The sequence below is a fragment of the Tardiphaga sp. 841_E9_N1_2 genome, assembly GCF_051811065.1.
Classification (GTDB): domain Bacteria; phylum Pseudomonadota; class Alphaproteobacteria; order Rhizobiales; family Xanthobacteraceae; genus Tardiphaga; species Tardiphaga robiniae.
Genome location: NZ_JBPWQC010000001.1, coordinates 4,376,515 through 5,294,598, shown reverse-complemented (window position 1 = coordinate 5,294,598; position 918,084 = coordinate 4,376,515). Strand labels below are relative to the sequence as shown.

Sequence of the window (918,084 nt, the reverse complement as noted above, 5' to 3'; positions counted from 1 at the left end):
CTTCTCGGTCTTCGGCTCGACGCCGGCCGGATTGTTCTGACCGGCGACATGCAGCGCCCAGACGTGCAGCACGACGACGCCGGCGATCACGAAGGGCAGCAGGTAATGCAGCGAGAAGAAGCGGTTCAGCGTCGGATTGCCGACCGAATAGCCGCCCCACAGCAGGGTCACGATGCTCTCGCCCACATAGGGAATCGCCGAGAACAGGTTGGTGATGACGGTGGCGCCCCAGAAGCTCATCTGGCCCCACGGCAGCACGTAGCCCATAAAACCAGTCGCCATCATCAGAAGGTAGATGATCACGCCGAGGATCCAGAGGATTTCGCGAGGTGCCTTGTACGAGCCGTAATACAGGCCACGCAGCATGTGGATGTAGACGGCGATGAAGAACATCGATGCGCCGTTGGAGTGCAAATAACGCAACAGCCAGCCGTAATTCACATCGCGGACAATGCTCTCGACCGAATTGAAGGCCATGTCCACATGCGGCGTGTAATGCATCGCCAGGATCACACCGGTGACGATCTGTACGCCGAGCATGAAGGAGAGGATGCCGCCGAACGTCCACCAGTAGTTCAGGTTACGCGGTGTCGGATAGGCAACGAAGGAGGAATGGACGAGGCCGATAATTGGCAGACGCTTTTCAATCCACTGCAAAGCGGGATTGGTCGGCTGGTAGGTCGATGGTCCGCTCATGATGCGATCCTGAGAAGAGAAAAACACTATCGGCGCGAGATCGGATGGGATCCGACAGCTCAGCCGATCTTGATCTTGGTGTCAGAGACGAAGGCGTAAGGCGGGATCGGCAGGTTGAGCGGCGCCGGACCCTGACGGATGCGGCCCGAAGTGTCGTAGACCGAACCGTGGCAGGGGCAGAAAAAGCCGTCGTAAGCGCCTTCGTGAGCAATCGGGATGCAGCCCAGATGGGTGCAGATGCCGATGACGACCAACCACTGGTCGTGGCCTTCCTTGACGCGGGCCTGATCGGTCTGCGGATCGGGCAGGCTCGACACCGGAACGGCGCGCGCCTCTTCGACCTGCTTCTTGGTCCGGTTCATGATGTAGATCGGCTTGCCGCGCCAGAACACCTTGATGTCCTGCCCCTCGGCGATGGGGGCCAGATCGACCTCGATCGGCGCACCCGCCGCGATGGTCGAAGCATCTGGATTCATTTGAGAAATCAGCGGCCAGACGGCGGCTGCGGCGCCCACTGCAGCCACTGCCCCAGTGGCCACGAACAAGAAATCACGGCGCGTGTGTTCCGCCGAAGACGTTGTCGTCACGATCCCAACCCTTTCTTATCTGCAGCCGGCTTAGACACTCCCGGTCACGTCTTTGCGTTGACCTGAAGCAAAAAACCGACGCCCGCGATTCTCCCCACGGCGGCAGAGGCCTACTAGTCCTTGCCTAACAGCCAGAACACGCAGTCCAGAATCGTTCTATTGGCACCCTTGGTGCGGCAGTGCAAGCCTACGATCGGCGAAGCAAGATGCGATGCACCACAGAATCAACGCCTTTCCGCGCGGCGGATAATTCGGCACGTCGCGACTATCGGAAACGGCCGTCAGGCTTTTGGCGGGACAAGGGATCGCGATTCGCAGTCGATCGCGCTCCGCCGATTTTCCGGACACCTCTCGCGCACTACGATTCGCGCGACCGCCAGGCAAAAACGGCAACAATTCATGATCGTGAATAATTCTGCGTCGTTTCAGCAACAAATCGCGCTCAAGTAGCGCGTTTGAAGACGTTCTAAATCCCTAATTCTGTTCTCATTCTTCGCCTGCGCTAAAGCGAAAGCATCCAAATTTTACCGGTAGAGCCGGCCTAACTGGGGCATCGCAGCGTCATGACAACATTCCACTCCATCGAATCGGCAACTCGGCTGCACATGCTGCGGGCTCTATGTCTTTGCGCCGTCAGCGGTCTCGCTTTGTCGATTCCGACAGGTACTGCCGACGCTCAGTCTGCCCTGCCGCCAGTGACGGTGGATGCGCCGCAGCAGCGTACGCGTCCGGCGACGGCCAGGCCGACCCAGCGCGCATCGACCAGCCGCGCCGCCCGCACCAATCGCACAGCCCGTGCGCCGCAGGCGGCACCGGTGGCACCAGCCAATCCCAACGCCGGTGAGCGCGCCGGCGGCCCCGTGATCGGCTTCGTCGCCAATCGCAGCGGCTCCGCCACCAAGACCGACACCCCGATCATGGAAACTCCGCAATCGATCTCGGTGATCACCTCCGACCAGATCAAGACCCAGGACGCACAGACCCTCACTCAGGCGCTGCGCTACACCGCGGGCGCCAATGGCGACGTCAATGGCGGTTCCGATACCCGCAATGGCGGCATTCAGATCCGCGGCTTCGACATGACGCAGCAGGGGCTGTACCTTGATGGCCTGCGGCTGCCCAGCACGCCCTATATCCATTTCGACAGCCTCGATCCCTTCGGCGCGTCTCGTCTCGAAGTGCTGAAAGGGCCGTCCTCGGTGATGTATGGTGGCAGCGGGCCGGGCGGCATTCTCAACTATGTCAGCAAGCTTCCGACCGCCCGGCAGTTCGGCGAAATCTCGGTGTCAGGCGGCAGTTTCGACCGCTATCAGGGCGAGTTCGATTTTGGCGGTCCCGCCAACAAGGAAGGCACGGTGCTCTATCGCCTGACCGGCCTGGTCCGTGACGGCGGCACGCAGGTCGATGACGCCAGGGACAGCCGCGTCTTCATCGCGCCGGCCGTCACCTTCAAGCCGAACGAAGACACCACACTCACAGTACTGGCGAATTATCAGAAGGAGAAGAACGGCTGGGGTCTGCAGTTCCTGCCGGCATCCGGCACGATCTATCCGAATGCGGGCCGTATCATCCCTATCAACCGCAACACCGGCGAACCCGGCTTCAACAGATACGACAATGAGATCGCTTCGGTTGGCTACCTGTTCGCGCATAACATCAACGACAACCTGACCTTCCGGCAGAACCTGCGCTACTCGTGGATGCACAACGAATCCGACAGCATCAATGCCGGCGGTTACCTCGACGAAGCCGCCGGGCTGCTCTACCGCTACGGCGGATCATCGGCCTCGACGATCAACTCCATCGCCGTCGACAACCAGCTGGAGGGCCACTTCACCACCGGCATCCTGAGCCACACCACGCTGTTCGGCATCGACTATCGAAACACGACATCGACCGACGTCAACACGAGCTACAGCGCCGATCCCCTCAACGTCTTCAACCCCGTCTACACCAACAGCTGGACCAAGGGAGCGCTCTACGAAGACTATCGCGTGAAGCAATCGCAGGTCGGCATCTATGCGCAGGACCAGATCAAGCTCGGCAGGCTCTCGGTCCAGCTCGGTGGCCGGCAGGATTTTGCCAAGACGACCTACGACAACTACATGGACGGTTCATCGACCTCCACCGATGCGTCGGCCTTCACCGGTCGTGCGGGGGTGATGTATAATTTCGACAGCGGCGTGGCGCCCTATTACAGCTACTCGGAGTCGTTCCTGCCGGTGCTGAACATCGCCAATGGCAGCCTGCTGGCGCCGGAAACAGCGCATCAGCATGAGGTTGGCATCAAGTATCAGCCGGTCGGCGTCAATGCGATGATCACGCTCGCCGCCTTCGACCTGACCCGGCAAAATGTCGTTCGCTTCCTGCCTGTTGCGCCATTCACGGCGATTCAAACCGGCGAAGTCAATTCTCGCGGCATCGAAGTGGAAGCCACCGCCACCCTCGCCGCCGGATTCAATGTCCGCGCCGCCTATTCCTACATCGACATCGAAGTCACCAAGGATCCGGTGAATGTTGGCAAGGCTCTGACCACCGTGCCGATGAATCGCTTGGGCATCTGGAGCGACTACACGATGCAAGGCGGCCTGTTCGAGGGCGTCCAGGTTGGCGGCGGCATTCGCTACATCGGCGATAGCTGGGCCGACGATGCCAACACAAGCAAGGTGCCGGGAGCCACCGTGGTCGACGCGCTACTGGCCTATAATCAGAAGAACTACCGGCTCGCGCTCAACGTCACCAACATTGCGGACACCCGCTATGTTTCATCCTGCTACAGCCCCGTTTATGGTTGCTTCTACGGTGACTCGCGCAAAGTCGTCGCCAAGCTGACCTATCGCTGGTGAACATTAGAATCACCCTAAAACGCGACAATACGCCACCGCCGGTCTCTCGACCGGCAGTGGCGACACTTGGTAGTAAACGCGACCACAACAACACGGGCGGAACGCCATGAGATCAATCTTCGGGCGCCTGCATCGCTGGGCTGGACTCCTCACCGCCGCCTTCCTGTTCTTCTCGGGCGTCACCGGCGCGGTTATCTCGTGGGATCACGAGCTTGACGATCTCCTCAACAGCAAGCTGAAGGACGTCACCACCGCGGGGCCCGCTAAACCATCGATCGAACTCGCGGGCCTGATCGAGCAGCGCGATCCGCGCGCGCGCGTGATCCACATGTACATGACGCCGGAAAAGAATGAGTCGCTCTCGTTCTTTGTTCTGCCGCGGATCGATCCCACGACAAGCAAGCGTTACACACTCGATTACAATCAGATCTTCCTCGATCCCAACACCGGCGAGGAACTCGGCCGCCGCTATTGGGGCGCCGTCTGGCCCGTGACCCGCGAGAACTTCGTCTCGTTCCTCTACAAGCTGCATTACACAATGCACATCCCGGAATTCTGGGGCAGCGACCGCTGGGGCATGCGCATCCTCGGCGTCATCGCCATCATCTGGACCATCGATTGCTTCATCGGATTCTATCTGACACTGCCATCGCGCAAACGCGTCAAGGCGGGAGCCGCTCCCGCCGTCGCGCGCGAACTCGGCAAGGGGTTCTGGGCGCGCTGGAAGCCGGCCTGGATGATCAAGACCTCGGGCAGCGCCTACCGGATCAATTTCGACATCCACCGCGCCTTCAGCCTGTGGACCTGGGCCCTGCTGTTCATCATCGCGTTCACGGCGTTCTCGCTGAACCTGTATTTCGAAGTCTTTTCGCCGCTGATGAAGAAGTTCTCGGACTACACGCCGACGCCTTACGAGCAGCGTGAGTATCGTCACCTCGATAATCCGATCGAGCCCAAGATGACCTGGGCCCAGATTCTCGAGCGCGCCACCGCCGACGGCAAGGCGCGCGGCTGGACCACACCGATCGGCTCGCTGTTCTATGGCCCGGCACACGGCGTGTATCAGGTGTTCTTCTTCGAACCTGGCGACGATCACGGCGCCGCAGGCGTCGGCCCGCCGTCGCTGTTTTACGACAGCGAGGACGGCCGTCCGCTCGGCGCAAAGCTGCCCTGGGTCGGCACCGCCGCCGACATCTTCGTGCAGATGCAGTTCCCGATGCATTCGGGACGAATCCTGGGTCTGCCCGGCCGCATCCTGATTTCGGCGATGGGTCTGGTGGTGGCGGCGCTCTCAGTGACCGGCGTGGTGATCTGGTGGCGTAAGCGCCGCGCGCGCGTGAAGGTACGCGAGACAACGGAAGCACGTTCGAATACGCGACTCGCGCCGGCGGAATAGAGCCGCCGGCCTTGTCCGACTGCATGTCAGGCGCTATCGCCTGACATGGGCCAGGTCGATTGCGACGTGGCCGGAGACCAAACCACCGTGCGCATCGCCCTCTACCAGCCAGACATTCCGCAGAACACCGGCACGATCCTGCGGCTCTGTGCCTGCCTCGATGTCGAGGCACATATTATCGAACCGGCGGGCTTTCCGACCTCCGACCGCCACTTCCGCCGCGCCGGCATGGACTATCTCGATCAGGTGTCGATCGTCCGGCACGATTCATGGCGGCATTTCGAGGACTGGCGGCGCGAGGCCGGCCATCGTCTCGCGCTGTTCACCACCAAAGGCGCGGAGCCCTATCTCGATCATCGCTATTCGGACGATGAGATTCTGCTGTTCGGCCGCGAGAGCGCCGGTGTGCCGGAGGATGTCGCGGCTGCTGCAGACAGCCGCGTTGTTATTCCCATGCGTGAGAGCCTGCGGTCGATCAATCTGGCGATGACGGTGGCCATGGCATTGGGAGAGGCCCTGCGGCAGGTGCGCGGCTGACTACCGCCCGCTCGGCACACGCGTAGCGATGTAGTCCTTGCCCCTGGCCGTGAAGGTTTCGCGTATGATGAAGCCATCCGCCGGCGACATCGGGCCGATCGGCACCGGGCCGGTGGGCATGATCAGCGTGGCATTGCCACCAACGAAGATCAGCAGGTGGCGACGTTCTGCCAGCAGCTTCTCCGACCAGGCGATCAGGCCGGAATGGATCGGCTCTTTCTGCCAGGCGAAAGGCGTGCCGGGATCGACCTGGCCATAGATGAAGCCGGTGGTCGGATAGACCGAAAACACGATCTTCGAATTTTCCGGCTTCCAGGATTCCGGCATCTCGTTGTCCTGGATCCAGACGCAATCGAAGGCGCGGCATTGCTGTGGCCGGCTGTCGTAGATCTTACAACCCTGCGCGATTGCGCAGTGCTTGCACCACTTGCCCGCCGGCTTGGCGAGGTCGTCGATGCGATAGACCTTGCAGCACATGGTGCAGGTCCCGCACCTACGCGTGGCGGCGGCAGAACTGCCGGATGTGACGAGCGACGGCTGCATGGTATCCAGGTGCGACAATTTGGCGTGATGTCATCGACCTTTGGCGGCCCGCGCCGGACATCGCAATTGACATGTCGGTGATCGGCCGGGACATCCACGGCCCAGCCGTGCTAAGAGCCGCCGCTTACCCCATATGGAACCGAGACGTGGCCCGAGCCGGATCGGACATGCCGGTTTTAGAGAGCTGAAACAGTGAGTTATGCGGTCAAAGAAATCTTCCTGACGCTGCAGGGCGAAGGTGCCCATGCCGGCCGCGCGTCCGTCTTCTGCCGGTTCTCGGGCTGCAACCTCTGGACCGGCCGGGAGCAGGACCGCGCCGACGCCACCTGCCAGTTCTGCGACACCGACTTCGTCGGCATGGACGGCACGCTGGGCGGTCGTTACCCCACCGCCGACAAGCTCGCCGACACCATCGCTGCGCAATGGGTGGGCCCTTCCGATAACCGCTATGTGGTGCTGACCGGCGGCGAGCCGCTGCTGCAGGTGGACGCCGAACTGATCGACGCATTGCATGCGCGCGGCTTCGAGATCGGCGTCGAGACCAACGGCACGGTCGCGCCGCCCGAAGGCATCGACTGGATCTGCGTCAGCCCCAAGGCCGGTGCGGAACTGGTGGTGCACAGCGGACACGAATTGAAGCTGGTCTATCCGCAACCACAGGCGATGCCGGAGAAATTCGAAGGCCTCACCTTCGAGCGTTTCTCATTGCAGCCGATGGACGGGCCGGACGCCATCAGTAATACCGCGCACGCGGTGGACTACTGCCTGCGCCACCCGCAATGGCGGCTGAGCGTGCAGACACACAAGACACTTGGGATCCGCTAAGGACCCGGACTTCTAAGGACGACGACTTCCTATGTGGGAACTGACCAAATCGTTTCGCTTCGAGGCGGCGCATGCGCTGTCTCACACCACGCTCGGTGAAGTGAGCCAGGAAATCCATGGCCACTCCTTCCGCGCCGAAGTCACCATCCGCGGCGTGCCGGATCCCGTGACCGGTATGGTGATGGATCTCGGCTTGCTCGACCGCAGCCTCGATGAGCTGCGCAAGACGCTCGACCACAAGTTTCTCAACAAGATCGAAGCGATCGGCATTCCGACGCTGGAAAATCTCTCGCGCTTCATCTGGGACCGCGTCGCCGACAAGGCTCCGGTCGTCCGCGTCGGCGTGTTTCGCGACAGCTGCAACGAGAGCTGCGTATATTTCGGGCCGAAGGGTTAGAGTCTTTATTGGAGCATGATCTCTCGACAAACGAATTCGTTTGTCGGCGAAAACCGGTATCCACTTTTCGGGATGATGCTCTAGTCTTTTCCCGTGATCATGCAGGTGGCGGTGGCATGGACGCAAAGCCTGCCATCCTTGTCGGTCAGCGTACCCTCCGTCGCGGCCATCCTGCGTCCCATGTGAATAATACGGCCTTCGGCGCGGATCGGCCCTGATGCAGCCGTCATGGCGCGAATGTAGGTGACCTTGAGATCGAGCGTCGCGTAACCGGTCCCTGCTGGCAGCGAGGTCTGCACCGCTAGCGCGATGGCACCATCCAGCATCGTGGCCGCGTAACCGCCATGCACCGTTCCGAGCGGATTGTAGTGATCCTCGTTCGGCGAGCCGACCAGCACAACCTTGCCCTGCTCTGCGGACTCGCCCTTGATGCCGAGTGTGCGGCCGATGCCGCGCGCAAATCCGCCTGCGGCGAAGGCCTGCTGCACAAGCTTCAGGCCGCTGCTCGCGTCACCAATCTCAGTTGTCATGTTTGCCTCCGCCGTCCCGTGAACATCCTTGTTATGGGACCGGGATGGCAGAGCTTGCCTATCAAGTCAATATTGTTGACCTCAAGACTTGAACTTGGCTAGTCGCGCGCCGCCTCCGCCATCACCGCCGACCATGCGGCTTGGCTGCCCGCCCCCGCCTTCTTAAAGGCACGGGCCATGATCTTGCGCTCATGACCGGATGCGATGCGCTCGACCGCGCGGCCGGCGGGCGTCAGTTCAAGAATCTTGAAACGATGCCGCGTCGGATCGCGCTTGACGGCCACATAGCCCTCATCGAGCAATTGCTTCATCGGGCGATGCAGCGCCTGTTTCGAAATCTGCAGGATCGCCAGCAGATCCGACATCGTGATGCCCTCGCCGCGCAGCACGGCATAGAGAATGCGATGGTGAACCCGAGACAGGCCGACCGTCGCCAGATACTCGTCAGCCGCACGCGTCATCCCGCGCCATCCGAAATACATCAGCGCCAGCGCATCGTCGAGCGGATCGAGTTTCTTCAGGTCAATAACATTGACTTGATTGCGGGCGGTGTTAGGCTTCATAGAAGATGGGCTCATCGAAGACTCACGACAGGGAGACGGGACGCATGTTGACGCGGCAGGACGCGATGGCATTCGCGCAGCAATGGGCTGCAAACTGGAATCGGCTCGCGATCGATACGATCGTTGATCATTTTGCTCCCGAAGGTGAGATGCGCAGCCCGCTGGCAATGAAACTGGCGGGATCATCCACCATAAAGGGACGCGACGCCATTCGCACCTACTGGCACGCCGCCTATGGCGGGCTATCCGAGCCACATCTCACCCTGGAGAGCGCCGCCTGGGACGGCGAGTTGCAGCGCCTGACGGTCTGGTGGAGCGCGCCGCTGCCCAGTGGACCGACCCGGGCGTGCGAGATGATGGATTTCGATGCCGATCACCAGATCGTCCGCAGCGAAGCCTATTATGGCGCCGGCAGCTAGGACGGCGCGGGCGGCACGTCTCATGCGCCCGCGTGCGTTTCGATGATCGCCGTGCATTTCTCGCACTGGCGCCTATAGTGGACGGACTCATCGAGAGCCCATCCCGTGCGCATCCTGCTGATCAATCCCAACACCACCGAGAGCGTCACCACGCTGGTGAAACGGCATGTCGAGGCCATCGCCGGCGATGTCGCGACCTTTGTGCCGGTGACCGGCCGGTTCGGAGCGCGTTACATCTCGACGCGCGCCTCGGCGGCCATCGCAGGCCATGCGGCGCTCGACGCCTATGCTTCTCATGGCGCCGGCTGCAATGCGGTCTACCTCGCCTGCTTCGGCGACCCTGGCCTGCTGGCTTTGCGCGAGATCGCTGATGTCCCCGTGGTCGGCATGGCTGAAGCGTCCTGCATCGAGGCATCCAGACGCGGCCGTTTCGCCATTGTGACGGGCGGCGCGCTGTGGGGGCCGATGCTCCGGGAATTCGTCGGGAGCATCGGCTTGGCCGACAAGCTCGCCAAGGTGCGCACCATCGCACCGACCGGCGGCGATATCGCGCGGAATCCCGATGCAGCACTGGCCGCGCTCGCCAGCGCTTGCACGGCCTGTGCCACGGACGACGGGGCCGAGGTCGTGATCCTTGGCGGCGCAGCACTCGCCGGCCTTGCGTCTCGCATCCAAGCTGGCGTGCCGGTACCCGTCTTGTGTTCCGTCGAAACCGGCACGCGTGCCGTGATCGCCGCAGCAGCGAAAGGTCTCGACAGCAGCCCGCCGCCTGCGCTGGAGAGCGTCGGCCTCGGCGCGGAGCTCGCAAAACTGCTTCAGCAAAAATAGCTGACCGAAACATCCCCGTGTTCGGCCTGTCATGACGCGGAGCTAGACTCAGTGCGCGTCAAACACATTTCGGGAGCCGACCATGGAATTGAAATCAGGCGATGTCGTCATGCTGAAGTCGGGCGGTTGCCCGCTGACCGTGGCCGACGTTGACGGCGACAACATCGAATGCATCTGGCTGGGCGAGGAAGGCGATCTGTTCCGCGAGACCCTTCCGCGTGCCGTGCTCGAACTCGCCCTCGTCATCCCGCATGACGACGAAGACGAGAGCGAAGAGGACGAAGCTGAAGAACACGACGACGAAGAAGAAGAGCACAAGAGCAAGGTGGCCTGATCAGGCCGCCCGCCGCCGGGCGCAAATGTCCGGCGGCGGCTTGTTGCTCATCTTTGCAGACCGAGTTTGAACGCGTCCGCCTCGATATTGCCTGCAGCACCGTCGGTCGCGAAGACCGCAACGGTTGCTTGCGCATGTTCGGGACAATGATAGACGGCGATGCCACTGCTCGGACCTCCGCCGGTATGCCCAACGACGCGTAAATTACCGGTTGTCGTTCCAGCCATAACGCCAAGGCCGTAAGCCGCGTGTTGCCACGGACGTCCTGTACCGGGATCACCCACTGCGATTCCGTGGCACATCTCGTCGCGCAACCCCACAGGCAGCAAGTCCGTCGTCATCAAGCGGTGCAACAGCATTGCGGCATCGCGCAATGTCCCGACCGCCAGCCCGTGATAGACCCAGCGCGGATCGTAAGACTGCGCATTGCCCATCCGGACATCGGCGAGATCGCTGCGTTGATTGGCGATGCGCGGCCCGACCACACCGAAGGGTTCGAGCAACCGGTGTCGTATCAAGGCATCGAGCCCCAGCCCGCTCACGCGTTCGAGATGTTCCCGGACCAGCAAATAGCCGACATTCGAATAGGCGAAATGGCCCGGCTCAATTCCGGCATGCAGAGCAGAAACTGAGTGCAGCAGCTGGTCCACCGGCCAGGCGTCTTCACCGGCAGCGACAGCCGCATGGTAGGCCGTAACAGAACCGTAGTCGGCCAGACCGGCGCGATGCTGCAACAACTGGCGGAGCGTAAAGGACTCGCCCGGCAACGCATCATCCAGACGCAACTGTCCATCACGCACCATGGTCAGTGCCGTGGCGGCAATCAGCGTCTTGGTAAAACTCCACCACGGCACAACGACGTCGGCATCATCGCTGATATCGGCAGAACCGGGGCGAATGACGTGCTTCATGGTACCGTCGAGACTTAGAGCTGATGGTCGTGCTTGAATCGCGCAATCGTTTGGTCGGCGATAACAGTCAACACATCGACCTCCATCGGAAAGTCCAGCGCCAGCCAGGCATCTTCCGCCAGCGCCAGCACATGGCCGAGCGCCGGGCCCTTGGCGATGCCGCGCGCCATGAAGTCGGCGGCCCTGAGCGGAAACACCGGCGGTGTCCATCGTTCCGGCAAGGTTACGAGCGTTTTCCACGCCTCTACATCGGCATCGCGGCCGGCGCGAGCCCAGGCGAGCATCATGCGGTTGCGATAACGGGTTTCGCCCAAGCGATAGAGCCGCCGCCGGGCATGGGGTTCATCCATGCCCTTCAGCCGCCACCAGCGATGGCCCATCGAATCCAAGGCCTTTGTTTCGTCATTGGACAGCCGCAGCTTTTGCGCAAGCCGCCGCGCATCCTCGGTGACGGCCACGCCAAGCGCGCCAAGCCGCAGAACCGCATTAGGTTTCTGCCCCAGAGCCTGCTCGATGGCGATCATTGCGGCGAACGGTCCCTTGTAGGTGACGCCGCCCGCGATCCGTAGCATCAGGCCGGCATCGACCATCGCATCCACCGCCGCGAAGGCCCCATCGGCCACCAGCAGCTTCAGCAACTCCATCCTGATACGCTCGGCCGATATTCCCGCCAGTCCATCGCGGCCGCGAATGCTGGCGAGATAGCCCTCGCGATCCGGCGCCCCGGCGCCATAGGCGGCATGAATGCGGAAGAACCTGAGAATGCGCAGATAGTCTTCGGCGATGCGCCTATCGGGATCGCCGATGAAGCGCACCCGCCGGGCATCGAGATCGGACAGGCCGCCGACATGATCGTGCACTACGCCGTCGATGGATGCGGAAAGACCGTTCATCGTGAAATCACGTCGTTCGGCATCGTGCTTCCAGTCGCGCCCGAACGCCACCTTGGCCTTGCGGCCAAAGGTCTCGACGTCTTCGCGCAATGTCGTGACCTCGAACGGTGCGCCATCGACCACCAGCGTCACCGTACCGTGCTCAATGCCCGTCGGGACGCTCTTGATATGGGCCGCCTTGGCGCGGCGGATCACTTCATCGGGCATGGCCGTCGTGGCTATATCGATTTCGCCCACTGGCAATTTCATCAGAGCGTTGCGCACAGCGCCGCCGACCGCGCGGGCTTCCTCGCCATTGCCATTGAGCAGCGCCAGCACCTGCCCGGACGGTCCTGACGTGAGCCACGACGCGTCGTGCAGTTTGCGCACGCTCATTTTTCGACCCCGGGAACGAGCCTGCCGTTTTCGATATGCGCCGGGACATAGGTCGATCCCGGCGGCGCGCCGGAAAACTGCGCCAGCAGCACGAGGCTGACAATCACCAGCACGGCGGCAGCGATGGCGAGCCTGATCATCACCGGCATCGGCCATGACGATTTCAGTGTCACGCCATTCTTGGTCGCGATGAGGAAAATGGCATAAAGCGCGAACGGGATGAGGAAAATGCCGACTTCGGTCAGAACCGGACGGATCATGTGAGCACGATCCGTTCATACAGCACGCGCAGGATGCCTGCGGTAGCGCCCCAAATATAACGTTCGGCGAACGGCATCGCGTAATAGGACCGCTCCATGCCGCGGAATTCCTTGCTGTGCAACTGATGATTGGCGGGGTCCATCAGAAACGCCAGCGGCACCTCGAATGCGCTTTCGACTTCGTTCTCGTTGATCGTGAGACTGAAGCCCGGCTTCACCCGCGCCAGCGTCGGCAGGATGCGAAAGCCGAAGCCGGTCGCATACAGGTCGAGATAGCCGATCGGCTCGACGAAGGAGCGATCGAGACCGATTTCCTCCTCGGCCTCGCGCAACGCGGCGTCCAGCGGCGAGACATCGGTCGGATCGATCTTGCCACCGGGAAACGAGATCTGTCCGGCATGATCGTTGAGATGCGCGGAGCGCTGGGTAAGCAGCACGGTTGGTTGTTCGTGTTCGACGATGCCGATCAGGACCGCGGCCGGACGGATCGGCCGCTCCTGCGCCACAATCTGGATCATGCGGTCGTTGCCGGCATCGCCGGTGACGGGAATGATGCTGGCATCGGTGAGCCCCTCTGGCACATCGAAATTCAGGCGTGCCTTCGCCCGCTTGAAAAACTCAACTGAACCGATATCCGCGGCATCCGCGTCGGTCTTCAGCATCGGCTCATTCGCCCGGCTCACTTATGTAGCTTCCCTCACCTGCTCCGCATCGGCCATGGCGAAAAACGCGCCCGCGGAGGCGATGCCGAACATCGCAGTACCATCGACCATCCGCTCCTCGCCCATGTCAACCAGATCGTAATAGACCGCCCGCGTCACCTTGGCCCACAGGTCACTGCGGACATGCAGATAGGGCGTCAACCCGCCGTCCTCAGCCATCTCGAATCGCAGCCGGTGTATGCTGTCACACTCCACCCAATCGTCCACATTGGTGCGAAACTTCAACACCGTGCCGCGCGTGTCCTGCTCCTTGAGCATCTCGACGGCGAGAAATGGGGCATCGTCCACGGTGATGCCGACCTTCTCCGCGGGGGTCACGAGAAAGTGCTTGCCGCCCTCACGCTTCAGGATCGTTGAGAACAACCGCACCAATGCGGGCCGGCCGATCGGCGTTCCCAAATAGAACCACGTACCATCGCCAGCGATTCGCATGTCGAGATCGCCGCAGAATGGCGGATTCCACAGATGCACCGGCGGCAGGCCCTTGCCGGCTTTACCGTTGGCCGCCGCATCCTTCGCCGCAGTGGTCAGGCCATCCAGCCCCTGATTTGCGATCTGCCCTTGCTTCGCCATTGTTTGCCCTGACTTTACCACTGCCATTTGGCACGTTTGGTGCAAGTCTTGAACCTCAAGTCTTGAAACGTGCGATGTCACATTCAAACTCGCCACAACGTGATGCAGTTCATAGCCGCATCCCGATATTGTGGGGATAGTTTAATTCAACAAATACATGGCCTTCGCTTAAGTTTAGCATCAGGTCCATGGAATACTAAGATGGCGTGACGACAAATGCGGCGGCGTATTTCAGGCGCCGTTCACCCGAAGGAGCAATGGATGGCTGGCGCTGACAGTGTCGAGAAACTCGAAGACGTGATTGTCCGCTCCGCGGAACAGGTGGCTGGCCAGATGCGCGCCGCCAAGGAAGCGATCTCCACTGTCATCTTCGGCCAGGAACGCGTCGTCGAAAACACGCTGGTGACCATCCTGTCCGGCGGCCATGCGCTGCTGATCGGTGTACCGGGCCTCGCCAAAACCAAGCTGGTGGAAACGCTGGGCGTCACGCTCGGCCTCGATGCCAAGCGCATCCAGTTCACCCCCGACCTGATGCCTTCAGACATTCTCGGCGCCGAAGTGCTGGACGAGAGCGTCGCCGGCAAGCGCTCGTTCCGCTTCATCTCGGGACCTGTCTTCGCACAGCTTCTGATGGCCGACGAAATCAACCGCGCCTCGCCGCGCACGCAATCCGCATTGCTGCAGGCGATGCAGGAACAGCACATCACCGTCGCCGGCGCCCGGCACGATCTGCCGAAGCCGTTCCATGTGCTGGCCACGCAGAATCCGCTGGAGCAGGAAGGCACCTATCCGCTGCCGGAAGCGCAGCTCGATCGCTTCCTGATGGAGATCGACGTCGATTATCCGGATCGCGATGCTGAACGCCGCATCCTGTTCGAAACCACCGGCGCCGAAGAAACCATCGCCAAGGCTGCCGTGACCGCTGAAACGCTGATTACCGCGCAGCGCCTAATCCGCCGTCTGCCGGTCGGCGACAGCGTGGTCGAAGCGATTCTTACATTGGTGCGCTCGGCACGTCCGGGACCGGACGCAGGCGATGCCAGCAAGCTGATCGCCTGGGGCCCAGGTCCTCGCGCATCACAGTCGCTGATGCTGGCAGTGCGTGCCCGTGCATTGCTCGATGGCCGTCTCGCGCCGTCGATCGACGACGTGCTCTATCTCGCCGAACCGATCCTGAAGCATCGTATGGCGCTGACCTTCTCGGCGCGTGCCGAAGGTCGCACAGTCCCCGACGTCATCCGTCAGCTCAAGACGCGGATCGGTTAATGGCCGCAGCGCCAGATCACGCCACGCAGGAGATCATCGCAGTCCGCCGCGCCGATGGTGAAAGCCGTTCGCTTGCTGCGTCATTGCCACGTCTGGTGCTGGAGGCCCGGCGCATTGCTGCGACCGTCATCCATGGCCTGCATGGCCGACGCCGCGCGGGCCATGGCGAAAGTTTCTGGCAATATCGGCGCTTCGTCTCCGGCGAACCGTCGCAGAATGTCGACTGGCGCCGTTCGGCGCGCGACGATCATTTGTATGTCCGTGAGCAGGAATGGGAAGCCGCGCACACAGTTTGGCTGTGGCCCGACCGGTCGCTGTCGATGGCCTTTGCCTCCAAGGGCGCGCGCGACAGCAAGCTCGAACGCGCCCTGATCGTCACCTTCGCACTGGCTGAATTGCTGGTGGCTGGCGGTGAACGCGTCGGCGTGCCCGGCCTGATGAATCCAACCTCGAGCCGCAGCGTCATCGACAAGATGGCGCAGGCGATGCTGCACGACACGACAAACCGCGCCAGCCTGCCGCCGTCCTTCGTCCCGTCGGCGCTGGCGGAGATCGTGGTGCTCGGCGACTTCTGGTCGCCGATGCCAGAGATCAAGGAAATGCTGGCGGGACTGTCGTCGTCCGGCGCGCATGGCGCGCTGGTGCAGGTCGTCGATCCCGCCGAGGAGAGTTTCCCTTACTCCGGCCGCGTCGAATTCGTCGAGCCGGAAAGCGGCAACGTGATCACCGCCGGACGGGCGCAGACCTGGGCCGAGGATTACGTCGCGCGCGTCGCCACACATCGCGAGGAAATCCGCGCCGAGACCGCCAAGCTCGGCTGGCTGTTCTCGACACACACCACCAGCCGCTCGGCGGCTGAGCTGCTGCTGTTCCTGCATGGCGGCATGATGGTTAGCAAATCTGCCGGCGGCGGCATGGTCAAGGCAGGACGTTCAGCATGATCGGTGGCTTTCCGCTCGCCTTTGCCCAACCGCTGCTGCTGCTCGGCCTGATCAGCCTCCCGGTGCTATGGTGGTTGCTGCGCGTGATGCCACCGCGCCCGCAGCGCATCGCGTTTCCGCCGACACGTCTGCTGTTCGATATCACGCCGAAGGAAGAAACCCCGTCACGCTCGCCATGGTGGCTGACGCTGCTGCGCCTGCTGGCTGCGGCGCTGATCATCTTTGCCGCGGCCGGCCCGATCTGGAATCCGCAGACCGGCACGGCCGGCAGCAATGCGCCGCTGACGATCCTGCTCGATGACGGCTGGAGCGCCGCCGCAAGCTGGGATGCACGCGTGAAAGCCGCCGACGAGCTGATCGCCAATGCCGACAGCAACCGCCGCGGCGTGGCCCTTGTTCCGCTGTCGGAACCGAACCGCGACATCACAATGCTACCCGGCGGCACCGCACGCGTCGCGCTGCGTCAGCTCTCGCCGAAGCCCTATGCGATCGACCGCGTCGATACGCTGCCCGCGCTGGAGCGCTTCCTGAAAACCACCGGCGACAGCGAAATCGTCTGGCTCTCCGATGGCGTCGACACCGGCCGTGGCGCGGACTTCACACAGGGCCTCGCCAAGACCATCGGCGACCGCACACTGACCATCTATGACGGCGGCGCGACGCCGGCCCATGCGCTGGTCGCAGCGGAAAATGCCGCGGCGAAAATGACCGTGAAGGTGCTGCGCGCCAATAGCGGCGGCCCGGATGGCGGCGTGGTGCGCGGCCTCGACCAGAAGGGATCGCCGGTTGGCGAAGCCAAATTCCTGTTCACACCGAACGACCGCGAGACCGAAGCCTCGTTCGATCTGCCCGTGGAACTGCGCAACGACATCGCGCGGCTTGAAATCACCGGCGAACGCTCCGCCGGCGCCGTGCAACTGCTGGACAAGCGCTGGCGCCGTCGCGCCATCGGCATCGTCTCGGGCGCCACCAACGATACCGCGCAGCCGCTGCTAGCCTCGACCTTCTATCTAACGCGCGCGCTGGCGCCATTCGCGGATGTGCGCCTCGGCGATCGCGGCGCGCCGCAACAGGCGATCACCCAGTTCCTCGACCAGAAGCTCCCAATGATCGTGCTGGCGGACGTCGGCACCCTGTCGCCGGAAATCCGCGAGCGCCTCAATGCCTGGATCGATGCGGGCGGCGTGCTGGTGCGCTTTGCTGGCCCACGCCTCGCGCAAGGCGACGACGATCTCGTCCCGGTGAAACTGCGCCGCGGCGACCGCAGCCTCGGCGGCAGCCTGACCTGGGAGAAGCCACAACATCTGGCGTCCTTCGCCGCCGACGGCCCATTCGCTGGCCTCCCTGTGCCGAGAGACATCACCGTGAACCGCCAGGTGCTCGCCGAACCCAACGCCGCGTTGGCCTCGAAGAGCTGGGCATCGCTGGTCGATGGCACGCCGCTGGTCACCGGCGAACGCCGCGGCAAGGGTCTTGTGACGCTGTTCCATGTCAGCGCCGATATGCGCTGGTCCGACCTGCCATTGTCTGGCACCTTCGTCGAAATGCTGCGCAGGGTCGTCGATATCTCCGGCTACACGTCCACGCCCGGCGCAGGTGTCGCCGGCGAGACCGGCGCCGAAACGGTTGCTCCGCTGCGCACGCTCGATGGTTTCGGCGCATTCACTCCGCCGCCATCGACGGCCAAGCCGCTCGCCGCCGACTATCGCGACCGCGCCACGCTCGATCACCCGCCGGGCTTCTATGGCCCTGCCGATGGTCCGCTCGCAGTTAATGCACTGGCATCGGCCGATCGCATTGAGCCTATCGATTTCTCAGGCCTGAATGCCAACCGCGCCAGCTACACCAATGCCGAACCGCGCGACCTCCGCGGCATCCTGCTCTCCACGGCACTGGCCCTGTTTTTGGTCGACGCTATCATCGTCGCGCTGCTGGGCGGCGCCATTGCCGCGATGTTCCGCCGCGCTGTGTCGACCGCACTCGCAGTTGCTCTCGCGCTGACGAGTGTGATGGGCGCACCGACGCCGTCACGCGCCGATCCGGCCAGCGACGATTTCGCCGTCAAGGCGGTGTCCCAGACGCGTCTGGCCTATGTCGTCACTGGGAATGCCGACGTCGACTCGATCGTCAAGTCCGGCATGACCGGCCTGACGCTGTTTCTCGCGCAACGCACCGCGCTGGAAGCGGGCGAGCCGGTCGGCGTCGATCCTTCTCGCGACGAACTCTCCTTCTTCCCGCTGATCTACTGGCCGATCATTCCCGGTGCCGCCAAGCCGCCGCAGGAGGCCATCAACCGCATCGACGCTTACATGAAGCAAGGCGGCACGGTGCTGTTCGACACCCGCGATGCCGCCGAAGCGCCGCCCGGACCGAACGGCGAGTCGCAGACGCCGGGCATGCTGACGCTGCGCAACATCCTGTCCTCGCTGGATGTGCCGGAGCTCGAGCCGGTGCCGCGCGAACATGTACTGACCAAGACCTTCTATCTGCTGCGCGACTTCCCCGGCCGCTTCAATTCCGGGCCGACCTGGGTCGAGACGCTGCCGCGCGACGACGGCGATGACGCAGCCTCGCGTCCCGCCCGCGGCGGTGACGGCGTGTCGCCGATCATCATCACCTCGAACGATCTCGCCGGCGCCTGGGCGATGCGGCCCGATGGCCAACCGATGCTGCCGCTGACGCCCGGCGAACCGCGGCAGCGCGAATTCGCGTTCCGCGCCGGCGTCAACATCGTGATGTACACGCTGACCGGCAATTACAAGGCCGATCAGGTCCACGCGCCCGCGCTCATCGAGCGTCTCGGACAATAGGAGCGCGAAATGCAGTACGGCATCGCGTTTACGCCCCTCGTCCCGACCATCGCGCTGTGGATCGGCCTCGCCGCCGTCGTGGTGATATCGGCGCTGCTATTGCTCGGCCGCGCCCGCGGCGCCGCCGTGCGTGTCGCCGCATTGGCGCTGATCCTGCTGGCGCTGGCCAATCCATCGTTTACGCGCGAGGAGCGTGAACCGCTCACATCGGTCGCCGCCGTCGTCATCGACAAGAGCCCGAGCCAGAATTTCGGCGAGCGCACGAAGGAGACCGAAGAGGCGCAGAAGCAACTGGTCGATCGCCTCAAGCAGGTCAAAGGCCTCGAAGTCCGTGTCGTCGAAGCCGGACAGGCTGACGGTGAGACCGACGGCACCAAATTGTTCGGCGCTCTCTCATCGGCGCTCTCCGACGTCCCAACCGACCGCGTTGCAGGTGCCTTTATGATCACCGACGGCCGTGTCCATGACATCCCGGCCAATGTCGCAGGTCTCGGCTTCAATGCGCCGGTCCATGCGCTGATCACCGGCCGCAAGGACGAACGCGATCGCCGCATCGCCATCACTGCCGCTCCCAGGTTTGGCATTGTCGGCCAGTCGCAACGCGTCACGTTTCGCCTTGACGACCAGGGCGTCACCGGCGAGCGCGCCCGTGTCGCCATCCGCCGCGACGGCGATACGCTGAGCGAGCGCACGGTGCTGTCCGGCCAGACCGTGTCAGTCGATATCGACATCAAGCATGCCGGCCCGAACATCGTCGAGATCGAAGCCTCACCGCTCGATAATGAACTGACGCTGGTCAACAACCGCGCAGTGGTCGCCATCGATGGCGTCCGCGACAAACTTCGCGTGCTACTGGTGTCTGGCGAACCGCATTCCGGCGAGCGCACCTGGCGCAACCTGCTGAAGTCCGACGCCTCGATCGACCTTGTCCACTTCACGATTCTGCGCCCGCCAGAGAAGCAGGACGGCACGCCGATCAACGAGCTATCGCTGATCGCCTTCCCGACCCGCGAATTATTCCAGCAGAAGATTCACGAATTCCAGCTGATCATCTTCGATCGCTATGCCCGCCAGGGCGTGCTGCCAATCGCCTATTTCGACAATATCGCGCGCTATGTCCGCGCCGGCGGCGCAGTGCTGGTCTCGGCCGGCCCCGATTACGCGTCGAACACCTCGATTTGGCGCACGCCGCTAGATTCGGTGCTGCCTGCTGAGCCCGTGGGTGTCAGCGAGAAGCCGTTCTATGCGCATCTCAGCGATATCGGCAAACGTCATCCGGTGACGCGCGGGCTCGAAGGCTCCAATTCCGAGCCGCCGAAATGGAGCCGCTTCTTCCGCACCGTCGAGACGCGAAACACCACCACGCCGCCTGTGATGACTGGCGCCGACGGCCAGCCGCTGCTGCTGCTGTCACGCTCCGGCGAAGGCCGCGTCGCGCTGCTGCTGTCGGATCACATCTGGCTGTGGGCGCGCGGCTATGAAGGTGGCGGCCCGCATCTCGATCTGCTTCGTCGCACGTCGCACTGGCTGATGAAGCAGCCGGATCTCGACGAGGAAGCACTCAAGCTGCAGAGTCAGGGCAAGGATCTCGTTGTGCTGCGCCAGACCATGGGCGACGCCGTGCAGCCCGTGACGGTGACCTCGCCATCAGGCAAGACCCGCGAACTGACGCTCAGTGCCGGCGAGCCCGGACTGTGGCGTGCAACCACGCCAGCCGATGAACTCGGCCTGTGGCAGGCCACCGACGGCACACTGAAGGCGCTGATCAATGTCGGCCCGATCAACCCGAAGGAATTTTCCGAGGTCACCTCGACCACCGAGATGCTGAAGCCGCTGGCGCAGGCCAGTGGTGGCGACGCCCGACGGATCAATGAGGGCTCGGGCATCGAGCTGCCGCGCATCGTGCCGGTGCGCTCCTCGACCGTATTCCGCGGCGACGGCTGGATGGGCGTGCATATGCGCGATGCCAGCGTGGTCCGCGGCGTTGGCGTGCTGCCGATGTTTGCCGGCCTGATCGGTTTGCTGTTGCTGCTGGGCGCCTTTGCGGCGACGTGGCTAAGAGAGAGCCGGTAGCTTCTTCCCTCGCCCCGCTTGCGGGGAGAGGGAAGAAGGCAGCGTTGCCGTAATCCCACAGCAGGCCGGGTTTCTATGTCCGGAGATGACTGGCCGTTGACACCCGGCCGCCCGTTGCGCGATGTTACATTATAACATCGGTGCTGGCAGACCTCTCCGCCGACCGATGCCGGGGCAGCCTGTCGGCATGAAGTGGTTTCGCGCGAATATCAGACAAGGGGCAAAGCTGGCGCTGTTCGCGCTGGCGGTGCAGCTCGTTCTGTCATTCGGCCACGTTCACGGCGGGACGGTCCATGCTGCCCCTCTCGACGCTACCTTGGCACTCTCCGCCAGCGACGTTGCGCAAACACCGGCCGCTCCCGATACTGACCACCATCACCGCGCAGCTGATCCCTGCGCAATCTGCGCCGTCATGGCGATGGCCGGTACAGCGCTGTTCGCCGCGCCGCCGGTCCTGCTGTTGCCGCAGGCTGCCGCCGTCCTGCTGCAGCGGATCACCGAGGCTGAGTTCGACCATCTCGACGCCATCAGCGGCGCATCGCAGCCGCGCGGCCCTCCTGTATCCTGACACGACCTTTGACGATCGCTGCCGCGAATTCCTCGCGAACGGCGTAACCGAAGTCAGATTCGCATCACCGCGAGTCCCGGCGCAAGCGCCCGAGCGCGCGGCCGGTGAAGTCAGGACAAACCTATGTCGATTCAATTCAAGCGCGCCCTCCTGCTCGGCACATCTGCCGTGGTGGGACTGAGCTGCCTTCCGCAATCCGCGCTGGCGCAGACGCAGCTTCCCGCCGTAGAAGTCACCGCGCCAAGCCCGATCGTGCGCCGCAAGCCAGTGCCATCACGCACCGCGCATACCCATGTCACGCGCCCCGCGCCGAACCGTAATGCCGCGCCGGTCCCCGTCGAGGCGGAGCCGGCCGTGCAGGCGCAGCAGGGCGAATTGCCGATCGTTACCGATCAGTTCGCCACCGTCACCGTGGTGCCGAATGACGAGATCCGCCGTTCCGGTGCCTCGACGCTCGGCGACCTCCTCGCCAACAAGCCCGGCATCACCGGCTCCGGCTACGCACCGGGCGCATCGAGCCGGCCGATCATCAGGGGTCTCGACGTCAACCGCGTCGGCATCGTCGAGAACGGCATCGGCAGCAATGGCGCATCCGATCTCGGCGAAGATCATTTCGTGCCTGTCGATCCGTTCGCCGCCAATCAGGTCGAAGTCATTCGCGGCCCGGCGACGCTGCGTTATGGCTCGCAGTCGATCGGCGGCGTGGTCAGCGCCTCCAACAATCGCATTCCCGACGCGCTGCCGAACTGCGCCGTGGCGGCGCCGTTCCAGAGCTATGGCATGCCGGTGAAGGCGCCGGCCGCCGGTCTCGCGGCGCCGGGCTGCATGAATGCCGAAGTCCGCACCTCGTTCAGTTCGGTGGATCGCGGTGTTGATGGCGGCATCCTGCTCGATGCCGGCGGCGGCAATGTCGCGGTTCATGCCGATGTCTATGGCCGCAAGGCCGGCGACTACAATGTGCCGAGCTATCCTTATGCCGCGCCCGGCCTCGCCTTCAACGGGCGTCAGCCGAACTCGGCTAACCAGTCGGCCGGCGCATCGGTCGGCGGCTCCTACTTCTTCACCGGCGGCTATATCGGCGCGGCGATCACACAGAACAACACGACCTATCGCATTCCGGGCGTTGAAGGCGCGCAGGTCGGCACCCGTATCGCCGGCCAGCAAACCAAGTTCACGGCGAAGGGCGAATATCGCCCGGACGCCGCGGCGGTCGAAGCGATCCGCTTCTGGGTCGGCGCGACGGACTACAAGCATAACGAGATCGGCCTTGCCGACGCCAGCGATCTCTTGTCTGACGGCGTGCGCCAGACCTTCACCAACAAGGAACAGGAAGGCCGGCTCGAAGTGCAGATGATGCCCTTCAACGCGCGCTTCGCCACGATTACTTCGGCTTTTGGCCTGCAGGTCAATCATCAGGAGCTGACGGCACCGAGCCCCGACGACATCGGCAGCCCTCTCAATGGTCTATGGGATCCGAACAAGAATACAAGGGTCGCGGGCTACAGCTTCAACGAGTTCAAGTTTACCGAAACCACGAAGGCCCAGATCGCCGGCCGCATCGAGCATGTTGAACTGTCGGGCACGACGCCATCGTCGATCCCGAACGAGTTCGATCTCAATGCAGATCCGGGCGCGATCGGGCCGGCGGTCGGGCGTAACCTGACCTTCACGCCGAAGAGCGGCAGCATCGGGTTGATCCAGGATCTGCCCTGGTATGGGCTCTCCGCCAGCATCACCGCGCAATATACCGAACGCGCACCGAAGCCGGCCGAACTGTTCTCGCGCGGCGGACATGATGCGACGGAGACCTTCGACATCGGCAATCCCAATCTCGGCATCGAGACGGCGAAGTCGGTCGAACTCGGCCTGCGCCGTGCCGCCGGTCCGTTCCGCTTCGAGCTCACCGGCTACTACACGCAGTATAACGGCTTCATCTATCGCCGCCTGACCGGCAACACCTGCGGAGATGGAGTCTGCCAGGCGGGGCTTGGCCTCGAACTGAACCAGGCGATCTATTCGCAGCGTGACGCCACCTTCCGCGGCGGCGAATTCCAGAGCCAGCTCGACGTTGCGCAAATCTATGGCGGCACATGGGGCATCGAGACCCAGGCCGACATCGTGCGCGCGACCTTCAGCGACGGCACCAATGTGCCGCGCATCCCGCCCGTGCGTGCCGGCGGCGGCCTGTTCTGGCGCGATGCCAACTGGTTCGCGCGCGTGAACTTGCTGCACGCTTTCGCGCAGAACGACATCGCTGAGATCGCGGAGACGCCGACATCGGGCTACAATCTCCTGAAGGCAGAAGTGAGCTACAAGACGCTGCTCGACTCGCGCATCTACGGCGCCAAGGAGATGACCGTCGGCGTGGTCGGGAACAACCTGTTGAACGAGAACATCCGCAATGCGGTGTCCTATAACAAGGACAATGTGCTGCAACCCGGACTGAATGTGCGGGCGTTTGCGAGTGTGAAGTTCTGATTGGTACTCGTCGTTCCGGGGCGTGCATTCAGCGCGGCTGAATGCGCGAACCCGGAACCTCATGCGGTTCTATCACTTCGAGATTCCGGGTTCGCTCGCAGCTAACGCTGCGCGCGCCCCGGAATGACGGCTTGGATCAAAAAATTACTTCGCCGCGTCCCAATCCGGCCGAACGGCGCCGGCGAGACCCGTAGCGGCGCCCTCCACCAGCTCGAGCACAAGCAACCGGTTTTGATCGACCGGACCCGGCATGGTCACATTGCCCTTAGGGATCGCCTTGAAGCCGACCCGGCGGTAATAGGGCTCGTCGCCGACCAGCACGATGAGCTTGTGCCCCTTCTTGCGCGCATCGGCGATGGCGCGGTCCAGCAGCTTGCGGCCGACGCCGCGGCTGCGGAATGGCGGCTCGACGGTCAGCGGCCCGAGCAGCAGTGCCGGCGTATCACCCACACAGATCGGCAATTGCCGGACCGAGCCGACCAGCAGCGTGCCGATCCGTGCCGTGAAAGACAGGTCGAGCAGATGACCGACATGTTCACGCAGCCGGTAGGCTGATAGCACGTAACGGCCCGGGCCGAAGGTGCGGGCATGCAGCCGTTCGATGATCTGGGCGTCGTTGGCGGTTTCCGCCAGGATGGTCAGAGAAAGGTCATTCATGTCGGGAGGCGGGATAGCATTTGGCGGGCGCGCGGTCCATTGCCCGGGCGGACGGGATCAGACCCGCCAGGTAGCGCTGATCGGCTTGCCGTCGAAGATCTCGGCCAGCCGCAGCCGGGTGCCCTCGGTGGTGTCGTGAGGCAGGGCATCGAGGGCGAAGAAACCGGTTTCGGCGATTTCGCGATTGGGCTCGGGCAACCAGTCCTGCCGGAACTGCCTGACCACATAGACCGCCACATGATCGCGGATCGAGACATGGCTGTTGAGGAAGACGCCATGCAGAACCGGCTCTCCCGTGAGTTCGATGCGCCCCTCTTCCCGCAGCTCCATGTCTAGCGCCTCGCGAAAGGTCTGGCCGACTTCGACGCCGCCGCCGGGCAGATACCAGCCGGTGACATAAGTGTGCCGGACTAGAAACACGCGATTGTCAGCGTCCAGCACCACGGCACGGACGCCCAAGGTCATGCCGCGGGCGAAGCGGAAATACAGATGCACGAATTTGCGCAGGGTCGGCTCCAGCCGCTGCCGCAACGTCGGTGAGGTCATCGCGGCAAATTCCTGGCTGGCGACACGGTGGGTGCTTGCGTCATATGCCCCACCTTGCCAAAACATGCAGGGATTTCACAGGCATGAGGGCGCATTGAGCCGGCTTGTTCACATACGCGCAGGGACAGATCGCTTCTCATGACCGCTTTCACCCTCGCCCATCTGTCCGATCCGCATGTTCCGCCGATGCCAGAGCCGCAATGGCGCGAGCTCCTGGGCCAGCGCGTGCTCGGCTATCTGAACTGGCGGCGTAACCGGCATCTGATCCACCGCCGCGATATGCTGGATGTCATCGTCAGCGACATGCAGGCGCAGCAGCCGGACCATATTGCCGTCACTGGCGATCTCGTGAATCTCGCCCTGGATGCCGAATTCCCGCGCGCGCGCCGCTGGATCGAAAGCGTCGGCACACCGGACAAGGTCTCGCTGGTACCCGGCAATCACGACGCCTATGTGCGCGGAGCACCCGAACGTTTCGCCGAGACTTTCGGCGACTATATGCGCAGTGACGGCACCCCCGATACGCGCTTTCCATTTCTGCGTATCCGCGGCCCGCTGGCTCTGATCGGCGTGTCGTCGAGTGTGCCAACCGCGCCGTTCATGGCGACGGGCTCGCTCGGCGACGCACAGCTTAAGGCGCTCAACATTATGCTTGGCGGCCTCGCCGACGCTCATCTGTTTCGCGTATTGCTGATTCATCATCCGCTACGCTCAAAGCAGAAAATGAAGCGACTGACGGATTCCGAAGCGCTGCAAGCTGTGCTCAAGCGCCACGGCGTCGAACTGATCCTGCACGGCCACGACCACATTCATTCGACCATGTGGTTCGACGGCCCACAGCGGCGCATTCCCGCAATCGGCGTGCCATCGGCATCATCGGTTGCACACGGCCACAAGCCGGCAGCCGCCTACAATCTGTTCGCCATCGAACGCGACGGCGAACGCTGGCGCTGCGAGCAGACGGTGCGAGGATTCGGGGGCAGCAATATGGTGCACGAGCTGACGCGGACGATGCTGGTGTAGCGTGACTAATGTCCGCGCACGGACGCGAACAGCGCGAGCGCAAATAGTCCCACGACGCCGACAATCACACCGAACACGAACGGCCAGAATCTGCTGCGCGGCTTCTTCACCGCCGTCGCTACCTCCGGCGCCGGCATTGTCACCAGCGCGTGCTCGCGCTCAATCATGCGGCGCGCGATATAGTCGGTGACCGCCTTTACGATGGTCGGAACGTCATGCGCCTCGGCCAGCACCACGCGACCGTGGCGGGTGTCCTGCACGAAGCGATACATGCGCTTGTCGCGCCCCATCGCCACATGGGCGACCATGTCGATCCACAGCCGCGGCGTGTCGCCCTGGCTGATGCCTCGGTCGAACATCTCGATGCCAACAGGAATCTCGGCGAACAGCGGATCGAGCGCTTCATTGAGGATCTCCAGCCGCGCCACTTCGGCATCGCGCAACTCGACGACGACACCGGTGCGATCGGCCGCCTCGATGCGGGCCTGACGCAACGCGTCGCGCAGTCGCTGCGGCCTGACTTCCTCGACAGGCTTCGTCCCGTTACTCGCCACGCTGGACCCCTTTCTGGCTGCCTGAGCGCGCCATCCACCGGTCAGTAACCTATCAGTAACCACGAGTGCCGGAAAGGCCGTTTGTTTCCAGAGGCTTGGCCGCTAAACGCATCAACGGCCCCACCCGGTTTCCCGGATGAGGCCGCTGATATCCTTGGACGTCTTCTTATGGGCAAATCAGCGACAGGCTTGAGGCGAGCGGCGGCACTGGCGCCGCTCGGGTCTCAGCCTCAGGCGAACCGTCGGTCCTAAGCGACCTGGCGGCTCGGCTCTTCGACGATGGAGAAGCGGACGCCGGCGCGGTGGCGATTCTCTTCCGACACGGTCTTCCAGGCTTCTTCGGCCTGCTTGCGCGTCTTGAACGGGCCCTGCACCTGGGCCGAGCCTTCAACCAGCTTGTGGAAGTTCATCGAACCGAACTCGCCGCCGATGACCCAGAAATTGCTACCGTGTGACATGTCGTGCTCCTGTTCATTCCTTAAATCGACATTCGTGACATGCGATGCATTCACCGTGTGAACAGATAACGCCATGTCAGGCAAAACCACCAGATGCCTTGTGTTTGAATGGTGATGTGATGTAACATCACGACTTATAATAAATGTCATTTTGTCGATTTTGTCACAATCAACGACCGAGTGGCGACTCGGGAACCAGGAATTGGCGCGGATGGCGGGCGAGTCTGGCAAGAAGCTGTTCGTGGGGCCGCGCTTCAGGCGGATCCGGCAGCAACAGGGCCTGTCCCAGACCCAGATGGCAGAGGGCCTCGGCATTTCGCCGAGCTACATCAATCTGATTGAGCGCAACCAGCGGCCGGTCACCGCGCAGTTGCTGCTGCGCCTCGCCGAGACCTATGACCTCGATCTCCGCGATCTCGCGACGGCGGATGAAGATCGCTTCTTCGCGGAGCTGAACGAAATCTTTTCCGATCCGCTGTTTCGCCAGATCGATTTGCCGAAACAGGAATTGCGCGACCTTGCCGAACTCTGTCCCGGCGTCACGCATGCGCTGCAGCGGCTCTATGCGGCTTATACCGAAGCGCGGCGCGGCGAGACCATGGTGGCGGCGCAGATGGCCGATCGGCACGAAGGCGCGCCCTTCGAAGCCAATCCGATCGAGCGCGTGCGTGATTTGATCGAGGCCAACCGCAATTACTTCCCCGAACTCGAAACGACCTCCGAAGGCCTACGCGACGAGATCAACGTGCCGTCGCAGGATCTGTTTGCGGCGCTGAGCGCACGACTGCGCGACAAATACTCGATCGTGACCCGCATCATGCCGGTGGACGTGATGCGCGAGACGCTCAGACGTTTCGACCGGCATCGCCGGCAATTGCTGATCTCCGAAATGGTCGATGCTCCCGGCCGCGCCTTTCAGGTCGCGTTCCAGATCGGCCTCGTCGAATGTTCATCGCATTTCGAGACCATCATTGGCCGCGCCGGGCCGCTCGACGACACCACACGGCGGCTCTATCGCATCACGCTGGCCAACTATTTCGCAGCGGCGGCACTGATGCCCTATGCAGCGTTTCATGCCGCCGCGGAAGCGCTGAGCTATGACGTGCAGGTGCTCGGCCAGCGTTTCAATGTCGGATTCGAGCAAATCTGTCATCGCCTCACCACGCTGCAGCGGCCGAATGCGCGCGGCGTGCCGTTCTTCATGCTGCGCGTCGATAATGCTGGCAACGTGTCGAAGCGGTTTTCATCCGGAACCTTCCCGTTCTCGAAATTCGGCGGCACCTGTCCACTGTGGAACGTGCATTCGACATTCGACACACCGGACCGCCTGCTGAGCCAGGTGATCGAGCTGCCCGATGGCAGCCGCTATTTCTCCATCGCACAGACGCTACGTCGGCCAGCAGCGCCGCATCCGCAGCCGCAGCCGCAACCGCGCTTCGCCATCGGCCTCGGCTGCGAGATCCGCCACGCCGGCAAGCTGGCCTATTCGGCCGGCCTCGATCTGGAAAAGACCGAAGGCACGCCGATCGGCGTCAATTGCCGCCTCTGCGAGCGCGAAAACTGCAGCCAGCGCGCGGAGCCGCCGATCACGCGCAGCCTGATCCTGGACGAGAATACGCGGCGGGTGTCGAGCTTTGCGTTCAGCAATGCGCGGGAGTTGTGAGGCGCCCCGAGCCTTTGCGGTAGAAAAAGCCGTGCTATACAGATCGCATGGGATTTGGGGTTTTCATTCACCGCACAGATTCGATCTACGACGACAGCCCGGCCGAGCAGTATCAATTTCCGAGTCAGTACCTCAGCCGGGCACAGACCTTCGTTGGCGACTGGATCATCTATTACGAACCGCGCAAGGTCGAAGCGACACGTGGCTACTTTGCCATTGCCAAGGTTGAGCGGATTATCCCAGACCCTTCAGCAGCAGGCATGTATCTCGCACTAATCGAACCATCGAGCTACCTCGATTTCGCGACACCTGTTCCCTTCACCGACGCCCAGGGCGTCATTGAGCGCGGCGTCCTGAACGAGCAAGGCCGAATTTCGGGTCGAGCCCAGTCTGCCGTGCGGCCGATTAGTCCAACGGACTTTGAACGCATTTTAACGCTCGGGCTCGATGAGAGCGATCAAGTCCTACCAAGAATTGGCGACATCACATCCATCCCACAATTCGACGAAGTACAAGCTCCTTTCAAATTCGAAGAAACGCGAGATCGGTTGAACTATCTCACTTCACGAATTGTCCGAAATCGAGCTTTTCGGCGCATCATTCTCGACGCTTATGATCGGCGCTGTGCGGTGACTGGACTCAAGCTTATCAATGGCGGTGGTCGCGCCGAGGTCGATGCAGCTCACATTCGACCTGTCGAAGCGAATGGCCCCGACATCATCAACAACGGGATCGCTCTTTCAGGCACAGCTCATTGGATGTTCGACCGTGGATTGATTAGCCTCTCCGACGAACTTGAAATCCTCATTTCTCGTCACGTGAATGATTTTGAGAGCGTCCGCGCTCTAGTCAACAAGAATGGCCATGCGCTTCCGCCTCAACGAACGTCACAGCGGCCGCATCCACATTTCTTAAGTTGGCATCGCGACAATTGCTTCAAACAATAACTGTCCATAAGGATGCCCGGGACAGGCCCGGGCATGACGACCGAAAGGGCCTTCATGCTGCGAATATTTATGTCGATTCGATTTGCAATCCTGCTCGCAACATCAGCCCTGATCGCCCTCGCCTCCCCCGCCTCCGCCCAGCGCGCCGCATCCTGCCATGGCGGCCAGAGCTTCGATCAATTCCTTGCCGGGCTGAAACAGCAGGCTGTCGCTAGCGGGGTATCGCAACGCGCGATGGCGGAAGCGGCGCCCTATCTCGTCTACGATCAGGGCATCGTCAATCGCGACCGCGGGCAGCGGGTGTTCGGGCAGTTGTTCACGCAATTCGCCGGCCGCATGGCGGCGGATTACCGGATGCAGAACGGGCAGTTGAAGATCAAGGCGAACGCCGCAGCCTTTGCGCGCGCCGAGAAGGAATATGGCGTGCCGCCAGCGGTCATCGCCGCGTTCTGGGCGCTGGAGAGCGACTTCGGCGTGCAGATGGGCAATCTGCAGACGCTGCGCTCGCTGGTGTCGCTGGCCTATGACTGCCGGCGCTCGAAGATGTTTCAGGACGAGACCATCGCCGCGCTGAAGATCATCGATCGCGGCGACCTGTCGCCGGCCGAGATGATCGGCTCATGGGCCGGCGAGCTCGGCCAGACGCAGTTTCTGCCGACGCATTATTTCAACTATGCCGTCGACTACGACGGCGATGGCCATCGTAATTTGCTGCGCAGCCCCGCCGACGTAATCGGCTCGACGGCGCATTACATTTCCACGGGCCTTAAATGGCGGCGCGGCGAACCATGGCTGCAAGAGGTGCGGGTCACCGAGAACGTACCTTGGGATCAGGCCGATCTCACCATTCAACTGCCACGCGCCAAATGGGCGTCATTCGGCGTGAGTTATCCCGACGGGCGACCGCTGCCGAATGACAGCATGCCGGCCTCGCTGCTGCTGCCGATGGGCCGCCACGGTCCCGCTTTCCTCGCTTACGCGAATTTCGCCGCCTATACCGAATGGAATAACTCGCTGATCTATTCGACCACCGCGGCCTATCTCGCCACCCGCATCAATGGCGCGTCCAAGATGCGGCAGCCGTCCGCCCCTGTCGCGCAGCTGTCACATCCCGAACTCCGCGAGCTGCAGCAACTGCTGGCGAAGCGCGGCTTCAATGTCGGCAAGATCGACGGCATCCTGGGCCAGCAGAGCCGCACGGCCGTCAAAGCCATGCAGGTCAAATTCGGCCTGCCCGCGGACTCCTGGCCGACGGCTGAATTGTTGACGGCGCTGAAATCCGGGCGCTAGAGCCTGATTTAGCTGATCCGAGAAACGGTATCCACGTCTCGAGATCACGCTCGAAATTTCTTCTCTTTTGTAAGGCCGGGGCGGTTGAATTCGGCTGGCCGCCCCCCAAGTCCATGCAACAGCATCTTTCTGCACCTTCCCCGCTGTGCCTCGAAACGCCTCACAAAAGAGCATCACATGTCATTTTACGATTCCGCCGTGCCTGCTTATCTGCAGATGCTCGGCAGCCTCTCCGCCATTCTTGACAAGGCTGAGGCCCACGTAACCGCGAAGAAGATAGAGCCGGAAGCCTTGCTCGGCGCGCGGCTTTATCCCGACATGCTGCCGCTCTCTCGCCAGGTTCAGGTTGCCTGCGATCAGGCCATGCGCGGTTGCGCCCGACTCACCCAGAACGAACCGCAGTCGGTGCCGGACACCGAGAAAACCTTTGGCGAATTGAAGCAGCGTCTGGCCAAGGCGATGGATTATGTGAAGGGCTTCACGCCGGCTCAATTCGAAGGCGCCGACGTACGCGAGGTCACGTTTCCGATCGGCGGCGGCAAGACCACGACCATGACGGGCCAGCAGTATCTGAGCAGCTTCTCGCTGCCGAACTTCTACTTCCACGTCGCTATCGCCCACGGCATTCTCCGGCATAGCGGCATCGAGATCGGCAAGCGCGACTTCCTCGGCGCGCAGTAAGCCGGACCATCACCAAAGGATATTCGACTACTGGCCGACCGATAGAGAGATCATGATCATTCAATCCGTCATCGCTACGATCGCTTTATCCTGAACCAACGACATGCAGCGCAGCGGTATTGCCAATGCGCTGCATGATGCCCAATTCGATTTCACCTTTCATCGACTGGATCATTCATCATGAGCACGTCCAAACTCTTCGAACCCTACAAGCTTGGTGCGAACACGCTGACCAATCGCACGGTAATGGCCCCGCTGACGCGCAATCGCGCATTGCCGGGCAACGTACCGAATCCGCTAGCGGTCGAATATTATAGCCAGCGTGCCAGCGCCGGCCTTCTGGTAACCGAAGGCACACCCGTCTCGCAGCAGGGCCAGGGCTATCAGGACGTCCCGGGCGTCTACACCAAGGAGCAGATCGCCGGCTGGAAGAACGTGACCGAGGCCGTGCATGCCAAGGGCGGTCATATCTATATGCAGATCTGGCACGTTGGCCGTATCTCGCATGTCAGCCTGCAGCCGAATGGCGGAGCGCCGGTGGCCCCTTCGGCGATCCGCGCCAACACCAAGACCTTCGTCAACAACACCTTCACCGACGTCTCGGAGCCCCGCGCGCTGGAGCTGGGTGAAATTCAAGGCGTCATCGACAGTTTCGCCCGCGGCGCTGCCAATGCGGTCGAAGCCGGCTTCGACGGCGTGGAGATCCATGGCGCCAACGGTTATCTGCTTGAGCAATTCGCGCGTGACAGCACCAACAAGCGCACCGACGCCTATGGCGGTTCGCTCGAGAACCGCGCCAAACTGATGCTGGAAGTGGCCGCGGCAGTTGCCAAGGAAATCGGCGGCGACAGAACCGGCATTCGCATCTCGCCGGTGACGCCGGCCAACGATGCCGCCGCCGATACGCAGGCGCAAAAGCTGTTCGACTACATCACTGACGGGCTCAGCGCCGAGAAGCTGGTCTATCTACATGTCGTCGAAGGCGCGACCGGCGGTCCGCGCGACGTGGCACCGTTCGACTATGCCAGCCTGCGCAAGCGCTTCAAGGGCACATATATCGCCAATAACGGCTTCGATCTCGCGCTGGCCAACAAGGTGCTAGCGGCCGATGCCGCCGACCTGATCGCCTTCGGCAAGCCGTTCATCTCGAATCCGGATCTGGTCGAGCGCCTGAAGATCGGCGCGCCGCTCAACGATGCCGACAAGGCGACGTTCTATGGCGGCGGCGCCAAGGGCTACACGGATTATCCGGTGCTGGGCGCGAAGCAGGCAGCGGAGTAAGTACGCCGTCATTCCGGGGCGCGCACGCATCTTTGCGGGCGCGAATCCGGAATGACAGCAAGAGAAAAGGCCGGGATCGCTCCCGGCCTTTTTTGTTGTTCAGAAAGTTCGCCTTAGTTCGACGCGCGCTTCTGCGGCGGGGTCGCAGGCCACGACTTGATCAGCGTGTCGTAGTCTACCGTCTCGCCCTTCGGCTTCTCGTTGGCCAGCTTGCGCTGGGGCGCGATGTTGCCGTCCTTCGCGGACTTGTTGTACCAGAACTCGGCGGTTTCCTTCTTGTTCAGTTTCGGTCCGCATTCGCCCTGAACCTTGGATCGTTCAAGACGTTCGAGCACCGAATCCTGAGCTGCGGCGAGTGAGTCCATCGCCTGCTGCGGGGTCTTCGCACCGGACGACGCATCGCCGATGTTCTGCCACCACAACTGCGCCAGCTTCGGATAGTCCGGGATGTTGTTGCCGGTCGGCGACCACTGCACGCGGGCCGGCGAGCGATAGAACTCGACCAGACCGCCGAGCTTCGGCGCACGTTCGGTGAACGACTTGTCCCAGATATCGCTCTCACGGATGAAGGTGAGACCGACATGGCTCTTCTTCAGCGACACCGTCTTCGAGGTGATGAACTGCAGATAGAGCCAGGCCGCCTTGCGGCGATCGGCAGGCGTCGACTTGAGCAGCGTGCCCGAACCGACGTCCTGATAGCCGAGCTTCATGCCTTCCTTCCAGTACGAGCCATGCGGCGACGGGGCCATGCGCCACTTCGGCGTACCGTCGGCATTCATGACCGCAAGACCCGGCTTCACCATGTCGGCGGTGAAGGCGGTGTACCAGAACATCTGCTGGGCGATATTGCCCTGCGCCGGCACCGGTCCCGACTCCGAGAAGGTCATGCCTTGCGCCTGCGGCGGGGCATACTTCTTCATCCAGTCGAGGTATTTCGCGATCGAGTAGACCGCTGCCGGACCGTTGGTATCGCCGCCGCGCTCGACGGAGGAGCCGACCGGACGACAGCCTTCCATGCGAATGCCCCACTCATCGACGGGCAGACCATTCGGAAGACCCCTGTCGCCATTGCCGGCCATCGATAGCCAGGCGTCGGTGAAACGCCAGCCGAGCGACGGATCCTTCTTGCCGTAATCCATGTGGCCATAGACCTTGACGCCGTTGATCTCCTTGATGTCGTTGGTGAAGAATTCAGCGATGTCTTCATAGGCCGACCAGTTCACGGGCACGCCGAGATCGTAGCCATACTTGGCCTTGAACTTGGCCTTGTAGTCGGGATTGGTGAACCAGTCGTACCGGAACCAGTAAAGATTGGCGAACTGCTGGTCCGGCAGTTGATACATCTTCTTGTCCGGCGCGGTGGTGAAGGACGTTCCAATGAAGTCCTTGACGTCGAGCGTCGGGCTGGTGACGTCCTTGCCTTCTGCGGTCATGTAGTCCGACAGCGCGATGGTCTGGCCGTAGCGGAAATGCGTGCCGATCAGGTCGGAGTCGTTGATCCAGCCGTCATAGACGTTCTTGCCTGACTGCATCTGGGTCTGCAGCTTCTCGACCACGTCGCCTTCCTGGATCAGGTCGTGCTTCAGCTTGATGCCGGTGATTTCGGAGAACGCCTTGGCCAGCGTGCGCGATTCGTATTCGTGCGTGGTGATGGTTTCGGAGACGATATTGATCTCCATGCCCTTGAACGGCTGCGCGGCCTTCTCGTACCACTGCAGTTCTTTCAGCTGCTCTGCCTTCGACAGCGTCGACGGCTGGAATTCGCTGTCGATCCACTTCTGAATGGTGGCGTCGTCGGCCTTGGCCGGCGCGGCGAGCAACGCAGTCGCCGTGATCAACGCAGCAGCGCTGGTCATCATGATATGGCGCGTCGGGCGACGTGCCTGTGTCGTCAGGTGCCTCATAGCTTCCTCCCTCACTTCCGTTTCAGGCCCGGGTTCATCCCGGGACTGCAGTCCATGCCGGTCAGACGGTGCGGAAAATTGCCACCGCCGAGACCAGCGAAATCAATGTCCCGAACCACAGATTCGAGATTTCAACTCCCTCCTCGCCGATCGGCAGCGTCGCGATCGGATCGCTGCCGACGAAGCCGATCCACAACAGGTGGATGACGGCCGCCGCGATCAGCGACAGGAACAGCCGGTCGCCGCGCGTGGTGGGAATGCGCAGGATGCCGATGCGTTCGGCTTCGGGATAAGCGACTGCGAGCCAAGTCATGGTGCCCAGCGTGAGTGCCAGCAGGCCGAAGAAGATCGCCGTCGGCGACGTCCAGGCCATCCATGCGATGTTTTCCATGACGACCTCCTAGACCCGGCCAAGCGCGAAACCGCGCGCGATGTAATTGCGGACGAACCAGATGACGAGCGCGCCGGGGATGATGGTCAGCACACCGGCGGCGGCGAGCAGGCCCCAATCCATGCCGGAGGCGGATACAGTGCGCGTCATGACCGCCGAGATCGGCTTGGCATTCACCGAGGTCAGCGTGCGCGCAAGCAGCAATTCGACCCAGGAGAACATGAAGCAGAAGAAGGCAGCGACGCCGATGCCCGACGCGATCAGCGGCACGAGAATCTTCACGAAGAACTTCGGGAACGAGTAACCATCCAGAAACGCCGTCTCGTCGATCTCGCGCGGCACGCCGGACACGAAGCCTTCGAGAATCCACACCGCCAGCGGGACGTTGAACAAGCAATGCGCCAGCGCCACTGCCCACGGCGTATCGAACAGGCCTATGGCTGAATAGAGATTGAAGAATGGCAGCGCGAACACGGCGGGCGGCGCCATCCGGTTCGACAGCAGCCAGAAGAACAGGTGCTTGTCGCCGAGGAAACGATAGCGCGAGAACGCGTAAGCTGCCGGCAGCGCGAAAGAGATCGACAGGATGGTGTTAATGATGACGTATTTCAGCGAATTGATGTAACCGGAATACCAGCTCTCGTCGGTGAAGATGCGGGTATAGTTCTCCAGCGTCGGCTGGTGCGGCCACAGCGTCATGGTCGAGACGATCTCGCCATTGGTCTTGAAGCTCATATTCACGAGCCAGTAGATCGGCAGCAGCAAGAACACCAAAAACAGTAACAGGATAATGCGACGCCCAGGGATCGTATGCATCAGACCGCTCCCTCGCGCTTGGTGTGATCGACGCCGGCATTGGTCATCACGGTGTAGAATATCCAGCACACGATCAGCACGATGATGTTGTAGACCAGCGACAGCGCCGCAGCCTTGCCGAGATCGAACTGGCCGAGCGCGATCTTGACAAGCTCAATGGAGACGAAGGTGGTCGAATTGCCGGGGCCGCCGCCGGTGACCACGAAGGGCTCGGTATAGATCATGAAACTATCCATGAAACGCAACAGCACGCCGATCAGCAACACACGGTTGAGCTTCGGCAACTGGATCGCGCGAAACACCGCCCAGCGCGACGCGCCGTCGATCTGTGCCGCCTGATAATAAGCATCGGGGATCGATTTCAGGCCTGCGTAACACAGCAGCGCGACGAGGCTGGTCCAGTGCCAGACATCCATCACGATGACGGTGGCCCAGGCATCAAACTCGTTCGACACGTAATTATAGTCGATACCCATGTGGTTGAGCGTGTAGCCGAGCAGGCCAATGTCGGGCCGCCCGAAGATCTGCCAGATGGTGCCGACCACGTTCCATGGAATCAAAAGCGGCAGCGCGAGGATCACGAGGCAGGCTGCGACGCGCCAGCCGTCACGCGGCATCGACAACGCGACCAGAATGCCGAGTGGCACTTCGATGGCGAGGATGATCGCGGAGAAAGCCAGATTGCGCAGCAGGGACGCGTAGAAGCGCCCGCCGAGATCGCTGGACGGATCAAGCAGCTCCTTGAACCAGCCGACGCCGTTCCAGAAGAATTGGTTGTTGCCGAAGGTGTCCTGCACCGAATAGTTCACGACCGTCATCAGCGGCAGCACCGCGGAGAACGCCACGATGAGAAACACCGGCAGGACGAGGAACCAGGCTTTTTGATTGATGGTTTTGTCCATCATGCAACCCCTTCGACAAGGCGGCTGTCGGCGTAAACGTGCACCCGGCTGGGATCGAACACCAGCCCGACATCGCTCCCCGCAATAGAAAATCCCTGAGGGACGCGCGCGGCGAACTTGACGCCGCCGATGCGGACGCGCGCGAAACTGATGCGACCAAGATCGTCGACCCGCTCGACCTGCGCCAACAGCAAGCCCGGTGCGGGCGTCGCAACATGGACGAATTCGGGGCGAACGCCGATTTCGATTGTCGCGCCCGCTGGCAACTTGTCGTAGCTGCGCTGCAGCGCGATCACGTGCCCGCCGATACGCGCCTCGCGGCCGCTGACTTCGGCCGGCACGATATTCATGCCGGGCGAGCCGATGAAATAGCCGACGAATGTATGTGCGGGCTTGTCGAACAATTCCTGCGGCGTGCCGGACTGTACGACACGGCCGTCATGCATCACCACCACCGTATCGGCAAAGGTCAACGCTTCGGTTTGGTCGTGAGTTACATAGATCATCGTCAGATCCAGCGCGCGGTGCAGCGCCTTCAGCTTCGACCGCAATTCCCATTTCAGGGCGGGATCGATCACCGTCAGTGGTTCGTCGAACAGCACGGCGGCGACATCGGAGCGCACCAGACCGCGGCCGAGCGAGATCTTCTGCTTGGCATCGGGCGTTAGCCGCGTCGCCTTGCGACCCAGATAGGGCGTGAGATCGAGGAGTTCGCCGATCTCGGCGACACGTGCATCGATCTGCGCCTTCGGCACGCCGCGATTCTTCAGCGGAAAAGCGAGATTCTCGCCGACCGTCATGGTGTCGTAGATGACCGGAAACTGGAACACCTGCGCGATGTTGCGTTTCTGCGTCGACAACGGCGTGATATCCTTGCCGTCGAACAGGATCTGCCCGCGCGTCGGCGTCACGATGCCGGAGATCAAATTGAGCAGCGTGGTCTTGCCGCAACCGGATGGGCCGAGCAGCGCATAGGCGCCGCCTTGCCGCCAGGTCATGGAGATCGGCTTCAGCGCGAATGATTCCGGGTCGGCATCATTGCCGCTGTAGGACTGCGCGAGATCGACGAGATCGATGCGGGCCATGTTACGCTCCCTGCGTGCTGTTGGGAGCGGCAACCAGACGGTCGCGGCCATCGAAGACGAACAGATTGGCGGGATCGAGCACGGCGTCGAGCATGTGGCCGGGCAGGAATTCATGCACGCCCTGCAGCACCGCAACCCAGTTCGATGCGTCGCGTTTCAGATGGACGAAGCTTTCCGACCCGGTGATTTCGGTCACGGTCACTTCCGCCGGAAACGCATGCCGTCCGGCGAGACCACTGGCGACTTCGAGCTGATGCGCGCGGAAGCCAACGCGATAGCTGCCGTCGGCGAGGTTTGCGTAGAGCCCGCTGGCGGGCGCTGTCGCGCCACCGGCATAGTGCACATTTCCGTTCTTCTTCTCGATCACCACCAGGTTAAGTGGCGGATCGGAGAACACTTCGGCGGCCTTGAGAGTCTCGGGATGGCCATAGACTTTGGAAGTCTGGCCGACCTGCAAAACCTGGCCTTCCCACAAACACACGGTGCTGCCGCCCAACAAAAGCGCTTCGGAGGGCTCCGTCGTCGCATAGACGAAAATCGCACCGGAGGCCTCGAAAATCTTCGGCAGTTCGGTGCGCAATTCCTCGCGCAGCTTGTAGTCGAGATTGGCGAGCGGCTCGTCGAGCAGCACGAGATCGGCACCCTTGACCAGCGCGCGGGCAATCGCCGTGCGCTGCTGCTGGCCCCCGGAGAGCTGCAGCGGCGTGCGCTTCAGATAGGGCTCAAGCTTGAGCAAGGCCGCAGCTTCGTGCACGCGGGTTTCGATCTCGGCTTTCGGCTTGCCCTGCACGCGCAGCGGCGAGGCGATATTCTCATAGACCGACAGCGAGGGGTAATTGATGAACTGCTGATAGACCATTGCCACCGAACGCTTGCGGATATCGACGCCGGTGACGTCCTTGCTATCGACCAACACGCGGCCTTGCGTTGGCTTGTCGAGCCCGGCCAGCAGCCGCATGATCGAGGTCTTGCCGGCCAGCGTTGGCCCGAGCAGCACGTTCAGCGTGCCCCTTTCCAGCGTCAGCGAGACGTCACGGATCGTCGTGACTCCATCAACCATCTGCGAGACGTGATCCAGTGCGACGCTCATGATCGCGCTCCCGCTTCACGCATCGGATTGGCGGGCTGCGCGCGATTAGCCTGCAGCCATTGATCGAGAGCCGCGATCTCTTCCTTCGACAGGCGCAGACCGAGTTTGGAACGGCGCCACACGATATCCTCGGCACTGACGGCCCATTCATGCGCCATGAGATAGCGCACTTCGCGCTCGGTCAGCGTTGCCCCAAAGGCCTGACCGAGATCGGCCGGCGACTTCGCGGTGCCCAGCATCTTCGCGGCGCGCGTGCCATAGGCATGCGCCAGCCGGTTGGCATGGGCCGGCGTCAGGAACGGATAGTCGCGCAACAATTCGGCGATCAGCGCATCGACCGCAGAGACATCGAAATCACCGCCAGGCAGCGTGGCATGGGCCGTCCAGCCTTCCTTGGCCTTGGTGCCCTTCAGATACGGCGCAAGCTTCTGCAAGGCTTCTTCGGCGAGACGACGATAGGTCGTGATCTTGCCACCATAAATCGACAGCAGCGGCAGGCCGCCGGGCAGATCGAGCTCGAACACATAGTCGCGCGTCGCCGCCTTGGCCTCGTTGGCGCCGTCGTCATAGAGCGGGCGCACGCCGGAATAGGTCCACACCACGTCTTCGGCCAGCACGGGCCTGGCGAGATATTCGCTGACCGACTTGCAGAGATAATTGATCTCGTCGGCAGAGATTTTCACATCGGCGGGATCGCCGTCATAATCGATATCGGTGGTACCGATCAGGGTGAAATCGTCCTGATAGGGAATCGCAAATACGATACGACCATCGGCATTCTGGAAGATGTAGGCGCGGTCGTGGCTGTAAAGTTTCGGCACCACGATATGCGAGCCCTGCACGAGGCGGACTTTCGCCTTCGCATTGACGCCGGCACCGACCGCCAGAACATTCTCGACCCACGGACCACCGGCATTGACCAGCGTGCGCGCACTGATGGTCGAGCGGTCGCCCGTCGCCGTATCCTGCACCGTGACCTGCCACATCCCGTCGGCCTGCCTGATCTCGGTTGCGCGCGTGCGCGTGCGGATCTCAGCGCCCCGATCGGCGGCATCACGCGCGGTGAGCACGACAAGGCGCGCATCATCTACCGAGCAGTCGGAATATTCAAAGCCACGCTTGAACCGGCCGGGCGCCAGCGGCTTGCCGGTCTCGTCGCGGGTGAGATCGAGTGTGCGCGTCGGGGGCAGAAGTTTACGGCCGCCGATATGGTCGTAGAGGAACAAGCCCAAGCGCAGCAGCCAGGCGGGCCGCAGACCGGCGTGATGCGGCAGCACGAAACGCAAGGGGCGGATGATATGCGGCGCGATCTGCCAGAGAACTTCGCGTTCCAGCAACGCGTGGCGCACCAGTTTGAAATCGTAATATTCGAGGTAGCGCAACCCGCCATGGATCAGCTTGGTCGACCAGGACGAGGTGCCGCTGGCCAGATCGTTCATCTCGCAAAGGAACACGGAATTGCCGCGGCCGACGGCGTCGCGGGCGATGCCGCAGCCGTTCACACCACCACCAATGATTGCGAGGTCGTAGATCTGACCCACCCCGTCTCCCCTCCTGCGCCACTTGTCTGGCGCCTTCCTTCGGACGCGCCATCTTCGCTTTCAGCGATTTGGCTTTCGTTTTCGATTAAACCACAACCTAAAACGAAAGCAACTGGCGTTTTCGGGGTCTGAACAGGCTCTAAAGCGGGGTCGGCTCGGGTTCCAGGTCGTCCGCATCGTCGGCGGAGCCCGGCAGGGCGGCGATCACTTGAACGCCCCGGCTCCGGCAGATCTCCTGCAAGGAGGGCGGCAGCGGGACGTCGGTCACGAAGGTCTGTATCTGGCTGATATGGGCGATGCGCACGGCCGCCGAGCGCCGCAGCTTGGTCGAATCGCAGACCAGCATGACACTGCGGGCATTGGCGATGATCGCCTGCGCCGCCTGCACCTCGCGATAGTCGAAGTCGAGCAGCGCGCCCTCCTCGTCGATCGCGGAGGCACCGATGATGGCGTAATCGACCTTGAATTGGCCGATCAGCTTGATCGCCGTGGAGCCGATCACCGCACCATCCGAGCGACGCACGGTACCGCCGGCGACAATTACCTCGATATGCGGGTGACGATAAAGCATCATCGCCACATTGAGATTGTTGGTGATGACCAGCAGGTTTTCGTGATTGGTCAGGGCGCTCGCGACTTCTTCCGTGGTGGTCCCGATATTGATGAACAGCGACGAGCCATTGGGAATCTGCGCCGCGGCAGCAACACCAATCGCCTTCTTTTCCTCGGCGGCCACGAATCGCCGCGCTTCATAAGCGAGGTTTTCCACGCCCGACGCGACGATGGCGCCGCCGTGGATACGCGTCAGCAGGCGCTGGTCGCAGAGATCGTTGAGATCCTTGCGGATGGTCTGTGCGGACACCTCGAAGCGGCGCACCAGATCATCGACCATCACGCGGCCAAAGGCGCGCGCGTGATTCAGGATTTCGGATTGGCGATGGGTCAGGCCAGCAGTCACAAGGGCACCTCGGAACGAACGGTTCCATGGTGCGGGTGTTAGCGGCAATGGTCAACGCATCACCGGCGCAGGCGCCATGCGCGTCGCCGCTGCGATGTCGTAAGAGAGTCGCCCTCTAGGGCGTCACAGCTGCTTGGATACCCTGCGCGAATTGAAAGGCAGCGCGTTCAGCTTCGCGCGCATTGCGAAACAGTTGGCCTTCCATCGGGTTGAAACGGTGAGACGCGGCGAAGAACCTGTACCCACCGGGATCGCGAACCACGATGCCGGCAGCCTGCGATGAGACTTCGATGATGTAAGTGTCTGACATGGCGGCCCCCTACGCGATAGGCGATGCATATTCCGGGCCACTAACTGCAGAGGAGGTATTTCGTTCCCGCCGGTGTTTAGAATTGCTCAGGTCGAGATCGTCGCATCCGGTCGTTTGATCACCTGCGGGCGCCCCACCTCGTCAATGGACACAAAGGTGAAATTGCCGTCGGTCACCAGGATCGGGGCGTTTTCATTGCGGCGAAGCACCCAGGCCTCGATATGCACGGTAAGTGACGTGCGGCCCATCCGCACCAGTTCCGCATGCACGGACACGACGTCACCGACATGAACGGCCTTGCGGAAGGTCATTGCCTCGATGGCGACGGTGACCGTGCGCGTCTTCGCCACCTTGGCGGCAAAGATGCCGCCGCCAAGATCCATCTGGCTGAGCAGCCAGCCGCCAAAGATATCGCCATTGGCATTGGTATCCGCCGGCATCGCCACCGTGCGGATGGTGAGATCGCCGGTCGGTTCCGCATCCAGCCCCGTCACTGGCTGCGTCGTTGATTCAGTCATGAGCAAAGCCTGCCGCAAATTGAGTCATCATTTAAAGGTTTCCCAGCCGGCATCCGGCGCAAAGCGATCGCCGAACCGGGCCGCTAGCGTGCGCAGCGTGGCGGTGATATTCTCGGTTCCACGCGTCCGCGCATAGTTCAGCGGGCCGCCGCGGAATGGCGCGTAACCTGTTCCGAAAATCATTGCGCCATCGACCACATCGGCATTGTCGACGATGCCTTCGCGCAGACAGGCGACGCAGACATTGGACATCGGCAGCACCAGGCGATCGATCATCTCCTGCGTCGGACGGGCCGTTGCGACCGCGCTGGAGCTCTTCTCGGCCTTGCCGTCGCGCCATGTATAGAAGCCACGGCCGGTCTTCTTGCCGAGCTCGCCCTTGTTGACCTTCTCGCGCAGCCAGGCCGGCGTCGGCGGCAGCAGGTCACCAAATTTCGAGCGCAGCATGTCGCCGACGGCCAGGCAGATATCGAGCCCGACCTGATCGGCCAGTTCGATCGGACCCATCGGCATGCCGAATTGCTCGGCGGCGGCGTCGATGGTTTCCTTGTCGACCTTCTCCTCCATCAGCATCATCGCCTCGAGCATGTAAGGCGTCAGCGCGCGGTTGACGAGGAAGCCCGGCGAGCTCTTCACCGGCAGCGGCAGACGATCGATCGCGCCGACGAAGGCCGTGGCCTTCTTGAGCATGTCCTGGTCCACGCCATCATGACTGACGACCTCGACCAGCTGCAGGCGCGAGACCGGGTTGAAGAAATGCAATCCCAGCAGCCGCTCCGGCCGCGCCAGTGTGCTGCGCAGATCCTGCAGGGGAATGCTCGATGTATTGGTGGCGAGGATCGCATCCGGCTTCATGCGCGGCTCAATGCCGGCATAGACCTTCTGCTTCAGTTCGAGCTTCTCCGACACCGCCTCGATGATGAGGTCGGCATTGCGTACGCCCTCGCCGTCCATATCGGGGATCAGGCGATCCAGCGTATCACGCTGATCGGTGCGCTTGCGGATGATCTTGCTATAGAGATCGGCGGCGCGCTTGATGGCGCCCGCGATAGGTTCAGGTTTCATGTCGGCGAGCGTGACACGTATGTCCTGATGCGCGCACCACGCCGCGATGTCGCCGCCCATGGCGCCGGCGCCGATGACATGGACATGTTTGATGGTGTTGCCGTCACCGGCAAGCTTCTTCATCTGCTCGCGCAGGAAGAAGATGCGGATCAGGTTCTGCGCCGCCGGCGTCACCATTAGCCGGGCGAAGGACGCCTTCTCGGCATTGAGCATCGCCGCACGGTCGCCGCCATGTTTCTCCCAGAGCTCGATCAGCGCATAGGGCGCGGGATAATGTTCGCGCGGCGCAGCCTTGCTGGCCTCCGCGACCATGCGCGATGCGAGAATCCCGCGCATCGGCGAGAAGTTCATGATCGGGATCAACGCACTCGGCTTGGCGCGCTTGAGCTTGCCGAACACCGCATCGCGCACGGCGTTACGGACATGGCGTTCCTCAGTCACCGCATCGACAAGGCCGATCGCTTTCGCCTTGCGCGCGTCGATGGTCTTGCCGGTCAGCATCAGCGGCATCGCCTGCATCGGATTGACAAGATGCGTGAAACGCGCTGTGCCGCCCAAACCTGGATGCAGGCCGAGCATGACTTCCGGAAAACCGAAGCGCGCACCATCGATGGCGATGCGCATCTGGCAAGCCAATGCCACTTCGAAGCCTCCGCCCAGGCAGAAACCGTGAATGACGGCCACCGTCGGGATCTTCAGCGCCTCGAAGCGATCGATCACCGCGTGAGCGCGGCTGATCTGCGTTTCCACTTCCAATGGGTCGCTGGCGCCGCGAAATTCATTGACGTCGGCGCCGGCAATGAAGCCGGACGTTTTGGCCGAACGAACCACGATGCCCGTCGGGCGCTGAGCTTCCAGCGCGTTCAGCACCTGATCGAATTCTTCCAGCACCACAGCTGACAGCGTATTGGCGCTCGCATCGGCGCGGTCAAACAACAGCCACGCGATGCCATCGGCATCGCGCGTCAGCTTGAAGTGGCGATAAGCGCCAGATGTGTCGGGAGCCGGCCCGAGTTCGAGCACGCGATCCCCAAGAACGTCCATGATCTTGCTGTCCATGACGCCCTCACACCGTCTCGATCAACATCGCGCCACCGAGGCCGCCGCCGATACATTCGGTAGCGATACCCCGCTTGGTGCCAAGCCGCTTCATCGCATTGACGAGATGCAGCACAATACGGTTGCCAGACGTGCCAACGGGATGGCCGAGGCTGATCGCACCACCATCGACATTGAGCCTGGCACGATCGATCTCGCCGGCGGCGCCATCGAGGCCGAGCACCTCACGGCAGAATTTCTCGTCCTTCCAGGCGGCGAGACAGCTGAGCACCTGCGTGGCGAAGGCTTCGTTCAACTCCCAGGTCTCGATGTCCTGAATCGTCATGTTGTTGCGCTTCAACAGATCGTTCGACGACAACACCGGACCGAGCCCCATGATCGACGGATCGAGTGCAGACCACTGGCTGTCGACGATCACAGCCTTCGGCGTGAGACCATGTTTCGCCACCGCTTCTTCGGACGCAAGAATCGTCCATGATGCGCCATCGGTGATCTGCGAAGAATTGCCGGCGGTGACCTGCCCCCACGGACGTTCGAATACCGGCTTCAGTGTCGCGAGCTTATCGATCGACGAATCCGCGCGGACGCCGTCATCGTGGTCGTAGAAATTGCCCTTGCGATCGAAGGCGGTTTCGACCTCACCCTTCAGCCAGCCCTGTTCCTGCGCATGCGCAAGGCGCTTGTGGCTTTCGACGGCATAGGCATCGGCCTGCGCACGCGTGATGCCGAACAGATGCCCGACCTTCTCGGCGGTCTGGCCCATATTGAGGTCGGTGATCGGATCGGTGAGACCGCGCTCAAGGCCGATGATCGGCTTGAAATAAGCCGGCCGGGCCTTGGCGATCGCCGCCACCTTGCCGAGCGCACCCTTGGCCATCGCGAGGCCGGCGAACCAGCGCACGCCGTTCTGCGGCCAGACCAGCGGCGCATGGCTGAGCGCTTCGGCGCCGCCAGCGAGGATCAGATCGGCATTGCCTTCGCGGATGTAGCGATAGCCGGTGTCGATCGACTGCATGCCGGAGCCGCAATTGATCTGCACGGTGAAGGCTACCATCGCCTCGCCCATACCGAGCCGAAGCGCTGCGACGCGCGCGGGATTCATCTCATCGGCAATGACATTGACGCAGCCGAGGATCACCTGATCGAAGGCATCGGGTGCAAATGGCTGACGCGCCAGTAGCGGGCGTCCGCATTGCACGGCGAGGTCGACAGGGGTGAATGGGCCGGGGCCGCTGCGCGCCTTCAGGAACGGCGTGCGGCTGCCGTCGACGATATAGACTGGTCTTGTCATGAAAGTCTTGCCATCAGCTTGCTGCCCGCTGCTCACCAAGTTCCTGGAAGAACTGGTGCACGTTATCGGACTTCTTATAACCGGGCGACAGCTCTTCCGGCGCGAAGTGATCGACCTCGATCACCAGCTTGACGGCTTCCTGCGCAGCGGCGAGCTTCTCGCCTTCCGCCTGAGTGATGACGCCCTGTGCCACTGCATCCTTCCAGTTCTTGAGCTTTGCGGTGCGGATGCGCTTGGCAATATCGTCACTCGATGTCACCAGTTTGAACGCCTTCTCAAGCCGCGCGAGACCGCGGTCATCATCCACATGCGACAGATCCGGCGTCAGGCGATCGCGCGTCGCCGACGGCTCCAGGATCATCTGCGCGCAGCGATGCACCACGCGATCCGAAGGCCCGAGCACCCATGCACCATATGGCTGCACGATGAATTTGAGGATGCCGGCGACAAAGCGGTTCGGCAGGTTGGCCAGAATCTCCGCAAAGCGGTTCTCGATGGTCTTGAAGCCGGACGCCATACACCATTCAAGCGCCGGCAAATCGTCCTGCTGGCGGCCTTCGTCCTCCCAGCGCTTCAGCGCAGCCGAGAGCAGATAAAGCTCGGAGAGGATATCGCCGAACCGCGCTGACAGCATTTCCTTGCGCTTCAACGCGCCGCCCAGCGTCAGCAACGCCATGTCGGCGCACAATGCGAAGGCCGAGGAATAACGCGAAAGCTGGCGATAGAACTGTGTGGCATCGCCGGCATCCGGCGCAGGCGCGAATACGCCACCGGTCCAGCAGCGGCCCCAGGCGCGGAACAGCGTGGTAACGCTATGGCCGATATGTTTCCAGAACGCGGTGTCGAAGGCCTCTAAGCCCTTCGCCTTGTCGGGATCGCCGAGCGCATTCATTTCCTGCAACAAATAAGGATGCGCGCGGATGGCACCCTGCCCGAACACGATGAGATTGCGCGTCAGGATGTTGGCACCTTCCACCGTGATGCCGACCGGCACCGCGCGATAGAGATTGCCCATATAATTCTGCGGTCCGTCGATCACAGCCTTGCCGCCATGGATGTCCATGGCATCGTCGATGGCCAGGCGCATACGCTCGGTGGCATGCAGCTTCATGATGCCGGAGATAACGGCGGGATGATGGCCCAGGTTGAGCGCCGCCGAGGTCAGGCGTCGCGCGGCATCGAGCAGATAGGCCGTGCCGGCGATGCGGGCGAGCGGCTCCTCGATGCCTTCGAACTTGCTGATCGAAATGTTGAACTGTTCGCGGATGCGGGCATAGGCACCAGTGGTGCGCGCGGCATAGGCAGCACCGGCCGCAGACAGGGACGGCAATGAGATGCCACGGCCGGCGGCGAGCGCCGACATCAGCATCTTCCAACCCTGACCAAGCCGCTCCTGACCGCCGATGATGTAGTCGAGCGGGATGAAAACGTCGCGGCCCCAGTTCGGGCCGTTCTGGAACACCTGCATCGACGGTAGATGGCGCTGGCCGATCTCGACGCCCGGAAGATCATGCGGGATCAGCGCAACCGTGATGCCAAGCTCATCCTGTGAGCCCACGAGGTGATCGGGGTCATAGGCCTTGAAGGCGAGACCGATCAGCGTCGCGACCGGGCCGAGCGTGATGTAGCGCTTGTGCCAGTTGAGGCGCAGGCCCAGAACCTCCTGGCCTTCGAACGTGCCCTTGCAGATGATGCCGCTGTCGATCATCGAGGCCGCGTCCGAGCCCGCTTCCGGGCTGGTGAGGCCGAAACAGGGAATGTCGCGTCCATCGGCAAGGCGCGGCAGCCAGCGCTGGCGCTGCGCGTCGGTGCCGAACTTCATCAGCAGTTCGCCGGGACCGAGCGAGTTGGGTACCATCACGGTGACGGCGGCGACCACCGACCGCGACGAAATCTTGCGCACCACTTCCGAATGCGCATAAGGCGAGAAGCCGAGACCTCCGAATTCCTTCGGAATGATCATGCCGAAGAACTTTTCGCGCTTGATGAACTCCCAGACGTCCGGCGGCAGATCGCGCAATTCCCAATTGATCTTCCAGTCGTCGATCATCTCGCAGAGGCGATCCACCGGCCCGGTCATGAAGGCCTGTTCTTCATCCGTCAGTCTGGCCGGCTTGACGGCGAGCAGCTTGGCCCAGTCCGGATTGCCGGTGAACAGATCCGCATCCCACCAGACGTCGCCGGCTTCCAGCGCCTCGCGCTCGGTGTCCGACATCTTCGGCAGCACGCCCTTGGCCCAGCCAAAGATCGGCTTGGTGAGATGGTCGCGGCGCAGACTGGACGAGCTCATGGAGACTTCCTCTCGATCGAGACGACCAGCAGTCCGGGCGGACCGCGGGCGCCCAAAGGCAGACGCTCTTAGCGGGACGGTGTCACCTTAGCTTTCGCATTGATATTCAAGCGAAATTTGACAGCATCGAGCCATCATTAACGACAGGATACCGCAACGGTTCCCGAAAGGCGATTTCCCGCCGCGTGACCAGTGGTCGCGCGACCGAAATGCCGGAAGAATAGCCGGCCTCAGTCCGGCCGGTTCATCTCGAACATGGCGTCCTGCTTGATGTGGAAATAGTCGCCGCGGCGGCCGGCGCGCAGGATCGGGCCAGCCAATGCGGTCTGGTACACGCCATCCACGATCAGGGTCTTGTCGATATGCACGGCGACGACTTCCCCCATGGTGAGGAAGGCGTTGGCCGAAGCGCCGTTCGCGCCCTTGAGTTCGATGATCTGAGTCACCTTGCACTCGAAAGCGACCCGGCTCTCGCCGACACGAGGTACGTTCACCAGCTTGCTCGGCACCGGCGTCAGGCCGGCGATCTCGAATTCATCGACTTCCGGGCCGACATGCGCCGCCGTGGCGTTCATCTGCTTGGCCAGATCCATGGTGGCCAAATTCCAGACGAATTCCTTCGTCGCCTGCATGTTGCGGGCGGAGTCCTTGATCCCGATGCTGGAAAAGCCGATCAGCGGCGGCGTGTAGTTGAAGGCGTTGAAGAAGCTGTATGGCGCCAGATTAACGTGGCCATTGGCATCCCGGGAGGAGACCCACCCGATCGGACGCGGACCGATGATGGCATTGAAGGGATCGTGCTTGAGGCCGTGGCCGTTGACGGGCTCGTAAGAATGCAGATCGAATGCGGTCACGCGGAAGATCCCCTGAATTGACGTCAGAGAGATCGTCTAGCCCCGCGGGGCCAACCCGGCAAGAACGAAGTCGATCATCTGGTCCAGGGTCGGGCCAGGTTTCGTCGCACATTGCGCGATCATCTGCGGGTGAAAGAAGCGCATCATGGCGGTGCAGGCGCACATGGCTGCCAATTCGACGTCCGGAGCCTGAAACTCCCCCTTGGCAGCACCGTCCGCGATGACACCGCCGATGGTAACGGTGATGCGCTCCATATGAGCAGTGCAGACATCCCAACTCTCTTCCATGGCGATGGCGACCATCTCATGCAGCTTGGCATCGCCGACATAGCGTTCGGCATTCATCTCATGGATCGACGTCAGCAGTTCGCGGAGCCGCGCGGCGGCCGGCTGCGGATTTTCAGCAATCGCTCCAGCGGCCTCTTCAACTTCCCCCATCAACCGCTGCGCCACGGCCGAGATGATCGACTTCTTCGAATCGAAGAAGCGATAGACGTTCGCCGGGCTCATCCGGAGCACCTTGGCGATATCAGCCACGGTGGTCTTCTGGTAGCCGATTTCACGAAACAGCTTTTCCGCGACCACAACGATGCGGCCCCGCATATCGGCTTCGACGTGATCAGAAATCAGAGTCATCTCGGAGTGCAGTCTTCAGTTATTCGGCAGCAAGCGGAAAGGCCTGTTGCTTGTCGTGATGGTGCGGTGCGTGATGATCCACATCCTCACCCGATCCGCGTTCATCCAGGCTCTTGCGAAACCATAGCGCATAGAGACCCGGGAGATACAACAACGTCAAGAACGTCGCCACAAACAATCCACCCATGATGGTGACCGCCATCGGCCCCCAGAAGGCCGAGCGCGACAGCGGGATCATCGCCAAAATGGCCGCCAGCGCCGTCAGGATGACCGGACGCGCACGGCGCACGGTCGCCTCGACGATGGCTTCGCGGCGGGTCAGGCCGTGCCGCACGTCGGTTTCGATCTGATCCACCAGAATAACGGCGTTGCGCATGATCATACCCGCCAGCGCGATCAGGCCGAGCAGTGCCACGAAGCCGAACGGCTTGTTGGCGACGTTCAGCGCCAACGAGGCGCCGACGATGCCGAGCGGCGCCGTCAGGAACACCAGGATCAGGCGCGAGAAGCTCTGCAACTGCACCATCAGCAGCGTCAGCATGATGATCATCATCAGCGGAAACAGCACGGCGATCGAGGCATTGCCCTTGCTGGATTCTTCCACCGCGCCGCCGATCTCAATGCGATAGGCCGGCTGCAGGCTGTCGCGGATCTGCTGCAACTGCGGCCAGATCTGGTTGGTGACATCCGGGGGCTGCACGCCATCGACGACGTCGCCGCGCACGGTGATCGCCATGTCGCGGTTACGGCGCCAGAGGATCGGCTCCTCATGGGCGTATTCGATCTTCGCCACCTGCGACAGCGGCACCGGAACGCCGTTGCGCGAGATGATGGTGAGATCGCCCACACGGCCGAGATCGAGGCGTTCCGACGGCACGGCCCGGGCAACGACACCCACTTTCTCGATACCGTCACGCACGTTCGTGACCGACGCGCCGGAGATCAGCATCGCCAGGGATTGTGACAGTTCCTGCGGCGTCAGGCCGAGCGCACGGGCGCGATCCTGGTCGACCACCAGCCTGAGGGAAGGCGTCTGTTCGTTCCAGTCGAGCTGCGGATCGACCATATTCTTGTTGGCGCGCATTACTTCGCGCACCCTGTAGGCTATATCCCGCACGGTCGCGGTATCCGGCCCGATGACGCGAAACTGGACGGGGAAACCGACCGGCGGACCGAAATTGAAGCGATCGACGCGCACGCGTGCTTCCGGCAGCTGGCCATCGGCGACGGCCTTCTCGATCTTGGACTTGATGCGCTCGCGTGCCTCGACATCCTTGGACACGATCACGATCTCGGCGAAGGCCTCATTCGGGAGCTGCGGATTGAGGCCGAGCCAGAAGCGCGGCGAGCCGCGGCCGACATAGGCCGTATAGGTGGCGATGTCCTTGTCGTCCTTGAGCAGCTTCTCGGCGTCCTTGACCGCCTTTTCGGTAACGCCAAAGGCCGTGCCTTCTGGCAGGCGCAGCTGCAGGAATAGTTCGGGACGTTCCGACAACGGGAAGAACTGCTGCTGGACATGGCCGAAACCGACGATGGCAGCGATGAAGATACCGACGGTGGCAGCCACCACCTTGATGCGGTGCGTGACGCACCACTGCACGACGCTGCGCAAGCCGCGATAGATGCGCGTCTCATAGACCGCATGCGGATCGTGATTGGCCTTTCCGTGGGCAGCAAAGTTCGGCAGCAGCTTGACGCCGATATAGGGCGTGAAGATCACCGCGACGAACCACGAGGCGATCAGCGATATCGCCACAACCCAGAAAATGCCGCCGGCATATTCGCCCACTGCGGAATTCGCAAAGCCGATCGGCAGGAAGCCGACCGCTGTAATCAGCGTACCGGTGAGCATCGGGAATGCCGTGGACTCCCAGGCGAAGGAGGCCGCGCGCACGCGGTCCCAGCCCTGCTCCATCTTCACCACCATCATCTCGACTGCGATAATGGCGTCATCGACCAGTAGGCCGAGCGCGATAATCAACGCACCTAGCGTGATGCGATGCAGGTCCATGCCCATCGCATTCATGACCATGAAGACGATACCGAGCACCAGCGGCACCGAGAGCGCCACCACAATGCCGGTGCGCCAGCCTAGTGCCAGGAAGCTGACGAACAGCACGATGCCCAACGCCTCGATGAATGAGTGCGTAAATTCGCCAACGGCGTGTTCGACCACCAGCGGCTGATCGGCGATCTGCTCGACATTGACGCCCTGCGGGACAGCGACCATGAACTCGTTCTTGGCCTTTTCGACGTCCTTGCCGAGTTCAAGAATGTTGGCGCCGTTCGCCGTCACCACGCCGATGCCGAGTGCGTATTGGCCCTTCTGCCGGACCTTGAAATCCGGCGGATCGACGAAGCCATGGCTGACCGTCGCGATATCGCCGAGGCGGAACGTGCGCCCGTTGCTCTCGACCGGCGTCTCCGCGACGGTCTTCACGCCATCAAGTGCACCGGTGACGCGCAGCGGCACGCGCTGCGACGAGGTTTCCACCGTGCCCGCCGGCTGGATCGCGTTCTGCTTGGCCAGCGAGTCGAACAGCGTCTGCGGCGTGATGCCGAGCGTCGCCAGCTTGGCGTGGGAAAATTCGACGAAAATGCGCTCGTCCTGCGTACCGTAGAGATTGACCTTGGTGACGCCTTTCACCTTCAACAGGCGCTGGCGCAGGCCTTCGGCGACCACCTTCAACTGTTTGAAGTCGGCGCCGTCGCCGGTCATCATGTAGAGAATGGAATCGACGTCGCTGAACTCGTCATTGACTGTCGGCCCGATCAGATTGGCGGGCAGGCTGCCCTGCACGTCGGCGAGCTTCTTGCGCAACAGATAGAACAGGAACGGTACTTCCTTGGCGGGCGCGTTATCCCTGAACGTGACCTGCAGCGCCGTGAAGTTCGGCTTCGAATAGGTCTGCACCTTTTCGAAGTAAGGCAGTTCCTGCATCTTCTTCTCGATGGGATCTGCAACCTGCTCCTGCATTTCCTTGGCGGTCGCCCCCGGCCAGATCGCCGTGACGTTAACGACCTTCACCGTGAAAGATGGATCTTCGGCACGGCCGAGCTTCTCGTAAGAGAAGAAGCCGCCGACACCGAGCGCGATGATCAGAAACAAAATCAGTGCCGGATGAGCGACGGCCCAGGCGGAGAGGTTGAAGCGATGCATCGGCTTCGTCCTTTGAATGCGAGCGTCTTAAAACGACAATGCGGAGACGACGTGAACCTTCAGCGCCGGGTCGAGCTTCTGCACGCCCAGCGTCACGATCTTGGCACCTTCATCGACGCCACCTGAGATGATGACGTCGTTGCTCTCATAGGACTTCACCTTGACCGGCTGCAGCGCGACGTCGCCCGATGCGCTCACGACGTAGAGCGAAGGGTTGTTGCCCTGACTGAACAGCGCCGAGAGCGGCACGCGCGCAACGCGTTCGGTGGCGGGATCGGAGAGCGTCAGCGTCGCCGTCATGCCGAGCGACACCTTGTCGTCGGCCTCGGGCAGCGAGAACTTGGCGAGATAAGTGCGCGTCGCGGTGTCGGCATTGGGCGCCAGTTCACGCAGCTTGGCGGCATATTGCTTGCCGGGCTCGGACCACAGCGTCACGCTGGCTTTGCCTTCCTTGGCGCGGCCAACCAGCGTTTCCGGAATGGAAACCACCGCCTCCTTCTCGCCGAAACGCGCGACGCGGATCGCGGCTTGCCCTGCGGCGACGACCTGACCGGCATCGATCAGCGTCGCGGTGACAACGCCGCGGGTGTCGGCGATCAGCGTCGCATAAGAGAGGCTGTTCTTGGTAAGTTCGACCGAGCGTTCGGCGCGATTGAGACGCGCCCGGGCTTCGTCGCCCGTGGCTTTGGCCTGATCGAGCTGTGCCTGGGTGGACCAGCCCTTGGCGCGCAATTCGGTGGCGCGGCCCTCGGCTGCAGTGGCATTGGCCAGCACGCCCGTGGATGCGTTGAGTTCGGCGACGGCCTGCTCGGCCTGCAGCTTCAGATCGACCTCGTCGAGCGTAGCCAGCGGCTGGCCGATCTCGACGTTCTGGCCGACCTCCACGAGGCGCTTGGCGACCTTGCCGGTCACCCGGAAGCCCATATCGGTCTCGATCCGCGGGCGGATGGTGCCGACGAAACTGCGCTGCGGCGATTCCGGCTCGTAATGCACGGTCGCGACCAGCACGGGGCGGGTTGGCTTGGCTTCCGCCTCGGTCTTCTTGCCGCAGCCGGCCAGAGCAAGGGCCGGGATCAGCAGGAGCGCAGCGGCGAATGGCTTGCGGAAAGCGCTGACTTTGGTGTGGCCGGGCATCGCGAGGCGTCCTTCGAATGAATGTTCGAAGGGAACTTAGGCGTGACCACTGACGAATGTCAATATTCGTCAGTGGTCACAATTTCGGCAGATTGCCGCACCCCATCCCGGCCTTATTTCACCCGCGCCGGTTTGCCGGTAGCTGCGAACTCCGTTTCTGTCCCGTGATTGCCGACCAGCACAAGGATTCCGGCCACCAGCGGCATGGCCGCCAGGACCAGAAGCCCGGTCGAGGTGCTGCCGGTCAGCTCCTTGACCCAGCCGATCAGATAGGGACCGCCGAAGCCGGCGAGATTGCCGATCGAATTGATCAGCGCGATGGCGCCGGCCGCCGCCGTGCCGCTCAGCCACGCCGTCGGCAGCGTCCAGAACAGTGCGAAGGTGCAGAACACGCCGATCGCAGCGACCGTCAGCGCGACCATGGTCAGGGTCGGATTGGTGGAGATGCCGGACAGCGCGAGCGCCACGGCGGTCAGCAGCAGCGGCAGGCCGACATGCCAGACGCGTTCGCGGGTCTTGTCGGAATGCTGAGCCCACAGCACCATGGCAATGGAGCCGAACAGATAGGGGATCGCGGTGACGAAACCGGTCTGCAGGTTGGTGAACCCGAACGCCTTCACGATCTGCGGCAGCCAGAACTGCATGCCATAGAGCGCGCCGACAAAGCCGAAATAGATCACACTCAGCATCAGCACCTTCGGCGACGACAGCGCCTGCCCCAGCGTCATGCCATGGGCGCTCTCCTTGGCGAGACGCTCGCCTTCGAGCTTGTCGGAGAGCCACATCTTCTGGTCAGGCGTCAGCCATTCGGCCTTTTCAGGCTTGTCGGTGAGGTAGAACCAGGTGACGACGCCGAGAATGACCGAAGGAATCCCTTCGATGATGAACAACCACTGCCAGCCCTTCAGGCCCATGACACCGTCGAACCCCAGCAGCATGCCGGAGATCGGCGCGCCAATCACCGTGGATACGGGCACCGCGATCGCGAAGGCGGCGAGGAAACGCGCGCGATATTCGGCCGGAAACCAGTAAGTGAGATAGAGGATAATGCCGGGGAAGAAGCCGGCCTCGGCGACACCGAGCAGAAAGCGCAGCGTGTAGAAGCTCCACGGGCCACTGACGATCGCCATCAGCGCTGAGATGATGCCCCAGCTCACCATAATGCGCGCGATCCAGCGGCTGGCGCCGAATTTCTCCAGCGCGATATTGCTGGGAACTTCAAAAATGAAATAGCCGATGAAGAAGATGCCGGCGCCCCACGCAAAAACGGTGGGCGAGAAATTCAGCTCGGCATTCATGGTGAGCGCGGCGAAGCCAAGATTGACGCGGTCGAGATAGGCCAGGAAATAAGCCAGCACCAGAAACGGGATCAGCCGCCAGGAAATGGCGCGGATGGTCGAGGTTTCGATGTCGGATTTCGCGCTGCGCGTGGCGCGCGCGCCGACGGCGGTCTGGCTCATGGTTCACTCCCGGTCGCTTGTTGTCGGCGACGGCCTCTGCGGGCCGCGCTGTCATGTCGCACGGTTTAGCGAAAGACCCGGGGAGCGGCAATGTCTGTGCAGAGCAGCAATCAGCTCAGCGCAGCACCTGCGTGAACAGCACCTGCGCGAAGCGCTCAATCGGTGCCGGGCTGCGTTCGGCTTTCGACAGCAGGTTGGCACCCTGCAGCGAGGAGACGATGAAACCCGCAACCTCCGCGCATTTGAAGTCGGCCGGCAGCTCGCCGGCTTTCACCGCGGAGGTCAGGCATTCGGCAATACTCTGCTGAACATCGGCGAAGATCGTCAGCAGCCGGTCGCGAATGAGGTCGCTGTGGTCGCTGGCTTCGGCCGTGAAGTTGCCGAACAGGCAGCCATTGCACATCTGGTCTTCGGTCAGCCGGGTCACATTGGCATCGATATAGGCGCGCAGCCGTGCCAGCGGCGACAGGCCTTCATTGCGCAGCGTCTGCGCCATCAGTTCGCGACCCTTCGCGAAATAGAGATCGATGATCTCGAGGCCGAATTCTTCCTTGGAGGTAAAGTGGTTGGTGAAGGTGCCCTGCGGCACGCCCGCGGCATGCACGATGTCGCGAACACTGGCCCCCGCATAGCCGCGCGCATGCACGACCGCGAGGCCTGCGGTGAGAATCCTGTCGCGATTCGAGAGCTTCGCCATGGACTTAATATGGCTGTGCCGGGCGCCGGATCAAGCGACCGCCGCGCATAACCACAAGGCGTTCAGCCCCCTTTTACTGCCCTGGCCTTTGGGTCTAGCCGTGCCCGTAGCGGCGGGCCGCCTCGACAGTCAAACCCTTGCCGACGGCCCCGAACGTGTCGCCATCGATAGCGCGGGCGGCCGGCAGCGCCGCCGTGATCGCCTTGCGGACATGGGCGAGCTGCACCGAACCGCCGGTCAGGAACACCGCATCGATCGCTTCGGGCTTCAATCCGGCCTGGTTCAGGCAGATCTTGATCCGCGCGGTGATCCGATCGGCGAGCAACTGGGTGTGGCTGACGAGTTCCTTGCGGGCGACGCCAGCGGCCAAACCCGGCTCGATCCAGTCCAGCGCGATGCTCGATTTCGGCTTGTCGGACAGGCCAATCTTGGCGCCCTCGACTTCCATGGCCAGTGTGTGGCCGCGCTGCTCGTCCAGTACGCGCACCAAGCGATCCAGCAGCTCCGGCTGCTGTGCCTCATAGCGCACCTGTTTCACCTCATTCATGACCTTGGAATCGTACATCCGGTTGATGCTCGACCAGGTCGCCAGATCGTGGAAATAGCCTGACGGCACATCGAGCCCCGCGCGCTTCATCGCCGAGCGATAGCCGAGCAGCGGCATGATCACGCCGAGGCTGAGATGTCTGTCGAAATCGGTACCGCCGATGCGCACGCCGTCATTGGCGAGAATGTCGTCCTTGCGATCGGCATGACGGTGCCGCTCGGGCGAAAGGCGCACGATGGAGAAATCCGAGGTGCCGCCGCCGATATCGGCGATCAGCGCGATCTCCTCCGAATTGATCTGGCGCTCGTAATCCAGCGCCGCGGCAATCGGCTCGAACTGGAACGTGACGTCCTCGAAGCCGACGTCTTTCGCTATGGCGCGCAGCGTAGCTTCGGCCTTGGCATCGCCCGCCGGATTGTCGTCGACGAAATGGACGGGACGGCCATGGACGACCTGGCGGAGTTCAAGCCCTGTGGCCTGTTCCGCACGCCGCTTCACCGCACCGAGACAATAGGCGATGACATTGCGGAAGCTGACGCGTTCGCGGCCGACGCGCGTCGTCTCGTCGATCAGCGACGTGCCAAGCACGGATTTAAGGCTGCGCATCAGGCGGCCAGGCGCGCCCTCGACATAGGCCTCGATCGCCTTGCGGCCGATGAAGGCGCCGGTATCGGCCTTGTAAAAGATCGCACTCGGAATTGTGACATGATAGTCTTCGAGCGCCGCCAGCACCGGAACATCATTGATGACCGTGCCTAGCGTCGTGTTCGACGTCCCAAAATCCAGACCACAAACCGACATTGCCGCTCCCGAAAGGAACGTCCGTCTACACAGTTCGCAGGCCGCGATCTAGCATTATATTTTTGCACAGCCGCACTGTCATGAAGCGCATCGAACACTGCAATTTTCGAAGCAAAACAACGCGATCCACAGAACAATCGACTGCATCCGCCGGGGTTGATGAATCGTGCGGCATCGGTCCATAAGCGTTTTGCGACGGCGGTATGACCCGCCACGGAATTTCGAAGGAATCTCTACGCGTGGCAAACATCAATCAGAAGATCGCAGACGAACTTGGCGTGCGCGAACAGCAGGTCGCGGCAACGGTAGAACTGCTCAACGGCGGCGCGACGGTGCCGTTCGTGGCGCGTTACCGCAAGGAAATCACCGGCGGTCTCGATGACGCACAACTGCGCACGCTGGAAGAACGCCTGACCTATCTGCGCGAACTCGAAGAACGCCGCCTGGTGATTCTGGAATCGGTGCGCGAACAGGGCAAGCTCGATGCCGCGCTCGAAACGGCGATCATGACCGCCGACACCAAGGGCCGTCTCGAAGACATCTATCTGCCGTTCAAACCGAAGCGCCGCACGAAGGCCGAGATCGCCAAGGAAGCCGGCCTCGAGCCGCTGTCGGAACTGCTGCTCACCGAGCCGCAGAACGATCCAAAGAAAGTTGCCGAAGCTTTCGTTAATGCCGAGAAGAACGTCGCCGATGTCGCCGCTGCGCTCGACGGCGCGCGCGCCATTCTTGTCGAGCGCTTCGCCGAAGATGCCGATCTGATCGGCGCGCTGCGCGAGCAGATGTGGTCGAATGGACTGATGGCCTCGACCGTGCGCACCGGCAAGAAGACCGAGGGCGAGAAGTTCAAGGACTATTTCGACTTCAGTGAGCCGCTGCACAAGCTGCCGTCGCACAGAATTCTGGCGCTGTTCCGCGGCGAGAAGGAAGAGATCCTCGATCTCGCGATGCAGCCCGAGCCGGTACCGGCGACGCCTGCTCCGACAACCACACCCAGCTCCTATGAGCTGAAGATCATGAACCGCTTCGGCGTCTCCGATCAGGGTCGCCCCGGTGACAAGTGGCTGACCGAAACCACGCGCTGGGCCTGGCGCACCAAGATCCAGGTGCATCTCAACATCGACCTGCGCATGCGGCTGTGGACTGCGGCGGAAGAAGAAGGAGTCCGCGTGTTCGCGTCGAACCTGCGCGACCTGCTGCTCGCAGCGCCTGCCGGCGCACGCGTCACCATGGGCCTCGATCCCGGTTTCCGTTCGGGTGTGAAGACCGCGATCATCGACGCCACAGGCAAGGTCGTCGCAACGACCACGATTTATCCGCATGAGCCGCAGCGCCAGTGGGATGCGTCGCTGGCGATCCTCGGCAAGCTCGCCGTCCAGCACAAGGTCGACCTGATCGCCATCGGCAACGGCACCGCCTCGCGCGAGACCGACAAGCTGGCGATGGAGCTGGTCAAGCTGCTGCCGGATTTGAAGATGTCGAAGATCGTGGTGTCGGAAGCCGGCGCCTCGGTCTATTCGGCCTCGGCCTTTGCCTCCGAAGAATTGCCCGAACTCGACGTCACGCTGCGCGGCGCCGTGTCGATCGCGCGCCGGCTGCAGGATCCGCTGGCCGAACTGGTGAAGATTGATCCCAAGGCAATCGGCGTCGGCCAGTATCAGCACGACCTCGGCGAGAGCAAACTGGCGCGGTCGCTCGATGCCGTCGTGGAAGACTGCGTGAACGGCGTCGGCGTCGACGTGAATACCGCATCGGCGCCCCTGCTGGCGCGCGTGTCGGGCATCGGAACTGGATTGGCACAGAGCATCGTGCAGCACCGCGATGCCAACGGCCCGTTCAAGTCACGCAAGGCGCTCAAGGAAGTGCCGCGGCTTGGCCCGAAGGCGTTCGAACAATGCGCCGGCTTCCTGCGCATCAATGACGGCGAGGATCCGCTTGATAAATCCGGCGTGCATCCGGAAGCCTATCCACTGGTGCGCAAGATTCTCGAAGCTACCAAGAGCGACATCAAGGCGCTGATCGGCAATGCCGAGATCCTGCGCAAGGTGCAGCCCAAGACCTTCGTGGACGACACCTTCGGCCTGCCGACGGTCACCGACATTCTGAAAGAACTCGAAAAGCCCGGTCGCGACCCCCGCCCCGCCTTCAAGGCTGCAGTGTTCATGGAAGGAGTCGAGAAGCTCAGCGATCTCAAGCCCGGCATGGTGCTCGAAGGCACTGTGACCAACGTCGCTGCCTTCGGCGCCTTCGTCGATATCGGCGTGCATCAGGATGGTCTGGTGCATATCTCCGCGATGTCCAAGACCTTCATCAAGGATCCGCGCGAGGTCGTGAAGTCAGGCGACATCGTCAAGGTGAAGGTGCTGGAAGTCGAAGTCGCCCGCAAGCGCATCGCTCTGACGCTACGCATGGACGATCCTGTCGGCGCCAAGGCCGACCGTCCCCAAGCCGATCGCGGCCCGCGCTTCAACGAGCGCCAGATGACGTCGCGTGCGCCTGCCAAGCAGGAGAGCGGCGGTGGTGCATTTGCGGAAGCATTGCGCCGTGCGGCCGAGAAGGGCGCGGGGAAGGCGAAGTAACTCTCCCCGTCATTGCGAGCGAAGCGAAGCAATCCAGAAGCCAAAAGCGAAGTCTGGATTGCTTCGTCGCAAATGCTCCTCGCAATGACGGCTGTTAGGCCTGCGCCTTCCCCAACTCCACCGCCAACTGCAAAATATCCTCGTCGCAATCACGCGCGCCCATGATCGACAACCCGATCGGGCAATCGTCGAGCCTGGCGACAGGCAGTGAGACCTGCGGCGTGCCGGCATGGCCGGACACGCACAGCAGTTCGATCGCGCGGGCGCGGAACACGTCGAGCGTCGCATCCGGTGTGTTGCGCAGCGGCGCAATGCCCGGCGCGGTCGGCAGCAGCAACACCGTATCGGTCGGCAGCAGCGACAGCATACGTTCAACGATCGCCATGCGCATGGCGTGCGCGGCCGCAATCTCGGCGGGATCGAGTACCGCCGCAGCCGCGAAGCGTTCCTTCACGCCGGGGCCGAGCTTCGGCTGGGTCGCCTTGATCCATTCGCCCTGCGCGGCCCAGGCTTCTTCCGACTGGGCTACACGGAAGGTGTTGCGCCAAGCGTTGAGTTCACCGCTTGCGACATCCACCTCCTCGCTCGCGCCAACCAGCGACTTGATGCGATCGACCGACGGCTGCAGCAGGTTGCGAACCTTTTCATCGACGGCGCCAAACAGGTCGCTTGCGATCAGAACCTTCTTCACCCGGCGCGGGGCACGCGCCTTGTCGAGCAACACCTTGCCGACCTCGACCATCAATTCGGGCGTGCGCGCGAACCAGCCGACAGTGTCGTAGCTCGGCGCCAGCGGCACCGCGCCATCGAGCGGAATGCGACCATGCGTGGTGCGAACGCCGTAGACACCGCAATAGCTGGCGGGCAAACGCACCGAACCACCGGTGTCGGAGCCGATGGCGAAATCGACCAGCGCACCGGCGGTCGCTGCAGCGGAACCACTGGACGAGCCACCGGGAATGCGGCCGGGCGCAGCCGGATTAATCGGCGTGCCGTAATGCGCGTTCTCGCCATTCAGGCTCCAGGCCAGTTCATCCGTATGCGTCTTGCCGACGAGCTTCGCACCGGCATTCAACAAGCGATCCACGATCGGCGTCGACTTTGTTGGCACCGGATGTGTCGCTAGCCATTCCGGGCTGCCGGCGCCGGTCGGCACATTGGCGAGATCGAAGAAATCCTTCAGCGCAAAGGTGAGACCCGCGAGAGGCCCCTCTGTCGTGGTCTGCACTTCGATGTGGCCATGATCCACAAAGGCGTTGAGCGTGTCATTGATCGGCATCGAAGTCTCCGTACGACAAAAGGACGCCCGCTTCAGTGGGGCTTGAGCAGACTCGCAGCCGGCCTGATGAAGGTCCTGATGCCGTTCTTGAAACCGAACAGCGGCTGCGCGATCTCGCATACCGCCTCTGCCTTGGTCTCGCAATCGAGCACCACGAGATCGGCGGGATTGCCGACGGCAATGCCGTAGTGCTTCAGGTTGAGCAGCGTCGCCGGTGCGGACGTCACGAGGTCGAGACATCCGGCAAGGTCGTCCATGGCGCCGACCTGCATCACATTGGCATAGAGATTGATCATGCGGATCAGCGAGACATCGCCGAACGGCGTGAACGGATTCAGCACGTTGTTGGTGGAGATATTGGCGTTGACGCCGAGCGCACGGAGCTTGTGCGCCGAGGTGACGCCGCGCGGCACATTGTTATCGTAATCGCGGCCAGTGAGGAACAGGTCGGTCGCCGGCAACACCGTGACCGCGACGCCGGCATCGGCGAGCCGTTTCGCGGCCGCCTCGAAATCCGCTAGCGGCATCGCCGACAGTTTCGTGGCATGACCGATGGCCACGCGGCCGCCCCAGCCGGTCGCCTCGGTCATGCGGCAGACCTCTTCGTAGTCCGACCGCGTTGGATCGAGATCGAAATCGAGGTGGAAATCGATATCGACGCCAAACTCCTGCGCGATACCAAAAATCCTGGCGATCTGGCCATTCGAATCCTTGTCGATGTAAGGCACACCGCCGACCAGATCGGCGCCCTCTCGCATCGCTTGCAGCAGGACCTCCTCGCAACCGGGATCGTCGAGCAATCCCTCCTGCGGAAACACACACAACTGCAGATCGATCGCCCAGGCGTAATCCTGCTTCAACTTCTTCAGCGCGCGAAAACTGGTCAACCCGATACGCGGATCGACCTCCACATGCGTGCGCATGCGGTTGGTGCCGTGCTTGATCGCTTTCTCCAGCGTCTGCGATGCGCGTGCATAGACGTCCTCTTCGGTGAAGTCGCGTTTGGCCCGCGAGACTTCGCTGATCACCTCCGCGAGCGTACCCTTCGCGCAATTGCAGCGGCCCAGGAGGCAGGATTTGTCGAGATGAATATGCGTCTCCACAAAGCCAGGCACGAGCAGCCGGCCGCCGACATCCTGATCCGGCGCCACGCCGCGCGGCAGGCCGATCTCGATGGCCTCGAACCGCCCGCCGCGAATGCCGATATCCACCGGGCCATCAGGCCGGTCGGCAATGCGCGCGTTGCGCAGGATGAGATCGAAGGTCATGGGAGGACTCCTGAAGAGGCCACGCCACCGATCGGGACGTAGCGAAAGCATATGCGCGGGCAAGCAAGGCATGTGCCAAGGCGCATGCGATTTAACCTCTGACTAACTATCTGAAAATAAGACAATATCTTCAAATCTTGCTTCAAGGAACGCCCAATAATGAGGCGCGCCACACAAGAATTGTATACGATCTGATGCATCTACCGAATGCAATTCTGGCATCGGTTTTGCTATGATGGCGCCAGCATCTGCCCGCAGGAGAAACCCGATGTCGCAATCCCCCACCGCGCTTGCGCCCGTCACCGATGAAACCGCCCAGGCTGCCGACCTCGTCGAGCGGTTTCTCGTGGCCTCCATGGTGCCGGACCCGGAAACCGCCGGCACCTTCATGTCGGCCGACGTCGCGATCACCTTCACCGGCGGCCGCAAGTTCAAGCATCCGCGCGATGCCACCGCGTTCAACGCGATGCGCTACAAATGGGTGAAGAAGAAGATGGAGCGCACCGACGTATCGCCGGGGAATGGCGAGACCATCGTCTACAATACCGGAACGCTCTTCGGCGAATGGCATGACGGCACGCCGTTCGACGGCAATCGCTATGTCGATCGCTTCGTGGTGCGGGACGGCAAGATCGTGAGGATGGATGTCTGGAACGACAGCGCCGAACGCATTCTCGTGCGCATGGATATCGAAGCGTAGTCAGCTTCGTCTCACTGCAAGAGCTCCCCGCAATGACGAGGAGCCCTTGTTGCCTTATTTCACATCCTTCAGCAGCGCGATATTCGCGGCGACTTCCTTTGCCACCAGCTCATCCATCGCTTTCGGCTCCATCGTGATCGTCTCCACGCCGATCTTTTTCAGGGCCGCCTGCATCTCAGGTTTGGCGAGTACCTTGACGCCGGCGTCGTGCATCTTGGCGACGATCTCGGGCGACGTCTTTGAGGGCACGAACACACCGATCCAGCTTTCGCTGACGCCGTCCTTGAGGCCGACCTCAGTCATCGATGGCACGTCGGGCAGTTCGGCAGAACGCTTCTCAGTGGAGACAACGAGCGCGCGGACCTGACCCTCACGGATCAGCGGCAGAGCCGTCGCCGCCGGGCAGAAGTAGAAATCGATACGGCCACCGAGAATATCGGCGATCACTTCCGGACCGCCGCGATACGGCACGTGGGTCGCTTCGAACTTGCCGGCAATGCGAAATTTCTCGGCGCTTATATGCACAGCGCTGCCAATACCGACCGAGCCGAAATTGATCTGCGATCCCTTGGCCTTCGCATCCTTGAGGAAATCGTCCACAGTCTTCCAGGGCCGCTCCTTCGGAATGATCATGATTTGCGGGCTGGAGCCGATCATGATGACCGACGACAGGTCGTTCGACGTGTCATAAGGCAGGTTCGGAAAGATCGCCGGCGTGATCGCCAGCGCCGAGGAATGCGCCAGGATGCTGTAGCCATCCGGCTCCGCTTTCGCCACTGCATTGGTGCCGATCGAGCCGCCGCCGCCGACACGGTTCTCGACCACGATCGTCTGACCGAGCTCAGGACCAAGACGCTCGAAGAAGATTCGCGGCACCACGTCGGTGGCGCTGCCGGGGCCGAACGGGATGGTGGCCTTGATCAACCGGGTCGGCCAGTTGCTTTCGGCCTGCACCGCGACAGACGACAGCAGCACACCGGCGAAAACACACGACCACCGCATAAGCTTATTCATTACTTGCTCCAATAATACCATTCGAGGGGGAATGGCCGCCCAATGATCGGGCCAATCGGCGACAGCGAAGCAAGTTTCGGACCGTTTGAAGCCTAAAACAACGCCCAAACGCGCGGTGATCCAGCCCAGACAAAGGACAATGCCGGCCTCACCCGTGCTGGCGAGGCCGGCCAGTCCGCCTACTTGGCCGCGACCTCGCTTTTGAGCAGCACCTTGTTGTCGGCGATTTCCTTGACCAGCAGCGCATCCATCTCGGATGACTTCATCGGCATCGGCTCGACACCAATCTTCTTCAGCGAAGCCTGCATGTCAGCCGTGTTCAGCACCTTGGTGCCAGTCACATAGAGCTTCTCGACGATCTCCGGCGGCGTTTTCGATGGCACAAACACGCCGAACCAGATTGAGCTGTCCGCATCCTTGAGCCCGGCGTCGATCGGCGTCGGCACATCCGGCAGATCACGCACGCGGGTCGGCGTCGACACCACCAGCGCGCGGACCTGACCTTCGCGGATCAGCGGCAGCGCCGTGGCCAGCGGGCAGAAGTAGAAATCGATGCGACCGCCGATGATATCGGCGATCACCTCCGAGCCGCCGCGATACGGGATATGCGTGGCCTCGAAACCGCCGGCGGCGCGGAATTTTTCCGAACTGATATGCACGGCGCTGCCAACGCCAACCGAGCCGTAATTGATCACAGTGCCCTTGGTCTTCGCGGAAGCCAGGAAATCCTGAATCGTTTTCCATGGCCGTTCGTTGGGCACGATCATCACATTGGCCGCATAGCCAATCATCAGCACCGAGGACAGCTCCCTGGTGGTGTCGTAGTTGAGGTTGGGGAAGATCGCGGGCGCAATGGAGATGGCGTTGGTCTGCGACAGCAAGGTGTAGCCATCCGGATCGCTCTTCGCGACCGCGCCCGTGCCCACCGAGCCGCCCGCACCCACGCGATTTTCAATCACGATCGGTTGCCTGAGCTCCGTGCTCAGTTTTTCGAAGAAAAGGCGCGGGACCACGTCACCCGCACTGCCGGCACCGAACGGATTCACCGCCTTGATCGGCTTCGTCGGCCAGTTGGTGTCGGCCAGCGCAGCGCCGGACATCAATACAGCGGCCAATACGCACGACAATCGCCAGGACTTGTTCATCGCTCGCTCCAGTTGCGCCATTCAATGGAATGGCAGCTCATGGAAGAAGGCAAAAGCAAGAACTGGACCGGCGATGGCCTAGAACGAGGTCCCGGCCCGCGGCTTTTTCTCCGGCACTTCCGGCTCGGTCGGCACCGGCCCGATGCGCAGCGCGGTGATGCGGTTGCGCTCACGGCGCAGCACGCGGAAGCGGAAGTTGTAGAACGTGAAGCTTTGCCCGCGTTCGGGGATGGAACGCGCCTCGTGAATGACAAGGCCGGCCACCGTGGTGGCTTCATCATCCGGCAGATGCCAGTCCATGGCGCGGTTGAGGTCGCGGATCGGCACCGAACCATCGACCACCACCGAACCATCGGCCTGCGCGCGCACACCCGCGACGACCACGTCGTGTTCATCCGCGATGTCGCCGACGATTTCTTCCAACACGTCTTCCAGCGTCACCATGCCTTCGACTTCGCCATATTCGTCGACCACGAGCGCAAAGTGAGTCTTGCGGCGACGGAAGGCTTTCAACTGATCCGACAGTGGACGCATCTCCGGGACGAACCACGGCGGCAGCGCGATCGAAGCTACGTCGATCTTTGCGGTATCGCCATCGACGGCGCGGATCGCGCGCAGCAGGTCCTTGGCGTGGAGCACGCCGATGATGTTTTCCGGCTTCTCACGCCAGAGGGGAATGCGGGTGTATTCAGTGGCCAGCACTTCGCGCACCAGCTCTTCGGATGGCAGATCCGCATTCAGCGTCACCATCGCCGTGCGATGGACCATGACATCGGACACCGCGAGATCGCCGAAGCGAAACACGTTCTGGATATACTCAGCCTCGCCCGACGCGATGCCGCCATGTTCGGCGGATTCACCGACAAGACCTTCGATCTCCACACCGGTGAGAATCTCGTGCGGCGATGCTTCCTGCACGCCGAGCAGCGCCAGCGTGCCACGCGACGCCGCGTTGAGCAGCCAGTTCAGCGGATAGAACAGGATGTAGGATGCGTAGAGCGGATAGGCGATCCATTGCGACACCGGCTCCGGCTGCCGGATCGCCAGCGTCTTCGGCACCTGCTCGCCGATCACGATATGCAGCGAGGAGAAAACAAGGAAGCCGGTGAGGAAGGAGGTAAAGTGCAGCGCGGATTCCGAGAGGCCGAGCGGATCGAGCACCGGCTTCAGCAGTGCCGCCACCGTGGGCTCGCCGACCCAGCCAAGGCCGAGAGAAGCCATTGTGATGCCGAGCTGGCAGCAGGCCAGATAGGCTTCGATATTGCCCATCATGCTCTGCAGCAGGCGTGCGCCGAAGCGGTTCTGCTCGACCATGCTCTTGACGCGGAAGCCGCGGCTTTTGACCAGCGCGAACTCCGCCGCCACGTAAAACGCGTTGGCGGCGAGCAGGAAGATCGCGATCAGCAGATTGACGGTAATCGAATTCATGAAAGTCCTGCGACGGCGCCGGCTTTGGTAACTCCCAAACCGGACACGGTCAGTTCTATCCCGTCAGCTTCTGATGCAGAAAGGCGCGAACCGTCGCGGGATCAACATCGTTTGCAATGACGGCCCGGCCGACGGCTTCCAGCAAAATAAAGGTGAGCTTGCCGCGTTTCACCTTCTTGTCCTGCGCCATCAGCGCCATCAGCGTATCCGCGTCCGCGAGGCCTTCCTGCGCGAAGCCGGCAATGTCCTGCAGCTTCGTGGGGAGACCCACATCGGCGAGATGATGCTGCACGCGGGTCGCATCGCTCTCCGCGATCATTCCAAGCTGCGCCGACAGTTGCGCAGCCAGCACCATGCCGACCGACACGCCCTCGCCATGGAACAACCGGTCCGAGAAGCCGGTCACCGCTTCCAGCGCATGCCCGAAGGTATGACCGAGATTGAGCAGTGCGCGCTCGCCGTTCTCACGCTCGTCGCGCGACACAACACCGGCCTTGGCGCGGCAGGAGGTGGCAATGGCGTGTTCGCGCGCTGCACCGCCGCGCATGATGTCGGCATGGTTGGCTTCCAGCCAGGTGAAGAACTGGTGATCGCCGAGCACACCGTATTTGGCGACTTCCGCATAGCCCGAACGAAATTGCCGTGGCGACAGCGTATCGAGGACCGCCGTATCGGCCACAACCATCACCGGCTGATGGAACGCGCCAAGCAGGTTCTTGCCCTGCGGCGAGTTGATGCCGGTCTTGCCGCCGACGGATGAGTCGACCTGCGCCAGCAGCGACGTCGGCACCTGCACGAAATCGACGCCACGGCGGATGATCGCTGCGGCAAAGCCGGCGAGATCGCCAACCACTCCGCCACCGAGCGCGATGACGAGATCGTTGCGCTCGATCTTTGCCGCGATCAGTGCTTCGGAAACTTTCTCCAGGCCCGCATAGCTCTTCGACCCCTCGCCTTCCTCAACAATGATATGCGAGGTCGGAATATCAGCCGCCGCCAGCGAGGCTTCCGTTGCAGTCAGCCAATGCTTGGCAACGGTCCTGTCGGTGACGATCGCCGTGCGCACGCCCGGTCGCAGCTTCGCAATGCGCGCGCCGAGCGACGGCAGTACATTGCGGCCGATGACGATGTCATAGGTGCGCTCAGCCAGCGCGACGTCCACGACGATAGGGTCGGGGATGATCGGATCGGAATGCTTCAAGGGCGCGGTCATAGTTGAGAACTCAAGGGATCGCCTGTCGGTTCGGAAATGGCGGAAGCTGCGTGCGGGCGGAACAGATGCTCATGCAGCGCGATGATGCCTTCCTCGACGATCTTCTCATGCGGCACGTCGCGCGAGTCGATCGTGATGTCGGTCTGCTCGTAGAACGGATGGCGCGCCTCGATCAGCCGCGCAATGGTCGCGGCGGGATCGGCGGTCTTCAGCAGCGGACGGTTCTCCCGGCGCCGGACCCGGCGCAGAATCACGTCGGCGTCAGCTTTCAGCCACAGCGAGATCGCCTTGTCGCGGATGCGCTGACGGGTCTCCTCGCGCAGGAACGCGCCGCCGCCGGTCGCCAGCAAGATCGGTCCGCTGTCCAGCAGCCGGGCGATCACCCGCGCCTCACCGTCGCGGAAATGCGGTTCGCCGTGGACTTCAAAAATGTCCGGGATCGACATCCCGGCCGCCGCCTCGATCTCGTTGTCGGCGTCGACGAAAGGCAGCCGCAGCCGCGTCGCCATGCGCCGGCCGATGGTCGATTTGCCCGCCCCCATCATGCCCACCAGCACGACCGAGCGCTTTCCCAGCGCCGCGACGATGGCGGCCTCCTGGGGTGCGCTGGCAATGGCCGGCAAGATGGTCTCGGACATCAAAAACACCTGCAAAATCAGTGAGCGACAAGGGATCGCAGAGGTTTGCCGCATTCCGGTCACCTATACTACCCCCAGCGCCAGCGTTGCCAGCACCTCTTGCAGTCTGTATCCGGACAAGGTGACCGCCTCAGGCGGAACGAATCACCCCATTTCGCCGCCGAGTTCCCTGATCATGCCCAGCCTGTTCCGCTTTTTGACGGTGGTCGCGGTGATCGTCGGCGTGGTCTATGGCGTGATCTTCGCGCTGGCCAATTTCGTCAATCCGAAGCCGCGGGACATGACGGTCACCATCCAGCCGGACAAGTTTCTCAAGAAATAGCTGCGCGCAGCAGGCGCATGAAGAGCTGCATGTCCTCCGCGAATTTCGGACCGGCTCCCTCCGCGTGCTTGATGCCATCGATCGCGGCGACAATGACTCCCGCGACGTCGGCGGGTCTGGCTTGCAATGAGCCGAGATTAATCATGCCCGCGGTCTCGGCATCGCTCAGCGCCTGCGCCAGTAGAGCAACCAGTCGGGCCCGCGCGGCGAGCGTGATATCTTTGGCCAGAGCCATGTTGACGTCGAACAGCTCAATGGCGTCGGCGCTGCCCGCGAAAGGGGCGATCAGTTCGCGCTGAAACACGGCCATCGCCGTCTCGATGCGGCCGAACACGTCACCATCGCCTGAGAGTGCCGCCTCGACATCGCGCATGGTCCGCGCATGGGCGCGCGTCGAGCCCGCCCGAAACAGATCTTCCTTGCTGTTGAAGTTCAGATAGAGCGACGCCCGCGAAATTCCTGCCGCACGCGCGATGTCGGCCATCGACGCCTTGCGAAAACCATGGCGGACGAACACCGGCAGCGCAGCATCCAGAATGTGATCGAATTTGGCATCTCGTTCGCTCATTCAGACAGATTGACAGTTCGTGTCCAAAGCGTCAAAAGACAATTAGACAATAATAGTCCAATTGTCCAATTCACGAATTCCACAGGGGACAGGAGCGAACATGCATTCGGGATCGGTCGGCAATCGAGAGACCATTGTTCTTGTCACGGGCATCGGCGGCTTTCTGGGCGGACATATCGCCCGGCAGTTGCTGGCCAAGAGCTACGCTGTCCGCGGTAGCGTTCGTCGCATGAGCGGCTGCGACCGGATCGCGAAGCAGATCTGTGCGACGCCAACCGACTCGCACTCGCTCAGTTTCGCCGAAGCCGACCTCTGCTCCGACATCGGATGGGATGCCGCCGTCACAGGCTGCAACTATGTGATCCACACGGCATCGCCGTTTCCGGCAGGCCTTCCGAAGGATGAAAATGAACTGATCCAACCCGCGCGGGACGGCGCGTTACGGGTACTACGTGCCGCGCACCGCGCAGGCGTGACGCGGGTGGTGCTGACGTCCTCGATCGCGGCCACCAATCACGGGAGCGGCAAGGCGCCGTATACCGAAGACAACTGGACCGATCCGACGGGCAAGCGGGCAACGCCATACTATAAATCCAAGACGCTGGCCGAACGGGCGGCATGGACCTTTGCTGCGGAAACCGGACTGGATCTCGCCGTCATCAATCCCGGCATCATTTTCGGGCCTCTCTTGGGTCCGGATTACGGCACGTCGATCGGGCTGGTTCAGCAGATGATGAGCGGCAAGCTCAAACGTGTGCCGCGTTTCGGCATCGCGGTGGTCGATGTCCGCGATGTGGCTGATGCACATATCAGGGCGATGACCCATCCGGATGCGTCAGGTCAGCGCTTCATCGCGGCGGGGCAGTTTCTATGGATGCGCGACATGGCGGCCGTACTGGCGCAGTCATTTCCGAATTATGCGCCGGCTCTGCCCTCGGGCGAGGTGCCAAACTGGATGATCAAAGCAATGGCGCCGTTCAGCGCACGGTCGCGCATGATCGTACACGAACTCGACGTCGATCTGAGTGTCAGTGCCGCGAAGGCGCAGCGAATGCTGGATTGGCAACCAAGGTCCGCCGACGAGGCCATTCGCGCCAGTGCACAAAGCCTGATCGACCACGGCCTGCTCGCGGCCTCCTGAATTCCCACAATGCACAACAACGGAACCAACCTATGACCTCATCCATCGTCGCCCCGAAAGAGCACCCAGACGCTGAAGATATCCGCAGCATCGAACGCGCGCGGCTTCGTGCGCTTGTGAGCGCCGACATGGCAGCGGCCGAGCCGCTGCACGCTGCAGACTTCCAGCTGATCACGCCGATCGGCGCGGCACTGTCAAAAGCCGAATATCTTGGTGCCGTTGCGGGTGGCCACATCAAGTATCTGACCTGGACGCCCGGTGAAATCGCCGTGCGGTTGTATGGCACGAGTGCCGTGATACGGTATCGCGCCCGCATTGAGGTGGTTTTCGGAGGCCACAAGGTCCCGCCAGGCGACTATTGGCACACCGATGCTTATGAAATGCGTGACCGGCAGTGGATGGTGATGTGGTCGCAGGCCACATCGATCACACAGCTTGCCTGATCTTTGTGGATCTGCATTCGCTCCGGGTTGCTGCAGCCAGTGAAAACCGCTGCTGCAGCCCGGATCATGGGTTATGATGGCACATGACCACTTCCTCAGGCGCCAAGCTCTCCAATCTGTTCCTCGACATGCTCGCCGCCGAACAAGGTGCTGGCGTCAATACACTGGACGCCTATCGCCGCGACCTCGAAGACTTCTCCGAATTTGCTGCCGGGGCGAAATCCAGCTTCATGGCAGCCGACACCCAGTTACTGCGCGACTATCTCGAAGACCTCGACGAGCGCGGCTTCAAATCGACCACCGTGGCGCGGCGGCTGTCCGCCATACGGCATCTGTTTCGCTTTCTGCTCAGCGAAAAAATCCGCACCGACGACCCGGCCGCCATCCTGTCGGGCCCGAAGCGCGGCCGCAGCCTGCCCAAAGTGCTGTCGATTGCCGATGTCGACCGCATGCTGGTGCAGGCGCGCACGCAAGCGCAGAACGCGGAGGCTTCGGCGCAGCAGCGCCTGCGCGATGCCCGGCTCTATTGTCTGCTCGAAGTGCTTTACGCCACCGGGCTTCGTGTGTCCGAACTGGTCTCGCTACCGCTCACCGCTGCACGCCGCGATGCCCGCATGATCGTGGTGCGCGGCAAGGGCAACAAGGAGCGGCTGGTACCGCTTAATGAAACTGCCAAACAGGCAATGGCCGAGTATCTCGCCGCGATGGCCGAGTTGCAGAAGTCTCAACCAAAAAAGAGTGCCGCCTCGAAGTGGCTGTTTCCGTCTTTTGGCGAGAGCGGCCATCTCACCCGACAGCATTTCGCGCGCGACCTGAAAGAACTCGCGGCTGCATCCGGCATCGCGCCGCGGCTGGTCTCGCCGCACGTGCTGCGCCACGCCTTCGCCAGCCATTTGCTGCATAACGGCGCCGATCTTCGCATCGTGCAGACGCTGCTCGGTCATACCGATATTTCGACGACGCAGATCTACACCCATGTGGTGGAAGAGCGGCTCAAGAGCCTGGTCCGCGACCTGCATCCGCTCGCGGAAAAATAGCGCTCAGCGTGAGTGCGGCTCGGCCTCGCCAAGATGATCCGTCTCATCGTCGCGCCGCATCCCGGAGGTCGGCACCAGCACCGGCTGCAACGCCGGAATCAGCCGCGTGCGTTCGCGCTTGGCGGGGATCGCGCGATAGACCTGTTTGGTGGCCTCGACGATATGCACGCCGGCAAACGGCATCGACAGCGCCGCGCCGATTCGCTCCCAGGCCATTGCCGAGCGCAGAAACCAGCCCATGCCCACCGGCGGCATGAATAGCGCCTCACTCCACGCCGTCGGCGTAAACCAAGTCTGTCGTAGCAACTGCGTGATTTGCGAGCGCGAATAGGGGCGGCCGTGACCGAACGGCGTCGAGTCGGTGCGGGTCCAGACGCCCCGGCGATTCGGAATCACCGCCATCAACCGACCGGACGGCGCGAGCACGCGCCAAACCTCGCGGAGCAAACCTTCGGGATCGTCGGACATTTCCAGGGCGTGCACCAGGATGATGCGATCGACGGCGGCATCCGGCAGCGGCAGCGAGAATTCGTCGACCAGTGTGGCCAGCGCGGGCTTTGCCGTCGGCCATTTCAACACCCCCTGCGCCGCCGGCATGAAGGCGATGCACCGTTCGGAATTCTCCCGGAAAAGGCCGAGATACGGTGTGGGGTACCCCAGACCGAGCACACGCTGACCCTCCGCGTCGGGCCAATGCGCCTGAATACCGCGATTGATCAACCGCCGCGCCACGATACCGAGGCGGCGCGAATAGAAATCCCGGAGATCGATCACATCGATGGTCATGATGACTTTCTAACACGTTGCGGCCGCCCACGATCCCCCGAATCGCGCATTGCCGGGGCAGCGTTAACGCCAGTTATCCAGGCCATCGCGGGCGGTGAGTTGCACCAATTGACAAGGCCGGCCCGGCTGCGGCCTATTCGAAGAAACAGGCGCCGCGACGTCGTTGCAGGAGAGACAAAAATGCTGTCACGCCGAGGTCAAACGATCACAAGGACGGCGGCGACGGCTGCGGGTCTGGCCGTGGCAGCACTCGCGCCACTCTCCGCCGAGGCCAATCCGGCGACGGTCGATTACATCTGCACCCCCGCACTGCCGGGCGGCAACAAGATCTCCGTCGATTACAATTCCGGCGGCAAATCGATCACCCTGTTCTATCCCAATGGCGAAACGCTCCGCATGCCGATCCAGAGATCCGGCTCGGGCTTCCGCTACGGCGAAGGCAATGTCGGGATTGCCGGCAAGGGCCAGACCACCATCACGCTGCAGATTGCCGGACAGCCCGCGCGCCAATGTGTGACACCGCGCTGACCGTCATGCATCGCCCATATTCATCCCCATCAATTTGCCGCACGTACGTGCGAGCGCATCACGACGCGATCCAACGGAGTTATCATGGCTGCTGAAATTCGTGTGTTCCCCTGCCTGTCCGACAATTTCGGCTACCTGATTCATGATCCGCAGAGCCTGAAGACCGCCGCGATCGACGCGCCGGAGGCCGGCCCGATCATGAAGGTGCTGCAGCGCGAAGGCTGGAAGCTCACGGATATTCTGGTGACGCATCACCATGCCGACCACGTCGGCGGCATCGCCGAGCTGAAGAAGACCTACGGCTGCAAGGTCACAGCGCCGCACGATCAGGGCACGGCAATTCCTGAAGTCGACGTCCGCGTCGCCGAAGGCGATACCGTGCAGGTCGGCGCGCTAACCGCACGGGTGTTCGAGACCCCCGGCCATACGCTCGACCATATCTGTTACGTGTTCGACAGCGAGCTGGCGCTGTTCTCGGCCGATACGCTGTTTTCCGGCGGCTGCGGCCGGGTGTTCGAGGGCACCTATCCGATGATGTGGCAATCGCTGAAGAAGCTGCGCACGTTGCCGGACGACTACCGTGTCTATTGCGGTCACGAATACACCGCGGCCAACGTCAAGTTCTGCCTCGGCATCGATGCCAACAACGAAGCGTTGAAGGCCCGCGCCGACGAAGTGACGCAGCTACGTGCCGTCGGCAAGCCGACCATCCCCGTTCTGCTCGGGCTTGAGAAGAAGACCAACGTGTTTCTGCGCGCCGACGATCCGGCCATCGCCGCCGCCGTCCGCCTCAAGGGATTCAGCGAGGACGACGTGTTCGGCGAACTCCGTGAACGCAAGAACAAGTCCTGATGACAGGCAAGACGTCAACTGCAGCCGAGATCATCGCGACGCTCGGCCTGCAGCCGCATCCCGAAGGCGGCCACTATCGCGAGACGTTTCGCGACAGTCGCGTAGACGTAAACGGGCGGGCGGCTTCGACGGCAATCTATTTTCTGCTGGCGCGTGGCGAACGCTCGCACTGGCATCGCATCGATGCCGTCGAGATCTGGCACTATCATGCGGGTGCTCCGCTCACGCTGGAAATCGCCAACGACACTGGCCAGCGGACGATCACGCTCGGGCCGGACGTCACCGCTGGACAAGAGCCGCAAGGCATTGTCCCACCGCATGCCTGGCAGGCCGCCTCCACCACTGGCGACTGGACGCTGGTCGGCTGCACCGTGGCACCGGGTTTCGATTTCGCGACGTTTGAGTTGGCACCGAAGGGCTGGAAGCCCGACTAGCCCGGCTTCCAGATCATATCCTTCGCTGCGATCAATGCTGCCGCGGAAGCAATATTCGCGCTCGCCTGCGCGAAGCCGGCCAGAATCAGGAGCGCCGTTGATAGCAGCGGCGTCGCATAGGAGGCGGCACCGAGCACGATGATCGCCGCCCATACCAGCGGACTCGATGGCCATACGGCGTCTCCGTAAAGCGATGTACGGCGAAGGCCAGAAACGCGGCGGCGCATGTCGCACATCCTTCGAGACGCCCGCAAGGGCGTGTTCCTCAGGATGAGGTCCGAGCTTCGAGGCCCGTTACGCGTGATATTGCCCGCCATTGATGGTCATGGTCGAGCCAGTGAAGAAGCCGGACTCGTCGGCCGCCAGGAACACGACGGCGCGCGCAATTTCTTCGGGCTCGCCGAGGCGATTGACCGGGATCTGCGGCAGGATGCTCTTCTCAAGCACGGCGAGTGGCACGGCCTGCACCATCTCGGTGTTGATGTAGCCCGGGCAGATCACGTTCACGGTGATACCGAGCTTGGCATTCTCCAGCGCCAGCGCCTTGGTGAAGCCGATGTCGCCGGCCTTGGCGGCAGAATAGTTGACCTGGCCGAATTGGCCCTTCTGCCCGTTGATCGATGAAATGTTGATGACACGGCCGAACTTACGTTCGCGCATACCCTCGATCACCTGACGAGTCATGTTGAACAGCGAACCGAGATTGGTGTTAACCACCTTGTTCCACTGTTCCGGTGTCATCTTGTGGAATGCGCCATCCATGGTGATACCGGCATTGTTGACCAGCACTTCCACCGGCCCCAGATCGGCCTCGACCTTTTTCACGCCGGCGGCGCATTCATCGAACGAACCGACATCCCACTTGTAGGTGCCGATACCCGTCTCGCTTTTGAATTTCTCGGCGGCGGCATCATTGCCGGCATAGCTTGCCGCGACGCTGTATCCCGCAATCTTCAAAGCCTTGCTGATTGCAGCGCCGATCCCTCGTGTTCCCCCGGTCACCAATGCAACGCGCGCCATGATCGATCCCTCCACCAATCTCTTTTGTAGTTATAGCTTCGAATTAATCTCGCGATACGCTGAACATCAAGCAGAATTGGACCATCAAGCGAAAATGCCCGACGCAAAGCGCCGGGCATTTTGTTGTAGCAGTGTGTGCAGTGCACGCGCGAGCCGATGTTTTCGGCACGCGACGCGTAAGGATTAGTCGCGTGCGATGCACATCGCGATGCCCATGCCGCCGCCGATGCACAGCGTGGCGAGGCCTTTCTTCGCGTCGCGCTTTTCCATCTCGTGCAACAGCGTAACGAGAACACGCGCACCGGATGCACCCACCGGATGACCGATCGCGATCGCGCCACCGTTGACGTTAACCTTCGACGTATCCCAGCCGAGGTCCTTGTTCACGGCGCAAGCCTGCGCAGCAAAAGCTTCATTGGCTTCGATCAGGTCGAGATCGTTAATGGTCCAGCCGGCCTTCTTCAGCGCAGCGCGCGATGCCGGGATCGGGCCAGTGCCCATGATCTTCGGATCGACACCGGCCTGCCCCCACGACACGATGCGGGCAAGCGGCTTGAGGCCTTCCTTGGCAGCCTGCTTGGCGGTCATCAGCACCACGGCAGCAGCGCCGTCATTGATGCCCGATGCCGAGCCGGCGGTGACGGTACCGTCCTTCTCGAAGGCCGGGCGCAACTTGGCCATCGCCTCGATGGTGGCGCCGTGGCGCGGATATTCGTCATCGCTGACGATGACGTCGCCCTTGCGGCCCTTGATTGTGACCGGAACGATCTCGTCCTTGAACTTGCCAGCCTTCTGCGCAGCTTCCGCTTTCTGCTGCGATGCAACAGCGAACTCGTCCTGCTGCTGGCGCGTGATCTGGTACTGCTTTGCCACGTTCTCGGCGGTGTTACCCATGTGATAGCCGTTGAAGGCATCCCACAGACCGTCCTTGATCATGGTGTCGACGAATTCCACCGGACCCATCTTCACGCCACCGCGCAGATATTGCGCATGCGGGGCCATGCTCATGGATTCCTGACCGCCGGCAACGACGATTTCCGAATCACCATTGAGCAACGCCTGATAGCCGAGCGCGACCGTGCGCAGGCCGGAGCCGCACAGCATGTTGACGCCCCAGGCCGAAGTTTCCACCGGCAGGCCGGCAGCAATCGAGGCCTGACGCGCGGGGTTCTGGCCCTGCGCAGCAGTGAGGATCTGTCCCATGATGACTTCGGAGACGCGGGCCGGATCGATCTTGCCGCGCTCTAGCGCCGCCTTGATGGCAATGGCGCCGAGATCATGCGCCGGCATGGTCGCGAAAGCGCCGTTGAAGCTGCCGACGGGTGTGCGGGCAGCGCTGACGATGACGACATCGTCTGACATGGACATCTCCTGTTGTTGAGGTTTTTTCGACGGTCAGAGCCAGGATGGCGGGGGCCGCGTTGCAAACTATCCTGTTAACTGAGGGTTGGACTGTCAATTGGTCAGAAGCCAAATTACGGCCGCAACGCACGCAAAATGGCGCGGATGTCGCTTTGCATAGCACAAGACTGCTGCCATTTTAACCGTGACGCACAAAACGGTAGCCGAGCCCCTTTGAAAGTGCTTACTTTATTGCATTGCGTTGTTCGACAACCTTATGGCGCGCTGCCGTAAGGTTCCCTGTCCTCGGTCCGTATGTGTGAGCCCCCATGGCGAAATCAGATCAACCCACGACAATCAAAAAATATGCGAACCGCCGGCTTTATAATACCGGAACAAGCACTTACGTGACGCTTGAAGATCTCGCTGCGATGGTAAAGGACGGCGAGGATTTTCTCGTCTATGACGCCAAGACCGGCGACGATATTACCCGCTCAGTGCTGGCCCAGATCATCTTCGAACAGGAAAACAAGGCTGGCCAGAATCTCCTGCCAACCACTTTCCTGCGCCAGTTGATCCGCTTCTATGGCGACAGCATGCAGATGGTGGTGCCGAAGTATCTCGAGCAGTCCATCGACAGCCTGACGCGCGAGCAGGAGAAATTCCGCAAGCAGATGACGAACACGTTCAGCATGACGCCGTTCGCGCCACTTGAGGAAACCGTTCGTCGCAACATGGAATTGTTTCAGCAGACCTTCGCGATGTTCAAGCCGTTCGTGCCGCCGCGCGGCGGCGCTGCGTCGCCGGAGCCGGAAAAGGCGCCGGAGCCGACCGCTGAGCCTGCCGACACTATGGATGACCTGCGTCGCCAGATGAAGGAAATGCAGGAACGCCTCGAGCGCATGTCGCACGAGCCGAAGCCGGAATAATTCGCGGCTCACTTGTCGGAAATCGGAATGACGCCGACCGTGGCTACACCTACGGTCGGCGTTTCCATTTGATGAGCGCAACATCGCCATGGCGAAGCAGCCCACCCCACTCACTCTCGACCGGCTCGACACCCCGATCGGCATCGCGCTGCTGGTGACGAACCACGGTGGCGCACTCTGCGCACTCGACTGGATCGATTACGAAGAGCGCTTGCTGACTTTGCTGCGTCGTTACTATGGGACGGTCGAACTGACCGAGAACTCGGCACCATCCGAGATCCGCAGTGCACTCTCACGCTATTTCGACGGCGACCTCGACCAGCTCGATGGCATCACCTGCCACATCCCCGGCACGCCGTTTCAGAACCGCATCTGGACGGCACTACGAAAAATCCCTGCAGGCAGCACACTCAGCTACGGCACGCTGGCCGCGCAACTCGGCGTGCCCAATGCGATGCGCGCGGTCGGCCATGCCAATGGCGCCAATCCCCTGAGTGTCGTCGTGCCCTGCCACCGCCTGATCGGCGCCAACGGTTCGCTCACCGGCTATGGCGGCGGCATCGCCCGCAAGCGCTGGCTGCTGGAGCACGAGGGTGTCGCGGTGAAGTGACATACTAACCTCGCCCCGCTTGCGGGGAGAGGTCGCTTTCCGCATGCGAAGCATGTGGGAAGCGGGTGAGGGGGACTCTCCACTCGCTCCGAGCTTGCTGAGAGCCCCCCTCATCCGTCGCGGACTTGGTCCGCGCCACCTTCTCCCCGCAGGCGGGGAGAAGGAAGATCACGCCGCCGGCTTCTCCGCGATATCGCCGTTTGCCAACAGATGGATCAATGCGCGCTTGATCGCAGCCTGACGCGTCGGGGCATTGATCTGCGCGCCGAGCAAATCGGTGACGTAGAATACGTCGCGCGCGCGCTCGCCGAAGGTCGCCACATGCGCCGAAGCGATATTGAGGTTGAGCTTCGAGATCGCCGTGGTCAGTTGATACAGCAGGCCCGGCCGGTCGAGCCCCGAGACCTCGATCACCGTGTAACGATCCGACCACTGGTTGTTGACGATAACTTCCGGCTCGACGGTGAAAGCCCTGATCTTGCCCTTTGTCGAGGCGCGCTTCGCCACGGTTTCCGGCAGCCGCACCTTGCCTTCGAGCACGTCCTCGATCATGTCGCCGATTCGTGTTGCACGGCGGCCTTCGTCGTCATCGCGATCGTATTCCCGGGAGATCGCGATGGTGTCGAGCGCGCGGCCATCGGTCGTGGTGTAAATCTGCGCGTCGACGATATTCGCGCCGGCTGCGGCGCATGCGCCGGCGATGATCGACAGCAGCCAGGGATGGTCGACCGCAAGGATCGTCAGCTCGGTGACGCCGCGGGCTTCGTCAAAGCCGACATTGATCGCCAGCTTGTGGCCTGCTTCTTCCGACGCGCGCAGGAAACGCGCATGGCGGATCTTGCGGTCGAGCTCGACCTTGAGCCAGTAGGCCGGATAGTGCCGCAGAATATAGGCGTTGAGATCCTGCTCGGGCCACTCGGTGAAGGCACGGCGGAATTCGGCCTGCGCCGAGGCGATGCGCTGCGCGCGATTGACCTCGGAGAAGCCGCCGGTGAGCACCGGCTCGGTTTCGTAATACAGCGTCCGGATCAACTGCGCTTTCCAGCCGTTCCAGACTCCGGGACCGACGCCGCGGATATCGGCGGTGGTGAGAATCGTCAGCAGCTTCATCTGCTCAACCGACTGCACGACGGCAGCGAAATTCTCGATGGTCTTGCTATCCGACAGGTCGCGCGACTGCGCCACCGTGGACATGGTCAGATGTTCCTCGATCAACCATGCCACGAGATCGGTGTCGGCGGCGTTGAATCCGAGCCGCGGGCATAGCCGCCGCGCCACCTTGGCGCCAGCGATGGAGTGATCCTCCGGACGCCCCTTGGCGATGTCATGCAGCAACACTGTGATATAGATCACCGCCCGATGTTCCGGGCGGATCTTACGCATCAGATCGCTGGCGACAACGAACTCGTCATTCCCGCCCCGCTCGATCTCCTGAAGGATGCCGACACACCGCAGCAGATGCTCATCCACCGTATAGTGATGATACATGTTGAACTGCATCATCGACACGATGCGGCCGAAGGCACGAATGAAATGACCGAGTACGCCGGTCTCGTTCATCCGCCGCAGCACGATCTCGGCATTGTCCGAGGTCAGGATCTCCATGAACAGCGCATTGGCTTCGGCGTTCTCGCGTATCTCCGGCGTGATCAGCCGGAGCGAGCGCGTCGCGGTCCGCATCGCATCGGGATGGAAGGCCAGATTGTGCTTCTGCGCCAGTCGGAAGAATCGGATCAGATTGATCGGGTCTTCCTTGAACACGTCAGGCGCAGCAAGGTTGATACGGTTGTTGTCGATGATGAACGCATCGCTGTCCGGCAGCCGGCGACGATGCATCTCGGGCCGCAGCTTGGCCATCATGCGCGTCAGCGCCGGCGCCGGCTTGGCCTGCTGGTCTTCGAGCTTGGCGCACAGGATCGCGGTGAGATCGCCGACTTCCTTGGCAATCAGGAAGTAGTGCTTCATGAAGCGCTCGACGTCCTGCATGCCGGGATGCGAGGTATAGCCGAGGCGGACCGCAATCTCGCGCTGCAGGTCGAAGGACAGTCGCTCTTCCGGCCGTTTGGTCAGGAAGTGGATATTGCAGCGGACCGACCACAGGAAATCTTCGCAACGCTTGAAGGTGCGGTATTCCTGCGGATCGAACACGCCGCGCGCGACCAGCTCCTTGCTGTCGCGCACCCGATAGACGTATTTCGCGATCCAGAACACCGTGTGCAGGTCGCGCAGGCCGCCCTTGCCGTCCTTGACGTTGGGCTCGACCAGATAGCGCGACTGGCCGCCGCGGCGATGGCGCTCCTCGCGTTCGGCGAGCTTGGCAGTGACAAATTCCGCGGCGGTGCCCTGCACCACTTCGGCATCGAAGCGCGTGACCAGTTCGTCATACAGAGCCTGATCGCCGGTGAGGAAGCGCGTTTCCAGGATCGCGGTGCGGATCGTCATGTCGCCGCGCGCCTGGCGGATCGATTCATCCACCGAACGCGTGGCGTGGCCGACCTTCAGGCCCATGTCCCACAGGCAATACAGAATGACTTCGGCGACCTGTTCGCCCCAGGCGGTCTGCTTGTAGGGCAGGATGAACAACAGATCGATGTCGGATTCCGGCGCCATCAGCCCACGGCCATAGCCACCGGTGGAGACCACCGCCATCCGTTCGGCACCAGACGGGATTGGCGAATGATAGAGATGCTTCGTCGCCGCGGCGAACAGCATGCGGATGATTTCATCCTGCACGTGGCAGAGCTGCTCGGCACAGCGTCGGCCGTGGCGGTCCTTCAGCAACACGGCCTCGGCGGCTTCACTGGCCTTGAGCAGTTCGGCCTTCAGCAGCTTGGCGACCGCGGCGCGAAACAAATCGTTCTTGCCGCGATGCTGCGCTGCAAGCGCATCGATCTCGGCGGTAATCCGCGTCGTATCGAAGTCGGTTTCGGTTGTCGGTCTGTCTTGTGTAGCAACGCTGTCCATGAACAACCCGGATATCGGACGGCGCAAGCGCTGTCACGGTGATTGTAGCCCCACAGCTAGTCCATGCTGCCTTTTGCGCAATCCGGGCAACAACGTTCTCGCGGCGGTGTCCTTGGCGCATCATATCTTCTCGTTGACGGAACGCCATAACTAATTGAAATTAAAGCACGTTTTCGCACAGAGAGCGACCCCGGCGTGGTGCCATGACGCCCGCAGGATGCGAGTCGCCTTCGAACCTCACGTTTCGACAGTTCATCAGGGAGAGACCAGAATGTTCACGATGTCACGGCGCGCTGTCGCCGGTCTGATTGCTGCGGCTGCACTGCTGCCCGGAGCTAGCTTCGCCGCCGAACCGCTCAAGGAAATCCGGCTCGACTGGGCGACCTACAATCCGGTCTCGATCATCCTCAAGCAGAACGGCCTGCTGGAGAAGGAATTCGCCAAGGACGGCGTGAAGATCACCTGGGTACAGTCGGCCGGCTCCAACAAGGCGCTCGAATTCCTCAATGCGGGGTCCATCGATTTCGGCTCGACCGCGGGCTCGGCTGCGCTGGTCGCCAGGATCAACGGCAACCCGATCAAGTCGGTCTATGTCTATTCGCGGCCGGAATGGACCGCGCTGGTGACCGGCAAGGACTCCAAGATCGCCTCCGTCGCCGATCTCAAGGGCAAGCGGGTCGCGGTGACCCGCGGCACCGATCCGCACATCTTCCTGGTCCGCGCTTTGCTCGGCGCCGGCCTGACCGACAAGGACATCACGCCAGTTCTGCTGCAGCATGCCGACGGCAAGGCCGCGCTGATCCGCGGCGACGTTGATGCATGGGCCGGACTCGATCCGATGATGGCGCAGGCCGAGGTCGAGGACGGTGCCAAACTATTCTTCCGCAAGCCGGACGCCAACACCTGGGGCATCCTCAATGTGCGCGAGCAATTCCTGAAAGATTATCCGGATGCCGCGCGCCGCGTGCTCGCCGTCTATGAGGAAGCCCGCAAATATTCGCTGGAGAATTATCCCGAGCTGAAGAAGGCCTTCATCGGCGTCACCAAACTGCCCGACGCCGTGGTCGACAAGCAGCTCAAGGAACGCACCGAACTGACCCATAGCCGCATTGGCGCACCGCAGCGCGAGTCCATCCTCGCCGCCGGTCTCGCGTTGCAACAAGCCGGCGTCATCGACGCCAAGGTCGATGTGAAGGCTACGGTGGATGCACTGATCGACGATCAGGTCCCGCTGCCGAAGAGCTGACGTTCTCGCATCTGCGAAGCCACCCTTCACCCTCCCCGTAAAGGGAGGGTGAAGCTTTTGAGTATCTTGCAAACCAAATCGAGACGCGCTTCAGCTATGGCCATGACGCTCGACACGACCGCACCCGACGTAGCGGAGACGCGTGAAAAATCCGCATCCAACAGGCGCTGGCAGCGTTTCGCGCAGCCGGCGCTCGGCGTTGTGCTCCCGCTCACACTGGCGCTGGCATGGGAGCTGGCCGTCTGGTCCGGCTGGTCGAACGGCCGGCTGGTACCGCCGCCGTCGCGCGTCTTCGCCACCATCATGGAGCTCGCCCGAAGTGGCGAGCTCTGGCGCCATATCACCACGACGCTGTCGCGCGTTGCCGCCGGCTTCGGCCTCGGCGTTGTCGCCGGCACGCTGCTCGGCGCTATCTCCGGCTATTGGGGAATCGCGCGGCGACTGCTCGATCCCACGATTCAGGCGCTGCGCGCCATTCCGTCGATCGCCTGGGTGCCGCTGTTCATCCTGTGGCTCGGCATTTTCGAGACATCGAAGGTCGCGCTGATTGCCGTCGGCGTGTTCTTTCCGGTCTATCTCGGCGTGATGGGCGCGATCCTCTCGGTCGATCGCAAGATCGTCGAGGTCGGTCGTACCTTCCGCCTCTCTGGCCCCGCCATGATCCGCCGCATCCTGCTGCCTGCGGTGCTGCCGGCCTATGTCGTTGCACTTCGCGTCGGCCTCGGGCTCGGCTGGATGTTCGTAGTTGCCGCCGAATTCATGGGCGCCTCCGAAGGGCTCGGCTATCTCCTCATCGACGGCCAGCAGCTCGGCAAGCCCGCGCAAATCCTCGCCGCAATCACCATCTTCGCGCTGCTCGGCAAGACCACCGACTGGCTGATCGAATTGATCACCACGCCACTGCTGCGCTGGCAGGATGCGTTCCGACCGGGTGGAGAGACCTGATGCTTGCCCTCGACAAGGTCGGCAAGACCTATCCCAACGGCGTCCATGCGCTGGAGCGCTTCACCGCGCAAATCCCGCAGGGCGAGATCGTCGCCATCATCGGTGGCTCCGGCTGCGGAAAATCGACACTGTTGCGCGCCGTTGCCGGGCTCGATCGCGCCTCGACCGGCAGCATCCGCATCGACAATATCGATATCAGCGCGCCGCATGAGAAAATCGGCATCATCTTCCAGGAACCGCGGTTGCTGCCGTGGCTGACCGTCGCCGACAACATCGGCTTCGGACTGTCCGAGCTTCCTGTCGCCGCACGCCGCGAGAAAGTCGCACAGGCCCTGGCGCGCGTCGGCCTGCCGGACAAAGCAAAGGCATGGCCGCGCGAACTATCCGGCGGGCAGGCGCAGCGCGTCGCCATTGCCCGTGCATTGGTGCCGCAGCCGGAGGTGCTGTTGCTGGATGAGCCATTCTCCGCGCTCGACGCCTTCACGCGCCGCGACCTGCAGGATCATCTGCTTGATCTGTGGGCCGACACGCGGCCGACGCTGGTCCTTGTCACCCATGATGTCGACGAAGCCGTTGTGCTGGCGGACCGCGTGCTGGTGATGCGTCCGCGGCCCGGTCGGCTGTTCGCCGAGATCGATGTCGGCCTCGCGCGTCCGCGCGACCGTGCCTCGCCGCTGTTCGACGCGGTGAAGCGCCGCGTGCTCACCGCGCTGGATCGATCTCTCGATCGCAACGTGCCCGATAACGCGCCTGCCGAGGCGGTCGGCGCGTGGTGGTGACAACAGCACCGCGAGCTAATAAAAGCTGCAACTAACAAAATCTGAGGGAGAGATATCATGGACGCCGCCGCGCTTCGCGCCACCCAGGCCCCCATCAAGGAACTCTACAAGACCGATCCCAAGGCCGCCTTCATCACGCTGAAGGCCAAGGGCTCGATCGACAATGACGGCATCGCCTGCAAGGTCGAGACCGGCCGGCAGATCGCAGCCGCCGGCCTACACCCCGCCACGGGCGGCTCCGGCCTCGAACTCTGTTCGGGCGACATGCTGCTGGAAGCATTGGTGGCTTGCGCCGGCGTGACGCTGAAGTCGGTGGCCACCGCCGTCGAAATTCCGCTGAAGTCCGGCAATGTGACAGCCGAGGGCGATCTTGATTTCCGCGGCACGCTCGGCGTCGACAAGGAAGCGCCGGTCGGCTTTGCCGAAATCCGCCTGCGCTTCGATGTCGACACCGACGCGCCGCAGGACAAGCTCGATCTGCTGCTGAAGCTGACCGAGCGTTATTGCGTGGTCTACCAGACCATCAAACATGGCCCGAAGGTTTCGGTGTCTCTCAACAGGGTGTAAGCAGGCCGGACGACTCCCACCAAGGAAAGAGGAGGCCAAGCACCTCCTCTCGTCAGGCTGCCATGTCCCCCGAACTTGCCTTCCTCCTGACGCTCACTTTGCGCATGGCGATCACCGCCGCCTTTGTGATCACCGCCTCCATCATCACCGAACGATCCGGCCCGGTGATCGGTGCATTGGTGGCAACGCTGCCGATTTCGGCGGGTCCATCCTATGTCTTTCTTGCGCTCGATCATGACGCCGCCTTCATCGCGCAAGGTGCATTGGCCAGCCTGCCGATCAATGGCGCGACGATGTTTCTCGGATTGACTTACGTGCTGCTGGCGCAACGCCACAACGTGATCGTCAGCCTCGGTGCCGCTGTGCTGGTGTGGTTCGCCCTCGCCCTGCTGGTGCGGCAGTTCGAATGGACTTTGCTTGGCGGCATCGCGGCCAATGTCGTGGCCTTCGGCATCTGCCTGCCGCTGATGGCGCGGTTTCGCCATGCGAAGATGCCGCTCATCACCCGGCGCTGGTACGATATCCCACTGCGCGCCGCTCTCGTCGCAACGTTGGTTGCCACCGTGGTGACGCTGTCCTCGACCATCGGCCCGACCGGCAGCGGCATTCTCGCGCTTTATCCCGTGGTCTTCACCAGCCTGATGCTGATCCTGCATCCGCGGATCGGCGGCCCGCCCACCGCCGCCGTGATAGCCAATGGCGGCTGGGGCCTGATGGGTTTCGGCATCGCAGTCGCCATCCTGCACGAGACGGCGCTGCGCTTCGGCTCAGCGATCGCGCTGAGCCTCGCGCTCGCCACCTGTGTCGTGTGGAATCTCGGCCTGTGGGCATGGGGCCGCAGGCGGGTGCGCTACGTGTAAAACCCCGTCATGGCCGGGCTCGTCCCGGCCATCCACGTCTTGGCGCAGAGAAACAAGGCGTGGATGCCCGGCACAAGGCCGGGCATGACGATAGAGAATGTTACTTCGGCAGTTTCGCCTTCAGCGCATAGAGCGCATCCAGCGCCTCCCTTGGCGACATCTCGTCGGGATGCAGCGCCTTCACGGCGTCCATCAGCAATTCCGCCTCCGACGGAGGAGCCGCCTCGACCGGTGCACGCGCGGTGATCGCGAACAGCGGCAGGTCATCCATCAGCGCCTTGGCGCTCTGGCCGCGATCCTGCGCTTCAAGCTTGGCCAGCACCGACTTCGCGCGCGCGATGACCGCCGGCGGCAGGCCCGCGAGCTTGGCCACCTGAATGCCATAGGAGCGATCCGCCGAGCCCGGCAGCACCTCGTGCAGGAACACCACGTCGCCGTGCCATTCCTTCACCCGCACCGTCGCATTGAACAGCCGCGGCAGCTTGGCGGAGAGTGCGGTGAGCTCGTGATAATGGGTCGCGAACAGTGCGCGGCAGCGATTGCTCTCATGCAGATGCTCGATCGCGGCCCAGGCGATCGATAGACCGTCGAAGGTCGCAGTGCCGCGGCCGATTTCATCCAAGATCACCAACGCGCGTTCGGTCGCTTGATTGAGAATGACCGCCGTCTCCACCATCTCGACCATGAAGGTCGAACGTCCCCTTGCCAGATCGTCGGCGGCGCCGACGCGCGAAAAGAGCCTGTCGACAATGCCGATGCGGGCGCGCGAGGCCGGCACGAAACTGCCTATTTGCGCGAGCAGCGCGATCAATGCGTTCTGGCGCAGGAAGGTCGACTTACCGGCCATGTTCGGACCAGTGATGAGCCAGATCTGGCCGGACTTCTGCCCCGGCCCGGGCGACAGATCGCTGGCATTGGCGATGAACGGCTGGCCGTCGCGGCGCAGCGCCTGTTCGACCACCGGATGCCGGCCGCCCTCGATGGCGAAGAGCAGCGAATTGTCGACTTCGGGGCGGACATAATTGTCGTCGACCGCCAGTTTCGCCAACGCGGTCGCCACATCCAGCAGTGCGAAGGCATGGGCGGCAGCGCGCAGATCTTCCGACGCCTCGGCGACCATCGCCGACAGCCGTTCGAAAATTTCGAGCTCGAACCCGAGCGCGCGGTCGCCGGCATTGGCGATCTTGGCTTCGATCTCGCCGAGTTCGGATGTGGTGAAGCGCACCTGCCCTGCCAACGTCTGGCGATGGATGAAGGTCGCGTTCAGCGGGGCCTGCATCAACTTGTCGCCATGCTGCGCGGTGACTTCGACGAAATAGCCGAGCACATTGTTGTGACGGATCTTGAGGCCCTTCACGCCGGTGTCATCGGCATAGCGCGCCTGCATCGCGGCGACCACGAGACGCGAGGCGTCGCGCAGATTTCGGGTCTCGTCGAGCGCAGCTTCGAAGCCTTCGCGCACGAAACCACCATCGCGCTTCAGCAGCGGAAGATCGTCGGCCAGCGCCCGCGCAAAGGTCGCGGCGAGTTCGCGCGATGGCCGGCGCAGGCCGGCCATGGCAGCCGTGATATCCGCTGGCAGATTGTCGATGACGCCGAGACGATCAAGCACCTGATCGGCGGCAAGCACACCATCACGCAGACAGGCGAGATCGCGCGGACCGCCGCGGCCGACCGAAAGCCGCGCCAGTGCGCGCGACATATCAGGCGCAGACTTCAGGGCCGAGCGCAGATCGTCGCGCAGCCCGCTGTCCGATACGAAACTCGCGACGGCATCGAGCCGGCGGCCGATCGCCACTTCATCGGTAAGCGGCGCGGCGAGGCGCTGCGCCAGCAGGCGCGAACCGGCGGCGGTGACGGTGCAGTCGATCGCATCCAGCAGCGAGCCCTTGCGCTCGCCTGATAGCGTGCGCGTCAGTTCGAGATTGGCGCGGGTCGCCGGATCGATGGCCATGGTGGTGCCGACCGCTTCGTGGGTCGGCGGCGACAGCGGCACGCGTTTGCCGACTTGCGTGCGCTCGACATAGGTGACGCACGCCGCCGCAGCGGTCGCTTCCAGCCGCGACATGGCGCTGAGGCCGTCCATGGTGGCGACGGCAAAGTAATCGCACAGCCGGCGCTCGGCGGTGGCACCATCGAACACGTCACGGGTCAGCGGCGTCACCGCCGGCAATTCGCGCAGCAACTGGCTGAGATCAGGATCGCTGTAGAGCGCATCCGTAACCAGCACCTCGTTCGGATTGATCCGCGCCAGCGTCGCGCCGAGTTCGCCTGTCGCACATTCGGTGACAATGAATTCGGCAGTCGAAATATCGATCCAGGCCAGACCGATGCGATCCGCACCGCTTGAGCCCTTGCTGCGCGCAATCGCCAGCAGATAATTATTGGCCCGCGCGTCGAGCAGGTTTTCTTCGGTCAGCGTGCCCGGCGTAACCACGCGCACGACGTCGCGGCGAACCACGCTCTTGCCGCCGCGCTTCTTCGCCTCGGCCGGATCCTCCATCTGTTCGCAGACGGCGACACGGATGCCGAGCGAGATCAGGCGGTGCAGATAATCATCGGCGCGAACCACCGGCACGCCGCACATCGGGATATCCATGCCCTGATGCTTGCCGCGTTTGGTCAGCACGATGCCCAGGGCGCGCGAGGCAACCTCCGCATCCTCGAAGAAGATCTCGTAGAAATCGCCCATCCGGTAGAACAGCAAGAGGCCGGGATTGGCGGCCTTTATCTCAAGGTACTGTTCCATCATGGGAGACACTTTTGCGGTGTCATCCACGCGGGGAGCGGGTTCTGGGGCGGTAATGGGCTGCTGGATCGTCATGGCGCCGGACGCTAGCAAATTTTGCTCCGCCGATCCCACCCGCGGCTGTCGCAAACCGTAGTTTTCCCCACCGCGGAGAGGCAGTTGACAAGTCAACTGCGATCTCATATCCGCAATTCCAAGGACAACGCTGCCATCCAGCAGCAGCATTTGACCGGGTCAGCGGGGGTTCTTAAAACCACCGCGAAAATCCGGCAATCGAGCGCGGATGCAGTCTCCAGGGAGAGAATTGATGAGCGATGTCTTCATTTGCGACGCCGTCCGCACCCCCATCGGCCGTTTCGGCGGCTCCCTTGCCAAAGTTCGCGCCGACGACCTCGCCGCCGCCCCCATTAGAGCTCTGATGGACCGCAATCCCGGTGTGGATTGGGCTGCCGTCGAGGAAGTCTATTTCGGCTGCGCCAACCAGGCCGGTGAAGACAACCGCAACGTCGCCCGCATGGCCGCGCTGCTGGCCGGCCTGCCGGATTCCGTTCCCGGCGCCACGCTGAACCGCCTTTGCGCCTCCGGCCTCGACGCAGTCGGCGCCGGCGCTCGCGCCATCCGCGCCGGTGAAATCGATTTCGCCATTGCCGGCGGCGTCGAATCCATGACCCGTGCGCCATTCGTGCAGGGCAAGGCCACCGAAGCCTTCTCCCGCTCGGCGGAAATCTTCGACACCACCATCGGCTGGCGCTTCATCAACCCCTTGATGCGCGAAAAGTACGGCGTCGACGCTATGCCGGAGACCGGGGAGAACGTCGCGCAGGATTTCCAGATCTCGCGCGCCGACCAGGATGCCTTTGCGATCCGCTCGCAGCAGAACGCCGGAAAGGCGATCGCTTCGGGCTATTTCGCCGAAGAAATCATCCCGGTGATGGTGCCCGGCGGCAAGGCCGGCCCGATCGCCGTCGACAAGGACGAGCATCCGCGCCCCGAAACCACGCTGGAAGGCCTCGCCAAGCTGCGCCCGATTGTCCGCAAGGACGGCACGGTCACCGCCGGCAACGCCTCGGGCGTCAATGACGGCGCTTGCGCCATGATCCTCGCCTCGGGCGCCGCTGTGGAGAAGCACGGCCTCAAGGCCCGCGCCCGCATTCTCGGCCTCGCCTCGGGCGGCGTCGCGCCGCGCATCATGGGCATCGGCCCGGTGCCGGCGACCAAGAAGCTGATGGAACGTCTCGGCCTCAAGATCAGCGATTTCGATCTGATCGAGCTCAACGAAGCCTTCGCGTCGCAGGGTATCGCCGTGCTGCGCCAGCTCGGCGTCAAGGAAGACGCTGACTTCGTCAATCCGCATGGCGGCGCAATCGCGCTCGGTCATCCGCTCGGCATGAGCGGCGCCCGTCTCGCGATGACCGCCGTGCATGGCATGGAGAAGCGCGGCGGCAAGCTGGCGCTGGCCACCATGTGCGTCGGCGTCGGCCAGGGCGTCGCCATGGCGATCGAGAAGCTGAACTAAAAAACTACATCCACAAGCAAGCCGCCGCGGGATCCGCGGCGGCCAAAGGGGAAACCAGCATGACGCTAATCTATCCCGTCGAGAGCAATGCGGCGCACGCGCCGCGCTTCTCACCCGGCTACAAGAGCACCATCAAGCGTGCCCCGCAGAAGCAGCGCATCCTGATGCCGCACACACTGTCGGAAACGACAGGACCGGTCTACGGCCACGAGACCGTGCGCCCCGGCGATCATGACCTTACCACCATGCATGCCGGCGAGCCGCTCGGCGAACGCATCATCGTGCACGGCACGGTGATGGACGAGGACGGCCGCGGCGTGCCGAACACGCTGGTCGAACTCTGGCAGGCCAATGCCTGCGGCCGCTATGTGCATGTCTGGGACCAGCATCCCGCGCCGCTCGATCCGAACTTCACCGGCGCCGGCCGCACCGTCACCGACGCCGCGGGCAATTACAAGTTCGTCACTATCAAGCCCGGCGCCTATCCGTGGGGCAATCACCACAATGCGTGGCGCCCTGCCCACATCCACTTCTCCGTGTTCGGCCATTCCTTCGTCTCGCGCCTCGTGACGCAGATGTATTTCCCGAACGATCCGCTGTTTCCGTTCGACCCGATCTTCAACTCGGTCACAGACGAAAAGGCGCGCCTGCGCATGGTGTCGGATTTCGACCTCGACGTCACCGAGCCCGGCTGGGCGCTGGCCTATCGTTTCAACATCGTGCTGCGCGGCCGCAACGCCACCCCGACGGAGAATCACTGATGCCCGGAATTACCCCGTCGCAGACCGTCGGTCCGTTCTATGCCTACGGCCTGACACCTAACGGCAAATACGCCTGGAACGACGCCTTCACCAGCAACCTGCTGACACCCGACGTCACCGGCGACAAGATCCGCATCGAAGGCGTGATCTATGACGGCGACGGCAAGGTGGTGCCCGACGCCGTACTGGAAATCTGGCAGGCCGATGCGCAGGGCCGTTTCGCCGATCCGCAAGATACCCGCGGGCTGCCGAATTCGAGCTTCAAGGGTTTCGGTCGCTCCGGCACCACCGATGCCGGCGAATATTCGTTCGACACTGTAAAGCCAGGCGCCGTGCCGGGCATCGATGGCAAAGAACAGGCGCCGCATATCGTGATGGCCGTGTTTGGCCGCGGCATGACGATGCAGTCGATGACGCGTATCTATTTCGAGGACGAAGCCGCGACGGCTGATGACGCGGTGATGAACCTCGTCCCGGCCGACCGCCGCGCGACGATCATCGCGAAGAAGACGGCGCCTGGCGTGTATCGGTTTGATATCCACCTGCAAGGCGACAACGAGACGGTGTTCTTCGACGTGTGATGTCTCTCTTATCCCTCCCCCAAAGCGGCGGAGCCGCGCAGGTGGGGAGGGTGGATCGACCGCGAAGCGGTCGAGACGGGTGGGGAGCCACACACGGCGTCCTCGCTTGGGGAGAGACCCCACCCCGGCCTATCGGCCGACCCTCCCCACTGCGTCCAGCTTCGCTGGACTTGAGGGAGGGAAACCATCAGCGTCTCCGCTTCAATTACTCCATCACCGCCGGATGCTCGTCCGCACCCGGCTTCGCCGCTTGCGCGCGCAAGGTCGCCTTGGACGAGCCGATGATCAGCGCCATCGGAATCGCACAGAGCGTCACCAGCATCACCATCTGATAATCCAGCCCGAAGGCGATGATCGTTGCCTGCAGCGTGACGATGGCGTCCATCATGGCGCGGCCGCTGTCGGTGGCGAGGTTGATCGCGCTGGTCACATTGGGCATCTGCAGCGCATTGCTGAACGGCGTGATGTGCTCGACCAGCACCGCATGGGCCATACGGGTGTTTGAGGTGAGCTGCGCGATCACGATGGAGATGCCGATCGAACTCGCGACATTGCGCAGCAGCGTGAGCATCGAGGTGCCGTCGGTGCGCAGATGATTTGGCAGCGTCAGGAACGCCACGGTGGACAGCGGCACGAAGACGAGACCAAGGCCAAATCCCTGCGCGATGGAGACGATCACGATCTCCGGCACGCCGGTCTGGTCGGTCCACATCGACGTAAAGAACAGCGACACCGACATCAGTGCCATTCCCACCATGATCAGTGTACGCGCCTCGACATATTTCATGATGCGCCCGACCAGCATCATCGCCACGAAGGTGCCGGAGCCGCGCGTCGCCAGTAATAGCCCCGCCGTGAGGATCGGATAGCCGATCACGTTCTGCAGATAGGGCGACGACAGTGCCATGGTCGAATACAGCACCAGCCCCATGACGGCCATGAACACGCAGCCGCCGACAAAATTCTTGTCCTTGAAGATGGCGAACTGGATGAACGGCTTCGAGGTCGTGAAGGAATGCGCGAAGAAATAATAGAAGCCGATGATCGAAACGATCGCCTCGATGACGATTTCATTGGATTCGAGCCACCCGAGCTGCTCGCCGCGGTCAAGTGCGAGCTGCATCGCACCGATACCGATGGCCAGCGCGCCGAAACCGAACCAGTCGAATTTCAGGTCTGCATTGGTCTTGGTCTCGTCCATGAAGGCCAGCAGGCCAAACACCGTGACGATGCCGAAGGGCAGATTGACGAAGAACACCCAGTGCCAGGAGTAAGTTTCAGTCAGCCAGGCGCCCAATGAAGGCCCCATGATCGGGCCGAGCATCACGCCCATGCCCCAGATCGACATCGCCTTGGCGCGCTCATGCAGCGCGTAGCTGTCGAGCATCACCGCCTGCGACAGCGGCACGAGTGCCGCGCCGAAAACGCCCTGCAACAGGCGAAAGCCGACCATCTGGTTGATGTCCTGCGCGAGGCCGCACAGCACCGAGGCGACCGTGAAGCCCGCCGAACAGACGATGAAGATCTTCTTGCGGCCGAACCGGTTGGCGATCCAGCCGACGGGCGCGGTCATGATAGCCGCGGCGACGATATAGGAGGTCAGCACCCAGTTGACCTGATCCTGCGACGCCGACAGCGTGCCCTGCATGTAGGGCAGGGCCACATTGGCGATGGTGGTGTCGAGCGCCTGCATGATGGTCGCGGTCATGGCGCAGATCGTCACCATATTCCGGCGAAAGCCGGGGACCGCACTGGGAGATGGCGCCGACGTGCTCATGGGATCAGTCCTGAGCAGCCTTGGCCGATGACAGGCCGAGCAGGCCCGCCAGCGAGCGATGATGCTTGGTATCGATGGTCGTGTAAGTGCTCATGCCGGCCTTCAGTCGCTTCACGAAGGGATCTGCATAATCGAGATAGATCCGCACCGGCACGCGCTGCACCACCTTGACGAAGTTGCCGGTGGCATTCTGCGGCGGCAGGATCGCGAATTGCGCGCCGGTGCCAGGGCTCAGCGAACCGACAGTGCCCTTGAAGGCGTGGTTCGGGAACGCATCGACGTCGATCTCCACAGTCTGTCCGACGGCGATGTAAGTGAAATCGGATTCCTTCAGGTTGGCATCGACCCACGGCCTGTTGTCGTCGATCACCGTGAGGATCGGCGTGCCGGCCATGGCGAAGCGGCCGAGCTGGATGTTGTCGACCTGCGTCGCGACACCGGAGATCGGCGCCTTCAGCACAGTGTGGTCGAGATTGCGCTGCGCCTGATCGAGCGCCGACTGCGCCTGCGCGTAAGGCGGGAACTGGGCCAGCGGCAGGTCGGGATTGCCGAGCAGCTGGTTCATCGAGGTCGCGAGCTGCTGCCTCAGGAGTTCGAGCTGCGCCTTCGCGGTCACCGCCGCAGTCGCCGCATTGTCGAGATCGAGCTGCGAGCCGAAGTTGCTCTTGACCAGAGTCGACTTGCGTTCGACGTCGCGTTGTTTGAAGTCGACGCCCTGCTGCGCCAGATCCTGCATCTGGCCGTAGATCTTCACGTTGCTGACGAGGTTGTCATAGGTGGTCTTTGCCTGCGCCAGCTTGGCCCTGGCATCGTCGAGCGCCAGCCGGAACGGGACCGGATCGATCTCGAACAGTACGTCGCCTTCTTTGACATGCTGGCCTTCGCGCACGACGACCTTGTCGACCTTGCCGGAGATGTCCGGCGTGATCAGCACCTTCTGCGCACCGACATAGGCATCGTCAGTGCCGACATAGCGACCGCCCGACAGATAGAAGGCGACGCCGCCAACAAGAACGATGGCCGGCAGTACGACCAGCAGCAACGTTCGCCGATAGCGCTTCAGGAAACCTTTCGCGCCCTGACGCTGCGTGGTCGCGGCGCCATCGGATCCGCCCTCGGGCGCATCCTTGTCGGGAAATTTCAGCACGGGCTCAGCCATAGACTTGTTCCTTGGTCTTTGTGGCTGCGGGGCTCAGCGCAGCGCGGATATTGTCTTTGATGGTTTCCAGATGCGCGACCAGCTGGTGCATGTCGGCCTCGCTCACGCCGCCGAACGCGACCTGCATCAGGTTGCCGCGCAGCACCGCCAGCTTTGCCGTCAGCGGGCGCGCGGCCTCGGTGAGATAGAGGCGCTTGATGCGGCGGTCGGTGTCATCATTGCGGCGTTCGATCAGGCCGCTGTCGCAGAGCTTGTCGATCAGCCGCGTCAGGCTGATCGGCGCCATTTCCATGGCGTCGGCGAGGTCGGTTTGTTTTTGGCCCTCATTGCGCTCGACCTTGGCGAGCACCGCCCATTGGGCGCGGGTCATGCCGAAATGGCGCGCTTCCTTGTCGGCCAGCAGCCGCAACATGCGCTGGGTCTCGAACAAGGCGGACAGAAAATCGGTGCCGGTGTCAGGCTGGCAGGACATGGAGGCGCTCCGTAAACTTAGCTTATTATAAGCAAGCTTATGAATAACGCATCGGTGGACGATACGACGCAGCCCCGCGACAAGCGCATGGCTAGATCTCCCGGACCTCCCCAGAATGGGCGGCGCAGCAAAAAGCCCGGCACGAGGCCGGGCTTGAAGTCGTCAGGAGGGGCGAAAGGGTCAGTATTTGGCCACAACAGCCGGGCTGAAGGCGTAATTGATGCCGGCGCGGAAGACGTGGTCATGGAAGCCGACCGAGGTCTGGTTGGCCGTCCCTCCGAAATAGGTCGCCGAGCCCAGATCGAGATAAAGATATTCGAGCTTGGCCGACCAGTTGGTGCCGAACTTCTTTTCCAGACCGGCGCCCAGGGTCCAGCCGACACGGGTCTGCGATTCCGACAACAGCGTGCCGGGAATCGTCACGGCCGCGCTGGCCGGTGTCGTGCCAGCAGAGCCCGGCCCGAAGATCTGGCCCGTTACTGTGGTCTGGGTGGAATATTTGACCTCACCGACAACCAGACCGCCGGTGCCGTAGAGCAGCAGATCCGGCGTTGCCAGCAGGCCGACGCGGCCGCGGAAGGTCGCAAACCACGGGAAGCTCCATGAGCTGTTTGCCGAGGTCAGTGCGAGCAGATTGAAGTCACCGCCGGGCAAGGTGGTCCGCAGCGAACTCACTGGAGAGTTCGCGCTGCCACGTTCACCAGTCCCCTGGATATCGGCTTCGAGACCGACGACCCATGTGCGGTCGAGCTGCCAGTTGTAGCCGATCTGGCCGCCGCCCAGGCCGCCATTGACGTCCTGCTTGACCGACGACGCAAAGGCGGTGCCCGGCAGGAAAGTGGCGTCGCCCTTGCCCCAGCTGTAGCCGCCGTTGAGGCCGACATAAAATCCGGTCCAGTTGATGCCGGGGTCCACCAGAACCGGCGCCTTGGCGTACATGCGGGGCGACAGATCCGCAGCGCCAGCGGTCGACGAAAACGCCACGATGGCGAGGCCTGCAGCGGCCAATACGGTGCGTTTCACCATCAGTCTCCTCAACAACAGATCAACAAAGGCAGGCCGAAGGCCCTGCTTCGATGATGTGTAGTTGAATGAGACATCAGCGACTTGGAACGGACGCGACGCGGCAGGACTGGGCGAGACTGGCACCGCAATTCGTTCTGCTTGTTGCGTTCAGGCCACATGGCGCATCACGAACTATCAAAGACAAAAATACCAGAAGGCACGCTAACGGCGATCATTATGAACGTGATCCGGCGCTGGCACGACCAAGATGTAGTTCAATGCTTGCAGGACTGATCCTCGTGACTTCAGGGCCCGGTCCCGAAACGCCCGATTCATTAATCGCGGCTGCTTCCGAAAATCTGCCGACACCGCAGCTCCAATTCGGGCGCCTGACATTCAACGTCGAATCCCCTCTTCCGACGGACACCCCGTTTTCAACCGATACTGCATTGCACAGGTTGCCCGGCGCGATTGTTTTTATCGGCACGGGATTTCCGGCGAACGACCGCATGCCGGATGCTGCGACTGCGTCATCGCCTGACGATGTTGTGTTTGCAGTCGTTCTGAAAGGTCGGGCTCGCGCATCGCAGCATGGCCGCGAAGAGATCATCGAGCAGAACCATGCGGTCTTGATGACAACCAGGGACGCTGGTTGGCATACGTCATCTTGTGAGACGCAGCATCTGATCGTTCAGATCGACCGTGCTGCGCTGTCGATCAAGGTGCCGAATCTCGGCGCCTGGCTCATGCGACCTGTCCTCCTGGAGGCTCGGACGTTGCGGCTAATGATGGCGCATTGTCAGGAAGCAATCGACCTTGACGGGTCCGCCCCCACCCATCTTCAACACCACGTCGTGGCCGATCTGTGTAGCCTGATCGCACTTCTGACGATCGGTTGCGAGAACCACTCCGAGACATCTCCACCTTCCAGCACCCGCATGCTGCGCTTGCAGGCGATCAAGGCAGCCATCGAAGCAAGTCTCGGAAATCACGACCTCTCGGCCGAAACGCTGGCGGCGGCTCAGAAAATCTCGCCTGATTATGTCCGCAAGCTGTTTCGCGAACACGACCTCCGCCTGTCGGAATATTTGCTCGAACGGCGTTTGGCCCTTGCTCATGCATTGCTACTCGACCCATTGCGGGCCGATGAGCGGATCGGGAAGATCGCGGACGAGGCCGGCTTCAACGATTTGTCGTATTTCAACCGGACATTCCGGCGCCGATATGCCACCTCGCCATCGGATCTGCGCCGGGAGCGCAAAAGCTCCACCTGATCGGCCCGGTATCGCCCATTCAACCTTTGCAATCGCCCGACTGTCCCCCCATCTGCAGGGAACGCTCGTCGTTTGGCAGCGCAGGATTTGGTGTAAGACTGGGCCCCAACGCCAAAAAGACGGGCACAATCACACCCAACGGGTTAAGCTACCTCCATATGGCAGTTCCGAAACCAACTTTCCCGGCTCCTGGCCACGATCACGACCGCTGTACGGCGGACGCGATGCATCATGCCGAGCATGTCTGTGCGGCCCGATCGCAAAAGCTGACCCCGATCCGCCGGCAGGTGCTTGAAGCGCTGCTCGCGAGCCATCGGCCGCTTGGGGCCTACGAGATCATCGATGAGCTTGCCAAGACCACTTCGCGTCCGGCACCCATCACCGTGTATCGCGCACTTGATTTCCTGATGGAGAACGGCCTCGTTCACCGCATCGAGAGCCGCAACGCCTTTCTGGCCTGCGCGCACGACCACGGCACGGCCTCGATGGTCGCGTTTCTGATCTGTGACCAGTGCGGGTCGGTCGGCGAAGTGCCGGCCACGAAAGTCGCGCAGAGCCTGAATGATGCCGCACGGACGACTGGCTTCGTCCCGAAACTGTCTGTTGTCGAAATCACCGGAACCTGCGCGCACTGTCAGGCGTGACGATCCCATAACAACACGGCGACAAGCCGGGCCCGAGGCTTCATGTCTGCAGAAGTGATCATCAGTCCACCCGGCGGACGCGCACTCACCGCCGGCGCCATCGCCCTCGTGCTGATGCTGTGCCTGACCTGGGGCTTCAACCAGATCGCCATCAAGCTGGTGCTGCACGATATCCCGCCTTACACGCAGGCGATGCTGCGCTCGGCCGGCGCACTGCTGGTCATCCTGGCCATTGCGCGCATGCGCGGCGTCAAGCTGTTCGAACGCGACGGCACGCTGAAAGCAGGCCTGTTTGCCGGCGTGCTGTTCGGCATCGAATTCGTGCTGATCTTTCACGGCCTGCAATTCACGACGGCCTCACGGGCCGCGGTTTTCCTCTACACGATGCCGTTCTTCGTGGCCTTCGGCTCCTATCAATTCCTGGGCGAACGCCTGCGCCCGGTGCAATGGGCCGGACTCGCGGTCAGTTTTGCCGGTGTCGCCGTCGCGATCGGCGTCCCGCAGCCGGACGTCACCGCCGATGTGCTGATCGGGGATCTGATGATCGTCGCCGGTGCGGGGCTATGGGCCGCGACCACGCTGGTGGTTAAAACGACCCCGTTGCTCTACGTCGCGCCTGAAAAGGCATTGGGATACCAAGTCGGGCTGTCTGTCCCGATTCTGGGCCTGGCGGCGCTGCTGGCGGGCGAGACCGTGACCCGGGTTCCCGGTCCGCTGGCGCTGTCCCTGCTCTCGTTTCAGGCCTTCTGGGTGGTCGGCTTCACGTTTTTGCTCTGGTTCGGGCTGATCAAGACCTATTCCGCCAGCAAATTGTCGGCTTTTACCTTCATTACCCCTTTGTTTGGCGTCGCGGCAGGCTATCTCATCATGGGCGACCACCTGACCCCCGCCTTCGGCCTCGCTGCGCTATTGGTCATCGCCGGGCTGGTCCTCGTTAACCGACCGGTCAGGGCCTAGGCCACTAACGCATTGCTGGATGTCATCTAAATCTGATATTCGAGACCCCATGAACAAGATTGAAATTCCGTCTGATATCGCCGGTCCGGCGCCCCGGCACCTCACCACACAGGTCATGGTTGGCAACGTCGCTGTCGGCGGCGGCGCTCCGATCGTCGTGCAGTCGATGACCAACACCGACACCGCCGACATCCAGGGCACCATCGACCAGGTCGCAGCGCTGTCGCGCGCGGGCTCGGAAATGGTCCGCATCACCGTCGATCGCGACGAGGCCGCTGCCGCCGTTCCGCATATCCGCGAGGCGCTCGACAAGCAGGGCATCACCACGCCGCTGGTCGGCGACTTCCATTATATCGGCCACAAGCTGCTCGCCGAATATCCGGCCTGCGCCGCGGCGCTCGACAAATACCGCATCAATCCCGGCAATGTCGGCTTCAAGAGCAAGCGTGACAGCCAGTTCGCCGACATTATCGAGATCGCCAACAAGAACAACAAGGCCGTCCGCATCGGCGCGAACTGGGGTTCGCTCGATCAGGAACTGCTCACCAAGCTGATGGACGAGAACGCGCTGTCCGCGAATCCAAAGGACGTCCGCGCGGTGACGCGTGAAGCGATGGTGCAGTCGGCATTGCTGTCGGCGGCCCGCGCCGAAGAACTCGGCATGCCGAAGAACAAGATGATCCTGTCCGCCAAGGTCTCGGCGGTGCAGGACCTCATCGCGGTGTATCAGACGCTGGCGTCGCGCTCAGACTATGCGATCCATCTTGGCCTGACCGAAGCCGGCATGGGCTCGAAGGGCATCGTCGCCTCCTCGGCCGCGCTCGGCATCCTGCTGCAGCAGGGCATCGGCGACACCATCCGCATTTCGCTGACGCCGGAGCCCGGCGGCGACCGCACGGTGGAAGTTCAGGTTGCGCAGGAACTGCTGCAAACCATGGGTTTCCGCACCTTCGTGCCGCTCGTCGCGGCCTGCCCCGGTTGCGGACGCACCACCTCGACCACGTTCCAGGAACTGGCGCGCTCGATCCAGGATTTCATCCGCGACTCGATGCCAGGCTGGAAGACGCAGTATCCCGGCGTCGAGAACCTCAACGTCGCGGTCATGGGCTGCATCGTGAATGGCCCCGGCGAATCCAAGCACGCCAATATCGGCATCTCACTGCCCGGCACAGGCGAAAGCCCGGCCGCTCCGGTGTTCGTCGATGGCGAGAAATTCCGCACCCTGCGCGGCCCAAGCATTGCGGCCGACTTCAAGGCGCTGGTGATCGACTATATCGATCAGCGCTACGGCGCCAACGCCAAGGCACCGGAAGTCGTGACCGCGGCCGAGTAATTCAAGCAGCTGCTCCAAAATCAGCCGGCGACCGGATCATCCGTCGCCGGCTTTTTTCGTGCCGTATGACGGACATGAAGGATCACGACTTCATCCAAGCCTTCGTCAACTGCATAGAAGATCGAAAACGGATAGCGCACGATCGGCAGCATACGGGCCTCGTCTTCGCTCGTAGCCACACCTGTGAACGGGAATTGTTCGAGTTGTGTGCAAACCCGCTCGATACGAGCCATAACGGCACGTGCAGCCGCCTCATTGCGCTCGGATATATAAAGGAAAATCTCTTCGAGTTCGATCAGGGCGGTCTTAGACCACCTGACTTTCATCAGCGAAAGCGATTGAAGAGAGCCGCAACTTCTTCTTCGCTAGCCAACTGGCCAGCTCGCATTTCAGCAAGACCGCGGAGCACGGCAGCCCGCTCTTCGTCATTCAATTGGTAGACACCGACGTGCTTTGCCTCGATCTCATTGAACGACGTCAAAAACTCTTCCTGCGCCTCTTCCGGCCAGGTGGCGACTTGTTCAAGGATGAGTTCGATATCCTGACGGGTCATCGATTATGTTTAGCACATTTTTGCTGCCATGGCGATAATTTCAATCTATAGTTTTATTTTAGGATACAGCACGTGAAGAGGCAGTCTTGCGTCTCGGCAATCGCTTATTCGGATTGGCACCCGGGCCGAACGCTACGGTCGCCGGCGCCTTTTTCATTCTTGTCTCCTCAGCCTCTTGCAACGCTCAGATGTTTGGCCTGCCCGGCCGCTTCACGCGACCTGACATCGCGCCATCACAGCAGACGCCGCCGGCCGCGCCCCCTCAGGTGCCGAAGCGGACCGGCAACGCTGCAGCTCACTGGGGACCACTCTTCAAAGCCCAAGTGGAGCGATGCTGGAAAAAGCCCGGTGGTGGCGGCAAGGAGCCGATCGAGGCAATCTTTGTGATCAAGCTGAATCGCGATGGCATGATCGATGAGGCGCGCCCGATATCGATCACCTCGACCACGCCCTATAGCAAGGCGTATCAGATGAGTTGCATGCGTGCGCTCGAGAACTGCCAGCCCTACAGGCTTCCTGATGCCTATTACGACGAGTGGCGCTTCTTCGAGCCGGTCTTCACCGAGCGCATCCGCTGAGCAACGCTACAGCGGAATCCGCCGGAACTCGCGGTTGCTCAGCCCCGCTTCTTCCAGATCCAGATCGCGCTCGATGCGGCGGCGGCTCTCGTCGGTGATCTTGCCGTCGCGCAGTTGCGCGTGGATGAATTTGCGCTCGGCCTTGATGAGTTCGCGCACCAGATCGATGCCAACCGCCGAGACGTCGACGTCGGGATCGAATTCGCCCGGCAACTGGTTCGAGCGGCTTTCATGGCGCGCGCGCAGCAGCTTCACGACCTCGTCGGATAGTTCGCGATCGTCGGTCATGGCATCGAGCCGCGCCAGGGCTGTGGCCAGCGCCTCCCGGCGCGTGGCGAGTTCGGCCTCATGCTCGGCGATATATTCCTCGCGGCCGATTTTGGTCACGCCGAGCCACTTCACCACGATGGGCAGGCACAGGCCGAAGCCAACCAGCGTGATGAGAATGATGTTGAAGGAGACGAACAGGATCAGGTCGCGCGACGGAAAGCCTTCGTTCGAGACCAGCGTGAATGGCAGCGCCAGCGCTGCGGCGAGCGATACGGCACCGCGCACGCCGGTGAAGGCGACGACGAAGGTCCATTGCCAGTTCGGCGCCGGATCGCGCTTGCGCAGGTCAGCGCTCAGCCAACGCGGTACATAAATCGCCGCATAGACCCAGACGAAACGCGCCACGATGATCACGACGGTGACGAGCACCGTGGCCCACATGATCTCGGCAAACGGAAACGCCTTCGATTTCTCGATCAGCGCCCGCATCTGGAAGCCGGTCAAAAGGAACAGTAGACCCTCGACCAGATAGATCACCAAATCCCAGAAGAAGATGCCCTGCAGGCGCGTCGCCGCCGAGATTAGCAGCGGGCCGTTCCAGGAAATGTAGAGACCGCAGGCCACAGTGGCGATGATGCCGGAGCCACCGAAATGTTCGGGAATGAGATAGGCGACATAGGGTGTCAGCAGCGACAGCGTAATCTCGACCTGCGGATCGCGCGCGCGGTGACGCATGCGCAGGCTGATCCAGCCGATGGCGAGGCCGAAGACGAGTTCGCAGGCGAGAATGGCGACGAAGGTACCGGCCGCCTTCGGCAGCGAGAACGCCCCGGTGGTGATCGCCACCACTGCAAAGCGATACAGGATCAGCGTCGTCGCATCATTGGCGAGACCCTCGCCTTCCAGCACGACCAGAATGCGGCGCGGCAGGCCGATTTTGCGCGCAATCGCCAGCGGCGCCACCACGTCCGGCGGCGCGACGATGGCGCCGAGCAGGAAGCCGACCGACCACGGCAGCCCGATCAGAAAATGCGTCGCGGTGGCGACGAGGCACGCCGTGAAGATCACGCAGCCGACGGCCAGCAGCGTGATGATCCGCAGATTGGCGCGGAATTCACGCCAGCTCATGGCGACGGAGGCCGAATAGATGAGTGGCGGCAGCACGCCCAGCAGCACTACATCCGGCGGCAATTGGATCGAGGGCATGCCCGGCACGAAGGCCAGTGCAATGCCGGCCAGCAGCAGCAGGATCGCCGGGGCAATGCTGATGCGCTTGGCCAGCCACGCCGTACCTGCGAGCGCAGCGATCAAAACCAGGAAAATCTGAAATTTGGCTTCCACGCGGGCGATGTCCTTTGCGTGCCTAATTTGCCCGGATGAGAAGTGAGGTCAATGTGGGGCGCTGTTTCTTCCCCTCTCCCCCAGCGCAGCGGAGCTGCGCGCCGCGGGAGAGGGTGCCTGAGCGGAGCGAAGGCGGGAGAGGGCTCTTTGTGGCGCCCCCTCTCCCGTCTCGAACACGCTTCGCGTGTTCGATCCACCCTCTCCCGCCGAACTTCGCTTCGCTACATTCGGGGGCGAGGGGAAAGAACTAGATCGCGCTTGCCGCGATATTGACCATCAGCGCCACCAGCGCGGTGTTGAAGATGAAGGAGACGATGCCGTGGGCCGTGGCAGTGCGGCGGATGGATTTCACGGTGATGCCGACGTCGGAGACCTGCGCGGTCATGCCGATGACGAAGGAGAAATACACGAAGTCCCAATAATCGGGCTGCTCCTTCGTGTCGTCATCGCCAGACGGAAATGCCAGGCCGCCGGGTTTGGCCCCGCGATAGAACTGATGGGCATAGTGTAGCGAGAAAGTCGTATGCACCGCGGCCCAGGACGAGGCGATGGTGACGATCGCCAGCGTCAATTCCCAGCCCGTGCGATGGCCCTCGCCAAGTTCGAACACGATGGCCGCGATGCTGGCGAAGGCGCCCAGGGCTGCCACCAGCAGGATGATGAAACTCCCATCGTCCTGCAGGGCAGCGTTGCGGCGGATGTGTTTCTGACCGCCGCTTGACAACATCATGCCGTAGACCAGCATGAGATAGAACGCGATGAACACGTCCCAGCCGATAAGCAGGCGCGTCACCAGCCGCAGCGAGGATGGCAGCACGAAGAACGCGACGATGCCGATCAGAAGCGCCAGAAACGTGCGCGGTCGCCCATAGACGACACGGAGCGGCGCCGGCATCTTGCGAAAACGGACAAGGAGCTCATCGAGATCCTTGCCCGTCTCCGACATGATCAGGTCTTCCTTAGTTCTTGCGCTCGGCCACGAAGCGGGCGGCGGCGCGCAGCACGTCGCCCTTGGCGCCGAAGATCGACAGCGATGCGTCGGCGGTGGCGATCAGATCGGCGACACGCTTCTTGGCGCCCTCGACGCCAAGCTGCGTCACGAAGGTGGTCTTGTTGAGCGCGGCATCGGCACCGGCGGGCTTGCCGAGCGCCGCGGCATCGCCTTCGACGTCGAGCAAATCATCGGCGATCTGGAAGGCTTCGCCGAGCGCGCGGCCGTAATCGTCGAGCGCCTTGTATTCCTTCTGCGTGGCCTGGCCGAGCAGCGCACCGGCGATGACGCCGTAACGCAGCAGCGCACCGGTCTTCATCTGCTGCACACGTGCAACGTCAACCGGCCCCTTGTCGCCGAAGCGGCCTTCGCCGGCGAGATCGAGCATCTGGCCACCGACCATGCCACCGAGACCGGCGCAGCGCGCCAGCGCGCGGGTCAGCAGCAGGCGCACCGTCGCATCCGAATGGATTTCATCGCGGGTGACGATGTCGAAGGCCAGCGTCAGCAGCGCGTCGCCGGCGAGGATCGCGGTGGCGTCGTCGGTGGCCTTGTGCAGGGTCGGACGGCCGCGGCGCAGGTCGCTGTTGTCCATCGCTGGCAGATCGTCATGGATCAGCGAATAGCAGTGGATGCATTCGAGGGCGGCGCCAACCAGCAGCGCCTGCTCGCGATGCACGCCGAATACCGCCGCGCTCTCCACCACCAAAAACGGGCGCAGCCGCTTGCCGCCACCGAGCGAGGAGTAGCGCATCGCATCCATCAGCCGCTTCGGCCGGGCGATTTCATCGGGCAGCACGCCATCGGCGAGCACTTTGGTCAGTACGGCTTCGGTATCGTCCGCGGTCTGGTCCAGGCGCGAGGCAAAATCTTTGGTGGAAGCACCGGTCGACATTAAGAATAGCTCCAGAACAATTTGGCCGGACAATCCTCTATGGCAAAGGCCACGTCAATTGCGCCTGCGGCGTCCCGCCGCGATTGGTCGCGGCAAGCTTAACCGGCTTGAAAAGAGCGGGGAAAGCCCGCTTTATCAGCGGCATAGCTCCGACCAGGAACGCTCCTCTTGCGCCTTATCCGCCGCCTCATCCTGATCGGGATCCTGCTCCTCGCGCTGCCCTATCTGCTGACGCCGCTTTATGCCGTCGGCCGGCCGATTTCGGCGCTGATGGCCTGGCGCTGGATCACCGGTTCCCCCGTGCAGCGGACCTGGGTCGATCTCAAGACCATGTCGCCGGCGCTGCCGCGCAGCGTGGTCGCGTCCGAAGACGCCAAATTCTGCAGCCATCGCGGCATCGACTGGGATTCCCTGCAAAACGCCATCGAGGACGCTCAGGACGGTGAAGTCTCCGGCGGCGGTTCCACCATCACCCAGCAGGTGGCAAAAAACCTGTTCCTGTGGTCGGGCCGCAGCGTGATCCGCAAGGGCCTCGAAATCCCGCTGGCCATGTGGGTCGATCTGATGCTGTCCAAGCAGCGGATCCTGGAAATCTACCTGAATATCGCCGAAATGGGCCCATCCGGGCAGTTTGGCGCCCAGGCCGGCGCCGAATATGCCTTCAATCGGCCGGCCTCGAGCCTGTCGGCCCGGGAAGCCGCGCTCCTGGCCGCGATCCTGCCCAATCCGGTCACCCGCAGCGCCCGGACGCCGGGGCCGGGGGTGCGGCGTCTGGCAGGAACCTATATGGCGCGGGCGCAGGCGGCGGAGCTGCAGAGGTGCTGGAACTAGGCTGTCATTCCGGGGCGCGGCCGGCCCGGCCGGACGCGAACCCGGAATCCCGATATGTTCAAAACACTTCGAGGTTCCGGGCCCATGCCCGCCGGCTTTGCCGCCGGTCCTGTCCCGGAACGACGAGTTCGGGGCCCCATTTGCCCTAAAATTCCCACCGCCCCGCCCTAGCCATCGCGTCGTCATTCCGTTATAAGCCCGGCCTTATCAGCGATTTTGCCCGCGCGTTCTGTGCTGGCCGCCTGTCACCGGGCGCCGATCGAAACCATCTGCCAAGAACCTGCAAGGACTTTTCCTATGGCCGTTCCGAGAAGAAAAACATCGCCGTCGCGGCGTGGCATGCGTCGTTCGGCTGACGCACTCAAGACCCCGACCTATGTCGAGGACAAGGACTCCGGCGAACTGCGCCGTCCGCACCACCTCGACCTGAAGACCGGCATGTATAAGGGTCGTCAGGTTCTGAAGGTGAAGAAAGAATCCTGACCACTGGATGGAGGGCAGCGCCACGTCAGGTGGCGCCGCCTTCGCTCGTCCACGTAAGGTCCGGGTCAGGCGGGTCGAAGCGCCAGCGGGCAAGCCGAGAAAGCTGTTCAGACTATAATTCTGAACTGGTCTTCCGCCCGAATTCGCTCCAACTCTGGAGCTAATGCGTTGTCCCGGTGATGTCCTGCATCGCCCACATGCGTTCTGGTTCTCTCGCTCGCAAAGAAGGCCTTCGATGGCGTCGATCGGTTTCCCGCTGCTGCTGATTCCAGTGGCGATCTGCAACATCATCGCCTTCCTGATGCCCGACCTCGCGCTGTCGGGCCCGATCCCCCTCTTCCCGATCACGCTGATGTCGAAAGACATCTGGATGGTGACGCTCAACGACCTGCTCGTTGCGCTCAGCATTCTCTTGCTGTGGCTCGAAGTGATGCGCGCCGCGCGCCCGGCGCCGAAATATTTCACCGATCATTTCCTGTCGCTGCTGGTGTTCGGCGCGGCAGCTACTGAATTCGTGATGCTGCCGAAATTCGGCAATGCGACCTTCTTCCTGATCACCCTGACGGCGATGGTGGATTTCCTCGCCGGCATCTCGCTGCGCGCCCGGCGTCCGCGCCGCGTCGCCGCGCCGGTCTATGCACCGGAGCCGGCACCGCGTTATGAGCCCGCGCCAGCGCCGGTCGCTCCGACGCATCCGCCCGCCCCCGTTCCGGCCGCGACGTCCGTCGCCGAAGCCGTGTTGACCGATCGTCCGGAGCCGAAGGTCGAGAAGCTCGAACGGATCGAGCCGAAACTTGAATCGACCCCGGTCCCGCCGGAAGTCGTGGCGCATACGTCGCCGCAAATCACGTCACCGGATTTGCAGCCCGGTGGCGTCGCGTCGCCTGACGACAAGCCGAAGACGTAAGCGACGGAGCTTTCAGCCCGTCGTCCCCGCGAATGCGGGGACCCATAGCCTCCGATTTCAAAACTGAAACAGGGGCAGAGCCACATCCACAGCGTCTTCTATTAATTTTTCGGTGTTTATGGGTCCCGCCCCGCGCACGCCTTCGGCGTGCTAGGCGAGGACGACAGCGGAGAGTGCCGAGTCAGGCCATACGCTGCGTGCGGTTGATCGCCGATCCCGCAACATACATATTTGCCACCGACCGGTAAGCCGCCTCCACATCCGCCACATCCGCGCGGCGCAGCACCCGCGTTTGCGGTGCCTGTTCGGCCGTCGCGATCAGATGCGCAATGAAAGATGCGTCGGGCCGTGCCACGCGCGACGACACCGGGGCGGTATGCTGCACCGGCTCAAGCCGCGTTAGCGCGACGGCCTCCACGATGACCGACTCTTTTTCGACCACGAAATCGCCGACGCGCCGCATCGGGTGCGGCGTCGTGGCGTAAGCGCGGGTCGCGAAAATCGACATCGTTAACGGTGCTCGCGTCTCAATACGGGACGAGGGTTGCCCCTCCACCATCTGCGTCGCAAGGGTCGTGCCGCGGCTCTCCACAACTCAGATCGGGGCCTCATCAGGTTTGCGAAGGCCTGCCCGGCTACACTTTCTTAAGTCTTTAGGAACTTTGACTAACGATTGTAGCGATCTGAGCCGTATTGTCGGGGGGCGAATCACCCGATGACGTCCCAAAACGAGGCGACTTTGACATCCGCTGTTTCCCAGAGCGCCGATTCTTCCTTGCAGGCAGGTCGCGCTTCCGAGCCGCAGGCAGCAGAGATTCTGGCCGCACTCGGCCAGGCCGCCTTCATCTGGGATATCGCCAGCGACCGGATCACCTGGACCGACCAGGCCGCCGCCATCTTCACCGACATTTCCCCCGCGATCATCGCCAGCGGCGCCGAGCTGGCGACTCTCATTGAGCCGCAGCGCGGCATTCGCACCGAGGCACTGGCCAAGGCACTCGCTTCCGGCGGTGGCACCTACCGGATCGAATACGGACTACGCGCCTCGACCACGGCCGCCGTGCTGTGGATCGAGGAGAGCGGCAATTGCCGTGCCGATGCCGCGGGCAAGGCAATACGCGTCGAAGGCGTCGTCCGCATCGACAACGAACGCCATGCCCGCGACGAACAATTGCTGAAACTGGCGCAGCACGATCCCGTCACCGGCGAACTCAATCGTGCGCATCTTCTGGCGTCCCTCGCCGAAGCCATCGAGGAAGCGACGCGCTTCCGCTCGTCCTTTGCCTTCATGCTGATCGGCATCGATCATCTGGCCCGGATCAACGACGCCTTCGGCTTCGATATCGCGGATGAAGTGATCGTCGAGATCGCCAGCCGGATTCGTGCGCGGCTGCGCGGCGGCGACGTGATGGGCCGCTTCTCCGGCAACAAGTTCGGCCTGATCCTGAAGAACTGCACTGTTGACGATGCCACGATCGCCGCCGAGCGCTTTCTGGTCGGCATCCGCGACGACGTCATCCCGACCCAGTCCGGCCCGGTCTCGGTGACCGCCACCATCGGCGCCGTCAGCGTTCCCCGCTATGCGCAGAACGTCAACGAAGCCGTCAACCGCGCGCAGGAAACCCTGAACGGCGCCAAGCGCCGCCGCCACGGCAGCTTTGCCCTGTGGCGGCCGAATGTGGAGCGCGACGCGCAGCGCCGCGTCAATATCCGCGTCACTGACGAGATCGTGACTGCGCTGAACGAGCGCCGCATCGTCACGGCCTTCGAACCGGTGATGCATGCCGACAGCCGCACCCCCGCTTTCTATGAAGCGCTGGTGCGCATGAAGCAGGATGACGGGCAGTTGCTGCTGGCGCCGGATATCGTGCCGGTGGCCGAGAAATTGGGGCTGATCCGGCTGGTGGATCACCGCGTGCTCGAACTGGTCGTCGCCGAGCTCGCCGCCGCGCCGGATGTGCAGCTCTCGCTGAACATCTCGCCGGATACGACAATGGATCCGGACTGGTGGACCTCCATCGAGTCGATGATGGCGGCGCATCCCGGCGTCGCGCAGCGGCTGATCGTCGAGATCACCGAGACCGTGGCCATCCAGGACCTCGACGACGTCCGCGGCTTCGTCACGCGGCTGAAGAATTTCGGCAGCCGCATCGCCATCGACGATTTCGGCGCCGGCTACACCTCGTTCCGCAACCTGCGCAAGCTCGGCGTGGACATCGTCAAGATCGACGGCGCCTTCGTGCAGAACATCGCGCATTCCGCCGACGACCGCGCTTTCGTGCAGACCCTGATCGATCTCTGCCACCGGCTCGGCATCAAGACCGTCGCCGAATGGGTGCAGGATGAGGAGTCCGGCCTGATGCTGCGCGACTGGGGCTGTGACTACATTCAGGGTCGCCTCACCGGCTTGGCGTCATCCGCGCGTCCGTGGCTGGACCCGGCATCGCTGCCGAAGCCGGCGGTGGGATAGTTTCGGTCCCACACTGTCATTCCGGGCTATCTACCTTCGTCATTCCGGGGCGCTTTCTCAGCGAAGTTGAGAATGCGAACCTCAGCCACTCCAATGGGAGTGGCGGGGAATCTTGTTATGGTATGAACACATCCAGATTCGGGTTTGCGACCGCCAAGAGGCGTTCGCGCCCTCAGGCAAACCAATTGGTTTGCCGGGAATGACGCTGGGGATACTAACGGGGGACTCTCATGAATTTCATCGGCAATCTTCTGACCGCGCTGGTCGTGGCGCTGCATATCTATTTTCTCGTGCTGGAAATGTTTCTCTGGCAGAAGCCGCAGGGCCTGAAGACCTTCAGGAACACGCCCGAGAAGGCCGAGATCACCGCGGTGCTCGCGGCCAATCAGGGCCTCTATAACGGCTTCCTCGCCGCCGGCCTGATCTGGGGCCTGCTGCATTCAGCGCCCGCCTTCGCATTCCAGATCAAGGCGTTCTTTCTGCTCTGTGTGATCGTCGCCGGTGCTTACGGCGCAGCGACGGTGAGCAAGCGCATTCTCTATGTGCAGGCTGCACCGGCGGCGCTGGCGCTGATCGTGTTGTGGCTGGCGACGTAACTCACCCATTCATTGTCGTCCCGGTGAAAGCCGGGACGACAATGAGAGTTACGCCTCGCGATTCTTTTGCTGACTAAGCCAACCAAATTCGGCGACATCTTTTCATAAAAACATCGCCATCACTGCCGCGTCATCGCGCCGACATCTCGTACGCGCGTTGCGCTGCGCATACTGCATTCATTGTGACGTGCGAGTGTCAGAGTCGGCGCGACTCTCGTAACCATCTTGCGCGCGTTTTGTAAAAGGGATGCAGAGCTGAGCTATCTAGATCGTCGTTAGGTGCACCGCGCAACGCGGTCACGGCATCAACGAGGATCAGTTCTTGTTCAAGTTCTCTCTGCGCACTCCCGCAATCAGACGCTATTTTTCGCGCGTCAGATTCGGCCTGCGCATCCAGATCGCATTGATCGGCATCATGGCTGTCGTGCTCACCGGCACGATCTGCCTCATCGGCCTCGCATATGAAGCGGATGCACAGGCGCCAATCGGATGAGGCCGTCAAGCTGCGCCAGCATGTCGTGGGCCTGTCGGCGAACTATCTAGAAGCCGGACAGGTCGCCAATGAATTTCTGCGCAAGCATGATGAGAAGCTGATCGCTGTCCATGGCGAGATCATCACCACAGCGCTGGCGAATCTGTCTGATATCGACGCCATCGTCGACAAGCGCCCCGAGGGCGATGCGCTGAAACAGGGCTCGGCGCTGCGCGCGGGCCTCAATGTCTATCAGACCCGCTTCAACAACATCGCCTCGATCCAGAAATCGCTGGGGCTCAACGAGACGCTGGGCCTACAGGGCCGGCTGCGTGCTGCGGTTCACGACGCCGAAACGCGGCTGGCGCAGTTCGACCAGATCCGCCTGGCCAATCTGATGCTGATGATGCGGCGGCATGAGAAAGACTTCATGCTGCGCGGCGAGGAGAAATATGGCGACCAGTTCGACAAGAGGCGCGACGAATTTGCCGACGCGCTGAAGGCCGCCGCGCTGCCCGACGCGGCGCGCGATGAGCTCGCCGCGCTGATGAAGGCCTATGGCGAGAGTTTCCTCGCTTATTCGGTGACGCAGACCACGCTGAATGACGAAGTCGCCGACTTCGCGATGGTGTTTCAGCGCAACCGGCCGGCGCTGGATGGCCTCGTGGCCGCGGCGCAGGCCGAATACAACGCCGCCGAAGTGCGCGCCGCGCAAACGCGCCAGATACTGACCTGGACCATCGCGCTGGCGACGATCCTGATCGGCCTCGCCGCGGTGTATTTCGGCCAGCGTATCGCGCGCGCGATCGCCGATATGACGCAGGCGATGCAGACGCTGGCATCCGGCGATTTCGCCGTGGTCCTGCCCGGCCTCGGCCGCGCCGACGAGATCGGCGACATGGCGCAGGCAGTGGAAGCCTTCAAGCTGCGCGCGCAGCAGAAGGCGGCGGATGAACTCGACGCCAAGCTTCGCGAGGAGCACCGCGCCGCCGAAGCACGCAAGGCCGACATGAACCGGCTCGCCGGCGACTTCGAAAGCGCCGTCGGCCGCATCGTCGAGACGGTGTCGTCGGCCTCGGCCGAGCTGGAGACCGCGGCGGGCACGCTGACCTCGACGGCCACGCGATCTCAGGAACTGACCGAGATGGTCGCGGCAGCGTCCGATGAAGCCTCCGCCAATGTGCAGTCGGTGGCCTCCGCCACCGAGCAGATGTCGTCATCGGTCAACGAGATCGGCCGTCAGGTGCAGGCCTCGGCGCAGATTGCCGGCGAGGCTGTCGCACAGGCCGAGACGACCAACCGCCAGATCGGCGACTTGCTGAGCGCGGCCGACAAGATCGGCGAGGTGGTCCAGCTCATCAGCGCCATTGCGCGGCAGACCAACCTGCTGGCGCTCAACGCCACCATCGAGGCGGCGCGCGCCGGCACCGCCGGCCGCGGCTTCTCGGTGGTCGCCGCCGAGGTCAAGGCGCTGGCCGAACAGACCGCGAGCGCCACCGGCGAGATCGGCCAGCAGGTGTCAGGCATTCAGCAGGCGACGAAGAATTCGGTAGCCGCAATCAAGGGCATCGGAAGCACCATCGGCCGGATGTCCGAGATCGCCTCGACGATCGCCGCAGCCGTGGAGCAACAGGGTGCCGCCACGTCGGAGATCGCCCGCAATGTACAGCGCGCCGCGCAAGGCACCTCCGATGTCAGCGCCAATATCGCCGACGTCAAACGCGGCGCCAGCGACACGGGCCTGGCCTCGTCCCATGTGTTCTCTGCCGCCCGCTCGCTGTCCGGCGACAGCGCCCGGCTGAAAGCGGATGTGGCGAGCTTCCTGGAGTCGGTCCGGAGCGCGTGAGGGTGGGCTGCGCAGGCTTCAGCAAAGCGACATAGCTCCCCCACAAACGCCGCGCGGCTCCTTCTCCCCGCTTGCGGGGAGAAGGGTGGGATGAGGGCCATGGCACGCAGCCGCGACAAACGTTCGCCCTCGGATCGCACAAACTGCGCAGCGGCTCACTGACCCGCACCGACGGAGTTAGGGTCAACCCGTGTGCATGGCCCCTCACCCGCCGCGAAGGCGCGGCGACCTCTCCCCACCTAGCGAAGCTTCGCTTCGCCGGGAGCGGGGAGAGGTTAAGGAAAGTGCCCATCTCCTCGCCTTGCCAACGCGAAATCCTTGCCTCACACTCCCCGGTAACGACGGCGCCCACACGGGAACGACTGTCGAGTGACATATCATCAGGGAGGCAACGACATGAGAACTACGCTTCTTCATCGCTTCGCCACGACGGCTAAATTTGTCGGGATGGCGGCGATTGCGCTCACGGCCACATCCGCCGCGATCAATCCGGCATCCGCGCAGAAGAAATACGATCCCGGCGCCACCGATACGGAGATCAAGATCGGCCAGACCGTGCCGTTCTCGGGTCCCGCTTCGGCCTATTCGTCGATCGCCAAGACGCAGCTCGCTTATTTCAAGATGGTCAACGACCAGGGCGGCGTCAACGGCCGCAAGATCAACCTGATCCAGTATGACGACGCCTATTCGCCGCCCAAGGCCGTGGAGCAGGTGCGCAAGCTGGTAGAATCCGACGAGGTGCTGCTGACCTTCCAGATCATCGGCACGCCGTCCAATGCGGGCGTGCAGAAATATCTGAACCAGAAGCAGGTGCCGCAACTGTTCGCCGCCACCGGCGCCACGCGCTTCACCGATCCGAAGAACTTCCCCTGGACCATGGGCTACAATCCCAACTACCAGACCGAAGGCCGGATCTACGCCAAATACATCCTGAAGAACCATCCGACCGCCAAGATCGCCATCCTGTGGCAGAACGACGATCTCGGCCGCGACTATCTCACCGGCATGAAGGCCGGGCTCGGCGACAAGGCCGCGTCGATGATCGTCTCGGAGGCGTCCTATGAACTCGCCGACCCGACCATCGACTCGCAGATCGTCAAGCTGAAGTCTTCCGGCGCCGACCTCTTGTTCAACGCCTCGACGCCGAAATTCGCCGCGCAGGCGATCAAGAAGGTGGCTGATTTGGGCTGGAAGCCGATCCACATCGTCGACATCAATGCGACCTCGGTCGGCGCCGTGCTGGTGCCTGCGGGGCTCGACAATTCCAAGGGTCTCATCTCGACCAATTATGGCAAGGACCCGCTGGACCCGCAGTGGAAGGACGATGAGGGCATGAAGCGCTACATGGCCTTCATGGACAAATATTATCCCGACGGCGACAAGAACTCGAACTTCAACACCTATGGCTACGGCAATGCCCAGCTCATGGTGGAAGTGCTGAAGCGCTGCGGCGACGACCTCACCCGCGCCAATGTGATGAAGCAGGCCAGCAGCATTTCGGGCTTCAAGACCGACCTCGGCCTGCCGGGCATGAGCCTCTCCACCTCGCCCACCGACTACCGCGTCAACAAGCAGCTGCAGATGCAGCGCTTCAACGGCGAGCGCTGGGAACTGTTCGGCCCGATCATCGAGGATGACTCGGCGGGTTAGGCTGCACACGACAAAGCCACGCGCGGGTATCCCTGCGCGTGGCTTTGGCATTTGTGCGTGGCTTCAACCTTCGCTGACGCGCTCAACACTCTCACCACGTCATGCCCGGGCTTGACCCGGGCATCCATCTTACTTGTTAGCGTACAGCAAAGCTGGATGGCTGGATCATCTAGCGAAGCTCGCTTCGCACTGCTCGGCCATGACGAGAGTGTGGTGCGTGTGGCAGAGGCCTCCGGCGCAAGCGCGCCATCGCGCACCTATGCCATCTTCGCGAACATCGTCAGCACGCCGTCCGCGATATTGATCGCCACCACCTGCGCCGAACTCATGCCCTTTTCCTTGAGCGCATTGGCGGCGGCCGGAGAGGCATCGATCGAGGCGCGCAGCGCCTTCAGATCCTCCTCGCTGGATTTCGACACGACCTCCTCGACCTGCTTCTTCACCGCATCCGGCAATTGCTTGATGTCCACCACCTGGATGCTGGAGATCTTGGCACTGGTCCGCTCGCCGGATTTGGCCGGCGCTTTTTCGGCCTGGGACGCCGCTCCCTGTGCGAGCACGAAACCCGGCGTGCCGAGCGAGAGAATGGCCGCGAGGGCCGTCGCTGTCATAATGCGCATGGTCGTTCCTTTCCGGTTGGGAAGGAGCGAAGCATTAGCGGGGAAGTGTGCGGAAGGTCTGATGGCCACGTGGCGGGGAGGTGAAAGGAATGCGGCGACAAAGCGGGAGATTAGACCGGCAGCGCCGTATGAGAGAGATATCACCGAGTTTCAGAAGGAATGGTCTTTCCGAAAACCGATATGATAATAAACCAGATAGCCGTCTTAACCGCTGGGCACAACGACAGCCAACAACCTGCCCTCGATCGCGCCAGTCAACTACTTACGGCTAAAGGAATCTGATGAAGAATCTCAGAACGCTTGGAATAGCAGCTCCTCAGCTTCAATTTGAAAATGTCCCATTGGTGAGCGCAGCAGTCTTTTTTGACCCAATCAGAGATCAACTTAAGTACGCATACATTATCAGCCATGCGGCAATGCGCCCTCTACTTCGTGTTTCAGGAGCAGCAACGAATTCTGAAGCTCAAATTGTTGCAGGTTGGATTCCCCAAGGCGCTGGCCGGGTTGTCCTCGTTCCACCTATCGATGCCGACCCGTCTTCTGCCAGCCAAGGAAACTACATCAACTCACTGCCCACCCTACTTAACTGCCTAGAATCTCAACGACACGACCTTCCTAGCTGGATTGATAGATGGCGATCAGCCGAAGCATGGGCCAATCTGAATAAGATAGGCAACGCAAGAACTCAGATCGAAAAAATCGAAAATGAGATTGCGCACCATCAATCACTATTGTCGCAGGAGCGCTGGCTATATGACCTATTTGCTGAAACTGGCGAGCTATTTGCAAGCGCCGTCAAGGCGGCGTTCGTGGAGTTAGGCTTCATTGCCGTAGATGGACCTCATCCACGAGCAGATATTCTGGTTCGCTTAGACGACAAAATTGGAGTCATCGAAGCTAAGGGTCTCGAGGGATCGGCGAAAGAAACGAATTTGCGCCAAGCGGAGAGATGGATCGCGGAGGTAAATCATACGCTCGCTGCATCGCCGGAGGAAAGAAGGCGCGATGCAGATCTGAGAAGATATGGCGAACTGTTAGAGACATTGAATATCCCCCTAGACGTTCCTTTCAATGGCGTAACAAAGGGCATTATGGTGATCGGGACTTTTCGTAAGACTCCTCTTGATGAGCGAATCGAAGCGAGCTTTCCTGATCAATTGTTGCGTCCATTAAATCGTTCATCTGTATGCGCGCTTACCGGCTTACAATTATTCACGATGGTAATGGCTTCACGTCGCGACCCGACGCTAAGAATACAATTTGCTCAAAGCGTCCTATCCGCCAATGGCGTTTATGTTCAAGACAACGCAACACTGCAGTGGACGAACCATCTAACCGAAAAAGGCGATGACGATCCGGAGACAGTTAATCTCTAACGATAAGCAGCAAGGTTGACTTCAATACAAATCAGACTATATTCCTCTCCATCCTACTCACGAGGGGCGCTTCTCGAGGGCGCTTTCGAAGTGGAGTTTGGATGCGGCGCCCGCGGACGTGCCTCGCAAGCACGGACTCGGGAGGTCGGGGGTCACCGTCCGGGCCCACTACGGGGCTCTGCCGAAAACGGCTGGACGGGTGCGGGTGAAGGCAGGCGAAAGCCTGTCCGGAACGAAGGACTTTCATTAGTCCTGCCCAGTACCCGGAAGCACGGTCCCTCGAACAGAAAAGCCGCGATGGCGCGCCGAAAGGCGATGCGCGGATCGTGAAGGCTTTCGCAAGCCGGAGCGACACGCGAGAACGACCAAGTTGCGCCTTTCGGCGCGTCATCCCCCTCATTCGCGAGGGGGAAAACCGGTCCACCCGCTTTGCGCCGAGGGCGCGATACGGACGGCGCGTGGGCGGTGAGATTTTTTCCAGGGAATGACGTGGCTGTTTGACAGGTGAAGCGGTGTGTGAGCGTGCGAAGGACAGTGCGTGTGTTGCGCAGTGCAGCCACACAACACTCAGGTGTCATCCCCGCCTAGTGCGCCGAAGGCGCACGCGGGGCGGGGATCCATACACACGTACAGAGATAGTTAGGGCGAGATCTTCATGCCTGTCTGCGCACAGCACGAACTCGGAGGTTATGGGTCCCCGCCTTCGCGGGGACGACGACGGTGTTTGCGGGGGGCTTCGCGTATACGACCACGTGCGCGCAGCGCTCCTCAGATGGAACCGCGTTTCCCTTACGTTAACTTCTGCGTAACCGCCCCTTAAACCGCGGCGGCTAGGCTCGCGGTCTCGGGTGGCGTGGTGTTTGCGTATGGCGTGGGGCAAGAAAAAGAGCGGGCGCAAGGAGCCGACCTTCGGGATCGGCGCGGCGCTGTCGGATCTGCGCCTCACGGCGGATGATCGCGTGCCCGGCGGCGGCGATGACCGGCCCAAGAAAACGCCCAAGCAGGCGCCGAAACGCGAGTCCAATAGTGGCGGCGGCGACAAGCCGCGCAAATCCAGGACATCGAGCAAGGCGCGCAGCTCCGGCGGTTTCGGCAAGGGCCTCAAGCGGCTGTTTTACTGGGGCGCGGTGCTCGGCCTGTGGGCGGCGATCGCCATTGTCGGCGTCGTGATCTATGTCGGCGCGCATCTGCCGCCGATCCAGTCGCTGGAAATTCCCAAGCGCCCGCCGACGATCCAGATCGTCGGCATGGACGGCACGGTGCTGGCGACGCGCGGCGAACAGGCCGGCGCCAATGTGTCGCTGAAGGATCTGCCGCCCTATCTGCCGAAGGCGTTCATCGCCATCGAGGACCGGCGGTTCTATTCGCATTACGGCGTCGACCCGATCGGCATCGCGCGCGCCGCGGCGACCAACCTGATGCATCGCGGCGTGTCGCAGGGCGGCTCGACGCTGACACAGCAGCTCGCCAAGAACCTGTTCCTGACGCAGGAGCGCACCATGGCGCGCAAGCTGCAGGAAGTGGAGCTGGCGTTCTGGCTGGAGCGCAAACATTCCAAGGCCGAGATCCTGGAACTCTATCTCAACCGCGTCTATTTCGGCTCCGGCGCCTATGGCGTGGAGGCAGCGGCGCAGAAATATTTCGGCAAGCCCGCCAAGAACGTCACCGTCGCGGAAGCGGCGATGCTGGCGGGCCTCGTGAAGTCGCCGTCGCGCCTCGCGCCGAACCGCAATCCGGAAGGCGCCGAGGCGCGCGCCAAGGTGGTGCTGGCGGCGATGCAGGACGCCGAATTCATCACCGCAGCCCAGGCCAAGGGCGCAACCGGCGTGCCGCAATACAACGTCAAGCCGGTCGGCGCCGGCACGGTGAATTATGTCGCCGACTGGATCGGCGAAGTGCTGGACGATCTCGTCGGCCAGGTCGACGAGAGCATCATTGTCGAGACCACCATCGATCCGAAGCTGCAGAGCGTCGCCGAAGCCGCGATCATCGACGAGCTGGCCGCCAAGAGCGTGAAATTCAACGTGACGCAGGGCGCGCTGGTGGCGATGACGCCGGACGGCTCGGTGCGCGCCATGGTCGGCGGCCGGAACTACTCCGAGAGCCAGTTCAATCGCGCCGTGACCGCGAAGCGCCAGCCGGGATCGAGCTTCAAGCCGTTCGTCTATCTCACCGCCATCGAGGCGGGGCTGACGCCGGAGACGATCCGCACCGACGCGCCGATCGATATCAAGGGCTGGAAGCCCGAGAACTACACCCACGAATATTTCGGCTCGGTGACCCTGACCCAGGCGCTGTCCATGTCGCTGAATACGGTGGCCGTGCGGCTCGGCATCGAGGTCGGCCCGGCCAGCGTGGTGCGCACGGCGCATCGGCTGGGCATCGCCTCGAAGCTGGAAGCCAATGCCTCGATCGCGCTCGGCACCTCGGAAGTGTCGATGACCGAACTGGTCGGCGCCTATGCGCCCTTCGCCAATGGCGGCCTCGCCGTGTCGCCCCATGTGGTGAACCGCATCCGCACCGTCGAAGGCAAGAAGACGCTGTATACGCGGCCGGCGGAGACCGCGAGCCAGGTGATCGACGGCCGCGCCGTGGCGATGATGAACACGATGATGCAGCAGACGATTTTATCCGGCAGCGCCAAGAAGGCCGAACTGCCGGGCTGGTACGCTGCCGGCAAGACCGGCACCAGCCAGGATTTCCGCGACGCCTGGTTCATCGGCTACACCTCGCAGCTCGTCACCGGCGTCTGGCTCGGCAATGACGACAATTCGCCGACCAAGAAGGCGACCGGCGGCGGACTGCCCGTGGAGATCTGGTCGCGCTTCATGAAGACGGCGCATCAAGGTCTGCAGCCGCAGCCGGTGCCTGGCCTGGCGCCGTCGAATTCGTTCAGCAACAATCCGATCGGCCAGGCGCTGTCGAGCCTGCTGCCCGGATCGCCCGCACCGTCGCCATCAGCCCCACCGGAACGCGGCTACGTGCCAAGCGCCCCCGTCTATAACGGCTATCGCCCGCAGCCACCGGCACCGACCCAGACCAACTACCCCGCCGCGCGCCAGCAACCGCAGCAGAACGTGCGGCCGGAAGCCGCGAGCGGGCTCGATGGCTGGCTGACGGAGAGGTTGTTCGGGAGATAGCGAGCGAGCGTCCCGGACACGCGATGCACAGCACCGCGGCCGGGACCAAGAGCTCAATCCTGCACGCCGAAACGATGCAGGTCGTTGCCATGGGTATCGAGCCAGGCCTTGGCGCGTTCGGTTGCGGGGCAGATACGCCCGACCACGCGCCAGAACTTCACCGAGTGGTTCATCTCGACGAGATGCCCGACTTCATGGGCGGCGAGATAATCCAGCACGAAGGGCGGCGCCAGGATCAGACGCCATGAGAACGACAGCGATCCCTCGGTGGTGCAGGACCCCCAGCGGCTCGACTGATCGCGGATCGAGATCCGCTTCACCTTGACGTTCAGCTGCGCCGCATAGCGGTTCGATGCCTTGACGAGATCGGCCTTGGCTTCGCGCTTGAGGAAATCGTGGATACGTCGGTCGATATGCTCGACATCGCCGGCGACGCAGATGATCTTCTCGCCGTTGTCGCGGGTCTCGGTCCATACCGTCCCCCGCCCCGCACGGTGCACGATCCTGTGCGGAGTTCCCCGCAGCGGAACCGTTGTGCCATGTTCGAATGGTGCTGCCTTCGGCAAACGGCCAAGACGCGCGGCGATCCAGGCGCCATGACGTTGTGCAAAGTCCTTTGCATCGGCCAATGACCCACGCGGCGGCATGGTCAAGATGGCTTCGCGCTCGCTCGGATGAATGCGCAGCGTGTAACGCGTCGCACGGCGGTGCCTGCGCAGGCGTATGGCGAAGATCTGGGAGCCGTGTTTGACGGCAAGCGTGTCTGGTTCGGTGGGGCGGCGGTAGAGAAGTGCGCGGAAGGCCATGTCAGTAGTCCCGGTCGTCAGTAGATCGACCGGATTCTGCCATAACCGCCGCCACGGGAATTGCTCGGCGCAAAAACAAATCATTTGCCCAATATACGGGGTCAAAAGGCGATTTGTCCCCTACCGGATGGGGTCCGGAACAGGAATCTGGATTCAAAAAAACGTTGAATTTCGGAATCTAAGAGTGAATCGCGCACCGCTGCTAGAAATAGGCGGAAAATCCGGTTTCCATGCCTATTTTCAAGGGCTTAGAAAGCGCGCCATCGCAACTCACAGGCGATGATCGCGCATTTCAACGATGTTGTTTTCGATTCATCGATGGTGATCGCGCACATGCGATGACGATGCATCGTCACCGCATGTGCGCGTGTTGAATCACTCAGCAGCAGCGGCGCGATGGCGCGCGCTTGCTGCGCTCAGCATGAAGTCAGACACGCGCGGCACGATTTCAGATTTGAATCGCGATCCATTGAACACGCCGTAGTGTCCAACGCCCTTCTGAACGTAATGCACACGACGCTCATCGGGGATCGAACTGCACAACATATGCGTCGCTTCGGTCTGACCGAGGCCGGAAATATCGTCGTTCTCGCCTTCGACGGTCATCAGCGCAACGTTGACGACCTTCGACGGATCAACAGGCTTGCCGCGATGGGTCATCTCGCCCTTCGGTAGCGCATGTTTGACGAACACCGTATCGACGGTCTGCAGGTAATACTCTGCAGTCAGATCCATCACCGCCAGATATTCGTCGTAGAACTCGCGATGCTTGTCCACGAGATCGCCATCGCCTTTCACCAGGTTCTCGAACAGCTTCTTGTGTGCTTCCACGTGGCGGTCGCGATTCATGCTGATGAAGCCGCTGAGCTGCAAAAAGCCTGGATAGACGTCGCGCATGATACCTGGATGCGGAAACGGCACCTTGGTGATCACGTTGTTGCGGAACCAATCCATGCCCTTTTCGGCAGCGAGATTGTTCACAGCGGTCGGATTGCGGCGCGTATCGATCGGGCCGCCCATCAGCGTCATCGACAGGGGCACATAGGGATCGTTCTCGGCTTCCATCACCGACACCGCAGCAAGCACCGGCACGGCGGGCTGACAGACGGCGAGAACATGGACATTGCCGCCGAGCACGTGGAACATCTCGATCACATAGTCGATGTAGTCTTCGAGATCGAAGCGGCCCGCGGCCAGAGGTACCTGACGCGCATCCGACCAGTCGGTGATGTAGACCTCATGGGTCGGCAGGAAGGCCTCGACGGTACCACGCAGCAATGTCGCATAATGGCCGGACATCGGCGCTACGATTAACACGCGCGGCTGCGGTGCGCGCAGCGGACGCGGATGTTTGCGATCGAAATAGAGAAGACGGCAGAACGGCTTTTCCCACACCGAACGGATTTCGATCGGCGTCCGCACACCATTCACGTCGGTATCGTGCAGGCCCCATTCCGGCTTGCCGTAGCGGCGCGTGGTGCGTTCGAACAATTCGCAGCCCGCCGTCACCGACTTGCCGAACTCAGTCTGCGAGAACGGATTCAGCGGATTCTGAAACAGCATCCTGGTAGCGTCTGTCATCGCGCGCGCCGGATTGAGCGACGCGTAGGCCATCTCATACATCCAGTACATCGGGGTGGTCAGAGCCGGGCTCGTCTCGGACGGCAGGGCTGGCGGCCTGCCAAATTCACCTATCGGCATCTGTCCTCACTCGTTGAGCGTCTGCTTTTGCGCTGCAGTATATACTGGTGTCTGCGTAAGAAAGCGTCAATGCGCCGCAAGCATGGCTTTCAGGCCATCGGCGGTAAAAACGGCGGTTATCCCTTGATAAATGGTCTTATTCGCCGCCGGAGATCAGCGTTCCGGCGCGCCTGGCGCTGTTCAAAAGCCCAAGAAATATCGCGAATGAAACAATAAACAGCACGACGTTGATGGCCAGCGCAGTCAACATCAGGTCGGCGCGGAAGGTGTGATCGAACAGCAGCGCCCGCATGCCCTCGAACACATAGGTCGGTGGCAAGGCCCAGGCGACATATTGCAGCCACGTCGGCAGCACCGAGACTGGATAGTAGACGCAGGCCAGCGGCATCAGCCCGAACATCAGCGTCCAGACAATGCTCTCGGCGCCGAGGCCGTTGCGCAGCACCAGACCCGACACAAAGATACCGAGCGACCAACTGGTGAAGATCAGGTTGCAGAAGAACGCGATCAGCGGCAGGCCGAGCGCGAACAGGTTGAATTTGAAGAACATTGCGAGAATCACCATCGGGATGATGCCGATGGCGAGGCGGATCAGGCTCATGATCATCAGCGAGATCAGAAACTCGATCGGCTTCAGCGGGCTCATCATCAGGTTACCGAGATTGCGCGCCCACATTTCCTCGAGGAAGGAGATGGAGAAACCAAGCTGGCCGCGAAACAGGATGTCCCACAGGATCACTGCGCCGATCAGCGTGCCGCCGGCCTGGGCGAAGAACCCGGCATTCTGCGAGATGTAATTCTGCAGGAAGCCCCAGGTGATGATCTGCAGCGCCGGCCAATAGACCAGTTCCAGCATGCGCGGCCACGACGACACCAACAGATACCAGTAGCGCAGCACCATCGCATTGATGCGATGCATGGCGATGCCGTGTGACCGCTCTACCAGGCTCATGGCGCCTGCTCCCGGTCGCGACCGCGCGCGACGTCGAGAAATACCTCTTCCAGAGTCGTGCGGTTATAGCGCAGCAATATCTGCTCTGGACTGTCGTCGTCCTCGATGCGGCCCTTCTTCATGATGATGACGCGGTCGCATAGCCGCTCGACTTCCAGCATGTTGTGCGAGGCCAAGAGGATCGTGGCGTTGTTGCTCCTGCGATAGGTCTCGATATGTCGTCTGATCCAGTCCGCGGTATCCGGGTCGAGCGAGGCCGTCGGCTCATCGAGCAACAACAGCTCCGGCGCATTGATCAACGCCTTGGCCAGCGCGACGCGCGTTTTCTGGCCTGCAGAGAGCTTGCCGCTGGCGCGGTCGAGAAAATCCTTGAGATCGAGGTCTTCAGCCAGTTGCGCGATGCGGCCCTTGAGGTCCGGCACGGCATAGAGCTTTCCGAACACGGTGAGGTTTTGCCGGACCGTGAGCCGCATCGGCATATCGACGTAAGGGCTTTCAAAATTCATCCGACCGAGTACTTCGGCTGATTGCGCCGGCATCGCGCAGCCGAGCACCGAGACCTTTCCCGAGGTCGGCAGCGTCAGCCCCATGATCATGGCAATGGTGGTGGTCTTGCCCGCGCCATTGCCGCCCAGGAGACCGGTGATGCTGCCGCGCGCGATCTTGAACGAGATGTCATCCACGGCGCAGTTGGTCTTGTAGAATTTGACGAGATGAGCGACGTCGATCGCCGCCGCAGCATTGCGATCAACCGTCGCCGCATGACCTGACTTGGTGTCTTCAATCGTCATTGCTGCCGTTCCATGCGGCATTGTGGCGGCGAAGGCAAGCTTGGGCGCTTCAAGTGGCCGCAGCCCGCATGGGTTTGTGGTCATCGCCCGGGGCGTCTAATGTCCTGATATGACCGATATTTCCGCCTCCGACTTTCGCCAGCCGCGCCGTTATGTTCGCCTCGACACGATCCTGCGTTTGCGCTGGCTCGCTGCGCTCGGCCAGTTGGCGGCGATCTTCGTCGTGGTGCAGGGGCTCGAATACGACGTCGCCATCATTCCCTGCGTGACGATCATCGGCCTGTCGGCGACCCTCAATCTCGTGCTGCAGACGCTGTTCAATCCGGTCCACCGGCTGGAACCGCTCTTCGCTGCGGCCCTGCTCGCCCTCAATATCATCGAGCTCGCAGGACTGCTCTACTGCACCGGCGGATTGCAAAATCCGTTCTCGTTCCTGTTTCTGGCCCCGGTGCTGATCTCGGCGACGGCATTGCCGACGCGTTTCACCATCGCGCTCGGCGTTCTCGCCGCAGCCTCTGCCACCGTGCTGGCCTTCTTTCATCTGCCGCTACCGTGGGATTCCGCAGAACCGCTGGTGCTGCCACAGATCTATCTGCTCGGTGTCTGGTTCTCGATCCTGACCGCCATCGGCGTGACCAGCCTCTATGCGTTTCAGGTCACCGAGGAAGCCCGCAAGCTTTCGGACGCACTCGCCGCCACCGAACTGGTGCTGACGCGCGAGCAGCATTTGACCCAGATCGACGGTCTCGCCGCCGCTGCCGCGCATGAATTGGGAACGCCGCTCTCGACCATCTTCCTGATCTCCCGGGAGCTCGAGAAGAACATCCACAACAATCCGGAACTTGCCGACGACCTGAAGACCGTCCGCGAACAGGCGCAGCGCTGCCGCGAGATTCTGTCCAAGATCACGCAGCTGAATTCGAGCGGCGCGCCATTCGACCGCATGCCGCTCTCGCAGCTGATCGAGGAAGCCGTGGCACCGCATCGCGATTTCGGCATTGCCATCAAGATACGTATCGCCGTCGCCAACGCCCCAGAGCCGGCCGGCATGCGCAATCCGGCGATCCTCTACGGCGTCGGCAACATTCTGGAGAATGCGGTCGATTTCGCGCGGGAGCAGGTCGAAGTGAACGCCTGGTGGAATGCGGAAAGTATCGTGATCTCGATCTCGGACGATGGCCCGGGCATTCCGCCGGACCTGCTGAAGCGGATCGGCGAGCCCTATCTGTCACGCCGGCGCCCCGCCGAGGAGGGCGAACATCGCGGCCTCGGCCTCGGCGTGTTCATCGCGCGTACGCTGCTGGAGCGTACCGGCGCCAGGGTAACGTTCAGCAATCGTGTCTTTCCCGATCACGGCGCGGTGGTGCAAATCTCATGGCCACGCGACGCGTTCGAGACTGCGGACCAATTGGCCGATGTCGACTGATACAGGTCTCACTGTCGCGTGAACGCAGCCGACAGTTGCACCTCATTGACAGCTAGACGCCTTTGAGCCAATTTTATCTCGGTTGATACGACCTGCCGGTTGCGCCCTGAACGGGACGGTGAACGTATCACTTCCTTTGCCGACACCCTTTGTCCGAGCGACCGGGTCAGCAACGCAACCACCTGATGCCCCCTGGTTCGCTCACGCAAAGGACGAAACAGATGCGCGATTTTCGCGATGCAAAGGCTATGGCGCAGACCCTGCGCGAAAACCTCACCACCAAAGCCGTCACGATCAGTCACAGCGAAAGCCTGGAGCTGATATCGAGAATATTGGGTGTCGCTGACTGGAATACCTTGTCTGCGATGCTGCAGATCGGTCGAACTTCGCCAGAAGTGCCGACTATCAAACTTCAAACCGGAATATCAAGCTACCCGGCCATTCCTCTGAGAGATCTCGTTCCATTCCCGACAACGACCTACCCGCTTTTTGTCGGACGGGAGAAAACAATACTCGCTCTGAAAGATGCCTTCGCGCGGCAGCGGGAGGTCGTGCTTGCTATTCAAAAGAACGAAACTGTCGGCGAACCTGGCTTCGAGGACATCTACGACATTGGCGTTCTCGCCCAGTTGCTTGAAATTCAAAGGCTTGATGACGGCACGCTCAGGGTTCTGGCACAGGGACGTCAACGCGTCGTGATTCAGCGCTTCGTAGGCGAGACCGGCTCGTATAGAGCCGACGTTACAGGCGTGAGTGAGGGTCCGATTCCTGATGAACCGGAACTGATCCAGCAGGCAGTCAAACGGTTCGAGAGCTACATTTCGGCTCACGACATGCGCGTGCCACCGATTTGGCCGCCGCTGGAGAGAACCCTCGACCCCGGACGGGTTGCCGACGTCATCGCCTCGCATATCGTCCTGCCGATCAGCGAAAAGCAGAATCTGCTGGCGACCCTCGATCCAGTGAAGAGGCTGAAAAGCGCCGATGCCCTTATCGACCTGTCGACGCTGCCGCTTTCGCCCGCGCTGCATGCAACACGGCGACGCGCTATCGAATATGCCGACCAGAGAGGCCATCAATATGCAACCTTGGAGCACCTGTTACTTGCACTGGTCGATGACACCGATGCCGCCGCGGTGCTGCGGGATTGCAATGCCGATTTCGGCACGTTGAAAGCCGACCTGATCCGCTACCTCGATAAGGAACTGAAAAACCTGATGATCGAGACCGGCAGGAATGGCCAGCCGACGGCAGCATTTGTGCGTGTGTCTCAGCGTGCTGCGATTCACGCGCAGGAGCTTGGCTGGTCTGAAGTGAAAGGGTCAAACACCCTGCTGGCCATCTTTCCCGAAACAAGAAGTCCGGCTGTCCGCCTGCTGAGCGGACAAGGCATCACCCAGAAATTGGTTACTGCCTCGATCACTGGAAACACAGGATAGGCCTGACGACGTCCGGACGTCTCAGAGTGTCGTTCACAAGTGCCGGCTTGGGCGATGGTGATCGCCCGGCCGGCAAGTGTGCGATGCGCCTTGGTCAGACCGCCGGATCGGGAAACGCCGCAGCCTGCTGCACCGCGCGGCGCTTGATGAAACCGGCCATGACCAGCGCCACGAGCCCGAGAACGACCGGCGGGAAAACCACAGCATTGACTGTCGACCAGCCGTAATTCGCGAGCAACTGGCCGGACGAGAACGAGCCTACCGCCATCAGGCCGAACACCAGGAAGTCGTTGAAGGCCTGCACCTTGTTGCGCTCCTGCGGCCGATGGGTCTCCAGCACCAGCGCGGAAGCGCCGATGAAGCCGAAATTCCAGCCGAGGCCGAGCACGACGAGACAGACCCAGAAATGCATCGCGCTGATGCCGGCGATACCGATCACCGCGGCGATCGCCTCGAGCGCCAGACCTGCGGCCACGACCTTCGACGCGCCAAAGCGTGCGATCAGCGATCCCGTGAAGAAGCTCGGCCCATACATCGCCACGATGTGCCACTGCAGGCCAAAATTGGAATCGCTCAGCGTAAGCCCGCAGAGCTTCATCGCCAGCGGCGCCGAGGTCATCACGAGATTCATCATCGAATACGATACCACGCCGCAAATCGCAGCCGCGACGAAGCGCGGCTGCCGCACGATCTCGAGCAGCGGCCTGCCACCATGCATGTCCGCGGGCGCAGGCTTCGGCGCATCCACCGTGGAGAGCAAGGCCATCGCGATCAAGGCAACGACCGCCTGCGCCGCGAAGCTCGCGGCAAACAGATAGGGCGACCAGATATCCATGGTCCATTGCACGAGCTGCGGGCCAAGCACGCCGGCGAATACGCCACCAGCCATCACCCAGGAGACGGCTTTCGGGCGATAGGACGGGCTGGCGCCATCGGCGGCGGCGAAGCGATAGGACTGCGCGACCGCGCCGTAGAAGCCGCCAAAGAATGTCGCGCAGCAGAACAGCGCGAATGACGCTTTCAGGATCGCGATGGCGCCGAGCAGGCCGCAGATCGCACCGGCGCCACTGCCGATGATGAAGGCGACGCGGCGGCCATAGGCTCGGGAGATCATGCCGACCGGCAGCGTCCCGCAGGCAAGTCCGACGACATAGACTGAAATCGGCACCGTCGCGAGCGAGACGCTCGGCGCCAGCGTTGCACCAACGATGGCACCGGTGGCGAAGATGACAGCCGAATTGGCACCGCCAAGCGCCTGCGCCGCAGCCAGCCGCATCACGTTGGAACGTGCGCGCGCGTCATCGTGAATCTCTGGGGTAGCCGCGTCGATCATGGGGAAATCCGCCCGGATGTGGCCCGGTTCGTCCCGGGGTCTTTATTCGCCACGACTATGACGACCGCCCTGCGGCAGATCAACACACGCCAGCGCGCATGCACCATGCGCTGATCATCCGGGCAACCGGGCAAATACAAGGATCAGATTGTTGGCGGGCATCTCGATGATCTCAGCCAGCCGAAGGCCGACGCCCTGCGCGACGTGCTCCAGATCCTCGACATCGCGCACGCCCCAGTCAGGATTACCGTCGCGCAGGCTGGTATCGAACACGGCATTGCTCACGGCCGTATGTTTGCCGCCGCGCTTGAACGGGCCATAGATAAAGAGACGCCCGTCCGGCCGCAGATATTTTGCGGCGCCCGCGATCAAACCTTCGGCGACGGGCCATGGCGCAATGTGGACGACATTGGCGCAGAACACCGCGAGCAGAGCATCCGGGCCGTTGCCGTTCTCCATCTCCGGGCACCATGCCGGATCGGTCAGATCGATCCGCAGCGGCGGTCTGACATTCGTCAATTGGGCATGGGCGCGCCAGGCGGCAATGCTTTTGAGATGGGCATCGTTGAGGTCGCTCGGCCACCAGGTAATGTCGGGCGTTTGTCCAGCGAAGTGAATGACATGCTGGCCGGTGCCGCTGCCGACTTCCACAACATCGCCGCAAGCCTGCTGCAGGAAAGTCGCAAGAACCCGCCAGATCGCCTCGTGGTTGCGATGGAAAGCTGCGGCATCGAGCCGGCCATCATCTTCCACGCGCCGGCCATCCCGACCGAACTCAACCACATATTCCGCCATCAGGCCCTCACTGCTGCGGGCAGTATCCCGAAGTTGCGTTCACGAACAAGAGAAGAAAGAGGTCGTCCAAACACCGGTAATTGGGCTATTATTCTGATGAATACCCGATCTGAAGAAGGATCGACCGCAGAATTGGTACACCCATGATCTTCCGTCAGCTGTTCGACAGTGTGTCCGGCACGTATAGCTATCTGCTTGCCAGCCGCCACGGCGGCGAGGCGCTGATCCTCGATCCTGTCCTGGAAAAGGTCGATCGCTACTGCCAATTGCTGCACGAGCTCGACCTGAAGCTCGTGAAGGCGGTCGATACGCATCTTCATGCGGACCACGTCACCGGCCTCGCCGAACTGCGCGACCGCACCCACTGCGTCACCATCATGGGCGACCAGAGCAAGGCGGACGTCGTTGCCATGCGCGTCAGCGACGGCGACAAGGTGACGATCGAGGGCGTCGAGCTCGATGTGATGTATACGCCTGGCCACACCGATGACTCCTACAGCTATCTGATGGGCGACCGCGTCTTCACCGGCGACACGCTGCTAATCCGCGGCACCGGCCGCACCGATTTCCAGAACGGCAGCGCGCGGGCGCAATATGATTCACTGTTCAACCGCTTGCTCAAGCTGCCCGACGAGACGATGGTGTTCCCGGCGCACGACTACAAGGGCGACACTGTCAGCACCATCGGCGAAGAGAAGCGCTATAATCCACGGCTGCAGGTGAAGTCCGTCGAGGACTACATCGAGCTGATGGGCAAACTTAATCTGCCAAATCCGAAACTGATGGATGTGGTGATCCCGGCCAATATGAAGGTCGGGCTGAAGCCGGACGCGCTGAAGAAGCAAGGCCTGGCGCTGTCTCCGCGGGAGGCCATTGCCCATCTCGGCGATCCCGCCATCCTGCTGGTTGACCTGCGCGAGAGCGGCGAGCGCGCCAAGCACGGCGTGCTCGCCGGTGCGCTGCATGCGCCCTACCCGTCGATATCGGACAGCCTCCAGCCCGGCGGCATGTTGCGCGAGGTCGCCACTGCCACCAAGCGCCGCATCGTGTTCTTCTGCGCCTTCGGCGAACGCTCGGCCATGGCCGTCACTGCCGCGAAGGACGCAGGGATCGACAATGCCGCGCATCTGGACGGCGGCATCGATGCGTGGAAGAAAGCTGGCGGCCCGGTGCTGGCCGCATGATATAGCGAGCAAGGCGGACCAACCCGCCACTCGACAGGGGGGGGACTACAATGGCGTCGACACGATCGGCTGCGCCAATGCTGCTGGCAATGGTGTTCGCACTCTCCCTACAACCGGCCTCCGCACAAACCGCAGCACAGACCCCTGCGCCAACATCTGCCGGCACCGTCGACCCAGCGTTGATGCAGGACCTCGTGGTGGCGAACCGCGTCCTCACCGACCTCAATGTCATCGACGGATTCGGCCATGTCAGCATGCGCCACCCGACCGACCCCAATCGCTACCTGATGGGGCGCTCCGTGGCTCCGGCGCTGGTAACGGCCGACGACATCATGGAATACGACCTAGACTCCAATCCGGTCGATGCGAAGGGACGCGCCAGTTTCCTCGAACGCTTCATCCACGGCGAAATCTACAAGGCCCGGCCCGACGTCAAAGCCATCGTCCATACACATTCGCCGGGGATCATCCCCTTCAGCGTCAGCAGCACGCCGTTACGGCCGGTGTTCCACCTCGGCGCCTTCCTGTTTCCCGACGTGCCGGTGTTCGAGATCCGCGATAGCGCCGGCATGAGCAACATGCTGGTCAGCAACACGCAACTGGGCAAGGCGCTGGCCAGTACGCTCGGCGACCGCAGCGTCGCGCTGATGCGAGGCCATGGCAGTGTCGTCGTGGCAGCCACCATTCCAATGGCGGTATTTCGCGCTCATTACAGCAACGTGAATGCACAGTTGCAGTCACAGGCGCTCGCGCTCGGCGGATCGGTGAGCTATTTGCTGGGCGAGGAAAGCCAGAAAACGCTGGCTGTGATCGACCAGATCCATGGCCGGGCCTGGGATCTGTGGAAGCGCGCCGCGCTGGAAAAGATGGCACCCAAATAGCGACGCCGCATCAGGCCTCGTGAACCCGTACCTCGATGTCGTCATAGCCTTTGACGCGATAGACGATCACCGAGATCATCCAGCTCAGGATGAAAATCGCGATGATGAGATAGCCGAGCGCGCCGAAATTCTCGTTCAGCGCTTCGATGCCGTCCCAGAAGCTACCTGACAGATCGAGCTTGCGGCCAATCAGGCCGAGCGCCTCGACGCCGCCGATCACCAGCGCCACGATCACCGACACCAGCGTGATGATCATGTTGTAATACAGCTTGCGGATCGGCTTCACGAAAGCCCAGCCATAGGCGCGCACCATCAAGACCGAGTCCGTTGCATCGACCAGCGACATTCCCGCCGTGAACAGTGCGGGAAACACGAGAATCGACCACATCGACATGCCATCGGCGCTTTGCGAGGCGGAGATACCCAGCAGCGCGATTTCGGTCGCGGTGTCGAAGCCGAGGCCGAACAGGATGCCGAGCGGATACATGTGCCAGCTCTTCGAGATCACGGCGAAGACCGAACGCAGCATGCGGCCGATGACGCCGCGCTGCGAAAGCAAAACATTGAGATCTTCATCGATGAATCGCTCACCGCGCTTCACTGCCTTGAACAGCCGATACACCGATACGAGAATGAAGATATTGGCCACTGCCACGATCAGCAGGAAGAAAGCCGAGACGCTCGTGCCGATCAGGCCGCCGATTTCCTTGAAGTCCGCGAATTTCTCCTGCAGCGCTGACACTGCCAGCGCCACGAAGATGGATGCCACGACGACCACCGTGGAGTGACCGAGCGAGAAAAACAGGCCCACGGACAGCGGCCGCTTGCCGGACTGCATGAGCTTGCGCGTCACATTATCGATGGCTGCAATGTGGTCGGCGTCAACGGCGTGGCGCAGGCCGAAGGTGTAGGCGAGCAGCGCGGTGCCCAGCAGAACCGGCTGGTCGCGGAAGGCGATCAGGGCCCATATCCAGGCCAGCACATTGGCCGGGATCAGAATGGTGTAGATGGCGACGATGCGGCCGCGCAGGTTGTCGGCGCCATCGTTGAACAGTGTGCGGATCATGGAGATTCTTGCAGTCCGGATTACCACCGGATTGTCTCAGGAAGGCCTGACGGACGCAACCTGGCCTCATTCGCGTCGAATTCGCCGCATTTCCGGCACAAAGCGATTAACTGCAGCGGCCAGTTAGGTGGCAGCAGGGGTGCCGCTTCCTATATCTACGTGATAAGAATGACACAGAGTTCGCTGCGCGCCGATCGCGCGGCCTAACCCGAGGCGTTGATGGACACCGAACAGGAACAGAAGACACCCGCAGAACTGAAGGAAATCCGGCTCGCCCGCAAGGCGGCGCAGGAAGCCGAAGGCGTGAAGGCGATGGCCGACATTGCGGCCGCCGATGTCGCCATCCGCAAGCGGACCGAGGAACTACGCGCGCTTCGCCTTGCCAGGGAAGCCGAAGAACTGGCCAACCCGCCCGAACCCAAACCGAAAGCTACCAGAAAAAAGAAAACGAGCTGATGCCAACTGACGACAAAGCGACGAAATCCGAACGCGACGCCGCGGCCAAAGCGGTACTCGACAACATGGCCCGACTGAAGGCCATGCGCCTTGCCCGTGAAGCGGTATCGCCCCCCGCGCCGGCCAAGAAGAAGACCGCAACGAAATCGGGCAAGACGTCTTCGAGCAAGACATCGTCAAGCAAATCGGCGGAAAAAGCACAGGCCTTGGCAGCGTGGCTCGCCGATCAGCGCAGCGGCGGCCGCAGGACCTGACTATCGCAGGACCTGCTTTCGCAGGGTCTGATCTATCTCAGGCCGCGCTCGGCGCAGGCCATTCGATCATGGTACGGGTCTTGGTCGCAGAATCGTAGACCTGAATCTGAAGCATCTGAAACTGGTTCTTCAGCTTCATGCCGGCTTCTTCCGCGGCTTCGACCGTATCGTGATGGGATTTGAAATGGCCATCCACCACCAGTGAATAACCTTCGGTCGGCGCCCTGTCGGCGCGAATGAATTTGCGCGCCTGCGGTTCGTCGAGCTCTAACTTCGGTTTTTTCATCGTCACTCCAGAACAGGATTCGCCCGATTTCAAAGCGGGCAGGATTCGCCCCCCGTTTACACGGTCATGCGGAAAAACACAGGGCAATTGCGGGATTACGGCAATATCTGCTTCAATCACGGTCAGAATGAGGTCAACACAAGCAATCCGGCGGGGAAAATGATGAGCGGACGAGTGGGCGGAGCCCGCGACGACAAACCGGCCAAGGACGACAAGCAAAAACCCGTCCCCACGCCGCCGCGGCCTGACGACGACGACGAAGACGGCGATATCGCCACACCGAAACGCGATCGCGACGACGAAGATATCTAGCTGTGCGAAGGCATCGCTACATAAGACATCGGCGCGCCACGACTGACGCGCCGATAAATTTCAGATAGCGACGAGTCATTAAGCTGCCTTGAGGCCGACATCCGGCAGCATCGGACGGTGACGCAGCGCCTTGGTCATCATCCCCTCCACTTCCGCCTTTTCATGCGGCAGCAGCGCCAGACGTGGCGGCCGGGTCAGTGCGGTACCGCGGCCCATGATGTTTTCGCACAGCTTGATGCACTGGACGAGATCCGGGCGCGCATCGAGATGCAGCAGCGGCATGAACCACTCATAGATCGCCATCGCCTCTTGGAGTCGTCCGGCCTTGGCCAGACGGAACAGCGTCTCGCCCTCGCGCGGGAACGCATTGGACATGCCGGACACCCAGCCGACTGCGCCCATCGCCACGCTCTCAACGATCACGTCGTCGAGGCCGGCGAACAACACGAAGCGGTCGCCGACCATATTGCGCGTGTCGATGAAGCGGCGTGTATCACCTGACGAATCCTTGAAGCAGACGACCGTGTCGACATCGGCCAGCGTGGCGAGAATGTCGGGGGTGACATCGTTCTTGTAGATCGGCGGGTTGTTATAGAGCATCACCGGCAGATCGGTGGCGGTGGCGACCGAACGGAAGTGCGCGGCAGTCTCGTGCGGCTTGGACGAATAGACCAAAGCGGGCATCACCATGATGCCATCGATGCCGACGCGCGCGGCTTCCTTGGCGGTATCCACGGCAAAGGGCGTGGTGAATTCGGCGACACCGCAGAGCACGGGCACGCGGCCCTTCGCGACCGACTTGGCCGCTTCCATGATCGCGATCTTTTCCTTGCGCTCGAGCGAGGTGTTCTCGCCGACTGAGCCGCAGATGATCAGGCCGGACACACCGTCACGGATCAGGCCGTCCATGACCTTCGCGGTGGCGTCGATGTCGAGCGACAGATCGTCATGGAATTGCGTGGTGACAGCCGGGAAGACGCCTTCCCAGGAAATGCGGGGACTCATGGCAAAACTCCGTGTGATGCCGGCGCGCATAGCGCGCCGGCTGATGAGGATGATGGGCGAGAATTAGAGGATCAGATCGTCGCGCCGACCTTGCGCAGCTCGGCAAGCACAGGCGCTTTCGGCAGCCAGATCTTGTCGAATTCGGCAATGACGGCTTCGGTATCCTTGACGGCCACCTGACGCACGGGCACCGACGTGCCCTTGAAGTTCTCGATCAGCGCCGGCTCACCAGCGGCCAATTCGTCGATCTGCGCATCGAGCGTCGATTTGACAGCCTTGGTGATCAGTTCCCTGTCGGCGGCGGGCAGCGACTGCCAGACGCGGCCGGACACGACCGCGGCCATCGGCATGAAGACGGCATTCATCTGCAGGATCGACTTCGACACCTTGTCGAAGCGCTGGTTCCAGGAGAATTCCAGATCGGCTTCAAGACCATCGACCTGGCCGTTCGACATGGCGTCGAACACCTGCGGCGTCGGAATCGGCGTCGGTGCGGCGCCGAGCGATGAGTAGAAGTCGCGATAGACCGGCGTCGGATTGATACGCAGCTTCATGCCCTTGATGTCAGCGAGCGTGTTGAGATCCCTGACCGCGAAGACCGCGCGCATGCCGGTGATGCCCCAGCCGAGGCCAATGGTGCCGGTTTCCGCAGGAAGCACGTCGAACAGTTTGACGGCCGCCGGATGACGCACGAATTTCGCCACGGCTGGCGTGGAGCGCACGATATAGGGCGCGTTGATCGCCGCGATATGCGGCACGCGCGAACCGAGTTCGGCAGCCTGGATGAAGCCCATATCGAGCGCGCCGGTCTGCAACTGCTGCATCATCGCTGCTTCGTTGCCGAGCTGGCCGGAGTGAAACACCGTCATGGTGAGACGGCCCTTGGTCTCTTCCTTGAGCTGATCGGCGAGCTTCAGCGCAGCCTTGTTCCAGGAATGGCCGTTCGGCGTGATCAGGCCGAGACGCAGCTCCTTGGCCTGCGCCAATGCGAGCGACGGCGCAAATACCGAAGCAGCTGCCGATGCGGCGAGGAAGCGACGACGTGAGATGGTCATGACGGAGGCTCCTTGATGAGTATGGGGCTTACTTGATGAGGGCGAGAGACAGATACGGATAGAGCGAGAGCAGCACCAACAGGATGCAGGAGATGAAGAAGAACGGCAGCGTCACCATGAACATCTTGCCGGGCTTGGCGCCTGTGACGGCGGCGGCGACGAAGAAACAGAGTCCGACCGGCGGCGACAGCAATCCGAGCACGAGATTGATCACGACGACCACGCCGAAGTGACGCGGGTCGATGTGGTAGATCTCGGTCGCCACCGGCAGCAGGATCGGCACGGTCATGATCAGGCCGGGCACGCCGTCGATCACCGTACCGATGACCAGCAGGATGACATTGCAGATCAGCATGAAGCTGATCGGATCCTTGGCAACGGTCTGGATCCAGGCCGCGGTTTCCTGCGGCACCTTGCCGAAGATCAGAACCCAGGAAAACACGGCGGCAGCGGCAACGAGAAACAGCACGATCGCCGAATAGATGCCCGAGCGCAGCATCATTTGCGGCAGTTGCGACCACTCGAATTCCTTGGTCCAGTATTTGCCGACAACAGCAGCGGCGACAGCGCCGACGGCAGCCGATTCCGTTGCGTTCGCCAGACCGCCGAGGATGGAGCCGACGATGACGATGGGAATCAAAAGGGTCGGCGAGGTGCGCAGGATGGTCATCACGCGTTGTTTTGGCGTCTGATATTCAGCGCGCGGATAGTTGTAGATGTAGCCCATCAGCGCGATGACGACACAGAACATGCCGGTCAGGATAACGCCGGGAATGATGCCCGCGATCAACATGTCGCTGACCGACACCTGCGCCAGCACGCTGTAGACCACGAACATTACCGACGGCGGAATGATCGGGCCGAGCATGCCGCCGTAGGCGGTGAGACCGGCAGCGAAGGTCTTGTCGTAGCCTTTCTTTTCCATTTCCGGGACCATGATCTGCGCCATGATCGCAACCTGCGCGGTCGCCGAACCGAGAATGGAAGAGATGAACATGTTGGCGAGAATGTTGACGTAAGCCAGCCCGCCCTTCAGTGAGCCGACAAAGGCCATCGCCATGTCGACGATGCGCTTGGTGATGCCGCCGCCATTCATAATCTCGCCGATCAGGATAAACAGCGGGATCGCGATCAGACCGTAGCTGTCGACGCCGCCGAACAGTTGCAGCGGATAGGACTGGAACAGCACCGGATTGCCGGACGCCATGATGTAAACGAAGCCGGCGAGGCAAAGGCAAAGACCGATCGGCACGCCGACCAGCATGATCACCGTGAATGCGGCGAAGGTGATCATATTAGTTCACCCCGTCGAGTTCGGAGAGCTGGAAGCCTTTCGGCGGCACCTTGGCGACGAGGCCGAGATCCTCAAGCAGGTTGGCGATGCCATGGATGGTGATCGACACCGCAAAGATCGGCAGTGTCAGATAGAGGACCCAGGTCGGCCAGTTCAGCGTCTGGGTACGTTCGGTGTAGAGGAAATTGAAGGTCTGGCCGGCGAACTTCTTCGCGTCGAAGCCCGCCTGCGCCAGGCCTATCGGATCCATCCACAGCAGGCAGGTGACGATCAGGCCGATACCGAACACGATCACCGTGCTCGTGGCGATAATCTTGAAGATCTGCTGGCTCCTGGCCGACAGGCGCTCGGTCATCATGGTGACCGCAAAGTCGAGCCGCAGGCGAGTCATAGCGGAGGCGCCGATGAAGGTCAGCCAGACCACCGAATACACAGCCGACTCATCGATCCAGTAGATCGGGAAGTGCGAATAGCGGGTGACGACATTCACCAGGATCAGCGCCGTCAGCAGATACATCAGGCCCATCAGAGCCAGCCGCTCGAAGGCCAGCAGCCCGGCGGACGCCACCAGGATGACCCGGCGGGCCCCGATGGCCGGGGCCGTCGACATCGTCTGGTCACTCATAAACTGCCCCCGCTGTCACGATTGTGATATGATTTCTGGATCGTATAATTTATACAATTTCTCTGTCAAACGCTGATTTGCACAAATTCGCGCCTTGAGGAGTTTTTGTGCGGCAGCGAAGACGGGATGAGATCTGAGATCAATCCGGCCGAAATCCAGAGAAAAGGCTCGATAAATCAATGAGCGCGCCGCTAAAGCACCGCACCCTGTCGGCCATGATCGCGGATCAACTCCGCCAGGCCATCCTCGACGGCACCCACCCGGCCGGCGCGCAGTTGCGCCAGGACGCCTTGGGCGAGGCCTATGGCGTCAGCCGGATTCCGGTGCGGGAAGCCCTGTTTCAGCTTGAGGCCGAAGGGCTGGTGAAGATCGTGCCGCAGAAGGGCGCCATCGTCTCGGAACTGTCGCTCGACGAAATCAACGACGTGTTCGATCTCCGGGTCATCCTCGAGCCACGGATGCTGGCGCAGTCCGCGCCGCATTTTGTCGACGACGACTTCGCTGCACTCGACGACATCCAGCACCGCTTCGAGAAGGCGATTGCCGCCGGCAATATCAGCGAATGGGGACAGCTCAACGCCGATTTCCACATGGCGATGTATGTCCGGGCGCGGCAGCCGCGCACGCAGTCGATCGTGATGGCGCTGCTGCAAACCAGCGACCGCTACACGCGCATGCAACTCTCGACGACCACCGCGATGGGCATCGCTGAGAAAGAACACGCCGAACTCATCGCTCTGTGCCGCAGCCAGAAGATCGATGACGCCTGCCGTTTCCTTGAACGTCACATCGAGTCGGTGCGCGCAGACCTTCTGCGCGTCATCGGCCGCACCATTCCGAAGAGCGGCGCTACCTAGACAGACCGCGTCAACAGCAACGACTCGTTTTATGCGAGTTCCTGCTCCACAAGACCGGCGAGATAGCTCGCGCCGATCGGCAGGAGATCGTCGTTGAAATCGTAGCCGGGATTGTGAACGGGCACGCCGCCCTTGTCGGCGGTGCGCTGCCCGAACATCAGATAGGCACCACGGTTACGTTCGAGCATGAACGCGAAATCTTCACCGGCAAGAATTGGATTGCCTTCGCGCAGCACCTCGGTAACACCCGGCACCGCCGCCGCGGCTTCTGCCGCGCGCACCGTCTCGTCGGCCGTGTTGATCGTGGCCGGATAGGCGTGGCGATACTCGATCTCCGCCGTGCCGCCGCAGGCTTGCGCGGTCAGCGTCACTGTGCGCATGAACAACTCCTCGACGCGTTCGCGCACCTCGGGCTTCAGCGTACGTACCGAGCCGCGCAACTCCACCGTCTCGGGCAGAACGATGTCCGAGGTACCGCCGTGGATCTGGCCGATGCTGATGATGGCGGATTCCAGCGCATCGATCTGGCGCGACGGAATCGCGTTCAGCGCATTCACCACCTGCGCTGCCATGGCCACCGTATCGATACCCTGATGCGGATGCGCGCCGTGGGACGAGCGGCCACGCAGCGTCACCTTGAAATAGTCGATCGCCGCCAGCGCCGTGCCGGTCAGCGCCTTGACGGTGCCGAGCGGCATGTCCGGGCTGTTATGGATCGCATAGATGGAATCGCAGGGGAAACGCTCGAATAACCCGTCGTCCATCATCGCCTTGGCGCCAGCGAGCCCTTCTTCAGCCGGCTGAAAGATCAGATGCACAGTGCCGGCGAAATTGCGCGTCTCGGCAAGATATTTCGCAGCACCAAGCAACATGGTGGTGTGCCCGTCATGGCCGCACGCATGCATGCGGCCCGGATTCTGCGAGCGATATTCGACACCGTCGCCCTCCTCCATCGGCAGCGCGTCCATATCGGCCCGCAATCCGATGGCGCGGTTGCTGCCGGCAGCCTGGTGACGGCCGCGGATCACGCCCACCACACCGGTGCCGCCGAAACCGCGATGCACCTCGATACCCCATTCGGACAATCGCTCCGCGACCAGCGCACTGGTGCGCTCTTCCTCGAAGCCAATCTCCGGATGCGCATGGAAATCCCTGCGCCATGCGGTCATTTCCGGGTGCAATTGGTCGAGACGTTCGCGCGGGGTCATATGCTCTCACCTTTGGACTTGTCCTGCCCATAGGCTAGCCCGGTGATCATGCCCTCGCAACCAACCGGCCGCACACGCTGCGCGCGCCACACACTTCAGCGCTCCGTGGTGACACCAAGCAGTTGGGATTAGCGGCTGCGAGATGCGCGCCACCACACGATCGACATCGTGATCGATCGGCCTGCCTGTGAATGCTGAGCGTTCTGGAAAATGGCACGCCATTCAGAATAAGACTGCGAACCCTTATGCTGTTGAAACAGATACATAATTTCGATTGAACACTTCATGCGCCCCCGCATGCGCTCAAATGGACAGCAGCCACTCTCGTTTGGGGAAGAAGTGTCGCGGCGCTCGCGCACTCACCATCGACAGCGCGGGGTCCTGACTATCTCGCGAGAGAGTTGGTCATCGATACGAATTGCAGCTGTCGGATGGGAGGCCTATGCTGAGCCTATAACCACGCAGCCGCCCATCGCACGGCGAGAGTCTGCAGACAAAGACCTTACGATGGATGGCTTGCATTTTGCCCCGGAGGTCACGCCATGACCATTGCTCCCACCCTGCAAAAATACCTGGCCGCTGAAAACATCCAATACGAGGTGATCCCGCACGAACTCCGCATGACGTCGTCTGGCACGGCTGAGGCATGCCACATCTCGGGCGATCGCCTCGCCAAGGGCATCGTGTTGCGGCGTGACGGCGAATATATACTGGCCGTCTTGCCCGCATCGCATCACCTCCGCCTGTCGGACCTGAGGACATCACTCGGCGACAATGTCCACATGGCCGATGAAACCGAGATCCATCAGCTGTTCCGCGACTGCGCACACGGTGCAGTTCCTGCCGTCGGTAAATGCTACGGGCTGGATATCATCGTCGACGACAGCATCCAGGCGCAGCCGGAGGTCTATCTGGAAGCTGGCGATCACGAGACGCTGCTTCATATGGGTCACGCGCAGTTTGCGCGCCTGATGGCCAACGCGCAGCATGGGCGCTTTAGCGCGCATGACTGATGATTAGTCGGACGATCCGCGGCGACCGTCGCGGTCCCGAATGGGAAGATTATGCCGCTGCTTAACTGTTGCTGCAGCGGTACGACGCCTTTCTACGTCTCATGCCCTGCATCAAAATCGTCTTCGAAACGCAAATGCTTGACGCTGCGGCCGCGGCGCCGCACAAGTTTCAAGGCCTCCACCCCGATCCTGATATGCCTTTCGACATAGTTCGCGGTCACCTCCTGATCCGACGCTTCGGTCTTCACACCCTCGGGAATCATTGGCTGATCGGACACGAGAAGCAGTGCGCCAGTCGAAATGTGATTGGCAAATCCCGCAGCAAAGATTGTTGCGGTCTCCATGTCGATCGCCATGCTCCGTGTACGACGCAATATATCCCTGAAGCGATCATCATGTTCCCAGACACGACGATTGGTCGTGTACACGGTGCCGGTCCAATAGTCGTGACCGAGATCGCGGATCATGGTCGACACCGCGCGTTGCAACTGGAACGCGGGCAGCGCAGGAACCTCCGGGGGCAAGTAATCATTTGAGGTGCCTTCGCCCCGAATAGCCGCAATCGGTAGCACCAAATCGCCAATTTTATTTTTGCGTTTCAACCCACCGCATTTGCCGAGAAACAACACGGCTTTCGGCGCGATGGCACTTAACAGATCCATCACGGTTGCAGCATTCGGGCTTCCCATGCCGAAGTTAATCAGAGTGATACCATCGGCAGTCGCATTGGGCATCGGTCGATCTGCGCCCTTTACCAAACTGCCATACGCCGTGGCGAACCATTCGACGTAGTTGTCGAAGTTGGTCAAGAGAACATACTCTCCGAACTCAGCAAGCGGCGTGCCGGTGTAACGCGGCAACCAGTTTTCTACGATATCCTTCTTCTCTTTCATTCCCGATGATCTCGCCCGGAATTGTGCAACGCCGCCGCCTGTCAAACTAGTGGATAGGACCGTTCCCTGTCCAATGAGGCACTCTTGGATTACTTGGGTTCCATTAATCCACTTGCAACCGTGAATGGTCCGGGCCTTGCGTCGAATGCGCGCTGTTCAGGAGGGTGGATTGCCACAGCGGCCGCGTTTGTCCGGTCTGATCGCGCAGGAATGATGTTTTCTTCTGCGACCTCGCACGCAATTGATTGTATAGTTGGAGGACATGGAGGGAGGCGAGACATACTGCATTGCATCAATTCACCTGAACTCTAGGAACGGAGGTTCGCCATGAAAGTCAAAGAGGTGATGCACAAAGGTGTCGACTGGGTCAGCCCCGACACCCCTTTCACCGAACTCGCGAAATTGATGCGGGGGCATGACATTGGCTGCGTTCCGGTTGGCGAGGACGACCGCCTGATCGGGATGGTGACCGACCGCGACATTGTCTGCAAAGGGCTCGCGAGGAACAGCTTCGATGCCGGCCGCGCGACGGCGCGCGATGTGATGACCGAAGGTATCCATTGTTGCCGGGAGGACGACGATCTCGCAAAGGCAATACATCACATGGAGAAACTGCGGGTCCGCAGGCTGCCGGTGATCAACAAGAGTAAACGGATGGTCGGTATCGTCAGTCTGGGCGACGTCAGCCATTCTGCGTCAGGTGATTTGTTGTCCGAATGCGTCAAGAGCGTTTCGGCCCATCACTGAAACACGGCCAGCGCTCCTCTTGCGATCCGGCGGAGGGGCGCGGCCGTCGGCACGATCGTCGAACAGTTCGATGAAAGAACTTTGCTCATCGAGCCGCGATGAAGAAGGTCGTGCCTACGCGGTCACGCCATTGTCCGCAGGCGCAGCGAGGGCGTGGATCGAAACTGCGAACTTCTTATGTCATTGAGACTGCCTGATAATATCGGCGATTCTTCTCGTCTTGCGCAGCCCTCACATTCGTTTCGACAACGAGCGATGGCTCGCCAATCCCGGTCGTATTGAGATTCTGCCAGGACCTCCCACATCATCTTGATAAGGGAGTCCAGGCTGTGCAGACCGTACGGGCTACTCTTGCCGCGACAATTGCGGTTGTCGCTCTGGCTATCTCCCCCACCACGTCTGTCTCGGCGGAGGGGAGCGGAAAACTTGTGCTGACGATCGCAATCGACGGAGCGATCGGACCGGCAACCGCCAGCTACGTGAAAGACGCTCTCGCCAAGGCAAGCGAACGGCGTGCCGAAGCTGTTATTCTGCGTCTGAATACGCCGGGCGGTCTCGTCACCAGCATGCGCGAGACCATCGCCGACGTGCTGGCATCGCCCGTTCCTGTCATAGGTTATGTCGCCCCGTCGGGAGCCCATGCTGCCAGCGCCGGCACCTATATTCTCTATGCAACGCATATCGCCGCAATGGCGCCGGGCACCAACCTCGGCGCGGCAACGCCCGTGCAAATCGGCAGTCCGGTGCCGGGCCTGCCGGGCATCACCCCTGATAAAGACGGCAAGGACAAGAAAGACAGTGCCCAGCAAACGGAGCCGAAGGACGCGACGATGGCGAAGGCGACGAACGACGCCGTCGCCTTTATCCGCAGCCTGGCCGAGTTGCGAGGACGTAACGCCGATTGGGCCGAGAAGGCTGTCCGGGAGGCAGCCAGTCTTTCCGCCAGTGCTGCGTTGCAAGCGAATGTCATCGATCTCATTGCGCGCGACCCGGTCGAACTGCTCAGGCAGGTCGATGGTCGCGTCGTGGAGCCTCCGGTGGCGACAGACGGCATCTGGCGACAAAGGATGCGACGATCGAGACGATCGACTCCGGATGGATCGCGCAATTTCTGTCTGTGATCACCAACCCCAACGTCGCCTTCATTCTTCTGCTGGTTGGCATCTACGGTCTGATTTTTGAATTCATGTCTCCTGGCGCCGTCGCGCCCGGCGTGGTCGGTACGATCTGTCTGCTGCTGGGCCTCTATGCCTTCAACCTGCTGCCGATCAACTATGCCGGCCTTGGGCTGATGATGTTGGGGATCGTGCTTCTGATTATCGAGGCCTTCAACCCGACCGTGGTTCTTGGCCTCGGCGGAGCCATTGCCCTGGTCCTTGGTGGGTTGATGTTGTTCAGGATCGACGCGCCCGGATACCGGCAGTCATGGACGCTCGTCAGCATCGTGACGGCAATGTTCATCGGACTGCTGCTCATTGTGCTCGGCTCGATCCGGCGCGCCCGCAAAGCTCCGGCACGAATCGGCGCACAGGCCATGCGCGGCCTGCCCGCCGAAGTTCTCGACTGGAATGACATCGAAGGTCACGTCTTCACGCAGGGTGAGCGCTGGCGAGCCCGCGGCATGGAAACATTCAAGCCCGGAGAGACGGTCGAGATCGCCAGCATCACGGATCTGACGCTGATGGTGCGTCGCCGGCCGGCACTCAGCGCCGGCGAAGGAGGTGTGCGATGATGCTCGATTACATAGCCTACTCGCTGCTCGCGATCATCGTGATCGCCTTTCTCTCCTCCGCCATTCGCATCCTCCGGGAATACGAGCGCGGCATCGTCTTCACGCTCGGACGCTTCACCGGCGTGAAAGGTCCGGGCCTTATTATCCTGATTCCGTTCGTTCAGCAGATGGTGAAAGCCGATCTCAGGGTGATGGTGCAGGATGTGCCGCCGCAGGACGTCATTTCCCGCGATAACGTTTCCGTCAAGGTGAACGCCGTTCTCTATTTCCGCATCGTCGACCCGGAACGTGCGATCATCAAGGTCGGGAATTTCATGGCCGCGACCAGCCAGTTGGCACAGACCACGCTGCGCTCGGTGCTCGGCAAGCATGAGCTGGATGAAATGCTCGCAGAGCGCGACAAACTCAACGCCGACATTCAGGAGATCCTCGATCAGCAAACTGACGCGTGGGGTATCAAGGTCACCAACATTGAGATCAAGGATATCGACCTCAATGAGAACATGGTGCGTGCCATCGCCAAGCAGGCCGAAGCGGAGCGGCTGCGGCGGGCGAAAGTGATCAATGCGATAGGCGAGCAGCAAGCCGCTGAGAAGCTCGTCGAGGCCGGCCGGATCCTTGCTCAGGAGCCGCAGGCGATGCAGCTGCGCTATTTTGCGGCGTTGCACGACATTGCAGGCGAGCGGTCATCGACTGTGGTCTTTCCGCTGCCGATGGATCTGCTCAGCCATATGACGCCGCGGCCGGGCGGAGTACCGTGAGTTTATTTCTTGTGCTTCTGCGCCAGCTTCAGCTTGAGTCTGCCATGGGCCGAACGAACCATGGCTTGCGCTGGCTTGCTCATCACCCCAATTTACCATCAATGAGTATCCTCGGCGCGCTCGTCGACAGGCACATGTGACGGGTGTCGTGCGTCGCCGCGCCGGTTTTGCGGGCGCACATACATCGTCATCGCTTCCGGGAGCTCCGCCTTGACTTTCAGAGCGGCGACAAGCGCGTCCTCGGCGTCTACGACGACATGACCCGCCTTGCCCTTCAGCTTGAATCCAACGGTAAATTGCATCTGCGCACCACCTCGTCTTCACTAATTGTCTCGCCCGCCTACTTTCCGCCAGCGGGCGCCATCTCGGCCTTCTTTCCTGTCGACATGACATTTGGCCGGCGCGTGGCACCTCGCGGACGCGCTTCCGGTCCGCAATCAGCCCAGCGACTTGATGATCTCCCGGTAAGCTGTTTCGGGAAACGCTTTCAATGTGTGCGTTCGAATGTTTCCCAGCATGCCCAACTGCAAATTGAATCGCGCGGCGACGGCATCGTCCGGCGCTTCGTAAACCGCGACGATGTCATAGTCGCCCATGGTCAGAAAGAACGATTTGAACTCTCCGTCCATATCCTTAAGAGCTTTCTTCGCCAAATCGAGACGACGCGGCGAGTCCTTGACGTGTTGGATACCTTGATCAGTCCAGTTTGCAAGCATGATATATGTAGTCATGGAAGTCCTCCTTGCGCACGAGACCCCCGTTCATCTTCACGCCCCAGTCTTGAAGAAAATGATCCGACTCAACAACGTGTAGTCCGATTCAAACACCATGATCCCGACAAAAACCAACAACACCAACGGCGGGAGCAGGATGGCATAGGCCAAAGCCAGACGCTCCCACGCCATGTGCATGAAGACCGCAACAATCAAGCCTGCCTTCAACATCATGAACACCACGATGAGAGACCACCTCAGATATCCCTGCAGGTTAAAGTAGTCGACGAGGTAAGAGCATGTACTCAGAACAAACAGCCATCCCCAGACCACGAGATAAAGCTTGATCGGATGCTGGTGTCCCTCGGCATGTGCTGCGGGAGTTGCATGAGGTGTTGCATGTAGCGTGACTTCAGCCATGTTTTTCCCTCACCAAAGATAGAAAAAGGCAAAGATAAACACCCATACCAAATCGACGAAATGCCAATACAGGCCAGTGATTTCGACGATCTCGTAGTTCCCCTTCCTACTTGTAAAAAATCCCCGACGTTCAGTCTCGAAATCTCCGCGCCAAACCTTTCGCGCAATGATGATCAGGAAAATCACGCCAATCGTTACGTGCGTGCCGTGGAATCCTGTAATCATGAAAAAGCATGAGCCGAATTGCTCTGCCCCCCACGGATTTTCCCAGGGCCTCACCCCCTCCATGATCAGCTTGGTCCATTCGAAAGCCTGCATTCCGACAAATGTCGCACCGAACGCGGCGGTCACCAGCATCAGCATCGCCGTTTTGCGGCGATCGTGGCGGTAGCCGAAATTGACGGCCATAGCCATGGTCCCGCTGCTGCTGATCAGCACGAAGGTCATGATGGCAATCAGAATGAGCGGGATGTGTTGTCCTGCAATCGTCAGAGCGAAGACTTCACTCGGGTTTGGCCAGGGCACCGTCGTGGACATGCGCGCCGTCATGTACGACAGCAGGAAGCAACCGAAGATAAAGGTATCGCTGAGGAGAAAGATCCACATCATGGCCTTTCCCCAGGATACATTCTTGAATGCCCGTTGATCCGAGGACCAGTCGGCGACAATACCTTGCCAGCCTGCGGTCGTCATTCGGCGCTTTTCGATGTTTGTCAGCACAGTCTCTGTCATCGCATCGATGCCTTCCCTATGTCAGCAACTGGCGGCAGATGGTGACGAAGTCATCCGCCCAGCCTGTCAGCAGAGCAAGCAGGATCAACCAAACCAAAAGCAAGAAATGCCAATACATCGTGCACAGTTCCACACTCAAACGCAGGCGTGGGATTTCAACACCACGCCATGCCTTGACGATGGTTCTGCCCAGAGCGACGAGACCGCCGAGCAAGTGCAGTCCATGGACTGCGGTGATCAGATAGAAGAAGGCGTTGGCAGGATTGGCCGCCAGAAAGTAGCCCCCGGTGTTGAGCTGCTGCCACACCAGCAACTGACCTATCAGGAAAACAACGGCGGAAACGCCGCTTGCAAGCAGGCCGGTCAGCACATTTTCGCTGTCGTCGCGATGTGCGGAAACCTGCGCCCATTGCAGTGCGCCACTGCTCACGATCAGAACACCGGTGTTGAACCACAGCAACCCGGGCACGGGCAGCGACCGCCAGTCGATCAGTTGCATGCGCATGGAGTAAGCGCTGACGAAGAGCGCAAATAACGACCCGACGACCGCGAGAAACACACCCAAACCTATTTTCGCCGCCGGCAACGACATCGAACTTCCGCCGGGAAAATCGCCGACCGCCCCCTCCTCCAGCCAAGGCTTGGCCGCAAGCCGTTGCTGCGAGAGCCACCATCCCGCAATGGCCGCTATTCCAGCCATGAACAGGACGATGGCCGTCATGGATGCGCTCCCTTCGGCGTCGAGCTGGCCGGCGGTTCATTCTGGGGGATGAAATCCCGTACTGCGCCGGGCACGCTATAATCATAAGCCCAGCGATAGACGACCGGGAGTTCCTTGCCCCAGTTGCCATGTGCCGGCGGCGTCTGCGGCGTCTGCCACTCGAGCGTGGTCGCGTTCCACGGGTTGCCGCCGGCGTCCTCGCCCTTGGACAGGCTCCGGATCATGTTGAACACAAATACGAGCTGGGCAAAGCCGACGATGAGCGCAGCGATACTCATGAATGCATTCAGGTCGTGAGCAGACGCCGGGACGAATCCCGTCCCGCCGATGTCGTGATAGCGGCGCGGCACACCCAGCAGCCCGAGATAATGCATGGGAAAGAAGATCGCATATGCTCCAAGGAATGTAACCCAGAAATGGAAACGTCCCAGCGTCTCGTTCAGCATCCGTCCCGTCACTTTCGGATACCAGTGATAGATCGCGCCAAACACGACCATGATCGGCGCAACACCCATGACCATGTGAAAATGGGCGACCACGAACATGGTATCGGACAACGGAACGTCGACGACGACGTTGCCGAGGAACAGGCCAGTCAGGCCACCATTGACGAACGTGATAATGAATGCGAGCGCGAACAGCATCGGAACGGTGAGGTGAATGTCGCCACGCCACAGGGTCAGGATCCAGTTGTAAACCTTGATCGCCGTGGGGATCGCGATGATGAGGGTCGTTGTTGCGAAGAAAAATCCGAACTTCGGATTCATGCCACTGACATACATGTGGTGCGCCCACACCACGAAGCTCATCGCTCCGATTCCGACAATCGCCCACACCATCATGCGATAACCGAAAATATTCTTTCGCGCATGAGTGCTGATGAGGTCAGAGACAATGCCAAAAGCAGGTAACGCAACGATATAGACTTCGGGGTGGCCGAAAAACCAGAACAGGTGCTGGAACAACAGCGGACTGCCGCCGCCGTACTTCCCGAGCTGACCCATCTCCACGAGCGTTGGCATGAAGAAGCTGGTGCCAAGAAGCCGATCGAACAGCATCATCACCGAGGCGACGAACAAGGCTGGAAATGCGAGCAAGGCCATCACGGTCGCTGTAAAAATGCCCCACACCGTCAAAGGCAGCCGCATCAGCGTCATTCCGCGCGTGCGACCCTGCAGCACCGTCACGACGTAATTCAAGCCGCCCATGGTGAAGCCGATAATGAACAGGATCAGCGACACCAGCATCATGATGATGCCTGCTTCCTGTCCGGGGCTTCCGGAAAGAATGGCCTGCGGCGGATACAGCGTCCAGCCAGCGCCGGTCGGCCCACCCGGTACAAAGAAGGTCGCAACCAGCACCAGCACGGCAAGCAGATAGATCCAGTAGCTCAGCATGTTCGCGTAGGGGAACACCATGTCGCGAGCACCGACCATCAGCGGGATGAGATAATTCCCGAAGCCTCCGAGAAACAGCGCCGTGAGAAGGTAGATCACCATGATCATGCCATGCATGGTGATGAACTGAAGATACTGGCTCGGATCGATAAACGAAAACGTTCCGGGGAATCCGAGCTGCAGCCGCATCAGCCACGACAGCACCAGCGCGACCATACCGATGGCCATTGCTGTCATCGCATACTGGACCGCAATGATCTTGGCATCTTGCGAGAAGACATATCGCGTCCACCAACTTCGTGGGTGATAGAGATCGACCTCACCCACTTCGGCCGGCGGAATTCCTGCGAGTACGTCAGACGGGACATCAACCATTAAAATGTCCTCCCGGATTTATCCTCTGATCGTCGCTCATCGTAAGTGTTACAACGTGCAACGCCGCCGCCCCGGTCCTGCTATTTGCCGCGGGTCTTGTAAGTTGCCTTCGTGATGGTGCGGTGGCCCGATAACGCTGCGAATGTCTGCTGCTTCTCCAGCCATGCATGATATTCGCTCTCTTCCTGGACGATGACGTTGCTCCGCATTTGCGCATGCGCGATGCCGCACAATTCCGCGCAAAGAACCTCGAATGTTCCTGTGCGCGTGGGAGTGAACCAGAAGTATGTGACCGAGCCCGGCACCATATCCATCTTCGCCCGGAACTCAGGCACGTAGAAATCGTGAAGAACATCGATTGAACGGAGCAATACCTTGACCGGCTTCCCGATCGGGAGATGCAAATCGTCGTTCTCAACCACGACGTCGTCCTGACCATTAGGATCGTTCGGATTCAAGCCTAGCGGATTCTCGGCACTGACGTTGCGGGCATCGACCGTCCCGAGTCGGCCGTCTTTTCCGGGCAGCCGGTAGCTCCAGCGCCATTGCTGGCCCATGACCTCGATCTCTGTTGCATCGGACGGCACCGTCACAAACTGATGCCAGACAACCAAACCGGGCGCCAACATCGCTCCGACACCGATCGCGGTCCCTATGGTGAGCCACCATTCGAGCCTTTTGTTTTCGGGCTCATAGGCCGCTTGTCTTCCTTCTTTGTGATGAAAACGGAAGATGCAATAGGCGATGAATGCGACGATCGCGAAGAAGACCGCTCCGGTGATCCAGAACGTCATGGTGATCGTGTCGTCGATGTAACTCCAGTTCGATGCGATCGGCGTCCACCACCATGGGCTAAGGAGGTGAAACAGCACCGAAGCGACTGCGACCAACAGCAGTATGAATGCTACAGCCATCCCTTGTTCATCCTTGCCTCTAGAGGCTGCGGACAAGACTTAGAAAAGGGCGCAGTTCACGTCTGCATCGATGGCTGATTTCGAGCTCGCCATCACAATGCTGGCCGCCTTGCCCTCTAACCGGTCGCAACATCGAATTCGAAAAATTGCGATCGCTGGTGTCGTCGAACTACGGGCACTTGCCACTACAGGATGTTCCCCGGCAGGCTTGATTGTCAATAGACCGGCTTATTCCTCACGACGACGATAGCACCACGATCGAACCGTTGAGCAATGGCACGCGCAACGGATTCTCATATCGCATTGCAATAGACGACGCCGTGCGTCCGCAGGACGGACAAAGTGATGGGTCAATTGCCATCAGCCACGCGGTGAAACGTAAACCTTACAAAGGAAGAATTCACCGAACAGTGCGTGCTATTCTTTTCTGATTGCGCTAAACTTGCTGCACAGGTTGCGACAGGTTTTGCTCGGCAAAGCTCTCTTCGTTGAACTTGGCCGTCTTCCAGAACCAGTCGCGATTTCTGCGCACGAAGGCGAATACTCGTCATTTGAAAATGACCAGATCTCGCCGGTGCGAACGCATGGGAGATCGTGACCATGGCTACTCCGTATTCTGACAAGATCTCGCAGACAGTACCAAGCGCTTCCGATAGCGTAGCCGCCCCCGTCATTCGCAAGATCGGGTTGTCCGATCTGCATGAAGCGTTGCGGCTGGGCTGGGAGGACTTCAAGGCGGTTCCGAGTCACGCCATTATTCTGTGCGTCATCTATCCTGTTCTCGGGCTTGTGCTGGCCAGAATGACCCTTGGCTATTCGGTGTTACCGCTGCTTTTCCCACTAGCCGCCGGTTTTGCGTTGATTGGTCCTTTTGCAGCCCTGGGTCTCTATGAACTCAGCCGCCGCCGCGAACGCGGCGAAGAGGCGTCGGCGTGGCATGCACTCGGCGTGCTGCGCTCGCCGTCCTTTGGAGCCATGCTTGGCCTCGGCACGCTCCTGCTCATTCTGTTCGTGGTCTGGGTGACCACTGCGAATGCGATTTACGTTTCCAAGTTCGGCAATGCCCCTGCGGCCAGCATTCCTGATTTCGCATCGCGCATCTTCACAACCACAGAGGGGCACCAACTGATCGTCCAGGGCTGCGGCGTCGGACTATTGTTCGCTATCATGGCCCTGTGCGTTAGCGTCGTGGCGTTTCCGCTGATGCTCGACCGACATGCGAGCGTGACAGACGCAGTTCAGACCTCGCTGCGGGTCGTGATGAAAAATCCTGTGACCATGGCGGCATGGGGTCTGATTGTGGCCGCGCTGCTGGTGGCCGGTTCGCTGCCGTTATTCGTAGGTCTCGCCGTTGTTCTGCCGCTACTCGGTCACGCCACCTGGCATCTTTATCGCAAGGTGCTGGAGCCGGACCCGAATCCTCGGCAGGACCCTCCGCGTCCACCGAAAGGACGGCGCTATGCGGCCGATTTTCCGGTCTCTCTCTTCCCGTGGGGCCGCGATAAGCCGTAGATCGAAACAAACGACCGGAGACGCAGGTTCACAACCATACGGCTGCGGTTTCGATCGCTCGCATGCGGTTCCCTGTCGCGTGAGGTTGGGCTCGCGACAGGCTCGCTGAAGAAGAGCAGCAAAAAGATATTTGTGTCGGCTTCACAAGTTGAACCACCCCGTCCGCGCGGATGAAATCCAGCTCGGATGAGGGGCGATCCCGGATATCCGCCGGAAGCGGACGCCGCTCCCGGCAGGGTCTCTGCCCACTATCTATTAAGAGAACCCAAACAGCTTTGCCGGATTTGTGACCAGTATCTTTTCCAGCAAGGCATCGTCCGGCGCGTAGCGATAGAGCAATTCAAGCAGTTCGGCGTCGTTCGGCGGCTGGACGACCGATACAGGGTGCGGCCAGTCGCTTGCCCAGACGCAGCGATCGGGCGCGGCTTCGAGATAGGCTTGCGCGATGGGAACGACGTCGTCCCACGGCGTACCTTTCCTGGACGTCTTTTCGCCGAGCGAGAGCATCACCCAGAAATTGCCCTTCGACAGCAGGTCGAGAACCGCACGCAAGTTCGGATCGTTCTTGCCGAGGGTTGGATCCGGGCGGCCCATGTGATCGATGAGGACCGGCACCTTGAGAGACGCGATCTTGTCGAGATTGGCGACGATGCCGTCCTTCTCCGGCTGGAATTTAGCGTACCAGCCGAGTTCGGAAATACGTGCGATCGCGCGCTCGTAGTCGCTGTCCGAAAGCACGGCGCCGAGCTCCTTGCGGAAGCTGAACCGCGCCCCGCCGACGCCGGCGCCATTCAGCTTGGCGAGATACGCATCGTCGCGCTCGGCGAAAACCAGTGCATTCGCGCAGGCCTTGTAGTTCGGCCCCATCGCCGCCAGCCCGTCCAGAACCACCGAGTGATCGGCACCATATGTCGTCGTCTGCACGATGATGCCGCGCTCGATACCAAGCGCCTTGTGTACCCTAAGTGCGGCCTCCCAGGTCGCCGTCGGCATCTGATAGGCCGCGCCAGGCCGGACGGGATAACGTTCCACCGGACCGAGCACATGGAACTGACTGTCGATGCTCTTCGGCGGCGGCTTGCGGGATGGCGTGCGCGGGTTTGGATCAAATGGAAGATAGTCGGGCATCTGTCTGCTCCTTTAATCGATCACCGCAGTGAAATCGCATTGCACCAGGGCGCTGCCCTCCATCTCCATGGAGAGCGCATGACGGGCTGGGCGCGAATGCTCGTCGGGAAACATCTTGAGCCACTCGACATTGACTGGCCCGCGATTGCTGCGATCCTTCAGCCAGACCGTCATCTTGATGATGTCGTCAGTGCTGCCGCCACCGGCTTCCACGATCGTCTTCATGTGCGCGAACATGTTGGCGCACTGGCTTTCGAGATCGGGTGGCATCTCGCTCGTCTTGGGATCGCGGCCGAGGATGACGCCGGACATCAGCAGATTGTTGATGCGGCAGGCATTGGGGATCGGATTTGCGTGCTTGAACTCGCCGATATGAACGCTGCGGCGGCGCTTGGAAGATGTCATGGCTGCAGTCTCCGGATAACGGTCAAACGAATTGGCACGACACCGAGCCATACGGCCCGTAATCGGCATGTATCGTATCGCCGCGGCTGACCTCGATCGGACGCGTGAAGGATCCGGCGAGCACCACCTCGCCTGCAGCGAGATATTCGTCGTGCGGCGCGAGGCGATTGGCGAGCCACGCGATGCCGTTTGCCGGATGGTTCAGCACGCCGGCGGCGACGCCGGTCTCCTCGATCTGGCCATTTCGGAACAGCAGCGCGCTGACCCAGCGCAGATCGACATCCAGCGGACGGAATGGACGACCGCCGACCACAAGCGCGGCATTCGCTGCGTTGTCGGAGATCGTGTCCACCACCGTGCGGGGCTTCTTGGTTTGCGGATGCACGCGGTGCATGCGCGTTTCCAGGATTTCGAGCGCCGGAGTGACGTAGGCTGTCGCGTTCAGCACGTCGAAGATCGTACAATCCGGCCCGCGCAGATCGGTCTTGAGCACGAAGGCCAGTTCGACCTCGATGCGCGGCGCGAAAAACCGTTCATAAGGGATGCTGCCGGCATCCTGATAGAACATGTCGGCGAACAGCACGCCGTAATCCGGCTCGGAGATGCTGACCGCGTTCTGCATCGCCTTCGAGGTCAGACCGATCTTGTGGCCTTTGATCACTCGCCCCCGTTCAAGCTGCAGCGCCGTCCAGGTCCGCTGGATCGCATAGGCATCCTCGATGGTGAGATCGGGATAGTCGGCGGTGAACATGGTGATGAGCGTCTTGGTCCGCTCCGCCTCGTCGAGGCGACGCGCCAGCGTATCGATGACCGTCTGATCAAGCACCGTTATTTCTCCTCTGCGACGACGTTGCGAAGAATGCCGATCTGCCTGGACTCAACCTCGACGACATCGCCTGGCTTGAGCCAACGCGGCGGCGTGAAGCGGGCGCCGGCGCCGGTCGGCGTTCCGGTCGCGATCATGTCGCCGGGTTTCAAGGTGGCAAAAGTCGACAGATAAGAAATCAGATAGTCGAAGGTGAACATCAGCCGCTCTGTCGAATCGTTCTGACGCTCCTCCCCGTTCACTCGCGTGACGATATCGTGCGTCCCTTGCGGATCGCATTCGTCCGCCGTGACGATCCACGGCCCGACGCTGCCGGACCGATCGAAATTCTTGCCCTGGGTGACGTTGAACTTGCCGTGGTGCAGCCAATCCCGCACCGAGCCTTCATTGCAGAGAGTCATGCCGAAGATGTGCGACCACGCATTCTCGCGCGCAATATGACGACCTTCCTTGCCGATGACGATCACGAGCTCGCCTTCGTAGTCGAGCTGCTCGGAGATCTTCGGCTTTTCGATCGGCTGATCGGAGCCGACCACCGACGACGGGTTGCGGACGAACAGGCTCGGATATTTCGGCAAATCCGAGCTGTCTTTGTATTCAGCATTGCGGTCCTTGTAGTTGACCCCGATGCACCACAGCTTCTCCGGCGCCGGGATCGGCGGCAGCAAGACCAGATCCGACAGTCGATGATCGGGCTTGCGGCCGGCGCTCACCTGTTTCGCCTTCGCCAGCCCGTTGCCGGCGATCAAGCTGCGCAGATCGGGAAACTCCGATCCAAGCAATGCACTGAGATCGATAACGCCGTCATCGGCCACCACGCCGTAGCGGCTGTTTCCGCCGGTCGAATAGCTGCATAGTTTCATGAAGGCTCCTGAATAATTCACTGGATCGATTGCCGCTGGATCGCGGTGCCGGACCGGCTGCTCGAGCTGCGCCCGCGGCGTTCTTCCAATTACTTCGATGTCTGGAATACGGATTTCAACGTGAAGATCTCGCCTAGCCGCGCGTAACGCGGACCGGCAATGCGGGCGATCGGATCGAGGCTCTCGGTTTCAATCTTGCCGTTGGCGAGCAGATCATCCTTGATGTGAAATGCGACCACTTCGCCGACGATCAACCGGCTGCGGGTATCGCCGAATTCGAGGCATTGCCGAAATCGGCATTCCATCGCAATAGGCGGCGCCGTCAGCCGCGGCACCCCGATATGGTCGCTGGGGGTCGTCTCGAGACCGAGGACTTCGACCTCACTCACCTCCGGCGGATGTTCCGCGGAGCTTTCGTGAACCGCCGACATCAACGGCGAATCCGCGATGTGAATGACGTATTCTTCGCGATCCAGGATGTTGCGCGCCGTGTCTTTGTAGACGCCTGATTTGCGGCCGACGCTGATTGCTAGCATCGGCGGCTTGGGCGAGACGAAGGTGAAAGCACTGAACGGCGCAAGGTTGACGGTACCTGCCTGCGACAGGCTGGTCACCCATGCGATCGGTCGCGGGACGACGATGCCGGTGAGCAGACGATAAGCCTTTTCGGCGCCAAGTTCAGCGGGATCGATCTTCATTCGTCAATCCGCCTTTACGTTGGCCTTGCGCACGACCGGAATCCACTTGGCGTCCTCGCGATCGAGATAGGCTCTGAACTCACCCGGCGTCATCGGGAGCGCTTCGGCGCCAAGCTTTTCGAACTTGTCGACCACGCCTGGCTCCTTGAGAATCTCAGCCAGCGCTTTGTTCAATTTATCGGCGACCGGAGTGGGGGTGTTCGCCGGAGCAAACAGCCCTGTGAAGGTCTGACCGTCAAAATCCGGATAGCCGAGCTCGGCGAAAGTGGGCACGTCCGGAAGCGTCTTCAGTCGATGTGGGCTCGTGACCGCCAAGGCGCGCAACATTCCACTCTTGATATATTGAAGGCTGACCGACAGTTGATCGAATGCGAACTGAACCTGGCCGCCGAGCAGGTCATTGGTCGCGGGCGCGTTGCCGCGATAATGCGCCGTCACCCAACGAATCTCGAGCTTGGACTGCATGAGTTCGCTGAGCAGGTGATTGGTGGTGCCCGGCCCCGGAGAGGCCATCGTCAGCTTGCCCGGATCGCGCTTCGCGAGTTCGAGCAATTCGGCGAACGACGTAGCCTTCACGGAAGGATGAACCTCGAGCACCAGCGGCGTCATCGAGATGCTCGAGATCGGCAGGAAGTCGCGCTTCCAGTTGTAGGCGTCGCGCTTGTTGATTTCGGGAGCGAAGAGAACCGGACCATTGGCGCCGACCATGAGCGTGTAGCCATCATTCGGCGCTTTCGCCAGCGCCTCACCGGCGATCATGCCGCCAGCGCCCGACTTGTTTTCGATCACGAAGGGCTGGCCCAATTTCTCTTGCAGCCGATCCGCGACAATGCGCGCCGCGCTATCGACATTGCCGCCGGCCGGATAGGGCACGATCAGTTTGACAATGCGCGCGGGCCATTCCTGGGCCGTCGCCGCGCCATTAACCAGCGTCGCGGCAATGGCTGCAGCGATCCATAGCGACCTCATCATTTCCTCCCGCCAGATGCGGCTATCACGCCGCTGACCGTATGTTCGACGCCGATTGTGACCAGCGCTCTTGCGGCGAACCATTGGTTCACCCGCTTTACTTGTCGATGCCAATGTGCGGTTATTGTCCACATTATGGACAACGGATTGCCAACAACACTCGACCCGGAGCCGCGACAAGGCGCACAGGCGATCCGGCGCGCGCTCTTCCTTCTTCGCGTGCTTGCAGCCGGCGGTGAGAGTGGGTTGCCGCTGAAAGACGTTGTCCAAGCGACGCGCCTATCGCGCCCTACCGTACACCGGATCGTCCATGTCCTGATGGAGGAGGGGCTCGTCGAGCGCCACGAGCGCTCGGGTCGCTATGCCATCGGCACGCAGGTCCCTGAATTGGCACTCGCTCGCCCATCGCGCTCGCCATTGCTCGCCGCGGCGGACGACATTTTGCGCGAAACGTCGCAACGGGTCGGCGATACACTGTTTCTGACGGTACGCACCGGCAACGACACTTTATGCGTGGATAGGAGAATTGGCTCATATCCGATCCAGGTACTCTCGATCGCCGTCGGTGCGCGGCGGCCGCTGGGCGTCAGCAGCGCAGGCGTTGCCATCCTGGCCGCGTTACCGGCTCAAGAATCACGCCGGATCGCTATGACGAATGAGCCTCGATTTGCGGGATATCGGACCGATCGGCAGACTGTGTTGTCAGAGATCGCCGACGCCCGGCGCAGGGGCTATGGCGTGCGCGAAGTCGGGTTGGTCCAGGGCACGAAATCGATTTCGACCTGGATCAAGACAGCCGACGGCGACCCGGCGGCGGCCCTCACCATATCGGCCGTCCGAACACGGCTCGGCCCGCGTCGCGAGCAGGAAGTTGTCGAAACGCTTCTGAAGGCAGCTTACGAGGTCGAGCAGAAAATCCGGTAAGCGAGCACGCGTCGCTCAATCCAAGACAAAGGTCCGCTTGCGATATAAGCAGCGATTGAGCAGCCAATCGACGGCTAGCTGTTCTAATCTGAACGGAAAAGTCTGGCGGTCCATTCGGGATAAAACTGCACCACCCCTCCCGTTGCCCGCGCAAAATGGCGCGCCATTCGGAACACAACCACGAACTCATATATTGTTGAAATTGCTTGTGATTTTATAAGATGCCTTATGGCGCGAGGCTCGTCGCATCGATTCCGGCGTCAAGACACACCTCACAACTCCGCGCGCCACGGCGGCTCCGGGGTGCTAACATAGTCAAGACCGCACGACCGAAGATTTCACCTGTGCGATTGAAACGCGGTCGGGAAACGATGGCGCACGAAGAGATGCACTCCAAAAACAACGGCCGACCGTAATTGCGGTGAGTTGGCTGGGACGTGGAGGACGCTATGGCGTGGCGTGACGACAAGGCCCGGGCAACTCTGATCCGCGACGCGGCGGGAAGCGTGCAGCCGGGCAAGGCTCCCCGAACCTTTGCCGAGCTTATGTTCGGCTACACCAATGCCGAGGACCTCGCCAGTTACGATGCCTCCTCGCTTGCCTTCCTGGCGGAGCAAGCCTGGGAGCATGTACAGCGACGCACGGCGGGTCGTGCCGATATCCGCGTCGTCAATCCGATGATGCCGGACGGGCGCGAGATGTCCGTGCTCGAAATTCTCAACGACGATATGCCTTTCCTGTTCGATTCCATTATGGCGGAGCTCGCCGAGCAGGGCATCGAAGTTACCCTCGTCGCTCACCCCATCATCGCGGTGGAGCGCGATGACCAAGGCAAGCTCCTGCACTTCCACGGTGAAGCACTGCCGGAAGGGACAAAGGGCGCGCGCGAGAGCCTGATTCACCTCCACATCACCCGCCTCGACGCCGACGCTGACCGCGAGAGGCTGATTGACGGCCTCACCAGGACGTTAAGCGACGTGCGCGCCAGCGTCGCGGACTGGCGCGTCATGCGCGACCGCGTCGAGAACGCGATCAAGACTTTCTCTTCCAATCCACCGCCGCTGCAGATCGACGAGGTCGCCGAGGCCAATCAGTTCCTGCAATGGCTGTGCGCGGACAATTTCACCTTTCTCGGCGTGCGGGAGTATCGCTTCTCGCCCGACAGCGATGCGTCGGACGACATCACGACCGCTGAGGGCCTCGGCATCCTCCGCGACCCCGATGTAAAGGTCCTGCGCCGCGGCAACGAAATGGTGGTGATGACGTCGGAAATTCGCGAGTTCATGCGCGAGCCGACCCTACTCATCGTCATCAAGGCCAATGTGAGTAGCCGCGTTCATCGCCGCATCCGGATGGATTATATCGGCATCAAGCTCTATGCGCCCGACGGCCGGCTCGAGGGTGAACTACGAGTCGTCGGCCTGTTCACCTCAGGCGCCTATACGCGCTCGGCACGACAGATCCCCTATGTTCGCCACAAGGTATCGCGGGTACTCCAGCGCGCCGGCTTTGATCCGAACAGCCATTCGGGCAAAGCGCTAATGCACATCCTCGAGGAATATCCGCGAGACGAACTATTTCAGGTCGACGTCGACACCCTGTTCAATTTCGTCATGGAGATCCTGATCCTCTATGAGCGCCCCCGCGTCCGGGCGCTCGCTCGGGTCGACAAGTTCGATCGCTTCGTCTCCATCCTCGTCTTCATTCCGCGCGACAAATACGACACTGATGTGCGCATGCGAGTCGGCGCCTTCCTGTCGCAGATTTACAAAGGGATGCAGGCGGCCTCCTACGTGTCTTTCCCCGAAGGAGCATTGACACGCATTCACTACATCATCGGACGCTATGAAGGTAAGACTCCTGCCGTCGAGCGCACCGCGCTGGAAGCCGGGATCAGCGCCATTGCCGCGACCTGGGCCGACAAGCTGAAGGCTGCGCTGACTGCGTCTACCGATGGCATGCGGGCGCGCATGCTCGCCAATCGCTATGCCCAGGCCTTTACCGGCGGCTATACCGAGGTTTCCACGGCGGAACAGGCGATAGCCGATATCGCCACCATCGAAAGGCTCACGCCAACCCGCCCGGTGACGATTTCGGTTCATCGCTTCGAGGGCGAGGACGATCCCAAACGCTTCGGCCTGAAGGTGTTCTCGGATGCCGCGCCGTTGTCGCTGTCCTATCGCGTGCCGGTGATCGAAAATCACGGTCTCCGCGTGGTCGATGAACGTACCTATCAGATCGTGCCCGGTGCCAGGCCTGAGCCGGTGTGGCTGCACGACATGACGATAGAGACCAGCGACGGCCAGCCGATCGAGATCAACCGGGAATTCAGCCATCGGCTCGAAGCCTCGATCATGGCGGTGGTCGGTGATCGAGCCGAATCCGACGGATATAACGGGCTGATCCTGCGCACGGCCCTGGGCTGGCGCGAAGTCTCGACCATCCGGGCGCTGTCCCGCTATTTGCACCAGATCCGCGCGCCGTTCAGCCAGGATTATATGTGGGAGACTCTGCGCAAGAACGCAGCGATCACCGCCAACCTCGTCGCGCTATTCCAGGCCCGCCTCGATCCACGCCTCACCCTTACTGATGCCGAGCGCTCGGCCCGGGAGACCGCCCTCCTTGCTGATATCGAGGAGCAGCTCAAATCCGTCGCATCGCTCGACGAAGACCGCATCCTCCGCCGTTTCACCAATCTGGTGCAGTCCACCATCCGCACCAATTTGTGGCAGGTCGGCGAGGACGGACATCCGCGTCCGGTGATCTCATTCAAGTTCGACGCGCGCGGAATCGAGGACCTGCCGGCTCCACGACCGCTCTACGAGATTTTCGTCTATTCTCCCCGCGTCGAAGGCATTCACCTGCGCTTCGGCAAGGTTGCGCGCGGCGGACTGCGGTGGTCCGATCGGCCGCAGGATTTCCGCACCGAGATCCTCGGCCTGGTCAAAGCCCAGCAGGTCAAGAACGCCGTGATCGTGCCGGTCGGCGCCAAAGGTGGCTTCGTGCCCAAGCGCCTGCCGCCGCTCTCCAGCCGCGATGCGTGGCTCGCGGAAAGCACCGAAGCCTATCGCATCTTCGTTCGCTCGCTGCTCGAACTTACCGACAATCTCGACGGCGACGACCTCCTCCCGCCCGACTCAACCGTGCGGCATGATGGCGACGATCCTTATCTGGTCGTCGCCGCCGACAAGGGCACCGCCACCTTCTCCGACATCGCCAACACGATTTCGGCCGAGAAGAACCATTGGCTCGGCGATGCCTTCGCCTCCGGCGGCAGCCAGGGCTACGACCACAAGAAGATGGGGATTACGGCGCGAGGCGCCTGGGAGGCGGTCAAACGCCACTTCCGCGAGCTCGGCACCGACATTCAGACCATGCCTTTCACTGTAGTTGGCGTCGGCGACATGTCCGGCGACGTCTTCGGCAATGGCATGCTGCTCTCGCCCGCGACGAAATTGGTTGCGGCGTTCGATCACCGCGACATCTTCATCGATCCCTCTCCCGATCCGGCGATCAGCTACGCCGAACGCAAGCGCATGTTCGACATGCCGCGATCGAGCTGGCAGGACTACAACAAATCGCTGATCTCGCAAGGCGGCGGCGTGTTCTCGCGCTCCCTCAAGGGGATTCCGCTCGCACCGGAAGTGCGCACCTTGCTCGATCTCGACAAACCGCAGGCGACGCCCTTCGAGGTGATGACGGCGATCCTGAAGACGCGCGCAGACCTACTGTGGTTTGGTGGCATCGGCACCTATATCCGGGCGTCGGTGGAGAGCGACGATCAGGCCGGCGACCGCGCCAATGATCCGATCCGCATCACCGGGACCGACGTTCGCGCCAGGGTGATCGGCGAAGGCGCCAATCTCGGCGTCACTCAGCGCGGCCGCATCGAAGCGGCGCAGACGGGCGTCAAGCTCAACACCGACGCGATCGACAATTCGGCCGGTGTGAATACGTCCGACGTCGAGGTCAATATCAAGATCGCATTGGCCCGCCCCGAGCGCGAGGGACGCCTCAGCCCGGCTGACCGTAACACCCTGCTTGCCGCGATGACCGACGACGTTGGTGCGCTGGTCCTGCGCAACAACTATCTGCAGACGCTCGCGCTCTCGCTCGCCGAACGCAAGGGCGTGGCCGCGACCGGCTTCCTCACTCGCCTGATGCAGTCGCTCGAGCAGCGCGGCCTGCTCAGCCGCGCAGTCGAATTCCTGCCCGACGACGCCGCGATCACCGAGCGCACGCGGCGCGGGCAGTCCCTGACACGACCTGAACTTGCCGTGTTGCTCGCCTACGCCAAACTGACGCTCTACGACGACCTGCTCGGCACCAGCGTGCCGGACGATCCTTGTCTCGCCCGCGAGCTCTCCGGGTATTTTCCGGGCCAGGTTCAGGATAGGTTCCCGACAGCGGTAGAGTGCCATCGCCTCCGACGCGAAATCATCGCGACCAGCCTCGTCAATACGGTCATCAACCGCGGCGGCCCGGCGTGTATCGTGCGCCTGATCGACGAAACCGATGCCGATATCCCCACAATCGTCATGGCCTATGTGGCGGTGGATGAATCCTACGGGCTCAAGTGGCTAAATGATGCGATCGATACGCTCGACGCCTGCATCGAAGGGCAGTTGCAATTGTCCCTCTATGAGGCGGTCCAGGACCTTCTGCTTTCCCGCATGGTCTGGTACGTGCGCAATATTGATTTCAAGGATGGCCTCGAGGCGGTGATCGCACGTTTCGGCCCGGGTATCCGCGAGATCAGCGCCTCTCTCGACAACACCCTGCCACCGGACTTGCAGGCCGCGCGCGGCAAGCGCCGGCAGGAGCTGACCGATGCCGGCGTCCCGTCCGGCCTCGCCGGCGAACTGGCCGATCTCGACACCCTGGTCTCGGCGCCGGACATCGTGACGGTCGCCGAGCGCACCGGCCGCAGCATCGGCGACGCCACCGCGACGTTCTTTGCCGCCGAGGCCAATTTCCGTCTCGACCGCATCATCGCTGCCGCGCGCAGCGTGCCCGCCAGCGATCGTTTCGAACGCCTCGCCATCGACCGCGCCGTCGACCTGATCGCGGCTGCCGAAAGAGGCCTCGCTGCGGATATGTTGGCAACCGGCCAATCCGGCCAGCAGGCTGCGGAGACCTGGCTTGCAGCTCATCCCGAGGCGACGCGCATCCGCCGCGCAGTCGAGGAGATTGCTGCTGGCGGCCTGACGCTCGCCAAGCTGATGGTGGCGGCAAACCTGCTGGGGGACTTGGTCAAAGGCTGAGGCGTGCGGGGCAGCGATGTGAAACTCTAAAGAGCAATGCTAGCGCAGGTTGTTAGCCAGCGAACGGAGGACCCCAATGATCCACGCTACTTGCCATACAGCTGATAATGTCCGCTGCATCGAGTTCGATGCCACACCCTGGTTCAGCGAGGCTAACGCTCCGAGCATTATCGATTTGGCCCAACGCGGATGGGCCAGCACAGCGATTGCAGAATCCCTCGAGCGCCGACGAGGATACGAACGGTTGCACGACCTCGTTGAGTACGCAGCGAAGCGACTGCAACCGGAATCCCTGGAGGACCCCACCTGGGAAACCTTCGAGTGCGTCGTCGATGGACCCGAGGCCGTAGCCTGGCTCGAGAAAAACCGGCCCGACGTTGTGGCAAGGATCCCGTAAGCTATGAGAAGCGCAGCAATGGCGACGATGATTGGCGCATCAACAATGAAGCAGAAATGGCGCGCCCGAAAGGATTCGAACCTCTGACCCCGTGATTCGTAGTCACGTGCTCTATCCAGCTGAGCTACGGGCGCGTGCCGCGATGTGTGGGGCCAAAAGTCAGAGCCGCCAACACCGGATGCGTTTCGGAAACGATGTTTGCGAAAGCGGGCCATAGCTACCGGGTCGAGCCCGGCTTGGCAAGCGCCCTGAGCCGCTTATTTCACTACCGTGACATAGCCGGAAAAAACGGCTCAGGCCCGCGCGCGTTCGTTGCGGATGCTGTGCAGTTCCACCGGCCGGTCCGGAAGGCTGATCCGGAAGGTGGCGCCCAAAGTGCCTTCCACAAGGTGAATATCGCCGTCATGGGCGCGGACCAGTTCGGCCGCGATCGCGAGGCCCAGCCCACTACCGCCGGGGCGGGACGAGCCCTGAAATGCCTCGAATAGGTGGTCGCGCGCCCGCTGCGGGACGCCTGGGCCGGTGTCGGACACTTCGAGAATGGTGACAGCGCCTTCGCGGCGGCCGGTGATGCGGATCTGCTGCGGGGCGACGTCGCTCTGCGGCTGCCCCTCCAGCGCCTGGGCCGCATTGCGGACCAGATTGAGCAAAATGCGAAACAACTGATCGGGATCGGCATCAATCATCAGCCCGCGCTCGATGGCGTTGACCCAGCCGATCGACACGTCGGTCGCGAGCCCGGCCGATTCGCGGACTTCGTTGACCACCGGTTCAACGAGAATCATCTTGCGGTCGGGGGCAGCTTCCTGCGCGCGGCCATAAGAGAGTGTCGACTGGCAGAAGGCGATGGCGCGCTCCAGCGAGCGCATCAGCTTCGGCGCGAAGCGCTGCACGCGGGGATCGGGCACGCTGGCGAGCTGATCCGACAGCAATTGTGACGACGCAAGCAGATTGCGCAGGTCATGATTGATCTTCGAGACCGCGAGGCCGAGCGCAGCGAGACGACTCTTCTGATGCAGCATCGAAACGAGATCGCGCTGCATGTCGGACAATTCGCGCTCCGCCACGCCGATTTCGTCAGCGCGCTGGCTCGGCACGATGATCCGCGCCGAGCTCTCGGGGTTTTCATGGAAAGCGACGAGATTGGCCGTCAAATTCCGCATCGGCCGCACGAAAAGATAATGCAGCGCCAGATAGACCAGCCCCGCAGAGAGAATCGCCAATCCCAGCGACACCCACAACAGATTGCTGGAAAAACGATACATCGCCTGCCGCAGCGGTAACTCATCGACCACCACTTCAATGAATTGCGCCCCGCCGGGCGCCGGCCCGATGATGCGCATCGTCTGATCGCCGGTTTCCAGCATGACCTCGAACGCATCGACAATCGCCGACCACACCGTCATCGACCGCATATCGATGTCATGGTCGATCTGCGCCGGCAGATCCGCGCTGGCGAGCAGACGGCGCTGCTGGCCCATCTTGATGGCCACCGCACGGGCGCCGATGCTGCTCAGGATTTGTCGCGACAGCGATTCCGGGACCATGCCGAGCGGCGCGGCATCCAGCACCAGTGCTGCCGTATTGGCCGCGGCCAGCCTGTCGTTCAGCCTGTTGATCCGGAAATTGGCGATCGAGGGCACATAAATGAGAATTTCGGCAATCAGCACCAGCGGAATGGTGAGCAGCAACAGCTTGCCCGACAGCCCCAGCCGTCGCATGGGGCCGAGCCTGAACGCGGGCTCGATGGGCTTTTCGCCGGCCGAAGACACAATATTGGCCTCTGATCTCACGGTCTGACGCTGAACTATCGAGAGATACGGGTCCAACGACGATTTGTTACGATGATGTTTGCGACCAGTTCTTAAATTTGTCCGCTGAGCGAACACGCTTAAGCCATAGAGCAATTTCACAACCGCCAACAACCTGAAAACACCGGGAAATTGGGATTAATCCCATAGTTCCAAGAATTTGGCGGATCAGAACACCGCTACAGGGCAACATTGACGAAAACAGGACGCTCCCGTATAAGCCCGCCAACTGTCCGCGATGACCCGGTTTTGGATCGGGTGCGGCTCGTCTTTGGGCCGGAAATGGCTCGTTGAGCCAACATCTTAGGACTTACCTCAAATTACTCGGCGAATTGCCCGGTCAGCGGAGAACGACCCGTGAAGCGGACTTATCAACCCAGCAAATTGGTGCGCAAGCGCCGTCACGGCTTCCGCGCTCGCTTGGCGACCGTTGGCGGCCGCAAGGTTCTGGCTGCGCGCCGCGCACGTGGCCGCAAGCGCCTCAGCGCCTGATCGGATCTCTTCCGAGAGTTCATCATGGACCGGTTACGGCAGCGGGCGGACTTTCTCGCCGCTGCCAATGGGCCGCGGGTGAACAGCCCTGCCTTTGTGATGCAAACCCGGCGACGTGAAGACGACGGCCCGATCAGGGTCGGCTTTACCGTGACCAAAAAAAACGGAACCGCCACCGAGCGGAACCGTATCCGGCGCAGGCTTCGCGAACTGGTGAAGCGCGTCGATGTCTTATCCATGCGACCCCACAGCGATTATGTGCTAGTCGGCCGTCGTGTCGCGCTCCAACGCGATTTCACGATGATGCTCGACGACCTCCGCTCGGCGCTGCACCGCCTCGATCGGCAATCTTCTAAGACGCAATCTTCTAAAACCAGCGTGACCTGACGCTTTCAGCCTGCGACAAGCGCGCAGCCGGAAGCGAGAGCCGCACCCGCATTTGAATGACGAGACCTGAACGATGACCGACAATCGCAACACCATTATTGCCGTCATTCTGTCCGGCCTGGTGCTGATCGGCTGGCAATATTTCTACAACATCCCGCAGATGGAGAAGCAGCGCGCACAGACCGCGACGCAGACCCAGCTCGCCAACCCGACCGCACAGCCCAACGCCACGCCCGGCAGCACGACGCCGACCGCGAATTCCACCGCCGCAGGCGGCGCACCCACGAATGTGGCGCCGGCCAACGCTCCGATTGTCAGCCGCGACAGCGCCATTGCCGCGTCGCAGCGCGTCAAGATCGACACGCCGCGCATCTCCGGCAGCATCGCACTGAAGGGCGCGCGCCTCGACGATATCTCGCTGACCAAGTTCCGCGACACCGTGGATCCGAAGTCGCCGGCGATCGTGTTGTTCTCCCCCTCCGGCACTGCCGCGCCTTATTATGCCGAGTTCGGCTGGGTCGCCGCCGCCGGTGCAAACACCAAGATTCCCGACCAGAACACCCAGTGGCAGCAGGAAGGCTCCAACGCCCTGACGCCGACCACGCCTGTCGTGCTCAAGTACAACAACGGCGACGGCCTGACGTTCACTCGCACCATTTCGATCGACGACCGCTACCTGTTCTCGGTCAAGGATGACGTCAGCAATATCGGCAACGCGCCGGTGACGCTGTATCCGTTCGCGCTGATCTCGCGCCACGGCACGCCGCATGTCGAAGGCTATTACATCCTGCATGAAGGCCTCGTCGGCTATCTCGGCGACCAGGGCCTGCAGGAATACGGTTACAAGAAGATCGACGAAGCCAAGGCGGTGAATTTCAAGGTCACCAATGCCTGGCTCGGCATCACCGACAAATATTGGGCGTCGGCACTGCTACCCGACACCAATGCACAGCTGCAGGCCCGTTTCTCATCGAACCTGACCGGCACCCAGCGGACCTACCAGACCGACTATCTGCAGGACGCGCAGACCATCGCCATCGGCGGCACCGGCACGGCCAATGCCCGCCTGTTCGCCGGCGCCAAGGAAGCGGCCACTGTCGGCATCAACTTCCCGCTGGCGGTCGGTCTCGGCGGCTATAATCAAGCGCTCGGCCTCAACCACTTCGACCTTCTGATCGACTGGGGCTGGTTCTACTTCATCACCAAGCCGATGTTCCTGGCGCTCGACTGGTTCTTCCACCTGTTCGGCAATTTCGGCATCGCTATTTTGCTGGTGACGGTGCTGGTGAAGATCATCTTCTTCCCGCTGGCCTCGAAGTCCTACGCCTCGATGGCGAAGATGAAGGCCGTGCAGCCGCAGCTGGCGGCGCTCAAGGAGCGCTTCCCTGACGACAAGATGAAGCAGCAGCAGGAGATGATGGAGATCTATAAGAAGGAGAAGATCAACCCGATCGCCGGTTGTCTTCCCGTCATGTTGCAGATCCCGGTGTTCTTCTCGCTCTACAAGGTTCTGTTCGTCACCATCGAAATGCGCCACGCGCCGTTCTTTGGCTGGATCAAGGATCTGTCGGCGCATGATCCGACCAATCTCTTCAACCTGTTCGGCCTCATCCCCTTCGATCCGACGACGATTCCGGTGTTCGGTCACTACCTCGCGCTCGGCATCTGGCCGATCATCATGGGCATCACGATGTGGTTCCAGATGAAGCTGAATCCGACACCGCCGGATCCGACGCAGAAGATGATCTTCGACTGGATGCCGCTGATCTTCACCTTCATGCTGGCCGGCTTCCCGGCAGGCCTCGTGATCTACTGGGCATGGAACAACACCCTCTCGGTGCTGCAGCAGGCCTACATCATGAATCGCAACGGCGTGAAGGTCGAACTGTTCGACAACGTGAAGTCGACCTTCGCGAAGAAGCCGGCTGAAAAGAAGACGTAACCCTTGGAGCCCTCATCCTGAGGAGCGGCCACTTGGCCGCGTCTCGAAGGGCGAGGGCGGGGCGCTCATGGTTCGAGACGGCGCTTGCGCGCCTCCTCACCATGAGGGCCGGAGCAGCACAGAAAGCCACTTCGCATGACCACTGACACCGATGCGAAGCTGATCGAACAGGGCCGCCTGCTTTTTGCAGGCGAATGGACGTTCATCTGGGCCTCGCCCTCGATCGAGACGCTGCCGCCAATGGCAGGGATGGAAGTTGCCTTTGCCGGACGCTCCAATGTCGGCAAATCCAGCCTGATCAACTCCCTGACCGGGCGCAACGCGCTGGCGCGGACCTCGCATACGCCGGGCCGCACACAGGAGCTGATCTTCTTCGAAGGTCCTGATGGCTCCGACTTCCGGCTCGTCGATATGCCCGGCTACGGCTATGCCTCGGCGCCAAAGGTCAAGATCGCGTCCTGGACCAAGCTGATCTACAATTTCCTCCAGGGCCGGGCGAGCCTCGCGCGCGTCTACGTCCTGATCGACTCCCGGCATGGCCTGAAGGATGTCGACCTCGACGTGCTCAAGTCCCTCGATCGCTCGGCGGTTAGCTACCAGATCGTGCTGACCAAGGCTGATCAGGTGAAGAAGAGCGAACTCGATAAGACCCTCGAAGAGGTCCGCACCGAGTTGCGGACTCATCCGGCAGCCTTTCCGGACGTGCTGGTTACATCGTCGCGCACCGGTGACGGCATGGCCGAATTGCGGGCTGCAATGGTCCGCCTGTTGAACGAGCGCAACTGATGACCCGCTTTAGCCTGTTTCGCATTCTTGTCATCCTGGCTAGCGTGATGGGCGCCGACGGCGTCATTCTCGCCGCCGCTTCGGCGCATCAGCCGGACGCGACGCGGCTGGCCTCGGCCTCCTCGATGCTGCTGTTTCATGCCGCCGCCATTCTCGGTGCCGTCGCCCTGATCGAGCGCGGCGTCGCCCATCTGCAGATCGGCCTGACAGCTGCGTTCGGCTTCGTCATTGCTGCCGCGATCTTCGCCGGCGACCTGACCCTGCGCCAATATGTCGGTCACGGCTTGTTCACAATGGCCGCGCCGACCGGCGGCACCCTGCTGATCCTGAGCTGGCTGGCGCTGGCGGTATCCGCAGCCTGGCCGCGCCCCGCCTGACGCCGGGCCACTGGACAGAGCAGCGATGCTTTGCGCGGCGGCAATCAATCGGCTAGAACGCGCCGCAGATTGCTCACCGTGAGATCCGCTTCATGACCGACGCGCCCATCATCAGTGCTCTCGACCAGGCCCGCATCCTGTCGGAGGCGCTGCCCCACATGCAGCAATATGACGAAGAGACGATCGTCATCAAATATGGCGGGCACGCCATGGGCGCCGAGGATACGGCCCGCGCATTTGCCCGCGACATCGTCCTCTTGGAACAGACCGCCATCAATCCGGTGGTCGTGCATGGCGGCGGCCCGCAGATCGCGCAGATGCTGACACGCCTCGGCATCAAATCGGAATTCGCCGCCGGATTGCGCATCACCGACGCGGCGACCATCGAGATCGTCGAGATGGTGCTGGCCGGCTCGATCAACAAGCAGATCGTCAGCTACATCAACGAAGCCGGCGGCAAGGCCGTCGGCCTATGCGGCAAGGACGGCAACATGGTCACTGCGTCGAAGGCGACGCGCACCATGGTCGATCCCGATTCGAACATCGAGAAGGTGGTCGATCTCGGCTTTGTCGGCGAGCCGGAAAAAGTCGACCTGACGTTGCTGAACCAGCTGATCGGCTATGAGCTGATTCCGGTGCTGGCGCCGCTCGCAGCAAGCAAGGACGGCAAGACCTTCAACGTCAATGCCGATACCTTTGCCGGCGCCGTCGCCGGTGCGCTGAAGGCCAAGCGCCTGCTTCTGCTCACCGACGTGCCGGGCGTGCTCGACAAGTCGAAGAAGCTGATCCCGGAATTGTCGATCAAGGATGCCCGCAAGCTGATCGCCGACGGCACGATTTCCGGCGGCATGATCCCAAAGGTCGAGACCTGCATCTATTCGCTCGAACAGGGTGTCGAAGGCGTCGTCATTATCGATGGCAAGACTCCCCATGCCGTGCTGCTCGAACTCTTCACCAATCAGGGCACGGGCACACTGATCCACAAGTGATGGACACACCACACCACACGTCGTCATGGCCGGGCTTGTCCCGGCCATTCGCGTCTGGCTGGTGGGCGCGAAAAACATCGTTGACGCTTCTCGCCAGCGTCATCTGGCTATTTGCCAGCACGGCCGCCCGCGCCGATCTCAAACTTTGCAACCGCATGAGTTATGTCGTCGAAGCCGCCATCGGTATCGACGACAAGAACGCTACCGCGACGCGCGGCTGGTTTCGCATCGACCCCGCGCAGTGCCGCGTCGTCGTACAGGGCACGCTGACAGCCGACCGCATCCTGCTGCATGCCCGCGCGCTCAGCATCTATGGCGCCTCACCCGTGGCGCAGAACGGCACCGACAACCTGTGCATCGCACCGGATAACTTCGTCATCGCCGCCGCCCGACAATGCCGCGCCGGACAGTCGCAAGTGCCGTTCACGATGATCAAGCCGACGCAGACCGACGACGGCAACATGGTCGCCTATCTCGCGGAAGACAGCGAATATGACGACGAACAGGCCAAGCTCGCTGCGATCCAGCGCCTGCTGGTGATCGCCGGTTACGACGCCGCGCCCATCGACGGCGTGGATGGGCCGAAGACCCAGAGCGCGCTCTCGTCATTTCTCAAGAGTCGCGGCCTTGCGGCTGATGTGGTTTCGACGCCGAACTTCTTCGAAACCATGATGGCCGCGGTGCAGGCGCCATCTGCGACGGGGCTCACCTGGTGCAACGACACGTCCTACAAGGTGATGGCGTCAGTCGCGACCGATGATGGCAAGGGCGTTGTCAGCCGCGGCTGGTATCGCATCGAACCAGGCAAATGCCTGCGGCCGGATATTGTCGGCCAACCCCGCCAGATCCTCAGTTTCGCCGAGGCCGTCGACGACAATGGCCGCGGCATCAAGCTCAACGACAAGCCCCTGAACTGGGGTGGCGTTCGCATGCTCTGCACGCGCGAGAGCAAATTCGAGATCCGCGAACACAGTGACTGCAATACCCGCGGCCTCACCAGCGCCGGCTTCGCCATCGTCGATATGTCCGGCGGCGGCAAGACGCTGCGCTTTGGGACACCGTGACGGCCAGACAACAGAGACAATCAATGACCCTGCCAACCAAATCGCCGCGCGCCTTCAACCATGTCGAGACATGGGTGTTCGATCTCGACAACACGCTGTATCCGCACCACGTGAACCTGTGGCAGCAGGTCGATGGCAAGATCCGCGACTTCGTCGCGAACTTCCTCAGGATTTCACCCGACGCGGCCTTCAAGGTTCAGAAGGACTATTACAAGCGTTACGGCACCACCATGCGCGGCATGATGACCGAACACGGGGTCCGCGCCGACGACTTTCTGGCTTTCGTCCACGAGATCGATCATTCGCCGCTGGAGCCCAATCCGGTGATGGGCGCCGCGATCGCACAATTGCCCGGCCGCAAACTGATCCTGACCAACGGCTCGGTCGCCCATGCCGGCGCCGTGCTGGAGCGCCTCGGTTTCGCCGACCAGTTCGAAGCGATCTTCGACATCATCGCCGCCGATCTGGAGCCGAAGCCGGCTCAGCAGACCTATGACAAGTTTCTTCGCCTGCACGGCGTCGATCCGTCCAAAGCCGCCATGTTCGAGGACCTGTCGCGCAACCTCGTGGTGCCGCACAAACTCGGCATGACCACCGTGCTGATCGTGCCCGACGGTGCCAAGGAGGTGGTGCGCGAGGACTGGGAGCTGGAAGGCCGCGACGACGACCATGTCGACCACGTCACCGACGATCTGACGGGGTTTCTGGCGGCGCTGAACAAAGCGCGCTGATCTCGAACAGCGGCACATCCCCTCGCCTGTCATCGCCCGGCCTGGCGCGCACTTGCGCGCGTGGACCGGGCGATCCAGTAGGCACCAGCAGAAGTGATGAAGCCGTCCCGCCGCCGTATACTGGATCACCCGCTTTCGCGGGTGATGACAGGCTGAGTTTGACGCGGACGGCCCTCTTCCCGACCTTGACTCTCCCCGGCCGAATCCCGACAAAAGCTCCAAGAAATCACCTTTTACCCACGATCTGCCCAAGGAAATCGCGATGTCGCTGACCGCCCTCGAATCCACCATCAATGCCGCCTTCGACGCGCGCGACAATGTCAACGCTGCGACCAAGGGCGAAGTCCGCGACGCCGTCGATCAGGCGCTGAACCTGCTCGACAAGGGCGAGGCCCGCGTCGCCGTCCGCGCCGACGACGGCAAGTGGACCGTGAACCAGTGGCTGAAGAAGGCCGTGCTGCTGTCGTTCCGCCTCAATGACATGGCGCAGATCTCTGGTGGTCCCGGCGGCGCGGCCTGGTGGGACAAGGTGCCCTCGAAGTTCGAGGGATGGGGCGACAACAGCTTCCGCGACGCCGGCTTCCGCTCTGTGCCGGGCGCCATCGTGCGCAAGTCGGCCTTCATCGCCAAGAACGTCGTGCTGATGCCGTCTTTCGTCAATCTCGGCGCCTATGTCGACGAGAGCTCCATGGTCGACACCTGGTCGACGGTGGGCTCCTGCGCCCAGATCGGCAAGCGCGTGCACATTTCCGGCGGCGTCGGCATCGGCGGCGTACTGGAGCCGCTGCAGGCCGGCCCGGTGATCATCGAGGACGACTGTTTCATCGGCGCCCGCTCGGAAGTCGCTGAAGGCGTGATCGTGCGCAAGGGCGCGGTGCTGGCCATGGGCGTGTTCCTGGGCGCATCGACCAAGATCGTCGATCGCGAAACCGGCGAAGTGTTCGTCGGCGAAGTGCCGGAATATGCGGTGCTGGTCCCCGGCAACCTGCCCGGCAAGCCGATGAAGAACGGCCAGATCGGCCCCTCCACCGCCTGCGCCGTGATCGTGAAGCGTGTCGACGAGCGCACCCGCTCCAAGACCAGCATCAACGAGTTGCTGCGCGACTGATTGTCGTTCGGACCGGTTTGCGCGTAGCATCGCGCAGACCGGACCGATCCGTTGACCTGGGGGCTGCCATGGACTGGACCACGCTGCTTTTCAGCTTCAAGGGACGTATCAACCGCGGCAAATACTGGCTCGCGATCCTGATCTACATAGTGGCCTGGATCGCCTTCGTGGCTGCTGCCGTGATGTGGCTCGGCGGATTCGACACCGACCGGCTGTTCAGCATGGTCGGCGGCGCGTTGCTGCTGTGGCTGGCCGCCATCGTCCTGATCGTCGCCGGCACCTGGTCCGGCATCGCCACCGGCATCAAGCGGCTGCACGACCGCGAGAAGAGCGGCTGGTGGATCCTGGTGTTCTGGCTTGGGCCGAGCGTCCTCAGCGGCATCGGCAGCACCAGCAGCGCGAGCACCAGCTTCGTCTTTCATATCGCCAGCTTCGCCGTGACCATCTGGGCCATCGTCGAACTGGGCTTCCTGCGCGGCACCGCCGGGCCGAACGAATACGGTCCCGATCCGCTTGCCGCGCTTGCCACTGCACCAAGGGTCTGATGTCCACCGACGCTCTCTCCATCGCTCAAGATCTTCTCCGCTGCCCCTCAGTCACTCCTGCTGACGCCGGCGCCCTCGGCGTGCTCGAGAGCCTGCTGACGTCGGCCGGCTTCGAAGTCCATCGCGTCACCTTCAGCGAGGAAGGCAGCGCCGACATCGAAAACCTCTATGCCCGTATCGGGACTTCCGCGCCGCATATCTGTTTTGCTGGCCATACCGACGTGGTGCCGCCCGGTGATGAAGCGGCGTGGACCCATGGCGCTTTCTCCGGCGACGTGACGAACGGCCTGCTCTATGGCCGCGGCGCGGTGGACATGAAGGGTGGCATCGCCGCGTCAGTCGCCGCCGTGCTGGACTATCTGGCGGCGAATGACGGCAAGCCGCAAAAGGACGGCGGCGGTTCGATCTCCTTCCTGATCACCGGCGACGAAGAAGGCATTGCCGTCAATGGCACCGTGAAGCTGCTGCAATGGGCGGCCGAGCGTGGCGAAAAGTTCGATCATTGCATCGTCGGCGAGCCCTCGAATGTCGAGGAGATGGGCGACACGATCAAGATCGGACGCCGCGGGTCGCAATCAGGCACGCTGGTCGTCGATGGCGTGCAGGGCCATGTCGCCTATCCGCATCGCGCGTCAAACCCTGTGCCGGACATCGCTGCGCTGATCACAGCGCTGAGCAGCGACCCGCTCGATCCGGGCAATGCGCAGTTTCAGCCGTCCAATCTCGAATTCACCTCGGTGGATGTCGGCAACAAGGCGACCAACGTCATCCCCGCGCAAGCGCGGGCGAAGTTCAATATCCGCTTCAACGACCATCACACGCAGGCGTCATTGCGCGACCTGATCGATGCACGCGTCGCAACTGCCGCCGGCAATCGCATTCGCGCGCATGTGATTTGGGAGCCGAGCAATTCGGACAGCTTCGTCACAAAGCCCGGCGCATTTACCGATACGGTCGTCGCCGCGATCAAGGATGTCACCGGCCGTACACCGGATCTCAACACGGGCGGCGGAACCTCGGATGCGCGCTTCATCAAGAACTACTGCCCGGTGATTGAATTCGGCCTGGTCGGGCAGACCATGCATCAGATCGACGAACACACGAAGGTTGCCGATCTGGAGAAGCTCACCCAAATCTATCGCGGCGTGCTGGATCGGTATTTCGCATGAACGGCAAGATTCTTGTCCTCACCGCGCTCGAAAGCGAGCTCGACAAATCACGCGCGCCTGCCGAGATCGAGGTGATTTTCACCGGCGTCGGCAAGATCAACACCACGATCGCAACGCTTCAGGCGGTGCAGGCCATGCAGCCCAAACTCGTCGTGAACTACGGCACCGCGGGCAAGCTAAACACCAAACTCAACGGCCTCGTCGAGGTCAGCGACGTGATCCAGCGCGACATGAATGCCGAGCCGTTGGCGCCGCGCGGCCGCACGCCCTTTGCGCCCGATCTCGACCGCCTGGTCTCGGGCCAGCGCGGCGTGATCTGCGGCAGTGGTGACAGTTTCGTCACCTCCACCGATCCTTGGCTGGTGTCGAACAATGTCGATATCGTCGATATGGAACTGTTTGCCATCGCGCAGGTCTGCCTGCGCCATGGCATCCGCTGGCGCGCCTTCAAGTTCATCACCGACGACGCCAATGATTTCGCACATGAACACTGGACGGCCAATGTCGCCAATGGCCAGGATCTGTTCTGGGAAGCGATGAAGGGCGTGAAGGTCTAGTAGTCGACCTTTACCAGATACAGCCCATCCGGCGGCGCCACGATGCCGCAGGCGCTGCGGTCCTTCGCGGCAAGCGCCGCAGCCAGGTCGTCCGGCGTCCAGCGGCCGTTGCCGACCCAGACCAGTGAGCCAACCATCGAGCGCACCTGGCTGTGCAGGAACGAGCGTGCGGAGGTCGTGATAGTGATCGCCTCACCGTTCTGCACCACATCGAGCTGATCGAGCGTGCGGATCGGCGACTTGGCCTGGCATTCGGTATCGCGAAAGGTCGTGAAGTCGTGTCGACCGAGCAAACGCTTCGCAGCCTCGCTCATGGCAGCGACATCGAGCGGGCGCGGCACGCGCCATACCCGGCCGGCATCGACGGCGAGGTTCGCGCGACGATTGGTGATGCGATAGACATAGTGGCGCTTGATGGCCGAGAACCGCGCCTCGAAATCATCCGGCACGATATCCGCCGACAGCACGCCGACCGGATGCGGCCGCAGATGGGCATTCATGCCATCGCGAAAGCGACCCGGCACCAGCACTTTCGGCACGTCGCAATGGGCGACCTGGCCGAGCGCATGGACGCCGGCATCGGTACGACCGGCACCGTGAACGCGGATCGGCTCGCCGCAAATGGCCTCGGCGGCACGCTCCAGCGCGCCCTGTACGGTCAGCGTCGCGTTGGCCTGCACCTGCCATCCGGAAAATGGCGCGCCGTCATATTCGATGATCATCTTGTAGCGCGGCATCAGCCCACCCGCAGAGGCGGCTTCAACGGCGTGCCACGCAGGAATTCACTGGCTTTCATCGGCTGCTTGCCGGCGCGCTGCAGGTCGATGATCCGGATCGCGCCATCGCCGCAGGCGATGGTGAGCTGATCGTCGATGATCTCGCCGGGCGAGCCCGCGCCCTTTGCAAGCTCGCAACGCAGAACCTTCACACGTACCGCCTCGCCCTCGATCGGCACTTCGCACCACGCGCCCGGAAACGGCGACAGGCCATGACAATGCCGAAGCACGTCGCGCGCCGGCTTCGACCAGTCGATCTTGGCCTCGGCCTTGTCGATCTTGGCCGCGTAGGTGACGCCGTCTGCACTCTGCGGGGTCAGGCTCAGCCGCCCCCTTTCCAGCGCACCCATGGCCCGCACCATCAGATCGGCACCAAGCGGCGCCAGCGCATCGTGCAGGTCCAGCGCCGTCATCGCATCGGTGATCGCCAGGCGCTCGGCCATGGCGACATCGCCGGTGTCGAGGCCGACATCCATCTTCATCACCATGACGCCGCTCTCGGCGTCGCCCTCCATGATGGCACGATTGATCGGTGCGGCGCCGCGCCAGCGCGGCAACAGCGAGCCGTGCAGGTTGAAACAGCCGAGCGGCGGTACATCGAGAATATTCTGCGGCAGGATCATGCCATAGGCGACGACGACCGTAGCCTCGGCCTCATGCGACCGGAACTCGGCTTCGGCTTCCGGCGTCCGCAGCGTTTTCGGCGTGAAGACGGGAATGCCGAGCCGTTCAGCCTCGCGCGCCACCGGCGTCGGCTGCAGCTTCATGCCACGGCCGGCGGGCTTTGCTTCGCGGGTATAGACGGCGACGATCTCATGGCCGTGGGCCACGAGTTCGAGCAGCGTCGGCACCGCGAAATCCGGCGTGCCCATGAAGATCAAACGAAGCGACATAGGTCGGAGCCGATCTGTTGCAGCGTTGCGCGGAGAAACTACTCCGCGCGCTTGGCGAGCTTGGTGAACTTCTTCAGCACGCGGTCGCGCTTCAGCTTCGAAAGGTAATCGACGAACAGCACGCCATTGAGATGGTCGATCTCGTGCTGAATGCAGGTCGCGAACAGGCCAGAAGCCTCTTCCTCGATGGTCTTGCCGTCGAGGTCCATATAGCGGATCCGTACCGTCGCCGGACGTTCCACTTCCTCGTAATATTCGGGGATCGACAGACAGCCCTCTTCATAGACCGAGAGCTCTTCCGAGGCCGAGATGACCTCCGGATTGATGAAGACACGCGGCTTCTTGCCGTCCTCCTCATCGTCCTTCTTGGCGATGTCCATGGTGATCAGCCGCAGCGGAACCGCGATCTGGATCGCCGCCAGCCCGATCCCGGGTGCGTCATACATCGTCTCGAACATGTCGTCGGCGAGCTTGCGCACCTCCGACGTCACCTTCTCGACTGGTTTGGAGATCAGCCGCAACTGTTTGTCGGGCAGGATAATGATTTCACGAATGGCCATGGCGGCGATTTAATCTGCGCGCCGGTCCGGGTCAATCCGCTGGAAAAGCTGGACTTTGAAGGACGTTAACTCCCCGCTAACCATGAAAATTGAGGCGCGGTTAACCATGTTGGTTAAGGCCTGCTTAACCACATTTCTTAGGCTTGGGTTAACCAGGAAAATTCATTTTGCATTAACCATAAATGTTCCCTCTTCGTTCGCGCAACCGACCGAATCGGCTACAAGGATGGGATGAACGAGATTCTTTTCATGATCGGCGACATGCCGGTCACCGCCGGCGTGGCATTGATGGGCTTCAGTGCTCTGGCGCTGGGTTTGCTGCTCACCATCGCCATCATCATCGCTCGCTCCGGTAGCCGCGGCGCCGCCATGGCCATGGCCCAGGCGATCCGCGCCGACGAACTGGAAGAACGCCTCAGCGAAGTGCTGAAAGCACAGAACGAAGCCACCGGCCGCGTCGACGCCATGGGCCAGGCCTTGGCAGGCCGTCAGGCCGACATGGCACGCGCGGTGTCCGAGCGACTGGACTCCGTGACCCATCGCGTCGGCCAATCCATGGAACAGACCACACGCAACACGATGGAAAGCCTGAGCGCGCTGCATGAGCGGTTGGGCATCATCGACAACGCCCACAAGAACCTCACTGACCTCACCTCGCAGGTGACGACGCTCCGCGACGTGCTCGCCAACAAGCAGTCGCGCGGCGCTTTCGGTCAGGCGCGGATGGAAAGCATCGTCAAGGACGGCATGCCGAGCGGCGCCTATGCGTTCCAGCACACGCTATCGTCGGGCAAACGGCCGGACTGCGTGATCTTCCTGCCGGATCAGCGTCCACTGTGCATCGATGCGAAATTCCCTTTGGAGGCCGTCACGGCGCTGCATGACGCGCGCAGCGACGAGGAGAAGAAATACGCGGCGCAGCGCTTGCGCGCGGACGTGATGAAACATGTCACCGACATCGCCGAGAAGTATCTGGTTGCCGGCGAGACGCAGGATACGGCGCTGATGTTCGTGCCGTCGGAATCCGTCTATGCGGAAATCCATGACGGCTTCGACGACATCATCCAGAAGGCCTATCGCGCCCGCGTCGTGCTGGTTTCCCCCTCGCTGCTGATGCTGGCTATCCAGGTGATGCAGCAAATCCTGAAGGACGCGCGGATGCGCGACGCCGCCGACCAGATCCGCACCGAGGTACTGAATCTGGGCGACGACCTCACCCGGTTGCGCGATCGCGTGATGAAGCTGCAGACGCATTTCGGGCAGGCCAATGAGGACGTCCGCCAGATCCTGATCTCCGCCGACAAGATCGAGAAGCGCGCCGGCCGCATCGAGGAACTGGATTTCAGCAAGAGCGAGCCGGCGGCCGAGGTAGCCCCGGTCATCGCGAAGACCGCCGCCCCCGACATGTTCGCGCCACTGCCGCGCAAGATTCAGGCAGGGGAATAGGCCACAGGCCGCTTTCCCCCGAATCTGCTAACCCTTCCCCATGACCAGCGCGCCTGACTCGTCCGAAGCCGCCCTCGCCTTGAAGCCCCGTGCCACCTGGCGCGAGAGCATGGCGGTGTATCTGCAGCCGCGGGTGCTGATTGTGCTGCTGCTTGGCCTGTCGTCGGGTCTGCCGCTTGCATTGTCCGGTTCCACGCTGCTGGTGTGGATGCGCGAATCCGGCGTCGATCTCGGTACCATCGGGTTGTTCGCCCTCGTCGGCACGCCCTACACGCTCAAATTCCTCTGGGCGCCGCTGGTCGACGCGCTGCATGTGCCGTTCTTCACGCGACAGTTCGGCCGCCGCCGCGGCTGGCTGGTATTTTCACAACTGCTGCTGATCGGCGCGATCCTGCTGCTGGCGCTCACCGACCCCGCCCGCTCGCCACTGTTCGTCGCCCTCGGCGCGCTACTGGTCGCCGCGATGTCGTCGACACAGGACATCGTTGTCGATGCGTTTCGTGTCGAAAGCCTGCCGGAGAGCGAACAGGCGGCCGGCATGGCGTCCTATGTCGCGGCCTATCGCATCGGCATGCTGATCTCGACCGCCGGCGTGCTGTTTCTGGTCAGCGCCTTCGAGAGCACGGGCATCGCGCGCTCCACCGCCTGGATGTGGGGCTATGTGGCAATGGCGGCGATGGTGCTGATCGGCACGGTCACAGCGCTTGCGGCCACCGAGCCCGAGCAATCCGCGCAGGCCGAAGCGGCCACACGCGGCGAGAGCGCCTTCAATCGCGTGCTGCAGGCCGCAATCGGCGCGTTCTCCGAATTCCTGGCCCGCAAGGACGCCTGGGCCGCGCTGGCGTTCGTGGTGCTGTTCAAATTCACCGACGCATTTTCCGGCACCATGACGGCGCCGTTCGTGATTGATCTCGGCTTCACCCGCAACGACTATGCCGCCATCGTCAAAGGCGTCGGCCTTGCCGCCACGCTGATCGGCGGCTTCGCTGGAGGTTTTGTCGCGCGGCGCTATTCACTGGCGGCGAGCCTGTGGATCGGCGCTGTGTTACAGGCACTGTCCAATCTCGCCTTCTCATGGCTCGCCATCGTCGGCGTCAATCAATGGGCGCTGGCACTGGCCATCTCGGTCGAGAACTTTACAAGCGCCATCGGCACGGTGATCTTCGTCGCCTACCTTTCGGCGCTGTGCAAAAACCCGCTGCACACCGCCACGCAATATGCGCTACTCACAGCGCTCGCTGCGGTGGGGCGGACCTATCTGTCAGCAGGCGCAGGTTACGTTGCGCAAGCGACGGGATGGCCGATGTTCTTCGTCATCAGCGTGGTGGTCGCGGTACCGAGCCTGATCTTGCTGATCTGGCTGCAGCGCCGCGCGCATTTCGAAATGCTGGGGCCAGTGCGGGTTTAACCGAAGCGAACTCAGTTCGGCTTCGTCACCACGCTCCATTTCGTCACCAGCGCTTCACTCATCTGCCCGGCCTGCTCGGCGCAGGTGACTTCAGCAACCTTGAGCGCAACTTCCTTGCCGACAAGCTTCTTCAGCTGCGTGGCCTGCACGTCATTGGCAACGACGATCTCGAACGTCTCAGGTCCGGTCTCAAGATTGCACAGCCCTGCAGGCGCCGGCAGCCGACGCGGCTCGCTGACCACTTGATACACATTGGTGCGCTTGCCCTTGGCATCGCGGCTGCGCATGGCGTTGAGCTGCCCGGTCAGCACATCGCCGATCTTCATCGTCTTCGGTGCCACCGGCGTCGCAGGCGCAGCCGGCGTTTCGGTCGCGCCGCTGGCGGCCGTAGCAAACAGGCCGGCCGCACAAATCGCAGCGGCCCAGGTCGGCAAAGCCTTCAAGTCATATCGTGTCATCAATGCTCTTCCAGTCTTAAAACAGCGTCCGCTGTCGCATTGCTGCCGACAGCGTGCCTTCGTCGAGATAATCGAGTTCACCACCAACCGGCACGCCATGTGCCAGCCGCGTCACCTTCACATTGGCCTCCTGCAGGAGGTCGGTGATGTAATGTGCCGTGGTCTGCCCATCAACCGTCGCATTCAGCGCCAGGATGATTTCGCTCACCTCTGAATCATGCGCACGTGACACCAGCGCGTCGATGGTCAGATCCTGCGGTCCGACGCCGTCGAGCGGCGACAGCGTTGCACCCAATACATGATATTTGCCCGTCGTCGCATGGGCGCGTTCGAGCGCCCACAAGTCCGCGACATCGGCGACCACCACGATGGTCGAGGGATCGCGGCGCGGGTCCGTGCAGATCGTGCAGGGATTCTGCGTATCGATATTGCTGCAGACCTTGCAGACCTGAATCCGGTCGATCGCCACCTGCAAGGCACCGGCCAGCGGCGTCATCAGCGCCTCGCGCTTCTTGATCAGATGCAGCGCGGCACGCCGGGCCGAGCGCGGGCCAAGACCGGGCAGCCGCGCCAGCAGTTGAATCAGGCGCTCGATTTCCGGACCGGCCGTGGATGCCATCTCAGGTAAGGCCCATCCCCGGCGGCAGACCGAGACCGCCGGTCAGCGCCTGCATCTTCTCTTGCATCGCAGCTTCCGCCTTGCGGCGCGCATCGCCCAATGCAGTCACCAGCAGATCTTCTAGAATCTCGACTTCATCGGCTTTGACCAGCGACGGGTCGATCTTCACGGCCTTCACTTCGGTCTTCGCGGTCATCCGCACGGACACGAGGCCACCGCCGGAGATACCTTCGACCTCGACATGGTCGAGCTCGTCCTGCATCGCCTTCATCTTTGATTGCAGCTGCGCTGCCTGTTTCATCATGCCGAGAAAATCAGCCATGAGTTTTCCTTCGCAGTTCGATTAATCGTCGTCGTTGAGACCGTCGGTCGCATCATCGCTGATCAGGTCGCTATCGCTGCCGTTGAAGTCCGGCGGCTCAGGGGCGATGACACGAACCTCGACCTTCGCACGCGGAAACCGTGCCAGCACTTCCTTGACCCGCGGATCGGCTTCCGCCGCACGCTGGCGCTCATTCTTCTGCTCGAGCTGCTGATCGCGCAGCGTCGGCTGTCCCTGCTCGTTGGACACGATCACGGCCCAACGCCGGCCGGTCCACTGTTCGAGCTTCCGCGACAGATCGTTGATCAGCGTGCGCGACGCCGTGCGCTCCATCGCCAGCTCAAGCCGCCCGTCTTCGATCTTGATCAGGCGCACATCGGCTTCGAGCGCCCCGCGCACCATCAGGTCGCGTTTCTCGCCGGCCAGTGCGACGAGTTCAGGGAAGGTCGAAATCTTCAGCACCGCTGCGGGCGGTGCATCCGCCATGCCGACTTGCGGCCGCGGCGATGGTTCCGCGCCGCCGCGCTGCATGGTCGGACCACGCGACGCACTCGCTGACATCGTCGGCATGGCGGACGGCATCTGCGCTGACGGCAAAGATGCAGACGGAGCGGACGATGGCGCGGCACGGCCTCCACCATTCGTTGGGATCATCGGCGACGTCCCGCCATTCTGGTCGAGCATCCGGATCGCTTCATCCGGCGTCGGCAGATCGGCGACGTAAGCGATGCGCACCAGCACCATCTCTGCGGCGGCGGCGGGACGCGTCGCGCCCTGCACCTCGGTGATGCCCTTGAGCAGCATCTGCCACATCCGCGACAGCACCCGCATCGACAGCTTCGAGGCGAAATCGCGCGCGCGCAGACGTTCGGTCTCTCCAAACGCGACATTGTCGGCGGTTGCCGGCACGATCTTCACGCGGGTGACGAAATTGACGAATTCGGCAAGATCGCTCAGCACCACAATCGGATCAGCGCCGACGTCGTATTGTTCGCGAAATTCCTTAAATGCACTGGCGATGTCACCGCGCGCCAGCGAATCGAACAAGTCGATCACGCGGGTGCGGTCAGCAAGGCCGAGCATCTGTCGGACGGCATCGGCGCGCACGGTGCCCGCGGCATGCGCAATGGCCTGATCGAACAGCGACAGCGAATCGCGCACCGAGCCTTCAGCAGCGCGGGCGATGATGCCCAGCGCTTCCGGCTCGACCTCGACATTCTCTTTGCCCGCGATGTTCGACAGATGCGACATCAGCACGTCGGCATCGACGCGGCGCAGGTCGAAGCGCTGACAGCGCGACAGCACCGTCACCGGCACCTTACGGATTTCGGTCGTGGCGAACACGAACTTGGCGTGTTCCGGCGGCTCTTCCAGCGTCTTCAGGAACGCGTTGAAGGCCGCGGTCGACAGCATGTGGACTTCGTCGATGATGTAGACCTTGTAGCGCGCGCTGGAGGGCGCATAGCGCACGCTGTCATTGATCTGGCGGACATCGTCGACGCCGGTATGGCTCGCGGCGTCCATTTCGAGAATGTCGATATGCCGGCTTTCCATGATCGCCTGGCAATGGATGCCCGGCGTCGGCATATGGATGGTCGGGCCTTTGACCGAGCCATCGGCCATTTCATAATTCAGCGCGCGCGCCAGAATACGCGCCGTCGTCGTCTTGCCGACACCGCGGACACCGGTAAGGATCCAGGCCTGCGGAATGCGGCCGGTCTCGAACGCATTGGAGACGGTGCGGACCAGCGCTTCCTGGCCGATCAGATCGTCGAAACTGCCGGGGCGGTATTTACGCGCGAGCACGCGATAGGGCGTGGCGGCAGCAGGCGCCGGGGCAGCGCCCATATCGAAACCGCTCTGGTGATCATCAGGAGGGGACGTGCCAGCGTCGGTCATCGAGGAATCCGCAATGTGTTGTCTCGTAAAGCCGGCTTGCGGAACATCTGGCGCATCATAGGCGGAACGGGACACAGGTTCCGGCCTTCGATGCTGCCTCACTCATCGAACAAGGCGCCCACCGAGCTAACGACCCATGTGCAGGACGCTGAATTTGCTCGATAAAACAAGTAGGAGACTGACGAGCGACCCGATCCGGATCTCGTTAGGGCTGCTTCCTTCCGGACCTGACCCGATTGGCGAGTGGCTCGTCCACCGCCAATCTCCCGGTGCTTATTTGGGGCCAAAATGGTCGGAAAGCAAGCGCGGCGCGTGTCGCAAGTCCGCCGCAAGTTTTGCGCAGGAAAGTCGCAAGAAAACGTGGTCCAGACGCGCAAAACCGGCCATGACGGGAGTTGTCTGCGCAGCCGCTTCCTGCGACGCTGTACGCCTTAATCGAGAGTCAGAATGGCCGCTCCCTCCTCCTGGTCGCTGCACGAGCAGCTGCAACAAGACACCATCGACATCGGCGACCTCCCCCTCAGCCGCGTGCTGGTGGTGAAGGACGCGCACTACCCCTGGCTGATGCTGGTGCCGCGCCGCGCCGACACGACCGAGATCATCGATCTCGACGAGGTCGCCCAGGGCCAGTTGATGACCGAGATCAACCGCGTCGGCCGCGCACTCAAAGAAATCACCAAATGCGACAAGCTCAATGTCGCGGCGCTCGGCAACATGGTGCCGCAGCTGCACGTCCACATCATCGCGCGCCGCAAGACCGATGCCGCCTGGCCGCGGCCGATCTGGGGCGTGATGCCACCACTCGCCCATGACGCGGCAGAAGTGCAGCGCTTCATCTCAGAACTCCGCCGCAAGATCTGGCTCGGTTGACCATCATGACAAGCACCATGTTTCCGCTCGGCCATCCGGCCTTCGTCTCCAACACGCTCGATCGCGCCGCCCACCTGCGCTTCAGCGACGAGAAACTGTTCGCGCTGGAGGGCAAAAGCTCCTCGCGCGCTTATGTGATCTACCGCGACTCGCTGGTCATGAAGAAGGATGGCGATGCCCAGCGCGCGCTGCTGACCATCGACGAGGCGCTGAAATTCGGCGCCAATCCCGGCACCGTCTTTCTCGGCTTGCGTGATGGCGGTGCCGTATTCGGCATGGGCATCGGCGCACCCGCAGTGGAAAAGCTGCTGACCCGCGACGATGTCGTCGTCAGCGAACTCCGCGGCATGGCCATGCAGGGTATGGTGCCGCCGGAGCAGCTTTCGGCGGTTGCACAGGCCAAGTCGCTCGTCTCCTGGCATCAGCGCCATGGGTTTTGCGCCAATTGCGGCACCAAGTCGTCGATGGCCGAAGGCGGCTGGAAGCGCGTTTGCCCGAGCTGCAAGACCGAGCATTTCCCGCGTACCGATCCTGTCGTCATCATGCTGGTGGAGAAGGGCGACAAGTGCCTGCTCGGCCGCCAGAAGCAGTTCGCTCCGGGCATGTATTCGTGCCTTGCCGGTTTCGTCGAAGCGGCCGAGACCATCGAGGACGCGGTGAAGCGCGAGATCTTCGAGGAATCCGGCATCCGCTGTACCGACGTCACCTATTACATGACGCAGCCCTGGCCCTACCCGTCATCCCTGATGATCGGCTGTTCGGCGCGCGCCATCAGCGACGAGATTACCGTCGACAAGATGGAACTTGAGGACGCCCGGTGGTTTGACCGTGACGAGGCGATGCTGATGTGGAAACGCGAACACCCGGACGGGCTCGCGGGGCCGCACCCATTCGCCATCGCGCATCATCTGCTCGGTCGCTGGCTGCATCCCGACCAAGCTTGACCACACGGGGAATCCTTCATGAGTGCCAAGCCTGTCCACGTATTGTGTATCGGCCTGCCGGTTCGCGACCTGACCTTTGCCGTCGAAGCCGTCCCGGGGCGTGGCCAGAAATTCCCCTCCCAACGTTTCGCCCAGATCATCGGCGGCAATGCGCTCAACGCCGCCATCGGCGTCAGCCGGCTGGGTGGCCGGGCGTCGATGACCGGGCCGATGGGCGACAAGAACGAGACCGCCGACCAGTTTCTGTTCGACGATCTTGCCAATGAAGGCATCGACTCCGCGCATCTGGTGCATATGCCGGGTCTGGTGACACCGATCTCGGCCGTCATGATCGACCCTTCGGGCGAGCGCACCATCGTCACCTTTCGCGATCCCGAACTCTGGAAGGTAAAGCTGCCCGACCACGACCTGCTGTTGAAGGACTGCAACGCCATTCTGGTCGAGAGCCGCTGCGCCGGCTTTGCCACCGAGCTGTGCATCGAGGCACGTCATCGCGGCATTCCCGTCGTCGTCGACATCGACAGCACGCTGTCGCAGCGCGAGGGCCTGCTGACCGCTTCCTCGCACCTGATCTTCTCGGACGATGCGCTGCAATCGACCGCCGGCATCACCGACAATCTCAAGGCGCTGCAGAAGATGGCGACGCTGACCTCGTCTTTCCTTGCCGTCACCCGCGGCCCGCGCGGTACCCTGTGGCTCGACGAGCACGGACATCCCAAGGAAACCCCGGCCTTCCCCGTTCACACCGTGGACACCCTCGGCGCCGGCGACATTTTCCATGGCGCCTTCGCGCTGGAATTCGCGGGCGGCAAGTCGGTACCGGAGGCGCTGCGCTTCGCCTCCGCCGCCGCGGCCCTGAAATGCACCCGCTATGGCGGTGCTTTTGCCTGCCCGCAACGTGCTGAAGTCGAACAGCTTTTGAGGGAATCCAGGGTCGGCGCCCTTAGCTGAGGCGGTACAGGGCTTGCTTTGGAAGAATGTTCTATATATGAGGTTACTCGACCCCATAATTAGAACAAAGTTCTTCCCATGACCGATGTCGCCGACCAGCCCCTTGAATCCACCCGCCGCCTCGATGCGATCGATCGCAAGATCCTGACCGTCCTGCAGGAAGACGCCTCGCTGTCGGTGGCCGAGATCGGCGACCGCGTGGGGCTTTCGTCGACACCGTGCTGGAAGCGCATCCAGCGCCTCGAGGCCGATGGCGTGATCCTCCGCCGGGTTGCCCTGGTCGATCAGAACAAGATCGGCCTCGGTATCTCGGTGTTTGTCTCGGTGGAGAGCGGCGACCATTCCGACGCCTGGCTGAAGAAGTTCGCCGATGCCGTGAGCGCCATGCCCGAAGTCATGGAATTTTACCGGATGGCCGGCGACGTCGACTACATGCTGCGCGTGGTCGTGGCCGACATGCAGAGCTACGACATCTTCTACAAGAAGCTGATCAGTGCCGTGGCCTTGAAGAACGTCACCTCGCGCTTCGCCATGGAGAAGATCAAGTCGGTGACGGCCCTGCCAGTGCCACCCATGCCGGCTGCTTGAGGAATACCGTGCTGTCGCCCGGTCGGACCGGGCGACGACGCCGAAACAGATCAATCATATAACTCGATTGAATCAACAATAATGATCAATTAGATTTATTGGTCAAACGGCATGAGGATGTGGCCAAACCGGAGTTTGGCCCATGACCGTTCTTGCCCAAGATGCCAACCGCACCAGCCCGCTTGCTGCTCGCAACCCGCTTCTTCCCGGATTGGCGCTCACCGGCGCCATCGCCGGCACTGCACTCGCCTTGCGTGAAATCCCCTATATCGGCCTCGCCAGTCCGATGATCCTGGCCATCGGCATCGGTATCGCGATCCAGAACACATCCGGCGCGCCGGCTGCGGCCAAAGCCGGCATCAGTTTCTCCATGCGCAGCATCCTGCGCTTCGCCATCATCCTGCTCGGCCTGCAGCTCACCGCGGCGCAGTTGCTGGAAGTTGGCGGCATCGGCTTCGCGGTGATCGCGGCGACGCTCCTTACAACCTTCATCTTCACCACATGGCTTGGCCGCGCGATGGGTATCGACCGCAGACTGGTCGAACTGATCGCCGCCGGCACATCGATTTGCGGCGCGTCCGCCGTGATCGCAACCAACACCGTGACCCGCGCGCCCGATGAGGATGTCGCCTACGCGGTCGCCTGCGTCACCATCTTTGGCTCGATCGCCATGTTCGTCTATCCGCTACTCGGTAGCGTGCTGCAGCTCGACCCACATCATTTCGGGCTTTGGGCTGGCGCATCGATCCACGAGATCGCGCAGGTGGTCGCGGCCACCTTCCAGCACAGCCGCGACGCCGGCGAATTCGGCACCGTCGCGAAACTCGCGCGCGTGATGATGCTGGCACCGGTGGTGATTGCACTCGGCCTGCTGGCGACACGGCGCGCACGCGCCATCGGCGCGGAATCCGGCAGTGCCAAGGTGCCGATGCCGTGGTTCGCCTTCGGCTTCGTGGCGATGGTGATCCTGAATAGCCTCGTTGACGTGCCGCATGCAGCTATGAGCGTGATCATTCCGATCACGAACTTCCTGCTGACCATGGCGCTCGCCGCCATGGGGCTGGAAACCAATATCCAGAAGCTGCGCGCCAAGGGCCTGCGCCCGCTGCTGCTGGGTGCTGCAGCCTTCCTGTTCATTGCCGGCTTCAGCCTCATGCTGGTGAAACTGACTACATGATGGAGATGCCATGACGCTCGAACAGCTCCGGATCTTCGTCGCCGTCGCCGAACACGAGCACATGACGCGGGCTGCCGAGAGTCTGCATCTCACGCAATCCGCCACCAGCGCCGCCATTGCGGCGCTGGAAACGCGCTATGCGACGCAGCTGTTTCACCGCGTCGGCCGCCGCATCGAATTGACCGAGATTGGCCGCGCCTTTCTGATCGAAGCCCGGGCCGTGCTGGCACGCGCTGCCGCCGCGACGACCGTCCTCACCGATATGGCCGGCATGACGCGCGGCTCCCTTGCGCTGGCCGCGAGCCAGACCGTCGGCAACTATTTTCTACCACCCATCATGGCGCACTATCGCCAGCGCTTCCCCGGCATCGACCTCAGCCTCCGCATCGGAAATACCGAACAGGTGGCCGATTGGGTGCGCGACGGCGAAGTCGATCTCGGCATCGTCGAAGGCGCGGTTGACCATCCGGCACTCGCGACCCAGCCCGTGGGCGACGACGAACTTGTGCTGGTGGTCGGCCGATCGCATCCATGGGCGAAGCAACACACTCTCGTGCCGGGTCAGTTCGCCGAGACGAACTGGGTGCTGCGTGAATCCGGCTCCGGCACGCGCGCCATCGCGCAATCGGTGCTGGACCAATCAGGCATCGCGCCTGACCACATTCGCGTTGCCATGGAGCTGCCATCGAACGAAGCCGTCTGCGCGGCCGTCGTGGCTGGCGCTGGTGCGAGCATCATCTCACGCCTGGTTGCCGCCGCCTTGATCGGCAGCGGCGATCTCATCGCCATCAAGGCCTCGCTGCCGACACGGCGCTTCATCCAGCTGCGCCACAAGGAGCGCTATGTGACGCAAGCGGCAAGGGAGATGTCGGAGATGATTGCGGCGGATCAGGCAGCCCGACTGTAGCTCTGCACGATCTTCCACTAACTGTTATCGCCCGGCTTGACCCGGCGATAACAGCAGAAATTAGATCGTCTGGTTATACGCGCCGACTTCCGGATGCGTCCGCAGCACCACATTCATGGCTTCGAACATGTCGTGCATACGCGCTTCGGAGACCGGGCTTTCGACAACGACCACCAGCTCCGGTTTGTTCGATGACGCCCGCACAAGACCCCAGCTGCCGTCCTCGCAGGTGACGCGCACGCCGTTGACCGTGACGAGATCGCGGATCGATTGTCCGGCGACCTTGTCGCCCTTCTTCTGCGCATCCTCGAAATGCGTCACCACCGCAGCGACGACGCCGTATTTGGTCTCGTCGGCACAATGGGGCGACATGGTCGGCGACGACCAGGTCTTCGGCAACGCCTCCTTGAGATCGGCCATGGTCTTGCCGGGCGCGCGGTCCATCATTTCGCAGATCGCAATCGCTGAGACGAGGCCGTCGTCATAGCCACGGCCCACCGGCGCATTGAAGAAGAAGTGACCGGACTTCTCGAAGCCGGCGAGCGCCTTCAGCTCATTGGTACGCCGCTTCATGTAAGAGTGGCCGGTCTTCCAGTAGGTAGTCTTGGCATTCTGCTTCTGCAGCACCGGATCCGTGACGAACAATCCGGTCGATTTCACGTCGACCACGAAGGTCGCATCCTTGTGAACCGCGGACATATCGCGGGCGAGCATCACGCCGACCTTGTCGGCGAAGATCTCCTCGCCGGTGTTGTCGACAACGCCGCAGCGATCGCCGTCACCGTCGAAACCGAGACCGACATCGGCCTTGTGTTCGAGCACCGCATCGCGGATCGCGTGCAGCATCTCCATGTCTTCCGGATTCGGATTGTATTTCGGGAAGGTGTGATCGAGATCGGTATCGAGCGGGATCACCTCGCAGCCGATGGCTTCCATCACCTGGGGTGCGAAAGCACCAGCGGTGCCGTTGCCGCAGGCCACGACGACCTTCAGCTTGCGCTTCAGCTTCGGACGATTGGTGAGATCGGCGATATAGCGCGCCGGATAGTTTTCGTGGAATTGATAGGAGCCGCCAGCCTTGTTCTTGAACTCGGCATTGAGCACGATTTCCTTCAGCCGGGTCATCTCGTCCGGACCGAAGGTCAGCGGCTTGCTGGCGCCCATCTTCACACCGGTCCAGCCATTGTCGTTATGCGAGGCTGTCACCATGGCGACACAGGGCACGTCGAGATCGAACTGCGCGAAATAGGCCATCGGCGTTACCGCGAGGCCGATATCATGGACCTTGCAGCCGGCGGCCATCAGGCCCGTCATCAGCGCGTATTTGATCGAGGCGGAGTAGCCACGGAAATCGTGTCCGGTGACGATTTCCTGCTTCTGGCCGAGTTCTGCAATCAGCGCGCCGAGCCCCATGCCCAGCGCCTGAATGCCCATCAGGTTGATTTCCTTGCCGAACAGCCAGCGCGCGTCATATTCGCGAAAACCCGTGGCCTTTACCATCGGCTCGGATTCGTAAGCGTAGGTATTCGGCACGAGCAAGGGCTTCGGCTTCGGAAACATCGCAGGACCTCGCATCAATTGGGATCAATCTTGAATGCGCAGGCTTAGCCTTTGCGCACGCCTGTGGGAAGACGCATGGGCATTCAAGGATGCGAGTTTGTTTAGAATTGGGCTGCGGCGTAAATGCGTGGGGATATGAGGTACTACTGTTCGAGTACCATCCGGCCATTTGCATATTCGAAGCGTTTCAACTTCGAGAGAAACGACAGGCCGAGCAGATTCTCGGACAGTGCCTCATCGGGCAGCACCATCGCATCGACATCACGCACGGTGAGTTCACCGACCTGCACGACAGCGATTCGCGTGCGCGCAGCCTTCAGCGTTCCGTTCGCCGTTGTCACCGTGGCGTTATAATCGGCACGCGACGGACGCAGACCAAATCGCGCCGCCGACTTTTCATTCAATGCGATGACGGACGCGCCAGTATCGACCATGAAGCCGATGCGCTGGCCCTCGATGCTCCCCTCAGTCTGGAAGTGACCGCGCGCATCGCGCGCAATCGACAGGCTGCGGACACCGGCCTTTGCATTGGCCTGTGTGGTGGGTGCGGGGGATGACGCCTTCGCCATGGCCGGCGTCGTCGCCGTCATCTTGTCGGCCATCTGCGCCATCACGGTGCCCAGACCGATCAGGATCGCCGCGAAGAACATGATACTACGCATACGCAACCTCACTGAACGCAATCAGGGGAACCGCGAGTTCATCACACGGGCTCACCACCGTCCGTTCAGGACGGTCTTACAGACTGCTATTTTCGCGAAAAGGATGAGCGAAGCGTTAATGAGCGGCACTTTGCCTGATGATCACGTCCCGCGCGGCTTCACGCGGCGCGTCGGCAGCGCATTGGCCGGATCTTCCGGCCAGGGATGGCGCGGATAGCGGCCGCGCAGGTCCGAGCGCACGTCGAGGTAGCTGCCCCGCCAGAAGCCCGGCAGATCGCGCGTCACCTGCACTGGACGCTGCGCCGGCGACAGCAATTCCAGCACCAGCGGCACCTTGCCCTTGGCGACCGACGGATGGGTGTTGAGCCCGAACAATTCCTGCAGACGGACGGCAATGGTCGGCCCCTGCTCGGCTTCGTAATCGATCGCCAGTACCGTCCCCGTCGGCGCCTCGAAATGCGTTGGCGCTTCCTTGTCGAGCCGCGCGCGCAGATCCCAGGGCAGCAGGCCCATCACGGCGTCGGACAGATCGCCCGCCGAAAAGTCCTTCAGCGAGATCTTGTCGAACAGCGCCGGCATCAGCCAGCTCTCGCGCGCCGCGGCGAGCGCAGTGTCGGACAGATCGGGCCAGGCGTCGCCTTCCGACGCACGCAGAAACATCACGCGCCCCCGCCACTGCTGCAGCGCCTTCGACCATGGCAAGCGGTCGATGCCCGCGGCAACCAGACCGTCGGCGAAAACACGCGCGGTGTCTTCAGACGGTTTCAGCGTGAACGGCGCTTCCGACAACGTAATCGCATGCAGCACACGCTTGCGGCGGCCGCGCAGCGACATCGATGCCCGATCGAAACTGACATCGTCGGTATTCTCGATCTGATCGGCGAAGCGCGTTTCGATATCGGCCTGCGCGATCGGCGCTGCCAGCAGGATGCGGCCATTGGCGGCGGTTCCGGTGAGTTCGGCCACGGCGATGTAAGGCGCGCGCGCCAGGGCGGCACTTTGTTCGATCGACGCGCCCCGGCCATTGGCGAGCACGAAACTGCCATTGCCGCGATTCTTGGCCACACGATCCGGGAATGCAAAGCCGAGCATAGTGCCGGTGGTCAGCGTATCCGAGGTTGGGCTGCGGCGGTCGAGCCCCCTTCCCCCTTGCGGGGAAGGGTCGGGGATGGGGGTGCCCCACGCTCCGACCTCACTTGTGGACCCCCCTCCCCGACCCTCCCCCGCAAGGGGGGAGGGAGCAGAAGCGCCGCGCTCGTTGCCTTCGACCTGCGACGCCCAGCGCTCCGCGAGCTGCCGGGCGCTGCCGGCGCGCTGCGAGCGGTCGCGGCGGAATTGATCGAGTCTGACATCGAGATCGACACTGTCGCCACCAAGCCCGCGCTCGGTAAGGATGGCAGCGATCTCGGCAGCTTCCTCGCCATAGCCGAAGCGCGCCGAATCCACGATCATGCGCGCCAGCCGCGGCGGCAGCGCCAGCGCGCGCAGCGCATGGCCTTCTTCGGTGATACGGCCATCGCCATCGAGCGCTCCGAGTTCGCCGAGCAGGCCGCGCGCTTCCTTCAGCGCCGGCGCGGGCGGCGGATCCAGGAAGGTCAGTTGTGCGGGATCGCTGACGCCCCATTGCGCGAGATCGAGCACCAGCGTGGACAGATCCGCGCTGAGAATTTCCGGCTGTGTGTAGGCCGGCAATGAGGCGGTCTGCGGCTCGTCCCATAGCCGGTAGCAGATGCCGGGCTCGGTCCGGCCGGCGCGGCCGCGGCGCTGATCGACGGCGGCGCGCGAGGCGCGCACGGTCTCCAGCCGCGTCAGTCCGATGTCCGGCTCATAGCGCGGCACGCGCGCGACGCCGGAATCCACCACGATGCGCACGCCTTCGATGGTCAGCGAGGTCTCGGCAATCGAGGTTGCCAGCACCACCTTGCGCTGTCCCTTGGGCGCGGGCTGGATGGCACGGTCCTGGACGCCGGCATCGAGTGCACCGAATAAAGGGACGATCTCGATGGACGCGTCCTGCACGCGCTCGGCGAGAAAATTCTGCGTGCGACGGATTTCCGCGGCACCCGGCAGGAAGGCCAGCACCGAGCCGGGATCGGCACGCAAGGCGGTCGCGATGGCGTCAGCCATCTGCCGCTCGAGCTGGATATCGGGCTTGCGGCCGAGATAGCGCGTCTCCACCGGATAGGCCCGCCCCTCGCTGGCGATGACCGGTGCATCGCCAAGCAGTTTCGCGATGCGCGCGCCGTCGATGGTCGCCGACATCACCAGGATACGCAGATCCTCGCGCAATCCGGTTTGCGCATCGCGCGCCAGAGCGAGTCCCATATCGGCATCCAGCGAGCGCTCATGGAATTCGTCGAACAGCACCGCGCCGATATTCTTCAACTCGGGATCGTCGAGGATCTGCCGCGAGAAAATCCCTTCGGTGACCACTTCTATCCGGGTGTTGCGCGAGATCTTCGAGCCAAAGCGGACGCGATAGCCGACGGTTTCGCCGACGCGCTCGCCCAGCGTCTTCGCCATCCGCTCGGCGCTGGCGCGGGCTGCGATGCGCCGCGGCTCCAGCATGATGATCTTCTTCCCCTTCAGCCACGGCGCATCGAGCAAAGCCAGCGGCACGCGCGTGGTCTTGCCGGCGCCCGGCGGCGCCACCAGCACCGCGGCGTTGCCGGCGTTCAGCGCGCCCGACAGGTCGTCAAGCACAGCATCGATGGGCAGGGATGTATCGAAGGTTCGGGTCAAATCGTCATCTTCGCGATGTTCTCGGGGGGCATACCAATCTCAGGTGTCATACGCGGGCTTGACCCGCGTATCCATCTTGCTTCGCGAGAAGATGGGATCGCCGGGTCAGGCCCGGCGATGACAGTGGAGAGGACGTTGCGTCCCATTCCCCCACTCCTTAACGCCCGTTAACCACCCCGCCAAACTCGCCCTGCCGCGACCATTTGCGGGGCATATTTGGGGTTCAGAGAAAGGCAATTGAAACCGATCTCGTCTCATGATCCCGCCAAAAGAAGCGCCGAACAGGGGATACCGATGACCACCAGTGGCACCTTCGCCGTCGCCGATCGCGCGGCGCTGTCAGGGACCGAGCGAATCGACTGGGTCGATTACGCCAAGGGTATCTGCATCATCATGGTGGTGATGATGCATTCGGTGCTGGGCGTCGAACTGGCAGCCGGCCAGACCGGCTATATGCACCTGCTGGTGGCCTTCGCCAAGCCGTTCCGGATGCCGGATTTCTTCCTGATCTCGGGGCTCTTTCTGGCCCGTGTCATCGACCGCGACTGGCGGACCTATCTCGACCGCAAGGTCGTCCACTTCCTGTATTTCTACGTGCTGTGGGTGACCATCCAGTTCGGCTTCAAGGCGCCCGGCTTTGCTGCCGAACACGGCTGGGCCTATGTCGCCAATCTCTATCTGATCTCCTATATCGAGCCGTTCGGCACGCTGTGGTTCATCTATATGTTGCCGGTGTTCTTCATCGTCACCAAGCTGGCGCGGCGCGTGCCGCCGCTGCTGATCTGGGGCATCGCCGCCGCGCTGGAGATGGCGCATATCAGCACCGGCTGGACGATGATCGACGAGTTCTGCTCGCGCTTCGTCTATTTCTATTCGGGCTACCTGTTCGCGACGCAGGTCTTCGCGCTGTCCGATCGCGCGCGGGCCAAACCAGTGATGGCGCTGGTCGGCCTTGCGGCCTGGGCGCTGGTCAATGCCGCTCTCGTCTATGACGGCTGCAGCGAATGGCCAGTGATCTCGCTGATGCTCGGCTTTGCCGGAGCGGTCGCGATCATCGTGATGGGCACGTTGCTGGCGAAGATGCAGTGGCTCGGCTTCATCCGCTTCTTCGGCGAGCATTCCATCGTGATCTATCTCGCCTTCTTCCTGCCGATGGCGACATCCCGCGCGCTATTGCTGAAATTCAGCCCGTTCGACATCGGCACTGTCTCGCTACTGGTGACGCTCTGCGGCGTCATCGGCGCGCTGGTGATCTGGAGGCTCGCGCTGATGGTCCGTGCGAACTTCCTGTTCGAGCGCCCGGCAGCGTTCTGGATTGCGCCGAAGAAGAAAAGCGCGACGCTGCAGGCGGCGGAGTAGAACTTACACCGCCGTCGGCGACCTTCCGTCATCGAGCTTCACGCCGTCCTTCATGCCCTCAATTTTGGCGCGGAAACCTTCCGCATCGCCGAAATCCGCAAATCCGACATAATGCGGATGCGGGCCGAGCACGCGGCGCGCATGCTTGATCGGACACCAATAGACCTCGGTGCGCGCGGCAACCTCGCGCACGAAGGCGGCCACGCCGTTACAGTATGAGCAATAGGCGCAGTTCACCTTCTCGATGATGTTGAGATAGGCGAGATGATGCCGGTCGAACACCAGATAGTCGCGCCGCCGCACCTTGGGGATGCCATAAATCGGAAAGCAGACCGCCTGATAGGCCATGACCCAGAGATCGATCAGTACGAAGGGGATGATCAGCGAATAGATCACCGGAGCGGACAACACGATCAGCGGATTGGCGCTGAAGAGGTATTTCGACGCGCCCACCTTGATGGCGCGCTGCAGCTTCTCGATATCCTGCTCGAAGACAATCTTGCGCCGCTCGAAACGGAAGCGCAGCTCTTCCCGCCGGCGGGTCAGCTCGGCCTCGATCTCGGCCTCCACGCCCTTCATCTTGTCCATCAATTCGGCGAGCTCGGGCATGAATGGTCCTTCGATTGGCAATGACCGGCGCAAGGGCACATGGAACAGGGCGCGGCGCAAGCCGGGCGGCATCACAAAAACCGGCGGGATGACTGGCTGACAGACTGTCATTTCCGGCGAAAATCCTTAAGTTGCGGCCATGCCGAAAACCTCAGAAACAGCCGCCGCCAAGCCCGCCACCGTCAAGGCCCTCGCGAAGGGCGACCATGTCTTTCTGGTCGACGGCTCGTCCTATATTTTCCGCGCCTATCACGCGCTGCCGCCGCTGAACCGCAAATCCGACGGGCTGCAGGTCAATGCGGTGCTGGGCTTCTGCAACATGCTGTGGAAGCTGATCCGCGACATGCCGCCGGACAACCGGCCGACGCATCTGGCGATCATCTTCGACAAGTCGGAAGTGACCTTCCGCAACAAGCTGTATCCCGAATACAAAGCACACCGGCCACCGGCGCCAGACGACCTGATCCCGCAATTCGCGCTGATCCGCGACGCCGTGCGCGCCTTCGACCTGCCGAGCATCGAACAAGGTGGTTTCGAGGCCGATGACCTGATCGCGACCTATGTCCGCGAAGCCGGTGAACGCGGCGCGACGGCGACCATCGTCTCCTCCGACAAGGATCTGATGCAGCTCGTGACCGAGCAGGTCATGATGTACGACACCATGAAGGATCGCCGCCTTGGTATTGCCGAGGTGATCGAGAAATTCGGCGTGCCGCCGAACAAGGTCGTCGAGGTACAGGCGCTGGCCGGCGACAGCGTCGACAACGTGCCGGGCGTGCCCGGCATCGGCATCAAGACAGCGGCGCAGCTCATCACCGAATATGGCGATCTCGAAACGCTGCTGAACCGCGCCGGCGAGATCAAGCAGCCGAAGCGCCGTGAGTCGCTGATCGAACACGCCGAAAAGGCGCGCATCTCGCGGCAGCTCGTCTTGCTCGACGACAAGGTCGCCCTCGACGTGCCGCTGGATGACCTCGCCGTGCACGAGCCCGACGCGCGCAAGCTGATCGCGTTTCTCAAGGCGATGGAATTCTCGACACTGACGCGGCGCGTCGCTGAATATGCCGAGATCGATCCGGCGGATGTGGAGGCCGACAGCGCGACGAAGAGCAGCGCGGCCTCTGCCCCCTCCCCCCTTGCGGGGGAGGGCCGGGGTGGGGGGTCCACAAGCGAGGGCGATCTGTTTGGCTCACCCCCCACCCCAACCCTCCCCCGCCTAGCGGAGCTTCGCTCCGCGCGGGGGGGAGGGAGTCCCTCGCGTCCGTCGAGCAGCAGCGCTCATATCGAAGCACTTGTTCACGCCAACCGTTCTGCCCTCACCCCGATCTCGCTGGCCAAGGCCCGCGCCGAAGCCGCGCGCAAGATGCCAGTGAAGCGCGAGACCTATCAGCCTGTACGCTCCCTGAAAGAGCTCGAGCTATGGATCGCGCGCATCCTCGATACCGGTCACGTCGCATTCGAATGCAAGGCGTCGTCGATCGATCCGATGCAGGCCGATATGGTCGGCATCGCGCTGTCGCTCGGTCCGAATGATGCCTGCTATGTGCCGCTGGCCCATCGCCAGTCCGGCGACGGCGCAGGCCTGTTCGCCGCCGATCTCGAGCCCGACCAGATCAAGGCTGCCGATGCGCTTGAAGCGCTGAAACCGGTACTGGAATCCGCGGGCCTGCTGAAGATCGGCTTCAACATCAAGTTCACCGCGGTGCTGCTCGCACAGCACGGCATCACGCTGCGCAACCATGACGACGTGCAACTGATGTCCTATGCGCTCGACGCCGGGCGCAACGCCCATGGCCTCGATGCGCTCGCCGAGATCTGGCTCGGCCATGCCATGTTGACCTTTGGCGAACTGATTGGCTCCGGTAAGGGCAAGCTGACGTTCGAACAGGTCAAGATCGACCGCGCCACGGCCTATGCCGCCGAAGACGCCGACGTGCTGCTGCGGCTGTGGAATGTGCTGAAGCCGCGCCTTGCGGCCGAGCGCATGACCACCGTCTATGAGACGCTGGAGCGACCGCTGATCTCGGTGCTAGCGCGCATGGAACGTCGCGGCATTTCCATCGACCGTCAGGTGCTGTCAAAACTCTCGGCCGACTTCGCGCAGACCGCTGCGCGCATCGAAGCCGAAATCCGCGAGATTGCCGGCGAAGAGGTCAATATCGGCAGTCCCAAGCAGCTCGGCGACATCCTGTTCGGCAAGATGGGCCTGCCGGGTGGCAGCAAGACCAAGACCGGTGCATGGTCGACGTCGGCGCAGGTGCTCGACGACCTCGCCGAACAAGGCCACGAATTCCCGCGCAAGATTCTCGACTGGCGTCAGGTCTCGAAATTGCGCTCGACCTATACCGACGCGCTGCCGAATTACGTGCATCCGCAGACCCACCGCGTTCACACCACCTACGCGCTGGCGGCGACCACCACGGGCCGCCTCTCATCCAACGAACCGAACCTGCAGAACATTCCTGTTCGCACCGAGGACGGCCGCAAGATCAGGCGCGCCTTCATCGCCGCACCCGGCCACAAGCTGGTGTCGGCCGACTACTCGCAGATCGAATTGCGACTGCTGGCAGAGATCGCCGATATCCCCGTGCTGAAACAGGCCTTCCAGGACGGCCTCGACATTCACGCCATGACGGCTTCGGAAATGTTCGGCGTGCCGGTCAAGGACATGCCGGCGGAAATCCGCCGCCGCGCCAAGGCGATCAATTTCGGCATCATCTACGGCATTTCGGCCTTCGGCCTCGCCAACCAGCTCAGCATCCCCCGCGAGGAAGCCGGCGCCTATATCAAGAAGTACTTCGAGCGTTTCCCCGGCATCCGCGCCTATATGGACCAAACCCGCGATTTCTGCCGGGAGCACGGCTATGTGCAGACCCTGTTCGGGCGTAAATGTCATTACCCGGACATCAAGGCCTCGAACGCCTCGATCCGCGCCTTCAACGAACGCGCCGCGATCAATGCCCGCCTGCAGGGCACCGCCGCCGACATCATCCGCCGCGCCATGACGCGGATGGAAGACGCGCTGGCGGAGAAGAAACTCTCAGCCAAGATGCTGCTGCAGGTGCATGACGAACTGATCTTCGAAGTCCCCGACGACGAGGTCGCGGCGACGCTGCCCATCGTGCAGCACACGATGCAAGACGCGCCGTTCCCGGCGGTGCTGCTGTCGGTGCCACTGCATGTCGATGCGCGCGCGGCGGATAACTGGGAAGAGGCGCATTAACGCCGGATGTGAGATACACCGGCTCGTGTAGTTCACGACCGGCTACCACATAAAAATGTCATTGCCGGGCTTGACCCGGCAATCCATCATCTTCGCATGAGTTATTGGGTTTACATTCTGGCAAGCAAGCCGAGTGGAACGCTCTATGTGGGCGTGACCAATGATCTCATTCGCCGTATCTACGAACACCGTGAAAAACTGGTGCCAGGCTTTACGAAAAAGTACGACGTCACGCGCCTTGTCTATTTCGAGCAGCACGATTCGATCACCATCGCGATCCAGCGCGAGAAGAACATCAAGCACTGGTCGCGTGAGTGGAAAATCGATCTGATCCGGTCGATGAATCCGGATTGGCGCGACTTGTGGCATGATATAGTCCGCTGACGCGGACGATGGATGGCCGGGTCAAGCCCGGCCATGACACCTGTGGGCACATCCGCTTACCAGCCCAGTGAGAGTTACAAACGATTTCGACTATCTGCGATGCCGAATCTGAAATGGTTCGACGCCATCCCATGGGCTAAACAACGACCATTCCCAGCCAGCGAATGGTCCCATGCCCCATCTCACATCCCTGCTCGGTTTTGCCCTCGTCTCGCTCGGCATGGTGCTGACGCCTGGACCGAACATGATCTATCTGATCTCGCGCTCGATCACGCAGGGGCCTGCGGCCGGCATGGTGTCGCTCGGCGGTGTGGCACTGGGCTTCATCTTCTACATGCTGTGCGCGGCCTTCGGCATCACGGCGCTGCTGTTCGCGGTGCCCTACGCCTACGACGCGCTGAGGCTCGCCGGCGCAGCCTATCTGCTGTGGCTGGCCTGGCAGGCACTGAAGCCAAACGGCCGCTCACCGTTTCAGGTCAAGAAGCTGGCGATCGACAGCCCGCGCAAGCTGTTCGCCATGGGCTTCATCACCAATCTGCTCAATCCGAAGATCGCGATGCTGTACCTGGCGCTGCTGCCACAGTTCATCGATCCCACGGCCGGCAGCGTGCTGACACAGTCGCTGGTGCTCGGATCGACGCAGACCATCATCAGCGTCGGCGTCAACGGGCTGATCGCGCTCGGCGCCGGATCGATCGCGCTGTTTCTCGGCGAACGACCGACCTGGCTCAAACTGCAGCGCTGGCTGATGGGCACGGTGCTCGCCGGCCTCGCCGTGCGGATGGCACTGGAAACGCGGAAGGCGTGATCTTCCTAACCTCGCACCGCTCTTTGCGGGGAGAGGTCGCGCGCAGCTTTGCGCGCGGGTGAGGGGCAGGATACCGGGCCTGCCTCACTAACAGTCTATCGGATCGGAAAGTCGAACCACGCGTTGAGTAATACGCGAGTAGCAGGGACGTTGTGACGTCAGCGCCATGCCCCTCACCCCAGCCCTCTCCCCGCAAAGGGCGGAGAGAGGGAGCCGACCTCAATCCAGCTTCGCGTCCATGCCGCGCTTCACACCCGGACGCGCCATCAGCGTGTCGTACCAGCGGCCGACATTCGGGAAATCGGCGAACGACACCTTGTGGCGCTCATGCCGCCAGGCCCAGCCGAGGATGGCGAAATCAGCCACCGAGAGCGCGCCGGCAACGAATTCATGGTCGGCCAGGCGACGATCCAGCACGCCATAGAGCCGGCGCGTCTCGTCCGAATAGCGCTTCAGCCCATAGACGCGCTGGGTTTCGTCCTCCAGCGCAATGAAATGATGCACCTGGCCGGGCATCGGGCCGAAGCCCCCCATCTGCCACATCAGCCATTCCAGCACCGGAATTCGCTCACCGAGAGACTTCGGCAGGAATTTGCCGGTCTTTTCGCCGAGATAGAGCAGGATAGCACCGGATTCGAACACGCTGACCGGCTTGCCATCCGGCCCGTCGGGATCGACGATGGCCGGGATCTTGTTGTTCGGGCTGATTTTCAGGAATTCGGGCTTCATCTGCTCGCCCTTGCCGATATGCACCGGGAAGACCTTGTAAGGCAGGCCCATTTCCTCCAGTGCGACGGAGATCTTGCGGCCATTCGGCGTATTCCAGGTGTGCAGCTCGATAGTCATGCGATTCCTCTTCCGGTCTTGCCCGATCTTGTTGCCCGGTCTGTAGCATCGTCTCGATGGGCGGTAAAACGGCCCGAGAGTGTTGACGAGGCCCGTGCCAGTCTGGAATGTGCCGGAAAGCGCCGATAGATTGCGCCCGGTTCAGCACAGAGACCGTTTCAGCAGAGACATGCCATTGACCAAATCAGCCGCCCGCGCCCGCCTGTTCGAGATCATCCGCGACCGTTCGTTCGGTTATGGCGAGATCACTTTGGCTTCGGGCCGCAAGAGCAATTTCTATTTCAACCTGAAACCCACGATGTGCCACCCGGAAGGCGCGGCCCTGCTGGCCGAGCTGACCTACGACGCGCTGCGCGACGACAATCTCGATTATGTCGGCGGCCTCGAAATGGGCGCCGTGCCGCTGGCCGGCGCGCTGGCGCAGCTCTCCTGGCTGAAGAACGATCCGATCGCGGCCTTCTTCGTCCGCAAGAAGCCGAAGGAACACGGCGCGCGCCTCGCTGTGGAAGGCCTCGCCAAGGGCGAGACGCTGGAGGGTAAGCGCATCGTCATCGTCGAGGACGTCACCACCACTGGTGGCTCTGCCGTGAAGGCGCTCGACGCCGTACGCGAGGCCGGCGGCGAAGTCGTGCTGGTGTTCACCATGGTGGACCGCGACGAAGGCGCAGCCGAGACCTTTGCCAAGGCCGGCGTGGCGTTTCGCTCGCTTTACAAGGCCGGCGAATTTCTGAAGGGTTGATCCTTCATCGGCTCCGTTCGCGCACAATGCGCGCAGGACGCAGTGAAAGGTCACCTTTTGCTTCGCTTCATCGCCCTCGCCGCTTTGCCCCTCATTGTCACGCTTGCGCCCGATATGGCACATGCAGCCGAGGGCGGCCTCGATGGCACCAGGCTGTCGCTGCTGTGGGCATTACCGTTCGCCGGCATCCTGCTGTGCATCGCCACGGGGCCGGTGCTCTATCATCACGTGTGGGAGCACCATTACGGCAAGTTCGCCGCGTTCTGGGCCGCGTTGGTGATCGTGCCGCTGTTCTTCGTGACTGATGCAACGACCGTGGTGCACACGCTCTCCCACACCGTGCTGCTCGAATATCTACCGTTCATTCTGCTGCTGCTGGCACTGTTCACCGTGGCCGGCGGCATCTATGTCGAGGGCAACCTGCATGACAGCGTGTTCACCAATACGGCGCTGCTGGGCTTCGGCACGCTGATCGCCAGCGTCGTCGGCACCACCGGCGCGTCGATGATCCTGATCCGGCCGCTGATCCGCGCCAATGACGATCGTCGCACTAACGTCCACGTGGTGGTGTTCTTCATCTTCCTCGTCTCGAATATAGGCGGCTCGCTCTCACCACTCGGCGACCCTCCACTCTTCCTCGGCTTCCTCCGCGGCGTCGATTTCTTCTGGACCACGGTGCACATTTTTCCGGAAACGCTGTTCGCGGCCGGCATCGTGCTGGCGATCTTCATGGTGCTTGATGTCTGGCTGCATCACCGCGAAGGTAATCTGCCTGCGAAGAAAGATCCGACGCCGGATTCGCCACTGCATCTGCATGGTAAGATCAACCTGCTGCTGCTGGTCGTGATCATCGGCGCAATCCTGATGAGCGCAGGCTGGAAGCCCGGCATCACTTTCACCGTGCTCGGCACGCCGCTCGCATTGCAGGATTTGCTGCGCGACGTGATCTTCGTGCTGGTGACATTTGCGTCGCTGTGGCTGACAAAGACCGAGCACCGCAAGGCGAACGATTTCAAATGGGGGCCGATCGAGGAAGTCGCACTGCTGTTCGCCGGCATTTTCATTTGCATCGTGCCGGTCATGGCCATGCTGCAGGCTGGCGCCAATGGCCCGTTTGCGTCGCTGGTTGCTCTCGTCAGCCATACCGACGGTACGCCGAACAATGCCGCCTATTTCTGGCTCACCGGCATCCTGTCGTCGTTCCTCGACAATGCGCCAACCTATCTGGTGTTCTTCGAACTCACCGGCGGTGACGCCAAGACGCTGATGACGACGGGCGCGGCGACGCTGGCGGCGATTTCAGCAGGCGCAGTGTTCATGGGCGCCAACACCTATATCGGCAACGCCCCGAATTTCATGGTCTATGCCATCGCCCGCGACGCGGGCATAAAAATGCCAAGCTTCTTCGGTTACATCCTGTGGTCGGGTGCGGTGCTGATCCCGGTCTTCCTGTTGATGACATGGGTGTTTTTCATCTAGCGCGCCGCGCTGGTTACCATTCATTTACCATGACGCCCTAACTTGACACCGCACCGGAGCGTTTTCACTCGGGCACTGACATGCGGTCGCGGAGCTGGCGTTGCGTCACAATCGAACATCCTCGCATGTCGTGCGTCCCCTGGTGCTGCTGACGGCGATGAGCCTCGTCGCGCTGACCCCGCAGATGGCATCTGCGCAAAATTTCTTCGACTTCCTGTTCGGCGGCAACCAGCCGCAGAAACAGCAACAGCGTCGTGGCGCGCCACCGGCCGAGAGCAATTTCTTCTCGGATCCGTTCGGCCTCAACACGCCAGCCGAAGCGCCGCCGCCCCAGCGCAGCGCATCTATCGGCGGCTCCGGCCCGGCCTTCTGCGTGCGCACCTGCGACGGCAAGTATTTTCCGCTCGGTCGCGGCATGAGCGCGGCTCAGATGTGCCAGGCATTCTGCCCGGCGGCGACCACCAAGGTCCTGTTCGGCAGCAGCATCGAAAGCGCCTCGTCGAGCACTGGCGAGCGCTACAACGATCTGGAAAACGCCTTCGCCTATCGCAAGGCGCTGAAGGCCGACTGCACCTGCAACGGCCGCGATCCCTCCGGCCTCGCGCCGGTCGATCTCACGCTGGACACTTCTTTGCGTCCCGGCGATGTCATCGCCACCACCAACGGTCTCGTCGCTTTCTCGGGCGTCCGCACCGGTAACACCCAGACCGCGGAATTCACGCCGGTGGCAAACTATCCCGGCCTGACCTCGGATGTCCGTGCCCGGCTCGGCGAGATGAAAGTCGCACCAGTCTCCGCCGAAATGATCACCGACGAAGCGCCTATGTCGGAAGCCGCGCGTGATGTAGCGCCGGCTGCTGCCACGACCGTCGTGCCGAAGAGCGCGCCGGCTGCCCGCGCCAAGCGCGCCGAGCTTCAATAGATCATCGACCGACGATGACGCCGATCACGTTCGGCGCCGAGAGATACTTCTCCTCGATCTCGGCACGCGCCGCCGCACGATTCTCCGGCGTCAGCAATCCGCGCTTCTCGGCGAGAATCATCCAGCAATAGCCCCACCAGTCGGTGAGCATGCCGTGGTCGTCGACGAGGTCGTAGCCCTGCTCGGCCGCAAATATCCGCGCATGCGCCTCGTCGAGCTGATCGAGCCAGGCGTGATCTTCCAGCGAGAACAGGTCATCGCTGATGTCGTCCGTCGTATAGCCCCAGACCGAGAGGCAAACAGTGTTGAACTCGCGATCGATCTGATCGTCATCGATCGGATGCCGGCGCGCCATCAAATGCAGCCGCGACAGCGACCGCGCGAAGTCGGCTATGCGGGTGAGAGCAAACTGATCGAAGGCAATGGTGGACATCTAGTCCTCGCGAGCTTGAACAGACCATAGATATTGTAGGCGAAGGCAACGAATCACCTCGGAATATCAATAGCTTACTAATTTGTTCTTAATTTGTTCCAACTTTTATAAATTTGGTTCTCGCATGCCTGCCCAAATCCCGGGCAGCTCCATGGCAAAAGCTCGCCACCCCCACGGGTTCCGGGAGCAGCCAAATGCGCGTATGATTTTGGTCAGTGACACAGCTCAGGATGGCCGGTTTGTCAGATCTATCAGTCCCAGCAAAATTCCAGCCCGAGAATACGGCTGTCGATGAACTGGCGCTTGCCGACATCAAGAGCGCTATTCTCGTCAAATTGAGGCTGGCAATCGGCAAGGAAGCCGCATTCGCCACCAAGCACGACTGGTACAAGGCTGCCGCCCTGACGCTGCGCGACCGCATGGTCCATCGCTGGCTGAGCTCGGACAAAGAGAGCTACGACGCCGGCCGCAAGCGGGTCTATTACCTCTCGCTGGAATTCCTGATCGGCCGCCTGTTCACCGATGCGCTGAACAATATGGGCCTGCTGCCGCTGTTCGAAGCCGCGCTCGGCGATCTTGGTGTCGGCCTCGACGAACTCCGCAAATGCGAGCCCGATGCAGCGCTCGGCAATGGCGGCCTCGGCCGCCTCGCCGCTTGCTTCATGGAGAGCATGGCAACGCTCGGCATTCCAGCTTTTGGCTACGGCATCCGCTACAACTTCGGCCTGTTCCGTCAGGTCATCTCGCACGGCGTGCAGCAGGAATATCCCGACGAGTGGCTCGGCTTTGGCAATCCGTGGGAACTACCGCGGCGGGAAGTCACGTATAACGTCTATTTCGGTGGCAGCATCGAGACCGTCGAGGACGGCAAGGGCCGCAAGCAGGTCATCTGGCATCCCGGCGAGACCGTCGAGGCCGTTGCCTATGACACGCCCATCGTCGGCTGGCGCGGCCAACATGTGAACGCGCTGCGGCTGTGGTCGGCGCGCGCGCCGGATCCGCTGCGGCTCGACGTCTTCAACACCGGCGACTATGTCAGCGCCAGCGCCGAGCAGGCGCGCGCCGAAGCGATCTGCAAATTCCTCTATCCGAACGACGAGAGCGCCGCCGGCCGCGAATTGCGTCTGCGCCAGGAATATTTCTTCGTCTCCGCCTCGCTGCAGGATCTGGTCAAGCGTCACCTCCATTCCGATGGCAATCTGCGTGGCCTCGCCAACAAGGCGGCGGTGCAGATGAACGACACGCATCCGAGCCTGGCCATCGCCGAGCTGATGCGCATCCTGGTCGATCAGCACAATATGCGCTGGGATGCCGCCTGGCAGATCACCAACGCGACCTTGTCCTACACCAACCACACGCTGCTGCCCGAAGCGCTGGAGACCTGGCCGGTCGAACTGTTCCAGCGTCTGCTGCCACGGCATCTCGAAATCATCTATCGTATCAATGAAGCGCATCTCGACCGCGCCGATGCCACGCGTCCGGGCGACACCGCCTATCGCGCTTCGGTCTCGATCATCGACGAGACCTCCGGCCGCCGCGTGCGCATGGGCAATCTCGCTTTCATCGGCTCGCACCGCATCAACGGCGTCTCGGCGATGCATTCGGAGCTGATGAAGGAGACCGTGTTCCACGACCTCAACCAGCTCTATCCCGGCCGCATCACCAACAAGACCAACGGCATTACTTTCCGCCGCTGGCTGATGCTGGCCAATCCGAAGCTCACCGACCTGTTGCGCGCCACCTGCGGCGAAGCCGTGCTCGACGATCCCACGCGGCTCATCAAGCTCGAGGCCTTTGCCGGCGACGCCGCGTTCCAGCAGGAATTCCGCAAGGTCAAACATCACAACAAGCTCGCGCTCGCGCGTGTGATCGGCGAGAAGCTCGGCGTACAGGCCGATCCCTCGGCGCTGTTCGACGTGCAGATCAAGCGCATCCACGAATACAAGCGACAATTGCTCAACCTCATTGAAACAGTCGCGCTGTATCAGGCGATCAAGGACGAGCCGGGCAAGGACTGGGTGCCGCGCGTCAAGATTTTCGCCGGCAAGGCGGCAGCGAGCTATCGTTATGCCAAGCTGATCATTCGCCTGATCAACGATGTGGCCGAGGTCGTGAACAACGACACCACGATCGGCGGCAAGCTGAAGGTCGCGTTCCTGCCGGACTACAATGTCAGCCTGGCGGAAGTCATCATTCCCGCGGCCGATCTCTCCGAGCAGATCTCCACCGCCGGCATGGAAGCCTCCGGCACCGGCAATATGAAGCTCTCGCTGAACGGCGCGCTGACCATCGGCACGCTGGACGGCGCCAATATCGAAATCCGCGACAATGTCGGCCCGGAGAACATCGCAATCTTCGGTATGACCGCCGCCGAAGTCGTCGAGCGCCGCGCCAAGGGCCTCGACGCTTCTGACGTCATCAACAAATCGCCCAATCTCGGCCGCGCGATCCAGGCCATCGAGACCGGCGCGTTCTCGCCGGATGATCCCGGCCGTTACGCGTCGGTCGGCCACGCGTTGCGCCACCTCGATCACTATGTGGTCTCGGCCGACTTCGACTCCTATTACGAAGCCCAGCGCGGCATCGACACGCGGTGGAGGGCCGGCTCAGCCTGGAGCCGCGCTGCGATTCTCAACACCGCCCGGATGGGATGGTTCTCGTCAGACCGCACCATCCGCGAATATGCCGATGATATCTGGGGCGTGCCGGTTGCTGGCGATCTGCCGGGCACACCGAGTCTGCAGGCACGAAAGGCAACGTAAGCGCGACGGTGCTCACGCGCGATACGCGACGAGCACCGCGCCGCAGGCGATCAGGATGACGCCGAGCCAGTTCGGCAGCGACAATTTCTCGCCGAGAAACAACACGGCAAACACTGCCACGAACACCACACTGAGCTTGTCGATCGGCGCCACCTGCGCGGCATTGCCAAGCTTGAGCGCGCGGAAATAGCAGATCCACGATGCTCCGGTCGCGAAACCAGACAGCACGAGGAACAACCACGTCTTTGCTGAGACCGCTGACGGCGATTGCCAGTTTCCCGTGACATAAACCATCATACCAGCGGCAAAGAGAATGACGATGGTGCGGATGAAGGTCGCGAAGTCCGAATTGACGTTCTCGATGCCGATCTTGGCGAAGATCGCCGTCAGCGCAGCGAAGGCCGCGGACAGCAGCGCCCAGAACGGCCAGGAGAGCATGACGTTTTTCATTTGAAGTGTCCTTGCCTGTCAGCCGTCATTGCGAGGAGCCCTTGCGACGAAGCAATCCAGTCTTCGCGTTCTAGCTGGTCGTGCATCGCATGCCGACTAACGGTTTCGTCATGGCCGGGCTTGTCCCGGCCATGACGGCTGACAGGTTCCGCGTGACATGAAAAAGGCGGCCTTACGGCCGCCCTTTCGCACTCAATCTTAAAGCAGCGACTTACTCCGCCGCCAGCTTCACATCCGGCGCGGCGGCGCGGACATCCGCATCGACCTGCGCTTCGAACTTGGCGAAGTTCTTCTGGAACATACCGACCAGCTTGCGCGCGGTGGCATCGAACTCGTCCTTGTCCTTCCAGGTGTTCACCGGATTGAGGATCTCCGACGGCACGCCATCCAGCGCGGTCGGGACCGCGAAGCCGAAATACTTGTCGGTGCGGAATTCCACGTTGCGCAGCGAGCCGTTCAGCGCCGCAGTCAGCAGCGCGCGGGTCACCTTGATCGGCATGCGCGAACCGACGCCATACTTGCCACCGGTCCAGCCGGTATTGACCAGCCAGCAGTCGACATTGTGCTTGGCGATCAGGTCACGCAGCATGTTGCCATAGACCGAGGGATCGAGCGGCAGGAAGGGCGAGCCGAAGCAGGTCGAGAACTCCGGCTCCGGATCGTTGCCGAGGCCGCGCTCGGTGCCAGCGACCTTGGCGGTGTAGCCGGACAGGAAGTGATACATCGCCTGCGCCGGGGTCAGCTTGGCGATCGGCGGCAACACGCCAAACGCGTCGGCGGCGAGCATCACCACATTCTTCGGCTGCGGTGCGCGGCCGGTGCGCGAGGCATTCGGGATGAAGTCGAGCGGATAGGCGGAACGGGTGTTCTCGGTCTTCGAGCCATCGTCGAAATCCGGCAGGCGGGTATTGGCGTCGAGCACGACGTTTTCCAGCACCGCACCGAAGCGCTTGCTCGCCGCATAGATCGCGGGCTCGGCTTCTTCGGAAAGCTTGATTGTCTTGGCGTAGCAGCCACCTTCGAAATTGAAGATGCCGTCCTTGCCCCAGCCATGCTCGTCGTCGCCGATCAGCGTGCGCTTCGGATCGGCCGAGAGCGTGGTCTTGCCGGTGCCCGAGAGGCCAAAGAAGATCGCGCTGTCACCATCGGGGCCGACATTGGCCGAGCAATGCATCGGCAACACGCCCTTGGCAGGCAGATAGTAGTTCAGCGTAGTGAAGACCGACTTCTTCATCTCGCCGGCATAATAAGACCCGCCGATCAGGACGATCTTGCGGGCGAAATCGATGGCCACGACGTTTTCCGAGCGGCAGCCGTGACGTTTGGGATCGGCCTTGAAGCTCGGCAGGTCGATGATGGTGAGTTCAGGCACGAAGTCCTTCAACGCAGCGGCTTCCGGACGGATCAGCAGCGTGCGGATGAACAGCGAGTGCCATGCGAGTTCGGTGAACACGCGGGTCTTGATCTGGAAACTCGGATCGGCGCCGCCATAAAGGTCCTGCGCGAACAGGGTCATGCCTTCGGCGTGCTTCTTGAAATCGATATAGAGCGCTTCGAACTGCTCCGGCGTGATCGCCTGATTGCCAGCCCACCACATTTGTTCGGTGGAAGCGTCCTTGACGGTGAACTTGTCCTTCGGGCTGCGGCCGGTGAATTCACCCGTGTCAGCACAGAGCGCGCCATCGGACGACAATTCGGCTTCGCCGTTACGCAGCGAATATTCGTAAAGCTGCGGCGCGCCGAGATTCCAGTTCACCGCTTTGAGATTTTTCAGTCCGAATTTGTCGGCGCCATAGGCACCGTTGCGTACGCCCGTCTCTTGCACGGAATATTCCTCCTTGAGTCCGCATATCCGACCTGTGCAACTGTCTTCAATCGCACGTCAGCAGCGGTAGCCGTCATTATAACCACCGAGGCCGTAACCCGGCGATCTAATAGTGACGAAGATGTGAAATGCCAAGCTGCTGTCCGCATATTTGGTTTATTCCAGCACGGCACTTGATACCGCTCAATTCTTCAAAGCGCGGGCCTGCTCTGCGAGTTCCTTCAGGACTTGCCGCAATGCACCCGGAGTGACAATCCGCCGCGGAAAGTCCAGCCGGATCACCGCCGCGCCGTTCTGCAGGTCCATGCCATCCGGATCGCATCCGGTGCACCGCCAGTCGCCTGCGTCCGCGTGGAGAAGCGTCGTTGCATAGAGATTAAGCGCGTCGAGATGATCGGCGTTCATATGAGCAACAGCACCCTCCTCGGCCTCCAGCATCCCTTCGGCATCGGTGAGATCGGTCAGGAATTGCTCCGGCTTCAGGTCGTTGATACGGCCAAAGCCGGCCACCAGATGGGCACTCTTCGGCTTGATCCGGAAGAACGAAAAATCCTTAAAATCCACAAAGACTTGCGCGGATGGATGGGCGCTGAGATAGCGCCGGCGCAGCAGCGATTTTTCGCTGTCGCTGGCCTCCTGCGCGATACCTCCGAGCATGATGCGTGAGCCCTCCAGGGGGTCCCCCGGCGCCCGCTCATCCAGCATCAGCGAGACGCGGGCATCCGCCAGAATATTGCGGGTATGCAGCGCCAGCCGGGAAATCAGGAGAATCGGCGACCCGTCCGGGTGGCTGGCGACATTGGCCAGCGCACAATAAGGATCGCCGGAACCGACGGCCAGGGTAGCCAGCGCCCCCTGCCGACTGCGCCGCAACAGCGACCGGGTGACGCGCGAGGGGTCGAAATCAGGGGTCGGCTGCATGGTTAAATCCCGTATTTCATTGCAAAAAGTGGCTATTTCTTCTCCCCCGGGAGGTCTATACATCTACGGAACCCACGCGTCATTCAAGCGTTCAGGGAACTTGGCCACACTTCAGCCCAGCTTGCATTGCTCGTTGACTGTGCTCTTAAGGCCACCTCATACGGCGGATTGTTGAATTCTGCCGGATAGCCCATCCCGCTTCGGAAAGCAGGCTCATGCCAACTATCGCACTGGTCGACGACGACCGTAACATTCTCACATCCGTATCGATCGCGCTGGAAGCCGAGGGCTACCGCATCATGACCTATACGGATGGTGCTTCCGCACTCGATGGCTTCCGCACGAGCCAGCCGGACCTCGCAATCCTCGATATCAAGATGCCCCGCATGGACGGCATGGAGACACTGCGCCGTCTGCGCCAGAAGTCCGATCTGCCGGTGATCTTCCTGACGTCGAAGGACGAGGAGATCGACGAGCTGTTCGGCCTGAAAATGGGCGCCGACGATTTCATCCGAAAACCGTTTTCGCAGCGTCTGCTGGTCGAGCGCGTCAAGGCGGTGCTGCGCCGCGCCGCGCCGAAGGACCCAACTGCCGCTCCGAAGGAGACTGATGCCAAGGCGCTCGATCGCGGTTTGCTGCGGATGGATCCGGAACGTCACACCTGCACCTGGAAGAACGAGCCGGTCACATTGACCGTCACAGAGTTCCTAATCCTGCAGGCGCTGGCGACGCGCCCCGGCGTGGTGAAGAGCCGCAACGCGCTGATGGATGCCGCCTATGACGATCAGGTCTATGTGGACGATCGCACCATCGACAGCCACATCAAGCGGCTGCGCAAGAAGTTCAAGGTCGTCGACGACGACTTCGAGATGATCGAGACGCTGTATGGCGTCGGTTATCGCTTCAAGGAAACCTGATCTGTAAGGGTTCCCGCGGCACGGCTGGGGGCCTGACGGCTCAGCCGTGCTGCGCTAGAATGCGCATACACATACGCAACAATGAGCGCCGCGTGATGTATCGCAGATATCGACAACAACCGGGCAGTTTTGGCATTGCTGGATCGTACGCAGCCTGATGAAAGCCTGGACGCTGACGGCACGTCGAATGCGGCAGGCGGCGATGCCGATCGCACCCGTCGCGGCTGGCAGCGCCCGCTCGACTGGCTGCGCCGTGCCCGGCAGTTCTTCGTTGCGCTGACCTTTTCAAGTCTGACGCGCCGCATCGTCTCGCTCAACCTCGCCGGCCTCTGCGCGCTGGTCGCCAGCATTCTCTATCTCTCGCAGTTTCGCGCCGGCCTGATCGACGCGCGTGCGCAGAGCTTGCTGGTGCAGGCCGAAATCATCGCCAGCGCCATTGCCGCTTCGGCAACCGTCGAAACCAATACGATCACGATCGACCCCGACCGCTTGCTCGATCTCAAGCCCGGCGAAACCTATGGCGTGCCGGACGAACTCTCCGGCCTCGATTTCCCGATCAATCCCGAACGCGTTGCGCCGGTGCTGCGGCGGCTGATTTCGCCGACCAAGACTCGTGCGCGCATTTACGACCGCGATGGCGTGCTGATCCTCGACAGCCGCAGCCTTTATGGCCGCGGCGATGTGCTGCGTTTCGAACTGCCGCCGCCGACCACCGAGAAGCCCGGCTTTGCCGAACGCACGATGATCGCGGTCCGAACCTGGCTCAATCGCGGCGACCTTCCGCTATATCGCGAACTCGGCCCGGAAAATGGCAATGGCTATCAGGAAGTGCAGCAGTCGCTCGACGGTCTAAAGAGCAGCATGGTGCGCATCAACGAACGGGGCGAAGTGATCGTCTCGGTCGCCGTCCCAGTGCAGCGCTTCCGCGCCGTGCATGGTTCGCTGATGCTGTCGACCCAGGGCGACGACATCGACCAGATGGTGACCGCCGAACGTCTGGCGATTCTAAAAGTCTTTGCGGTCGCCGCCGTGGTGATGATCGTGCTGTCGCTGCTGCTGGCATCGACCATCGCCGGTCCGGTGCGACGGCTGGCCGACAGCGCCGAGCGCGTCCGCCGCCGCATCCGCACGCGTGTCGAGATTCCTGACTTCACCCGCCGCCGCGACGAGATCGGGCATCTCTCCGGCGCGCTGCGCGACATGACCGATGCGCTTTATAATCGCATCGAGGCGATCGAGATGTTCGCGGCCGACGTCTCGCACGAACTCAAGAATCCTTTGACCTCGCTGCGCTCCGCCGTGGAAACACTCCCGCTGGCGAAGAACGACAACAGCCGCGGCCGCCTGCTCGCGGTGATCGAACACGACGTGCGTCGGCTTGACCGGTTGATCTCGGATATTTCCGACGCCAGCCGTCTCGATGCCGAACTCCAGCGCAACGACACTGCGCCCGTCGATGTCCGACGGTTGCTGACCACACTGACCTCGGTCGCCAACGAAACCAAGCTCGGTCATGACGTCGGCGTTGAAGTCCGCTTCGAAGGCGCTGCCAGTGATGCGTTTTCGGTGCCCGGCCACGACTCCCGCCTCGGTCAGGTCATCACCAATCTCGTCACCAATGCGCAGTCATTCTCGACACCGGGCGGCAAGGTGCGGATCGTCTGCCGTCGCTTGAAAGGCAAGATCGAGATCGTGGTCGATGACGACGGCCCCGGCATCGGACTGGATGCGCTCGAACGGATCTTCGAACGCTTTTACACCGACCGCCCGCATCAGGGCTTTGGCCAGAATTCCGGCCTCGGACTGTCGATTTCCAAGCAGATCGTCGAAGCCCATAGCGGTACGATCTGGGCGGAGAACCGCATCGGCCCGGCCAACGCCGATGGCGAGATCCCGGTGCTGGGTGCACGCTTCGTGGTACGGTTGCCGGCCACATGAGCGCGGATGGCAAAAGCATCCATGCCTCCGCCGTACTGGTCGATGAGCGCGCGGTCCTGATCCGGGGGCCGTCCGGCTCCGGGAAATCGCGGCTGGTCTTCGACCTGATCCTCGCAGCTCAGAGCGGACAGCTTCCCGAGGCCATGCTGGTCGGCGACGACCGGGTGCATCTGGATGTCAGGGATGGAAAACTGTGGGTACGGCCGGCGCCCGAACTGGTCGGGCTGCTTGAGGTCAGGGGGCTCGGAATCCGGCGTCTGGACTGCGCTACCGGCGCCATCGTCGGGCTGGTGGTCGATCTCGCCGCCACCGACGCTGCACGCCTGCCAGAGCCGGAAGCGCTCAAAACCACACTGGAGGGCGTCGAATTGCCCCGAATCCCGGTCGGGACAGGCTTTTCACCACTACCATTGGTCGTAGCCGCACTTATTACAAACGATGGTTTAGCCGCAGTGCGACCTTTGGACGATTGCTCGAAGGGAATTGGTAACCATATTAGTCCCACTATCGCCACCGAATAGACCCGCGCTACTTCCCGCCGCATCCGTGCAATTTAAGGGAGATTCGCGAAGAGCCCTCTTGCATAGGGGCTCTGGATGGTCAAAGTGGCCCTTTCGTGCGGTGCACCAAAAGCACCCACGAGGAGTTTCCGATGATTGGTCTAGTACTTGTGACCCATGGGCGCCTTGCCGACGAGTTTAAGGCGGCGCTTGAGCACGTAATGGGTCCGCAAAAACAAATTGAAGCCGTGACGATCGGCGCCGAAGACGATTCCGATTTGTGTCGCAGCGACATTATCGAAGCGGTCAATCGCGTCGACAGTGGCGATGGTGTTGCCATCCTCACTGATATGTTCGGCGGCACGCCATCGAATCTGGCGATCTCCTGCATGAGCCGGCCGAAGGTCGAGGTTCTCGCCGGTATCAACCTGCCCATGCTGGTGAAGCTCGCAAAGGTGCGCGAAGAGCGCACGCTGCCCGATGCGATCGCCATGGCACAGGAAGCCGGCCGCAAATACGTCACCATCGCCAGCCGCGTTCTCGCCGGCAAATGAGCGACAGCCCAGACGATACGACGGTGTCCGGCAGCGTCTCCCGCGAGATTCCGATTACCAACAAGCGTGGCCTTCATGCGCGCGCCTCTGCCAAATTCGTGCAGATGGTCGAACGCTTCAATGCCGACGTCACGGTGACACGCAACGGCGAGACCGTTGGCGGTACATCCATCATGGGCCTGATGATGCTGTCCGCCGGACCCGGGACCAGCATCATGGTCACTGCCAAGGGCGCCGAAGCTCAAGCGGCGCTGGATGCGATCACCGAGCTTGTGACCAACAAGTTCGGCGAAGAGTAGCGGTTCGCCGAAAGCTGCTTCGTCAGCGAACGGCTATTTCATCGCGCCAGGCGCCACCACATAGACATTCCACCGCGTGGTCGTGCCGACATTGCCCTTGAAGAAGCGTCGCGTCGACATCACGATGCGTTCGGCATTCGGGAGATTGTCCTTCATCCACGCTTCGCAGCGATCGAATTTCCAGTCACCGACCATGCAGATTCCGATGAAGCCGTTACGCTTCGCTTCGGCCATCGACGTCACGCCTGACGGCCATGGCTCGTAAGGCGTCAGCGGCAGCGGATGATCGGGACTGTAGAACGTCATCTGCTCGGCAACATCGACGAAGCCCACGACCTCGCTCCAGCGCGTGTGGAAGCGCTTGTGCCAGACTTCGGTGAGTTCGCGCGCGAGTTGCGAGTAGGAGATGTGAGCGAAATTGCCGTTGGCATCGCGCGGCAGTGACGCGATGGCGATCTGCGGTGCGGCGGCGAGCGTGACCAGCGACAGCACCAGCCAGATCGCGGCGAGCCGTACCAGCGCGACCCGCGGCATCTTCAGCGCCGGGATCGCAATGACCGCCAGCGGCACCAGGAAGAACAGCGAGATGCCCCAATCCGTCTTGATGTAGATGTCAAACAACAGCGCGCCGATCGGCGGGCCGACGGCGACGATGGCCTGGATCAGCCAGATATTCAGGGCCTGATCCTTGCGGACACCGGGATTGGTCGTCAGTGACCACGGCCGCCTGACGAATGCGCGGGGATCGCGCGCTACCGACACCCACCAGCGTGGGCCCCAAGCCAGCACCGCAGCGGCCAGCACCAGCGGCAACAGCAGCAGCGCGACGTTATGGCCGACATAGCCCCACGCCAGCTGCAAACTCTCCCAGCGTGACGAGATCGCATAGGTATTGCCGGCATAACGAAATGGCGCGTATTCCACCTGCCGCACCCACTCGAGATGCGGAATCATCGCCGCCGCCATCGTCGCGATGGCGATCCATGGTGCCGGCGATCGCAGGAACAGCATCCGCTGCGGATGGATCAGCGCGGCCAGACCGATGGCGCCGATCATCGTCACCACCCAGTATTTGGTCATCAGCGCCAGCGCAGCGGCGAGGCCAAGCAGGAAGCCCGAGCGGATCGAGCGCTTCTCGAACGCGTGCAAATAGGCGAGCACCACCAGCGGCAAAGTTACCAGCTGCAGCAGGTCCGGATTGTATTTGAAGCCCTTGAAATTGAAGATCGGATAGATCGCGACCATCAGCAGCACGAAAAAGGCACGGCGGCGATCGACCACGCGCAGCGCGATCGCCCAGCAAAGGATCATGCCGATGCCGACCGTGACCATGGCGAGCAGATAGGTCGCCCAGTCCACCGGCGGGAAAAATCTGAACCAGACGCCCGAAATCCAGCCCGACAGCGGCGGATGCTTGCCGTAGCCCATCAGGAACTTCTGCCCCCAGGCATAGCCCTCGGAGACGTCGAAATGGATGTCCTGCGCCGCCTTCACCTGGGTCAGGATCGCGGTCCACAGCACCACATGGGCGATTGTGAAGCCGAGCACCAGCAGGACGCTCAATTGCGGATCACACGCCCAGGCAACGAGCCGCGCAGCGCCGCGGCGGCCGATCGACAGCAAGCCCCGGCGTTTGGCGGGGGTAGAGGAAGCGATTGTACTCATGGGCCCCTGCCTAGCGTGTTTCGGGCCGGAGTAAAATCAGGATGCCGTGACGGAAACAGGGCCGGGAATCAGGCCGAAACCCGCATTAAGGTTGCCGCATCGGGGCCTGAATGCTATCCCGCGCGCATGACAACCTCCCCGATTTCGAACGTTCGCAACTTCTCCATCGTCGCCCATATCGACCATGGCAAATCGACGCTGGCCGACCGCCTGATCCAGATCACCGGCGGGTTGCAGGCGCGCGAGATGAAGGAGCAGGTGCTCGATTCGATGGATATCGAGCGCGAGCGCGGCATCACCATCAAGGCGCAGACCGTCCGCCTGCATTACAAGGCCAAGGACGGCAAGGATTACATCTTCAACCTGATGGACACGCCCGGCCACGTCGACTTCGCCTACGAGGTCTCGCGTTCGCTGGCCGCCTGCGAGGGCGCGCTGCTGGTGGTCGACGCCTCACAGGGCGTGGAAGCGCAGACGCTCGCCAACGTCTATCACGCACTCGACGCCAATCTCGAAATTGTGCCGATCCTCAACAAGGTCGATCTGCCCGCGGCAGAACCCGAGCAGGTGAAGAAGCAGATCGAGGACGTCATCGGCATCGACGCCTCAGACGCGTTGATGATCTCGGCAAAAACAGGTCTGGGCGTGCCTGACGTGCTGGAAGCCATCGTGCACCGGCTGCCGCCACCGAAGGGTGACCGCGACGCCACGCTGAAGGCGCTGTTGGTCGATAGCTGGTACGACGTCTATCTCGGCGTCGTCGTCCTCATCCGCGTCGTCGACGGCGTCATGAAGAAGGGCCAGCGCGTCCGCATGATGGGCACCAACGCCGCCTATGATGTCGAGCGCGTCGGCTACTTCACGCCGAAGATGGTCAATGTGGACGAACTCGGTCCCGGCGAGATCGGCTTCATTACGGCCGCCATCAAGGAAGTCGCCGATACCCGCGTCGGCGACACCATCACCGACGATCGCAAGCCGGTCACCGACATGTTGCCGGGCTTCAAGCCCGCGATCCCCGTGGTGTTCTGCGGGTTGTTCCCGGTCGATGCCGACGACTTCGAGACGCTGCGCGCCGCCATGGGCAAGCTGCGGCTGAACGACGCGTCATTCTCCTTCGAAATGGAAACCTCGGCTGCGCTGGGCTTCGGCTTCCGCTGCGGCTTTCTCGGTCTGCTGCATCTGGAAATCATCCAGGAGCGCCTGAGCCGCGAGTTCGATCTCAACCTGATCGCGACCGCGCCAAGCGTGATCTACAAGATGCACCTCACCGATGGCGAGGAGATCGAGATCCACAATCCGATCGACATGCCGGACGTGGTGAAGATCGCCGAGATCCAGGAGCCGTGGATCGAAGCCACGATCCTGACGCCCGATGAATATCTCGGCAGCGTGCTGAAGCTCTGTCAGGAACGCCGCGGCAATCAGAAAGAACTCACTTACGTGGGCGCCCGCGCGATGGTGAAATACGAGCTGCCGCTCAACGAAGTGGTGTTCGATTTCTACGATCGCCTGAAATCGATCTCGAAGGGCTACGCCTCGTTCGACTATCATCTGACCGACTACAAGGCCGCCGATCTCGTCAAGATGCAGATCCTGGTCAATGCCGAGCCGGTCGACGCGCTGTCGATGCTCGTGCATCGCACCCGCGCCGAAGGCCGTGGCCGCGCCATGGTCGAGAAGATGAAGGAACTGATCCCACCGCACATGTTCGTCATCCCGATCCAGGCGGCGATCGGCGGCAAGGTGATTGCCCGCGAAACCGTCCGCGCGCTGCGCAAGGACGTGACCGCGAAGTGCTATGGCGGTGATATCAGCCGCAAGCGCAAACTTCTGGAGAAGCAGAAGGAAGGTAAGAAGAAGATGCGGCAGTTCGGCAAGGTCGACATCCCGCAGGAAGCGTTTATTGCGGCGCTGAAGGTGGATAGCTGAGGATCAACCGCCCGCCGTTCTGACCAGAGGTACCGCATATGACTGCGATACGGGATGCGAACAGAACGGCGAAGCGACCTCCCCAAGGCTTTTCAGATCCAGCTGTCAAAGCAGCATTCGACCAGCATCCGCCGGCGATCAAGGCCAGGCTCTTGGCGCTCCGGCAACTGATCTTCGAGACCGCCGCGGGGATCGAAGGCGTAGGCCCGCTCGAAGAGACGCTGAAGTGGAATCAGCCGAGTTATCTCACGGCGGCAACCGGAAGCGGCAGCACCATCCGGATCGACCGGATCAAGGACACCAACCGGTACGCGATCTACTTCAACTGCAATACCAATCTGGTTGAAACGTTTCGCTCGCTGTATCCCGAAGGCCTGAACTACGGCGGTAACCGAAGCATCATCCTCAGCCTCGACGACGACCCTCCCGAAATCGCTCTGCGCCATTGCGTCGGACTGGCGCTCACCTATCACCGAAGCAAACGCAAGCCGTGCTCATAGGCACCGCGAGATTGAGCGGATTCTGCCACGACGCTTGCCGTTTCGCGGCTTTTCGGCGCTTCCGCTTGCGGCTGAAAATGAACGGATCCGCCAATTGCGACGACCCATTCCCGATGAGTGGAAATTGCATTCCAGAGATCTGTCCCGACAATCTCGCACGCCGCTATGACACGGCGCGCGGATGGTTCGTCGATGCACTGTCTATTGCCGCAGCCGCACTGGCCGTATTCCACTACAATCCAGACGGTGTGATTGCCACGATCGTCGTCTTCATTGGGGCCTACGCCGTCGCGCATTATCTCGGGGACGTGATCTGGCTAACCAGCCTTACCTGGCTCTTGTGGCTCACTATGCTGATCTATGCCTGCACCTTCTTCTATACTTTCAGCCACCTCCCGCTGCTCACCGCTTTGCTCCTGACCATGTTCCTTCCGGGAATTGCGCAAGCCTATGTGATTTGGGATTTGTGGCCCGCGACAAGCCATCCGCTACCCCTGTTCTGTGTGGCCTGGCTCATCCTGCTGGCGATCTGCATTTTTGAACCAACGACGTTCAGCCGGCTGAGCTCCTTCGTCAAAGCAAGACGCGGCCGGAGCTAGCCGCCGGTCTAATTTTCCGCCCACCGCAATGCGGCAGATTTCTGCGACCAAACATCCCCCACGCCGCCCTTGCCTCCCCGCCCTTCGCCCCTCATGCTGCGTCCCACGACGCCGAAAACGGCGCGTATGAAAATTTGGGGAGGATTGAATGATCGCGCACCGCACGGTTGCGGCTACGACGTTTGCTGTTTCGCTGCTTTTTGGCGCTTCCGCGCTGGCCCAGCAGGCCAACACGCTTCCGCTCAAGATCGGCGTGCTCGCCGACTTCGCCTCGGTCTATGCCGACATCGGCGGCCAGGGCAATGTCGAGGCAGCGAAGATCGCCATCGAGGAATTCGGCGGCAAGATGTTCGACAAGCCGATCGAACTGGTCACCGCCGATGCGCTGAACAAAGCCGACGTCGCCGCCACCATCTCGCGCAAATGGTATGAGGCCGAGAATGTCGACATGATCATCGACATGCCGACATCGGCCACTGCGCTGGCCGGCATGGAGATGTCGAAGCAGTTCGAGAAGATCATGATCGTCACCGACGCCGCGTCGTCGGACATCACCGGCAAGTCGTGCTCGCCATATACCGCGCACTGGACCTACGACACCTACGGCAACGCTCACACCGTCGGCAGCGCCATAGTCAAGCAGGGCGGCGACTCCTGGTACTTCATCACAGCGGACTATCTGTTCGGTCATTCCATCGAACGTGACACCGGCGACGTGGTGCGCGCCGCGGGCGGCAAGGTGGTCGGCAGCGCCAAGCATCCGCTGAACACGGCGGACTTCTCGTCCTTCCTGCTGCAGGCACAATCGTCCAAGGCCAAGATCATCGGCATGGCCAATGGCGGTGGCGACACCATCAACACCATCAAGCAGGCGTCGGAATTCGGCATCGTCGCCGGCGGCCAGAAGCTCGCAGGCATCGTGATGTTCATCTCCGACATCCACTCGCTCGGCCTGAAGATGGCGCAGGGGCTGATCATCACCGAGGCCTATTACTGGGATCTCAACGATCGCACCCGCGCCTTCGGCAAGAAGTTCTTCGACAAGATGAAGCGGATGCCGACCATGAACCAGGCGGCGACCTACAGCGCGACTCTGCACTATCTCAAATCGGTGCAGGCCGCAGGTACCCGCGCCACCAAGCCGGTGCTGGCGAAGATGCGCGAGATGCCGGTGCGCGACGCCTTCACCGATAACGGCGTCCTGCGCGAGGACGGCCGCATGGTGCACAGCATGTTCCTGCTCGAAGTGAAGAAGCCGGAAGAATCCAAGGCGCCGTGGGATTACTACAAGGTGCTCGCGGAGGTCCCCGGCGATCAGGTGTTCCGTCCGATGAAGGACGGCGGCTGCCAGTATGTGAAGCAGTAACCGCTGACGAGTTCGATCGCCCGGCCCGCCGGGCGGTCGACCCACCACAGGCCAACCGGTCGATGGAGCACGTCAATTCTTCATCGGATTTTGAACGAGGACGCCAGTTTCCGGCTTCGCCACCGGAGCCCTCAACCAGAACAGCGCCAGGAACGCGAGCGACGTCAGCCCGCCTGTGAGCGCCAGCGCGACGCGCGGGCCACCGTGATCCAGCACAAGGCCGAACAGCAGCGGCGCTGCACCCTGCAGGATGCGCGCCGGCGCGGCCAGCCAGCCGGTTCGCATGCCGTATCCGACGGCGCCAAACATGGCCAGCGGAAGCGTCCCGCGCGCGATCGTGAACAGGCCATTGCCGGCGCCGTGCAGAAGGGCGAATGGCAGCGCGACTGGCGCTCCGAACAGGATCAGCAATCCGGCGCCGACGGGATGCAGGCCCGCGGCCAGGCGTGCGGATATCATCGCCGACGCATGTCGTAGCAGACCGAATTCCCCGATCCGGGCCGCGACTTGCGCAGGTCCCATCAAAGCCCCGGCGAGCACGGCCTGCGCCGGGGTGGCGCCGAGCGCTTCCAGCAGGCGCGGCATGTGCGCGGCAAATGCGGTGGTGACAAACCAGGTCGCACCAAAGACGCCCGCCAGAACGATCATCGCCCATGGAATGCCTGATGTGGGGACGGCAGGCTCATCCAGATGCGCATGCGGCGGCGCCTTCGGAACGAGAAAGCGGTTGAGCGGCAGACCGATGACGATGTGCAACGCGGCCCATGCGAAGCAGGCGCCACGCCAGCCGAAGGCATCGATCATCGCGGCACTGAGGGGCCAGCCGATGGTACTCGCAAAGCCGGCGAACAGGGTGATGCCGGTGATCGCACTGCGGGCCTGTCGTCCCCACAATCCCGCAACCGTCGCAAACGCAGCCTCATACAGGCCGAAACCCATGCCGGCGCCGATGACCAGCCAGGCCAGGGCAAGCGTGATCGGTCCCGTTGCAACCGCAAGCAAGGCTAGCCCCGCCGCAAACATCAGATTGGTGCCGACAAGCACGTCCCGGCCACCGCTGCGGTCGATCATGCGGCCGGCGAGCGGCCCGAGCAAACCCGACACCAGCAGCGCCACGGAGAACATGGCGAAGAACCAAGTCCTGGACAGATGCAGGTCGTCGCAAATGGGATTCGCGAATACGGCCGGAACATAGTAGCTGGAAGCCCATGCCAGTGTCTGCGTCGTACCGAGCGCGGATACGACTTGCCAACGAACGACTGCCACCTCAGTTCACAGCTCCCCGCTCGTACCAGTCCCGTGTCGCCTTCACGATGTGAACCACGGAGAGCATCACCGGCACCTCGATCAGAACGCCGACGACCGTTGCCAGTGCTGCGCCCGATTGAAAGCCGAACAGTGCGATCGCTGCGGCCACGGCGAGCTCGAAGAAGTTCGATGCGCCGATCAGGGCGGAAGGACCGGCCACGCACCAGGCGACGCCGAGGCGGCGGTTGAGCCAGTAGGCGAGACCGGCATTGAAATAGACCTGGATCAGGATCGGGACGGCAAGCAGCGCAATGACCATCGGTTGCCGGGTGATCTGCTCGCCCTGCAGGCCGAACAACAGCACTAGGGTCAACAGGAGCGCGATCAGCGATACCGGACCGAGTAGCGACAGCGCCTGCGATAACGCCGCCTCGCCTCCCCTCGCCAACAATGCGCGCCGCCAGAGTTGCGCGATCGCCACAGGCACGATGATGTAGAGCAGGACGGACAACAGCAACGTGCCCCAAGGCACGGTGATGGATGACAGTCCGAGCAGAAGGCCAACGATCGGCGCGAAGGCAACCACCATGATGGTATCGTTGAGCGCGACCTGTCCCAGCGTGAAATTTGGCTCGCCATCGACCAGGTTCGACCAGACAAACACCATCGCCGTACAAGGCGCAGCGGCAAGCAGAATCAGACCGGCCGTATAGCTATCGATCTGGTCCGCGGGCAGATACGGCCTGAACAGATGGCCGATGAACAGCCAGGCGAGAAGCGCCATCGAGAACGGCTTCACCAGCCAGTTGATTCCGACGGTCGCGGCAATGCCGCGCCAGTGTGCGCCAACGTGACCGAGCGCTCCGAGGTCCACCTTGAGCAGCATGGGAATGATCATCAGCCAGACGAGGACAGCCACCGGCAGATTGACCTGTGCAATCTCCGCCGAGCCCAGCGCATGGAAAACGGCCGGCATCCATCGGCCCAGCAGAATGCCGACGACGATGCAGAGACCGACCCAGATCGTGAGATAGCGCTCGAACAAGCCCATCGCCGGAGCGGAAACCGGCCTGCCAATGACTTCACTGGTCATGACGTTGTCCTGCGATCCGCTGGCCGCTCGCATCCACGACCCGGTCGCCATCCTCTTTCGAGAACGCTCCAAGCTGCGGAGTGGGCATGATGTCCAGAACCGCTTCAGATGGCCGGCAGATCCTCACGCCGAGCACCGAGACCACGATCGGGCGGTTCATCAGAACCGGATGGGCTTCGATGGCGTCGAGCAACTGCGCGTCGGTCAGACTGGCGTCGGAGAGGCCCAGCTCGGCATAGGGCGTTCCCTTCTCGCGCAGGACGTCGCGCACCGACATGCCGGCGCGCGCGAGCAACTGAACGAGCATGACCCGCGACGGCGGTGTCTTCAGATACTCGATGATGTGTGGCTCGATGCCGGCATTGCGGATCATGGCCAGCGTGTTGCGCGAGGTGCCGCAATCCGGGTTGTGATAGATGATGACGTCGACGCTATCAGGCACGTGACAGCTCCTTGCCATCCGACATGCATGCGGACGCCGTGGCCGGCATACAGATGTCGGGATGACCCGCGCAGCAATCCCGCATCAGAAACTGGATGAGGCCCGACAGCGCGTCGTAATCGGCGGTGTAGACAATCGAGCGGGCCTCCCGCTTCGCGCTGGCAAGGCCAGCCTGGGTCAGCTCCTTCAGATGGAAGGACACATTCGAGGCCGACACGCCTGCCGCCTCCGCGATGGCGCCGGCCGGCATCCCGGCGGGACCGGCCTGCACGAGCAGGCGCACGATGCGAAGTCGCGTCTCCTGCGACAGGGCTGCGAAAGCCGACAGGGCTTGACGTTCTTCCATATTTCAATAATCCTAAAAATATCGAATCATGGAGTAACATCGATGCTGAACCTTGCCAAGCCGGAAATTCCGACTTCGCCGCAGATCGCCGCCGACGACATCAGCATCGGGGCGCTCCTCGCCGCCTGCGACGCGGCACCGGCATTGCCTTTGGTGTTCACCTATGGCGGTCACAGCATTCAGCCGGGCTACCACATCACCGAAGTCAAGGCGGGCGCCTTTTCCGCGCTTGATTGCGGCGGCAATCCCGAAGCGTGGTCGGAGATCTTCGTGCAGCTGTGGGACATCGTCGAAGGCGACCGGACCCATATGACCGCCGGAAAGTTCGCGGCCATCATCCGGAAAGTCTCCGACCATGTCGCTCTCGATGCCAATGCGCGGCTGACCTTCGAAGTGAGCGATGGCGTCGCGCCGATGCAACTACACTGCGCGGATACCCCGCACATACAGGGCGACGTTCTCACGGTGACGCTTGCCCCGCGTCCGGCGAGTTGCAAGCCACGCGACCGCTGGCTGGAGGCGCAGAAGGAAGCCAGTGCATGCTGCGCGCCGGTATCGTCCAAAAGCACGTGCTGCCGGTAGACGCCGCGGTTCAGACCGGAGACCTGTGACGATCGTACGCGGTAGAGCCCACAATCATCATCCTTTGCCGCTCGCTATCGTTGCGCTGCGTCGATCCGCGAGGCGACCAGTCTCTTTTGGCAAAGCTCATGGCGAGGAGCCGGGATGCGCAGACGCCTGGGCTTGCGACAGCAACCACGCCCGGAATGCCTGCAGCAAAGGATTCCCGGCTTTCTCCTCCGGGCAGGCGAAATAGTACGAGCCGACGCTTTTCAGGGTCAGGCTCGACAACACCTTCAATTTGCCCGACCTGAGTTGGTCGGAAATCAGGAATTCGGGAAGCAGGGCAACACCAAGACCCGAGCTTGCCGCGCTTATCAAAGTGGACTGGATATCGAAACGCGGCCCGCGGATCACATTCGTGCCGCCGAGCTCCGCAGCATCGAACCAGCGACGCCATGCATCGGCGCGAGTGACGAGATGCAGAAGCCGCAGCTCGGCGACCTCGCTCGGCGGCAATTCGCCGCGCCTGCCGATCAGCGTCGGCGATCCGACCGGCAGAAGAATTTCATCGAACAGATAGTCGGCCTGCGTGCCCGGCCAGTCCGGTTCGCCGAAGTACAGCGCGCCATCGAGCGCGGTCTCGCTGAAGAAGAAGCGCGTGTTGCGCGCGCTCACATTGACGGCGACGCCGGGATGGCGCGCATAGAAGTCCGGCAGGCGCGGAATGAGCCACTGGGCGCCGACAGTGGGCAGCGCCGCGACGTCCAGAACCATGCCGTCGGCCTCATAGCCCATGATCTCGAGCGCATCGCGCTCGATCCGCTCGATCGTCTGCGCCACGCGGGTGCTGTAGGCCGCCCCTGCCCGCGTCAACGTGATGCGTTTCTTGATCCGATGAAACAGTTTCACGCCGAGCTGCGTCTCCAGCTGCGCAATCTGGCGCGACACCGCACTTTCGGTCAGCGCGAGTTCGCTGGCGGCACGCGTGACGCTGAGGTGTTTGGCAGCCGCGCTGAACGCCATCAGCGCGCCGAGGCTCGGTATTCTGCGGCGCATAGTTCATTCCAAAAACGCAAGATGTCCGCAGATTAAATTGTTTGCACGCCTAAGCACAAGGCAACAATCTCCCCGCGGATGACAAAAGTCATGGCGGGCGGCGACCTCTGGCGAGGTCACGCCCCGGCAACGGTCTCAAGACATGCAGACTGCAGCGCGGTGCCCCGCACAGGTGCTTCGGTCATCAACTTCAAGGAGCACATCAGTGGCAGTCAACAAATTGCATGACGAATTCCACACGCTCGACATGGAGAGCGGCTGGCAATTGCCCGAGGGCTACGATCCCGCGTCGGGCGCGCTGGAGAAGATCCTGTCCGGATCGCTCGATACCGCGAACAAACGCGGCAGCCGGACGCGATTGCTGAAGTTCCCTCCGGGTCTCTTCACCACACAGCAGATCGTTCACGACCACTGGGAAGAAGTCTTTCTCGTCTCCGGCGACCTGATCGTTGGCAATGACGAGAACGGGCAAGGCGGCACGCCGTTCGCCGGCTACACCTACGCCGTCAGACCGCCAGGCGCGTGGCATGGTCCGTTCAAATCCGAGGGCGGCTGCCTGCTTCTCGAAATGCACTACTACGATCCCGCCTGAGAGCCACAGAGATGATGACGGCAGCCTCTTAGAGGGGCCGCCGATCAGAGCCGATGCTCCCTGAAATCCCCGCAAGAGGTCTTGATATGAGTAATGCGAAGCTTCCCGTCATCATCGCCGGTGCAGGGCCGGTCGGCATGGTGGCTGCCGCAGATCTGGTGCGACAGAACATTCCGGTTCTGGTGCTCGAGAAGAACGACGCGCTGAGCAGCGAGTCGCGCGCATCGACGTTCCATCCGCCCACGCTGGACATGCTCGACGATCTCGGTTTCGCCAGCACGTTGATTGCACAGGGGCTGAAGGCACCGACGGTCCAGTACAGCTCGTCCGAAGACGGTGCGCTCGGAACATTCGATTTCGCGGCGATCTCCGATCTGGTGCGGCATCCGTTCCGTCTGCAAGCCGAGCAATTCAAGCTCACACGCATCATTCTGGACGCCCTGTCCGGCAATCCGCTGTTCTCGATCGCGTTCGGCAGCGAGGTTAAATCGGTCGAGCAGACCAGCGATACCGTCAAGGTGGTGGTCACGGCCAACGGCCACGACACCACGCATGAATGCGCCTGGCTGATCGGCGCCGATGGTGCGAACAGCATCGTCCGCCGCAGCCAGGATATGGAATTCGAGGGCTTCACCTGGCCCGAGCGTTTCCTGGTGATGACGACACCGGTCGATTTCACCGCGCTTCGGCCGGGCGTCTCGTCGGTCAGCTATGTCGCCGATCCCGAACGCTGGTACTTCCTTCTGCGTATCCTCGGCGCATGGCGCGTGATGATGCCGGTGGCCGCGGAAACATCCGATGAGGAAGCACTGTCCGAAGCCTATGTGACGGCGTCGATCCGGCGGATCGTTCCCGCAGAGCTGGACGCCCCCATCCTCCACACGACGCTCTATCGTGTGCACCAGCGCGTGGCCGCGAATTTCCAGAAAGGCCGCACGTTTCTGGCCGGTGACGCCGCCCATATCAACAACCCGCTCGGCGGCATGGGCATGAATGGCGGCATTCATGATGCATTGAACCTGACCGCGAAGCTGGGTCCGGTCATCAACGGCGCGGCTGATGAGAGCATTCTTGCCGATTACGATCTGCAGCGCCGGACGGTCACGATGCAGGCCATTCAGGGCGACACCATCCGCAACAAGAAGAACCTCGAAGCGAAAGACGAAGCCGATCGTGCGCGTTTCCGCGACGACATTCGCGCAGCAGCCGCCGATCCGGAAAAGGCACGAGCGCTATTGCGCCGGATCGCGATGCTCGACTCGCTTGAGCGGGCCGGTGCGTTGCATGTGGCTGAGCACCACCCGGGGTGATCAGCAACTCTCTCTGAGACGATGTCGACGGCAACCGGTCACTCGGCTGGATAAGAACCGCGGCAGTGGAAGCGCCAGTAAGCCTGGAGGAGCCAACACCATGGTTCCCAAGATGTCATGCAGGAGTTTCAGAATGCCAAGCAAGGATTTACGGATGAAGTGGACGACGTTTCTTCTGGCGGCGCTGGTAGCGCCTGTCGCCTTGGGCGTGCCCGGCGCGGCAGCGGCCGGCTTTCCGGAAAAAATGATCACAATCGTGGTCCCTTATCCGGCTGGAAGCACGGCGGACGCGATTCCACGACTAGTGGCTCCGCTGATGTCGAAGTCGCTCGGCGTCACCGTGATCATCGAGAACCGCGGCGGCGCCAACGGCTCGATCGGGGCGGCTCGCGTCGCCGCTTCGCCGGCGGATGGCTATACGATTCTGCTCGCGACAACCGGCATGATGGCGATCAATCCGTGGATCTATGAAAAGCCCGCCTATAATTCCGAAAAGGATTTCGCGCCCATCACCAATGGCGCTTCGACGCCGAACATCCTGGTCGTCAATCCGTCGGTCAAGGCGAACTCGCTGAAGGAACTGGTGGCGCTGGCCAAGGCCGAGCCGGGCAAGCTGACATTTGCGTCAGCCGGTATCGGCAGCACGAGCCATCTGTGCGGCGAGACGCTGAAGGTGCTCGAAGGCATCGATGCCGTCCACATCCCGTATCAGGGCGCAGCTCCGGCACTTCAGGATGTCATCGGTGGTCAGGTGTCCATGATGTGCGATAATCTGTCGAACACGGTCCAGCAGGTACAAAGCGGAGCGCTGAGGCCCATCGTCGTGACCGCGCCTGAACCAAGCAAACAGCTGCCCAATGTGCCGACGTCACCGCAGGCAGGCTATCCCGATCTCCTCGCGGGCAACTGGTACGGCTTTGTCGCTCCATCGGCGACCCCCAAGGACGTGATTGAGAAGCTCAACACATCGATCGTGGAGGCGTTGCGAGATTCAACTGTTTCGGCTCGCCTGGAAGGCCTTGGTTTGACCGTGATCGCGGACAAGCCCGATCAGTTCGGAGCTGTTATCGCCAAGGATTCTGCGCGGATGGAAAATATCGTGAAGCGCTCGAAAGCGAAGATTTCCAACTAGGGAATCTTCCGCATACGGGACGATCCGGGCCATGCCAAGACTTTAGTCCTAGATCGGTGTATTGCCGCTGAAGCCTGTTCGGTGGCAGCAGCGGCCCGGCTTTCGGGCGCCCTAGTGCCACGGCGGCCATGCTGATCCAAAGCGCCGGCATGGACTGGATCGTTCGCCTTCCCGGGCGATGGCAGCTTGTGGGGGGGCGAAGTTTCAATCGGGCAAGAGTCCCAGATTGGCCGCCAGCAGTACGAGTGCTTCCATAATCATATGGGAGCACAGTTGCGCGGCCATCCCGTTGACGTCCTGTGGCGGACTGACCGTGTTGAAGTCCATCGCGACAATGTTCAGGCCTGACAGACTGCGCAACAGTTCGATTCCTTCGCGGGCCGTGAGACCGCCCCACGCCGGCGTGCAGACGCCCGGGGCTACGGAGGGATCGAACACGTCCATGTCCCAGCACAGATAGACCGGCCGCCCAGCGACCGTGTCACTGAACTCCGCAACAGTCTGCGCGAAGCCGCGGCGCATCAGGTCCTCGATGGTGATGACGCGGAAGCCGAGCCCGCGGGTGTGTTCCAGCACGCCGGAGCAATAGGTGAAGCCGCGAACGCCGATGTGCCAGGACGACGAGGCGTCCACCAGGCCTTCCTGCGCCGCATTGGTGAACTGTGTCGCTGCGTTGTAGCGATCGTCCGGCGTATAGGGATAGGCATCAGTGTGACTGTCGATGTGCAGCGCGACCAGACCCTTGTGCTTTCGCGCTGCGGCCCGCATCAGCGGCAGGGAGACCGAGCCATCGCCGCCGATGCCGATGGGTACCGCGCCGGTCTCGACAATGCGCGCGGCCGCCGCCTCAATCCGCACGAACGCGTCGTCGATGCGACCGGGCACCAGCGCGACGTCGCCGGCATCGACCGCGCCGAGCAGCGACAACACGTCGACATCGGCGAGCGAAGGATGATAGCGGCGAATGAGCCGCGACTCGCGGCGCACTTCCAGTGGCCCCTGCCGAGCACCGACCCGGAACGGATGCGTGCCGCAATCGAACGGCACGCCAAGAATCGCCGCTCGGCATCCCGGCTGCGGCAGGCCTGCGGGCAAGCCCATGAAGGTTTCCGGACCGATGAACTCTGCCGCTTCGCTCATGTGCCACTCGCTTCTTTCGTTAGAAAATCAAAAGCCGTCAGCGCGTGCACGCGGGAGACGATGCCCAATTCGGAGATATCCGCATATTCGTCAGGCGCGCCCATATTGTAGGGTGTCGGGCCGTAAACAACGGTAGGGATGCCTGCCATTCGAAACCAGCGCGAGTCCGAGCCGCCGACGCGCATGTTCACCGCCGGTGCCATTCCCATCACGTCGGCTGCGGCCCTTGCGCAATGACGTATAAGCTCGTTGTCCGGGCTGGTGTAATTCGGCTCGAAGCAGCGCAATACGTTCCATGTGATGCCAGGCAGATCGAGCCCCTGTTTCAGGCTGGCAAGAACGGTCTTTGCTGTCACACCCACCGGCAGACGGATATCGACCGCGGCATGCGCGGTGGACGGCACCAGATTGGGCGACGTGCCGCCCGATACAACGCCGATATTGGCCGTGACGGCCGACAGTACGTCCGCTTCGCCGGCTCCGCAAAGTGGCTCGGAGATGGCTTTGGCGTCGGCAATTGCTTTGCGGACCTGGTCCGGCATGTCGACTGGCAGATCGCGCAAGGCGCTCACGCGATCCAGAGCAACACGCAATCGGTCGAGCGCGTTCATGCCGAGATGCACATGGGCGCCATGGGCCGCCTTACCCTTCGCAGTGATATCGATCCAGATGAATCCCTTCTCGCCGAAGCGCGCCACCATCGGCGATCCGGCATCGCCGATGATCGTCGCGGCACCGCTGACGTGAGGGACCCGATCGAGCAGAAGCTTGGTCCCGAGCGGACCCATCGTCTCTTCGTCGCCCGCCAATGTCAGCACGGCTTCGCCGCTCCAATGAGCGCGCTGTTCGGCCAATGCAGCCATCGCAACAATGGATGCCGCGATGCCTCCTTTCATATCGGCGGCGCCGCGGCCATAGAGGCGGCCGTCCCGCACCTCGCCGGCCGGATTGACCGACCACTGCGCCAGCGTGCCGACCGGATAGGTGTCGAGATGGCCATTAAACACGACGCGGCGGCCGGGGCCCGCGCCGCGCACGCGCGCAACCACGTTGACGATTTCGGATGAACCGGGATGCAGCTCGATCTCGGCGCCAGGTACATGCGTCCGGATCAGATCTGCGGCGAGGGCTGCAACCACGCGCGTGTCACCGTTCGGATTTGGCGAGGGCGTGGCAATCAACGGCAGCGCCAGATCGATCACTTGCCCGACGCGGTCACGCGCAACCGCATGGCGGGCTTCATCAACGCTTGGCAAGGCGTGCCTCCCAGATCCGGATCGAATGGGTCAGCGGCCAGCAGATCACGAAATAGATCAGCCCGATGAAGGTGAAGATCTCCAGTGGACGGAAGGTCGATGACGACAGCTCCATGCCGCGCCGCGTCACTTCACTGACCGAGATCACGGAAGCCAGCGAGGAATACTTGATGAGCTGCACGAAGTTTGCCGCCAGCGGAGGCAGCACGCTGCGAATGGCCTGTGGTCCGACGATTCGCACGAAGCTTTGCAGCAGCGTGAGACCGAGAACCTGCGCAGCCTCGCGATGGCCGACAGGAACGGTCGCGATACCGGCCCGGAAGACCTCGGAGATGAACACCGCAGAATACAGCGAAAGGCCGAGGATCGACGCAGACAACGCGTCGATCTGGATATTGAACACGATCGGCAGCACGTAATAGACCCAGAGCAACTGCACCAGGATGGGTGTGTTGCGGATGATCTCACCCACGGTCAGAGCCGCGATCCGCGCAATGCGAAACCGCGACATCTGCATGAGTGCGATCACCAGCCCAAGCACGGTTGCCACAATCAGCGTGACGACCGACAAAAAAAGGGTCATCTCGATGCCGTCGGCGAGAAAACCAAAATTCCTCGGGATGACGTCCCAGCGAAAGCTGTAGCTCTGCATTGGATGGCCTTATGGCGCGACGATCGGGCCGAGCTTGTTCTTCTCGGCGGCGGCCTTCAGCCGTCCATCGAGCTTGATATTCTGGACGAACAGATTCATGTAGTTCAGCCAGATCTGGTCGCCCTGGTTCATCACATAGGCATAGGGCGTGACGGACAGTGGCTCCGGCGGCGCCAGCGTCATCGACCAGTCGAACTGGGCATTCATCTTGGTCGATGCCGGGTAATCGGTGGCGATGGCATCGACGCGATGCGCCATCAACTCGGCCTGCGTGGTGTTCGGTGGCGCGATGGCGACCAGCTTGGCGTTCTTCAGATAGCCGCGCATGAACGGCTCGATGTAGCTGCCGAGGGGCACCGCGATATTGACGCCGGGCTTGTCGAGATCAGCCCAGGTCTTCACCTTGCCGTCCTTGTAGGCCACAACGTAAACGCCGCTGATCAGATAGGGCTGCGTGAAGGCGACGGCCTGCGCGCGCTTCATAGTGGCGCCGACGCCGAACATGCCGAGGTCGCATTTGTTAGCCTGCAGATCGGCAATGAAAGTGCTGAACGAGGTCTCGACATATTCTAGCTTGGCACCGAGATCCTTAGCGAGTTCTTCCGACAGGTCGATATCGATGCCTTCGAGCTTGCCGGTATCGGGATTACGCAGCGAGATCGCATAATAATTCGGCCATATGCAGACCTTGAGCTTGCCGCTCTTGGTGATCTCGTAGAGATGCGACTGCAGTTGTTGGGCGCTGGCCTGATAGGCCGTCAGTGACGAGAGCGCCAATGTAGCGACGAGTGTCAGAAGCCTTTTCATGGTCATCAATCCTCAAAATGCGTCAGGAAACGCCTGGCTCGTTCGGTGGTGGGGTTCTCAAAGAAAAACGATGGAATGCCCTGCTCGACGATCATGCCTTCGTCCATAAAGACGACGCGACTGGCGACGCGGCGCGCAAAGCCCATTTCATGCGTGACGACGAGCATCGTCATGCCTTCGAGCGCCAGCGTGCGCATCACCTGCAGCACCTCGCGACGCAATTCCGGATCGAGCGCGGATGTCGGCTCATCAAACAGTAGAATCTTGGGCTGCATGGCCAGCGCCCGGGCGATCGCGACGCGCTGTTGCTGTCCGCCGGACAACCGGGCCGGATAGCTATCGCGCTTCGCTGCCAGGCCGACTTTTTCCAGTAGAGCTTCCGCGATGGCGATGGCCTCGTCACGGCCAAGGCCACGCACCCGCATCGGCGCCTCGATGATGTTCTGCAGCACCGTCATATGCGGCCACAGATTGAACTGCTGGAACACCATCCCGATTTCAGGCCGCACCTTCTTGGCGGAGGCGCGCACGCTGGATGACAGCTCCGCTTGCGCCACCGTCATGCCATCCATCAGGATGCGTCCGTCGGAAGGAGCCTCCAGCAATGCCATGCAGCGCAACAGCGTCGTCTTGCCCGAGCCGCTGGGCCCGATGATGCAGGTCGATTCACCCGAGCCCAAGGCCAGGTCCACGCCGCGCAGGACGGTGTTGGCACCGAATTGCTTCACTACCGCCTCGGCAACCAGCAACGGCTCGGCCCCTGCAATTGGCGAACTGATTTCATTCATGTCGGCGGCACTCCAAACAATGACGCCAATCCATAAGCAAATCTGATGCCAGATATGAATTTTACGCGCCGCGACGCCTTGATCGTTATTTTTACCGTCAAATTTCAGCAAATAATGTATAGGTAAAGATTATGGATTTGAGGCTTATCGAGATTTTCAACGCGGTCATGCAGCATCGGTCAGTCACCGAGGCCGCGCGCACGCTCGGCGTCTCGCAGCCGGCCGTCAGCGCAGCGCTTAAGCGCCTGGAGCAGAATGTCGGCTTCGTGCTGTTTCGGCGCGAAAGCCGACACATCGTGCCAACAGTCGAAGCCCAACTGCTGCAGCAAGAAGCCCTTCATGCCCTTGCAGGATTTGCCGAATTGGAGGATGCGGCTGCGGGCATCTCCGCCGGCCAGCGCGGCGTCCTGACGGTCGCGAGCAGCCCTGGCCCCGGCATCGTCTGGCTCCCGGAAATCATCAGCCGCTTCCGACGGGACCGCCCCGACACCAAAATCAGATTGCTCACCCGCAGCTCGGACAATGTCCGCAGTCTGGTGTCATCGCGGGCCTTCGACGTCGGCATTGCCGAACCGCCGTTCGACCGGACGAACACGGTGCTGAAGCGCTACCGCTTCGCGTTGCAATGTGTGTTGCCCGCGACCCACGCACTGACTGCCCATGAAACACTCACCCCCGACCTGCTCGAGGGGAGCGACCTCATCATTACCTCGGGGAGCCGAACGTCTTACGCGGCAATTTCGCGCGCCTTCGAGGCCAGCAATACGCCGTTTCACCCCGCCATCGAATGCGAGTTCTTTGCCATTGCACTCAATCTCGTCATCGCGGGTGCCGGCATCTGCCTGGTGGATGCCCTCAGCATTTCCGACACGCTGAGACGGATCGGCGATACCAGCGCGCTGGTCATCCGGCCCTTTTCGCCGTCAGTTTTCTACGAAGTGGGCCTGCTGAAGCCCAATCTCGGTGAACTCAGCGTGCTTGCCAAACAGTTCGCGAAACTGCTCGATGACTACACGGCGCCACACGTTGCCCAATCCTGAATGAGACTACAGCCACCTTTCACGCCGGCTGCGCATTAAGGTCCGCTTTACGCCGCGAAGGGGCATTCGCGTGGCCTAAAGGCCGGCGACTTGGATCGCTCTGCTGCAGGGCCCTTGGCATAATTGACTTTAATCCTAGATCGGTGTATTGTCGCTGAAGCCTGATCGGTTGCTGCGTGCTCATGACACACAGCATCGATCAGACTGCAGCGGCGACCCGGTCATCCGGGCAGCTGCTGGTGGAGCGCCGGGAGGCGCAGCGTTCGCTCGGCGGGCTTCGCACCCCCACCGATGTCGTAACGCGCGCGTCTTCCCTGCGGGACTCGCAATCCCGCCGGTGCTGACGTGCGGGCCGGCCCTCGCAAGGCCAGCCTCAAGGGGTCTCGCAAACCCCTGGCGCCTCCCGGCGCTCCATTCTCGCAATGGGAAACGGGATGAAGGGTCGTCCGCGCCCTCGCCAAGCGGAGATCGGCGCGTGCCTTATGCGACCTGCGCGCGGACGGACAGTTCCGCATCCGGCGCAGCAATGGCCTGAGCGCGCAGCAGCTCGACAATCTCCTCATTCGGCCGCGCCCGGCTGAACAGGAAGCCCTGCCCTTCATGGCAGCCTTCGCTGCGCAGGCAGGCGAGTTCGGATTCTGTCTCGACGCCTTCCGCCGTGATGGTGACACCGAGGCCCATGCCAAGGCTGATGATCGAGCGCACGATGGCCTGCGCATCGCGATTGGAGCCGAGATCACGCACGAAGGACTGGTCGATCTTGATCTTGTCGAACGGAAAGCTTCTGAGATAGCTCAACGACGAATAGCCGGTGCCGAAATCATCCATGGATATGCGAACGCCGAGCGCGCGCAGCGCGTGCAGGGTCGCTAGCACCTGATTGCTCTTTTCCAGCAGCAGCGTCTCGGTGATTTCAAGCTCAAGCCGCCGCGGCGGCAATCCGGAATGCTTCAGCGCATCCATCACCACCGAGAGCAGATTGCCGACGCGGAACTGCAGCGGCGACAGGTTGACTGCGACGCGCACTTCATCGGGCCAGCGCGCGGCCTCGTTGCAGGCGCGGCGCAGGATCTGCGTGCCGAGCGCATTGATCAGGCCGGTGTCTTCTGCCACCGGGATGAAATCCGCCGGCGAGATCATGCCGCGCTCCGCATGCGGCCAGCGCACCAGCGCCTCGCAGCCGGTGATGCGGCCGGTCTTGAGATCGATCAGCGGCTGATAGAATGGCCGGAGCTGATCATCCTGAATGGCGGAGCGCAGATCGATCTCGATCTTGCGGCGCGCCTGCGCGCGAGCGTCCATGCCGGACTCGAAGAAGCTGAAGGTGCCGCGCGAGTCGTTCTTGGCGCGCGACAGCGCCATGTCGGCGTTCTTGAGCAATCGCTCGGATTCGTCGCCATCGCTCGGCGCCATCGCGATGCCGATGCTGGCGCCGATGACCACCGAATGACCGTCGAGCAGATAGGTCTCACCGACGGCGTCGAGCAGCCGGCGCGCCAGCAGCACGACATCCTCGGGACGGTTGATGCCGGTCTGGATGATGGCGAATTCGTCGGAATTCAGCCGCGCCAGCGCGTCTTCCTCGCGCAATGACGACCGCAACCGCCGCGCCACGCCGCGCAGCAGCTTGTCGCCGATACCATGGCCGAGCGTGTCGTTGACGCCCTTGAAGTTGTCGAGGCCGAGAAACAGCACCGCGACCTTCTCGCCGGTGCGCCGCGTATGTGCGAGGACCTCGTCGAGACGCTGGCGCAGCAGGTTGCGATTCGGCAGGCCGGTGAGGCCATCATGATGCGACATGAAAGCCAGCCGCATCTCAGCACGCTTGCGCTCCGTGATATCCATCAGCGCCAGCATCACGGCTGGCTCCTCGTTGTAGACGAGGTGCCGCGAATAGATCGCCAGATCGATCAGCGAGCCGTCGGCCTTGACGTGTTTCCAGGTTCGCGCGGCCTGCTCGTCATTGGCGTGATCGCCGACCCAGGGCGGGGCGGCCTCGAAGGCCTGCAACTGGCGGATGGTGAGCTTCTCGAACTCCGGACGCGTGTAACCGTAATGTTCGATCGCAGCGTCGTTGACGCTGAGGATGCGTTCGTCATCGAGCGCACAGACGATCATCGGCACCGGATTGCTCTCGAACAGCAGGCGGAACGACGCCTCGCGCTGTTTCAGCTCGGTGATGTCGACGCGCAGACCGATGACACCGCCGTCTTCGGTGAGCCGCTCTTCGATCAGGACGACGCGGCCGTCGGCCAGCACCTGTTCGTGGCGCTCACCTGGATGGAACAGCTTGGCGACGCGTTCCGCGATCCATTCGTCCTCGCGGCCGATGGCTTCAGGATAGTCGCCGCGCTCGACACCGACGCGAATCGTGTCCTGCAGACGCGCACCCGGCACGAACTGATCCGAGCTGCGGTTGTAGATTTCCGCGTACTTTTTGTTCCAGAGGATGTAGCGCCCATCGGAATCGAGAAACACGATGCCTTGCGGCAGGATGTCGATCGCCTCGCGCAGACGCTCGTGGGATTTACGCGCTTCCGCGATCGCCGCCTCGGCCTGGGCACGCTGGCGCACGATCTCGCGAATGGGACCGCTGACAAGACCCTTTTTCGGCGCCAGCTTCGGCGCAGCCGCAATCGCCCGGCTCGGCCGGGTGATCCGAGACGCCAGTCCGGCTTTCGCTTTCTTTTTCGCTTCGGGCCGGAACTTCGGCATCAATGATCCACTCGCAACGCGCGTGTGACAATATGTGCAAGAAGTGTCTGAAAAAACGGTATCAATGCCCGTTCACAGCAACCGATTACCGTCTGAACTGCGCGCCTGTACACATCCCATGCCTTCACAACAGGCAAAAGCCGTGGGCCTATGGTTACCCATGTCTGGATGTTACCGGGTCACGCGCGATCATCCCCGCCAAGTGAGAGACGCAAGCGGCTCGAAACGCTGATAAAACGACTGAGCCGGTCGCAACGGGAGGACCAGCAAACCCAAACGCAAAAAAAAGCGCCAGCGTCAGACATGGTTACCCGCGCATTAAAATCATGCGTGCCGCAGGTCACTCACCTCATCGACAGCTTCAGCTATAGTCGCGGCATGAGCCTTCGCCTGATTCTCAGCCTCATATTCCTGCCCGCCGTCATTGCTTCAACGCCGCTGGCGTTGGCGCAAACCAAAGGCAGCGTCGATCTGAAACCGCTGCCGCCGCTGGCCAATCCGAACGACCCGGCCATCGGCGCCAAAGAACTATTCGGCCGCAAGGTGCTGCCGACGAAATCGCCGGTGCGCGTGGTCGGCTTCTACGCCAAGGGCTGCATCGCAGGTGCCGAAGCGCTGCCGATCAACGGGCCGACCTGGCAGGTGATGCGGCTATCGCGCAACCGCAACTGGGCGCATCCGCAACTCGTCGAGCTGCTGGAGCGGCTATCGGTCAAGGCTAACAAGAACGCCGGCTGGCCAGGCATCCTGGTCGGTGACATGTCGCAGCCGCGCGGCGGCCCGATGATCACAGGCCATGCCAGCCATCAGGTCGGGCTTGATGCCGATATCTGGCTGACGCCGATGCCGAACCGCCAGCTCTCGCGCAACGAGCGCGAGGAGATGTCGGCGGTGATGATGGTGCGGCACGACCGGCTCGACATCGATCCGACTACCTGGACGCCGTCCCATCTGCCGGTGATCCGCGCCGCGGCGGTGGAGCCCAGCGTGGAGCGCATCTTCGTCAACGCCGCCATCAAGAAGGCGCTGTGCCGCGAGGCCAAAGGCGACCGCAGCTGGCTGTCGAAGGTGCGGCCGATGTACGGCCATGATTATCATTTCCATGTCCGCATCAAATGCCCGGTCGGCAGTGCCGAATGCGAAGCCCAGCCACCGCCGACTGATTCCGAGGGCTGCAGCGCCGGCGATCTGGCTTACTGGTTCAGCGATGCCGTACTGCATCCGAAACCGCCGCCGGTTCCGCCCAAGCCGAAGCCGCCGATGACGCTCGCAGAAATGCCGGCTGCGTGCCGACAGGTTCTGACGGCACCGTGATCGGCCGACTGGCTATCGCATTGTCGTGAAACCGGGTTAGAACACGCCATCGTTGTGCCGTAAGCCGACGATCAACAACGGACGCCCCTCCCGCACTCCTTCCATATCAGCCGCGGCTGTCAGCTGCCCGGCCCAATCCTGCGAGATCCAACATGCGCATCAGTGCACGCAACCAGATCAAGGGTACCGTCCTCGAAGTGACCAAGGGCGCGACCACCTCGCATGTCCGCGTCGACATCGGCGGCGGCCAGGTCGTGACCTCGTCGATCACCAACGAAGCCGTTGACGATCTGGCGCTCAAGGCCGGCGGCAAATGCATCGTCGTGGTGAAAGCCTCCGACGTCATGATCGCGGTGGATTGATTATGTATGCGCGTCTGATTGTCGCGCTCATACTGCTCGGTTCGGCGCCTGCATGGGCTGCCGAGCCCAGCGGCTGTGACAAGTTCAAGTGGCCGATCGACAAGGAGCGCGCCGCACTGACGGCGCAAGATCGCCTCAAGATTGCCTCTGGCGCCGACCTCGCAATTCCCGCCGCAGCGATCCTTGATTTGAAGACACCCGCTGAGGCGAAGCTGCCGACGTCTCCAGAGCGAAAGCCGAAAGACGGCACATTTGCAGGCTTTGCGCGCTTCCAGAAGGCGCCGAAGGCTGGCACATACACCGTCAGCCTGTCGGCGGCGGCGTGGGTCGACGTGGTCCAGGATGGCGAAATCCTGAAGCCGATGGAGTTCAGCGGCGCGACCGACTGCGCCGGCATCCGCAAGACCATGAAGTACGATCTTGCGGCAGGTCCGTTTGTGATCCAGGTCAGCGGCGTGACTGAAAACACCATCAGCTTGGCCGTGCTGCCGTCCGAGTGACGGCAGCCTTAGAGGCCTCCGCGCCCAAGGGCCTTTACCCCCTTGGCCAGCCTGATATTATTCCCCAGCGATATCCCTGCGGACCGTAAGTCCTCGGGATTGCCGGAACGGCGCTTCCGCCTGTCGCATGTCCCACCCAACCAACGCCTGAGTTGCGCGCACTTTGCGCTGTGCTCACGCATGGAGCGCCACATGAACCGTTTTGCCGGACTTTTCGCTGCGTTCTCGATCCTGCTCGGATCGACCTTCACGCCTGCCCATGCGCAGGACAAAACCCTCACCGTGTTCGCCGCAGCGTCGATGAAGAACGCGCTCGACGAGCTCGATGCCGCCTACACTGCCAAGACCGGCGTGAAGATCACCGCCAGCTATGCTGCAAGCTCGGCGCTCGCCAAGCAGATCGAACAGGGCGCGCCGGCCGACGTCTTCGTGTCCGCCGACACCGACTGGATGGACTACGCCATCGGCAAAAAGAACATCAACGTCGCCACGCGCACCGACCTGCTCGGCAACAGCATCGTGCTGATCGCCGCAAAGGACGCCAAGCTCGACAACGTCACCATCGGTCAAGGCTTCGATCTCGCCAAGCTCGCCGGTGACGGCAAGATCGCCACCGGCGATGTGAAGTCGGTCCCGGTCGGCAAATACGCAAAGGCCGCGCTTGAGAAGCTCGGCAGCTGGACCGCCGCCGAGTCGAAATTCGCCATGGCCGAGAGCGTGCGCGCTGCGCTGATGCTGGTCTCACGCGGTGAAGCTCCGCTTGGCATCGTCTATGCGACCGATGCCAAGATCGATCCGGGCGTGAAGATCATCGGCACCTTCCCCTCGGACTCGCACCCGGCGATCATCTATCCGGTCGCGGCGACCACCACCGCGAAGACCGAAGCTGCCGACTACCTGACCTTCCTGAGGTCATCGGCCGCAAAGACGGTTCTTGAGAAGTACGGCTTCACGTTCTTGGTCAAGCCGACGTCCTGACACGTGTCCGACATCTCCCCTGAAGAATGGACGGCGATCCTGCTTTCAGTCAGGGTCGCCGTGATCGCGACATTGATCTCGACGCCGATTGGAATCGGCGTCGCTTGGCTGCTCGCGCGGCGTGATTTCTGGGGCAAGCCGATCATCGACGCCATAATCTATCTGCCGCTGGTGCTGCCGCCCGTCGTCACCGGCTATCTGCTGCTGCTGCTGCTCGGCAAACGCGGCCTTCTCGGCGCCTGGCTCGCCGAACATCTCGGCATCGTCTTCGCCTTTCGCTGGACGGGTGCCGCGCTTGCATGCGGCGTGATGTCGTTCCCTCTGCTTGTGCGGCCGATCCGGCTCTCGATTGAAGCGGTTGACCGGCGGCTCGAACAGGCGTCGAGCACGCTCGGCGCATCGCCTTGGAAGGTGTTTGCGACCGTGACCCTGCCGCTGGCGCTGCCCGGCGTCCTGGCCGGCATGGTGCTCGGCTTTGCCAAGGCCATCGGAGAATTCGGCGCCACCATTACTTTCGTTTCAAACATTCCCGGCGAGACCCAGACGATTTCCTCCGCGATCTACTCGTTGATCCAGACGCCCGACGGTGACGCGGCAGCCTCACGTCTGGTGATGATCTCCATCGGCATCGCTGTGCTGGCGCTTATCGCTTCGGAATGGTTCGCGCGCCGCGCGACGCAACGGCTGCACGGAAACTGATCGTGCTGCGCGTTGATGTGTTCAAACAACTCGGCGAATTTTCAGTCGACGTCGCCTTCACCAGCGAAGGCCGCGTGACGGGCCTGTTCGGCTCCTCAGGTGCGGGCAAGACCTCGCTGGTCAGCATGATTGCCGGCCTCGTGCAGCCGGATCGCGGCATCATCGCCGTGGATAGTGACGTGCTCTATGACGGCAGCGCGCGCATCCACGTCCCGCCGCATCGGCGCCGCATCGGCTACGTGTTTCAGGATGCGCGACTGTTTCCGCATCTGAGCGTCGCACAGAACCTCGATTACGGTCGCCGGATGAACCGTCTGACACGCGATCCCGCTGAGGAAACACGCATTACAGAGATGCTTGATATCGGACATCTGCTTGATCGCCGTCCCGGCGGCCTCTCGGGCGGCGAACGCCAGCGCGTCGCGCTGGGACGTGCGCTACTATCGCAACCGCGGCTGCTACTGCTCGACGAACCGATGGGTGCGCTCGACGAGGAGCGGAAGGCGGAGATCCTGCCCTACCTCAAGCGGCTGCGCGATGCAGGCGATGTGCCGATGGTCTTCGTCAGTCACGATGCCGACGAGATGCGGCAACTGGCGACGCAGGTCGTGATGCTGAAGCGCGGCCGTGTCGCGGCCTTCGGTGGCACCGAGATCCTGCCGCGTATCATCCCGGCAGCCTGAGCCAATCAGGCGCCGGACAGCGTGGTCCAGCCTCGTTTCAATTTCGCCTTGAGGGCTTGCCTGCGTGTCAACTTCGGCGGCGCGGGATCTTCATCTTCGGGCAGACGCAGGCCAACCACGTTGACGCGTCCGCCACCAAGACTGCGCGCGACAAGATCGATGCTGTCGATCGGCAAGGCGGCGCCAACGGTCGGCGCATGATCGAGATGGATATCGAAATAATCCGCCAGCGTCAGCGATGCCTGGGCTGGATCGACGGCGATGCCGTAGATCGCCGCAAGATCGCCGAGAGTGATTTCGCCAGACACCATGAAATCACCAAGCAGATGCGGGTCCGGCGCTGTACTCGGCGGCATGTCGACAAAGAAGCGATCCAGCGCCTCCGCCTTTTCCGGTGGCGCCAACAGATAGATGTAATCGCCGGCCGTAACAGGCTCGGCCTCCGCCGGCGTCAGGATGCGCTCATCGCGAATGACCAGCGTCGGCTTCGACCACGACGGAATGAGGTTGCGCTTCAGGTAGAGGCTCTTCGGGCGCACGGCATAGCCGACCAATTGCTGTTCGAGCTGACCTGGCAAATCGAGTTCGATGCGGCGCGGCCCCCTGTCGGTGCGCGGCAGAGCGACATGCAGCTTCCGGGCGGCAAAAGCCAGCGTCCATCCCTGGAACAGCAGCGAGATGATCACGACCACGAAAGCGACGTCGAAATACAGCGACGCCTTGGGCAGACCAACCAGCATCGGGATCGAGGCGAGGAAGATTGCGACGGCACCGCGCAGGCCGACCCACGAAACGAACATCTTTTCGCGCCAGTTGAAGCGGAAGGGCTGCAAACACAGGAAGACCGCAACCGGGCGCGCCACGAACATCAGAACCAGGGCAACGCCGACCGCCGGAATGATGCTGCCCACCAGCCGCTCCGGCGACACCAGAAGACCGAGCATCACGAACATCACGATTTGCGCCAGCCACGTCGCAGCGTCGAGGAACGTCACCACGGAATTATGCGCCCGTGTCGGACGATTGCCGATGATGATGCCGGCAAGATAGACCGCCAGAAAGCCCGAGGCGTGAGCGATCTGGGCCAGCCCGAAGATCACCAAAGCCGCGGTGCAGACGAAAGGCGCATGCAACCCCTGCGGCAACGCCACGCGATTCATGGCCAGGACAACCAGCCGGCCACCGACGACGCCAATCAGGGTGCCCAGCACGGCTTCCTGAACAAATTCCATTGCCACGTGACCGGCAGAGGCGTCCCCCAGCGACAGAAGCTTGACCAGCGTCAGGGTCAGAAAGACGGCGAACGGATCGTTCGTTCCGGACTCAACTTCCAGCGTCGCGCCAACCCTCGGCCTAAGGCGTAGGCCTTGCGCGTGGACCAGCAGAAAAACAGCCGCCGCGTCAGTGGAAGCCACCACCGCGCCAGTTAGCAGCGCCTGGGTCCAGTTCAGGTCGAGGGCATATTTGGCGACCGGTGCCGTGATCAACGCCGTCAACAACACGCCAATCGTGGCCAGCACCATCGACGGGGCCAGCACCGCGCGAATGGCCTGAAATCGTGTCTTCAACCCACCGTCGAAGAGGATCAGCGCGAGTGCAACCGAGCCGACCACATAGGTTGTATGGACATCGTCAAACCGCAGTCCGCCGGGGCCCGCTTCGCCGGCCACCATGCCGATAAACAGGAAGAACAGCAGTAAGGGCGCGCCGAAGCGAAGCGCGAGCAGGCTGGACAGGATGCCGGCCATGACCAGAACTGCGCCGAGAAGGATGGCAATGCTGACGGAATCAAGTGACGCCATGAGGCTCCGAGGCCGGAAATACTTGTAAATCCATGCTTATCGTCGTCATCCCGAGACGCCAAACGTTTTCTGCGTGATATCTATTTGCAGGTATATTTCTCGGAAATTGCCCAAGGCAGAAGCTCCACTCAATGGCGTCGACGTGGTGCTTGTGTGAATCTCTACCCATCCGAATCAAATACGCCGTCCAGCGATGATTCCACACCACACGATACATTCACGACAACGAGAGCTGCGCGATGCTTGACCTGACCGACACCCACGAATTCGTGCTGGCAACCGCACGATCGTTCGGCGCCGAGGTAACCTCGCCGTGGTTCTATTTGCAGCTCGGACTTATGATGGCCGGCGGCGGCATTGCCTTCGCCATCGGGGCCGCAATCCGCTCGCGGGTCGATATGACCTCGCTGGCGATGGGCTGGCCGGCGCCGCTGCGCATGTTCATGCGCATTCTCGTCGGCAGCGCGGCCACTGCGGCCTTTGCGATCCTGATGACCCTCGACCGCGTGATCATGCTGAGCGTGACATGGCCCAGCCGCAGCTATTTGCTGTCAGTGGCCGCGAAGCTTGCACTCGCGTGGCTAGTGATCCGGCTTGTCACCAGCGTGATCCGTAACGAATTCCTAGTCCGGCTGGTGTCGATCTCGGCCTGGTTCGTGGCGGCCCTCAGCATTGTCGGCCAGTTGCAGCCGACCATCACCATGCTGGATGCGAACGGGATCGACCTCGGCGGCCTCCGGTTGACCCCGCTACTCTTGATCAAGCTCGGCGTCTTGCTCGCGGTAGCGCTATGGCTCTCGAACATCGCCAGCAATTTTCTCGAAGGACGCATCAGGCAATCCCATGACCTCACGCCCTCGATCCAGGTCCTGCTGATCAAGCTAGTGCGTCTGCTCTTGATGGTGTTCGCCGTCGCTCTCGTCATGGGTGCGGTCGGCATCAACCTCTCGGCGCTCGCCGTGTTCTCCGGTGCAGTCGGTGTCGGTATCGGTTTCGGCCTGCAGAAAATCGTCGCCAATTTCATCAGCGGCGTGATCCTGCTGGCGGACAAATCGGTGAAACCCGGCGATCTCGTCACCATCGGGGACAGCTCCGGCCGCATCAGTGCGATGAATACGCGCTACATCTCGGTCGCCGCGGGCGACGGCCGCGAGTTCCTGATCCCCAACGAGGACCTCATTACCCAGAAGGTGGTGAACTGGACTTATACGGACAAGGACACGCTGGTGAAGGTCAATTTCAGCGCCAATTACGATGCGGATCCGCGCGTCGTCTGCAAGCTGGCTATCGACGTCGCAACGGCATCGCCACGGGCCAATACGGCCAAGACGCCGAACTGCATCCTCACTGAATTCGCCGAAGCCGGCATGAAATTCTCGCTGACCTTCTGGATCGACTCGCCCGACGGCATGGATGCCGTGAAGAGCGAGGTGATGCTGGGACTGTGGGATGCCTTCAAGCGTGAGGGCATCCGCGTGCCCTATCCGGTCCGCGAGCTGAAGATCCGTGGCGGTGCACTACCGGTCGAAACCATTGTCGAAGTCGCATCCGGTCCGGAGTAGTTCCGATGAAGCTACAGGCCGATCTGGTTCCGGCGACGCTGCTGCGGCGCTACAAGCGCTTCCTTGCCGATGTCGAGCTCGCCGATGGCAGCATGATCACCGCCCATGTCGCCAATCCCGGCGCGATGCTCGGCCTGCAGGCGCCGGGCGCGCGGGTCTGGCTGTCGAAGTCGCCGAGCAAGACCCGCAAGCTGCCTTACTCGTGGGAGCTGATCGAAGCCGACTTCGGCAATGGCCCGGAGCTGGTCGGCGTCAATACAATGCACCCCAATGCCATCGTCGCCGAGGCTCTGGCCGCCAACGCAATCCCCGAACTTACCGGCTACGACATCATCCGCCGCGAGGTGAAATATGGTGCGGCATCGCGGGTGGATTTCGTGCTGGAACACCCGTCGCGGCCGCCCTGCTATGTCGAGGTCAAGAACGTCCACATGATGCGCCAGCCGGGACTGGCAGAGTTCCCGGATTCCGTTACCGCGCGTGGCGCCCGCCATCTGGACGAACTGGCCGCTATGGTCGCTACGGGTGCACGGGCCATAATGCTGTTCGTGGTCCAGATCGGCTCGTCCACGGCTTTTGCGCTGGCGCGGGATATCGACCCGGCCTATGGCAGCGCCTTCGACAAAGCCTGCACCGCGGGCGTCGAAGCCGTCGCCTATACCTGCCGGATCGACCACGGCAGCATCGTTTTGGCCGGCCGAGTGCCGATTCAGCTATGAATATGGCTGGCGTGGGGACCGAGCAATGAGGTCCTGGAGAGGCTGCTTTGGCTTGCGCTGACGGCCCCAGCCATTAAATTGGGGCCTCAAATCACGCATTCCCGTCGCATCCTGCCTGGCAAGATCACCTGATGAGCTACGTCGAAGCCTCCGAAACCTCCCAGCGCAAAACCGGTCAGATCAAGCTGCATGGTCCCGCCGCTTTTGCTGGCATGCGCAAGGCCGGCGCGCTGGTGTCGCAGTGTCTCGACGAGCTGACCGATCTGGTGAAGCCGGGCGTGCTGACCTCGGCGATCGACGACTTCGTCCGCGAATTCGCCTTCAGCCATGGCGCCTTTCCGGCCACGCTGATGTATCGCGGTTATCGCTATTCGACCTGCACGTCGATCAATCACGTGGTCTGCCACGGCATGCCCGGCGACCGCGCGCTGAAGGAAGGCGACATTGTCAATGTCGACGTCACCTTCATCGTCGAGGGCTGGTATGGCGATTCCAGCCGCATGTATGGCGTCGGCGAACTCGCCCGCAAGGCGGAGCGACTGGTCGAGGTCACCTATGAATCGCTGATGCGCGGCATCGCCGTGGTCAAGCCGGGCAATACCACCGGCGACATCGGCCATGCGATCCAGAGCTTCGTCGAACCGCAGCAGATGAGTGTGGTGCGCGACTTCTGCGGCCATGGCCTCGGCCGCATGTTCCATGACGAGCCGAACATCATCCATGTCGGCCGCCCCGGCGAAGGCGTGACCTTGCGCCCCGGCATGTTCTTCACCATCGAGCCGATGATCAATCTCGGCAAGCCACATGTGAAGGTTCTGTCCGACGGCTGGACCGCCGTGACCCGCGACCGGTCGCTGTCGGCGCAGTTCGAGCACACCGTCGGCGTGACGGCGACCGGCGTCGAGATTTTCACGCTGTCCAAGCGGCATAACGAACAGCCGCCCGCGCCCGTCGCCTAAACTTCAAATCGCCACACGACAGCGAACACTTTCTGGTTGCAAATGCAGCCGGGCACGGCATGCTCGCGGATAATGTCCATGCGAGCGTTTGCGCCACATGCCCGTTAGCCCCATCGATCCGACTGTGCCGCCGGGTCTTGCCGAAGCGCCGCATTATCATGGCCATCGGGAGCGACTGCGTGAGCGCTTTCGCAGCGTCGGCGCCGATGCGCTGAGCGACTACGAACTGCTGGAAATGGTGCTGTTCCGTGCGCTGCCGCGCAGGGATGTGAAGCCGCTGGCGAAATCGCTGATCACCAAGTTCGGCTCCTTTGCCGAAACCGTGCATGCCCCGGACACGCGGCTGCGCGAAATCGGCGGCCTCGGCGAAGCCGCCATCACCGAGATCAAACTGATCGCTGCTGCCACCACCCGCGTTGCCAAGGGGCAATTGAAACAGCGCACCGCATTGTCGTCATGGGCCACGGTGATCGACTATTGCCGCACGGCCATGGCCTTCGCCGACAAGGAGCAGTTCCGCATTCTGTTCCTGGACAAGCGCAACCAGTTGATCTCGGACGAGGTCCAGCAGGTCGGCACCGTCGATCACACACCGGTCTATCCGCGTGAGGTCGTGAAGCGCGCGCTCGAACTGTCAGCGACGGCCATTATCATGGTGCACAATCATCCTTCCGGCGACCCGACACCGTCGCAGGCCGATGTGCAGATGACCAAGGCGGTGATCGATGTCGCCGCCCCGCTCGGCATCGCGGTACATGATCACATCATCGTCGGCAAGCACGGCCATGCCAGCCTTAAGGGGCTGAAGCTGATCTAAGGCCAATCAGAACACTTAGTTTTTGATGGTTTTGACGTATTCTTCTGCTGCTCGAATGCCGCTCTTTGCCTTGAGTGTTAAAGCAGTTGTCCGCGGCTTCCATTCGGACACCAGTTTTTCTGCGTTCTTGAGTTCTTGTTCGGACAACAGTGCAGCCATCTCATTCACATTTTTCGCGGGCGCCAGCTTCGAGAGTTTGAAATACGCATATGACAAAGACAGATCCTTTGGCGCTCCTTTTCCGGCGGAATACAAACGGGACAAACCAAAGAGGGCACCGGGATATCCCTGATCACCCGCCCTCTTCCACCACTTGAGCGCTTCTTCCGAATTTCCTCGCTTGTCATACAGATTCGCGACATCGTGCTGGGCAAGCGCGTAGCCGGCTTCGGCAGAAACAAGCTTGTATTTTAAAGCTTGATCCGTGTCAGACTCCACGATGCCTGCGCCTTGCCCGTCATAGTAACAACCAAGCTTGTAGGCTCCCAACGGGTCGTTCGACGCAGCTGATTTTTGAAACCACTCAAAGGCCTGCCTACGATCCTGTTGCGTGCCAATGCCATTATTGTACATCATGCCCACATGGTATTGCGCCTCTGCATCTCCCTTTTTCGCCAATGCTACCATTACATTAAAGGTGTCTGCGTCATTTGCGTTGGCGGGCATTGAGAAGAATAAAAGGCACGAAAAAGCCAAGGCGAAAAATTTCATCTCACCCTCCAATCGGGTTTGAACCAATTCATCTTGGTAACGCGCAGCGGAAATAGGTTCGAAGAAGCTGATTTGAACCAGACGGATTGATGCGTAGCGCGCAATCCAGGCAACGACCTCTCCTCGTCGTCCCCGCAAAAGCGGGCGCGGAGCGACCTCCTACTGCCGCAGCAGGATGAGCGGGTCGGCACTATCCGGCACGCGGCGCCACTGAGCGTTGTCGTCGGCTTCGAAATGCCAAGTCTCGCCCGATGCCGACATCATCAGCAATTCGCCCCGTTCGAGGCGCCACTGTTTGGGATTGAAATTCGCCACCAGGGGTTCACAGCGCGGCTTCAGGAAGACGGCGAAATTATCCTGGGTCGTCTCGGTATTGGTCAGCGTCAAACCGCAGACCACGCGGCCGCTGCCGCGCACCATGGACCAGTCGCCGATCATCTGGTCCATCGACTTGGTCAGCGAGCGGGCTGCAGCGAGATTCTGCAGGATATAGACGCCTTCGCCGGTACGAATGCCTTCAAAGATGCCGCTCTCGACCTCGGTGAAATCGATCACGGCTTCGCCCGTCGGATTCTGCAGCCGAACGATATCGAGCCCCTTGGTGTTCCAGGCTGCGATATCCTTGGTGAAAGGCAGCGCCTTCGCGCAATCCGGTTCGAGTTCGAGCTTCAGCCCCTGTGGCGACGTGTCGTTCTTCAGCGTCACCACGCAGGTCTTGCTGCGCTCGGTGGTAGAGAGCTCCCACTGCCCGATCATGTTTTTCCGAAGGGTGGCAGCATCCTGGGCTCGCGCCGGGGCGCCGGCGAGCATCGCGCCGGCAACTGCCAGCGCAAAATATCGACAGCGCCCCGACGCGTGTCTCACGATCAGCGTCCCTTTATCGGCGTTTCCGCAATCGGCGTCGTCGGCGCCTTGCCGGCGAACCAGAGTTTGAGGTTGTCGACCACAAGCTGATCCATCGCGTTGCGCGTCACCACCGACGCCGAGCCGACATGCGGCAGCAGCACGACGTTCTGCATCGACTTCAGCTCGTCCGGCACCTTGGGCTCCTGCGCAAACACGTCGAGGCCCGCGGCCAGAATGGTGCCCGATTTGAGCGCCGCAATCAGTGCAGGCTCATCGATCACCGAACCGCGTGCGATATTGATGATGATACCGCGCGGACCGAGCGCCTGCATGACTTCCGCGTTGACGAGATTGGCCGTCGACGGTCCGCCCGGCGTAATAACGATCAGCGTATCCACCGCCTTCGCCATCTCGATCAGGTTCGGATAGTGCTTGTGCGAGACGCCCGCGGCGGGATTGCGCGAGTGATAGACCACCGGCACCAGCGAGGCGTCGAGACGGCGCGCGATGGCTTGACCGATGCGGCCCATGCCCACCATGCCGACCTTGCGATCACGCAGCGAGCCGACCGTGAGCGGATAAGGCTGTGTCAGCCACAGGCCTGAACGGACATATTTATCAGCCTTGATGAATTCGCGGGCAGTGGCGATGAACAGGCCGAGCGCCGTATCGGCGACTTCCTCGGTCAGCACATCCGGCGTGTTGGTAACGAGGATGTTGTTCTCGGCAGCATATTTCGCGTCGATGTGATCGTAGCCGACGCCGAACGAGGAGATGATCTCGACCTTGGGATATTTCGCCAGCACGGCGCTGTTGGTCGGCACCAGACCGGTCACGGCAATGCCACGGATTTTCTCGGCGACACCCGCCGGCAGCCGTTCGAGATCGTGCTGGGTTTCATATTTATGCAATACGAACTGATCCGAGAAACCGTTATTGATCAGCGGCTTCGTCGGTCCATAGATCAGCAGGTCGATTTTGTCCGAAGAGATTCCCGTCCCCATTATTTTTCCTTTCGCAGTGCACTCTCATGCCAGCGCCGCAACACAATGTGGGATACCAGCGCGAGCAGCATATAAATCACAATCCCCGCAACGGACAGCAACAATAACGCCGCGAACATTCGGGGAATATTGAGGCGATAGCTGGATTCCGAAATGCGATAGGCGAGGCCTGAACCCGCGCCGGCGGCACCCGCGGCGATTTCCGCCGCCACCGCGCCGATCAGCGACAATCCGCCGGCAATGCGCAATCCGCCAAGTATGAATGGCAGTGCCGCCGGAAACTTCAGATAGCGCAGCACCTGCCAGCGCGATGCGCGGTAGAGCTGGAATAGCCCGGCCAGATTGCGATCTACCGAATTGAGACCGAGCGTCGTATTGGCCAACACGGGGAAGAACGCCACGATCCAGGCGCAGACAACAACGGCCGTCTGCTGCGGCAGATAGATCAGCATCAAGGGCGCAATGGCGATGACGGGTGTCACCTGCAGCACGATGGCATAGGGCAGCAGCGAATATTCCAGCCATTTGGACTGGTTGAACAACAGAGCCAATGCGATGCCGCCGATGGCTGCGGCGATGAAGCCTTCGAGCGCGGTCAGAAGCGTCACGCCGAGGGATTCAGACAGAACCGGCCAGTCGGCGATCAGCGTCTTGAAAACAAGTAAGGGGCCGGGCAGCAGATAGGGCGGGATTTCGCCGATCCGGACGACGAGATCCCACAAAACGATTCCGGCGACGAACACGACCACCGGCCAGACGATGCGCTGCCACGGCATGCTGCTGCCGGGCATTGCCGAACCGCGATCGACTGTGGGCAATGGCTCCAGCCCTTTCATGCCCGCGCCTTTGTCTCGTTGAATGCCGCGTCACTGGCCGCCATCAGTGCTTGCGAAACATCGCGGCAATAGCCGGCATAAGCCATCGAGGTGCGAAACGCGTCGTCGCGCGGTTCAGAGGATTCGATATGGCATTCGGCGCTGACGCGACCTGGCCGCGACGTCATCACCACAACGCGCTGCGACAGATAAACCGACTCGAACACCGAATGAGTGACGAAGATGACCGTCTTGCCGAGTTCGCGCCATAGCGCCAGCAGGTCGTTGTTGAGCCGGAAGCGCGTGATCTCGTCGAGCGCCGCAAAGGGCTCGTCCATCAGCAGGATATCCGGCTCGGTCACCAGCGCGCGGGCCAGCGACGCCCGCATCTTCATGCCACCCGATAATTCGCGCGGATAGGCTCCGGCGAAGTCCGCGAGACCGACCTGTGCGAGCACCTCATCCACTCGCGCCGTCGACTGCGCATCCGGCATATGTGCCAGCTTCAGCGGCAGTCGCACATTCTCCCGGATCGTGCTCCATGGCATCAGCGTCGGCTCCTGGAACACGAAACCGATGGCGTGACCGCTGCTCTGCGCAGCGATATCTAAAGTGCCCGCTGACGGCGCGATCAGGCCTGCAATCAGGCGGAGTGCAGTAGATTTGCCGCAGCCGGACGAGCCCAACAGCGAGACGAACTCGCCCTTGCGAATATCGAGATCAAGCGGCCCCAGCGCCACGGTGCCGTTGTCATAGACCTTCGTGACACCGCGCAGGCGCACGGCGGTGGGTGCATCGCTCAACAAGGCAGGGTCGGCCATCTGCCGGGCTACTTCTTCGGCCGGAGATCGAGACCGACACCCTTGTTGATGAACTGCAGCGTATAGGCCTTGCGATAGTCGATGTCGCGCTTGACCACGCCTGCGCGTGACATCTTGTCGAAGAAGCTGGCAACACGCGCTTCGCTCATGGCGCCGATACCGTCTTTGAGCGCATCACCTGAGTCGACGATGCCGTATTCCTTCATCTTGGCGATGGAATAGGCCAGCAGGTCATCGGTCATTTCCGGGTTGAGCTTCTTGATGACTTCATTGGCGGCTTTGTTGTCGCCATAGAGATAGTTGTACCAGCCGATCATCGAGGCATCGACGAAACGCTGGACAAGGTCCGGCTTCTTATCGACCCATTCGCGGCGCGTTTCGATCAAGGTCGAATAGCCATCGAAACCGTAATCCGCGAGCAGCATCACGGTTGGCTTGAAATTGGCTTGCTTCTCGACCACGAACGGCTCGGACGTAACATAGCCCTGCATCGCACTGTTCTTGTCGACGATGAAAGGCTGCGCATTATAGGTGTAAGGCTTGACCTTGGACGCGCTGAAGCCAAGCTCGGATCGCATCCATTGGAAATAGCCGGCGACGCCCTCCTTCGAGATCAGCAGCGTCATCGGCTTGAGATCTTCGAGCTTGGTCACCTTGGGATTGGGATGCGCCAGAAAGACCTGCGGGTCCTTCTGGAAGATCGCGGCGACAGCGACCACCGGCACATTATTGGCGACGGCATCGAAGGATTGCAGCGTGTTCGCGCTCATGAAGAAGTCGAGCTTGCCCGAGATCAACAGGATGCGGTTGTTCACGTTCGGGCCGCCCGGCACGATGGTGACGTCGAGGCCGTAATTCTTGTAGGTGCCATCCGCGACCGCCTGGAAGAAGCCGCCATGTTCAGCCTCGGCCACCCAGTTGGTTCCGAAACTGACCTTGTCGAGCCTGGTTTCCGCTGTGGCGGGCGACCGCGCGGCCATCACGGCCAGTGCGCCAATGGTTAACGCGCGCAGCAGGGATATCGGGCTCATATTGGACTCCGTCGACCGTTATGGCCCATGATAGGAAGCAATCTGCTGCCAGACTACCCTGCAAAATAGACCAAAGAAACGCACCTCGATGACTGCCAACATGCCGCCCCGCGACTGGACTGACATTCGCTGGCCCGACATCGCCCAGAGCGATCCGGCCTCCTGGATTGCAGTGCTGCCATTGGCCGCGACCGAGCAGCACGGACCGCATCTGCCCCTCGGCACCGACGTCATGATTGCGGAGGCTTATCTTGCAGAGGTCCAGCGCCTGCTGCCTGCCGATAATCCGGCGACATTTCTGCCGCTTCAACCTGTGGGCATTTCAACCGAGCATCTCGCCTTTCCCGGTACGCTGACCCTGCCGACCGAGATCGCATTGCAGACCTGGACCGCGATCGGCGAAAGCGTCGCGCGCGCCGGCGTTCAGAAACTCGTGATCGTCACCAGCCACGGCGGCAACAGTGCAGCAATGACGCTCGCGGCGCAGGACCTGCGCGCCGAATACGGCATGCTGGTCGCCACCACTGGATGGAATCGATTCGGCACACCGGATGGCCTGTTCACTGACGCAGAGTTACGTCACGGGATTCATGGCGGTGCTATCGAGACATCGATCATGCTGGCGCGCTATCCGCAGCATGTGCGCAACGACAAGATCGCAAATTTCGCATCGTCAGCGATTGCGATGGAGAAGAACTATCGCTGGCTCTCCGCAAGCCGGCCCGCGCCATTCGCGTGGCAGGCCGAAGACCTCCATCCCAGCGGCGCGATCGGCGACGCCACGCAGGCATCAGCCGACAAGGGCGAGAAACTGCTGGCACACGGCGCAAAAGCATTCTGCGAACTGCTCGCGGACATGCATCGCTTCGACGTGACAGCGTTTGATCGCGAACCGGATGCCGGCGCGTGAGATGTGGTTAACCGTGGATTGCGCGATTCACGCGACGACATATTCCACGCGGATGACGACACAATCCTGAAACCAAATAGTTCGACCGGGTCTCGAACCCGATCCGTTTGGGCTCCGACTGATTGGCATGCAGGCCACGATGGCTGCACTTCAACAGGATGGAGTTATCCCATGTCGATCAAGTCCAAGATTGCTGCTTTCGCTCTCGTTGCTCTCACCGCTGCCGGCACCGTGGCATCGTCCCAGCAGGCTCAGGCCAAGGGCCCGGGCATCGGCTTCGGTATCGCTGCCGGTGTAGTCGGCGCCGCAGTCGTCGGCAGCGCCATTGCCGCCAATAACGGCTACTACGGTTACGGATATCGCTGCGGTTGGGTCCGCCAGTATGACGGCTACGGCAACTATGTCGGCCGCGTCCGGACCTGCAACTACTAATCTCTTGATCGACTGACGTGGATTTGCGTCCGACACGGGCGCCTCATCCACCCCGTGTCGCACCAGACCCGCTCGGTTGCCCCCCCGAGCGGGTCATTTTTTGCGCTCGCCAAATGCCTTTCGAGCCGTGCCGGCCAGCTGCTGTTATCCAACCGTCATGATCGGCTGCCACTGAAACATGCTTCTCCAGTTGCTTCTTGCTATTGCGAATTAGTTGCAATTATAGTCGGGGAGTCGACGGGTTGCTCATTCTGTTTCGTTTGTCTCACGACGACCCTCGATACCCCCAACATTATGGGCGAATCGACTATTTTTGTGGAATATCAAACGGTTCGTCGCATGATCGGCGGCGACCTAAAGCGAGAAATGACGGCCGCATGAAGTACCCCGACCGATCGCGAGTATTGTCGTGAAGCGCGTTTTGGCCGGTTTTGCGCTGGGCGCATTGGCATTCGATGGCTCTGCGATCGCGGCCGATATTTCGCCCGGCATGGCGCTGAAAGCGCCCCGCCTGGTTTACGACTGGACCGGTTTTTATCTCGGCGGTCACATCGGCTATGGCGGCGGCAGCTTTGGTCCCGGCAGCAATCCGCTGCCCGCGCAGGGCGTTTTCCTGCCGCCTTCGCCGACCGGCCTGATCGGCGGCTACCAGATCGGCTACAACAGGCAGCTCAGCAACAACGTCGTGCTGGGCTTCGAGGCCGACGCCATGTTCAGCAGTCCGCAGGACGCAGCGCGGTTGATGCCAGCGCCTTTCCATACGACCTTCGACTATTTTGCGACCGCACGCGGCCGCATCGGCTACGCCTTCGGTGCGTTGATGCCGTACGTCACCGGTGGCGTGGCGTGGGGACGCACCAAACTCAATCTCAATGATGCCGACGGCGACCTCATATCATCGGCGACCCGCACCCATTTCGGCTGGACCGCCGGCGCGGGCGTCGAATTTGCCGTTGGCGGCAACTGGACCGCGAAGGCCGAATACGCCTATCTCGATTTGATGCGGCAGACCTATGACCTCGGCAATGCCGGACTGCCGAATGTGAGCGTTGATCCGAATATTCACACCGTCAAAGTCGGCTTGAATTATCGGCTGTGGGACACGCCGCCGTGGTTGCCGTCAGCCCCCATCACCGGCAAGACTGTGCTGCCGGAATCGACAGACTGGAACGTTCACGCCCAGACCACTTTCATCGCATCCGCCTATCCGCGGATTCGCTCGCCTTATGAAGGCACCAACAGCCTTCCCGGCGGCGGCCAAGGGCGCGAGACCTTTACGACGACCGCGTTTCTCGGCTGGCGACTGTGGCAAGGCGGTGAGCTCTATCTCAATCCCGAGCTCGCGCAGGGCTTCGGCCTCAACTCAACGCTCGGCCTCGCCGGCTTCCCCAATGGCGAAGCACAAAAGGGCGGCGCGCCGTTTCCGCGCTTTCGCATGCAGCGCTATTACTTCCGCCAGACACTTGGCCTTGGCGGTGAACAGGAAGACGTCCCCGACGCCGCCAATCAATTGGCCGGCAAGCGCGATATCGACCGTATCACGCTCACGGTCGGACGCTTCGCGGTGGGTGATTTCTTCGATGGCAACTCCTACGCCAAGGATCCGCGCGCCGATTTCATGAACTGGGCGATGTGGTCATCGGCCGCTTACGACTTTCCAGCCGACCTGCCGGGCTTCACCCGCGGCGCCGTCGTTGAACTGAATCGCAAGGACTGGGCGATCCGGGCCGGCCTGTTTCAGGTGCCGGCGCAGCCCAACAACGACGTCCTGACGTTCAAGACTGGCGGTGCAGTCGTCGAATTCGAGGAGCGTCACCAGATCTTCGACCAACCCGGCAAGCTACGCGTCGGCGCCTTCATCAATCGTGGAAATACCGGCAGCTATCGCGGCGCACTGGCGATCGAGGCCAATGATCCCACGCTCGATATCAACGATGTGATGTCCTCGATCCGCCGCGCGAACGACAAATACGGCTTCTACGTGAACGGCGAGCAGCAGGTTGCCACCGACGTCGGCATCTTTGGGCGCGTCAGCTGGAACGATGGCCAGAACGAGATCCTGTCCTTCACCGATATCGACCGCAGCGTCTCTGCCGGCGTCTCGATCAAGGGTAGCCATTGGGGCCGCGCCAATGACACGATCGGCCTTGGCGGCGCGATCAACGGCCTGTCCGCTGCGCATCGCGACTTTCTCGCCGCCGGCGGCAACGGATTGCTGATCGGCGACGGACGGCTGAATTACGGCACCGAGCGCATTCTCGAAACCTATTACGCCTATGCCATCGACAAGAACTTCACCCTCACGGCCGACTACCAACTGATTGTGAACCCTGCCTACAACAAGGATCGCGGGCCGGTCTCGATCTTCTCAGGCCGATTGCACGGCGAGTTCTAGGGCATTTTCGAGCGAAGTGGACACCGCTTCGCGCCGAAGAAGACGCGGCAAACAAAACTCTAGGCTGAATGTTCCAGAGCTGCTGGCAGGAACGAGCTCGCCTGCGCCATCTCCCACGCGTCGCGAAAGCGCTTGTCGCCGGTGCCGTCGACCAATTCGTTGTGGCGCAGCGCCGGATACATCCGCGTGAAGGACAGCACGTCGGTGCCAGAGGCACGATGCGAGAAGTGGATCGGGCGAATCTCCTGCGGATGATCGAGCCCGGCCGCTGCAATCAGCTCGGCCAGCGCATGCAGCGTCGCCTCGTGATAATTATAAACACGATCGGTCTTCTGCGGCACGGCGAGAGCGCGATTGCGCGTGGCGTCCTGCGTTGTGACGCCTGTGGGACAGCGATCGGTGTGGCAGCTCAGTGACTGGATGCAGCCCAATGCGAACATGAAGCCCCGCGCCGAATTGCACCAGTCGGCGCCCAGCGCCATGGCGCGGGCGATATCGAAGGCCGTTGCGATCTTCCCGGAGGCGCCAATCTTGATGCGGTCACGCGCGCCGATACCGATCAGCGCGTTGTGCACGAAGTTGACGCCCTCGCGCATCGGCATGCCCAGATGGTCCATGAATTCCAGCGGTGCCGCGCCGGTGCCGCCTTCATTGCCATCGACCACGATAAAATCCGGATAGATGCCAGTCTGCAGCATCGCCTTGCAGATCGCGAGGAATTCCCAGGGATGGCCGATGCACAGCTTGAAGCCAGCGGGTTTGCCGCCGGACAGACGGCGCATCTTGTCGATGAATTCCATCATCTCGATCGGCGTTGAAAACGCCTTGTGATAGGCCGGCGAGATACAATCCTCGCCCATGGCAACGCCACGGATGCGGGAGATCTCTTCCGACACTTTTGCCGCCGGCAGCACGCCGCCATGACCGGGCTTTGCGCCCTGGCTGATCTTGAGCTCGACCATCTTGATCTGCTCGTTCACGGCAAGCCTCGCGAAGGCGTCGGGATCGAAGTTGCCATCGCGCGTGCGACAACCAAAATAGCCGGAGCCGATCTCCCAGATCAGGTCGCCGCCCATTTCCTGGTGATACGGACTGACGCCACCCTCGCCGGTGTCATGCGCGAAATGACCGCGCTTGGCGCCGGCATTCAGCGCCCGGATCGCATTGGGGCTAAGCGCACCAAAGCTCATGGCCGAGACGTTCAGTACCGAGGCCGAATAGGGCTTGAGGCAATCCGGGCCGCCGATGGTGATACGGAATTGCTCGGTCGCATGCGGTTTTGGGGCGACCGAATGGTGCATCCACTCATAGCCTTCTTCGTAGACGTTCTTCTGGGTGCCGAAGGGACGCTTGTCGAGTACCATCTTGGCGCGCTGATAGACCACCGCGCGCGTGTCGCGGCTGAACGGCATGCCATCTTTTTCGCTCTCGAAGAAATACTGCCGCATCTCCGGACGGATTTCCTCGAGCAGGAAGCGGATATGCGCCGAGATCGGATAGTTGCGCAGAACCGCATGGTCCTTCTGCAGCACATCGTGAATGCCGAGCACGGTCAGGCCGCCGAATACGATGACGGGGATGACAACGAGAGGGATGACCTTGGGGTCGTGAATGCCGATGCCGACCAGCAGCAAGGTGGCAACGCTACAGATCGTCAAAACGATGAAGCGCGGCGAGAGGGGAAGCATCAACGTTTCCATGAAAATCCTGCCTGACATGAATGGCGCTAGCGTTACACAGACCCGATGACGCAAACATCACAAGTGCGTTGCCGCAGGGCATTGCACCGGATTGTCCAATCTAGCGCGCCACGCTCAATGAATTGTTGCAAAAAGCGAGAGCCCCAGACGACAAAACCCGCGCCGGAGCGCGGGTTTTGCAGTGCAGTGAATTTTGATGATGTCGGGCTGCGTTAGCGCTCGACGAACGCCTTCTCGATCACGAAATGGCCGGGCTTGTTGCCGCTGCCTTCGGTGAAATCGCGCTTCTCAAACATGACCTTCAGGTCTTCGAGCATCGCCGGACTGCCGCACAGCATGACGCGGTCGGTGGCGATGTCGAGCGGGCCCTGGCCCAGATCCTTGAATATCTGGCCGGACTCGATCAGGTCGGTAATGCGGCCGCGATTGCGGAAGGGCTCGCGGGTGACCGTTGGATAATAGGTGAACTTGTCCTTCATCAGCTCGCCAAACAGCTCGTCCTTCTCGAGCCGTTCGACCAGGCGCTCGCCATAGGCCAGCTCCGAGACCTGCCGGCAGCCATGCACCAGCACGACCTGCTCGTACTGCTCATAGACTTCGGGATCCTTGATCAGGCTGGCAAAGGGCGCGAGACCGGTACCGGTCGACAGCATGAGAAGGCGCTTGCCCGGCAGCAGACTGTCGGTGACCAGCGTACCCACCGCCTTGCGGGCGACCAGGATGGTGTCGCCTTCCTTGATCTTCTGCAGGCGCGAGGTCAGCGGACCGTCCGGCACCTTGATGCTGAAGAATTCCAGCTCTTCCTCGTGGTTCGCGCTGGCCATCGAATAGGCGCGCAGCAGCGGCTTGCCATCGACCTCGAGGCCGATCATGGCGAACTGACCGTTCTGGAAGCGGAATGAGGTGTCGCGGGTGGCTTTGAAGCTGAAAAGTGTATCGGTCCAATGCTGGACAGAAAGAACTTTCTCTCTGTGAAAGGCGCTCATGAGATTTGATTTTCCAGTGCGGGCTTTTTTAGAACAAGTCCATTGTTTGCCGCGTCACGATGCCGAGAAACCATTGCGGCTATTGGCTAATTTTGGTTCTCGCAGCTGCGAATGACAATTAGTCAAAGTAGCCATGAAGTGCAATTGCGGACTGAGGGAGGCGGTCGATTAATTTCCAAAGCAGGTTACCCATGCAGCAGCAGCCCATCTGGCCACGACATTAAATTACCCGATATCGGAGGTTTCGTTCAGTTTCTTGCCGGACACCGTTAATGGTATCCGGCTGGATCACCCGATCCCGATCCGGTAGTTTCCGGCCACCTCGTTAAAGTCGTCGCAGGCGGCTTTTCGTTCAATCGTCGGCCTGGTCCTTGATGACATCCCTTCGCGACATCCGGGCCGGAAAGCCCCCATCCTATCCCGACCAGTCGATCTATGCCGAATACGCTTGCCGCCAGTTCGGGCTGGATTTCGCCGACGTCGATGGCGGAACGGGTCTGATCTTCACCGTTGGCCGCAATGGCAGGAGCGCATCCTTCGGCGCCGGACGCGGCTCGTTCTTTCCACAGAACAACGCCACGGCTGCGACGCTGGCGAATGACAAGTATTTCGCCAATGTGCTGATGGAGCGCGCCGGCGTCCCGACTTTGGGCGGGAAATACTTCTTCCTGCATGAGCGTTATCGCGCCCATCGCCCGCCCGGTCACGAACATGCTGACGCCGTCTGGCATTTCGCCGAACTCGGCGACCGGGCCTTCATCAAGCCGCTGATGGGATCGCGCGGCGACTTTGCGGAGATTGTCACGGGCGGCGACGCGCTCATGGCCTATCTCAGGCAGGTCGCGCAGTATTATGACGCGATCCTGATGCAGCGCATCTATTCCGGCCAGGAATATCGCGTGTTCATCCTCGACGACGAGATCGTGTATTGCGCGCAGAAGACGTCGCCCTTTGTGACCGGCGACGGCAAGGCGACGCTCAGGCAATTGATCGCCGCGGAGACGTCCGCGCTGGACCGCCACGGGATTTCGTCGGCCGCCACAGGTCCCGACGACACCTCCCTCAATCGCGTGCTGCCATACGGTGAGCGGCGCGCGATTCCCGGCCGGATGAATCGCAGCGCTGGCGGCAGCATGAGCTTTGCGGCGCCGGGCAACGAAACTGTTGCCTTTGCGATGGCGCTGCAGGCCGCCAAGGCGCTCGGCCTGCGCGCTGGCGCGGTCGACCTGTTTACGGATATCGACGGAGATGCTGCCGCCTTGCGCGTGATCGAGGTCAATGCCAATCCCTCGATCCGCTTTCTCGAAGACAGCGGCCGCGAGGATCTGATCCTGCGCATCTGGCGGCATACATTTACGGCGATCGGCCTGCTCGATGTTTAACCTGCCCAAATATGGCGACGGCCTATGCCTCGCCCGGCTGGCGATGCTGCTCGACGCGCTGTCCATCGACCGTGTCAGGCTGCGCAAACATTCCGTGGTCGTCACCGGCTCCAACGGCAAGGGCTCGACCGCGGCGTTCTGCGCCAGCATCGGACGCGCTTTCGGCCTGCGGACAGGCTTGTTCACGTCACCGCACCTCTATCGCTTCAATGAGCGCTTCCAGATCGACGGCGTCCCCGTCGATGACGAGATGCTGGAAGCCCTCGTCCTGCGCGTGGCCACTGCCATCGCAGATCTCAAGCAGCACACGCTGCATGAGACTTTCGGCGCCTTCGAGGCCCAGTTCGCGCTGGCCTGCCTGTATTTCCAGGAGACCGAATGCGAATTCGCCGTGTTCGAAGCGGGCATCGGCGGACGCTACGATCCGGTTCGGCTGGTCGGCGCCGACATCACCTGCGTCACCTCGGTCGATCTCGAACACGTCAACCTGCTCGGCAACTCGCTGGAGCTGATCGCCTGCGACAAGAGCGATGCCTGTATCTCGGGCGGCACCGTCGTCTACGGCGAGAACTGCCTGCCCATGCGCGGCAATCTCGCCGAGTACAATCGCAACCGCAACGTCACCGGCCTGCATATCGGCGACGAGATCACGATCAGTAACGTCTTTGCATCAGCCAAGGCCCAGGCCTTCAACTGCCGGCTGGGCGCATTCGATCTGCGCGCGCTCGAACTCATGCTGGCCGGCGAGTTCCAGCTCAACAACGCCGCCATTGCGGCTGCGCTGTTCATTCTCTGGATGCAGCGCATGCATCCGGATGCGACCACCAGCGCCATCGATCTCGCTGTTCGCACCGGGCTGCGCGATACCAGATGGCCAGGACGGCTCGAGATCGTTCAGCGCGATCCCCTGACCATCATCGATGTCGGCCATACGCCTGATGGCGTGGCACAGGCCCTGAAGAGCCTTCGCGCCATTCATGGCGATGACAACTGGTTGCTGGTGCTCGGCGTCTCCGGCGACAAGAATGTCGATGATATCGCCAAGCATCTCGCGCCCGTCTTCGATACGATCGTATGCACCCGCGCCTATCACAAGGGTGCAGACGCGCGCGTGGTCGGCGCTGCAGCGCGCAAGGCCCACCCGGCGGCGCGCATTCATGTGGCCAATGCCATGGAAGACGCGGTGCGCCTCAGCCAGCAACTCGCTCGCGCCGTGCCGCGCAAGATCTATGTGGCGGGCGGACTGTTCGCGGCGATCGAATACGCAACGGTGCTGCGCGGCGGCAAGGCGCAGGATCTGGTGTTTTTCTGAGATCTCACGTTCGTCATTCCGGGGCGTGGCCGGCACTCGCCGGACGCGAACCCGGAATCTCGACATGGGAGTCTCCCGACAGCGCCAAACATGTCGAGATGCCGGGTTCGCGTGCAGCTAGCACTGCCCGCGCCCCGGAATGACAGTTTGCGGTCAATTCGTCCCACCCGCTGAATCGTCCAGCACCTTGAAGCTCTCTTCCAACTGCGGCGAGATCGAAACGCCCATGCGCTCGCCGGTCGGCAGGCGTGCGACGAACCATTTGTTATAGAGCGGGATCAGATCACGGTTGGAGCCGAGCCGCCGAAATGCGCGCTCGACGACAGCCGCAAGCTGCGGCTCGCCCTTACGAAACATGATGCCGTAGGGATCATAGGACAGGTAATCGCCGACGACGCGGAATTTGTCCTGCGACTTGTGCCGCGCGATCAGACCCGACAGCAGGATATCGTCGGTCGCGAAGGCATCGGCCTTGCCGTCGACCAGCATCTGGTAGCTCTGCTCGTGATCGGGCGAGACCACGATGTTGAGACCGAGATTGAATTTCTTGTCGACCGCGTGCATCGCCTGTTCGTTGGTGGTGCCTTTGGTGACGACGACGGTCTTGCCCTTGAAGTCGGTCGGCGCCGTGCCGGTCGTGGTTTTCGGCACCATCAGCTTGGTGCCGGCGACGAACATCAGCGGCGAGAACGCAACCTGCTTGCGCCGTTCGGCATTGGCCGTGGTCGAGCCGCATTCGAGATCGATCTTGCCGTCGACCACGGCGGGAATGCGATCGTCCGACGTCACCTTGACGTATTCGATCTTCAACGCGGGGTCGTCGACCTCGATACCGATATCCTCGACGATCGCCTCGCAGAGTTCGAGACTGTAGCCGATCGGCCGGCCCGCCTGATCGAGGAACGAGAATGGCGGCGAGCTCTCGCGATAGCCGAGCTTGACCACATGCGCCTTCTTGATCGCCGCCAGCGTCGGGCTAAGCCCTTCCGCAGGCGTTTGCGCCTGCGCCGCCGTCGCCAGCAGCAAAGCTGCCAGAAGCCCGGTGATCGAACCGGTCAGATAGTAGCGCATCACGCACCTCAACCATGTCCGAGGGCGGGGATTTCTCCGGGAATCATGTCGCCAGGCACCACATCGTCGGGACCGAGCTCATGCTCGGGCGCGAGTTCGCCTTCCCATTTCGCGACCACCGCCGTGGCCAGCGAGTTGCCGATCACATTGGTGGCGCTGCGGCCCATGTCGAGGAACGTATCGATACCCATGATCATCAACAGGCCCGCTTCGGGAATATTGAACTGGCTGAGCGTCGAGGCGATCACCACCAAGGACGCGCGCGGCACGCCGGCGACGCCCTTCGAGGTGATCATCAGCGTCGCCAGCATCGCGAGCTGCGTGCCGAGCGACATCTCGATGTGATAGGTCTGCGCGATGAAGATACTGGCGAAGGTGCAGTACATCATCGTGCCGTCGAGATTGAACGAATAGCCCAGCGGCAGCACGAAACTGGAGATGCGCGACGAGGCACCGAAGCGGTTAAGACCTTCCAGCGTCTTCGGATAGGCAGCTTCCGAACTTGCCGTGGAGAAGGCGATCATCAGCGGCTCGCGGATCAACCGCAGCAGATGGCTGTAGCGCGGGCCGATAACGATGAAGCCGACCACCACGAGGATACCCCACAGAATCGCCAGCGACAGATAGAAGCCGCCCATGAAGACGATCAGCTTCCACAACACGCCCAAGCCATTCTTGGACACCGTCGCCATGATCGCTGCCCACACCGCGAGCGGCGCGAACAGCATCACATAGCCCGTCACTTTCAGCATGATGTGACCGAGGTCATCGATCAGTTGCAGCATCGGCTTGGAGCGTTCCGGCATGGCGCCCATCGCAACTGCGAAGAACACTGCAAAGATGACGATCTGCAGGATCTCGTTCTGCGCCATCGCGTCCGCGATGGAGGTCGGGATCAGATGGGTGAGGAATTTTTCAATGGAGAAAGCCGACACCGGCAGGCCCGTCGATTGCCCCGCAGCCGGCAGCGTTCCCGGGAAATTCGCGCCGGGCTGCAATAGGTTGACCATCACGAGGCCGAGCAGCAGCGAGATGAAGGAGGCGCTGACGAACCAGCCCATGGTCTTGGCGAAGATGCGGCCGAGCTTGGAGCCCGAGCCCATATGGGCGATGCCGCCGACCAGCGTGGCGAAGACCAGGGGCGCGATGATCATCTTGATCAGGCGCAAGAACAACATGGCGATCAGATTGACGTCGGCCGCGATCTCGCCGCGGCTATCGGGCAAATAGTTGAAAACCAGCGAGCCCATCACGATGCCCAGCGCCATCGCGATCAGAATGTATTGCGTAAACCTGTTCGACATACCGACCCCCGTTACACATTCCCAACTGCGACAGTCTGTCATATTGATCAGAGCGCGCAACAAGCTTCGTCAGCCGCGTACCGTTTCGGTATCATCAGGCGGCAAATAGCCGTTGTGGAATGCCGCGCTGCCGCATAGCGTCATCGCCAACTACAAAAACTGTGCAGCCTGATTGTTTTGTACGCGGCGACTGCAACAAGTTTCGACAAAGGAAGAAACAGGGAGACAACGGCCATGACCGACACCGTCAATCATCAGGTGCTGCTCGTCGAAAAGCCCACAGGAAAATTGGGGCCCGAGCATTTCAAACTATCAAAGGGTCCGATTCCCGAGCCGAAGGACGGCGAGGCGCTGCTGCGCGTGCGATACATCTCGCTCGATGCGGCCAATCGCGCGTGGATGCACGGCGCGACCTATCGCGCTGCCGTCGAGGCCAATACGGTGATGGCGGGCGGCGGCATCGCCGAAGTCGTCTCGTCGAAGTCGCCTGCGCTGAAGCCGGGTGACATCGTGTTCGGCGACACCGGCTGGCAGAATTACGCGGCGGTGCCGGCCAAGCATCTCAACAAGATGCCATCAATGGAGCCGATGACGCATCTGCTCAGCGTCTATGGCATCGCCGGACTTACAGCCTATTTCGGCCTGCTGGACGTCGGCAAGCCCAAGGCGGGCGAGACCGTCGTCGTCTCGGCGGCGGCCGGTTCGGTCGGCTCCATCGTCGGCCAGATTGCCAAGATCAAGGGCTGCCGGGTGATCGGCATCGCCGGCGGCAAGGACAAATGCGACTGGCTGACCAAAGAACTCGGCTTCGATGCCGCGGTGGACTACAAGGACGGCGCGGTGTTCAAGGCGCTGAAGGCGGCAGCGCCGGGTGGCATCGACGTCTATTTCGACAATGTCGGCGGCGATATTCTCGAAGCTTGTCTCGCACAAATGAATCTCAACGGCCGCATCGCCTGCTGCGGCGCCATCTCGCAATATGACGGCGCGCCCTCGGCGACCGGCCCACGCGGCGTGCCCGGCCTGATCGTGGTGAAACGCCTGATCATGCAGGGCTTCATCGTGATGGACTATATGAACCAGCGCGAAAAGGCTTTGACCGATCTGCAGTCCTGGGTCGCCGCCGGCAAGCTCAAGGTGCAGGAAGACGTCATCGACGGGCTGGAGAACACGCCGCAGGCACTGATCGGTTTGCTGGCCGGTGAGAACCGGGGCAAGCGGATGGTGAAGGTGTAGGGCTTCCTTTCCCCTCCCCCGAGCGTAGCGAGCGGGGAGGGTGGCGCGTTTGAGAGCGAAGCGAACAAACGTGACGGGTGGGGTGCCCCACGTGAGAGCGTTGCTCGTGGCACCCCCAACCCCGGCCTATCGGCCGACCCTCCCCGCAAGGGGGAGGGACACCATTGACGCTTGCGCGTCATCGCGGATGTGAATGTCAAACAGCCACTACCCTTCAGACATGCGTCATCACCCCTGTTGTTTGCGGCGCGGGGGCGCCGTCGTCTCTCGCATTCCCGCCCCCTTGCGAGAGGGCGTGCGGAACGCCGGGTGCCCGTTGCACCCTTGGGCCTGATGCGATGCGGTCTTCCGCAATTGAGTGTGCATCAGGACTTTCGGAGGCGCCGAGCAAGTGCCCGGCGTTCCGCCTGCGGTGTTTTTTCGGTTGCTTGCACTTTGCCTCGACGAACGCTCCGATCGCGAATTAAAGTCCCAAGGCGATGGGAAGGGAGCCTCAAGCGAGTAAGCCGAACGCGTTTTGACTTGGTCGTCCGTCACACTGTCCAGGAGTCTTTCCATCCGAAGGCCAAACGTCTCCTTGCCAGTGGCAGTGCTGGCGCAGATCCGTCCTGCCCGAAGACAGACGTTCCCCCATGAACCGCGTGACGCCGCATCTCCGGCGTCCACCGCATCCTGCCCCGCGAACGTGACGATCGCGATCGCCCCTCTCGGTGGGGCAGGACGAAGGGGAATATAAACCTGATGGGGATGTTGTCAATGAGAGATAGGAAAAAATGTTTGGATGCTGTCTTACCGCCCCATACTGTCATTCCGGGGCGTGGCCGGCACTTGCCGGACGCGAACCCGGAATCTCGACCTGTTCAGCGCCAAACACTCCGGGATTCCGGGTTCGCGCCGGCCCGCTTCGCGGTCCTCTGCGCCCCGGAATGACGAGGGGGTAGCTGACCACTCCGGCAGTCCGGCCCGGGACAACGAGCGACGAGCCATGCAGATTGCGACGCGCCCCAACGCCGCGACGTCCTATCCACCTGCCCCACGCTTTTGTATGACCTAGCACTCACTCCCTCCAGCCCATCGATATCTCGCAAGAAGGAAAATCCATGACTGATGCGGCGACTGACGCGGCCTATGCTGAACTCGAAGCCGCCGGCTGGAGCATCATGGACGATGACGGGTTCATCCATTTCGTCGGCCCGATGTGGCACCGGGTCGTCGATGGCATCAATGAATTCGCCATTCTCGGCCAGGACAAGCACCGCAACCGCCGCGGCGTGGTTCAGGGCGGGGCAGTGATGACGCTGGCCGACCGGAGCTGCGGCATGGCGGCGCGCGAGGCTGCGGGGGTCGAGGCGCTCGCCACCGTCCAGATGGATACTTATTTCGTCGATGCCGCGCGGATCGGCGACCTGATGATCTCCCGGCCCAAGGTCGTGCGTGCCACCAAGAGCCTGATCTTCATGAGCACCGAGGTCAGTGTGAACGATCACGTGGTCGCCACGGCGCATGGTGTGTTCAAGACGGTCCGCGACCGCACCGATGCCGGGCGCAAGAACGACTGACCTGACGGCCGCCGCGGATTTTCGTCATCTTCACGGATTTTTTTTCGCACGCGGCGGAACGAAAGCGCGATCAGCTCGCTTAGCAAAGACATGCGAACCAAAACAGTTTTTACGCGACCTATATTCGTATTCGATTGATCACGTTTAGACTGACCGATGCTTTCGACCCGAACCATCCCGGCCCTGTGGCCCATGGAACCGGCGATCAAGGTTCAAATCCCATGGCCCAAGACGCTGCCGTAAACGACGCCGCCCTCCCCGCCACCGTCCTGGTCGTCGAGGACGATGTACTGCTGCGCATGTTTGCGGTCGAGATGATCGAGGACGCCGGTTTCCGGGTGATCGAGGCGCCGGATGCAGACGCTGCGATCCGCGTGCTCGAAGCGCGCAACGATATCCGCATCATCTTTACCGATATCGACATGCCCGGCTCGATGAACGGGCTCAAGCTTGCCCATGCGGTCGCCAATCGCTGGCCGCCAATCCGCATCATCGCAACATCAGGCCACTTCAGGATAGGCGAACGCGACCTGCCGGATGGCGGTCGCTTCATTCCCAAACCCTATCGACAGCACCAGATCATCGGCGCCCTCACCGAATTCGCCAATCCCCGCAGCGCATTCGGCGTCTGATAAGCCCCGTTCGCAATTGCGCTCACGCTTGACGCCTCCACACCGCCCGGTCACCCTCGGTTGCTAGATACCAGCTATCGGCGGGGGCAGGCGATGTGGGCATCACTCAAGAACTTTCTCGATAGTTCCATGTTTGCCCCGCACGGCATTTGCCTGCTGTGGGATCCCGGTCTGATCTGGCTTCACGTCGGCTCGGATGCACTGATCGCCGCGGCCTATTTCTCGATTCCCGTCGTACTCACAATCTTCGTCTGGAAGCGCCGCGATGTGGAGTTCGGCTGGATCTTCTGGGCCTTCGCGCTCTTCATCATGGCCTGCGGCCTGACCCATGTGATGTCGATCTACACGCTGTGGGTTCCGGCCTATGGCGCCGAAGGAATCCTCAAGGCGATCACGGCCGTCGCTTCGGTCGTCACCGCAGCGATTCTCTGGCCACTGCTACCGAGACTACTGGCGATCCCCTCGCCCGCACAGTTGCGCGAAACCGAACTGGCGCTGATCGAGGAGGGCCGGCACCGGCGCGAAGCCGAGGACATGCTGCGCCATACGCAGAAGATGGAAGCGATCGGTCACCTCACCGGCGGTGTCGCCCATGACTTCAACAATCTGCTGACCATCATCATCGGCAATCTCGAAATCGCCGAGCACAGCATCTCGACCTGGACGGAATCGTCGCGCGATCGCCTCAGGCGCGTCATTGCCAGCGCGGCCGGCGGCGCGCAACGCGCCGTGGTGCTGACCCAGCGCCTGCTCGCCTTCGCACGCAAGCAGCCGCTCGACCCGAAGACCATCAATGTCAACGGATTGCTCCACGGCATGTCGGATTTCTTCCAGCGCACATTGAGCGAGAATATCGATCTCGAAATCGTCGGCGGCGCCGGGCTGTGGCAGGTCGAGGTCGATCCGAGCCAGATGGAAGCCGCCATCCTCAATCTCGTGGTCAATGCACGCGACGCCATGGCCGGCCAAGACCATCTGAAGATCGGCAAGCTGACGATCGAAACCAGCAACGCTTTCATCGACGAGATCTACGCCCTGCAGTATTCGGATGTCGTCATCGGGCAGTATGTCCTGATCTCGGTGACGGATACCGGACCGGGCATGCCCAAGGACGTGCAGGAGCGCGCCTTCGACCCGTTCTTCACCACCAAGGAGCCCGGACAGGGCACCGGCCTCGGCCTGAGCCAGGTCTACGGCTTCGTCAAGCAATCCGGCGGCCATGTGAAGATTTATAGCGAGGTCGGCGAAGGCACGACCATCAAGGTCTATCTGCCGCGCAGCAGACAGCATACGGACCAAGCAAGCGAGATAGAGAGGCGCATTGTCGGCAGCAAGGGCAACGAGACTGTGATGATCGTGGAAGACGATCCGGATGTGCGGTCCTACCTGGTCGAGACGCTGGAAGGTCTCAACTATCAGGTCCGCGAAGCCGGCAATGCCGACGCGGCGCTGGCCGACTTCACCGACGATCCCGAACCGTTCGACTTGCTGCTGACCGATATCGTGATGCCCGGCATGAACGGGCGACTGCTGGCCGACGAGATGCAAAAGCGGCAGCCGAAGCTGAAAGTGCTGTTCATGACCGGCTATTCGCGCAACGCCATCGTGCATCAGGGCCGGCTCGATCCCGGCGTGTCGCTGCTGCAGAAGCCGATCACGCAAGCGGCGCTCGGCAACAAGGTGCGCGAGATGCTCGACAAGAGATAACGACTACGGGATCCGTCTGACGGACGGGACGACGCCCAGCGTCCGCTCCGGATGCGCCTGACGCCGCATCTCGCTCAGGGCGATGGCGGCACGCGACGTTTCGTGATTCGCGAACCAGAGTTCGAAATCGGGCACCGGCAGCGCAGGCGAATAGACGAAGCCCTGAATAACATCGCAACCGAGTTCGGTGAGAATCCGGCGTTGCCCCTCGGTCTCGACGCCCTCGGCGACCACGATCATGTCGAGACTCTGGCCGACGCGGATGATGGCGCGCGTAATCGCCAGCGCGCTCGCCTCGCTTTCAAGGCCACGCATGAAGCTGCGATCGATCTTCAACTCACGGATCGGCAGATGCGCGAGGCGGCTGAGGCTGGAATAGCCGGTGCCGAAATCATCCATCGACAGCTGCACGCCGGACTTGCGAATTTTCTCCATGGTCTCGACGGCGGTCGAATGCTCGCTCATCACCACGCCTTCGGTGACCTCCAGCATCAGCATGTCCGGCGACAGACCGTTTTCGGCGATCACTTCGCCGACCAGCGTGGCGAGATCGCCATTCTGGAAATTGATCGGCGACAGATTGACTGAGACGCTGGGCACGTCGACGCCATTTTTGCGCCAGGCCGCAACCTGCCGACAGGCTTCGCGCAGCGACCAGGTGCCGATCAGCTCGATCAGCCCGTATTCTTCCGCGAGCGGGATGAATTTCGACGGCGGCACTTCGCCGAGCACCGGATCGGACCAGCGGGCCAGCGCCTCGACACCGTAAAGGCGACCGTCAGCGCGCACCTGCGGCTGATAGTGAAGCCGCAGCGCATCCTGCACGATGGCATTGCGCAGCGCCGTACTGAAGGCGAGTCGCTCCTCGCTGACGCGGTTCATCTCCGCACTGAAGAAACGATAGGTCGAGCGGCCGGCCTGCTTGGCCTGATACATCGCCGCATCCGCATGTTTGAGCAGACCGTCGATATCACCGGCGTTGTCGGGATAGATGCTGACGCCGATGCTGGCAGATACCGGCACCAGCTTGGCGCCAAGCTGCATCGGCGGCAGCAGTGTCTCGAGCAGGCGGCTGGCGATCAAGGCGGCGCCTTCGACATCGCAATTCGGCAGCACAATGACGAATTCGTCGCCGCCCTGCCGGCTCAGCGTATCGGCCGGCCGGATTTGCCTGCACAGTCGTTGCGTGACCTTGACCAGCAACTCGTCGCCAATGGAATGACCGAGCGTGTCGTTGACGTCCTTGAAATGATCGATATCGAGGAACATCACGGCAATGCGATCCCGCGGCTTGCTCTTGTCGATCAGCCCCGTCAGGATCTGGCGCAGTTGCGCGCGGTTCGGCAGGCCGGTCAGCGCATCGAAATAGGCCAGACGCGCGATTTCGCTGCGGGCCTCGTGCCGTTCAATCGCCAGTGCGCACAGATGCACACAGGCATCGACGATGGTCTGGTGCCAGCGCGTCGGGCCGCGCACTTCACGGAAATAGAAGGCAAAGGCGCCGATCACGCGGCCGTCCCGCGCCTTGATCGGCGTCGACCAGCAAGCGCGCAGGCCGGCTTCCAGCGGCAGGCTGCTATAGAGCTGCCACCGCGGATCGGTGGCGATATCGGTGGCCAGCACCGCGTGGCCGAGAAAGGCCGCCGCGCCGCAGGACCCGACATCGGGACCAGTGGCAATACCGTCAACAACAGGTGCGAAGGCGGCCGGGAGGCTGGGACCACCGAGTGGATGGAGCCGACCGTCCGCGTCCACATGCAGCACCGACGAGACGATATCAGGCGCGATGGCTTCGACGCGGTGGCAGAGATCGCCGATCACATCCACGACCGGCATGTCATTGGCGAGATTTTCCAGCACATGATGCTGCAGCGAATGGATCTGCTTGCTCTCGGTGATGTCGTCGAGCACCGCGACGAGATGCTCGACCTCACCGGCTTCATTGCGGCCTGCGTTGACCGTGCTTGAGATCCAGATCTCGTGACCTTCCTTGTCATAGACAAGGATATCCTCTTGCCCGTGTCCTTCGGCATCGATCTGCGCGTGAAACCGCTCCAGCGTTTCGTTGTCGGTATACTCTCCCGTCAGCAAATCCCGGGGGTGTTTGCCCATCGCTTCCGCAAGCGTGTATCCGAACAGCTCCGTAAAAGCGTCGTTGACATAGACGATGGTCATGTCGCGTTTGGAGACCATCACGATACGGTCGGTCTTTTCGGCAACCAGTGCCATCAGCGCATTTTGCTCGCGGTCACGGACATCGTCCGTCACGTCGCGGATGAAGTTGATGTAGAGCGTCTTGCCGGCATAATCGACGCGTGAGATCGAGAACGCGCCCCAGGCCTCGCTCCCGTCCTTGCGGCTGATCCTGGACTCGCGGCGGCCCTTGACCGCTACTTGCGGATCCATGGCAGACTTTGCCGCAATCACTCCATCGAGATGTTCGCGCACGTCGAGCGGGACCAGAACATTCATCTGCCGTCCGACGACGTCGCCACGGCTGTAGCCCCAAAGGCGTTCGGCAGCAGCATTGAAATGCCTGATCTCGTTGTCGATCCCGGTGATCACGACAGCATCGACCGCCTGTTCGAACGCAGAGAACAGCGCCTTCGCCTCTTCGCTGGGCTGGTCGACGGGACTTGTAGGCATGAAACGACCTTCGATCACGGAAGCCGCCTGAGCACGACGACAACTGTCTTCGTTACAGCGGCAATGTCATTCGCAGGTACGAGTGTATTCGAACTCCAGTAGCTAAGAAGTTCGTTCGATCTCATCTCGAGGGGCCGGAATACCGGATATCGTTAACAACGCGTTAACGACGGTCGTCAACTTCTCGAGATTACATGGCCGCGAGCGCACCCGGCCACATTTCCTCTTGCGCAGCTTCGGTCCGGCGCTCGTCGACCAGCGCCGCCCAGCGTTCGGCATGGCGGGCCACCAGCCAGGCTTCGAGATCGAATGCGGACAGTGCAGGCGAATACAGGAACCCCTGAATGACGTCACAGCCCAGCCCGGCGAGAATCCTGCGCTGTTCTTCGGTCTCGACGCCTTCGGCCACGACCGTCATGTTGAGGCTCTGCCCGACGCACACCACGGCGGTGGCAATCGCCAGAGCACAGACCTCGGTCTCGATACCGCGCATGAAGCTGCGATCGATCTTCAGCTCGCGCACCGGCAAATGGGCCAGGCGGCTCAAGCTCGAATAGCCGGTGCCGAAATCGTCCATCGACAATCCGATGCCCACCGCGCGGATCTGCATCATGATATCGATCGCGGTCGTGTGTTCGCTCATCACCGCGCCCTCGGTGACTTCGAGCATCAGCCTGTTCGGCGCCAGCCCGTTTTCCGCGATGATGTCGGAGATCAACGCCGGCAATCCCGGATTCAGAAAATTGATCGGCGACAGGTTGACGGAGACGCAAGGCACATCGAGCCCTGCCTTTTGCCACGCCGCAATCTGCCTGCACGCCTCCCGCAGCGACCAGACACCGATCTGCTCGATGAGCCCGCATTCCTCCGCAAGTGGAATGAACTTAGCCGGTGACACATCGCCCAATACGGGATCATGCCAGCGCGCCAATGCCTCGACACCGTAGAGATCGCCGCTGCCTGCGCGGATCTGCGGCTGGTAGTGCAACCGCAGGCCGCCTTGTGCAAGCGCGTGGCGCAAAGCGGCGCTGAGACGGAGGCGCTCCTCATTCACGCGGTCCATGTCGTTGCTGAAAAACCGATGCGTGGAGCGGCCGGCCTGCTTCGCCTTGTACATTGCCGCATCGGCATATTTCAGCAGACTATCGAGATCGCGGGCATTGTCCGGAAACATGCTGATGCCGGCGCTGGCAGAAATCGGCACCTGATGGCCGCCGAGCTGCAGCGGAACCGACAGTGCCTCGGTGAGACGGCCGGCGATGCGCGAGGCATCGGCTGCGATACAGTTCGGCATCAGGATGATGAATTCATCGCCGCCCTGACGACTCAGGATATCGCCCGGTCGGATGTGCTGATGAAGCCGCTGTGTGACGGCGACCAGCAAGTCATCGCCGACAGCATGTCCCAGCGTATCGTTGACGTCCTTGAAGTGATCCAGGTCAAGAAATATCAGCGCCATCTGCGCATCTGCGGGGCATTCCGCGACGGCACGCTCCATCAACTGGCGCATATGGGTCCGGTTCGGCAGACCAGTGAGCGCATCGAAATAAGCAAGCCGCGAGATTTCGTTGCGCGCTTCCTCACGCTCGATGGCGACCGCGGCGAGATGAACACAGGCATCGACGATACCGTGATGCAAGCGGCTGGGTCTGCGACATTCCCTGAAATAGAATGCGAACGTGCCGATGACGCGCCCATCCCTGGTCTTGATCGGCATCGACCAACAGGCCTTCAGACCGGAAGCCAGCGGCGCGCTGTTGTATGGCAGCCAGAGAGGATCGTTTTCGATATCGGTGACCAGAACAGGCTCGCCGCGAAAGGCCGCGGTCCCGCAAGACCCGACATCCGGTCCGATGGCAATGCCGTCCAGCGCCTGCGCATAACCTGCCGGGAGGCTTGGCCCTCCCAAAGGATGCAGCAATCCCGCGGAATCGACATGTAGCACCGAACAGACAACATCGGGCGCGATCTGCTCCACCTTCCGGCAAAGATTGTCCATCACACCCCGCAGCGGCTGCTCATCGGCCAGCGCTTCGAGGATGTGATGCTGCAGCGACTGAAGCTGCTTGCTCTCGGTGATATCGGTCATCAATGCGACGAGGTGCTGGATCTTTCCATCCGCGCCATGAATCGCATTCAAGGCAACCGAGACCCAGACCTCGTTGCCGGCTTTGTCGTAAAGGAGGATTTCGTCTTCAGCAGAACCTTCCGTTCTGATCTGCTGGTCCAGATATGCGAGCGTCGCCTGGCTGGTATATGCGCCGACGAGGAATTCCTCCGGGATGAGTCCCGTCGCTTCATCCAGCGCGTAGCCGAACATGCCGGTGAAGGCGCCGTTGACATAGCAAATCCGTGCATCGCGACCCGCAATGTAGATAGCGCGTTTCGTCTTGTCGACCACGAGAGCCAGCGGGATAATTTCTTCCCTGCGCTTCACCTCCTCCGTCACATCGCGGACGAAGCCCATATAGGTGATCTCGCCATTCACCTCGACCCGCGACATCGACAACGATCCCCAGATCTCGCTGCCGTCCTTGCGTTCGATTTTCACCTCGCGGCTGTGACCGACGATGCGATTGACGCCGGTCGCGCGGTTCGCGGCAATGTATCCGTCATGCTGCGACCTGATGGCCATCGGCACCAGAAAGCTGATATTTTGTCCGAGCACTTCATCGCGCTCATAGCCCCACAACCGTTCGGCGGCGGCGTTGAAATGGGTCACGCTATTCTTGCTGTCGATCATCACGACAGCATCGATGGCCTGCTCCAGCCCGGCGAGGAGCGTCCTGGCAGCATCACTCTGGTCGACATGCACCAACGTCATAAACGCAACTCGCAATTACTTTGCTCAAACCATCGGGCCGTCGTTGAAATGACCCGATCACCGGCTTTCAGCCGAGGTGGTGCAATCGTATGTGCGAGACGTCGCCAAACTGTTTTGCGCGGCGCCCGAGTTCCAGGCGACCGCGAACGTACTTAAGGTCCGGATAAAATCACGCAGCCGGAGCAGGACACGCAAGCAACGACGCAACCTTCGATAGATCGCCCGTCGCTCAAGCGGTATCCTGACGCCGCTGGTGCGGCCTGAGAATCCTAGTGGGCTTCAGCCGCGAGCACTGCCTCGACACGGATTTCTTCCGTGAGCCGCGCTTTGAGATCGGAAAAAGCCGGGCTGGTCTTGATGGTGTAGTGCCGCGGATGCGGCAGATCGACCGGGATATCGGCCTTGATGCGACCGGGACGCGCCGACATCACCACGGTTCGCGACGCCAGGAACACCGCTTCCTCGATATCGTGGGTGACGAAGATCACCGTCTTGCGCTCGCGCTCCCAGATGCCGAGCAGCAATTCCTGCATCAAGGCGCGAGTCTGGTTATCGAGCGCGCCGAACGGCTCGTCGAGCAGCAGGATCTTCGGATCGTTGGCGAGCGCACGCGCAATCGCGGTGCGCTGCTGCATGCCGCCCGAGAGCTGCTTCGGAAAATGATTGGCGAAGCTGGTGAGGCCCACCTTCTCCAGCCACTGTTTGGCGATGTCGTTGCGCTCACGCTGGGACACACCGCGCTCGCGCAGACCGAAGGAAATATTCTCCGACACCGTGAGCCAGGGAAACAGCGTGTATGACTGGAACACCATGCCGCGATCGGCGCCGGGACCGGTGATCGCCTTGCCGTCGAGCAGAATGCGGCCGGTGGTCGGTGTGTCCAGCCCGGCGACCATGCGCAGCAGCGTGGACTTGCCGCAGCCGGATGGGCCGAGGATGGTGACGAAGTCGTTGTCCGCAACCGAGAGATTGGTCGGCTCCAGCGCACGCGTCGGCGTGCCGCCGCGCACGGCCGGAAAAATCCGCGAGACGTTGTCGATGACGAGCTTGCTCAAATGATGCTCCACGGAAACAAACGCCGGTTCGCAGCCTTGAACGCGTAGTCCGAAATCAAACCGATGATGCCGATGACGATGATGCCGAAGATGATCTGGCCGGTGGCCAGCAGCGCCTGGCTGTCGATGATCATGTGGCCGATACCCGAGGACGAACCGATCAGTTCGGCGACGATGACATAGGTCCAGGCCCAGCCCAGCACGAGGCGGAGAATTTCCGCGATCTCAGGCGCGGCGGACGGGATGAGAACGCGCTTGAGCACCCCGGCATCGCGCGCGCCAAGCGTGAGCGATGCCTCGACGAGATCCCGGCGCACACTGCCAACACTGACAGCGACCATGAGAATGAGCTGGAACACCGAGCCGATAAAAATCACCAGCAGCTTCTGCAATTCGCCGATACCGGCCCACAGGATCAGCAAAGGGATGAAGGCCGAGGCCGGCAGATAGCGCGCGAAGGAGACGAAGGGTTCGAGAAAGGCTTCAACCGGCTTGTAGGCGCCCATCAGGATGCCGATGGGCACCGCGAACAGCGCAGCCAGCACGAAGCCGCCGATCACGCGCCAGATGGTCATGCCGATATCATGCAGGAAGCCGTGCTTGGTCAGCAGCAGCCAGCCATCCTGCAGCATGGTCCATGGATTGGCGAGAAAAGTCTTGGAGACGAAGCCGCCAAAGGTCGCATAGGACCACGCGGCAACGAACAGAACGAAGAACGATATGCCGAGCACGACGCGCGCGGTGGATGAAATGGGGGCGAGTGGCTTCATGCTGCGTATTCGATGCTCATGATCGTCATTGCGAGGAGCTCTTGCGACGAAGCAATCCAGTCTTCCCTAAGTAAGAGCTGGATTGCCGCGTCGCTTCGCTCCTCGCAATGACGGAAGCGATGGCGGAGATTTACTGAATGAAACGCGGATCGGCGAGCTTCGTCAGATCCGGGATTTCCTTGATCACGCCGATTTCGAGCAGCAGCTCGGCCGCTTCCTTCGAGAACGCCTGGTGCTCGCCGGCGAAGAACTTCTTGTTCGCCTCCTGATCCTGCCAGCGCAGATACTGCGCGGAGGCGCCGAACTTCTCGCCGGTCTGCTTCACGTCGGCGCCCATGATCTCATAGGACTTGTCTTTCTCAGCGCCGATCATCGCAACGGCCTCGAAATAGCTCTTGGCCAGCGCCTTCACGGCACCTTCGTTATCGGCGATGAATTTCGGCGTGCAGCCGAAGGTGTCCATGATCATCGGATAGTCGAGCGTGGTGGCGATGATCTTGCCGGCTTCCGGCTTCTCGCGCACGGCCGAGAGATATGGCTCATAGGTCATGGCCGCATCGTTCTGGCCGGCGATGAAGGCCTGCGCTGCCGGACCCGGCTCCATATTGACGACGGAGACGTCCTTCACGCTGAGGCCGTTCTTCTTCAGGAACCAGGCGAGCGTGAAATAGGGCGCAGTGCCCGGCGCCGATGCGGCGACGGTCTTGCCCTTCAGGTCCTTGATCGATGCGGTGCCGGCGCGCACAGCCATGCCGTCAGCGCCATAGGACTTATCGAGCTGGAACAGCTGCGTGGTGGCGACGCCATTGGCATTCCACACCACCCAGGTCTCGACCGTGGTGGCGGCGCATTGCACGTCGCCCGAGGCGATGGCGAGATGGCGGCTGGCTTGCGGCACCTTCTTGATGGTGACGTCGAGTCCGTTCTTCGCGAAGATGCCGGCTTCCTTCGCCAGCGTCAGCGGCGCAAAACCCGTCCAGCCGGAAATGGCGATGGTGACCTTGGTCTGCGCCGCAGCCGGGGTCGCAACGAGAGCCGCGAGCATGGCGGCGACGGAAACTCCAATCAACTTCATAACGCACTCTCCTCAGCCAGATTTAGAATGATACTGCATGGCAACATGGCGGATTGCCAGAGTCAATTTGCGCGGCTATGCCGCGACAGATGATTCATATCGTCCTCATGATCGCAGCCCCGCCGGCGTGAAGCGTGCGGTGAGCTGATACAGATCGTTCGGATAGGTGACGCGTACCGATGTGATGATCTTGTTCTTGCGCCAGGTGCGGCGCTCGACCACGAGACAGGCGGCCGGCTTCTTCAGCGTCAATGCCTTCAAGGCGACATCGTCGGCGAGACTTGCCGTAATCCGGTGTTCAGCCTCATTCCACGGCACGTGACCAAGCAGCCAGGTACCGGGCGGCACGCGCGTGAAATCGATTTCAGACGCGGGCGGCACCACGTCGAGATTGATCAGGCGCTCCTCCAGCGCGAAAGGCCTGCCTTTGGCAATGTGCCGACAGCTTAACACCAGCACATCGCAGCTCTTGTCGATGCCGAGACGTTCGAGATCGTCCTTGGTCGCCTTACGCCGTTTGCGCGTGAGCAACTCATAAGCATAAGCCTCGCCGCGCTTGGCGATCTCGGCCTGGATATCCGGAATATGCAGCACCGCGGACTGCACCAGCGGCTTGGCAACAAAACTGCCGACGCGGCGCTTGCGCTCGATGACGCCGGCGGCCGCGAGACCCGACAGCACCTTGTTCACGGTCATCCGCGAGCAGTTATAGCTCTCGACCAGTTCATGTTCGAACGGGATACGATAGCCGGGCGGCCAACGGCCGGAGAGGATCTTCTCTTCGAGATCGGCACGGATGCGCTGATACAGCGCCTGCGGCGCGGCCTGCGCTTTGCCATTTGCCAGTTTTGACACGCGCGCTGCCGCCATCAGAGTGTCGCCAGCCGCTGCACGACACGCCGATAGCGTTCGGTGATGGATGCGCGCTTGATGTGGCGACCGCCGTTGACGACCTGCCTGCCTCCGACAAAGACGTCGGAGATCGCCGACTTGCCGGCAACAAAGGTCATGGCATCGAGCCAGCGGTCACCGGTGACGGCACAGAGATCGGGATGCGCGGTGTCCAGCACGACGATGTCCGCACGCTTGCCGACCGCAAGTGCACCGATATTGCGGCCTGACGCCTGCGTGCCGCCGACCAGCGCATGTTCATAGAGCGCACGGCCGGTGGACTCGCCTTCATGGCGCGCGACGGCGTTGCGGACGCGATAGGCGAGACGCTGGCTGTACTCGAGCTGCTTCAACTCGCCCGGCGCCGTAATCTCGATATTGGAATCGCTGCCAACGCCGAACACACCGCCGGCATCGATGAAGCGCGGGCCTTCGAAAATGCCGTCGCCGAGGCTCGCTTCGGTGAGCGGGCACAGGCCGATGACGGCACCTGCTTTCGCGACACCGGCGGTTTCTGCATCGGCCATATGGGTCGCGTGGATCAGCACCCAGCGCCTGTCGACCGGCATATGATCCAGCAACCACGCCACCGGGCGCTGACCGGACCAGGCGATACAGTCGTCGACTTCCTTCGTTTGCTCCGCCACGTGGATATGGATCGGTCCATCGGGCACCGCCTTGAGAACGTCATTCAACGTCTCCGGCGTGATCGCACGCAATGAATGCGGCGCGATGCCGATGGCGGCATCATCGAGAGGCGCGATGGCGGCGCGGGATTTCTCCAGCAGCGCCAGAAAGCGCGCGGGATCATTGACGAAACGGCGCTGACCGTGAATTGACGGCGCGCCGCCGAAGCCACTGAAGTTATAAAAAGACGGCAGCAGCGTCAGACCGATGCCGGTCTCGCCGGATGCCGCAGCGATGCGCGTACCCATCTCCGCGAGATTCGCATAGGGCGCGCCGGTCTCGTCGTGATGCAGATAGTGGAATTCCGCGACTGAGGTAAAACCGGCTTCCAGCATCTCGGCATAGGCGAAAGCCGCGATGACTTCGACGTCATCCGGCGTCAGCGTATCGATGAAGCGATACATCAATTGCCGCCAGGTCCAGAAACTGTCCTGCGTGGCGCCGCGGATTTCGGTGAGGCCAGCCATGCCGCGCTGGAACGCATGGCTGTGCAGATTGGGCAGTCCCGGCAGCGCCACACCGCTGATGATTTCCGCGTCAAGGCTGCTCGAATTCGCGGCAACGGCCGTGATGGTGCCATTCTCGATTGAGACAACGACGTCGCGCGCCCAGCCTGACGGCAGCAGCGCATGTGCGAAGAACAGCCTTTTTGCAGCACGTTGCGTGCCCATAGCGATTGCCTGTTGCATTCAAAAGACGCTCGACAATAAGCGAGGCCGCTGATTATGTATAGACATACGACGTCCCGAATTTACGGCAGTCCGTCATGACCTTCGATACCATCTGGACCAATGCACGCCTTGCCACCATGGCGCCCGGCCAGCCCGGCCTCGGGATCCTGGAGGATGGCTGCATCGCAACAAAGGATGGCCGGATTGCTTACGCTGGTCCTGCGTCAGACCTGCCGCCGGATGCCGACGCCAAGACACGGATCGATTGCGAGGGCCGCTGGATCACGCCCGGCCTCGTCGATTGCCATACCCATCTGATCTATGGCGGCAACCGCGCCAGTGAATTCGCGATGCGGCTCGAGGGCGCGAGCTATGAGGACATCTCGCGCGCCGGCGGCGGCATCGCCTCGAGCATGAAGGCGACGCGTGCGGCCAGCGAGGCGCAGCTGGTCGCCAGCGGATTGAAGCGGCTCGATCATCTGCTCGCCGAAGGCGTCACGACCATCGAGATCAAGTCGGGTTATGGGCTCGACAAGGAGACCGAGATCCGCTGCCTCACAGCGGCGCGGCAGCTCGGCCGTGCGCGCGACGTCTCCGTCGTAACATCGTTTCTCGGCGCGCATGCGATGCCGCCGGAAGCGGGTGGCGACAAGGACGCCTATATCGACACGGTCATCGCCGAAATGCTGCCGGCGATTGCCGAACTGAAACTCGCCGACGCCGTCGACGCGTTCTGCGAGGGCATCGCCTTCTCGCCAGAGCAGACGGCGCGGGTGTTCGCCGCCGCCAAGAAACTCGGCCTGCCCGTGAAACTGCATGCCGACCAACTGTCCAACCTTCACGGTGCTAAACTCGCCGCCGACTACAACGCACTGTCCGCGGATCACCTCGAACATACCGATGAAGACGGCGTCGTCGCGCTGACCAAGGCCGGCACCGTCGCCGTGGTATTGCCGGGTGCTTACTACACCCTGCGCGAAACCCAGGCTCCGCCGATCGCGCTGTTTCGCAGGCATGGCACGCATCTCGCGCTGGCCACCGACAGCAATCCCGGCACCTCGCCGCTGACCTCGCTGCTGCTGACCATGAATATGGGCGCGACACTGTTTCGTATGACGGTCGATGAATGCCTCCTCGGCGTGACACGCGAAGGCGCACGGGCACTCGGCAAGCTGAGCGAAGTCGGCACGCTGGAAGCCGGCAAGGCCTGCGACCTCGCCATCTGGGACATCGAACAACCCGCCGAGCTGGTCTACCGCGTCGGCTTCAATCCGCTTCACGCCCGCGTCTGGCACGGCCGGACCTCCGCGACATCCAAATAAGGATCGACATCATGGATCGCAGCAAGAACAGCCGTATCGTGCGCAGCCCGCGCGGCACCGAGCTTTCCGCGAAGGATTGGCTCACCGAAGCGCCGCTGCGCATGCTGATGAACAATCTCGATCCGGAAGTGGCCGAGAATCCCAACGAGCTCGTCGTCTATGGCGGCATCGGCCGCGCCGCGCGCAATTGGGAAGCTTTCGATCAGATCGCGAAGTCGCTGCGCGAGCTCAACACTGACGAGACGCTTCTGGTGCAATCCGGCAAGCCGGTCGGCGTATTCAAGACGCATGCGGATGCGCCGCGCGTGCTGATCGCCAATTCCAATCTCGTGCCGCGCTGGGCCACCTGGGAGCACTTCAACGAGCTCGATCGCAAGGGCTTGATGATGTACGGCCAGATGACGGCCGGCTCGTGGATCTATATCGGCTCGCAGGGCATCGTACAGGGCACCTATGAGACCTTCGTGGAGGCCGGACGGCAGCATTACAATGGCGACCTCTCCGGCCGCTGGATCCTCACCGCCGGCCTCGGCGGCATGGGCGGCGCGCAGACGCTGGCGGCGACCATGGCCGGCGCGTCGTGCCTGGCGGTCGAGTGTCAGCCAAGCCGCATCGAGATGCGGCTGAAGAGTCGCTATCTCGACGTGCAGGCGAAGGATCTCGACGACGCATTGGCGATCATCGAGAAGGCCAACAAGGAGAAGAAGCCGATCTCTGTCGGCGTGCTCGGCAATGCGGCTGACATCTTCCCTGAACTGGTCCGCCGCGGCGTCAGACCGGACATCGTCACCGACCAGACCTCGGCGCATGATCCGGTCAACGGCTATCTCCCGAAAGGCTGGACGCTTTCCGAATGGGAAGCCAAGCGCGCCAGCGATCCGCAGGCCGTCGAGAAGGCCTCGCGCAAATCCATGAGCGAGCACGTCCGCGCGATGCTCGACTTCCACAAGATGGGCGTGCCGACGGTCGATTACGGCAACAACATCCGCCAGATGGCCAAGGAAGAAGGCGTCGACAACGCATTCGACTTCCCCGGCTTCGTCCCCGCTTACATCCGTCCCCTGTTCTGCCGCGGCATCGGCCCGTTCCGCTGGGCGGCTTTGTCCGGCGATCCCGAGGACATCTACAAGACCGACGCCAAGGTGAAGGAGATCCTCGGACACAACAAGGCGCTGGTGAACTGGCTCGACATGGCGCGCGAGCGCATCCAGTTCCAGGGCCTGCCGGCGCGGATCTGCTGGGTCGGCCTCGGCGATCGCCATCGCCTCGGCCTCGCCTTCAACGAGATGGTGGCTTCGGGTGAGCTGAAGGCGCCGATCGTGATCGGCCGCGATCATCTCGACTCCGGTTCGGTCGCAAGCCCGAACCGCGAGACCGAAGCGATGAAGGACGGTTCCGACGCCGTGTCGGACTGGCCGCTGCTCAATGCGCTGCTCAACTGCGCATCTGGTGCAACATGGGTGTCGCTACATCACGGCGGCGGCGTCGGCATGGGCTTCTCGCAGCATTCCGGCATGGTTATCGTCGCCGACGGCACGCCGGAAGCCGCAAAGCGCCTCGAACGCGTGTTGTGGAACGATCCGGCCACCGGCGTGATGCGCCACGCCGATGCGGGCTATGAGGAAGCCATCGACTGCGCCGAGGAACATCACCTCAATCTGCCATCGCTGCGAGCCAAGGGCTGAGTGCGGCGCATGCAGATCCTGCGCGCCGCGAACTACAAGGTGATGCCCTGGAAGAACGGGCTGGGATCGACCACGGAGATCGCGATCTTCCCGGCGAATGCAAAGCTGGACGATTTCGACTGGCGCGTCAGTATGGCGCAGGTGACGAGCGACGGACCGTTCTCGTCATTTCCCGGGATTGATCGTACACTTCTGGTCATCGATGGCGCCGGCATCGACCTCAATGTCCACGGCAGCGCATCTGTGCGCATTGATCGCAGTACGATCCATTCCTTCCCGGGCGATCAGCAAACGTCAGCGACACTGATCGACGGTTCCATTACAGATTTGAATGTGATGAGCAGGCGCGGGATCGTCTCACAGCATGTGAGACGCATCAACGTCATGAAACGTCAGGATTTTATAGTTTCTGCACAAGCGTTTCTGTTCGTTGAGCATGGCACTGCGACCGTACGGTCGGCATCGACCGTTGACAGCCTGTCGGCGCATGATGGGCTGCTTGTGGAACAAGGATCAGCACCTGTCGCGATTGAGTCCGATGCGACGGCGCGTGTCGTCATCATCGAATTCGGTAGATAGCCGCCACACACTGATTTTGATGACGCCATAAGTTCCCGAAATGCCATCCAAATCAAATATATAACCAAGAGTGATTACGCCTATATGATTGGTAGAGAATCGCGACACCACTTGATCCGACTCATGGCGCAATTGCGAGGCTGGATATTCAAATGCACAAGCGGCATCTCAATATTCCGATTGAAATTGTTCGTACCGTCGTTGCCATTTCAGAAACAGGTAGCTTGACCAAGGCTGCGGAGCAATTGGGGTTGAGTCAGCCCGCGGTGAGTTCGCAGATCAAGCGCCTCGAACAACTTGTTGGCGGTTCGCTGTTCAGCAAGACGCCAAACGGAAGTTGTCCGACCGATCTCGGCAAGCTGGTGCTTGCGCAGGCGCGCAAGATCATCGAGGCCAACGATCAGGTGCTTGCGCTCGGCGGAGCCGATAATCATGTCGACCGGCTTCGTTTGGGCCTGAGCGTTGTCCTCGCGCAGCGCTTCGTCGCCGAGCAGAGCCTGAGCAACCTCAATGACATCCATATCCATGCCGGAATGTCCACCGAGATTGCGACAGCGTTGATCGACGGCCATGTCGACGTCGGGTGTTTTTTCCAGCGGGGAGAAATCAGTGCCGATCTGGCTCCGCTCATTGTCGATGAATCCGAGGATCGGCTGGCATGGGTTCGCTCGAAATCATTCGTGCTCAGCCCCGGCGCACCGATCCCAATCGTCACCTGGACCAATGACGACTGGATGATTCATACGCTCACGCGGCATGGCCTTTCCTATCGGATTGCCTTCAGCAGCCAGGACTACAGCGCGAAGAAAGCCGCCGTCGAAGCCGGCATCGGACTGACGGCTGTTCCCAGCCGGATCATTCCGCCGGGACTGGTCTGGGCCAGGGACTATTACTTGCCGGAGCTTCCAACCATCAAAGCGCTGCTCTGCATTCGCCCGGGTATGACATCGCCGCGTGTCCTGGAAATCAAGGATCAGCTCTCGGCGATGTTCCTGCGCCCCGCACTGCCCATGGAAAACGACAAAGTTGCCTAGCGAAGCTGCATATTTCAGAGAGCAGGCCGAGCGCTGCGAAAAGCTGGCGCGGGAGATTGATGATCCCGTGGTTCGCGAACGACTGCTGAACCTGGCCACGGAATATGCTCGCCGCGCGGAAAGGAAACCTGTGCAGCCCCGAGCCCGGCAATCGCCGCGGCCGGATCGGCGCTGAGCGACAACGGCGCTACTGCCGGATGCCGTGTTTTTCCAGATCCGCCTGAACCGCCTCGTCGGAGAGGTCGAGCTTGCGCGAATGTTTCCAGTCGTGATGTGAGGTCTCGACGAGCCGCTTCACAACATGATGCGCATCGGTCTCAATGGCCAGCTCGCGGCGATCGTCAAAACTGCCCGGCGTGAGATTGATCGAACCGACGATAGCGCGTTCCTCGTCGGCCAACAGCATCTTGCCGTGCAGCTTCATGTCATTGAGCCGGTGCACCTTGGCGCCGACGTCATGCATGATGCGCAAGCCGCCGATCCCCTCGATCAGCTTGTTCTTCTTCAGCTTGTGCGGCTGCCGCGCCATGATGTGGACCTGAACGCCGCGCAGCACCGCGCGAACCAGCCGCTCGATGATGTCCGTGTCCTGATAACGCTCGTTCTGGATCCAGAGCGTGTCCCGCGCGGAATCGATGAAAGCACCGATCCGCTCGCGGCCGTTGTTCGGGCACCAGATCAGTTGCGAGTCCGGGTTCGGCACGAAATCCTGCTTCGCCCAGTCGGCCTCGAAGCAATCCACCATCTCGGAAATTTCGAGCTTCTTGGTCGTGGTCACCGCGTAGTCGCGCGTCTCGGTGAGATCGCGGGTCTCCCAGTTCAGCGACTCGACAAAGCCCCACTCATGATCGATCACCATCGATTTCTGATGGGTCAGCGCGAAGGCCGGATTGCTGTCACGGACCTCGACTCCGGCCGCAGCCAGTGCCGCGGCGGTTTCGTTATTCTCGCTCTCGCCGTTGCGCCGGGCCGGATTGAGCATGACGCGCACTTTCACGCCGCGCCGCTTCGCCGCGATCACCTCATGCAGCAGCGTCGGATCGGTGAAAAGGAACATCCGGATGTTCAGACTGCGCTTTGCGGCCCTGATCGGATCGATGATGCACTGCGCGGTGTCATCCGGAAACACGAGCAGGTTATGCGTCATGACTGACCTCTCGCGAGAAATAAAGGTGCCCGCAAACGGCTGGTGGTTCTGCAAAACAGCGGCATGGCCTGGAACTACGTCTCCGATTCTATACTCGAATCCGGCGCGGCAGAAAACGGGGCCCGCGCCAGCGCCGAACGGCGATGATGGATGAGATTGTCGAGACGCTGTGCCGAAGAGACCAGCGTCGCCATTTCAAGTGCATCGTCATCATTGCGCATGGTCTTCGCCAATTGCGCGCTGAGAAGGTCGTCGACCTCCTGCTCGATCGCGCACAGTTCCGCATCGTCCGCCGCCGCCCGGATCCGGCGGGGCAATGCATAAAGTGCGTTGAGCGTCGCCTCACGGTGGTCGGGCGGGCGGATGCCGAGGAATTTCCAGGCGGCAGCCAGCACAGAGGCAAGGGCGCCAAGGATCATGGGGGCGAGATAGATGTCGTCGCCGTATTTGTCCATGAAGCTCTGCTCGGTACCGTTGTAGTAGGCAGCAGCGCCGGGATGGATGGGGATAAAGGCATCGGGATCGGTGTCGGCCGCGGCGATACCGGCCAGTTGCGGTTGCCCGGCGATCAGATCGCGGCGCGCCGCGATCACCATTTCGGTCAGACGCGCGATCAGGCTGGAATGGAGCTTCTTGTTCGCGACCAGATAGTAACTGACCCGAAGCGTCGTCACGTCATCATCCGGGACGGGCGGCGCACCGCGGAGCGACCCTTTCGGAATGTCGAAGCTTTCATAGGCGCCATTGGCATCGGCAATGGCGCCGGCGGCATCGATCGGGATCAGCACGGGGGCGCCGGTTTTGAACAGACCGCGCACCAGGGACAAATACTTCTCAGTCAGCGGAATCACCACCAGCAGGGCGCCGACTTCCTTGGCTTCCACCGCGCGCCGGGTATCGCTGACCTCAAGATTCTTGAATGTGACCCTCGCGCTCGTCAGGTCGTATTGCTTGGTGAGCGCATCGACCAGCCTGCGATTGACCTCGCCGCCCACCACACCGACGGTGCGGCCGCGCAGGCCTTCGACGCTGGTGATTTTCGAGCCGGGAGGCGCGATCAGCATGACGACCGCCTTGGCCATGACGGCAACGGCGCGCGCCTCGGAGAGATCGCCGACATCGGCCCGGACCACAGCGAGATCGACCTTGCCGGAGGAGAACGCCTTGCCCGCATCGACGGCGTTGCCGAAGGTCTCGAAATCCAGCCGGATCGGCGACTTCCTGGTGGCGAAATGGCTGGCGATGATCGATGCCGTCTTGCCGGCTTCGCCATCGATCGACCCGACCGCGAGCTTGAGCACGGTCGGACGCTCGATATAGCGCCAGGTCAGAAGGCCGGCGCCCACCACCAGACCGAGGATGCCGGCCAGCAGAAGCACCCTGCCCCAGAACGGGAAAGCAACGGATCGCACGTTCATGTTCGGTCCTGCGCAGCCCTGCCAAATTAACTGACGCTCCTGCCCGCATGCCACAATGCGCGGGCTGTCAGCAAAAATCCATCTGTACCCGACTACAGTTAAGACCCGCTAACCGACGGCGGCTATATACTGCGGCCGCCCGGACTGCTCATGATTCCCGGTCTGGCCGTGTTGCTGGAGACAATGTTCGATGACTCGTCTGGTACTCGATATGCTCCGGCCCTATCGCGGCTGGCTGATCATCGTCTTCCTCGCCATGCTGGTCGAGATCGCCATGAGCCTGGCCGCGCCCTGGCCGCTGAAACTGGTGCTCGATGACGCGCTGGGCAGCCATCACCTGCCCGCCTGGCTGGACTGGGCCCATGACTACGGCATCGGCCGCCACACGCTCGGCGTCGCACTGTTCGCCGGCATCGCCACCCTGGTGATCGCCGTGATCGGCGCGATCGCCACTTACATCGACAACTACTATTCGACATCGGTCGGCCAGTGGGTGGCCAACGACCTGCGCATCCGCATCTATGCGCATCTGCATCGGCTGTCGCTGCGCTACTACGATAAGGCCAAGACCGGCGCGCTGATGTCCACGATCACCACAGACGTCACCACGCTGCAGAACTTCGCTTCATCGTCGACGCTGGATATCCTGCTCGATCTCATCACCATCGTCTTCATGATCGGGCTGATGTTCTGGCTTGACTGGGATTTTACGCTGATCGCGCTCGGCATTACGCCGTTCCTGATTGTCTTCGTGTTCCATTTCAAGCGCGCCGTGAAGGAGGTGACGCGCACGGTGCGGCAACGGCAGAGCGAGATCGTCGCCGTGGTCCAGCAGGGCCTCGGCCAGGTCCGCGCAGTCACGGCCTTCGGCAGGCAGGATCTCGAACTGGCGCGGCTGGAAGCCGCCAGCCATGCAACGGTCGAGGCCGCCATGAAAGCGCGGCAGGTGAAGTCGTTGCTCTCGCCTGTGGTCAGCATCGTGGTGGCGTTCTGCACCGCCATCGTGCTGTGGAAGGGGACCTCGCTGATTGTCGCTGGCACCATGACGGCTGGCGCGCTCACCGTGTACCTCGCTTATCTCGCGCAGTTCTTCAAACCGGTGAAGGACCTCGCCAGCATGACCAGCGCGATCGCGCAGACCACCGTGGCGTTGGAGCGGATCCTGAATATTCTCGCGGCCGATGATGTGATCATGGAGAAACCGGGTGCCGTCGATCCCGGCCGTGCCAAAGGCGCCATCACCTTCGAGAACGTCGCCTTCGCCTATAGCGAGGAGGCCAGCGTGCTCCGCGACGTCTCGCTGCATATCGAACCCGGCCAGATCATCGGCGTCGTCGGACCGACCGGCTCCGGTAAATCCACGGTGCTGAGCCTGATCCCGCGCTTCTACGACGCAACATCGGGCCGCGTGCTGATCGATGGCGTCGATGTCACCGACTACAAACTGTCCGCCCTGCGCGCCCAGGTCGGCTTCGTGCTGCAGGAGACCGTGCTGTTTCGCGGCACGATCCGCGAGAACATCGCCTATGGCCGCCCTGGTGCAACTGACGAGGAGATCGTTGCAGCCGCCAAGATCGCCAATGCCGACGAGTTCATTACGCGCATGCCGCACGGCTATGACTCCATGGTGGGCGAACGCGGCGACACGCTGTCCGGCGGCCAGCGCCAGCGCATCGGCATCGCGCGTGCGGTGGTGCGCAACAGCCCGATCATGATCCTGGACGAGCCGACCGCGGCGCTCGATCCGGAATCCGAGGCGCTGGTGATCGAGGCGCTGCGCCGGCTGATGCAGGGGCGCACCGTCATCATGATCGCGCATCGGCTCTCGACCATTCGCGACGCCGACAAGATCATCGTGCTGAAAGAAGGCGTCGTCGCCGAGCAGGGCTCCAACGACGAACTGATCGCCCAAGGCGGCATCTATGCAGAACTGGTGAAGATCCAGCAGCGGGTGGTGAACGAGCAGTCCGCGGGCGCATCGTAAGCGGTGCCGGAGCGCCTCTTTATAATCATTCTAATAACATACGAGCGTTTGTCTTGACCTTGTCAGGACGCTGCTCGACAAGGTCGGGCATGACCGTCCACCAGACTGCATCCGAAACATCCACACACGAATTGCGCCTCGGCAATGCGCCGCGCGGATTCATCGGAACCATCGTGGCGTTGCAGCCCGATATTGCAGGCGCCGCCGAGAGCGGCCACGAGCTCGAACGGCATCTGCTGGAAATGGGCTTCACCGAAGGCGCGCGCGTCGAGATCCTGCATCAGGGCGCTATCCAGCGCGATCCGATCGCGGTGCGCGTCGACAATATTACGATCGCCGTTCGCCGGCGCGAAGCCATGGCAGTTGTTGTGAAATGACCCATACAGACGTGACCACCGAGCGCTTTCATCTCGCGCTGGTGGGAGCCCCCAATAGCGGCAAGACATCGCTCTTCAACGCACTCACCGGCAGCCGCCAGAAGGTGGCCAACTATGCGGGCGTCACCGTCGAGCGCAAGGCAGGCGCCTTCGTCACGCCGGCCGGCCGTCAGGTGACGCTGCTCGACCTGCCTGGCACCTATTCGCTGCGCGGCCGCAGCCCGGATGAAGAGATCACCCGCGACGTCGTGCTCGGCAAGCGCCCCGGCGAAGCTGCGCCCGATCTGGTCCTGTGCATCGCCGACGCCACCAATCTGCGCCTCACGCTGCGGCTGATCCTGGAACTCAAACGTACCGGTCGCCCGCTGCTGGTGGTGCTCAACATGTTCGACATCGCGCAGCGCCGCGGCGTCAGCATCGATGTCGATGCGATGTCCGCAGCACTCGGCGTGCCTGTGATCACCTCGATCGCGGTGAAGAAGGCCGGCGTCGAGGAATTACGCAAGCGCACCGACGAATTCGCCGCCAACATGCCGGCAGTTACCACAGGCGATGGCTGGACGCCGCTTGGCCTGTCCGAGATGAAAGCACTGCAGCGCGAGGCTGACCGCATCATCCGCGACACCGTGACGATGCCGAGCAAGCCGGATACGCTGACCACGCGCGTCGATGCCGTGGTGCTGCATCCGGTCGCCGGTCTCGCGATCCTCGCGCTCATTCTGTTCGTGATGTTCCAGGCGGTGTTCTCCTGGGCGCAGCCGCTGATGGAGCTGCTGTCGGATTCATTCGGCGCGCTGGGCACGGTGGTAGCGCAGGTGCTGCCCGAAGGCATCTTGCAGAGCTTCCTGCAGAACGGGTTGATCGCCGGCGTCGGCAGCGTGCTCGTGTTCCTCCCGCAGATCATCATCATCTTCCTGTTCATCCTGCTGCTGGAAGATTTCGGCTACATGGCGCGCGCGGCGTTCCTGATGGACCGCATCATGGGCGGCGCAGGCCTCCATGGCCGCGCCTTCATCCCGCTGCTGTCGAGCTTCGCCTGCGCCATCCCCGGCATCATGGCGACGCGTGTGATCGACAACCGCCGCGACCGCCTGACCACCATCCTGATCGCGCCGCTGATGACCTGTTCGGCGCGCATCCCGGTCTATACGCTGATCATCTCCGCCTTTATCCCGGCGGAAAACGTCTGGGGCTGGGTCAACCTGCAGGGGCTGGTGATGTTCGGGCTCTACATCGCCGGCATCGGCAGCGCGCTGGCGGCATCCTTCGTCATCAAGTTCTTCATGTGGCGCGACTACCAGCCGGCGCCGTTCATGCTGGAATTGCCGGACTACAAGCTGCCGCGTATCAAGAGCATCGCCATCGGCGTCTATACCCGCGCCAAGATGTTCCTGCAGCGCGCCGGCACAACGATCCTGTCGATGATGATCCTGATCTGGTTCCTCGCCTCGTTCCCGCAGGCACCGGCCGGCGCTGAAGGGCCGGCGATCAATTACAGCCTCGCCGCGATGATCGGAAAATTCCTGGAGCCGTTCTTCGCACCGCTCGGCTTCAACTGGCAGATCGCCGTGGCGCTGATCCCCGGCATGGCGGCGCGCGAAGTCGCGGTCGGCGCGCTCGGCACCGTCTATGCGATCGAAGGCGGCAAGGAAGCGGCGGATGCGATCGGCCAGGCGCTGGCCAGCAAATGGAGCCTCGCGACGGCTCTGTCGTTCCTGGCCTGGTTCATCTTCGCCCCGCAATGCGCCTCGACACTGGCCGTGATCCGCCGCGAGACCGGCAGCACCAAGTGGATGGTGGTGACGTTCCTCTACATGTTCGCGCTGGCCTATGTGGCGAGCCTGATCACCTACACCGTCGCGAAAGCGGCGGGACTGGGCTGAGGCATGTAGGGCGGATTAGCGGTAGGATGGGTAGAGCGCCTTCGCGAAACCCATCAATGTCGTGTGCAAAAGAGATGGGTTTCGCTGCGCTCTACACATCCTATGATAGTGCCCCCGGGCTTCAGAATCCCGCCGCGAGCCCATCCTTGCGCGGGTCCGAGCCGGCGACATAGCCGCCATCGATTTTGCGTACGAGCTGCGCGCCGCCGAAACCGAAGGCGGAATCCGGCGGTTCGCGCTCGATGACATGGCCGCGGCTGGCGAGGTCTGCCGCGACATTGTCCGGCACGGCCGTCTCGATCGCCACTTTCAACCCGGCGACATAGCGCCAGCGCGGCGCATCCGCCGCCGTCTGCGGATCCTGTCCCCAGAGCTGCATGCGCAGCATGATCTGCAGATGGCCCTGTGCCTGCATCGGGCCGCCCATCAGCCCGAAGGCCATCAAAGGCTCTTTGCCCTGCATGACGAAGCCGGGAATGATGGTCTGGAACGGGCGCTTGCGCGGACCGACCTGATTGGGATGACCATTGGTCAGGACGAAACCGAAGCCGCGATTCTGCAGGCTGATGCCGGTGCCGGGCACGACCACGCCGGAGCCGAAGCCGGAATAATTCGACTGGATATAGGACACCATCATGCCGGAAGCGTCGCCGGTGGACAGACACACCGTGCCGCCGGTCTTCGGCGCACCGGCGCCGAAATCCTGAGCGCGACTCATGTCGATGAGCTTGGCGCGCGAGGCGAGATAGCTGGGATTGAGCAGATGCGCGACGGTGACATCGTGCATGTAATCGAGATCGGCGGCATAGGCATAGACATCGGCGAAAGCCAGTTTCGTGGCTTCGATCTGCAGATGGAAGGCATCGCCGCTGTCGAGCACAAGACCGTCGGTGCCGTAGGCCCGCATGATTCCCAGCGCCATCAGCGCCGCGATGCCCTGCCCGTTCGGCGGTATCTCATGCAGTGAGGCGTCGCCGAAATCCTGATGGATGGTGCCGCACCAGTCGTTGCGATGCGCAGCCATATCGGCCTCGTCGAGCACTGCACCATGTTCGCGCGCAAAGGCAGCGATGCGCTGGGCGAGTTCGCCGCGATAGAAGGCTTCGCCTTTGGTCTCGGCGATCAGCTTGAGCGAATAGGCATGGCCCGGTGCCTTGAAGAGTTCACCCGCCGCAGGCGCGCGACCGTTCGGCATGAAGGCTTCGGCGAAGCCCGGCTGGGCCTTCAACTCCTCCGCGCCGCGGCGCCAGAGTTCGGCGATCACGGGCGAGACGTTGAAGCCGTTTTCCGCATAGGCAATCGCGGGCCCGAACAGATCAGCGAAAGGCAGCTTGCCGAAGCGTTCGGACAGGTCGACCCAGGCCGAAACGGCGCCGGGCACGGTGACGCTCTCCCACCCGCGATGCGGGAATGTCTTGTGATTTGCAAATCGGTCAGGGGTCCATCCCGCCGGCGACCGGCCGGAGGCGTTGAGGCCGTGCAGCTCCTTGCCATCCCAGAGGATGCAATAGGCGTCCGATCCGATGCCGTTGCCGGTCGGCTCGACCACGGTCAGCGTGATAGCTGCCGCGAGCGCCGCATCCAGCGCATTGCCGCCGCGCTCCAGCATGCGCAACCCGGCCTGTGTCGCCAGCGGCTGCGACGCCGCCACCACATTGCGCGCCATGACCGGCGAACGACGGGAAGCGTAAAGGCCATCATGTCTGTATTGCATCAGTTCAGGCTCTCTTCAGGACTTTGCAGATCAACGCGTCTTCTTATCGTCATTTGCACGAGCCGAACAGACGGGTTGCACCTGCCAAATAGACAGGCGGGTCTGCTCACGTCTCGATCTTGCACCGGCTGGTCGCTTGCGCTTACGGTTCCTCACATTTCGTCGATCGCGAGAGGATCAGCATTGACCATCACCGTTATCCGCAACGCGGACTATGTCGTCGCCTGGGACGCCGCAAAAAACAGCCACACCTATGTCACCGGCGGCGACGTCGCTTTCGACGGCGGCCAGATCGTGTTTGCCGGCCGCGACTATCAGGGCGCAGCGGTCACGACCATCGACGGACGCGGGTTCATGGTGATGCCGGGTCTCGTCGATATCCACTCGCATCCGTCCAGCGAACCACTCAACAAGGGCTTTCTCGACGAGATCGGCTCGCCCGGCCTGTATAATTCGTCGCTTTACGAATACATGCCGATCCTGCGGTCCGATCCGGAAGGCGTGCCGGATTGCGTGCGCGTTGCGTATTCCGAACTGCTGCTGTCCGGCGTCACCACGGTGGTCGATCTATCGATGCCGCATCCGCAATGGCTCGATCTCGCCGGACAAAGCGGCCTGCGCGTCTATATCGCTCCGGGGTTCCGCTCGGCGCGCTGGTTCACGCCGAATGGCACGCTCGTCGATTACGAATGGAACGAGAAGGCCGGCGAAGACGGCATGCTGCAGGCCTTCGCGCTCATCGATGCCGCCGAGAGCCATCCGTCCGGCCGTCTCTCCGGCATGATGTATCCGGCGCAGATCGACACCTGCACGCCGCAACTGATGAAAGACAGTTACGCCGAAGCGAAACGCCGCGGCATTCCGTGGCAGACTCATGCCGCACAGTCGGTGTCGGAATTCCACGAGATCGTCCGCCGCCATGGCGTGACGCCGATCCAGTGGCTCGGCGAACTCGGCGTGCTCGGCCCGACCTCGCTGGTCGGTCACTCCATCTTCGTCGACGACCATCCGCTGACGCCGTGGCACACGAAGCGCGATCTCGCGCTGCTCGCCGAGACAGGAACCACCGTCGCACATTGCCCCACCGTGTTCATGCGCCGTGGCATCGCGCTGCGCGATGTCGGCCGCTATCGCGCGGCGGGCATTTCGGTGGCGATCGGCACCGATACCTATCCGCACAACATGATCGAGGAAATGCGCAACGTGACGATGACCTCGCGACTGATGGCCGGGCATCCGCGCGGCCTGAACTCGACCATGCTGTTCGAGGCCGCCACCATCGTCGGCGCCAAGGCGCTCGGCCGCAACGATATCGGCAGGCTCGAAGCCGGCTGCAAGGCGGATTTCGTGATGGTCGACGTCACCCATCCGATGATGCAGCCGCATCGCGACCCGATTCGCAGCATGATCTATGCGGCGGCGGAACGCGCGGTGCGTCACGTCTATGTGGATGGCCGACAGGTGGTGAAGGACGGCGTGGTACAGACGTTCGATTATCCAGCGGCTGCGCTGCGCGTACATGAAGCGCAGATCCGCGCGGAAGAGCGCACGCCGGGTCTCGACTGGGCCGGCCGCAAGCTGACGGAAATCTCGCCGCTGTCGTTCCCGATGGCGTGGCCGTCGAACGAGTAAGGCCGTCGCAGGCTTCGCTCCAGACGCCGGCACGTTCCCTCGCCCCGCATTTGCGGGGAGAGGGTTAGGGTGAGGGGCGGGGTTTGACGCTTCAACAGACGCGGACTCACGGGTCGAGAAATTTCCGACCCGTGAGTCCGCGTCTGATGTGTCTGCAGTGATAGCCCCTCACCGGGCGCTGCGCGCCGACCTCCCCGCAAAGAGCGGGGAGAGGTTAGAAGCAAACGCTTACACGCGCTCAATGATGATCGCCGGTGCCATGCCGCCGGCGGCGCACATGGTGACCAGACCGCGCTTCAGGTTGCGGCGCTCGAGTTCGTCGAGAACCGTGCCGATCAGGATCGCGCCGGTGGCGCCGATCGGATGACCCAGCGCGATCGAGCCGCCATTGACGTTGACCTTGCTGCGGTCGAGGTCGAGATCGCGAATGAACTTCTCAGCGACCACGGCGAAGGCTTCATTGATCTCCCACAGATCGATGTCTTCCTTCTTGAGACCGGCCTTTGCCAGTACCTTCTTCGCAGCCGGCACCGGCGCATTCAGCATCAGGGTCGGGTCGTCGCCGATATTGGCCATGGCCACGATGCGCGCGCGCGGCTTCAGGCCATGCTTGTCAGCATAGGACTTCGAGGTCAGCAGCAAGGCTGCGGCACCATCGACCACGCCCGATGAATTGCCGGCGTGGTGGAAATGCTCGATCTTGAGATCCGGATATTTCTGGTTGATCTGCTTGCGGAAGGTCATGCCGCTTTCATCCAGCGGATGATCGGCCATCGCGGCGAAAGCCGGCTTCAGGCCGGCGAGACCTTCGGCAGTGGTTTCCGGACGCGGATATTCGTCCTTGGCGAGCACGATATTGCCCTCGTCATCCTTCACCGGGACGATGCTCTTGTCGAAACGGCCTTCCTTGATCGCGATCGCAGCGCGACGCTGGCTTTCCAACCCGAGCGCGTCGAGCGCCTCACGGCTGATACCCTCCATCGAGGCAATCGCGTCGCCGCAGATGCCCTGATGCGACTGCGGATGCACCTTGGCGAGCCGCTTGTTGCCCGAGCCCATGCCGAGCGGTGCCTTGCCGGCGGCCATATCTTCGGCGGCCATCGCACCGGTCAGCGACATCATCTCGGTGCCGCCGGCGATGACGACGTCTTCCATGCCCGACATGATCTGCGCCGCCGCGAAATTCACCGCGGTGATGCCACCGCCGCAGAAACGATCCAGCGTGGTGCCGGAGGCCTTGATGTCATAGCCGGCATCGAGCGCGGCCATGCGGCCGAGATCGCCGCCCTGCTTGCCGCGCTGGGTCGAGGTCGACCAGATCACGTCATCGACGTCGGCGGTGTTGAGTTTGTTGCGCTCGGCAATCGCCTTGAGCACGGTGGCAGCGAGATGCTGCGGATGCTGTTCGGCGAGCTTGCCCTTGCCCACTTTGCCGATGCCACGGGGCGTGCGGACTGCGTCGATAATATAGGCGTCGGCCATGATCTTCTCCCAAGAGTTTTGAAGTGTTTTTCTGACCGCGAGATTGGCCAAGCGACCCGTGAAGTCAAGGTGCGCAGGCGGCATGCACGTCTGCCAAAATTGGCGGGCGTCCGGCGCAATTTCGTCCACTACCGGAAAATTGGCACAACCCAGGCACGATATTATAACCATACCGGCGCTATGAGACTGAGGCGGCTGCGCCGCTGCACGCTCATTGTGCTCAACAGCCAGAAATCCAGGAACCTATCTTCATGGATCAGCCTGATGTCTCCCGTCGACGCTCGCGCGTATTTGCGCCCGGCCTCGCCGTTGCCGCGCTTTTGCTTCTGCTGCCTGTAGCCGTGTGGCTCGATCTGACCAATCTGGTTGACGCCGCCTTGCGGCGGCAGGCCAACGACCTGAACTCCGTGATCACCAGTGTGCGTGGTTATTACGCAACCAATGTGGTCGGGCGCGTGCTGGCCCATCAGGGCACCACGCAGGTGGTGCACAATTATGAAAGCGTGCCCGGCGCGATCCCCATCCCGGCGACGCTCTCCCTCGAACTCGGCCGGGTGATCGGGGCGCAGCAGGAGAATATCAACTACCGCTTCGTGTCGGATTATCCGTTCCAGAACCGCGCGCCGCACCAGCTCGACGATTTCGAAAAGACGTCGCTGCGCAGCCTGCGCGACAATTCCGAGCAGAAGATCATCGACACCAAGGCGTCGCTGTTCAGCGACACCGTCCGCATCGTGGCACCCGTGCTGATGGGCCCGGCCTGCGTCAGCTGCCACAACAGCCATCCGGAAAGCCCAAAGAAGGACTGGAAGGTCGGCGACGTCCGCGGCATCCAGGAAGTCATTATCACGCAACCGATCGCGGCCAATCTGTTCTCGTTCAAGTTTTTGCTGGCCTATTTTGCGCTGGCCGCCGTCAGCGGCGTCTCGTTCCTGGCTTTGCAACGCCGCCAGTCGCAGCGCATTGCCAGCATGAACCATGAGCTGGAAGCCAACAACGATTTCCTCGCCGCGCTCTCCATGAAGATCTCCCGCTATATCTCGCCCCAAGTCTACAAGAGCATCTTCAGCGGCCAGAAGGACGTCACCATCCATACCGAGCGCAAGAAGCTGACGATCTTCTTCTCCGACATCCAGAATTTCACGGCCACGACTGAGCGGCTGCAGCCGGAGCTGATCACGCATCTGCTCAACGAGTATTTCACCGAGATGTCGGCGATCGCACACGAGCACGGCGGCACCATCGACAAATTCATCGGCGACGCGATGCTGATCTTCTTCGGCGACCCTGAAACCAAGGGCGATCGACAGGATGCGCAGGACTGCCTGCGCATGGCGTGGCGGATGCAGCGCAGGCTGATCGAGTTGAATGCGAAGTGGCGCACCGAAGGCATCGAGGAGCCGTTCAAGGCCCGCATCGGCATCAATTCCGGCTATTGCAATGTCGGCAATTTCGGCAGCGCCGATCGCATGGACTATACGATCATCGGCGCGGAAGCGAACCTCGCCGCACGCCTGCAGTCGATCGCAGAACCTGGCGGCATCGCCATCAGCTATGAAACCTTCGCACTGGTGAGCGACATCATCACCTCGCATCCGCTGCCGCCGATCACCATGAAGGGCATCAGCCGCGAGGTCGTGCCCTATGCGGTCGACAGCATCATCGACGACAGGCCGGTGCAAACCGATATCGTCGTCGAACGCATGCCGGGGCTGGATTTCTATCTGGACCCCTCCGCCGTGCGGCCCGACGACACCGAACGCCTGCGTTCCGTGCTGAACGAGGCGCTGGCCTCGCTGGATCGCAAGGTATAATCGACCGCAAAAATGGCGGCCTGAGCGCCACACAGCTGTGTCTATCGCCGGCGGGCAGGTTGCCCCGATTCAGCGAACACCATAGTCATTGCTGAACGACGCTGCGCCTGAAGAACTGCCCGGAATCAGATGCTCCAAGACGATCTTAGCCTGCAGGACGATCCCGGCCTTGCCGCCATGGCGGACACGCTCGCCAGATCGACCGATTACCGAGTCCTCCGCCGGCTGATCCCGCGCACCGAATTCGCGCCGGCCAATGGCCGGCCGACCCGCTCCGGAATCCTCCTCGACGTCGAGACCACGGGCCTCGATCAGGTGCGCGACGAAGTCATCGAACTTGCGATGATCAAGTTCGACTATCTGCCGGACGGCAGCATTACGCGCGTGGCGGATGTTTTCACCGCATTCAACGAGCCGTCGCGGCCGATCCCGCCGGAGATCACCGAGCTCACCGGCATTACGGATGAGATCGTCGCGGGACACCGCATCGATCCTGATGCCGTCGCCGCTTTCGCCGACGACGCCGTCATCGTCATCGCGCACAATGCGGGCTTCGACCGCAAGTTTTCCGAGCGCTATTGGCCGGTGTTCCAGCACAAGGCCTGGGGCTGTTCGGCTACTGAAGTCGACTGGCGCAAACATGGTTTCGATGGCTCGCGGCTGGGCTATCTGCTCGCCGGCGCAGGGTTCTTTCATCAGGCGCACCGGGCGATCGACGACTGTCATGCGCTGCTCGAGATTCTCGCGTTCGAATTGCCCGATCTCGGTACGCCGGCACTGGCGGTTCTTCTGGAACGCGCCCGGAAGAAAACGATGCGGGTCTGGGCAGAGCAGTCGCCCTTCGATCTCAAGGACGAGCTAAAGCGGCGCGGCTATCGCTGGAGCGACGGCTCCGACGGCCGGCCGAAGTCCTGGTACATCGATGTCGAAGAAAGCAAGGAAGCGAGCGAAATCGAATTCCTGCGCAAGACGATCTACATGCGCGACGTCGAGCCACGCGTGCAGGCGCTCAGCGCGATGAGCCGGTTTTCGGTGCGAGCGTAGAACATCTAGAGAAAAGGCTAGATATTCGCGCCGTCACTGCGAGGAGCCCTTGCGACGAAGCAATCCAGTCTTTTTCTTCTTGAAGACAAGAACTGGATTGCCGCGTCGCTTCGCTCCTCGCAATGACGGACGTTAATTCAATCCAGCCGGCGGTCAGACCGGCTGCAAACCGAGCGCCTGTGCCGCCTCGATCCAGACCGGCAACTCCTTCTGATACAGCGCATTAGTCTCCTTGAAGCCGAGCGCCGGTTCGAGCACGAAGGTCTTCAGCACTTCCTTCACTTTCGGATCGCTGTTGGCGGCGACGCAAAGCTGCGACAACCGATCGACGATCGGCTGCGGTGTCGCCTTGGGCACGGCCCAGCCCGTGAAGCCGCTCACAGTGAAGAACTTCGACGTTGCGCCCTGCTCGGGCAGCGTTTTCACATTGGGGATGGCGTCGACCTTCTTCGAATGCACGGCGAATGGCACGCCGCGGTCGCTCTGCAGCACACTTTGTGACGCAGTGTAGCTGCCCATCGCAAAATCGATCGAGCCTTCCGCCAGTCCCGTCCACATCGGCGCTTCGCCGCGATAATGGATCGGCTCGATCTTGAGGCCATACTGCTTGTTGAGTTCGTTGATCGTCATGTGCGGCGCCGAGCCGACGCTATAGGTGCCGAAGTTCACCTTGTCGTTCTTGCGCGCGAAGGCGACGAAGTCCTCCAGCGTCTTGACGCCGGATTTTGGACTGGCGACCAGCGGCAATCCAGCACCGGGAATGACGCTGACCAGCGTCAGATCCTTGTCCATGTCGTAGCCGGGCGTCTTGAGCATCACCCGGTTCATCACATAGGTGGTCGAGATGGAGCAGAGAATCGTGTGACCGTCTGGCTCGGCGCGCGCGACTTCCGCTGTGCCAATGGCGCCGGATGCGCCGGCCTTGTTTTCGATGACGACAGTCTGTCCAACCTGTTTGGAAATATATTCGCCAAAGGCGCGCGCGAGCAGATCGGTCTGCCCGCCGGCTGGATAGCTACAAATCATGCGGATCTGCCGCGATGGCCAGGCGGCTTGCGCTGAAGCACCGCGCGCGACGAACGGCATGGCGGCGGCAGCCGACCCGGCAGCAATGAAGTGACGACGATTGATGATCGCAGACATGTTTCCCTCCGTTGTTTCTTATGACGGTACCCGATCGCTCCCACATTCGCCACGACGATAGGCGGGACAGATTGGCGCATTGGAAAAGCAAATCGCTTCCAGCTCTGCATGTAACAGCTCACGCCATCTGGATCGCAGCGCGGCAGTGCAGTAGTGTCCGCGCAAACTAAAAATGCCGGACCGCTCGGATCTGGCGCACACATCACGTGAGGGACGAAACACCATGGCGCGGAATATTCTGATTCTCGGAGCTTCCTACGGCTCGTTGCTGGCGACGAAGCTCTTGATGGCGGGTCATAACGTGACCCTCGTGTGCCGGAAGAAGACCGCCGAACTCATCAATCGCGATGGTACTGAAGTGCGCATCAAACTGCGCGACGAACCGAACCACCGCGCCATCTTCTCACGCGACCTGCCAGGCAAACTGGATGCGACCTCGCCGGATCAGGTCGACATATCGCGCTACGATCTGGTCGGCCTTGCGATGCAGGAGCCACAATATACCAACCACACGATCCGCGTGCTGATGATCAAGATCGCCGCGGCGAAGCTACCTTGCCTGTCGATCATGAACATGCCGCCGCTGCCCTATCTCAAGCGCATTCCGGGGCTGGCCGACATGAAACTCGAAGAGGCCTATACCAATGCCCAGGTGTGGGAACGCTTCGACCCGGGACTGGTGACGCTGTGCTCGCCCGATCCGCAGGCCTTCCGGCCGCCGGAAGAAGCGGCGAATGTGCTTCACGTCGGCCTGCCAACGAATTTCAAGGCATCGGCCTTTGCCGATTCGACTCACAACAAGCTGCTGCGCGAACTCGAAGCCGACATCGACGCCGTGAAGCTCGACGGCCAGGACGTGCCGGTGAAGCTGAAAGTATTCGACTCGCTGTTCGTGCCGCTGGCGAAATGGTCGATGCTACTCACGGGCAACTATCGCTGCATCACGCCCGAAGAGCCGCAGTCGATCCGCGAGGCCGTTCACGGCGACCTGAAAGTGTCGCAGTCGATCTACGAGCATGTCGATGCCGTTGCACGGCGTCTCGGCGCCGATCCTGAAGATCAGGTCCCGTTCGCCAAATATGCCAAGGCAGCGGAGAGCCTGCTCAAGCCGTCATCGGCGGCGCGCGCAGTTGCTGCTGGCGCGCCGTTTATCGAGCGGGTCGATCTTCTGGTGAAGCTGATTTCGCATCAGCTCGGCATGACCAATGCAAATATCGATCGCACGGTCGAGGTCGTCGATCAGAAGCTCAACGAGCGGCTGGAGTCCAGTGCGGGAATCTGACGCGCTGGCGTGACGGCGCTGCGATCGAGTACCGGCTTCGCGACTGACATCAGACGCGAAGCCGCCGCCGCGACGGCGTCCTCTATTTGATTGATATGATCTCGAGCTCCTGGGCGCCCGCGCCGACGATGTCACCGACGGCCTTGCTCATCAGCGATTTCGCCACCGGAGACACGAAGGAAATCGAACCGGCCTTGGGATCCGCTTCGTCCTCGCCCACGATCCGATAGGTCTGCACACGCCCGTCGTTGCGGCTGAAAGTCACCGTGCTGCCAAAGGCGACGGTATCCGTCGATGTCGGGGCCGGGACGAGCTGGGCCGTGCGAACGCGGGCCGCGAAATAGCGCATGTCCCGCAGCGGAATCGCCGCCTGACGTCGCCGCTCGTTCACGTCGTCGATGGCGCTCGCCGCGTCATGGGCCTCGCGGGCCTGCTGGAGCTGCGTCTCCAGCGCCTGCAAACCTGCCTCCGTCACAAGGTTCGGATGAGGCGAGATCGGGCGGTCGGGCAGCAGGGTTTCCGCAGCCGTTTCGGCACTCTCTTCCTTGGTGAAGGCAACGCTCAATCTCGAACTCCGTATCGACGCGATCCGCTGTGACGGCGCAGGAAGCGATTATCCCATTGGTTTGTCAAAACCATGCAGAAATAGCCTGATCGCGTAAATGCACCCGGAATTTTGTTGCTTTGCGGCACCGGACGGCGACAAGGCAGCCTTGTTCCAGCGGAGGGGCAATCCGATTGTGTTTGCGATCTTCGGGGGTTATGCACTGGCTAGACCGATCCTAAATTGGATCGTGGACGGACCCTGCCCTGACCGCAGGGTCTGACATGCGCCAATGCCGAGCGCCGGCGGCGGTGCATTCAAGCCTCGCAGATCAAGAACGCCGTCAGGAAGGAATTCGTCGTGTCCAAGTCGCCCGTCGTCACCATCGACAACCATCCCGGCCGCTCCGCGCAGACCATCGGCATTGCGCGCATACTCGGCACGGACGAGACGCTCATTCATGAGCCGTCGGTGGGCGTGGTGGGCACCAAGGGCGACAGCCAGTGCTATATGGGCGTGATGTCCAAGGTGGACGCGATCCATGAGAGCCTGAAGAAGCGCATCGGTCGCGGCCAAGGCCAGTTGCCCTATCGCCTGGTGCAGCCGGAATACACCATCGCCACTTCGGACGGCATCCGCAACGGCACGCGCGAAATGCGCTATTCGCTGATCGGCCGCGAAGTGACCAACGACGCGCTGTCGGAGCATCTGAGCGCCACCGGCCTGCTCGGCACCATCGCCGTGGTCGCCTGCGACAAGCCGCCGGTCGGCGCGCTGGCTGCGCTGCTCGAACATAACGAGCCGTCGATCATCATGTCGGACGGCGCGATCCATCCCGGCACCGATCCGGAGACGGGCGAGAAGCTCGACATCGTCAGCGCCTATCAGGTCGCCGGCAATCCGGATGCCGAATATCGCCACCGCATCGCCTGCCATGCCTGCCCGGGCTATGGCTCTTGCGGCGGCATCTTCACCTACAACACCATGCAGACCTTCATCGGCGTGGTCGGCATGCAGCCGCTGCACATGGTGGCGCCACCATCGGACGATCCGCGCCGCCTGAAGGAATTCCCGGAGCAGCTGGTCAGCTATCTCGCCAACATGATCGCCAAGGGCATCAAGCCGCGCGACATCGTCAGCCGCGACTCGATCCGCAACGCGATGATCGTGTCGCTAGCGATCGGTGGCTCGACCAATGTGACGCTGCATGCGCCGGAAATCGCGCGCGCCGCGGGCTTCGCCGACTTCTGGAAGGAAGTCATGACGCCGGCGGAATTTAACTATCTGTCGCAGCACATCGTGCCGGTGCTCACCGACGCTCGGCCGTACGGCAAGTATTCGATGGTCGATATCGATGCGGTCGGCGGCGTGCAGGTGATCGTGCGCGAGCTGATGGATGCCGGCCTGATCAATGGCGACGTGTTGACCTGCACCGGCGAAACGCTGGCCGAGCAGATCAAACGCCTCGAGACCAAGCCGGCCGACGGCCGTGTCGTCTATACTGTCGCGAAGCCCTACAAGCCGACCGGCGGGTTGCGCGTGCTCGGCGGTAACCTGTCGCCGGAATTTTCCGCCATTCTCAAGCTCGCCGGCGTCGAAGGCGGGCTCGAGGACAATCGGTTCCGCGGCACCGCGCGCGTGTTCGAAGGCGAGCGCGGCCTGCTGCAGGCGCTCGACCAGCATCCGGAGAAGTTCCAGAACCACGACATGGTCATCGTGCGCTACGACGGCCCCGTGGGTGCGCCCGGCATGCCGGAAATGCTCGACCCGACCTCGCGTATCACCACGCTCTGCCGCGAGCGCAACATCGTCGTGGGTCTCATGACCGATGCACGCTTCTCCGGCGGCTCGGTGGGTCTGGTCATCGGCCATGTCGGGCCGGAAGCCGCACTCGGTGGTGCCATCGGGCTGATCGAGGACGGCGACGAGATCATCGCCGACCTCAATCTCAACGAACTCAACTGCACGCAGCTGCAGGATCCGGCCATCTATGCCAAGCGCAAGGCGGCATGGGAAAAGGTGGTCGCGGACAATGGCGGCATCCATCCGAGCTGCGGCGAGGCTGATACGCGCTTGCTGCATCGCGCCCGCACCAGCGCCGTGCCCGCCACCCGCGGCGCCGGCCTGCATCCGAACCGCGAGGTTTGGGTGCGCAACCAGCGCGAGGCCACACGCTCGGGTTTCGTGCCGAAAAATACACATCGTCCGGAAGCCAACAAGGCCTTCTAGACCTGCGGACGGGCGCTCAGGGCCGGGTTTGCTGCAAAGCTCCCGGCCCGAGCCATTTCCCGTCATCTTCCATCAGCTCTTCCCAAAGCGGCTGGAGCATTTTTCTATATTGGAAGCATGATCTCTCGACAAACGAACTCGTTTGTCGGCGAAAACCGGCATCCACTTTTCGGGATCATGCTCTAGCCATCGCCCGCTTCAAGCATTTTGAGCGCCTCGCGGTTATCGGCGGCGCGCGCATCGTCGATGTAAGCGACGAGCAACCGGTTGATGGCGACCGAATCAAGCAGCCTGAATTCGCGGGGCCTGATCCAGCCATCGAAATAGCGGTCGATATAACCGATGGCGCTATCGCGCTCCTCCACCCAGTTCGGCCCGATCAGGCCTTGGGGGTGCGGTTCCCAGTAGCAGGAAATGAGGTGGCCGCCTTGGGCACGACCTTGGGCAGAGTGGCCAAGGATTCGCTGACCGTCGCGTGGCGCTTCACTCATCGGCCGAAGGAAGTGGCCGTATTCACGTAAAATCCGCTCAACCTGCATGCAACGCGATTCCATTCCCGGAGGCGCCGACCGACACCACGCAAACATCTAACGGATCGCGCGTTTTTTGTTTCCCATGACAGACCGGTCGGTGTCATCACGCAGCCGGCATTCGCACAGCGGTTTGAGACGTTCCAAACGTGATGCGGGGGTTGCAGCCGATGCAGATAAAGCGCTGCGGTTTTGCCGATCACAATAAATCGATCTAGAGCAAAACCAAACTGCTGGGGTTAGCGCGAGCAGGTACGCTGGTCCGCCAAACCTCTGTAAATTAAGGCATCTTTCAGCTTTTATTAAGGCGTCGATAAGCATGCCGTTGCGCCAATCCAGATCGTGTCGGGTTGTCGATTGCTGTGGCGAATGGGTGACAGCATTTTACGCAAAAGCTGTCTAAGTCCACGCCATAGACGGAGCGAACGCGCTCTCGCTCTAAAATGGTTTTCTGGAGAAGAAGAAAATGAAGAACTTCCTGATGGGCACCGTTGCCCTGATCGCCCTGGGCGCCTCGGTTCCGGCAATGGCCGCTGATCTGGCTGCTCGTCCCTACACCAAGGCTCCGGCTTACGTTGCCGCTCCGATCTACAACTGGACCGGTTTCTACATCGGCGGTCACGTCGGCGGCGCGTTCAACGGTTCGAACGGCTTCGGCGGCACCTCCGACAATTCGGATGGCCGTTTCCTCGGCGGTCTGCAGATCGGCGCTGACTACCAGTTCGCTCCGAACTGGGTCGTTGGTATCGAAGGTCAGTACAGCTGGGTTGGTTCGAACAACACCAACGTGCTGTTCGCCGGCTCGGGCAACACCTACAACCTGAACCAGAAGGGCCTCGGCTCGGTGACCGGTCGCATCGGTTACACCTGGGGTCCGGCACTGCTCTACGTGAAGGGCGGCTACGCTTACTCCGACTACAGCGAATCGCTGGTCAACGTTGCGGGCGCTCCGGTCGCCTTCACGAGCGGCACCAAGCATGACGGTTACACCGTCGGCGCCGGCCTCGAATACCTGTTCACCCAGAACTGGTCGGGCAAGGTCGAGTACCAGTACTACGACTTCGGCAGCACCAACCTGTCGCCTCTCGCAACGGGCATCGTTGGCGGCGCTTCGTCCAAGAACGACGAGCACACCGTCAAGGCTGGCCTGAACTACCGCTTCAACTGGGGTGGCCCGGTTGTTGCGAAGTACTGAGCTTCGCGCCTGATTTCAGGCTCTTAACTACGGAAAGGCCGGCGGAAACGCCGGCCTTTTTCGTTTTACCCTTTGGTAACCTCGCAAGCCCCGCGACAGCCAAAGGTTGCCGATTTACCCGAATATTAACTCGGTACCTACATACTCTCTACGCGATCCGCCACCAGGACGGTGGACGCGGGGGGAATCAATGGCACTGACGTCGTTCATCGGAAAATTCGGACGGTTTCGTTTCTCGCGGCCCCGTTGGGGCATTCGCGGCAGCCTGTTCGCCGCCTTCGCTGTTATCGCGGGCATGGCGATCCTGATCAGTGCCGGTGCCGGCATGATTCTCGGTCAGCTCGGCGGCATGATGACGGACCTGAACGGCCGGGACATTCCGAAACTGACCGCCAGCCTTCAACTGGCCACCGCCAGCGAGAGCCTTGCCAGCCAGGGCCCGATGCTGCTGGCATCGAGCAGCCCCGACGTTCTGAAGGAACGCTCGCAGCGCATGCGCGATACGCACAAGATTGCAGTCGAGAAGCTCGACACCATCGCCAAGCTCGGCGCCGACAAGGCCGTGGTCGCCGCCCTGGCCGATACCGTCAAGAACATCGAAGACACGATTCGCAGCCTTGGCGCTGCCACCCAGGAACGTCTCGACGCCGTCGCCCAACATCAGAAGCAATACGACTCCCTGCGCGCCGCTGCAGCAAACTTCGTCAAGATGTCGGAGCCAGCCGCCACCGACGCCCAGAACGTGATGAACGACACGCTGCGGGCAACAGTCTTCTCGGCCGAAGATTCGGGCGAAGCCGCGCGAGTCATCGTGCAGGTCGGCGAGGTCGTCGCCAGCACCAACCTGATCTCGTCCGATCTGATGGCCGCACTGTCGGCCGGCTCGTCCGAAGCGCTCTCTCCGATCGAAGACAACTTCAAGGCCGCACAAGCTCGCGTCAAATCGAATCTCGATGCCCTCGTCGGCATCAAAGGGACCAAAGAACTCAAGGAAGCCGCCCTGCAGCTGCTGGCGATCGGCGACGGCAAAAACAGCGTCTTCAAGGTGCGCCAGAAAGAGATGGACACCGTCGAATATGGCGAACTCATTCTCGACGAGACGCGCAAGCTCAATGTCGGCCTCGGCATGAGCGTCAAGCAACTGGTCGACAAGGTACGCAGCGAAACCGATGCCGCCACGACACAGGCACAGACGACAATCACGCTGGCGACGCAGGTGATGCTCGGCCTCGGCGCGCTGACGCTGATCGGATCGGCATTGTTCGTCTGGCTCTATGTCGGCCGCAGCATCCTGCGCCGGCTCGCGCAATTGCAGCGCGCGATGCAGCGGCTGTCCAGCGGAGATCTCGACACCGAGATCGCCCGCAGCCGCCAGCAGGACGAAATCGCGGCGATGGCGGGCACGCTCGAAGTGTTCCGCGACAGCATGATCAACGCCCGCGCGCTCAGCGCGGAGCAGGATCAGGACCGCATTGCCAAGGGCGAACGCACGTCGCGCATCGAAGCCCGCATCGTCGACTTCGAGAGCAAGGTGCGCACCGCTTTGGAGAAGCTGCAGAGTTCGGCCGATTCCATGCAATCGACCGCGCAGAGCATGACGGCTACTGCCGATCGTTCCAGCGCGCTGGTCAGCGCCGTCGCATCGGCCGCAGAGGAAACCTCGGTGAACGTCCAGACAGTGTCGGCCGGGACCGAGCAGCTGTCGTCATCGATCAACGAGATCAGCCGACAGGTCGTCACGTCAACCGAAATAGCCGCAAAGGCCGTCAACGAGGCCGGCGAAACCGATGTAACGATGCAGGGCCTTGCCGACAACGCCAACCGCATCAGCGTGGTGATCGATCTGATCCAGACCATCGCGTCGCAGACCAACCTCCTGGCGCTCAACGCGACCATCGAGGCAGCGCGCGCGGGCGATGCCGGCCGCGGCTTCGCCGTGGTGGCATCGGAAGTGAAGAGCCTTGCCGATCAGACCGCAAAGGCCACCGACGAGATTCGCACGCAGATCGTGTCGATGCAGCAGGTCACGTCCACCGCCGTCGGAGCGATCCGCAACATCGGGCAGACCATCGCCGAGATCAATCATGTGAGTGCTGCCATCGCCACCGCCGTCGAACAGCAAGGTGCGGCAACACGCGAGATCGCGCGCAACATCCAGCACGCCGCCGGCGGCACCAGCGAAGTGTCGAGCAACATTGTCGGTGTCAGCGATGCATCGACGCAGGCCGGCACGGCTGCCAACGACGTGCTCGGCGCCTCGGGCGAACTGCGCCGCGAGGCCGACGTTCTTCGTGGTGAAATCGACGAATTCCTGTCGAGCATCCGCGCGGCATAGGAGCGGCGATCCAGCGCATGGCTGCACCCGGCCAGCGTCATTGCTCCAACCCTCAAAATCATGGACTGCTTTCACAGCAGCCCATGACCGGTGGCTGCGCAGAATGTAAGGATTGCGTGAATGCCCCCAACACCCTCTGCATGGACATCGACCGAACTGCGCCACGACTGGCAGCGCCATGAAGCCCAGGCACTCTATGATTTGCCGTTTGCGGACCTGATTTTTCAGGCGCAGAGCACCCACCGCAGCAATTTCGATCCGAATCACGTCGAGACCGCGAGCCTGCTCAGCATCAAGACCGGCGGCTGCGCGGAAGACTGCGGTTATTGCTCGCAAAGCGCGCACTACAACACTGACGTCAAGGCGACCAAGCTGATGGATCGCGACGCCGTGGTTGCCACGGCGCAGCGCGCAAAGGATGCCGGTGCGAGCCGCTTCTGCATGGCCGCGGCCTGGCGCAATCCCAAGGACAAGGATCTCGACCGCGTCTGCGACATGGTCAGCGCGGTGAAGGATCTCGGCCTCGAGACCTGCGCGACGCTGGGCATGCTCACGGAAGATCAGGCCAAGCGCCTGCAGGACGCCGGGCTCGACTTCTACAATCACAATGTCGATACCTCGCCAGAATTCTACGGCAAGATCATCACCACGCGCACGATGGAAGATCGCATCGAGACATTGGCGCGGGCGCGCCATGCGGGCCTCAAGGTCTGCTGCGGCGGTATCATCGGCATGGGCGAGCAGGTCGAGGATCGTCTGGGCATGCTGATGCTGCTGGCGAACCTGCCGCATCATCCGGACAGCGTGCCGATCAATATGTGGAACGAGGTGAAGGGTGTGCCGGTCAACGACACCGCCGAACGCCCGGATCCGATCGCGCTGGTCCGCATGATTGCCGTGGCGCGTATCATGATGCCGAAGAGCGTCGTCAGGCTTTCCGCCGGACGGCAATATATGACTGATGAACTGCAGGCGCTGTGCTTCGTCGCCGGCGCCAATTCCATCTTCATCGGCGACGTGCTGCTGACCACGAAAAACCCCCAGACCGACCGCGACGCTAGCCTGCTGGACCGGCTCGGCATGACCTCGCGGCTCGACGACGTGAGCGGAAAGAGCACGCCGGCTCTGCCGGTTACCGCTTCAGCACAGGCCGATATGCGCGCCAGCGCATAAACCCATGCCCTGCGCCAGCCGAATTTGTGCTGGCGCAGGGGTCCTTGGCCCGCTAAGCCGGATGAAAAGGACATTGTGACAGAACCGATGCATTCGAAAACAGACGCCAGCACAAAGCCAGCCGATGACCTCCGCTATCCCTGGGAGAACCATCCCGGGACCGATCAGGTGGTCGAAATTGCTCCGGGCGTTCTCTGGATCCGGCTCGACCTGCCGTTTCGCCTCAACCATGTGAACATCTACCTGCTCGCCGACGGCGATGGCTGGGCCATGGTGGATACCGGCATCGGCAACGACGCGACCATCGCTGCATGGACGAAACTGTTCGAAGGTCCGCTGAAGGGCAAACCGATCAGCAAGGTGATCGTCACCCACGCGCATCCCGATCATGTCGGCCAGGCCGGTTGGATGGTGCAGCGGTTCAACTGCCCCTTCTATATGTCGCAAGTCGAATATCTGCAGGGCGTCTATCACCAGCACCGCCGAACCGAAGAGCGCATCGTCAATATGCGGCAGTTCTTCCATCGCCACGGCATGGATGCAGATATCACCGAGCAATTGCTCGGCCGCGGCCAGGAGTATCTGAAGAAGACGGTGCCGCTGCCGGCGGCCTATCGCCGACTGTCTGACGGCGACGATCTCGTGATCGGCACGCGCACCTTCCGCGTGCTCACCGGCGCCGGCCACTCACCGGATCAGGTGATGCTGTATTGCGAGGCCGATAAACTGTTCCTGTCGGCCGATCAGGTGCTGAGCAAGATCTCGCCGAATGTGAGCGTCTGGGCCCATGAGCCCGACGAGAATTCGCTCGGCTCCTATCTGCATTCGCTGAAGCGTCTCGCTGATACGCTACCCGACGATGTGCTGGTGCTCCCCGGTCATGGCGTGCCGTTTCATGGCCTCAAGATCCGCATCAAGCAGCTCGCAGACCATCACGAAGAGCGCTGCCAGATGATCGCCGCCGCATGCAAGGATACCGGCAAGACCTCGGCCGAGCTGGTGCCGGTGGTGTTTCACAAGCACAAGCTCGATGCCCACCAGACCGGATTTGCCGCCGGCGAATTGATCGCCCACGTCAATCACATGCTGGCGCAGAAGCGGCTGACCTCGACGATGGGCGCCGACGGCATGCTGCGGTTCAAATCGGCGTAACCTGCAGCGCAGCAAAAATTCGTGAACGACCTCAGGCTCTTGATGCACATCAAAAGCCGCAGCACGTGGTCAAATTGACCAATTGCGCCTCGACAGCCAAGCTGGAAAAGCTCTAAAACGCAACCTGACGCAGGGTTCGGGTTTCGTTTTTGGGTCTTTTGCGATGGATTACAGCAAGTTCTTCAGTGACGCGCTCAATCGTTTGCATGACGAGCGCCGCTATCGTGTCTTCGCCGATCTCGAGCGCATTGCCGGTCGGTTCCCGCATGCGGTCTGGCACACGCCGCAGGGCCCGCGCAATGTCGTGATCTGGTGCTCCAACGATTACCTCGGCATGGGCCAGCACCCGAAAGTGGTCGGCGCCATGGTCGAGACTGCGACCCGCGTCGGCACCGGCGCCGGCGGCACCCGCAACATCGCAGGCACCCATCATCCGCTGGTGCAGCTCGAGGAAGAACTCGCGGACCTCCACGGCAAGCAGGCGGCCCTGCTGTTCACCTCTGGCTATGTCTCGAACCAGACCGGCATTTCGACGCTCGCCAAGCTGATGCCGAATTGCCTGATCTTGTCCGACGCGCTCAACCACAATTCGATGATCGAAGGCATCCGGCAGGCCGGCTGCGACCGCGTGGTGTTCCGCCATAACGACGTCGCGCATCTCGAAGAGCTGCTGAGGGCTGCCGATCCCGCGCGGCCGAAACTGATCGCCTGCGAGAGCCTGTATTCGATGGACGGCGACATCGCGCCACTGGCTGCGATCTGCGATCTCGCCGAACGTTATGGCGCGATGACCTATGTGGATGAAGTCCATGCGGTCGGCATGTATGGCCCACGCGGCGGCGGCATCGCCGAGCGCGACGGCGTGATGCATCGCATCGACGTACTCGAAGGCACGCTCGCCAAAGCCTATGGCTGCCTCGGCGGCTATATCGCAGCAAACAAGGACATTGTAGACGCCGTGCGCTCCTATGCGCCGGGCTTTATCTTCACCACCGCGCTCCCGCCGGCGATCTGCTCGGCCGCGACTGCAGCGATCAAGCACCTGAAGAGCTCGAGCTGGGAACGTGAGCGCCATCAGGATCGCGCTGCGCGGGTCAAGGCGATCCTCACCGCGGCCGGCATTCCGGTGATGTCCACCGACACCCATATCGTGCCGGTGTTCGTCGGCGATGCCGAACTCTGCAAGAAGGCCTGCGATCTGCTGCTCGAAGATCACGGCATCTACATCCAGCCCATCAATTATCCCACCGTCGCCAAAGGCGCCGAGCGCCTCCGCATCACGCCGTCGCCCTATCACGACGACGTGCTGATCGATCACCTCGCGGAATCGCTGCTGCAGGTGTGGGATGAACTCGGCCTGCCACTGCGCACCAAGGCGCTGGCAGCGGAGTAATAGCATGCTCCGCCCCTCATGGTGAGGAGCGCGCCCTTGCGCGCGTCTCGAACCATGAGATGATGCGCACCGGCGCTTCCCGCCATCCTTCGAGACGCGGCCAAGTGGCCGCTCCTCAGGATGAGGGCGGAGCTTGCTGCGGCTCACCTGAAGGACATCCCTTGGACATCATCTGGAAAGGTATTCTCGGCGGGCTCCTCACCGCCCTGATTGCCTGGTTGTCCAAACGGGGCAACACGCTGCCCGGCATTCTGCCGTTGTTTCCGACCTTTGCGATCATTGCGCTCCTCATCGTCGGCGCAAAAGGCGACAGCGCGGGCTTCCGGGAAGCCTGCATGGCCGGCGCGAAGACCATTCCGGCCTATCTCGCTTTTCTCGGCATCTGCTATCTCACGGTCGGCACGTTCGATTACCGCCTCGCTCTGCTGGCCGGCGTGACCGCCTGGCTGTTCATTATCCTGATCGCCTTTTTCGGCCCGCGCTGGATTTAACGACGATCCGGCATTCCCCGGCGTCCGGCCAAATCCCTGTCGCCTGCACCGGCGCAACCGGCTAGATTTTCGCCTGACGGACGGGCTTCAGCCCGCCAAAGGGAGCACGCGCGATGCTGCACGACTGGGGCGTGATTGTTGCCGCCCTCTGCTACATCGGATTTCTGTTTTGCGTCGCCAGCTATGGCGACCGGATCGCCCTGTTCCAGAGCGGCCGCGCCAAGGCCGTCATCTATCCGCTGTCGCTGGCGATCTATTGCACGTCATGGACGTTCTTCGGCTCGGTCGGCGTGGCCAGCCGGACCAGCGTGGATTTCCTCGCGATCTATGTCGGCCCGATCCTGTTCTTTGCCTTCTTCTCGCCGGTGCTGCGGCGTGTGATCCATCTCGCCAAGACCCAGAACATCACCTCGATCGCCGACTTCATCGCCGCGCGCTACGGCAAGAGCCAGGCCGTCGCCGCTACCGTGGCCGTGATCGCCATCATCGGTTCGGTTCCGTACATTGCGCTGCAGCTGAAAGCCGTCGCATCGTCGCTGGAAACGATCCTCGGCGAAGACAAGGCCATTGCCGGCGTTCCCATCGTCGGCGACATGGCGCTGGTCGTGACTCTCGCCATGGCGATGTTCGCCGTCCTGTTCGGCACGAGGCAGACCAATGCGACCGAGCATCAGCACGGCTTGATGCTCGCCGTGGCGACCGAATCCATCGTCAAGCTGGTGGTGTTCATCATCGCCGGCGCCTTCGTGACATTCTGGATGTTCGGCCCCTCGGAGCTGGTCGAGCGCGCGATGAAGACACCAGAGGCGATGCGCGCCATCAACTATGTGCCGTCGTTCGGCAATTTCCTCACGATGGTGCTGCTGTCGTTCTGCGCCATCATGCTGCTGCCCCGGCAGTTCCACGTCAGCGTCGTCGAAAATTCCAGCGACTCCGAAGTGAGTCGCGCGCGCTGGCTGTTTCCCACCTATCTGATCGCCATCAACCTGTTCGTCATTCCGATCGCCCTGGCGGGCCTCGTGACCTTTCCGTTCGGCGCCGTCGACAGCGACATGTATGTACTGGCGCTGCCGATCGAAGCTGGCTCCAGCACGCTCAGCATGGCGGTGTTCATCGGCGGCTTATCGGCTGCCACCGCGATGGTGATCGTCGAATGCGTTGCGCTGGCCATTATGGTGTCCAACGATATCGTGTTGCCACTGGTCTTGCGGCGCGGGCCACAGACGCAGAATGAGCAGACCGACTTCGGCAACTTCCTGCTGAAGGCGCGGCGCTTCTCGATCTTCGCCATCATGGTGATGGCCTATTTCTATTTCCGCGCGCTCGGCAATACGCAACTGGCTGCCATCGGCCTGCTGTCATTTGCGGCCATCGCGCAACTCGCTCCAGCTTTCTTTGGCGGGCTGATCTGGCGGCGCGCAACTGCCCGTGGCGCCATGGGCGGCATGGTGGTCGGCTTCATCGTCTGGGCCTATACGCTGTTCATCCCGAGCTTCCTTGAAGGCAGCACCGCAGGCGTCCTGTTCCTGCAGCACGGCCCCTTCGGCATCGAGGCGTTGCGGCCACAGGACCTGCTCGGCACCGAACTGCCACCGCTGCTGCACGGCACGCTCTGGAGCCTGTCGCTCAATATCCTGACCTATATCGTGCTCTCGCTGATGCGGGCGCCGTCGTCGATCGAACGGCTGCAGGCCGATGTCTTCGTGCCTAATACGCTGGCGCCGATCACACCGGCGTTCCGGCGCTGGCGGACCACAGTCACGGTGCAGGATATCCTCAGCACCGTGACCCAATATCTCGGCCCGGACCGCGCGCGTGAATCCTTCGATGCTTTCGCCACGCGTCGCCGTGTCGATCTCGATCCAGCCGCGCCTGCGGATTTCGAATTGCTGCAGCACGCAGAATATCTGATCGCGTCATCGATTGGCGCAGCCTCGTCCCGCGTGGTGATGTCGCTGCTGCTGCGCAAGCGCACGGTGTCGGCCAAGGCGGCCTTGAAGCTGCTCGACGATTCCCATGCGGCGCTGCATTTCAATCGCGAGATCCTGCAGACTGCACTCAATCACGTCCGCCAGGGCATCGCCGTCTTCAACCCCGACCTGCAGCTGATTGTGTCAAACCGGCAGTTCGGCGAACTGCTCGGCCTGCCGCCGCAGATCGTGCAGATCGGCATTCCGCTGCGGGAGATTCTGGAATTCATCGGCATCCAGAGCGCATCGCCCTATGGCGACAACGAAACCCTGACACAGGCGCGGTTGGCTGCCTACACCACCGAGGGCGAGCCTTATCTTGAACGTCTTCAGGATCGCCAGATCGTCATCGAGGTGCGTACCAACAAGATGCCTGATGGCGGGCTCGTGCTCACCTTCTCCGACGTCACGCCCAGCTTCGAGGCAGCAGAAGCGCTGGAGCGCGCCAATGCCACGCTGGAAAAACGCGTCCGCGACCGCACTGAGGAGCTGACGCGACTGAATTCCGAACTGGCGCTCGCCAAGAGCACTGCGGAAGACGCCAATATCTCAAAGACCCGCTTTCTGGCCGCCGCCAGTCACGACATTCTGCAGCCGCTCAACGCCGCAAGGCTCTATGTCACCAGCCTGGTCGAACGAAAGAGCGGCGGCGAGGATGCCCGGCTGGTCGAGAATATCGACGACTCGCTGGAGGCCATCGAGGAAATCCTCGGAGCGCTGCTCGACATCTCGCGCCTGGATGCGGGCGCCATGATGCCTGCGATTTCCAGCTTCCGCATCGGCGACCTGATGCGCTCGCTCGAGATCGAATATGCACCGATTGCACACGCCCGCGGCGTCAAGCTCACATTCGTGCCGTGCTCACTGCCCGTCGAATCCGATCGCCTGATGCTGCGGCGTCTGCTGCAGAACCTGATCTCGAACGCGATCAAATACACGCCGCATGGCCGCGTCCTGGTCGGCTGCCGGCGCCGCGGCAAGGCCTTGCAGATCGGCATCTACGATACCGGCGTCGGCATCCCGATTCTCAAGCGCGGCGAGATCTTCAAGGAATTTCACCGGCTCGAACAAGGCGCACGAATCGCGCGCGGCCTTGGGCTCGGCCTGTCGATCGTCAAGCGCCTCGCCCATGTGCTCAATCACGGCATCGCGCTGGATTCCAATCGCAGCGGTGGCTCATTCTTCTCGGTGACGGTGCCCGTCGCCAAGGCGATCAATCACACCACCGCGGTCACTAGCGCGACGCCGCTGTCGAAGTCACCTATGTCGGGCACACTCGTTGTCTGTATCGAGAACGACATGGCGATTCTCGATGGCATGAAGACGCTGTTGCAGGCCTGGGGAGCCGAGGTTGTCGCCGTCCCTGATCCGGAAGCCGCGATGAATGCGATCGCCGAAATCCAGGGCTCAGGCCGGCGCCTGACGGGCCTGCTGGTCGATTACCATCTCGACCGCGGCAACGGCGTCGCCGCGATCCGGGAAATCCGCAACCGTTTCGGCAAGGAGATCCCGGCCATCCTGATCACCGCCGACCGCAGCCCGCATGTGCAATCGGCTGCACGGCAGGACAAGATCGCCGTGTTAAACAAGCCGGTCAAACCGGCGTCGCTGCGCGCGCTGCTCGGGCAATGGCGCACGCAGCAGATGATCGCGGCGGAATAGTCCGATTATTGCGGCGTCTGTTCGCCCTGGCGCCACTGGCCGCCGGCGATCTTTGCGGCGGCGATGACGGCCTGGGTGCGGCTCTCGACACCGAGCTTCTGCAGGATCGCCGAGACATGCGCCTTGATGGTCGCTTCTGACACGCCAAGCTCATAGGCGATCTGCTTGTTGAGCAGACCCTGCGACAGCATCATCAGCACGCGGACCTGCTGCGGTGTCAGCGTCACCAGCCGATCGCGCAGTTTGCTCATTTCCGGATCGGCCGCTGCGGACATGTCGACGTCCGGTGGAACCCAGACGTCGCCATCCATCACGCGCACGATGGCATCGCGCAGCGTATCGACGCCGAAGCGCTTTGGAATGAAGCCTGACGCGCCAAAGTCCAGCGATTGGCGGATCGTACCGACGTCATCGCTGGCGGAGACGATAACCACTGGAATCGCAGGATACTGTGCTCGGAGGTAAATCAGTCCCGAGAATCCTGATATCCCCGGCATCGACAGATCGAGCAGGATCAGATCGACGTCGGAATCCCGTTCCAGCAGTTTGGTCAGATCCTCGAATGTACCGGCTTCATCGACCGTGGTCGTCGGCAGCACACTGCTGACCGCCTGCCGCAATGCACCGCGGAACAACGGATGATCGTCGGCAATAATGAGGCGCGAGGGAGCGATAACGGTCATCAAAATCCATGCAAAAATCTTGCGGCGAACCAGCGACCGCGTTGAGACGACGCGCAAAAGCGCATTTCGCCACAAGTGTCCCCCGCGCGACAACGTCTTGCAAGCGCCCAATGCTGCCACGCGGTAAATTGGTGAACGCGGGCCATTGTGCGGCGCAATATTTCATATGCACGCGCACGTCCGGAAGGACGTTTTCGCCACTGCGACGTCTGCGCACAGCCCCCTTGCGCACGGCCTAAAGTCGTATTGGGTCGCATTTCCCCGCAATGCTACCTTTTGCATCGAAGTTCTCTGCAATGAGCCGACAGAAGTTCGGCGCAGCGAGCGAGAAGCCACAATAAATTTTGCAACGGATTTGGGGAGCGATTCAAACATGTCCACCATCGCAGCAACATCGGCGAAAGCCCAAGGGATGACGAAGGACGAACGCTTCGTCATCTTCGCGTCATCGCTCGGCACTGTTTTCGAATGGTATGACTTCTACCTGTTCGGCTCGCTGGCCGGCATCATCGGCGCGCAATTTTTCGGCGTGATCGATCCCGCCACCAAGCTGCCGATGTTCAATCAGGCCACGCGCGACATCTTCGCGCTGCTGGCCTTCGCCGCGGGCTTCATCGTTCGTCCGTTTGGCGCCATCGTGTTCGGGCGCGTCGGCGACATCGTCGGCCGCAAGTATACGTTCCTCGTCACCATCCTCATCATGGGCCTGTCGACCTTCATCGTCGGCATCTTGCCTAATGCAGCGACCATCGGCATCGCAGCTCCGATCATCCTGATCGGCCTGCGCCTGCTGCAAGGCCTTGCGCTCGGCGGCGAATATGGCGGCGCGGCAACTTATGTGGCGGAGCACTCGCCGGCCGGCAAGCGTGGCTACTACACGTCGTTCATTCAGACCACGGCCACGCTCGGCCTGTTCCTATCGCTGCTCGTGATCCTGTTCACGCGGTCGGCGCTGGGTGAGCCTGAATTCGCCGCCTGGGGCTGGAGAATTCCGTTCCTAGTCTCGGTGGTTCTGCTCGGCATCTCGGTCTGGATCCGTCTGCGCCTGAATGAATCGCCCGTGTTCCAGAAGATGAAGGACGAGGGCAAGGGCTCCAAGGCTCCGCTCACCGAAGCCTTCGGCAACTGGAGCAACGCCAAGATCGTGCTGATCGCACTGTTCGGCGGCGTGATGGGCCAGGGCGTGGTCTGGTACACCGGCCAGTTCTACGCGCTGTTCTTCATGCAATCGATCCTCAAGGTCGACGGTTACACCGCGAATCTCCTGATCGCGTGGTCGCTGCTGCTCGGCACCGGCTTCTTCGTGTTCTGGGGCGCCCTGTCCGACAAGATCGGCCGCAAGCCGATCATTCTGGCAGGCTGCCTGATCGCAGCGCTGACCTTCTTCCCGATCTTCCGGATGATCACCACCAACGCCAACCCGACGCTGGAAAAGGCGATCGAGACCGTGAAGGTGGAAGTCGTTTCAGATCCCGCGCTTTGCGGCGATCTGTTCAACCCGGTCGGCACCCGCGTGTTCTCCACGCCTTGCGATACGGCCCGCGCCTATCTGGCCCAGTCGTCGGTCAAGTACTCGACCGCCTACGGTGCAGCGGGCTCGGGCGTGAAGGTCGTCGTCAACGGCAAGGACGTGCCCTACACCGCGGCTGCAGCGTCGAACCCGCAGGTTCTCGCAGCGGTTCAGGCGGCGGGCTATCCCAAGGCGGGCGACGCGCAGATCGTGAAGATGGCGCATCCGTTCGATATCTTCCGTCCGCAGGTCGCGGCGGTGATCGGACTGCTGTTCGTCCTGGTGCTGTTCGTGACCATGGTCTACGGGCCGATCGCGGCAATGCTGGTCGAACTGTTCCCGACCAAGATCCGCTACACCTCGATGTCGCTGCCCTACCACATCGGCAACGGCTGGTTCGGCGGACTTCTCCCGGCGACCGCCTTCGCCATCGTGGCCTCGACCGGCGATATCTATGCCGGCTTGTGGTACCCGATCATCTTCGCGGCAATCACCGTGGTCGTCGGCTTCTTCTTCCTGCCGGAGACCAAGGACGTCGATATCAGCGCGAACTAATCTCGCCAAGCCGGCAGCCCAGGCTGCCGGCGGACACGACGACAACAAACGGCCGCGGAGCAATCCGCGGCCTTTTTTTGTTTCGGCAGATCTGCGAGCGTCAGGTCGCGCCGACGAACTGCAGCACCACCTCGCGGCGATGCGGGCGGGCGCGGTGTTCGATCAGATAGATGCCCTGCCAGGTTCCAAGCGCGAGCTTGCCTGACAGAACGGGGATGTGCAGCGAGGTCGCGGTCAGCATGGTACGAACATGCGCCGGCATGTCGTCGGGACCCTCCGTATCGTGCGTCCAGTTAAAATCCTGAGGCGCAAGACGATCGAGCGTTGTCATGAGATCGACCAGCACGGAAGGATCGGCGTTTTCCTGGATGGTTAGCGACGCTGAGGTATGGCGGATGAACAGCGTCAACGCACCTTCTCGGGCGCCGATCTCGCTCAGGAATTTGCCGACCTCGCGGGTCAGATCGACGAAACCCGCACCGGATGTCTGCACCGTCAGCAGCGACGACACGACAGTTTCGATGAGAACTGCAGACGGCGCGCTGCGCGTGATAGATCTGGCAGAGGTCACGACGTTCACCTTTCAACTGGTAGATCTTCTGATGAACCAAAACGCCCATATGGCGTTCCCACTTCAATCAAGATGGACAAGGGAAAACGCCATGAAGCCAAAAACATCAAGGGACATTCCGGGGCCGGGGCCACGCAAGGACGAACAGCGTGCGCAGGAGAAAGCTGTCATCAAGGACGCAGACAACACCGATCAAGCCGACCGCGACGCCATTCATGGCGACGGCGACAATATCGGGCTCGACCGCAAATAAGAGCTGCGCACTGCGTTAATCGTCGGAGCTAACCACGTCTGCGCGGTGAATTTCCTCGCCCTCCTCGTTGCGGACGGAAATGGCGAAGTGCTTGCCGCGGAGCTCGGGCCTGATCTTGTAAATATCGCCCGCGAGCTTGTCGGCGACCTCAGCGGCCAGCAATTCATTGCGCAAAATCTGCCCGGAAGCGTCGGGCACGGTCGTCCCATCGACGAGATCAAAATAAAATCTCGGCATCAAAGTGCTCCCTTAAATCGAAAAACGTACGATTTGGCTCCTCTCTGCTAGTACCGAATTATTCTCTCAATATCGCCGCAAAGGCGCTGCGCATCATACCAGTCAAATATGCGAGCACTGCCATCCGGCGCGAAACTCGCAGCGCTCAGATTTTCCCGCTGGAATCGCGCTGGATGCGGCTTGCCATATCGACAAGGCGTCGCCACGCGTTTTCGACAAAGGCCATCACCCGATCGACATCGCGTTCGCTCGGCAGCGGAATCTCGATCTTCCTCTCGCCATCCGCACTCCCTGGTTTTCCGGGCTTCAGCGAATCCTGCTTCGGGAGCGCTTCATCGGTCTTGCCGGCGACGGCTGGACCACGCCCCGCAAGCTCCGCCTTCAGTCTGTCGTTGTCCCTCTGCAGCCGCCCTATCTCGGTATCGAGCGCGGCACGTTCATCCGGTAAAACATAGCAGGCCCAGCCGGATCCCTTATCCGTGCATGTCGAAACCGTGCCGGTGCGGGTATCCAGGCGGATGACGCCTTCAGCGATCGGCGACAGCGAATAACGGCCATTCTCGATGTCCGGGAGGGCCTGCGCAGACGCACTGACGGTCCCGGCCATCAGAACCGCGCCAATCCGCGCAGCGTATCGCATGGGCTGCCCGGGGAAGGTAAAACGCACCACAGCATTCTTCATGGAGATGCTCCGCGTTGCGAGTTCGGGGCGATAGCCACCTTTACTCTCAGATGTGCTCAGATTTGAGATTTGAAAGGCGCTCGCTTCGCCTTCAACGCATCTGCCAGCAATTCGAGCCGGTCCTGGCCCCAAAATACTTCACCGTTGAGCACATAGGCCGGCGAGCCGAACACGTCAGCCGCAATCGCCTCCTGACGGTTCTGTTCGTATATCGCAGCCACATCGCTGGACGCCGCGCGCTCTAGCAGTTTCGCGCCCGGCAGCCCCGAATCATCCGCCAGCCTGGTCAGCACGGCCGTGTCGCCGAGATTGAGCTGACCTTCCCAGACCGCAGGAAATGCGCGGCGCAGGAACGGGTCCGGATCGTGTCCGGCCTCGAGCGCCGCGATCACCAGACCGTCGGCGAGTCGGCCATCGAATGGCCAGTTCTTCGGCTGCAGATGGAAATCGAGACCGCGCTTGTCGCGCCAGCGCTGCAATTCAAGCATCCGGTAGCGCTGCCGCACCGGATGACGCTTGCCCAGCGGAAGGCCGCCGGTTTCCGAAAACAGATCGCCGAGAAATACCGGCTTATGATTCACCTTGAGATCATAAGTACTTACGAGATCGCGAAAGAGCGTGTGGCCGATATAGGCCCAGGGCGATGGCAGCGAAAAATAGTAGTCGATCTCTTGAGACATTCCGGGCTCCGGCAGGGGCGTTTTCAAACTCTGCGGTACTCCAACAGAGCGCCCTGCGCCGTGCAAGATAGATCACCTCGAAAGTCATTCTTGCGCTGCGGCGATCCCGCGCAGCGGGATTCGAATTTTGCCAATAAAATCAAATGAATCAAAGCACTAACAGGCGATCAGCGAATCTTGACTTGGCAAGATGCGCTAAGTATGGTCCGCCCGGCTTTGAAGGGTGATGGGGCGTTATTTCCAGCATTTGCAGCGTTATTTCGAGTGTCGCAAGCATGACGAACGGCACACGGGACGATGACAGCGAACGCAGAAACGATGGCAAATCGTCTCCCGATGAGGCTGCGCTTTCCGCAAGGCTCGGAAGTCTGAATCAGCGTCTGTCCAAACTTCAGGATGAGCGCAAACTTCAGACTGACCAATCCGAAACTGGAAGCGGAAACGCGCAGTCCAGGGCATCGGCCATGGCGGTGGGTCTCCGTCTTTCTTCGGAACTGGTCGCGGGCGTCGTCGTCGGAACGATTCTGGGCTGGGGCTTCGATCGTTTGCTGTCGACATCGCCGTGGGGGCTGATCGTTCTCATGCTGCTCGGCTTCGTCGCCGGCGTGATGAACGTGATGCGCTCGGCTGGGGTCGGAAAAAAAGCGGAATAAGAAATTCGCGCCCAAGACCTCTGCGTCGTTGGCGCAGCATTTGAGTGCCGGCTGTCCGGCAAGGAAACGCCGGACGTTCCGGCCGAATTGAAAGACCGACGTGGATGGCCGATCCGATCCATCAATTTGAGATCCACAAGATCTTCACCCTGGGCCATATCGGCAATCAGGAAATCGCCTTCACCAACTCATCGGCCTATATGTTCGGCGCCGTCGCCGTCGTGTCGCTGCTGATGATCGGCGGCAGCGCCGGACGTGCGCTGATCCCGAGCCGCTTCCAGTCGGTCGCCGAACTGTCCTTCGAATTCGTGTCGAATACGGTGCGCAGTAGCATCGGCGAAGAAGGCATGAAGTTCTTCCCGTTCGTGTTCTCGCTGTTCATGTTCATCCTGACGGCGAATCTGATCGGCATCATCCCCTATACCTTCACCGTCACCAGCCATCTGATCGTCGCCGTCGCGCTGGCATTGATGGTGTTCCTGACCGTGCTGCTCTACGGCCTCTACAAAAACGGTCTCGGCTTCTTCAAGCTGTTCGTGCCGCACGGTATTCCGATTTACATCCTGCCGCTGGTTACGGTGATCGAGGTGATCTCGTTCCTGTCCCGCCCGGTGTCGCATTCGGTCCGTCTGTTCGCCAACATGCTGGCCGGCCACATCACGCTGAAGGTTTTTGCCGGCTTCGTGACCTCGCTGAGCGCACTCGGCGCACTCGGCATTTTCGGTTCGGTGCTGCCGCTGGCCATGACCACGGCGCTGACCGCGCTGGAACTGCTGGTCGCCTTCCTGCAGGCCTATGTGTTCACGATCCTGACCTGCATCTATCTCAACGACGCACTTCATCCGGGCCACTAACCGCGTTTAGTGTTCTGGCGGAATTCCACCCCTCAACTGTCTTAATCCCCTATCCCAAGAAGGAGTTTTACTATGGATCCCATCGCAGCGAAGTACATCGGCGCCGGCATTGCTTGTCTCGGCATGGGTGGCGCTGGCATCGGCGTCGGCATGATCTTCAGCCAGTTCCTCAACGGTGCGCTCCGCAACCCGTCGGCTTCCCAGGGCCAGTTCGCTAACCTGATCTTCGGCTTCGCCGTGACCGAAGCGCTCGGCATCTTCTCGCTGCTGATCGCGCTGCTGCTGCTGTTCGCCGTCTAAGCTGAAAACGGATCCGGTTGCCGCTCCGTCCTGGAGCGCTTCCGATCGATAAGGAGACTGCTGTGGCTGAAGGTCAGGGCAAATCCAAGGGCGCCGATCACGGGACTGCCGCACACACTGCGGCAGACGGTGGTCACAAGGCGTCGTTTCCGCCGTTCGAGAGCAACACCTTCGCTTCACAGCTGGTGTCGTTCGCGATCGCGTTCGGCTTGCTCTATCTGATCGTGTCGCGTCTGGCGCTGCCCCGCGTCGGCGGCGTGCTTGCGGCCCGTCAGCAGGTTCTCGATACGGACCTGAACGAAGCCGCCAAGCTCAAGGGCGATTCGGACGCTGCATTGAAGGCTTACGAAACCGAACTCGCCAATGCTCGCGCCAAGGCGCAGGCGATAGCGACCGAAGTTCGTGAGAAGCTCAATGCGGAACAGGAGCAGGCCAAGGCGAAACTCGAAGAGAGCCTTGCCACCAAGCTTGCTGCAGCGGAGCAGACCATCGCCACCACCCGCGCAACGGCGATGGGCAATGTGCGCAGCATTGCTGCGGACACGGCCTCGGCGATCGTCGAACGCCTGACGGGCATCAACCCGGATGCAGGCGCCGTCAACGCCGCGCTCGACGCGTCGCTGAAAGGATAAACGGATGTTCGGACTTCAAGCTGAATTCTGGGTCGCCGTCGCTTTTGTCCTTCTGATGGCGGTTTTCGGCTGGTTCGGTATTCACCGCACCATCCTGACGGCGCTCGACCACCGCAGCGTCCGCATCAAGCAGGAACTCGACGACGCCCGTCGCCTGCGCGATGAAGCCGCCGCGCTGCTCGCAGACTACAAGAAGCGTCATGCCGCGGCCGAGCGCGAAGCGCAGGACATCATCACGTCCGCCAAGGAAGAGGCCGAGCGCATAGCCGCGGAAGCCAAGACCAAGATGGAAGATTTTGTCGCTCGCCGCACCAAGAGCGCCGAGGGCAAGATCGCGATGGCGGAAGCCCAGGCTATCGCAGACGTTCGCGCAGCCGCAGCCGAAGCCGCAGTGAATGCGGCAGCCTCGGTACTGTCGCAGTCCGTAAAGGGCTCGGTGGCCGACGACCTGATCGCCAAGGGTATCGGCGAAGTTCGCTCCAAGTTGAACTAAGCGAAAGACTTCAAACTGAAAAAGCCGGCGCGAGATGATCGCGCCGGCTTTTTTGTTGGCTCGGACAACCCTTAGCGCCGCTTCCGTGCGGGTGCCTGCGATTTCAGGGCCTGCGGATCGAAGCCGATATAGAAGATGTAGGAATCGCCTGCAGTGCCTGTGGGCACGGGATAAACAAGATCCTCACCGACCAGGCTGAACGGCACGCTGGTCTCGCTGCCTATCTGCACATTGGTCTGGAACACCTTGGTGGCGATGGTCTTCGGCGTCACGCCCTCCTGCACCACGGCGACACGCAGCGGCACATCGACCACTGCTGGCGCGCCGGCCGGCCCGACGATGACGCGGCCCTGGATGCCGATCTTGACCGAGATCTGACCGCCATTGAGATCGCAGGAGCGCGCTGTCCGGGTGATGGTGGCCTGGAAAGCCAGATCGTTGCCGACCGCAGGCTTGCCCGCAGCGCCGACCGCATAGGTCGAGGCGCCCGGCCGGATGCTGACGCTCGGGCAGGTCAGATCGTTCTCATCGGTCTGCGGCGACTGCGGCGCGCCGACCTCGGTGGACTTGCCCGAGAACAACTGGGTGAAGCGATCGGTCATCGACGGACTGCCGCCGCCGCTGCTGCTCGGCGAACCGCCGCCGAACATGCTGCCGCCGCCGCAACCGGCCAGTGTCAGGCTTGCTGCAGTGATCACCAGCAGGCTGCGGAGCGCGCCGGTGCGGCCGCTGATCGGCATCGAACGAATGTTGCGCATTATGAAGATATCCCCGGAAATTCAGTCGTTTGCGCAGCCCCGCCCAAGGCGTGCGCAGGGCCTTATAACAGCGCAATGGCGGCGAACCCAAGGCGCTTGAGACAGGACAGATGCGCGCCATTGCGCCACATCCGGACATCGCGTTGCAACACGACTACCCGCGGAAGTCCTCATGCAGCATGCCGTAAAGCAGGTGGTCCTGCCAGATGCCATTGATGCAGAGATAACGCCGCGCCAGTCCCTCGCGCGAGAAGCCACACTTCTCCAGCACCCGCACCGACGGCAGGTTGGTGGGAATGCAGGCCGCCTCGATGCGGTGCAGGTTCAATTCGCCGAACAAGGTTGGCAACAGCACCCGCAGCGCCGCGGTCATGACGCCCTGCCCCGTATAGGGTTGGCCGACCCAGTAGCCGATGGTGCCCGCCTGGACGATGCCCCGGCGCACATTGGCCAGCGTCACGCCGCCCAGCAGCGTGCCATCGGACTCGCGAAACACCAGAAACGGATAGGCGCGATCAGCGGACGCATCGTCAGCATAGCGGCGTAACCGGCGGCGAAAGCCGGAGCGCGTCAGGTCGTCTGACGGCCAGATCGGCTCCCACGGCGTGAGATAACCCCGGCTCAGCTCACGCAGATCGGCCCATTGCGGAAAATCGCTCATCACGGGCGCGCGCAATGCAACGCCGTAGCCGCGCGGCGCCAGCGCCGCCGGCACGCTTGATGGCAAACGAAACAGGGCCATAGGCTCGCTCCCTGATGCCTCGGACCTCACCTGCCTAGTGGAGCAGGCTCTTGTCCTTGGCGCGGGTCAATCCTTCCGCAAAAGCCACTGCCGTGTCCAGCCCCCGGCCGCTGCCGAGCGCCGCCACGGCCGGGCGGCTGCGCGTCAGCAAGCCACGGGCGACGTTGCGGGTCGATTCCACGCTGACATCATCGATGCGCTGGACGAGCTCTTCCACGGTGAGCGGACGGCCATAGGCCAGCATGTGCCGCGCCAATTGCTCGGCGCGCGAGCTGCAGCTCTCCAGCGCCATGAGCAGGCCGGCCTTCATCTGCGCCTTGGCGCGCGCGATTTCGGCTTCGGTCAATGTCTCCACCGACTCGTTGATGACATCGACGATGACTTCCATCATCTCCGGCGCATCGGTGGGATCGGTGCCGGTATAGAGACCGAAGAAGCCGGTGTCGGTATAGGGCGCGTGGAAGGTGTAGATCGAATAGCAGAGACCGCGCTTTTCGCGCACTTCCTGGAACAAGCGCGAGGACATGCCGCCGCCGAGAATGTTGGTGAAGACCTGCAGACTGAACAGCGACAGGTCCGATTGCGGCAAGCCTTCCAGCGCCAGCGTCAGATGCGCCTGTTCAAGATCGCGATTGACCACACGCGAACCGCCCTTGCCGAACATCGCCGGCTGCGGCTTCGGAGCGGCCGTGCCTTCGAAGCTGGAAAAGCGATCGGCGGCTTCATGCACGACCTGGCGATGATTCACGGCGCCGGCTGCAGCCACCACCATGTCCGGCCCGCGATAATGCGTGGACAGGTAGCTCTGCAGCATGTCGCGATCAAACCCCTTCAGCGTCTTGGCGGTGCCCAGAAGCGAACGGCCCATCGGCTGGTCGGGATAGCAGAGCTCGTTGAGATGTTCGAACACGACATCGTCCGGCGTATCCTGCGCCGCGCCGATCTCCTGCACGATCACGCTCTTCTCACGCTCCAGTTCATCCGGCACGAAAGTGGGATTGGCGAGAATGTCCGAGAGCACATCGAGCGCCAGCGGCACATCGGCCTTCATCACGCGGGCGTAATAGGCTGTGGTTTCGGTCGAGGTCGCGGCATTGAGATCGCCGCCGACCGCCTCGATCTCCTCGACGATCTCGCGCGACGAACGCTTCTTGGTGCCCTTGAACGCCATGTGTTCGAGCAGATGCGAGATGCCGTGCTCGTTGGGCTTCTCATCGCGGCCACCGACGCCGGTCCAGACGCCGAGCGCGGCGGTTTCCAGATGCGGCATGGTATCGGTGATGACCGTCAGGCCCGAAGGCAGTTTGGTAACTTCGACAGTCATCAGGACACTCCTTGCTTCGCAGCGCGGCTGACCGACAGCACGAACTGCTCAATATCGCTTTGGTCATTCTTCATGACCTTAATATGCTCGGGCTTCGTCATCAGCCCTTCCAGATAGACCGGCAATGCCGGCCGCACGCCGCAAGCCGCTTCCACCGCATCGGGGAATTTCGCTGCATGCGCTGTCGACAGCACGACATTGGGCACATGCATCTCTGTGGTGTCGCGATCGGCGACGGCCAATGCCACGGCGGTATGCGGATCGATCAGGTCGCCGGTCTCGCGCCACGCCGCGCGAATGGCAGCCGATGTCTCGTCCTCGTCGGCGCGGCCGGATTCGAAATCGGCACGGATCGCGGTCAGCACTTTCTCGGGCAGCACGAAACGACCGGACTGCTTCAGCGAATCCATCAGGCCACGCACCAGCGCAGCATCGCGGCCGGAGGCTTCGAACAGCAGACGTTCGAAATTCGACGACACCTGAATGTCCATCGACGGGGACGACGAGGCGTGCACCTCACGCACCTCGTAGATGCCGGTCTTGAGCGTGCGATCGAGGATGTCGTTGACGTTGGCGGCGACGCGCAGCTTGCGCACCGGCAGACCCATGCGCTTGGCCACATAGCCCGCAAAGATGTCGCCGAAATTGCCGGTAGGTACCGTGAAATCAACGCTGCGTGCAGGCGCACCGACGGCGACGGCCGAGGTGAAGTAGTAAACCACCTGCGCAACGATACGCGCCCAGTTGATCGAGTTCACACCTGACAACGACACGGCGTCACGAAACTTGTGATGGTTGAACAGGCCCTTCACGATCGCCTGGCAATCGTCGAAATGGCCCTCGACGGCGAGCGCATGGACGTTCGACGCGCCGGTCGTGGTCATCATGCGACGCTGCACGTCGGAAATACGGCCGTTCGGAAACAACACGACGAGATCGACATTGTCGCGGCCGGCGAAGGCATCGACGGCGGCACCGCCAGTATCCCCCGAGGTCGCGACCACGATTGTGGTGCGCTGATTGCGCTTGGCGAGGACGTGATCCATCAGCCGCGCGATGAGCTGCATGGCGACGTCCTTGAACGCCAGCGTCGGACCGTGAAACAGCTCGAGCACGAACTGGTTCGGCGCGGTCTGGTCGAGCGGCACCACGGCGGGATGGCGGAAGGTGGCATAGGCCTCATTGGCCATGCGCCCGAGATCCTCGTCGGAAATCTCGCCGGCCACGAACGGCCGGAGCACCTCGACGGCGACTTCCCAATAGGGCCGGCCGAACAGCGACGCGATGGTCTCGGGCGACAATTGAGGCCAGACCTCGGGAATGTAGAGACCGCCGTCGCGGGCAAGCCCGGTCAGCATGACATCGCAAAAACCGAGTTTCGGGGCCTCTCCCCGCGTCGAGATATAGGTCGTCAAGGCGTCCTCCAAAGGCGCGGAAACCGCCAAGCCTTTGATAATAATGGGGTTAAAACTTCACGCCGCGTGAAATCGAAGGCACCATAATGGGTTTCGCGGGGCGAGGAAACCGACTTTGGCCGGGGTTCAGGCCCGCCGCTGCCCCCTTATCCAGACCCCGAAGGCAATCACCACGGCCGCCGCGAGGCCAAACCATGTGATGGCATATTGCATGTGGTCATCCTTGAGATGGATTTCGAGCGGACCGGGCTTCGGAATGGCGTTGGCCGGCACGGGACTTTCCAGATCGATATAGAACGGCGCGACAGGGCCCCAGCCGAGCGCCTGCGCCATGGCGCGCTGGTCGCGGTTGAACCACAGACGTTTGTTGACGTCGTCATGGGGCGTCAGCGTACCCGCTGTTTCGGGAAAACGCAGATAGCCGGTCATGGTCACCGGCGCTCCGGTGATGAGCTTCTGCACGGCGCGGTCCTGCTGGGCGCGATCCTGCATCGTGTTCTGCACGAAGCCCGCATTGATCACGACAGTCTCGCCGGATACCAGCTGCGCCGGCAGGAAGGCCCAGGTCACCGGGCCCGGTACATCCGGCCGCACCCCGGAGCCGGAGCTGTAGACCATGCCGTCCGGCACGGATTTGTAGGTGGCCGAGAAGCTGACGCGGCGGAATTCGTCCTTCGCCGGGGTCAGCGTGCTCCATGTGGCGGGCGCGGGCAATGTGCCGGGCGCACCTGCAAGGCGCTCCGTGAGTGCAGCGATCAATGCATGTTTCTCTGTGCGGCGCTGTAGCTGCCAGAATCCGAGGCCGAGAAGCACGCCAACGATGATGAGCGTGACGATGCCGAGACCGGTGATACTGCGCCGGCGCGCTGCAACAGTGTTCATTTCGGCGTGCGATCGATGAGTTGGCCTTCGGAGGCCTTGTGGTGGAATTGCAGGGCGATCAACAGCGACTTCATGGAGCGCAATGGCAGCAGCGTGGTCGCGAGAATCAGCGGCAGCCATAGCGCGGCATGCAGCCAGAATGGCGGCTGATACTTGACCTCCACCACCAGCGCGCAACCGACCACGATGGCACCGGCGAGCATGATGATGAAGATCGCCGGGCCATCGCCGGTGTCGATGAAAGCATAGTCCAGTTCGCAACGCTCACAGCGCGGCGCCAGATTGATGAAGCCCGCATAGAGCTTGCCCTCGCCGCAGCGCGGGCATTTGCAGGTCAGGCCGCGGATGACGGTCTGGCCGAGCGTGACGGGGGCAGCGAGTTGATCGGGCATCGAGGCAATTTCTTTCACGCCGCAGAGGCCAACGAAAAAGGGCGGCCCTGCGGCCGCCCTCTTGTAGCACCCGAATGCGATCAGTGTGCGGCTGCGCCGACGATAGGGCCGCCATAGCCCCAGACATAGATCGTGACGAACAGGAACAGCCAGACCACGTCCACGAAGTGCCAGTACCAGGCGGCGAATTCGAAGCCGAGGTGCTGCTTCGGCGTGAAGTGACCGGCATAGACGCGGAACAGACAGACCAAGAGGAAGATGGTGCCGACCAGCACGTGGAAACCATGGAAGCCGGTCGCCATGAAGAAGGTCGCGCCGTAGATGTTGCCCTTGAAGCCGAAAGCGGCGTGGGCGTATTCGAACGCCTGCACGCAGGAGAAGGCAGCGCCGAGCAGTACGGTGAGGATCAGGGCGTATTTCACCGCCTTGCGGTCGCCTTCCAGCAGCGCGTGATGCGCCCAGGTGACGGTCGTGCCCGAGGTCAGCAGGATCAGCGTGTTGAGCAGCGGCAGGTGCCAGGGATCGAAGGTCTGGATGCCCTTCGGCGGCCAAACGCCACCGAACAGTGCTTCGCGGGTGGCATGGACGGGATCGCCGGGGAACAGCGACGAATTGAAATAGGCCCAGAACCAGGCAACGAAGAACATCACTTCCGAAGCGATGAACAGGATCATGCCGTAGCGATGGCTGATCTGCACCACGCGGGTGTGATCGCCCTTGTACTGAGCTTCACGAACCACGTCGGTCCACCAGCTTGCGAACACGTAGAGCACGCCGATGGTGCCGACGCCGAACACGATGGGCGCCGCGGCATACATGTGATGCATCCAGCTGACCGCACCGACCGCCATGATGAAGGCGAACAGCGAGCCTACCGCCGGCCACGGCGAGGGATCGACGAGGTGATAGTCGTGGTGCTTTGCTTGCGCCGTAGCCATTGCGGTTCTCTCCGTCAGCTGCGCCGGTTGAAGCCGGTGCGAGTTCTCTCAATTTTATAACTTGGAACGCTCCAGGATTTCTCCTGAAGGTTACCCGTATCTCAGAGGTTTCCCTTGCGCTTGTCAGTCTCCGTCGCCGCCAGCGGCTTCGGCGCCGGATCGCGCAGGGGGTAGAACGTGTAGGACAGTGTGATCGACTTCAGTCCGTCATTCTCGCTATCCGCGGCCAGCGCAGGATCGACATAGAATACGACGGGCATTTCGCGCTTCTCACCGGGCGCCAGGGTCTGGTCGGTGAAGCAGAAGCAATTGATCTTCTGGAAATACGCACCCACCGTCAGCGGCGCTACATTATAGGCAGCCTGTGCGGAGGTGGTACGGGCGGACTGGTTGGTCACCGTATAGAACACGGTCACGACCTCGCCGATCTTGACCTCGATCTCGCTCTGCTCCGGGACGAATTTCCATGGCAGGCCGCCCGACACATTGGCATCGAAGCGCACGGCGATCTTGCGCGCGATCGGTCCCGTCGCGGGTGCTGAACTCGCCACCATCGTGGTGCCGTTGAAGCCGGTGGCGCGGCAGAACCAGTTATATAGCGGCACGGCGGCGTAGGACGCGCCGACCATGAAGGCGACCAGCAGACCGCACGCCGCAGCCACAGCCACATCGCGACCGAGGCGCGGCTTCGAGGCTTTGATGTTCTGCGGCTGATCGGTCATGTCACTCGGCTTCTGTCATTACATCGGCCGGATGAGAACGGCCGGCCCCTTGACCATGGTGACGGCAAAAAACAGCACGACGAGAATGCCGAGCGCCCAGGCGATGGCCAGCGAGCGTTCGCGCCGGCTCTTCTTCTGCGCCTCGGTGAGGACGATGCCCTCTGGCTCGGTAGGCTTGCGCTCATTGTCCATCGGATCATGCGCCCCTCTACCAGACCATCGGGAGGATGGCCTTCACGACCACCTCGAGCAACAGAATGGCAAACAGCGCGAACAGATAGACGATCGAGAAAGCAAACAGCTTGCGAGTCGCGCGATTGGCAGGCGTGCCTTCGCGCAGACGATAGACCTCGACGGCGAGATACATCATGCCGGCGCCAAGGATCAGCGAAGCCGTGCCGTAGATGGCAGAGAAATAGCCGAGTGGCCAAGGTGCGACGGCAGTTGCGACCAGCACAACGGTGTAGAGCAGGATCTGCAGCCGGGTCGCGTCGGGACCGGCAACCACCGGCAGCATCGGCACGCCGGCGCGGGTGTAATCGTCGTTGCGGAACAGGGCCAGCGCCCAGAAATGCGGCGGGGTCCAGAAGAAGATGATCAGGAATAGCAGGACCGGCTCCATCGAGAGCGTTCCTGACGCCGCAGCCCAGGCAACGACTGGCGGCAGCGCGCCGGCTGCACCGCCGATGACGATGTTCTGCGCGGTCCAGCGCTTCAGAGCGATGGTGTAGATCACGACATAGAAGAAGATGGTGAAAGCGAGCAGCGCGCCGGCGAGCCAGTTGACGAGGATGCCGAGCGTCATCACCGAGAAGAAGGCCAGCACCAGACCGAAGGTCAGTGCTTCCGGCCGGGTGATGCGACCGCGCGGAATCGGGCGGTTGGCGGTGCGCGACATCAGGGCGTCGATATCGGCTTCGTACCACATGTTCAGCGCGCCGGAGGCGCCGCCGCCGACAGCGATACAGAGGATCGAGGTGATCGCCAGCACCGGGTGATGATCGCCCGGCGCCAGGAAATAACCGACCATGGCCGTGAACACGACCAGCGACATCACCCGCGGCTTGAGCAGCGCGATGTAGTCGGCAACACCCGCTTCGGAGATGCGAGGGGCAGACAGGTCGATGGTATGGTGGTCGAGGACGGACAAGATCATTCTCACTTTTGTTACGAGCACTCCGCCGAAACCCTTGCGAGTTCGGCGGAGGCATTAATTCGGTGCGGCACCCAAGAGCGCCGCACGAAAACCACTTACTGAACGCGCGGCAGCACTTCGAACTGATGGAACGGCGGTGGCGAGCTCAGGGTCCATTCCAGCGTGGTCGCACCCGAACCCCACGGATTGTTCGCAGCCTGTTCCTTGCGGACGAAGGCTTCGATCACGCCGTAGATGAAGATCAGCACGGCAAAGCCGGAGATGTAGGAGCCGATCGACGACACCAGGTTCCAGCCGGCGAAGGCATCCGGATAGTCGACATAGCGGCGCGGCATGCCCGACAGACCCAGGAAGTGCTGCGGGAAGAACACCAGATTCACGCCAATGAAGGTGACCCAGAAATGCGCCTTGGCGATGGTTTCCGAATACATGTAGCCGAACATCTTCGGGAACCAGTAATACCAGCCGGCGAAGATGGCGAACACGGCGCCTAGCGACAGCACGTAGTGGAAGTGCGCGACGACGTAATAGGTATCCTGCAGCACGCGATCGACGCCGGCATTGGCCAGCACGACGCCGGTGACGCCGCCGAGGGTGAACAGGAAGATGAAGCCCACCGCCCACAACATCGGCGCCTTGAACTCGATGGAACCGCCCCACATCGTGGCGATCCAGGAGAAGATCTTCACGCCGGTTGGTACCGCGATGACCATGGTGGCGGCAACGAAGTAGGCCTGCGTCGCCGACGACATGCCGACGGTGTACATGTGGTGCGCCCAGACGACGAAGCCGATGCCGCCGATGGCGACCATCGCATAGGCCATGCCGAGATAGCCGAACACGGGCTTCTTCGAAAAGGTCGAGATGATCTGCGAGATCATGCCGAAGCCGGGCAGGATCAGGATGTACACTTCGGGGTGACCGAAGAACCAGAACAGATGCTGGAACAGGATCGGATCGCCGCCGCCGTCTGCGGCGAAGAAGGTGGTGCCGAAGTTACGGTCCGTCAGCAGCATGGTGATGGCGCCCGCCAGAACCGGCAGCGACAGCAGCAGCAGGAACACGGTCACCAGGATCGACCACACGAACAGCGGCATCTTGTGCAGGGTCATGCCCGGCGCGCGCATGTTGAAGATGGTGGTGATGAAGTTGATGGCACCGAGGATCGACGATGCACCGGCGAGATGCAGCGCCAGAATCGCGAAGTCGACGGCAGGCCCGGGATGGCCCGATGTCGAGAGCGGAGCATACATGGTCCAGCCGGCACCGACGCCGTTGGCGCCGGGCTCGCCTTCCACGAAGGTCGAGATGATGAGCAGCGCAAAGGCAGCCGGCAGCAGCCAGAACGACACGTTGTTCATGCGCGGGAACGCCATGTCCGGCGCGCCGATCATCAGCGGCACCATCCAGTTGCCGAAACCGCCGATCATCGCGGGCATCACCATGAAGAAGATCATGATCAGGCCGTGTGAGGTGACGAAGACGTTGTAGGTGTGGCTTTCGTGGAAGATCTGGACGCCCGGATACATCAACTCGATGCGGATCAGGATCGACATGATGCCGCCGATGACACCCGCCACGATCGCGAAGATAAGGTACATCGTGCCGATGTCCTTATGGTTCGTCGAATAGACGTAGCGCCGCCACCCCGTCGGATGCGCATGCGCATGATCGTCGTGGGCGTGATCGTCGTGAGCCGGTGTTGCCGCGGTCGTTGCCATTTTCAAATCCTGCTTTGTCTTCTTCTGGCAGTCTTTGGACCTTGCGGTCCCCTCGCCCTAATTTCTTACAGTGCGTGCGGAGCCTCGCGGCTCCGTCACCCGCTTACTGCGCCACAGCAGTTCCGGCCGAAGCGTAGGAATTCGCCGGATTGGACGCGAACTTCTTCTTCGCTGTCTCGATCCATGCGGTGAATTCCTGATCGCTGACGACGCGGATCGCGATCGGCATGAACGCGTGATCCTTGCCGCACAGTTCCGAGCACTGGCCGTAGAACATGCCGGTCTTGGTGGCCTTGAACCAGGTTTCGTTCAGACGGCCCGGAACGGCGTCGATCTTGATGCCGAAGGACGGGATCGCGAAGGAATGGATGACGTCCGCGGCGGTCGTCTGCACGCGCACGACCTTGTTCACGGGAACGACGACTTCGTTATCGACGGCAAGCAGGCGCGGCTGCTTGTCGGTGGCCATCAGCGAGTCGAATTCGAACGGGCCGTTGTCGGGATAGCTGTAGGTCCAGAACCACTGCTTGCCGGTTGCCTTGATGGTCAGGTCGGCTTTCGGAATATCGAGTTCCAGGAACAGCAGACGGAACGACGGCACCGCAACTGCGACCAGGATCAGAACCGGGATGATCGTCCACGCCACTTCGATCAGCGTGTTGTGCGTGGTCTTGGAGGCGACCGGGTTGGCCTTGGAGTTGAACTTCATCACCACGATGACGAGAAGTACAAGCACGAACAGTGTGATGGCGGTGATCAGCCAGAGCAGGAAATTATGAAACCAGGTGATGTTCTCCATCACCGGCGTGGCGGCTTCCTGCAGCTTGAATTCCCACGGCGCGGGCTGGCCCATCACCTCTGCGAATGCAGCACCGCCAAAAGCAAGCCCGGCCCCAACAACTGCTAACCCCAGCAACCGGCGGCCAATCTGGCCCCTCGACATCCTCATGCCGCTCGCGCTCCCATATTTACTGTCGCATTTCGGCCTGTCGCCGAATTATGCCGCCCGATCCGCACCCTGCCAATTTGCCAAAACGCCCAAGTGATTGGCCTGGAGGCAGTTGTTAGAATGCGTCGAAATCTAGCCTCTCAAACCATAATTCGCGGTCTGTCGCAATGCAGGAGTGGCGCATCCCGTAATGCATTCGGCGGTATTGAACGAAGGTCGCAATTGCTGCATGAAATCAGGCATAAAGAGGCGCGCGGCAGCCGAACGGCGCTTGACAGCGGAATTGTCCGATGTAGGCACAGATCAGGCGATCAGCAGGATGCTGATTCGCGCCTGCGAGCGCTTTCGTGGCTCCGTGGATGCCTTCAAGGCGCCGTCATTGCCGTATCATTCCGTGGTCTGGAAAAATCCTCCGGACAGACAGCGTCAAGCGTGCTGCCCTGGACTACGACCACCACGTCACCGCCTAAGGAATCGACCCGGATGGGGCACTCAAAGTTGCAGCATAAACCGACCCTGAACCGCCCAAGCCGCGGGATTGCAGGCTGGCGCCGACTGGCGCTCGGTTGTCTCGCCCTGGCGACGATCGCCGCCGTCCCGGGCACCGTCCACGCCCAGGGTGCGGTGCGCTCGGTTCATGGCGACTGGCAGATCCGCTGCGACACCCCACCCGGTGCCCAGGCCGAACAATGTGCCCTGATCCAGAGCGTGGTGGCGGAAGACCGCTCCAATGCCGGCCTGACGGTGATCGTGCTGAAGACCGCCGACCAGAAGAGCAAGCTGATGCGCGTGGTGGCGCCGCTCGGCGTGCTGCTGCCATCCGGCCTCGGCCTCAAGCTCGACAATCAGGACGTCGGCCGCGCCGGCTTCGTGCGCTGCCTGCCCAATGGCTGCGTTGCCGAAGTCGTGATGGACGACAAGCTGCTCGCCCAGCTCCGCACCGCCAAGACTGCCACCTTCATCATCTTCGAAACGCCCGAAGAAGGCATCGGCTTCCCGCTCAGCCTCAACGGCATCGGCGAGGGTTACGACAAGCTGCCATAGGCTTTGAACCCGGCAGCATTAGCCGGAACCACGCCCTCTGTAATAGTCCAGCAATCGCCGGGCATCTTCAGATGTCCAGTCGGCCTCCCCTGCAAGATATCCCTCGACCTGCCCCGTCGTCCCGATCAGATATGAGATAGGCATCGCGTAAAGGCTGAACGGAGTATCCGGAGCAGCAACCTCGCCGGCACGCGCGACCAGTCCACCAGGGTCGATACCGACATCGAGATGTCTCAGCTTCAGGTTGCGCGCGAACGAAGCGACGTCCGCGCGATCGGTGGCGATCGCGATCACCTGCAGATTTGCGCGCGTCTCGATATCCTGCAGTCGATCAAGGATCGGCAGTTCGGTCTTGCAGGCCGGGCACCATGTCGCCCAGAAATTGACCAGAACGACCTTTCCTGGAAACGCGGTCAGATCAACCGGCTTGCCAACTAGGCGAGGCACCGCAACGGACGGGATCGGCCGCGCTCCCCGGATGACAGTGAACTGATGCCGGGTGGTGCCAAAGGGCGGCGGCCCGTCAGGCCGCGCATCCGCGGCAGCGCCCCCCGCCGCCAATGCGGCCGTCGTGGCGAGTGCCCGTTTGAGCAGCGTACGTCGCGAGATTGGCGAGCGAGCAATAGCCCGTCCGCGGTGCGGTGTTGTCACGGTCCAGCCTCCGATGGGCATCAAATAGGGTAGCGAAGGGTGCCGCTCAGGATCGGATATAGGACCAACCCGCTTCCTGTAGCTCGATGATCCGCCCAGGCCCGCTCGGAACCATCTGGACATTGTCGATAAACGAAATCGGATGGCCCTCGCTGCGCTCCATACCGAGCTTGGTCGCTTCGCAGACCACGAAGCGAATGTCAGGGGTGAGAGCCTGGACGACCTTCAGCAGTTCCTTGACCGGCGACGTGTCCACTCGAAACATATGAATACCGGCGTTGTAAGCGACGATTTCGATCGAGAAGTCCTGCTTCGTCTCCCGATAGTATTTCGGCAGGTTTAGCGACGTCGAAATCAGCGCTCTCATGACGGTCGGGTCATCAGTGTTGATCTGCAGCACGAGACGATGTGCCTTGGCCGCCGCAGGCTTCGTCTCCGGCGCCCACGGCTTTGAAATGGCGGACCCTGCATCCGTCAAAGCCAGAGTGACGAATAACGGTGCCGCAAACGCCAGACCGAACGCCACCGTGGCCAAAGCCTTGCCGCTATAACTCCGCATTGAAATCATCACTTGCACTCGAACACACTGAAACGTTCGGCTTTTTTCAACGGCAATCCGTGGATGGCCGGATGAGAGCGTGAGCGCTCGCTACCTGAGGATCATGCTGCGCTTGGCGTAAGCCACGATACCGCTCAATGCGAGCAGCACGATCGCCGGAATCGGCGAACCACCGATGACAAACACATGCGTGAAAATCGCACCGATCATGATGCAGCACAGGAGGGCCGCGCCAAACGCGACCGTTGACGGAATGATGATCAGGACCGCTCCGAGGATTTCGAGCGTGCCGGTCAGATAGCGGAACCATTGCCCAAGACCGATATGTTCGAACTCCTCGACGAGCATCGGCACGCCGTAAAGCTTGGCAGTCCCCGCAGCGGCGAACGCAAGAGCGAGCAAGCCCCTGACGGCCCAGAGACTGATGGAGGTCCAGCGCCGCGGTGCTGACGAGGTGACGGAAGACGATGACATAAGCAGCTCCGAAGATGGTCAAAACGGTTTCGGCGACGCGGCTGACGGCAAAGTCTGCTTCAGATCCACGGCGCGCTTTCGAAGCACAAATTTCGGCAGTAAGATGAAAAAGACAAGTAGAATGCTTTTTCTGAGATAGTATGAAAAACATGACTAATGGAAAAACAGGCGATATCGCGCTCCCCGAATGTCAGCAGGGCCGGGAAGTAGAAGATTTTCATCGGGCGCTGGGGATGATTACCGGCAAATGGAAATGTGAAATCCTCTGGCAACTGGTCCAGAACAAACACCGGTTTGGAGAACTGCAGCGAGCGATTCCGAATGTGACGCAACACATGCTGACGACACAACTACGCGATCTCGAGTCCAACGGACTCGTCAAGCGCACGGTCTTCGCCGAGATCCCTCCGAGGGTGGAATATGAAATCACGGAATCGGCGAGAGCGCTCAGGCCGGTCTTCGACGAACTGTTCCGATGGTCGCAGGCGCATTTCTCTGCGATGCAGGCCCGATCCACGACCTCACCCGGCTCCGACGAGAGCGCAGCGCCCCTGACTCATCCTTAATCCAGAAATGGAGCGACTTACTCGCCGGGCACCAGCCCGACCGCATGACGGCGCCCAGGCTTCGATGCCGCACGCAGGCGGCGGCGCGAGAAATACAGGATGAAGCCGGTCACGGTGAACAGCGGCATCAGGGCCGCGGCCAGCAAGAACACGATGCGACCAGGCAGCCCCAGGAATGCACCGGTGTGGATGTGCAGCACCGCGGCCAGAATGCGCTCACCGAATGTCTTGTCGTTGTAGAGCTCTGCCGACACCATGCGGCCGGTCACGCCATCGATGCGGAAATCGTCGCGCGCTTCATCGAATGACGCATCCTTTGCCACCGAGCGGATACGCACGACACTGCCCGGTCCGTTCGGCACCTGTATGATCGCCATCGCATAGCGGCTGCCTTGATCAGCCAGAAACGTCGACCAGACCTTGTCGAGTGACGGAGTCGCAGGCGCATCAGCGGCAGGTGCTTTGGCGCCGCCCTTTACTCCACGCATGGCCGGCGCACTCGCAGCGGGCTTGCTCGACAGCAACCAGGTGGCGCTGGCCTTGTACCAGTCGAACGACCACCAAAGGCCGGTGAGAATGGTCACCAGATAGACCGGCAGCAACCAGGTGCCGACGACGCTGTGCAGCGACCTGTGAAACGGACGGCCGGGCATCGCCAGGTTCGGCTTCATCCAGGCCTTGATGCTGCGGACACGGCGCGGCCAGCGCAGCACCATCCCGGAGATCAGCAACACGAACAGGCCGAGCACGGCGACGCCGGTGATCAGACGGCCATAGCCATTGCCGTTACCGGGCAGCAGCAGAAAGCGATGCAGGTTGCGCAGCGTCGCGAAGAAGCCCTCCCCCTGCATCGCCGAGACCACACGGCCATCATAGGGATCAACATAAACCGACGAGCGCTCCCCAGTCTCGCTGCGGGCAAAGCGCATCCGCACCGCCGTGCCTGGCTCGCTCGAAAAGACAATGAGACCAACCTTGCCCGCCCCCGGCACCGCCTGAACCCGCGCCACCAGCTCATCAGGTCCGAGCACAGGTGCGGGCCGCGGATCGACCTTCGTGACATCGCGATTCAGCGTAGCGACGATCTCGTCCTCGAAGCTCAGCATGGCGCCGGTCAGACCGATCAGGCCGAGGATCAGCGAGATCGCCAGGCCGATGATGGAATGGACTTGCAGGAATGCGGATTTGGTTCGTGAGGCCATGAAAAGCGATAATTGCCAGAAGAGATTGGTCCTGCAAGGAATACCGTTCACACAGGATGGTACTCGGAGGTCTACCGCACCGCAGCCTGAGGCGCATCGGAGCGCAGTTTGTAATAGCTCCAAGGTAGCCCCATCATGGCTGGCACGGTTGCCCCCAGAGGATCTCGCCCCGGCGATGTGCAGGCCTCCCTTTTTGTCAAAACAGCACCTATCTTGGTTTGAATCGCCTGTTTCGCCGCAGGTTACGCCATTGTAAGGCGACCCATCCCCGGGTTGTCGCTACAAATTGAAATCGTGGCCCCGCGCCTGGCGCCGGGGCCGCGCCGCTGACATTGGAGCCTGCATGACCAGCCCAGCCACCACCTCCCTGATCGACCGCGCCAATCTGGACCGCGACGAGGTTCGCCGCGAGCTCATGCGGGGGCTTCAGGGAGCTGACGATGGCGAGCTGTTTCTTGAATACAGCCAGTCCGAGGCGCTTGGCTTCGACAACGGCCGGCTGAAGCAGGCGACCTACGACACCGCGCAGGGTTTTGGCCTTCGCGCCGTCAAGGACGATGCGGTCGGCTATGCGCATTCCTCCGATGTCTCGATCCCGGCGCTGATCCGTGCGGCTGATGCGGTCAATGCGGTCCGTGGCGGCTATGCCGGTACCTTTGCCGCAGCCCCCTCGCACACCAATGTGCGGCTCTATAGTGACGACAATCCGCTGGACGCGCCGGGCTTCGAGGCCAAGGTCAAGCTGCTGGCCGAAATCGACGCCTATGTGCGCGACAAGGACCCGCGCGTCCGTCAGGTCTCGGTCTCCCTCGGCGCCACCTGGCAGGTGGTCGAAATCCTGCGCCCGGACGGCGAGAGCTATCGCGACATCCGTCCGCTGGTCCGCGTGAATATCTCCGTCGTCGCCGGTCAGGGTGATCGGCAGGAAAGCGGCTCGAAGGGCTATGGCGGCCGCGAGGGCTATGCGCGCTTCATCGAGAGCGGTTCGTGGCGCACGGCAGCCGACGGCGCGCTGCGCGAGGCACTGGTGAATCTGGAATCGATCCCAGCCCCTGCCGGCGAAATGGACGTGGTGCTCGGCCCCGGCTGGCCCGGCGTGATGCTGCATGAAGCCGTCGGCCACGGGCTCGAGGGCGATTTCAACCGCAAACAGACCTCGGCTTTTGCCGGCCTGATGGGCCAGCAGGTTGCCGCCAAAGGCGTGACTGTCGTCGATGACGGCACGATCTCGTCGCGCCGCGGCTCGCTGTCCATCGACGACGAAGGCACGCCGACCAATCGAACAACGCTGATCGAGGACGGCATCCTGGTCGGTTACATGCAGGACCGCCAGAACGCGCGCCTGATGGGCATGAAGCCGACCGGCAACGGCCGTCGCCAAGGCTATGCCCATGTGCCGATGCCGCGCATGACCAACACCTACATGCTGGCCGGCCAGCGCGATCCCGCGGAGATTCTGGCTTCGGTGAAGAACGGCATCTATGCGGTGAACTTCGGCGGCGGCCAGGTCGACATAACTTCCGGCAAATACGTGTTTCAGTGCACCGAGGCCTACAAGATCGAGAACGGCAAGATCGGCGCGCCGCTGAAGGGCGCGATGATGATCGGCAACGGTCCGACCGACCTGCACCGCATCAGCATGATCGGCAACGATCTCGCGCTCGATGATGGCATCGGGACTTGCGGCAAGCACGGCCAGGGCGTGCCGGTCGGCGTCGGCCAGCCAACGCTGCGCATGGACAAGGTGACCATCGGAGGAACGGGCCAGTGACCACGGATACGGAAACCACAACCGTCGCATCGACTGCAAAGCGCTGGTCCGGCCAGCTGGCACAGATCGTCGCGATCGTCGGCATTGTCTTCGTCGCCAAGGGCGCGCTCGCCGAACCGTTCTATGTGCCGTCGGCCTCCATGGAGCCGACGCTGCTGATCGGCGATGCATTGCTGGCGACAAAGTTTCCCTACGGCTACTCAACAGCCTCGCTGCCGATCCATGTCTCCCTTCCCGAGACCGGCCGCGTCTTCGCGACCACGCCGAAGCGCGGCGATGTCGTGGTGTTTCGCTGGCCCGGCGACCGCTCCCAGGTCTGGGTCAAGCGGGTAATCGGCCTGCCGGGCGACCGCGTCGAACTGCGCGGCGGTCAGGTCTGGCTCAATGGCGTCGCGACGTCGGTGAAGGCCGACGGCATCGGTGCCGCGGAAGACGATAGCGGCGGCTCCGAACCGGCGCATCGTTATGTCGAAACCCTGCCCGGCGGCGTATCGCATCCGATCTTCAAGCTGCGTGACAACGGCCGCCTCGACAACACGCCGGAAGTCGTCATTCCCCCCGACCATCTGTTCGTGATGGGCGACAACCGCGACAACTCCGCCGACAGCCGCGTACCGGTGTCGCAAGGTGGTGTCGGCCTGCTGCCGATGGATAACCTCGTCGGCCGTGTCGATGCCATCGTCGGCTCATGGGATCTCGGCGTGCGCAACCAGCCGGTGAGCAACTGGCTATCGGGCTTCCGCATGGCGCGGTTCTTCACCGGGGTGCATTGAGCGCCGCGACAGCAGCATGCGCACAGCAGATTTCATTTCTGCTGTGCTGCGCAATCCGGTCCATGACGCGCTACTCTGCCGGCTGAATAAACTCGGTCTCCCGGACGCCTGGATCGTCGCCGGTTGTCTGACGCAAACGGCGTGGAACGTATTGACCGACCGCAGGGTCGATTACGGCATCAATGACTACGACGTGTTTTACTTCGACCCCGATCTGTCGTGGGAGGCTGAAGATCGAATCATCGCCTGCTTCCGCGAGTGCGCTGACCGTACCGGCTCCCGCATCGAAGTGCGCAATCAGGTCCGCGTCCATCTCTGGTATCCCAAAAAACACGGCAAGCCATACCCTGCTTTGTCTTGCGCAACGGATGGCATCGACCGGTTTCTCACCCGATGCACGCAAGTCGGCCTGAGCAGCAATGGTGTAGATGTCTACGCGCCAGCCGAACTTGATGACGTGGATGGATTCGTCGTGCGCCCGAATCTGGTGCCAAATTTCTCCGCAGAGGCGTATCGGACCAAGTCTGCACGCTGGCGGGCCCTGTGGCCTAAACTCAAGCTTCACGGCTCGGAAGCTCGACATCTCGACATGACCGGCGAGGCAAGGCCGTTATGACGTTCGAAGATATCCGCACACTCGCGCGCGCTTGGCCTGAAGTCGACGATGGCACTTCCTACGGTACACCCGCTCTCAAGGTGCGCAAGAAACTGCTGGTCCGACTAAAGGAAGACGGCGACTCGCTGGTGATGCCCGGCGTTCCGCGGGACGAGCGCGACATGCTCGTCGAGAACGAACCGAATGTCTTCTATTTCACCGATCATTATCGCGATTATCCGATGGTGCTGATCCGCCTCTCCAAGGCTAAGCGCGCTCTGGTCGAACCGCTGTTGCGACGACAGTGGCTGGCGCTGGCCTCGAAGGCCGCGCGCAAAGCGTTCGAGACCGAAGGCTCTTCCCGTCAGAAATAGGCAATGGCGCGGCCGCATATGGCGACCGCGAACCAGATGACCATTGATGCCAGAGCGCCTTGCCGCGCGCCCGCAGGCATCGGTGACAGCGGCGGCAACGCTGCGATCCTCGGCATGATGATCGCCTCAACCCAGACGACATTGAGCAAGCCCAGCGCGATCAAAGCCACCTTGATCTGAAACACGCGGTTCAGCACGACATGACTCGCTTCGGCGGTAAACAGAATGCCGCCGGTGAGCACGAGGCCGAGAAATCCGGCAATGGCAAAACGGCGCGCCCTGCGCAGCAGCGGACCGGGCGCCGTTGCAGCCAACCCGCCTGCAAGCCGGACATCCATCACCGCAATGGCACCGGCGAAGAACATCAGCGCGACGATGTGGCCGATATTGGCAGACATATAGAGCCAGCGCGATTGCCGGATCGCAGCGCCAATTGCGGACGCTTCCATCGCCATGAAGATCGCGGGTGCGCTCTCGGTCATGGGCCGGGCGCTATCGCAATTCGTAGGTCTTGCCGTCCACGGTGATGCGCTCGGCGCGCATCTCGTCTTTCTCGACGGTGGATGGATAGCCGAAGGCCGAGACCGTCTTGCCGACAGCCACGATATCGGCGGATGCCCCGCGCGCCGTCATGCGGGAGGTCGGCGCAAGAGTGACGGTCCAGGCCTTGTCGGACCCCTTGATCACGATGGTCGCATGCGGGTTCTCGAATTTGCTGTTTTCGACAGGACCGTTCACGGTGACCGGATTGGCGGCGTCGTAACTGCCCCAACCGTGATGGGCGACAGCGGCGACCGTCGTACCAGCAATCAGTAATCCAGCGTATGTCAGTGCGGGCAGGAGACGCGTCATGGCTCAACTCCCTTTATTGCCGGAATGCTACCTCACAACGCCCGAGATGAAACCCGGTTTTCGCCGCGGCGGCTTGATGTCGTTCTTCAGGAAGCAGCGCGCATTCTTGCCGGCATAACCGGGCCGCGCAAAGGTCCAGGCGCGGCATTTATTGTCGCCCTGGCAGGCATCGCGGCAGGCATCGCCGTGTTCGGCCTTGTCGTCGTTCTTGATCTCGAACGAACGATAGTCGCCGCCAAAACGATCTGTCGAGGTTTCCACCGGACCGGTGCGCGGCTCGATGACGCCGGCGCCACGCACGCCGGAGACGCAGCAATAGCTCTCGACCCGCGGCGGCACCTTGTCTTTCAGCCAGCACACCGCGTTTTCGGAATTATCGCTCGGATAGTTGAAGCTCCAGGCACGGCACTTCTTGTCGCGCTCGCAGATCAGCGCGCATTCGGCCGGATCGCCGGACAGTGAGACCGAACGCGAATAGTCACCGCCAGGGCGATCGAAATTGGTTTGCGCCTGGGCGGGCGTAACGGCTGCGAGCAACAGCATGGCGAGGGCTGTCAGACACGCTCTGAACAGGTTCCTCGGCATGCAGGATGACTTTCAGCGGTTTGCAAACGGCGTAAGAAGGACGCCATTGGAACGCCGGTCACCTGTACCGCCGATGAACGGATTTTCAGCTTCGCCAAGCCGCTGATCTAGAAGCAGTATTCCTTATAGGCGGGCGCCACCGAGCCACCCCAGGCGCCATGGAACCTGTCGAGCATCTGCTCGGCCGGAGTCTTTCCGGAATCCAGGATCCGGTCGAGTGCCTCCAGATGGTGGGACTCATCGCGGCCGTGCGCGTCGAGCTTGCCGCGCCGGCGCAGGCCGCCATGGGCGAGCAACAGACACTCTTTGGCGATTTCGAACAGATACCGATCCTTGATCTTCGCCTTGAAGCCCAACTTCGGCACATCGTCGCGCAACGCCTGTCGCTCCGCCGCAGTCCAGTTCTTGACGATATCCCAGGCCGCATTGAGGGCGCTGTCGTCATAAAGCAATCCGACCCAGAACGCCGACAGTGCCGGCAAACGATCCGACGGCACGCCATCGGCGCCGCGCATTTCCAGGTAACGCTTCAGGCGCACTTCGGGGAAAATCGTCGAGAGATGATTGGCCCAATCCGAGAGAGTGGGTCGCTCGCCGGGTATCTTCTCGTTCTTGCCCGCAAAGAAATCGCGGAACGACGAGCCCGACACGTCGATGTAAGTGTCGCCGCGCTTGACGAAATACATCGGAACATCCAGCGCGTAATCGACCCAGCGCTCGAAGCCCATGCCGTCTTCGAACGCCCACGGGATCATGCCGGAGCGGGCATTGTCGGTGTCGCGCCAGACTTCGGATCGGAACGACAGGAAGCCGTTCGGCTTGCCTTCAGTGAACGGCGAATTGGCGAACAAGGCGGTCGCGATCGGCTGCAGCGCAACGGAAACGCGCAGCTTCTTGACCATGTCCGCTTCCGAGGAGAAGTCGAGATTGGTCTGCACCGTGCAGGTCCGGTACATCATGTCCAGACCGTACTGGCCCACTTTGGGCATGTAGTTGGTCATGATCTTGTAGCGGCCCTTGGGCATCACCGGAATCTGCGCGCGCGACCAGGATGGCGTGAGACCGAGGCCCAGAAAGCCGATGCCGAGCGGCGTCGCCACTTCACGCACCTGCGCAAGATGCGCCATCAGTTCGGACTGCGTCTGGTGGACTGTCTCCACCGGCGCGCCCGACAATTCAAACTGGCCGCCGGGCTCGAGCGAGATTGCGCCGCCGCCGGTGACGTCATAGAGGCCGATGATATTGCCGGCTTCCATGATCGGCTCCCAGCCGAGCAGATGCTTCATGCCGTCAAGCACCGCGCCGATGCCGCGCGGGCCTTCGTAAGGCACGGGATTGTGACCGTTCAGCGTGAACGGCGTCTTCTCGTGTTCGGTGCCGATGCGGAATTCCGATGGCGGCTTCACGCCCGCCGCTAGCCACGCCACGAGTTCGTCGCGCGACTGCAGCGGCGTCATATCGATTTGGTCACGCGCCATGGAAATTCCGAATGAAAGGCGCTGCAATCTGTTGCGCGCGGTGTCGGGAACGCCCGCGGCCCGTGCGGGTCGCGAACGCAGGCAAAAATTTAAGGTTCATCGCGCCGGCGCGGCGTCTCTGGCGGCCGGCGATGTCACTGTCGATGCCGCTTCTTGGCACGCGCAGCCGAGCCGGTCGAGCAGGCCGCACAGTTTTGCTGCATCTGCGTCGGACAGTTTCGAGCCGACATGTTTCTCGATCGCCGTTGAATAGGCGCAGCCCATCTTCTTGTGCAACTCGCGCCCAGCAGCCGTGATCTCGACGAACAGGCCGCGCTTGTCCATCTTGCATTCGCGGCGTGCAGCCAGGCCTTCGTCGACCAGACGATCGATCAGCCGCGATGTCGAATATTGCGGTATCAGCATCTGCTTTTCGAGCTCGACCGGACGCATCTCGCCGGTCGGCGAGCGCGACAGCTCGGCCAACGCGTCGTACCATGCGAGCGGCGGAAAACCGGCGCGCTTGAGGTCCTGCTCGACGCCGTCCAGCACCCGGCTCTGGATTCGCATCAGGCGGATCCAGGCGGCTGTCGCCTCGGTGGAAGGTTTACGTTTCATGGCTCAGTCCAAATGGTGGCGGCACCCTAGCCCACTTGATGCAGCTGCATCAATCTTGACTCGTTCATGCAAATGCATTTAGTCACCCGCGTGGTTAAACCAATGTCTTCAGGGAGGAATTTTCGATGAAGCTGTATTATTCGCCAGGCGCCTGCTCGCTCTCGCCTCATATCGCACTTCTCGAAGCCGGCCTGCCTTACGATCTCGTGAAGGTCGACCTCAAAGCCAAGAAGCTGGAAAATGGCGACGACTATCTCGCCATCAACCCCAAGGGCCAGGTGCCAGCCCTCGGCCTCGACAGCGGAGCGCTCGTGACCGAAGGTCCGGTTATCGTGCAGTACATCGCCGACCAAGCTGCTGCCAAAAATTTGGCGCCGGCCAATGGCAGCGATGCACGCCGCCAGCTGCAGGAATATCTTGGCTTCATCAACGGCGAGCTGCACAAGAACTTCAGCCCGTTGTTCCAGCCGGTGTTCGATGACGAAGTGAAGGGCTTCTTCAAGACCCGCCTGATGGGCAAGTTCAAATATCTCGATGGCCAGCTCGCAGGTAAGGACTACCTGCTGGGCAAGGATTTCAGCGTCGCTGACGGCTATCTGTTCGTCATGCTGAAATGGGCCGACCGGATGAGCATCGATCTCTCCGAATTCAAGAACCTGATGACCTACAAGGACCGCGTCGCTGCCCGCCCGCAGGTGCAGGCCGCGCTGGAGAAGGAAGGCCTGATGAAGGCGGCGTAAGCTGCTGGCATCGCGCTGAAATATGAAAGGGCCGGATCAATGATCCGGCCCTTTTTTGTTTGTGTTGGATGCCGCGTTGATCACCACATGATAGACTTGGCGCTGTCGTCCCCTCTCCCCTTGCGGGAGAGGGTTAGGGAGAGGGGTGGCCGCAAATCGCGACGCCCGAGTTCTGGGCACCCCTCTCCCCGGCCCTCCCCCGCAAGGGGGGAGGGAGCATTACGGTCCGTGCTATCGACTACGCCGCCGCGAGCTTCTTCGGCGGGAAGCGGCCGTAGAAGGTCTCGCCTTTGGCGGCCATCTCTTCGAGCAGCTTCGGCGGGGTGAAGCGGGAGCCGTATTTGGCTTCAAGCTTGTGGCAGAGCTCGACAAACTTCTTGGTACCCATGAAGTCGATATAGCTCAGCGTACCGCCGGTGAACGGCGCGAAGCCGAAGCCGAGGATCGAGCCGACATCGGCTTCGCGCGGATCGACGATCACGTGATCCTCGACGGTACGCGCGGCTTCTACCGCCTGTACCACCAGGAAGCGCTGTTTCAGCTCCTCGACATCGAGCGTATCGGGATCGACCGGTTTCGGCAGCAGCGGCGCGATGCCCTTCCACAGAGCCTTGGAGCCCTTGCCCTTCGGCGGATACTCATAGAAGCCCTTGCCGTTCTTGCGACCGAAGCGCTCCTGCTTCTCCACCATCTCGACGATCAGCTTCTTCTGCGCCTGATCGACCGCCTGCGAGCCGAGATCGGCTTCGGTGGCCTTCATGATCTTCAGCACGAGATCGAGCGCGATCTCGTCCGACAGCGACAGCGGCCCGACCGGCATGCCGGCCATCTTGGCGGTGTTCTCGATCATCGCCGGCGGCACGCCTTCGAGCAGCATTTCCAGGCCCTCGGCCGTAAAACGCAGCACGCAGCGATTGGCGAAGAAGCCACGGGAGTCGTTGACCACGATGGGCGTCTTGCCGATGACGCGGACATAATCCAGCGCGGTCGCCAGCGCGACATCGCCGGTGTTCTTGCCGACAATGACTTCCACCAGCATCATCTTCTCGACCGGCGAGAAGAAATGGATACCGATGAACTTGGACTGGTCGGCGAATTCCTCGGCCAGCGAGTTGATCGGCAGCGTCGAGGTGTTCGACGCGATGATGGCGCCTTCCTTCAACAACGGCTGCACCTTCTTGTAGATCTCGGCCTTGACGGCGCGATCCTCAAACACGGCCTCGATAACAAGATCGCACTCCTTGATAACGTCGAAGTCCGCAGTCGCGGTGATCTTTGCCAGCAGCGCGGTCTTATCGGCTTCCTTGGCGCGGCCCTTGGCGATCAGGCCATCGATGGCCGCGATGCAATGACCGAGGCCCTTGTCGGCACTGGCCTGGTCGCGGTCGATCAGCACCACGTCCATGCCACCGCGCGCGGAGACGAAGCCAACGCTGGCGCCCATGAAGCCGGCGCCGATGACGGCGAGCTTCTTGACCTTGGTCGGCGGCACGTTCTGCGGACGACGCGCACCCTTGTTGAGCTCCTGCATCGATAGGAACAGGCTGCGGATCATCGCCGCCGCTTCCTTGGTCTGCAGGATATGCGCGAACTGACGGGACTCGACGCGGAGCGCCGCATCCATCGGCAGCTGCAGGCCTTCATAGACGCACTGCATGATCGCGCGGGCCGCCGGATAATTGTCGAAGGTCTCGCGGCGATAGATGGCGTTGCCAGCGGGGAACATCATCATGCCCTGCTTGGAATAGACGGGGCCGCCGGGCAGCTTGAAGCCCTTCTCGTCCCAAGGCGCGACAGCCTTGCCGCCAGCCTTGATCCACTCCTTCGCGGCCGAGATGAGATCGGCTGATGGCACCACCGCGCCGACGATGCCCATCGCCTTCGCCTTGACGAGATTGATCGCTTCGCCCTTGAGCAGCATCTGCATCGTGTCTTGCGGCTGCAGCATGCGCGCGAGGCGCTGGGTGCCGCCGCCGCCGGGGAACAGGCCGACCTTGATTTCGGGCAGGCCCAGACGCGTCTTCGGATTTTCAGCCGCGACGCGATAGTGACAGGCCAGCGTCAGTTCGAACGCGCCGCCGAGCGCGAGGCCATTGATGGCCGCGACCCATGGCTTGCCGGAGGTCTCGATCTTGCGCAGCGTCAGCGACAGCTTCCGGCTCTCGTCGAACAGCATCTGCTGCGCGGCTTCCTCGCCCTTGGCAGCCCTGGTCTCGGCAAACACCTTGCCCATGCCTTCGAGCATCGACAGATCGGCACCGGCCGAGAAAGCTTCCTTGCCGGAGGTGATGACAACGCCCTTCACGGCGGCATCCGCAGTGGTCTGATCGACGATGGCCCCGAGTTCCTCGATGGTCGCTACGTCGAGCACATTCATCGAACGGCCGGAGATGTCCCAGGTGACGAGCGCGATGCCGTCGGCGTCGGTCTCAACCTTGAAGTTCTTGAAGGTCATGTTGGCCACTCCTTACACGCGTTCGATGATGGTGGCGGTGCCCATGCCGCCGCCGATGCAGAGGGTGACGAGGGCCGTCGATTTGTTGGTGCGCTCGAGTTCGTCCAGCACAGTGCCGAGGATCATCGCGCCGGTGGCGCCGAGCGGATGGCCCATGGCGATGGCGCCGCCGCAGACATTGATTTTCTCATTGTCGATATCGAAGGCCTGGATAAAGCGCAGCACCACCGAGGCGAAAGCTTCGTTGAGCTCGAACAGATCGATGTCCGACAGCTTCATGCCGGAACGCTCCAGCACCTTCTTGGTGACGTCCACCGGACCGGTGAGCATCATCGCCGGTTCGGAGCCGATATTCGCAAACGCGCGAATCTTCGCGCGCGGCTTCAAGCCCGCCTTCTTGCCGGCCGCCTCGCTGCCGAGGAGCACGGCGCCAGCGCCATCGACGATACCCGACGAGTTGCCGGCGTGATGGACGTAGTTGACGCCTTCGATTTCCGGATGCGACTGGATCGCCACGGCATCGAAGCCGCCCATCTGCGCCATCGTCACGAAGGACGGCTGCAGCGCGGCCAGTGACTGCATCGTCGTGGACGGACGCATATGCTCGTCCTTGGCCAGAATGGTGAGGCCGTTGATGTCCTTCACCGGAATGACCGAGTTCTTGAAGCGGCCTTCGTCCCAGGCCTTGGCAGCGCGCTGCTGGCTCTGCACCGAATAGGCATCGACGTCGTCGCGGGAGAAACCGTATTTGGTTGCGATCAGATCGGCCGAGACGCCCTGGGGCATGAAATAAGCAGGCACGGCGATCGACGGATCGACGGGCCACGCGCCACCGGCGGCACCAATGCCGACGCGGCTCATGCTCTCGGCACCGCCGCCAATGGTCATGTCGTGCTGGCCCGACATGATCTGCGCCGCGGCGAAGTTCACGGCGTCGAGGCCGGAAGCGCAGAAGCGGTTGATCTGGATGCCCGGGACGTCGTTGCCGTAGCCGGCGGACAGCGCAGCCATGCGTGCGATGTCGCCGCCGGCTTCGCCGACCGGATCGACCACGCCGAGGATGACGTCATCGATAGTGCCCGGCTGCAGGTTGTTGCGCTCCTTGAGCGCCTTCAGCGGTGCAGTAGCGAGCGCCAGCGCGGTCACCTCATGCAGCGAGCCATCGGCCTTGCCGCGGCCGCGCGGCGTGCGAACGTGATCGTAGATATATGCCTCGGGCATGGTGTCTCCCTCAGAGTGGTCGTGTTGTTCGAATTTCTAAAACGCCGTCATGGCCGGGGCAAAAGCGCGAAGCGCGGCTTCGCTAGATGTCCCGGCCATCCACGTCTTCTCTCGCGCGCCGCCAAGGCGTGGATGCCCGACACAAGGCCGGGCATGACGGCGCATATAGTGACTAGAACGCTTCCGCCGGAAGCTCCATCGTCGTCGCGCTTCCGGTCTGGATGCGGGCGAGATGGAGTGCGGTTTCAGGCAACATCCGCTCCATGAAGAAGCGGCCGGTGACCAGCTTGGTCGTCAGATAGGGTGTCGCGCCATCAGTGGCAATCTTGTCCTGCGCCACCTTGGCCATCTTCGCCCACATATAGGCGAAGGCGGTGAGGCCGAACAGCTGCATGTAATCGGTAGCGCCGGCACCGGCGTTGTCGGGCTTCATCATGGCATTGTTCATCAGCCACATGGTCGCCTGCTGCAGATGACCGAGCGCATTCGAGAGCGGATCGATGTAAGGCTTCATGGCTTCGTCAGCGCCATGCTCCTTCGCAAATGCGCCGACCTCGCCGAAGAACGCCATCGCGGCACGGCCGCCATCGCGCGGCAGCTTGCGGCCGACCAGATCGAGTGCCTGGATGCCGTTGGCACCTTCATAGATCATAGCAATGCGCGCGTCGCGCACGAACTGCTCCATGCCCCATTCGGCGATATAGCCGTGACCACCGAACATCTGCTGCGCTGAGACCGCGTTGGCAAAGCCACCATCAGTGAGCACGCCCTTCAGCACCGGGGTCATCAGGCCCATGTGATCATCAGCGGCCTGACGCTCCTTCGGATCGTCCGAACGATGCGCGACGTCGCTCTTCAGCGCGGTCCACACCACCATCGCGCGGGCGGCTTCGTTGAAGGCGCGGATGGTCAGCAGCGTGCGGCGCACGTCCGGATGAACCATGATCGAATCGGCCGGCTTGTCCGGCGACTTCGGCCCGGTCAGCGAGCGGCCCTGCAGGCGGTCCTTCGCATAGGCGACCGCGTTCTGATAGGCGACTTCGGACTGCGCGAGACCCTGCACGGCAACACCGAGACGGGCTTCGTTCATCATCACGAACATGCCCTGCATGCCCTTGTTCTCTTCGCCGATCAGCCAGCCGGTGGCGCCGTCGTAATTCATCACGCAGGTGGAATTGCCGTGGATGCCCATCTTGTGCTCGATCGAGCCGCACATCACGCCGTTGCGTGCGCCGATCGATCCATCGGCATTGACCATGAACTTCGGCACGACGAACAGCGACACGCCCTTGATGCCGGCTGGTGCGCCCTCGATGCGGGCCAGCACCAGATGGATGATATTGTCGGCAAGGTCGTGCTCACCGGCCGAGATGAAGATCTTGGTGCCGGAAATCTTGTAGCTGCCGTCCGCCTGTGGCGCGGCCTTGGTGCGCAGCAGGCCCAGATCCGTGCCGCAATGCGGCTCGGTCAGGTTCATGGTGCCGGTCCATTCGCCGGCGACCATCTTGGGCAGGAACATCGCCTTCTGCTCGGGCTTGCCATGCACGATGAGTGCTGCGGTCGCGCCCATGGTGAGGCCGCCATACATCGAGAACGCCATATTGGCGGAGATCTGGAATTCGGCAACGGTCTGCGACAGCGTCACCGGCAGGCCCTGGCCGCCGAATTCAGCGGGAGCCGAGAGGCCGAGCCAGCCACCCTCGGCGACCTGCTTATAGGCTTCCTTGAAGCCTTTCGGCGTGGTCACGCTGCCATCATCGTTGCGCTTGCAGCCTTCGAGATCGCCGACGCGATTCAGCGGCTGCAGCACTTCTTCGCTGAGCTTGGCGGCTTCGCCCAGAATCGCTTCGCGTACATCGGCTGACGCGTCAGCAAAGCCGGGCAGATTGTTGTAGCGATCGAACTGAAACACGTCGTTGAGCAGGAAGCCGACGTCTTCGAGCGGGGCTTTGTAGCTGGGCATGGAATTCTCTCGGTTTGAATTCGATTGATCGGATGATACGGCGCCGCCGTGTCAGATTTACGCAATTGTTATCGGAGATGAAGCAAGCAGCTGGCGGCTCATTGCCGCGCCAATTCCTCGCCCATCAGCCTGTGCAACAGGTTGATGGCCTTGAGCGGCCTGACCATCACCTTGAAGTGGGTAATGCGGCCATCATCGGCGAAGGAGATCATGTCGACGCCATTGATTTTGATGCCCTCGATCTCGTTCTCGAATTCGAGCACCGCACCGTTTTCGCTGCGCCATTCGCCTTGTAAGCGAAGCCGGGGCCACCCAGCACTTTCTCTGCAGTCGTCAGATACTTGAACACGATCTCACGGCCCCGCTGCGGCGCATGCACGACCGGGCTTTCGAACACAGCTTCCGGATGCAGCAGGTCCCACAGCATCGCCCGATCATGAGACCGCATGAAGCTGTACCATCTATCGAGGCCGCTCACGCTCATCGGCTCTCCCTCCCGCATCGGGCACTGTTCGGCCAGTGCCGCTCCATACACTTCTGCATGGACGTTAACGCCAGAGCGTGGATTTCGTCAATACACATGTGTATGGTCGGGGAATGGATGACCAACTGACCAAAGACCGCCTGACGCGCTCGGCCTGGCTCGACCACGGGCTGAGGATCCTCGCGCGGCAAGGCGCCGACGCGCTGAAGGTCGGCGCACTGGCCACCGGCCTAAACGTGTCACGCGGAAGTTTCTATTGGCATTTCAAAGACATATCTGAATTTCGACTACAGCTTCTGCAGCGCTGGCAGGAGCGGACGACCGATCAGGTGATCGAGGGGATCGACGCCTCGGTCGCTGGCGCCGCACGTCTGACCCACCTGATGAAGCTCGCTTTCAACGAAGACCGCAGCCTGGACCGCGCCATCCGCGCCATGGCCTCGACCGACACAGACGTCGCCAAAATGGTCGCCTCGGTGGATGCCAGGCGGGTCGGCTATATGGCGAAATGGTTGATTGAGGCCGGGGTGGAAAGCCAGCGGGCGCTGCCCCGCGCCGAGTTTCTCTATTGGGCCTATATCGGCCAGTCCGCGGTGATGGATCCGCGCCACAGCGCCATCACCGAACTGGATGTCGACGATTTGAGTGCGCTGTTTACGCGCTGACGCCAAAGGCAGAGACATCCGATCCTACCTGCAAATCGGCGCAAGTGTATCGTCGGGTTAACTTTTAAGGCCCGCTCGACCCGATCCTTAACCCGTTATTTACCCTAACCCTGAAAAGTCCGGATCAGAGGCAGACGACCCGCGCACGTTACGATTGTCTTCACAATGGGACGCGCGGGGGAGGCTGCAGGCGCTGGTGGGCGTCAAGCTCGGAACCGGACCAAAGCATGAATTCGCGCGTATCGTGGAGTGTTGACGGGATTGAGCCATCGGTTCGCGAGCGGGCCGAAGCTGCGGCGCGCCGTGCCGGCATGTCGCTGGGCGACTGGCTGAACTCGACCATCGGCGAAGCTCCCCCGCGCTACAACTCGCCCAACGCACGCCCGCGCGACCAGGAACGCCCCCTCACCCCGCGTGCGGCCCTGCCGCAGCGCGACGCGGCCGATGTCGTCGAAATCCACGAGCGGCTCGACGCCATTGCCCGGCAGATCGAACTATTCTCGAAGCCTGCACAACGCAGCAGCGAGCCCGGCGTTGCGCGCCAGCTCAATGATGCGATTTCACGGCTCGATGCGCGCCTGTCGCAGATCAGCGAGCCCACATATCGCCCCGCGCCGCCGCCGCAACAGCCGCGCATCGATATGGTCGAGCGCGCCGCCAATCAGGTCTATAGCGCCTCGCCGCCGATCGATCCGTTCTCGCTGGACTTCGCCATCGCCGAGATCGCCGCCCGCCAGGGTGAGCTCGATGGCACGCCGCGCATGGCCCCGCGCAACGCGCCGCCGATTGCACCGTCCTTTGTACAGCCGCCTTATGCACAACCTGCCGCGCCACCGCAGAGCTTCATGCCGGATATGTCTGGCCTGGAGCGGCAGCTGTTCCAGATCACGACCAAGATCGACGCGCTGCAGCGCCCGGACAATAATATCGAGCAGTCGATCGCGGCCTTCCGCAGCGAACTCGCCGAGATCCGCAACGTCATCACCGAAGCGATGCCGCGTCGCGCGATTGAATCAATCGAGAACGAGATCCGTGAACTCGGCCGCCGCATCGACGACAACCGCCACAGCGGCATCGACGGCGACGTGCTGGCCAATCTCGAACGCGCGCTCGCCGACATCCACAAGACGCTGACCACGCTGACGCCCGCCGAACAGCTCGCCGGCTTCGACGAGGCGATCCGCAATCTCGGCGGCAAGATCGACTTGATCGTGCGCTCGAGCAACGATCCCGGTACCATGGAGCAGCTGCAGGGCGCGATCGCCGCGCTGCGCGCCATCGTGTCCAACGTCGCTTCCAACGAAGCGCTCGGCCGTCTCAGCGACGACCTGCAGACGCTGTCGTCGAAGGTCGATCAGCTCGCACGCGCCGACAACAGCGATTCCTTTGCCGCGCTCGAAGCGCGCATCATGACGCTGACGGCGGCGCTGGAAAATCGCGAGCGCCCGGCTGTCATGGCCAGCTCCGATCATCTGGAAACCGCATTGCGGACGCTGTCCGAGCGTCTCGACCATATGCCGGTGGGCAATGACTCGTCGTCGGCCTTCGCGCATCTCGAACAGCGCGTCTCCTATCTGCTCGAGCGGATGGAGAGCATCACCGATACGCGCGGCAACAATCTCGGCCGCGTCGAGGACGGGCTGCAGGACATCCTGCGCCATCTCGAACGCCAGCAGTCGCTGTTCGCCGCGCTGGACAATCCCCGCAGCAAGGCGCCATCGATCGATCCCGACCTGGTGGACACGATCAAGCGCGAACTGTCCGACATGCGCTTCAGCCAGTCGGAAACCGACCGCCACACGCAGGATTCGCTGGAAGTCGTTCACTCCACGCTCGGCCATGTGGTCGATCGCCTCGCAAGGATCGAGGGCGATCTGCGCGCGGTCGGCGCCGCGCCTGCCAAGCAATCCGCGCCTGTTGCAACACCCGCTCCGACCTCGCGCCCCGCGACTGCACCAGATGTTTCGGTGCCGGCTCCGACGCGCCCGCAGATGCCCAATCCGGTGAAGCCACAGGCTGCGCCGTCGCAGGTCGAGGTGCGTCCGCCGCAGGTTCACTTCGATGCCGCGCCGCGCGACTTCGCGGCAACTGCGATCTCGCACGAACCGGCATCGGCCTTCCCGATGCCGAAGGCGATCAGCGACATTCTCGATCCTCCGCCCGCGCCAAAGCCAGTCGCGCAGTCTGCATCCGCTGCTGAGCGTCCGTCGCCGCGCCCGATGGTTGACCCGGCGCTGCCACCAGATCATCCGCTCGAACCCGGCACGCGTCCGCAGGGCCGCGGCGCATCGCCATCCGAACGCATCGCCGCGTCGGAAGACGCGATCAGCGAAATCGCCGTCGATGCCCCCGAACAGGCCACCGCGTCGAGTTTCATTGCTGCCGCACGCCGCGCCGCACAGGCTGCAGCCGCAACCGGCAACGACAAATCGAGGTCTGACAAATCCAGGGCCGACAAATCGAAGGCCACCAGACCTGGGCCGCAGCTCGCCGATAGCGAAAAGTCATCCTCCACGATCGGCTCGAAGATCCGCTCGCTGCTGGTCGGCGCCAGCGTGGTCGTGATCGTGCTCGGCTCGTTCAAGATGGCGATGACGCTGCTGGACAGCGGCTCGCCGGCGCCGGTGGCCGAGAATATTCACTCGGCACCGCCGCTGCAGCTGAACGCGCCCGAGCCGGCCGAGGTCCCGACCAAGCCCGCCGTCCCCGTGCCGGCCGCGCCGTCGATGACATCGCCCACCCCGATCGGCAAGCAGTCGCTGATCGCCCCGTCGCCCGCCGCGGTCGAGCATGCGCCGCAGCCGGTGCCACAGGCTGCGCCCGTGCCATATGTGTCGCCCGATGTGACTGGCAGCATTGCACCGCCGCAGGCCAGCGCCGCAGGCCCGGTGCTGCCATCCAGTGGCCAGAAGATCACCACAGCCTCGATCCCCGCCGGCGAGCGCCTGCCCGAGACCATCGGCAGCACCGCGTTGCGCAACGCGGCGCTCAAGGGCGACGCCTCTGCCGCGTTCGAAATCGGCGTCCGCTATGCCGAGGGCAAGGGCGTAGCGCAGAACTACGACGAAGCCGCCAAGTGGTATGACCGCGCGGCGCAGGCCAATGTCGTGCCGGCCATGTTCCGCCTGGGCGCGCTATTCGAGAAGGGCCTCGGCGCGAAGAAGGATCTCGACGTCGCCCGCCGCTATTACGTGCTCGCGGCCGACCGTGGTAACGCCAAGGCGATGCACAATCTCGCCGTGCTCGATGCCGATGGCGGCACCAAGGGCGCCAACTACAAGAGCGCATCGTACTGGTTCCGCAAGGCCGCCGATCGCGGCGTCGCCGACAGCCAGTTCAATCTCGGCATCCTCTATGCCCGCGGTATCGGCGTCGAACAGAACCTCGCCGAGAGCTTCAAGTGGTTCAGCCTCGCCGCCTCCCAGGGCGACGTCGATGCCGGCCGCAAGCGCGATGACATCGCCAAGCGCCTCGATCCGCAGTCGCTGGCCGCGGCCAGGCTGGCGGTCCAGACTTTCGCACCGGAAGGCCAACCCGATGACGCCATTAACGTGGCCACTCCCGCGGGCGGTTGGGATGCAGCGCCGGCACAGGTCGGGGCGAAAGCATCGATGGGCAAGCGAGCTGCGCGCTAAGACAGATTTTTCTGGCCGCCGGATCGAACCGGCGGTCTTATTTCCTCAACAAACCTTCAGCAGACTCGGCACGGTGAAGTGTGCGCCGAGCCCGACTGAACGACGAGGAAATCGATTTGTCTTTTCGGAATGATGACACATCGGGGGACGCGGAACGCCCATCAGGGATTCCTACGGTCAACCCCTGGGCCGCACGTCCCGCCGAGCCGCCCGCTCCATCGCAGCCTCCACCACCCGAGGCACCGCGCAGCAAATGGTTCAACTGGCCCTCGGTCGCATTCGCGGTCGTGCTATTCGGCGGCATCGGCGCGCAGGCCTATCAGGAGCTCTCCAAACCGGAGGCCTGGGCCTATTGGAAAGACCTCTATGTCTCGCCGAGCATGGCGTCTTCGGAGGTCGGAAGTCTCGATCCGGACAATTCGGGCCGCGGCCGTCCAGCGTTGGCGATCACCGGCGAGATCGGCCCGGCCACTGCGAGCTGGTTTCGCGAAAAGCTCGATGAAGCCAAACTCGCGCCCGGCGATACCGTATTGCTGTCGTCTCCGGGCGGAAATGTCGGCCAGGCCATCATCATGGGCGAGATCATCCGTGCGCGCGGGCTGACCACCGCCGTGGGCACGGTGGATTCGGCCGGCCGGATCAAACCGTCCTACTGCGCCAGCGCCTGCGTGATGACCTATGCGGGCGGCAAGGCCCGCATCGGCGTCGAGGGCTCGCGGCTGGGCGTCCACCGCTTTGTATCTCCCAAGCCGGGCGCTGACCCCACCGCATCGGCGCAGCGCACCATGGGCTATGTGCTGAACTACATGACCAAGATGGGCGTCGCCTCGTCGGTCGTCGAGGCGATGTCAGCCACCGAGAAAATCCGCTGGCTCGGCACCAGCGAGGCCGCCGCCATGAACCTCGTCACCGATCCGGCCAGGAAGTCGTGACGCCGCCGGCTTGCGCCTGGGCCAACAAAATTTACCACCTTGAAAGGTGTATCATCGGTAGAGGCGGAAAACCGCGCCTGTACCGAATTCTTTAATCCCATCAACGGACGATATCGTCTAAGACGGGGACGCGGCTCGCAATCCGCGCCGCCTCCAGAACCACGCCATGAGCGGTTTCGGCCCAACTCAGGGCCAGAATTCCGAAGCGAACGCGCGTGCAACTGTATCTCCCGATCGCCGACATTCCGATCAATGTGTTGCTCATCCTGGCGATGGGCGCTGCGGTCGGCTTCGTCTCCGGCATGTTCGGAATCGGCGGCGGCTTCCTGATGACGCCGCTGCTGATTTTCGTCGGCATCGCCCCCGCAGTCTCGGTCGCGTCAGTGGCAAGCCACATTGCAGCCTCGTCTTTCTCCGGCGCGCTGTCCTACTGGCGACGCCGCGCCATCGATCCCGCGCTTGCGACGGTCCTTCTGACCGGCGGCGTGGTCGGCACGGCGCTCGGGGTGTGGGCATTCACGCAGCTGCGCAATCTCGGCCAGCTCGACCTCACCATTTCGCTGTCCTATGTGATCCTGCTCACCGCCGTCGGCAGCTTGATGTTCTGGGAGGGCCTGCGCGCGCTGCTGCGCATCCGGCGCGGTGATCCCGTGAACTTGCGCCGGTCCGGCAGCCATAGCTGGGTTCACGGCCTGCCGCTCAAGATGCGGTTCAAGCGCTCCAAGATCTATCTCTCGGTGATCCCGGTGATCGCCGTCGGTCTCCTGATCGGCTTCATCGGCGCCGTGATGGGCATCGGCGGCAGCTTTATCCTGATCCCGATCCTGATCTACTGGCTGCGCATTCCGACTTCGACGGTCATCGGCACATCTATGGTGCTGACGCTGGTCACCATGGTGATCGCGACATTGCTGCACGCCGTCACCAATCATCTGGTCGATGCGGTGCTGGCCCTCATCCTGATGGTCGGCGGCGTCACCGGCGCACAATTCGGCGCCCGCGCCGGGCAGAAGATTCGCGGCGAGCATTTGCGCCTGCTGCTGGGCCTGCTGATCCTGGCGGTCGGCGTCCGCTTCGCGGTGGAACTGGTCGTTCGCCCCACGGATCTGTTCACGATCCGCGATACCGGAGGCGTCGCTCCATGATACGCGCGCTCCCGATCATCGCCGCACTCGGCATCGGAATGCTCGCCCCGGCCCGCGCCGAACAACTGATCGTCTCGGTGTCGAACCATCGCGTGACCGTGACGCCGAATTATGCCGGCGAGGAACTGGTGCTGTTCGGCGCTGTCGAGAAAGACGACAAGACACCGCCCGGCCGCAACAACTACAATCTCGTCGTCACCGTCAACGGACCGCGCACCGACCTCATGACCCGGCGCAAGGAGCGCCGCTTCGGCATCTGGATCAACACGGATTCGCGCCAGTTCCTGCAGGTACCGTCCTATCTCGCCGTGTTTTCCAACCGTCCGATGGACGCCATCGCGCCTGCCGACGTGCAGCGCCGCCAGCAGCTCGGGATCAATAACGTCCTGCTGACCCAGCGCGTCGGCACCGACTATGCGGACGTCGTGGCGACAGACCCGTTCCGCAGCGCCTTTGTGCGACTGCGCAAGGAACACGGACTGTATCGCGAGGAGACCTCAGCGGTGACATTCCTGACACCGACGCTGTTCCGAACCAGCATTCCGCTACCCGCCGAAGTGCCCATCGGAACCTACGATGTCGAGATCAAACTGTTCGCCGACGGTGCGCTGATCTCGAAAGCGGAGACGGCGTTCGATATCGTCAAGGTCGGCTTCGAGCAGTTCGTCGCCAATGCCGCGCGCAATCACGGTTTCATCTACGGGCTGCTCACCGCCGCGATGGCACTGATGTCCGGCTGGGCGGCATCGATCGTGTTCAGACGGGATTAACTCTACTCTCACCACCGTCATTGCGAGGAGCCCTTGCGACGAAGCAATCCAGTCTTCCTTCGCTTGTGGCCTTCTGGATTGCCGCGTCGCTTCGCTCCTCGCAATGACGGTTGAGGATTCTGCGCGCTACAAAAATATCCCCACCACCATCGCAACCACGCTGATGGCCATTGCTGCAGTCGACAGCCAACCGAGCCAGTGCAACGGCCCCTTGATCACAAAATCGCCCATCACATCCCTGCGGCGCGACATCACCATCAGCAGCACCATCACCGGCACGGCGAGCACGCCGTTGATGACCGCGCTCCAGTACAACGCCGAGATCGGGTTGATCGAGGTGAAATTCAGCGCGATCCCGATCACGGCAGACAGAGCCAGCACCGCGTAGAACGCCACAGCCTCGCGTGGCTTGCGATCGAGACCGACCAACCAGCGCTGACCTTCGCCCACAGCATAGGCAGTCGAGCCCGCGAGCACCGGGATCGCCAGCAGACCGGTACCGACGATGCCCAGCGCAAATATCCACTCCGCGAATACTCCGGCGATCGGACGCAAGGCTTCAGCCACCTGCGCCGAGGTCTCGATATCCGTCTTGCCTGAGGCATTGAGCGTGGCCGCAGCCGTAATGATGATCGACAGCGCGATCAGGTTGGAGAATGCCATGCCGACGATCGTGTCGGCCCGAATGCGCGAAAACTCCATCGCGGCACCAATCGGCCTCTCGATCAACGGAGCTTTGTCGGGATCGATACGTTCGTCTTCCGCCTCCTGCGAGGCCTGCCAGAAGAACAGATATGGCGAAATCGTCGTCCCGAGAATGGCGACTATGGTGGTGAGATACGAGCCGCTCCAGGTGATTTGCGGCAGCAGGATGCCTGTGAGAGCCGCGCTCCAGTCGACCTTCACCACCGCAAGCGCGGCGACATAGGAGAACAGGCAGAGCGTCAGCCACTTCAGCACCGAGACGTAGCGCTTGTAGTCGAAGAAAATCTGCGCGCCGACCGAGAGCGCGCCGAACAGAACGACATAGATGATGCCGTGACCGCCAACGAGCAGCTTGGTGGCATCGGCCATGGCGCCGAGATCGGCCGCTATATTGATAGTATTGGCGATGAACAGCAGCGACACGATGAGATGCAGCAGCGACGCCGGATAGTGCCGGCAGACATTGCCGGAAATGCCACGACCGGTCACGCTACCGACGCGTCCGGAAATTTCCTGGATTGCGACCATCAGCGGGAAGGTCAGCAGCATGGTCCAACCGATGCCGTAACCAAGTTGTGCCCCAGCCTGACTATAGGTGCCAATGCCGGACGGATCGTCGTCGGAAGCGCCGGTGATCAGACCAGGACCAAGCCGTTTCAGAAAGCCTTTCGGACCAGTAGCTTCTCCCTCCTGATCATCAGGCTTCTTCTCGCTCGACTGGTCCGACATCTGATCCCTGCCATCTCACCGCTCGGCAACGTGCCGTCGCAGCTAACGTTCCGAAGCAGGGACTGGCAATGGGCTAGATCAAGGTCCGTACACCCGGTTCGAGGATACGCAGACGGGCACCGAAGCCGAGCGTGTCGAAGGATGCGCGCAGGTCGCCGGCGCTCTGTTTGAAATGCGCCCATCCGTCGGTGTGCACCGGCACAATCGTCGCATCGGGAAATGCGCGCGCCGTCTCGATCGTGTCGTTGGTGTCCATGGTGAGGTGGAATGGCCCGCGGGTTTGCGCCGCACCGGCGAAGGGTAGCACAACGCCGGCCGGAAAACGCCGCGCGACCTCGGCGACACCATCGAACCAGACGGTGTCGCCTGTAATGTAGATCGGCCTGCTCCCTGGCGCGTTCGAGCTCAGCACGAATCCGATGACATCGCCCGACAGCGGCTCGATGCCGGCCGGGCCATGACGCGCGGGCGTCGCGGTGATCGTCAGCGAGTGACCATCCTTGCCTGTAAGTTCGGTGCTATCCCATGGCGCGAGACCCTCGACATCCCCACCGAGGCGCTTGGCGCCCGCAATGGTTGTCAGTGCGCGCGGCGCGTGGCGCAGGAAATCGCGCCCGGAGTTATCAAGGTTGTCGGAGTGCTGATCGTGACTGAGCAACACCGCATCAACCGCGCCGACTTGCGCGGCGGAGATCGCGGGACCGACGAGTTTTTCCAGCGTGACATGCGGCAGCTTGTAGGCGCCCGGATGATCGAAGGTCGGATCGGTGAGCAGCCGGAAGCCGTCGAATTCAATCAGCGCGGTGGGTCCGCCAATCAAAGTGATGGTGAGAGACATCAACTACTCCTGTCGCAGGGGGGCTGGTGAAGCGGCCGGTCTGGTGACGAGATAGATACCGAGGGCGACCGGGACGATCCCCAGGAGATCACGACTTTCAACATGCTCGCCGAGCACCATCCAGGCGAACAGCATGCCGAGTGGCGGCATCAGGAAGTGATAGGCGCTGGCAGCGGTGGCGCCGCAGGTCTTCAGCAGGTGAAACCACAGAAGATAACCGAGGATAGAACCGCCCAATGTCAGGAATGCAAACGAAGCGATCAATCGGGCACTCGGCACGATCGCGCCGATATCGGAAAACGTGAGCGCCACCGGGATCAGCACCACGCCGGCCACAAGATTCTGCACGCCGTTGCCCAGCCACAGGCTGCCCTTCGGTGCCAGCAGCTTGAACAGGATCGTCCCGGTCACGATGGATGCGAGCGATGCCAGCGTGAATACGATGCCCTGCGCGCTGTCGGTGCCCACCGATATGCGGTGCCAGACGATCGAGGTGACGCCGGCGATGCCGAGCAAGAGCCCGGCGACCTTGCGTCCGGTGAGCGGCTCCTTCAGCAACAGCGCTGCGAACACAGCCGTAAATACCGGGTTTGCGCTGACGACCAAGCCACCGAGACCGGCGGAGATGGTTTGCAGGCCGGTATAGCCGAGGCCGAGATACAGCGCGTTATTGGCCAGGCCGATGACGGCGTAAGCCGCGACATCGCGCCAGGACAGCGACCAGGCACCGCGGCGCAGGGCGGAAATCCCAAGGATCAGAACACCCGCGAGCGAAAACCGCGCAGCGAGCAGAATGAGCGGCGGGCAATCGGTAACAGCGATCTTCCCTGCGACGAAGGAGAAACTCCAAAGCAGACAGAAGATGCCGATATAGATCGGCAGCGGATTGAAGGCGGCACGGGGAACCGCAACTGACGGCGCGAGGGACATCGGAAATCTCCTTTGCCACCGGTCTATGCGCCCGCCTTCCCATTTGGAAATTAAATGATATACTTGTTGTCAGTTGAAAAACGAATGGAAAGCCGATGCTGGATCTCGAACTCCTGCGCAGCTTCGTCTCAGTGGTCGATGCCCGCGGCTTTACCCGCGCCGGCGAGCGCGTTCACCGCACCCAATCCACCGTCAGCCAGCAAATCAAGCGACTGGAAGAGGATATCGGCCAGCCGCTGCTGAACCGCACCGGCAAGGACGTGACCCCGACCGAAGCAGGCGAGCGGCTCCTGTCCTATGCGCGACGGCTGCTTGCGCTGGCGGAGGAAGCCCGCGACGTGCTGGCCCGGCCGACCAATGAAGGCGCTGTCAGGCTCGGCATCCCCGAGGATTTCGCGGCCTATCGCTTGACCGAATTGCTGGCGAATTTTTCGCGATCCCGGCCCGGCTTGCGGCTCGACGTGCGCGCCGACCAGAGCACGTATTTGCGCCGCGATCTCGAACGCGGCGAACTCGACCTGGCCCTGTTCAAGCGCGCCGCCGGTGAGAAAGGTGGCATTGCGGTGTGGCCCGAGCGGATCCATTGGGTCACGAGCAAGGCGCATCCGATCGACCCCGCCATCCGGTCGGTCCCGTTGATCGGCTTTCCCGCCGGCTGCCTTTACCGGACCCGCGCAATCCATGCCATCGAGGCGGCAGGCCGCAGTTGGCACATGGCCTATACGAGCTCCGGCCTCGCCGGCATCCAGGCCGCGGTCGCCGCCGGACTTGGCCTCAGTATCCTGTCCGACATGGCTATCCAGGCCAACCATCGCATCTTGACGGCGAAAGAAGGCTTTGCGCCGATCGACCAGACTGAAGTGACGCTGATGGCCGCCCCCGACGCGAGCCCGGCAACGCTGCGGCTTGCCGACCACCTCGCCGAGTTCTGCGATACGGTGCAGGCGAAGGCGGCGTAAGGCCGCTCTTTCTTTTAATGCTCGTCGGTTTGCAGGGCCATGAAGCCATGCTTCGGACACGCCCCCAAGGAGCCCTCAATGCCGACATCCGACGCTGTTACTGTTGAGGCTCTGAGTCCCACGTCGTTCGAGCCCTTCGGATGGGTGCTCGGCAAAACCGATCCTCTCAAAAAAGACGCGGTCGGTTTTCGAAGCCCGGCGAGCGATTTCTGGCACGAACACGTCTTTGATCCCGGTACGGAAGGCAACACCGAGGTCTTGTGGGTCGAGTATCGTGACAACAATCCGCTTGTCTCAAAGCTCGAAGTCCATCACCTGACCCAGCAGGCGGTCGTGCCTCTCACGAAAGAGATCGTTCAGGTCCTTTGCTTGAGTAATGCAAACCAGACGCCCGACCTGTCGACCCTTCGAGCGTATCGCTTGTCTCCTGGCGTCGGAATCTGCATGCGTCCCGGCGTTTGGCACGCAACGCGCGCCGACAATGCGACCTGCCTGATGCTGACCCGAGGCTCGACGACGGAGGATCTTATCGACCATCTCGTCAACGAGCGCCCTGTGAAGGAGTCTGCCATCCTGGAAATCCCGCAGGTTCGCCTGATCCTGGACGGGTAGAACGACGATGTATGAAATGTTGCTCTAGCAACAGCGCGAGGCGGCAATGGCGTGCATGCGCCGGTCGCCGAGCACATGGGCAACGAAGCCGAGGGTCTGGAAGATTTTCGCGAATGCCGCGTCGCGGATGTTAAGCCCGCCGGTATAGGCGCCGAAGGCCGGCATCACCGCGCGGGTGCCGTCGCTCGCAAAGCAACGACGTTCGACGGCGCGGCCGCGGGTGCTGACGCGCGCCTTTGGATGCAAGTGACCGGCAATCTCGCCTGCAGCACCGGTCGGCTCATGACGGAAGGTGATCGGGCCGATGGCGACTTCTTCAGCGACGGTGCCGCCGAGATCCGGCGGCAATGCAGGATCATGATTACCTGATATCCAGATCCAGTCACGGCGCGTCTGCAATGTGGACAGCAGGTCGCGATTGGCCGGCGATAACCGCTCATGGGCGTCACGGTCGTGGAAACTGTCGCCGAGCGCAATCACGATGCGCGGATCGTGACGCGCGATCACCGCACCGAGGCGACCGAGCGTTGCGATCGTATCGTAAGGCGGCAGCAGCACGCCGCGATTGGCATAGCTCGAGCCCTTTTCGAGATGTAGATCGGACACCACGAGAAGTTTCTGCTCTTCCCAATACAAGGCGCCCGACAGGTCCGCAGCCAGCGTGACGCCGGCGATGCTGACGGTGCTCATATCGACGGTGATGGTCTCAGCGTGCATGGTGCTCTTTTAAGACGAATGCGAGATTCGCAAAACCCTTACGATCCTGTCTCTTCGAATCCCGTCGCCTCTTTCACGAGTTCCTCGGCGGCTTCCGCCAGGAGCTCATCCGACGCTTCGCCGTATACCGCTTCACGGCCGATTTCCAGCATCACCGGTACCGCAAGCGGCGACACGCGGTCGAGTTCCCGGTGAACGATACGGCCCTGGATGCGCGTCAGCATGTCGCTCAATCGCCGAATGTCCAGCAATCCCGTCGCAGCATCGGCCCGCGCGGCGCGCAACAGCACATGATCGGGTTGATGCTTGCGCAAAACGTCGTAGATCAGGTCGGTGGAGAATAGCACCTGACGGCGCGATTTCTCCTCGCCGGTGAAACGGGTATGGATCAGCCCCGAGATCACCGCGCAGGTGCGGAAGGTCCGCTTCATCAGCGCCGATTCCGCGAGCCATGCTTCAAGATCGTCGCCGAGCATGTCGGGATCGAACAAAGCGGCAAGATCGAGCCTGCCCTGCCGGATCATGTGGGACGTGTCGCCAAGGCCCCATATGGCCAGCGCATATTCATTGGCAACGAAACCCAGCGGCCGCGCGCGGGCGCGTTCAAGACGGCGCGTCAGCAGCATGCCCAGCGTCTGATGCGCGAGGCGGCCTTCGAACGGATAGCAGACGAGGTAATGCTTGTCGGCACGCGGAAAGGTCTCAACCATCAGTTCGCGCGCGCCGGGCACATGCGAGACATGGGCCTGCAGCAACAACCATTCGCGCACCTGGTCGGGCAGGCCCTTCCAGGCCCGCTCATCGTCCAGCAGCTTGCGCACGCGTTCGGCAAGGTAGGTCGAGAGCGGAAACTTGCCGCCCATATAGGATGGCACTTTAGCGTCCTTGTCATGGGCGCGCGAGACATAGACCTGATCCTCGACCAAGGATTCATAGCGCACGACTTCCCCGCCAAAGACGAAGGTGTCGCCGACCACAAGGCCTTCGATGAAATACTCCTCGATCTGGCCGAGCATGCGTCCCCCGCGCGCCAGCGCACCAGTGACACCCTTTTTGCCTTTTCCGCTGCCTCCGCGCACCAGCCGCACCTTCAGCATCGTATCCTCGACGATGGTGCCGACATTCATGCGATACATCTGGCGCACCTTCGGATTGGTGACGCGCCATTTGCCCGAGGCGTCCTGCTTGATGCGGGCGAAACGCTCGTAGATTTTCAGCGCGTAGCCGCCGGACGCCACGAACTCCACGGTATCGTCGAAATCGACACGCGACAGTTCGGCATAAGGCGCCGCCGAGCGCACTTCGTTATAGAGATCGTCCGCGCGAAACGGCGCGCCGCAGGCGCAGCCGAGCACGTGCTGCGCCAGCACGTCGAGCGAGCCAGTCCGCAACGGCGGCGTGTCCTGTGCATTTTCGGCAACGGCATCGATGGCGACGTGGCATTCCAGAACTTCGAAGCGATTGGCCGGGACCAACACGGCGCGCGAGGCTTCGTCGATGCGGTGATTGGCGCGGCCGATCCGCTGCATCAGCCGCGAGGCGCCCTTCGGCGCGCCGACATTGATGACGAGATCCACATCGCCCCAGTCGACGCCGAGATCGAGCGACGACGTGCAGACCACACCGCGTAGTTTCCCGGCCGACATCGCGTCCTCGACCTTGCGGCGCTGCGCGACGTCGAGGGAGCCGTGATGCAGCGCGATAGCGAGGCCATCGTCGTTCATGCGCCAGAGATCCTGGAACAGCATCTCGGCCTGGCTGCGGGTGTTGACGAAGACCAGCGTCGTCTTGTTGTCCTTGATAAGATCGTAGATCTCGCCGAGTGCATGGCGCGCGGAATGGCCGGCCCAGGGCAAGCGTTCCTTGGTGTCGAGCATCTCGACCACCGGCTCGGCGGCGCCGCCGGCGACGACGATATCGGCGGAAACGCTTTCGCCAACGGGCTGCGGCACGAGGAAACGCGCCAGCGATTCCGGCTCGGCGACCGTCGCCGACAGGCCGATGGCCCGCATCTCAGGCGCGAGTTTCCACAGCCGCGCAAGGCCAAGCGAGAGCAGGTCCCCGCGCTTCGACGTCACCAGCGCATGCAACTCGTCGAGCACGACGCGCTTGAGTGACGAGAACAGAAACGGCGCGTCGTCGGACGACAGCAGCAAGGCCAGTTGTTCCGGCGTGGTCAGAAGAATATCCGGCGGATAGCGCCGCTGCCGCGCCCGGCGCGACACCGGCGTGTCGCCGGTGCGGGTCTCGACCTTGACCGGCAGCTGCATCTCCGCGATCGGCGTTTCCAGATTGCGCGCGATGTCGACTGCGAGGGCTTTGAGCGGAGAAATGTAGAGCGTGTGCAGACCACCGGTGCGCTGAACGGCGCGGCCGGTGGAAACGAGGGCGTTTTTCCCCTCGCCCCGCTTGCGGGGAGAGGGTGGCGCGGACGCAGTCCGCGACGGGTGAGGGGGAGCTTCGGCGAACTCGGGAGGTTCAATTATGCGCTCCCCCTCACCCGGCTTGTTCGCTGCGCTCTCAAGCCGACCTCTCCCCGCAAGCGGGGAGAAGTTAGACAGCTCCACCAGCGTCGGCAGGAAGCCGGCCAGCGTCTTGCCCGCGCCCGTCGGCGCGATCAGCAGCGCCGAGCGATCGTCGCGCGCCTTCTCCAGCAGCGCCAATTGATGTTCGCGCGGCGACCAGCCGCGCATGGCGAACCAGCGCAGGAAATGATCGGGCAACAGGTCGGGTTTGGCGACGGATTTACGGGGCGGCACGCGTTAGAACTAGGCACTCTCAGCCGTCATTGCGAGGTCAAGGAAAGTTGCCGTGCAACTTCCCCTAACCCCTTGCGACAAAGCAATCCAGAAAACAGCAAGAGAGGACTGGATTGCTTCGCCCAAACGAAATTGGCTGCGCCAATTTCGCCGGGACTCGCAATGACGGCGAGGTCGGAGACGCTATTGCGTCACCGACTTGTCGGAGATGATCCAGTCCTTGCCATCGAACCGCTGGGTGTAGAGCGTCGCCATCGGAACATAGGCGTCATTGGTATAGCTGTAACTCACCCCCGGCAGCATTTGCGGAGCGCGGAAGCCGTTCAGGCCGATGGCCTGTTTCAGCACGTTCTCATGGGTAAGCTCGTCGCCGCAGCGGCGTAGGATCTCCGCCATGGACACGGCCTGACCATAGCCGAAGAAGGCGATCGAATTATCGGCCGAGACCGTGGGCAGATATTTCGCGCGCAAAGCTTCGAACGCCACGATGTCGGGATCCTTGGCATAAAGCGGCGAGCCGATATCCTTGCCATAGGCAATCGAGACGATGCCCTTGGCGTTCTCCAACCCTGCCGCCTCCAGGATCGATCGACCGGTGGAGCCCGCCGACAACAACTGCAGCGGCTTCCAGCCGAGCTCGACCACCTTGCGGATCGACTGCGACGTCGCCTTGCCGGTGGTGATGTTATAGAAAACATCGGCACCGGACTTGGCGAGATTGATCAGCTGCGAGTCGATCGTGGGATCGGTGAGATCATAGGTCACCTCGGCGATCACCTTCGCGGAGCCACCGGCTTTCGCGAGTTCATCCTTGAACGGCCCGAGGAAATCCCGGCCGAAATCATCGTTCTGATAGAGAATTCCGACTTTCGCGTTCGGATTCATGCTGACGACATATTTGGCGAGAATGCGCGCCTCGGTCGGATAGAGCGGCAGGCCGGCCATGGTCCATTTATTGTTCTTCGGATCGTTCCACTTCGATGCGCCGGTATTGAGCAGCAGCTGCGGTACGCCCTTGGAATTGAGATATTTGTGCACGGCCGTCTGCGGCGCGGTGCCGAGCGAGCCATAGAGTGCGAGTACCTCCTCCTGCTCCACCAGACGGCGCGTGGCCTCGACCGCCTTCGGTGCGCTGTAGGAATCGTCCATCGTCAGAAACTTGATCTTGCGGCCGTTGATGCCGCCTTTCTCGTTCAAGCTCTGGAAGTAGGCTTCGCCGACGCGACCGAGCACGCCATAAAGCGAACCGGGGCCGCTATGCGGAATGGTTTGTCCGATCTTGATTTCAGTGTCGCTGGCACCTGGATCGTATTTCTTGTCGGCGGCGATAGCGGCCGTCACAGTCAATGGCAACACGACGACGGCGACTCGCGCCGCAGACGCAAACAGTCCCTTGTTCATGGCGTTTTCTCCCTGATGATTTTTGATCCGGCTCTTTGCGAGTCCGATTGGTCGTCTCCATCCCCGGCCTATCGCCGGGGATGATCGTTATTTTAAAGTACGCGCTTACTGGCTCACCGGCTTGTCCGACAGATCCCAGTCGGTACCGTTGAATGTGCCGACATAGAGCGCCTTGATGGTAGTGTAGTCGGTCGGCGTGAAGCCATAGGTGATACCCGGCAGGAACACCGGCGCGCGATAGCCTTCCAGATTGGTGGCGTGCTTGAGCACATTCTCGCGGGTGAGATCGTCGCCGCAACGGCGCAGGATTTCCGCCATGGTCACGCCCTGCGAATAACCCTGGAACGCGATGGTGTTATCGGGATCGACATTCGGCAGATACTTCTTGCGCAACTCCTGGAAGGCGATCACGTCCGGATCGTCCTTCCACTTCTCGCTGCCGACTTCCTTGGTGTAGGTCATCGCCACGATGCCCTTGGCATTCTCGGCGCCGGCGGCGTTGATGATCGAGCGGCCGCTTGATGTCGATACCAGCAGATGCAGCGGCTTCCAACCGAGCTCCGCGACCTTGCGGATCGACTGCGACGTCGCCTTGCCGGTGGAGATATTGAAGAACGTATCCGCACCCGATTTCGCCAGATTGATCAGTTGGGAATCGATGGTCGGATCGGTGAGGTCATAAGACGCCTCGGCGATCACCTTCGCGGAGCCGCCCGCTTCGGCCAGAATCTCCTTGAACGAATTCATGAAGTCCTTTCCGAACTCGTCGTTCTGGTAAAGGATCGCGACCTTGGCGTTCGGCTTGGCCTGCATCAGGTAGCGCGCGATGATCCGGCCCTCGGTCGAATAGATCGGCAGGCCCGGCGTGGTCCACTTGAACTCTTTCGGGTTATTCCAGCGCGAGGCGCCGGTGTTGAGCATCAGCTGCGGGATCTTCTTGCTGTTGAGAAACTTCTGCACCGCCGACTGCGGCGCGGTGCCCAGCGAGCCGAACAGCGCCAGCACCTCGTCCTGCTCCGCCAGCCGGCGGGTGGCCTCGACGGCCTTCGGCGCGCTGTAGGCATCGTCCAGCGACATGAAATTGATCTTGCGCCCGTTGATGCCGCCCTTTTCGTTCAGCATCTGGAAATAGGCGGCCTGGGTCCGGCCGATCACGCCATACAGGGAACCGGCGCCGCTATAGGGGATGGTCTGGCCGAGCTTGATCTCGGTGTCGCTGGCACCCGGATCGTATTTCTTGTCCGCCGCAGAGGCCGAATGGGCCAGAATCGAGACAACTGCAGCGAGTGTTGCGGTCCTAAAGACAGACCTGTGGCGCGAAGACATCTGGTGTTTTCTCCCTGAGACCCGCTTGTGCGGGCGTGTTTTTGTGACCCGTCGCGGCGTTGATCGCGGCTGTACGGGCTTGCCCTTATCCTCTGCGGGCGCGACAGGCTTGGCAATCCCTCACAGGTTGCCTCATGTTTTCCGTGGGTTGGCTATCGACAGGTCTCAGCGCACCCAAACGTGACGAAATACGCACTGCGCCAAGAGCATCTAAACGTTTATTTAACCGGCTTTTTTCGGCCGGCGCCGCAGCGGTTGCAATGTCGGACAGTGTGGCCGTCCGGATACAGCCAATATGACCCGACTCCCCTATTCTAACGGTTCAAATCTGAATTGGGGTCGACCATGAAACGTATTCTTCTTGCGAGCGCCGCGCTGCTCGGAACCGCTGTGAGCGCGCAGGCCGCCGACATGGCCGTCAAGGCCCCTTACTACAAGGCGCCGATTGTCGCCGTCTACAACTGGACCGGCTTCTACATCGGCGTGAACGCCGGTGTCGGCATCGGCCGCGACCGCACCACCCACAATCTCAACAACGACTCACTGTACCTCTCCCCGCAGGGCGGCTTCGGCGGCGGCCAGATCGGTTACAACTGGCAGGGCGACTCGCTGCTCGGCCCGATCGTTTACGGCCTCGAAGCCGACATCCAGGGCTCGGGCCTCACCGGCGGCGGTGCTTCGGTCGCCCCGGCAACCATCTATAGCCAGAAGTCGGATTGGTTCGGTACCGTTCGCGGCCGCGTCGGTCTCGCAACCGGTCCGGTTCTTAGCTACTTCACCGGCGGTTTCGCTTACGGCAACGTCAAGAGCACCATCACCGAAGGCGGCGTGACGGCGTTCTCAGACAGCCGCATGGCGACAGGCTGGACCATCGGCAGCGGCGTCGAAGCAGCGCTCGGCGGCAACTGGACCGGCAAGATCGAATACCTCTACCTGAACCTCGGCAACAAGACGAACGCCTTCGGCGCGCCCTTCGCTGGTCAGTTCACCAACAACGAACTGCGTGAAAACCTGTTCCGTGTCGGCCTGAACTACCGCATCGGTGGCAACAGCGTTTACACCCCCGTGGCTGCGGCCAACTGGACCGGCTGGTATCTCGGCGGCAACGTTGGTTCCGGCACCGGCCGCAACCGCACGACTCTGACAGGAGCTCCCATTGCTCCCCTGGAGCAGTTCAGCCTGAACCCGGACGGCATCAATGGTGGTGGTCAGATCGGTTACAACTGGCAGGCTTCGAATTGGGTTTACGGTCTTGAGACCGATATCCAGGCATCCAGCCAGCGCGACAACAAGACTGTCGTCGGTCTCGGAACCATTGGCTACGACGCCAAGCTGCCCTGGTTTGGCACCGTCCGCGGTCGCCTCGGTTACTCGGTCGGTTCGACCCTGTTTTACGCAACCGGCGGTTTCGCTTATGGCGGCGTAAAGACGAAGATCTTCAACAACGGCGTTCAGGTTGCTGACCTGTCCAGCACCAAGACCGGCTGGACCGCTGGCGCTGGCATCGAGACCCCGTTCAAGCTGCTCGGCCTGTTTGGACCGCAGTGGACCAGCAAGACCGAATATCTCTATGTCGATCTTGGCAAGTCCACCGACCTCGTCGCTCCCGGCGTGATCAACGAGAGCAAGGTTACCGAGCACATCTTCCGCACCGGCCTGAACTATCACTTCAACAGCCCGGTCGTTGCGAAGTACTGATCTCAGCGACATCCGCTAAAATCGAAAACCCCGGCCTCGCGGCCGGGGTTTTTGTTTGCGTCGTGAACAACGCTGTTCCGAGAAAATTAACCACAAGGAACCCAATATCCAAATACCGCAATTTCTGGTCGCACGGCTGCAGACAGCATTCTGTTACCCCTTCATAGTTCGGCCAGAAACCTGAACTGGATCCCATCATGAAAACCCTTCGCCTCACCTCCGCGGCACTGCTCGCACTGACCGCCGGTGCGCAAGCCGCCGACATGGCCGCGAAGGCCCCCTACTACAAGGTGCCGGTAACAGCGGCTTATGACTGGACCGGCTTCTACATGGGCGTGAACGCGGGCTACGGCGTCGGCCGGGATCGGCTGCAAAACAACGACCCCATCACTCCCGGCTCAGCCACCTCGACCTATCTGCAGCCCGCCGGCGGATTCGGCGGGGGCCAGATCGGCTACAACTGGCAGACCGGCTCCATGTTCGGCCCGCTGGTCTACGGCGTCGAAGCCGACATCCAGGGCGGCGAGTTGAAGGACAGCTATCCGTTGCTGAACAACGGCGCCTTTCCGCTGGCGCCGCAGGACACCTACAGCCAGAAAATCGACTGGTTCGGCACGGTGCGCGGCCGCGTCGGTCTGGCAACGGGTCCGGTGCTCAGCTATGTGACCGGCGGCTATGCCTATGGCAACGTCACCACCACCACCACCTCCCTGGGCTTTCCTGCCCTAGCTACGAGCCGCGTCCAGGGCGGCTGGACCGTCGGCAGCGGCGTCGAGGCATCTCTCGGCGGCAACTGGACCGGCAAGATCGAGTACCTCTATCTCAACCTCGGCAACAAGGCCGATCAGGTGATGGTGCTCGGCACGTTTCCGCAGACCACCACCACCGAACTGCGCGAGAATCTGTTTCGCGTCGGCCTGAACTATCGCATTGGCGGCAACAACAGCACCTATGTGCCAGCACCCGCAGCGAACTGGACCGGCTGGTATCTCGGCGGCAATGTCGGCTCGGGCATCGGACGCGACCGCACCTCGGTCTCCAAAGCCGGTGACGGCCTTGGTGACTTACCTTCCTACGATGCTTTCAACCTCGCTCCCGATGGCATCAATGGCGGCGTACAGCTGGGTTACAACTGGCAGATGGCGAACTGGGTCTACGGTCTGGAAACCGACATCCAGGCCTCCAGCCAGCGCGACAACAAGACGGCCATTGGCCTGGGCGACGTCCCGTTCGACGCCAAGCTGCCCTGGTTTGGCACCGTACGCGGCCGTCTCGGCTACTCTGTCGGTTCGACGCTGTTCTATGCCACCGGCGGTTACGCCTATGGCGGCGTGAAGACCAAGGCCAGCGAAGACGGCGTCGTGCAGCTCAATGCTTCGACCACCCGGAGCGGCTGGACCGCGGGCGCCGGCATCGAGACGCCGTTCACCCTGCTCGGCCTGTTCGGCCCGAGCTGGACCTCGAAGACGGAATATCTCTATGTCGACCTTGGTTCGACCTCGAACCTGATCAACACCACGACCATCACGACCAACGTCTCCGAACACATCTTCCGCACCGGGCTGAACTATCACTTCAACAGCCCGGTCGTTGCGAAGTACTGATCCTGGTGACATCGCTGAAACGCAAAACCCCGGCCTCGCGGCCGGGGTTTTTATTGGTAGGACGCCTGGCGCTCACCGACGTTATTGCCGGCCGTCATTGCAAGGAGCCCTAGCTGACCCCGACGGCGTTAAAGCCGCCGCTTGATCGCGACAGCCACCAGTCCTGGTGCGGCAACGCCGCGTTCCGTGCGAGACGAAACGTGTTCAAGATGAATGAGCGCCAGGCCGGCAGCTGCGATCAGGCCGCGCAGATGATTTTCGCTCTGCGCATAACGCAAGCCCGCGCCAAGAGCGACACCGTCGCCGTCATGGGTCTCGGCCGTGAAGGCGAGCAGCCCGTCTGGAACGAGCACGCGCGTAGCTTCTCGCAAAACCGGCGCAAGGTCGTGCAGATAGATCAACACGTCGGCTGCGATGACCAGCTCGACACTGCTATCTGACCGGCGGCACAAACCCTCGACGATCTCGGCCACTTCAAGCTCGGCGTAAAGCCCGGTGGCATGAGCGCGCTCGATCATGCGCGGCGACAGGTCGATGCCGATGATGGCGCCAGTGCAGGCGGCAAAAGCGCCGGCCGCCAGCCCGGTGCCGCAACCGAGATCGATGGCGCTGGGGAAGAGCATCGCCCTATCCGTCGCAGCGCACGCGGCACGCACGGCGCCCAACAGGACCGCTGGTCCGCGATAACCGAGCGTATCAACCAGCGCGGCGTCGAACTTGGGCGCGTATTGATCGAACAGCGCCGTCACATAGGTCGCCGGCATGGCCGAGAGATCGTCAGCGCCGAGCCGCATCAACCGCAGACCAGCACCGTTGCGATCACCGGGATCGCTGGCCTGCGCGCGGCGAAACGCGGCGATGGCGCCGGCGGTGTCACCCAGCTGCTCCCGGACCTCCCCGAGCACGAACCATGCGGTGGCAAAGCCCGGCGCCAGATCAGTGGCCTGCTCGAACAGATCGGCCGCCGCCACCAGATCGCCCTGTACCTGCAGGTCGCGCGCATAGTCGAAACGCCGGTCGGCGTTCATATCGCCGGATGACATGAACAAGCGCGCGGGCATGGTGGGAACCGATCGGAGGGCGGGGCGTTCGCAGGATGACTCGAACCAACCCAAGGCGGACCTATATAACCGAGATGCGTCCGCAAGACATCCTTATCCCGGTTCCCGCCGGCCTTTGCTGCAAACCGGGCGGCTTCCATATCGACCCCGTCAGACCGGTCGAGCGCGCCGTGATCACCCACGGCCATTCTGACCATGCCCGCCCCGGCCATGGCGCAGTGCTGGCGACGCAAGAGACCCTCGATATGATGCGGCTGCGCTATGGCGATAATTTCGCCGGCAGCACGCAGGCGATCGCCTATGGCGAGACGGTCAAGCTCGGCGATGTCACGGTGTCCTGCCACCCCGCCGGGCATGTGCTCGGCTCGGCGCAGATGGCCGTGACCTGCAAGGATATCTGCATCGTCGCATCTGGCGATTACAAGGACGCCCATGATCCGACCTGCACGCCGTTCGAGGTTGTGCGCTGCGATGTCTTCATCACCGAAGCCACGTTCGGTCTGCCGGTGTTTCGCCACGGCGATGCCGCCGACGAAGTGAAGAAGCTGCTGGCCTCGGTCGCGCTGTTTCCGGAGCGTGCGCATCTGGTCGGCGCCTATTCGCTGGGAAAGGCGCAGCGGGTCATCAAGCTGATCCGTCAGGCCGGTTATGATGCGCCGATCTATCTGCACGGCGCGATGGAGAAGATCACACACTACTATCAGAGCCGCGGCATCGATCTCGGCGAACTGCGCCCGGTGAAGGTCATCAAGAAAGCCGATCTCGCCGGCACCATCACGCTGGCGCCGCCGTCGGCCACATCGGATGTGTGGACGCGGCGCTTTCCCGATCCAGTCACCGCCTTTGCGTCCGGCTGGATGCGCGTGCGCGCCCGTGCGCGGCAACGCGGCGTCGAACTGCCGCTGGTGATTTCGGATCACGCCGATTGGGACGGCTTGATCGCAACAATCGGTGCGACAGGCGCCGGCGAAATCTGGGTGACTCACGGCCAGGAAGACGCGCTGGTGCATTGGTGCCAGAGCCAAGGCCTGACCGCACGGCCTCTTGCGCTGGTCGGCTATGGCGACGAAGAGGAAGAAGAGACACTTCCACCCGGCGAAAGCGCCGAGGCATGAACCGCTTCGCCGAACTGCTCGATCGCCTGGCCTATGAACCCGGCCGCAACAACAAGCTGCGGCTGATCACAGGCTATTTCCGCGAAGTGCCCGATCCCGACCGCGGCTACGCGCTGGCGGCACTGACAGGTGCGCTGTCGTTCAAGCATGCGAAAGCTGGATTGATCCGCGATCTGATCGCATCGCGAACTGATCCGGTGTTGTTTGAACTCTCTTATGACTATGTCGGCGACCTCTCGGAAACGGTTGCGCTGATGTGGCCGAAGGCCCAGGACATCGCGCACAACAACCCGCCACCACCGACACTCACCGAAGTCGTCACCACACTCCGCACGCTCGGCAAGGCCGAATTGCCCGCACAACTCACCCGCTGGCTCGATGAACTCGACGAGACCGGGCGCTGGGCACTGCTGAAGCTCGTCACCGGCGCGATGCGGATTGGCGTTTCGGCGCGGCTGGCCAAGACCGCCGCCGCGGCGCTCGGCGACAAGGACCCGCATGACATCGAGCTGATCTGGCCCGGCCTTGCGTCGCCCTATGGCGAATTGTTCGCCTGGCTCGAAGGTCGCGCGGAGAAGCCGGTCAATCGCGATCCGGCGCCGTTCCGCCCGGTGATGCTGGCACATGCCATCGAAGATTCCGACTTCGCCAATCTCGACGCGTCCGATTTTGTTGCGGAGTGGAAATGGGACGGCATCCGGATTCAGGCGGTCAGCGGCAAAGGCGATGACGACAGGATCGTCACGCGGCTCTATTCGCGCACCGGCGAGGACATCACCGGAAGCTTCCCGGACCTGACGCCATCGCTGCGTTTGCCCGGCGCGATCGATGGCGAGTTGCTGGTCCTGCGCGAGGGACGCGTGCAGTCATTCAATGTGCTGCAACAACGGCTGAACCGGAAAAGCGTGACGCCGAAGCTGATGAAGGAATATCCCATTCATCTGCGCGCCTATGACCTGCTCAGTGACGGCGAGACGGATTTGCGCGAACTGCCATTCGAACAGCGACGAACCAAACTGGAAAGATTCATCGCGGAGCTCGACGACGACAGGATCGATCTGTCCGACCAGATCCCGTTCGCAACATGGGATGCCCTCACGGCCGCACGTGCCGATCCCGTCAGTGCCGGAGCCGGCGAAGATGCCGATGCCGTCGAAGGCGTGATGCTGAAGCGGCGCGATTCCGCCTATCTGCCGGGACGGCCGAAAGGCCAGTGGTGGAAATGGAAGCGCGATCCGCACATCATCGACGCGGTGCTGATGTATGCGCAACGCGGCCACGGCAAGCGCTCGTCCTATTATTCGGATTACACCTTCGGCGTCTGGACCGCCGGCGAGAGCGGCGACCAGCTGGTGCCGGTCGGCAAGGCCTATTTCGGCTTCACCGACGAGGAGCTGTTGCAAATCGACCGCTTCGTCCGCCGCAACACCACCGAAAAATTCGGCCCGGTCCGCCACGTCACCCACGAACCTGACAAGGGGCTGGTGCTGGAAGTTGCCTTTGAAGGGCTGGCGCGCTCGCCCCGGCACAAGTCGGGGGTCGCAATGCGGTTTCCCCGCATCAGCCGGCTGCGCTGGGACAAGCCGCCACGTGAGGCCGACCGGCTGGAGACGCTGGAGCGCATGCTGAAGGCGGAGACCACAATTGCGCCGCCCGAGCCTGCGACGCCTTGACGGTCCATACTTGACGAACGAGCCGGGTTCCCCATTTGCGTGGGACCACCTATGATCAGCGCGCGATTTGCGCGCAGGAGACCATCATGCAGCCAAATGAGACCCGGGACTTGCCGGCCAACAATGACGGCCTGGCGCGCTTCCTCGGCGGTTCGCCGCTGGCGGTACTCGGCCGGCTGATCCTGCTGTCGATCCTGGTCGGCGTCGTTCTCGCCGCCATCGGCTTCGATCCGTGGAACATCGTCACCAGCATCCGCCGCCTGTTCCAGTGGGTCTATGACCTCGGCTTCGATGCCATCAATGGCCTCTGGCGCTACTTCCTGCTCGGCGCCGTGATCGTCGTGCCGATCTGGCTGATCATGCGGCTGTTCAGCGCCCCCCGCGGCCGCTGAGACGCGCATCATCCGCTTCAGGTTGCATTGATGTCGTCGGGATTGTCCGTCACCAACAGGCGCGTCTTTGCCATTGCCGGCCCGGCCATGCTGGCCAATCTGACGACGCCTCTGATCGGCATCGTCTCGACCGCGGCAATCGGCAGGCTTGGCGACCCGCACCTGCTCGGCGGTGTGGCTTTGGCCTCCGTGGCATTCGACTGCATTTTCTGGCTGTTCGGATTTCTGCGCATGGCGACGGTTGCCTTCACCGCACAGGCGCTTGGCGCCGGTGACCGGATCGAGGTGCGCGCTATCCTGCTGCGCGCGTTGATGCTCGGAGCAGCGATCGGGCTGACGCTGATTATCTTGCGGACACCGCTGGCGGCGCTGGTGTTCAGCATCATGGGCGGCAGCGACGCCGTCACATCCGCCGCACGCCAGTATTTCTTCATCCGACTCTGGTCCGCGCCGCTGATGCTCGGCAACTATGTCATTCTCGGCTGGCTGGTCGGCCAGGCGCGCACCGGGATCGCTCTGGCACTGCAGGTCGGCATCAATCTCGCCAACATGGCACTGACCTCCCTGCTGGTCCTGCAATTCGACTTTGGCGTCAGCGGCGCAGCACTGGCCACGGTGATCGCGGAAACCGCGGGCTTCCTCGCCGGCCTCATCGCCATGTGGAAAATCCTCGGCGGCCGCATCGACGTGCCGCGCGCGATCCTGTTCGACGGCATCCGGCTACTACGGTTGTTCGCAGTCAATCGCGACATCATGATCCGTACGGCAGCACTGATTGCTGCATTTCTCTTCTTCACGGCGCAGGGCGCCCGTGCAGGCGACCTGACCCTGGCTGCCAATGCAGTGCTCAACAACTTCGTCATGATCGGCTCGTTCTTCCTCGACGGCATCGCCACCGCCGCCGAGCAACTCTGCGGTCAGGGCACCGGCGCTCGCGACCGCAAGCAGTTTTCCCGGGCCGTAAAGCTCGTCCTGATCTGGAGCACGGCATTCGGCATCGCTGTCACGTTGCTATTCGTGCTGTTCGGCGGCGCGCTGATCGATTTCATCACCACCAGCCCCGAAGTTCGGCTCGCTGCGCGGAATTACATGCTGCTGGCAGCGCTGGCGCCCGCCTGTGGCGTCCTCGCTTACGCCTATGACGGCATCTATATCGGCGCATCGTGGGCGCGCGACATGCGCAACCTGATGCTGCTGGCGTTAGCGATTTACACCGCCGCATGGTTCGCACTGGCCAGCCTCGGCAATACCGGACTATGGCTCGCGTTTCTGGTGTTCATGCTGTCGCGCGGCGCTTTGCAAGCGCTGCGTCATCCGGCCCTGCTGCGACAGTCGTTTCCGCAGCAGGCCTGGCTTACGCCGGCCAGTCTTCCGCTGTGATCGTCGCCGCATCGGCGCCGACGATTTCCGACAGTGAATCACGGCCGGTGCGCAGCAGCGTCGAGGACAGGTCGGCCTTGATGCTGTCGACAAGGCCGACGCCTTTATAGACCAGCGCCGAATAAAGCTGGATCAGGCTCGCACCCGCGCGAATCTTGGTGAGCGCCGCACCGCCGCTGTCGATGCCGCCGGCGCCGATCAGCGGAAATGCACCTTCGACACGCACGAAGGTCTCCGCCACCATGCGGGTAGACAGCCTGAACAAGGGCCGCCCGGACAATCCGCCCTGCTCTTTCGAGCGTGCCTGTTCGCGCAAGGTCGAGGGACGGCCGATAGTGGTGTTCGCGACGATCATGCCATCAACGCCGCGCGAGCGCGCGACATGGACGACATCGTCGAGGTCGGCGAGGCTGAGATCGGGCGCGATCTTCAGCAACACCGGAGAATCTCCCGCATTCTTGCGAACGCGCTCACGCGCATCGATCACCCGCGCCAGCAGATCGTCGAGTTCGGCGGCCTGCTGCAGATTGCGCAGGCCCGGCGTGTTCGGCGATGACACGTTGACGGTGAAATAGCTCGCCACCGGCGCAAAGGTCTCGATCAGCCGCACATAATCCTGCGTGCGATCGGGCGAATCCTTGTTGGCACCGACATTGACACCGACGATACCGCCATTCTGCGCACGTGCAGCCAGCCGACGCAGCACGACCTCTGCACCGTCATTGTTGAAGCCGAGCCGGTTGATGACCGCTTCGTCACGCTCCAGCCGAAAGATGCGCGGGCGTGGGTTGCCGGATTGTGGCTTCGGCGTCACTGACCCGATCTCGGCAAAACCGAAGCCGAGACGGAGCAGCGCGTCCGGCACCTCGGCATTCTTGTCGAAGCCGGCGGCGATCCCCACCGGATTGGGGAAGTTCAGACCGAATGCACGGACCGCGAGTTTCGGATCATCCGGCCGCGGGCGGGCGTAAGGCAGCATGCGCAACCCGCGGATCGCGAGGCGGTGCGCGTCTTCGGCATCGAGCATGCGCAGCATCGGCAGGGAAAAGGCATCTAAAGCGCGGATCACGATTTGAGCTCCGGAATGTCGTGGTTGCCGTCGGAGCGCGCACGCAGATCCATGACGGCCGTGACGGCGCCGAGATCGAGTTCGCCGTAGAGATGCGGGAACAGATCGCCGCCGCGGGATGGCTCCCAGCGCAGGTCGTCACCGAGTGCGTCTGCGTCCACAGCGACCAGAAACAGGCCGGTCTGGCCGAAATAGTACTTCCGGAGCGTCTCGGGGAGCTGTGCCGCGGTCGAGAAGTGGATGAAGCCGTCCCGGGCATCGTCGGCGCTGCCGCGATAGGTGCCCTGGCGCTCGGCCTCGCGCCAGCTCGAGGCCGGACAGATTTTATAGATGGTGCGCAACCGCCCAGACTTCCAATTTGGTTGAATCAGCTGTTTTCGATGTGGTGTGGACGCCCAGTCGCGGGATTCGATGGCTGGAGCCGACAGTTGACCGTATCGGCGCCCCCCCTCCACTTCAAGGCTGCACATTTTTTTCAAATGCCTGTTGCGAAATCCGTGCATTCACGGCAATAATTCCTAGATTTCGCCACGATTCACCGCCCCGCAGAAATCCGGGCCAAGGGACCGAAACCGATGATGCTCTCGCACGCCCAGATCTGGAACGCCCTCGACCGCCTCGCAGAGCGCAACGGCATGTCACCCTCCGGCCTTGCGAAGAAGGCGGGGCTCGACGCCACGACCTTCAACAAATCCAAGCGCATCACCAACGACGGCCGCGAACGCTGGCCGTCGACGGAGTCGGTCTCGAAGGCGCTGACCGCAACCGGCGTGACCATCGACAGCTTCGTCACGCTGATCGAAGGTACCAAGCGCATCGTGCAGTCGGTGCCGCTGCTCGGCTTCGCACAGGCCGGCCATGGCGGCTACTTCGACGACGCGGGTTTTCCCGCCGGCAGCAAGGGCTGGGACGAAGTGGGCCTGCCGTCGGTGAATGACGAGCACGCTTATGCGCTGAAGATCTCCGGCGACTCGATGAAGCCCGCTTATCGCGACGGCGACATCATCGTCGTCTCGCCGGAAGCGCAGATCCGCAAGGGCGACCGCGTCGTGGTCAAGACCAAGGACGGCGAGGTGATGGCGAAGGAATTGAAGCGCCGAACCACGAAGATCATCGAGCTGCAGTCGCTCAATCCGAACCATGTCGACCGCAGCTTTCCGGCCGCCGACATCGCCTGGATCGCGCGCATCGTCTGGGCGAGCCAGTAACCGAACACACTCTAGACTGGCGTCCGGCCACCGAATGATCTATGCGAGTTCCCTATCCGAAACTCGCAACCTTCGGTGGCGCCATGAAAACCAGAACAATCGTTGCCGGCGCGATCGCGCTGGCCCTCGTTAGCGCAGGTTCTCTCGCACATGCGAAGCCCATGACTTGCGCGGTCGTCACGACAAAGCAGATCGAAGCGCTATTCGACCGCTGGAATGCCTCGCTCGCAACGCTCGACCCCGCCAAGGTCACCGCCAATTACGCCTCGGACGCGGTGCTGCTGCCGACGGTGTCGAACACGCCGCGCACCGACAGCGCGTCGATCCAGAGCTACTTCGTGGATTTTCTGAAGAAGCACCCGCAAGGCAAGATCGACACGCGCACCGTCAAGATCGGCTGCAACATGGCATCCGACGTTGGCACCTACACCTTCACGCTGTCCGGCAAGTCCCCCAGCGATACGCAAATCGTCAAGGCCCGCTACAGCTATGTCTATGTCTACCGCGACAAGAAATGGCTGATCGCGCACCACCACTCGTCGGCAATGCCGGAGCCTGTCACGTCGGCGGCGCCGACAGCAGCGCCGAAATAGGCATCAAGAAAAAGGCGCGCTCCATCAGGAAGCGCGCCTTTGACATTTCGTTGGGTGTAAGCCTCAGGCCGAGCGCGCCAGCGCGCCGTCGATCATGTTGATCGCATTCTGCACGCCATAGACCGCGACGAAGGACCCGAAGCGCGGGCCCTTCTCCTGGCCGAGCAGCACTTGGTACAGCATGTTGAACCAGTCGAGCGAGACGCCGGGCCGGCCATCCTTGGCAAGCTTCTTGTGATCAAGGAACGGCTCGCGGCGGCCGATCTCATAGACCGCGTTCTGGATGTCTTCCGGCGTGGCCTCCGCCGGCAGTTGCGAGAGCGCATCGCGCAGATCCTGCAGCGCCACGCGCTCGACATCAGTGGGCTCGCGGAACGTCTTGGTCGGCGCCACGAAGTCCCGATAGTAGTTGATGGCATAGCCGACCATCGCGTCGAGCCGCAGATGCGTCGCCGCGGAGACGCCCGGCCGATAACGCCGGATGAAGCCCCACAGGGTTTCGGCATTCTCGGCGTTCGACGACGACACCAGCGTCAGCAGGAGTTGGAACGTGACCGGCATATCCGCCACCGGCGGGGCGCCAGCGTGAATGTGCCAAGCCGGATTGGACAGCCGCTGCTTGGGATCCTGCTTCGCATAGCCTTCGACGAACTGCTGGTACTCGTCGACATTGCGCGGAATCACGTCGAAGAACAGCCGCTTGGCCGCCTTCGGTTCGCGATACATGAACAGCGACAATGACTCCGGCGACGCGTAGCGCAGCCACTCGTCGATGGTCAGGCCGTTGCCCTTCGACTTGGAGATCTTGCCGCCCTTGTCGTCGAGGAAGAGCTCATAGTTGAAGCCTTCCGGCGGCGTGCCGCCGAGCGCCGCGCAGATCTTGCCCGACAGCTTTACGGAATCGATGAGATCCTTGCCGGCCATTTCATAGTCGATGCCGAGCGCCGCCCAGCGCATCGCCCAGTCGGCCTTCCACTGGCACTTCACATTGCCGCCGGTGACCGGCGCCGTGACTTCTTCGTTAGTGTCAGGATCGACATAGGTGATGGTGCCGGCGGCAACGTCGCGGCGAATCATCGGCACTTGCAACACGACGCCAGTGGTCTTGCTAATGGGAAGGAACGGCGAATAGGTCGCGCGGCGATCCGGGCCGAGGGTCGGCAGGATGATGTCCATGACCTTGTCATAGACTGCGAGCATCTTCAGCAGCGTCGCGTCGAACCGGCCGGATGTGTAGTAGTCGGTCGACGAAGCGAATTCGTAGTCGAAGCCGAACTGATCCAGGAAGACGCGCAGCCGTGCATTGTTGGCCGCACCGAAGGACGGATATTCGTTCGAGAACGGATCCGGCACCCGCGTCAGCGGCTTGCCGAGATGCGCGGCCAGCATGTCCTTGTTCGGCACATTGTCCGGCACCTTGCGCAGGCCGTCCATGTCGTCCGAGAAGGCAATCAGCCGGGTCTTGATCTTGTCCTCGGTGAGTACGCGGAAGGCGTGGCGCACCATGGTGGTGCGCGCGACTTCGCCGAAGGTGCCGATATGCGGCAGGCCCGACGGGCCGTAGCCGGTCTCGAACAGCACTTCATCTTTCGGCGTTTTTTTCAGACGTGCCACCAGCGCCTTCGCCTGCTCAAACGGCCAGGCGTTGGAAGTCTCGGCGAGCGCGCGCAACTCGCTCGGGCTCATGGTGGGGTCTAGCGTGGACATCGTATTTTGGGCCTCCGGGCCGCGGAACCTAGCGGCTCCGCACCGAAATGCCAAACCGCGGGATGAGAAAATTCAGAAAGGGCTGACCGAGAAATAACGCAGCCACAAATCGGTGTAGCGGCCTTTCTCCCAGACCCGGAACAGGGCCCAGTTCAGCGCCTGGCGCAGCGTGTCGTTGCCTTTGCGGACGGCGATGCCGATGCCCTCACCGAAAAAGCGGCTTTCGATGAAGGGGCCGCCGCTGAAGGCGCAACAATCGGCGGAATCGCTGCCATTGATCCAGAAGGCGAACGAGATCGCATCGCCGAAGATGAAATCGACCTCGCTGCGTTTCAGCGCCTGGCGTAGCGCATCGTCGCTTGGAAAAGGCACCAGCACCGCATCGGTGAACATCGCCTTCAGATAGGCCTCATGGGTCGAGCCCGCGATCACGCCGACCTTCTTGCCCTCGAGATATTCCGGGCGGATCTCCGGCATCACCGCATTCCTGCGAGCCACGAAGCGCGCCGGCGCACGGTAATAGGGATCGGTGAAATCGACGCGGGCGCGAATCTGCGGCGTCACCGCCATGGAGGCGATGATCGCGTCGCCCCGGTTGCTGGAAATGGCATCGAGCAACGTCTCGAAGCGGCGCATCTGTACGGTGCAAGTGACCTTGATCTCCTCGCAGAGAAGGCGTGCGAGATCGACGTTGAAGCCCGCCGGATTGCCGTCGGGGCCGGTAAAGTTGAACGGCGGGTAGTCGGTCTCGGTCAGGAAGCGGATCACGGTGATGCGCGACAGGTCCGGCCGGTCCGGACGGCGACGCGGATCCCAGAAGCCCGGCACGGCCTGCGGACCGGGCTGGCTCACAGCCGGAGCCGACGTCTGCGCCAAAGCCGGTGCGGCCGAAAACAGCGACATCCATGCGGCCAGCAAAGCGCCAAGGGTCAGCGCAGTTGCGCGACACTTCATCAGCGGTATTTGGTTGCGGGAATTAACCATCTGTGGTTGCATAGAGTGCTTCCGGATCGCGGTCTTATAGACCATCCGGCGCGAGACGCGAGTAGCGTTTGTGGTGTGAGGGCGTTGCATGGGGGTGCAGCAATCTTCCCGGGGTCATCGGCCGCGCGTTTCGCGCCAGCCGGCCGCTGCAATACGCCCGCCTTCCGCACCCATCGGCAGGACGTCCTCCTTCCCCATGCCGGACCCAGGCGTCGGGTCAGACCGCGGCAAAGATCCGGCCAGCGAGCTCGACTGCCTGCGTGGCATACTCCCGGTCCCGCTTCTGCACGCCGCGGAGCGACGGAGCCGCGAGCTCAATCTGGGCGCCGATCAGGTCCTGATCCAATGGGGCGTGATCAGCGAGGAGACGTATGTCGCGCATCTGGCCCGCCACCTTGGCATCGGCTTCGACGATCTCTCGACAGTCGGGCGCGCTCACTGCCCCCTGGCGGATGCCGATCTTCCGGAGATCGCAGAGTTCGGCATCCTACCCGTTCAGGAGGGTGACACACTCAACTGGATCGTCACGCCGCGTGCCTTTACAGCACGACGCCTGACGCGCTTCTCCGCCACATATCCATCACTTATCGCGCGCATTCGGCTGACCACGCGGCGTCACCTGCATCAATATCTGACCGAGCAAACCGGCGACGCGCTTTCGGATATCGCCGCCGAAGGCCTGCTGCAGACACGACCTGCCATGTCGGCCAAGTCGATCATCGGTTGGCGCAGAGGATTGCAGCCAGCGATTCTGCTGCTGGTATGCGCGGTTCTCGCGCTTCTGTATCCGACGCTGGCGATGGATCTGATCGGCGGCCTGGCGGCGATCTGGTTTCTCGCCTTTTCGCTTCTCAGGCTGACTTGCGTGCTGGTGCCGCCGCAACCGGAGCAACGGTTTCCGCCTTTGCGCGACGACCAACTACCGATCTACTCGGTGGTCGTCGCGCTCTATCGCGAGGAAACGTCCGTTCCGGGTCTGTTGCGATCCCTGCAAAGGCTCGACTATCCCTCCGAAAAACTCGACATCATTCTGGTGCTTGAGCCCGACGATCTGCGGACCCGCGCCGCCGTTGCCAGAGCCCGGCCGGGGCCGCAGGTTCAAGTCCTGATCGCACAGGCGACGGGTCCGAAAACTAAGCCGAAGGCGCTGAATGTTGCACTTCCCTTCGTCCGCGGCAGCTTTCTGACCGTGTTCGATGCCGAAGACGATCCCGACCCCGGCCAATTGCGCGCCGCGCTCGGCATGTTTCGCCAGCATAACGACGACGTCGCCTGCGTTCAGGCCGGGCTGCATTTCGACAATCTGACGCACAGCCTGCTGTCACGCATGGCGGCAGTCGAATATGCCGGGCTGTTCGCGGTCTTCCTGCCCGGGCTGGTCGCATTGGGCATGCCACTGCCCCTTGGGGGCACCTCCAATCATTTCCGCGGCATTAGGTAGCAAACTCACCAAGGAAGGGATGGCTTGGTGAGTGCAATTAATTGCACAAATCGCGGATGACTGAATCCATCCGCCTAGCTCGCACTGATACTTACGAGCACACCATCACAGGGCTGCTCAAGAAGCGCGCCGATCTGTTCAACGAAGCCATTCGCATTCGGGACCGACTAGCCGAGATCAAGAACGACATCGGCGCGCTGGATCGAGTGCTGGGGACGCTGGGCTATACTGGCGATCTGGACGCAGAAATGCCCCGTCAGAAGCGAGAGGTGCTTTTTGGGAAAGGCGAGCTAACCCGGTCCATTTTGGATGAGCTCCGCGACGCGCAAACTCCACTCGGGAGCCGGGAAATAGCTCGGGCTATCGTTGCATTGACTGGGCAGGATGCGCGCGACCGCAAATTCATCACTGAATTGACGAAACGAGTGTCCAAAGCGCTCCGTATATTGAAGCAGGACGGGAATGTACGCGCGGTAATCAATAACAACGGCAATTTGTCATGGATGCTGCGACCAATTGGTTAGTGACAGACCACATTAATGACGAATACGACTAATACGTATGAACGCAGCAATAGCGTTGTGCGACTAAAAATGGTTCTTGCTTGCAACATCGCAATAAAATATTGCAATCAAGGAACGTGCAAGTTGCATTTCCGTTGACAACTATCGATGAGTCTGGCGCTGTAAGGCGGGGGGCTTGTCGATAAGCAATGAATGCTTATATGCGCGCCGCTGAGTAGGTATGTTGACGTTTCATTAACTCTTTGAAATGAAACGATTTAATTGACCGTTCAGCTTGCGACGTTAAGTTTGCATTGTTAGGTGACCCTTTGTGGCATGATCGATTAAGATATTGGGGCGGTATTATGGAGTTGCACATGAACAGGACTGACAAAAAGGCGCTGCCAAAGGCGGGCGACAAGGTCGTCCGGATGTACCCGAATAACGGACTCAAGCAGCCGGTTCGTAAGTATAAGGACACCTTTAGCGCTATCGATGTCGTTAAAGAGATGTTCTTTAAGAAAGAGTCGGCAAAAGCCTGATTCTACTTAATTTTTTAGTGAAAAGGCCTTGCTATTAGCGAGGCCTTTTTTTATGCGTGAAGGTTCCGTGACGGAGCAACTTATGGCTGAGTTTGAAAACTTTGAACAACTGGACGACGAGGCGTTTTTCGTCGAGTTCGTTACTGAACACTTTAAAGACGCATGGGATGAAATCGTCTCCCAGGTGGGTCTCAGTCCAATAGTGGACGAGACACGCGTCCGTTTTGCGTTTGAGACGTACAAAAACAACCTCAGCGAAATCCGCGTGCGGCTGCATTCTCAGAACCCGGATCATTACAAGCGAGGCGCGGCTCTATTGGACGCGCTTAATCGGGCGCAGGTGATCCAAGATGTCGAGTATGACGGTGTTTTAATTACAACGTTGCAAGACTATTCGGCTCATGGCCTCAGCCACGCAGATTGCGAATACAGGCTAAAGTTTATCGAGTTCTATGAGAACAACAGTAATCAAGCCATGGCATTCGATATCGCCATGCGTTGCTGCCAAGCATATGAAGATGAAGTGAAACCGTATTCGCCAAATTACTTGGAGAACATGGTCCATTACCTTTGCGAGAACGACGACCAAAACGTTGGTTCATTGTATATGGTCTTGAAGTCTTACTTTACCTGACTTTTCTGCCAATACCCCTTCCACCGCCGCGAGACTGGGTGTGCCAGCGCGGCGTCGGTGGCCATTAGGTATTGTTCGCCATTGCTGATGCGACGGTTGTTCTCGCGCCAAGCCATTTCGCTCGCATAGGCCGATAGGTATGGGCCAGCGACGTGATGATGGATGCCAATCTCAGCACGACGCAGGCGAGAGAAAAACGACTCAGCCTGATTTGTGCACGCGTCGCCGTCCGAATAGCTTTCGCTGTGATTGATGCGCTTCGTCAGGAAGCGAGCATGCAACGCGTCCCAATGAGTTGCCTCGTCAGCATAAATGGTGCTGCCGGGAGCAACGGTCTGGGCGATCTTCATGACCGATGCATCTTCTGACTTGAACACGAAAGGCAGCGTGCGGCCGCCGCGCTCGCGCATAATAACCACCACGCGGCGCTTGCCGTTCTGGTTGACTGCGAAACGGCGGTCGCGACGATTGGTCTTGTTGTTAGCGGGTTTCACATAACCGCCGAAATATGCACCGTCGATTTCGACTTCGCCGGAGACGGTCGCGCCATTGGCTTCTGCGCCCAAGGCTTCACGGATCTTGTGAGCCATCACGAAAGCCGTTTTGTACTGGCAATCTAAGTCGCGGCTAAGCTGCAAAGCGCTATGACCCTTTGCGCCGTTCACGAAGATCGCGATGGCAAGCAGATAGTCGCGGATCGGCATCTTGCGGCTGGCAAAGATGGTGCCGGACGTCACCGAGAACTGGTGCGAGCAGGCCTTGCACTTGAACAGCTTGCGGGTGGTGTAGTCGTAGACGGCGGCGCATTCGCAACGCGGGCAGACCGGCTCGCCGTCAGTGGCAGCCCAGCGAACCAGCTTGAATGTCTGGTAGGCTTCCTCGTCGGACAAACGGGCGACCTTCGCTAAACTTAGCGACCTCGCCTTTGCCGAAATGAGGAAGTGCTGGGCCATGTATTCGCCAACGATTATCGTTGACGTCAGTGATAAGCGTTGAAAGTAGTGACGTCAACACAAATCGTTGGCCTTGACGATAATAGTTGGCGTTGTTACTTTGGTCAGATGACACCTCAACAGTGCCGAGCGGCGCGGGGATGGCTGGATTGGTCACAAAGCGATCTTGCCACCGCCGCCCAGGTTTCTCTTTCGACGGTCCGCGACTACGAGAAAGAGCGGAGAGTTCCGATTGCGAATAATCTAGGGGCAATGAGAGTTGCGCTAGAATCCAATGGCGTTGGTTTCGTTTTTGACGATCACGGCGTGGCATCGGGGATCACGTTCGCGCAGCCCGCTAAAATAGCGGGATAGACGCGATTCCTTGGTTCTGCTAAGTTTGAAAAGACCGCGCCGGATTGCTCCGACGCGGCCGGTGAGCCGGGTTAAGGCGAGGGGGCTACCCTCCTCAACTATTCTGACGGTTTGCCACAAGGGGTACTCCTACTCCGGCTCTGCCGGTGTGTGAGGTGCCTGTGCTCGGGGGAAGGTCGGCAAAAACTCAATCCCCTCTGCGGTGATCAACAGGAGCCTTCTTAGGCTCCTGTTTTCGTTAGGAGGTCAGGCCCGGCATTCTGGCCCCATTCGGCCAAGCCATACCCTCCGTATTCACGGACGTTGTTGAGTGACGCCATACCGGACAGATAGGCGGACAGAGCCTTGTTGGGCTCCTTGCCACCAATCTCGATCCCCGCTTCCGCCATAGCCAAAACCAGTTCCCCCGACGTAGCCCGTGCTTTCTTGGCGGCCAGATACGTTACAGCGGCGGCTTCAATCTGGGACGTCTTGGTCAACTCTCTCGGCATGAATTTATCGGCGTTGCCTGAACCACCGAAAAACTTCGGTTTGGGATGGATGGGTAACGGCCTCCAATCCGGTGCAGGTTCGTAGAGCGCGATCAATTGCCTGACCGATTGCAATTTCTTGTACAGCGGCAGTTCATTGAGTTCTGACTCAAGGCGCTGCGCTTCAGCCTTCGCCGCTTTGAGCATCTCGGAATCAGACATGGTTAATCCCTTCTTTCATGATTAGTACAGGCGACTCAGGGATAGAGTCAAGCGCACTCAGAAGGAGAGGTCAGAACCAGAACATTGTATAGGGATATGTACAGAGCGAAGTCAGGTGAGTTTGCTACCTAATGCCGCATTTCCGCACGGATACCTTGCGCCGCATCGGCGGCTGGGATGCCTATAACGTCACGGAAGATGCCGACCTCGGGATCCGCCTGGCACGACTGGGCTATCGCTCCGTGACCATTCCATCGGTCACGCTCGAGGAAGCACCGATCGCGTTCGGCGCGTGGCTGCGACAACGCTCACGCTGGATGAAAGGCTGGATGCACCTTCTGTCAATCTCCCATATTGGCAGCGATCATAATGCGTTATGCGCTAATCTCTTACTGGCGCGTCTCGTATCGCAACACCATCGCAACAAGCCGGCTCAATCGACGAAATCAAAAAACTCTAGGCTGTGCAGTCGGATCGAAACAATTCTCGACGTTGCCAAGGCGAAAGGTTTTCGCCAGCAAAAGAACCCTGCGCGCTGGCGTGGCCATCTCGACCACCTTTTGCACAAGCCGGCAAAGCTTTCCCGCGGCCATCATGCCGCTACGCCACACGAAGATGTGCCAGCATTTTTGGCTGACCTGCGCAAGCGCGAGGCCATCGCCGGACTGGCTTTGAAGTTTTGCATCCTGACCGCCGCACGATCCGGCTAGGTCTTCGGCCTCCGTTGGCCTGAGGTGGACTTCGACAAACGTGTCTGGACGGTGCCGGCGAACGGATGAAGGCAGGCAGACTGCATCGCGTGCCGCTCACCGATCGGGCAGTTGCAATCTTGAAGAAAGTTCATGCTCTGAGTTCGGAAAGTGACCTTGCATTCCCCGGTCAAGTGACGGGGCGGCCGCTATCAAGCATGGCAATGGAGATGATGCTGCGGCGCATGAAAATTACCGACGTTACCGTGCATGGCTTCCGATCGAGTTTTCGCGACTGGGCCGGTAACGTCTCGCACTTTCCGCGAGAGATTGCCGAGGCTGCCCTTGCGCACGAGATCGGCGACAAATCGGAGCAGGCCTACCTACGTAGCGATGCACTCGACAAGCGGCGCGCTCTCATGGAGGCGTGGGCTGCGTGGTGTGATTCGCCAAAAGTGAGTGATGTCCTGCAAATTTCCAAGCGGCTATAAAATCTGGAACCAGCTGTACGATAGGGCTAACGCGATTTCTGTTATAGCCCTTTGGATTTACCAAGTGTCGCCGCTACCACTTGTATGTCGCCGGTTGGCGGCAAACAGAGAGGGACATATGGACACAGGGAAACCGCGAAGTCTTCTACGAACTATCATTGAGGCTGCCGACGAACTGCGAGTCGGTAGGAGCACCATTTACGAGTTGATCCGCACCAAGCAGCTAGAGACAGTAAAAATCGGGCGATGCACGCGCATTCCGGCGGCATCGATTGCGACTTTCGTCGATCAACTCCGGCTAAAAGCCGCATAACAGCGCCTTTGACCTGAGATATTTCCGCGCGGTGCGATCGGCGCCGCTCGGCAGCGACTACTTCAAATTCATCATTGAGAGCTACGCAATGGACACTCAAGTGACCAAACGGTCGGACCTTGCCTATCAGGCGGTCGCCGACCACGTCGAAGGTGACGATATCCCACCTGCCATCAAGGAGATCAACGAGCATAATGCTCTGACCATGTGGGGCGGCAAAGCCGTTGTCGTCCATGAAGACGAGACGGGCGCGCTGCAGATCCGAACAGTGGATGCGCACAAAAACTGGCTCGCCAATCGGCGGGTGCAGATCACAGATGCCGAGGGTAATTCAAAAACCTTGCCTCTCGGCGTTGCATGGCTGACGCATCCTCAGCGGCGACAGTATGAGGGGGTCGAGTTCTTCCCGAACCCTGACGGCAAATCGGGGCGACCCAACTTTCTGAATCTGTGGCGGGGTTTCTCGGTCGAACCATCCCAGAACGGCAGCTATGGCGTCTTCCGCGATCACATCTTCAATAACGTCTGCGATTCCGATCCGGCGTTGTACGCGTATGTCTTTGGTTGGTTCGCACACATGATGCAGAGGCCGCGCGACAAGCTCGGAACCGCGCTTGTGCTGTGCGGCAAAATGGGAGCCGGCAAGAGCAAGCTCGGTGAGGTGTTCGGCTCGCTGATTGCCCCGCATTATGTGCAAGTCGATGAGGCGCGCTACGTCACCGGCAACTTCAATAGCCACATGGCCGACTGCCTGCTGTTGCAAGCGGACGAGGCAGTTTGGGCCGGCGACAAGGCCGCTGAAGGCCGCCTGAAGGGTCTGATCACCTCCGAGAAGCAATTGATTGAAGCGAAGGGTGTCGAACCGATCCGCGTGCCTAACTACGTTCATTGCATCATGACATCCAATGAGAGCTGGGTCGTCCCTGCCGGCCTCGACGAGCGGCGGTTTTGCGTCCTCGATGTGCATCCGCGTTGTGCCCAGAATCATCTCTACTTCCAGGAGATGCACAATGAACTTAAAGCTGGGGGCCGCGAGCGGCTGCTCTATGATCTGCTCAACTTCGATCTCGACAGCGTCGACCTGCGGGTCATTCCGAAGACGCAGGCGCTGCTGGATCAGAAGCTCCGGTCACTGGAATCGGTCGACAGCTATTGGTACGGCCGCCTGTGGGAAGGCACGACCTTGAGCGACGGCTCGGAATGGTTGGAGAGCATTAACACCGAGACGCTGTTCCAGGACTACATCAAGGTCTCAACCCAAATCGGCGAGCGGCGACGGCAGAAGAAGTCACAATTCGGGGAACGGCTGAAGAAGCTGGGTGCCACTAAGAACCGGCCTTCGGAGAAGAGCGAAGAAGGTGAGTCCTCGCGGCCTTATCACTATTGTTTCCCTTCCCTGGAGGAAGCGCGGTCCAAGTTTCAGGGCCTTGTCGGGCAGATTATCGATTGGCCCGCGATGCCCGCAGTGGGCGGCGCTGACGAGGAGGTTCCTTAAACGAGTGATCGCGTCCGGGCAGTCCGGGCTGTCCGGTCGTTTCGAACAAGGTCGGAGCCCACAACTTGAGGCGGGAGAGAGGGCATTTCGAAAGAAATGTCCTACTTTTCTAAAAATACAAAAAAGATAGGACTGGTTGGACGCAGCCTTTGTGTAGAGGCAGTTCTCGCGTCCAAGCAGTCCTAAAACGACTGGACATGGTTGGACAAAATGCGGCCTGGGCCAAAGTCGCTAGATAGTCAGCATGGATTTTGACTTTGACTATCATTCTCTTCGATGCTTCTTGAGACGAGCTTCTATGACCGAAACTTGAGACGATCGCCGTCAAATTGGTGGCAACCTAGCCATCGCAGCCCGTGCCCTAGGCTCTCCGCCGCCTGCCCGAGGGCTAGGCGGAGCGTTCACACAGGGAGGCCGCGCCAAGAAGGGTCCTTCCTAGGCCGGGGGTACCCGCGCGGCCGCCGCAGCCCGGACTTTTTCCAGTTTGGCAGTTTGAAATTCACGGTTGACCGAGTTGACGCTGCTGTTGCCACTCGGTTGACGCCGAGAGATCACTCAGATCGGTGATGCCCGCATTGCGCCACTAGCAGTTATTCAAAGATCGACTGGACAATCGCGGGAGAGCCGCTGGATGCCCAAAATCTCACCGGCTTTCGAGTTAAATGCCCACGCTTCAACGGTTCTTTCAGGCAAAAGACTCAAAATTGGTGCAGTACCCTTTGCAGTACCCTTGACGTCGGGGTTACAATGTTGCCGGACTGACTAGTATGGTAAGAAAAGCGAAAGCACCTGTTTGCCCGGAAACCCGGGGTGAGCCCGGCACCGCGCTGGAATTGGCGTGCTGAATGGCCAAATCTGCGTCGATCCGTCCGAAGGCTCGCATTCTCCAGCTCCTTGGCGACGAGTTGATCGGAAGCCCGCGCATTGCGGTCTTCGAATTGGTAAAGAACGCGTACGACGCTGACGCTACTCAGGTCGTTGTGACGCTCGCAAATCTCGGGACGGACGAAGCTAGCGTAACGGTTCGCGACAACGGCTCCGGCATGACCGGAGAAGTCATCCAGAATATCTGGCTTACCCCTGCCAATGATCACCGGCGGCATCAACGAGAGTCCGGGAAACGATCGCCGCTGGGACGCCTGCCCCTGGGAGAAAAGGGGCTTGGCCGATTTGCGGTTCACAAACTTGGAAACAGGATCAGGATGGTCACCCGTCAGGCCGGCGAGCCTGAAGTGGTGGTCGAACTCGACTGGTCCGAGCTTCTGAGCCACGACTTCCTTGACGAAATAAGCGTGCCCATTGAGGAACGTGCGCCAAAGATTTTCAAAGGCAAAGCCCACGGAACCAAGATCGCCGTTACCGATCTTCGTGGCGAATGGACGCGAGGCGCTATCCGCGACCTTCATCGCAGCCTGACTTCGATCGCTGACCCGACAAGCGGGCCATCCGACTTTCAGGTTCAACTGAAGATTCCGGGCCACGAGCACGTCGTGGCTGATCTGCTCGACGCCAGCAGTGTACTTGAGCAGGCAATGTGGAAATTCAATTTCACATTCGACGGATCGGAAATCGCCTGGATCTACGAATTCAAACCGTATCCTGGGATAAAGGTCGAACCTTCAACCCAATCGGGCAAGGAGCCATTGCTGCGAGATCGCGACAAGAAACACGTTGTGGCCGGCAAAGATATGATCGCAGGCATCGGATCGGTCTCCGGAAGTTTCAACGTCTTCGATCGCGATCGGGCGACCTGGAATTTCATCACTCAGAAAAAGGTCTTGTCTGAATACCTCAACAACAACGGCGGCATGCGGGTCTATCGCGATGGCATCCGCGTTTACAATTATGGCGAACCGGATGACGACTGGCTCGGTCTCGATCTCCGGCGCGTCAATTCACCAACCGACCGCCTGAGCCGGAACCAGGTTCTCGGACGAGTGAATCTTACGCTCGATGGAAGCCACCAGCTCCGCGAAAAGACCAACCGGGAAGGTTTTGTCGAGAATGCCGCGTTTGAACGACTGAAGGAAGTCGTCATGTCCGCAATGACGATTTTCGACCGGTTGCGCAGGCCACACCGCGAGGCGATACGTACAGCGCTTACCGGCGTCAAATCGCCCATAGCAATTTCCATCGATACGCCAGTAGCGCGATTGAAGGCCGAGCTTACAAGCAACAAGCTCGATCGCCTGCAGCCTCTCGTTGACGAGATTGGCCGCGAGTATGAACAGCTTCGCGAAATCATGCTCAGCTCCGGCAATGCCGGATTGCAACTCAGTCTGATCTTCCACGAGCTGGAACGCGGCGTACGCGGATTGTACGAGGCGATCAGACAGCGCGAGAAGATCGAAGACATTGAAGAACGCTCCCGCTATCTGAAGGATTTGCTGGAAGGCTTTGCCACGGTCCTCAAAAAGGAGCCAGCCCGCAAGCAAAGCCTCGCGAAAATTGCACGCGAGGCGATGTTCCTGAACCAATTGCGGTTCAAGAAGCATCGTGTTGCGATTGATTTTCCCCTCGGCCGGGGCGAACAGCCCGACGTTATGGTTCGCGCCTCGCTTGGTCTCGCCATTGGTGGCGTGTCAAACGCCATCGATAATGCAATTTTCTGGACTCGCGTGCGCTGGCCTGATGAGGACACCAGTGAATTGCAGAGAAGGATCTGGGTGGGAACAAGTGACGAGTTTGGAGACCCTGCCCTGATCGTTGCCGACAACGGCCCGGGTTTCCGCGATTCGTCCGATGACCTGATACGACCGTTCTGGACGCGCCGGCCGGGCGGAATGGGTCTGGGCCTGTACTACGCAAACCTTGCGATGGAGCTGAGTGGCGGAAAACTGCTATTCCCCCAGCCCGGCGATCTTGATCTTCCCGAGTGGGCCACGGGAGCTGTGCTGGCGTTCGTGTTCAAGGGGGCCTGAGGAATGCTGCAGGGCGCGAGGGTTATCGCGGTTGACGACAGGCAGGAAGATCTGGATGGCATCGTGCAGGCCTTGCACAAAAAGGGCGTGGGCGCCCTTCCGATCCTATTTCAGGGACGGGATTCGCTGCGCCCATGTCTGCCCGGCATCCGCGTTGTCTTCACCGACATCAACATGGCGCCCAGTGCAGCTTCCGCCTATGCACAACATCAGGGCGTCGCTGCCATCCTGGACGTGTTGCTAGATCCGAATAACGGCCCTTGGATCATGGTCGCGTGGACCGCAGCACCTGATCAGACTGACGCTCTCAAAACCGTGCTGGAAAATTCGCTGGGCAAGGAACGGGCACCGATAACGGCCATCGGGCTCGACAAGGCTCGTTTCATGAACTCAAGGGGGGTTTACCAAGTCACGAAAATCGCGGCGGCGATCGACAAGCACATCGCCGGGAATGCAGTGGCCGGCGCCATTCTTGATCTGGAATTGAGGTCATCCCAGGCTGCCTATGATGTGACCCAATCGATCATCGCGCTTACGCAGACGGCAGCGCCGGGCGAAATCGCTCAAGTTCTCGTCGAACTTTCAAAAGCCACCGACCCGAAGCCACCTTTCACCGTCGAGAAGGTCATGCAGACGGTCGGACCGGTCCTGCAGGATCGGCTTATCAGGCGCGGTGTATCGAAAGCCGAGAAAGGTATGTGGGACCGGGCGTTCGCCGCCAGCGCAGGAGCAGCGCTTTTGCTGACCCATCGTGCCGAGCTGAACAGCGCTATCCATCTCGATCCTAATACTGGAATCGGCGACCGCGGTGCGATTACGATCGTCCCGACTGCCGTGATGGAAAAGGCCATGCCAGGACTTTTCTCGCTGGTCTTCACCCATTTCCTTAAACAGGACAAGGCCATCAAGATTCTGAAGGATCTCAAGAAGGCTGCCACGCCGCCTGCGGCGCCAAACCAACCCGCACCGCCCACGCCGGCAGACGATGTGTTGATCGCTGAATTCTATGGCCAGTTGAAGTGGGGACTGCTGGAGCTTGTCCCGGCCTGTGATGCAGCCAACGGCAAGCGGGGCTTGCGTAGAGCCGCCGTGATGCTCATCGCGCCAAGCGATTTTGCGAAAGTGGAGCCAGCGGGCGACCACGTCCAGAGGCTTCCCCTCCTCAAGCTCGAAGGCGATGTCGTCCTAGTCCTTGTCTCGGCGAAAACGACCCTGTCGCCGGTGCCGAAAAAACTGATGAAACTTAAACCGATTTCGCGTCTGCGCGACCAGCTGCTCGACGGGCTGACCCAGAATATTTCCGGGTCTCAGGCAAGGATTGGGTGGGTGAGCTTCTAGCCAGGGCCAGCCTGGAGAAAATCGGCTGGAAACAGCCTGACGTCGACCTTGGCCTCGCCCAGCATAATCTTGGCAACCTCGAAGCTACGCTGAAAAACCTCATCAACGTCGGGCACCTGAAAACTGTTCAGCTCGACAATTCCGCTCTGGATAATTCCCCGGGTGCAGTCGGCACACGGGAATAGACTCGTGTACATTCTGCAACCTTCGGTGCTGATCCCTGATCGGGCAGCATTGTAGATCGCGTTACGTTCAGCGTGCTCAAACCAGTAGTATTTCTCGCCGCCCTGACGGGAATGACGCTCTTCCGGTTCGGCACTGACGCGACGTGGAAGGCCATTGAATCCTATCGCCCTAATGTCGTTCGCGGGACCGACAATCACGGCGCCAACTTTTCTACTCTGATCCTCACTCCAAGTAGCAGCGAGGCGACTTAACTCAAAAAATCGCCGGTCCCATTTTGTGCGGGTGTCGGTATCAGTTTCGGTCATAGAAGGCAGTTTCCGATGATTGTAGGTAACGGCATCATAACGCGTGGTTTAGTCACGGGCGGCGGCACGCCCAACCTGAAGAATAGCACGTTTGATTTAACGGTCGGCGAAATCGTACCGATCGGCAAGAAAGCCATACGAGCCCGGCGCAAAGACCCGCAAATATCTCCGTATTTCCTTGAACCGAGGGAGATGGTGTGGGTTTTATCGAAAGAAGAGTTCAACATGCCTGCCGATGTAAGCGGTTTTGCGACGCTTCGCACGACGTTCACAAAGCAGGGCATTCTGGCGCTAAATGTGGGCATTATCGACCCGCTTTTCAAAGGCCCTATTAGCACTGCGCTGATCAACTTCTCGGATCGCCCGAGGGAAATAAGGATAGGAGACAAGTTTTTTCGGATCGCCTTTTTTCCCCACGCGGATGTGTCAGCTTTCCACCCTAAAGATGAGAATGTAGAGCGAACGGCATACGTTCGGCAGCTGGAGAATGTGTCCTACGCTGATTTCTCGCCAAGCTTCATGAACATTCCGGCGTTTGACGACGAATACTATTTCAAGAAATTCTGGAGCATTCTCTGGGCCGGGATCACAGGACGAAAGTTGATATCGATACCGCTGATCTTGATGATTGTGGTGGTTAGCTGGTATTTGTTGGAGACTGGCTTCTGGACATTCCTCGTTGCGAAATGGCTATGGTTTGCCGACGTCTTCAAGAAGGTGAAATTCTGGTAGTCAAACCGGAAAGAGATCGCGGACCCGGCTGAATACCGCGCCGGTCTCCGCGGCCCTGCGGACTTTTTCGCCGAGCACATGGCTGAGCGGAATTTCGCGGTCCAAGGCCTCGTAGATATCATGGCCATCCATGCAAATTATGCGTTTGCGCTTGCCGAATGCAGAAATCCCATCCGACGTGAAGCCCGCGTAACTAACGAAGAGTCCCCGCGACCATTCGGCCTTCTGTTCAACCTTGCCGTGGAAATTGTGAAGATCAGACACACCTGTTGGCGCATTGTGCCACTTTGCTTCCAGTAGATAGGTTTGATCGGCCAGAAGAAAGCTGCCGTCAATCTGCTCCCCCTGCAGCCTGAATGCATCGCGGGCGCGCATTCCAAACAGATCAAAGCACCTCTTGAGGAATTTCTCGAACTCGTAGCCACGCGCCTGCGACGCCATACCGGACAGAGTAAGTAGATCAGCGGAAAGCTGTTTGATTGCCGGACGGTTTGTAGCCGGTTCTGGGGCGTTCTTCTGCTCTTGGGAAGCCACGCCGCGTATCCGGTCAATAACCTGCAGGAACTGCCCGTGCGCGTTGACCACCTTTTCTTCGTTGCCGAACCTGGCCCGCATCGCCTCGCGATATTCCCAAAGCGCGTTCAACGTCCGCACAACGGTCTCTTTATTCACACTTTGCAAGAAGCACTTCAGTCGCCTGCCTTTTGACGTGCCATCCCGGGAATAGGCGGGCTGGTCGATATCGATATTGAGTTCGCCCGCAAAAAACTCGGCGAAGGTCTTGTTCGAGAAGTTCAGCACGTACCCGCCGCTCATCTCGAACAGGCTATCCAGGATCAACATGTCGATCGGCCGTATGTTCGTCGTCACTTTAGCCTCGTAATTGTCATGCGGCCGACGTTGTAGCTTCGGGCTATTTCTGCCGGTGCCTCGCCGGCTTCACGCCTTGCGAGCGCTCCAAGACGTTGCTCCACGGTGAGCTTTAAGGGTCTGCCCATATGCTTGTCACGCAACTTCGCACGCGCCCGGCCCTCAGCAGTCCTTGTCCGGACAAGATCCCACTCAACATCTACCAAACCTCCTAACACGGCCAGCATAAGACGGCCGGTACTGGTACCGGTATCGGCCCATCGTTCGGCGAGAGAACGGAATTCTGCGCCGGCGTCGGCATTCCGCTTGACGATCGCGAAAAGGTCAAAGGTCGAGCGCGCAAGCAGGTCAATGTGGGTAGCCTGTTGCTCGATATCGGTGAGCCTCATGGGAGTGCAACCTTTGCCGGCCGTGCCAGCGGCCGTTAAAAGCACTTTTTCCGAGCCTGTCCGGCCTGCGGTTGAGAAAAACTATAAACTTCGCGAGTGTCAGAGATCAAAGCTCGATCGCCCGGCAACCCGCCGCATGTCCGATCCAAAGATGTGCAAAGGCCGGTACAGAAGTGTCCCGTTGAGGTTTACCGCGAAATTCTCGTGCTCCCGCTCCTTAAGTTTTGCGAAGATTGCGGCATGCGTCGTGTCCGGCAGGTAAATCGCCGAAAAGCCCATGCGCTTGAACAGCAGCATCCTGCTCTTGGTCCAGAACTCGTCTGGCTCCCTGAAGAACCCGAACCCGATGCCTTCGATGCTGTTGGCGGAATACAGCAAGCGCTCCCGCGCTGCCTCGGTCTTGACCGAGATCAGCAGGTTGGTCGGGGCGCATGGGATGAGGATATCGCCCAGAGCCTGGAGTTCGCGCATTTTGCCCTGATTGAGGAGCATATGCCCCTGCGACTGCCAGCTTGGCCAACCTTCGTCGTTTAGGCTCATACGAGGGATTTGCTCGTTCTGCAGCACCTCGCTGCAGAGCATTTCCATGACGGTGCCGCCGATGACCGATCCCATCAAAGGCGGAAACTTGAATGTCTCTTTCTTGGGATACTGGACGAGAAACGCGGCGTAAACATTGGCCGCAGTGATGTCCGCTTGGAGCGAGATCTCGCACAGGTGCACAATGGCTTCCGCACTCGCCGGTCGCTCGATCTGGTTGAACAAGCAGGGACACAGGCGGAGCAGGCGACTCACAAGAGCCGCGTTCCCCGTCGGAACGGGCTTTGAGATCGCAGGCGACGCCAATGGGCCGAAGTCTTTATTGAGGGCTGCGAGAAGCATCAGTTTTTCGAGCTTGCCAACCTTCAGCAATGGCAGGTCGACGACTTCTTCCCAGCTTTCTGCACCGTTCCCTGTGGGACAATGTGGATGTAAACAATGCATTCTGCGCTCCCCGGCCGAATGCAGTAGGTGATTCTCAACCGGGAGTGGAGTCTCGATACGCATGTCAGGCTAGCGTGCGACCTGCCGGTCTTTCACAACTGCCAGAAAATCCTCAACCGAGAACAGCCACGACTGCTGGCTATCGCGATAGGTCGCATGAAGGCGCGCCGGAAGCACCAGTTGCAGTTGCTTGGCCTGCATCTCGTCCGTCTGGTTCTCCGAGATGCCGGGCTCAAGCGTAAGGAGATGCTTGTTAGGTATCCGTTGGGCTTCTGACAGCACCTGTCGCCACCGGTCCTTGCAGGTCGACTTAGCGCCCAACATCGTGAGCCGTCCCGGCACAAACGCGGCGTCACGGTATTCAGCCTGCCCCGGAAACATGAAGTCAGGCTTGTTGCGATTTTCGGTTTCGGCACCGCGCGCGTAACGAACGCCATGCGCCGCGAATAACGCCTCAAGATGGTTTTCCAGTGCGTGCCCGACGCGGGATTTACGGCGCTGCTGCACACTCAGCGAGAATGACAGGAAGCCGTCAACGTCAGCGCCGCTGCCATCGCCGGCAAACCCGGAAGAGATGCGGTCTGCAACGATATGGCGCTCGAGTCGCCGGAACAGCAATTCCTCGCGCTCCATCCAAGCAAACAGCGCGGCGTCCGGATCATCAAGCGCAGAAACGTCCGGCAGACTGAGCCGTGCAAATTCCGAGAATATCCGCGTCGTAGGAAATTTCGACCCGAACCTCGCGATGAGAGGATCGAAGATATCGACCTCGGGCTCCCCCGGCTCGATTCCGAGTTCGTCCAGCACATAGCGCGCGGCAAAGTCGAGCTGGGCGGAATGATCGACACTAATCTCGTGAAATGTCAGCTGAAGGTCGGGCTGCTGGTTGAGGCCGAACAGCCAGACCAGCTGGTTCTGAATCGTGCTCTCGGCCGGCGCGATGATCATCATCGCAGAGCCGTCACGACGCAGCGCCAGGAACATCGCATCACCCGGCTTCATCGCCTCGGTGACGCCGTTGCCGGAATAATAAAGATGATACTCAGGCGCCCGCGGTTTACCCTTGCGCACATTGGACCAACTGACAAAGCCTTCCTCGGTAAAGCCGTCCTGCTCCTCGCCCAGCCAGACGAACCTGGCGGGAATTTGCTTGCGGTCGTCATCGCCGAACATGCGGCGCAACGGGCGCGTGCCTTGGATCTCATGCTGGTTTGACTTCGGCGTGATGGTCTCCACGAGCGTGAGCTTCTTAGCCACCACAGCCTCGAAGAGATCGGAGAGCATGCCGCGTTTGTAGTCCGTCATGAAGTGCCCCGGATTTCTAGGCGCGGCTTCCGGGATTGGAGCCATGTGTCACAACGGCGAATGACTTCGGAAAACTCAAGGCGGGCGCTGCCCTTCAGCGCGCATTCCCAGACGACGGCCTGGCGCCAGCCAAGATCCTGCAGCGCAGCCTCGTTGCGCTGATCAACCTCTCGGTTGCGCGCAATCTTCGCACGCCAGAATTCCGGCCGGCTGGATGGCCATTTGAACAAATGGCAGTCGTGGCCATGCCAAAAGCATCCCTGCGCGTGAATGACGGCCTCGTATCGCGGAAAAACAATATCTGGCTTGCCGGGCAGCCGGCGATCGTGAAGCCGGTAGCGAAAACCACGGGCGTGAAGCGCGTGGCGCAACATCAGCTCGGGTTTTGTATTGGTGCCGCGGATGCCCGCCATCATGCGGCTGCGCACGGCGGGCGTCACCACATCAATCATTAGGCCGCTTCCGACTGCCGCTGCGGCCTAGTGATCTTGCGTACTGTCAATTCCTTCTGCGGGGCATTGGCCTGCAAGGCTTCCTCAATGTAGGGCTTGAGCGCACGGGCAATGAATTCGACGACCGGCACCACAACGGCGTTGCCAAACTGCTTGTAGGCCTGGGTGTCGGACACGCGGATCTTGAACTCGCGATCCTTGGTCTCGAATCCCATGAGGCGCGCGCACTCCTTCGGTGTGAGTCTACGCGGCCGTTTACCCTTCTGCTTGACTAGGATTTCCGAACCATCCTTGTAGTACCGCGCTGACAACGTGCGCGTCACATCATCCGGACCAAACAGGCCGAAACCGAAACCGTTGCCGGCAGCGTTGTGCTTGGCCTTGTAGTCCTGGAGATATTTCCAGAGGTTCGGTGTGAGCGTGTATTTTGCATCGACCTCATCGGGTGGGAGCAGGATATCGCCAAGCTTCGGCCCGCGTGAAGGGTCGGGTACTTTCAGGTCCTTGAGCACGAACTTGGTCGGGTTACGGAAGCCGACAATGAAAATGCGCTCGCGCTTCTGCGGTACCCAGGACTGTGACCCAATAACCCGGGTCTGGACGTGATAGCCCAGCTCATTCTGGAGCACGTTCATAATGGTCGCGAAGGTGCGGCCCTGATCATGCCGCTCAAGGTTCTTGACGTTCTCAAGAACAAAAACTGCGGGCTTATGATGGGCGATAATCTGCGCGGTGTCGAAAAACAGTGTCCCCTGGGTGTCGCAGAGGAAGCCGTGCGGACGGCCCAGGGCATTCTTCTTTGAAACACCTGCGATCGAGAAGGGTTGGCATGGAAACCCGGCCAGCAGCACGTCATGCTCGGGCACTTTCTCGGGATTGGACGAGAATTCACGAATATCGCCTTCAATCGGGTGATTGTCGGGAAAATTCAACGCGTAAGTCTCGTTACATTTCTTGTCCCATTCCGACGTAAATACGCAGCGCCCGCCGATGCCCTGGAAACCCAGGCGCAGACCGCCAATGCCGGCGAAGAGATCGACGAAGCGGAAACCGGTGGGAACGTGCTCTGCCACCAACCGTCGTTCGGCCGCCTGGCGGAGCGTATCCATCGCGAGCCTGGACGGCCGGCTTTCGCCGCGTTCGTACCGGTAGACCGATCCCGGCTCCACCTTGAGTAGGCCAGACGTTTCAAGGATCGTAAGCCCGGCAAGCTCCCGCAACCTTTTGAACTCTATCAGCTTCTTTTTTCTAGTCAGTGCCATGGCGGCCGAATCACCCTTGTGTCGATTTTTGACACCCTGGCACCCGTTGTCCCTCCCCGCAATCAGGGCTGCCGGTTACCCTCAACAACGCGGCCTCTCCGACGAGCCCCCCGGTTAGGCGCTAAATCTTACCGCGCAATGGACATGCGACGAGTACCGCTAGCAAGCACACTCACTGAGAAATCTACCGCTTGCTAGCTGATGGCTTCCTCATCGCGTCGACCACAACAATCTCGCTCGACTTATTTCCAGTGGTGATCTGGTCTTGCTGAATGGTTTGAATGCGCGCCAACTTGTAGCCCATACCTCCAACGTCGATGATGAGAAAAACGCCTTCTTCTGTTTGTGCAGCGGCCTTGTAGATATCAAGTTGCGTTTCGTATCCATGCACAATGTCACCGGTCGACAATTTAAGTTCAACAAGGACCCGAAGCGCGTAGCCGGTGGAGAACTTGAAATCCACCGGTCCACCTCCAGAGTGGACTTCTGGGGATATGTCTAGGTTGTTAGACTTGCAGTAAGAATCAGCTACGCCAAAATACACCAGCTGGCTTGACTTTTCAGACCGCGGCTTCGTGCCTTCCCACAAAAGATGCGAGAGGTTGTTGTTCTCGATCAGCTGCTTGAACTGCATCGTAATTTCGCGGACGACGCGCAAGAGCTCGCGAAGTGTCGGAGACGAAGGTCGTACGATGACAAGGGGAAATTGCTGCGCGGCCGTAAGTAGAGCTTGGCGAAGCGCCTCAAAACCCTTCCTGTCCTTCTCGAAGTCGTAGCCTGTCGGATCATTAGCCAGCAAATCGCGAACAAGCGTCTGGAAATTAAGAGGGTCTCCGAGAGCAATGCGCTTCAACGCAGACTTTTTCTGTGTAACGGTCGCTTTAGTTATGTTTCCGATCATTTGATTGACCATATGCCGGAGTGTCGAATTGAACGACACGACCCGGTCAATATCCGACCAATCTGTAGCAACTGGCAGCTCCCTCAGCACGTCCTTTGGCACGAGGAAAATTCCTGTACCCGGTCGAGTGACATTCTCGGGCAACTCGTATTCCTCGAACTCAAGATTGAACTTTCTCAACGGAACTGAATGCCGCGAGCAAAAATCTTTGGTGATCTGCTCAAGAACACGGAGAACCGAATTCGTCGTGAGATCGGAGATGGTGTCAGGGCCAACACCGACCTCGAACATGCCCATCAAAATGATCAACTCCGGGTTCCTGACTCCGACGTCGACGATTTGCTTGGCCGTCGTGAGGATTTGACGCTTTAAACTGTCGGGCCGGTCCCGTCCCGATGTTCCCGTTCCCCCATATCCAAGACAGGTCTCACCGCGTTCATGAAGCGCCAGGAGCCTCATCGCGGCCTTCCAAGGAGCATCATCAAGCGCCTTCGACTCTGCCAGCAATTCGATGATGTCGGACATTCGCTTCTCAAATGCCTGGACACCCGCACCTGAAAGGGTGGGATGAGCGCTGTTCTTGAAAAGAAGTGGATCGACGAACAGTTTGGTGTCAGCGTTCAACACTGGGTCTAACAGACCCTCTGCATCTAAAGAACTGGGCGGAATTCCAAACTGCTGACTAAAAACCCTTGGATTTATTAGCTTCGGCATACCGCCTCGTCATGACGACTTGAGATGCGCGAATGCTAGGCAATCAACCCCTAGTTGACAAGCCAACCAAGGTTGCGCCTTTAGTGCCCTCCCCGCCACGCTAACCAAGAGACCGCTGCAGCCACTAAGGGCGTCCATAACGACATCACGCGAGGTACACATAGCTGGGCCACTTGCCGTAGGCCTTCACCAGCAGCGGTACATAGTCGAGCAACTCGCCCAAGCCGGGCCGTATCAAGGGTAGTTTCCGCATTGCCTCAAATCCCGCAGCCCGCTTTGAAAAAGGCAAATTCTCCTTGCCAATCGGTCACCTCAGCCAGCCGGACAATGGTCCGATCCAAAAATCAGAGAAGTCTGCCACCATCGATAGTCATTTCTGCCATTGGCCATTGCTTAAGTGGGACCAAAGATCGTCCGAGATGGCGGAAAACTCTTCAGGCCAGCTAGAAAGCAGAGGCACGCAACGCCGACAAATATTCCTATCAGATTTCGGAGAAAATAAAAGGTTTGTTTTCCTATACAGCGAGTCGCGACTTGGTCAGCCGGACATCTTCTAGTAATATACGCTGATGGCCCGGTCGCCCGGCACGTCCCGCTTTTCAGATCGCCGTCTCGCCGGCTGGGCCAGACCTTGCTCGACCTCCGGCCGCACATCGAGCAGGCGCAGCATGACCCTTAAGGTGACATGGAGCTGACCGTGGATGATAGCCTGCCCGCGGCCCGCAAGTATCGCTCATTGCCAAAGGACCCGCTTAACCTCGATCAACCGCGTCTAGTCGACGAGCTCGTACTATTCGAACTGCAGATCGCGCCATTGAGGAAGGGCCGCACCCTTGTCTTGCCGCATCGAATGACCCGACTTGTCCCCATTTCCACTACATACGGTATTAACGACAAACTAAACGACTCCCGGCTGCTAGCTCCTGTATATTTCTGGATAGCGATTTGCGAATCGCACAACCGAGGCCTGTGGGCTCCTAACCAAAAGAACAAAATGAGTCTTCTGGGTTCGTTCTCATAAGGAGCTTTGGATGGACAATGGCAACCGTGCCGTTTCCAGTACCGTAAAGCGTAAGAGTTCAGGCCAGCGACCACTTCCTTGGCGGCCATTTCGAGATAGGCCGTCCGGCATTTGGATCGACGAGACGGTGACGCGGATCAAAGAGACCGCTCAGCCGGAGCTCATCGATTCCCTCTTCCGAAACCAAATCTCCAAGCACTCCCGGTTCAATGTGCTGCGGCACCTGATCACGGTGGATGGCAAAAAGCGCCCCGAGGGCGACAGCTGCCCCTGCCCGATGTGTACGCCGAACCGTTTCCTGACCGGGTCGCTGGTGTGGTTTCCCGACCTCCAGTGCTGCGCCTTCATCGGTAACTGCTGCGCCGATGACGATGTGTTGGCCGAGGCCCAGAAGGAATGGAAGCGGCGCGAGAAGAAGCGCTTCGAGGAGGATTACTTGCTCGATGCCCTGCCGCTGGTCGGTCAAAAGCTGGAAATCCTAGAGATGCTCAAGCCCATCGCGCACGATGCGGTCAGAACTTATCGCAGGGTCCGCAATACTCTCCCGCAAGTGCACGAACAGCTTCGCAGGATGAAGCAGCATCATGGTGGCCAGCTAACGCTCACCGAGATCTTGCGGGACGAATCCCGGGAGAAGAACGACGACTACTTCGGTCCGGCAGGTTTCAAGGGTCGGGGCAAGGACGGGGTCGAAACTCGCGACCATACCTTTGGCACCTTTTCCGGACAGATCGCCGTCCATAAGGATTACAACCCGGCCAAGGAGCTTGAGACCATTCACCGATCTCTGGTTTCGGTAGCGTCGAACTCCTATGGCCAAGAGCCCTTGGACTTCATCTGCGCCATGACGGACAAGCAGCGGCACGCCGCCGTGGTCATTCTCCAGAGCGTTGAAGACAGCATCGTAAAGTTCAAGGCTCGGTTGCAGGACTTGGCACTGTTCATCACGCCCGAGAACGCCGACAAGTTCAATCGGTACTTCACCCACGAGCTCAACAGCCTCTATTTCCGGGTGGACTATACAAATGGAGGCGACGGACCGGCCCTCAAGTTCAAACGAGGCGCCAGCATCTACTCGATGGTTCGCGGTTCCTGGGCTGGCAAGTTAGAGTTCGAGTGGCCTAAAAAGGGCTAAACAGGTTCGTGATCGAACTTGTTGATACCCCTCCCCGGAGCGGCAGCGCCGGAGCTGGCTGATGCCCAACGCCTTATTCGAAGATGATGCGAAGCTCAAACGCGCAAAGAGACGCTCAACAATGCCTTTCAATCAATATCGCAGGAACCTGAACGCAGCGATCCTAGCTAACAAAGACCCTGATGGAGTCGTCCTCCAAGCGACCCACACTTGGTTCGCCGGTGGCGGCCGTGCTGAGCTCCAAGCGGCCTTTGAGCACGAAACCGGCCTGAAGATCGGAAACCGCAAGGATGGTGCTCTGGTCGAGCAGGGCTACCCCAAGAACATCAATGAATATCCCGGTAAGACTGCTTGGGATCAATATTACATCGCGAACGCTATCATCGCGCTGCAGGAATTGGATCGCATTTTCCAGCCGGGCAAACCCTATCCGACCAGAAATCCGGACATTTTCTACCGCAACCTGGTTGGCCTCTCGCGGAAGCTGTTTCTCGACACCATCGTCCTGCTGGACGATTGGGCGACGTTCAAGCAGGGTCTACAGGGGGTGTTCGGGATCGGCAAAAATCGCCTAGAGCACGCAACGCCGACCTACCATTCGGCTCTACAGGTCATCTACGGTAACTGCTCGCCATTCGCCTTCAGCGACAATCATTCGGACACCTCCGTCAATCAGCTGAGGATGGCGATTGAGTTGCGCCTCCGGCGTGGGTTTGGCGTCACGGCAAAACTCAACAAGGCCGGCTCGATCGTTCCCCTCGCGTTGTCCGAAATCATTCAGGTTGTCGCTCTTCACAAGCAGAACATCACCTTCGCCGTTCCGTTCGAACATATCGATCGTATCTACCAGTGGTCGAATATCTACATGCATACGGGGCTGAAGCAGTATGTGTGGTCGCCGATCTTCGCCCTGCACTACCTGCGGCCTTTCCTTCTGGGAGGAAAACACGCAGGCGGAACCTCATCCAACGCAGGAATTATCGCTGCGCCCGGCGTTGTGAAGCAGGTGCAGTCGGGCATAGAGAACGGAGCTGACAAGAGCCAGTTCGATTTCGTGTTTGAGGACCTGGCCAACTGCGATTTGATCTTGAAGCCCTGAGGTTACTCCTCGGGCCAATTGGCCGGGAGCCCGACCAATTCATGCATCCGCTTTCCGTCCTTGCGCTCGAATTCACCGTCGACAACGGTCCATTCAGCCGTGCCGAGGCCAATGTCTAGAAGCGGCTTTTCGGCCCATGGATTTGGAATGAGCAGGCCCGTCTTGGCAGCAAAATTCCAAGGATCAATCTTCATTAACGCAAGCACGCCGCTCAGACGCGTATTTTGCGGTTGGCCGTTCGGCGGTCCGTACCAGATCCCATCTGGTCGATTTACGTGCTTTACGATTTCTTCGCCGTTCGGGCCTTTGGACATCTCGACATATGGCGTGCCGAACAGCGCATCGGTCACGGCGGACTCCCGATGATGCGTTGAAAGTCCGTTGAGTGCGACAAGATAGGGATAGTCTAGTTTTCCGTAGCGAGACGCCTTTTTCTTGAGGGCAGGACGGACCTCCTGGCTGGGATCGATGCGCATGACGGGAGACCGCCGGACACCAAGCGCTCGTCCGTTTTCATCAACCTTGGATCGGACCCAAGCCGTCAGCTGGATCTTTGCGCCATGCTCTTCCCAGACGAACGGGGCCGCCTGCCGCGCAGTTTCGTCTGGTGGCAACGAAGCTATCCACGATTTGAGTGCGCCTTTCAGTTTTTTGATCGAAAGGGGCTTTGTCGGACGACCTGTGACCTTGAGGTCCAGAAAGTGCTGGGGTGACGGTGTGCTGTCGATGGCGGACAGGGCCGTGTTGAGGCGCGCTTTGGCGGCAACCTCCAGATTGGATAATCCACTGGCTTGCACGGCCTCCACATAGAAGCGCTCACCTTTCGCATTCTCGACGAGAAAGTCCGGGGACTTATCGGTGTGTTCGAGCTTGGGCTCGATCGCAACGATCTTGCACCCTCGCGCCAATAGAAAGTGATAGAGGAATAGCTCAAAGAACGCGCTGTGGTGCTGATCATCAATCGTCGACCGGAAACGGCTCACCAAAGCGCCGCGGTGCGTCTCGGGATACGCCGCAAACCATGCGTCCACCTTTTCCCGGACCCGCGCCGCCTCGGGCCGTGCCGACCGATTGAGGTAGGCGAATTGGGTCTCGTCCGGCAGGGGCGGTTCTAGATCGTCCCGAGGGATATCGTCGAAGATGCTCATGGGAGGAGGCTGCCGTGTCGGGGTGGATAGACGGTTTTGTCGGCAGTTGAGATGCCTCAATCGCGTCCTCAGAACTCTGCGCGTCCGTCAAATCTACTGTCATTCTCGGAGAGGATCGCTTTGTCGAGATCGTCAATCAGCCAAAGTTGTCGGCGACCTTCTTGCACTCGAGGAAAAGGATATTCTTTTCCCACGCGCTTCAAGAAATCCTCCACTGTCTTTTCGCCGACGTAGCCTGCGGCCAAATCTGCACGCATGCGGCGAGGCCAAGACCCCATTGGGATGATTGAAGGACGTCTTGGTTGGGTCATTCCTCGTCGGCTCCTTGATGCAGTTGAATCTCGAAGCGATAACATGATCCGCGCCCTTGGGAGGCGCTTGAGGACTAGATACTCGCCGCAAATATTATCACAATGAATACACCCGCTTGTTAAATTTAATGGCGGAGAGCCCCGCTCAGCTGGGTATCGGCCTTGAGCTTGGTATGAATCATGCCACACGCAGTATTTGCGCCAGTGTGAAAACGTTATTTTGCCGATACCGATTATCAATGATCCCGGCTAACCGATCATCCCAAGCTTCCAAAGCAACAATCTTTTGAGGAATGAGATCGGATCGGACGTAGTGCTTTACCAATGTTCGAGTATTTCTTTCCCCGGGCTCATGACCCAGAACAGCGGCGACAATGTCGTAATTGATTCCAATCTCAATAAGTTGGGTCGCCACTGTCCTGCGCATATCATGAGAAACAAAATGATCGAGCGGGATCCGCTTACGCCTCGTTACGATCGCCGAACCGACGTCGTTAGAACGAAGCGCCGCGCCGGTTTCGTTGATAAAAAGTGGACCTGCGTTCACAATCCGCAAGCGTTCGCTTAGGATCTTCCGCGCAATCCCGACGATAGGGGTGACGCGCGGCTTCTTATTTTTGGATCGAGCGGCAGGGAGGGTCCATTGCCAGCTCATTTGATTTAGCTCCTCGGCTCTCATACCAGCTGTCTCGCCAATGCGAGCACCGAGACAAAGCTGCAGTCGAAGAGCATCGGCCATGTCGTCCGTAAGGTCTGAGGAGTCGAGCCACTTCCAGAAATCCCTGATCTCTTCAGGAGATAGGATGCGATCTCGGGCCTCCCCCGAGCTGTAAGCCTTGAGACCCCGGATCGGGCTGCTCGACACGATATCTTGCGACGTGGCCCAGTTAAACATCGCCCCGATCGATTGCCGCTGCTTCTCGGCCTCACGGGGCGCTCCGCGATCTGACACCGCATCCAGAAGCCGGCGAAGATCTCGCCGTTTGATCTCCTCCGCTGGCAGTTCAGTCAAACTCGACAAAGCACGCTTCAATCGCAGACTGATTTCGTGTTGTGTTCGCAGTTTGCCGCAAGCCCTGCGGACGTACTCGTCAATAAGGTTTCCCACAGTAGTGCGGCAGGCGAGCTCTGCTCTCGCTTGGGCCTCTTGTTCGAGCAGGTCCTTTCCCATTTGCGCTGCGCTGGTAAGAGCAGCGGCGCGAGCTCGGGCATCGTCCAGAGTAACAGATGGGAATGATCCGAGAGCCTTACGCTTTACGGTTGATGTCCCTCTGATCCTATAAACTGCCTCCCAACTTTTTCCACCCGAGACGGCAACACGAATACCCAAGCCTGGGCAACGAATGTCCGAAACCCGATATGCTTCCGAGCCGGGCTTCATCGCTTCAACAGCACGATGGGTCAGCACAAACCGACGTGGACCGCCGTCCGATCCGATTTTCATAGAGGCACCCTTCTATCCATCGCAACACCATCGCAACAAATTCGCCGGTTCAGCGCGAACGAATCGGGACGGCGGCAATCAACAACGGAATAATAAGCCATTGTTTTTACTATGCAAATTTGGACGCCGGCAGATTTCAGTGGACGCCCATGGACGATACTTAAAAGGATGGATGCAGACCTGGGCCGTGCATATGCGCGATCCCCGAAAACTGTGGGACGAAGCCGGTGCGCGGGGATTCCTCGCACTCAACATCGTCTTCGGCGGCAATATCCTGACGTCGCTGGCTTTTACGGTGCTGGTCGTCAAACTTATCGCCTGCCTGCTGCTTGCCGATAGCACCCTGCTGCTTGGCGACCGGCTGTCGTCACTGCACGTGCTGGCCATCGCCTGCGGCTTCATCGCGACCTGCGTCCTGGGCCTCACCGGCCTGATGCGCCGCGGCCGTCTGCGCGACGGCTGGATCCTGGCCCTGACGCCGATTTATTGGGGATGTCTCTCGATCGCGACCTGGCGCGCGCTGTGGCAATTCTGGACCCGGCGCCATCACTGGGAAAAGACCGAGCACGGTCTCGTGCATCGGACCGGCACGATGGCATCGAACCGCAGGCGACCTCAGAGATAGCGCTTGAGATCCGTGGCCGCTTCTTCCGGCTTGCGCTTGAGGTTGAACGGCGCGACGAAATTGCCGTCGCGGTCCATCAGATAGATCAGCGCGGTGTGATCCATCGTATAGTCACCGTCCTTGGTCGGCACCTTCTTGGCATAGACGCGGTAGCCGGAAATCACCTTCGCCACCGCATCAGGCGTACCGGTCAAACCCTTCAGATGCGGATCGAAGCTCGACAGATATTCCTTCATGATCGGTGCCGTATCGCGCTCGGGATCGACCGAGACGAAATAGGTATTGATACGATCGGCGTCCTTGCCCATCGCGCGCAGCACTTCCGACATTTCGAACAGCGAGGTCGGGCAGATGTCCGGGCAATGGGTGAAGCCGAAGAAGACCAGCGTCGGCTTGCCCTTCAGGCTCTGCTCGGTGACGGTCTGGCCGGACTGATCGGTGAGCTGGAACGGACCGCCGATCGAGGCCGGTGCGGCGACATTGCGGAAACCGCCCGTCAGCCACAGCACGACCAGCAATCCCGCCGCGAGGCTGCCGGCAAAGGCAGCAATAATGACCAGCGGCCGGGTGGTTCGATCAGTCATGGAATGTTCCCTGAATTGCCCTTTGGCAGCCGATCACATGCAGGCGGCGATGCCGGTCTTGATCATCTCGAAAAATACGGCCGTGCCGTAATGTGCCCACAGCCCGATTGCACCCACCAGAAGGAGCGCCACGAATGCCGCGGCCGATGCGACAATGACCGACGCAAGCCGTGACGGCGGCTCGGACGCGGGCATCGGGCTCTCAGGCGTCAATAAAGGCTGCACCATCAGACGATCTCAGAACGGCGAAGGCCCGAGATCATTCAAGAGTCCGCCATCCAGGTTCCAGATAGGCTGAGATGACGGCGCGGGCAAGCGCTCCCGGCGCCGCAGGGCATCACGTCATGCTGATGGAATAAAACCCAGATCGGCCTTTAGCTTTTTGTTCTGACGCGTCTTCTTGACGCGAACCGGCATCCACTTCGCTCGAAAACGCTCTAGCGCGCGCTGGAGGCGTGAGCATCCATGTAACAGGGCTTGTACATGCCCATCAGCTGGCGACCGCGCAGGAAGATCATCTGCGTCTTCAGTCCGCCGCGTTTGGAGATCCAGCGCCGGATCTGCGTCGGATACATCGAATACAACATCTGGGTGGCTTCCGGGTTGGTCACCGCGCGACCATTGGCGCCCATGTCCCAGGCCGCATGAAAGCCGAGATTGGCATTGGAGGTGACGCAGATCCGGTCACGCGGAACCGCGCCGAGCACGATCGTGCAGGCCGAGGCGCACAGGCCATCGATGATCACGGTTTCGCCGGAAGTGCGCAATCCCTGATATCTGTCGACATAGGTTCCGATCCGTCCGCCACGATCATCCGCGATGCGAACCACCGCGTGACTTGCCCCGACGCCCGCGAACAGCAAGACCGCCGCCAGCAAACCCGTAACGAACTTCATGTCCAGCCCCAAAACCTGTCGATCCCGAATCTGAGCGCCCTGGTGATGCAGGGCATGATCAGCGTGTTGCCAGATCGTGGCTTTGTCCAGACGAGCATGACGCTTCCAATGCGATTCAAATCGAGTGTTGCGCGCGGGATGCACCTCGTTCCCTCGCGGTATCAATCTGAAACAGCGCCGCCCTTCGCGCGCAATTTCCGTTGACCAAAGTTCCCGCGCCGACTTCAATCTCCATTAACAAAATGGGGGAAACAGTATGGCCGTTGATGCGGATGTCATCGTCGTCGGCGGCGGACTCGCGGGCCTTGTCGCGGCTACGGAAATTGCCGACGCCGACAAGCGCGTTGTCGTGGTCGATCAGGAAGGCGAGCAGAATCTCGGCGGCCAGGCGTTCTGGTCGTTCGGCGGTTTGTTCTTCGTCGACTCGCCGGAACAGCGGCGCCTTGGCATCAAAGACTCTTATGACCTTGCGATGCAGGACTGGCATGGCACGGCCGGCTTCGATCGCGATGAGGACCTCTGGCCACGGCGCTGGGCCGAAGCCTATGTCGCTTTCGCCGCCGGCGAGAAACGCGACTGGCTGCGCGCTATGGGTCACCGCGTGTTTCCCGTGGTCGGCTGGGCCGAGCGCGGCGGCTATGACGCGATGGGCCACGGCAATTCGGTTCCGCGCTTTCATGTCACCTGGGGCACTGGCCCCGGCATCGTCGAGCCGTTCGAGCGGCGTGCGCGCGAGGCACAGAAGAAGGGCCTGCTGAGCTTCAGGTTCCGCCACCGCGTCGATGCGCTCAGCGTCACCAACGGAACTGTCGACGGCGTCAGCGGCGCGATCCTCGAACCGGCCAACACCGAGCGCGGCGAAAGCAGTTCGCGCAATGTGATCGGCGACTTCTCGCTGCGTGCGCAAGCCGTGATCGTCGCCTCCGGCGGTATCGGCGGCAATCATGATCTGGTGCGGCAGAACTGGCCGAAGCGCCTCGGCGAACCGCCGACGCGCATGATCTCCGGCGTGCCCGCCCATGTCGACGGCCGCATGATGGGCATCACGGAAGCCGCCGGTGCGCGGCTGATCAATCGCGACCGCATGTGGCATTATGTCGAGGGCATCGAGAACTGGAATCCGATCTGGCCGAAACACGGCATACGCATTCTGCCGGGCCCCTCGTCGATGTGGTTCGACGCCACCGGCAAGCGGCTGCCAGCGCCGCTGTTTCCGGGCTCCGATACGCTCGGCCAACTGCAATATATCCAGTCCACCGGCTATGATTACTCATGGTTCGTGCTGACGCAGGCGATCATCAAGAAAGAGTTTGCCCTCTCCGGCTCCGAGCAGAACCCGGATCTCACCGGCAAGAGCTGGCTGATGACCGCACGCCGCGCCACCAACAAGGGCGCGCCGGCGCCGGTTGAAGCCTTCAAGGATCACGGCATCGACTTCGTGGTGCGCGACAATCTCGACGACCTCGTCAGCGCAATGAATGCACTGACCGGCGACAATCTGCTGAAGCTCGATGAGATCCGCATGCAGATCGAGGCGCGTGACCGCACCATGGCCAATCCCTACGTCAAGGATGCGCAGGTGATGAACATCCACAATGCGCGCAAATATATCGGTGACCGCCTGATCCGCACCGCGAAGCCGCATCGCATTCTCGATCCCGCGCAGGGCCCGCTGATCGCCGTGCGGCTCAACATCCTGACGCGCAAGACGCTGGGCGGTTTCGAGACTGACCTGGACTCGCGCGTATTTGGCAGCAACGGCCAGATCATGCCGGGGCTCTATGCTGTCGGCGAAGCCGCGGGCTTCGGCGGCGGCGGCATGCACGGCTATCGCTCGCTGGAAGGCACGTTTCTCGGCGGCTGTTTGTTTACGGGAAGAACGGCGGGACGATCGGCGGCGAAGGCGGTGGGTAAGAAGCACAAATGAGCTGCAACACGGAGTCGACAAAAACCACATATGGCAAGTTCGTGTGAACTAGCTCCCAAAAGGAGCTTCAGGCTCTCGAAACCCAACTAGCTCGTTTCTCTAAATTTCAGTGAAAATTCGTAGTTGAGCAGCTTAAGTCCTACCGTTCGTTTTGCCGCAGCCTTTATGCGATCTGGGAATTCGGCAGCAATTAAAAGCACTCTCACGTCCTCACCGCGCTCATCGGACAATGCCTGCGCGTAACCTAAAGCCTGCTCCATGGCACCGGGCGGACATTTACCGGCCTTGAGTTCAATTACTACAAGCTTTCGTTGAGTGTCCCGCGCGACAATATCGATGTATCCGGTTGCGACACTAACTTCCTTTCCGCCATCATCCTCTATCAATCCAGACTCGATATTTGCCAACTGCTTACGAACCGCGGCGTGCATTTCTTTCTCAAGCCTAAATGCCAATCCAGCAGCGTTGGCATTCGCCTCATCTTGAACCAGGTCCTCTTCCTTCGGATCAACCGGCGCTTCCTTAGCTAAGAAAAACTGTATGTACTTATTTACACTCGTTCGTGCTTGTGACGGGTAAGTATCGAACGGAGCGCGCGTCTCCTTTGCAAGCCAAGCTAACATCTTATCGACGCCATCTTTTTGGAGAGCTTCGTCCAATCCCTCGATGAGAGGATCGCAACGATTGACATATGAAACATAAGTATTGATCGCGCCAGTAGAGAGACCACTCGCAGCTAGATAACTTTTGAACTCATCTCTGCGATATGTCATGCTTCCTGCTCCCCCTGCGTCTCACGTTCCTAACGCGTCGACGGCCATATTGTGAACGAGCCTAGTCGACCTCAAAGCCAGTCGCCACAGTAGTTCGGCCGGAATTCGACCAACTAGCGCCGAAAAGTCTGCGAAAATGTAAATGGTCGGATGGCGGGCCGCGCGGCTGCGAAGGCGGTGGGGTGATCATCTCGTCGATCACAGCCATCCGTTGCGCTTGAAGCGGGTATACAGGTAACCGCAGATCGCGGCGATGCCGCCCAGCACGACGTAATAGCCGTAAGCCCATTTCAGCTCCGGCATGTGTTCGAAATTCATGCCGTAGATTCCGGCAATCGCCGTCGGCACCGCCAGGATCGCCGCCCAGGCCGCAAGCCTGCGGGTAATTTCGGTTTGCTGCGACTGCCCTGACATCAGGCTGGCTTCAAAGGCAAAGGCCAGCACTTCGCGCAGCGAATCGATATCTTCTTCCGCGCGTTTGACGTGATCCAGCACGTCGCGGAACAGCGGCTTCATGTCATCGTCGATGAACAGGATATCGATATGTTCGAGGCGGTGACAGACATCGACCAGCGGTCCGACCGCGCGACGAAGGCGCAACAGCTCGCGGCGCAGCTTGTAGAGCCGCTCGAATTCGGCCCGCGTCAGCATGCGATGCAGGACGCCATCCTCGAGCTCGTCGATCTCGGACAGGATGGATTCGATGACAGGACGATAGTTGTCGACGATGAAATCGAGAATTGCGTAGAGGATGTAGTCTTCGCCGTGCGTCAGGTTTGTCGGGCAAGCCTCGCACCGCTCGCGGACCGCCGCATAGGAGGTCGAGGCACCATGGCGCACGGACACGACATAGCCTTTACCCAAGAAGATATGCGTCTCGCCGAAAGCAACAGTCTGATCGACCAGTTGCGCCGTTCGCGCGACGATGAAGAGCGCCTCGCCATATTGCTCGACCTTGGGGTGCTGATGCGACTTCAGCGCGTCCTCGATGGCGAGCGGATGCAGATCGAATTGCGCGCGCAGTTTCTCGAGCAGTTCAAGGGACGGTTCAAACAGTCCGATCCAGACGACATGGCCCGGCTTCTGCGCCCAGACGCCCGCCTCCTCGACGGGGATATCCGCAACACGGCGGCCATTGGCATAGACGCTGGAGGCGACAACGCCGGGGACATTGCCGGCGGTTGCAGCTGAGAGGGGAAACGTCATGCAAGAACCTTGTGTTGTGCGAACAGCAACGGGCGCCTTTGAAGAACGGCGGGAATGCCAAACCGTTCAATCGCCATGCGGCACCGATCATCTGGAATGAATGAGGGGGCTGGAGCGGACGGAGGGAATCGAACCCTCGTATGCAGCTTGGGAAGCTGCCGTTCTACCATTGAACTACGCCCGCATCGTCGCGCCATCTGATCTAGCCGAGACCGGCCGATCCGCCAAGCGGATTGATGGCAGCCGGTTACAGTTCCTTGCGCCGCACACCCGGCCGCGACCTCCGAAAGGTCACCGCTCAAAGATTCCAGATGACGGTTTCAATTCGCTTGCTAACATCGCCTTCGGGATGGCTGGGCACGGATACACAACCTTCGACACGTCGGTGGGCCGATGCGGTATCGCATGGGGCGATGCCGGTATTGTTGGCGTGCAGTTGCCGGAAGCGCGCGAGATCGAGACCCGGCGCCGCCTGCTGCAGCAATTTCCCGATGCGCGCGAATTCCGGCCGCCGGCCGATGTCGACTACGCCATCGAGGGCATCGTTGCGCTGCTGCGCGGCCAAGCCGTCGACCTCGGCGATATCCCCGTCGACATGCATGGCCTGCCGCTGTTCAATTGCCGCGTCTATGAGGCCATTCGGATGATCCCGCGTGGCGAAACCCGCACCCATGCGGAGATCGCAGCAAAGCTCGGCGCCAGCGGCGCGGTCTATTCGGTCGGCCAGGCCGTCACGCGCAATCCGTTTGCGATCCTCGTGCCATGCCACCGCGCACTGGCCGTTGCGGGCCAGACCAGCGGCTTTGCCGGCAATGGCGGCATCATCACCAAGTCGCGGCTGCTCTCGATCGAGGGCGCGCTGGCGGGCCGGACGACCACCCTGTTCGATGCCCTGCTGTCGGTTGCCCCGCCGCGCCCGCGGGGCTAAATTCAGCCCATGCAGGCAACAACACTGTTCCAGAGCAACGCTATCACCGTCACGGACTATCGCTGTACGGCGGGTCCGGACGACCAGCCGTTTTCCGAACAGCACGCCGGCCATTCGCTCTCCTATGTTCGCAAGGGCAGTTTCGGCTGTCGCTGCCGCGGGCAATCGCACGAACTCATCGCTGGCGCGCTGCTGATCGGGCACCCCGGCGACGAATATACCTGCCATCACGAGCATCATGGCTCTGGCGACGAGTGCCTTTCATTCTCCTTCGCGCTTGAGCTGATCGACACCGTCGGCGACGCCAGGGACATCTGGCAGCAGGGCGCCATCGCGCCACGCGCCGAATTGATGGTGCTGGGCGAGCTCGCGCAGGCCAGCGCAGGGGCGCACAGCGATCTCGGGCTCGATGAGATCGGTCATGCCTTTGCGGCGCGTTTTGTCGACGTCGTGTCGGGCGAGCCGCGCAGGCGTGTGAACGGCAATGCACGGGATCGCCGGCGCGCGGTCGAGGCCGCACTGTGGATCGACGCTCATGCCAGCGAGGAGATTGATCTCGATGCGGCCGCTCGTCAGGCCGGATTGAGTCCGTTTCATTTCCTGCGTCTGTTCAGGAATGTGCTGGGCGTGACACCGCACCAGTATCTGGTGCGCGCGCGGCTGCGGCGGGCTGCAAACCTGCTGGTCGAGAAAGACCGCGCCATCACCGACATCGCCTTCGATGTCGGCTTCGGCGATCTCTCGAATTTCGTGCGCAGCTTCCATCGCGCTGCCGGCGTCTCGCCCCGCGCATTTCGACAGGCTTCCCGCGGCGACCGCAAGATTTTCCAAGAACGGCTGGCCGTGCACTGAGTAGTCTGCCGTCCTGATCAACCGGGAGGCACAGCATGGCATCGATTCACAACGAGATTTTCCTCGGCGCATCGGCAGACGATGTCTGGTCCGCACTGGCCGACTTCGGCGCGTTGCATACAAGGCTGGTGCCGGGGTTCGTCACCGACACAAAGCTGGACGGCGACGCACGCATCGTGACGTTCGCCAACGGATCCGTCGCACGCGAAAGACTGGTCACCTGCGATCACGACCGGAAACGTCTCGTCTATGCCATCGTCAACGAGCGCATCACCCAGCACAGCGCATCGGCGCAGGTGTTTACCGATGGACCTGCGCGCTGCCGGTTCGTCTGGACGGCCGACGTGCTACCGAATGAGATCGCGCCTTACATGAGCGAGCAGATGGATCTGGGCCTGGCGGCGATGCAGACCCAGTTCGGGAAAGCCGCGCGATGACTGCATCGTTTCTCGATGCGCTCGCAGCGGACGGTCCTGCCCCGGATCGCATCGGCCAGATGGATCTCTATGGCTGGCTGATCGGCGCCTGGGAGCTCGATGTGGTCAGGTATATGCCGGACGGCGGAGAGCGCCGGCGCAAGGGCGAATGGCATTTCGGCTGGGTGCTGGAAGGCCGTGCCATCCAGGATGTCTGGATTGTGCCGCCGCGCGGCCGTTTGCGCGACGGCGACGCCGCAGCGAATGCCTACTCGTATGGAAGCACGCTGCGGATCTACGACCCACGTATCGATGCGTGGCAGATCCAGTGGACCGATCCGGTGATGCAGAATTTTCTCACCATGACCGGCCGCAAACAGGGCAACGACATCGTCCAGCTCGGCCGCGACAATGACGGACGCCCGATCCGCTGGAGCTTCTCGCAGATCACGCCGGGCTCGTTCCTGTGGCGCGGCGAGACCTCGCATGACGACGGCGCGACGTGGCGGCGCGATGTGGAATTTACTGCGACGCGCGTCGGCTAGAAACTGCTCAGACGAGCTCCGGCCGGATCTCGGGCACAGGGCCAGCCTTCGGTCCCCACGACGTCAGCAGCACGCTGAGTGCCGACAGCACGCCGAGCAGCACCATGGACGCCGCCGCGAGCCAGAAAAAGCTTGTGGCCGAGGCACCGATAGACAGCAGCCACCAGCCTCCAACGCTGACGAAGACCAGCCGCGCGGTTTGCGCCAGCACCGGGCCCAGCACCTTGGCGGCGCCCTGCGAGGCAAAATAGGCCACCGTGGACAACCCCAGAAAGGCATACATTGGCGCACAGGTGGCCAGATAGGTCCGGCTTGCTGCGCGCACACCGGCATCATTGGTGAACAGATTGACCCAGGCATCGGGGAAAATCGCGATCAGTGTGCCGAGCAGGCCGACAACACCGAAGGCGATCACGCTGCCAGTCCAGGTCACGCGGCGCGCACGCGCGATGCGGCCAGCGCCGATTGCCATGCCGACGATCGGCACCGAAGCGATACCCACCGCGAAAGCCAGCGTGCTCAGCATGAATTCGAGCCGCGCACCGATGCCATAGCCGGCCAGCACCGCGGTGCCGTATTGCGCCAGCATATGGGTGAAAATCAGGAGAGTCAGAACGCCCTGTAGCGGATTGAAACAGGCGATGGCACCCACTTTCAGAATATCGAAGAACATTCCGCGCTGAATGCGAAAGCCCTTGATCTGAGGCCGGACTCGCGCACGACCGGAAAAGACATACCAGCCCATGACGCCTGTGCCGATCGTGAATGCAGTCAGCGTGCCCGCCGCGACGCCGGGCATGCCGAATTGCGGGATCGGGCCGAATCCGAGGCCCAGCACGCCACCGAGAACCACCTGCAAGGCGGCCCCCGCCATCTGCATGGCGGAGGGCATCTTCATGTTGCCGGTGCCGCGCAGGATCGCCGCGAAGGTATTCAGCAGCCACGGGATCACGCCACCAGCGAAGAAGACGGTGATGTAGCCCTGCGCCTGGCTCAGCACATTGCCGCGGCCACCAAGCAGTTGCAGCAGCATGGAGCCGAAGGTCAGCATGCCGACCGTGAAGGTGAGGCCGAAGCAGATAGCGATCAGCAGCGCATGGCCCGCCAGCGTATCGGCGCGCGCGCGGTCGCCGGCGCCGAGCGCGCGCGCGATAGCCGAGGACACGCCACCGCCCATGGCGCCACCGGACATGGTCATGGTCAGCATCACGAATGGAAACACCAACGCCATCGCCGCCAATGCTTCGGTACCGAGCCGGCCGACATAGGTGGTCTCGAAAATAACGACGACGGCGCCTGCCGTCAGCGCGATGACATTGGGCCAGGCCAGCCGCAGAATGGTCGGCAGAATGGGATGATCCAGCAGGGGATTTCTGGCCGGCGCCTTCAGGCTCGGAAGCGGCTGCTTGTCGGCATCGACCAATCGGGGTTCGGCGACGACAGCGTCGGACATGCATTCTCCCTGAGCTTCCCGTCTTGCTTGCCGGACACCTCGTTCCTAGCACCGATCGCGGACAATGCCATGCGCGGCACACGCATGGGGGATGTTCGATTTGCACTGCAGTATCAGGCAGCGTCAGCGTTAGCCGATCGACCAGATGAACGGCAGCGCACTCCCCCGCGTTGGCGTCATGGTGACGGGTATGTTGCGACCGCAGCCTGCCGCCAGGCCCTCGACCAGCCCCTGCAGAGCCCTCGCGCAGGCGGCATTGTTGTCGGCGACGCCATCCATCAGTTTCCAGCTCTGCTGCCGGATTTCGAACTGGCCCTCGGACTTGCTGATCTCCACGATGTCGTCCTGCGCTGCGAACAGAACGCCGAGGAATTCCGCAAAGGCCCTGGCGTCGCCGCGCTGCAAGCCGAAGCCTGCGGAGACCTCGTCGAAATACTGCATGCCGATCAGCTTGCCGGTCAGATGCAGCAGATAGCCCGCATCGACCGGGCCGAACAGTTGAACCGCCACCGGCGCTGCGGTCCGTACATATTCCATGGCGTAGTTGCGATAGGCCTTTTCCAGCCGGGCTTTTGGCCAGCTATCCACCGGCAGCGCGGGTGCCTTCGCGGAATCGAACAGCGGCGCTTCCAAATGGCGCGCGAACACCAGACGCTGATCGATATCCAAATCATGGTCGTATTCGCAGTAATAGCCTTCGAGCCCATCCTGGCCATCGACGCTCTGCTTGGTGCAAACGAAACCCATGCGGGGATTGCCGAGCGAGACGCCGTTGTTGGCGTGCCAGCCGCGCAGCATCGCGCGGGAGACTTCGCCGGGCACGCCGCAGATTGCCGTGCCGCGCCAGATCCAGCGCGGCGGCGGATAGCGGATCCAGGCCTTGCGGTCACTCTCATACATGTACTCGACTGACACGCCGCCGATCCAGTTCGAGAGATAGTGATACTGGGCCGCAGCGACCGCGGGTGGCAGGCCGGACAGACCGAGCTTCACGAGTCCCGGCAGAAAGCGCTCCTGCTGCTGCCGGCGGAATATCCGAAACATGAACTCGGCGGCGTCTGCCGTGCCGCGGCGCGTGACCGTGGTCAGAATCAGGCCGGTGAAATAGGCGTGATAAAGATCTGCGACGCTACGCCAGCGCGTCCAGGTGGCTTCGTCGCTCGTATTTGTCGGTCCGGTCATCGTTTCTTCCCTGATTATTGGGAAGGACCATAGCCGCGCATCACTCCGGCTTCACATGAAATTCATGCAGGGAGGCCGAACGTTCCTGCATCGCGCGCATTTTATGTTCTCAGCCACAAGGACATTCCATGCGCCAGAAATTCCTGCTTTCCGCCTGTCTCGTCGCCCTGGCGCTGCCACTGGTCGGATGCAACGAACAATCCACCATCGCATCCGGCGAAGATTTCGGACCGTCGCCGAAACTTGTCGAGCCCCACAAGTCGCTGATCCCGACTGTCAATGTCTCCAAGGCTGTCGGCTGGTCAGAGGGGGCCAAGCCGAAGGCTGCGGACGGCATGACGGTCAACGCTTTTGCGCGCGGGCTCGATCACCCACGCACGGTCTATGTGCTGCCCAATGGCGACGTGCTGGTGGCAGAAAGCAATGCGCCGCCGAAACCGGAAGATGGCCAGGGCATCAAGGGCTGGGTCATGAAACTGGTGATGGGCCATGCTGGCGCGGGCACACCGACGGCAAATCGTATTTCGCTGCTGCGTGACGCGGACGGCGACGGCGTCGCCGAGACCCGGACAGCGTTTCTCGAAGGGCTCAACTCACCCTTCGGCATGGTGCTGGTGGGCGACGAATTCTTTGTCGCCAATGCCGATGCCGTGGTGAAGTTTCCCTACAGGACCAATGATACCAGGATCACGACGCCTGCCGTGAAGGTGGCTGACCTGCCCGGCGGCCCGATCAATCATCACTGGACCAAGGATCTCACGGCGAGTCCCGACGGCACGAAACTCTATGCAACCGTCGGCTCCAACAGCAATGTCGGTGAGAACGGCATGGAGGCCGAGAAAGACCGCGCCGCGGTGCTTGAGATCGACCGCGTGACCGGCGCCTCGCGCATCTTCGCATCCGGTCTGCGCAATCCCAACGGCCCGTCGTGGCAGCCGCAAAGCGGCGCGCTGTGGGTGACCGTCAACGAGCGTGACGAGATCGGCAGCGACCTTGTGCCGGACTATATGACCTCGGTGAAGGATGGCGGCTTCTATGGCTGGCCCTACAGCTATTACGGCCAACACGTGGACGTTCGCGTGCAACCGCCACGTCCCGATATGGTCGCCAAGGCCATCGCGCCGGATTACGCGCTCGGTGCGCATACCGCGTCGCTCGGCCTGACCTTCAATACCGGCGATCTCTTCCCGGCAAACATGAAGAACGGCGCCTTCATCGGCCAGCACGGCTCGTGGAATCGGCGCCCGCAAAGCGGCTACAAGGTGATATTCGTGCCCTTCACCGACGGCAAGCCATCGGGCAAGCCGCAGGACGTGCTCACCGGCTTCCTCAATGACAGCGGTGAAGCGCAAGGACGCCCTGTGGGCGTGCGCATCGACAGCAAGGGCGCATTGCTGGTGGCCGACGATGTCGGCAACACCATCTGGCGCGTGACCCCATCGGGCGCGAAGGCGGCAGCGTTGAAGTGATACCAGAGACCTGACGAAGCTCCGTCATGGCCGGGCAGCGCGAAGCGAGGGCTTCACTTGATGTCCCGGCCATCCACGTCTTCCTGAGTTTATGGCCGAGACGTGGATGCCCGGCACGAGGCCGGGCATGACGAGTTTTTATTACTTCGCCTATCCCACTTGAAATTCTTCACGTCACCGGCGCGGGGTTGAACAGCACCAGATCGTTGTGCAGTCCCCATTTGTCCGCCCAGACCTGCTTGCGACCGCTGGCGACGTCAAGGATCAGCTGGAACAGCTCCCAACCGGCTTCCTCGATGGTCATCTCGCCTGACGCAATGCGGCCGGCGTCGAAATCGATCAGGTCCGACCAGCGTTTCGCCAGTTCAGTCCGCGTCGAGACCTTGATGACCGGCGCCTGCGCCAGCCCATAGGGCGTGCCACGTCCCGTGGTGAAGATCTGCATCTGCATGCCAGCGGCGAGTTGCAGCGTGCCGCAGACGAAATCGCTCGCCGGCGTTGCTGCAAACAGCAGTCCCTTCGTCGTCGCGCGCTCACCCGGACCAATGACGCCGCTGATTGCGCTCGAACCGGACTTGACGATGGAGCCCAATGACTTCTCGACGATATTGGCGAGGCCGCCCTTCTTGTTTCCGGGCGTCGTATTGGCGCTGCGATCGGCGCCCCCGCGTGCCAGATAGGAGTCGTACCAGTCCATCTCGCGTATCAGCGCGCGGCCGACATCCTCGTTGACCGCACGGCGCGTCAATAGTTCGATGGCGTCACGGACTTCGGTGACTTCAGAGAACATCACCGTGGCGCCGGCGCGCACCAGCAGATCGCTCGCGAAGCCGAGCGCCGGATTGGCGGTCACGCCGGAAAACGCGTCACTGCCGCCGCATTGCAGACCGATCACGAGGTCGGAAGCCGGACAGGTCTCGCGCTTGCGCTGGTTCAGGATTTTCAAGCGCGCTTCAGCCATGGTGATGATCGTATCCACCATGTCGCCAAAGCTCTGATTGCTCTCATCCTGAAGGCGCATCATGCTGCCGGGATCCTCCTTCGGCAGCAAACGCTCCGGTGCGAGCTTCTCGCAGCCGAGGCCGACCACCATCACCTCGCCGCCAAAATTTGGATTGCGCGCGATGTTCTGCAGCGTGCGGATCGGGATATAGGCATCCGGCGCATTGATCGCGACACCGCATCCATAGCCATGGGTGACGGCGACGACGTCATCGACATTCGGATAGCGTGGCAGCAGCTCGGCCTTGATCTTCTTGAGCGCAAATTCCAGCGTGCCGGCGACGCATTGCACCGACGTGCTGATGGCGAGAATGTTCTTCACGCCGACGGAGCCGTCGCGATTGCGAAAACCTTCGAATGTGTAGTCGTTCAGCGGCGGTTGCGGTTCCGGAACCGCGTTGGCGATCTCAAGGCTGTCGAGATCCGGCGCATCGGGCATATGGATGCGCGCCTCCTCGACCCATTCGCCGGCCGAAATCATATCCAGCGCATAGCCGATGATTTCGCCGTAGCGGATGATGGGCGCATCCTTGGCGATATCGGAGAGCGCCACCTTGTGGCCCTGCGGCACGAAGTTACGCAGCTCTAGGCCGCCGGTCATCAGGGTGCCCGCGGGCAGGCCGAAATCATTGACGATGATGGCGACATTGTCGCGCGCATTCAGTTTGATGTAGCGCGGCGCATATGCATCTGCTGCCAGCGTGGTGGCCATCGCCTTGTCCTTCCCAAATCTGCCGGCATTCGCGCCGGTCTCGTAGCAGAGCAGTAGCACAAAAGATGGCGGTGTCGCGCACTTGACCGGCACGCTCTGCAGCCCGAATGATGACCTTGAAACGGGCCGGCGCGCCCGAATTCATGCAGAAATGGAATGAACGTGCGTCTTTTCGTCTTCGGGCTCGGCTACAGCGTAAACCGGTTCATCGCCCGGCATGGCGGTCAATTCACCGGGATTGCCGGCACCGTCCGCACGGCCGGCAAATCCGCAGCCTTGGCGTCAGCCCGCGATATCGAGACGCTCGTCTTCAACCCGGATGTCACCGATCCCGGCATTGCCGATCACCTCGCGAGCGCCGATGCGCTGCTCGTCTCGGTCCCGCCCGGCACAGACGGCGATCCCGTGCTGCGGACCTTCGGCTCCGTGATCGCGGCCAGCGGCATCCGGCGCATCATCTATCTCTCCAGCGTCGGGGTTTACGGCGATCATCAGGGCGCCTGGATCGACGAAACCGCCCCGGTCTCCGGCGAGGGCCGACGCAAGGCACGTATCGATGCCGAAGACGCATGGCGCGCCGTGGCCGGCGATCGCACGACGATCCTGCGCATCGCCGGCATCTACGGTCCCGGCCGCAATGCGCTGGAGAATCTCAAAACCGGCAAGGCCCATCGCATCTTCAAGCCGGGCCAGGTGTTCAACCGCATCCATGTGGACGACATCGCAACATCTGTCGCCGCAGCATTCGATCACGCGCAGACCGGCATCTTCAATCTCTGCGACGACGAGCCGGCGCCGCCGCAGGACGTCGTCACCTATGCCGCAGCGCTGATGGGCATCGCGCCGCCGCCCGAGCAGAACTTCGATGACGCCGAGATGAGCCCAATGGCGCGCAGCTTCTATGCCAGCAACAACCGCATCTCGAATGCGCGGCTGAAACGCGAGCTCGGCGTGAAGCTCGCGTTTCCGACCTATCGCGAAGGCCTCACGGCGTTGTGGGAACAACGCGAGGTCTAGGCAGCGAGTGATCTGCGGACTACCGGCCGGTCATCGCCTCCAGCCTGTCCGGATATCGGTTGCCCTGCACGGTGATTTTTGCAGCAGCGCTCTCGATATCCCGCAGATCGTCTGATGTCAGCTCTATAGCCGCCGCACCGAGATTTTCCTCAAGCCGATGCAGTTTCGTGGTGCCCGGGATCGGCACGATCCACGGCTTCTGGGCCAGCAGCCATGCCAGCGCGATCTGCGCGGGCGTCGCCTGCTTCCGTGCCGCGATCTCGCCAAGCAGATCGACAAGCGCCTGATTGGCCTTGCGCGCTTCGGGCGTGAAGCGCGGGAGGATATTGCGGAAGTCTCCGCTGTCGAGCGTCGTGCTCTCGTTCATGGCGCCCGTGAGAAAGCCCTTGCCGAGCGGACTGTAGGGCACGAAGCCAATCCCGAGTTCTTCGAGCGTCGGCAGCACTTCCTTTTCGGGACTGCGCGTCCATAACGAATACTCGCTCTGGATCGCAGTAATCGGCTGCACGGCATGGGCACGGCGAATTGTCGTCACACCCGGTTCGGACAGGCCGAAGTGCTTCACCTTGCCCTCGGCGATCAGGTCCTTCACCGCGCCGGCCACGTCCTCGATCGGCACGTCGGGATCGACGCGATGCTGGTAGAACAGATCGATGGCATCGATCTTCAAGCGCGTGAGCGATGCTTCGGCGACCTCACGAATATGTGCGGGGCGGCTGTCGAGACCGACCTGCTGACCGGTGGCGGGATCGAGCCTGAAGCCGAATTTGGTGGCGATAACGACCTGATCGCGGAGCGGCGCGAGCGCCGCGCCGACGAGCTCTTCATTGGTGAACGGACCGTAGACTTCAGCCGTATCGAAGAAGGTGACACCGCGTTCGACCGCCGCGCGGATCAGTGCGGTCATTTCCGTTGTGTCGGCCGGAGGCCCGTAGCCGAAGCTCATCCCCATACAGCCGAGCCCGATGGCCGAGACTTCCAGTCCATTGCGTCCGAGTATGCGTGTCTTCATGTCAAATCTCCTGTGCCATCCGGCCAATGAGCGGCTCCCGCGCTGGTGGGATTTTGCCGCCGACCTGCGACATCTGGAGATCGTGCGCCCATGAGACTAGATGATATAATCTGCACGCACTTATCAGCCGGATTCATGAATGGCCCGCCAGACAATCGACGACCTCCTCGCCTTCTTTGCCGTCGCGAAGGAGGCGAGCTTCACGCGCGCAGCCGCCAAGCTTGGCGTCTCGCAATCCGCGCTCAGCCACACCATTCGCGGTCTTGAGGAGCGGCTTGGACTGCGGCTCCTCACCCGAACGACCCGCAGCGTTGCGCCGACCGAGGCTGGCGAACGCCTGATCCGGACGATCGGCCCCAAGCTGGAAGAGATCGACGCCGAACTCGCGGCGGTCACGGAGCTGCGCGAGAAGCCGGCCGGCACCATCCGCATCACCACCGGTGAGCATTCCGCCGAGACGATCATCTGGCCCGCCCTCGCCAAGCTGCTGCCGCGCTATCCCGACATCAAGGCCGAACTCGTCGTCGATTACGGCCTCATCGACATCGTCGCGGAACGCTACGACGCGGGCGTTCGCCTGGGCGAACAGGTCGCGAAAGACATGATTGCCGTCCGCATCGGACCGGACTTTCGCATGGTCGTGGTCGGCGCACCGTCCTATTTCGCCAAACGACCGCTGCCGAAACGCCCGCAAGACCTCACCGCGCATGACTGCATCAATATCCGTCTGCCCACCTTGGGTGGTCTCTATGCGTGGGAGTTCGAGAAGCGCGGGCGCACGTTGAAGGTGCGCGTCGACGGCCAGATGGTGTTCAACAACATGTCGCTGCGCGAAAAGGCGGCTCTCAGCGGATTGGGGTTGGCCTATTTGCCGGAGGACCGCGTGCGCGATCACATTGCCGCAGGCCGGCTTGTTCAAGTGCTGGACGATTGGTGCCAACCGTTCTCGGGTTATCACCTTTATTACCCGAGCCGCCGACAACCGACATCCGCATTCGCGGCGCTGGTTGAAGCGTTGCGTTACCGTGGCTGATCAACGGTTGTCGTGTTCCAGCGCCTCAATCCGAACGTGATTGAAGTGAAATCGCACATCGTGAAAAGTTCCTGAATCAATTTGGGCAATGTCGTGTCCTAACCGCGACGTGGTCGCCAAAGCTGCCTTTTTCGTTTGAGGCGCTGTTGCACGCGTGTGACAGCAATCACTGCGCAATAGTCTAGGTTGCCTTTCGTCATCCCCCGTCGGGATTGAGAAGGAACACCTGATGAAGAAGCTTCTACTGTCTACCGCTGCTCTGGCCCTCGTCGCTTTGGCCGCTCCGGCGTCCGCTGCTGACCTGGCTGCGCGCCCTTACACCAAGGCTCCGGCCTATGCTCCGGCTGCTCCGATCTACAATTGGACCGGTTTCTACATCGGCGGTCACATCGGCGGCGCGTTCCCGGGCAACGACAACAACCTGCTCGGCGGCAGCAATGACGGCACGTTCATGGGCGGTGTGCAGGGTGGTTACGACTACCAGTTCGCGCCGAACTGGGTGTTCGGTCTCGAAGCCAATTACAGCTTCCTGTCCACCAGCAGCAACTTCGACAATCGCGGCCTCGGTTCGGTCACCGGTCGTCTCGGTTACACCTGGGGTCCGGCCTTGCTTTACGTAAAGGGCGGTTACGCCTGGGCTGACTCGCGCTTCACCAACGGCTTTGCCGGCGATGGTGGCCGCGATGGCTACACGGTTGGCGGCGGTCTCGAATATCTGTTCACCCAGAACTGGTCGGGCAAGGTCGAATACCAGTATTACGACTTCGGCAACGTCAACTTCATCACGCCGACCCTCGCCGTTGGTGGTTTCAAGAACGACGAGCACACGATCAAGGCCGGCCTGAACTATCGCTTCAACCTGGGCAACTTCGGCGCAGGCTTCGTTCAGTAAGCCTGACGATCTATCGTCTACTTCGTCTCCAGAAAAAACTTAGGCCCGCAGCAATGCGGGCCTTTTTTTCTTGCTTGCGCGGAGCGGTGAGCGATCAGACCTTGAAGTGCTTCGACAGCTTCAGGCTCTGGCCCTGATAGTTCGAACCGATACGCTGGCCGTAGAGGGCATCCGGACGATCCAGCATACGCTCATAGACGAGACGGCCGACGATCTGGCCGTGTTCGAGAATGAACGGCACTTCGCGCGATCGCACTTCGAGCACGGCGCGCGAGCCCTTGCCGCCGGCGCCATCATGACCGAAGCCGGGATCGAAGAAGCCGGCATAGTGGACGCGGAATTCGCCGACCAGCGGATCGAACGGCACCATCTCGGCGGCATAGTCCGGCGGCACCTGCACGGCTTCCTTGGAGGCGAGAATGTAGAACTCGCCAGGATCGAGGATCAGCGTGCCGTCCTTGCGCGCCGAGATCGGCTCCCAGAATTCATTGACGCTGTAGCCACCGCGACGATCGATATCGACCACGCCGGTATGACGCTTGGCGCGGTAGCCGACGAAGCCCGAGGCGTTTTCGCCGGAGAGATCAACCGAAAGCGCGAGGCCATTGTTGAGGTCGGCCGTCTCGCTGTCGACCAGCGGCTCCTGCGCGTGGAGTTCTTCCAGCGCTTCGGTATCGAGCACCGCATCGCCGACCCGGAAACGGACCTGCGACAGGCGCGAGCCTTCGCGCAGCAATACCGGGAATGTCTTCGGGCTGATTTCGGCATAAAGCGGCCCGTGATAGCCCGCACCGATCACATCGAACCGTCTGGTGCCATCAGCAATCACCCGCGTGAACACGTCGAGGCGCCCCGTGGAGCTCTTCGGATTGGCGGCGGCGAAGATGTTCGGCGGCAGCGCCAGGCTCTCGATCAGCGGCACGATGTAGACGCAGTTGGTTTCGAGCACCGCACCGTCCGACAGGTCGATCTCGTGCAGCTTCAGTTCGTCGATGCGCTCGGCGACCGTCGAATTCGGCCCCGGCAGGAAGCTGGCGCGCACGCGATAGGCGATGGAGCCGAGCCGCAGATCGAGGCTGGCGGGCTGGATCTGGCTCTCGACGAAGGGATATTCCGGCAGGATCAGGCCGGCATCGGCCATCGCCGCAATCATGCGGTCGGGCAGAATTCCATCGGCATCGGGGGCAAGCGTAAACGGCACAGGTCTCGTCCTTCGGTCGTCCTTCAGCGAGAATACACTGAAAAATAGCGACTTTACCGGTTATCTCAGCCCCGCCTTGACGAAAAGGGCAAGCGGGAATATGCACATCGTTATCCCGTGGTGATTTGAGCCGGCCGGCTTGCAGCCACGTAAAATAAGTCGCTAAACAGGCCGGGGACACATGTCCTTCCAGCATGCGATCCCGGCCTGAGGACGTCCGTCCAGGCCGGTTTTTTTGTGCCCGTGTTACGCGGGTACGTTGGAGGTCACATGTCTACGAAGTCCTATCGCCCCGAAACCCGGCTCGTTCATTCCGGCGCGCTGCGCTCGCAATTCAACGAGACGTCCGAAGCCCTCTTCCTGACGCAGGGCTTCATCTACGAGACCGCTGAAGCCTGCGAGGCGCGGTTCAAGGGCGAAGATCCCGGTTTCATCTATTCGCGCTTTTCGAATCCGAATACGTCGATGTTCGAGAGCCGCATGATCGACCTCGAAGGTGCGGAGGCTGCACGCTCGACGGCCACCGGCATGGCCGCCGTGACCACCGCCATTCTCGCGCCGCTGCGCATGGGCGATCACGTCGTCGCCGCCAAGGCGCTGTTCGGCTCCTGTCGCTACGTCATCGAAGAGCTGCTGCCGCGCTACGGCATCGAATTCACGCTTGTCGATGGACTCGACCTCGACCAGTGGCAGAAGGCAATGCGCCCGAATACCAAGTCGCTGTTTCTGGAAAGTCCGACCAATCCGACGCTTGACGTGCTCGACATATCAGCCATCGCTGACATCGCCCATGCCGGCGGTGCGCGACTGATTGTCGATAACGTATTCGCGACGCCGCTCTGGCAGAGCCCGCTGGCGCTCGGTGCCGATGTCGTCGTGTATTCGGCGACCAAGCACATCGATGGGCAAGGGCGCTGCCTCGGCGGCATCATCCTGTCGTCGAAGGACTTCATCGACGAGCATATTCACAACTATCTGCGCCAGACCGGCCCCTCGATCTCGCCGTTCAATGCGTGGACGCTGGTGAAGGGGCTGGAGACGCTGGCGATCCGTGTCGAACGGCAGACGCAGACCGCGGCTGCCATCGCAGACGTGCTGGCCCAGCATCCGAAGATTTCGCGGCTGATCTATCCGGGCCGCGAGGATCATCCGCAGGCGGCAACGGTGAAGAAGCAGATGCGTGCGGGATCGACGCTGATCGGCTTCGAGGTGAAGGGCGGCAAGGCAGCTGCATTCCGCGTCCTCAACGAGCTGAAAGTCGCCCGCATCTCCAACAATCTCGGCGACGCCAAGAGCCTGGTCACGCATCCGGCGACGACGACGCATCAGCGCCTGCCGCTGGAAGCGCGGCTCGAACTCGGGATCACAGAGGGCTTCATCCGCTTCTCGGCCGGCCTCGAGCATCGTGACGATCTGATCGAGGATCTCGAAGCGGCACTGGCGAAGGCGTAGCCAATCTCTCCATCGTCATTGCGAGGAGCACTTGCGACGAAGCAATCCAGACTTTCTTTCAAGCAAGACTGGATTGCTTTGCTCAGCGAAAATCGCCGAAGGCGAATTTCGCGGGCTCGCAATGACGGCTGAGAGGCATTCGCCCCTCTTCGAACTTACAGCGGCTTCTGCGCCTGCTGAATCTGCGGCTCGTTGATGCCGAGCTTCACCTGGCCGACCGACTTGATGATGTTGTCGCCAAGCAACTGCGCGAAGCAGGCATAGCCCCAGTCGTTCATATGCAGGCCGTCGGCAATGACGAAGCTGTCGAACGACATCTGCTGGCCTTCGTGCCATTCCTTCATCACTTCGAAGCGCGGGAAGATGCCGACCTTGCGTAGTTCGGCCACCTTGTGCAGCAGCGAGACCATCTTGCTGGTACCTTCCGGCCGCGTATTCACCAGCGGGGAATATTGCGGATCGACCAGCACCAGATCGGCACCCGCCGCCTGAATGCGGGCGACGCCGTCTTCCACCATCTTGCTGGTTTCGCCGGGATCGAGATTGCGCAGCACCGCATTGGTGCCGACTTGCCAGATCACGAGATCAGGCTTCGAATTGATCACTTCGCTCTGCAGCCGCGCCATCATTTCCGGCGCATCTTCGCCGCCCTTGCCGCGGTTGAGCACGGTGATATTGGCCGACGGGTAAGCACGATGCAGCTGCGCGGCAAGGCGGTTCGGATAGGTGAATTCCGGCGCTGTCGAACCGTAGCCTTCGGTGGAGGACGAGCCGAACGCAACGATGACCACGGGCTTGCCGGCCACGAGCTTGCTGGCCACATGCGGCAGCGCGCCCATCGCCTTCATGCCGCCTTTCGGTGTACGGCAGGGGACGCGGCTCAGAATATCGGTCGCGGTCTTTGCGACTTCCTTGACCTTGTCGATGGCCTTCGCAGCGACGCCCCTCTTCGCGGCGTCCGCGGGATCATTGACCGCAATGCTCTGATCGGCGCCCTTGCCGTCAGCCGGGGCGGCCTGCGCCGCTTCGGCGTGCGCAATGGACGATGAGATCGGGAGCGCGAAGGTCGTGGAAGCGGCAAAGGCAGCGACGACAGCAAAGCGAGACAAATGGCCGACGAAACTCATTAACGCTGAATCCTCAAATCCGCTGCTTTGATCTTGGCCGCATCGACGACAAAGGTCGAAAGCGCCCGGCCAAGACAATCATGCACCCGCTTCGCCAGCTCCATGCCGGGCGACGCGCTGAACAGGTCAAAATCACCGCTCTCATTCCAGTGCCGCATGATGGCGAAACGGTCGAACAGCGGGACGTCGTGCTGCTGCGCCACCACACGCATATTATCTAGGTAGGCGGAGCCGGAAATCATCGTCTCCGTGCGCGGACTGTACTGCAGATTCATTAAAATGACGTCAGTTCCGGCCTTTTGCATGGCGGCAACGCCCTCATCCAGGGCATTCCGGAAGTCGTCGGCGTCGGCCTGCTTCATGGCATCCACGGTTCCGGTCTGCCAGATCACCAGGTTCGGCTTCTTGTCCGTCACCAGCTGTTCCAAGGTCGGGGCCATTTCCTCGGCGGTCTTCTTAACCTGCAGCTCCAGTGCCACGTTCACCTCGACGCCCGGTAGCTTCTCCTTCAGATAGGCCTGCAGGCGGTTCGGATAGGCTGCGGAGTGGTCTGAGACCCCGATCACCGAGGATCGGCTGCCAATGACCAGAATATCGAGCTTTCCGCCCGGTTTCGCCGCGGCCTCGACCTTGGGCAGGGTGCTTTCGGAGGTCAGGAGGTAGGCGGGAACCTCACAGGTATGCGCGGGCGGTTCGGCCCGGACAGGAGCCGCCACCAGCAGGCCAGCCAGCATCGTGAGCCGCAGAACGGCCTTCATGCTTCCCCTCCTGCGAGATCCGCGTCGGATCGTTTGGCGCGGGATCCGCCTTTGACAGTGACGCCCTTGTACCACGAAAACACCCAAGCGGCGGTTGACATAACAACTATGCCGAGGAAGCTGATCAAGGCATGCATGCCGGCTCCGCCGGCGACCTCGGCCAGCACGAAATGGCCGGCGAAGGCCAGGAACACCCCGATACAGAAGATTTCGAGGGAGTGCTGGCCGCACAGCACCATCGGCCGCAGCCAGACCGATTTCAGCCCCGGCCACTCCTTGGGCAGGAAACGGACTGTGAGCGCCGCCAGCGCCAGGAAGTGGGCAAAGCGCAGCACGTCGAGATCGGTCTTGTTGATGGGATACATCCACTGCTCGATGACCTTCGGCAGCAGATGGTGGATTTGCGGAATGTACCAGGTCAGCGTCACCCAGAACGCCGCCAGAAGATAGGCCACGCAGAGCCACAGCGTGATATTGGATGACAGTATTCGCGACATCCTGACGGCGCCGCCCAGTGCACACCAGGCGCCGAACACGAACAGCAATTGCCAGGCGAACGGATTGAAGGCCCAGACGCCGTTCGGGTAGGCGGTCAGATGCAGGTCGAATTCCCAGGTCAGCGCATAAAGACCGACCGACAGCGCCAGCGTGAGATCGGCGCGGCGCCGCATCAGCCAGAGGATCGGCGGCAGGAACAGCATGAGGACGATATAGAGCGGCAACACGTCCATGTTGACCGGCCGAAATTTCAGCAACAGCGCCTGGACGATGGTTACATCGGGCTGTTTGAGAAAATCGAGAATTCCCATTTCCTCTGAATAAAGCGGGTTCTCGAACCGCGTCGCGACATAGGAGATTTCCGCGAGGAAGATCGTGAACAGGAAGACGTGGGCGACATAGATCTGCCAGACGCGCTTGAAGATGCGCGCGCTGGCGACCAGCGTGCCCTGCTCCTGCATCGCGCGGCCATAGACGAAAGCGGCGGTATAGCCGGAGATGAAGATGAAGATCTCGGTGGCGTCGCTGAAACCGTAATTACGGATCGTCAGCCAGGTCAGGATATTTGGCGGCAGGTGATCGATGAAGATCAGCCACAGCGCCAGCCCGCGAAACAGATCGAGGCGCAATTCGCGTTCGGTGCCTGCGACGGGAAACGACACGGCATCGGCACGCGTCGAGGCCCGCGACGCGGACACGTGGGAGGACGCATCTGCGTGGGGCAGGCCGGCAATCGGGTCGGCAACAGAGGTCATTCAGCACCGCTCAACGGAAATCGTCGCATGATGAAAATCGACCGCCCCACACCACGCAGGCCATCTGCATGGGGCGATCCGTCACGTCATAGCCAAATCAGGGATCGATTATGCGGTAACTATGTTGAAACCGCGATGGGTTGCCGCCGTTCCGCGCAGCACTCCACGCCGATTTTCCCTGGATTTGGCCGGTAACGTGTTTTTCGCTATGCTTGCGACGCATTTTGAACGATGACACCGCCATGTACCGCGCCATCACACGACAGATCGAAGTCACCGTCGAACCGAATTTCATGCCTGAAAGCTCGTCGCAGGAGAAGCGACAGTTCTTCTGGTCCTATACGGTCGTCATCACCAATGCCGGCAAAGAGACCGTGCAGTTGAAGACCCGGCACTGGATCATCACCGATGCGTCCGGCCGCATGCAGGAAGTGCGCGGCGAAGGCGTCGTCGGCGAGCAGCCCGTGCTCGGCCCCGGCGAACGCTTCGAATACACATCGCGCGTACCGCTGCCGACGACGTCCGGCTTCATGGAAGGCACCTATCAGATGGTGACCGATACCGGCGAGCCGTTCGAGATCGACGTGCCGCTGTTTTCGCTGGACGGACCGGACGGAAAGCGCGTGCTGAATTAGGCGACCGCCGAAATGTAGGATGGGTAGAGCGTCTTCGCGAAACCCATCATTCACACGTGCGATAGGTGATGGGTTTCGCTCCGGCGCAAGATGCTCCTGCGCTCTACCCATCCTACGGCCTCATCGCAGATTCAACTGTCAAACAGCCACTGCCCATCAGGCATGCGTCATCGCCCCCATTGTTTGCGGCGCGGGGGCGCCGTCGTCGCTTGCATTCCCGCCCCCTGTGAGAGGGCGTGCGGAACGCCGGGTGCCCGTTGCACCCTTGGGCCTGATGCGAATGCGGTCTTCCGCAATTTAGAATGCATCAGGACTTTCGGAGGCGCCGAGCGATTGCCCGACGTTCCGCCTGCGGTGTTTTTTCGGTTGCTTGCACATCTGCCATGGCGAACGCTCCCATCACCAAAATTAATGTCCCAGGGCGGAGGGACAGGGTAGCCGCAAAGCACTTGGCCGAACGCGTTTCGATTTGGTCGTCCGTCACACTGTCCAGGGCTCTTCCCATCCCAAGGTCGGCCGTCTCCTTGCCAGTTGCAGTGCTGGCGCAGATCCGTCCTGCCCGAAGACAGACGTCACCCATGAACCGCGTAACGCCGCATCTCCGGCGTCCACCGCATCCAGCCCCGCGAACGTGACGATCGCGATCGCCCCTCTCATCGGGGCCGGACGAAGGGGAATATAAACCTGATGGAGATGCTGTCAACCGAGGATAGGAAAAAATGTTTGGTGCGGGCTTGTCCCACGTTCGTCATTCCGGGGCGGCTGCGCGCCTTCGCGCAGGCGAACCCGGAATCCCGACCTGTTCACCGCAAAACACTTCGAGATTCCGGGCTCAGTCCGGTCCGCTTCGCGGTCCGTCCTGCCCCGGAATGACGAGTGTGGATTGAGTTTCCTCGCCGCACCAATTGGTGTGCCGGGGAATGACAGCGGGGCGTGACGCGGGCGAATGCCTATTCCACGCCCGCTTCCTGCGGTGTGAACTCATACACCGACGAACAGAACTCGCAGGTCACGACGACCTTGTCGTCCTTGACCATGTCGGCGCGGTCCTGCGGCTCGAAGCTCTTGAGCATGCCGGACACGGCATCGCGCGAGCAGGAACACTCCGCGCGCAGCGGCGATGAGGCGAAGACGCGGACGCCGCGCTCGTGGAACAGGCGATACAGCAGCCGCTCGCCGGACAGATCGGGATCGATCAGCTCCACATCCTCGACGGTGCCAATCAGCGACTGGCCCTCGACCCAGGCGTCATCTTCCGGCACAGCATCCACCTTCGCGCCCTCCGGCGCATCGCCGGCATGGAGGTCGCGCTGCACGCGCTCCGGCGCCTTTGGCAGGAACTGCAGCAGCATGCCACCGGCGCGCCAGCGATGTGTCGGGCCACCTTCCTCGCCGCTGCGCCATTCCTCGCCGACGGCGAGGCGCACCTTGGTCGGAATCTGTTCGGAGCGCAGGAAGTATTCATGTGCGGCATCTTCCAGCGTGCCGCCATTCAACGCGACGAGCCCCTGATAGCGGCTCATATCCGCCCCCTGGTCGACGGTCATCGCCAGATGGCCCTTGCCGAGCAGCGCCGCGGTGCCGAGACCGGGCAAAAGGCGCTCGGCATCGAACCGCGCATAGGCGCGCATTTTATCCGGCGCGCGGAAGTCGACGATCATCAGCGACACCGGACCATCGGTCTGGGTCTGCAGGATGAAGCGGCCGTCGAATTTCAGCGACGATCCGAGCAGTGTGGTCAGCACGATGGCCTCGCCGAGCAGCTTGGCCACCGGCGCGGGATAATCATGCTTGGCGAGCAGCTCGTCGAGCGCCGGGCCAAGCCGCGTCAGCCGCCCGCGCAGATCGAGCGGCGCCACCTCGAAGGGCAGCACCGCGTCATCGACCGGAACGGAGGACGGCGCGCGGATGGGGGCGTCGGGCTGGAGATTTGGATTTGATGGGGTCATGGCGCTCTATGTAAGGGCGAGGAGCTGAAATCGAAACCCCGCAAAGGGGCAAATGTCCGAACGAATACAAGGCATCCGGCGACGATTTGCCCCCGCCCGGATGAAATATCTACCAAGTATAAGCGAACGATGTTTGAAACCTACCTTAGGCGATGGCACCTCGTCCCGGACGGCACGGCCATTACCTCCCACGCCGGATATTTGCTGCCAGTCCTGCATCGGGGCCAGCCGGCGATGCTGAAACTGGCCAGGGGCGAGGACGAACGCGCCGGCAGCGCGGTACTGGAATGGTGGGACGGCGACGGCGCCGCGTGGGTTCTGGCTCGCCATGACGACGCGTTGCTGATGGAACGCGCACAAGGCCCGGCCTCGCTCTCCGACATGGCGCGTGGTGGACAGGACGACGAAGCCTCGCGCATCCTGTGCGCCGTGGCGGCACGGTTGCACCGGCCAAGGCAAAAATCGCCGCCTCCGCTGGTACCGCTGCAGCATTGGTTCCGCGAACTCGCGCCGGCCGCAGCGACCCATGGCGGCCTGTTACGTCGCTGTTCCGAAACGGCCAACGCTTTGCTGGACGACCCGCGCGAGGTGACCGTGCTGCACGGCGACCTCCACCATGACAATGTGCTGGACTTCGGGGCGCGTGGTTGGCTTGCCATCGATCCGAAGCACATCATCGGCGAGCGCGGCTTCGACTTCGCCAACATTTTCACCAACCCGGATCTCTCGGACCCCACGCGCCCGGTCTCGACCTTGCCAGGCCGTTTCCAGCGGCGTGTCGAGGTCGTCAGCGACGCGGCCAAACTCGATCGCTATCGCTTACTGCAATGGGTCCTGGCATGGACCGGCCTCTCGGCCGCATGGTTCCTCGGCGACGACGATCCGGCGAGCATCGACTTTCAGGTGGCCGAGCTGGCCGCGACAGAACTCGATCGCTGATCGCGCCTCACGCCACCGCGTTGAGGCACCAGGCCAGAATGCCCTTCTGCGCATGCAGACGGTTTTCGGCCTCGTCGAACACCACCGACTGCGGACCGTCGATCACCTCGTCGGTGACCTCCTCGCCGCGATGGGCCGGCAGGCAGTGCATGAACAGCGCGTCGGGCTTGGCCAGCGACATCAGGCGCGCATTGACCTGATAGGGCTTGAGCAGGTTGTGGCGGGTCTCGCCGTCCTTGTCGCCCATCGACACCCAGGTGTCGGTGACGACGCAATCGACGCCCTTCACCATCGCATCGGGATCGTCGCTGAAGGTGATCGGCGCGTTTGCCGCCTTGACCCAGTCCTTGAACGGCTTCTTCGGCGACAGCTGCGGCGGCGTCGCGATATTGAGCTTGAACTGGAAGCGCTCGGCCGCATGCGCCCAGGACATCAGCACATTGTTGTCGTCGCCGGTCCAGGCCACGGTGCGGCCCTTGATCGGGCCGCGGTGCTCCTCATAGGTCATCACGTCCGCCATGACCTGGCAGGGATGCGAGAAGCGCGTCAGGCCGTTGATGACCGGCACGGTCGCATTTTCCGCGAGCTCCATCAGCGAGTCATGATTGAGGATGCGGATCATGATGATGTCGACGAAGCGCGACAGCACGCGTGCGGTGTCGGCAATGGTCTCGCCGCGACCGAGCTGCATTTCGGCGCCGGTGAGCATCACGACTTCGCCGCCGAGCTGACGCATACCGACCTCGAACGACACGCGGGTGCGCGTCGAGGGCTTTTCGAAGATCATCGCCAGCGTCTTGTTCTTGAGCGGACGATCGGGCTCGGCATTCGAGCCATCCCGCCCCTTCAGCTTCGCCTTCATGGCGGCAGCCGCGTTCATGATATTGCGCAACTCACTGGCCGGCACGGCCGTGAGATCAAGAAAGTGCCGCGGTGACGTGCTCATCACGCGGCTCCCTGCGTCTTGGCAGATGAACCGAGGGCCACGCAGGCCTGTTCCAGCCGCTGCACGGCCTGCTCGATCTCGGACTCGCTGACGATCAGCGGCGGCAGGAAGCGCACGACATTATCGCCGGCGCCGACAGTCAGCAGCTTGGCGTCCCGCAGTGCGGCCACGAGATCGCCGGCCGGCACCACGGCCTTGAGGCCGATGAGAAGACCTTCGCCGCGCACTTCGCTGAGCACATCAGGGTGGCCGTCGACCACGCCCGCGAGTTTTTGTTTCAGCAGCAGCGACATCTTCTTCACATGGTCGAAGAAACCGGGCTTCAGCATGATATCGAGCACGGAATTCGCAGCGGCGACCGCCAGCGGATTGCCGCCGAAGGTCGAACCATGGGAGCCGGGCGCCATGCCTTCGGCCGCTTCTGCCGTGACGAGGCACGCGCCGATCGGGAAGCCGCCGCCGAGCGCCTTGGCCAGCGACATGACATCCGGCGTCACACCGATGCGCTGATAGGCGAACAACTCGCCGGTGCGGCCCATGCCGGTCTGGACTTCGTCAAAGATCAGCAGGATGCCGTTCTTGTCGCAGAGTTCGCGCAGCGCGCCGAAGAACGCGTTGCTCGGCGCACGCACGCCGCCCTCACCCTGCAGCGGCTCGATGAGAATGCCGGCGGTGTTCGGACCGATCGCCTTCTTAACGGCTTCGATATCGCCGAGCGGCAACTGATCGAAGCCGTCGAGCGGCGTGCCGTAGCCTTCGAGATATTTGGCCGCGCCGGTCGCGGCGAGCGTGCCGAGGGTGCGGCCATGGAACGCGCCTTCAAAGGTGACGATGCGCGTGCGCTCGGGATGGCCCTTGGAGAAATGATAGTGGCGGGTCACCTTGATCGCGCATTCCATAGCTTCCGCACCCGAATTGGCGAAGAACACGAAATCCGCAAAGCTCTGTTCGCACAGCCGGGCGGCGAGACGCTCGCCGTCCGGGCTCTTGAACAGGTTCGACATATGCCAGAGCTTGGTGGCCTGCTCCTGCAATGCGGCGACCATATGTGGGTGCGCATGGCCCAGCGCGTTCACGGCAACGCCGCTGGTGAAATCGAGATAGCGCTCGCCATCGGTTCCAATCAGCCACGCGCCTTCACCGCGCTCGAAAGCGACATCCGCACGCGCGAAAACAGGCAGCAAGTGAGCCTGAGAGAGGGGCGAAGACGTTGCGTTGCTGGTCATAACCGATCCGATCGAAAAGACTGCGGCCGCGTCGATGACAACTGTGCGAAATCGAACAACGGACCCTAGAAACGAAACGTGCCGCCCTTCTCGGGCGGCACGTGGGCATTATTCTATGTGTGCTGTGAAGACTGTCAACCGCGCACTGCGGCTTTCGAGTCACACGGAGTCGCAGAAAAAGCCGATTTTGCAGCTTTATTTGCAGAAGCATGTGGACGCGGCATGCCCGACTCTTGCGCGCGAGTCACGGCATATTGTAGCTTTTGCCTCGTCGGATACGACATCTCGTGCGGCGGTAGATCCTTTTGACACATCCAGTGCGGCGTAACAGCCGGACGCGAAATTCGCGCCCGGTGAGCGCTAAAGGATTCTGACCGCAGGGATTTTTGAAGTCTCAACTCGCAGCGCTGCCCGGTCAGGCCGGCGCTCACGAAGGGAAAACGGCGATGACGGTAATGACATGGACCGACGATCGCGTCGAACAGTTGAAGAAACTCTGGGAAGGCGGCCTTTCCGCCAGCCAGATCGCTGCGGAACTCGGTAACGTGACCCGCAACGCCGTGATCGGCAAGGTGCACCGCCTTGGCCTGTCCGGCCGTGCCAAGAGCCCCTCCTCGGCAGCTCCGCGGCAGCGCAAGGCGCGCCCGGCGCAGCAGATGGTGCGCGTCGCCCGCCCGATGGCCCGTGGCAACACAGCATTGGCCCATAACTACGAGATCGAGGCCGAGCCCGACCCGATCGCCTATGACAACATCGTGCCGATCAGCCAGCGCCTGTCGCTGGTCGAACTCAACGAAGCCACCTGCCATTGGCCAATCGGCGATCCGTCGAGCGCGGACTTCTACTTCTGCGGTGGCAAGGCCCTGGCCGGCGCCCCCTATTGCGCACATCACTCGCGCATCGCCTATCAGCCAGCCAGCGACCGCCGCCGCGCGGTGCCAAAGCCGACACGCTGAGCTGGAAAGCATCTAAACCAAATGAAAATGCCCGGTGATGAGCCGGGCATTTTTTGTTTGGGGCTTCTAACCTCTCCCCGCTTGCGGGGAGAAGGAAGATACCTACTCCGCCGCCTTGTCGAAGCGGTCATCCAGCGCGTAGCCGGCGCCGCGCACGGTGCGGATCGGATCGGGCTCACCGGCGGGATTGAGCAGCTTGCGCAGGCGGCCGATATGCACGTCGACGGTGCGCTCGTCGATATAGATGTCGCGGCCCCAGACGCTGTCGAGCAACTGTTCGCGGCTGAACACGCGGCCCGGATGTTCCAGGAAGAACTCCAGCAGGCGATATTCGGTCGGACCGAGATCGATCGGACGGCTTGAGCGCACGACGCGGCGCTTGTCGCGGTCGAGTTCGATGTCGCCAAACGCCAGGACGGTGGCGAGACGCTCGGGAGCTGCACGACGGAGCAGGCCCTTCACGCGGGCCAGGAGCTCCGGCACCGAGAACGGCTTGACGATGTAGTCGTCGGCGCCGGTGGCGAGACCGCGAACGCGCTCGCTCTCTTCGCCGCGCGCCGTCAGCATGATGATCGGCAATGCCTTGGTTTCGGGCCGTGCGCGCAAGCGGCGGCACAGTTCGATGCCGGACAGGCCCGGCAGCATCCAGTCGAGCACCACGAGATCCGGCACCCGCTCCTTCAAGCGGGTGTCGGCATCGTCGCCGCGAGCGACGGTTTCAACATCATAGCCTTCGGCGTCGAGGTTGTAGCGAAGCAGCGTCGTTAGCGCCTCTTCATCTTCCACAACCAGAATGCGTGCATTCACAGCCATCTTGATCAATACCCTCAGTGACGTCCGACAAGTCTTTAAATCATGATCCTTGCGGAAGACTGGCTTCCACTTTTCCGGATCATGCTTCAGACCGTCGGCGTATTCGCGAATGTGGTCATGTCGCCCTTCGGGCGCTTGTCGAGGATCTGCTGGCCCTCGATCATGTAGAACACGGTTTCCGCAATATTGGTGGCATGGTCGCCGATCCGCTCGATATTCTTGGCGCAGAACATCAGGTGGATACAGAACGAAATGTTACGCGGGTCTTCCATCATATAGGTCAGGAGTTCGCGGAACAGCGAGGTGCAGATCGCGTCGATCTCCTCGTCGCCCTTCCACACCGTCATCGCGGCGGGCAGATCGTGTGCGGCATAGGCGTCGAGCACGGCCTTGACCTGGGTGGTCACGAGGTCGGTCATATGCTCGAGGCCGCGGATCAGCTTCAGCGGATGGAAGTCGCTGTCGAGTGCATTGACGCGCTTGCCGATATTCTTGGAGAGATCGCCGATGCGTTCCAGATCGGTGGCGACGCGCAGCGCGCCGACGATCTCGCGCAAATCGACAGCCATCGGCTGGCGCTTGGCGATGGTCAGCACGGCGCGCTCTTCGATCGTGCGCTGCAACTGGTCGATCTCGGAGTCAGTGGCGACGACGCGCGCACCGAGCGCGACGTCCCGGCGGATCAGCGCATCGACGGATTCGACGATCTGCCGTTCCGCGAGGCCACCCATCTCAGCGACGAGACGGGTCAGCTCCTGCAGATCGTCGTCGAAAGCCTTGGTGGTGTGTTCAAAAGCCATCTCAAATTCCTCCCGCGAATATGTCGCGTCAGCCGAAGCGGCCGGTGATGTAATCCTGGGTACGGCGGTCGGTCGGCGACGTGAAGATCTTGTTGGTCTGATCGAACTCGATCAACTCGCCGAGATACATGAAGGCCGTGCTGTCGGAGACGCGGGCAGCCTGCTGCATGTTATGGGTCACGATCGCGATCGTATACTGATCCTTCAACTCGTCGATCAGCTCCTCGATCTTCGCGGTCGAGATCGGATCCAGCGCCGAGCACGGCTCGTCGAACAGGATCACTTCCGGCCGAACCGCGATGGTGCGCGCGATGCACAGGCGCTGCTGCTGACCGCCCGACAGGCTGAGGCCCGACGCGTTGAGCTTGTCCTTAACTTCGTTCCAGAGTGCACCGCCGCGCAGCGCCCTCTCGACGCGGATGTCCATCTCCGACTTGGAGATCTTTTCGTAGAGGCGGATACCGAAGGCGATGTTTTCGTAAATCGTCATCGGGAACGGAGTCGGCTTCTGGAACACCATGCCGACGCGGGCGCGCAGCAGGTTGAGGTCCAGCTTCGGATCCAGAATGTTCTGGTTGTCGAGCATGAGCTGACCTTCGGCGCGCTGGCCGGGATACAGATCATACATGCGGTTGAAGATGCGCAGCAGCGTGGACTTGCCGCAGCCCGACGGGCCGATGAATGCGGTTACGCGGTTCGCCATCAGAGTCAGGTTGATCTTCTTCAAGGCGTGATGTTCGCCATAGTAGAAGTTCAGGTCGCGCACGGTGACCTTGGGACGGGTCTCGCCCTGCAGGGCCGACGGCGGCGGCATCGAGACGGAAGGAACGCCAGACGACACAGAAAGCTCACTCATTTTGCTGTCCTCTCGGCGCCGAGAATGCGCGCGCCAATGTTAAGGGCAAGTACGGTCAAGGTGATGATCAGGGCACCGCTCCAGGCGAGCTGCTTCCAGTACTCGTAGGGGCTCTGCACGAAGTTGTTGATGGTCACCGGCAGGTTGGCCATCGTCTTGGTGAGATCGAGGCTAAAGAACTGGTTGCTCAGCGCGGTGAACAGCAGCGGCGCCGTTTCACCGGCGACACGCGCGGTCGCCAGCAGCACGCCGGTGATGAGACCGGCGCGGGCTGCACGATAAGCAATCCGCTTGATGACCAGGGAGCGCGGCAGGCCGAGCGCCGAGGCCGCTTCACGCAGCGGGTTCGGTACGAGACCAAGCATATCTTCAGTGGTGCGAACCACGACGGGGATCACGATCACGGCGAGCGCAAGCGAACCGGCGAGAGCCGAGAAGCCGCCCATCGGAACCACCACCGCACCATAAACGAACAGGCCGATGATGATGGACGGGGCCGACAGCAACACGTCGTTGATGAAGCGGATCACCGAGGTGAGTTTGTCGTGCTTGCCGTATTCCGCGAGATAGGTGCCGGCAAACAGGCCGAGCGGCGCGCCGATGCCGACGCCGATGACGGTCATGATGATCGAACCGACGATGGCATTGAGCAGGCCGCCTTCCATGGAGCCGGGCGGCGGCGTGTTCTGGGTGAAGATCTGCAGGCTGATGCCGGCGATACCGTTGTAGAACAGCGTGAACAGGATCAGCGCGAGCCAGGTGACGCCAAAGAGAGCGGCACCCATGCAGAGCCCGCGGATGATCATGTCGTTGCGGCGGCGTGAAGCGTAAATCGGGTTCATATTAGTTGCCCGCCTTCTTTTCCAGACGCAGCAGCATCAGACGCGCTGCCGAGAGCACGAAGAATGTCAGCACGAACAGCAGGAGACCGAGCAGGATCAGACCCGATTGATGCAGACCGTCGCTCTCCGCGAACTCGCTGGCAATCGCTGCCGAGATCGTGGTGCCCGGGCCAAAGATCGAGCCTGTGATCCGGAACGAGTTGCCGATGATGAAGGTCACCGCCATCGTTTCACCGAGCGCACGGCCGAGCGCCAGCATGACGCCACCGATCACACCAACGCGGGTATAGGGGATGACGACGTTGCGGACGACCTCCCAGGTGGTGCAGCCGACGCCGTAAGCGGCTTCCTTGAGCACCGGCGGCACCGTCTTGAACACGTCGACCGAGATCGAGGTGATGAAGGGCAGCACCATGATGGCGAGGATCAGCGACGCGTTGAACAGCGAGAGATAGGACGGCGGGCCGGCGAAGATCACGCCGAGGACCGGGACGCCTTCGAAGGCGTTGATCATGAATGGCTGCACGTGGTTGGCCAGGAACGGGCCGAGCACGAAGAAGCCCCACATGCCGTAGATGATCGAGGGAATACCGGCGAGAAGCTCGACCGCCATGCCGATCGGGCGGCGCAGCCAGTTCGGGCACAGTTCGGTGAGGAAGATCGCGATGCCGATGCCGACCGGGATGGCGATAGCCATCGCGATCACCGAGGTGATCAGCGTGCCGTAGATCGGGCCGAGCGCTCCCAGCACCGGCGGATCAGCCGACGGTGCCCAGCGCTGCGTGGTCAGGAACGAGAAGCCGAATTCTCGAAGCGCCGGCCACGCACCAACGATGAGCGACAGAATGATGCCGCCGAGGATAAACAGAACGGACAGAGCCGAGATGCGGGTGATCCAGTAAAACGCCTGGTCCCCCGTCTTGAAGGCATTCAAAGCCTTCGCACGATCATAAGGTCCGGCAGCGTCCATCGAAGAGCTCTGTACGGCCATGTCTGCCACGCCAGTCCCCTGTAATTGTTACAATACCCCAAAACGCATTGCCCTGGAGGGGCTTGTCAGGGCGCGAAGTCAGAAGAGAAGAAGAAAGAAATTCAGCCCTGCAGCAAACGGAGGAGAGATGCCCCTCTCCTCCGCCCACACACCAGATCAGCTCTTGATGTCAGCCGACCAGGTCTTTTCGATCAGTTTGACGACCGAGTCCGGCATCGGGATGTAGTCGAGCTCTTCGGCAGCCTTGTCGCCCTTTTCGAACGACCACTTGAAGAACTTCAGCGCTTCAGCCGAGGCCGCCTTGTCGGTCGGGGCCTTGTGCATGAGGATGAAGGTCGCCGCAGTGATCGGCCAGGACGCTTCGCCCGGCTGGTCGGTGAGGATCACGTAGTAGCCGGGAGCCTTGGCCCAGTCGGCATTGGCAGCAGCAGCCTGGAAGGCAGCGACGGTCGGCTGCACGGTCTTGCCAGCCTTGTTGACGAGGCCGGCATAGGTAAGCTTGTTCTGCTTGGCGTAAGCATATTCAACATAACCGATGGCGTTCTTGGTCTGGCCGACGTTGCCAGCGACGCCTTCGTTGCCCTTGGCGCCAACGCCAACCGGCCACTCGACGGCGGTACCGGTGCCGACCTTGGTCTTCCAGTCAGCCGAGGCCTTGGACAGATAGTCGGTGAAGTTGAAGGTGGTGCCCGAACCGTCCGAACGACGAACGACAGTGATGGCAGCCGAGGGCAGCTTCAACTTCGGGTTCAGCTTGGCGATGGCAGCGTCGTCCCACTTGGTCACTTTGCCGAGATAGATGTCGCCGAGCACTTCGCCGGAGAGAACCAGCTCGCCCGAGGCGATGCCTTCGAGATTCACGACGGGAACGATCGCGCCCATCACCATCGGCCACTGAACCAGGCCGTCCTTCTCGAGCTGCTCAGCTTTGAGCGGCGCGTCGGTGGCGCCGAAGGTCACGGTCTTGGCCTGGATCTGCTTGATGCCGGCGCCCGAACCAATCGACTGGTAGTTCAAACCATTGCCAGTCTCTTTCTTGTAGGCGTCGGCCCACTTCGAATAGACCGGGAACGGGAAGGTTGCGCCGGCACCCGTGATGTCGGCGGCAAATGCCGAGGTCGAGGCGGCAACGAGGCCGGCAGCGACGATCGCTTTGAGGAATTTCATGGGATGTCTCCAATCTCGTGAGCGACCGCGCCGGATGCGCCAGTTGTGCTCACGCCGCCCGTTTAGGGGTGGTCGATTGTGCTTTTATGATAGTTCCGTGACACTTGGATGACGGCACCAAGCATCTGTAAATGCTTTGTTTTTCTGCCTCCGCGGATAATTTTACCGTGCAAATGACAGCGAAAATGCCCTGCCATGAGGGTCATGCCAGGCCGTCAAAATCCGCCGTCACAGGGGTTAACAATATGTTTCAGCAGGCGGAATCCGGCCTCGCGCGCATGCGCGCGTATGACAGCCGCGGGCACGATATTGAGGGGGATCGGACGCAATGCCGCACCACCCGCCAGGGCTTTTTGACTGTCTGAGCGAAGCGCAGCGATGCGGGACCGCCCGAGGGCGGCCCTGACGGGCGCAGAAGAACGAAGGGAGTTTAAGGCGTCAGGACGCCGCGGAGGCGGGAGGCGCCGGCGGCGTCTTCACCTGCGGAAAGGCGGCGGTAAAAGTCGCGCCGTTCTTCGGCACGCTTTCGATCAGCAGCCGGCCGCGATGCCGGTTCAGGATGTGCTTCACCAGCGAGAGGCCGAGGCCCGTACCGCCCTGTGCGCGGCTGTCGCCGACATCGACCCGGTAGAAACGCTCGGTCAGGCGCGGCAGATGCTCGGGGGCGATGCCCGGGCCATAGTCCCGCACGGCGACGCGGATCTCCGGCACACCCTCCGAGGTCGACTCCGTGGTCAACGATACGTCCACCTTGCCACCGGATGCGCCGTATTTCAGCGCGTTCTCGATCAGGTTCTCGAACAGCCGAAGCAATTCCTCGCGATCGCCAGCGATGGACACCGGCGTCTCCGGCAGCGCCATTTCGATCCTGACGTTGCGCTCATTGGCCAGCGGCTCCAGCCCATCGCCGACCTGACGGATAATGGGGAGAATATCCACCAGCGTATCCGGCCGCACATGCGCCGACAGTTCGACGCGCGACAGCGACAGCAGATCGTCGATCAGCCGCGCCATGCGGGTCGCCTGCGCATGCATGATGCCGAGAAAGCGCTCGCGCGCCTTGGCGTCGTCCTTGGCCGGCCCCTGCAGCGTATCGATGAAACCGGACAGCGCCGCCAGCGGCGTGCGCAGCTCGTGGCTGGCATTGGCGACGAAGTCGGCACGCATTTCCTCGACACGGCGCAGCGGCGTCTGGTCGTGGAACGTCATGAGCATGCAGGTGTCGGTGCCGCCAAAGGCCGTCGGAACCGGCACCGGCGTGATCATCAATTCCATCCAGCGATCGACCGGAACGTGATCCAGATAAGTCGCGCGGCGCGGTTCGGTGGTGGCGATGGACTCGCGCAAGGCGGTGATGATCTCCGGCGAGCGCAGCGCGAATTGCGCCAGTTCGTTCTTGCGGAGTGCCGGCGCGAGCTGCGCCGCTGCGGCATTGAGATGGATGACGCGGCCGGCACGGTCGAGCAGCACGGCGGGATCGGGAATGCCGGCAATGATGGCGCGCACCGCGGGTGCCTCGACAGGATTGGCGGCCAGCGCCTCGTCGCGCGCCGTCACCACGTCATGCAGCCGCCACGGCACCAGCGCCGCGCCGGCGATACAGACGAACACGATGCCCGCGCGAACAGGCGACAACTCGCCGAAAAACACCAGTGCGGCCAAGGCCAGGCCGGCGGCCAGCAGGATGATCGCCGAATGCCGCAGCCGGTCCGGCCACGGCGAAAACATGGTCGATGGAGAAGCTTCAATGGCCATCTGAACCGGATCTCTTCCTGCTGCGAATGCGAACGTATATCAGGCGCCGGAGCGACCATGTTCCTTGAGCGGGTGGCCGACGCCGGGCTTGGCATCCGCCGCGACCGCCTGCAGCTTTTTCGATCGCGAACCGATAATAAGCTCGCGAAGCGTCAGTAACATGACTGATATAAAGAACGGCGCGAGGTAATAAAGCACCCTGAACAGCAGCATGCCAGCCAGCAGCTTTTCCTGATCCATCATTTCGAGGCCAACCAGCATGGCGGCGTCGAACACGCCAAGACCGCCGGGCGAATGGCTGGCGAAACCCAGCAAGGTGGCCGAGACGAACACCACCGCCACCACGACGAAACCGACGTCAGGCTCGGCGGGCACCAGCATGTACATCGCCAACGCACAGAAGCCGAGATCGATGATGCCGATGGTAATCTGCAGCAAGGTGAGCGGGCCACCCGGCAGTACCACCGACCATGGGCCGCGGCCGACGCTGCGCGGCTTCATCCAGACCCAGACCACATAGCCGACGAGGCCGGCGAGGATGATATAGGCCAGGATGCGGTTCATCCATGGCGGCACCTGGTTGATCGCGCTGGCCGCCTCCGGGTGATAGGCGATGCCCATGCCGAGCACCGCGAGATTGCCGAGCCAGAAGGTGAGGCCGGCGAGAAAGACGATCTTGGCGACATCGACGGCGCTGAGATCCCAGGCCGAATAGATGCGATAGCGCACCGCGCCGCCGGTGAAGACGCTGGCGCCGACATTGTGGCCGATGGAATAGCTGGTGAAGGCCGCCAGCGCGTTGATCCGGTACGGCACGTCGCGGCGACCGATCGTGCGCACCGCAAACCAGTCGTAGAATGTCAGCGTGAAATAGCCGGCGGCAACCGACAGCGCGGACAGCATGATCAGCCGCGGCTCGGTCTCGGTCATCGCCCGGAAAACGGCAGCAGCGTCGATGTTGCGCAGCTTGTGATACAGCATGTAGCAGGCGATGCCGATCACCGCGACGCTGATCAAGACACCGAGCTTGTGCAGGATTTGCTTCTCGCGCAGAAACGAGATCGCCCTGCGTATTGCTTCCAGCATCTCAACCTCGAATGCGATCCCCTGACCAGAGAGATCTGGACCAGGAAGTCAGACTAGCCTCGGCGGAACCGCCACATCAGTTGTCTCCGGCACAACCGTCGTAGCGCGTTTTGCGGCAAAGTGGAATTCGCCGGCTGTGAATAAAAACAAGCCACATCAGTATATTAGGTCAGTCCTAACAAACCACCAGCCTCTCGGGCGCATTCGCTGCGGCAAAATGCCGACGTCGTGACGCGTCTCACGTGACAATGAGGCTTTCGTGACCTCATGCCGCCGATTTGGCGGCGAGACGTTGATAAAAAAGACGGCAGCGGCATGCACCACAGTCCTCAGGTCGCGCGGGCCTGCTGCCTGACCACCACGATGTCGCGCAGCCACGATCCGATGGCGCAGCCGACGAGATAGAAGCCGAACAATGCGAGGCCGAGATCGAGCCAGTAGCCGAAGCGGCCGGGCACGACCTTGGCAATCGCGATGCCGACGATGACCGCGGCGATCACCGACAGGCGCTGGATCCAGACCCGCGACACCGAACGCCCGCGATAGACCACGGCGATCCAGCCCATGCAGAAGCCGATCAGGAACGCCCCGAGCAGCCAGCCCCAGTGAAACATCGCAAGATAGGTCATGGCGCTTGCCTCACGACGAATTCGATCCGGCGATTCTGCAGCTTGCCCTCGTCGGTATCGTTGGTGGCGATGGGTTGGGTGCTGCCGTAGCCGATGGTGGAGAAACGGTCCGCCGGCAGGCCGGCCTTCACGAGATATTCTTCGACGGCGAGCGCGCGCTTTTCCGACAGCGACTGGTTGAACGCCGCGTCGCCATCGCCGTCAGTGTGACCGGCGATCTCGACCCGGACATTGGGACAGCGCATGGCGATTTCCACGAGGCGATCGAGCAAGCCCGCGGAATCCACATTGATGCTGGCGCTGGAGGGCTCGAACCGGATGCGGCCCTTGGTCAGGTTCTGCGCAAAGAGCTGCTGGCACACGCTCGCATCGACCGGCGCCGCGGCGGGCTTCACCGATACTTCGGCCTTGGCCTGCCAACCCTGCGGGAGCTCGCGCGCCAGGCTTGCGCGTATCTGGTCCGCGGCCACTTCGTAGAGCGCGTCACCCGACAGCTTCACCTCGCGGTCGGACACCACCAGCGTGCCGGTCGACAGCCGCGACAGCGCACCCAGCGCCGTCGTCACCGCTGCGGCAAAACCGCCGGGCGCGCCGATGCTGGCCTTGAGGTTGTCGACGACCTTCTCATTGCCGAACTTGCGTCCGGCAGCCGACGCCAGCGCGGCGTGAATGGTGTTGTCCGGGACATAGCCGCTCAGCGTCAGCGTATTCGTCACCGGGTCCTTGTTGGCCTGGAACACATAGGGCGGCGCCTTGACGTCATTGGCTGCGACCGTGAAACCTTCCGGCAGATTCTTCAGCGCCGCCGCAATGGCTTCGCGGCCACCGAGATCGCGCGCCATGCCGGAGAGGCTGATATTGGTATCCGAAATCACCGCCTTGCCTTCCTTCAGCTTGGCGACCTGATCGAGCAAGAGCAAGGCTGCGGCATCAAACCGCGGCGGCGCGCCGCGCTTCAGACCCATGCGGTCGGAGACCTCGGTTCCGCTGAGTGCGGCGCGGGCCGCTTCCACGATGCGCGCCTTGCTGGCCGGCAATGGCGCGGTTCCCCACAGCGTGACGCGGACATTGTCGCGCTCCGCGACCCAGACGAACGGCTTGGCTTCCGCGACGAGGCGGGTTTCGTCATTGACCAGGCGAACGCCCGGCGTGGCCTCGACCGACGAGACCGCACTGCGGCGACCATCTTCGGAAAATGCTTCGGCAGAAAACGAGACGTCACGCCCGGCAACCGTGATCTGGCTCTTGTCGAGGATCGTGTTTTTCAGCGCCGCAGTACTGTGCGCCGTTAAATCCGTTTCAAGCGGAATCGTGCTAACCCAGGCAGCAACCGCCCAAAGGATGGCAAGCGGGATGAGCCCGGGCCACCATTTGGCACTCCACCTGTAAAATCCGTGCATTCGACGTCCTGCGGGTCTGGAAACAGAGAGAAAACAAACCCTTGCGGGACTGTCAAATTGAAATCAAGGCAAACCTCTGGCGTCGCCGCGGGTATTCGAATAACGCTTTGTTCAATCGTTTCTGATCATTTCCGTGGGTAGCATCAATTGCTCGGTCATACGATGAAGCAGATTCGCAACACGATTATTCGTGCCGGCCTGGATGCGCTGTATTTCAGTGGCGCCCACCGCGTGTTGCGACCAATCTTCGGCGGCGTGGGCACCATTTTCATGCTGCACCATGTGCGCCCTGCGCATGCCGGTCCGTTCCAGCCCAACCGCCACCTCGAGATCACGCCCGATTTCCTGCGCGCCACCCTCGCTTATCTGCGCGCGACCGACGTCGATATCGTGACGCCCGATGAAGTGCAGCGACGGTTGACGGAGCGGGATTTCTCGCGCCGCTTCGCCTGCTTCACCTGCGACGACGGCTATCGCGACAACCGCGACCATGCATTGCCCGCGATGCGGGATTTCGACGCCCCCTTCACGGTCTATGTCACCAGCGACTTCGCCTCCGGCACAGGCCGGCTGTGGTGGGTGGCGCTGGAGCGCATCGTCGCCAGGGCCGATGCGATCGAGGCCCCGATCGATGGACAGATGGTGCGCCTGGACACATCGACTCTCGCCGGCAAGGACATGGCGTTCGACCGCCTGCATGGCTGGCTGCGCGGATTGCCGGAAGAAGCGGATATCCGCCGCGAGGTCAGCGCACTCTGCGCCGCGCATGGCATCGACGAAGACGCGGTCAGCCGTGAGCTGTGCATGTCGTGGGACGAACTCAAACCTTTCGCCGCCGATCCGCTTGTGACAATCGGCGCGCATACCGTAAGCCACTGCAATCTCGCCAAACAGACCGAAGCGATGGTCGTGCATGAGCTGTCAGCCAGCCGCACCGATATCGAAAACGTTCTGCAGCGCCCGGCCGTGCATCTTGCTTATCCCTATGGCGACCGCTGCGCCGCGGGCACACGGGAATTCGCACTGGCGAAAAACGCCGGCTTCGAGACAGCCGTGACGACGCGCCCCGGCGTGATCGCCTCGGACAACTTCTCGCAGCTCACAGCGCTGCCGCGGGTCTCGCTGAACGGCAACTATCAGGACACCCGCTATCTGCCGGTGCTGACCTCCGGCGCGGCCACCGCGATGTGGAACGGCTTCCAGCGCGGCGGCGTCGGATAGTCTGGCCATGCGCCGCAAGCGAACTGCAGCCTTACTGGAGTCCTGCGCCCCGCGCCGGATCAGGCCGGCTTTTGCGGCAGATCGGTCTCCGGCGGAAAATACACGCCTGACATCGGATCGACCCAGCACAGATGCTCGTTGACGCGGGTTACGCCAGCCACATTTTCAGCAGCCACGACGATCGCCCGACGGACATTCTCGTCCGTGATGAAGCCGTCGATGTCCACGACGCCATCCTTCACCCGGACGTCGAGGCCGAATGGTGTCCATTCGTTATGCCTGAGCACAGCGACGATGCGACGGCGGATCAACGCATCACTCGACCCGACATCGGAGACATCGTGCATGAGATCGGCGATGGCTTCGACGAAATTCTGCCGGCTGACGATACCCACGAGCTTGTCGCCCTGCACCACCGGCACGCGCTTGATGTGATACTTCTCCATCACGTCGACAATATCGGCCAGACCGGTCTCCTCGGTCACCGTCCGGACCTCGCGGGTCATGATCTCATGCACCTTGCGGCCGGCTTCGCGGACATAATCGATGGCCTGCAGGCTGGGGCCACGCACGAATTCGAGCCAGCGCGGACGCTTGCGCTGCGTGCCGACCTCGTGCCGACGCAGGAAGTCCCGCTCGGTCACAATGCCGACCAGCTTGCCGGCCGCATCCACCACAGGCAATCCGCTGACGTGATAATCGATCATTAGCCGCGCAGCTTCGCTAATCGACGCGTCCGGCGACACGGTGACGAGCTTGCGGGTCATAATTTGATGGGCTCTCATGACACTCTCCCGTTGGGTTGAGGTCCGTTTGCTGGACGAACCAACGCGAGAAGCCTACGTCGGCCGCCGGTTCCGGCCTTGATCTGGGTCAACTGCAGCGCTTGTTGACTCGCCTTGTTGACTCCCCTTGCCCGCCGCCGCACACAATCGGTCCAACGACAAAACAAGCGGGAGGCGTCATGTTCACCAATCTGTTTTCGCTCGATGGCCGCATTGCACTCGTCACCGGCGGCTCGCGCGGCATCGGCAAGATGATCGCAGCGGGATTTCTCAGCCAGGGCGCGGCGAAGGTCTACATCACCGCGCGCAAGGCCGGCCCGTGCGAAGCCACCGCGAAAGAACTCTCCGCGCAATATGCCGGCGAATGCATCGCGCTGCCGATCGACATCTCGACCATGGCCGGCATCGAGATGCTGGCTGCCGAAATCAAGAAGCGCGAACCCAAGCTCGACATTCTCGTCAACAATGCGGGCGCTGCCTGGGGCGCGGACTTCGACGAATTTCCGGAGAGCGGCTGGGACAAGGTGATGACGCTGAACGTCAAGACGCCGTTCTTTCTGACCAAGGCACTGGCCGGGCCGCTGCGTGCAGCAGCCAGCGCGGACAAGCCCGCCAAGGTCATCAATATCGCTTCCATCGACGGCATCTTCGTCAATCCGATGGAGACCTATTCCTATGCGGCGAGCAAATCCGGCCTGATCCACCTGACGCGGCGGATGGCCGTCAAACTGATCCAGGATCACGTCGTCGTCACGGCCATCGCGCCGGGCCCGTTCCAGTCGGACATGAACAAGGCTGCACGCGACAATGCCGATGAAGTGGCGACCCGCGTGCCCGCCGGCCGGATCGGCACCGACGAGGACATGGCGGGCGCCGCGATCTATCTCGCTTCGCGCGCCGGCGACTACGTCGTCGGCGCCACCATCGCGGTGGATGGCGGCATCGTCTATGCGAATCCAGGCATCAAGGGCGACGGCTGGGATTGAGGTCATGCGCGCGCCGTCATTACGGCCCTCGGGGCTGCAATGACGCGCGATCGCTGCCGATCTATCAGCCCCGGCTATAAACTAAGCAATTAACCAGCGCCCGGCCTGCGAACGACATTTAGGCTGCAAAGCTATTCTGAAATAACCATCTGATTTATATAAATATAATATCCGGAATCATTCAACCGTCGCAGTTGTACACAATGGCACGCTGCTTGCTTTGTTAACCTCTGAGACATCCATGCCTCGGGGAGTACACGGCAATGGCGGACTCACTGCATACAACGGCGGTCCTTGCAGAACCCGGCCCGATCGCGGTCGACTGGGGCACGACAGCGCTCGTCATCATCGACATGCAGCGCGATTTCATGGAGCCCGGCGGCTTCGGCGAGACGCTCGGCAATGACGTCTCACAACTCGCCAGCGCCGTCGCCCCGATCGCCGCGGTCCTGAAAGCCGCGCGCGAAACCGGGATGATGGTGGTGCACACCCGTGAGGGGCACCTGCCCGATCTGTCTGACGCACCGCCCGCCAAGATCGAACGCGGAGCGCCGTCACTGCGGATCGGCGATCCCGGTCCGATGGGACGCATCCTCATTCGCGGCGAGGCCGGTCACGACATCATTCCCGCACTCTATCCCGTCGAAGGCGAGATCGTCATCGACAAGCCCGGCAAGGGCGCATTCTACGCCACGACGCTCGGCGCCGATCTCAAGGCGCGCGACATCGACACGCTGCTGGTCTGCGGTGTCACCACGGAGGTCTGCGTCAACACCACCGTGCGCGAAGCCAATGACCGCGGCTATCGCTGCATCGTCATTTCTGACGGCTGCGCGTCCTACTTTCCTGAATTCCACGAGATGGGCCTGAAGATGATCAAGGCCCAGGGCGGCATCTTCGGCTGGGTCGCCTCATCCGCCGCCATCCTTGAAGCAATGACACTTTCTGAAAATGCACCGGAGACTTCCAACAAACTTGCAGCAGGAGCATCACGATGAGCACGACCGCGGGGACGTTTTCTAAAGATTCTGCCGGCAAATCCGACTTCAAGCCCGCTCTATGGACGCCGGGCGACTGGAATGCGTTTTTCGGCTTCGGCACCAATATTCTCGTCAACATGCTGGTGCTGACCGGCCTGCTGCGCTTCGTGCTGAAGATGCCTGACAACATCGTGTTCGGACGCATCCTGCCGGCCATGGGCCTGATGATGTGCCTGTCCACGATGTACTACGCCTGGCTCGCCTACAAACTGGCGCAGAAGACCGGCCGCAGCGATGTCTGCGCGCTGCCCTCGGGCATCAGCGTGCCGCATATGTTCATCGTCACCTTCGTGATCATGCTGCCGATCTCGATCACGACCGGCGATCCCATCAAGGGCTGGGAAGCCGGCCTCGTCTGGGTGTTCTTCCAGAGCTTCATCCTGATGATCGGCGGCTTCATCGCGCCCTGGATCCGCAAGGTAACACCGCGCGCCGCGCTCTTGGGCACGCTGGCCGGCGTCTCCATCGCTTTCATCGCGATGCGCCCGGCGCTGGAAATGTTCATGACGCCGGTGATCGGCCTCACATGTTTTGCCATCATCATGCTGAGCTGGTTCGGCGGCTATAAATATCCCAAGGGGATTCCGGCCGGCCTCGTCGCGATCGGCGTCGGCATGGTGATCGCCTGGGGCTCCAATCTCTTTGGAGTCGGTATCGGCGGCGTCAGTGTCGCCGGGGTGAAGGCCGCCTTCACCAATTTCGGCTTCTCGGTGCCGATCCCGGCCTTCGATCACGTCTTCTCGGGATTCCAGTTCCTCGGCATCATCCTGGTCACCGCCATTCCCTACGGCATCTACGATCTGGTCGAAGCGATGGACAACGTCGAAAGCGCGGAAGCTGCCGGCGACGAATATCCGACCACCCGCGTGCTGACCGCCGACGGCGTCGTCTCGCTGATCGGCTGCCTGATGGGCAACCCCTTCATCAACGCGGTCTATATCGGCCATCCCGGCTGGAAAGCGATGGGTGGCCGGATCGGCTACTCGGCAGCAACCGGCCTGACGGTGATCGTACTTTCCTGGTTCGGCGTCATCTCACTGATGCTGGCCGTTATCCCTGTGGTCGCGATCTCACCGATCCTGCTCTATATCGGCATGTTGATCTGTGCGCAGGCGTTCGAGACCACGCCACGCGAACACGCGCCGGCCATCGCGCTTGCGTTGACACCGCATCTTGCGGCCTGGGCTACGGTGCTCTTGTCGGGCGCACTTGGCGCCGCCGGGATGAATTTCGGCGCGATCCATTCGCCCGAATTCATCGCCAAGATGGGACAGAACGGCGTGCTGTTCCACGGCCTTGAAGTCATGGGCGGCGGCTCGATCCTGGTCGGCCTGGTGCTCGGCGCCATCGCGGTGTTCGTCATCGAGCGCAAATTCCTCAATGCATCGGCCTTCGCGCTGGCCGGCGCGGTCCTGACCTATTTCGGCTTCATGCACGGCGAGGCGATCGGGATCGGCGGCGGATTGGGGGTGACGCCCGGCGTCGCTCTCGCTTATGCTCTCGTTGCAGCCGGGCTCTTCGCCGCGGACAAGTTCGGCGCAACCAGCCTGTCTTCTGTCCCGCAATCGGAGCCGCCACTTGCCGTGCCTGCTGAATAACATCGTCTCAACCTGCGGGTGGCACACCCGTGCCATCCGCAGCAGGTTCGCATCGTGAGTGAGTCCGTTCCCGAAACGATCGCCGCCATCGTCGCCGCGCATCGCGCCGGCACCGTCACGCCCGCACAGACAGTCGCCCGCAGCTATCAGCGAATCCGCGACCGCGGCGATACCGCCATCTTCATCACGCTCCGCGTTGAGGCCGAAGCGATCGCCGAAGCCGAGGCGCTCGCTGCGAAGGATCCCGCGACGCTGCCGCTCTACGGCGTGCCGGTCGGCGTGAAGGACAATATCGACGTCGCCGGTCTGCCGACCACCGCCGCCTGTCCCGCTTTCGCCTATCATGCAACACGCGATGCCAGCGCCGTGGCGCGGCTGCGCGCCGCTGGCGCGATCATCATCGGCAAGACCAATCTCGACCAGTTCGCGACGGGTCTGGTCGGCGTGCGCTCGCCCTATGGCATTCCCAAGAACGCGATCCGCGACGATCTCGTACCGGGCGGATCAAGCTCCGGCTCTGCCGTTGCTGTGTCCGCAGGCCTTGTGCCGCTGACGCTCGGCACCGACACCGCCGGCTCCGGCCGCGTGCCCGCCATGCTCAACAATATCGTCGGCCTCAAGCCGAGCCTCGGCCTAATCCCGACCGCCGGCGTGGTGCCGGCCTGCCGCACGCTGGATTGCGTGTCGATCTTCACACTCACGGTGGACGATGCTGTCGTCGCGCTCGACGTGATGGGGGGCTATGACGCGCATGATCCCTATTCGCGCAAGCGGGTGCCGGGTTCGGTCACGGACTTTCCGAAGGGCCTCAAGCTTGGCGTGCCGCGCAATGGCCAGCTGATCTTCTTTGGCGACAAGGCCTCGGAGAAAGCCTATGCGGACGCGCTCAAGCGCTGGACCTCGCTCGGCGCGACGCTGGTCGAGTTCGACCTCGAGCCGTTCTATGAGACCGCGCGGCTGCTCTACGATGGACCATGGGTCGCCGAACGCCTGCTGGTGATCCGCGACCTGCTGGCCTCTGCGCCGGATGCAATTCATCCGGTGACGCGCGAGATCACCATCGCCGGTGCACGCCAGAGTGCGACGGATACGTTTGCGGCCCTGTACAAGTTGCAGGAGCTGAAGCGTGTCGCCGAACAGGCTTTCACTGCTATCGACGCGCTGGTGCTGCCGACGGCGCCGACCGCCTATACGACGGCGCAGGTGCTCGCCAACCCCATCGAGCTCAATTCGCGGCTCGGCACCTACACCAACTTCGTCAACCTGCTCGACCTCTGCGGCCTCGCCATTCCCGCCGCCATGCGTGCCGACGGCATCCCGTTCGGCATCACGCTACTGGCGCCGGGCGGCGATGACGCCTTGCTCGCGAGCATCGGCCGGGTGTTTCATGCCGATACCAAGCTGCCGGTTGGCGCCAGGGCCCTGCCGCAGCCGGCGCTCGCGCCGCTCTCAACCGAAGTCGCCGCCGGCGAGATCGCGATCGCCGTGGTCGGCGCGCATCTTTCAGGCATGGCACTGAACGGCGAGTTGCAGGCCCTCAATGGTCGCCTGCTGAAAGCCACGACGACGGCGCCGGACTACAAGTTCTATGCGCTCAATGGCACGACGCCGGCGAAGCCCGGCCTGCTGCGCGTCGCGGAGGGTACGGGCGCGGAAATCGCCGTCGAAGTCTGGGCGCTGTCGGCAGAGGCTTTCGGCAAATTCGTTGCATCGCTTCCGCAGCCGATGTCGATCGGCACACTGACATTGTCCGACGGATCGAGCGTCAAGGGCTTTCTAGTGGAAGCCAAGGCGACGGAAGGCGCGCGGGACATCTCGTCGTTTGGCGGATGGCGGGCGTATATGGCAGAAAAAAAGTAGCCGCACGCAGCGTCGCTACTATTGAAACGCTGTCATGGCCGGGCTTGTCCCGGCCATCCACGTCTTCTCACGCACCGCAAAGACGTGGATGCCCGGCACAAGGCCGGGCATGACGGAGTTATCGTTGCGGACATCGCGTTTACGCCGCCCGGATATTCCCCATGAACCGATCGAGCTCGGCACGCAGCCGCGCACTCTCGCTCGACAGGGTCTGTGCCGAATTCAGCACCTGAGCCGACGCCGCGCCGGTTTCGGTCGCGCCGCGGTTGACGTCGACGATATCGCCGGCGACCTGCTGGGTGCCGTGGGCAACCCGCTGGACGTTCTGTGCGATTTCGCGCGTGGCAGCGCCCTGCTGCTCGACGGCGCTGGCGATCTCGGAGGCAATGCCGGAAATCTCGCCGATGGTGTTGCCGATCTGCTTGATCGCCGACACCGACTCCTGCGTCGCACTCTGCATGCCGGCGATCTGGGTCGAGATTTCCTCGGTTGCCTTTGCGGTCTGGCTGGCCAGCGACTTCACTTCGGAGGCCACAACCGCGAAGCCGCGGCCGGCATCTCCGGCACGCGCGGCCTCGATGGTCGCATTGAGCGCCAGAAGGTTGGTCTGTTCCGCGATCGCCGTGATGAGATCGACGACGTCGCCGATGCGCTGTGCGGCGCGCGACAACTCGCCGATGCGGGCATCGGTCTGCTGCGCCTGCACGACTGCGCTATCCGCGATCTTGCTGGAGGTCTGCACCTGACGGCCGATTTCATTGACCGACAGCGAGAGCTCCTCGGTTGCAGTCGCCACCGACTGCATGTTGGAGGAGGCCTGATCCGATGCACCGGCGACGCGGCTCGACAATCCCTCGGTGGTCTCGGCGGTGCGCGTCAGCGTACCGGCTGCGGTTTCCAGCTGTCCGGCCGATGCCGACACGTTCGAGACGATCGCACCCACGGCGGCCTCGAAATCGTCGGCAAAGCGGATGAGTTCGGCACGGCGCGCCGCTCCGGCCTCGCGGCTTTGCTCTTCCTGCGTAGCGGCATCCCGCTCGGCCTTCGCGATGGCCTGCACCTTGAACTCTTCCACGGCGGACGCCATGTCGCCGAGTTCGTCGCGGCGGCCAAGACCTGGCAACACGACCTCGAAGTCGCCGGCTGCGAGCTTGCGCATCGCTGCGCACATCGCAATCATCGGACCGGCAATGCTGCGGCCCAGCAGCAGCGCAAGGATGGCACCGACGATGAAGCCGCCAACGCCCAGCACCATCACCTGGCGCTCGGTATCGTGGATCGTGGTGTCGGATTCGGTTTCAAGACGCTGCTGATCGGACAGCAGATCCCCCTTCATCGCCGTCGACAGCTTGGTGATCGCTCCCGCCGTCTCCGACATTTCCTGAACGAGACCGTCGACCTTCTTGGTGTTCTCAACGAACTTGACGAAAGCATCAGCGTAGAGCTTCGTCTCCGCGGTGATCTCCTTCACCTTGTTGTTGATCTTGTCGTCATTGGCATAGATCGTCGCAAACGAGTTCTGCAGGAACTTGATGCGAGCCGTTGCGGCATTCGAGGTCTTGTCCTCGGCCTTGCCGATATAGGTGTTCACGAGCGAGGTCGCGGTGATGAACTGGGTGGTGATTTCCTTGACCTGATCCTGCACGGAGGCAAGTCCGGCCATGGTCGCGGTATCGCCGAGATCATCGATCTTGTTACGCAGCATCAGGCTGGTGCGCGACAACTGGGTCGAGGCGATGGCGTCGTTCTGTCCCTTGACCGTGAGAATGTCGGCGAACACCTTGGTGAACGTAATGAATTCGCGGGACAGCTTGGTGATCTTGTCGAGCCGCGCGGAGTCCTTGGTCACCTTCATCGACTGGTCGATGGCGTCCTTCAGACTTGTTTCCGCAGCCTTCGCTGCCTTGGCGTCCGCTTCATTGCTGGTGAGGACGTAATAGCGCGTTAGCGCCTGATAGGAGGTCAGTTCGCGGTCGATATTGCGGGCCAGACCGGACTCCGCAACGCTGGTGCGATACGACACCACGCCGGCCGAGATGCGCTCGAAGCCGACATAAGCGAGCACCATGCTGAGCGCGGAGATGGCGAGTACGGCCGCAAAGCCCAGCGTCACCTTGGCGCGGAACCTGAGGGCAGGAAACTTAAAAGAAGCCGGCTTCTTCCGGACAAGCGTCGTCGTTGCCACGTGGGGCCCCCGTTCATCACTCCCAACATCCCGGTCATCGCGTGCAAGCACACGCAAAGCCGATGCCCAAACCTACGGCACATTGGCTAAGGACGAGTAAACGGATACCGGAACTTCTGGAGGTTGCGCGGCAGGCGAACAGGACTGTCATTCCGGGGCGGGCCGACGCCGTAGGCGGCGGGACCGAACCCGGAATCTCGATATGTTGTGCAAAGCAGCTCAAGATTCCGGGCCCATGCCGGCCCGCTACGCGGTCCGTCCTGTCCCGGAATGACGAGCCAACTACGCCGCCATTGCGGGCGGGGTGAGCGACTGCCAGTTGTTGGCGAGCTGCAGCTTAGGCTCGGTGAGCGCCTGCAACTGTTCCAGCGTCATGCCCTCGACCATCTCGCGCACGAACAGGCCCTGCTCCGTGACGTCAATGACCGCCAGATTGGTGTAGATGCGCTTGACGCAGCCCGGTGCCGTGAGCGGCAGCCGGCACGTCTTGAGAATGCGCGGCTTACCGGCTTTGTCGGTATGATCCATGATCACGCGGATTTCCTTGGCGCCGACCGCGAGATCCATCGCGCCGCCGACACCGGGCGGGAAGGCCGGGTCTTCCGTAGTCCAGTTGGCGAGATCGCCGGCTTCGGAGACTTCGAAGGCGCCGAGCAGGCTGACATCGAGATGCTTGCCGCGGATCATCAGGAACGCGTCGGCGTGGTGCATGAACACGCCGCCCTTGATCAGAGTCGTGTAGTTCTTGCCGGCATCGATCAGGTTCTCGTCTTCCGTGCCCGGCTCCGGCTTCGGACCGAGACCGAGAATGCCGTTCTCGCTGTGGAAGATCACCTCGCGCCCATCGGGCACATAGCTCGCCGCCCGCGTCGGCATGCCGATGCCGAGATTGACATAGGCGCCTTCCTGCAGGTCCTGCGCGGCGCGCCAGGCCATCTGGTCGCGATTGAGCGGCTTGTATGTTGCGGTCTTATCAGACGACGTCATGCCTTTGCTCCCACTACCACCACACGATCGATGAAAATGCTCGGTGTCACCACCGCTTCCGGATCGAGACTGCCGAGTTCGACCATTTCATTGACCTGCACGACGCTGAGATCGGCAGCCATAGCCATGATCGGATTGAAGTTACGCGCCGACTGGTCATAGACGAGGTTGCCCCAGCGATCCGCCTTCTTGGCGCGCAGCAGTGCAATGTCGCCCTTCAGCGGCTTCTCGAACACATACAGCACACCGTCGATCTCGCGGGTCTCCTTGCCCTCGGCGAGCTTGGTATGCGCCGTCACAGGCGAGAAGAAGCCACCAAGTCCCGCGGCATGCGCATGCATGCGTTCGCTGATGATGCCCTGCGGCACCAGTTCGAGTTCCAGCGTCTTGGCACGATAGGCATTCAGGAAAGCGCTGTAGTCGCCGGAGCGCGGATAGGAACAGATCACCTTGGCGACGCGGCCGGAATTGATCAGCCGGGCCAAACCAGTGTCGCCATTGCCGGCATTGTTGTGGACGATGGTGAGATTGGTCGCACCCTGCTCGTGCAACGCCTCCAGCAGATCATCGGCAATGCCGACAGTACCGAACCCGGCCACCAGGACGACTGCCCCGTCCTTCACCCCAGCCACGGCCTCGGCCGCGCTGGCTACGCGCTTGTCGATCACTCCCGAAAACTCCTCGTCGCGGAATTGTTATTGTCCGCAATCGCTTGCGGCATTTATTGCGCCGCGACTAGAGCATTGCAGCCTGCGGATATGAAGGCACAAATTTGCAGGAGGGATACGCGCGTTGCTTACTTCCCCTCTCCCCTTGCGGGAGAGGGTGCCTGAGCGAAGCGAAGGCGGGAGAGGGGTAACAGCAACGCACAGTGCTCCTGGCACCCTCTCCCGTCTCGACCGCTTGCGCGGCCGATCCACCCTCTCCCGCGGCGCGCGGCTTCGCCGCGCTGGGGGAGAGGGGAAGAACCACCCCACCAAATTCCCAGTTGCAAACTTTCTGGACCGCGCTTCTAATTGGAATAATTAAAAAATACCGGGAGGTCTGCGTGTCCACAGTGAAACTGACGGTCAATGGCAAATCTGTCTCTGCCACGGTCGAAGACAGAACCCTTCTCGTCCACCTGCTCCGCGAAAATCTCAACCTGACCGGGACCCATGTGGGCTGCGATACCAGCCAGTGCGGCGCCTGCATCGTCCATATCGACGGCAAGGCGGTGAAATCCTGCACCACGCTGGTCGGTCAGATCGACGGCGCCAATGTCACCACCATTGAAGGCATTGCCAAGGGCGACCAGCTGCATCCGATGCAGGCGGCGTTCCGCGACAATCACGGCCTGCAATGCGGCTACTGCACGCCGGGCATGATCATGTCGGCGATCGACATCGTGAATCGCCACGCGGGCGATCTCGATGAAGAGACAGTGCGCCACGAGCTCGAAGGCAATATCTGCCGCTGCACCGGCTACCACAACATCGTCAAATCGGTACTCGACGCCGCCGGACGCATGAAGGTTGCGCAAGCGGCTGAATGAGCCGCGGCGCATTGATCTGAGCTGAGCCAACCGCGCCTTTCGATGGAAAGCGCGGACAATCAAAAACTCCGGCAGGGAGACCCATGAGATGGGCGTTGAAGGCATCGGCGCACGCGTTGCGCGCAAGGAAGACAAGCGTTTCATCACCGGCCGCGGCCGCTATGTCGACGACGTCAAGATCGTCGGCCTCACCCACGCGCATTTCATCCGCAGCCCGCATGCCCATGCCAAGGTCAAAGGCATTGACGCCTCCGCCGCCAAGGATATGCCGGGCGTGGTCGATGTGCTGACAGCACAGCAATTGGTGGACGACAAGATCGGCAATCTGATCTGCGGCTGGGCGGTGTCCTCCAAGGACGGCACACCCATGAAGATGGGCGCATGGCCGGCGATGGCGCCGGACACCGTGCGCTTCGTCGGTCAGGCAGTCGCCGTGGTGATCGCCGAGACCAAGAATCAAGCGAAGGATGCGGCCGAGGCCGTGGTCGTGACTTATGAAGAACTCCCTGCCGTCAGCAGCATGACCGCAGCACTCGCCTCGGGTGCACCGCAACTGCATCCGGAAGCGCCGGGCAATGTGGTCTATGACTGGGCGATCGGCGACGAGAAGCTGACCAATGACGCCTTCAGCAAGGCCGCCAATGTCATCTCGCTGGACCTGACCAATAACCGGCTGGTGCCGAACGCGATGGAGCCGCGCGCAGCCGTCGCTGAATATGACGACGCAGAAGAGCACTTCACGCTCCATACGACATCGCAGAATCCGCATGTAGCGCGGCTCGTGCTGTCGGCGTTCTACAATGTCGCGCAGGAACACAAGCTGCGCGTCATCGCCCCCGATGTCGGCGGCGGATTCGGGTCGAAGATCTTCATCTATCCCGAGGAAATGGTCGCACTCTGGGCCTCCAAGAAAGTGCGTCGCCCGGTGAAATGGACCGGTGACCGCACCGAGGCGTTTCTCACCGATGCCCATGGCCGCGATCACATGTCGCATGCCGAGATGGCGTTCGATGCCAACAACAGGATCCTGGGCCTGCGGGTGAAGACCCACGCCAATTTCGGCGCCTATATGTCGCTGTTCTCGTCCTCGGTGCCGACCTATCTCTACGCCACGCTGCTGTCGGGCCAGTACAATATCCCGACCATCTATGCCGAGGTGATGGGCGTCTACACCAACACCACGCCGGTCGATGCCTATCGCGGCGCCGGACGCCCCGAGGCGAGCTATCTGGTCGAGCGCCTGATGGAGACATCGGCGCGGCAGTTGAAGGTCGATCCCGCCGAACTGCGCCGCATCAACTTCGTCACCCAGTTTCCGCATCAGACGCCCGTCATCATGGCCTATGACATCGGCGACTTCGGCGCGTCGCTCGACGCGGCGCTGAAAGCGATCGATTATGCCGGCTTCCCGGCGCGGAAGGCCAAGGCGAAAGCCGCCGGCAAACTGCGCGGCCTTGGTTTCTCCTGCTACATCGAGGCCTGCGGCATCGCGCCGTCCAAGGCTGTCGGCTCGCTCGGCGCCGGCGTCGGCTTGTGGGAATCCGCGGAAGTTCGCGTCAATCCGGTCGGCACCATCGAGGTGCTGACGGGCTCGCACAGCCACGGCCAAGGCCACGAGACGACCTTCGCGCAACTGGTCGCAGACCGGCTCGGCATTTCCGTCGATCAGGTGCAGATCGTGCACGGCGACACCGACAAGGTGCAGTTCGGCATGGGCACCTATGGCTCACGCTCGGCGGCGGTCGGCATGTCCGCGATCTTCAAGGCGATGGAGAAAGTGGAAGCCAAGGCGAAGAAGATCGCCGCGCATCTGCTCGAAGCCTCCGAAGGCGACATCGTCATCGAGAATGGCGAGTTCAAGGTCGCCGGCACCGACAAGGCGATCGCGCTGCCGATGGTGGCACTCGCCGCCTATACCGCACACAACCTGCCTGACGGCATGGAGCCCGGCCTGAAGGAAGGTGCGTTCTACGATCCCACCAACTTCACCTTCCCGGCCGGCGCTTACATCTGCGAAGTCGAGATCGACCCTGGCACCGGCAAGACCGACATCGTCGACTTCGTGGCGGTCGATGACTTCGGCCGGCTGATTAATCCGATGATCGTCGAAGGCCAGGTCCATGGCGGCCTCGCCCAGGGCATCGGCCAGGCGATGCTCGAAAGCGCTATCTATGACGACAACGGCCAGCCGGTGACGGCGTCGTTCATGGATTACGCCATGCCCCGCGCCGACGACGTGCCGTCGTTCCGGGTCTCACACACCACGACGCTGTGCCCGGGCAATCCGCTCGGCGTGAAAGGCTGCGGCGAGGCCGGCGCGATCGGTTCGTCACCCGCCGTCATCAACGCCATTACGGACGCGCTCGGCCACAACAAGATCGAGATGCCGGCGACGCCCGGCCGTGTCTGGGAAGCGCTGCAATTGCAGCAGGCAGCGGAATAAGCGGAGTGTTTTCAAGCGAAGTGGAAGCCGGTTCGCGTCAAGAAAACACGACCAAAAGATAAGGAAGCAATACGATGTACGAGACCACTTATCACCGCCCCGCCAGCATCGACGAAGCAGCGGCCCTGTTCGCCAAGCATCCCGAAGCTAAATATCTCGCCGGTGGCCACACGCTGATCCCCGTGATGAAGCAGCGTCTTGCGGCACCCTCGGATGTCATCGACCTCGCGAAGATCAAGGACTTGATCGGCATCGAGGCAACATCCGACGCGCTGATCATCAAGGCGGCGACGACCTATTACGACATCACGCAGAGCCCCGCGGCCAAGAAGGCAATTCCCGCCATCGTGCATCTGACGTCGGTGCTCGGCGATCCCGCCGTGCGCTATCGCGGCACCATCGGCGGCTCCATTGCCAACAACGACCCCGCCGCAGACTATCCGGCGGCCGTGCTGGCGCTGAATGCCACGATCAAGACCAACAAGCGCGAGATCAAAGGCGACGATTTCTTCCAGGGCCTGTTCTCGACCGCGCTGGAAGAGGACGAGATCATCACATCCGTGTCGTTCCCCATTCCGGCCAAGGCCGGCTACGCCAAGATGCGCCACCCGGCGTCGCGTTTCGCACTCACCGCGGTGTTCGTCGCCCAGACAAAGTCCGGCGAAGTCCGTGTCGCAGCCACCGGCGCATCGCAGAGCGGCGTGATGCGCGTGCCGGCGATCGAAGCGGCACTGAAGGCGAACTGGTCGGCGGGAGCGCTGGATGGCGTGAAGATTTCAGCGGATGGGTTGATGGGTGACATCCACGGCTCGGCGGAATATCGCGCCAATCTCATCAAGGTGATGGCACAGCGCGCGGTGGAAGCGGCGGGGTAAAACTCGAACCTCTCAATTGTCATCCCCGCGAAGGCGGGGATCCATAGCCTCCATCCCGTCGTGGCGGAATGGCGGCAGAGGCCTTTGCAAAACACGAACTCGGTGGTTATGGGTCCCCGCTTTCGCGGGGACGACATCGAGTTTTGGCTTCAGCATTTTTTGTGCAGTGCCGCAGCATGGCCGCATGCAGGATTGCGGCCAAAAGCTTCTTGCCCTTGTCACCGCCAGCATAGACAGTTTCCGGCAAATCGGTCCGTCCCATCGACGGCCAAGATCAAGCATGGGAAACACAAGTGCAGGACACCACCCTCGCGTCGTCGCGATCACAAACCAAGGCCACCGGCCCGCTCAAGGGCACACGCATCGTCGAATTCGCGGGCATCGGCCCCGGTCCGTTCGCCTGCATGCTGCTCGCCGATATGGGTGCGGAAGTGATCACGCTGGTGCGCCCGAAGCAGATGCCGAAAGGCGCTGCATCACGCGGCCGCAAGGTCATCGAGGTCGATCTCAAGGACAAGGCCGCCATCGCACAGGTGCTGTCGCTGCTGGATAGCGCCGATGCGCTGGTGGAAGGCTATCGCCCCGGCGTGATGGAACGCCTCGGCCTCGGGCCGGATGTCGTCCTCGGCCGCAACAAGAGACTGGTCTATGGCCGCATGACCGGTTGGGGCCAGCATGGCCCGCTGGCGCAGGCCGCCGGCCATGACATCAATTACATCTCCATCACCGGGGCCCTCGCCGCGATCGGCGGCGCCGACAAGCCCGTGCCACCATTGAATCTGGTCGGCGATTTCGGCGGCGGCTCGATGTATCTCGTGATGGGCATGCTCGCGGCCATGCTGGAAGCCAGCCGCTCCGGCCAGGGGCAGGTGGTGGACGCGGCCATGTGCGACGGCGCAGCATCCTTGATCACCATGTTCTTCGACATGACGGCTGCCGGCCGCTGGAAGGAAAGTCGCGAGAGCAACATGCTCGATGGCGGCGCGCATTTCTACGGCGTCTATGAATGCAGCTGCGGCAACTTCATCTCGATCGGCTCCATCGAGCCGCAATTCTATGCCGAGCTGCGCGAACTCGCCGGGCTTTCGGAGGCCTGCTACGACAATCACATGGACTCGAAGAATTGGGCCGCGGTGAAGGACAAGCTCACCGCGGTGTTCAAGACCAAGAGCCGCGACGAGTGGTCAAAGATCATGGAAGGCACCGATGTGTGCTTCGCACCGGTGCTGACCATGTCGGAAGCCACCAAGCATCCGCATATGGTGGCACGCGAAGTGTTCATCCAGCACGAGGGCGCGACACAGCCGGCACCCGCACCGCGGTTCTCGCGCACGCCATCGGCGGCACGGCCGGCCGTGAAGGTGGAGCTGGGTGATGCGGTGAAGGAGTGGGGATCGCTGTAGTTCCCTCCCCCTTGCGGGGGAGGGTTAGGGAGGGGGGCGCCACAGGCGCGGGCCAGAGTGTGGCGTCCCCCCACCCGACAGACCTTCGGCCGGCCACCCTCCCCACTGCGCAGCTGCGCTGCTTGGGGGAGGGAGAAGACTACGCCGCGGTCTTGTCCGCCACGTGCAGCACGCCGCGCCTGATCTGATCTTCTTCGATCGACTCGAACAGCGCCTTGAAATTGCCCTCGCCGAATCCGTCATCACCCTTGCGCTGGATGAATTCGAAGAAAATGGGTCCGATCGCATTGGCCGAGAAGATCTGCAGCAGCACCTTGGTCTCGCCGCCTGCGACCACGCCTTCACCGTCGATCAGGATGCCGTTCTTCTGCAGGCGCGGCACGTCCTCGCCATGCTTCGGCAGCCGCGCATCGATCTTCTCGAAATAGGTCTGTGGCGGCGGCGGCATGAAGGGCAGGCCATCGGCGCGCAGCTTCTCGATGGTCGTGTAGATATCGGTCACGCCGCAGGCGATGTGCTGGATGCCCTCACCGTGATACGTATTGAGATATTCCTCGATCTGGCCGGCATCGCCGGCATCCTCGTTGATCGGAATCCGGATCTTGCCGTCCGGACTGGTCAGCGCGCGCGAGAACAGGCCCGAGGCGCGTCCCTCGATGTCGAAGAAGCGGATCTGGCGAAAATTGAACAGCTTCTCGTAGAAGCCGGTCCAGACATCCATGCGGCCGCGATGGACGTTGTGGGTGAGGTGATCGAGATAGAACAGGCCGGCGCCTTCGGGGCGCGGGTTCTTGGCGCCGAGCCATGTGAATTCATGGTCATAGGCCGAACCCTTCGCGCCATAGCGATCGACGAAGTACAATAGGCTGCCGCCGATGCCCTTGATGGCCGGCACGTCGAGCGTCTTCTCCGCCGACGACGCATCCGCCGGCTCGGCACCGAGCAAGATCGCGCGGTCATAGGCCGCCTGCGCATCGACGACTCGGAACGCCATCGACGGCGCGCACGGGCCGTGCGCGGTGACGAAATTGAAGCCGTGAGTTCCGGGCTCTTCGTTGACGAGATAGTTGATGTCCCCCTGACGATAGACCGTGATCTTCCTGGTCTTGTGCTTCGCGACGGGCACGTAGCCCATCAGCCTGAACAGCGCGTGGAGTTCTTCGGGCCTCGGATGCGCGTATTCGACGAATTCAAAGCCGTCGGTGCCCATCGGATTATGTGCCGAGATAGTGGCGGCCGGCGCGTCGTGCGGAAACGGACCCATGTTGATCTCCCGAAGCTGATTTGCATTATCGCTTGCCTGGAGTGTCGGTCGTTTGCGACGCAAGGTGCATGCAAATTCGGATGGAATATGCGATATTCATGCATGGTTCGCGCATGAAAGAGGCTTTTGACGCATGATTCCGGTAGACGCCTTCGATCTCAAGATGCTGGCTGCCTTGCAGGATGACGGCCGGCTGACCAACCAGCAGCTCGCCGATGCCGTCGGCCTGTCCGCCTCGCAATGCTCGCGGCGCCGGATGCGGCTCGAAGAGGAGAAGGTGATCTCCGGCTATCACGCCGACCTATCGTCGGACGCGCTCGGCTTCAACGTGATCGCCTTCATCCAGGTGCAACTGGCCACCCACTCGCCGGACAATGCCAAGAAGTTCCGCACGCTGGTGCAGCGGGTCGACGAGGTGCAGGAAGCTTACTCGTTGACCGGCGACGCCGACTATGTCCTCAAGGCCGTGCTGCGCGATCTCAAGGGACTGTCCGACCTCGTCAACAATGTGCTGATGCCGCATCAGAGCGTGGCGCATGTGCGCTCGTCGATCGTGCTCGACCGGTTGAAGGAAACATCGAAACTGCCGCTGAAATCGGCCCTCGCCTGAGCGCAAAGGGTATCGCCTGGGCGCGACGGCTCAACATCCCGCGCACGGACGCAGCGTCGTAGCACCCGCCTTCCAGCGTCAGGCCGCCTGACAGTTCACGAACCATCGCGGTTCTGCCAAGATCGGCGCAACGAACCGATTGGGAGAGAACGATGGCACTGGCGCTGCGGCCGAACTGCGAATATTGCGACAAGGACCTGCCGCCCGCAGCGCCCGATGCGCGCATCTGTACCTTTGAATGCACATTCTGTGCGGATTGCGTGGACACCAAGCTCTTCAATGTTTGCCCGAATTGCGGTGGAGGTTTCGCGCCGCGCCCGATCCGGCCGGCCACCGAATGGCGGCCTGGCCTGTCGGTCGCCAAGCGGCCACCGTCTGACAAGCGCGTGCATCTGTCCTACAGCCTTGAAGACATCACCGCGCATTCGGCCCGCATCAAGGACATTCCGCCTGGAGATCGTTGATCCCTTGGGGTCGCTGACCTCGCGCACCTAGCGCTTATTCGGATCGAAGCGCTTCTCCAGACCCTTCCAGCAATCGGCGTAGTCGCTCTGCAGCGTCGCCGTCGTGGCTGCGTGTTCCGTAACGCGCTGCGGGTAGCGGGTCTCGAACATGAAGGCCATGGTGCCGGTGAGCTTCACGGGCTTCAACTCGCCATTGCTGGCGTGATCGAAAGCCTCGCGGTCTGGCCCATGCGGCAGCATCATGTTGTGCAGGCTGATTCCGCCCGGTGTGAAGCCCTGCGGCTTGGCATCATAGACGCCGTAGATAAGCCCCATGAATTCCGACATGATGTTCATGTGATACCACGGTGGCCGGAACGTGTTTTCCGCCACCGCCCAGCGCTCCGGAAAGATCACGAAATCGATATTCGCGGTGCCGGCGGTTTCCGAGGGCGAGGTCAGCACTGTGAAGATCGACGGATCCGGATGATCGAAGCCGATGGCGCCGACCGGCGAGAAAGTGCGCAGATCGTATTTATACGGCGCATAGTTGCCGTGCCACGCGACCACATCGATCGGCGAATGCGGCAGCACCGTCTTGAACAGCGTGCCGCCCCATTTCACATAGAGCTCGGTCGGCGTGTCCTTGTCCTCATAGGCGGCCACCGGCGTGAGGAAGTCGCGCGCATTGGCGAGACAATTGGCGCCGATCGGTCCGCGCTCGGGCAGCGTGAAGGCGCCGCCATAATTCTCGCAGAGATAGCCGCGCGCAGCACCACCCATGAGTTCGACGCGAAACTTGACGCCGCGTGGGATCACCACAATCTCGCCGGGCTCGGCGTCGATGCGGCCGAATTCGGTGACGAACAACAGCTTGCCCTGCTGCAGCACGAACATCATCTCGCCGTCGGCATTGTAGAAATGCTGATCGACCATGGATTTAGTGATCAGATAGACATGCGCTGCCATGCCGGCCTGGGTGCCGGCGTCGCCTGCTGTTGTCATGGTCTGCACGCCCTGCAGGAAGGTCATGTCCTCCTTCGGGATCGGCGCAGGATCCCAGCGCAATTGCGCGATCGGCAGATCGTTCTCGTGGCACGGCGCGGTGCGCCACAACTTGCTATCTGTCTTCTCGAAGCGGCCCGAATGTTTCACCGACGGGCGGATGCGATACAGCCAGGACCGTTCATTGGTGCCGCGGGGCGCGGTGAAGGGCGAACCGGAGAGCTGTTCGGCATAGAGCCCATAGGCCGCACGCTGCGGCGAGTTGCGGCCGATGGGCAATGCGCCGGGCAGCGCCTCCGTTTCGAAGCTGTTGCCAAAGCCGGACATATAGCCCGGCGTGACGTTGACGGTGTTGCGGCTGATCAGATCGGGATTGGTGGTGATGTTCATCTCATCCTCCTTTTCCTACCGTCATTGCGAGGAGCGCTTGCGACGAAGCAATCCAGTCTTCCTTTGTGACCTTCTGGATTGCTTCGCTTCGCTCGCAATGACGAATCTACTACGTTACCCTTGGAGCGCGGCCCACATTTCGCGGTCGCGCTTGTCGGTCCAGATCACGGGGTCATCGATCCCCGACGCTTCATCGAAGGCGCGGGATACATTGAACGGCAGGCAGTGCTCGTAGATCGCAAAGCTCGAGAACTTCTTGTCCATGACCTCGCGGGTCGACGCCATGGTCTCCTTCAGGCTGCGTCCCTTGGCGACTGACAGCTCCGCCGCGCCGTAGAGCGACATTACGAAATCACGCGTCATCGCGATCGCCTCGCGGGTCGTTTCCAGCCCCTTCAATGCATCGCCGCGGCCCGGCGCAATCGCTTTCGGGTTGAACGCACGAATCTCGTTCAGCGTCGACGGCCATTCGCGCAGCAGCGCATCGCCGCAATAGCAGGCCGAATGATATTCGATCAAATCGCCTGAGAACATCACCTCGGCATCGGGCACCCAGGCAACGATATCGCCCGACGTATGACCGGCGCCGAGCTGCATCAGCCGCACCTCGCGCTTGCCGAGGAAGATCGACATCTCGCCCTCGAAAGTGAGTGTCGGCCAGGTCAGGCCGGGAATGCTCTCGGCATCCTGGAACAGGCGCGGAAAACGACCGAATTCTGAATCCCAGTCCTGCTGGCCGCGCTCTTCCACCAGCCGATAGGTCTCTTGGGACGCGACGACACCCTGCGCCTTGTAGGCGGACGCCCCGAGTACGCGCACCGCGTGATAATGCGACAGCACGACATATTTGATCGGCTTGTCGGTGACCGTCCGCACGCGCTCGATGACCTTGTTGGCCATCGCCGGCGTCGCCTGCGCGTCGAACACGATGCAACCGTCATCGCCGACAATGACAGCCGAGTTCGGATCGCCCTCGGCCGTAAAGGCATAGAGATCGGTACCGATCTCCGAGAAGGTGACCTTCTTCTCGGTCATGTCGGTCGTGGATGCGAAACCTTTGGTCATCAAATTCTTCCTTTGATTCTTGTCATTCAGTTCGTGTGGCGACAGGCAGCCGCCGCTTCGCCAGCGCTATCGCGTCACCGAGCACAGCGGCATCGCCGATATGATTGGCGAGGATCAGCACGAGTGCCGTATCGAGCGCCGCGCTTTGATCGTCGGTCAATCCGCGATGCGCCTCGACGATCGCACGATAGGCGTCGTCGGGACTGGCGAAGTTGGACGTCGTGGATAGTGCCGTCATGACGGCCTCCCGCAGGCACGCGCGACCGCGGCCTTGATCGCCTGCGGCGTTGGATGCCGGAAACGCGCCGCGACATAACCATCGGGCCGCAGCAGATAGGCGGCACCCGGATCGGCGCCGTAGCGTGCCTTGAACAGTCCGGTCTCGTCGCGCAGCGCCGCATCGTCACCGACGACCAGACGGGCCACGCCCTCGGGCAGTTCGATCGCCTGACCATCCGAGTGCAATACGGTGAAACCGCGACCCGCCCCCGCGAAACATTCCGAGAGAAATACATGTGCGCCGTCGTCAGTCGCGAGCGGCGCGTCCGGCATATGCGCGCCCGGCTGAGGACCGACAGACCAGTCGTCGCTGTCGGCCGTCGAGAGCGGCGTCTGATAGACCGACGGCACGGACAGTCGCCCGCCATTGATCATCCGCTTGGCGAAATCGGCTTCCCTGGCGAGCGACAGTATTGCCTGCCGCATGCGCTGCTCCTGCTTCGAATGCGGCGCGATGAAATCCGTCGCATGGGTCGAGGCGCGGATGTTCTCGTCAGCGGCCGGACCACGCTCGGCGTCATAACTCACCAGCAGCGATGCCGGCGCGTCGCCCGCCAGCACCATCGCCAGCTTCCATGCGATGTTCTCGGCGTCTTCGAGGCCGGAATTGGCGCCTCTTGCACCGAACGGCGACACTTGATGCGCGGCGTCGCCGGCGAAGATCACGCGCTCATGCAGGAAGCGCTGCATGCGGCGGCACTGGAATTTGTAGACCGAGATCCACTCGAAATCGAAATCATCGTGGCCGAGCATGCGTGCGATGCGCGGACGCACCTTCTCCGGCTGCCGCTCCGCGACAGGGTCGGCATCGGGACCGAGCTGCAGATCGATACGCCAGACATCGTCGGGCTGACGATGCAGCAGTGCGGACTGGCCGGAATGGAACGGCGGATCGAACCAGAACCAGCGCTCGGTCGGGAATTCCGCGGTCATCTTGACGTCGGCGATCAGGAACTGATCCTCGAACACCTCGCCGGAAAAGTCCGCACCGACCATGCCTCGCAGCCCGGAGCGGGCCCCATCGCAGGCAACGACATAGTCGGCGCGCAGCGTGTAAGGCCCATCGGGCGTCTCGATGGTGAGTTCGGCGTGATCGTTGTGCTGCGCCAGCGCGATGACCCTGTTGCGCCAGCGCAGATCGATCTCCGGCAATTGATGCACGCGATCGACCAGAAGGGACTCGGCGTAATATTGCTGCAGGTTGATGAAGGCCGGCATCTTGTGGCCGGTCTCGGGCAGCAGATCGAACTGGTAGAGCATGTCCGGTCCGAGAAAGATCTTGCCGACCTTCCACACCACGCCCTTGTCGATCATGCGATGGGCGACACCGAGACGGTCCCAATATTCGAGCGAGCGTTTGGAGAAACAGATGGCGCGCGAGCCGTCGCCGATGCGATCGGCGTCGTCGAGCAGCACGACGCGCTGGCCGCGCTGCGCCAGATCGATGGCCAGCGACAGGCCCACCGGCCCGGCGCCGACGATCACAACGGGATGACGCGCTGCATCAACGGCAGGGCGTGCCTGATCGGCATGGCGGCGATAGGCAAACTGGCGGACATGCTGCGCCATGGCTCAGACCCCGCCCTGCAACCGGATGTATTTTCGGATCAACGCTGGTCTGGCCAACGGACCGCACTCCCTCTAAGATAGTCTCATTTGCAACCATCTAAACGCCGGACCCGTGGCGGCGTCAACAGCAGAATTGGTGGCCCCGTGGCAAAATTCGACCTGTTTCAGTTCGTTCCGTTCCGGCTCAACCGGCTGGCCGCGGAGGTCAGCGCCGCGCTCTCGGACGAATATCAGGTGCGCTACGGGCTCGACATTCCGGAATGGCGCGTCATCGCCACGCTGGGCTTTCGCGACGACGCCTGCAGCGCGCAGTTCATTTCGCAATGCACGCGCACCCACAAATCCACCATCAGCCGGGCGGTGACGGCCCTGCTGGACCGCGAACTCATCGAACGGGTCGAAAACGAAGACGACCGCCGCGCCTTCGAACTGCGTCTCTCCACGAAAGGCACAGCGCTTTATGAAGAACTGATCCCGCGCCTGCTAAGCAAAGAGCGCGACATCCTGTCATGCCTGACGGCGCAGGAGCGCAAGGACTTCGCCGCCGCACTCGGCAAGATCGAGCGTAGCCTCGACCTCGTGCAGACGCGGCATGGGCAAAAGGCCGGCGCCTATTGAGCGATTAGTCTTTCACAAAGGAGCGCGACGGCATCTCGTGCAGCGCATAGGCATCGGCCTTGCTGCCCTCGACGCGCGGATAAAGTTCGCGCACCAGCGGATCATGGCCGGGAATGATGCGATCGGGATGGCCGGCAAGGCGCTCGCAGGTGGTCCAGCCGTCGCACATGTCGCCGATATTGTAGACAATCGGAAACGGGCTGCGGCGCTGCATGTTGCCGTAATAATGCGAGGCATCCGAGGCGAGCACCACCGGGCCGCGCGCGGTTTGCACGCGTACGATCTGCAGACCGTCGGAATGGCCACCAACGCGGTGCAGCGTGACGCCCGGCGCAACCTCGCCATCGCCATTGTGGAACGTGACGCGCTCATTGAACACGTGTCGCACCATCAGCGTGACGTCCTCCGCCGAGAACGGATGCCGCAGCAACCCGTTGCACATGCAGCGGCCCGTCGCGTAGCTCATCTCGCGGTCCTGCAGATGGAACCTGGCATTGGGGAGACGATCGAGATTGCCGGCATGGTCGTAATGCAGATGCGTGACGATGACGTCGCGGATGTCCGCCGCGCGAGCGCCGAAATCGGCCAGCGCGTCGATGGGATTGATCGTGAGCTTGCGGCTGCGCTCCTTCGAGGCGGCTTCGTTGAAGCCGGTATCGACAAGAATGTCGCGGCCACCGCCGCGGATCAGCCAGACGAAATAATCGAGATCGGCCGCTGCGGTCTCATGGGGATCGGGTGCGAGATAATTCATTTGCGGCGTCCGCGGCGTCATCGTGGCATAGCGGATCGCATAGATTTCGTAAGTCACGCTCATTCGTCCCGTCCCATTCCCGATCGTTGTTATGCGCAACAAGCCATTGCTGCCGGGAAAGGTCAAACCGTTCCAGCCACCGGAATGACCGGGGACCAGGACTGTACGACAACGCCAGACGCGTGGTGAATTGACGCGATAGCTGCCGCCCACACAGCACGTTGACAGCCGCGATCACGCCGGTTTGATAATGCGAATGGCGTGGATTAGTGTCGCTGCGGCGCAAGCCGCAGCTTGGACAGCGCCCTCAAGTGTGGACCGGTTTCATTATGAAAATGCGCATTGCTCTGATCGCTCTCCTGACGTTTGCCGCCACGCCCGTCTGGCAGGCCTCCGCCGCGGAAGATCGGACCCACCGGATCGCACTGGTGATCGGCAATGCGAAATATCCGGACGCCGAGGCTCCACTCAAGGAGCCCATCAACGACGCCCGCGACGTCGCCGCCGAATTGAAGCGTGACGGATTTGAGGTCGATACCGGGGAAAATCTCGGCGGCGAAGGTATGCGCCGGGCGCTCGACAAATTCTACGGCAAGGTGAAGCCCGGCTCGGTCGCCCTGGTGTTCTTCAGCGGCTTCGGCATCCAGTCCGCGCGCCAAAGTTACATGATCCCGGTCGATGCCCAGATCTGGACCGAGCCCGACGTGCGCCGCGACGGCTTCAGCCTCGAGACTGTGCTGGGCGAGATCAACGGCCGCGGCGCCGGCGTCAAGATTGCGCTTTTGGACGCATCCCGCCGCAATCCGTTCGAGCGCCGGTTCCGCAGCTTCTCCGCCGGGCTCGCTCCGGTGATCGCACCGAGCGGCACGCTGGTGATGTATTCGGCGGCACTCAGCTCCGTGGTCAGCGATGGCGGCGGCGATCACGGGTTGTTCGTCAGTGAGCTGCTCAAGGAAATCCGGGTTCCAGATCTCACCGCCGAGCAGACGCTGAACCGGACCCGCGTCAACGTCACCCGCGCGTCGCGCAGCGAGCAGGTGCCGTGGATTTCATCGTCGCTGGCAGAAGACTTCTCTTTCATAGCGGGAACGCGCCCGGCCTCGGCCGCTGTAGCGGAAGCCAAACCGGCCGATCCCGCACCGGCTACGACACCGCGCCCCGCTGCTGCGGCCAAACCAGAAGTCGCCGCTGCAGCTCCTGCAGCACCTGTGCCCGCTGCACCCACGCCGGCGGCTCCAGTAGCAGCGCCTGCGCCGGCCGCGGCACCGACTCCTGCCCCTGCCGTCGCCGCCGAAGTTCCTCGCGACGAAAACAAGATCCTGCTGGCGCTGGCGGAGGATCCGACCGTCAAATCGCTGAACGTCAAGCTGACCGATAATCCGGAGGACGCCGGCGCGCTGTATCGCCGCGGCCAGGTCTATGCCAGCAAAGGCGCCTATTCCGCTGCGATCAAGGATTTCGACGCCACGATCAAACTGAATCCCAAGGATGTCGAGGCCTACAACAATCGTTGCTGGGCACGCACCGTGACCGGTGACCTCGCCGCCGCGCTCAAGGACTGCAATGAAGCCCTGCGCCTGCGCCCGAATTTTGTCGATGCGCTGGACAGCCGCGGCCTGGTCAACCTCAAGAACGGCCAGAGCAAGAACGCCATTGCGGATTTCGACGCTGCGCTGAAGATCAATCCGCAGCTGACCTCATCGCTCTATGGCCGCGGTCTGGCCAAACATCGCCTTGGCCAGACGGCTGAAGGCGATCTCGACATCACCAATGCTAAAGCCATGGACCCGGACATCGTCAAGGAATTTGCCAGCTACGGCGTTCGATAGGACAGCGCGATAACACGCCATCCGATGATTCCCAGAGGTCGGCAGGATTTCGCAGGAAAGTCGCAAGAAAATCGTAGGAAAGTCGCAAGCCCGGTTTGAACCTGCGGCGCGCGAGCGGACACTATTGATGGCAAGCCGGAAGCCATCCTGAAGCGATCCGGCACCAGATTTTGCTGGATTTGATTCAAGCGCGTTTCGCGCGACTAAATGAAGGATGCACCCATGCCGAACACATCCGCACGCTTTGGCTTCAAGGCACTTCGCACGATCGCCATGATCGGCGTCGCCCTGTCGCTGACCGCAGGCATCGCCGCAGCGGCTGAGGAAGTGACCTCCGACCAGATCCTGCGCGCGCTGGCACCAAAGAAGCCGCTGACCCGCGGTCTGTCGATGACGCCGCCGGCCGAGCCGGCCGTCAATGCCGCCGAAGGCAAGTTCGTCGACTCCCTTCGCAATCGCAGCACACGATCGCTGTCGATCGGCGAGCGCGAGCAGATCGCCGCCGTCGCCCAGACCAAGCCGGCGATCGATCTGGAAATTACCTTCGACTACAACTCGGCGAATATCAGCAAGAAGTCGCTGTCCTCGGTGCAGGCCCTCGGCAAGGCGCTGAGCAGCGAAGACCTCAAGGGCGCGACCTTCGTGGTCGCCGGCCATACCGACGCGGTCGGCGGCGAAGAATACAACCAGGATCTCTCGGAGCGCCGCGCCGATGCCATCAAGCGCTATCTGACGGACAAATACGGCATCGCCGGCGCCGACCTCGTCACCGTCGGCTATGGTAAGGGCAAGCCGAAGGCCGGCGTTGCGCCGACCGATCCGTCGAACCGCCGCGTTCAGGTGGTGAATATGGTGAACAAGGCCACCGCATCCCAATAAGGCTCGGTGGTACCTCCGAGCTTGCTGCGGATTGCCGCACCACAGCGTTCCGCGCCACGCGGGACGCTGTTTGCTGTGGTGATCGCGGATATCCTGTATAGATTGCCCCGACCTGCCGCCGCACCGATCGAATGCCCCTGGTGCTCCGTAATACCAAGTGGATCGATCTCGCAATGAAGGCTTTTGCCTGCTTCTCCCCCTCTCTCGCATGTCTGTCGCTGGCGGCCACCATGGTCGCAACCACCTCTATCGGCTTTGCTGCTGAACCCGCACCTGCCGGCTCCGCCTCGCCGAATGGCGCCATGGTGATCGTCGCCAAGGCCACCAATGCCTGCTTCTCCGATCTCGTGCGGGTGACCGGTTTCGTGGTTCCGCGCCGCGAGGCCGTTGTCGGCGTGGATACCGAAGGTTCAAAGGTCTCCGAAGTGCTGGTCCGCGAAGGCGACACCGTCACCGAGAACCAGGAACTGGCCCGGCTGATACCGCCGCCGACAGCAGGCAATGCACGCCCGAATCCTGTGACGCTGCGCGCCCCCGCGGCAGGTCTGATTACCTCCGTGAACACCATCGTCGGCGCACCGGCCTCGCCGCAGGCCGGGCCGATGTTCAGGATCGCCATCAACAACGAGCTCGAGCTCGATGCAGAAGTGCCGAGCATCCACATCCTCAAGCTCAATCCCGGCGTCACGGCGCGGATCAGCCGCGACGATCAACCCGATATCTTCGGCAAGGTGCGGCTGGTGTCGCCACAGATCGACCGCGTGACGCAGCTGGGCCATGTCCGGTTGTCGCTGGCCAGCAACCCGTCGCTCAAGGTCGGTGTCTTCGCCCGCGCCAGCATCGACGCCAAGCGCAGCTGCGGCGTCGCGATCCCGCGCTCGGCGATCGAACACTTCATGGTGCAGCTCGTGAAGGGCAACACCATCGAGACCCGACGGGTAAAAGTCGGGCTGGTGTCCGATACGTCGACGGAAATTCTTGAAGGCGTCGAGGTGGGCGACATCGTCGTCGCCGATGCCGGCACGTCACTTCATGACGGCGACAAGGTCCAGACCATGTTCGCCGATGACCTCGATCGATCGCGGGTGCGTTAATGGCAATGAATATCTCGGCATGGTCGATCCGCCATCCGCTTCCGTCCATCGTCTTCTCGATCATTCTTCTGGTACTCGGCTGGATCAGCTTCACCAAGCTGGCGATCACGCGGCTACCGAGCGCAGACATTCCGGTGATCTCGGTCGCCGTCTCGCAATTCGGCGCAGCGCCCGCGGAACTTGAAGCGCAGGTCACCAAGACCATCGAAGACGGCGTCTCCGGCGTCGAAGGCGTGCGCCACATCTCGTCGTCGATCACTGACGGCCTGTCGGTCACGACGGTGCAATTCGCGCTGGAGACCAATACCGACCGCGCGCTGAACGACGTCAAGGACGCCGTGACGCGCGTGCGCGCCAACCTCCCCCAGAATGTCAACGAACCGCTGATCCAGCGCGTCGACGTAATCGGCCTGCCGATCGTGACCTATGCGGCGATCTCGCCGGGCAAGACGCCGGAGCAACTGTCGTGGTTCGTCGATGACGTGGTCAAGCGCGCGTTGCAGGGCGTGCGCAACGTCGCGCAGGTCGAGCGCATCGGCGGCGTCGAGCGCGAAATCCTCGTCTCGCTCGATCCTGATCGCTTGCAGGCCGCAGGCCTTACCGCCGTCGATGTATCCAGACGTCTGCGCGGCACCAATGTGGACCTCGCCGGCGGCCGCGCCGAAATCGGCAAGAACGATCAGGCGATCCGGACACTGGCGGGCGCCAAGACGCTGAACGAACTCGCCGGCACCATGATCAGCCTGCCGTCCGGCGGCGAAGTGCGGCTCGAAGATCTCGGGACGGTCACCGACACCATCGCCGACCGCCGTACCTTTGCGCGCTTCAACGGCGAACCGGTGGTGGCGCTGGGCATCAAGCGATCCAAGGGCGCCAGCGACGTGGTGGTCGCGGCGGCCGTGCAGAAGCGCATCGATGCGCTGAAGGCGTCCTATCCCGACGTCGATCTGAAACTGATCGATACGTCGGTCGACTTCACCAAGGGCAATTACGAAGCCGCGATCTCGACGCTATTCGAGGGCGCGGCGCTTGCCGTCATCGTGGTGTTCTTCTTCCTGCGCGATCTGCGGGCCACGGTCATTGCGGCGATCTCGCTGCCGCTGTCGATCTTCCCCGCCTTCTGGGCGATGGACCTGCTCGGCTTCTCGCTCAACCTCGTGAGCTTCCTCGCCATCACGCTGTCGACAGGCATTCTCGTCGACGACGCCATCGTCGAGATCGAAAACATCGTGCGGCATATGCGGATGGGCAAGTCGCCTTATCGCGCCGCGCTGGAAGCGGCCGACGAAATCGGCCTCGCCGTGATCGCCATCAGCCTGACCATTATCGCGATCTTTGCGCCGGCGAGCTTCATGTCGGGCATCGCCGGACAATTCTTCAAGCAGTTCGGCATCACCGTCTCGGTGCAGGTATTCTTTTCCCTATTGGCAGCGCGCTTTGTCACGCCTGTGCTGGCAGCCTACTTCCTCAAGGATCACAAGCACGACGATCCACCGCCGGGACGCCTGCTGCAAGCCTATAACAAGCTCGTGACCCTGTCGGTGAAGCGCTACTACGTGACGGTTCTGTTCGGTCTCGCCGTCTTCGCACTGTCGATCTGGAGCATCCAGCTGCTGCCGCAGGGCTTCCTACCGGCCCAGGACACGGCGCGTTCGCTCATGGCGATGGAATTGCCGCCAGGATCGCAGCTCGCTTACACCGAAAAGGTCACAGAAGACATCGTCGCGCGGCTCCGCAAGCGACCTGAGGTGAAGAGCGTGTTCGTCGATGGCGGTCACGTCCCGCCCGGCACCTATGAAGTGCGGCGCGCAGCTCTGATCATCAACTACACCCCAAAGAGCGAACGCGACAGCGCACATACACAGCGCCTGCTCGAACTCGATATCAGCAAGGAACTCGAAAGCGTTCCGGATATTCGCTACTGGTTCCTCGACGAGAACGGACTACGCGCCATCTCGCTGGTGGTGACCGGCACCGACAGCAACATCGTCGCCAATGTCGCCAGCGAACTGGCGACGCAGATGAAGCGCATTCCGCTGATCTCCAACGTGATCTCGGAAACCTCGCTGGATCGTCCTGAGCTGCGGGTGCAGCCGCGTGCCGATCTTGCGGCACGACTCGGCGTCTCCACCGAGAGCCTGTCGGAGACCATCCGCGTCGCCACCATCGGCGACGTCGGCCCGGCCCTGGCGAAATTCGATGCCGGCGATCGTCTGGTACCGATCCGCGTGCAACTCGAAGACACGGCACGCGCCGACTTCCAGATCCTCGAACAGTTGCGGGTGCCACTTGGCGGCGGGCGCGGCGGCGTGCCGCTATCCGTCGTTGCCGACATCAAGCTCGACCAGGGACCGACCAGCATCAACCGCTACGACAGGGAACGGCAGGCCACCGTGGCCGCGGATCTCGTGGGCACCGCCGCACTCGGCGATGCCCTGAAGAAGATCTACGAACTGCCAGTCATGAAGAGCCTGCCCAAGAATGTGAGTGTCAAGCAGTCCGGCGACGCCGAAAGCCTGAACGAACTCGCGGATGGTTTCGCCACCGCGATCTCGGCAGGCCTGATGATGGTCTATGCGGTGCTGGTGCTGCTGTTCGGCACGTTCCTGCAACCGATCACCATCCTGTTCTCGCTGCCGCTCTCGATCGGCGGCGCGATCCTGGCGCTGCTCCTGACGGGCAAGCAACTCACGACGCCTGTCTGGATCGGCATCCTGATGCTGATGGGCATCGTCACCAAGAACGCCATCATGCTGGTGGAATTTGCAGTGGAAGCCATTCGCGAAGGTAAACCGCGCGAGGTCGCGATCATCGATGCCGGCATGAAGCGCGCGCGGCCGATCGTGATGACCACCGTTGCCATGGTCGCTGGCATGATGCCGTCCGCACTGGCCTTCGGCGCCGGCGGCGAGTTCCGCTCGCCGATGGCGCTTGCTATCATTGGCGGACTGATCTTCTCGACGGCGCTGTCGCTGCTATTCGTGCCGGCGATGTTCATGATGATGGACGACGTCGGACAATTGGCATGGCGCTTCGGGCGCAAGCTGCTGGTGTCGAGCGGCGAGGAAGACCCGCAAAACGGTCAACCACCCGCCGTCCCGCACAAATAGGCAAATGCAATGACCCTGTCCGTCGCATCTTCCAAGCGAACCACCACATGGGCCAGATTGCTGGTCGCGCTGTCGCTATGCGTGTTCACCCAGCCGGCTCCGGCTGCCGACGATCCTGCTGATGCCCCGAAGGGTGCAGCAGTGACCGTGCTGACCGCCGCGAAGTCCTGCTTCTCCGCCACGGTCGAAGTCTCCGGCATCCTGATCCCGCGCGAGGAAGTCTCGATCCGTCCGGATCGTCCGGGCCTCAAGGTCGCAGAAGTCATGGTCGATGCCGGCGAGAACGTCACCGCGGGCCAGATCCTCGCACGCCTGACGCCACCGGAAGGCGGATCGCTTCAAGTTCAGGCCACGGTCGCAGGATTGGTCAGCGCCTCTTCCGCCGTTGTCGGATCACTCGCATCGGCCAAGGGCGAGGCTCTTTTCAGCATCATCGCGCGGAGCGAATTCGAATTCATCGGCCAGGTACCGACGCGCGACCTGCCGAAGCTGAAAGTCGATCAGCCGGTCAAGGTCAAGGTGATCGGCGCTGGAGAGCTGGACGGTAAAGTGAAACGCGTCGCCTCTACCGTGGAACCCAATAGCCAGCTCGGCCAGGTCGTGGTCTCGATCACCTCGGCCCGGCGGCTGATGAGCAATTCCTACGCGCGCGCCATCATCAAGACAGGCGAAAGCTGCGGCGTCGCGGTGCCATTGACCGCCGTTCTCTACAGTGCCGGCGGGACCGTCGTGCAGGTGGTCCGGCGGCAGCGCATCGAGACGCGCCGCGTCGAGATCGGGCTGATGTCAGGCGGACGCGTGGAGGTACGCGAAGGTTTGAGCGATGGCGATGTGATTGTCGCGCGCGCGGGCGCGTTGCTGCGCGAAGGCGACCCGGTTCGGCCGGTGATGGCCAGCGCAGACGCTAACAAGTAAACGCGATGGGAAGACTTAGCTGCCGGCTTTGGCCGTCGCGCTATCGCCGAGCAGGATGTCCTCAACCAGCGACGACGACACGGCAGGAACCTGCTCGCCGGCGGTCGCGCGGGTAACCGCAACGCGGGTGTTGGTGAAGACGGACTCGGCACTCGCCGGCTTGGCCTTCATGTTCTTCAGCAATTCGGTTGCGAGCAGGCTGTTCTGACCATCCACATCGTCGGCAACCTTGCCCGGCGTCGCCGAGGTCAGGATCAGCGCATTCTCAGGAACATCGATCGGCGCGAGACCACGGGAGTAACCGCGGAAGCGGCGCTCATAGGGATTGCGGCGGGACGCATCCAGCACGACCAGTTTGGCCTGGGCACCCTGCTCCTTCATGATATCGAGAACAGCCTCGACGCTCATGCCATCGCGACGGATGTCACGCTCTTTCCAGATCGCAGCATCGACCGGGATCATGTAGCTCTGGCGGCCAACCTGGACGCCATAGCCACCGAAATACAGCATCACAACGGTTTCGGGCTTGATCTTGGCCTTCAGGCGCTCGACAGCGCGGGTCATGTCATCGCGGGTCGCGTCTTCCACCACATCGACGTCGAAACCGTCGCGGCGGAGTGCGCTCGTCATGGCACGTGCATCATTGATCGGCTGGCTCAGCGGCGCGCCGGCGTCGGGGTAATGACCGTTGCCGATCACCAGCGCGATGCGCGACGCCTTCGTCACGGGATTGATCGTCCCGGTCACCGTCTCGGCCTGTGCGGCTTCCAGCGAGCGCTTGTTCAGCGCGGCATTGGCGCCAAGCACCAGCGACACCAGGCCGACAAAAGCTGCGGCCACAGTGATCGAGCGACGGGATACGCGAAACTGCCGTACGTTCATAACGTCATTCCTGCTCATCGTTCAGGCGCAACCGTGGGTCGCGCGAACGTCGAAATAGGTTTGAAGGGATGCCAAACCAATGAGTATTAAATGCGCTCAATTTGCGGCATCGCAGCAAACTGGTTGTTAACCCGTCGAGCCCACCCGGGCAACCGGTAAAGGCCGGGATTTAAGACAGGGTTACTGACTGACCAGGCTAAGGTCTTGAACAGGCTTGCGCTTCACGCAATTGTAATTCAGACCGATTCGTGCAATTTTTCAAAGGCTTGCAGGTGTCGGGAAGCGATTGCGCCGCAGCAGCGGCGGGCGGTTTGCGCAGGGGGCGGCACTGAAAGAAACCTCATGGGTGTGACTTATTTTGCCGGCGCCGCATACCGCGCGCTGACAGCGAGCAAGGTCGGCCCGTCGCTTTACGACCTCTGCGACCCCCTATTCCACAAGCACACCGGCGGCGACGGCCATATCGTCAAGTTCTACAAAACTGCGCTCGGCAATCCTGCGCTCCGTCCATTGCTCTGTCGCGCCGGCCTGCCCGAGTTGCGTGACCCCGCCCGGTTCAAAGCCATACAGCAGGCCCTGAGAGCGGCGCGCGACGACGCGAGCCCCGATTGGGAAGCCATCGGCCAGCCCATCGCCGAGCTGCTCGACACGGTCGCATTGAGCCATCCAGAGCCGAAGCCGGTGACGGCATCAGCGCAGGCACCGTCGCTGGGCGAGATCGACGATGTCATCAAGGCCTGCGGCACGCATCTGCTGCGCTCGTTCGACCGCAACGGCTTCATTCCTACTTACGCGGCATTCAACCTGATCGGCGATCCCGACATGCATGGCCGCGATTTCCTGATGGCCCTGACGGGCCTGAATTCGCGCGGCTACAAGAATTCGACGCTGCTGTTCACCCTCGCGCGCATCTTCATCGCTCGCTCGCCGGCGGCAAAACTCATCAATCCGCCATGGACCGGAATTGCCGAACCCATGTGGGAGCCGGTGCAGATCCGGCATCGCTCTGCCTATTACGACGCGTTCTTCACCGAGGCGCTGCTCAGCTTCGGCGAAACCGGACTGCCGTCGCCGGACCAGACGACATCCTCGCACCGCGCCATCGATGCGATGGTTGAATTCTGCCTGGTCACCAGCCGCGAGGAAGTCCGCTCGCATGACGGGACGAGCGTGAATGTGATCACCGCGCTGGCGCCGCCGCCGCATCCGCGCTTCAGCCGGCTGTTCGCGCAGATCAAGCAGGATCTCGGTTTCGGCATCTATGTACCGGACTGCGACACCACCGCCTGCTCCTTCTCTGCCGCCACGCAGGCCGGTTCGACCGACCCGATCCTCGATCAGCCTTTGCTCGACTTCTATGCCGGCTATCAGGTCGGCAACGGCAGCAACGAACCGATGGTCACCGTGCCGCTCAACGACCATATCGACTATGACGGCGCCATCGTCACATGGATCGACAATCTCGCGGGCGAGCGGCCCTACGGCAACGATCTCGATCCGACACTCAATCTCGACGTGCTCGAAGTCTCGTTCCGGAATCTCGTCCGCTGGAAGGTGATGGAAACACCGACACGTCTGGAAACGATGCAGCGGATCATCGGCTTCCAGCGCCGCCTTGTGGCATCCGGCGCGTTCGCCGATCCGAAATCGCACATCTACTATCTGCCGGAGCTCTACAGCGCCTATTTCGGCCGCTGCTATGCGGCTTTCCGTGAATTGCCGGCCGAGACACAACAGGCCATCGATACCGACGGCACGTTCGACTTCATCCGCCTGCGTGTGCTTGCTTATGTACAGGGCGAGTTGATTGCGCGGGAAATGAACGCGTTCGATGCGGCACTCGCGCTGATCGCGCTGGGACATCTCGGCGGCGAGCTCGCGCATTTCGCACCCGCGCTGCGCTGCATCATCACGGCAACAGGCGAAGGCGGCCGCAAGGGTCCGTTCAAGGCCTATGAATGGAACAAGATGAAAACGCCGACACGGATTCTCGTCGGCGGTCCCGAAGTAACCTCAGCCTTCGTGCTGATGGGTCTCGCACTGGCGCGGCGGAGAATGATGAACGGCCACGCCGCATAGGTCATCGCGCGAAGTTGAAGGTATGAAGGAGCGACCGCGCTGGCATGCACGGCGAAATGCCCGCACTGTCTCCGGATTGTCGTCATGATTTTGCAATCAAACGGTTCGATGCGCATGTTCCGCACCTTCTCTCTTTTTGTCGCGATGCTTTGCATTCCCGCACTGGCACAGGCCGCCGACGTGACCGGGGTGCCGAAGATTCGTGATGGCGACCAGATGACCATTGGCGCGACCCGCATCCGGCTCGCCGGCATGGACTCGCCCGGCCTCGATCAGTTGTGCCTGAATGCCGCCGGCGAGCGCTGGACCTGCGGTGTCGCAGCGCATGAAGCGCTTGTTGAACATGTCGGCGACAAGAGCTGGACCTGCCACGTACTACGGACCGATCGGTTCGGTCGCTCGGTCGCCAAATGCGAGGTGGACGGCGAGGACATCAGCCAATGGATGGTGAAGAGCGGCTGGGCGCTCTCCTATGTGCGCTTCTCGCATGCCTATGATGCCGACGAGAAAGCCGCACGTGACGCCAAGGCGGGACTTTGGGCGGGCGCGTTCTTTGCGCCCTGGGACTGGCGCGTACGCAACAAGAAAACCACCATTCTCGGCTCGATCAAGCCTCCGGAGGATGCCTTGCCGATCCTGCTGGCCTCGGCATCCGGCCACGTGGCGCCGTCTCCAACTTGCCGGATCAAGGGCAACGTCAACCGGGCCGGCGTCTGCATCTACCACACGCCCGAAAGCCGCTGGTATGCCAAGATCAGCATGCGGATCAGCAAGGGAACACGCTGGTTTTGCTCTAAAGAAGAGGCCGAAGCCGCCGGCTGCCGCGAGACCCGACGATGACATCGTGGCGCTGACGTGGCAGGTTCCCCGCTCAGATTCGATCGAGCGGAACCGTGGCTGACCTGCAGACGGATGTCATTGCGCAAAAACAACGCCGCAGCCGGACATTCCGGGCGGCGCGGCTGACGTTGCTCGCTTTGGTCATCTATGGCGGCATCGCCTATCTGTTGCTCCCGGAACTCTGGACCCATTACGAGCACCAGAAGAGCCTCGCCGGCCTGCCGATGACGACCATGACCGCGCAGGGCATCCCGGGCGATCCCATCAATGTCGGCCTGATCGGCGACAAGAAGGACGTGCTGTGCGCGATGCATGCTGCCGGCTGGTATCCCGCGGATCCCGTAACCTTGCGCTCATCCCTCGAGATTGTCGGCAGCGTCTTGCTCGACCGACCCTATCGCGAAGCACCGGTGAGCCCGCTGGTTTATCTCGGCCGCCGCGAGGATCTCGCTTTCGAGAAGCCGGTCGGCAACAGCGCTGATCATCGCCACCACATCCGGCTCTGGAAGGTCCTCGACAAGGGACAGGAAGATCGCCCGGTCTGGCTCGGCGACGCGACTTTCGATCGCAGCGTCGGGATCAGCAAATACACCGGCGCGATCACGCATCATATCGCTGCCGATATCGACGCGGAGCGCGCGGTGCTCGCAGGCGACCTCGAAAAGGCCGGCATGGTTGAGGCCAAATATCAGGTCACAGGAATCGGGCCAACCGTCGCCGGCCACAATGGCGGCGGCGACCTGTACTACACCGATGGCGAAGTCTGGATCCTGCGGCTGGTGGTGGCCTGCGCCAAACACGACGGCCCTCCCGAGACGATCCCGAGCCCGGCGGCGACCGAGATCAAGGACCAGATCTTCCAGGCCATCGCGAATGTGATCGGGCGTGATGCGCTGACTCACTAAGCAGTCAAATTCAAACCACCTCACACGCGCTTTGATTTCGCGCTGCGCCATGGCACCATGGCCGAAAATACCAACAAGGATTGAAAATGGTCGTTCGTGCAGGTCGTGAATTTCTCGCCATCCCCGGCCCCACCACGATGCCAGACGAAGTATTGCGGGCGATGCATCGTCCGCCGCTGGATATCTACTCCAAGGAAATGGTGCAGCTCACATTCGGGCTGCTGCGCGATATCGGCACGTTGTTCGCCACTAAAGGCAATACCTATATGTACATCGCCAACGGGCATGGTGCCTGGGAAGCGACGCTCACCAATGTGCTGTCGCGCGGCGACAAGATTCTGGTGCTGGAAAGCGGGCGTTTCGCGGTCGGCTGGGGGCATGCTGCGCGCGCCATGGGCGTCGACGTGCAGAGCCTGAAGGGCGACTGGAATCGCGCCATTCGTCCTGCCGAGGTTGAAGCAACGTTGCGACAAGACGCCAGGCACGAGATCAAGGCTGTGCTTGCAGTGCAGATCGACACGGCGTCAGGCGCGTTCAACGATATTGAAGCCATCGGCAAGGCGATCAAGGCCGCCGGTCATCCCGCATTGTTCATGGTCGACACCGTGGCTTCGCTCGGCTGCATGCCGTTCGAGATGGATGCATGGGGCATCGATGTCGCCATGTCCGGCTCGCAGAAAGGCCTGATGACACCGCCCGGCCTCGGCTATGTCGCCGCCAATGACCGCGCGCGCGAAGTGCACAAAACTGCCAATCTGCGCACACCCTATTGGGATTGGACCGAGCGCGACGGCGACGAGCACTACCGGAAACATTCGGGCACCGCGCCGGTGCACCTGATGTTCGCGCAGCGTCAGGCCATTGACATGCTGTTCGACGAGACGCTGGTCAACGTGTTCCAGCGCCATCGATTGCTGGCGGAAGCCGTGCGCCGTGCCGTTGCCGTATGGGCCGATGGCGGCGTGCTGAGCTTCAATATCATCGAGCCGAAAGAACGCGGCAACACGGTCACGACGGTGCGGATGGACGACCCGACGCCGCTGCTCGATTACTGCCGCGACAAATGCGGCGTCATTCTCGGTGTCGGCATCGGCGACCTGCACGGAAAAGCATTCCGCATCGCCCATATGGGCCATGTCAACGCGCCCATGATTCTCGGAACGCTCGGCGTGATCGAGATGGGACTGCAGGCGCTCGGCATTCCGCACGGCAAGGGCGGTGTCACGGCGGCGGTCAACTTCCTCGGCGAGAGCGTCGCGCCCTAAGGTCCGCTCTCAACCTCGCCGTGGTCGCGGCGGGTTTCCGGCATCACCAGCCAGATCAGCAACAGACCAAGCCCGGCCACGCAGGCCAGGCCGACAAAGGCAACCGGCGCGCCGAGCTTGTCGGCGACGAAGCCGGCGGTGACCGTGCTGAGTGACGCGCCGATGCCGGTGGCTGTGCCGACAATGCCTTGCGCGAGACTGAAGCGACCGCTGCCAAAGGCGATGTCGGCGACGATCAGCGGGATCATCACGCTGAACACGGCAGCAGTGACGCCGTCGAAGACCTGCACGGCGACCAGTGCAAACGGATCGGTGACTACGGCGAACAGCAATCCGCGGATCACGAGCGCGGCGAAGGCGATCAGCAGCAGTGGCCGGCGGCCCCATTGCTGCGCCTTTCGGCCCACCGTCGGCGAGGTCGCCGCGACGATGGCCTGCGGTACCACGATGCAGAAGGCGATCAGCGCCGGTGCCCAGTCGGCCGAGCGCGTCGTGACGACGCCCGCCATCAACGGCAGCATCGCGGCATTGGCGAGCTGCAGCAGCAGCACAGCGCAGGCGAAAATCAACAGCGGCTTCTGGCGCACCAGATCGCGGAAGCGGATCGGCTTATTGCTCTCGGCCTCTTTGGTGCTGGCGCCATGCGCCTGTGCGGAGTTGATCTCCTGAGGCCGAATCCGCGACAGCGCGTAGAGCACCGGCAGCGCCAGCAGGAAGGTGACGATAAAGACCGACCGGCTCGACAGCAGATAGCCGCAAGTGCCCATGACGGCGGCAGCGACGCCATTGCCGAGCGAGGCGAAGCGCGCATTGCGCCCCAGCCGTTCACCGATCCGCAGCGGCCCGACCAGCCCGAGGCTGATAGCGGCGATCGCAGGGCCGAGCACACAGCTCGCCATCGCATGCAACGTCGCTGCCGCGACAATGACGGGAAACACCGGCAGCGCTGCATAGGCTAGCGCACAGCCGCCGATCGTTGCGACCGCGGCGCCGGCGACCAGCCGCGTCGAGCGCGCCGCATCGATGATCGCGCCACCCGGAATTTGGCCGAGCAGCGCGACGATGCCCCCGATCGACAGCACGAAGCCGATCTCGACCTGGGTCCATTTCTGTGTGGTGAGATAGACCGCAACGAACGGACCGAATCCGGTTTGCACATCGGCGAGAAAGAAGATGAACCAGTCGAGCCCGCGCAGGCTCTGCTTCGATGGCTCAGGACTCCGCTGCGGCTCCTGCGGGCCCAGCTCGGACTCCGGCGCAATCCCCGGCGCACAGGCGACCTCGGGCACCGCCGCGACATCGTCGCGGCGGGAGAGATCGGCTGCACGTGTGGTCGCGTGAACCGCCAATTAGCGCTCCTGCATGGTGAGAGGCGGAAACCTCAGCGGCGTCAGTGTGCCGGACGCGCCGAGCACGACGATGGGCTGGTCGTCCTTGTATTCCGGCGCAGCACGCACCTGCTCGCGTGTAAGATCGAGCGTGATGCTGGCGGTCTTGTCGGCCACGTTCCAGAAATGCAGCGCACCCCAATCGACCACGATCTTGCGCGAGCCGACCCCGAGGAATCCGCCGAAGTCGATGACCGCGCCGCGCACCTGCCCCGCGCGATCGACGATCACGTCTGCGATACGTCCCATATTCTCGCTTGCGGGACTGCGCACGTCGCGGCCGAGAATGCCTTTGGCATCGAAAGCGTCGATCACCGTAACCGATGGCGGCTTGGCGACAGGCGCAGGAGGCGTGGACACGACCGGTGGCGCTGCCGGCTGCACCGCAGCCGCATCCGGTGCTGGCGGCGGCACGGACGGCTGCGCTTCAGGGGTGGATTTCTCTGACGACGCGGGCGGAGGCACAGGCGCATCCGCCGCCTGGCACACGGCCACGGCGTTCAACGCCAACGCTACAGCCAATCCGGCAACGATGCGAATTGCAGGCATGGAAACTCCCTCACTCACGCGTTTCGCTGATGGGCACGACCCCAGCGCCAGGCGACGCGTCAATGCGTCAATACGATCGATACCTGGATCTGACCGCGGGTTCGCAACACTTCCAGCGACACATCGTTCTCGTGTTTGCGCAGGCAGAGATCGACGCTGGATTCGCCGAGCTGAAGATCGCGCAAAATGACGTATTGCAGGAAAGCGGGCAGCCGCGGATCGCGGAAACGAATTTCCCCGCGCGCGACATCGAATTCGATTCCTAGCGCTGCCTCGAGCAGGGTATACGGCGTTGCGCTGGCCCAGGCCTGCGGCGCGCAAGCCACCGGATACAAGGTCGGGCCACGGCGTTTTTCGCGCTGGAAGCCGCAGAACAATTCCGGCAATCGTCGCAAGTCCATATAGGCCGCGGTGTCGAACAGGCCCTTGAATACAGCCTCGACCGAATGCTTCAGGCCATAGCGCGCTAGACCGAGTGTGATCAGCGCATTGTCGTGCGGCCAGATCGAGCCGTCATGATAGGACATGGGATTGTAGCGCGCCTCGCCGCGCGCAATGGTACGAATGCCCCAGCCGGTGAAAAAATGCGGACCCATCAGGTCGGCGGCGACCATGCGCGCACGGTCTTCACGGACGATGCCTGTGAACAGCAACTGGCCCGCATTGGAGGCGCGAACCGCGCAAGGCATCTTCTTGCCGTCGAGCGCAAGCGCATAGGTGCCGAGTTCCTCGCACCAGAAAGCTTCCTCGAACCGCGCAGCAAGTTGCTCCGCTTCGGCCTCGAGCTGCCGGGCCTTGTCGGGTAGGCCTATGCGCAATGCGAGACGCGACGCCAGATGCTTGGCGGCGAAGACATAGCCTTGCACCTCCGCCAGTGCGATATTGCCCTCAGCGAGCTTTCCATCGGCATGAAAGATGGCGTCATACGAATCTTTCCAACCCTGGTTCTGCAATCCTTGTTCGGTCGCGCGCTGATATTCGACAAAGCCATCCCTGTCGGGATCGCCCGGACCATCGATCCATCCGAGGGCCGCCTCAACGGCCGGCCACAGCTCGCGCAGGGTTTCATCATCGCCGGTGCGCTCGACATACATTCCTGCGAGCATCACAAAGAGCGGCGTGGAGTCGACGCTGCCGTAATATTGCGCGAACGGCACCTCACGCAGGGCAGCCATCTCGCCGCCGCGCATTTCGTGCAGGATCTTGCCGGGCTCGGCATCCGCAAGCGGATCGACCGACTTCGCCTGAAATGCCGCAAGCCGTTTCAGCACGCCGCGCGCTACGCGCGGATCGATCCACAACAGTTGCAGCGCCGTGATCAGGCCATCGCGACCGAATGTCGTGGAGTACCAGGGAATACCAGCATAGGGATATCGCCCCTGCGGCGTATTCGTCATCAGGATACTGAGATCGGCCATCGCCTGGCAAAGCACCTCGTTGAAAATATCATTCGAGGTCTCGACCGTCGCCGCACCCTTGCTGAAATTGCGCATCTCGCGGCGGTGCGCGAGCAGCCCACGAAAGAACGGTACAGGCTTGTGGCCGACCTCGGCATTGCAACTGACAGCAACGAACAGTGACGTCGTTTGCTGCGGCTTCAGCTCGAAGTGGTAGGTCGCGGTGTTGGCTGCCAGCCGCGTCGGGCGCGGATCGAAATGCACCATCGTGCTGAGCGGCTTGCCGTCGAGGCCGGTATATTCCAGCGCAACGTCACTGGGCCCGACCAGGCGGCTCGTGGCGATGCCACGATGCTTGCGTTTTTCGCCGCGCACTTCGAACAGATCGGCAAAGTCATTGTCGAATGTGAGCGTCAGATCGAAACTGGCGCGGTGTTCGCCGTGATTCTGCAGGCCGATCCGCTGATAAGCCGCACCACGCCACAGGAAGAACGTGCGCACGATGTGCAGCATATCTTTCTGCAGCACGAGGCGGCCGTTGCGATAGATATCCGGATTGGTCAGATCGACGGTCAGCGACGAGTTGTCATCGCGCAGATTCGAGCCGAGCAGCAGCGGCTGAACATCGTTCAGCGCCAGTTCGAGCCGCGCGAGATAGCGCGTGTCGGCGTTGAACAGTCCATCCGGCCCGCCCGCGGACGCGCCAATGTCACCATGACTGTCGAGCACCACAAACGTATCGTCGTGCTTGAGCGCACGTCGTGGGCGCGACGCAGGGCCCGTCATCGGAATGTAGAACGGCGACTCGACCGCCTTCTGATCGGCGATAGCGTTCAACTTGGTCGCGGCGGCTTCGATGGGCATGGATGACCTCGGCCGGTTGTAAGGTGAAGACAGGCACGAAGATAAACGCAGCGCCTGGAGAGGATAACTGAGTCGTCAGGCTGCGTGCTGCGCGAGACGGCTCATTTCCTGTGTGACGAGTTCCCGATACGGCCCCTCGCCCTGCATCAGATGATCAGGTTTGCCGTCCTCAATGATCTTGCCGCTCTGCAGCATGACCACGCGATCGAAATTGCGCAACGTCGCGAGGCGATGCGCGATCGCGATCACCGTGCGACCACGCATCAGACGCGCCAGCGCCTCACGGATCGCCTCCTCCGATTCACTGTCGAGGGCCGCCGTCGCCTCATCCAGCAGCAGAATGGGCGCGTCCTTCAGGAAGGCGCGTGCAATGGCGATGCGCTGGCGCTGCCCGCCGGACAGTTTGACGCCGCGGTCACCGACCATGGTGTGAAGACCTTCCGGCAGCGTCTCGACGAAATCGCAACGTGCCGAAATGGCTGCACGCAATACCTCGTCATCCGTCGCCTCGGGACGTCCATACCGGATGTTCTCCATGATGGAGCGATGGAACAATGAGATGTCCTGCGGTACCACGGAGATTGCGTGACGCAGGCTGTGCTGGGTCACACGTGAAATATCCTGGCCATCGATGGTGATGCTGCCATCCTGGACGTCATAGAAGCGCTGCAGCAATACGAACAGGCTCGACTTGCCGCCGCCGGATTGGCCGACGAGCCCGACGCGCTGCCCGGCATTGAGCCGCAACGTGAACTTATCGAACACCTGCAGACCGCCGGGGTAACGGAACGAGATATTGTTGAAAGCGATCGCTGCACCGGACTTCACCAGCGGCTCGGCCTCGGGATGGTCGCTGAGTTCATGGGGCACCAGCAATGTGGACAGCGCCTCGGACAGGCGCGCAACATGCTGCGTGACATCCACGAGCGCCACCGCAAGATCTCGCGTCGCATGCAGAATCGAGAGACCGAGCGTACAGATCAGAACGACGTCGCCGGTGCTGGCGCCGCCGCGTTGCCACAGCATGATCGCCCAGGCGAGCAGCCCGATCGTGAGCGCGACCGTGATGGCCGCATGCGTCAGGCGCAGGCGCTCAAGATAGCGCAGGCTGCGACCACGGGCGTTTAGCTCGCGATCGACCGTTTCATCGAAGCGGTCATGCTCGAAGCTCAATCCGCAGAATGCGCGGACCAGCGGCATATTGTTGATGACATCGACCATTTCGCCATCGACTGCGGCCGCCTTGCTGGCGAAGTCATCATGCAGTTTCTTGCCGGCCGCGGCCATCTTGAACATCATCACGACGACCGCGCCCGCCACGACTGTCAGCCCCGCCGCCATCGGCAGGCTGACGGTTCCAATCAGCAGGATCGCCGCGAATGTCGCGACGCAGGGCGGCAACACGTTCCAGACAAACATGTTTTCGACGGTGAAGACCGCGTTGGACGTTGCCGTGATACGGCTGGTCAGCATGCCGGGCAGCCGATCCGAGAAGTAGCTCGGTGCGTGGCCGGTCAGATGGCGAAAGATATCGCGCCTGAGATCGCCGGTGACACCAACGAATGTGTAGCTCGCGGTCCAGCTGGCCACGCGCCACAGGAACATGTCTGCCGTGATCAGCGAGATCAGAACGCCAAATGCGATCCAGACGGTATTACCGGCTCCCGAAGGTCCAGATGAGAGGCCATCGACTAAAAATTTAATTCCGTACTGCGTGCCCACCGAACAGGCGACGGCTGCAAGCACGGATATCAGGATGATCAGATGCGATGCAGAACGCATCCTGATGTAGCGCATCACGAAAGCGAAAGGGCGATACGCATATCCGGAAAGACTGTCCATGTGATTGTCAAAACCCGTTGAATAAGAACATGTATCTCAACGGACAGCGTCCCCGCCCGCTGATGGAGATGATGCCATCCCGAATTACCCACGCTCTCGCCATCTCGGCGCAACATTCGGGCAGCATTAACACTCCGGAAACCGTGGTTGAACGTGATGGCATCAGCAAGACCACAGTGTGGACGAACTACGCAGATCACATAGGAACCTCGCAGATGCGAGAACGTTCCAGCTTCAGGCATACCGGTACCGACACGTCGTCGCTGAAGTTGTTCATCACTTCCAACATGGGAGATATGTAAAATGCGCATCGCGCAAGTTGCTCCGCTGACAGAAGCCGTTCCGCCGAAGCTCTATGGAGGCACGGAACGCGTCGTACACTGGTTGACCGAAGAGCTGGTGGCGCAGGGGCATGATGTTACGCTGTTCGCCAGCGGCGACTCTCAAACGTCAGGCAAGCTCGACGCCGGATGGCCGAAGGCGCTGCGGCTCGATGGCTCTGTCCGCGATCCCAACGCCCTCCATATGGAAATGCTCGAGCGCGTAAGACAGAAATGTGACGACGACGAATTCGACGTTCTGCATTTCCATCTCGATTACTATCCGTTCTCGCTATTCTCCCGCCAGCCCACACCATTTCTCACGACGCTGCACGGCCGTCTGGATCTGCCGGAACATCAGCCGACCTTCACGACTTTCTCCAAGATTCCCGTTGTTTCGATTTCGAACGCGCAGCGGCGCCCGGTACCGCAGGCGAATTTCGTGCGCACTATCTATCACGGCCTTCCCGAGAAGCTGCTGACGCCGCAACCGATCACGCCGAGCTACCTCGCCGTGCTCGGGCGTATTGCGCCCGAGAAGGGCGTCGACCGCGCGATCAAGATCGCCATCCGCGCCGGCATCCCGCTGAAAATCGCGGCCAAGATCGACCGCGCGGATGAGGACTATTACGAGCAGGTCGTTCGCCCACTGATGGATCATCCGCTGGTCGAATATATCGGCGAGATCAGCGACCGGGAGAAGCCGGAATTCCTCAGCGGCGCCTATGGTCTGTTGCTGCCGATCGACTGGCCCGAGCCGTTTGGCCTGGTGATGATCGAATCCATGGCCTGCGGCACACCGGTCATTGCCTATAACCGCGGCTCGGTGCCGGAGATCATCGACGAGGCCCTCACCGGCTTCATCGTCGAGGACGAGACCAGCGCAGTCGCGGCAGTGGGGCGTCTGGCTAGCATGGACCGTAGTGCGATCCGCAAGCAGTTCGAAGCCCGCTTCACCGCCCGGCGCATGGCTCTCGATTATGTGGCCACCTATCGCAGCATGATGGAGCATAGGGTGTCGCTGCGACTGGTCAGCAGCGCAGAGTAGTCTGAAGCGCATAATTAAGGCATCGAAGGGCGGCCCGTCGGGTCGCCCTTTTTCGTGCTGGCCTGCTGCAAAATCACTGGCCCGCTGTACAGCCCGTGCGACATTTGCAAGATAGATGACAGACATCAGATCACGGCATTGGCCCGAATCGACGTCCGACCGTTTTTCTCGCATCTCGACAGGCCCTCATGACCGCCGTTTCCCGCTTCGAAATCATCCTGCTGCTGATGGCTGTCATCGTTTTGCTCGACATGATCGCGCGGCGTTTTCAGCTCCCGCGCGCGGCTGCCCTGATCCTCGGCGGCATCGGCTTCGCGCTGATCCCGGGCACCCCGGATGTCGAGATCGACCCCGAGCTGGTGCTCGTGTTGTTTCTGCCGCCGCTGCTGATGTCGAGCGCCTGGTTCACCTCCTGGCGGGATTTCCGCGCCGATCTTCGCATCATATTGCAACTCGCCGTCGGCGCTGTCTTCTTCACCACCCTCGTGGTCGGCGTAGTTGCGCATCTGGTGATGCCGTCGCTGCCCTGGGCTGCCTGTTTTGCGCTCGGCGCCATCGTCTCGCCGCCGGATTCGGTGGCGGCCAAGGCCGTGCTGCAGAGCGTGCCGCTTCCGCCGCGCATCATCGTGCTGCTGGAGGGCGAAAGCCTCGTCAACGACGCATCGGGCCTGGTGCTGCTGCGCTTCGCCATCGCGGCAGCGCTGACCGGCTCGTTCAGCGCCACTGCGGCCACCGTGAGTTTCTTCTCGGTCGCGATCGGCGGCCTGCTTGTTGGCATCGCATTCGCCTTCGCCGCCATCCTGGTGATCAAGCGCATCAAGGAAATCGACCTTGCCATTGCATGGACCTTCCTGGTCGCCTGGATCTCCTATATCGCCGCGGAAAAGCTCCACGTCTCCGGCGTGCTGTCCACCGTCGCCTGCGGCATGATCCTGGGATGGAAGCAGCACGAATTCTTCGGCGCTGCGACGCGCACCCGGGCCACCGCAGCGTGGAGCGTCGTCGTATTCGTGCTGGAATCTCTGGTGTTTATCCTGATTGGCCTGTCGCTGCGCGGCGTGCTGTATCGCCTCGGCGGCTATGACGCCGTGGTGGCGCTGTTGCCGGTGACGGCTGCTGTCATCGCAGCAGTGATCCTCGCGCGCTTCGCCTGGATGTTTCCCGGCACCTATCTGCCGCGCATGCTGATGCCGAAGCTGCGCGCCCGCGACCCCGCTCCGCCATGGACGGTGCCGTTCATCATGAGCTGGGCCGGTTTGCGCGGCGTGGTGAGCCTCGCTGCCGCATTATCATTGCCGGAGGAATTTCCGGGCCGCGACGTCATCCTGGCGATCACCTTCGCAGTCATCCTGGTGACGGTCCTTGTCCAGGGTTCAACGCTGGCACCGATCGTGCGCCGTCTCATCAAAACCGACAATGTCCGCGCACCGCATCATTCCAAACTCAGCGAAGCACAGGCGCGCGCGCGCGTTGCGGCCGCGCAATTTTCTGCCATCGAGAAGGCGTCACGCAATGATGATGGCACACATCGCCATCCGCGCCTGTTCGAGCAATATACCTATCGCAAGGGCGCCGCGGCGCGCTATGCCGAAGAGGCTGAGGCACTATCGCCGCACCGCATCGACCATTACACGACCGTGCTGGCCGCCATCGAAGCCGGCCGTGCAGAGCTTCTGAAGATGCACCGTGAGGGCGAAATCCACGACAGTGTGCTGCATGCGATCGAGGAAGGACTCGATCTCGAAGAAGTCAACGCAAGACGTTTTCTGTAAAGGCCACGCTTCCTTTAGCAGCCATTCGCCGTGGCGCCTTCACAGCCGCTACCATCGGCTCTAACCTTGATCGTCAAGCGCCAGACAAGGCGCAAAATCCGGGAGAAAACAACATGCGACTTCAAGGCCTATCCACTATCGTCACCGGCGGCGCATCGGGTTTCGGTGCCGAGATCGCGCGGTCTTACGCGCGCGAAGGCGCCAAGGTCGTCATCCTCGATCTGAATGCCGATGGCGCGAAAAAGGTTGCGGCCGAGATCGGCGACAGCGCAATCGCCCTTGGCGGCAGCGTCACCAGCAAGGCCGATGTTGATGCCTCGGTGAAGCTCGCGGTCGAAAAATTCGGCAAGCTCGACGTCGTCGTCAACAATGCCGGCTGGACCTTTCGCAACAAGCCCTTGCTCGAAGTGACCGAAGAAGAATTCGACAAGGCGTTCGACATCAATGTGAAATCGATCTTCCTGATGACCAATGCCTGTGTGCCGGTGATGAAGAAGCAGAAGAGCGGTCGCATCATCAATATCGGCTCGACAGCCGGCGTCCGGCCGCGCCCGGGCCTGACCTGGTACAATGCCACCAAAGGCGCGGTGAACCTGATGTCGAAATCGATGGCCGTGGAACTGGCGCCCGATGGCATCCGCGTCAATTGCATCGCGCCGGTGATCGGGGAAACCGCGCTACTGGAATCCTTCATGGGCGTGCCGGATACGCCAGAGAACCGCGCCAAATTCATCGGGACGATCCCGCTCGGCCGCATGTCGCGCCCCTCGGATATCGCCAATGCCTGCGTGTATCTGGCGGGTGAGGAATCCGAGTTCCTCACCGGCGTGATCTTGCCGGTCGATGGCGGGCGAACAATCTAGAACGAGGAAATTCATAAACCATCGAATCCGGTCAGATTCGATTCACCACGCGCGTTAAGCAGTTCACCGGCCATTCATGCGATGGTCGCGTCATGATCGAGGGACACACCTCGGCAGGGAAGGCGTCAGGGTCAGGCCGGTCAACGGTCTGACCCCTCTCTTTGGGGATCATCATGGCAGCAAAGAAGAAACCGGCTCCGCGCAAGAAAGCCAGTGCATCGGACGCTGTCCATCCGATTTCTGCAGTCGCGGCTGTTGCAGTCCGCAGCCTTATCAATATGGCGATTGTGTCCGCATCCTGCGCAACCACCTTGCTGACGCTGATGGCCGTACTCAAATTCCAGACCGCCTGAGCGGCGATCACTTCATCTCGTTGAGCAGCGTCGGGATCAGTTCCGACACCGTCGGATGGATCGGCACCGCCCATTGCAACTGGGTGTAATCGGCGCCGGCATTCATGATGTCGAGAATGCCATGGATCGCCTCGTCGCCTCCGGTACCGAGGATGGCGGCTCCCAAAATCTTCTTCGTTTCAGCATCGACCACAACCTGCATCATGCCCGCGGTCTCGCCCTTCTCGACGGCGCGGCCCACATGGGTCATCGGCCGGTTGCCGATCAGCAATTTCTTTCCTGTGGCCTTTGCCTGAGTCAGCGTCATGCCGACGCGGCCAAGCGGCGGGTCGATGAACAGCGCATAGCCGGGAAGCCGATCGCTGACGCGGCGGCTTGCGCCATCGAGCAGGTTCGCGGCAATGATCTCGAAGTCGTTGTAAGCCGTATGCGTGAAGGCGCCGCGTCCGTTGCAATCGCCCATGGCAAAAATGCCCGGCACATTGGTAGCGAGACCGTCATCGACCTTGATGTAGCCGCGGTCATCCACAGCGACGCCAGCCTTGTCGAGACCGAGATCGTCGGTATTCGGACGGCGTCCCACCGCGAGCAAAACATCACTGCCGATGATCTCCGGCGCGCCTTCGCTGCAGTCGACACCGACAGCCACGCCATCCGGATGTGGCTTGAAGGTGATGCATTCGGCATTGGTTCGGATATGGACGCCTTCGGCGAGCAGGATATCGCGGATCGCCTCTGAAATCTCCACATCCTCACGCGAGACCAGATGCGCGCCTTTCTCAACGACCGTCACTTCGGCGCCAAAGCGGCGATACATCTGTGCGAATTCGAGGCCGATATAACTGCCGCCGATGACCACCAGATGTTTCGGTACCCGGTCGAGCTGCAGGATGCCCGTATTGGTCAGATAGGTGATGTCGTTGATGCCCGGCATATCAGGCACGACAGCCCGCCCACCGACATTCAGGAAGATCCTCGGAGCTGTCAGCAACTCATCGCCCACACGGATCGTATCCGCGGATTCGAAGCGCGCATGGCCGTTGATGACCGTGCATTTGTCCATACCGCGCAACCAGCTTTCGACGCCGTTGCGCGAGTCATGGATTACCTTGTCTGCCCGCGCCTTTACGCGAGCCATATCGATCCGCACGGGCGCGTCGATCACGACACCATAGTCGGCGCCGCGGCGTGCAAGATGCGCAGCATAAGCGCTGGCAACCAGCGTCTTGGTCGGTTTGCAGCCGGTATTGACACAGGTGCCGCCGAACAGATGGCGCTCGACGATCGCCACAGACATGCCTGCGGATGTGAGCCGACCCGCGAGTGAAGGTCCGGCCTGCCCGGCGCCGATGATGATGGCATCGAAGCGCATGATTTCAGCTCCCAACCGGCAGAGCCAATGCTCCACCGCGGCGAGAGACTAGCGTTGGAAACGGCATCAGCCAACGGATGACCGAAGTTCCAGCGCCGCCAGCTCCCGGGCCGCTTAGGGCTTGCCGGCAACCGCAGGGCCGCGCCAGCGCGCCCAGAGCCGCTCAAACAGCGGCAACAGCCCACGCGGCGTCACCAAAATCACCGAGATCACGACAATGCCGTAGATGAAGTAATGCAGGCCGGGCAGCGTGCTGCCGAGCTTGCCGCGCAGGATTTCACCAAGTGGCACCAGCAGCAATGCGCCAAGCGCGGGGCCATAGGCGCGGCCGAGCCCGCCGACGGTTGCAAACAGCACGATTTCGATGGTGATCACGGGCGAGATCAGCAGATAGGGATCGGCAAAGGTGAGATAGCGCACATAGGCGGTACCGACGACGGAGGCGAGCATCGCCGAGATCACCATGGCGGTGATCTTGTAGCGCAGGATGTTGACGCCAATCGCCTGCGCCGCCTTCTCATTGTCGCGGATGGTGCGCAGATAATAACCAAGCGGCGAATTGAGGATCGCGACATTGACCAGCACGCAAATCGCGGCCAGCCCCAGCATCATCCAGAACGCGCCGTGGCCACCGCCAAACTGGAACGCCAGGAAATTACCCGTGTCCTTCGGCAGCAGCAGCCCGGACGCACCGCCGAGGAAGTCCCAGCCCTCGACCACGATGCTGCCCATTTCCGCGAAAGCCAGCGTGATTAGCACGAAGGAGAGATGGCCGAGCTGAAAGCGGAAGTCGATCCAGGCGATCACAGCACCGAGGACACCGGAGATCACCGCCGAGATGACGAGACCGAGCCACATATTGATGCCGAGCTTGAGCAGGAGCGCGGCCGAGAACATCGATCCGATGCCGATGAACAGGCTGTGCGCCAGCGAGATCTGCCCGGCCATGCCGCCGACGATGTTCCACGACGAAGCCAGTGCCACATAGACCAGCGCCAGCGTGAGAATGTGGACGTAATAGCTCGACAGCACGAACGGCATGATGGCGGCGATGACCAGCGCGCCCCACCAGATCGGCGATGCGAGCGTCTTGTAGAATTCGTCTCTCATCGTGCCGAGCTCCAGGTCAGGCCCTTCGGGAGAAACAGCATGATCGCCACGAAGATGATGTATGGCAGCAGCAAGCCGATCGGGCCGTCGAGATAGATCGTGCCGAAGGCTTCGGCGATGCCGATAATCAGGCCGCCGAGCATGATGCCGACGAAATTGGTCATGCCGCCGAGCACCACGACCAGCAGCGTGATCACGGTGTAGCGCAGGCCCTGGGTCGGCTGGATCGGAGTGCCCGGCAGCAGCAGCGCGGCGGCCAGCGCGAGAATACCGATGCCGAGCGCGAAGGTCAGCACCTGGACGCGGCCGACATTGATGCCCATCAGCGCGGCGGCATGCGCATTCTGGTGCACGGCGCGGATCGAGCGGCCGAAGTCGGTCGAGCGCAGCATGATGTAGAGGCCGATCGCCAACGCGAAGGAGACGACGAAAGCCACGATATGCGGCACCCGCAGCACCACGTCACCGAGAATAATCAGCTTGGATTCGACGAAGGAGGGCGTACGTGCCGGCTCGCCGCCGAACACCATCAGGATGCCGTTCTGCAGCACCAGGCTGAGACCGAGCGTAAGCTGCACCACCATCAGGAACTGATGTCCGACCATCGGCCGTATCAGGAAGATGTAAACCAGTGCGCCGATCGCGGTCATCAGCGGCACCGTGATGATGATGGACACATAAGGGTCCATGGCGAATGCGGAATACAGGGCGAGGCACATGAACATGCCGAGCGAGATGAAATCGCCATGCGAGAAATTGACGACGCCCGACACGCCGTAGACGAGCCCCATGCCCAGCGCCAGCAAGCCATAAGTGGCGCCGATCAGAAGGCCTTGGGCGAGAGCCTGATAAAGTTCGGTCACATCACTCTCCGATCACAGACCAAGATAGGCGCTGCGGGTGCGCGGATCGTTTTTCACGGTCTCCGCATCGCCCTCGACCGCCACCTGCCCGCGCTCCAGCACGTAGCAGCGCCTGGCGTGGCGCAACGTCAAATTCAGATTCTGCTCCACCAGCAGAATCGTCAGACCGTCGGCATGTAGTTTGTCGATGATCTCGAAAATATACTGCACGAACAGCGGCGACAGACCGAGCGAGGGCTCATCGAGCATCAGCAGCTTAGCTTCCGCCATCAGCCCGCGGCCGATGGCCAGCATCTGCTGCTCACCGCCTGACAGTGACCCGGCACTCTGGGTCAGCCGCTCGCCGAGCCGCGGAAACAACCCGATGACTTTTTCCATCTGCTGCGGACGATGTTTGCGCGCATGCGCATTGATACCGCCAAGCAGAAGATTTTCGCGGATGCTCATTTCCGGAAACACCAGACGGCCTTCCGGCACCTGCACGATGCCGAGCTCGACACGAGCCTGCGGCGTCAATTTGCTAATGTCTTCGCCGAGAAACAGAATGCGCCCGGAGAGCGGCTTGACCATGCCGGACAGCGCATTGATCAGCGTGGTCTTGCCGGCATTGTTAGCGCCGAGCAGGCCGACGATCTCGCCCGCAGCGATCTTGGCGTTGATGTCGCGCAGCACCGGCACACCGCCATAGCCTGCGACCAGGTTGTCGATCTCAAGCATCGAGATGATCTCCGAAATAGGCATCGACGACGCGCTGATCCCGAAGGATCTCGTCGGGCGTGCCTTGCGCGATCTTCTCGCCGAAATTGATCACCACCATACGCTGCGCCAGCCGCATGATGACGGGCATCACGTGCTCGACCATCACGATGGTGACGCCCTGCTTGTTGAGCTCCTCGATGATCGCGATCGGCGCGGCGGTCTCGGCCATGGTCAGGCCGGCCATCACCTCGTCGAGCAGGATGCAGCGCGGATCGGTAGCGATGCACTTCGCCAGCTCCAACAGCTTTTTGTCCTGCAGCGACAGCGTCGCTGGCGTCTTATCTTCCTTGCCGCCGAGACCGACGCGCAGCAGCGCCTGCGCCGCATAGTCGATCGCCTCGCGCATCGGCCGGCGTGTCAATGCTGCGGTCGTGACGACGTCGAGCGCCGTCATGTCGGCAAAGGACTGGACGATCTGGAACGAACGCATCAATCCGCGGCGCACCAGCCGATCCGGCGACACCCCGATGATGCTTTCGCCGTCATAAACGACATCGCCCGCGCTCGGCGGAATGAAGCCGGAGATCACACCGAACAAAGTGGTCTTGCCGGCACCGTTCGGGCCGATGATGCCGAGAATTTCGCCCTTCTCGACGTCGAAGCTCACCGCGTTGAGCGCGACCAGGCCGCCAAACCGCCTGGTGATGTTGGAGACTTCCAGAAATGCCACAGCCGTCCACTCTTTATGTTGCGCCGAGCCTCAGTGCAGGGCCGATCAGGACTTCGGCCGCGGTGGCACCTGAGCAAATTCCTTCGGGAATACGACCTGCTGAGCCTGCTCCGGCGTCCACTGGATGAACATCGCAGAACCGTCCTTGAGCAGACGGTCTTCTGCGAATTGCAGGCCCTTCGGCTTGGCGATGTAGAGGTTCGGATCGCCTGCTGGAATGTTGACGTTCTTCAACGCCTCGAGCAATGCATCGCTCTGCAGCGACTTGGCATTCTCGAGCACCTGTTGCAGCACGCGCGCCGCCTGGGCGTATTGCACCGCGCCCTGGCCGATTTTTTCGAGCTTGGCGACATCGCGCAATTCTGAGACGATCTTCTGCATCGACTCGATCTTGGCGCCCGCGCTGAAGCCGGTCATGCCGAACAGGTTCTTCGTCAGCACGGCCTTGCCTATCTCGGGGCCGAGATCCTTCCAGAGCGACAGATCCGAGTAGCCGCCGGTGCCACCGCAGAAGATGCTGCCGTGATAGTTCAGATTGTAACGCGCCTGATGCAGCAGGATGCCGTCGCGCGGCGTCACGAGGCCGACAACGACGTCCGGCTTGAGCGAGCGAATACGAACCATCGCCGCCGTCTGGTCCTGCGCACGAATATCGAGCGCGGCTTCGCCGATGATCTGGATGCCGCTCGCCTTCAGCTTCTCGACCAGGAATTTGTTCGACTGCTGGCCGGCCTCGTAATTCGAATAGGCCATGACGGCGGTCTTGATCGGAAACTTGAAATCGTCGCGCAATGAGATGACGAAATCATGCATGGTCTGCGCATAGCCACGATCATACGGGTATCCCAGCGTGAACATATAGTTCGACTGCGACCCACCGGCCCAGACCGACAGCGTCGGAATCTTGGCTTCGTCGACCACCGGCGTCAACGCCAGCATCTGTGCGCTGAGAATGGTGCCGGTCAGAAGCTGCACTTTTTCCTCGGTGATCAGGCGCCGCGCTTCGGCAGCGGTCCGCGCCGGCTGGCTGGTATCGTCCGCCAGCACCAGCTCGATCCTGGCGCCGCCCTTGCTCTTGATGCCGCCTTCGGCATTGATCTTCTTGATGATGTATTCGAAAGCCGGCTGGCCTTCCTGCGCGTAAGCCGCAAGACCGCCGCTCATCGAATTGACCATGCCGATGCGGATCGCCGGCTCGGCGGCGCCTGCGCTACGAATGAACGGCGCGGCGATCGGCCCTGCCAGAACGGCAGAGGCACCAAGGCCAAATGTGCGGCGGGTCATGGTCATGTCATATCCTCCGATGCGCAACGACGCTGAAGCGACGCGCTTTCTTGTTCTGTTACTGGCGCTGGAGTGTCGAACACTGCGTTACAGATTGGGAGTCTGCATATCGCAGTCGGGCAGCGTTTTTCGGACTTAGCCGCCTTTGCGCAGCCGCGTCAAATTGCGGCGTACGGGAATCGCGAATGAGGGCCATGCATCCGTGACGGGGCTTTCACAGGCGAGCAATCGCAAAGCCTGCACGCGGGAAATGTACAACCGTCGCGCCGACATCGGGATCCTCACGCCGCAAAGCGATGCTGTCATGACCCGCAGAAACAAACGCACCGATGACGGGATCGAAACCCCAATCGGTCGGCATGACCGATACCATTACGCCTTCCTTAAACGGCAGACCTTGATCATCTGCAATATCGTTATGAGTAGAAGCAGATGTCGCCATAGGCTGACAGAGCCGCGCTATGTCCAGCGACAGCTCGGGCGACAGCTCCTCAACCGTTCCGTGCCCCAGCGCGGCAATCCGGTCCATCCACGCGAGAATGCGCGGATGCTCGGCAAGACCTTCGCTGTCACCGAGATTGCCGCGCGCGTACCAGAGCGGGTGATAGACGGTGAGATCGGCAAGTGACGGCGCCTGGCCAAGCAGGAACGCGTCGCCACGCGCAAGCCAATCGCTGAGCCAGGCTAGATGAATGCGAAACCGGTTGCGGAGCGCAGGAATCTGCTCACGCATCTTCACGCTGTCCCAACCATCGAACTTGCCTGACGTGAAACTCGCGCGATCGGCATGCAGTTCTGGCGGAAAACGATCTCCGTTCAGGCCGAAGACCAGTCCAAGAGCATTGGCAAAGAGCGCGCGATCGGCCCAGGCCGCGATGATATCGGCCTGACCGCGCGTGCCCGTCGGATAAAGCGTCGTCTCGGGAAAACGCCGCTCAAGCTCCGCGAGAATGCGGCGCGTATCGCAATAAACGTCTGCGCCGATCTGCAGCACCGGAACGCGGCGATAGCCTCCGGTGAGCGCCACGAGCTCTGGCTTCGGCGCGATCCGCGGCTGAATCACCGATCGCCAAGACAGACCCTTCAATCCGAAGGCGACGCGCACCTTCTCGGCAAACGGCGAACGCGGATAGTGATGCAGAACAAGATCGGTCGCCGTCACTGCATCCCTTGCCTGTCAGCTATGTCGCATGCACCGCCGTCGTCGCACCGGCGGAATACATCGCCTCGAATTCGGCAATCGGATGCGGAAGTCCATCCGGGCCGGTGATTTCAACATCCCAGCTGCCGTCATCGAGCAGCTCCCTGGCCTTCTTGACAGCTCCGGCCGCGTTGTCGCGGCGGAGTGAAACAGTCCCTGACGTATCGGTTCCCCTGACGAAAAACGGCAAGTCACGTCCTCCCTGTGTGAGGCGCCCCGCAATGCGAGACCGCGCGCGACGTCTTGATCGCGTCACTCTGCGCATCAGACCACAGGACTCACGGCAATTCCAGCAACTTGCCGTCGCAATCGTCATGAACCTGTTATGCAGCCCCGCGCTGCGCTGCGGGACGCGTCAACACGAAGAAGATGAGCGTGCAGATGGTCAGAAATACCGCCATTGAGATTAAAACTGCGGGCAATCCCCAGGCGGCAGCGATCGGACTGGTAGCCGATTGCATTACGGCGGTGCCAAGGAAGAACGACAGGTTCGCCGCAGAGAGCGCCTTGCCAATATTCTCGGCAGCAACGACCTGGCGGATCATCGCATAGACGAGCGGCTGCATCGCCACGAGAAGGCCGATGACCACAAGCAGGCCGGTATCGACTGCCACGGGCATCACTGGCAGGCCGAAAAGCGTGGCCAACGGATAGCCCGGTGCACCGAGCGCCATCACGAGCAGCAGCGCGGCGGCGCACAAATGGACCGCAAACAGCAGCATGCGGCGATGACCGAGCTTGCGATCAAGCAAACCCGACAGCGCCGGTCCGATCACTAGCGCAACCGTAAACAGAGCCAGTATATTGCCGGCCTCTATCCGCGACAGTCCCTTGATATTCATCAGCCAGGGGCCGGCCCAAAGCCCACGCAACACAAGCTGAACCGCAAGTGACACGAAAGCGAGGATCACGATACCGCGCACAGCACGTGATACACCGAGTTGCAGAACCGAAATCATCTCGCCCAGAAGCGCACGCGGCTGGCCTTCGGGACGCGATGCCGGCACCATGACCGCGATCAGCATCGCCACGACAATCGCCGCTGCGGCGGCAATCCAGAATCCGGCGCGCCATCCCCAGTGCTCGACGACGTAAGCAAGCGGACTGGCCGACAACAGCAGCCCCGCATTGCCGAATGACAGAATGATGCCGGACCACAGACCGAACTGCGCTGGTGTCAGCCGCTTGGCCGCGAGCGTCATCGGGCACATCAGCATGCCCGACGTCGCCATGCCGATCATTGCCTGCGACACGAAGAACGAGAGCGGCCCTGTCGACAGCGCCGCAATCGCCGCGCCGCAGACCGTACCGGCGAACAGCACGAGCGACACCGTGCGGATGCTGTAGCGATCCAGCGCGACGCCGACCGGAATCTGCAGGAGCGCGAAGAAAAAATGATAGGCCGAAGTCAGCGCGGCCAGCGTCTGCGGCGTGACGCCAAGATCGGTCGACATCACATCGATCGCGACCGCAGGCGTGGTGCGCAGCATGTTGGACAGTACATGCCCGCAGGTCAGAATGAGCATGGCGGCCACGAGCGCTACGCTCACGGGCGGATCGATGGCAACGGGCTTGAAGGCAGAAGAGTCGGCAGCACTGGTCATGACGCTCGCCTACGCGGAAACACGGCGCGCATCAACCGCCACGAAAGCCGTGGCGGTCATGCTCTCTGAATGCTGCGGTGCAGCTTAAGCGGCAGATGCCTCGATCCGGATCGGGATCGATTTGTAAGCCGGCGTTCCCGACTTCAAATCGTGCTGGTCGAGCGACACAAGCACATTGGCCTCGGGATAATAGGCCGCCACCGATCCTTGCGGGATGTTGTAAGCCACCGCCGTCACCCGACGCAGTGCGCGCGGCGCGCTGTCCGGACGGTCCAGCACGATGTCGATCAGATCACCGTGGCTCAGCCCGCGGCGGGCGAGGTCCTGCTCGTTCACGAACACCACATCGCGCCGCCCTGTGATGCCGCGATAGCGATCGTTCATGCCGTAGATCGTGGTGTTGTACTGATCGTGGCTGCGCAGCGTGGTCAGCGTCAACGCGGTCTCGGCGGGGCCGTCCTCATAGAGGCCGGAGAAAACCAGGAATTGCGCCTTCTTGCTCGGCGTCAGCCATTCCCGTTCCGAGGCGGCGTTGCGCAGCCGGAAGCCACCCGGCTTCTTGATCCGTGCATTGTAATCCTCGAAGGCCGGAAAGACCGACTCGATGGCGTCGCGGATCCTGCTGTAGTCGGCGACGTAGTCGAGCCACTTCACCTTTGTATTCGGCAAAGTCGCGATTGCCATATCGGCGACGATCGCAGTTTCCGATTTCAAATGCTCCGACGCCGGCTTCAAGCCGCCGCGCGAGGCGTGCACCATCGACATCGAATCTTCTACCGTCACCAGTTGCGGTCCCGTCGCCTGCACGTCGATCTCGGTACGGCCAAGGCATGGCAGAATGATCGACTCTTTCGCGATCAGAAGATGCGAGCGATTGAGCTTGGTGGCGATATGCACCACGAGATCGAGGCTACGCATCGCCGGATAGGTCGCCTCAGGATCTGACATCGCGACCGCGAGATTGCCGCCAAGACAGATCAACGCCTTCGAACGGCCATCGCGGATCGCCTTCACCGACGCGACGGCATCGTGACCATGCGCGCTCGGCGGCTTGAAGTTGAAGGTGCGTTCGATACCGGCGAGCAGTGCGGCGTTGGGTACTTCGGTGATCCCCACGGTGCGGTCGCCCTGCACGTTGGAGTGCCCGCGTAACGGCGAGATGCCGGCGCCGGGACGGCCGATGTTTCCGCGCAGCATCAGGAGATTGGCGATCTGCTGCACGTTACCGGTGCCGTGGCGATGCTGGGTGATGCCCATGCCGTAGTTGATGATGACGCTCTTGGCCGCGGCGTAGATGTTGCCTAGGTTTTCGATATCGGCGCGCGGCAGCCCAGACGATTTCTCGATCGCCTCCCATGAGGTCGCGTCGAGATCGGCGAGCAGCGCCTCGATGCCGTTGGTATGTTCGGCGATGAAGGCGCGGTCAAGCACGCCGGGGCCGCCTTCGGCAAGGCTCGCGGCGTCGAGCGCCACGACGGTCTTCATCATGCCCTTCAGTACGGCAATGTCGCCGCCGACCTTGACCTGGTAATAGGTCGACGAGATCTGCGTAGAGCTCAACGTCAGCATTTCCGCTGGATGCTGCGGGGATGTGAATCGTTCCAGCCCGCGCTCGCGCAGCGGATTGATTGAAACGATGGCAGCACCGCGCTTGGAGCATTCGCGCAGAGTCGTCAGCATGCGCGGATGATTGGTGCCGGGATTGTGCCCGATGCAGAACACCGCATCCGCATGGTCGAAATCCTCCAGCGTCACCGTGCCCTTACCAACGCCGATGGATTCCGGAAGGCCGACGCTGGTGGCCTCGTGGCACATATTCGAGCAATCGGGGAAATTGTTGGTGCCGAATTCGCGCACGAACAACTGATACATGAAGGCTGCTTCGTTAGAGCAGCGGCCCGACGTGTAGAATTCGGCCATGTTCGGATCGGGCAAAGCGCGCAAGCCGGCACCGATCCGCGCCATCGCATCCTCCCACGAGATCGGAAGATATTTGTCGCTAGCCTGGTCATAGGCCATCGGATGGGTGAGACGCCCCTCGTTTTCGAGGTCGTGATCATGCCAGCCCCAGAGTTCACTCACCGTATGGGCCGCAAAGAATTCCGGCGTCGTGCGCTTGGCTGTTGCTTCCCACGACACCGCCTTAGCGCCGTTCTCGCAGAACTCGAATGATGACGTATGCTTTGGATCGGGCCAGGCGCAGCCCGGGCAATCAAAGCCATGCGGCTGGTTCATCGTCAGAAGGCCATGGGTCTCATTGACGACCGCCATCTGTCCGCGCACCGCGTCGGCCACTGCTTTCAACGCGCCCCAACCTGCGGCGGCACCTTTATAGTCTTCGACGCCCTGAACCTGCTTCTTCGCCATCGCGATCCGTCCTTCGTCGTCAGGGCCCATATGGCCCAACCTAATTCCGCCTCGTAGCATTAAAGGCTGCATTGCTGCGAATAGATGCCATCAACTTTGATTGACCGACCCCTGCGCTGTATTGAACGATACGAATGCCGCGACACCTGTTCACCAAGGCTATCGCCCGATTGATATTTTGAATGGAGCGCCGATGACCTCTTCTTCCCTGTTCCAGCCGCTGCAAGTTGGCCCGTATCAACTCAGCCACCGGGTTGCGATGGCGCCGCTGACGCGCATGCGGGCCGAGAAGACAACGCTCGCGGCCTGGACCCTCAACGCCGAATATTACGCGCAGCGCGCGACCGAAGGCGGACTGATCATCGCCGAAGCGTCGCAGGTCATGCAGGAAGGACAAGGCAACCCGCACACGCCGGGCATCTATTCGAAAGAGCAGATCGCCGGCTGGCGTCAGGTTACCGATGCCGTGCATGCCAAAGGCGGCATCATCTTCCTGCAGCTATGGCATGTCGGCCGTGCCTCACATTCCTCGTTCCAGCCCGGCGGCGGGCTTCCGGTCGCGCCGTCAGCCATTGCGATCGACGCTACCACGCGGACGGCTTCAGGCGAGACGGTATCTTACGAAACGCCCCGCGCCCTGGAGACCAGCGAGATTCCCGGCATTATCGACGCCTACCGACAGGCCACGCGCAACGCCAGGGAAGCCGGCTTCGACGGCGTCGAGGTGCACGGCGCCAACGGCTATCTGCTCGAACAATTTCTGCAGACCCGCAGCAATCGGCGCACCGACCAATATGGTGGCTCCATCGAGAACCGCGCCCGCCTGCTGCTCGAAGTGACCAATGCCGTCATCGACGCCTGGAGCGCGGATCGTGTCGCCGTCCGCCTGTCGCCTTATGGTGTCTCGAATGACTCCGGCGAAGCCGATCCGATGCCGCTCTACAGCTATGTGGTCCGTGAGCTCGACAAACTCGGCCTCGCCTACCTCCATTTCGTCGAGCCGCGCACAAGCGGCGTCGGCCGCGCGGAAGTGTTTCATAACAATGTGCCTAAAGCCTATGAGCTGTTCCGGCCGATGTGGAGCGGCGTGCTGGTCACCGCCGGCGGATTCGACGGCACCTCCGCCGAGGAGGCCGTCGCTTCCGGCAATGTCGATATTATCGCCTTTGGCCGCCCGTTCATCGCCAATCCGGATCTGCCGGAGCGTATCAAGCGCAAGGCGCCCTTTACGCCTTATAACCGGGCGACGTTTTACGGCGGCGATGTTGCTGGCTACACCGACTACCCGGTGCTTGGCGCAGGCTAGTCTGCGGATTATTCAATAGAAAGCACTTCTGGCGCGCTATAGTCTGTGTACGGCCCGTAGCGGGTCAGGAGTATCGCCCCATGGATTCCACCCTCTCAGCCGCCGAGCTCGACGATCGCATCGCCATCCTTCGCGACAATATCCGGCAGTTGATCGAGCAGGCCACCGCGGCTTCCGGCGAGAGCAACGAGGAGCGCACCGCGGATCGGCTGGCGCAGCAGAATGAGGAGCTGGACCGGCTGATCGCCCAACGCGACGCCCTGGGCAAATAGCCGAGAGGACTACGGACTGGAGGCCTGCCCGGTTGTCGGGCGGGATGCGCAAAACCGCGGCTTTTCCTCCAGTAAACTTTTGGCTAGCTTGGCTGCATGAACGTTCAAGCCAAGATCGACATCAAGCACTCCACCTGCCCGCATGATTGCCCCTCCGCCTGCGCCCTGGACATCGAGGTGATCGGCGGGAACACCATCGGCCGGGTCCGCGGCTCCAAGGAGCAAAGCTATACCGCCGGCGTGGTCTGCGCGAAGGTCGCGCGCTATGCCGAGCGCATCCATCATCCCGAACGGCTGATGTATCCGATGCGCCGCACCGGTCCCAAAGGCTCCGGCCATTTCACCCGCATCACCTGGGACGAGGCGCTCGACGAGATCGCTTTGAGGTTCAACGAGGCCGAGCGCGACTTTGGCGCGGAGTCGGTGTTTCCCTATTACTATGCCGGCACCATGGGTCTGGTGATGCGCGATGGCATCAACCGCCTCGCCAATGTGAAGAAATATTCGCGCTTTTACTCGACGATCTGCGCAACCATTGCCTGGGCCGGCTTTGCCGCCGGTACCGGCAAGGTAGCCGGCGTCGATCCGCGCGAGATGGCGAAGTCGGACCTGATCGTGATCTGGGGTACCAATCCCGTCTCGACGCAGGTCAATGTGATGACCCATGTCTCGCGCGCGCGGAAAGAACGCGGCACCAAGCTTGCCGTCGTCGATATCTACGACAACGACACCATGAAGCAGGCCGACATCAAGATCCTGCTGCGGCCAGGTACAGACGGCGCCTTCGCCGCCGGCGTCATGCATGTGCTGTTCCGCGACGGCCTGGCTGATCGCGACTATCTCGCCAAATACACCGATGCCTCGCCGGAGTTCGAGGCGCATCTTGCTTCGCGAACGCCGGAATGGGCCTCAGACATTTGCGGCGTGCCCGCTGCGGAAATCGAAGCCTTCGCGCGTCTGGTCGGCGAGACCAAGCGCAGCTATTTCCGCCTCGGCTATGGCTTCACCCGCAGCCGCAACGGAGCCGCGCAGATGCATGCAGCGCTGTGCGTGCCCACAGTCACCGGCGCCTGGCAATACGAAGGTGGCGGCGCTTTCTTCAACAATGCCGCGATCTGGAAATTCGACAAGACACTGATCGAGGGTCTCGACGTGCTCGACGAGAGCGTTCGGCGTCTCGATCAGTCGAAGATCGGCCGCATCCTCACCGGTGACGCGGAAGCCTTGCACAACGGCCCGCCGGTTAAGGCGATGCTGATCCAGAACACCAATCCGATGACGGTGGCGCCGGAACAGGCTTTGGTACGGCAGGGTTTTGCCCGCGAAGACCTGTTCGTCGCGGTGCATGAGCAATTCATGACCGAGACCGCCATGATGGCCGACATCGTGCTGCCGGCGACCATGTTCATGGAGCACGACGATCTCTATTACGCCGGCGGCAACCAGCACATCTCGGTCGGTGCCAAGCTGATCGACGCGCCGGAAGAGTGCCGCTCGAACCACGACGTTCTGCAAGGCCTCGCCACCCGCCTCGGCGCGAAACACCGCGCGTTCGATATGCATCCGCGCGACATCATCGACGAGACGCTGCAAGTCAGCGGCCGCGGTGGCATCGAAGGGCTGGAGGCCGACAAATGGCGCGATATCCAGCCGGATTTCCGCACCTCGCACTATCTCGACGGTTTCGCCCATGCCGACGGCAAATTCCACTTCGAGGCGAACTGGTCGACAGTGCCGATGCCCAATGCCGGGCTGATGGGGGCGTGGGACGAGATGCCGTCATTCCCCGATCACTGGGCGGTGATCGAACAGGTCGATGAGGCGCATCCGTTTCGTCTGGCCACCAGCCCGTCGCGCTCATTCCTCAACACCTCGTTCAACGAGACGCCATCATCGCAGGCCCGCGAGGGTGCACCCAGTGTGATGATGCACCCCGTCGACGCGGCGAGGCTCGGCATTACCGATGGCGATGCCGTGACACTCGGCAACACGCGCGGCGAGACGACCCTGACCGCGCGTATCTTCGAGGGCCTGCGGCGCGGTGTGCTGATTGCGGAATCGGTGCACCCCAACAAGGCGCATATCGGCGGCCATGGCATCAACATGCTGACAGCAGGCGAAGCCGTGGCGCCTTACGGTGGGGCTGCGTTTCACGACAACAAGGTGTGGGTGAAGAAGGCTTCTTGAGCCAAGAAGCGCCGGCCGTCGGGTCGGCATATGTGAGATCCGAGAGCTGAATGATGAGAGCAAGTTCAGTGGATGCCCCTCACCCGCCCGGCTTCGCTGTGCTTCGCCGGTCGACCTCTCCCCGCAAAGAGCGGGGCGAGGTTAAGAACGCGCATCCTCTAGGATCATATCCGACGCCTTCTCGGCGATCATGATCACCGGCGCGTTGGTGTTACCCGACATCAGGTCCGGCATGATCGATGCATCGATCACGCGCAGACCTTCCAGCCCACGCACGCGCAGGCGCTGATCGACCACCGCTTTCGCATCATTGCCCATCCGGCACGTCGAAGTCGGATGATAGACCGTGCTGCCGCGCTGGCGGCAATAAGCGAGCCATTGCTCGTCGGTCACCGTGCCCGGACCAGGCTCGACCTCCTTGGTCACGAATGGCTTCATCGCCGGCGCGTTCAGCATCTTACGCAGGATTTTCAGGCCTTCGACATTCGCCGTACGATCCGTTTCGGTCGCCAGATAGTTGATGCGGATCGTCGGCGGCACCGAGGGATCAGCGCTCTTGATGCGCAGCGAGCCGCGGCTTTCCGGGCGCAGCTGACAGACCGACGCCGAGAAGCCGGAAAACGGATGCAGTTTCTCGCCCATCTTGTCGGTGGAGAACGGCAGGAAGTGGATCTGGATATCCGGAGACGCCATGCGCGGATCGGTCTTGAAGAAGGCCCCGGTGGTGCCGGCAGCATAGGTCAGCGGACCGGTGCGGAACGCGGCATACTGCAGACCCATCATCGCCCGGCGAACGGGATGATTGACGAAGTCATTGAGCGTGATCTTCTGCGGGCATTCCATCACCATGCGGACCTGCATGTGATCCTGCAGATCACTGCCGACGCCGGGGGCATCAAGAACGACCTCGATGCCGTGTTCCTTGAGCAGATCGGCGGGACCGACGCCGGAGAGCTGCAGCAGTTGCGGTGAATTATAGGCGCCACTCGACACCAGCACTTCCTTGCGGGCGCGCGCCTTGCGCACCACGCCATGCTGCTTGAATTCGATGCCCACCGCGCGCTTGCCTTCGAACAGGATACGCTGGGCCAGCGCTTCGGTTTCGACGCGGACCTTGCCCTGCTTCTGTGCCGGGCGCAGATAGGCCCGCGCTGTCGAGGCGCGGCGGCCGCCCTTCGTCGTGGTCTGGAACCAGCCGGCGCCTTCCTGCCTCGCGCCGTTGAAGTCATTGTTCACCGGAATGCCCGTCTCGGCAGCTGCAGCGATGAAAGCTTCCGACAGCGGATCGGGGCAGCGCGAGTCCGACACCGGCAGCGGGCCGCCAACGCCGTGATACTCGCTCGGCCCACGCGTCTGATTTTCCGCCTTCTTGAAATAGGGCAGCACGTCGTCATAGCCCCAGCCGGTATTCCCGAGCTGGCGCCAGCGATCGTAGTCCTCATGCTGGCCGCGCACATAGAGCAGACCGTTGATAGAGCTGGAGCCGCCGAGCACCTTGCCTCGCGGTTGGAAGACCGAGCGTCCATCGAGGCCCGGTTCGGGCTCGGTCTGGTACATCCAGTTGACGGTCTTTTCCTTGAACAGCTTGCCGTAACCGAGCGGAATGTGAATCCAGATATTGCGATCCTTCGGCCCGGCTTCCAGCAGCAGCACCGAATATTTGCCCGAGGCCGAGAGGCGATTGGCCAGCACGCAACCGGCCGAGCCGGCGCCGACGATGATGTAATCAGCCTCAATGGCGTCAGCCGACGCGCGATCCGCCAACGCAGTTTGACCGCTCATGTTTCCCCCAATTGTTTTCAGCAACTGAAAACGGAAATGGTGGGGATGTAAATGGGCGTGCCCTGAAGCATGGCACGCATGCGGCTAGAATCGTCGCAATGCGAAAGCGAGCGATTGCGTGAGGTAAGCTACCTCTCCCCGCGCAGAGCGGGGAGAGGTTAAGAAAGAGCGTCGCTTCAGTTATAGCGGCTGATCGCCAGATCCTTGACATCCAGCTCCGGCGCCTTGCCGGAGATTTGGTCGGACAGCACGCGGGCGGTGCCGCAGGCCATGGTCCAGCCGAGCGTGCCATGGCCCGTATTGAGATGCAGATTGCCGAGATGCGTCGGGCCGACGATCGGCGGACCATCCGGCGTCATCGGCCGCAAGCCGCTCCAAAAGGTCGAGCGCGAGAGATCGCCGGCGGTCGGAAACAGATCGGTGACTGATTTATCGAGCGGCATGCGGCGCGGGGCGGTGGGCACCGGATGATAATTGCCGACTTCGGCGGTGCCACCGACGCGGATGCGGTCACCAAGGCGCGTGATTGCCACTTTGTAGCTTTCGTCCATGATCGTCGATTGCGGCGCAACGCTCTCGTCGGTGATCGGCACCGTGAGCGAATAGCCCTTCACCGGATAGACCGGCGCATCGATGCCGAGCGGATGCAGCAGCAGCGGCGAGAAGCTGCCAAGCGCCATCACGTAACTATCTGCGGTGAAGACACCCTTGTCGGTCGTCACCTGCGCGACGCGGCCACCCGTCGCATCCACCGACTTGATGGTCGTCTCGTAGACGAATTTCACCCCAAGTCCGGCCGCGATCTTTTCCAGCCGCTGCGTGAACAGATGGCAGTCGCCGGTTTCGTCCTCCGGCAGACGCAGGCCACCGACGAACAGACCCTGCACGCCGGCGAGACCCGGCTCATATTTCACGCAGCCGGCACGATCGAGCACCTCATAGGGCACGCCATATTGCTTGAGCACATCGATATCGCCGCCTGTGGCATCGAGCTGCGACTGCTTGCGGAACAGTTGCAGCGTGCCCTGGCTGCGATCGTCATAGGTGATGCCGGTCTCCGCGCGCAGCGCACGCAAGCAATCGCGGCTGTATTCGGCAATGCCGACCATGCGCGACTTGTTCAACGCGTAACGCGCGCTGGAGCAGTTGCGCAGCATCTGCAGCATCCAGCGCCACTGATGCGGATCGGCCTGCGGTCGCACCACCAGGGGACCGTATTTGTCCATGATCCAGCCGAGCGCCTTCTTCGGCACGCCGGGGCCGGCCCAGGGCGAGGCGTAGCCGGGCGAGACTTCGCCGGCATTGCCGAACGAGGTCTCCAGCGCGGCGCCGGGCTGCCGGTCGATCACCGTCACCTCGTGGCCTGCCTTGGCCAGATAATAGGACGTGGTGACACCGATCACGCCCGCGCCAAGAACCAGAACCTTCATCGCACCGTGCCTCCAGACCGGGCGGTCCACCGCACATCGATCTCATCCGAGTAAATTCTCTCATAGCGCTGACCCAGCGAGGTCAGCATTTCGTAGCCAATCGTGCCCGCGGCTGCGGCCAGCGCATCGAGCGACTGATGCCCACCGATGATCTCCACTTGCGAGCCCCGTGCCAACATGCCGGGTGGTAGATCGCCGAGATCGACGGTCAGCGAGTCCATCGAGACGCGCCCGGCAACCGCCAGCCTCCGCCCGCGGAAATAGACCGCGCCGCCATTGCCGAAGGCGCGCTGCAATCCGTCGGCGTAACCAATGGCCAATGTCGCCAACCGCGTCGGCTTCGTCGCCCGGAAAGTCCAGCCATAGCCGACATGGGCATCGGCTTCGACCTCGCGCATCTGGAGCACCTGCGCGGTGAGCCGAACCACTGGCAGCATCGGATTGCTTTGCGCGGGATGGGGATTGAGCCCGTAGAGCGCGGCGCCGGGGCGGACGAGGTCATGATGATAGTTGCGCCCAAGGAAAATGCCGGACGAATTGGCCAGAGATTGTCGCGCAGCAGGGAAGCGTTTCGCGAGCGCCTGAAACGCGGCGAACTGGTGCGCATTGGCCGGATGCTCCGGCGTGTCGGCACAAGCGAGATGGCTCATCACCATCTGGATATCGAGAACTGAGGTGTCCTTGCCCGAGAGTTCGGCGACCTCACGCGGCGACATGCCCAGCCGCGACATGCCGCTGTCTACCTGAATGACCGCCGGGAGAATCCGGCCGCGTTGCCGCGCCTGATCGGACCAGGCCTCAAGCTGTTCGCGCGAATTGAGCACCGGAATGATGCCGGCTTCCGCGCAGTCACGCTCGCTGCCCGAGGGCAGACCGTTGAGCACGTAGATCGTAACGTCGCGGGCCAGATGGGTCTGGAGATCCAGCCCTTCGTCGAGATGCGCCACGAAGAAGGTGCGGCAGCCGGCCCGATAGAGTGCCGGCGCGACACGATCAGCGCCGAGGCCATAGGCGTCGGCCTTCACTACGCCGGCGCAGGCGACGCCGGGGCCGACCCGCTCGGCCAATAGCCGGTAATTGCGTGAGATGGCTTCGAGATCGATGGTCAGCACCGCGCTCGCATGCCGCGTGCCCGTTCCGCCTGTCCAAGGTGCCAGCATCACATCCCCCGCTACGAATGATCGCAACGGCAGTATCTCACCTTCCGCATGGCGCTTTACGGCGATTCCGGCCGCTGCTACGGTCATAAATGGTGATTATCGGCGTAAATTTACGCCCCTGTAGAGAAATCCTGCAAAACTTTGGCGAGAACCATGGCAAGCGACCTCGATTCGACCGACCGGAAGATCCTTCGCGAGGTTGTCCGGGATGCCCGGATCAGCCAGATGGCACTGGCAGAGAAAGTCGGCCTGTCACCCACCGCCTGTACCCGGCGTCTCACGGCCCTGGAAAAGAAGGGCGTGATCAAAGGCTATGCCGCCGAGATCGACGCATCCGAGCTCGGCTACATGATGACGGTCCACGTCCACATCACGCTCGACAAGCAGAGCGAGGATGCGCTGTCCGCCTTCGAGCGCGAGATCGCCAAATGCCCGGATGTCGTGTCGTGCTACCTGATGTCGGGCAATGACGACTATCTCGTCCATGTGCAGGCGCGCGACATGGAAGACTATGAGCGCATCCACAAGCAGCACCTCTCGCGGATGCCCGGCGTGGCGCGGCTGCATTCAAGCTTCGCGATGCGCAGCGTGGTGAAGCGCGGCGTCTCGGTGTCCGCGCTGACGGGCTGAACTTGCTTAACCTCTCCCGCCTAGCGAAGCTTCGCTTCGCCGGGCGGGGCGAAGGAAACAGGCGCGCTTAATTCGGATGCAAACCCGGCGCTTCCTGGCCGGTACGTTCGACATATTCAGTATAGCCGCCGCCATATTGCTGGATGCCGTCCGGGGTCAGTTCGAGCACGCGGTTCGACAGCGCCGCGAGGAAGTGGCGGTCATGCGACACGAACAGCATGGTGCCTTCGTAATCGCCGAGCGCCTTGATCAGCATTTCCTTGGTGGCCATGTCCAGATGGTTGGTCGGCTCGTCGAGCACCAGGAAATTCGGCGGATCGAACAGCATCTTGGCCATCACCAGACGCGCCTTCTCGCCGCCTGACAACACGCGGCAGCGCTTCTCGACATCGTCACCGGAGAAGCCGAAGCAGCCGGCGAGCGCACGCAGCGTACCCTGCCCGGCCTGCGGGAATGAGTCTTCGAGATTCTGGAAGATCGTGCGCTCGCCATCCAGCAGATCCATCGCGTGCTGCGCGAAGTAACCGAGCTTGACGCTGCCGCCGATGGTGACGTTGCCGTTGTCCGGCTCGGCCGCGCCGGTCACGAGCTTCAACAGTGTCGACTTGCCGGCGCCGTTGATACCCATCACCGCCCAGCGTTCTTTACGACGCACCGAGAAGTCCAGCCCTTCATAGATGGTACGGCTGCCATAGGCCTTGTGGATGTTCTTCAGGCTGACGACGTCTTCGCCCGAACGCGGCGCCGGCAGGAAGTCGAATGACACGACCTCGCGGCGCTTCGGCGGCTCGACGCGCTCGATCTTGTCGAGCTTCTTGACGCGGCTCTGCACCTGCGCGGCATGCGAGGCGCGGGCCTTGAAGCGTTCGATGAACTTGATTTCCTTGGCCAGCATCGCCTGCTGGCGCTCGAATTGCGCCTGCTGCTGCTTCTCGTTCATGGCGCGCTGCGCTTCGTAGAATTCGTAATCGCCGGAATAGGACGTCAGCGAGCCCGCATCGATCTCCATGATCTTGGTGACGATGCGGTTCATGAATTCGCGGTCATGCGAAGTCATCAGCAGCGCACCCTCGTAGCCCTTGAGGAAGCCTTCGAGCCAGATCAGGCTTTCGAGGTCGAGATGGTTCGAGGGTTCGTCGAGCAGCATCACGTCGGGGCGCATCAACAGAATGCGTGCCAGCGCGACGCGCATCTTCCAGCCGCCGGATAGCTTGCCGACATCGCCGTCCATCATTTCCTGCGTAAACGACAGGCCGGCGAGCACTTCGCGAGCCCGGCCTTCCAGCGCGTAACCATCGAGTTCCTCGAAGCGGGCCTGCACCTCGCCGTAACGCTCGATGATTGCGTCCACATTGTCGGCCTGGTCCGGATCGGCCATGGCCGTTTCCAGTTCCTTCAGCTCGGTCGCGACCACGCTGACCGGGCCAGCGCCCTCCATGACTTCGGCGACGGCGCTATGGCCCGCCATTTCACCGACATCCTGGCTGAAATAGCCGATGGTGACGCCGCGCTCGACCACCACTTGCCCCTCGTCGGGCAGTTCGCGGCCAGTGACCATGCGGAACAGGGTCGTCTTGCCGGAACCGTTGGGCCCGACCAGGCCGATCTTCTCACCCTTCAGCAGCGCGCCGGCGGCTTCGATGAAGACGATCTGATGACCGTTCTGCTTGCTGATATTGTCGAGGCGGATCATGGGAACTACGGGCTCACGGGACAGGGATTGAGGCCTGCCAATAAGGCATCCGGCCCGCCCAAGGAAGGATATTTTGCACCGCAAAAGAGCTAAGTGCCTGCCCGCATCTCGCTCAGGCTCTTCATCAGGATTTCCGCGAAAGTCGCCGCGGCTACCGGTAGTGTGCGACCGCGCAGCTGGCACAGCACCAGATCGGCGGTGGGCACATCGCGGGTATCGATCGGGCGGCCGACCAGCCCCATGCCGAGGTTCCCGGTGGGGGCTCCGATCTCGATCTGGAACGAGATCATGTTGCAGCGGAACACCAGCCCGCGCAGCATCTCGAAGGAGTTTGATTCCGCGAGCATGTTGAGGCGCAGATCGCGCCGGGTCGTGACCTCATCGAGAATCTGGCGGCCGCTCAAAGTCCTATCTGGCAGGGCTGCGGGATAATCGACACAATCGGAGAGGCGCAGCATCTTCTTGGCTGCCAGCGGATGATCCGAGCGGGTGATCACCACAAGACGCTGGGGAAGGCTGGCGATGACGCGCAGTGACGGCCACATCGCCGGACGATGCACCAGAGCGAGATCGACGTCGTAAGCCGCCAGCGCGGCCAGCGCGCGCTCGTGATCCATCACCTTGAGGTCGAACACCACTTTCGGATGTTTCTTCTGGAACGCAGCGACGCGCAGCGCCAGAAAATCCAGCGCCAGTGCCTGGCTGCAGGCGATCTGAATCGGACCGCGCCGCAGACCTCTGAGATCCTCGACCTGCGATCTCATCCGCTCGGCATCGGCAATCTGGCTGCGCGCGTAGCGCACGAACATCTCGCCGGCGGTGGTCAGCTTCACGCCCCGCGGCCGGCGCTCGAACAAGGGCGTGCCGATTTCGGCTTCGAGGTCCTGAATGCGCCGGTTCATCGCGGAAGGCGTCAAGTTGAGCAGCTCCGCGGCGCGGCGGATCGAGCCGGTGCGGGCCACTTCGACCACATGGGTCAGCAACCGCAGATGCCTCATTGCCCCTCGCCTCTCAAGTGATGCCTTTTTCACACCGGTCACTGGAAAAGATAGCAGCAGATGTGACCACTCGAATAGGTCTATCCTGATTCACACAGGAAGATAGTCGCGAGAGCGACGTCGCCCACCGACCAATCATGTCACGTTTCGCAACAGGAAAGCATCGATGACCGAACGCCGGGCACTTCGTGGATTACTGACGCTCGTATTAGCCTTGGGCGTAGCCGCAGGAACGTTCACTCTTGCCCAGGCTGCCGGGCCAACCAAGATCAAGTTTACCCTCGACTGGAAAATCCAGGGCCTGCATGCGTGGTACTACTGGGCGAAGGCCAAAGGGTACTTCAAAGATGAAAATCTCGACGTAACGATTGATCAGGGCGAAGGCTCGGCGGCGACCGTCACGCGGATCATGTCGGGCGCTTATGATGCCGGCTTCGGCGATATCAACGCCATCATTCAGAATGCCGCCACCAAGCCGGACGATGCACCGGTGATGGTCTACATGATCTATAACAAGACGCCGTTCGCGCTGCTCAGCAAGGCGGATGGACCGATCAAAACTCTCAAGAATCTCGAGGGATCCAAGCTTGCCTCGCCTTCCGGCAGTGCGTCGCTGAAACTACTGCCGCTGCTCGCCAAGCAGAACGGCATCGATTACAGCAAAATCAGCATTCTGCAGGTTTCGCCGGCCTTGCAAGAACAAATGCTGCTGCAGGGCCAGGTGGATTCGATCGCGGTGTTCGCGGCCACCAGCTATCTCAACCTGGTGTCGCTCAAGGTCGATCCCGACAAGGACTTCCGCTGGAATTTTTATTCTGACGCCGGCCTCGACCTTTATTCCAACGGCGTAATGGTGTCGCAGAAGCTGCTGAAGGAACATCCGGAGGCGGTGAAAGGTCTGCTGCGCGCCATTAACCGCTCGATCAAGGAAACCGTCCAGGCACCGGACGCCGCCATCGACCTGCTCGCCACCGAGGAACCACTGATCAAGAAGGATATCGAGAAGCGGCGCCTGACCTACGTTTACAACAACTTCATCAACACGCCGGAGGTCGGGGATCTGGGCCTCGGCGAGCTCGATCAGAAGCGCCTGACTTCGGCGATCTCCACCATCGTCACCTCGTTCGAACTGCCGCGCACACCGAAGCCCGACGACGTGTTCAACGATACGTTCCTGCCGGCCAAGCCCGACCGGATTCCCCCGACCATCGCGCCGTAATGACAACGGCTCGCTCCACCGGCGCGCCGCGTCGCATCACCTGCGCTCATGTGCTTGGCCCGAACGGGCCGATGCCCGGCGCACAGGTGATCGCGCTGCACGACGGCAAGATCCAGTCGATCGCGCGGACAACTGAAGCAGCAGAGCCGATCATGGCGCTGCCCGCTTTGGTCAATGCCCACGACCACGGCCGCGCGGTCCGCACCAGCTCCATCGGCGCCGACGCCAAGCCGCTGGAGTCCTGGATCCACTATCTCGCATTGTTTCCTGCGGTCGATCCCTATGTAGCGGCCTGCGTCGCGTTCGCCAGCAGCGCGCTGGGCGGCGCCGGTATCGTCATGAACCATTACACCCGCGTGCAGGGTTTCACTGATCTGCCGACCGAACTGGCCGAGGTATCGCGCGCGGCACGCGATGTCGGCGTGCGCGCCGGCCTCGCTGTGGCAATGAGAGATCGCAATCCTTTGGTCTACGGTCCCTCGGAACCTGTGCTAGCAGCGCTGCCGCCGGACGTTCGGGCGGAGATCGCGCAGCGCTTCACGCGTCCGCCGCTGTCACCGCGCGATTACATGACGCTAGTGGACGAGATTGTCTCCGCTGCCGATGGCCCGACATTCGATGTGCAATATGGTCCCAATGGCGTGCAGTGGTGCAGCGACGCGCTGTTGCAGGCGACCGCCGACGCCTCGGCAGGCACCGGCCGCCGTGTCCACATGCATCTGCTCGAGACCAAGTATCAACGCCAGTGGTGTGACGCCAATTATCCTGGCGGCGTAGTCCGCATGCTGGACGAGATCGGTCTGCTGTCCCCGCGGCTGACGCTGGCACATTGCGTCTGGGCCCGGCCCGATGAACTCGAACTCCTGGCCGAACGGGGCGTCGTCATTTCGGTCAATACCAGCTCCAACCTGCATCTGCATTCGGGCCTGGCTCCCATGACCCGGATGTGGACCGCCGGATGCCGGGTCGCCCTCGGCATCGACGGCAAAGCATTCGACGACGACAACGATGCACTGCGCGAGCTCCGACTGTCACATCTGCTTCATGCCGGCAGCGGTTTCGATCAAGTCGTGACCCGCCACCGGGCGCTGCATGAAAGCGTAAGCAATGGCCGCTTCGCCGTCACCAATATCGCCAGCGACGGCGGCCTGCGCCACCGCGCCGATGCGGACATGCTGCTGCTGGACTGGAACGCCCTCAACGACGACGCGCTGCGCAGCGATCTCGACCCGATCAATCTCCTGTTCTCGCGGGCAACCGCGCGCCATATCCGGGAGGTGATCGTCGCCGGCCACACGATCGTACGCGATGGGCATGTCACCGGGATCGACTTCACGGCAGCGCGGCAGGAGATTCTGGCGCAGATGCGCGCCGGCATGCCCTCTGGCCAGAACCTGGCTGGGGCCCTCGCTGCACTCGACGGCGTGATTGCCGCAAGCTTTTGCGGATGCTGCTGACGCGCCTGCGCCTCGCGGCTCTGCAAGAGCCAGCCCGAACAACGCGCTATCTGGACGATTCCAAGTGAGGCCTTTTTTGCACCACTTAAGCAAAAAGATAGCAGCAGATAAGTGCACTCGGATAGGCTTAACTTGTTCCTGAGGGCGGCCGCAGGCAGAAACACCCCACCGGCCGATCGTGTCACTCTTCTCAACAGGAACGCACCGATGACCGGACGCCATGCATTTCGTGGATTGCAGACGCTTGCCCTGACACTGATCGTGACGGCCGGATCGTTTGTCGCCGCGCAGGCCGACACCAGGATCAAGATGGTCCTGAACTGGAAGTATGAAGGTCCGCAGGGCATGTTCTTCCTGGCGCAGGATCGCGGCTACTTCAAAGCTGAAGGCCTCGACGTCAGTTTCGACCAGGGTAACGGCTCTGGTGCGGCGGTGCCGCAGGTCGCCAACGGGGCCTATGACATGGGGTTCGGCGACATCAATGCGCTGATCGAACTTGCCGCCAAGAAGCCGGACGAAGCGCCGATCGGCGTCTATCAGATGTACAACCGCCCGCCCTTCACGGTGGCGGTGAAAGCCGACAGCCCAATCAAGACCCCCGCCGATTTCGTCGGACGCAAGCTCGGCGGTGCGGCCAACGACGGCGCGCTGAAGCTATTCCCGGCGCTCTGCGCGGCGACCAAGATCGACTGCAGCAAGGTCGAGGTTACCAACATGCAGCCGAATCTGCGCGAACAGATGCTGATGAAGGATCAGGTCGATGGCGTGTTCGGCTACATCACCACCATCCGCTTCAGCGCCAGGCTGATCGGCATCGATCCTGAAAAAGAGATTCGCTTCATCAAATTCGGCGACTACGGCATGGATCTCTATTCCAACGCCATCATCGTCTCGCGCAAGTTTGCCAGGGAAAACCCCGACGCCGTGAAGGGCTTCCTCAAGGCGCTCAACCGCGGCGTCAAGGATGCCATGGCCGATCCGAAAGCCGCCATCGAGGCAGTGCAGAAGCGCGAACCGCTGATCAAGCCGGAGATCGAACGCGCGCGCCTGGAAGCCACGCTGTCCGACGAAATGACTTCGCCGGAAATTTCAAAGATCGGCCATGGCGACATCAGCGACGAACGCATGAGCAAGGCGATCGATATCCTCGTCAGCGCCAAGGAGCTGCCACGCACGCCGAAGGTCGGCGACGTGTTCGACCGCAGCTTCATGCCGCCGCTGGCGGATCGTCCGACGGCCATCAAGGCCGCGATGTAACGCAAGGCCGCCCTGTGAACCGTGCGCCACAGCACCCGGCTTCTCCTACACCACCGAAAGACAATCCCATGAAACTCTCCCTCGAAAATCGCGTCGTCATGATCACAGGCCCCGCCAAGGGGATGGGCGCTTCCATCACCCACGCCTTTGCCGAGCAAGGCTGCAAGCTGGCGCTGCTGGGCCGCGATACATCGGCGATCGAGCCGGTTGCGGCTGAAGTGAAGGCTAACGGCGGCGAGGTCATCGTCATTCCCTGCGATCTCACGAAGTCCGAGCAATGCGAGGCCGCGGCGGAGAAGACCAAGGCGGCGTTCGGCGGGCGCATCGACATTCTTGTCAATGTCGCCGGCGGCTCCGGCCCGATCGGCAAAACGGGGGTGCAAACCACGCCGGAGGAGTTCGACGAGATCGTCACGCTCAATATGAACGGTTGCTTCCACTCCATGCGCGCGGCGCTGCCGACCATGATCGATCAGCGCTACGGCAAGATCGTCAATGTTGGCGGCACCTTCGGCATGCGCGGCCGCGCCGGCCGCATGGCCTACTCGGCCTCGAAATGGGGTCTGCGCGGCATCACCAAGAGCTTCGCGCTCGAGGTCGGCCCGCACAACATCAACGTCAATTGCGTGGCGCCTGGCATGGTCGATGGCCCGCGCTTTCGCGACAAGGTCTGCCGCGACATGGCGCTGAAGCTCGGCATCACCGAACAAGAAGCCGCCGAGCGCCACGCCATGGACTACGCGCTGCGCCGCGTCACCGTCGATGCCGACGTCGCCAATGCCTGCCTGTTTCTGGCCAGCGACGTCTCGCGCCAGATTACCGGCGTCGACCTGCCGGTCGATGGCGGTTGGGCAATGCTGTGAGCGAGGGGGCTAACATGGGCGACAAGGTTGATTTGGTCATCAATGGCGGCACCATCGTATCGCCCGATGCAAGCTACAAGGCTAGCATCGCCATCAAGGACGGCGTGATCCACGCTATTGGCGCGCCGGAGGCGATGCCGCCGGCGACGCAGATACTCGACGCCACAGGCCTTCATATTCTGCCCGGCGCCATCGACGTGCACGTGCATTTCCGCGATCCCGGCTATCCGCAGAAGGAAGACTTTGCCAGCGGCACCGCCGCGGCGGCCTTTGGCGGTGTCACCACCGTGTTCGACATGCCCAACACGCTGCCCACCATCAACAATGCGGAAGCACTGGCCGACAAGCACAGGATCGCCTCCTCAAAAGCCTATGTCGACTACGGGCTCTATGCGGTGCTGGGCGAAGACAGCATCGAACATGTCGACGCGCTGATCGATGGCGGCGTGATCGGCTTCAAGCTCTATATGGGCAACACTTTCGGCCGCATCCCCTCGCCGACCACCGGCGCGATGCTCGAAGCCTTCGAAGTGGTGGCCCCGACCGGCAAGCGCATCTCGCTGCATGCCGAGACCAATTCCATCATGGAGCGCCGCGAAGCGCGGCTGCGTGCCAGCGGACGCATCGAGCCGATCGCGCATCTGGCAGCACGGCCCGCCGTCGTCGCCGTCGAGGCCGTCGCCCGCGCGGCGATCCTCGCCGAGTGGACCGGTGCGCGCATCCACGTGCTGCATATTTCCTCCGCTGCCGAACTGCAGCCGCTGGCCGAAGCCAAGGTGCGGGGTGTCGACATTACCGGCGAGACCTGCCCGCAATATCTGCTGCTGTCGGAGACCGATTACGAAAAATTCGGCGGCGTCGTGCGCGTCAACCCGCCGGTGCGCGAGAAGCCCAACCAGCAGCCGCTGTGGAACGCGCTGATGGATGGCACGATCGACATGATCGCTACCGACCATGCGCCACATGCACCGGACGAGAAGACCCGGCCGGATATCTGGACGGTCGACTGCGGCTTTCCCGGCGTCGAGACCCAGATGCCGCTGATGCTGACCGAGATCAACAAGGGCCGCGCCACCATCAACGACTACGTGCGCTGGAGCGCCGACAGCCCCGCCAAAATCTGGGGCTTGTATCCACGCAAGGGTACGCTGACGGTGGGGTCCGATGCCGATATTGCCATCGTCGACCTCAAGCGCGAATGGACTGTCGACGACGCGATGATCCAGTCGCGCGCGAAGATTTCGCCGTGGCATGGCCGCAAGGCCTCGGCACTGCCGATCCATACCATCGTGCGCGGCCGCTTCGTGATGAAGGACCGGATCTTGCAAGAGGAAGCCCGCGGCACCGGGCAATCGGTGCATGCGATCCAGCAGATGCCGCCGGCGACGCCGGTCAACACCGACTCGACCATGGCCGCGATCACCTCCGTGCAGAAAGCCTGACCCGATGAACGCACCGCTCGCCCACCCAAAGCCCCGCGCTGTGGACAATGTGATCGAGCTCGAAAAGGTGCGCGTCACCTTCGGCACGGCGAAGAACGCCGTGACCGCGCTGGCCGAGACGTCGCTACGCATAGACAAGGGCGAATTCGTCGCCCTGGTCGGTCCGTCCGGCTGCGGCAAGTCGACGATTCTGAAACTGGTGGCCGGCACGCTGAATGCGACCCAGGGCAACGTGTTCGTTGCCGGCCGCGAAATCGGCGCGGGTGCGGCGCGCATCGGCATGGCGTTCCAGAACCCCACGCTGCTGCCGTGGCTGAATATCCGCGACAATGTCATGCTGCCACTGAAGATCGTGCCGCCGTTCAAGGAACGCTTCAGCGCCAAGCGCAAGACCGGATATCGCGACCGCGTCGAGGCATCGCTCAAGCAGGTCGGCCTCGGCGGCTTCGGCGACAAGTTTCCCTGGCAGCTCTCCGGCGGCATGCAGCAGCGTGCCTCGCTGTGCCGGGCGCTGATTCATGATCCGACCTTGCTGTTGCTCGACGAGCCATTCGGAGCGCTCGATCAGTTCACCCGCGAGGAACTATGGGAGATCATGCAGAACCTGTGGATCGAGAAGCGCCCGACGGTGCTGCTGGTGACTCACGACCTCAAGGAAGCCGCCTATCTGGCGTCGCGCATCTGCGTGATGCAGGCGCGGCCCGGTCGCATCGTCGATGACAGCACGGTGCCGTTCGCGCGGCCGCGCACCATCGACGTGTCGTTCGAGCCGGATTTCGTCACGCTGACCCAGCGCCTGCGCCAGCGCATCGTCGCGGCTCGCGCCGTTCAGGAGATCGTGTCATGAGCGAACGCGTCCGCCGCCAGGTCATGTCCACCGCCTGCATCATCGGCTTCTTCGTACTGTGGGAATTGTTGTGCCTGATGTTCCATGTCTCGGACATCGTGCTGCCGCGGCCGAGCCAGGTGCTTGCGACGCTCTGGACGCGCTTCCCCGCGATCTGGCCGCATGCGCTGCAGACGCTGTACACAACCATGGTTGGGTTCGGCTTCGGCATCGCGATCGGCATTCTCCTGGGCATGCTGATCGGCTCGTCGAAGCTGGCCTATGACGTCGCCTATCCGATGCTGGTGGGATTCTCGTCGATCCCGAAAGTCGCGGTGGTGCCGATCTTCGTACTGTGGTTCGGCGCGGGCACCGTGCCGGCGATCCTCACCGCGATGATCATGTGCATCTTCCCGATCGTCGTGAACGTCGCCACCGGCCTTGCGGCGACAGAGCCCGAATTGCAGGATGTCATGAAGACGCTGCGCGCGACCAAGCTGGAAATTCTGTGGAATGTGGGCCTGCCGCGCACCATGCCGTACTTCTTCGCCTCACTGAAGGTGGCTGCGACGCTGGCTTTCGTCGGCACGGTGATTTCGGAGACCGTGGCCTCCAATCGCGGCATCGGCAATCTGATGATGATCGCGTCGTCCAGCTTCGATGTGCCGCTGGTGTTCGCCGGCCTGTTCATTCTGGCTGCATTGGGCGTCGGTTTGTATATTGTGTTCTCGCTGATCGAGGCGCGCGTCACCGGCTGGGCCGTGCGCAGCGACAGTTTCGCCGCCGGCGGCTGAACACAGGACATTCCATGACGCAGACACTGCTTCCGAGCCCGACGACCGTTCATTGGGGTTATTTTGACGCCACGCTGAAGCCGATCGCCACCATCGATCCCGGCGAGACGGTCACGATCACAAGCGTCAGCGGCACGCGCGAGAACCTCCCGACAGAAGCGGGCATGACCATCCGCCCCGAACTTGTCGCCATCCTGGATGCCGTCACGCCAGAACTCGGGCCGCATATCCTCACCGGGCCCGTCGCCGTGCGCGGCGCCCAACCGGGTGACGCATTGCGTGTCGAGATCCTTGATGTCCAGCTCGCGGATGACTGGGGCTATACGCTCTTCAAGCCCGGCATGGGCACGCTGCCCGACGACTTCGACTATTTCCGCCGCGTCCATATCGGACTTGATCGGGCCAATGGCGTGGTGAAGACGCCATGGGGCATCAAGCTAAAGGCGCAGCCGTTCTTCGGCGTGATGGGCACCGCGCCGAAACCCGCAGTCGGCCGGGTCAGCACGACCATGCCCTCGCATTTCGGCGGCAATATCGACAACAAGGAGCTCGGTGCAGGCTGCGTTCTCTATCTTCCTGTCTGGACCGAGGGTGGCCTGTTCTCCTGCGGTGACGGTCACGCCGTGCAGGGCGACGGCGAAGTCTGTGTGACCGCCGTCGAGACCGGCCTCACCGGCACGTTCAAGATCGATCTCGTCAAGAATGCGCAGTTGGAGGCACCCTATGCCGAGACGAAGGATCACCTCGTCTCAATGGCCTTCGATCCCGATCTCGACGAAGCCGCGCGTATCGCGCTCCGCCGGATGGTGAGCATGATCGTGGCACGCACGACGCTGACGCCCGACGATGCCTATATGCTCTGCAGTCTCGCCGCCGATGTCCGCGTCACCCAGCTGGTCAATCTCGACAAGGGCATCCATGTGATGATGCCGCATGCGGTGCTGAACCAGTCGAAGCGCTAAACCGCGCGTTCGGCCGGCTCAAACGCGACCTCTTCGTCGTCGATCTTGTCGACGAAGGTTGCCGGCACCAGGCGCTTGCGATTGATGGTCAGATCGAACACGTCGAAGCGATTGTAGTAACCGACCACGTCGTGAAACTGCTTCGGCTCGATGCAGCGGCGCAGGTCGAATTCGGCATAGGCGATGCCCTCCTCGTCCTGCAGCACGTCGCCAAGTACTTCGCCGGTTGGATCGACGAAGAAGCTGGCGGCGCGCTGCGTGCTATCGATCACATCGACCACATCGGGATCCCGCGCGATCAAAAAGTCACGCATCGCCTTGTCCATATAGCCGGCGGTGACGATGCCGAAGGCCTTGGCCTCGAACGAATGCGCGCTGGCACGAATGCGATTGGCGGCGACATTGTTGAAATTGCCGCCGCTGCTCGGGCGGCGCGTCGGCCACATCGGCGGCCAGCTCGAAATGTGGATCTGCTCGGCCTGCGCCATCAGCGTATAGCGGGCCAGCGGATTGGTGTTCTCGCCACAGATGAGATTGCCGACACGCCCCACAGGCGTATCGGCGACACGGAGGCCTGCGCCATCGCCGGCAGCCCAGACCAGCTTCTCATAGAACGTCGGCACCAGTTTGCGGTGATGATTGAGAATGCTGCCGTCGGGCCCGATGAGGACATTGCTGTTCCAGATCAGGCCGACGCTGACCGGCGAGCTCTCGCTGATCCCCATCGAAACCGTCACGCCAAGCGCCCGCGCCTCGTTGCGCAAGGCGGCCATTTCCGGACCTGCAATCGAGACCGACTGTTCGGCCATCGTCACGAACAGATCGTGATTCTCGATCGGCGCCCACAGCGCCGCCCAGACCGGAAACGCCGGGATATAGGTTTCAGGAAATGCGATCAGCTGCGCTCCTGCGGCAGCAGCCTCGCGAATGATCGAAATCGCCTTCGCCGTGGTGGCTGCGCGATCGAGAAATACCGGCGCAGCATGGACCGCAGCGACTTTAACCTGTGACGACATCGTCATTCTTCCTCTTGCATCGATGCAGCGATGTCTCAGGCTCGTCGGAAGGCCCGGAAATGTCGCTGAACCATGTTCGAGGAGGAACCTATCCATTCGGGGCCGCGGGACCACGGGGCATTTCTGCAACCCGGGGTGCACGGACCACCATGCTTCGAGGATCGACCGGGCCAGGCTGGGCGCCTCGCTTCACCACGTCTGGTTTCGGGAGTTGTCGCCGATGCCGTAGCCATAGCTTGTCGGCGCACTCGCATAGGAATCCATCGGCCGCACCGGCGGAGCAACGGAAGGAACCGTCACGCGGGCGGGAGCATGGACACGTCGCTGCTGTACACGGCGGGCTGCGCTGATGTCGGTGGAGAGCCGGGGATCTCCGATCCAGCGATAGGCCTTGTCGGACGCCGCCGAGCTCTCCGCCATGGAGGTCAACATCACGAAAGCCACGGATGCGGGCACTAAGAGCCACCGCCGGGCCGATTTCATCATCGTGTTGCGCGCAGACATTTGAGCGATCCTTTCATAGTGGTTGAGATAGCGAGATATTTTGGGGTGGAGCATTGATGCGAACTATTCGTCAAAGGCGGGGCGATCATGCAAGCGTCCGTGGCCCGCTTCTGGATACTCCCCGAGGAGCATCACTGCTGTGTTGCGAGTGCGGACATCATCATGTTGTCGCGGCGCCAGACGTTGGGGCTGGCCCCGGTCGCGCGGCGAAACTGGCGGCACATATGGGCCTGATCGGAGAAGCCACAATCGATGGCGATCTCGCAGAGTGACTTGCTGCTGGATGTCATCAGCTCCATCGCACGCGTCAGACGGCGGGAGACGATATAGGCATGGGGAGATTGGCCAAAGGTGGTCTTGAACGCATTTGAGAAGTAACCGCAACTCAGGCGAGCGAGACTCGCGAGATCCGATACTTGGATCGCCTCATCCAGATTTGAATCAATGTGGCGCTTGATCCGCTCCGCCTGCCAGCGTGCGAGGCCGCCCCTCGCGGGGCTGACGGGCGACGATTGGGAGGGCGCCTCGAGCAGCGATGCAGCCTGCCTGATGCAGCGAAGAGCCGCACCAACATCCGATCCAATCGCCTGCCGTGCATCTAGCAGGAGCTGGGCGACCGTCGTAGAACTTGCGTCAGACAATATACCGGCAAACGAGTCAGAATTCTGGGACTGTGAATCGAGCAGCATATCGGTCTCCTTTGGATGGTGAATGCCATCGACATCGCGATGACTTCGACGATCCAAGGATGAGAGATTCCGGCCGCGCTAACCATTCTACGAGGATAGAGATTCAAGAAACGAAGGTAATCCCGCCCTATACCAAGGTTTATCCTGGGCGAGACGCCACCGACTTCAGACGACTTCACCATTCCCTGCAGGACGCACGCCCTGCTTCCTATTTTGCGGCTCAAATGACCAATTCTGATCGGGTGCACCGCCCCTCACAGCTGCCCATGGCCATTGCGACAGCTATCCTTGCTGCAGGCATTTTCGCGTTCGACGCCTTCAGCACATTCGAGATCGCCGTCGCGGCGCTTTATATCGTCGTGCTGCTGATGGCGCTCCGTTTCACCAATGTCACGGGTATCATCCTGATCGCCCTCGGTTGCATCGGCCTGACAATCCTCGGCTATCTGATCGGCCACGCGAACGACCCCAATGAGGGAGCAATGCTGCGCGGCGCCGTCAGCGCGCTCGCCATTGCCATCGCCGCCGTGCTCTGCGTCCAGATCAGGATGTCGGACGCAAGGCTTCGGCAGAGCGAAGAGCGCTATCGCAACATCTTTCAGGGCACGAGTGTTGCCATCTGGGAGCAGGACTTCACGGAAGCGGCCAATGCCTGCGCACCGATCCTGCAACAAGGCATTCCCCGGTTGCGCGATTACTTCATCGCCAATGAGGGCTTCCTCAAGCATTGCCTGTTTCTGGTGCGGACCCTCGACGCGAATGACGCCGCAAAGCAATTGATCGGCGATCTCGACCAAAAGAACGTTCAGCAGTCCTGGGATGCGGCACTCGAGCCGGAGACTTTGGTCGCCTTTCGCGAAATCCTGCTCGCATTCCTTGCGGGAGAAAGCTCTTTCACGATTGAAGCGGCGATCCGTGCCGTCAATGGCGAGTTGCGTACCACCATCGTCACGGCAACCTTTCCCACCGATCGATCTCGTTCGGTCCTGATCAATTCGCTTGATGTCACCGCCAAGATCGCAGCCGAGCAAGCACTCCAGCAGAGCATTGCAGAACTCACCCGCGTGTCGCGCATCGCGACCTTGGGTGCCTTGACGGCATCGATCGGCCATGAGGTCAATCAGCCACTTGCCGCCGTGGTGACCAATGCAGAGGCGGCCTTGCGCTGGCTGTCGCGGGAGCGGCCCGATATCGGCGAGACCACGGCCTGTCTCAAGGAAGTCGTGCAGGAGGGGCGCAGGGCCGGCGATATCATTCATCGGCTGAGGTCGCTCGCCGTGAAGGGCGAGTTGGCGCGCGGCCCGGTCGACGTCAACGCCATCGTCACGCAGGTACTGGCGATGGTTCAGCGCGATCTGGTACAGCACCAGATTTCAGCAGTCCTCGACCTGACACCCGATCTGCCCACCATCGCCGGCGACGAAGTACAGCTTCAGCAGGTGCTGATGAATCTCGTCAACAACGCCGTCCACGCCATGAAGGCGACCGAGACGAAAGAGCTGAAAGTGTGGTCGGCATTCGACGCGGCACGAGGAATTCTCGTCTCGGTGCGCGATTCAGGATCAGGTATCCCGGACGACCATATGCAACGCCTGTTCGCGCCGTTCTTCACGACAAAGGCCGAGGGGATGGGCATCGGCCTGTCGATCTCCCGCTCCATCATTGAGTCGCATCACGGGCGCATCTGGGCGGAACGAAACGAGAGTGGTGGAACCACCTTTCATTTCATGATACCGACAGCCACCGCAGAAGGACCCGGCAGCCTTGCCTAACGACGCAGAAGCACCTTTGGTCGTCGTCGTGGACGACGAAGCCGCCATCCGCACTGCGGTTGGCAGTCTGCTGCGCTCGGTCGGATATGAAGTCAGCTTCGCCTCCTCGGCGGTCGAGCTTCTCGAGAGCGACATTCTCACCAGGGCCAGCTGCCTTGTCCTCGATATCCGGCTGCCGATCGTCAGCGGCCTCGATTTTCAGAAGCGTCTCGCGGATATCGGCGGTAATACGCCCATCGTCTTCATGACCGGCCATGCCGATGTGCCGATGACGGTCCGCGCCATGAAGGCCGGAGCCGTCGATTTTCTCGCCAAGCCGTTTCGCGATCAGGAAATGCTCGATGCCGTCGCCGGCGCGGTGGAGCGCGACCGCAAGGCGCGGCAGGAGCGCGATGGACTGGCCGATATCAAGGCGCGCTTCGGCACATTGAGCGCACGCGAGCGTGAGGTCATGGAGCTGGCCACCGCAGGATTGCTGAACAAGCAGATCGCCGCAAAGCTGAACCTCAGCGAAATTACGGTTAAGATCCATCGCGGCAAGATGATGAAGAAGATGGATGCGAAATCCTTCGCCTCTCTGGTGCGCATGGCCGAGGCCATCGGCATGAAACCAGCCCCGGGTACCTCCCGATAAACCTCAGTATGATTTCACTACACGGCGTTATTTGACAATATCCTAGGCGAAACGGCTCAACACTGGGGTCGCTGTCAAAGCTGCCGTGTGGAGATTGCGTTGAACTCTGAACATGCCATTGCCATCATCGACGATTCCTCGTCGGTTCGCCGCGCGCTTGAAAGCCTGCTGCGATCGCTGGGCTTTGTCGTTCTCAGCTTCGAATCCGCCGAAGCGTTTCTGACATCGCCGTCGGTGCTCGCTACGTCATGCGTGGTGACCGACGTCGAAATGCCGGGCCTCACCGGCATCGACCTCTATGAGCGCATGCGCTCGGACAAGAACCAGACGCCGGTCATTTTCATCACGGCCAATTCCGAGCAAAAGGTGCGTCAGCGGCTGGGCAACACGCCCTGCGTCCTCAACAAGCCGTTTGAAGTCGACGAACTAGCCGCCTGCATCAACCAGGCTATCGCGACACCATAGCAGCACTGATCTTCCCAATAGCGATGGCACCGATCCCCCAATAGCGATGGGCTCACATGCCCTATATGCCGTCACGCGGCGGTTTTAACGCGCGCGCGTGTCGGATACTGTGCGCGCACTTACATGGGGGAATGACATGAGTTTGTCTGGAGTTTTTGCGCGCGTCGTGGCGGTCATCGGCGGCGCGGCGCTGCAGTGGCGCCGCCTGCAGGGCAATACGCACGCGCCCGCCTGGGGCAGCGCGCCAGTGGTGCCGGAGGCCAAGCCACAAGGCGCCATCCCCACATTGAAGATGCCGACCGCTCAGGGTTGGGCCGCGGGACAGAAGCCAGTTGTAGCGCCCGGGCTCAAGGTCAATGCCTTTGCCTCCGGCCTAAAACATCCGCGCTGGATCAATGTTTTGCCCAACGGTGACGTCCTCATCGCGGAGGCGACGCAGGTCGCAGGCCCGGTGCGTAACATGTTCGGCTATGCGATGCAGGCGACGATGCGGCGGGCCGCCGCGCTCGGCATCAGCGCCAACCGCATCACGCTGCTGCGCGACCGGGACGGCGACGGCGTCGCCGAGACCAGCCAGACCTTCATGGAGGGGCTGAACCAGCCGTTCGGCATGGCGCTGCTGAACAACACATTCTATGTCGGCAATGTCGATGGCGTGGTGGCCTTCCCTTATGTGGCGGGCGCAGACAGTATCACCGCGCCGGGCAAGAAACTGACCAATTTCAAGTCGGGCGGCCACTGGACGCGGAGCATCCTGCCGAGCCCGGATGGCAGCAAGCTGTATATCGGCGTCGGCTCGCTGAGCAATATCGCCGAGAGCGGCATGGAAGTCGAAGCAGGCCGCGCGGCTGTCTATGAACTAGATATCGCCAGTGGCAAGAGCCGCATCTTCGGCGCCGGCTTGCGCAACCCCGTCGGCCTCGCATGGGAACCGACGACCGGCACGTTGTGGACCGTCGTCAATGAGCGCGACGGCCTCGGCGACGAGACGCCGCCGGATTACCTGACCTCGGTGCGCGACGGCGGCTTCTATGGCTGGCCCTATTGCTACTGGGGCAAGACGGTGGACGACCGCGTGCCGCAGGATCCGGCGCTGGTCGCCACCGCGATCACCCCCGACTATGCACTGGGCGGGCATACCGCCTCGCTCGGACTGTGCTGGTTGCCGGCCGGCACGCTGCCGGGCTTCCCTGACGGCATGGTCATCGGCCAGCACGGATCATGGAATCGCAGCACGCTCAGCGGCTACAAGGTCGTCTTCATCCCGTTCGTGAACGGCAAGCCGTCCGGACCGCCGCGGGATATTCTGTCGGGCTTCCTCGCACCCGACGAGAAAGTGTCCTATGGACGCCCTGTCGGCGTCACCCTCACCCCGGACGGCGCGTTGCTGGTGGCCGACGATGTGGGCGACGTGATCTGGCGTGTGACGGGCGCGGCCTAAGACCTGCGGAATAATCCGGCGGGCTCGTGAGGCGCGCGTTAATCGCGCGCTCCACGCTCCGACCTTACTTCATTGTCGGCATCACGAATTCCGGACCTTGCGCAATGCTCGTCGGCCAACGGCTGGTGACGGTCTTGAGCCGGGTATAGAAGCGAACGCCTTCCGGTCCGTGCATCGAATGATCGCCGAACAGCGAAGCCTTCCATCCACCGAAGGAATGGAATGCCACGGGCACCGGGATCGGCACATTGATGCCGACCATGCCGACGCGGATGCGATGAGCGAATTCACGCGCGACGTCGCCGTTCTGCGTGAAGATGGCCGTGCCGTTGCCGTATTCGTTGTCGTTGATCATGCGCGCTGCCGTCGCATAATCCGGCGTACGCACCACGGCGAGCACCGGCCCGAAGATCTCTTCCTTGTAGATCTTCATCTCGGGGGTCACATGGTCGAATAGCGAACCACCGATGAAGTAGCCGCCTTCATTGGACCGGAAGTCCCGGCCATCGACAACCAGCTTCGCGCCCTGCTCGACGCCGGAATCCACATAGCCACGCACCTTGTCGAGATGCTGCTGGGTCACCAGCGGGCCCATTTCGGATTCGGCATTGAAGCCAGACCCGACTTTGAGCGCACGAATCTTCGGCTCCAGCTTGGAGATCAAGGCATCCGCCGTCTTCTCGCCGACCGGCACCGCGACCGAAATCGCCATGCAGCGTTCGCCGGCCGAGCCATAGGCAGCCCCCATCAATGCGTCCACCGCCTGATCGATGTCGGCATCCGGCATTACAACCATGTGGTTCTTGGCGCCGCCGAGTGCCTGGCAACGCTTGCCGGTGCTGGTCGCGGTCGAATAGATGTAGCGCGCGATCGGGGTCGATCCGACGAAGCTGATCGCTGCAACATCGGGATGATGCAGCAGCGCATCGACGGCTTCCTTGTCGCCGTGCACGACGTTGAACACGCCGGCCGGCAGACCTGCTTCGGCCAGCCATTCGGCAATCAGAAGCGATGCCGACGGGTCACGCTCCGAGGGCTTCAGCACGAAGGTGTTGCCGCAGGCCAGTGCCACCGGGAACATCCACATCGGCACCATGACCGGGAAGTTGAACGGCGTGATGCCGGCCACGACACCAAGCGCCTGACGTACGCCATAGCTGTCGACGCGTGTGCCGACGTTCTCGCTGACTTCGCCCTTCAACAATTGCGGAGCACCAACAGCGAATTCGACGACTTCGAGGCCGCGCTGGATTTCACCCTTGGCGTCCGACAGGGTCTTGCCGTGCTCCGAGGTGATCACCGCCGCGAGATCGTCGATGCGGTCTTCGCAGATGCGCAGGAATTTATTGAGAATACGGGCACGACGCAGGGATGGCGTATCGGCCCAGCTTTCGGCAGCCGCGCTTGCGGCAGCAACCGCGGCGCCCACTTCGGACGTGCTGGCAAGACCCACCTGAGCAGTTTGCTCGCCGGTGGCCGGGTTGAAAACAGGCGATGTCCGGCCGCTACGGCCCGCGACGAGCTGCCCGCCGATATAGTGCTTGATTTCCGAAGCCATCGAACTCTCCTTTGATGCTCCGGCGGTCTTGCGCCGCTTCCCTGTCCCGGACAACGCGAAGTATTGCGGCTTCGATGTGCAGCAAATAGAGTCCGAGGATGGATTGGGACAAAGTTCGGATTTTCCTGGAAGTCGCCCGTACCGGCCAGATTCTGGGCGCCGCCAAACGGCTGAAACTCAATCACGCAACGGTGGCGCGCCAGCTCACCGCCCTCGAAAAAGACCTGAAGACAAAGCTGCTGAACCGGCAGACGACGGGCTCATCGCTAACGCCATCAGGGGTCGCGCTGCTCGCAGCGGCCGAGCGCGCCGAATCCGAACTGCTCAAGGTTGGATCGCAGCTGACATCGGCCGCGGACAAGGTGGCGGGCACGGTGCGGATCGGCGCACCGGACGGGCTCGGCAATTACTTTCTGGCTGACAAGCTTGGCGGCTTTGCCGCAGCCAATCCGGATCTGATCGTCCAGCTCGTGGCGCTGCCGCGCACCTTTTCGCTTGCCAAGCGCGAGGCCGATATCGTGGTGACGCTGGAGCGGCCCGACGAAGGGAAACTGATCTGCACCAAGCTCACGGACTACACGCTGAGCGTCTATGCGTCGGAGGACTATCTGGCCCGGTCGACGCCGATCCGCGAGCCCGGCGATCTCGCCAATCATCTGCTCATTACTTACATCTACGACATCATCTACAGCCGCGCGCTGGACTATGCGTCGACCTTCAGCGAACTGATCACCCGCCGCTTCGAATGCGGCAGCGTGGTCGGCCAGCTTGAAGCGGTTCGCGCCGGTCACGGCGTCGGCATCCTGCACGATTATGCCGCGCAGCTTTATCCCGAGCTGAAGCGCATCCTGCCGGCCAGCCGCTTCACCCGAAGCTATTGGCTCGTCTCGCATCCCGACACGCACGACACCAGCCGGGTCCGAGAAGTCCGCCGCTACATCGTGGCAAGGGTGCGGGAGGCGCGCAGCCAGTTCGTCGTGCAATAGGTCACAGCCACTGCGCTCAGCTTGCGGAAACGACCGCGCCGAATTTGGTGAAGAACTCGCCGGCCAGTTTCTTGGCGGTGGAGTCGATCAGTCGCCCACCGAGCTGCGCCAGCTTGCCGCCGATCTGGGAATCGACCTCATAGTGCAGGATCGTTTCGTCGTCGCCCGCGGCCTCAAGCCTGATCGCCGCGCCGCCTTTGGCGAAGCCCGCAACGCCGCCGGAGCCCTCACCGGTGATCCTGTAGCCGTTCGGCGGATCGAGATCGCTCAGCGTCACCTTGCCGCCGAAGGTCGCTTTCACTGGTCCGACCTTGATCACGACCGTCGCCGTCATCTCGGTTGGCGAGGTCATGTCCAGCACCCGGCAACCGGGAATGCACTGCTTCAGCACAGCGGGATCGTTGAGTGCGGCCCAGACTTTGTCGCGCGAGGCCGGAACGGTTTGGCTGTCTTTCATCTGCATGGGAGTGACCTGTCTGCAAGTATGCGCGTCAGACCGCGCAATAACGTTCCTGAATTTCCTTGTCGGCCAGCAATGCCGCGGAGCTGCTCTCATAGACGACCTCGCCCTGATCCATGATGATCGCGCGATCGGCGAGACGCAGCGCCCATTCCACATTTTGCTCGACCAGCAGCAGCGTGACGCCTTGGTCGCGCAGCTTGCGGAACAGCACGCCCATCTCCTCCACCAGCACCGGCATGATGCCTTCCGACGGCTCGTCCAGCAGGATCATCTTGGGTTTGGCGATGGTGGCGCGGGCGATGGCCAGCATCTGCTGCTCGCCGCCGGACATGGTAACGCCTTCCTGATCGAGGCGCTCCTTGAGGCGCGGAAAGCTCTCTGCGATTTCCTCGATGGCTTCGCGCTCGTCGATCTTCCCGCGGCTGGCAACGAGACCAAGCTGGAGATTTTCGCGCACCGTGAGTCCCGGAATGATCCGGCGCTCTTCGGGCACATAAGCAAGCCCCAGCCTGAAACGATCATGGGCGGGCATCGACGTCAGGTCGTTACCGTCGAAGGTCATGCCGCCCGTGGTTTTCGACATCAACCCCATGACCGAACGGATCGTGGTGGTCTTGCCGGCGCCGTTGCGTCCGACCAGTGCGACGACTTCGCCCTGCGCCACGGAAATCGAGACCCCGTGCAGCGTATGGCTGGCGCCGTACCAGGCGTTCAGGTCTTTGGTTTCAAGCATAGCCATCGTTCTGTCCCAGATAGACGCGACGAACCTCGGGGTCCGTCTGAATGTCGTGCGGCGTGCCATCAGCGATCAGCCGGCCATGGTGCAGCACCAGAATCCGGTCGCTGAGGCCGAGGATCATCTTCATCTTGTGTTCGACCAGGAGGATGGTGCGTTCCGCCGCCAGCTTCTCCAGCAGCGCCACCATTTCCTTGGTCTCTTCCGGCCCCATGCCTGCGGTCGGTTCGTCCAGCAGCAACACTTCCGGATTGGAGATCAGCGCGATGGCAATCTCCAACGCACGCTGCTGGCCATGGGCTAGAAACTTCGCGGTCTCGTCGCGCTTGGTGACCAGACCGACAGCCTCCAGCGCCGCATCGGCTTTGGCATCCAGCTCCGTGAACTTGTTCCGGTTGGTCCAGATATTGTAGCGCGAGCGACTGGCCTGCGCAGCGACACGAACGTTCTCGTGGACGCTCAGATCGGGAAAGATGTTCGTGATCTGATAGGAGCGTGCGATGCCGCGATGCACGAATTCGTGCTGCTTCGTGCCCTTGAGATCGTCGCCCTTGAAGCGGATTGATCCGCTGGACGGCGTCAGCACGCCGGACAGCACATTGAAGAACGTGCTCTTGCCGGCACCGTTGGGGCCGATGATGGAGGTGACGCGGCCCGGCCGGAACTCTGTCGTCACGCCTTGCAGCGCGACGAAGCCGCCGAACCTCACTCCGATATCGTGGACGGCGAGAAGCGGCGCGTTCATCGCATGACCTTTGTGAGAAATGTGCCCCAGATGCCCTTGGGCAGAAACAGCACGAACAGCACGAAGATGGATCCGACGATGATCTGCCAGTGCGACGTCCACAGCGAGAACACGTCTTCCATCACCAGGAACACCAATGCACCGATGAACGGGCCGAAGAAGCTGCTGGCGCCGCCCAGCAGAGTCATCATCACGATCATGCCGGAGGACAGGTAGTGCAGCGAATCCAGCGGCACGAAGGCCAGATGCAGCGCCGACATAGTGCCGCCAAGCGCGCAGATCGTGCCTGACAGGGTAAATGATAACAGCTTGGTGCGCTCGACATTGTAGCCGCAGGTCCGTGCACGACGCTCGTTCTCGCGGATCGCCTCGATGGCGGCGCCGAAGGGCGAGTTGAGAATGCGCGAGACGAGCCACAGCGCTAGCGCTGCGAATACCATCAGCACGTAGTATTTGTTGACCGGGTCGAGAAAATTGATCTCGAATCCGAATAGATTGATCTTGTTGACAGTGAAACCGCGCAGTCCGTTCTCACCACCTGTCCAGGACGGTGTCTGGAGCGCCACGTAATAGACCAGCTGCGCGAGAGCAAGCGTCACCATCGAGAAGTAGATGCCGCGCGTGCGCGTGGACAGCGCGCCCATAACGAAGGCCAGCAGCGCACCGCCAATAACGCCCATCAGCACCGCGAGATACCAGGGCACACCGAACTGCCCGATGGCGATGCCGGTGATGTAGGCCCCGGTGCCGACAAAGGCTGCATGGCCGAATGATAGCAGGCCGGTATAGCCGAACAGCAGATTATAGCCGACGGCGACCGTGCCGTAGATCAGGACGTTCACCGCCAGCGCCTTGGACGGCAGCAACCACGGCAACAGACAGAGCGCGAGGATCGACAGCGGGACGCGATATTTGGTCACGAGCGATTTGAAGCGGGCAGGCTTTCGCGCACTGGCGGAAGGAGAAACGGCGAGCGCCGGTGATGTCATGGTCCGCTCCGTTACGCGAGTTTGCCGAACAGGCCCTGCGGCCGGATCAGAAGAACGATGGCCATCAATGCGAACATCACGATAGTCGCCATTTCCGGTGCGAATAGCGCGGTCATGCTGATCACGACGCCGACCAGAAGACCCGCGATGATCGAGCCGACCAGCGAGCCGAGGCCGCCGATGACAGTCACGACGAAGGCTTCGGCCAGCACTAAGGCGCCCATCTCGGGATTAACTGACCGCATCGGGCCGGAGAGCACGCCGCCGAGCGAGGCGAGACCAACACCGAGCCCGAACACCAGCAACCAGACCTTGCTAATATCGACGCCGAGCACCTTCATCATGGTCGGATCTCGCGCGCCGGCGCGCACGATCAGACCGAATTTGGTCTTCTCCAGCCCCAGCCACAACAGCACCACGACCAGGAAGACGACGCCGACAACGAAGATGCGATAGATCGGAAAGAAACCGACGCCGAGATCGACCACCCCGGTCAGTGATGACGGCGTCGGGAATGGAATGCCGTCACTGCCGAATACGATCCGCACGCCTTCCACCAGCACGTAGCTGAGACCGAAGGTAAGCAGAAGCGGATCGTCGATCGAACGGCCGTAAAGCGGACGTATCAGGACATATTCGATTGCCATCCCGAACACGCCGATCATGATGGGGGCAACGAGCAGCCCCCACCAGAAACTACCGGTCAATGAGGCGACCCACAGCCCGGCATAGGCGCCGACCATGAACAGCGCGCCATGCGCGAAGTTCACCACACCGAGCATGCCGAAAATGATCGACAAGCCGAGCGCGGTGATCACGAGGATCGCACCGAGGGCAACTCCGGAGAAGAGTTGCATCAGAATGAGTTCTGTATCCATGGACGACGAATGCTTTCGTTAGGCCGGGAAGCCGAGTTCAGTGCAGCTGCGCAGCACGGCCTCCGAAGCCGGCTCATTGGCCACGATGCTGAACAGATCGCTGTCGCCCTTCATATCGGCCTTCTTCTTGGACTCGAGCACGAGCACCGACTGGACCGACTGGTGATCGCATTTGCGATAATATTGCGGGCCCTTGGCGACATCGTATTTCAGGCCTTCCAGCGCCGCGATCACCTTGTCGGTGTCGGTACCGCCGGCCACCTGCATCGCCTGCAGCAGCGACGAGACGCCGGTATAGCCATAGGCGCCGTAGTCGGTCGGGATCGCGCCGCCATTGGCCGCGCGATAGGCGTCGTTGAACGCCTTTGCGCTCGGCAACTGGCTCTCAAGGCCCCAATAGTAGTTAGAACCGCCAACGACCCCTTCGAACACTTCCGGGCTCACCGCCAGCCGCTGGTTATGCAGCAACACTGGCACGACGATCTTGGCCTGCTGCTTGAGGCCGAAATCCACCGCCTGCTTGATTGAATTGGCCTGATCGCGGCCAAAATTGCTGATGCACAGGATATCCGGACGCATCGAGCGCAGACGCGGCATGAAAGTCGAGTAATCCGCAGCACCGAACGGGTGCATGATCTCACCAACGGTCTCGGCGCCGATCACGGCCTGCGCACGCTTGAATCCGCGCAGCATTTCATGGCCATAGGCATAGTCGGCCACGAGATGCGCAACCTTGGTGCCCTTCTTGAAGGCGTGCCGCGCCACCGCGCCTGCGGTCATTGTCGGGTTGAGCGCTTCGTGGAAGGTGTATTTGCTGAAGTCCTTTACCTCGTTGATGGTGTCGGACTGGCTGATGGAGACATAGAGCACGCCGCGCGCGCGCGTCACTTCGTTGACAGCGAGCTGCACCGCGCTGGACAGCGATCCGACAATCGCATGCACCTTGTCTTTTTCGATGAGCTCGAGCGTGCGGGTCGCGGCCTCGCCGCCATTGAGCTTGTCATCGCGCACCAGCAGCTCGATCTTGCGACCGTTGACGCCGCCCTTGTCGTTGAACTGCTTGACCGCAAGCTCTGCGCTCTTGACCTGATCCTTGGCTTCCGCCGCGAACGGGCCGGTCAGCGGTGTCGGAAAGCCAATACGGATGGTGTCGTCGGCCGCGCGTGCGATCCACGGCATGGCGACGATGCTCGCGCCGGTGCCGAGCGCGGCCAGCACATGGCGGCGCGAAATATGATTGCGTTTGGTGTCTCGAATGTCCTTCGTCATGATGTCCTCCGTTTGATTTGTTTTATGGGTCAGATGTGTCCAAGCGCCTTGAGTATTCGCGCCGGTGTCATTGGCACCTGCGCGGCCGTGCCTCCGAGTGGCTTCATCGCATCATTCATCGCATTAAGCGCTGCTGCCGATGCCGCAGCCGTGCCGGCTTCGCCAACGCCCTTGGCGCCGAGCTGGGTATCCAGCGTCGGCGTCTCGACATGTCCGATTTCGATGTCTGGCATCTCCACCGCCATCGGCACGAGATAGTCGGCGAGCGAGCCATTGGTGAGCTGGCCGTTGTCTCCGTAGACGCATTCCTCGAAGAACGCCGCGCCAAGGCCTTGCACGACGCCGCCGCGGATCTGCTCGTCGACCAGCAGCGGATTGATGACCCGGCCGCAGTCTTCGACCACCCATAGCTTGAGGATCTTGACCAGACCTGTCTCGACATCGAGTTCAAGATGGCAGGCCTGGACGCCATTGGTGAAGGCGAAGGGATAGCCCTGCGGCGCGTAGTGATGCGCGACGGACAGCTGCGCTTGGGTGCCGGGCGGCAGTGTATCGGAACGGAAGTAAGCGATGCGCGCGATCTCGGAGAGTTCGATACGCTGCTGGGCGGTCGCGACATCTACGATCCAGCCACTATGAATATCGAGCTTCTCCGGTTCGTCCTGCAGGATGGCCGCGGCCACCGCCAGCACATTCGCCTTCAGCTTTTTGGCCGCCTGCAGCGCCGTCTCGCCGCCAATGCCGGCGCCGCGGCAGGCGTAGGTCGCGCCGCCATGCGGGGTAGTGTCCGTATCACCTGTCATCACCTTGATGCGATTGCTATCGACGCCGAGATGTTCGGCGACGATCTGCCCGATGATGGTCTCGGTGCCCTGCCCGAGTTCGGTCACTGAAATCGAGCAATGAACATCCCCCGACGGCGTGATCTTGATGATGGCGCCATCCTGCGACGAGATGCGCGCACCGCCGACGCCATAGAAGGCCGGACCGGGATTGGTGATTTCCACAAAGGTGGCAATGCCGATGCCGCGATGAATGCCTTTGGTGCGCAGCTCCGCCTGCTCGGCGCGCAGCCGGTCGTAGTCCATCATCTCCTTCAGCTTGGCGAGACAGGCGTGATGCGACAGCGCTTCGAACTGGTAGCCGGTCGGCGACGTGCAGGGATAGGCATCGTCGGGGATCAAGTTGCGGCTGCGGATGTCGAACACATCCTGCTCCGTCTTGTCGGCGATCATGTCCACCAGACGCTCGGTGACGGTGCAGGCCACCGGATGCCCAACGGCGCGGTACTGGCTCATCTGCACCTTGTTCTGGAATACCACTTGGAGATCAGCCCGGTAATTCCTGAACGTGTAAGGCGCGCCCATCAGGCGATAGACCTGATTACCTTCGACCACACTGGTGCGCGGATAGGCAGAGAACGCGCCGATGCCGGTGACGTCCTCCACATCCATCGCCAGGATATTGCCGTCGATATCCGCCGCCATGCGCGCGCGGACGCGGTGATCTCGCGCGTGGATGTCGGACACGAAAGATTCGATACGATCAGCAACGTATTTGACGGGACGGCCAAGCATCATGCTGAGCCCGACCACCGCCATGTCCTCGTGATACATGTGCAGCTTCATGCCGAACGAACCGCCGATATCCGGTGCGATCACGCGGACGCGGGATTCAGGGAGGCCGTAGTGGCGGGCATAGATGTCCTGGAACTGATACGGCGTCTGCGTCGCATGATGCACCGTCAGCTGTCCCTCACTGGCATCGTAATCGGCGATAATCGCTCGCGGCTCCATGGTGACTGCCGTGTGGCGGCCGAAGTGAAACTCCTCTTCCACCACATGGACGGCGCCAGCGAAGACATCCTCGACACCACCGGTATCGATCTTACCGTGGAAACAGAGATTGCTGCCGAGTTCCGGTGAAATCACCGGCGCATCCGGTGCGCGCGCAACGTCGATATCGACGACGGCGGGCAGTTCATCGAACTCGATATACACCGCCTCGGCTGCGTCTTCAGCCAGCGCGCGCGTATCGGCAACGACGGCGACCACCGCCTGCCCGGACCATACGACCTTGTCGATCGGCAGCGGCAGCTGTGGCGGCGACTTCATACCCTTGAAGTGATCCATGGTACCAACCCATGGCGTGCAGAGCCTGGCGAGGTCCTCGCCGGTGGCCACCAGCCGCACGCCAGGCATCTCGCGCGCCGTCGTCGCATCAATCGAGACGATGCGGGCATGCGCATAAGGACTGCGCACATAGGCGACATGGAGCATGCGCGGCAGCGTGATATCTGTGACGTATCGGCCGCGACCGGCCAGCAATCGCTTGGCATTCGGGCGCGGCACCGAGCGGCCGATATAGGAATTCGGACGGTCAAGTGGGGTTAGCACGCTCATGCGCCGACCTCCTCGGACGCCTGAGCAATCACACCGGCATCGCGGTTGCGCGCGACCTTCTCGATGGCGTCGACGATGGCTTCATAGCCGGTGCAGCGGCAGTAATTCCCCGACAGTGCGTCGCGAATGTCCTCACGCGACGGCACACCTGGCTGCGACAACAGGGCGTGGGCTGTCATCAACATGCCGGGCGTACAGAAGCCACATTGCAGGGCGTTACGCTGATGGAACGCCTCCTGGATGTCCGCAATCACCGCCCGATCACTGAGACCTTCTACCGTCTCGATGGCCGCCCCGCTCGCCTGCACCGCGAAGGTCAGACAAGAATGTACGACGCGGCCATCCAGAATAACCAGACAGGCGCCGCAAACGCCCATCTCGCAGCCGGTATGGGTGCCGGTCAGTTCCAGCGTCTGGCGCAGGAAATCCGCTAGCGTGATGCGCGGCGCGATGCTGTGCGACACTTCTGTGCCGTTCACCGTCATAGTGACATGGACGAGATCGCTCATGCGCCCTGCCTCGCGATCTCGCCCAGCAGTCGGCCGAGAAGAACGCGCGCAAGATGGCGCTTCATGGCAGGCGGCGTGTGCTCGTCTTCAGGCGGATCGAGATCGTCGCCGACAACAGCCTGGGCCGCAGCGATCGCGGCCTGATCCAGCCTCTTGCCGATCAGAGCTTCTTCCGCCTGACGGACGCGCAACGGTGTGCTGCCGACGGAGAAATATGAAATCCGGATCTGCTCGATCACATCGCCGGAAAATTCTGCAAGGATACCGCAGCCGGCCAACGCGAAATCGCCACGCCGACGCGCAAGCTCGTGAAAAGCCCAGCGATGGCCGGGCCTGACCACCGGCACATGAATCGCGACAAGAAGCTCGCCCGGCTCGATCGCTGTCTGAAACAGATCAAGGAAGAAATCGTCGGCCGGCACGCGGCGTACGCCGTCGCGGCCAGCAATTTCGAGCTCAGCGCCCAGCGCCAACGTCATCGCCGGGAATTCCGAGGCCGGATCGGCATGCGAGATGCTGCCACCAAGCGTGCCTTTGTTTCGTATGGCCGGATGCGCCACATGCGGCGCGGCTTCGCTGTAGAGCGGCGCGTGCCGGCGGATCAACGGATCGGTCAGCACTTCGTGATGGCGGGTGAGCGCGCCGATGCGCAACCAGTCACCCTGCAGGTCGATGCCACGAAGTGCCGGAATATGCGCGATGTCGATCAGCAATTGCGGCGCCTGCAAACGCAAGGCAAGCGCCGGTACGAGGCTCTGGCCACCTGCGATGTAACTCGCATCGTCGCCGGCTTCCTCGAACGCTTTCAAAGCCTCCACCACCGTGGAAGCCCTCACATAGTTGAACGCCCTCGCCTTCAACGTCTTCTCCCTAAACGTCTCGCGGACGTCCAGTTGTGACCATTTGGTCGGAAATCTAGAACACGTCGATTTCCCCGGGTCAACTTAAAATGACCATTTGGTCTCTTTTTCGAATTGAGCTATTCAGAACTCCCGCAACGCGAAGCAAAAATGGCAAAAAAGCCCATCAAATCAGTCGAAAAACCACCGCGTCGCAACATGCGCGCGGCGGAGCGCGAGCGCTTCATCGTCGATGAAGCCGTGAAATTTTTCGCGGAACACGGCTTCGGCGGGCAGACGCGCGAACTGGCGAAACGCATGGGCATCACCCATTCGACAATCTATCGCCACTTCCCGAGCAAAGAGGCGCTGATCGAACGCGTCTATGAAGAGATCTATCTCAGCCGCTGGTCGCCGTCCTGGGCCGGCCTGATCCAGGATCGCACGCTGTCGCTGCAGGCCCGGCTGTCGCGCTTCTATCTCGAATATGTCGAGCAGGTCTTCGAATACAACTGGGTGAGAATCTTCGTCTTCTCCGGGATGAAATCGTTCGACATCACCAAACGGTATCTTCAGATCGTCCGCGAACAAATCATCGAGCCCGCCTGTTGCGAACTTCGTCACGAGTTGAAGCTGCCTTCAAGCGATCAGGTCCCGCTGTCGGAGCGCGAAGTCGAAATGTTCTGGGGTTTGCACGGCCGCATCTTCTATATGGCCATCCGGCGTTTCGTCTACGACACGCCGACACCGGAGCGACTGGACGACATCGTCAACGACGCAGTGAGGGTGTTTCTTGACGGCTCAAAACAGCTGATGCCTGAGCTTGTACAATCGGCATCATGACATTTGTAGCACAGCCACGCCGGCAGATTGATCAAGCTGCTCGAGCGCATGAAGTGCAGCCACGGAGCCAGGTTCTCCGCGGCATTGATGTGACCCGGCACCCGCGCACGCATTTTGCGTCGAAAGAGTGAGATCGCCCCACACCGACATTACGGGCTTTCCGAAGTGCGACGCCCGAAATGGGCACCCGAGGTCGGAGAGAAGCTTGCTGTCGTCGTCACGAGTGCAACTGCAGCAGAGGAAAGCGAAACGCGCGTCACCGAGTATCATTTCTCTCAGCGATACTTATGCGCGCTTGTGTAGTTCCTTCACCGCATCGGGACTATCGAAAAGTACCGCTGCGAACAGATTGAATCGTTACGCACCGTGCTAACACTTCTCTGATACCAGCCTCCAAGTTTTAGCACAATAAACTCACTGTTTCGTCCGGTGCTGCGACAAACTCCCGCCTCAAACGTAAACAAACGTTAATCCATGGGCGCTTCGATCAAAGCTAACGCAGAACTGTAGTTACATACCTGCATTTACTTTTACGAAGATTCTTGGGGGCCTCGTCAACGTACTACAATACAGGGGAACGGTATTGGCAACATTACACTACGCATCAGGCGACAACATCGACGCACAAGGTAACTTCACCCCAGCTCAAGCAGGCTTCAATCTTGCCGACGTTTCGTCGGTGGAGCAAGTGAACGCTTTGCCGGCAGGCGTGAAGGGCCTCGTCTGGCTCGATCAGGGTGACGGCGTCACCCAGAGCTTCATCGACGCTGTGAAACCTTACATCGGTAATCCCAACGTCTACGGTTTCTTCCTTAAGGACGAGCCAGATCCCACGGGGCAGTGGAATACCCTCGTGACCGCTGCAAACCTGAAGGCTGAGTCCGATTGGATTCACGCCAACGTTCCGGGTGCGAAGACGTTCATCACCATGATGAACATGGGATCTTCGGATAATCCCAGCTTCGCGAATACGTACACCCCGGAGAACACCCATATCGACCTCTTCGGAATCGATCCGTATCCGGTGCGGTCGGATAGCTCGACAGTCGACTACAGCATGATTGACAAGGCTGTCGCTGCCGCCAAAGCCGCTGGAATTCCGGAGGCCAGCATCGTCCCGGTATTTCAGACATTCGGCGGCGGTAACTGGGTCACCGATCAGGGTGGTCACTATGTGATGCCGACCGCCGCGCAGGAACAGCAAATGCTCGACCATTGGGCATCTGTCGTTCCCAATCCGGCTTTCGACTACGCCTACGCCTGGGGATCGCAGAACGGAGACGTGGCGCTGGAAAACTCGCAAGCGCTCCAGAACGTATTCCTGCAGCACAATACGAGCACGACGACGGATTCGACGTCGACTGGAAGCACGGCTCCGGTTGACACGTCGAGCAGCAACCCGACGACGCCGGTCGATACGTCGCATAGCGGCACCTCGACGGATACGACGTCTTCGAGCGATTCTTCGACGACGCCCACGGCCTCTCAGCCAACGACGACGGCGCCGACCACCGATACCAGCGGCTCCGGGCACAACCACCATCACAAGGCTGACTCCTCCCAGTCGACAGATGGAAGCACATCGTCCGGTTCCGGAGGTGGACACCATCACCACGGATCCGCGGCAAACGCGTCGGTGAGCACTGCAACGGATACCGCTTCCAGCAGCGTTACCGACACAGCGTCGGTCGACACCTCGACTGCGCCCACGACCACCGAGCCAACGACGACGGCGCCGACCACCAACGCCGGCCACTCCGGGCATAACCACCATCACAAGCTGGACTTCTCCCAGCTGACCGATGGAAGCACATCATCCGGAGGTGGACACCATCACCACGGATCCGCGGCAACCGCGTCCGTGAGCGTTGCAGCGGATACCGCTTCCAGCAGCGTTGTCGACACAGCGTCAGTCGACACCTCGACTGTGGCGGCCAACACCGAGCCGACGACGACGGCTCCGGCCACCGACGTCGGCAACTCCGGGCATAACCACCATCACCGGCTGGATTTCTCTCATCTGACGGATGGGAACAAATTTTCCTGGGGTGGTCATCATAACCAGGCATCCGCTTCGTCTGCTGCAACCGCAGCAGCGACGGCTGCAACGGATACGGCTTCGAGCGACGTCACCGACGCAACTCTGGCGCCGCATCTGGATCTCGCCAGCCTCCACAACAACCATCACGTGGATCACCATTCGTGGCACTGGTAAACCCGCAGAACTGAGTCTGCGACAAAGAACGACATATGCGCGGTGATCCGCGCATATGAAAGCGACTTGGGGGGCCTTCATGGCCCCCCATTTGGGGATCATCGCGGCCAGTATGGTCGCGAGAGGAATGCCGTCTCGCGCAGTGCGGGATGTGTTGCGTACGAGCCCATTCGCGCTCGCTTCTTCGCATATGGCTTCTCTAACGTTAGCGCCGTCCGATCCGGGCGGCCTGGATGCACACATGTATACTTCAGCAAGACCGCCCGCGCTTGCGGACGCTTTCCGCCAGATACGTCCAGGCCTGCTTGCCGCTGGCGGGCTGTCTATCTTCATAAATCTCCTGGTGTTCGTTTCGCCGCTTTATACGATGCAGATCTACGATCGCGTGCTGACGAGCCGAAACGCGATGACGCTGTTGCTGCTTTCGCTGATCGCGCTCGCGCTTTTCATCAGTTACGCAGCACTCGAGCACTTTCGCAGCCGTGTTCTCGTGCAAACCGGAATTCGCTTCGACCATTTGCTGTCAGGAGAAGCTTTCGAAACGGCTCTCGCGCAGGCAGTGCGCACAGGAAGCTCGCATCATGTTCAGCTGTTGCGCGACGTCGACACATTGCGCGACGTTCTATCCGGCGGCGTGATCACGTCTCTGATGGACGCACCCTGGACTCCGATTTTTCTCGGCATGTGTTTTCTGCTTCATCCGTCGATCGGCATGGTTGCTCTGACAGGCGCGCTGGTCATCCTTGCGCTCGCCTTTCTCAATGAGCGCGCCACCAAAGCGCCGCTGATGGCGGCTTCGTTCAAGAATCTCCACGCTCTGGACCGATTGACGTCCTCGCTTCGTAACGCGGAAGCGATCCGTGGTCTCGGAATGGGGCCCGCCATACGCGCCGCCTGGGGCGTCACGCATGGACAGGCGCTCGTTGAAAGCGCCAAGGCCGGAGAACGCGGCGGAACGCTGCTCGCAATCTCGAAATTTCTGCGGATGGCGATTCAAGTGGCGATTATGGGCGTCGGGGCCTACCTGGCAATTCATCAGGAGATCTCGGGAGGCGTTCTCTTCGCTGCCTCCCTGATCATGGGGCGTGCGCTGGCGCCGGTTGAGGCGGCCGTCGCACAATGGAGAGCGTTCGTGTCAGCGCGGACGTCTTTTTCCCGCCTCGACGAGGCTCTGCGGACGCGGGCGACGGAAAGACAACCGACGCGATTGCCGCCCCCGGTCGGCAACATCTCCGTCGAGGCTTTGACCGTTATGGTACCGGGATCGCAGCTGGCGGCGATTTCCGATGTCAGTTTCCGGCTGTCACCTGGCGAAGTTGTTGCGATCGTCGGTGCGTCCGGTTCCGGCAAATCTTCCTTAGCGCGCGCGCTGGTTGGAGCCTGGCCAGCCGCACAGGGTTGCGTACGCGTCGATGGAAATGACATCCGGCATTTCGAGGCCAGTTTCCTTGGACAAAGTTTCGGTTACTTGCCGCAGGATGTTGAATTATTCGCCGGGACCGTCCGCGACAACATCGCTCGCTTTCGTGACGGCGCGTTGGATGAACAGGTTGTCGAGGCGGCGCAGCTGGCTTCGGCGCATGCCATGATCCAGCGGCTGCCGCAGGGCTACGACACTGTCATCGGGGAAAACGGGGCGGGTCTTTCCGGCGGCCAGCGACAACGCATCGGGTTGGCCCGCGCACTTTTTGGCAGGCCCGTCTTTGTCGTGCTCGATGAACCGAACGCCAATCTGGATGGTGACGGCGATCGTGCTCTGGCAGACGCCATCCAAATGCTCCGTAAGCAGCGTGTGACGATCGTGATCATCAATCACAGACCAAATCTCCTTTCATTGGTCGACAAGATTGTTTTCATGCATGACGGACGCATCGGGCGCGCGGGTACGCGCGAAGAGCTTCTTCCCTTGCTTCTTGGTGAGACCGTTGCGCCCATGCGCCGCGAGCCGCGGATCGCAACAGAAAGCCACCGAGTTGATGGGGCCTCGCGCCACGCGCCGTTCCCAAGTTCGGCTCGGCCTGTCCATGTCACGAGGCAATGATGAAGATTCCAAAATTGCGAGCAGAGATTGCTGCTCAGGACGAACTGGCGCGACTCCTCAGACGTTTGAGCGATGGCGGCCACGCGTTTCGCAGGCCTGATGTCTTGCAACGATTTATGGAGATCAAGGCGCGGTTGCTGATCTGGCTATCAAAGGTATGGCTGTCGATATTCCGGAATCGCGACGCCGGGAACGCAAATGGCGACCCATCGGGCGATTGGCGCACTCCGGCGAGACGCGGCTTTGGCATCGTGTTCCTGACCTTCGTTGTGTTTGGTGGTTGGGCTGGCCTGGCCTCCATCGACGGTGCCGTCGTGGCTGCGGGCTCGATCGTCGTCGAGAGCGACCGTAAGTCCGTACAGCACCTGGAAGGCGGCATCGTCCAAAGCCTGATGGTGAGGGGCGACGCGCATGTCGAACAGGGACAGGTGCTGTTGCGGCTCGATCCAACTCAGGACCGGGCACGGGAGGAGATCGCGCGTTCGGCCGTGTATTCGGCAATCGCGGAAGAGGCGCGCCTGCTTGCGGAAGCCGATGGGGCCGATACGATCACGTTTCCATCCGAACTGACGCAGAAGGCCTCCGATCCCTCTGCGCAGCGTGCCATGGGCGACCAGAAGCGGCGGTTCGAGGAACGCCGCGTCGCGCGAAAGATCGAGGTTTCGATCCTTGAAGAGAAGGTCGGACAGGCGCAGCGCCAGATCCAGGGAAACGCTGCGCAAAGCAAGGCTGCACACGCGCAGTTCGACAGCATGGCGCAGGAATATACCAAGCTCAAGCCGCTCGCCGACCAGGGGATTGTTCCGTTCGCGCGGATTGCGACTCTGGAGCGTTCCAAATCCGACCTTGAGGGCCGAATTGGTTCATACGACGCCGACATCGCGCGCTTCGGACGGATCATCGACGAAGCACGGTTACAGATCAATCAGGTCGGGCAGAAAGTTCTGGAGGAAGCCACCGGTAAACTTGCCGACACCCGCGCTCAGCTCGCTGACGCGCGCGAGAAGCTGCGCATGGCCGCTGACGTTCTTGGTCGGATGGACGTGCGTGCATCTCGCTCGGGACGTATCGTCAATCTGAAAGTCCATACGGTCGGCGCGGTGATCAAGCCGGGCGACGTCTTGATGGAAATCGTACCGGACAACGACGTCCTCGTGGTTGCCGCGAAAATATCCTCTCTCGATGTCAATCACGTACAAATCGGCATGCCCACGGAAGTGCGGCTTCCCTCGTTCAAGGCTCGCTCGACGCCGATCGCCATCGGTGAGGTTCTCTCGGTGGCAGCCGATGCGCTTCGCGACGAAGCCACGCACCAGCCTTACTACGAAGTCAAGGTTTCAGTGCAAGTGACGAAATTTCCCGACAAAATTCGTGAGAAGCTCAAGCCCGGCATGATGGCCGACGTCCTGATCGCGACTGGTGAACGCACCGTTCTTGCCTATCTCATGCAACCGATGACCGATGCGATACGGCGTGGCATGCGGGAGGACTAAGGCGGCCAACTGGCGTCGCGACTTGCCGAGGCATCGCCGGCGGCTTGGTTCAGCACAACCATCGTTGCCGCAACGCCTAGACATTGCAGATGTTGGAGCGTTGGATGAACGAGCGGGTGCGAAAGCAGCTGCGCATGCGGCGAGGCGACAGATATGTCGGGCTGGTATCTTCGCAACGGAGGTGAGGGAACTGGTCGCGTTGTCCTGCACTCGTACGCGCGTCGGTCAGGGCGCGGGCCAGTTGCATGCCGTCGCCATCTTGCGTCGGACGGCATTCAAGCCGACCAATTGAAACGTACTTTCATACGGTGGACCTTTCCCAACGTGGACTTTAACGAGAAGCTGGCCACCATCCGGCATTGAGCGGAGCAAGCGAACAACGTCGCCTGGAAAGGCTAGACCTTTCCCCGTTTCTAACGCCCGCCAGCGCTGTTCAACAACTGGCTCTTCGTTGATCCGGTGCGCGACCTTCACCTCGCCATCCGGGACCGGCTTCCAGGATCCAGTTGTGGAAATTATCAACTCCGTGCGATGGGCGCGACAATGGATGGCGAACGCGGAGGCAGCATTTTGCGATGCTGTGCGCGCTGTCATCAGCGCCTCAATCTGCGGCTGATAATCCACCGGAGAGGTGGTCTCGCTGATGATCCAGTTCGGACTTGGAGACGGCGTGGTAGCGTGGGTTTCGGTCATCTCCCCCAACAGCTCATCGACGCACTTCAAGCGCTCCATGCCTTCAAACTGTGAGCAGGTCTTCAGGCGATCTATGGCGCCACCGGTTTGAGCACACACAGTCTGGCTCATAATCAAGAGCACAGCCAGACCGAGAGTACCCGTGTGCTTCATGGGGACCGTCCCGCTGTTACGGCTTGCGGAAGATCAAGCCATTCCTGCGCCGGCTTAAACCGGCCGAGGCTCGGCACGCTGGCCCGCAGATTGACCTCTTTCCATTTCGGATCGAAACCAGGGGACTGCAACCGGTCGAAGCGACCAAACAGGTGATCGACAAGGCGCGCCACGCGCCGGTATCGGTCAGACTGTTGTGGCCAGTTATAGGCCGCAAGAATGGTGGGGACTGCAATCGTCGCTATCCGCTCACCTTTCGGCACCAGACTCGGATAGTCCGCCGCATCGATAGACGATGGAAGATAGTAGTCCTCAAATTTGGCGCCGTATTCGACGGGGAGGAACTTAAATCCGGGATCCCAGCGTCCCTTCAGAAAAGCGTCGACGGGCTTTGACGTCACAAACACAACGGCCGCGATTTCTCCGCGCTTCATTTGCTCCAATGCGACCTGGTGCGGAATGAACATCTTTTCCACGTTTAGTCCCAGCCGACTGAAGATCAGCGGACCGGAATAGGCGGCTGCCGTACCTTGCGTATTGAAATTGACCTTTTTTCCCTTGAGCTCTTCGAGCGACCGGATCTCCGGGCGGACGAATATGTGCAGTTCGGACGGAAAGAGGTTCAGAACGTAAACGATGCGCCGTTCGATAGACGGAACTTGAGCTTTATATTCCTCAAGAGCATCCGTGTTGATGATCGCCGCATCAACGCCTCTAAGATACAGCAGCGAATTGACGTTTTCCGTTGCTCCGCGCGTCACGATCGGGAGGACGTGAAGCTTATCCTCCTCGTTTACGACGCGAGCGATCTCTGCCGCGAGACGAAGCGGAGCCCCTTCAATGAGCCCGCCGGCGAGGCCGACAGTCCATGCATTGATGCGCTCTTTCGCGGCCGTTTCGGTCCTTTTGACCGCCGCCATAGCCTGCGTCTCGCGCGTCGGGAGAGATTGGGCATTGGCAGCCAGTTGCAGCCCAAACGCCGCTAATGCCATAGCAAATGAGAACTTGATGAGCGACATGCGAGTCTCCATTTTCGGAATGACCATCTAGGGCTGACGCGTCAGGAGCAGGCTGCTATTTCATCGACTCAATCCTCGCCTTCGCATCCTCAATGCCGCCCGCCTGTGCCTTTTCATACAGTTCGAGTGCCTTTCTGGAATCACCGTGGACCCCACGTGCGCTCCACGATTTCAGCACGCGGGCGTCGTAGGTCTCCGCGAGCATAAAGGCGGCTCGCGCGCTACCATGTCCAAGAGCGTGTTCAAGCAATGGGCGCGCCCCGCTGATGTCAGCTTGCCGGAGCAATGCGTTCGCCCGAACAAGCAGTCTCTGTTCGTCCGCCACAGAATAGGGAGCGACACTCGCCAGCACGGTTGCCTCTGATGCCACGGGGACTTTCGGCTCCACACTTGGCACGGCTTCGCGAGCGGTCGACCGTGCTTGCGGTGGCGTTTCCAACACGGACGATCGTTCCGCATATGAAGCGACGGCCTGAGTGGAAGCCCACTGCGGCAAGGCGATCTTTCCCTCGGTCGTCTTCGCATGGGGCTCCGCCGCGCCTTCGTTCCGGCCAGTAGGGGCGGGTTGGCGCGAAGCGAGAGTCCGAGAAGCACTCACGGCAGCAAGCTGCTGGTTTCGAGCCTCCAGTTGGTTCTTAACAAGAGCAAGCTCCTGCACAAGTGCGTCAGCACGCTCGCGCTCGCTGGCAAGAGCTCGCTTCTGCTCTGCTGCCGTGGTGTTGCTGGCCTCCGTCGCCCGAAGCACCTCAGCGTGTGCCGCCGCGAGGCGGCTGGCATGCTCCTCGATCTGCTGACGCGCCGAGGAGAGCTCGCGGGCGACTGCCTCGGTCCGGCTGCGCTCCTTTGCAGATGCGCGCTCTTGTTCGACCTTCGCAGCCTCGACGATCCGCGCAGCCTCCGGCTTCGCGGCACGCGCCGCGTCGAGTTCGGTCCGGAGAGAGATCAATTCACGCTTGAGGGCTTCCGTCCCGTCTTGCTGCTGTTTGAGCTGCTGTTCGAGCGCCTGCTTTTGCTCGATCTCTGCCGCGGTGGCTTTTGCGGCGTCCGAAGCTGCGATCCGCACCGTATCGAGTTCCGCCCGAAGGGAAGCAAGGTCATAGGCGGGCGCGTCTGCCTTCCACCGCTCCTGCTGTTCGAGCGCCTGCTCTTGCTTGATCTCTGCCTCGGTGGCTTGCACAGCTTTCGAAATCACGATCCGCGCCGCGTCGAGTTCCGTCCGAAGGAAGGCAAGCTCACGCATAAGGTCGATTGTTTTGTCTCGCTCCTGTTCGAGCGCTTGCGTTTGCCTGATCCCTACCTCGATGGCCTGGGCAGATTCCTTGCCTGACACCCGCGCCGTCTCGAGTTCCGCCCGGAGGGTCGCAAGTTCACCCGCAAGGGCGTCTGCCCTAGCTCGCTCTTGATCAAGCGCCTGTCTTAGCGTGGTGCTGGTCGCTTCAGCCGTCGACTGGGCTGCATTGAGTTCTGCTCGGGGGGGCGCGACAAGCACAGGTGCAAGGGCTTCAGCCCTGTTCCGCTCCCGTGTTTGAGAAGATTCGGAGGCCTGCGCGCGGAATTGGCTTTCACCGCATAGCCCATCCTCCGCAGCCCCAATGAGGACCCACAGAATGCAAGCTCCTACTGCAGACGAGGCACGCGCAGCGGTTCTGCTTGTTGCGCGGGAGCCCTCAACAGCTTTGGATCGCGGTAGCCAATGCGATGCTACCTCAACTGCCTGTGACCACATCGTGACAACTCAGGTGAGCTTTTATGTGTGTCCATTTTGATGACACAGCCTTCATCGGCCGTTTGTCGATGTAGCAATGGAAGTAGTCACAACGAGGTAGGCGCACCAATCGCGGCAATTAAGTAGATCACGCCTGCATTGTCTGAACCATTCTTGACCCGCCCGTTCGCGCGCGATTACGCTATCGCGCACACTTGAGCCCGCACTCCCAGCACACTCAAGGAAACAACATGAACAGATCACTCGTCGTCTTCGCCAGCATGGCCGCCGTTGGGAGTATCTTGATGCTGAGCACCCAAACCAGCGGCGCTGTAGAAATCAATACGTCTGCCAAGACTTCTGCCAAAATGAACGCCAACGCCAAGGTGACCACTGCCGCCATCCGAATGCAGCCCCATCGGCTCGTTATACAGGTTGACGTCAATGACCCCGCGACAATCAATCTCGCTCTCAATAATGTCAGCAACGTAGCTCAGCACTACAGCGAGATCGGTCAAAAGGTGGGGATCGAAGTGGTCGTTTTTGGACCCGGACTGCATATGCTGCGAGATGACACTTCTCCCGTCAAAGCGCGCATCAAATCCATGAGCGAAACCATGCCACAGCTGACCTTTTCAGCATGCGGGAACACCCGCGAGAACATGGCAAAAGCTGAGGCGAAAGATATTCCTCTCATCCCGCAGGCCAAGGTCACCAAATCCGGAGTGGTACGGATCATGGAGCTGCAAGAGCGAGGCTGGAGCTACTTGCGACCTTGATCCAAAGAGGGCCTTTGCGATCAGCATCGCCTCGTTCCAATCTGTTGGATCTGTTGGTCGAAGATCAGGAACAGGACGACTTGATCGCTCGTTCGATGACCGGTCGGTTGACGGTCAAATGCGGGTCGATCACGAGATCGAGATGGCCGCCAGCAATCGGAATTACCTCCAGTTTTGCAAACAGAGAGTCCCATCCGAGGTGTGCTGGTGACCCTCGCCGGTTGCAAAGGAATAGCGTTCCGGTAATTGGCAAGCGAGGTTTGGCACTCGCCACCCAGCGGCCGAATTCCTGCATCCGGAGAATCTCCTCAAGCTCCAACTTGAGCATGAAGCGGGTGCCGGCCAAACGCGTCCAGATCCTCGCATCGAGAATTCGACAGAACTTCACCTCCCAGTGGAGTCGAGCAACACATTTTGCGATAGCGCGACACAGCATTCGGTACATCGTAACCCGGTGTGATCTAACTCGCTGCAGCGTACGTGACAGGGTCTCCCGATAGTCACTCCTGCGGGGGCCGATATTCGTATCCAGAATGCCCAGAAATTTCACTGACCGGCCTTCCGCAATCAGCCGGGCTGCCACTTCAAATGCGACGCCGCCACCCAGCGAATAGCCGATCAGACGTATGTCGCCGCGGGGATGAACGGCGTTGATCTGCTCCAGAGCCGATGTCGCCATGTGGTCGACCGAGCCGCATCCGGTCAGGGCAGACGTCAGATCCGGGTAGCGGATCGGGATCACATGAGCCATCTTGCTCAGCTGTGCCCCGAACGCCGCCAGACTCGGACCATAACCTATCGAGCCTGGCAACATCACCAGATGAGGCAGGAATTCCCCGGCGGCTTGTTGCCGCTGCGATCGGCCACCTGCAGCGACGATCTGAATCATATCGGCTGCGCTCATGTCCACCGTGAAGGCTTCCATGTTGAGCTCTTGGCCGACCAGCTCTTCCAGCTCCATCACGCATCGCAAAAGCTTGAGGGAATCGCCACCTGCCTCGTCCCAGCGGCTGGCAACGTCGGTCGTACCTAGGATCCGCGTCCATACCTGCGCCACCATTTTTCCGGCCTGCTTCACTTCGCCCGCCCCTGGAGGCTGAGGCGGGGGCGGACCTCTTCGGCTCTCGCTATCCAGCGCCTTGAGTTTTGCGACGTCTATCTTTCCGCCGGCGAGGCGCGGAAGTTCCGCGATTTCATGCAGTCTGGTGGGATGCAATGCGGTCGGAAGCGTCTGCCTGATAACGTCCCGAACGTCGGCCGTGAATGTTGCCTTGGCCTCGACACCTGGCGACGCAAAAATCACCAGCTCGCTTGAATCGGTGACGATGGCGACGGCGTCGCTCACATAGTGGATCCTGCGTACGACAACCTCGAGCTCAGCCGGTTCGACACGCCGTCCATTGATTTTGAGCTGACGCCCCTTTCGTCCCAACATCTGCATCAGTCCGCGCGTATCGACCGTAACAAGGTCGCCTGTCGGGAAGATGCGGCAACGGTCGTCATCCGGGTCGGGTAATGCAGGAAGCACCTGACCGTTCTCCCAGTAACCAAGCAGCACGTGCATACTCTTAATGATCAGCTCCCCAACCTCGTCGGTGGGCACAGGCACCCCGTTGTCGTCGACGACGGCAAACGACATTCCGGGAAGCAAATAGCCAACCGGGGGTATGCTGAAATCACTTTCCTTGCAGTCGTCGGGAAGAAACCACTGCGTGCCGGTAGTCTCGGTCGACGAATAGCTGATCTGGATGAAGCAGGAGGGCTTCACGACCTTTCGGACGAGTGCAACATCCGTCCACAGCACCTTCTCGCCGCCGATGCGAACAACCCGGAGCGATTCGAAATCACCGGTTTCGCTCGCGGTAATCACTGCCCGCAGGAGAGCGGGAACGATGTAGGTGATCGTTATCTGCTGCGATCGGATCTGACGCAACACGCCGCGAAGGCCAAGGGCCTCGACATCCGCCATATGCAATCTTGCGCCGGTCAGCAAGGCCGTGAGCATCTCTCTGGTGCCCGCAATGGTCGTAGGGCCGCTCAGAGGCATGAAGACGTCAGTGGCGTCTATGTGGCATGCATCCGCATATTGCTGGACGCGCTGGAGCAAGCTGCGTTGACTATTCACAACGCCCTTTGGCTGTCCGGTGCTGCCCGAGGTGTAGAGCACGAGGGCAGGAGCATCCACCGAGATCGGCTCAAGCGATGCGGCGTTGCCGGAAAGTTCGTTGGCGCGCGTAATATCGATCCAACGCAGGCCGTCTTCGTCGATCCATTTGGTTGAGCTACTGTCGCCCTGGCCGATCAGTACAGAAATCTGCGCATTTACAACGATGTGGGCAAGTCGCTGGTCGGGATCGCGCGGATTGAGCGGCACCAGGGGGCGCCCTGCGGCCATACATGCAAGCATGGCGATCGGATGCCAGATCGAGTGGCGCAACAACAGGCCGACGGCCCGCCCTTCGGGAGCCACCGCTGCAATAGCCTGGGCCAGCGTCAACACTCTGATCAGAAAATCCGAATATGTGATTTGGCGGGTGTCGTCGCTGATGGCTACGTTGTTCGGAAATCTCTTTGCAACCGCATCCAGATGCGTGATCGCGGGCACGCAGGCAAACTCGACTCCCATACGATTGAACGGGCGATCGACGGGCCCGCCCAGGTCGAGGGGCAGTTCGGGAGGTTTCATCCAGAGTGCTTGTGCAGGCTCGCTTGAATCTCCGGAAAGTGCGCGCCCGCCAGCGAACGTTTTCGCGCGTTTCGCCAAGGATCCATCGGGAAATCTCTGAAGTTGCATGACGGTACTCACCGTTGCGGGATGGAGATCGTAGGCCACACGTCGGCTATTGACGTCCTTCGAGTGAATGATAGGACTGCACCAATTTTTCGGCCTCTATCCAATTACCGCGCTATTCAGCGGCGGCGGGCCGACGAAACTCTACAAAGGCAAAGAGCAGGCCGGCCGTCATGTTCACGCGTTTGTAGATGTAGATCGCCATTGCCATGTTCCAGGCTACATTCGTCACGGCCGTCGCAACGGCGGCACCCATCACTCCAAAGAAAGCAATGCCGATCGCACAGGCGACAACGTTCATGATAGCTCCGATCGCTGTGATTGCGGCAGCTGCTCGCTCGTGCCCAGTCATGGTCAGAAGATTTTGCTGCGGACCAGTAGCAGCAGCAAAGATCTGTCCGACGACGAGAATTTGGGCGACCGGAGCTGTTGCAACGAATTCCTCGCCGAAAAAGCGGAGTAGCGGTACCGTCAGCAACAAAAGTGGAAGTGCCAGCACGACTGTTCCAGCCAGCGACAGGACAGTTGCTCGGGCAAACAGGCTCTGAAGCGCTGCCTCATTCCGATGAGCGTGAAGCTTCGAGACATTTGGCGAAAAGAAAGTCCCTACTGCCATACGAGGGAGAACAAGAAAAAGAGCTAAATTCAACCCCAGTGCAAAGATGCCAGCCTCGTGGGCATCGCCGGTCCAGCCGAGGATAATCACGCCGGCGCGGCTCATAAGAACCTCAACTCCAATCAAGATCATGACAGGACAGGCGAGATGCCACCAGTCGCGAGGTGCATAAGCCGGCACCGCCGAGCGTAGTTGTGGCGGCCAAAGCTTCCGCATGCTCAGTCCGACGATGGCCGCTGTGACGGCAGAGCTTGCCATCAAAGCGATCAGGACCGTTGTCGCATCGATTGGCGTGACGTTGAGTGCCACGGCAAGCAGAAGCAGCACGACCATAAGGCCGTCCCGAACGAAGCGTTCGGGCGCAATTGCCGAAATGACGCCACCCAGCGCGCGTACCGTGGCAGAACCGAGAACGTAAAGCGCGACCAATGGGACGGTCGCCATGCCAACCGCCAGACTGACAGTCAGCTCCCGATGAAGCGTCTCCGACAGGAATAGTGCGGTGGCGACTCCGCAGATCGCAATCAACATCCCAACCAACAATGATCGTCCGAATGCAAATTGAATGACTCCGCGCGCCAATGGCCACTTTCCGGTCGCGCTATAGGCCGGCACATATCGCAGCAGAACCGTGTTGAACCCGAGTCCCGCGATGTAGGACAGAAGGGTCGTCCAGGCCAGGACGTATGAGTAGATACCGTAACTCGTCGCTCCTATCGTACGGGCAATGACAAGTTGAGCCACGCACGTCAGTCCGGCACCGCCAACATAGATAACGAATGCCCACAGGCTTGCGCTGGCCATGCGCCGAGCCAGCTCGGGTTGAGCCTGAGCTGTGAAAGTTCCGATTGTCTCGGGCGCCGGCAAAGGTGGCGTGAACTTCTCCGCACAGCGCTCAAAGCTGTCGTCCGCTGCCCCAGGTGACAAACCGACCGCTCCGTCGGGCCTGAACTTGCTGGAGACTTCCTCTTCGATGCGATCGAGAGCCTTGGACATCAGGCTGGGATCGAGCGAGTTGATGCAGATCATCTGTTGATGCTCGGCCGCGAGCAGCGAGCCAACGTAGTCAGTAATCGGCTTTGCCTTGAGAAAGGTACCTACATCGGGTTCGAACCATTTCTCCATGTACGTTTTCTGGCGTACCCGCTCATGGAGGCGCTGTTCCAATAGTTCCTCCGGAGCATCAAAGCGGATCAGCAGATCTGATTGCGTCCTCATACCGATTGCATGAGCGATCGTCTTCTCGTCTGCTCGGCTAAACAGCGCCAAGGTGCAAACGATCTGCACGAATCCCTGGTCGAACAAGACGATGCGATCGGGCTTGTGCGAATCTCTCCATACGCAGGAAAACCGAACGACATATTGGCTAAGCCTTATCCACCAAACGGGATTGTCGGGTGGCATCAGTCGGAGCAACTCTTTCGCCAGACGTAGCCCTCGGGCATTTGCGACAGGACGGCACAAGATTGCGATAGTGGCGAAGATGGCAAGAGTGACGCGCTGCAGCGCTGGAAGAAATCCACCAAAGTTTAGAAGATGATTGGATAGATGCGGCAACGTAAGTACGAGGTCGACCTCATACCCACGGTCACGCAGGCGTTGAGCGAGCGCCTCACTAAAGGTTGTTTTGCCAGCGCCTGGTGGACCGAAAGTCTCGATAATCATGCTGCCCTCAATCGCTTCTCAACCAATTGCGGGGGGGCAATTTGGGTGATCCGGAGCGTTTCAGTTCGATTGCGTCTCCGCCCCACATTCGCCAGGTGATTACTCTCTTCGACCGCTGGCGGAGTGCGCCCCAAGTCCTCTTGAACCGTTGCTGAGCGCGCTCGCCGAACTGGTCCTGCTGTGGCGGTTCGACGCGAGTTAAGACCGACGAGAATCCCGTGTTCTGGGCGGGATTGAGATGCTCCGTCCGAACAAGTTGACGCAGCGCGGTCTGCGCCGCCTCACGATCGGTGCTTCCAGAGTGAATGGCGAGCAAAACGTGGTCTGCCCAACTCGCCAGAAGTCGTGCTTCCGGAGCTTCTAGCAGCGAGGGCCCGTCGATGATCACGAAATCGTAGGTGTCGCTCAGTTGCCGGAGCAACGAAGGAATCTTGGGGTCGGCGAGAATCCGAAGCCGATGCCCCCCAAACGATGTAGCGGGCAGGTAGTCGATTCCGGACTCATCGATATGTTCGATCGCGTCTGCAAGTGGACGACCATACGCCAGCACGCTGAGTAAGTTGGCGCTTTCGCCACCCGGTCGACGAGTGAATTGACCAAAGTCAAGGAGTAGAGTGCGCCACCCAAGCCGGGCAGCGTAAAGACCAAGGCTCCATGCAAGTGTGGTCTTGCCTTCCCCACCGATGCTGGAGCTGACGAGGACAACACGCTGCGATCGGGGGGTTGCCGGGTCGGAGGCTAGTATGGATACCAGAATGGAGCGGATTGCTCTGGCATAGAGGCTCGCAGGTTGCTCCAAAACATAATGCGGCTGCTTGCCTGGCTCCAGTGGAATCGAAGGTATCAGTCCGGCGCATGGAATACGCAGAGCTTCAGCGGCGTCGGCTTCCGTGTGCAGGGTCCGATCGAAGTGATTCAATACGACCGCGAGAACACAAGCCAGCAGAGCGAAGATAATTGCTGCAGGAGGAATCATAAGTAGCGGGTGTAATGAGGTCGGTCGTTCTGGCGGTGTGGCCGTGGCGAGAATACTGACGTCTGATTGCGCGGTCAGACCTTTTGCGGTGAGCTCCTGCCGTCGCCGCAGGAGCGTTTCAAACTGTTGCGCCAGCGTTGTGACCTGCCACTCCAGCGCGGCGTCCCGTGAGGGTGAGGGCTGGCCAAGACGGGAGGCTTTTAGTTCCTCCTCCGCCTTTGCAAGGTCCCGCTGAACTTTGGATGATTGTGTCGCAAGGGAGCTCAAAGCATACTCCACATCGCTTTGCTTCTGACGCGCGACCTCGTCGACATACGATTGTGCCACCGTATTGGCGATTTCCGCCGCTCGTTGCGGATTGGCGGCCGTAGAAGTAACGGCGATGATTCTGGAGCGCCGCTCCTGACCAACCTTCAAGCTGCGCTTTAGAGCAGCGAGAGCCGACCCGTCATCGGGCTCGTGGTTCTTGCCAAGTAGCAGCTCCTTGGTTGCTGACCATGTACGACCAAAGAGCGTGCGCAAGCTTTGCATCCACGTTCGTGACCCCGTTTCAGCACCGTGCCTCGCATCTTCGAGAGCGCGGAGCGTTGGAAGGAGTCTCCGCAGATAGGCGTCGGAAAGCAGCACCGTGACATGTGTGTCGATGGTGGATTCCTCGGCGGCCGGTGTAGGTGCTGCGGATGCGCCACCGGCATTCAAGGCATCGACTGCGCCGGACTGTCGGACGTCAACAGCAAGTTGTGCCGTCGCCAGATAAGAAGGAGACATAAGAAGGCCGGCTACTCCAGCCAGCAAGGTGCCGACGACAATCATCCTGACGACAAGCCGCTTGTACTTCCGCACGCTATCCAGCACGCGATTCAAAGACTGAAGACCGTCATTTGAAGCCAGGGATTGTTCCGTCAGGCGCCGCCCAAGTTCGTCCTCTGCCATATCCGGCGAAAGAGCCTGCAGGGATCGAATACGTCTTCCTACTAACGCTTCCATAGCTCGCTCCTCTACTGTGCGGGCTCGAGGGTATCTGTCGATCGGGACGTACTCTGTTCAACCATCATTCCCAGCCATGATTGCAACATCAGGACGGCCCATAGCATTCGCGAGTGATCGCGATTGCCACTCAGATGATCCTGCCAGCAGCTCTGGACTCGTTGTACGTCCAGCAAATTCTGGCGGTTAAGGCGTGATTCGGAGAGCAGGTCTGCAGCCCATGAGCGCAGGGGGCCTTTCAACCAGGCGCCAACAGGCACGTCGAAGCCCTGCTTGGGTCGATCTATCAAGTGGCGCGGCAAGTAGCGGCTGAGAACCTGCCGCAAGATCCACTTGCCCTGTCCGTCGCGCACCTTGGCCGTGTTCGGCAGCCGCCAGGAGAATTCCACGATGCGATGGTCGAGAATTGGACAGCGCGCTTCCAGGCCTGTCGCCATGCTGGCGCGATCGAGCTTCACCAGAATGTCGCCGGGAAGATAACCGATCATGTCCCGCACAATGAAGTCGGATAGAAGATCGTTCAGCGGCGGCACCTTAGCCGAATTGGTTACCTGCTCCGGGGTCAATTGCAGCTCGGAAAGCCGCATAACTTTCCGGTACATGTCGTCGGCATCATTGCCTGCAAACAGTTGCGCAAGGCGGTTAACCCGGTCGCTTCCGATCATCCGTCGTAGGCGGCCAGGAAGAGGCAACGCGTCAGCGATGTCTTCTCGCAAACCGCGGGCGAGCAATGACACACCCATTGCCGCCGTACGCCGAAGTGCTCGATTGGAGTTAAGGAGGGGAGCCAGACGGGCGGTCAAAAGATGCCTGGAATATCCAGCAAAACATTCGTCTCCGCCGTCACCGGAGAGGACAACAGTTACATCCCGGCGGGCGAGGCGAGATAGCAGCAGTGTCGGAATCTGCGATTCATCGGCGAACGGCTCGTCCCAAATACGGGGCAGTTCGGGAATGACATCCATGGCCTCCGAGGGAGTGAGACGTAACTCCGTGTGGTCCGTGCCGAGGTGACGAGCCACGGCCGCGGCACTGGCCGCTTCGTCGAAGGCGGGCTCGCCGAAACCGATAGTGAACGTGCGGACGGGCCGGGTGGATTGGGATTGCATCAGGGCGACGACAGTTGAACTGTCGATGCCACCGGACAGGAACAGCCCGATTGGCACGTCGGCAACCATGCGCTCACCGACAGCCTCGCGAAGTAGGCCATCAAGATGCGACACGAGCTCGCCATCGTCCGCGGAAACGGGGTTTCTTCGGCCGTGCTTTGCGATGTCGGTCAGCGACCACCAAATGCGCGCCTTTGCCCGAAGCGCTGCAGCATCCCGAGATGCCAGAAGTTCATCGGCGCCGAAAGATAGAATGTTGCCGGGCGGAAGTTTAAAGACATCTTTCCATATACAATGTTCATCCGGTAGCCAGCCGCGGGCGAGAAATTCAGCGACCCCGCGCGGATTGACCTCCGCAACGAAATCGGGGAACGCGTCGATCGCCTTCAACTCTGAAGCAAAGACAACGGCATTTCTCGTTCTGGCGACGTATAGGGGCTTCTTTCCCATTCGATCGCGGGCCAGATGGAGCGTACGGGTCTGCCGATCCCAGAGGCCGATTGCGAACATGCCGTTGCAGCGCGCCAGGGCAGCCTCGAATCCCCATCTCTCGATCATCGCGAGCAAGACCTCGGTATCGCTGCTGCCGATGAAGTTCTGGCCGAGGCGTTGAAGCTCCTGTCGCAACGACGGATGATTGTAGATCTCACCATTAAATGTGATGACGAATCGGCCGCTCTCGGAAAGCATCGGTTGTCGCCCCGCGTCGGTGAGGTCAACGATGGAGAGCCGGCGATGCCCGAATGCAATCCCGGCGTCGCGATCGCACCACGAACCGTGGGCATCGGGTCCACGATGGTGCAAACGATTCGTCATTCGGCCGATCGCATCCAGATCGGCGGATCGGGAAGCTTGTGGCATCTGAAGAATTCCGGCGATTCCACACATGATCTAGCTTCCGATATGCGTGTGCGGCGACGGCGGGCGCGCCGATCCGAGGATCAGGCTGAGAGCAAACGCGAACCACACGATGGGATGACGCAAGATGAAATGGCTGATGCTGAAAATGGCCAGCGCAGCGAACAATGCTGCCAGGGCATCGAGCTTCGCGCGGAACATAAGCATGAACGTGCCTGCGAAGAGGCCGCAAACGGCAATCACAGCGAGCAGGCCACCTTGCGTAAATATATCCAGCAGTGTGCTATGGGCTTCGAAAGGAGTTGGAAGCGCCTTGTTATTGGCGACGTTCGGCTTCTCTAGATGCGGGCCTGGCCCCAGCCCGAGCGATCCGGTTTCCAGCCCTCGATGGAGTGCATCTTCCCAGAGTTGCAGTCGCAGGGACGCGGTGCGCTTCGTTGCCTCGCCGCCACGGTCCTTGGCCAGACTGATTGCCAGACCTTCAAACTCATCGGCGGTCGCAACGGCATACGGTGCTAATGCGAGCGCCAGAGGGACGGCGGCGGCGATGACCAGAACCGCGACCACCGACCGGAAATTTAGTCTGTGCTGTGGCGAGGTCAGCCAACTGCGCAAACGCAGCAAAGAAAAGATCGCGGTGGCAATCACCATCGCAACAAGAAATGTATCGCTTTTGGTCAGGCGCCCGACGGCGAAGGTTAGCAGGCAACTGAATGATCCCGCTATGCGGCCAAACCCTTTGGCCGACAGGGCAAGGCTGAGAGACAGCGGCGTCAAAACGGCGCAATAGAGAGCGATCTGATTGGGATTCTCCGCCCAGCCTCGAAATCGATCCCAATACCATGGATCGACCGACGGCAGGCTGATGATGGACCAGCCCGCAGCGATCTGAAGGACCAGTGCGATGTTCCAGAAAGCGAGCAGGAACCATTGGGTTTGACGTAGGGCAGCGTTGGCTTCCATCGTTGCGACGATGAGGCAGGTCAAAGCTGCCACCAACAGATACGCGAAGGTGTCGTGCAACATCGTAGGAAGGTCCAGCTCCTCGCTCAGATAGGCCACGCATGTCCCTATGCTCAGGGCGAGTGCAAGACAGGCCCAAAACGCACCGATTCGGAGCAAAGCTGTCGCGTTGTAAATCTGGCCGGTAACGATGACTCGCAATGAGACGAAGGCTAGCCACAGGACAAGACAGACCTCGCCAACACCCAGCGGAATTCCGGGAAGGCGCAGCTGTGAAGCTGTCGTAAGCACGATGCCAAAAGAAAGAAGCGCATTGGCGATCATGATGATTTCCCGCTGTGCTGGCTAACCCTTCGATCTTCATGGGCGTCGCGAGACAAAGCAGCCGGATCTTCGCTTCGCCTCCCGGTGAAAATCAGCTTCCTGTAGAGATCGGCGTAGCGGTCAGCCACGACGTTCAGGTCGAACTCACGGCGCACGAGCGCGATCGAGCGCTGTCCCATGCTCTTTGCGCGGGCAGGATCCTGGAGAAGATCGAGAATGGCTGCGGCGAGCGCACGCGGGTCCCGGGGCGGCACCAAATGGCCATTGCAGTTCTCCACCACAACATCGCCGCAGCCTGGCATACGCGTGGCGACAATAGGCACACCCCCCAATCCTGCTTCCAGCAGAACACGGGGGATTCCTTCCCGATACTCCGTCGGGAAGGCAAAGACATTCGCGATTCCGAGAAGCGCAGGAACGTCGGATCGCGCACCGAGAGCGATTACGTGTGGTGCGTATCGATCAATCAAAGCCTGATCCACGGCAAAAGGACCTTCGCTCTCCCTTGGACCGACAAGCAAGAAACGAACGCGGGGCCGCGCTTCGCGGACAATCGCCGCCGCATCCAGAAGCGTGGGTATGCCCTTTTGTACGGTCAGTCGGCTCACAGTCATGACGACTTCGTCGTCACCGAGTCCGAGTTCTGTACGAAGTTGTGCGGTGGACGGCGCCTGAGCCCGCGCTGTGTCGAAAGCATCGACATCGATTCCCGAACTTCCGATCAGTACAGCGGGGCTGCTGCCAAGCAGACGATAGCGGCGGAAAAAGTCGCCATCCTCCTTGTTTTGAAATACCGTTGCCGAGGTCCAGCAGGCGGCCAACCGCTGCAGCGCTAGGTAAGCTGGCCTGAATGCAAGAGCTTTCAGCTGTGCCGAGGAGAATACCCAACCCATTCCGTTGATGGTGCGCACAATGGGAATTGCGCCTCTCACCGCAAGAGGGGCAAGCAGATTTGGTTTGGTATCGAACGTTTGAACAACGTCCGGTCGAATGCCACGCACAAGCTGTGAGAGCTGGCCGACAGCTAGGCGGTCAGCAACCCGTGCGCCGAATCTATTGAAGTCATAGCGATGATACTCGATGCCGCTATTTGAGAACGGGAGTGCAGCGCCAGTACCGGCAGCGCTCACCCGAAAGCCACGACTGCGCAAAGCTGCCAGAAATGGGATCCGCAGGGCATGATCCTCGCCTCCCACACAAAGCACATGCAACGTCATGCTAATCCTTTCGGTCGCAATCGGAATGCAGCTCAGTCGATCCGGAGAATCGGCTACAGATGAATTTCGATGTCCTCGCGTATGAGCGGACGGTGTGAGCTTACGAGGCGATCACAAAGTGTCTTCATTCGTTCGAATGACGGCCGCGTCGGACGTATTCGGCGATCCTGAAGAATTGAGACATCGACACGACTAGGATTACTCCGAAGCGCGTTTGGCATGATGTACGCAAGCTGAAGCGTCGCGTCGTCAGATCCGGACTCAGTTCAAACGTCGGAGCAAAGCGGGCCGGTCGGCGACCCGTTTCACTTGCCGCTGTGTTTATGCCCGGATGAACAAGGCGGCTCGCCTGGGTGCCTATCGTCGGACTCAATTGCCGGGAGAAGGCAGGACGGCGACACGCCCGAGTAATGCAACCAGCTCCGCCTGCCGCCGTGTCTGTGTCTTGACGAACAGGGAGGCCAGATGTGAGCGGATCGTCGTCCGGCTCAGCCGTCGGGCGCGAGCAATATCAAGCAAATTATGGCCGCGCGCCAATTCGACTGCAAGCTGGGTTTCCGCGGCTGTGAAGCCGAACAAACACCGGAGCGCCTGGGGCGTCGGCTCCGGATGAGCGTCGAGATCGAGCAGAATGATGGTGCTGGTTTCATCCGTCCAAACATTGACCATCTGGCTTACAAGGCTGGTGACGCCCTCCTTGAAGGAAGTCGCGAGCCATGATGTCGAGCCAACGGGAATTTGGGCTCCCGCGCGGTTCACCAGCTGCTTGACGGCCCTGTAGAGCGTTTCAGGGCTGGTGGTGAGGTTGCATTCGCGTTCCAATATCGCACGTCCGATTGCACTCACGTCAAGCACACAGCCACGCTTGAGCAGAACTTGCCCGCAGCCAATACGCGCCAAAACCGCGTGTAGGACGTCACGTTGCTCGCCAAGGTCGGGCTTCTTGCCTGGGTCAGCGTCTGGCCGGATAGCGGGAGCACGATTCGAAATGTTGAAGATGGATTCCCTGCAGGGATGAAGCGATGCAATTGCGCCGGGCAATGTGGCACTCTGGTTCAAATTCAACATGTCGTCATTCCCTTCGCTACTACTTCAATCGAATGACAAGGATTGATCGGAGGGAAAGCATTCCAATTTCGACGAGCCATGTAAATGTTCAAATTGAGGTAACCCGACTGCACATTTGGCTGAGGCAGTCTACTATTCGTGGGGCCCCTAGCGGTCTGAATGACATGGAGGAAATGTCGGCTGGAAAAGCGATGCGCGCCTCAGCGCGCAGTTTTGTGCAGGCGTCCGGCCAGAGGTCGTAAGCGCGGTATCCTTTGTGGGTACCCCCGCTTGTGCCAATGGCTCAGTTAGATGCGCTGGCTACTCCCGAAGGGCGCAGCGCAACTTCGACCACATCTCCCGGCTCTACATCGAAATCAACTGATGCGACGATCCTGTTCCACTGCTGGCCGACCTTTCGTGCGATCGTTACCTCTGCTCGGAGATCGCTGGTTCCGACAGGTAGTGCTCCCGCACCGCCGACAGGCTGCAATTTTTGACTCAACGCCTGCAATTTAACCCGCAAGTCCGCCATGCGAACGGTTGAATCCTTCAACTCGCGCAACAGATTGATGGTTCGTAGATTGGCGACCCGCTCGATCTGGCGCACGAAGTCGTCGCGCTGACGTTGCAGCCGCATAACTTCGACCATCGTCTGAAGACGCCTTGTCGACGACAACAGAAGAGCGCGTCGGCTTTCCGTAACACGGGGGCTTGGCAAGGATCCTGCACCAAACAACTTGGCTACCCGATCCAGCTCATCCTCATCGGCCTGAACACCCTTTTCCTCACCGTCCTGCTGCTTCCTGAGGGTTACGAGCTGAGCCTCCGATTGTTTGACCGCATCCTCCAGAAAGCTTCGTTCCTTACGATAGTCGATTTGCGCGGTCTTTAGCGACGCCGACTCGGATTGCATGAGCGACTCGATGACGGAGACCGGCAAAGATACTTCGCTGGGTATCTTCTGATCGAAGCTGTCATTGCCCTGGAGTTCCGCATTGGTGCGGATCACGTGGATATACTCTTTGATGTACTCGGTCGACAAAGATTGGTAATCGCGCAACAGATCCGCCGGATCGATAGCACCGACCTGACCGCGAGAACGCAACAGGCTAAAGCCACCGGCGACTGCAACGGCTTGGCGTACAGTCATGGACGCGCGATACACCAGCTGGCCGGGCGTGAGAACGTCGCCTGTGACGTAGATCGGTCGATATTCCACGACGCTCGTGATCACGTCCCCAGGCTTGATGACGAGCGCCTGCTCTCGCCCATCCGGTGAGCGCTGACGCAGAATCCTGGACTGCAGCAGCGTCTCCATGCGAGTCTGAAGTTCCGACGGGGTCAGACCTGCAACCGGCACCGTACCGACCCCGGGAAGAGCAATGGTGCCGTCAATCTGGATCTGAGCTCTATTGCGCTGTTCAGGCGCTCCACCGACCGATACCTCGACAGTATCGCCAGGCGCGAGGCTGTATTGAGCTCCAAGGCAACCGTCGCTGCCTGCCAAGACAACGATCCCTGCCCAGACGCTGATGGGGACATAGCTAAAAGTCTTACTGCGCCTGCTGCCCTTCATGACGATCTCCTTGCGCTAAGTCGTTTCCGCTGTCTCGATCAGCCCAGTCGATGCGGGAAACAAAATCAAATACCGGCCCGCCTCGTTGCCCCCAGTTGCTCGACCAGATGACTTGCGATCCATCAGGAGAAGGTGAGCCATGCGTTTCGCTCCAATAGTCATACGGAGCATTGCGCGTATGCGCGATACGTCGAAACTCGCCGCTGCCATCGATTTTAAGTGCGATAACTTCCTGAGCGAACGGTGCCACTTTCTTGCCGCCGGCGGGAGCGAGCGCGGCGCCGGCATAACTCATGAAGACCCAGCCGGGACGGCGTATCGCTCGCATCGATGCATGCTGAGCTTCTCCATAGGGAGCGAGCGCCGTGACCTGTCCGTCTTGGAGTCTCCGTTTGATGACCTGATACTTGTCGGGCGCCGACTTACTGATGCCGACATAAACTTCATCACCGCCGGCATCGACGGTCATGTCGCCGTGGCCGGGCCGGTGATGCTCTGTCCAGCTCTGCAGGAGATCACCCTCAATGCTGAAGACAAATGCTTGATCTGTGAAGTCAATGAGAGACTGCTGGCAGAATATGTACTTGCCCAGCGGCGAGATTCCGCAATAGCTGTTTTTGCCGGGAATTCGCGCCAGCTCAATATCAGGAAATTTCCGGCGATCCGAAAGATCCATCGCAAATGCGACAAGCGTGCCCTGCTGGCCGATGGCGCGCACCACGATACGGTTACCGTCCCATGAGGGATTTCCCTTGTAAGGGCCGAATTGAAGCTCCCGATATACTTCCGTCTCAAGAATTACATCTTCGGCGTTGCTTCGCGGCGCCCATCGCGAAATGCGACGCCCGGCGACACAAATCATGAGCTCTGGATCTTGCGGATGCCATTCGCATTCACCCCCGCGCTGTCGCCGGAACAGTGGAGCATAGGTGTGCCCATCAAGAAAGCACAGGCCATTGCATCCGTTGACAATCAAAAGCAGGCTCTGGTCGGCGTTCCACGCCTGCGCACTCGAATAGCGATGGGTGCAATAGGAACGCTTGCAAACCATGCCGTTTCCCATCGGACTTTCAGGCGTGGTCACACGAACCAAGGTCGTACCGAGGGACGCATCGACGACTGGCGCGAGATAGCCAGGCAAATCCATGGCGGGCGCCGGGAGGAATTGAGCGTTTGCGAGCGATTCCGTTGAGGCGGGTCTTGAGGAAGCGAGCAAGACAAGGGCGCCACAGCACAGGAGAGCTCGGGCATAACCCAGCCGGGCCATCATGTGATGAAATCCCTCTGCCGCCGGACTTGCTTTCCCGAAAGGCGATGACGCCACCAGTCAACTGTCCGTTCCAACCCTTCCCGCAGCGTGACCTGCGGTGACCATCCCGTTGCATGGACGAAACGGGTGCAATCAGCGAGCAACGCTCGCACTTCCGAATTTGTCGGTCGCAGACGCTTCTCATCCTGAAGCACAGGCTTTTCGCTGGAAGTAAGATCGACGATGACATCAATCAGGTCGCGGATCATGATCGCCCGCTGACTACCTGCGTTATATGGCTGGCCGTATTCGATGCCCTCGGCCAGTCCGGCAGCCATGAACGCGGCCGCGGTATCTGCAACGAATGTAAGGTCACGTACGGTTGTTGCATCTCCGATCATGATCGCGGGGCAGGAAGGATCTAACGCTTGCCGTATGATGGCAGCGATGATCGCCCTTTCGCTCTGTCGTGGCCCAAACGTATTGAATGGCCTGAGGATGACGACTGGTACGCCGAACGACTTCGCAAAAGCCCCTGCCATCATGTCCGCGGCTATTTTGGAAGCGGAATACGGCGATTGTCCCTGCAGCGGGTGAGTTTCATCGATCGGCATTGTTATGGCTGTGCCGTAGACCTCGCTGGTCGACGTGTGAATGACCCGCTCGGTGCCGCACTGCCGCGCGGCCTCGAGCACATTCAAGGTGCCGAGCACGTTTGTTTCGACATAGGATTGCGCAGCGACGTAGGAATAGGGGATCGCGATCAGTGCCGCGAGATGAAAGACGATTTCGTGGCCGGGTACGAGACGACCGACGAAAGCCGCATCGCGGATGTCGCCGCGAACCAGGTTGACTTTCTTTCGGGTCGAATCCGGAAGGTCGTCCAGCCAACCATGGCTGTCGAAGGAATTGTACTGGGCAAGAGCGGTAACGTTGGCCCCTGCCGAAACAAGCGCTTCGGTCAGGTGCGAGCCAATGAAACCGTCGGCTCCCGTAACGAGAATTCTGGCACCAAGGTAATTCATGGCCGTCAATGTCCGGTTTGTTGTTTAGATTCTCTCGATTGATTCTTCCGCGTGTATTCGGTCCACGATCCCACCGCGATTGCCCAGGCCGCACGAACAATCCAGCCGAGATCAGAAGCCAGTGTTCGGCGCGGGAAATAAGCGAGATCGATTTTCGCCTTGGTCGGGAACAGAACTTGTCGATAGAAATCCACAGCCGCAACGTCAGCGGGATAGAGCTTGCTTTCATGTCGAAACATGACCTGGCACGGACCAACAAGACCGGGCTTGTGGTCGAGAAGCTTCTCGAAGCCACCGTGAAAGCAGTCGAAGAATGCGAGCGATTCAGGCCGCGGTCCCACGAGCGCCATGTCGCCGCGCAAAACGTTCCAGAGTTGCGGTAACTCGTCCAGCTTGCTCGCGGCAAGGATGCGGCCAATCCTAGTCAGGCGGCCGTCTCCCTCCATTGTGAGCGGACATCCATACCGGTCGCAATCCGGCCTGAACTTGCGAAATTTGTACATACGGAATGGTCGTCCATTTTGCCCGAGACGAAATTGCGAGAACAAAATCGGCCTTCCGCCTTCGATCCAGATAGCAAGTGCTACGATCAGGAAGAGAGGAGCGAGAGTCGCTGTCGCGGCACCGGCAAACAAAATGTCAAGGGCGCGCCGCAAGCCCACCTGCGTAGCAGGAGTTGACGCCAGGAGCTGGTTCGCTGCCCCGCGCATGGCTAAGCGATTGCCCCTAATGGAAACTCTGTGCCAAGTGCGGCGGCAAGGGAATTCACTACCTGTTCCACGTCGGCCGGGTTCATCCGGGGGTGCAGCGGCAGCGTGAGCTCCCGTTGGGCAAACTCCTCGGTGCGCGGCAAGAATGTATCGGGATAGAGTTCTCTGTAGAATGTCAGGTGGTGGACGGCGGGATAGTGAATCGTAGTCTGTATGCCGCGCTTGCGTAGCCGATCGATCACGGGCTGCCTATCGGTTGCCGTCGGCAGGACGACCGGCATCAGATGGTGCGCCGATGGCCAAGGATTCGCGAAGGGTATCATCACCGCCGGGCAATGCTCCGCCATCAACTGACGATAGCACAGTGACAGGCGTCGCCTGGTGTCATTCCATTCCGGAAGTTTCTTGAGTTGGGCAAGGCCAACGGCAGCGCGCAAATCGTCCATACGATAGTTGAATCCGAGGATCGTGACATCGTAGTCGGGACGACGACTGGTGAGGCGCTGTCGCGTGCTGCTTGTCATGCCATGAGACCGTGCTCGCTTGATGGTTTCCCTCAAAGCGCGGCTGCGGGCGATAATGGCGCCGCCCTCGGCGGTCGTCATGTTCTTGTTGCCGTAAAAGCTGAATGCTGCCGCCTCGCCATAGGTCCCCACTGCGGGCAGTCCGGGCGCATGAGCTGCATCCTCGATCAGGAGCAGGCCCTTGCGACGAGCGAAAGACTGCCAAGTGTCGCGATGCGCGAGGTAACCGGCGAAATGGACGAGAATAATCGCTTTTGTTCTCGATGTGCATTTGGCTTCAGCATCATCCAGCGACATCAACGGAATCTCGGCCGAATCGATATCGACGAAGACGGGGCGCGCTCCCACATAGAGAACGCTATTGGCCGTGGCGACGAAGGTCAGCGATGGAACGAGAACTTCGTCGCCCGGCCCAATGCCGAGCGCGTGCAGGATGAGGTGGAGGGCTGCCGTGCACGAGCCGACGGCGATCGAATCCTCGGCCTCATGAAGATGAGCGAACGCTTGTTCGAATTCCCGGACCCGGTCTCCCATCGTAACCCAGCCGCTCTCGATGACAGAGGCTAGGGCTGTTTGCTCGTCCGGACCCAGGACTGGCTCTGATACCAATAGCATGTGTTCATCTCCAATCCCGGATTCGGCGATACGTTTGAGATTGCACGAGCAGCAGCCGTGACATGCAGCGTCTTCGTCAGGCCGCGACGGTTGCCACGAATGCCGGGGGCGACTGCTCGTCCCATGCAATATCCTGAGCCTTGAGGAAGTCGTCCACCCGCCCGATATCGAGCCACATGCCGTTGTGCTTGAATACGTTCACGGGTATTTCCTCTTCCAGCATCTGGGCCATCAGATCGTCGAAGCCGAATGGAACACCTGACGGAATGCGGTCCAGCACCGAGGGATCCATGCAGTAGATGCCCATACTCACGAGATGCGACAGTTCGGGCTTCTCGCGGAATCCGGTGACGCAACCGCCCGTCTCGTCGATCACGCCAAAGTCCATCTTGGTAGGACGTGTGGCGGTGGCGATGGTGAGGGGACCTTGATGTCGGCGATGACAGCTCACGAACTGACTGAGATTCAGGTCCGTGAGGACATCGCCGTTGAGGACCAGAAACGGCGTGTCGAGTTGTTCTCGCAGAAGTGACAGCGGGCCCATCGTTCCAAGCGGTTCCACTTCCTGCGTGTAAACGATCTGCATGTTCCACTGATTGCCGTCGCCGCAAACACTGCGAATAAGGTGGCCCAGATATCCAGTCGTGATGAAGACTTCTCTGATGCCATTTCGCCTGAGCCATTTGAGCAGGAGCTCGAGGACGGGCCGCGATCCGATCGGCATAAGCGGTTTCGGCAAGATGGATGTATGCGGACGCAAGCGCATTCCCTTTCCGCCGCATTGAATGACAGCCTTCATATTATCCTCCTGTGTTGCTGAAGCGCGCAATCGTTCATCATATCAACGCGACAGCCCGACCTGGTGCTGATGGCCAAACCGGAATGCCATTGACGAGAAAACTAGACGCTGACTATCCGCGCGTCTTCGTGCGTTTGCATGAGATGTCGGAATGATAGTTGGATTGCACGCGAGCACTGTATTGCAGCGGCAAAGCTGCAGCTCGCAGTGGTGCATGATGGGACGAGACAGACCGAACCGGACTTCGGCTGCATCGCTGGCGCGCGATATCGCGAGGCCCGATTGACATCGCTACGCTTGGAATGACGACAACAGCGCAACGAGCCGGCTTTTCAGAAAGCCTGTTAGAAACTGACGCCCGGCATCCCTCACGCGCGCGAGCGACATCGCACTAACCGTTGCCCAAGATCGGTGGAGTGATTTATTGAAGCGCGTCGCAAGAACACGCGCGATCGTCAGCGCCTCACGTATCCATGTTCGATCGTTCACCGGCGCGAGCGCCACGCTCCGACGACCACCGGTCGGCGCGACTTGCTCGCCTACGCCAACAATCGCTGACTATTTGCCGACTCGTGCCGCGCCACAGATCTTTCCGTTGATGCCCTTACGGATCAGACCGTCGATGCGCGAGACCTCAATATGATTTGGCTCGTGGTTGATCACACCCAGTGGCACTGGCGTCTCGTTTTTCTTGATCTCGGAGATCATCGCAACGGGATTTGAAAGCCGACCATTCGAATCGCCAGCTAAAGGCGGAGAGTTGCTGTTTGCCGGTTCTGCCAGTGATCCGTTGTTCATCCCCCAAATCGCTGCCTGTGTCCGATTCTGGACACGGAGCTTGCGAAGGATCGCCTTGACGTGGACTTTTACAGTTGCTTCGGCGATATGGATCGTCCGCGCGATGCTTTTGTTGGAGGCGCCTTCAATCAGGCAGTGCAAAATTGATTTTTCCCGCGGAGAAAGCTGCGGCGTGGTCATATCTTCTGTAGCGATAAGAATCGCCTGCGTCTTGTTTTGGTCACGCGACCCCGTCTCGCCTGGGTGACTGCCTTCGGGAGCAAGAACAGATGATAGAAATGCTGGAGGAAAGATCGTTTCACCCATCATTATCAGTTCGATGGACTTTATGAATACATCGCAGGTCATAACGTTGACAAAGTAGCCGTTGGCACCTGCCCGAAACGCAGAAGCCAGTTCGTCCATTCGATAATGATCGGCCACGATCGCAATGCGCCCGCCCGGATGGTAGTCCCTGAAAAGTTCGATTTGTTCAATCGCGGCGTCAAAATCATCGCCGGTGTGAGCAATAAGAAGCAGAGGCTGGTGTGCTTGCGGTTGACCCGGGAGCAAATCATCCACGCTTGATACTGAGGCTAGGATACGAAAATTTGCTGAGCGTAAAATCCTGGCAAGACCTTCTCTGAGTAAAGTATTTTTCCCAACGAGAATTGTAAAAAAAGATTGTTGCCTCCGCATCGCGACCCTCCCAACCATACGCAACTGATTTAAAAAAAACTGAGCGCTTGAAATTCAGCTCATTCTTGGTGATCTGTCGGCGGTTAAGCCCCGCTTCTTCGGCAGAAATTTTGGCATTGGAATATTTTCAGTCGGCAAGAAACTCTGTCTTTTTAGAAGCATTTCGTCGTCGAATTGAAGACGCCTCCCTTCTCGTTTGCGACGATTTTATGAATGTTAGATGCGAATTCTCGATCTCCCTATATACCTTTAGTTATAGGCGATGGGCCGGTACTGAGGGATGTCGTTCATAATAGTAAACGGGGGATTCACCGCAAACTTCGCAGAGGCAGTGCGTGCTTCGTCATACGGGACGTCTATCCTTGAGTGACAGTTTCAGATACGTCCACCCAAAGTTGTTACGTGTTTTCTTTGTTGCGTTGCGATGTAGCGTAACGAATTTGAGCCTCCAGAAAATTAGGCTAAGAAGGGAATATCCGGGGTCGCGTGGAGTTTAAGTTTTGGGGGGCTAGGCTGAGGACCGCCCATGCGTTGCACCAGTGTCGTGATCGCAGACCGCCATCCTGTGGTTCTGCAAGGTTTGACGAGCGTGCTTGAAGCGCAAAACGGCTTCAAGATTGTCGCGTGCTGCAGCACTGGCCCGAGCTGTATCGAAGCGATTCGAAATTTAACGCCGGACATCGCCATTATAGACATCGAAATGCCGGGCCTGACCGGGCTGGAAATCGTTGCCATCGCCAACTCCGAGGGGCTTTCAACGCGGATCGTCTTTTTCACCGCTGTCGTTGAAGATCGCCAACTGGCTTTATCGGCCGCTGCTGGCGCCTACGGTGTCATCCTGAAGGACATGCCGCTCGAAACCCTGGTGCAGTCCCTGCGTGAGATCGCGACTGGCCAAAGGCTATTGCCGCTTCCCGCGGTCAATCACGTTATACCTTCCGAACAGAAGAGTATCGCGATCACGGAGAGTGTTCTGGCGGTGCTGACAGAGCGCGAGCGTCAGATCATGCGCCTGGTCTCTGAAGGGTTGTCGAACAAGGAAATTGGGCGGCGGCTGAATATTGCTGACGGCACCATCAAGCAACATCTCCATCACATCTATCAGAAGCTTGAAATCAACAACCGGACAGTGCTTGCGGCGCTTGCCATATCGCACAACGAACGTGGGGGCTTTCTAGAGGATCGGGCTCTGTCGATTCATTGTGATTGAGCGTCCGCAGTCGCGCACTGACCCGTATGCCGCTTGCAGGCTGATGCAGGCGCTGATCGGCAGACCTAGTCGACCACATCCATCATACCTCCAGCGCGGAGGTCGAAAGGACCCCGATGCGCGGCTTCACCACCCTGCGCGACATCGGTGGGCCTTCTTCAGAAAATCGCTGGGGAACCTGCATTGCCAGTCGCGCGGCGCCATGCCCCCGGCGGCAGTCCGGTTGCGGCGGAAAAGACGCGGGTGAAGTCGCTTTGATCGGCAACGCCACAAGCCAGCGCGACATCGGCCAACGGCGTATCGGTCTTCATCAGAGGATCTCGGGCCTGCTCGACGCGCTGGGACAGGATCCACTGGCCGGGCAACGAAGCCACCACGCAGGATGGCCCGGGAAGAAACCATGGTCTTGTCTGTAAGTCATCGGCATTGAACGATCGGCCACCACGCGGCGTTCCGAACGCTTCTCCGCGGCCTGACTTGCACCCCTCTGCTATGCTTCGGAAACTATATCGATGCATGCAGCCGTGCATATCGATGCGTCGACGTAGGCGCATGAGATCGTGACCACCGTCGAACTTGTTGCCGCCATCAGGAGCGAAGCAAGATAGGCTTGGGCCTGTCGTCGTCCTTGCCGTGTCGATGGCCGAGCCGACGCTGAAATAATACGGTACGACCTCTCCCAGACAGCGGTCGAGATAGATCATCTTCGGCGCGTCCGGCCATGCGAGCGATACGGTGCAGCCGCTCGCGGTCGCCAACCGCTGTAACTGCTCGTGGACAACGGGCAGAACTCTCATATTGCTCAGTAGCGAAAAAACCAGCGTCAGAATGCGCGGACGGAACTGATATTTGCCACCGACGGGTTCGCAATCGAGGTAATCCGCGGCCACCAAAGCTCGGGTCAGCCGGGACACGATCGACTTCGAAGGTACTCGACGATATTTCCAAGACAAATCTCGGAGAAGCCTATCGAACGCGCTTGTATCGACCGATTGCACCGAGACGGGACAATCCCATAGGGCGGAGCCCTCGCGGTCGTTGCGTGGACGCACTACGAGGCCCGCCATGAAATGTTAGATTCCAATCATGGTTCTACGCGGAATACTCGTACGGCAAGCCGCCCCTTGGCAGCACAGACCCACGATCATTCGCGTGATAACTCACGGTGAGCCAAAATGCGGCAGCACCTAACGAGGCAGCGGCACCGCTGCCAGAGGCCTCTCGTCTACTGCAACTTTCTGAGTGCTTGGCCGATCTGATTGCGCTAGCCAGGCTAGGCGCGTCTCAATACCGTCGCAGACGGATTTCGCCGGCTCAAACTAAGCCGGTTCGACCTTGAACAGACAATGATCGTGAGCGCCTTCAGCCTCGCAATAGACCTCCTGCGCCCGCAACCTGACCTCACGACCGGCACTTGCGGCAACATATTCGAGCGAGCCTTCGAGCCAAGACGCAAACATGTAACACACCTTGCGGCCACTGTTGCGGCGCTCGCCATCAACCATTGCCGAATTGCGCAAGCGCACTGTCGCCGTCCCTATTTCCGGCGACACGTCGAGCACATCAAATTGGCCCCATCCGCGCTGCGTGATGCGGCGCATATAGTGACGGAATACATCGACGCCGGACATGCCGTGGAATTCGGCTTCCTTCTCGCACCAGTAATAGGCCGAGCGATGGCCGGCCGGTCGCAGAATGCGCTCGAGTTCCTCAGCGCCCACTGCCGCCTCGATGGCAAAGTGGTTGTTCATGTAAAAATGCTGCGGCACCAGAATCATATTGGTCGCGTCGACCGACCAACGCCCGGTCTGGTCATCGACATTGATGTCAACCTGCGGCTTCCCCATCTCAGGCCCCCCAGACAGTCTTCAGGAGATTGACCCAGTTCTTGCCAATGACGGCCTCGATGCGTGAGGCTTTCCAGCCGCGCTTTTCCATGGCGGCGGTAAGGTTCGGCCATTCGCCTATGGTCTTGATGCCTTCGGGATTGATGACGTCGCCGAAATTGGTGAGGCGGCGGCCATATCCCTTGTCATGGGTAATCCAGTCGAAGAATTCCTGACCATAGCCCTGCGTGAAGTCGGTGCCGATGCCGACGCTGTTTTCGCCGCAGATATCGATGACGTATTCTATTGCCTCGACATAGTCGTCCACAGTCGATGCCGGACCGCGCTTCAGGAAAGGCGGGAACATGGTGACGCCCACAAAGCCGCCGTGATCGACGATGAAGCGCAGCTGCTCGTCGGACTTGTTGCGCGGATGCTCCTTCAAGCCGGCTGGCAGGCAGTGCGAATAAGCAACCGGCTGCTTGGAGGCGCGGATGACGTCTTCGCTGGTCTTCGATCCGACATGCGACAGGTCGCAGAGGATGCCGAGGCGGTTCATCTCGGCGACGACCTCGCGGCCGAAGTCGGACAGGCCACCGTCCTTGGACTCGTAGCAGCCGGTGCCGACCAGGTTCTGCGTGTTATAGGCCAACTGGATGATGCCGACGCCGAGCTCCTTGAACAGGCCGAGATAGCCGATCTGATCCTCGATACCGGTGACGTTCTGCCAGCCCAGGATGATGCCGATCTTGCCTTCCTCTTTGGCCTTCAGGATGTCAGCGGTGGTGTAAACTTGCCTGAGGATGTCGTCGTTGTCTGCGAACCAGCGCTTCCACTTGACCACGTTGCGCATGGTGGCCTCGAAGCCTTCCCAGACGCAGCAGGTACAGTTGGCGGCGGTCAATCCGCCCTTGCGCATGTCCTCGAAGACCGGACGCCCGAAGTCCGAGATGATCAATCCATCGACGACGATGGCGTTTTCATGAATGGTTGAGGACATGACGTTTCCTTTCAGATGATAGTCTGACTTTTCGTTATGATGCGGCAGCCATATCAGCTAGCGCGACGTTCTTTCTGATCAGTGCGCTCCACCGAAGTAGGCGCTTTGGACTTCCTCGTTCTTTGCCAGCATCTCGGAGTCGCCCTGGACGATGATCTTGCCTTGCGACAGCACATAGCCGTAATGGGCGATGGCGAGGGTCTGGTTGACGTTCTGCTCGACCAGGAGGACGGTCACACCGGTTTCGTTGAGCCGGCGGACGATGTTGAAGTTCTCCTGCACGAACAGTGGAGACAGGCCCAGCGATGGCTCGTCGATGATCAGAAGCTTGGGATCCGTCATCATTCCGCGGCCGATCGACACCATCGCCTGCTCACCGCCGGACATGGTGCCGGCAAGCTGCTTGGCGCGCTCTTTCAGGCGAGGAAACACCTCATACACCTTGCCAAGGCGCGCTTTGACCGTCTTCTCTGCATTGACGAGATAGGCTCCGACCCGAAGATTTTCTTCGACCGTCATCTTCGCGAAAATCCGGCGCCCTTCGGGAATGCACGCAATCCCGAGACCGACGATCTCATGGGTTGCCATCTGGTCGAGCGTCTTGCCTTCGAAAGCGATCGAGCCGGCGCGCGGCGGCGTCAGTCGCAGGATTGAGCGGATCAGCGTCGACTTGCCGGCACCATTGGAACCGAGGATACAGGTGATCTTGCCCGGCTGCACGTCGATGGAAATGCCGGACAGCACGTCGGCCCGATCATAGGCGGTGAAGATGTTCTCTACTGTGAGATGACCGCTCATGCTTGCCCCAGATAGGCTTCGCGGACCACAGGATCAGCCGCGACATCACGGAATTTGCCTTCGCAGATCTTCTTGCCGTAGTTCAGCACGACACAGCGATCGGTGACGCGTTCGATCAAGCCCATCTCGTGCTCAACAATGATGATCGTGAGCCCGCCAAGCGATTTGCGGATGCCGAGAATTTCATCCACCACCTGATCCGTCTCGTCATGGGTCATGCCGGCAGACGGTTCATCGAGCAGCACAAGCTTTGGCTTGCCGATCAACGCGCGGCAGATCTCAACCCTGCGCCGATCGATCATGCCGAGCGAGATCGCCGGATCGAACAGCTTGTCCGGCAGCGCGGGATTGAAGACATGTAGCAGCTCGCGGGCTTCATCCGCGATTTTCTGCGCTTCCGCGGCGAATGATTTCCGCTGCACGATATTGTGCCAAAGGCCATTGTTCAGCGTTCGCTGCGCACCCAGCGCAATATTGTCGAACACCGACAGCGACAGGCATAGGCGCGATCGCTGGAATGTGCGCGACAGGCCATAAGACGAGATGTTGTGAGCCTTCTCGCGGGTGATGTCGATGTTACCCAGCAAGATCTTGCCTGCACTTGCGGAATAGACACCGCTGATCACATTGAGAAACGTGGTCTTACCCGAGCCGTTCGGCCCGATCAGTCCGAGCACTTCGCCATTGCGGACGTCGATGCTCAGCTCATTAAGTGCGAACAGGCCGCCGAAACGGACCGTCAAGCCGCGGCTCTCGAGCAGCACGTCGTTGGACAAGCTCGTCATGCGCTTGCCTCCGTATGCAGTTTCCGGACCCGGCGCGCCACGAGGCCGTCTGGGCGCATGGTCAGGATCGCGATGACCAGAACGGCATAGAAGATAAGCCGGTATTCCTGGATAAACTGAAGCTTTTCGGGCAGCAGGACGACGATCAGTGCCGCCGGCAGCACGCCCCAGCGATTGCCTATGCCGCCCAGGATCACGATGGACACCATCACTAGCGAGTCGCCGAATGTGAAATTCGCGGGCGCGATGAACCCAGTCATTTTCGCATAGACCGCCCCCATCAGGCCGGCCAGGAAGTTGCCGATCGTGAATGCCAGCACTTTCCAGTAAGCTATCTTTAGTCCGAAAACGGATGCTGCGGTCTCATCGAGGCGCACCACATCGAACCAGACACCGACCCACGAGCGGTCCAGCAGTCCGACAAAGATCATCGCCAGCGCCGTCAGAATACCGGTCAGGATCACGTAGTTCACATAGGACGACAGCACGAGGCCGAAGATATGGATGTCATTGGTGAAGTCCCAGCCAAACAGATTGATGCCGGGAAGCTTCAGGCCTTGCGGACCGCCAAAGAAGTCATTCGCATCGAGAAAGACATTAAACATCACGCCGAACGCCATGGTCGTCAGCGCGCCGTAGTGTCCGCGGGTGCGCAGCACCGGGAGGATGAGCAGCGAGCCGATGAAGACCGCGACCAAGCCGCCGCAGACCAAAACCAGCGCATCGGGCAGACCGCCCTGCCGTCCTAGCATCGCTGCGGTATATCCGCCGGTGCCGGCGAAAGCTGCGGCTGCAAAGTTAGTCAGGCCAGCATAGCCCATCTGCACAGTGAGGCCGAGGCAGATCGTCGCGTAGATCAGCACCGTCGCCAGCATCAGCAGACCGAAATTGTCGTCGCGCAGCACGAAGATGACAGCGAGCGAGGCCACCATGATCAGGCCACGCAGCAGCCAGGGATTTTCCGAAGCGGCGACTTCCATCGCGGCGACGCCTCCGAACCGAGCGGCGCAGAAGCAGACCGCAGCCGTAATCGCCAATGCGGCACCGAGCAATTTCTGGTTTTCGATCAGGACCAGCGCAGTGAGCGCCACTGCAGCGAAGGCCACAGCGACAAAAAGCGGCCACACCGGCACCCGTGCAAGCGTCCGAGAGGTCGGCGTCATACCCGCTCACTCCCGCGTTCGGCGAGAAGCCCGGTCGGCCTCCAGGTGATGAGGACGATGATCAGCACGAAAGCAAACACGTTCTTGTAGTCGCTCATCGAAGGCATCGCGGCGACGACGAAAGTCTGCAGCCCCGCGAACAGATAGCCGCCGATGATCGCGCCCCAGATATTGCCGAGACCGCCCACGATCGCAGCCGTGAAGCCGATCACGGCCAGCAGCAGGCCCATGCTATAATTGATCTCGCTGTAATACAGCGCATAGATCATGCCGGCGAAGCCTGCGGTGATGGAGCCCAATGCAAAGGTCAGCGGGATGATGCGACCGAAATTGATCCCCATCACACGTGCCGTTTCGGTATCTTCGGCCACCGCCCGCATCGCGAGGCCGAATTTGGAGTGGTTGATAATCCAGTAAACGGCGCCGATCGAGGCGGCGCCGGCAATGATCAGAATAATCGCGTCGGTGCGAAAGAACGACGGACCGATATTGAAACCACCGGCCGGCAGCAATTCCGGAAAGCGCTGCGGATTGGTGCCGTTCGGAAAGAACAGCCGGATGGCTTCACGGATGGCCGTACCGACCATCATCGTCATCAGCAGCATATTAAGCGGCGGCGCATTGCGCAGCGGCATGATGAGAAAATGCGAGATGCCGGCACCGACCACCGCGGTCAGTGCCATTGCCACGCACAGCGCGACAATGAACTGCAGCGGCACCGACAGTCCCAGCGCGTTCGCCGCCCAGACGGCGACGAGGCCTCCGAAGGCGCCGAGCGTGAGCACGTCCCCGTGCGAGAACTTGATCACGTTCATGACGCCGAAGAAGATGGTGAACCCCATGGCGACGAGGCCATAGATCGTTCCTTGCATCAAGCCGTTCAGCAGGTGTTGACCGATCATACCCATGGGATGTCCCGACGATCCGCGCCTACTGCAGGTTCTTGAGTTTGCGCTTGCCGGACACGTATTCGCTTTCTTCCCAGACCACCCACTTGCCGTCCTGGACGACATAACTCGTGGTCAGCGGCGTGATGTTCTGGCCATGGTCGTCGAAGGTGATCGGACCGACGATGGACGGACGGTCCTTCACATCGCCAAGGTCGGCGGTGACCTTGGCGCGATCCGGCCCGACCTTCTCGATGGTCTCCATGACCAGACGGGTGGCGACATAGGCGAACGGTCCGTAAGCTTCCGGCGGTTCGGAATAGCCGGCAGCCTTGTAGGCATCCGAGAACATCTTGCCGCCCGGCATCTTGGACAGCGGCGGGCTGTCGAAGAAGGTCAGCGTGCCTTCGGCGAGCTCCGGACCGGCGGCGTTGACGAAGGCGTCGCCCATGATGCCGGAATTGCCCTCCAACTGCGCGTTGATGCCGAACTTGGCCATCTGCGTGCGAAGGCGCGCACCAAGCGGCGTCAGGCCACCGAAATAAATGACCTCCGGATTGAGCTCCTTGATCTTGGTCAGCTCAGCCGACAGATCCTGCTGATCCGGCGGGACCGAGAAGCTGCCCAGGATCTCATTACCGTTCTCGAGCGTGAACTGGGTGAAGTACTTGTTCATCGACTTGCCGTAGTCCGTGGAATCGGCGAAGGACACGAACTTCTTGTAGCCGCGCGCCTTCATGAACTGTGCGCCAATGCGGTTCTGGCCGATCAGGATGCCGCTGACGCGGTGCACTTCCGGATATTTCTTGGCATAGGTAATTTCGGGCAGCACTGCCGCCCACACGACCATCGGCATCTTGAAGCGATTGAAGATATCGACGGTGGCAATCGCGGTAGCGGAACAGTAATGCGGGATCGCGGCAATGATCGAACGATCGGACGCGATCTTGGTGACGACCTGCACGCCCACGTTGGGCTTGCATTCGTCGTCAAGCACGACGAGCTCGTACTCATATTTGGTGTTGGGCTCGGCATTCATCAGCTTCACGGCCAGTTCGGCCGAGTTGCGTCCGCCAATACCGTGAGGCGAAATAGCGCCGGTCAGCGGACCCACGAAAGCAATCTTCACCTTGTCCTTGGCGAAGGCCGCGCTGAAGCTGCCAAAGGCCAGTGGCAACACGCTCGCAACGGCAAATGCGGCCAAACCACGCTTGCTAATCGTCCCCATCGCTGATCCTTCCAGGTTGATCCAGCCTGCAACGCTAGTGGTCCGCGAATGCGGCAGATAGGATGCACGCGCGCTGTTGCTTGTAGAATTGCGTCATAACTACCGAATATCGACTGCCTGTTCTTGGTTCGCGCGCCGACTGCTCGTCGGACTATTTTGCGTAGCAAACACAATGATTTCCGCTGCGCTGCAAAATTCATCGCGAAGATCAAATCTTGGCCTGTCGATGCTTTTCAAACGAGCATTCGTCGTCGCATTGCGGGCGCTAGAACACCACCGTTCTGCGTCCATTCAAAAGGACACGACGCTCGAGATGAAGCCGCACGGCGCGCGCCAGCACTCGCGACTCGATGTCGCGCCCAACGGCGACGAGATCGTCCGAGGACGACGCGTGCGTCACCCGTTCGGTCTCCTGTTCGATGATCGGGCCCTCACATAGCGCGACGCCAAAAACGCCTCAGTCGCGGTGGCGACGACTGACGCATAGTCGATCGTCTGTCCTATATCGTCCGAACTGGCCGCATCGGAGAGATCGACCTGCAGATCGATATCGATCACAAAGCGCTGCCCTAGTTGCGCCTCGTGATCCAGCAGGCCGTGGCGCGCGTGAACATTCAGCCCTTGGATGAATATCCTGTCCGCCTGCCCCTCTCCCACACGCTCCATCAAGCCGCCTGATCAGGACCGATAGATCGGGAACGACGCAACCAGCTCGGCGACGCGGCCACGTGCTTTTGCCTCGACCTCCGGCGCTCCCTGGTCTGGCGCGCCGGAATTCGCATCCAGGACGGTGGCAATGAGCTTGCCGACTTCTTCGAATTCACCGACGCCAAAACCGCGCGACGTCGCGGCCGGCGAGCCGAGCCGGATGCCCGACGTGATGGTCGGCTTCTCCGGATCGAACGGGATACCGTTCTTGTTGCAGGTGATGTTCGCCCGCCCGAGCGCCGCCTCGGCGAGCTTGCCGTTCAGGTTCTTTGGCCGGACATCGACCAGCATCAGGTGATTGTCGGTGCCACCGGTGACGATCGGATAGCCGGCCTTTGAGAGCGTGTCCGCCAACGCGCGCGCATTGGCGACGACGTCAGCCGCATATTGACGGAACGAGGGTTGCAGCGCTTCGCCGAACGACACGGCCTTGGCGGCGATGACATGCATCAGCGGCCCGCCCTGCAGTCCGGGAAAAATCGCCGAATTGATCTTCTTGGCGATGTCCTCGTCATTGGTCAGGATCAATCCGCCGCGCGGTCCGCGTAGCGTCTTGTGGGTGGTCGAGGTCACCACATGCGCATGCGGGAACGGCGACGGATGGGCGCCGCCGGCCACAAGACCAGCGAAATGCGCCATATCAACGAACAGATAGGCCCCGACCACATCCGCGATGCGGCGGAACGCGGCAAAATCCCAGAACCGCGAATAGGCCGAGCCACCGGCGACGATCAACTTCGGCTTGTGCTCCACTGCCAGCTTCTCGAGCTGCTCCATGTCGATGGTGCAGTCGTCGCGGCGAACGCCATAGCTGACGACGTTGAACCACTTGCCCGACATGTTCGGCTTGGCGCCATGGGTGAGATGACCGCCTGCCGCAAGATCGAGGCCCATGAAAGTGTCGCCGGGCTTCATCAGCGCCATGAAGACGGCCTGATTGGCCTGGCTCCCGGAATTCGGCTGCACATTGGCATAGCCGCAGCCGAACAACGTCTTGGCGCGCTCGATCGCCACCTCCTCGACTTCGTCGGCGAAGCGACAGCCGCCATAGTAGCGCCGGCCGGGATAGCCTTCGGCATATTTGTTGGTCAGCACCGAGCCCTGCGCCTGCAGCACTGCACGCGATACGATGTTCTCAGATGCGATCAGTTCGATCTCGTCACGCTGCCTGCCGAGTTCTCCGGCCAGCGACGATGAGATGGTTGGGTCTGCTTGGGCGAGATCGGTCGTGAAGAATGCCTCGCGTTCGGCTTGGGTCATGGTCTTCCCTCAACATTCTGCCAGATTGACAGCGAGACCTCCCAGTGAAGTCTCCTTGTATTTCGATTGCATGTCGCGCCCGGTCTCGCGCATCGTCGCGATCACCTTGTCGAGCGGCACCACATGGGTGCCGTCGCCCTGCAACGCGAGCGACGCCGCATTGATCGCCTTCACGGCACCAAAGGCGTTGCGCTCGATGCATGGCACCTGCACCAACCCACCGATCGGATCGCAGGTCATGCCAAGGTGATGCTCCATGCCGATCTCGGCAGCGTTCTCGATCTGCTCATTGGTGCCGCCGAGCACCGCCGCGAGCCCCGCCGCCGCCATCGAACAGGCCGAGCCGACCTCGCCCTGGCAGCCGACTTCCGCGCCGGAGATCGACGCATTCATTTTGAACAGCGCGCCGATAGCGGCGGCAGTCAGCAGGAACACGCGCATGTTTTCAGGTGACGCCTCGCGGCAATGGTCGCGGAAATAGCGAAGCGTGGCCGGGATGATGCCCGCCGCGCCGTTGGTCGGTGCCGTCACCACCTTACTGCCGGCCGCATTCTCTTCGTTGACCGCGATCGCATACAGGCTGACCCAATCCATCACCTCATGCTGGGTGCGGCTGTTCGAACTTGCAGCGGCGACAAGGCGCCGATGCAGTGAGGGCGCGCGGCGCTTGACGTTCAGTCCGCCCGGCAGCTGCCCCTCTTTGGTCATGCCGCGATCGATGCAGTCCATCATCACCTGGATAATGCGATCGAGCCGCTGCTCGATCTCGTCCGCCGGGAGCGACGACATCTCGTTGGCCATGACAATCTGCGCAATCGACAGACCGGTTTTCGCACCGATCTCGAGCAACTGCTTGCCCGACCTGAAAGGATGCGGGACGGGAACGTCCTCGACAATGCCGACGACGCCGACCTGCGCTTCCGGAACGACAAAGCCGCCGCCGACGGAGCACCAGCGTTCACCGTGAAGGACATGACCAGCCGCATCAAAGGCGGAGAGCGCCAGCGTATTCGGATGGTTTGGCGGCTCGGTCACACCGTCGAAGATGATGTCATTGGCGAAGTCGAACGGGACATTGCGCCGCTCGGCCACCCGCAGCGTGCCCGCCGCGCGGGCGCCATCGACCAGCGTCTCCGCCTCTTCCGGATCGATCGTTTCGGGAAACTTGCCGGCAAGACCGAGAACGACCGCCTTGTCGGTGCCATGACCGCGACCGGTCCAGGCCAGCGAGCCGAACAGCTCGACCTTCACGCGCGCGAGATCCTTCAACAGACCGCGCTCCGCAAGCTGGCTGGCAAACAGCGCCGCGGCCTTCATCGGTCCCATCGTATGCGATGACGACGGCCCGATGCCTATCTTGAAGAGATCGAACGTTCCAATCATCGCGCGGTCTCCAGGGCGCAGCCGGGCTGCTAGGACAGGCTTCGCGCTTCGTCGAGGAATTGCCAGACATAGGGCGCAAACGAACGCCATACATCCACGTGGAACACGTGCTCTTCAGAACGTGACAGCAGAAGTGATGCCTTGCCCAGCACCGTGCGCGTGCACATCCCGACCGGGAACGCCTTGAGGGACAGATCCAGCGGGCAGCCATGGTTGAGCACCAGCGCCGCCGTTGGACCTGCAACCGCGATGCCATCCGAACGATGGCTGACATCCACCAGCGAGCAGGCCTGCTCCTGCAGCGCTGCCGACATCCCGCCAAATACCTCGATCGGATTCTCGTTCACCGCCTGTAACAGCCATTCGTCCGGCCCCAACCAATAGACCGACCGGCCGCCGACAGCCGCGAAGCGGCAGGCCTCAAGGCTCGGTTTGACGCCAAAATGCGCCCCGGCAGCTTCGATCGCCTCGGTCTTGCCGCGAAATACCAACTTCGCCGCATCGGGAAGAATCGAGAGCGTCGTCGCGAACGCAGCAGTGGTGCCGGATGACTGCATTGGGGACAACGCGCTCGAACGCATGATCGCAGGACTAAGCATTCAAACGTTCCCCCTTCGGATCGAACAATATCGAGTCGACGACTTTCGCCTTGATCACGCCATCCGGCATCGGGATCGAGAGCTCCTCACCCATCCGCGAGCGACCGCCGCGAACGAGTGCCAGCGCGATCGAACGGTTCAGCGTCGCGCTCCAGTAGGAGGAGGTGACATGTCCAATCATCGGCACCGGGATCGGATGGGTCGGATCGAGCACGATCTGGGCGCCCTCTTCGAGAACCACCTTGGGGTCCGTCGTCAGCAACCCGACCAGTTGCTTGCGATCTTCCCTGACCAGCGCCGGCCGCGACAGCGAGCGCTTGCCGACGAAATCCCGTTTTGCCTTGCCGACAGCCCAGCCGAGGCCGGCGTCATCGGGCGTCACCGTGCCGTCGGTTTCCTGACCGACAATGATGTAGCCCTTCTCCGCGCGCAGCACATGCATGGTCTCGGTGCCGTAGGGCGTGATCCCGCAGGGCTTGCCCGCCGCGAAAATCGCTTCCCAGACGGCCCGGCCATAGCCGGCGGGAACGTTGACCTCGAAGCCCAGTTCGCCGGTGAACGACACGCGGAACAGCCGCGTCGGCACGCCGCAGATACGTCCTTCGCGGACGCTCATATGCGGCATGGCATCGGCCGACAGATCGATGCCCTCGACCAGCGGCTCCAGCACCTTGCGCGCATTCGGTCCCTGCAAGGCAATGACCGACCACTGCTCGGTGGTCGAGGTGAGCCACACTTCGAGATCCGGCCATTCGGTCTGGAGGTAGTCCTCCATCATGGACAGCACGCGGGCCGCGCCGCCGGTCGTCGTGGTAACGTGGAAACGATCCGTCGCCATGCGGCCGACGACGCCGTCATCCATGATGAAGCCGTCTTCGCGCAGCATCACGCCATAGCGCAGCCGACCGGGCTCCAGCTTGGTCCATGCATTGGTGTACATGCGATTCATGAATTCGGCAGCGTCCTTGCCGACGATCTCAATCTTGCCAAGCGTTGAGGCATCGAAGATGCCGACCGACTCGCGCGTCGCCTTGCATTCGCGCGCGACGGCGGCATGCATGTCCTCGCCCACCTGCGGGAAATACCAGGCGCGCTTCCAGACACCGACATCCTCGAACTGTGCGCCCTGCGCTTCAGCCCATGGATGAATGCTGGTCTTGCGTACGGGATCGAACAGATCACCACGCGATTGGCCGGCAAAGGATCCGAAAGTCGTCGGCGTATAAGGCGGCCGGAACGTGGTCAGGCCGACCTTCGGCACAGCGACGTCGATCTGCTTCGAGACGACGCCGAGGGCGTTCATGTTGGACAGCTTGCCCTGGTCGGTGGCCATGCCGGTGGTCGTATAGCGCTTGACGTGCTCGATCGATCGGAACCCTTCGCGGGTCGCGAGCCGGACATCCTTGGCCGTCACGTCGTTCTGGAAATCGACCCAGGCCCGCTTTTCCGCCTGATGATCGGTCATCACGGAGCCGATGAACGCATCGGCACCCACCGACTGCGCGGAGACCGCATAGCTGCGCTCGCCGTGCGGGGGGAAGCCGGCCTTGGCCGCAGCGTCCCGACCACCCTTGGCGCCGCTTTCGATGACGCTTTCGAGCGCGAACAGTCCCTTGCACGCCCCGACCGACCGCTCACGCTCGACAGACTCGCCAGGCACATAGGCCCGCAGCTCTTCGCTGTAGCTGAGCTTGCCGCGGCTCTGCGAGAACAGATGCACCGACGGCGTGAACCCGCCGGACATCAGGATAAGATCGCAAGCCACCGTCTCGGCATCGCCGCCTTGCGCGTTGGAGATCTGCGCCGACTTTACCCGCAGCCAGCCCGACGTGCCGCGAACGATGCTGTCAGAGCGAACCTTGATGCCTTCGGCGCGTGCCTTGTCGACCCAATGGCCCGACGCGCTCTTGCGCAGATCCACGATCACCTGGATCCTGGCGCCGGCTGCCTTGAGGTCCAGAGCCGCGCGATAGGCGCTGTCGCAGGCGGTGAACACGACCACCTGCTTGCCCGGCACCACGCCATACCGATTCACATAGGTCCGGGCAGCATCGGCCAGCATGATGCCCGGCCGGTCATTGTCGGTGAAGACGAGCGGCCGCTCGATTGCGCCAGCCGCCAGCACGACTTCCTTTGCCCTGACCTGCCAGAGCCGCTCACGCGGCTGGTTCGTCGCGGGATTGCTGAGATGATCGGTGACGCGCTCGTTGAGACCGACAAAATTGTGCGGGTACCAGCCAAACGCCGTCGTACGCGACATCAGCTTCACATTGGGGCGCTTACGCAATTCATCGAGCGCCGCGCGCGTCCATTCGGCGGCCTGCATGCCGTCGATCGATGCCGAACGATCGGACAGCAGCGAGCCGCCCATCTCTGCCTGCTCGTCGCACAGGATCACCGTGGCATCGCTGTTGCTGGCTTCGAGCGCTGCGGCAAGACCCGCAGGTCCGGCGCCGACGATCAGCACGTCGCAATGCGCAAACACCTGCGTATAGCGATCGGCATCCGGCTCGGCTGGCGCTTTGCCGAGACCCGCCATCCGCCGGATTACCGGCTCATAGAGCTTCTTCCAGGCCGTGCGGGGCCACATGAAGGTCTTGTAGTAGAAGCCCGCCGGCAGGAAGGCCGAGAAATATTCGTTGAGAAAGCCGGCATCAGTCTCGAGCGACGGCCAGCGATTCTGGCTTTCGGCCACCAGCCCATCATAGATCTCGACCTGGGTCGCGAGCAGGTTCGGCGTATAGCGCGACTGGGTCGCACCGACACCGACCAGCGCATTCGGCTCTTCTGAGCCCGCCGAGACGAAGCCGCGCGGCCGGTGATACTTGAACGAACGGCCGACCAGATGCACGCCATTGGCGATCAACGCGGAGGCCAGCGTGTCCCCGGCAAGACCCTGATACGACTTTCCGTCGAACGTGAAATGAACTGCGTTGCGACTTTCAGCGCCGTCGCCGCACCGCACGCGATACGTATCCCTCATGGCTTGGCACCCTGATGTTCGGCTTCGGGGCGCTCGCCCATGCGATAGGTGCGCTTGATGACGTCCGTGCTCGTGTCGCGGCTGGCATTGAAGAAACGGCCACAGCCATTGGCGTGCCGCCAACGCTCGTGATGCAACCCCTTGGTGTTGTCACGCATATAGAGATAGGCGGCCCACTCGTCGTCAGTGAGGCTCATCGGGTCGGCCGGGCGGGCGATATGCGCCTGCCCGCCATTGGCGAATTCGGCCTCCGGGCGCGGCCCGCAATAGGGGCAATTGATCAAGAGCATCTCGTTTTCCCCGCTATCAATGCGCCACGGCGGCCGCAGCCGCTTCGTCGATCACGGCGCCATCGCGGAATCGCTCGATGGTGAACGGCGCGTTGATCTTGTTCGGCTCATCCTTGGCGATCGTGCTAGCGAACACCTCGCCCGATCCCGGTGTCGCCTTGAAGCCGCCGGTGCCCCAGCCGCAATTGACGTACAGCCCGGATACCGGCGTCTTCGCCACGATCGGCGAGCGATCCGGCGTGACGTCGACAATGCCGCCCCAGTTGCGCAGCATGCGCAAGCGCCGGAACGCCGGCACCAGTTCGCAGATCGCATCCAGCGTATGATTGACGATGTGCAGGCCGCCACGCTGCGTATAGGACGTGTAGACATCCGTTCCCGCCCCGATCACCATCTCGCCTTTGTCCGACTGCGAGATATAGGCGTGGATCGTGTTCGACATCACCACGCAGGGGAAGATCGGCTTGACCGGCTCGCTGACCAGCGCCTGCAGCGGGAAGCTTTCTAGCGGCAGACGCACGCCGGCCATGTTCATCACCGTGCTGGTATTGCCGGCCGCGACGACGCCGATGCGCTTCGCATTGATGCTGCCGCGCGTTGTATCGACGCCCACCACCTCGCCGGTCGGCGCGCGGCGGATGCCAGTGACTTCGCAATTCTCGATGATATCCACGCCGAGCGTGTCGGCAGCGCGGGCATAGCCCCAGGCCACAGCGTCGTGGCGCGCCGTGCCGCCGCGGCGCTGCAGCGCGCCGCCGAGGATCGGATAGCGCATGGACCCACCGACGTTCAGCGGCGGACAGAATTCTTTGCATTCCTCCGGCGACAGCCATTCATTGTCGATGCCGTTGAGACGGTTGGCATGAACGTGTCGCTTGAAGCTCTGCACATCGTGAATGTTGTGCGCCAGCATCAAGACGCCGCGTGGTGAATACATCACATTGTAGTTCAGTTCCTGCGACAGCCCTTCCCACAGTTTGAGGGCGTGCTCGTAGATCCCGGCGCTTTCGTCGAACAGATAGTTCGAGCGAATGATCGTGGTGTTCCGGCCGGTATTGCCGCCGCCGATCCAGCCCTTTTCGAGAACGGCAACGTTTTTGACGCCGTAGCGGCTGGCGAGATAGTAGGCCGTCGCAAGCCCGTGGCCACCACCACCGACGATGATGACGTCATAGCCCGGCTTCGGTTCAGGCGAACGCCACTGTCGCTGCCAGCCGGCATGACCGGTCAGCCCTGCCCGTAGTAATGAAAGCGCTGAAAATTTCTGCATGGCTGTCCACGTTGTGATTGGATGGAGCCTACAACTCGCTGCCGCTTCGCGGCCAGCATCAGCCCGCCAATCATGTTGGATCAGAGCGACATCGGAACGCCGCAGGTTTGCAAAGCCCCGACACGAAACACGTAGATTTGCGACAAGCCGCCCGGCTTCGCTCGCCAGGGTCTCGAATTCGCGACGTATCCATGCGACACGGATCGCTGCCATGTAGACAGGACGGCATGCCCCGGGCGCACGCAGTCCCGCCCTCGACGATCAAGGACACGCAGGATGAGCATCGAACGCAGTGACGAGATTCTTCAGTATCTCAAAGACAAGTCGATCGTGGTGGAGACGTTCGAACACCCGCCCGTGCATACGGTGGAAGAGTCGCGTGCGCTACGCGGCGACATTCCCGGCATTCACACCAAGAACCTGTTCCTCCGCGACGGCAAGAAACGGTTCTTCCTGTTCGTCACCGACGAAGCCGCGACCGTTCACCTGAAGTCGCTGGCAAAGACGATCGGCGCCAAGGGCGGGCTGTCATTTGGAAGCGCGGAAGCCCTGAAGGAACTGCTTGGGATCGAACCGGGATCGGTCTCGATTCTGGCGCTCTACAACGATGCCAATCAGGCGGTCACTCCCGTCATTGATGCGCGCTTACGATCGGCGGAGCGCATCAATTGCCACCCCATAGTCAACAGCCGCACGACATCGCTGTCGGTCGGCGCACTCGACGCATTTCTCGCTGCGATCGGCCGCGAAGCGCAGTTCGCGACGCCAGAAGAGCCGCCGTCCGCCGGCTGACCCTCCTGCGCCGAACCGGCCGACCTGGGCTTCCGGTTCCCAGCCGACACCCCAACGTCGCGCGCCAAGCGAGACGCTTCGCCGCCCTTGCGCGCGCGGCAATGTATTTTTAGGATCAGTCCATCGCAAATGCCTGCCCCGGCGCGCTGGAGGTATGTAATGATGCGACATGGGTCCGTTTTGGAGCATCGTCTCGCGGCGATCACCCGGATTGCCATTCGACCATATGGTGAATGCAAAGGCAGGGGTGATGCAACCAAAGGTCCGTCCGCTGCGCGTTGGCTTCATTCTGACCAAGAATTTCACGCTGACTGCGTTGGCCAGCTTCGTGGACGTGCTGCGTCTCGCCGCCGACGAGGGCGACAACAGTCGGCCGATCCGCTGCCAGTGGCACATCATGGCCGACACCGACGAGCCGATCCGTTCGAGTTGCGGTCTGCTGATGTATCCGAATTCCCGGTTCCTCGATCCGCGCGAGCTCGATTATGTCGTCGTGGTGGGCGGCCTGCTGCATCAGGGCCCGCAGATCGATGACAAGATCAAGCGCTATCTGCTGGAGGCTGCGAACACCAAGGTCGATCTGATCGGCGTCTGCACCGGCAGTTTCGTGCTGTGGCGTCTAGGCCTTCTCAACCAGAAAAAGTGCTGCATCAGCTGGTACCACTATCGCGATTTCCTGGAGGAATTCGGCGAGACACTCCCGGTGGCCGACCAGCTCTTCGTCATCGACGGCAACCGCATCACCTGTTCGGGCGGCATGGGCGTTGCCTACCTCGCCGCCCATATCGTGGAACAACGCATGGGCCTGTCGAGCGCGCAGAAGGCGCTCCACATCATGCTGATCGATCGCATGAAACCCGGATCCTCGGCTCAATCGGCGCCGCCGACCGAATTTGCCGAGACCGACGGACGGATCTCGCGCGCGCTGCTAATGATGGAGCAGAACCTATCAGCGCCGCTGTCTGTCGCGCGACTGGCCGGCAAGGTCAGTCTGAGCACGCGGCAACTGGAGCGTCTTTTCAAAGAGGAAACCGGACAGTCGCCGCAGGCGACATATCTGCGGCTGCGCCTGAAACATGCACGGTGGATGTTGAAGACCGACCTATCGCTGGCCGCAATCGCCGCCGAAACCGGCTTCGTCGACGGTTCGCATCTCAGCAAGGCGTTCAAGGCCGCCTTCAATACCAACCCGTCCGAGGAACGCCGCAGAATAATCGGTCAATCCCACGGGCAAGATGCCGGCGAAGGTCGGCGTATATTCAGTCCGGCTTAGGCGGCACTTGTTATGGTCATACACTCCGACGACCTGATCATTCGCCCGGCTGAGCCGGCAGACCAGGCAGACATCTGGTCGGTCATCGAGCCGACCATCCGTGCAGGCACGACCTACGCCCTGGACCCCCTGATGACGAAGGACGATGCTTTGTCCTACTGGCACGGTCCGGATAAACGAACCTTCGTTGCCGTGCGCCAGGGTCAGATCGTGGGATCTTATTATGTGCGCGCCAACCAGGACGGTGGTGGCAGCCACGTGGCCAATTGCGGCTACATGACGCTGGCGAGCGCGCAAGGCGGCGGTGTGGCGCGCAATATGTGCCTACACTCGCTCGACTATGCCAGAAGCTCAGGATTTCGCGCGATGCAATTCAACTGTGTCGTGAGCAACAATATACGTGCGGTGAAACTCTGGACCACGCTCGGCTTCGCGATTGTCGGGCGGCTGCCTGAGGCTTTTCGGCTTCCGACTGGCGAATATGTTGATGCGCTCGTGATGTTTCGTAAGCTTGACGCTCAATGACGGTATCGCGAGGCGCGGTGTGCGCCGCTCCATAATTTTTGCTGATCTGATCCGGTATCGTCACGGCTGAGCACTCGGTATCACCATGGCCGAACACCATGACTGCATCATCGGCGGCGGCGGGCCCGCGCGGGCCTGATGGAGGCGAGCGGGCGCTGGCTTTGCCGGGGGTTCGACCAACGCTCTTCAATCTCGACAAGCTTCAAGGCGTGGAGACGCTTTGCCTCGACTGTATCTCGGGTACCGAGGCTAAGCCGCCCTTCGCGTTTGCCGAACAAACTCGCGGAGATCGTCCGGCACGCCTCGCCGGAAACAATAGTCGCCGCTGTCGGGTGCTTCCAAGAACAAGACATGGGTAGAGCCATGTGTACCACCCGCGTGTACAAAACGGGCGGCAAAAGGCTATTGCTTTCAAAGGTCTATCGATCTGGCTGGCGGAGAGGGGGGGATTCGAACCCCCGATGGGCTTGCACCCATGCCGCATTTCGAGTGCGGTACAATCAACCACTCTGCCACCTCTCCAAGGCGCCAAGACCCACGGTCGCCCGTGGGTGGTTGCGCGGAGTTCTAGGCGAGGATGGCGGGCCAGACAAGACGGGCAGAGCGGAAAATCCGCACCCAATTGCCCGCAGAGCCGCAAAAGCTGGCTCTGGCTGGCGCGTAGACTAGAAAGCCAGCCTTTTCGTTGCAGATTCGCAGCGGCAACGCACGCTATGGTTGGACGCGCAGCATGACGAGCCATGGCGGCGCCAGGATGATTCGCCGACGGATGCATGCACTCGGCCATTGGCCGAGGCGGCACCGGGACGCTCAATGGTCCTGCTCAATCCTTGTCTTTCTTCGCCTTCTTGTCGTCCTTCTCTTTCTTGCGGTTGGTGAAGCGAGCATTGCCCAGCCCCGTTCCGATCGTCAGCACGCCCCAGCGTTCGAAGTCCTGCATGAAAGGGACTTCACTGAGGCCTTGGACAACGCCGTCATTGTGCATGAGCACCGCAGTATCGTGATCCCCGATTGTGGGAATGCCCTCAGCAAGCAAGGCCGGCAGATTGAACTTGCTGCTTTCCCAGTTACCCGGAAGATTCTGCGCTCCCTTCGCGATGGTGCCGTCTTCGTTGATCACCCCAGGGCACGAGATGCCAATGAACGGCGCCAGCTTGAGGCCTTCATTGTCGGCGGCGGAGATCAGATCCTTCAGCATCTTCACTAACCGCTTGACGGCGCCTTCACGCGTCGGCTCATCATCGGCATGTTTCCAGAGATCGGACTTCCATACCGCGGCCTTGGAGAGATCCTTCGATTTCTTCCATGCGGTTTCGACCACGCCACAACGGATGTTGGAGCCGCCGATGTCGACCGCCAGAATGCTGTCGTAACCTTCGAAAATCCATGACGGCGCCAGATGCAGGCAACCGATCAGGCCGGCTTCATCTGGATGAAACCGGATCGGCACCAACGCAACCTTGAGATTTTCGGCCTTGAGGATGATGTCCGTGCGCGCAATAACAAGTTCCCCGACACGACTCTGGCGGAAACCGCCGCCGACCACGATGCATTCCGTATCTGCCCAGGCCTTCGTCTTGAAGAAGCGCTGCGTGACATAAGCCAGCTCCCGCGCGAATTCTTCGATCGCACCATGGACGAGTGCAGCCGCGGCCACATCGTCGCCAAGCAGGATTTCGTCGAGGCTGGATTTACTGATCTCGTTGGCAGCCTTTTTGCCGAGCGGATCGTCGCCGTTTTTCTTCAATGGCTTTCTGAGATCATCCAGTATGCGCTGAAAAGCGCCCTTGCTGGCGCGGTCACCGAGAAAGCCGTTGTCGTCCTTCAGCTCGATGTTGAACGTGTCCACATCAACGGACGGCAGCCGCTTGGCACCGTGATTGCCGATGCCTACGGTCGTCATTGTGTCTTCAGCCATATTGCCCCTGCCAGACTAGAACCGCATGACAATGCCCCGGGAGCCGGTTTGTTTCATCGCCCCGCCGGGATGATCGTACCGCTCCCCTTTTGCGTCGGTCCCGCGAGCCGGTTTCAATGAAACCGGTAGAACATCCTTAACTAACCAACAGGGCAGCAACCCAAGCCACTACCTTTCTGCGATCGACCTAACAGTAAATTTATCAGCTCAGGTAATTATCTCCGCATTCATACGGGTGCGTATTCATGCTGAAGTCATTCCTCGGGCTATCGTTCCTCAGGCTAATTGATCGTTTTCGCTGCGACCGACGCGGCAATGTCGCGATCATATTCGCGATCACATGCATCCCCCTTATTTCCATGGTGGGCGCCGCGGTCGATTATACGCGTGCACTACAGATCAGATCCCAACTGCAAGCCGCCCTTGATACTGCGAGCGTCGGCTCCATCGTGCAGAAGTCTGCTGCATTCATTACCGCAGGTTCGATGGCAGCGGACGGCCCCGTCCCCGGGGGCGACGTCGACGCAATCAATATTTTCAAGGGCAACACATCAGGCAGGACCGGCTTCACGCTGACCAGCACGACAGCGACCGTCAATCGCGCCAACGGCGTCGTGACGGCCACTATGCAATTCTCGGCGGATGTGTCGACCAGTCTCACATCCGTCATGGGCTTTTCCAAAATGACCGTTACCGGCAGTTCTGTCGCGACGGCGACGATGCCGAATTACATCGATTTCTATCTGCTGCTCGACAATTCGCCATCCATGGGCGTCGGCGCAACACCGGCCGACGTGGCTCTGATGGTCAAGAATACGTCGGACAGCTGCGCCTTTGCCTGCCACGACCTCAACAACAGCAACAACTACTACAAACTCGCCAAGACACTTGGCGTGATCACGCGCATCGACGTGCTGCGTACGGCCACCCAGAAGTTGATGGATACCGCGGCCAGTACGCAGACCTATTCCAACCAGTTCCGCATGGCGATCTACGACTTCGGCGCGGCCGCCTCGACGTCCGGTTTGAGAGCCCTGTTCACATTGTCGTCCGGCCTCTCAAGTGCGAAGACGGCGGCCGGAAACATCGACTTGATGACGGTGAACGGCCAGAACGACAACAACGATCAGGACACCGGCTACAGCGCTATATTCCCGGCGATCAACACCGCCATCAGCGCCCCCGGAGCCGGTACAGCCGGTGCACCGCTCAAATATCTCTTCTTCGTATCCGATGGCGTGGCTGACGAATACAATCCCGGCAACTGCCTGAAACCGACGACTGGTGGACGATGCCAGTCGCCGATCAATCCAGCGCTTTGCACCACGTTGAAGAATCGCGGCATCAAGATTGCCGTGCTTTACACGACCTACCTCGCACTTCCGACCAATGCCTGGTACAATAGCTGGATCGCACCATTCAACGCTGGTCCTTACGGACCTTCACCCAACAGCCAGATCGCCAGCAATATGCAGAGCTGCGCTTCGCCAGGCTTCTATTTTGAGGTCAGCCCGACCCAGGGCATCTCGGACGCGATGACAGCGTTGTTTCAGCGTGCCGTTGCCGATGCCCGCGTGAGCCGCTAGCCGGCGCAACGACCGAGCAAGTCGGCTAGCTCCGCGAGATCGACTGCGTGATTCATCTTCAAGATCACGCACGACACTGCACTGTGGCGAATGCTCATTCGCTCGCGCTTTCCTTCAGGCTTTCCAGCAGCAATTGCGCCGGCCGACTCAGGCCCTTGTCGCGCACGGCGACGACGAATTGCCGCTTCGCCCAGTCATTGCTGAGCGGGATGACCTTCAGCCCCAGCGTCTGCTGGATCGTGGACGCTTCTTCCTGCGGAATGATCGCGACGGCCAGTTGCGCCGCGACAATGCGATAGGCGGCATCCACGGTGGAAACCTGAATGCGGTAGCGCATCTGCTTGCCGGCCGCAGCTGCGACACTGCGCTGCATAGTCTGCATGATGCTGCGCGCGACGATGTCGACATGTTCGAAGTCGATCGTGTCCTCGAACGATACTGACGTGCGTTTCGCAAGCGGATGATCGGGATGCACCACTACCGCGAGCTGATCGCGATGATAGGGAAACGTCCTGAGACCACGCAGATCGACGGCATCCCAGCAGACGCCGATATCGGCGCGCCCTTCCTCGACGCCGCGCACGACCTCCCAGATCTCGCGCTCTTCGAGACTGACGCGCACGTCGCGATAGCGCTTCGCAAACAGGCTGATATCTTCCGGCAGCACCTGGGCCACCGCCGACTTCGAGGCGAACACCCGCACATGCCCTTGCACGCCATCGGCAAAGGCGCCGAGTTCGGCCTGCATCCGGTCGAGCAACTGCAGGGACTCCCGTGCATAGCGACACAGCGCTTCACCGGCCGCCGTCACTGTGACGCCGCGGCGGCCCCGTTCGAGCAATTGCACGCCGGCCTCCTGCTCCATCTGACTGATACGCTTGCTCACCGCTGAGGGCACGATGGCCTCGCGCTTTGCGGCATTGGCGATATTGCGCTCCTCGCAGACAGCGATGAACAGGCGGAGTGAAATTGGATCAAAGCTTTGCATGGGACGTCCGGGATGGCACCAGCCATCTTATCTCGGAACTGCTCTGATGAAAAATGACCATTTCAGAGATGGCTAAGAGAGGCGTATGCCTCTCCGCAAGCCCGTCTCACCCAGCCGCAGGAGCGCCTCATGCGCATCATCGACATCCGGGAGCGCACCGCTCCGATCGCCTCCCCCATCGCTAACGCCTTCATCGACTTCAGTAAAATGACCCTGAGCCTGGTCGCCGTGGTCACCGACGTGATCCGCGACGGCAAACCCGTGATCGGCTACGGCTTCAACTCCAACGGCCGCTACGGTCAGGGCGGCCTGATCCGCGAGCGCTTCGCGCCGCGCATTTTAGAAGCCAAGCCCGACAGCCTGATCGACGCCTCGGGCAACAATATCGACCCGCACAAGGTGTGGGCCACCATGTTTACCAACGAGAAGCCGGGCGGCCACGGCGAGCGCTCAGTCGCGATCGGCACCATCGACATGGCGGTGTGGGATGCGGTCGCCAAGATCGCGGGCAAGCCACTGTTCCGTTTGCTCGCCGAACGCTATGGCACCACCGCTGACCCGAAGGTCTTCGTCTATGCCGCGGGCGGTTACTATTATCCCGGCAAGGGTCTTGAAGGCCTCGCCTCGGAAATGAAGGGCTATCTCGATCGCGGCTACAATGTCGTGAAGATGAAAATCGGCGGCGCGCCGCTCGCCGATGACTGCAAGCGCATCGAGCATGTGCTGAAACTGCTTCCAGCAGGGGCCAAACTCGCTGTCGACGCCAATGGCCGCTTCGATCTCGATACGGCCGTCGCCTATGCCAAGGCACTGCGCGAATACGACCTGTTCTGGTACGAGGAAGCCGGCGATCCGCTCGACTACGAACTGCAGGCGAAGCTCGCCGAGCATTATCCCGGTCCGATGGCCACCGGCGAGAACCTGTTCTCGATGCAGGACGCGCGCAACCTGATCCGCTATGGTGGCATGCGCTCGGACCGCGACTGGCTGCAGTTCGACTGCGCACTCAGTTACGGCCTCGTCGAATATCTGCGTACGCTGGACATGCTGAAGAGCTACGGCTGGTCATGGCGCCGCTGCATCCCCCATGGCGGCCACCAGATGTCGCTCAACATCGCGGCCGGTCTCGGCCTCGGCGGCAATGAGTCCTATCCGGATCTGTTCCAGCCCTATGGCGGGTTCCCGGATGGCGTGAAGGTGATTGATGGCCACATCACCATGCCGGAACTCCCGGGCATCGGCTTTGAGGGCAAGTCCGACCTGATCAAGGAAATGCGCAGCCTGGCGTCGTGAGGCTTGGCCCCGCTAAGGTACTGGCGGGAAATATAAAACGCTGTCATGGCCGGGCCTGACCCGGCCATCCATCTTCGGCAAAACGCACGGCAAAGATGGATCCCCGGGTCAAGCCCGGGGATGACAACTGAGAGGACGAAGCTCCCGCCAAGACTCTGTTTTTGGCTCGCTTTTCGCCCGTCTTTCCTTGACTCTCCGCCTTCACCCTCTATAAAGCACGCTTCGGCGCAAGCCTTGCTTGGCGCCGATTGTTTTTGCGTGGGGTCGCAACGTCGACCAAAAACGCAAAGATGCGCGACTTCCTGGAAGTCGCGGTGAACCCTTATCGACTGAACAAGAAGCCGTCCCGGATCTGATCCGAGGATGGGATCGAACACGAAGGAATATAACGATGTTCGCAGTCATCAAAACCGGCGGCCGGCAATACCGCGTCGTTCCGGATGATGTGCTCGAGATTGGCAAGATCGCCGGCGATGTCGGAACGATCGTGCAGCTTGGTGAAGTTCTCGTGCTGGGCGGTGATACGCCTGTGCTCGGCCTGCCTCTGGTGGCTGGTGCGTCGGTTGCGGCCGAAGTGCTCGACCACAAGCGCGGCCCCAAGGTCATCTCTTTCAAGAAGCGCCGCCGCAAGAATTCGAAGCGCAAGCGTGGCTACCGTGACGAGCTCACGATGATCCGCATCACCGAGATCCTGGCCGACGGCAAGGCGCCGACGATCGGACCTCGTCCGAAGCGTGAGAAGCCGGTCGTGACCGCTCCGGTTGATGGCGACGAAGCTCCTGCCAAGAAGGCGCCGGCGAAGAAGGCCGCTGCTCCGAAGGCAGCCGCCGCCAAGCCTGCTGCAGCCAAGAAGCCGGCTGCGAAGAAAAAGCCCGCCGCGGAATAAGCCGCTGCGAAAAGTTGAGAATCTGTGAGACAATTCCTTCAAGGAATTGATCTAGAACTTATCGAGATCGGAGACGGGCTATGGCTCATAAAAAAGCAGGCGGTTCATCGCGCAACGGCCGCGATTCGGCTGGCAAGCGCCTCGGCGTGAAGGCGTTCGGCGGCGAGCGCGTGATTCCCGGCAACATCATTGCGCGTCAGCGCGGCACCACCTGGCACCCCGGCCTTAATGTCGGCATGGGCACAGACCATACCCTGTTCGCCAAGGTCGAAGGCCACGTGGAGTTTCGTGCCAAATCGAACGGCCGCACTTTCGTATCGGTACTCCCGATTACTGAAGCCGCGGCCGAATAAACGGTGGACACATTGGAGTCCGCCGGGTCCTGTTGAACCGGCGGAGCGCCAGAATTGGGCTCCAGGGGAGGCGGGAAACCGGCCTCCCCTTTTCGTTTGGTGCGTCGCTTCGGGGCGCACACAGGAGCCCGAGATGTTGCAGGATATTCCGACCCCGACGTTGAGAGAAACCAGAGGCTGCGTCCTCGAGACCGAACGGTTGGCCTTGCGCAAGCCGACACTCGCGGACGTAAAAGCCATCGCGCTTCTTGCCAATGATCGCCGCATCGCCGAGATGACGCGTCGCCTGCCCTTCCCGTATCAGCAGGATCACGCAGTCGATTTCGTCAATTCGCTGAGCGGCACGGCAAGCGACAGCGTGTTCCTGATCGAACTCGATCGTCGTCCCATCGGCATGGTCGGAATCGACTGGCGCGAAGCCGAATCGCCGGAGCTCGGCTACTGGCTCGGCGTCGATCACTGGGGCCAGGGTTTTGCGACCGAGGCCGCACGTGCCGCGATCGATTACGCATTCGACGAATTCGATATCGATCACCTGATCTCGGGCGCGCGCGTCGCCAATCCGTCGTCGCGCAACATCCTGGAGAAGTGCGGCTTCCAGTGGAGTGGCGTTCAACTCCACCGCTTCGAAGCGATCGGCTCGTCAACACCGGTCGACTGCTTCAAGCTGACAAGAGGCGTGTGGAGTTCGCTGAAGAACTGGGGAACATCGACGCGACGGTGAACGACTCTTACTTTCCCTCTCCCCTTGGGGGAGAGGGAAAAGAAGTTCACACCGCTGGCGGTACTTCGTCGGCGATCTTTCCGAGCTGCTGCTCGCGCAGGAAGATATAGAGCCCTGCTGCGATGATGACCGCCGCACCGATCAGCGTGGCCCACGACGGCAATTCGCCGAACACGAGATAGCCGAAGATCACCGCCCAGATGATCATCGAATACTGATACGGCACCACAGTGCTCGCCGGCGCCAGCTTCAGCGAGCGATTGACGCAGAGCAGCGCGCAGACCGAGACAACGCCCGCCAGAAAGAACAGGCCGAGATCGCGCAGATCGGGCGTCACCCATCCGAACGCCGTGAATACGGCGCCGAAAGTAAACGTGCCGATAAACTGGGTCGTCGCCAGCACCACGTCCGGCGCGGAACGCAGCGAGCGGGTGATGAGCATCAGCGCGGCGAAGGACAGGCTGCCGCCGAGCGCGATCAGCGCCGGCCATGTCACCGTCTGCGCCGAGGGCTGCAGCGCGATCAGTACACCGCAGAAGCCGACGAAGATCGCGCTCCAGCGCCGCCAGCCGACAGATTCGCGGAGAAAGATCGCGGAGCCCGCGGTGACGAAGATCGGACAGGCCAAATAATAGGTGATGACATCCGCCAGCGGCAGATAGGCCGCCGCCCAGAAGAACGCCGCGACTTCCAGTGTCGACAGCACCACGCGAATGAGCTGCAGACCCGGCCGATCGAGCTGCAAGAAGTCCGCACGATGCCGCCAGATCGACGGCGCCAGCAGCGCCAGCGCCGCGCAGGCCCGCAGCAGCATCAATTGCCCGACCGAATAGGTGCCCACGAGGAATTTGCCGATCGCATCGCCGCAGGAGAACATGCTGATGCCCAGGAGCATCAGGCCGATACCGGCCAGCCGGGCGGCACGATTGTCGGCTGCGGTCGAAATGGTCGCAAACATGCCTATATGAGCCCGTAGGAAAGTCGCGGAATGCGCACGCTTGGTTAATGGCAAGATGAGTCGTTTAGGACGTCACCTGATGCGCAGCAAGGCCCCCAAATAAGGGCTTTTCACGATGCTCCGGCGACGAAGTGGTTGCCGCGATCACCCCCCTGCGATACGGATACGCTATGAAATTCCTCGATGAAGCCAAGGTTTACATTCGCTCCGGCGACGGCGGAAACGGCTGCGTGGCCTTTCGCCGCGAGAAGTATATCGAATTCGGCGGTCCCTCCGGCGGCAATGGCGGCCGCGGCGGCGATGTCATCATCGAAGTGGTCGACGGCCTCAACACGCTGATCGACTATCGCTACCAGCAGCACTTCAAGGCGCCGCGCGGCACCAATGGTATGGGCAAGGACCGCCATGGCGCCAATGGCAAGCCGATCACGCTCAAAGTTCCGGTCGGCACGCAGATCATCGATGAGGATCGCGAGACGCTGATCCACGACTTCACCAAGCTCGGCGAGACCTATGTGCTGGCCGAAGGCGGCAATGGCGGCTTTGGCAACGCGCATTTCAAATCATCTACCAACCGCGCCCCACGCAATGCCAATCCCGGCCAGCCCGGCGAAGAGCGCTGGATCTGGCTGCGACTGAAACTGATTGCGGATGCGGGTCTCGTCGGCCTGCCCAACGCCGGCAAGTCCACATTCCTGTCCAAGGTCAGCGCTGCGCGGCCGAAGATCGCGGACTATCCGTTCACCACGCTGCATCCACAGCTCGGCGTCGTCGATGTCGACGCGCGCGAATTCGTGCTGGCGGACATTCCCGGTCTGATCGAGGGCGCGCATGAAGGCGCCGGCCTCGGCGATCGCTTTCTTGGCCACGTCGAGCGTTGCCGCGTGCTGCTGCATCTGATCGATGCGACCTGCGAACATGCGGGCAAGGCCTACAAGACCGTCCGCGCCGAACTCGATGCCTATGAGGGCGACCTTGCCAACAAGGTCGAGATCGTCGCGCTCAACAAGATCGATGCGGTCGAGCCGGACGAGTTGAAGAAGCAGAAGGACCGGTTGAAGCGCGCTGCGAAGCAGACGCCGCTGCTGATCTCGGGCGCAACGGGCGAAGGCGTGCCGGACGCATTGCGTGCGCTCGTTGCAGTGATCGGCGAGGCGCCGGTGTCGGACAAGGCCAAGAGCGCAGCGCAGTCTGCGCCATGGGCGCCGGCGACGAGCTAATCTGCCTCTCACGTCCGTCCAAGCATCACAGGTCCTGCCAAAGCCCACATCATGTCGCGCCCTGAGCTGAAGAACTTTCGCCGTATCGTCGTCAAGGTCGGCTCGTCGCTGCTGATCGATTCCGCGGCCGGCGAAGTCAGGGCCAAATGGCTTGCGGCGTTGGCCGCCGATATCGCCAAGCTGCATGCGGACGGTCGCGACGTCCTCGTGGTCTCATCAGGCTCGATCGCGCTCGGCCGCAGCCGCCTCAAGCTTCCGCGCGGTCCGCTGAAACTCGAAGAGAGCCAGGCCGCCGCTGCCGTCGGGCAGATCGCGCTGGCGCGCATCTGGTCGGAAGTACTGGGCCATCACGGCATCGGTGCCGGACAGATTCTCGTGACGCTGCAGGACACCGAGGAACGTCGTCGTTACCTCAATGCGCGCTCGACCATCGGCAAACTGCTGGAATGGCGCGCGGTGCCGGTCATCAACGAGAACGACACGGTGGCGACCAACGAGATCCGCTATGGCGACAATGATCGCCTCGCGGCGCGTGTCGCGACCATGGCATCCGCCGATCTGCTGGTGCTGCTGTCGGATATCGACGGGCTCTACACTGCACCACCCGGCGCCAATCCCGATGCGAAGCTGATTCCCATCGTCGACAGCGTCACTGCCGAGATCGAAGGCATGGCGGGCGCTGCCGAGAGCGAATTGTCGCGCGGCGGCATGTACACCAAGATCGAAGCTGCCAAGATCGCGACCACCGCGGGCACGCATATGATCATCGCGTCCGGCAAGGTCGAGCATCCACTGCAGAAGATCGCCGATGGCGGCCTGTGTACCTGGTTCCTGACTCCTGCAAATCCCGTCACTGCGCGCAAACGCTGGATTGCGGGATCGCTGGAACCGAAAGGCACGCTGACCATTGATGCAGGTGCGGTCGCCGCACTCCGTGCCGGCAAGAGTCTGCTGCCTGCCGGCGTCATCAAGGTGGAAGGTGACTTCGCACGCGGCGACGCCGTTATCGTGCGCGGACCGGACACGCACGAAATCGGCCGCGGCCTCGTGGCTTATGACGCAGACAATGCTGAGAAGATCAAAGGCCGCTCATCTCCGGACGTGATGATTATTCTTGGGATCAGCGGCCGCGCCGAAATGATCCATCGCGACGATCTCGTGATTTCGGGATCACGAAGTTAAGCAGCGACGCTCGCCTGAATGACATAACGCGCAATCCGTAAACTTGGCGCCGGACGCTCGCCATCATTGCGCCATTCCCGCGTACTTCGTTGCGCGCCATAGAATCAGATAGCCAATTTTTAGGGAGGCCCATTTCATGACCCGACTTTTGATCATCCCGTTCCTGCTGATCGCAACGTCCGCTTTCGCGCAGGGCAGCAACACATCGGCCAATCAGTCGGCCTGTTCACGCGACGTCTCGCGCTTCTGCCGCGCCAAGATGAACGATGGTGACATGGTCGTGCTCAGCTGCCTCAAGGAAAACCGTTCGAAGCTCAGCAAGGCCTGCGCGAAAGTTCTCGCCGAGAACAATCAATAGCGCGACTAGCGTTTTCGAGCGAAGTGAGCACCGGTTCGCGTCAGGAAAACGCGTCAAGATAAGAAGCTTTAACCGCTGCTGCCGGCCGGCGTCGCGACAGGAAGCACCTCGGTCGCTGCGCGATCGGGCGTATCGTCCTTCCAGCGCACCGAACCGAACGGCCGCTCCAGCATGCGGCGCACGCGAACCGGATCCGGCCCCAGATGATAGTCCGCCGCGCGCTGATACAAAGCGCGCTCGGACTGCGTCGAACGATTACGCTGGCGCAGGAAATCGAGCCAGGTCGGGCAGTGGTAGCGTTCGGTCCACAATTCGGGATCAGCGATATCGCGCGCGATGGACCACCCATAGGCACCGTTGCGCTGGCGCGAGAGCTGCACGTCCTGCATCACGCCGTGGAATGCGCGCGCATTCTCTTGATCCACGCGATATTCGATCTCCACCACCAGCGGGCCACTGCGCGCCGTCAATTGGAGTTGCACTTCAGGATCGGCCAGCGTCTCGGCATCCTCGTCGCGCGCGCCGGTCGGCGGCATCCGTAGGAACAGGCCAAACAGCGGCGAGAGAAACATCGCTCCGCCGGACACCAGCAATGCCGCTTCGACGCCGACCATGTCTGTGAGATGCCCCCAGCCCCAACTGCCAATCGCGATGCCGCCGGCAATCGCCGCCTGAAAGGCGGCGAGCGAACGTCCGGCAACCCAGCGCGGCGCCGAGAGCTGTACGCCGATATTGAACAGCGCGACCGCCAGCATCCAGACCGAGCCGGCCACCACCAGCGCCGCCGCCGTGATGACCGGCTCGCTGCTGACCGCGACGACGGCAATCGCGACGCCCATGATCAGCGCACAGGCCCGGATCGAACTTTCGCCGCTCAGATGCTTGCGGACATGCCCAATATTCATTGCGCCGATCACCGCACCCATGCCGAAAGCTCCGAGCATGATTCCGTAGGTCTGCGCGCCGCCATGCAGCAGGTCGCGCGCAACCAGCGGCATCAGCGCCGAGACCGAACCACCGCAGATGCCGGTGATCAGCGTGCGCGTCAGCACGATCTTGATCGACGGCGAATTAGCAATGTAACGCACGCCGGACACAATGGCCCGGCTCAGCCGCTCACGCGGCAGCCGCGACACATCGACCTTGCGACGCCACAGGAACAGCACCACCAGCAACGGGATGTAGAGCACCGCATTGGCCGCGAAGGCTGCGACAGCACCGGCGGTGGCGACCACGATGCCGCCGATCGCCGGGCCGAAACTGCGCGCAATATTGTAACTGATGCCGTTCAGCGCCACGGCGGATGGCAGTACCTCCGGCGGCACCTGCTCGCCCACGGAGGATTGCCAGGCCGGTCCGAACAGCGCCATGCCGCTGCCGATGATGAAGCAGAAGGCGAGCAGGATGTTCGGCGTGATGTGAGCGGTCCAGTCCAGCATGGTCAGTACGCAGGCGCCGACCAGCGACAGCACCAGCGAAGCCAGCGACACGACACGGCGGTCATACATGTCGGCCACGGCGCCCGCCGGCATCGAGATCAGCATGATCGGCAGCATCAAGGCGGTCTGCACCAGCGCCACCTTGTCGGCCGACGCGGTCATCTGCGTCATGGCCCAGGCAGCGCCCACGCTCTGGATCATCAGGCCCAGATTGGACAGCAAGCTGGCGAGCCAGATCCGCCGGAACACCGCAAACCGCAGCGGGGCGGCAATGCCGTCGGAGGGAAGAACCACTGGTTTCGCTGCTTCGGCCATCATCGTCCCGTCGTCTGCTGCAGATAGCGACTGCAGGGCCATGCGGGTCTGATTCCCCGCGGGCACATCAAGTTGATGCCTGCGAAACGCGTTGTCTGTCCAGTGCCTGCTCCGCTATCACAGTGGCAGGTATCGGATGTGCGCAGATAGAGGGAGACCAGCCATGGCGCTGTCGCGACGGACCATCCTCACGGGCGCAGCGATGCTGCCGCTGGCCGCCCATGCGCTCCGTTTCGAGGCCGCAGCACAGACGGGCCCCGGCACGACTGGGGGTTCCGACATTCCCCCGATCCTGTTCGTCCACGGCAATGGCGACCACGCGGCGCTCTGGATGACGCAGATCTGGCGCATGGAAACCAATGGCATCCCGCGCAACCGGCTGATGGCGCTCAATTTCACCGATCCGCTGGCGCATTCCGACGATGCTGTGGCGCAGCAGGGCCGCTCCTCCACCGAAGACCAGCGCCGCGAACTCGGCGAAGCCATCGCGGAACTGAAAAAGCGCACTGGTGCTGCGAAAGTGGCGCTGGTCGCCAATTCGCGCGGCGGCAATGCGGTGCGCAATTACATCAAGAATGGCGGCAGCGCCGATGTCAGCCACGCCGTCCTATGCGGCACCCCCAATCACGGCGTGTTCGACGGGACCGATAGTCCCGGCAGCGAATTCAATGGCCGCAGCCCGTTCCTCAAGAGCCTCAATCCCGGCGAGGGCCCTGAGGTGACTGAAGGTACCGCCTTCCTCACCCTCCGCAGCGATGGCATCGACAAATATGCGCAGGCCGACGGTCGCCTGCTCGGCAAGCCGGGCGTGGCCACCGGCGTCACCGCCGATGGTCCGGCGCTGCGCGGCGCCACCAATCTCGTCCTCGGCGCCATCGATCATCGCGAAACCGGCTTTCACCCCCGTGCCTTCCGCGAGATCTACAAATTTATCGTCGGCCGCGAGCCCGTGCGGATCGATATCGCGCCGGAAGCTGAGGTGAAAATCAGCGGTCTCGTCACCGGCACGCCCGGCGGCGTGCCCACCAACCGGCCGGTCGCGGATGCCCTGGTCGAGGTGTACCGCGTGGCGCCGGACACGGGCGAGCGGATCGGGACAGCGCTCCATTCGGCCCGCACATCCGCCGATGGCCGCTGGGGTCCCGTTCAGGTCGATCCGACCTGGCCTGTCGAGATCGTCCTGACATCGGCCGGAGCGCCGATCACGCATTCCTATCGCTCGCCATTCCCCCGCTCGTCCGACGTCGTGCATCTGCGCGCCGGCCGGCCGCTGGGACCCACCGATGCCAATGCCGGTGCAGTGGTGTCGATGTCGCGCGTCCGTGGCTATTTTGGATTACCGCGCGATGTCGTGCTGCTCGACGGCAAGGAGCCGGCCGACGTGAAAGCCGGCGTGCCCACGGATTCGCTCTCGACTATCCGCCTTCCGGCCACGGACATCGGACGTCCGGTGGCAGCGCTGTTCAATCAGGAGCGGATCGTGGCGCGCGCCTGGCCGGCGTCGGAAAACCGGATCACGGTGGCGGAATTCACCGAGTAGATCACGCCAACTCGCGCGCCTCAGCGGTCTGGCTTTCTATATAACCGCTTTGCCGACTTCCCTGCGCGTCTCCGGTCAGATCGCATGAGGCATTGTTCGAAATCGCAAAGAGCCCCGCCATGTGCGGGGCTCCTTCGTTATTCTGTTATCGCAGCAACAGTACCAGGATGATGAGGGGAAGCGGGATTCCGAGTAGCCACAGAAGAATGGGCATGGTTGTCTCCTTTGATTGGGGTTAACGACGCTTCTTCCAGGTCCCGTCACGAAGCCCGCCACCTTCCGTCGCGGCAAGGCTGGCGGAGAAGGCGCCGATCAGCAGCGACGCCGTGAGCCAGAATGCGAGCTGCATCGCGGCCTTGCGTGCGGCATCCACCGCGGTCTTCGCATCGTTGATGACTTCAGTGACGCGCTTGTCGGCATCTGCCTCGCTCAGACCGGTGCGGCTGGCGACAACCTTGTTGACGTAGCTGCGGTCGGCAGGCTTGAGCTCTCCACCACGGAAACTGGCAGCCATCACACGTGACAGTTCACCACGCGCTTCCGCGCTGGTGCCATCGGCCGACGGCGTCGTCGGACGCAGCAGCGAATCCAGGTAGCCATCGCTCGGACCTGACTGGGCTGCAGCAGCGGTTGCACCGGCAGCAACACCCGACGCGGCTCCGCTCAGCAAAGTGGTTGCTGGAGATGCCAGCAGGATCGCTCCCAAAACCGTCGCGAACGACCAGGCCAGGAATCCATGCGCGGTGTCACGAAAGTAGACTTCGTCCGAATGCACGCCGATCCAGCGCGACCGCAGACGGCCGGCAATATAACCACCGAGCGATGACGAGATCATCGCGATGACGATCAGGTAGATACCGGTCGTGATCTTGAACGTGGTCGCGGAGGCGCCGGAACTTGCCCACGGAGACACGACAGACAGACCGAGACCTGTGCCAAAGGCAATCAGGACGAGCGTCAGTGCGAGCGAAACCACGGCACCGGCTGCAACCGCAGCCCACGATACGCCGGAGGTTTGCGGTTCATCGACGCTTACATTGGGTTGGACGACAACGGTATCGATCATTTTAAATCCTCAGGCCGGTCCGATATGGAGCCACTGCCTCCCTAATGTGCATGCGTGAGTATCGTTCCGAGGGATGCGCCCGCTGGACCGCAATATTGGTCGATGCGTGCGTTGCGGCCACGCTTTCCATCGAGGCCTCCATGGCGCGCGGATGGACGCCTGCTATAATGACGAGACGCTCCGGTCCCTGGATCAATTGCGAGGCCCATCGTGAGCATTGCCGAGGTCTACGATTTCTCCGCTGCGCGAGCGCCCCTGGTGCCGCCGAGCCCGCCACGTGCGCCCGAGAACATGGGTGCGCTGGGGCGTATGTCGGCGATGCGCCGCAGCGCTATCGAGACCTGGGGCCAGCGCGCCTATGAAGATGACATCATCAACGGCCGCTTCTTCGGCCATGCCAGCTTCATCCTCAACGACCCCGATGCGATCCGCCATGTTCTGGTGGACAATTACGAGAACTATACCCGCACGCCCGCTGCATTCCGCGTGCTGCGGCCGATGCTCGGCGAGGGCCTGCTGCTCGCCGAAGGCCGCACCTGGAAACACCAGCGCCGCACCCTGGCGCCGGCTTTCACGCCGCGCGCGGTGACGACTTTGGTGCCGCACATGATCTCGGCCGTCGACGATACGCTCGCCGACTTACAGTGCGCCGAGGGCAAGCCGGTCGATCTTCGCGCGATCATGCAGCGGATGACGCTGGAGATCGCAGGCCGCACCATGTTCTCCTTCGGCATGGCCGAGCATGGCGCGAAGCTGCGCGACTTCGTGATGGAATACGGCATGAACCTGGCACGGCCGCATTTCCTCGATCTGCTGCTGCCGCTGGGCTGGCCGACACCGCAGGATATCTCGCGCGCCTTCTTCCGCAGACGCTGGACGAGATTCGTCGGCGAGCTGATGACCGCACGTCGCGCCGCCGGCAAGAACGACGACGCGCCGCGCGATCTGTTCGACCTGATGGTGGCCGCGCGCGATCCGGAAACCGGCGCATCCTTCACCGATGGGCAGCTCGGCGATCAGGTGGCGACGATGATCCTCGCCGGACATGAGACGACGGCAACGGCGCTGTTCTGGGCGCTGTATATGCTGACGCTCGATCCGGCGACCCAGGAGCAGGTCGCGGCCGAAGCCCGTGCCGCCAGCGCGAGCGGCACATTCGACATCGAGCATCTGAAGTTCACCCGCGCGGTGATCGATGAGACCATGCGGCTCTATCCGCCCGCCTTCCTGATCGCACGCGCCGCCGCGGGCCCTGATCGTCTGGCTGGCCAGTCCGTCGCCAGCAAGGACGTGATCCTGATCGCGCCCTGGCTACTGCATCGGCACGAGAAATTGTGGCACGAGCCCAACGCCTTCATGCCGTCCCGTTTCATGCCCGGCGCGACACCGCCGGACCGCTTCGCCTATCTGCCTTTCGGCGTCGGTGCCCGGGTCTGCATCGGCGCGCATTTCGCGCTTGTCGAGGCCACCTTGGCGCTGGCGAAAATCATCGGCGCGTTCCGCGTCGAGCTGCCGGATAAAGCCCCCGTCATGCCTATCGGCGTGGTGACGACACAACCGGATCGCTCGCCAATGTTCCGCATTGAGCGGCGCTGACGTTATTTCAGCACGTCCTCTCCTCACGCCTTCCCCGTTACCCCGCGCGCTCATGGCACGCGGGCGGAACGACAAGTTGAAGTGTTGCGTCAAAGCCCTGTCTTGGATGCAGCGCCTATTTGGCCTAAACTGAAGCCATGAGTGATGTTCAGGCACTATTCGCGACATTGAACCAGGCGACTGATCCGGCCGTAGCCGATGCCATTGCACAACTGATCCGCGACGGCGCGGACCACGAACTCAATCGTATCAACGTGCTGGATTTCGCGGCACGCCGTGGCCTGAACGAAGAGCGCGTCATTTCCGGCTTCCTGCATGCCTCCCGCCTCGGCCTGTTCGACCTGACCTGGAATGTGTTGTGCCCGGGCTGCAGCGGCGTCCTCGACGCCCACAGCACGCTGAAATCGCTGCGCCATGACGACTACCATTGCGGGCTCTGCGCCTGCGGCTATGAAGCGTCGGTTGACGAGCAGGTTGAGGTGGCGTTCACGGTCGCACCGCGCGTCAGGCACATCGCTGCACACGACCCCAATACGCTGCCGCTCTGGGAATACTTCAAGCAGGTGTTCTGGAGCTCAGGCGTCGATCTCAATCAGGAATCGTTCGCGTCGCTCACCGATGAAGTGACACTGGACGCAATGGAATTGCCGGCGCATGAAAAAGCGGTGATGTCGCTGCACCTGCCGTCGGAATTCGTCATCGTGTTCGAGCCGGTAACCCATGCCGCGCAGTTCATTGACGTGCAGGGCGAGCCGACCAAGGAACGACAGCATTTGTCGCTGATCTACAACCGGCAGCATACACCGACCGGCACCATAACGCTGCAACCCGGACCGTTGCGATTGTCCCTCGAGAACCAGACCGAGGTGCGCGTGCTGCCATCGGTATTTGTCGCGGCCGAGGGCCTCCATCACCTGATCGGCAAACGCAAGCCGTTCCTCACGGCCAAGCGGATACTCACCAACCAGACCTTTCGCGATGTCTACAAGGCCGACAACCTTAACATCGATCAGCGACTGAAGATTACCTCACTGACTTTCTTGTTCACCGACCTCAAGGGCTCGACTGCCTTGTACGAGCGCGTCGGCGATCTCGCAGCCTTCGATCTGGTGCGTGCACATTTCCACGCACTGCTGGAGATCATTGCGTCGGAAGCGGGAGCCGTCGTGAAGACCATCGGGGATGCCGTCATGGCGACCTTTACGCGGCCCGAACAGGCGCTGGCCGCGGGTCTGCGCATGCGCGCCGCGATGGAGCGACTGAACGAGGAGCGCGGCACCAAAGACCTCGTGGTCAAAATCGGTATCCATGAGGGACCCTGCCTCGCTGTGATGCTGAACGAGCGGCAGGATTACTTTGGCCAGACCGTCAATATCGCTGCCAGGGTGCAGGGCCTGTCAACCTCGCAGGCGATCCACGTCACCAGCCCGGTGATATCGGCGCTGGCCGTGGAAGCTATTCTGCGGAAGGCCGAAATCACGCCGATCCAGAAGCACGCCGCCTTGCGCGGCATCGCCGACAAGATCGTGGTCTATGAGATTCCGTGACACGAGATCCCATAAACTACCGATCGTCTCAATTGTTACTTAACTGTCATCAGTGCTTCGGGAACCCGGCCGCATTGCATGCGTTCCATTTTCGCGCCACAAAGCACGAGCGCTTTCGCCGCATGGCGGGCCTCGCGATCATCTGGTTCAAAGAATAATGCTGGAAAAACTGCGCCAATTCATTGCCGACGTGGTGTCTCCCGATGCGCACGGAAATCAGGCATTCGACGATACCGGCTTCCGTCTTGCCGCCACGGCGCTGATGCTTCACGTCATCTCGCTGGACGGTGAGCCCTCAGCTATCGAGAGAGCCAAGTTGCACAGCCTGATCGAGTCGCGTTTCGAGCTCGATCCGGGCACGGCTGACAGGCTCATCTCGGCTGCCACGCTCGTCGAGGGCGAGGCCGTCGATCTCTATCACTTTACGAGCGTCATCATGCGCGTGGTCGACGAGCCTGGTCGTGTCCGTCTCGTCGAGATGATGTGGCAGCTGGTCTATGCTGACGGCCGCGTCAGTGAGTTCGAGGAAAATGTGGTCTGGCGCGCAGCCGACCTGCTCGCAGTTTCATCACGTGACCGGATGGAGCTTAAACGACGCGTGGCGGGCGGTACGGCCACAACGGATACGACTGTCTGAGCAGGCGCAGCCTGACCGGCAAATGACGGCAGCACGACGCATAACCAAAGTTTAATGCGCGGTCCCCGATAATTCATGCCACTGCTACACGCTCGGGAACTGGAGGTCCTGCGGTACTCCGGTGGTCATTCCGACTTGCACATCACCGGCATCCCTATTACGCCTGTAGACGCATGCAAATCGTCCTCACGTATTTTAAGAGTACCTTATTGTGACTGAGCGCGTGACGTTAATAACCGGAGCCTCGGCCGGAATTGGCGCCGAGTTCGCGCGCATCTTCGCTGCGAACAAGCATCGCGTCGCTCTGGTTGCACGCCGTGCCGAGCGTCTGAATGCACTGGCAGCTGAAATCACTGCTGCCGGTGGTGCTGCGCCCATCATCATTCCCTGCGATCTCGAACAGCGCGACGCCTGCGCCCAGATCGCGGCTGCCCTCGCTGCTGCCGATGTCGAGGTGGAGTACGTCGTGAACAATGCCGGCTTCGGCATGTTCGGTCGCGCGATCGACATGGACCGCGACAGGCAACTTGGCATGCTCGAGGTCAATGTGCGCGCGCTGACGGATCTGTCGCTGCGCTTTTCCGAGAGCCTGATCCGCAACAAGGGCGGCATTCTCAATCTCAGCTCGATCGCGGGTTTTTTGCCGGGTCCCGGAATGGCCGTGTACTACGCCAGCAAGGCCTATGTGCTGTCCTTCACCGAAGCGCTGCGTCAGGAGCTCGGCTCCAAGGGTGTGCGCGTGACCGCATTGTGCCCCGGTCCGGTGCCGTCGGAATTCCAGGCGCGCGCCGGATTCACGCCGGGCCTCGACTCGGCGATCCTCAATGTCTCGGCGGCTGACGTCGCCCTGCTGGGCTATCAGGGCCTGATGGCCAACAAGCGCACGGTGTTCCCCGGCCTCGGCATCAAGATCGTGCCGCTGCTGCTGCGGCTTTTTCCGCGCGGCTTCATCGCGGGGGCGGTGGCAAGGTTGCAGTTGAGACGGGTGTGAATCCGGTCCGCCTACGCCCTGCGGGCTTCGGCGAGACATCCTTCGTTTGCTTCGCTTTTTATGGTCGGGAGGGTGGCTTGCCGAGCCGGAGCTTGCGAAGCAAGCGAAGGATGGTGGAGCCAGGCGGGATCGAACCGCCGACCTCGTCATTGCGAACGACGCGCTCTCCCAGCTGAGCTATGGCCCCGATACGAACCGGGTCGCCCATGCGATCCGGTCAGCAATCGGCGCCATTTACAATCCCCGTTAACGGCAAGTCAAGAACGTCGCAAAAGCGCGGTTTTCCGGCACTTTTCGCCCAGAACTTCCCTTGTTTGAGGGGGGCTGAACCGATATTTAGCGGACAGTCGAATCCGCGACCTAACCCGCGAGCCATCCCCGCCATGCGCGCCGTTCTCGATATCGTGCTGATCATTCTCGATCTCTATGTCTGGCTGCTGATCGCCTCGGCGATCCTGTCCTGGCTGATCGCCTTCAACGTCGTCAACACCCGCAACCAGTTCGTCTCCGCGATCGCCGAATTCCTGTTCCGGATCACCGAGCCCGTGCTGGCGCCGATCCGCAGGATGCTGCCGAGCCTCGGCGGTCTCGATATCTCGCCGATCATCCTGATCCTGATCATCATGTTCCTGCAGCGGGTGATCACCTACTACATCTATCCCAGCGTCTTCTGATCGGCCGGGTTCGTGGCAGATCCCTGGCGCTACGCGACTGACGGTGTCAGCATCGCCGTTCGCGTGACGCCGCGGGGTGGCCGAGACGATATCGACGGGATCGAGACGATGGCCAATGGCCGTTCGGTAGTGAAGGTGCGGGTTCGTGCCATCGCCGAGGGCGGCGAGGCGAACCGCGCCGTGACCGAACTGCTTGCCAAGCAGCTCGGCGTGCCGAAGCGCGATGTGCGCGTGCTGTCCGGCACCACATCGCGCGTCAAACAGATCGCGGTCGATGGCGACCCGACAAAACTGGGCGCGATGCTGCGCAGTATCACTGCAGCAATGCCCGACGACACAGACGACAGGAACGACACATGACCGCCAGCATCATCGATGGAAAGATCATTGCCGCTGAGTTGCGTGGCCGCGTCGCCGCTGAAGTCGCGCGCGTCAAAGCCGAACATGGCGTGACGCCTGGCCTCGCCGTGGTGCTGGTCGGCAGCGATCCCGCCAGCGAGGTCTATGTGCGTAGCAAGCACAAGCAGACCCAGGAAGCCGGCATGGCCTCCTTCGAACACAAGCTGCCCGCTGACGTCGCACAGGCCGATCTGATCGCGCTGGTGCAGAAGCTGAATGCCGATCCGACCGTGCACGGCATCCTCGTGCAATTGCCGCTGCCGAAGGGGCTCGATACGGACGCCGTCGTCAATGCCATCGATCCGGCCAAGGATGTCGATGGCCTGCACCCGACCAATGCCGGACGCCTTGCCAGCGGCATGCCCGCACTGTCGCCCTGCACGCCGCTCGGCTGCATCATCCTGACCAAGAGCGTGCACAAATCACTGGAAGGCATGAATGCCATCGTGATCGGCCGCTCCAATCTGGTCGGCCGTCCCTTGGTGCAATTGCTGCTCAACGAAAACGCCACCGTGACCATCGCGCATTCGAAGTCGCGCGATCTCGCCAAGCTCTGCGCGCAAGCGGATCTGGTCTATGCGGCAGTGGGCCGCCCTGAAATGGTGCGCGGCGACTGGATCAAGCCCGGCGCCACCGTGATCGATGTCGGCATCAATCGCCTGCCTGGTGCAGAGGGGAAGACGCGCCTCGTCGGTGACGTCGCCTATCAGGAAGCACTGAAGACCGCCGGCGCGATCACGCCGGTGCCCGGCGGCGTCGGCCAGATGACAGTCGCCTGCCTGCTGGTGAACACGCTGCGCGCGGCCTGTGCGATTCACAAGCTGCCGGCGCCGGCGGTTTAAAGCGCTCGCTCCGGCCCATCCACGTCATTGCGAGGAGCCTTGCGACGAAGCAATCCAGTTCTTGGCTTTCTGAATTGCTTCGCTGCGCTCGCAATGACGGCTGAGGGGTCGACGCAGAACTCTTACTTCGCCGTATTCTCGATCAACCGTCGATAGAACCGGATCATGTCGGCGTAATTCGCGACGCTCAGCCGTTCGTTGGTGCCGTGAAAGCGCTTGAGGTCTTCCGATGTCGCGCGCACCGGCGAGAAGCGGAAGATGTTGTCGGTGACGTCCGTGTAGTGCCGCGAGTCCGTTGCCGCGACCATTAGGCCCGGCGCCACCAGCGCATCCGGGAAAATCTCGCGAATGGTCTGATTGAGCGCGCGATAGGACGCGCTGGCCGTGCCGGTCACGGGAGGCGGATCGGTATTGCCGGGGAACGGCGCGATCGAAATCCTGTCGTTGCTGACCGCGCTGCGCACATGTTCGGTGACGCTGGCCTGGGTGTCGCCGGGCAATAGCCGGAAATTCACCGTCGCCTCGGCATTGCCCGGCAACACATTGTCCTGCTCGCCGGCCTTGAAGATCGTCAGCGCCGTGGTCGTCCGCACCGTCGCTTCGGTCGGGCCGCTCTTCTCGAATTCGCGCAACAGCAGCGGCTTGAACAGCCACAGATTGGACAGCACCACGCGGTTGAAGCCGTTCATTTCCGGCGCGATGGTGTCGAACATCTCGCCGACGGTGCCGCGGATCTGCATCGGCAGGCGCTTGTTTTCGAGCTGGGTCAGCGCCGCGCTCATCATGCCGATGGCGGTTTCGCGCGGCGGCATCGACGAATGACCGGGCGTGCCATGCGCGGTCAGCACCAGCGTCGCATAACCCTTCTCGGCCACGCCGATCAGCGCCATCGGCTTATCGAGGCCTTTGAGGATGCCCTCGGTGATCAGCAGGCCTTCATCGAGTACGAAATCGAGCTTCACGCCACGCGATTTCAGCAGCGCAGCGATCGCCCTTGCGCCGCGGGTGCCGGAGACTTCCTCGTCATGGCCGAAGGCGAAATAGATGGTGCGCTTGGGGCGGAAACCCTGCTTCGCCATCACCTCGGCGGCCTCGAGGATTGAATACAAATTACCCTTGTCGTCCCAGGAGCCACGGCCCCAGATGAAGCCATCGGCGACGACGCCCTTGAACGGCGGTTGCTGCCAGTCTTTCTCGGTGCCCGGTGCGACCGGCACGACGTCCTGATGCGCCAGCAGCGCGATCGGCTTCAAAGCAGGATCGCTGCCTTCCCATGTGTAGAGCAGACTGTAATTGCCGACGACTTCGCGCTTCGCCGCCGCATGGAAAGCCGGAAAGCTCGCCACCAGATGCGCCTGCATCGCACGCAGCGGTTCGGCAGCCTGATCGGGATTGAGAAAATTGGAGATGGTCGGAAAGCGGATCGCCTCTGCAAGGCGCTCTGCGGCTGCCTGCTCATCAACCGGCGCCTTTGCCGCGGCGGTCACCTGAAGCTGCCGCGATCCCCCGGTGAACGTCTTGACGAGAACGATGCCTGCAAGCAGCAGAACGGCCGCGATGACAATCAGCGCGGCCGTTCGGAGCAGTTTGATCCATCGGCGCATCGGAAGTCCCCTTCTGCTACGCCGGTCTCTGTTACTTGGTCTTGGCGGCCGATTCTTTTGCAGATTTCGCGCGCTCGATCCCTTCCTGGATCAGCCGCTGCGCATCGGCAGCGTCACCCCAGCGCACCACCTTGACCCACTTGCCGGGCTCGAGGTCCTTGTAGTGCTCGAAGAAATGCTGGATCTGCTGCAGCGTGATCTCGGGCAGGTCGCTGTAGTTCTTCACCTTGTCGTAGCGCTGGGTGAGCTTCGAGGTCGGCACCGCAATGATCTTCTCGTCCTGGCCGCCTTCGTCTTCCATCAGCAGCACGCCGACAGGACGGCAAGCCATCACCGCGCCCGGCACGATGGCGCGGGTATTGGCGATCAGCACGTCGCAGGGATCGCCGTCGCCCGACAGCGTGTGCGGGATGAAGCCGTAATTCCCGGGATAGCGCATCGGCGTGTAGAGGAAGCGATCGACGAACAGCGCGCCGGATTCCTTGTCCATCTCGTATTTGATGGGCTCGCCGCCCACCTGGACCTCGATCACAACGTTCACTTCATGCGGCGCCTTGGCGCCGAGCGGGATTGCGTCAAGACGCATCAAACACTCCAGATTTCGTAGGACAGGTTGCGACAGGCGTAGCCGAGCGGGAGCCCGGATTCAACGCCTGCGAGACCAGAAAATCATGAACCGGCTTAATGGCTTAATTCGTCCAGGCGAATGCCACTTTATCGAGCGATTTTGCGCCGAAACGCTCCGAGGAGCGGGCCACCATGCGACCGCCCAGAGCGCGGTAGAACTCCGTCGCGCCCTCATTGTCCGACAGCGCCCAGATCACCATGCTCTTCAGCCCGCTCTGCACGAGGTCGCGCTTGGCGGAGGCGAACAGGCGGCGGCCGAAGCCGAGGCCCTGGAATTCCGGACGCAGGTAAAGTTCGTAGATCTCGCCTTCGAACTGCAGGCTGCGGGCGCGGTTGCGACCGTAATTGGCGTAGCCGGCGACCTTGTCACCGAAGCACAAAACGCTGACGCGGCTGCCCTTGCGGATCGCCGAATCCCACCAGCCGGGACCGCGGCGATTGATCAGCTTTTCCAATTCGGGGCCCGGGATGAGACCTTGATAGGCCGCGCGCCAGGCTTCGTCATGGGTGGACGCCACCGCGGCTGCATCCGCAGCTTTGGCCGGCCGAACCTCGATCAGGGTTGTGCTCATGGAGGGGATCAAAGCAAGTCGGCGGGCGCTCTTCAAGGTCCATCGTTAATTATCGGTTAACGTGTGGATTTTCAGCATCAGTTTACCGAAAGAGTTGTATCGAAAAAGGACAGAGCTGCATCCAATGCGCGCCGAACGCCATGTTTTCCACTGCTGGCACGTATCGCGCGAGTCGTGTCGCAGTTGCACACGCGTATCGATGTGCACAACTGCATCGATGTGATTCGCGGCGTGTAGAGTTCGACAGGCATTGCGTCCGCACGAAAGTCCCTGAGCGCTCATGAAACACGTCCAAGCGCTTTGCCTGCTGGCTGCATTGCTCGGAAGCGCCGCTACTCTCGCAGCCCAGACATCAGGCGCGCAGGCCCCGGAAGAAGCGCCGCATCGCCGGCAGGTCTGGTCGGTAGCGTCGCCCGATCCAAATACCAGTTCCCGCGCGGTGCTATTCCGCCCACCCGGCAATGGCCCGTTCCCGCTCGCTGTCATTGCGCATGCCACCACGCAGAATGCGCTGCGCCGCGCGCAGATGCCGCAACCGGAATATCGCGCACTGGCCTCCTGGTTCGTTGGGCGTGGCTACGCCGTGCTGGTGCCCGAGCGCCCCGGCCATGGCGCGACCGGCGGACGCTATCTGGAAGACCAGGGCGGCTGCGACAATGCCGACTATCTCGGCGCCGGCCGCGCCACGGCGGATAGTATCGCCGCAGCGATGACTGACATTCGCAAACAACCCTTCATTCGCAGCGACGGCACGATCGTCGTCGGCCATTCCGCGGGCGGCTGGGGCGCGCTCGCCATGGCCGGCGCCAATCCGCAAGGCGTCAGAGCGATCATTGCCTTTGCCCCAGGACGCGGCGGCCATGCCAATGACAGGCCGAATGACGTCTGCGCGCCGCAGCGCCTGATCGCCGCTGCCACAGCCTTCGGCAAGACGGCGCACGTGCCTGTGATCTGGCTCGTCGCGCGCAATGACAGCTATTTTTCGCCGGACTTGTCACGCCAGCTCGCCGATGCGTTTCGCAAGGGTGGCGCCAGGGTCGATGTCCACGAGCTGCCGGACTTCCAGAGCGAAGGCCACTGGCTTGCGGAGAGCGACGGCGGTAACGACATCTATGGCGCCACGCTGGACAAGGCGTTGAAGGCCATCACGGCGAGGAAGCGATGACGCGCAAACCTGCGCAACCGGAATGGACAGTGCAGTGACCGAGCCCTGGCCCGATGACAATGTCATCCTTTATGACGGCGTCTGTATCTTCTGCTCGCGCTGGATCCAGTTCGTCGCCAAACGCGACACCGATCACCGCTTTCGCTTCACCCCGATCCAGTCCGACTATGGCAGCCGCCTCGCCCGCCATTTCGGCATCGATCCCGCCGATCCCGACACCAATGCGGTGATCCATGGCGGCGTGGCTTATGTCAGATCCGATGCGGCGCTGACGGTGTTGTCGACGCTGCCCGGCTGGCAGTGGGTGCGCGTGCTGTTCGCGGTGCCGAAGGCGCTGCGCAATCCGGTCTACAGCCTGATCGCAACGAACCGCTATCGCATCTTCGGAAAGACCGAGGCGTGTATCGTGCCGGATGCGGCGATGAGGGCAAGGGTGATGGAGTAAGCGAGCGTCTACGCTTTGCTCTGGTTGCCTGTGGCCAGCACTTCCTTCGCCGCCCGCTCGCCACTCTCCCGCGCCCCATGCGCCGTCGAGAAGAAATTCGGCGATGTCGCTTCGCCGGCAAAGAACAGCCTGCCATCCACCGGCGCCGCGAGGACCGCGCGGGCATCGGCATGGCCGGGCTTCGCCGCCGAATAGGCGCCTTGCGCAAAGCGGTCGTGGCACCAGCGGGATTCCGCGAGCGGGGTGAGCTTGCTGCGGATATCCGAGCCGAGCAGCGCCACGATCTCGTCGATGCTTTGCGTAGCGAGCGCGCCCTCACCGGCGTCTTCCAGTTCGCGTGCGAAACTGCCCCCGAAGAAGCCGGCGATGCAGGGGCGGCCGGACGGGCGCAGGTGAAAACTGCCGACACCGGTGCGCAGGGCGGCGCCGCGCAACCCGATATCGGACGGCCACTTCTCCGCATCGGAGAGCGCCAGCATTGCCTTGTTGTCGGCACCGAGCGGCAGGCCCGCGGCGGCCTCGACCTTGCTGGTCAACGGCGGCGTGAAGCGGATATTTTCATTGGCGATAAGATTGGTCGGCACGCACACGATGACTTTCGCCGCGCTGAGCGTGCCGCGCGACGTCTCGATGCGGATGCGCGCACTGGAATGATCGATAACAGTGACTTCGGTGTTCAGCGCCACCGGACACGGCGCGCCATAGGCCGCAATCAGCGCGCCATAGCCATCGGGCAGGCGCCAGTTGATGTCCGTGTCCTCATAGGCATCCATGTCGTGCAGCGACACATCCTTGAGCTCGAAACCGTTGATATAGGTCGAGACCGCATCGATCATCGGATTCCATGGATTGCCGGGCTCAAGGCATGTCGCCGCCGGCGCATCGATCTCGTTTTCTGCGGCCTCCTCGGCGCGCTCATAGAACGCGTCGATCGCGGCGAAGAACTCATCGCGCTTCGCCTTTGAGAAGGCGACGTCATAAGCCTGATCGCGCCACGGCGGGCGCGACTTGTCGACGGCGAAGCCGAGCTCTTTCGCGATGCCGACGAAGTCATTCTTGTCGGCGGAGTGCAGCCATTCACAGCCCAGATCGAACGGAATGCCGGGGGCCGCCATGATCGTATGGGCGCGGCCGCCGATCCGGTCCCGCGCTTCCAGCACAATCATGGAGAGCCCGGAACCTTCCAGCATACGCGCGGCGCCGAGGCCGGCAGCGCCGGCTCCGATGATGGCGACATCTACTTCGGAAGGCAGTCTGGTCATCGCGTCGGTATTCACAGCGGATGGGAAACGGGTGACAACGGGATAAAGGCTTGCTTGAATTATTCAAGCCACCGCTGCCCTCGGAGAAGATGCATGACAGCCCCACACGATTTCGAACTCTACGGCTTCTGGCGGACGTCCGCGACCTATCGCGTCCGCGTGGCGCTCAACCTGAAGGGATTGGAAGCGCACGAGCGCGTGATCGACCTCGACAAGGGCGAGCAGCGCGGCGACGCGTTCCTCAAGATCAATCCGCTCGGCGCGATTCCGGCCCTGATCGAGCCCGGCCACCTGCCGCTGACGCAGTCGCTGGCGATCCTGGAATTCCTCGACGAGATCCATCCGACCCCGCCGCTGCTGCCGAGCGATCCACACGGCCGCGCACGGGTGCGCTCGATCGCCGCGATGCTGGCCGCCGACACCCACCCGCTCATTACGCCGCGTGTGCGGAAATATCTCGCCATCACCGCCGGCTTTGACGATGCCGCAGTTCGCGCCTGGCTGGTGCACTGGTTCACCACGGGCCTCGTCGCCGTGGAGAATCGCCTCGCCAGCGAGCCCGCCACCGGCCGCTTCTGTCATGGCGACGAGGTGACCATCGCCGACATCTGCCTGCTCAGCATCACCGCGACCATGAAGGTGCTGAAGATCGAGATTGCAGGCATCCCGACCATCGACCGCATCGTCGCCACCTGCGAGGCGATGGAGGCGTTTGCGAAGGCCGATCCGTTGAAGCAGGTGGGAGCGCCGGCAAATTGACTCCGCCCTCATCCTGAGGAGCCGAGCAGTGGCGTCTCGAAGGATGGCCACAAGCATCGGCGCGACACCAACTCATGGTTCGAGACGGCGCTACGCGCCTCCTCACCATGAGGGGCGGAGTGAAGGCATCACCCAAACAAAAAATGCCCGGCTTTCGCCGGGCATTTCGTAACCAGTCAAAGAATACTCTCGCTTACGCGATCACTTCCTTGGTCTTTTCGGCGCGCTTGCGGTCGTTGGCATCGAGATGCTTCTTGCGCAGGCGGATTGACTTCGGGGTGATCTCGACCAGCTCGTCGCTCTCGATATAGGCCAGCGCCTTTTCAAGGGTCATGCGGATCGGCGGCGTCAAACGCACCGCTTCGTCCTTCGACGTGGTGCGGATGTTGGAGAGCTGCTTGCCCTTGAGAACGTTGAGTTCGAGATCGTTCTCGCGGGTGTGCTCGCCGATGATCATGCCCTTGTAGACCTTCCAGCCGGGCTCGATCATCATCGGGCCGCGATCTTCCAGCTTGAACATGGCATAGGCCACCGCTTCACCCTGGTCGTTGGAGATCAGCACGCCATTACGGCGGCCGGCGATCTCGCCCTTGTAGGGCAGGTAGTCGTGGAACAGGCGGTTCATGATCGCGGTACCCTTGGTATCGGTCATGAGTTCGCCCTGATAGCCGATCAGGCCGCGGGTCGGCGCGTAGAACACCAGACGCAGGCGGTTGCCGCCCGACGGACGCATCTCGATCATCTCGGCCTTGCGTTCGCTCATCTTCTGAACGACCACGCCGGAGAATTCCTCATCCACGTCGATGACGACTTCTTCGACCGGCTCCAGCGTGTTGCCGTTCTCGTCCTTGGTGAGAACCACGCGTGGACGCGACACCGACAGTTCGAAGCCTTCGCGGCGCATGTTCTCGATCAGGATCGCGAGCTGCAATTCGCCGCGGCCCGACACTTCCATCGCGTCACGGTCGGCGGATTCGACGACCTTGAGCGCGACATTGCCTTCGGCTTCGCGCAGCAGGCGGTCGCGGATCAGGCGGCTGGTGACCTTGTCGCCTTCGGTGCCGGCGAGCGGCGAGTTGTTGACGATGAAAGACATCGACACGGTCGGCGGATCGATCGGCTGCGCCTGGATTGGAATTTCAACCGACGGATCGCAGAAGGTATCGGCGACAGTGCCCTTCGGCAGGCCGGCGATGGCAACGATGTCGCCGGCTTCGGCGAGTTCCACCGGCTGGCGCTCAAGGCCGCGGAAGGCCAGGATCTTGGTGATACGGCCGGTTTCGACGACCTTGCCGTCACGCGACAGCACCTTGACGGCCTGGTTCGGCTTCACCGAACCAGCCGAGATGCGACCGGTGATGATGCGACCGAGATAGGGGTTGGCTTCCAGGATGGTTCCGAGCATGCGGAACGCACCTTCTTCAACCACCGGCGGCGCGACATGCTTGATGACGAGATCGAACAGCGGCTTCATGCCGACATCATGCGACGCGTCCGGGCTGTCGGCCATCCAGCCGTTGCGGCCCGATCCGTACAGAATCGGGAAATCGAGCTGGTCGTCGGTGGCGTCGAGCGCTGCGAACAGGTCGAACACTTCGTTGACGACTTCGGTGATGCGGGCGTCCTGACGGTCGACCTTGTTGATCGCGACGATCGGCTTGAGGCCGAGCTTCAGCGCCTTGCCGACCACGAACTTGGTCTGCGGCATCGGGCCTTCAGCGGCGTCGACGAGCACAATCACGCCATCGACCATCGACAGGATGCGTTCGACTTCGCCGCCGAAGTCAGCGTGGCCCGGGGTGTCGACGATGTTGATCTGGACTTCATCCCACAGCACCGAGGTGCACTTGGCGAGAATGGTGATGCCGCGCTCTTTTTCGATGTCGTTCGAATCCATCGCGCGTTCCTGGACGCGCTGATTGTCGCGATACGTGCCCGACTGCTGCAGCAGCTTGTCCACGAGAGTGGTTTTGCCGTGGTCAACGTGGGCGATGATAGCAATGTTGCGAAGGTTCATAGGTCTTCTTCTGGTTACGGTCTGGGTGCCCTTGAGCGGGTTCAACAAGACATGCTCGACAACAAAAGGCTTATGCCTTGCGCTCGAGCGCGTTCGATAACTGCCTCGTCTGAAAACGCGCTGGGGCAATCCCTCCAAAAGCAAACCCGGCCAGAAGGGGCCGGGTACTCGGACGCGTTGCGGCGCAATATAGGGGGAAATCGCCGAAAAACAATGCGAATCTGCCAAATGGTTAGCCCAATTTCGGGTCCAGAACCGTGGCCCAAAGGGCCATATCGGCCCGATCCCGCAGGGTAACGGTCATTTGGCCGCTTTGGCCGTCGATTTTGACGTGACCGAAGAACTGCATGCCGGCCGACGGGGGCAAATTCTGCTTATCGGGCCCCGGCGCCTTCACGAAACGGACCTCGGGACCGAAGGTATTGTCGAGCGCCGCCGGGCCGAAGGTTCCGGCGTGGAACGGCCCGGAGACGAACTCCCAGAACGGCTCGAAATCCTGAAACTGGGCCTTCTTCGGATTGTAGTAATGCGCCGCCGTGTAATGCACGTCGGCGGTCAGCCAGACCGTGTTGCGGATACCGGCCGATTTGATGAAGCGCAGGATATCGGCAATTTCCAGCTCGCGGCCCCGCACTGGCCCGTCGCCCTGCGCAATGGCCTCAGACCCGGTTTTGTCGGCAGCGTTGTCATAGACGACGAGGCCGATCGGCATATCCGAGGCGATGACCTTCCAGGTCGCCTTCGAGGCCATCAATGCGCGCTTCAGCCAGGCCATCTGCTCCGGGCCGATGAAATACGCATCGGGACCATAGCTCTCCTGCAGGTTCGGGCCGTTGGGCCCGCGATAGCTGCGCTCGTCCAGCATGAAGACATCGAGATGCGGGCCGTAATTGAGCGTGCGATAGACGCGGCCAGGCTCGTTCGGATTGACCGAGATCGGATACATCTCGTGAAAGGCACGCGCACCGCGCGCCGCCAGCAGCGTGATGTCGCGCTCCTTGTAAGACGACGGCAACTGCTTCGAGAGCGACCAGTTGTTGGTGACTTCATGATCGTCCCACTGGCCGAAGATCGGCACCTGCGCATTGAATGCGCGGACATTGTCGTCGAGTAGATTGTATTTGTGCGCGGCACGGAATTCATCGAGCGTCTCGGCGACCTTCGCCTTTTCCGGCACCGTGATGGTGTTTTTCCAGATCGTGCCATCCGGCAATTTTGCTTCGGGCAGGATCGGCCCATCGGCGTAAATCGTGTCGCCGGAATGGATCAGGAAATCCGGATTGTGCTTGCGCATGGTGGCGAAGGTGACCATGCCGCCGTCCTCGGCATTGATGCCCCAACCCTGCCCGGCGACATCGCCGCCCCAAACAAAGGACACATCGCGGCGATCCGCTGGCGCGGTGCGGAAGCGACCGATGACCGGCTCGCCGACGATGTCGGTATGCGACAGATCGCGGAATTTGACGCGGTAGAAGATGTCCTGCCCGGCCGGCAGATTATCGAGCAGCAGCTTCGCCGTGAAATCGCTCTCGGGCAGCGCCGTGATAGCCGGCAACATGCGCGCATTGCTGAAGGATTCAGTCGTGGCGACTTCCACCATCATCTGCGCCGGCCGATCCGCGCGCGACCAGATCATGCCGCTGCTCGTCCCGACATCGCCGGACTGCACGCCATGCGACACGACCGGACGATCCGCCGCGCGGCTGAGGTAAGGCATCGCCAGGAAGCTGGCGCCTGCTGCGGCTGAGTGCGCGAGGAAGCGACGACGGGATAAACGTAGTGCCATGGCGAACTCCTGATCCTGGCTCTGGCACCAGTGGCTCTAGGCAGATCGCTTGACGCTGCGATGACAGGTGATGCGCAATATCAACACCCGCCAAAGCAAGCTGCGAATGACTGGCAGCTTGATTGACACATTTGGAAATTTCACCTTAACGTGAACGTGACGGTTCCCTTCGGGGATCAAAAGGGAATGCGGTGAGGGGGATCCCCCGATTCCGCGGCTGCCCCCGCAACTGTAAGCGGCGAGCCCGCGCCAAGAGCCACTGGGTGTTCACCTGGGAAGGCGGCGACAGGCATTGACCCGCGAGCCAGGAGACCTGCCGCCAGTCGTGGTCACACGCGAGCACATTGGGCGGGGTGTCCTGGTGGAAGTCACACTGCCTGTTTGAAAGCGGCGGGGCGACTTGGTTTGCGGTGACGTGCCACGTAACCGCGAGTCCTGTTCATGACCTCCGTTTCTCCCGTCGCATTGAAGCGACATACTCCCTTTCTTTATTCTGTTGCTCTCTCCTGCTTGTTGTGTCCGAGCGAAAGCTGGTCGCAAACCTCACAGTCGAGCCAGACGCTCGATCCTGTTGTCGTTCAGCCGTCAGCGACGCCTCAGCGCGCACGCCGCGCCACGAACGGCAATGCATCGCGCGCTACGCGCCCGCGGCAGCAGCGCAATGTCGCCGCCAATACCGGCGCGCCGGTCGCCACGCCGACAGGCCCCGTCTTCGCAGCGCCGACGCTCAACCTCACCGGCACGACATCGACGGGGAGCCGCCTCGGCCTGACGCGCCTGCAGACGCCGGCCAGCGTCGAGGTGATCTCGGCGGAAACCATGGCCGAGCGCGGCCAGCAGAACGTGGTCGATGCCGTCACGCAGAATGCCACCGGCTTTACGGCCATCGGTGAACCCGGCAATGGCGGCATCGCTTTCAGCACCCGCGGCTTCGCCGGCAGCGGCTCTGTCACGTCGCTCTATGACGGCACGCGCCTCTATGTCGGCTCCGGCACGGTGAACTTCCCCTTCGACACCTGGACCGCCGAGAAGATCGAAGTGCTGCGCGGCCCCGCCTCCGTCATGTATGGCGAAGGCGCCATCGGCGGCGCTATCAACGTGATTTCGAAACTGCCGCTCTGGGTGCCACGCAACCAGGCCGAAATCTCTCTGGACAGCAACATGACGCGCCGCATCGCTCTCGATAGCGGCGGCCCGGTCAGCAAGGACGTCGCCTATCGTATCGCCGTCACCGGCAACGCGTCCGATGGTTGGGTCGATCGCGACAACACCTCGAACATCGCGCTGCACGCCGCCGTGCAGATCAAGCAGACCGAGGACATCACCTGGACGCTCTCCACCGACTATGGCGACCGCCATCCATCAAAATATTTCGGCACGCCGCTGATTAACGGCCAGCTCAATGAGGCGATCCGCTTCAAGAACTACAATGTCAGCGACAGCAACATCCGCTATCAGGACAGTTGGAGCCAGGTGAAGACCGAGTGGCAGGTGGCCGACGGCATCACCCTGCGCAACACGCTCTATTACATGTATGCGAAGCGCCACTGGAAGGAGGTCGAGATCTACGGCTTCAATTCCGGCACCGGCCTGATCGATCGCGGCGATTATCTCGAGATCTTCCACCAGCAGCAGCAGATCGGCGACCGCATGGACGCCACCTTCGAGGGCCATCTGTTCGGCATGGTCAACACCTTCGTGGCGGGCTTCGACGTTAACCGCATCGACTTCAAGCATACCAACAATTCGCCGTTTAGCGGGTCCTCATCGGTCAATCCGTATAATTTCGATCCCGGCCTGTTCAGTAGCCCCGACCCAACTGTTCCGGGCTTCAAGAGCGTCGCCAATCAATACGCGTTCTTCGCAGAGAATCGATTGGCTGTGACTGAGCAGCTGTCGCTAATCGCCGGCGTCCGCCAGGACCAACCGACCGTCGAACGAACCGACTATCGCACCCCCGCCAACAGCTACACCCGGGACTATTCGGCGACCTCGTGGCGCGCCGGCGTCGTCTATACGCCGATTCAGAACCTTGCTTTCTATGGCCAGTATTCGACGGCGGTCGATACCATCGGCGGCTTGATCTCGGCGAGTAACGCCAATGCGAAGTTTGACCTCGCGACCGGCAAACAGGCCGAGATCGGCGTCAAGCAGTCGTTCTGGGGCGGCCGCGGCGAGTGGACGCTCGCTGCCTATGAGATCGTGAAGAACAATCTGCTCGCAGCGGTTCCGGGTAGCGGCGGAGCGGTTCAGCAGGTCGGCCAGCAGTCGTCGCGCGGTGTCGAGGCCTCGATCGGTCTCGTGCTCGAATACGGCTGGCGCATCGATGCCAACACCGCGCTCCTGCGCGCAAAGTATGACGACTTCCTGCAGGCCAGCGGCGTGAATTTTGCCGGCAACGTCCCGATCAATGTCCCGCAGAACGTCTCCAATATCTGGGCAACATGGGGCTTTGCGCCAAACTGGTCGGCCAATGCCGGCGTGCAGATTGTCGGCAAGACCTATGCAGACAACGCGAATACGCTGGAAATGCCGAGCTACACAGTTGTGAATGCCGGCCTGCAATGGAAGCCGGACGTCAACACCACGGTGTCGCTGCGCGTTTACAACCTGTTCGACAAGATCTACGCGACGTCGAGCTACAGCGACAATCAGTGGATGCTCGGCATGCCACGCACCGCTCAACTCGCCGTCAACGTGAAGTTCTGAGCTTGTCACGCAAGCTGACACGCACTCTCCGGCGGTGGCTGTATATCGGCCACCGCTGGGTCGGCATCGTCACATGTCTCTTCTTCGCGATGTGGTTCATCTCCGGCGTGGTGATGATGTATGTCGCGTTTCCCGGCCTCTCCGATAAAGAGCGGCTGGCGGCATTGCCCGATATCGTCTGGGAGAAGGTGGCGCTCTCTCCCGACGAGGCGATGAAGGCTGCCGGTGCCACGCGCTATCCGCGCGAATTGCGATTGAACATGGTTGCCGACGAGCCCGTGTATCGGTTGGCTGGCTGGGACGGCAAACGGCAAACCATCTCCGCCGTCGATGGCCGTACCATCACCGAGATCAACGAACTTCAGGCACTTGCAGTCGCACGGCATCATCCCGCCAGCAAGTTGCCTCAGCTCGAAGAGACCGTCGATCGCGATCAATGGAGTGTCACCGCGCGCTACGATCCGCTGCGGCCATTGTATCTGATTACACTCGGCGACGACGCCGGCACCAAACTCTACGTCTCCTCGCGCTCCGGCGAGATCGCACTCGATACCAACCGTACGGAGCGCGTCTGGAACTGGCTCGGCTCGATCCCGCACTGGATCTATCCGACCGTGTTGCGCAAGGACGGCCCGCTGTGGCGGCTCGTGGTGCTTTGGATCTCCGGCATCTGTTTGATCGTCGGCGTTACCGGAATCTGGATCGGCATTCTGCGCGTTCGTCTGAAGCGACGTTATGCGAACGGCAACATCACGCCCTATCGCGGCTGGATGGCATGGCATCACGTCACCGGACTGATCGCCGGCCTCTTCGTGCTGACCTGGATGTTCTCGGGCTGGCTGTCGCTCGATCCCGGCCGCGTTTTTGCCGACCGCAATACGCCACGTGAGGTATTGCAGCGCTATGCCGGCCACGATGCGCCGACCATCGCTGCAACCATTCGCGCACCGGCGGATAAGCCCGCGGTCGAAGCGCGCTTCGTATGGATCAACGGCATGCCGCTGATGATCGTCGCGAAGCGCGACGGCACGAAGATGGCGATCAATCCGACAAGCGGCGAAATCGCAAGACTGCCGCAAGACCGCCTCTGGAACGCCGCAATAAAACTGCTTCCGGATTCGCACCTCGAACGCCAGATAACCCTCGGAAAATACGACGCTTATTGGTACGCGCACCACAATGACCGCGAATTGCCGGTGTTACGCGCCAAATTCGATGACGACGCGCAAACCTGGTTTCACATCAGCCCGGTCACCGGCGACATTCTCGGCCGCGTCGACTCAAGCCGGCGTACCTATCGCTGGCTGTTCAATGCGCTGCACAGTTTCGATTTTCAGCTGTTGTTGATGTATCGCCCGGCCTGGGACATCGTGGTGTGGCTGCTGTCGATTCTCGGCACCATCGTCTCGGCGAGCGGCGTCGTGATCGGCTGGCGCTATCTCAAGCGCTAAAGCGTTTTCGAGCGAAGTGGTCCCGGTTCGCGTGAAGAAAACGCGTCAAAACGAAAGACTCTAGACCGCGAGCGGCCGCGGCGGCTGACGCAATTGCTCCGGCGGATTCATCGGCTCCGGCGGGATCATGCCGATCAGCGCCTTGCGGTCGGCGACGGCGTTGTGGAATTGCTCGAGCGCAATATTGAAGGCTGTCAGCGTGCCTTCCTCGATGGCACCATGCTCGTAGCAATTCAGCGTATGACGCAGAATATCGTCGGCTTCCGCCTGCATCGTATCGAGCTCTTCGAGGGACTCGCTCTTGCGCGCGGCGGCAATCATGTCGAGCAGACGATCGCGCTCTGACACATTCACGTTGCGCTCGTCCTTCTTCAGATAGCTCGCGAACCAGGCGCCGATCGAGCCCATCGCCGAGAGCCCCATCAGGCTCCACCAGATGTAATCGCTATAGCGATCGAGGAAGGTCTTTTCTTCACCATCCACATAGGCGGCCGCGCCGGGATGCACGGGGATCACCGCATCCTTATCGGTATCCGGCGTCTCGATCTTCGCCGCCAGCGGGAAGTCGTTGATGATCTGCTGACGGATCGCAAACAGCTGCCGCGTGAAGGCGGCGATGGTCACATCAGACAGGCTCTGCCGTGCCACGATGTGATGCGAAAAGCTGATGGTCTTGACGTCGTCGTCCGGCCGCGCCGGCGCGCCGCCGAATGCGCCTGCGGGAATTTCCGATGATTCATACATCGGGAAGTTCTGCGCGATGGCTTCGGCCGAATCGATCGCGAGGAAAGTCGGCGTGCCATCGCGGCTCGAGGCCTGGATCGCATCATTGGTGATCTTGCTGTTCACCGGACCGGCCGCAATGAACGCATCGACCTTCTGGTCCTTCACCGCCTCGGCCACTTCGGTGGTCGAGAACTGCACGATGGTGACCTTGGCGGGATCGACGCCGTATTGCCGCAGGATGATGTTGAGCAGGTTGACGTTGGCCTGCGTCTTGCCGATCACGCCGACGCGGCGGCCGGCGAGTTGCGAGAATTTGGTGATCTTCGGGCCGGACTTCTTGCCCTTGGCGGCCGGCGGCACCCAGATCACAGCAACGTTCTTACGCAGCGTGGCGACGGCGCGCGCATTCTTTGGCACTTCGAGATCGCCGCGGATGATCGCGAGATCGGCCTTGCCATCCGCGAGCGCCTTGGCGCTGGCCGTGGCGCCTTCGGTGAGGATCGGCCGCAAACGAACCGTATAGTGATCGCGCGAGAACGACTGCACCAGCGCCTGCACAACCTTCACGTCGTCGCTGTTCGGCGGACCGACGGCGATCCGCAGCGGTACCGGCTTCATGGCGAAGTAGTAAGCGCCTGCCACGGCTGCGACGATCGCCAACGTCCCGGCCAGCGTGATCAGCGTCATCTTGCGCCGGATCGACCGCGGTGACGGCGGCCCTATCGGCCCGATAACATCGGGACCGTCTGCCATGGATCTGGAAAACAATCGCTTCAAATTCATCTGCGCCAAATGGGTTCGAGCGACGATATAGCAAAGTTTCGGGTCGACGCGCCGTTCCACCGGCAGCATGGTTACCGACGGGCTTGATTACTTTCCTGCATGCGCGGCATTTGCTGCCTTATTGTGGCATGGATCCCAACTGTGTCACCGGGCGTTAGAGTAAAGTTCAAGTGAAGCAGGAGGTTGGCATGGTGGAACGACTCTCGGCCGAGGCCCGCAAGGCGGCGCTCAAGGAGCTCTCGGGCTGGAGCGAGGTTTCCGGGCGCGATGCCATCGCCCGGACCTTTACGTTCAAGGATTTCAACGAGGCCTTCGGCTTCATGGCGCGGGTCGCCCTGGTCGCCGAGAAGAGCGACCACCACCCGGAATGGCGCAATGTTTACAAGACAGTGGAGGTAGTACTCTCCACCCACGACGCCGATGGCGTCACCAAGCGCGATGTCGATCTGGCCAGGGCCATGAATACCATCGCCGGGCAACTCGGCCACTCCTGAGCGTTGCTGAATGTTGCGACGCCGGAGCCGGATCACCATTTACCGGAAAGGCTGCAAACTGCAGCCGCGAGGACATTGCCGATGGCAACCGACCACAGCGTGGGCTTCGAGCCAGCCGATGAACTGGCCAAAGACCGCGAAAGCGTGCGCAAGCAGTTCTGGCACAAGCTCAAGCGACTGGCGGTCAAACTGCCTTTCGCCGAAGACTTGCTGGCGGCTTACTACTGCGCCTTCGACCGGCAGACACCGCGCCATGTCCAGGCGGCGCTGCTCGGCGCCATCGCGTATTTCGTGCTGCCATTCGATTTCGTGCCGGACATGCTGCCCGTTCTGGGATTCACTGATGATGCCGCGGTGCTGGCCACCGCCTTGCGCATGGTGGCGAGCCACATCAACGCGGACCACCGCGAAGCCGCCAGAGCGGCCATCGCACGTGGATTGGCGAAGGGTGAAACGGACGCGTAATCCGCGTCCGCCTCATTCAGTTTATGGATGAAGGATCACTTTGCCCATGGCCTGACGGCCCGCCAGTACCTTCAACGCATCGGCTGTCTTGGCTAATGGGAAAGTCCTGTCGACATGGGATGAGATCTTCCCTTCGGCGGCCCACTTCACCAGCTTTTCCAGGTTGGCGCGGTTCTTTTCGGGATTCTGCCGTACCCAGGCGCCCCAGAACACGCCGCGGATGTCGCAGCCCTTCAGCAGCGCTAGATTAAGCGGCATCTTCGGAATGTCGCCGGCGGCGAAGCCGATCACCAGGAAGCGGCCTTCCCAAGCGATAGCGCGCAGAGAGGCTTCGGCATATTTGCCGCCCACCGGATCGAAGATGATGTCGACGCCACGGCCATCGGTCAACTTCTTCAGGCCTTCCTTCAGATCTTCGGTCGCGTAGTTCAGCCCAATATCCGCGCCGTGCTTCTTGGCGAATTCCAGCTTCTCGTCCGACGATGCGCAGGCGATGACCTTGAGACCCAAGAGCTTGCCGAGTTCGCAGGCCGCGAGCCCAGTGCCGCCCGCGGCGCCGAGCACGGCCAGCGTCTCGCCGGGCTTCGGGCTGGCACGGTCTTCCAGCGCATGCAGCGCCGTGCCGTAAGTGATGATCACGCCGGCGGCGCGATCGAAATCGAGATTGTCGGGAATCTTCACGGCGGATGCCGCAGGCACCGCGATCTTTTCACGGGCGCCATTGTGGCCCACAGATGCGACCACACGGTCACCAACCTTGAAGCCGGTCACGCCGCTGCCGATGCTCTCAATCACACCAGCGACTTCCGCAGCCGGCGAGAACGGGAACGGCGGCTTGATCTGGTATTTGCCCTGGATCATCAGGATGTCGAAGAAATTCAGCGCCGCCGCCTTGATGGCGATAACGACCTGACCGTCACCGGCAACGGGATCATCGATATCGGCGAGAACGAGATCATCGGGTTCGCAGAATTGCGAGCAGAGAATGGCTTTCATCTGATCATCTGACCTTCGGCTTGAGACAGTTGAAGGGAGTCATGCCGGATTTGACGGCGCGCTACAATCTGATTCGAGAAAAGGTAATTCCGCCACGCGGCCAACCGAGGAACCGTCCCATGTTCGAGACAACGCTGCTCGCCAACAAGCGCATTCTGGTCACCGGCGGCGGTTCCGGCCTCGGTGCGTCCATGAGTCGCCGCTTCGGAGAACTGGGTGCCGAGCTCATCATTTGCGGCCGCAGACTTGAATTGCTCGAACAAATTGCCGCGCAATTGCGTGCAGATTTCGGCGGCAAGGTGAGCGTCGCACGATGCGACATTCGTGACGCAGCGGCGGTCGAGGCGATGATGGAGACAATCTGGCGCGACGGGCCACTCGACGTCCTCGTCAACAATGCCGCGGCCACCTTCATCGCACAGAGCGAGCACCTCTCTGCCCGCGCCGCCGATGCGATCCTCGCACCGACGCTGCACGGCGCCATGTATTGCACCCTTGAAGCCGGACGGCGCTGGATCACAGGACACCACAAGGGCGTCGTGCTGAGCATCCTCTCGACATCCACGATCACCGGACGCGCCTTCACGGTGCCATCGGCGATGGCCAAATCTGGAATCCTTGCAATGACGAAGTCGCTCGCGGTGGAGTGGGGACCCAGAGGCATCCGCACCGTCGCGATCGCGCCCGGCCCGTTCCCCACCACCGGCGCGACCGGGCAGCTGCGGCCCGAGGGACGCGACAGCGGCCCTGCGGCGCAGAACCCGCTCGGCCGCGTCGGCGAACACAGCGAGCTCGCAAATCTCGCAAGCTTCCTGATTTCCGATCAGGCCGGCTATATCAATGGCGAGATGGTGGTGCAGGATGGGGGCGCACACCTGCGCGCATCTGGCGCAGAGGATCTGCTGCAGTGGAGCGATGCGCAGTGGGCAGCGCAGCGTGCGGCGCGTGCAAAAAACTGAGCAGAAAACTGAGGATGACTCCTGCGCCGTCAGCGCGCAGCAAGGCAAGGACTGCTATCCTTGCGGGAGTCGCGTCTGCCTTTTCAAGAAAGCGATTTGCGGATATGGCAGACATCGTGACGTCAGCGATTCCAGATCGTCTTGGTAAAGCCGTCTTGTTGCGAGCCATCTTCCAGTCACAATGATAGAGGATCGAGACTTGATGTCCGTGCGGCGATTCCTGACAGTTGTGTCGATGAGTATAGCGATGGTCGGTATCTCCGATCTTGCGCAGGCGCAGAGCGCTGCATCGAAAGGCAAGGCCGCCGCACCGAAGGCAGCGCCCACACCGGCAAAGCCAGCAGCCGCGGCGCCTGCTGCAGCGGGTGGCGCCGAGCCCACGCTGGTCGGACAGTTCGGCTCGTGGGGCGCCTACACCGCGACACCGAACGGCAAGAAAGTCTGCTTTGCTCTGGCCAAGCCGGCGTCGTCAAAGACCAATCCGGCGAACCGCCCGCGCGATCCCGCTTACGCCTTCGTCTCGACCCGCCCGGCCGAGAAGGTGACCAACGAAGTCTCGATCATGATCGGCTATCAGTTGAAGCCGGGCTCCGAGTCCATGCTGGAAGTCGGCGGCGCGCGCTATGCGATGTATACGCAGGGCGACGGGCTCTGGATCAAGAATGCCGCCGAAGAAGAGCGCATGGTGGAAGCCCTGCGCAAGGCGGCCGACGTGACCGTGAAGGGCGTCTCCGCCAAGGGCACCGAGACCACCGACACGTTTTCGCTGAAGGGCCTGGCCCAGGCGCTGGACCGGTTGGCGCAGGATTGCCGGCGGTAATTGCCGCCAAACACCGGCTAAATCCTTGTCGCCGTTAATATTGCCGCATTTCGCGCCTTTTCATTCTGGCGCGAAAAGCTTATTTGAGGTCGGCCTGTTTAAGGCCTGATTTCCCGCGACATCATAGATCGAACGCCATGACCCCCGTTTCAGCCGAGGCCGGCTCCGCCATCGATGCTTCCCGCGCATTGCCCGCGGGCGAGATGCCGCTGGAGAAGATCGCCACCGAGACCTATGTGCCGCTGGCCAAGCCGTCCCTGATCGGCCTGTCGCGCACGGAAATCGCGGAAAAGCTCGGTTCCATCGGCGTGGCGCCGGCCCAGCGCAAGATGCGGACGCAACAGATCTGGCACTGGATGTATGTCCGGGGCGTCCAGACCTTCGCCGAAATGTCCAGTATTTCCAAAGGCATGCGCGAAGACCTCGAGAAGCATTTCACGGTGGCACGGCCCGAGGTCGTGGTCGAGCAGATCTCCAATGACGGCACCCGGAAATGGCTGCTGCGGCTGCCTTCAGGTACCGCCGGCGAGAAGGCCCACGAGGTCGAGTGCGTCTATATCCCCGAAACCGACCGCGGCACGCTCTGCGTCTCGTCGCAGGTCGGCTGCACCCTGAACTGCTCGTTCTGCCACACCGGTACCCAGCGGCTGGTGCGCAACCTGACGGCCGGCGAAATCGTCGGCCAGATCATGGTTGCCCGCGACCGCCTCAACGACTGGGCCGACAGGGAAACGCCAGACGGCAACCGCCGCGTCACCAATATCGTGATGATGGGCATGGGCGAGCCGCTCTACAATTTCGATGCGGTGCGCGACGCGCTGCTGATTGTGTCGGACAATGAAGGCATCGGCATTTCGCGACGGCGTATCACTTTGTCGACCTCCGGCGTGGTGCCGAACATCAAGCGCACCGGCGACGAGATCGGCGTGATGCTGGCGATCTCGCTGCATGCAGTACGCGATGAGCTGCGCAACGAGCTGGTGCCGCTCAACAAGAAATATCCACTCGAACAGCTGATGCAGGCCTGCCGCGATTATCCCGGCGCGTCCAACGCACGGCGCATCACTTTCGAATATGTGATGCTGAAAGGCGTCAACGACTCGCTCGAGGACGCCAAGCTGCTGGTCAAGATGCTCAAGGGCATCCATGCCAAGATCAATCTGATCCCGTTCAATCCGTGGCCCGGCACGCGCTACGAATGTTCCGACTGGGACCAGATCGAGAAGTTCTCCGAATATATCTTCAATGCCGGCTATTCCTCGCCGGTGCGCACGCCGCGCGGCCGCGACATTCTCGCCGCTTGCGGCCAGTTGAAGTCGGAGACCGAGAAACTGTCGGCGCGTGAGCGTCAGGCTTTGCGCGCGATGGCGATGACGGACTGACAATGGCGCTGATCGGCCGCCTGTTCGTCATCTTTCTCGGCTTCTGCGCCGCCTGTCTCGTCGGCGGCGCGATCGTGGTGTTCTCGATCCTGTTTCCGGAGCTCTCCACGCTCGATACCGGCGTCATCGATCCTAACACGATCAACATCCTGCTGGGCTTCGGCTTCATCTTCATCAGCGGCTTCGCGCTGCTTCCGGCGATGCTCGTCGTCCTTATTACCGAGGCTTTCTACATTCGCAGCGTCATCATCTATGCGCTCGGCGGCGCGGCGGTCGGGCTCGCCTGCTATCTCGGCCTGATCCCCTACGACCCTGCCACGATGAGTTTCGACGGCATCGTCCGCCGCCATCTCGAAGTCATGACCGGCGCGGGCATCATCGCGGGGCTGATCTACTGGGTGATCGCCGGCCGCAACGCCGGCGCCTGGCGGCAGCCACGGCGCACGCCACCGCAGCCCGATGTCGCGGCCGGCCCCTAGTGCACTGCCTTTCCTTCAACTCCTGCCTCGGTTAAACCGCCCGCCATGAACCGGACCGGACTCCTCATCGCGCTTGGGCTGTTTGCCGCCATTGCCATTATCTTCGGAGTCTGGCCCGAACTCGACCTCAAGCTCGCGGCACTGTTCTACGACCCCGAGACGAGGCGTTTCCCGACAACGTCGCTGCCCTATGCGCAGTTCGCCCGCGATGCGGCGATGTGGATCGCATGGGCTTTCGTCGCCCCCTCAATCCTCGCGCTGATCGTGAAGCTGATCTGGCCGAACCGGCCGCTGCTGGTGAAGGGCCGCACCATGGCCTTCCTGATCCTCACCATGCTGATGTCGGCCGGGGTCCTGACCAATTTCACCTTCAAGACCTTCTGGAGCCGGCCGCGGCCGGTGATGGTGACGGAATTCAACGGGCCCTGGCAGTTCAAGGCGTGGTGGGATCCAACCGGCCAATGCGGGCGCAACTGCTCGTTCTTCTCGGGCGAGGGCGCCACGGCGTTCTGGACCTACGCTCCGGCCGCGCTCGCGCCGCCCTCGATGCGGCCCTACGCCTATGTGGCAGCGACGGTGTTCGGAATCGCCACCTCGGGCTGGCGGATGGCTTTCGGCGGCCATTTCTTTACCGACGTGACCATCGCGGGCCTCGTGTCGTTCCTGGTTATCTGGTTGATTCACGGGTGGATTTACCGCTGGCCCTCGACCCGGATGACGGATGAGGACGTCGATCGCTGGCTGACCAGGATCGCCTGGCCCGGCTATCGCTGGCGGCTGCGCATGATCGGGCGGCAGCCAAAGCCGTCTTTCGTCAACCGGATCACCGAGCAGCACCACGATTGAGCGGCCTCAAGCGGATGCCGCGTTGACGCGCTTTGCCCGGCCGGGCTATCGCTGGCCGCAGAAATTGCCCCGATTGGACGTTCCATGACCACGATCTTGAAGAGCCTGCCCAAGGGCAAAAACGTCGGCATCGCTTTCTCCGGCGGTCTCGACACGTCAGCGGCGCTGCTCTGGATGAAGCAGAAGGGCGCCAAGGTCTTCGCCTACACCGCCAATCTCGGCCAGCCTGACGAAGCTGACTACGACGAGATTCCGCGCAAGGCGATGGAGTTCGGCGCCGAGAAGGCGCGCCTCGTCGATTGCCGCTCGCAACTCGTTCACGAAGGCATTGCCGCGATTCAATCCGGCGCCTTCCATGTCTCGACCGGCGGCATCGCCTATTTCAACACCACGCCGCTCGGGCGCGCCGTCACCGGCACGATGCTGGTCTCGGCCATGAAGGAAGACGGCGTCAATATCTGGGGCGATGGCTCGACCTATAAGGGCAACGATATCGAGCGGTTCTACCGCTACGGATTGCTGACCAATCCGGAGTTGAAGATCTACAAGCCCTGGCTCGACGATCAATTCATCGACGAACTGGGCGGCCGCGCCGAAATGTCGGCCTTCATGACCGCCCACGGCTTCGCCTACAAGATGAGCGCCGAGAAGGCGTATTCGACTGACAGCAACCTGCTCGGCGCCACCCATGAAGCCAAGGAACTCGAACAGCTCGACAGCGGCATCAAGATCGTCAATCCGATCATGGGCCTACCGTTCTGGCGCGACGACTGCGCCGTCAAGGCAGAGAAGGTCGTGGTGCGGTTCGTCGATGGCCAGCCCGTTGCGCTGAACGGCCAGACCTTCACCGATCCTGTCGCGCTGTTCCTCGAGGCCAATGTCATCGGCGGCCGCCATGGCCTCGGCATGAGCGACCAGATCGAGAACCGCATCATCGAGGCGAAGAGCCGCGGCATCTATGAGGCGCCAGGCATGGCGCTGCTGCACATCGCCTATGAGCGTCTCGTGACCGGCATCCACAACGAAGACACCATCGAGCAGTATCGCATGAGCGGCATGAAGCTCGGGCGGCTGCTCTATCAGGGCCGCTGGTTCGATTCCCAGGCCTTGATGCTGCGCGAGACGGCGCAGCGCTGGGTCGCGCGCGCGATCACCGGCGAAGTGACGCTCGAACTGCGCCGCGGCAATGACTACTCGATCCTGAACACCGAGAGCCCCAACCTGACCTACGCGCCGGAGCGGCTCAGCATGGAGAAGGTCGAGGATGCGCCGTTTACGCCAGCCGACCGCATCGGCCAGCTCACCATGCGCAATCTCGACATCACCGACACCCGCGCCAAGCTGGATCTCTATGCGAAGACGGGTCTGCTATCGGCCGGCGAGGGTTCGAACATTCCGAAGCTGGACAACGACAAGAACTGACGACCGTGGCGTTATGACGCGTAGGATTGGTTGAGCGTAAGCAAAACCCATCCTACTCTCGCGTCTAGGTCTGGCACCTTCATCGCTACGCGCGCATCGACAGTTCGACGTCATCACCGAACGGGACCGACAGGTAGCCGTTCGCGGGATCGCGGACATAAGCGAGATAATCAGGGCTGTAATCCGCATTATCAGCGATGACGAAAGCGCCGGGCTGGAGACGGCTTTCGACGATCGCAAGCACTTCCGGATAGAGCGCCTTGGCGCCATCGAGCAGCAGCAGATCAATCTTATCGGGCAGATCGGCACGCAACGTCTGCAACGCATCGCCTGCACGAAATTCGACGAGATCGATCAGGCCGCCTTCGGCGAGATTCTGCCGCGCGATGATGATCTTCGAGGGCTCGAATTCGCTCGTGATCAGCTTACCACCGCCATTGTCGTTCAGCGCGGCCGCCATATGCAGCGTCGAGATCCCGAACGATGTGCCGAATTCGACGATTGATCGAGCACAGGTAGATCGCGCCAGCATGTAAAGCAGCGCACCGGTCGCGGGCGACACGGCAAGCGGAACGTCCCTGAACCGGCTGTAGAGATCGACATAGTCGGTCTTGCTCTGCATCATCCGCTGCCGATCGTCCTCAGACAGGTCGGCGACGGCCTGGCTGGTGCGGGACCGTGCGGCATCCGCTTCTTCAAACAGACGCTTGAGAAGGGGGCCGACGGGATCCGTCGTGAGTGTGGTCATGATATTTCCTGCAAAAGAGACGCTTGATTGCGCCCTCCTGCAAATACGAATATTTATTCGCATTCGCTAATCGCATTGCGGAGGCGGCAGATGGCACGTCGCACAAGCCCTTCAATTCATTCGAGAAAACATCCGCAACAGGCACGCTCCGAAGAGCTGGTCAGCGCCATTCTCGAGGCTGCTATTCAGGTTTTGGCGAAAGAGGGATTTCAGCGCTTCACCACGGCGCGCGTGGCGGAGAAGGCCGGTGTCAGCGTCGGATCGCTGTATCAATACTTCCCGAACAAGGCGTCGATCCTGTTTCGTTTGCAGAGCGACGAATGGCGAGACACCAACGACATGCTCCGCCAGATTCTGGAGGATGAAAGTGCATCGCCATCTGCGCGTCTCCGCAAACTGGTCCATGCCTTCATCAAATCGGAATGCGACGAAGCCGACATTCGCCATGCGCTCGATGGCGCGGCGCCGCTCTATCGGGATGCTCCGGAATCCCGCAAGGCCAAAGCGGCAGGACGACGCACATTCGCGTCCTTCATCGCGCATGCACTGCCAGCGGCGACCGAGGAGAGGAGATCGCTCGTCGTCGATGTCATCACCTCGACCTTGAGCGGAGTAGGAAAGGACTTTTCCATCCGCCCGCGATCAGCGGCCGAGATCGAATTTTTTGCGGAAGGCCTGGCAGATATGCTTTGCAGTTATCTGGAGAGCTCCGGGAGCTATGAGACCTAGCATTTTCGCCTCCGTTCCGTTGGCACGGCCGCACGTCACCTGCCAGTCATCCAACTGTCGTAATGCAGGCCCGCGCCCTAAGTCGGGCGCCTTAGGGGAAATATCCATCATGACGAGAACCTTTATTGTGACCGCTGCAACGCTGTTGCTGACGAGCGCATCGCTGCCAGCGCAGACGATCTACCCGCTCGACCGCGCTGATATCCTCGCGGGCGCGAAATTCGACTTCAAGGTCGAGTTTCCCGAACTCGTTCAGGTCACCGACATCAAGGTGACGATCAACGGCGCCGATCAGACCGCAGCGTTCGGCAAATCCGCTGATTACATCGCGAAGGAAGACGGCAAGGATCAGTCCGCGCTGCTGCTGCGCGACGTGACGCTCGATAGAGCTGGGACTTACAAGATCGAAGTCAGCGACGGCATGCGCAGCCGCGCGGTGACGTGGAACGTCTACGATACCGGCCCGCGCAAGGCGAAGAACGTGATCCTGTTTATCGGCGACGGCATGTCGCTGGCGCATCGCGTCGGCGCCAGAATTCTTTCGAAGGGCATTGCCGAAGGCAAGAGCCGCGGCAAGCTCGCGATGGACGACATGCCACATATGGCGATGGTGGCAACGGCGGGCTCCGATTCCATCATCACCGATTCCGCGAATTCGGCCAGCGCCTATGCCACCGGCCACAAAACCGCAACCAATGCGATGGGCGTCTATGCGGATCGCACGGCGAATGTGTTCGACGATCCGCAGGTCGAAACCATCACCAGCCTCGCGAAGCGCAAGCTCGATCTGGCGATCGGCATCGTCACCAATACCGAGGTCGAGGACGCGACGCCCGCCGCGATGATCGCGCATACCCGCCGCCGCGCGGCCTATGACGAGATCGTCGCGCAGTTCCTTGCGGCCAAGCCGGACGTATTGATGGGCGGCGGCGCAGCGAATTTCCTGCCGCAGGCAGCCGCCACCTCGAAGCGCAAGGATGACGTCGACTATGTCGCGCGCTTCCGTGATGCCGGTTATTCGGTGGCGACCACGGCGCCCGAACTGAACGGCCTCGCCAAGAAGCCGGAGACGCGCAAGCTGCTTGGACTTTTCACGCCCGGCAATATGGACGGCGTGCTGGACCGCAAGTTTCTCGGCGGCGGCGGCGTGAAGAAATTTCCGCAGCAGCCTGATTTGACCGAGCAGGTGCATGGCGCGCTCAAGGTCCTGTCGCGCAACGACAACGGCTTCTTCCTGATGGTCGAGTCGGGCCTGATCGACAAATACGCCCATCTGCTCGACATGGACCGCGCCGTCTATGACGTCATCATGCTCGACAATGCCGTGAAGCTCGCCCGCGACTGGGCAGCCAAGCGCGGCGACGACACGCTCATCCTCGTCGTCTCCGACCACAGCCATCCCAACAGCCTCGTCGGCACCGTCAATGACGACATGAGCAAGGAGTCAAACCTGCCCCTGCGCGAACGGCTTGGCGTCTATGAGAAGGCCGGCTTCCCGAACTATCCCGCGCCGGATGCCGAAGGCTATCCATCGCGCATCGATGTCAGCCGGCGGCTCGCGATCATGTCGGCCAGCCTGCCCGACCACTATGAGACGCTGCGGCCGAAGCTCGACAACCCCAACGATCCGACCGAGAAGGGCGACGAGCCCGGTACCTTCAAGGCCAACGAGAAATACAAGAATGCGCCGGGCAGTATGCTGCGGCTCGGCAACCTGCCGGCAATGATGGGCGCCAGCGTGCATTCCGGCGAGGACGTAATCCTCACCGCCACCGGCCCCGGCAGCGACCGTGTGAAGGGTTCGATGGACAATACGGAAGTGTTTCGCGTGATGGCGGATGCGTTGGGACTGGCGGCGAAGTAGTAGCGTCTTTCCCTCCCTCAAGCGGCTCAGCCGCGCAATGGGGAGGGAAGCCATTGGCAGCAGCGTACTATCAAAACAAAAATGGCCGGGATCGCTCCCGGCCATTTTCTTTCATATCAAACCGCTCAGCGACGCGGCGGTGCCGTGCCCGGAGGCGGCGGGGGCAGCGAAGCCTGACCGCCGTTCAACAGCGGCGTGATGTTGCGAATCGTGACGCGGCGGTTCTGGCGCTCCGGACCGTCGGTCTGGATCTTCAGATACTGCTCGCCATAACCCTGCGACGTCAGGTTTTCCGCCGGCACCTGGAATTGCTGGGTGAGCAATTCAGCCGCCGACTGCGCACGGCGATCCGACAGCGACAGGTTGTCGACGTCCGATCCGACCGCATCGGTGTGACCCTCGATCAGGAACACCGCACGCGGGTTGCGCGAGATCGCCCGGTTGAGACCATCTGCGATCACCTGCAGCTTCGAGGCTTGGTCCGGCGGAATATCCCACGAGCCTAGCTCGAAGTTGATCGAGTCCAGATCGATCGACGGCATGCGCTGGCGCACCATCGGGCTGTAGCGGATTTCATCGAGCGTATAGCGGCGCTCGATGCGATCCACCGGAGGCGCGATCAGCGTGTCGTAGACGAGATCGGGCGAGGCCTGATCGTAGTCGACGATGTAGCGGTTCTGCGGAATCCGGATCATCGGCGGCGGCAGATCGACATAGAAGCCAAGTCCACCCGGACCGCCGGGGCCACGCGGACCGCGGAACGAGTTATCGATGATGATGATCTCGCGTCCCTCACGATCCCTGCGGATACGTCGCAGCAGCTGGCCGTCGCGGCCGACCACCGTGATGATCTGCGAGCCGTCGGGACGGATCACGATGGTCCGATCCTCACCGCCGACCCGATCCGTACGGATGTCACGCGCGCCGTAGCGGAAGCGATCGACCTCGTTGTGGCGGATGAACGACTGACCGCTCGGATCCTGCACGATGATGCGTCCAGGCTCGGTGATGATCGTGCGACCGCCTTCCTGGCGCTCGCTGCGCTGGCCGCGGAAATCGCCCATGTTGCGCGGCCCTTGGGGGGCAGCGCCCGGTGCGATCGGCGTCAGCGCTGCTGCTGGCGGCGGCGCCTGAGGGATCGGTGCCGTCACGGTTGGTGCGGGCGGCTGCACGACCTTGATGTTGCCGCCACCGGGGGCGACCACGAGAGGTGCAGCAGTGCTCGTGGGCGGCGCAGCGGCGGGTGCCGTAACGTTCGGCGCGACGCCGGGCGCAGCAGCGTTGGGCGGCGTGCCGGGTGCACCGGGCGCGCCTGCGCCCGGACCACCAGGAGGACCACGGCGACCATCCGAACCTCGTCCGTCAGGACCACGGCCATCAGGGCCACCGGGGCGACCAGACGGAGGCGCACCCGCAGCAGGCGGTGTGCCCGGCGCAGCCGGAGCTGCCGACGGCGCCGGTGCTGCTGCAGGAGGCGTTGCCGCGGGGGGAGTCGCAGCCGCTGGCGGCGTCGCCGGTGTTGGAGCCGGTGTCGGCGCAGCAGCAGGTGCCGGACGCGCGGCAGGCGGAGTTGCTGCAGGCGGTGTCGCCGGCGCCGCGGCTGGTGGCGTTGCAGGCGCGGGACGTGCGCCTGCCGGCGGCGTTGCACCGGGTTCACGGCGCTCAGGACGTCCTTCGCCGGGCTCGCGCCGTTCGGGACGCGCAGCGGGCGGCGTTGGCGCTGACGGAGCTACAGGCGCAGCGGTGGGCGCTGGAGGTGCGGCGCGCGGGGCCGGAGGCGCGACGGGAGCCGGCGGCGGAGCTGGGCGCGGCGGCGGAGCGGCCGCAGGTGGTGGGGGTGGCGGCGGTACCGGGCGCGGAGGTGCAGCCGCAGGCGGCGGCGCAGCAGGAGGTGTCGGAGGCGCGGGACGCGCAGCAGGGGGAGCCGGTGGCGGCGGCGGCGCCGCAGGGCGTGCGGCCGGCGGCGCAGCGGCAGGAGGCGCAGCAGCTGGCGGAGCCTTGGGTGGTGCTTTCGGGGGAGCCTTGGGCTCACCTTCAGGCGCAGCAGGTGCGGCCTGCGCGAGCACGATCGGCGCATCGACACTCGACGCATAAGCAGCGGTCGCTGCGATATGCGCAACGCCGAGCGTCGTCGTGGCCAGTAATACGAGACGAAGTTTTGTCATGATAGACCTTGGGCCCCCGGATAAGGATCTTCAACAAACTGATTTTTGTCGGCCGAACAAATCGGCACATTGATCAACTGATATGCATTGGGCCGGAATGTGGCGACAGGCAAATGCAAATTCGTTTTTATTTTCGACACGACAATGGCCCAAACGCGCTTTGTTCATTGCGCGTTCAGGCCATCGATCTGTAGTTCGCTACATCACTGCAGGCGGCTGCTGACCCGGATTGATATCAGGATTTGGCACCGGCATCTCATCAGGCACATCTCCAGGTAACTCTTCGGGTCGCGACGGCTCACCGGGATCGCGCACCGGCGGCGGTACCTCGGGCCGCGGATTGCCCGGCGGGCTCTCCTGCGGCGGTTCGGAGGGTTGACCGGGCTTGATCGGCGGATCCTCGACGGGATCGATGCCGGGTGAATCGTCTTTAGGCATCTAGATTGCGACCTTACGGTTGGTGCCGATGTCCGGACGCGTACCAGTCACAGCCGCAGCGGCCATCTTCACATAGCTGATCACAGTGCCCGGCGAGTCCCAGAACTCGGCATCGTCAGGCGTGAACTTCAGCACACGAATATTCGGATCTTCCGCGCTGTCCCACCACGCCTTTGCGGAGGTGGTGAACAGCTCCTTGATCTTGGCGCGATCGTTCGAGACGGCAGCAGTGCCGCTCACCGAGACATATTTCTGATCGCTCGCATCTGCGAAAGAGAGATTCACGTTCGGATTGCGCTTGATCTCATCATCCTTGTGTCTACGCGCATCGCTGAGGAAGTAGACCGCATCGGCTTCGCGATCCACGTAGGCAGCCATCGGGCGCGCTCGCAGCTTGTCGCCATCATGCGTCACCAGCATGGCGAAGCCGATCTTCTTCATCAATTCCCAGGCACGTTCGATATCACGGGTATTGTCATTGGCCATCATCTGTCTCCCTTGGGGCTGAACTAACAACGGCGCGATCGATGCGATGTTCCGCGACAACGGGCCGGATGAAGGCGGGTTTGACAGCGGAACAGGAACCGCCCATCAAGACGCAGTTTGGCCATACTATTTGACCTGGGGGATTTCGATGCCGTTCGCCTATTGGAGCATTCTGATTGCTGCACTGCTGCCGCTGATCATTATTGGTTATGCCAAAGCGGGATCGCGCGATAACAGCGCGCCGCGCGACAGCGCCGAGAACCTCTCAGGTGCCAAACGCCGCGCCTATGCTGCGCACCAGAATGCCTTCGAGAGCTTCCCGTTCTACGCTGTCTCGGTCATCGCCGCGCTGAACTTTGGCGCATCGGCGACGACCGTGAGCGTGCTGGCCGCGCTCTATCTCGCGTTTCGGATTGCGCACGCGCTGCTGTACATCGCGGATAAATCGTCGCTGCGCTCAGCCGCCCATGCCGGCGGGCTCTTCGCCAATATTGCGATCTTCCTATCGCCGGCGCTGAAGATCAACTTCTTCTAAGTCGAAACACGCAGCAAGCACCTCATAGCGCCTGGTGTCATGCCGCGCTCCTGGCCGGCTTGCGCTGGCGCAGGAAGCGGCCGAGCAGACGGCGCTTACCCTTGCGCGGGATGAGATCGATGTCGCTGACCAGCTTGGCGCCGCCCTTGCGGCGCTCCAGCACGATCTTGCGGCTGTGGAAGGCTTCAAGCTCGACGCGATGCGCGACAGATACCACCGTGGCGTTGGACAACTCCTTGGTGAGCAGCTCCATCATCTTGTCCTGGCTCTTCGCGTCCAGCGCCGAGGTCGCTTCGTCCAGCACAATGATATCAGGGCGGTGCAAAAACAGCCGTGCGAAAGCGAGACGTTGCTTCTCGCCGCCGGACAGCGTCTGGTCCCACGGCGCATCCTCCTCGATCTTCTCCTTGAGATGGCCGAGCCCGACCTTGTCGAGGGCGTCGCCGATCTGCTCGACGGTCCAGTCTTCCGACGCCGCGGGATAGGCGGCTGCGCGGCGCAAGGTGCCTGACGGCACATAGGGCTTCTGCGGCAACATGAAGAGCCTCCGGTCCGGATGGAAATTGACGCTACCGCCGCCCCATGGCCACAGGCCCGCAATGGCACGCACCAGCGTGCTTTTGCCGGTGCCGGACTCGCCCGCGACAAGCAGACGTTCGCCAGGCTCGATCTTCACTTCGGCATCGCCGACGACGGCAGTGCCGTCATCGAGCGTCACGGAGAGATCATGCAGGCTCAGCATCGTCTCATCCGTCGTTTCGCCGCGCTTGATACGACCGATACCGTCGCCGAGTTCAGCGCGTTCGAGGCCGTCCAGCGACATCATCAGCGAGGCGATGCGGCGCGCGCAGGCGTTCCAGTCGGCAAGGCGCGGATAGTTGTCGACCAGCCAGCCGAATGCGCTTTGCACGATGGTGAAGGCAGACGCCGCCTGCATCACCTGACCGAGCGACATGCTGCCGTCGAGAAACTTCGGCGCGCACAGCAACAGCGGTACGACGGGCGCGATCAGGCTCGAGCCCTGCGACACCAACGTGGTACGCATATGCTGTCCGGCGAGACGTGCCCATTGCCTGAGGACATTGCCGAAGGTCTTGTCGATGCCGTCGCGCTCTTCTTCCTCGCCACCGAGCAGCGCGATGCTCTCGCCGTTTTCGCGCACGCGGGTAAGCGCATAACGATACTCCGCCTCGGCCTGGTTTTTGTCCTCGGAAATCTGCACGAAACGCCGGCCGATCACCATGATCGAGCCGGATGCAATGGCGGCATAGATAATCGCGGCAATCACGAGGAAGCCCGGAATCGTGATCGTGCTGCCACCCATCGAGAGTGTCAGCGCCCCGCCGATCGTCCACAGCACGACGATGAAGGTGGTGGCGGAGAGAAATGCCGCAATGACGCCGGAGACGAAGTCGACGGGCGAGTCGGTCGCGATGCGCAGATCCTCGGCGATCCGATATTCGGGATTCTGGTGATCGCCGCCGACAAGATTGAGCTGATAATAGCGGCCGCTGGTGAGCCAGCGCGACACCACAGAATTGGTCAGCCATGCGCGCCAGCGACGCTGGATACCCATGCGGCCATAGACCTGCGCGACACCCAGCAACACGCTGCCGATAGCGAGCGGAAAGAACACGCCAGTGAGATGAAACACGCTGGCCGCATCGCGTTTCTCGATGGCGTCGAAGATCGCGCGGTTCCAGACATTGATGCCATATTGAAACGCCACATTGGCGACGATGAGCAGCAGCAGCCCGACCGAGAACACCCAGGCTAGTCTGTCGCCCGACTTGCCCCAGAAGCCACGCGCGCTGATCCAGAATCGCGTCAGCAGATAGTCCTTGCGTGCCTGCTCGGCCTCTTCCGGCGTCAGGTCCGGATCGGGTTCGACCACTTCAGGCGGCGGCGGCTCGATATGCTTACCGGCCTCATCGACGACCCCGACAATCGGCCCCTTCACATCGGACGCGTCGGATGCGGGTGCGGGCTTGGCTTCGTTAATTGAATGTTTGCTCATGGCGCGATAACGCCAAGGAAATCAAAAGGTTCCCGAGGGTTCCCAGGCGGCTCAGACAGCCTCGCGCTGAGCCTTGCGCCAGGCGCCGGCCTTCGTGAGCACCCGCGACAATTGCTCGATCGAATAGGGCTTATGCAGCAGCTCGAACCCGAAGGTGCCGTTCTGCGCAAGCACGTGACTGTAGCCGGAGGTCAGCACCACCGGCAGATCCGGATAGAGTTTTCGAATCTCCTGCGCCAGTTCGATGCCGGTCATTCCAGGCATCACGACATCGGAGAACACGACGTCATAGTGCGTGGCATGACGGGCGAGTTCGACGAGCGCTTCCTGAGCGTTCGGCCGCAACACCGTGGTGTAGCCAAGCTCGCTCAGCGCATCGGTCGCAAAAGTCCCGACGTCGCGATTATCCTCCACCACCAGCACCGACATGCCGTGGCCATCGACGACGGGCGCTTCGCTCGCCGAAAGCGCCGGCGCGATGCTGTCGCCGGAGACGCGCGGCAGATAAAGCGTGAAAGTGCTGCCCTTGCCGACTTCGCTGGCGACCACGACCTCACCGCCGGATTGTTTGGCAAAGCCGAACACCTGCGAAAGTCCGAGGCCTGTGCCCTGCCCGACTTCCTTGGTCGTATAGAATGGCTCGAAGATGTGCTCGAACTGATCGGCAGGAATACCGCTGCCAGTGTCGGATACTGAGATCGCCACATAGCCGTCAGACCTCAGGGCAAGCGCAACGGGGACTTGCTCGGCCGCGCTGACGGCGATCGTCAGCCGCCCCTCGCCCGCCATGGCATCGCGCGCGTTAACCGCGATGTTGATCAACGCGGTTTCGAACTGGCCGATATCGGCATCCACAAACAACGCCTCATCGGGCACATGGGTCATAATTTCGATGGGCGCCCCCGTCAGCGTGCCGATAATCTCGCTCACCGAATGCACGCATTGGCCGACGTCGAATACTTCAGGCTTCAGCGTCTGGCGCCGCGCAAAGGCCAGCAATTGCGCTGTCAGCTTGGCGGCGCGATTCACTGTTTCGGAGATCGCTGCAATGTAGCGGGCACGACGATCCGGCGAGAGATCGGGCCGTTGCAGCAAGTCGACTGACGAGCGGATCACGGTGAGGAGATTGTTGAAGTCATGCGCGACGCCGCCAGTCAACTGGCCGAGTGCTTCGAGCCGCTGGCCATGTTTCAGCGCTTCTTCGGCCTCACGCCGTTTCATCGCTTCGAAATTGAGCCGGCGGGTGCGACGGATCGCGAATGCCAGCAACAGGAACAGCAATGCCGTGGCGGGAACGCCGAAGATCAGATGATAGCTGATGGTGCGCAGCCAGCGCGCACGGATCGCTGACGTCTCAAGACCTGCCGCGACATAGACCGGATAGCCGGCGAGCTGCTGATAGCCGATACGGCGCTCGACATTGTCGCCGGGCGAGACAAGCGTGACCAGTCCTCCAGCAGGATGGGCCGACAGGGTGCGGCCCACGGGCCCCTTGGGATCGAGACGCACCTCACGATCGAGCTGCGGATAACGTGCCAGGATCGAACCATCGGTGAGACCAAGCGCAAAGAAGCTCCCGGCATCGTGGCCGATGCGCGCATAGAAACGATCGAAATATTCCGGAAAGACAGAGGCCTGCACCACGCCGGTGAAGCTGCCATCGGCCGAGACCCGCCTGCGGCTCACACCAAAGAACGGCGCCCCCTGATAGGGCGGGCGCGGCAACAATGATTGACCGATGAACGTGCCGGCATCACCTGCGATATGGACCCTGTAATAATCGCGATCAGAGAAATCGAGATCCGGCAGCGTCAGATCCAGACTGTTGACCAGCGCCCGGCCTTTGTTGTCGAACACCCAGACCGACTTCAACTGCGGCAGCGCATCGGTGAGCTGCTTCAGCCGGCCCGCCATCCGGTCCGATTGCGCACGCAGCTCGTCGTCGGATTTACCGCGTACGATCTCGTTCATTTCGGACAGGCTGCGGTCGATGGTCTCGAACACCTTTAAAGCGTGTTCATGCGCCACATCGAGCGCGCGCTCGATCTCGCGGTCGGCGATCTCGCGCGTCGACACCCACGACGTCGCCGCCGCGAACAGAAACAGTGCAAGCGGAAGGGCCAGCGATGCAGCCATCATCCATTGCAGCGTTCTCAACGAATTTTGGTGTTCGGTCTTCACAGCACCTGCCCGACTCCCTGCAGTCTAGCGCAAGGGCGGTGTCTCACCAACCGCTCCGCGGGCGGGAACCCGCCGTGGGTGGAGGAGGTCCTGTGGCGTTAGCCGGCCGCGCTCATTTGCGACCGGAAGGCCCATTTGGTGAAATGCTGCTCGATCCCCGCGAAGACCGCGTACATGAGCACGCCTTCAAAGGCGAGCAGCAGCAAGGCGGCGTAGACATTCGCCATACGGAAGCTGGCGCCCTCCAGCGCGATCAGGTAGCCGAGCCCGGCATTGGCGCCGAGCGTCTCCGACACGACGGTGCCGACGAATGCCAGGGTGATAGCAATCTTCAGCGAGCCAAAGAAATATGGCAGCGCACGCGGAATGCCGACCTTGAGCATGATGTCGAGCTTGCCAGCGCCGAGGGCCCGCAACACGTCCTCGAGTTCCGGCTCGGTTGTCGCCAGACCCGTGGCGATATTGACCACGATCGGAAAGAACGAAATCAGGAAGGCGGTGACGATTGCCGGCACTTCGCCGATGCCGAACCACAGGATCAGCAGCGGGACAATGGCGACCTTCGGGATCGTGTTGAAGCCGATCATCACGGGATAGAGCCCGCGATAGATCGCCCGCGACCAGCCCACGACGAGACCGAGAATGATGCCGAAGCCCACGGCCAGGGCAAATCCGACCATGGTCACCCAGAGCGTGACCCAGGAATGATAGAGAAACACCCGCCAGAGTTTGAACATCGCCGCAAAGGCGGCCGATGGCGGCTGCAGCACCGACGTGTTGACCTTGAAGACGATGCAGGCCAGCTCCCAGACCAGGAAGATGGCAATGGTGAAGAGCCAGGGCGAAAGCTTTTCAAGAGTCCGCGGGTTCATGACTGGCGCACCTGTGCGATCTTCATGCGCAGCTCCATCACGATGTCACCGAAATCCTTTTCATAGGTCACCTGCAGATCGCGCGGGCGCGGGAAATCCACCGGTTTGATCTGGACGATGTGACCGGGGCGCGCGCTCATGACGTAGATATTGTCGGCGAGGAACGCCGCCTCGCGCAGATCGTGCGTCACCAGAATCACCGTGAAGCCCAGTCGCTGCCAGAGATCGCGCAGCACGCACCACAGCTCCTCGCGCGTGAACGCGTCGAGGGCGGCGAAGGGCTCGTCGAGCATCAGCAGCGCCGGCTCGTGGATCAGCGAGCGGCACAGCGACACGCGCTGTTGCATGCCACCGGACAACTCCCAGGGATAGCGGTCGCCGAAGCCGGCGAGACCGACGGTAGCCAGAAGCTGCTCGGCCTTGGCGCGGAACTCCACTTTTTTGGAACGAAACTGCGAGCGATGTGGTTCTACGATTTCCAGCGGCAGCAGGACGTTGTCGATCACCTTGCGCCACGGCAGCATGTTGGCGTTCTGGAACGCCATGCCGGCCATTTTGACCGGGCCTGTCACCTGTTTGCCGTCGATGGCGATAGTGCCGGCCGTCGGCTTGTGCAGGCCCGTGACAAGCCGCATCAAAGTGGACTTGCCGCAGCCGGAGGGGCCGACCACCGCGGCGAATTCGCCGCGCTGGACTTTGAGCGTCGCATCCTGAAGCGCGACAATGTCACCCGACGCGCCACGGTATTTCAGCGTGACGCCATCGATATCTACGAACGCTTCCATGCGCGACGACCTGGCCTTCTGTCGTGACGCTTAGAACTTGCGTGCGTCGGCCGGGGGCAGATACTCCGACGTGAACAGATCCCCCGCCTTCGGCTTCGGATTCTTGAACTCGTAGGTCACAGCGATCTGCTCGATGGCATCCGTCATGCGCTTCTCATCGATGCCGCCGACGCCATTGGCCTTCACCCACGGGGTCACGAAGTTGTCCTTCAGCGACATCTTGAGGCGAGCGAGCTCGATCTTCTCGTCGGCGGTCTCGTTACGCTTCATCACCGACTTGATGGCCGTGTCGGGGTCCTTGATGGTGTCGATGATGCCCTTGACGGTCGCGCGCACGAAGCCGGCAACGAGTTTCGGATTGGCCTTGGCGAATTCGGGGTTCACCATGATGGCATTGCCATAAAGCACGATGCCGTAGTCCGACATCAGCATCACCTTGATGTCCTTCTCGGCGATGCCCTTGGACATCAGGTTGAAGTAGGACGAGAACGAGAAGCCGGTGATCGCATCGACCTTGCCGTCGGCGAGCATCGGCTCGCGTACCGGGAAGCCGACATTCTCGATCTTCACCTTGCTGTCGTCGATCTTGTTCTCTTTGACGAAGGCCTTCCACTGCGCGAAGGCACCGTCCGGCGCCGGTGCGCCGAGGATCTTGCCTTCGAGATCCTTCGGCGCATTGATGCCGGACTTCGCTATGCTGACAATCGAGAAGGGCGGCTTGTCATAGACCATGAGGACGCCCTTGACGTCCTTGTCCGGATTCTGGTCGCGGAAGCGCGCCAGCGAATTGATGTCGAAGAAGCCGATCGGATAGGTGCCCGCCGCGACCCGCGCGATGCCGGCGACCGAACCTGGACCGGAGTCGATGGTCACGTTGAGGCCTTCGGCCTTGTAGTAGCCCTTGTCGAGCGCAACGAAATACGGCGCGGACGGACCTTCGAATTTCCAGTCGAGCGCGAATTTGACATCGGTGTCGGCGCTCGCGGATAGCGCAGACGCCAACAGCGCTGCACCCGCCATGACGCTCAAACCCAGCTGACGAAACATGAAAAACTCCCCCTGATCAATTATCAGGCACAGGCTAGCACAGCCCGTGCCAACCTTGGCGAGTCCCCTTTTCAACGAGAAATAGCGCCGCGGCTCCGAGGGATCGGGTTCGAAGAGGCAGTATGCTTAAATCGTGAGCAAAAAAGAACACCGGCCTGCTTGCGCAGACCGGTGTCCTGATCGGCAAACCCGGATCCTTAAAACGTCAGACCTGACGCTCGACCATCTTCATCTTCAGCTCGGCGATGGCTTCAGAGGGGTTGAGACCCTTCGGGCACGCCTTGGCGCAGTTCATGATGGTGTGGCAGCGATAGAGCCGGAACGGATCTTCGAGATTGTCGAGACGCTCGCCGGTGGCTTCGTCGCGGGAATCCTTGACCCAGCGGGTGGCCTGAAGGAGGGCAGCCGGACCGAGGAAGCGGTCGCTGTTCCACCAATAGCTCGGGCACGAGGTCGAGCAGCAGGCGCACAGGATGCACTCGTAGAGACCATCGAGCTTCTCGCGGTCGGAGTGGCTCTGCTTCCATTCCTTCTGCGGTGTCGGCGTGGTGGTCTTCAGCCACGGCTCGATCGACGCATACTGGGCATAGAAGTTGGTGAGATCCGGCACCAGGTCCTTCACGACCGGCTGATGCGGCAGCGGATTGACCTTGATGGCGCCGTCGTCGACTTCGTCCATCGCACGGGTGCAGGCCAAGGTGTTCTGGCCATCGATGTTCATGGCGCAGGAGCCGCAGACGCCTTCGCGGCAAGAGCGGCGGAAGGTCAGCGTCGGATCGATGTTATTCTTGATCCAGATCAGACCATCGAGAACCATCGGACCGCAGTCGTTGGTATCGATGTGATAGGTGTCGACCGACGGGTTCTTGCCGTCATCCGGATTCCAGCGATAGACGCGGAATTCGCGCGTCTGCGTGACGCCGGCCGGCTTCGGCCATTCCTTGCCGCCGGTGATCTTGGAATTCTTCGGAAGTGCGAACTCAGCCATTCTCTCAAGCCTTCGCTGTCATCATTAGTACACGCGCGCTTTGGGCACGATGTACTGAACGTCGTTGGTCATCGTGTAGTCGTGCACCGGGCGATAATCGATGGTGGTCTTACCGCCCCCATCGATCCACGCCAGCGTGTGCTTCATCCAGTTCTTGTCGTCGCGATCCGAGAAGTCCTCGCGCGCATGCGCGCCGCGGCTCTCGGTGCGGTTCGCAGCCGAGTCCATGGTGACGATGGCCTGAGTGATCAGGTTGTCGAATTCGAGGGTCTCGATGAGATCCGAATTCCACACCAGCGACCGGTCAGACACGGCGATATCGCCGATGCCGCCATACACCTTGTGGATCAACTCCTTGCCTTCGTTCAGCACTTCACCAGTGCGGAACACGGCGCAGTTGGTCTGCATCACATGCTGCATGTTCTCGCGGATCTTCGCGGTCGAAGTGCCACCCTTCGCATAGCGGTAGTGATCGAGACGACCAAGCGCGCGGTCGGCCGAGTCCTTCGGCAAGTCGGGCTGCTTGGCATTCGGCGTCAGCTTCTCGGCGCAGCGCAGCGCGGCCGCACGGCCGAACACCACGAGATCGATCAGCGAGTTGGAGCCGAGACGGTTGGCGCCGTGCACCGACACGCAGGCGGCTTCGCCCACGGCCATCAGACCCTGCACCACCGCATTGTCGTCGCCGTCCTTCTTGGTGACGACTTCGCCGTGATAGTTGGTCGGGATGCCGCCCATATTGTAGTGCACCGTCGGAACGATCGGAATCGGCTCCTTGGTGACATCGACGCCGGCGAAAATGCGCGCCGAGTCGGAGATGCCCGGCAGACGCTCGGCCAGCACCTTCGGATCGAGATGGTCGAGATGAAGGAAGATGTGATCCTTCTTCTTGCCGACGCCGCGGCCTTCGCGGATTTCGATGGTCATGGCGCGCGAAACCACGTCGCGCGAGGCGAGATCCTTGGCCGACGGTGCGTAACGCTCCATGAAGCGCTCGCCTTCGGCATTGACGAGATAACCGCCTTCGCCGCGCGCGCCTTCGGTGACGAGACAGCCCGAACCGTAAATGCCGGTCGGATGGAACTGAACGAATTCCATGTCCTGCAGCGGCAAACCAGCCCGCAGCGCCATACCACCGCCGTCACCGGTGCAGGTATGCGCCGAAGTGCAGGAGGCGTAAGCGCGGCCGTAGCCGCCGGTGGCGAGAATGACGGTCTGCGCCTTGAAGCGATGCAGCGTGCCATCATCGAGCTTGAGCGCGATGACGCCGCGGCAGACATTCTGATCGTCCATGATCAGATCGATGGCGAAGTATTCGATGAAGAACTCGGCCGAATGGCGCAGCGCCTGGCCGTACATCGTGTGCAGCATGGCGTGACCGGTCCGGTCGGCAGCGGCGCAGGTGCGCTGGGCCTGGCCCTTACCGTAATCCATGGTCATGCCGCCGAACGGGCGCTGATAGATCTTGCCGTCTTCGGTGCGCGAGAACGGCACGCCCCAGTGTTCGAGCTCATAAACGGCGTCGGGCGCGTTGCGCACCATATATTCGATCGAGTCCTGATCGCCGAGCCAGTCCGACCCCTTCACGGTGTCGTACATGTGCCAGCGCCAGTTGTCCTCGTGCATGTTGCCGAGCGAGGCAGAGATGCCGCCCTGTGCTGCAACCGTGTGCGAGCGAGTCGGAAATACCTTGGTGATGCAGGCGGTGCGCAGGCCAGCTTCGCCGCAGCCGACGGTCGCGCGCAGGCCGGCGCCGCCGGCGCCAACGACAACGACGTCATAGGTGTGATCTTCGATGGGATAGGCGTGGCCGTTGGTGGCGGGGCCGCCAACGCCGTTCGCGCCAGTGCCGTTGACGGCCATGCGCTACACTCCGGATGAAAGTTTAAGGATGGCGTAGATCGATGCCAGCGCCACGGCGGCAGAGAAGAAATTGTTGCCGATGATCGAGATCAGCTTGATTTTCTCGTCATGCACATAGTCTTCGATCACGACCTGCATGCCGATCTTCATGTGCCAGATGCTGGCAACGATGAAGAGCAGCATGACGATAGCCACGATCGGCGAACCAAGGACCTGCGCGACGCCGGCCTGGTTGCTTCTGAAAACCGACATCACGATGAAGATCACAGGGATCAGCAGAAGCAGCATGGCCACTGCAGTCAGGCGCTGACGCCAGAAGTCTGATGTGCCCGAATGCGAGGAGCCGAGACCGCGAACGCGACCGAGCGGCGTGCGCACCGACTTGGGCGAATTGGAGCCGCTCATCGTCCGCCTCCGATCGCGTAGGCAATGATCCAGAGCAGGATGGTGATGCCGATGCCGCCGATCAATGCGGCCCAGGTGAGCCATTCACGCTCGGATGGCTTGAAACCGTAACCGAGATCCCAGACCAGATGGCGGATGCCGCTCATGGCATGATGGATCAGCGCCCACGTGTAGCCGAATGCGATCAGGCGACCGATGATGCTGCCGGTGAAGGCCTGCACATGGGCATAGGCGGCTGGGCCGGACGCAGCCGCGATCAGCCACCAGACAAGAAGCAAAGTGCCGAAATACAAGGCGACGCCGGTAGCGCGATGCACGATGGACAACGCCATCGTCAGGGTCCAGCGGTACACTTGCAGATGCGGCGAAAGGGGTCGTTCGATCCGAGCGGTCATTTAGCAACTTTGACAGGTTAATGGGCAGACGGTGCCCGATTGGGGATCGCGTAGAGCAATTCTATTTACGAACTCAAAACAACCAGTGCAATCGCGAAATGACATACTCTGAACGATTGTTCAGAGCTTCAAATGAGCCTTGCATTTGCGGGTATTGACAGTTGCCGGGCTTGTTGCTGACAGCCTTGGTGAAGCGCGATTCATGAGAACTTCATGATGCGATAGCAAATGGCAATCGGGGCGGGAATGGCTGAGCTCAATGTAACCGAGATTGTCGAACTGGCGGCGCTTCTTATTGCCGTCGGCGCACTGGCCGGTTTCCTGGCAGGTGTCTTCGGGATAGGCGGAGGCGCCATCCTGGTCCCCGTATTTTACGAGTGTTTCCGCATCGCCGGAGTGCCTCTGGAAGTACGGATGCCGCTCTGTATCGGCACCTCGCTGGCCATTATCATCCCGACCTCGATCCGGTCCTTCCGTGCCCATATGGCCCGAGGCGCCGTCGATATTGAGATCCTGCGGAAGTGGTGGTGGCCGATCCTGATCGGCGTCGTCATCGGCAGCGTCACAGCCCGTTATGCCCCGGAGCGGCTGTTCAAGATCGTTTTCGTTGCCGTTGCCTGGTCCGCGGCGGCACGGCTGCTGCTCGCGCGCGACGGCTGGAAGCTCGGCGACGACTTGCCCGACGGCCCACTGATGAAGATTTACGGCTTCTTCGTCGGTCTTCTCTCCACGCTGATGGGCATTGGCGGCGGATTGTTCTCGAACCTGCTGATGACCTTTTATGGCCGGCCTATCCATCAGGCGGTGGCGACATCCTCAGCACTCGCCGTGCTGATCTCGATCCCCGGCGCCATCGGCTACATCTATGCTGGCTGGCCGGCCGCTGCGCGCTTTCCCGATGTCGCAGCGCTGCAGCTGCCGTTCGCCATCGGTTATGTCTCGCTGATCGGCGCGCTGCTGGTGATGCCGACCAGCCTGCTGGTGGCGCCGCTCGGCGTGAAGGCGGCACATGCGATGTCGAAGCGCGCGCTGGAAATGGCGTTTGGAATTTATCTATTCATCGTCGGCAGCCGGTTTGTCATCGCTCTAATATGACCCCGTAAATCGGGGCGGCCGACGCGCAGCAGCAACCGTAATAGTATCCGGATCATAACTTGCTATGGATGCCGTCAGACCACGCGACGGAACACCGATGGCGCACTCACATCACGATCATGACGACCACAGCCACAAGCAAGGCGATCACGGCCACGCGCACGGCCCCGGCGGGCATGTGCATGCGCCCGCGAGTTTCGGCATGGCCTTCGCCATCGGCATCAGCCTCAATACCGTCTTCGTCGTCATCGAGGCGATTTACGGCTATGCCAGCGGCTCGATGGCGCTCGTGGCCGATGCCGGGCACAATCTCTCGGATGTGCTCGGGCTGATCGCGGCATGGACCGCAGCTGTGCTGTCAAAGCGCGCGCCAACGCCGCGCTTCACCTATGGTTTGCGCGGGTCCTCAATTCTCGCAGCGCTCTTCAACGCCGTGTTCCTGCTGGTTGCTGTCGGTGCCATCGCCTGGGAGGCCGTGCTAAGACTGTTCAATCCCGAACCGGTAGCCGAGATCACCGTGATGATCGTCGCGACCATCGGCATCGTCATCAACGGCGTGACCGCCTGGCTGTTTGCCTCGGGCCGCAACAGCGACCTCAACATCCGCGGCGCCTATCTGCATATGGTCGCCGACGCTGCGGTCTCGGTTGGCGTGGTCATCGCCGCGATCGCCATTATGTTCACCGGCTGGCTGTGGATCGACGCCCTGACCAGCCTCGTCATCTGTGTGCTGATCGTCTGGGGCACCTGGAGCCTCTTGCGCGACTCCACTGCGATGTCGCTCGCCGCCGTTCCGCGCGGCATCGACCCCGTTGCCGTGCGCGGCTACCTCGAACAATGCCCCGGCGTCGCGCAGGTGCACGACCTGCATATCTGGCCCATGAGCACCACCGAAGTGGCACTGACCTGTCACATGGTGATCCCGTCAGGCGCGCCTGGCGATGCCTATCTGATGGAAGTCGCCGCACGCCTGAAGCGCGACTTCGGCATCGAGCACGCGACGATCCAGATCGAGATGGACCCGAATTCGGCCTGCGCGCTCGCGCCGGAGCATGTGATCTAGGGTATGGCCACACATAGCATCTCATGGTTCGAGACGGCGCTGCGCGCCTCCTCACCATGAGGGACCGTGCAGGGGCTTACTTCGCGTAGATATCCTTGTAGCTATCGCGCAGTACGTTCTTCTGCACCTTGCCCATGGTGTTACGCGGCAGATCGTCGACGAAGATCACGCGCTTCGGCATCTTGAACTTGGCGATCTGGCCATCCAGCGCCTTGAGCACGGAGGCCTCGTCGATCGCGGTCTTCTTGTCGCTCACGACCACGGCGGTGACGCCCTCGCCGAAATCTGCATGCGGTACGCCGATCACGGCGCTTTCGATTACGCCCGGCATGGCGTCGATCTCGCTCTCGATTTCCTTCGGATAGACATTGAAACCGCCCGAGATCACCAGATCCTTGCCGCGGCCGAGAATGTGCACATAACCCTTGGCGTCGATCTTGCCGAGGTCGCCGGTGATGAAGAAACCGTCGTCGCGAAATTCCGCCTTGGTCTTCTCCGGCATTCGCCAATAGCCCTGGAACACATTCGGTCCTTTCACCTCGATCATGCCGATGGTGTCGCGCGCGAGTTCTTTGGCCGTCTCCGGATCGGTGACGCGCACGGAGACGCCGGGCAGCGGGAAACCGACCGCACCGGGCACGCGCTCGCCGTCATAAGGGTTAGACGTGTTCATGTTGGTTTCGGTCATGCCGTAGCGCTCCAGCACGGCGTGGCCGGTGCGCGCGAACCATTCGCGATGCGTATCGGCCAGCAGCGGCGCGGAGCCGGAGATGAACAGCCGCATGTGGCTGCAAGTCTCTTTCGTCAGGTTCGGCGACTGCAGGATACGCGTGTAGAAAGTCGGCACGCCCATCAGCACGGTGGCGCGGGCCATCAGCTTGATGATGAGTTCCGGATCGAGCTTGGGCAGGAAGATCATCGACGCGCGCGCAAACAGCGTCACATTGCTCGCCACGAACAGACCATGCGTGTGATAGATTGGCAGGGCGTGGATCAGCACGTCGTCCTTGGTGAAACGCCAGTATTCAACGAGGCTCAGCGAGTTCGACGCCAGATTGTCGTGGCTCAGCATCGCGCCCTTGGAGCGGCCGGTGGTGCCCGACGTATAGAGGATCGCGGCGAGATCTTCGTTCTTGCGCTCGACCGTGCTGAAGTCCGGCTTCTCTTTCGCTGCCGCATCGGTCAGCGAACCCTTGCCGTCGGCGCCCAGCGTCTCGACCTTCGCACCGACCTTGGCCGCAATGGCGGCGAAGCCTTCAGCCTTGGAGGGATCGCACACCACCAGCGACGGTTCGGCGTCGGTAATGAAGTAATCGAGCTCGTTCAGCGTATAGGCGGTGTTGAGCGGCAGATAGACCGCGCCGGCGCGCACGGTCGCCAGATACAGCACCAGACCGGGCACCGACTTCTCGGTCTGCGCCGCGACACGGTCGCCCGGCTTGACGCCGCGAGCCACCAGCACGTTGGCCATCTGGCCCGCTAGCGCGATCAGATCGCCATAGCTGATGTGCTTGCCCTCGGGCGTCTCGATCGCGAGACGCGAGGCATCGTCGAGTTTGTCGAACAGGCGAGAAAACAGGTTGGCGTTCATGGCAAGGTCACGCGGTGCAGGAGTGCGGGAGCGACCGGTGCAGCTAGCCTGACGATCGCGTCATTTGTCCCGTTCCTTAGCAAGAATGGCTATATCTAGGCAACGCATGCCCCATGGGGATCGCCCCCATATCTGGTGGATCGGCCGCCTGGGTCGCGTCATCCTGCCGCGGTTTCCGCGCGTGATTGTATCAAACGCGATGCATCGAACGCGTTGTTGCCTCGCGCGAACGGGATGCGCCCGCAAAAGTTTCAACGGCGCCGAAAAATATAGCCTGAAACTGGTCCCGAGACCTCGCGTAACTCGGGCATCGACGGCGCAATCTGGCCTCCAGGGGATTGCCGCGGTTGATGCCATTCATCGCACCAGCAAGATCGCTGGTCACTTACATCACTCGGGAGACGATCCATGTCCAAGCGCATTGCACTTCTGTCGGCCGTCGCATTCAGCACCCTCGCCATCACTGGCGCCGTGCTTGCCCCCGCACAGGCCGAAGACAAGAAGATGATGAAGAGCGAAATGTCGGGCGAAAAGACCGTGATGGTCGGCGGCGCGCCGATGTATCCGTCGAAGAACATCGTCGAGAACGCCGTCAACTCGAAGGATCACACCACGCTGGTCGCCGCCGTGAAGGCCGCCGGCCTGGTCGATACCCTCTCCAGTAAGGGCCCGTTCACGGTGTTCGCACCGACGAACGCCGCCTTCGGCAAACTGCCGGCCGGTACCGTCGACACGCTGGTGAAGCCTGAGAGCAAGGCTACCCTGACCAAGATCCTGACCTACCATGTGGTCCCCGGCAAACTGAACGCCGCCGACCTCAAGGACGGCCAGAAGCTGAAGACCGTGGAAGGCGAAGAGCTGACCGTGAAGGCTTCGGGCGGCAAGGTGATGATCGTCGACGCCAAAGGCGGCTCCTCAACCGTGACCATCGCCGACGTCAACCAGTCAAACGGCGTGATTCACGTCATCGATACTGTCCTGATGCCGAAAGCCTGATCTCCGGCTTCTGTGCAACAAGTTCGCGCATCCTGACTTGTCCCCACTGGATGCGCGCGCGTCCCCGAAGGATAACGAGGGGCGCAAAAGGAGCGAGCCGGGGCAGCCCGGCTCGCTTTTTTGTGATCGATATGAGCCGGCCCGACCGGGGTTGTTACAGGAGCCGCCGTAACGAACGACCGGTTATGCCGTATAGCTGGTAATAACTCGCGTCACCGAGCACCAATCGAACCGCTGCTCAGCCCAGGATATGCCTATGTCGAGCATCACAGCCGCCGGCGACCGCGCCGCAACCAAGGTTACGAATACCAAAGTCATCCAGCCCGCCTGGGTGCGCATCGTGCACTGGATCAACGCCGTCGCGATCGTGCTGATGATCATGTCGGGCTGGCAGATCTACAACGCCTCGCCGCTGTTCAATTTCACATTCTCATCATCCATTACGCTGGGTGGTTGGCTCGGCGGCGGCATCATGTGGCACCTCGCCGCCATGTGGCTGCTGGTGATCAACGGCCTCGTCTATCTCACTCTTGGCATGGTCACCGGACGCTTCCGCAAGAAGCTGCTGCCGATCTCGGCGAAGGGTGTACTCGACGACACCAAGGCTGCGCTGACCGGCAAGCTCTCGCACGCTGACCTCTCAACCTACAATCAGGTGCAGAGGCTGCTCTATACCGGGATCATTGTGGTCGGCATTCTGATCGTGCTGTCGGGTCTCGCGATCTGGAAGCCCGTCCAGCTGCAATATCTTACTGCGCTGTTCGGCGGCTATGACACTGCCCGCTATGTGCATTTCTTCATGATGGCCGCCATCGTCGGCTTCCTCGTCATCCATATCGCTCTGGCCCTGATCGTGCCGAAGAGTTTGCGTGCAATGATTATCGGACGCTGAGGGACACGACCATGATCAGAAAAATTCGCTCCCTCATCATTCCCGGCGTCGACAAGGATCTCCTCGTCAAGGACGCCACGAAGCTAATGCCCGACCTGTCGCGCCGCCGTTTCATCGCGTCGGGCGCAAGCTTCGGTGCGTTAACGCTGCTCACCGGCTGCGATGTGAGCGACAGTCTCTCGGCCGAGAACCTCCTGACGCATATGTCCAAGTTCAACGACATGGTTCAGGCCCGAATCTTCAATCCGAACACGCTGGCGCCGACGTATTCCGAGAAAGACATCAAGCGTCCGTTCCCGTTCAACGCCTTCTACGCCGAGGACGACGCACCGAATGTGGACGGCAAGGAGTGGAAGCTCGAAGTCTCCGGTCTGGTGCAGGACAAGAGGTCCTGGACGCTGGATGAACTGCACAAGCTGCCGGAAGTATCGCAGATCACCCGCCATATCTGCGTGGAAGGCTGGAGCGCCATCGGCTCCTGGCAGGGCACGCCGCTGCGCGACTTCCTGAAACTGGTCGGCGCGGACACCAATGCGAAGTGGGTTCATTTTCGCTGCGCCGAGGACTATGCGAGCTCGCTCGATATGCCCACGGCGATGCATGCGCAGACGCAGATGACCTTCAAATTCGACAACCAGCTCCTGCCGCGGGCCTATGGTTTCCCGATGAAGATCCGCGTACCGACCAAACTCGGATTCAAGAATCCGAAATACGTCGTCGCGATGGAAGTCACCAACGACTACAAAGGCGGCTATTGGGAAGATCAGGGCTATAACGATTTCAGCGGAAGCTGATCGGTTTCTGGAACATCGCCAGCACCGCACCGAACACCAGCGTCGCTGCTGAGACCACAAGAGCGGATGTGAGACTGCCGGTCGCGTCCGAAATGGCACCCACCGCGATCGGACCCAGAGTCTGGCCGATGCCGAACACGATCGTCACCGCCGCGATGGCCTTCGACCATGCCGCGCGAGGATAGTTGAAGCGCACGAAGGCCGTGGTTGCCGCAACCACCGCGAAGAATGCAACGCCGAAAATGGCGGCGGAGATGCCGAGCACCACAGGCGAATGCCCGAGCAGCGGCATCGCTGCGCCTACCGCATTGGTGCCAAGAATGATTGCCATGGCGCGGCCGCTCTGGCCACGCGCCAGCACGTTACGCCACAGCCAGGGCGACGCGAACGAGCTGACGCCGATCAGGCACCAGAACGCGCTTTGTGCCAAAGCGCTGCCGCCGCCATCGCGCACATAGGCAATCATGAAGGTCATGTAGGCAATATAGCCGGCGCCAAACATGAAATAGGCAATGAGGTAAATCCACATCGGGCGGATCGCGAGCGGCGCCTTGTCGTCCGTTGACGTGTCATCAGCCGCATCGACGCGCGGGCGCAACAACGGCAGCCCGATCACGACCGATACGAGACCGAGGACCAACCACACGATCCACCAGGAGCCCGGACCAATGCCCTGCAGCACGAAGGGCGCGATCAGACCGGACAGGAGGATACCCATACCTGGCCCGGCATAAAACAGACTGAGCAGATAGGACGACCGTTCGGGATAAGCGAGGCCGATGGTGGCGGCGAGCGCGCCGCCGGCCACGAACGAAACCGCCGCGCCAAAACCGGTGACCAGCCGCGCGATGCTGAGCAGCGTAAAATCCACGGTGACGCCGCAAACGATGAGCGACAGGATGCAAGCAAGCGTACCGCCCTGAATCACCGCGATCAGACCGAAGCGCCTGCCGAGCCCGGCCGCAACCAGTGCGCCGGCGAGATAGCCCGCGGCGTTGACGGTATTCATGAAGCCGGCCGCCGAATAGGACCATTGCAGGCTGTCGCGCATATCGGGCAACACCAGCGAATAGGCAAAGCGGCCGATGCCGAGCCCGATGGCCGGCGCGAGCGACAGGACGAGTATCAGCCACGCCGGGTTAGGGCGCGCCGGGGAAGGCACAGATGACGTCACGGGGATCTCCGCTGCGTCGGCAATGTCGCAGGTTTCACGGCACCCGCAATCATCCCTTCGACAACACTGTCTTGCCATTCCCGCAATGACGTCTTAGCACTCGCGGCAATCAGTAACGGATTGCAAGGGCACTTGAATATGGCAACGCACAAATTGCTGCTTCTCCCCGGCGACGGCATCGGCCCTGAAGTGATGGCCGAGGTGAAGCGCCTGATCGACTGGATCGATGCCCAGGGCATCGCCAAATTCACGATCGAGAACGGCCTGGTTGGCGGCGCCGCCTATGATGCCGACAAGCTCCCTATCACCGATGCCACAATGGCCAAGGCGGATGCCGCCGATGCCATCATCTTCGGCGCCGTCGGCGGCCCGAAGTGGGACAGCGTGCCTTACGAGCATCGCCCCGAGGCCGGCTTGCTGCGCCTGCGCAAGGATCTCGGCCTGTTCGCCAATCTGCGCCCAGCCGTGTGCTATCCCGCGCTGGCGGAATCATCGAGCCTGAAGCGTGAGGTCGTCGAGGGCCTCGACATCATGATCGTGCGCGAGCTCACAGGCGGCGTCTATTTCGGCGAACCGAAGACCATCACCGATCTCGGCAACGGCCAGAAGCGTGCCGTCGATACGCAGGTTTACGACACCTATGAAATCGAGCGCATCGCCCGCGTCGCTTTCGATCTGGCCCGCAAGCGTCAGAACAAGGTGACGTCGATGGAGAAGCGTAACGTCATGAAGTCGGGCGTGCTCTGGAACGAGGTTGTCACCCAGGTGCATGGCCGCGAATACAAGGACGTCACGCTCGAGCATCAGCTCGCCGATTCTGGCGGCATGAATCTCGTGAAGTGGCCGAAGCAGTTCGACGTCATCGTCACCGATAACCTGTTCGGTGACATGCTCTCGGATATCGCCGCGATGCTGACCGGGTCGCTGGGCATGCTGCCCTCGGCCTCGCTCGGCGAAGTCGATGCCAAGACCAAGAAGCGCAAAGCGATGTATGAGCCGGTACACGGCTCAGCGCCGGATATCGCCGGCAAGGGCATGGCCAATCCGCTGGCGATGATCGCCTCGTTCGGCATGGCGCTGCGTTATTCGCTGGAGATGGGCGAGTTGGCCGACAAGGTCGACCAGGCCATCGCGGCGGTGCTGGCAAAGGGTCTGCGGACAGCGGATATCAAGTCGGAAGGGTCAACCGTGGTGAGCACATCCGGCATGGGCGAAGCACTGCTGAAGGAGTTGCAGGCGCTGCACGCTTAAGCGCGCGAAGGCTCAAGCCTCTCGATCTGTCGTCCCCGCGAAGGCGGGGACCCATAACCACGATGAGCGTGGGTTAAGCGACAGAGTTGCGGCTACAGCGCTTCGATTAGATCTTCGGCGTGTATGGGTCCCCGCCTTCGCGGGGACGACATCGGAGAGACCTTCCCCACAAACAAAAAATGCCCGGCTGAGCCGGGCATTTTCGTATCGATATATCACTGCGCTCAGTAGAGCGGGAAGCGCTCGGGATAACCGCCGAGATCCCACTGCGAGTTGAGCGGCTGGCGGTCCAGCGGACGGTTGTTGTTGTCGCGGGCGAAGGAGTAACCGGGCGGATAGGCATAATCAGTGAACTTGCGGTCACCCGGGAGCACTTCGACGCCGGCATCGAGCCAAGAGCGACGCGTCACATAAACGCGGGTGCGGCCCTGCTGATAGGACACGTTCGGGCCGCGCGCGCCATAAACAGCGTCACGGTCAGAAACACGAACCTTCTTCTTGGTGGCGGCATCGGCCGGCGAGACGGCAACGGCGGTCGCGATGACGGCAACCGTCGCGAACAACATGGCGAGAGTTTTCGCGGCGGGGAATTTCAAGGTCATCAGGTCCTCATTGCAGTCAGAAGATCGGCGTTCAAAAGCCGAGTCGGCAGATCCGATTTGCGATCAATTTAGCTGGCCGGGGTATCCGGCCACAAGGTCTATCCGGCCACAGTCGTCGATATAATGCGCGGTGTGGCCGAATGTTGCATGTAATCCAAGGTCTTGGTCCAACCCATCACGAAGAGGTCACAAGCTGCCGCGCAGCAGCGGGTTCTGGGCACCCGTGACCCAATCGGCTGAAGTGGCTGACAGCGCCGCGCCGCTGATGCAGCCGGCCCGCTTCAAATCTGCCTGAGCAAAGGCCTCCTGCAGTCGGGGTTCATTGCCGGCGGTGAGCAGCACCAGCCGGTTTAGCGTGCAGGCAATGGCCGCCCGCCGCGCCGGCAGGCCGTCGCCCTGGCACGACCAGCCGGAAATCCTGAGATTGGCCACCTCCAGCGTCTTCATGAAGCCGAGGCAGCGCTTGCTGTCCTTCAGCCGGTCGGAAAAGCCGATCAGGGCGACCGGCCCGAATTTGCTGTCGATAATGCCCTCGCCCACCACGTCGCGGACGCCGCCGGGGTCCATGCGCCCCGCGATATCCGCTGCCGGCGGGCCTGCCCGGTCAGCCTCGGCACCAGGACGATACAATTCCAACTCGGCCACCGGGGGCTCCCCGGGCGACGCCCAGCGCAAGACATCCTTGCGGCCGCCTTCGGGGTGTCTCAAAATCTCGTAAGAGGCTGTTTTACCTAATGAATCAAACTGGCTGACGGCAAAAGCGGGATGGGAGCGGCTGGCGACGCTCCAGCCAGCTTTGACCGCCGGTTCGCTGCTGAGGTCAAATTCCAGTCCGTCGAAAACCGTAGCCGCGGCCATGACAACCAGTGCCAGCACCCCCATATAGGCGAGCAGACGCACGGCGATGGCACCGCACTCGTCGGCAAAGCTCTGCAGGGCCGGATGGACACCTGCCGACTTTGGGTGGTGCGAAACCAAAATTGAACGCATCAACACACGCAAACACGCTTAGGACGTTGTCTTTGCGACGTTTCTCGCATAGAAGCGCGGCTCTTCCCTTTCCACGGTATGTGGGGGTGAAGCATATTTCTTCGGAGAGTGAACGATGGGTTATAAAGTCGCGCTGGTCGGAGCGACCGGCAATGTCGGGCGTGAAATGCTCAGCATTCTGGATGAACGTAAATTCCCCGCTGACGAGGTCGTGGCGCTCGCGTCGCGCCGCAGCATGGGCGTTGAGGTTTCCTTCGGCGACAGAACTCTGAAATGCAAAGACCTTGCGACCTATGACTTCAGCGATGTCGATATCTGCCTGATGTCGGCCGGCGGAGCCGTGTCCAAGGAATGGTCGCCGAAGATCGGCGCAGCCGGCGCCGTCGTGATCGACAACTCGTCGACCTGGCGCATGGACCCGGACGTGCCGTTGATCGTGCCGGAAGTGAATGCCTCGGCCGTTGATGGCTTCACCAAGAAGAACATCATCGCGAACCCGAACTGCTCGACTGCGCAGCTCGTGGTGGCGCTGAAGCCGCTGCATGACAAGGCGATCATCAAGCGCGTCGTCGTCTCGACCTATCAGTCGGTGTCGGGCGCCGGCAAGGATGCGATGGACGAGTTGTTCTCGCAGACCAAGGCCGTCTACACCAACAGCGAGCTGGTCAATAACAAATTCCCGAAGCGTATCGCCTTCAACGTCATCCCGCAGATCGACGTGTTCATGGAAGACGGTTACACGAAGGAAGAGTGGAAGATGATGATGGAGACCAAGAAGATTCTTGATCCCAAAATCAAGATGTCCGCGACCTGCGTGCGCGTGCCGGTGTTCGTCGGCCACTCGGAAGCGGTCAACATCGAATTCGAGAATCCGATCTCGGAAGATGAAGCCCGTGACATCCTGCGTAATGCGCCAGGCTGCCTCGTGATCGACAAGCGCGAGCCCGGTGGCTACGTCACGCCCTATGAGGCCGCCGGCGAAGACGCCACCTATATCAGCCGCATCCGTACGGATTCGACGGTCGATAACGGTCTGGTTCTTTGGTGCGTGTCGGACAACCTGCGCAAGGGCGCGGCGCTCAACGCCGTGCAGATTGCGGAATGCCTGATCAACCGCAAGCTGATCACGGCGAAGAAGAAGGCCGCGTAAGCGGACCTTCGATCTCCAGCAATCAAAAGCCGGATGCTCAGCATCCGGCTTTTTTGTTTTACGCCACCGGCCGAAACTCTTTCGCGGCCTGATCGAGCACGGACAGCGAGCCGACAGCGACGCCGAAGTAAGCGCCGTGCAATTCCAGCTCGCCGCTCTCGACCTTGCTGCTCACGAACGGGAACGTCATCAGGTTTTCCAGACTGCGGAACACGGCGGCCTTTTCGATACGGGTGACGAAATCCTGGAACGCCTCGTGCTCGCGGATCTCGACCTTTTCGTCGGGCTTGATGAACATCGACATCCAGCGGCCAATGAAGTCACCCGGCGACAGCGGCGCCGCATTGTCGACGAAAGCGCGGATGCCGCCGCATTGCGCGTGACCGAGGATGACGATGTGCTTCACCTTCAACACCTGCACCGCATATTCCAGCGCTGCCGAAACGCCATGGGCGCCGCCATCGGGCTGATAGACCGGCACCAGGTTGGCGATGTTGCGCACCACAAACAATTCGCCAGGGGAGGCATCGAAGATGACCTCCGGTGAAACGCGCGAGTCGCAGCAGCCGATCACCATGACTTCCGGCGATTGGCCCTTTTCCGATAATTCGCGGAAGCGCGACTGCTCGGTCGGCAATCGCTCCGACGTAAAGGTCTGGTAGCCGGCAATGAGCTGCTTCGGAAATGATGTCATGGTCTGCCTCGTTCGGAGCATGATCCCGAAAAGTGGATACCGGTTTTCGCCGACAAACGGGTTCGTTTGTCGAGAGATCACGCTCAAACATACGGTCCCCACGGATAACCATAGGACGCCAGCGCGAACAAGCCTTCCGGGCGGCGGGCTGAAATGTTATCGCGAATGCCTGAATAACGAACAGGCCATAATCACAGGGAAATGACGCCATGATCCGTCCGCGCCGCAGCCATTTGTTCATGCCCGGCTCGAACCCCCGCGCGCTGGAAAAGGCCCGTACCGTGGCCGCTGACGGCATCATCCTGGATCTCGAAGACGCCGTGGCGCCGGACGCCAAGGGAACCGCGCGCGACGCCATCGCGCAGACGCTCAATGCCGGCGGCTTCGGCAAGCGCGAGGTCATCATCCGCATCAATGCACTGGATTCGCCGTGGTGGATCGACGACGTGACCATGGCCGGCAAGGCCAAGCCCGATGGCATCCTGGTGCCGAAGATTTCCAGCGTCGAGGATCTCTCAGCCGTTGCCGATCGGCTGAGTGACATTGGCGCCGACATGTCGATCAAGGTCTGGGCCATGATCGAGACCTCGCGCGCCATCCTGCATGCGGAAGAACTCGCGGCCGCCTCGCGCGATTCCGAAAATCGCCTGGCCGGCTTCGTGTTCGGCCCCAACGACATCGCCCGCGAGACCCGCATCCGCATGATGCCCGGTCGCGCTGCAATGTTGCCGATGATCACGCATTGCGTGCTGGCGACGCGGTTGCATGGTCTCGAAATTCTCGATGGTCCCTACAGCAATTTCAGCGATACCGAGGGTTTCATCGCCGAAACCGAACAGGGCCGCGACATCGGCTTCGACGGCAAGACGCTGATCCATCCGAGCCAGATCGAGGCCTGCAACAAGGTCTTCACGCCGCCGGACGACGAAGTCGCCCAGGCCCGCCGCATCATCGCCGCCTTCGAACAGCCGGAAAACGCCAAGCGCGGCGCGATTCAGCTCGACGGCAAGATGGTCGAGCGGCTGCATGCGGACATGGCCAAGCGCACGATCGCGATCTCGGACGCGATTGCGGCGATGGGGGGCTAGTACCGGTCAGCAACGACGCGCTTCTTCACCCTCCCCCTTGCGGGGAGGGTGGCGCGTTGCGAGCGCAGCGAGCAGCGCGACGGGTGGGGGTGCCACAGGCGATGCTCTCACGTGTGGCACCCCCACCCCGGCCTCCACCTGAACGATGCTTCGCATCGTCAGGTTCGGCCGACCCTCCCCGCAAGGGGGAGGGATACCGCGGGCCGTTGCGCGAAATTTGTAGATTCAAAGGCTGATACTAACGTGCGCCGACCCGCTCCGTCGCCCACGCATAAAAGCTTCCCGGCATCGGCGCTTCCTTCCCGCGCCCCTTCGGCGAGATGTGGAAGCCTAGAATCCCGGGATCATCGAGCAGCGCTTTGAAATTCGATGGCTCGAAGAACAGTTTCGGCTCGGCGTGAATCGCATAATATGACTTCCGCGGCAGCGCGTGATGCTGCGAGCCGTGGCGCTTCGCGAGCGCCGTCAGCGATGCCGGGCCGAAGATCGCGACGCGCACATCACTGGCGCGCTTCGACCTGTCGCGCCCTTTGCGCCATGCGAAAGCGAGGCGATGGCGCAATGACATCCAGTCTGGCGTCAACTCGTCCTGCCTGATCAGCGCCTCGAACGCCGCGACGATCGGATCGTCGGGCGGCAGATACAGCACCGAATTGCCGAGCTGACGTCGCTTCTCCCAGGCGAAATAGGGTTTTGCGGAATCGATCTCGATGGGCTTCAGCAACAGCACATCCGCGTCGAGCCAGAGGCCGAGACCTTCGGCCATCAGCCGGATGCGAAAGAAATCGCTGAACTGCAGTGGGGTCCAGCCAACCCACGCGCCATCGGGAGCTGATGGGCGCAGCCGCTCGGCGAAAGCCCGCGGCAACACGGCTTCCGCATCGGCATTGCTCACGCCATCCGGCAGATCGGTGATCGGTGCAAAACTGTAGAGCGTGACGCGGTGGCCGGCCTCGACCTGCGACCTCAGGCACAGCCGGCGCAGCGCATCGAGCGGGCCCTCCCAAAAGGTGACGACGTCAGGAATCACGCGTCACCTTCCGAAGTGAGATCAGGCCCAGGCGCGCGCGGTCTTGAGCTTCTCTTCGTAGCTGTCGATGGAGGCCTTCTTCTCCATCGTCAGGCCGATATCGTCGAGACCGTTGAGCAGGCAGTGCTTGCGGAACGGATCGATCTCGAATTTCACCGTGCCGCCATCAGGGCCGCGGATTTCCTGGTTCGGCAGATCGATGGTGATGGTCGCATTGGCGCCGCGCTCGGCATCGTCGAACAACGCGTCGAGATCCTTCTGCGAGACGCGGATTGGCAGCACGCCGTTCTTGAAGCAGTTGTTGTAGAAGATGTCGCCGAACGAGGTCGAGATCACGCAGCGGATGCCGAAATCCAGCAGCGCCCAGGGCGCGTGTTCGCGCGACGAGCCGCAGCCGAAATTATCGCCGGCCACCATGATCTTGGCATTGCGATAGGCCGGCTTGTTGAGCACGAAATCCGGGTTTTCGCTGCCGTCATCGAGGTAGCGCGCTTCCGAGAACAAGCCCTTGCCGAGACCGGTACGCTTGATGGTCTTCAGATACTGCTTCGGGATGATCATGTCGGTATCGACATTGATGATCTTCAGCGGTGCTGCGACGCCTTCCAGCGTGGTGAACTTGTCCATGAACATATCCTCGGATTGAGCGGGCGTTTTAGCCCGATCGGGCGGCCCGTCCAAGGGTGATTTATGCAGGGCTAATCGGCGACGCCAGCCTCGATGGCCTCCATATCGGCGTCCGAGAGGCCGAAATGGTGCCCGATCTCGTGGATCAGCACATGGCGGACGATATGGCCGAGGGTTTCGTCGTGTTCGGCCCAGTAATCCAGGATCGGCCGGCGATACAGCCAGATCATGTTGGGCAACTGCCCGGTATTGTCCTGGCTCTGGAACGGCAGGCCGACACCCTGGAACAGGCCGAGCAGGTCGAATTCGGTCTCGGCCTGCATCTCCTCCAGCACCTCGTCGGTGGGGAAATCATCGACCCGGATGATCACGCCCGCGCAGAGCTTCCGGAAATCCTCCGGCAGGAGGGCGAGCATGGCATGGGCCATGTCTTCCATTTCCGCGAGATCGGGAGCTTTTGCCTGGTGCCACATGTTTCCCTGTCTAGCCAATTCCCATGACATGGCAATGCGCCGGCACAGGGCCGGCCCGGCGGTTGACGGGCGGGCGTCAATCGGAGACTTTGCGGCATTCTTTTGAAGCATGATCTCTCGACAAACGAACCCGTTTGTCGGTGAAAACCGGCATCCACTTTTCGGGATCATGCTTATGGCAGTTTGGGGCGTGACAATGCGGATCATGATGGCGGCACTGGGATTGGCGGTTGCGCTCGGCGGCCTGCCGATGGCGAACACCGCACAGGCGCAGACGGCCACACAGGTCGCCCAATCCGACGACAGCGTTCAGCCCCGCCGTGCGCGCCCGCGCGTTCGTATCTATCGCACCCCGGACGAACGCGGTGTCTATCCCAGCTACAATCCCGGCCCGAATGCCGTCCGCGATTGCACCGCCAATCTGGTGCAGGAATATCGCCCGAGCGGCACCGTGATCGTGCCGCGCATGAACTGCTACTGGCGCCGCGGCTGAGCCGACACTTCATACTTTAATTTTGAATGACGTCAGGGCGGACTTTGCAACTGCGGAGATGGCGTTCGCATGCGCTGAGCTTTCGTTCCAGCGATGCGTCACAAAACCCTGCGACATATCGCACCGAGCATATTCACATCGCGTTCACCTCCTGCGCCCTAGCGTCATGCACATGGGCGATGATCCATTCGTGAAGCTGCATCTCGACATGAACGCAGCAGACTCAGGAGAGAACACGTGAACGTGAAGAAATTTTTCGGCCTCGCCGCCATCGCAAGCTTGCTGTTCGTCACAGCGCCGACGCAGCAGGCAAATGCAGTCTCGCTGAACAGCCCGGGCATCGCATCGTCCGTACAGGGCGGTGAGAAGCTGACGACTGAGGTGCAGTATCGTCATCACCACAATCGCGGCTATCGCGGGCATCACGGCATGCGGCGTCACCACGGCTGGCATCGTCCGCATCACATCCGCCGCCATCATGGCTGGCACCGGCCGCACCATGTGCGTCGTCACGGCTGGCGCTACTGAGACTCCCTCTAAAGTCCAAACAGGCGTGCGCAAGCGCGCCTGTTTTCTTTGACGAGATGTTGACCGCGTCGGTCTGTCGCGGGAAATCATTGCAGCTATATGCGTTATGGGGTGAAGGCGACGAAAGACGATCGATGGAAAGCGATCGAGGCAAGGAAAAATCATGAAGAACTGGGTAGGCGCAGCCATGCTGGCTGCAACACTTTCACTTGGTGGCGCATTGACCAGCGCCCCCGCAATGGCTGACGCACAGACGCCTCAAAAGGCTGCGGCAGACAACAAGGCAAAGGCCACGGACTTCAGCGCGCAGCGGCGCCATCGTCACTTTCACCACCGCCATCATCACTTCGACCACCGACACTACGGGTATCGCAGCTATTACGGCCCGCGTTATGGCTACGGATACGGCTATCGCCCGTACCGCTCATATTACGGCCCCGCCTATTACGGACGTCCCTATGCCTATCGCCCTGCTTACTACGGCGGATACGGCTACCGGCCCTACGGCTATTATGGCGGCTATCGTCCCTATGGCGCCTATGGTTATGGCCCGGGCGTCGGTTTCGGCGGCGGCCCGCTCAGCGTCGGCTTCAGCTTCGGCCGCTGGTAAATTCCAGGATCTCTAGACGACATTGACAGGCGCCCTTTGCGGCGCCTGTTTTTTTGTGCGCGCCGCGCGGCTTCCGCATGCGTCATTCATGACGCGTTCAGATCGACATCCTTAATTTTCGGTCAAGGCGCGACAATTCACATGACACGACCATGCGCAAATGCACCGTTCGCGCAAACGAGGACCTGCACTGTCAGGTTTGCGCGATCGATGTCCCATGCGCCGATCGAGGGAGGATGTTTCCGATGAGAGATGTTCAGAATCGACAACCTGTCCTGAATGCCGATCGAGGTTTTGCGATCAGACAATTCATGACGCGCTCGCTCGGCGTGGCTGCCGCCGCAGCGATGATGATATCGCTGACGCCATCGGCACGGGCGGTCTCGCTGATCAATCCCGGCGCGGCACCCGCAGCCAAGCAGGCGAGCGACGCGCTGCTCCAGGTCCAGCATCGCGGTGGACGCGGCGGCGGTGGCGGAGGAGGTTTCCGCGGCGGCGGCGGCGGTCACGCCTTTCATGGCGGAGGCGGCGGCGGATTTCGTGGCGGCGGCATGCCCGCGTTTCGGGGTGGAGGTGGCGGCGGAGGCTTCCGAGCCGCAGCGCCGGCATTCCGTGGCGGAGGCGGTTTCCGTCCGGGCCCGGCCTTTGTCGGCGGCGGTTTCCGGCGTGGCCCCGCGTTCCACGGCGGCGGCTATCGATACGCGGCGCCATTGATCGCCCGGCGCCCTTATTATGCGCCGACACGCTACTACGGCGCGCGCCATTACGGCTATCGCCGCCATTTCCGCCCGCGCTATTACGCCTATGCGCCGAGCTATTATTACGGCCCGCGCTACTACCAACCGCGCCGTTTCTGCCGGATCGTCTGGACCTATTACGGCCCACGCAAGATCTGCCGCTATCGCCCCTGGCATCACCGCCACTGGTACCACCGGCGGCATTACCATCGCTTCAATATTTATTGGTGAGATGGGTCGGGTTGACTGAAGCGACTCTCCACACACTCCATCATGGCCGGGCATAGCGCGAAGCGCGGCTTCGCTGGATGTCCCGGCCATCCACGTCTTTGCTTGTTGCCAAGACGTGGATCCGCGGGTCAAGCCCGCGGATGACGACGGAGTGTAGTGCACGCGCCGGAGCTCACTCCCCGAGCTGAAACGCCTCGAACCGCCCGAGCTCTTCCTCGATGCGGCGCTTCCATTCCTTGCGCGATGTTTTCGGCTTGGCGCCCTCGCCGACCCAGCTCCATTGCTGCATCAGCAATTTGCGCTTCTGCCGGTCGGTCTTGAGATCGACGGCCGCGACGATCTGGTCGTCCACCAGCACCGGCAGCGCGAAATAGCCGAGCTGGCGTTTTTCCTTCGGCACATAGGCCTCGAAGCGATGGTCATGCCCGAAGAACAAATTGGTCCGCTTGCGTTGGATCACCAGGGGATCGAATGGCGACAGCACATGCACGAGCCCCGCCTCGCCCGAGCTGGTGTCCTCGATCGCCGCGGGCGTCGTCCAGTGCTCTTGCTTGCCGGCGCCATCGAGCGCGACGGCCACCAACGCACCCTTGCGTACCCGCGCTTCAATCAGCTTGCGTATGCCGGCCTTGCTCGGTGCATCGAGATGGCAGATCGAATCGAGACTGACGATGCCCTGCGACCGCAGCGCGCGATCCAGCAGATAGGCGAATTTCTCCATAGCGCTCGCCGCTTTCGGCAGCGTCTCCCAACCGAAATGCCGCAGCAGAAGATCATAGGTCTTCAGCATGCCCTGCCGCTCGGAGATCGTGAGATGCCCCTCATAAAATGCCAGCTGCAGCGCCCGCTTTGACGGCTTGCGGCTGGCCCATTCATGATCCTTCTCTCGTAGCACATCGTCATCGATATCGCGGATCGACAGCGGACCGGCCTTGGCCAGCCGCATCACCTTGCGCTTGTCGGCGGGAGTCACGGCCGCGAACCAGCCATGGCCCTCACGGCGATAATATTTCATGTCCGGCACGAAGAAGCCGATGTCATCGGTCGGCACATAAGCAAGCGCGTGGGTCCAGTATTCGAACACGCTCTTGTCATGGGTCTGCGCCTGCCTGAGATCCGCGCGTTTGTAGTTCGGAATCCGCGAGAACAGGATGTGATGATGGCTGCGCTCGATCACATTAATGGTGTCGATCTGCACATAGCCGAGATGCTGAACCGCGGCCTTCACCGCCTCCGCGCCATCGCCGAATGGCGCACGCGCATCGAGCCGTTGCGCGCGCAGCCAGATGCGGCGGGCGGCGGTGTTGGTGAGTGCGATGGGTTTGGCAGGTGTGCGGGGCATCGACAGCGTTCAACATGGCTCATAAAAAGACGGCCTGCATCAGCAGGCCGTCGATCTTACCGAGGATGTGTCGCCCCGTGCAGCTAAATTAATGCCACTCTCTGATATCAACGAAGTGTCCCGCGATCGCCGCTGCGGCCGCCATCGCCGGCGACACCAGATGGGTGCGGCCCTTGTGGCCCTGACGGCCCTCGAAGTTGCGGTTCGAGGTGGCAGCGCAGCGTTCTTCCGGCGCCAGCTTGTCGGGATTCATCGCCAGGCACATGGAGCAACCCGGCTCACGCCATTCGAAACCGGCCTTCAGGAAGATCTTGTCGAGGCCTTCAGCTTCCGCCTGTTCCTTCACCAGACCCGAGCCCGGCACGATCATCGCAGAGACGTTACCATTGACGGTCTTGCCGTCGACGACCTTGGCCGCGGCGCGCAAGTCCTCGATGCGGCCATTGGTGCAGGAGCCGATGAACACACGATCCAGCTTGATGTCGGTGATTTTCGTACCTGCGGTCAGACCCATATAGGCCAGCGCACGCTCCTTGGAGAGACGCTTTGCTTCATCCGCGATGTCGGCGGGGTTCGGCACCTTGCCGGAGATCGAGATGACGTCCTCGGGCGAGGTACCCCAGGTGACGATCGGCGGCAGCTTCGCCGCGTCGAGACGAATCTCGTGATCGAAATGCGCGCCCTCGTCGGAGCGCAGTGTTTCCCAATAGCGCACGGCCTGCTCCCACATCTCGCCTTTCGGCGACATTGGACGACCTTTCAGGAATTCATAGGCCTTCTCGTCGGGCGCGATCAGGCCGGCACGGGCGCCGCCTTCGATCGACATGTTGCAGACCGTCATGCGGCCTTCCATCGACAGAGCGCGGATCGCCTCGCCGGCATATTCCAGCACATAGCCGGTGCCGCCGGCGGTACCGATTTCGCCGATGATGGCCAGGATGATGTCCTTGCCGGTGACACCGTCGGGCAATTTGCCGTCGACGGTAGCGCGCATGTTCTTCGCCTTCTTCTGGATCAGCGTCTGCGTCGCCAGCACGTGCTCGACTTCCGACGTACCGATGCCGTGCGCCAGCGCGCCGAACGCGCCATGCGTCGAGGTGTGGCTGTCACCGCAAACGATCGTCGTGCCCGGCAGCGTAAAACCCTGCTCGGGACCGATGACGTGGACGATGCCCTGGCGCTTGTCGAACTCGTTGTAATATTCGATGCCGAATTCGCGCACGTTTTCGGCCAGCGTCGCGATCTGCTCGGTGCTTTCCGGATCGGGATTGGGCTTGGTGCGATCGGTGGTCGGCACGTTGTGATCGACGACCGCAAGCGTCTTCTCCGGCGCATGCACACGGCGGCCGGCAGCACGCAGACCTTCGAAGGCCTGCGGGCTCGTCACTTCGTGCACCAGATGGCGATCGATATAGAGCAGGCAGGTGCCGTCGGCGGCTTCCTCGACCAGATGGTCGTTCCAGATCTTGTCGTACAGGGTGGTCGGCTTTGCAGAGTCAGTCATGAGATCAGGCCTCAAAAGAAAACGTGGGCCAGTTGCGTGCTGCTAAATGATTCGCCGCATCGACGGCGCAAAGCGAGCAACTGAGAAACGGGAAAAGAAACGCGTGAGATTGCTCACGCGCTTCCAAGCGCGCCCACGATCGACGTGGTGAAGCGACCGAAGAAGCGACCGGGCAGCCGACTATGATCGTCGATGACGATGCGCAAAGCGTGCTGGTGCAGGTCTAGAAACATTCCAGTCATATAGCACTCAGCGATCACGACGCCAATGCGACGGAGGTATGCAGTCTTCACGTAACAAAAAAGCGCGGCTTGCGCCGCGCTTTTCGTCTCGCACATTCGATGGTGCGGAAAATTACTTGGCAGCAGCCACAGCCGCGACCTTGGCCGGACGCTCGGTCTTCTTCTCGACGATGCGGGCCGACTTGCCGCGCAGATCGCGCAGGTAATACAGCTTGGCGCGACGCACCTTGCCGCGACGCACAACCTTGATCGAGTCGATCATCGGGGAGAGCAGCGGGAACACGCGCTCGACACCCTCGCCGTAGGAAATCTTGCGAACGGTGAAGCTCTCGTTGATGCCACCGCCGTTACGGCCGATGCAGACGCCTTCATAGGCCTGCACGCGGGAGCGCTCGCCTTCGACAACTTTCACGTTGACGATGAGGGTGTCGCCGGGACCGAATTCCGGGATCGACTTGGTGGCGGAAAGGCGGTCGAACTGCTCTTTTTCAAGCGTCTGAATCAGGTTCATCGAAAATCTCCATCGGCGGCGCGCCCAGACGTTGCGCGGGCTGCGCACGAAACTCTTACCCTGCCAGTGCACGGATTTGGCGCTGCTATACGGGAAAGCGAAGCCGTTGTCACCCGTCTCTGTCACTCGCCCGTCGTGATTTTTGGCGGTTTTCGCTTTCTGCCCGATTCCAGGGCTTTCGGGCGAGCCGCCCATAAATCGGGCCGGCGCGCCGCGGTAAGCGCCTCCGCCTCGGCCAGCCGCCATTTGGCAACCTTCGCATGGTCGCCGGAAATCAGGACATCCGGGATCTGGCGGCCCTCGAAGCTCTGCGGGCGGGTATATTGCGGGTATTCCAGTAGCCCGTCGGAGAAACTCTCGTCGGTTCCAGACGCTAACTTACCCATGACCCCCGGCAGAAGCCGGACGCAGGCGTCAATCAGCGTCATGGCGGCGATTTCGCCGCCGGACAGCACGTAGTCGCCGATAGAGACTTCCTCGAGCCCTCGGGCGTCGATGACGCGCTGATCGATGCCTTCAAAGCGGCCACAGACGATCAGCGGCCCCGGCCCGGCCGCCAGCTCCGCCACCCGCGCCTGGGTCAATGGCCGACCGCGCGGGCTCATGACGAGCCTGGGGCGATCTTGCGCATCCGCCGCATCGATCGCCGCCGCCAGCACGTCAGCCCGCAGCACCATGCCCGGTCCGCCGCCGGCAGGCGTATCATCGACACTGCGATGCTTGTCTGTGGCCGAGGCGCGGATATCCCGTGCCTCCAGCGCCCACAGGCCGGAAGCCAGCGCTTTGCCGGCAAGGCTGATGCCGAGCGGGCCCGGAAACATCTCGGGAAACAGCGTCAGCACCGTCGCGCGCCATGGCGCGGATGAAGGATCGGAAGTCATGGCCTTCCATCGCGCGTCCGGCGCGAGGCGTCAAACCCCGGCGATCGCCGCGTCAGGCCGCCGACATCTGCTCGCTGGTGTCACCGGCATCGAAGGCGGCGCGAGCGGCCTTGATCTCCGCGAAGCTGCGCTCAGCCCAGTCGATCAGGCCGGCCAGCGGCCCGAGGGCCGATTGTCCCAGCGGCGACAGCCGATATTCGACCGAAAGCAGAGCGACAAAACAGTCCCATACGTTCGTCTGCCGGAAGCCGAATTCAAGGCCATCATGCTCAATGCGGGCCTTCCGGAAGAACTCGCGGATCTGATCGCGACGTCGGATACGGCCGCAGCAGATGGCGCGCTGTTCGACGACAGCCGCACACTCGGCAAGCTGATTGGCCGGCCGACCACGCCGTTTGCAACAACGATTGCAGAAGCGTTGAAAGCGTAAGCCTTACGCCGCGGTGGGGTCGTCGCCGATAATCTCACCCGGCAATTCGATCACGACATGGCCCGCCGCGAGGTCAACGGTTGGCACCACCGCATTGGTGAACGGCAACAGCAGGGTCGCGCCCTCTAGCGGCGCGATCTCGATGATATCGCCGGCGCCGAAATTATGGATACCGACGACACGGCCGATCGCATCGCCCGCGGCATTGACCGCAGCGAGGCCGATCAGGTCGGCGTGGTAATATTCATCGTCTTCGGTGTCGGGCAGCGCATCGCGCGCCACAAAGAGCTCGACGCCATTGAGGCGCTCGGCGTCTTCGCGGGAAGCGACGCCTTTCAGCGTCGCGACCAGATGACCCTTGGCCTCGCGCACATCATCGACCTCGAAACTCCGCTTGCCGTCCTTGGTGGCAAGCGGACCGTAGTCGAGCACGGCGAATGGATCTTCGGTGAAGGTCCACAGCCGGACCTGACCGCGCACACCATGCGGCGCGCCGATGCGCGCGACGCAGATTTGCGCGGAGGTCATTCCGCCTTACTTCTTGGCGGCGGCTTCAGCGTTGGCCTTGCGCTCCTTGCGCGGCACGGCCTTCTCAGGATTGTTGCGGGCTTCGCGCTTCTGAACGCCAGCGGCATCGAGGAAACGAGCAACGCGATCCGACGGCTGTGCGCCCTTGGCGATCCAGGCCTTGGTCTTGTCGAGGTCGAGCTTCAGGCGCAGCTCGTTGTCCTTGGCGAGCAGCGGATTGAAGTAACCGAGACGCTCGATGAAGCGGCCATCGCGGGGAAAACGCGAGTCGGCGACGACGACGTGATAGACGGGGCGCTTCTTGGTGCCTGCACGAGCGAGGCGGATAACGACGGACATGGGATTCTCCTAAGTGTGTTCGATTTGAATGTGAATTGAATGGGTCGCGTTATTTCTTTTTCCCGAGACCGGGAAAGCCGCCGAGTCCCGGCAGCGTCGGTTTACCCAGGCCCGACAGGCCCGGGAAATCTTTCGGCAATGACGGCATGCCCTGCGGCATCCCGCCCGGCATCTTCTCGGCCATCGCCTTCATCTGTTCGGGTGACGGCATGCCGCCGCCACCGAAGCCCATCGCCTGCGCGATGCCGGCCATCGGGCCGCGCTTGCCGGAGCCCATGGCCTTCATCATGTCGGCCATGTTCCGGTGCATCTTCAGCACCTTGTTGACTTCCTCGACCTTGAGCCCGGCGCCGGCAGCGATACGCTTCTTACGGCTGGCCTTGAGGATGTCAGGATTCTTGCGCTCCTGACGCGTCATCGAATCGATGACGGCGATCTGGCGCTTCACTACGCGGTCATCGAGACCGGCGGAGGCGATCTGGTTCTTCATCTTGGCGATGCCTGGCATCATGCCCATCAGGCCGGAGAGACCGCCCATATTGGTCATCTGGATCAGTTGCTCACGCATGTCTGTGAGATCAAACTGACCCTTGCGCATGCGCTCGGCAGTGCGCGCAGCTTTTTCCGCATCGATATTCGCAGCAGCGCGCTCAACCAGCGACACCACGTCGCCCATGCCGAGAATACGGCCGGCGATGCGGCTCGGATGGAAGTCTTCCAGTGCATCGGTCTTTTCACCGGTGCCGATCAGTTTGATCGGCTTGCCGGTGACCGCACGCATCGAGAGTGCAGCACCACCGCGGCCATCGCCGTCAACACGCGTCAGCACGATGCCGGTAAGGCCGACGCGGGTGTCGAAGGCGCGCGCGAGATTGACGGCGTCCTGACCGGTCAGCGAATCCGCCACCAGCAGTACTTCATGCGGCTGCGCGATGGCTTTGATCTCGGTGGCTTCCGACATCATTTCTTCGTCGAGCGTGGTGCGGCCGGCAGTGTCGAGCAGCACCACGTCATAACCACCAAGCTTGGCGGCCGAAAGCGCACGCTTGGCTATGTCAGCAGGCTTTTGCCCTTCGACGATTGGCAGCGTCTGGATGTCGAGATCGCGGCCGAGCACCGCGAGCTGTTCCATGGCGGCCGGACGATAGACGTCGAGCGAGGCCATCAGCACCTTGCGCTTGTCGCGCTGGGTGAGACGGCGGGCGAGCTTTGCAGTGGTGGTGGTTTTACCGGAACCCTGCAGACCGACCATCATGATGGCGACGGGTGGCACGGCTTGCAGATCGATGCCGCCTTCACCGTCGGCGCCGAGCGTGGCGACCAGCTCGTCATGGACGATCTTGACGACCATCTGGCCGGGGGTGACCGACTTGACGACGGTGGCGCCGATGGCCTGTTCACGGACACGATCGATGAAGCTGCGGACCACGTCGAGCGAGACGTCGGCCTCGAGCAGCGCCCGGCGGACTTCGCGCATGGCGGCATCGACATCAGCCTCCGACAGCGCACCGCGCCCGGTGAGCCGATCGAGAATTCCGCCAAGCCGTTCCGACAGACTGTCGAACATCGATTGTCGCTTCCGCTCGTGCCATCCCCATGATGGCAAATAACCAAACACTTTTGCGCCCGAGGGCGCATCGCGCTGTCGGGCGTTGACCTCCGGTCTCCAGGACCGGTCGGCGGATCGAAAAGAGAACTTTTCGAGAAGTGGCGGGATTTACAGTGCTGGAGCCCGATAAGTCAAGGTTTGCAGGGCGATCGCCTGGTCAGGCGGCCGCGCTCCGGGTTCCGCCGGCATCATAGTGCTGCTGTGCCTCAAGCACCTGGCCCATATGGTTTTCAGCCCAGACCCGCAGCGCATCAACGGTATCCGACAGGGTTCGTCCGAGCGGAGTGATCGCATATTCGACCGTGACCGGCACGGTGGGGATCGCCTTGCGGCTCACCAGGCCATCGCGCTCCAGGCTTTTGAGGGTCTGCGACAGCATTTTCTGCGAGATTCCCTCGATCTGCCGCCGCAGCTGGTTGAAGCGAACGGGGCCGTCCGTGAGCAGGCCCAGCACCAGAACCGCCCATTTATCGGCGATCCGGTCCAGAACCAGCCGAGTTGGGCAGCTGCTCGCATAGACGTTGCCGGCTTTCCAGCGCTGGTCGGCGCTTTCGATATCGGTCTGCATGGCGGCGGTCTCCTCGGGGTAACCAGCTAACGCAAAAGTGCCTTCTTCACAGCTACTGCCGAAATGAATAGCAAGTTTCTATTGGTTACCACATGGAGATATCAAATGAAAATCGCCCTGATCGGCGCCACCGGCCGCGCCGGCTCGCAAATTGTCGCTGAACTGTCCCGCCGCGGTCATACCGTCACCGCCATCGCCCGCAACCCGGAGAAAGCCCCTGTTCTGGCCGGGGTGACGCCACTGAAGGCCGACGCCAACGATGTTGCCGGTCTCACTGCCGCCCTGAAGGGCCACGACGTCGCCGTCAGCGCGATCCATTTCCTCGTCAGCGACCCGCACAAGCTGATCGCGGCCGTGAAGGCGGCGGGCGTTCCGCGCTATTTGGTGGTCGGCGGCGCCGGCAGCCTCGAAGTCGCTCCCGGCCTGAAGCTGATCGAGACCCCGGGATTTCCGGCGGAATACCGGGCCGAGGCCGCGGTGGGCGGCCTGTTCCTCGACATCCTGCGCCACGACAAGGAGCTCAACTGGACCTTCCTGTCGCCCTCGGCCCTGTTCATCCCGGGCGAGCGCACCGGGACATTCCGGCTTGGCGGCGATCAACTGCTCGCCAACGACAAGGGCAGCAGCATTTCCTTTGAGGATTATGCCATCGCCATGGCCGACGAGATCGAGACGCCTGCGCATACGCGCAAGCGGTTCACCGTCGGCTACTGAGCGAACAGAGGATCGGCGCGGGTTGCGGAATCCACTGACAAATTCCATCTGATGCGGGCTGCGCCTCGTTGGGCGCAGCCCGTCGTCCCACCGGATTTGATCCAGCTCCATGATTCTCACCCGCCGCCGCCTTCTGACGTCGCTGGGCGGTCTCGCCGCAGCCGCTGGGCTGTCGGCCTTCTGGGCTTCCCGCATGACCAATTATGACGGCCCCGTCTCCGATCACTTCGACGGCAAGATCTTCTTCGATCCCGACGGCGTGCCGCCCAAGTCGCTCGGCGAAGTGCTGCGGTGGCAATTCGGCGGCGGCCGTACGCGCGAGGTCTGGCCCGACTGGGTCGAGAACGAATTTGCCGATACTCCGCCGGCCAAGATCGAGGGCACGGGCGTTCGTTTTAGTTACGTGGGTCACGCGAGCTGGCTGATCCAGACCGCGGGAATCAACATCCTGTTCGATCCGGTGTGGTCTGACCGCGTCTCGCCGTTCTCGTTTGCCGGGCCGAAGCGCCACTCCGCACCGGGCATCGCGTTCGACAAGCTGCCGAAAATAGACATCGTGCTGGTGTCGCACGGTCATTACGACCATCTCGATCTTCCGACGCTCTCAAAGCTCGCCGCAAAATTTGCGCCGCGCGTGATCACGCCGCTTGGCAATGACATCACCATGAAGAGCGCCGACAGCGCGATCAAAGCCGAGGCCTATGACTGGACAGATCGCGTCGAGCTCGGCAACGGCCTTGCCGTCACGCTGGTGCCGACGCGACACTGGACCGCGCGCGGGCTGTTCGATCGCAACAAGTCGCTCTGGGCGAGCTTCGTGCTGGAGACGCCGGCGGGCAAGATCTACATCGTCGGCGATAGCGGCTATGGCGACGGCCTGCACTTCCGCCGCGTGCGCGAAGCCCATGGTGCTATCAGGCTCGCGATCCTGCCGATCGGCGCCTATGAGCCACGCTGGTTCATGAAGGACCAGCACATGAATCCGGAAGACGCCGTGAAGGCCCTTAGCGATTGCGGAGCGCAGCAGGCGCTGGCCAGCCATCACAGCACATTCCAGCTCACCGATGAGGCGATTGACGGACCGGTGAAAGGATTGGCTGCCGCATGCAGCGCGGCGGAATTGCCGAGCGAGAAGTTTATGGCTCTGAAGCCGGGGCAGGTGGTGGAGATTTTTTAACGGGACGTGGAAGCGAGTATCACCGCTCTCTCCCCACGTCATGGCCGGGCAAAGCGCGAAGCGCGGCTTCGCTAGATGACCCGGCCATCCATCTTCCACATCCGCCGCCTTCGTAAGATGGATCCCCGGATCAAGTCCGGGGATGACAAACATTGGCAACGGAGCGGTGATGGCTAGATCATCACTACCATCACTGCGCCGGCTTGATTTCCCAGCTCACGCTGACATTCACGCGCAGCACTTCCTCGCCTTGCGCCACCGGAGCCGATGCCACATCGGCGCCCATCTTGCGCAACATCATTGGCGCTGGCGCGCTGCCGGAGTCCTCGGAAATGCTGATCGGCGCGCCGAGCTTGACGCCGGCAGCCTTGGCGTAAATCTCCGCCTTGCGCCGCGCATCCGCGATCGCGTCGCTGCGCGCATCGTCGAGAAGTTGCGACGCCTTGGTCACCATGAAATTGATGCCGCCAACCTCATTGGCACCCGACGACACCAGCGCGTCGATCGTGCCGGCCACCTTGGTCACGTCGCGTACGCGGATGGTGACGCGGTTGCTGGCGCGATAGCCCGAGATGACGTTGGGGCCAGGATTGGGATTGGGACGGGTCTGCTGCGCATATTGCGGAAATAGCGACAGCCGCGACGTCTGCATGTCCTTCTCGGCAATGCCGGCACTCTTCAGGGCCGCCAGCACCTTGGCCATCGCGGCATTGTTGGCCTCGGCGGCCTCGCGTGCCGTCTTGGCATCAGTCGTGACACCGCCATCGACGACAGCAAGATCCGGCGGCACCGAGACGGTGCCTTCGCCGGAGACGGAAATCACCGGCGGTGGATTGACCTGCGCGAGCGCAGGAGTGGCGATGAGCGCAATGGCCAGCGAAGCGAGAGCGAAATGATTTGTCATGCCCATTCTCTCGCGACCGTCCAAGGCTTCTTTATGACCAGAGGCTATGACCGAGCTACGGCTCGACTACTTGAGCGGCACATAGACATTGATGACCAGCTTGTCTTCCGCCGTCTTCAAGGGATCGGTCATGTATTCCTCGATGAACGTATCTTTCGCCTCTAACTTCTTGTCGTCGAGGTGATTGGTGATCGCCTCATAGGTGTTGTCCATATTGTCGTAGGAGCCGCGATGGACGAACTTCAGCGCCTTACCATCCGGCGACAGGCCCATCTTCATCGCTTTCGGCAGGTTCTTCACCTCCTGATCGACCGGGATTTCCGCGAGGAAGGTGAAGCCAGTGTCATCGGTGGTCGTATAGACGATCATTGGGTTGCCGGATGATTTGACACCCTGTTTGTCGAGCACGGTGGTGATCTGCTTGAACGCATCCATCAGCGTATCGAAGGCCGAATCCCAATTGGCCTTGCCGACGAACGTCACCATCTGCTTCGGCGACAGCGTGATTTCCTCGCCGAACGGATCGGCAACCTGGACCTGAGGCGCGGGTGGCGTTGCAGGGGCCTGCGCCGCTGCGGGCGGCGTTGCCGGCGCGGCGGGGGCCGGCGTCTCCGGTGTGGCGGGAGCGGGTGTGGCTGGAGCCGTTGCCGCCGGAGCTGGTGTCGCCGGCGCGGGCGGGGTGGCCGGGGAGCTTGCCGCTGGCGGCGTGGCAGGCGGAGATTGTGCCCAGGCCGCGGCGTTCAGCGTCAGCGCGGCTGCCGGGATCAGCGCCGCAGTGGCGAGGCGGGACAGGCGAGAACGGGTCATTCGAAGGGTCTCCAGTGACATCCTGCAGCGCAGCGTCCGGCAACATGCGCGATACGGCATCATGGTAACACGCAGCCGCAGCTTTCGTCCCCTCCCCAAATTGCGCAGGGCCATTCAAAACAACCGACACAGAATAGCCGCACTGGTCAATCGGGCCAGCCTCGCCATATAAGGCAGGGATAACGGGACACGACATGAGCGCACTGGCCAACCATTCCTTCGCCAAGATGAACGGCATCGGCAACGAGATCGTCGTGATCGACCTGCGCGATACGGCATCCGGTATCACGCCTGCCGACGCCCGGGCCGTGGCCACCCCCGAAGGCGTGCCCTATGACCAGTTGATGGTGCTGCAGAAGCCCCGGCTGGCCGGCACCGACGCCTTCGTCTCGATCTACAACAATGACGGCTCCGAGGCCGGCGCCTGCGGCAACGGCATGCGCTGCGTGGCGCGGCAGACGTTTGCCGGCGGCGACAAGACGGCACTCACATTCGAGACCAAGGCCGGCCTGATCAATTGCTGGCAAGGCCCCGCGCCTGACCTTTACACGGTGGACATGGGCACGCCGAAGTTCGGCTGGCAGGACATTCCGCTGGCGGAGGAGTTTCGTGACACCCGCGGCATTGAGCTGCAGATCGGCCCGATCGACGCGCCCATCCTGCACACCCCATCAGTCGTCTCGATGGGCAACCCTCATGCGATCTTCTGGGTGGACGACATCCAGGCCTATGATCTCGAAAAGTTCGGGCCGCTGCTGGAAAACCACCCGATCTTCCCGGACCGCGCCAATATCACGCTGGCGCATATCGTCGATCGCGATCACGTCGTGATGCGGACCTGGGAGCGCGGCGCCGGCCTCACCAAGGCCTGTGGATCGGCTGCCTGCGCAACCGCCGTGGCCGCCGCCCGCCTGCGCAGGACCAACCGAACGGTGCATATGACGCTGCCCGGCGGAGAACTCACCATCGAATGGCGCGAGAGCGACGACCACGTGCTGATGACAGGGCCGGCCGCGTTTGAATATGAGGGCACGTTCGATCCGAAGCTGTTCGCTTCGGTCGCGTAAGCCCTACTCCCCGTTCCAGCCACACGCCCTGAGCCGCTCATACAGATGCGGCGGGGCCGGTGCGACGACACGAATCGGGTCCTTGTTGCGCGAAATCGGAATCACGATCTCGCGGGCATGTAGATGCAGTGTCGGCTCGCCGAAGCGTGGCCCGTTGCCGTAGATATTGTCGCCGACAATCGGAAATCCGGATGACGCAGAGTGCACGCGGAGCTGATGCGTGCGACCTGTCACCGGCTCGAGCGCCAGCCAGCTCATGCCGCCGCCGCGGCCGAGCACGGTGAAATTCGAGACGGCCTTGAGCCCCTCGGGATCCGGCTTCATCCACCAGCCCCGGTCGGCATTGAGCCGCCCGAGCGGCATGTCGATCACGCCCGAATCTTCGGCAGGCCCGCCCTCGACCACCGCCCAATAGGTTTTGCGGATACGGCTGTGCTTGAACAGGAGGCCCAGCGACGCTGTCGCCTTGCGGTGCCGGCCGAGCACCAGGCAACCCGACGTATCCCTGTCCAGCCGATGCGCCAGAACCGGCGCACGCGGCAGGCCATAGCGCAGGAATTCGAACGAAGTTTCCAGATTGGCGCCGCCCTTGGGGCCACGATGCACCGGCAGGCCGGCGGGCTTGTCGATTACCAGCATCAAGCCGTCACGGTGCAGCACCCGCGCCAGAATCTCGGCCTCGGTCAGCTCCACCGCGTCGGTGCGGGGTTCCAGCCGGGGCTCGGCCTCCAAGCTTACGTCTTCGTCACTTTCACTGGTCATACTTTGAATCATGGCGCGAAACGGCTAACACACCCCCGACATGAGCGACACTCCCGAAACGCCAAAACTGAGCTGGTGGCGACGGCTCTCCGGCGGGCTGAAGCGCACCTCGAGCGCCCTCGGCACCGCGGTCGCCGACCTCGTGACCAAGCGCAAGCTCGACCGCGCCATGCTCGAGGACATCGAGGACGTGCTGCTGCGCGCCGATCTGGGTACCGAAGTGGCGGCGCGGATTTCCGCCGCCGTCGGCCATGGCCGCTATGACAAGGCGATCTCGGCCGACGAGGTCAAAACCGTCGTGGCCACCGAGGTCGAGAAAGTGCTCTCGGCGGTGGCCAAGCCGCTGGTGATCGATACCAGCCACAAGCCGTTCGTCATCCTCGTGGTCGGCGTCAACGGTTCCGGCAAGACCACCACCATCGGCAAACTGGCGTCCACCTTCTCCGCCGAAGGCCGCAAGGTCATGCTCGCCGCCGGCGATACGTTTCGCGCGGCAGCCATCGAGCAGCTCAAGGTCTGGGGCGAGCGCAACAAGGTGCCGGTCATCGCCGGTGCGCAGGGTTCGGATTCCGCGAGCCTCGCTTTCACCGCCGTCACCGCGGCTCGCGACGACAAACGCGACGTGCTGCTGATCGACACCGCCGGCCGCCTGCAGAACAAGACCGAACTCATGGTCGAGCTCGAGAAAGTCGTGCGCGTCATCAAGAAGGTCGATGCCTCGGCGCCCCATGCGGTGCTGCTGGTCCTCGATGCCACAGTGGGACAAAACGCGCTGTCGCAAGTCGAAGCGTTTCATCGTACGGCTGGCGTCACCGGCCTTGTGATGACCAAGCTCGACGGCACCGCGCGCGGCGGCATCCTCGTGGCACTGTCGGAAAAGTACAAACTGCCGGTGCATTTCATCGGCGTCGGCGAAGGCATCGACGATCTCGCGCCATTCACCGCCAGGGATTTCGCGCAGGCGATTGCAGGAATTGAAAGCTGATATGACTGACGTGATCGACAAGAAGCAGCCGCACCCGCTATTCAAGCTCGCCACCGAGCTCGGCCCGCTGATCGTGTTTTTCGTCGCCAATGCGAAGTTCAACCTGTTCGTCGCGACAGGCGCTTTCATGGTGGCGATCGTCGCGGCGATGATCGCGTCCTATGTCGTGGTCAGGCATGTGCCGATTATGGCGCTTGTCACCGCCGTCATCGTGCTGGTGTTCGGCACGCTGACGCTAGTGCTGCATGACGAGACCTTCATCAAGGTCAAGCCGACCATCATCTATGGCCTGTTCGCAGCGATCCTCGGCGGCGGCCTGTTGTTCGGCCGATCCTTCATCGCCATCATGTTCGACCAGATGTTCAATCTCACACACGAAGGCTGGCGTGCGCTGACGAAGCGCTGGGCGCTGTTCTTCTTCGCCATGGCGCTTCTGAACGAAGCGATCTGGCGCACCCAGAGCACGGATTTCTGGGTAGCCTTCAAGGCGTTCGGCGTCATCCCGCTGACCATGGTCTTCGCGGTGGCGCAGATGCCGCTGATCAAGCGCTACGGCATCGAGCCGGCTACGCTCGCGGAGAGCACGGCGGACGAAGGCGATCTGAGGAAGTAGAAGCGGCTCTTACTTAACCTCGCCCCGCTTGCGGGGAGAGGTCGGATTGCGAGCGCAGCGAGTAATCCGGGTGAGGGGGAGCCAGTGTTTCACTCGTTAGCTCCCCCTCACCCGTCGCGGACTTCGTCCGCGCCACCCTCTCCCCGCAAGCGGGGAGAAGGAAAACATCACACCGCCAGCGTGCCGGCCTTTGCCGCCGCATAGCGGTCGCCGACCTTGGTCCAGTTGACCGTATTCCACCACGCCTTGAGATAATCAGCGCGACGGTTCTGGTAGGTCAGATAATAAGCGTGCTCCCAGACGTCGTTGCCCATCAGCGCGCGCTTGCCGTCCATGATCGGATTGTCCTGATTCGGACGCGTCTCGATCGACAGCTTGCCGTCCTTGTCGACGATCACGAACACCCAGCCAGAACCGAACTGACGGCCGCCGGCGGCGTTGAAATCGGTCTGGAATTTCTCGAGGCCGCCGAGGTCGCGATCGATCGCCGCGAGCACATCGCCTTCCGGCTTGCCGCCATTCGGGCCCATGATCTGCCAGAACATGGTGTGGTTGGCATGGCCGCCGAGATTGTTGCGCACGCCGGTGCGGATCGCGTCAGGCACGCTGTTGAGATTGCCGAGCACCTCGACCAGCGGCTTCTCGCCGATCACCGGGGTATCCTTGGCAAAATTGTTCATGTTGGCAACGTAGGCGGCGTGATGCCTGTCGTGATGGATCTCCATCGTCTTGGCATCGATATGCGGTTCAAACGCCGTGACCGGATAGGTCAGCGGCGGCAGGATGAATGGCGCATTGCCGGCAGTAGGGGTGGCCGGCGCAGCCGCCTGGGCGAAAGCAAGACGGGGCGCGACGACCGCGGCAGCGATGCCGGTCGCAGCGAGCATGAGATGGCGTCGGGACATCGATGACATGGGGCTTCTCCCTTGAATATGGACTGCTACGTCTGGCAAATACGCACCGCATCTCTGGCAGTTTCGTGTGCGGGCATTGTGACGCAGCGCGACATAGCACATCACAGGTCTGAGATACCGTCTCACATGGGGCGAATCATGATCCACCGGGCCGGACACTGCGTTGGCCGTCGCGGTGTTTCAGGAGATAATGCAGGCCGACCAGGGCCGCAGCCATTCCCGAGATCGCGCCGATGGCTAGCGCCCAGCGCGGACCGAATCGATCAGCGGCCCAGCCGACAATCGGCGCACCGATCGGCGTACCACCAAGTGCAATGGCTAGCAGGATCGCCATCACGCGACCGCGCATGGCCGGCTCGGTCGAGAGCTGCACCAGGCTGCTTGTCGAGGTGGTCACGGTTTGAGCTGCGATACCGATCACGATCAGCGTAAGGCCGAACAACCAGTAACTCGGCATGGCGGCGGCGAGGGCGAAGCCCGCGCTGAACACAGCGGCCCCGACGATCAGAAGACTGATGCGCGGCCTGTCGCGCCGCGCTGCCAGCAGCGAACCGATCACCGACCCGATCGCCATGACCGATGTCAGGACGCCATATTGACCGGCGCCGGCATGAAATGCCGTGACCGACATGGTCGAGATGAAAATCGGAAAGTTCAAACCGAAGGTGCCGATCAGGAACAGCATCAGCAAGATGGCTTTCAGGTCCGGCCGTTTCCAGACATAGCGAAAGCCTTCGACCAGACTGCCGCGGCCACCTGCAGAACGCTGCGCCGGATACATCTCATCGGCGCGCAGAAGCATGAGGGAGCCAAGCACCGCCATGAACGAGACCGCATTGAGAATGAACACCCATCCGGAGCCGACATGGGCAATCAAGAGGCCAGCAACCGCCGGACCGATCATCCGCGCCGCGTTGAACGAGGTCGAGTTGAGCGCGACGGCATTCGACAGATCGGCCTCGATGACCAGTTCGGAGACGAAGGTCTGCCGTGCCGGAAAATCGAAGGCCGCAACACAGCCGAGCAGGAACGCGAACACATAGACATGCCAGAGCTGCACGTGACCGCTGAGGAGAAGGAGTTCCAGCCCAAGCGCCAGCAGCCCCATCGCCACCTGCGTCGCGATCAGCAGCTTGCAGCGATCCAGATGATCGGCGGCATAGCCCGTGAATGGCAACAGCAGAAGCATCGGCCCGAACTGCAGCGCCATCACGATGCCGACCGCGGTGGCGTTGTTGTCGGTGAGTTGCGTGAGCACCACCCAGTCCTGCGTGGTACGCTGCATCCACGAGCCGATATTCGACACCAGCGCACCACCTGCCCAGACGCGATAGTTGAAACCGCGCAGCGAGCGGAACGTACCGGTGGCCGATATACTCATGAACCGAGCGGTGTGTTGCCGCCGTGAAGGCGCCCGAACAGCCGCGCCGTAAAGATCGCCATCAGCAGAGCGCCAAGACCGAAAGCGGTGACATCGATCGTGGAATGCAGATCGAAATCGCCGACGCGGACGACGAGGAGATAGCCGATCACCAGATTGACGAAGCCCCAGATCACATTGACCGTCGATGAGGACAAGCCTTTGCCGGATGGGGTGGCGAAGGGACTTTGAAACGGCCGGCCGGATACGCCGCTCACGAGGTGCGGGATCACATTGATGAGGAAAGCGCCACCGAAGAACCAGGCGAGATAATGAAGCCAAAGCATCTCACGCACTCCGTTTGTCGAGCAGGTTGATGACGTCCTGCGTGGTGCCGGTCTCACCGAGACGGGGGAAGACTTTGGCGATACTGCAATCATGCGCTTCGGCGCGCATATCCGTCATCGCATCGACGGCGAGCGTGACGTTGAAGCCCGCTTCATAGGCTTGGCGCGCAGTGGCTTCGACACCGGTCCCCGTCGCAACACCGGCGATGACGACTTGCGTGACACCGCGCGACTTCAGTTGCTGTTGGAGATCGGTCGTGGCGAACGCGCCCCAGCTATGCTTGGTCACGGTGATATCGCGGGGTTGCTGATCTAGTTCAGGGATGAGATCGGTCCAGTCCTCGGCAAGCGGCACCGATCGGCGCAGCTGTTCGGTGCGGCCCGGCGCACCGCCGGCCACGTTGACGAGCACGACCGGCAATTCGCGGACGCGAAACGCGTCGAGCAACAAACGTGTCTGTTTCACGACGTCCCCGATCGGATGCACCGTCGGCAGCGCGACGATGCCTTGCTGCAGATCGACGACAACAAGTGCCGTGTTCAGATCGAGCGTCGTGAGGGGCATGGGGCTGTCCTTTGAATGCGGTGGCGCGATCAGGCGTCGACGATGCGCTTGAGCAACCCGATGCTGCCGGCGAGCTGATCCTGCTCCACGGCGGTCAGGGTTTTCTGGATGGCGTGGAACAGCCAGTCCTCACGGGCGGCGCGACCGACACGGATCCATTCCTTACAGGCGGGGGTGAGCGCCCAAATGGTCTGGCGACCGTCATTCGGATCGGGGGTGCCGCTGACCAGCCCGGTGGTCTCCAGCGCTGCCACCGTGGCGCCCATGGATTGCGGCCGCACGCCCTCGGCGCGAGCGAGATGGGTCACCGTCGCCGGGCCGTCGCGATCCAGCCGGCTCAGCACCGACACCTGGGACATCGTCAGGTCGCCGATGCCGGCCTTTTCACGCAATCTGCGCTTCACCTGACCGATCAGGTCGCGAATCTCGGTCGCCAATGCCAGCGCCTGGGCATCTTCGGGGTTGTCATGATGGTCCGTCATGACCTCGGGCTACAGGATACGAAGGAAAACTACAAAGGAAAGCTTCATATCTGTCGATCACATCGCCGTGTCGTTTCAAACCTCGCAGTGATGGGGGCAGGTGTCTTGCCGCTAAACAAAAAGGGCGGCCTCTCGGCCGCCCTTTCGCATTCACGATATCGCGAAAATTACTCCGCTGCAGTCGCGCCTTCGGCAGCCTTCTGCTTGGCTTCGAGGTCTTCGCCGGTCTCCTGATCGACCGCCTTCATCGACAAACGCGTCTTGCCGCGATCGTCGAAGCCGAGCAGCTTGACCTTGACCTTGTCGCCTTCCTTGACGACGTCGGAGGTCTTCTGGACGCGGCCGCCGGCGAGCTGGCTGATGTGAACCAGGCCGTCCTTGGCGCCGAAGAAGTTCACGAATGCACCGAACTCCATGACCTTGACCACGGTGCCTTCATAGATCGCGTTGAGCTCCGGATCCGAAGCGATCGACTTGATCCACTTGATCGCAGCCTTGATCGACTCACCATCGGATGAGGCCACCTTCACGGTGCCGTCGTCTTCGATGTTGACCTTGGCGCCGGTCTTTTCGACGATCTCGCGGATCACCTTGCCGCCGGTGCCGATCACTTCACGGATCTTGTCGGTGGCGATCTTGAAGGTCTCGATGCGCGGCGCGTATTCGCCGAGCTCGGCACGGGCGTTGTTGAGCGCCTTCGACATCTCACCGAGAATGTGAATGCGGCCTTCCTTGGCCTGACCCAGAGCGACCTTCATGATCTCTTCGGTGATACCGGCGATCTTGATGTCCATCTGCAGCGAGGTGATGCCGGTATCGGTACCAGCCACCTTGAAGTCCATGTCGCCGAGGTGATCTTCATCACCCAGGATATCCGACAGAACCGCGTAGCGTGCGCCTTCGAGGATCAGGCCCATGGCGATACCCGCCGTCGGACGCTTCATCGGAACGCCCGCATCCATCAGCGCCAGCGAAGCACCGCAAACCGATGCCATCGACGACGAACCGTTGGACTCGGTGATCTCCGACACCACGCGCACGGTGTACGGGAATTCGTGGTGACCCGGCAGAACCGGATGGATTGCGCGCCAGGCGAGCTTGCCGTGGCCGATTTCGCGACGCTTGGTGCCGCCCATACGACCGGTCTCGCCGACCGAGTAGGGAGGGAAGTTGTAGTGCAGCAGGAACGTCTCTTTGTACGTTCCCGACAGCGAGTCGATGTACTGCTCGTCTTCACCGGTGCCGAGCGTGGTCACGACCAGCGCCTGGGTTTCACCGCGGGTGAACAGCGCCGAACCGTGGGCGCGCGGCAGCACGCCAACTTCGGCGACGATCGGACGAACCGTGGTCAGGTCGCGGCCGTCGATGCGCTTCTTGGTGTCGAGGATGTTCCAGCGAACGATCTTCGATTCCAGTTCCTTGAACACGCCGGCGATGCGGAGCTTGTCGTATTTCGGCTCCTGACCTTCCGGGAAGTAGTGCGCCATCGCCTTCGCCTTGACGGCGCCGACGGCGGCGTAGCGGTCCTGCTTCACAGGGATCGCGTAAGCGGCGCGCAGCTCGGTTTCGACGAGACCGAGCATTTCCTTCTCGATTTCGCTGTCATCGATGGTTTTGACCTCGCGCGGCTCCTTTGCGGCCTTCTCGGCGAGCTCGATGATCGCCTTGATGACCGGCTGGAAGTGGCGGTGACCGAACATCACGGCGCCGAGCATCACGTCTTCGTTGAGCTCCTTGGCTTCCGATTCCACCATCAGCACGGCATCGCCGGTGCCAGCGACGACGAGGTCGAGATTGGTGTCGGCCATTTCGTCGAGGGTCGGGTTGAGCACGTATTCATCATTGATGAAGCCGACGCGGGCTGCACCGATCGGGCCCTGGAACGGGGCGCCGGAAATCGTCAGCGCAGCCGAGGTGGCGACCAGCGCGAGAATGTCCGGATCGTTCTCCATGTCGTGCGACAGCACGGTGACGACGATCTGGGTTTCATTGCGCCAGCCATCGACGAACAGCGGGCGGATCGGGCGATCGATCAGGCGGGAGACCAGCGTCTCCTTCTCGGTCGGACGACCTTCGCGCTTGAAGTAGCCACCGGGAATGCGGCCGGCTGCATAGGTCTTCTCGATGTAGTCGACGGTCAGCGGCAGGAAGTCGATGCCATCCTTGGCAGTCTTCGCGGCGACGACGGTGGCGATAACGACGGTCTCGCCATAGGTGGCGATGACGGCGCCGTCAGCCTGACGGGCAACCTTGCCGGTTTCCAGCTTGAGCGGACGACCGCCCCAATCGATCTCGACGGAGTGAACATTAAACATCTTAGGTTTCTTTCATGGGTTCACGGAGGACGTGACGGCCAAAAACACTGAAGTCCAAAACACAAAAGCCATGCGCAAGACGGCAAGAAGCTGTTCGCGATGTCGCGAAATCAGCGTCCGGCGATCCTGCCATGGCTCTGGTATTCTGAATGGCGTCCATCCTTCCGATGGTCGCGGGGATCTTTGGAGGATCGCGCCGCGCGACGGGCACCTTGCCCGTCATCGTCCAGTTGCCGGATTGCTTCTGAACGTTATCGCGAAAGCCGCACATGGCTTCCGCTACAAAAAACGCGCGCAAAGGGTTTTTGCGCGCGTGATTTCGCTTAGCGGCGAATGTTGTGCTTCTCGAGCAGCGCCTTGTAGCGCGCCTCGTCCTTGCGCTTGATGTAGTCAAGCAGCGAACGACGCGTGGAGACGAGCTTCAAAAGACCACGGCGGGAATGGTTGTCCTTGGTGTGGGTCTTGAAGTGTCCGGTCAGGTTGGCAATGCGCTCGGAGAGGATCGCAACCTGGACTTCCGGCGAACCAGTGTCGCCGGTCTTGTTGGCATTGGTCTTGATGACTTCCGCTTTGCGTTCTGCGGTAATCGACATCGTCAGTTACTTTCTTTGCGGGCCGAACTGGCGGTCAGTCCGGTCAGGTTAAACACGCGCTTGGGGATGAGTTCGCCATTGCCAACTTCAGCGAGGGCCAATAATCGCCCTGCCACCGTGACATAAACTGTGCCGCTACAATCGGGCGCATCCCGTCCGCGCAACAAAACGGCTTGGCCCCGATGGAGCCTTGCCGCATCCGCCCGTGTGACGGCCAGTGCCGGGATGTCGTCCAGCGCGGTCTCAACGGGCAGTAGCGCGTCGGCGAGGCTACCCTCGCCAGACGCGGCTCTATCGCACAAAGCCTCCAACTGTTCCAGCGGAATCATGTCGGCTTCGGCGAAAGGTCCGACCAGGGTACGCCGGAGCGCACTGATATGGCCGTAGCAGCCGAGTAAACGGCCAATATCGCGGGCCAGCGCACGCACGTAAGTGCCCTTGCCGCACTCGGCTTCGAACACGGCATGGTCGCTATCTGGCTGTTCTGTCAGGACTAATTCGTGAATCACAACCGGTCGGGGAACCAGCGGCACCACCTCGCCGTCGCGGGCGAGATCATAGGCGCGCTCGCCCTGGATCTTGATCGCCGAGTATTGCGGCGGGGTCTGTTCGATATTGCCGGTAAATTGCGGCAGCAGAGCCCTGATCTGGTCGGCCGTTGGCCTATTCGGGCTGGTGAAGGTCGCACGGCCCTCGGTGTCGTCGGTATCGCGTTCCTCGCCCCAAGCGACCGTAAAGCGATAGCGCTTGCGGCCGTCCATCACGAACGGAACCGTCTTGGTGGCTTCGCCGAGCGCGATCGGCAGACCGCCGGACGCCAACGGATCAAGGGTACCGGCATGGCCGGCGCGCTTGGCCTGGAACAGGCGCTTGGCGATCGCGACGGCCTGGGTCGAGGTCATGCCGATCGGCTTGTCGAGGATCACCCAGCCATGAACGTCGCGCTTGTCGCGCCGGACCTGGCCCTGCTGACGCTGCTTGCCGCCCTGATGGCGGGGATCGTTATTGCCGCGATGGCCCTGATGCTGACGCTGGTCATTGCCGCCGCGGTCAGCTTGCTGACCGTGGTCGCCGTGCTGCACGGCCGGAGACAGGGTGGGCTCGCCATTGCCCGCTTCATCGAGGCGTGAATCGAGGGCGGCGGCTGGGGTCGTCACAGTCATTCGTTTTCGTCCGAGTCTGGTTTGAGGTCGCGCGCAACGGCAGGCGTGCGCAAAAGTTTGTCGATGCGCTCGGCTTCGTCGAAGCGCTCATCGATGCGGAAGCGGAGATCGGGGGCGTATTTGAGGTTCACGCGATACGCGACCTCGGTTCGCAGGAAGCTCTTGTTCGCCGCGAGCGCCTTCAGCACCGGTTCGGTGTTCTGGCCGCCGAGCGGCATCACATAGACGGTGGCGAGCTTGAGATCGGGCGACATCTTCACCTCGGGCACGGTGATGATGGTGGTCTGCAGAACGGGATCGTGGACCCCACCCTGCGACAGGATATCGGCAATCGCGTGGCGCATCAGCTCGCCAACGCGCAATTGACGCTGCGAGCCGCCCGGCGCGGCAGATTTTTGGTGATGCTTGGGCATCGGTTTCCCTACGAAAACAAAATTCGTCATGGCCGGGTTTGTCCCGGCCATCCACGACTGCTCTTTTGAAATTCAAAGACGTGGATGCCCGGCCATCTAGCGAAGCTAGCTTCGCGCAGGCCGGGCATGACGTCTCGTTTAAATCCGGTCTCTCTGTAAGATTTGGACTTACAGGGAGCGCTGGATGGTCTCTACGCGGTAACACTCGATCACGTCGCCGACGCGCATGTCGCCGTAGTTCTCGAACGCCATGCCGCATTCCTGGCCTGACGCCACTTCCTTCACTTCGTCCTTGAAGCGCTTCAGTGTCGACAGCTTGCCTTCGTGCACCACGACGTTGTCGCGGATCAGGCGCACATTCGCGCCGCGCTCCACGGTTCCGTCGGTGACGCGGCAACCCGCAACCTTGCCGACCTTCGAGATGTTGAACACTTCGAGGATCTGCGCATTGCCCAGCATGGTTTCGCGCAGTGTGGGCGCGAGCAGACCGGACATGGCTTTCTTCACGTCATCCACGAGGTCGTAGATGATGTTGTAGTAGCGGATTTCGATGCCGTTGCGCTTGGCAGCAGCAGCGGCTTCCTTGTTGGCACGAACCGAGAAGCCGATGATGGCGGCGTTGAAGCCTTCCGCCAGCGTGACGTCCGATTCCGAAATGCCGCCGACGCCCGCATGCAGGATGCGCGCAGCGACTTCATCGGTACCGAGCTTCTCAAGCGAGCCGAGAATCGCTTCAAGCGAGCCCTGCACGTCGGCCTTGATGATCAGCGGGAAGTCCTTGCGACCCGAGGTCTTCAGCTGGCTCATCATCTGCTCGAGCGAGCCGCGCATGCCATTGGTGGAGGCCGCGGACTTCTCACGCTTCTGATGCGCACGGTAGCCGGTGATTTCACGGGCGCGGGCTTCGTTCTCGACCACGGCCATACGATCGCCAGCTTCCGGCGGACCGTTGAAACCGAGCACTTCGACCGGCACCGACGGACCTGCCGCGGTCAGTGTCTCGCCCTGATCGGAGATCAGCGCGCGGACACGGCCCATTTCGGCACCGGCCACGATGATGTCACCGACCTTCAGGGTGCCGCGCTGAACCAGCACGGTCGCCACCGGACCACGGCCGCGATCAAGCTTGGCTTCGATCACGGTACCTTCCGCCGGACGCTCCGAATTGGTCTTCAGGTCGAGAATATCGGCCTGCAGTGCGATCATTTCCAGGAGCTTGTCGAGGTTGGTCTTGTTCTTCGCCGACACTTCGACGTCGACCACGTCGCCGCCGAAGGATTCGACCTGCACGTCATGCTGCAGCAGTTCCGTGCGCACGCGCTCCGCCTTGGCATCGGGCTTGTCGATCTTGTTGATCGCCACGATCATCGGCACGCCGGCTGCCTTGGCGTGGTTGATGGCTTCGATGGTCTGCGGCATGACGCCGTCATCGGCCGCCACCACAAGGATGACGATATCCGTGACCTTGGCGCCGCGGGCACGCATCGCGGTGAACGCAGCGTGGCCTGGCGTATCGATGAAGGTGATCTTCTTGCCGCTCTCGGGCGACGTGACCTGATAAGCGCCGATATGCTGCGTGATGCCGCCGGCTTCGCCGGACACCACATTGGCATGACGCAACGCATCGAGCAGCGAGGTCTTGCCGTGGTCGACGTGGCCCATGACGGTCACGACCGGCGAACGCGGCTCGGTATCGGTGGAATCGTCGACCTTATCGAACAGACCTTCTTCAACGTCCGATTCGGCAACGCGCTTGACGGTGTGGCCCATTTCTTCGGCCACCAGCTGCGCGGTGTCGGCGTCGATGACGTCGTTGATCTTGTGGATCGCACCCTGCTTCATCAGCAGGCGGATCACGTCCACGGCACGCTCGGCCATACGGTTGGCGAGTTCCTGAATCGTGATCGCTTCCGGGATCGTGACTTCACGAACCAGCTTTTCCTTCGGCTCGTTCGACTGATGACCCTTCAGACGCTGGGTGCGGCGACGGAACGAGGCGATCGAACGCTCGCGAACGTCGCCGGCCGACAGCGCGGTGACGACGGTGAGACGGCCGCGCTCCTTCTGCGGACCGGGCTTGGCAGTAGGCTTCGGCGCGATCACGGGGCGCGCGGCGCCGCCGGGACCACGGCGAATGACGCGTGGACCTTCATCCTCGTCGGTGCCGTCGGCAGCGACGCCGGGCGCACGCGCAGGCGTAGTTGAGGTGGCGCCGGGACGGGCCGTCGTCGTGGCCGGCTTGGCGGCCTTCGCATCGGCTTCAGCCTGACGGCGCTTGGCCTCGACTTCAGCGCGGCGCTTGGTTTCTTCTTCCTGGCGGTGACGCTCTTCCTCGGCCTTGCGACGGGCTTCGGCAGCTTCACGCTCTTCCTGTTCCTTGAATTCCTTGGTGTTGCGGCGGGCAGCCTCGATCTCGGCGAGGCGACGCTCTTCCTGCTCGCGCACGCGGGCATCGGCCAGCGCGCTGGCGCGGGCATTGCGCTCTTCTTCAGTCAGGGTGCGGAGCACGACGCCCGAACCCGAACGGGCCGGAGGCTGCGGGCGCTGCGGCGCGCGCGACGGCGGCGCTGCGGGAGGCGGAGCAGAGCTGCGTCCTGCCGGAGAAGGCGCAGCAGTGCGGGAAGCCGGTGCGGCCGGTGCAGGCGCAGCAGCGCGCGCAACCGGCGCCGCGGGCGCAGCAGTTGCAGCGGGAGCAGCCGGCGCAGCAGCAACGGGAGCTGGTGCAGCAGTCTCGACAGGTGCGGGAGCAGCAGTTGCTGGCGCGGCGACAGGCGCAGCCGCGGGCGCATCGCCGGGCATACGGCGCTTACCGCGCTTCTCGACCACCACCTGCTTGGTGCGGCCATGGCTGAAGCTCTGGCGCACAGTGCCCTGCTCGACGCGCGGCTTGAGCGTCAAGGTCTTGCTGGGAACGCTCAGAGTCTTGTCACCAGGCGTTTTCGTATCAACCATTCAGCAGTCCTAATCTTGTTGCGTTGTGCGCGGTCGCACAGTCGTCGAAGTTTCGATCAGCGAGATCGTTGGCGTCAGCGGCTCCGTCTCCGGCGCAGCAGTTGTCAGCGAAGCTTTGGCGCTTGCGTTGATGTCGTCGTCAGCCAGCCGGTATTGGACCAGAGTCTGGCTGCGCGACAGGAACGTTTTGCCCGCCGGGCCCGTAAGCACGGCAGCATGTATCACATTTGACCGCCCCAATGCCAAATCCAATTCATCGGAGCTTAAAACCGTAATGATCGGCAGTTTCGGCGCGTCGTCGCCGGATTCCGCGTCAAATTCCACGCGTTGCCGGGCAACGCTGTCCAGTTTGCGGATTCCGTCGGGGGCGCCGTTGGAGGCGTGGAGAAGAACACCGACCGTTCCGCGGCGCAGGGCGTCTTCGACCTTGGTGAAGCCGGAAACCACCTGACCGGCCTTGGCAGTTATGGCCAGCGCCTCGATGACGCCGCGCACCATGAGCTTGTCGGTGTCGTCGGCCAGGGTCGGCGACGCCTTGACCGCTTTCTTGAAGCCCTTGGCAAAAAGATTGCGCTTCGCCGCCTCGGTCACCGCCTTGCGGGAGGCCGTGACCCAGAGGCCGCGGCCGGGAAGCTTGCGCTTCAGATCCGGGATCGCCTCGCCCGTGGGCGCGACGACGAACCGGATCAGATCATCGATCGGGCGCACACTCCGCGTAACCACGCACATCCGCATCGTCCCGGGCTTGGTGCTCCGGGGGCCGTTGTCCAGATCTGCTTGGTCAGCAATGGCGAGCATGCGCGTGGCATTGTCCTTACGCTTCTTCGGTGGCGTCGAGCGGCGCACCCTTGTCGAGATCGGCCTGGGTGATCCAGCCGGCCACGACGCGGGCCTGCATAATCAGATGCTCGGCGTCTTCACGCGAAATTTCGCTGGCATCGAGAATGCCCGGGTGCTTGGTCGGCTCGGAGCCTTCCTTGCGTTCGGTCCAGCCCACCAGATCGTCGGTGGCGCAGCCGGCAAGATCCTCGACGGTCTTGATGTCGTTTTCGCCGAACTTGACCATCATCTTGAGGGTCACGCCCGGAACGTCCTTCAAAGCGTCTTCCACACCCAGTTCCTTACGTTTGCCTTCGAGTTCAGCTTCGAGCTGCTCGAGGTATTCACGTGCACGGCTTTGCAATTCGGCCGCTGTTTCGTCGTCGAAGCCCTCGATGCCCGACAGTTCCTTAGCATCGACCATCGAAAGTTCTTCCACCGAGGTGAAACCTTCCGACGCGAGCAGCTGACCGACGACTTCGTCGACGTTCAGCGCTTCCATGAAGACGCGCGTGGAATTTTCGAAATCGGCCTGGCGACGTTCGGATTCTTCCTGCTCGGTCAGGATGTCGATATCCCAGCCGGTCAGCTGCGAAGCCAGGCGCACATTCTGGCCGCGACGACCGATCGCAAGGGATAGCTGGTTATTGGTGTCCGGAACGACAACCTCGATGCGCTCACGATCTTCATCGATCACGACTTTCGAGACTTCCGCCGGCGCCAGCGCGTTCACCACGAAAGTGGCGATATCCGGCGACCATGGAATGATGTCGATCTTCTCGCCCTGCAGCTCGTTGACCACGGCCTGCACGCGGGAACCACGCATACCGACGCAGGCGCCGACCGGATCCACCGACGAGTCGCGCGAGATAACGCCAATTTTCGCACGCGAACCGGGATCGCGGGCCACGGCCTTGATTTCAACGATACCGTCATAGATTTCAGGCACTTCCTGCGCGAACAACTTGGCCATGAACTGCGGATGGGTGCGCGACAGGAAGATCTGCGGACCACGGGTCTCGCGGCGCACGTCGAACACATAGGCGCGAACGCGGTCGCCGTTGCGGAACACTTCGCGCGGCAGCATCTCGTCGCGGCGCACGATGGCTTCGCTGCGGCCAAGATCGACGATCACCGAACCGTATTCGACGCGCTTGACGATGCCGTTGACGATCTCGCCGATGCGATCCTTGAATTCCTGGTACTGCCGGTCACGCTCGGCTTCGCGCACCTTCTGCACGATGACCTGCTTGGCGGACTGCGCGGCGATACGGCCGTATTCCAGCGGCGGCAGCGTGTCGGCGATGGTGTCGCCGATCTGCGCACCCGGATTGGCGCGCTGCGCGTCAAACAGCGAGGTCTGGAAAGACGAATTCTCGACGTCCTCGACCACCAGCATGTGGCGGGTCAGAGAGAGCTGGCCGGTCTTGGGATGAATCTCGGCATGCACATCGGTCTCGGAACCGTAGCGCGCGCGGGCCGCTTTCGCGATCGCCTCTTCCATCGCCTGGATGACGATGTTGCGGTCGATCGATTTTTCGCGCGCGACGGCGTCGGCGATCTGCAGCAGTTCGAGTTTATTGGCGCTGACAGCGGCCATAGCTCATTCTCCTTCGATGGGATCGATTTCGCCTCGGCGCGCACGGTCGGCGGCCAGACGATGTTCTTTGGTATTCTTCGGCAAAGGCTTCTTGGTAGCTTTCGCGACCTTGAGTTTCGGCTTCGGCGCAAAGCTCTTTTTCGGATCGCTGCGCTTGGCATGCGGTGCCGGCGGCGGCGCGAGACCGAGCTCCCGCTTGAGATCAAGCTCGGCGTGCTTGCCGCGGCGCATGGACTCGGCGATCAGCTCGTCGGTCAGCACCAGACTGGCATTGGAGATGTCTTCCAGCGGCAACCGCGTGATGGGGTCCTCGCCGTCGCGGGCGCCTTCGCGGTCGATCAGGACGACGTCGCCTTCGATGGCGCCGAGCAGACCACGGAAGCGTTTACGGCCGCCGACGGCGACAGCCATCTCGATCTTAACCAGATAGCCATGATAGCGCTCGAAATCGGAGCGTCGGACCAGCGGACGATCGATGCCGGGCGAGGAAATTTCGAGGCGATAGGCGCGCTGGATCGGATCGGCGACGTCCATCACCGGCGACAGCGCGTGTGAGATCGCCTCGCAGTCTTCGACCAGCATGGTGCCATCCGGCCGCTCCGCCATGATCTGCACGGTGCAACCGAGCTCGCCGGAAATTTTGATCCGCACCAGCCGGTAACCGAGGTTTTCAAGCACGGGCGTAGCGACTGCCGATACCCGCGCCGCAGCACCCGGCTCGATCACCAGGCGCGGCTCGGAAAGCAGCTCGGTATCAACGGTTTCTGGGTTTTGGTCGGTCATGTCCAGGATCGAAGTATTCCGGTTGGAGGATGTCTGAATGCGCGTGCAGCCTGCAGAAGTGTATCGCGTCGGGCTTTCGGCCCTTTTGGACCCGGGCGAGCCCCGCCGGATTATCGGCCAAGGTCCGTTCAGGTAATAAAAAAGAGCGGGTCCCGAGGGGCCCACTCTCAAACGCGATCGTATGAGAACCTAATAAGTTGTGGGCGATATAGCCCTTTTCCGGCGCCCCGGCAAGGCCGCAGTGGCTGCCCCGCAATATTTCTGCAACCCGCGGTAGCCCAATCCTGCGGACTAACCGTTCCTTCATCAACCCCATCTAGGGTGCCCCAGCCTTTCCGTATGGTGGTGTTGAGTATTTTTTGATGGCTGAGGCGAAATCGCTCATTCCCGGGCTGGAGAACATCGTCAGAGATGGCGATCCCAAGCGGCGCGGCGAGGCGGTGCGTAAGATTTCCGAGCTTTTCCTAAGGGGCGCATCCCGTTTTCAACCGGCACATGTCGATCTGTTCGACGGCGTTCTGACGAGTCTGGTTCCACAAACCGAGGTCGAAGCACGCACAGAGCTGGCCGAACGGCTGTCCGATCTCGTCAACGCACCGCCGCAACTGGTGGCCCTGCTCGTCCGCGATGACGAGATCCTGATCGCCGGGCCGCTGTTGCGCCGTTCACCCTTGATCGACGAACCGACACTGGTCGACATCGCCAAGGCCCAAGGCCAGTCGCATCTGCTGGCGATCTCCGATCGCTCGACGCTGACCCCGCGCATTACCGACGTGATCGTCCGCCGCGGCGACCGCGACGTGATCCGCCGCGTGGCCGGCAACGCCGGTGCGGCTTTCTCGCAGCTCGGCTATACCGGCCTCATTCGCCGCGCCAGCGACGATGGCGCCCTCGCCGTCACGGTCGGGCAGCGCGACGATCTCGCGCCGGAACAACTCAAACACCTGTTGGCGCAGTCAGTCGAGGTGGTTCGCCGTCGGCTGTTCGACGCCGCCGCCCCCCAACTGCGCAACGCGATCAACCGCGCGATGCAGGACATCACCGGTACGCCGACGCATCTGGCCGTCACCCGCGACTTCGCCACCGCGCAGCGTGCCATTCGCAAGCTCCACCAGGCCGACGAGCTGGACGAAGGCGCTTTGTTGCGCTTTGCCCGCGCCCATCAATATGAGGAAACTGCCGCCGCCCTCGCCGCTCTGTCGGGCGTGCGGATCGGGACCATCGACCAGCTCCTCAAGGGCGACCGCGACGATCCGATGCTGATCCTCGGCAAATCGATCGGGATTTCCTGGGCCACCGTCCGCGCCCTGATGACGCTGCGTCTCGGCCCCGGCCGTTCGCCTGCCGCCGCCGATGTCGAGGAAGCCCGGCAGAATTTCGAGCGCCTGGTGCCCGCCACGGCACAGCGTGTGCTGACCTTCTGGCAGACCCGCGAGACCGCCTCAGCGATTCCCCTGCCGCTCTGATCCACTGGGGTTCTCCGGGGCCGCAGCCCGCCGCTCCCGTTTGCGCCACTCCGCCACAAAACTCACGAACGCCGCCAAAGCCGGCGGCGGCTGCCGACGACTTGGATAATACAGGAACGGCCCCGGGAATGGCGGCAGCCAGTCCTCCAGCACGCTGACCAACCTCCCGGTCGCGAGGTCGTCCCGCACATAGCCCTCAAACACCGCGTAAAAGCCAAGCCCGTCCCGGGCCGCTTCCAGCCCGAGCCGGGAATAACTCGCCAGCAGCGGCCCCCGGGGCGGGATCCTGACCACCTGGCCGTCCTTTTCGAACTCCCATTCCGGGATAGAACCGTTGTCGAAACGCGTTCTGATGCAGCAATGCTGCAGCAATTGCTGCGGTGCAATAGGTCGTCCATGCTGCGCAATATATTGCGAAGAAGCCACCATCACGAAGCGTTGCGGCGGCCCCAGCGAGACCGCGATCATGTCCTGCGCCAGATCCTCGCCATAACGAATGCCGGCGTCGAACCCCTTGGCGACGATGTCGATCAGTGACGTCTCGGCAACGATCTCAAGCTCAACCTGCGGATATTGCTGTAAAAATGGCGTAACCATCGGCGCCACGACGATATCGATGGCTGGTGCTGGACCGTTGATCCTGAGGCGGCCAGACGGCACATCACCGAAATCGCGAACTTGTTGCAGCGCAGCATGGACATCGCCCATAGCCGGAGCGATTTTGCGCTGCAGCAATTCTCCGGCTTCGGTAAGCGCAACACTGCGCGTTGTGCGATGCAGCAAACGAACGCCAAGCCGCTCTTCCATATCGCGCAGCCGCTGGCTCAGGCTAGACACCGAGACATGGGTCTCTACCGCAGCCCGCCGGAAATTCCGGGTCCTGGCCACGGCCAGAAAGGCCGCCAGATCGCGCAGATCGAGATCGCTCATTGTTCGACAGAGTGAACAAGCCTTTCGGGATTGTCCAGCTTATCGGATCAATGGAGCGGGCTCATATCGGGGCGGCAGCGGCAAAGGATCGGTCCGGCCGCCTTCTGGGAGAACCACAGTGAACCACCTTCAACTCGGAAAGACTGGCCCCACAGTGGGCGCGCTCGGCCTCGGCTGCATGGGCATGTCGGATGTCTACGGCCCGGCCGACCGAGGCGAAAGCATTGCCACCATCCACGCCGCGCTGGAGGCCGGCGTCACCCTGATCGACACCGGCGACTTCTACGCCATGGGCCACAACGAACTCCTGATCGCCGAAGCCCTGCGCGGCCGCAACCACGATAACCTGCAGCTTTCGGTCAAATTCGGCGGTATGCGCGATCCCGCCGGTGCCTTCATGGGCTTCGACAACCGCCCGATAGCGATCAAGAATTTCGTGGCCTATTCGCTGGTGCGGCTCGGCGTCGAGGTCATCGACATCTACCGCCCCGCGCGGCTCGACCCCAATGTACCCATCGAGGACACCGTCGGCGCCATCGCCGACCTGATCAAGGCCGGCTACGTCAAACATATCGGCCTCTCCGAAGTCGGCTCCGAGACCATCCGCCGTGCCCACAAAGTACATCCCATCACCGACCTGCAGATCGAATATTCGCTGATCTCGCGCGGTATCGAGGATGACATCCTGCCGACCTGCCGCGAGCTCGGCATCGGCATCACGGCTTACGGTGTGCTCTCGCGCGGCCTGATCGGTGGCCACTTCACCAAGAACGGCATGAACGCGAGGGACTATCGCAGCCACAGCCCACGCTTCAGCGCTGCGAATATCGATCGGAATCTGGCGCTGGTCGACAAAATCCGCGCTGTCGCCGACGACATCGGCGCTTCGGTCGCACAGGTCGCCATCGCCTGGGTCGCCGCACAGGGCCAGGATATCCTGCCCGTGGTCGGTGCCCGCCGACGGGATCGGCTCACTGAAGCGCTGGGATCGCTGGATGTGAAACTCACGCCCGCGCATCTCAGGGCGCTGGCGGAGGCGATCCCGGCCGATGCGGCAGCCGGCGGCCGTTATCCTGACGAGCATCTCGCGCATATGGACAGTGAAAAGAAGCGGGCGTGAGACGACACAGGCCAATGGCATCCCTCCCCCCTTGCGGGGAGGGATTAAGAAAGCGCCTCACAAATATGCGCTCAAATCCCTGATGCTCGGCGCATCCCCGTTCAGCGGATTCGCCGGATCGCGCCCGTAACGCAGCGTCTCGAAGCGCATGTTGCGGGCGTCGATCATCAGGAGACGCCCGACCAGCCCTTCGCCAAAGCCCACGATCTCGCGGATCGCTTCCAGCGCCATCATCGAGCCAACCATACCGGCCAGCGCACCCATGACGCCGGCTTCCTGGCAGCTCGGCACCGTGCCCGGCGGCGGCGCTTCGGGGAACAGGCAGCGATAGGTCGGGTTCAACACACCTGCGGCATTAGTCTCATGCGCGCGGATCGTGGTCAGCGACGCATCGAAAGTGCCGAGCGCCGCGGAGATCAACGGCTTCTTTGCGAGATAGCAAGCATCCGACAGCAGATAGCGCGTGGTGAAATTGTCGGAACCATCGAGCACGATGTCGTAGCCCGACAACAGCGTCATCGCATTGGCTGCATTGAGCCTGACGGCATGGCCGATAAATCTGACATGCGGATTGAGCGCATGGATCTTTGCTGCTGCGCTGTCGGTCTTCAACGCGCCAATATCCGGCGTTGCGTGAATGACCTGCCGCTGCAGGTTCGACAGCGACACCGTGTCGTCATCGACCACACCGAGCGTGCCGATGCCCGCGGCCGCCAGATACATTAGTGCCGGTGCACCAAGCCCGCCGGCGCCGATCACCAGCACTTTCGCGCCCTGCAGCGCGGTCTGGCCGGGACCGCCGACCTCGCGGAGCACAATGTGACGCGCATAGCGCTCGAGTTCATCGGCATTCAGCATCGCAATAGTCGCTCCAAACTCCGACCCTCATGGTGAGGAGCGCGCTTCTTGCGCGCGTCTCGAACCATGAGATGAACAGCTCATCCTTCGAGACGGCGCTGAAGAAGCGCCTCCTCAGGAAGAGGCCACAGATCAGGTCCCGCATTGTCGTGAACCCTTCCCGCGCTGTCACCGACCCACGAGATGTGCTTAATTCCACCGAAATCAATCACCAGCTTCAAGACCGGACATGTCATGAGATCGATGCTTTCAGCAACATTGATGATCGTGACGGCCTCTGCGGCTCACGCACAGGTGCAGGCGACGCCTCCCGCGGTGCAGGGCATCAAGCCGAAGCCGGTCACCACCACACCGATCCGCCCGGCGCTGCAGACCCCTGCCGACACCGCCAATGCCATGGCGCAGGCCGAGCGGCTCGGCATTCAATCGGATCTGGCGTGGACCGGGCAATATAACGGCGCCATCACCGGCGAGGTCTCGGATCGCATGGTCAATGCGATCAAGACCTTCCAGAAGGATAACGGCGCCAAGCAAACCGGCGTGCTGAACCCGCAGGAGCGCGATGTGCTGCGCGCGGCAGCGAAGAAACTTCAGGACAATGTCGGCTGGAAAATGGTCACCGACATGGTGACCGGCGCACGGCTTGGCATTCCCGGCAAGCTGGTGCCGCAGCAGACCACCGACATCAACGGCAGCAAGTGGTCGTCCTCCACCGGCACGATCCAGATCACGCTGGCGCGCCGCAAGGAGGACGCGCCCTCCACCGCGAAACTCGCCGAGGCCGAGCGCAAGGAGCCCGGCCGCAAAATCGACTATCAGGTGGTGAAGCCAGATTTCTTCGTGCTGTCCGGCCTGCAGAACCAGAAGAAGTTCTACATCCGCGGCCAGTTCAAGGACTCGGAAGTCCGCATCCTCTCGATCTTCTACGATCAGGCCACCGAAGGCACGATGGAGCCGGTGGTGATCGCGATGTCGTCGGCCTTCAACGCATTCCCCGCGGGTTCGCAGGCCATGGGTCCGCCGCCGCGCAAGAAGGTCGAATATGCCAGCGGCATCGTGGTGAGCGACGACGGCGCCATCGTCACCGATCGCCAGGCCGTCGATGGCTGCATGTCCATTGTCGTCGCTGGTTACGGCAATGCCGACAAAGTCGCCGAAGATAAAGTGCGCGATCTCGCATTGCTGCGCATCTATGGCGCGCGCGAGCTGAAGCCGGTGTCGCTTGGCACTGGCGCAGCGAAGCCCAATCTTAAGCTCGTGGGGATTGCCGATCCGCAAAACCAGGGCGGCGGCGCAGCCGTCACTAGCGTGAAGGCGTCCGCCACGCCGGTCGGCACCGGCAGCGAACTGGCCCTCTCACCCGCACCGGGGTTCGGTTTTTCCGGCGCAGCCGCCATCGACGGCGACGGCAAATTTGCGGGCCTCGCGCAGTTGAAGCCACTGCTCGTTGCCGGCCCGCCGAATGCGGCACCGCAGGCGGCGCTGGTGCCCGCGGAACTCGTGCTGAATTTCGTGAAAGCGAATGGCGTGAACGCGAACGGCAGCTCGACCGATGCGAAGGCTGCGATGGTGCGTGTGATCTGCGTGCGGAAGTAGCTGTCGGGCTCCGAAGCCCGCAGACGTTTGCTAATCCACTTCCTCGTACATCGAATCCATCTGCGCCGCGAACGGCGTCGCGCGCGGCGGCGGCGCTGCGGGCGCGCGGATGATCCGGCGTTCGAGCTGTTCGCGGTTCTGCTGCTCGACGAATTTCACTGCGAAACCGCCCTGGAGATGGCGCACCACGCGGCCGACGCAGGCGCCGACGGCGAGCGGCGTTCCGACCTCTGGCTGCACGTCGGCCGAGATCGCGGCGCCGGACACGGACATGTCGATGACGAAGCAGTTCTTCATACTGCCGTCGGCGAAGGTCAGCATGGAATGCGGGCTCGCAGGAATGAGGCGCGCCTGCTTGCGCTCTTCCCGCACCGTGGGATCCTTCTGGAATTTCTCCAGCCAGGTCAGCTTGTCCGAGAGCTTCTGGCGCATCGGCGGCGTCATGTTGAGTTCGAGCAGGAAGCTGCCGGAGATGGTGTCGCTGATGCGGCCTTCGAGCTGACCGAAGTCGCCGAAATAAGGCGTGATGCGATCGCCGATCCGACCGACCACCGGCACATCGACAATCATCCGGAACGGTGAGACGCGGCTGGTCCGGCAGGCAAAGCTGCGCGGATTGCCTTCGGAATCCAGCCAATTCGACAGCGTATATTGCCCGCTGACAACGACGTTGACAGCCCGCTGCTTGAGGAATTTTTCGACGGACACAGGTTCATCCTCTACGGTACATTTCCACCACCATAGAAAACCCAACCACGCCAGCATTTGCGCCCGCCTTGGTTATTGCGTTACTTATATACCCCTTCAAGTTGAGGAAATATTACCGGCAAAATCCCGGCGATTGGCGCTATGGAGGCCAGAGGCTTCTCTGCCTCAGCCGGGCACCCGCCCCTTGATGGCATTGGCGCGGGCACCGCAGGTGATACGGCCGGTTGCATCCTCCGAAAGTCCCGTCCGGACGCGCGATTTGAGCTGCACAATCTCCTCCGGCGTCATCACCGTCAGAGCTGCCTTCACCGATGGCCCTGCGGACGAGGCCGACCAGAAGTCGTCGAAATCGGTGAAGGCACGGGTGACATCGATCACGCGGGTTTCGACGTCCACCAGGCCGGCGGAGGTCCACAGCGACTGCATCACGTCGAGGCGCGATGCATCCACGCTCGGCGGAAGCGACGGCATCTGGCCCATCTTCAGCAATTCACCAAGGATCGGCTGCAGCGGGAAGCCGCCGCCATCCATATCCCACGCATAGGCGGCCACCGTGCCGCCGGGTGACACGACACGCACCATCTCCGCAACGCCCTTCGACGGCTCCGGCACGAAGAAGATCACCAGCGCCATCACGGCGACATCGAAGGACTTGTCGGAAAACGGCAGAGCCATCGCGTCGCCCAGATGAAACGCCGCCATCGCGGCGCCCGGCCGTGTCCGCGCATAGGCAAGCTGCGGCTCCGAGGGATCGATGCCGTCGATCACCGACGGCGCATGACGCTCGGCGATCAGCTGCGTGAAGGCGCCGTTGCCGCAGCCGACATCGACCCATGCGAGCCCCGGCAGCGGCGCCACCCAATCCAGAAAGACCTCGCCGGCGCTACGGCTCCAGACGCCCATCATCCGCTCATAGGACGCGCCGTCATTGAAGCGGATGGAGGGAGACGATGCGTCGGTCATGGGGAGTCCTCAATACGGTGTTGGCGGCAGATCATGGCCGGAAATGCCAGGCGCGCAACCACGTTGCCTTCACGGTGGGATCGGCGCGATGCGCACGCATCGGCACGGTTGTTGCTTGGTTTATGGCAAGCAGAACAGTTCGCGACGTCCCGAGGCGTCACCCTGTTACAGAGGAGAGCGAGATGAAGGTCGGCGTATTCATTCCAATCGGGAACAATGGCTGGTTGCTCTCTGAAAATGCCCCGCAATACATGCCGACTTTCGACCTCAACAAGGAGGTGACGCTAAAGGCCGAACATTACGGACTCGATTTTGTGCTCTCGATGATCAAATTGCGTGGCTTCGGCGGGAAAACCGAATTCTGGGATCACAATCTGGAATCCTTCACCTTGATGGCCGGGTTGGCCGCAGTGACCAAGCGAATAAAACTGTTCGCCACGGCAGCGACGCTCGTGATGCCTCCCGCGATTGCCGCACGCATGGCTGTGACCATCGATTCGATTTCACATGGCCGCTTCGGCCTCAATCTCATCACCGGCTGGCAACGTCCCGAATATTCCCAGATGGGGCTTTGGCCGGGCGATGAATATTTCGCACGCCGTTACGAATATCTTTCGGAATATGTCGAGATCCTCCGCGAGCTTTGGCAGACCGGCGCCTCGGATCGCAAAGGCGAATTCTTCCAGATGGAAGACTGCCGCGTTAGCCCGCGGCCGCAAGCCGATATGAAGATCATTTGCGCCGGCCAGAGCGGCGCCGGAATGGCCTTCTCCGCAAAATACGCCGACTACAATTTCTGCTTCGGCAAAGGCATCAACACCCCGACCGATTTCGCACCCGCCGCCGAACGGCTGGCCGAGGCTACGCATGACACCGGCCGGCACGTGACGACCTATGTGCTGTTCATGGTGATCGCGGCCGAGACCGATGAAGCCGCGTTCGCAAAGTGGGAGCACTACAAAGCCGGCGTGGATCACGAAGCGGTCGCCTGGCTGGGCGTACAGGGTGCCGTCGACACCAAGTCAGGCAAGGACACCAACATCCGCCAGATGGCGGACCCTACATCAGCGGTCAATATCAATATGGGGACCTTCGTCGGCTCTTTCGCCAATGTCGCCCGCATGCTCGACGAGGTCGCCACCGTGCCGGGCACCGAGGGCGTGTTGCTCACCTTCGACGATTTCGTCCAGGGCGTCGAAGACTTCGGGCAACACATTCAGCCACTGATGACTTCGCGTAAGGGAGTTGCAGAAGATGCAGCCGCCGCATTGAAAGACATGTGAGGATCGATACTCAACAACGACGTGCCGGCAAGGCCGCCCGACGCGGTGTCACCTCTGACACTTTGGACACCAGAAGGTCGACCGCCCGTTCTGCACGAAACGTTTCACGATCCCCGAACACCCATCGGTCTGGCACGGCTCGCCTTCGCGGTCATAGACCTGAAACGAGTGCTGGAAGTAACCGAGCTCGCCATCGGTCTGCCGGTGATCGCGCAGCGACGAGCCGCCGGCCTTGATGGCCTGGTTCAGCACCTCATGGATCGCCGAGACCAGTCGTTTGGAATGATCGGTCGGCTCGCCCTTCTTGGTTGCCAGTGTCGCGGCCAGCCGCCGCGGCGACAGATGCGAGCGAAACAGCGCCTCGCAGACATAGATATTGCCGAGCCCGGCGACGACGCGCTGATCCAGGAGCGCGGCCTTGAGGCTGGTCTTCTTGCCTGCGGTGGCGCCGGCCAGCATCGCCGCATCGAAGGCATTGCCCAGCGGCTCGGGGCCGATGTCCTTCAGGAACGGCTCGTTATCGATCTCGCTGCGCGCAAAGATCTTCATGAAGCCGAAACGGCGGGGATCGTTGTAGATCACCGACGGGCCCGACGACATATGGAAGACGACGTGATCGTGTGCCCGCTCGTCGCTGCGCGGATGATGGAAGGCACCTGGCATCACATTTTCTTCATCACCTGCGACAGCAGCGGGCGCATCGGACACCACCCGGAACGAACCGGACATGCCCAGATGCATCAGCAGCACATCGCCGGAATCGAGGTCCGCCAGCAGATATTTGGCGCGGCGGCCGAGGCTGGTGATCACCCGGCCCTGCAATCGCGCCGAAAAATCCGGCTGAAACGGAAACCGAAGGTCTTTCCGACGCAATTCCAGACGGGTGATCCTGGACCCCTCCATGGCCGGCTGCAGGCCACGGCGGACGGTCTCGACTTCGGGTAATTCAGGCATGATTCACGTCATTCACCTTGAGAGGCTGACGTGATAGCCCCATTGCCGCAGGCGCGCTATGGTCCGCCGCGATGAGGCTTTTGAGATGAAAACGATGGATCAGCCGGGCGAAACCACCCATTTCGGCTTCAGGGACGTCCCCGTAGGCGACAAGCAGACGCTGGTGAACGATGTGTTCCACAGCGTGGCCCGGCGCTACGACCTGATGAACGATCTGATGTCCGGCGGCATGCATCGCGTCTGGAAGGACGTGATGATCAACGCGCTCAACCCGCCGCGCTCGGACGCGCCTTTCGCCCTGCTGGACGTTGCCGGTGGCACCGGCGACATTTCCTTCCGTGCTGCCAAGGCGTCGGGCCTCGGCTTCTCGGCGACGGTCTGTGACATCAACACAGGCATGCTCGATGTCGGCCGCGAGCGCGCCATTACCCACCATCTCGAACATCAGGTCTCCTTCGTCGAGGGCAATGCAGAAGAGCTGCCGTTCGCCGACAAGAGCTATGATGCCTATACGATCGCCTTCGGCATCCGCAACGTGCCGCGCATCGACCGCGCGCTCGCTGAGGCCTATCGCGTGCTGAAGCCGGGCAGCCGTTTTCTCTGCCTCGAATTCTCGACCGTGGATGTGCCCGGCCTCGACAAGATCTATGACCTGTTTTCGTTCAAGGTCATCCCGCCGCTCGGCAAGGCCGTCACCGGCGATTCCGAATCCTATCAGTATCTCGTCGAATCGATCCGCAAGTTTCCGAAGCCGCCAATTTTCGCCGACATGATCCGCGAGGCCGGCTTCTCCCGCGTGAAGTACGAACTCCTCTCGGGCGGCATCGTCGCGCTGCATTCGGGCTGGCGTTTGTGATCTCGGCACTCAATCATATGGCGCGGCTGGCCCGCGCCGGCTTCGTGTTTGCGCGCGAAGGCGTGTTCGGCGTCGTCGATCCCTCGCTGGTGCCGCCGCCGGGACAGCTCGCGCTACGCATGGCGCGGCTCATTGAGCGGCCCGGCGCGAAATCCGGCGCGCGGCTATCGCGCGCGCTGACCCGGCTGGGACCTGCCTATCTCAAGCTCGGCCAGTTTCTCGCGACACGACCCGACGTGGTCGGCGTCGCCATGGCGCGCGATCTCGAAAGCCTGCAGGACCGGCTACCGCCGTTCTCCATGACCGAAGCCGAAGGCGTCGTCGCCGCTTCACTGGAACGCCCTGTGGCGCAGCTCTATGCGAGCTTCAGCCCGCCGGTGGCCGCGGCCTCGATCGCGCAGGTGCATCGCGCCGAGATTGACAAGGATGGTGTCCGCAAGGTCTACGCCGTGAAAGTGCTGCGCCCGAATGTCGCCGCGCAATTCCGCCGCGACCTCGGTGATTTCGCTTACGTCGCCCACAAGGCCGAAGAGCATTTTTCCGAAGCGCGGCGCCTTCGCCTGATCGAGATCATCACCACCATGTCGCGCTCGGTGGCGATGGAGATGGATCTTCGGCTCGAAGCCGCAGCACTCTCCGAGATGGCGGAGAACACCCGCAACGATTCGGATTTCCGCGTGCCGGAAGTGGACTGGGATCGTACCTCGCACAATGTGCTGACGATGGAGTGGATCGACGGTATCGCACTGAACGATCACAAGGGCCTGGAAGAATCCAACGTCGATCTGCCGGACCTTGGCCGCAAGGTGATCCAGAGCTTCCTGCGCCATGCGCTGCGTGACGGCTTCTTCCATGCCGACATGCACCCCGGCAATCTGTTCCTCGATCCTGACGGCCGCCTCGTCGCCGTCGACTTCGGCATCATGGGCCGGCTAGGTCTGAAGGAGCGCCGCTTCCTCGCGGAGATTCTGCTGGGCTTCATCACCCGCAACTATCGCCGCGTCGCCGAAGTCCACTTCGAGGCCGGCTATGTGCCCGGTCACCATTCAGTAGAAAATTTCGCACAGGCGATCCGTGCCATCGGCGAGCCGATTCACAATCGCACGGCCGAAGAAATCTCGATGGCCAAGCTGCTGACGCTGCTGCTTGAGGTCACCGGCCTCTTTGATATGCGCACGCGGCCAGAATTGATCCTGCTGCAAAAGACCATGGTCGTGGTCGAAGGCGTCGCGCGAAGCTTCGATCCCAAGCTCGACATCTGGAAGGTCGCCGATCCCGTCGTCCGCGAATGGATCGAGCGCAATCTCGGCCCATTGGGCAAGATTCAGGGTGCGCTCGCCGGCGCCGGCGAACTCGGCAAGGTCGCCGGCAGTCTGCCGGCCCTGGCAACACGGGCGCTGACGGTGCTGGAACAGTTGGAGACCATGACCCGCGACGGCGTCAGGCTCGACGACGCAACCATCGCCGCCATCGCGCGGGCGCGGGCCAAGCAGCTCCGCTGGCGCACCGTGGGCGTCTGGGTGATCGCGCTATCGTTCCTCGGGCTGCTGCTGTCGATCCGCTAGAATGATTGCAATGCTGGCACTTTGTGCTAGCGTTGCTGTCAAAATAGCGCGAGACGCCTCATGGCCAGCCTGACGATCCGCAAGCTCGACGACGCCATTCGCGACGAATTGCGACTGCGTGCTGCCCGCAACGGACGGTCGGTCGAGGACGAGGTGCGAGTCATTTTGCGTGAGGCGTCGCAAGACGGCCTCAAGGCTGACGCAAGATTTCCGCAAGACGCGCCAAACCCGGAAAACCCATCCAAGCCATTGAAATACATCGGCGATCAGCTTCGCGTCACGCTGATCATCGGCGGCGGAATCGCGGCCTATAAAGCGCTCGATCTGATCCGCCGGCTGAAGGAGCGGCAGATCCATGTCCGCGTGGTACTGACCCGCGCCGCGCAGCAATTCGTCACGCCGCTGGCCGCTAGCGCGCTGTCCAACGAGCGCGCCTATACCGACCTGTTCGATCCGCAGAGCGAATTCGATGCCGGGCACATTCGCCTTGCGCGTGAATGCGATCTGATCGTCGTCGCGCCGGCGACCGCGGACCTGATGGCGAAGATGGCCAATGGCCTTGCCGATGATCTGGCCTCTGCGATTCTCCTGGCCGCCGACAAACCGATCCTGATCGCGCCGGCGATGAATCCGCTGATGTGGAATAACGCCGCGACGCGCCGCAATGTCGCGCAATTGCAGCGTGACGGCGTGCGGATGATCGGGCCGAATGCCGGCGAGATGGCCGAACGCAACGAAGCCGGTGTCGGTCGCATGGCCGAGCCGACGGAGATCGCGATTGCCGCGCACATATTCCTGCGGCCATTGACGCCGAAGCCACTGGCCGGCAAACGCGTGCTGATCACCGCAGGCCCGACCCATGAGCCGATCGATCCCGTGCGCTACATCGCCAATCGCTCGTCCGGCAAGCAGGGCTATGCGATTGCCGCGGCGGCACGGGCCGCGGGCGCTGACGTCATTCTCGTCTCGGGTCCTGTCGATCTCGACGAGGTGCCGGACGTGACGATGACGCATGTCGAAGCCGCGCGCGACATGCTCGCTGCGGTTCAGGCGGCACTGCCCGTCGACATCGCGATCTTCGCCGCGGCCGTGGCCGACTGGCGCGTCGTCAATGAAGGTGCCCAGAAGCTGAAGAAGACCGCCGGTGCTGCGATGGCGCCGCTGCAGCTCACGGAGAATCCCGATATCCTCGCGACGATCTCGAAACTCCCCGAACATCGTCCACCCCTCGTGATCGGCTTCGCCGCCGAGACCGAGCACCTGATCGACAATGCGAAAGCCAAGATCGCGCGCAAGGGCTGCGACTGGATCGTCGCCAATGACGTATCGCCCGCGACCGGCATCATGGGCGGCGACAACAATACCGTGCATCTGCTGACGCGCAGCAGGGACAGCGCGGATATCGCCGTTGATTCGTGGGCGCCGATGAGCAAGGAACAGGTCGCGACGACCCTGGTCGCGCGAATCGCCGACGCGGTGACATCAAATAAATCGACGCAATCCACGAAAGACCAATCATGAGCGCTGCCATCCCCGTTCAGGTCGACGTCCAGCAGCTCCCGCATGGCGCTGGCCTCGCGCTACCGGCCTATCAGACCGCGCATGCCGCCGGCCTCGATCTGCTCGCCGCGGTTCCCGAGGACAGTCCGATGATTCTCGCCAGCGGCAAATATGCGCTGGTGCCGACCGCGCTGACTATCGCGCTGCCGCCGGGCTTTGAGGCGCAGGTACGCCCGCGCTCGGGCCTTGCCGCCAAGCACGGCATCACCGTGCTGAATTCGCCGGGCACCATCGACGCCGACTACCGCGGCGAGATCGGCGTGCTGCTGATCAATCACGGCCCCGCGGATTTCACGATCAAACGCGGCGAGCGAATCGCCCAGATGGTAATCGCGCCGGTCACGCATGCGGAACTCGTGGTAGTCGCGGCGCTCAGCGAAACCGAACGCGGCAGCGGCGGCTTCGGATCCACCGGCCGCTAACGCGTATTTCGTCACATCGCGCGGCATTTGAATCAAAAGCACCTGCATTTTTTAACCGGGGACTCTGCGTTCACGGTCTGGACTCTTACCCGGCGACTCCCGAAGCGGATATTGTCGAACGATTCGCGATCGGTGAGGGGCTGGTCGGGAAGACGTGCGGTTTGGGGCGAATGATGTCAGGCGTGATCGCGGCGATGCGTCGGACCTTGCTGTCGTGCACTTCTATGGTGCGCGACGGGCTTGTCGGCATCAGTGCGTCTGCACTTCTGGCCACCTCCTCGGCGTCGGCCGCTGACGAACCCTTCATTACCCAGACGCTCGCCAATCTGCTCGATCTCGATCGCCAGGAAATCGCCGCGCTGACGACCGCCACAGCGGTGCTCGGCTTCTCCGTCGTTTCCGCCATCCTGTTGATGCACAATCGTATTCGTTCGGCCAAGACCGAGGCGAAGCTGCGCGCCGAGCTGCATACGCTGCAGGTTGAGTCCGACCGCTTTCGCGCCTTGCTGTTCACCGAGCCGCAGGTGCTGATCGCCTGGGCTGCGGGCGAAACCCGTCCCGATATCTCCGGCGACACCGCATTGATGATGTCGCAGGACCCGCAGCAGCATCAGCCACAGCGCATTCTCGCGTTCGGAACATGGCTGCCGCCGGAACCCGCGCTGCGGATGGATCACGCCGTCGACGCACTGCTCGATGCCGGCGAAGGCTTTGTGCTGAATCTGACGACCTCGAGCGGCCGCGCCATCGAGGCGATGGGTCGCGCCATCGGCGGTCAGGCCATTGTCCGGATTCGCGAATTGAGCGGTTTGCGCCGCGAGCTCGCCGAAGTCTCGCTGCGTCACAAGGAACTGGCTGAGGAAGCCGAGATTCTCCGCGGCTTCGCCAATGCCGCGCCATGGCCGATCTGGGCCAAACAGGCCGATGGCCGATTGAGCTTCGTCAATGCGGCCTATGCGCGTGCGACTGAAGCGACTGATACGGGCGATGCGGTCGGTCGCAATCTGGAACTGCTGGACAGCGACGACCGCAGCAGTCTGGCGCGTGCGCTGAACGACAACCAGCCCTTTGCCGCGCGCGTGCCGATCGTGATTTCCGGCGAGCGCCGCATCTTCGACGTCCACGCCGCCAAGGTCGCCAGCGGCAGCGCCGGCATGGCGATCGACGCCAGCGAAGCTGCCGCGCTATCAGCCGCTTTGGTGCGGATGGCCGAGGCGCATCGCCGCACGCTCGACCAGCTGTCGTCGGGCGTCGCCGTATTCGACGGCCAGCGCCGCCTCGCCTTCTACAACGACTCCTATCGTCGGCTGTGGGATCTCGACCGCACCTTCCTCGACGGCAATCCCGACGATTCCAGCGTGCTCGACCGTCTCCGTGCTGCGCGCAAACTGCCTGAACAGCCGGACTTCCGCGCCTGGAAGGCCAAGCTTCACGAAGCCTATCGTGCCGTCGAAGCCCATAAGGATGTCTGGTATCTGCCGGATGGCCGTGCGCTCTCGATCGTCACCACACCGAATCCCGAAGGCGGCGTCACCTATCTATTCGACGACGTCACCGAGAGCCTCGAACTGGCACGGCGCTTCGATGGCCTGATCCGCGTTCAGCGCGAGACGCTCGACAATCTTGCCGAGGCCGTCGCCGTGTTTGGCAGCAACGGCCGCGCGCAACTGTTCAATCCGGCTTTCGCCAAGATGTGGAAGCTGTCGGACGAAGCGCTGGAGCAGCGTCCGCATATCGAAATGGTCGAAACCTGGTGCCGGCCATTGTTCGACGATACTCCGACATGGCAGGCGATCCGCAGCGCCATTACCGGGATCGACAATCGCAAGTCTGTTCCGCTCAAGCTCGAGCGAAAGGACGGCAGCGTGCTAGCCTGCATGACCATGCCGCTGCCCGATGGCGCGACCATGCTCACCTTCCAGGACATCTCGGACGCCGAGAATGTCGAGCGCGCGCTGCGCGAGCGCAACGAGGCGCTGGAGACCGCCGACCAGATGAAGGTCGACTTCGTCCATCACGTCTCCTACGAGCTGCGCTCGCCGCTGACCACGATCATCGGCTTCGCGCATCTGCTCAGCGATCCCGTGACCGGCCCGTTGATGCCGAAGCAGGCCGAATATCTCGATTACATCACCACCTCGACCGGCGCGCTGCTAGCGATCATCAATAATATTCTGGATCTCGCCACCATCGATGCCGGCGCGATGACGCTGAATCTCGGCCCGATCGATATCCGCAAGACCATCTCTGCGGCGGCCGAAGGCATTCAGGATCGCCTGGTGCGCGACCGCATCGCGCTGCAGATCGACGTTGATCCCGCCATCGGCAGCTTTACCGGCGACGAAAGCCGTGTCGTGCAGGTGCTGTATAATCTGCTCGCCAATGCCGTCGGCTTCTCGCCGCATGATGCTGCAATCACGCTGACCGCGCGACGATCCGAACACACCATCACCTTCACCGTCACCGATCGCGGCCCCGGCATTCCGCCCGAGGTGAAGGACAAGGTGTTCGACTGGTTCGAAAGCCACGCCAATGGCTCGCGTCATCGCGGCGCAGGACTCGGCCTGTCGCTGGTGCGCTCCTTCGTCGAGTTGCATGGCGGCAAGGTTCGCGTCGATTCCGCGGTCGGCAAGGGCACCACCGTCAGCTGCGACTTCCCCATCGACCAGACCGCGCATCGCAACGCTGCCGAATGAGCGAACCCATCATAAACGAGCCCTGCACATTTTCGCTGGCGCTCGCAAATGAGGCCGCCACTGCGCAATTGATGGCCGACCTCGCTCTGCTGATCGGCCCCGGCGACGTCATCACCCTCTCGGGCGATCTCGGCGCCGGCAAGACGGCCGCGGCACGCGCGATGATCCGCTATCTCGCCAGCGATTCTGAACTCGAAGTGCCGAGCCCGACCTTCACGCTGGCGCAGAACTATGACCTGCCGTCGTTTCCTCTCATCCATGCTGATCTTTATCGTATCAACGACGCGAGCGAACTCGAGGAGATCGGCCTATCGCCGTTGCCGGACGACGTGGTGGCGCTGATCGAATGGCCGGAGCGCGCCGATGGTACGCTGCCGCCGGATCGTATCGATATTGCGCTCAGCCATCGTCCGGCACTGGGCTCCGTGGCGCGTGCCGCGGAGATCACCGGTCACGGCAAGGCCGCATCGGTCGTTCTGCGCCTGAAAGCACTGCGTGAATTTCTCGAAGAGGCGCGCTATCTCGATGCTATCAGACAGCGCATGGCCGGCGATGCATCGACGCGCTCCTATGCGCGGCTGATCCGCGGTGATGACGTCTTCATCCTGATGAATGCGCCGAAGCGGCCGGATGGTGCGCCGGTCTATGACGGCAAGTCCTACAGCGCAGCGGTGCATCTGGCCGAGGACGTCAGACCCTTCGTCGCCATTGCGAACGGACTACGCGCGCAGGGTATCTCTGCGCCGGCGATCCATCACGCCGATCTCGATGCGGGTTTCCTGATCACCGAGGATTTCGGCACAGCGCCGGTGACCGAAGGCGAGCCGCCGGCACCGATCGCCGAGCGCTATCAGGTCGCGACCGACATGCTGGCCCTGCTGCACAGCAAGTCGCTGCCGGAAACGCTGCCGCTGTCGCCGCATGTCGATTACGCCATTCCCGTCTTCGACACGGATGCATTGCTGGTCGAGATCGGCCTGATGCCGGAATGGTATCTGCCGGACCGCGACGCGCCGCTCGCAGATGACGCACGCACTGAATTTGTCACGATGTGGCGCGAGCTGCTGGCGAAACCCGCTGCGGCGCCAAAGACCTGGGTACTGCGCGACTTCCATTCTCCGAATATCATCTGGCTCGGTGACCGCGAGGGCATCAACAAGGTCGGCGTAATCGATTTCCAGGACACGGTGCTCGGCCCCGCCGCCTATGATCTCGTCTCGCTGCTGCAGGACGCACGTATCGACGTGCCCGAGCATCTGGAGCTGACCATGCTGACGCGCTACATCAAGGCGCGGCGCGCGGCCGATCCCGCTTTCGATGCCGCGGCTTTTGCCGAGCTCTATGCGATCATGTCGGCACAGCGAAACACACGACTGCTCGGTACATTCGCGCGGCTCAACCGCCGCGACGGCAAGCCGCATTATCTCAAGCACCAGCCGCTGATCTGGACCTATCTCAACCGCTCGCTGGCGCATCCGACGCTGGCGCCGTTCCAGCAGTGGTATGCCGCGCATGTACCACCGCCCCGCGGTTAGAGGCCCCTCCTTCCGAGACGAATCACGACCTCTGCGTCGTCATTGCGAGGAGCCCTTGCGACGAAGCAATCCAGCCCTCGCTTGTTGCCTTCTGGATTGCTTCGTTCGGCAAAATCGCAAGAGCAATTTTGCCGGCTCGCAATGACGAAGCCGTTGGTCCCGCTGATCGACTCACGCTCTAACACTTCCTTAACTACTTATTAGTCGCGCACGCTCTATCCTGCGCTTGAGCCCTGCACATGCGGGGCTTGGCGTACTGGACAAGGGACGTGTCATGACGGAGCGGCGTGCCGGAGATCGGGTCGTTTTCGAGCGCGGCTTTCCTGCGCACATGATGGGCATCGACGGCACCTGGCGTCGCTCCTGCATCATGGAAGATATTTCCGAGACCGGCGCCAAGCTCACCGTCGATGGTTCTGTCGAAGGATTGAACCTGAAAGAATTCTTCCTTCTGCTCTCATCAACCGGACTTGCCTATCGCCGCTGCGAACTCGGCTGGGTCAATGGCGACCAGATTGGTGTGAATTTTCTCAAACCCAACGACAAAAAGAAAAAGACGAAACGTTCCGAGACGCAGGAGGCAGAAACGTGACTGTGCAGGCGGGTGTAATTGTCGCATCCGCGTCATCTCGGCCCATTATGGCTCGATAGGTTCATGCATGCGACACGCCGCCGTGCTACCATCATTTCAGCTCAAAAATTCAAGAACGATTCCATCAAGGCCCATCATTCTACCAAGGCCAATGTCGCTATGTCCGTAAAACCCACCAAAGCAATGGTTCTCGCCGCCGGTCTCGGCCTGCGCATGCGACCGCTCACCGACAACTTGCCGAAGCCGCTGGTCCCTGTCGCAGGACAGCCGCTGCTGGATCACGTGCTGGACAAGCTCGCCGCTGCTGGCGTGACCGAAGCCGTCGTCAATGTGCATTACCTGCCCGACCAGATCATCGATCATGTCGCGACGCGCACCAAACCGAAGATCACCATTTCCGATGAGCGCGATCAGGTGCTCGGCACTGGCGGTGCCGTGGTGAAGGCGCTGCCGCTGCTCGGCTCCGAGCCGTTCTATCACCTCAATGCCGACACGATGTGGATTGACGGCGTGCAGCCGAATCTCGCGCGTCTTGCGGAGGCCTTCGATCCCGCACGCATGGACATTCTGCTGCTGATGGCGCCGACCGCCAACAGCATCGGCTATGCCGGCTGCGGCGACTACGCGATGCTCACCGATGGTGCGCTGCGTCGCCGCAAGGAGAATCAGGTCGTGCCGTTCGTCTATGCCGGTGTCGCGATCCTGTCACCGGCGCTGTTCAAGGATGCGCCATCCGGTGAATTTTCGCTGACCAAACTGTTCGACAAGGCCAACGAGCAGGAGCGCCTGTTCGGACTGCGCATGGAAGGCGTCTGGATGCATGTCGGCACACCCGACGCCGTGCGCGCCGCGGAAGATGCGTTCCTCGCCAGCGTCGCCTGAGTTTCCTGCGACTCCCGCCGCCTTCTCAGCCATGCCATGATGCACCCTGATCACGAATCAGGGTGTTCATGCGCGTCTTCAATATTCCGTCCTCGGCGCCATTCCTGCGCACGCTGATCACCGCGCTTGTCGACGGTGATCTCGTCGAGGGATTCTCTGCACGCGGCGCGCCGGAGAAACTGGCTGAAGTCACCCTGTATCTGCCGACACGCCGCGCCGGCCGCATGGCGCAGGAGATCTTCCTCGACGTGCTCGGTACCGACGCCGTGCTGCTGCCGCGTATCGTTCCGCTCGGCGATGTCGACGAAGAAGAATTGGCCTTCGCGCAGGCGGCCTCGCCTGAGGCGCTCGAAAGGCTCGATGCACCTCCCGCGCTTGACGGATTGCAGCGCCGGCTTCTGCTGGCGCAACTGATTGCCGCATGGGCGAAGCAACTTGCACCTGGCGATCCCACGCAGACACCGCTCGTGGTCGGTGGCCCCGCCTCCACGCTCGCTCTGGCCGACGATCTGGCGCGGCTGATGGACGACATGGCGACGCGCAAGGTCGACTGGAGCGCGCTGGACGGGCTGGTGCCCGACGCGCTCGATCAGTATTGGCAACTCACGCTGCAGTTTCTGAGCATCGCCAGGAACGTATGGCCAGACATCCTCGCCGCACACAATGCGATTGAGCCTGCGGTGCGCCGCGATCTGCTGATCGATGCTGAAGCTTCGCGCCTGAAGGCCCACAAAGGCGGCCCCATCATCGCAGCCGGCTCGACCGGCTCGATGCCGACCACCGCGAAGTTCCTGCGCGAGGTCGCGCAGCTGCCGCAGGGTGCTGTCGTCCTCCCCGGCCTCGATACTGATCTCGACGACACCGCGTGGAATATGATCGGCGGCACGAAGGATGCGTTCGGTCGGACCGAATCCTCGGCATCGAACCATCCGCAATTCGCGCTCCATGCGCTGCTGGAACGTTTCGGCATCACGCGCCGCGACGTGATGACGTTCGGCACGCCGTCGCCGCAGGGCCGCGAATTGCTGGCCTCGGAGGCGATGCGGCCATCCAATGCCACGGCGCAGTGGCATACGCGTCTCGCTCAGCCGGCCGTCGAACAGAAAATCGCGGCCGGCATGCAGAACCTTGCTGTGATCGCCGCCGCGAATCCGGAAATGGAAGCGTTGGCCATCGCGATCGCCATGCGCGAAGCCCATGAACTCAAGAAGTCCGCCGCACTGGTGACACCCGACCGCGCACTGGCGCGCCGGGTGATGGCCGCGCTGAGCCGCTGGAATCTCGTCTTCGACGATTCCGGCGGCGATGCGCTGACTGAGACCTCGGCCGGCATCTTCGCGCGCCTCATCGCCGAGGCGGCAGCGGAGCAGCTCGAACCGGCGACATTGCTGGCGCTGCTGAAACACCCGCTGTTCCGTCTGGGTGCGGCGCCGAACGCCTGGAAAGACGCGATCGAGACGCTCGAACTCGCGCTGCTGCGCGGCACGCGGCCGACGCCCGGCACCGCTGGACTGGCGCAGGACTTCACGCGCTTCCGCGACGAGCTCGGAAAGCTCCGACGCCGCGAAGCGTCGATACTGCATGGCGCGGAGCCGCGCGCAAAACTCGACGACGACCGTCTTGACCGCGCGGAAGAACTGATCGCCGGATTGCGCACCGCGCTGGCGCCGCTGGAAGGCATCCACCCCATCAGGCCGATCGACTTCGCTGAAGTTGCCTTGCGGCATCGTGAGGCGATCAAGCTGCTGTCGCGCGACGACAGGGGCAACGATGTCGCGCTGGCCGGGCGCGAGGGCACGGCGCTGACCAAGGCATTCGACGATCTCGTCGTCATGGAGACTGTCGCGACCGAGAGCGGCGACGAGGAGCGGCTGCGCCCCAGCGGGCTGATGATGCAGCTCCGCGATTATCCCGATGTGTTTCAGACCGCCTTCGCGGACCGCATCGTGCGCCGGCCCGAAGTCGCCAATGCCAGCTTGCGCATCTATGGCCAGCTCGAAGCGCGGCTGACGCAATCGGATCGCGTGATTCTCGGCGGTCTCGTCGAAGGCATCTGGCCGCCCTCGCCGCGCATCGATCCATGGCTAAGCCGCCCGATGCGCCACCAGCTCGGTCTGGATCTGCCGGAACGCCGCATCGGCCTCACCGCGCATGACTTCGTGCAGCTGCTCGGCACCGAAGACGTGATCCTGAGCCACGCCGCGAAAGTCGGCGGCGCGCCGGCTGTGGCATCGCGTTTCCTGCATCGGCTCGAAGCCGTCGCCGGGGAAACCCGCTGGGACGCGGCGCTGGCCGCGGGCGAGCATTATGTTCGCTATGCCGAAGAGCTCGACAAACCCGAGACCGTCACGCCGATTGCCCAGCCGGAGCCGCGCCCGCCGCGCGCCGCACGTCCGCTCAGGCTGTCGGTTACCGCCATCGAGGACTGGCTGCGCGACCCCTATACGATCTACGCCAAATATATTCTGCGCCTGGCGCCGCTCGATCCCATCGACATGCCGCTCTCCGCCGCCGACCGGGGATCGGCGCTTCACGCGTCGCTCGGCGATTTCACGATGGAGTACAGCAAGACACTGCCGGACGATCCCGCGCGCGAGCTGCGCAGAATCGGCGATCGACATTTTGCGCCCCTGATGGCGCGACCTGAGGCGCGCGCATTGTGGTGGCCGCGTTTCCTGCGCATCGCGTCGTGGTTTGGCGCTTGGGAAATCGACCGCCGCATCAATGTCGCCAGCATCGACGCGGAAGTGCGCGGAGAGATCAAGATCCCGCTCGATCACGGCCGTGTCTTCCATCTCTCGGCACGGGCCGACCGTATCGAACACCGCAGCGACCGCACTTTCGCGCTGCTCGACTACAAGACCGGCCAGCCGCCCACGGGCAAGCAGGTGCGCATGGGTCTGTCACCGCAGCTGACGCTGGAAGCCGCGATCCTGCGCGAGGGCGGATTTGCCGGCATCGCCGCGGGATCGTCGGTCAGCGAGTTGATGTATGTCCGGCTCAGCGGCAACACTCCGCCGGGGGAACCTCTACTGCTCGTCCTGAAGCGCGATCGCAATGATGAGGAACTCGATCCCAATAAGGCCGCTAGCGAAGCGCGCGCCAACCTGGAAGCGCTGATTCGCACCTTCGAGAATGAGGATGAGCCTTATAGATCGATGATCCTGTCGATGTGGTCGAACCGTTATGGCAGTTATGACGATCTAGCGCGCGTCAAGGAATGGTCGGCCAATGGCGGCACCGGCGGAGGCGAGTCATGAGCGGCCCGCGCAATATTCCGCCCGCGGCGAGCGCCAAGCAGCAGCAGGCATCCGATCCCGCGGCGTCGGTGTTCGTTTCTGCCAATGCAGGCTCCGGCAAAACCTATGTGCTAGTCAATCGTGTAATTCGGCTGTTACTCAACGACGTGGCGCCAGAAAAAATTCTGTGCGTGACCTTCACCAAGGCCGCAGCAGCGAACATGGCGGAGCGAGTGTTTACGCGGCTTGGTCACTGGGTCACGCTTGACGACGCTGCGCTCGATGCTGAGATCAAAAATGCTGGCGCTGTTCCTAGCCGCAAAGTGCGCGAGCGTGCGCGCGAATTGTTTGCCAGTGCGCTGGAGACGCCGGGCGGGTTGAAGGTCCAGACCATCCACGCGCTGTGCACGCGCCTGCTGCAGCAATTTCCGTTCGAGGCCAATGTGCCGGCGCGGTTCAGCGTGCTCGACGACCGCGACCAGAACGAGATGATGGAGCGCGCCAGCCTGCAAGTGCTGTTGCATGCGGCCGCGGCACCTGACAGCGCCGAGGGCCGCGCGCTGACGACCGCGATGACCTCGGCCGCCGACGTGACCTTCCGCGACGTGGTGCGCGAGGCGAGTCTGTCCCGCGATCAATTCCTGGCATGGATCGAGCGCGCCGGCTCGACCGACGCCGCGATGGCGCAACTCTCAGCGACGCTGGGCGTGACAGCCGGCGATACCAGAGAGAGCGTCGAGCTGGAGATTATCGACGGGCCGCATCTGCCCCGCGAACGCTGGATCCCCGCCGCCGAAATCTTCGAGACCGGCAGCAAGACCGACAACGATCAGGCAGCGCGGCTGCGTGAGGCTTTGGCGTTGTCCGGTGCCGAACAGGTCGAGAAATATCTCGAACTGTTCCTGACCAAGGATCAGTCACTCCGCAAATCGCTTGCGACCAAGAAGATCGCCGACAGCCGGCCGGATCTGCTGGCGGCCCTGCAGCGCGAGGGCGATCGTGTAATCCCGCTGCTGGAGCGCCGCCGCGCCGTCGCGATGCGCGAACGCACCCAGTCGCTGCTGGTGATCGCCAGTCAGGTCGCGGAGAATTATCGCCGCGAGAAGAACGAGCGCGGCCTCCTGGACTACGACGACCTAATCGCGCGCACGCTGGAGATGCTGGATCGGGTGTCGTCGAGCTGGGTGCATTTCAAGCTCGACCGCGGTGTCGATCACGTGCTGATCGACGAGGCGCAGGATACCTCGCCGCGGCAATGGGACATCATCACCCATCTGATCTCGGAATTCACCTCCGGCGAAGGTGCGCGCGACGGGCTCAAGCGCACGATCTTTGCCGTTGGGGATGAGAAGCAATCGATCTTCTCGTTCCAGGGCGCAGCACCGCGCGAATTCGATCTGCGGCGCAAGGCGCTCCAAAGCCGCTTCAAGGACGCCGGGATGAAATTCGATCCCATCGCGTTCAGCCATTCTTTCCGGTCGGGCTCAGCCATTCTGCGATCGGTCGACCACGTGTTTCGCGAGGAAGCGATCTTCCGCAGTATCCACGCCGTCGAGAACGGCTATCCGATTCATGAAACGCTTGATGATGCCGGACCCAGCCTGATCGATCTGTGGGAGCTGGAGCAGCCTGACGACCGGCCAAGCATCGAAGGCTGGCAGGCGCCGTTCGACAAGCGCTCCGAGACCAGCCCTGAAGTGAAACTCGCCCGCCGCGTGCAGACCGAGATCAAAGACTTGATCGCGGCGAAGACGGAGACCGGCCCGATCGGCAAACGCCGCGCGCTGCGCTATGGCGACATGCTGGTGCTGGTGCGCCGCCGCGGCAAGGCCTTCGACGCCATCATCCAGGCGCTGAAACATGCCGGCATTCCCGTCGCCGGCGCCGACCGGCTCAAGCTCACCGAACATATCGCCATCATCGACCTGATGAACCTGGCCGACGCGCTGCTACTGCCGCAGGACGATCTCGCATTGGCGACCGTGTTGAAGAGCCCGCTATTCGGCCTCGATGACGATGACCTGTTCAAGCTGGCCTGGGAGCGCACCGGACCGCTGCGCGATGCGCTCGACGAAAAGGCGCCCCGCGACGACAAGCTTGCCGGCGCTCTGAAGCGGCTCGTCGATTGCGAGAAGTACTTCACCAAGCAAACACCCTTCGCGTTTTACGCCTGGCTGCTCGGCGGTGACGGCGGCCGCGCGCGCATCCTGCGCCGGCTCGGCCATGAGGCCAATGATGCGCTCGACGGATTCCTCGAACTTGCGCTCGGCTATGAGCGCAAGGCGCCGGCCTCGCTGCAGGGCTTCGTCGCTTGGCTGCGGGCAGCCGATACCGAAGTGAAGCGCGATATGGAGATCACGCGCGACGAAGTTCGCGTGATGACCGTGCACGGCGCCAAGGGCCTTGAAGCGCCTGTCGTGTTCATGGTCGACACCACGTCATCACCGGCGGATTCACAGCGACTCAATTTGATCCATCTCCCGCAGGGCAACGCCGCACCGAACAGCCCGGGCGTCGTGGTCTGGGCCGGAAAGAAGGCGGACGATCCGCCAGCAGTCGCGGCGGCGCGCGCCGACATGATCCGCGATACCGAGGACGAATATCGCCGGCTGCTTTATGTGGCGATGACGCGCGCGGCCGATCGCCTGATCGTTGGCGGCTGCATGCCCGGCAACCGCAACGAGGTGCGGCCGCTGTCCTGGTACGACCTGATCCAGAAGGGCCTGGAGAATTCCGGGCTGCAGATGCAGAGCGTGCCGCCGCCGGACGGCGTGGTGAAACGCTATACGCGCGTGGAAGACGTGACACCGGCGCCTGGCGCGATGGCGCCTGTCGCAGCAGGTGCGCCCATCGTGCTGCCATCCTGGATGCGCGACAAGGTCGGCGACCAGCCGCGCCGCGAAAGCCTGTTGCGCCCATCAGATGCCGACGACGATGACGACGGCCGCGGACAGCGCTCGGGCGAATCCGAACGGCTGCGCCAACTGGCCTTGCAGCGCGGCAACCTCGTGCATCGCCTGTTGCAATCGCTGCCCGACATCACCGCCGAGAAGCGTCGCGAGACCGCCCTGAATTTCCTCGCCCGCAACGCCCATGACTGGACCGATCTCGACCGGGTGGCGCTGGCCACGCAGGTGCTGTCGCTGATCGGCGATCCGCGCCTCGCGGAACTGTTTGCCCCCGGCAGTCGCGCCGAGGTGGCGGTGGCCGGACGACTGACGCGAAAGGACGGATCGCCTGTGCTCGTCTCGGGCCAGATCGACCGGCTGGTCCTGACCAAAACCGAGATCCGGATCGTCGACTACAAGACCAACCACAACCCGCCGCGCAAGCTGATCGAGGCGCCCAAGGCCTATATCCGGCAGCTGGCGCTGTATCGCGGCGTGCTCGCCAAGTTATACCCAGATCGGCCGATCCGGGCCGCCCTGCTCTGGACGGAAACGCTTGAAATGATGGAGATTTCCGGTGCTGCGCTGGACGCGGAGCTGGCCGCCATCATCTCACTGTGACCAACCTTGACCCGGCAAGGGGGCGTTCATAGGTTGGATGCATCATTCCAGCGCGCGAATCTTCCAGCGCGCCTTTCATTGAACAGGACGAGGATACGACCATGGCCGTTGGCAAGGTGACAGACGCCGATTTCGAAGCGGAAGTGCTCAAGGCGACCGGCCCGGTCGTGATCGATTTCTGGGCCGAGTGGTGCGGTCCCTGCCGCATGATCGCGCCGGCGCTCGACGAAATCTCCGCTGCCATGGGCGAAAAGGTCACCATCCTGAAGCTCAACGTCGACGAGAACCCGAAGACCGCATCGAAGTATGGCGTGATGTCGATCCCGACGCTGATGATCTTCAAGGGCGGCGAAATGGCCTCGCGCCAGGTCGGCGCCGCGCCGAAGGCGAAGCTGCAGCAGTGGATCAGCGCCGCGGTCTGATCGCGCGCTTTATTCGAGAATTTACGGCCGGTGATTTTTACCGGCCGTTTTTGTTTTGTGTACCTAACCTCGCCCCGCTTGCGGGGAGAGGTCGACTTTCACATGCGGAGCATGTGGAAGGCGCGTGAGGGGGAGCCAGTGTTTCACTCGCTGGCTCCCCCTCACCCGCCGCGGACTTCGTCCGCGCCACCCTCTCCCCGCAAGCGGGGCGAGGAAGCGACGCCGACCGTTTTTCTTTACATCAGCGAATCCATCCCGTCGCCAGTGCGCTCGCCCATTCCGGTCGCTGGTGCTCCAACGCCAACTCCGCCATCGCCTGATGGTCGTAAGGCACCTGACGGAACGTCACCTGCCATCGCTTGCCCACCTTCTCGATGATCGCGTAGCAGGCGTCGGGCGTGCCGACTTCCAGCGTGTGCGGATAGGGCGTGACGTCGCGATAGCCGGGGCCGCCGACGCTGCCGGGATTGACGATCATGCGGCCGTCGCGAAGCCTGACGGCACGCGCGATGTGGGTGTGTGCGCAGAGAATCAGCGATTGCGTGATACCCCCCGCCTTCTCCTCGATGGCTTCGATCGGGGCCATATGCACGATGCCTTCGGGGGTCACCGCTTCCATCCAGTAGGTGTTGTCGTCATCGGGCGTCGCGTGAACGAGATAGACCTCGTCGCGATAGATCGTGCTGAAGGGCAGCGCGCGCAGCCAGTCCATCTGCTCTGGTTCTAGCTGGCTGTGGGCCAGCCGATCGGACGGCCACATGTCGTCAAGCTTGTAGTCGGTGATGTAACGATCATGATTGCCGCGGACATTGGTGGCATTGAGGCCCATCATAGTGTCCACCGCACGGCGCGCATCGAGCGCGCCGCTGGCCATATCACCAAGATTGACGATGTCGGTGATGCCCAGGGTACGGATATCGGCGACAACCGCCTCAAGGGCGAGGTGATTGCCGTGAACATCGGCAATGGCAGCGAAGCGCATCGAACCTCCCTAAAATCAAGCAAAGATCAATCAGAGATCACTTGTATCGATGCCGTTCTATGCAGGGAGCGTGCCGTTCTCCGCAAGTACATGACCGGCCAGATAGAGCGAGCCTGCAATCAGGATCCGCGGAGGCACTTCATAGGCGAGCCGGGTGAGGGATTGCAGCGCATCGGCGACGCTCGGCGCTGTCTCGACGCGCATGCCGAGACTCCGCGCGGCGTCGGCCAGCGCATCCGGTGCCATGACGCCGTCGCGGCCGGGGATTTTCACGGCGATGATATGGCGGGTCTGGCCGGCGAAATTCGCCAGAAAGCCCGTCGCATCCTTGTTGGCCATCATGCCGGCGATCACCACCAGCGGCCGCGGCACGCGCTCTTCGAGATCGCCGAGCGCGGCTGCAATGACGCGCCCGCCATCGGCATTGTGACCGCCGTCGAGCCAGACTTCGGCTTCGGCAGGCGCCGCCGCGACAAGCTTGCCCGACGTCAGCCGCTGCATCCGCGCCGGCCATTCGGCGCGCGCCACACCGGTTTCATAGGCGGCAGGATCGATCTTGAAGATATCCAGCGCGCGCAATGCCGCAATCGCCAGACCCGCATTACCGAACTGATGGCGCCCGAACAGCCGCGGCGCAGCAATATCCATCAATCCGCGATCATCCTGATACACGAGGCGGCCGCGCTCGATATTGACGTGCCATTCCTGCCCGGCGCTCACAAGCGGCGCATGCATCCTGCGCGCCTGCTGTTCGATCACATCGGTTACATCAGGCGCTTGCTCGGCCGTGATGACCGGCACGCGGCGCTTGATGATGCCGGCTTTCTCGGTTGCGATTTTCGCGAGCGTGTCGCCGAGGAAGTCGGTGTGATCGATGGTAATCGGCGTGAGCACGCAGGCGGCGGGCGTTTCGATCACGTTGGTCGCATCGAGCCGCCCGCCGAGGCCGACTTCGAGTAGCACGATATCGGCGGGAGACTTTGCGAACAGACCGAACGCGACGGCGGTCTCAGCCTCGAACAGCGTGATCGGAGCGCCAGCGTTGATCGTCTCGACACAAGCGAACGCGTCACGCAATGCGTCATCGCTCACCAATGTGCCAGCAAGGCGAATGCTCTCATTCATGCGGACGAGATGCGGTGAGGTATAGACGTGAACGCGCAGGCCTGCGGCCTCACAGATCGCGCGCAGATAGGCGATGGTCGAGCCCTTCCCGTTGGTGCCGGCCACATGAATGACCGGGGGCAGCTTGCGCTCGGGATTGCCGAGCTGCGCCATGAGCCGCTGCATGCGGTCCAGCGACAGATCGATGGCGTTCGGATGCAGCTTGGAGAGCCGCGCCAGAATCTCGCCGAGGTCGGGCGACGATGGCGGCGCGGAGGTGCTCACGCGTGAGCGGCCGGCACCGCGTCCGGAGCCACGAGGATCTCGGCCGGAATGCTCTCCGCGCGCGGCGGGCTCGCAATGGCCGGAGACTTCGTCAGCAGGCGACACAGGCGCGCCAGCGTCGGCTTCAGATCGTGGCGATGCACGACCATGTCGATCATGCCGTGGTCACGCAGATATTCAGCGCGCTGGAAACCTTCCGGCAGCTTTTCGCGAATGGTCTGTTCGATCACGCGCGCACCGGCAAAGCCGATCAGCGCGCCGGGCTCGGCGATCTGCACGTCGCCCAGCATGGCATAGGACGCGGTGACGCCGCCGGTGGTCGGGTTGGTCAGCACGACAATGTAAGGCAGCTTGGCCTCGCGCAGCATCTGTACGCCAACAGTCGTGCGCGGCAGCTGCATCAGCGAAAGAATGCCTTCCTGCATGCGGGCGCCGCCGGAGGCTGCGAACACGATGAAGGGCGACTTCTTCTCGACCGCGAGTTCGAGCCCGCGCACCAGCGCTTCACCGGCAGCCATGCCGAGCGAACCGCCCATGAAATCGAAATCCTGTACGGCGACGACGACGCCGGAGCCTTCCATCCTGCCGTAACCGACCTTCACCGAATCGTTCATGCCGGTCTTGGTGCGGGCATCCTTGATGCGGTCGACATATTTGCGCTCGTCGCGAAACTTCAGCGGATCGGCGATCACTTCGGGCAGCGCCACGTCGTACCAGGTCTCGTTGTCGAAGATCGACTTCATGCGGGCGGTGGCGCCCATGCGCATGTGATAGTTCGAGCCGGGAATGACGAACTGGTTGCTCTCGACGTCTTTGTAGAACACGAGCTGCCCTGTATCCGGGCACTTGATCCAGAGGTTCTCGGGCGTATCGCGCTTGAGGATGCTGCGGATCTTCGGCCGGACGACGTTGGTGAGCCAGTTCATATGTGTCTCCGCGTCGCTGAGATGATGCGTCGCTCTGATATCTATATGGCGGCCGGGACGGAGCCCGGCAACCGTTGTTCCCGGTTGATGGAGGCCAATTGTGGCTTATTCCGCAGCCTGTTTGGCCCCATGAACGCCCTGGGCGAGGGCTGCGGCCAGATCGGCGACCGCACTGACAGTCTTGGCCGTGGCCTTGCCATCGGCGTCCAGCGAGCCTTTCAGCGCATCGATCAGCGCGGTACCAACCACGGCGCCATTGGCATGCCGGGCGATGTCATGCGCGGCTTCCGGCGTCCGGATGCCAAAACCGACGCAGACCGGGAGCTTCGTATGACGCTTGATCCGCGCCACAGCCGTGCTCACGGCGGATGAATCCGCGCTGGCCGAGCCAGTGATGCCGGTGACCGAGACGTAATAGACGAAGCCCGAGGTGTTCGCGAGCACCGCCGGGAGGCGCTTGTCATCGGTGGTCGGCGTGGCCAGGCGGATGAAGTTCAATCCGGCTTTGATTGCCGGCAGGCAGAGCTCAGCGTCTTCTTCCGGCGGCAAATCGACGATGATCAGACCATCGACGCCGGCAGCCTTTGCGTCGGGCAGGAATTTATCGACGCCGTAGATATAGATCGGATTGTAGTAGCCCATCAGCACGATCGGCGTCTTGTTGTCGGAGCTGCGGAAGTCGCGCACGAGCTGCAGCGTCTTCTTCAGCGTCATGCCGGCCTGCAGCGCGCGCAGGCCCGCGGCCTGGATCGACGGGCCGTCAGCCATCGGATCGGTGAAGGGCATGCCGATCTCGATGATATCGGCGCCGGCCTTCGGCAGCGCCTTGACGATTTCCAGCGCAGTGGCGGGATCGGGATCGCCGGCCATCACGAAAGTCACGAAAGCCGCGCGGCCTTCGGCTTTGAGTTCGGCGAAACGGGTATCGATGCGGGTGGTCACGACTGCCTGCCCTTCAGGATATCGCCGACCTGCGGGACGTCTTTGTCGCCGCGGCCGGAGAGGTTGACGACCATCAGGTGATCCTTCGGCAGCGTTGGCGCGAGTTCGCTCACCTTCGCGAGGGCATGCGCCGGCTCCAGTGCCGGGATGATGCCTTCGAGTTTCGACAGCAGCTGAAATGCGGTGAGCGCTTCTTCATCCGTCGCCGACAGATACTTCACGCGGCCGATCGTATGCAGCCACGAATGTTCGGGGCCGATGCCAGGATAATCGAGGCCCGCGGAGATCGAATGGCCCTCCTGGATCTGGCCGTCTTCATCCATCAAGAGATAGGTACGGTTGCCATGCAGCACGCCGGGACGGCCGCCAGCAATCGATGCGGCGTGCAGGTTGGTGAGCCCGTGGCCCGCCGCTTCGACGCCGTAGATATCAACCGATGGATCGTCGAGAAACGGATGGAAGAGCCCCATCGCATTGGAGCCGCCGCCTATGCAGGCGATCAGCGAATCCGGCAGGCGACCTTCGATCTCCTGCATCTGCACACGAGTTTCCTCGCCGATGATCGACTGGAAGTCGCGCACCATCATCGGATAGGGATGCGGGCCGGCGACGGTGCCGATGCAATAGAACGTGTTATGCACATTGGTGACCCAGTCGCGTAGCGCCTCGTTCATCGCATCCTTCAGCGTGCGCGCACCAACCTGCACCGGCACCACCTTGGCGCCGAGCATTTCCATGCGGATCACATTGGGCTGCTGACGCGCGACGTCCACGGCACCCATATAGACGATGCATTCGAGACCGAAGCGGGCGCAGAGCGTCGCCGTCGCCACGCCATGCTGGCCGGCGCCGGTCTCGGCAATGATGCGCTTCTTGCCCATGCGGCGCGCAACCATGATCTGGCCGAGCACGTTGTTCACCTTGTGCGAGCCGGTGTGATTCAACTCCTCGCGCTTCAGATAGATTTTTGCGCCGCCGAGATGCTCGGTGAGACGTTCCGCGAAATAGAGCGGCGACGGGCGGCCGACATAGGCCTTGAGATAACCATCCATCTCCTTGCGGAAGGCGGGATCGGCCTTGGCGTCCTCATAGGCCTTCTGCAGGTCGAGGATCAGCGGCATCAGCGTCTCGGCGACGAAGCGGCCGCCGAAAATGCCGAAGTGACCGGTGTCGTCGGGACCGGACCGATAGGAATTGGGAATGGCTTGAGTCATCAGATCGTCAACTCTTCCGTTGCGCGCGCGGCGCGGATGAAAGCGCGGATCATGTCGGGATCCTTGATGCCCGGCGCGCTTTCCACGCCGGACGAAATATCGACACCGCCTGCCCGCGTGATGCGCAGGGCCTCGGCGACATTGGCGGCAGTGAGGCCGCCCGATACCATGAAGGGCAGCTTCAGATCGAGGCCTTCGAGCAGATACCAGTCGAAGACCGCGCCGAGACCACCCGGACGCGTTGCATCCTTCGGCGGTTTGGCATCGAACAGGATGCGATCGCAGACCGCGGCATAGCCGGGCAATGCAGCGAGATCGGCCCGGGTCTCGACGGCGAGCGCTTTCATCACAGGAAGGCCGAACTTCTGTTTGATATCGCGCACCCGCGCCACACTCTCCTTGCCATGGAGCTGCAGGATATCGGGCTTCAAGGCATCGATACTGTTTTCAAGATCCGCGTCATCGGCATCGACCGACAGTGCGACCTTCACGGCACGGCCCTTCGCCTGCCTGCCCAAAGCCCGCGCAACGTCGAGCGTGACGTGACGCGGCGACGGCGGAAAGAACACGAAGCCGACCATATCCGCGCCGCCGACCAGAGCCGCATCGAGCGTCTCGGGAGTGGACAGGCCGCAAATTTTGACGATCAGAGACATGCTTCAAATGGCCGCTGGCAATACCGGGAATGGCAGGAAAAGCCTATGCGCGGGGTTCTACAACGTCGCGCCGGACTTGTCTCGCTCACCGGCCATATAGGAGGAACCCGGCGCCGGAAGCCGCTGCACACCGTTCCGTGACGTGGTCGCGGTATGGGCGCGCAGATCGGCCAGTTCTGCACGGGCCCGCCTGATATCGGCCTCATGCTGACGTGCTGCGCGGCGCCAGTGCCCTTGCCTGAACCAGGTCGCCATTCCCCCTGCGATGACGCCCAGGATGGCCGACAGGATGATCACAACGAATAGCGGCAACGTGGCACCGACCGCGGGATCGCTGCTGTTGAACGGATCGAAGGAGACCGTGACCATATGACGGTTGGCGACGGCGAACACGACGAAGACGATCGCGAGGGGGATGATCACCAGGGCTGAGAAGAATTTGCGCATCAACGTCTCTCGCGAAGGCGATGCGGGCGCGCATGCCGCTAATTGGCTCAGACCTGTCGGCCCGAATACGCGCTACCTCAAAGTTCCTTATGACGCCGCGCTGGCTTCCGGCGCACCATTCTCACGGTTGAGCCGCTCGCGCATTTCCTTGCCGGTCTTGAAGAACGGAACACTCTTCTGGTCTACCGGAACATGCTCGCCAGTCCGCGGATTGCGGCCTGCGCGGGCGGGGCGATGCTTCACCGAGAATGCACCGAAGCCGCGAAGTTCGACACGGTCACCGCGTGCCAGCGCAGCCACGATCTCATCGAGAATCGCATTCACGATGTTCTCAACATCCCGCTGGTAGAGGTGCGGGTTATGCTCAGCGATGCGTTGAACGAGTTCGGATTTGATCATCGAGACGTTGGACTCTGAACGGGAGGATGCATTTCCGTGAAAATGCCTTGAACTGTCAAGACGCTAAATGAATTCGGGCACCTTCGAAAATGCGTGACAAATGCCCGAAACCGTTGTTGCAGCCTTCCTTGCAGTGCGGAAAGAACAGGACGAGCAGTTCCCTAGTTGGTGGTGGCCGGCCGCCACAGCGCCAGCATGCCATCGAGACCGAAGCCGTCCATGGCCTGCGCGAGGCCCGCCTGCTCGACCTGCCGCGCGATCGCGTTGAGACCCACTGCATCGAGTGTGATCGTCGCAGCAGCGCGCAGGAAGGTGAAATCGCTGAATTTAGGCGTCAGCTTGAAGTCGCGAACCGGCAGGTCGCTCTTGATCTTCTTCTCGGCTACCAGCCACGCCACGGCGGCTTTCTCGTCGCCAAGCTGATCAATCAGCTTGAGGTCCACGGCCTGGCGCCCCGTAAAAACACGGCCATCGGCGACTTTCTGTAGTTGCGCGTCATCCATGGCGCGGCGGCTCTGCACAAGCCCACGGAACCAGCCATAGGAGTCCTTCACCAGCGATTCCAGCGCTGCCCGCGCCTCCGGGCTGGTCGGCTCGAAACCATTGGGCGCCGCCTTCAGGGGCGAGGATTTGACCTGCTCGACCTCGACACCGACGGTCTTCATCAACCCCGTGAAATTGGGAAACTGGAACAGAACACCGATGGAGCCGACCAGCGAACTCTGCTGCGCAACGATATGGTCGGATGCGAGTGCCGCGATGTAGCCGCCCGATGCGGCCAGGCCCTCGACGACAACGACCATCGGTTTCTTGGCCTTGAGGCGCATCAGCGCGTCATAGAGCTGCTCGGAGCCAGCCGTGGTGCCGCCCGGCGAATTGATATGTACCACCACCGCTGCCGCGGATGACTTCTCCAGCCGCTCCAGCGCCTCGACGCGATCATTGTTGCTCTGGATCAGGCCCTCGATCTTGATGCGCGCAATCGCCCCCGACGACGACAGCGCCTCGGAGCCCGACCGTGTCACGACGACGCCGACGACGACCACAGCAGCGACCGCGGCCAGCACCGCTGCCACGCGCCAGAACGTCAGCTTGCGACGTATCCTGCGGCGATCGACGATCACATCGGAATCAAGCGACATCGGAAATCTCCTAAGCCCTCGGCGAGGGCTGCGTCTGGCGGATGCTGCATCTGTCGTCCGGGCAGCGTTTACTTGAGGTATCTCAAATACATCAATTGCGAGGCAATATGAAGAAAACATGGTCGAAACAGCAAAAAGGGCCCCGGTGAAACCGGGGCCCCAATTGGTAGCAACAAGTGAGTCGAAACTTACTTGCGCGCTTACTTGTCGGTGCTCTGCTTGAGCGCCTTGCCGAGAATGTCGCCGAGGGTCGCGCCCGAATCCGACGATCCGTACTGCGCGATGGCTTCCTTCTCTTCTGCCACTTCGAGAGCCTTGATCGACACCTGGACCTTGCGGGCCTTCTTGTCGAACTGGATCACGCGGGCATCGACCTTCTCGCCGACGGCGAAACGCTCAGCGCGCTGATCCGAACGCTCACGCGCCAGTTCCGAACGCTTGATGAAGGTCGTGAAGTCGGTGCCGGCGATCTGAACGTCGATGCCGGATTCCTTCACTTCGATCACTTCGCAAGTCACGACAGCGCCCTTCTTGACGTCGCCCGGCTCTGCGAAGGGATCGCCTTCGAGCTGCTTGACGCCGAGCGAGATGCGCTCCTTCTCGACATCCACGTCGAGGACGATGGCCTTGACCATGTCGCCCTTCTTGAAGTTGTCGATGACCTGCTCGCCCGGCTGCTTCCAGTCGAGGTCGGAGAGATGGACCATGCCGTCCACGTCGCCTTCGAGACCCAGGAACAGACCGAACTCGGTCTTGTTCTTGACTTCGCCTTCGACGGTCGAACCGACCGGGAACTTCTCGACGAACACTTCCCACGGATTGCGCATGGTCTGCTTGAGACCGAGCGAAATGCGGCGCTTGACGCTATCGACTTCGAGAACCTGCACTTCGACTTCCTGCGAGGTCGAAACGATCTTGCCGGGGTGCATGTTCTTCTTGGTCCACGACATCTCCGACACGTGGATCAGGCCTTCGATGCCCGGCTCCAGTTCGACGAATGCGCCGTAGTCGGTGATGTTGGTGACGCGCCCCGAGAAGCGTGCGTTCAGCGGGTACTTCGCCTCGATGCCCTGCCACGGATCGTCGAGCAGCTGCTTCATGCCGAGCGAGATACGGTGGGTCTCGTGGTTGATCTTGATGATCTTGACCTTGACCGTCTGACCGATGGTGAGCACTTCGGTCGGATGGTTGACGCGGCGCCACGCGATATCGGTGACGTGCAGCAGGCCGTCGATACCGCCGAGGTCAACGAACGCACCGTAATCGGTGATGTTCTTGACGACGCCGTCGATGACCTGACCCTCTTCGAGGTTCTGGACCAGTTCCTGACGCTGTTCGGCGCGGGTCTCTTCGAGAACCGTGCGACGCGACACGACGATGTTGCCGCGGCGGCGATCCATCTTGAGGATCTGGAACGGCTGCGAGTTGTTCATCAGCGGGGCGACGTCGCGGATCGGACGAATGTCCACCTGCGAACGCGGCAGGAAGGCCACTGCGCCGTCGAGATCGACGGTGAAGCCACCCTTGACCTGGTTGAAGATGACGCCGTGAACCTTCTCGTTGTTGTTGAAGGCCTTCTCGAGCTTGCCCCAGCTCTCTTCGCGGCGGGCCTTGTCGCGCGACAGAACGGCTTCGCCCAGTGCGTTTTCGATCCGGTCGAGGAACACTTCGACTTCGTCGCCGACCTTGAGTTCGCTGTCACGGCCGGGACCGGCGAATTCGCGCAGTGCCACACGGCCTTCAGTCTTCAGGCCGACGTCGATGACGGCCATGTCCTTTTCAATCGCAACCACGATGCCCTTGATGACAGAGCTTTCCTGAAGGTTGCCGCCCGCGAAGGACTCGTCGAGCATTGCCGCGAAATCATCGCGGGAAGGATTATACGAAGAAGCAGTCGAAGCCATTTGTTCTCCAGATGCGGGTATCGCCGGCCGTTCGGGTTAATGGGCGTCTCAAATGTGAAGTGTCAGGGGTCCGCAACCTCTAACGACCGCCTTGCAGGAGGATGCAAGAACGGGCCGGCAGCATGCCTTCACGATCGAAACGTGGGTAGGGTCTTGATGGTGTCCGGAGCCTGAAGCGCGTATCGCAGCTCGAGATCGGGAGCGGGCTTTCCTCCAATGACGGCAACGGTTTTGTCTGACGTCTTTCGGAAAGAAAGAAAAATCAGACCCGTTGCCGGCCCGCTCGGACGGCCTCGACAATGTCGATGGCGGCCCGGACGCCGCCTTCTATATCCAAATTGGAGTTATCCAGCAAGTATGCATCCGTGGCCGGCTTCAGAGGCGCAATCGGGCGGTTCTGGTCGCGTTCGTCGCGCCTGATGATATCCGCCAGCACGGCGGCCTCATCGGCCACCTCGCCCCGTCCGAGAGCCTCCAGGGTGCGCCGGCGGGCGCGGACCTTGGCATCGGCGACGACGAAGATCTTCACGTCGGCATGGGGGCAGATCACGGTTCCAATGTCCCGGCCGTCGAGCACCGCACCCGGCGGATCCTCGGCAAAACGCCGCTGGAAGTTCAAAAGGACCTCCCGCACCCGGGGGATGGCCGAGACCACAGAGGCCGCATCACCGACTTCCTGGGTCTTCAGCGCCGGATTGCCGAATTTCTCGGGATCGAGCTCACTGGCGACAGCCACGGCCTGCGCCTCATCGGTCAGGTCCGCGCCAAGATCGAGCATCGCCTTGGCGACCGCGCGATAGATCACGCCGGTATCGAGGTGCCGGTAACCGTAATGGTGCGCAAGCCGTTTGCCCAGCGTGCCTTTTCCGGATGCGGCGGGACCGTCGATAGCAATAATCATGCGTTGCGCGTGCTCGTCTTGTCACGATGAATGGCGGTGGATCGGGAGTCAAGCTCGCGCGACCTGCGCGGGCTTAGCACCCGTCTCCGGAAATATCCACGCCGGCAACCTCAGGAGAAATCAGCACCCAGCCGACGCATCATCGGGATGAAATCGGGGAAGCTGGTGGCGATGAATGTCGTGTCATCGATGGTCACCGGTCTGTCGGAAGCGAGGCCCATGGCCAGCGCCGACATGGCGATGCGGTGATCCATATGGGTGGCAACGAGGCCGCCACCGGCAACACGGCCATTGCCGTGCACGATGAGGTCGTCGCCAACGATCTCGACATTGACGCCGTTGACCCGCAGCATCGCCGCAGTGGCTTCCAGACGGTCGGATTCCTTCACACGCAGCTCCTGCAGCCCGCGCATGATGGTCGTGCCCTCTGCGAAAGCCGCAGCCACCGCCAGCACCAGATATTCATCGATCATCGACGGCGCGCGCTCCGGCGGCACTTCGACGCCGTGCAGCTTCGACGCTGTGATCCGGAACTGCGCCATCGGTTCGCCGGCATCGCCGCGGATATCGCTTTCCTCGATGGATGCGCCCATCTCGCGCAACGTCGTGAACAGTCCGGTGCGCAGCGGATTGGTCATCACATCGGTGAGCACGATCTCGGAGCCCGGCACGATCAATGCCGCAACCATCGGGAATGCTGCGGAGGACGGATCTGCCGGCACCACGACATCGGCACCCTTCAATTCGGGCTGGCCGGTGAGCGTGATCTTGCGGCCGTGCGCGCCTTCTTTTTCGGAAGTAATCTCGGCGCCGAAATGCTTGAGCATCAGCTCGGTGTGGTCCCGGCTGGCCTCGGTCTCGATGACCGTGGTGGTGCCCGGGGCCGACAGGCCGGCCAGCAGCACGGCTGACTTGATCTGGGCGGAGGCGACCGGGGTGCGATAGACGATCGGCAGCGGATCACGCGCGCCTTTGAGCGTCAGCGGCAGACGCCCGCCGTCCTCGCTCGCGGTGACCTTGGCGCCCATCAGCTCCAACGGATCAACGATCCTGCGCATCGGTCGGCTGCGCAGCGACGCGTCGCCATCGAATGTCGCCTCGATCGGACAGCCCGCGACAGCCCCCATCACCAGCCGGCACCCGGTACCCGAATTGCCGAAATCCAGCGGCGCCTTGGGCGCGGCGAAGCCGGCAACGCCGACGCCGTTGACCTTCCACGCAAAATCGCCTGTTCGTTCGACCTTGGCGCCCAGCGCCTGCATCGATTTGGCGGTATTCAGGACGTCCTCGCCTTCCAGCAGCCCCGTGATCCGGGTCTCGCCGACCGCCAGCGCACCCAGAATAAGGGCCCGGTGCGAGATCGACTTGTCGCCGGGCACGCGGGCAGAGCCGCGCAGGGCACCGGATTTTCGCGCTGTCAGCGGGGTCGGCTGGGCGGCGGCTGTGTCTGATTGGGTCAAGATTGTGTTCCTTCGCGCAGGCGGCTCGTAGCATATGAGCCACGCTGCGTCACGCAGCGGTCATTCTCACGCAAACCGCTATTGACAGGGGCGCGTCAACTAGCCAAGTGAAGCACCGTTTTTCAAAAAATCCCCAGGACCCTTCACGTGGCCAAATCCGATCTCGGAACCAAACGCATTTGCCCCACGACGGGCAAGAAGTTCTACGACCTCAACAAGAGCCCGGTGATTTCGCCTTATACGGGCGAGGTTGTGCCGATTGCGCCGATTGCGCCGCCGCGGACCCGCGCGGATGCAGCCGCACGCGCAGCTGCAGCATCTGCCGCCGCAGAAACTCCGGAAGCCGCCGAGAGCGAAGAATTGGTCTCGCTGGAGGAAGCCGACGCCGAGGAAAATACCGGCAAGAAGGCTGCCGTGCTGGAATCCGAGGACGATATCGAAGTCGATGACACCATCGATGACGATGAGGACGATGATTCGACCTTCATTGCCGACGAAGAAGAAGGCGATGAGGACGTGACCGACATCATCGGCGACGTCTCGGGCGACGAAGAAAGTTAAGCTCAGAAGAGACTTGAGATCACTCCTGATATGTGATCTTGGTTTGCCGCGCGACGCCCCACCCAGTGCGTCGCAGGTATTGGGGCCATAGCTCAGCTGGGAGAGCGCTTGCATGGCATGCAAGAGGTCGGCGGTTCGATCCCGCCTGGCTCCACCATCCTTCGCTCGCTTCGCGAGCTTCGGCTCGGCAAGCCGTACCAACTAATCCTCGTAGAGAATGATCGCGCTAATCCCCCAGCGCCGCGTTCAGCCGATCACGTAGCGCCACGAGGTCATTTTTCATCGCGGCCATTTCACCGACCGTGCAGGCTGACGCCGCGAGGATTCCCTGTGGTACGGCCTTGGCTTTTTCACGCAGTGCCTGACCTTGCGCCGTCAATGCGATCAGCATCTGCCGCTCGTCTTCGATGCTGCGGGTGCGTTTGATCAGGCCGGCCGCTTCCAGCCGCTTCAACAGCGGCGTCAGCGTGCCGGAATCCAGAAACAGCCGCTCGCCGATGTCCTTCACAGGCACATTGTCCTGCTCCCACAGCACCAGCATCGCCAGATATTGCGGATAGGTCAGCTTCAATCGGTCCAGCAACGGCTTGTAGACGCGGTTGAACGCGTGGCCGGTCGAATAGACGGCAAAGCAGAGCTGGTTATCGAGCTGCAGCAGCGGAACAGGTGCGGGTTTCTTGGCCATGATGATCTCCGGAGCTTATTTGGCCACAGCTGACGCCAGACCCCAACCCCTTCACGATCAGTTGAGCACAATTCGATTGCGTCGCACATTTTATGGATTGCACACAATCTAATTGTGCGCAATTATAATAGGGCAAGACACAAACAACGAGGAGATCCACCATGTCTGTCAACGTGCTCTACAAGACCAGCGCCAAGGCAACCGGCGGCCGCGATGGCCATGCCGCAACCCTCGATGGCGCGCTCGACGTCAAGCTCACCACGCCGAAGGAACTCGGCGGCGCCGGCGGCGCCGGCAACAATCCCGAGCAGCTGTTCGCGGCCGGCTATGCTGCCTGTTTCATCGGCGCGATGAAGTTCGTGGGCTCGCAGGGCGGCCCCAAGGTGCCCGCCGATGTGTCGGTCACCTCCACCGTCGGCATCGGCCCGCGCTCGGCTGGCGGTTTCGGCCTCGATGTCGAACTCGCGGTCTCACTCCCGGGCTTGCCGCGCGCAGAAGCTGAAGCGCTGGTCGAGAAAGCGCATCAGGTCTGCCCGTATTCCAACGCCACACGCGGCAATATCGACGTCCGCACCGTGATCGTCTGAGTCACAACGACGCAAACAAACTAACTCTCGATACGAACGGGCTCGGCCATCGGCCGAGCCCGTTCGCGTTCGTCTGGCGGTTGCGCCATACCCTCGCTCTGGCCATAGCCGCTGCCCGGACAAGGCCATTGCTGACCAGCCGGAAGCCCGCTAGCTCTGACAGCCCTTACATGCTCTCTGGCATAAAAATATCCCAACGACACTTGAGAGAAGGCTGATTGAATGAGCTTGCCCATAGCTCCCGGCGCGATTGCCGGCCTGCGCGTGATCGATCTGTCGCGCGTTCTTGGCGGACCCTATTGCACCCAGATCCTGGCCGACCACGGCGCTGACGTCGTCAAGGTCGAGCCGCCGGCCGGCGACGAGACGCGCGACTGGGGCCCCCCCTTCCACGACGACGATGCGGCCTATTTCATCGGCACCAACCGCAACAAGCGCTCGATCGGTCTCGACCTCGCCTCCGAGGGCGGCCGCACGGTGCTGATGCGGATGCTCGAAAATGCCGACGTGATGATCGAGAACTTCAAGCCCGGCACGCTCGACAAATGGGGCATCGGCAACGATTTCCTGCGCGAGAAATTCCCGCAGCTGATCCATTGCCGCATCTCCGGCTTCGGCGGCGACGGCCCGCATGGCGGCCATCCCGGCTATGACGCGATCATCCAGTCGATGGTTGGCTTGATGGCATCGACCGGCTCGCAGGAGAGCGGCCCGACCCGCATCGGCGTCGCGCTCGTCGACATGGCGACCGGTCTCTATGCCTGCGTCGGCATCCTGATGGCGCTCGCCGAGCGTGCCAAATCGGGGCTCGGTCAATTCGTCGAGGCGACATTGTACGAAACCGGTCTCGCGATCATGCATCCGCATACCGCGAACTATTTCTATAATGGCGGCAAGCCGCCGGCGCTGACCGGCAACGAGCATCCGAACCTGGTGCCCTATGCCGTGTTCGCTGCCCGCGACGGCAACATCTTCATGGGCGTCGGCAATGACGGCACCTTCCGCAAGCTGTGCCGCGAACTTGGCAAGCCGGAACTCGGCACGGACGTGCGCTTCGCACGCAACCGTGACCGCGTGCAGAATCGCGATGCGCTGCGTGCCGAGTTGGAAGCGATCCTGAAGGATCACGACAGTGCACCGCTGTGCGAGCGCCTGCTCGGCGCTGGCCTACCGGCAGGCCCGGTGCAGTCGATCGACAAGGCGCTCGCCAATGCGCACACGAAGCATCGCGGCGATATCATCGAGAAGGACTGGTACAAGGGCGTCGCCTCGCCGGTCCGCTTCGACCGCACCAAAGCGAGCCTGCGCCACGTGCCGCCGAAGTTCAACGAGCACTTCAACGAGATCCTCACCGAGTTCGGCTACTCCGGTGATGAAATCAAGGAGCTGGTCGCCAAAGGAACCGTAAGCGGCTCCGAGCGCAAGCGATAAAACAACACGGGGCTGCGCGATCCGCAGCCCCGTTCGTCTTCGACTTTTTGCGGCTTCCCAACGCCGCTATTTCCCGCCTAGCATCCGCGCTGTCAAAATGTCGCATGCACGTCATCCGGCGCAGCTTTGTTGCAACGAGACGATGACGGCTAACGGGAGAAACTGGATGATCCGCCCCCAATTCGCACTCGCCACTCTGTTCGCATGCACGCTGGCGCTCGCTTCGCCCGCGCATGCAGTGACCGAGATCCAGTGGTGGCACGCGATGACCGGCGGCAACAACGACATCGTCAACAAGCTCGCGGCTGACTTCAATGCCAGCCAACCGGACTACAAGGTGGTCCCGACCTTCAAGGGCAGCTATCCCGACACCATGAATGCCGGCATCGCAGCATTCCGCGCCGGCACCGCACCGCACATCCTGCAGGTCTTCGAGGTCGGCACCGCGACCATGATGAGCGCCAAGGGCGCCGTCAAACCTGTCTACCAGCTGATGAAGGATGCGGGCGAGCCGTTCGATCCAAACAACTATCTGCCCGCGATCACCGGATACTATTCGACATCGAAGGGCGAAATGCTGTCGTTTCCCTTCAACTCGTCGTCGATGGTGATGTGGGTCAATCTGGATGCGCTGAAAAAGGCCAATATTGCCGAAATTCCCAAGACCTGGCCCGAAGTGTTCGAGGGCGCCAAGAAGCTCAAGGCGGCCGGCTATGCGACCTGCGGCTTCTCCAACGCCTGGGCGACCTGGGCCAATATCGAGCAGTTCTCGGCATGGCACAACGTGCCGATCGGCACCAAGGCGAATGGACTCGACGGCTTCGACACCGAACTGAAATTCAACTCGCCACTGCATGTCAAACATCTGCAGACGCTGATCGAATTGCAAAAGGACAAGACCTACGATTATTCCGGTCGCGCCAATGCCAGCGAGAGTCGCTTCGGCTCCGGCGAATGCCCGCTCTTCATGACCTCGTCCGGCTATTATGCGACGGCGAAGGGTACCGCCAAATTCGCCTTTACCTCGGTGCCGATGCCCTACTATCCCGACGTCACCGGCGCGCCGCAGAATTCGATCATCGGCGGCGCTTCGCTATGGGTGATGGGCGGCAAGAAGCCTGAGGAATACAAGGGCATCGCAAAATTCTTCAGCTTCCTGTCCGACACGGATCGTCAGGCCAAGCTGCATCAGGAGTCCGGTTATCTGCCGATCACCAAGGCCGCCTATGAAAAGACCAAGGCCGACGGCTTCTATGACAAGAACCCGATCCTGCAGACCCCGCTGAAGGAGCTGACGAACAAGGAGCCGACCGAAAATTCGCGCGGCCTGCGGTTCGGCAACATGGTGCAACTGCGAGACATCTGGTCCGAAGAGATTGAGGCTGCATTGGGTGGCCAGAAGACGGCACAACAGGCACTCGATACTGCCGTAAGCCGTGGCAACGCCATGTTGCGGACCTTCGAAAAGACTGCGAAGTAGTATTCAAGCGGACGCTGTCGTTGCCCGGCCTCGCGCGCAATTGCGCGCTTGGACGGGCGATGACATGAGCAGAATGAGGCTGCTTTTTGGGGCACGACGAACTGCATGGAAAAGTCCGCGGTCTTCAAGGGTAAGCTGCTGCCATATTTGTTGCTCGTGCCGCAGCTGGTCATCACCCTGGTGTTTTTCTACTGGCCGGCCAGCCAGGCTGTCTGGCAATCGTTTTTGCGCGAGGACGCGTTCGGCCTGAACTCGGAATTCATCGGGCTGGAGAACTATCAGGCGCTGCTTGCCCAGCCGGAATACTACAAGGCAATGGCGACGACCGTGGTGTTCTCGTCGCTGGTCGCGGCGCTCTCGCTGTCGATCGCATTGTTGTTCGCCACCCAGGCCGACAAGAATCTGAAAGCGGCACCGACCTTCAAGGTCATGATGATCTGGCCCTATGCGGTGGCGCCGGCCGTCGCCGGCGTGCTGTGGCTGTTCATCTTCCATCCCTCCCTCGGCACCATGGCACGGCCGCTGCGCATGATGGGCTTCAACTGGAATCCGATGTTGAACGGCAACCACGCCATGGCGCTCGTCGTCATGGCCGCGGTGTGGAAGCAGATCGCCTATAATTTCCTGTTCTTCCTGGCCGGCCTGCAGGCGATCCCGCGCAGCGTACTAGAGGCCGGGGCGATTGATGGCGCCGGACCGTATCGGCGATTCTGGACGATCACGTTCCCGTTGCTGTCGCCGACCACGTTCTTCCTGCTGGTCGTCAACGTCGTCTACGTCTTCTTCGACACTTTCGGCATCATCGACGCGGTCACCGGCGGCGGGCCGGCTGGGGCGACGACCACCATGGTCTACAAGGTCTATGCCGACGGCAGGCTCGGCGGCGACCTCGGCGGATCGGCAGCGCAGTCGGTGATCCTGATGGTGATCGTGATCGCGCTCACGGCCATCCAGTTTCGCTACGTCGAGCGCAAGGTGCAGTACTGATGGTCGAGCATCGCCGCTGGAACGACATCCTCGCTTACGCGATCCTGACTTTCGGCGTGTTCATCGTCGTGTTCCCGGTCTATGTCGCGCTGATCGCCTCGACCCATGACGCAGCAACGGTGGTCAACGGCAACATGCCAATGCTGCCGGGCAGCCATACGCTGGAGAACTACTACCGGGCCATCTTCGTCGGCGGATCGCGCGCCAGCCGCGAGCCGGTCGGCCATATGCTGATGAACTCGTTCGTCATGGCAATGGGCATCGCGCTCGGCAAGATCGTGATCTCGATCCTCTCCGCCTATGCGGTGGTGTATTTCCGTTTCCCGTTCCGCCAGACGGCGTTCTGGATCATCTTCGTGACGCTGATGCTGCCGGTCGAGGTTCGCATCTATCCGACCTACAAGGTGATCGCCGATCTGAAGATGCTCGACACCTATGCCGGGCTGATCCTGCCGCTGATCGCATCGGCCACCGGCACGCTGCTGTTTCGCCAGTTCTTCATGACCATCCCCGATGAATTGCTCGAAGCCTCGCGCATCGACGGCGCCGGTCCCTTTCGCTTTTTCAAGGATACGCTGCTGCCGCTGTCGGTGACGACGATGGCGGCGCTGTTCGTGATCCAGTTCATCTATGGCTGGAACCAGTATCTGTGGCCGCTGCTGATCACGACGCAGGAATCCATGCAGACCATCGTCACCGGCATCAAGAAGATGCTGACGACGACAGATGAACTCGCCGAATGGCAGCTCGCGATGGCGACGGCGATCCTTGCGATGGTGCCTCCTGTCGCCGTGGTGGTGTTCATGCAGCGGCTGTTCGTGCGTGGCCTGGTCGAGACGGAGAAGTAAGTTCAGATGGCCAATGTTTCGCTGCGCAACGTCCGCAAGACCTATCCCGGCGGCTTCGAGGCCATCAAAGGCATCGATTTCGATATCGGCGACGGCCAGTTCTGCGTGCTGGTAGGACCAAGCGGCTGCGGCAAGTCAACCTTGCTGCGCATGGTTGCCGGCCTCGAAACCGTCACCTCCGGCGAGGTCGATATTGGCGGCCGTATCGTCAACGAGATCGAGCCGGCGGATCGCGACATCGCCATGGTGTTTCAGAATTACGCGCTCTATCCGCATATGAGCGTCTACAACAACATGGCCTACGGCCTGCGCAACAGAGGCATGCCGAAGCCGGAGATCGATACGCGCGTACGCGAAGCCGCTCAGACACTCGAACTCGCCGGCATGCTCGATCGCAAGCCCAGACAATTGTCCGGCGGCCAGCGCCAGCGCGTTGCCATGGGGCGCGCCATCGTGCGGCAACCGAAAGTGTTCCTGTTCGACGAGCCACTGTCCAATCTCGATGCCAAGCTGCGCGTTGCCATGCGGGTCGAAATCCGCAAGCTGCAACGTCGCCTCAAGACAACGTCGATCTACGTCACCCACGATCAGTTGGAGGCGATGACGCTGGCGGATATTCTGGTGGTGATGAACGGCGGCCAGGTCGAGCAGATCGGCAGTCCGCTCGATATCTACCGCAAGCCGGCGACCACTTTCGTCGCCTCCTTCATCGGCGCGCCACCGATGAACCTGATCAAGCTGGGCGGCAATGAGATCCGTGCGCAGTTCGCCGGCGACAGCCGCGGCGCCGCCGACGCCGGTATCCTGGGCGTCCGGCCGGAAGACCTTACGATTTCCGGCGCGGCCGCAACTGACGGCGGCATCACGCTGAACCTGACGGTCGAGGCCATCGAACGGGTCGGCGCGGAAACCTTCGTCTATGGCACCCGTGCGCGGGCCGAGAAGGCCGTCAGCGCCACTCCGGGCGAGCTGCCCGAGGGCGAGGTCATCGTGCGTATCCCCGGCCAGGATGCCCCGGCCATCGGTGCTTCGATCCGCGCCACGGCTCCCCGCGACAAACTGCACCTGTTCAGCGTCGATGGCCGCAATCGGATCGATATCTGATCGGTTTCAAGGCCTTAGTAACGGTTTCCCGGCAATTTAGAGGTGCTTGAACCGGGCTTTGGCATGCCCATATTGTTGATTGACCGGTTGGCAGAGTGCCGATTGGCCAGGGGTGCCGTGAGGGCCCCTCAAAGTCGCTTCGAGAGGGCTTTGTAGGTATGTCTCGTGTTCCTTCGTTATCTAGTCCGTTCCTTTTGGGATTCGACGAGATTGAGCGTGCGCTCGATCGCGTCGTCAAAGGTGCCGACGGTTATCCTCCTTACAACATCGAGCGGTGCGACCGTAATAACGGTCAACCCGAACGCCTGCGGATCACGCTGGCGGTCGCAGGTTTCACCCGCGATCAGCTCGATGTGACCACCGAGGAAAACCAGCTCGTGATCCGGGGCCGCCAGCAGGACGACAAGACCCGGCAATACATCCATCGCGGCATCGCCGCGCGCCACTTCCAGCGCACCTTCGTGCTGGCAGAGGGGATGCTGGTGCTGGGTGCGGATCTGAAGAACGGGCTGTTGTCGATTGATCTGGCCAGGCCTGAGCCTGAAAGGGTCATTAAGACAATCGCTATCAATGAGCACGAATAATGCATGACCCGACAAACTGGTTTCCGGTTTTTCGATCAGGTCATGCATCCTGAGTATGGAACGAGTAGCGGACTCGACCGCTTGATCTCATAGAAGGAGTCGAGACGATGACTGAAGTTGTTACGATCAATGAAAATGCCGCCGTCACCACCGAAGCATTGGCGCATCTGGGCGAAGGTATGATCGCCTATGTGAAGCCGGTTCGCTCGGAAGATGTGCCGGGACTGTTCCCGCAGGCGCCGGAGATTGCGCCGGGATTGCAGCTGTTCGCGCTGCACGCCGCCGACGGCACGCCGATCATGCTCACCGACAGCCGTGAAGCGGCGATCGCGAATGCATGGAGCCAGGAATTGCAGACCGTCAGCGTTCACTAACCCGAACTGGCCAGCATGCAGACGTCAGGATACGCGGTGACAGCCGCGTATCCCAATGTCGAGTATCCCAGCGTCCAAAACGACGATCATCACGCGCAGGCGCTCGGCTTGCATGACGCGGTATCTATTTAACCCGTCGTCAATATCGTGAGTACATTATCGGACGCAATCGATTCGCACGCGACCTCTCATCCGCTGCGCCATCTGAAAAACTGATCCCCCCATCAATAGCAATCTGGATATCCGACGCGATGGCATCATTGCGCCTGATCTTTGCTGCCGTTTCACAGAAGAAAATGGTGACCACGCATTCACCATGACTTGAGAAAATCTGGTCATGTTGAGATTCGAGGTCGCCATGAATGGATCGACACAAGCCCAGATAGTTCAAGTCGAAGACTTGCTACGGAGCTTCGGTGCAACGATCACCGCTCCGAAATCAGAGGCAGTTCCCCGGACCGGCTCCTGGGGTTTTGATAGTCGGCCAGTGATCGCAGCCTGTTTCGCGATCCTCGTCTTTGCACCGGGCTGCGCAGCTGCCACCGTATTCTTGATGCGCGCCGACGGCACCGTCCCTCCCATCATCGCACCCGATAGCAACCCGCCTTTCGTGACCAAGTCAGACCGCTTGCCGCTCGGGCAATGGAGCATCGAGGCCGTTCAGAGCCTCGGCACTCTAAATAACGCGCGCCTTGCGGCGGCTGCTGCACTCGCAGATCCCATATTTCTCTCACCAATCCTGATCCGCGGCAGCCTCGAGGACGGCACGCTCACGACCTTCGCCGAGCCCGCGGCCATGCCTGGGCCGACCATGCTGCTGTCAAAGCTGCGGGTGAAGCGTGACGTCCGTCGCCCAAAGCCACCCAAACTCGTCGCTGAAATCACTCACCCCGAGCCGCCACAACCAACCTTCTTCGAAAAGCTGTTCGGACGACGTTTCAACTAGCTCAGTCACTCTTCTCACAAGCGAGGAACACAATGCAAAACACTGCCGCGATGAACTCGGACGTCAAAGCTCTCCTCACTTTGCTGTTGCTGAAGACCGGCACCAGTTCGCCGGAGATTCACAATGCCCTGCAGCTTGCTGCCGCATCGCGGGTAATGATGGCGGAAGAATATGCCAATCCGATGCGCATGCAGGGCATAGAAGCTTCAGGCAGCAACGTCGCCAAGCTTCGTCCCGCAACCGCCGTCAACGTTCCTGAAACGTCAGCGGCCGTGCGACGCATGAAGCAGAGCGCAGACGCGATGAATTCCGACGTCAAGGCGCTGCTGACGTTGCTGCTGCTCAAGAGCGGCGCGGATTCCAACGAGATCCAGACAGCACTGCGGATGGCAGCATCATCGCGCGCAGTCGCTGCAGCGGATGAAGCAGAATCGATCCGTGCCGAAACGCAAGCCGAAGCTGCCTCTGCGGCCATGAACGAGCTCGCATCGATCACCGCGCGGCAGGCGATGCGCAACGAGTCGCTCGCTCCAATCTCGGCCAAGGAATTCGCGGCGTAAGCTGGCAAGGCCAACCAGCCTTCTATCTCCGCGCAAGCAGGGATCTGGTTCGGAGTAGGAGAATCGCCCGGTCCAACCGGGCGATTCCAGCGTAAGCTGCGAGATGAGCCGGTTAGGCGGCTGTCGCCGGCGGCAAAGCCAGCACGGAATAAATCGCCTGCGCGTCACGGGAGGCACGCAGCTTTTTGGCGACGTCCTGATCGCGCAGCAGACGTGCGATCCGCGCCAGCGCCTTCAAATGATCGGCGCCCGCACCTTCCGGCGCCAGCAGCAGGAACACCAGATCGACCGGCTGACCGTCCATGGCCTCGAAATCGATCGGACGATCGAGGCGCGCAAACAGGCCGAACAGCTTGTCGAGCTTCGGCAACTTGCCATGCGGAATGGCAACGCCATAGCCCACGGCCGTCGTACCGAGCTTCTCACGCTGCAACAGCACCTCGAAAATGGCGCGGTCGTTCTGACCGGTGAGCGCGGAAGCGCGCGCAGCGAGCTCCTGCAGCGCCTGCTTCTTGCTGTTGACCTTCAACGCCGGGATTATCGCCTCGGGCGCGACCAGATCGGTAATCGTCATTGACCGTTCCGAGGATGTTTGACCGTCAGCGGGTAGTTAGAACCAAAACCGGCAGCGTCAAGAAAGACTGGAAAGGGACATCGTTCCCTGTGATGGAAAACGCGCCGGGCGCGAACGCCCGGACGTACTCTAGCACCGGAACCCCCCATGCGAAATCCATTGACCGGTATAACCCTGTCAAAGGCGGCGGACCATAGGGAGGGGCCGTTTGGGCGTCAATGCCGTCAGGACGGTTTAACCACCGGTGGATCGACCCAACCCACGTTACCGTCGCCTCGGCGGTACACGATATTCACCCGACCGGTACTGCCATGCAGGAATAGCACGACGGCCGCGCCGGTGAAATCAAGTTCCATGACAGCTTCGCTCACCGAGAACCGCTTCAGCGACCTGGTCGATTCGGCAATGATGACCGGATCGTAGCCACTGTCGGCATCGCCCTCATGATCGGGCGCCTCAAGGATGTAGCTCGGCGCGTCCAAAGTCGGGGCCGTGAGTTCGGCCATCGCCTGATTTTCAGCATGCGTCTTGCGCGCGGAACGATCCTTCAGCCGGCTCTTGTAGCGACGTAAACGTTTCTCGATCTGAAGCAGCGCCTGATCGGCGCTGGCGTAAGCATCCGCTGCATTGGAGTCCGCTTCGAGCGTAATTCCGGAATCAAGATGCAACGCACAATCGGTGCGGAAGCCGAAGCCGTCTTTGCTGAGCGTGATGTGACCGGAATAGTTGCCATCGAAATATTTGCGAAGGACCTCATCGGTCCGCTCGCTCACGCGGCCTCGCAAAGCGTCTCCGACATTGATGCTTTTTCCCGAGATACGAAGGGTCATGCTGATGCCTCGATTCTTCTGCCTTGAACCGACAGTATCCCGTTTCCACGGGAGTGCAATCAAGCTGGTGCAGTGTCGCGGGATCGGTCGGGTGCCCTATCGGACGGAGTGGCGGGTGCCGTGAGTGCATTGCCGAGCATACTCTGCTTGTCGCGTCGGCGCTGAACTGAAGACGGGATACGCATGGCTTCACGGTATTTGGCAACGGTACGGCGCGCGATATCAATTCCGGCTTCGCGCAAGCGTTCCACGATCGTGTCGTCCGAAAGAATAAGAGAAGGACTTTCTCCATCAATCAATTGCTTGATGTGATGTCGCACCGCTTCAGCCGAATGCGCTTCGCCACCATCAGCCGACGCGATCGATGCCGTAAAGAAGTATTTCAATTCAAAGCTGCCGCGATTTGTCGCCATGTATTTATTGGCGGTAACGCGCGACACCGTCGATTCATGCATTTGAATGGCATCAGCAACCGCCTTGAGATTCAGCGGCCGAAGATGCGCAACACCCTGCGTAAAGAAGCCATCCTGCTGCCGGACGATCTCGGTCGCAACCTTCAGGATAGTACGCGCGCGCTGATCGAGCGCACGCACCAGCCAGGTCGCATTCTGTAGACAATCCGTGAAGTACGACTTGTCGCCATCCTTGCGGATCGTTTTCGACAATTCGGAATAATAAACCTGGTTCACGAGAACGCGCGGCAGCGTGTCGCTGTTCAACTCGACATGCCAGCCGCCATCAGGACCCGGCCGCACATAGACATCAGGCACTACGGTCTGTGTTCGCGCCGAGCCAAACTTCAGACCGGGCTTCGGATCGAGCCTGCGAATCTCGCCGATCATGTCGGTCAGATCTTCGTCGTCGACGCCGCAGATTTTTCTGAGATTGCCGATGTCGCGCTTGGCCAGAAGATCGAGATGCTCGACCAATGCCTGCATCGCAGGGTCGTAACGGTTCTGTTCACGCAACTGGATTGCGAGACATTCGCTGAGACTGCGCGCGCAGACACCCGGCGGATCGAATTTCTGCAACGCACCGAGAACGCTTTGGACATCGTCAACAGAGGCGCCCAGCCGCTCATGCACGTCGCCGAGATCTTGCGGCAGGTAGCCGGCCTCATCGACGAGATCGATCAGATACTGACCGATCATGCGCTGCGCGGGCGACGAGAACGCCACCGAGAGCTGTTCGGCGAGATGGCTGCCGAGCGTCACTTCCGCGGCAACGAAGGCCTCAAGATTGTAACTATCGTCGTTGGAAGCGCCGCCGCCCCATTCGGTATAGGCGGTCGGAGCAGCATCTTGTGCGTTGCGTGCGGCGGCTTCGGCCGGCTCTTCGGAGAAGACGTTGTCCAACCCGGTGTCCAGGGTCTGCTCGATCTCGGCGCGGGTGCCGAGTTCGCGGTTCATCCACTCGTCGGGCGCCGGCGCATCGAAGCTGTCGCCGCCTGAACGATCGGAAAAATCGGAATGGTCGCCGCCATCGTCATGGCCGGAGGCATAGCCCGCCTCGTCCTGACCGGAGAACTCGCTGCGCTCGGGGCTGGCCTCGCCGGCCACCGGCGGCTCAGGACCGTCGCTGGCGCGTTCCAGCAGCGGATTGCGCTCCAGTTCATCTTCGACAAAGGTTGCGAGATCGAGATTCGACAGCTGCAGCAGCTTGATGGCCTGCATCAGCTGCGGCGTCATCACCAGCGACTGGGATTGCCGGAACTCTAGTCTCTGCGTCAGCGCCATGGAGGCAAAAACCGATCCAAAAGTTGGTCCGTTTCTTGCTTATCTCTTTCCCGGCCTGATGTACACGGCTTGACGAATTGTAAATTTGGTCTAGAGGCGGAATTCCTCGCCAAGGTAAAGCCGACGCACGTCCGGGTCAGCCACGATCTCCTCTGGAGATCCCTCCGTCAGGATTTCACCAGCATAGACGATGTAGGCGCGGTCTGTCAGCCCCAGCGTTTCGCGCACGTTATGGTCGGTGATCAGCACGCCGATGCCGCGATTGGTGAGGTGGCGGACCAGGTCTTGAATGTCACCCACCGCGATCGGGTCGATGCCGGCAAAGGGTTCGTCGAGCAGCATGTAATTCGGCCGCGTTGCCAGCGCGCGCGCGATTTCGACACGGCGACGCTCACCGCCGGACAGCGCGATCGACGGCGACTTGCGCAGTCTCTGGATGTTGAACTCTTCGAGCAGCCCGTCGAGCTCGCGCTCGCGCTTCTTGCGACTGGGCTCGACGACTTCCAGCACCGCACGGATGTTCTGCTCGACGGTAAGACCGCGGAAAATCGAGGCTTCCTGCGGTAGATAGCCGATGCCGAGGCGCGCACGCTGATACATCGGCAGCTGGGTGACGTCGTGGCCGTCAAGCTCAATGGCGCCGCTGTCGGGCTTGATCAGGCCGGTGATCATGTAGAACACCGTGGTCTTGCCGGCACCGTTCGGTCCGAGCAGGCCGACGGCCTCACCACGACGAACATAAATGCTGACGCCGCGGGTGACCTGGCGTGAGCCGAAGCTCTTTTTCACATTATGGACGGCCAGATAGCCCGCACGCGGGGCAGCTTTTGGTGCGGCGGCGCCGTTGGTCCGGGGCCGCTGCGGCGCCTTGTCCGGACGGCGGCCCGGCGCAGGCTGTGTGGCACGCGGCGCCTCCGCCCGAGCCTGCGGAACCTGGGGCGTATCGGCCGGAGCGGTGCGCGCCAAGGGCGGCGCCTCGCGGCTGGGGCTGCCCAGCATGTCGCCCATGCTGTCGCCGAGCGCCGTGATGTCGACCGGCGAGCGTGCAAAGCCTTGCGGACCGCGTTTTGGAGCGCGCCGACGGAACATGCCGAGGAAATCAACCATTCGCGCTTCGATCAGCCTCTAAACGTCATCCGCGCCAGGTCGCGGCATGTTCGACCACTGGGAACAGCATGGCGGACTAGATGTCCCTTGCCCAGCCGAACGCCAAGCCTTCCATGTCGATTAAAACAATGGCGATAACGGGTTACGCAGCCAGATTCAACCGGATCCGGCTCGTCTATATCGGCAAACCCTTCGAGTTACTTGGGTTTTCCGCCTCCAGGCCCGGGTATGATCGAAGTCGGGCCACCGCCACCCTTCTGGCCGGACGACTCGAACATGCCCTGGACCCTGCCGCTGTTGGATTCGACGCGTGAGGTGCCCGTGGTCATATCCACGGTCAGACGATCGCCGCGCAGTACATTCTTACCCTGGGTAAGCACAACATTGCCCTGCATGGTGACGAGATTGGTCCGGGTGTCGAACACCGCCGTCTCGCCGGTGACGACCTGGTCCTTCTGGGTGACGATGACGCCGCCGCGCGCTTCAAGCCGCTTGATCGCCGACGAACCGCCCGGGCCCGGCTGCGCCGCCTTGATCGGCGCCTTGGGCGCAGCCTTGGCCGCCGGCTCGTTCGCGGAGCCGCCGCCGTCATAGAAGACCACGAGAGTCTTCGACTTCATCGTGGTGTCGCCCTGCACGACCTTCACATCGCCTGCGAAGGTCGCTTCCTTTTTCTTGTCGCGCATTTCCAGCGATGCGGCCTCGATCTGAATGGGCTGATCGCGATTCTGCGAGAAGCCCTGCATGGCATTCGGCACACCCTGCACCGCGCTCTGCGCATGTGCATCGGCTGTCAAAGCCAGCAGGAGCACAGCGATCGCAGCGCCGGTCACCCCGCGAAATCGGACATTACTGACGGGAAAAATCATCACATTCATTTCGCGTTGGCGCGCTTGCCGTTGGCGGCCCGCGGTTTCACGGGCTCCGGCGCGGCTTCGGGCTCCGCCACGGTCTCAGGCTGAGCCGAAGCGTCCGGCGAAGGCGGGTCCATCTTCAGGTTCATCGACACACCGCCCTCGAACCGAACCAGCTCACCGTGTTCCGTGATGCGCATCCGTTGCCCGAGCAAAGTGCCATTGAGAAGTTTGACATCGACCGGTTCGTCCGACGTGACCGTGCCATTGGCAATATCAATGTTCGCCTGTGTCAGCTTGGCTTCGTAGCCGGTCGTCGTTTGCAGGAAAATGTCCTGATACAGATAGAGCATCTGCGATTTCGAATTGAACTTCCCGGTGCGGGCATCCATCGTCATCGTCGACTTGTCTTCCATCATCACCTTGGCGCGCAAGGTCGTTAGTTCGACATTGTCGGGATCTGTCAGATCCTGCGTCGCGGCCTTGGCCCATAACTCATAGGGCCGCCCGTCCGGCGAGAAACCGGCCAGATGCGGCGTCTCCATGGTGATCTTGGTCCCCGAAACGACCAGATTGCCCATGTCGAGCGGCAATTTGGCGAGGATCCGGAACGGATTGAAGATCGACACGCCGACAATTGCCGCCATCGACAGGATCACGACGGCAGGGACAGCAATCCGCAGCAGACGCACCAGACGGCTATGGCGTGCCGCGGCCCTGAACCGCGCATCCATGCCCGCCTGATAGCTGGGAATCTGAACTGAACTCACCGTCGCTCCAACGGGCCATGCCAAAAAGGGCCACACCGAAAGGCCTGCCAAACCGGCGCCAGTCTACGCTGAAATGCACCGGTTTGCAGCCCCGCCCACCAGAACGAGGAGTATGACCGAAACGCGGCGGGAGGGACCCTGAACTGTTTCAGAAAGTCACTTCGCCGCAGGCCGGTCACGAATGAGCGAAAATGTCCTCGTTTTCCCAGCCCGAAAGGTCGAGTTTGGCCCGGGTCGGAAGGAAGTCGAAACAAGCCTGCGCCAGTTCGGTGCGGCCTTCGCGCGCCAGCATGACGTTGAGGCGCTCGCGCAGCCCATGCAGATGCAGCACGTCCGACGCCGCGTAGGACAGCTGCGCCTCGCTGAGTGTCTGGCTGCCCCAGTCGCTCGACTGCTGCTGCTTCGACAGATCGACGCCGAGGACTTCGCGGACCAGATCCTTGAGACCATGCCTGTCGGTATAGGTGCGGCACAGGCGGGAAGCGATCTTGGTGCAATAGACCGGCTCGGGCATGACGCCGAGCGCATTGTAGAGAGCGGCGAGATCGAACCGCGCAAAGTGAAAGATCTTGGTCACCTTGGGATCGCCGAGCAGCTTCTTCAGGTTCGGCGCGTCCGTGTGGCCCATCGGGACCTGCACGACATCGGCACTTCCATCGCCGGGCGAGAGCTGCACCACGCATAGCCGGTCGCGATGCGGATTGAGACCCATGGTCTCGGTGTCGATCGCAACCGAATCGGTGTAGCGGCTCAGATCCGGCAGATCGCCGCGATGCAGGCGGATGGTCATGGTCTTAATTGCCTCTTTAAGCGCCCGCGATTCGCGGGATTTGGGTGACTTTACCGCGCTATGGCCGGGCTGACGAGAGATACGGTCCCTTAGGTATGTTTCGCCTGCAGCAAAAAGCTGACAGACTGAGCGGACCATTCATCCATCGCGCTAGCGGGCAGAGGTTGCAGATGAACGTCGCACAGCAGCGCTTGCCCCGTTTCGCGGTCCTGATCGATGCCGACAACACGTCCCCGCAGATCGCCGGCGGCCTGTTCGAGGAAATCTCCAAATTCGGCGAAGCCAGCGTTCGCCGTATCTACGGCGACTTCTCAAGTCCGCAGCTCAGATCCTGGGCCGATATCCTGCAGAAGCACGCCATCGATCCCTACCAGCAGTTCGCCTATACCAAGGGCAAGAATGCGTCCGATATCGCGCTTGTCATCGACGCGATGGACCTGCTGCATAGCGGACGGTTCGACGGATTTTGCCTGGTGTCCTCCGACAGCGATTTCACCCGCCTTGCCTCACGGCTGCGCGAGCAAGGCGCTGACGTCTACGGTTTTGGCACGCGCAAGACGCCCGAGAGCTTTCGGCAAGCCTGCCGGCGCTTTGTCTATACGGAAAACCTCATCGCCGAGCGTGCGACGACTACGACCGAGCAGCCGCCAGCGGCGGCGGCCTTGAAGACCCCGGCTGCGGCGATTCCCATTTTGGAAAGGGTCGTCGCCCAGCTTGGCAATGAAGACGGCTGGGTCAATCTCGACCGCGTCGGAGAGCAGCTGCCGAACTTCGTCTCCGATTTCGATGTCCGGAATTACGGTTTTAGAAAATTGAGCGATCTGGTGCGCAAGACTGAAATCTTCGAGATCGAGAAGACCGAAGCCGGTCGCCTGAGGCTTCGGGCCAAGCCGAAGGCGAAGCCAGCAGAACCGAGGCCGACGGAAGCAAAGGCAAAACGGAGAGAGGCATCTGGCCGCGCCAGAAAATCTGCCAAGGACCGCGAAAAAGCCGCCAGCTCGAATTAGCGACTTTCCAGATCAACGACAGCCTCCGGACCAGCCTCAGATGCGCCGGTCGGGCGTCAACTGGTTGCGATTGACGCGCAATTCGATGATCGAGGGCCCCTTGGCCTCCACCGCCCGGGCGAAAGCTGCAGGAAATTCCTGATGCGTTTCGATGGCCTCTCCATAAGCGCCATAGGATCGGGCGAGTGCCGCGAAGTCGGGATTGAGCAGGTCCGTGCCGCTCGGACGATTCGGGAAATGAAGCTCCTGATGCATCCGGATAGAGCCATACATCGCATTGTTGACGATGATCACGACAATCGGCAGTCGCTGCTGGACCGCGGTCGCGAATTCCTGCGAGGCCATCATGAAGCAGCCGTCACCGGCCAGGCAGACGACCCTGCGTTCGGGATGGCGCAACTGCGCTGCAATCGCCGCCGGCAGGCCATAACCCATCGAGCCGGACTTCGGCGCGATCTGGGTGCCCAGCTTTCTGTAGCGATAATAGCGATGCAGCCAGATCGTATAGTTGCCGGCGCCATTGGTAACGATGGCATCGTCCGGTAATTTGGTATTGAGGTGATCGATCACCGTAGCGAGATCGAAAGGCGGCGCATCGGTGCGCGGCGCCTGATAGTCGACGTAAGCCTGACGCGATTCCGCGCGCCAGCTGGCCCATGCCCCGCTGTCGAGCGGAGACAAATCGGCCAGCGCTTCGGCGAAGCGCGAGGAATTGGCGGGAATCCCGAGGGTTGGCACATAGACGCGGCCGAGTTCGTCGGGTCCAGGAAACACGTGGATCAAGATCTGTTTCGGAGTTGGGACGTCGAGCAGGGAGTAGTGATTGGTCGTGACATCTCCCAGCCGATCACCGATCACCAGCAGCAGATCCGCCGTCTTGACCCGCGCCATCAGCGGGCGGCTACAGCCGAGGCTGATATCGCCGATATACTGGTCACTGCGGTTATCGAGCACATCCTGCGAGCGGAAACCGGCGACGACCGGCAAATCGTTGCGTTCGACGAAGGCCGTGAACTGTTCGACCGCGGCCGAGGTCCAGCCGAGATTGCCGACGATCACCAGCGGCCGCTGCGCCTTTTGCAGCAGCGCGCGCACTTCGGCCATCTGCGACGCCGACGGCGAAGCTTCGATGACGGTCGCAGGCGCCGCATCGGCAACGTCGCTCATCGCGCTGAGCACGTCTTCAGGGATCGAAAGCACCACCGGCCCCGGCCGTCCCTGCATCGCGACATGAAAAGCCCGGCTCACCAGTTCCGGAATGCGATCGACCGCGTCAATCTCGACGGCCCATTTCGTCATGTCGTCAAAGGTGCGGACGTAGTTCATCTCCTGAAAGCCTTCACGGCCCAGATGACTGCGCGGCACCTGCCCGACGATCAGGATCATCGGCGTGGAGTCTTGCCACGCGGTGTGCAATCCAAGCGCCGCCTGCATGGCGCCAGGGCCGCGGCTGACCACGCAAATGCCCGGCCGGCCTGAAATTTTGCCGTCGGCTTCAGCCATATGAGAAGCCGTGGTCTCATGCCGGCAGACAATGAAGCGGATCCCGGCATCCGGCTCATACAGCGCGTCAAAGATCGGCAGCGCGCTTTCGCCGGGAACGCCGAACATGCGATCGGCGCCATTGCGCCGCAAGGCCGCGACGAGAATCTCGCCACCATTGCGCTGACCGGCCTTGCTGACCGATGACTGTGTCGGTTCGTGCTTGTTCATGGCGTCTCTCGTCCTGATCTCGCCCGCCGAAATTGCGGACAGAGCAATCTCATTCCTGGAATACTTCGCCCCGGCGCTTGCTGATCGACGGCATCACGATCGAAATCAGCAGGGCAGCCGATAGCAGGAGCAACGTGAGGCTGATCGGCCTTTGCAGAAACACCATCGGATCCCCGTGCGACGTGATCAGGCTGCGCCGGAAATTCTCTTCGACCATCGGACCGAGCACGAAACCCATCAGCAGTGGCGCCGGTTCTGCGTCGAGCTTGCGCAGGATGTAACCCAGCGCCGTAAAGCCCACGGTCATATAGATGTCGAAGCTCGAATTATTGACCGAGAACACCCCGATCGCGCAGACCACGAGAATGACGAGATAGAGAATACGATACGGCACGTTGAGCAGCCGGACCCAGATGCCGATCATCGGCAGATTGATGATCACAAGCATCGCATTGCCCAGGAACATGCTGGCGATCAGACCCCAGAACAGATCCGGCTGACGCGAGATAATCGTCGGCCCTGGCGCAATACCGTGCAGCGTGAGCGCGCCGACCAGCAGCGCCATGGTCGCGCTGGTCGGAATCCCCATGGTCAATAGCGGAACGAATGACGTTTGCGCCGCAGCGTTATTGGCCGACTCCGGCCCGGCAACGCCCTCGATAGCGCCGTTACCGAAGCGCTCGGGCGTTTTGGATACGCGCTTCTCCAGCGCATAAGACGAGAACGACGCGATGGTGGCGCCGCCACCGGGCAAGATTCCAAACAGCGTACCCAGCAGCGTACCGCGAGTCACCGCCCCCCAGGCGCCGCGCAACACTTTAAACGACGGCCAGATACTGTTGATCTTCGAATGGTTCACGATGCGGGTTGAGACGTTTTCGAGGTTGGAGATCACCTCGGCCACGCCGAACAAACCCATCACCAGCGCGACGAAATTGATACCATCAGACAGCTCGATCAGCCCGAACGTCATTCGTGCTTCGCCGGTATTGATATCCATACCCACCATGCCGAGCAGCAGGCCGAGGAAGATCATCGCCACGGCCCGGAAGGCCGAACCGTTGGCCAGCACCACCGCAGACACCAAACCCAACACCATCAGCGAGAAGTAGTCCGGCGAGGCGAACTTCTGCGTCATCAGCGCAAGCGGCGGACCGAGCAGTGCAATCACGACAGTTCCGAAACATCCCGCGATGAAAGAACCGATTGCGGCGATGGCCAGCGCCTCGCCGGCGCGGCCCTGTTGCGCCATCTTGTAACCGTCGATGGCTGTGACCACCGACGTCGACTCACCTGGAATATTGACCAGGATGGCCGTAGTCGAACCGCCATATTGCGCGCCGTAATAAATTCCGGCGAGCATGATGATGGCGCCAATCGGATCAAGCGCGTAAGTGGCCGGCAACAGCAGCGAGATAGTGGCCACTGGACCGAGGCCGGGCAGCACGCCGATCAACGTACCGCAAACGGCGCCAACGAGGCAGAACAACAAGTTGAGCGGCGTCGCGGCGATGGAAAACCCGTGGCCGAGGCCGGCGAAGATATCCATCATGGCAGCACACTCACCGGAATCTTGAGAAGCCAGACAAAGACCACCGAGGAGGCGATCGCCAGGAGGACGCCAGTAATCGCGCTGGCAAGCCAGGTCGTTTCGCGCGAGGCGAAATGAGACAGACCGACCTGCACCAGGATCGCGATCACGAGACCGGCGCGTTCGACCAGGAGACCGAACGCCACGAAGGACAACAAAACGAAAAACAGTGGCCGCAGATGCAGCCTACCGACCGACACGCCCTCCGTCGTCACCCCCTTGACGATCATGACGAGACCCATGCCGAGCAGGATCAGGGCTAGGCCAAGCGGAAAATAACCCGGGCCCATGTCGAGCACGGAGCCGATCGTCAGCGTGCGGATATAGAGCAAAGCAACGATGGCGACGACGACCAGAAGCAGACCCGAATAGAAGTCCGAATTCCCACGCTGCGCGATTGATTTCATGGCGGGCTCCTATGCTGTCGGAGGCGGATGAAGGCAGCGATGCAATGAATCCGCCGCCCGCGATGTCGGGTGATCAGGTCTTCTTCTCGGAGATTTCCTTGAGCAGCGTGCGCCACTGCTCGACTTCCTTGGTGATCTGCGCGGTGTATTCGGCCGGCGTAGTGAACACGGTCGATGCACCGGCGACCGCCATGTTCTTCTTCACTTCGGGATCCGCAGCCATCTTCTTCAGGGCGGCCGACACCTTTTCAACGATTGCATCCGGTGTCGACGCCGGCGCCATGATGCCGTTCCACGACTCCACCGCATAGCCCGGCGATACGGTCTCGGCGACCGTTGGAAGCTTCGGCGTGAATTCGCTGCGTGTTGCAGACGTCACGGCAAGTGCGCGCACGGTATTGGCTTCGATCTGCGGCAGTGCGTCGGTCATGTTGGTGAAAGACAGATTGACCTCACCCGCAACCACTGCGGCCGTCGCCGGCGATCCGCCCTTGAATGGCACATGGGTCATCTTGGTGCCAACGCGGGCATCGAAGAGGGCGACGGAGAAGTACATCAGACCGCCGGCGCCGCTGGAGCCATAGGTCAGCTTGCCGGGATTGGCCTTGGCATATTTGACCAGATCTTCCATCGAGTTGATTGGAAGCGACGGATTGACGATCACAGTCTGCGGAATGGTGCTGACGACACTGATCGGCTTGAAGCTCTTGACCGGATCATAGGAGGTGGTCTGCGCGACCGGCGCGATCGAGATCGCACCCACGCTGCAGACGCACAGTGTGTAACCATCGCCCGGGGACTTCGACACGAGATCGGAGCCAACGATGCCGCCGGCACCGGCGCGATTGTCGACGATCACTGTCTGACCGAGTTCCTTCTCCAGGAAACGCGCGGTGATGCGCCCGACCGCATCGGTGTAGCCCCCCGGAGCATAGGGCACAACGAGCTTGATCGGCTTCGTCGGCCACTCCTGCGCCGAGGCAGTGGTGGCACTCAATCCGGTACCCATCAGCAGGGCCGCTACGAGAAGTCGCTTCATCGGTTTTTCCTAGTGATTGAGAAAATGTCGAGAGGGCTTCAACTACTTATGCAATGTTCGTTCCCACGAGCCCGAGTGCCTGGGTCGCCTTGTCTTCACCCGCAGCAAAATGGCTGAGTTCGATATCGGTCTTCGCGAACTCAACGCGCCGGAACTTGTCCTGATCTTCGAACGGCACCGTGGCGTCTATGCCGAGCTTGGTGCGAATGCCTTCCTTGCTGACACGCACATATTCATGGCCCCGCGCGCCGGGAATCAGAATGAGATCGCTGGACGCTTCCATGCGCGTCGCGACAGCGTATTCGACATCAATGGGATCGCGAATATCGATGTCGTGATCGACCATGGTAATCAGATCGAGATCCTTCAGCGCACCGAAGGCGGCCATCATCGCATTGCGCTGCAGACCGTTATGCTGGCGGCTCTGCTTCTTCACTTGAATGACCGCATGGAAACGATGCAGTCCGCCCGACGTCATCTCGACGTCGGTGACGATCGGGATCGCCGACTGCAGCACCTTGAGCAGGCTGGCTTCGAGCACGTATTTGCGGAGGATGATGGTTTCGCGGCCGAAGCCGTTGATGACGTGATAGATCGGCCGCAGGCGATGGGTGACAGCCGTTACCTTCAGTACCGGCGCATCCGCAGCCGGCGCGGCGAAGCCAACGAATTCGCCGAACGGACCTTCCGGCGCGACGTCGTCGATCGAGATTTCACCTTCCAGCACGAATTCGCATTCCGCCGGCACGATCATGTCCTGCGACACAGCCTTCACCACCGTCAGCGGCTTACCTGCGAGACCGCCGGCCACCGCAAGTTCGTCCGCCGTTTCGGGCATCTGCGAACCCATCGTCGCGGCTGTGAAGTGGAGCGCGAGATCGGTGCCAATGCAGACCGCTACCGGCAGTGACGTGCCGCGCGCCTTGGCGCGCTCGAATGCGAGGCGAAGATGGCGGCCGAAATCGAGTTTAATGGCGACCCGATCCGGGCCCAATAGCTGCAGCCGATGATAGGACGCATTGTAAATGCCGGTCTCCGGGTCCTTTACGATCACAATACCGGCGGTGATGTAGCGCCCCGCATCGCCCGGCGCATGGAACAGCGCTGGCAGTAACTTTGTAATATCAAAACCAGTCTTCAGCACGACTTCCTGAGACGGCGCGCTGGAGACGACTTCCGGCGGCAACGGACCGCCCATCGCGCGCTGCACGAGACCGCGAATGCCGTTGAAATCGAGGCCGAACGCGGCCTCGCAATTCTCCTTCGAGCTCAGCAGGTTTCCGATCAGCGGAACGTCGTAACCCTTGACCGACGGAAACAACAGCGTCTGACGTCCGTCATGCTTCTTCAGAACCGCTGCGATCTCCAGATGCGGATCGGCGGGTCGCTCGAATGTCATGATGCGATCGTTCTTGGCCAAGCGCGCCAATGCCGAACGGAATCGTGTGTCGAGGATCTGCGGATGCGGCATGTCGGTCTTTTTCTCGTTTTCGCCTGATCACATAATTGCGAAGAAAGATAGCTAAATACCAAAGCTAGTCAAGCACGCTCCCTAGGCACGGACTGACTAATTTCGATGCGTGCACTGCATCATTGCAGTAATTTATCAGTGGCTGAGAGGATCGCCCCGATCGCGGGCGACAGCCCATCGATCCGGTGATGATGCTCCTTGCCCAGCGCATGACGAACGACATGGTGGAGGACGTTACTCACCTCGTCACGCGTCGATCTGCGCTGTTGTGAGGCATACTGCCCCAGCCATGCGACGAGCAGATCATTCTCCAGCGACTCGGCGGCGAGTTCTCCAGCCTTGATCTGTGCGCGCAACTGTTCGCTGGCGACCGATGGCGCGGGCGCCGGCCCCAACTTCAACGCGGTTCGGATCGTGCGGAGGGGGTGCACGATCTGTTCGCGCCAGGGACGGCAGGTACGATCCATATTCTCGATGTCGGAAGGAGTGAGATGAATACCCTGCTGCGCCACCGCAAACGTCGCGACGAGCAGCAGCATCACATCGACGCCGGCCTCAGCCTGAAGTTTCAGGCAGGCTTCCGGTACGCCCGGTTCCGCATAGAGCTTGAGGGCAAAGGCCCAGCTTTCGCTTGCGGTGGGCGGGCTGTCATCGGTCATTGTCGCCACGCAACCGTATCTGGTGACGCCGACAATGCCGCGCTCATGGGATATCTCGGGTTTTGGCGGGATTGAGGCCTTCCCAGCGGCTCACCACGCCGGTCTGGATGCCGAACAGGTCGAGCACCCGTCCAAGCGTCTGATCGACCATTTGCTCAAGGCTGCTGGGCCGAGCATAGAATGCCGGCACCGGCGGATAGACTATGGCGCCGATTTCGGTCACCGCTGCCATCGACCTGAGATGACCGAGATGCAGCGGCGCCTCGCGCGCCATCAGGACTAGCCGCCGGCGCTCCTTGAGGACAACGTCGGCTGCGCGCGTCACCAACGACGAGGTAATGCCGGTGGCGATTTCCCCTAGGCTGCGCATGGAACATGGCGCGATCACCATGCCCATCGTCCTGAACGATCCGCTGGCGATTGTCGCGCCAATATTGTCGGCCTGATGCACCACATCGGCGAGAGCGGTGACATCGGATATCGCAAGGTCCAGTTCCTGGGTCAGCGTGATCTTCGCTGACCGACTCAGCACGAGATGCGTTTCGACGTCGGTCGCCTGCAGCAACCGCAGCAGCCGGACACCATAAATGGTGCCCGATGCTCCGGTGATGCCGACGATCAGGCGCCGCGGCGCGGTCTCAGGCTGGGTCGAAATAGTGAATCTCCATCAGGACGCAGCCGCCAACCGACTTGAACGGGCCGTGATAGGCGCCGGGTGGACGGCAAGCATAGGTGTTCGGCTTGAAGCTTTCGCCGCCATTGCCCTGCTTGTCATTGCCGACGATCAGGTCGCCGGTGAACAGGAACACTTCTTCCCAATATTCGTGCACGAATGGCTCGGTAGTGTAAACACCGGGCTCGAAGCGCAGCAGGCGGGTGCGGCTGCCCCGCTTGTTCACCTCATCGAGTGCACCCGACAGGATCTTCTGCTGGATGCCTGCCGGATAGCCCGCGGGCGTCTCCCATCCCGAAGACATATCGACGGTGCGGAACTCATCGTGAAGCTTATTGATGGCCATGGTCAGCTTTCCTGAAGGGACAGATCAAGCAACAGCGCGCGGCGAGGCAGCCGGCGCCATTGAGGTGGAGACTTCATCGGCAAGGTCATAGCTGGACAGCATCTTGTCGAGCAATGCCGCCGACTTCATCCAGTCATAGGTGCGGAAGGCATGGCCCTTCGTGACGAAGGTCGCACCGGCGAAGAACATCTCGTATTGCGAGTGCCGCGAGGCGAATTCGGAGCCGACCGCATCCCAGGCCAGCTTGTAGAACTTGACCTTCTCGGTCGCGCTGGCCGCCGGGGACTGCTGGGTCTTGCCGATCAGGCGTGCCAGTTCCGGATTGCCGAAGTCCTTCACCGAGGACGGCAGCATGATCATTCCGCCGCCGGCGAGTTCGCGCAGCGTGTTGATGACCTTGGAATAGAGTTGCTGGGTAAGGACCTGTGCCGAATACAGCATCGCCCGGTCTGGCACATAATAAGCGCCGCGCTGGGTGCCCTTGGTCTCCATCGCGACCACGAAGGCTTCGACCATCGACACTTCGGCTGCGAGCTGGCCTAGCATTTCCCTGACCTGCGGGAAGCCGGCGATGCCATTGGTTTCAGCGGTCCGGTGCGCGATCCCGATCAGGAAACGCAGCTTCACCGAGAGCCGGATCATCGCCTGATAATTCTGATACACATGGGCCGGGGTGGCGTGGAACTGCTTCTGGCACATCGCGATGTCATCGACGATGAATACGCGATCCCAAGGCACCTTCACGTCGTCGAAATAGAGCACAGCATCGTTTTCATCGAAGCGGCTGGACAGCGGATTGTCGAACACCGATGGCGACGCGGCTTCATAGGACTTGCGCGACAGGACCTTCAGACCCTTGGTGTTCATCGGGATCGCGAAAGACACCGCGTATTTCTCGTCGCCGGGCTGCAGCGGCTGGATACAGGTGACGAACACCTCATTGGCCATGATGCCGCCAGTCGCCAGCATCTTGGCACCGCGGATCGTCAGGCCCTCGGCATCGCGCGACACCACGCCCGCCGACAGGAATGGATCGGCCTGCTCGGCCGCGCTCTTGGAACGGTCGGCCTGGGGGTTGATGATCACGTAAGTGAGGTAGAGGTCGTTGTCGCGGGCGTAGCGATAGTAATCCGCTAGCGCCTTCGCGCGATCCTTGTTGTAGGCCTCGAAGACCTCGACGCCCATATACATACCTGCGACGCAGGAAGCGACGTGATCGGGCGCGCGGCCCATGAAGCCAGCATGCAGCTCGGTCCAGGCTTCCAGCCCACGACGACGATTGACCAACGCATCATAGCTGCCGGGCAGTTCCCAGATCCGGTTGGCGCGGGTGCCGGTTTCGGTCTCGAAAGTCATCAGCTCGCGATTTTCCGGCGCGCTCTGGAAATCGAACATCCGTCCGATAGAAGCCACCGCGCCCCGGAACGCCGGATGGGTGGTCACGTCATCCACCAGCTCGCCATCGAGATAGATTTCACGGCCGTCGCGTAGGCTCGCGATGTGCTGTTCGCCGGTCTTGATCATGGGTTGCCTCGGTCACTTTCGGTCATGGGTAGCATTTCAGGTGCGTTATTTCAGTAGTGCATCGGCAGCGGCCATTCCGGGCTGCGCTCGGTACTTGCAAGGCTGCGATAGGCCCCGCGAAAGAAGACCAGCGGCTCGTTGGCCGGATAGGCGGTGAACTTCACCACCCGACCGACGAAGATCACATGGTCCCCGCCGTCATATTGCGCGTATGGCGCGCATTCGAAGTGCGCGAGCGCGCCGGCGATAAGGGGCGCCGCCTCATGGCCCAGCGTATGCTCGACCGCCGCCCACTTGTCGCCGAGCGCCTTGGCGAACTTGTTCGACAGATGCTCCTGATCACGGCCGAGGATGTTCACGGCATAGCCCTTGGCCTCGGTCATCGCCTTGAGGCTGAAGGCCTTGCGGTCGATCGAGAACAGGATCAACGGCGGATCCACCGAAACCGAGTTGAACGAACTCATGGTCAAGCCGATCGCCTGGCCATCAGCCGCTTCGGCCGTGATCACGGCGACACCGGTGGCAAACTGTCCGAGCGCCTGTCGGAAGGCGCGGGGATCCAAGTCGGCAGTGGCGCCCATGGTCATCTCCTAATCGCGAAACCTGAACGACGCGCATTAGCTTTATAACAAAGCTATATTATCGAACGAAAGCGCGCGCTGTCAAGCATGGCTGGCCTGCTATCAAAACGCACTGGTTCCAACTTGTTTGTGCGTAACGCCGCCGCTATACGACTCATAGGTGTGCGGGGACCTGATGGCGATTAAGAGCAAATCACGTAAAATGAAGGTAGAACCGACGATTTCGCGGCCACAATTGATGGTCGACGGATCGGATCGGGCTTTCCGCCAATTTGTCCATGACACATTGGCGTTTTCGGCGCGGCTTCAGGCTGTGCGCGGGCAACTCGGCGCAGTGATCGGCCTGTCCGGCACGCAATACACAGTGCTGATCGCCATTGCTCATTTGAGCGGCACGGATGAGAAGATCGGCGTCAATCAGGTCGCCGAGCACCTGCACTTCAGCGGCGCGTTCATTACGATCGAGATCAACAAGCTGGTATCAAACGGCCTTGTTGAAAAAGAGACCGATGAGGAAGATCGCCGCCGCGTCATTCTGACCATCACGCCGAAAGCGCGCGCGCTGCTCAATGAATTGGCACCCGTTCAGCGTCCGGTGAACGATATGCTGTTTCGCAGCATGTCGGCTGCGGATTTCGAGCGAACGCGCAAGCTGATGTCGGAGATGGTGGACGCCGCCGACGAGGCGATCCGGCTGCTGGACTACAACGCACCGGCATCGGTCGCCCGGCAGACCAAATAACCTGCTGTTTGACGGGTTTGTCGTTAGCTATTCTCCGGCGCGCAGCCGGTAGCCGATACCCGTTTCGGTCAGGACGAATTGCGGGCGCTCCGGATCGAGCTCGATCTTTTGACGCAGCTGGCGGACATAAACGCGCAGATATTGTGCGTCGGTGAGTTCGTCCCACAATTCCTTCAGCAGAAACCGGTGAGTCAGCACCTTGCCGGCATGCTGCACCAGGACCCGCAGCAACTCATATTCCTTTGGTGACAGTTTCACCTCACGGTCACCCACCTTGACGATGCGGCGCACCAGATCGACCGACAATTCGCCGGAGCGGAATACCGGCCGCTCGCCATGAACCTGCAGCTGATGCCTGAGCGCGGCCCGCATGCGCGCCAGCAGCTCATCCATGCCGAACGGCTTGGTGAGATAGTCGTCGGCACCGAGATCGAGCGCCTGCACCTTGCCAGCTTCATCGCCGCGGCTGGACAGCACCACGATCGGCACGCTGTCGTCACGGGCGCGAATCATCTGCAGCAGATCGTGGCCCTGGATGTCGGGCAGGCCCAGATCGAGAATGATCAAAGCGGGCTTCTCCGCCAGTTTCTCCAGCGCGATCTTGCCGTTGCTGGCCTCAAGGATGTCATAGCCCTGGGTGCTGAGGCCCATGCGCAGCAATTTGCGGATCGGCGGCTCATCATCGATGACCAGGACCTTGATGGCGGCGGTGTTCATGCGGCGGTGTCCAGAGCTTCGGAGGCCGGCGGGACGGGAAGGCGGATGGTCAACACGGCGCCTGATCGGTCGGCGCGATTGGTGGCCGAAATGGTGCCATGCATTGCCTCAACAAAGCCCCGGGAGATCGCAAGACCGAGGCCGGTGCCCGCCCGAACGTGATCGCCCTTGTTGGCGCGATAGAATTTATCGAACACCTGCTCGAGATCGGCGGGTGGAATGCCCGCACCCTCGTCCATCACCTGCAGCGAGACCGACTCCTTGTCGCGTATGGCCCGGATCGCGATGGTGGTGTCATCCGGGGCATATTTCGCAGCATTATCAAGCAAATTGAACAGCACCTGCTCGAACAGTACCGCATCCAGCTCCAGCATCGGCAGGTTTGGCGCCAGATCGAGCGCGACGCGATGCCTGCTGAGGATTTTGCCGGCCCGGCGCAGCGCACTACCGACGATCTCGGTGAGATCCTGCAGCGTTGCATTCGGCACCACGGCACCGGATTCCAGCTTGGTCATATCCAGCAGATTGGCGATGAAGCGGTTCAGCCGTTCGGATTCGTCGATCACCGTACCGAGCAGATCGGCCTTCTCGGCCTCGCTGAGCTTCGGCGACAGATCGCGCAGTGTGGAGGCCGCGCCAAGCACGGAGGCCAGCGGCGTCTTCAGATCATGCGAGATCGAGGTCAGCAGCGCCTGACGCAACCTATCGGATTCGACGTTGCGCTGCGCACGGTCCATGTCTTCCACAAGTTGCACGCGCTCGATCGCGAGTGCGCTCTGGTCCACAAGTGCATCCAGCAACCGGCGCTGGTCCGGCGTCAGCAATGGCCCAGTGCGATCATCGTCGATGCCGATCACACCGATCGGTCCACGACCGGTCCGCATCGGCAGAAACAGCCGCTTCGCGCCGGGCAATGTTTCAGAGCCACGACCGGCGGGGCGATCATTGCTCCAGGCCCAGTTGGCAGCGGCCAGATCCGCCTTGTCCAATTCGTCCTCAGGCGGATATCCGGCCTTGACGGTGATCACACCCTGCTCCGGCAACAGCAACACAACCCGCACCTTCAGCATCAATGCGATCTGATACGCGCTCGCCCACAGCACATCATCGAGCGCCGCCGTACCCGCGAGTTTGCGGCTGAACGCATAGAGCGACTCGGTTGTGCGCACACGGCCAAAGGCCGAGACGGCCTGGGTGCGCACCCGCGCCGCGACATTGGACACGAGAATGGCGATCAGCATGAAGAAGAAGAAGGCCGCCACATTGGTTGGATCGGTGATGGTGAGCGTGTAAACCGGCGGCAGGAAGAAGAAATTATAGCTCAGCGATGCCACGACGCTCGCCAGCAGCGATGGCCAGAGACCAAAGCGCACGGCGACGCCGACCACGGCGGTGAGAAACATCAGATCGACATTCTCGATCCCGAAGATCGGACGCAGCAGCGTTGCGGCTCCAAGAGCCACCGCCACGACCGCCAGCGCCGCAATATAGGGCTTTGCATCGAACGGCTCGACGCGGTCGGTCATCTGCGCACGTTTCGCAGCCGGCTCCGTCGGCAGTGCATCGCCGGCGATCACATGCACGCTGATATTGCCGGCGCGCCGCACGAGATCATGCACCACCGAACCGCGCACCAATTCGAACCACCATGACCGCGATGCCTTGCCTATCACGATCTGGGTGACGTTATTGGCATGCGCATAGCCGAGCAGATCGTCGGCGATGCGCCGGCCTGCGCCCGGAATCGTTAGGGCTTCGGCGCCAAGCGCCTCGGCGAGCCGCAGCGTATCGGCAAGCCGGTCGCGCTGTTCTTCGGTGAGTTGAAGGCTGCGTCGCGTCTCGATGCTGACCGCCGTCCACGGCGCGTGAAGCCGATCCGCGAGACGCTTGGTGTAGCGCACCAGCCCGGCTGAGCGCGGGTCCTCGCTGATACAGACCAGAATGCGTTCGCCGGCAGCCCACGGGCCGGCAATGGCATTGGCCTGCATATGCGTGAGCAATTGCTCATCGACCCGGTCGGCCGTCCGTCGCAACGCCAGCTCGCGCAACGCCGTGAGATTGCCAGGCGAGAAATAATGCTCCAGCGCGCGCTCGGCCTGTTTGGGAACGTAGACCTTGCCTTCCTTCAGGCGCTGGATCAGATCGTCCGGGGTGAGGTCGATCAGCTCGATGGCGTCTGCACGATCGAACACCGAATCCGGCACGGTCTCGCGCACCCGCACATGAGTGATTTGGGCGACCACATCATTCAGGCTTTCGATGTGCTGGATATTGACTGCCGTGTAGACGTCGATCCCTGCGGCCAATAATTCCGCGACGTCGAGATAACGTTTCGGATGCCGGCTGCCGGACGCGTTGGTATGGGCGAGTTCGTCCACCAATGCGATCTGCGGCCGCCGTGCGATCAAGGCATCGAGGTCCATTTCCTCGAGAACTTGACCCTTGTGATCGATACGGCGCCGGGGAATGACTTCAAGACCCGTGAGTAGCGCCTCGGTCTCGGCGCGCCCATGGGTCTCCACCACGCCAACCACCACATCGACACCCGCCTTGCGCCTGGCATGGGCGCTTTGCAGCATCTCGTAGGTCTTGCCGACGCCGGGAGCGGCGCCGACAAAAATCTTCAACCGCCCGGCCGCACCTTCCTCGCGCCTTGCTGTTTCCAGCAAGGCTTCAGGCGAAGGTCGTTGATCGGGATCGCGGCGCTGATTTGCCATAAGGCAATATAGTCTCCGCCAGGGCTTGGGCCTAGACGGCCTACTGCGGTGAGGCGGCGTCCAGCGCGAGATTCAAGGCGAGAACGTTAACGCGCGGTTCGCCGAGCAAGCCACCAAAGCGACCTTCTGTCTTCTCGGTCACCAGCTGGCGGACGCGATCCTCCGGCAGCTTACGCGCCTTGGCAACCCGAGGCACCTGAAACAGCGCACCCTCCGGCGAGATGTTGGGGTCGAGACCGCTGCCCGAGGTGGTGACGAGATCGATCGGCACCGGCATCGATGGATTCTCCGCCTTCAGTTTCTCGACGTCCTCCTTCACGCGGTCGATCAGCGCCTTGCTGGTCGGGCCGAGATTGGAGCCCATCGAGTTGATGGCATTGTAAGGCTGCGGCACCGTCTTTGTGGAATCCTGCGGGTCGGGACCCAGGGTCGCCGACGGGCGGCCGTGGAAGTATTCCTCACCCTTGAATTCCTGACCGATCAGGGACGAGCCGACAACCTTGCCGTCCCGTTCGATGAGGCTGCCTTGCGCCTGGTTCGGCATGATCGCTTCGGCAATGCCTGTCATCGCGAGCGGATAGGCGAGGCCGGTGATGGCCGTGAGACCGAGCAGCAGAACGATGGCCGGACGAATTTCTCTCAACATAACATAACTCCTCAAACCAGGTGCAGGGCGGTGACGACGAGGTCGATCGCCTTGATACCGATGAACGGAACGATGATGCCGCCGAAGCCGTAGATCAGCAGGTTGCGGCCGAGCAGTGCGCCGGCTCCGATCGGGCGATAGGCGACGCCTTTCAGGGCGAGCGGGATCAGCGCGATGATGATGATCGCATTGAAGATGATGGCCGACAGGATGGCACTCTGCGGGCTCGCCAGCTTCATGACATTGAGCGCTTCAAGCTGCGGATAGAAGGCGAGGAAGATCGCCGGGATGATGGCGAAATACTTCGCCACGTCATTGGCGATCGAGAACGTGGTCAGCGCACCTCGCGTCATCAGGAGCTGCTTGCCGATTTCGACGACCTCGATGAGCTTGGTCGGATTGGAGTCCAGATCGACCATATTGCCCGCCTCGCGCGCCGCCTGCGTGCCGGTGTTCATCGCGACGCCCACATCGGCCTGCGCCAGTGCCGGCGCGTCGTTGGTGCCGTCGCCGCACATCGCCACCAACTTGCCCTTGGCCTGCTCGTCGCGGATAAGCTGCAGCTTGTCCTCGGGTGTCGCCTGCGCCAGGAAATCATCGACGCCGGCTTCGGCTGCGATGGCTGCAGCGGTCATCGGATTGTCGCCGGTGATCATGATGGTGCGGATGCCCATGCGGCGCAGTTCGGCGAAACGCTCACGGATGCCGCCCTTGACGATATCCTTCAGATGGATGACGCCGAGCAGCTTGCCATCGCGCGCAACCGCCAACGGGGTGCCGCCGCCCTTTGCAATCTCGTCGGAGATCGCCTGGATTTCACGTGCCGTGTCCGACATTGTGGCCGGCTGCATCGCACGCACGGTGTTGCCGGACGCCACGGCGAACGACGCGCCACCGTTGACGTAAGCGAGTATCGAATCCACCGCGCCCTTGCGAACCGACGAACCACCGGCATCGACACCGCTCATCCTGGTCTGTGCGGTGAACGGCACGAAAGTCGCTGACAGTTCGGCCATGTCGCGACCGCGAATGCCGTATTTCTCCTTGGCCAGCACGACGATGGAGCGACCTTCCGGGGTTTCGTCCGCGAGCGATGCAAGCTGCGCCGCATCGGCCAGTTCCTGTTCGGTCACGCCGCGCACCGGACGGAAGGCTGTCGCCTGACGATTGCCGAGCGTGATGGTGCCGGTCTTGTCGAGCAGCAGCGTATCGACGTCCCCGGCAGCTTCCACCGCACGACCGGACATCGCCAGCACGTTGAAGCGCACCAGACGATCCATGCCGGCAATGCCGATCGCCGACAACAGCGCGCCGATGGTGGTCGGGATCAGGGTCACGAACAAAGCCACCAGCACCACCACCGAGATCGAACCACCAGCATAAGCCGCATAGCTCGGGATCGTCACCGTGGCGAAGACGAAAATGATGGTGAGGCCGACCAGCAGGATGTTCAGTGCGATCTCGTTCGGTGTCTTCTGCCGCTCGGCGCCTTCGACCAGCTTGATCATACGGTCGATAAAAGTCGAGCCTTGCGCCGCGGTGATGCGGACGCGAATCCAGTCGGACAGCACCTGCGTGCCGCCGGTGACCGCCGAGCGATCGCCGCCGGATTCACGAATGACAGGTGCAGACTCGCCGGTGATCGCCGCCTCATTAACTGAAGCCACGCCTTCGATCACTTCACCGTCGGACGGGATGTTGTCGCCGGCTTCCACCAGCACGACATCGCCAACCTTCAGGCTGGTGCCCGAGACCATGCGGTAGCTCTTGTCGCCGCTGTCGCTGCCGGTGAGCAGCTTGGCCTGGCTTTCGGTGCGGGTCTTCTTCAGCGATTCCGCCTGCGCCTTGCCGCGCCCTTCGGCGACGGCTTCGGCAAAGTTGGCGAACAGCACCGTGAACCAGAGCCAGAGGATGATCTGGAACGCAAATCCCAGATCGCTTCCGCCGGTGATGACGTTCTTGATGAAGATCACCGTGGTGAGTGCGGCGACGACCTCGACCACGAACATCACGGGATTCTTGATCATCAGCCGCGGATCAAGCTTTTTGAAAGCCGAGCCGATGGCTGGGATGACAATTTTCGAATCGAGCATGGCCGAGACCGGCACCCGCTTCTGCAGTTTCAACGTTTCCATGGACATAACTCCAAATCCGATCAGAACAGGGTGCTGGCGGTCATCGCGAGGTGCTCGACGATCGGCCCGAGCGCGAGTGCCGGGAAGAAGGTGAGACCGCCGATGATCAGGATCACGCCGATGACGAGACCGACAAACAGTCCGCCGGTGGTCGGCAAGGTGCCGGCCGAAGCCGGGATCGACTTCTTCGCGGCCAATGATCCGGCCAGCGCCATGGCTGGCACGATCATGAAGAAGCGGCCGACGAACATCGAACTCGCCAGTGTGAGGTTGTAAAAGAAGGTGTTGCCGGTGAGCCCGCCGAAGGCCGAGCCGTTATTGCCGGTGGCCGAGGTGAAAGCGTAGAGCACCTCGGTGAAGCCATGCGGCCCGGCATTGGCCATGGAGGCCACGGCCGAGGGCAACACCACCGCCACCGCGGTCCAACCAAGATACATCAGCGGCAGGACGAGAATGGCGAGCATCGCCATCTTCACTTCACGCGCCTCGATCTTCTTGCCGACATATTCCGGTGTGCGGCCGACCATCAGACCGGCGACGAAGATTGCCAGCACGACGAACAGCAGCATGCCGTAGAGACCGGCACCAACACCGCCGACGATAATCTCGCCGAGCTGCATATTGATCAGCGGGATCATGCCGCCAATCGCTGTAAACGAGTCATGCATCGCATTGACCGCACCGCAGGATGCCGCCGTGGTGATGACCGCGAACAGGCTGGAGGCGACAATGCCAAAGCGCAGTTCCTTGCCTTCCATATTACCGCCGGTGAGGCCGAGTGCATTCAGGCCTGTGGTGCCCGAGGCTTCGGCGCCATAAGTGATGGCAACGCCGACAATGAACAGCACGCCCATCACGGCCAGAATCGCCCAGCCTTGCCTTGGGTTGCCGACCATGCGGCCGAACACATTGGTCATCGCCGCACCTAGCGCGAAGATCGAGATCATCTGGATGAAGTTCGACAGCGCCGTCGGGTTCTCGAACGGATGCGCCGCATTGGCGTTGAAGAAGCCGCCGCCATTGGTGCCGAGCATCTTGATGGCAACCTGCGACGCAACGGGGCCAACCGCGATGGTCTGCTTCGCACCTTCAAGCGTGGTCGCATCGACATAGGCGCCGAGCGTCTGCGGCATGCCCTGCCAGACCAGGAATAGCGTGTAGACGATGCAGATCGGCAGCAGCACATAGAGCGTGCAACGGGTAATATCGACCCAGAAATTACCGATGGTGCGCATCGACGACCGTGCGAAGCCGCGGATCAGTGCCACGGCCAATGCGATGCCGGCCGCCGCCGACAGGAAGTTATGTACCGTCAGACCCAGCATCTGGGTCAGATACGACATGGTGCTTTCGCCGCCGTAGTTCTGCCAGTTGGTGTTGGTGATGAAGGAGATCGCGGTGTTGAAGGAGAGATCTTCGGCGACCGCGGACTGCCCGGCAGGATTGAACGGCAGCACGGCCTGCAGCCGCATGATCGCGTAGAGACCGAGGAAGCCGACCACATGAAACAGCAGCATGGCAACCGTATAGGTCAGCCAGTGCTGCTCACGTTTCTCGTCGACGCCACCGATCCAGTACAGACCGGCTTCGACCGGCCGCAGAATCGGAGAGAGGAACGTACGCTCGCCGTTGAAGACTGATGTCATGTAGCCGCCGAGCGGCTTCACCAGCGCGAGAACCACCGCGCAGTACAGAGCAATTTGAATCCAGCCAATCATTGTCATGTCAGTTGACCTTTTGAGGTGCGCGCGCTCAGAACCGCTCGGGTCGCAGCAGCGCGTAAGTGAGGTAGATCAGCAATGCCGCGGACACGAAGCCGGCGAGCGTGTAATCGAAAATCATGATGCGCTCCTCACAGCCGCTCGCAGGCATAGGCGTAGCCCAGGGTGAGAATGAAAAAGCCGAGCCCGAGGGCCAGCATGACGGCGTCCAGCATGGAATGCTCCTGATGCAATGACTGCGGCGACACGGAGCAAACGGCTCTCGCGCCCGATGCACGATCAGGTGCCATTCAGGACGTAGGTTTTCGAGATGAGGCCAGCAGCGAACTTATAGGAATCTCATAAAGACGTGGCGGAGCGCGTGCGCGTGCGCCGCTAATCCTCGGGTGCTTATGCAGCCTTTATATCTTCGTGCCCGAAGCTGCCTCGTATTCAAATGACGGACTACGGATATTGCATGATGCGGTCTTCCGAAGATCGCGCTGTTCATGGAGACCCGTCATGTCGTTCATCTCGATTCAGCGAACGCCCCTTTCCGAAGCGCCATCCGAAACGGCTCCGCTTGACGCTACGAGTTTCACCGCGATCTGCCTCACCACCTGCAAGCGCCTGCCGGCAATGCGTCGCACAGCGGAGGCCCAGCGCCTCGATCGCCTGGTCGCTGCCGGCGCCTGGACCGATGCCGCGCTTGCCCTGATCGCGATCGAACTGCCGCGGTGGCAACTGCGTCGGCTCGCTTATGACGAAGGTGAATGGCATTGCGCTCTCTCGAACCAGCGTGACCTTCCTGACTGGCTGGACAGCGCCGTCGAGACGCATCACCCAGACATGGCGATGGCGATCTTGGATGCATTTCGCGCTGTCGTTAGCCGCGGAGGCACGCCGCATCTGACGCAAGTGCCGGTGCGCGCGATCCAACCCACCGATTCCGAGCCGATGCTGTGTGAGAATTACTCTTGAGCGAAGAGGGGCGGTGCGAAATGCTGTAGCTCGACCGCCGCGAACAGCCTTCCAAGAGTGAAGCTTTCGGCTATGCTCGGCACAAATTCGTGCCATGACAAGCCAGAGCAAAACGTGACAGCAGACAAACCGGCCTTCGTCGCGGTCGATTGGGGCACCAGCAGCTTTCGAGGCTGGTTGATGACCGCCGATGGCAGCGTGCTTGCGGAGACGCGCGGGCCTGAAGGCATGCTGCATTGCGCGGCTGCCGGCTTCGCTCCGGTGCTCGCTGATCATCTTGCCAAACTTGGCGGAATGCAGAACGTGCCTGTGTTGATCTGTGGTATGGCCGGCGCGCAACAGGGCTGGATCGAGGCGCCCTATCTGCACGCACCGACACGCCTCGACGCCTTGCACGACGGTGCGCAGCGTGTCGACACGCAAGGCGACGTGCGTATCCTACCCGGCATCGCGCAAGCCGACGCCGCGGCACCCGACGTCATGCGCGGCGAAGAGACGCAACTGCTCGGCGTGACCGAACCCGACTTCACCGGTCTGGTCTGCATTCCCGGCACCCATAGCAAATGGGTCTGGATCGACGCCGGCAGCGTGGTGTCATTCACGACCTATATGACCGGCGAGCTCTTTTCGGTCATCACTCAACACAGCATCCTGAAACACGCGGTGGATCACGACGCGCCGTCGCCCGCCGCGAATGACGCGTTCCGTGATGGCCTGCAACGCGCGCTCGATGCGCCGACGGGCCTCACCGCCTCGCTCTTCAGCCTGCGCGCGGCGCAACTGCTCGGTTTCCAGCAACAGGCGGATGGCGCTGCACGCCTGTCGGGCCTCCTGATCGGCACGGAAATCGCCGATGCCGGATCGCGCTATGGCACGCGGCATCCGGTGCGCCTGATCGGCGCCGGCGCGCTCAAGGATCTCTATGCGTCGGCGCTTGCAGCTGCCGGCTTCGAGGTCGCCATCGTTGATGCCGAACGCGCGTCGCAACACGGCCTGACCAAGGCCGCAATCCATCTGTGGGGAGCTCAGTTCACATGAACCAGCCAATCCGTTGGCCCACCGTGAAGCGTCCGCTCGTCGCCATCCTGCGCGGCGTGCAGCCCGACGAGGTGGAGAGCATCGTCGAGACGTTGATCGACACCGGCTTCGAGATGATTGAAGTACCGCTGAACTCGCCCGATCCGTTCGAATCCATCGCACGGATCTGCAAACGATTTGGCAGCGACACCCTGATCGGCGCCGGCACCGTCCTCACCGCGAATGACTGCGCCCGCGTCGCCGATGTCGGCGGGCGTCTGATGGTGAGCCCGAATGTCGATGTCGATGTGCTGGCGATGGCGGCGAGCTGCGGCATGGTCACGATGCCCGGCGTGTTCTCGCCGACCGAAGCTTTCCTCGCGTTGCGCGCCGGCGCGTCCGCCCTGAAATTCTTTCCGGCATCGATCCTCGGCCCGTCCGGCATCGCCGCCATTCGCGCGGTTCTGCCCAGGGATGCTGTGATCGGGGCTGTTGGTGGTGTTTCCGACCGGAATTTCGCGGACTATGTCGCCGCCGGCATACAGGCCTTCGGTCTTGGCAGCAGCCTGTATCGACCCGGAATGAGCGCTATCGAAGTGAAGGCGACCGCACAGGCCTCTGTCGCGGCCTATGATCAGGCGATGACCCGTTAGAAACAGGGTGCAATGTCTGTTCGCGGTTGGCGCGCGCTTCGCGGCGGCGGCAAGGCAGAAACACCTCCGCGCCCGCACGCATCGACCGCGCAGCCCCAAACTGTCAAATTCATTGAATTGCTCTGAATATCAGAGACTTAGGAGCACCGTGGTGCCCAGGAAAGGACTCGAACCTTCACGGCCGTTAAGCCACTGGCACCTGAAGCCAGCGCGTCTACCAATTCCGCCACCTGGGCACGTGCGAGGCACGTGGCGCGGTTAGTAGGGGGCCGTTACGCGCTTGTCAAATTGCTTCGTTCAATTCCAAATCCGCTGTACAGGCCTCGCGCGTTGGCGTATCGCGAATTGGTCTAAATTCCCCCGTTTTGCCCTTGCATGACTGACTCAAGGAACTGATCCATGGCTGCCCCCATCGACACCCTCGTTACGGTTTTCGGCGGATCCGGCTTCGTGGGACGCCATGTGGTCCGCGCGCTGGCCAAGCGCGAATACCGGATCAGGGTCGCCGTGCGTCGGCCGGAACTGGCCGGCCATCTGCAACCGCTTGGCCGTGTCGGACAGATCAATATCGTTCAGGCCAATTTGCGCCACCCCGCCTCGATCAAGGCCGCGATGCGCGACGCCAGCATCGTCGTCAATCTGGTGGGTATCCTGACCGAAAGCGGCGCGCAGACCTTTGATGCCGTGCAGGCGCGAGGCGCCGGCGCGGTCGCGCAGGCTGCCGCCGAGATCGGCGCGCGGATGGTGCAGTTTTCAGCCATCGGCGCCGATGCCGATTCTGAATCGGCCTATGCCCGTGCCAAGGCGGCCGGCGAGCAGGCCGTGCTGGCGGCTGTGCCTTCCGCGACCATCCTGCGCCCGTCGATCGTGTTCGGCCCCGAGGATCAGTTCACCAATCGATTTGCCAATCTCGCCCGGATGGCCCCGGTGATGCCGGTGTTCGGCGCCACGACCAAGATGCAGCCGGTCTATGTGGGCGATGTCGCCCAGGCTGCGGCCGATGCCGTCGACGGCAAGACCAGGCCGGGCGCCACCTATGAACTTGGCGGCCCGGAGGTGCTGACGATGAATGAGATCATCGAGATCATTCTGACCACCATCGAGCGCAAGCGCATGACGCTGCCGGTGCCGACGGCCATCGCCAAGCTGCAGTCCTATTTCCTGCAATTCGCCCCTGGCGACTTCAAGCTGACGCCGGATCAGGTCACCATGCTTGGTGTCGACAATGTGGTGTCGGAAGCCGCCAAGGCGGCCGGTCTAACGCTGGATGGCTTGGGTATTGCCGCTGATTCGCTGGAAGCGATTGCGCCACAATATCTCTGGCGCTTCCGCGCCACCGGTCAGTTCGCACATAACGGCATAAACTGACGATATCGTCCCCGCCTGGCACGCCGAAGGCGTGCGCGGAGCGGGGATGACAGCAGAGTGTTTGGCAAAATTCAGTAGCCCAGCGCCAGCGCGATCAGCCCGAGCGTACCGACGATCACGCGCCACCATGCGAACAACGCGAAGCCGTGGCGGGTCACGTAGCCGAGAAAGCTCTTCACCACGATGATCGCGGTGATGAACGACACCACGAAACCGATGGCGATGATCACGCCGTGATCGACCGAGAGATCGGCCCGGCTCTTGTAGAGATCGTAGACGAAGGCACCGACCATGGTCGGGATCGCCAGGAAGAACGAGAACTCCGCCGCTGCGCGCTTTTCAGCACCGAGCAGCATAGCGCCGACGATGGTCGCGCCGGAGCGCGACACGCCGGGAATCATCGCCACACATTGCGCCAGACCGATCTTCAGATACATCGGCAATGGAAACGTCGTGGCATCGTGATGCACGGGCTCAAGATCGAGCTGATCGACCCAGAGCAGGATCGCCCCGCCAACGATCAGCGAAAAACACACGACCCACGGATTGAACAAATAGCTTTTGACATAGCCGCCGGCAGCGGCGCCGATGATGGCAGCAGGCAGGAACGCGATCAGCACGCCGATCACGAACCGACGCGCCGCAGCGTCACCTTTGAACAGGTTCAGCGCGATATGCCACAACTTGCCGAAGTAAAGTGCAAGGATCGCCAGAATGGCGCCGAGCTGGATCAGCACGGCGAAGCTCTTCCAGAAATTGTCCTCGCCCAGATCGAAGAAGCGTTCCGCGAGCAGCAGATGCCCCGTTGAGGAAACCGGCAGGAACTCGGTGACACCCTCGACAATGCCGAGAATCACCGCCCTTATCGCATCAGACATCATCTGCTTATCTGTCCTTCGTCAGTGTGGGCCTGAAAAAGCCGGGTTCTTCTCGCCTATTCCCTTCATTGCTGCAATCGCAAATACCATCACATTCGCGGGTTGCCTCAGAGCCAAGCTTCGCTAGTTTGGCGCGCGCCGCGTGACACTTTTACCACCGACGCAACCGAGACGCTTTCTTAACGACCGCATAACTATCAAGGCCGGCATGTACACGCTTTACCATCACTCGTTCTGTCCGCATTCCCGCTTCATTCGTCTCGTACTCGGCGAATACGGACTCGATCTCACACTGGTGGACGAGCGGCCGTGGGATCGGCGCGAGGCATTTCTGGCGCTCAATCCTGCGGGAACTACGCCTGTGCTGCTCACCGACGGTTTCCCGCCCATTCCTGGCGCCGGGATCATCGCCGAATATATCGACGAGACCCATGGACCGGAGATGGGCGATCGTCGCCTGCTGCCTGTCGCGATGGCGGAACGCATCGAAGTGCGCCGGCTGATGGCGTGGTTCAACGAGAAATTCTTCGAGGAAGCGTCCGGCCCACTGGTCACCGAACGCATCTACAAGCGCTTCATGAGCGAAGAGGTCGGCGGCGGCGCCCCGGCGATGGATGTGATTCGCGCAGCCACCGCAAATGTGCGCTATCATCTGGCCTATATCGGCTGGCTGGCGCGGACACGCAATTTTCTGGCCGGTGACCGACTGACTTATGCGGATCTGGTCGCGGCAGCTCATCTGTCGGCGATCGACTATCTGGGCGATGTGCCATGGAGCGAGGACGACGCAGCGAAGGCGTGGTACGCGCGGGTGAAATCCCGTCCGTCGTTCCGACCACTGCTGAGCGAATGGCTGGCGGGCGTGCCGGCATCGCGGACCTATGTGGATCTCGATTTCTGAGCCCATCCGCTGACGACGACCGCGCCACGCTTCCCGCCGATCTCAAGGATAGGCTGACGCGCGAGGCGAAGGCGCTTGGCTTCGATTCAATCGGGATCACCGATCCGGACGCCATCGCCGGCGTGCGCGAGCGGCTGCAGGAATTTCTCAATGCCGGCGCCCATGGCGACATGGAGTGGCTCGCCGACAATCCGGACCGCCGCGCCGATCCCAAAGTGATGTGGCAGGACGTGCGCTCCGTCATCATGCTCGGCGTCAATTATGGACCCGACGAGAATCCGCTCGAGATCCTCAAGCACCGCTCACACGCCGCGATCTCGGTCTATGCCCGCGGCGACGACTATCATGACCTCATCAAGAAGCGCCTGAAGCTGCTGGCGCGCTGGCTGATCACGCAAGCCGGCGGCGATGTGAAAGTGTTTGTCGATACGGCTGCCGTGATGGAAAAGCCGCTCGCCGGCGCCGCAGGATTGGGCTGGCAGGGCAAGCATACCAATCTCGTCTCGCGCGAATTCGGCTCGTGGCTGTTTCTCGGCGCGATCTTCACCACGCTCGAACTGCCGCGCGATGCGCGCACCATCGATCACTGCGGCTCGTGCCAGGCCTGTCTCGACAGTTGCCCGACATCGGCCTTTCCGGCGCCTTACAAACTCGATGCGCGGCGCTGCATTTCCTATCTCACCATCGAGAACAAGGGGCCTATCCCGCACGAATTCCGCAAGCCCATGGGCAATCGCATCTATGGCTGCGATGATTGCCTCGCCGCCTGCCCGTGGAACAAATTCGCCCAGGAAGGCCGCGAGATCAAACTCGCCGCACGCGATGAGTTGCGCGCGCCGTCGCTGGCCGAACTTGCGAAGCTCGACGATGCGGCTTTCCGCACGTTCTTTACGAAGTCACCCGTGAAGCGTATCGGCCGCAACCGTTTCATCCGCAATGTGCTGATCGCCATCGGCAATTCAAACGACCTGTCGCTGATGGACGACGCGCAGCGACTGCTCGGCGATGAAAGCCCTATGGTCCGCGGGGCAGCAGTGTGGGCGTTGTCGCAACTGATGCCTGCGGATGCGTTTGCTGCATTGGCTGTGCAGTTCACCGAAGCCGAACAGGACGAGAGCGTCGGTAGCGAGTGGCGACTGGCGCTCAGTTCGTCAGGTGTCGCGCCATCTCCGGTCGCGCTTTGAGCGCTTCACCCTGCTTGGCGACGATCTTGGCGATGCGCTCCGGCGCGAAATGCAAATCGACGAAGGCCGGCGCCGTATTGGCCACTTCATGATAGCTCACGATCTTGCCGTCACGCAGCGTCATGATCGCAACGCCTTCGAACATCGCGCGGCCGCCATTGGCCTCCGGGAGTTTCGAGCGATAACTGAATGTATAGCGCGCATAGAGCGTGGTGCCGTCGCTGACGGGCGTGTGCATGTCCCAACGAAAATCTTCCGCGGTCCGATAGAACCAGTCGTCGACCATGTCGGCGATTTTCACGCGGCCTTCGAATGCGCCATAGAAGACGTCGTGATAGACGCCGTCCTCGGTGAACAGCGTAGCGAAGCTCTGGCCGTCACGCTGTTCAACGGCATCGCAAAATGCGCGCAAGAGTACCGTAGCGTCCATCCGAATTCCTCCCGCTGATTGATCGCTCTTTTCAGGCGAGCCTATTCAACGGTACGGGTGATGCAATCAAAACTCCGCCACAGCCGACAATAGTCGCGCAATGTCCTGCGGGCGCGACAGCCGATGGTCGCCGTCCTGGATCATGGTCAGCACGACATCCTCGCTCGGCAGCCGTTCGGCCAGCCGGAAAGCGTGCTGCCAGGGCACGTCGGGGTCCTGCCTGCCTTGCAAAATCCGCACGGGGCAACCGACATTGATCGCGCTGCCAAGCAGCAGGTGATTGCGCCCCTCTTCGATCAACCGCCGCGTGATCGGATAGGGCTCGCCATATTCCGACGGGCGCAGCCATTGACCGGTGGTCTCGATCTCCGCGCGGATTTCCGGCGAGAAGCCTTTCCACATCAGCTCTTCGGTGAAATCCGGCGCCGGCGCGATCAGCACCAGGCCCTTCAGCGTCGCGCGCCCCGCTTTGCTGCGTCGGGCCAGCGCGCGCGCCAGCAGGAGTGCCATCCAGCCGCCCATCGACGAGCCAATCACCACCTGCGGCCCCTGACAGGCCGCATCAAACACTGCGAGGCCATCCTCCAGCCATTGGCCGATGGTGCCATCGACGAAATCGCCGCCGGATTCGCCATGGCCGGAATAATCGAAACGCACACAGGCCCGGCCATGCTCGGCGGCCCAGGCATCGAGCGCCACCGCCTTGCCGCCCTGCATGTCGGATTTGAAGCCGCTCATCCAGAACAGGCCCGGAGCAGCGCCATCGCGGACCCGCATGGCGATCTGGCGGCGGCTACTGCCTGTACCTGCCGTGATGAAAGTGGGGTCGGTCGATACCGTTGTGCTCATCAAACCATCCTTGTTCGACCCTGAAATGCCGCTTGCTGTTTGATTGAGCAGGTCGGGATCGTCAACGTCCATACCCATCCCAGGGAACGTCCGCCTCGATGCCGCGTTGCGCTCCTGTCAACCACGGCTTGCAGAACGGGTCTGGGAACTCTATTTGACCCAAGTCAGCGGTGTACTGCGCCTATGGCCTTTCGCGTGACGAAATTGCCTCGTATTTGAGTGATTGACGCTGCGTTGCGTGAGTTTGCTTGCTCCAAACGCCTTATTCCTTCACACTGCGGCCTTCCTAAACAACATTGGAGAGTTACCCATTCGCCGTCCCAACAGAGCCCCGCCCGCCGCAACCAAAGACGGGCCGCGCACCAACGATGAAATTCGCAATCTGCAGATCCAGCTGATTGATCAGACCGGCCTCAACCACGGCACCGTGGAAACCATTGCTGCGATCAAGATGGCGATGGAAGCCGGTATGGATCTGGTCGAGATTTCGCCGAATGTGAGCCCCCCCGTCTGCAAGATCATGGACTACGGGAAGTTCAAGTATTCGGCGCAGAAGAAGGCCGCCGAGGCCCGCAAGAAGCAGAAGATCGTCGAAATCAAGGAGATCAAGCTCCGCCCGATGATCGATGATCATGACTACGACGTGAAAATGCGCGCGATGCAGCGCTTCTTCGAAGAAGGCGACAAGGTCAAAATCACCTTGCGCTATCGTGGCCGCGAAATGGCGCACCAAGAAATCGGCACCAAGCTGCTCGACAAGGTCAAAGCAGACGTCGCCGAATACGCCAAGGTGGAGCAGGACGCGCGCTTCGAAGGTCGTCAAGTGGTGATGGTGCTCGCACCGCGCTGATCACAGCGCCAACTGACCTTAACGAGGTTGGTAATCAGGAATTTCGGCCCGTCAGATTTCTGGCGGGCCTTTTTTCTTTGGGAGTATTCGGAGATCGTTTGGAGCTGGACGGCTCAGCCCGAAATGAGGGCGAGTGCACCGGCCAGCGCGAGAGCCGCGGCGAGGCCAGCGGCTGCGAACATCCAGCGGGTGGCGGTCTGAGCAGCAGCATCTTGCTGGATGGCAACCGCCCTTGCGGCGGCACGTGCATTCCGGGCCATTGTCGTCGTCCCTCTGTTTCTCTGGTCCGGATCACATAGGCATCCGGGGCGCGTCGGACCAGTCTGAAGCCATGCGCTAAACAGAGTGTTGAGCCGCGTTAATCGTTGCCATCGGAGCATTCCTCTGCCATAAGCGCAACCTTCGTCGCCCGGCTGATTAAGGGCTGCCGTGTCGATGACTGTGCTGACTTTCCGCAAACGGCGGTTAGTTGAGCATTTTCAACGCTCTAACGAGCATTTTAGCCGACGCAACGCCTTTCGGGGCGCTTTCTGCGTGGCCATAGGAGAGCCAAATGCCCAAGCTGAAGACCAAGTCGGGCGCTAAAAAGCGCTTTAAAGTCACCGGAACGGGTAAGGTCATGGCCGCCCATGCCGGTAAGCGCCACGGTATGATCAAGCGGACGAAGAAGCAGATTCGTCAGCTCCGCGGCACCCGCGTGCTGTTCAAGACCGACGGCGACAACATCAAGCAGTACTTTCTGCCAAACGCCTGATCGCCCTTACGCCGCTTCATTGCGGCGGATATCACCCCTTTTGTTATTTCAGATGAAGGAGATCAGTCATGGCTCGCGTAAAACGCGGTGTGACGGCTCACGCCAAGCATAAGAAAGTCTACAAGGCCGCCAAGGGTTTCCGCGGTCGCCGCAAGAACACCATTCGCGCCGCAAAGGCTGCCGTCGACAAGGCCGGCCAATATGCGTTCCGCGATCGCAAGCGCAAGAAGCGTACGTTCCGCGCGCTCTGGATCCAGCGTCTCAACGCTGCCGTCCGTCCGCTCGGCATGACCTACAGCGTGTTTATCAACGGTCTCGCCAAGTCCGGCGTGACGGTCGACCGCAAGGTGCTCTCGGATCTCGCGATCAACGAGCCGGCGGCGTTCAACGCGATTGCTGAGAAGGCCAAAGCTGCACTCGCAGCCTAAGCCAGCAAAGGCCGCACTGGCGGCCTGAGCTCTCCACTCCGCGTATTCATCGACATTGTCATGGCCGGGCAGAAGCGTTCACGCGCTCCTGTCCCGGCCATTGACGTCTTAATCCCTGTGATACCCGTGCTGTAGAAGCTGGTGCCCGGCCTTCCGTCGGACGCGCAGACAGCAAGAGGCGCCCGCCTCTCTCATCGAGGTTGCTGATGTCCGATCTGACGACGCTCCAACAGACTATTCTGGCCGATATTGCCAATGCCTCCGACGAAGCCGCCCTGGAAGCCGTGCGCGTCGGCGCGCTCGGCAAGAAGGGTTCGATCTCCGCGCTGTTGTCGACTCTCGGCAAGATGACGCCGGAAGAACGCAAGACCGAAGGCGCGGCCATCAACCTGGCCAAGGACACCGTCACGCAAGCGCTGACCGCGCGCCGCGATGTGTTGAAATCCGCAGCCCTCGATGCACGTCTCGCTTCCGAGACCATCGACGTGACGCTGCCGCTGCGCGATGGCCCCGCTGAGCTCGGCCGCATTCATCCACTCAGCCAGACATGGGACGAATTGACGACGATCTTCGCCGATATGGGCTTCGCCGTCGCCGAAGGTCCGGACATCGAGACCGACGACTACAACTTCACCAAACTGAACTTCCCCGAGGGCCACCCTGCCCGCGAGATGCACGACACCTTCTACTTCAATCCGAAGGAAGACGGCTCGCGCCTGCTGCTGCGCACGCATACGTCACCGGTGCAGGTGCGCACCATGCTGAGCCAGCAGCCGCCGATCCGCGTGATCTGTCCGGGCCGCACCTATCGCAGCGACTCTGACCAGACCCACACGCCGATGTTCCATCAGGTCGAAGGTCTCGTCATCGACAAGGGTTCGCATCTCGGCCACCTCAAATGGATCCTGCACGAATTCTGCAAGGCTTTCTTCGAAGTCGATAACGTCAATATGCGCTTCCGTCCGTCGTTCTTCCCGTTCACGGAGCCGTCGCTGGAAGTCGATATCCAGTGTCGCCGCGACAAGAACGAGATCCGTTTCGGCGAGGGAGAAGATTGGCTCGAGATTCTCGGCTGCGGCATGGTGCATCCGAATGTGCTGCGCGCCTGCGGCATCGATCCCGACGTGTATCAGGGTTTCGCCTGGGGCATGGGCATCGATCGTATCGCGATGCTGAAATACGGCATGGCCGACCTGCGTCAGCTCTTCGAGGGCGACGTGCGCTGGCTCAATCACTATGGCTTCAAGCCGCTTGAAGTACCGACGCTGGCCGGAGGACTGAGCACGTGAAATTCTCCCTCTCCTGGCTGAAGGATCATCTCGAGACCGACGAGTCGCTCGAGACGCTGACCGACAAGCTCACCATGATCGGGCTCGAGGTCGAACATATCGACGATAAGGCGAAGCTGCTGAAGCCGTTCACGATCGCCGAGATCGTCACAGCCGTGCAACATCCCAATGCAGATCGGCTGCGCGTCTGCACCGTCAATGCCGGCGATGACAAGCCGCTGCAGATCGTCTGCGGGGCGCCGAATGCGCGCGCGGGACTGAAGACCGTCCTTGCAAGGCCCGGAACTTATATTCCAGGCAAGGATTTCACCATCGGCCTCGGCAATATCCGCGGCGTCGAAAGCCAGGGCATGATATGCTCGGCCGGTGAACTCGGACTCCCCGACAATATCGATGGCATCATCGAGCTGCCGGCCGATGCGCCGGTCGGCGCGATTTACCCCGACTGGGCCAAGCTCGGCGATCCCGTCATAGAAATCAACCTGACGCCTAATCGTCAGGATTGCACTGGTGTGTCCGGCATCGCCAGGGATCTCGCCGCGGCCGATATGGGCGTGTTCAAGAATCCCGGCATCAAGCCGATCAAGGGCGAATTCCCCTGCCCAGTGAAAGTCACGGTCGAAGACGCCAAGCTGTGCCCCGGCTTCGCGCTACGTCTCGTGCGCGGCGTCAAGAACGGCCCGTCGCCGGAGTGGCTGCAGAAGAAGCTGACCTCCATCGGCCTGCGCCCGATCAATGCGCTGGTCGACATCACTAACTTCCTGACTTTCGACCGCGCCCGTCCGCTGCATGTGTTCGACGCCGCCAAGGTGAAGGGCGATATCGTGGTACGCCGTGCCCGTGACGGCGAAACACTGCTCGCGCTGGATGGCAAGACCTACACGCTCGACAGCAAGGCCTGCGTCATCGCCGACGACAATGGTGTCGAGTCGCTCGCCGGCATCATGGGCGGCGAAGCGTCGGGCTGTTCGGAAGACACCACCGATGTACTGATCGAATCCGCGCTGTGGAACGAGATCAATATCGCGCAGACCGGCCGCAGGCTCGGGATCAATTCCGACGCGCGTTATCGGTTCGAGCGCGGCGTCGATCCGGTCTTCATGGTGCCCGGTCTCGAACTGGCAACCAAGCTGGTGATGGAACTGTGCGGCGGCGCACCGTCGGAGAGCATCGTCGTTGGCAAGCCCTACGGCGACGACCGTATCATCGACTTCCCGATTGCCGAGGTGAAGCGCCTCGCCGCCATCGACGTGCCATTCCCGGAGATGCGACGCATCCTGACGCATCTCGGCTTCATGGTGGCCGGCAGCGGCCCCGTGGTGAAGGTCGCAGTGCCGTCATGGCGTAGCGACGTGACCGGCAAGGCCGACATCGTCGAAGAAGTCATGCGCATCTTCGGCGTCGACAAGGTGCCGATGACGCCATTCCCGCGCGGCGATGCCCCGCGCAAGCCGGTACTGACGCAGATCCAGCAGCGCACCCGCCGCGCCAAGCGTGGACTGGCCGCGCGCGGCCTCGTCGAGGCCGTGACATGGTCGTTCATTTCGAAGCCGCATGCCGAGGTGTTCGGCGGCGGCGCGCCGGAACTGGCGCTGGCCAACCCGATCGCCTCCGACCTCTCCGACATGCGGCCGAGCCTGTTGCCCGGACTGATCGCAGCCGCTCAGGCCAATGCGCATCGCGGTTCGTCCGACCTCGCGCTGTTCGAAGTCGGCCAGATCTTTCGCGGCGATCGCCCGCAAGATCAGTTCATGGCTGCATCCGGCGTGCGGCGTGGCCTCGCCTCGTCGGCTGGCAACGGCCGTCATTGGTCAGGCGCCAGCGCTGCGAACGCACTCGACGCCAAGGCCGATGCCTTTGCAGTTCTCGCAGCCGCAGGTGCACCGATGCAGGCGCTGCAGATCGTCGCCGGTGGCGCGAACTGGCTGCATCCCGGCCGTTCGGGTACGATCCAGATCGGACCGCAGAACGTCCTCGGTTATTTCGGCGAGTTGCACCCGCGCACGCTCGAAGCACTCGGTGCCGACGGCCCGTTGATGGCGTTCGAAGTGATCCTCGATCGCATTCCCGACGCCAAGCAGAAGGCGACCCGCGCCAAACCGACTTTGGAGCTCTCGGCGTTCCAGCCTGTGTCACGCGACTTCGCCTTCATCGTCGATCGCAAGATCAGGTCCGGTGACATCCTCCGTGCGGCAGCCGGCGTGGACAAGAAGCTGGTCACCGATGTGACGGTGTTCGACGTCTATGAAGGCAAGGGCATCGACGACGACAAGAAGTCCGTCGCCATCGCCGTGACCATGCAGCCGCGCGAGAAGACCCTGACCGATCAGGAAATTGATGCGGTGACAGCGAAGATCGTGGCGGAAGTAACGAAGAAGACGGGCGGCACGTTACGCGCATGATGGAATCACTCGGCCTGGTCCAATATTCGACCACGTCGCTCGTTTTTATCACCGTCACCGCCTTCATCGCCGGACTGGCCCGCGGGTTTTCGGGCTTCGGTTCGGCGCTGATCTTCATGCCGCTCGCCTCAAGCGTGGCGGGCGCGCAGGTCGCGTCGCCCTTGCTGCTGCTGATCGACTTCTCGACCACGCTGACGCTGATCCCGAACGCCGCAAGACGAGCCGACAGGCGCGACGTCAGCATCATTTCGCTGGGCGCACTTATTGGCGTGCCACTTGGCACGATGGCGTTGGCCTGGGCCGATCCGCTGACGGTTCGCTGGGGCATCGTCGCACTGATCGTCACGATGCTGACGCTACTGATCTCCGGCTGGCGCTATCCCGGTAAGCCGACCGTTCCGGTGACGGTCAGTGTCGGCGGCGTCGCCGGCTTTTTTGGTGGCTTGGCGCAACTCGGCGGCCCGCCGATAGTGATGTATTGGCTGCGAGACGCCGCAGTCGCTGCCGTCACCCGCGCAAATATCATCCTGTATTTCGCGGTCGCAGACGTCTTGATCATCATCAGCTATACGATCGGCGGATTGTGGAGTTCCGCCATTCTCGGCCTCGCGGTGATTACCGGACCACTGTTCGGTCTCGGCCTCTGGCTCGGCTCGAAACTGTTCGGCAAGGCCAGCGACGAGCTGTTCCGCAAGATCTGCTACGCGCTAATCGCCGTCTCGGCGCTGATCAGCCTACCGCTGTTCGACGGGATATTTCACTGACGCTTGCGTGACTTGCGGCGCCAGCCGGCGCGGCGCTAGGGTCTCTCCAATTCAAGAACAACGGGAGAAGACCATGATCGATCGCCGCGACGTGCTGAAGTTTGCCGCTGCCGGCGCTCTGGTCTTCGCGGCGCGCCCCGTGCTGGCGCAGACGCCGGCAAAACCGCGCACCAGGATCATATTTCTCGGCACCAAAGGCGGCCCGCGCGTCGGCGTCGGTGCATCCAATCCCGCCAACCTCGTTGTGGTCAACGACACGCCATTCGTGATCGATTGCGGCATGGGCGTCAGCCGGCAACTGGTCAATGCCGGCGTGCCGCTTCCCTCGGTGAAGTATATCTTCATCAGCCACCACCATTCCGATCACAATCTGGAATACGGCAACTTGTTCTACAATGCTTGGGCCGCAGGCCTCTCGACGCCGATCCACTCGTTTGGTCCCAAGGGCATCGAGGCAATGACCCGGGCTTACTGGGAGTTGAACAAATTCGACGTTGATACCCGTATCGAAGATGAAGGCCGCCCCGATCCGCGGCCGTTGCTCGTTGCCAAGGATATCACCGAGTATGGCGTTGTGCTGCAGACCGCCGACGTCAAGGTGACAGCGTTTCGCACTCCGCATCCGCCGATCGTCGACAGCTTCGCCTACAAATTCGAGACGCCCGACGGCGTCATCGTGTTCTCCAGCGACACCGCCTACAACCCGAGGCTAGCAGAGTTCGCCAAGGGAGCGGACGTGCTGGTGCATGAGGCACTTTACGTGCCCGCTGTTGACCGGCTGGTGATCAAGACGAAGAACGGCGCGACGCTGAAAAAACATTTGATGGAAAGCCATACCACCACCGAGGATGTCGGCCGCATCGCCGCCGCGGCTGGCGTGAAGGTGCTGGTGCTCAGCCACTTCGTGCCGGGCGACGATCCCGAAGTCACCGACGAGGACTGGATCTCGGGCGTGCGAAAGAATTTTTCCGGCAAGATCATCGTGGCCAAAGATCTGATGCAGCTGGCGCTACCGGTGTAGCGCCAATAGCAGCCTCACGTCGCGGCTACTCCAACCCCGCTCCGCTCGACCGCTGCCGCCGCTGCTTCGTCCGCACCGGCTTGTCTGGTTCCGGCTCTTTCATTGCGCCGATCTTCTTGAGCGCCGCCTCTGCTGCGCGCTCGCCGCTTTCCCATGCGCCATCGACGGTGCCCCACAATGTTTCATGCGTGGCTTCGCCGGCAAGGAACAGATTGCCCATAGGCTCAGCCAATACGCGGCGCGAGGCCTGGCCACCCGGTGCGGCCCCCGACATGGCTCCGAGCACGAATGGCATCGTATCCCAGCGCGTCGTTGCAGAACGCTTGATCGCCGGTTTGATATCGGAGCCGAACAGCTTCGTCAGCCATTCAACGGCGAAAGCCACCATCGCGGCCTCGCCCTGAGTTGCAAGGTCGCGGCCGAATGCGCCCGCGACATCGACGGTACACAGCGATGACCCGCCAATATTCGCAAACAGTGCACCGGTACGTGTGCTCGTGCTTTGCTCGACCATCAGCTCATCGCGACCCAGCCCGAGCGGATTGCCAGTAAACTGTAGCGCGATACGGTCATAGCTGCCGAGGCTGAGTTTTGCCGCCGCGTCGAGCTGCCGCTTTGGCAGTTCCGGCGTGAACTTGATTGTCCCCGACGACAACACATTGCTTGATGCGGTGATGATCACCGCCCGCGCCGCAATGCGCCCTGACGCCGTCTCAACGCCGATGTCGCGTCCGCTCCAGGTCACGCGCGTCGCAGGGGTCGACAGCGCCACCGGAACGGCCTCGCCGAGCTTGCCCATCAACGCCCCGAGCCCCTGGCGCGTGGCAACATCGATGGCGCGATCCTGCGCGCGCGAGAGATCCAGCGTCGAGAGATCCTTGAGGTCCTTGCCGGTCGCATAGGCCCCGAGCACGAAATCGATCGTGCCCGCCCAGTCCCCGAGATCCTTCGGCAGCGCCGCGGCGCAGGAGATGTCGGCACGGCGCGCTGCTTCGTCGATGGCGCGATTGGCCCGCACGACCGCAGCGAGCAATTCCTCGGTCTCGCCGGCGCGGGCATTGCGACGGCCGATACGCAGCTTCTGGCTCGGCGGCGATGGCGCGACATCAATTCCCACCGGCCGGGCAAGCTTCACCACTGCGTTGGTTTCCGGCGTGTGCAGCCAGCGCGCGCCGCGATCGAACGGGGCGTCGAAACTTGTCGCGTCTGTCATGCACCGTCCGCCAATCCGGCTGGAGGCCTCGACCACGATCACCTTGCGATTGGCCGCCTGGATACGACGCGCCGCAGCGATGCCCGCAGCGCCCGCGCCAATCACGACAATGTCAGCATCCCGCGGCAGCGACGCGGCCAATGTCCTTGCACCGAACAGCGGCACAAGTGTCAATGCTGCGGACGCCGACAGGAAATCTCGGCGTGAAATCGTCATGACATGGTTTCCGAAATTTTATGATGCATGAGAACGTCTCGCGAACCTTGCCGTATTCGAGGGTGTGCGGCAACCGTCGTGGTGAATGAATTGTCACCAGCGCCGCGCGGGCATGAACCAAATTGCAATGGCTCTCGACCATGATGGAGCCAGGGAAAGCGGTCGACATGAACCGCGCTGGGGGAGTCACGATCATGGGCCTCATGCTCGATACGGTCGGGAAACTGATCGCGAAATATCTGCAGAAGGAGCTGCCCGGCTACGAGCCTTTCACGCCGAGCGACCCCGAACGCCTGCGCGGTATCATCGAGGAAGGTGACGTGCTGCTGGTCGAAGGCAACAACCGCGTCTCCGGCATCATCAAATATCTCACGCAATCGACCTGGTCGCATGCCGCGCTCTATGTCGGCCCAATCGATGGTGCTGCAGAGCCGAACGGCGAGCCGCATGTGCTGATCGAGGCCAATATCGGCGAAGGTGTCACCTCGGCACCGCTGTCGAAATATTATCCGTTCCACACCCGCCTGTGCCGCCCGGTCGGTCTGTCCTACGAGGACCGCACCACTGTGTGTCGCTACGCCATCAACCGGATTGGCTTTGGTTACGACACCAAGAACATTCTCGACCTGATGCGCTTCCTGATCCCGCTGCCAATACCGCAGCGCTGGCGGCGGCGCATGATCGCTTTCGGCTCCGGCGATCCCACCAAGATCATCTGCTCGGCATTGATCGCGCAGGCTTTCGATGCCGTGCGCTATCCGATTCTGCCGAAAATCACCCGCGCCGGTAGCCGCCAGGCCCGTCGCGAGATTCTGCACATCCGCGATTCATCGCTGTATATGCCCAGGGATTTCGATATCTCGCCCTATTTCGAGGTGGTGAAGCCCACCATTGAACTCGGATTCGACTACACGGCATTGCATTGGGCCGACAAACAAAAGCCGCTCCGGGAGGTGGCGGGCACTTTCGATCCATTTCCGGACGTCTTCGGCACGCCGACGCTCATTCCTGAGACGACTGACACGGAAGCGGAAGTGGCTGACGAAGACGTGAGCAGGCCTCGGATCAGGCTAATCGCCTGATCCGCCACTTCAAGACTTGACCGCGCCCGCTGTGAGTCCGCCGACCATGTAGCGCCGGAAGGCGTAATAGACTGCAGCTGGTGGTAGCGCGTAAATAAAGCCCGTGGTCATCAGCAATTCCCAGGGCGAGTCATCAGCGGCCAGGAAGTTGCCGAGCGCGACGGGTAGCGTGATCTCGGTATCCTTGGACAGCAGCAGGAAGGCGTAGAGATATTCGTTCCAGGCGAGCAGCAGCGCATAGGTCCCGATCGCGACCAGCGATGGCAACATCAGCGGCACATAGACCATCCGAAACAGTTGCAGCGGCGTCGCGCCATCCATGATGGCGGCTTCGTCGAGCTCGAGCGGCAGCTTGTCGGACGCCTGCTTGAGCACCCAGATCGCATAGGGCGAAGCAATGGTCACCATCGCCAGGATCAGCGACCAGTGATTGTTGAGCAGGCCGTAATTGCCCATGGTGCGATACATTGGCACAGCGAGGAATGCGGCGGGAATGAAATAGGTGAACAGCGCCATGTTCATCACCGTCCGTCCACCGCGCACACGGAGACGGCTGATGGCAAAGGCCGCAGCGGTGGCGATGACCAGCGTCAGCGCACCAACAGCCACCGCGATAACGACGGAATTGAAGAACTGCGCCCAGAAATCGCGCAAGAAATAGTGCTGCTGATTGAACACGATCCTGAAATTGTTCAGCGTCGGATGATCGGGCCACAGCTTGCCCGCGAACGCATCCTGCTTCGGCGAGATCGCGAACAGGAACATGTGATAGATCGGAATCAGCGTCCAGATCAGCACGGGAATGCCAATCAACAACAGTCGCGCTTCGGTGCCGACCTCTCGTAGCGTTGGCACTCTCATCGGGTGAACCTCTTCATCGAGAGAGCCGTTTCATCATGAAATAGACCAGCGGCAGCACAAGCGGCATCGCGCAAACGATGGATGCCATCGACATGTCGAGCTGATCGAGGCGGAGATAGCGAATCCCCAATGTGGACAGAACATGAGTGAGATCCGCTGGCCCGCCTCCCGTCAACAGATAGACGCTGTTGAAGTCACCGAGCGTCCAGATCATCGAAAGCAGCGTGCAGGTCAGATACAGCGTCTGCATCGACGGCCAGGTGATGAAGCGGAATTTCTGCCACCAGCTGGCGCCGTCGACATCGGCGGCTTCGAACATGTCCGTCGAGATCGCCAGACGCCCTGTCATCAGGATCAACGTCCAGAACGGCAGCGACTTCCAGATGTGCACCATGATCGCCAGCGTCAGGCCGATAGCGGGATCGTTCAGCCAGTTGGGCCCATCCTCGCCAGTAAACTTGAAGATCAGATTATTGATCACGCCCCATTCGGGATTGAACATGAAGCGCACCGACAGGATGGTCGGGATCGACGGCACCGCCCAAGGCAGGATGAACAGTACCGACAGCCAGCGTATCCATGTCCGTGACTGCACAAAGAAGCCGGACAGAAACAGAGCGATCAGCATCTTCACATTGATGCCGATAATCAGGAAGATCAGCGTGTTGACGACGGCGCGCGCGAATACCGGATCGTTATAGAGCGCGACGTAACTCGCCGGGTGCCGCGCCAGCCACAAGCCATAACCGATCGGATAGACCACGAAGGCGGCGAACACGAGCAGATAGGGCGCGATCATCACGACGCCCCAGACCTGCGGCGTCGTCAGGCGGGCGGACCATGGCCGGCGTGGCAGCGTATCGGCGGGAGCGGGATAGGTGATCGTGGCCATGCTGTACACCATTGCAAAAGCCGGCCGCGAAGAGCGGCCGGCTTTGTCTCGGACTAACCCGCGATTTCCTTGATGCGGGCGATCAACTCATCGACGGCCTTCTCGACCGGCACCTTCTCGCTGACCACGCGGTTCATCGCCTTGGCCCAGACGTTCTCGTTATTGAGGATCGTGAACTTGTAATTCTTCACGAAATCGAACGACGAGGTGCCACCCGTGAACTGGGTATAGACTGCCTTGCGATGCTTGTCGGCCTGCCAGAACGGGCTTGCCTGTCCGGCCTTGGTCACCGGGAACCAGCGACCCAGCGCACCTTCGACATAGGGGCCAAGGTTTTCTTCTTCCATCAGGAACTTGACGAATTCCTTGGCGCCCGCCTTGTTCTTCGACTGCGAGAAGATCATCCCCGTCTTCACGTCTGAGCGATACTTGATCGGCGTGCCGTCCGGCTTCAGCGGGAACGATGCCGTGACGATCGTCTCTTCATAGGCCTTCTTGCCGGCCGCGCGCTGCTCCGGCGTCAACGTCTGGTTTTGCGAATCCTCGAACCACTTCGCCGCGATCGAAATCGTGAAGTTGTGGGTCATGATGATGCTCTTGTTGTGGAAGGCGACATTGTTGTCTGGGTCCTTCCACGTCGTCGAGGATGGCGGCGTGCAGCCCTTGATATAGGTGTCGGTATAGTCCCTGAGCGCGCCGATCAGGCCTTCCTTGACCTTGGGATCGTCCACCAGAAGCTTGCCGTCATCATCGACCAGCTTGACGTTATAGGCATCCATGAAGGTGTAGAACGACTGCAGTGAGTCCGTGGACTCCACGCCCATCGGCTGGCCGACACCATAGGCACGGCTGCCCGACGCCTTGCGATAGGCCGGCTGGACCTTGTCGCACCAGAACGACCAGTAGCCCTTCCAGTCCTTGGGAATATCGCTGATCTTGTAGCCGGCCTGCTCGAGCAGATCGCTCCAGATCTCCACATGCATCGACTGCTGCTTCAGCGGAAAGCCGTAATAGGCTTTCTTCTTGGTCTGACCATTCATCAGATAGGCCGTCTCGACCGTATTCGGCGCGAATTTATCCATCATCGGCTTTAGGATGTCGGTGATATCTTCCAGCTTGCCTTCGAAGGCCCATTTGCCGGATGCCTGCACATCGTAGGTGTCGGCATAGGCGACATCCGGCGGCGTGCCGGAATCCAGCGCGGCCACGGTCTTCGGGATCATGTCCTGAATGGCATATTGCGAGAGTTCGACCTTGATCTTGGTTTTGTCTTCGAATTTCTTGATCGCCGCCAGCAGCGATTCATCTTCGGATTTATAAAACCCCTTGCTGAACCAGACGGTGATGCTTTGCTGCGCGAAGGCGGGCGCTGCGGTCAGAAACAAGCCGGAAGCGGCAGTGGCGAAAACAAGCGCACGGGTACCCTTGGTGATCAAGACGTCGTCCTCCCTGATGATTGTTTTTCTTGAGACTACCTCTTTCTATTTATCCGTCCAGTGAAGAAGTCGATGCTGCGCTGCACTTGTCTGACAACTTCGCAAGGGTTACGTCTTCGTGATTGCAAGGAGAAAATCGGATGCTCGTCGCTGCCGCCAAGGCGCTATCGCAAATTCTTTCACCGCCGATGCGCAGCATCCTGTGGAAGTCGATCGGACTTGCCCTGGTTTTAATCACTGTCCTGGCAATCGGCATGCAGCGGTTGTTGAACTGGGCTGCCACTTCGGGCGGCGTCTGGGCCGAAAGCACGATCGGGTCGGACTACCACACGATGATCAATGTGTTGTCCTGGATCTTGTCGATTGCCGCCGGTCTCGGCGTCGTCGCCGGTGCAATCTTTCTGATGCCGGCGATCACGTCACTGGTTGCCAGCGTGTTCGTCGATGATGTTGCCGATATCGTCGAGCGCGAACATTATCCCGCGGAGCGGGTCGGCGTCGCATTGCCGTTCGGGCTCGCCATCACCGAAGGCGGCAAGACCGCGCTGCTGACCATCGCGGTCTATCTGATCGCGCTACCCTTCGTGTTCTTCGCCGGCATTGGTTTCGTTGTCTTCTTCATCGCCACAGCCTGGCTGCTCGGCCGCGAATATTTCGAGCTGGCTGCCATGCGGTTCCGCTCGCCAGCGGACGCCAAGGCGATGCGCAAGCAGCATGCGGCGACGGTGTTCACCGCCGGGCTGTTCATCGCAGCTTTTGTCTCGATCCCGATCGTCAACCTGGCCACGCCGCTGTTCGGCATGGCCTTCATGGTCCATATGCACAAGCGATTGAGCGGACCACGACCGGAGCTGATCGAGCCGGGTCGCGTGACAAAGATGCCGGTCGCCTAGACCACCGTCTTCTCTGGCCACTGGCACAGATCGTTGATCAGACACACCTCGCAGCGCGGCTTGCGCGCGAGACACGTATAGCGGCCGTGCAGGATCAGCCAATGATGGGCATGCAGCATGAACTCGTCGGGGATCACGCGCTCCAGCTCCAGCTCCACGTCGAGCACGTTCTTGCCCGGCGCCATGTTGGTGCGATTGCCGACGCGGAAGACATGGGTGTCCACAGCCATCGTGTGCTCGCCAAACGCCATGTTGAGCACAACATTGGCTGTCTTGCGCCCCGCCCCCGGTAACGACTCGATTTCGGCGCGGGTGCGCGGCACGACGCCGCCGAATTCGCGGATCAGCTTTTCCGAGAGCGCGATGACGTTCTTCGCCTTGGTGCGATAGAGGCCGATGGTCTTGATATATTCCCGCACCGTCTCTTCGCCGAGATCAATCATTTTCTGCGGCGTATCGGCGATGGGAAACAGCGCGCGCGTCGCCTTGTTGACGCCGGCGTCAGTCGCCTGCGCGGACAACACCACTGCGACCAGCAATGTGTAGGGGTTGAGATGTTCGAGCTCGCCCTTGGGCTCGGGATTAGCCTTGCGGAAGCGCGAGAAGGCTTCATGGACCTGGGCTTTGGTCCAAGGTTTCAACTTGATGGGTTTCAGCTTGGTGGGCTTCGGCTTGGCTATCTTCTTCGCAGGCGCCTTCACCGCTTTCGCTACAACCTTCTTTGCAGGACTGGACTTTGCGCTGGCGGCGAGCTTGCGGGTGATTTTCGGCATCAAAGGGATATACTGAGGGACCATGACATCAGGCAACGACTTTGACGTCTCGCAGGAACCGATGCTGTTCAGCGCGCTGCTGCGTCCGCATCACGCGCTGGGTCGCAAGGGCTTCCTCGTGCTCATGGGTTTCATCAGCATGGTCTCGTTCGGCGCGGGGATGGCCTTCCTGTTGATGGGCGCATGGCCGGTGCTCGGCTTTTTCGGCCTCGACCTGCTGGCGATCTATATCGCCTTCAAGATCTACGACAGACGCGCCAGGGCCACCGAAGAGATCACGGTCACGCCGTCGGAAATCCGTGTGCGCCGGGTCAGCCCATCAGGCGACGTCGTGGAATGGGCATTCAATCCGCTCTGGGTGCAGATCGATCAGGTGTGCCACGCCGAATTCGGCATCGAGCAGCTTTTTCTGGTGTCGCGCGGCCGTCGGGTGTCGATCGCACGGTTCCTCGGCGCGGAGGAAAAGGCGAGCTTCATCAAAGCCTTGATGGAAGCGCTACAGGCCGCCAAACGCGGCCAGACCTATAATCCGGTGAGCTGATGATCAATCGGGAAACGGGTGGTTTGCGCGCCGGGGCAGGCCTACATCGATATCATGATGAATCTTGCCAGAGACCTAGCGATGACTGAGCATCGCCCGATCAAGCCGGGCCAGCGCGACGCGGCCCTGCGCGATTACGATTCCGTGCGCCGTGCCATCGGCTTCATGCACTCACAGTGGCGGGACCAGCCGAACATCGAGGCCGTGGCGGATGCCGCGAGCGTGACGCCGGACGAGTTGCATCACCTGTTCCGCCGCTGGGCGGGACTGACTCCGAAAGCGTTCATGCAGGCGCTGACGCTCGACCACGCCAAGCACCTGCTGCGCGATTCCGCCAGCGTGCTCGACGCCGCGCTCGACTCAGGCCTTTCCGGCCCGGGCCGGCTGCACGATCTCTTCGTAACCCATGAAGCGATGTCACCCGGAGAATGGAAAACCGGCGGCGCCGGTATGGAGTTGCGCTACGGCTTCCATCCCTCACCGTTCGGCACCGCGATCGTGATCGCCAGCGACCGCGGCCTTGCGGGTCTCGCTTTCTCCGATCCGGGCGACGAACAGCGCGCTTTCGCCGACATGAGCCGGCGTTGGCCGGCGGCCACATTGATTGAGGACACTCCCGGCACGGCCGGACTGGCGCAGCGCATCTTCGACAGCAAGCTGTGGCGCCCGGACCAGCCGCTGCGGGTGGTGTTGATCGGGACGGATTTCGAAGTCCGCGTCTGGGAAACGCTGCTGAAGATCCCGATGGGTCGTGCGGTCAGCTATTCGGATATCGCCTGCAAGATCGACAACCCGAAGGCCTCACGCGCCGTCGGCGCGGCCGTGGGCAAGAACCCGATTTCCTTCGTGGTGCCGTGCCATCGCGCGCTCGGTAAATCCGGCGCGCTGACGGGTTATCATTGGGGCATTACACGGAAGCAGGCCATGATCGGCTGGGAAGCCGGACAGGTGGGAGCGAATTAGCAGCAATGGGCCGCAGTTTCCTGCGGCCCATTGGACTGAATGACTAGGACGCTTCCTTCAGCACGGGCGCTGAGGATTCGTCGGTCTTCATTTCTTCAAGGCTGCGGTTCCGTGGCTCAATGCCGAACGCCCACACCGTGATGATCTGCAGCACCAGCAATCCGATCATCAGCGCCATTACGCCCGCAACGCCGCGCGCCTCGAACAGGGTCACCACCAAGAACGGCGTCACGATGGTTGCGCCGCGCCCCAGCGTGTTGACGATCCCCGACGCCCGCAAGCGCACTTCGGTGGGGAACAGTTCGGGGATATAGATGCCGAACAGCAACGCAACCAGCACATAGATCGGGATCGTGAGCGCGAAACCGACCGCTGGCAGCAGAAGCGGATCGGAAATCATCGGATAGATGATGCCCAACACCACCGCGATCAGCGACGAACCGATGATGGTCGGCTTGCGGCCCCAACGGTCGGCCGTCAGCGCGCCGATGGCCGAGCCGACCGGAGCACCCAGCGCCATCAGTAGCGAGTAACTGAACGACGTGGCGACACTCAATCCCTGTTTGATGAAGAACACCGGCAGCCAGGTCACGAAGCCATACAGCAATGTGTTGATGGTGATCAGGCAGATCGAACCGACGATCATACGCGACAGCAGTGGGGGCGCGAATAGCGACGACAGCTGGCCGGACGCCTGCACGGTCGGGACCGTGGTCACCGGCGGCAGCGGCTTGCCCTGGGCAGCCTCGCTTTCGATCTTCTGCATCAGCGCCTCAGCCTCCTCGCGGCGGCCGACGGCCTCGAGCCAGCGCGGCGACTCGGGCAGGTTCTTGCGCATGTACCAGACCACCAGCGCACCGATGCCGCCGAGCACGAACATGGCGCGCCATCCGAACATCGGCACCACGAACGAGGCCACCAGTAACGCCACCGGCAGGCCACTGACGACGCAGACGGCCATCAGCCCCAGATACTTGCCGCGCGAACGCGCGGGAACGAACTCGGTCATCGTCGAGTAGCCGACCACGTTTTCGGCACCGAGTCCGAGACCCATCACGAAGCGGCACAGGATCAGGATGGTCATGTTTGGTGCGAATGCCGCCGCAAGCGATGCCACACCGAACAGCAGCAGATTGAACTGGTAGGAGAACCGACGGCCGTAGCGATCGCCGAGAAAGCCTGTGCCGAACGAGCCGAGCATCATTCCGAAGAACGTCGCCGAAATGAACAGCGCATTCTCCGCGAGTGTCGAGAAGCCGCTCTTGAGCGTCACGCCCAGCACTGTTCCTGCGATATAGATGTCAAAGCCGTCGAAGAACATTCCAATCCCGATCAACGTCATGATGCGGTAGTGGAACGGTCCGATCGGCAGCCGGTCCAACCGGCCGCCCGCATTTACTGATGTCGGCATCGTCGTCTCTCCCTGTTTGTTTCCATATCGATTAGCGCCGTCCCTCTGTGGGGGATCTGTTGGCGATCGCTTTGCTCTAGTTCAGTCGCTTCTGCCCCGCCGTGTCGCGATACCAGTCGAACGGGCCATCGCCCGTCGCCACCATCACGCTCTTGGTGTTGAAGTGATCATCGAAGCTTTCGGTGCCGCATTCACGGCCGATGCCACTGTCGTCCACGCCGCCCCAGGGCGATGCAGGATCGAGGCGATGATGATCGTTGATCCAGACGATACCCGCCTTGACGCGGCCGGCCACGCGATGTGCGCGCGCGACGTCACGGGTGCGGATCGCCGCTGCAAGTCCGAACGGGGAATCATTGGCCAGACGCAACGCATCGGCCTCGTCCTTGAACGGCGTGACAGAGGTGAACGGACCGAACACCTCTTCCTGGAAGATGCGCATGTCCGACCGAACATCGGCGAACACCGTGGGCTCCACGAAGAACCCGTTTTCGTGACCGGCAACCTTTGCCGCAACGCCACCAGCAACCAGCCGGGCACCGTCTTCGTGACCGAAACGCGCATAGGACAGCACGCGGTCACGCTGGCGCGCCGAGATCACCGGGCCGAGCTGCGTGTTGGGATCGAACGGATCGCCGATACGGATAGAATTCGTCTTGGCCTGTAGCTTCGCGACGAACTCGTCGTAGATCGAGGCCTGCACGATATGCCTGGATGCGCAAACGCAAGTCTGGCCGGCACCGATGAAGGCACCGAAGGCAGCGTAATTCACTGCCTGATCGACATCGAAATCGTCGAACACCATGACAGGCGTCTTGCCGCCGAGCTCCATGGTCTGATGCGCGAACACTTTCGCCGCGGATGATCCGGCGATGCGCCCGGCTTCGGTGCCGCCGGTCAGCACCAGCTTGTTGATGTCAGGGTGTTCGGACAACATCTTGCCGGCACTTGGGCCGTAGCCCAGCACGATATTGAACACACCCGGCGGCAGGCCGGCTTCGGTGAAGATCTGCGCGAGCTTCAGCGTGGTCAGGGGCGTGTATTCCGAGGGCTTCACGACCGTCACACAGCCGGTAGCCAGTACAGCAGCCAGCGACTTGCACAGGATCATCAGCGGATGATTGAACGGCGTACAGTTCGCCACGATCCCGATCGGCGTGCGCAATGTGTAGTTGAGATACGCGCCTTCGACCGGGATGACCGAATCGCGCCGCGCCAGGGCAACGCCGGCGAAATAGCGGAAGAAATCAGGAAGACGCGCAAGCTGCGCACGGGTCTCGTTGACAGGACGGCCGTTGTTCAACGTCTCCAGCCGGTACAGCGTGTCGAGATTGGCCTCGAAGGCATCGGCAAGCTTGTTGATGAGGCGGGCGCGGGCGCGCGTATCCATGCCGCCCCATGCGCGTCCTTCGAACGCCGCACGCGCGCTCTTCATCGCATGATCGATATCGGCCGTGGTCGAATTGGGGATTCGCGCGATGACGTCGCCCGTAGCCGGGTTGCGCACATCAATCATCTCGCCGTTGCCGGCTTCGATTTCGCGGCCATCGACGAAATTGCCGTGGATCTCGACATCGATGGAGCCTGTTTTTGTTGGAATGTTCATAGATCTCTTCCTTCGACGATGATCGCGTTACGCGCCAGGGCAGGCAGCACGCGCTTTTCTGTTTTCTCGATGTGAGCCTTGATGATGCGCGCCGCGCCGCGCTGGTCGCGGCGCTGCATGGCGTCGATCAGGCTGACGTGCTCGCCCACGAGCTGCATGTGATCGCGGCCCTTGACGTTGGCGATGCTGATACGCACCAGCCGGTCGGCCTGTTCGATCAGATCGCGCGCGGCCGACGCCATGCGCCGGTTGCCGGACGCCTGTGCCAGCGCGATGTGGAAGGCGCGGTTATAATCGATGAAATCTTCCGCCGAGCCGTCGAACGACCTGTACTGGTCCAATCCGCGCAGGATGTTGTCCGAGGCGTGCTCGATCGCTTCCGACACACAGGCCGGCTCGACCGCATAGCGAAACCGCAACAGGTCCCGGGCGTCCGAGATCGAGATCGGATTGACCCGATAACCCTGGCGCGGCTGCACCGTCACGAGATGCTCGCGCTCCAACCGCAGCAAAGCCTCACGTACGGGCTGGCGGCTGACCGCATAGCGCTCCGCAAGCTCCTGCTCCCGCATATCATCGCCTGGCAGAAAGCGACACATCAGGATATCAGACCTGAGGCTATTGTAGACATTATCTCGAAGAAGCACGGATATTTCCTCTGATTCTCCAACAAAGATGCATGTCGTGAAATATCACGTCAAGTCAGATTTGCGCGATCGAGGCCTTGCTTTTAGGCTCCGGTCCGGGACACAACAGGACAGGCGGATGCGACAGCCGATCAGGCTGCGGGCTGCAAGCTTTTGACGGGAGAGGCAAAAATGGCAGATCGGCGCTTGGCAAACGGCACCGTCAATGCAGCGCAATTCGGCGAAGGACCGGCCATCGTGCTGCTTCACTCGCTGCTGTCTGACCGGGCAAGCTTCGACAGCATCGTGCCGTCGCTGGCCAAGACCCACCGTGTCATCGTTCCCGAATTGCCGGGTTTTGGGGGATCAGACGCCGTAAGCGGCGGACTGGCGGCCGTAGCGGACCGCGTGGCGGAGGCCGTCAGGGACTGCGGCGACGACGCGGACACGATCGTGCTCGGTAACGGCTATGGCGGTTTCGTTGCCTTGCAGATGGCGATCCGCCATCCCGGCATTGCAGGCCGTCTGGTTCTCGCCGATTGCGGCGCAGCGTTTTCCGAACCCGGCCGCGAGGCGTTCCGCAACATGGCGACGGCCGCATCGACCAAGGGATTGCCGGCGGTTACCGATGTCGCGATGCGACGCTTGTTCGCTGCCGAATTTCAGGAGCAGAACCCGGAGCTGATGCGCGATCGACGCGAGGCCTTTTTGCGCACGGATCCCAGGGTGTTTCAGAGTGCCTGCGAGTCCCTGGCGACGCTGGACCTGCGCCCCGAGATCGGGACCGTCAAAGTGCCGGTGCTGGTACTGGTCGGCGAGCACGATGAAGCGACGCCACCACCGATGTCCAGAGAGCTTGCTGCCGGACTACCTGATGCACGGCTGATCGTGCTTCCGGGCTGCGCGCATGTCCCGCAATTGCAGAAGCCGGACGTCTTTCTCGATGCGATCTCGGATTTCGTGTCGGCTGCGATGGCGCGCTAGCCGCGCCACGCAACCGAGCGCGTCGATCAACCCGCCAGATCGAGTTTCGACGCCACCGTCGCATCGGCATTGAGCCGATAGATCACCGGCACGCCGGTTGCGAGTTCGCGGGCGAGAATGCCTTCCGGCGTGAGCTTCTCCAGCACCATGATCAGGGCACGCAGCGAATTGCCGTGGGCCGCTACCAGCGTGCGTTCGCCGCGCAGCACGCAGGGCAGGATTTCCTGCACGAAATACGGCAGCGTGCGCGCCAGCGTATCCTTCAGGCTCTCGCCACCGGGCGGCGGCACGTCATAGGAACGACGCCAGACATGGACCTGCTCCTCGCCCCATTTGGCGCGGGCGTCGTCCTTATTGAGGCCGGAGAGATCACCGTAATCGCGCTCGTTCAGCGCCAGATGTTTCGTGATCGGCAGGCCGGTCTGGCCCATCTCTTCCAGTGCGAGATTGAGCGTGTGCTGCGCGCGGGTCAGCGCCGAGGTGAACGCGACATCGAAGGTCAGACCCTGCGCCTTCAGCTTGCGGCCGGCTTCCTTGGCCTCTGCGACGCCCTTCCCGGTGAGATCAGGATCTTTCCAGCCGGTGAAAAGGTTCTTCAGATTCCATTCGCTCTGTCCATGACGGACGAGGACGAGAAGACGTTCGTTCATCGAGAATTCCGTTTCGTTCTTCTTACATTTCACCAAGGCCGAGCACGTCAGCCATCGAGTACAAACCTGGCTTTTTTCCATGCGCCCACATCGCCGCCTTCAGCGCACCATGGGCGAAGATCATGCGATCCTCGGCCTTGTGCGACAGCTCGATGCGTTCATGGGGACCGGCGAAGATCACCGTATGATCGCCAGCGACAGTACCGCCGCGCAACGAGGCAAAGCCGATATCGCCGGTTTTGCGCGCGCCGGTGAGCCCGTCGCGGCCACGCGCCGAATGTTGCTCGAGCGGAATCTTGCGACCCTCGGCAGCAGCCTGACCCAGCATGAAAGCCGTGCCCGAGGGCGCGTCGATCTTGGCCTTGTGATGCATCTCCAGCACTTCGATGTCGAAGCCGTCATCGAGCGACTGCGCAACGCGCTTCACCAGCGCGGCGAGCAGATTGACGCCGAGGCTCATATTGCCCGACTGCACGACGATGGCCTGACCGGTCACGCTCTTGATCACCGCGTTGTCCGACGACGATAGGCCGGTGGTGCCGATCACGTGAACGAGGCCGCGCTGGGCTGCGATCGCAACATTGGCGATGGTCGCCGCAGGCACCGTGAAATCAAGGATACCATCGGCATCCTTCGACAGCGTCCAGAGGTCGGCCGAGAGTTTGACGCCGTTCTCGGGAAGGCCGGCGAGCACGCCGGCATCCTGTCCGAGCAGCTCCGAGCCGGGCGCCTCGAGCGCACCGGAAACAACAGCGCCGGGGGTTTCGGAGATGGTGCGGATCAGCGCGCGGCCCATTCGGCCGCCGGCGCCAGCAACGATCAGTCTCATATCGGACATTGAACGATCCTCAGTATCTCAAGGCGGTATAGCGGCGCGTTGCCACGGCGGCAACACGCCCACGGTACCTAAAGTCCTTAGATACCAATCAGATCAAACACATGCTTAAGGCCCTGCCGCTCAAGGCTGCGGACCGTCATACCCCTCGATGATCACGAGATCGCTCTCGCCGTGCGGGCTGCGCATCGCGACCAACCGCTGGTATTCCGGCGAATTGTAACAGGCTAGCGCGGTCGTGTAGTCCTTGAATTCGAGCACAACATTGCGCGAGCGCGACGTGCCTTCCTTGGCCTCGAACTGACCACCGCGCACCAGGAATTTGGCCCCGAATTTATTGAAGACCGGGCCGTTCTCGGCCACGTATTGCTTGTAGCCGTCCATATTGTGCACGTCGACGCGTGCAATCCAGTAAGCCTTGGCCATCTGTCTCTCTCCCTGTCCCGTTCTTACGTGTTCGCCAGTGCCTGCGTAATTTCGGCGACGATCGCCTCGGCCGCAGCCTTCGGATCAGCAGCTTCCATTACCGGACGGCCGACCACCAGATAGTCCGAACCTTCGGCAATCGCGCGTGCCGGGGTCATGATCCGCTTCTGATCGCCCACGTCACTGCCCGCAGGGCGCACACCGGGCGTGACCAGACACATCTCAGGCTTGATATGCTTGCGCAGGTTCGCCGCCTCTTCCGGCGAGCAGACGAGGCCATCGATACCGAGCGCCTGCGCCTGCTGCGCGCGCGCGGCGACGAGATCGCTGACACCGAGTTGATAGCCCGCGGCCTTCAGATCCTCATTGTCATAGGAGGTCAGTACTGTCACCGCGAGGATCTTCAGGCCGGAGCCCTTGCTGGCATTGGCCGCCGCCTGCATGGTCTGCGGATAGCCATGCACGGTGAGGAAGGTCGCGCCGAGCTTCGCCACGCTTTCCACACCGCGCGCGACGGTGTTGCCGATGTCGTGCATCTTCAGATCGGCGAACACCTTCTTTCCGGTATCGGCGAGCTTGCGCACCAGCGGCAGACCACCAGCATAGCCGAGCTGATAGCCGATCTTGTAGAAAGTCACGCTGTCGCCGAGCCGCGCGATCATCGCTTCGGCAGCGTCAACATCCGGCAAATCGAGCGCGACGATCAGGCGGTCGCGGGGATCAATGGTCTGCAACGTCATCTCGTCTCACTTCATCTGCTGCGCGACATCGATAAGCTGGCGCACCATCGCCGTCATCGCATCCTTGTCGGCGGCGTGTTTCAGCCGGTCCATATCGTCATAGGCCTCACCGGCGAACGCCAGCGTGAGCTGGTTCGGGATCACCATCGCGCGACACGCCGACAGCACCAGCCGCAAGGCCTGCAAACAGCGCGCACCGCCAAGCCGTCCATTCGAAGCCGCCGCAATCGCAAACGGCCGCTCGCGAAACACCTGGCCCTTGCTCTCATGCGTGTCTTCCACGCGCGAGATCCAGTCGATCGTATTCTTCACCAGCGGCGGCAGCGACGCGTTGTATTCAGGCGTCACGATCAGCACACCATGATGCGCCGATATCATACGCTTCAGATCGAGCGCATGTTTCGGTACGCCGGAATTGCTCTCGAGGTCGCCGTCATAGATCGGCAGCGGAAAGTCGCCGAGCGAAATCCTGGTGGCATCGACATCGGCGCGAACCAGCGCGTCAATGGCGACAGCTGCGAGTTTCGCATTCAGCGACCCTGTGCGCAGCGAGCCTGGAATAACGAGGATCTTGATCGCAGCCATGATTCCGATCGTCGGGGCGAAGCCACCGCGCGATCGCGGCCGGCACTAGCGTTTGCGATACACCCAGACGCGCGCCGGCGGAAGGTTCATCCAGATCCGCTCGGAGGCCTCTGTGGACACGCCGGGCAGCGATTTGGGGATCGGCGGCGCCACCGAATAGGTGAACTGCACGAAGGGCGCGTTCGGCGACATCGCCGCGAAGGCATCGCGGATCAGCTTGAGGCGCGTCAGCATCGGCTTGGTGACCAGCGGCAGGCCGGAGACGACGGCGGAGGCGGGCTCTTTCAGCACATCCCACAGGGTATCGCGCAATGTGTAGGCGTCGCCCTGAACGATCGTCGCCTGCGGGTAACGCTCGCGCAGCAGTGCGCAAAAGGTGGGATTGAATTCGACGAGCACCAGACGCTTCTGGTCCACCCCATGCGCGACGAGCGCAGAGGTGATCGCGCCGGTGCCGGGTCCAAGTTCGATGACGGGACCGGTCGCGTCATTGTCGACATATTGCGCCATCGTGCGGGCAAGAGCTTTGCCCGACGGCATCACGGCACCCATATGCAGCGGCTTATCGATCCATGAACGGAGGAAGCGAACCTCGTCGTCGAGACGGAGCGGCTTCTTCAACGTACGCGCGGACGAGTGCAGAGGCATGTCGCTTCCAGGCAGACCGCGGAACGTGCGGAACGTCAGAATTTCGTCATAAAGAGGTATAGGCAACAATAGAAACGGTCAAGCTTCCAACGTCAGGAGCCTGTCCGCGTTCCGAAGAAGTCCTTGACCTTAGTGAAGAAACCCGCGGCTTCAGGTTGCGTTGCACCCGAAGATAGTTTCTCGAATTCGGCCAGCAGCTCCTGCTGCTTTTTCGTCAGGTTCTGCGGCGTTTCCACGACGACCTGGACATACATGTCGCCGGTCTGGCGCGAGCGCAGCACCGGCATGCCTTTCGATGAAACGCGGAAGCGCCGCCCGGACTGGGTGCCCGAGGGAACCTTGACCTTGTTGCGCCCGCCTTCGATGGTCGGCACTTCGAATTCGCCGCCCAGCGCGGCGGTCACCATCGATATCGGCACGCGGCAATGCAGGTCCGCGCCATCGCGCTGGAAGAAGTCGTGCGAGGCCAGCGACAGGAAAATATAAAGATCGCCCGACGGGCCACCGCGCGCGCCGGCTTCGCCTTCATTGGCAAGACGAATGCGGGTGCCATCCTCGACGCCCGCCGGAATGTTGACCGAGAGCGTGCGCTCGCGCTCGACGCGGCCGGCGCCGGAGCAGCTCGGGCACGGATCCTCGATCATCTGACCGCGGCCCTGACAGCTCGGGCAGGTTCTTTCCAGCGTGAAGAAGCCCTGGGCCTGACGGACGCGGCCGGCACCGCCGCAGGTCGAACAGGCCTTCGGCTTGGTTCCCGCCTTGGCGCCGGTGCCGGAGCAGGCTTCGCAGGTCACCGCGACCGGAATCTCGATCTGTGCGGTCTTGCCGGAGTAAGCCTCCTCCAGCGTGATTTCCATGTTGTAGCGAAGATCTGCCCCGCGCTCGCGGCCGCCGCTGCGGCCACCGCCGCGCTGTCCGGCCATGCCGAACAGGTCTTCGAAAATGTCGGAGAAGGAGGAAGCGAAGCCGGATCCGAAACCCGGACCACCGCCGCCACCATTGCCCTGTTCGAAGGCCGCATGGCCATAACGGTCATAGGCCGCGCGCTTGTCGCCGTCCTTGAGGACGTCGTAGGCCTCGGCAATTTCCTTGAACTTCACTTCAGCGGCGGCATCGCCTGGATTCTTGTCGGGATGCCATTTCATCGCAAGCTTGCGAAACGACGTCTTCAGGGTCGCATCATTCGCGCCGCGCTCGACTTCCAACGTCTCGTAATAACATTGCTTGGTGGACATCAGTCAGATCCGCCCGAAATTGGTCCTCATCCCGAGGAGCATCCCAGAAGAACGCATCGATGAAGATGCTACTCCCGCACTAACAAAACTTGCCTAACAAGGCCCGCCTGACAAAAAACAACCCTCATCCTTCGAGACGCGCACCGCGCTACTCAGGATGAGGGTCATTGTTCCGCTCGCCTATCAGGCCGACTTCTTCGGCTTGTCGTCGTCGACTTCCGTGAATTCGGCGTCGACCACGTCATCCTTCTCGGCATCGCGCTTGGCGTCAGCCTCGGCCTGCTGGGTGTACATCGCTTCGCCGAGCTTCATCGAAGCTTGCGCCAGCGTGTTGGTCTTGGCCTTGATCGCCTCGGCATCATCACCCTTCAGAGCTTCCTTCAGATCGCTCATGGCATCCTCGATGGCGCGGCGCTCGGTCTCACCAACCTTGTCGCCATGCTCGCCGAGAGCCTTCTCGGTCGAATGCACAAGGGCATCGCCGTGGTTCTTGGCATCGACAGCCTCACGACGCTTTTTGTCCTCGGCAGCGTTCGCTTCGGCGTCCTTGACCATCTTCTGGATGTCGGACTCGGACAGACCGCCGGATGCCTGGATCCGGATCTGCTGTTCCTTGTTGGTCGCCTTGTCCTTCGCCGACACGTTGACGATGCCATTGGCGTCGATGTCGAAGGTCACCTCGACCTGCGGCATGCCGCGCGGAGCCGGCGGAATGCCCATCAGGTCGAACTGGCCGAGCGGCTTGTTGTCGGCCGCCATTTCGCGCTCACCCTGGAAGACCCGGATGGTAACGGCGTTCTGGTTGTCTTCGGCCGTCGAGAACACCTGGCTCTTCTTGGTCGGGATCGTCGTGTTGCGCTCGATGATCCGGGTGAACACGCCACCCAGCGTCTCGATGCCCAGCGACAGCGGGGTCACGTCGAGCAGCAGCACGTCCTTGACGTCGCCCTGCAGCACGCCGGCCTGAATGGCGGCGCCGATGGCCACGACTTCGTCCGGGTTGACGCCCTTGTGGGGCTCCTTGCCGAAGAACTGCTTCACGACTTCCTGGATCTTCGGCATGCGGATCATGCCGCCGACCAGAACCACTTCGCCGATTTCACCGGCGGTGAGGCCGGCATCCTTGAGCGCCTTGCGGCAAGGCTCGATGGTCTTCTGCACGAGATCGTCGACCAGCGCTTCGAACTTGGCGCGGGTCAGCTTCAGCGTCAGATGCTTCGGACCTGAGGCATCCGCCGTGATGAACGGCAGGTTGATTTCGGTCTGGGTCGTCGACGACAGCTCGATCTTCGCCTTTTCTGCAGCTTCCTTCAGACGCTGCAGGGCCAGCTTGTCGTTGCGCAGGTCGATGCCCTGCTCTTTCTTGAACTCGTCGGCGAGGTAGCCGACCAGACGCATGTCGAAGTCTTCACCGCCGAGAAACGTATCGCCGTTGGTGGACTTCACCTCGAACACGCCGTCGCCGATCTCAAGGATCGAAACGTCGAAGGTGCCGCCGCCGAGGTCGTACACCGCGATGGTGCCGGACTTCGACTTGTCGAGGCCGTAAGCGAGCGCAGCCGCCGTCGGCTCGTTGATGATGCGCAGCACTTCGAGGCCGGCGATCTTGCCGGCATCCTTGGTGGCCTGACGCTGGGCATCGTTGAAGTAGGCGGGCACGGTGATGACGGCCTGCTCGACCTTCTGGCCGAGATGAGCCTCCGCGGTCTCCTTCATCTTCTGCAGCGTGAAGGCGGAGATCTGCGAGGGCGAATAGGTTTTACCGTCGACTTCGACCCAGGCGTCGCCATTGCCACCCTTGGCAATCTTGTAGGGGACAAGTTTCTTGTCCTTCTCGACGGTCGGATCGTCATAGCGGCGGCCGATCAGGCGCTTCACCGCGAAAATGGTGCGCTCGGGATTGGTAACTGCCTGGCGCTTGGCCGGCTGGCCGACGAGGCGCTCGCCATCATCGGTAAAAGCCACGATGGACGGCGTGGTCCGCATGCCTTCTGCGTTCTCGATGACCTTCGGCGTTTTGCCATCCATGACGGCGACGCAGGAATTCGTCGTACCGAGGTCGATACCGATGACCTTTCCCATGCTCTCATATCCTTTTTCTGCGGCAGGTTGGCTGGGCCCTGACGGCACCCCGCTCCCAACCCCCAAACATCAACTATTCGCGATATTGCGACGGTAGGCCTCATATAGGAGGGGGGGTGGTGGCCGCAAGGCATCTGGCACACTCCAGACCCATGAAAACACGACCGGTGCGCGAAATTAATATTTGGTGAAACAGACCCTTGGCGGTTGTTTCGCCAATACGCGACGGATGGGCGCGGACGGCGCCGGGAACGGATTTATGGCTTGATCTGTTGGCGGAACAGGGCAACCGTGAACGCCCTTTCCGGCCGGTCGCGTGACGGCCAAGGCCGGAGCCCCGCACCATCGAACAGCCTCAATACAAACCCAGTAGATTTTTCATGAAACATGCTGCGCCCCTGTTCGCTTTGACCATGCTGACGGCCATTTCGGTCGCCCACCGCCCCGCTTTGGCGGCTGATCCCGTCTTCCCGCCGGGTGTCCGTGTGGGTCTGGCCCCGCTGGTTGGCCTCGCCCCGGCAAAGACCTTTGTCGGCTTCGAGACCTCCGATCAGGGCGTCAAGGTGCTCGTGACCGAGCTGCCAGCCGCCGCCTTCAACGAGGTTGAGACCGCGTTCAGGGCCAATCCGGCGGGTATGGCCGCGAAGCCCGAGAGCATCGAGACCACGGCCGGAAAGGCCTTCTACACGATCGAGAACGCCAAGGACGCCACCGGCAATGTCAGGCGCTATTCGATGATCGTCGGCGGCGGGACCTTCTCCGGCTATGTCGCCGTGCAAGTCCCGGAAAACGCCCAGAAAATCTATACCGACGACGCGGTGCGCCAGATGCTCTCATCCGCCGTGGTCCGCAAGGAAGTCCCGCTGGCCGAGCAGCTCGGCCTGATGCCGTTCAAGGTCGCCGAAATGAGCGACTTCAAAACTGTCCGTACGCTGGCGCCCGGCGCCGCTTTGTTGCTTGCCGACTCGACTGACGAGAACAGCATAGAAACGAGCCCTTTCATGGTGATCGGCAGCCTGGCCTCGGCGCCGGAAAAGGCCGAAGATCGCGGCCGCTTTGCTCAGCAGGCAGCAGGCACGATTCCCGGCCTGCGCGAAGGCCGCATCACCATGTCGGAGCCGCAACGGATCGACGGCACGGCAGGCTGGGAGACCCGTATCGACGCCGTCAGCGGCAAGAACAACACGCCGGTCAGCGTTGTGCAGTGGCTGCGCTTCGGCGGCGGCAAGGTCACCATGCGCATTATCGCAAGCGCCCCACGTGACGATTGGGCCAAGGCGTTTCCGCGCTTCCGCGCCGTGCGCGACGGTATCGAGCCGCGCTAACGCAGCGCGTAACACAACATCGGCTTCAGGGCTCACGGCTTCGCGTAAGAAACGTCACCTTGTTGATGGCGGCCACGACGTGAAAATCCTTTAACAGATCAGCGACGTCGGGATGCGCTTTTAGCCATTCCGAGCCGCTGCCGGTGAGATCATCCACCAGCACCAGGGTCGGTGGTCTTTTCTTGATATCCTCGATCAGCATCGTGCGCTCACGCGCGGCATAGGCCTCGAGCAGTCGATCTTGTGCAGGACTGACTCCGCCCCTGCTGCGCAGGACCGCGTGATAGGCGGCGACCCACAGGCCTTGCTGTCGCGAAACCCATGTGCCGCCGACCGCGCGCACAAGAGGATGCCCAATACCCGGCTCGGCGGAGATAGCAAGAATGACAGGACGCGGTCCCAGTTGCGCGATTTTCTCCTGCAGTGGGCGCGCATCAAAGGCGACGTCGAACCATAACATGGAACGCATGAACAGGAGCGCCAGCAGGACGACCGCGCCGACGCCGAACAGACGATCCGTCCTAGTGACCGACAGATAGGTCATACGCGCATAGCCAAAAGCAAGCAGTGCGAGCGCGATCATTGGGTATGAATGGTAAGGCCAGCCTTTGCCCTGCAAAACAAAACCAGCGGCAAAGCCGGCCGAGGTCACCAGTAGCAAAACGAACGGACCATCGACGCCGACGCGCCGTTTGAGCACCACAGCCGCGAGCAGCGCGGTGGCCCACAGTGCGACTGCCGGCTTTTCCAGCAGCATCATGACCGGCTGCTGCACCTGAAGATAGACATCGCGGACCATCGGCCCGATTACCGTTAGGAATTCCGGAAACAGCACAATGACGACGGCGGCGTAGAGCGCCAGCGCGACGGCGAGCGCCAGATATTCCGGCCGCAGCAGGACGCGCCACGATAACCGCGTGGAGACAGCCTCCGCGACCAGCGCGCCGAGCAGGGCGATCGCGAAATAGGGCTTGAACGACAGCGCAATCGCCGCGCCGATGCCGGCTGCGATGGCCGCGGGCCATAATGGTGCGCTGTGCTTTATGCGGCCCGCCAATACAGCCAGCATCGGCAGCATGGCGATCAGCGCAATATGTTCGCGCTGACCGAACGTCTGCGTCGGCAGCACGGCCAGCAGTGCAACTGCCAGCAGCGCCAGCGGCCAGCCTTGCGCGACACCGAGAACCGACGCGCGCGACAGAATGCGGGCGCAGAGCAGCAGCGACACGGCGACGCCGATGAAGACCAGCGCATCGGTCACGTGCTCCGCAGCCAGCCCGAGTGCGCGGGCGATGGCGATCCCCGGCAGATAGGCCAGGACGGCCATCGGCGGATTGGTCTCGATGATATCGATATAGAGGCGCTGACCGTCGAGTACGCGCTCGCCGACAGTCAGAAGCCAGCTTACATCCGTATTGGCCGCGAGAATGTGACGCAGCACAATCGCCACGATCAGCAGTGCGACGACGGCGAGCCACGGAAGGATACGGCTTCGCTGCAGCGTCCGCCCGGGCAGAACAGTATTTGCGGTTTCGCCCGGCGTGGTGGCGCGCATCACGGCATCCTCTTCAGGATGTCGATGCCGTCGATGGTCTGCACCAGGGCATAGGACTTCAGGAGCTGCGCCAGCTCCGGATCAGCTTGCGCCCAAGCGCTCCAGTCGGCTTCGCGATCGTCAATCAGCACCACATCCGGCGGCAGCTTGCGAATATCATCGACCAACCCATTTCGCTCAGCCGCCAGATACTCATCGAAACGTGCTGATGTTGCAGCGTCGATCGTCCGCTCCAGACGAGCGCGGCGGACGATCTCCCGGATCGACAGCGCCTCCTGACGTGACACCCAGACACCGCCAACATTGCGCACGAGCGGATGTGCAATCGTCGCCGCCCCACCCAACATGATGATCTTCGGACGCTGCAGTCCAAGCTTTACCACAGCATCTTGAAGTGCACGCACATCGACGCTGGCCTTGAACCAGAAGCAGGCACTCACGAGGAGCGCCACAGCGGCGACCGACGAACCGACCTGCAAGCGTGGCCCATGCTGTCGTGCGCGATCGATCGTTGCGACGGCATAACCAAACGCCATCAGCGCCAGCGCCACCATCGGATAGGCGTGATAGTTATAACCCCTGCTTTGAACGAAATAGGACATCGCAAAGCCAAGCGAGCTAGCCAGGAGCACGACAAGAGCCGGGTCTGCTGAACGCCGACTCTGTAACAGCAGTGTGGCGAATACGGCGACCAGCCATAACGTCGTCGCACCGCCCAGCGCGAGCGCCAGCCACGACGACGTCAGCAGCCGATACACGTCGCTGGCAACAGGATAGATCACGGTGAAATAGGCGGGGAAGGCCACGTAGACCCACAGTGCATAGGCCACCACCAGTGCGCTGGCGATCCAGTTCTCCGGCGCGAAAACAATCCTCCACTGCCGTGCATTGGTCGCCGCCGCGATAACGGCTGTACCGACGCCGAACGCGAAATACGGTTTGAAGCACATAGTGATAGCAGCACTGATGCCGGCGATGACGACCACGCCAGGCGGGATTATCTCGCCATCGGCGCGGCGGATCAGGACCGCCAGCGCGGGCAACAAAAACAGCAAGGCGAGATGTTCGCGCTGGCCGAAGTCGTACATTGGCAGGATGCCGAGCACCGCGATCGCACAAACCGCCAGCGGAGCAGCGGCGGCGCGCCCGGGGATGCGCGAGTTGCGCAGCAGCCGCCATGTCACTACCATCGACCCTGCGATGAGGCCGAATACCAGCACGAGCGTCATGAGCTCGGCGCGCAATCCCAGAAGCCGTCCCAGTACCACGGCGATAATATTGACCGCCCCGGCCATCGGGGGGTTAATCTCAAGAATATCGAGATAAAGACGCTGACCATCGAGCACGCGTTCGCAGACGATCAACAACCAGCTGACATCGACATTAAACGGCAGCACCGCGCGCAGCCCGACGGCCACCGCGCAGACGAGAGCGCCGGCGATCAGCCAGATGGCCGCAAGCCGCGTCCGAGGCGTGGTCGCGCCGCCGAGTTGCAAACCGGCATCGATCATCATGCACTTATTCTTTCGGCCAATACCATCGCTACGCTAGGAGAGCCGCGTTAAAAAGCCATTGCGCGGGTCTGCGAGACACCGCCGCACCATCCATATCGAGCCGCCTTTACGGAAGCGCCTGGACCTGATTTGCTGCAGAAATTCTGACAGGAGATGTTGCGATGTTCGATAGACGTCAGCTTCTTGTGGGACTTGGTGCGCTAACAGCGGCCGGCATGGCGCCTAAGGCGCTCGAAGCGGCAGGCAAGGTCAGCCTCGATCGCACATCCGTCCTGCTGGTGATCGACGTGCAGAATTGCTTCCTGCCCGGTGGCAGCCTTGCGGTAAAGGACGGCGACAAGGTCGTCCCGGTCATCAACGGCATCGCGAAGAAATTCGCCGATGTGGTGATGACACAGGACTGGCACACGCCGGGCCATATCTCCTTCGCATCCAGCCACAGCGGCAAGAAGCCGTTTGAGACCCTTGAGGTGAAATACGGCAAGCAGGTGCTGTGGCCGGATCACTGCGTGCAGGGCACTGAAGGGGCTGCGCTCTCGAAGGATCTCGCCATCCCGCATACCGAGCTGATCCTGCGCAAGGGCTTCAACAAGGACGTCGACAGCTATTCGGCCTTCACCGAGGCCGACGGGAAGACCACCACCGGTCTCGCCGCCTATCTGAAAGCCCGCAAATTGCAGCGCGTGTTCATCGCCGGCCTCGCCACCGACTTCTGTGTCGCGTGGTCCGCGCTCGATGCGCGAAAAGCAGGTTTCGATGTCTATGTAGTCGAAGATGCCTGCCGCGGCATCGACACGCAGGGCTCGCTGGCCAAGGCCTGGGCCGACATGAACAAAGCCGGCGTGAAACGGATTCAGTCAGGCGATCTGGCGGCTTAACTCTCGCTGTCATCGCCCGGCTTGACCGGGCGATCCAGCTCTTACTACGCAGCTTTACTCCGACGCTACAGGCGCCGCCTTGGCCCCACCCTTCGACACGCCGACCAGCGCCGGGCGCAGTACGCGTTCGCCGATGGTGTAGCCGGCCTGCACAACCTGAACGACGGTGCCCGCAGGCACGGAAGCATCGGGCACTTCGTACATCGCCTGCTGGAAATTCGGATCGAACTTCTCGCCCGACGGATCGAACTTCTTCACGCCGTTCTTTTCCAGCGTGTTGAGCAGCGAACGCTCAGTGAGCTCCACGCCTTCGAGTAGCGCCTTCAGGCCCGGATCGGCGGCGGCCTTGGTATCGGCAGGCACGGCATCGAGGGCGCGCTGCAGGCTGTCGGCGATATCGAGCACTTCGCGCGCGAAATTGGCGATCGCATAGGTGCGGCCGTCGGCGACTTCCTTCTGGGTCCGCTTGCGCAGATTTTCCATCTCCGCCAGCGTGCGCAGCATCTTATCGCGCGATTCCGCCGCTTCCTTGGTCAGGGCCTCGACTGAATTCGGTTCCGGATCGTCCGGCATGATGTAGGGCTTGGAGACCACCGGATCGGCGGCCTGCGCCGTCTTGTCCTGATTGTCGTTCTGCCCATTGGAATCAGTCATCACGCTGCCTTCTCAAAAACACGCCAAAATGGTGGGATTGCTGAGCGGGATATCGGGGTTTGAGCGCCGAAAATCAAGCGCAACCGGCCGGATTCGGCCGATCTGTCAGCCCCCGAGCATGCGGCTGACGATACGCGCCGCGTAATCTACCATCGGGATCACCCGCGCATAGTTCAGCCGGGTCGGCCCGATGACACCGAGAACGCCGACAATATGGCCGGCGCCATCGCTGTAGGGCGCAATGATCGTGGACGAGCCGGACAGCGAGAACAGCTTGTTTTCCGAGCCGATGAAGATGCGGACACCTTCGGCCGTCTCCGCCCGGCCGAGAAGGTCGATCACCTCGCGCTTGGCTTCGAGATCGTCGAACAGGAGGCGAACGCGTTCAAGATCCTCCAGCGCGTGGAGATCCTCGAGCAGATTGGCCTGGCCGCGCACGATCAGCTGCCGATCGTCCTTCTCGCCACCCGACCAGCTGGCAATGCCGGCGGCAATGACCTTCTGGGTCAGCTGATCGAGCTCGATCTGGTTCTGGGTCAGCGCCGTCTCCAGCTCCAGCCGGGCCTCAGCCAGCGTGCGGCCGCGAATCCGGGCATTGAGGAAGTTCGACGCCTCGTTCAGCGCCGACGACGGCACCCCCGGCGGCAGGGTCAGCACGCGGTTTTCGACCTGGCCATCCTCGGCGACCAGCACGACGAGCGCCTTTTCGGGCTCCAGACGGACGAATTCGATGTGTTTCAGCCGCACATTGGACTTGGCGGTCAGAACCACCGCCGCCGCGCGGGTCAGGCCGGACAACTGCGTCAGCGCCTCGCCGAGCGCCGCCTCCACCGTCTGCGAGCGCCCCACCGAGGACAATTGCTGCTGGATCGACTGCCGCTCCGGCTCGGTGAGGTCACCGACCTGCATCAAGGCATCGACGAAAAACCGCAGTCCGAGTTCGGTCGGAAGCCGTCCGGCAGAGGTGTGCGGCGCATAGATCAGGCCGAGCTGCTCCAGGTCCGACATCACGTTGCGGACCGACGCCGGCGACAGCGGAACCGTGATCAGGCGCGAAATATTGCGCGAACCGACGGGTTCGCCCGTGGCGAGATAGCTCTCGACGATCTGCCGGAAGATCTCACGCGATCGCTCATTGAGCTGGGCGAGCCCGGCATGCGGCGAAATCAGGCCGATCGGATCGTGGTGGGCCACAGGATACTCCTTGAGGACCTAATCTGTCGCTCCGGCGGGCCGGATACAAGCACCATTGCGGTTGTGGAACCTGCCCTGCCCTTGCCGCTGCGGTCCGTGGCCCCTAAAAGCACCGCGAACAGGCTTTCTCTGGACATTTGGAAGGATTTTCTCATGCGGCCAAGCCGTCGTGCGCCCGATGAACTGCGCGCCGTGTCGCTGGAACGCGGCGTGGTCAAATATGCCGAAGGTTCCTGCATGGTGAAATTCGGCGACACTCATGTGCTGGTGACCGCGACGCTGGAAGAGCGCCTGCCGCCATGGCTCAAGGGCCAGGGCCGCGGCTGGGTCACCGCCGAATACGGCATGCTGCCCCGCGCCACGCTGGAACGCACCCGCCGCGAAGCCGCATCCGGCAAGCAGGGCGGCCGCACCGTCGAGATCCAGCGCTTGATCGGCCGCTCGCTCCGCGCTGCCGTCGACCTCGAAGCGCTCGGCGAACGCCAGATCACCATCGACTGCGACGTCATCCAGGCCGACGGCGGCACCCGCACGGCGTCGATCACCGGCGCATGGGTTGCGCTGGCCGACTGCATCTCGTGGATGAAGAACCGCAACATGTTTAAGAATGGCGGCGGCAACGTGCTGCGCGACAATATCGCGGCAATTTCCTGCGGCATCTATCAGGGCACACCGGTGCTTGATCTGGACTACGCCGAGGATTCCGAGGCCGACACCGACGCCAATTTCGTGATGACCGGCGACGGGCGCATCATCGAGGTGCAGGGCACCGCCGAGAAGACGCCGTTCACGCAGGACGAGTTCCTGAAGCTGATGGCCCTGGCGCAAAAGGGCGTCGGACGCCTCGTCGAACTGCAGAAAATGGCCATCGCGTGATTCCGCAAGTCATCAAGCAGGCGTAGACTCGCATCATGCATCGTCGAATCACTGGGAAGCTCGTCATCGCCACCCACAATCCCGGCAAGCTTGCCGAGATGCGCGATCTCCTGGCGCCCTATGGCATCGAAGCAGTATCGGCCGGCGAACTCGACCTCGCCGAGCCCGACGAGACCGGCGACACCTTCAAGGCCAATGCCGCCATCAAGGCGATTGCCGCGGCCAATGTCGCGCAACTGCCGGCCTTCGCGGATGATTCAGGCCTCGTCGTCGATGCCCTCGACGGCGCACCCGGCATCTTCTCGGCGCGCTGGGCCGGCGAGTCCAAGGACTTCACCGGCGCGATGACGCGGATCGAACGCCTGTTGCAGGAGCGCGGCGCGACCTCGCCTGACAAGCGCACCGCGCATTTCGTCTCGGCACTCTGCGTGGCGTGGCCCGACGGTCATCTCGAGGAAGTCGAAGCGCACGCCCATGGCACGCTGGTCTGGCCACCACGCGGCACTGCCGGCTTCGGCTACGATCCGACATTCCTGCCCGATGGTCACACCCGCACCTATGGCGAAATGACCGCGGTCGAGAAGCACGGGTTGCCGCCACTCGGCGAAGGCCTGTCGCATCGCGCCAGGGCATTCGTGAAACTCGCGGAGATCTGCCTTGAATCCCGCTGACGCACAGCAGGACGCTTTCGGCGTCTATGTGCACTGGCCGTTCTGCCTGTCGAAGTGCCCGTATTGCGACTTCAACAGCCACGTCCGTCATCACGCCGTCGACGAAGTACGTTTCGCGCGGGCCTTCGCACGGGAGATCGAAACCACGGCTGCCCGCACGCCCGGCCGTACGGTGACGTCGATCTTTCTCGGCGGCGGTACGCCGTCGCTGATGCAGCCACAAACCGTCGGCGCTATTCTCGATTCGATCGGTAAATACTGGAACGTCGCCTCCGACGTCGAAGTATCACTCGAAGCTAACCCGACCTCCGTCGAAGCGACGCGCTTTCGCGGTTATCGCGAGGCCGGCGTCAACCGCGTGTCGCTCGGCGTACAGGCACTCGACGATGCGTCGCTGAAGTCGCTCGGACGTTTGCATACGGCGCGCGAGGCACTCGATGCCGTCGCCATCGCGCGCAGCGCGTTCGATCGATATTCGTTCGATCTGATCTATGCGCGCCCCGACCAGACCCCGCAGATGTGGACCGACGAACTCAAGCTCGCCATCTCGGAAGCCGCCGAACATCTGTCGCTGTATCAGCTGACCATCGAGGAAGGCACGCCGTTTTTTGGGCTGCACGCTGCCGGGAAACTCAAGACGCCGGACGAAGGCCTCGCGCGCACGCTTTATGACGTGACGCAGGAGGTTTGCGCACAGCAGGGCCTGCCATTTTACGAGATTTCCAACCACGCTCGCCCCGGTGCGGAGTGCAAGCACAACCTCGTCTACTGGCGCGGTCAGGAATATGCCGGCATCGGGCCTGGCGCCCATGGCCGCCTCGACATCGACGGTGTCAGACATGCCATTGCTACCGAGAAGCGTCCGGAAGCCTGGGTGATGCGTGTGGAAGACAACGGCCACGGCGTCACGTCGGATGAATTGCTCAACAGCGAGGAACGCGCCGACGAATATCTGCTGATGGGCCTGCGCCTCTCTGAGGGCATCGATCCTGCGCGCTATCAGATGCTGTCCGGCCGCGCGCTGGATGAAAAGCGCATCCAGATCCTGCGCGAAGAAGGCGCGATCGTCGTCGAAGCAAATGGCCGCCTGCGCGTGACGCAGGAGGGATTTCCCGTGCTCGATGCAGTCGTGGCAGATCTGGCGGCGTAGGCGCTAGGCCCCGAAACTCTTCGGCGAGCCCGCCACGGCCTGACCGCCACCCGACGCGACCTTCATCACGGCGAGGCCGCGATCGTTGCCGCCATCGCTGCGGAAACGAAACAGACCATCGATGCCGGCAAAGCCGGATGGATTGGTGAGCGTTTCAGGTGCGAAGCGCTGTCCGCCTTGGGTGCGCGCCAAAGCGGCGACCAGCGCGACCGCATCGTAAGCGAGCGTCGCGGTACGCACGGGATCGCCGCCATATTTCGCGCGATAACGGCCCGCAAAGGCACGAAACCCTGCAGGATCTGGCGCGGCATAGAGCCCGCCCTGCAAAGCCGCGCTGTTGAAGACGCGCGGGTTGTCCCACAGGCCCGTGCCGAGCAATTGCACATTGCGCAGATTGGCACCCGCCGCAGTCAAGGCATCAGCCGTTGCGACAACCGCGTCGCCATCGTCAGCAATGAACAACGCGTCGGCGCCGGTGAGCGATGCCGCGATGTTGCGTGCTGCGCTGGAGCGGTCCGCGCCATAGCGCTCAAAAGCGACGACGCGGCCACCCTTGCGCGCGACGGCTTGCTTGAAAGCGACTTCGACGACATTGCCATAGGCATTCTCTGGCAGCATCGCCGCAAAGGAACGTTTACCCATGCCCGCGGCATAATCGACGATGCGATTGACGTCGGACTCGGGAAGGAAACTGAGCAGATACACACCGCGGCCTGCGACGCTGGAATCAGTCGAGAACGCGATCACAGGCACGTTGCGCGCGCGCGTGAGCTGCGCGGTGGCTGGGACCGACAGGGCGAAGAGCGGCCCGAGAATGATTTCGGACCCTTCATCGAGCGCCTGCTGGGCGGCCTGCTGCGCGCCCTGCGCGCTACCATTGTCGTCCTTGATCAGGAGTTGAATGCTGGGATTCTGGAATTCGGTGAGTGCCATTTCGGCGGCGTTCTTCATCGACTGCGCGGCGACGCCGGCATTGCCCGAAGCCGACAGCGGCAGGATCAGTCCGACTTTCGTGCCCCCGGTGCCGATGGTTTGCGACTGCTGCGCCGGTCCGGCAGGCGGTCCCGATGGCGCCGTCGGTCCGGTGCCAAACGCATTGGTCAGCGTCGATTGCACACCCGCGCAGGCCCCGAGCAGCGGCGCGCCCAGCAGCAGGCCGACAGCCGTCCGCCGTGTTGCGCCCGACGTCGCGCCCTTGGTCCCGGATTTGGGGTCGAACGGATCCGCCATCACTTCTCTTCTTTCGGCCGTATCAGATCGGCCCGCCTCGTCACCCACTATATAGTGTGAGGCGCGGATTCAGACATATTGTCGGCGATAAGTTAACCAAAACAAAAGCTTTATGTCCGGCATACCCCGTCACCGCGGCTGGATTAGCACGACGGGAATGAACCACGGCCAAACGCCCAAAAAACGGCTGTCCCCCTTTGGCGCAATTCGCTCTACATTGTCGCCATGCGCGCAACACCCCTCTCCTCATCGCCTGCGGACGCCGCGGCGCCATCGGCCCGGACCTTCACGGTCTCCGGCCATCTGCTCATGGCACCGAAAGCTGTTCCGGGGCTGCATCTCGTAGCCACGCCGATCGGCAATCTTGGCGACATCACCCTGCGCGCGCTGGAGACCCTGGCGGGGGTCGATATTATCGCCTGCGAAGACACCCGCATCACCCGCCGCCTGACCGAGCGCTACGGGATCACCGGCACACTCAAGCAATATCATGAGCACAATGCCGAACAGGCACGGCCAAAAATTCTTGAAAAGCTGTCGCAGGGCGCGTCCATCGCGCTGGTGTCGGATGCCGGCACGCCACTGATTTCCGACCCCGGCTTCAAGCTGGTGCGGGAAGTGACCGCAGCAGGCTTCAATGTGATTTCGCTGCCGGGGCCATCCTCGGTGCTGGCGGCGCTGGCCGTCTCAGCCCTGCCGACGGATCGTTTCTTCTTCGAGGGCTTCCTGCCATCGCGGCAGATGGCACGGCGATCCCGCCTGACCGAGCTGGCTGCCATCGATGCCACGCTGGTGATGTTCGACTCCGGCAACCGCGTGCAGGACACGCTGGCCGATCTCGCAGACATCATGGGCAACCGCGATGCGGCGATCTGCCGTGAACTCACCAAGATGCATGAAGAGGTCAATCGCGGAGCGATTGCCGACCTGGCCAAGGGGGCCGATGGGCTGGAGACCCGCGGTGAATTCGTGCTCGTCATCGGGCCACCGGCTGCGGATGCGCAGGCCATGACCGAAGACGATCTCGACGCCCTGCTGCGCAGCTCGTTGCAGCGTGACAGCGTCAAGGATGCCGTGGCGCATGCGGTCGAACTGTCCGGCCGGCCGCGCCGCGCCGTCTATGCCCGCGCGCTGGAACTCGCCAAGGAGATTCACAGGGACTCAGGCGATGGCGAAGACTGACAAAGTCTCCGCCCCAAAGCCCGCAGCCAAGCCGGCTGCGCCGGAGCGCGTCGCCGCGTTCAACACCGGCCTCTCCGCCGAAAGCCGTGCCGCTGCTTTGCTGCTGGCCAAGGGCTACCGCATCCTCGCCCGCCGCTTTCGTACCCCCCATGGCGAGATCGACATCGTCGCCAAGAAACGCAGCCTGATCGCCTTTGTCGAGGTAAAGGCCCGCGCCAGCCTGGACGAAGCCGCCTATGCCGTGACGCCCCGCCAGCAGGCCCGGATCATGGATGCCGCCCAGGGCTGGCTGATGACGCATCCCGAACATGCGGAATTCGACCTGCGTTTCGACGTCGTGCTGATTGCGCCAAGACATTTGCCACGCCATCTGTTAGCGGCATTCGACGCCAGTACCTGAATTTTCGCTTTCCCGACCACAGTTCCGGACCCCAGCATGACCTTGAACGTCGCCGTCCAGATGGACCCCATTGCGCGCATCAATCACAAGGGCGATTCGACCTTCGCGATGTTGCTGGAAGCCCAGAAGCGTGGCCACAAACTGTCCTATTACACGCCGGACAAGCTCTCGCTGCGCGGCAATGACGTGGTGGCGCCCGTGCAATCGCTGTCGGTGCGCGATATCGAGGGCGATTATTTCACCCTCGGTGAACCCACCCGCACCAACATGGAATCCTTCGACGTGGTGCTGCTGCGCCAGGACCCGCCATTTGATCTCGCTTACATCACCTCGACGCATCTTCTGGAGCGCATCCATCCGAAGACGCTGGTGGTCAATGATCCGGCTTCCGTGCGCAACGCGCCGGAGAAGATTTTCGTGATGGGCTTCTCGGACCTGATGCCACCGACGCTGATCTCGCGCGACAAGGACGAGATCAATGCATTTCGTGCCGAGCATGGCGCGGTGGTGATGAAGCCGCTGCATGGCCATGGCGGCGCGGCCGTGTTTCGCGTGCTGCCGCAGGACATGAATTTCGGTTCGCTCTACGATCTGTTCTCCGTCACCTTCAAGGAGCAGTGGGTCATTCAGCGTTTCCTTCCCGAAGTGAAACATGGCGATAAGCGCATTATCCTGATCGACGGCGAATTCGCGGGTGCCGTGAATCGCGTGCCGGCTGAAGACGATTTGCGCTCCAACATGGTGCGTGGCGGCGCCGCCAAAGCCACCGAACTCTCGCCACGTGAGCGCGAAATCTGCGAACGCGTCGGACCGGCGCTGCGTGATCTCGGTCTGCTGTTCGTCGGCATCGACGTGATCGATGGCAATCTCACCGAGATCAACGTGACGTCGCCCACGGGCATTCGCGCTATCGCCAAGCTTGGCGGACCGGATGTCGCGGCGCGGGTCTGGGACGTGATCGAAGCGAAGCGGAAGTAACTCCGCTCACATCACTCGTTGCGCTGCGTCAATGATTGACGCGTCTGTTTGAATTCCATTTGTCGCAATTCTCCGCTTGCTGCTTTTGCTTGCCAGTCATGGACGGCAAGCGCAGCATGTTGATGCACGCTTGACCAATCGGGCGGCCCGCTACATGTGGCGGCAAGCAAAAGCATATCAGTGGAGAAACGCATGACTTCAGAAGTTTCGCGAAGGTCCCTGCTCTCGCTCGGCGCTGGTTTGGGCGCAAATCTTCTCGCTCCCGGCCTCATCGGCAGCGCATCGGCCAAGGCACCAAAGCTCGGCACACAGGCGCCCTACTTCCACCGTTTCATGTTAGGCAGCGCGGAAGTCACCGTTGTCTCCGACGGACCTTTGCCGCTCGGCGATCCCTCCGGCACATTCGTCGGCGTACCCAAGGAAGACGTGCAGAAGATGCTGACGGATAATTTCCTCAGCAGCAGCAATGTCGTGCTCGAACAGAACGCGCCGATCGTCAACATGGGCGACAGACTGATCCTGTTCGACACCGGCATGGGCACGTCGCAACTGTTCGGCAACACCACGGGTCGCCTGCAGAAAAGTATGGCCGAAGCCGGTATCAAGCCCGGCGATATCGATGCCGTGGTGTGCTCGCACGCCCATATCGATCATATCGGCGGCATCGTCGATGCCAATGACAAGCCACTATTTCCCAATGCGCAGGTCTATCTCAGCGAGGAAGACTTCAAGTTCTGGACCGACGAAGGCAAGCTCGGTTCGCCGCTCAAGGACTTCATCGTCCATGCGCGCAAGAACCTGCTGCCGGTGAAGGATCGCCTGGTGTTCTTCAAGGACGGCCAGGAGTTCCTGCCCGGCGTTACCGCCATGCATGCGCCGGGCCATACGTTCGGCCACCACATGTTCATGATCCAATCGGACGGGAAATCTTTCGCCTTCCTCGGCGACCTCACCCATCATCAAGTGCTACTGCTGGAGAAGCCGCGGATGGAGTTCGCCTATGACTCCGATCCGAAGATGGCAGCGGCGACGCGGGTGAAGATGCTCGACATGCTCGCAGCCAACAAGACGGCCGTGATGTCCTATCACTTCGCGTGGCCGGGCTATGGTCATGTGGTGAAATCAGGCGACGGCTTCCGCTATATCGCCGAGCCGATGGTGATGAATCTCTAGCGGAAATCCTGCGACTTTCCTGCGGCGATCTTGAGACAATGACCGCCGCAGGAATTCCGCAGCAATTCATCCTCACGCCGCGGATGAGGCGTCACTTCGGCGTCTCTCCGCACCGCGTGCGTAGATTCGGAACGTCCCACGTCCGGCATCCTTCGCTGCATAGAGCGCCGAATCCGCCATGGCTGCCAATTGCGACGACGTGCAGTTATCGGCCAGCGCGATGCCGACCGATGCGCCAACCCGCAACTGTTGCCCACGATGATCGATGGGCAGGCCTAGCTGCGTGACAATGGCGCACGCGGTTTCTGAGGCTTCCTCGAATTGCGCGTGAGGCCCCAGCAGAACCGCGAATTCGTCACCGCCGAGTCGTGCGACCAGTTCCGCACCGGCACAGATGTTGCGAATTCGATTTGCAACGACGGTCAGGCAGGCATCGCCCGCTGCGTGGCCGAAACAGTCATTGACCGGCTTGAATTCATCGAGATCAATCAACAGCAGCGCGCCGAACGGCTTCACCTTGATGGCCGACGCCGCATCGAACAGCGACAGCTTGGTTTGAAACTGGCTGCGATTGGCGAGGCCGGTCAGCGTATCGAATTCGGCGAGATAGCGATTGCGATCCGCCAGAATTTTCTCTTCGGTGATGTCTTGCTTCATGCCGAAGATGCGGACGGCAACGCCATCGACCGACTCGACAGTGGCCGTGATCCTGATCCAGCGCCGGTTGCCCTTGAAGGTGATGATCTCCGCATCGAGACTGAAGCCCGTGCGATCCTCGATGGCCTTGCTGCGCCGCTTCGTCAGTTCCCTGACGGATTCTTCGGGATAACAGGCGAGCGCCTCCTCGCGAATCGGCGTCGAGCCACGCGGTAGATCGAAGATGTCATAGACAACATCGGTCCAGACCAGCGATTCATCGGAGAGGTCGCATTCCCAGACGCCGATTCGCGCTGCCGCCGAGGAGCGATCGAATATCTTCCGGCTATGCGCCAGCGAAGCAGCCTGTTGATCGATGATGGCCTGCTGAGCTTCGATCTGCGCCTTCAGCGCAGCGATCAGGTCGGCGTCATCCGGAGCGTCTGGCGGCATCGACAAGCGATCTGACATCTGCGGGCACCCGGTCTTCGTCTCGAAGCTCATAGGATGCTTTGCATGACGTGTTTAAGATTTTCTACGCCAATGGCCGACTTCAGCCAAAACCAGCATACTTTACCGCTACTTTTCGTTCACTGATTGTTCTTGAAGTAGAAGCAACCTTAGGTTACGCTCTCATCTCGAATGAGGGCGGCATGGTTCAACGTGTTTCCACCGTAGCCTTTGAGGGGATCGAGGCCCGCGCGGTCGACGTGCAGGTTCAGGTCGTGCCCGGCCTGCCGAATTTCCTGATCGTCGGCCTGCCTGACAAGGCGGTGTCCGAAGCACGCGAACGGGTGCGTGCCGCGCTGGTTGCCTCGGGTCTGGCGCTGCCGGCGCGGCGGATCATCGTCAATCTCGCGCCCGCCGATCTGCCGAAAGAAGGCAGTCATTACGATCTGCCGATCGCGCTGGGATTGATGGCTGCGATCGGCGCGATTCCGCCGGATGCATTGGCGGGTTTTACCGTACTCGGCGAACTCGGTCTCGATGGTTCGCTCGCTCCCGTGGCCGGCGTACTGCCGGCCGCGATCGGCGCCAATGCGCGCGACGAAGGATTGATCTGTCCGGCGGACTGCGGGGCAGAAGCCGCCTGGGCCAGCCCGGACATTCAGATCATCGCCGCGACATCGCTGATCCAGATCGCCAATCACTTCAAGGGTACGCAGGTTCTGTCGCGGCCGCAGCCGAGAATACATGCGCGTGAGGAAACGCTGCTGGATCTGCGCGACATCAAGGGACAGGAAAGTGCCAAACGCGCGCTGGAAATCGCTGCGGCAGGCGGCCACCACCTGCTGATGGCTGGAAGTCCCGGATCAGGAAAATCCATGCTGGCGGCGCGGCTGCCGTCGATCCTGCCGCCCCTGTCGCCGGCGGAGCTGCTCGAAGTCTCGATGATTGCGTCGGTGGCCGGCGAGATCAAGGACGGCGCACTCACCGCACGCCGGCCGTTCCGCGCACCGCATCATTCCGCCAGCATGGCCGCACTCACCGGCGGCGGGTTGCGCGCGCGGCCGGGCGAGATTTCGCTGGCGCATCAAGGCGTGCTGTTTCTCGACGAACTGCCGGAGTTCGATCCGCGCGTGCTGGATTCGCTGCGCGCGCCGCTTGAGAATGGCGAGGTGGCGGTCTCGCGCGCCAATCACCGCGTCACCTATCCCGCCCGCTTTATGCTGGTCGCTGCGATGAATCCATGCCGTTGCGGTCACGCGTTCGAGCCGGGCTTCTCCTGCAAGCGCGGCCGCATCGATCGTTGCACCTCGGATTATCAGGCGCGCATCTCGGGCCCCTTGATGGACCGCATCGATCTGCGCATCGAAGTCCCGGCGGTGACCGCGGCGGATCTCATTCTGCCGCCACCGTCGGAAGGTTCCGCCGAAGTCGCGGCGCGTGTCGCCGCCGCGCGCGATCTGCAGACCATGCGCTATGCGGCGGCGGGATTGCCGGGCACACATACCAATGCCTCCGCGCCGGCCTCTGTGCTGGAAACGGTAGCGCAGCCGGATGCCCAGGGACTGACATTGTTGCGCGATGCCGCCGAAACGATGCGACTGACCGCGCGCGGCTATCACCGCGTGCTGCGCGTGGCGCGGACGCTGGCGGATCTCGACGGCGCCGAAAAAATCGGGCGGCTGCATCTGGCCGAAGCGTTGTCTTACCGCGCGCTGGCGGAGGACGTTCGCCGCGCGGCGTGAATTTCGGCAACGCCACTGATGTGGACGTCAACGCGATAGTAACGAGTTTTGTTTACGCTCTGCTCACCATAACCCCGCATTGCGGGGCCAGGGCGAGTACCGTGTCATGCTGCGTTTCAAGATTTTAGCCTCGACGATTCCCCTGGCGCTGGCAGCCTTTCTCGCCCGCGGCGATCTCGTGAGCGGAACGCATCCCTGCATCTCCACCGGTGAGACCACCGTCCAGATCGCCGCCATGCCCTGGCAGGCGCGATCGCATGTCAGCTTCACGAGCGATCCCTTGCAGGCAACCGTCCGTGTGCAGATCGTCGACAGCGCCGAGACCGCCGACTTTGTCGTGCTCGATGATGTCGATGCAGCGGAACCCGATGCCTGTCCCTTCACCGCTGCGACGCGTTTCATCGGTATTGCCGAGACATCGGCAATGTCAGAGCCCATCATCTATCTGTCGGAACAGGGCGACGCCGACTACCGGATCTTCGTGAAATCTCGCAGCTTCACGGCGCGCGATGCCGCAGCGCTGATCGTCAGTGCCCACAGCCGCAGCCCGGCGCGGATGGCAGCGGCCAGCCTCTAGGCCGCGCATTAACGCTTCATCAACCATGTCTGCGCGGGCAAATTCAAAACTGCCCCCGCGCAAGCACTTGGCAACAACATACCCGCATTGTTTCTGAGATCTGCGATCGCCTGATCGCGGCCTGTAGTCGCGTGCAATCGCGAGCCATGATGTGACCAAGCCGGAGTGCTGATCTGTGGCGAAAGGTGTCTTCCGGATCAAGGTCTACTTCCGCCGCTTCGCGCGCCGCTTTCCGTGGCTTGCTTTCGTCATCCGCTCTTTCGTGATGTTCTCGGCTGCCTTCGGTGGCGCCTATGGTTTCATCTCAGGTTCGACCTCGAAAGACTCCGGTTACGATCCGCATGCTTTTGCGATCGGTGCCAGCTTCCTGTTCGCGCTGGCCTGCGTCGCCTTGGCCACCATGAGCATTCGTATGCGCTTCATAGGCAAGCGGATGCGCAAATTGGCTGCGCATAACGAAGCCCTGGTCGATCGGAACTGGGAATTGAAAGAAGCCGAAGAGCGCGCGCGCAGCCTGTTCGAAGCGCAGGGCGACCTGATCGTGATCCGCAACAGCGAAGGCTGCATCACCTTCGTCAACGATGCCTATTGTGCGCTGGCGGAACAATCGCGCGAAGCATTGATCGGCAGCCACTTCGAACTCACGCTGCTGGAGCAGGGCGATATCGCCAACGAGTCGAACGGCACCAGCATGCACGATCAGAAGATCGCCACGGCGACTGGTCCGCGCTGGATCGCCTGGCGCGAAGGTCTGGTGCGGATCGATGCGGGCCAGCCCGCCGAGTTGCAATGCGTCGGCCGCGATGTCACCGACCGCACCCAGACCGAGCGCGCCCTCGGTGAAGCCCGTGATCATGCCAATGCCGCCAACCGCGCCAAGTCGCGGTTCCTCGCGATGGCGTCCCATGAAATCCGCACGCCGCTGAACGGCATTCTCGGCATGAGCGGCTTGCTGCTCGATACGCCGCTGACACCCGAACAGACCACTTACGCCAAGGCCGTGAAGACCTCCGGCGATGCGCTGCTGTCGCTGATCGAGGAGCTGCTGGATTACTCCAAGATCGAGGCCGGCAAGATCGATCTGGAACATCGCCCCTTTGCACTAGCCGGATTGATCGAGGACATTACCGAATTGCTGGCGCCGCGTGCGCAGGCCCGCAATCTCGAAATCGCGGCCTATGTCGACGAGCGACTGCCGCTGACAGTGATGGGCGATGCGGCGCGCCTGCGCCAGGTGCTGCTCAATCTCGCCGGCAATGCCATCAAGTTCACGGCGACCGGCGGCGTAGCGCTGATCGTCGAACCCGGCATCTGGCCGAACGAAGTCTCTTTCCTGGTGCGTGACACCGGCATCGGTATCGCGCCGGATGCGCAGCAGCGCATCTTCCGCGAATTCGAACAGGCAGACGAGGGCACCGCGCGGCACTATGGCGGAACGGGTCTTGGCCTCAGCATCAGCGAGCGTATCGTCAAGCGCATGAACGGCCGCATCACGCTACAGAGCACGCTCGGTGCCGGCTCGACATTCGAAGTATCGATCCCGCTCGCCGCATCCGACAGCGGCACCGCGACTTTCATAGCACCCGATCTTACCGGCCTTTCGGTGATGCTGGTGGCGCCGCAGACCATCGAAGCCTCACTGACGGCCCTGCGGCTCGGGCGCTGGGGGGCACAGACTTGCACCGTGTCCGATATTGCCGTCGCGCAAGCGCTGCTACCCGAACGTTCATGGCACGCCGTCATGATCGATCGCGCCCTTGGTGCTGACGCTGCCGAGCACCTCGCGGACACCGCAATTCCGCATGCGCTGCGACGGATCGTGCTGTTCACGCCTGCGATGCGCCATGAATTGCAGCCCGCGACGCCGAGTGCGTTTACCGGCTATCTGGTGAAGCCACTGCGTGCGGCCTCGCTTGCCGCGCGCCTGACATTACAGACGGACTCACCGACGATCGCCGCCGATGATCTGTTGGATCGTGATCCGGCCACACCGGAACTAACGGAGGCGATGGCACCCAGCCTCTCGATCCTGGTCGCCGAAGACAACGAGATCAACGCGCTACTGATGCGCTCGTTGCTGACGCGGCTTGGCCACAAGCCGGTCGTGACCACCAATGGCGAAGAGGCACTGGAATCCTGGCTCGCCTCCGACTCCGCAGGCACGCCCTATGACCTCGTCCTGATGGATATCCAGATGCCGAAGCTCGACGGCATCGAGACCACCAAACGCATTCGCGCGCGCGAGGCCGGTCAACGCGTCAGGCGTACCCCGATCCTGGCCCTCACAGCGAATGCACTGGTCGAAGATCGCTATGCCTGTTTCGAGGCCGGCATGGACGGCTTCCTGATGAAGCCGCTGGACCGCGACAAGCTTGCCGAAGCCCTCAAGGGACTCGCCAAGATGCGGCACATCGCCGCCTAGCAGCTCCACCTTCGCTGTCACACCCCCGCAACACGCCCGTCACACGGCTGTTGAGCGCCCGTGATGTCTGGTGCGGATAAGCCGCATCGATGATTCGCGTGATGCCTGCGGCACAAGGCGATTGAGTTGGGGATGGCCATGCACGGCAACGAACTGGTGCGACCGAAGCAGGGTTTCATGCAGATGTTGCGGCCCCAGAACATGAGCGCCGCCGCGCAGACGGCGATCACCTGGTTCAAGCCGCCGCTGCATCTCCATCCCGCCAACGGCATTCCGGTCGCCACGAATTCGCTGGGCCGGATGGGTCCGCTCGAAGTTCGCCTCGCGCAGGACAAGCGCGACGTGAAGCGCGCGCAGCGTCTGCGCTACAAGGTATTCTACAAGAACGGCACCGCGATCGCCGACGCCGCCACTATGCTGGCACGCCGCGACAAGGATGCATTCGACAAGATCTGCGATCACCTTCTCGTCGTCGATCACGATGCCAAGCCCACACTGTCCGGCAAGCAGCCGGTGGTCGGCACCTATCGCCTGCTACGCCATGAGGCGGCCATGCAGAACGGGGGTTTCTATACCGACAGCGAATTCGATCTGTCGGGGATGATCGAGCGCCATGCCGGTCTGCGCTTTCTTGAACTCGGCCGCTCCTGCGTGCTGCCGCGCTACCGCAACAAGCGTACCGTCGAATTGCTGTGGCAGGGCATCTGGAGCTACGTGCGACAGAACAAGTTCGACGTCATGATCGGTTGCGCCAGTTTTGAAGGCACCGATCCGGATCGCCTCGCGCTGCCGCTGTCGTTCCTGCATCACAACGCCCGCGCGCCCGAAGCCTGGCGCGCCCGCGCGCATCCGTCGCGCTATGTCGAGATGAACCGGATGGCCGCGGATGCCATCGACACCAAGGCGGCGCTTCGTGCGCTACCGCCGCTGATCAAAGGCTATCTACGGATCGGCGCCATGATCGGCGACGGCGCCGTGATCGATCATCAGTTCGGCACCACCGACGTTCTGATCGTGATGCCGGTGACGTCGATCGGCGCACGCTATATCGAGCATTTCAGCACGGACACCTCACGCCACGCGGCGTAATCGCTTAGAGGCGACGCAGCGCGACGTTTTCCACTACGTGATCCGCACCCTTTTTGAGGATAAGCGTCGCACGCGGTCGCGTCGGCAGGATGTTGTCTTCGAGATTGGCGAGGTTGGTGCGCTCCCAGATCGCCAGCGCCGTCGCCGTCGCTTCTTCATCCGACAGCAATGCGTAGCGATTGAAGTAGGATCGCGGATCGTGAAATGCGGTGTCGCGCAGCGCCAGAAACCGTCTCACATACCAGTCGCGCAGTACCGGCTCATCGGCGTCGATATAGACGGAGAAGTCAAAGAAGTCGGAGACCACAGGCACCGCCTTGCCGTCGCGCGGGAGGCGGCCGGTCTGTAGCACATTGACGCCTTCGACGATCAGGATGTCGGGCTGATCGACCTCGACCCACTTGTTTGGGACCACGTCGTAAGTGAGATGCGAATACACAGGCGCGCGGACAGCATTGCGGCCGGCTTTGATGTCACTGAGAAACTGTAGCAGCGTCGGCAGATCGTAGCTTTCGGGAAAGCCCTTCTTCTGCATGATGCCTTCGCGCTCGAGCACCGCATTCGGATAGAGAAAGCCGTCGGTGGTGACGAGATCGACCTTGGGCCGCGGCGACCATCTTGCGAGCAGTGCCTGCAGCACGCGGGCGGTGGTCGACTTGCCGACCGCCACCGACCCGGCGACGCCGATGATATAGGGCATCTTGCGATCCTCGATGCCGAGGAACTTGCGCTGCGCGTAATACAGACGTTGTGTCGCCGTGACATAGATCGAAAGCAGGCGGGACAGCGGCAGATAAATCTCTTCGACCTCGCGCAGATCGAGGCGATCATACATCGAACGCAGGGCGGCGATCTCGCCGGCCTCCAGCGTCATCGGCGTATCGTCGCGCAGCTTGGCCCACTGCTCCCGCGAGAAATTCCGATAGGGATTGTATTGTTGGTCTGCCCGCATATCCATGAAGCGGTCCCCGTTGTGATCGACGCTGTTACTCGCTCTTGCGCGACGCTTTCTCTTGCAGTCCGGATTGGGACGTGCGCTGACCGAGCGCCGCCTCGACCTCCTGAATCGTTACGCCGCGCGCTTTCAGCAGCACCAGCAGATGAAACAGCAGGTCGGCACTTTCATTGATCAGATTGGTGCGATCGTTCTCGACCGCCGCGATCACGGTTTCGACCGCCTCCTCGCCGAATTTCTTGGCGCAATGCTCCGCGCCCTTGTCGAGCAGCTTGCGGGTATAGGACGCGTCGCCACCCGCCGCCGCGCGGGCGTCGATGGTATCGGCAAGGTCATGAAGCGTAAAAGCCATTTCGGCGCCTTGTTGGCTGGGCAGCGCAAACTCCTGCCAGAGATTGACCTAGGGGTCGAGCCGCATCGGCAGTCCGGCCCGGACCATATGCTCCTTGGCCTCGCGAATGGTAAATTCCCCGAAGTGAAAAATCGAGGCCGCCAGCACCGCGGTGGCGTGGCCGCTCCTGATACCTTCCACCAGATGATCGAGATTACCGACGCCGCCCGAGGCAATGACCGGTACGCCGACGCTGTCGGCGATGGCCCGGGTCAGTTCGATATCGAAGCCGGAGCGGGTGCCGTCGCGATCCATCGAGGTGAGCAGGATTTCACCCGCGCCCAAGGACACGACTTCCTGGGCGAATTCGATGGCATCGATGCCAGTCGACTTGCGGCCGCCATGGGTAAAGATCTCCCAGCGCGAGCCGGATCGCTTGGCGTCGATCGCCACTACGATGCACTGGTCGCCGAACTTCTCGGCGGCTTCCTTGACGAACTGGCGATTGGCCACCGCGGCCGAATTGATCGAGACCTTGTCGGCACCAGCGCGCAGCAGCGTCTTGATGTCGTCCACCGTACGCACGCCGCCGCCGACCGTCAGCGGCATGAAGCAGGCTTCAGCGGTGCGACGCACCACATCCATCATGGTGCCGCGGTTTTCGTGGGTAGCGTTGATATCGAGGAAAGTGAGCTCGTCGGCGCCAGCGGCGTCATAGGCGATCGCAGCCTCTACGGGATCGCCGGCATCGCGCAGGTCGACGAAGTTGACGCCCTTCACCACGCGTCCATCCTTGACGTCGAGGCAGGGGATGACGCGGACTTTGAACATGGCTCGGTCCTTATGCCGCCTGCTTGATGAGCTTCAGCGCCTCGGCCGGATCAATCCGCCCGTCATACAGCGCACGGCCGGAGATCGCGCCTTCGAGCTTCGCAGCACGTGGCTCAAGCATGGCCTTGATATCATCGATGGAGGCGAGACCGCCCGAGGCGATCACCGGAATTGAAATCGAATCTGCCAGCGCAATCGTCGCATCCCAATTGATACCCTTGAGCAGACCGTCGCGCGCGATATCGGTGAAGATGATGGCGGCGACGCCAGCATCTTCAAAACGCTGCGCGATTTCTAGCGCAGTGACGGTCGAGGTCTCAGCCCAGCCTTCGACGGCAACCTTGCCGTCGCGGGCATCCAGACCGACGGCAACCTGGCCCGGGAATTTCTTCGCGGCTTCCTTCACCAGAGCTGGATCGCGCACCGCGGCCGTTCCGATGATGACGCGGGTAATGCCCTTGGAGAGCCAGGCTTCCACCGTCTTGAGATCGCGAATGCCGCCGCCGAGCTGCACTGGCATCTTGATGACCTTCAGCATCGATTCCACGGCCTGCGCATTCACCGGCTTGCCGGCAAAGGCGCCATCGAGATCGACGACATGGAGATATTCGAAGCCTTGAGTCTCGAAGTCGCGCGCCTGTGCGGCGGGATCGAGGTTGAACACAGTGGCGCGCGCCATGTCGCCCTGCTCAAGGCGAACGCACTGGCCGTTTTTCAGATCGATGGCGGGAAAGAGAATCACGGCTTCCACTTCAGAAAGTTCGAAATCAGGGCCAGGCCAAAGCGCTGGCTCTTTTCGGGATGAAATTGCGTACCGATCGCGGTGTCCTTGCCAACGATGGCGGTGATGGGACCGCCGTAATCGGCGCGCGCCAGCACATCGGCCTCGTTGACCGCGTTCAGGTGATAGGAGTGCACGAAATAGGCGTGGCGACCCTTCGGCCCGAGCGGCAGGCGCTCCAGCACCGCGTGCTCGCGCACCATATCGAGCGTGTTCCAGCCCATATGGGGGATCTTCAGGTTCTCTTCGCGCGGCTTGATCTTCTCGACATCGCCGGCGATCCAGTTGAGCCCGTCGGTCGTGACGTGCTCCTTGCCCTTGGTCGCCATCAGCTGCATGCCGACGCAGATGCCGAAAAAAGGTCGGGCCTTGTCGCGCACCGCTTCGGTCATCGCCTCGACCATGCCGTCCAGCGAATCGAGTCCCCTGCGGCAGTCCGCAAAGGCGCCGACGCCAGGCAGCACGATGCGATCGGCGCGAAATACCGTTTCGGGATCGCGCGTGACGATGATTTTCTCGGGCACGTCCATGCTGCGCGCGGCGCGCTCAAACGCTTTCGCTGCGGAGTGCAGGTTGCCGGAGCCGTAATCGATAATGGCAACGCTCACCGTGTCACTCCCGGTTGCGGGAATAACCCGATGATGTCGTTTTGCGCCGGAGACGGCGGACGTGAGAAAGACTGGCTGGGAACGTGACGGGTCGGCGGCGGACCGCCGCGATCGCTCGCCCACTGATCGTTGACTGCGTTGTGCTGCGCGGTCCAGCGATCGAAGAAGCGACGCTCGGCGGCATCCTTGTTATCGGCGACGACCACATCGAGCTGACGCCACTTGCCGCGCGACAGCGTCCAGCGGCGCAGGCTGGCGGCCTCGAAGCCCATCAGCAGCGCAAACAGCAGCATCACGACGAAACGGGCGCCGAGATCGACCTTCAACATCGACAGCGCGACTTCGCCGGCGATCGACAGCACGACATAGCCGAGCAGTGCCCACCACAGCCGATGATAGATCAGCCAGATCAGGCCGGCGACGAACGCCCAGAAATGGAATCCATCGCGCACGAACTCGAACTTGTCCGTTGCCGCAAACGGCTCAGGGCCGGCACCGCGAGGTGCGTGAACTGTGTAGACCGGCATGGCAAACTCCGCCCGAAACCATAGAGGCCGATCAGCCGCCGAGCTGACCCTTGGTGGATGGCACTTCGCCGGCATTGCGCGGATCGATCGCAACACCCGCCCGCAGCGCCCGCGCCAGACCCTTGAAGCAGGATTCGGCAATGTGATGGCTGTTCTCGCCATATAGGGTTTCGACGTGCAAAGTCACGCCCGCATTGCCGGCAAAGGCGTTGAACCACTCGCGCACCAGTTCGGTGTCGAATTCGCCGATCTTGTGGGTCGGGAAGGTGGACTTGAACACCAGCACCGGCCGGCCGGAAATATCCAGCGCCACCCGGGTCAGGGTCTCGTCCATCGGCATATAGACCGAGGCATAGCGGGTGATCCCGGCCATATCGCCAAGTGCCTGCTTGACCGCCTGGCCAAGCGCGATGCCGACATCCTCCACCGTATGATGGAAATCGACATGGAGGTCGCCGACCGCCTTCACAGTGACGTCGATGCGGGAATGGCGGGCGAGCAGATCGAGCATATGGTCGAAGAAGCCGATTCCGGTGGTCGATTTGGATACGCCGGTACCGTCGAGGTTCACGGAGACCTCGATATCGGTTTCCTTGGTCTTGCGCTTGATCGTAGCCGTGCGCATGAAAACGCCTCTCCGCCTGCTGAAAACGCGCCCTTTTAACAGGGAGATGACACCGTCGCTACCGCGGGAGAGCCGATTCCGGACCGATCTTTGCCCTATGGTGACCGGAATCCGCGCGCATCGGCCGCTGGCCTATGCTTCGTCGCCGGATTTGCAACGGCCGGTATCCGTGCCTAGATCAGGCGCTCAAGAGGGTTTCCATGAACGCATCCTATTCGGCTTCCCATGACGGATCATCTCCGGTCTGGCACGGCACCACCATCCTGACCGTCCGCAAGGGCGGTAAAGTCGTGATCGGCGGCGACGGTCAGGTCTCGATCGGCCAGACGGTCATCAAATCCAATGCCAAAAAGGTCCGTAAACTGGGCAAGGGCGACGTGATCGGCGGCTTTGCCGGCGCCACGGCGGACGCCTTCACGCTGTTCGAGCGTCTCGAAGCCAAACTGGAGCAGTATCCCGGCCAATTGACCCGGGCGGCTGTCGAACTCGCCAAGGACTGGCGCACCGACCGGTATCTGCGCCGGCTGGAAGCCATGATGATCGTCGCCGACAAGGACGTCTCGCTGGTGCTGACCGGCACCGGCGACGTGCTCGAGCCGGAAGCCGGCGTGATGGCCATCGGCTCCGGCGGCAATTACGCGCTGGCGGCAGCGCGGGCGCTGGTCGACACCGACCAGGATGCCGAGACCATCGTGCGCAAATCACTCGATATCGCCGCCGATATCTGCGTCTACACCAACCGCAACGTGACGCTGGAAATGCTGGAGGCATGACCGTCGCGGGTCACAATACCCGCGCGCCGTCTGTCACCGGTCTCTCGGTCCAGCAGGGTGTGCTGATCGCGCTCGGCCTGCTCGCGCTGCAGGCGACTCTTCTTTATGCGATGGGGCGATTGCCGATCTGCGCCTGTGGCTACGTGAAGCTGTGGCACGGCGTGGTGCTGAGTTCGGAGAATTCACAGCACCTCACCGACTGGTACACCTTCTCCCACATCATCCATGGCTTCCTGTTTTACGCCGCCACCTGGCTACTGCTTCCACGACTGTCCTGGATCGCGCGCCTGATCGTCGCCATGCTCATTGAAGGCGGCTGGGAGCTGCTGGAAAATTCGAGCTGGATCATCGAACGCTATCGCGCGGGTACGATGTCGCTGGATTATTACGGCGACAGCATCGTCAATTCGCTGGCTGATACACTGTCGATGATCACGGGCTTCATCCTGGCGCGGAAGCTGCCGGTCGCCGCGACCGTCGCGATCGCGCTTCTGTTCGAGGTACTGGTCGGCCTGCACATTCGCGACAATCTCACTTTGAACGTGATCATGCTGATTCATCCATTCGAAGCGATCCGAACCTGGCAGGCCGGCCCACCTATTATCTGATCCGCTTGTCCCCACGCCCTTCTCAACTTACGTAGAGTGACATGACCGACTTTTCTCCCCGCGAAATCGTAAGCGAACTCGACCGGTTCATCGTCGGCCAGCACGACGCCAAGCGCGCGGTATCGATCGCGCTGCGCAATCGTTGGCGGCGCCTGCAACTGACCGGTTCGCTCCGCGAGGAAGTGCTGCCAAAGAACATCCTGATGATCGGCCCCACCGGCGTCGGCAAGACCGAGATCGCGCGCCGGCTGGCGAAGCTCGCCGGCGCGCCTTTCATCAAGGTCGAAGCCACCAAGTTCACCGAGGTCGGCTATGTCGGCCGTGATGTCGAGCAGATCATCAGGGACCTCGTCGAGGTCGCGATCTCGCTAACCCGCGAGCGCAAGCGCAAGGACGTCCAGGCGCGAGCTCAGCTCGCCGCCGAGGATCGCGTGGTCGATGCTCTGGTCGGCGCCACCGCAAGCGCAGCAACGAAAGAGTCGTTCCGCAAGAAGCTCCGCACCGGCGAGCTCAACGATAAGGAGATCGAGATCGAGGTTCAGTCCTCCGGCGGCCCCTCGATGTTCGAAATCCCGGGAATGCCCGGCGCGCAGATGGGCGCGATCTCGATTGGCGATATCTTCGGCAAGATGGGCAAGAGCACCAAGACGCGCCGCCTGCGCGTGGAAGATGCACATGAGCCGCTGGTGAATGAGGAAGCCGACAAGCTGCTCGACAGCGACGCACTCGTGCAGGAAGCGATTTCAGCGGTCGAGAACAACGGCATCGTGTTTCTCGACGAGATCGACAAGATCTGCGTGCGCGACGGCCGCAGCGGCGGCGAAGTCTCGCGCGAAGGCGTTCAGCGTGACCTGCTGCCGCTGATCGAAGGCACCACCGTCTCCACCAAGCACGGCGCGGTGAAGACCGACCACATCCTGTTCATCGCATCCGGCGCATTCCATATTGCCAAGCCGAGCGATCTCTTGCCGGAATTGCAGGGCCGCCTGCCGATCCGCGTCGAGCTTAATGCGCTGACCCGCGACGACATGCGCCGCATTCTCACCGAGCCGGAAGCTTCGCTGATCAAGCAATATGTGGCGCTGCTGCAGACCGAAGGCGTGACCCTGGAATTCGCCGACGATGCCATCGATGCACTGGCCGATGTCGCCGTTGCCGTGAATTCAAGCGTCGAGAATATCGGCGCACGACGTTTGCAGACGGTGATGGAGCGCGTGCTCGACGAGATTTCCTTCGCTGCGCCCGATCGCAACGGCGAGACCATCCGAATCGATGCCGCCTACGTGCAGAAGCATGTGGGGGATCTGGCGAAGAATTCGGATCTGAGCCGGTTTATTTTGTGAGACGAAGCACTGACCTCTCGCTCCCTCGCCCCGCTCTTGCGGGGAGAGGTTAAGAACGCGCCCGCCTGATCCGCACATACAGCGCACCGGCGCCGCCGTGCCCGATATGCGCTTCCTCGAATCCCACCACCAGCGACCGAAACTCCGGCAGTCCCAGCCAGAGCGGCACCTGGCGGCGCAGAACGCCGCGCTCGGATTCCGGGCCGGTCGTGCGGCCCTTGCCGGTGATAACCAGCACGAAAGTCATACCGTCATGGCTGGCGCGATGCAGGAAGGCCGACAGCGCGTGATGCGCGCACGTCTGTGTCATTCCGTGCAGATCGATCCGCGCGTCGATGTCCTTGCGACCGCGCGAGAGCTGCGAACGTTCGCGACGGCCGAGCGGCGCCAGAGGCGGCACGGGCGGTGGGGCAGGCTTTGCGGTTTTGAGGGCTGCCGGGGGTGCCGAAGTCATCTTCTTGGGCGCCGCGACTTTCACAAGCGTTGGCGCGTCTTCCGCGGGCTCCGGCTTCACCACACGCTTTTTGCGCAGCGGCTTGACCTGTTTGGCGACCAGTTCCCACAGCGCGCGCTCCTCTTCGCTCAGCACGCGGCGACGGCGCGGCGCCACGGGATCGATAAGTTGCGGTGGACGTGAACGCTTCATTGCCAGGGGAAACGGAAGAGGGACTGCGGCTGCTTCGCTGCGCGATGATACACGCGGTGCCGGGCTTTGGCACGTTTCGGTTTCACTTCCCGCTTCACTTCAGGTTTTACTTCGGGTTTTTTCTGCGACTTCGCCTCGGCTGCGACTTGAGGCGCGACCGCAGGCCGAGCCTCCGGCAATGGCACCGTCGTAGCCACGGATGGAGACGATGTCGGGGCAGGCGCGACTGCAGCCACAGCTGGTTTTGCAACTGGCAATGGCGTCGTCATTATCACGGCTGGCGCCGCGGGCTTTGACGCGACCGATGTATCAGACCTGGACGTATCGGGCCTTGCTGCAGCCTTGTTATCGATCGCGAAATTTTCGACCTTCGATGCTTCGACCGGCTTCGGCTCGGTCTGCGGAAACAGCTTTGCGATTATCTCCGACGGCCGCGCATCGGGCAGCGGCATGTGATGGCCGCGCACAGAGGGATCGAGACTCTTCGGCACCAGCATAACAAAGCGCGCAGGATGGCGCATCCGGCCGGCGACTCGGCCAGCTTCTGCGCCGGCGCCGAAATACAGATCGGCGCGGGCAGGGCCGACAATGGCCGAGCCGGTGTCCTGCGCCACCATCAGGCGACGGAACGGCGTCTTTGCCGTATCCGAGTCGACAGGTAGATCGCCCTCGATGAAGAACGGCGTGCCATAAACATGCAGCGACTTATCGACGGCGATGGAGCGGCCCGGCGTCAGCGGCACGCCTTGCGCACCGACGGCTTCGTCCTTGTCGGAGAGCTGCACTTCGCGAAAGAAGACATAGGAGCGATTCTGCCGACGCAGTTCGCTCGCGGCATCTGGATTCTCTTCCATATATTGCCGGATACGCTGCATCGACATCTGCTCGCGCGGGATGATGCCGCGATCGATCAGCACGCGACCGACCGGCGTGTAGCGATAGCCATTATGCGCATCGTAATTGATCCGCACCGTGCCGCCGTCTTCGAGGCGGACGCGCGCCGAGCCCTGGATCTGCGTGAACAGCAAATCGGTCTGGCTCTTCAGCCAGACGATTTCGAGCCCGCGCCCGGCGATGGCGCCGTCTTCGATCTCACCACGATCATAATAAGGCACGAGTTTGCGACGGCCAATCTTGCGGAACACATCGCCGCCATTCGGCATGCTTGCGGATGACTGGCGATAGCCGCGCACAAACAGATTCGACGGGCGGCGATAGACCGGCACGGTGTAAACGTCAGTCTTCGTGCGCGAACCGTCGATCACTGGCTCATAGTAGCCGGTGACGAAACCTTCAGGCTCGCCGAGCCGTGAGATACGCAGCGGCAGAAAATGGTCTTCGAAGAAGGCGCGCGCCTTGGCGCCATCGGAAATCTCGGCAGCTCTCGCAGCCCGGCAGGGATCGCGGAGCGTGGTGCCAAGCGCCTTCGAATCCGTTGGTGAGTTGCGTTGAGCAACAATCGGCTTGCAGCTGGTGCGAAAAGCCTGGAAGGCGAGGAGGTGATCGTCCTCGCTCCAGCCGGCGATATCGGCCCAATTCACCGGCGCATATTGGCTGCCTGTGAATTCGAACGGCCATTCCCGCGGCGGATTGTGCCGCGGCACATACACAAATTGTGCAGGATCATTCTTGACGTGCTTGGCGTGACGCCGGACCCGTGCGTCTGCAGAGACAGGGACCAACGCAGCAGCAATCACGCACAGCGCGGCAAGCCGGCCGAGCCTGGCAGCGTTATTGCACGCTGCCGGTGCCAACCAGCTTCCAATTCGGATCGCGCGAAGTGATGTCGCGGGCAAAAGTCCAGACGTCGGTGATGTCGCTGACCTTGTCGGCATTGCCGTCGACCACAGCGCCGGTCTTGTCGCGCGTCACCGAAATCATCTGCGACACGAAACGTACGGTGAGCTGTGCCGCGCGATCGCGCACTTCGGCGCCGACGAGTTCGGCCTTGTCGATGGAGACGAAACGGGTCTCGGTCTTCTGCTCGTTCTTCTCGCGGTCCTTGATGACGGCGTCGAACGAGTCGAACACTTCCGATGACAGCAGATCCTTCAGCGACCGACGATCGCCATTGGCAAAGGCCAACACGATCATCTCATAGGCGCCCTTCGCGCCGGTGATGAAATGGCGCGGATCGAACGACGAATCCTGGTCGACGATGGCATCGAGACCGGCGGCGAGCGGCGTGCCCGGTTCGGTGATGCCCTTCCAGCGCTCGGCGGGAGAGACGTCGGCGGCCGGTGCCGGCGCAGCCTGATCGATCGGACCGCCGGGCATCGGCACGACATTGCCTTCGGGCGGCAGAGCATCACGCGCGGCGCGGTCGAAGGGCGGACGCTCTTCGCCGGTGCGCTGTCCGAGCACGTTGCGCAGGCGGATGAAAATGAAGACCGCCAGTGCCAGGAAGATGATGGTGTAAATGTCCACGTCTTATTGCTTTCTGATCGGTGCCGGGCATGCCCGGCGGAAGACTATGCCGCCCATCGCGGTGCTGAAATCGGCTCCCACAGGGTCGGGAGATCGCGTCATGGGCGAACCTCCTCCATGTAGACATGAAACTAAGCCCAGCCAATGGCGCGCCATCGTGTCCGGCTGCGGCAAAGCGGCCTTCGCACCGGCAGCCTCGACCGCAACCGTTTCGATAAATTCTAGCGCGTTTGTCTGTCAGAGGAAATCGGATCGAACGAGGAAAACCCGCACTTTCAGTCATTTAACGTGAATTCGGGGCGAATATGACCGGTTTTGCACCTGGATGCCCAAGCGGTGGGTCAAACCAGCGATTTTCTAGCGTCCAGGTTGTGGCGTGGCATCCTTGTCGAGTGCCGCAGGCCTATGATAGCCACTCGCCGCGATCACCTCATTCGACCGTTCGTGCGGACGCCCGCGACGAACCGGTTCCACCCGCCCGGCAGCGCTTCAGGAGAATTTTCGATGGCAAACGGCAACGGCACCCCTCCGGAGCAGTCCCCCCCTCAGCTTAATGTACTGGCGCAGTACACCAAGGACCTGTCGTTCGAAAACCCGAACGCCCCAGCCTCGCTGGCACCGCAGGCCCAGCAGCCAAACATCAATATCCAGATCAATGTCGGCGCCAACAATCTCTCCGAGAGCGAATATGAAGTGACGCTGTCGGTCGAGGGCAAGGCCGAGAACGCCGGCTCAGTGCTGTTCTCTTTCGAACTGGCCTATGCCGGCGTGTTCCGCATCGTCAACGTGCCACAGGAAAACCTGCACCCGCTGGTTATGATCGAGTGCCCGCGCCTACTCTTCCCGTTCGCGCGCGAAATCATCGCCACCGCGGTGCGCGATGGTGGCTTCCCGCCGCTGATGCTCGATCCCGTGGATTTCGTCGGTCTGTACCGGCAGAACCTGGAACGTCAGGCTCAAGCCGACGCTGGTCCGGCAAACTAAGTTCGGGTGCTCCAAACAATTAGCTTACGTCATGGCCGGGCTTGTCCCGGCCATTGTCGTTTTACGACGGCGTTCCCAGAAATTCGTTCCAGATTGCCTTCTCGCCCATCGTTGCGACAAAGGCGCGGTGCTCGGCGCGATCGGCTTCAGTCACGCGCGGCGCAAGTGCGATCTCGCGCTGGCGGCGCGGTGCGTCATTGATGCTGCCGGTGCGCTGCGCAGGCGCTTCGTCCGCCAGGATCAGTTGCGACTGCCGGGCGCCAATGAGATCGATATAGACTTCCGCCAGCAATTCGGAGTCGAGCAGCGCGCCGTGCTTGGTGCGGCGGGAATTGTCGATCGCATAGCGGGCGCAGAGATCGTCGAGCTTGTTCGACACACCGGGATGCTTGCGGCGCGCCAGCAGCAGCGTGTCAACGAGACGCTCGCGCGGCACCGGCGGGCGCTTGATGCGATCGAGTTCGGCATTGATGAAGCCGAGGTCGAACATGCCGTTATGAATTACCAGCGGCGAATCGCCGATGAAGGCCATGAAGTCGTCGACCACTTCGTGAAACAGCGGCTTGGTCGACAGGAACTCGGCCGACAGCCCGTGCACGTTGAATGCTTCCTGAGGCATGTCACGCTCGGGATTGACGTAGACATGGAAGGTCTGGCCGGTCGGCATTCGGTTGAAGATTTCGAGGCAACCGATTTCCACCAGCCGATCGCCCCGGAGGGGATCGAGGCCGGTGGTTTCGGTATCCATGACGATTTCGCGCATCGCAGTAAGCCGGTTGTCGAATCAGGGGGCGGTTACGGTCGCCGTTGCGGCATCTTAACAGCCTCGGCGAGAATTTCACGGATCTGCTCCCGCACGGGATCCAATCCGTTCGATGTATCCACCACGAAGTCGGCGCGCTTGCGCTTTTCGGCGTCAGGCAGCTGCCGCGCCAGAATGGCGTCGAGTTTCTCGGCCGTCATACCCTCGCGCGCCAGGATGCGCTCGCGCTGCTGCTCGGGATTGGTGGACACGACGACTACCGCATCGACGCGCTTTTCACCGCCGGTCTCATAGAGCAGGGGTACATCGACCACTACCACCGGCACACCCGACTTCTCTGCATCGTCCAGGAATTTTCTGTGATAGGCGCCGAGCAGCGGATGCACGATCTGCTCGAGCCTCTTCATCGCGGCGGCATCGTGCACCACCAGCGGCGATAGCTTCGCGCGATCGACCTTGCCATTCACGGTGGTTCCGGGAAACGCCGCCTCGATCAGCGGTGCAGCTTCGCCCTCATAGATCATGTGCACTGTGGCGTCGGCGTCATAGACCGGCACGCCGGCTTCCATGAACAACTTCGCCGTGGTGGATTTCCCCATTCCGATCGAACCGGTCAGCCCCAATACGCGCATCAATTCCTCATAAAAATCAGATCGCGATCATCTCTTCGCCCCGCAGGAAACTCAACAGCGGCAACAGCGGCAGGCCGAGAATGGTAAAGTGATCGCCTTCAATCAGCTCGAACAGATGCACACCCAGACCTTCGAGCTGATAGGCGCCGACACTCGTCGTCACCCTGTCGCCCGCAGCGTCCAGATAGGCATTGATCGCCGCATCATCCAGCTTGCGCATGGTCATATGCGCCACGGAGACATTGGAGAACAACGTCGCACCATCGCAAACGACGGCAAGCGCTGAATGCAATTCGTGGGTCCGGCCCGCGAGGATCGCAAGTTGTTCGGCCGCCTGTTCGCGTCCGGCGGGTTTGCTGAACATCCGATCCCCGAGCGCCAGGATTTGATCGGCGCCAAGAACATAGCGGCCGGGATGACGCAGCGAGATAAAGGCCGCCTTCCGCTCGGCGAGCAAGGCTGCGATCTCGCCCGGCGCCTTCAACCCGGATTTCTTCTGGATGCCGCGCTCGTCGATATCCGCCGGCATCGCATCAAACGTAATGCCAGCATTCGCCAGCAACTCACGACGCGCCAAACTCTGTGAAGCCAGGATCAGCGGTTGCACGCCGCGCCAAATGGTCATTCGGACATCCTCTGACGCTGGCGATCAGCCAGCAGTTTCATGATGGCTGCCGCGGTTTCCTCGATGGAGCGACGTGTCACTTCCAACAAGGCCCAGCCGTATTTGGCGCTAAGCTTGCGCGCATAGGTGACTTCGTCCGTGACCGACTGGCGATCGATATAATCGTCATTGGCCGTATCGCTGCCAATGCTGAGAAGCCGGTTCTGGCGAATCTGAATCAAGCGCTCCGGCGTCGCGTGCAGGCTGACCACCAGCGGATTTTTCAACGTCTCAAGCTGATGGGGAATGGGGATGCCGGGGACGAGCGGCACATTGGCCGTGCGCACACCACGATTGGCAAGATAGATCGATGTTGGTGTCTTCGATGTGCGCGAAACGCCAACCAGAACCACGTCCGCTTCTTCGAGGCCTTCCACATGCTGGCCGTCGTCATGCATCATCGAATAATTCAGCGCGTCGATACGCTTGAAATATTCGGCGTTGAGCGTGTGCTGCGCACCGACGCGGCCGGTTGTCGACGCACCAAGATAAGCCTGAAACAGCTGCATCACTGGCCCGATGATCGACAGGCTCGGGCTGTTGATCTCCTGGCACTTGGCTTCCAACCGGCCAACCAGATCTTTTTCCAGCAGCGTAAAGAGAACAATGCCGGGGGCTTCCTCGATTTCGGAAAGCACGCGATCAAGCTGCTTCTGACTCCGCACGAGCGGGTAGACATGTTCGACTGGCGTGACATTCGCGTATTGCGCCGCGACGGCGCGAGCCACGGTGATCAATGTCTCACCGGTCGAATCGGAGACCAGATGAAGATGAAAATAGCTGCCGGTGGTGGGCACCATGATCGTGTATGTCCTGTGAATCTCTGTGGAGCTTTTCCGGGAAATCGACCATCGCCTCGGCGGGCCCGGGATAACTCGGTTTTTTCTTCACAGGGCTCATGAAGAGGAAAAGCTCTGAAGCTGCTCTGAATGATAATGGGGTTATCCGGGTTTGTCTTGGGATAATCCAGTGCACGGCGACGGTAAGCCTTTGCGCTGCATATCGAACTTGCATACAGGCCGCTTTGGAGAAATCACGTGGCCATGTGCATAAGCGTGGGACAGTTCCGGGATTGTTTTGGGCGGCTGAAATCCACTGTCACTTAGACTCAAACCTAAGATTCTATAAATATTATTTAAGAGAAGGATGGCTTGCGGATAGTGCGGTGATCCGCTCTGTATCGGCGCGTCCTGCAACGCGGCTTTCCGGTGAAGTGTTCCGGTGTCTGCACGTGCGGTGTGACGCAGTGATGCTGGAAAGAACTTTCGAATGTATGAATGGGCCAAGGCGCTGCATGTGATCGCCGTCATCTCCTGGATGGCGGGCATGCTCTATCTGCCACGACTGTTCGTCTATCACTGCGATGCGGAGATCGGCTCGAAGCAATCCGAAACCTTCAAGGTGATGGAGCGTCGCCTGCTCAAGGCGATCATCAATCCGGCGATGATCGTCACCTGGATCCTCGGCCTGTATCTCGCCTGGGCCGGTCACTGGTTCAGCTCGGGCTGGTTTCACGCCAAACTGACGCTGGTGCTGCTGATGTCTGGCGTTCATGGCTTTCTGAGTGCCCGGGTGCGTGATTTTGCTCAGGACAAAAATACGCGGACTTCGAAATTCTATCGAATTATCAACGAGGTACCCACAATTTTGATGATCCCGATCGTGATTTTGGTGATCGTAAAGCCGTTCTAGGCCAAATTTGTCATCACAACCGCCGTTTCGGCTCCTTGCGCGACACCCTGCGATTTTCTATATTCGCGTTATCCCACCCCACGCAGGCGGATGTGGTTTGTACCGGTTTCGCTTTTTGAACCGGCCACCGCATCAGGTTTGAAGCTCCTTCAGCACCTTCCTCGCTCAAGACTTCCTGGCCAGAGACCTGCGGACTTTCCTGATCTTTTCCAGCGTCCGCATCCGTCTTGGCTACCTCGCGCTCCCTCCCCGACTTTCCACAGGATCCCTCCCAATGCGGGAAATGAAACTCCAGGACCTCAAGGCCAAGACGCCAGCCGAGCTTGTCTCGTTTGCGGAAGAGCTCGGGGTCGAAAATGCCAGCACCATGCGCAAGCAGGAGCTGATGTTCGCGAGCTTGAAGCAGCTAGCGATCAAGGAAACCGACATCATCGGTGAAGGCGTCGTCGAGGTTCTCTCCGACGGCTTCGGCTTTTTGCGGTCGCCCGATGCGAACTACCTGCCAGGTCCGGACGATATCTATGTCTCGCCCTCGCAGATCCGCCGCTTCGGCTTGCGCACTGGCGATACGGTCGAAGGCCATATCCGCAGCCCGAAGGAAGGCGAACGTTATTTCGCTTTGCTCAAGGTCAGTACGCTCAACTTCGAAGATCCCGAGAAGTCGAAGCACAAGGTCAATTTCGACAACCTCACCCCGCTGTTTCCGGACCAGCGCTTCCGCCTCGAGCTGGAAGATTCGACCCGCCGCGATCTCTCGGCGCGTGTCATCGACATCGTCGCGCCGATCGGCAAGGGTCAACGCGCACTGATCGTCGCGCCGCCGCGGACGGGTAAAACCGTGCTGATGCAGAACATCGCGCATTCGATCACCGCCAACCACCCGGAATGCTATCTGATCGTTCTTCTGATCGACGAACGTCCGGAAGAAGTCACCGACATGCAGCGTTCGGTGAAGGGTGAGGTCGTCTCCTCGACCTTCGACGAACCGGCGGTGCGTCACGTTCAGGTCGCCGAAATGGTGATCGAGAAGGCCAAGCGCCTGGTCGAACATGGCCGCGACGTGGTCATCCTGCTGGATTCGATCACCCGTCTTGGCCGTGCTTACAACACCGTGGTGCCGTCATCCGGCAAGGTGCTGACCGGCGGTGTCGACGCCAATGCTCTGCAGCGTCCGAAGCGCTTCTTCGGTGCGGCCCGTAATGTGGAAGAAGGTGGTTCGCTGACCATCATCGCCACCGCGCTGGTCGATACCGGCAGCCGCATGGACGAAGTCATCTTTGAAGAATTCAAGGGCACCGGTAACTCGGAACTCATCCTGGACCGCAAGGTCTCGGACAAGCGGACCTTCCCGGCGATCGATATCTCGCGCTCGGGTACCCGCAAGGAAGAGCTCATCACGGATCCACAGCTGCTCAAGAAGATGTATGTGCTCCGCCGGATCCTCAATCCGATGGGTACGATGGACGCTATCGACTTCCTGCTCGACAAGCTCCGCAACACGAAGAACAACTCGGAATTCTTCGATTCGATGAATACGTAAGTTTCGGGGCTGTTCGGGCGAACAGTTGCAGGACTGCAAAAAGCGCCGTTGCGAAAGCAACGGCGCTTTTCTGTTTTGTGCACCATTACTCGCTGTCATTCCGGGATGTACGGAAGTCGGCTATGCCGGCTGAAGTACAGACCCGGAATCCCGGATTGTTTTGAACATCTCGGGATTCCCCGCCACTCTAATTGGAGTGGCTGAGGTTCGCTCGTAGCTAACGCTGCGCTCGCCACGGAACGATGGCATGGGTGGGATTTCAGAGTCAGAATCCCCATTGCATCCGGTCACCCGCATCGGCAAATAGGCGATGCATCCACGCGACCAGACGATCTACGCATTGTCCTCCGGACGGCCGCCGACGGCGATCGCTATCGTGCGCGTGTCGGGTCCACTGGCGGGGCAGGTCTTGGAGCGTCTGGCGAAGAAGCTGCCGGCGCCACGGCTGGCGGCTCATGTTCTGCTGTCAGACGAAAAGCTTGGTCCGATCGACGATGCAGTGGTGCTGTGGTTTCCGGAACCGGCCAGTGCGACCGGGGAAGATGTTGCCGAATTTCATATCCACGGCGGACGCGCAGTGCTGGCTTCCTTGTTTGAAGCGCTGGCGGCTATCGATGGCTTACGGCCGGCGGAGCCTGGCGAATTCACGCGCCGTGGGTTCGAGAACGGCAAGCTCGATCTGACTGAGGCGGAAGGCCTTGATGATCTGATCCATGCCGATACCGACCGGCAGCGGCGTCAGGCGCTGCGGCAGCTCAAGGGACTGCTCGGCGACAAGGCGCGCAACTGGCGACAGCAGATCATCGAGGCGCTGGCTCTGGTCGAAGTCGGTATCGATTTTTCCGACGAGGGCGACGTATCCGCCGAATTGCTGACGCCGGCTTTGGCGAAAGCATCGGCGCTGCATCGGGAGATTGAGGACGTGCTGGCGGCGCAGGGTCGAAGCGAGCGGTTGCGTGACGGTCTGGTGGTGGCCATCGCTGGCCAGCCCAATGTCGGCAAATCAACGCTGATGAATCAGCTCGCCCGGCGCGAGGTGGCAATCGTATCACCGCATGCGGGCACCACCCGGGACGTCATCGAGGTGCAGCTCGATCTCGACGGTTATCCGGTGACGATCATCGACACCGCCGGCATTCGCGAGACGGCCGATCCGGTGGAGGAGGAGGGCGTGCGCCGGGCGCGGGCTCGGGCGGCCGAAGCGGATCTGGTGCTATGGCTGGTCGACTCCGGCGCGGAGGCGTCCAATCCGGGGCAATGGTTGGCGGAATCTGAAACGCCGGTCTGGGTGGTCCGGAACAAGGTCGATCTGATCCAGGGTGTATCGGACGGGCCAGACTTGTTGATCGCGATCTCTGCAGAGCGCGGCGATGGCCTCGCACAACTGTTGGCCCTGCTGATCGATTTCGCCGGTCGGTACTTCGGGAGCGGTGAGGCCGGGCTGATTACCCGGGAGCGGCAACGTCTTTTGCTGCGCAGCACGTCGGATTTGCTGCAGCATGCTGCAGCATCGGCCGGGCATGGTGAAGAATTTGTTGCGGAAGATTTGCGTGCTGCAGCGCAGCAATTGGGGCGGTTGCTTGGGCGGGTGGATGTGGAAGATATCCTTGATAGCATCTTTCGGGACTTTTGTATAGGTAAGTAATATTTCTTTGTTCATTATTTAATGAAGTGAATGTAAAATCATCTAAGAAGCGAGCCTCTCGCTTAAACAGATTCCAACCGTCTCAAAAAGACAAGACTGCAGGCGTGCGCCGCTAAAGCAGATTGTGTTTCACGTGAAACAGTCCTGCCTCTCAGATCCTCTTCGGAGGACATCCGTTGTTTCACGTGAAACGCTGCCTGTGGATTTCTCTTCAATCCCGGCGGCACCCGCGCTAGAAGCTGCGGCCATGCAGGACAAGTTTGACGTCATCGTAATCGGGGGAGGCCATGCCGGGTGCGAGGCCGCGGCTGGTGCTGCGCGCATGGGCGCGCAGACGGCACTGGTCACGCACCAGTTCGCGACCATTGGCGCGATGTCCTGCAACCCCGCCATCGGGGGTCTGGGCAAGGGTCATCTGGTTCGCGAAGTCGATGCGCTGGACGGGTTGATGGGACGCATCGCCGATGCCGGCGGCATCCAGTTCCGCATGCTCAACCGCAAGAAGGGTCCGGCCGTTCGTGGCCCGCGTACCCAGGCGGACCGCAAGCTTTACGCTGCAGCGATGCAGGCGGCGATCGTCGCGACCGAGAACGAGAATCTGAGTGTGGTTGAAGGCGAGGCCGACGACCTGCTGATGTCAAATGGCCGGGTCACCGGCATCCGTCTGGCCGATGGCCGCGAACTCGCTGCCGGATCGGTGGTCATCACCACTGGCACCTTTCTGCGCGGCCTGATCCATCTCGGCGAGAAGAACTGGCCCGCTGGCCGGATCGATGAAGCTCCCGCACTCGGCCTGTCCAAGGCGTTCGAGCGTGTCGGCTTTACCCTTGGACGGCTCAAAACCGGCACGCCACCGCGGCTGGATGGAACCACCATCGACTGGGCCGGGGTAGAGATGCAGTCCGCCGACGATCCGCCGGAGCCGTTCTCGGTCATGACCGAGCGGATCACCAATCCGCAGATCCAGTGCGGCATTACGCGCACCACACCGGCCACCCATGAGGTGATCCGCGCCAATGTGCATCGTTCGCCGATGTATTCCGGCCAGATCAAGAGCTCAGGGCCGCGCTATTGCCCGTCCATCGAGGACAAGATCGTCCGCTTTGGCGATCGCGATGGTCACCAGATCTTCCTGGAGCCGGAAGGCCTCGATGACTCCACGGTCTATCCCAACGGCATCTCTACCTCACTGCCCGAGGAGGTTCAGGCTGCGATCCTGGCCTCGATCCCCGGTCTCGAGCGAGTCCGAATGGTCCGCCCCGGTTATGCGATCGAATATGACCACGTCGATCCCCGCGAACTCGATCCGACGCTGCAGACCAAGCGCGTCGCCGGCCTGTTTCTGGCCGGGCAGATCAATGGCACCACCGGATACGAAGAAGCGGCCGCCCAGGGTCTCGTCGCCGGTTTGAATGCGGCCCTGGCCGCGAGTGGGAGCCAGCTAACCGTATTCGATCGTGCCGATGGCTATCTCGGCGTGATGATCGACGACCTGGTCACGCGTGGGATTACCGAGCCCTATCGAATGTTCACGTCGCGGGCCGAATATCGTCTCACGCTGCGTGCCGACAACGCCGATCAGCGCCTGACCGACAAGGGTATCAGCCTGGGATGTGTCGGCAGCGCTCGTTCGGCCCGGCATGGCGCCAAGATGGAAGCCCTCGCCGCTGGTAAGGCCCTGACCCAGGCGCTGTCGATCACTCCTAACGGGGCCGCTAAGCACGGTCTGGCGCTCAATCATGACGGTCAGCGCCGCTCTGCCTTCGATCTCCTCTCCTACCCAGAGACCGAATGGGCCACCGTGACCCGGATCTGGCCTGAATTGTCGGCCATTGACCCAGCGATCGGCACCCATATCGAGATCGACGCCAAATATGATGTCTATCTGAAGCGTCAGACCGCGGATGTGGAGGCTTTTCGCCGTGACGAGGGTCTCTCGCTGGTGGATGTCGACTATGATGCGGTCCCCGGACTGTCCAATGAGGCCCGGGCGAAGCTCAAGGCAGCGCTTCCTCACACCGTGGGGCAGGCGGGACGTCTGGATGGTATGACCCCAGCGGCGCTGGCCATTCTCGCGGCCTATCTCCGCCGCGAAGCACGCAAGCCGAAGGCTGCTTTGGCCTAGTTGGTTGTTTCACGTGAAACAGGAAGCCGAAATCAACGCGGCTCCGTTGAAGGTGGCTTCGCTGGCCGGCGGGGCCAGAAGGCAATAGCTGCGACGGCCACTGTAAAGAGAACCACGGCGACGATCGTCTGGACCACGTCGAAATTGAGTGCGTCACGCGAGACGAACAGCGCGGTGATGGGTGCTGCCAGCATCAGGAAAAGCCGTACGATCACACTCATGGTCATCTGCCTCCAACGATGATTCATTGGAGGCCGGACTCGTCCTGCTCGCATTGATCCTGGTCAACTCACTGTCCTGAATCCTCTATACTGCAAACCCTTGCGCCCTCAGGCGGCATTCAGCTGGTTATCAGAGGTGCTGAACAGGTCGTACAGGACGGCGTAAGGATCGCCTTCAAGCTTGAGCGCACGCGCAAAGGCAGGCTCTGTCTTTACTCCTCCGGCCCGTAACGCGCAGATGGCGGTGTGGAAGGCGGGTCCGCCCAGGGTCAGCAGTCGCTTCTCGACCTCGAAGTGCCGCCAGCCAGCTTGATCCTGTACCGGAGTCGAGCTGACGAAGATTTCGAATGGCCATCCATAGGTGCTGAGCTTAGCGACGACCGGTCGGCCTCTGGCCGACCATTGATAGAGCGCGAAGTCATCGGCCTCGCGAAAATGCTCCCAGAGCAGGGTGGCTACGGAAGATCTATCCGTGGCGCAACAGACGATATCGATGTCGCTGCCGGGTCTGGCCAAGCCAAGCGGAAGTGTGCCGACCACATGCGGATCGAACGGCGCCAAGATCCTGAGCAGATTAGTTCGCCGCAGAGCCTCCTGATAGGTCGGTCGCTCGGTCATCGCGTGCTTTTTGTCCCGATTTGCCGCTGCCGCTCCGCAATTCGATAGCCGGAAAAATGGACTCAGAGTATGGATGGGTCCCAACAGCTTTACAGACAATCCAATGGCTCAACGATCCCAACAAGCGGCGCCCGCACCCCGGCTCGATGCCGATAAAGCTGCGGCCTTGCGGCTGACCCCTGTTTCACGTGAAACGGAAGACAGGCTCGATCGCTATGTCGACCTGTTGCTGCAGTGGCAGGCCAAGACAAATCTGATTTCGCCGGCCACGCTTCCAAATCTCTGGACGCGCCATATCTCGGATTCGCTGCAGCTTCTGAGCCTTGCGCCTTCAGCCATGACCTGGCTCGACTTCGGCAGCGGCGGAGGTTTCCCCGGTGTCGTTCTGGCCTGTGCCATGGGTGACGTCGCAGGTGGGCATGTTCATCTCGTCGAGCGCAACGCCAAGAAGGCGGCGTTCCTGCGCGAAGCATTACGTGTGACGCAAGCCCCAGGCACAATTCATCTGACTGACATCGGGGATAATGTGGATAGATTTCCCGAGCAAGTCGATTGCATCACCGCGCGTGCCGTTGCCTCGTTACATATCATTATCGGTTTCGCCGAGCCCCTGATGAAACCGGGTACAAAAGCCTTATTTCTCAAGGGTCAAGATGTAGAATCGGAATTGACCGAAGCTACTAGATATTGGAATATAAGCCCGCGCCTGCATGCCAGCCTGACCGGCGGACAAGGCTGGATCGTCGAACTCGACCGGATCGAGCGACTGACCCCGTCCGCAAACCAAAATGGCCACACCAATGACCGTAATTGATCAACAATATCAAGAGCATACGTCAAATACGGTGCCTGGCCATCCGCGCATCCTGGCGCTGGCGAATCAGAAGGGCGGCGTTGGCAAGACCACTACCGCGATTAATCTCGGCACCGCACTCGCCGCGATCGGCGAGCGCGTGTTGATCGTCGATCTCGATCCGCAGGGCAATGCGTCCACCGGTCTCGGCATCGATCGTCGCAATCGCAACTGCTCGACCTATGACGTTCTGATCGGCGAAGCGCCGCTGCGCGACGCCGTCGTCGTCACCGCCGTGCCGCGTCTGCACATAGCCGCCTCAACTATGGATCTGTCGGGCCTCGAGCTTGAACTCGGTTCGGCCCGCGACCGCGCCTTCCGGCTGCGCGATGCGATCGGCGAGTTGAACAACAATGTCTCGCCGGGCTCCGACTATACTTACGTGCTGATCGATTGCCCGCCATCGCTCAACCTTCTCACCGTCAATGCCATGGCCGCGTCGGATGCGATTCTCGTTCCGCTGCAGTGTGAGTTCTTCGCGCTCGAAGGTCTGTCGCAATTGTTGCAGACCGTGGAGCAGGTGCGCTCGACGCTGAATCCGAACCTGTCGATCCATGGCATCGTGCTGACCATGTTCGACTCGCGCAACAACCTGTCAAACCAGGTGGTTGCCGATGTCCGCGAATTCATGGGCAGCAAGGTCTACGAGACCATGATTCCGCGCAACGTCCGCATTTCGGAAGCGCCGTCCTACGGCAAGCCGGTGCTGGTCTATGACCTAAAGTGCTCGGGCTCTGAAGCCTATCTGCGGCTCGCGACCGAAGTGATCCAGCGCGAGCGCGACCTGCGCACCGCTCACTGAGCAAGTCGGGTGGGCAAAGCACAGCGTGCCCACAACAGCGGATTGCAAACGATAATGGCAGGCACGGCGCAAGTACGCCTTTGCCCAGCCTGCAACCGAATTTCAAGTTTGAGTACGGAGTGGCGCGATGAGTTCGAAGGGATTGGCGATGGCTGATGAAGCGCGTTCGCGGCTGGGCCGCGGTCTTGCAAGTCTGATCGGCGATGTCGGCGGCGAGGCCGCGCATGTCGAGCGTCCTTCGCGCAACCAGCGCAAGGTGCCTATTGAATTTCTCAAGGCCAATCCGCGCAATCCGCGGCGGGTCTTTGCGGATGCGGAACTCAGCGAACTCGCGGCGTCGATCAAGCAGCACGGCGTGATCCAGCCGATCGTGGTGCGGCCGGTGAAGGGTAGCAACGATCGCTTCGAGATTATCGCCGGCGAACGCCGCTGGCGCGCGTCGCAGATCGCCGGTCTGCATGAAGTGCCGATCGTGCCGCTCGACGTGACGGATTCGGCCGCGATGGAAATCGCGATCATCGAAAACGTCCAGCGCGAAGATCTCAACGCGATGGAAGAGGCGCAGGGCTATCACGCGCTCGCCGAGACCTACAAACACAGCCAGGACGAGATCGCGAAAATCGTCGGCAAGAGCCGCAGCCATGTCGCCAACATGATGCGCCTCACCAAGCTGCCGGAGGACGTGCAGGGCCTGATCGCCTCCGGTCAGTTGTCCAACGGTCACGCTCGCGCGCTGATCAACCTGCCGGACGCATCGGGCGCTGCGAAGCGGATCATCGCTGAGGGACTAAACGTTCGTCAGACCGAAGCACTCGCGCACGAAGAGGGGGTGCCGGAACGCGCGCCGCAGAAGCCGCGCACGTCGTCTCCCAAGGCGGCGAAGGATGCCGACACGATCGCGCTGGAGAAACGGGTCAGCGACGTGCTCGGGCTGAAAGTGTCGGTGGATCACCGTGATCCCGGCGGGACCGTGATCATCAAGTATCGTGATCTCGATCAGCTCGACGAAATTCTGAAGCGGCTGGATTCGGAAGGCTGATTTCGACGGTGCTGCTTCCTAACCTCTCCCCGCTCTGCGCGGGGGAGGTCGCCGCGCAGAGCGGCGGGTGAGGGGCAGCGCACAGAGTTCGCCGCAGAGATATGCTCTCGGGTCGGATCATTTCACTGACGTTTTTGAAGACGAATTGGTGCGATCCGAAAGATCGTGTGTTGGGCTGACTTTGTCCCATGCCCCTCACCCGACCGGCTTCGCCGGTCGACCTCTCCCCTCAAATGCGGGGCGAGGTTAAGGGAGCGCCATCGCTACCTAACCCCGCCGTCTTGCATTCACGGCAATCGACATCAACGCCCTCTGTGCGATCACCGCGCCGAGGGCGTTTTGCTTGCGGACATCGAGGGCGGCAACGGCGAGCTGGTCGATGATGTTGACCAACCGCTGTGCGGAGAAATTTCGCAGCGCTGCTTCCACCGTTCCCTTGCGGGAAAAATGCAGCCGCGGAAACCCGCTTTCCACCGCTGATGATGCCGAACTACCAGCCTCCACCAGCAGGCTGGCTTTGTGCAGCAATGCGGCCTGGCGCTGCGCGGCCATCATGATCATGCCCGGATAAGTTCCGGCGATCATCGCCTTGTTGAACTCGACTTCCACCGCGGCGGGATTCCCGGCAAAGGCGCCGTCGACAATTGGATCGATCTTCAGCTCGGACGCGTCGGCGACGACGGCCATCACGTCGTCGAGCGTGACTTCGCCGGTACCATGCGCATAGAGCGTGAGCTTGCGGAGCTCGTTACGCGATGCCTGCCGATCGCCGCCGAGCAGCGACATTAGTGTGGCGCGTGCATCCGGCGCCATGCGGAGATTGGAGACGCGGAGCTCTTCATCGATAAGCTTTGCGAGATCGCGCTCGGTGTCGGGGTAACAGGCGATGGCCACCGCGGTCCTGGCCTTCTCGCAGACTTTCCGCAAAGGTGATTCCGGCCTGAGCTCGCCGGCCTCGATCACGATGCGGCAATCCTTGATATCGGAGTTAGCGAGCGTGTCGACGCCGTTGGAAAAATTCTTCGAGCCTGCGCGCACACGGATCGCCCGCCGCCCACCGAACAGCGGCACCGTCATAGCTTCTTCGACGAGACGCGACGGCTCGGCGGCCAAATCATCGCCGTCCATGCGAACCAGCGAAAATGGATCATTGGGATCGTCGACCGCGGATTTCATCAGCGCGTCGGCGCGCTCGCGGACGATTCCAGCGTCAGCTCCGTAGAGCAGAATGATCGGCCGGCCGGCATCCGGCCGCGCCAGAAACGTGTCGATGTCTTTTCCGCGAAGCGCGACCACGCGACGGCTTAGGTGCCGGCGTAGAAGAACGACGCCAGACGGGTATTGATGTTGTCGGCGATCTCACCGGCCGCGCGGTCCTCGGCGTCGCGATAGGCGCGGGCGCGGGCGAAGCGCTGTAGCTGGCCGGGGATGTCATAGGTGACGCGGGAGAAGGTGCTGCCGGTCAGGACCTGCTTTCCGGTGGCGATCTCGATCAGGCCGTAGGTCGCGTCGATACCGTAATTTTCGCTGGTCGGCAGCGCGGTATTCGGGTCGACGATCAGCGAGGTCCGGCTTGGGTTGAAACGGATCTTCAGCTGATAGGTCGGCGGCAGGCCGGTGGCGCTGCCGTACATCTTGAACATGAGTGCATTGCGGATATTCACGCCGACGCGCGCTTGCGGCGACGCGTTGGGATAGTCTAGCGGCGGAACCTCGACGCCCTGCAGCTTCTCGCGCAGGCCGGGTTTACCGTCGCCACGCTCGGCATACATCGGCTGGAAGCAGCCGGCCGTCAGCGCCGCCAGGGTGGCGACGACCATGAGCCGGGCGGCAATACGGGATTTAGCCGACAACATTCACGATCCTCTGGGCGACGACGATGACCTTCTTGACGGGTTTGCCGTCGAGAGCTTGTTTTACAGCATCGAGCGCCAGAGCGGCAGCCTCAATTTCCGGGTTCGTCGCTTCCCGAGCCACTGTGACTTCTCCGCGCTTCTTGCCGTTGACCTGTACCGGCAGGGTCATGTTGTCTTCAACCAGCAGATTAGGCTCGATTTGCGGCCAACGGGCTTCCGAAATCATGCCGGGCTGCCCCAGCACACCCCAGCACTCCTCGGCCAGATGGGGCATCATCGGCGCAAACAGTTGAACAAGAATGACCGAGGCCTCGTGGAGCGCCCAGCAAACGTCCGGGGCCGGAGTTCCGGGCTTCGCCAAAGCTTCGCCCAGCACATTGGAAAATTCACGGATATGGGCGAGGCAGACATTGAAATGAAGCTTTTCGATCTCGACCGAGACCTTGCTGAGCGCGCCATGGGCAGCCTTGCGGATCGCCAAGGCATCGGGGCCGAATTCAGCCGGTCGGGCTGCCGGCGCCGATTTGCCGTGCGCGGCTGATTCGTTGATCTGCCGCCACAGACGCTGCACGAAGCGCGAGGCGCCTTTGACGCCTTCTTCGCTCCAGATGACGTCGCGGTCCGGCGGCGAATCCGACAGCATGAACCAACGGGCGGTATCGGCGCCGTAGGTGCCCATGATGTCGTCGGGGTCGACTGTGTTGCGCTTCGACTTCGACATCTTTTCGATCGGGCCGATGGTGATGTCTTCGCCAGTGGCGATCAGCGTAGCGCGCTGGCCGTTACCGCCGATCTCGATGTTGATCTCGGCCGGTGAGGCGAAGGTGCCGTCCTGTTTCTTGTAGGTCTCGTGCACCACCATGCCTTGCGTGAACATGCCGGCAAACGGCTCGTCGAAATTGACGTGGCCGGTGGCCTTCATGGCGCGGGTGAAGAAGCGGCTGTACAGCAGATGCAGGATCGCGTGCTCGACGCCGCCGATATACTGATCAACAGGCATCATTCGATTGGCAACGGCGGTCGTCGTGGGTGCCGACGTGTTCCATGGATCCGTGAAGCGCGTGAAGTACCAGGACGAATCCACGAAGGTGTCCATGGTATCGGTTTCGCGCCGCGCATCCGCGCCGCAGTTCGGGCACTTCACATGCTTCCACGTCGGATGATGATCGAGCGCATTGCCCGGCTTGTCGAAAGTCACATCCTCCGGCAGCACGACCGGCAGATCCTTGTCCGGCACCGGCACGATATCGCAGCTCGGGCAGTGGATGATCGGGATCGGGCAACCCCAATAGCGCTGACGTGAGATGCCCCAGTCGCGCAGGCGGAAATTGATCTCGCGCTTGCCCCAGCCGTCCTTCTCGAAAATCTCGAGCGACTTCTTCATCGCTTCTTCGCAGGTCATCACACCGGGTGCACCCACCCAACGGACATACTGCACAGTCTCACTTTTCGCCGGAGCGAAAGCGATGTTACCAACGCGCTCATCGCTACCGACGGGCACGAACACGTCGAGCACCGGCAGGTCGTACTTGCGCGCGAAATCCAGGTCGCGCTGATCGTGTGCCGGGCAGCCGATGATGGCGCCGGTGCCGTAATCCATCAGCACGAAGTTCGCGATATAGAGTGGCAGTGTCCATGACGCGTCGGCGGGATGCGTGACCTTGATGCCGGTGTCGAAGCCGAGCTTCTCGGCTGTGTCGATCTCGGCCTGCGAGGTGCCCATGCGATGGCATTCCTCGATGAAGGCGACAACCTTGGGGTCCTTTTCTGCCAGCGCTTTCGCCAGCGGATGATCCGGCGAGATCGCAGCGAAAGTCGGACCATACATGGTGTCCGGGCGTGTCGTGAACACCGGCAGTTTGTCGAATCCCGCGGGTGCGCCGATCAGTCCGAACTGGAAATGCAGACCTTCCGACTTGCCGATCCAGTTGCGCTGCATCAGGCGCACCTTGTCGGGCCAGCGATCCAGCGTATCCAGCGCAGACAGCAGCTCGTCGGAATATTTGCTGATCTTGAAGAACCACTGGGTCAGCTCGCGCTGCTCGACCAGCGCCCCTGAGCGCCAGCCGCGGCCGTCGATCACCTGCTCATTGGCCAGCACGGTGTGATCGACCGGATCCCAGTTCACCTTGGACTTCTTGCGCTCGGCGAGGCCGGCGCGCATGAAATCGAGAAACATCTTCTGCTGATGCTTGTAGTAGGTAGGGTCGCAGGTTGCGAATTCGCGCGACCAGTCCAGCGACAGACCCATGGTCTGCAGCTGCTTTTTCATCGACGCGATGTTCTCATAGGTCCACGCCTTCGGAGCGACTTTGCGCTCGATCGCGGCGTTCTCGGCGGGCAGGCCGAACGCATCCCAGCCCATCGGATGCAGCACGTTCTTGCCCTGCGCGCGCTGGAAGCGCGCAACCACGTCGCCCATCGTATAGTTGCGGACATGGCCCATATGGATGCGCCCCGACGGATAGGGGAACATCTCGAGTACGTAATACTTCTCGCGCGGATCGTCGTTCTTGGTGGCGAAGATCGCCTTGTCGTCCCAGACGCGCTGCCAGCGCGGTTCGGTCTCGCGGGCGTTGTAACGTTCGTTGCTCATGGTGTTTTTGAAATCCGCCGGCCGGTTCGAGCGCTTCTCAGATCATGGACGCGCGAACGAGGTCGCAAACCGGTGCTTGCTCGGGCTGAATTCGCGCTTGAGGCCGGGGACTAGGCCATAAAAGGCCGCGTTAGGTCAATGGTTTAAGACAAGAAACGGGACCAGGGGCGGGCCCGCAGTCTCACCCCGCCAGCGACACGGCCGTGCCATATGCCCGGACGAAGCCGTGCTCCACCACGGTGTTGCGGCCACGCCGTTTGGCGGCGTAGAGCGAGGCATCGGCTGCCTCGATCAAATCGTTCGCCGTCTCCAGCGTAGCTGGCATCGTCGAGGCCACGCCGACACTGACCGTGACCCGCTGATGTGCGCTGGTGGCATGGGAGACCGCCAGGTTCCAGATTGCCGCGCGTACCATTTCGCCGATTTGGACGCCGCGGGCGACCTCGGTGCCCGGCAGCAGCAGGCAGAATTCCTCGCCGCCATAGCGTCCGGCAAAGCCCGAGCAGCGATCGGCCAGGCTGGAGAGAGCTTCGCCGACGCGCGCCAGGCAAGCATCGCCTTCGGGATGGCCATAGGTGTCGTTGAAGAGTTTGAAGTGATCGACGTCGATCATCAGCAGCGTCAGATGGTCGCCGGATTGCTGGGCCTTCAGCCATTCGAAATCGAGGCGGCTCTGGAAGCCGCGCCGATTGGCAAGGCCAGACAGCATGTCGATGGAGGCAAGCACCGTGAGCTGCTCGTTGCTGGCGCGCAATTCGCGTTCGCGACCACGCAACTGCGCCGCCATGCCGTAAAATGCGCGTGCCAGCGGTACGAACTCGGCCGGCAGCTTGTTCCGCGCTACGCGGGCCGACCAGTCGCCGCGACCGAAGCGCTGCGCCATGGTCTCCATCATCTGGATCGGCTTGATGATCAGTCGCTCCGCAACCACCAGCGCGCCAAGCAGAACGAACAGGCAAACGAAGGCGAGCTGCAAATAGGCGGTGCGGATCTCGCGATCGGCAACCGCCGAGACTCGGGCCTCGTCGATGCTGACGATCAATTGCGCGCCGGTACCGGGGATTGTCGCGAATGATACGGTGCGCTGTGAACCGTCACTGGCGCTGAATGACAGCGAACCGGTCTGCTTATCCGTATTGCGCAGATGCGCTTCGATCATCGGCAATAGAGCAAGGTCTTCCATCGGCCGACCAATCGCGCTGGCGTTTGTCGGCGGCGCTGCAAGCACGGTGCCGGCATGATCGACCAGCAGTGTCGTGACACCGGGCCGGTCGCCGAGATTGCCCATGATCTTCGACATCCAGTCGAGATTCACCGCCGCCAGTACCACGGCATCGTCGCCCTTAGTCAGGCCCGGTGCGAGATAGGCAGCCATCACTGTCGGCTGGTTCGTTAAACGGCTGAACAGATAATCGCTGACGACAAACTCACCGGTCGCTATCGCTCTCTTGAAATAGGGGCGATCGCTGAAATCGAATCTCTGCTCGATGACTTCCGGCCAGGTCGAGCACATGGCGATGCCATCCGCGCCGGCCACCGTCAGGCTGCGCAGCCACGGCATATCGCCGCGGAGGCTCGCCCGCATGATGGCGCAGCTCCGATTCACCTGAGCGGCCGACGTATAGATGTAGGCGGATGATTTCAGCACGGCCTCGATCGAGGCGAAGACTTCGCGCTGTGCATCGGCGCTGTGCTGGGCGACGCCAGCGAAATCACGCGCGGCCGTCGCGATCTGGTGGGTACGCGTCGCATCGAGTGAGCGAATTCGCTCCGCCATTAATGGCCCGACCAGAATGAGGGCCAACAGGACCAGTCGAGCGCGAATACCGAGAGCTCCCCTAAGCCTCGCTTTATTGCGGTTAATACCGATGCGTGACATCTTCGATCCCTAAGCCCCGCGGACATAGGTACTCCAAAGCCTTCAAAAAGCCTTTCCCGGATTCGTTAAACTGCAATGGATCTCAAGAAAGTTCGCGCCTTGGTTGAAAATAAATCCGTGCAAGAGTCGTCGGGCGTAACGTCTTCTTTACCAACCGACGGACTCGCTTCGGTCGAGTACGATATCTTCCGCGCATGTAACGAAGCGCGGCGGGACCGCAGTTCTGTGACGTTGATCGCGGTGTCGAAGACGTTCGAGGCTGACGCAATTGCGCCCGTGATCCAGTCCGGTCAGCGTGTGTTCGGCGAAAATCGCGTCCAGGAGGCAAAATCCAAATGGCCGGCGCTGATCGCCACTCAACCCGCGATTGCGTTGCATTTGATAGGGCCTTTGCAGTCCAACAAGGCCAAGGAGGCGGTCGCCTTGTTCGATGCGATTCACTCGGTCGATCGACCGAGCATTTGCGAAGCGTTAAGCAAGGAGATGAAGGCGCAGCAGCGGACGCCGCAGCTCTTCGTACAGCTCAACACTGGTGAGGAGCCGCAAAAGGCCGGTATCGCGCCGGGCGAGGCTGATGATTTCTTGGCGCGTTGCCGCGATACCTATGGGCTGACGATTTCCGGACTGATGTGCATTCCGCCGGTTAACGATGCGCCGGCACCGCATTTCGCGCTGACAGCGAAGATCGCTGCACGCAACGGGCTCACGCAATTATCCATGGGAATGAGCGCCGACTTCGCCATCGCCATCCAGTTCGGCGCAACTCATGTGCGCGTCGGCTCGGCGATTTTCGGACGTCGCTAGGCCATCGGCCTAGCCGATAACGATCTTCGTCTTCGGTCCGATCCGGGCCAGCAGCCGCAGCATGGCTGGCTTGGTCATGGCCACACAGCCCGCGGTCGGTGCGAATTTCGGGCGGGCCAGATGCAGGAACACTGCACTGCCTCGCCCTGCGATCCGTGGTCGGGTGTTCTGGTCGATCTCGATGATGAAATCGTAGAGATGATCCTCGCGGGCCAGTCGGTCGCCGTCATTTCCATGATCGAGCCGGACCGGCCGATTGTAATGCCGGTCTGATGGATCTTCGCACCAGCCATCCATCGGCGTGATGGGGCGGATCGGCAGGAAGCTACGCGGACGTGGATTACGGTCGGCCCGCCACCACAGCCGGATGGGGCGAAACGTCCCACGCGGCGTTCCGCCATCGCCTTCGCGTTTGTTCGCCTTGATTCCGCCGCGGCCGAGCGCGACGGGTATGGCTGTGTGGTCGGTCGTCAGCCATCCACGGAGTCTGTCTCCGGCTGACGCGCAAATGTGAACCATAGTTAGCGGTCGATCACGCAAGCTTGTTCGATAAGTGTCTGAAATAACGAGACTTCCCATCCGAATCGCGAACTCCGCCTTGCTATTTACCGCAAATGTTCTATTTCGCGCTGCAGCAGTACATTCGCCGGGAATGTCGCTGATTTTGCGCTAGAATATGCGGTAACGGCGAAGCCTGTCACGATTTCTAGCCCACTGTTTCAGCGCGGCAAACAACGCTCCGCCGCAGCCGTTCAAAGGATTGTCGCAATGCCCAATGCCCGCAAGATCTTGATCGTGGATGACGATACTGATTTGCGCGAGGCGCTGGTCGAGCAGCTGTCGCTGCACGAAGAGTTCGAGGCCTCCGCTGTCGACACCGGCGCCAAGGGCGCTACTGCAGCCAAGGCCAATTCCCCCGATCTGGTGCTGATGGATGTCGGTTTGCCCGACACGGACGGTCGCGAAGTCGTGCGCAGCCTGCGCAAGGGTGGCTTCAAGGCGCCGATCATCATGCTGACCGGCCACGACACCGATTCCGATACCATTCTCGGTCTCGAATCCGGTGCCAATGATTACGTCGCCAAGCCGTTCCGCTTCGCCGTGCTGCTGGCGCGTATTCGCGCGCAGCTCCGTCAGCACGAAGCCAGCGAAGATGCCGTCTTCACCGTCGGTCCCTATAGTTTCCGGCCCGGCTCCAAGATGCTCACCGGCGCCAATGCCAAGAAGGTCCGCCTGACCGAGAAGGAAACCGCGATCCTGCGCTTCCTGTACCGCGCCGGCCAGTTGCCGGTGTCGCGCGAAACGCTGCTGCAGGAAGTCTGGGGCTACAATTCCGGCGTCACCACGCACACCTTGGAAACGCATATCTATCGGCTGCGCCAGAAGATCGAGAAGGACGCCGCCAATCCTGAAATCCTGGTGACGGAAGCCGGTGGCTACAAGTTGGTGCCGTGATACGATTGGGGAGCCGATTCGCCATTAGCTGTTCGGTGCCCTCCTTTGCGCCTCCCGATCACACGGTTCTACATGTCGATCGATGATGATGTAGCCCTGCTTGAGCGCGTCCCGACATTGCGCCTGTTGGGTATCGCCGCTTTGCGCGTGATCGCGATCGGCTCCGAACAGCAGGAATTTGCGCGGGGCTCCGTGTTGTTCCGGCAGGGCGACGATGCCGATTGCGGCTATGTCGTCCAGAACGGCGCATTCCGCATCAGCCTCGACAACGGCAGCGATCATGAGGTGATCGCGGGGCCCGGCACATTGATGGGCGAACTTGCACTGCTGGTAGCGATGCAGCGGCCATCGACGGCGGTCGCCACGGAATATTCCAGCACGATCCGGATCACGCGCAGCCTGTTTCAGCGCGTGCTCGACAGCGATCCCGCGGCCGCGCGCCGTCTGCGTGACGACATGGCGACTCGCGTCAGCCAGCTTGCCAGCGATGTGACGCTGATCGGCGCCAAGCTCAGCCAGTAACTGATATCAAAGCTCCAGCACCGTCGTGACCGGTACGTGGTCCGATGGCCGCTCCCAGCCGCGTGCATGTGACGTGACGGTGAAGTCGCGGATCGAATCTTTCAGCGCAGACGACACCCAGATGTGATCGAGGCGGCGGCCGCGATTCGACGCCGCCCAGTCGGCGGCGCGGTAGCTCCACCACGTGTAGATCTTTTCCGACAGTGGAATGCGTTCGCGCGCGACGTCGATCCAGTTGCCCTCGCTCTGCACAGCGAGCAGCTTTTCGCACTCGATCGGCGTATGCGACACGATCTTCAGCATCTGCTTGTGCGACCACACGTCATTCTCATGCGGTGCCACATTGAGATCGCCGACCAGGATATGACGCGCATCGCCGCGCGGGTGCAGTGGCTCGCAGGTCTTCATCTCGTCGAGGAACGAGAGCTTGTGCGCGAACTTCGCATTCACGTCCGGATCCGGGACGTCACCGCCGGCAGGCACATAGAAATCATGCACGATCAGCGGCACGGCCATGCCGGCCTTTTCACCGAACGATACCGAGATGTGGCGTGAGTCCAGATTGTTGCAGAACACGCGGATGTCGCTGCTCTCGAACGGAAGTTTCGAGACGATGGCGACGCCGTGATAGCCCTTCTGCCCGTTCAGCACGACATGGTCATAGCCGAGCTGTTTGAAGCGCTTGAGCGGAAAGGCATCGTCCGGGCACTTGGTTTCCTGCAGACACAGCACATCCGGCTGCATCTCTTCGAGAAACTTGGCGACAAGGTCGATGCGCAATCGCACCGAATTGATATTCCAGGTGGTCAGGGAAAAACGCATGGAAATCCGATGGTGAGACGGCGCAAGCGCGCCTGCTCATCATGAGGGCATCACCTGCAGCGAAAACTAATTCGCGCCGCTGGTGGGATACTTGGTGAAGTCGATCTTGAACAGCCCCGGGTCGGGCTTTTTCGCGGTATCGAGATTGTAGATCGCGACCGTGGTGTCATAGCCCTGCGGGTCGGTGACGGTCCACTGCTTGAGCTGTCCATCCTTGGTGCCGACCATCAGCATCAGGCGCGAGGTGCCGACCAGCGCGTTCTTTTCCTCAATGGTCACCGACGTATAGAGGTCGTCAGCGCTGACGGCGACCACATTGGTGTCCTTCATCAGATCGATGCGATCGGACAGCAGATAGCGCAACGGTGTCTGCGACAGCGGGTAGATGTCCTGAGTTGCCAGCTTGGAATCGCGGACGGCGAGCGACTGGCCGTCGGACACCATGGCGATGGTCGTCGGCGCATCATATTCGAAACGGACCTTGCCGGGCTTCTGGATGAAGAAATCACCGGTGGTACGGCTGCCGTCCGGGCCCACCTGAACAAAGTTACCGCTTAGATTGCTGAGCGATGACAGATAGCTGCTGACCTTGCTCGCCTGCGCCTTTTGATTGGCGTCGAAGCTCATAAAAATGCTGGCCGGAACGTTGCGGCGCGGATCCGGAATGATCGGATTCGGCGGCGTGGATGTCGTCGTCGATGTCTTGGGTGCGATTGCAACTGGCGGCCGAACGGTCTGGGGCTCGGAGGCCGACATCTGGAAACTGCCATTGCTGCGCGCCTGCGGTGCAGGTCGCGGCAAGGGGATTGACTGGGCATAGGCCGAGGGCGCCACAATGGCGGCGACAAACGTCGCGACGAGGCCGGCTGCGCCGATGCGCAGGAAAGACCGGTCTGCGGCGTGATGGGTCGGGCGTCTCATCAAGGCGTCGTCCTGCTCGGAGGGTTCGGCGCATTTTACCGCGCTTTGCGTCAGAATGGGTACCGGTTTTGCGGTCCGGCCGGTGGTCTCTTGCGCCCCCCGCCGCGGCTGGCGCCGCCAGCGCAGGCGCTAACCCGGAGCTGTGGCGATTTCGCGACTCAAAAGCGGGATTGTCCATCGGCGGGGTCAAACTCTCAGAACCCGCTTTCTTCTTCTTCGATCAGAATCTCGCGTTTACCGGCATGGTTGGGCTGACCGACGATGCCTTCATTTTCCATGCGCTCTATCAACGACGCTGCGCGATTGTAACCGATCTGCAGCCGGCGCTGGATGTAGCTGGTCGACGCCTTCCGGTCGCGCTTCACGATGGCAACGGCTTGCTGGAACAGATCGCCACCACCGCCATCGGCACCCATGCCGGTCGAATCGAATACCGCGCCGTCCTCGCCCTCTTCCGGTTCTTCGGCGGTGACCGCTTCGAGATATTCTGGCTCGCCCTGCGTCTTCAGGTGACGCACCACCTTCTCGACTTCCTCGTCCGACACGAAAGGACCGTGTACGCGCGAGATGCGGCCGCCGCCAGCCATATAGAGCATGTCGCCGCGGCCGAGCAGTTGCTCGGCCCCCATCTCGCCCAGGATGGTGCGGCTGTCGATCTTCGACGTGACCTGGAAGGAAATGCGCGTCGGGAAGTTGGCCTTGATCGTGCCGGTGATGACGTCCACCGAAGGACGCTGCGTTGCGAGGACGACGTGCAGACCGGCGGCGCGTGCCATCTGCGCGAGGCGCTGCACCAGGCCTTCGATGTCCTTGCCGGCGACCATCATCAGGTCGGCCATTTCGTCGACAATGATGACGATATAGGGCAGCGGCGCGAGATCGAGTTTCTCTTCCTCGTAGATCGCCTTGCCGGTTTCCTTGTCGAAACCGGTGTGAACGGTGCGCGAGAGCTCCTCGCCCTTGGCCTTGGCTTCCACGAGGCGCGCATTGTAGCCGTCAATGTTGCGGACGCCGAGCTTGGCCATGCGCTTGTAGCGCTCTTCCATCTCGCGCACGGCCCATTTCAGCGCGACCACGGCCTTCTTCGGATCGGTCACGACCGGCGTCAGCAGATGCGGGATGCCGTCATAGACGGAGAGTTCGAGCATCTTCGGATCGACCATGATCAGGCGGCACTGATCCGGCCGCAGCCGGTAGACCAGGCTGAGAATCATGGTGTTGATCGCGACTGATTTGCCCGAACCGGTGGTACCGGCGATCAGCATATGCGGGGTGCGCGCAAGATCGATGATGATGGACTCGCCGCCGATATTCTTGCCGAGGCAGAGCGGGAGCTTGATGCTGCCGTCATTGGTGTCCTGCACGGTCAGCAGTTCGCGCAAGTAGACGTTTTCGCGATGGGCGTTCGGCAGCTCGATGCCGATGGCGTTGCGACCGGGGACGACGGCGACGCGGGCGGACAGCGCGCTCATGGAGCGTGCGATGTCGTCGGCAAGGCCGATCACGCGCGACGACTTGATGCCGGGTGCGGGTTCGAGTTCGTACAACGTGACGACGGGGCCGGGATTGGCTTTGACGATTTCGCCGCGCACGCCGAAGTCCTGCAGCACGCCTTCCAGCGCGCGCGAATTGGCTTCGAGTTCGGCCTTGCTGAGCGGCTTGCGATCGGCGGCCTTTGGCGCGGTGAGCATGCCGACGGAGGGCAGTTCGAACTTGCCGTTGGATTTGCGCACCGGCTCCTTGGCCGAGGATTTCTTGCGCGCCTTCGGGGCGGGCTCCTCTTCTTCTTCTTCTTCCTCGTAGTCCTGCTCTTCGTCCTCGTCGTGACCGCTCTCGTCTTCGTCATGCGGCGCGATAGAGGGACTGTTGCGGCGACCGCCGAGATTGGGTTCCTGACGCTCGAAGGATGCCGCGCGCGCCTTGGGTTCGCTCGCAACCATCTTGCCGTAGACCAGCGAGAGCAACCGGCCGAGACGCGCCTTCGCGCTCATCACGGCATGCGCGGCCCAGCCAAGCGAGACCGAGATCGAGCTGCGATCGCGGGTTTCGTCTTCTTCGAATGGCTCGTCGTCTTCCTCGATGTCGATCTCGGCAAACTCTTCCTTCGCCTGTGCGCCATAACCGCAGGCGATGAAGAAGGTCACGATCATCGCCGCGCAGAGAATAAAGCCGAGGACGAATCGATAGATGAAGCCGACGGGACCGAAGACTACCGCGGGCGCGCGAAACAGCGCGTCGCCGACCACACCACCGACGCCGGTCGGCAGCGGCCACGACCCGCCATGCTGCCAGCAGCTGGCAAAACCTGATGCGATGATGGTGCAAAGGACCCAGCAACCGATACGCAGCGCTTCGCGATCGAAATGCCGATGCGTCATCATCCGCCAGCCCCAGACGGCGATGGTGAGAATCATCATGATCGCGCCGAGGCCGAGGATCTGCATCAACAGATCGGCACCGATCGCGCCGGGATAACCGGCGACATTGCGGATCGCACGCGAGGTGGCATGGCTCAGGCTCGGATCCTGCACGGACCAGGTCATCATCGCTGCCGCCGCGACACCTGCGGCGCAGACCAGGCCAAAGCCTGCCAATTCGCGCAGCCGTCGTCCCAGCATCTCGCGAATCGACGCGGGCAGATGGCCGACGAGAGGAATGACGCGTTCGATCGTGGTGCTCATACCGGAGTGCTCATGCGCCCTGCATCAATCCAGGATCTTCAATTCAAAATCTTCACCAGCCGATGCAAAGCCTCGGCTGTCGTTTCACTGTCCTGCACCATGGCCAAACGAATATAGCCGGCGCCGGGATTGCTGCCGTCGGCCTGCGGGCGCGCCAGATAACTTCCGGGCACCACGCGCACGCCGCCATCGCGATACAGTCTCACGGTTGCCTCTTCGTCGCCGCCATATGCGGAGACATCGAGCCACAGACAGAAGCCTCCGGCCGGTCGCTTGTAGCCGTAGCGATTGCCGAGGATCTGATCCGCAAGATCGAACTTCAAGCGGTAGAGCCTGCGATTCTCTTCCACATGTGCTTCGTCGCTATAGGCGGCAACCGCGACCTGCTGCAGCGGTACCGGAACCTGCGGCGCGGCCACATTGCGCAATTCGTGAAACGCGCTCAGGAATTTCTTGTCGCCGGCGACGAAGCCGACGCGCATGCCAGGCAGGTTCGAGCGCTTTGATAGCGATTGAAACGCAACGACATTGGCATAGTCGGGTCCGGCTGACGCCAGCATGCTGCCGGGCGCGGCCTGTGTGTAGATTTCCGAATAGCATTCGTCGGACAGCACGATGAAACCGTAGCGCAGCGCGTGGTCGTGCAGCTTCTTGAAGTAAGCGGGCGTCGCGACGGCGCCTTGCGGGTTGGCCGGCGATGCGACGTACATGGCCACCGTGCGTGCCAGCGTCGCCTCATCGAGTGCGTCGAGATCGGGAAGGAAGCCGTTGGCCACTGTGGTCGGCATGAAGATCGGCTCGCAACCCGCGGCGCGCGCACCGGCGCCATAGGCCGGATAGAACGGGTTCGGCAGCAGGATCGCCGGCGTGCCTTTACGCGGGCCGACAAAGCGCGCGGCCGTGATCGCGGCGAAGAACAGGCCTTCGCGGCTGCCATTCAGCACCAGTATTTCGGTTTCCGGATCGAGGTCGCGCGGGAGATTGAAGCGCGTGCCCATCCACGTCGCGGCGGCGCGGCGGAACGGCTCAATGCCCTTGGCGATCGGATAGCGGCCGAAATCGGCGGTGTGTTTGGCGAGGACCGGCCCGACGAAATCCGGCACGGGGTGCTGCGGTTCGCCCAATGACAGTGTGATCAGCGGTTGGCCGGGCTGATATGGCGCCAGCAATTCCGTCAGTCGCGCAAACGGCGAACGCTCGCCATCGGGCCCAGCCGAGGTCCGGCTGCCAGCGCCTTGCGCCGCGGAAGGAGGAGCGGTGAGTGCCATCAGGAAAACGCCAGTACTTTCAAGGCAGCCGATCGCCCCATGAGATCGGCCGAAATGGGATCAAACCACCATAGATACGGCGAGGTTAAGACGCGATTAACCATCGAGGGGCCGGCCTTGCTATCACGCGTTCAGCGGCCGTCCAGGCCTATGCGGGGATCAGAATGGCCCCCAAAAAGTGAAAGGCCCCAGCTTGCGCTGGAGCCCTTCGACGGTTGGGACATTGCCGGGTAGTGCCCCAACCGATCCCTTTGTGAGCATCCCAGACCGATGATCCGGGATGGCTCGTGACGCTTACATGTTGTAGGCGCGTTCGGTGTGCTCGGTGACGTCGAGGCCTTCGCGCTCGACTTCAACATTGACGCGGAGACCGACGATCACGTCGACGACCTTGAACAGGATCGCCGAACCGACGCCCGACCACACCAGCGTGGTCGCGACAGCCTTGCACTGCGCGATCATCTGGGTGACCATGTCGTAGTCGCCGATCTTGCCGGCGACGTAGTCCATGACGCCGGTGCCGCCGAGGGCCGGGTTGACCAGGATGCCGGTGCCAAGCGCGCCGATGATGCCGCCGACGCAATGGACGCCGAACACATCGAGCGAGTCGTCATAGCCGAGCGAGTTCTTCACGACGGTGCAGAAGAACAGGCAGACGATGCCTGCGACCAGACCGAGAACCATCGCGCCCATCGGGCCCGAGAAGCCGCAAGCCGGGGTGACGGCGACGAGGCCGGCAACCGCGCCCGATGCTGCGCCGAGCAGCGACGGGTGACCCTTGGTCATCCACTCCGCGAACATCCAGGCCATCGCCGCAACCGCAGTTGCGAGGAAGGTGTTGGTCATCGCGAGAGCGGCAGTGCCCGAGGCTTCGAGGTTCGAACCGACGTTGAAGCCGAACCAGCCAACCCACAGCAGGGACGCGCCGATCATGGTCATGGTCAGCGAGTGCGGAGCCATCAGCTCCTTGCCGTAGCCGGTGCGCTTGCCGATGATCAGGCAGCCCACGAGGCCAGCAATGCCGGCGTTGATGTGAACGACGGTGCCGCCAGCGAAGTCGAGAGCGCCCCACAGGAACACCTGGCCAGCATCGGCCATGACTTCATCAAGCTTGGCCTGAGCCGCAGCCTTCGCATCGGGAGCCGCAGCCGCAACAGCCTTGGCGGCTGCAACGATGGCGTCCGGACCAGCCCAGTACCAGACCATGTGCGCGATCGGGAAGTAGATCAACGTCACCCAGAGCGGGATGAACAGTGCAATCGCGGCGAACTTGGTGCGTTCTGCGAAGGCGCCGACGATCAGGCCGGGGGTAATGGCGGCAAAGGTCATCTGGAAGCAGAAGTAGACGAGTTCCGAGATGTTGGCGTCCGCGGTGAACGAAGCAGCCATCGAGTCAGGCGTCACGCCGGCGAGGAACGCCTTCGAGAAACCACCGATATAGGCCGAACCGCCAGTGAACGTGATGCTGTAGCCGTAGAGAGCCCAGATCACCATCACGATGCAAGCGGTGTAGAGGACCTGCATCAACACAGAGAGCATGTTCTTGGAGCGAACGAGGCCGCCATAGAACAGGGCGAGGCCCGGGACGGTCATCAACAGAACCAGCACCGTCGAGGTCATCATCCAGGCGTTATCGCCCTTGTTGACCGTCGGATCGGCGTAAGCCGCAGTTGCGGCGAACAGGCCAACGGCGAGTGCCGCCAATCCCGCGCCAGAGGGACGCTTAAACGTCATTGTGTTTGACTCCTGATTGAAGAATGGGTGAGCGCGAAATCCGAGGAATTCGACTTAGAGGGCTGCAGCATCGGCCTCGCCGGTGCGGATGCGAACCGCGTGGTCGAGGTTGATGACGAAGATCTTGCCGTCGCCGATCTGGCCGGTCTTGGCGGCGGTGGTGATGGCTTCGATGGTCTTGTCGACCTGATCGGAAGCGACAGCCACCTCGATCTTGATCTTGGGCAGGAAGCTCACCGCATATTCAGCGCCGCGATAAATTTCCGTATGGCCCTTCTGTCGGCCATATCCTTTGACTTCCGTCACCGTCAAACCATGAACGCCAATGGCGGTCAGGGCATCACGGACTTCCTCAAGCTTGAATGGCTTGATGATCGCCATAACAATTTTCATGGGTCCTATCCCCGCTTGGGCCCGACCGAAAACCGACCGGGCGATCTCGACTGAGGTTCACCACGCGGAGAAGTTCACTACGCGGGCACAGCCAGGCCAGATAGAATCAAATGCCGTGCCAGATCGGCGGAATTCTCTAACGGTTTATGAATCCCCAGCTTTTCGCGTTTCTCACGTGATGAGACAGAGTGCGCTATTCGGTCGCGCCCAAACTCTAGCCAATCCTGCCCAAAAGGGAAGCATGACAGGCTCTCGACATATTCCTGCTTAGGCGGCGGGCAGCCCAGAGGTGCCCAAATACGTCAATCCGAGGCAAAAAACTCGAAATTGTCTAATCTGCAGGCCTTCCAACTGGCGCGCGTGGAATTGACATGGTTCAACCGGGCAAGACCGCAGAGTCCTTCGGGCGTATTCGAGCGGACTGCGAGAGCAGTTCTGGCTGAAAGCCCAGTGGGCGCTGGCTTATTGCCTAAAGCGCGTCGCTGTCGGTCTCGCCGGTGCGGATACGCAGGGCGTGGTCGATCGGGGTCACGAAGATCTTGCCGTCGCCGATCTGGCCGGTCCGGGCTCCGGTGGAGATGACCTCGACCGCCTTGGCCGCGAGGTCGGACGCCACAGCGATTTCGAGGCGTAGTTTGGGCAGGAAGTTCACAATATACTCGGCGCCGCGATACATCTCGGTATGGCCCTTCTGCCGGCCATAGCCCTTCACTTCGGTCACCGTCATGCCGTGGACGCCGATGGCCGTCAGAGCCTGACGCACTTCATCGAGCTTGAAGGGTTTGATGATCGCGACCACGAGCTTCATGCAGGATTCCTCTTCGGGGGCGGTGTACGACCCTGCTTACGCAATCAGACAGCTTTATGCCATCCCCGTTGGCATGGCGCGTGGAAATTGGGCGGCGACCCTGCCTTCGGGGCGGGCCGTTTGCACGCCAAGACGGCGAAGCGGGATTCATGACTGGAAGCGGAGCGACTTACGTCGCCGGCTTCTCGCGGCGCTCGCGCACTGAGCCTTCCTGCGCCACGGTCGCCACCAGCGTGCCGTCGGGCTTGAAGATCAGTCCACGCGCGAGGCCGCGACCGTTCTGGGCGCTCGGCGAATCCTGGCTGTAGAGCAGCCATTCGTCGGCGCGGAACGGGCGGTGAAACCACATGGCGTGATCGAGACTGGCCGCCATCGCCTGACCGTCGAACAAGGTGCGGCCATAGCGGGCCATGATGGAATCGAGCAGCGAAAAGTCCGACGCATAGGCCAGCGCGCACATATGGAGCGCCGGATCGTCGGGCAGCTTCGCGGCGGTACGAATCCAGAAATTAATCCGCCCCTCCGGAATCTTCTCGCCAGCATAACGCTGGAATTCCACCGGACGCAGCTCGATCGGCCGATCGGACTCGTAATAGCGGCGGATGAAATCGGGCATCTTCTCGATGATCGGATGTTTCGAGAGCTCTTCCGCAGTGAGCTTGTCCGGCGGCGGCACGTCTGGCATCGGATCCTGGTGGTTGAACGAGTCCTCCTCCTCGGCGTGGAACGACACCATCATCGAGAAGATCGCATGGCCGTGCTGGATCGCGGTGACACGCCGGGTCGAATAGCTCTTGCCGTCGCGCAGGCGCTCGACCTCGTAGACGATCGGAATCTGCGGGTCGCCGGGCAGAATGAAATAACAATGCAGCGAATGCGGCATGCGGCCTTCGACGGTGCGGCACGAAGCCACCATGGCCTGGCCGATAACCTGGCCGCCGAACACCCGCTGCCAGCGCGTTTTCGGGCTGCGCCCGCGGAACATGTTCACCTCGATGGTCTCGAGATCGAGGATATCGATCAGATCGATCAGGCTCTTGGACATGTCGGCATCTTTCGCTCAGCGGCAATATTAAGGGAGGTTTACCAAGACCTTGGCCGTGCAGGCCCCGGTCCCATTGCCGCCCTTGTTTCGCGATCCTGTTTCGCCCAGCTATAAGCGCGTGGCAACAGCGAGAACGGATATCATGGCGGCACAACGAGGCATTGTCATCGGCGGCGGAGCCTTCGCCGGACTGGCGCTGGCTTTGGCGTTGCGCCAGGGGCTTGGCCCCGATCTGCCGATTATTGTAGCCGATCCCGCGCTGGCGAACCGGCCGAGCCGCGATCCGCGCGCCACGGCCATCGTTGCTGCCTGTCGGCGGCTGTTCGATGCTCTCGGTGTCTGGGATGCTGTGGCTGCCGAAAGCCAGCCGATTCTCGACATGGTCGTCACCGATTCCAAGCTGGAAGACGCCACCCGTCCGACCTTCCTGACCTTCGGCGGCCATGTGGAGCCGGGCGAGCCGTTCGCACATATGGTCGAAAATCGCCGGTTGATCGACGAACTCGTGATCCGCGCCGAAGCGGCGGGCGTCGACCTGCGTGCGACCGCGGTGACGACATTCGATTCACGGGCCGACGGTGTCAGCGTCACGCTCGGTGATGGCAGCGTGATTGAAGCAGCACTTCTTGTCGCTGCCGATGGCGCGCGCTCGAAGCTACGCGAGCGTGCGGGCATCGCGACCCATGGCTGGGATTATGACCAGTCCGGTATCGTCGTCACGGTCGGCCATGAGCGCGATCATGACGGATGTGCCGAAGAACACTTCCTGCCCGCCGGGCCGTTTGCAATTCTGCCTTTGACTGGCAAGCGTTCGTCGCTGGTGTGGACCGAGAAGCGCGCGGAAGCCGCGCGCATCGTCGCTTTGCCGGATGATGAATTCCATGCCGAGCTCGAGCAGCGGTTCGGCCTGCACCTCGGCGAGGTCAAAGCGCTCGACAAGCCGCGGGCCTTTCCGCTCGGCTATTTCGTCGCGCGCTCCTTCATCGGCGAACGGCTGGCGCTGATCGGCGACGCTGCGCATGTGATCCATCCGATCGCGGGGCAGGGACTCAATATGGGTCTGAAGGATGTCGCGGCATTGGCAGAAACCATCGTTGATGCTGCACGTCTTGGGATGGATTTCGGCCAGAGCGATGTCTTGGAGCGCTACCAGCGCTGGCGCCGCTTCGACACCATGACAATGGGTGTCGCCACCAATGTGCTGAACGTCCTGTTCTCGAACGATCTGCCCTTCGTGCGCAGCATCCGCGACATCGGTCTCGGCATCGTCGATCGGTTGCCGCCGCTGAAGGGCGCGTTCATCAAGCAGGCTGCGGGATTGTCGGGGGAAGTGCCGCGGCTGTTGAAGGGCGAGGCACTGTAGGCAGCACGTCATGCGGTTATGCCGCTCAACGTGGTGAAGGTGTCTGCTTCTTCTCGCCTTCGAACAGTGGGCGCTCGCGGATCAATCTTTCGCCGACGAGATCGAAGAAGGCCCTGACGCGCGCCGTATTCTTCAAATCCGCATGAGTCACGATCCAGAGTTCACCCTCAAGTTCCTTGAGGGGCTCAGATAGTGCTCTTGCCACCCCGGCGTCGTGATCTGCGAGATAGCACGGCATTAGCGCGAGCCCGATGCCGGCCTTCGCTGCGACGAGCTGGTTGACCAGACTGTTTGTCCGATAGACGAAGGCCTTCGATGGCGCGGCGCGCGACAGCCAGTCGGCGGCCCCGATGCCTGATGTTGTTTCCTCCCAGCCGATCAAGGAATGGCGATCGATCTCGGATGGATTCGATAACGGGCCGCCAATTGCCTCGAGATAGGCAGGGGCGGCATAGAGCCCCCACGCGATGGCCGACAGTCTGCGTCCCCAAAGATCGCCTTCCTTCGGACGGATAGGGCGCAATGCGATGTCGGCTTCGCGGCGCGACAGGCTCAGTACGCGGTTGTCGATCATCAACTCCACGACAATGCCGGGGTGAGTCTGCTGGAACGCGGCGAGAAGCGGCGTCAGCCGGCTATAGGCCAGCGTTTCGGACGACGTGACCGTCAGGCGGCCGGACAAACGATGATCGCGACCGGATATGTCGCGATCAAGCGCCAGTGCCTCGTCCTCCATGCGCTCTGCGCCGGCAGCCATCCGCGCACCGGCCTCCGTCGCTTGATAGACGCCGCCTGGAAGCCGTTCGAATAGTCGCACGCCAACCTTGTCCTCCAACGCTTTCAGGCGGCGGAAGGCCGTGGAGTGATCGACGCCGAGTGTTATCGCCGCCGCTGTCAAACTGCCCGTGCGTTGGATGGCGAGCGCCAGCCGAAGTTCGTTCCAATCATCCATGTTGACGAAGATAGCAGTGCGTTTGCTTGCAGTCACGCAAGCGCCGCTGGCGAAATGCCCATGGGACTTGCGTCTGTGCGGGCGCTACCTTGCTGGTGCGATAGCGACCCCACGACGGATGCAATGAAAGATCCAATCATGAAACTCTATTACGCCACCGGTACCTGCTCGCTCTCGCCGCACATTGTTGCGAACGAGGCGGGTATCCCGCTTGAACTCGTGCGGGTGGATATCCGGAAGTCGCCCCACGTCACCGAGGCGGGCAGCGACTATTCGGCGGTGAACCCGAATGGCTATGTGCCGGCGCTGGCGCTCGATGACGGCACAGTGCTGACCGAGGGCACCGCGATCGTTCAATACCTTGCGGACCTCAAACCCGAAAGCGGGTTGGCGCCGCCTGCCGGCACACCGCAACGCGTTGACCTGCAATCCTGGCTCAACTTCATTGCCACCGAACTTCACAAGATGTTCAGCCCGTGGCTGTTTCACCCCGAATATGGCGCACAGGCGGCGGATGTCGCGCGCGTAAAGATCGCAGAGCGGCTGGCATCGGTCGAACGCCATCTGGAGGCGGGCAGGCCGTTCCTGCTCGGGGAAGGCTTCACGGTGGCCGACGCCTATCTGTTCACGATCGTCGGGTGGTCCAACTTCGCAAAGGTGGATCTGTCCAACTTTCCGTGTCTGCGCGACTTCATGGCTCGCGTCGAAGCGCGACCCGCCGTGCAGCAGACCATGCGCGCCGAGAGAATAAAGGTGAGTGCATGACCGTGGATCAACCAGACGCGCCAGCACTGACGCTCGTCAGCCATCATCTCTGCCCTTACGTGCAGCGAGCGGCCATCGTGCTTGCCGAAAAGGGTGTCCGTTTCGAGCGGTGCTATATCGATCTCGCGCACAAGCCGGACTGGTTTCACGCGATCTCCCCGCTGGGCAAGGTTCCGCTTCTGCTTGTCCGACGCGACGGCAATGACACCGCCGCACTCTTCGAGAGCGCGGTGATCTGCGAATATCTCGAAGAGACGCAGATGGGCGTGCGGCTTCACCCATCCGATCCGCTCGAACGAGCCGGGCACCGTGGCTGGATCGAGTTCGGCTCGTCGATCCTCGCGGATCTGTGGGGATTTGAGACGGCCACCGACGCGAACAGCTATGAAGCGAAGCGGAAGATGTTGGCCGGCAAATTCGGTCGCATCGAGAACGTGCTAACCGCAGCGCCGTTTTTCGCCGGGCAGCACTTCAGTATGGTCGATGCGGTTTACGCGCCGATCTTCCGCTACTTCGATGTGTTCGATAGCATCACTGACACGGAAGTCTTCGCCCAAACACCCAAGGTTCGGGCATGGCGCGCAGCGTTACGCAGGCGTCCGAGTGTAGCGAACGCCGTCACGGCCGACTACGCCGACCGGCTGCGCGCATTTCTCGCCGAGCGCGACGCACATCTTCTCAAGATCGCAGCATGAGGCAGCCATGAGCCAGGGCGTCGCATGGCTGCTGCTGATCGTGGCCGGGCTTCTGGATGTGGGGTGGGCGATTTCGATGAAATATGCCACGGGTTACACCCGACCGGGCTGGACCATCCTGTCGCTGATTTTCCTCGCCGCGTTCGTCTATCTGCTCGGCCGGGTTCTGGAGGTTTTGCCGGTGGGGTCCGCCTACGCGGTATGGGTCGGGATCGGTGCAGCTGGGACGGTCTTGTTCGGAAGCGTGCTGTTTGGCGAGTCGATGACTCTGCTGCGCGGCGGCGGGGTCGCCCTCATCGTCGCGGGAATCGTCGCCTTGAGATTTGCGCCGGCATGAGCCGCCACATCAGAAATTCAGTCGATCTTCCGCGCTTCTTCCGGGAGCATGATCGGAATGCCATCGCGGATCGGATAAGCAAGCTTGGCCTGGCGCGAGATCAGCTCCTGGCGGGCGGCATCGAATTCGAGTTGGCCCTTGGTCAGCGGGCACACCAGAATCTCGAGCAGCTTGGCGTCGACGGTGCTTTCGGCGCGCTCGATTGGCGGTGTGGTCATGGGTGCGCTCCGGTGATGCGGTCGTTGATCATGGTTATTTATCAGAATTACTGCAGCGGTGGGTCGCCGCTGGTGCGCTTCTTGGCCAGATCCATTTCAGTGACAGCGATCAGGATCTCAGCGCGGGTCTTGAGATCGGGCGCTTCGAGCATCGCCTGTTTCTCGGGCGGACCATAGGGCGACATCATCGCCAGCGCGTTCACCAGGGCCTCGTTGGGCGCCTTGTCGATACCTTCCCAATCCACTTTCAGGTTGTTGGCCTTGAGGAAGTCGGTGAGCACCGCGAGCAGCGCGGCCCGGTCGACATCATCTTCGCCCTTGCGTGCGGTGAAATCGTCGATGAAGGGGAAGTAGTCGACCTTGCACTGCCGGTACGCCGTCAGCACCGAGAGTTCCCGCACCACTTCGAAACGGGAAACGCCGGTCAGTTCGAGGATGTAGCGGCCGTCACCGGATTCGGCGAGCTGGGTGATGCGCCCGACACAGCCGACTTTGAACAGTGCCGGCTTGGCCTCATCCGGCGAATGCGCCGCATCGGGCTGGATCATGCCAATCAGCCGGTGCCCGTCGCGAAGCGAATCGTCGATCATCGCCAGATAACGCTGTTCGAAAATGTTCAGCGGCATCTGGCCACGCGGCAGGAGCAGTGCGCCCGGCAACGGAAAGACCGGGATCACCTCGGGAAGTTCGGCAGGCCCGCGATAGTCGGCATTGATGGGCATGTCCGGTTCCGATTCGTCACGCGAGGAGAATTACGAGAACAGGATAGTCGATAACCGCCTGCGACCGTCAACGGTGGCCTCATCCGTCGGTCCCCAGGCGTCGAAGAACTGGATCAATTGCTTGCGGGCGCCGTCGTCATCCCATTTGCGATCACGCTTGACGATTTCAAGCAGGTGACCCGTGGCCTCACTGCGTTGATTGGCGCCATTGAGCGCGATCGCAAGGTCGAAGCGGGCCTGATGGTCGAGCGGATTAGCGGCAACCTTCTGTTCCAGTTCGGTGACCGGACCGAGCGCACTGGCCTGTTCGACCAGATCGATCTTGGCCTGCACGGCCTTGACCGCAGCGTCCTCACGCTTCGCGACCGGGACGAGCTCAAGGGTCTGCTTGGCCTGCTCGATGGCGCCGGTCTCGACGTAACAGCGGGCAAGGCCAGCAATGGCGGCGATATTGCCGGCATCGGCGGCAATCACCTCGCCATAGATCGAAGCGGCGGTGGCCGGATCGCCTTCAGCCAGAATCGCTTCGGCTTCCTGAAGCAGTTCTGCTGCCGTGGGCTCGGCGCCGGGCATGCCGGCTGTCATCTTGTCTATGAACGCATTGACCTGGCTCTCCGGAACCGCACCCATGAAGCCATCGGCCGGCTGGCCGTTGACGAAGGCGATCACGGCGGGGATCGACTGGATGCCCATCTGGCCGGGAATCTCCGGATTCTCGTCGATGTTCATCTTGACCAGCTTCACCTTGCCCTTGGCGGCGGTCACGGCTTTTTCGATGACAGGAGTCAGCTGGCGGCACGGACCACACCAAGGCGCCCAGAAGTCGATCAGGACCGGCTGGCGCTTGGATTCCTCGATGACATCCTGCACGAAGGTGCGGGTGGTCGTGTCCTTGATGAGAGCGGTTGCTGCCTGCGGCGTCGAACCTGCCTGCGGCGCCTGTGCGCCGCCCTGATCCATGATGGTCACGTGAACCTCGCTCGATGTCTGAAAAATTTGGCTGCTTCTAGCATGGCCTGAGCGATTAAATGGCGTCCGTGACAGTAATTTGCAATCCGGTGAAATAGGTCCGGCAGGGGTCGTTTCGACCCGAGAAGCGACATTTGACTGTTTTGAACCGTTTTCCGGGCCGAATCGGGCTCAAAGGGCCGTAAATCGCGATTAACTCGCCGCGATCCGAGTTGCAGTCTAACTGTTGCATTCGCCACCGGCATTTGGCATAGGTCTGCGCGTCGGCGGCGAGCAATCGCCGCCTGTCTTCTCGGATGCGGGTGTAGCTCAGTGGTAGAGCACGACCTTGCCAAGGTCGGGGTCGAGGGTTCGAATCCCTTCGCCCGCTCCAGAATTTTTCCTGGTTTTTTGGCATCAGTTTTATCGATCACAGGCCGCCGTCCGGCGGCCTTGTCGTTTGTGATCTGCAGGCACGTAGATCCGCCCCGCATCGCTTGAAATCATCGGGCGTTGGGCAGACAATCCACGGGCGAAGCGGGTACGAGACTGACGATGCCGTCGACCACTGATTCCAACCTGGAAATTGCCAAGCGTGCCAATGACGAGGCGCGGGCGGATTTTGCGACCTGGGTGATGATGGCGAAGCTGAAAAGCCTCGACGCGCTGCCGCAGGAAGCCCAGACATTCTATGCGGGCTATCTCGCGCTGCTGGCGCGTGGCAAACAATCCGAGCCAGCCGCGGCCGAAGCCACCATCCAGACTGTCTACCGCAGCTATTATTCCCGCATGGGCGGCACCGGCATCGCGCCCATCATCAAGACGGCTTCGAGATCAAGACCAATGCCCGACGACAACAATAACAACGTCACGCCTTTTCGCCGGATCAAGCCCAACACGCCACCGCCCCCGCGCGAAAAGAAGAAGCTGCCGGTCGCGTTGATCTTCATCGGGTTGATCTTGCTGGCCGTGGCCTGGCGCTATCTCACCAAGGGTAGCCTTTAAAAAACGTAGCAGTGATCGCGCGATGATGCGGTGCGATGCGCCAATTGCATCAGGCTACTGGAACTAACTTTCAAAATTTTTTCAAGATGTCGTCGTGATGGCGACGTCTTTCATTTGCGCGAGCGTTAGTTGCGCTTTTCACCTGCGACATTTGTGCTAGCATCTCACTGTCTGAGAAAATCACAGACCAATAAAGTTCGTCTCGAACGTTCAATAAGACATAGCAGCCGCAACAAGCTGCACAGGGAGTGACGCGATGAAATCGATGACTGGTCGATCCGTTGTTGCGTGCGCCGCCATCCTCGCTACGGCGATCGGCATGGCCTCGCTCAATCAAGCGAGCGCACAGCAAAAGCTCAAGAGCTACAAATCCGATACCAAGGAATTCTGGACCAATCCGCCGGACGACTGGTTCCTCGGTGACGAGACCGAGGCACAGAAGGGGCTGGCGCCGCCGTCGGGCCCGCCGACCGGTGCGTCCGATGCCGAACTCGCAGCCATGATGAAGAAGATCAAGCTGCCGCCGGGATTCAAGATCGAGGTCTATGCGTCCGGCGTGCTGGCGGCGCGGCAGATGGCCTGGGGCGATAAAGGCACGCTCTTTGTCGGCTCGTTCGGCCTCGGCAACGTCTATGCGATCACCGACAAGGGCGGCAAGAAAGAGGTCAAGACCGTCATCAAGGGCATGAAGATGCCGACGGGCATCGCCTTCCAGGACGGTGCGCTCTATGTGATCGATATCAACAAGCTGATCAAATACGAGAATGCCGAGGCAAATATCGACAAGCTCGGTGACGGCAAGGTGGTCTACGACGACATGCCGTCATTCGCGGCACATGGCTGGAAGTATCTCGCGCCGGACAAGGACGGCTGGTTCTACGTTCCGTTCGGACCTCCCTTCAACATCGGCATTCCGCCGACCAGCCTCTCGCAGATCCGCCGTGTCGATCCCAAGACCGGCAATGCCGAAATCGTTGCGCTGGGCGTGCGCAACTCGGTGGGCGGCGACGTCGATCCCCGCACCGGCAAATACTGGTTCACCGAAAATGCGCGCGACTGGATCAGCGACGATATGCCGAGCGACAAACTCAACATGATCTCGAAGCTTGGCGAGCATTTCGGCTATCCGCATTGCCATCAAGGCAACATGCCGGATCCGAAATTCGCCATGGGTCACAAGTGTTCGGAATTCACGCCGCCGGTGTTGAATCTCGGCGCCCATGTCGCTCCGTTGGGGATGAAGTTCTATACCGGCAGCATGTTTCCTGCCGAATACAAGAACAACATCTTCATTGCGGAGCATGGCTCGTGGAACCGGCACAAGTATCAGGGCGCACGTATCAAGCGTGTGATCGCCGGGCCGGATGGCAAGAACGCCAAGCAGGAGATCTTTGCCTCCGGCTGGATCGAGGGTGACCAGGGTTATCTCGGCCGCCCTGCCGATATCGTTCTGGCCAAGGATGGATCGCTGCTGATTGCCGACGATTGGGCAGGCGCAATCTATCGCATCAGCTACGCGAAGTAAGTCGCGAATTGCGTGAGGCTGGAGTTGCGTCATCCGCAGCTCCAGCCTCATGTATTCTGGAATGGGAATGTGGCTCATGCATCGTTCTGCAATCGCGGCTGTTCTTGTCTTTCTAGTTCTTGGTTCTGAGTCCAGTCCGGCTGATGCCGCCGATATCGCCGCGGGCAAGGAGAAAGCCGAGCTCTGCAGCGGCTGTCACGGCGAAAACGGCATCTCGCAAATGGAGAACGTCCCTTCGCTCGCCGCACAGCCGGATCTGTTTATCCAGTGGCAGCTGGTGTTCTTCCGCTCGGGCACCCGCAAGAACGAACAGATGCAGCCGGTCTTGGAGCAGATCGACAACAACGACATCCGTAATCTCGGCGCCTATTTCGCCTCGCTGAAGCCGCCGGAGGGCAAAAAGCCCGATGACAATCCGGATCTGTCGGCCAAGGGCGCGCAAGCGGCGGTCGGCCGGCGCTGTGCGTCGTGTCACACGGAAAGTTATGGTGGCACGAAGGCGGTGTCGCGTATCGCCGGACAGCGCGAGGACTATCTCGTCAAGGCGCTGCGCGATTACAAGTCCGGCGTCCGCGCCGGTGGCGGCATGGCAGCGATGGCTGAGGTTGCCTATTCGCTAAGTGAAGAAGAGATCACTGCGCTGGCGCATTATCTGGCGCATCTATGAGGGCAAATCCGTAGCCCGGATTGCGATTGGCCTGATCCGGGCTACGTTGCGATGCTTACGCTACCCGCTGATACTCATAGGCCTTGAGATGCGTATAGATCATCCGCAGTCGCGGCACGGCAACCTTGGCGGCATCGGCGCGGGCGATGACATCGCCGACGATCTGGTCGGCCTCGATCTGCGCCTTGTTGAGGATGTCGCGATACATCGAGGCGGTCATCTTCGAACCTTCTGCTGTCAGCATGCCCTCGGTGCGTTCGAGGAAGGCTGCCCGCGGTGCGAAGCCGTTGGCCTTGGCGACGCCACTCATCTCATCCCGCACGCCGAGGATGAAGTCCCGGCCGCCAGGTGCCGCGACGATGTCACCGACAGCGCCGCGCATCGCGCTGGTCGAGCCGGCAATCGTCGCCAGGAACACCCACTTCTCCCACATATCCTGCATGATATTCTCGGAGGCCGCGCCTCCAAAGTTGCCGGTCGCCATGATCGCAGCGATCGCCTTCACGCGATCTGAACTGCCGCCCTTGCGTTCGCCGAAGCTGAGCACCTGCATTGGCGCCATCTGGACGACCTCGCGCGCCTCGTTGAGCGTCGCTGCGATCTGGCATTGGCCGCCCATGACGTTCTCGGCGCCGAACTTCTTCTCCAGTACGTCGAGATGCTTCATGCCGTTGAGCAGCGGAATGATCGCCGTGTTCGGCCCAACCGCGGGTGCAAAGGACGCGATGGCGTCGTCGAGGTCGAAGGCCTTGCAGCTCAGCAGCACGACATCGAATTTCTCCTTGATCGCATCTGCCTGCACCGTCGGCGGATTCTTCAGGGTCATGTCGCCGTGCGGGCTCTTGATGACAAGGCCGGCGCTTGCCAGCTCACCGGCGCGCTTCGGGCGAACCAGGAAAGTGATGTCATTGCCGGCCTGTAACAGCCTGCCGCCGAAATAGCCGCCGATGGCACCGGCGCCGACCACGAGAATACGCATTGGGATGAGTCCATGTTGGATTGGAACGTGAAGCTGTCAAACAGTAGCCCGTCATTGCGAGTGAAGCGAAGCATCCAGTTCCTTGTCGATGCAGGGCTGGATTGCTTCGTCGCAAGGGTTCCTCGCAATGACGGCTGTGGCGTGAGCGGACTACCACTTCTCTCCGAACGGGCGGATCTCCAGCTCGAACGTCCAGGCGCTACGCGGCTGCTGATAGAGCTGCCAGTATGACTGGGCGACCGATGCAGGCGGCATCAACAAATCGGGATTGTTGAGCGCCTCCTTGCCCCACATCTGCTCGCGGCGTTCGCGCACCCAGGCGGTGTCGACGCCGCTGTCGATAATCAGATGGGCAACATGGATGTTTTTCGGGCCGAGCTCGCGGGCCATCGCCTGAGCTACTGCACGCAACCCGAATTTGGCCGATGCAAAAGCGGCAAAACCACTGCCGCCACGCAAGCTCGCGGTGGCGCCTGTGAAGAAGATGTTGCCCTGGCCACGCGGCATCATCAGCCGTGCAGCTTCGCGCCCGGCCAGGAAGCCGGAATAGCAGGCCATCTCCCAGACCTTGCGAAACATCCGCTCGGTCGTCTCCAGAATTGGGAAATTGACGTTGGCGCCGACATTGAAGATGCAGACCTCCAATGGCGCATGCGCATCGGCGTCATTGAGGAAGGCGGCGATCTCGTCTTCCTTGCGGGCATCGAGCGAGCGCGCCACGATCGTGCCGCCCATAGCCTCGATCTCTGCCACCAAAGGCGCCAGCTTGTCGCCGTTACGGCGCCCAGCGAACACCGTGAAACCTTCGGCGGCGAATTTCTTGGCGATCTCCGAGCCGATAAAATCACCGGCGCCGATGACCGCGACAGTCGCGTTGCGCTTCTGCATGATGTGCTCTCCGCTATTTGCCGGCGCCGGTAATCAATTCCTCGACCTCGCGCAGCTGTTCCTTGCCGAAGAACATCTCGTTACCCACGAAGAAGGTCGGCGAGCCGAAGGCGCCGCGCTCCACGGCGGTCTGTGTGTTCGCCACCAGTACTGCCTTCACCTCGGGCTCCTGTCCGCGTGCGAACAGTCTTGCGCCATCGAGACCCGACTCGGTCAGCGCTTTGATGGCCACGTCGGGGTCATCCATCTTCTTTGGCTCACCCCACATATGATGGAATGCCGCCTCGACATATTTCTCGAACACGCCGTCAAGCTGTGCCGCGATGGCGACGCGCATCAGGTTCAGCGTGTTGACCGGGAAGAACGGATTCATCGTGTATGGCTTGACGCTGAAGCGCTTCACGAACCGCTCGGTCTCGATTTGATGAAATTCACGTTTGTTCTTGACGCCGGCATAGGTCTCCGCCGGCGAGCGATTATTGGTCGCCTTGAAGATGCCGCCCAGCAGGACCGGGACGTATTCGAATGTCACGCCGGTGCGCGCTTCGATCGCCGGGATCGCCAGATGGCTGAGATAGGCGTTGGGGCTGCCGAAATCGAACAGGAATTGTGGCGACGTCTTAGTCAAGGCGGTCTCCCGAATTTTTATTGGGTGCAGTGTGGCGCAGCACGTGCGATGCGTCCACATCTTTTATGATGACCGTAATGCTATGGCTTGACGGCGTACAATGTCAGATCAGACGCTGTACGGTCCGTTTGCGCCACACCAGCATGTAATAGCTCATCTGCAGAAGAAACATGGCGCAGAAGGTGATGGGGTAAGCGGCCCAGACGCCATCGAGACCGATAGTGCGGCTGAGGATGACGGCCGAGGGCACCTCGATGGCAACGATGGCGAAAACCAGAAGCGCCAATGGTGCGAATACCGTTCCGCTGGCACGCATCATTCCGGAGAAGGTTGTGGCCATGCCGAACAGGACCGAACTCCACAGTACAATGTGAAGCGATCGCTGTGCGAGTTCGAGGACCACGGGATCGACAATGAAAAAGCTCATGAGAGTGCGGGAGAACAGGTAGGCGATCGCCACCAGTCCGCCGGTCAGGACGAGGTTCATCAGCAATCCGGTGCGGACGATGGCGCCGAGCCGGTCGGCCTGGCTGCGGCCGATGGCCTGCGCGCCGAAGATCGAGACCGTAATCGAGATCGAAATGGCCGGAAACTGCACATAGCTCAAAATCTGGTTGACCGCGCCATAAGCGGCGGTCGCGTTGGAACCGAAGCCGTTGACGAGGCCGAGCAGCACAAGTTCGGCCACCGACATTACGGCCATGCCGATCGCGGAAGGGATACCGATCCGCAACACCTTGCGCAGCAGCGCGGGGTCAAGCCGTATTCTGCGCAGGAGCTCCGCGTCGGGCGCGAGCGCGTGTTTCTTGCGGCGCAGGTACATGGCGAGCCAGAGCAGCGTGAACGCGCTCGACGCGGCCGCGGCGCAGGCGGCGCTGGCCACGCCAAGTCGCGGCAGGCCAAACCAGCCCTGGATCAGCGCCGGTGTGACGGTGAGGCCTATGAATGTGGATAGTGCCAGCGCCCATAGCGGCGTCACGGTGTCGCCGACGCCGCGCATCATCGATGTCATCAGAATGAAGATGAAGGTCGCCGGCATCGCCAGCATCATGATCCGGGCATAGGCGCTGGCCTGGTCGAGAACATCTGCCGGTGTCGCAAGCGCAACCATCATTGGTCGGCTCAACAGGGCGCCGAACACCGCGATGATGACCGCTAGCAGAAGGGCGACAGCGAGAGTCGTGCCGGCCACCGCCTTTACCTTGTGGCGCTCGCCTGCGCCCCAGGCCTGGCCAATTAGCACCGACGCGCCCGCTCCCAATCCCACGACGAAGGAGATGAAGAAAAACATTATCGGAAAGAACACCGATGCCGCCGCGAGCGCATCGACGCCGATCATCTGGCCGACATAGATGCTGTTGATGGTGCCGAACAGCGATTGCAGAATATTGCTCAGCATCATCGGCGCAAGGAAGGTGAGAAACGTCCTCCACAAAGGACGCGGTGTCATCGGCAAAGGCTCAGACATAGCGGGTTCTCGGTTGGCACGAAGACATAACGGTCCGTTAGCGCGCGTTGATGCGCACGGTGTTGTGGTGGTCGATGAGGCCGGGTGATCAGGCCGGTGTGGCGGCGGCCTGATCACGAAATGCGAGTATTACGATGTGATCGCGGATATCGACTGGCCAGTTCGCGATGAGTTCGGTGAAGCGCCGTTGATCGCCGGCAAACAGCGCGCGCGACGCTTCCTCAAAGCCCGGCCGATCCCCGGCCATGGTCGACATGAAGTGATAGGCCGCATCGCGCGCGGCGCGTTGACGATCCCTGTCGCCACTCGCGCGGCGGGCATTTTCTACCAGCTTGCGCAGCGCGACTGAGGCACCGCCCGGCTGTGCGCCGAGCCAATCCCAGTGTCGCGGCAACAGCGTTATTTCGCGGGCGACGACGCCGAGCTTCGGCCGGCCACGGCCACGGGGCTCAGCGGGCGCGTCGGTTTCCGGCTCGATAGTTGTTGGCTGAGGCAGACGGGCGACGACCTCGCGGTGGCTGCCGCGCAAATCGATATCGAGTGACTTGCCGGTGGCATTGTCGAAAATGACGATCGGATCGGCGATTGCGCCGGTCGCGATCTTGATTGCGATCGCCACCTCGGCCAATGGCCCAGAAGCCAGCAGCTTCGGACCGGCAAAGGCGCTAAACGGAGGAACACTCATTTCAGTCATGGGATAAGCCCGTCTCATCATCAAGATCGATGCTAATTATACCCGGATAATATATCTGTCAATATTACCCGGGCGATAATTAAGTGCGCCAGCTCGCAAAGGATCGCCATGCTCACTGTCCATCACCTGAATAACTCGCGCTCCCAGCGCGTCCTGTGGCTGCTCGAAGAGCTCGGCACTCCCTATGAGATCATCAGATACAACCGGCAGCCCAACATGCTGGCGCCGCCGGAGCTGCGGGCGATTCATCCGCTCGGCAAGTCGCCGGTCATCACCGACAACGGCAACACGATCGCCGAGTCCGGCGCGATCGTCGAATATCTCGTCAAAACCTACGGCAACGGCCGGCTGATTCCGCCTGACAACACACCGGAGCGCCTGCGCTTCACCTATTGGCTGCACTACGCCGAGGGGTCGGCGATGCCGCCGCTCCTGTTGAAGCTGATCTTCCTGATGCTGCCGAAGCGCGCGCCGCTGCTGATGCGCCCGGTGGTCAATGCCATCGCGGCGAAAGCGCTGAACATGCTGGTCGATCCGCAACTCAAACAGCACATGGCGTTCTGGGAAGGCGAACTGTCGAAGAGCGAATGGTTCGCGGGCCACGAGTTCACCGCCGCCGATATCCAGATGAGCTTCCCGCTCGAAGCAGCGTCCGCGCGCGCCGGGCTGGAGCAAGGCCATCCGAAGGCGATGGCGTGGCTCGCGAAGATCCATGCGCGGCCCGCCTATCAGCGTGCGCTGGAGAAGGGCGGGCCGTATTCGGTGGGGCGCTAGACCGCGGGGAAGCCGAACAGCTTCTGCGGATTGTTCGTGAGGATACGATTGCGCATCGCCTCATCCGGCACCCACTCTGCAAGCAGGTCGAGCAGCTCGCTTACGCCCATCATCACGTCCCAGTTTGCCACATGCGGCCAGTCGGAGCCCCAGACGCAACGGTCGGGATTGGCGGCGACCAATTTCTGCGCGAACGGAATCGTATCGCTATAGGGCGGCCCGCCCTGGATGCTGGTGCGATAGGCGCCGGAGAGCCGCACCCATGTGCCGTCGCGCACGAGGCCGACCAGAGCGTCGAAGCCCGGATCGTTGATGCCGCGCGAGGTCGGGAAGTGTCCCATATGGTCAACGAGGAATGGCACCGGCAGTTTCGCAAAACGTGAGGTGAGAGCCGGAATATCCTTGGCATCGATCAGGAATTGCAGATGCCAGCCCATCTCGCGGCAGAGCGACGCATAGTCGTCGAGCTGCGCGAAACCCATCCCGCCGCCATAAAGCACGTTGAGCCGAAGGCCGACGACGCCGGCTTCTTTCAGTGCCGCCTTCTCCTTCTCGGGGCAATCGAGCCCGATCACCGCGATGCCGCGCAACCGCTGGCGATTGGCGGTGAGTGCATCCACCAGCAGGCGGTTGTCGGTGCCGTGCACGCTGACTTGCGTCAGCACGCCGTAAGTCATGCCGGTCGCATCGAGCATCGATAGATAAGATGCCGCCGTGGCCTCCGGCGGTGTGTAGCTCCGCCCGGCGACGAACGGATAGTCCGGCGGCAAGCCGATCACATGGGCATGCGTATCAACGGCACCACGCGGCACGGTGAACCGTGTCGCGCTGCGCTGGCTCGGTTGCGGCCCCGGGCAAGCCCGGGGTTCGCTGGGGGATGAATCAGGCGTCTGCATAGAGAATACGTCCGCGGGTTTCGGGTAACGCATAGGCTGCGAGGAAGAACAGGCCGTAAGCCAGCACTGCGAAGATCGCGATGGCATTGCCGAGGCTGGTGGTGTTGGACAGAGCGCCGACCAGAAACGGGAATAGAGCGCCGATGCCACGGCCGAAATTGTAGCAGAAGCCCTGGCCCGATCCGCGCAGACGTGTTGGATAGAGCTCCGTGAGGAACGCGCCCATGCCGGAGAAGTAGCCCGACGCAAAGAAGCCGAGCGGGAAGCCGAGGATCCACAGCACTTCGTTGGTGAGCGTCACCTGTGTGTAGATCAGGATGACTGCGATGGCGCCGAGCGAGAAGGTCAGGAACAGGTTGCGGCGGCCGATGCGGTCGGCGAGCCATGCACCGACGAGATAACCGATGAAGGAGCCGACGATCAGCGCCGAAAGATAGCCGGTCGATGAGACGATCGACAGCTTGCGCTCGGTGGTGAGGAAGCGCGGCACCCAGAAGGTGATGGCGTAATAGCCACCCTGGCAACCGGTCGCAGCAAGCGACGCAAGGATCGTGGTCTTCAGCATCGGGCCGGCAAAGATTTCGCTGAGCTTGGGCCGATCGCCGCTGGCGTTCTGCTTGGCGCGGGTCTCCGCGGCGATGACCGGCTCTTCGACGTAGCGGCGCAGATACAGCACCAGCAAAGCCGGCAGTGCGCCGATGGCGAACATCCAGCGCCACGCCGTCTCTGGTGGAAGCCATGAGAACAAGACCGCTTGTGACAGCACGGCGAGACCCCAGCCGATCGCCCACCCGGATTGCACCGAGCCGACAGCACGGCCGCGATACTGAGGACGGATGGCTTCGCCCATCAGCACTGCGCCTGCAGCCCATTCACCGCCGAAGCCGATGCCGAGCAGCGCACGCGCCACCAGCAGCTGATCGAAATTCTGCACGAAGGCACAGACCAGCGAGAAGAACGAGAACCACAGGATGGTCAGCTGCAGCGTGCGGACGCGGCCGATACGGTCGGCAAGATAACCGCCGAGCCAGCCGCCGATGGCGGATGCGAGCAGTGTCACCGTGCCGGCGAGTCCGGCAGTGCCGGGATCGACCTTCCACATCACGATGATGGTGCCGATCACCAGCGGATAGATCATGAAATCCATGCCATCGAGTGCCCAGCCTGTGGCGCAGGCCCAGAATGTGCGGCGCTCCGGCGGATTCATGTCGCGATAGAAGGCCAGAAGGCTGGTGTCTTCGATTTCCGCGCGCTCAATGGCGCCGGGATCGGTTGGTCGGTTGCCGCTCATGGTTGTTTCCCCCGTTTGTCATCTTGGTTCGGGGGGCGCTCACCCGCGCGCCCCTGGGGGCACCGGATATGTCATTGGACGTCAGTACCCAGATGCCTCAGCGCCACGCGTACGCGGATCAGGGGCGCCAAGCAAGCCGTCTGGCGTCACCAGAATAGAGTTAGCCGAAGTCTGGCCCATCGGCTCGACCACCTTGTGGCCCATGGCACGCAGTGCGTTGAGAGTCTCTTCGCTAAAGCCGCGTTCGATGCGGACTTCATCGGGCAGCCACTGGTGATGCAGGCGCGGCGCGGCCACGGCCGACATAATGTTCATCCTGTAGTCGATCACATTGACGATCACCTGCAGCACCGTCGAGATGATGCGGCTGCCGCCGGGCGAACCGGTGACGAGTACCGGCTTGCCGTCCTTCAGCACGATGGTAGGTGACATCGATGACAACGGGCGCTTGCCGGGACCGGGCAGGTTGGCTTCGAAGCCGACAAGTCCATAGGCATTGGATGCGCCGGGTGCAGCCGTGAAATCGTCAAGCTCGTTGTTGAGCAATACGCCGGTGCCATCGGCGATCAGGCCGACGCCATAGCTGAAGTTCAGCGTATAAGTGTTGCTCACTGCATTGCCGGCGCTGTCGACCACCGAATAGTGCGTCGTATTCTGTCCTTCGCGCGGCGGTACGGCCGAGAGGGCATCGGTCCACGGCGTTGCCTTGTTGGGATCGATCGAGGCGCGCTGCCCGGTAGCGTAGTCCTTCGAAGTCAGCGTCGTGATCGGCGCGTTGACAAAAGCGGGATCGCCCAGATAGCGCGCGCGATCCGCATAAGCACGCTTCATGGCCTCGACCAGCAGATGCAGCGACGGTGCGGAGGCTTGCCGCATCTCGCCCATCGGGAAGCCTTCGAGAATATTCAGCGTCTCCAGCAGCACCGTTCCGCCGGATGACGGCAGCGGCATCGAGATGATGTCGTAGCCGCGATAGCTGCCGCGGACCGGCGTGCGAACCACGGGCTGATAGGTCTTGAGGTCGTCTGCCGTGAAGATGCCGCCTGCCGCATTGATGCCGCTGACCAGCTTCTCGGCGACGGGGCCTTCATAGAAGCCGCGCGGTCCCTGTGCGGCAATCGCCGTGAGCGTTGTTGCGAGGTCTGTCTGGATCAACCGGTCGCCCTCGCGCAGCGAGGTGCCGTCGTCACGTGAAAAGATCTTCTTCGTCGCGGGCCAGCGCGCCAGGCGTCTGTGCCAATCCGGCAGTGTATCCGCACCATCGTCAGTCAGGATGAAGCCGTCGCGCGCCAGCGCAATCGCGGGCTGTAACAGATCCGACAATGTGAACTTGCCCGAGCCGTATTTCTCCAGCGCTAGCGCAAGTCCCGCCACCGTGCCGGGGATGCCGATGCCCAAAGCTGAATCGCGGGATTTCGCGGTGTCCGGTTTGCCGTCGCTGCCGAGAAACATGGTGCGGGTGGCAGCGGCCGGCGCGGTCTCGCGATAGTCGATGGTGACGTCTTCGCCGGAGGCTGTGTGGATCACCATGAAACCGCCGCCGCCGATATTACCGGCGCGCGGATAGGTGACAGCCATGGCGAAACCGCTCGCAACAGCCGCATCGATCGCATTGCCACCGCGCGCCATGACATCCGCACCCACCTTGGCGGAGATCTTCTCCTGGGCGACGACCATGCCATGCTTGGCCGCGCTGGGTTTGAGCGTGCCTGGCGGTGCGGGGGTATAGATGTCACGCGCCTGCTGCGCGTTTGTCGATGCCGGGACGACGAGTATAAATGCGAGTGCTGCGACGCACGTACAACGCAGGAAAGCAAACGGTGCCATCGATCACTCCGGCTGACAGCGGACATGATCGCATCGCCGTCTCGAATGCTATATGGCTTGTGAAACGTACGAGACAACACTCTGTGATTCGCGGGGGGATACCACGCATGGCGGTCGCCGCCGCTTCATCAGCCTCTGTGACAGCGGCGCCAAAGACCTATCCACCGCGCTCTGCGGTGATCAGCTGGATGTTTTTCGACTGGGCGGCCCAGCCTTACTTCAGTCTCATCACCACCTTTGTTTTCGCGCCCTATTTCGCCACGCGCGTGGCATCCGACGCCGCCACCGGGCAATCCCTGTGGGGCTTCGCCACCGCTGCGGCCGGGTTGGTCATCGCGCTGGCATCGCCGATGCTTGGCGCGATTGCCGACGCGAGCGGCCGCCGCAAGCCGTGGATCGCAAGCTTCGGTGCGATCTTCGTGATTGGCGCCTGCATCATGTGGATCGGCAAGCCCGGCGATCCCGCCATCATCCTGCCGCTGCTGGTTGCCTATGGCTTGGCGACCATCGGCGTGGAATTTGCCACCGTGTTCAACAATGCGATGATGCCGACGTTGGTGCCGCCGGATAAAATCGGCCGCCTGTCCGGTTCGGGCTGGGCGCTCGGCTATGTCGGCGGCATTCTCAGCCTGATCATCGTGCTCGGCTTCATGGCTGCGAACCCGACCACGGGGCGCACATTGTTCGGTCTGGTCCCGATCCTCGGTCTCGACCCCGCGACGTTCCAGGGCGATCGCATTTCGGCGCCGCTGTCGGGCCTGTGGTTCGTCGTCTTCGTGCTGCCGATGTTTCTGCTGACGCCGGATTTTCCTGCAAAGGTTTCGCCCGGTCACGCCGTGCGTGCAGGTCTGACCGATCTCAGGCACACGCTAAGCGATCTGCCGAAGCATCGCTCGATGATGGCATTCCTGATAGCCAACATGATCTACACGGACGGGCTGGTGTCGCTGTTTGCTTTCGGTGGCATCTATGCGGCCGGCACGTTCGGTTGGAATACGATTCAGATCGGCACGTTCGGTATCATCCTGGCCATTGCCGGAACGTTCGGCGCCTTCGTCGGCGGCAAGCTCGACGATGCGTTCGGACCGAAGCGTGTGATCACTGGCAGCATCCTGCTGCTGCTGACCTCGATCATCGCGATCCTGCTGATTGATCGCGAAACCATCTTCTTCATCAAGGTCGCGCCGCCGGTGCCCGGTGGCGGTCTGTTCGCGGCGCCTGCGGAGAAGGCCTATCTTGCGCTGGGTTGCCTGATCGGCATGGCGGGCGGTCCGCTGCAGGCGGCATCGCGCACGCTGTTGATCCGGTTGGCACCGCAGGATCGCATCGCGCAGTTCTTCGGTCTGTTCGCGTTGACAGGGAAGGTAACGTCCTTCATGGGGCCACTATTGATCGGCCTCGTCACCGCAGTCACCGCCAGCCAGAAGGCTGGCATGGCGGTGCTGGTGCTGTTCTTCGTTGGAGGCCTTGGCCTGCTCGCACGGGTGCGGGAAGACTAGGGTGCGCGTCCCGGGATATCTCCGATCGAATCCTTATTTCGCTCAGCAGCGATGAGCATTTCGACAAAGGCGGTCACCTTGCGCGGCCGGAATTGTGCTGCAGGGTAAACCGTGTAGATGCCGCCGGACGGCAGCTGCCATTCCGGGAGGGCATGGCTCAGCCGCCCCGAGGCTAGATCTTCGGCCACCAGGAAATCCGGCAAAACCGAAAGGCCGCCACCGGCTCTGACTGCCGCGAGTACCCCTGGCGTCGTGTCGATGCCCATGCTCGCCTGCATGCGCACGGCCCGTCGTTCGAGGTCGCTGCGCGAGAACTGACACAGCAGCGGTTCGCGCAGTGCCATGTTGGCAATGAACGGCAGCGCAGCGAGATCCTTTGGATCGTAGGTGGCCGCGATTCGATCCGCGAATGCAGGGGCACCGACCAGCAATTGTCGGAAGGATCCGATCTTGCGCGCCTGCAGGCTGGAATCTGCAAGCCAGCCGACCCGGATCGCCATGTCTATCTTGCCGGAGGTGAGATCCATCGTCTGGTCGCTTAGCGTCTGCTCCACGCGGCAGCCAGGATAGCGCTTTGTGAAGGCCGTGACCACCGGAACGACCACTGCGATACCGTAGTCGTTGGGCGCGGTGATGCGCAGGGTGCCGGTCGGCTCGGCGGCCGCTTGGGTGAGTTCGTTGAACGCATCCTCCGCTTCCCGCAAGATCATGACGCAACGTGCATGAAACATGCGGCCGGCCTCGGTCGGATGGACGCGCCGCGTGGTCCGGACGAGAAGGCTCGTCCGCAACTCCTGTTCGAGCTGCGTCACCTGCTGGCTCACCACGGCCTTGGTGATGCCGAGCCGCTCTGCCGCGCGCGTGAAGGAGCCTGTGTCAACGACAGCAGCGAAATAAGCCAGCCGGTTCAGGTTCATCGCTATGACCGTGAGGAACGGGATAGATTGTCAGTTAATAGCATACATTCTGTCTGGTTTGTCTGTCTTATTCGAGCATTTGCCGTGTGCCATAAATCGCGTCCAAGGAGACCGATATGGCCGCTACCACGCACATCGCCTATCTCTTCGATCCGCTCTGCGGCTGGTGCTACGGCGCTTCTGCAATTCTCGAAAAGCTTGCCGCTCTGCCGGACTTTTCCTTCGCGTTAGCTCCGACCGGGCATTTTGCCGGGTCTGGTGCCAGACCGATGGACAACGGTTTCGCTGCATTCGCCTGGGCCAATGACCAGCGCATTTCCCGCCTGAGTGGTCAGCCCTTCAGCGAAGCCTATCGCCGCAATGTCCTCGGGGATCACACGCGCCCCTTCGACTCTGGCCCGGCGACGCTGGCGATCACCGCGGTCGCACTCACTGCCCCGGACCGGGAGTCCGATGCTCTCAAGGCCATTCAGAATGCACGCTATGTCGAGGGCCGCGACAACACGGACATCTCGGTTCTCTCGCATGTGCTGCGCGTGTTGCAGTTGCCGGAGATCGCCGATCGCCTGGTCGCTCCTGATGACGCGTTGATCGCTGCTAACCGTACGCGCTTCGATACAGCACGCGTCGAGATGCGCCGATTTGGCGCCAATGGCGTCCCATCCCTCATTGTGGGCAACGGGGAGAGCCGACGTCTTGTCAGCGCGAGTAGCCTGTTCGGCAGCATGGAGACGCTCGTCGAGGGACTGAAGGCAGCCTGAGTTTTACTGATCAACAGCGACAGGCGAGCCACGCCTGAATTCTACACTACCCACTCTCACGAGGAGATGCCCATGTTCACCAGGAGAACCATCATGAAAACAACTCTTGCCGCCGGTGCAGTCGCTGTGTTCGCTCCAGAGGGAACGGGCTACGCGGCTGGTGGGCTTTCGTGGAAGCACTTCCCCGCGGGCCCAAAGGGGTTCTTTCGCGCCCCCGTGCTCATTACTGGCGCGTCCGAGGCTGTTCTGATCGATGGCGGCTTCACTTACTCCGACGGTCGGGCTGTAGCCGACGCAATCAAGGCGACGGGCAAGAAGCTCACCACCATCTATGTCAGCCAAGCCGACCCGGATTACTACTTCAGCCTCAAGCCAATTAAGGAAGCTTTCCCCGAAGCTCGGGTGATTGCAGCATCCGATACGGTGGCCGCCATCAACGGCAATGTGGAAAAGAAACTCGCAGTCTGGGGGCCGCAGCTTAAGGAAAACGGCCCGCAGACGCTTGCCGATGTCGTCATTCCCAAGGCTTTCGACGACAAGAAGCTCATCGTCGATGGGGAGACCATTGAGATCGTCGATGCAGAAGGGCTGGCCAGTCGGCGCTATCTCTTCGTGCCGTCGTTGAACGCGGTGTTTGGCGGGGTAATGATCTTTGCGGGTGTGTATGTCTGGACCGCCGATTCACCGACCAAGGAACAGCGCGCTGCATGGATCGCCAATCTCGATAAGATTACCGCCCGCAAGCCGGTAATCGTTGTGCCCGGTCACATGACGCCGGACGCTCCCACTGACCTCTCGGGTGTTGCGCACACCAAGGCTTACCTTGTTGCCTTCGAGGAAGAGCTGGCCAAGGCCAAGGACTCAATAACGCTCAAGAGAGCCATGGAAGCCCGCTTCCCCGGTCTCGGCATGGGGGTTGCCCTCGACATCGGCTCCAAGGTCGCCACCGGCGAGATGAAGTGGGGCTGAGATGGGCGCCAATCTCGATCTGATCCGGGCTACCTATGAGGGATCATCATCGGAAGAGAACGGCCATAACCTGCTGGCCGCTCTCGCTCCTGATGCCGTGTGGACCGAAGCTGATGGTTTCCCTTACGCAGGAACTTACGTGGGGCCGGAAGCGATTGCGGCGGGTGTGTTTCGGCGCCTCGCCACCGAGTGGGTGGGTTACCGCGCCGATGTTCACACCTATCTCGAAGATGGCGACCGCGTCGCCGCCTTCGGCGTTTACTCTGGGACCTACAAGACGACGGGCAAGTCGATGCAGGCCGCCTTCGCACACCTCTACCTAGTGAGGGGCGGCAAGATCGCGCGCATGACGCAATATGTCGATACGCTCATGGTCCAACAGGCCTTGGCTTTGTAGCCCGATCACGCCGCTCGATGCGCCGACTGAGAAGATCGATCATCTTGGTCTATCGGTTGGCCGTGGGCCGCTGGCTAGCAGCCGGGGCTCCTTATGGCCGCAACTAGTGCTTGAAGTGGCGGACGCCGGTGAACACCATTGCGATTCCGGCGTCATCCGCCGCCTTGATCACTTCATCGTCGCGGATCGAACCGCCCGGCTGGATCACGGCCGTGGCTCCGGCCTCGATGGCAACGAGCAAGCCATCGGCGAACGGGAAGAACGCGTCTGACGCGACCACCGATCCTTTGGTCATAGGCTCGGCGAGTTTCAGTTCGGCAGCAGCATCCTGCGCCTTACGTGCGGCAATCCGAGCGGAATCGACCCGGCTCATCTGGCCTGCACCGATACCGACGGTGGCAAGGTCTTTCGCGTAAATGATCGTGTTCGATTTGACATGCTTGGCCACACGGAATGCAAATTTGAGATCGCGCAATTCAGCTTCCGTCGGCTGCCGTTTGGTAACCGGCTTTAGGATCATGTCATCGACCACCGCGTTGTCACGGCTCTGCACCAGCAGGCCGCCGGCCACCGTCTTGTAGGTCAGGCCCGGCGCGCGCGGATCAGGCAGACTGCCTGCCAGCAGCAGGCGGATATTCCGTCGTTTGGCGATGATGGTGATTGCTTCTTCGGTGGCGTCCGGCGCGATGATCACCTCGGTCAGGATCTCGGTGATGGTCTGAGCGGTCTCCGCGTCCAGCGTGCGGTTCATGGCAATGATGCCGCCGAAGGCCGAAGTAGAATCGCAGGCCAGTGCCTTGCGATAGGCGTCGATCAGGTTGCTGCCTTCGGCCACGCCGCAGGGGTTGGCGTGCTTGACGATGACGCAGGCCGAGGTGCGCTTCGGATCGAACTCGGCGATGCATTCATAGGCCGCATCGGTGTCGTTGATATTGTTGTAGGACAGTTGCTTGCCCTGCACCTGCCGCGCCGAGGAGACACCGGGGCGCAGTTCGGGCGTGCGATAGAACGCAGCGGTCTGATGCGGGTTCTCGCCGTAACGCAGCGCTTCGACGAGCTTGCCGCCAACAGCCCGGAAATCTGGCGCATCGATTTTCAACTGATCGGCAAACCAGTTCGAGATCGCAGCATCATAGGCCGCAGTGCGGGCATAAGCCTTGGCTGCCAGACGGCGGCGCAGCGTCAGCGTGGTCGCGCCCTTGTTGGTGGCGAGTTCGTCGAGCACCGACTGATAATCGGAGGGCTCGACCACGACGGTGACGTCGTCATGGTTCTTGGAGGCTGCGCGGATCATTGCCGGACCGCCGATATCGATATTCTCGATACAATCCTCATAGGAGGCGTTCTTCGCGACAGTCTCCTCGAACGGGTAGAGGTTCACGACGAGCAGATCGATCTGCGAAATTCCGTGATCCTTCATCGCCTTGGCGTGTTCGGCATTGTCGCGGATCGCGAGCAGGCCGCCATGGACCTTGGGATGCAGCGTCTTGACCCGGCCATCCATCATTTCCGGGAAGCCGGTGAGGTCGGACACGTCCGAGACCTTCAGGCCCGCCGCAGCGATCGCCTTGGCGGTACCGCCGGTGGAGACGAGGTCGATGCCGTGGGCGGACAGCGCCCGCGCGAATTCGATCAGTCCGGACTTGTCGGAAACGGACAATAGAGCGCGAGTAACCTTGCGCGGATGGTCGGTCATGATGCGTATCCCGTGGGAGAAGGACGCCGCGTAGCATGGTTTCGCGGTGCAAGAAACTGCAAGGGCTTGCATGCCAGCAATTTCGTCGTGAAGGCCTGATTTACAACGGCAATTCCGGCTCGCGGCGGGCGTTGCGGCGGGCCGTGGTCTGCGACGGCGAGGAGGCCGAGCGGGCAAAACTCCAGCGGATGCTGGAGGTCTGCTGCGCGTTCTGGTGGATCACGATCTGGGCGGTTCGGCGCGGTCCGTCATTGCCCGCCAGGAACACGCTGTCCTCCAGCTCGACCTTGTCGTCCAGCGCCTCGAAGGTCCAGACGTCGCGGTTCGGCAATACCAGCATGACGCCGCGGGCGTCGCTGAGCCGGCTGGCCTTTACCGACGGGTGCAGATGGAAGCGCAAGGCGTAGTCGGTATTACTGCCTTTCAGCCGCGCGCCGGGCGCCGCCGCGACGATGTCCTCGCCCTCGAGTTTCGAACCGTCCTCGGAGATCATCAGCACGCGCCGATGCGTGAGACCGAAGCGTGGGTGATAGCCGTCATGCGCGGTGGTCAGGATGGTGCCGTTCGAGGTGATCTCGCGATAGCTCTCCACCACATGCGGGCCGTTGACGATCGGTGCGCCCTGCAGAAACTTCTTCATCGCGCTGCGTTCGACGAACTGGCACGACGAGGTGTTGTGATAGGTCATCGTCGAATGCGCGGGCGTGCCGCGCGCGAAAGCGCGCCAGTTGTCGCGCCCGGTCGACGGCATGCCGCAATTGATGACGATGCGGCTCGGGCCGGACGACAGTTCGAACGACAACGTGCCGGCATGCGCGTCATGACTGACGCTCGGAGGCGGCGGCGGGCCGGTATCGATGATCACGGTCATCTGGCCGGCTTCGAGACGCTGGAAGCCGGTATGCGGCATATGCGCCATCGGCACGCCATGCGTGTCGTCATAGGCCAGCAGCGTTGCCAGCAGATGCGATGGCGCATTGCTCATACCGTTGAACAGTGCGAACGAGCCGTCGCCATGACGG

At 61.7% G+C, this 918,084-nt stretch carries 857 protein-coding genes, 7 tRNA genes, 1 other RNA gene, 5 pseudogenes and 2 riboswitches (2 of these 872 cut by a window edge); of the genes and pseudogenes, 396 read left to right on the top strand and 474 right to left on the bottom strand.

The window, feature by feature from the left end:
• Together AB8A50_RS25365 and petA are read right to left on the bottom strand one after the other, a co-directional pair.
• Positions 1-696, bottom strand: the beginning of a protein-coding gene (locus AB8A50_RS25365) for a cytochrome c1 (RefSeq protein WP_089262525.1). 1,374 nt of this gene lie to the left of the window's left edge; 696 of the gene's 2,070 nt are visible here — the first part of the coding sequence; its start codon is at positions 694-696; its stop codon lies beyond the left edge, outside the window.
• Between the two features lie 59 nt (positions 697-755).
• Positions 756-1,283 carry a ubiquinol-cytochrome c reductase iron-sulfur subunit gene (petA, locus tag AB8A50_RS25360; protein WP_068733107.1) on the bottom strand — a complete coding sequence of 176 codons (528 nt, stop codon included), beginning with the start codon at positions 1,281-1,283 and terminating at the stop codon, positions 756-758.
• Positions 1,284-1,846: 563 nt separating this feature from the next.
• Here petA and AB8A50_RS25355 point away from each other — a divergent pair.
• From AB8A50_RS25355 to AB8A50_RS25345, 3 genes are all read left to right on the top strand, one after another.
• A complete protein-coding gene (locus tag AB8A50_RS25355) occupies positions 1,847-4,129 on the top strand; it encodes a TonB-dependent siderophore receptor (RefSeq protein WP_439079302.1) in 2,283 nt (760 codons plus the stop codon).
• A gap of 106 nt (positions 4,130-4,235) precedes the next feature.
• Entirely contained in the window at positions 4,236-5,525 is a 1,290-nt protein-coding gene (fsrB, locus tag AB8A50_RS25350) for a siderophore utilization protein FsrB (protein WP_089262527.1), read from the top strand.
• An 87-nt stretch (positions 5,526-5,612) separates the two neighbouring features.
• Positions 5,613-6,062, top strand: coding sequence for a tRNA (cytidine(34)-2'-O)-methyltransferase (locus AB8A50_RS25345; protein WP_092139664.1), 450 nt, complete (start codon positions 5,613-5,615; stop codon positions 6,060-6,062).
• Here the strand turns inward: AB8A50_RS25345 and AB8A50_RS25340 are convergent, their stop codons facing one another.
• The gene (locus tag AB8A50_RS25340) at positions 6,063-6,605 is read right to left on the bottom strand and encodes a hypothetical protein (RefSeq protein WP_439079301.1); all 543 of its coding nucleotides are present in this window, start codon (positions 6,603-6,605) and stop codon (positions 6,063-6,065) included. It lies immediately after the preceding gene.
• A 192-nt stretch (positions 6,606-6,797) separates the two neighbouring features.
• Here AB8A50_RS25340 and queE point away from each other — a divergent pair, with 192 nt between their 5' ends.
• Together queE and AB8A50_RS25330 are read left to right on the top strand one after the other, a co-directional pair.
• Complete coding sequence (queE, locus tag AB8A50_RS25335; RefSeq protein ID WP_439079300.1) at positions 6,798-7,430, top strand: 7-carboxy-7-deazaguanine synthase; 633 nt, start codon at positions 6,798-6,800, stop codon at positions 7,428-7,430.
• 31 nt (positions 7,431-7,461) lie between these two features.
• Positions 7,462-7,827, top strand: a complete 366-nt coding sequence (locus AB8A50_RS25330) for a 6-pyruvoyl trahydropterin synthase family protein (protein WP_089262534.1) — start codon at positions 7,462-7,464, stop codon at positions 7,825-7,827.
• Positions 7,828-7,907: 80 nt separating this feature from the next.
• On the opposite strand, the gene AB8A50_RS25325 is transcribed toward AB8A50_RS25330, so the two are convergent.
• Both AB8A50_RS25325 and AB8A50_RS25320 read right to left on the bottom strand, forming a co-directional pair.
• Entirely contained in the window at positions 7,908-8,357 is a 450-nt protein-coding gene (locus tag AB8A50_RS25325) for a PaaI family thioesterase (RefSeq protein ID WP_439079298.1), read from the bottom strand.
• 98 nt (positions 8,358-8,455) lie between these two features.
• Positions 8,456-8,935: a MarR family winged helix-turn-helix transcriptional regulator gene (locus AB8A50_RS25320; protein WP_439079297.1), complete on the bottom strand. Its 480-nt coding sequence runs from the start codon at positions 8,933-8,935 to the stop codon at positions 8,456-8,458.
• 29 nt (positions 8,936-8,964) lie between these two features.
• Between AB8A50_RS25320 and AB8A50_RS25315 the strand changes: the two genes are divergently transcribed.
• From AB8A50_RS25315 to AB8A50_RS25305, 3 genes are all read left to right on the top strand, one after another.
• A complete protein-coding gene (locus AB8A50_RS25315) occupies positions 8,965-9,339 on the top strand; it encodes a nuclear transport factor 2 family protein (protein ID WP_439079296.1) in 375 nt (124 codons plus the stop codon).
• Between the two features lie 105 nt (positions 9,340-9,444).
• Positions 9,445-10,167: an aspartate/glutamate racemase family protein gene (locus AB8A50_RS25310; protein ID WP_439079295.1), complete on the top strand. Its 723-nt coding sequence runs from the start codon at positions 9,445-9,447 to the stop codon at positions 10,165-10,167.
• A gap of 82 nt (positions 10,168-10,249) precedes the next feature.
• Positions 10,250-10,501, top strand: coding sequence for a YodC family protein (locus AB8A50_RS25305; protein ID WP_093759610.1), 252 nt, complete (start codon positions 10,250-10,252; stop codon positions 10,499-10,501).
• A gap of 47 nt (positions 10,502-10,548) precedes the next feature.
• Here AB8A50_RS25305 and AB8A50_RS25300 read toward each other — a convergent pair whose 3' ends face one another.
• Genes AB8A50_RS25300 through AB8A50_RS25280 form a run of 5 tightly spaced genes read right to left on the bottom strand, consistent with a single transcriptional unit; the run spans position 10,549 to position 14,235 of the window.
• Positions 10,549-11,412 carry a serine hydrolase domain-containing protein gene (locus AB8A50_RS25300; RefSeq protein ID WP_439079294.1) on the bottom strand — a complete coding sequence of 288 codons (864 nt, stop codon included), beginning with the start codon at positions 11,410-11,412 and terminating at the stop codon, positions 10,549-10,551.
• Between the two features lie 14 nt (positions 11,413-11,426).
• On the bottom strand, positions 11,427-12,680 hold the full coding sequence (locus AB8A50_RS25295) for a CCA tRNA nucleotidyltransferase (protein ID WP_439079293.1): 1,254 nt from the start codon (positions 12,678-12,680) through the stop codon (positions 11,427-11,429).
• A complete protein-coding gene (locus AB8A50_RS25290) occupies positions 12,677-12,940 on the bottom strand; it encodes a DUF6111 family protein (protein ID WP_089262546.1) in 264 nt (87 codons plus the stop codon). Before AB8A50_RS25290 ends, AB8A50_RS25295 begins: the two co-directional genes overlap by 4 nt.
• Positions 12,937-13,602, bottom strand: a complete 666-nt coding sequence (locus AB8A50_RS25285) for a CoA pyrophosphatase (RefSeq protein ID WP_175368851.1) — start codon at positions 13,600-13,602, stop codon at positions 12,937-12,939. Before AB8A50_RS25285 ends, AB8A50_RS25290 begins: the two co-directional genes overlap by 4 nt.
• 21 nt (positions 13,603-13,623) lie before the next feature.
• A complete protein-coding gene (locus tag AB8A50_RS25280; protein WP_439079292.1) occupies positions 13,624-14,235 on the bottom strand; it encodes a DUF1285 domain-containing protein in 612 nt (203 codons plus the stop codon).
• A 261-nt stretch (positions 14,236-14,496) separates the two neighbouring features.
• On the opposite strand from AB8A50_RS25280, the gene AB8A50_RS25275 reads away from it, so the two are divergent.
• The 6 genes from AB8A50_RS25275 (at position 14,497) to AB8A50_RS25250 (ending at position 24,371) form a co-directional block, all read left to right on the top strand.
• On the top strand, positions 14,497-15,501 hold the full coding sequence (locus AB8A50_RS25275; RefSeq protein WP_089262552.1) for an AAA family ATPase: 1,005 nt from the start codon (positions 14,497-14,499) through the stop codon (positions 15,499-15,501).
• Positions 15,501-16,442: a DUF58 domain-containing protein gene (locus AB8A50_RS25270; protein WP_439079290.1), complete on the top strand. Its 942-nt coding sequence runs from the start codon at positions 15,501-15,503 to the stop codon at positions 16,440-16,442. The genes AB8A50_RS25275 and AB8A50_RS25270 overlap by 1 nt, the downstream gene beginning before the upstream one ends.
• On the top strand, positions 16,442-19,252 hold the full coding sequence (locus AB8A50_RS25265) for a DUF4159 domain-containing protein (RefSeq protein ID WP_439080032.1): 2,811 nt from the start codon (positions 16,442-16,444) through the stop codon (positions 19,250-19,252). Before AB8A50_RS25270 ends, AB8A50_RS25265 begins: the two co-directional genes overlap by 1 nt.
• Positions 19,253-19,261: 9 nt before the next feature.
• A complete protein-coding gene (locus AB8A50_RS25260) occupies positions 19,262-21,325 on the top strand; it encodes a hypothetical protein (RefSeq protein WP_439079288.1) in 2,064 nt (687 codons plus the stop codon).
• Positions 21,326-21,512: 187 nt separating this feature from the next.
• Positions 21,513-21,893, top strand: a complete 381-nt coding sequence (locus tag AB8A50_RS25255; protein ID WP_439079287.1) for a DUF2946 domain-containing protein — start codon at positions 21,513-21,515, stop codon at positions 21,891-21,893.
• Between the two features lie 123 nt (positions 21,894-22,016).
• Positions 22,017-24,371, top strand: a complete 2,355-nt coding sequence (locus AB8A50_RS25250; protein WP_439079286.1) for a TonB-dependent receptor — start codon at positions 22,017-22,019, stop codon at positions 24,369-24,371.
• Between the two features lie 144 nt (positions 24,372-24,515).
• Here the strand turns inward: AB8A50_RS25250 and AB8A50_RS25245 are convergent, their stop codons facing one another.
• Both AB8A50_RS25245 and AB8A50_RS25240 read right to left on the bottom strand, forming a co-directional pair.
• A complete protein-coding gene (locus tag AB8A50_RS25245; protein WP_093759621.1) occupies positions 24,516-25,028 on the bottom strand; it encodes a GNAT family N-acetyltransferase in 513 nt (170 codons plus the stop codon).
• A 57-nt stretch (positions 25,029-25,085) separates the two neighbouring features.
• Positions 25,086-25,574 carry an NUDIX domain-containing protein gene (locus AB8A50_RS25240; RefSeq protein WP_093760065.1) on the bottom strand — a complete coding sequence of 163 codons (489 nt, stop codon included), beginning with the start codon at positions 25,572-25,574 and terminating at the stop codon, positions 25,086-25,088.
• Between the two features lie 138 nt (positions 25,575-25,712).
• On the opposite strand from AB8A50_RS25240, the gene AB8A50_RS25235 reads away from it, so the two are divergent.
• Positions 25,713-26,597 carry a metallophosphoesterase family protein gene (locus AB8A50_RS25235; protein ID WP_439057103.1) on the top strand — a complete coding sequence of 295 codons (885 nt, stop codon included), beginning with the start codon at positions 25,713-25,715 and terminating at the stop codon, positions 26,595-26,597.
• 5 nt (positions 26,598-26,602) lie between these two features.
• Here the strand turns inward: AB8A50_RS25235 and AB8A50_RS25230 are convergent, their stop codons facing one another.
• Positions 26,603-27,151 (bottom strand): hypothetical protein, encoded by a 549-nt coding sequence (locus AB8A50_RS25230; RefSeq protein WP_439057102.1) that lies wholly within the window; start codon positions 27,149-27,151, stop codon positions 26,603-26,605.
• Between the two features lie 248 nt (positions 27,152-27,399).
• A complete protein-coding gene (locus AB8A50_RS25225) occupies positions 27,400-27,609 on the bottom strand; it encodes a DUF4170 domain-containing protein (RefSeq protein WP_068733054.1) in 210 nt (69 codons plus the stop codon).
• A gap of 211 nt (positions 27,610-27,820) precedes the next feature.
• Between AB8A50_RS25225 and AB8A50_RS25220 the strand changes: the two genes are divergently transcribed.
• The 5 genes from AB8A50_RS25220 to AB8A50_RS25200 all read left to right on the top strand — a co-directional run bounded on the left by AB8A50_RS25220 (position 27,821) and on the right by AB8A50_RS25200 (position 33,471).
• Complete coding sequence (locus AB8A50_RS25220; RefSeq protein ID WP_439079285.1) at positions 27,821-29,272, top strand: helix-turn-helix domain-containing protein; 1,452 nt, start codon at positions 27,821-27,823, stop codon at positions 29,270-29,272.
• Positions 29,273-29,319: 47 nt separating this feature from the next.
• On the top strand, positions 29,320-30,219 hold the full coding sequence (locus AB8A50_RS25215; protein WP_175368669.1) for an HNH endonuclease: 900 nt from the start codon (positions 29,320-29,322) through the stop codon (positions 30,217-30,219).
• 69 nt (positions 30,220-30,288) lie between these two features.
• On the top strand, positions 30,289-31,509 hold the full coding sequence (locus tag AB8A50_RS25210) for a lytic murein transglycosylase (RefSeq protein ID WP_439079284.1): 1,221 nt from the start codon (positions 30,289-30,291) through the stop codon (positions 31,507-31,509).
• A 177-nt stretch (positions 31,510-31,686) separates the two neighbouring features.
• Complete coding sequence (locus AB8A50_RS25205; RefSeq protein ID WP_093759626.1) at positions 31,687-32,190, top strand: DUF1993 domain-containing protein; 504 nt, start codon at positions 31,687-31,689, stop codon at positions 32,188-32,190.
• A gap of 180 nt (positions 32,191-32,370) precedes the next feature.
• A complete protein-coding gene (locus AB8A50_RS25200; protein ID WP_439079282.1) occupies positions 32,371-33,471 on the top strand; it encodes an alkene reductase in 1,101 nt (366 codons plus the stop codon).
• Between the two features lie 113 nt (positions 33,472-33,584).
• Here the strand turns inward: AB8A50_RS25200 and AB8A50_RS25195 are convergent, their stop codons facing one another.
• From AB8A50_RS25195 to AB8A50_RS25100, 20 genes are all read right to left on the bottom strand, one after another.
• Positions 33,585-35,375: an ABC transporter substrate-binding protein gene (locus AB8A50_RS25195; RefSeq protein ID WP_439079281.1), complete on the bottom strand. Its 1,791-nt coding sequence runs from the start codon at positions 35,373-35,375 to the stop codon at positions 33,585-33,587.
• Positions 35,376-35,436: 61 nt separating this feature from the next.
• Positions 35,437-35,766, bottom strand: coding sequence for a DUF2160 domain-containing protein (locus tag AB8A50_RS25190; RefSeq protein ID WP_439079279.1), 330 nt, complete (start codon positions 35,764-35,766; stop codon positions 35,437-35,439).
• Positions 35,767-35,775: 9 nt separating this feature from the next.
• On the bottom strand, positions 35,776-36,582 hold the full coding sequence (locus AB8A50_RS25185) for a carbohydrate ABC transporter permease (protein WP_120288339.1): 807 nt from the start codon (positions 36,580-36,582) through the stop codon (positions 35,776-35,778).
• Positions 36,582-37,484 (bottom strand): carbohydrate ABC transporter permease, encoded by a 903-nt coding sequence (locus AB8A50_RS25180; protein ID WP_439080031.1) that lies wholly within the window; start codon positions 37,482-37,484, stop codon positions 36,582-36,584. Before AB8A50_RS25180 ends, AB8A50_RS25185 begins: the two co-directional genes overlap by 1 nt.
• Complete coding sequence (locus AB8A50_RS25175; RefSeq protein WP_439079278.1) at positions 37,484-38,569, bottom strand: ABC transporter ATP-binding protein; 1,086 nt, start codon at positions 38,567-38,569, stop codon at positions 37,484-37,486. Before AB8A50_RS25175 ends, AB8A50_RS25180 begins: the two co-directional genes overlap by 1 nt.
• Before the next feature lies 1 nt (position 38,570).
• Positions 38,571-39,659 carry an ABC transporter ATP-binding protein gene (locus AB8A50_RS25170; RefSeq protein WP_439079277.1) on the bottom strand — a complete coding sequence of 363 codons (1,089 nt, stop codon included), beginning with the start codon at positions 39,657-39,659 and terminating at the stop codon, positions 38,571-38,573.
• Positions 39,656-41,200, bottom strand: coding sequence for a glycerol-3-phosphate dehydrogenase (glpD, locus tag AB8A50_RS25165; RefSeq protein WP_439079276.1), 1,545 nt, complete (start codon positions 41,198-41,200; stop codon positions 39,656-39,658). The genes AB8A50_RS25170 and glpD overlap by 4 nt, the downstream gene beginning before the upstream one ends.
• Before the next feature lie 139 nt (positions 41,201-41,339).
• The gene (locus tag AB8A50_RS25160; RefSeq protein WP_231078170.1) at positions 41,340-42,158 is read right to left on the bottom strand and encodes a DeoR/GlpR family DNA-binding transcription regulator; all 819 of its coding nucleotides are present in this window, start codon (positions 42,156-42,158) and stop codon (positions 41,340-41,342) included.
• Between the two features lie 115 nt (positions 42,159-42,273).
• Positions 42,274-42,468 carry a hypothetical protein gene (locus AB8A50_RS25155; protein WP_093759633.1) on the bottom strand — a complete coding sequence of 65 codons (195 nt, stop codon included), beginning with the start codon at positions 42,466-42,468 and terminating at the stop codon, positions 42,274-42,276.
• A gap of 86 nt (positions 42,469-42,554) precedes the next feature.
• The gene (locus tag AB8A50_RS25150) at positions 42,555-42,986 is read right to left on the bottom strand and encodes an acyl-CoA thioesterase (protein ID WP_120288335.1); all 432 of its coding nucleotides are present in this window, start codon (positions 42,984-42,986) and stop codon (positions 42,555-42,557) included.
• Positions 42,987-43,013: 27 nt separating this feature from the next.
• Complete coding sequence (locus AB8A50_RS25145) at positions 43,014-45,110, bottom strand: 3-hydroxyacyl-CoA dehydrogenase NAD-binding domain-containing protein (protein WP_439079275.1); 2,097 nt, start codon at positions 45,108-45,110, stop codon at positions 43,014-43,016.
• A gap of 7 nt (positions 45,111-45,117) precedes the next feature.
• Positions 45,118-46,401 carry an acetyl-CoA C-acetyltransferase gene (locus AB8A50_RS25140; RefSeq protein WP_439079274.1) on the bottom strand — a complete coding sequence of 428 codons (1,284 nt, stop codon included), beginning with the start codon at positions 46,399-46,401 and terminating at the stop codon, positions 45,118-45,120.
• A 13-nt stretch (positions 46,402-46,414) separates the two neighbouring features.
• The gene (locus AB8A50_RS25135; protein ID WP_439079273.1) at positions 46,415-48,691 is read right to left on the bottom strand and encodes an acyl-CoA dehydrogenase; all 2,277 of its coding nucleotides are present in this window, start codon (positions 48,689-48,691) and stop codon (positions 46,415-46,417) included.
• A 230-nt stretch (positions 48,692-48,921) separates the two neighbouring features.
• On the bottom strand, positions 48,922-49,545 hold the full coding sequence (locus tag AB8A50_RS25130; protein ID WP_439062100.1) for a flavin reductase family protein: 624 nt from the start codon (positions 49,543-49,545) through the stop codon (positions 48,922-48,924).
• A 36-nt stretch (positions 49,546-49,581) separates the two neighbouring features.
• Positions 49,582-50,181, bottom strand: coding sequence for a TetR/AcrR family transcriptional regulator (locus AB8A50_RS25125; protein ID WP_089262602.1), 600 nt, complete (start codon positions 50,179-50,181; stop codon positions 49,582-49,584).
• Between the two features lie 19 nt (positions 50,182-50,200).
• The gene (locus tag AB8A50_RS25120) at positions 50,201-53,341 is read right to left on the bottom strand and encodes an efflux RND transporter permease subunit (RefSeq protein WP_439079272.1); all 3,141 of its coding nucleotides are present in this window, start codon (positions 53,339-53,341) and stop codon (positions 50,201-50,203) included.
• A 27-nt stretch (positions 53,342-53,368) separates the two neighbouring features.
• Positions 53,369-54,475, bottom strand: a complete 1,107-nt coding sequence (locus AB8A50_RS25115; RefSeq protein ID WP_439079271.1) for an efflux RND transporter periplasmic adaptor subunit — start codon at positions 54,473-54,475, stop codon at positions 53,369-53,371.
• A gap of 113 nt (positions 54,476-54,588) precedes the next feature.
• Positions 54,589-55,935: an MFS transporter gene (locus AB8A50_RS25110; protein WP_439079269.1), complete on the bottom strand. Its 1,347-nt coding sequence runs from the start codon at positions 55,933-55,935 to the stop codon at positions 54,589-54,591.
• Between the two features lie 115 nt (positions 55,936-56,050).
• A complete protein-coding gene (locus tag AB8A50_RS25105) occupies positions 56,051-56,632 on the bottom strand; it encodes a TetR family transcriptional regulator C-terminal domain-containing protein (RefSeq protein WP_439079268.1) in 582 nt (193 codons plus the stop codon).
• A 94-nt stretch (positions 56,633-56,726) separates the two neighbouring features.
• A complete protein-coding gene (locus AB8A50_RS25100) occupies positions 56,727-57,980 on the bottom strand; it encodes an Hsp70 family protein (RefSeq protein ID WP_439079267.1) in 1,254 nt (417 codons plus the stop codon).
• Positions 57,981-58,219: 239 nt separating this feature from the next.
• Here AB8A50_RS25100 and AB8A50_RS25095 point away from each other — a divergent pair, with 239 nt between their 5' ends.
• Entirely contained in the window at positions 58,220-60,559 is a 2,340-nt protein-coding gene (locus AB8A50_RS25095; protein ID WP_439079266.1) for a Tex family protein, read from the top strand.
• Positions 60,560-60,653: 94 nt separating this feature from the next.
• Here AB8A50_RS25095 and AB8A50_RS25090 read toward each other — a convergent pair whose 3' ends face one another.
• Together AB8A50_RS25090 and AB8A50_RS25085 are read right to left on the bottom strand one after the other, a co-directional pair.
• Positions 60,654-61,838, bottom strand: coding sequence for an amidase (locus tag AB8A50_RS25090; RefSeq protein WP_439079265.1), 1,185 nt, complete (start codon positions 61,836-61,838; stop codon positions 60,654-60,656).
• Between the two features lie 32 nt (positions 61,839-61,870).
• Complete coding sequence (locus AB8A50_RS25085; RefSeq protein WP_439079264.1) at positions 61,871-63,106, bottom strand: amidohydrolase family protein; 1,236 nt, start codon at positions 63,104-63,106, stop codon at positions 61,871-61,873.
• Positions 63,107-63,374: 268 nt separating this feature from the next.
• Here AB8A50_RS25085 and AB8A50_RS25080 point away from each other — a divergent pair, with 268 nt between their 5' ends.
• A complete protein-coding gene (locus tag AB8A50_RS25080) occupies positions 63,375-63,806 on the top strand; it encodes a nuclear transport factor 2 family protein (protein ID WP_184513304.1) in 432 nt (143 codons plus the stop codon).
• Positions 63,807-63,860: 54 nt separating this feature from the next.
• Here AB8A50_RS25080 and AB8A50_RS25075 read toward each other — a convergent pair whose 3' ends face one another.
• The 5 genes from AB8A50_RS25075 to AB8A50_RS25055 all read right to left on the bottom strand — a co-directional run bounded on the left by AB8A50_RS25075 (position 63,861) and on the right by AB8A50_RS25055 (position 69,244).
• On the bottom strand, positions 63,861-64,820 hold the full coding sequence (locus AB8A50_RS25075) for a Bug family tripartite tricarboxylate transporter substrate binding protein (protein WP_439079263.1): 960 nt from the start codon (positions 64,818-64,820) through the stop codon (positions 63,861-63,863).
• Positions 64,821-64,999: 179 nt separating this feature from the next.
• Positions 65,000-65,965, bottom strand: a complete 966-nt coding sequence (locus tag AB8A50_RS25070; protein WP_439079261.1) for a Bug family tripartite tricarboxylate transporter substrate binding protein — start codon at positions 65,963-65,965, stop codon at positions 65,000-65,002.
• Positions 65,966-66,043: 78 nt separating this feature from the next.
• Positions 66,044-67,393: a hemolysin family protein gene (locus AB8A50_RS25065; protein WP_439073300.1), complete on the bottom strand. Its 1,350-nt coding sequence runs from the start codon at positions 67,391-67,393 to the stop codon at positions 66,044-66,046.
• Positions 67,394-67,448: 55 nt separating this feature from the next.
• Entirely contained in the window at positions 67,449-68,606 is a 1,158-nt protein-coding gene (aroB, locus tag AB8A50_RS25060; protein ID WP_439079260.1) for a 3-dehydroquinate synthase, read from the bottom strand.
• Positions 68,603-69,244 (bottom strand): shikimate kinase, encoded by a 642-nt coding sequence (locus AB8A50_RS25055; protein ID WP_089262630.1) that lies wholly within the window; start codon positions 69,242-69,244, stop codon positions 68,603-68,605. The genes aroB and AB8A50_RS25055 overlap by 4 nt, the downstream gene beginning before the upstream one ends.
• 175 nt (positions 69,245-69,419) lie before the next feature.
• Here AB8A50_RS25055 and AB8A50_RS25050 point away from each other — a divergent pair, with 175 nt between their 5' ends.
• Positions 69,420-69,566 (top strand): histidine kinase, encoded by a 147-nt coding sequence (locus tag AB8A50_RS25050; protein ID WP_089262632.1) that lies wholly within the window; start codon positions 69,420-69,422, stop codon positions 69,564-69,566.
• On the opposite strand, the gene AB8A50_RS25045 is transcribed toward AB8A50_RS25050, so the two are convergent.
• The gene (locus tag AB8A50_RS25045; protein ID WP_439079259.1) at positions 69,556-70,134 is read right to left on the bottom strand and encodes a TetR/AcrR family transcriptional regulator; all 579 of its coding nucleotides are present in this window, start codon (positions 70,132-70,134) and stop codon (positions 69,556-69,558) included. The two genes, AB8A50_RS25050 and AB8A50_RS25045, sit on opposite strands and share 11 nt — an antisense overlap.
• A gap of 100 nt (positions 70,135-70,234) precedes the next feature.
• Here AB8A50_RS25045 and AB8A50_RS25040 point away from each other — a divergent pair, with 100 nt between their 5' ends.
• The 3 genes from AB8A50_RS25040 to xerD all read left to right on the top strand — a co-directional run bounded on the left by AB8A50_RS25040 (position 70,235) and on the right by xerD (position 72,755).
• Complete coding sequence (locus tag AB8A50_RS25040; RefSeq protein WP_093759668.1) at positions 70,235-71,275, top strand: SDR family oxidoreductase; 1,041 nt, start codon at positions 70,235-70,237, stop codon at positions 71,273-71,275.
• A gap of 32 nt (positions 71,276-71,307) precedes the next feature.
• Positions 71,308-71,718 carry a nuclear transport factor 2 family protein gene (locus AB8A50_RS25035; RefSeq protein ID WP_093759670.1) on the top strand — a complete coding sequence of 137 codons (411 nt, stop codon included), beginning with the start codon at positions 71,308-71,310 and terminating at the stop codon, positions 71,716-71,718.
• 83 nt (positions 71,719-71,801) lie between these two features.
• Complete coding sequence (gene xerD / locus AB8A50_RS25030) at positions 71,802-72,755, top strand: site-specific tyrosine recombinase XerD (protein WP_439079257.1); 954 nt, start codon at positions 71,802-71,804, stop codon at positions 72,753-72,755.
• A 3-nt stretch (positions 72,756-72,758) separates the two neighbouring features.
• Here the strand turns inward: xerD and AB8A50_RS25025 are convergent, their stop codons facing one another.
• The gene (locus AB8A50_RS25025; protein WP_089262642.1) at positions 72,759-73,541 is read right to left on the bottom strand and encodes a class I SAM-dependent methyltransferase; all 783 of its coding nucleotides are present in this window, start codon (positions 73,539-73,541) and stop codon (positions 72,759-72,761) included.
• A gap of 180 nt (positions 73,542-73,721) precedes the next feature.
• Between AB8A50_RS25025 and AB8A50_RS25020 the strand changes: the two genes are divergently transcribed.
• From AB8A50_RS25020 to AB8A50_RS25010, 3 genes are all read left to right on the top strand, one after another.
• On the top strand, positions 73,722-74,069 hold the full coding sequence (locus tag AB8A50_RS25020; RefSeq protein ID WP_439079256.1) for an MliC family protein: 348 nt from the start codon (positions 73,722-73,724) through the stop codon (positions 74,067-74,069).
• Positions 74,070-74,153: 84 nt separating this feature from the next.
• On the top strand, positions 74,154-74,921 hold the full coding sequence (gene gloB, locus AB8A50_RS25015; protein WP_439079255.1) for a hydroxyacylglutathione hydrolase: 768 nt from the start codon (positions 74,154-74,156) through the stop codon (positions 74,919-74,921).
• Positions 74,921-75,355: a cupin domain-containing protein gene (locus AB8A50_RS25010; RefSeq protein ID WP_439079254.1), complete on the top strand. Its 435-nt coding sequence runs from the start codon at positions 74,921-74,923 to the stop codon at positions 75,353-75,355. Before gloB ends, AB8A50_RS25010 begins: the two co-directional genes overlap by 1 nt.
• On the opposite strand, the pseudogene AB8A50_RS25005 reads toward AB8A50_RS25010, so the two are convergent.
• The 3 genes and pseudogenes from AB8A50_RS25005 to AB8A50_RS24995 form a co-directional block, all read right to left on the bottom strand.
• A pseudogene (locus AB8A50_RS25005) lies at positions 75,352-75,578 on the bottom strand (EamA family transporter); the annotation flags it as partial. The gene AB8A50_RS25010 and the pseudogene AB8A50_RS25005 overlap by 4 nt on opposite strands.
• A gap of 71 nt (positions 75,579-75,649) precedes the next feature.
• Positions 75,650-76,375, bottom strand: a complete 726-nt coding sequence (phbB, locus tag AB8A50_RS25000) for an acetoacetyl-CoA reductase (protein ID WP_068732968.1) — start codon at positions 76,373-76,375, stop codon at positions 75,650-75,652.
• 183 nt (positions 76,376-76,558) lie between these two features.
• On the bottom strand, positions 76,559-77,737 hold the full coding sequence (locus AB8A50_RS24995) for an acetyl-CoA C-acetyltransferase (protein WP_089262650.1): 1,179 nt from the start codon (positions 77,735-77,737) through the stop codon (positions 76,559-76,561).
• Positions 77,738-78,045: 308 nt separating this feature from the next.
• On the opposite strand from AB8A50_RS24995, the gene phaR reads away from it, so the two are divergent.
• Positions 78,046-78,645, top strand: coding sequence for a polyhydroxyalkanoate synthesis repressor PhaR (gene phaR, locus AB8A50_RS24990; protein ID WP_089262652.1), 600 nt, complete (start codon positions 78,046-78,048; stop codon positions 78,643-78,645).
• Positions 78,646-78,733: 88 nt separating this feature from the next.
• Entirely contained in the window at positions 78,734-79,255 is a 522-nt protein-coding gene (locus AB8A50_RS24985) for a methylated-DNA--[protein]-cysteine S-methyltransferase (protein ID WP_439079253.1), read from the top strand.
• Between the two features lie 168 nt (positions 79,256-79,423).
• Here AB8A50_RS24985 and AB8A50_RS24980 read toward each other — a convergent pair whose 3' ends face one another.
• Positions 79,424-82,219, bottom strand: coding sequence for a [protein-PII] uridylyltransferase (locus AB8A50_RS24980; protein WP_184513274.1), 2,796 nt, complete (start codon positions 82,217-82,219; stop codon positions 79,424-79,426).
• A gap of 271 nt (positions 82,220-82,490) precedes the next feature.
• On the opposite strand from AB8A50_RS24980, the gene AB8A50_RS24975 reads away from it, so the two are divergent.
• From AB8A50_RS24975 to AB8A50_RS24955, 5 genes are all read left to right on the top strand, one after another.
• Positions 82,491-83,465: an aliphatic sulfonate ABC transporter substrate-binding protein gene (locus AB8A50_RS24975; RefSeq protein ID WP_439079252.1), complete on the top strand. Its 975-nt coding sequence runs from the start codon at positions 82,491-82,493 to the stop codon at positions 83,463-83,465.
• Positions 83,466-83,561: 96 nt separating this feature from the next.
• Positions 83,562-84,410 (top strand): ABC transporter permease, encoded by an 849-nt coding sequence (locus tag AB8A50_RS24970; protein WP_439079251.1) that lies wholly within the window; start codon positions 83,562-83,564, stop codon positions 84,408-84,410.
• A complete protein-coding gene (locus AB8A50_RS24965; RefSeq protein ID WP_439079250.1) occupies positions 84,410-85,189 on the top strand; it encodes an ABC transporter ATP-binding protein in 780 nt (259 codons plus the stop codon). Before AB8A50_RS24970 ends, AB8A50_RS24965 begins: the two co-directional genes overlap by 1 nt.
• A gap of 57 nt (positions 85,190-85,246) precedes the next feature.
• Positions 85,247-85,756: an OsmC family protein gene (locus AB8A50_RS24960; RefSeq protein WP_089262662.1), complete on the top strand. Its 510-nt coding sequence runs from the start codon at positions 85,247-85,249 to the stop codon at positions 85,754-85,756.
• A gap of 62 nt (positions 85,757-85,818) precedes the next feature.
• Positions 85,819-86,616, top strand: a complete 798-nt coding sequence (locus AB8A50_RS24955) for a hypothetical protein (RefSeq protein ID WP_439079249.1) — start codon at positions 85,819-85,821, stop codon at positions 86,614-86,616.
• A gap of 100 nt (positions 86,617-86,716) precedes the next feature.
• Here the strand turns inward: AB8A50_RS24955 and mutS are convergent, their stop codons facing one another.
• Entirely contained in the window at positions 86,717-89,440 is a 2,724-nt protein-coding gene (gene mutS, locus AB8A50_RS24950) for a DNA mismatch repair protein MutS (RefSeq protein WP_439079248.1), read from the bottom strand.
• 232 nt (positions 89,441-89,672) lie between these two features.
• Here mutS and pcaF point away from each other — a divergent pair, with 232 nt between their 5' ends.
• The 3 genes from pcaF to pcaG are packed head-to-tail and all read left to right on the top strand — an operon-like array spanning position 89,673 to position 92,223.
• Entirely contained in the window at positions 89,673-90,881 is a 1,209-nt protein-coding gene (pcaF, locus tag AB8A50_RS24945) for a 3-oxoadipyl-CoA thiolase (protein ID WP_093759700.1), read from the top strand.
• Positions 90,882-90,940: 59 nt separating this feature from the next.
• Positions 90,941-91,642 carry a protocatechuate 3,4-dioxygenase subunit beta gene (gene pcaH, locus AB8A50_RS24940; protein ID WP_439079246.1) on the top strand — a complete coding sequence of 234 codons (702 nt, stop codon included), beginning with the start codon at positions 90,941-90,943 and terminating at the stop codon, positions 91,640-91,642.
• Positions 91,642-92,223: a protocatechuate 3,4-dioxygenase subunit alpha gene (gene pcaG, locus AB8A50_RS24935; RefSeq protein WP_439079245.1), complete on the top strand. Its 582-nt coding sequence runs from the start codon at positions 91,642-91,644 to the stop codon at positions 92,221-92,223. The genes pcaH and pcaG overlap by 1 nt, the downstream gene beginning before the upstream one ends.
• Positions 92,224-92,428: 205 nt before the next feature.
• Here pcaG and AB8A50_RS24930 read toward each other — a convergent pair whose 3' ends face one another.
• The 4 genes from AB8A50_RS24930 to AB8A50_RS24915 all read right to left on the bottom strand — a co-directional run bounded on the left by AB8A50_RS24930 (position 92,429) and on the right by AB8A50_RS24915 (position 96,657).
• Positions 92,429-94,000 carry a DHA2 family efflux MFS transporter permease subunit gene (locus AB8A50_RS24930; RefSeq protein WP_439079244.1) on the bottom strand — a complete coding sequence of 524 codons (1,572 nt, stop codon included), beginning with the start codon at positions 93,998-94,000 and terminating at the stop codon, positions 92,429-92,431.
• 4 nt (positions 94,001-94,004) lie between these two features.
• On the bottom strand, positions 94,005-95,159 hold the full coding sequence (locus AB8A50_RS24925; RefSeq protein WP_175368626.1) for an HlyD family secretion protein: 1,155 nt from the start codon (positions 95,157-95,159) through the stop codon (positions 94,005-94,007).
• Entirely contained in the window at positions 95,152-95,631 is a 480-nt protein-coding gene (locus AB8A50_RS24920) for a MarR family winged helix-turn-helix transcriptional regulator (protein WP_439079242.1), read from the bottom strand. The genes AB8A50_RS24925 and AB8A50_RS24920 overlap by 8 nt, the downstream gene beginning before the upstream one ends.
• Positions 95,632-95,811: 180 nt before the next feature.
• A complete protein-coding gene (locus AB8A50_RS24915) occupies positions 95,812-96,657 on the bottom strand; it encodes an outer membrane protein (protein ID WP_439079241.1) in 846 nt (281 codons plus the stop codon).
• Between the two features lie 257 nt (positions 96,658-96,914).
• Between AB8A50_RS24915 and AB8A50_RS24910 the strand changes: the two genes are divergently transcribed.
• The 4 genes from AB8A50_RS24910 to ispG all read left to right on the top strand — a co-directional run bounded on the left by AB8A50_RS24910 (position 96,915) and on the right by ispG (position 100,844).
• On the top strand, positions 96,915-97,910 hold the full coding sequence (locus AB8A50_RS24910; RefSeq protein ID WP_439079240.1) for an AraC family transcriptional regulator: 996 nt from the start codon (positions 96,915-96,917) through the stop codon (positions 97,908-97,910).
• Positions 97,911-98,068: 158 nt separating this feature from the next.
• Complete coding sequence (locus AB8A50_RS24905; RefSeq protein ID WP_092139844.1) at positions 98,069-98,554, top strand: Fur family transcriptional regulator; 486 nt, start codon at positions 98,069-98,071, stop codon at positions 98,552-98,554.
• A 42-nt stretch (positions 98,555-98,596) separates the two neighbouring features.
• Complete coding sequence (locus AB8A50_RS24900) at positions 98,597-99,511, top strand: DMT family transporter (RefSeq protein ID WP_184513256.1); 915 nt, start codon at positions 98,597-98,599, stop codon at positions 99,509-99,511.
• A 49-nt stretch (positions 99,512-99,560) separates the two neighbouring features.
• Entirely contained in the window at positions 99,561-100,844 is a 1,284-nt protein-coding gene (gene ispG / locus AB8A50_RS24895) for a flavodoxin-dependent (E)-4-hydroxy-3-methylbut-2-enyl-diphosphate synthase (protein WP_089262692.1), read from the top strand.
• A 20-nt stretch (positions 100,845-100,864) separates the two neighbouring features.
• On the opposite strand, the gene AB8A50_RS24890 is transcribed toward ispG, so the two are convergent.
• Both AB8A50_RS24890 and AB8A50_RS24885 read right to left on the bottom strand, forming a co-directional pair.
• Complete coding sequence (locus tag AB8A50_RS24890; protein WP_439079239.1) at positions 100,865-101,170, bottom strand: type II toxin-antitoxin system RelE/ParE family toxin; 306 nt, start codon at positions 101,168-101,170, stop codon at positions 100,865-100,867.
• Complete coding sequence (locus AB8A50_RS24885; RefSeq protein WP_120288294.1) at positions 101,170-101,397, bottom strand: hypothetical protein; 228 nt, start codon at positions 101,395-101,397, stop codon at positions 101,170-101,172. The genes AB8A50_RS24890 and AB8A50_RS24885 overlap by 1 nt, the downstream gene beginning before the upstream one ends.
• Before the next feature lie 188 nt (positions 101,398-101,585).
• Between AB8A50_RS24885 and AB8A50_RS24880 the strand changes: the two genes are divergently transcribed.
• Positions 101,586-101,975, top strand: a complete 390-nt coding sequence (locus tag AB8A50_RS24880) for a hypothetical protein (RefSeq protein ID WP_120288293.1) — start codon at positions 101,586-101,588, stop codon at positions 101,973-101,975.
• A 6-nt stretch (positions 101,976-101,981) separates the two neighbouring features.
• Here the strand turns inward: AB8A50_RS24880 and AB8A50_RS24875 are convergent, their stop codons facing one another.
• From AB8A50_RS24875 to AB8A50_RS24865, 3 genes are all read right to left on the bottom strand, one after another.
• Positions 101,982-103,586, bottom strand: coding sequence for a Na+/H+ antiporter (locus AB8A50_RS24875; RefSeq protein WP_439079237.1), 1,605 nt, complete (start codon positions 103,584-103,586; stop codon positions 101,982-101,984).
• 247 nt (positions 103,587-103,833) lie between these two features.
• Positions 103,834-104,532 carry a DUF1345 domain-containing protein gene (locus tag AB8A50_RS24870; RefSeq protein WP_089262695.1) on the bottom strand — a complete coding sequence of 233 codons (699 nt, stop codon included), beginning with the start codon at positions 104,530-104,532 and terminating at the stop codon, positions 103,834-103,836.
• A 13-nt stretch (positions 104,533-104,545) separates the two neighbouring features.
• On the bottom strand, positions 104,546-105,472 hold the full coding sequence (locus AB8A50_RS24865; RefSeq protein ID WP_089262697.1) for a polyprenyl synthetase family protein: 927 nt from the start codon (positions 105,470-105,472) through the stop codon (positions 104,546-104,548).
• A 168-nt stretch (positions 105,473-105,640) separates the two neighbouring features.
• Between AB8A50_RS24865 and mtgA the strand changes: the two genes are divergently transcribed.
• From mtgA to AB8A50_RS24850, 3 genes are all read left to right on the top strand, one after another.
• On the top strand, positions 105,641-106,303 hold the full coding sequence (mtgA, locus tag AB8A50_RS24860; RefSeq protein ID WP_439079236.1) for a monofunctional biosynthetic peptidoglycan transglycosylase: 663 nt from the start codon (positions 105,641-105,643) through the stop codon (positions 106,301-106,303).
• Between the two features lie 297 nt (positions 106,304-106,600).
• Positions 106,601-106,786 (top strand): 50S ribosomal protein L32, encoded by a 186-nt coding sequence (rpmF, locus tag AB8A50_RS24855; RefSeq protein WP_068732923.1) that lies wholly within the window; start codon positions 106,601-106,603, stop codon positions 106,784-106,786.
• Between the two features lie 235 nt (positions 106,787-107,021).
• Positions 107,022-107,693, top strand: a complete 672-nt coding sequence (locus AB8A50_RS24850) for a hypothetical protein (protein WP_439079234.1) — start codon at positions 107,022-107,024, stop codon at positions 107,691-107,693.
• A gap of 181 nt (positions 107,694-107,874) precedes the next feature.
• On the opposite strand, the gene AB8A50_RS24845 is transcribed toward AB8A50_RS24850, so the two are convergent.
• Positions 107,875-108,201 carry a hypothetical protein gene (locus tag AB8A50_RS24845; RefSeq protein ID WP_439079233.1) on the bottom strand — a complete coding sequence of 109 codons (327 nt, stop codon included), beginning with the start codon at positions 108,199-108,201 and terminating at the stop codon, positions 107,875-107,877.
• 207 nt (positions 108,202-108,408) lie between these two features.
• On the opposite strand from AB8A50_RS24845, the gene AB8A50_RS24840 reads away from it, so the two are divergent.
• From AB8A50_RS24840 to AB8A50_RS24820, 5 genes are all read left to right on the top strand, one after another.
• Positions 108,409-110,163: a putative bifunctional diguanylate cyclase/phosphodiesterase gene (locus tag AB8A50_RS24840; RefSeq protein WP_439079231.1), complete on the top strand. Its 1,755-nt coding sequence runs from the start codon at positions 108,409-108,411 to the stop codon at positions 110,161-110,163.
• Between the two features lie 230 nt (positions 110,164-110,393).
• Positions 110,394-110,759: a DUF1304 domain-containing protein gene (locus AB8A50_RS24835; RefSeq protein ID WP_439079229.1), complete on the top strand. Its 366-nt coding sequence runs from the start codon at positions 110,394-110,396 to the stop codon at positions 110,757-110,759.
• A gap of 322 nt (positions 110,760-111,081) precedes the next feature.
• Positions 111,082-111,252: a hypothetical protein gene (locus tag AB8A50_RS24830; RefSeq protein WP_439079228.1), complete on the top strand. Its 171-nt coding sequence runs from the start codon at positions 111,082-111,084 to the stop codon at positions 111,250-111,252.
• Positions 111,230-113,077 (top strand): methyl-accepting chemotaxis protein, encoded by a 1,848-nt coding sequence (locus AB8A50_RS24825; RefSeq protein ID WP_439079227.1) that lies wholly within the window; start codon positions 111,230-111,232, stop codon positions 113,075-113,077. The genes AB8A50_RS24830 and AB8A50_RS24825 overlap by 23 nt, the downstream gene beginning before the upstream one ends.
• A gap of 396 nt (positions 113,078-113,473) precedes the next feature.
• On the top strand, positions 113,474-114,727 hold the full coding sequence (locus AB8A50_RS24820) for an ABC transporter substrate-binding protein (RefSeq protein ID WP_439079226.1): 1,254 nt from the start codon (positions 113,474-113,476) through the stop codon (positions 114,725-114,727).
• Between the two features lie 257 nt (positions 114,728-114,984).
• Here the strand turns inward: AB8A50_RS24820 and AB8A50_RS24815 are convergent, their stop codons facing one another.
• Positions 114,985-115,347: a hypothetical protein gene (locus tag AB8A50_RS24815; protein ID WP_439079225.1), complete on the bottom strand. Its 363-nt coding sequence runs from the start codon at positions 115,345-115,347 to the stop codon at positions 114,985-114,987.
• 281 nt (positions 115,348-115,628) lie between these two features.
• Between AB8A50_RS24815 and AB8A50_RS24810 the strand changes: the two genes are divergently transcribed.
• The gene (locus tag AB8A50_RS24810; protein ID WP_439079224.1) at positions 115,629-116,723 is read left to right on the top strand and encodes a hypothetical protein; all 1,095 of its coding nucleotides are present in this window, start codon (positions 115,629-115,631) and stop codon (positions 116,721-116,723) included.
• Between the two features lie 866 nt (positions 116,724-117,589).
• On the top strand, positions 117,590-119,863 hold the full coding sequence (locus tag AB8A50_RS24805) for a transglycosylase domain-containing protein (protein ID WP_439079223.1): 2,274 nt from the start codon (positions 117,590-117,592) through the stop codon (positions 119,861-119,863).
• Positions 119,864-119,916: 53 nt separating this feature from the next.
• Here AB8A50_RS24805 and AB8A50_RS24800 read toward each other — a convergent pair whose 3' ends face one another.
• The 4 genes from AB8A50_RS24800 to AB8A50_RS24785 all read right to left on the bottom strand — a co-directional run bounded on the left by AB8A50_RS24800 (position 119,917) and on the right by AB8A50_RS24785 (position 124,113).
• Positions 119,917-120,753 (bottom strand): M48 family metallopeptidase, encoded by an 837-nt coding sequence (locus AB8A50_RS24800; RefSeq protein WP_089262719.1) that lies wholly within the window; start codon positions 120,751-120,753, stop codon positions 119,917-119,919.
• Positions 120,754-121,044: 291 nt separating this feature from the next.
• Positions 121,045-122,370 carry a polyhydroxyalkanoate depolymerase gene (locus tag AB8A50_RS24795; RefSeq protein ID WP_089262721.1) on the bottom strand — a complete coding sequence of 442 codons (1,326 nt, stop codon included), beginning with the start codon at positions 122,368-122,370 and terminating at the stop codon, positions 121,045-121,047.
• A 136-nt stretch (positions 122,371-122,506) separates the two neighbouring features.
• Positions 122,507-123,322 carry an ABC transporter permease gene (locus AB8A50_RS24790; protein ID WP_120288282.1) on the bottom strand — a complete coding sequence of 272 codons (816 nt, stop codon included), beginning with the start codon at positions 123,320-123,322 and terminating at the stop codon, positions 122,507-122,509.
• Positions 123,319-124,113 carry an ABC transporter ATP-binding protein gene (locus AB8A50_RS24785; RefSeq protein ID WP_439057053.1) on the bottom strand — a complete coding sequence of 265 codons (795 nt, stop codon included), beginning with the start codon at positions 124,111-124,113 and terminating at the stop codon, positions 123,319-123,321. The genes AB8A50_RS24790 and AB8A50_RS24785 overlap by 4 nt, the downstream gene beginning before the upstream one ends.
• 109 nt (positions 124,114-124,222) lie before the next feature.
• Here AB8A50_RS24785 and AB8A50_RS24780 point away from each other — a divergent pair, with 109 nt between their 5' ends.
• Both AB8A50_RS24780 and AB8A50_RS24775 read left to right on the top strand, forming a co-directional pair.
• Positions 124,223-125,539 (top strand): ActS/PrrB/RegB family redox-sensitive histidine kinase, encoded by a 1,317-nt coding sequence (locus tag AB8A50_RS24780; RefSeq protein WP_089262725.1) that lies wholly within the window; start codon positions 124,223-124,225, stop codon positions 125,537-125,539.
• 221 nt (positions 125,540-125,760) lie between these two features.
• Positions 125,761-126,978, top strand: coding sequence for an LON peptidase substrate-binding domain-containing protein (locus AB8A50_RS24775; protein ID WP_439079222.1), 1,218 nt, complete (start codon positions 125,761-125,763; stop codon positions 126,976-126,978).
• A 94-nt stretch (positions 126,979-127,072) separates the two neighbouring features.
• On the opposite strand, the gene AB8A50_RS24770 is transcribed toward AB8A50_RS24775, so the two are convergent.
• On the bottom strand, positions 127,073-128,311 hold the full coding sequence (locus AB8A50_RS24770; protein WP_439079221.1) for an MFS transporter: 1,239 nt from the start codon (positions 128,309-128,311) through the stop codon (positions 127,073-127,075).
• Positions 128,312-128,425: 114 nt separating this feature from the next.
• Positions 128,426-129,106 carry a DUF938 domain-containing protein gene (locus tag AB8A50_RS24765; RefSeq protein ID WP_439079220.1) on the bottom strand — a complete coding sequence of 227 codons (681 nt, stop codon included), beginning with the start codon at positions 129,104-129,106 and terminating at the stop codon, positions 128,426-128,428.
• 143 nt (positions 129,107-129,249) lie between these two features.
• Between AB8A50_RS24765 and AB8A50_RS24760 the strand changes: the two genes are divergently transcribed.
• Positions 129,250-130,290, top strand: a complete 1,041-nt coding sequence (locus AB8A50_RS24760) for an MBL fold metallo-hydrolase (protein WP_439079219.1) — start codon at positions 129,250-129,252, stop codon at positions 130,288-130,290.
• A 50-nt stretch (positions 130,291-130,340) separates the two neighbouring features.
• Complete coding sequence (locus tag AB8A50_RS24755; protein ID WP_439079218.1) at positions 130,341-131,171, top strand: class II aldolase/adducin family protein; 831 nt, start codon at positions 130,341-130,343, stop codon at positions 131,169-131,171.
• Between the two features lie 10 nt (positions 131,172-131,181).
• Here AB8A50_RS24755 and AB8A50_RS24750 read toward each other — a convergent pair whose 3' ends face one another.
• Positions 131,182-132,237: a HoxN/HupN/NixA family nickel/cobalt transporter gene (locus AB8A50_RS24750; protein WP_439079217.1), complete on the bottom strand. Its 1,056-nt coding sequence runs from the start codon at positions 132,235-132,237 to the stop codon at positions 131,182-131,184.
• A gap of 219 nt (positions 132,238-132,456) precedes the next feature.
• Here AB8A50_RS24750 and AB8A50_RS24745 point away from each other — a divergent pair, with 219 nt between their 5' ends.
• Positions 132,457-132,693, top strand: coding sequence for a hypothetical protein (locus tag AB8A50_RS24745; RefSeq protein WP_068732887.1), 237 nt, complete (start codon positions 132,457-132,459; stop codon positions 132,691-132,693).
• A complete protein-coding gene (locus AB8A50_RS24740) occupies positions 132,693-132,947 on the top strand; it encodes a hypothetical protein (protein ID WP_089262737.1) in 255 nt (84 codons plus the stop codon). Before AB8A50_RS24745 ends, AB8A50_RS24740 begins: the two co-directional genes overlap by 1 nt.
• A 37-nt stretch (positions 132,948-132,984) precedes the next feature.
• Here the strand turns inward: AB8A50_RS24740 and AB8A50_RS24735 are convergent, their stop codons facing one another.
• Complete coding sequence (locus tag AB8A50_RS24735; RefSeq protein WP_439079216.1) at positions 132,985-133,353, bottom strand: hypothetical protein; 369 nt, start codon at positions 133,351-133,353, stop codon at positions 132,985-132,987.
• A gap of 42 nt (positions 133,354-133,395) precedes the next feature.
• Here AB8A50_RS24735 and AB8A50_RS24730 point away from each other — a divergent pair, with 42 nt between their 5' ends.
• The gene (locus tag AB8A50_RS24730; protein WP_175368528.1) at positions 133,396-133,545 is read left to right on the top strand and encodes a hypothetical protein; all 150 of its coding nucleotides are present in this window, start codon (positions 133,396-133,398) and stop codon (positions 133,543-133,545) included.
• Between the two features lie 78 nt (positions 133,546-133,623).
• On the opposite strand, the gene AB8A50_RS24725 is transcribed toward AB8A50_RS24730, so the two are convergent.
• From AB8A50_RS24725 to AB8A50_RS24710, 4 genes are all read right to left on the bottom strand, one after another.
• On the bottom strand, positions 133,624-134,550 hold the full coding sequence (locus tag AB8A50_RS24725) for a dihydrodipicolinate synthase family protein (RefSeq protein WP_439079214.1): 927 nt from the start codon (positions 134,548-134,550) through the stop codon (positions 133,624-133,626).
• 71 nt (positions 134,551-134,621) lie between these two features.
• Complete coding sequence (locus AB8A50_RS24720; protein ID WP_175368604.1) at positions 134,622-135,605, bottom strand: TRAP transporter substrate-binding protein; 984 nt, start codon at positions 135,603-135,605, stop codon at positions 134,622-134,624.
• A 28-nt stretch (positions 135,606-135,633) separates the two neighbouring features.
• Positions 135,634-136,899 (bottom strand): TRAP transporter large permease, encoded by a 1,266-nt coding sequence (locus tag AB8A50_RS24715; protein ID WP_089262743.1) that lies wholly within the window; start codon positions 136,897-136,899, stop codon positions 135,634-135,636.
• Between the two features lies 1 nt (position 136,900).
• Positions 136,901-137,524, bottom strand: a complete 624-nt coding sequence (locus AB8A50_RS24710) for a TRAP transporter small permease (RefSeq protein WP_184513218.1) — start codon at positions 137,522-137,524, stop codon at positions 136,901-136,903.
• 179 nt (positions 137,525-137,703) lie between these two features.
• Between AB8A50_RS24710 and AB8A50_RS24705 the strand changes: the two genes are divergently transcribed.
• Complete coding sequence (locus tag AB8A50_RS24705; protein WP_093759769.1) at positions 137,704-138,381, top strand: GntR family transcriptional regulator; 678 nt, start codon at positions 137,704-137,706, stop codon at positions 138,379-138,381.
• A gap of 29 nt (positions 138,382-138,410) precedes the next feature.
• Here AB8A50_RS24705 and AB8A50_RS24700 read toward each other — a convergent pair whose 3' ends face one another.
• Entirely contained in the window at positions 138,411-139,589 is a 1,179-nt protein-coding gene (locus AB8A50_RS24700; RefSeq protein WP_439079212.1) for a M20 aminoacylase family protein, read from the bottom strand.
• 542 nt (positions 139,590-140,131) lie between these two features.
• On the opposite strand from AB8A50_RS24700, the gene AB8A50_RS24695 reads away from it, so the two are divergent.
• The gene (locus tag AB8A50_RS24695) at positions 140,132-140,602 is read left to right on the top strand and encodes an aminoacyl-tRNA deacylase (RefSeq protein WP_089262750.1); all 471 of its coding nucleotides are present in this window, start codon (positions 140,132-140,134) and stop codon (positions 140,600-140,602) included.
• A gap of 92 nt (positions 140,603-140,694) precedes the next feature.
• Here AB8A50_RS24695 and AB8A50_RS24690 read toward each other — a convergent pair whose 3' ends face one another.
• The gene (locus AB8A50_RS24690) at positions 140,695-141,495 is read right to left on the bottom strand and encodes an AMP nucleosidase (protein WP_089262752.1); all 801 of its coding nucleotides are present in this window, start codon (positions 141,493-141,495) and stop codon (positions 140,695-140,697) included.
• A gap of 327 nt (positions 141,496-141,822) precedes the next feature.
• Between AB8A50_RS24690 and AB8A50_RS24685 the strand changes: the two genes are divergently transcribed.
• The 3 genes and pseudogenes from AB8A50_RS24685 (at position 141,823) to AB8A50_RS24675 (ending at position 144,735) form a co-directional block, all read left to right on the top strand.
• Complete coding sequence (locus AB8A50_RS24685; RefSeq protein WP_439079211.1) at positions 141,823-142,242, top strand: CBS domain-containing protein; 420 nt, start codon at positions 141,823-141,825, stop codon at positions 142,240-142,242.
• Positions 142,243-142,571: 329 nt separating this feature from the next.
• Positions 142,572-143,974 (top strand): annotated as a pseudogene (locus tag AB8A50_RS24680) (NfeD family protein).
• Positions 143,971-144,735, top strand: a complete 765-nt coding sequence (locus tag AB8A50_RS24675) for a slipin family protein (protein ID WP_093759775.1) — start codon at positions 143,971-143,973, stop codon at positions 144,733-144,735. Before AB8A50_RS24680 ends, AB8A50_RS24675 begins: the two are co-directional and overlap by 4 nt.
• A gap of 98 nt (positions 144,736-144,833) precedes the next feature.
• Here AB8A50_RS24675 and AB8A50_RS24670 read toward each other — a convergent pair whose 3' ends face one another.
• The 7 genes from AB8A50_RS24670 to coxB (AB8A50_RS24640) all read right to left on the bottom strand — a co-directional run bounded on the left by AB8A50_RS24670 (position 144,834) and on the right by coxB (AB8A50_RS24640) (position 150,007).
• Positions 144,834-145,037 carry a hypothetical protein gene (locus tag AB8A50_RS24670; protein WP_089262760.1) on the bottom strand — a complete coding sequence of 68 codons (204 nt, stop codon included), beginning with the start codon at positions 145,035-145,037 and terminating at the stop codon, positions 144,834-144,836.
• 135 nt (positions 145,038-145,172) lie between these two features.
• Positions 145,173-145,466 (bottom strand): GYD domain-containing protein, encoded by a 294-nt coding sequence (locus AB8A50_RS24665; protein WP_120288269.1) that lies wholly within the window; start codon positions 145,464-145,466, stop codon positions 145,173-145,175.
• Positions 145,467-145,502: 36 nt separating this feature from the next.
• Positions 145,503-145,868, bottom strand: a complete 366-nt coding sequence (locus AB8A50_RS24660) for a cytochrome C oxidase subunit IV family protein (protein ID WP_089262764.1) — start codon at positions 145,866-145,868, stop codon at positions 145,503-145,505.
• Positions 145,869-145,877: 9 nt separating this feature from the next.
• Positions 145,878-146,600, bottom strand: a complete 723-nt coding sequence (locus AB8A50_RS24655; protein WP_439057043.1) for a heme-copper oxidase subunit III family protein — start codon at positions 146,598-146,600, stop codon at positions 145,878-145,880.
• 16 nt (positions 146,601-146,616) lie between these two features.
• Positions 146,617-147,321 (bottom strand): cytochrome c oxidase subunit 3, encoded by a 705-nt coding sequence (locus AB8A50_RS24650; RefSeq protein ID WP_439057042.1) that lies wholly within the window; start codon positions 147,319-147,321, stop codon positions 146,617-146,619.
• Complete coding sequence (locus tag AB8A50_RS24645) at positions 147,318-149,093, bottom strand: cbb3-type cytochrome c oxidase subunit I (RefSeq protein ID WP_439079210.1); 1,776 nt, start codon at positions 149,091-149,093, stop codon at positions 147,318-147,320. The genes AB8A50_RS24650 and AB8A50_RS24645 overlap by 4 nt, the downstream gene beginning before the upstream one ends.
• Before the next feature lie 80 nt (positions 149,094-149,173).
• Entirely contained in the window at positions 149,174-150,007 is an 834-nt protein-coding gene (coxB, locus tag AB8A50_RS24640) for a cytochrome c oxidase subunit II (RefSeq protein WP_439079209.1), read from the bottom strand.
• A 600-nt stretch (positions 150,008-150,607) separates the two neighbouring features.
• Between coxB (AB8A50_RS24640) and AB8A50_RS24635 the strand changes: the two genes are divergently transcribed.
• Entirely contained in the window at positions 150,608-151,519 is a 912-nt protein-coding gene (locus AB8A50_RS24635) for a DUF2189 domain-containing protein (RefSeq protein ID WP_439079207.1), read from the top strand.
• Between the two features lie 255 nt (positions 151,520-151,774).
• Here AB8A50_RS24635 and AB8A50_RS24630 read toward each other — a convergent pair whose 3' ends face one another.
• The 6 genes from AB8A50_RS24630 to AB8A50_RS24605 form a co-directional block, all read right to left on the bottom strand.
• Positions 151,775-152,647 carry an amidohydrolase family protein gene (locus tag AB8A50_RS24630; protein ID WP_439079206.1) on the bottom strand — a complete coding sequence of 291 codons (873 nt, stop codon included), beginning with the start codon at positions 152,645-152,647 and terminating at the stop codon, positions 151,775-151,777.
• A gap of 12 nt (positions 152,648-152,659) precedes the next feature.
• The gene (locus AB8A50_RS24625; protein ID WP_439079205.1) at positions 152,660-153,052 is read right to left on the bottom strand and encodes a RidA family protein; all 393 of its coding nucleotides are present in this window, start codon (positions 153,050-153,052) and stop codon (positions 152,660-152,662) included.
• 22 nt (positions 153,053-153,074) lie between these two features.
• Positions 153,075-153,884 carry a 2-oxo-hept-4-ene-1,7-dioate hydratase gene (gene hpaH / locus AB8A50_RS24620; protein ID WP_374725708.1) on the bottom strand — a complete coding sequence of 270 codons (810 nt, stop codon included), beginning with the start codon at positions 153,882-153,884 and terminating at the stop codon, positions 153,075-153,077.
• On the bottom strand, positions 153,881-154,741 hold the full coding sequence (locus AB8A50_RS24615; protein WP_439073348.1) for a fumarylacetoacetate hydrolase family protein: 861 nt from the start codon (positions 154,739-154,741) through the stop codon (positions 153,881-153,883). Before AB8A50_RS24615 ends, hpaH begins: the two co-directional genes overlap by 4 nt.
• A gap of 89 nt (positions 154,742-154,830) precedes the next feature.
• Positions 154,831-155,439 carry a flavin reductase family protein gene (locus tag AB8A50_RS24610; RefSeq protein ID WP_439079204.1) on the bottom strand — a complete coding sequence of 203 codons (609 nt, stop codon included), beginning with the start codon at positions 155,437-155,439 and terminating at the stop codon, positions 154,831-154,833.
• Positions 155,440-155,442: 3 nt separating this feature from the next.
• Positions 155,443-156,408: a Bug family tripartite tricarboxylate transporter substrate binding protein gene (locus AB8A50_RS24605; protein ID WP_439079202.1), complete on the bottom strand. Its 966-nt coding sequence runs from the start codon at positions 156,406-156,408 to the stop codon at positions 155,443-155,445.
• Between the two features lie 135 nt (positions 156,409-156,543).
• Between AB8A50_RS24605 and AB8A50_RS24600 the strand changes: the two genes are divergently transcribed.
• Both AB8A50_RS24600 and AB8A50_RS24595 read left to right on the top strand, forming a co-directional pair.
• The gene (locus AB8A50_RS24600; RefSeq protein WP_089262784.1) at positions 156,544-157,332 is read left to right on the top strand and encodes an IclR family transcriptional regulator; all 789 of its coding nucleotides are present in this window, start codon (positions 156,544-156,546) and stop codon (positions 157,330-157,332) included.
• A gap of 437 nt (positions 157,333-157,769) precedes the next feature.
• On the top strand, positions 157,770-162,596 hold the full coding sequence (locus tag AB8A50_RS24595; protein WP_439079201.1) for an NAD-glutamate dehydrogenase: 4,827 nt from the start codon (positions 157,770-157,772) through the stop codon (positions 162,594-162,596).
• A 454-nt stretch (positions 162,597-163,050) separates the two neighbouring features.
• Here AB8A50_RS24595 and AB8A50_RS24590 read toward each other — a convergent pair.
• Positions 163,051-163,127 (bottom strand) — tRNA-Arg (locus AB8A50_RS24590).
• 159 nt (positions 163,128-163,286) lie between these two features.
• The gene (locus tag AB8A50_RS24585; protein WP_175368586.1) at positions 163,287-164,714 is read right to left on the bottom strand and encodes an ATP-binding protein; all 1,428 of its coding nucleotides are present in this window, start codon (positions 164,712-164,714) and stop codon (positions 163,287-163,289) included.
• Between the two features lie 447 nt (positions 164,715-165,161).
• On the opposite strand from AB8A50_RS24585, the gene rpmH reads away from it, so the two are divergent.
• From rpmH to AB8A50_RS24525, 12 genes are all read left to right on the top strand, one after another.
• Complete coding sequence (gene rpmH, locus AB8A50_RS24580; RefSeq protein ID WP_011471298.1) at positions 165,162-165,296, top strand: 50S ribosomal protein L34; 135 nt, start codon at positions 165,162-165,164, stop codon at positions 165,294-165,296.
• 24 nt (positions 165,297-165,320) lie between these two features.
• Positions 165,321-165,683 (top strand): ribonuclease P protein component, encoded by a 363-nt coding sequence (rnpA, locus tag AB8A50_RS24575; RefSeq protein WP_439079200.1) that lies wholly within the window; start codon positions 165,321-165,323, stop codon positions 165,681-165,683.
• A 73-nt stretch (positions 165,684-165,756) separates the two neighbouring features.
• Positions 165,757-167,625 carry a membrane protein insertase YidC gene (gene yidC / locus AB8A50_RS24570; protein ID WP_093759796.1) on the top strand — a complete coding sequence of 623 codons (1,869 nt, stop codon included), beginning with the start codon at positions 165,757-165,759 and terminating at the stop codon, positions 167,623-167,625.
• Between the two features lie 135 nt (positions 167,626-167,760).
• The gene (yihA, locus tag AB8A50_RS24565) at positions 167,761-168,411 is read left to right on the top strand and encodes a ribosome biogenesis GTP-binding protein YihA/YsxC (RefSeq protein WP_120288259.1); all 651 of its coding nucleotides are present in this window, start codon (positions 167,761-167,763) and stop codon (positions 168,409-168,411) included.
• Entirely contained in the window at positions 168,411-168,788 is a 378-nt protein-coding gene (locus tag AB8A50_RS24560; RefSeq protein ID WP_439079198.1) for a DUF423 domain-containing protein, read from the top strand. The genes yihA and AB8A50_RS24560 overlap by 1 nt, the downstream gene beginning before the upstream one ends.
• 92 nt (positions 168,789-168,880) lie before the next feature.
• Entirely contained in the window at positions 168,881-169,777 is an 897-nt protein-coding gene (gene argB, locus AB8A50_RS24555) for an acetylglutamate kinase (protein ID WP_120288257.1), read from the top strand.
• 80 nt (positions 169,778-169,857) lie between these two features.
• On the top strand, positions 169,858-170,841 hold the full coding sequence (locus AB8A50_RS24550) for a DUF1036 domain-containing protein (protein WP_439079197.1): 984 nt from the start codon (positions 169,858-169,860) through the stop codon (positions 170,839-170,841).
• 23 nt (positions 170,842-170,864) lie between these two features.
• Positions 170,865-171,572, top strand: a complete 708-nt coding sequence (locus AB8A50_RS24545; RefSeq protein WP_120288255.1) for a pyrimidine 5'-nucleotidase — start codon at positions 170,865-170,867, stop codon at positions 171,570-171,572.
• 262 nt (positions 171,573-171,834) lie between these two features.
• Positions 171,835-172,680, top strand: coding sequence for a 2,3,4,5-tetrahydropyridine-2,6-dicarboxylate N-succinyltransferase (dapD, locus tag AB8A50_RS24540; RefSeq protein ID WP_093759804.1), 846 nt, complete (start codon positions 171,835-171,837; stop codon positions 172,678-172,680).
• Between the two features lie 68 nt (positions 172,681-172,748).
• A complete protein-coding gene (locus AB8A50_RS24535) occupies positions 172,749-173,225 on the top strand; it encodes a DUF805 domain-containing protein (protein ID WP_068732787.1) in 477 nt (158 codons plus the stop codon).
• On the top strand, positions 173,225-174,394 hold the full coding sequence (dapE, locus tag AB8A50_RS24530; RefSeq protein ID WP_439079196.1) for a succinyl-diaminopimelate desuccinylase: 1,170 nt from the start codon (positions 173,225-173,227) through the stop codon (positions 174,392-174,394). The genes AB8A50_RS24535 and dapE overlap by 1 nt, the downstream gene beginning before the upstream one ends.
• Positions 174,391-174,951: a phosphorylase family protein gene (locus tag AB8A50_RS24525; RefSeq protein WP_439079195.1), complete on the top strand. Its 561-nt coding sequence runs from the start codon at positions 174,391-174,393 to the stop codon at positions 174,949-174,951. Before dapE ends, AB8A50_RS24525 begins: the two co-directional genes overlap by 4 nt.
• Here the strand turns inward: AB8A50_RS24525 and truA are convergent.
• Genes truA through def form a run of 3 tightly spaced genes read right to left on the bottom strand, consistent with a single transcriptional unit; the run spans position 174,948 to position 177,180 of the window.
• Complete coding sequence (truA, locus tag AB8A50_RS24520; RefSeq protein WP_184513178.1) at positions 174,948-175,688, bottom strand: tRNA pseudouridine(38-40) synthase TruA; 741 nt, start codon at positions 175,686-175,688, stop codon at positions 174,948-174,950. The genes AB8A50_RS24525 and truA overlap by 4 nt on opposite strands.
• Entirely contained in the window at positions 175,688-176,620 is a 933-nt protein-coding gene (gene fmt / locus AB8A50_RS24515) for a methionyl-tRNA formyltransferase (protein ID WP_439079194.1), read from the bottom strand. The genes truA and fmt overlap by 1 nt, the downstream gene beginning before the upstream one ends.
• Before the next feature lie 38 nt (positions 176,621-176,658).
• Positions 176,659-177,180 (bottom strand): peptide deformylase, encoded by a 522-nt coding sequence (def, locus tag AB8A50_RS24510; protein ID WP_175368577.1) that lies wholly within the window; start codon positions 177,178-177,180, stop codon positions 176,659-176,661.
• 231 nt (positions 177,181-177,411) lie between these two features.
• Between def and AB8A50_RS24505 the strand changes: the two genes are divergently transcribed.
• A complete protein-coding gene (locus tag AB8A50_RS24505; protein WP_439079193.1) occupies positions 177,412-178,626 on the top strand; it encodes a DNA recombination protein RmuC in 1,215 nt (404 codons plus the stop codon).
• Positions 178,627-178,666: 40 nt separating this feature from the next.
• Positions 178,667-180,034, top strand: a complete 1,368-nt coding sequence (locus AB8A50_RS24500) for an AmpG family muropeptide MFS transporter (RefSeq protein WP_439079192.1) — start codon at positions 178,667-178,669, stop codon at positions 180,032-180,034.
• Between the two features lie 11 nt (positions 180,035-180,045).
• Here the strand turns inward: AB8A50_RS24500 and AB8A50_RS24495 are convergent, their stop codons facing one another.
• From AB8A50_RS24495 to ffs, 5 genes are all read right to left on the bottom strand, one after another.
• On the bottom strand, positions 180,046-180,492 hold the full coding sequence (locus tag AB8A50_RS24495; protein ID WP_439073363.1) for a hypothetical protein: 447 nt from the start codon (positions 180,490-180,492) through the stop codon (positions 180,046-180,048).
• 16 nt (positions 180,493-180,508) lie between these two features.
• Positions 180,509-181,111 carry a recombination mediator RecR gene (gene recR, locus AB8A50_RS24490; protein ID WP_089262818.1) on the bottom strand — a complete coding sequence of 201 codons (603 nt, stop codon included), beginning with the start codon at positions 181,109-181,111 and terminating at the stop codon, positions 180,509-180,511.
• Between the two features lies 1 nt (position 181,112).
• Positions 181,113-181,433 (bottom strand): YbaB/EbfC family nucleoid-associated protein, encoded by a 321-nt coding sequence (locus AB8A50_RS24485; RefSeq protein WP_089262819.1) that lies wholly within the window; start codon positions 181,431-181,433, stop codon positions 181,113-181,115.
• A 21-nt stretch (positions 181,434-181,454) separates the two neighbouring features.
• A complete protein-coding gene (locus tag AB8A50_RS24480) occupies positions 181,455-183,332 on the bottom strand; it encodes a DNA polymerase III subunit gamma/tau (protein ID WP_089262821.1) in 1,878 nt (625 codons plus the stop codon).
• Positions 183,333-183,502: 170 nt separating this feature from the next.
• An RNA gene (gene ffs / locus AB8A50_RS24475) (signal recognition particle sRNA small type) lies at positions 183,503-183,599 on the bottom strand.
• 180 nt (positions 183,600-183,779) lie between these two features.
• Between ffs and AB8A50_RS24470 the strand changes: the two genes are divergently transcribed.
• From AB8A50_RS24470 to AB8A50_RS24445, 6 genes are all read left to right on the top strand, one after another.
• On the top strand, positions 183,780-184,202 hold the full coding sequence (locus AB8A50_RS24470; RefSeq protein WP_068732762.1) for an HIT domain-containing protein: 423 nt from the start codon (positions 183,780-183,782) through the stop codon (positions 184,200-184,202).
• 5 nt (positions 184,203-184,207) lie between these two features.
• Positions 184,208-185,146 carry an NAD(+) diphosphatase gene (gene nudC, locus AB8A50_RS24465; RefSeq protein WP_439079191.1) on the top strand — a complete coding sequence of 313 codons (939 nt, stop codon included), beginning with the start codon at positions 184,208-184,210 and terminating at the stop codon, positions 185,144-185,146.
• Positions 185,147-185,164: 18 nt separating this feature from the next.
• Positions 185,165-186,097 carry a sugar kinase gene (locus tag AB8A50_RS24460; protein ID WP_439079190.1) on the top strand — a complete coding sequence of 311 codons (933 nt, stop codon included), beginning with the start codon at positions 185,165-185,167 and terminating at the stop codon, positions 186,095-186,097.
• Positions 186,098-186,175: 78 nt separating this feature from the next.
• Positions 186,176-186,685 carry an Lrp/AsnC family transcriptional regulator gene (locus tag AB8A50_RS24455; RefSeq protein WP_089262825.1) on the top strand — a complete coding sequence of 170 codons (510 nt, stop codon included), beginning with the start codon at positions 186,176-186,178 and terminating at the stop codon, positions 186,683-186,685.
• Positions 186,686-186,827: 142 nt separating this feature from the next.
• Positions 186,828-187,862 carry a YeiH family protein gene (locus AB8A50_RS24450; RefSeq protein WP_439079189.1) on the top strand — a complete coding sequence of 345 codons (1,035 nt, stop codon included), beginning with the start codon at positions 186,828-186,830 and terminating at the stop codon, positions 187,860-187,862.
• 10 nt (positions 187,863-187,872) lie between these two features.
• Entirely contained in the window at positions 187,873-188,769 is an 897-nt protein-coding gene (locus AB8A50_RS24445) for a LysR substrate-binding domain-containing protein (RefSeq protein ID WP_439079188.1), read from the top strand.
• Between the two features lie 60 nt (positions 188,770-188,829).
• Here AB8A50_RS24445 and AB8A50_RS24440 read toward each other — a convergent pair whose 3' ends face one another.
• The 3 genes from AB8A50_RS24440 to hrpB form a co-directional block, all read right to left on the bottom strand.
• Entirely contained in the window at positions 188,830-190,329 is a 1,500-nt protein-coding gene (locus AB8A50_RS24440; protein WP_439079186.1) for a phosphomannomutase/phosphoglucomutase, read from the bottom strand.
• Between the two features lie 143 nt (positions 190,330-190,472).
• On the bottom strand, positions 190,473-190,991 hold the full coding sequence (locus tag AB8A50_RS24435) for a TIGR02281 family clan AA aspartic protease (RefSeq protein WP_093759832.1): 519 nt from the start codon (positions 190,989-190,991) through the stop codon (positions 190,473-190,475).
• A gap of 141 nt (positions 190,992-191,132) precedes the next feature.
• Entirely contained in the window at positions 191,133-193,733 is a 2,601-nt protein-coding gene (hrpB, locus tag AB8A50_RS24430; protein WP_439079185.1) for an ATP-dependent helicase HrpB, read from the bottom strand.
• Between the two features lie 294 nt (positions 193,734-194,027).
• On the opposite strand from hrpB, the gene AB8A50_RS24425 reads away from it, so the two are divergent.
• Positions 194,028-195,092 carry an acyltransferase family protein gene (locus AB8A50_RS24425; RefSeq protein ID WP_439073373.1) on the top strand — a complete coding sequence of 355 codons (1,065 nt, stop codon included), beginning with the start codon at positions 194,028-194,030 and terminating at the stop codon, positions 195,090-195,092.
• 3 nt (positions 195,093-195,095) lie between these two features.
• Here AB8A50_RS24425 and AB8A50_RS24420 read toward each other — a convergent pair whose 3' ends face one another.
• Positions 195,096-195,701 carry a hypothetical protein gene (locus AB8A50_RS24420; RefSeq protein ID WP_439079184.1) on the bottom strand — a complete coding sequence of 202 codons (606 nt, stop codon included), beginning with the start codon at positions 195,699-195,701 and terminating at the stop codon, positions 195,096-195,098.
• Between the two features lie 139 nt (positions 195,702-195,840).
• Here AB8A50_RS24420 and polA point away from each other — a divergent pair, with 139 nt between their 5' ends.
• The 3 genes from polA (at position 195,841) to AB8A50_RS24405 (ending at position 200,116) form a co-directional block, all read left to right on the top strand.
• A complete protein-coding gene (polA, locus tag AB8A50_RS24415; protein WP_439079183.1) occupies positions 195,841-198,924 on the top strand; it encodes a DNA polymerase I in 3,084 nt (1,027 codons plus the stop codon).
• A gap of 96 nt (positions 198,925-199,020) precedes the next feature.
• Complete coding sequence (locus AB8A50_RS24410) at positions 199,021-199,308, top strand: GIY-YIG nuclease family protein (protein ID WP_439079182.1); 288 nt, start codon at positions 199,021-199,023, stop codon at positions 199,306-199,308.
• Positions 199,309-199,480: 172 nt separating this feature from the next.
• On the top strand, positions 199,481-200,116 hold the full coding sequence (locus AB8A50_RS24405; RefSeq protein ID WP_439079181.1) for a LysE family translocator: 636 nt from the start codon (positions 199,481-199,483) through the stop codon (positions 200,114-200,116).
• Positions 200,117-200,335: 219 nt separating this feature from the next.
• Here the strand turns inward: AB8A50_RS24405 and AB8A50_RS24400 are convergent, their stop codons facing one another.
• Entirely contained in the window at positions 200,336-200,962 is a 627-nt protein-coding gene (locus AB8A50_RS24400) for a glutathione S-transferase family protein (protein WP_439079180.1), read from the bottom strand.
• Positions 200,963-201,137: 175 nt separating this feature from the next.
• On the opposite strand from AB8A50_RS24400, the gene pyrE reads away from it, so the two are divergent.
• The 3 genes from pyrE to AB8A50_RS24385 all read left to right on the top strand — a co-directional run bounded on the left by pyrE (position 201,138) and on the right by AB8A50_RS24385 (position 204,102).
• Positions 201,138-201,701 (top strand): orotate phosphoribosyltransferase, encoded by a 564-nt coding sequence (gene pyrE, locus AB8A50_RS24395; protein WP_439079179.1) that lies wholly within the window; start codon positions 201,138-201,140, stop codon positions 201,699-201,701.
• 114 nt (positions 201,702-201,815) lie between these two features.
• Positions 201,816-203,180 carry a sodium:proton antiporter gene (locus AB8A50_RS24390; RefSeq protein ID WP_439080030.1) on the top strand — a complete coding sequence of 455 codons (1,365 nt, stop codon included), beginning with the start codon at positions 201,816-201,818 and terminating at the stop codon, positions 203,178-203,180.
• Positions 203,181-203,337: 157 nt separating this feature from the next.
• Positions 203,338-204,102 carry a DUF2865 domain-containing protein gene (locus AB8A50_RS24385; RefSeq protein WP_439080029.1) on the top strand — a complete coding sequence of 255 codons (765 nt, stop codon included), beginning with the start codon at positions 203,338-203,340 and terminating at the stop codon, positions 204,100-204,102.
• 1 nt (position 204,103) lies between these two features.
• Here the strand turns inward: AB8A50_RS24385 and AB8A50_RS24380 are convergent, their stop codons facing one another.
• A complete protein-coding gene (locus tag AB8A50_RS24380; protein WP_089262853.1) occupies positions 204,104-204,535 on the bottom strand; it encodes a hypothetical protein in 432 nt (143 codons plus the stop codon).
• A 230-nt stretch (positions 204,536-204,765) separates the two neighbouring features.
• Here AB8A50_RS24380 and AB8A50_RS24375 point away from each other — a divergent pair, with 230 nt between their 5' ends.
• On the top strand, positions 204,766-207,297 hold the full coding sequence (locus tag AB8A50_RS24375) for a glycogen/starch/alpha-glucan phosphorylase (RefSeq protein WP_120288235.1): 2,532 nt from the start codon (positions 204,766-204,768) through the stop codon (positions 207,295-207,297).
• Between the two features lie 12 nt (positions 207,298-207,309).
• On the opposite strand, the gene AB8A50_RS24370 is transcribed toward AB8A50_RS24375, so the two are convergent.
• The 3 genes from AB8A50_RS24370 to AB8A50_RS24360 all read right to left on the bottom strand — a co-directional run bounded on the left by AB8A50_RS24370 (position 207,310) and on the right by AB8A50_RS24360 (position 210,493).
• Positions 207,310-207,747, bottom strand: coding sequence for an EamA family transporter (locus AB8A50_RS24370; RefSeq protein ID WP_439079178.1), 438 nt, complete (start codon positions 207,745-207,747; stop codon positions 207,310-207,312).
• A gap of 211 nt (positions 207,748-207,958) precedes the next feature.
• A complete protein-coding gene (locus AB8A50_RS24365; protein WP_320446492.1) occupies positions 207,959-209,572 on the bottom strand; it encodes a phosphoenolpyruvate carboxykinase in 1,614 nt (537 codons plus the stop codon).
• Positions 209,573-209,755: 183 nt separating this feature from the next.
• Positions 209,756-210,493, bottom strand: coding sequence for a HugZ family protein (locus AB8A50_RS24360; protein WP_439079177.1), 738 nt, complete (start codon positions 210,491-210,493; stop codon positions 209,756-209,758).
• A gap of 215 nt (positions 210,494-210,708) precedes the next feature.
• On the opposite strand from AB8A50_RS24360, the gene AB8A50_RS24355 reads away from it, so the two are divergent.
• From AB8A50_RS24355 to AB8A50_RS24335, 5 genes are all read left to right on the top strand, one after another.
• Positions 210,709-211,410 carry a response regulator transcription factor gene (locus AB8A50_RS24355; protein WP_068733897.1) on the top strand — a complete coding sequence of 234 codons (702 nt, stop codon included), beginning with the start codon at positions 210,709-210,711 and terminating at the stop codon, positions 211,408-211,410.
• Between the two features lie 135 nt (positions 211,411-211,545).
• Entirely contained in the window at positions 211,546-213,348 is a 1,803-nt protein-coding gene (locus AB8A50_RS24350; RefSeq protein ID WP_439079176.1) for a stimulus-sensing domain-containing protein, read from the top strand.
• Positions 213,349-213,365: 17 nt separating this feature from the next.
• Complete coding sequence (locus tag AB8A50_RS24345) at positions 213,366-213,869, top strand: HPr kinase/phosphorylase (protein WP_439062701.1); 504 nt, start codon at positions 213,366-213,368, stop codon at positions 213,867-213,869.
• A gap of 131 nt (positions 213,870-214,000) precedes the next feature.
• Entirely contained in the window at positions 214,001-214,402 is a 402-nt protein-coding gene (locus AB8A50_RS24340; protein WP_068733893.1) for a PTS sugar transporter subunit IIA, read from the top strand.
• Complete coding sequence (locus AB8A50_RS24335; protein ID WP_089262865.1) at positions 214,399-214,701, top strand: HPr family phosphocarrier protein; 303 nt, start codon at positions 214,399-214,401, stop codon at positions 214,699-214,701. The genes AB8A50_RS24340 and AB8A50_RS24335 overlap by 4 nt, the downstream gene beginning before the upstream one ends.
• Before the next feature lie 33 nt (positions 214,702-214,734).
• Here AB8A50_RS24335 and AB8A50_RS24330 read toward each other — a convergent pair whose 3' ends face one another.
• A complete protein-coding gene (locus tag AB8A50_RS24330) occupies positions 214,735-216,366 on the bottom strand; it encodes a glycosyltransferase family 39 protein (RefSeq protein ID WP_439079174.1) in 1,632 nt (543 codons plus the stop codon).
• Between the two features lie 126 nt (positions 216,367-216,492).
• On the opposite strand from AB8A50_RS24330, the gene lepA reads away from it, so the two are divergent.
• From lepA to AB8A50_RS24310, 4 genes are all read left to right on the top strand, one after another.
• Positions 216,493-218,298, top strand: coding sequence for a translation elongation factor 4 (gene lepA / locus AB8A50_RS24325; RefSeq protein ID WP_439079173.1), 1,806 nt, complete (start codon positions 216,493-216,495; stop codon positions 218,296-218,298).
• 152 nt (positions 218,299-218,450) lie between these two features.
• The gene (locus AB8A50_RS24320) at positions 218,451-218,798 is read left to right on the top strand and encodes a DUF1801 domain-containing protein (protein ID WP_244558204.1); all 348 of its coding nucleotides are present in this window, start codon (positions 218,451-218,453) and stop codon (positions 218,796-218,798) included.
• Positions 218,799-218,863: 65 nt separating this feature from the next.
• Positions 218,864-219,397, top strand: a complete 534-nt coding sequence (locus AB8A50_RS24315) for a hypothetical protein (protein WP_439079172.1) — start codon at positions 218,864-218,866, stop codon at positions 219,395-219,397.
• Between the two features lie 148 nt (positions 219,398-219,545).
• The gene (locus AB8A50_RS24310; RefSeq protein ID WP_089262875.1) at positions 219,546-220,763 is read left to right on the top strand and encodes an ABC transporter substrate-binding protein; all 1,218 of its coding nucleotides are present in this window, start codon (positions 219,546-219,548) and stop codon (positions 220,761-220,763) included.
• Between the two features lie 72 nt (positions 220,764-220,835).
• Here AB8A50_RS24310 and AB8A50_RS24305 read toward each other — a convergent pair whose 3' ends face one another.
• From AB8A50_RS24305 to AB8A50_RS24290, 4 genes are read right to left on the bottom strand one after another with little or no spacing between them, the layout of a single operon-like run.
• Positions 220,836-222,029 (bottom strand): MFS transporter, encoded by a 1,194-nt coding sequence (locus tag AB8A50_RS24305; protein ID WP_439079171.1) that lies wholly within the window; start codon positions 222,027-222,029, stop codon positions 220,836-220,838.
• 1 nt (position 222,030) lies between these two features.
• Positions 222,031-223,062: an ACR3 family arsenite efflux transporter gene (arsB, locus tag AB8A50_RS24300; RefSeq protein ID WP_439080028.1), complete on the bottom strand. Its 1,032-nt coding sequence runs from the start codon at positions 223,060-223,062 to the stop codon at positions 222,031-222,033.
• 31 nt (positions 223,063-223,093) lie between these two features.
• A complete protein-coding gene (gene arsC, locus AB8A50_RS24295) occupies positions 223,094-223,546 on the bottom strand; it encodes an arsenate reductase (glutaredoxin) (RefSeq protein ID WP_439079170.1) in 453 nt (150 codons plus the stop codon).
• Positions 223,539-223,892 carry an ArsR/SmtB family transcription factor gene (locus tag AB8A50_RS24290; RefSeq protein WP_439057006.1) on the bottom strand — a complete coding sequence of 118 codons (354 nt, stop codon included), beginning with the start codon at positions 223,890-223,892 and terminating at the stop codon, positions 223,539-223,541. The genes arsC and AB8A50_RS24290 overlap by 8 nt, the downstream gene beginning before the upstream one ends.
• A gap of 42 nt (positions 223,893-223,934) precedes the next feature.
• On the opposite strand from AB8A50_RS24290, the gene AB8A50_RS24285 reads away from it, so the two are divergent.
• Positions 223,935-224,474 carry a DUF6428 family protein gene (locus tag AB8A50_RS24285; protein ID WP_439079169.1) on the top strand — a complete coding sequence of 180 codons (540 nt, stop codon included), beginning with the start codon at positions 223,935-223,937 and terminating at the stop codon, positions 224,472-224,474.
• Positions 224,475-224,600: 126 nt separating this feature from the next.
• Here AB8A50_RS24285 and AB8A50_RS24280 read toward each other — a convergent pair whose 3' ends face one another.
• Positions 224,601-225,512 carry a LysR substrate-binding domain-containing protein gene (locus AB8A50_RS24280; protein ID WP_439079168.1) on the bottom strand — a complete coding sequence of 304 codons (912 nt, stop codon included), beginning with the start codon at positions 225,510-225,512 and terminating at the stop codon, positions 224,601-224,603.
• A 205-nt stretch (positions 225,513-225,717) separates the two neighbouring features.
• Here AB8A50_RS24280 and AB8A50_RS24275 point away from each other — a divergent pair, with 205 nt between their 5' ends.
• The 3 genes from AB8A50_RS24275 (at position 225,718) to AB8A50_RS24265 (ending at position 228,546) form a co-directional block, all read left to right on the top strand.
• Positions 225,718-226,104 carry a cupin gene (locus AB8A50_RS24275; RefSeq protein ID WP_068733870.1) on the top strand — a complete coding sequence of 129 codons (387 nt, stop codon included), beginning with the start codon at positions 225,718-225,720 and terminating at the stop codon, positions 226,102-226,104.
• 86 nt (positions 226,105-226,190) lie between these two features.
• Complete coding sequence (locus tag AB8A50_RS24270; protein ID WP_439079167.1) at positions 226,191-227,414, top strand: FAD-dependent oxidoreductase; 1,224 nt, start codon at positions 226,191-226,193, stop codon at positions 227,412-227,414.
• Positions 227,415-227,568: 154 nt separating this feature from the next.
• Positions 227,569-228,546 carry a Bug family tripartite tricarboxylate transporter substrate binding protein gene (locus AB8A50_RS24265; RefSeq protein WP_176454493.1) on the top strand — a complete coding sequence of 326 codons (978 nt, stop codon included), beginning with the start codon at positions 227,569-227,571 and terminating at the stop codon, positions 228,544-228,546.
• Between the two features lie 204 nt (positions 228,547-228,750).
• Here the strand turns inward: AB8A50_RS24265 and AB8A50_RS24260 are convergent, their stop codons facing one another.
• From AB8A50_RS24260 to AB8A50_RS24240, 5 genes are read right to left on the bottom strand one after another with little or no spacing between them, the layout of a single operon-like run.
• A complete protein-coding gene (locus tag AB8A50_RS24260; RefSeq protein WP_439079166.1) occupies positions 228,751-229,686 on the bottom strand; it encodes an arginase family protein in 936 nt (311 codons plus the stop codon).
• The gene (locus AB8A50_RS24255; RefSeq protein ID WP_439079165.1) at positions 229,683-230,942 is read right to left on the bottom strand and encodes a M20/M25/M40 family metallo-hydrolase; all 1,260 of its coding nucleotides are present in this window, start codon (positions 230,940-230,942) and stop codon (positions 229,683-229,685) included. The genes AB8A50_RS24260 and AB8A50_RS24255 overlap by 4 nt, the downstream gene beginning before the upstream one ends.
• A complete protein-coding gene (locus tag AB8A50_RS24250; protein ID WP_439079164.1) occupies positions 230,929-231,594 on the bottom strand; it encodes an amino acid ABC transporter permease in 666 nt (221 codons plus the stop codon). The genes AB8A50_RS24255 and AB8A50_RS24250 overlap by 14 nt, the downstream gene beginning before the upstream one ends.
• Positions 231,595-231,603: 9 nt before the next feature.
• Positions 231,604-232,401, bottom strand: coding sequence for an ABC transporter substrate-binding protein (locus tag AB8A50_RS24245; protein ID WP_439079163.1), 798 nt, complete (start codon positions 232,399-232,401; stop codon positions 231,604-231,606).
• 5 nt (positions 232,402-232,406) lie between these two features.
• The gene (locus tag AB8A50_RS24240; protein WP_439080027.1) at positions 232,407-233,189 is read right to left on the bottom strand and encodes an amino acid ABC transporter ATP-binding protein; all 783 of its coding nucleotides are present in this window, start codon (positions 233,187-233,189) and stop codon (positions 232,407-232,409) included.
• A gap of 131 nt (positions 233,190-233,320) precedes the next feature.
• Here AB8A50_RS24240 and AB8A50_RS24235 point away from each other — a divergent pair, with 131 nt between their 5' ends.
• Positions 233,321-234,229 carry a LysR family transcriptional regulator gene (locus AB8A50_RS24235; RefSeq protein WP_439079162.1) on the top strand — a complete coding sequence of 303 codons (909 nt, stop codon included), beginning with the start codon at positions 233,321-233,323 and terminating at the stop codon, positions 234,227-234,229.
• 480 nt (positions 234,230-234,709) lie between these two features.
• On the opposite strand, the gene AB8A50_RS24230 is transcribed toward AB8A50_RS24235, so the two are convergent.
• A complete protein-coding gene (locus tag AB8A50_RS24230; RefSeq protein WP_092140036.1) occupies positions 234,710-236,944 on the bottom strand; it encodes a putative bifunctional diguanylate cyclase/phosphodiesterase in 2,235 nt (744 codons plus the stop codon).
• 378 nt (positions 236,945-237,322) lie between these two features.
• Here AB8A50_RS24230 and mepA point away from each other — a divergent pair, with 378 nt between their 5' ends.
• From mepA to modC, 6 genes are all read left to right on the top strand, one after another.
• A complete protein-coding gene (gene mepA, locus AB8A50_RS24225) occupies positions 237,323-238,258 on the top strand; it encodes a penicillin-insensitive murein endopeptidase (protein WP_439079161.1) in 936 nt (311 codons plus the stop codon).
• A 152-nt stretch (positions 238,259-238,410) separates the two neighbouring features.
• Positions 238,411-238,620 carry a TOBE domain-containing protein gene (locus tag AB8A50_RS24220; protein WP_089262895.1) on the top strand — a complete coding sequence of 70 codons (210 nt, stop codon included), beginning with the start codon at positions 238,411-238,413 and terminating at the stop codon, positions 238,618-238,620.
• A gap of 2 nt (positions 238,621-238,622) precedes the next feature.
• Positions 238,623-239,120, top strand: a complete 498-nt coding sequence (locus tag AB8A50_RS24215; RefSeq protein WP_231078305.1) for a hypothetical protein — start codon at positions 238,623-238,625, stop codon at positions 239,118-239,120.
• A 192-nt stretch (positions 239,121-239,312) separates the two neighbouring features.
• Complete coding sequence (gene modA, locus AB8A50_RS24210; protein WP_439079160.1) at positions 239,313-240,098, top strand: molybdate ABC transporter substrate-binding protein; 786 nt, start codon at positions 239,313-239,315, stop codon at positions 240,096-240,098.
• Positions 240,099-240,101: 3 nt separating this feature from the next.
• Positions 240,102-240,797, top strand: a complete 696-nt coding sequence (modB, locus tag AB8A50_RS24205) for a molybdate ABC transporter permease subunit (RefSeq protein ID WP_068733848.1) — start codon at positions 240,102-240,104, stop codon at positions 240,795-240,797.
• A 2-nt stretch (positions 240,798-240,799) separates the two neighbouring features.
• Complete coding sequence (modC, locus tag AB8A50_RS24200; RefSeq protein ID WP_068733910.1) at positions 240,800-241,480, top strand: molybdenum ABC transporter ATP-binding protein; 681 nt, start codon at positions 240,800-240,802, stop codon at positions 241,478-241,480.
• 5 nt (positions 241,481-241,485) lie between these two features.
• Here the strand turns inward: modC and AB8A50_RS24195 are convergent, their stop codons facing one another.
• Complete coding sequence (locus AB8A50_RS24195; protein ID WP_093759886.1) at positions 241,486-243,282, bottom strand: potassium/proton antiporter; 1,797 nt, start codon at positions 243,280-243,282, stop codon at positions 241,486-241,488.
• Positions 243,283-243,521: 239 nt separating this feature from the next.
• Between AB8A50_RS24195 and AB8A50_RS24190 the strand changes: the two genes are divergently transcribed.
• The 4 genes from AB8A50_RS24190 (at position 243,522) to radC (ending at position 247,339) form a co-directional block, all read left to right on the top strand.
• Positions 243,522-244,844 (top strand): mechanosensitive ion channel family protein, encoded by a 1,323-nt coding sequence (locus AB8A50_RS24190; RefSeq protein ID WP_175368541.1) that lies wholly within the window; start codon positions 243,522-243,524, stop codon positions 244,842-244,844.
• A 5-nt stretch (positions 244,845-244,849) separates the two neighbouring features.
• Positions 244,850-245,563 (top strand): DNA/RNA nuclease SfsA, encoded by a 714-nt coding sequence (gene sfsA, locus AB8A50_RS24185; RefSeq protein WP_439079159.1) that lies wholly within the window; start codon positions 244,850-244,852, stop codon positions 245,561-245,563.
• A 131-nt stretch (positions 245,564-245,694) separates the two neighbouring features.
• Positions 245,695-246,522 (top strand): type I methionyl aminopeptidase, encoded by an 828-nt coding sequence (gene map, locus AB8A50_RS24180; protein WP_439056996.1) that lies wholly within the window; start codon positions 245,695-245,697, stop codon positions 246,520-246,522.
• 97 nt (positions 246,523-246,619) lie between these two features.
• Complete coding sequence (gene radC, locus AB8A50_RS24175) at positions 246,620-247,339, top strand: RadC family protein (protein ID WP_439079158.1); 720 nt, start codon at positions 246,620-246,622, stop codon at positions 247,337-247,339.
• 15 nt (positions 247,340-247,354) lie between these two features.
• On the opposite strand, the gene AB8A50_RS24170 is transcribed toward radC, so the two are convergent.
• The 6 genes from AB8A50_RS24170 to AB8A50_RS24145 all read right to left on the bottom strand — a co-directional run bounded on the left by AB8A50_RS24170 (position 247,355) and on the right by AB8A50_RS24145 (position 252,567).
• On the bottom strand, positions 247,355-248,050 hold the full coding sequence (locus tag AB8A50_RS24170; protein ID WP_439079157.1) for a tetratricopeptide repeat protein: 696 nt from the start codon (positions 248,048-248,050) through the stop codon (positions 247,355-247,357).
• A gap of 159 nt (positions 248,051-248,209) precedes the next feature.
• On the bottom strand, positions 248,210-248,860 hold the full coding sequence (locus tag AB8A50_RS24165; RefSeq protein WP_439080026.1) for an AprI/Inh family metalloprotease inhibitor: 651 nt from the start codon (positions 248,858-248,860) through the stop codon (positions 248,210-248,212).
• Positions 248,861-248,916: 56 nt separating this feature from the next.
• Entirely contained in the window at positions 248,917-249,900 is a 984-nt protein-coding gene (locus AB8A50_RS24160) for a 2-hydroxyacid dehydrogenase (protein ID WP_089266316.1), read from the bottom strand.
• Positions 249,900-250,691 (bottom strand): ABC transporter permease, encoded by a 792-nt coding sequence (locus AB8A50_RS24155; protein ID WP_439080025.1) that lies wholly within the window; start codon positions 250,689-250,691, stop codon positions 249,900-249,902. The genes AB8A50_RS24160 and AB8A50_RS24155 overlap by 1 nt, the downstream gene beginning before the upstream one ends.
• A 41-nt stretch (positions 250,692-250,732) precedes the next feature.
• Positions 250,733-251,536: an ABC transporter ATP-binding protein gene (locus AB8A50_RS24150; RefSeq protein ID WP_439079156.1), complete on the bottom strand. Its 804-nt coding sequence runs from the start codon at positions 251,534-251,536 to the stop codon at positions 250,733-250,735.
• 8 nt (positions 251,537-251,544) lie between these two features.
• The gene (locus tag AB8A50_RS24145) at positions 251,545-252,567 is read right to left on the bottom strand and encodes an ABC transporter substrate-binding protein (RefSeq protein ID WP_439079155.1); all 1,023 of its coding nucleotides are present in this window, start codon (positions 252,565-252,567) and stop codon (positions 251,545-251,547) included.
• Positions 252,568-252,655: 88 nt separating this feature from the next.
• On the opposite strand from AB8A50_RS24145, the gene AB8A50_RS24140 reads away from it, so the two are divergent.
• The 3 genes from AB8A50_RS24140 to AB8A50_RS24130 all read left to right on the top strand — a co-directional run bounded on the left by AB8A50_RS24140 (position 252,656) and on the right by AB8A50_RS24130 (position 256,304).
• Positions 252,656-253,477: a creatininase family protein gene (locus AB8A50_RS24140; protein ID WP_439079154.1), complete on the top strand. Its 822-nt coding sequence runs from the start codon at positions 252,656-252,658 to the stop codon at positions 253,475-253,477.
• Between the two features lie 171 nt (positions 253,478-253,648).
• Complete coding sequence (locus tag AB8A50_RS24135) at positions 253,649-253,909, top strand: hypothetical protein (RefSeq protein ID WP_089266312.1); 261 nt, start codon at positions 253,649-253,651, stop codon at positions 253,907-253,909.
• Positions 253,910-254,318: 409 nt separating this feature from the next.
• A complete protein-coding gene (locus tag AB8A50_RS24130) occupies positions 254,319-256,304 on the top strand; it encodes a carbohydrate porin (RefSeq protein ID WP_439079153.1) in 1,986 nt (661 codons plus the stop codon).
• Between the two features lie 59 nt (positions 256,305-256,363).
• Here AB8A50_RS24130 and AB8A50_RS24125 read toward each other — a convergent pair whose 3' ends face one another.
• Positions 256,364-258,004 carry an FMN-binding glutamate synthase family protein gene (locus AB8A50_RS24125; RefSeq protein ID WP_439079152.1) on the bottom strand — a complete coding sequence of 547 codons (1,641 nt, stop codon included), beginning with the start codon at positions 258,002-258,004 and terminating at the stop codon, positions 256,364-256,366.
• Between the two features lie 212 nt (positions 258,005-258,216).
• On the bottom strand, positions 258,217-258,990 hold the full coding sequence (locus AB8A50_RS24120; RefSeq protein ID WP_439079151.1) for a ferredoxin--NADP reductase: 774 nt from the start codon (positions 258,988-258,990) through the stop codon (positions 258,217-258,219).
• A 374-nt stretch (positions 258,991-259,364) separates the two neighbouring features.
• On the opposite strand from AB8A50_RS24120, the gene AB8A50_RS24115 reads away from it, so the two are divergent.
• Both AB8A50_RS24115 and AB8A50_RS24110 read left to right on the top strand, forming a co-directional pair.
• Positions 259,365-260,372: an ATP-grasp domain-containing protein gene (locus tag AB8A50_RS24115; protein ID WP_439079150.1), complete on the top strand. Its 1,008-nt coding sequence runs from the start codon at positions 259,365-259,367 to the stop codon at positions 260,370-260,372.
• Complete coding sequence (locus AB8A50_RS24110; RefSeq protein WP_439079149.1) at positions 260,365-261,684, top strand: bifunctional folylpolyglutamate synthase/dihydrofolate synthase; 1,320 nt, start codon at positions 260,365-260,367, stop codon at positions 261,682-261,684. Before AB8A50_RS24115 ends, AB8A50_RS24110 begins: the two co-directional genes overlap by 8 nt.
• Before the next feature lie 153 nt (positions 261,685-261,837).
• Here the strand turns inward: AB8A50_RS24110 and AB8A50_RS24105 are convergent, their stop codons facing one another.
• Both AB8A50_RS24105 and AB8A50_RS24100 read right to left on the bottom strand, forming a co-directional pair.
• A complete protein-coding gene (locus AB8A50_RS24105) occupies positions 261,838-262,755 on the bottom strand; it encodes an amino acid ABC transporter substrate-binding protein (protein ID WP_439079147.1) in 918 nt (305 codons plus the stop codon).
• 8 nt (positions 262,756-262,763) lie between these two features.
• Entirely contained in the window at positions 262,764-264,059 is a 1,296-nt protein-coding gene (locus tag AB8A50_RS24100) for a dicarboxylate/amino acid:cation symporter (RefSeq protein ID WP_089266305.1), read from the bottom strand.
• Positions 264,060-264,293: 234 nt separating this feature from the next.
• On the opposite strand from AB8A50_RS24100, the gene AB8A50_RS24095 reads away from it, so the two are divergent.
• The 4 genes from AB8A50_RS24095 to AB8A50_RS24080 all read left to right on the top strand — a co-directional run bounded on the left by AB8A50_RS24095 (position 264,294) and on the right by AB8A50_RS24080 (position 269,193).
• Positions 264,294-265,295: an NADP-dependent oxidoreductase gene (locus tag AB8A50_RS24095; RefSeq protein WP_093759920.1), complete on the top strand. Its 1,002-nt coding sequence runs from the start codon at positions 264,294-264,296 to the stop codon at positions 265,293-265,295.
• A 1,100-nt stretch (positions 265,296-266,395) separates the two neighbouring features.
• Positions 266,396-266,854: a PaaI family thioesterase gene (locus tag AB8A50_RS24090; protein WP_089266877.1), complete on the top strand. Its 459-nt coding sequence runs from the start codon at positions 266,396-266,398 to the stop codon at positions 266,852-266,854.
• A gap of 221 nt (positions 266,855-267,075) precedes the next feature.
• Complete coding sequence (locus tag AB8A50_RS24085) at positions 267,076-267,486, top strand: response regulator (RefSeq protein ID WP_175365968.1); 411 nt, start codon at positions 267,076-267,078, stop codon at positions 267,484-267,486.
• Between the two features lie 129 nt (positions 267,487-267,615).
• Positions 267,616-269,193, top strand: coding sequence for an ATP-binding protein (locus tag AB8A50_RS24080; protein ID WP_439079146.1), 1,578 nt, complete (start codon positions 267,616-267,618; stop codon positions 269,191-269,193).
• 3 nt (positions 269,194-269,196) lie between these two features.
• Here AB8A50_RS24080 and AB8A50_RS24075 read toward each other — a convergent pair whose 3' ends face one another.
• The 7 genes from AB8A50_RS24075 to AB8A50_RS24045 form a co-directional block, all read right to left on the bottom strand.
• Positions 269,197-271,839 carry an EAL domain-containing protein gene (locus AB8A50_RS24075; protein WP_439079145.1) on the bottom strand — a complete coding sequence of 881 codons (2,643 nt, stop codon included), beginning with the start codon at positions 271,837-271,839 and terminating at the stop codon, positions 269,197-269,199.
• 190 nt (positions 271,840-272,029) lie between these two features.
• Positions 272,030-274,663: an EAL domain-containing protein gene (locus AB8A50_RS24070; protein ID WP_439079143.1), complete on the bottom strand. Its 2,634-nt coding sequence runs from the start codon at positions 274,661-274,663 to the stop codon at positions 272,030-272,032.
• Positions 274,664-274,932: 269 nt separating this feature from the next.
• Positions 274,933-275,718: an ABC transporter ATP-binding protein gene (locus tag AB8A50_RS24065; RefSeq protein ID WP_116661543.1), complete on the bottom strand. Its 786-nt coding sequence runs from the start codon at positions 275,716-275,718 to the stop codon at positions 274,933-274,935.
• Positions 275,715-276,488: an ABC transporter permease gene (locus AB8A50_RS24060; RefSeq protein ID WP_120288198.1), complete on the bottom strand. Its 774-nt coding sequence runs from the start codon at positions 276,486-276,488 to the stop codon at positions 275,715-275,717. The genes AB8A50_RS24065 and AB8A50_RS24060 overlap by 4 nt, the downstream gene beginning before the upstream one ends.
• Positions 276,489-276,618: 130 nt before the next feature.
• On the bottom strand, positions 276,619-277,563 hold the full coding sequence (locus AB8A50_RS24055; RefSeq protein WP_089266870.1) for an ABC transporter substrate-binding protein: 945 nt from the start codon (positions 277,561-277,563) through the stop codon (positions 276,619-276,621).
• A gap of 105 nt (positions 277,564-277,668) precedes the next feature.
• A complete protein-coding gene (gene hutC, locus AB8A50_RS24050; RefSeq protein WP_439080024.1) occupies positions 277,669-278,409 on the bottom strand; it encodes a histidine utilization repressor in 741 nt (246 codons plus the stop codon).
• Positions 278,410-278,432: 23 nt separating this feature from the next.
• Positions 278,433-279,812 carry a formimidoylglutamate deiminase gene (locus AB8A50_RS24045; protein WP_439079142.1) on the bottom strand — a complete coding sequence of 460 codons (1,380 nt, stop codon included), beginning with the start codon at positions 279,810-279,812 and terminating at the stop codon, positions 278,433-278,435.
• A gap of 95 nt (positions 279,813-279,907) precedes the next feature.
• Here AB8A50_RS24045 and hutI point away from each other — a divergent pair, with 95 nt between their 5' ends.
• The 4 genes from hutI (at position 279,908) to AB8A50_RS24025 (ending at position 284,432) form a co-directional block, all read left to right on the top strand.
• Complete coding sequence (hutI, locus tag AB8A50_RS24040) at positions 279,908-281,134, top strand: imidazolonepropionase (protein ID WP_439079140.1); 1,227 nt, start codon at positions 279,908-279,910, stop codon at positions 281,132-281,134.
• Between the two features lie 11 nt (positions 281,135-281,145).
• Positions 281,146-282,819 (top strand): urocanate hydratase, encoded by a 1,674-nt coding sequence (gene hutU / locus AB8A50_RS24035; protein ID WP_439079139.1) that lies wholly within the window; start codon positions 281,146-281,148, stop codon positions 282,817-282,819.
• Positions 282,820-282,828: 9 nt separating this feature from the next.
• Positions 282,829-283,398 carry a HutD/Ves family protein gene (locus tag AB8A50_RS24030; protein ID WP_439079137.1) on the top strand — a complete coding sequence of 190 codons (570 nt, stop codon included), beginning with the start codon at positions 282,829-282,831 and terminating at the stop codon, positions 283,396-283,398.
• 152 nt (positions 283,399-283,550) lie between these two features.
• Positions 283,551-284,432: a LysR family transcriptional regulator gene (locus AB8A50_RS24025; protein ID WP_089266864.1), complete on the top strand. Its 882-nt coding sequence runs from the start codon at positions 283,551-283,553 to the stop codon at positions 284,430-284,432.
• Positions 284,433-284,619: 187 nt separating this feature from the next.
• On the opposite strand, the gene AB8A50_RS24020 is transcribed toward AB8A50_RS24025, so the two are convergent.
• Both AB8A50_RS24020 and AB8A50_RS24015 read right to left on the bottom strand, forming a co-directional pair.
• Positions 284,620-285,579, bottom strand: coding sequence for a phospholipase D-like domain-containing protein (locus tag AB8A50_RS24020; RefSeq protein WP_093761610.1), 960 nt, complete (start codon positions 285,577-285,579; stop codon positions 284,620-284,622).
• Positions 285,580-285,653: 74 nt separating this feature from the next.
• A complete protein-coding gene (locus AB8A50_RS24015; RefSeq protein ID WP_439079136.1) occupies positions 285,654-286,997 on the bottom strand; it encodes a TAXI family TRAP transporter solute-binding subunit in 1,344 nt (447 codons plus the stop codon).
• A 190-nt stretch (positions 286,998-287,187) separates the two neighbouring features.
• Between AB8A50_RS24015 and AB8A50_RS24010 the strand changes: the two genes are divergently transcribed.
• The 3 genes from AB8A50_RS24010 (at position 287,188) to feoB (ending at position 291,241) form a co-directional block, all read left to right on the top strand.
• Positions 287,188-288,981, top strand: coding sequence for an ABC transporter ATP-binding protein (locus AB8A50_RS24010; RefSeq protein ID WP_439079135.1), 1,794 nt, complete (start codon positions 287,188-287,190; stop codon positions 288,979-288,981).
• Positions 288,982-289,070: 89 nt separating this feature from the next.
• Positions 289,071-289,358, top strand: a complete 288-nt coding sequence (locus tag AB8A50_RS24005) for a FeoA family protein (RefSeq protein ID WP_093761616.1) — start codon at positions 289,071-289,073, stop codon at positions 289,356-289,358.
• Positions 289,355-291,241, top strand: a complete 1,887-nt coding sequence (gene feoB, locus AB8A50_RS24000) for a ferrous iron transporter B (protein ID WP_439079134.1) — start codon at positions 289,355-289,357, stop codon at positions 291,239-291,241. Before AB8A50_RS24005 ends, feoB begins: the two co-directional genes overlap by 4 nt.
• A gap of 121 nt (positions 291,242-291,362) precedes the next feature.
• Here the strand turns inward: feoB and AB8A50_RS23995 are convergent, their stop codons facing one another.
• The gene (locus AB8A50_RS23995; RefSeq protein ID WP_439079133.1) at positions 291,363-292,955 is read right to left on the bottom strand and encodes a gamma-glutamyltransferase family protein; all 1,593 of its coding nucleotides are present in this window, start codon (positions 292,953-292,955) and stop codon (positions 291,363-291,365) included.
• 183 nt (positions 292,956-293,138) lie between these two features.
• Between AB8A50_RS23995 and AB8A50_RS23990 the strand changes: the two genes are divergently transcribed.
• Positions 293,139-294,587, top strand: coding sequence for an amidohydrolase family protein (locus AB8A50_RS23990; protein WP_439079132.1), 1,449 nt, complete (start codon positions 293,139-293,141; stop codon positions 294,585-294,587).
• Between the two features lie 228 nt (positions 294,588-294,815).
• On the opposite strand, the gene AB8A50_RS23985 is transcribed toward AB8A50_RS23990, so the two are convergent.
• A complete protein-coding gene (locus AB8A50_RS23985; RefSeq protein WP_092141800.1) occupies positions 294,816-296,069 on the bottom strand; it encodes an acetyl-CoA C-acetyltransferase in 1,254 nt (417 codons plus the stop codon).
• Between the two features lie 251 nt (positions 296,070-296,320).
• Here AB8A50_RS23985 and AB8A50_RS23980 point away from each other — a divergent pair, with 251 nt between their 5' ends.
• Positions 296,321-297,883, top strand: coding sequence for an adenylate/guanylate cyclase domain-containing protein (locus tag AB8A50_RS23980; RefSeq protein WP_439079131.1), 1,563 nt, complete (start codon positions 296,321-296,323; stop codon positions 297,881-297,883).
• 129 nt (positions 297,884-298,012) lie between these two features.
• On the top strand, positions 298,013-298,927 hold the full coding sequence (locus AB8A50_RS23975) for a 3'-5' exonuclease (protein WP_439079130.1): 915 nt from the start codon (positions 298,013-298,015) through the stop codon (positions 298,925-298,927).
• Positions 298,928-299,080: 153 nt separating this feature from the next.
• On the opposite strand, the gene AB8A50_RS23970 is transcribed toward AB8A50_RS23975, so the two are convergent.
• On the bottom strand, positions 299,081-300,070 hold the full coding sequence (locus tag AB8A50_RS23970; RefSeq protein ID WP_093761630.1) for a Bug family tripartite tricarboxylate transporter substrate binding protein: 990 nt from the start codon (positions 300,068-300,070) through the stop codon (positions 299,081-299,083).
• Positions 300,071-300,293: 223 nt separating this feature from the next.
• On the opposite strand from AB8A50_RS23970, the gene AB8A50_RS23965 reads away from it, so the two are divergent.
• Positions 300,294-301,352, top strand: coding sequence for a ketopantoate reductase family protein (locus tag AB8A50_RS23965; RefSeq protein WP_439079129.1), 1,059 nt, complete (start codon positions 300,294-300,296; stop codon positions 301,350-301,352).
• An 82-nt stretch (positions 301,353-301,434) separates the two neighbouring features.
• On the opposite strand, the gene greA is transcribed toward AB8A50_RS23965, so the two are convergent.
• On the bottom strand, positions 301,435-301,917 hold the full coding sequence (gene greA, locus AB8A50_RS23960; protein ID WP_439079128.1) for a transcription elongation factor GreA: 483 nt from the start codon (positions 301,915-301,917) through the stop codon (positions 301,435-301,437).
• A 339-nt stretch (positions 301,918-302,256) separates the two neighbouring features.
• Here greA and AB8A50_RS23955 point away from each other — a divergent pair, with 339 nt between their 5' ends.
• On the top strand, positions 302,257-304,125 hold the full coding sequence (locus AB8A50_RS23955) for a dihydroxy-acid dehydratase domain-containing protein (protein WP_439079127.1): 1,869 nt from the start codon (positions 302,257-302,259) through the stop codon (positions 304,123-304,125).
• Positions 304,126-304,307: 182 nt separating this feature from the next.
• On the opposite strand, the gene AB8A50_RS23950 is transcribed toward AB8A50_RS23955, so the two are convergent.
• Positions 304,308-304,664 (bottom strand): hypothetical protein, encoded by a 357-nt coding sequence (locus AB8A50_RS23950; protein WP_439079126.1) that lies wholly within the window; start codon positions 304,662-304,664, stop codon positions 304,308-304,310.
• Between the two features lie 457 nt (positions 304,665-305,121).
• Here AB8A50_RS23950 and AB8A50_RS23945 point away from each other — a divergent pair, with 457 nt between their 5' ends.
• From AB8A50_RS23945 to AB8A50_RS23915, 7 genes are all read left to right on the top strand, one after another.
• On the top strand, positions 305,122-305,850 hold the full coding sequence (locus AB8A50_RS23945) for an outer membrane protein (RefSeq protein WP_093761636.1): 729 nt from the start codon (positions 305,122-305,124) through the stop codon (positions 305,848-305,850).
• 190 nt (positions 305,851-306,040) lie between these two features.
• Entirely contained in the window at positions 306,041-308,185 is a 2,145-nt protein-coding gene (locus AB8A50_RS23940; RefSeq protein ID WP_439079125.1) for a methyl-accepting chemotaxis protein, read from the top strand.
• 120 nt (positions 308,186-308,305) lie between these two features.
• Entirely contained in the window at positions 308,306-309,358 is a 1,053-nt protein-coding gene (gene bioB / locus AB8A50_RS23935) for a biotin synthase BioB (RefSeq protein ID WP_439079124.1), read from the top strand.
• An 87-nt stretch (positions 309,359-309,445) separates the two neighbouring features.
• Complete coding sequence (locus AB8A50_RS23930; protein ID WP_089266847.1) at positions 309,446-310,510, top strand: MBL fold metallo-hydrolase; 1,065 nt, start codon at positions 309,446-309,448, stop codon at positions 310,508-310,510.
• Between the two features lie 163 nt (positions 310,511-310,673).
• On the top strand, positions 310,674-311,903 hold the full coding sequence (gene hemA / locus AB8A50_RS23925; protein WP_439079123.1) for a 5-aminolevulinate synthase: 1,230 nt from the start codon (positions 310,674-310,676) through the stop codon (positions 311,901-311,903).
• A 59-nt stretch (positions 311,904-311,962) separates the two neighbouring features.
• The gene (locus AB8A50_RS23920) at positions 311,963-312,394 is read left to right on the top strand and encodes a GlpM family protein (RefSeq protein WP_439079122.1); all 432 of its coding nucleotides are present in this window, start codon (positions 311,963-311,965) and stop codon (positions 312,392-312,394) included.
• Between the two features lie 113 nt (positions 312,395-312,507).
• Complete coding sequence (locus AB8A50_RS23915; protein ID WP_439079120.1) at positions 312,508-316,026, top strand: NahK/ErcS family hybrid sensor histidine kinase/response regulator; 3,519 nt, start codon at positions 312,508-312,510, stop codon at positions 316,024-316,026.
• Positions 316,027-316,031: 5 nt separating this feature from the next.
• Here the strand turns inward: AB8A50_RS23915 and AB8A50_RS23910 are convergent, their stop codons facing one another.
• On the bottom strand, positions 316,032-316,709 hold the full coding sequence (locus AB8A50_RS23910) for a response regulator (RefSeq protein WP_439079119.1): 678 nt from the start codon (positions 316,707-316,709) through the stop codon (positions 316,032-316,034).
• A 412-nt stretch (positions 316,710-317,121) separates the two neighbouring features.
• On the opposite strand from AB8A50_RS23910, the gene AB8A50_RS23905 reads away from it, so the two are divergent.
• Positions 317,122-318,774 (top strand): MFS transporter, encoded by a 1,653-nt coding sequence (locus AB8A50_RS23905; RefSeq protein WP_374725619.1) that lies wholly within the window; start codon positions 317,122-317,124, stop codon positions 318,772-318,774.
• A gap of 100 nt (positions 318,775-318,874) precedes the next feature.
• Here AB8A50_RS23905 and AB8A50_RS23900 read toward each other — a convergent pair whose 3' ends face one another.
• Positions 318,875-319,345, bottom strand: coding sequence for a secondary thiamine-phosphate synthase enzyme YjbQ (locus AB8A50_RS23900; protein ID WP_439079118.1), 471 nt, complete (start codon positions 319,343-319,345; stop codon positions 318,875-318,877).
• Here AB8A50_RS23900 and AB8A50_RS23895 point away from each other — a divergent pair.
• Complete coding sequence (locus AB8A50_RS23895; protein ID WP_439080066.1) at positions 319,296-319,598, top strand: hypothetical protein; 303 nt, start codon at positions 319,296-319,298, stop codon at positions 319,596-319,598. The two genes, AB8A50_RS23900 and AB8A50_RS23895, sit on opposite strands and share 50 nt — an antisense overlap.
• Positions 319,599-319,613: 15 nt before the next feature.
• Here AB8A50_RS23895 and AB8A50_RS23890 read toward each other — a convergent pair whose 3' ends face one another.
• The 3 genes from AB8A50_RS23890 to AB8A50_RS23880 all read right to left on the bottom strand — a co-directional run bounded on the left by AB8A50_RS23890 (position 319,614) and on the right by AB8A50_RS23880 (position 321,197).
• Positions 319,614-319,835, bottom strand: coding sequence for a DUF6894 family protein (locus tag AB8A50_RS23890; RefSeq protein WP_089266842.1), 222 nt, complete (start codon positions 319,833-319,835; stop codon positions 319,614-319,616).
• Between the two features lie 145 nt (positions 319,836-319,980).
• Positions 319,981-320,517, bottom strand: a complete 537-nt coding sequence (locus tag AB8A50_RS23885) for a hypothetical protein (RefSeq protein ID WP_439079116.1) — start codon at positions 320,515-320,517, stop codon at positions 319,981-319,983.
• A gap of 56 nt (positions 320,518-320,573) precedes the next feature.
• A complete protein-coding gene (locus AB8A50_RS23880; protein ID WP_120288171.1) occupies positions 320,574-321,197 on the bottom strand; it encodes a 2-hydroxychromene-2-carboxylate isomerase in 624 nt (207 codons plus the stop codon).
• Between the two features lie 275 nt (positions 321,198-321,472).
• Here AB8A50_RS23880 and AB8A50_RS23875 point away from each other — a divergent pair, with 275 nt between their 5' ends.
• The 5 genes from AB8A50_RS23875 (at position 321,473) to AB8A50_RS23855 (ending at position 324,129) form a co-directional block, all read left to right on the top strand.
• Positions 321,473-321,850 (top strand): AtpZ/AtpI family protein, encoded by a 378-nt coding sequence (locus AB8A50_RS23875; RefSeq protein WP_089266840.1) that lies wholly within the window; start codon positions 321,473-321,475, stop codon positions 321,848-321,850.
• 104 nt (positions 321,851-321,954) lie between these two features.
• Positions 321,955-322,704, top strand: coding sequence for a F0F1 ATP synthase subunit A (locus tag AB8A50_RS23870; RefSeq protein ID WP_089266839.1), 750 nt, complete (start codon positions 321,955-321,957; stop codon positions 322,702-322,704).
• A 72-nt stretch (positions 322,705-322,776) separates the two neighbouring features.
• Positions 322,777-323,004, top strand: a complete 228-nt coding sequence (locus AB8A50_RS23865; RefSeq protein WP_068732626.1) for a F0F1 ATP synthase subunit C — start codon at positions 322,777-322,779, stop codon at positions 323,002-323,004.
• Positions 323,005-323,066: 62 nt separating this feature from the next.
• Entirely contained in the window at positions 323,067-323,636 is a 570-nt protein-coding gene (locus tag AB8A50_RS23860) for a F0F1 ATP synthase subunit B family protein (RefSeq protein ID WP_439079115.1), read from the top strand.
• 4 nt (positions 323,637-323,640) lie between these two features.
• Positions 323,641-324,129 carry a F0F1 ATP synthase subunit B family protein gene (locus AB8A50_RS23855; protein ID WP_068732624.1) on the top strand — a complete coding sequence of 163 codons (489 nt, stop codon included), beginning with the start codon at positions 323,641-323,643 and terminating at the stop codon, positions 324,127-324,129.
• Positions 324,130-324,200: 71 nt separating this feature from the next.
• Here AB8A50_RS23855 and AB8A50_RS23850 read toward each other — a convergent pair whose 3' ends face one another.
• The 12 genes from AB8A50_RS23850 to coxB (AB8A50_RS23795) all read right to left on the bottom strand — a co-directional run bounded on the left by AB8A50_RS23850 (position 324,201) and on the right by coxB (AB8A50_RS23795) (position 335,128).
• The gene (locus tag AB8A50_RS23850) at positions 324,201-324,887 is read right to left on the bottom strand and encodes a hypothetical protein (RefSeq protein ID WP_439079114.1); all 687 of its coding nucleotides are present in this window, start codon (positions 324,885-324,887) and stop codon (positions 324,201-324,203) included.
• Positions 324,888-325,041: 154 nt separating this feature from the next.
• Positions 325,042-325,629 (bottom strand): GNAT family N-acetyltransferase, encoded by a 588-nt coding sequence (locus AB8A50_RS23845; RefSeq protein WP_309940551.1) that lies wholly within the window; start codon positions 325,627-325,629, stop codon positions 325,042-325,044.
• Between the two features lie 34 nt (positions 325,630-325,663).
• Positions 325,664-326,953 carry a M16 family metallopeptidase gene (locus AB8A50_RS23840; protein WP_093761650.1) on the bottom strand — a complete coding sequence of 430 codons (1,290 nt, stop codon included), beginning with the start codon at positions 326,951-326,953 and terminating at the stop codon, positions 325,664-325,666.
• Positions 326,953-328,368, bottom strand: coding sequence for a threonine synthase (thrC, locus tag AB8A50_RS23835; RefSeq protein ID WP_439079113.1), 1,416 nt, complete (start codon positions 328,366-328,368; stop codon positions 326,953-326,955). Before thrC ends, AB8A50_RS23840 begins: the two co-directional genes overlap by 1 nt.
• A gap of 126 nt (positions 328,369-328,494) precedes the next feature.
• Positions 328,495-329,250, bottom strand: coding sequence for an SURF1 family protein (locus AB8A50_RS23830; RefSeq protein ID WP_439079112.1), 756 nt, complete (start codon positions 329,248-329,250; stop codon positions 328,495-328,497).
• Complete coding sequence (locus AB8A50_RS23825) at positions 329,247-329,642, bottom strand: DUF983 domain-containing protein (protein WP_439079110.1); 396 nt, start codon at positions 329,640-329,642, stop codon at positions 329,247-329,249. Before AB8A50_RS23825 ends, AB8A50_RS23830 begins: the two co-directional genes overlap by 4 nt.
• Before the next feature lie 80 nt (positions 329,643-329,722).
• A complete protein-coding gene (locus AB8A50_RS23820; RefSeq protein WP_089266832.1) occupies positions 329,723-330,580 on the bottom strand; it encodes a cytochrome c oxidase subunit 3 in 858 nt (285 codons plus the stop codon).
• A 101-nt stretch (positions 330,581-330,681) separates the two neighbouring features.
• Positions 330,682-331,302: a cytochrome c oxidase assembly protein gene (locus AB8A50_RS23815; RefSeq protein ID WP_120288168.1), complete on the bottom strand. Its 621-nt coding sequence runs from the start codon at positions 331,300-331,302 to the stop codon at positions 330,682-330,684.
• Between the two features lie 18 nt (positions 331,303-331,320).
• Positions 331,321-331,494: a CoxF protein gene (locus AB8A50_RS23810; RefSeq protein WP_120288167.1), complete on the bottom strand. Its 174-nt coding sequence runs from the start codon at positions 331,492-331,494 to the stop codon at positions 331,321-331,323.
• 16 nt (positions 331,495-331,510) lie between these two features.
• Positions 331,511-332,452: a heme o synthase gene (locus AB8A50_RS23805; protein WP_309943809.1), complete on the bottom strand. Its 942-nt coding sequence runs from the start codon at positions 332,450-332,452 to the stop codon at positions 331,511-331,513.
• A 101-nt stretch (positions 332,453-332,553) separates the two neighbouring features.
• The gene (ctaD, locus tag AB8A50_RS23800) at positions 332,554-334,179 is read right to left on the bottom strand and encodes a cytochrome c oxidase subunit I (protein WP_068732612.1); all 1,626 of its coding nucleotides are present in this window, start codon (positions 334,177-334,179) and stop codon (positions 332,554-332,556) included.
• A gap of 103 nt (positions 334,180-334,282) precedes the next feature.
• Positions 334,283-335,128 (bottom strand): cytochrome c oxidase subunit II, encoded by an 846-nt coding sequence (gene coxB / locus AB8A50_RS23795; RefSeq protein WP_120288166.1) that lies wholly within the window; start codon positions 335,126-335,128, stop codon positions 334,283-334,285.
• A 483-nt stretch (positions 335,129-335,611) separates the two neighbouring features.
• On the opposite strand from coxB (AB8A50_RS23795), the gene AB8A50_RS23790 reads away from it, so the two are divergent.
• Entirely contained in the window at positions 335,612-336,172 is a 561-nt protein-coding gene (locus tag AB8A50_RS23790) for an invasion associated locus B family protein (protein WP_439079108.1), read from the top strand.
• An 18-nt stretch (positions 336,173-336,190) separates the two neighbouring features.
• Here the strand turns inward: AB8A50_RS23790 and AB8A50_RS23785 are convergent, their stop codons facing one another.
• The 3 genes from AB8A50_RS23785 to AB8A50_RS23775 form a co-directional block, all read right to left on the bottom strand.
• Complete coding sequence (locus AB8A50_RS23785) at positions 336,191-336,823, bottom strand: TlpA family protein disulfide reductase (protein ID WP_439079107.1); 633 nt, start codon at positions 336,821-336,823, stop codon at positions 336,191-336,193.
• Positions 336,824-336,869: 46 nt separating this feature from the next.
• A complete protein-coding gene (locus AB8A50_RS23780; protein ID WP_089266825.1) occupies positions 336,870-337,382 on the bottom strand; it encodes a DsrE family protein in 513 nt (170 codons plus the stop codon).
• A gap of 90 nt (positions 337,383-337,472) precedes the next feature.
• On the bottom strand, positions 337,473-337,856 hold the full coding sequence (locus AB8A50_RS23775) for a DoxX family protein (protein ID WP_439079105.1): 384 nt from the start codon (positions 337,854-337,856) through the stop codon (positions 337,473-337,475).
• 233 nt (positions 337,857-338,089) lie between these two features.
• Here AB8A50_RS23775 and AB8A50_RS23770 point away from each other — a divergent pair, with 233 nt between their 5' ends.
• Entirely contained in the window at positions 338,090-338,422 is a 333-nt protein-coding gene (locus AB8A50_RS23770; protein ID WP_439080023.1) for a winged helix-turn-helix transcriptional regulator, read from the top strand.
• Positions 338,423-338,439: 17 nt separating this feature from the next.
• Here the strand turns inward: AB8A50_RS23770 and AB8A50_RS23765 are convergent, their stop codons facing one another.
• Positions 338,440-339,624 (bottom strand): PepSY-associated TM helix domain-containing protein, encoded by a 1,185-nt coding sequence (locus AB8A50_RS23765; RefSeq protein ID WP_439079103.1) that lies wholly within the window; start codon positions 339,622-339,624, stop codon positions 338,440-338,442.
• 343 nt (positions 339,625-339,967) lie between these two features.
• Between AB8A50_RS23765 and tldD the strand changes: the two genes are divergently transcribed.
• The 4 genes from tldD to AB8A50_RS23745 are packed head-to-tail and all read left to right on the top strand — an operon-like array spanning position 339,968 to position 343,137.
• On the top strand, positions 339,968-341,395 hold the full coding sequence (gene tldD, locus AB8A50_RS23760) for a metalloprotease TldD (RefSeq protein WP_089266822.1): 1,428 nt from the start codon (positions 339,968-339,970) through the stop codon (positions 341,393-341,395).
• Complete coding sequence (lepB, locus tag AB8A50_RS23755; protein ID WP_439079102.1) at positions 341,392-342,168, top strand: signal peptidase I; 777 nt, start codon at positions 341,392-341,394, stop codon at positions 342,166-342,168. Before tldD ends, lepB begins: the two co-directional genes overlap by 4 nt.
• A 16-nt stretch (positions 342,169-342,184) precedes the next feature.
• A complete protein-coding gene (locus tag AB8A50_RS23750; protein ID WP_439079101.1) occupies positions 342,185-342,784 on the top strand; it encodes a nucleotidyltransferase family protein in 600 nt (199 codons plus the stop codon).
• Complete coding sequence (locus tag AB8A50_RS23745; protein WP_439079100.1) at positions 342,781-343,137, top strand: MmcQ/YjbR family DNA-binding protein; 357 nt, start codon at positions 342,781-342,783, stop codon at positions 343,135-343,137. The genes AB8A50_RS23750 and AB8A50_RS23745 overlap by 4 nt, the downstream gene beginning before the upstream one ends.
• On the opposite strand, the gene AB8A50_RS23740 is transcribed toward AB8A50_RS23745, so the two are convergent.
• From AB8A50_RS23740 to AB8A50_RS23720, 5 genes are all read right to left on the bottom strand, one after another.
• Positions 343,128-343,619 (bottom strand): DUF6644 family protein, encoded by a 492-nt coding sequence (locus AB8A50_RS23740; RefSeq protein WP_439079099.1) that lies wholly within the window; start codon positions 343,617-343,619, stop codon positions 343,128-343,130. The genes AB8A50_RS23745 and AB8A50_RS23740 overlap by 10 nt on opposite strands.
• Before the next feature lie 10 nt (positions 343,620-343,629).
• A complete protein-coding gene (locus AB8A50_RS23735) occupies positions 343,630-343,989 on the bottom strand; it encodes a DUF6152 family protein (RefSeq protein ID WP_089266817.1) in 360 nt (119 codons plus the stop codon).
• A gap of 27 nt (positions 343,990-344,016) precedes the next feature.
• Positions 344,017-344,532, bottom strand: a complete 516-nt coding sequence (locus tag AB8A50_RS23730; protein ID WP_089266816.1) for a PAN domain-containing protein — start codon at positions 344,530-344,532, stop codon at positions 344,017-344,019.
• A 149-nt stretch (positions 344,533-344,681) separates the two neighbouring features.
• On the bottom strand, positions 344,682-346,052 hold the full coding sequence (locus AB8A50_RS23725; protein ID WP_093761676.1) for a glutamate--cysteine ligase: 1,371 nt from the start codon (positions 346,050-346,052) through the stop codon (positions 344,682-344,684).
• Positions 346,053-346,148: 96 nt separating this feature from the next.
• The gene (locus tag AB8A50_RS23720; protein WP_068732586.1) at positions 346,149-346,649 is read right to left on the bottom strand and encodes a MarR family winged helix-turn-helix transcriptional regulator; all 501 of its coding nucleotides are present in this window, start codon (positions 346,647-346,649) and stop codon (positions 346,149-346,151) included.
• 125 nt (positions 346,650-346,774) lie between these two features.
• On the opposite strand from AB8A50_RS23720, the gene gstA (AB8A50_RS23715) reads away from it, so the two are divergent.
• A complete protein-coding gene (gene gstA / locus AB8A50_RS23715; protein ID WP_120288156.1) occupies positions 346,775-347,389 on the top strand; it encodes a glutathione transferase GstA in 615 nt (204 codons plus the stop codon).
• Between the two features lie 238 nt (positions 347,390-347,627).
• Here gstA (AB8A50_RS23715) and AB8A50_RS23710 read toward each other — a convergent pair whose 3' ends face one another.
• The 4 genes and pseudogenes from AB8A50_RS23710 to AB8A50_RS23695 form a co-directional block, all read right to left on the bottom strand.
• Positions 347,628-349,844 (bottom strand): 3-hydroxyacyl-CoA dehydrogenase NAD-binding domain-containing protein, encoded by a 2,217-nt coding sequence (locus tag AB8A50_RS23710; protein ID WP_309940597.1) that lies wholly within the window; start codon positions 349,842-349,844, stop codon positions 347,628-347,630.
• 12 nt (positions 349,845-349,856) lie between these two features.
• Entirely contained in the window at positions 349,857-351,065 is a 1,209-nt protein-coding gene (locus AB8A50_RS23705; protein WP_068732581.1) for an acetyl-CoA C-acetyltransferase, read from the bottom strand.
• Positions 351,066-351,237: 172 nt separating this feature from the next.
• Entirely contained in the window at positions 351,238-353,028 is a 1,791-nt protein-coding gene (locus AB8A50_RS23700; RefSeq protein WP_184513020.1) for an acyl-CoA dehydrogenase C-terminal domain-containing protein, read from the bottom strand.
• 98 nt (positions 353,029-353,126) lie between these two features.
• A pseudogene (locus AB8A50_RS23695) lies at positions 353,127-353,512 on the bottom strand (nuclear transport factor 2 family protein).
• A 113-nt stretch (positions 353,513-353,625) separates the two neighbouring features.
• Here AB8A50_RS23695 and AB8A50_RS23690 point away from each other — a divergent pair.
• The 5 genes from AB8A50_RS23690 (at position 353,626) to AB8A50_RS23670 (ending at position 360,659) form a co-directional block, all read left to right on the top strand.
• Positions 353,626-354,177 carry a TetR/AcrR family transcriptional regulator gene (locus tag AB8A50_RS23690; protein ID WP_089266810.1) on the top strand — a complete coding sequence of 184 codons (552 nt, stop codon included), beginning with the start codon at positions 353,626-353,628 and terminating at the stop codon, positions 354,175-354,177.
• A gap of 227 nt (positions 354,178-354,404) precedes the next feature.
• Positions 354,405-357,812, top strand: coding sequence for a hypothetical protein (locus AB8A50_RS23685; RefSeq protein ID WP_439079096.1), 3,408 nt, complete (start codon positions 354,405-354,407; stop codon positions 357,810-357,812).
• A gap of 116 nt (positions 357,813-357,928) precedes the next feature.
• A complete protein-coding gene (locus AB8A50_RS23680; protein WP_439079095.1) occupies positions 357,929-358,744 on the top strand; it encodes a hypothetical protein in 816 nt (271 codons plus the stop codon).
• Between the two features lie 215 nt (positions 358,745-358,959).
• Positions 358,960-359,889, top strand: a complete 930-nt coding sequence (locus AB8A50_RS23675; protein ID WP_320446408.1) for a sulfite exporter TauE/SafE family protein — start codon at positions 358,960-358,962, stop codon at positions 359,887-359,889.
• Complete coding sequence (locus AB8A50_RS23670; protein WP_068737508.1) at positions 359,886-360,659, top strand: TIGR02186 family protein; 774 nt, start codon at positions 359,886-359,888, stop codon at positions 360,657-360,659. Before AB8A50_RS23675 ends, AB8A50_RS23670 begins: the two co-directional genes overlap by 4 nt.
• Before the next feature lie 126 nt (positions 360,660-360,785).
• Here AB8A50_RS23670 and AB8A50_RS23665 read toward each other — a convergent pair whose 3' ends face one another.
• From AB8A50_RS23665 to AB8A50_RS23655, 3 genes are all read right to left on the bottom strand, one after another.
• Positions 360,786-362,093 (bottom strand): NRAMP family divalent metal transporter, encoded by a 1,308-nt coding sequence (locus AB8A50_RS23665; protein WP_439079094.1) that lies wholly within the window; start codon positions 362,091-362,093, stop codon positions 360,786-360,788.
• Between the two features lie 73 nt (positions 362,094-362,166).
• Positions 362,167-362,931 (bottom strand): MBL fold metallo-hydrolase, encoded by a 765-nt coding sequence (locus AB8A50_RS23660; RefSeq protein WP_093761700.1) that lies wholly within the window; start codon positions 362,929-362,931, stop codon positions 362,167-362,169.
• A gap of 3 nt (positions 362,932-362,934) precedes the next feature.
• Positions 362,935-363,861: a DMT family transporter gene (locus tag AB8A50_RS23655; protein ID WP_175365911.1), complete on the bottom strand. Its 927-nt coding sequence runs from the start codon at positions 363,859-363,861 to the stop codon at positions 362,935-362,937.
• 95 nt (positions 363,862-363,956) lie between these two features.
• Here AB8A50_RS23655 and AB8A50_RS23650 point away from each other — a divergent pair, with 95 nt between their 5' ends.
• Both AB8A50_RS23650 and AB8A50_RS23645 read left to right on the top strand, forming a co-directional pair.
• On the top strand, positions 363,957-364,820 hold the full coding sequence (locus AB8A50_RS23650) for a LysR substrate-binding domain-containing protein (protein ID WP_439079093.1): 864 nt from the start codon (positions 363,957-363,959) through the stop codon (positions 364,818-364,820).
• A 78-nt stretch (positions 364,821-364,898) separates the two neighbouring features.
• The gene (locus tag AB8A50_RS23645; RefSeq protein ID WP_439079092.1) at positions 364,899-365,432 is read left to right on the top strand and encodes an ureidoglycolate lyase; all 534 of its coding nucleotides are present in this window, start codon (positions 364,899-364,901) and stop codon (positions 365,430-365,432) included.
• Positions 365,433-365,456: 24 nt separating this feature from the next.
• Here AB8A50_RS23645 and pdeM read toward each other — a convergent pair whose 3' ends face one another.
• The 4 genes from pdeM to AB8A50_RS23625 all read right to left on the bottom strand — a co-directional run bounded on the left by pdeM (position 365,457) and on the right by AB8A50_RS23625 (position 371,635).
• Entirely contained in the window at positions 365,457-366,149 is a 693-nt protein-coding gene (gene pdeM / locus AB8A50_RS23640; RefSeq protein WP_439079091.1) for a ligase-associated DNA damage response endonuclease PdeM, read from the bottom strand.
• Between the two features lie 38 nt (positions 366,150-366,187).
• Positions 366,188-368,908 carry a ligase-associated DNA damage response DEXH box helicase gene (locus AB8A50_RS23635; RefSeq protein WP_439079090.1) on the bottom strand — a complete coding sequence of 907 codons (2,721 nt, stop codon included), beginning with the start codon at positions 368,906-368,908 and terminating at the stop codon, positions 366,188-366,190.
• 183 nt (positions 368,909-369,091) lie between these two features.
• The gene (locus AB8A50_RS23630; RefSeq protein WP_439079089.1) at positions 369,092-370,309 is read right to left on the bottom strand and encodes an ABC transporter substrate-binding protein; all 1,218 of its coding nucleotides are present in this window, start codon (positions 370,307-370,309) and stop codon (positions 369,092-369,094) included.
• A gap of 105 nt (positions 370,310-370,414) precedes the next feature.
• Positions 370,415-371,635, bottom strand: a complete 1,221-nt coding sequence (locus tag AB8A50_RS23625; RefSeq protein ID WP_439079087.1) for an ABC transporter substrate-binding protein — start codon at positions 371,633-371,635, stop codon at positions 370,415-370,417.
• Between the two features lie 345 nt (positions 371,636-371,980).
• Between AB8A50_RS23625 and AB8A50_RS23620 the strand changes: the two genes are divergently transcribed.
• Together AB8A50_RS23620 and AB8A50_RS23615 are read left to right on the top strand one after the other, a co-directional pair.
• Entirely contained in the window at positions 371,981-373,333 is a 1,353-nt protein-coding gene (locus tag AB8A50_RS23620; protein WP_439079086.1) for an outer membrane protein, read from the top strand.
• A 197-nt stretch (positions 373,334-373,530) separates the two neighbouring features.
• A complete protein-coding gene (locus AB8A50_RS23615) occupies positions 373,531-374,937 on the top strand; it encodes an outer membrane protein (protein ID WP_439079085.1) in 1,407 nt (468 codons plus the stop codon).
• A gap of 128 nt (positions 374,938-375,065) precedes the next feature.
• Here AB8A50_RS23615 and AB8A50_RS23610 read toward each other — a convergent pair whose 3' ends face one another.
• A complete protein-coding gene (locus tag AB8A50_RS23610) occupies positions 375,066-375,998 on the bottom strand; it encodes a methyltransferase domain-containing protein (protein WP_439079084.1) in 933 nt (310 codons plus the stop codon).
• A gap of 74 nt (positions 375,999-376,072) precedes the next feature.
• On the opposite strand from AB8A50_RS23610, the gene AB8A50_RS23605 reads away from it, so the two are divergent.
• The 4 genes from AB8A50_RS23605 to AB8A50_RS23590 all read left to right on the top strand — a co-directional run bounded on the left by AB8A50_RS23605 (position 376,073) and on the right by AB8A50_RS23590 (position 380,558).
• On the top strand, positions 376,073-377,113 hold the full coding sequence (locus AB8A50_RS23605; protein WP_439079083.1) for a ligase-associated DNA damage response exonuclease: 1,041 nt from the start codon (positions 376,073-376,075) through the stop codon (positions 377,111-377,113).
• Entirely contained in the window at positions 377,110-378,786 is a 1,677-nt protein-coding gene (locus AB8A50_RS23600; protein WP_439079082.1) for an ATP-dependent DNA ligase, read from the top strand. The genes AB8A50_RS23605 and AB8A50_RS23600 overlap by 4 nt, the downstream gene beginning before the upstream one ends.
• An 86-nt stretch (positions 378,787-378,872) precedes the next feature.
• Positions 378,873-379,178 carry a DUF6460 domain-containing protein gene (locus AB8A50_RS23595; protein ID WP_068737958.1) on the top strand — a complete coding sequence of 102 codons (306 nt, stop codon included), beginning with the start codon at positions 378,873-378,875 and terminating at the stop codon, positions 379,176-379,178.
• Between the two features lie 30 nt (positions 379,179-379,208).
• The gene (locus AB8A50_RS23590; RefSeq protein ID WP_439079081.1) at positions 379,209-380,558 is read left to right on the top strand and encodes an MATE family efflux transporter; all 1,350 of its coding nucleotides are present in this window, start codon (positions 379,209-379,211) and stop codon (positions 380,556-380,558) included.
• Here AB8A50_RS23590 and AB8A50_RS23585 read toward each other — a convergent pair.
• The gene (locus tag AB8A50_RS23585; protein ID WP_439079080.1) at positions 380,533-381,627 is read right to left on the bottom strand and encodes a quinone-dependent dihydroorotate dehydrogenase; all 1,095 of its coding nucleotides are present in this window, start codon (positions 381,625-381,627) and stop codon (positions 380,533-380,535) included. The genes AB8A50_RS23590 and AB8A50_RS23585 overlap by 26 nt on opposite strands.
• Positions 381,624-381,968, bottom strand: coding sequence for a DUF952 domain-containing protein (locus AB8A50_RS23580; RefSeq protein WP_170849835.1), 345 nt, complete (start codon positions 381,966-381,968; stop codon positions 381,624-381,626). The genes AB8A50_RS23585 and AB8A50_RS23580 overlap by 4 nt, the downstream gene beginning before the upstream one ends.
• Before the next feature lie 237 nt (positions 381,969-382,205).
• On the opposite strand from AB8A50_RS23580, the gene AB8A50_RS23575 reads away from it, so the two are divergent.
• Positions 382,206-382,835, top strand: coding sequence for a S24 family peptidase (locus tag AB8A50_RS23575; protein WP_089266927.1), 630 nt, complete (start codon positions 382,206-382,208; stop codon positions 382,833-382,835).
• 83 nt (positions 382,836-382,918) lie between these two features.
• Positions 382,919-383,428 (top strand): SgcJ/EcaC family oxidoreductase, encoded by a 510-nt coding sequence (locus tag AB8A50_RS23570; RefSeq protein ID WP_309940652.1) that lies wholly within the window; start codon positions 382,919-382,921, stop codon positions 383,426-383,428.
• A 63-nt stretch (positions 383,429-383,491) separates the two neighbouring features.
• Here AB8A50_RS23570 and AB8A50_RS23565 read toward each other — a convergent pair whose 3' ends face one another.
• A complete protein-coding gene (locus AB8A50_RS23565) occupies positions 383,492-385,135 on the bottom strand; it encodes a lysine--tRNA ligase (protein WP_439079078.1) in 1,644 nt (547 codons plus the stop codon).
• Positions 385,136-385,207: 72 nt separating this feature from the next.
• The gene (locus AB8A50_RS23560; RefSeq protein WP_439073457.1) at positions 385,208-386,089 is read right to left on the bottom strand and encodes a transporter substrate-binding domain-containing protein; all 882 of its coding nucleotides are present in this window, start codon (positions 386,087-386,089) and stop codon (positions 385,208-385,210) included.
• A 118-nt stretch (positions 386,090-386,207) separates the two neighbouring features.
• On the opposite strand from AB8A50_RS23560, the gene AB8A50_RS23555 reads away from it, so the two are divergent.
• From AB8A50_RS23555 to AB8A50_RS23540, 4 genes are all read left to right on the top strand, one after another.
• Positions 386,208-387,560, top strand: coding sequence for a glycosyltransferase (locus tag AB8A50_RS23555; RefSeq protein WP_439079077.1), 1,353 nt, complete (start codon positions 386,208-386,210; stop codon positions 387,558-387,560).
• Positions 387,561-387,616: 56 nt separating this feature from the next.
• The gene (locus tag AB8A50_RS23550) at positions 387,617-388,084 is read left to right on the top strand and encodes a hypothetical protein (protein WP_439079076.1); all 468 of its coding nucleotides are present in this window, start codon (positions 387,617-387,619) and stop codon (positions 388,082-388,084) included.
• Positions 388,085-388,440: 356 nt separating this feature from the next.
• Positions 388,441-388,605, top strand: a complete 165-nt coding sequence (locus AB8A50_RS23545; RefSeq protein ID WP_439079075.1) for a hypothetical protein — start codon at positions 388,441-388,443, stop codon at positions 388,603-388,605.
• An 82-nt stretch (positions 388,606-388,687) separates the two neighbouring features.
• Complete coding sequence (locus AB8A50_RS23540; protein ID WP_439079074.1) at positions 388,688-389,239, top strand: hypothetical protein; 552 nt, start codon at positions 388,688-388,690, stop codon at positions 389,237-389,239.
• Here the strand turns inward: AB8A50_RS23540 and AB8A50_RS23535 are convergent.
• Positions 389,227-390,192: an IS1595 family transposase gene (locus AB8A50_RS23535; RefSeq protein ID WP_439079073.1), complete on the bottom strand. Its 966-nt coding sequence runs from the start codon at positions 390,190-390,192 to the stop codon at positions 389,227-389,229. The genes AB8A50_RS23540 and AB8A50_RS23535 overlap by 13 nt on opposite strands.
• Before the next feature lie 108 nt (positions 390,193-390,300).
• On the opposite strand from AB8A50_RS23535, the gene AB8A50_RS23530 reads away from it, so the two are divergent.
• On the top strand, positions 390,301-390,546 hold the full coding sequence (locus AB8A50_RS23530; protein WP_439080022.1) for a helix-turn-helix domain-containing protein: 246 nt from the start codon (positions 390,301-390,303) through the stop codon (positions 390,544-390,546).
• Between the two features lie 221 nt (positions 390,547-390,767).
• Here the strand turns inward: AB8A50_RS23530 and AB8A50_RS23525 are convergent, their stop codons facing one another.
• Positions 390,768-391,238, bottom strand: a complete 471-nt coding sequence (locus tag AB8A50_RS23525; protein WP_439079072.1) for a hypothetical protein — start codon at positions 391,236-391,238, stop codon at positions 390,768-390,770.
• A 137-nt stretch (positions 391,239-391,375) separates the two neighbouring features.
• On the opposite strand from AB8A50_RS23525, the pseudogene AB8A50_RS23520 reads away from it, so the two are divergent.
• The 6 genes and pseudogenes from AB8A50_RS23520 to AB8A50_RS23495 all read left to right on the top strand — a co-directional run.
• Positions 391,376-391,948 (top strand): annotated as a pseudogene (locus tag AB8A50_RS23520) (glycosyltransferase family 2 protein); the annotation flags it as partial.
• Positions 391,949-392,013: 65 nt separating this feature from the next.
• A complete protein-coding gene (locus AB8A50_RS23515; RefSeq protein ID WP_439079071.1) occupies positions 392,014-392,418 on the top strand; it encodes a tyrosine-type recombinase/integrase in 405 nt (134 codons plus the stop codon).
• Complete coding sequence (locus tag AB8A50_RS23510; protein WP_439079070.1) at positions 392,390-392,731, top strand: helix-turn-helix domain-containing protein; 342 nt, start codon at positions 392,390-392,392, stop codon at positions 392,729-392,731. Before AB8A50_RS23515 ends, AB8A50_RS23510 begins: the two co-directional genes overlap by 29 nt.
• Before the next feature lie 88 nt (positions 392,732-392,819).
• On the top strand, positions 392,820-394,226 hold the full coding sequence (locus AB8A50_RS23505; protein WP_439079069.1) for a primase-helicase family protein: 1,407 nt from the start codon (positions 392,820-392,822) through the stop codon (positions 394,224-394,226).
• Between the two features lie 845 nt (positions 394,227-395,071).
• Complete coding sequence (locus AB8A50_RS23500; protein ID WP_439079068.1) at positions 395,072-397,147, top strand: ATP-binding protein; 2,076 nt, start codon at positions 395,072-395,074, stop codon at positions 397,145-397,147.
• 3 nt (positions 397,148-397,150) lie between these two features.
• A complete protein-coding gene (locus AB8A50_RS23495; RefSeq protein WP_439079066.1) occupies positions 397,151-398,485 on the top strand; it encodes a hypothetical protein in 1,335 nt (444 codons plus the stop codon).
• Here AB8A50_RS23495 and AB8A50_RS23490 read toward each other — a convergent pair.
• Entirely contained in the window at positions 398,482-398,976 is a 495-nt protein-coding gene (locus AB8A50_RS23490) for a deoxycytidylate deaminase (protein WP_439079065.1), read from the bottom strand. The two genes, AB8A50_RS23495 and AB8A50_RS23490, sit on opposite strands and share 4 nt — an antisense overlap.
• A 15-nt stretch (positions 398,977-398,991) precedes the next feature.
• Between AB8A50_RS23490 and AB8A50_RS23485 the strand changes: the two genes are divergently transcribed.
• Positions 398,992-399,708 carry a dCTP deaminase domain-containing protein gene (locus AB8A50_RS23485; protein ID WP_439079064.1) on the top strand — a complete coding sequence of 239 codons (717 nt, stop codon included), beginning with the start codon at positions 398,992-398,994 and terminating at the stop codon, positions 399,706-399,708.
• Here AB8A50_RS23485 and AB8A50_RS23480 read toward each other — a convergent pair whose 3' ends face one another.
• From AB8A50_RS23480 to AB8A50_RS23450, 7 genes are all read right to left on the bottom strand, one after another.
• Entirely contained in the window at positions 399,709-400,578 is an 870-nt protein-coding gene (locus AB8A50_RS23480; RefSeq protein ID WP_439079063.1) for a restriction endonuclease, read from the bottom strand.
• Positions 400,575-400,967 (bottom strand): recombinase family protein, encoded by a 393-nt coding sequence (locus AB8A50_RS23475; protein ID WP_439079062.1) that lies wholly within the window; start codon positions 400,965-400,967, stop codon positions 400,575-400,577. Before AB8A50_RS23475 ends, AB8A50_RS23480 begins: the two co-directional genes overlap by 4 nt.
• 99 nt (positions 400,968-401,066) lie before the next feature.
• Positions 401,067-401,951, bottom strand: coding sequence for a hypothetical protein (locus AB8A50_RS23470; protein ID WP_439079061.1), 885 nt, complete (start codon positions 401,949-401,951; stop codon positions 401,067-401,069).
• Between the two features lie 69 nt (positions 401,952-402,020).
• Positions 402,021-403,256 (bottom strand): type II restriction endonuclease, encoded by a 1,236-nt coding sequence (locus AB8A50_RS23465; RefSeq protein WP_439079060.1) that lies wholly within the window; start codon positions 403,254-403,256, stop codon positions 402,021-402,023.
• On the bottom strand, positions 403,253-403,708 hold the full coding sequence (locus tag AB8A50_RS23460; protein ID WP_439079059.1) for a very short patch repair endonuclease: 456 nt from the start codon (positions 403,706-403,708) through the stop codon (positions 403,253-403,255). The genes AB8A50_RS23465 and AB8A50_RS23460 overlap by 4 nt, the downstream gene beginning before the upstream one ends.
• On the bottom strand, positions 403,708-404,970 hold the full coding sequence (dcm, locus tag AB8A50_RS23455) for a DNA (cytosine-5-)-methyltransferase (protein WP_439079057.1): 1,263 nt from the start codon (positions 404,968-404,970) through the stop codon (positions 403,708-403,710). Before dcm ends, AB8A50_RS23460 begins: the two co-directional genes overlap by 1 nt.
• A gap of 184 nt (positions 404,971-405,154) precedes the next feature.
• Positions 405,155-406,495, bottom strand: a complete 1,341-nt coding sequence (locus AB8A50_RS23450; RefSeq protein ID WP_439079056.1) for a chromosomal replication initiator DnaA — start codon at positions 406,493-406,495, stop codon at positions 405,155-405,157.
• Positions 406,496-407,616: 1,121 nt separating this feature from the next.
• Between AB8A50_RS23450 and AB8A50_RS23445 the strand changes: the two genes are divergently transcribed.
• Positions 407,617-408,741 carry a hypothetical protein gene (locus AB8A50_RS23445; RefSeq protein WP_439079055.1) on the top strand — a complete coding sequence of 375 codons (1,125 nt, stop codon included), beginning with the start codon at positions 407,617-407,619 and terminating at the stop codon, positions 408,739-408,741.
• Between the two features lie 61 nt (positions 408,742-408,802).
• Positions 408,803-409,840, top strand: coding sequence for a hypothetical protein (locus tag AB8A50_RS23440; protein WP_439079054.1), 1,038 nt, complete (start codon positions 408,803-408,805; stop codon positions 409,838-409,840).
• A gap of 2 nt (positions 409,841-409,842) precedes the next feature.
• Here AB8A50_RS23440 and AB8A50_RS23435 read toward each other — a convergent pair whose 3' ends face one another.
• The 3 genes from AB8A50_RS23435 to AB8A50_RS23425 form a co-directional block, all read right to left on the bottom strand.
• Positions 409,843-410,988, bottom strand: coding sequence for a hypothetical protein (locus tag AB8A50_RS23435; RefSeq protein WP_439079053.1), 1,146 nt, complete (start codon positions 410,986-410,988; stop codon positions 409,843-409,845).
• A 68-nt stretch (positions 410,989-411,056) separates the two neighbouring features.
• Positions 411,057-411,245 (bottom strand): hypothetical protein, encoded by a 189-nt coding sequence (locus tag AB8A50_RS23430; RefSeq protein ID WP_439079052.1) that lies wholly within the window; start codon positions 411,243-411,245, stop codon positions 411,057-411,059.
• A 232-nt stretch (positions 411,246-411,477) separates the two neighbouring features.
• The gene (locus tag AB8A50_RS23425) at positions 411,478-412,743 is read right to left on the bottom strand and encodes a tyrosine-type recombinase/integrase (RefSeq protein WP_439079051.1); all 1,266 of its coding nucleotides are present in this window, start codon (positions 412,741-412,743) and stop codon (positions 411,478-411,480) included.
• Between the two features lie 172 nt (positions 412,744-412,915).
• On the opposite strand from AB8A50_RS23425, the gene AB8A50_RS23420 reads away from it, so the two are divergent.
• On the top strand, positions 412,916-413,368 hold the full coding sequence (locus AB8A50_RS23420; protein WP_439079050.1) for a hypothetical protein: 453 nt from the start codon (positions 412,916-412,918) through the stop codon (positions 413,366-413,368).
• On the opposite strand, the gene AB8A50_RS23415 is transcribed toward AB8A50_RS23420, so the two are convergent.
• From AB8A50_RS23415 to AB8A50_RS23405, 3 genes are all read right to left on the bottom strand, one after another.
• Positions 413,359-413,952, bottom strand: coding sequence for an SCO family protein (locus tag AB8A50_RS23415; RefSeq protein WP_089266787.1), 594 nt, complete (start codon positions 413,950-413,952; stop codon positions 413,359-413,361). The two genes, AB8A50_RS23420 and AB8A50_RS23415, sit on opposite strands and share 10 nt — an antisense overlap.
• Positions 413,953-413,985: 33 nt before the next feature.
• Positions 413,986-414,147, bottom strand: coding sequence for a hypothetical protein (locus AB8A50_RS23410; RefSeq protein ID WP_439079049.1), 162 nt, complete (start codon positions 414,145-414,147; stop codon positions 413,986-413,988).
• Between the two features lie 242 nt (positions 414,148-414,389).
• Positions 414,390-414,848 (bottom strand): hypothetical protein, encoded by a 459-nt coding sequence (locus tag AB8A50_RS23405; RefSeq protein ID WP_089266785.1) that lies wholly within the window; start codon positions 414,846-414,848, stop codon positions 414,390-414,392.
• Positions 414,849-415,104: 256 nt separating this feature from the next.
• On the opposite strand from AB8A50_RS23405, the gene AB8A50_RS23400 reads away from it, so the two are divergent.
• Positions 415,105-416,775, top strand: a complete 1,671-nt coding sequence (locus AB8A50_RS23400; protein WP_439079048.1) for an FAD-binding dehydrogenase — start codon at positions 415,105-415,107, stop codon at positions 416,773-416,775.
• Positions 416,776-416,861: 86 nt separating this feature from the next.
• On the opposite strand, the gene AB8A50_RS23395 is transcribed toward AB8A50_RS23400, so the two are convergent.
• From AB8A50_RS23395 to AB8A50_RS23385, 3 genes are all read right to left on the bottom strand, one after another.
• Positions 416,862-417,548: an endonuclease NucS domain-containing protein gene (locus AB8A50_RS23395; RefSeq protein WP_439079047.1), complete on the bottom strand. Its 687-nt coding sequence runs from the start codon at positions 417,546-417,548 to the stop codon at positions 416,862-416,864.
• Positions 417,549-417,746: 198 nt separating this feature from the next.
• Positions 417,747-418,754, bottom strand: a complete 1,008-nt coding sequence (corA, locus tag AB8A50_RS23390; RefSeq protein WP_439079046.1) for a magnesium/cobalt transporter CorA — start codon at positions 418,752-418,754, stop codon at positions 417,747-417,749.
• Between the two features lie 110 nt (positions 418,755-418,864).
• A tRNA-Gly gene (locus AB8A50_RS23385) sits at positions 418,865-418,938 on the bottom strand.
• Between the two features lie 165 nt (positions 418,939-419,103).
• On the opposite strand from AB8A50_RS23385, the gene AB8A50_RS23380 reads away from it, so the two are divergent.
• From AB8A50_RS23380 to AB8A50_RS23365, 4 genes are read left to right on the top strand one after another with little or no spacing between them, the layout of a single operon-like run.
• Complete coding sequence (locus AB8A50_RS23380) at positions 419,104-419,682, top strand: methylated-DNA--[protein]-cysteine S-methyltransferase (protein ID WP_439079045.1); 579 nt, start codon at positions 419,104-419,106, stop codon at positions 419,680-419,682.
• A gap of 9 nt (positions 419,683-419,691) precedes the next feature.
• Complete coding sequence (locus tag AB8A50_RS23375) at positions 419,692-420,534, top strand: helix-turn-helix domain-containing protein (RefSeq protein ID WP_439079043.1); 843 nt, start codon at positions 419,692-419,694, stop codon at positions 420,532-420,534.
• Between the two features lie 35 nt (positions 420,535-420,569).
• The gene (locus AB8A50_RS23370) at positions 420,570-420,971 is read left to right on the top strand and encodes an SRPBCC family protein (RefSeq protein WP_439079042.1); all 402 of its coding nucleotides are present in this window, start codon (positions 420,570-420,572) and stop codon (positions 420,969-420,971) included.
• Positions 420,968-421,495 carry a hypothetical protein gene (locus AB8A50_RS23365; RefSeq protein ID WP_439079041.1) on the top strand — a complete coding sequence of 176 codons (528 nt, stop codon included), beginning with the start codon at positions 420,968-420,970 and terminating at the stop codon, positions 421,493-421,495. Before AB8A50_RS23370 ends, AB8A50_RS23365 begins: the two co-directional genes overlap by 4 nt.
• A 7-nt stretch (positions 421,496-421,502) precedes the next feature.
• Here the strand turns inward: AB8A50_RS23365 and AB8A50_RS23360 are convergent, their stop codons facing one another.
• Complete coding sequence (locus tag AB8A50_RS23360; protein WP_439079040.1) at positions 421,503-422,948, bottom strand: MATE family efflux transporter; 1,446 nt, start codon at positions 422,946-422,948, stop codon at positions 421,503-421,505.
• A gap of 129 nt (positions 422,949-423,077) precedes the next feature.
• Positions 423,078-424,130 carry a hypothetical protein gene (locus AB8A50_RS23355; protein ID WP_439079039.1) on the bottom strand — a complete coding sequence of 351 codons (1,053 nt, stop codon included), beginning with the start codon at positions 424,128-424,130 and terminating at the stop codon, positions 423,078-423,080.
• 128 nt (positions 424,131-424,258) lie between these two features.
• Between AB8A50_RS23355 and AB8A50_RS23350 the strand changes: the two genes are divergently transcribed.
• Positions 424,259-425,599 carry a PQQ-dependent sugar dehydrogenase gene (locus tag AB8A50_RS23350; protein WP_439079038.1) on the top strand — a complete coding sequence of 447 codons (1,341 nt, stop codon included), beginning with the start codon at positions 424,259-424,261 and terminating at the stop codon, positions 425,597-425,599.
• Positions 425,600-425,768: 169 nt separating this feature from the next.
• Here AB8A50_RS23350 and garD read toward each other — a convergent pair whose 3' ends face one another.
• A complete protein-coding gene (gene garD, locus AB8A50_RS23345; RefSeq protein ID WP_309940743.1) occupies positions 425,769-427,313 on the bottom strand; it encodes a galactarate dehydratase in 1,545 nt (514 codons plus the stop codon).
• Between the two features lie 162 nt (positions 427,314-427,475).
• Between garD and AB8A50_RS23340 the strand changes: the two genes are divergently transcribed.
• On the top strand, positions 427,476-428,330 hold the full coding sequence (locus tag AB8A50_RS23340) for an SDR family oxidoreductase (protein ID WP_309943815.1): 855 nt from the start codon (positions 427,476-427,478) through the stop codon (positions 428,328-428,330).
• A gap of 19 nt (positions 428,331-428,349) precedes the next feature.
• Here AB8A50_RS23340 and AB8A50_RS23335 read toward each other — a convergent pair whose 3' ends face one another.
• Complete coding sequence (locus AB8A50_RS23335) at positions 428,350-429,342, bottom strand: aldo/keto reductase (RefSeq protein WP_309940748.1); 993 nt, start codon at positions 429,340-429,342, stop codon at positions 428,350-428,352.
• A gap of 139 nt (positions 429,343-429,481) precedes the next feature.
• On the opposite strand from AB8A50_RS23335, the gene AB8A50_RS23330 reads away from it, so the two are divergent.
• A complete protein-coding gene (locus tag AB8A50_RS23330; RefSeq protein WP_439079037.1) occupies positions 429,482-430,375 on the top strand; it encodes a LysR family transcriptional regulator in 894 nt (297 codons plus the stop codon).
• 229 nt (positions 430,376-430,604) lie between these two features.
• Positions 430,605-431,267 (top strand): outer membrane protein, encoded by a 663-nt coding sequence (locus AB8A50_RS23325; RefSeq protein WP_184512957.1) that lies wholly within the window; start codon positions 430,605-430,607, stop codon positions 431,265-431,267.
• A 94-nt stretch (positions 431,268-431,361) separates the two neighbouring features.
• Here the strand turns inward: AB8A50_RS23325 and AB8A50_RS23320 are convergent, their stop codons facing one another.
• Positions 431,362-432,468: a 2'-deoxycytidine 5'-triphosphate deaminase gene (locus AB8A50_RS23320; protein WP_315840228.1), complete on the bottom strand. Its 1,107-nt coding sequence runs from the start codon at positions 432,466-432,468 to the stop codon at positions 431,362-431,364.
• Between the two features lie 107 nt (positions 432,469-432,575).
• A riboswitch (SAM riboswitch) is annotated at positions 432,576-432,655 on the top strand.
• A gap of 83 nt (positions 432,656-432,738) precedes the next feature.
• On the opposite strand from AB8A50_RS23320, the gene AB8A50_RS23315 reads away from it, so the two are divergent.
• A complete protein-coding gene (locus tag AB8A50_RS23315) occupies positions 432,739-433,920 on the top strand; it encodes an O-succinylhomoserine sulfhydrylase (RefSeq protein ID WP_120287922.1) in 1,182 nt (393 codons plus the stop codon).
• Positions 433,921-434,075: 155 nt separating this feature from the next.
• Here the strand turns inward: AB8A50_RS23315 and AB8A50_RS23310 are convergent, their stop codons facing one another.
• The 3 genes from AB8A50_RS23310 to AB8A50_RS23300 are packed head-to-tail and all read right to left on the bottom strand — an operon-like array spanning position 434,076 to position 437,058.
• Positions 434,076-435,047 carry an SGNH/GDSL hydrolase family protein gene (locus tag AB8A50_RS23310; RefSeq protein ID WP_439079036.1) on the bottom strand — a complete coding sequence of 324 codons (972 nt, stop codon included), beginning with the start codon at positions 435,045-435,047 and terminating at the stop codon, positions 434,076-434,078.
• On the bottom strand, positions 435,047-435,805 hold the full coding sequence (locus tag AB8A50_RS23305) for an SGNH/GDSL hydrolase family protein (protein WP_089266770.1): 759 nt from the start codon (positions 435,803-435,805) through the stop codon (positions 435,047-435,049). Before AB8A50_RS23305 ends, AB8A50_RS23310 begins: the two co-directional genes overlap by 1 nt.
• Positions 435,802-437,058: an OpgC domain-containing protein gene (locus AB8A50_RS23300; RefSeq protein ID WP_439079035.1), complete on the bottom strand. Its 1,257-nt coding sequence runs from the start codon at positions 437,056-437,058 to the stop codon at positions 435,802-435,804. The genes AB8A50_RS23305 and AB8A50_RS23300 overlap by 4 nt, the downstream gene beginning before the upstream one ends.
• 242 nt (positions 437,059-437,300) lie before the next feature.
• Between AB8A50_RS23300 and apaG the strand changes: the two genes are divergently transcribed.
• Complete coding sequence (gene apaG / locus AB8A50_RS23295) at positions 437,301-437,693, top strand: Co2+/Mg2+ efflux protein ApaG (protein WP_089266768.1); 393 nt, start codon at positions 437,301-437,303, stop codon at positions 437,691-437,693.
• Between the two features lie 950 nt (positions 437,694-438,643).
• On the opposite strand, the gene AB8A50_RS23290 is transcribed toward apaG, so the two are convergent.
• The gene (locus AB8A50_RS23290) at positions 438,644-439,642 is read right to left on the bottom strand and encodes an Hsp33 family molecular chaperone (protein ID WP_439056909.1); all 999 of its coding nucleotides are present in this window, start codon (positions 439,640-439,642) and stop codon (positions 438,644-438,646) included.
• Between the two features lie 129 nt (positions 439,643-439,771).
• On the opposite strand from AB8A50_RS23290, the gene AB8A50_RS23285 reads away from it, so the two are divergent.
• Positions 439,772-440,581 carry an aminoglycoside phosphotransferase family protein gene (locus tag AB8A50_RS23285; RefSeq protein ID WP_439079034.1) on the top strand — a complete coding sequence of 270 codons (810 nt, stop codon included), beginning with the start codon at positions 439,772-439,774 and terminating at the stop codon, positions 440,579-440,581.
• A gap of 7 nt (positions 440,582-440,588) precedes the next feature.
• Here AB8A50_RS23285 and argF read toward each other — a convergent pair whose 3' ends face one another.
• Together argF and AB8A50_RS23275 are read right to left on the bottom strand one after the other, a co-directional pair.
• Positions 440,589-441,527: an ornithine carbamoyltransferase gene (argF, locus tag AB8A50_RS23280; protein ID WP_068737593.1), complete on the bottom strand. Its 939-nt coding sequence runs from the start codon at positions 441,525-441,527 to the stop codon at positions 440,589-440,591.
• Complete coding sequence (locus AB8A50_RS23275) at positions 441,527-442,753, bottom strand: aspartate aminotransferase family protein (protein ID WP_439079032.1); 1,227 nt, start codon at positions 442,751-442,753, stop codon at positions 441,527-441,529. The genes argF and AB8A50_RS23275 overlap by 1 nt, the downstream gene beginning before the upstream one ends.
• Positions 442,754-443,199: 446 nt before the next feature.
• Between AB8A50_RS23275 and AB8A50_RS23270 the strand changes: the two genes are divergently transcribed.
• Positions 443,200-443,709 (top strand): GcrA family cell cycle regulator, encoded by a 510-nt coding sequence (locus AB8A50_RS23270; RefSeq protein ID WP_068737968.1) that lies wholly within the window; start codon positions 443,200-443,202, stop codon positions 443,707-443,709.
• 102 nt (positions 443,710-443,811) lie between these two features.
• Here AB8A50_RS23270 and phoB read toward each other — a convergent pair whose 3' ends face one another.
• From phoB to AB8A50_RS23220, 10 genes are all read right to left on the bottom strand, one after another.
• A complete protein-coding gene (gene phoB, locus AB8A50_RS23265) occupies positions 443,812-444,516 on the bottom strand; it encodes a phosphate regulon transcriptional regulator PhoB (protein ID WP_068737970.1) in 705 nt (234 codons plus the stop codon).
• Positions 444,517-444,608: 92 nt separating this feature from the next.
• A complete protein-coding gene (gene phoU, locus AB8A50_RS23260; protein WP_089266763.1) occupies positions 444,609-445,322 on the bottom strand; it encodes a phosphate signaling complex protein PhoU in 714 nt (237 codons plus the stop codon).
• A gap of 28 nt (positions 445,323-445,350) precedes the next feature.
• Entirely contained in the window at positions 445,351-446,178 is an 828-nt protein-coding gene (gene pstB, locus AB8A50_RS23255) for a phosphate ABC transporter ATP-binding protein PstB (RefSeq protein ID WP_068737599.1), read from the bottom strand.
• Positions 446,175-447,020 (bottom strand): phosphate ABC transporter permease PstA, encoded by an 846-nt coding sequence (gene pstA / locus AB8A50_RS23250; protein ID WP_089266762.1) that lies wholly within the window; start codon positions 447,018-447,020, stop codon positions 446,175-446,177. The genes pstB and pstA overlap by 4 nt, the downstream gene beginning before the upstream one ends.
• A 1-nt stretch (position 447,021) precedes the next feature.
• Positions 447,022-448,020: a phosphate ABC transporter permease subunit PstC gene (pstC, locus tag AB8A50_RS23245; RefSeq protein WP_086937148.1), complete on the bottom strand. Its 999-nt coding sequence runs from the start codon at positions 448,018-448,020 to the stop codon at positions 447,022-447,024.
• A 147-nt stretch (positions 448,021-448,167) separates the two neighbouring features.
• The gene (pstS, locus tag AB8A50_RS23240) at positions 448,168-449,178 is read right to left on the bottom strand and encodes a phosphate ABC transporter substrate-binding protein PstS (RefSeq protein ID WP_092140314.1); all 1,011 of its coding nucleotides are present in this window, start codon (positions 449,176-449,178) and stop codon (positions 448,168-448,170) included.
• A gap of 438 nt (positions 449,179-449,616) precedes the next feature.
• Positions 449,617-450,933 carry an ATP-binding protein gene (locus tag AB8A50_RS23235; protein WP_439079031.1) on the bottom strand — a complete coding sequence of 439 codons (1,317 nt, stop codon included), beginning with the start codon at positions 450,931-450,933 and terminating at the stop codon, positions 449,617-449,619.
• A 39-nt stretch (positions 450,934-450,972) separates the two neighbouring features.
• Entirely contained in the window at positions 450,973-452,019 is a 1,047-nt protein-coding gene (locus tag AB8A50_RS23230) for a lysylphosphatidylglycerol synthase domain-containing protein (RefSeq protein ID WP_089266758.1), read from the bottom strand.
• 329 nt (positions 452,020-452,348) lie between these two features.
• On the bottom strand, positions 452,349-452,648 hold the full coding sequence (locus AB8A50_RS23225; protein ID WP_068737611.1) for a hypothetical protein: 300 nt from the start codon (positions 452,646-452,648) through the stop codon (positions 452,349-452,351).
• Complete coding sequence (locus tag AB8A50_RS23220; protein WP_439079029.1) at positions 452,645-454,048, bottom strand: OmpA family protein; 1,404 nt, start codon at positions 454,046-454,048, stop codon at positions 452,645-452,647. The genes AB8A50_RS23225 and AB8A50_RS23220 overlap by 4 nt, the downstream gene beginning before the upstream one ends.
• Positions 454,049-454,210: 162 nt before the next feature.
• On the opposite strand from AB8A50_RS23220, the gene AB8A50_RS23215 reads away from it, so the two are divergent.
• Positions 454,211-455,269: a polysaccharide deacetylase family protein gene (locus tag AB8A50_RS23215; RefSeq protein ID WP_439079028.1), complete on the top strand. Its 1,059-nt coding sequence runs from the start codon at positions 454,211-454,213 to the stop codon at positions 455,267-455,269.
• 59 nt (positions 455,270-455,328) lie between these two features.
• On the opposite strand, the gene AB8A50_RS23210 is transcribed toward AB8A50_RS23215, so the two are convergent.
• On the bottom strand, positions 455,329-456,054 hold the full coding sequence (locus AB8A50_RS23210) for a CBS domain-containing protein (RefSeq protein ID WP_439079027.1): 726 nt from the start codon (positions 456,052-456,054) through the stop codon (positions 455,329-455,331).
• Between the two features lie 179 nt (positions 456,055-456,233).
• On the opposite strand from AB8A50_RS23210, the gene AB8A50_RS23205 reads away from it, so the two are divergent.
• From AB8A50_RS23205 to atzF, 4 genes are all read left to right on the top strand, one after another.
• Positions 456,234-457,040: an SDR family oxidoreductase gene (locus AB8A50_RS23205; RefSeq protein ID WP_068737620.1), complete on the top strand. Its 807-nt coding sequence runs from the start codon at positions 456,234-456,236 to the stop codon at positions 457,038-457,040.
• Positions 457,041-457,303: 263 nt separating this feature from the next.
• Positions 457,304-458,038, top strand: a complete 735-nt coding sequence (locus tag AB8A50_RS23200; RefSeq protein ID WP_093758048.1) for a cysteine hydrolase family protein — start codon at positions 457,304-457,306, stop codon at positions 458,036-458,038.
• Entirely contained in the window at positions 458,035-459,678 is a 1,644-nt protein-coding gene (locus AB8A50_RS23195) for a regulator (protein WP_439079026.1), read from the top strand. Before AB8A50_RS23200 ends, AB8A50_RS23195 begins: the two co-directional genes overlap by 4 nt.
• A gap of 54 nt (positions 459,679-459,732) precedes the next feature.
• On the top strand, positions 459,733-461,538 hold the full coding sequence (gene atzF / locus AB8A50_RS23190; RefSeq protein WP_439079025.1) for an allophanate hydrolase: 1,806 nt from the start codon (positions 459,733-459,735) through the stop codon (positions 461,536-461,538).
• A 139-nt stretch (positions 461,539-461,677) separates the two neighbouring features.
• Here the strand turns inward: atzF and AB8A50_RS23185 are convergent, their stop codons facing one another.
• The 3 genes from AB8A50_RS23185 to AB8A50_RS23175 all read right to left on the bottom strand — a co-directional run bounded on the left by AB8A50_RS23185 (position 461,678) and on the right by AB8A50_RS23175 (position 465,378).
• Positions 461,678-463,723, bottom strand: a complete 2,046-nt coding sequence (locus AB8A50_RS23185; RefSeq protein ID WP_439056899.1) for a methyl-accepting chemotaxis protein — start codon at positions 463,721-463,723, stop codon at positions 461,678-461,680.
• A 282-nt stretch (positions 463,724-464,005) separates the two neighbouring features.
• Positions 464,006-464,710, bottom strand: a complete 705-nt coding sequence (locus tag AB8A50_RS23180) for a 3-oxoacid CoA-transferase subunit B (protein WP_439079024.1) — start codon at positions 464,708-464,710, stop codon at positions 464,006-464,008.
• Positions 464,707-465,378, bottom strand: a complete 672-nt coding sequence (locus tag AB8A50_RS23175) for a 3-oxoacid CoA-transferase subunit A (RefSeq protein WP_093758046.1) — start codon at positions 465,376-465,378, stop codon at positions 464,707-464,709. The genes AB8A50_RS23180 and AB8A50_RS23175 overlap by 4 nt, the downstream gene beginning before the upstream one ends.
• A gap of 380 nt (positions 465,379-465,758) precedes the next feature.
• Here AB8A50_RS23175 and AB8A50_RS23170 point away from each other — a divergent pair, with 380 nt between their 5' ends.
• The 4 genes from AB8A50_RS23170 to AB8A50_RS23155 all read left to right on the top strand — a co-directional run bounded on the left by AB8A50_RS23170 (position 465,759) and on the right by AB8A50_RS23155 (position 470,965).
• Positions 465,759-466,244, top strand: a complete 486-nt coding sequence (locus AB8A50_RS23170) for a (2Fe-2S)-binding protein (protein ID WP_068737631.1) — start codon at positions 465,759-465,761, stop codon at positions 466,242-466,244.
• Between the two features lie 88 nt (positions 466,245-466,332).
• Positions 466,333-468,687 (top strand): xanthine dehydrogenase family protein molybdopterin-binding subunit, encoded by a 2,355-nt coding sequence (locus AB8A50_RS23165; RefSeq protein WP_439079023.1) that lies wholly within the window; start codon positions 466,333-466,335, stop codon positions 468,685-468,687.
• A gap of 74 nt (positions 468,688-468,761) precedes the next feature.
• Positions 468,762-469,562 (top strand): FAD binding domain-containing protein, encoded by an 801-nt coding sequence (locus tag AB8A50_RS23160; RefSeq protein WP_439065627.1) that lies wholly within the window; start codon positions 468,762-468,764, stop codon positions 469,560-469,562.
• A 293-nt stretch (positions 469,563-469,855) separates the two neighbouring features.
• On the top strand, positions 469,856-470,965 hold the full coding sequence (locus AB8A50_RS23155; protein ID WP_439079022.1) for a CaiB/BaiF CoA transferase family protein: 1,110 nt from the start codon (positions 469,856-469,858) through the stop codon (positions 470,963-470,965).
• A 139-nt stretch (positions 470,966-471,104) separates the two neighbouring features.
• Here the strand turns inward: AB8A50_RS23155 and hppD are convergent, their stop codons facing one another.
• On the bottom strand, positions 471,105-472,229 hold the full coding sequence (gene hppD, locus AB8A50_RS23150; RefSeq protein ID WP_439079021.1) for a 4-hydroxyphenylpyruvate dioxygenase: 1,125 nt from the start codon (positions 472,227-472,229) through the stop codon (positions 471,105-471,107).
• A 133-nt stretch (positions 472,230-472,362) separates the two neighbouring features.
• Between hppD and AB8A50_RS23145 the strand changes: the two genes are divergently transcribed.
• On the top strand, positions 472,363-472,839 hold the full coding sequence (locus AB8A50_RS23145; protein WP_089266744.1) for an Lrp/AsnC family transcriptional regulator: 477 nt from the start codon (positions 472,363-472,365) through the stop codon (positions 472,837-472,839).
• A 152-nt stretch (positions 472,840-472,991) separates the two neighbouring features.
• A complete protein-coding gene (locus tag AB8A50_RS23140) occupies positions 472,992-473,303 on the top strand; it encodes a DUF1272 domain-containing protein (RefSeq protein WP_439079020.1) in 312 nt (103 codons plus the stop codon).
• Between the two features lie 27 nt (positions 473,304-473,330).
• Here the strand turns inward: AB8A50_RS23140 and hmgA are convergent, their stop codons facing one another.
• The 4 genes from hmgA to AB8A50_RS23120 all read right to left on the bottom strand — a co-directional run bounded on the left by hmgA (position 473,331) and on the right by AB8A50_RS23120 (position 477,590).
• A complete protein-coding gene (gene hmgA / locus AB8A50_RS23135) occupies positions 473,331-474,677 on the bottom strand; it encodes a homogentisate 1,2-dioxygenase (RefSeq protein WP_439079019.1) in 1,347 nt (448 codons plus the stop codon).
• A 114-nt stretch (positions 474,678-474,791) separates the two neighbouring features.
• Entirely contained in the window at positions 474,792-475,742 is a 951-nt protein-coding gene (locus AB8A50_RS23130; RefSeq protein WP_184512912.1) for an MBL fold metallo-hydrolase, read from the bottom strand.
• A 22-nt stretch (positions 475,743-475,764) separates the two neighbouring features.
• Positions 475,765-475,980: a DUF2783 domain-containing protein gene (locus AB8A50_RS23125; protein ID WP_309940827.1), complete on the bottom strand. Its 216-nt coding sequence runs from the start codon at positions 475,978-475,980 to the stop codon at positions 475,765-475,767.
• Positions 475,977-477,590 carry an FAD-dependent oxidoreductase gene (locus AB8A50_RS23120; protein WP_439079018.1) on the bottom strand — a complete coding sequence of 538 codons (1,614 nt, stop codon included), beginning with the start codon at positions 477,588-477,590 and terminating at the stop codon, positions 475,977-475,979. Before AB8A50_RS23120 ends, AB8A50_RS23125 begins: the two co-directional genes overlap by 4 nt.
• Before the next feature lie 144 nt (positions 477,591-477,734).
• Between AB8A50_RS23120 and AB8A50_RS23115 the strand changes: the two genes are divergently transcribed.
• Positions 477,735-478,208: a MarR family winged helix-turn-helix transcriptional regulator gene (locus AB8A50_RS23115; protein ID WP_439079017.1), complete on the top strand. Its 474-nt coding sequence runs from the start codon at positions 477,735-477,737 to the stop codon at positions 478,206-478,208.
• Positions 478,209-478,212: 4 nt separating this feature from the next.
• Here AB8A50_RS23115 and AB8A50_RS23110 read toward each other — a convergent pair whose 3' ends face one another.
• Positions 478,213-479,025 (bottom strand): N-acyl homoserine lactonase family protein, encoded by an 813-nt coding sequence (locus AB8A50_RS23110; protein WP_089266728.1) that lies wholly within the window; start codon positions 479,023-479,025, stop codon positions 478,213-478,215.
• A gap of 266 nt (positions 479,026-479,291) precedes the next feature.
• Between AB8A50_RS23110 and AB8A50_RS23105 the strand changes: the two genes are divergently transcribed.
• The 5 genes from AB8A50_RS23105 (at position 479,292) to AB8A50_RS23085 (ending at position 486,789) form a co-directional block, all read left to right on the top strand.
• Positions 479,292-480,791, top strand: a complete 1,500-nt coding sequence (locus tag AB8A50_RS23105) for a caspase family protein (protein ID WP_439079016.1) — start codon at positions 479,292-479,294, stop codon at positions 480,789-480,791.
• A 222-nt stretch (positions 480,792-481,013) separates the two neighbouring features.
• Positions 481,014-481,670 carry an OmpA family protein gene (locus AB8A50_RS23100; protein WP_439079015.1) on the top strand — a complete coding sequence of 219 codons (657 nt, stop codon included), beginning with the start codon at positions 481,014-481,016 and terminating at the stop codon, positions 481,668-481,670.
• A gap of 230 nt (positions 481,671-481,900) precedes the next feature.
• The gene (locus tag AB8A50_RS23095; RefSeq protein ID WP_439080021.1) at positions 481,901-482,764 is read left to right on the top strand and encodes an efflux RND transporter periplasmic adaptor subunit; all 864 of its coding nucleotides are present in this window, start codon (positions 481,901-481,903) and stop codon (positions 482,762-482,764) included.
• A complete protein-coding gene (locus AB8A50_RS23090) occupies positions 482,764-485,874 on the top strand; it encodes an efflux RND transporter permease subunit (RefSeq protein WP_089266725.1) in 3,111 nt (1,036 codons plus the stop codon). Before AB8A50_RS23095 ends, AB8A50_RS23090 begins: the two co-directional genes overlap by 1 nt.
• A gap of 9 nt (positions 485,875-485,883) precedes the next feature.
• Entirely contained in the window at positions 485,884-486,789 is a 906-nt protein-coding gene (locus AB8A50_RS23085) for an efflux RND transporter periplasmic adaptor subunit (protein ID WP_439079014.1), read from the top strand.
• A 15-nt stretch (positions 486,790-486,804) separates the two neighbouring features.
• Here the strand turns inward: AB8A50_RS23085 and AB8A50_RS23080 are convergent, their stop codons facing one another.
• Positions 486,805-487,671, bottom strand: a complete 867-nt coding sequence (locus tag AB8A50_RS23080; RefSeq protein WP_089266722.1) for a caspase family protein — start codon at positions 487,669-487,671, stop codon at positions 486,805-486,807.
• 342 nt (positions 487,672-488,013) lie between these two features.
• Between AB8A50_RS23080 and AB8A50_RS23075 the strand changes: the two genes are divergently transcribed.
• The 4 genes from AB8A50_RS23075 to AB8A50_RS23060 all read left to right on the top strand — a co-directional run bounded on the left by AB8A50_RS23075 (position 488,014) and on the right by AB8A50_RS23060 (position 492,760).
• Positions 488,014-489,750, top strand: coding sequence for a hypothetical protein (locus AB8A50_RS23075; protein WP_439079013.1), 1,737 nt, complete (start codon positions 488,014-488,016; stop codon positions 489,748-489,750).
• Positions 489,751-489,864: 114 nt separating this feature from the next.
• Positions 489,865-490,590: a thermonuclease family protein gene (locus tag AB8A50_RS23070; protein WP_439060416.1), complete on the top strand. Its 726-nt coding sequence runs from the start codon at positions 489,865-489,867 to the stop codon at positions 490,588-490,590.
• Between the two features lie 53 nt (positions 490,591-490,643).
• The gene (locus AB8A50_RS23065) at positions 490,644-491,495 is read left to right on the top strand and encodes an LssY C-terminal domain-containing protein (protein WP_089266719.1); all 852 of its coding nucleotides are present in this window, start codon (positions 490,644-490,646) and stop codon (positions 491,493-491,495) included.
• An 86-nt stretch (positions 491,496-491,581) separates the two neighbouring features.
• Positions 491,582-492,760, top strand: coding sequence for a pyridoxal-phosphate-dependent aminotransferase family protein (locus tag AB8A50_RS23060; protein WP_439056882.1), 1,179 nt, complete (start codon positions 491,582-491,584; stop codon positions 492,758-492,760).
• Here AB8A50_RS23060 and AB8A50_RS23055 read toward each other — a convergent pair.
• From AB8A50_RS23055 to AB8A50_RS23040, 4 genes are all read right to left on the bottom strand, one after another.
• Positions 492,757-494,022: an MFS transporter gene (locus tag AB8A50_RS23055; protein WP_439060415.1), complete on the bottom strand. Its 1,266-nt coding sequence runs from the start codon at positions 494,020-494,022 to the stop codon at positions 492,757-492,759. The genes AB8A50_RS23060 and AB8A50_RS23055 overlap by 4 nt on opposite strands.
• A gap of 87 nt (positions 494,023-494,109) precedes the next feature.
• Positions 494,110-494,697: a PRC-barrel domain-containing protein gene (locus tag AB8A50_RS23050; RefSeq protein WP_439056881.1), complete on the bottom strand. Its 588-nt coding sequence runs from the start codon at positions 494,695-494,697 to the stop codon at positions 494,110-494,112.
• Positions 494,698-494,756: 59 nt separating this feature from the next.
• Positions 494,757-496,958: an amylo-alpha-1,6-glucosidase gene (locus AB8A50_RS23045; protein ID WP_439079012.1), complete on the bottom strand. Its 2,202-nt coding sequence runs from the start codon at positions 496,956-496,958 to the stop codon at positions 494,757-494,759.
• Between the two features lie 75 nt (positions 496,959-497,033).
• Positions 497,034-498,800, bottom strand: coding sequence for an ABC transporter ATP-binding protein (locus tag AB8A50_RS23040; protein ID WP_089266712.1), 1,767 nt, complete (start codon positions 498,798-498,800; stop codon positions 497,034-497,036).
• Between the two features lie 29 nt (positions 498,801-498,829).
• On the opposite strand from AB8A50_RS23040, the gene AB8A50_RS23035 reads away from it, so the two are divergent.
• From AB8A50_RS23035 to AB8A50_RS23015, 5 genes are all read left to right on the top strand, one after another.
• Positions 498,830-499,102, top strand: coding sequence for a hypothetical protein (locus AB8A50_RS23035; protein WP_439079010.1), 273 nt, complete (start codon positions 498,830-498,832; stop codon positions 499,100-499,102).
• Position 499,103: 1 nt separating this feature from the next.
• Positions 499,104-500,168 carry a glycosyltransferase family 4 protein gene (locus AB8A50_RS23030; RefSeq protein WP_439079009.1) on the top strand — a complete coding sequence of 355 codons (1,065 nt, stop codon included), beginning with the start codon at positions 499,104-499,106 and terminating at the stop codon, positions 500,166-500,168.
• Positions 500,169-500,356: 188 nt separating this feature from the next.
• Entirely contained in the window at positions 500,357-501,940 is a 1,584-nt protein-coding gene (locus tag AB8A50_RS23025) for a Na+/H+ antiporter (protein ID WP_231078432.1), read from the top strand.
• A 113-nt stretch (positions 501,941-502,053) separates the two neighbouring features.
• Entirely contained in the window at positions 502,054-502,803 is a 750-nt protein-coding gene (locus AB8A50_RS23020; RefSeq protein ID WP_093758024.1) for a glucose 1-dehydrogenase, read from the top strand.
• A gap of 173 nt (positions 502,804-502,976) precedes the next feature.
• Positions 502,977-503,156 carry a hypothetical protein gene (locus AB8A50_RS23015; RefSeq protein ID WP_089266704.1) on the top strand — a complete coding sequence of 60 codons (180 nt, stop codon included), beginning with the start codon at positions 502,977-502,979 and terminating at the stop codon, positions 503,154-503,156.
• Positions 503,157-503,163: 7 nt separating this feature from the next.
• Here AB8A50_RS23015 and AB8A50_RS23010 read toward each other — a convergent pair whose 3' ends face one another.
• The 10 genes from AB8A50_RS23010 to AB8A50_RS22965 form a co-directional block, all read right to left on the bottom strand.
• Positions 503,164-504,528: an FAD-containing oxidoreductase gene (locus AB8A50_RS23010; protein WP_439079008.1), complete on the bottom strand. Its 1,365-nt coding sequence runs from the start codon at positions 504,526-504,528 to the stop codon at positions 503,164-503,166.
• Positions 504,529-504,642: 114 nt separating this feature from the next.
• Entirely contained in the window at positions 504,643-505,638 is a 996-nt protein-coding gene (locus AB8A50_RS23005) for a branched-chain amino acid ABC transporter permease (RefSeq protein ID WP_439079007.1), read from the bottom strand.
• The gene (locus AB8A50_RS23000) at positions 505,635-506,501 is read right to left on the bottom strand and encodes a branched-chain amino acid ABC transporter permease (protein WP_068737690.1); all 867 of its coding nucleotides are present in this window, start codon (positions 506,499-506,501) and stop codon (positions 505,635-505,637) included. The genes AB8A50_RS23005 and AB8A50_RS23000 overlap by 4 nt, the downstream gene beginning before the upstream one ends.
• Positions 506,502-506,513: 12 nt before the next feature.
• Positions 506,514-507,218 carry an ABC transporter ATP-binding protein gene (locus AB8A50_RS22995; RefSeq protein WP_439079006.1) on the bottom strand — a complete coding sequence of 235 codons (705 nt, stop codon included), beginning with the start codon at positions 507,216-507,218 and terminating at the stop codon, positions 506,514-506,516.
• Entirely contained in the window at positions 507,211-507,930 is a 720-nt protein-coding gene (locus AB8A50_RS22990; RefSeq protein WP_439079005.1) for an ABC transporter ATP-binding protein, read from the bottom strand. The genes AB8A50_RS22995 and AB8A50_RS22990 overlap by 8 nt, the downstream gene beginning before the upstream one ends.
• A gap of 45 nt (positions 507,931-507,975) precedes the next feature.
• Positions 507,976-509,220 (bottom strand): ABC transporter substrate-binding protein, encoded by a 1,245-nt coding sequence (locus AB8A50_RS22985; RefSeq protein WP_439079004.1) that lies wholly within the window; start codon positions 509,218-509,220, stop codon positions 507,976-507,978.
• Positions 509,221-509,428: 208 nt separating this feature from the next.
• Positions 509,429-510,376, bottom strand: coding sequence for a glutathione S-transferase family protein (locus tag AB8A50_RS22980; protein ID WP_439079003.1), 948 nt, complete (start codon positions 510,374-510,376; stop codon positions 509,429-509,431).
• Positions 510,377-510,395: 19 nt separating this feature from the next.
• Complete coding sequence (locus AB8A50_RS22975) at positions 510,396-510,605, bottom strand: hypothetical protein (RefSeq protein ID WP_068737702.1); 210 nt, start codon at positions 510,603-510,605, stop codon at positions 510,396-510,398.
• A gap of 133 nt (positions 510,606-510,738) precedes the next feature.
• Positions 510,739-512,019 (bottom strand): MFS transporter, encoded by a 1,281-nt coding sequence (locus AB8A50_RS22970; RefSeq protein ID WP_439079002.1) that lies wholly within the window; start codon positions 512,017-512,019, stop codon positions 510,739-510,741.
• A gap of 84 nt (positions 512,020-512,103) precedes the next feature.
• Positions 512,104-514,386, bottom strand: a complete 2,283-nt coding sequence (locus tag AB8A50_RS22965; RefSeq protein ID WP_439079001.1) for an FdhF/YdeP family oxidoreductase — start codon at positions 514,384-514,386, stop codon at positions 512,104-512,106.
• Between the two features lie 193 nt (positions 514,387-514,579).
• On the opposite strand from AB8A50_RS22965, the gene AB8A50_RS22960 reads away from it, so the two are divergent.
• The 3 genes from AB8A50_RS22960 to AB8A50_RS22950 all read left to right on the top strand — a co-directional run bounded on the left by AB8A50_RS22960 (position 514,580) and on the right by AB8A50_RS22950 (position 518,151).
• A complete protein-coding gene (locus tag AB8A50_RS22960; protein ID WP_089266915.1) occupies positions 514,580-515,692 on the top strand; it encodes an alkene reductase in 1,113 nt (370 codons plus the stop codon).
• Positions 515,693-515,772: 80 nt separating this feature from the next.
• Positions 515,773-515,964 (top strand): hypothetical protein, encoded by a 192-nt coding sequence (locus AB8A50_RS22955; RefSeq protein ID WP_081422070.1) that lies wholly within the window; start codon positions 515,773-515,775, stop codon positions 515,962-515,964.
• A 96-nt stretch (positions 515,965-516,060) separates the two neighbouring features.
• Positions 516,061-518,151, top strand: coding sequence for a molybdopterin-containing oxidoreductase family protein (locus AB8A50_RS22950; RefSeq protein WP_439079000.1), 2,091 nt, complete (start codon positions 516,061-516,063; stop codon positions 518,149-518,151).
• Positions 518,152-518,292: 141 nt separating this feature from the next.
• Here the strand turns inward: AB8A50_RS22950 and AB8A50_RS22945 are convergent, their stop codons facing one another.
• The 3 genes from AB8A50_RS22945 to alr all read right to left on the bottom strand — a co-directional run bounded on the left by AB8A50_RS22945 (position 518,293) and on the right by alr (position 522,523).
• Positions 518,293-519,933: a GMC family oxidoreductase gene (locus AB8A50_RS22945; RefSeq protein WP_439078999.1), complete on the bottom strand. Its 1,641-nt coding sequence runs from the start codon at positions 519,931-519,933 to the stop codon at positions 518,293-518,295.
• A 176-nt stretch (positions 519,934-520,109) separates the two neighbouring features.
• Positions 520,110-521,363 (bottom strand): D-amino acid dehydrogenase, encoded by a 1,254-nt coding sequence (locus tag AB8A50_RS22940; RefSeq protein ID WP_439078998.1) that lies wholly within the window; start codon positions 521,361-521,363, stop codon positions 520,110-520,112.
• Positions 521,360-522,523 (bottom strand): alanine racemase, encoded by a 1,164-nt coding sequence (gene alr, locus AB8A50_RS22935; RefSeq protein ID WP_439078997.1) that lies wholly within the window; start codon positions 522,521-522,523, stop codon positions 521,360-521,362. Before alr ends, AB8A50_RS22940 begins: the two co-directional genes overlap by 4 nt.
• A gap of 153 nt (positions 522,524-522,676) precedes the next feature.
• Between alr and AB8A50_RS22930 the strand changes: the two genes are divergently transcribed.
• Positions 522,677-523,153, top strand: coding sequence for an Lrp/AsnC family transcriptional regulator (locus tag AB8A50_RS22930; RefSeq protein WP_068737711.1), 477 nt, complete (start codon positions 522,677-522,679; stop codon positions 523,151-523,153).
• Between the two features lie 67 nt (positions 523,154-523,220).
• On the opposite strand, the gene AB8A50_RS22925 is transcribed toward AB8A50_RS22930, so the two are convergent.
• Together AB8A50_RS22925 and AB8A50_RS22920 are read right to left on the bottom strand one after the other, a co-directional pair.
• Positions 523,221-524,846, bottom strand: coding sequence for an ABC-F family ATP-binding cassette domain-containing protein (locus tag AB8A50_RS22925; protein WP_439078996.1), 1,626 nt, complete (start codon positions 524,844-524,846; stop codon positions 523,221-523,223).
• Positions 524,847-524,935: 89 nt separating this feature from the next.
• On the bottom strand, positions 524,936-525,844 hold the full coding sequence (locus tag AB8A50_RS22920) for a LysR family transcriptional regulator (RefSeq protein WP_175369547.1): 909 nt from the start codon (positions 525,842-525,844) through the stop codon (positions 524,936-524,938).
• 166 nt (positions 525,845-526,010) lie between these two features.
• Here AB8A50_RS22920 and AB8A50_RS22915 point away from each other — a divergent pair, with 166 nt between their 5' ends.
• The 8 genes from AB8A50_RS22915 (at position 526,011) to AB8A50_RS22880 (ending at position 534,664) form a co-directional block, all read left to right on the top strand.
• Positions 526,011-527,063, top strand: coding sequence for an ABC transporter substrate-binding protein (locus AB8A50_RS22915; RefSeq protein WP_115031772.1), 1,053 nt, complete (start codon positions 526,011-526,013; stop codon positions 527,061-527,063).
• Positions 527,063-528,520 carry an amidohydrolase family protein gene (locus tag AB8A50_RS22910; protein WP_439078995.1) on the top strand — a complete coding sequence of 486 codons (1,458 nt, stop codon included), beginning with the start codon at positions 527,063-527,065 and terminating at the stop codon, positions 528,518-528,520. Before AB8A50_RS22915 ends, AB8A50_RS22910 begins: the two co-directional genes overlap by 1 nt.
• A 207-nt stretch (positions 528,521-528,727) precedes the next feature.
• On the top strand, positions 528,728-529,777 hold the full coding sequence (locus AB8A50_RS22905; protein ID WP_439078994.1) for an ABC transporter substrate-binding protein: 1,050 nt from the start codon (positions 528,728-528,730) through the stop codon (positions 529,775-529,777).
• A 68-nt stretch (positions 529,778-529,845) separates the two neighbouring features.
• Positions 529,846-530,640 carry an SDR family NAD(P)-dependent oxidoreductase gene (locus tag AB8A50_RS22900; RefSeq protein WP_439078993.1) on the top strand — a complete coding sequence of 265 codons (795 nt, stop codon included), beginning with the start codon at positions 529,846-529,848 and terminating at the stop codon, positions 530,638-530,640.
• A 14-nt stretch (positions 530,641-530,654) separates the two neighbouring features.
• Positions 530,655-532,082 carry an allantoinase AllB gene (allB, locus tag AB8A50_RS22895; protein ID WP_439078992.1) on the top strand — a complete coding sequence of 476 codons (1,428 nt, stop codon included), beginning with the start codon at positions 530,655-530,657 and terminating at the stop codon, positions 532,080-532,082.
• A 4-nt stretch (positions 532,083-532,086) separates the two neighbouring features.
• Positions 532,087-532,929, top strand: a complete 843-nt coding sequence (locus AB8A50_RS22890; RefSeq protein WP_439078991.1) for an ABC transporter ATP-binding protein — start codon at positions 532,087-532,089, stop codon at positions 532,927-532,929.
• Positions 532,926-533,702 (top strand): ABC transporter permease, encoded by a 777-nt coding sequence (locus AB8A50_RS22885; protein ID WP_068737726.1) that lies wholly within the window; start codon positions 532,926-532,928, stop codon positions 533,700-533,702. Before AB8A50_RS22890 ends, AB8A50_RS22885 begins: the two co-directional genes overlap by 4 nt.
• Positions 533,703-533,716: 14 nt before the next feature.
• On the top strand, positions 533,717-534,664 hold the full coding sequence (locus tag AB8A50_RS22880; protein WP_439078990.1) for an acetamidase/formamidase family protein: 948 nt from the start codon (positions 533,717-533,719) through the stop codon (positions 534,662-534,664).
• On the opposite strand, the gene AB8A50_RS22875 is transcribed toward AB8A50_RS22880, so the two are convergent.
• From AB8A50_RS22875 to AB8A50_RS22865, 3 genes are all read right to left on the bottom strand, one after another.
• The gene (locus AB8A50_RS22875) at positions 534,661-535,680 is read right to left on the bottom strand and encodes a carbon-nitrogen hydrolase family protein (protein WP_439078988.1); all 1,020 of its coding nucleotides are present in this window, start codon (positions 535,678-535,680) and stop codon (positions 534,661-534,663) included. The genes AB8A50_RS22880 and AB8A50_RS22875 overlap by 4 nt on opposite strands.
• Before the next feature lie 189 nt (positions 535,681-535,869).
• Positions 535,870-536,184, bottom strand: a complete 315-nt coding sequence (locus tag AB8A50_RS22870; protein ID WP_231078455.1) for a hypothetical protein — start codon at positions 536,182-536,184, stop codon at positions 535,870-535,872.
• A 131-nt stretch (positions 536,185-536,315) separates the two neighbouring features.
• Positions 536,316-536,873, bottom strand: a complete 558-nt coding sequence (locus AB8A50_RS22865; RefSeq protein ID WP_439078987.1) for a helix-turn-helix domain-containing protein — start codon at positions 536,871-536,873, stop codon at positions 536,316-536,318.
• Between the two features lie 266 nt (positions 536,874-537,139).
• On the opposite strand from AB8A50_RS22865, the gene AB8A50_RS22860 reads away from it, so the two are divergent.
• The 4 genes from AB8A50_RS22860 (at position 537,140) to AB8A50_RS22845 (ending at position 541,185) form a co-directional block, all read left to right on the top strand.
• Positions 537,140-538,645 carry a sensor histidine kinase gene (locus AB8A50_RS22860; RefSeq protein ID WP_439078986.1) on the top strand — a complete coding sequence of 502 codons (1,506 nt, stop codon included), beginning with the start codon at positions 537,140-537,142 and terminating at the stop codon, positions 538,643-538,645.
• The gene (locus tag AB8A50_RS22855; RefSeq protein WP_439078985.1) at positions 538,638-539,279 is read left to right on the top strand and encodes a response regulator transcription factor; all 642 of its coding nucleotides are present in this window, start codon (positions 538,638-538,640) and stop codon (positions 539,277-539,279) included. The genes AB8A50_RS22860 and AB8A50_RS22855 overlap by 8 nt, the downstream gene beginning before the upstream one ends.
• A 99-nt stretch (positions 539,280-539,378) precedes the next feature.
• Complete coding sequence (locus tag AB8A50_RS22850) at positions 539,379-539,744, top strand: response regulator transcription factor (RefSeq protein WP_176454687.1); 366 nt, start codon at positions 539,379-539,381, stop codon at positions 539,742-539,744.
• Positions 539,745-539,880: 136 nt separating this feature from the next.
• A complete protein-coding gene (locus AB8A50_RS22845) occupies positions 539,881-541,185 on the top strand; it encodes a PQQ-dependent sugar dehydrogenase (protein WP_439078984.1) in 1,305 nt (434 codons plus the stop codon).
• 64 nt (positions 541,186-541,249) lie between these two features.
• Here the strand turns inward: AB8A50_RS22845 and AB8A50_RS22840 are convergent, their stop codons facing one another.
• A complete protein-coding gene (locus AB8A50_RS22840) occupies positions 541,250-542,743 on the bottom strand; it encodes a CoA-acylating methylmalonate-semialdehyde dehydrogenase (RefSeq protein WP_439078983.1) in 1,494 nt (497 codons plus the stop codon).
• Between the two features lie 98 nt (positions 542,744-542,841).
• On the opposite strand from AB8A50_RS22840, the gene AB8A50_RS22835 reads away from it, so the two are divergent.
• Positions 542,842-543,729, top strand: a complete 888-nt coding sequence (locus tag AB8A50_RS22835; protein WP_439078982.1) for a LysR family transcriptional regulator — start codon at positions 542,842-542,844, stop codon at positions 543,727-543,729.
• Between the two features lie 16 nt (positions 543,730-543,745).
• Here AB8A50_RS22835 and AB8A50_RS22830 read toward each other — a convergent pair whose 3' ends face one another.
• The 9 genes from AB8A50_RS22830 to AB8A50_RS22790 are packed head-to-tail and all read right to left on the bottom strand — an operon-like array spanning position 543,746 to position 552,580.
• Positions 543,746-544,192, bottom strand: a complete 447-nt coding sequence (locus AB8A50_RS22830; RefSeq protein WP_439078981.1) for a CoxG family protein — start codon at positions 544,190-544,192, stop codon at positions 543,746-543,748.
• Between the two features lie 28 nt (positions 544,193-544,220).
• Positions 544,221-544,925 (bottom strand): ABC transporter ATP-binding protein, encoded by a 705-nt coding sequence (locus AB8A50_RS22825; protein ID WP_093757994.1) that lies wholly within the window; start codon positions 544,923-544,925, stop codon positions 544,221-544,223.
• Complete coding sequence (locus AB8A50_RS22820; RefSeq protein ID WP_439078980.1) at positions 544,918-545,673, bottom strand: ABC transporter ATP-binding protein; 756 nt, start codon at positions 545,671-545,673, stop codon at positions 544,918-544,920. Before AB8A50_RS22820 ends, AB8A50_RS22825 begins: the two co-directional genes overlap by 8 nt.
• Positions 545,670-546,662, bottom strand: a complete 993-nt coding sequence (locus AB8A50_RS22815; RefSeq protein ID WP_439078979.1) for a branched-chain amino acid ABC transporter permease — start codon at positions 546,660-546,662, stop codon at positions 545,670-545,672. Before AB8A50_RS22815 ends, AB8A50_RS22820 begins: the two co-directional genes overlap by 4 nt.
• Positions 546,663-546,673: 11 nt before the next feature.
• Positions 546,674-547,540: a branched-chain amino acid ABC transporter permease gene (locus tag AB8A50_RS22810; protein WP_092140480.1), complete on the bottom strand. Its 867-nt coding sequence runs from the start codon at positions 547,538-547,540 to the stop codon at positions 546,674-546,676.
• 18 nt (positions 547,541-547,558) lie between these two features.
• Positions 547,559-548,809, bottom strand: coding sequence for an ABC transporter substrate-binding protein (locus AB8A50_RS22805; protein WP_439078978.1), 1,251 nt, complete (start codon positions 548,807-548,809; stop codon positions 547,559-547,561).
• A gap of 29 nt (positions 548,810-548,838) precedes the next feature.
• Positions 548,839-551,211, bottom strand: a complete 2,373-nt coding sequence (locus tag AB8A50_RS22800; RefSeq protein ID WP_439078977.1) for a xanthine dehydrogenase family protein molybdopterin-binding subunit — start codon at positions 551,209-551,211, stop codon at positions 548,839-548,841.
• A complete protein-coding gene (locus AB8A50_RS22795; protein WP_439078976.1) occupies positions 551,208-551,720 on the bottom strand; it encodes a (2Fe-2S)-binding protein in 513 nt (170 codons plus the stop codon). The genes AB8A50_RS22800 and AB8A50_RS22795 overlap by 4 nt, the downstream gene beginning before the upstream one ends.
• Positions 551,717-552,580, bottom strand: a complete 864-nt coding sequence (locus tag AB8A50_RS22790) for an FAD binding domain-containing protein (RefSeq protein WP_439078975.1) — start codon at positions 552,578-552,580, stop codon at positions 551,717-551,719. The genes AB8A50_RS22795 and AB8A50_RS22790 overlap by 4 nt, the downstream gene beginning before the upstream one ends.
• A 150-nt stretch (positions 552,581-552,730) precedes the next feature.
• Between AB8A50_RS22790 and AB8A50_RS22785 the strand changes: the two genes are divergently transcribed.
• From AB8A50_RS22785 to AB8A50_RS22770, 4 genes are all read left to right on the top strand, one after another.
• A complete protein-coding gene (locus tag AB8A50_RS22785) occupies positions 552,731-553,402 on the top strand; it encodes a TetR/AcrR family transcriptional regulator (RefSeq protein WP_439078974.1) in 672 nt (223 codons plus the stop codon).
• 583 nt (positions 553,403-553,985) lie between these two features.
• The gene (locus AB8A50_RS22780; protein WP_439078973.1) at positions 553,986-555,617 is read left to right on the top strand and encodes a calcium-binding protein; all 1,632 of its coding nucleotides are present in this window, start codon (positions 553,986-553,988) and stop codon (positions 555,615-555,617) included.
• A 241-nt stretch (positions 555,618-555,858) separates the two neighbouring features.
• Positions 555,859-557,658, top strand: coding sequence for a type I secretion system permease/ATPase (locus tag AB8A50_RS22775; protein WP_439078972.1), 1,800 nt, complete (start codon positions 555,859-555,861; stop codon positions 557,656-557,658).
• A gap of 104 nt (positions 557,659-557,762) precedes the next feature.
• Positions 557,763-559,151 (top strand): HlyD family type I secretion periplasmic adaptor subunit, encoded by a 1,389-nt coding sequence (locus AB8A50_RS22770; protein ID WP_439078971.1) that lies wholly within the window; start codon positions 557,763-557,765, stop codon positions 559,149-559,151.
• 225 nt (positions 559,152-559,376) lie between these two features.
• Here the strand turns inward: AB8A50_RS22770 and AB8A50_RS22765 are convergent, their stop codons facing one another.
• From AB8A50_RS22765 to AB8A50_RS22755, 3 genes are read right to left on the bottom strand one after another with little or no spacing between them, the layout of a single operon-like run.
• Positions 559,377-559,997, bottom strand: a complete 621-nt coding sequence (locus AB8A50_RS22765) for a hypothetical protein (RefSeq protein ID WP_439078970.1) — start codon at positions 559,995-559,997, stop codon at positions 559,377-559,379.
• Positions 559,994-561,016 carry a TAXI family TRAP transporter solute-binding subunit gene (locus AB8A50_RS22760; RefSeq protein WP_089266912.1) on the bottom strand — a complete coding sequence of 341 codons (1,023 nt, stop codon included), beginning with the start codon at positions 561,014-561,016 and terminating at the stop codon, positions 559,994-559,996. The genes AB8A50_RS22765 and AB8A50_RS22760 overlap by 4 nt, the downstream gene beginning before the upstream one ends.
• A gap of 55 nt (positions 561,017-561,071) precedes the next feature.
• Positions 561,072-562,346, bottom strand: a complete 1,275-nt coding sequence (locus AB8A50_RS22755) for a hypothetical protein (RefSeq protein WP_439078969.1) — start codon at positions 562,344-562,346, stop codon at positions 561,072-561,074.
• Positions 562,347-562,972: 626 nt separating this feature from the next.
• Between AB8A50_RS22755 and AB8A50_RS22750 the strand changes: the two genes are divergently transcribed.
• Positions 562,973-563,500, top strand: coding sequence for a DsrE family protein (locus tag AB8A50_RS22750; protein ID WP_439078968.1), 528 nt, complete (start codon positions 562,973-562,975; stop codon positions 563,498-563,500).
• Positions 563,501-563,564: 64 nt separating this feature from the next.
• Here the strand turns inward: AB8A50_RS22750 and AB8A50_RS22745 are convergent, their stop codons facing one another.
• From AB8A50_RS22745 to AB8A50_RS22680, 14 genes are all read right to left on the bottom strand, one after another.
• A complete protein-coding gene (locus AB8A50_RS22745; protein ID WP_439078967.1) occupies positions 563,565-566,294 on the bottom strand; it encodes an AMP-binding protein in 2,730 nt (909 codons plus the stop codon).
• Positions 566,295-566,406: 112 nt separating this feature from the next.
• Positions 566,407-568,572 carry an oligosaccharide flippase family protein gene (locus AB8A50_RS22740; RefSeq protein WP_439078966.1) on the bottom strand — a complete coding sequence of 722 codons (2,166 nt, stop codon included), beginning with the start codon at positions 568,570-568,572 and terminating at the stop codon, positions 566,407-566,409.
• A gap of 7 nt (positions 568,573-568,579) precedes the next feature.
• Complete coding sequence (locus AB8A50_RS22735; RefSeq protein WP_439078965.1) at positions 568,580-570,535, bottom strand: AAA family ATPase; 1,956 nt, start codon at positions 570,533-570,535, stop codon at positions 568,580-568,582.
• A gap of 11 nt (positions 570,536-570,546) precedes the next feature.
• Positions 570,547-572,532: an asparagine synthase (glutamine-hydrolyzing) gene (gene asnB, locus AB8A50_RS22730; RefSeq protein WP_439078964.1), complete on the bottom strand. Its 1,986-nt coding sequence runs from the start codon at positions 572,530-572,532 to the stop codon at positions 570,547-570,549.
• A gap of 3 nt (positions 572,533-572,535) precedes the next feature.
• A complete protein-coding gene (locus tag AB8A50_RS22725; RefSeq protein ID WP_231078481.1) occupies positions 572,536-573,789 on the bottom strand; it encodes an O-antigen ligase family protein in 1,254 nt (417 codons plus the stop codon).
• Positions 573,786-575,006, bottom strand: coding sequence for a glycosyltransferase (locus AB8A50_RS22720; RefSeq protein ID WP_439078963.1), 1,221 nt, complete (start codon positions 575,004-575,006; stop codon positions 573,786-573,788). Before AB8A50_RS22720 ends, AB8A50_RS22725 begins: the two co-directional genes overlap by 4 nt.
• A gap of 369 nt (positions 575,007-575,375) precedes the next feature.
• Entirely contained in the window at positions 575,376-576,074 is a 699-nt protein-coding gene (locus tag AB8A50_RS22715) for a helix-turn-helix transcriptional regulator (RefSeq protein WP_439078962.1), read from the bottom strand.
• Positions 576,075-576,357: 283 nt separating this feature from the next.
• Positions 576,358-577,632, bottom strand: coding sequence for a polysaccharide biosynthesis/export family protein (locus AB8A50_RS22710; protein WP_120287844.1), 1,275 nt, complete (start codon positions 577,630-577,632; stop codon positions 576,358-576,360).
• Positions 577,610-578,779 (bottom strand): hypothetical protein, encoded by a 1,170-nt coding sequence (locus AB8A50_RS22705; RefSeq protein ID WP_309941004.1) that lies wholly within the window; start codon positions 578,777-578,779, stop codon positions 577,610-577,612. The genes AB8A50_RS22710 and AB8A50_RS22705 overlap by 23 nt, the downstream gene beginning before the upstream one ends.
• A 119-nt stretch (positions 578,780-578,898) precedes the next feature.
• Positions 578,899-579,906 (bottom strand): SDR family NAD(P)-dependent oxidoreductase, encoded by a 1,008-nt coding sequence (locus AB8A50_RS22700; protein ID WP_089266613.1) that lies wholly within the window; start codon positions 579,904-579,906, stop codon positions 578,899-578,901.
• A 5-nt stretch (positions 579,907-579,911) separates the two neighbouring features.
• Positions 579,912-580,568 carry a sugar transferase gene (locus AB8A50_RS22695; protein ID WP_439080020.1) on the bottom strand — a complete coding sequence of 219 codons (657 nt, stop codon included), beginning with the start codon at positions 580,566-580,568 and terminating at the stop codon, positions 579,912-579,914.
• Positions 580,569-580,618: 50 nt separating this feature from the next.
• Complete coding sequence (locus AB8A50_RS22690; protein ID WP_089266610.1) at positions 580,619-581,755, bottom strand: DegT/DnrJ/EryC1/StrS family aminotransferase; 1,137 nt, start codon at positions 581,753-581,755, stop codon at positions 580,619-580,621.
• Positions 581,756-581,831: 76 nt separating this feature from the next.
• On the bottom strand, positions 581,832-582,554 hold the full coding sequence (locus AB8A50_RS22685; protein ID WP_089266608.1) for a sugar phosphate nucleotidyltransferase: 723 nt from the start codon (positions 582,552-582,554) through the stop codon (positions 581,832-581,834).
• A 558-nt stretch (positions 582,555-583,112) separates the two neighbouring features.
• The gene (locus AB8A50_RS22680) at positions 583,113-584,030 is read right to left on the bottom strand and encodes a LuxR C-terminal-related transcriptional regulator (protein ID WP_439065560.1); all 918 of its coding nucleotides are present in this window, start codon (positions 584,028-584,030) and stop codon (positions 583,113-583,115) included.
• 526 nt (positions 584,031-584,556) lie between these two features.
• Between AB8A50_RS22680 and AB8A50_RS22675 the strand changes: the two genes are divergently transcribed.
• Positions 584,557-585,240 carry a LuxR C-terminal-related transcriptional regulator gene (locus AB8A50_RS22675; protein ID WP_439078961.1) on the top strand — a complete coding sequence of 228 codons (684 nt, stop codon included), beginning with the start codon at positions 584,557-584,559 and terminating at the stop codon, positions 585,238-585,240.
• Positions 585,241-585,398: 158 nt separating this feature from the next.
• On the opposite strand, the gene AB8A50_RS22670 is transcribed toward AB8A50_RS22675, so the two are convergent.
• From AB8A50_RS22670 to AB8A50_RS22595, 16 genes and pseudogenes are all read right to left on the bottom strand, one after another.
• Positions 585,399-586,154, bottom strand: a complete 756-nt coding sequence (locus AB8A50_RS22670; RefSeq protein WP_439078960.1) for a helix-turn-helix domain-containing protein — start codon at positions 586,152-586,154, stop codon at positions 585,399-585,401.
• Between the two features lie 405 nt (positions 586,155-586,559).
• Positions 586,560-587,087 carry a DUF5943 domain-containing protein gene (locus tag AB8A50_RS22665; protein ID WP_439078959.1) on the bottom strand — a complete coding sequence of 176 codons (528 nt, stop codon included), beginning with the start codon at positions 587,085-587,087 and terminating at the stop codon, positions 586,560-586,562.
• Position 587,088: 1 nt separating this feature from the next.
• Positions 587,089-588,066 (bottom strand): dipeptidase, encoded by a 978-nt coding sequence (locus tag AB8A50_RS22660; protein ID WP_439078958.1) that lies wholly within the window; start codon positions 588,064-588,066, stop codon positions 587,089-587,091.
• Positions 588,067-588,144: 78 nt separating this feature from the next.
• Positions 588,145-588,864, bottom strand: coding sequence for an ABC transporter ATP-binding protein (locus AB8A50_RS22655; protein ID WP_089266582.1), 720 nt, complete (start codon positions 588,862-588,864; stop codon positions 588,145-588,147).
• On the bottom strand, positions 588,861-589,649 hold the full coding sequence (locus tag AB8A50_RS22650; protein WP_439078957.1) for an ABC transporter ATP-binding protein: 789 nt from the start codon (positions 589,647-589,649) through the stop codon (positions 588,861-588,863). The genes AB8A50_RS22655 and AB8A50_RS22650 overlap by 4 nt, the downstream gene beginning before the upstream one ends.
• Positions 589,646-590,812: a branched-chain amino acid ABC transporter permease gene (locus tag AB8A50_RS22645; RefSeq protein ID WP_439078956.1), complete on the bottom strand. Its 1,167-nt coding sequence runs from the start codon at positions 590,810-590,812 to the stop codon at positions 589,646-589,648. The genes AB8A50_RS22650 and AB8A50_RS22645 overlap by 4 nt, the downstream gene beginning before the upstream one ends.
• Positions 590,809-591,720, bottom strand: a complete 912-nt coding sequence (locus AB8A50_RS22640) for a branched-chain amino acid ABC transporter permease (protein WP_068737795.1) — start codon at positions 591,718-591,720, stop codon at positions 590,809-590,811. Before AB8A50_RS22640 ends, AB8A50_RS22645 begins: the two co-directional genes overlap by 4 nt.
• 22 nt (positions 591,721-591,742) lie before the next feature.
• Positions 591,743-592,927 carry a branched-chain amino acid ABC transporter substrate-binding protein gene (locus tag AB8A50_RS22635; RefSeq protein ID WP_439078955.1) on the bottom strand — a complete coding sequence of 395 codons (1,185 nt, stop codon included), beginning with the start codon at positions 592,925-592,927 and terminating at the stop codon, positions 591,743-591,745.
• A gap of 265 nt (positions 592,928-593,192) precedes the next feature.
• Positions 593,193-593,366: pseudogene (locus AB8A50_RS22630) on the bottom strand (formyltetrahydrofolate deformylase); the annotation flags it as partial.
• On the bottom strand, positions 593,324-593,593 hold the full coding sequence (locus AB8A50_RS22625) for a dihydroneopterin aldolase (protein WP_439078954.1): 270 nt from the start codon (positions 593,591-593,593) through the stop codon (positions 593,324-593,326). The pseudogene AB8A50_RS22630 and the gene AB8A50_RS22625, both read right to left, overlap by 43 nt.
• Positions 593,594-593,605: 12 nt before the next feature.
• On the bottom strand, positions 593,606-594,895 hold the full coding sequence (glyA, locus tag AB8A50_RS22620) for a serine hydroxymethyltransferase (protein ID WP_439078953.1): 1,290 nt from the start codon (positions 594,893-594,895) through the stop codon (positions 593,606-593,608).
• Between the two features lie 9 nt (positions 594,896-594,904).
• Positions 594,905-596,278, bottom strand: a complete 1,374-nt coding sequence (locus tag AB8A50_RS22615; RefSeq protein ID WP_439078952.1) for an L-serine ammonia-lyase — start codon at positions 596,276-596,278, stop codon at positions 594,905-594,907.
• Positions 596,279-596,307: 29 nt separating this feature from the next.
• On the bottom strand, positions 596,308-596,877 hold the full coding sequence (locus AB8A50_RS22610; protein ID WP_439078951.1) for a sarcosine oxidase subunit gamma: 570 nt from the start codon (positions 596,875-596,877) through the stop codon (positions 596,308-596,310).
• Positions 596,870-599,860 (bottom strand): sarcosine oxidase subunit alpha, encoded by a 2,991-nt coding sequence (locus AB8A50_RS22605; RefSeq protein ID WP_439060366.1) that lies wholly within the window; start codon positions 599,858-599,860, stop codon positions 596,870-596,872. The genes AB8A50_RS22610 and AB8A50_RS22605 overlap by 8 nt, the downstream gene beginning before the upstream one ends.
• A complete protein-coding gene (locus AB8A50_RS22600; protein WP_439060365.1) occupies positions 599,857-600,150 on the bottom strand; it encodes a sarcosine oxidase subunit delta in 294 nt (97 codons plus the stop codon). The genes AB8A50_RS22605 and AB8A50_RS22600 overlap by 4 nt, the downstream gene beginning before the upstream one ends.
• A gap of 16 nt (positions 600,151-600,166) precedes the next feature.
• Positions 600,167-601,420, bottom strand: a complete 1,254-nt coding sequence (locus AB8A50_RS22595) for a sarcosine oxidase subunit beta family protein (protein WP_439060364.1) — start codon at positions 601,418-601,420, stop codon at positions 600,167-600,169.
• Between the two features lie 276 nt (positions 601,421-601,696).
• Between AB8A50_RS22595 and AB8A50_RS22590 the strand changes: the two genes are divergently transcribed.
• The 3 genes from AB8A50_RS22590 (at position 601,697) to AB8A50_RS22580 (ending at position 604,010) form a co-directional block, all read left to right on the top strand.
• Positions 601,697-602,212, top strand: a complete 516-nt coding sequence (locus tag AB8A50_RS22590; protein ID WP_115030415.1) for a prolyl-tRNA synthetase associated domain-containing protein — start codon at positions 601,697-601,699, stop codon at positions 602,210-602,212.
• A gap of 250 nt (positions 602,213-602,462) precedes the next feature.
• Positions 602,463-603,485 carry a GlxA family transcriptional regulator gene (locus AB8A50_RS22585; protein WP_320446267.1) on the top strand — a complete coding sequence of 341 codons (1,023 nt, stop codon included), beginning with the start codon at positions 602,463-602,465 and terminating at the stop codon, positions 603,483-603,485.
• 33 nt (positions 603,486-603,518) lie between these two features.
• Positions 603,519-604,010, top strand: a complete 492-nt coding sequence (locus AB8A50_RS22580) for a GNAT family N-acetyltransferase (protein WP_439080019.1) — start codon at positions 603,519-603,521, stop codon at positions 604,008-604,010.
• 107 nt (positions 604,011-604,117) lie between these two features.
• On the opposite strand, the gene AB8A50_RS22575 is transcribed toward AB8A50_RS22580, so the two are convergent.
• The 3 genes from AB8A50_RS22575 to AB8A50_RS22565 all read right to left on the bottom strand — a co-directional run bounded on the left by AB8A50_RS22575 (position 604,118) and on the right by AB8A50_RS22565 (position 605,928).
• A complete protein-coding gene (locus AB8A50_RS22575; protein ID WP_420882366.1) occupies positions 604,118-604,363 on the bottom strand; it encodes a DUF6538 domain-containing protein in 246 nt (81 codons plus the stop codon).
• 79 nt (positions 604,364-604,442) lie between these two features.
• Positions 604,443-604,532: transfer RNA gene (locus AB8A50_RS22570), tRNA-Ser, on the bottom strand.
• 301 nt (positions 604,533-604,833) lie between these two features.
• On the bottom strand, positions 604,834-605,928 hold the full coding sequence (locus AB8A50_RS22565) for an ROK family protein (protein ID WP_439078950.1): 1,095 nt from the start codon (positions 605,926-605,928) through the stop codon (positions 604,834-604,836).
• Between the two features lie 245 nt (positions 605,929-606,173).
• Here AB8A50_RS22565 and AB8A50_RS22560 point away from each other — a divergent pair, with 245 nt between their 5' ends.
• Complete coding sequence (locus tag AB8A50_RS22560) at positions 606,174-607,514, top strand: TadE/TadG family type IV pilus assembly protein (protein WP_439065541.1); 1,341 nt, start codon at positions 606,174-606,176, stop codon at positions 607,512-607,514.
• Between the two features lie 94 nt (positions 607,515-607,608).
• On the opposite strand, the gene AB8A50_RS22555 is transcribed toward AB8A50_RS22560, so the two are convergent.
• The gene (locus tag AB8A50_RS22555; protein WP_439078949.1) at positions 607,609-608,502 is read right to left on the bottom strand and encodes a LysR family transcriptional regulator; all 894 of its coding nucleotides are present in this window, start codon (positions 608,500-608,502) and stop codon (positions 607,609-607,611) included.
• Between the two features lie 129 nt (positions 608,503-608,631).
• On the opposite strand from AB8A50_RS22555, the gene AB8A50_RS22550 reads away from it, so the two are divergent.
• The 4 genes from AB8A50_RS22550 (at position 608,632) to AB8A50_RS22535 (ending at position 611,758) form a co-directional block, all read left to right on the top strand.
• Positions 608,632-609,795, top strand: coding sequence for a mandelate racemase/muconate lactonizing enzyme family protein (locus AB8A50_RS22550; protein ID WP_439078948.1), 1,164 nt, complete (start codon positions 608,632-608,634; stop codon positions 609,793-609,795).
• A gap of 391 nt (positions 609,796-610,186) precedes the next feature.
• Positions 610,187-610,681, top strand: a complete 495-nt coding sequence (rplU, locus tag AB8A50_RS22545; RefSeq protein WP_089266555.1) for a 50S ribosomal protein L21 — start codon at positions 610,187-610,189, stop codon at positions 610,679-610,681.
• Between the two features lie 80 nt (positions 610,682-610,761).
• Positions 610,762-611,034 carry a 50S ribosomal protein L27 gene (gene rpmA / locus AB8A50_RS22540; RefSeq protein ID WP_068737821.1) on the top strand — a complete coding sequence of 91 codons (273 nt, stop codon included), beginning with the start codon at positions 610,762-610,764 and terminating at the stop codon, positions 611,032-611,034.
• A 133-nt stretch (positions 611,035-611,167) separates the two neighbouring features.
• Entirely contained in the window at positions 611,168-611,758 is a 591-nt protein-coding gene (locus AB8A50_RS22535; RefSeq protein WP_089266554.1) for a GNAT family N-acetyltransferase, read from the top strand.
• 46 nt (positions 611,759-611,804) lie between these two features.
• Here the strand turns inward: AB8A50_RS22535 and AB8A50_RS22530 are convergent, their stop codons facing one another.
• A complete protein-coding gene (locus tag AB8A50_RS22530; protein ID WP_093758225.1) occupies positions 611,805-612,722 on the bottom strand; it encodes a DMT family transporter in 918 nt (305 codons plus the stop codon).
• A 164-nt stretch (positions 612,723-612,886) separates the two neighbouring features.
• On the opposite strand from AB8A50_RS22530, the gene obgE reads away from it, so the two are divergent.
• The 3 genes from obgE (at position 612,887) to AB8A50_RS22515 (ending at position 615,476) form a co-directional block, all read left to right on the top strand.
• Complete coding sequence (gene obgE, locus AB8A50_RS22525) at positions 612,887-613,936, top strand: GTPase ObgE (RefSeq protein ID WP_120287811.1); 1,050 nt, start codon at positions 612,887-612,889, stop codon at positions 613,934-613,936.
• 51 nt (positions 613,937-613,987) lie between these two features.
• Positions 613,988-615,118: a glutamate 5-kinase gene (gene proB / locus AB8A50_RS22520; protein ID WP_092140564.1), complete on the top strand. Its 1,131-nt coding sequence runs from the start codon at positions 613,988-613,990 to the stop codon at positions 615,116-615,118.
• Between the two features lie 136 nt (positions 615,119-615,254).
• The gene (locus AB8A50_RS22515) at positions 615,255-615,476 is read left to right on the top strand and encodes a hypothetical protein (protein ID WP_120287810.1); all 222 of its coding nucleotides are present in this window, start codon (positions 615,255-615,257) and stop codon (positions 615,474-615,476) included.
• A gap of 68 nt (positions 615,477-615,544) precedes the next feature.
• Here the strand turns inward: AB8A50_RS22515 and AB8A50_RS22510 are convergent, their stop codons facing one another.
• The gene (locus AB8A50_RS22510; RefSeq protein ID WP_439080018.1) at positions 615,545-617,230 is read right to left on the bottom strand and encodes an MFS transporter; all 1,686 of its coding nucleotides are present in this window, start codon (positions 617,228-617,230) and stop codon (positions 615,545-615,547) included.
• Positions 617,231-617,393: 163 nt separating this feature from the next.
• Between AB8A50_RS22510 and AB8A50_RS22505 the strand changes: the two genes are divergently transcribed.
• Complete coding sequence (locus AB8A50_RS22505) at positions 617,394-618,770, top strand: hydrolase (protein WP_439078947.1); 1,377 nt, start codon at positions 617,394-617,396, stop codon at positions 618,768-618,770.
• 235 nt (positions 618,771-619,005) lie between these two features.
• Here the strand turns inward: AB8A50_RS22505 and AB8A50_RS22500 are convergent, their stop codons facing one another.
• Positions 619,006-619,836, bottom strand: a complete 831-nt coding sequence (locus AB8A50_RS22500) for a hypothetical protein (RefSeq protein WP_439078946.1) — start codon at positions 619,834-619,836, stop codon at positions 619,006-619,008.
• Between the two features lie 210 nt (positions 619,837-620,046).
• Between AB8A50_RS22500 and AB8A50_RS22495 the strand changes: the two genes are divergently transcribed.
• The 4 genes from AB8A50_RS22495 to AB8A50_RS22480 all read left to right on the top strand — a co-directional run bounded on the left by AB8A50_RS22495 (position 620,047) and on the right by AB8A50_RS22480 (position 624,607).
• A complete protein-coding gene (locus tag AB8A50_RS22495) occupies positions 620,047-621,432 on the top strand; it encodes a cytochrome P450 (RefSeq protein ID WP_309941136.1) in 1,386 nt (461 codons plus the stop codon).
• Between the two features lie 137 nt (positions 621,433-621,569).
• Positions 621,570-622,979, top strand: a complete 1,410-nt coding sequence (locus AB8A50_RS22490) for an adenylate/guanylate cyclase domain-containing protein (RefSeq protein WP_089266543.1) — start codon at positions 621,570-621,572, stop codon at positions 622,977-622,979.
• Positions 622,980-623,136: 157 nt separating this feature from the next.
• The gene (locus AB8A50_RS22485) at positions 623,137-623,616 is read left to right on the top strand and encodes a TerB family tellurite resistance protein (protein ID WP_089266541.1); all 480 of its coding nucleotides are present in this window, start codon (positions 623,137-623,139) and stop codon (positions 623,614-623,616) included.
• Positions 623,617-623,827: 211 nt separating this feature from the next.
• Entirely contained in the window at positions 623,828-624,607 is a 780-nt protein-coding gene (locus AB8A50_RS22480; protein WP_089266539.1) for an SDR family NAD(P)-dependent oxidoreductase, read from the top strand.
• Positions 624,608-624,718: 111 nt separating this feature from the next.
• Here the strand turns inward: AB8A50_RS22480 and AB8A50_RS22475 are convergent.
• Positions 624,719-624,794 (bottom strand) — tRNA-Ala (locus AB8A50_RS22475).
• A gap of 196 nt (positions 624,795-624,990) precedes the next feature.
• On the opposite strand from AB8A50_RS22475, the gene AB8A50_RS22470 reads away from it, so the two are divergent.
• Genes AB8A50_RS22470 through folD form a run of 3 tightly spaced genes read left to right on the top strand, consistent with a single transcriptional unit; the run spans position 624,991 to position 626,522 of the window.
• Positions 624,991-625,281: a YggT family protein gene (locus tag AB8A50_RS22470; protein ID WP_068737841.1), complete on the top strand. Its 291-nt coding sequence runs from the start codon at positions 624,991-624,993 to the stop codon at positions 625,279-625,281.
• A 12-nt stretch (positions 625,282-625,293) separates the two neighbouring features.
• Positions 625,294-625,641 (top strand): DUF167 domain-containing protein, encoded by a 348-nt coding sequence (locus AB8A50_RS22465; RefSeq protein WP_439078945.1) that lies wholly within the window; start codon positions 625,294-625,296, stop codon positions 625,639-625,641.
• Entirely contained in the window at positions 625,638-626,522 is an 885-nt protein-coding gene (folD, locus tag AB8A50_RS22460) for a bifunctional methylenetetrahydrofolate dehydrogenase/methenyltetrahydrofolate cyclohydrolase FolD (protein ID WP_184512719.1), read from the top strand. The genes AB8A50_RS22465 and folD overlap by 4 nt, the downstream gene beginning before the upstream one ends.
• A gap of 122 nt (positions 626,523-626,644) precedes the next feature.
• Here folD and AB8A50_RS22455 read toward each other — a convergent pair whose 3' ends face one another.
• The 3 genes from AB8A50_RS22455 to AB8A50_RS22445 all read right to left on the bottom strand — a co-directional run bounded on the left by AB8A50_RS22455 (position 626,645) and on the right by AB8A50_RS22445 (position 629,325).
• On the bottom strand, positions 626,645-628,126 hold the full coding sequence (locus tag AB8A50_RS22455; RefSeq protein ID WP_439078944.1) for a M20 family peptidase: 1,482 nt from the start codon (positions 628,124-628,126) through the stop codon (positions 626,645-626,647).
• A 31-nt stretch (positions 628,127-628,157) separates the two neighbouring features.
• Positions 628,158-628,712 (bottom strand): inorganic diphosphatase, encoded by a 555-nt coding sequence (ppa, locus tag AB8A50_RS22450; protein WP_439078943.1) that lies wholly within the window; start codon positions 628,710-628,712, stop codon positions 628,158-628,160.
• A 103-nt stretch (positions 628,713-628,815) separates the two neighbouring features.
• On the bottom strand, positions 628,816-629,325 hold the full coding sequence (locus AB8A50_RS22445) for a GNAT family N-acetyltransferase (RefSeq protein WP_068737851.1): 510 nt from the start codon (positions 629,323-629,325) through the stop codon (positions 628,816-628,818).
• 280 nt (positions 629,326-629,605) lie between these two features.
• Between AB8A50_RS22445 and AB8A50_RS22440 the strand changes: the two genes are divergently transcribed.
• Entirely contained in the window at positions 629,606-630,490 is an 885-nt protein-coding gene (locus tag AB8A50_RS22440) for an alpha/beta hydrolase family protein (RefSeq protein WP_439078941.1), read from the top strand.
• A gap of 34 nt (positions 630,491-630,524) precedes the next feature.
• Positions 630,525-630,935: a thiol-disulfide oxidoreductase DCC family protein gene (locus AB8A50_RS22435; RefSeq protein ID WP_439078940.1), complete on the top strand. Its 411-nt coding sequence runs from the start codon at positions 630,525-630,527 to the stop codon at positions 630,933-630,935.
• Between the two features lie 8 nt (positions 630,936-630,943).
• On the opposite strand, the gene AB8A50_RS22430 is transcribed toward AB8A50_RS22435, so the two are convergent.
• A complete protein-coding gene (locus AB8A50_RS22430; RefSeq protein WP_439078939.1) occupies positions 630,944-632,197 on the bottom strand; it encodes a flavin monoamine oxidase family protein in 1,254 nt (417 codons plus the stop codon).
• A 93-nt stretch (positions 632,198-632,290) separates the two neighbouring features.
• Between AB8A50_RS22430 and maiA the strand changes: the two genes are divergently transcribed.
• Positions 632,291-632,956, top strand: a complete 666-nt coding sequence (maiA, locus tag AB8A50_RS22425) for a maleylacetoacetate isomerase (protein WP_439078938.1) — start codon at positions 632,291-632,293, stop codon at positions 632,954-632,956.
• A 193-nt stretch (positions 632,957-633,149) separates the two neighbouring features.
• Here maiA and typA read toward each other — a convergent pair whose 3' ends face one another.
• Positions 633,150-634,973, bottom strand: coding sequence for a translational GTPase TypA (gene typA, locus AB8A50_RS22420; RefSeq protein WP_089266528.1), 1,824 nt, complete (start codon positions 634,971-634,973; stop codon positions 633,150-633,152).
• Positions 634,974-635,205: 232 nt separating this feature from the next.
• The gene (locus AB8A50_RS22415; RefSeq protein WP_439078937.1) at positions 635,206-636,759 is read right to left on the bottom strand and encodes an alkaline phosphatase D family protein; all 1,554 of its coding nucleotides are present in this window, start codon (positions 636,757-636,759) and stop codon (positions 635,206-635,208) included.
• Between the two features lie 143 nt (positions 636,760-636,902).
• Positions 636,903-637,094: riboswitch (cobalamin riboswitch) on the top strand.
• Between the two features lie 106 nt (positions 637,095-637,200).
• On the opposite strand from AB8A50_RS22415, the gene AB8A50_RS22410 reads away from it, so the two are divergent.
• The gene (locus tag AB8A50_RS22410; RefSeq protein ID WP_439078936.1) at positions 637,201-639,468 is read left to right on the top strand and encodes a TonB-dependent receptor; all 2,268 of its coding nucleotides are present in this window, start codon (positions 637,201-637,203) and stop codon (positions 639,466-639,468) included.
• A gap of 2 nt (positions 639,469-639,470) precedes the next feature.
• Complete coding sequence (locus tag AB8A50_RS22405; protein ID WP_439078935.1) at positions 639,471-640,919, top strand: PepSY domain-containing protein; 1,449 nt, start codon at positions 639,471-639,473, stop codon at positions 640,917-640,919.
• A 60-nt stretch (positions 640,920-640,979) separates the two neighbouring features.
• Here the strand turns inward: AB8A50_RS22405 and AB8A50_RS22400 are convergent, their stop codons facing one another.
• A complete protein-coding gene (locus AB8A50_RS22400) occupies positions 640,980-642,398 on the bottom strand; it encodes a TAXI family TRAP transporter solute-binding subunit (protein WP_089266522.1) in 1,419 nt (472 codons plus the stop codon).
• Positions 642,399-642,598: 200 nt separating this feature from the next.
• Between AB8A50_RS22400 and AB8A50_RS22395 the strand changes: the two genes are divergently transcribed.
• Together AB8A50_RS22395 and AB8A50_RS22390 are read left to right on the top strand one after the other, a co-directional pair.
• On the top strand, positions 642,599-642,922 hold the full coding sequence (locus AB8A50_RS22395; protein WP_256461208.1) for a 4a-hydroxytetrahydrobiopterin dehydratase: 324 nt from the start codon (positions 642,599-642,601) through the stop codon (positions 642,920-642,922).
• 81 nt (positions 642,923-643,003) lie between these two features.
• Complete coding sequence (locus AB8A50_RS22390) at positions 643,004-643,387, top strand: YkvA family protein (protein ID WP_231078525.1); 384 nt, start codon at positions 643,004-643,006, stop codon at positions 643,385-643,387.
• Positions 643,388-643,408: 21 nt separating this feature from the next.
• Here AB8A50_RS22390 and AB8A50_RS22385 read toward each other — a convergent pair whose 3' ends face one another.
• A complete protein-coding gene (locus tag AB8A50_RS22385) occupies positions 643,409-644,383 on the bottom strand; it encodes an NADPH:quinone oxidoreductase family protein (RefSeq protein WP_439078934.1) in 975 nt (324 codons plus the stop codon).
• A 119-nt stretch (positions 644,384-644,502) separates the two neighbouring features.
• On the opposite strand from AB8A50_RS22385, the gene AB8A50_RS22380 reads away from it, so the two are divergent.
• The 6 genes from AB8A50_RS22380 to argG all read left to right on the top strand — a co-directional run bounded on the left by AB8A50_RS22380 (position 644,503) and on the right by argG (position 650,291).
• A complete protein-coding gene (locus tag AB8A50_RS22380; RefSeq protein ID WP_439078933.1) occupies positions 644,503-645,342 on the top strand; it encodes an SDR family oxidoreductase in 840 nt (279 codons plus the stop codon).
• A 202-nt stretch (positions 645,343-645,544) separates the two neighbouring features.
• Positions 645,545-646,162, top strand: a complete 618-nt coding sequence (locus AB8A50_RS22375) for an invasion associated locus B family protein (RefSeq protein WP_439078931.1) — start codon at positions 645,545-645,547, stop codon at positions 646,160-646,162.
• Positions 646,163-646,365: 203 nt separating this feature from the next.
• Positions 646,366-647,544 carry a 23S rRNA (adenine(2503)-C(2))-methyltransferase RlmN gene (gene rlmN / locus AB8A50_RS22370; RefSeq protein ID WP_089266898.1) on the top strand — a complete coding sequence of 393 codons (1,179 nt, stop codon included), beginning with the start codon at positions 646,366-646,368 and terminating at the stop codon, positions 647,542-647,544.
• 2 nt (positions 647,545-647,546) lie between these two features.
• Complete coding sequence (locus tag AB8A50_RS22365; protein WP_439078930.1) at positions 647,547-648,023, top strand: hypothetical protein; 477 nt, start codon at positions 647,547-647,549, stop codon at positions 648,021-648,023.
• A gap of 45 nt (positions 648,024-648,068) precedes the next feature.
• Positions 648,069-648,869 (top strand): phosphatase PAP2 family protein, encoded by an 801-nt coding sequence (locus AB8A50_RS22360; RefSeq protein WP_439078929.1) that lies wholly within the window; start codon positions 648,069-648,071, stop codon positions 648,867-648,869.
• An 84-nt stretch (positions 648,870-648,953) separates the two neighbouring features.
• Positions 648,954-650,291: an argininosuccinate synthase gene (argG, locus tag AB8A50_RS22355; protein WP_439078928.1), complete on the top strand. Its 1,338-nt coding sequence runs from the start codon at positions 648,954-648,956 to the stop codon at positions 650,289-650,291.
• A gap of 85 nt (positions 650,292-650,376) precedes the next feature.
• On the opposite strand, the gene AB8A50_RS22350 is transcribed toward argG, so the two are convergent.
• Complete coding sequence (locus tag AB8A50_RS22350) at positions 650,377-651,039, bottom strand: O-methyltransferase (RefSeq protein ID WP_439078927.1); 663 nt, start codon at positions 651,037-651,039, stop codon at positions 650,377-650,379.
• Positions 651,040-651,129: 90 nt separating this feature from the next.
• On the opposite strand from AB8A50_RS22350, the gene AB8A50_RS22345 reads away from it, so the two are divergent.
• Together AB8A50_RS22345 and AB8A50_RS22340 are read left to right on the top strand one after the other, a co-directional pair.
• The gene (locus AB8A50_RS22345; protein WP_439078926.1) at positions 651,130-651,768 is read left to right on the top strand and encodes a TetR family transcriptional regulator; all 639 of its coding nucleotides are present in this window, start codon (positions 651,130-651,132) and stop codon (positions 651,766-651,768) included.
• A gap of 109 nt (positions 651,769-651,877) precedes the next feature.
• Complete coding sequence (locus AB8A50_RS22340) at positions 651,878-653,632, top strand: alkaline phosphatase (protein WP_439078925.1); 1,755 nt, start codon at positions 651,878-651,880, stop codon at positions 653,630-653,632.
• Positions 653,633-653,757: 125 nt separating this feature from the next.
• Here AB8A50_RS22340 and AB8A50_RS22335 read toward each other — a convergent pair whose 3' ends face one another.
• Complete coding sequence (locus tag AB8A50_RS22335; protein WP_315840065.1) at positions 653,758-654,837, bottom strand: OmpA family protein; 1,080 nt, start codon at positions 654,835-654,837, stop codon at positions 653,758-653,760.
• Between the two features lie 92 nt (positions 654,838-654,929).
• On the opposite strand from AB8A50_RS22335, the gene AB8A50_RS22330 reads away from it, so the two are divergent.
• Positions 654,930-655,799 (top strand): hypothetical protein, encoded by an 870-nt coding sequence (locus AB8A50_RS22330; protein WP_439078924.1) that lies wholly within the window; start codon positions 654,930-654,932, stop codon positions 655,797-655,799.
• Between the two features lie 196 nt (positions 655,800-655,995).
• On the opposite strand, the gene AB8A50_RS22325 is transcribed toward AB8A50_RS22330, so the two are convergent.
• Positions 655,996-656,235 (bottom strand): hypothetical protein, encoded by a 240-nt coding sequence (locus AB8A50_RS22325; RefSeq protein WP_089266509.1) that lies wholly within the window; start codon positions 656,233-656,235, stop codon positions 655,996-655,998.
• On the bottom strand, positions 656,236-656,721 hold the full coding sequence (locus AB8A50_RS22320) for a pyridoxamine 5'-phosphate oxidase family protein (protein ID WP_089266897.1): 486 nt from the start codon (positions 656,719-656,721) through the stop codon (positions 656,236-656,238). It abuts the gene before it with no gap.
• A gap of 148 nt (positions 656,722-656,869) precedes the next feature.
• On the opposite strand from AB8A50_RS22320, the gene AB8A50_RS22315 reads away from it, so the two are divergent.
• Positions 656,870-657,256, top strand: coding sequence for an MAPEG family protein (locus tag AB8A50_RS22315; protein ID WP_439078923.1), 387 nt, complete (start codon positions 656,870-656,872; stop codon positions 657,254-657,256).
• Between the two features lie 37 nt (positions 657,257-657,293).
• Here the strand turns inward: AB8A50_RS22315 and AB8A50_RS22310 are convergent, their stop codons facing one another.
• The 9 genes from AB8A50_RS22310 to sdhC all read right to left on the bottom strand — a co-directional run bounded on the left by AB8A50_RS22310 (position 657,294) and on the right by sdhC (position 667,809).
• The gene (locus AB8A50_RS22310; protein WP_439078922.1) at positions 657,294-659,273 is read right to left on the bottom strand and encodes an ABC transporter ATP-binding protein/permease; all 1,980 of its coding nucleotides are present in this window, start codon (positions 659,271-659,273) and stop codon (positions 657,294-657,296) included.
• A gap of 51 nt (positions 659,274-659,324) precedes the next feature.
• Positions 659,325-661,454 carry an ATP-binding protein gene (locus AB8A50_RS22305; RefSeq protein WP_439078921.1) on the bottom strand — a complete coding sequence of 710 codons (2,130 nt, stop codon included), beginning with the start codon at positions 661,452-661,454 and terminating at the stop codon, positions 659,325-659,327.
• Positions 661,455-661,552: 98 nt separating this feature from the next.
• Positions 661,553-662,326, bottom strand: coding sequence for an ABC transporter permease (locus AB8A50_RS22300; RefSeq protein WP_093757930.1), 774 nt, complete (start codon positions 662,324-662,326; stop codon positions 661,553-661,555).
• Complete coding sequence (locus AB8A50_RS22295) at positions 662,323-663,111, bottom strand: ABC transporter ATP-binding protein (RefSeq protein WP_089266501.1); 789 nt, start codon at positions 663,109-663,111, stop codon at positions 662,323-662,325. The genes AB8A50_RS22300 and AB8A50_RS22295 overlap by 4 nt, the downstream gene beginning before the upstream one ends.
• A 30-nt stretch (positions 663,112-663,141) precedes the next feature.
• Positions 663,142-664,158 carry an ABC transporter substrate-binding protein gene (locus AB8A50_RS22290; RefSeq protein WP_439078920.1) on the bottom strand — a complete coding sequence of 339 codons (1,017 nt, stop codon included), beginning with the start codon at positions 664,156-664,158 and terminating at the stop codon, positions 663,142-663,144.
• A 205-nt stretch (positions 664,159-664,363) separates the two neighbouring features.
• On the bottom strand, positions 664,364-665,146 hold the full coding sequence (locus tag AB8A50_RS22285; protein ID WP_439078919.1) for a succinate dehydrogenase iron-sulfur subunit: 783 nt from the start codon (positions 665,144-665,146) through the stop codon (positions 664,364-664,366).
• A gap of 24 nt (positions 665,147-665,170) precedes the next feature.
• Positions 665,171-667,009, bottom strand: a complete 1,839-nt coding sequence (gene sdhA, locus AB8A50_RS22280; RefSeq protein ID WP_089266499.1) for a succinate dehydrogenase flavoprotein subunit — start codon at positions 667,007-667,009, stop codon at positions 665,171-665,173.
• A gap of 3 nt (positions 667,010-667,012) precedes the next feature.
• Positions 667,013-667,414 carry a succinate dehydrogenase, hydrophobic membrane anchor protein gene (gene sdhD, locus AB8A50_RS22275; protein WP_089266497.1) on the bottom strand — a complete coding sequence of 134 codons (402 nt, stop codon included), beginning with the start codon at positions 667,412-667,414 and terminating at the stop codon, positions 667,013-667,015.
• Complete coding sequence (gene sdhC / locus AB8A50_RS22270) at positions 667,411-667,809, bottom strand: succinate dehydrogenase, cytochrome b556 subunit (protein WP_068737900.1); 399 nt, start codon at positions 667,807-667,809, stop codon at positions 667,411-667,413. The genes sdhD and sdhC overlap by 4 nt, the downstream gene beginning before the upstream one ends.
• Positions 667,810-668,055: 246 nt before the next feature.
• Between sdhC and AB8A50_RS22265 the strand changes: the two genes are divergently transcribed.
• Both AB8A50_RS22265 and AB8A50_RS22260 read left to right on the top strand, forming a co-directional pair.
• The gene (locus tag AB8A50_RS22265) at positions 668,056-668,904 is read left to right on the top strand and encodes a sulfite exporter TauE/SafE family protein (protein WP_439078918.1); all 849 of its coding nucleotides are present in this window, start codon (positions 668,056-668,058) and stop codon (positions 668,902-668,904) included.
• A gap of 97 nt (positions 668,905-669,001) precedes the next feature.
• The gene (locus AB8A50_RS22260; protein ID WP_439078917.1) at positions 669,002-669,967 is read left to right on the top strand and encodes a cation diffusion facilitator family transporter; all 966 of its coding nucleotides are present in this window, start codon (positions 669,002-669,004) and stop codon (positions 669,965-669,967) included.
• A gap of 76 nt (positions 669,968-670,043) precedes the next feature.
• Here the strand turns inward: AB8A50_RS22260 and AB8A50_RS22255 are convergent, their stop codons facing one another.
• Complete coding sequence (locus AB8A50_RS22255; RefSeq protein ID WP_309941193.1) at positions 670,044-671,558, bottom strand: malonate--CoA ligase; 1,515 nt, start codon at positions 671,556-671,558, stop codon at positions 670,044-670,046.
• Between the two features lie 408 nt (positions 671,559-671,966).
• Here AB8A50_RS22255 and AB8A50_RS22250 point away from each other — a divergent pair, with 408 nt between their 5' ends.
• The 3 genes from AB8A50_RS22250 to AB8A50_RS22240 all read left to right on the top strand — a co-directional run bounded on the left by AB8A50_RS22250 (position 671,967) and on the right by AB8A50_RS22240 (position 674,240).
• Positions 671,967-672,554: a fasciclin domain-containing protein gene (locus AB8A50_RS22250; RefSeq protein WP_068737906.1), complete on the top strand. Its 588-nt coding sequence runs from the start codon at positions 671,967-671,969 to the stop codon at positions 672,552-672,554.
• A 256-nt stretch (positions 672,555-672,810) separates the two neighbouring features.
• Positions 672,811-673,446, top strand: a complete 636-nt coding sequence (locus AB8A50_RS22245; RefSeq protein ID WP_439078916.1) for a cytochrome b/b6 domain-containing protein — start codon at positions 672,811-672,813, stop codon at positions 673,444-673,446.
• Between the two features lie 11 nt (positions 673,447-673,457).
• The gene (locus AB8A50_RS22240) at positions 673,458-674,240 is read left to right on the top strand and encodes a molybdopterin-dependent oxidoreductase (RefSeq protein ID WP_184512662.1); all 783 of its coding nucleotides are present in this window, start codon (positions 673,458-673,460) and stop codon (positions 674,238-674,240) included.
• On the opposite strand, the gene AB8A50_RS22235 is transcribed toward AB8A50_RS22240, so the two are convergent.
• Entirely contained in the window at positions 674,227-675,414 is a 1,188-nt protein-coding gene (locus tag AB8A50_RS22235; RefSeq protein ID WP_439078915.1) for a YbfB/YjiJ family MFS transporter, read from the bottom strand. The two genes, AB8A50_RS22240 and AB8A50_RS22235, sit on opposite strands and share 14 nt — an antisense overlap.
• Before the next feature lie 138 nt (positions 675,415-675,552).
• Here AB8A50_RS22235 and leuB point away from each other — a divergent pair, with 138 nt between their 5' ends.
• Positions 675,553-676,665, top strand: coding sequence for a 3-isopropylmalate dehydrogenase (leuB, locus tag AB8A50_RS22230; protein WP_439078914.1), 1,113 nt, complete (start codon positions 675,553-675,555; stop codon positions 676,663-676,665).
• A 224-nt stretch (positions 676,666-676,889) separates the two neighbouring features.
• Here leuB and AB8A50_RS22225 read toward each other — a convergent pair whose 3' ends face one another.
• Positions 676,890-677,267, bottom strand: a complete 378-nt coding sequence (locus AB8A50_RS22225; protein ID WP_089266485.1) for a hypothetical protein — start codon at positions 677,265-677,267, stop codon at positions 676,890-676,892.
• Between the two features lie 186 nt (positions 677,268-677,453).
• Positions 677,454-678,257 (bottom strand): hypothetical protein, encoded by an 804-nt coding sequence (locus tag AB8A50_RS22220; RefSeq protein ID WP_439078913.1) that lies wholly within the window; start codon positions 678,255-678,257, stop codon positions 677,454-677,456.
• A gap of 115 nt (positions 678,258-678,372) precedes the next feature.
• Between AB8A50_RS22220 and AB8A50_RS22215 the strand changes: the two genes are divergently transcribed.
• A complete protein-coding gene (locus AB8A50_RS22215; protein ID WP_439078912.1) occupies positions 678,373-679,407 on the top strand; it encodes an aspartate-semialdehyde dehydrogenase in 1,035 nt (344 codons plus the stop codon).
• A 58-nt stretch (positions 679,408-679,465) separates the two neighbouring features.
• Here AB8A50_RS22215 and AB8A50_RS22210 read toward each other — a convergent pair whose 3' ends face one another.
• Positions 679,466-680,101, bottom strand: coding sequence for a carbonic anhydrase (locus tag AB8A50_RS22210; protein WP_068737916.1), 636 nt, complete (start codon positions 680,099-680,101; stop codon positions 679,466-679,468).
• Positions 680,102-680,310: 209 nt separating this feature from the next.
• Here AB8A50_RS22210 and AB8A50_RS22205 point away from each other — a divergent pair, with 209 nt between their 5' ends.
• Positions 680,311-681,189 carry an HpcH/HpaI aldolase/citrate lyase family protein gene (locus AB8A50_RS22205; protein ID WP_439078911.1) on the top strand — a complete coding sequence of 293 codons (879 nt, stop codon included), beginning with the start codon at positions 680,311-680,313 and terminating at the stop codon, positions 681,187-681,189.
• Positions 681,190-681,427: 238 nt separating this feature from the next.
• Here AB8A50_RS22205 and AB8A50_RS22200 read toward each other — a convergent pair whose 3' ends face one another.
• The 3 genes from AB8A50_RS22200 to AB8A50_RS22190 all read right to left on the bottom strand — a co-directional run bounded on the left by AB8A50_RS22200 (position 681,428) and on the right by AB8A50_RS22190 (position 683,319).
• Positions 681,428-682,219, bottom strand: coding sequence for a hypothetical protein (locus AB8A50_RS22200; protein ID WP_439078910.1), 792 nt, complete (start codon positions 682,217-682,219; stop codon positions 681,428-681,430).
• Between the two features lie 21 nt (positions 682,220-682,240).
• Positions 682,241-682,846, bottom strand: coding sequence for a 3-isopropylmalate dehydratase small subunit (gene leuD / locus AB8A50_RS22195; RefSeq protein WP_089266479.1), 606 nt, complete (start codon positions 682,844-682,846; stop codon positions 682,241-682,243).
• Positions 682,847-682,917: 71 nt separating this feature from the next.
• Positions 682,918-683,319, bottom strand: a complete 402-nt coding sequence (locus tag AB8A50_RS22190) for a metallopeptidase family protein (protein ID WP_089266478.1) — start codon at positions 683,317-683,319, stop codon at positions 682,918-682,920.
• Positions 683,320-683,524: 205 nt separating this feature from the next.
• On the opposite strand from AB8A50_RS22190, the gene AB8A50_RS22185 reads away from it, so the two are divergent.
• From AB8A50_RS22185 to AB8A50_RS22170, 4 genes are all read left to right on the top strand, one after another.
• The gene (locus tag AB8A50_RS22185) at positions 683,525-683,812 is read left to right on the top strand and encodes a hypothetical protein (protein ID WP_374725621.1); all 288 of its coding nucleotides are present in this window, start codon (positions 683,525-683,527) and stop codon (positions 683,810-683,812) included.
• Positions 683,813-684,049: 237 nt separating this feature from the next.
• Complete coding sequence (locus AB8A50_RS22180; protein WP_439078909.1) at positions 684,050-684,340, top strand: hypothetical protein; 291 nt, start codon at positions 684,050-684,052, stop codon at positions 684,338-684,340.
• 163 nt (positions 684,341-684,503) lie between these two features.
• Positions 684,504-684,950, top strand: a complete 447-nt coding sequence (locus AB8A50_RS22175; RefSeq protein ID WP_439078908.1) for a hypothetical protein — start codon at positions 684,504-684,506, stop codon at positions 684,948-684,950.
• A 311-nt stretch (positions 684,951-685,261) separates the two neighbouring features.
• Positions 685,262-685,918: a hypothetical protein gene (locus AB8A50_RS22170; RefSeq protein WP_439078907.1), complete on the top strand. Its 657-nt coding sequence runs from the start codon at positions 685,262-685,264 to the stop codon at positions 685,916-685,918.
• A gap of 172 nt (positions 685,919-686,090) precedes the next feature.
• On the opposite strand, the gene AB8A50_RS22165 is transcribed toward AB8A50_RS22170, so the two are convergent.
• The 5 genes from AB8A50_RS22165 to trmD all read right to left on the bottom strand — a co-directional run bounded on the left by AB8A50_RS22165 (position 686,091) and on the right by trmD (position 690,398).
• A complete protein-coding gene (locus AB8A50_RS22165; RefSeq protein WP_439078906.1) occupies positions 686,091-687,260 on the bottom strand; it encodes a winged helix-turn-helix domain-containing protein in 1,170 nt (389 codons plus the stop codon).
• 88 nt (positions 687,261-687,348) lie between these two features.
• On the bottom strand, positions 687,349-688,764 hold the full coding sequence (leuC, locus tag AB8A50_RS22160) for a 3-isopropylmalate dehydratase large subunit (protein WP_439078905.1): 1,416 nt from the start codon (positions 688,762-688,764) through the stop codon (positions 687,349-687,351).
• Positions 688,765-688,877: 113 nt separating this feature from the next.
• Positions 688,878-689,006, bottom strand: a complete 129-nt coding sequence (locus AB8A50_RS22155) for a hypothetical protein (protein WP_439078904.1) — start codon at positions 689,004-689,006, stop codon at positions 688,878-688,880.
• 112 nt (positions 689,007-689,118) lie between these two features.
• Positions 689,119-689,517: a 50S ribosomal protein L19 gene (rplS, locus tag AB8A50_RS22150; protein WP_089266471.1), complete on the bottom strand. Its 399-nt coding sequence runs from the start codon at positions 689,515-689,517 to the stop codon at positions 689,119-689,121.
• A gap of 122 nt (positions 689,518-689,639) precedes the next feature.
• Positions 689,640-690,398 (bottom strand): tRNA (guanosine(37)-N1)-methyltransferase TrmD, encoded by a 759-nt coding sequence (gene trmD / locus AB8A50_RS22145; RefSeq protein WP_439078903.1) that lies wholly within the window; start codon positions 690,396-690,398, stop codon positions 689,640-689,642.
• On the opposite strand from trmD, the gene AB8A50_RS22140 reads away from it, so the two are divergent.
• Positions 690,397-690,828, top strand: a complete 432-nt coding sequence (locus tag AB8A50_RS22140; RefSeq protein ID WP_439078902.1) for a hypothetical protein — start codon at positions 690,397-690,399, stop codon at positions 690,826-690,828. The genes trmD and AB8A50_RS22140 overlap by 2 nt on opposite strands.
• A 3-nt stretch (positions 690,829-690,831) precedes the next feature.
• Here AB8A50_RS22140 and rimM read toward each other — a convergent pair whose 3' ends face one another.
• The 4 genes from rimM to AB8A50_RS22120 form a co-directional block, all read right to left on the bottom strand.
• Positions 690,832-691,356, bottom strand: a complete 525-nt coding sequence (gene rimM / locus AB8A50_RS22135) for a ribosome maturation factor RimM (protein ID WP_439078901.1) — start codon at positions 691,354-691,356, stop codon at positions 690,832-690,834.
• 6 nt (positions 691,357-691,362) lie between these two features.
• Positions 691,363-691,695: a 30S ribosomal protein S16 gene (rpsP, locus tag AB8A50_RS22130; protein WP_089266465.1), complete on the bottom strand. Its 333-nt coding sequence runs from the start codon at positions 691,693-691,695 to the stop codon at positions 691,363-691,365.
• A 49-nt stretch (positions 691,696-691,744) separates the two neighbouring features.
• On the bottom strand, positions 691,745-693,262 hold the full coding sequence (gene ffh / locus AB8A50_RS22125) for a signal recognition particle protein (protein ID WP_439078900.1): 1,518 nt from the start codon (positions 693,260-693,262) through the stop codon (positions 691,745-691,747).
• Positions 693,263-693,461: 199 nt separating this feature from the next.
• Positions 693,462-693,872 (bottom strand): winged helix-turn-helix transcriptional regulator, encoded by a 411-nt coding sequence (locus AB8A50_RS22120; RefSeq protein ID WP_439078899.1) that lies wholly within the window; start codon positions 693,870-693,872, stop codon positions 693,462-693,464.
• A 105-nt stretch (positions 693,873-693,977) separates the two neighbouring features.
• Between AB8A50_RS22120 and AB8A50_RS22115 the strand changes: the two genes are divergently transcribed.
• Both AB8A50_RS22115 and AB8A50_RS22110 read left to right on the top strand, forming a co-directional pair.
• Positions 693,978-694,586, top strand: a complete 609-nt coding sequence (locus AB8A50_RS22115) for an NAD(P)-dependent oxidoreductase (RefSeq protein WP_093757908.1) — start codon at positions 693,978-693,980, stop codon at positions 694,584-694,586.
• A gap of 109 nt (positions 694,587-694,695) precedes the next feature.
• A complete protein-coding gene (locus AB8A50_RS22110; RefSeq protein ID WP_439078898.1) occupies positions 694,696-695,763 on the top strand; it encodes an MBL fold metallo-hydrolase in 1,068 nt (355 codons plus the stop codon).
• 190 nt (positions 695,764-695,953) lie between these two features.
• Here AB8A50_RS22110 and AB8A50_RS22105 read toward each other — a convergent pair whose 3' ends face one another.
• Both AB8A50_RS22105 and AB8A50_RS22100 read right to left on the bottom strand, forming a co-directional pair.
• Positions 695,954-696,667, bottom strand: a complete 714-nt coding sequence (locus tag AB8A50_RS22105; RefSeq protein WP_184512632.1) for an SIMPL domain-containing protein — start codon at positions 696,665-696,667, stop codon at positions 695,954-695,956.
• Between the two features lie 66 nt (positions 696,668-696,733).
• On the bottom strand, positions 696,734-697,474 hold the full coding sequence (locus AB8A50_RS22100) for a GyrI-like domain-containing protein (RefSeq protein WP_089266456.1): 741 nt from the start codon (positions 697,472-697,474) through the stop codon (positions 696,734-696,736).
• A gap of 194 nt (positions 697,475-697,668) precedes the next feature.
• On the opposite strand from AB8A50_RS22100, the gene dapF reads away from it, so the two are divergent.
• Positions 697,669-698,541: a diaminopimelate epimerase gene (gene dapF, locus AB8A50_RS22095; RefSeq protein WP_439065495.1), complete on the top strand. Its 873-nt coding sequence runs from the start codon at positions 697,669-697,671 to the stop codon at positions 698,539-698,541.
• A 3-nt stretch (positions 698,542-698,544) separates the two neighbouring features.
• On the opposite strand, the gene AB8A50_RS22090 is transcribed toward dapF, so the two are convergent.
• Positions 698,545-699,180, bottom strand: coding sequence for an RluA family pseudouridine synthase (locus AB8A50_RS22090; RefSeq protein ID WP_244628691.1), 636 nt, complete (start codon positions 699,178-699,180; stop codon positions 698,545-698,547).
• 163 nt (positions 699,181-699,343) lie between these two features.
• Here AB8A50_RS22090 and ftsY point away from each other — a divergent pair, with 163 nt between their 5' ends.
• Positions 699,344-700,288, top strand: a complete 945-nt coding sequence (gene ftsY / locus AB8A50_RS22085) for a signal recognition particle-docking protein FtsY (RefSeq protein WP_175369431.1) — start codon at positions 699,344-699,346, stop codon at positions 700,286-700,288.
• 13 nt (positions 700,289-700,301) lie between these two features.
• Positions 700,302-700,901: a septation protein A gene (locus AB8A50_RS22080; RefSeq protein ID WP_093758216.1), complete on the top strand. Its 600-nt coding sequence runs from the start codon at positions 700,302-700,304 to the stop codon at positions 700,899-700,901.
• A 167-nt stretch (positions 700,902-701,068) separates the two neighbouring features.
• On the opposite strand, the gene AB8A50_RS22075 is transcribed toward AB8A50_RS22080, so the two are convergent.
• From AB8A50_RS22075 to rimP, 13 genes are all read right to left on the bottom strand, one after another.
• Positions 701,069-701,815, bottom strand: a complete 747-nt coding sequence (locus AB8A50_RS22075) for a superoxide dismutase (protein ID WP_439078897.1) — start codon at positions 701,813-701,815, stop codon at positions 701,069-701,071.
• A 136-nt stretch (positions 701,816-701,951) separates the two neighbouring features.
• Positions 701,952-703,196 (bottom strand): MFS transporter, encoded by a 1,245-nt coding sequence (locus AB8A50_RS22070; RefSeq protein ID WP_439078896.1) that lies wholly within the window; start codon positions 703,194-703,196, stop codon positions 701,952-701,954.
• On the bottom strand, positions 703,193-703,522 hold the full coding sequence (locus AB8A50_RS22065) for a hypothetical protein (protein WP_439078895.1): 330 nt from the start codon (positions 703,520-703,522) through the stop codon (positions 703,193-703,195). The genes AB8A50_RS22070 and AB8A50_RS22065 overlap by 4 nt, the downstream gene beginning before the upstream one ends.
• Before the next feature lies 1 nt (position 703,523).
• The gene (locus AB8A50_RS22060; RefSeq protein ID WP_439078894.1) at positions 703,524-704,087 is read right to left on the bottom strand and encodes an isochorismatase family protein; all 564 of its coding nucleotides are present in this window, start codon (positions 704,085-704,087) and stop codon (positions 703,524-703,526) included.
• A 29-nt stretch (positions 704,088-704,116) separates the two neighbouring features.
• Positions 704,117-704,569 (bottom strand): MarR family winged helix-turn-helix transcriptional regulator, encoded by a 453-nt coding sequence (locus tag AB8A50_RS22055; RefSeq protein ID WP_089266443.1) that lies wholly within the window; start codon positions 704,567-704,569, stop codon positions 704,117-704,119.
• Positions 704,570-704,736: 167 nt separating this feature from the next.
• On the bottom strand, positions 704,737-706,884 hold the full coding sequence (gene pnp / locus AB8A50_RS22050; protein ID WP_089266441.1) for a polyribonucleotide nucleotidyltransferase: 2,148 nt from the start codon (positions 706,882-706,884) through the stop codon (positions 704,737-704,739).
• 323 nt (positions 706,885-707,207) lie between these two features.
• Positions 707,208-707,477 (bottom strand): 30S ribosomal protein S15, encoded by a 270-nt coding sequence (gene rpsO, locus AB8A50_RS22045; protein ID WP_068734145.1) that lies wholly within the window; start codon positions 707,475-707,477, stop codon positions 707,208-707,210.
• Between the two features lie 2 nt (positions 707,478-707,479).
• The gene (gene truB, locus AB8A50_RS22040; RefSeq protein WP_439078893.1) at positions 707,480-708,640 is read right to left on the bottom strand and encodes a tRNA pseudouridine(55) synthase TruB; all 1,161 of its coding nucleotides are present in this window, start codon (positions 708,638-708,640) and stop codon (positions 707,480-707,482) included.
• The gene (rbfA, locus tag AB8A50_RS22035) at positions 708,637-709,053 is read right to left on the bottom strand and encodes a 30S ribosome-binding factor RbfA (RefSeq protein ID WP_068734171.1); all 417 of its coding nucleotides are present in this window, start codon (positions 709,051-709,053) and stop codon (positions 708,637-708,639) included. Before rbfA ends, truB begins: the two co-directional genes overlap by 4 nt.
• Positions 709,054-709,221: 168 nt before the next feature.
• Positions 709,222-712,005, bottom strand: a complete 2,784-nt coding sequence (gene infB, locus AB8A50_RS22030) for a translation initiation factor IF-2 (protein ID WP_439078892.1) — start codon at positions 712,003-712,005, stop codon at positions 709,222-709,224.
• 9 nt (positions 712,006-712,014) lie between these two features.
• Entirely contained in the window at positions 712,015-712,803 is a 789-nt protein-coding gene (locus AB8A50_RS22025) for an RNA-binding protein (RefSeq protein WP_175369427.1), read from the bottom strand.
• A gap of 16 nt (positions 712,804-712,819) precedes the next feature.
• Positions 712,820-714,424, bottom strand: coding sequence for a transcription termination factor NusA (gene nusA, locus AB8A50_RS22020; protein ID WP_068734140.1), 1,605 nt, complete (start codon positions 714,422-714,424; stop codon positions 712,820-712,822).
• 3 nt (positions 714,425-714,427) lie between these two features.
• A complete protein-coding gene (rimP, locus tag AB8A50_RS22015; RefSeq protein WP_093757899.1) occupies positions 714,428-715,207 on the bottom strand; it encodes a ribosome maturation factor RimP in 780 nt (259 codons plus the stop codon).
• A gap of 362 nt (positions 715,208-715,569) precedes the next feature.
• On the opposite strand from rimP, the gene AB8A50_RS22010 reads away from it, so the two are divergent.
• The gene (locus AB8A50_RS22010) at positions 715,570-716,673 is read left to right on the top strand and encodes a DUF2336 domain-containing protein (protein WP_089266433.1); all 1,104 of its coding nucleotides are present in this window, start codon (positions 715,570-715,572) and stop codon (positions 716,671-716,673) included.
• Here AB8A50_RS22010 and AB8A50_RS22005 read toward each other — a convergent pair.
• A complete protein-coding gene (locus tag AB8A50_RS22005) occupies positions 716,650-717,603 on the bottom strand; it encodes a LysR family transcriptional regulator (protein WP_439078891.1) in 954 nt (317 codons plus the stop codon). The two genes, AB8A50_RS22010 and AB8A50_RS22005, sit on opposite strands and share 24 nt — an antisense overlap.
• Positions 717,604-717,721: 118 nt before the next feature.
• Between AB8A50_RS22005 and AB8A50_RS22000 the strand changes: the two genes are divergently transcribed.
• Positions 717,722-718,723 (top strand): aldo/keto reductase, encoded by a 1,002-nt coding sequence (locus AB8A50_RS22000; RefSeq protein ID WP_439078890.1) that lies wholly within the window; start codon positions 717,722-717,724, stop codon positions 718,721-718,723.
• A 57-nt stretch (positions 718,724-718,780) separates the two neighbouring features.
• Here the strand turns inward: AB8A50_RS22000 and AB8A50_RS21995 are convergent, their stop codons facing one another.
• The gene (locus AB8A50_RS21995) at positions 718,781-719,581 is read right to left on the bottom strand and encodes a HesA/MoeB/ThiF family protein (RefSeq protein ID WP_439078889.1); all 801 of its coding nucleotides are present in this window, start codon (positions 719,579-719,581) and stop codon (positions 718,781-718,783) included.
• A 234-nt stretch (positions 719,582-719,815) separates the two neighbouring features.
• On the opposite strand from AB8A50_RS21995, the gene AB8A50_RS21990 reads away from it, so the two are divergent.
• Positions 719,816-721,177, top strand: coding sequence for a peptidoglycan-binding protein (locus AB8A50_RS21990; RefSeq protein WP_439078888.1), 1,362 nt, complete (start codon positions 719,816-719,818; stop codon positions 721,175-721,177).
• A 30-nt stretch (positions 721,178-721,207) separates the two neighbouring features.
• Here AB8A50_RS21990 and AB8A50_RS21985 read toward each other — a convergent pair whose 3' ends face one another.
• The gene (locus AB8A50_RS21985; protein WP_338117628.1) at positions 721,208-721,885 is read right to left on the bottom strand and encodes a PilZ domain-containing protein; all 678 of its coding nucleotides are present in this window, start codon (positions 721,883-721,885) and stop codon (positions 721,208-721,210) included.
• Positions 721,886-722,050: 165 nt separating this feature from the next.
• The gene (locus AB8A50_RS21980; protein WP_439078887.1) at positions 722,051-722,848 is read right to left on the bottom strand and encodes a class I SAM-dependent methyltransferase; all 798 of its coding nucleotides are present in this window, start codon (positions 722,846-722,848) and stop codon (positions 722,051-722,053) included.
• 182 nt (positions 722,849-723,030) lie between these two features.
• Between AB8A50_RS21980 and rutA the strand changes: the two genes are divergently transcribed.
• Positions 723,031-724,131, top strand: coding sequence for a pyrimidine utilization protein A (gene rutA, locus AB8A50_RS21975; RefSeq protein WP_439078886.1), 1,101 nt, complete (start codon positions 723,031-723,033; stop codon positions 724,129-724,131).
• A 48-nt stretch (positions 724,132-724,179) separates the two neighbouring features.
• Here rutA and mutM read toward each other — a convergent pair whose 3' ends face one another.
• Positions 724,180-725,085: a bifunctional DNA-formamidopyrimidine glycosylase/DNA-(apurinic or apyrimidinic site) lyase gene (gene mutM / locus AB8A50_RS21970; protein WP_439078885.1), complete on the bottom strand. Its 906-nt coding sequence runs from the start codon at positions 725,083-725,085 to the stop codon at positions 724,180-724,182.
• 94 nt (positions 725,086-725,179) lie between these two features.
• Here mutM and ubiE point away from each other — a divergent pair, with 94 nt between their 5' ends.
• The 11 genes from ubiE to trxA (AB8A50_RS21915) all read left to right on the top strand — a co-directional run bounded on the left by ubiE (position 725,180) and on the right by trxA (AB8A50_RS21915) (position 742,363).
• Positions 725,180-725,941 carry a bifunctional demethylmenaquinone methyltransferase/2-methoxy-6-polyprenyl-1,4-benzoquinol methylase UbiE gene (gene ubiE / locus AB8A50_RS21965; RefSeq protein ID WP_120288096.1) on the top strand — a complete coding sequence of 254 codons (762 nt, stop codon included), beginning with the start codon at positions 725,180-725,182 and terminating at the stop codon, positions 725,939-725,941.
• Positions 725,938-727,506: a 2-polyprenylphenol 6-hydroxylase gene (gene ubiB / locus AB8A50_RS21960; protein ID WP_439078884.1), complete on the top strand. Its 1,569-nt coding sequence runs from the start codon at positions 725,938-725,940 to the stop codon at positions 727,504-727,506. The genes ubiE and ubiB overlap by 4 nt, the downstream gene beginning before the upstream one ends.
• Before the next feature lie 60 nt (positions 727,507-727,566).
• Positions 727,567-729,027, top strand: coding sequence for a bifunctional phosphopantothenoylcysteine decarboxylase/phosphopantothenate--cysteine ligase CoaBC (coaBC, locus tag AB8A50_RS21955; RefSeq protein ID WP_439078883.1), 1,461 nt, complete (start codon positions 727,567-727,569; stop codon positions 729,025-729,027).
• Positions 729,024-729,488 (top strand): dUTP diphosphatase, encoded by a 465-nt coding sequence (dut, locus tag AB8A50_RS21950; protein ID WP_439078882.1) that lies wholly within the window; start codon positions 729,024-729,026, stop codon positions 729,486-729,488. Before coaBC ends, dut begins: the two co-directional genes overlap by 4 nt.
• A gap of 173 nt (positions 729,489-729,661) precedes the next feature.
• A complete protein-coding gene (locus tag AB8A50_RS21945; RefSeq protein ID WP_439078881.1) occupies positions 729,662-732,184 on the top strand; it encodes an ATP-binding protein in 2,523 nt (840 codons plus the stop codon).
• Between the two features lie 11 nt (positions 732,185-732,195).
• Positions 732,196-733,719 carry a tRNA (adenosine(37)-N6)-threonylcarbamoyltransferase complex ATPase subunit type 1 TsaE gene (gene tsaE / locus AB8A50_RS21940; RefSeq protein ID WP_439080017.1) on the top strand — a complete coding sequence of 508 codons (1,524 nt, stop codon included), beginning with the start codon at positions 732,196-732,198 and terminating at the stop codon, positions 733,717-733,719.
• Between the two features lie 274 nt (positions 733,720-733,993).
• A complete protein-coding gene (locus AB8A50_RS21935) occupies positions 733,994-734,311 on the top strand; it encodes a PilZ domain-containing protein (protein WP_068734110.1) in 318 nt (105 codons plus the stop codon).
• A gap of 159 nt (positions 734,312-734,470) precedes the next feature.
• Positions 734,471-735,193 (top strand): nucleotidyltransferase family protein, encoded by a 723-nt coding sequence (locus AB8A50_RS21930; protein WP_089266886.1) that lies wholly within the window; start codon positions 734,471-734,473, stop codon positions 735,191-735,193.
• 68 nt (positions 735,194-735,261) lie between these two features.
• Complete coding sequence (gene addB, locus AB8A50_RS21925) at positions 735,262-738,453, top strand: double-strand break repair protein AddB (RefSeq protein WP_439078880.1); 3,192 nt, start codon at positions 735,262-735,264, stop codon at positions 738,451-738,453.
• Positions 738,450-741,941 carry a double-strand break repair helicase AddA gene (gene addA / locus AB8A50_RS21920; RefSeq protein ID WP_439078879.1) on the top strand — a complete coding sequence of 1,164 codons (3,492 nt, stop codon included), beginning with the start codon at positions 738,450-738,452 and terminating at the stop codon, positions 741,939-741,941. The genes addB and addA overlap by 4 nt, the downstream gene beginning before the upstream one ends.
• 101 nt (positions 741,942-742,042) lie before the next feature.
• A complete protein-coding gene (gene trxA / locus AB8A50_RS21915) occupies positions 742,043-742,363 on the top strand; it encodes a thioredoxin (protein WP_068734104.1) in 321 nt (106 codons plus the stop codon).
• A 241-nt stretch (positions 742,364-742,604) separates the two neighbouring features.
• Here trxA (AB8A50_RS21915) and AB8A50_RS21910 read toward each other — a convergent pair whose 3' ends face one another.
• The 12 genes from AB8A50_RS21910 to aroA form a co-directional block, all read right to left on the bottom strand.
• Positions 742,605-743,345, bottom strand: coding sequence for a metallophosphoesterase family protein (locus tag AB8A50_RS21910; protein ID WP_439078878.1), 741 nt, complete (start codon positions 743,343-743,345; stop codon positions 742,605-742,607).
• A 57-nt stretch (positions 743,346-743,402) separates the two neighbouring features.
• Positions 743,403-744,734, bottom strand: a complete 1,332-nt coding sequence (locus AB8A50_RS21905; RefSeq protein WP_439078877.1) for a bifunctional folylpolyglutamate synthase/dihydrofolate synthase — start codon at positions 744,732-744,734, stop codon at positions 743,403-743,405.
• The gene (gene accD, locus AB8A50_RS21900; protein ID WP_175369410.1) at positions 744,731-745,660 is read right to left on the bottom strand and encodes an acetyl-CoA carboxylase, carboxyltransferase subunit beta; all 930 of its coding nucleotides are present in this window, start codon (positions 745,658-745,660) and stop codon (positions 744,731-744,733) included. The genes AB8A50_RS21905 and accD overlap by 4 nt, the downstream gene beginning before the upstream one ends.
• A 105-nt stretch (positions 745,661-745,765) precedes the next feature.
• Positions 745,766-746,602 carry a tryptophan synthase subunit alpha gene (gene trpA / locus AB8A50_RS21895; RefSeq protein WP_439078876.1) on the bottom strand — a complete coding sequence of 279 codons (837 nt, stop codon included), beginning with the start codon at positions 746,600-746,602 and terminating at the stop codon, positions 745,766-745,768.
• The gene (gene trpB / locus AB8A50_RS21890) at positions 746,599-747,816 is read right to left on the bottom strand and encodes a tryptophan synthase subunit beta (protein WP_093757880.1); all 1,218 of its coding nucleotides are present in this window, start codon (positions 747,814-747,816) and stop codon (positions 746,599-746,601) included. Before trpB ends, trpA begins: the two co-directional genes overlap by 4 nt.
• Positions 747,816-748,472: a phosphoribosylanthranilate isomerase gene (locus AB8A50_RS21885; RefSeq protein ID WP_439078875.1), complete on the bottom strand. Its 657-nt coding sequence runs from the start codon at positions 748,470-748,472 to the stop codon at positions 747,816-747,818. The genes trpB and AB8A50_RS21885 overlap by 1 nt, the downstream gene beginning before the upstream one ends.
• A 57-nt stretch (positions 748,473-748,529) precedes the next feature.
• A complete protein-coding gene (locus tag AB8A50_RS21880; protein WP_439074084.1) occupies positions 748,530-748,919 on the bottom strand; it encodes a LapA family protein in 390 nt (129 codons plus the stop codon).
• Between the two features lie 87 nt (positions 748,920-749,006).
• Complete coding sequence (locus tag AB8A50_RS21875; protein ID WP_089266402.1) at positions 749,007-749,318, bottom strand: integration host factor subunit beta; 312 nt, start codon at positions 749,316-749,318, stop codon at positions 749,007-749,009.
• Positions 749,319-749,479: 161 nt separating this feature from the next.
• Positions 749,480-750,460 (bottom strand): signal peptide peptidase SppA, encoded by a 981-nt coding sequence (sppA, locus tag AB8A50_RS21870; protein ID WP_120287731.1) that lies wholly within the window; start codon positions 750,458-750,460, stop codon positions 749,480-749,482.
• 200 nt (positions 750,461-750,660) lie between these two features.
• The gene (gene rpsA, locus AB8A50_RS21865; protein WP_068730324.1) at positions 750,661-752,364 is read right to left on the bottom strand and encodes a 30S ribosomal protein S1; all 1,704 of its coding nucleotides are present in this window, start codon (positions 752,362-752,364) and stop codon (positions 750,661-750,663) included.
• A gap of 262 nt (positions 752,365-752,626) precedes the next feature.
• Complete coding sequence (gene cmk / locus AB8A50_RS21860; protein ID WP_439078874.1) at positions 752,627-753,265, bottom strand: (d)CMP kinase; 639 nt, start codon at positions 753,263-753,265, stop codon at positions 752,627-752,629.
• Positions 753,266-753,375: 110 nt separating this feature from the next.
• Complete coding sequence (aroA, locus tag AB8A50_RS21855; RefSeq protein ID WP_176454678.1) at positions 753,376-754,725, bottom strand: 3-phosphoshikimate 1-carboxyvinyltransferase; 1,350 nt, start codon at positions 754,723-754,725, stop codon at positions 753,376-753,378.
• A 147-nt stretch (positions 754,726-754,872) separates the two neighbouring features.
• Here aroA and AB8A50_RS21850 point away from each other — a divergent pair, with 147 nt between their 5' ends.
• The gene (locus tag AB8A50_RS21850) at positions 754,873-755,286 is read left to right on the top strand and encodes a TIGR02300 family protein (RefSeq protein ID WP_068730321.1); all 414 of its coding nucleotides are present in this window, start codon (positions 754,873-754,875) and stop codon (positions 755,284-755,286) included.
• A gap of 81 nt (positions 755,287-755,367) precedes the next feature.
• A tRNA-Ala gene (locus AB8A50_RS21845) sits at positions 755,368-755,443 on the top strand.
• Positions 755,444-755,512: 69 nt separating this feature from the next.
• On the opposite strand, the gene AB8A50_RS21840 is transcribed toward AB8A50_RS21845, so the two are convergent.
• Positions 755,513-755,971 (bottom strand): MarR family winged helix-turn-helix transcriptional regulator, encoded by a 459-nt coding sequence (locus AB8A50_RS21840; RefSeq protein WP_439078873.1) that lies wholly within the window; start codon positions 755,969-755,971, stop codon positions 755,513-755,515.
• A 161-nt stretch (positions 755,972-756,132) separates the two neighbouring features.
• Here AB8A50_RS21840 and AB8A50_RS21835 point away from each other — a divergent pair, with 161 nt between their 5' ends.
• The 10 genes from AB8A50_RS21835 (at position 756,133) to AB8A50_RS21790 (ending at position 764,872) form a co-directional block, all read left to right on the top strand.
• On the top strand, positions 756,133-756,558 hold the full coding sequence (locus AB8A50_RS21835; RefSeq protein ID WP_184512582.1) for an organic hydroperoxide resistance protein: 426 nt from the start codon (positions 756,133-756,135) through the stop codon (positions 756,556-756,558).
• 222 nt (positions 756,559-756,780) lie between these two features.
• A complete protein-coding gene (locus tag AB8A50_RS21830) occupies positions 756,781-757,989 on the top strand; it encodes a CaiB/BaiF CoA transferase family protein (RefSeq protein WP_184512580.1) in 1,209 nt (402 codons plus the stop codon).
• 166 nt (positions 757,990-758,155) lie between these two features.
• A complete protein-coding gene (ugpB, locus tag AB8A50_RS21825; protein ID WP_120287726.1) occupies positions 758,156-759,469 on the top strand; it encodes a sn-glycerol-3-phosphate ABC transporter substrate-binding protein UgpB in 1,314 nt (437 codons plus the stop codon).
• Between the two features lie 105 nt (positions 759,470-759,574).
• A complete protein-coding gene (gene ugpA, locus AB8A50_RS21820) occupies positions 759,575-760,456 on the top strand; it encodes a sn-glycerol-3-phosphate ABC transporter permease UgpA (RefSeq protein ID WP_089266387.1) in 882 nt (293 codons plus the stop codon).
• Positions 760,456-761,304 carry a sn-glycerol-3-phosphate ABC transporter permease UgpE gene (gene ugpE, locus AB8A50_RS21815; protein ID WP_089266386.1) on the top strand — a complete coding sequence of 283 codons (849 nt, stop codon included), beginning with the start codon at positions 760,456-760,458 and terminating at the stop codon, positions 761,302-761,304. Before ugpA ends, ugpE begins: the two co-directional genes overlap by 1 nt.
• Positions 761,305-761,310: 6 nt before the next feature.
• Positions 761,311-762,408 (top strand): sn-glycerol-3-phosphate import ATP-binding protein UgpC, encoded by a 1,098-nt coding sequence (locus AB8A50_RS21810; protein WP_439078872.1) that lies wholly within the window; start codon positions 761,311-761,313, stop codon positions 762,406-762,408.
• A 158-nt stretch (positions 762,409-762,566) separates the two neighbouring features.
• The gene (locus AB8A50_RS21805) at positions 762,567-762,992 is read left to right on the top strand and encodes an Hsp20 family protein (RefSeq protein ID WP_068730313.1); all 426 of its coding nucleotides are present in this window, start codon (positions 762,567-762,569) and stop codon (positions 762,990-762,992) included.
• A gap of 107 nt (positions 762,993-763,099) precedes the next feature.
• Positions 763,100-763,366: a DUF1150 family protein gene (locus AB8A50_RS21800; protein WP_089266380.1), complete on the top strand. Its 267-nt coding sequence runs from the start codon at positions 763,100-763,102 to the stop codon at positions 763,364-763,366.
• A gap of 358 nt (positions 763,367-763,724) precedes the next feature.
• The gene (locus AB8A50_RS21795; protein ID WP_439078871.1) at positions 763,725-764,312 is read left to right on the top strand and encodes a hypothetical protein; all 588 of its coding nucleotides are present in this window, start codon (positions 763,725-763,727) and stop codon (positions 764,310-764,312) included.
• A 32-nt stretch (positions 764,313-764,344) separates the two neighbouring features.
• Positions 764,345-764,872: a hypothetical protein gene (locus AB8A50_RS21790; protein WP_439078870.1), complete on the top strand. Its 528-nt coding sequence runs from the start codon at positions 764,345-764,347 to the stop codon at positions 764,870-764,872.
• Between the two features lie 112 nt (positions 764,873-764,984).
• Here AB8A50_RS21790 and ptsN read toward each other — a convergent pair whose 3' ends face one another.
• The 7 genes from ptsN to AB8A50_RS21755 all read right to left on the bottom strand — a co-directional run bounded on the left by ptsN (position 764,985) and on the right by AB8A50_RS21755 (position 771,533).
• On the bottom strand, positions 764,985-765,446 hold the full coding sequence (ptsN, locus tag AB8A50_RS21785) for a PTS IIA-like nitrogen regulatory protein PtsN (RefSeq protein ID WP_089266376.1): 462 nt from the start codon (positions 765,444-765,446) through the stop codon (positions 764,985-764,987).
• Positions 765,447-765,670: 224 nt separating this feature from the next.
• Positions 765,671-766,276: a ribosome hibernation-promoting factor, HPF/YfiA family gene (gene hpf, locus AB8A50_RS21780; RefSeq protein WP_089266375.1), complete on the bottom strand. Its 606-nt coding sequence runs from the start codon at positions 766,274-766,276 to the stop codon at positions 765,671-765,673.
• A gap of 59 nt (positions 766,277-766,335) precedes the next feature.
• A complete protein-coding gene (gene rpoN, locus AB8A50_RS21775; RefSeq protein WP_231078593.1) occupies positions 766,336-768,012 on the bottom strand; it encodes an RNA polymerase factor sigma-54 in 1,677 nt (558 codons plus the stop codon).
• 90 nt (positions 768,013-768,102) lie between these two features.
• Positions 768,103-769,119 carry an LPS export ABC transporter ATP-binding protein gene (lptB, locus tag AB8A50_RS21770; RefSeq protein ID WP_439078869.1) on the bottom strand — a complete coding sequence of 339 codons (1,017 nt, stop codon included), beginning with the start codon at positions 769,117-769,119 and terminating at the stop codon, positions 768,103-768,105.
• A gap of 197 nt (positions 769,120-769,316) precedes the next feature.
• Positions 769,317-769,988, bottom strand: a complete 672-nt coding sequence (locus AB8A50_RS21765) for an LptA/OstA family protein (RefSeq protein WP_414716916.1) — start codon at positions 769,986-769,988, stop codon at positions 769,317-769,319.
• A 5-nt stretch (positions 769,989-769,993) separates the two neighbouring features.
• A complete protein-coding gene (lptC, locus tag AB8A50_RS21760) occupies positions 769,994-770,743 on the bottom strand; it encodes an LPS export ABC transporter periplasmic protein LptC (protein WP_089266371.1) in 750 nt (249 codons plus the stop codon).
• Between the two features lie 175 nt (positions 770,744-770,918).
• The gene (locus AB8A50_RS21755; RefSeq protein ID WP_439078868.1) at positions 770,919-771,533 is read right to left on the bottom strand and encodes a ribonuclease D; all 615 of its coding nucleotides are present in this window, start codon (positions 771,531-771,533) and stop codon (positions 770,919-770,921) included.
• A 170-nt stretch (positions 771,534-771,703) separates the two neighbouring features.
• Between AB8A50_RS21755 and AB8A50_RS21750 the strand changes: the two genes are divergently transcribed.
• Positions 771,704-772,540: an NYN domain-containing protein gene (locus AB8A50_RS21750; RefSeq protein WP_439074095.1), complete on the top strand. Its 837-nt coding sequence runs from the start codon at positions 771,704-771,706 to the stop codon at positions 772,538-772,540.
• A gap of 36 nt (positions 772,541-772,576) precedes the next feature.
• Here the strand turns inward: AB8A50_RS21750 and AB8A50_RS21745 are convergent, their stop codons facing one another.
• The 10 genes from AB8A50_RS21745 to AB8A50_RS21700 all read right to left on the bottom strand — a co-directional run bounded on the left by AB8A50_RS21745 (position 772,577) and on the right by AB8A50_RS21700 (position 782,544).
• Positions 772,577-774,253 carry a thiamine pyrophosphate-binding protein gene (locus AB8A50_RS21745; RefSeq protein WP_439074096.1) on the bottom strand — a complete coding sequence of 559 codons (1,677 nt, stop codon included), beginning with the start codon at positions 774,251-774,253 and terminating at the stop codon, positions 772,577-772,579.
• Positions 774,254-774,302: 49 nt separating this feature from the next.
• Positions 774,303-775,805, bottom strand: a complete 1,503-nt coding sequence (locus AB8A50_RS21740) for a tripartite tricarboxylate transporter permease (protein ID WP_092140811.1) — start codon at positions 775,803-775,805, stop codon at positions 774,303-774,305.
• A complete protein-coding gene (locus tag AB8A50_RS21735; protein ID WP_093757859.1) occupies positions 775,802-776,251 on the bottom strand; it encodes a tripartite tricarboxylate transporter TctB family protein in 450 nt (149 codons plus the stop codon). The genes AB8A50_RS21740 and AB8A50_RS21735 overlap by 4 nt, the downstream gene beginning before the upstream one ends.
• A gap of 73 nt (positions 776,252-776,324) precedes the next feature.
• Positions 776,325-777,290 carry a Bug family tripartite tricarboxylate transporter substrate binding protein gene (locus AB8A50_RS21730; RefSeq protein WP_093757858.1) on the bottom strand — a complete coding sequence of 322 codons (966 nt, stop codon included), beginning with the start codon at positions 777,288-777,290 and terminating at the stop codon, positions 776,325-776,327.
• A gap of 46 nt (positions 777,291-777,336) precedes the next feature.
• A complete protein-coding gene (locus tag AB8A50_RS21725; RefSeq protein WP_093757857.1) occupies positions 777,337-778,761 on the bottom strand; it encodes a UbiD family decarboxylase in 1,425 nt (474 codons plus the stop codon).
• 119 nt (positions 778,762-778,880) lie between these two features.
• A complete protein-coding gene (locus tag AB8A50_RS21720) occupies positions 778,881-779,420 on the bottom strand; it encodes a TIGR02444 family protein (RefSeq protein ID WP_093757856.1) in 540 nt (179 codons plus the stop codon).
• A 43-nt stretch (positions 779,421-779,463) separates the two neighbouring features.
• Complete coding sequence (locus AB8A50_RS21715) at positions 779,464-780,075, bottom strand: UbiX family flavin prenyltransferase (protein ID WP_439080016.1); 612 nt, start codon at positions 780,073-780,075, stop codon at positions 779,464-779,466.
• Positions 780,059-780,439, bottom strand: coding sequence for a cupin (locus tag AB8A50_RS21710; RefSeq protein WP_089266367.1), 381 nt, complete (start codon positions 780,437-780,439; stop codon positions 780,059-780,061). The genes AB8A50_RS21715 and AB8A50_RS21710 overlap by 17 nt, the downstream gene beginning before the upstream one ends.
• 24 nt (positions 780,440-780,463) lie before the next feature.
• Complete coding sequence (locus AB8A50_RS21705) at positions 780,464-781,963, bottom strand: 4-hydroxyphenylacetate 3-hydroxylase family protein (protein ID WP_093757854.1); 1,500 nt, start codon at positions 781,961-781,963, stop codon at positions 780,464-780,466.
• Between the two features lie 50 nt (positions 781,964-782,013).
• Positions 782,014-782,544 carry a flavin reductase family protein gene (locus tag AB8A50_RS21700; RefSeq protein WP_244558211.1) on the bottom strand — a complete coding sequence of 177 codons (531 nt, stop codon included), beginning with the start codon at positions 782,542-782,544 and terminating at the stop codon, positions 782,014-782,016.
• A gap of 202 nt (positions 782,545-782,746) precedes the next feature.
• Here AB8A50_RS21700 and AB8A50_RS21695 point away from each other — a divergent pair, with 202 nt between their 5' ends.
• Positions 782,747-783,286 carry a MarR family winged helix-turn-helix transcriptional regulator gene (locus AB8A50_RS21695; protein WP_158596735.1) on the top strand — a complete coding sequence of 180 codons (540 nt, stop codon included), beginning with the start codon at positions 782,747-782,749 and terminating at the stop codon, positions 783,284-783,286.
• 27 nt (positions 783,287-783,313) lie between these two features.
• On the opposite strand, the gene AB8A50_RS21690 is transcribed toward AB8A50_RS21695, so the two are convergent.
• Genes AB8A50_RS21690 through AB8A50_RS21665 form a run of 6 tightly spaced genes read right to left on the bottom strand, consistent with a single transcriptional unit; the run spans position 783,314 to position 791,343 of the window.
• A complete protein-coding gene (locus AB8A50_RS21690) occupies positions 783,314-784,003 on the bottom strand; it encodes a response regulator (RefSeq protein ID WP_175369389.1) in 690 nt (229 codons plus the stop codon).
• Positions 784,000-786,720, bottom strand: coding sequence for a DUF4118 domain-containing protein (locus AB8A50_RS21685; protein ID WP_439078867.1), 2,721 nt, complete (start codon positions 786,718-786,720; stop codon positions 784,000-784,002). The genes AB8A50_RS21690 and AB8A50_RS21685 overlap by 4 nt, the downstream gene beginning before the upstream one ends.
• Before the next feature lie 40 nt (positions 786,721-786,760).
• The gene (locus AB8A50_RS21680) at positions 786,761-787,366 is read right to left on the bottom strand and encodes a K(+)-transporting ATPase subunit C (RefSeq protein WP_439078866.1); all 606 of its coding nucleotides are present in this window, start codon (positions 787,364-787,366) and stop codon (positions 786,761-786,763) included.
• Between the two features lie 11 nt (positions 787,367-787,377).
• The gene (gene kdpB / locus AB8A50_RS21675; RefSeq protein ID WP_439078865.1) at positions 787,378-789,501 is read right to left on the bottom strand and encodes a potassium-transporting ATPase subunit KdpB; all 2,124 of its coding nucleotides are present in this window, start codon (positions 789,499-789,501) and stop codon (positions 787,378-787,380) included.
• 20 nt (positions 789,502-789,521) lie between these two features.
• Positions 789,522-791,225: a potassium-transporting ATPase subunit KdpA gene (gene kdpA, locus AB8A50_RS21670; RefSeq protein ID WP_175369386.1), complete on the bottom strand. Its 1,704-nt coding sequence runs from the start codon at positions 791,223-791,225 to the stop codon at positions 789,522-789,524.
• A gap of 28 nt (positions 791,226-791,253) precedes the next feature.
• Positions 791,254-791,343, bottom strand: coding sequence for a K(+)-transporting ATPase subunit F (locus tag AB8A50_RS21665; RefSeq protein WP_081421711.1), 90 nt, complete (start codon positions 791,341-791,343; stop codon positions 791,254-791,256).
• 380 nt (positions 791,344-791,723) lie between these two features.
• Between AB8A50_RS21665 and AB8A50_RS21660 the strand changes: the two genes are divergently transcribed.
• From AB8A50_RS21660 to AB8A50_RS21650, 3 genes are all read left to right on the top strand, one after another.
• On the top strand, positions 791,724-792,182 hold the full coding sequence (locus AB8A50_RS21660) for a hypothetical protein (RefSeq protein ID WP_439078864.1): 459 nt from the start codon (positions 791,724-791,726) through the stop codon (positions 792,180-792,182).
• Positions 792,183-792,296: 114 nt separating this feature from the next.
• Positions 792,297-793,220 carry a 2-dehydro-3-deoxygalactonokinase gene (locus tag AB8A50_RS21655; protein ID WP_439078863.1) on the top strand — a complete coding sequence of 308 codons (924 nt, stop codon included), beginning with the start codon at positions 792,297-792,299 and terminating at the stop codon, positions 793,218-793,220.
• Positions 793,217-793,852: a 2-dehydro-3-deoxy-6-phosphogalactonate aldolase gene (locus tag AB8A50_RS21650; protein WP_439078862.1), complete on the top strand. Its 636-nt coding sequence runs from the start codon at positions 793,217-793,219 to the stop codon at positions 793,850-793,852. The genes AB8A50_RS21655 and AB8A50_RS21650 overlap by 4 nt, the downstream gene beginning before the upstream one ends.
• A 149-nt stretch (positions 793,853-794,001) precedes the next feature.
• Here the strand turns inward: AB8A50_RS21650 and AB8A50_RS21645 are convergent.
• A tRNA-Leu gene (locus AB8A50_RS21645) sits at positions 794,002-794,088 on the bottom strand.
• A gap of 163 nt (positions 794,089-794,251) precedes the next feature.
• Between AB8A50_RS21645 and AB8A50_RS21640 the strand changes: the two genes are divergently transcribed.
• Positions 794,252-795,220: a complex I NDUFA9 subunit family protein gene (locus AB8A50_RS21640; RefSeq protein ID WP_439078861.1), complete on the top strand. Its 969-nt coding sequence runs from the start codon at positions 794,252-794,254 to the stop codon at positions 795,218-795,220.
• A gap of 71 nt (positions 795,221-795,291) precedes the next feature.
• Here AB8A50_RS21640 and AB8A50_RS21635 read toward each other — a convergent pair whose 3' ends face one another.
• On the bottom strand, positions 795,292-796,101 hold the full coding sequence (locus tag AB8A50_RS21635) for an undecaprenyl-diphosphate phosphatase (protein WP_170849629.1): 810 nt from the start codon (positions 796,099-796,101) through the stop codon (positions 795,292-795,294).
• 205 nt (positions 796,102-796,306) lie between these two features.
• Between AB8A50_RS21635 and AB8A50_RS21630 the strand changes: the two genes are divergently transcribed.
• Together AB8A50_RS21630 and queG are read left to right on the top strand one after the other, a co-directional pair.
• Positions 796,307-796,999 (top strand): glutathione S-transferase family protein, encoded by a 693-nt coding sequence (locus tag AB8A50_RS21630; protein WP_068730287.1) that lies wholly within the window; start codon positions 796,307-796,309, stop codon positions 796,997-796,999.
• Entirely contained in the window at positions 796,948-798,183 is a 1,236-nt protein-coding gene (queG, locus tag AB8A50_RS21625) for a tRNA epoxyqueuosine(34) reductase QueG (RefSeq protein WP_439078860.1), read from the top strand. Before AB8A50_RS21630 ends, queG begins: the two co-directional genes overlap by 52 nt.
• Here queG and AB8A50_RS21620 read toward each other — a convergent pair.
• Positions 798,143-798,613, bottom strand: coding sequence for a nuclear transport factor 2 family protein (locus AB8A50_RS21620; RefSeq protein ID WP_439078859.1), 471 nt, complete (start codon positions 798,611-798,613; stop codon positions 798,143-798,145). The genes queG and AB8A50_RS21620 overlap by 41 nt on opposite strands.
• Positions 798,614-798,679: 66 nt before the next feature.
• Positions 798,680-799,462, bottom strand: a complete 783-nt coding sequence (locus tag AB8A50_RS21615) for an alpha/beta hydrolase (RefSeq protein ID WP_439078858.1) — start codon at positions 799,460-799,462, stop codon at positions 798,680-798,682.
• Between the two features lie 310 nt (positions 799,463-799,772).
• On the opposite strand from AB8A50_RS21615, the gene infC reads away from it, so the two are divergent.
• Positions 799,773-800,312, top strand: coding sequence for a translation initiation factor IF-3 (gene infC / locus AB8A50_RS21610; protein WP_086936983.1), 540 nt, complete (start codon positions 799,773-799,775; stop codon positions 800,310-800,312).
• A gap of 113 nt (positions 800,313-800,425) precedes the next feature.
• On the opposite strand, the gene AB8A50_RS21605 is transcribed toward infC, so the two are convergent.
• Complete coding sequence (locus AB8A50_RS21605; protein WP_176454502.1) at positions 800,426-800,572, bottom strand: hypothetical protein; 147 nt, start codon at positions 800,570-800,572, stop codon at positions 800,426-800,428.
• A 293-nt stretch (positions 800,573-800,865) separates the two neighbouring features.
• Here AB8A50_RS21605 and rpmI point away from each other — a divergent pair, with 293 nt between their 5' ends.
• From rpmI to AB8A50_RS21575, 6 genes are all read left to right on the top strand, one after another.
• Positions 800,866-801,066 (top strand): 50S ribosomal protein L35, encoded by a 201-nt coding sequence (gene rpmI, locus AB8A50_RS21600; RefSeq protein WP_068730283.1) that lies wholly within the window; start codon positions 800,866-800,868, stop codon positions 801,064-801,066.
• A 68-nt stretch (positions 801,067-801,134) separates the two neighbouring features.
• Complete coding sequence (gene rplT, locus AB8A50_RS21595) at positions 801,135-801,494, top strand: 50S ribosomal protein L20 (protein WP_068730282.1); 360 nt, start codon at positions 801,135-801,137, stop codon at positions 801,492-801,494.
• Between the two features lie 206 nt (positions 801,495-801,700).
• A complete protein-coding gene (gene pheS / locus AB8A50_RS21590; RefSeq protein WP_089263024.1) occupies positions 801,701-802,783 on the top strand; it encodes a phenylalanine--tRNA ligase subunit alpha in 1,083 nt (360 codons plus the stop codon).
• Positions 802,780-805,185 carry a phenylalanine--tRNA ligase subunit beta gene (gene pheT / locus AB8A50_RS21585; RefSeq protein WP_439078857.1) on the top strand — a complete coding sequence of 802 codons (2,406 nt, stop codon included), beginning with the start codon at positions 802,780-802,782 and terminating at the stop codon, positions 805,183-805,185. Before pheS ends, pheT begins: the two co-directional genes overlap by 4 nt.
• Positions 805,182-805,949, top strand: coding sequence for a TSUP family transporter (locus tag AB8A50_RS21580; protein ID WP_439074113.1), 768 nt, complete (start codon positions 805,182-805,184; stop codon positions 805,947-805,949). Before pheT ends, AB8A50_RS21580 begins: the two co-directional genes overlap by 4 nt.
• 73 nt (positions 805,950-806,022) lie before the next feature.
• Positions 806,023-806,970 (top strand): MBL fold metallo-hydrolase, encoded by a 948-nt coding sequence (locus AB8A50_RS21575; protein ID WP_439078856.1) that lies wholly within the window; start codon positions 806,023-806,025, stop codon positions 806,968-806,970.
• Positions 806,971-806,995: 25 nt separating this feature from the next.
• On the opposite strand, the gene AB8A50_RS21570 is transcribed toward AB8A50_RS21575, so the two are convergent.
• The gene (locus AB8A50_RS21570) at positions 806,996-808,399 is read right to left on the bottom strand and encodes a flavin monoamine oxidase family protein (protein ID WP_120287708.1); all 1,404 of its coding nucleotides are present in this window, start codon (positions 808,397-808,399) and stop codon (positions 806,996-806,998) included.
• A 194-nt stretch (positions 808,400-808,593) separates the two neighbouring features.
• Here AB8A50_RS21570 and AB8A50_RS21565 point away from each other — a divergent pair, with 194 nt between their 5' ends.
• Positions 808,594-809,481: a YiiX/YebB-like N1pC/P60 family cysteine hydrolase gene (locus tag AB8A50_RS21565; RefSeq protein WP_120287707.1), complete on the top strand. Its 888-nt coding sequence runs from the start codon at positions 808,594-808,596 to the stop codon at positions 809,479-809,481.
• Positions 809,482-809,490: 9 nt separating this feature from the next.
• On the opposite strand, the gene AB8A50_RS21560 is transcribed toward AB8A50_RS21565, so the two are convergent.
• Genes AB8A50_RS21560 through AB8A50_RS21550 form a run of 3 tightly spaced genes read right to left on the bottom strand, consistent with a single transcriptional unit; the run spans position 809,491 to position 812,670 of the window.
• Positions 809,491-810,342: a carbohydrate ABC transporter permease gene (locus AB8A50_RS21560; protein WP_231078615.1), complete on the bottom strand. Its 852-nt coding sequence runs from the start codon at positions 810,340-810,342 to the stop codon at positions 809,491-809,493.
• 13 nt (positions 810,343-810,355) lie between these two features.
• A complete protein-coding gene (locus AB8A50_RS21555) occupies positions 810,356-811,234 on the bottom strand; it encodes a carbohydrate ABC transporter permease (RefSeq protein ID WP_089263663.1) in 879 nt (292 codons plus the stop codon).
• 53 nt (positions 811,235-811,287) lie between these two features.
• A complete protein-coding gene (locus tag AB8A50_RS21550) occupies positions 811,288-812,670 on the bottom strand; it encodes an ABC transporter substrate-binding protein (RefSeq protein ID WP_089263039.1) in 1,383 nt (460 codons plus the stop codon).
• A 140-nt stretch (positions 812,671-812,810) separates the two neighbouring features.
• Between AB8A50_RS21550 and AB8A50_RS21545 the strand changes: the two genes are divergently transcribed.
• A complete protein-coding gene (locus tag AB8A50_RS21545; protein WP_439078855.1) occupies positions 812,811-813,563 on the top strand; it encodes a sulfate transporter family protein in 753 nt (250 codons plus the stop codon).
• Here the strand turns inward: AB8A50_RS21545 and nth are convergent.
• Entirely contained in the window at positions 813,560-814,336 is a 777-nt protein-coding gene (gene nth, locus AB8A50_RS21540) for an endonuclease III (RefSeq protein WP_439078854.1), read from the bottom strand. The two genes, AB8A50_RS21545 and nth, sit on opposite strands and share 4 nt — an antisense overlap.
• Before the next feature lie 22 nt (positions 814,337-814,358).
• Here nth and AB8A50_RS21535 point away from each other — a divergent pair, with 22 nt between their 5' ends.
• Together AB8A50_RS21535 and AB8A50_RS21530 are read left to right on the top strand one after the other, a co-directional pair.
• Positions 814,359-814,877: a DUF2244 domain-containing protein gene (locus tag AB8A50_RS21535; RefSeq protein ID WP_439078853.1), complete on the top strand. Its 519-nt coding sequence runs from the start codon at positions 814,359-814,361 to the stop codon at positions 814,875-814,877.
• 81 nt (positions 814,878-814,958) lie between these two features.
• The gene (locus AB8A50_RS21530; protein WP_414716825.1) at positions 814,959-815,840 is read left to right on the top strand and encodes a methylated-DNA--[protein]-cysteine S-methyltransferase; all 882 of its coding nucleotides are present in this window, start codon (positions 814,959-814,961) and stop codon (positions 815,838-815,840) included.
• A 43-nt stretch (positions 815,841-815,883) separates the two neighbouring features.
• Here AB8A50_RS21530 and AB8A50_RS21525 read toward each other — a convergent pair whose 3' ends face one another.
• From AB8A50_RS21525 to AB8A50_RS21515, 3 genes are all read right to left on the bottom strand, one after another.
• Entirely contained in the window at positions 815,884-817,251 is a 1,368-nt protein-coding gene (locus tag AB8A50_RS21525) for an MFS transporter (protein WP_089263047.1), read from the bottom strand.
• A gap of 76 nt (positions 817,252-817,327) precedes the next feature.
• A complete protein-coding gene (locus AB8A50_RS21520) occupies positions 817,328-818,857 on the bottom strand; it encodes an aldehyde dehydrogenase (RefSeq protein WP_439078852.1) in 1,530 nt (509 codons plus the stop codon).
• On the bottom strand, positions 818,854-819,504 hold the full coding sequence (locus tag AB8A50_RS21515) for a GntR family transcriptional regulator (RefSeq protein ID WP_115032048.1): 651 nt from the start codon (positions 819,502-819,504) through the stop codon (positions 818,854-818,856). The genes AB8A50_RS21520 and AB8A50_RS21515 overlap by 4 nt, the downstream gene beginning before the upstream one ends.
• Positions 819,505-819,675: 171 nt before the next feature.
• Between AB8A50_RS21515 and AB8A50_RS21510 the strand changes: the two genes are divergently transcribed.
• On the top strand, positions 819,676-820,467 hold the full coding sequence (locus AB8A50_RS21510; protein WP_439078851.1) for an alpha/beta fold hydrolase: 792 nt from the start codon (positions 819,676-819,678) through the stop codon (positions 820,465-820,467).
• Between the two features lie 26 nt (positions 820,468-820,493).
• Here the strand turns inward: AB8A50_RS21510 and AB8A50_RS21505 are convergent, their stop codons facing one another.
• From AB8A50_RS21505 to dnaK, 8 genes are all read right to left on the bottom strand, one after another.
• Positions 820,494-821,117, bottom strand: coding sequence for a 2,3-bisphosphoglycerate-dependent phosphoglycerate mutase (locus AB8A50_RS21505; RefSeq protein ID WP_439078850.1), 624 nt, complete (start codon positions 821,115-821,117; stop codon positions 820,494-820,496).
• 22 nt (positions 821,118-821,139) lie between these two features.
• Positions 821,140-821,955, bottom strand: a complete 816-nt coding sequence (dapB, locus tag AB8A50_RS21500) for a 4-hydroxy-tetrahydrodipicolinate reductase (protein ID WP_089263057.1) — start codon at positions 821,953-821,955, stop codon at positions 821,140-821,142.
• A 120-nt stretch (positions 821,956-822,075) separates the two neighbouring features.
• Entirely contained in the window at positions 822,076-822,378 is a 303-nt protein-coding gene (locus AB8A50_RS21495) for a DUF1330 domain-containing protein (RefSeq protein ID WP_120287700.1), read from the bottom strand.
• A gap of 23 nt (positions 822,379-822,401) precedes the next feature.
• Entirely contained in the window at positions 822,402-823,118 is a 717-nt protein-coding gene (gene pyrF, locus AB8A50_RS21490) for an orotidine-5'-phosphate decarboxylase (RefSeq protein WP_175369369.1), read from the bottom strand.
• Positions 823,119-823,124: 6 nt separating this feature from the next.
• Positions 823,125-823,703, bottom strand: a complete 579-nt coding sequence (locus tag AB8A50_RS21485; protein ID WP_093757831.1) for an NADPH-dependent FMN reductase — start codon at positions 823,701-823,703, stop codon at positions 823,125-823,127.
• A gap of 45 nt (positions 823,704-823,748) precedes the next feature.
• Positions 823,749-824,351: a class I SAM-dependent methyltransferase gene (locus AB8A50_RS21480; RefSeq protein ID WP_093757830.1), complete on the bottom strand. Its 603-nt coding sequence runs from the start codon at positions 824,349-824,351 to the stop codon at positions 823,749-823,751.
• 92 nt (positions 824,352-824,443) lie between these two features.
• Complete coding sequence (gene dnaJ, locus AB8A50_RS21475) at positions 824,444-825,586, bottom strand: molecular chaperone DnaJ (RefSeq protein WP_092140889.1); 1,143 nt, start codon at positions 825,584-825,586, stop codon at positions 824,444-824,446.
• Positions 825,587-825,769: 183 nt separating this feature from the next.
• Entirely contained in the window at positions 825,770-827,668 is a 1,899-nt protein-coding gene (dnaK, locus tag AB8A50_RS21470; RefSeq protein ID WP_068730261.1) for a molecular chaperone DnaK, read from the bottom strand.
• A gap of 380 nt (positions 827,669-828,048) precedes the next feature.
• Between dnaK and AB8A50_RS21465 the strand changes: the two genes are divergently transcribed.
• A complete protein-coding gene (locus tag AB8A50_RS21465; protein WP_439078849.1) occupies positions 828,049-828,993 on the top strand; it encodes a hypothetical protein in 945 nt (314 codons plus the stop codon).
• A gap of 25 nt (positions 828,994-829,018) precedes the next feature.
• Here AB8A50_RS21465 and AB8A50_RS21460 read toward each other — a convergent pair whose 3' ends face one another.
• Positions 829,019-830,548 (bottom strand): hypothetical protein, encoded by a 1,530-nt coding sequence (locus AB8A50_RS21460; protein ID WP_439078848.1) that lies wholly within the window; start codon positions 830,546-830,548, stop codon positions 829,019-829,021.
• Positions 830,548-831,966 carry a hypothetical protein gene (locus AB8A50_RS21455; protein WP_439078847.1) on the bottom strand — a complete coding sequence of 473 codons (1,419 nt, stop codon included), beginning with the start codon at positions 831,964-831,966 and terminating at the stop codon, positions 830,548-830,550. The genes AB8A50_RS21460 and AB8A50_RS21455 overlap by 1 nt, the downstream gene beginning before the upstream one ends.
• A gap of 257 nt (positions 831,967-832,223) precedes the next feature.
• Here AB8A50_RS21455 and pncA point away from each other — a divergent pair, with 257 nt between their 5' ends.
• Positions 832,224-832,940 carry a bifunctional nicotinamidase/pyrazinamidase gene (pncA, locus tag AB8A50_RS21450; RefSeq protein ID WP_093757826.1) on the top strand — a complete coding sequence of 239 codons (717 nt, stop codon included), beginning with the start codon at positions 832,224-832,226 and terminating at the stop codon, positions 832,938-832,940.
• Between the two features lie 54 nt (positions 832,941-832,994).
• Here the strand turns inward: pncA and grpE are convergent, their stop codons facing one another.
• Both grpE and hrcA read right to left on the bottom strand, forming a co-directional pair.
• The gene (gene grpE / locus AB8A50_RS21445) at positions 832,995-833,594 is read right to left on the bottom strand and encodes a nucleotide exchange factor GrpE (protein ID WP_120287695.1); all 600 of its coding nucleotides are present in this window, start codon (positions 833,592-833,594) and stop codon (positions 832,995-832,997) included.
• 105 nt (positions 833,595-833,699) lie between these two features.
• A complete protein-coding gene (gene hrcA, locus AB8A50_RS21440; RefSeq protein ID WP_068730256.1) occupies positions 833,700-834,788 on the bottom strand; it encodes a heat-inducible transcriptional repressor HrcA in 1,089 nt (362 codons plus the stop codon).
• Between the two features lie 153 nt (positions 834,789-834,941).
• Here hrcA and rph point away from each other — a divergent pair, with 153 nt between their 5' ends.
• From rph to hemW, 3 genes are read left to right on the top strand one after another with little or no spacing between them, the layout of a single operon-like run.
• Positions 834,942-835,664 (top strand): ribonuclease PH, encoded by a 723-nt coding sequence (gene rph, locus AB8A50_RS21435; RefSeq protein ID WP_093757824.1) that lies wholly within the window; start codon positions 834,942-834,944, stop codon positions 835,662-835,664.
• Between the two features lie 35 nt (positions 835,665-835,699).
• A complete protein-coding gene (gene rdgB, locus AB8A50_RS21430) occupies positions 835,700-836,335 on the top strand; it encodes an RdgB/HAM1 family non-canonical purine NTP pyrophosphatase (RefSeq protein WP_439065440.1) in 636 nt (211 codons plus the stop codon).
• Positions 836,322-837,485 (top strand): radical SAM family heme chaperone HemW, encoded by a 1,164-nt coding sequence (hemW, locus tag AB8A50_RS21425; protein WP_439078846.1) that lies wholly within the window; start codon positions 836,322-836,324, stop codon positions 837,483-837,485. The genes rdgB and hemW overlap by 14 nt, the downstream gene beginning before the upstream one ends.
• 3 nt (positions 837,486-837,488) lie before the next feature.
• On the opposite strand, the gene AB8A50_RS21420 is transcribed toward hemW, so the two are convergent.
• Complete coding sequence (locus tag AB8A50_RS21420; protein ID WP_439078845.1) at positions 837,489-838,715, bottom strand: penicillin-binding protein activator; 1,227 nt, start codon at positions 838,713-838,715, stop codon at positions 837,489-837,491.
• A 225-nt stretch (positions 838,716-838,940) separates the two neighbouring features.
• On the opposite strand from AB8A50_RS21420, the gene rsmI reads away from it, so the two are divergent.
• The 4 genes from rsmI to AB8A50_RS21400 all read left to right on the top strand — a co-directional run bounded on the left by rsmI (position 838,941) and on the right by AB8A50_RS21400 (position 842,448).
• Positions 838,941-839,897 (top strand): 16S rRNA (cytidine(1402)-2'-O)-methyltransferase, encoded by a 957-nt coding sequence (gene rsmI / locus AB8A50_RS21415; protein ID WP_439078844.1) that lies wholly within the window; start codon positions 838,941-838,943, stop codon positions 839,895-839,897.
• Positions 839,884-840,297, top strand: a complete 414-nt coding sequence (locus AB8A50_RS21410; RefSeq protein ID WP_439078843.1) for a YraN family protein — start codon at positions 839,884-839,886, stop codon at positions 840,295-840,297. The genes rsmI and AB8A50_RS21410 overlap by 14 nt, the downstream gene beginning before the upstream one ends.
• A gap of 36 nt (positions 840,298-840,333) precedes the next feature.
• On the top strand, positions 840,334-841,275 hold the full coding sequence (gene gshB / locus AB8A50_RS21405) for a glutathione synthase (protein ID WP_439078842.1): 942 nt from the start codon (positions 840,334-840,336) through the stop codon (positions 841,273-841,275).
• Between the two features lie 192 nt (positions 841,276-841,467).
• Positions 841,468-842,448: an MBL fold metallo-hydrolase gene (locus AB8A50_RS21400; RefSeq protein ID WP_309941490.1), complete on the top strand. Its 981-nt coding sequence runs from the start codon at positions 841,468-841,470 to the stop codon at positions 842,446-842,448.
• Positions 842,449-842,520: 72 nt separating this feature from the next.
• On the opposite strand, the gene AB8A50_RS21395 is transcribed toward AB8A50_RS21400, so the two are convergent.
• Entirely contained in the window at positions 842,521-843,555 is a 1,035-nt protein-coding gene (locus AB8A50_RS21395) for a diguanylate cyclase domain-containing protein (protein ID WP_439078841.1), read from the bottom strand.
• Between the two features lie 182 nt (positions 843,556-843,737).
• Between AB8A50_RS21395 and AB8A50_RS21390 the strand changes: the two genes are divergently transcribed.
• From AB8A50_RS21390 to AB8A50_RS21375, 4 genes are all read left to right on the top strand, one after another.
• Positions 843,738-845,276 (top strand): YifB family Mg chelatase-like AAA ATPase, encoded by a 1,539-nt coding sequence (locus tag AB8A50_RS21390; protein ID WP_439078840.1) that lies wholly within the window; start codon positions 843,738-843,740, stop codon positions 845,274-845,276.
• 106 nt (positions 845,277-845,382) lie between these two features.
• A complete protein-coding gene (locus tag AB8A50_RS21385; protein ID WP_439078839.1) occupies positions 845,383-845,853 on the top strand; it encodes a hypothetical protein in 471 nt (156 codons plus the stop codon).
• A gap of 175 nt (positions 845,854-846,028) precedes the next feature.
• Positions 846,029-848,275, top strand: a complete 2,247-nt coding sequence (locus AB8A50_RS21380) for an ATP-binding protein (protein ID WP_439078838.1) — start codon at positions 846,029-846,031, stop codon at positions 848,273-848,275.
• A 138-nt stretch (positions 848,276-848,413) separates the two neighbouring features.
• Positions 848,414-849,364, top strand: coding sequence for a GNAT family N-acetyltransferase (locus AB8A50_RS21375; RefSeq protein ID WP_089263667.1), 951 nt, complete (start codon positions 848,414-848,416; stop codon positions 849,362-849,364).
• Between the two features lie 4 nt (positions 849,365-849,368).
• On the opposite strand, the gene coaA is transcribed toward AB8A50_RS21375, so the two are convergent.
• Genes coaA through hisB form a run of 7 tightly spaced genes read right to left on the bottom strand, consistent with a single transcriptional unit; the run spans position 849,369 to position 854,022 of the window.
• A complete protein-coding gene (gene coaA, locus AB8A50_RS21370) occupies positions 849,369-850,322 on the bottom strand; it encodes a type I pantothenate kinase (protein WP_089263094.1) in 954 nt (317 codons plus the stop codon).
• 28 nt (positions 850,323-850,350) lie between these two features.
• Positions 850,351-850,671 carry a phosphoribosyl-ATP diphosphatase gene (locus tag AB8A50_RS21365; protein WP_089263096.1) on the bottom strand — a complete coding sequence of 107 codons (321 nt, stop codon included), beginning with the start codon at positions 850,669-850,671 and terminating at the stop codon, positions 850,351-850,353.
• 48 nt (positions 850,672-850,719) lie between these two features.
• A complete protein-coding gene (gene hisF / locus AB8A50_RS21360; RefSeq protein ID WP_068730242.1) occupies positions 850,720-851,481 on the bottom strand; it encodes an imidazole glycerol phosphate synthase subunit HisF in 762 nt (253 codons plus the stop codon).
• Between the two features lie 10 nt (positions 851,482-851,491).
• Complete coding sequence (hisA, locus tag AB8A50_RS21355) at positions 851,492-852,223, bottom strand: 1-(5-phosphoribosyl)-5-[(5-phosphoribosylamino)methylideneamino]imidazole-4-carboxamide isomerase (RefSeq protein ID WP_093758206.1); 732 nt, start codon at positions 852,221-852,223, stop codon at positions 851,492-851,494.
• Positions 852,220-852,870 (bottom strand): imidazole glycerol phosphate synthase subunit HisH, encoded by a 651-nt coding sequence (hisH, locus tag AB8A50_RS21350; RefSeq protein ID WP_439078837.1) that lies wholly within the window; start codon positions 852,868-852,870, stop codon positions 852,220-852,222. Before hisH ends, hisA begins: the two co-directional genes overlap by 4 nt.
• Positions 852,867-853,397: a DUF2628 domain-containing protein gene (locus AB8A50_RS21345; protein WP_089263100.1), complete on the bottom strand. Its 531-nt coding sequence runs from the start codon at positions 853,395-853,397 to the stop codon at positions 852,867-852,869. The genes hisH and AB8A50_RS21345 overlap by 4 nt, the downstream gene beginning before the upstream one ends.
• Before the next feature lie 31 nt (positions 853,398-853,428).
• Positions 853,429-854,022: an imidazoleglycerol-phosphate dehydratase HisB gene (gene hisB / locus AB8A50_RS21340; protein ID WP_089263102.1), complete on the bottom strand. Its 594-nt coding sequence runs from the start codon at positions 854,020-854,022 to the stop codon at positions 853,429-853,431.
• Between the two features lie 200 nt (positions 854,023-854,222).
• Between hisB and hslV the strand changes: the two genes are divergently transcribed.
• The 3 genes from hslV to hslU are packed head-to-tail and all read left to right on the top strand — an operon-like array spanning position 854,223 to position 856,746.
• Complete coding sequence (gene hslV, locus AB8A50_RS21335) at positions 854,223-854,795, top strand: ATP-dependent protease subunit HslV (RefSeq protein WP_068730238.1); 573 nt, start codon at positions 854,223-854,225, stop codon at positions 854,793-854,795.
• Positions 854,792-855,403 (top strand): DUF2585 domain-containing protein, encoded by a 612-nt coding sequence (locus AB8A50_RS21330; protein WP_439078836.1) that lies wholly within the window; start codon positions 854,792-854,794, stop codon positions 855,401-855,403. Before hslV ends, AB8A50_RS21330 begins: the two co-directional genes overlap by 4 nt.
• 41 nt (positions 855,404-855,444) lie before the next feature.
• Positions 855,445-856,746, top strand: coding sequence for an ATP-dependent protease ATPase subunit HslU (gene hslU, locus AB8A50_RS21325; protein WP_439078835.1), 1,302 nt, complete (start codon positions 855,445-855,447; stop codon positions 856,744-856,746).
• Between the two features lie 49 nt (positions 856,747-856,795).
• Here hslU and AB8A50_RS21320 read toward each other — a convergent pair whose 3' ends face one another.
• From AB8A50_RS21320 to AB8A50_RS21310, 3 genes are read right to left on the bottom strand one after another with little or no spacing between them, the layout of a single operon-like run.
• Entirely contained in the window at positions 856,796-857,392 is a 597-nt protein-coding gene (locus AB8A50_RS21320) for a Smr/MutS family protein (RefSeq protein WP_439078834.1), read from the bottom strand.
• Positions 857,389-859,146 carry a murein transglycosylase A gene (mltA, locus tag AB8A50_RS21315; RefSeq protein ID WP_439078833.1) on the bottom strand — a complete coding sequence of 586 codons (1,758 nt, stop codon included), beginning with the start codon at positions 859,144-859,146 and terminating at the stop codon, positions 857,389-857,391. The genes AB8A50_RS21320 and mltA overlap by 4 nt, the downstream gene beginning before the upstream one ends.
• Positions 859,124-859,819, bottom strand: a complete 696-nt coding sequence (locus tag AB8A50_RS21310) for a Tim44/TimA family putative adaptor protein (RefSeq protein WP_068730234.1) — start codon at positions 859,817-859,819, stop codon at positions 859,124-859,126. Before AB8A50_RS21310 ends, mltA begins: the two co-directional genes overlap by 23 nt.
• Before the next feature lie 504 nt (positions 859,820-860,323).
• Here AB8A50_RS21310 and secB point away from each other — a divergent pair.
• Complete coding sequence (gene secB, locus AB8A50_RS21305) at positions 860,324-860,803, top strand: protein-export chaperone SecB (protein ID WP_068730233.1); 480 nt, start codon at positions 860,324-860,326, stop codon at positions 860,801-860,803.
• 61 nt (positions 860,804-860,864) lie between these two features.
• Here the strand turns inward: secB and dnaQ are convergent, their stop codons facing one another.
• From dnaQ to AB8A50_RS21285, 4 genes are read right to left on the bottom strand one after another with little or no spacing between them, the layout of a single operon-like run.
• Positions 860,865-861,566: a DNA polymerase III subunit epsilon gene (gene dnaQ, locus AB8A50_RS21300; RefSeq protein WP_089263111.1), complete on the bottom strand. Its 702-nt coding sequence runs from the start codon at positions 861,564-861,566 to the stop codon at positions 860,865-860,867.
• Positions 861,567-861,598: 32 nt separating this feature from the next.
• On the bottom strand, positions 861,599-862,198 hold the full coding sequence (coaE, locus tag AB8A50_RS21295; RefSeq protein ID WP_184512508.1) for a dephospho-CoA kinase: 600 nt from the start codon (positions 862,196-862,198) through the stop codon (positions 861,599-861,601).
• Positions 862,199-862,214: 16 nt separating this feature from the next.
• On the bottom strand, positions 862,215-862,823 hold the full coding sequence (locus AB8A50_RS21290; RefSeq protein WP_439078832.1) for a Maf family protein: 609 nt from the start codon (positions 862,821-862,823) through the stop codon (positions 862,215-862,217).
• Positions 862,820-863,659 (bottom strand): pyruvate, water dikinase regulatory protein, encoded by an 840-nt coding sequence (locus AB8A50_RS21285; protein WP_089263669.1) that lies wholly within the window; start codon positions 863,657-863,659, stop codon positions 862,820-862,822. The genes AB8A50_RS21290 and AB8A50_RS21285 overlap by 4 nt, the downstream gene beginning before the upstream one ends.
• Before the next feature lie 472 nt (positions 863,660-864,131).
• On the opposite strand from AB8A50_RS21285, the gene hemJ reads away from it, so the two are divergent.
• From hemJ to mnmG, 4 genes are all read left to right on the top strand, one after another.
• Positions 864,132-864,554 carry a protoporphyrinogen oxidase HemJ gene (hemJ, locus tag AB8A50_RS21280; RefSeq protein WP_439078831.1) on the top strand — a complete coding sequence of 141 codons (423 nt, stop codon included), beginning with the start codon at positions 864,132-864,134 and terminating at the stop codon, positions 864,552-864,554.
• Positions 864,555-864,828: 274 nt separating this feature from the next.
• A complete protein-coding gene (rho, locus tag AB8A50_RS21275; RefSeq protein WP_439078830.1) occupies positions 864,829-866,094 on the top strand; it encodes a transcription termination factor Rho in 1,266 nt (421 codons plus the stop codon).
• 310 nt (positions 866,095-866,404) lie between these two features.
• Positions 866,405-867,739: a tRNA uridine-5-carboxymethylaminomethyl(34) synthesis GTPase MnmE gene (gene mnmE, locus AB8A50_RS21270; RefSeq protein WP_439078829.1), complete on the top strand. Its 1,335-nt coding sequence runs from the start codon at positions 866,405-866,407 to the stop codon at positions 867,737-867,739.
• 247 nt (positions 867,740-867,986) lie between these two features.
• Positions 867,987-869,864, top strand: coding sequence for a tRNA uridine-5-carboxymethylaminomethyl(34) synthesis enzyme MnmG (gene mnmG / locus AB8A50_RS21265; RefSeq protein WP_439078828.1), 1,878 nt, complete (start codon positions 867,987-867,989; stop codon positions 869,862-869,864).
• 32 nt (positions 869,865-869,896) lie between these two features.
• On the opposite strand, the gene AB8A50_RS21260 is transcribed toward mnmG, so the two are convergent.
• Both AB8A50_RS21260 and AB8A50_RS21255 read right to left on the bottom strand, forming a co-directional pair.
• On the bottom strand, positions 869,897-870,085 hold the full coding sequence (locus AB8A50_RS21260) for a hypothetical protein (RefSeq protein ID WP_439074148.1): 189 nt from the start codon (positions 870,083-870,085) through the stop codon (positions 869,897-869,899).
• Positions 870,086-870,193: 108 nt separating this feature from the next.
• Positions 870,194-870,703 carry a DUF4269 domain-containing protein gene (locus AB8A50_RS21255; protein ID WP_439078827.1) on the bottom strand — a complete coding sequence of 170 codons (510 nt, stop codon included), beginning with the start codon at positions 870,701-870,703 and terminating at the stop codon, positions 870,194-870,196.
• 103 nt (positions 870,704-870,806) lie between these two features.
• Between AB8A50_RS21255 and rsmG the strand changes: the two genes are divergently transcribed.
• The 3 genes from rsmG (at position 870,807) to AB8A50_RS21240 (ending at position 873,397) form a co-directional block, all read left to right on the top strand.
• Complete coding sequence (gene rsmG, locus AB8A50_RS21250; RefSeq protein ID WP_439080015.1) at positions 870,807-871,517, top strand: 16S rRNA (guanine(527)-N(7))-methyltransferase RsmG; 711 nt, start codon at positions 870,807-870,809, stop codon at positions 871,515-871,517.
• Positions 871,504-872,358 carry a ParA family protein gene (locus AB8A50_RS21245; RefSeq protein WP_068730223.1) on the top strand — a complete coding sequence of 285 codons (855 nt, stop codon included), beginning with the start codon at positions 871,504-871,506 and terminating at the stop codon, positions 872,356-872,358. Before rsmG ends, AB8A50_RS21245 begins: the two co-directional genes overlap by 14 nt.
• A gap of 148 nt (positions 872,359-872,506) precedes the next feature.
• Positions 872,507-873,397, top strand: coding sequence for a ParB/RepB/Spo0J family partition protein (locus AB8A50_RS21240; protein WP_439080014.1), 891 nt, complete (start codon positions 872,507-872,509; stop codon positions 873,395-873,397).
• Between the two features lie 267 nt (positions 873,398-873,664).
• On the opposite strand, the gene holA is transcribed toward AB8A50_RS21240, so the two are convergent.
• From holA to AB8A50_RS21220, 4 genes are all read right to left on the bottom strand, one after another.
• Positions 873,665-874,693, bottom strand: a complete 1,029-nt coding sequence (holA, locus tag AB8A50_RS21235) for a DNA polymerase III subunit delta (RefSeq protein WP_439078826.1) — start codon at positions 874,691-874,693, stop codon at positions 873,665-873,667.
• Positions 874,694-874,701: 8 nt separating this feature from the next.
• Positions 874,702-875,253: an LPS assembly lipoprotein LptE gene (locus AB8A50_RS21230; RefSeq protein ID WP_089263131.1), complete on the bottom strand. Its 552-nt coding sequence runs from the start codon at positions 875,251-875,253 to the stop codon at positions 874,702-874,704.
• Complete coding sequence (gene leuS / locus AB8A50_RS21225; RefSeq protein ID WP_439078825.1) at positions 875,240-877,849, bottom strand: leucine--tRNA ligase; 2,610 nt, start codon at positions 877,847-877,849, stop codon at positions 875,240-875,242. The genes AB8A50_RS21230 and leuS overlap by 14 nt, the downstream gene beginning before the upstream one ends.
• A gap of 181 nt (positions 877,850-878,030) precedes the next feature.
• Positions 878,031-879,728, bottom strand: a complete 1,698-nt coding sequence (locus AB8A50_RS21220; protein WP_184512500.1) for a diguanylate cyclase domain-containing protein — start codon at positions 879,726-879,728, stop codon at positions 878,031-878,033.
• 75 nt (positions 879,729-879,803) lie between these two features.
• Here AB8A50_RS21220 and AB8A50_RS21215 point away from each other — a divergent pair, with 75 nt between their 5' ends.
• On the top strand, positions 879,804-880,532 hold the full coding sequence (locus AB8A50_RS21215) for a YggS family pyridoxal phosphate-dependent enzyme (protein ID WP_089263137.1): 729 nt from the start codon (positions 879,804-879,806) through the stop codon (positions 880,530-880,532).
• A 9-nt stretch (positions 880,533-880,541) separates the two neighbouring features.
• Here the strand turns inward: AB8A50_RS21215 and AB8A50_RS21210 are convergent, their stop codons facing one another.
• Positions 880,542-881,051 (bottom strand): L,D-transpeptidase family protein, encoded by a 510-nt coding sequence (locus tag AB8A50_RS21210; RefSeq protein WP_439078824.1) that lies wholly within the window; start codon positions 881,049-881,051, stop codon positions 880,542-880,544.
• A gap of 249 nt (positions 881,052-881,300) precedes the next feature.
• Here AB8A50_RS21210 and AB8A50_RS21205 point away from each other — a divergent pair, with 249 nt between their 5' ends.
• Together AB8A50_RS21205 and AB8A50_RS21200 are read left to right on the top strand one after the other, a co-directional pair.
• Positions 881,301-881,987 (top strand): response regulator transcription factor, encoded by a 687-nt coding sequence (locus AB8A50_RS21205; RefSeq protein WP_068730214.1) that lies wholly within the window; start codon positions 881,301-881,303, stop codon positions 881,985-881,987.
• A 72-nt stretch (positions 881,988-882,059) separates the two neighbouring features.
• On the top strand, positions 882,060-882,509 hold the full coding sequence (locus AB8A50_RS21200; RefSeq protein WP_439078823.1) for a cyclic nucleotide-binding domain-containing protein: 450 nt from the start codon (positions 882,060-882,062) through the stop codon (positions 882,507-882,509).
• Between the two features lie 6 nt (positions 882,510-882,515).
• On the opposite strand, the gene AB8A50_RS21195 is transcribed toward AB8A50_RS21200, so the two are convergent.
• From AB8A50_RS21195 to tesB, 8 genes are all read right to left on the bottom strand, one after another.
• Complete coding sequence (locus AB8A50_RS21195) at positions 882,516-883,331, bottom strand: exodeoxyribonuclease III (RefSeq protein WP_439078822.1); 816 nt, start codon at positions 883,329-883,331, stop codon at positions 882,516-882,518.
• A gap of 66 nt (positions 883,332-883,397) precedes the next feature.
• On the bottom strand, positions 883,398-884,252 hold the full coding sequence (locus AB8A50_RS21190) for an outer membrane lipoprotein carrier protein LolA (RefSeq protein ID WP_320446095.1): 855 nt from the start codon (positions 884,250-884,252) through the stop codon (positions 883,398-883,400).
• A gap of 194 nt (positions 884,253-884,446) precedes the next feature.
• Positions 884,447-886,933: a DNA translocase FtsK gene (locus AB8A50_RS21185; protein ID WP_439078821.1), complete on the bottom strand. Its 2,487-nt coding sequence runs from the start codon at positions 886,931-886,933 to the stop codon at positions 884,447-884,449.
• Positions 886,934-886,971: 38 nt separating this feature from the next.
• Positions 886,972-888,201, bottom strand: a complete 1,230-nt coding sequence (locus AB8A50_RS21180) for an aminotransferase class I/II-fold pyridoxal phosphate-dependent enzyme (protein WP_439078820.1) — start codon at positions 888,199-888,201, stop codon at positions 886,972-886,974.
• Positions 888,202-888,495: 294 nt separating this feature from the next.
• Positions 888,496-889,935, bottom strand: coding sequence for an ammonium transporter (locus tag AB8A50_RS21175; protein ID WP_439060239.1), 1,440 nt, complete (start codon positions 889,933-889,935; stop codon positions 888,496-888,498).
• 54 nt (positions 889,936-889,989) lie between these two features.
• Entirely contained in the window at positions 889,990-890,328 is a 339-nt protein-coding gene (locus AB8A50_RS21170) for a P-II family nitrogen regulator (protein WP_068730208.1), read from the bottom strand.
• 469 nt (positions 890,329-890,797) lie between these two features.
• A complete protein-coding gene (locus AB8A50_RS21165) occupies positions 890,798-891,136 on the bottom strand; it encodes a P-II family nitrogen regulator (protein WP_089263151.1) in 339 nt (112 codons plus the stop codon).
• 169 nt (positions 891,137-891,305) lie between these two features.
• Complete coding sequence (tesB, locus tag AB8A50_RS21160; RefSeq protein ID WP_089263153.1) at positions 891,306-892,181, bottom strand: acyl-CoA thioesterase II; 876 nt, start codon at positions 892,179-892,181, stop codon at positions 891,306-891,308.
• 142 nt (positions 892,182-892,323) lie between these two features.
• Here tesB and AB8A50_RS21155 point away from each other — a divergent pair, with 142 nt between their 5' ends.
• Positions 892,324-893,544, top strand: coding sequence for a ubiquinone biosynthesis hydroxylase (locus AB8A50_RS21155; RefSeq protein WP_439078819.1), 1,221 nt, complete (start codon positions 892,324-892,326; stop codon positions 893,542-893,544).
• Between the two features lie 25 nt (positions 893,545-893,569).
• On the opposite strand, the gene AB8A50_RS21150 is transcribed toward AB8A50_RS21155, so the two are convergent.
• Entirely contained in the window at positions 893,570-894,532 is a 963-nt protein-coding gene (locus tag AB8A50_RS21150; protein WP_439078818.1) for a LysR family transcriptional regulator, read from the bottom strand.
• A gap of 102 nt (positions 894,533-894,634) precedes the next feature.
• Here AB8A50_RS21150 and gstA (AB8A50_RS21145) point away from each other — a divergent pair, with 102 nt between their 5' ends.
• The 3 genes from gstA (AB8A50_RS21145) to AB8A50_RS21135 are packed head-to-tail and all read left to right on the top strand — an operon-like array spanning position 894,635 to position 896,293.
• Positions 894,635-895,261 (top strand): glutathione transferase GstA, encoded by a 627-nt coding sequence (gene gstA, locus AB8A50_RS21145; RefSeq protein WP_439078817.1) that lies wholly within the window; start codon positions 894,635-894,637, stop codon positions 895,259-895,261.
• Complete coding sequence (locus AB8A50_RS21140; RefSeq protein ID WP_439078816.1) at positions 895,258-895,956, top strand: glutathione S-transferase family protein; 699 nt, start codon at positions 895,258-895,260, stop codon at positions 895,954-895,956. Before gstA (AB8A50_RS21145) ends, AB8A50_RS21140 begins: the two co-directional genes overlap by 4 nt.
• Before the next feature lie 7 nt (positions 895,957-895,963).
• Positions 895,964-896,293, top strand: a complete 330-nt coding sequence (locus tag AB8A50_RS21135; RefSeq protein WP_320446089.1) for a DMT family transporter — start codon at positions 895,964-895,966, stop codon at positions 896,291-896,293.
• A 17-nt stretch (positions 896,294-896,310) separates the two neighbouring features.
• Here AB8A50_RS21135 and AB8A50_RS21130 read toward each other — a convergent pair whose 3' ends face one another.
• Genes AB8A50_RS21130 through trxA (AB8A50_RS21120) form a run of 3 tightly spaced genes read right to left on the bottom strand, consistent with a single transcriptional unit; the run spans position 896,311 to position 898,202 of the window.
• Complete coding sequence (locus AB8A50_RS21130; protein ID WP_068730204.1) at positions 896,311-896,511, bottom strand: Trm112 family protein; 201 nt, start codon at positions 896,509-896,511, stop codon at positions 896,311-896,313.
• 47 nt (positions 896,512-896,558) lie between these two features.
• On the bottom strand, positions 896,559-897,233 hold the full coding sequence (locus tag AB8A50_RS21125; protein ID WP_089263165.1) for an LON peptidase substrate-binding domain-containing protein: 675 nt from the start codon (positions 897,231-897,233) through the stop codon (positions 896,559-896,561).
• 30 nt (positions 897,234-897,263) lie between these two features.
• Positions 897,264-898,202 carry a thioredoxin gene (gene trxA, locus AB8A50_RS21120; protein WP_439078815.1) on the bottom strand — a complete coding sequence of 313 codons (939 nt, stop codon included), beginning with the start codon at positions 898,200-898,202 and terminating at the stop codon, positions 897,264-897,266.
• A 298-nt stretch (positions 898,203-898,500) separates the two neighbouring features.
• Between trxA (AB8A50_RS21120) and AB8A50_RS21115 the strand changes: the two genes are divergently transcribed.
• The 4 genes from AB8A50_RS21115 (at position 898,501) to AB8A50_RS21100 (ending at position 901,378) form a co-directional block, all read left to right on the top strand.
• Positions 898,501-898,575, top strand: a tRNA-Gly gene (locus AB8A50_RS21115).
• A gap of 161 nt (positions 898,576-898,736) precedes the next feature.
• The gene (locus AB8A50_RS21110) at positions 898,737-899,186 is read left to right on the top strand and encodes a hypothetical protein (protein WP_170849625.1); all 450 of its coding nucleotides are present in this window, start codon (positions 898,737-898,739) and stop codon (positions 899,184-899,186) included.
• Positions 899,187-899,442: 256 nt separating this feature from the next.
• On the top strand, positions 899,443-900,711 hold the full coding sequence (locus tag AB8A50_RS21105; RefSeq protein WP_120287658.1) for a PQQ-dependent sugar dehydrogenase: 1,269 nt from the start codon (positions 899,443-899,445) through the stop codon (positions 900,709-900,711).
• 76 nt (positions 900,712-900,787) lie between these two features.
• Complete coding sequence (locus AB8A50_RS21100; RefSeq protein WP_439078814.1) at positions 900,788-901,378, top strand: c-type cytochrome; 591 nt, start codon at positions 900,788-900,790, stop codon at positions 901,376-901,378.
• A gap of 55 nt (positions 901,379-901,433) precedes the next feature.
• Here AB8A50_RS21100 and panE read toward each other — a convergent pair whose 3' ends face one another.
• From panE to AB8A50_RS21075, 5 genes are all read right to left on the bottom strand, one after another.
• Positions 901,434-902,357, bottom strand: a complete 924-nt coding sequence (panE, locus tag AB8A50_RS21095; RefSeq protein WP_439078813.1) for a 2-dehydropantoate 2-reductase — start codon at positions 902,355-902,357, stop codon at positions 901,434-901,436.
• Positions 902,358-902,507: 150 nt separating this feature from the next.
• Positions 902,508-903,245, bottom strand: coding sequence for an SDR family oxidoreductase (locus AB8A50_RS21090; protein ID WP_439078812.1), 738 nt, complete (start codon positions 903,243-903,245; stop codon positions 902,508-902,510).
• Between the two features lie 13 nt (positions 903,246-903,258).
• Positions 903,259-903,873: a 2-hydroxychromene-2-carboxylate isomerase gene (locus AB8A50_RS21085; protein WP_439078811.1), complete on the bottom strand. Its 615-nt coding sequence runs from the start codon at positions 903,871-903,873 to the stop codon at positions 903,259-903,261.
• A gap of 103 nt (positions 903,874-903,976) precedes the next feature.
• Positions 903,977-905,341, bottom strand: coding sequence for an MATE family efflux transporter (locus tag AB8A50_RS21080; protein ID WP_439078810.1), 1,365 nt, complete (start codon positions 905,339-905,341; stop codon positions 903,977-903,979).
• An 88-nt stretch (positions 905,342-905,429) separates the two neighbouring features.
• Positions 905,430-906,035, bottom strand: coding sequence for a DUF2239 family protein (locus AB8A50_RS21075; RefSeq protein WP_439078809.1), 606 nt, complete (start codon positions 906,033-906,035; stop codon positions 905,430-905,432).
• A gap of 108 nt (positions 906,036-906,143) precedes the next feature.
• On the opposite strand from AB8A50_RS21075, the gene AB8A50_RS21070 reads away from it, so the two are divergent.
• Positions 906,144-906,809 (top strand): glutathione S-transferase family protein, encoded by a 666-nt coding sequence (locus AB8A50_RS21070; protein ID WP_439078808.1) that lies wholly within the window; start codon positions 906,144-906,146, stop codon positions 906,807-906,809.
• Here the strand turns inward: AB8A50_RS21070 and AB8A50_RS21065 are convergent.
• The 3 genes from AB8A50_RS21065 to ggt all read right to left on the bottom strand — a co-directional run bounded on the left by AB8A50_RS21065 (position 906,806) and on the right by ggt (position 910,823).
• Entirely contained in the window at positions 906,806-907,705 is a 900-nt protein-coding gene (locus AB8A50_RS21065) for an amidohydrolase family protein (RefSeq protein WP_439078807.1), read from the bottom strand. The genes AB8A50_RS21070 and AB8A50_RS21065 overlap by 4 nt on opposite strands.
• Complete coding sequence (locus AB8A50_RS21060; RefSeq protein ID WP_439078806.1) at positions 907,692-908,996, bottom strand: MFS transporter; 1,305 nt, start codon at positions 908,994-908,996, stop codon at positions 907,692-907,694. The genes AB8A50_RS21065 and AB8A50_RS21060 overlap by 14 nt, the downstream gene beginning before the upstream one ends.
• Before the next feature lie 81 nt (positions 908,997-909,077).
• On the bottom strand, positions 909,078-910,823 hold the full coding sequence (gene ggt, locus AB8A50_RS21055) for a gamma-glutamyltransferase (protein WP_439078805.1): 1,746 nt from the start codon (positions 910,821-910,823) through the stop codon (positions 909,078-909,080).
• 107 nt (positions 910,824-910,930) lie between these two features.
• Between ggt and AB8A50_RS21050 the strand changes: the two genes are divergently transcribed.
• Positions 910,931-912,322, top strand: a complete 1,392-nt coding sequence (locus tag AB8A50_RS21050) for an MFS transporter (RefSeq protein ID WP_439078804.1) — start codon at positions 910,931-910,933, stop codon at positions 912,320-912,322.
• Here AB8A50_RS21050 and AB8A50_RS21045 read toward each other — a convergent pair.
• Entirely contained in the window at positions 912,319-913,239 is a 921-nt protein-coding gene (locus tag AB8A50_RS21045) for a LysR family transcriptional regulator (RefSeq protein WP_439078803.1), read from the bottom strand. The two genes, AB8A50_RS21050 and AB8A50_RS21045, sit on opposite strands and share 4 nt — an antisense overlap.
• Before the next feature lie 116 nt (positions 913,240-913,355).
• Between AB8A50_RS21045 and AB8A50_RS21040 the strand changes: the two genes are divergently transcribed.
• The 3 genes from AB8A50_RS21040 to AB8A50_RS21030 all read left to right on the top strand — a co-directional run bounded on the left by AB8A50_RS21040 (position 913,356) and on the right by AB8A50_RS21030 (position 915,366).
• On the top strand, positions 913,356-914,000 hold the full coding sequence (locus tag AB8A50_RS21040) for a DsbA family protein (RefSeq protein ID WP_439078802.1): 645 nt from the start codon (positions 913,356-913,358) through the stop codon (positions 913,998-914,000).
• Between the two features lie 72 nt (positions 914,001-914,072).
• Positions 914,073-914,969, top strand: coding sequence for an MBL fold metallo-hydrolase (locus tag AB8A50_RS21035; RefSeq protein WP_439060214.1), 897 nt, complete (start codon positions 914,073-914,075; stop codon positions 914,967-914,969).
• Position 914,970: 1 nt separating this feature from the next.
• Positions 914,971-915,366 (top strand): nuclear transport factor 2 family protein, encoded by a 396-nt coding sequence (locus AB8A50_RS21030; RefSeq protein WP_439078801.1) that lies wholly within the window; start codon positions 914,971-914,973, stop codon positions 915,364-915,366.
• 103 nt (positions 915,367-915,469) lie between these two features.
• On the opposite strand, the gene purH is transcribed toward AB8A50_RS21030, so the two are convergent.
• Both purH and AB8A50_RS21020 read right to left on the bottom strand, forming a co-directional pair.
• Positions 915,470-917,062: a bifunctional phosphoribosylaminoimidazolecarboxamide formyltransferase/IMP cyclohydrolase gene (gene purH / locus AB8A50_RS21025; RefSeq protein WP_439078800.1), complete on the bottom strand. Its 1,593-nt coding sequence runs from the start codon at positions 917,060-917,062 to the stop codon at positions 915,470-915,472.
• A gap of 100 nt (positions 917,063-917,162) precedes the next feature.
• Positions 917,163-918,084, bottom strand: partial view of a heparinase II/III family protein gene (locus AB8A50_RS21020; protein ID WP_439080013.1) — the 3' portion only. The gene runs 770 nt beyond the window's last position; only the last 922 of its 1,692 coding nucleotides appear in the window; the start codon falls outside the window, past its right edge; its stop codon occupies positions 917,163-917,165.

Excerpts from the sequence above, each read along its gene's own strand:
- AB8A50_RS25355 (WP_439079302.1), top strand. The coding sequence starts at position 1,847 with ATGACAACATTCCACTCCATCGAATCGGCAACTCGGCTGCACATGCTG.
- fsrB (WP_089262527.1), top strand. The coding sequence starts at position 4,236 with ATGAGATCAATCTTCGGGCGCCTGCATCGCTGGGCTGGACTCCTCACC.
- AB8A50_RS25340 (WP_439079301.1), bottom strand. The coding sequence starts at position 6,605 with ATGCAGCCGTCGCTCGTCACATCCGGCAGTTCTGCCGCCGCCACGCGT.
- AB8A50_RS25330 (WP_089262534.1), top strand. The coding sequence starts at position 7,462 with ATGTGGGAACTGACCAAATCGTTTCGCTTCGAGGCGGCGCATGCGCTG.
- AB8A50_RS25325 (WP_439079298.1), bottom strand. The coding sequence starts at position 8,357 with ATGACAACTGAGATTGGTGACGCGAGCAGCGGCCTGAAGCTTGTGCAG.
- AB8A50_RS25320 (WP_439079297.1), bottom strand. The coding sequence starts at position 8,935 with ATGAGCCCATCTTCTATGAAGCCTAACACCGCCCGCAATCAAGTCAAT.
- AB8A50_RS25315 (WP_439079296.1), top strand. The coding sequence starts at position 8,965 with ATGTTGACGCGGCAGGACGCGATGGCATTCGCGCAGCAATGGGCTGCA.
- AB8A50_RS25305 (WP_093759610.1), top strand. The coding sequence starts at position 10,250 with ATGGAATTGAAATCAGGCGATGTCGTCATGCTGAAGTCGGGCGGTTGC.
- AB8A50_RS25300 (WP_439079294.1), bottom strand. The coding sequence starts at position 11,412 with ATGAAGCACGTCATTCGCCCCGGTTCTGCCGATATCAGCGATGATGCC.
- AB8A50_RS25295 (WP_439079293.1), bottom strand. The coding sequence starts at position 12,680 with ATGAGCGTGCGCAAACTGCACGACGCGTCGTGGCTCACGTCAGGACCG.
- AB8A50_RS25290 (WP_089262546.1), bottom strand. The coding sequence starts at position 12,940 with ATGATCCGTCCGGTTCTGACCGAAGTCGGCATTTTCCTCATCCCGTTC.
- AB8A50_RS25285 (WP_175368851.1), bottom strand. The coding sequence starts at position 13,602 with ATGCTGAAGACCGACGCGGATGCCGCGGATATCGGTTCAGTTGAGTTT.
- AB8A50_RS25280 (WP_439079292.1), bottom strand. The coding sequence starts at position 14,235 with ATGGCGAAGCAAGGGCAGATCGCAAATCAGGGGCTGGATGGCCTGACC.
- AB8A50_RS25275 (WP_089262552.1), top strand. The coding sequence starts at position 14,497 with ATGGCTGGCGCTGACAGTGTCGAGAAACTCGAAGACGTGATTGTCCGC.
- AB8A50_RS25270 (WP_439079290.1), top strand. The coding sequence starts at position 15,501 with ATGGCCGCAGCGCCAGATCACGCCACGCAGGAGATCATCGCAGTCCGC.
- AB8A50_RS25260 (WP_439079288.1), top strand. The coding sequence starts at position 19,262 with ATGCAGTACGGCATCGCGTTTACGCCCCTCGTCCCGACCATCGCGCTG.
- AB8A50_RS25255 (WP_439079287.1), top strand. The coding sequence starts at position 21,513 with ATGAAGTGGTTTCGCGCGAATATCAGACAAGGGGCAAAGCTGGCGCTG.
- AB8A50_RS25250 (WP_439079286.1), top strand. The coding sequence starts at position 22,017 with ATGTCGATTCAATTCAAGCGCGCCCTCCTGCTCGGCACATCTGCCGTG.
- AB8A50_RS25245 (WP_093759621.1), bottom strand. The coding sequence starts at position 25,028 with ATGAATGACCTTTCTCTGACCATCCTGGCGGAAACCGCCAACGACGCC.
- AB8A50_RS25240 (WP_093760065.1), bottom strand. The coding sequence starts at position 25,574 with ATGACCTCACCGACGTTGCGGCAGCGGCTGGAGCCGACCCTGCGCAAA.
- AB8A50_RS25235 (WP_439057103.1), top strand. The coding sequence starts at position 25,713 with ATGACCGCTTTCACCCTCGCCCATCTGTCCGATCCGCATGTTCCGCCG.
- AB8A50_RS25225 (WP_068733054.1), bottom strand. The coding sequence starts at position 27,609 with ATGTCACACGGTAGCAATTTCTGGGTCATCGGCGGCGAGTTCGGTTCG.
- AB8A50_RS25220 (WP_439079285.1), top strand. The coding sequence starts at position 27,821 with ATGGCGGGCGAGTCTGGCAAGAAGCTGTTCGTGGGGCCGCGCTTCAGG.
- AB8A50_RS25215 (WP_175368669.1), top strand. The coding sequence starts at position 29,320 with ATGGGATTTGGGGTTTTCATTCACCGCACAGATTCGATCTACGACGAC.
- AB8A50_RS25210 (WP_439079284.1), top strand. The coding sequence starts at position 30,289 with ATGTCGATTCGATTTGCAATCCTGCTCGCAACATCAGCCCTGATCGCC.
- AB8A50_RS25205 (WP_093759626.1), top strand. The coding sequence starts at position 31,687 with ATGTCATTTTACGATTCCGCCGTGCCTGCTTATCTGCAGATGCTCGGC.
- AB8A50_RS25200 (WP_439079282.1), top strand. The coding sequence starts at position 32,371 with ATGAGCACGTCCAAACTCTTCGAACCCTACAAGCTTGGTGCGAACACG.
- AB8A50_RS25195 (WP_439079281.1), bottom strand. The coding sequence starts at position 35,375 with ATGAGGCACCTGACGACACAGGCACGTCGCCCGACGCGCCATATCATG.
- AB8A50_RS25190 (WP_439079279.1), bottom strand. The coding sequence starts at position 35,766 with ATGGAAAACATCGCATGGATGGCCTGGACGTCGCCGACGGCGATCTTC.
- AB8A50_RS25185 (WP_120288339.1), bottom strand. The coding sequence starts at position 36,582 with ATGCATACGATCCCTGGGCGTCGCATTATCCTGTTACTGTTTTTGGTG.
- AB8A50_RS25180 (WP_439080031.1), bottom strand. The coding sequence starts at position 37,484 with ATGGACAAAACCATCAATCAAAAAGCCTGGTTCCTCGTCCTGCCGGTG.
- AB8A50_RS25175 (WP_439079278.1), bottom strand. The coding sequence starts at position 38,569 with ATGGCCCGCATCGATCTCGTCGATCTCGCGCAGTCCTACAGCGGCAAT.
- AB8A50_RS25170 (WP_439079277.1), bottom strand. The coding sequence starts at position 39,659 with ATGAGCGTCGCACTGGATCACGTCTCGCAGATGGTTGATGGAGTCACG.
- AB8A50_RS25155 (WP_093759633.1), bottom strand. The coding sequence starts at position 42,468 with ATGTCAGACACTTACATCATCGAAGTCTCATCGCAGGCTGCCGGCATC.
- AB8A50_RS25150 (WP_120288335.1), bottom strand. The coding sequence starts at position 42,986 with ATGACTGAATCAACGACGCAGCCAGTGACGGGGCTGGATGCGGAACCG.
- AB8A50_RS25145 (WP_439079275.1), bottom strand. The coding sequence starts at position 45,110 with ATGGACAGCAAGATCATGGACGTTCTTGGGGATCGCGTGCTCGAACTC.
- AB8A50_RS25140 (WP_439079274.1), bottom strand. The coding sequence starts at position 46,401 with ATGACAAGACCAGTCTATATCGTCGACGGCAGCCGCACGCCGTTCCTG.
- AB8A50_RS25135 (WP_439079273.1), bottom strand. The coding sequence starts at position 48,691 with ATGAGCTCGTCCAGTCTGCGCCGCGACCATCTCACCAAGCCGATCTTT.
- AB8A50_RS25125 (WP_089262602.1), bottom strand. The coding sequence starts at position 50,181 with ATGACTCTGATTTCTGATCACGTCGAAGCCGATATGCGGGGCCGCATC.
- AB8A50_RS25120 (WP_439079272.1), bottom strand. The coding sequence starts at position 53,341 with ATGCATCGCTTCAACCTCTCCGCCTGGGCCGTCGCTCATCCGGCACTG.
- AB8A50_RS25115 (WP_439079271.1), bottom strand. The coding sequence starts at position 54,475 with ATGCCCGGCCACACCAAAGTCAGCGCTTTCCGCAAGCCATTCGCCGCT.
- AB8A50_RS25110 (WP_439079269.1), bottom strand. The coding sequence starts at position 55,935 with ATGAGCCAGACCGCCGTCGGCGCGCGCGCCACGCGCAGCGCGAAATCC.
- AB8A50_RS25105 (WP_439079268.1), bottom strand. The coding sequence starts at position 56,632 with ATGGCGAAGCTCTCGAATCGCGACAGGATTCTCACCGCAGGCCTCGCG.
- AB8A50_RS25100 (WP_439079267.1), bottom strand. The coding sequence starts at position 57,980 with ATGTCGGTTTGTGGTCTGGATTTTGGGACGTCGAACACGACGCTAGGC.
- AB8A50_RS25090 (WP_439079265.1), bottom strand. The coding sequence starts at position 61,838 with ATGCCGATCAATGACACGCTCAACGCCTTTGTGGATCATGGCCACATC.
- AB8A50_RS25085 (WP_439079264.1), bottom strand. The coding sequence starts at position 63,106 with ATGACCTTCGATCTCATCCTGCGCAACGCGCGCATTGCCGACCGGCCT.
- AB8A50_RS25080 (WP_184513304.1), top strand. The coding sequence starts at position 63,375 with ATGTCGCAATCCCCCACCGCGCTTGCGCCCGTCACCGATGAAACCGCC.
- AB8A50_RS25075 (WP_439079263.1), bottom strand. The coding sequence starts at position 64,820 with ATGAATAAGCTTATGCGGTGGTCGTGTGTTTTCGCCGGTGTGCTGCTG.
- AB8A50_RS25070 (WP_439079261.1), bottom strand. The coding sequence starts at position 65,965 with ATGAACAAGTCCTGGCGATTGTCGTGCGTATTGGCCGCTGTATTGATG.
- AB8A50_RS25065 (WP_439073300.1), bottom strand. The coding sequence starts at position 67,393 with ATGAATTCGATTACCGTCAATCTGCTGATCGCGATCTTCCTGCTCGCC.
- aroB (WP_439079260.1), bottom strand. The coding sequence starts at position 68,606 with ATGACCGCGCCCTTGAAGCATTCCGATCCGATCATCCCCGACCCTATC.
- AB8A50_RS25055 (WP_089262630.1), bottom strand. The coding sequence starts at position 69,244 with ATGTCCGAGACCATCTTGCCGGCCATTGCCAGCGCACCCCAGGAGGCC.
- AB8A50_RS25050 (WP_089262632.1), top strand. The coding sequence starts at position 69,420 with ATGCCCAGCCTGTTCCGCTTTTTGACGGTGGTCGCGGTGATCGTCGGC.
- AB8A50_RS25045 (WP_439079259.1), bottom strand. The coding sequence starts at position 70,134 with ATGAGCGAACGAGATGCCAAATTCGATCACATTCTGGATGCTGCGCTG.
- AB8A50_RS25040 (WP_093759668.1), top strand. The coding sequence starts at position 70,235 with ATGCATTCGGGATCGGTCGGCAATCGAGAGACCATTGTTCTTGTCACG.
- AB8A50_RS25035 (WP_093759670.1), top strand. The coding sequence starts at position 71,308 with ATGACCTCATCCATCGTCGCCCCGAAAGAGCACCCAGACGCTGAAGAT.
- xerD (WP_439079257.1), top strand. The coding sequence starts at position 71,802 with ATGACCACTTCCTCAGGCGCCAAGCTCTCCAATCTGTTCCTCGACATG.
- AB8A50_RS25025 (WP_089262642.1), bottom strand. The coding sequence starts at position 73,541 with ATGACCATCGATGTGATCGATCTCCGGGATTTCTATTCGCGCCGCCTC.
- AB8A50_RS25020 (WP_439079256.1), top strand. The coding sequence starts at position 73,722 with ATGCTGTCACGCCGAGGTCAAACGATCACAAGGACGGCGGCGACGGCT.
- gloB (WP_439079255.1), top strand. The coding sequence starts at position 74,154 with ATGGCTGCTGAAATTCGTGTGTTCCCCTGCCTGTCCGACAATTTCGGC.
- AB8A50_RS25010 (WP_439079254.1), top strand. The coding sequence starts at position 74,921 with ATGACAGGCAAGACGTCAACTGCAGCCGAGATCATCGCGACGCTCGGC.
- phbB (WP_068732968.1), bottom strand. The coding sequence starts at position 76,375 with ATGGCGCGCGTTGCATTGGTGACCGGGGGAACACGAGGGATCGGCGCT.
- AB8A50_RS24995 (WP_089262650.1), bottom strand. The coding sequence starts at position 77,737 with ATGTCAGACGATGTCGTCATCGTCAGCGCTGCCCGCACACCCGTCGGC.
- phaR (WP_089262652.1), top strand. The coding sequence starts at position 78,046 with ATGGCGAAATCAGATCAACCCACGACAATCAAAAAATATGCGAACCGC.
- AB8A50_RS24985 (WP_439079253.1), top strand. The coding sequence starts at position 78,734 with ATGGCGAAGCAGCCCACCCCACTCACTCTCGACCGGCTCGACACCCCG.
- AB8A50_RS24980 (WP_184513274.1), bottom strand. The coding sequence starts at position 82,219 with ATGGACAGCGTTGCTACACAAGACAGACCGACAACCGAAACCGACTTC.
- AB8A50_RS24975 (WP_439079252.1), top strand. The coding sequence starts at position 82,491 with ATGTTCACGATGTCACGGCGCGCTGTCGCCGGTCTGATTGCTGCGGCT.
- AB8A50_RS24970 (WP_439079251.1), top strand. The coding sequence starts at position 83,562 with ATGGCCATGACGCTCGACACGACCGCACCCGACGTAGCGGAGACGCGT.
- AB8A50_RS24965 (WP_439079250.1), top strand. The coding sequence starts at position 84,410 with ATGCTTGCCCTCGACAAGGTCGGCAAGACCTATCCCAACGGCGTCCAT.
- AB8A50_RS24960 (WP_089262662.1), top strand. The coding sequence starts at position 85,247 with ATGGACGCCGCCGCGCTTCGCGCCACCCAGGCCCCCATCAAGGAACTC.
- AB8A50_RS24955 (WP_439079249.1), top strand. The coding sequence starts at position 85,819 with ATGTCCCCCGAACTTGCCTTCCTCCTGACGCTCACTTTGCGCATGGCG.
- mutS (WP_439079248.1), bottom strand. The coding sequence starts at position 89,440 with ATGACGATCCAGCAGCCCATTACCGCCCCAGAACCCGCTCCCCGCGTG.
- pcaF (WP_093759700.1), top strand. The coding sequence starts at position 89,673 with ATGAGCGATGTCTTCATTTGCGACGCCGTCCGCACCCCCATCGGCCGT.
- pcaH (WP_439079246.1), top strand. The coding sequence starts at position 90,941 with ATGACGCTAATCTATCCCGTCGAGAGCAATGCGGCGCACGCGCCGCGC.
- pcaG (WP_439079245.1), top strand. The coding sequence starts at position 91,642 with ATGCCCGGAATTACCCCGTCGCAGACCGTCGGTCCGTTCTATGCCTAC.
- AB8A50_RS24930 (WP_439079244.1), bottom strand. The coding sequence starts at position 94,000 with ATGAGCACGTCGGCGCCATCTCCCAGTGCGGTCCCCGGCTTTCGCCGG.
- AB8A50_RS24925 (WP_175368626.1), bottom strand. The coding sequence starts at position 95,159 with ATGGCTGAGCCCGTGCTGAAATTTCCCGACAAGGATGCGCCCGAGGGC.
- AB8A50_RS24920 (WP_439079242.1), bottom strand. The coding sequence starts at position 95,631 with ATGTCCTGCCAGCCTGACACCGGCACCGATTTTCTGTCCGCCTTGTTC.
- AB8A50_RS24915 (WP_439079241.1), bottom strand. The coding sequence starts at position 96,657 with ATGGTGAAACGCACCGTATTGGCCGCTGCAGGCCTCGCCATCGTGGCG.
- AB8A50_RS24910 (WP_439079240.1), top strand. The coding sequence starts at position 96,915 with ATGCTTGCAGGACTGATCCTCGTGACTTCAGGGCCCGGTCCCGAAACG.
- AB8A50_RS24905 (WP_092139844.1), top strand. The coding sequence starts at position 98,069 with ATGGCAGTTCCGAAACCAACTTTCCCGGCTCCTGGCCACGATCACGAC.
- AB8A50_RS24900 (WP_184513256.1), top strand. The coding sequence starts at position 98,597 with ATGTCTGCAGAAGTGATCATCAGTCCACCCGGCGGACGCGCACTCACC.
- ispG (WP_089262692.1), top strand. The coding sequence starts at position 99,561 with ATGAACAAGATTGAAATTCCGTCTGATATCGCCGGTCCGGCGCCCCGG.
- AB8A50_RS24890 (WP_439079239.1), bottom strand. The coding sequence starts at position 101,170 with ATGAAAGTCAGGTGGTCTAAGACCGCCCTGATCGAACTCGAAGAGATT.
- AB8A50_RS24885 (WP_120288294.1), bottom strand. The coding sequence starts at position 101,397 with ATGACCCGTCAGGATATCGAACTCATCCTTGAACAAGTCGCCACCTGG.
- AB8A50_RS24880 (WP_120288293.1), top strand. The coding sequence starts at position 101,586 with ATGTTTGGCCTGCCCGGCCGCTTCACGCGACCTGACATCGCGCCATCA.
- AB8A50_RS24870 (WP_089262695.1), bottom strand. The coding sequence starts at position 104,532 with ATGTCGGAGACGGGCAAGGATCTCGATGAGCTCCTTGTCCGTTTTCGC.
- AB8A50_RS24865 (WP_089262697.1), bottom strand. The coding sequence starts at position 105,472 with ATGTCGACCGGTGCTTCCACCAAAGATTTTGCCTCGCGCCTGGACCAG.
- rpmF (WP_068732923.1), top strand. The coding sequence starts at position 106,601 with ATGGCCGTTCCGAGAAGAAAAACATCGCCGTCGCGGCGTGGCATGCGT.
- AB8A50_RS24850 (WP_439079234.1), top strand. The coding sequence starts at position 107,022 with ATGGCGTCGATCGGTTTCCCGCTGCTGCTGATTCCAGTGGCGATCTGC.
- AB8A50_RS24845 (WP_439079233.1), bottom strand. The coding sequence starts at position 108,201 with ATGTCGATTTTCGCGACCCGCGCTTACGCCACGACGCCGCACCCGATG.
- AB8A50_RS24840 (WP_439079231.1), top strand. The coding sequence starts at position 108,409 with ATGACGTCCCAAAACGAGGCGACTTTGACATCCGCTGTTTCCCAGAGC.
- AB8A50_RS24835 (WP_439079229.1), top strand. The coding sequence starts at position 110,394 with ATGAATTTCATCGGCAATCTTCTGACCGCGCTGGTCGTGGCGCTGCAT.
- AB8A50_RS24825 (WP_439079227.1), top strand. The coding sequence starts at position 111,230 with ATGCACAGGCGCCAATCGGATGAGGCCGTCAAGCTGCGCCAGCATGTC.
- AB8A50_RS24820 (WP_439079226.1), top strand. The coding sequence starts at position 113,474 with ATGAGAACTACGCTTCTTCATCGCTTCGCCACGACGGCTAAATTTGTC.
- AB8A50_RS24815 (WP_439079225.1), bottom strand. The coding sequence starts at position 115,347 with ATGCGCATTATGACAGCGACGGCCCTCGCGGCCATTCTCTCGCTCGGC.
- AB8A50_RS24810 (WP_439079224.1), top strand. The coding sequence starts at position 115,629 with ATGAAGAATCTCAGAACGCTTGGAATAGCAGCTCCTCAGCTTCAATTT.
- AB8A50_RS24805 (WP_439079223.1), top strand. The coding sequence starts at position 117,590 with ATGGCGTGGGGCAAGAAAAAGAGCGGGCGCAAGGAGCCGACCTTCGGG.
- AB8A50_RS24800 (WP_089262719.1), bottom strand. The coding sequence starts at position 120,753 with ATGATTTGTTTTTGCGCCGAGCAATTCCCGTGGCGGCGGTTATGGCAG.
- AB8A50_RS24795 (WP_089262721.1), bottom strand. The coding sequence starts at position 122,370 with ATGCCGATAGGTGAATTTGGCAGGCCGCCAGCCCTGCCGTCCGAGACG.
- AB8A50_RS24790 (WP_120288282.1), bottom strand. The coding sequence starts at position 123,322 with ATGAGCCTGGTAGAGCGGTCACACGGCATCGCCATGCATCGCATCAAT.
- AB8A50_RS24785 (WP_439057053.1), bottom strand. The coding sequence starts at position 124,113 with ATGACGATTGAAGACACCAAGTCAGGTCATGCGGCGACGGTTGATCGC.
- AB8A50_RS24780 (WP_089262725.1), top strand. The coding sequence starts at position 124,223 with ATGACCGATATTTCCGCCTCCGACTTTCGCCAGCCGCGCCGTTATGTT.
- AB8A50_RS24775 (WP_439079222.1), top strand. The coding sequence starts at position 125,761 with ATGCGCGATTTTCGCGATGCAAAGGCTATGGCGCAGACCCTGCGCGAA.
- AB8A50_RS24770 (WP_439079221.1), bottom strand. The coding sequence starts at position 128,311 with ATGATCGACGCGGCTACCCCAGAGATTCACGATGACGCGCGCGCACGT.
- AB8A50_RS24765 (WP_439079220.1), bottom strand. The coding sequence starts at position 129,106 with ATGGCGGAATATGTGGTTGAGTTCGGTCGGGATGGCCGGCGCGTGGAA.
- AB8A50_RS24760 (WP_439079219.1), top strand. The coding sequence starts at position 129,250 with ATGATCTTCCGTCAGCTGTTCGACAGTGTGTCCGGCACGTATAGCTAT.
- AB8A50_RS24755 (WP_439079218.1), top strand. The coding sequence starts at position 130,341 with ATGGCGTCGACACGATCGGCTGCGCCAATGCTGCTGGCAATGGTGTTC.
- AB8A50_RS24750 (WP_439079217.1), bottom strand. The coding sequence starts at position 132,237 with ATGATCCGCACACTGTTCAACGATGGCGCCGACAACCTGCGCGGCCGC.
- AB8A50_RS24745 (WP_068732887.1), top strand. The coding sequence starts at position 132,457 with ATGGACACCGAACAGGAACAGAAGACACCCGCAGAACTGAAGGAAATC.
- AB8A50_RS24740 (WP_089262737.1), top strand. The coding sequence starts at position 132,693 with ATGCCAACTGACGACAAAGCGACGAAATCCGAACGCGACGCCGCGGCC.
- AB8A50_RS24730 (WP_175368528.1), top strand. The coding sequence starts at position 133,396 with ATGAGCGGACGAGTGGGCGGAGCCCGCGACGACAAACCGGCCAAGGAC.
- AB8A50_RS24725 (WP_439079214.1), bottom strand. The coding sequence starts at position 134,550 with ATGAGTCCCCGCATTTCCTGGGAAGGCGTCTTCCCGGCTGTCACCACG.
- AB8A50_RS24720 (WP_175368604.1), bottom strand. The coding sequence starts at position 135,605 with ATGACCATCTCACGTCGTCGCTTCCTCGCCGCATCGGCAGCTGCTTCG.
- AB8A50_RS24715 (WP_089262743.1), bottom strand. The coding sequence starts at position 136,899 with ATGATCACCTTCGCCGCATTCACGGTGATCATGCTGGTCGGCGTGCCG.
- AB8A50_RS24710 (WP_184513218.1), bottom strand. The coding sequence starts at position 137,524 with ATGAGTGACCAGACGATGTCGACGGCCCCGGCCATCGGGGCCCGCCGG.
- AB8A50_RS24705 (WP_093759769.1), top strand. The coding sequence starts at position 137,704 with ATGAGCGCGCCGCTAAAGCACCGCACCCTGTCGGCCATGATCGCGGAT.
- AB8A50_RS24700 (WP_439079212.1), bottom strand. The coding sequence starts at position 139,589 with ATGACCCCGCGCGAACGTCTCGACCAATTGCACCCGGAAATGACCGCA.
- AB8A50_RS24695 (WP_089262750.1), top strand. The coding sequence starts at position 140,132 with ATGACCATTGCTCCCACCCTGCAAAAATACCTGGCCGCTGAAAACATC.
- AB8A50_RS24690 (WP_089262752.1), bottom strand. The coding sequence starts at position 141,495 with ATGAAAGAGAAGAAGGATATCGTAGAAAACTGGTTGCCGCGTTACACC.
- AB8A50_RS24685 (WP_439079211.1), top strand. The coding sequence starts at position 141,823 with ATGAAAGTCAAAGAGGTGATGCACAAAGGTGTCGACTGGGTCAGCCCC.
- AB8A50_RS24675 (WP_093759775.1), top strand. The coding sequence starts at position 143,971 with ATGATGCTCGATTACATAGCCTACTCGCTGCTCGCGATCATCGTGATC.
- AB8A50_RS24670 (WP_089262760.1), bottom strand. The coding sequence starts at position 145,037 with ATGCAATTTACCGTTGGATTCAAGCTGAAGGGCAAGGCGGGTCATGTC.
- AB8A50_RS24665 (WP_120288269.1), bottom strand. The coding sequence starts at position 145,466 with ATGACTACATATATCATGCTTGCAAACTGGACTGATCAAGGTATCCAA.
- AB8A50_RS24660 (WP_089262764.1), bottom strand. The coding sequence starts at position 145,868 with ATGGCTGAAGTCACGCTACATGCAACACCTCATGCAACTCCCGCAGCA.
- AB8A50_RS24655 (WP_439057043.1), bottom strand. The coding sequence starts at position 146,600 with ATGACAGAGACTGTGCTGACAAACATCGAAAAGCGCCGAATGACGACC.
- AB8A50_RS24650 (WP_439057042.1), bottom strand. The coding sequence starts at position 147,321 with ATGACGGCCATCGTCCTGTTCATGGCTGGAATAGCGGCCATTGCGGGA.
- AB8A50_RS24645 (WP_439079210.1), bottom strand. The coding sequence starts at position 149,093 with ATGGTTGATGTCCCGTCTGACGTACTCGCAGGAATTCCGCCGGCCGAA.
- coxB (WP_439079209.1), bottom strand. The coding sequence starts at position 150,007 with ATGGCTGTAGCATTCATACTGCTGTTGGTCGCAGTCGCTTCGGTGCTG.
- AB8A50_RS24635 (WP_439079207.1), top strand. The coding sequence starts at position 150,608 with ATGGCTACTCCGTATTCTGACAAGATCTCGCAGACAGTACCAAGCGCT.
- AB8A50_RS24630 (WP_439079206.1), bottom strand. The coding sequence starts at position 152,647 with ATGCCCGACTATCTTCCATTTGATCCAAACCCGCGCACGCCATCCCGC.
- AB8A50_RS24625 (WP_439079205.1), bottom strand. The coding sequence starts at position 153,052 with ATGACATCTTCCAAGCGCCGCCGCAGCGTTCATATCGGCGAGTTCAAG.
- AB8A50_RS24615 (WP_439073348.1), bottom strand. The coding sequence starts at position 154,741 with ATGAAACTATGCAGCTATTCGACCGGCGGAAACAGCCGCTACGGCGTG.
- AB8A50_RS24610 (WP_439079204.1), bottom strand. The coding sequence starts at position 155,439 with ATGAAGATCGATCCCGCTGAACTTGGCGCCGAAAAGGCTTATCGTCTG.
- AB8A50_RS24605 (WP_439079202.1), bottom strand. The coding sequence starts at position 156,408 with ATGAGGTCGCTATGGATCGCTGCAGCCATTGCCGCGACGCTGGTTAAT.
- AB8A50_RS24600 (WP_089262784.1), top strand. The coding sequence starts at position 156,544 with ATGGACAACGGATTGCCAACAACACTCGACCCGGAGCCGCGACAAGGC.
- AB8A50_RS24585 (WP_175368586.1), bottom strand. The coding sequence starts at position 164,714 with ATGCGACGGCTGGGGCTGTCGGGCAAGCTGTTGCTGCTCACCATTCCG.
- rnpA (WP_439079200.1), top strand. The coding sequence starts at position 165,321 with ATGGACCGGTTACGGCAGCGGGCGGACTTTCTCGCCGCTGCCAATGGG.
- yidC (WP_093759796.1), top strand. The coding sequence starts at position 165,757 with ATGACCGACAATCGCAACACCATTATTGCCGTCATTCTGTCCGGCCTG.
- yihA (WP_120288259.1), top strand. The coding sequence starts at position 167,761 with ATGACCACTGACACCGATGCGAAGCTGATCGAACAGGGCCGCCTGCTT.
- AB8A50_RS24560 (WP_439079198.1), top strand. The coding sequence starts at position 168,411 with ATGACCCGCTTTAGCCTGTTTCGCATTCTTGTCATCCTGGCTAGCGTG.
- argB (WP_120288257.1), top strand. The coding sequence starts at position 168,881 with ATGACCGACGCGCCCATCATCAGTGCTCTCGACCAGGCCCGCATCCTG.
- AB8A50_RS24545 (WP_120288255.1), top strand. The coding sequence starts at position 170,865 with ATGACCCTGCCAACCAAATCGCCGCGCGCCTTCAACCATGTCGAGACA.
- dapD (WP_093759804.1), top strand. The coding sequence starts at position 171,835 with ATGTCGCTGACCGCCCTCGAATCCACCATCAATGCCGCCTTCGACGCG.
- AB8A50_RS24535 (WP_068732787.1), top strand. The coding sequence starts at position 172,749 with ATGGACTGGACCACGCTGCTTTTCAGCTTCAAGGGACGTATCAACCGC.
- dapE (WP_439079196.1), top strand. The coding sequence starts at position 173,225 with ATGTCCACCGACGCTCTCTCCATCGCTCAAGATCTTCTCCGCTGCCCC.
- AB8A50_RS24525 (WP_439079195.1), top strand. The coding sequence starts at position 174,391 with ATGAACGGCAAGATTCTTGTCCTCACCGCGCTCGAAAGCGAGCTCGAC.
- truA (WP_184513178.1), bottom strand. The coding sequence starts at position 175,688 with ATGCCGCGCTACAAGATGATCATCGAATATGACGGCGCGCCATTTTCC.
- fmt (WP_439079194.1), bottom strand. The coding sequence starts at position 176,620 with ATGTCGCTTCGTTTGATCTTCATGGGCACGCCGGATTTCGCGGTGCCG.
- def (WP_175368577.1), bottom strand. The coding sequence starts at position 177,180 with ATGGCCATTCGTGAAATCATTATCCTGCCCGACAAACAGTTGCGGCTG.
- AB8A50_RS24505 (WP_439079193.1), top strand. The coding sequence starts at position 177,412 with ATGAACGAGATTCTTTTCATGATCGGCGACATGCCGGTCACCGCCGGC.
- AB8A50_RS24500 (WP_439079192.1), top strand. The coding sequence starts at position 178,667 with ATGACCAGCGCGCCTGACTCGTCCGAAGCCGCCCTCGCCTTGAAGCCC.
- AB8A50_RS24495 (WP_439073363.1), bottom strand. The coding sequence starts at position 180,492 with ATGACACGATATGACTTGAAGGCTTTGCCGACCTGGGCCGCTGCGATT.
- recR (WP_089262818.1), bottom strand. The coding sequence starts at position 181,111 with ATGGCATCCACGGCCGGTCCGGAAATCGAGCGCCTGATTCAACTGCTG.
- AB8A50_RS24485 (WP_089262819.1), bottom strand. The coding sequence starts at position 181,433 with ATGGCTGATTTTCTCGGCATGATGAAACAGGCAGCGCAGCTGCAATCA.
- AB8A50_RS24480 (WP_089262821.1), bottom strand. The coding sequence starts at position 183,332 with ATGACCGACGCTGGCACGTCCCCTCCTGATGATCACCAGAGCGGTTTC.
- AB8A50_RS24470 (WP_068732762.1), top strand. The coding sequence starts at position 183,780 with ATGGCCGCTCCCTCCTCCTGGTCGCTGCACGAGCAGCTGCAACAAGAC.
- nudC (WP_439079191.1), top strand. The coding sequence starts at position 184,208 with ATGACAAGCACCATGTTTCCGCTCGGCCATCCGGCCTTCGTCTCCAAC.
- AB8A50_RS24460 (WP_439079190.1), top strand. The coding sequence starts at position 185,165 with ATGAGTGCCAAGCCTGTCCACGTATTGTGTATCGGCCTGCCGGTTCGC.
- AB8A50_RS24455 (WP_089262825.1), top strand. The coding sequence starts at position 186,176 with ATGACCGATGTCGCCGACCAGCCCCTTGAATCCACCCGCCGCCTCGAT.
- AB8A50_RS24450 (WP_439079189.1), top strand. The coding sequence starts at position 186,828 with ATGACCGTTCTTGCCCAAGATGCCAACCGCACCAGCCCGCTTGCTGCT.
- AB8A50_RS24445 (WP_439079188.1), top strand. The coding sequence starts at position 187,873 with ATGACGCTCGAACAGCTCCGGATCTTCGTCGCCGTCGCCGAACACGAG.
- AB8A50_RS24440 (WP_439079186.1), bottom strand. The coding sequence starts at position 190,329 with ATGTTTCCGAAGCCGAAGCCCTTGCTCGTGCCGAATACCTACGCTTAC.
- AB8A50_RS24435 (WP_093759832.1), bottom strand. The coding sequence starts at position 190,991 with ATGCGTAGTATCATGTTCTTCGCGGCGATCCTGATCGGTCTGGGCACC.
- AB8A50_RS24425 (WP_439073373.1), top strand. The coding sequence starts at position 194,028 with ATGACCACCAGTGGCACCTTCGCCGTCGCCGATCGCGCGGCGCTGTCA.
- AB8A50_RS24420 (WP_439079184.1), bottom strand. The coding sequence starts at position 195,701 with ATGCCCGAGCTCGCCGAATTGATGGACAAGATGAAGGGCGTGGAGGCC.
- polA (WP_439079183.1), top strand. The coding sequence starts at position 195,841 with ATGCCGAAAACCTCAGAAACAGCCGCCGCCAAGCCCGCCACCGTCAAG.
- AB8A50_RS24410 (WP_439079182.1), top strand. The coding sequence starts at position 199,021 with ATGAGTTATTGGGTTTACATTCTGGCAAGCAAGCCGAGTGGAACGCTC.
- AB8A50_RS24405 (WP_439079181.1), top strand. The coding sequence starts at position 199,481 with ATGCCCCATCTCACATCCCTGCTCGGTTTTGCCCTCGTCTCGCTCGGC.
- AB8A50_RS24400 (WP_439079180.1), bottom strand. The coding sequence starts at position 200,962 with ATGACTATCGAGCTGCACACCTGGAATACGCCGAATGGCCGCAAGATC.
- AB8A50_RS24390 (WP_439080030.1), top strand. The coding sequence starts at position 201,816 with ATGGCACATGCAGCCGAGGGCGGCCTCGATGGCACCAGGCTGTCGCTG.
- AB8A50_RS24385 (WP_439080029.1), top strand. The coding sequence starts at position 203,338 with ATGAGCCTCGTCGCGCTGACCCCGCAGATGGCATCTGCGCAAAATTTC.
- AB8A50_RS24380 (WP_089262853.1), bottom strand. The coding sequence starts at position 204,535 with ATGTCCACCATTGCCTTCGATCAGTTTGCTCTCACCCGCATAGCCGAC.
- AB8A50_RS24375 (WP_120288235.1), top strand. The coding sequence starts at position 204,766 with ATGGCCGGTTTGTCAGATCTATCAGTCCCAGCAAAATTCCAGCCCGAG.
- AB8A50_RS24370 (WP_439079178.1), bottom strand. The coding sequence starts at position 207,747 with ATGAAAAACGTCATGCTCTCCTGGCCGTTCTGGGCGCTGCTGTCCGCG.
- AB8A50_RS24360 (WP_439079177.1), bottom strand. The coding sequence starts at position 210,493 with ATGCAGCCGACCCCTGATTTCGACCCCTCGCGCGTCACCCGGTCGCTG.
- AB8A50_RS24355 (WP_068733897.1), top strand. The coding sequence starts at position 210,709 with ATGCCAACTATCGCACTGGTCGACGACGACCGTAACATTCTCACATCC.
- AB8A50_RS24340 (WP_068733893.1), top strand. The coding sequence starts at position 214,001 with ATGATTGGTCTAGTACTTGTGACCCATGGGCGCCTTGCCGACGAGTTT.
- AB8A50_RS24335 (WP_089262865.1), top strand. The coding sequence starts at position 214,399 with ATGAGCGACAGCCCAGACGATACGACGGTGTCCGGCAGCGTCTCCCGC.
- AB8A50_RS24330 (WP_439079174.1), bottom strand. The coding sequence starts at position 216,366 with ATGAGTACAATCGCTTCCTCTACCCCCGCCAAACGCCGGGGCTTGCTG.
- lepA (WP_439079173.1), top strand. The coding sequence starts at position 216,493 with ATGACAACCTCCCCGATTTCGAACGTTCGCAACTTCTCCATCGTCGCC.
- AB8A50_RS24310 (WP_089262875.1), top strand. The coding sequence starts at position 219,546 with ATGATCGCGCACCGCACGGTTGCGGCTACGACGTTTGCTGTTTCGCTG.
- arsB (WP_439080028.1), bottom strand. The coding sequence starts at position 223,062 with ATGGGCTTGTTCGAGCGCTATCTCACGATCTGGGTCGGTCTCTGCATC.
- AB8A50_RS24290 (WP_439057006.1), bottom strand. The coding sequence starts at position 223,892 with ATGGAAGAACGTCAAGCCCTGTCGGCTTTCGCAGCCCTGTCGCAGGAG.
- AB8A50_RS24285 (WP_439079169.1), top strand. The coding sequence starts at position 223,935 with ATGCTGAACCTTGCCAAGCCGGAAATTCCGACTTCGCCGCAGATCGCC.
- AB8A50_RS24280 (WP_439079168.1), bottom strand. The coding sequence starts at position 225,512 with ATGCGCCGCAGAATACCGAGCCTCGGCGCGCTGATGGCGTTCAGCGCG.
- AB8A50_RS24270 (WP_439079167.1), top strand. The coding sequence starts at position 226,191 with ATGAGTAATGCGAAGCTTCCCGTCATCATCGCCGGTGCAGGGCCGGTC.
- AB8A50_RS24265 (WP_176454493.1), top strand. The coding sequence starts at position 227,569 with ATGAAGTGGACGACGTTTCTTCTGGCGGCGCTGGTAGCGCCTGTCGCC.
- AB8A50_RS24260 (WP_439079166.1), bottom strand. The coding sequence starts at position 229,686 with ATGAGCGAAGCGGCAGAGTTCATCGGTCCGGAAACCTTCATGGGCTTG.
- AB8A50_RS24250 (WP_439079164.1), bottom strand. The coding sequence starts at position 231,594 with ATGCAGAGCTACAGCTTTCGCTGGGACGTCATCCCGAGGAATTTTGGT.
- AB8A50_RS24245 (WP_439079163.1), bottom strand. The coding sequence starts at position 232,401 with ATGAAAAGGCTTCTGACACTCGTCGCTACATTGGCGCTCTCGTCACTG.
- AB8A50_RS24240 (WP_439080027.1), bottom strand. The coding sequence starts at position 233,189 with ATGAATGAAATCAGTTCGCCAATTGCAGGGGCCGAGCCGTTGCTGGTT.
- AB8A50_RS24235 (WP_439079162.1), top strand. The coding sequence starts at position 233,321 with ATGGATTTGAGGCTTATCGAGATTTTCAACGCGGTCATGCAGCATCGG.
- AB8A50_RS24230 (WP_092140036.1), bottom strand. The coding sequence starts at position 236,944 with ATGCCGAAGTTCCGGCCCGAAGCGAAAAAGAAAGCGAAAGCCGGACTG.
- mepA (WP_439079161.1), top strand. The coding sequence starts at position 237,323 with ATGAGCCTTCGCCTGATTCTCAGCCTCATATTCCTGCCCGCCGTCATT.
- AB8A50_RS24220 (WP_089262895.1), top strand. The coding sequence starts at position 238,411 with ATGCGCATCAGTGCACGCAACCAGATCAAGGGTACCGTCCTCGAAGTG.
- AB8A50_RS24215 (WP_231078305.1), top strand. The coding sequence starts at position 238,623 with ATGTATGCGCGTCTGATTGTCGCGCTCATACTGCTCGGTTCGGCGCCT.
- modA (WP_439079160.1), top strand. The coding sequence starts at position 239,313 with ATGAACCGTTTTGCCGGACTTTTCGCTGCGTTCTCGATCCTGCTCGGA.
- AB8A50_RS24195 (WP_093759886.1), bottom strand. The coding sequence starts at position 243,282 with ATGGCGTCACTTGATTCCGTCAGCATTGCCATCCTTCTCGGCGCAGTT.
- AB8A50_RS24190 (WP_175368541.1), top strand. The coding sequence starts at position 243,522 with ATGCTTGACCTGACCGACACCCACGAATTCGTGCTGGCAACCGCACGA.
- sfsA (WP_439079159.1), top strand. The coding sequence starts at position 244,850 with ATGAAGCTACAGGCCGATCTGGTTCCGGCGACGCTGCTGCGGCGCTAC.
- map (WP_439056996.1), top strand. The coding sequence starts at position 245,695 with ATGAGCTACGTCGAAGCCTCCGAAACCTCCCAGCGCAAAACCGGTCAG.
- radC (WP_439079158.1), top strand. The coding sequence starts at position 246,620 with ATGCCCGTTAGCCCCATCGATCCGACTGTGCCGCCGGGTCTTGCCGAA.
- AB8A50_RS24170 (WP_439079157.1), bottom strand. The coding sequence starts at position 248,050 with ATGAAATTTTTCGCCTTGGCTTTTTCGTGCCTTTTATTCTTCTCAATG.
- AB8A50_RS24165 (WP_439080026.1), bottom strand. The coding sequence starts at position 248,860 with ATGCTCGCCGGCGCCCCGGCGCGAGCCCAGGATGCTGCCACCCTTCGG.
- AB8A50_RS24160 (WP_089266316.1), bottom strand. The coding sequence starts at position 249,900 with ATGGGGACGGGAATCTCTTCGGACAAAATCGACCTGCTGATCTATGGA.
- AB8A50_RS24155 (WP_439080025.1), bottom strand. The coding sequence starts at position 250,691 with ATGCCCGGCAGCAGCATGCCGTGGCAGCGCATCGTCTGGCCGGTGGTC.
- AB8A50_RS24150 (WP_439079156.1), bottom strand. The coding sequence starts at position 251,536 with ATGGCCGACCCTGCCTTGTTGAGCGATGCACCCACCGCCGTGCGCCTG.
- AB8A50_RS24145 (WP_439079155.1), bottom strand. The coding sequence starts at position 252,567 with ATGAGCCCGATATCCCTGCTGCGCGCGTTAACCATTGGCGCACTGGCC.
- AB8A50_RS24140 (WP_439079154.1), top strand. The coding sequence starts at position 252,656 with ATGACTGCCAACATGCCGCCCCGCGACTGGACTGACATTCGCTGGCCC.
- AB8A50_RS24135 (WP_089266312.1), top strand. The coding sequence starts at position 253,649 with ATGTCGATCAAGTCCAAGATTGCTGCTTTCGCTCTCGTTGCTCTCACC.
- AB8A50_RS24125 (WP_439079152.1), bottom strand. The coding sequence starts at position 258,004 with ATGGAAACGTTGATGCTTCCCCTCTCGCCGCGCTTCATCGTTTTGACG.
- AB8A50_RS24120 (WP_439079151.1), bottom strand. The coding sequence starts at position 258,990 with ATGAGCGCCTTTCACAGAGAGAAAGTTCTTTCTGTCCAGCATTGGACC.
- AB8A50_RS24115 (WP_439079150.1), top strand. The coding sequence starts at position 259,365 with ATGACATCCCTTCGCGACATCCGGGCCGGAAAGCCCCCATCCTATCCC.
- AB8A50_RS24110 (WP_439079149.1), top strand. The coding sequence starts at position 260,365 with ATGTTTAACCTGCCCAAATATGGCGACGGCCTATGCCTCGCCCGGCTG.
- AB8A50_RS24105 (WP_439079147.1), bottom strand. The coding sequence starts at position 262,755 with ATGCGCTACTATCTGACCGGTTCGATCACCGGGCTTCTGGCAGCTTTG.
- AB8A50_RS24100 (WP_089266305.1), bottom strand. The coding sequence starts at position 264,059 with ATGTCGAACAGGTTTACGCAATACATTCTGATCGCGATGGCGCTGGGC.
- AB8A50_RS24095 (WP_093759920.1), top strand. The coding sequence starts at position 264,294 with ATGACCGACACCGTCAATCATCAGGTGCTGCTCGTCGAAAAGCCCACA.
- AB8A50_RS24090 (WP_089266877.1), top strand. The coding sequence starts at position 266,396 with ATGACTGATGCGGCGACTGACGCGGCCTATGCTGAACTCGAAGCCGCC.
- AB8A50_RS24085 (WP_175365968.1), top strand. The coding sequence starts at position 267,076 with ATGGCCCAAGACGCTGCCGTAAACGACGCCGCCCTCCCCGCCACCGTC.
- AB8A50_RS24080 (WP_439079146.1), top strand. The coding sequence starts at position 267,616 with ATGTTTGCCCCGCACGGCATTTGCCTGCTGTGGGATCCCGGTCTGATC.
- AB8A50_RS24075 (WP_439079145.1), bottom strand. The coding sequence starts at position 271,839 with ATGCCTACAAGTCCCGTCGACCAGCCCAGCGAAGAGGCGAAGGCGCTG.
- AB8A50_RS24070 (WP_439079143.1), bottom strand. The coding sequence starts at position 274,663 with ATGACGTTGGTGCATGTCGACCAGAGTGATGCTGCCAGGACGCTCCTC.
- AB8A50_RS24060 (WP_120288198.1), bottom strand. The coding sequence starts at position 276,488 with ATGAAGCCACTCGCCCCCATTTCATCCACCGCGCGCGTCGTGCTCGGC.
- AB8A50_RS24055 (WP_089266870.1), bottom strand. The coding sequence starts at position 277,563 with ATGAAGTTGATTGGAGTTTCCGTCGCCGCCATGCTCGCGGCTCTCGTT.
- AB8A50_RS24045 (WP_439079142.1), bottom strand. The coding sequence starts at position 279,812 with ATGGGCACGCAACGTGCTGCAAAAAGGCTGTTCTTCGCACATGCGCTG.
- hutI (WP_439079140.1), top strand. The coding sequence starts at position 279,908 with ATGACCTTCGATACCATCTGGACCAATGCACGCCTTGCCACCATGGCG.
- hutU (WP_439079139.1), top strand. The coding sequence starts at position 281,146 with ATGGATCGCAGCAAGAACAGCCGTATCGTGCGCAGCCCGCGCGGCACC.
- AB8A50_RS24030 (WP_439079137.1), top strand. The coding sequence starts at position 282,829 with ATGCAGATCCTGCGCGCCGCGAACTACAAGGTGATGCCCTGGAAGAAC.
- AB8A50_RS24025 (WP_089266864.1), top strand. The coding sequence starts at position 283,551 with ATGCACAAGCGGCATCTCAATATTCCGATTGAAATTGTTCGTACCGTC.
- AB8A50_RS24020 (WP_093761610.1), bottom strand. The coding sequence starts at position 285,579 with ATGACGCATAACCTGCTCGTGTTTCCGGATGACACCGCGCAGTGCATC.
- AB8A50_RS24015 (WP_439079136.1), bottom strand. The coding sequence starts at position 286,997 with ATGAACGTGCGATCCGTTGCTTTCCCGTTCTGGGGCAGGGTGCTTCTG.
- AB8A50_RS24010 (WP_439079135.1), top strand. The coding sequence starts at position 287,188 with ATGACTCGTCTGGTACTCGATATGCTCCGGCCCTATCGCGGCTGGCTG.
- AB8A50_RS24005 (WP_093761616.1), top strand. The coding sequence starts at position 289,071 with ATGACCGTCCACCAGACTGCATCCGAAACATCCACACACGAATTGCGC.
- feoB (WP_439079134.1), top strand. The coding sequence starts at position 289,355 with ATGACCCATACAGACGTGACCACCGAGCGCTTTCATCTCGCGCTGGTG.
- AB8A50_RS23995 (WP_439079133.1), bottom strand. The coding sequence starts at position 292,955 with ATGCAATACAGACATGATGGCCTTTACGCTTCCCGTCGTTCGCCGGTC.
- AB8A50_RS23985 (WP_092141800.1), bottom strand. The coding sequence starts at position 296,069 with ATGGCCGACGCCTATATTATCGACGCAGTCCGCACGCCCCGTGGCATC.
- AB8A50_RS23980 (WP_439079131.1), top strand. The coding sequence starts at position 296,321 with ATGGATCAGCCTGATGTCTCCCGTCGACGCTCGCGCGTATTTGCGCCC.
- AB8A50_RS23975 (WP_439079130.1), top strand. The coding sequence starts at position 298,013 with ATGCTCCAAGACGATCTTAGCCTGCAGGACGATCCCGGCCTTGCCGCC.
- AB8A50_RS23970 (WP_093761630.1), bottom strand. The coding sequence starts at position 300,070 with ATGTCTGCGATCATCAATCGTCGTCACTTCATTGCTGCCGGGTCGGCT.
- AB8A50_RS23965 (WP_439079129.1), top strand. The coding sequence starts at position 300,294 with ATGGCGCGGAATATTCTGATTCTCGGAGCTTCCTACGGCTCGTTGCTG.
- AB8A50_RS23950 (WP_439079126.1), bottom strand. The coding sequence starts at position 304,664 with ATGCAGGTTGAGCGGATTTTACGTGAATACGGCCACTTCCTTCGGCCG.
- AB8A50_RS23945 (WP_093761636.1), top strand. The coding sequence starts at position 305,122 with ATGAAGAACTTCCTGATGGGCACCGTTGCCCTGATCGCCCTGGGCGCC.
- AB8A50_RS23940 (WP_439079125.1), top strand. The coding sequence starts at position 306,041 with ATGGCACTGACGTCGTTCATCGGAAAATTCGGACGGTTTCGTTTCTCG.
- bioB (WP_439079124.1), top strand. The coding sequence starts at position 308,306 with ATGCCCCCAACACCCTCTGCATGGACATCGACCGAACTGCGCCACGAC.
- AB8A50_RS23930 (WP_089266847.1), top strand. The coding sequence starts at position 309,446 with ATGCATTCGAAAACAGACGCCAGCACAAAGCCAGCCGATGACCTCCGC.
- hemA (WP_439079123.1), top strand. The coding sequence starts at position 310,674 with ATGGATTACAGCAAGTTCTTCAGTGACGCGCTCAATCGTTTGCATGAC.
- AB8A50_RS23920 (WP_439079122.1), top strand. The coding sequence starts at position 311,963 with ATGATGCGCACCGGCGCTTCCCGCCATCCTTCGAGACGCGGCCAAGTG.
- AB8A50_RS23915 (WP_439079120.1), top strand. The coding sequence starts at position 312,508 with ATGCTGCACGACTGGGGCGTGATTGTTGCCGCCCTCTGCTACATCGGA.
- AB8A50_RS23910 (WP_439079119.1), bottom strand. The coding sequence starts at position 316,709 with ATGACCGTTATCGCTCCCTCGCGCCTCATTATTGCCGACGATCATCCG.
- AB8A50_RS23905 (WP_374725619.1), top strand. The coding sequence starts at position 317,122 with ATGACGAAGGACGAACGCTTCGTCATCTTCGCGTCATCGCTCGGCACT.
- AB8A50_RS23895 (WP_439080066.1), top strand. The coding sequence starts at position 319,296 with ATGAGAACTGCAGACGGCGCGCTGCGCGTGATAGATCTGGCAGAGGTC.
- AB8A50_RS23890 (WP_089266842.1), bottom strand. The coding sequence starts at position 319,835 with ATGCCGAGATTTTATTTTGATCTCGTCGATGGGACGACCGTGCCCGAC.
- AB8A50_RS23885 (WP_439079116.1), bottom strand. The coding sequence starts at position 320,517 with ATGAAGAATGCTGTGGTGCGTTTTACCTTCCCCGGGCAGCCCATGCGA.
- AB8A50_RS23880 (WP_120288171.1), bottom strand. The coding sequence starts at position 321,197 with ATGTCTCAAGAGATCGACTACTATTTTTCGCTGCCATCGCCCTGGGCC.
- AB8A50_RS23875 (WP_089266840.1), top strand. The coding sequence starts at position 321,473 with ATGACGAACGGCACACGGGACGATGACAGCGAACGCAGAAACGATGGC.
- AB8A50_RS23870 (WP_089266839.1), top strand. The coding sequence starts at position 321,955 with ATGGCCGATCCGATCCATCAATTTGAGATCCACAAGATCTTCACCCTG.
- AB8A50_RS23865 (WP_068732626.1), top strand. The coding sequence starts at position 322,777 with ATGGATCCCATCGCAGCGAAGTACATCGGCGCCGGCATTGCTTGTCTC.
- AB8A50_RS23855 (WP_068732624.1), top strand. The coding sequence starts at position 323,641 with ATGTTCGGACTTCAAGCTGAATTCTGGGTCGCCGTCGCTTTTGTCCTT.
- AB8A50_RS23850 (WP_439079114.1), bottom strand. The coding sequence starts at position 324,887 with ATGCGCAACATTCGTTCGATGCCGATCAGCGGCCGCACCGGCGCGCTC.
- AB8A50_RS23845 (WP_309940551.1), bottom strand. The coding sequence starts at position 325,629 with ATGGCCCTGTTTCGTTTGCCATCAAGCGTGCCGGCGGCGCTGGCGCCG.
- AB8A50_RS23840 (WP_093761650.1), bottom strand. The coding sequence starts at position 326,953 with ATGACTGTCGAAGTTACCAAACTGCCTTCGGGCCTGACGGTCATCACC.
- AB8A50_RS23830 (WP_439079112.1), bottom strand. The coding sequence starts at position 329,250 with ATGAACACTGTTGCAGCGCGCCGGCGCAGTATCACCGGTCTCGGCATC.
- AB8A50_RS23825 (WP_439079110.1), bottom strand. The coding sequence starts at position 329,642 with ATGCCCGATCAACTCGCTGCCCCCGTCACGCTCGGCCAGACCGTCATC.
- AB8A50_RS23820 (WP_089266832.1), bottom strand. The coding sequence starts at position 330,580 with ATGGCTACGGCGCAAGCAAAGCACCACGACTATCACCTCGTCGATCCC.
- AB8A50_RS23815 (WP_120288168.1), bottom strand. The coding sequence starts at position 331,302 with ATGACCGATCAGCCGCAGAACATCAAAGCCTCGAAGCCGCGCCTCGGT.
- AB8A50_RS23810 (WP_120288167.1), bottom strand. The coding sequence starts at position 331,494 with ATGGACAATGAGCGCAAGCCTACCGAGCCAGAGGGCATCGTCCTCACC.
- ctaD (WP_068732612.1), bottom strand. The coding sequence starts at position 334,179 with ATGGCAACGACCGCGGCAACACCGGCTCACGACGATCACGCCCACGAC.
- coxB (WP_120288166.1), bottom strand. The coding sequence starts at position 335,128 with ATGAGGATGTCGAGGGGCCAGATTGGCCGCCGGTTGCTGGGGTTAGCA.
- AB8A50_RS23790 (WP_439079108.1), top strand. The coding sequence starts at position 335,612 with ATGGGGCACTCAAAGTTGCAGCATAAACCGACCCTGAACCGCCCAAGC.
- AB8A50_RS23780 (WP_089266825.1), bottom strand. The coding sequence starts at position 337,382 with ATGCGGAGTTATAGCGGCAAGGCTTTGGCCACGGTGGCGTTCGGTCTG.
- AB8A50_RS23775 (WP_439079105.1), bottom strand. The coding sequence starts at position 337,856 with ATGTCATCGTCTTCCGTCACCTCGTCAGCACCGCGGCGCTGGACCTCC.
- AB8A50_RS23770 (WP_439080023.1), top strand. The coding sequence starts at position 338,090 with ATGATTACCGGCAAATGGAAATGTGAAATCCTCTGGCAACTGGTCCAG.
- AB8A50_RS23765 (WP_439079103.1), bottom strand. The coding sequence starts at position 339,624 with ATGGCCTCACGAACCAAATCCGCATTCCTGCAAGTCCATTCCATCATC.
- tldD (WP_089266822.1), top strand. The coding sequence starts at position 339,968 with ATGACCAGCCCAGCCACCACCTCCCTGATCGACCGCGCCAATCTGGAC.
- AB8A50_RS23750 (WP_439079101.1), top strand. The coding sequence starts at position 342,185 with ATGCGCACAGCAGATTTCATTTCTGCTGTGCTGCGCAATCCGGTCCAT.
- AB8A50_RS23745 (WP_439079100.1), top strand. The coding sequence starts at position 342,781 with ATGACGTTCGAAGATATCCGCACACTCGCGCGCGCTTGGCCTGAAGTC.
- AB8A50_RS23740 (WP_439079099.1), bottom strand. The coding sequence starts at position 343,619 with ATGACCGAGAGCGCACCCGCGATCTTCATGGCGATGGAAGCGTCCGCA.
- AB8A50_RS23735 (WP_089266817.1), bottom strand. The coding sequence starts at position 343,989 with ATGACGCGTCTCCTGCCCGCACTGACATACGCTGGATTACTGATTGCT.
- AB8A50_RS23730 (WP_089266816.1), bottom strand. The coding sequence starts at position 344,532 with ATGCTGTTGCTCGCAGCCGTTACGCCCGCCCAGGCGCAAACCAATTTC.
- AB8A50_RS23725 (WP_093761676.1), bottom strand. The coding sequence starts at position 346,052 with ATGGCGCGTGACCAAATCGATATGACGCCGCTGCAGTCGCGCGACGAA.
- AB8A50_RS23720 (WP_068732586.1), bottom strand. The coding sequence starts at position 346,649 with ATGAAACGTAAACCTTCCACCGAGGCGACAGCCGCCTGGATCCGCCTG.
- gstA (WP_120288156.1), top strand. The coding sequence starts at position 346,775 with ATGAAGCTGTATTATTCGCCAGGCGCCTGCTCGCTCTCGCCTCATATC.
- AB8A50_RS23710 (WP_309940597.1), bottom strand. The coding sequence starts at position 349,844 with ATGACCTTCAAGAACTTCAAGGTTGAGACCGACGCCGACGGCATCGCG.
- AB8A50_RS23705 (WP_068732581.1), bottom strand. The coding sequence starts at position 351,065 with ATGCCCGAGGCATATATCTACGATCACGTTCGCACGCCGCGCGGCCGC.
- AB8A50_RS23700 (WP_184513020.1), bottom strand. The coding sequence starts at position 353,028 with ATGCCCAGCTACAAAGCCCCGCTCGAAGACGTCGGCTTCCTGCTCAAC.
- AB8A50_RS23690 (WP_089266810.1), top strand. The coding sequence starts at position 353,626 with ATGGATGACCAACTGACCAAAGACCGCCTGACGCGCTCGGCCTGGCTC.
- AB8A50_RS23685 (WP_439079096.1), top strand. The coding sequence starts at position 354,405 with ATGAATTCGCGCGTATCGTGGAGTGTTGACGGGATTGAGCCATCGGTT.
- AB8A50_RS23670 (WP_068737508.1), top strand. The coding sequence starts at position 359,886 with ATGATACGCGCGCTCCCGATCATCGCCGCACTCGGCATCGGAATGCTC.
- AB8A50_RS23665 (WP_439079094.1), bottom strand. The coding sequence starts at position 362,093 with ATGTCGGACCAGTCGAGCGAGAAGAAGCCTGATGATCAGGAGGGAGAA.
- AB8A50_RS23660 (WP_093761700.1), bottom strand. The coding sequence starts at position 362,931 with ATGTCTCTCACCATCACTTTGATTGGCGGACCCACCGCGCTGATTGAA.
- AB8A50_RS23655 (WP_175365911.1), bottom strand. The coding sequence starts at position 363,861 with ATGTCCCTCGCGCCGTCAGTTGCGGTTCCCCGTGCCGCCTTCAATCCG.
- AB8A50_RS23650 (WP_439079093.1), top strand. The coding sequence starts at position 363,957 with ATGCTGGATCTCGAACTCCTGCGCAGCTTCGTCTCAGTGGTCGATGCC.
- AB8A50_RS23645 (WP_439079092.1), top strand. The coding sequence starts at position 364,899 with ATGCCGACATCCGACGCTGTTACTGTTGAGGCTCTGAGTCCCACGTCG.
- pdeM (WP_439079091.1), bottom strand. The coding sequence starts at position 366,149 with ATGCACGCTGAGACCATCACCGTCGATATGAGCACCGTCAGCATCGCC.
- AB8A50_RS23630 (WP_439079089.1), bottom strand. The coding sequence starts at position 370,309 with ATGAACAAGGGACTGTTTGCGTCTGCGGCGCGAGTCGCCGTCGTCGTG.
- AB8A50_RS23625 (WP_439079087.1), bottom strand. The coding sequence starts at position 371,635 with ATGTCTTCGCGCCACAGGTCTGTCTTTAGGACCGCAACACTCGCTGCA.
- AB8A50_RS23620 (WP_439079086.1), top strand. The coding sequence starts at position 371,981 with ATGAAACGTATTCTTCTTGCGAGCGCCGCGCTGCTCGGAACCGCTGTG.
- AB8A50_RS23615 (WP_439079085.1), top strand. The coding sequence starts at position 373,531 with ATGAAAACCCTTCGCCTCACCTCCGCGGCACTGCTCGCACTGACCGCC.
- AB8A50_RS23610 (WP_439079084.1), bottom strand. The coding sequence starts at position 375,998 with ATGCCCGCGCGCTTGTTCATGTCATCCGGCGATATGAACGCCGACCGG.
- AB8A50_RS23605 (WP_439079083.1), top strand. The coding sequence starts at position 376,073 with ATGCGTCCGCAAGACATCCTTATCCCGGTTCCCGCCGGCCTTTGCTGC.
- AB8A50_RS23600 (WP_439079082.1), top strand. The coding sequence starts at position 377,110 with ATGAACCGCTTCGCCGAACTGCTCGATCGCCTGGCCTATGAACCCGGC.
- AB8A50_RS23595 (WP_068737958.1), top strand. The coding sequence starts at position 378,873 with ATGCAGCCAAATGAGACCCGGGACTTGCCGGCCAACAATGACGGCCTG.
- AB8A50_RS23590 (WP_439079081.1), top strand. The coding sequence starts at position 379,209 with ATGTCGTCGGGATTGTCCGTCACCAACAGGCGCGTCTTTGCCATTGCC.
- AB8A50_RS23575 (WP_089266927.1), top strand. The coding sequence starts at position 382,206 with ATGCTCTCGCACGCCCAGATCTGGAACGCCCTCGACCGCCTCGCAGAG.
- AB8A50_RS23570 (WP_309940652.1), top strand. The coding sequence starts at position 382,919 with ATGAAAACCAGAACAATCGTTGCCGGCGCGATCGCGCTGGCCCTCGTT.
- AB8A50_RS23565 (WP_439079078.1), bottom strand. The coding sequence starts at position 385,135 with ATGTCCACGCTAGACCCCACCATGAGCCCGAGCGAGTTGCGCGCGCTC.
- AB8A50_RS23560 (WP_439073457.1), bottom strand. The coding sequence starts at position 386,089 with ATGAAGTGTCGCGCAACTGCGCTGACCCTTGGCGCTTTGCTGGCCGCA.
- AB8A50_RS23555 (WP_439079077.1), top strand. The coding sequence starts at position 386,208 with ATGGGGGTGCAGCAATCTTCCCGGGGTCATCGGCCGCGCGTTTCGCGC.
- AB8A50_RS23550 (WP_439079076.1), top strand. The coding sequence starts at position 387,617 with ATGACTGAATCCATCCGCCTAGCTCGCACTGATACTTACGAGCACACC.
- AB8A50_RS23545 (WP_439079075.1), top strand. The coding sequence starts at position 388,441 with ATGAACAGGACTGACAAAAAGGCGCTGCCAAAGGCGGGCGACAAGGTC.
- AB8A50_RS23540 (WP_439079074.1), top strand. The coding sequence starts at position 388,688 with ATGGCTGAGTTTGAAAACTTTGAACAACTGGACGACGAGGCGTTTTTC.
- AB8A50_RS23535 (WP_439079073.1), bottom strand. The coding sequence starts at position 390,192 with ATGGCCCAGCACTTCCTCATTTCGGCAAAGGCGAGGTCGCTAAGTTTA.
- AB8A50_RS23530 (WP_439080022.1), top strand. The coding sequence starts at position 390,301 with ATGACACCTCAACAGTGCCGAGCGGCGCGGGGATGGCTGGATTGGTCA.
- AB8A50_RS23525 (WP_439079072.1), bottom strand. The coding sequence starts at position 391,238 with ATGTCTGATTCCGAGATGCTCAAAGCGGCGAAGGCTGAAGCGCAGCGC.
- AB8A50_RS23515 (WP_439079071.1), top strand. The coding sequence starts at position 392,014 with ATGAAGGCAGGCAGACTGCATCGCGTGCCGCTCACCGATCGGGCAGTT.
- AB8A50_RS23510 (WP_439079070.1), top strand. The coding sequence starts at position 392,390 with ATGTCCTGCAAATTTCCAAGCGGCTATAAAATCTGGAACCAGCTGTAC.
- AB8A50_RS23505 (WP_439079069.1), top strand. The coding sequence starts at position 392,820 with ATGGACACTCAAGTGACCAAACGGTCGGACCTTGCCTATCAGGCGGTC.
- AB8A50_RS23500 (WP_439079068.1), top strand. The coding sequence starts at position 395,072 with ATGGCCAAATCTGCGTCGATCCGTCCGAAGGCTCGCATTCTCCAGCTC.
- AB8A50_RS23495 (WP_439079066.1), top strand. The coding sequence starts at position 397,151 with ATGCTGCAGGGCGCGAGGGTTATCGCGGTTGACGACAGGCAGGAAGAT.
- AB8A50_RS23490 (WP_439079065.1), bottom strand. The coding sequence starts at position 398,976 with ATGACCGAAACTGATACCGACACCCGCACAAAATGGGACCGGCGATTT.
- AB8A50_RS23485 (WP_439079064.1), top strand. The coding sequence starts at position 398,992 with ATGATTGTAGGTAACGGCATCATAACGCGTGGTTTAGTCACGGGCGGC.
- AB8A50_RS23475 (WP_439079062.1), bottom strand. The coding sequence starts at position 400,967 with ATGAGGCTCACCGATATCGAGCAACAGGCTACCCACATTGACCTGCTT.
- AB8A50_RS23470 (WP_439079061.1), bottom strand. The coding sequence starts at position 401,951 with ATGCATTGTTTACATCCACATTGTCCCACAGGGAACGGTGCAGAAAGC.
- AB8A50_RS23465 (WP_439079060.1), bottom strand. The coding sequence starts at position 403,256 with ATGACGGACTACAAACGCGGCATGCTCTCCGATCTCTTCGAGGCTGTG.
- AB8A50_RS23460 (WP_439079059.1), bottom strand. The coding sequence starts at position 403,708 with ATGATTGATGTGGTGACGCCCGCCGTGCGCAGCCGCATGATGGCGGGC.
- dcm (WP_439079057.1), bottom strand. The coding sequence starts at position 404,970 with ATGGCACTGACTAGAAAAAAGAAGCTGATAGAGTTCAAAAGGTTGCGG.
- AB8A50_RS23445 (WP_439079055.1), top strand. The coding sequence starts at position 407,617 with ATGGACAATGGCAACCGTGCCGTTTCCAGTACCGTAAAGCGTAAGAGT.
- AB8A50_RS23440 (WP_439079054.1), top strand. The coding sequence starts at position 408,803 with ATGCCCAACGCCTTATTCGAAGATGATGCGAAGCTCAAACGCGCAAAG.
- AB8A50_RS23435 (WP_439079053.1), bottom strand. The coding sequence starts at position 410,988 with ATGAGCATCTTCGACGATATCCCTCGGGACGATCTAGAACCGCCCCTG.
- AB8A50_RS23430 (WP_439079052.1), bottom strand. The coding sequence starts at position 411,245 with ATGCGTGCAGATTTGGCCGCAGGCTACGTCGGCGAAAAGACAGTGGAG.
- AB8A50_RS23425 (WP_439079051.1), bottom strand. The coding sequence starts at position 412,743 with ATGAAAATCGGATCGGACGGCGGTCCACGTCGGTTTGTGCTGACCCAT.
- AB8A50_RS23420 (WP_439079050.1), top strand. The coding sequence starts at position 412,916 with ATGCAGACCTGGGCCGTGCATATGCGCGATCCCCGAAAACTGTGGGAC.
- AB8A50_RS23415 (WP_089266787.1), bottom strand. The coding sequence starts at position 413,952 with ATGACTGATCGAACCACCCGGCCGCTGGTCATTATTGCTGCCTTTGCC.
- AB8A50_RS23410 (WP_439079049.1), bottom strand. The coding sequence starts at position 414,147 with ATGCCCGCGTCCGAGCCGCCGTCACGGCTTGCGTCGGTCATTGTCGCA.
- AB8A50_RS23405 (WP_089266785.1), bottom strand. The coding sequence starts at position 414,848 with ATGAAGTTCGTTACGGGTTTGCTGGCGGCGGTCTTGCTGTTCGCGGGC.
- AB8A50_RS23400 (WP_439079048.1), top strand. The coding sequence starts at position 415,105 with ATGGCCGTTGATGCGGATGTCATCGTCGTCGGCGGCGGACTCGCGGGC.
- AB8A50_RS23395 (WP_439079047.1), bottom strand. The coding sequence starts at position 417,548 with ATGACATATCGCAGAGATGAGTTCAAAAGTTATCTAGCTGCGAGTGGT.
- corA (WP_439079046.1), bottom strand. The coding sequence starts at position 418,754 with ATGACGTTTCCCCTCTCAGCTGCAACCGCCGGCAATGTCCCCGGCGTT.
- AB8A50_RS23380 (WP_439079045.1), top strand. The coding sequence starts at position 419,104 with ATGGCTGGGCACGGATACACAACCTTCGACACGTCGGTGGGCCGATGC.
- AB8A50_RS23375 (WP_439079043.1), top strand. The coding sequence starts at position 419,692 with ATGCAGGCAACAACACTGTTCCAGAGCAACGCTATCACCGTCACGGAC.
- AB8A50_RS23370 (WP_439079042.1), top strand. The coding sequence starts at position 420,570 with ATGGCATCGATTCACAACGAGATTTTCCTCGGCGCATCGGCAGACGAT.
- AB8A50_RS23365 (WP_439079041.1), top strand. The coding sequence starts at position 420,968 with ATGACTGCATCGTTTCTCGATGCGCTCGCAGCGGACGGTCCTGCCCCG.
- AB8A50_RS23360 (WP_439079040.1), bottom strand. The coding sequence starts at position 422,948 with ATGTCCGACGCTGTCGTCGCCGAACCCCGATTGGTCGATGCCGACAAG.
- AB8A50_RS23355 (WP_439079039.1), bottom strand. The coding sequence starts at position 424,130 with ATGACCGGACCGACAAATACGAGCGACGAAGCCACCTGGACGCGCTGG.
- AB8A50_RS23350 (WP_439079038.1), top strand. The coding sequence starts at position 424,259 with ATGCGCCAGAAATTCCTGCTTTCCGCCTGTCTCGTCGCCCTGGCGCTG.
- garD (WP_309940743.1), bottom strand. The coding sequence starts at position 427,313 with ATGGCCACCACGCTGGCAGCAGATGCATATGCGCCGCGCTACATCAAA.
- AB8A50_RS23335 (WP_309940748.1), bottom strand. The coding sequence starts at position 429,342 with ATGAAGACACGCATACTCGGACGCAATGGACTGGAAGTCTCGGCCATC.
- AB8A50_RS23330 (WP_439079037.1), top strand. The coding sequence starts at position 429,482 with ATGGCCCGCCAGACAATCGACGACCTCCTCGCCTTCTTTGCCGTCGCG.
- AB8A50_RS23325 (WP_184512957.1), top strand. The coding sequence starts at position 430,605 with ATGAAGAAGCTTCTACTGTCTACCGCTGCTCTGGCCCTCGTCGCTTTG.
- AB8A50_RS23315 (WP_120287922.1), top strand. The coding sequence starts at position 432,739 with ATGTCTACGAAGTCCTATCGCCCCGAAACCCGGCTCGTTCATTCCGGC.
- AB8A50_RS23310 (WP_439079036.1), bottom strand. The coding sequence starts at position 435,047 with ATGAGTTTCGTCGGCCATTTGTCTCGCTTTGCTGTCGTCGCTGCCTTT.
- AB8A50_RS23305 (WP_089266770.1), bottom strand. The coding sequence starts at position 435,805 with ATGAAGGCCGTTCTGCGGCTCACGATGCTGGCTGGCCTGCTGGTGGCG.
- AB8A50_RS23300 (WP_439079035.1), bottom strand. The coding sequence starts at position 437,058 with ATGACCTCTGTTGCCGACCCGATTGCCGGCCTGCCCCACGCAGATGCG.
- apaG (WP_089266768.1), top strand. The coding sequence starts at position 437,301 with ATGTACCGCGCCATCACACGACAGATCGAAGTCACCGTCGAACCGAAT.
- AB8A50_RS23290 (WP_439056909.1), bottom strand. The coding sequence starts at position 439,642 with ATGACCCCATCAAATCCAAATCTCCAGCCCGACGCCCCCATCCGCGCG.
- AB8A50_RS23285 (WP_439079034.1), top strand. The coding sequence starts at position 439,772 with ATGTTTGAAACCTACCTTAGGCGATGGCACCTCGTCCCGGACGGCACG.
- argF (WP_068737593.1), bottom strand. The coding sequence starts at position 441,527 with ATGAGCACGTCACCGCGGCACTTTCTTGATCTCACGGCCGTGCCGGCC.
- AB8A50_RS23275 (WP_439079032.1), bottom strand. The coding sequence starts at position 442,753 with ATGACCAGCAACGCAACGTCTTCGCCCCTCTCTCAGGCTCACTTGCTG.
- AB8A50_RS23270 (WP_068737968.1), top strand. The coding sequence starts at position 443,200 with ATGACGGTAATGACATGGACCGACGATCGCGTCGAACAGTTGAAGAAA.
- phoU (WP_089266763.1), bottom strand. The coding sequence starts at position 445,322 with ATGGCTTTTGAACACACCACCAAGGCTTTCGACGACGATCTGCAGGAG.
- pstB (WP_068737599.1), bottom strand. The coding sequence starts at position 446,178 with ATGAGTGAGCTTTCTGTGTCGTCTGGCGTTCCTTCCGTCTCGATGCCG.
- pstA (WP_089266762.1), bottom strand. The coding sequence starts at position 447,020 with ATGAACCCGATTTACGCTTCACGCCGCCGCAACGACATGATCATCCGC.
- pstS (WP_092140314.1), bottom strand. The coding sequence starts at position 449,178 with ATGAAATTCCTCAAAGCGATCGTCGCTGCCGGCCTCGTTGCCGCCTCG.
- AB8A50_RS23235 (WP_439079031.1), bottom strand. The coding sequence starts at position 450,933 with ATGGCCATTGAAGCTTCTCCATCGACCATGTTTTCGCCGTGGCCGGAC.
- AB8A50_RS23230 (WP_089266758.1), bottom strand. The coding sequence starts at position 452,019 with ATGCTGGAAGCAATACGCAGGGCGATCTCGTTTCTGCGCGAGAAGCAA.
- AB8A50_RS23225 (WP_068737611.1), bottom strand. The coding sequence starts at position 452,648 with ATGACCTATCTTGCGATGTTTCACTGGGGCTGGCTGCTCGGGGCGTTC.
- AB8A50_RS23220 (WP_439079029.1), bottom strand. The coding sequence starts at position 454,048 with ATGCACGGATTTTACAGGTGGAGTGCCAAATGGTGGCCCGGGCTCATC.
- AB8A50_RS23215 (WP_439079028.1), top strand. The coding sequence starts at position 454,211 with ATGAAGCAGATTCGCAACACGATTATTCGTGCCGGCCTGGATGCGCTG.
- AB8A50_RS23210 (WP_439079027.1), bottom strand. The coding sequence starts at position 456,054 with ATGAGAGCCCATCAAATTATGACCCGCAAGCTCGTCACCGTGTCGCCG.
- AB8A50_RS23205 (WP_068737620.1), top strand. The coding sequence starts at position 456,234 with ATGTTCACCAATCTGTTTTCGCTCGATGGCCGCATTGCACTCGTCACC.
- AB8A50_RS23200 (WP_093758048.1), top strand. The coding sequence starts at position 457,304 with ATGGCGGACTCACTGCATACAACGGCGGTCCTTGCAGAACCCGGCCCG.
- AB8A50_RS23195 (WP_439079026.1), top strand. The coding sequence starts at position 458,035 with ATGAGCACGACCGCGGGGACGTTTTCTAAAGATTCTGCCGGCAAATCC.
- AB8A50_RS23180 (WP_439079024.1), bottom strand. The coding sequence starts at position 464,710 with ATGACGTCGTCTGATAAGACCGCAACATACAAGCCGCTCAATCGCGAC.
- AB8A50_RS23165 (WP_439079023.1), top strand. The coding sequence starts at position 466,333 with ATGGGCGTTGAAGGCATCGGCGCACGCGTTGCGCGCAAGGAAGACAAG.
- AB8A50_RS23160 (WP_439065627.1), top strand. The coding sequence starts at position 468,762 with ATGTACGAGACCACTTATCACCGCCCCGCCAGCATCGACGAAGCAGCG.
- hppD (WP_439079021.1), bottom strand. The coding sequence starts at position 472,229 with ATGGGTCCGTTTCCGCACGACGCGCCGGCCGCCACTATCTCGGCACAT.
- AB8A50_RS23145 (WP_089266744.1), top strand. The coding sequence starts at position 472,363 with ATGATTCCGGTAGACGCCTTCGATCTCAAGATGCTGGCTGCCTTGCAG.
- AB8A50_RS23140 (WP_439079020.1), top strand. The coding sequence starts at position 472,992 with ATGGCACTGGCGCTGCGGCCGAACTGCGAATATTGCGACAAGGACCTG.
- hmgA (WP_439079019.1), bottom strand. The coding sequence starts at position 474,677 with ATGAACATCACCACCAATCCCGATCTGATCAGCCGCAACACCGTCAAC.
- AB8A50_RS23130 (WP_184512912.1), bottom strand. The coding sequence starts at position 475,742 with ATGACCAAAGGTTTCGCATCCACGACCGACATGACCGAGAAGAAGGTC.
- AB8A50_RS23125 (WP_309940827.1), bottom strand. The coding sequence starts at position 475,980 with ATGACGGCACTATCCACGACGTCCAACTTCGCCAGTCCCGACGACGCC.
- AB8A50_RS23120 (WP_439079018.1), bottom strand. The coding sequence starts at position 477,590 with ATGGCGCAGCATGTCCGCCAGTTTGCCTATCGCCGCCATGCCGATCAG.
- AB8A50_RS23110 (WP_089266728.1), bottom strand. The coding sequence starts at position 479,025 with ATGAGCGTGACTTACGAAATCTATGCGATCCGCTATGCCACGATGACG.
- AB8A50_RS23105 (WP_439079016.1), top strand. The coding sequence starts at position 479,292 with ATGAAAATGCGCATTGCTCTGATCGCTCTCCTGACGTTTGCCGCCACG.
- AB8A50_RS23100 (WP_439079015.1), top strand. The coding sequence starts at position 481,014 with ATGCCGAACACATCCGCACGCTTTGGCTTCAAGGCACTTCGCACGATC.
- AB8A50_RS23095 (WP_439080021.1), top strand. The coding sequence starts at position 481,901 with ATGGTCGCAACCACCTCTATCGGCTTTGCTGCTGAACCCGCACCTGCC.
- AB8A50_RS23090 (WP_089266725.1), top strand. The coding sequence starts at position 482,764 with ATGGCAATGAATATCTCGGCATGGTCGATCCGCCATCCGCTTCCGTCC.
- AB8A50_RS23085 (WP_439079014.1), top strand. The coding sequence starts at position 485,884 with ATGACCCTGTCCGTCGCATCTTCCAAGCGAACCACCACATGGGCCAGA.
- AB8A50_RS23080 (WP_089266722.1), bottom strand. The coding sequence starts at position 487,671 with ATGAACGTACGGCAGTTTCGCGTATCCCGTCGCTCGATCACTGTGGCC.
- AB8A50_RS23075 (WP_439079013.1), top strand. The coding sequence starts at position 488,014 with ATGGGTGTGACTTATTTTGCCGGCGCCGCATACCGCGCGCTGACAGCG.
- AB8A50_RS23070 (WP_439060416.1), top strand. The coding sequence starts at position 489,865 with ATGTTCCGCACCTTCTCTCTTTTTGTCGCGATGCTTTGCATTCCCGCA.
- AB8A50_RS23060 (WP_439056882.1), top strand. The coding sequence starts at position 491,582 with ATGGTCGTTCGTGCAGGTCGTGAATTTCTCGCCATCCCCGGCCCCACC.
- AB8A50_RS23050 (WP_439056881.1), bottom strand. The coding sequence starts at position 494,697 with ATGCCTGCAATTCGCATCGTTGCCGGATTGGCTGTAGCGTTGGCGTTG.
- AB8A50_RS23045 (WP_439079012.1), bottom strand. The coding sequence starts at position 496,958 with ATGCCCATCGAAGCCGCCGCGACCAAGTTGAACGCTATCGCCGATCAG.
- AB8A50_RS23040 (WP_089266712.1), bottom strand. The coding sequence starts at position 498,800 with ATGGACAGTCTTTCCGGATATGCGTATCGCCCTTTCGCTTTCGTGATG.
- AB8A50_RS23035 (WP_439079010.1), top strand. The coding sequence starts at position 498,830 with ATGTATCTCAACGGACAGCGTCCCCGCCCGCTGATGGAGATGATGCCA.
- AB8A50_RS23030 (WP_439079009.1), top strand. The coding sequence starts at position 499,104 with ATGCGCATCGCGCAAGTTGCTCCGCTGACAGAAGCCGTTCCGCCGAAG.
- AB8A50_RS23025 (WP_231078432.1), top strand. The coding sequence starts at position 500,357 with ATGACCGCCGTTTCCCGCTTCGAAATCATCCTGCTGCTGATGGCTGTC.
- AB8A50_RS23020 (WP_093758024.1), top strand. The coding sequence starts at position 502,054 with ATGCGACTTCAAGGCCTATCCACTATCGTCACCGGCGGCGCATCGGGT.
- AB8A50_RS23015 (WP_089266704.1), top strand. The coding sequence starts at position 502,977 with ATGGCAGCAAAGAAGAAACCGGCTCCGCGCAAGAAAGCCAGTGCATCG.
- AB8A50_RS23010 (WP_439079008.1), bottom strand. The coding sequence starts at position 504,528 with ATGCGCTTCGATGCCATCATCATCGGCGCCGGGCAGGCCGGACCTTCA.
- AB8A50_RS23005 (WP_439079007.1), bottom strand. The coding sequence starts at position 505,638 with ATGAGAGACGAATTCTACAAGACGCTCGCATCGCCGATCTGGTGGGGC.
- AB8A50_RS22995 (WP_439079006.1), bottom strand. The coding sequence starts at position 507,218 with ATGCTTGAGATCGACAACCTGGTCGCAGGCTATGGCGGTGTGCCGGTG.
- AB8A50_RS22985 (WP_439079004.1), bottom strand. The coding sequence starts at position 509,220 with ATGACCATGACCCGCCGCACATTTGGCCTTGGTGCCTCTGCCGTTCTG.
- AB8A50_RS22970 (WP_439079002.1), bottom strand. The coding sequence starts at position 512,019 with ATGACCAGTGCTGCCGACTCTTCTGCCTTCAAGCCCGTTGCCATCGAT.
- AB8A50_RS22965 (WP_439079001.1), bottom strand. The coding sequence starts at position 514,386 with ATGGCGAAGAAGCAGGTTCAGGGCGTCGAAGACTATAAAGGTGCCGCC.
- AB8A50_RS22960 (WP_089266915.1), top strand. The coding sequence starts at position 514,580 with ATGACCTCTTCTTCCCTGTTCCAGCCGCTGCAAGTTGGCCCGTATCAA.
- AB8A50_RS22955 (WP_081422070.1), top strand. The coding sequence starts at position 515,773 with ATGGATTCCACCCTCTCAGCCGCCGAGCTCGACGATCGCATCGCCATC.
- AB8A50_RS22950 (WP_439079000.1), top strand. The coding sequence starts at position 516,061 with ATGAACGTTCAAGCCAAGATCGACATCAAGCACTCCACCTGCCCGCAT.
- AB8A50_RS22945 (WP_439078999.1), bottom strand. The coding sequence starts at position 519,933 with ATGAGCGGTCAAACTGCGTTGGCGGATCGCGCGTCGGCTGACGCCATT.
- AB8A50_RS22940 (WP_439078998.1), bottom strand. The coding sequence starts at position 521,363 with ATGAAGGTTCTGGTTCTTGGCGCGGGCGTGATCGGTGTCACCACGTCC.
- alr (WP_439078997.1), bottom strand. The coding sequence starts at position 522,523 with ATGCTGGCACCTTGGACAGGCGGAACGGGCACGCGGCATGCGAGCGCG.
- AB8A50_RS22930 (WP_068737711.1), top strand. The coding sequence starts at position 522,677 with ATGGCAAGCGACCTCGATTCGACCGACCGGAAGATCCTTCGCGAGGTT.
- AB8A50_RS22925 (WP_439078996.1), bottom strand. The coding sequence starts at position 524,846 with ATGATCCGCCTCGACAATATCAGCAAGCAGAACGGTCATCAGATCGTC.
- AB8A50_RS22920 (WP_175369547.1), bottom strand. The coding sequence starts at position 525,844 with ATGAGGCATCTGCGGTTGCTGACCCATGTGGTCGAAGTGGCCCGCACC.
- AB8A50_RS22915 (WP_115031772.1), top strand. The coding sequence starts at position 526,011 with ATGACCGAACGCCGGGCACTTCGTGGATTACTGACGCTCGTATTAGCC.
- AB8A50_RS22910 (WP_439078995.1), top strand. The coding sequence starts at position 527,063 with ATGACAACGGCTCGCTCCACCGGCGCGCCGCGTCGCATCACCTGCGCT.
- AB8A50_RS22905 (WP_439078994.1), top strand. The coding sequence starts at position 528,728 with ATGACCGGACGCCATGCATTTCGTGGATTGCAGACGCTTGCCCTGACA.
- AB8A50_RS22900 (WP_439078993.1), top strand. The coding sequence starts at position 529,846 with ATGAAACTCTCCCTCGAAAATCGCGTCGTCATGATCACAGGCCCCGCC.
- allB (WP_439078992.1), top strand. The coding sequence starts at position 530,655 with ATGGGCGACAAGGTTGATTTGGTCATCAATGGCGGCACCATCGTATCG.
- AB8A50_RS22890 (WP_439078991.1), top strand. The coding sequence starts at position 532,087 with ATGAACGCACCGCTCGCCCACCCAAAGCCCCGCGCTGTGGACAATGTG.
- AB8A50_RS22885 (WP_068737726.1), top strand. The coding sequence starts at position 532,926 with ATGAGCGAACGCGTCCGCCGCCAGGTCATGTCCACCGCCTGCATCATC.
- AB8A50_RS22880 (WP_439078990.1), top strand. The coding sequence starts at position 533,717 with ATGACGCAGACACTGCTTCCGAGCCCGACGACCGTTCATTGGGGTTAT.
- AB8A50_RS22875 (WP_439078988.1), bottom strand. The coding sequence starts at position 535,680 with ATGTCGTCACAGGTTAAAGTCGCTGCGGTCCATGCTGCGCCGGTATTT.
- AB8A50_RS22870 (WP_231078455.1), bottom strand. The coding sequence starts at position 536,184 with ATGTCTGCGCGCAACACGATGATGAAATCGGCCCGGCGGTGGCTCTTA.
- AB8A50_RS22865 (WP_439078987.1), bottom strand. The coding sequence starts at position 536,873 with ATGCTGCTCGATTCACAGTCCCAGAATTCTGACTCGTTTGCCGGTATA.
- AB8A50_RS22860 (WP_439078986.1), top strand. The coding sequence starts at position 537,140 with ATGGCCATTGCGACAGCTATCCTTGCTGCAGGCATTTTCGCGTTCGAC.
- AB8A50_RS22845 (WP_439078984.1), top strand. The coding sequence starts at position 539,881 with ATGAGTTTGTCTGGAGTTTTTGCGCGCGTCGTGGCGGTCATCGGCGGC.
- AB8A50_RS22840 (WP_439078983.1), bottom strand. The coding sequence starts at position 542,743 with ATGGCTTCGGAAATCAAGCACTATATCGGCGGGCAGCTCGTCGCGGGC.
- AB8A50_RS22835 (WP_439078982.1), top strand. The coding sequence starts at position 542,842 with ATGGATTGGGACAAAGTTCGGATTTTCCTGGAAGTCGCCCGTACCGGC.
- AB8A50_RS22830 (WP_439078981.1), bottom strand. The coding sequence starts at position 544,192 with ATGCAGATGAAAGACAGCCAAACCGTTCCGGCCTCGCGCGACAAAGTC.
- AB8A50_RS22825 (WP_093757994.1), bottom strand. The coding sequence starts at position 544,925 with ATGCTTGAAACCAAAGACCTGAACGCCTGGTACGGCGCCAGCCATACG.
- AB8A50_RS22820 (WP_439078980.1), bottom strand. The coding sequence starts at position 545,673 with ATGAACGCGCCGCTTCTCGCCGTCCACGATATCGGAGTGAGGTTCGGC.
- AB8A50_RS22815 (WP_439078979.1), bottom strand. The coding sequence starts at position 546,662 with ATGACATCACCGGCGCTCGCCGTTTCTCCTTCCGCCAGTGCGCGAAAG.
- AB8A50_RS22810 (WP_092140480.1), bottom strand. The coding sequence starts at position 547,540 with ATGGATACAGAACTCATTCTGATGCAACTCTTCTCCGGAGTTGCCCTC.
- AB8A50_RS22805 (WP_439078978.1), bottom strand. The coding sequence starts at position 548,809 with ATGACGAAGGACATTCGAGACACCAAACGCAATCATATTTCGCGCCGC.
- AB8A50_RS22800 (WP_439078977.1), bottom strand. The coding sequence starts at position 551,211 with ATGAGCGTGCTAACCCCACTTGACCGTCCGAATTCCTATATCGGCCGC.
- AB8A50_RS22795 (WP_439078976.1), bottom strand. The coding sequence starts at position 551,720 with ATGAGCGATCTCGTCCATGTCACTATGACGGTGAACGGCACAGAAGTG.
- AB8A50_RS22785 (WP_439078974.1), top strand. The coding sequence starts at position 552,731 with ATGGCAAAAAAGCCCATCAAATCAGTCGAAAAACCACCGCGTCGCAAC.
- AB8A50_RS22775 (WP_439078972.1), top strand. The coding sequence starts at position 555,859 with ATGTATACTTCAGCAAGACCGCCCGCGCTTGCGGACGCTTTCCGCCAG.
- AB8A50_RS22765 (WP_439078970.1), bottom strand. The coding sequence starts at position 559,997 with ATGAAGCACACGGGTACTCTCGGTCTGGCTGTGCTCTTGATTATGAGC.
- AB8A50_RS22760 (WP_089266912.1), bottom strand. The coding sequence starts at position 561,016 with ATGTCGCTCATCAAGTTCTCATTTGCTATGGCATTAGCGGCGTTTGGG.
- AB8A50_RS22750 (WP_439078968.1), top strand. The coding sequence starts at position 562,973 with ATGAACAGATCACTCGTCGTCTTCGCCAGCATGGCCGCCGTTGGGAGT.
- AB8A50_RS22745 (WP_439078967.1), bottom strand. The coding sequence starts at position 566,294 with ATGCAACTTCAGAGATTTCCCGATGGATCCTTGGCGAAACGCGCGAAA.
- AB8A50_RS22740 (WP_439078966.1), bottom strand. The coding sequence starts at position 568,572 with ATGATTATCGAGACTTTCGGTCCACCAGGCGCTGGCAAAACAACCTTT.
- AB8A50_RS22735 (WP_439078965.1), bottom strand. The coding sequence starts at position 570,535 with ATGGAAGCGTTAGTAGGAAGACGTATTCGATCCCTGCAGGCTCTTTCG.
- asnB (WP_439078964.1), bottom strand. The coding sequence starts at position 572,532 with ATGTGTGGAATCGCCGGAATTCTTCAGATGCCACAAGCTTCCCGATCC.
- AB8A50_RS22725 (WP_231078481.1), bottom strand. The coding sequence starts at position 573,789 with ATGATCGCCAATGCGCTTCTTTCTTTTGGCATCGTGCTTACGACAGCT.
- AB8A50_RS22720 (WP_439078963.1), bottom strand. The coding sequence starts at position 575,006 with ATGACGTTGCATGTGCTTTGTGTGGGAGGCGAGGATCATGCCCTGCGG.
- AB8A50_RS22715 (WP_439078962.1), bottom strand. The coding sequence starts at position 576,074 with ATGTTGAATTTGAACCAGAGTGCCACATTGCCCGGCGCAATTGCATCG.
- AB8A50_RS22710 (WP_120287844.1), bottom strand. The coding sequence starts at position 577,632 with ATGAAGGGCAGCAGGCGCAGTAAGACTTTTAGCTATGTCCCCATCAGC.
- AB8A50_RS22705 (WP_309941004.1), bottom strand. The coding sequence starts at position 578,779 with ATGGATTTGCCTGGCTATCTCGCGCCAGTCGTCGATGCGTCCCTCGGT.
- AB8A50_RS22700 (WP_089266613.1), bottom strand. The coding sequence starts at position 579,906 with ATGAATTACCTTGGTGCCAGAATTCTCGTTACGGGAGCCGACGGTTTC.
- AB8A50_RS22690 (WP_089266610.1), bottom strand. The coding sequence starts at position 581,755 with ATGCTATTGGTATCAGAGCCAGTCCTGGGTCCGGACGAGCAAACAGCC.
- AB8A50_RS22685 (WP_089266608.1), bottom strand. The coding sequence starts at position 582,554 with ATGAAGGCTGTCATTCAATGCGGCGGAAAGGGAATGCGCTTGCGTCCG.
- AB8A50_RS22680 (WP_439065560.1), bottom strand. The coding sequence starts at position 584,030 with ATGCGGAGGCAACAATCTTTTTTTACAATTCTCGTTGGGAAAAATACT.
- AB8A50_RS22675 (WP_439078961.1), top strand. The coding sequence starts at position 584,557 with ATGCGTTGCACCAGTGTCGTGATCGCAGACCGCCATCCTGTGGTTCTG.
- AB8A50_RS22665 (WP_439078959.1), bottom strand. The coding sequence starts at position 587,087 with ATGGGGAAGCCGCAGGTTGACATCAATGTCGATGACCAGACCGGGCGT.
- AB8A50_RS22660 (WP_439078958.1), bottom strand. The coding sequence starts at position 588,066 with ATGTCCTCAACCATTCATGAAAACGCCATCGTCGTCGATGGATTGATC.
- AB8A50_RS22655 (WP_089266582.1), bottom strand. The coding sequence starts at position 588,864 with ATGAGCGGTCATCTCACAGTAGAGAACATCTTCACCGCCTATGATCGG.
- AB8A50_RS22650 (WP_439078957.1), bottom strand. The coding sequence starts at position 589,649 with ATGACGAGCTTGTCCAACGACGTGCTGCTCGAGAGCCGCGGCTTGACG.
- AB8A50_RS22645 (WP_439078956.1), bottom strand. The coding sequence starts at position 590,812 with ATGACGCCGACCTCTCGGACGCTTGCACGGGTGCCGGTGTGGCCGCTT.
- AB8A50_RS22640 (WP_068737795.1), bottom strand. The coding sequence starts at position 591,720 with ATGGGTATGATCGGTCAACACCTGCTGAACGGCTTGATGCAAGGAACG.
- AB8A50_RS22635 (WP_439078955.1), bottom strand. The coding sequence starts at position 592,927 with ATGGGGACGATTAGCAAGCGTGGTTTGGCCGCATTTGCCGTTGCGAGC.
- AB8A50_RS22625 (WP_439078954.1), bottom strand. The coding sequence starts at position 593,593 with ATGGAGCGTGTGGGAGAGGGGCAGGCGGACAGGATATTCATCCAAGGG.
- glyA (WP_439078953.1), bottom strand. The coding sequence starts at position 594,895 with ATGACCCAAGCCGAACGCGAGGCATTCTTCACGACCGATCTCGCCCAA.
- AB8A50_RS22615 (WP_439078952.1), bottom strand. The coding sequence starts at position 596,278 with ATGATTGGAACGTTCGATCTCTTCAAGATAGGCATCGGGCCGTCGTCA.
- AB8A50_RS22610 (WP_439078951.1), bottom strand. The coding sequence starts at position 596,877 with ATGCTTAGTCCTGCGATCATGCGTTCGAGCGCGTTGTCCCCAATGCAG.
- AB8A50_RS22605 (WP_439060366.1), bottom strand. The coding sequence starts at position 599,860 with ATGAGGGATACGTATCGCGTGCGGTGCGGCGACGGCGCTGAAAGTCGC.
- AB8A50_RS22600 (WP_439060365.1), bottom strand. The coding sequence starts at position 600,150 with ATGCTCTTGATCAATTGCCCCTATTGCGGGCCGCGCCCGGAGGCCGAA.
- AB8A50_RS22595 (WP_439060364.1), bottom strand. The coding sequence starts at position 601,420 with ATGCAGAAATTTTCAGCGCTTTCATTACTACGGGCAGGGCTGACCGGT.
- AB8A50_RS22590 (WP_115030415.1), top strand. The coding sequence starts at position 601,697 with ATGAGCATCGAACGCAGTGACGAGATTCTTCAGTATCTCAAAGACAAG.
- AB8A50_RS22585 (WP_320446267.1), top strand. The coding sequence starts at position 602,463 with ATGCAACCAAAGGTCCGTCCGCTGCGCGTTGGCTTCATTCTGACCAAG.
- AB8A50_RS22575 (WP_420882366.1), bottom strand. The coding sequence starts at position 604,363 with ATGTCTTGTTCTTGGAAGCACCCGACAGCGGCGACTATTGTTTCCGGC.
- AB8A50_RS22565 (WP_439078950.1), bottom strand. The coding sequence starts at position 605,928 with ATGGCTGAAGACACAATGACGACCGTAGGCATCGGCAATCACGGTGCC.
- AB8A50_RS22560 (WP_439065541.1), top strand. The coding sequence starts at position 606,174 with ATGCTGAAGTCATTCCTCGGGCTATCGTTCCTCAGGCTAATTGATCGT.
- AB8A50_RS22555 (WP_439078949.1), bottom strand. The coding sequence starts at position 608,502 with ATGCAAAGCTTTGATCCAATTTCACTCCGCCTGTTCATCGCTGTCTGC.
- AB8A50_RS22550 (WP_439078948.1), top strand. The coding sequence starts at position 608,632 with ATGCGCATCATCGACATCCGGGAGCGCACCGCTCCGATCGCCTCCCCC.
- rplU (WP_089266555.1), top strand. The coding sequence starts at position 610,187 with ATGTTCGCAGTCATCAAAACCGGCGGCCGGCAATACCGCGTCGTTCCG.
- rpmA (WP_068737821.1), top strand. The coding sequence starts at position 610,762 with ATGGCTCATAAAAAAGCAGGCGGTTCATCGCGCAACGGCCGCGATTCG.
- AB8A50_RS22535 (WP_089266554.1), top strand. The coding sequence starts at position 611,168 with ATGTTGCAGGATATTCCGACCCCGACGTTGAGAGAAACCAGAGGCTGC.
- obgE (WP_120287811.1), top strand. The coding sequence starts at position 612,887 with ATGAAATTCCTCGATGAAGCCAAGGTTTACATTCGCTCCGGCGACGGC.
- proB (WP_092140564.1), top strand. The coding sequence starts at position 613,988 with ATGTCGCGCCCTGAGCTGAAGAACTTTCGCCGTATCGTCGTCAAGGTC.
- AB8A50_RS22515 (WP_120287810.1), top strand. The coding sequence starts at position 615,255 with ATGACCCGACTTTTGATCATCCCGTTCCTGCTGATCGCAACGTCCGCT.
- AB8A50_RS22510 (WP_439080018.1), bottom strand. The coding sequence starts at position 617,230 with ATGGCCGAAGCAGCGAAACCAGTGGTTCTTCCCTCCGACGGCATTGCC.
- AB8A50_RS22505 (WP_439078947.1), top strand. The coding sequence starts at position 617,394 with ATGGCGCTGTCGCGACGGACCATCCTCACGGGCGCAGCGATGCTGCCG.
- AB8A50_RS22500 (WP_439078946.1), bottom strand. The coding sequence starts at position 619,836 with ATGATCGATACCGTTGTCGTCCAACCCAATGTAAGCGTCGATGAACCG.
- AB8A50_RS22490 (WP_089266543.1), top strand. The coding sequence starts at position 621,570 with ATGAGTGATGTTCAGGCACTATTCGCGACATTGAACCAGGCGACTGAT.
- AB8A50_RS22485 (WP_089266541.1), top strand. The coding sequence starts at position 623,137 with ATGCTGGAAAAACTGCGCCAATTCATTGCCGACGTGGTGTCTCCCGAT.
- AB8A50_RS22470 (WP_068737841.1), top strand. The coding sequence starts at position 624,991 with ATGCGCGCCGTTCTCGATATCGTGCTGATCATTCTCGATCTCTATGTC.
- folD (WP_184512719.1), top strand. The coding sequence starts at position 625,638 with ATGACCGCCAGCATCATCGATGGAAAGATCATTGCCGCTGAGTTGCGT.
- AB8A50_RS22455 (WP_439078944.1), bottom strand. The coding sequence starts at position 628,126 with ATGCGCCGATGGATCAAACTGCTCCGAACGGCCGCGCTGATTGTCATC.
- ppa (WP_439078943.1), bottom strand. The coding sequence starts at position 628,712 with ATGCGTCTTGACGCAATCCCGCTCGGCGCCAAGGCGCCGCATGAAGTG.
- AB8A50_RS22445 (WP_068737851.1), bottom strand. The coding sequence starts at position 629,325 with ATGAGCACAACCCTGATCGAGGTTCGGCCGGCCAAAGCTGCGGATGCA.
- AB8A50_RS22440 (WP_439078941.1), top strand. The coding sequence starts at position 629,606 with ATGAAACACGTCCAAGCGCTTTGCCTGCTGGCTGCATTGCTCGGAAGC.
- AB8A50_RS22430 (WP_439078939.1), bottom strand. The coding sequence starts at position 632,197 with ATGACCAGACTGCCTTCCGAAGTAGATGTCGCCATCATCGGAGCCGGC.
- maiA (WP_439078938.1), top strand. The coding sequence starts at position 632,291 with ATGACAGCCCCACACGATTTCGAACTCTACGGCTTCTGGCGGACGTCC.
- typA (WP_089266528.1), bottom strand. The coding sequence starts at position 634,973 with ATGAACCTTCGCAACATTGCTATCATCGCCCACGTTGACCACGGCAAA.
- AB8A50_RS22415 (WP_439078937.1), bottom strand. The coding sequence starts at position 636,759 with ATGGCACTACGTTTATCCCGTCGTCGCTTCCTCGCGCACTCAGCCGCA.
- AB8A50_RS22410 (WP_439078936.1), top strand. The coding sequence starts at position 637,201 with ATGACCTCCGTTTCTCCCGTCGCATTGAAGCGACATACTCCCTTTCTT.
- AB8A50_RS22400 (WP_089266522.1), bottom strand. The coding sequence starts at position 642,398 with ATGGCAGACGGTCCCGATGTTATCGGGCCGATAGGGCCGCCGTCACCG.
- AB8A50_RS22390 (WP_231078525.1), top strand. The coding sequence starts at position 643,004 with ATGGCAACCGACCACAGCGTGGGCTTCGAGCCAGCCGATGAACTGGCC.
- AB8A50_RS22385 (WP_439078934.1), bottom strand. The coding sequence starts at position 644,383 with ATGAAAGCCATTCTCTGCTCGCAATTCTGCGAACCCGATGATCTCGTT.
- AB8A50_RS22380 (WP_439078933.1), top strand. The coding sequence starts at position 644,503 with ATGTTCGAGACAACGCTGCTCGCCAACAAGCGCATTCTGGTCACCGGC.
- AB8A50_RS22375 (WP_439078931.1), top strand. The coding sequence starts at position 645,545 with ATGTCCGTGCGGCGATTCCTGACAGTTGTGTCGATGAGTATAGCGATG.
- rlmN (WP_089266898.1), top strand. The coding sequence starts at position 646,366 with ATGCCGCTGGAGAAGATCGCCACCGAGACCTATGTGCCGCTGGCCAAG.
- AB8A50_RS22365 (WP_439078930.1), top strand. The coding sequence starts at position 647,547 with ATGGCGCTGATCGGCCGCCTGTTCGTCATCTTTCTCGGCTTCTGCGCC.
- AB8A50_RS22360 (WP_439078929.1), top strand. The coding sequence starts at position 648,069 with ATGAACCGGACCGGACTCCTCATCGCGCTTGGGCTGTTTGCCGCCATT.
- argG (WP_439078928.1), top strand. The coding sequence starts at position 648,954 with ATGACCACGATCTTGAAGAGCCTGCCCAAGGGCAAAAACGTCGGCATC.
- AB8A50_RS22350 (WP_439078927.1), bottom strand. The coding sequence starts at position 651,039 with ATGACCACACTCACGACGGATCCCGTCGGCCCCCTTCTCAAGCGTCTG.
- AB8A50_RS22345 (WP_439078926.1), top strand. The coding sequence starts at position 651,130 with ATGGCACGTCGCACAAGCCCTTCAATTCATTCGAGAAAACATCCGCAA.
- AB8A50_RS22340 (WP_439078925.1), top strand. The coding sequence starts at position 651,878 with ATGACGAGAACCTTTATTGTGACCGCTGCAACGCTGTTGCTGACGAGC.
- AB8A50_RS22325 (WP_089266509.1), bottom strand. The coding sequence starts at position 656,235 with ATGCCTAAAGACGATTCACCCGGCATCGATCCCGTCGAGGATCCGCCG.
- AB8A50_RS22320 (WP_089266897.1), bottom strand. The coding sequence starts at position 656,721 with ATGGCCAATGACAATACCCGTGATATCGAACGTGCCTGGGAATTGATG.
- AB8A50_RS22315 (WP_439078923.1), top strand. The coding sequence starts at position 656,870 with ATGCCGTTCGCCTATTGGAGCATTCTGATTGCTGCACTGCTGCCGCTG.
- AB8A50_RS22310 (WP_439078922.1), bottom strand. The coding sequence starts at position 659,273 with ATGAGCAAACATTCAATTAACGAAGCCAAGCCCGCACCCGCATCCGAC.
- AB8A50_RS22300 (WP_093757930.1), bottom strand. The coding sequence starts at position 662,326 with ATGAACCCGCGGACTCTTGAAAAGCTTTCGCCCTGGCTCTTCACCATT.
- AB8A50_RS22295 (WP_089266501.1), bottom strand. The coding sequence starts at position 663,111 with ATGGAAGCGTTCGTAGATATCGATGGCGTCACGCTGAAATACCGTGGC.
- AB8A50_RS22290 (WP_439078920.1), bottom strand. The coding sequence starts at position 664,158 with ATGTTTCGTCAGCTGGGTTTGAGCGTCATGGCGGGTGCAGCGCTGTTG.
- AB8A50_RS22285 (WP_439078919.1), bottom strand. The coding sequence starts at position 665,146 with ATGGCTGAGTTCGCACTTCCGAAGAATTCCAAGATCACCGGCGGCAAG.
- sdhA (WP_089266499.1), bottom strand. The coding sequence starts at position 667,009 with ATGGCCGTCAACGGCACTGGCGCGAACGGCGTTGGCGGCCCCGCCACC.
- sdhD (WP_089266497.1), bottom strand. The coding sequence starts at position 667,414 with ATGAGCGGCTCCAATTCGCCCAAGTCGGTGCGCACGCCGCTCGGTCGC.
- sdhC (WP_068737900.1), bottom strand. The coding sequence starts at position 667,809 with ATGACCGCTCGGATCGAACGACCCCTTTCGCCGCATCTGCAAGTGTAC.
- AB8A50_RS22265 (WP_439078918.1), top strand. The coding sequence starts at position 668,056 with ATGGCTGAGCTCAATGTAACCGAGATTGTCGAACTGGCGGCGCTTCTT.
- AB8A50_RS22260 (WP_439078917.1), top strand. The coding sequence starts at position 669,002 with ATGGCGCACTCACATCACGATCATGACGACCACAGCCACAAGCAAGGC.
- AB8A50_RS22255 (WP_309941193.1), bottom strand. The coding sequence starts at position 671,558 with ATGAACGCCAACCTGTTTTCTCGCCTGTTCGACAAACTCGACGATGCC.
- AB8A50_RS22250 (WP_068737906.1), top strand. The coding sequence starts at position 671,967 with ATGTCCAAGCGCATTGCACTTCTGTCGGCCGTCGCATTCAGCACCCTC.
- AB8A50_RS22245 (WP_439078916.1), top strand. The coding sequence starts at position 672,811 with ATGTCGAGCATCACAGCCGCCGGCGACCGCGCCGCAACCAAGGTTACG.
- AB8A50_RS22240 (WP_184512662.1), top strand. The coding sequence starts at position 673,458 with ATGATCAGAAAAATTCGCTCCCTCATCATTCCCGGCGTCGACAAGGAT.
- leuB (WP_439078914.1), top strand. The coding sequence starts at position 675,553 with ATGGCAACGCACAAATTGCTGCTTCTCCCCGGCGACGGCATCGGCCCT.
- AB8A50_RS22225 (WP_089266485.1), bottom strand. The coding sequence starts at position 677,267 with ATGACCTTGAAATTCCCCGCCGCGAAAACTCTCGCCATGTTGTTCGCG.
- AB8A50_RS22220 (WP_439078913.1), bottom strand. The coding sequence starts at position 678,257 with ATGCGTTCAATTTTGGTTTCGCACCACCCAAAGTCGGCAGGTGTCCAT.
- AB8A50_RS22215 (WP_439078912.1), top strand. The coding sequence starts at position 678,373 with ATGGGTTATAAAGTCGCGCTGGTCGGAGCGACCGGCAATGTCGGGCGT.
- AB8A50_RS22210 (WP_068737916.1), bottom strand. The coding sequence starts at position 680,101 with ATGACATCATTTCCGAAGCAGCTCATTGCCGGCTACCAGACCTTTACG.
- AB8A50_RS22205 (WP_439078911.1), top strand. The coding sequence starts at position 680,311 with ATGATCCGTCCGCGCCGCAGCCATTTGTTCATGCCCGGCTCGAACCCC.
- leuD (WP_089266479.1), bottom strand. The coding sequence starts at position 682,846 with ATGGACAAGTTCACCACGCTGGAAGGCGTCGCAGCACCGCTGAAGATC.
- AB8A50_RS22190 (WP_089266478.1), bottom strand. The coding sequence starts at position 683,319 with ATGTGGCACCAGGCAAAAGCTCCCGATCTCGCGGAAATGGAAGACATG.
- AB8A50_RS22185 (WP_374725621.1), top strand. The coding sequence starts at position 683,525 with ATGATGGCGGCACTGGGATTGGCGGTTGCGCTCGGCGGCCTGCCGATG.
- AB8A50_RS22175 (WP_439078908.1), top strand. The coding sequence starts at position 684,504 with ATGAAGAACTGGGTAGGCGCAGCCATGCTGGCTGCAACACTTTCACTT.
- AB8A50_RS22170 (WP_439078907.1), top strand. The coding sequence starts at position 685,262 with ATGACGCGCTCGCTCGGCGTGGCTGCCGCCGCAGCGATGATGATATCG.
- AB8A50_RS22165 (WP_439078906.1), bottom strand. The coding sequence starts at position 687,260 with ATGCCCCGCACACCTGCCAAACCCATCGCACTCACCAACACCGCCGCC.
- leuC (WP_439078905.1), bottom strand. The coding sequence starts at position 688,764 with ATGACTGACTCTGCAAAGCCGACCACCCTGTACGACAAGATCTGGAAC.
- AB8A50_RS22155 (WP_439078904.1), bottom strand. The coding sequence starts at position 689,006 with ATGACTGGAATGTTTCTAGACCTGCACCAGCACGCTTTGCGCATCGTC.
- rplS (WP_089266471.1), bottom strand. The coding sequence starts at position 689,517 with ATGAACCTGATTCAGACGCTTGAAAAAGAGCAGTTCGACCGCCTTTCC.
- AB8A50_RS22140 (WP_439078902.1), top strand. The coding sequence starts at position 690,397 with ATGGCCTTCCATCGCGCGTCCGGCGCGAGGCGTCAAACCCCGGCGATC.
- trmD (WP_439078903.1), bottom strand. The coding sequence starts at position 690,398 with ATGACTTCCGATCCTTCATCCGCGCCATGGCGCGCGACGGTGCTGACG.
- rimM (WP_439078901.1), bottom strand. The coding sequence starts at position 691,356 with ATGACCTCCGCGCAAATCTGCGTCGCGCGCATCGGCGCGCCGCATGGT.
- rpsP (WP_089266465.1), bottom strand. The coding sequence starts at position 691,695 with ATGTCCGTCGTTATCCGCCTCGCTCGTGCAGGCACCAAGAAGCGCCCC.
- ffh (WP_439078900.1), bottom strand. The coding sequence starts at position 693,262 with ATGTTCGACAGTCTGTCGGAACGGCTTGGCGGAATTCTCGATCGGCTC.
- AB8A50_RS22120 (WP_439078899.1), bottom strand. The coding sequence starts at position 693,872 with ATGCAGACCGATATCGAAAGCGCCGACCAGCGCTGGAAAGCCGGCAAC.
- AB8A50_RS22115 (WP_093757908.1), top strand. The coding sequence starts at position 693,978 with ATGAAAATCGCCCTGATCGGCGCCACCGGCCGCGCCGGCTCGCAAATT.
- AB8A50_RS22110 (WP_439078898.1), top strand. The coding sequence starts at position 694,696 with ATGATTCTCACCCGCCGCCGCCTTCTGACGTCGCTGGGCGGTCTCGCC.
- AB8A50_RS22105 (WP_184512632.1), bottom strand. The coding sequence starts at position 696,667 with ATGACAAATCATTTCGCTCTCGCTTCGCTGGCCATTGCGCTCATCGCC.
- AB8A50_RS22100 (WP_089266456.1), bottom strand. The coding sequence starts at position 697,474 with ATGACCCGTTCTCGCCTGTCCCGCCTCGCCACTGCGGCGCTGATCCCG.
- dapF (WP_439065495.1), top strand. The coding sequence starts at position 697,669 with ATGAGCGCACTGGCCAACCATTCCTTCGCCAAGATGAACGGCATCGGC.
- AB8A50_RS22090 (WP_244628691.1), bottom strand. The coding sequence starts at position 699,180 with ATGCTGGTAATCGACAAGCCCGCCGGCCTGCCGGTGCATCGTGGCCCC.
- ftsY (WP_175369431.1), top strand. The coding sequence starts at position 699,344 with ATGAGCGACACTCCCGAAACGCCAAAACTGAGCTGGTGGCGACGGCTC.
- AB8A50_RS22075 (WP_439078897.1), bottom strand. The coding sequence starts at position 701,815 with ATGTCATCGATGTCCCGACGCCATCTCATGCTCGCTGCGACCGGCATC.
- AB8A50_RS22070 (WP_439078896.1), bottom strand. The coding sequence starts at position 703,196 with ATGAGTATATCGGCCACCGGTACGTTCCGCTCGCTGCGCGGTTTCAAC.
- AB8A50_RS22065 (WP_439078895.1), bottom strand. The coding sequence starts at position 703,522 with ATGCTTTGGCTTCATTATCTCGCCTGGTTCTTCGGTGGCGCTTTCCTC.
- AB8A50_RS22060 (WP_439078894.1), bottom strand. The coding sequence starts at position 704,087 with ATGCCCCTCACGACGCTCGATCTGAACACGGCACTTGTTGTCGTCGAT.
- AB8A50_RS22055 (WP_089266443.1), bottom strand. The coding sequence starts at position 704,569 with ATGACGGACCATCATGACAACCCCGAAGATGCCCAGGCGCTGGCATTG.
- pnp (WP_089266441.1), bottom strand. The coding sequence starts at position 706,884 with ATGTTTAATGTTCACTCCGTCGAGATCGATTGGGGCGGTCGTCCGCTC.
- rpsO (WP_068734145.1), bottom strand. The coding sequence starts at position 707,477 with ATGTCGATTACCGCAGAACGCAAAGCGGAAGTCATCAAGACCAATGCC.
- truB (WP_439078893.1), bottom strand. The coding sequence starts at position 708,640 with ATGACTGTGACGACCCCAGCCGCCGCCCTCGATTCACGCCTCGATGAA.
- rbfA (WP_068734171.1), bottom strand. The coding sequence starts at position 709,053 with ATGCCCAAGCATCACCAAAAATCTGCCGCGCCGGGCGGCTCGCAGCGT.
- infB (WP_439078892.1), bottom strand. The coding sequence starts at position 712,005 with ATGGTTGATACGAAAACGCCTGGTGACAAGACTCTGAGCGTTCCCAGC.
- AB8A50_RS22025 (WP_175369427.1), bottom strand. The coding sequence starts at position 712,803 with ATGCTCGCCATTGCTGACCAAGCAGATCTGGACAACGGCCCCCGGAGC.
- nusA (WP_068734140.1), bottom strand. The coding sequence starts at position 714,424 with ATGGCCGCTGTCAGCGCCAATAAACTCGAACTGCTGCAGATCGCCGAC.
- rimP (WP_093757899.1), bottom strand. The coding sequence starts at position 715,207 with ATGACCGACCAAAACCCAGAAACCGTTGATACCGAGCTGCTTTCCGAG.
- AB8A50_RS22010 (WP_089266433.1), top strand. The coding sequence starts at position 715,570 with ATGGCTGAGGCGAAATCGCTCATTCCCGGGCTGGAGAACATCGTCAGA.
- AB8A50_RS22005 (WP_439078891.1), bottom strand. The coding sequence starts at position 717,603 with ATGAGCGATCTCGATCTGCGCGATCTGGCGGCCTTTCTGGCCGTGGCC.
- AB8A50_RS21995 (WP_439078889.1), bottom strand. The coding sequence starts at position 719,581 with ATGCTGAATGCCGATGAACTCGAGCGCTATGCGCGTCACATTGTGCTC.
- AB8A50_RS21990 (WP_439078888.1), top strand. The coding sequence starts at position 719,816 with ATGAGATCGATGCTTTCAGCAACATTGATGATCGTGACGGCCTCTGCG.
- AB8A50_RS21980 (WP_439078887.1), bottom strand. The coding sequence starts at position 722,848 with ATGACCGACGCATCGTCTCCCTCCATCCGCTTCAATGACGGCGCGTCC.
- rutA (WP_439078886.1), top strand. The coding sequence starts at position 723,031 with ATGAAGGTCGGCGTATTCATTCCAATCGGGAACAATGGCTGGTTGCTC.
- mutM (WP_439078885.1), bottom strand. The coding sequence starts at position 725,085 with ATGCCTGAATTACCCGAAGTCGAGACCGTCCGCCGTGGCCTGCAGCCG.
- ubiE (WP_120288096.1), top strand. The coding sequence starts at position 725,180 with ATGGATCAGCCGGGCGAAACCACCCATTTCGGCTTCAGGGACGTCCCC.
- coaBC (WP_439078883.1), top strand. The coding sequence starts at position 727,567 with ATGGCCAGCCTGACGATCCGCAAGCTCGACGACGCCATTCGCGACGAA.
- dut (WP_439078882.1), top strand. The coding sequence starts at position 729,024 with ATGAGCGCTGCCATCCCCGTTCAGGTCGACGTCCAGCAGCTCCCGCAT.
- AB8A50_RS21945 (WP_439078881.1), top strand. The coding sequence starts at position 729,662 with ATGTCAGGCGTGATCGCGGCGATGCGTCGGACCTTGCTGTCGTGCACT.
- AB8A50_RS21935 (WP_068734110.1), top strand. The coding sequence starts at position 733,994 with ATGACGGAGCGGCGTGCCGGAGATCGGGTCGTTTTCGAGCGCGGCTTT.
- AB8A50_RS21930 (WP_089266886.1), top strand. The coding sequence starts at position 734,471 with ATGTCCGTAAAACCCACCAAAGCAATGGTTCTCGCCGCCGGTCTCGGC.
- addB (WP_439078880.1), top strand. The coding sequence starts at position 735,262 with ATGCGCGTCTTCAATATTCCGTCCTCGGCGCCATTCCTGCGCACGCTG.
- addA (WP_439078879.1), top strand. The coding sequence starts at position 738,450 with ATGAGCGGCCCGCGCAATATTCCGCCCGCGGCGAGCGCCAAGCAGCAG.
- trxA (WP_068734104.1), top strand. The coding sequence starts at position 742,043 with ATGGCCGTTGGCAAGGTGACAGACGCCGATTTCGAAGCGGAAGTGCTC.
- AB8A50_RS21910 (WP_439078878.1), bottom strand. The coding sequence starts at position 743,345 with ATGCGCTTCGCTGCCATTGCCGATGTTCACGGCAATCACCTCGCCCTT.
- accD (WP_175369410.1), bottom strand. The coding sequence starts at position 745,660 with ATGAACTGGCTCACCAACGTCGTCCGGCCGAAGATCCGCAGCATCCTC.
- trpB (WP_093757880.1), bottom strand. The coding sequence starts at position 747,816 with ATGACTCAAGCCATTCCCAATTCCTATCGGTCCGGTCCCGACGACACC.
- AB8A50_RS21885 (WP_439078875.1), bottom strand. The coding sequence starts at position 748,472 with ATGTCTCTGATCGTCAAAATTTGCGGCCTGTCCACTCCCGAGACGCTC.
- AB8A50_RS21880 (WP_439074084.1), bottom strand. The coding sequence starts at position 748,919 with ATGCGCAAATTCTTCTCAGCCCTGGTGATCATCCCCCTCGCGATCGTC.
- AB8A50_RS21875 (WP_089266402.1), bottom strand. The coding sequence starts at position 749,318 with ATGATCAAATCCGAACTCGTTCAACGCATCGCTGAGCATAACCCGCAC.
- sppA (WP_120287731.1), bottom strand. The coding sequence starts at position 750,460 with ATGTCGCTTGATTCCGATGTGATCGTCGATCGCCGCAGGATACGTCGC.
- rpsA (WP_068730324.1), bottom strand. The coding sequence starts at position 752,364 with ATGGCTTCGACTGCTTCTTCGTATAATCCTTCCCGCGATGATTTCGCG.
- cmk (WP_439078874.1), bottom strand. The coding sequence starts at position 753,265 with ATGATTATTGCTATCGACGGTCCCGCCGCATCCGGAAAAGGCACGCTG.
- AB8A50_RS21840 (WP_439078873.1), bottom strand. The coding sequence starts at position 755,971 with ATGGCCAAGAAACCCGCACCTGTTCCGCTGCTGCAGCTCGATAACCAG.
- AB8A50_RS21835 (WP_184512582.1), top strand. The coding sequence starts at position 756,133 with ATGTCTGTCAACGTGCTCTACAAGACCAGCGCCAAGGCAACCGGCGGC.
- AB8A50_RS21830 (WP_184512580.1), top strand. The coding sequence starts at position 756,781 with ATGAGCTTGCCCATAGCTCCCGGCGCGATTGCCGGCCTGCGCGTGATC.
- ugpB (WP_120287726.1), top strand. The coding sequence starts at position 758,156 with ATGATCCGCCCCCAATTCGCACTCGCCACTCTGTTCGCATGCACGCTG.
- ugpA (WP_089266387.1), top strand. The coding sequence starts at position 759,575 with ATGGAAAAGTCCGCGGTCTTCAAGGGTAAGCTGCTGCCATATTTGTTG.
- ugpE (WP_089266386.1), top strand. The coding sequence starts at position 760,456 with ATGGTCGAGCATCGCCGCTGGAACGACATCCTCGCTTACGCGATCCTG.
- AB8A50_RS21810 (WP_439078872.1), top strand. The coding sequence starts at position 761,311 with ATGGCCAATGTTTCGCTGCGCAACGTCCGCAAGACCTATCCCGGCGGC.
- AB8A50_RS21805 (WP_068730313.1), top strand. The coding sequence starts at position 762,567 with ATGTCTCGTGTTCCTTCGTTATCTAGTCCGTTCCTTTTGGGATTCGAC.
- AB8A50_RS21800 (WP_089266380.1), top strand. The coding sequence starts at position 763,100 with ATGACTGAAGTTGTTACGATCAATGAAAATGCCGCCGTCACCACCGAA.
- AB8A50_RS21795 (WP_439078871.1), top strand. The coding sequence starts at position 763,725 with ATGAATGGATCGACACAAGCCCAGATAGTTCAAGTCGAAGACTTGCTA.
- AB8A50_RS21790 (WP_439078870.1), top strand. The coding sequence starts at position 764,345 with ATGCAAAACACTGCCGCGATGAACTCGGACGTCAAAGCTCTCCTCACT.
- ptsN (WP_089266376.1), bottom strand. The coding sequence starts at position 765,446 with ATGACGATTACCGATCTGGTCGCGCCCGAGGCGATAATCCCGGCGTTG.
- hpf (WP_089266375.1), bottom strand. The coding sequence starts at position 766,276 with ATGACCCTTCGTATCTCGGGAAAAAGCATCAATGTCGGAGACGCTTTG.
- rpoN (WP_231078593.1), bottom strand. The coding sequence starts at position 768,012 with ATGGCGCTGACGCAGAGACTAGAGTTCCGGCAATCCCAGTCGCTGGTG.
- lptB (WP_439078869.1), bottom strand. The coding sequence starts at position 769,119 with ATGGTTGATTTCCTCGGCATGTTCCGTCGGCGCGCTCCAAAACGCGGT.
- AB8A50_RS21765 (WP_414716916.1), bottom strand. The coding sequence starts at position 769,988 with ATGATTTTTCCCGTCAGTAATGTCCGATTTCGCGGGGTGACCGGCGCT.
- AB8A50_RS21755 (WP_439078868.1), bottom strand. The coding sequence starts at position 771,533 with ATGACCATCCGCCTGCATCGCGGCGATCTGCCGGATCTGAGCCGCTAC.
- AB8A50_RS21750 (WP_439074095.1), top strand. The coding sequence starts at position 771,704 with ATGAACGTCGCACAGCAGCGCTTGCCCCGTTTCGCGGTCCTGATCGAT.
- AB8A50_RS21745 (WP_439074096.1), bottom strand. The coding sequence starts at position 774,253 with ATGAACAAGCACGAACCGACACAGTCATCGGTCAGCAAGGCCGGTCAG.
- AB8A50_RS21740 (WP_092140811.1), bottom strand. The coding sequence starts at position 775,805 with ATGATGGATATCTTCGCCGGCCTCGGCCACGGGTTTTCCATCGCCGCG.
- AB8A50_RS21735 (WP_093757859.1), bottom strand. The coding sequence starts at position 776,251 with ATGAAATCAATCGCGCAGCGTGGGAATTCGGACTTCTATTCGGGTCTG.
- AB8A50_RS21730 (WP_093757858.1), bottom strand. The coding sequence starts at position 777,290 with ATGAAGCGACTTCTCGTAGCGGCCCTGCTGATGGGTACCGGATTGAGT.
- AB8A50_RS21725 (WP_093757857.1), bottom strand. The coding sequence starts at position 778,761 with ATGCCGCATCCGCAGATCCTCGACACACGATTCCGTTCGGCATTGGCG.
- AB8A50_RS21720 (WP_093757856.1), bottom strand. The coding sequence starts at position 779,420 with ATGACCGATGACAGCCCGCCCACCGCAAGCGAAAGCTGGGCCTTTGCC.
- AB8A50_RS21710 (WP_089266367.1), bottom strand. The coding sequence starts at position 780,439 with ATGGCCATCAATAAGCTTCACGATGAGTTCCGCACCGTCGATATGTCT.
- AB8A50_RS21705 (WP_093757854.1), bottom strand. The coding sequence starts at position 781,963 with ATGATCAAGACCGGCGAACAGCACATCGCGAGCCTACGCGACGGCCGT.
- AB8A50_RS21700 (WP_244558211.1), bottom strand. The coding sequence starts at position 782,544 with ATGGGCGCCACTGCCGACTTGGATCCCCGCGCCTTCCGACAGGCGCTC.
- AB8A50_RS21695 (WP_158596735.1), top strand. The coding sequence starts at position 782,747 with ATGAAGGTAGAACCGACGATTTCGCGGCCACAATTGATGGTCGACGGA.
- AB8A50_RS21690 (WP_175369389.1), bottom strand. The coding sequence starts at position 784,003 with ATGAACACCGCCGCCATCAAGGTCCTGGTCATCGATGATGAGCCGCCG.
- AB8A50_RS21685 (WP_439078867.1), bottom strand. The coding sequence starts at position 786,720 with ATGGCAAATCAGCGCCGCGATCCCGATCAACGACCTTCGCCTGAAGCC.
- AB8A50_RS21680 (WP_439078866.1), bottom strand. The coding sequence starts at position 787,366 with ATGTTGAGAGAAATTCGTCCGGCCATCGTTCTGCTGCTCGGTCTCACG.
- kdpB (WP_439078865.1), bottom strand. The coding sequence starts at position 789,501 with ATGGAAACGTTGAAACTGCAGAAGCGGGTGCCGGTCTCGGCCATGCTC.
- kdpA (WP_175369386.1), bottom strand. The coding sequence starts at position 791,225 with ATGACAATGATTGGCTGGATTCAAATTGCTCTGTACTGCGCGGTGGTT.
- AB8A50_RS21665 (WP_081421711.1), bottom strand. The coding sequence starts at position 791,343 with ATGATTTTCGATTACACGCTCGCCGGCTTCGTGTCCGCGGCATTGCTG.
- AB8A50_RS21660 (WP_439078864.1), top strand. The coding sequence starts at position 791,724 with ATGTCGTTCATCTCGATTCAGCGAACGCCCCTTTCCGAAGCGCCATCC.
- AB8A50_RS21650 (WP_439078862.1), top strand. The coding sequence starts at position 793,217 with ATGAACCAGCCAATCCGTTGGCCCACCGTGAAGCGTCCGCTCGTCGCC.
- AB8A50_RS21640 (WP_439078861.1), top strand. The coding sequence starts at position 794,252 with ATGGCTGCCCCCATCGACACCCTCGTTACGGTTTTCGGCGGATCCGGC.
- AB8A50_RS21635 (WP_170849629.1), bottom strand. The coding sequence starts at position 796,101 with ATGATGTCTGATGCGATAAGGGCGGTGATTCTCGGCATTGTCGAGGGT.
- AB8A50_RS21630 (WP_068730287.1), top strand. The coding sequence starts at position 796,307 with ATGTACACGCTTTACCATCACTCGTTCTGTCCGCATTCCCGCTTCATT.
- queG (WP_439078860.1), top strand. The coding sequence starts at position 796,948 with ATGGCTGGCGGGCGTGCCGGCATCGCGGACCTATGTGGATCTCGATTT.
- AB8A50_RS21620 (WP_439078859.1), bottom strand. The coding sequence starts at position 798,613 with ATGGACGCTACGGTACTCTTGCGCGCATTTTGCGATGCCGTTGAACAG.
- AB8A50_RS21615 (WP_439078858.1), bottom strand. The coding sequence starts at position 799,462 with ATGAGCACAACGGTATCGACCGACCCCACTTTCATCACGGCAGGTACA.
- AB8A50_RS21605 (WP_176454502.1), bottom strand. The coding sequence starts at position 800,572 with ATGGCCCGGAATGCACGTGCCGCCGCAAGGGCGGTTGCCATCCAGCAA.
- rpmI (WP_068730283.1), top strand. The coding sequence starts at position 800,866 with ATGCCCAAGCTGAAGACCAAGTCGGGCGCTAAAAAGCGCTTTAAAGTC.
- rplT (WP_068730282.1), top strand. The coding sequence starts at position 801,135 with ATGGCTCGCGTAAAACGCGGTGTGACGGCTCACGCCAAGCATAAGAAA.
- pheS (WP_089263024.1), top strand. The coding sequence starts at position 801,701 with ATGTCCGATCTGACGACGCTCCAACAGACTATTCTGGCCGATATTGCC.
- AB8A50_RS21580 (WP_439074113.1), top strand. The coding sequence starts at position 805,182 with ATGATGGAATCACTCGGCCTGGTCCAATATTCGACCACGTCGCTCGTT.
- AB8A50_RS21575 (WP_439078856.1), top strand. The coding sequence starts at position 806,023 with ATGATCGATCGCCGCGACGTGCTGAAGTTTGCCGCTGCCGGCGCTCTG.
- AB8A50_RS21570 (WP_120287708.1), bottom strand. The coding sequence starts at position 808,399 with ATGACGATTTCACGCCGAGATTTCCTGTCGGCGTCCGCAGCATTGACA.
- AB8A50_RS21565 (WP_120287707.1), top strand. The coding sequence starts at position 808,594 with ATGGGCCTCATGCTCGATACGGTCGGGAAACTGATCGCGAAATATCTG.
- AB8A50_RS21560 (WP_231078615.1), bottom strand. The coding sequence starts at position 810,342 with ATGAGAGTGCCAACGCTACGAGAGGTCGGCACCGAAGCGCGACTGTTG.
- AB8A50_RS21555 (WP_089263663.1), bottom strand. The coding sequence starts at position 811,234 with ATGGCCACGATCACCTATCCCGCTCCCGCCGATACGCTGCCACGCCGG.
- AB8A50_RS21545 (WP_439078855.1), top strand. The coding sequence starts at position 812,811 with ATGCTCGTCGCTGCCGCCAAGGCGCTATCGCAAATTCTTTCACCGCCG.
- nth (WP_439078854.1), bottom strand. The coding sequence starts at position 814,336 with ATGCCGAAAATCACCCGCAAGCTCGCCGCCAGCGCAAAGTCCAGTCCT.
- AB8A50_RS21535 (WP_439078853.1), top strand. The coding sequence starts at position 814,359 with ATGACATCAGGCAACGACTTTGACGTCTCGCAGGAACCGATGCTGTTC.
- AB8A50_RS21530 (WP_414716825.1), top strand. The coding sequence starts at position 814,959 with ATGACTGAGCATCGCCCGATCAAGCCGGGCCAGCGCGACGCGGCCCTG.
- AB8A50_RS21525 (WP_089263047.1), bottom strand. The coding sequence starts at position 817,251 with ATGCCGACATCAGTAAATGCGGGCGGCCGGTTGGACCGGCTGCCGATC.
- AB8A50_RS21520 (WP_439078852.1), bottom strand. The coding sequence starts at position 818,857 with ATGAACATTCCAACAAAAACAGGCTCCATCGATGTCGAGATCCACGGC.
- AB8A50_RS21510 (WP_439078851.1), top strand. The coding sequence starts at position 819,676 with ATGGCAGATCGGCGCTTGGCAAACGGCACCGTCAATGCAGCGCAATTC.
- AB8A50_RS21505 (WP_439078850.1), bottom strand. The coding sequence starts at position 821,117 with ATGAACGAACGTCTTCTCGTCCTCGTCCGTCATGGACAGAGCGAATGG.
- dapB (WP_089263057.1), bottom strand. The coding sequence starts at position 821,955 with ATGTCCGATATGAGACTGATCGTTGCTGGCGCCGGCGGCCGAATGGGC.
- AB8A50_RS21495 (WP_120287700.1), bottom strand. The coding sequence starts at position 822,378 with ATGGCCAAGGCTTACTGGATTGCACGCGTCGACGTGCACAATATGGAC.
- pyrF (WP_175369369.1), bottom strand. The coding sequence starts at position 823,118 with ATGACGTTGCAGACCATTGATCCCCGCGACCGCCTGATCGTCGCGCTC.
- AB8A50_RS21485 (WP_093757831.1), bottom strand. The coding sequence starts at position 823,703 with ATGGCTGCGATCAAGATCCTCGTTATTCCAGGCTCGCTGCGCACAGGG.
- AB8A50_RS21480 (WP_093757830.1), bottom strand. The coding sequence starts at position 824,351 with ATGCCTCTGCACTCGTCCGCGCGTACGTTGAAGAAGCCGCTCCGTCTC.
- dnaJ (WP_092140889.1), bottom strand. The coding sequence starts at position 825,586 with ATGTCCACCAAGCAATGTTATTACGAGACGTTGGAAGTCGAGCGCGGC.
- dnaK (WP_068730261.1), bottom strand. The coding sequence starts at position 827,668 with ATGGGAAAGGTCATCGGTATCGACCTCGGTACGACGAATTCCTGCGTC.
- AB8A50_RS21465 (WP_439078849.1), top strand. The coding sequence starts at position 828,049 with ATGAAACATGCTGCGCCCCTGTTCGCTTTGACCATGCTGACGGCCATT.
- AB8A50_RS21460 (WP_439078848.1), bottom strand. The coding sequence starts at position 830,548 with ATGCGCGCCACCACGCCGGGCGAAACCGCAAATACTGTTCTGCCCGGG.
- pncA (WP_093757826.1), top strand. The coding sequence starts at position 832,224 with ATGTTCGATAGACGTCAGCTTCTTGTGGGACTTGGTGCGCTAACAGCG.
- grpE (WP_120287695.1), bottom strand. The coding sequence starts at position 833,594 with ATGACTGATTCCAATGGGCAGAACGACAATCAGGACAAGACGGCGCAG.
- rph (WP_093757824.1), top strand. The coding sequence starts at position 834,942 with ATGCGGCCAAGCCGTCGTGCGCCCGATGAACTGCGCGCCGTGTCGCTG.
- rdgB (WP_439065440.1), top strand. The coding sequence starts at position 835,700 with ATGCATCGTCGAATCACTGGGAAGCTCGTCATCGCCACCCACAATCCC.
- AB8A50_RS21420 (WP_439078845.1), bottom strand. The coding sequence starts at position 838,715 with ATGGCGGATCCGTTCGACCCCAAATCCGGGACCAAGGGCGCGACGTCG.
- rsmI (WP_439078844.1), top strand. The coding sequence starts at position 838,941 with ATGCGCGCAACACCCCTCTCCTCATCGCCTGCGGACGCCGCGGCGCCA.
- AB8A50_RS21410 (WP_439078843.1), top strand. The coding sequence starts at position 839,884 with ATGGCGAAGACTGACAAAGTCTCCGCCCCAAAGCCCGCAGCCAAGCCG.
- gshB (WP_439078842.1), top strand. The coding sequence starts at position 840,334 with ATGACCTTGAACGTCGCCGTCCAGATGGACCCCATTGCGCGCATCAAT.
- AB8A50_RS21400 (WP_309941490.1), top strand. The coding sequence starts at position 841,468 with ATGACTTCAGAAGTTTCGCGAAGGTCCCTGCTCTCGCTCGGCGCTGGT.
- AB8A50_RS21395 (WP_439078841.1), bottom strand. The coding sequence starts at position 843,555 with ATGTCAGATCGCTTGTCGATGCCGCCAGACGCTCCGGATGACGCCGAC.
- AB8A50_RS21390 (WP_439078840.1), top strand. The coding sequence starts at position 843,738 with ATGGTTCAACGTGTTTCCACCGTAGCCTTTGAGGGGATCGAGGCCCGC.
- AB8A50_RS21385 (WP_439078839.1), top strand. The coding sequence starts at position 845,383 with ATGCTGCGTTTCAAGATTTTAGCCTCGACGATTCCCCTGGCGCTGGCA.
- AB8A50_RS21375 (WP_089263667.1), top strand. The coding sequence starts at position 848,414 with ATGCACGGCAACGAACTGGTGCGACCGAAGCAGGGTTTCATGCAGATG.
- coaA (WP_089263094.1), bottom strand. The coding sequence starts at position 850,322 with ATGGATATGCGGGCAGACCAACAATACAATCCCTATCGGAATTTCTCG.
- AB8A50_RS21365 (WP_089263096.1), bottom strand. The coding sequence starts at position 850,671 with ATGGCTTTTACGCTTCATGACCTTGCCGATACCATCGACGCCCGCGCG.
- hisF (WP_068730242.1), bottom strand. The coding sequence starts at position 851,481 with ATGTTCAAAGTCCGCGTCATCCCCTGCCTCGACGTCAAGGATGGACGC.
- AB8A50_RS21345 (WP_089263100.1), bottom strand. The coding sequence starts at position 853,397 with ATGCCGGTCTACACAGTTCACGCACCTCGCGGTGCCGGCCCTGAGCCG.
- hisB (WP_089263102.1), bottom strand. The coding sequence starts at position 854,022 with ATGCGCACGGCTACGATCAAGCGCAAGACCAAGGAAACCGATATCGAG.
- hslV (WP_068730238.1), top strand. The coding sequence starts at position 854,223 with ATGAACGCATCCTATTCGGCTTCCCATGACGGATCATCTCCGGTCTGG.
- AB8A50_RS21330 (WP_439078836.1), top strand. The coding sequence starts at position 854,792 with ATGACCGTCGCGGGTCACAATACCCGCGCGCCGTCTGTCACCGGTCTC.
- hslU (WP_439078835.1), top strand. The coding sequence starts at position 855,445 with ATGACCGACTTTTCTCCCCGCGAAATCGTAAGCGAACTCGACCGGTTC.
- AB8A50_RS21320 (WP_439078834.1), bottom strand. The coding sequence starts at position 857,392 with ATGAAGCGTTCACGTCCACCGCAACTTATCGATCCCGTGGCGCCGCGC.
- secB (WP_068730233.1), top strand. The coding sequence starts at position 860,324 with ATGGCAAACGGCAACGGCACCCCTCCGGAGCAGTCCCCCCCTCAGCTT.
- dnaQ (WP_089263111.1), bottom strand. The coding sequence starts at position 861,566 with ATGCGCGAAATCGTCATGGATACCGAAACCACCGGCCTCGATCCCCTC.
- coaE (WP_184512508.1), bottom strand. The coding sequence starts at position 862,198 with ATGCGCGTATTGGGGCTGACCGGTTCGATCGGAATGGGGAAATCCACC.
- AB8A50_RS21290 (WP_439078832.1), bottom strand. The coding sequence starts at position 862,823 with ATGACCATTTGGCGCGGCGTGCAACCGCTGATCCTGGCTTCACAGAGT.
- hemJ (WP_439078831.1), top strand. The coding sequence starts at position 864,132 with ATGTATGAATGGGCCAAGGCGCTGCATGTGATCGCCGTCATCTCCTGG.
- rho (WP_439078830.1), top strand. The coding sequence starts at position 864,829 with ATGCGGGAAATGAAACTCCAGGACCTCAAGGCCAAGACGCCAGCCGAG.
- mnmE (WP_439078829.1), top strand. The coding sequence starts at position 866,405 with ATGCATCCACGCGACCAGACGATCTACGCATTGTCCTCCGGACGGCCG.
- mnmG (WP_439078828.1), top strand. The coding sequence starts at position 867,987 with ATGCAGGACAAGTTTGACGTCATCGTAATCGGGGGAGGCCATGCCGGG.
- AB8A50_RS21260 (WP_439074148.1), bottom strand. The coding sequence starts at position 870,085 with ATGAGTGTGATCGTACGGCTTTTCCTGATGCTGGCAGCACCCATCACC.
- AB8A50_RS21255 (WP_439078827.1), bottom strand. The coding sequence starts at position 870,703 with ATGACCGAGCGACCGACCTATCAGGAGGCTCTGCGGCGAACTAATCTG.
- rsmG (WP_439080015.1), top strand. The coding sequence starts at position 870,807 with ATGGCTCAACGATCCCAACAAGCGGCGCCCGCACCCCGGCTCGATGCC.
- AB8A50_RS21245 (WP_068730223.1), top strand. The coding sequence starts at position 871,504 with ATGACCGTAATTGATCAACAATATCAAGAGCATACGTCAAATACGGTG.
- AB8A50_RS21240 (WP_439080014.1), top strand. The coding sequence starts at position 872,507 with ATGGCTGATGAAGCGCGTTCGCGGCTGGGCCGCGGTCTTGCAAGTCTG.
- AB8A50_RS21230 (WP_089263131.1), bottom strand. The coding sequence starts at position 875,253 with ATGTTGTCGGCTAAATCCCGTATTGCCGCCCGGCTCATGGTCGTCGCC.
- leuS (WP_439078825.1), bottom strand. The coding sequence starts at position 877,849 with ATGAGCAACGAACGTTACAACGCCCGCGAGACCGAACCGCGCTGGCAG.
- AB8A50_RS21220 (WP_184512500.1), bottom strand. The coding sequence starts at position 879,728 with ATGTCACGCATCGGTATTAACCGCAATAAAGCGAGGCTTAGGGGAGCT.
- AB8A50_RS21215 (WP_089263137.1), top strand. The coding sequence starts at position 879,804 with ATGGATCTCAAGAAAGTTCGCGCCTTGGTTGAAAATAAATCCGTGCAA.
- AB8A50_RS21210 (WP_439078824.1), bottom strand. The coding sequence starts at position 881,051 with ATGGTTCACATTTGCGCGTCAGCCGGAGACAGACTCCGTGGATGGCTG.
- AB8A50_RS21205 (WP_068730214.1), top strand. The coding sequence starts at position 881,301 with ATGCCCAATGCCCGCAAGATCTTGATCGTGGATGACGATACTGATTTG.
- AB8A50_RS21200 (WP_439078823.1), top strand. The coding sequence starts at position 882,060 with ATGTCGATCGATGATGATGTAGCCCTGCTTGAGCGCGTCCCGACATTG.
- AB8A50_RS21195 (WP_439078822.1), bottom strand. The coding sequence starts at position 883,331 with ATGCGTTTTTCCCTGACCACCTGGAATATCAATTCGGTGCGATTGCGC.
- AB8A50_RS21190 (WP_320446095.1), bottom strand. The coding sequence starts at position 884,252 with ATGAGACGCCCGACCCATCACGCCGCAGACCGGTCTTTCCTGCGCATC.
- AB8A50_RS21185 (WP_439078821.1), bottom strand. The coding sequence starts at position 886,933 with ATGAGCACCACGATCGAACGCGTCATTCCTCTCGTCGGCCATCTGCCC.
- AB8A50_RS21180 (WP_439078820.1), bottom strand. The coding sequence starts at position 888,201 with ATGGCACTCACCGCTCCTCCTTCCGCGGCGCAAGGCGCTGGCAGCCGG.
- AB8A50_RS21175 (WP_439060239.1), bottom strand. The coding sequence starts at position 889,935 with ATGACGTTTAAGCGTCCCTCTGGCGCGGGATTGGCGGCACTCGCCGTT.
- AB8A50_RS21170 (WP_068730208.1), bottom strand. The coding sequence starts at position 890,328 with ATGAAAATTGTTATGGCGATCATCAAGCCATTCAAGCTTGAGGAAGTC.
- AB8A50_RS21165 (WP_089263151.1), bottom strand. The coding sequence starts at position 891,136 with ATGAAGCTCGTGGTCGCGATCATCAAACCCTTCAAGCTCGATGAAGTG.
- tesB (WP_089263153.1), bottom strand. The coding sequence starts at position 892,181 with ATGTCCAAGAGCCTGATCGATCTGATCGATATCCTCGATCTCGAGACC.
- AB8A50_RS21155 (WP_439078819.1), top strand. The coding sequence starts at position 892,324 with ATGGCGGCACAACGAGGCATTGTCATCGGCGGCGGAGCCTTCGCCGGA.
- gstA (WP_439078817.1), top strand. The coding sequence starts at position 894,635 with ATGAAACTCTATTACGCCACCGGTACCTGCTCGCTCTCGCCGCACATT.
- AB8A50_RS21140 (WP_439078816.1), top strand. The coding sequence starts at position 895,258 with ATGACCGTGGATCAACCAGACGCGCCAGCACTGACGCTCGTCAGCCAT.
- AB8A50_RS21135 (WP_320446089.1), top strand. The coding sequence starts at position 895,964 with ATGAGCCAGGGCGTCGCATGGCTGCTGCTGATCGTGGCCGGGCTTCTG.
- AB8A50_RS21130 (WP_068730204.1), bottom strand. The coding sequence starts at position 896,511 with ATGACCACACCGCCAATCGAGCGCGCCGAAAGCACCGTCGACGCCAAG.
- AB8A50_RS21125 (WP_089263165.1), bottom strand. The coding sequence starts at position 897,233 with ATGCCCATCAATGCCGACTATCGCGGGCCTGCCGAACTTCCCGAGGTG.
- AB8A50_RS21110 (WP_170849625.1), top strand. The coding sequence starts at position 898,737 with ATGCCGTCGACCACTGATTCCAACCTGGAAATTGCCAAGCGTGCCAAT.
- AB8A50_RS21105 (WP_120287658.1), top strand. The coding sequence starts at position 899,443 with ATGAAATCGATGACTGGTCGATCCGTTGTTGCGTGCGCCGCCATCCTC.
- AB8A50_RS21100 (WP_439078814.1), top strand. The coding sequence starts at position 900,788 with ATGCATCGTTCTGCAATCGCGGCTGTTCTTGTCTTTCTAGTTCTTGGT.
- panE (WP_439078813.1), bottom strand. The coding sequence starts at position 902,357 with ATGCGTATTCTCGTGGTCGGCGCCGGTGCCATCGGCGGCTATTTCGGC.
- AB8A50_RS21090 (WP_439078812.1), bottom strand. The coding sequence starts at position 903,245 with ATGCAGAAGCGCAACGCGACTGTCGCGGTCATCGGCGCCGGTGATTTT.
- AB8A50_RS21080 (WP_439078810.1), bottom strand. The coding sequence starts at position 905,341 with ATGTCTGAGCCTTTGCCGATGACACCGCGTCCTTTGTGGAGGACGTTT.
- AB8A50_RS21075 (WP_439078809.1), bottom strand. The coding sequence starts at position 906,035 with ATGACTGAAATGAGTGTTCCTCCGTTTAGCGCCTTTGCCGGTCCGAAG.
- AB8A50_RS21070 (WP_439078808.1), top strand. The coding sequence starts at position 906,144 with ATGCTCACTGTCCATCACCTGAATAACTCGCGCTCCCAGCGCGTCCTG.
- AB8A50_RS21065 (WP_439078807.1), bottom strand. The coding sequence starts at position 907,705 with ATGCAGACGCCTGATTCATCCCCCAGCGAACCCCGGGCTTGCCCGGGG.
- AB8A50_RS21060 (WP_439078806.1), bottom strand. The coding sequence starts at position 908,996 with ATGAGCGGCAACCGACCAACCGATCCCGGCGCCATTGAGCGCGCGGAA.
- ggt (WP_439078805.1), bottom strand. The coding sequence starts at position 910,823 with ATGGCACCGTTTGCTTTCCTGCGTTGTACGTGCGTCGCAGCACTCGCA.
- AB8A50_RS21050 (WP_439078804.1), top strand. The coding sequence starts at position 910,931 with ATGGCGGTCGCCGCCGCTTCATCAGCCTCTGTGACAGCGGCGCCAAAG.
- AB8A50_RS21045 (WP_439078803.1), bottom strand. The coding sequence starts at position 913,239 with ATGAACCTGAACCGGCTGGCTTATTTCGCTGCTGTCGTTGACACAGGC.
- AB8A50_RS21040 (WP_439078802.1), top strand. The coding sequence starts at position 913,356 with ATGGCCGCTACCACGCACATCGCCTATCTCTTCGATCCGCTCTGCGGC.
- AB8A50_RS21035 (WP_439060214.1), top strand. The coding sequence starts at position 914,073 with ATGTTCACCAGGAGAACCATCATGAAAACAACTCTTGCCGCCGGTGCA.
- AB8A50_RS21030 (WP_439078801.1), top strand. The coding sequence starts at position 914,971 with ATGGGCGCCAATCTCGATCTGATCCGGGCTACCTATGAGGGATCATCA.
- purH (WP_439078800.1), bottom strand. The coding sequence starts at position 917,062 with ATGACCGACCATCCGCGCAAGGTTACTCGCGCTCTATTGTCCGTTTCC.